This window comes from Xanthomonas hydrangeae, assembly GCF_032697525.1.
Classification (GTDB): Bacteria; Pseudomonadota; Gammaproteobacteria; order Xanthomonadales; family Xanthomonadaceae; genus Xanthomonas; species Xanthomonas hydrangeae.
In genome coordinates, this window is record NZ_CP103836.1 from 3,332,505 (window position 1) to 4,255,250 (window position 922,746).

Sequence of the window (922,746 nt, forward strand, 5' to 3'; positions counted from 1 at the left end):
CAGAAGTACATCGACAAGACCCTGGCCGAGCTGGAAGAAGAGCGCAGCGGCGTGTCGCATTTGCTGGGCTGATTTTTGCTTCAGGTTGTAACGAAAACGCCGGGCAATGCCCGGCGTTTTTTATGCGTCGCGTAAGTGATGCGTTGCGTTGTGGCACCAAAAATCAATCACGCACGTCGATGTGGGACTCTCGTGCGGTAGGTGCTGCCGCCGCACTCTGATCAACTCGCGCGATGCGATCGGCTTACGCCAGACCTTCGGCTTTCAATGCGGCCTGCACATCGGCATCGGCCAGCATGCGTTGCACGAACGCATCCAGTGCATTCAAGCCACTCAAATCCACGCCGACCTTCTGCGCCCACAACAAGGTCACGAACAGATACGCATCGGCACCGGTATGGGTGTCGCTGGCCAGCCAGGTACGATCCTGCAGATGCGTGTTGGCACGTTCGTACAAGGTGCGCAACTTGCTGCGTGCGTCGTCGTGGCTGCGCGCAAGCAGTGCCTCGTCCTGCAGATACGCAGTGCTGCCGAAGATCGGCTTGAACGTCGGATGCACATCGGCATTGGCGAAGGCGATCCAGCGATTGATCTCGGCGCGGCTGCGCGCAGTGCCGTCGCCGGACAGACCGGTAAGCGGTGCGATGTCGGCGATGTAGTTGAGGATGGCCGCGTTCTGATTCAACGCCCAATCGTCGACCACCAACAGCGGAACCGCGCCGGCCGGATTCAGGCGCAGATACTCTGGGGACTTCATCGTGGCGGCATCGACAACGGTCAGCTCGAACGGCAGGCCCGACCAGCGCAACACGATGTGATCTGCCAGCGAGCACGCGCCGGGCTTGGTGTACAGCTTCATAGGAATTCCACGCAAGAACGAAGGCGCAAGCTTAGCGGCAACGCGTGCGCGCGTGCGTGGAAAGCGTCAGGATGCAGTGCGTGGACGCAGCTTCTGCACGCGATAGAACGTGTGGTCGCCGATGGTGGCAACCTGATACGCATTGCGCCAGCTGGGGCTCGCAATCGCGCTGGCGGCAAAGTGGCTCGCGCCTGGCACGATCTCCTTGCGTTGGCCTACCGGTAACGCCCAGTTGCGCTCTGCGGCCAATGCCACACCCAACGCCTTGTTCCAGGCATCGTCATTCTTGAGCTGAGTTCCCGGTGACACGATGGTCGGCGCGAACTGCTTGCGCGCGGTGACCACCTGACACATCGAATCGCCCCACAAACCACTGTCCAGACGACGCAACGCGACTTCTGCAACGGCTTGTTGGCCACGTACGGTCTGGTCGCGTGCTTCCAGGTATACGGTGGTACTCAAACACAACGAATCTGCAGCCGGCTGCGGCAATAATTGCGACAGCCAAAGTATCCAAGCCAGTTTCATAGAACTCCTTGCTCCGTATGGGCCGATCCGCAGGCCATCCAACGTGGATGCACCAGTGCGAAGGGCTTGGCGTCATGGGGAGGCGACCTGCCAAGGGCCGCCAAGTCTCCGGCGAAAGACACATCTGCCGAAGGTGCCCACCAAATGCGATGGGTCAAAAAGTTGGCGCAAGGTAGGCGGCGATCACATAATCCCTGCTGAATGGGCAGGGTTGACGCGCGTGATTGCCTGCTGTGTCTACTGCTTCGCTGGATGAGAGCTTTGCGATGCAACATTGAGATGCGTCGCATCGATGTAGCGACTGCAGATATTGAGACTTAGATCTGCGCGATACGCATGCAGTGTTTGGCAATTGCACAGTGTGATGGTCTTGCGCTGCATGCACGAAGTTGCGTATGTCGCAACAAATATGTTCTGCGCTACACGCCATCATCACTCGCTACTATGTGTAGGCGCCGATTTCAGGCGCATTGACGATGTATCGAGATGCGCATGCGGGTGTGCTTAACGCAATGGCCCGCGCATGACTTGCGTTGATAGCTTCGCGCAGGCGTATCAGTGTCAGCAGCGTACGACGATGTCTTGTTAGACGCTCTAATTCGCTGCAGTTTTGAACTCTTCGTGCGTATCGAATGAGACGCTTCAATTCGGCGTGGCACAGAAGATTTCTGCGCATGTACTGCATGCACTGCGATTGCTGGTGCGGATCATTGCAATCAGCGAAGAACGTCAGGCGCAATCGCTGAAGCTCTTGGTGCGGTATCGGGACGATTACACGTGGCGCGAAGGCAGCGCTGCTGCGACAGATCTGCGTTTTCCAGACATCACAAAGGCGCTGCCGGCCCAGGCGATCAACACGCACAGCACGCCGCAAATCATCGGACCCAATGCCATTGCCCATGCCAGATGCGCGTTATGACCAGAGCGATAGTCGGATGCGCCAAGTAGCAATCCGATCAATGCACTGCCTGCTGCCAATGCAAGTTGGGCGGTGGCGGTGAGTGCGGCGAATCCGCGCGCCTGCTGTGCTGGGCCGTGGCGCGAGGCGAGTTCTGCATGCCGTGCCCAGACCCATTGCCCGGCACTGCCCGCCGCCAGACCCATGCCGAAGGCCAAGCTGGCATCCAGCACGGTGTGGCGAGAGACCGCCATGGCGAACACCAGCCCAAGTACGGCCAACGCCGCTCCGCTGACGCCTAGTCGGCGCATTGCCACGGTCGGCCAGCGGGCAGCCAAGGGCTGCACGAAGACGCTGCCAAGCGCATAGGCAATCAACACCGCGCTACCCCATCCCGCCGAGCCCATACGCGACTGCGCCAGATACGGCGCCAATTTGGTAAATGTCTGCAGCGCCAACGCCAGTGCTGCGATAATGGCCAACGGCAGCAACTGATCTCGCTGCCATCTTGGCGCAGATGGCGGCGCTGGAGCGCCTGCAATCACGTGTGCGTAGGGCTGCAGCGTCTGCCGTAACCACCACGCCGATAGCAGTGCAAGGCTGCCGGACAGCGCGACGATCATCAGTGCAGTCGATGCGGCGGTGTGCGTGCTGTCTTTCAGTAGCAGGCCGATCGCTGCGCTGACCAACAACGCGGCCAGCCCGCTCCCGCTCAGACGCAGCGCGCTGACGCCGCGCGCGCCATGCCAAGGCCAGTGCCCCATTCCCAACAAGGTGTTCTGAGCCACGTCGCCGATCGCATATGCGGCGCGAAACGGCAGGCTGAGCAGCAGTACGCTGATCAAGCGGATATCCGGCGGAAATGCCGGCGTGACAAAGACCAACGACAAGGCGACAGCTGCCAGCGCAATGCCGCGCCATTGCGACCGCCCAGCCCATGCCAGGCTGGCGCCGGCACTCCAGCGCTTCGCTGCGAACACACCCATCACCGCGCTCACGACCAGGCCGCCAGCGACCGAGACGCCGGCCGCAATCGCGCCCAGTCCGACGTATTCGGTCAACGCAAAAATCAGCAGCAATTCGGCGGTGTACCAGAGCAGGCTCTTGCCGAAATGCGCCGCAGCGTAGGCCAGCAACGCTGCGGGCGGGAGGGTAGGCGGCGGCGATGCAGTCCGGGTCGATGGCATGCCGGGTTTATAGCCGAGCCGCGCGACAGAAAAAAGAATGTACCGAGCATGCTCCGACCAGTGGCGTACCCGGTGGTGTCGCGCCATTGATGGCAGAGTCGACGCCGGCGCCGATCTGTCTCTGTCTAATAGCGGCTAACAAAGCTACTGCGCTCACCGCCAGGCGGGCGCGGTAGGTGCTCGGAATCCTGATTTACCACTCGTATCACTGCGGTTCCGAGCACGCCATCCACGCCCACCTGACGACTGCTCGCTACGTTTTGTCAGCCGCTCTAAGGCGCCCACGCGCACTTGCGTAAGCGTCTGCCGAGCAGACTTGCGGTTGCCTTAAAGACCGCCGATATCAGCACCGAAGTGAAATCAATGCGGCTCTCTTGCAGACGCACACACCCCGCTCTGGCGTCGTAATGAAGAACGGCTGTGGCTTCCACGACATCGCGTGCAAGCGCGTTACAAGGTTGCCGCCAACCGGCACGCCTGATTGATCGCACGCTTGGCATCCAGTTCGGCGGCAACATCCGCACCTCCGATCAGATGCGTTTGCTGCCCGTTGGCCTGCAGCGCGGCCAGCAGTTCCCGACGCGGTTCCTGCCCGGCGCAGATCACCACCGTGCCGACATCGAGCAGTTGTTCGGTGCCTTCAACGCGGATCCGCAGCCCTGCATCGTCCACGCCCAGATACTCCACGCCGCCGAGCATCTTGACGCCCTTGGCCTTGAGCGTGGCGCGGTGGATCCAGCCGGTGGTCTTGCCCAGACGCGCGCCGGGTTTGCCGGGGCTGCGCTGCAGCAGCCAGACCTGACGGGCAGGGCGCTCGGGGTGCGGTTTGGCCAATGCGCCGCGTGTTTCGAAGCTCGGGTCCACGCCCCATTCGGCCATCCAGCGTACCGGATCCAGCGATGGCGAGACGCCTTCGTGCACCAGAAATTCGCCGACATCGAAACCGATCCCGCCGGCGCCGATGATGGCGACCTTGTCGGCCGCTACATGGCGGCCCAGCACGACGTCCAGGTAATTGACCACCATCGGATGATCGGCACCGGGGAAGTCCACCTTGCGCGGCTCGATGCCGGTGGCCAGCACAATCTCATCGAAGGCCTTGAGGTCGTCCGCCTGCACGCGTGTCTGCAACCGCAGCGCTACGCCGGTGGCTTCGATACGGTGCCCGAAATAGCGCAGCGTCTCGTTGAACTCTTCCTTGCCCGGGATGCGCTTGGCGACATTGAATTGCCCGCCGATTTCATCGCTTGCATCGAACAAGGTCACGTTGTGTCCGCGCTCGGCCGCCACCGTTGCGCAGGCCAGTCCGGCAGGGCCTGCACCGACCACCGCGATGCGCTTTGGCGTGGTGGTCGGCGTGTAGATCAGCTCGGTTTCGTGCACTGCGCGTGGGTTGACCAGGCAGCTGGCCAGCTTGTTGTCGAACACATGATCCAGGCAGGCCTGGTTGCACGCGATGCACGTATTGATCGTGTGCGACTGACCGGCGCTGGCCTTGTTGGCCCATTGCGGGTCGGCCAACAGTGGACGCGCCAGCGACACCATGTCGGCTGCGCCGTCGGCCAGGATGCGCTCGGCCACTTCAGGCATGTTGATGCGGTTGGTTGCCACCACCGGAATGCGCAGGTGCGGCCTGAGCTTGGCGGTGACACCTGCAAACGCCGCGCGGGGTACCGATGTGGCGATGGTCGGAATGCGCGCCTCGTGCCAGCCGATGCCGGAATTGATGATGGTGGCGCCGGCCGCCTCGATCGCCTGCGCCTGCGCCAGGATCTCCTGCCACTGGTTGCCGTCATCGACCAGATCCACCAGCGATAGCCGATAGATGATGATGAAGTCCGGCCCGCATGCCTCGCGGATGCGCCGAACGATCTCCACCGCAAAGCGCATGCGCTTGGTCGCATCGCCGCCCCAGGCATCGCTGCGCTGGTTGGTGCGCGCGGCGGTGAATTCGTTGATCAGATAGCCTTCGGACCCCATCACCTCCACGCCGTCGTAACCGGCCTCGCGCGCCAGCCGCGCTGCGCGCGCATAGGCCGCGATCTGCCGATCCACCGCACGTGCCGACAACGCGCGCGGGGTGAACGGGTTGATCGGCGCCTTGAGCCTGGACGGCGCCACCGACAACGGGTGATAGGCATAGCGCCCGGCGTGCAGCAGCTGCAGGCAGATCTTGGCGCCGTGTGCGTGCACCGCACGGGTGACCTGACGATGCGGGCGTACTTCCCACGGCCACGACAGCTTGCCGCCGAACGGCTTGAGCCAGCCCACCACATTCGGCGAAAACCCACCGGTGACGATCAGCCCGACGCCGCCGGCCGCGCGCTCGGCGAAATACGCCGCCAATTTGGGGAAATCGCGCGCACGGTCTTCAAGACCGGTGTGCATCGAGCCCATCAGGACGCGATTGCGCAATTGCGTGAAACCCAGATCGAGCGGGGTGAACAGGTGCGGGTAGGGCGAGTCAGGCAGGCCGGTGGCGGGCGACATGATATGGATACGCTGGCGTACGGAGTGCGCACGATGCAGGCAAACGGGCGTGTCGGCAAGTCTTGACGCGCGCGGCCAGTGCTGTCGGCAGCCTGCTTGAGAGGGTCGGACCCGCAAGCCCGCGCAAACGCAGCGGGCAAACTCGACCAGTGACGCCGATTACCAGCCCGCCAGCACCAACTTGCCGATCGTGCTGCCGCTTTCCAGCCGCCGATGCGCCTCGCGCAACTGCTGCGCATTGATCGGCGACAGCGTCTCGGTCTGCGTGGTACGCAGTTCGCCCGCATCGATCAGGCTGGCGGCACGATTGAGGATGCGGTGCTGCTCGACCATGTCTTCGGTGGCGTAGCGGGCACGCGTGAACATCAGTTCCCAGTGGATCCCGATGCACTTGGATTTGTACGGGTCGCCGATCGACAGCGGGCCACGCGGCTCCACGATCAAGCCCACGTGTCCCTGCGGCGCCAGGATCTCGCCCAACTGCTGCCAGTAGCGGTCGGTGTCGGCCAGATTGAGCGCCGCATCCACACTCTGCAGGCCTAGCGCCTGCAATTGCGGGTGCAACGGTTGGTGGTGATCGATCACATGCTGCGCGCCCATCTGGCGCACCCATTCAATCGTCTCCGGCCGCGATGCCGTTGCGATGACCGTGAAGCCGGCATGCCGCGCCAGCTGGATCGCAATGGAGCCCACGCCACCGGCACCCCCGATGATCAATAAGTGCTTGCCGCGATTGCGTGCGCCGTCGAAGGCGAACGGCATGCGCTGGAACAACAACTCCCACGCGGTCAGCGTGGTCAGCGGCAACGCAGCCGCCTCGGCGAAGCTGAGCGAGGTCGGCTTGCAGCCGGCGATGCGCGCATCGACCAACTGGTACTGCGCGTTGCTGCCCGGCCTTCCGATATCTCCTGCGTAATAGACCTCATCGCCCACCACGAATGCAGTGACCTCCGGGCCTACTGCTTCGACCACGCCGGCGGCGTCGTAGCCGAGAATTTTCGGCGCATCCAGTGTTTGCGGCTTGGGCGCACGCACCTTGGTGTCGACCGGATTCACCGAGATCGCCTCTACACGCACTAATAAGTCATACCCGGACGGCGCCGCGGGCGTCGGAAGCTCCATGTCAAGCAGCGACTGGGGATCGTCGATTGGAAGATGGCGAGTGATGGCGATGGCTTTCATCGAGGCGCTCTGTATGGGGAAGTTCAGGGTGCGTTGTGATGCCGTTGGCCCGCAACCACCCAGCCCACAATTCAGCTCGGACTAGGGCTCGCATTCACCAATGTGGTTGCGGAGTCGTGCCGCCCGTCCCCCTGGGGGGCAGACCGCAAGCGTATTCAACTGGCTTAATTGGGCTGCCGTTCATGCGGGGCACTTGTGCTAACTGGGCGCCCGGTCCTTTTCTTCATGAAACTGTATACGTAGTATTGAGTGGGATCGCCGGGCCTGTTGATTGCTTTCACATGTTATATGTCCGTTAACGCGATCTTCACTGAAGCCGGCTTAATCTGCGCCCCGATGGCTCTGGATGTGACGAGCATCTTTACCAAGAACAACGCCTCTATCGGTTTATCTCCCAAAGAACGGAGCTGTATACATGAATAAGAAAATTCTCACTGCCGCGTTGCTTGGCGGCCTGGCGTTTGCCCAGGCTGCTTCCGCGCAGGAATTCGATGACCGTTGGTACCTGACCGGTAGCGCTGGCTTCAACTTCCAGGACAGCGATCGTCTGACCAATGATGCTCCGTTCGTGACCCTGGGTCTGGGCAAGTTCGTCAGCCCGAACTGGTCGATCGACGGCGAGCTGAACTATCAGAACCCGAATTTCGATGCCAACCAGGATCAGAACTGGAGCCAGTACGGCATCTCGTTCGACCTGCGTCGCCACTTCATCGCTGAAGGCCGCGGCTGGAACCCCTACCTCCTGTTCGGCCTGGGCTACCAGCGTTCGGAAGAAGAGTTCGACGCAACCCCGAACCCGGTTTCGCCGGGCCAGCAGAAAGACGGCAACTTTGCCGCCAAGGCTGGTGTCGGTCTGCAGACCACCTTCGACAAGCGCGTTGCCGTGCGTGCCGAGTTGGCCTACCGCGCTGACTTCAACGACCAGAGCGTTGCTGCTCCGCAGGAAGACTGGTTCGGCGACGTGCTGGCTTCGGTCGGCGTCGTGATCCCGTTGGGACCGGCTCCGTCGACCGCTCCGCCGCCGGCTCCGGCTCCGGTTGCCCCGAGCTGCGCAGACCTGGATGACGACGGTGACGGCGTCAACAACTGCGACGACAAGTGCCCGGCTTCGCAGCCTGGCCAGACCATCGGTCCGGACGGTTGCCCGGTTCCTGTGTCGATCGACCTGAAGGGCGTGAACTTCGACTTCAACAAGTCGACCCTGCGTCCGGACGCACAGTCCATCCTGAGCGAAGCGACCGAGATCCTGAAGCGTTACCCCGACCTGAAGGTCGAGGTTGCCGGTCACACCGACTCGAAGGGTACCGACGCGTACAACCAGAAGCTGTCCGAGCGTCGTGCGACCACTGTGTACGACTACCTGACCAAGAACGGCGTTGATGCGTCGCGTCTGGTCGGCCCGATCGGCTACGGCGAGAGCCGTCCGATTGCTCCGAACGCCAACCCGGATGGTTCCGACAATCCGGAAGGCCGTGCTAAGAACCGTCGTACCGAGCTGAACGTCCAGAACTAATTGGACCGCTAGCTGTCCCATACAAAACCCGGCCTTGTGCCGGGTTTTGTCTTTGTAGGACCAGGAAAAGTGCGTCGAGTCGCCGCCAAACCTGTCTGTGTTGCCATCCAGGCACGGTTCCGGTTGAAACAGCGTTCATCGCTGCCTACACTCACCGCGTCAACACCAAACTCATAATTGGAAGAACCCGATGCTGCGTACCGCTACGGCAGGTTTGCTCTGTCTCGCTTTGATTCCTGCCGCTTACGCCGCCCCGAACTGCGCCGGCAGCACGGTGTCCCAGCCGCTGCCGTTGCCTGCCACGGTGATTGCGCCGGCGGCCGCCGAGTTCTACACCCGTAGCGTCCAGCTGGGCATGCCCACCGGCGTGTTGGCCCAGCCCTATACCAGCGAGCAATCGGTGGACCGCGTGCTGCTGCGGTTGCGCGTGGAAGGCTGCCAGGACCTGGCCAAGGTGATTCCGCCCGGCGGCACGGTCAATTCGAACGATCCGGCCGCCTACAAGGCGACCACCGCGTTCGACAACACGCCCTGGCGTTTTGACATGAGCCAGAACGGCAAGCGCATGACTGCCGAAGAATTCGATGCCTGGATGAAGGCGCGCGGTGTGCGTGTGGTCAAGGCGCGTCCGGTGGCTGCGCCGGCTCCGGCCGCTGCGGCAGCTGCAACGCCTGCGGCCGACGCCAAGTCGGTCGAAAACAAGTAAGCGGCACGGTCGGGACGGCATGACCCGGCGGCTTCCGCCGGCAACGTCCCGGCAACGCAAGCGTGGTCCTGCTGGTGCTTCGCGCGCCTCCGCTACGGCCATGGCGACCACCGCACCGCGCCACGGGCTGGCGCGCGTGCTGTCTAAATTGGGCGTGTGTTCGCGTACCGAAGCGGCACGCTGGATCGTCGAAGGGCGGGTCAGCGTGGCTGCGCGTGTGGTCCACGACCCCGAATATCCGATCCGCGCCGATCAGCAGTCGAGCATCACCGTCGACGGGCAGGCGTTGGCCGGGCCGGCGCGCTGCTATCTGATGCTCAACAAGCCGCGCGGCGTGGTCACGACCGTGCGCGACGAGCAGGGCAGGGCGACGGTGTATCGCTGCTTCGATGGTGCCGGATTGCCGTGGATCGCGCCGGTCGGGCGATTGGACAAGGCCAGCGAAGGGCTACTGCTCTTCAGTAACGACCCGCAATGGGCGGCGGCGCTGACCGATCCTGCGACCGGGCCGGACAAGACCTATCACGTGCAGATCGATTGCCGCCCGAGTGCCGAGCAACTGGCGCAGTTGCAGGCCGGTGTGGTCGATCCCGATCCTGAGGGCGATGGTGCGCTGCTGCGTGCCAAGCACGTTGGCGTGCTGCGCGAAGGCGAGCGCAATGCGTGGCTGGAGATCGTGCTGGACGAGGGCCGCAATCGGCAGATCCGTCGCTTGTTGGCGGCGCTGGAAATTGGGGTGCTGCGACTGGTGCGGGTGGCAATCGGCGCGCTGGCGATGGGTGAGTTGGGCAAGGGTGCGTGGCGCATGCTCAGCGCCGAGGAAGTCAGGGCGCTGACGGCGGCTCCCGCCAGCGCGCCAGACGCGCGCTGAGCAAGGCGCTGACGACTTCAAAAGCACGTGCGTCGCCGGCGCCGTTGGCATCGTGACGGCGACCCTTGGCGTGATTGCAGCTGGCACAGGCCAGGGCAAGGTTGCGCGCCGCATTCGCATCGTCGCCGACCATCGCGCACAGCGCGGCCGCCGCGCGACGGCCGAACCAGGCCTGTGGGATTACGTGTTCCAGCGTGGTGTGGCCGAGCGGTTCGCCATCGGCGCGCAGTTGCAAACGCCGACGGCAATGCAGGCAGCGGGTTTCCCAACTGCCGTCCAGTAAATGCGCCTGGGCATCGGTGTGCGCCGCCAGCAACAGCCGTTGGCGCAGCACCGTGCGCATCAGTCTTTGATGACGTCGAGTTCGCGGCCGATCTTGATGAACGCGTCGATCGCCTGATCCAGCTGCGCGCGGGTGTGCGCGGCGCTGATCTGGGTGCGGATGCGCGCCTGGCCCTTGGGCACCACCGGGAAGAAGAAGCCGATGGCGTAGATGCCTTCTTCCAGCAGGCGCTCGGCGAATTTCTGCGCCAGCGGTGCGTCGTAGAGCATCACCGGGCTGATCGGATGCACGCCAGGTTTGACGTCGAAGCCAGCGGCGGTCATGCGCTCGCGGAAGTAACGCGTGTTTTCGACCAGCTGCGTGCGCAGCTCGCCGGCGGCGTCCAGCATGTCGAACGCCTTGATGCCTGCGGCCACCACGTGCGGCGGCAGTGAATTGGAAAAAAGATAAGGACGCGAGCGCTGGCGCAGCAGTTCGATGACTTCACGCTTGGCGGTGGTGAAGCCGCCCAGTGAGCCGCCCATCGCCTTGCCCAGCGTGCCGGTGAAGATATCGATCCGGTCCAGCACGCCCTTGACCTCGGCCGAGCCGCGGCCGGTAGCGCCCAGAAAGCCGGTGGCATGGCATTCGTCGATATGCACCAGCGCGTTGTACTTGCGGGCGAGGGCGGTGATCTCGTCCAGCGGGGCGATGAAGCCGTCCATCGAGAATACGCCGTCGCTGGTGATCAGCTTGGTCTTGCAACCGGCGGCATCGGCGGCCTGCAGCTGCGCTTCCAGGTCGACCATGTCGCAGTTGGCGTAGCGGAAGCGCTTGGCCTTGCACAGGCGTACGCCGTCGATGATCGAGGCGTGGTTGAGCGCGTCGGAGATGATGGCATCGTGCTCGCCGAGCAGCGGTTCGAACAGGCCGCCGTTGGCATCGAAACAGGCGGCATAGAGGATGGTGTCCTCGGTGCCGAAGAAGTCGGCGATGGTGTGCTCGAGTTGCTTATGCAAATCCTGGGTGCCGCAGATGAAGCGCACCGAGGCCATGCCGAAGCCGTGCGTGTCCAGCGCGTCCTTGGCGGCCTGGATGATGTCCGGATGGTCGGCCAGGCCCAGGTAGTTGTTGGCGCAGAAGTTGAGCACGCTGCGGCCGTCGGCGAGGGTGATCTGCGCCGCCTGCGGGCCGGTGATGATGCGCTCGGACTTGAACAGGCCCTGGGCCTGGATCGCCTCCAGTTCGGCGGCGTAGTGGGCGGTCAGCGCGGCGGGAGCGTTGGTCATGGCGATCGCAGTGGCAGAAAGAAGCACGATTTTAACGATCACGGCGGCATACCACTACGTCATGCAAAATCGGTATAAGCGCAGGCGTGTATGTCATTTCACCACCCGCGTAGCGCTGCGCAGCATGGCATGCTTGCTGTTCAGCTGCGCCCCACCGGCCAGGAGATTGCTGTGACCCACCCCCGCTACCGCCTCGTTTCGATCCTGTTGTGCAGCTTGCTGGCCCTGGCCGGCCCGGCTGGCGCGCGCGACATCGGTCTGCTCAATGTGAGCTACGACCCCACCCGCGAGTTCTACCGCGACTACAACAGCGCGTTCGCCGCGCATTGGAAACAGCAACACCCGCAGGACACGGTGACGGTCGAAACCTCGCACGGCGGCTCGGGCAAGCAGGCGCGCGCGGTGATCGACGGCATCGAGGCCGATGTGGTCACGTTGGCGCTGGCCTACGACGTGGACGCGATCGCCGAGAAGGCCAAGCTGATCGACAGCGATTGGGAAAAACGCCTGCCCGACAACAGCGCGCCGTATACCTCGACGATCGTGTTTTTGGTGCGCAAGGGCAACCCGAAGAACATCCACGATTGGCCGGACCTGCTGCGCTCCGGCGTGGCGGTGGTGACGCCCAACCCCAAGACCTCCGGCGGCGCGCGCTGGAATTACCTGGCCGCCTGGGCGTATGCCGACCGCATCTTCAAGGGCGACCGCGAGCGCATCGTGCGCTACATGCAGGCACTGTTCCGCAACGTGCCGGTGCTGGACACCGGTGCGCGCGGTGCCACGACGACCTTCGTGCAGCGTGGTATCGGCGATGTGCTGCTGGCCTGGGAAAACGAAGCGCTGCTGGCGCGCGATGAACTGGGCAAGGACAAGTTCGAGATCGTGGTGCCGAAGTTGTCGATCCTGGCCGAGCCGTCGGTGGCGCTGGTCGACAAGAACGTCGACAAACACGGCACGCGCGATGTGGCCGAGGCCTACCTGCGTTATCTGTACGCGCCGGAAGGGCAGAAGCTGGCAGCCAAGCATTTCTATCGCCCGCGTCACCCGGAATTTGCCGACCCGGCCGATCTGGCGCGTTTCCCGGACATCAAGCTGGTGACCATCCAGGAAGCGTTCGGGTCGTGGGACAAGGCGCAGCAGGAACACTTCGCCGACGGTGGTGTGTTCGATCAGATCCAGGCAAAAAAGTAGGCAATGCAGATGTCGGTTGCACCCCATCCAGCGCCGTCATCGCGCCGACGCGTGATGCCGGGGTTGGGTTTGAGTCTTGGAATTACGCTGACCTGGCTGGGATTGATTGTGTTGATCCCGCTGCTGGGCATCTTCATCAAAACCAGCGGATTGGGTTGGGACGGCCTGTGGCGGGTGTGGAGCGAGCCACGGGTGTTGTCGGCGTTGCAGGTGAGCTTCGGTACGGCGTTCGTGGCCGGCGCCTTCAACGCACTAATGGGCACCTGGGTGGCGTGGGTGTTTGTGCGCTACAACTTCCCGGGCAAGCGCTTCTTCGACGCGGTGATCGATCTGCCATTCGCGTTGCCCACCGCAGTTGCGGGTATCGCGCTGACTGCGTTGTACGGCGGGAACGGCTGGGTCGGGCGCTGGCTGGAGGCGGTCGGCATCAAGGTCGCCTATACGCAGTTGGGCATCGTGCTGGCGCTGGTGTTTGTCGGCCTGCCGTTCGTGGTGCGGGTGGTGCAGCCGGTGCTGGCCGAGAGCGAGCGTGAGCTTGAAGCGGCCGCCGCTACGCTGGGCGCATCGCGCTGGCAAACGGTCTGGCGGGTGGTGCTGCCGGGACTGTGGCCAGCGGTCCTGACCGGGTTTGCGCTGGCCTTCGCGCGTGGCGTGGGTGAGTACGGTTCGGTGATCTTCATCGCCGGCAATCTGCCCAATTCCACCGAGATCGCGCCGCTGCTGATCACCATCCGGCTGGAAGAATTCGATTATGCCGGCGCCACCGCGATTGCGGCGGCAATGCTGCTGCTGTCGTTCGTGATCCTGCTGGTGGTCAATACGCTGCAGGCACGCCTGCTGCGCCATCAACGGAGGCCTGCATGAACGATGCTGTGTCGTCGCTGCCCTCCATGCTGCAGAACCGCACAATGACCGAACAGGCGCGCCGCATCACCGACTCGGCCACCAACGAGCCTCGCTGGGTGCAGTGGCTGATGATTCTGGGCGCGCTGCTGTTCCTGCTGGCGTTTTTGCTGCTGCCGCTGGTGCTGGTCTTCGCCGAGGCGCTGCGGGGTGGTTGGGAAACGTTTTTGCGCGCAGTGGTCGACCCGGACGCGTTGTCGGCGATCAAGCTGACCTTGATCGTGACTGCGATCGTGCTGCCGCTGAATCTGGTATTCGGCGTGGCAGCGGCGTGGGCGGTGAGCAAGCATCGCTTTCCCGGCAAGCGCTTGCTGATCAGCCTGATCGATCTGCCGTTTTCGGTATCGCCGGTGGTGGCGGGTTTGATCTTCGTGCTGATCTTCGGGCGCAGCGGTTGGGCGTGGCCGTTGATCGACGAAGGTTGGCAGGTGCAGCTGCCGTTTTTTGGCGAGATGCTGATTCAGCTGCCGCGCATCGTGTTCGCGCTGCCGGGCATCGTGCTGGCGACGACCTTTGTCACGTTTCCGTTCATCGCGCGCGAGCTGATGCCACTGATGGAGCAGCAGGGCAGCGATGAAGAGCTGGCCGCATTGAGCCTGGGCGCGAGCGGCTGGCAGATGTTCTGGCGGGTGACCCTGCCCAATATCCGTTGGGGCCTGATGTACGGCGTGCTGCTGTGCGCGGCGCGCGCGATGGGCGAGTTCGGTGCGGTGTCGGTGGTGTCCGGGCATATCCGCGGGCGCACCAATACGCTGCCGTTGCATGTGGAAATTCTCTACAACGAATACGCCTACAGCGCCGCGTTTGCGTGTGCCTCGCTGCTGGCATTGACCGCGCTGCTGACGCTGGCGCTGAAGACGTATCTGGAATGGCGACACGGCGATTCGCTCGCCGCCAACCACCGACATTGAGGTGAACATGGGCATCCGCATCCACCGCCTGCGCAAGCAGTTCGACACGTTCACCGCGCTGGACGACATCACGTTGGACGTGCGTCAGGGTGAGTTGCTGGCACTGCTGGGGCCGTCGGGCTCAGGCAAGACCACGTTGTTGCGCATCATGGCCGGGCTGGAGCATGCCGATGGCGGGCAGTTGCTGTTCGGCGACGAAGACGCCACGCGCATGAGCGTGCAGTCGCGCCGGGTCGGCTTCGTGTTCCAGCACTACGCGTTGTTCAAGCATATGGACGTGTTCGAGAACATCGCCTTCGGCTTGCGGGTGCGGCGCGGTAACGAGCGTTGGGCTGAAGCGCGTATTCGCGCACGCGTGGAAGAATTGCTGGCGCTGGTGCAGTTGCATGGCCTGGAGCAGCGCTATCCCACCCAGCTGTCCGGTGGTCAGCGGCAGCGTGTGGCACTGGCGCGTGCGCTGGCGATCGAGCCACGCGTGCTGCTGCTGGACGAGCCATTCGGGGCGCTGGATGCGCAGGTGCGCCGCGACCTGCGCCGCTGGCTGCGCGAGCTGCATGAACGCACCGGTCTGACCACGGTGTTCGTGACCCACGATCAGGAAGAAGCGCTGGAACTGGCGGACCGGGTGGCGATCCTCAACCGCGGCCGCATCGAGCAGCTCGACACCCCGGCGATGATCTACGACAAGCCGGCCTCGCCGTTCGTGTATTCGTTCGTGGGCGCGGTGAACCGCATTCCTGGTGTGCTGGCGGAGGGTCGGATCCAGGTGGCGGGACATGCATTGCCGGCGGCCAATGCCACGTTGGCTGCCGGCCCGGTCGAGGTGTATGTGCGACCGGAAGATCTGGTACCCGATGACGCCGGTTGGCCGGCGACGGTGGCCTGGTCGCAGCGCAGCGGGGCGCGTCTACGTCTGCGCGCAACACTTGAGCCGGCGGGCAACGAGGTGGAAGTGGAGCTGCCGGCCTCGGCGGGGAGTTTTCAGCCAGGGCAGCAGCTAAGGCTGGCGGCGCGCCATTACGGGGTGTTTCCGGTGTGATTCAACGCCGGCTGGGGCCGGCATTGAATGGGGATTTGGGAGTAGGGATTCGGGATTCGGGATTCGCAGAGCGGGATCCGCCTTTGCTTTGGCATTACGAATCCCTACTCCCCAGTCTCAAGATCCTGCGCATTCAGTCGATGAGATGGGCATCCTGATCAGCACCATCGGTGGTTAACGCCTGTGTGCTGGTTCAAAGGCGTACGACGTTGATGTTGCGCTGCAATGACAGTTGGACTAATAAAGTCACTGCAAGCTCGCTTCGCGTCATCCGACCGCCCATCGTCCCAGGAGATGCTCCATGAAGCCGTCCCCCCTCGCGTGTTGTCTGTCGTTGCTGTTGTTAGGTGTCGTGCCGTTGGCGCATGCGCAGGATGAAGAAGCGCCAGCCTCGCCATTCAGTGGCACCTTTGCGGTCACCAGCGATTATCTGTTCCGCGGTATCTCGCAGACCAATGAAGAGCCCGCCTTCCAGGCCGGACTCACGTACACGACGCCGTTCGGCGTGTACATCGGCACCTGGACCTCCAATGTCGATTACGGTGCGGGCGATCCGGATTGGGAAGTGGATGGCTTTGTCGGCTACAACACCGATCTGGGCACGAACTGGAATTTCGATGTGATGGTCAACCGCTACCAATACCTGGGAGCGGGTGCGTCCAACTACGCCGAACTGATCACCAAGACCACATTTTTGAAGACCTATAGCTTGACCGTTGCCTACACCAACGATCTGTATGGGTCGAAGACCGACGGCTATTACTACGCGCTCGATGCCAACTGGACGTTGCCGTACGACTTCACTTTCGGCGCGCACGCCGGGCACAGCGTTTACACCTCGGCGCTCAGTCAGGTGGATCACGACTACAACGACTTCGGGGTGAATGTCGGCAAGGCGTTCGGTCCGCTGGGTCTGAGCGTGGGCTATTACGACACCAGCGAAGCGGCCGAATTCGGCTTCGGTCGGCAGAATTCGCAGAACCATCTGGTGGCGACTGCCACGGTCACCTGGCCTTGATGGCGATGGGCTAAGAGCGGCTCTGGCCAATTGGTCGTGTAGTTGTGGGGCGGGAAGAGTTGATGCTTAGAGTTTTCAGTCTTTACATCAGCCTTTACATTTAGACGACGCCAGAATTCTAGATATCGGTTGTTTTGTCTTGGGGTGATTGCATCGTGCGGATGGATCACTTGTAGAGCGGTTGATCTGGGGCTTGGATGCAGGGCCCTTGCCCGCCTACCATCGCGGGACACGCCGCAAGCACATCCATGTAGGCTCTTACGCGGCATCCATGCCGCGTAAGGTCCCGCGACGGTAGGCGGGCAAGGACCAGTCGAGATGGTCGGTGTGCATGGTTGCAAGCAAGGCGTGACGGGTGCTGTTTCAATAACGCCGCGTCGTATCATCTTCGTAACGCAAGCCGATCAACCTGCAGGCTTTAAAAAGCAACCGACTCACTCTCTGGTGCGGTGTCCTCACCGATTGCGGGACCGTGTGGCGGCATGGATGCCGCCACCGAGCCTACATGGACGTACTTGCGGCGTGTCCCGCGAGCGGTGAGGGCACCGCGCCCTCGACCAACTGAGCCTTTCCCTGCAGCCTCGCCGACCTTGCGTTTCTTGAAGCGCTCCGCTCGCACCGAGGATTGCTCGCAGCTTTTGCCAGCCCCCTGAAGACGGACACGCAAAAGGCGCCTCGCGGCGCCTTTTGCGTTCAAGCGTAGTGGCTGATCAGTTCCAGCTCAACACGACCTTGCCGGCCTTGCCTTCTTCCATCAGGTCGAAGCCCTTCTGGAAATCGTCGATCGGCAATTGATGCGTCAGCACCTTGTGCAGTGGAAAACCCGAGAGCACCAGTTGCGTCATCTTGTACCAGGTCTCGTACATCTTGCGGCCGTAGATGCCCTGTACGGTGAGGCCCTTGAAGATGATCTTGTCCCAGTCGCAGCCGGCGCCGCGCGGCATGATGCCGAGCATGGCGATCTTGCCGCCGTGATACATGCAGTCGAGCATGTCGTTGAAGGCGCGCGGGTTGCCGCTCATTTCCAGGCCCACGTCGAAGCCTTCCATGTGCAGGTCGGCCATGACGTCCTTGAGCGAGGTCTTGGAGACGTTGACCACGCGGGTGGCGCCCATGTCGGCGGCCAGCTTGAGGCGGAAATCGTTGACGTCGGTGACCACCACGTTGCGCGCACCGATGTGCTTGCAGATACCGGCGGCGATGATGCCGATCGGGCCGGCGCCGGTGATCAGCACGTCTTCGCCGATCACGTCGAATTCCAGCGCGCAATGCGCGGCGTTGCCGTAGGGGTCGAAGAACGCGGCCAGCTCGGAGGGAATCTGGTCGGGGATCGGCCACAGGTTGCTGGCCGGCATCACCATGTATTCGGCAAATGCGCCGTTGACGTTGACGCCAATGCCGACCGTGTTGGGGCATAGGTGCGGGCGGCCGCCGCGGCAGTTGCGGCAGTGTCCGCAGACGATGTGGCCTTCGGCCGAGACGCGCTGGCCGACCTGGTAGCCGGTCACGGCCGAACCGAGCTCGGCCACACGGCCGACGAACTCATGGCCGATGGTCAGGCCGGGTGTGATGGTGCGCTGGCTCCATTCGTCCCACAGGTAGATGTGCAGATCGGTGCCGCAGATTGCGGTCTTTTCCAGCTTGATCAGCACCTCGTTGGGGCCGGGGCTGGGGACGGGAACCTGTTCCAGCCAGATGCCCTTGTTCGCTTCGCGCTTGACCAGCGCCTTCATCGTCTGCGCCATCTGGCGGGACCTGCTGAGTGAAAGTAAGGCGGCGATTATATGCGGGGTGGGGCTGGTGCCATGCGGCGGTGCGGGAAGCGAGTGGTGTTGGCTGACCCGGATCATGGCGGGGTAGGGGCCGATGCAGCCCTTCTCCCATCGGGAGAAGGGGGCGCGCAGCGCCGGATGAGGGGCGCCTCAGAGATTTACCAGTACCTGCAATGACAAACGCGTCGCTACGCGCCTTCAGAAGTGACGCGCCGACTGCTTCGCCCGTACCCTCACCCAAACACTCGCTACGCGCCCCGGCCCGCGCTTGCGGCGCGGGCTCTCCCAGCCACGCGCGCCAGTGGCGCGCAAGCCGCGCCTTTTCGCCCCGCAGGGAGAGCGGAAAAGGCGCCAGCAACTCAGAACTTCACATCCAGACTCATGAAGTATTGCCGCGGCGCGCCGACCACCATGGTCTGGTTGTAGCCATCCGGGTCGGAGGCGACATAGCCGTTGGTGCCGGTGCTGGCGAAGTAGCGCTTGTCGGTGAAGTTGGTGATGTTGAGCGCCAGCGCCACATCGGCCACGCCGCCCACACGACCGAAGTCGTAACGCGCGCCCGCATTGAACAGCCAATACGAAGGCACCTGCGAATCGTTGAGGAAAGTGATGTAGCGCTTGTCGACGTACTTGCCGTCCAGATCCAGGCGCAGGTTGCCGAGTTGGTAGCTGGCGCTGGAGGAGAACATCAACGCCGGGATGCCGACCACGTCCTTGCCGGAGGTGGCGACCACGCCGTTGTTGAGGTAGTCGTCCTGATAGCGCGAGCGATTCCACGACAGCGAGTTCAACCAGCTCAGGCCTTCCATCGGACGCCACATCAACGCCAGGTCGGCACCGGCGCTGTGCACGGCACCGACATTGCTCAGGATCGCCGCGCAGGTCTGCACCGCAGTACATGGCGAGGTGGTCAGCAAGCGGTTGGAGAACTTGGTGAAGTAGGCGTCGGCCGACAGCTGGAACTGCGCATCCTGCACGCGGTAACCTACCTGCACGGTCTGCGATTCTTCCGGCTCCAGCGTCGAACGGCTGCGGTCGAACGCGGCCTGCGAGGTGCCGAACGGGGTGAAACCGAAGGCGGCGATGTTCTTGCTGTAGGAGGCGTAGATGTCCTGGCGCTCGTCGAGCTTGTAGTTCACGCCAACCTGCGGCAGGAAGTTGTCTTCAGCGCGGATGCGTCCCTGCGCCAGCGCGGTGGTCGGCACCAGCGATTGTGCGCGCGTGGTGGTGCTGAGCGCCTTTGCGCCGTAGTTGAGGGTCAGGCGATCGTCGAGCAGACGCACGGTGTCCTGCAGGTACAGCATGCGGGTCTGGGTGGTATAGCGCTGCAAAAAGTCGCGACGGAATGGGGTCTGCGCTTCGTACACGTTGTACAGCGAGGTGTAGCCCTCGTTGCCCAGCGCGAAGTAATTGCGCCCTTGCGTGGTGCGTGCATTCTCGGCCCACACGCCGGCTTCCAGATCGTGATTGCCCCACGACCACTTCAGTGCGCTGGTACCGCCGAAACGGTCCAGGCCATAGTCGGTGGTGCGCATCGACACCGGGATCTGCGCCGAGGTGACGACATACGGCGTCACCCACTGCCCCTCGCCGCGATTGGCGTGGTAGTAGCCGGCGGCATCCAGGGTTGCACCGCCGAACACGAACGTGCCCGACAAGCCTGCCAGGTTGTCGCGACGCAGACCGCCGCCTGCGTAGTAGCTGGCATCCAGCCAACTGTAATCATCGGGCAGCCCCGCCAGCGATTGCGGGTAGCCGTTGGCCACGCCGCTGGTGGCACCGGTGTTTTGATACGCACGCGCCATCTGCACCGCAGTGGCCCAATCCGGCTGCAGGTAATCGTAGTCCCAGCCCAGCGCGCGCTGGCTGGTCAACGACAGATCCATGTAGTCGTATTCCTTGCGCCGCGAGGTATCCACAAACAGGCTCAGACGGTTGCCGTCGCCCCATTGATACACGGTCTTGAGGTTGGCCTGCTCGGACTGCTGGTCGCCAAAGCCCTTCCACTTGTCGGTGGTGGCATTGGCATAGGACAGATACGCCGACAAGCCATTGCGATCGCCGGTGTCGCCACGCACGAAGGTGCGACGCGTCGCATCGCTACCCACCGTCTGCACCAGCCGCAGGCCGGGCGTGGTCTGCGGGTCGGCCGAATAGAACTGCATGGTGCCGCCGAGATTGGTGTTGGACGCAGTACCGAGCGCGCCGGCGCCTTGCGCGATTTCCACCGAGCCGAGGTTTTCCGAAATGATCGCGCGAGTAATGTGCAGGCCGTTGGTGACGCCGTAGCTCATGTTGCCTAGCGGAATGCCATCGAGTGTGTAGCCGAGCCGGCTCTGATCGAAGCCATGCAAGGTCACCTGCGTAGACCATTCGTAGGTGCCGAACGGGTCGGCCGATTGGAACTGCACGCCCGGCAATTTTTCCACTGCCTTGAAGGCGCTGCTGCCCGGTGTCAGCTGCTCGATGTCCTGCCGGCTGATGCGCTGCACCTGGCGCGTGCTGCCTTGCGAGACCACGTTGATCGCATCCAGCTGGGTGGCATTGGTTGCGGTATCGGCGGTGGTGACCGGCGCATCGGCGACCGGCGCGTCTGCAATGGCAGCCGGATCGGCAGCCGTTGCGGCGGCAGATGCCATGACGGGAAGCAGCGCTGCCAGGGCGAGCGCCAGCGGAGTGACATGAAAACGACGAGTGCAAGTCATGGGGGAATCCTGTTCGGGCACGGCTGAGGGCGGACGCACGGTGCAAGACCGGCGTTTCGCGACGCAGGGTGTCAACGACTCATGAAACATTGATGACGGTCGCTGTCTTAAAACTGTCGCGCTTGCCGGATATACGTGTCGTGTCCAGCCGCCACCTGCGGCCATGCACCCGTATTTCTGCCAGGTTTCGCATCCATGACGTCTTCCCCCTCGCGCCGTGATTTCCTCAAGCGCGTCGCCGCGCTGACCGCCGCCGGCGCCTTGCCGTCTTCGATCGGCCGCGCACTCGCGCTGCCGGCCAACTCACGTACCGGCACGCTGCGCGACATCGAACACGTGGTGATCCTGATGCAGGAAAATCGCTCGTTCGATCATTACTTCGGTGCGCTGCGCGGCGTACGCGGTTTCGGCGATCCGCGTCCGCTGCAGTTGCGCGATGGGCATCCGGTATGGAGCCAGCCGGCAAAGGACGGTCATCGCTTGTTGCCGTTCGCCTTCGATTCACAAAACACGTCAGCCCCGTTGATCAAAAGCCTGGATCACTCGTGGAAAGCCGGCCACGGGCAGGATCCGGTGCGCTGGGCCGAGTACGACGCCTGGGTGCCGTACAAGGGCGAATTGACGATGGGGTATTTCCAGCGTCATGACATTCCGTATTACCACGCGCTCGCCGATGCGTTCACCATTTGCGATGGTTATTTCTGTTCGTTGCATGGGCCAACCAATCCCAATCGCATGTATCTGTTTACCGGCACCAGCGGCCCGAGCGTGGGCAGTGTCGGCGCGCAAGCGGTGACCAATGCCGACGACGGCAACTGGACCGCCGACATGGCGCGCGACAAACCCGGCTACGCCGCGATGGACTGGACCACCTACGCACAGCGCCTGCAGGCCGCAGGTGTGGATTGGCGCGTGTATCAGGAATACGACAATTTCGGCTGCAACTCGCTGGCGTATTTTTCCCACTATCGCGATCTGCAGCCCGGCGACGAACGCTATCGGCGCGCGCGTGCGTGCGTGCCCGGTTCCACCGCGGACAATGCCGCCACCACGCAGGCCGATCATCTGGTCGCCGCGATCGCTGCCGATGTGCAGGCCAATCGCTTGCCGCAGGTGTCGTGGATCGTTCCGCCCACCGCCTATTGCGAACATCCGGAAGCACCGCCGGCCTACGGCGAATCGCTGGTGGCGCGTTTGATCGATGCGCTCACCGCCAATCCGGAGGTCTGGGCGAAGACTGCGCTGATCATCAATTACGACGAGAACGACGGCTTCTTCGATCATGTGCCCGCGCCATTGCCGGCGCTGGATGCGCGCATGGGGCGCAGCAATGTCGACACGCGTGGCGAAGTCTACGAGGGACTGCCGATCGGCCTGGGCATCCGCGTGCCGATGCTGGTGATCTCGCCGTGGACGCGCGGCGGCTGGGTCAACTCGCAGGTGTTCGATCACACCTCGGTACTGCGCTTGCTGGAGCGCCGTTTCGGCGTGGCCGAGCCCAACATCAGCCCGTGGCGGCGTGCGGTGAGCGGCGATCTGACCAGTGTGTTCGATTTCCGCAAGCCGGACGATTCGGCGTTGAGCGCGTTGCCGGCGATCGGCGACTATCGCGCACGCACTGCCGCGGTGAGTGGCAAACCATTGCCGGTGCCTCCGACGAAGGCCAGCATGCCGCGACAAGAGCCGGGTCAACGCCCTGCACGCGCGCTGCCGTACGCCTTGCAGGTGCATGCGCGTGTACAGAATGGAGACGGTGTGCAACTGCAGTTCGTCAACAGCGGCGCTGCTGCAGCCGCGTTCAACGTCTACACCAGCGCTGCAAGTGGCGGCCCGTGGTACTACACCGTGCTGCCCGGCACGCAGCTCGACGATGTACCGCTTGGCGCTGCACATGACGGTGCCTATGCCTTGAGCGTGCATGGGCCGAATGGATTCCTGCGCGAGTTCGCTGGCGAACTTGCAGCCGCTGTGACGCAATCGGCAGCGCCGTGGTTAGAAGCCAGGCAGGACGGCGAAATGCTGGTGCTGGAACTCGGCAATGCCGGGCGCCAACCGTGCACGCTGCAACTGCGCGCACTGGATTACGCAGACCCGACCGCGCGCGCGGTGCACCTGGCCGCAGGCCAGCGGCAAACCATCCGGCTGGCGTTGGCAGCAAGCGATCACTGGTATGACTTTGTCGTTGAGCAGCCGGGTGGGGCATTCCGCCGGCGTCTGGCCGGGCATCTGGAAACCGGCAAGCCCAGCCGCAGCGACCCGGCGTTCGGTCGCGCCTGAGGAACTGGCGCAGCGCGCGTTTTCAGCCGTGCGGGGTGGATGCTGGTGAGGCAGAAGAGCCCGGCGGCCATGCGGCCGGGCACGCCGCAAGCGGATACGGTTCGGTCAGGCATCGATTCCGCCACTGAGCGCAAACCACGGAGGGCGTGGGGCGGTATCATTCCGCTCCCGTCTGGCCGCAAGGCACGTCGGTCCCTTCCCCAAGGAATCTCTCGCGCATGCGCATCCTGCTTGCTCGTCACGGCGAGACGCCGTGGAACGCCGAAGGCCGTTATCAGGGCCAGATCGATATCCCGCTGTCGCCGGTCGGCGAAGGCCAGGCCGCTGCCCTTGGCGCGCGCCTGCAGTCGCTGGAGATCACCCGCGCGGTGGCATCGCCGCTGTCGCGTGCGCAGGCCACCGCGAAGCTGGCGCTGGGCAGTGCACGCGAGAGCTTGCTGCAGACCGATGCGGACCTGCAGGAAATCGCGCATGGCGAATGGGAAGGCTTGCTGGCCAGCGAGATCAACGACAAGGATCCGGCGCGCTTGCGTGCCTGGCGCGAAGAACCCGACACCGTGCTGATGCCCGGCGGCGAATCCTTGCGTCAGGTGCTGGACCGCAGCTGGCGCGGGCTGGTACGCGCGGCTGATGGCCTGGGCGCCGACGACACCTTGCTGGTGGTGGCGCACGATGCAGTCAACCGCGTGATCCTGTGCAAGATTCTGGGCCTGCCGTTGTCCAAGCTGTGGACCTTCCGCCAGGCACCGACCACGCTCAACCTGCTCGAAGGCGAAGATGTCGACCACCTGGAAGTGGTGCGCCTGAACGACTGTGCGCATCACACGCCGTTTTTTGGTGAAGCCAAGCATCGGGCGTTGTAAGACTGCGCTCGGCAAGGATTGTGGGTCACGCTGTGGCGCGTCATCCCGGGATCATCGCCAAGTGGCCAAAGGCGCTTCGGTACGTTGTTTTGGGGAGTGTGTCCGGCCTGTTGGCGCTAGGGGCGTTCTCCGACTTCATTCCCGCACCATTCCTGTCCGGTCGGAACTGGCTCGCGCCGATGCTGCTGCTGGGAGGTGGATTGACGGTGCTGATCGTTGTGCCGGCCTATCGTATCGGGGGATGGAAGGCGGTCGTTGGCAATAGTACAGGTCTGACGATCTGCCTGGCGCCGCCGCTGTTGGGATTCCTGTACTGGCTCGTGCTGGCCAGGGGGGCACCGTGGGTGTATACGCGGATGGCCGGTGCCAGTTTTGAAGAAACGCATGCCATGCGGACCGAGTACTTTCAGAGTGGGCGTTCGTGCAAATACAGATTGAGTGGTGGGCCGCTGGAAAATCGGTTTCCCAGCCATCTGTGCATCACCGAGGCGCTCTATCGTCGGCATCCCGATCAGCAGATGACCGTGGTGTTGACCGGTCAGCGCTCGGTGCTGGGAATGCGGATTGCAGCGATCGAAGACGTCCCGTGATCGAGGACGTCTCGACACGGATAACTGGATTTGGCAACGACAAGCACCTGTGCCTGAGCACGCCGTCGTCTTTTGTCCGAGCACGTGGCGGTCTGGAAATTCGCGATAATGCAGTTCTTCCTGCGCAGTCCTCGCCGTGAACGCAACCAACTCTCTCTCCGACTGGCTCGTCTACATCGAGCAACAGCATCCGCAGAACATCGCCATGGGCCTGGAGCGCGTGCGCGAGGTCGCTGCGCGTCTGCAGCTTGCAGCGCCGGCCACCCACGTCATCGTCGTCGGCGGCACCAATGGCAAGGGCTCCACCGTGGCCTTTATCGAGGCGATCGGGCGGGCCGCCGGCTGGAAGGTGGGTACCTACACTTCGCCGCATCTGCTGCGCTACAACGAGCGCGTGCGCATCGATGGAGACGAGGCCAGCGATGCACAACTGGTCGACGCCTTTGCAGCCGTCGAAGCGGCGCGCGGCGAGACCGCACTGACGTATTTCGAGTACGGTACGCTGGCCGCGCTATGGCTGCTGCAGCGCTCGGTGCTGGACCTGGCGGTGCTGGAAATCGGTCTGGGCGGGCGTCTGGATGCGGTGAACATCATCGATTCCGATGTGGCGGTGATCACCACCGTGGATATCGACCACACCGATTGGCTGGGCGAAGACCGCGAGGCGATCGGTACCGAGAAGGCCGGTATCATCCGCGCCTGGAAACCAGTGGTGCTGGGCGAAATCGACCCGCCGTCGAGCGTGTTGCGGCGCGCTTATCAGTTGGGCGCCAACGCAATCCGCGCCGGCAGCGATTACTTCTTCGAGCCGATCGATGCACAGCATTCCAAGACGCAGCATTGGCGCTGGCGCGATGTTGCAGTGACCCTGGAACTACCGATGCCGGCCCTGCACGCGCCGGTGCAACTGGCCAACGCCGCCGCCGCAATCGCCGCGCTGCAGGCATTGCCGGTCGAGGTGCCCCATGCGGCCTGGGCGCAGGGCATCGCCAACGCGCAAGTGGCCGGGCGCCTGCAGCGCATCGATGTCGATGGCGTGCAGGTGGTGCTGGATGTCGGCCACAACCCGCAGGCCGCGCGCGCGCTGGCCGAGGCACTCGGCGCGCAAGCGCACCCAGGCAGCATGCATGCGATCTACGCCGCATTGGCAGACAAGGACGTGCTGGGCGTAGTGGAGGCGGTGGCTGCGCGGATCGACCACTGGACGCTGGCCGGGCTGGAAGGCGCACGTGGGCAGTCGGCCGAGGCATTGCAGCAACGCCTACAGGGCACCGCCGCGGCGCAGGCGCCGTGCCATCGTGACCTCGCAAGCGCACTGCGCGCGGTACTCGCAGCAGCCACACCAGGCGATCGCGTGCTGGTGTTCGGCTCGTTTCATACCGTCGCCGACGCGCTGCACGCACTTCATTCAGGCCGCCAAGGTCGGTAGCCCGGCTGCGGCCTTATAATCGCCGCGGCAACCCGCCACGCCGCCTCTCGTCTCTTTACGTGGATACTGCTCTGAAACAGCGATTGATTGGCGCCATCGTTCTGGTGGCGCTTGCCGTGATCTTCCTGCCGATGCTGGTCAAGGGCCCTGCGCCTTCGAGCGGCGTGGCCGATGTGCCGCTCGAGGCACCCGCAGCGCCTGCCAATGGCGAGTTCGAAACCCGCGAATTGCCGCTGGTCACCCCGGGCGATGCGCCTGCCGGCGGTGCACTGGGCATGCGCGGTGCCGCCAAGGCGCCGGCAGCGGTGCAAGACAACCCGGATGCGGCCGACCTGGCCAACCCGTCCAGTGCGCCATCGGCCCCTGATGTGGCCGCCGGCAACTACGCGGTGAATTTCGGTGCCTATGCCACCAGTGCCGATGCCGATGCGGTGATCGCGCGGCTCAAGCAGGCGCAACTGCCGGGCTTCAGCGAAAAGACCCAGATCAACGGCCGCCCTGCCTGGCGCGTGCGCGTGGGGCCGTATGCCGATCAGGCCCAGGCCGAATCGGCCCGCCTGCAGGCAGTGAAGGTGCGCGGCGACGTCAACGCGCAGGTGGTGACGCTGGATGCCAATGCCGCCGCGCCAGCACCTGCAGCTGCAGCTGCACCGGCGCCTGCACCGGCCGCAAAGCCCGGCAGCAGTGTGGCAGCCGCCAGCACCACCGTGCCGACCAGGACCGAAAGCCTGCCGCCGGAACCCGCCAAGCCGGTGGCCGCCGCGCCCAAGCCTGTGCCGGCCAAGCCAGAGGTGGCCAAAGCCGAGCCGGCCAAGCCCGAACCTGCCAAGCCGGTCGTGGCTGCGCCTACCGCGCCGGCAGCGCCTGCGGCCAGTTCGGTCGGTTTTGCGGTGCAGCTAGGTGCGTTCGGCCGCGCCGAAGACGCCAATGCCCTGCGCGACCGCGTGCGCGCCGCCGGCTTCAGTGCGTTCGTCGAACAGGTCCGCACCGACAAGGGCGCGCTCAACCGCGTACGTGTCGGCCCGGTGGCCAACCGTGGCGATGCCGAGCAGTTGCGTGCGCAGGTGGCGGCCAAGGTCGGCATTTCCGGCATGGTGCGTCCGCATCCGTAAAATGGCTGCGCCGCCATCGGGTGGGCGTTGCCGGAATCAGACATCTGCATCGGCGCGACCCTTCGTACACTGCGCGTGCTGCAGGCCGTCCGCATCAAGCCTGACAGCCACGCACGACATGTCGTGCGTGGCTGTCAGATTCCCGATCGCCTCACACCCATGGAGGGGAGCGCAATGAACACCGAGCCAGGTTGCAGCAACGGCGCGCGCGCCGCGCGGAGAAGTTGGCAATGATCGACATGGTGCTGGGCGTCATCATTCTGGTGTCGGCCCTGTTGGGCTTGCTGCGCGGCTTTGTCGCGATCGTGGTCGGCACGCTGTCGTGGTTGCTGGCGGGCTGGGCCACATTCCAGTTCGGCGGCCCAGCCGCGCGCTGGATCGCCGACGGCAAGCATCCGTCGGCCACCGAGTCGTTCGGCGGCTACGCGATGGTGTTTGTCGGCGTGCTGATCACCGTAGCGGTGATCGGCATGGTGATCCGTGCCGGCGTCGATGCGGTGCGGCTCGGCGGGATGGACCGCCTGCTCGGCTTCGGCCTGGGCGTGGTGCGCGGCGGGTTTCTGGCCAGCGTGCTGGTGCTGCTGATGGGCTTCACCCCGTTGCCGCGCGAGCCGGCGTGGCGGCAATCGGTGCTGATGCCGATGCTGTCGCCGGGTGCGGGCTGGATGCGGGCGCAACTGCCGGCCTGGCGGATGCCGTCGATGGACATGCCATCGATGGAACTCGGCAACTTGCCAACGGAGTTGGGGAAGTTGCCCTCGGCAGGCAATAATACGGATCTGGGCAAGGCGCTGTCCGGGTCCGGTCTGAGCGACACCATCACGCGTGCGCTTGGGCAACCCGGTCAAGCCGCCAGCGACGGACGCGATCCGGCGCAGGTGATGCCGGCCAATATCGATCCGGCGCAGATTCGCGGCGGAGAAAGCGACCCGGCTCGGGTCGAGTCTCAAGGCCAGGCACGGCCACCTTCACAGTAACGGCGCAAGCCGCAGCGGAGAACGCGCACCATGTGTGGCATCGTCGGTATTGTCGGCAATCAGAACGTCGCCGGGCAGCTTTATGACGGCCTGACCGTCCTGCAGCATCGTGGGCAGGACGCCGCAGGCATCGCCACCGCGGATGGCACGCGCCTGCGCGTGCAAAAGGCCAACGGCCTGGTGCGCGATGTCTTCGACGAAAAGAAGATGGCGGTGCTGGAAGGCCGCGTCGGCATCGCGCATTGCCGCTACCCGACCGCCGGCTCGGAAGGCATGGACGAGGCGCAGCCGTTCTACGTCAACTCGCCCTACGGCATCGCGCTGGCGCACAACGGCAACCTGATCAACACCGAGGCCTTGCGCCAGCAGGTGTTCGAGGCCGACCGCCGCAACATCAACACCGATTCGGACAGCGAAGTGCTGCTGAACGTGTTCGCCTACGAGCTGGACGCGCAGCGCATGCTCACCCCCGAGGCGGCGATCCGCGCGGTGGCCGGTGTGCACCGCCGCTGCAAGGGCGGCTATGCGGTGGTGAGCGTGGTGCTGGGCCTGGGCCTAGTGGCATTCCGCGACCCGCACGGCATCCGTCCGCTGGTGCTGGGCAAGCGCGAGCATGCCGAAGGCACCGAATACATCGTGTCCTCCGAATCGGCGGCGCTGGACATCCTGGGCTACCAGCGCGTGCGCGATGTGCGTCCCGGCGAAGCGCTGGTGATCACCGCGCGCGGCGAGCTGTTTTCTGAAATCTGTGCCGCGCCCACCGACCATGCGCCGTGCATCTTCGAGTACGTGTACTTCGCGCGTCCCGATTCGATGATCGACAACATCTCGGTGCACAAGGCGCGCATGCGCATGGGCCTGAAGCTGGGCGAGAAGATCCTGCGCCTGCGCCCGGATCACGATATCGACACCATCATTCCGATCCCGGACACCTCGCGCGATGTAGCGCTGGAGATGTCCAACGTGCTGGGCGTGAAGTACCGCGAGGGCTTCGTCAAGAATCGCTATGTGGGCCGCACCTTCATCATGCCGGGGCAGGGCGAACGGCAGAAATCGGTGCGCCGCAAGCTCAACCCGATCCACCTGGAATTCCGCAACCGCGTGGTGTTGCTGGTCGACGATTCGATCGTGCGCGGCACCACCAGCCGGCAAATCGTGCAGATGGCGCGCGATGCCGGTGCGCGCAAGGTGTATCTGGCCTCGGCCGCGCCGCCGGTGCGTTACCCCAACATCTACGGCATCGACATGCCGGCCGCCGAAGAGCTCATCGCGCATGGCCGCAGCGAGCACGAGATCCAGGAATTCCTCGGCTGCGACTGGTTGATCTATCAGGATCTGGAAGACCTGGAAGTGGCGGTGCGCGAAGGCAACCCGGACATCAAGCAGTTCGATTCCTCGTGCTTCAACGGCGAGTACATCACCGGGATCGAGCCGGGTTATTTCCAGCGCATCCAGCAGTTGCGCTCCGACGAAGCCAAGCGCAAACGCCGCGCGTGATGGTGGTTGGGCAGCGTTGTGGAGTTGCGCTGCCCGCGAACGACGGAGCGCTGACGTGACGATGGATCTCTTGCAGGCCGCACACGCCTGCCTGCAAGCGGCCGATCCGCTGGAGAAGGTCGCGCTGACCCAGCGACATGCGGCCGCGTTCCGCGCCGGCACGCTGTCGTTGCCATCGCCGCAGGCCGCGCCACCGGCGCCGATCTGCATGCCGGGCCGGCCTGCAACGCCGGTGCTGGTGCATCCGCGCGAGGTGCCACGGCGGGGATTGGGCACGCCGGAAGGGCGCGCCGCCTTCATCCACGCCATCGCGCATATCGAACTCAACGCCATCGATCTGGCCTGGGATGCGGTGTACCGCTTCCGCGGGTTGCCGGATGCGTTCTATGCGGACTGGGTAGCGGTGGCCGACGACGAATCGCGCCACTTCATGCTGCTGCGCGCGCGATTGCAGGCGCACGACCACGACTACGGCGATTTCCCCGCGCATAACGGCCTGTGGGAAATGTGCGAGAAAACCGCGCATGACGGCCTCGCACGCATGGCCCTGGTGCCACGCGTGCTGGAAGCGCGTGGTCTGGACGTGACACCGGCCATGATCGTCAAGCTGCGCTCGCTCGGCGATATCGCCACTGCGCAGGTGCTGGAAACCATCCTGCGCGAAGAAGTGGCGCATGTAGCGGCCGGCTCGCGCTGGTATCGCTGGTATTGCGCACAGGCCGGCATCGAGCCGCGCGCGCGTTTCAAGGCGCTGCTGCGCGAATACGCCGGCGGCTATCTGCATGGACCATTCAATATCCAAGCGCGGCTGCTTGCCGGCTTCGATGAGGATGAGTTGGCCAGTCTGGTGGAGCAGGCTGGCTGAAAAAATGTGCGCGGGTTCCCTCTGCGCAGCCGCCGGAATCGCATGCATTCACGGCAAGCATCACAGAACTGTAATTTTCCTTTGCAACTACTTGCAATGTGGACTGTCACTCCGGCCTTAATGGCGTCCCGGGGGCAGGGGCCCGGTGCTTCACATCCGTTACTTCCATGTCTAAGGAGAGAGAGACGATGAAGTCGAAGTCGATGTGCACCACGGTGGGTCTGATTGCCATGTGTCTGGCCGGTTCGGCCGCCGCTGCCGGCAAACCGCTGTATCAATCCGGTCCTGCGCTGAGTCGCAGTGCAGCCGCCACCGCCACCACCGAACCCTCGCTGCAACGGGTGTTGAGCTCACCATCCACAGCCACCGCGCAGGTGGTCCAGCTCGATGCCGGCGCAGTCACCGCGTCGGAAAAGCTGCTGGAACTACAACTGGACGGCCAGACCATCACCGCCACCCAGGCCAAGGTCGATGCCCTGGAAGGCGGCGACAGCGTGTGGTACGGCAACCTGGGCCCACGCGCTGGCACGCGTGCACGCACGCTGTCGGGCGTGGATCCGCTGAACTCGGCCATTCTGGTGCGTAGCAGAGATACCGTCACTGGCACCATTCGCTACGCCGGCAAACTCTATCGCCTGCGTCCGCTGGCCGATGGCCGGCACGTGCTGGTGCAGGTGGATGAGCAGCGCATGCCGCAGGAGCATCCGGCCGAATACAGCCTGCTGCCCAAGTTCGACATGCCCGGCGACGGACGCGTCACCGCCGCCGCCGCATCGTCCGGCAGCCCGGCAACCATTCGCGTGCTGGTGGTCGCCACCAATCAGGCGGTGACTGCGTACGGCGGCAACATGCAGGCGCTGGTGCAGCTGGCGGTGGCCGAGGCCAACCAGGGCTACACCAACAGCAACGTCGGCATCACCCTGCAGCTGGCGCGTTACGAGACCACCAGCTACAGCGAAACCGGCAACTTCACCACCGACCTGCAGCGCTTCCGCGTGACCAACGACGGTTACATGGACAGCATCCACACCAGCCGCAATACGTATACCGCCGATGTGGGCGTGATCGTGTTGAACAACGCCACTTACTGCGGACTGGCATCGGGTATTGGTTCGACCGCCGCAACCGCGTTTGCATCGGTGTACTGGGATTGCGCCACCGGCTACTACAGCTTTGCGCATGAAATCGGGCACCTGCAGAGCGCACGCCACGACGCCACCAACGACCCGAGCACCTCGCCGTATGCCTACGGTCACGGCTATCGCTACGGCAACAGCTGGCGCACCATCATGGCCTACGACTGCAGCAGCGGTTGCCCGCGCCTGAACTATTGGTCCAACCCGAACATCAGCTACAACGGCATCCCGATGGGCAATGCCAGCACCGCCGACAATCAGCGCGTGCTGGTCAACACCAAGGCCACGATTGCCGGCTTCCGCTGAGGTTGACGTTGAGCGTTTCGCTGTCGGCCCGGCACTCCATGTGCCGGGCTTTTGCCGCTACACCCGCGCGCGGGTGTAGCGCAGACTAGGCGCACCGTCGGCAACTGCCGGCCTTGTCTTGTGGAGCGGAGCACTCATGTCCAAATCCTTGCGTTATGCGGTGCTGTGCCTGGCCGCACTTGCGGTTGCCGGCTGCAAACAGCAACCCGCCGAGCCGGCTCCCTCGCAATCCAAGCCCGCTGCTGTGGCGACGGCGGCGCCCACCGGCAACGATGCCGAGGCGCGCGCGCTGCATGTGCTGGAAGCGCGCTTGCAGAGCGATCATTTTTATCCGGACAACTGCATCAGCATCCTGTCCGAACAGGGCGATGCGCCCACCCCGGATGCCTTCGAATTCGCAGTGCACGAGCGCCATGGCAACGACTGCCCTGGCGACCCGCAGACCAGCCCGGTACGCGACCGCTTCCGCGTGCAAGCCGATGGCACAGTACTCTGGTACGACGTGGTCAATGCCGATTTTGTCGACTACGCCGAGCATGCGCGTAGCGTGCAGTGATGCCTGTGCTCGCTAGGTTCTCTAAGCGACGCTAAAGCGCCAACTGCTCCAGCGCGATGCTATCGGCCTCCACACGCAACACCGAGCCTTGTTCGTACCAGTCGCCCAGCACGATGCGCGTGCAGGTCTGGCCACCGGCCTGCAGCGTATGAACGTTGGGGCGATGGGTATGACCGTGGATCAAGCGATCTACGCCATAGCGCACGAAGGTCGCTTCCACTTCGGCCGGTGCGACGTCGGTAACGGTTTCGAAGCGCGATTGATCGCCCTGCTTGAGTTCCGATTGACGCGCCTGGCTTGCCGCGCGCGCCTGCTGCGCGAACGCCACCCGTGCGGCCAGCGGCTGGGCCAGGAACTGCGCCTGAAACACCGGGTCGCGCGTCTGCGCACGGAACGCCTGATAGGCGGTGTCGTCGGTGCATAGCAGATCGCCGTGCATCAGCAGCGTCGGATGCCCGTACAGATCGATGACGGTGGGGTCGGGCAGGATGCGGAAGCCGGCGCGCTGTGCATAGGTCTGGCCAACCAGAAAATCGCGATTGCCCGCCATGAAGAACACCGGCACGCCGCTATCGGCGACGGCATGCAGCGCAGTGGCGACCGCGTCTGCGGCGGTCGACGGGGTGTCATCGCCGATCCAGGCTTCGAACAGATCGCCGAGGATGTAGAGCGCGTCGCTGCCGGGCACCTGCGTGCGCAGGAAGTCCAGAAACAGCTCAGTAATCGCCGGCCGGGCCGGATCCAGATGCAGGTCGGAAATGAACAGGGTCGTCATTGCGCCATTGTACGGCGGGAGCGCAGGACGGGAACCGGGGTGCTGGGGTAGGCAGCGTGAGCAGGACAGGCACGGAGCGAATCCCCTCTCCCTGCGGGAGAGGGGTAGGGGTGAGGGTACGGGGCGAAGCCACACGCTGAAGTTGCAATTGCTGCGTGTTGGCTTTTTATCAACCTTCGCGAGAGATCTTCTACGGCGAGTGCGCGAGGCTTCGCACGTACCCTCATCCGCCCCTGCGGGGCACCTTCTCCCGAGGGGAGAAGGGAGTGCTGAGGCACGTTACTTATCTGGGCGGATCACTCGGGCCGACCGGGCCTGATTGATTATCCCAGCAACACCGGCAATCCCCACAACGACAAACTGGCCAGCACCACTCCGATCGCGGTCGCAGCCAGCACATCGCTCGGATAGTGCAGCCCCAACACCACCCGCGACAGCGCCACGCCCGCCGAGAACGGCACCAGCAACGGTGCCAGCCACGGATAGTAGGCCAGCGCCACGATGCTGAAGGACACCGCGTGCAAGGTGTGGCCGGACGGAAAACTGAACTCGTCCAGCGGCGCGACCCAGGCGCGAATGCGCACGTCGGCTGCATACGGGCGCGGCCGCCGCGTCCAGCGTTTGAGCGACTTGTACAAGGTCAGCGCGAGCACGCCGGTGGCCGCCATGTGCGCAGATGCGCGCACGCCGTCCATGCCGTCGAGCAGCACCAACAGGCCCATCAGGCCATACCAGAACACCCCATCGCCCAGCCGGCTGATGGTGGCGAACGCGCGCCGCACCGGGTGACGCCGGCACCAGTGATTGGCGCGTCGGCACCAGCGCGCTTCGTGACCGCGTAGAACCTCAAGCCGCGTTGCCGACATAACGCCCCCGTGCAGCAGTGATGCCCAGCAACAAGGCTTCGAAATCGGACACCACATTGTCCGGATGCAGTTTCTGCATCGCCTGTGCAGCCGAAGCGCCCATGCGCTGGCGCATCGCGTCGTCGTCGGTGAGTGCGACGGCGGCCTGGATAAACGCCGCGTCGGTCTCGACTGCCGCGCCGCTGTGACCGCTGCGCAGATACTCGCGTGCAGCGCCGTAATCGAAAGCGACCGTGGCCACACCGCTGGCCATCGCCTCCAGGGTCACGTTGCCGAAGGTCTCGCTGCGGCTGGGGAACAGAAACAGATCGCCGCTGGCGAAGTGGCGCGCCAGCGCCTCGCCGCGCTGGATGCCGCAGAAAATGAAATCGGGATTCTCGTGCGCGATCTTTTCGCGGGCCGGGCCATCGCCCACCCACACGAAGCGTGCCTTCGGGCGAATCTGCTGCAGCTTGCGAAAGGCATGGATGGCAAGTGGCAGGTTCTTTTCGTTGGCGATGCGTCCGACGTAGATCGCAGCGAAGCCTTCGCCTTCGATCCCCCATTCGGCCCGCAGGGCGTGATCGCGTCGCGCCGGGTCGAACTGCTGGTTGTCCACCGCGCGCGCCAGCAATTGCACGCGCTCGAATCCGCCCTCGCGCAGGAACTGCTGCAATTCGCGCGTCGGCACCAGGGTGGCATCGGCCTGGTTATGAAAGCGCCGCATCCAGCGCAACGCGGTGCCTTGCAGCCAGGCGGCGCCGTAGTCGGGCAGGTATTCGTCAAAACGCGTATGGAAGCCGGTAGCGACCGGGATACCGAGCCGACGCGCTGCGCGCATCGCCGACCAGCCCAAGGGGCCTTCCGTGGCCACATAGATCGCATCCGGTTGCGTGATTCGCCAATGACGGATGAGGCGCTGCGTTGCCGGCAGCCCGAATTTCAGCCCCGGATAGCGCGGCAGCGAGGCGCCGCGCACTAACAATGCAGTCGCCGGTTCCGTATCGCCGCTCTGACGCGGGCGCACCACGTCCACCTGATGTCCGCGTGCGCGCAGGCCGGTTTCCAGGCCGTGCACGGTCAGCGCCACACCGTTGACTTCGGGGGGATAGGTTTCGGTAACGATCGCGTAGCGCATGCCCGTTCTCCGGTTTTGGCTAGCTTCCGGGAGAGCGATGGCATGGATGTTGCGACGATAAGTCGCGGCGGTGACAGTAGAGCCGGGAATGGGGAATGGGGAATCGCAAAGGCAGCGTGCTGCACTCGTTTAGCGCAATCGCCACCAGTCAGAACTTCTCAGAGCTCCGTGGTCGACTATTCCCGAATCCCCATTCCCGATTCCCGCCTGAGGCCACCGGCCTCAGGTCACAAACGGTTTGAACGCGATTCCCAGTCCGGCCATGCTTTCGACTTCGCCAATCAGATCGGCGCGCAGCAACGGGCGCGAGTCGATCCAGCTTTGCGACAGGATCAATGACAGCCGGGTGTCATCGGCAGTGAGTTCCAGGGTCGGAATCGGGTCGGACTCGTGCGCGCGATGCAGCAGCACTGCCAGCCGCAACAATGCGGCCTTGCGTCGGGTCGGCAGCAACAAACGATCCGGCAGCGCCTCGAACGCGGTCTTGGGCACGTTGCGGCGGTGCGTGCGCACCAGCGACGCCAGCACCTGCTGCTCCTGCCGCGAGAAACCGGCGATATCCGAATGCTCCAGGATGTAGCTGCCGTGCACGTGATATTGGCTGTGCGCGATGATCAGCCCCAGCTCGTGCAGGCGCGCGGCGCGGCGTAACACCTGCGCATCGTCGCCATCCAGTTGCCAGGATTCGCAGACCTGATCGAACAGGCGGCAGGCGGTGGCTTCCACGCGCTGGGCCTGCACTTCGTCGATCCCGTAGCGCTGCACCAACGAGGCCACCGAGCTGTCGCGCGGATCGTTCTCGCCGCCGCGGCCGAGCATGTCGTACAGAATGCCTTCGCGCATCGCCGCCTTGCTGACCATCAGCTTCTCCAGCCCCAGGGCCTGGAATGCAGCCTCAAGCACCAGAATGCCGCCGGCAATGATTGGGCGCCGCTCGGCAGCCAATCCGGGCAACTGGATGTCTTCGATGCGCTTGGCCTTGAGCAGTTCATCGCGCAGCGCCGGCAGCGCCTCGGCGGTGATCGCGCCCTTGGTGAGCTTCATCGCTGCGCAAATCTCGCCGATGGCCTTGTGGGTGCCTGACGAGCCGATCGCCTCATGCCAGCCCAGCGCCTTGTACTGATTGGCGAACTGCTGGAACTCGGCGCCGATCTCGGTCAGCGCGTCCTTCCATTTTTTCTTCGACAACTTGCCGCCGGGGAAAAAACGTCGTGTGCTGGCGATACAGCCGGCCTGCAGACTTTCGCGTTCCAGCGTCTGAAAACCGCGGCCGATGATGAACTCGGTCGAGCCGCCGCCGATGTCGATCACCAGCCGGCGCTGATCGGGCTTGGGCGGCTGCGCATGCGCAACGCCCAGATAGATCAGGCGCGCTTCCTCGCGGCCGCTGACCACTTCGATCGCATGCCCCAGCGCAGTTTCGGCCGGCATCAGGAACGCTTGCGGCGAACGCAGCTGACGCACCGTGTTGGTGGCCAGCGCACGCACGCGCAACGACGGCACCTCACGGATGCGCTGGCCAAAGCGCGCCAGGCATTCGAGCGCGCGCTGGCGTGCTTCGTTGGAGAGGCCACCTTTGCCATCCAGGCCATCGGCCATGCGCACGGTCTCGCGCAGGCGATCGACGACGCGCAGCTGACCCATCAGGTAGCGCGCAATGACCATGTGGAAACTGTTGGAGCCCAAGTCGATGGCGGCAAGGTAATCGCCGTCGCGCAGGGGCGGTATCGTGGGGGAGGGCATTGGCATGGCCGCATGGTAGCCGATGGATGGTTGGCCCCGTGAGAGTGGTGATCAAAACGACTGCACGCACCGCCAGGCAGCCACGTTCGATGCTCGCTGCGACATGTACTGCGCGTACAGGCCGGTTCTTTGCGCTGTCTGCAGCCAGCGGTCGACCGCGCGACCAAGCGCGGAGTGCGGTCTGTGTGCACGGTATCGGCAGCGTCGATGCTGCGCACACCAAGGCCGAAGCGATGCACCAATCACCGACGCAACACGCAGATGGCGTTGTGTCGGTTGCCGCCTAGACCCGATCGAGCAAGGTCATCTGCGCCGAATGCGCCGGCTCGCCGGGGCCAGGCGTGCGCTTGTGATAAACGCCTTCGGCATCCAGCTCCCAGGCGTTGACGTTGTCGTCCAGGTAGTTCTGCAACGCTTCGCGATAGACCCGCTTGGCCAGGTCCGGGTCCAGGATCGGGAAGCAGGTCTCTACGCGCCGCAACAGATTGCGTTCCAGCCAGTCAGCGCTGGCGCAATACAGTTCCGCCGCACCATCGTTGCCGAACCAGTACACGCGGCTGTGCTCCAGAAACCGCCCCACGATCGAACGCACGCGGATGTTGTCGGAGAAGCCCGGCACGCCCGGCCGCAGCGTGCAGGCGCCGCGCACGATCAGATCGATCTGCACACCGGCTTGCGACGCCGCGTACAACGCGCGCACCACCTGCGGCTCGTTGAGGGCATTCATCTTGGCGATGATGCGGCCCGGGCGCCCATTGCGGGCCAGCCGGGTCTCGCGTTCGATCCGCTTCAGCACCCCGGTATGCAGGGTAAACGGCGATTGCAGCAACTGCTCCAGCTTCATGCGCGGTGCAAGACCGGACAATTGCTGAAACAGCATGTGCACATCGTTGCCGATTTCCACGTCCGCCGTGATCAGGCTGATGTCGGTGTACAGACGCGCGGTGCCGCTGTGGTAATTGCCGGTGCCCAGATGGACGTAGCGTTTGAGCTTGCGGCCCTCGCGGCGCACGATCAGCAGCATCTTGGCGTGCGTCTTGAAGCCGACCACGCCGTAGACCACCTGCACGCCTGCTTCCTGCAGCTTGTCGGCCAGGCCCAGATTGGCTTCTTCGTCGAAGCGCGCACGCAGTTCCACCACAACGGTGACGTCCTTGCCGTTACGCGCGGCCAGGATCAGCGCATCGACAATCAACGAATCCTTGCCGGTGCGGTACAGCGTCTGCTTGATCGCCAGCACGTTCGGGTCGACTGCGGCCTGGCGAATCACGTCCAGCACCGCAGTGAACGCATCGAAGGGATGATGCAACAACACATCGCCCTTCTTGACGATCTCGAAGATGCCGTCGTTGTCGCGCAAGGTGCGCGGATTGAACAACGGGTACTTGAGTTCCGGGCGCTGCACCAGATCGTAGACCTGGGTGACACGGCTCAGATTGACCGGCCCGACGATGCGGTACACCGCGTTTTCGTTCAGGCCGAAGTTCTGCAGCAGGGTACGCATGATCGGCGACGGGCAGTCGTGCGCGATCTCCAGCCGCACCGCCGGCCGGTAGCCGCGCGTGACCAACTCGTCGCGCAAGGCCAAGGCCAGGTTTTCGACTTCTTCCTCGTCCACCACCAACTCGGAGTTGCGGGTCACACGGAACTGATACGAGCCCTTGACCTGCATGCCCGGGAACAGCTCATCCACAAACTCGGACAGCACCGAAGACAGAAACACAAAGCTCTGCGTTCCCTCCGGCGACAGACTGGCCGGCAACTGGATGATGCGCGGCAACGAACGCGGCGCCCGCACGATGGCCAGATGGCCGGCGCGGCCGAATGCATCCTGGCCGTCCAGCACCACCACGATGTTCAAGGTCTTGTTGAGAATCTTCGGGAACGGATGCGCCGGGTCCAGGCCGAGCGGCGACAGCACCGGCATGATCTCGTTGCGGAAGTACGCGCGCAGCCAGCGCTTCTGGCGCGAGTTCCACGTCGAGCGGCCCAGCACCGCCACCCCGGCAGTTTCCATCGCCGGGCGTAGCACTTCGTTCCACGCGTGGTACTGCTGCTCGACCAGCTTCGCCGCGCGATCGTGCACGGCATTGAGGATGGCGGTGGGGCTCAGCCCATCGGGTGCCGGCGGCAATCCGAATTCCTGCGCGTGCCGGACGGTGGCCGCGCGGATTTCGAAGAATTCGTCCAGGTTGGTGCAGGAAATGCACAGGAAGCGCAGCCGTTCCAGCAACGGGACCTGCTCATCCAGCGCCTGCGCCAGCACCCGGAAATTGAAATCCAGCTGCGACAGTTCGCGGTTGATATACAGCGACGGCTCGCGCAACGGATCGGCGGCGATCTCTTCGGAAGAGGCAGTGTCGTGGGAGTGTTTGGCGTGGCCCATGGAGTCGATCATCAAGACGGAATGGAATGCGTCGTTAGCGCGCGCAACATGCAGCGCGGTGCGACTTGGCGCGCGCTGCGCAGGTGCATCGCACCGCGCTGCGGCGCGCACCCACTACATATCACGCCGAGCGTGACAGTGGCAGGGACTGATCGCGCTGCACCACGCGTGCAGCCACAAAATGACACGAGAATTCGCTGCCGCGCCCGACTTCGCTTTCGATCTCCAGCCGCGCCTGATGCAGCCCCAGGATGTGCTTGACGATCGACAACCCCAACCCGGTCCCGCCGCTCTCGCGCGAGCGGCTGCTGGAGACGCGATAGAAGCGCTCGGTGATGCGCGGCAGATGCGAGGCGGGAATGCCGTAGCCGGTGTCGCGCACCGCCAATGCCGCGCCATCGCCGTCGCGCACGAAGCGGATCGTCACCTTGCCGCCGCCCGGCGTATAGCGCACTGCGTTGGTGACCAGATTGGAGAACGCGCTATGCAGTTCCTTGTTGGAGCCAAGCAGATCCACGCCGGCCTCGTCGAACACTTCCACCGTATGCCGGCCCTGGCTGTGCGCTTCCGCTTCGCGGCGTAGCGTGGACAGCATCGGCGCCATCGCCACGTGTTCCTCGCCGAGTTCTTCCTGCGATTCCAGCCGCGACAGCGTCAGCAGATCTTCGACCAGCTGCGCCATGCGCTGCGACTGCTTGCGCATCTCCGCCAACATCGGGCCCGAGTCGGGGAAGTCCTCCGGATCGAGCATGTCCAGATAGCCGTGCACCACCGTCAACGGCGTGCGCAGTTCGTGCGAGACATTGGCCACGAAGTCGCGGCGCACCTGCTCCAGCCGCAGCAGTTTGCTGACATCGCGCGCCACCAGCAGCCAGTAATCGTCGGAATAGGGGATCAGGCGCAGATTCAGACGTAGGTCCGGATCGACCGGCGAGGCCGCATCGAGCATGGGTTCTGCATTGCGACCGGCCGCCAGCCAATGCGCCAACGGCAACGGCTGCAGCCGCTCCACCACCGACACGCCCATATCGCCGGGATGATGCAGGCCAAGCAGGCCACCGGCGGCCTTGTTGAACCACTGCACACGCTGGCTGTTGCGATCCACCACCACCACCGCATCGGGCAACGCCTGTGCGGCGGCGCGGTAGGTGCGCAGCATATCGATCAGGCGACGCTTGCGCCCGCGCATTTCGGCCTGGCTGCGATAGAGCAGCCGATCCAGTTCGTTCCAGGCACCGACGCCGGCCGCGGGTTCGGCACGCTGGCGTGCAGTGAGCCGCCGCAATACCTGGCGCAGCCGCCAGTAATGCCAGGCCAGCACGCCCAGCGCGGTCAGCGTCAGCGCCATCCACACATGTTCGATCAGCACGCCGGCCACTACGGCGGCGCCCAGCAACAGCGCCAGGGTGCCGAGCGTCTTGAACCAGGCGGAACGAATATGTTGGGGCATGGAAGGCGTTACCACGGAGCGTCGGGTAGGCATGCAACCCGGCCGGTGTCAGCGGCCGGGCCGGCCTGTGCGGCAGGCATCAGGCGGCCGAAGAGAAACGGTAGCCCGAGCCGCGCACGGTCTGCACCATGTTTTCCAGGCCGAACGGTTCCAGCGTCTTGCGCAGGCGGCGGATGTGCACGTCGATGGTGCGCTCTTCCACGTATACGCTGCCCCCCCAGACATGATCCAGCAACTGGGTGCGCGTATACACGCGCTCCGGATGTGTCATGAAAAAGTGCAGCAAGCGGTATTCGGTCGGGCCGATCGGCACCGGCGCGTCGCCGGCGAACACCCGGTGCGCGGCGCCATCGATGCGCAGCCGGCCCACGGCCACGCTGCCGTCTTCGTCGTCCTCGCGGGTGCGGCGCATCACCGCACGGATCCGCGCCAGCAACTCGCGCGCCGAGAACGGCTTGACCACGTAATCGTCGACCCCGGCTTCCAGGCCGCCGACGCGGTCGTTTTCCTCGCCGCGCGCGGTCAGCATGATGATCGGAATCTCGCGGGTCAGCGATTCCTTGCGCCAGCGCCGCGCCAGGTCCAGCCCGCTGGTGCCTGGCAGCATCCAGTCCAGCAGGATCAGGTCCGGCACACGGTCGGCGATGGCGGTCTGCGCCTCGCGGGCGTCGCCAGCATGGATGGGTTCGAACTCGCCCTTGCGCAGCGCGAACGCCACCATGTCGCGGATTGCGGGTTCGTCGTCGACGATCAGGATGCGTTTCTGCACGCGGGGCTTACCGTCTGGCTTCGATGGTCGCCAGTAGACTACGGTTTTGTGACTCTAATGTGACATGGCAGGCGTATTACGTCGTTCGCAACATCAATAAGCGGGCTGTGCTGCGAGGCGCCAGGTCGTCGTTGCGGCATCGAGCACGCGATTTGTCATTCCGGACAGCGAAGCCACCGCACTGCATCACATGCGCTAACGCGTGGACAGATCCGGGTCGCGGATGCCCTGGCGGCGCAGTTCCAGCACGGTGGGCGTAATGGCGGCAATGCGGGCGTCCACGCGCGCACGTGTCACATAATCGAGATCTTTCTTCTTCAGCGCCTCCAGCTGGATCAGCGCCTGTTCGGCGCGACCATTCAAGTACGCGGATTCGGCATAGGCCTCGCTGGCGCGCAGCTGGTCGCCTGCCAGTTCGCAGGCGCGGGCGTAGGTCTGCTGCAACAACGCATCGTCGCTGTTGCGATACAGCAGCGGCTCCAGCACCTGACGCGCGCGCTGACCGGATGTCTCGGTCGCCTGCTCGTTGAGCGCGCCGGCATAGGTCAGCGCCACCGCACGGTTGGTCGGCAATTGCTTGAGCAGCGCATCGAAACGCGCATTGGCCACCTCGCGCTGGCCCACGCGCGCCTGCGCCTCGCTCAGGCCCAGCGTCAGCCATAAATTATCCGGATGCGCCTCCAGCAGGCTGGCCAGTTCGGCCACCGGCTCGCTCGGCCGCCCGCCGCTGTTGCGCAGGCGCGCCAGCGCCAGCCCGTAACGCTGCGCGTCGGTCAGGCCGTTCTTGGCACTGCGGCGCAGGGTCTCGTACTCGCGAATGGCCGCATCCGGCGTGGCGGCGCTGAGCACGCGCAGGCGCTCCTTGGCCCAGGCGAAGCCCTGCTGTTCGCCGCTGCGGCTGAGCGCATCCACCGGCAACCGCAGCGCATACGGAAGGATCGTGTTGCCGTTGCGGCTCAATGGCTCCGACAACGACGGGTCGGAGGGATTCACGCGCTCCTGGCGCGTGTCGCCCGGCACCGAGGTGGTCAGTACCACGGTGTTCTTCTTCATCTGTTCGGCGCGCGCCTTGGCTTCGCTGATGCGGGTGACGGTGACCGGGTGGGTCTGCAGGAAGTCCGGCGCGCTGTAACCGCCCTCGTTGGCGCGCATCGCCACCGACATGCGCTCGAAGAAGCCGGCCATCGCATCCACGTCGTAGCCGCTGCGCACCAGCGTGCGGATGCCCAGTCGGTCGGCTTCGGATTCGTTGGAGCGGGTGTAGTCGATCTGGCGCTGCTGCATCAGCCCCATCGCGCTGGTGATGCCGGCCATGGTGGCATCGCCCTTGGAATTGCCGCCGGCCTGTTGCGCGGCGACCACGGCCGCCAGCATGCCGAGCAGGATCGGGATCTGATCGCGCTGCGCCCGCTCCACCCCGCGCAGCACGTGCTGCTGGGTGACATGGGCGATTTCGTGCGACAGCACCGCGGCCACCTCGTCCTCGCGCTCGGCAGTCAGCACCAGCCCGGCATTGACCGCGATGTAGCCGCCCAGGGTGGCGAAGGCATTGATCTGGCGGTCGCGCAACATGAAAAACGTAAACGGCTGCTGCGGCTGCTGCGGCTGCTGCGGCTGCTGCGGCTGGTCGCTGTTGGCGCCCAGCCGGGTGCCCATGGTCTGCAGCCAATCGGTGACCAGCGGGTCGTCGAGCACATAGTCGTAGTTGCGCAACTCGGCCAGCATCATCTTGCCGTATTCGGCCTGGCGCGCCGGGGTCAGCAACTCGCCGGCAGACGAACCGATATCGGGCAGGCGACTTTCCTGCGCAGGTGCCACACCCATGGCAACGGCCAGCGTGAGGGCGGTGGCGAGCGGTAGCAGGCGCAAGTGGAACTCCCAGGTGATGCGCGGAGCATGCGGGCAGCGCGGCGCAATGGCGTGAATCGACAGTTAATCCACAGTGTTGCGGTGACGACATGGAAATTCCAGTCGCCCGGTACCATTGTCAGACCTCAGACCAACCACGGAGTTTCCCGTGAGCCAAGACCTTAACGTGCAGGATGCGGCCACCGGCCCGCAGATCACCCTGTATTCCTCCGCGATCTGCCCGTACTGCGTGGCGGCCAAGAATTTCCTCAAGAGCAAGGGCCGGACCTGGACCGAGGTACGTATCGACCTGGACCCGGCCGAGCGCAACAAGATGGTCGCGCTGGCCAAGCGCACCAGCGTGCCGCAAATCTTCGTCGGCGACGTCCATGTGGGCGGCTACGACGACATGATGGCCATGCACCGGGCCGGCAAGCTCGAGCCATTGCTGGCCGGCACCGCAGGCGGCCAGGCATGAGTGAGCATGAGGGCAGCAGCGACGATCGTCTGCGCGAGTTCACCGAATTTCGCCAGCGCATGAACCAGCGCATCCTGGCCGAGCCCAACCAGGTGGTGCGCCGGTTCTTTGCGCTGGACACCCAGACCTACCAGGCCGGCGCGCTGGACGTGAAGACCAAGGAGCTGCTCGGTCTGGTCGCCTCGATGGTGCTGCGTTGCGACGACTGCATCAGCTACCACGTCGCCCAGTGCAAGGAGGCCGGCGTGACCCGCGAAGAGTTCTTCGAGACCTTCTCGGTCGGCCTGGTGGTCGGTGGCTCCATCGTCATCCCGCATCTGCGGCGCGCGGTGGATTTCCTCGACCAGCTCGAAGGCGGCGCCCAGGCACCGGCGCAGCACGCGCACGATTGATGCGCCAAGGGGGGGGGCGGGAGTGGTGATTCGGGATTCGTAAAAGCGGGCGCGCGCGTGCTGCCATAGTCGGCGGCACTGATTTTGTGCGCTCTGGTCGTCCGGTGCCGGCCGTAGGCTAGGGCAGTGCGTCCAGAGCGCCTCCACACGCTGGGTCTTAGTGCACCTGGAGGCTGCGGATGCGCACTGCCGTTGTCTGATGCCACTGACTGCACCGGGTTTCCGCAGCAGTCATCCGGGCCGCTCTTAGACCAAGGTCGGTTTGGGCGCCTTCACCGGCATCGGGCATAATTGCCTGTGAAACCTCCTTGCGCCGCTCTGCCGGGTATTGCGGCTGGCGCTCCCCCCTTCAAGTTCGGAAACCCAACGTTATGACGCAGACAATCACGGTCATCCGCGGCGACGGTATTGGCCCGGAGATCATGGATGCCACGCTGTTCGTGCTCGACGCGCTGCAAGCTGGCCTGACCTACGAGTACGCCGACGCTGGCCTGGTCGCGCTGGAAAAGCACGGCGATCTGCTGCCCGAGTCCACCCTGGCTTCGATCACCAAGAACAAGGTGGCGCTGAAGAGCCCGCTGACCACGCCGGTCGGCGAAGGTTTCAGCTCGATCAACGTGGCCATGCGTCGCAAGTTCGACCTGTATGCCAACGTGCGTCCGGCCAAGTCGTTCCCCAACACCAAGTCGCGTTTCGCCGATGGCGTGGACCTGATCACGGTGCGCGAGAACACCGAGGGCGCCTACCTGAGCGAAGGCCAGACCGTGTCCGAGGATGGCGAGACCGCGTTCTCCGGCGCCCGCGTCACCCGCAAGGGCTCCGAGCGCATCGTGCGCTATGCCTTCGACCTCGCCCGCGCCACCGGCCGCAAGAAGGTCACCGCGGTGCACAAGGCCAACATCATCAAGTCGACCTCGGGCCTGTTCCTGAAGGTGGCACGTGACGTGGCGACGCAGTACCCGGAAATCGAATTCCAGGAAATGATCGTCGACAACACCTGCATGCAGCTGGTGATGCGTCCGGAACAGTTCGACATCATCGTGACCACCAACCTGTTCGGCGACATCATCTCTGACCTGTGCGCCGGTCTGGTCGGCGGCCTGGGCCTGGCCCCGGGCGCCAATATCGGTGTGGACGCGGCGATCTTCGAGGCCGTGCACGGCTCGGCGCCTGACATCGCAGGGCAGGGCAAGGCCAACCCGTGCGCGCTGCTGCTGGGCGCGGCGCAGATGCTGGACCACATCGGTCAGCCGCAGAACGCCGAGCGCCTGCGCGAAGCCATCGTGGCCACGCTGGAAGCCAAGGACGCGCTGACCCCCGATCTGGGCGGCACCGGCAACACCATGGGCTTCGCCAAGGCGATCGCCAGCCGCCTCTAAGCGCACTGGCAAATCCGCACAAAAAGTAAAGGGCGCCTAGGGCGCCCTTTACTTTTTGTGCGGGTCAGATTACTTGAAGCCAGTGTCAGGCCATCAAGCGCGGGAAATCGCTGTTGCGATTCCCCAATTCCGATTCCCCATTCCCCGCTTAATTGCGCGACTGCAGCTTCGACAACAAGCGCAGGAACTCGATGTACAGCCACACCAGCGTCACCATCAGGCCGAATGCGCCGTACCACTCCATGTGCTTGGGAGCGCCCTGTTCCACACCGCTTTCGATGAAGTCGAAGTCCAGCACCAGATTCAGTGCCGCCACCACCACCACGAACAGGCTGAAGCCGATGCCGATCAGCCCCGAGTCGTGGATGAACGGAATACGCACGCCGAACAAACCCAGCACGATGGTCGCCAGATACACCAGCGCAATGCCGCCGGTGGCCGCAACCACGCCCAGCTTGAAGTTCTCGGTGGCCTTGATCAGTCCACTGCGGTAGGCAAACAGCAGCGCGAACATCGTGCCGAAGGTCAGCAGTACCGCCTGGAACACGATGCCGTTGAAGCGCGCCTCGTACACCGCCGAAATCGAGCCAAGAAAGAAGCCTTCCACCAGCGCATACAACGGCGCGGTGATCGGTGCCCAGGTCGGCTTGAAGCTGGTCGCCAGTGCGAACACCAGCCCGCCGATGGCGCCGGCAATCATGTACAGCTTGGCTGCAGGCAATGGCATGCCATCGGCACCGATCGACTGCGACCAGGCGAAGGCGGCGGTGAGTACGGCCATCAACAACAACGCACCGGTCTTGTTGACGGTACCGTTGAGGGTCATCGCCTGGCCGTCGCGGGTGACCACCGAGCCGGAGCCAAGGTCGAGGAATGTGGATTCCCGAAGGGCAGGGTTGCCGCTACGCATGCGTGTTCTCCATGAAATGTAGGTGCTCGCCATGGTGGTGAGCGTTGTCGCGAGGATACCGGATCGGCGAATTGACGCAGAGTGATTGACAGCGAGGCCAATCGTTCCCAAAATAGCCGACCTTTCCAGCCTTCGGGATTGAAAGGTCCCGCCGGGGTATAGCGCAGTCTGGTAGCGCGCCTGCTTTGGGAGCAGGATGTCGGGGGTTCGAATCCCTCTACCCCGACCATTCCGAGCTTCTTGCGGCGTGGGAATGCAACGTTCGGTCCGGGCGCCCGTAGCTCAACCGGATAGAGCACCGGCCTTCTAAGCCGGCGGTTACAGGTTCGAGTCCTGTCGGGCGCGCCATCGGCGGTGCGGTAGGAAGTAGGTTTTCAGTGGTGGCTGTAGCTCAGCTGGTTAGAGTACTGGATTGTGATTCCAGATGTCGGGGGTTCGAGTCCCCTCAGCCACCCCACTGATTGCAGGAAATGTTGGACCCGACGCATTGCGGGGTGTTGCAACGAAGCAAAAACGCACATACAATGTGCGACCAGTTTCAGGGCCGTTAGCTCAGTTGGTAGAGCAGTTGACTCTTAATCAATAGGTCCAAGGTTCGAATCCTTGACGGCCCACCAAATAAAAGCACTTAGGCAAACACCTAGGTGCTTTTCTTTTTCCCGGCACTGGAAACAAGAAGAGACGTCTCAGGGCAGGAGCTGCCCGAGTGGTTGGCTTGCAGCGGATTCTGCTGCTGTGTCTGTTCAGCAGTTGCCTGATCAAGCTTGTTGCTTGGCCGGCGCGAAGTTTGCGTGCATCGGATGCCTGGTGATCTTTGGCCTGCAGCCTAGGCTGGCAAATTCAAATTAGGCGTGATGTGTCCAGAGCAACGCGGCGCTCGATCCTCTAGCAGGTCGCGATCTTTGCAGTGGTCGGTCCTCCGCTAGGCGGAGTGTTGGGCTTTCTGCAGTGGGCGCGGTTCGATAGCGAGACTGCTTTTCTGATCGCAGGCTTGTCCTACGTTCTGGTGTTGCCGGTGATTGCTGCCGCTGGTGCGGGATTGATGTGCGCGTTGATGTGCCGTCGTCTGTACCGCGAGCGTGGGCCAAACCCCTTTGCCCAGGTCGTAATCGGCGCGCTGAGCGGCCTGATTTCGGCTGGGTTGGTCGTGTTGCTCACAGCGGTCGTTGGCGGCTGGTCCATGGGCTCGGATCGCGATCTGATCCTGGCCTTGGTGCGAAGCGGGCTATGGGGCGGCGGCACCTGCGCATTGCTTGCGTGGCTCTTCAGGTCACGCTTGTCGCGAACAACTATAACCGCGTAGCCGCTCAGGGCGATGCAGCCAGCTCGGACGTCTGGCTTCGTTGCATACGCGGAAACGCCAGCAAGAAGCGCGCACCTTTGCCGGGAGCCGAACTCACTTCGACAAAGCCACCGGCCTGGCGCACCGCGCTATACACCTGCGTCAAGCCAAGCCCGGCACCTTTGCCTGCGTCCTTGGTAGTGAAATAGGCTTCGAATAACCGCGATTGCACACCTGCATCCATGCCATGTCCGCTATCGGCAACGGTGATGGTGACGTAATGCCCGCCCGGTTTGCTCAGGCTCGCGTCCTCGGCCGCCACGACGGTGTCGCCGGTTTCGATACGGATGGTGTCCCCGCTCTTGCAGGCATCGCGGGAGTTGATCACCAGATTCAGGATCGCGCGCTCCACCGTATGGCGATCGACCATGGCGCAGCATCCGCCTTCGCTGGTGCGCAACTGCAATTGCAACTCGGCGCCGATCACCTGTTCCAGCAATGGGCTCAGCTGTTCGGCCAATGCGGCAAGATCCACCGCTTCCGGGCTGTACGGATACTGGCGCGAAAATCCGACCAGCCGCTGCGCCATGACCGAGCCATGTTGAAGCGCCGCGTCGGCCACGCTCAGCAGCCTGGCATCGTGCGCATCGATCCTTGCGCGCTGTACGACCAGGTCGATGGCCGATGTCGCCGCCTGCAGTACGTTGTTCAAGTCGTGAACGACGCCTGCCAGCAATTGGCCGACCGCTTCGCCTTTCTGTGCCTGCTCGGAAATTTTCTCGGCCGCTCCCTGTGCGGCGCGCGCAATGTCCAGATCGCCTTCGATGCGCTCCTGCCGGTCGCGTAGGGTATGCAGTTCGGTCGACAGCGAATTTTCGCGCGCACGCGCCAGCATCAAGGCGCCGGTGGAAAACTCGCGCTCGGCCTTCAGCATGGAATCCAGTGTGTGGAACGCCGCCTCCAGTGCCCTGCGGTCGGAGATGTTCTTGCTCACAGCAAGAATCGCCTCGACGTTGCCAAAGGCGTCGAACAGCGGGCTGGTGACCACCTGCCAGGTCTGACGCACGCCGGCAAAATTCACGCAGGCCGCCTCGAACTCCTGGATCAGGCCGTTCGTCGATCCGGCGATCGCCGCATCGACCAGGTCGACCGCCTCGGGTGGCCACAGGTCGCGCCATGGCTGCGAGATGAGCTGGTCGGGATGGCTGACGCCGAGTCCGGCCAGCCCATTGACGTTGATTGCCGTGATCCGCCCATCGAGGTCGATCTCTTTGATGCAATCGCGGGACAGTGCCACGATCTGGCGATATCGGTCTCTCATCGCGACTGCTGCCTCACTCATCTAGATTTAACGGAATTTTCGCAAATCCTACCTTTACCGTGTACGAGTAAAAGTACGAGGCTTCGATCGCTGCGACGATGCAAAGTTTAACGGTTCACCTCGCTTGCCGGGAAAGCTGCATCCGCGATAGCTTGAATGACCGCCTGCGAAAGCCTGCGGGTTGGCTTCAAGCCTATTGGGCTTAAGCCTATTGAAGGTGCGCCGCGGCATCACGACGCTTTTTCTTTCCCGGCATCCCTGCAACAATGCGCGGGCAAGCGCAGCATCGCGAAAGTGGCGGAATTGGTAGACGCACCAGATTTAGGTTCTGACGCCGCAAGGCGTGGGGGTTCGAGTCCCCCCTTTCGCACCAATGCAGTGCGGCCGTGAGTGCTCCGGCCGCTGCATGATCCGCAAAACCGGTTGTCCAGACTCGATCGACGCGGTTGTGCGCATTCCGCTGGCAGCGGCAGCCGTTATCGGCGAAACTACAAGGCTCGGCGGCTTTCTCGCCATCCGTCAACCCGCATCTTCCATCTCGTGCCGACGCTTGTGCTGTCGGTGGCAGGAGTCAACATGCAAGCATCGATCGAATCCACCGGCAATCTGGAACGCCGCCTGACCTTCACCCTGCCGCAGGAGCGTCTGGAGACGCACGTCGGTGGCCGCCTGCGCGAGATCGCGCGGACCGCGCGCATCAAGGGGTTCCGCCCCGGCAAGGTGCCCGCCAAGGTCATCGAGCAGCGTTTCGGTCAGCAGGTGCGTGCCGAGGCAATGGATGGTTTGCTGCGTGAGACCTTCGATTCGGCCGTGCGCGAGCATGCGCTGCGCCTGGCAGGCAATCCGCGGATCGACAAGGCCGGCGAGAGCGATTTCGATTTCGTCGCCACCTTTGAAGTGGTGCCGGACTTCGGCGACATCGATGTGACCACGCTGTCGGTGGTGCGCCATACCGCCGAGGTGACCGACGCCGACATCGACCAGATGATCGAAAACCTGCGTCTGCAGCGTCGCACCTGGAACCCGGTCGAGCGTGGTGCCCAGGTCGGTGACTTGGTGGCGCTGGAGACCTGGTCGCAGGCCGGTGACGAGCGTCTGCCCGCTGAAGGCGTGGAGACCGGCAGCAGCGTGCTGGGCTCGGGCGTGATGTTCGATCAGATCGAAAAGGGCCTGGAAGGTCTGGCCAAGGGCGAAGACAAGGCCCTGACCATCGACTTCCCGGCCGAGTGGCGCGTGCCACAGCTGGCTGGCAAGACCGTGCAGGTGCACGTCAAGGCGGTCGAAGTGTCCGAGCCGGTATTGCCGGTGGTGGACAAGGAGTTCATCAAGAGCTTCGGCGTGAAGAGTGGCGATGCCGAGCAGTTCCGCGCCGACATCCGTACCAACCTGGAGCGCGAGCTCAAGGGCGCGCTAATGAATCGTCTGCGGCGCGAAGTGGGCGAGCAGCTGATCGCCGCCTATGCGCATGTGGAAATGCCGCCGCGTCTGGTCGAGAACGAAGCGCGTTCGATGCTGGCCCAGCAGGTCGAGCAGGTCCGCCGTAGCGGCCGCAACCCGGGCGAGATCCCGGCCGATGCCCATCAGGGTTTCATGGACGCGGCAGCCAAGCGCGTACTGGTCGGTCTGCTGGTGGGCGAGGTGGCCCGCCGTAACGAGCTGCGTCTGGAATCCAAGCGCGTCAGCGAAACGCTGCGTCTGATCGCCTCGACCTACGAAGAACCGGAACAGGTCATTGAGATGTACCGCAACGACCCCCAATTGATGGGTGGACTGCAGAGCCGTGTCATGGAAGAGCAGGTGATCGACTGGATCGCCGAGCGCGCCCAGCACACCGACCAGCCGATGTCGTTCCAGGATGCGATCCGGCAATAAACGCGAGTCCCTCGCAAGAGCCCGCACATCCGTGTGCGGGGATTCAAAATACGAGTCCCTCGCAGGCGTCCGCACCTCCACATGCGGGGCCTCCAAAATGCGAGTCCCTCGCAAGAGCCCGCACATCCATGTGCGGGGATTCAACTAATAGACACAGGAGATTCCCCTCGCGTGGACAATGTAACTAGAGCCTTGAACCTCGTCCCGATGGTGGTCGAACAGACCAGCCGCGGCGAGCGTGCGTACGACATCTACTCGCGTCTGCTGAAGGAGCGTCTGATTTTCCTGGTCGGTCCGATCGACGACCACATGGCCAACGTGATCGTGGCGCAGCTGCTGTTCCTGGAAGCGGATAACCCGGAAAAGGACATCAGCATCTACATCAACTCGCCCGGTGGCGTGGTCACCGCCGGTATGGCGATCTACGACACCATGCAGTACATCAAGCCGGACGTGAGCACCATCTGCGTCGGCCAGGCCGCATCGATGGGCGCGCTGCTGCTGGCATCGGGCGCGGCCGGCAAGCGCTATGCGCTGCCGAACTCGCGCGTGATGATCCATCAGCCGCTGGGCGGCTTCCAGGGTCAGGCAACCGATATCGACATCCATGCGCGCGAGATCCTGACGCTGCGTTCGCGCTTGAACGAGATCCTGGCCAAGCACACCGGCCAGTCGCTGGAAACCATCGGGCGCGATACCGAGCGCGACAATTTCAAGAGCGCGGTCGATGCGCAGGCCTATGGCCTGGTCGATCAGGTGCTGGAGCGTCGTCCGGAAGAGTCGATCCAGCCGTCCTGATCGCCAGATGCCTGAAATTGCAGGAAAAACGGCAGGGTCGGGCTGGACGGATGTCCTCTCGGCCCTGTGCTATTCTCGAAATCGAACCCCCGTGCATCGGGTGGGGTAACTGGGTAACAGAAGCATGAGCGAAGACCGCCAAGGTCGTTCCGGCGACAGCAACAAGATTCTCTACTGCTCGTTCTGCGGTAAGAGTCAGCATGAAGTCCGCAAGCTGATTGCCGGTCCCAGCGTATTCATCTGCGATGAGTGCGTTGAGCTGTGCAACGACATCATCCGCGAGGAACTCGAAGAGAAGGCGCAGTCGGCACGTTCCAGCTTGCCCAAGCCGCGCGAGATCCTCGAGGTGCTGGATCAATACGTGATCGGGCAGCTGCGCGCCAAGCGCACACTCGCCGTGGCGGTGTACAACCACTACAAGCGTATCGAGAGCCGCAGCAAGAACGACGAAGTCGAGCTGGCGAAATCCAATATCCTGCTGGTCGGTCCGACCGGCTCGGGCAAGACGCTGCTGGCCGAAACCCTGGCGCGCCTGCTCAATGTGCCGTTCACCATCGCCGATGCCACCACGCTGACCGAAGCCGGCTATGTCGGCGAGGACGTGGAAAACATCATCCAGAAGCTGCTGCAGAAGTGCGACTACGACGTCGAAAAGGCCCAGCAGGGCATCGTCTACATCGATGAAATCGACAAGATTTCGCGCAAGAGCGAGAACCCGTCGATCACCCGCGACGTGTCCGGCGAAGGCGTGCAGCAGGCGCTGCTGAAGCTGATCGAAGGCACGGTTGCCTCGGTGCCGCCGCAGGGCGGGCGCAAGCATCCGCAGCAGGAATTTCTGCAGGTCGACACCAAGAACATCCTGTTCATCTGCGGCGGCGCGTTTGCCGGCCTGGACAAGGTGATTCAGCAGCGGTCCAACGATGCTGGCGGCATTGGCTTCGGTGCCAAGGTCAAGAGCAGCGAGCGCAAGCAGGAAGTCGGCAAGATCCTGGCCGAAGTCGAGCCGGAAGATCTGATCAAGTTTGGCCTGATCCCCGAGTTCGTCGGCCGCCTGCCGGTGGTCGCCACGCTCGAGGAGCTGGACGAGCCGGCGCTGATCAAGATCCTGACCGAGCCCAAGAACGCCATCACCAAGCAGTTCAAGAAGCTGTTCGATATGGAAGGTGTGGAGCTGGAATTCCGCCCCGATGCCCTGTCTGCGATCGCCAAGAAGGCGCTCAAGCGCAAGACCGGCGCGCGCGGTCTGCGCACCATCGTCGAATCGGTGCTGCTGGATACGATGTACGAGCTGCCGTCGCAGGAAAATGTCAGCAAGGTGGTGGTGGACGAGTCGGTCATCGAGCACAAGTCCGAGCCGTATCTGATCTACCAGGCGCAACCGGCTCCGGCCAAGGCAGCGTCCGGCGACTGAGGCCCGATGCCGCCTCGCCAGGCCTCGGCCTCGCTCGCGGATAAAGGGTTTCCGACCGCTACTTGCAAGACCTCGCCGATGGCCCCATAACGGGGCCATCGGCTTTTTTTACGCCCTATTTCCCGATTCCAGCGGAGCGCCCCATGGCCCAGTCCCAACCAGAAGTTCTCGATCTGCCAGTGTTGCCGCTGCGCGACGTGGTGGTGTTTCCGCACATGGTGATTCCGCTGTTCGTCGGCCGCGACAAGTCGATGCGCGCGCTGGAAAAAGCCATGGAGGCCGACAAGCGCATCCTGCTGGTCGCGCAGAAGTCGGCTGAGACCGACGACCCGACCGCAACCGATCTCTATACCGTCGGCACGCTGGCGCAGGTGTTGCAGTTGCTCAAGCTGCCCGATGGCACCATCAAGGTGCTGGTCGAAGGGCTGTCGCGGGTCACCGTCGACAAGGTCGTCGAGTTGGACGGCGCGCTGCAGGGGCAGGGCATCGAAGTCGAAGCCAGCGATGCGCGCGAGCCGCGCGAACTTGAGGCGATCGCGCGATCGCTGATGTCGTTGTTCGAGCAATACGTCAAGACCAATCGCAAGCTGCCGCCGGAGTTGTTGCAGACCCTGGCCGGTATCGATGAGCCGGGCCGTCTGGCCGACACCATTGCCGCGCATATTGGCGTGCGTCTTGCCGACAAGCAGCGCCTGTTGGAGATCACCGAAATCGGCGAGCGCCTGGAGTTGCTGGTCGGCCTGGTGGACGGTGAGATCGATGTGCAGCAGCTGGAAAAGCGCATCCGCGGCCGCGTCAAGTCGCAAATGGAGAAGAGCCAGCGCGAGTACTACCTCAACGAACAGATGAAGGCGATCCAGAAGGAGCTGGGCGATCTGGATGACGCGCCGGGCGAACTGGAAGAAATCGCCCGCAAGATCGCCGAGGCGGGCATGCCCAAGCCGGTCGAGACCAAGGCAAAGGCCGAGCTCAACAAGCTCAAGCAGATGTCGCCGATGTCCGCCGAGGCGGCCGTGGTGCGCAACTATCTGGACTGGTTGTTGGGTGTGCCGTGGAAGAAGCGTTCCAAGGTGCGCAAGGATCTGAAGGCTGCGCAGGACACGCTGGACGCCGATCACTACGGTCTGGACAAGGTCAAGGAACGCATCCTCGAGTACCTGGCCGTGCAGTCGCGCGTGAAGCAGATGAAGGGGCCGATCCTGTGCCTGGTGGGGCCGCCCGGCGTGGGCAAGACCTCGCTCGGGCAGTCGATCGCCAAGGCGACCAACCGCAAGTTCGTGCGCATGAGCCTGGGCGGTATCCGCGACGAAGCCGAGATCCGTGGCCATCGCCGCACCTATGTGGGGTCGATGCCGGGCCGGCTGGTGCAGAACCTCAACAAGGTGGGCAGCAAGAATCCGCTGTTCCTGCTCGATGAGATCGACAAGATGTCGATGGATTTCCGTGGCGACCCGTCGGCGGCGTTGCTGGAAGTACTCGATCCCGAACAGAACAATTCCTTCAACGACCACTATCTGGAAGTCGATCTGGATCTGTCGGAGGTGATGTTCGTCGCCACCTCCAACTCGCTCAACATCCCCGGTCCGTTGCTGGACCGCATGGAAGTGATCCGCATCCCCGGCTATACCGAGGACGAGAAGCTCAACATCGCCATGCGCTATCTGGTGCCCAAGCAGATCAAGGCCAACGGCTTGAAGCCGGAAGAGATCGAGATCGGCAGCGACGCGATCCAGGACATCGTGCGCTATTACACGCGCGAATCGGGTGTGCGTAACCTCGAGCGCGAAGTCGCCAAGATCTGCCGCAAGGTGGTCAAGGAAATCGCGCTTGCCGGTCCGCAGCCGGCGGCGAAAAAGCTCGTCGCCAAGAAGGGCAAGCCCAAGGCCCTGGTCGTTGTGAACTCGAAGAATCTCGACAAGTACCTGGGTGTGCGCCGCTTTGATTTCGGGCGCGCCGAAGAAGAGAACGAGATCGGCCTGGTCACCGGTCTGGCATGGACCGAAGTCGGCGGCGAGTTGCTGCAGGTCGAATCCACACTGGTGCCGGGTAAGGGCAATCTGATCCTCACCGGTCAGCTCGGCAACGTCATGAAGGAATCGGCATCGGCTGCGTTGTCGGTGGTGCGTTCGCGCGCCGAGCGACTCGGCATCGATGTGGACTTCCTGCAGAAGCAGGACGTGCACGTGCACGTGCCCGATGGCGCCACACCGAAGGACGGTCCCAGCGCAGGTATCGCGATGGTGACCTCGCTGGTGTCGGTGCTCACCAAGGTGCCGATCCGCGCCGATGTGGCGATGACCGGCGAGATCACCTTGCGTGGTCGTGTTTCGGCGATCGGTGGGTTGAAGGAGAAGTTGCTGGCTGCCTTGCGCGGCGGCATCCGCACCGTGTTGATCCCAGACGAGAATCGAAAGGATCTTGCCGACATTCCTGCCAACGTGACGCGCGATCTGAAGATCGTGCCGGTCAAGTGGATCGACGAAGTGCTGGATCTTGCACTGGAACGTCCGCTGGCACCAAAGAAGGCGGGCAAGGAGAAGGCCCGCAAGGCCGCCTCGCGCGTCGCTGTGCGCGGCAAGTCCCGCACTACTCCGGGTACCCGCGTCAAGCATTAAGAGCGCTTGTCTAAACCCAGGCAAAACAAGCCAAAACCCGCGTCGTTATTGGGTTTTGGCTTGCGTGCGGTTGGGGGCGCTGGTATAAATGCACGACTCGTGGGCGCGGCAAATTGTGATGCGTCACGCGATACCACTTGTGTCGGGTTCTTCGCTAACGGCAAGAGCGCCGATTGTCGATTCCGCGGCATCTGCCGCAAAGGGAGTTTCAAGAATGAATAAAACCGAATTGATCGATGGCGTTGCCGCTGCCGCTGACATCTCCAAGGCTGAAGCTGGCCGTGCTGTCGACGCGGTTGTGAGCGAAATCACCAAGGCACTGAAGAAGGGCGAAGCCGTCACCCTCGTCGGCTTTGGCACCTTCCAGGTCCGCGAGCGCGCTGAGCGCACCGGCCGCAATCCGAAGACCGGCGACAGCATCAAGATCGCGGCTTCGAAGAATCCTGCGTTCAAGGCTGGCAAAGCCCTGAAGGATGCAGTAAACTAATCGACTCGCTAGGGTGCTTAGCTCAGCGGTAGAGCGTCTCCCTTACACGGAGAGGGTCGGGGGTTCGAAACCCTCAGCACCCACCATTAAGCACCAGGCAAACGTTTCAAGTGCGGAGCGGTAGTTCAGCTGGTTAGAATGCTGGCCTGTCACGCCGGAGGTCGCGGGTTCGAGTCCCGTCCGCTCCGCCAGTTACACCCGAAGCCCCTGAGCAATTGGGGGCTTCGTTTTCTCCACAGCATTCGCGTTGCGAATGATGCGGAGAGAGAAGTCCAAGTTTAAAGCGGAGCGGTAGTTCAGCTGGTTAGAATGCTGGCCTGTCACGCCGGAGGTCGCGGGTTCGAGTCCCGTCCGCTCCGCCAGTTATACGAAAGCCCTCGGCCTTTGCGCCGGGGGCTTTTTTTTGCAGCATTGCCCGAGGTTACGCGTTTAATAGCGCATCGCGGCCGATGGCGTGGAGCATTGGGCTGGGTGCTCGGCGCCAAGCGCGTTACACTGCGCGGCTCGCCCACAGGCCGTGATTTGCCAATGCTGCAGAAACTTCGCGACAAGACGTCAGGCTGGATCGCTACCGCCATCCTGGGGTTGCTGATGATTCCGTTCCTGTTCGTCATCGACAACAGCTACCTCGGCGGCATTGGCGCCAACAACGTGGCCAAGGTGCAGGCGCCGCCAACGTGGTGGAAATCGGCACCTTCCTGGTGGCCGGTGTCGCTGCTGTGGCAGCACCATGAAATCAGCACGCAGGATTTCCGCGCACGCTTCGAGCAGGCGCGTATGCAGGAGCGTCAGCGCCAGGGCGAGAATTTCGACCCGCGTACGTTCGAATCCCGCGAAAACAAGCTGCAGGTGCTCGATCAACTGGTTGACGAGCAAGTCGTGCGTCTGGGCGCCGAAGATGCCGGCATCGTGATCGGCGATGCGACGGTGCGCGATTACATCACCGGCATTCAGGCGTTCCAGGTCGATGGCAAATTCAGCCCCGACCAGTACCGCGCCGCACTCGCACAAGGCACGCCACCGCGCACGCCGGCGCAGTTCGATGCATTGGTGCGCGACAGCTTGCAGCAGTCGGTGATTCCGCAGGCGATTGCCGAGTCGGGCTTTGCGACCAAGGCCGAGTTCGAGCGCCTGCTCAAGCTGATGGGCGAAACGCGCGACGTGGAGCTGGCAATGCTGCCGCCACCGGCCGCCGATACCGCGCCGGTCAGCGATGCGCAGATCAAGCAGTGGTACGACGGGCATACGCAGGATTTCCGTCAGCCGGAGACCGTGACGATCGAGTACGTGGAGATCAATGCGGCCAAGTTGCCGCCGGCAACCGCCGCCGACGAGGCGACCTTGCGCAAGCGCTATGAAGAAGAAAAGGGCCGCTTTGTCGAGCCGGACCAGCGTCTGACTTCGCACATCCTGATCAGCGCTGGCAGCGACCCCGCCGCGCAGAAGGCTGCCGAAGCGAAGGCGGCCAAGCTCGCCGCAGAAGCCAAGCAGCCGGGCGCCGATTTCGCTGCATTGGCGAAGGCCAACTCGCAGGATCCGGGCTCCAAGGGCGCTGGTGGCGATCTGGGTTGGGTCGAGAAGGGCACGATGGTCAAGCCGTTCGAAGACGCGTTGTTCGCAATGAAGGCTGGCGATGTGGTCGGCCCGATCAAGAGCGAGTTCGGTTACCACGTGATCCAGCTGCGCGAGGTCAAGGGCGGCCAGGGCAAGTCGTTCGAGCAGGTGCGCGATCAGCTCGCTGCCGAGCAGCTCAAGGCCGATGCCGACAAGGCGTTTGCCGATGTGAGCGGCAAGTTGGTGGATCAGGTCTACAAGAATCCCACCGCGTTGGAGCCAGCGGCCAAGCAGGTCGGTCTGCCGGTGCAGACGCTGGGCCCGTTCTCGCGTGCCGATGCCAGTGGGATCGCCGCCAATCCTGCGGTGCTGCGTTCGGCATTCTCCGAGACGCTGGTGCAGGACGGCACGGTGAGCGACCCGATCACCATTGCGCCGAATCACAGTGTGGTGTTGCGCGTGACCAATCACAGCGCCGAGCAGGCGTTGCCGTTGGACAAGGTGCGCGATAAGGTGATTGCGGCGATCCATGCCGACCGCACCGAGAAGGCGGCGGCTGCTGCTGCCGATGCCCTGTTGGCGCGTGTGCAGAAGGGCGAAACGTTGCAGGCGCTGGCGGCCAGCGAGAAGCTGCAGGTGCAGCCGATCCCGGGCCTGCCGCGCACCGCGCCGATCCCGACACCGGCGGCAAACCGTGCCATCTTCAGCGCGCCGCGCCCGACCGAAGGCAAGCCGTCGGTGGGCAAGGTGGAGCTGGACGGCGGGCGCTTTGCGGTCTTCGTCATCGCCAAGGCCACGCCAGGCGACCTGAAGCAGATGCCGGCCGAGCAGCAGACCATGCTGCGTGAGCAGTTGAGCCAGATCGACGGGAATAACGCGGCGCAGGCGTACGTCAAGGAAATGCGCAAGCGCTACAAGATCCAGATCGAGGAGGCGCAGCTGTAGGGCTGCCTTCTTAAGCTGGTGAAGACGAGAAAGCCTGGGTGACCGGGCTTTTTCTTTGGTGTATCTGTGCCATGCCGTGAGGGCTGAGGCCTTGTAGGTGCGTTTGACGTACTCGGCCGATGTCTTCGGCATCGATGTGGTATCTGATTTTTCAAGAGCGCCGGAAAGCTGGTCTCCAAATCAGCCCAAACCACGACCTGCGCGCGCAGCAGGCACGTGCTTTGCAATCGATTGAGTGGGGTGGCCCACTGTCATTTCAACATGCCTGCTGTGTCGCCGGCAGTTTCGCCCGAGCATTCAAGCGCGCAGCAACTGCAACGCCATGCAGTCCCTGATTACGCTGATGCTGGCTGTCTAGAACGTCATGCGAGCGACGGTGGCAGGCGCGATATCGCTGCGGACCAAGTGGACCAATACGTAGGTTGGCTTAAGGCCTGTCGTCGAACGACAACACCATGCCCGGCTTCAGCACCGCACGCTTGTCCAGCCCATTGCTGGCGAGCAACGTCGCCACAGTCACGCCGTAGCGGCGCGCAATGGCCCAGGCGGACTCGCCGTTACGCACCGTATGCGTACGCGCTTGCGCGTTCGACGTCCTGGCAGTCGTGGCGACCACCGTAGGCGCGGCATCGTTGGTCTCGGCAATCCTGCCCACATCAGCGGATGCGACGACGGCACCGGCCGAGCCTGGCTGCGCTGCTGCGACTGGGGCAAGTACATGCACACCACTTGGCGCAGCACGTGCGCTGGCCAATGCCGGATTCAGCCGGGCGAGCAGCTGCGGCTCGATGGCGCGCTGTCCGGCCCAGGCGTTGAGGCTGGTGCCAACGGGCAATGCGTGTTCGGTCAGTACCGGAACCGGGCGGTCGAGCGAGGTCAGCAAGTTGCCTTGCTGTTGCGCGTGGTCGAGCACACAGGCGAGCGCGTGCAGCTTTTCCACATACTCGTAGGTGACCTTGGACATGCCGGGCAGCTCGGACGGACGCGCGTTCTGCGCATTCATGCCGGCCGTGCGCATCGCCTGCAGCACACGATACTCGCCAGCGTTGTAGGCCATCAGCGCCAGGCGCCAATCGCCGCCGAACATGCCGTAAAGCGTCTTGAGATAACGCACCGCAGCGGTGGTGGAATCCACTGCCGAGAGGCGGCCGTCGTATTGCGCGTCAACCGGCACATGGTGGTTGCGCGCAGTGGTGGCGATGAACTGCCACAAGCCGGCCGGCCCGCTGCCATTGCGGGCGCCCGGGCGGTAGCCGCTTTCCACAAAAGGAATCAGCGCAAACTCGGTCGGCATGTCGGCCTTGCGCAGCTCGTCGACCACGTAGCCGAACAGCGGCAGGACATCTTGTGCATCGTCGGCCAGGCGGGCTGGTGCACGCGAGAAGTGCTGTTCCCAACGCGTGTCGCTGTGCTCGCTATCGCAGCCTGGATCTGCACGCCCGTCCAGAAACGACGAAAAGATGTCCTGACCATTGCGCAGGCTGGGTGCGGCTGGCGGCGTCGTCGCGCTGGCTGCGGGTGTGGGGCGGCTTGCGTCGACGGGCGATGCGGCTGCCGGTGCGATGGCCGCACAGGCGGCCAACGCTGCCAAAAGCAAGCGCCTCATGCGCGAAATTCGTCTTTCCAGCGCCGAAGTTCGGCGAAAACATCTACATCAGAGGAAAGTGCGCCAGATGCGCGCGCTGCGACTGCGGCGCGAATCTCGGGACTGCTGGTACGGAGAAAAGGGTTGGTGGCCAGTTCACTCTTGAGCGAAATCGGCAGGGTAGGACGGGCTGCTTGACGCATGGCCTGGGCTTCCTGTTGACGGCGCTGCAAGGCAGCGTTGGTGGGATCGACGTGCAGCGCGAAGGACGCGTTGGCCAACGTATATTCGTGGCCGCAACACACAAGCGTTTCGCCAGGCAAAGAGGCCAGGCGCTGCAACGAGTCGAACATCTGAGGAGCGGTACCTTCGAACATCCGCCCACAGCCTAGGCTGAACAGCGTATCACCGCTGAACAGATGCTCGTCGGTGACAAAGGCGATGTGGCTGCGGGTGTGGCCCGGTACCTCGAGCACTTCAAAGCCCAGGCCAAGCAGAGTCAAACGCTCGCCTTGTCCAACCTGGCGGGCATCGGCGGGACTGCGTTCGTCGGCAGGGCCGAACAGTTCCAGGTCCGGCCAGCGCTGCTGCAATGCCGCCACGCCGCCGATGTGGTCGGCATGGTGGTGGGTGAGCAACACGGCGCTGGGAGTGAATCCTTCGCGCTCCGCCGCAGTGAATACGGGCTCTGCCTGACCGGGGTCGACGATGACAGCGCGGCCATCCACAGCGACCAGCGCCCAGATGTAGTTGTCTTCGAATGCGGGCAGGGCGGTCAGTCGCATAGAATTGGGACCATGCCTGCCACGCCCTTCTCCCGTCAAGCTGGCGTCTCATCCTGGTTTGAAACAGGCGCGGGGCGCAGTCTGCTCCAGCTGGAGCGCCAAGTGGCGCTGGCGGCGCTGCAAACGCGTCCGTCGCAGCCCTGGTTGTGGCTGACGCCAACCACCGACCTGCCGCCGCGCGAGGCGTTGCAGGGGCGTGGTTTGCGCTTGTATCGCAGCGCGGGGCGCTTCGCTGGCGATGCGCGTTGCGCGATGCCGTTCCCATTGCCGGCCGAGAGCCTGCAGGCGATCGTGGTGCAGCATGCGGTAGTCGGCGGCGCGGCGGAGTTTTTGGCCGAATGCGAGCGGCTACTGATGCCCGGCGGCCGGCTGTGGCTGTTCACGCTCAATCCGATGAGCCCCTACCGGTTTCGCTGGGCGCGACGTGGTCCGGTCGCCCTGCGGCCGGATCGCTGGCGGTTGCTGGCGCAACGTGCGGGGCTGCAATGCGTGGACCAGGAACGTTACCTGGGGCCGATCTGGCGCACCGGAGGTGGCCCCTCCGGCCCTGGCCGCGCACCCTGGCGCGCGGTGTATTTACTCGAAGTGGAAAAGCGTGCCGCCGCTTCGATCGGCCCGACCCCGATCGCGATGCCCTCGCGCTGGCCGCAGCCCGTGGCCACGATCTGACTACCGACCACTTTCCAAACACCAGAAGCTGATGAAATCCATTGAAGTGCATACCGACGGCTCCTGCCTCGGCAATCCCGGGCCGGGCGGTTGGGCGGCCTTGTTGCGTTACAACGGCCGCGAGAAGGAATTGTCCGGCGGCGAAGCCACCTCCACCAATAACCGCATGGAGTTGATGGCGGCGATCATGGCGCTGGAAACGCTCACCGAACCGTGCCAGATCGTGCTGCACACCGACTCGCAATACGTGCGCCAGGGCATTACCGAGTGGATGTCCGGCTGGGTGCGCCGCGGCTGGAAAACTGCCGGCGGCGACCCGGTCAAGAATCGTGAACTGTGGGAGCGGCTGCACGCGGCCACGCAGCGTCACAGCATCGATTGGCGTTGGGTGAAAGGCCACAATGGGGATCCGGATAACGAGCGCGTCGACGTGCTTGCCCGAGATCAAGCCATCGCTCAGCGCGCTGGCATCGCAACATCGTAAGCAACAAGCAAGAGGATTCATGCGTCAGATCATTCTCGATACCGAAACCACCGGCCTGGAATGGCGCAAGGGCAATCGCGTCGTCGAAATCGGTGCAGTGGAGCTGCTGGAGCGGCGCCCCAGCGGCAACAACTTCCATCGCTATCTGAAGCCCGATTGCGACTTCGAACCCGGCGCGCAGGAAGTGACCGGGTTGACCCTGGAATTCCTGGCCGACAAGCCCTTGTTCGCCGATGTGGTGGAGGAGTTCCTGGCCTACATCGACGGCGCGGAACTGATCATCCACAACGCTGCGTTCGATCTGGGATTTCTGGACAACGAACTGTCGCTGCTGGGCGACAACTACGGCCGCATCGTCGAGCGCGCCACCGTGGTGGATACCTTGATGATGGCGCGCGAGCGTTATCCGGGGCAGCGCAATTCCCTGGACGCCTTGTGCAAACGTCTGGGCGTGGATAATTCGCATCGGCAGTTGCACGGCGCCTTGCTCGATGCGCAAATCCTGGCCGATGTGTATATCGCGCTGACGTCTGGCCAGGAGGAAATCGGGTTTGCCAGCGCCGATGCCGGTCAGAGCACCCAGGACGCTGACGGCATGATCAGCTTCGATCCGGCGCTGCTGTTGCCGCGCCCGCGCGTGGCGGTGACTGCCTCGGAGTCGCAGGCGCACGAGGCGCGTCTGGTGCAGTTGCGCAAGAAGGCCGGGCGTGCGCTGTGGGATGCGCCGGTCGAAGAAACTGCCGCTGCCGGCTAGTAGCTACGCACCAGAATCGCGGTGATGTTGTCCGAGCCGCCGCCATCCAGTGCGGCGGCGACCAGGCATTCGACGCATTCCTGGGCGCTGCAATCGGCTTGCGACAACGTTGCGGCGATGGTGGCGTCGTCGATTTCTTCGGTCAGGCCGTCGCTGCATAGCAGCAGCTGCATGCCGGATTTGAGTTCGCCCTGCATGGTGGCGACATTGAGGTGGGCCGGGTCGGTCACGCCCAACGCCTGGGTCACCACGTTGCGATGCGGATGCGCGCGTGCCTGCTCGCTGGTGAGCGTGCCCTGCGCGATGAGTTCCTGCACGTAACTATGGTCCTGGCTCAGCTGTGCCAGCCGGCCGTCGCGCCACAGATAGGCACGGCTGTCGCCGACCCAGGCCACTTCGAAGCGCTGGCCCAGCACACGGGCGGCGACCACGGTGGTGCCCATCGGCAAGGTGTCGTTGCAGCGGCGCGAGGTCTTGATGATTTCTTCGTCGGCGATACGCACCGCTTGCGCCAGCGGGGTGCCTGCGCGCACTTCGCGCACGATGGTTTCGCGCGCCAACGCGCTGGCCACTTCGCCGCAGGCATGCCCGCCCATGCCATCGGCGACCAGCCACAACCCCAGCTCGCTGTCGCCGTAGTACGTGTCCTCGTTGAGGTCGCGACGCAGGCCGACGTGGGTGAGATGTCCGAATTCGAGCATGGGGCCGGGTCGCCAGAGGGAAGGTGCGCCACCATCATCGCGGCCCGACCGGCCAGCGGCAACAGACTGCTTGCCGGCATTGCAGTGCGGGTTCACTCCGGGCCCGGATGGCGCCGTGTGTCGAGCTTGCCCAGCCCGCTTGTGGCTTGGCGCCTGTGCCCGTATGATTCACGGCCCCGGGACACCGGGGACCATCTGGAGAGGTGGCAGAGCGGTTGAATGTACCTGACTCGAAATCAGGCAGGCGTTTATAGCGCCTCGGGGGTTCGAATCCCCCCCTCTCCGCCAGATTCGCATCAGCCCCCGCAAGGGGGCTTTTGTTTATGGGTCGCAGCTAGCCGGTGCGATGCCTACACTTCCACCTTTGCTATCCGTTGGAGGCATGACATGTCCGAGATTCTGGTGCCGGTGTCCTTTGGTGAGCTGCTCGACAAGATCGCGATCCTGCAGATCAAGTCCGAGCGCATCAGCGACCCTGCCAAGCTGGCCAATGTGCGCAACGAGCTGTCTGCGCTGGAAATCAGCTGGATGGCGCATCCGGCCGCCGGTCACGACATCGTGCGTTTGCGTGCCGGGCTCAAGGCCGTCAACGAGCGGCTGTGGGTGATCGAAGACGACATCCGTCTCAAGGAGCAGGCGCAGACCTTCGACGATGAATTCGTGCAGCTGGCGCGCAGCGTCTATATCGAAAACGACGAGCGCGCGCGCATCAAGAAAGAGATCAACCTGGCGCTAGGGTCGTCGTATGTTGAAGAGAAGTCGTATCAGGACTATCGCGCCAAGGGTGTCTGAGCGCTAATGTTTTGCGCTGCTCCTAGGCAGCCGAGCAGTGGCGCAGTGCGCGCCGCTTGCTCAAGCGATTGAACGCCTGTTTGAGCGACCGTCCGTCGCCGCCTCTCAGCGCGGATGATCGGTGCGATAACGCTCGAAAGCAGCGATCGCATCGTCCACGGTGATCAGCGACATCACCTCGTCGAACTCGATTTTGGTGCCCCATTTCAGCTGGTCGGCCGGCTTGCCCAGGTATTTGCGGGCGGCCGCATCGTAACGGTCCACGCAATAGCGCACGTCCGAATACGGGCCGCTGCGCAGCGGATTGCTCGCTGCATGCAGGCCGAGCACCTTGGTGCCCATCGCGTTGGCGATGTGCATCGGGCCCGAATCGGGGGTGACCACCAGATCGGCGCGGGCGAGCAGGGCGGGGAGCTGCTTGAGTGTGTCCTTGCCGACCAGGTCCAGCACCGGCGTGTGCGCGGCCGCGACGATGGCATCGGCGGTGCTGCGTTCAAGCTCGCTGCGGCCACCGCACAGCACGATTCGCCAGCCTTGCGCAGCGGCGTGATCGGCCAGCGCCGCGTGGCGGTCGGCGTACCAGTTGCGGCGCGCATGGCTGGAGCAGGGCGAAATCATCAGCACCGGGCGGCCGTCGTTATCCCACTGCGCGCGTGCCCAGCTGTGCGCATCGTCCGGCACTGGCAGATCCCAGCGCACCTTGCTCTGGCTCAGGCCCAGCGGTTCGGCAAAGCTGCCGATGGCGTCGAGCACGTGGATGCCGGGGCGGTCGGCGATGCGCTCGTTGACGAACAGGCCGTGCAGGTCTTTGGAGCGGCTGCGGTCGTAGCCGATCCGCCGCCGCGCCGGCACGAATGCCGACAGCACATTCGCGCGAAAGGCTACCTGCATCTGCAGCAAGGCATCGAAGCGACCCAGGGGCGCCAGCGACTGACGCAGCGCACGCATGCCGGCCACGCCAGTGCGCTTGTCGTAGGCATGAAACTGCACGCCGGGCAGGCCGTCGAGCAATTTCAGCCCGGCCTTGTCGATGATCCAATGCAGTTGGCTTGCCGGAAATCCCGCCTGCAAGGTGCGCACCAGCGGCACCACGTGGGTGACGTCGCCCAGGGCGGACAGGCGCAGCAGGCATAACGAAGCGGGCGTAGAAGCCATGGTGTTGTTAGACTCGATAGATGGTTTCTTTCGACGCCACTGAAGCGCTGACGCCGTACCGCGAAGGCCGCGGTTATGGCGCCATTCTGTTCGACCGCGAACGGCTGCGGCAAGCCGATGCCACGCTGTTTTCGCCGCAGCATTGGGGTGACAGGGCGCGGCCGGTGGATGAGGGCGGGCGTGGCGGGGCGTGGTTTGTGGATGCGCCGTTCGGCCGTAGCGTGTTGCGGCAGTATCTGCGTGGCGGCATTGCTGCCCGGGTGAGTCGCGATCGCTACCTGTGGAAAGGGGCGGGGCGCACGCGCAGCTTCGCCGAGTTCCGGCTGATGCGCGAGTTGCTCAGCCGCAAGTTGCCGGTGCCGCGCCCGTTGGCGGCCTGCTACCTGCGCGAAGGATTGGGCTATCGCGCTGCACTGTTGATGGAGCGCCTGGAAAACGTGCGCTCGCTGGCCGATCACGCGCAGGTCGCCGGGCGTGGCGCGCCGTGGGAAGAGACCGGGCGGTTGATAGCGCGCTTTCATCGCGCCGGCCTGGATCACGCCGATCTCAACGCGCACAACATTCTGTTCGATGCCGGTGGGCACGGCTGGTTGATCGATTTCGACCGTGGCGTGTTGCGCATTCCGGCCACGCGCTGGCGCGAGCGCAATCTGGCGCGGCTGCATCGCTCGCTATTGAAATTGCGCGGCACGCGCAGCCGCGAAGAGGTCGACAAGGATTACGAGCGCCTGCATCGCGCTTACGAACTGGCCTGGGGCCGGGGCTACTGATGAACTGGGCGTTGCGTGTGCAGGGGGTCGGCAATGCGTCGGCGGTGGCGCTTGGCTCGCCGATGGCCACACTCGAGCGTGCCGGCGCGCCATGGCTGACCATCGACTGCGGCAGCGAGGGGCTGACTGCCTACCAGGCCCATTACGGCCGGTTGCCGCAGGCGTTCTTCATCACCCATGTGCATCTGGACCATGTCGGCGGGCTGGAGCGGATGTTCGTGGACAGCTATTTCTCCGAGCGGCGCGGGCGCACCCGCCTGTACGTGCCGGCGCCGGTGGTTCCGCTGCTGCAGCGGCGGATCGCCGACTACCCAAATGTGCTGGCCGAGGGCGGTGCGAACTTCTGGGATGCGTTTCAGCTGGTGCCGGTCGGCGATGCGTTCTGGCATGACGGCGTGCGGCTGGAGGTGTTCCCGGTGCGCCACCATTGGCCGGAGACCGCGTACGGGCTGCGCCTGAAGGGCGCGTTGGTCTGGAGCGGCGATACCCGGCCGATCCCGGAAATGCTGGCCCGCTATGCCGATGACGGCGAGCTCATCGCGCATGACTGCGGCGTTCACGGCAACCCGTCGCATACTGGCGTGGATGATCTGGAGCGGGAATACCCGCAGGACCTGTTGAGCCGCATGCTGCTGTACCACTACGCCAGCGACGCCGACGGCGACGTGCTCCGCGCACGCGGCCATCGTGTTGCGGTGCCTGGACACTACCTGGAGCTGGCGGAGCCCACCGCCGCCATGGTGCCCTGATGAGCGCCTTGTTGCTTCCGAATCAGATCGCAGCGCCGATGCAGGACCGCTATGGCCGGCCGCTGCGCGATTTGCGGCTGTCGGTTATCGAGGCCTGCAACTTCCGTTGCGGTTATTGCATGCCGGCCGATCGCGTGCCCGACGACTACGGATTCGACGCGCAGCAACGCCTGAGTTTCGATCAACTGGAAACGCTGGTGCGTGCATTCGTCTCGGTAGGCGTCACCAAGGTGCGTCTGACCGGCGGCGAGCCGCTGCTGCGACGCGACCTGCCGAGCTTGGTTGCGCGACTGACCGCCATCGACGGCATCGAGGATCTGGCGCTGACCACCAACGGCACCTTGCTGGCGCGTCAGGCGGTTGCGCTGCGTCAGGCCGGGCTGCGCCGCATCACCGTGAGCATGGATGCCTTGGATCCGGAGCTGTTCAGGCGCATGAGCGGCAACCGCGGCGAGATCGCGCAGGTGCTGGCCGGTATTGCCGCTGCCGAGCAGGCCGGCTTCCAGCGGTTGAAGATCAATTGCGTGGTGCAGCGCGGCGTCAACGAAGATCAGGTGTTGCCGCTTGTGGAGCACTTCCGTGGCACCGGCCACGTGCTGCGCTTTATCGAATTCATGGATGTGGGCAGCTGCAATGGCTGGACGGCGGATGCGGTGGTGACCTCAGCGCAGCTGCACGAACGCATCCACGCGCGCTGGCCACTGGCGCCGCTGGATGCCAATTACACCGGCGAAGTGGCGCAACGGCATGCATTTGCCGACGGCGCGGGCGAAGTGGGTTTCGTCAGCTCGGTCAGTGTGCCGTTCTGCGGGGATTGCCAGCGTGCCCGCGTGTCGGCCGATGGGCAGTTGTACACCTGCCTGTTCGCTAGCCGGGGTCACGACCTCAAGCCGGCGCTGAGCGAGGGTGAGCACGAATTGTCCGAGCATCTGCGCGAGCGCTGGAGTCTGCGCAGCGACCGCTACAGCGAGGTGCGTGCGTCATCGGCGCCGCGCCGTGGCAAGCCGGTCGAGATGTTTTTGATCGGCGGGTGAGCGATGCCGTTTCATCAAGGCGCTGCTTTCACCGAGAATGACGCATCCTGAGCGTCTGTCATCGTGTCGTTTCCCATGCCTGCAAAACCTCGTTCCGCACGCCTGACCCACTTGGACGAGGCCGGGTTGCCCACCATGGTGGATGTCTCGGACAAGGCGGTCACTGCGCGCAGCGCCACCGCCCAAAGCCGAGTGCGTTTTCCTGCCGCTGTGGCCGCGCAGTTGCGCGCCAACGGCTTGCGCAGCGCCAAGGGCGGCATCGTGGAGACCGCAGTGATCGCCGGCACCATGGCGGTCAAGCGCACGCACGAATTGATTCCGTTCTGCCACCCGCTGCCGATCGATGCGTGCCGCTTCGAGATCGACTGGGCGGGCGAACAGGTGCTGCACATCAGCTGCACGGTGCGCTGCGTACACCGCACCGGTGTGGAGATGGAAGCGCTTACCGGTGCCAGCGTGGCGGCATTGACGGTCTACGACATGTGCAAGGCGCTGTCGCATGCAATGAGCATCGGCCCAACGAGGCTGGTGTCCAAACGCGGCGGCAAACGCGATATCGGAGCAACGCGATGAGCGCGACAGTGACGGTGCTGTACTTCGCCAGCTTGCGTGAAGCGGCGGGCATCGCAAGCGAGCAGGTGCACTCGGATGCGCAGGATTTGCGCGCGTTCTATGCCGAACTCGATACGCGCCATGGCCTGCGCTGGACGCCGACGCAGCTGCGCGTCGCGGTGGATGGCGCGTTCGCGCGCTGGGAAGACGAGCTGCGCGACGGCAGTGAAATCGTGTTTATTCCACCGGTGTCGGGAGGTTGAGTGTGAGCGAGCAGACAACCGCCATCTTTGCGCTTTCTGACGTGCCGTTACCGATCGACAGCTTGCGTGCTGCGCTGGAGCATCCGCATGCCGGCGCGTTTGCCAGTTTCGAGGGTTGGGTGCGCAACCACAACGAAGGCCGCGGCGTGGCCGGGCTGCGCTACGAAGCCTATGCCGCACTCGCGCAGGCCGAAGGCCAACGCGTGCTCGACGAAGCGATGAGCCGGTTTGCCATCGTCAACGCGCACTGCGTGCACCGCGTGGGCGAGTTGCGCATCGGCGACATGGCGGTGTGGGTGGGCGTCAGCGCAGCGCATCGCGGGGCCGCATTCGATGCCTGCCGCTTCATCATCGACGAAGTCAAGGCACGCGTGCCGATCTGGAAGCACGAGCATTACCTTGAAGGCGATGCGGGCTGGCTGCATCCGGAAGCGCAGACGCAATGACAGCGTTGCTGCCGCTTTGCGAATGCGCACACAACCACCGCCACATGGGCAGCCTGTTCTCTGATTAGGGTGGTGTCCCCGCCGGTTGACCTCGGCGCCCGCGTCAATCGATACCGTTGCTGCCTTCCGGCCCTGGCGGGATTTTCGATCTAGCGTCGCGAGGGACCGACGGGGCCACCATAAGACGTGGGCCACTGGCGTGACCCTGGATCCATGCAATCGCGTTGCAGGATCATTAATCTGGCGGAGAGAGGGGGATTCGAACCCCCGAAGCGCGGTTTAGACGCTTACACACTTTCCAGGCGTGCTCCTTCAACCACTCGGACACCTCTCCGTACCTGCCGTCCGACTGGGTCGGCGGCAGGAGCGGGATTCTAGCCGCCGCGGGCGCGGTTAACAAGGCGAACGATCTCTGCGGTCGGGAGCATGCCGCCGATGTAGGCCCTCAGGTTAAGCAAACGCGCTTGCCGGACGACCTCGGTCAGCGGGGACGGCGGGGGCCACTGCTGAACGATCAATCTGGCGCGCCATGGCACAATATCGGTTCAGAAGAAGCTGGTTGCCCGATGTCTTATCTTGTTCTCGCCCGCAAGTGGCGCCCGAAGCGTTTTGCCGAACTCGTTGGCCAGGAACATGTGGTCCGCGCGCTCAGTAACGCGCTCGACAGCGGGCGCGTGCACCACGCGTTTCTGTTCACCGGCACCCGCGGCGTGGGCAAGACCACCATCGCGCGCATCTTCGCCAAGTCGCTCAATTGCGAGCAAGGCACCAGCGCCGATCCGTGTGGCACGTGCCCGGCCTGTCTGGATATCGATGCCGGCCGCTATATCGACCTGCTGGAAATCGACGCCGCCTCCAACACCGGTGTGGACGATGTGCGCGAGGTGATCGAGAACGCGCAGTACATGCCCTCGCGTGGCAAGTTCAAGGTCTATCTGATCGACGAAGTGCACATGCTCTCCAAAGCGGCGTTCAACGCGCTGCTGAAGACGCTGGAAGAGCCGCCCGAGCACGTGAAGTTCCTGCTGGCCACCACCGACCCGCAGAAGTTGCCGGTGACGGTGCTGTCGCGCTGCCTGCAGTTCAATCTCAAGCGGCTGGACGAAGATCAGATCCAGGGCCAGATGACCCGGATCCTGGCCGCCGAGCAGATCGAATCGGATCCGTCGGCGATCGTGCAGCTGTCCAAGGCCGCCGATGGCTCGTTGCGCGATGGGTTGTCGCTGCTCGATCAGGCCATCGCCTATGCCGGCGGCGCGTTGCGCGAGGACGTGGTGCGCACCATGCTCGGCACGGTCGACCGCACCCAGGTCGGGGCGATGTTGCAGTCGCTGGCCGATGGTGATGGTGCGCGTCTGTTGCAGGTGGTCGCGGCGTTGGCAGAGTTTTCGCCCGACTGGAGCGGCGTGCTGGAGGCCTTGGCCGAGGCCTTGCACCGCATCCAGGTGCAGCAGCTGGTGCCGTCGGTAGCATTTGTCGGCGATGGCATCGACCCGACCGCGTATGCCGCGCAGCTGCGGCCGGAAGTGGTGCAGCTGTGGTACCAGATGGCGCTCAACGGGCGTCGCGATCTGTATCTGGCGCCGAGCCCGCGCGCCGGTTTCGAGATGGCGGTGCTGCGCATGCTCGCTTTCCGCCCTGCGGCGGCGGTGCCGGCTGGTGGCAGCGACGATGGACGTGGTGCCAGTGCCGGCGGCCATGTGCGTTCTGCGGCAACTGGCGTGCAGGCCGCCGCACCGGTGGCAGCCGCGCCTGCTCCCGCACCCGCGGCGGTGGCGAAACCGGCCGACCTGGAGGCCGCGCCTGCTGCCGTGGCTGCGGTCGCCGCACCGGCGCCGGTCGCTGCTGCGCCCGTGCCTGTCGTGGTGCTGCCCGCTGCGCAAGCATCGACCGATAGCCGCCCATCGACAGCTCCAACGCGCAGCGACGACACGCCGCCCTGGGCGATGGACGATGCGCCGGTGCGCGCCAACACTGCCCCCGTCGCTGCGGCGACGCCCGCGCTGGCGCCGGAAGCGGCAATGGCGCCACCCGCAGCAGTCGATGCGGCGTTGCCGGCTGCGGTCGCGCCCGAAGCGGCGGTGGCAGTTGCCGCAGCGGCTGAGGTACCTGCGCCTGCAGCGGCGGTGATGTCGATGCCATCGGTTGCCGCACCCTCCATATCGGCACCAGCACCAGCACCGCCACAGACAACCGATCCATCGCCCCTGCTCGACGGCGGCCACATCGCCGATGCTGAGCAATGGCTGGAGCTGGTCACCCGCAGCGGCTTGAACGGCCCCTCGCGCCAGCTTGCGGCCAATGCTGCCTTCGTCAGTCATCGCGATGGCGTGCTGCGTCTGGCGCTGGCGCCGGGCTTTGAATATCTGAACTCCGAACGCTCTATCGCCAACCTTGCGCAAGCGCTCGCGCCCGAGTTGGGAAACACGCCGCGCATCGTCATCGAAACCGGCAGCGCCGATGTCGAGACCCTGCACGAGCGCGCCAATCGCCAGAAAGGCGAGCGCCAGAGCGCGGCCGAAACCGCCTTCATGAACGATCCGAATGTGCAGCAGCTGATCCAGCAGCAAGGCGCGCGGGTCGTCCCCGATTCCATCCGCCCTTACGACGAGTAACGACACATGCGTGGGAACATTGCCCAATTGATGCAGCAGGCGCAGAAGATGCAGGAAAACCTGCAGCGCGCCCAGGAAGAACTGGCCAAGCTGGAAGTCACCGGCACTGCCGGCGGCGGCATGGTCAGCGTGACGCTGACCGGCGCCAAGGAGTGCCGCAAGGTGCGGATCGATCCGAGCATCCTCTCCGACCAGGAGATGGCCGAGGATCTGATCGCCGCCGCCTTCAACGATGCCTCCAACAAGATCGACGCCGAATCCAAGGACCGGATGGGCTCGGCCACCGCCGGCATGCAGTTGCCGCCGGGCATGAAGTTGCCGTTCTGAGAGGCGGGGAATCGGGAGTGGGGAATCGGGAATCGTAAGAGCGAGATTATCTTTCGCTTTTGCCATTCCCCACTCCCGATTCCCGATTCCCGATTCCCAACCCAATGTCCTCTCTTCTCGAACAACTGATCGAGGCCTTCCGGGTGTTGCCGGGCGTGGGCCAGAAATCGGCGCAACGCATGGCCTACCACGTGCTCGAACGCGAGCGCGAGGGTGGGCGTCGCCTGGCCACGACGTTGGCCAATGCGGTGGAGAAGGTCGGGCATTGCGCGCAGTGCCGCGACTTCACCGAGTCGGAGATCTGCGCGATCTGTGCCAGCGCCAGTCGCGACCGGCAACAGCTGTGCGTGGTCGAATCGCCGGCCGATCGTCTGGCGATCGAGCACGCCACCGGGTATCGCGGGCTGTACTTCATTCTGCAGGGGCGCTTGTCGCCGCTGGATGGCATCGGCCCGCGCGAGCTGGGGCTTGACCGGCTGGGCGAGCGTCTGGCCGCCGGTGAAGTCACCGAAATGATCATCGCCACCAATGCCACGGTCGAAGGCGAGGCGACCGCGCATTACCTGGCGCAACTGGCGCGGCAGCATGCGGTGCGCCCGAGCCGGCTCGCGCAAGGCATGCCGTTGGGCGGCGAACTGGAATACGTCGATCGCGGCACCTTGTCGCATGCGTTCGGCACGCGCAGCGAGGTGCTTTGAGCGCGGGGATTGGGGAGTCGGGATTGGGGGTTCGTAGGAGCGAAAAGCGGAGGCATGCGCGGTAAGCTCTTCCCAATTCCCAATTCCCAATTCCCAATCCCCACCCATGACCGACACCATCTTCGGCAAGATCATTCGTCGCGAAATCCCGGCCAACATCGTCTACGAAGACGACGAGGTGCTGGGCTTTCAGGACATCGCACCGCAGGCGCCGGTGCATGTGCTCTTCATTCCCAAGCAGCATGCGATTCCCACGCTGGACGATGTGCCGCCGGAGCAGGCGCTGTTGGTGGGCAAGCTCGCACTTGCTGCAGCGTCGTATGCACGCGAGCAGGGGCTGGCACAGGACGGCTATCGCATCGTGATGAACTGCCGCGAGCATGCAGGTCAGACGGTGTTCCATATCCATCTGCATCTGCTGGCTGGCGCGCCGTTGGGGCGTTTCGGTACGCCCTGACGCATTTCTCGGTCAAGCGTCGCCTGAGCGCGTAACGCGTCTGATGCGAGTCGCCAAATCGCATAAACAAGAACGCCGCTCCCTGCGAGCGGCGTTCTTGTGTGACAACTATTTTAGCGGTCGATTACCACCAGCCGCGGCCCCAGCCCCAGCCGCCGCCCCAGCGCGGACCCCACGGGTCGCCCCACGGGCCGTACGGGTAGGCCGGCACCACATCCACCTCGCGCACGACCGGCCACAGGTAGACCACGTCGGCATTCACCTTGGGCAGCTTGTAGTCGTACTCGCCGATCTTGGTGGTTTCATAGCCTTCGATCTTGCCGATGAAGGTCACTTCGCGGCCGGGCTCGAACACGGCCGGATCGTAGAAGCCCGAGCGGCAGGCCAGGAAGCGGCCATCGCTGGCGTCCACGGCGTTGCGGTCCGGACGGCCACTGGCGTTGAGCGGACGCGAGATCAGCTCGAAGCAGGTCTGGCCCTGCCCGGGCTTGGTCTGGATGATCTTGCCGCCCCAGCGCACCGACGTGCCAACCTGGGCGCTGGCGGTGGAATCGCTCGGACTGACCGTAGGGAACTGACCCTGCAGCGGCTTGGGCGCGGTGGCGCAGGCGGCGAGCCCGAGCGCGGCGACAATGGGAAGAAGAAAGCGGGTACTCATGAGGAAGCTCCGGTTCGCGGGCGATGCTGCTGCAGATCTTTGAGGAGTGAGGCGCTGTCCGAATCAGCGCCAGCGTAGCGCGCGGCAGCGAAACGTTGGCTGAGTGCCAACAATGCCGGATTCGGGTGTGAACGGGCGACACGTTGCGCCCAGGCAATGGCAGGTTCGTGTGGTTCGCGGGCCAGGCCGAGCTTGTCGTAGCGGCGGCCCAGGCGATGCCAGGCACGCAGCAGCGGGTCGCGCTCACGCTCGCCGCGCGCCAGCAACCAGCCCATCCAGACCAGTGCGCTGACGGCGAAGATGCCGAAGATGGCGGCCAGCTGCATGGTGTCGAGGCGATCGATGCCGAACGGCTGCAACAGGCGTTGCTGGCGGTCGGCATCGAAGGACAGCACCAGGTCGTTCCAGCCGCGGCGCAGCAGGTCGCTGACCTGGGCAAGGCTTTCCCAGGCACCGAGCTGGGCGAAGTTGTTATCTGCACCGGTTTGTACGCGATCTTCGAGCGTGTCGTAGATGCGTTCCGGCGCCACTGCGGCGGTGGGGTCCACGCGCACCCAGCCGCGCCCCGTCAGCCAGACTTCGGTCCAGGCATGCGCATCCATGCGCCGCACCACCCAGTAATTGCCGAAGCCGTTGTAGGTGCCGCCGGCATAACCGGTGACCACCCGCGCCGGAATGCCGGCCGCGCGCATCAGCACCACGAACGAAGAGCTGAAGTGCTCGCAGAAACCGGCTTTCTGTTGAAACAGGAACTCGTCGACGCTATTGCGGCCGAGCAGCGGCGTATCCAGCGTGTAGGCGAATTCGCGGGTGATCCACTGCAGCGCGCGCCGCACCACGGCATCGTCGTTGCTGCCGGCTTCCGCGCGCCATTGCCTTGCAAGGGTGAGCGTGCGTGGATTGAAACCGGGCGGCAGGGCGAGCGCACGCTTGCGCAGTTGGTCTGGAAGGTCGGTGTCGAAGCGTGCCGGTGGTGCCGACTGCAGCTCCCAACGCGTCAACGCGCTTAGTGGGCGCTGCGCAAACAGTTCGTAGTCGGGCGACAGCTCGGCGTTGGCCACTGCTTGCGTGGGCAGGTCCAGCGACACCAGTTGGCGACGGTCGGTGGGTTCATAGTCCAGGCGGTAGCGGTAGGTCTGCGGCCCGGCAGTGACCGCCGCAGGTTGGCCGCGACCGGTCCAGCGCGCACGCTGCCAGGTGCGGCCGTCGAAGTCCCACATCACCGGCCCACGCCAATAGCGTTGCTCTGGCGGCGGTGCCTTGCCGGTGAACTGCACGCGCAAGGCCGGGCTGTCGTCGGCCATCAGGTCGATCCATTCGCCCGGCGACATGTTGTCCGACAGGCCGGGACGCGACAGCGCGCGCTCGGGCACGCCCCACAGCGGCGAACTCAGCCGCGGCAGCAACCAGAACGTGGCCAGCGCCAACGGCACGCCGATGGCGACCAGTTTGCCGATGCTGCGCAGTTGCAGGCGCAGGGCCGGCGTGCCGGTGCGGTGCTCCTCGTCGGCCAGCCGCTGCATGCTGAGTAGCGCGCTGACCACCGCCAGCAGCGCCAGGCCCATCGTCGCCGGCCCCTGGTCGAGCAGAAACGCTGCGAATGGGGCGAACAATGCAAAGCCCAGCAGGCTGCGCGCGTCGCGCAAGGTGCGCAGTTCGGAAGCCTTGATCGCCAGCATCGCGGCCAGCACCGCGCAGCCGGTGTCGCGCCCGAAGCGCATGCCGATCTGCCAATACACCGCCGCCAGCATCGCGACCACCAGCAATAGCCGCACCGGGGCCATCAAGGTGCCGCGCCAACTCAGCACGCCGACCAGCACGGCAGCGATGGCGATGGTGCCGGCGAGCAACCCCGGCAGCTGCAACAGCAACGGCGCCAGCGCCAGCCAACTGGTGGCCAGCACCCAACCGCGGCTGGCCTGGGTGATCGGGAGGGACGGCTCAGTCATGAGGAAGCAGGGCCAGGGTGCGCAGACACAGATGATGATGCGAGGGCCCTTGTGCAGGACCCAGTGGCGGCTGGCCCGGCAGCAGCAACCGGTAGCGTCGCCCATCGCGCTCGGCCAGGTTGACCCAGCGCGCCAGGCGCGCGATGCGGCGCTCGTAGGGCAGCGCGTTGAGCGTGCGCCAGTCCAGCGTGACTTCGATGCCCAGGGGCTGCTCGTATTCGCGCACCAGCAGGCTGTCGCGGCGCGCGGAGTGCTTCCAGGAAATCGTGCGTGGCGCATCGCCGGCGCGATATGGGCGCAACTGGTGCAGCTCCTCGCCTTGCGGGTGCAGACGGGTCTGGTTGGGCGAACCGGCGCCCTCGGGCAATGCCGGCCCCTGTTCTTCCGGCTTGGGATAGGCCAGCAGCGGCGTTTCCGGCCAGACCCACGACCAGGCGCGCACCAGCCCCAGCGGCTGGGTGCTGGACAGGCGGATGCGTTCGATGTCCTGCCAGCCGCGTCGCTCGGTGGGCACCAGCAGGTCGACATCGGCCATGTCCTGCTCGATCAACGAGCAGAAACCGCTGCTTTCCAGATGGTCCAGACGCAATCCGCGACGTACGCGGGTGTCGCGACGCGCCAGTGATACGCGCATGCGTAATGGCTCGCCTGCGATCACCGGCTCGGCCGACACCGCCTCGATGCGCAGCGCCGACAATTGCAGGTGCGCCATGATGCTGCTGGCAATCCCGGCGGTCGCCAGCAGCAAGGCCAGCAGCAGGGCGGGGTTGTTGTTGTAGTTCAACGCACCCAGCAGCATCGCCAGCAGCAAGGCGGTGACGAACAGCCCGAAACGTGTGGGCAGCACGTAGATGCGCCGCCGATCCAGCACGATCGGCAAGGCCTCCGCGCCCCGCGGACGCGCCAGCAGGCTGAGGCGGCGGCCGATGCCGCGCAAGTGCGCACGCACGTTGGTCAGTCCACCGGCACGCTGTGCAGCAGCGCCTTGGCCAGTGCCGGCCCGGACGACGATTCGGCCTCTGGCACCAGCCGATGCCCGGCCACGGCCACGAACAACGCCTGCACGTCTTCCGGCAGCACGTGCTCGCGCCCGAGCAGCAACGCGTAGGCCTTGGCCGCGCGCAGCAACGCGATACCGGCACGCGGCGACAGACCGACGCGTACCCCGGCGTGCTGGCGGCTGCGCAGCAGCAACGCCTGCACATAGCCGATCAGCGCATCGCTGGTATGGATCTGGCTGACCACCGCGCGCAGCGCGACCACGTCGCTATCGCTGAGTTGCGGCACCGTCTGGGCGATCAATTCGCGCCGGTCCACGCCGGAGAGCAGTGCGCGTTCGGCATCGGCGCTGGGGTAGCCCAGGCTGAGCCGCAGCAGGAAGCGGTCCAGTTGCGAATCCGGCAGCGGGAAGGTGCCGGACAGATCGACCGGGTTCTGCGTGGCGATCACGAAAAAGGGTTCCGGCAACGCATGGGTGACGCCGTCGAGCGTGACCTGCTGTTCGGCCATGGCTTCGAGCAGCGAGCTTTGCGTGCGTGGCGGCGCGCGGTTGATTTCGTCGGCCAGCAGCACGTTGGTGAACACCGGGCCGGGATGGAACTGAAACTGGCGCGAGGCGGCGTCGTACACCGATACGCCCAGCACGTCTGCCGGCAGCAGGTCGGAGGTGAACTGCACGCGCTGAAAGCCCAGCCCCAGGCTGGAGGCCATCGCGTGGGCGAGGGTGGTCTTGCCCAGGCCGGGAAGGTCCTCGATCAGCAAATGCCCGCCGGACAGCAGCGCCACGAATGCCAAACGCACTTCCTGCGCCTTGCCCAGCAATAGCGAATTGACCTGGTCTTGTGCGCGCCGCAGCGATTGGCGCAGCGCATCGGTTAGCATTTCCGTGGAGCGCAGCGGTGTCGACATCACAATTCCGTAGGTGAAAAGAAGAGTGCAGAGGGCAATGCAAGGGGACCAACGCGCACATCGCACTTTCGTGATCCTGTGGACACTGGCGACAGCCGTCAAGCTGTTGATTGCCGCGCGGCTGCCACTGTTCGTGGACGAGGCGTTCTATTGGCAGGAAGGCCAGCATCTGGCCGCCGCGTATTCGGATCTGCCCGGCATGACGGCCTGGCTGGCGCGGCTGGGTGTGGAAGTCGGCGGACATCATCTGCTGGCCTTGCGTCTGCCGTTTCTGGCCATCGCCGCGCTGCTGCCGTGGCTGATCGCGCATATCGCCACACGCTGGTTCGGCTCCACGCTGGGCTGGCAGGCCGGCAGCCTGGCCTTGCTGATGCCGCTCTCGGCCACGCTCGGCATCCTGGCGGTGCCGGATGTGCCGATGGCGCTGGCGGCGGTGCTGTGCATGGATGCCGGCGCGCGGCTGCTGCGCGAGGTCGATGCCACCAGTGCGCTCGAGCTCGCCATTGGCCTGGTGATCGGTGCACTCAGCCACTACCGCTTTGTCGGCGTGATCGGGGTGGGCTGCATCGCGTTGCTGTGCATTCCGCAGGGGCGCGCGGTCATGCGCGACCCACGCATCTGGATGGCGCTGACGGTGGGCGCGATGAGCTGGCTGCCGCTGTTGTTCTGGAATACCGACCATGACGAGGCCGGGCTGCGCTTCCAGTTGGTCGACCGGCATCCATGGCGCTTCCAGATCACCGGACTGTGGTTCTTGCTGATACAGGCGGTGCTGGTGACCCCGCTGCTGGCCTGGGCGATGGTCAAGGTCGGGCTGGCTGGCACGCGTGCCGGCGGCGGCTCGCGTGCGCAATGGCGATACTTCGGCTTGCTGGGCGGCATTTCGACTGTGGCGATCTTCGTGCTCGGCTTCTTCAGCGACGCCGAGCGGATCAGCTTCCATTGGCCGCTGCCGGGCTATCTGGCCTTGCTGGTTGCGGTGCCGGTGATCCTGATGCGCTGGCCGCATGCGCTGCGTCGCGCCGCATGGGTGATCGCCTTGCTCGGCACGTTGGGCGCATACGGCTATTACCTGGCGGTGTCGGTGCCGTCGATTCGTGCGCATGCGGCCGGCGAAAAATACTACCCGCGCAATTTCGCGGGATGGAACCATCTGGCGGGCGCGGTTAAGGTCAAACTTGCGCAGATGCCGCCTGGCACGCGGGTGCTGGCGGAAAACTTCAAGGTCGGCGCCGAGCTCGGTTTCCAGTTGCACGATGCCAACGTGGAAGTGCTGCGCGCGGACTTGAACGACAAGCACGGACGCGGCGCGCAGTTGCTGCAGTGGGGATTGCTCAGTGACGGCACGCGTGCCGGACCACGCCTGCTGGTGCTCTCGCCCAGCGATCAGCGCTATCGCGACCTGCTGAAGCGTTACCACGCCATCTGCGACATGGTCGGGCCGTTGCCGCCGCCCACCGTGGTATCGACCGACCATGGCTATCAACGCTTTCTGTTGTTCGCACTGCCCGCACAACGTCAGCCCGGCCCGTGCATCGCTCCGGCGATGGCCTGGATCGATACGCCGCTGCCCGCTGTAAGCGTGTCCGGGCAGGTGCAAGTGCGCGGCTGGGCATTCAAGGACGGCGTCGGTTTGTCGGATGTAGAACTGCTGCTCGACGGCCGCCCGGCCGCGCAGGCCGACTACGGCACGCTGCTCGATGTGCGCCCGTACTGGAAGATCTCCACCGACCCGCAACACCCCAACGTCGGCTTCACCGCCACGCTCGACACCCACGCGGTGCCGCCGGGCACGCATTGGCTGGGGCTGCGCCTGCACGGTCACGATGGCAGCGTCGAGGATTGGTGGGAACAGCCCATCACCGTTTCCGCACCTTGATCACGCAATGACCGACGCCCTGACTGTTATGCATCCCATTCCCGTGTCCGGGATTCGAATCGCCGTGCTGGTGCCTTGCCATAACGAGGCGGCAACGGTCGCGTCGGTGGTTGGCGCGTTTGCTGCGGCCCTGCCGGGCGCAGCGATCCATGTGCTGGACAATAATTCCAGCGACGCCACCGCAGCGATTGCAGCGGCGGCAGGCGCGCAGGTATGTCGCGTTGCGTTGCAGGGAAAAGGCAACGTGGTGCGGCGTGGGTTCGCCGATGTGGAGGCCGATATCTACGTGCTGGTCGATGGCGATGCCACTTACGACGCGGCTGCCGCACCGCTGCTGGTGCGCAAGTTGATCGACGAGCGCCTGGACATGGTGGTCGGCGCGCGCCGCGACCAGCAGCAGGCCGCCTATCGGCCCGGTCATCGCTTCGGCAACGTCCTGCTGACCCGTTGCGCCGGGCTGCTGTTCGGTCGCAGTTTCGACGACATGTTGTCCGGCTATCGCGTGTTCTCGCGGCGCTATGTCAAATCCTTCGCGGCGCATGCGCAGGGCTTCGAAACCGAAACCGAACTGGCCGTGCACGCACTGCAGTTGCGCATGCCGGTGGCCGAGGTTGAAACCGTCTACGGCGTGCGCCCGGAAGGTTCGCAAAGCAAGTTGAATACCTGGCGCGACGGCTGGCGCATCCTCACCACCATTGCCAAGTTGTTCAAGGCCGAGCGACCGTTGTTGTTCTTTTCGATCGGTTTTCTGTTCAGCGCCACGCTGTCGATCGTGCTGGCGATTCCGTTGTTCGAAACCTATTTCCAGACCGGTCTGGTGCCGCGCTTTCCCACGGCGATCCTGTGTGTGGCGCTGATGCTGCTGGGGTTCCTATTGCTGGCGTGCGGGCTGATCCTGGACACGGTCACACGCGGACGCGTCGAAGCCAAGCATCTGGCGTATCTGGCCGAGCCGGGCGTCGGCACGCTTGTCGCCGTGCGCGCGCATGGAGCTGCACGCTGATGGCACCCATCGCGACATCGACTCCGGTCAACCGGCGACAGCGGGTGTTGTGCTGGTTAGATCGCCATTTCGGCTTTCATTCGTCACGCCAGATCGTCTCGGCGGCGATTGTGGTGGTGCTGTTGGGTGCGCTGCTGTCGCTGGGCTTGGGCCAGGACGCCAACTGGGATCTGCGCAACTATCACCTGTATATCGGCGATGCCTGGGCACACGATCGGCTGGGCGTGGATCTGGCTCCGGCGCAGATGCAGAGTTACTTCAGCCCATTGCTCGATGTGCTGCATGCCTGGTTGATGCTGCAGCTTCCCGGGCCGGTGGCAGGGCTGCTGCTGGGTGCCCTGCATGCGGTGGTGTTCGTGCCGGTGGCGGCAGTGGCATGGCGCCTATTGGCCGAGCAATCGCGACGCGCCCAATGGGCGCCGCTGTTTGCAGTTGCCGGCATGTGCAGCGCGGTGTTTCTGTCCGAACTTGGCGGCACCATGGGCGATACCGCCAGCGCGATCCCGGTGTTGGCGGCGTTGGCGATCGTGCTCTCGGCGCAAGCGCGGGCGCGTCAGGGCGCGCACGCCTTGCATCTATGGGGCATTGCTGGCGCATTGATCGGTTTGGCTGTCTCGCTCAAGCTCACTAATGCGCTCTACGCGCTGGCACTGGCACCTGCAGTGCTGTGCGATGGCGGGCGTCTGCGCTCGCGCGTGTTGAGCCTGAGTGTGCTCTCCTGCGTTGCGGCGCTGGTGTTGGTGCTGGTGGCCTGGCCTTGGTATTTGCAGGTCTGGAAATATTTTGGCAACCCGTTGTTTCCGCAATTCAACGGTGTGTTCAAATCTCCGCTGGCGCAGCCGGTGTCGATCGCCGATGTGCGTTGGTTGCCGCGCAGTATCAGTGAACAGCTGGTCTGGCCGCTGCTGTTTACGTTTAAGCCACAGCGCATTGGCGATCTCGGCCTGGTGCAGGCAGGGTGGGCGGTGTTGTATGCGGTGGTGCTGGTCGCTGCCGGGCGCACTGTGCTGCGCCGGTCAGTGCGGCCAGTCGGGCTCGATCGCTCAGCCGCTGTCCTGCTGGTGTTTTTTGGCGTTGCTTACGCGCTGTGGCAGGCAATTTTCAGCATTCATCGCTACCTGGTCGTGTTGGAGCTGCTTGCGCCGATGGTGCTCTGGATCGTGTGCCAGCATGCATTCGCAACACGCGCCAATCGCAATGCTGCCTGGTTGATCGGACTGTGTGCGCTGGTCGCGGTGCTCGGATGGAAGGATTGGGGTCACGAAGCCTGGGCACGTGAGAGTTTTCAGGTGCAGCAACCGACGTTAGGCGATCCATCTGCGTCCACGGTGTTATTGGTCGGCGACGAGCCGCAATCGTGGCGGGTGCCGCTGCTTCCGCAGCAGGCACGTTATATCGGCGTGGCCACCAATATCTCCGAGACCGATCAGTACCGCCAGCGCGTGCGTGCGTTGATCGCCGAGCGACCGCAGCTCTACGCAATGTTGGGTGCAGCGCGCGATAAGCAGCAGTTGCGTATCGACCGAATGAATCGCTGGGCGAAGCAAGTTGGCTGGGATGTCCAGCCGCAGTGCACGCATCTGCGGTGGTTGGTTGCGCATGGCCTGCGTGCCGAGCTGGAGACCTCGCAGCCAGGCCGCTGCGTGCTCAATGTGCCCAAGGCAAGGGCAATCGACATTGCGGCCGCAGACAGTGCGGTGCGCGGCGCCGTGCAGCAGCGCCTGGCCGCATACGGGCTGACGCTGGATCCCACGCGCTGCCGCACGCTTTCCTCGTACGTGGGGCAGGCGCACTACCCGTATCAGTTCTGTCAGCTGGCCCGACCCGAGTAGGGGCGTGCGCGCCCACAAGCGGCGCTTGTCTGCAATGTTAATGGCTTGTTTGCAAGGTTAATGCGGCTGATGGCTGAAATAGCCGCCGCGTACTGCTTGCGCTCGTGCACGTGACGTCCGCCTGTAACCACCACGCGTGCGGCATGCTCAGTCAGGGCAGTTCAAACCCCGCTTGTCGCAATATCCGCGCCAGCGCGATCAGCGGCAGGCCGACCAGTGCGGTGGGGTCTTCCGAGCGGATGGCGTCGAACAGGCTGATGCCCAGGCCTTCGCACTTGAAGCTGCCGGCGCAATCCAGCGCTGGCTCGGCGGCCAGGTAGCGCTCGATCTCGGCAGGCGTCAGCGGACGTAGCTGTACTTCGGTGAGATCCCGCGCATGCAAGCTGCGCTCCGGGCCGACCAAGTTCACGGCGGTGTGGAAGCGCACCACGCGGCCGGACATCGTGGTCAGCTGCGCGCGCGCCTGGTCCAGCGTTCCCGGCTTGCCCAGGGCCTGGCCGTCCAGGTCGGCCACCTGGTCCGAGCCGATCACCCAGGCATCGGGGACGTGCGCCGCTACCGCTGCTGCTTTCTCGGCGGCAAGGCGGCTGGCCAGGGCGCCGGGGGATTCTCCGGGCTGCGCCTGCTCGTCCACCTCCGGGCGGACTGTGCTGAAATCCAGTTGCAGGCGGCCGAGCAGCTCACGCCGATAGACGGAAGTTGAGGCAAGGATCAGGCGTGGCATCATGGCGTGCTGTGAGGAGACGGGCAGGGGAGTCTGCCAGCCGCCGCGCCGCGCGACATGTGTGAATGGGCGCATTTGACACGGAACCTGCGGGTCTTTAACATTCTGCGGCTTATGTCCGCGAACGTACCCGAAATGCTGGATGCTTGGCGGATGGTCGCAGCGCGCAGGCGCTTCGATGGCCGCATCCCGCTCTCTGCGATGACCCGTCTGCAAGGAAGCCTTGTCGATACCGAGGGCGAATGTGTCTATTCGCTTGAATTCGACCAGGACAATCTGTTGAAGGTCGCTTATGTCGAACTCAGTATCGATGTCGAGCTGCCGCTGGCGTGCCAGCGCACCCTGCAACGGTTTCTGTACCCGGTGCAAATCAGACAGCGTCTTGGTTTGATCCGTGACGAGGCCGACGAAGCTGCATTGCCGGCCGAATACGAAGCGCTGCTGGTGCCTGAAGATGGCATGCTGCGGGCGGTGGATCTGGTCGAGGACGAGCTGGTGTTGTCGGTACCGGTGGTGCCAATGGCGCCGGGAAGCGAAGCCGTCGAGGCCGAGTGGGTTCCGACTCAGGAAGAGCAAGACAAGGCCAGTCCGTTCGCGGCGCTGGCAGCGTTGAAGAAACAGTAACCGCCGCTGTTAAGGGCGGAAAGACAGGTCGACGCGGGCGTAGAGCGTCCTGTTCGACTCGACAGACAAGTTATCGAACTTAAGTTGGAGCAATCCCATGGCTGTGCAGAAATCCCGAGTCACCCCGTCCCGTCGCGGCCAGCGTCGTTCGCACGATGCCCTGACCGCCAAGCAGCTGTCGACCGATCCGACCAGCGGCGAGATCCATCTGCGCCACCACATCACCGCTGACGGTTACTACCGCGGCAAGAAGGTGATCGCGACCAAGTCGTCGGCCGTCCAAGAAGATTGATCCGTGGCGCCCGCCGCACACAGCGGCCGGGCGACCCTCGATTCTTCCGGAGCCGTCGGTCACCGCGGCTCTTGCATTAGGAAACAGCATGAGCAAGCGGATCTATTCCAGAATCGCGGGCACGGGTAGCTATTTGCCCGAAAAGGTGTTGACCAACGACGATATGTCCAAGATCGTCGACACCAGCGATGAATGGATCTTCTCGCGCACTGGTATCCGTGAGCGTCATATCGTTGCCGACGACCAGACCACCAGCGATCTGGCGTATTTCGCCTCGCTGAAGGCGATGGAAGCGGCCGGCGTCAGCGCCGACGAGATCGACCTGATCGTGGTCGGCACCACCACTCCCGACCTGATCTTCCCGTCCACTGCCTGCCTGTTGCAGGCACGGCTGGGCAATGTCGGTTGCGGTGCATTCGACGTCAACGCGGCCTGTTCGGGTTTCGTCTATGCGCTCAGCGTCGGCGACAAGTTCATCCGCAGTGGCGACGCCAAGACCGTGCTGGTGGTCGGTGCAGAAACGCTTACCCGTATCGTCGACTGGACTGATCGCACCACCTGCGTGCTGTTCGGCGATGGTGCTGGCGCGGTGGTGCTCAAGGCCGACGAAGAAACCGGCATCCTCAGCACCCATCTGCATGCCGATGGCAGCAAGAAAGAGCTGTTGTGGGATCCGGTCGGCGTGTCGGTCGGTTTCGGCGAAGGCAAGAACGGCGGCGGCGTGTTGCTGATGAAGGGCAGCGAGGTCTTCAAGTACGCGGTCAAGGCACTGGACTCGGTGGTCGACGAGACCCTGGTGGCCAATGGCCTGGGCAAGGGCGACCTGGATTGGCTGATCCCGCATCAAGCCAACATGCGCATCATCGAAGCCACCGCCAAGCGCTTGGAGCTACCGATGGAGCAGGTGGTGGTCACCGTGGATCGCCACGGCAACACCTCCTCGGCCTCGGTGCCGTTGGCGCTGGACGAGGCGGTTCGTTCCGGTCGCGTGCAGCGTGGTCAATTGCTGCTGCTGGAAGCATTCGGTGGTGGATTTACCTGGGGCTCGGCGCTGCTGCGCTACTGAGTCCCGCAGGCATCGCCGCGTCCGCCGGCGATGCCCGACAGCGTCAGGGACGGACCCGTTATGGCAGAACCCATCGTCATCGCCGGACAGCGCGTCTGGCTGAAGCAGTACCGCCGCGACAACCGGGCGGTCTCGCTCGGAGCACTCAACTTCGTCGCCCGCCGCTGGGGCCTGGACGCCTTGCGTCCACCGCCGCACCGTGGCGGTGATGCCGCACGCGATCTGGAAGCGCGCCGGCTCGGCGAGCTGCAGGCGCAAGCGGTCAATGTGCCGCGTGTGGTCGGTTGCGGGCAGGCAGCCCTGGTGCTCAGCGACAACGGCCGCTCCTTTGCCAGCTGCCTGCGCGAGGCGGATGCGCCCGAACGCGACCGCCTGATTGCGCTGGCGGTGGCTGCCATTGCCGACGCCCATCGCGATGGCGCGTATTTCGGCCAACCGCTTCCGCGCAACATGACCTTCGACGGGCAGGCGGTCGGCTTTATCGATTTCGAAGAAGACCCGCTGGAAGTGATGGACCTGGCGCAGGCCCAGGCGCGCGACTGGCTGGTGTTTGGCTACGGCGTGGCCAAGTACTACCGCGGCCGCCGCGAGGTGCTGCAGCGGTTGATGACGGGCGCCTTCGATGCGGCCGGCCCGGCCGTAGCGGCGCATGCGCATGTGGTGACCGGACGATTGCAGCGGTTTGCGCAGCTCACCGGTCGCCTGGGGCGCTCTGCCGGGGCACTGGCGCGCGCCATCCAGGCCATCCACGCGGCGACTTCCCTGGCCGTGGTGCTGGTGCTGGTGATGTGCGTGGACTGGCTGGCCGATGGCGAAATGGACCTGCTCAACGCATTGCTGTAAGTGTGCCGGCGGTCGCGCTGGCCGGGTATTGCATACGCGGCAGTACAGACGCCAGGGCGATTTCGCACGTATCATCCCGGCTCGATTTTTGTAGGCAGCAACGCGTGACCGAATCCACTCTCGCCTTCGTGTTTCCCGGCCAGGGCTCGCAGTCCTTAGGGATGCTGGCCGAACTGTCCGAGCTGCATCCGCAGATTCGCGAAACCTTCGCCGAAGCCTCCGAAGGCGCCGGCGTCGACCTGTGGGCGCTGTCGCAGGGCGGCCCGGAAGAGATGCTCAACCGCACCGAATACACCCAGCCGGCCTTGCTGGCCGCGGGCGTGGCGGTGTGGCGGTTGTGGAGCGCGCAGCGCGGGCAACGCCCTGCGGTGCTGGCTGGCCACAGCCTGGGTGAATACACCGCATTGGTCGCGGCCGGTGCCTTGTCGCTGCACGACGGTGCGCACTTGGTACGGCTGCGCGGCCAGTTCATGCAGGCCGCCGCGCCGGCCGGTGTCGGTGCGATGGCCGCAGTGCTGGGCGCCGAAGATGCGCTGGTGCTGGAGGTCTGTGCCGAGGCGGCGGGCAGCCAGGTGGTGGTGCCGGCCAACTTCAATTCGCCGGGTCAGATCGTCATCGGCGGCGATGCGGCCGCAGTGGATCGCGCGCTGGCCTTGCTGGCCGAGCGCGGCGTACGCAAGGCGGTCAAGCTGGCGGTGAGCGTGCCTTCGCACACCCCGTTGATGCGCGATGCAGCCAACCAGCTCAGCGAGGCGATGGCCGGCCTGAGCTGGCACACCCCGCAGATTCCGGTGGTGCAGAACGTGGATGCACGCGTGCACGACGGCAGCGAGGCGATTCGCAGGGCCCTGGCCGAGCAGCTGTATCTGCCGGTGCAGTGGACCGGCTGCGTGCAGGCGCTGGCCGCCCAGGGCGTCACCCGGATCGCGGAATGCGGCCCGGGCAAGGTGCTGAGCGGGCTGATCAAGCGCATCGACAAGCGCCTGGATGCGCGTCCTCTGGCCACGCCTGCCGATTACGCTGGCGCGCTTGAGGCGTGGACGCACTGATCCTCCGACGCATATGCCGGTGTCATGCCGGCCTCCCTCGACGTTCGCAATCACGGTTGCGACGTCCCCCTTCGAGGAAAAGAATTCATGAGCAAGCCACTGCAGGGTGAGATCGCCCTGGTCACCGGCGCCAGTCGCGGGATCGGCGCGGCCATTGCCGACACGCTGGCCGCCCAGGGCGCCACCGTCATCGGCACTGCCACTTCGGCGTCCGGCGCTGCCGCGATCGGCGCGCGTCTGGCCGCCCACGGCGGTCACGGGCGCGAACTCAATGTCACCGACGCGGCGGCGGTCGACGGCCTGATCGATGCGATCGGCAAGGAGTTCGGGGCGATCTCGATTCTGGTCAACAATGCCGGGATCACCCGCGATAACCTGTTGATGCGGATGAAGGAAGACGACTGGCAGGCGATCATCGACACCAATCTGACCAGCGTGTTCCGCACCTCCAAGGCGGTGATGCGCGGCATGATGAAGGCGCGCAAGGGCCGCATCGTCAACATCGCCTCGGTGGTGGGTGTGACCGGCAATCCCGGGCAAACCAACTACGCCGCAGCCAAGGCCGGCATCATTGCGTTCTCCAAGTCGCTGGCCAAGGAAATCGGCTCGCGCGGGGTCACCGTGAATGTGGTGGCGCCCGGCTTCATCGATACCGACATGACCAAGGCGCTGCCGGACGAGGCCCGGACCGCGTTGCTGCAGCAGATCGCACTTGGCCACCTGGGACAGCCGGAGGACATCGCCAACGCGGTGGCATTCCTGGCCGGCCCGAGTGCCCGTTACATCACCGGTGAGACCCTGCACGTCAACGGCGGCATGTACATGCCATGAGCGTGCGGCGCCGGGAGGCGCTAAGTGGCTGATCGGCCGGGAGTTGTGATGCAATGCAACGCTCGGTCGCTTCCACTACACTATCCAACGCGGCCATCGCAGCGGCGATGGCGTTTTTTTCGTACCACCACTACTCCATCCGGAGCGATATCCCAAATGAGCACCATCGAAGAACGCGTCAAGAAAATCGTCGTCGAACAACTCGGCGTCAAGGAAGAGGAAGTCACTACCAGCGCATCGTTTGTCGATGACCTGGGTGCCGACTCGCTGGACACCGTCGAGCTGGTGATGGCGCTGGAAGAAGAGTTCGAGTGCGAGATCCCGGACGAAGAGGCTGAAAAGATCACCTCGGTCCAGCAGGCGATCGACTACGTGAAGGCTCACGTCAAGAGCTGATGCGTTGTTCCTGACGGTGGCGGCGTGCGTCAAGCCGCTGCTGCGTCAGACATTCCATGGGGCCGCTGATGCGGCCCTGTGTTTTTCAGCGTTAATCGCAAACCGCAAGCACCGTTTGTTGCGTGGTGAGGAGATCTGCAATGAGTCGTCGTGTTGTCGTTACCGGCATGGGCATGGTGTCGCCGCTGGGCAATGATCTGGCCACCAGCTGGGATGGAATCATCCACGGGCGCTCAGGCATTGGCCCGATCACGCAGATCGATGCCTCGCAGTTCACCACCAAGATCGCCGGTGAGATCAAGAATTTCGACCCCACGCTTTTTGTGTCCGCCAAGGACGTCAAGAAGATGGATTCGTTCATCCACTACGGCGTCGGCGCTTCGTTCATGGCGCTGGACGATTCCGGGCTGGAGATCGACGAAAGCAATGCCGAACGTGTTGGCGCCATTCTCGGCTCCGGCATCGGCGGGCTGCTCGGTATCGAAGAGCAGACCATCAAATTCCATGAGGGCGGCGCGCGCAAGATTTCGCCGTTCTATGTGCCCAGCACCATCATCAACATGCTGCCGGGCCAGGTGAGCCTGATCAAGGGCTTGAAGGGCCCGACGTTCTCGGCTGTTTCCGCCTGCGCCACCTCCAATCATTCGATCGGCACCGCGATGCGGATGATCCAGTACGGCGATGCCGATGTGATGCTGGCCGGCGGCGCCGAGCGCGGGTCCTCGCCGAGCTCGGTGGGCGGTTTCTGCGCAATGAAGGCGATGTCCACCCGCAACGACGACCCGACCGCCGCTTCGCGTCCGTGGGACAAGCAGCGCGACGGCTTCGTGCTGGGCGACGGCGCCGGCGTGCTGGTGCTGGAAGAGTACGAACACGCCAGGGCGCGTGGCGCGCGCATCTATGCCGAGCTGGTCGGCTTCGGTGCCAGCTCCGATGCGTTCCATATGACCGCCCCCAGCGAAGATGGCGAAGGCGCGGCGCGCAGCATGGTTGCGGCGATGCGCGATGCCAAACTCAATCCCGAGCAGATAGGTTACCTCAACGCGCACGGCACCTCCACGCCGTTGGGCGATCTGGCCGAGACGCTGGCGATGAAGCGCGCATTGGGCGACCACGCCTACAAGACCATGGTCAGTTCGACCAAGTCGATGACCGGTCATCTGCTCGGCGCGGCCGGCGGCGTGGAAGCGATCTTCTCGGTGATGGCGCTGCATACCGGCATCATTCCGCCGACCATCAATCTAGAAGAGCCCAGCGAAGGCTGCGACCTGGATTACGTGCCGAACGTGGCACGCGAAGTACAGGTGGATGCGGTGATGTCCAACGGCTTCGGCTTTGGCGGCACCAACGGTACGCTGGTGTTCAAGCGCCTCTGAGTTGGCGCGCCGTTCTTTTTACGGAGAACGGCGCGCAAGCTAGTTTCAGCCGCCGCGCGCGATGCGTCCGCGCGGCCCGATTTCTGATTCACAGCCCGATTCCATCGTCGCTCGCCTTCTGCAGTTGCAGCAGGGCGGCGCGCTCTAGCACCCCACGCCAAACCAGGCCGATGACGCTCACCAGATCCCTGCATGCGGACATCGACCTGCTGGCGCTGCATCGGCTGGCGCCGCAGCGCTATCCGGCCTTGCTCGAATCCACCGCCGTCGGTACCGAGCACGGTCGCTGGGATGTCTTGCTGCTTGCAGAAGGCGCAAGCCTGCGGCTCGACGCCGATGGGCACACGCGCGATGGCGACGGACGCGTGCTGGAAGGCGGCTTTCTGGCTGCGCTGGATGCAGCCTGGCAGGCCGAGCGCGTGCCGCACGATGCGACAAGTCCATGGCCGTTTCGTGGCGGCTGGGCGGTGTTGCTGGATTACGAGCTGGCCGCGCAGGTCGAGCCGATTCTGCAGTTGCCCGCGCGCGACGATCACTTGCCGACAGCGCTCGCCTTGCGTGCGCCGGCCGCCGTGTTGCGTGATCGGGTAGATGGCCACTGCATCGCACTGGCCGAGCCGGGGCGCGAAGAGTTGCTGGTGCGCATCGCTGAAGACATCGCCGCCTGCGCCGTGCTGCCGCCGTTGCCGGACTGGGTCGCTCCGGTGGCTGTCGAAGAAGACGCGCCCGAACGCTTCACCGGTGCAGTGGAGCGCGTGCTTGAGTATCTGTGCGCTGGCGACGTGTTTCAGGCCAATATCTCGCGCGCCTGGCATGCGGTCTTCGCTGCTGCGGTCGATCCGGCAGCGCTGCATGCGCGGCTGCGCGCGGCCAACCCCGCACCGTTCGCCGGCCTATTCGTGGCGGCGGGACGCGCGGTGGTGAGTTCCTCGCCGGAGCGACTGGTGTCGGTGCAGGGCGATGTGGTGCAGACGCGCCCGATCGCCGGCACCCGTGCGCGCTTTGCCGGCGACGACGATGCCGCGCGCATCCGCGAGCTGGTCGGCCATCCGAAGGAACGCGCCGAGCACGTCATGCTGATCGACCTGGAGCGCAACGACCTGGGCCGCATCTGTGCGCCGGGAACGGTGGAGGTGGATGAGCTGATGGGCGTGGAGAGCTACGCGCATGTGCACCATATCGTCAGCAATGTACGCGGCCGTCTGCGCGCCGAGGTCACGCCCGGCGAGGTGATCGCGGCGGTGTTTCCCGGCGGCACCATCACCGGTTGCCCGAAGGTGCGCTGCATGCAGATCATCGCCGAGCTCGAACGCACCGCGCGTGGCGCCTACACCGGCGCGTTCGGTTGGCTCAATTGCGATGGCGACATGGATCTGAACATCCTGATCCGCACCGCCGAAGTGGCCGGGAACCAGGTGCATTTCCGTACCGGGGCCGGGATCGTGGTGGACTCGGATCCGCAGCGCGAGCTGGACGAAACCCGCGCCAAGGCGCGCGGCCTGCTGCGTGCACTCGACCAGATATGAGCGCTTCAACGGGACATCACCGGCGCGCGGTATCCTGCGCGGCGCTGGGGCAATGACGAGGTACGTGTGGCGGTGACTGGCAAACGTGGATGTCTGGCCGTGCTGGGCGCGGCACTGTTGCTCGCGGCGTTGCTGGCGATTGCGGCTGTGGTGGCATGGCGGCACTACCTGCACTTCGCCGCTACACCGGTGAGCGCGAGCGCGCCCAGTGTGGTGATTGCGCCCGGCGATTCACTCAAGGTGACGTTGCGCAAGTTGCGCGATGCCGGCGTGGCGCAGGGTACGGATCTGGAATGGCAACTGCTCGCCCGCCAGGTCGATGCGGCCGGCAAGCTCAAGGTGGGCGAATACGCGCTGGCGCCGGCTCTCTCGCCGCGCGAGCTGCTTGAACGCATGCGCCAGGGCCGGGTGATCCAGTACCGCTTCACGATCGTGGAGGGCTGGAATTTCCGCCAATTGCGCGCGGCACTGGCCACCGCCACGCCGCTGCAGCAATCCATCGGCGCGCTGGACGATGCGGCTGTGATGGCACGGTTGGGCTTTGCCAATCAGCATCCGGAAGGCCGCTTCCTGCCGGAAACCTATCTCTACCAGCGCAGCGACAGCGATGTGGACGTGCTCAAGCGCGCGCACGTGGCCATGGACAAGGCATTGGCGCAGGCCTGGGAGCAGCGCGCTCCCAACTTGCCGCTGACTTCGCCGGAGCAGGCGCTGATCCTGGCCTCCATCATCGAAAAGGAGACCGCGCTGGGCAGCGAGCGACCGCTGATTGCCGGGGTGTTCCTGCGCCGCCTGCAGCTGGGTATGAAGCTGCAGACCGACCCGACCGTGATCTACGGCATCGGCAGCAGCTACGACGGCAATATCCGCCGTCGCGATCTGACCACCGACACGCCATACAACACCTACACCCGCACCGGCCTGACCCCGACCCCGATCGCCATGCCGGGCCGTGAAGCATTGCTGGCAGCGGTACGTCCGGCGCCCGGCCAGGCGCTGTACTTTGTCGCGGTCGGCGATGGCACTGGCGCGCATGCGTTCTCGTCTACCCTGGCCGAGCACAACGCCGCAGTGGCGCGCTATCTGCAGCGTCGCCGCTTGCCGCAACCGGAACCAATGCCATGACCGCCGCATTTTCGCCCTGGCAGCAGCGCGCCTACGACCAGACCCTGGCGGCGCTGGACGCCGGCCGCCTCGGGCACGGCTTGCTGATCTGCGGGCCGGATGGCCTGGGCAAGCGTGCGGTCGCCCTGGCGCTGGCCGAGCACGTGCTGGCCAGCGCGCCGGACCCGGCGCTGGCGCAGCGCAGCCGGCAGCTGATCGCGGCCGGGACCCACCCGGACCTGCAGCTGATCTCGTTCATTCCCAACCGCACCGGCGACAAGCTGCGCACCGAGATCGTGATCGAGCAGGTGCGCGAGATTTCGCAGAAGCTCTCGCTGACCCCCCAGTACGGCATCGCGCAGGTGGTGATCGTCGACCCGGCCGATGCGATCAATCGCGCTGCCTGCAACGCCTTGCTCAAGACACTGGAGGAACCCTCGCCGGGTCGCTACCTGTGGCTGATCAGTGCGCAGCCGGCGCGCTTGCCGGCGACCATCCGCAGCCGCTGCCAGCGTCTGGAATTCAAGCTGCCGCCCGCGCACGAGGCGCTGGCCTGGTTGCTGTCGCAAGGCGTTGGCGAGCGGGCTGCAGAGGAAGCGCTGGAGGCCGCACGCGGCCATCCGGGGCTTGCCGCGCAGTGGTTGCGCGAAGATGGCCTGGCGGTACGTCGCACGGTGGCGCAGGATCTGGAGCAGATCGCCGCCGGGCGCACCAGCGCAGTGGATGTTGCGCAGCGCTGGACCAACGACGGCCAGGCCGACCAACGTCTGCGCCACGCCGCCGACCTGGCGCTGGCACAGGCATCTGCCGGCTTGACCGATCCATCGCGGTTGCACAAGCTGGCGACCTGGTTCGACGCCGCCAATCGCACACGCGATCTGCTGCGCACCACCGTCCGTGCCGATCTGGCGGTGACGGAATTGTTGCTGTCCTGGCGCGAGGGAGAGCGTCCGGTACGTTCTAGGGGAACTCGATGAGTGCAATGAATGCACGCCAAGGCATTTTGTCGCTGGCGTTGAAAGACAAGCCGGCGCTCTACAGCGCGTACATGCCGTTCGTGAAAGGCGGCGGCATCTTCGTACCCACACCCAAGCGCTACATGCTAGGCGACGAGGTGTTCCTGCTGCTGACGCTGCCGGACTCCAGCGAGCGCCTGCCGGTCGCCGGCAAGGTCATCTGGACCACGCCCGCCGGCGCGCAGGGCAACCGCGCTGCCGGCATCGGCGTGCAGTTCCCGGACGGCCCGGAAGGTGAGGCGGTACGCAACAAGATCGAGACGCTGCTGGCGGGGCTGACGACTTCGGATAAGCCGACGCATACGATGTGACGCGTGTGCAGTGTGGTGTGGCGCAGCCGCGTGTGCGTGATCGCCCTCGTCTTCAAGCGGGTCATCGAAGGGAACGGGCATTTGAACCGCACGGAATCGACCGCCACGATGTCGCTGCCAGGTAGCCGGAACGCCGCATCCACGCATCAGAATTGGGCGTTTTCGACAGCATCGCTGCGGCCGTGGATGAACCTGTTGACGACCGCCGCAGCTGCCCTATAATGTGCGGCTCGCGTCACCGGGCGGTTAGCTCAGCGGTAGAGCATTGCCTTCACACGGCAAGGGTCACAAGTTCGAACCTTGTACCGCCCACCATCGAAATCCAGTGACAGATATGGGTTTCAGCGCGAGAAGAGAAGAGCCGGCCAAGTGCCGGCTTTTTGTTGTCCTGCAAGGTGTTGACCATCTAGTTCAGTTGAGTATTTGTTCCGCCTGACAGATGTCGTCGAATCGTTGTGGCTGTCCAACGCTGCGTTTGGCGGGTGTCGCCGGCAGCGTGGATGGGCAAGGATTACGCGTAGTGGTAGCGCGTCTGAGCAATCAGCAGGATGCCATTCTCGGCCTTGTAGACAATCCGGTGTTCGTCGTTGATGCGGCGGGAGCAGTAGCCCGCCAGCGCATGGCGCAACGGTTCGGGTTTGCCGATGCCCTGGAAAGGATCGCGCTGAATGGCCTTGATCAACTCGTTGATGCGCTTGAGCAGCTTCTTGTCGGTCTGTTGCCAGTAGAGGTAGTCCTCCCAGGCATTGTCAGCAAACTGCAGAATCACTCAGCCAGTTCCTGTTCCTTGCCGCGACCGGCCTCAAGCTGGGCAATGGATTCCAGTAGCCGTTGCGCGCTCTTCGGGCTGCGCAGCAGGTAGGCGGTCTCTTCCATAGCCTTGTAGTCTTCCAGCGACAACATGACCACGGCACGCTCACCGCTGCGCGTGATGATCACCGGCTCATGGTCATTGACGACACGGTCCATGGTGTCGGCCAGAGAGGCACGCGCGGCGCTGTAGGTGATCGTGTCCATGAGATGATCCAGATATGTACAGGAAATTGTACGTATGTGTGTGGGAGAGTCAACTGTCCAGTCTGCTGGCCTCCCGACTAGTTCAAAGTCGCCGACCGTCATGCTATTCCGGTTGTGCCTGCTTCTTGCGGGCCCGCGAATGAATCGCCATCCTGCACTACCCCCGCGTTGAAAAAGGAGTGGCGATGAAGACGCTGCTTGGAAGTGCTCTGGTTGCGATGGTGTTGCTGGCCGGCTGTGCCCGCGATGTGGGCGAGCAGTACGTGGGCAAGTGGGTCAACGTGAAGTCGCAGAAGAACGTGCTGAGCATCGAGCACAATGGCGAGAGCTTCATCATTCGCGATACCACGCCGGAGTTGTTGGGCAGCGGCGTCAAGACAAAGAATCATCCGGCAATCTTGAACAAGGGTGTGCTGCAGGTGTCCAGCGCGGATGGCACCGTCAATTACGCGATCGATCAGGCGACCGGCCATTTGAGCACGGGCGATAGCGAGTACACGCGGGTTAAGTGATCGCTACGCGCTCGCTCAACGGGCGTGCGCTGGAGTGGGCGGCACTGCGTGTGCGGCGGGATCGCATCACCAACGTAGCAGCGACCATGTCGTATGGACTGCGTCGCTGGTTTGTGACTGCTGACCGCGAGTCTTGCGTTCTCAACGACGCGCTGCAAAACCCCGCGCTTGTGTCCTGAGCAGGCGATGCCAGAGCCCGCAGCTGCGTCTTAAGCACACGAAGCCGAAGTGTACATCTGCATCTCAAGCACGCGATGCCAAGGCCTGCGCCTGCATCCAGCGCCACAAGGTGGTGCGCGAGACGCCGAGTGCTTGAGCGGCGAGGGCGCGATTGCCGTTTGCTCGTTCGAGGGCTGCACTCACTGCTGCTGCAGTGAGTTGCATGCGTGAGGTTGCAAGATCGGTGTGTTGGACAGCTTGCATGCTGTCGCCAAGGTGCATGTCGAATAGCTCTGGTGCCCAGCTTTCCAGATGATCCAGGCTCAGGTTGTCGTATGGCTGTGCCTTCCAGTGGATGCACAGGCGTTCGACCAGATTGCGTAGTTCGCGCACGTTGCCTGGCCACGCGTGCTGTTGCAGCTGCTGCAATGCTGTCGGTGTCAGTGGCGAAGGGATACTGCCCAGTTGCTGGAAGTAATGCGTCAGCAACAAGGCGATCTCGTCGGGTCGGTTGCGCAGTGGCGGCAGTGCGATGCGCAGCGCTGCCAGCCGATAAAAAAGATCGCGGCGGAAGCGTCCTTGTTCGACCAGTGTCTGCAGCGGTTGCAGGCTGGCGGCGACGACGCGCACGTCGACAGCGACCGGCAACGTGGCGCCAACTCGTAGCACCTCGCGCTCTTCCAGCACGCGCAGTAAGCGTGTCTGCAGCGGCATCGGCAGTTCGCCGATTTCGTCGAGAAACAAGGTGCCGTCCTGTGCGGCTTCGACCAGGCCGATGTGCCCGCCGCGGCGTGCGCCGGTGAATGCACCGTCGCTATAGCCAAACAATTCTGCTTCCAGCAGCGATTCGCTGATGGCGCCGCAGTTGATCGCAACGAAGCGGCCGCGCCGACGGCTGCCGGCGTGCAGTTGGCGCGCGACAAGTTCCTTGCCGGTGCCGGTTTCGCCGCTGATCAAGACTGTGCCGGGATGTGGCGCGTACAGCTGCACCAACGCGCGCACGTGCGTCATTGCATTGTCTTCGCCAAGCAATGCATCGGTGCGGCGAGCGCGACGTGTGCCGGTGCGGCCTGTAGGGCGATCGTTACTGGGCGCGGTGCCCAAGGCGATGGCCTGTTCGAGCGCCAGGCGTACCGAATCTGCGGAATACAGCAGCACACCGGGCAGGCCGGCCTGCTCGGCGAAATCGATCGCCATGCCGGTGCCGACGATGACCTGGATGCCGCTGGCGCGCAGGTCGGCGATGCAATCGCGGGCGTCTTCGGCGGTGACGAAACGGCGGTGTTCTATGTCGAGGTCGAAGCTCTGCTGGAAGGCGCGGAACGAGGGCACATCGGTGGCGTGGGTGACCACGCCGATGCGTTGCGCGATACGCCGTGCGCGCGCCAGCGCTTCCATCAGATCGAACCCGGTGGCCTGGATCGGCGCCAGCGGCAGCGCAAGCCGGCTGCGCAGATAGGCGGCATTGGAGCCGCCGGCGACCAGCACATCGCAGCGCTCGCGGCGCAGGCGCTGGCCGATGACCTCCACTGCTTCGGCAAAGCCGAGGTTGATCTGCTCGATGCGCGCGCGCTGGTCGAACTCGGGGATGACATCGGCCAGCAGGCCGGTCAGACGTGAAACGCTGACGGTCCAGACCACAGGTGTTGAGACGTCGGAAGGCTCGGGGATGGAGGGCGTGCGCATCATGTAGTCGCGTTTCGATGACGTTTCATGCTGCTCCTCACGTTACGGATTTGCAACAAATTGACATAGTCTCGGCAGTCAAATCAAAGGGTTACAGTTGGCATGCCATTTGCGCTCATCACCACATCCCAATCCAGGAACCGCCATGACGCTTTCGCCCACCGCTTCCGCCGGCACGCGCTTCCGCGCCGCGCTGGCTGCCGAATCGCCGCTGCAGGTGATCGGCGCGATCAACGCCAACCATGCGCTGCTGGCCCAGCGCGCCGGCTACCAGGCGATCTATCTGTCGGGCGGCGGTGTGGCGGCCGGCTCGTTGGGGTTGCCGGACCTGGGCATCAATACGCTGGAAGACGTGCTAATCGACGTGCGCCGCATCACCGATGTCTGCGAACTGCCGCTGCTGGTGGATGTGGACACCGGCTTCGGGCCGAGTGCGTTCAACATCGAGCGCACCATCAAATCGCTGATCAAGGCGGGCGCGGCCGGTTGCCATATCGAAGATCAGGTGGGCGCCAAGCGTTGCGGACATCGGCCGGGCAAGGAGATCGTCAGCCAGGGCGAGATGGTGGATCGGGTCAAGGCGGCCGCCGATGCCAAGACCGATGCGGCGTTCTTTTTGATAGCACGCACCGATGCGATCCAGATGGAAGGCGTGGATGCGGCGATCGAACGCGCCATCGCCTGCGTGGAAGCCGGTGCCGACGGTATCTTCGCCGAGGCCGCGTACGACCTGGACACCTACAAGCGCTTCGTCGATGCGGTGCACGTGCCGGTGCTGGCCAACATCACCGAATTCGGCAAGACGCCGCTGTTTACCCGCGACCAACTTGCGCAGGCCGGTGTGGCGATCCAGCTGTTTCCGTTGTCCGCATTCCGTGCGGCCAACAAGGCGGCCGAGGCGGTCTACACCGCGATTCGTCGCGACGGGCATCAACAGGCCGTGCTCGAAAGCATGCAGACACGCGAAGAGCTGTACGAACGCATCGGTTACCACGGCTTCGAGCAGCGTCTGGATGCGCTGTTTGCGCGCAAAGGCGCATGATCGCGCTCTGCTGCGCGCACGTTTCGCTACCTCATCCGTGACACCGCAACACGACATAGTTTGGGAGCTCATCGCATGAACGACACCGTCAACCCCGGTTTCAAGCCGAAAAAATCCGTCGCATTGTCCGGTACTGCTGCCGGCAACACCGCGTTGTGTACGGTGGGCCGCAGCGGCAACGATCTGCATTACCGCGGGTACGACATTCTTGATCTGGCAACCACCAGCGAGTTCGAGGAAATCGCGTATCTGCTGGTGCACGGCAAGTTGCCCAACAGCGGCGAACTGCGCGGCTACAAGGCCAAATTGCGCTCGCTGCGCGGCGTGCCGGCTGCGGTGAAGACTGCGCTGGAACAGCTACCGCCGTCGGCGCATCCGATGGATGTGATGCGCACCGGTGTCTCGGTATTGGGCTGCCTGCAGCCGGAGAAGGACGACCACAACCATCCCGGTGCGCGCGACATCGCGGACAAGCTGATGGCATCGTTGGGCTCGATGTTGCTGTACTGGTATCACTACAGCCACAACGGCAAGCGCATCGAGGTGGAGACCGACGACGATTCCATCGGCGGGCATTTTCTGCATCTGTTGCACGGCTTTGCGCCGAAGGAGTCCTGGGTGCGTGCGATGCACACCAGCCTGATCCTGTACGCCGAGCATGAGTTCAACGCGTCCACGTTCGCGAGCCGCGTGATTGCCGGTACCGGTAGCGATATGTACAGCGCCATCGCCGGCGGCATCGGTGCGTTGCGCGGCCCCAAGCACGGTGGCGCCAACGAAGTGGCCTTCGAAGTGCAGAAGCGCTACGACACCCCGGATGAAGCCGAGGCCGACATCAAGGCGCGCGTGGAGCGCAAGGAAGTGGTGATCGGCTTCGGGCATCCGGTCTACACCGTGTCCGATCCGCGCAACAAGGTGATCAAGGAGGTGGCGCGGGAGCTGTCCGACGAGCAGGGCAGCCGCAAGATGTACGACATTGCCGAGCGTCTGGAGACGGTGATGTGGGACATCAAGAAAATGTTCCCGAACCTGGATTGGTTCAGCGCGGTGAGCTACCACATGATGGGCGTGCCGACGGCGATGTTTACGCCGTTGTTCGTGCTGGCGCGCACTGCAGGGTGGAGCGCGCACATCATCGAGCAACGCGTGGACGGCAAGATCATTCGTCCCTCGGCCAATTACACCGGGCCGGAAGATCAGGTGTTCGTGCCGTTGGATCAGCGTTCCTGAGAACGCGCTCGCCGTTGGAGTGGTCCACCTCGATCGCCTTCGTTCAATGAAGGCGATCGAGCTCTCGCAAGCGCGATGAGAGATGGAGAAACCCTAAAGGCGTCTGAGACTCTAATCTGAATCCCGAATCCCGAATCCCGAATCCCGAATCCCGAATCCCGAATCCCGAAATGCCTCCGCCCGCTTCGATATCGCCAGCCATGAACAGCCAGTACCGCAAGCCCCTGCCGGGCACCTCGTTGGACTACTTCGATGCACGCGCTGCGGTGGATGCGCTGCAACCAGGCGCCTACGCAATGCTGCCGTACACCGCGCGCGTGCACGCCGAAAACCTGGTGCGGCGTGCAGAACCGCAGATGCTGGAGGCGTACCTGCGCCAGCTGATCGAGCGCAAGCGCGATCTGGATTTTCCGTGGTTTCCGGCGCGCGTGGTGTGCCACGACATTCTGGGGCAGACCGCGTTGGTCGACCTGGCCGGACTGCGCGATGCGATCGCCGAGCAGGGGGGCGATCCGGCGCAGGTCAATCCGGTGGTGCCGGTACAGTTGATCGTCGATCACTCGCTGGCGGTGGAATACGCCGGTTTCGACAAGCAGGCCTTAGCCAAGAATCGCAGCGTGGAAGACCGTCGTAATGCCGACCGCTTCCACTTCATCGAATGGACCAAGCGCGCGTTCGAAAACATGGAAGTGATTCCGCCGGGCAACGGGATCATGCATCAGATCAATCTGGAGAAGATGTCGCCGGTGATCTACACGTTGGATGGTGTGGCGTTCCCCGATACCTGCGTGGGCACCGATAGCCACACCCCGCATGTGGATGCGCTGGGCGTCATTGCAGTCGGTGTTGGCGGATTGGAGGCGGAAAACGTGATGCTCGGGCGCGCGTCGTGGATGCGCTTGCCCGACATCATCGGTGTGGAGTTGCTGGGCAAGCCGGCATCCGGTATCACTGCCACAGACATCGTGCTGGCGTTGACCGAGTTTCTGCGTCAGCAGCGTGTGGTCGGTGCATATCTGGAGTTCTATGGTGCCGGTGCCAGCGCGTTGACCATTGGCGACCGCGCCACCATTTCCAACATGACGCCTGAGTTCGGCGCTACCGCGGCGATGTTCTATATCGACCAGCAAACGCTGGACTATTTGCGTCTGACCGGGCGTGAAGACGCGCAGATTGCGTTGGTGGACACCTACGCGCGCCATACCGGCTTGTGGGCGGATGATCTGGTCACCGCGCAGTACGAGCGCGTGCTGCAGTTCGACCTGTCGAGCGTCGTGCGCAATATGGCCGGGCCATCCAACCCACACAAGCGCGTGGCGACCAGCGCGCTGGCCGAGCGCGGCATTGCCGGCACGTGGGAAGACGTGCCGGGCCAGATGCCCGATGGTGCGGTGATCATTGCGGCGATCACTTCGTGCACCAACACCTCCAATCCACGCAATGTCATCGCCGCTGGTTTGCTGGCGCGCAATGCGAATGCACGTGGACTGACCCGCAAACCGTGGGTAAAAAGTTCGCTGGCGCCGGGCTCCAAGGCGGTGCAGTTGTATCTGGAAGACGCTGGCTTGTTGAGCGAACTGGAACAACTGGGCTTTGGCATCGTCGCGTTCGCGTGCACCACCTGCAATGGCATGAGCGGTGCGCTGGATCCGGTGATCCAGCAGGAAATCATCGACCGCGATCTGTATGCCACGGCGGTGTTGTCGGGCAACCGCAATTTCGACGGGCGCATCCATCCGTATGCCAAGCAGGCGTTTCTGGCATCGCCGCCGTTGGTGATCGCCTATGCCATCGCCGGCACGGTGCGCTTCGATATCGAAAAAGATGTGCTGGGTATCGATGCCGATGGCGTGGCGGTGACACTCAAGGATCTGTGGCCAAGCGATGCGGAGATCGATGCGGTGGTGGCGCGCAGCGTCAAGCCGGAACACTTCCGCAGCGTCTACGACCCGATGTTCAAGCGCAGCGTGGGGCAGGGCGTGCAGGTGAGCCCGCTCTACGACTGGCGGCCGCAAAGCACCTATATCCGTCGTCCGCCGTACTGGGAAGGCGCGCTCGCCGGTGCACGCAGTTTGCATGGCCTGCGCCCGTTAGCGGTGCTGGGCGACAACATCACCACCGACCATCTGTCGCCGTCGAATGCGATCCAGGCCGGCAGTGCGGCCGGCGAATATCTGGCGCAGATGGGCGTACCGGAAGAAGACTTCAATTCCTACGCCACCCATCGCGGCGACCACCTCACCGCGCAGCGCGCCACCTTCGCCAATCCCAAGCTGGTCAACGAAATGGCCGTGGTCGATGGACAGGTCAAGGCAGGATCGCTGGCGCGGCTGGAACCGGAAGGGCAGGTGCTGCGCATGTGGGAGGCGATCGAAACCTACATGACGCGCAAGCAGCCGCTGATCATCATTGCCGGTGCCGATTACGGCCAGGGCTCCTCGCGCGACTGGGCCGCCAAGGGCGTGCGGCTGGCCGGGGTGGAGGTGATCGTGGCCGAAGGCTTCGAGCGGATTCACCGCACCAACCTGATCGGCATGGGCGTGCTGCCGCTGGAGTTCAAGCCGGGCAGCGATCGCAAGACGCTGGGCATCGATGGCAGCGAGACCTTCGATGTGATGGGCGAACGCACACCCGGCGCCACGCTGACGCTGTCGATCCATCGGCGCAACGGCGAGCAGTTGCAGGTGCCGGTCACCTGCCGCCTGGACACCGCCGAGGAAGTGTCCATCTACGAGGCGGGCGGCGTGCTGCAACGGTTTGCGCAGGATTTTCTTGAGAGCCGGGAATCGGGAGCCGGGAATCGAGATTTGTTGAAAGCGACATCAGCACCGCAAGCGCACTAGCGTCCATGGCCCTTGCCGTGGTTCTGCCACCCAATCCCCAATCCCGGCCTTCACCCATGACCCATCTCCCCCAACTCCGCATCCCCGCCATCTACATGCGCGGCGGCACCAGCAAGGGCGTGTTCTTTCGCCTGCAGGATCTGCCTGCCGCCGCGCAGCAGCCCGGTCCGGCGCGCGATGCCTTGTTGCTGCGGGTGGTCGGTAGCCCCGATCCGTATGCCAAACAGATCGATGGCATGGGCGGGGCGACTTCGAGCACCAGCAAGGGCGTGATCGTGTCGGCCAGCACGCGTGCCGGGCACGATGTGGACTACCTGTTCGGGCAGGTGTCCATCGACAGCGCGTTCGTGGACTGGAGCGGCAACTGCGGCAATCTGTCGGCGGCGGTGGGGCCGTTTGCGATTGCCAATGGCCTGGTCGACCCCGCGCGGGTACCGCGCGATGGTGTGGCGACGGTGCGGATCTGGCAGGCCAATATCGGCAAGACCATCGTGGCGCATGTGCCGATGAGCGATGGCCAGGTGCAGGAAACCGGCGACTTCGAACTGGATGGGGTGACCTTTCCGGCGGCCGAAGTGCAGCTGGAGTTTCTCGACCCGGCCGACGATGCCGAAGGCGAGGGTGGGGCGATGTTTCCCACCGGCAAGCTGATCGATCAATTGGAGATTCCGGGCCTGGGCACGATCGCCGCGACGCTGATCAATGCCGGCATCCCGACCATCTTCGTCAACGCGCGCGACCTGGGCTACACCGGCACCGAATTGCAGGAGGCGATCAATGGTGACCCGCGCGCATTGACGATGTTCGAGACCTTGCGTGCGCATGGCGCGGTGCGGATGGGGTTGATTGCGAAAGTGGAAGATGCCGCCACGCGGCAACACACGCCGAAGGTGGCGTTCGTTGCGCCGCCGGCCGATTACGTTGCGTCCAGCGGCAAGCCGGTGCACGCGGCCGAACTCGATCTGCTGGTGCGCGCGATGTCGATGGGCAAGTTGCATCACGCGATGATGGGCACTGCGGCGGTGGCCATCGGCACGGCAGCCGCTGTGCCGGGCACCTTGGTCAATCTTGCAGCCGGCGGCGCGACGCGCTCGGCAGTGCGCTTCGGGCATCCGTCCGGCACGTTGCGCGTTGGCGCCGAAGCGCAATTGGTGGATGGCCAGTGGCAGGTGACCAAGGCGTTGATGAGCCGCAGTGCGCGGGTGCTGATGGAAGGTTGGGTGCGGGTACCGGGTGATGTTCTGCAGGCACAGTGATCGGCGCAGGCGACATGGAATGCCGCTGCTACCACTGGCGATGTCAACGCCTTTCCCCATGATTGGAACGGCAGGCTCAAGCCTCCTTTCCAGGCGACCCGGTACTGGCACCGGGGCCTGAGACCCGGTACGCCCCAACGCACAAATTGCACGGCCGTGTTGCATTAATTCGAACGCCTTTTCGAATTCGGAAAACTTTTTCGCACGCGCTCTGCCAAATTTGTGTAAATCGTGTTAATTCTGTTGCAACGCGGCATGCAGATCAGGCCGCTCCGCCAACCGAATTCGGAGTCTTCCCATGTCCGCCAGCCGGTCGCTCAAGATCAGCGCGCTCGCCTTTGCCGTCGCTTCCCTTCTTCCGTGCCATGCCGCTGCCCAGCAGGCGCCCAGCGACGACGGTGTCATTCGCCTGGACGCGGTCAAGGTCACGGTCGAGCGCCGCTCGGAAGACTCCAAGGACGTGCCGGTCTCGGCATCGGTGCTGCGCCCCGAATTTCTGGACGCCATCTCCACCAGCGGCTCGGACATCCGCGTGCTCGCCGGCAAGGCGCCCAGCCTCAATATCGAATCGTCCAACGGCCGTGTGTTCCCGCGCGTGTACATCCGCGGCTACGGCAACACCGACTTCAACACCTACGCCTCGCAGCCGGTGTCACTGATCTATGACGACGTGGTGCAGGAAAACGCGTTCCTGAAGGGCTTCCCGATCTTCGATCTGGAAGGCCTGGAAGTGCTGCGCGGCCCGCAGGGCACGCTGTTCGGCCGCAACACGCCGGCCGGCGTGGTCAAGTTCAACTCGGTCAAGCCGACCATTGGTGCCAATGACGGCTACGCCAGCCTGTCCTACGGCACCTACGGCACGATGACGCTGGAAAGCGGCCTGAGCATCGCCATGGGCGAGCATTGGGCGGCGCGTCTGTCCACGCTGGGCCAGCGTCGCGACGACTGGGTGGAAAACCGCGATGGCCGCGACCTGGAAGGCTATACCGATTCGGCCGTGCGCCTGCAGCTGCTGTACCAGGCCAGCGACGATTTCAGCGCGCTGTTCAACGCGCATGCGCGTCATCTGGACGGCACCGCGCGGCTGTTCCGCGCCAACATCATCCGGCCCGGCACCAACCAGTTGGTGGACGGCTTCGACGAAGAAAAATCCTTCATCGACGGCGCCAACAACCAGGAACTGCAGACCTACGGCGGCAGCGCCAACCTGACCTGGGATCTGGGCGACATCGCGCTGCACTCGATCACCGCGTATGAAGGCATCGGCAAGTACTACAGCCGCGGCGACATCGACGGCGGCTTCGGCGCGGTGTTCGCACCGCCGTCCGGCCCGGGCGTGATTCCGTTCCCGGTGGAAACCGCCGGCGGCATCAAGAGCCTGGACCAGTACAGCCAGGAACTGCGCGCCGAATCGCAGTACGAAGGCCCGCTCAACTGGCAGGCCGGCCTGTACTACTTCCACGACGATGTGGAAGGCGAAAACTACACCTACAACACCTTCAGCGGCGGCGATCTGGCCAGCTACCAGCTGACCCGCCAGCGCAACACCTCGTGGGCGGCATTCGGCTCGTTGAACTATGCGGCCACCGATCGCCTGAACCTGCGCGCCGGCATCCGCTACACCTACGACAAGAAGACCTTCGACGTGCTGGCGCTGGATCGCGTCACGCTGGTCGAGCCGTCCAGCGGCGAGACCGACAACTCCAAGGTCACCGGCGATCTGGCGGCCACCTTCGCCATCAACGACGACGTCAACGTGTACGCCCGTGCGGCACGTGGCTTCCGTGGCGCCAGCTTCGGCGTGCCCTCGGGCACCGCGCCGCTGACCGTGGCCGAGCCGGAGACGGTGGATTCGTTCGAGATCGGCATCAAGTCGGATCTGTTCGACAACCGCGCGCGCCTGAGCTTCGACATCTACGATTTCCGCGTCAAGAACCAGCAGCTCACCGCAGTGGGCGGCGTTTCCAACGACGTGCGCCTGCTCAACGCCGACAAGACCAAGGCGCGCGGTGCCGAGTTCGATTTCGAAGCGCTGCTCACCCAGAACCTGCGCGTCACCGCCGGTGGCGCCTACAACTGGACCCGCATCGACGACCCGAGCCTGTCGGTGGGCGTGTGCCGCACATGCACCGTGACCGACCCGCTCAATGCGGCCGGCAACGCGCTCATCGATGGCAACGACCTGCCACAGGCATCCAAGTGGATGGCCAACGCCACGCTGCGTTACGGCATCCCGATGGGCAACGATGGCGAGCTGTTCTTCTACACCGACTGGTCCTACCGCAACGAAGTGAACTTCTTCCTGTACGACTCCAAGGAGTTCACCGGCCAGCCGCTGGTCGAAGGCGGCGCCAAGATCGGCTACAACTGGGGCGCGGGTGCGTACGAGCTGTCGGTGTTCTGCCGCAACTGCACCAACCAGATCCGCGTGACCGGTGCGATCGACTTCAACAACCTCACCGGCTTCATCAACGATCCGCGCATCGTGGGTGCGCAGTTCCGCGCCAATTTCTGATCGGCGTTGTGGTGTAGCACGATTGAACCGCCGGCCAACATGCCGGCGGTTTTTTTTATGGCGGCAGGAGGAGATACATGCAGCGGATATGGCGTAACGCGTGGTGGATGGTGGGGCTGTGGTGTGCGTCGGCAGTGGCGTGGGCGCAGCCGCCTGCGGCGAGTGCAGCGCAGGCGGCGCCAACGCCCACATCCACCGAGTTGCTGGTGGTCTCCACCGATATCGGCGACGACATCGACGATGCGTTTGCGCTCGGGCTGTTGCTGCGTAGCCCGCAGTTGCGCGTGCTGGGCATCGCATCGGCCTGGGGCGATACCACGTTGCGTGCGCAGTTGTTGCAGCGCTTGTTGCAGCAGGCCGGGCGCAGCGAGATTCCGTTGGCATTGGGCGCGCGCACCACCAGCACGATCGCTTTCAGCCAGGCGCGTTGGGCGGCCAAGGGACAGTTGCCAGGCAAGCTGCCGGATGCGGCGGCGATGATCCTGCAGCAGGCGCGCCTGCATCCCGGTCAGGTGACCTTGCTCATATTGGGGCCGATGACCGACGCCGCATTGGCGCAGCAGCGCGACCCGGCCGGCTTTGCCAAGCTCAAGCGCATCGTGGCGATGGGCGGCTCGGTGAGAGTGGGCTATGGCAAGTCGGCGTATCGTCCGGCCAGTGCGCCGGCACCGGAGTACAACATCCTCTCCGATGTGGCCGCTGCGCAGCGCGTGTTCTCGGCAGGCGTGCCGATCGTGTTGCTGCCTTTGGACGCCACCCAGATCACGCTGGAAGAACCCGAGCGCATCGCCTTGTTTGCACATGGCGACGGGCTCACCGATGCGCTCACTCAGCTGTACTACCATTGGCGCAATACCGACCAGCCCTGGGCCAGCGCCACGCCGACCTTGTTCGACGCGGTGCCGGTGGCCTGGCTGCTGCGCCCCGAACTGTGCCCGACCACGCCGCTGCATCTGGACGTCGATGCACAGGGCTACACCCGCGAAGGCGCCGGCATGCCGAACGTGCAGGCCTGCCTGCGTGCGGACAAGGCGGCGTTGATCGACATGTACATGCGTACGTTGTTGCAGTTGCCCTAAGAGCGGCGAACAGAACTACTGCGCAGCTGCCAGGCGGGCGCGGCCGGTGCCCGGAATCGGCATGTACCACTCGTACACTGCGGTTCTGAGCGCGCCATCCACGCCCACCTGACGACTGCTCGCTACGTTTTGTTAGCCGCTCTTTTTAGATGCAGTCAAACGCCTGGTCAGTCGAGGGCGCGGTGCCCTCACCGCTCGCGGGACACGCCGCAAGTACGTCCATGTAGGCTCGGTGGCGGCATCCATGCCGCCACACGGTCCCGCAATCGGCGAGGACACCGCACCAGAAAGTGAGTCGGCTGCTTTGTTGAAAGCTTGCCTGTTGATCTCGTTGCGTTGCGAAGCTGATCGGATGCACAGTTATCCAGACAACGCGTGTCATGCCTTGCTTGCAAACATGCACACCGACCATCTCCACTGGTCCTTGCCCGCCCACCGTCGCGGGACCTTACGCGGCATGGATGCCGCGTAAGAGCCTACATGGACGTACTTGCGGCGTGTCCCGCGACGGTGGGCGGGCAAGGGCCCTGCAGCCAAGTCGCAGCTCAGCGGCCCTCTAACAGATGGCGTGAAGTGGTTTAACTGGTCGCTGTAAGAGCGCTGACTAAACCACTACGCTCATCGCCAGTCGTACGCACCGGTGCCATCGCGACGCTAGCCTTGCAGCGCACGATCACCGCCTATCGGTAAGTGCCCAAGTCGTCGCGCCACCGCCATCGGCGATATGCACGGCATCGCTATACTTGCGTCCTCAGTCATGGGGTAGCACGAATGGACAGCCAGCAATCAGGGATGAAGTGGTCGGGCACGCGGCGCATGTTGCTGTGGGTGGTGTTGCTGACCATGGCGATTGGCGGGGTGGCGTGCAAGCGCAACGAAAGCGGCCAGTTGCCCACCGCCAGCGGCGAGGCGATCAAGGCCGACAAGCAGGCGATTACCGGCTTTGCGCTGGCACGTGCCTATCCTGACCAGACCAGCGACGGCTTGTCGCTGGCGCTGGAATTCTCGCGGCCGCTGGTCGGCACGCAGGATTTCGATGCGCTGGTGCGCTTCGAAGAAAAGGTCGGCAACGGCGACAGCAGCTGGTCGCTGTCCGACGACGGCAAGACGCTGCGCTACCCATACGTGGAAGCGGCCAAGGACTACACGGTCTTGATTGACGCCAACCTGCTGGCTGCCGATGGCAGCCGCCTTGGCAAGCAGCTCAAGCAGAAGGTCTATACCGGGCAGCTCAAGCCTGTGGCCGGGTTCGCTTCGCAAGGCAGCGTACTGCCGGCGCGCGAGAGCCGCGGTCTGCCGGTGGTGTCGGTCAACGTGCCGGAAGTGGACGTGGAATTCCTGCGCGTGCGCGAGAAATCGCTGCCGGCGTTCTTTCAGCAGTTTCAGCGCGGCGGTCGTCGCGGCAGCTGGGAGCTGGAGAGCGACTACAGCGACAAGGAGCCATTGTCAAAGCTGGCCGACCCGGTCTACGTCAATCGTTTCATTCTTGGCGGCAAGCAGAACGAGCGCGTGCTGACCTACCTGCCCACGCAGGACATCAAGGAACTGCAGGAGCCGGGCCTGTACTTCGCGGTGATGAAGCGCGCCGGCAGTTTCGACAATGGCTTCGATACCGCGTTCTTCACCGTCAGCGACATCGGCCTGCACACGCGTGCGTACAAGGACAAGCTGTTTGTGCACACCGCCTCACTGCAGAGCGGTGAGCCGATCAAGAACGTGGAAGTGCGCATCCTCGATGCCAAGGGCGAACTGTTCCTCAAGGGCGCCACCGACGGCAACGGCAATGCGTTGCTCAACTACACGCTCGATGCCGGCCATGTGCTGACGGCGCGCAGCAAGACCGATATCTCGGTGCTTCCGTTCAACCAGCCGGCGCTGGATCTGAGCGAATTTGCGGTGGCCGGGCGCCAGAGTGCCTGGTTCGATGTGTTCGCCTGGGCCGGCCGCGACCTGTATCGCCCCGGCGAGACCATGCGCGTGTCGGCGATCCTGCGCGACAACGATGGCAAGCCTACCAAGCCGCAGCCGGTGTTCCTGCGCCTCAAGCAGCCGGACGGCAAGACCTTCCGCGAGACCAGACTGCAGCCCGGCGAGCAGGGCTATTTCGAGTTCACCCAGCAGATTCCCGCCGATGCGCCGACCGGGCGCTGGCAGGTGGAATTCCGCACCGATCCGGCCAGCAAGGACGCCGTGCAGGGCATGACCGTGCGCGTGGAAGAGTTCCTGCCCGAGCGCATGAAGCTGGATCTGGATGCCGAGCAAAAGACCTTGAGTGCCGGCCAGCCGTTCAAGCTGGTTGCCAATGCGGCGTATCTGTATGGCGCGCCGGCCGACGGTAACCGCTTCACCGCCAAGCTCGCGGTCAGCGTCGAACAGCATCCGCTGGAGTCGTTGCCGGGCTGGTTCTTCGGCGACCCCACGCTGGAGCTGCCGCGCGAAGCCAAGGACGTGATCGATACCGAGTTCGGCAGCGACGGCGTGTTGCGCGAAGACATCGCGCTGCCCGCCGAAGCCAAGCCGGTCAGCACGATCGCCGCGGTGGTGTCCGGCAGCGTGTACGAGACTGGCGGGCGCACCGTCACCCGCACCGTCAAGCGCGTGCTGTGGCCGGCCAAGGCGCTGGTCGGCGTACGCCCCTTGTTCGACGACAAGGACGGCACCGATGCCAATGGCACTGCGCGCTTCGAAATCACCCGCGTGGATGCCGATGGCAAGCCGCAACCGGCCAAGGGCCTGAAAGCCACGCTGGTGCGCGAGCTGCGCGACTACCACTGGAACTACACCGACGACCATTGGGATTACGACTTCACCCGCCGCTTCGAGAACAAGGACACGCGCACGCTCGATGTGGCCGGCGGCAACGCCAAGCTCGATTTCCCGGTGGAGTGGGGCGAGTACCGCCTGGACGTGTTCGACCCGGCCACCGGGCTGACCACGCGCTACCCGTTCCGTGCCGGCTGGAGCTGGAACGACGAAAACCGCGGCCTGGACGCGCGCCCGGACAAGGTCAAGCTGGCGCTTGACAAGACCGGCTACCGTGCCGGCGATACGCTCACCGTCACGCTGACCCCGCCGCATGCCGGCAAGGGCGTGTTGCTGGTGGAAAGCGACAAGCTGCTGTACGTGCAGGACATCGACGTCAAGCTGGGCAGCAGCTTCGAAATCCCCGTGACCGAGGCGTGGGAACGCCACGATGTGTACGTCACCGCGCTGGTATTTCGCGGTGGTAGTGCGCCGAGCAAGATCACCCCGGCGCGTGCGGTGGGTGTGGCCTATGTGCCGATGGATCGCAAGGCACGACGTGTGGCGGTGGGCTTGGCTGCGCCCAAGCAGATGCGCCCCGAGCAGGCGTTGCCGGTGACGGTGAGCGTGCCGGAGTTGGCCGGCAAGGCCGCGCACGTGACCATCTCTGCGGTGGATGTGGGTATCCTCAACATCACCCGCTTCCCGGTGCCCGATGCCAACGCGCAGTTCTTCGCGCAACGCCGGTTGGGTACCGATTCCTACGACATCTATGGGCGGGTGATCGAAAGTTTCGAAGGCGCCAGCGGCAAGCTCAAGTTCGGCGGCGACATGGCCCTGGAAGCCTTGCCGCAAGCCAAGCGCCCGACCGCGCGCGTGCAGACCGTGGACCTGTTTTCCGGCTCGGTAAAACTCGATGCCAAGGGCAATGCGCGCGTGCAACTGCCGGTGCCGGATTTCAACGGTACGCTGCGTGTCTCGGCGTTGGTGTATTCGGACACGCGTTACGGTAATCACGATATGGAAACCGTGGTACGCGCGCCGATCCTGGCCGAGGCCAGCATGCCGCGCGTGATGGCGCCGGGCGACCGCAGCACGGTGACGCTGGATGTGCAGAACTTCACCGGCAAGCCGGGCGAGTTCAATGTGCGCGTAGAGGGTGTTGGCCCACTGGCCATTGCCGAGGCGTCGCGCAGCGTCAAGCTCGGTGTGGATGCCAAGCAGACACTGAGCTTCCCGTTGAGCGCTACCGAAGGCTATAGCGTGGCCAAGGTGCGCGTGCGTGTGGACGGCAATGGCTTCAAGGCCGACCGCAGCTACGACCTGCCGGTGCGTGCCGGTTGGCCGCAGGTGTTGCGTGCGCAGACGCGCGTGCTCGATCCGCTGGCGCCGATCACCCTGGACAGCGGCTTTGCCGATGGCCTGATGGCCGGCTCGGTCACTGCGCGCATGGTGGTCAGCCCGTTGCCGCCGATTCCGTTCGCCAGCGCCTTGCAAGGGGCGCTGGAGTATCCGTACGGCTGCGCCGAGCAGACCACCAGCAAGGGCTATGCGGCGCTGCTGCTCGACGATGCCACCGCCAAGGCGCTCGGCACCAAGGGGCTGGATGCGGCCACGCGCCGCGAGCGCATGGAAGGCGCGTTCGGCCGACTGGCGTCGATGCAGATCGCCAGCGGGCATTTTTCGATGTGGGGCGACGACGGCTACGTCAATCCGGGCCTGACCCCGTACATCGCCGAGTTCCTGCTCGACGCCAAGGACGCCGGATTTGCAGTGCCCGACAACGTGCTGCAGAAAGCGCTCAATCGGCTCAGCGAAGACCTGCTGTCCGGTGGCAACGAGTTCTACGGGCAGGATCGCCGCGATAGCCTGAAGTTCGCCAATCAGGCCTGGTCGGGGTATGTGCTGGCACGCGTCAACCGCGCCCCGCTGGGCACGCTGCGCGCGCTGTACGACAACCAGCGCGACAAGGCACTGACCGGTTTGTCGCTGGTGCATCTGGGTGCGGCGTTGTCGTTGCAGGGCGACACCAAGCGTGGGCAGGCGGCGATCAAGGCAGGATTCGCCAAGGACAGCAGCGAGCGTCCGCTGTACTTCGCCGATTACGGCAGTGCGATCCGCGACGATGCGTTGATGATGGCGCTGCTGCACGAGCGTGGCCTGTCCAGACCCGAGTACGACACCCGTGCGGTTGCGTTGGGTCGCGCACTGGATGCACGTCGCGCCACCGGCTGGCTGTGGCTGAGCACGCAGGAGCAGGTGGCGCTTGCGCGCTTGGGCAAGGCCTTGATGGTCGGGCAGGGCAAGCAGGTCTCCGGCACGCTGACAGTGGGCGGCGAGGTGCAGGAGATTGCGCCGGCCCGTTTGTTCGGGCGTAGTTTCGACAGCGCCGCCTTGGCGCGCGGTGTGCAGTTCGCACCGCAGGGCGAAGCACCGATGTATGCCAGCCTGGAAGTGGCCGGCATTCCGCGCAGCGCACCGGAGCCGGACACGCGCATCCTCAGCGTGGAGCGCAGCTGGTACACCACCGACGGCAAACCGTGGACGCCGCGTCCGCTCAAAGAAGGCGAAGCGTTGATCGTGCGGGTGGTCATCACCGCCAACAGCAACATGCCGGACGCGTTGCTCACCGACCTGTTGCCGGCAGGCCTGGAGATCGAGAACTTCAATCTCGGCGATGCCAAGCAGTGGGCCGATGTGGTGGTAGATGGCATCGGCATCAGCGAGCGTTCCAGCGCCGCCGACGTCAAGCACGAAGAGTTCCGCGACGACCGCTATGTGGCTGCGCTGTCGCTGTCCTCGGGCAGCAAGGCGCAGGTGTATTACCTGGTGCGTGCGGTCACGCCGGGCACGTACACGGTGCCGCCGTCGTTGGTGGAAGACATGTATCGGCCGGAGTTGCGTGGTGTAGGACGCAGTACGCCGGCAACGATGACGGTGGTGCAGCCGTAGGAGATCAATGTAGGAGCGCGCTCGCGCGATGAGGCTTTCCCGGTAATGCCCCATCGCGCGCAAGCGCGCTCCTACGTTTCGGGAGTTTTCTCACCGACGCGAGCGTCCGACTCCGATGCAAGCGTTTGCATGGGTGGGCCAGCATGCATCGATGCTCAGCTCTATTTCACCAGGACATCGTGCGCTACGCCGTGGCCGGCGCTCGCTTGCAAATTGCTGCTATCTACTCACCGTCACAACCTGCCAGCGGCGACGTGTGTTCGACGATTTTCAGCTGGCCGCGTCGGCGTGCCGCGCATTCATCGCCGCGCTGCCGGAAGATGCCTCGTTGCTTGCCTGGGTGCTGATGCCGGACCATGTCCATTGGCTGGTGCAGTTGGGAGATGTGACGCCACTGGCGCGAACGGTGTCATGCATGAAGGCAGCAAGCACGCGTGCGGTCAACAGGCAAGGGGGGATGCGCGAGGCGGTTTGGGCGCGTGCCTACCACGACCGTGCCTTGCGCAAGGAAGACGATCTGCGCAGCGTGGCTCGCTACCTTATCGCCAATCCGCTACGCGCCGGACTGGTCGAAAGGGTCGGCGATTATCCATTCTGGGATGCAATCTGGCTGCCGTAGGAGCGCGCTTGTGCGCGATTGGCATCACCGGGAAAGCCTCATCGCGCGCAAGCGCTCCTACGCCAGCAAAAGCGCTGCTTCGCATATGGAGACATCATTGCGCAGTGCCTTTTCAGTGCGATGCAAGCGACACGCAAGGGTCATTTTTACTGGCTACGATGGCGTGCTTTCTCACAGGCGCGGCGTCCTTGCTGCGCGACTTACGGGATTCCATGCAGCGCTCCGATTCGTACCGTTTGCACTTGTCCGTTCTCGCCGTGGCCATTGCGGCATGTTCGCCAGCTTCACAGGCATGCGCCAACGAGCGTGCAGCCATGCCGGCCGACGCCGCAGCTCAAACGTCTTCTGCAGCGATGGCTACGACCGCGAGCGCATCAGCGAGTGTAGTTGCACCTACACCTACACCTACACCTACACCTAGAGATGCAGCTACGGCTAACACTGACGAGGCAACCACGTCCGATGCTGAAGTTGCGACGGCAAAGCAACGTTCTCCATCGTCGCTGGATGCATCTACAGACTCCGTAGATCCTGCTGCATCGCCTTCATCGCCCACATCGGCACAAGGCGAAGTAACCAACGCCAACGCACCTGCCACTACCAAAACCGGTGTGCAAACCCTCGATGCTATGCAGGTCACCGGCGTGCGTCGTGCCAATGCCGCCGCAGTGGAAAGCAAGCGCGCAGCCACCAATATCACCGACGTCATCAGCGCCACCGATGTGCGCGCCTTGCCGGACAGTACCATCGTCGAAGCGCTGCGCCGTGTGCCTGGTTTGTCAGTGTTGCCGGCCACTGACAACGAGCATCCGCGCGACGAAGCGGCCACGCCGGTCTTGCGTGGCCTGGGCCCGTCGTACAACAACGTCACCATCGATGGGCTGACCATCGCGTCCCCCGGCACGCCCAACGGCACGCTCGGCTCGATCACCCGCGGCGTGCGTCTGGACTTGCTGCCGGCCTCGATGGTCAGCGAGTTGCAGGTGGTCAAAACCTTTACGCCGGATCTGGATCCCAACGCCACGGGCGGCGCGATCAACCTCAAGACGCGCAGCGCATTCGAAAATGGCGGCAAGCCGTTCTTCAGCGCCGAAGCCGCGCTCGGCCACGCCAACGATGTCGGCAAGCCGCGCGATCAGGACGACCCGGGGTATCGCGTGAACGCCACCGGCAGCCGCACCTTCGGTAGCGAGCAGCAATACGGCTTCACGCTGTCGGCCAACTACCAGACGCTGAGCAGCTACACCGAAACCCATATGACCACCGATACGGTGCACTACGGGTTCTACGACAACAACGGCGTGCTGCAGACCGGTGCCAACCTGGGCAATGGCTGGGCGGTGCCGCAGCAGGACAAGTATTGGTACGTGCAGAATCAGCGCGACCGTTATGGCGTCACCGGCAAGTTCGAGGTGCATCCCAGTGCTGCGCTGGAAGCGTATGCGACGGCCGGCTATTACTATTTCAAGGACAACATGCAGCGCAACGAGGTCCTCATCGACCCGCGCAACCGTGGCCAAGTGGTCAATCAGACCGCCACCTCCGGCAGCTATCCCGGTGGCGATATCGAGGTGGGTTACTCCAACCAGATCGTGACAACGCGCACCAAGGTGGCACAGTTGGGCACGATCTGGCGGCCCACCGATCGGCAGCAGTTTTCCGCGCGCGGTGCGTGGTCGGATGCCACCTACGACGAGCCGATCCGCATGATCAAGTACGCCACCGGCATCACCCGCGCCGCGCCCGTGCCGGTGGGCCAGACCGGCAGTGGCGTGACCATCAATGCCACGCCCAACTACGCGTTCAATTACGACACCTCCGGCTTCGACCAGCGCTTCGGGGTATCGCCGCAGGCCTACAACAACCTGGACAACTACAGCCTGTCGTACTGGCGCCCGGACTATAAACGCACTGCGGCCGATCGCATCCTCACCGGCCGGCTCGATTACGGCTTCAATCAGGGCGAAAGCGATCAAGGCATCGGTTTTGCGGCAGGCGTGTCGTACACCACCGACAAGCCGTCCTACGACATCTATCGCGTCGAATATCAGCCCAATACCAGTGCGCCGGCGTTCGGCCTGGCCGATGTGGCGGGCACCGGCAGGGCACCGATGCGCTATGCCGGCCTGAACCTGCTCACCATCGATCCGGACAAGGCCAATCGCGCGTTGGCTGCCACGCCGCTGAGCGCGTTCAACAGCACCGACCAGCAGGCTTTCAGCAATCAGGACAACTTCACCCATACCGAAAAAACTTTCGGCAGCTATGGCCTGGTCAGCTATCGCAGCGAGCGTTTCAACGTGCAGGGCGGCCTGCACTTCGATAGCACCAGGCTCAACACCGTCGGCCGCCAGCGGCAGCTCGACGCCGCCACCAATCGCTACGTGTATGTCGATAACCCGACCAATGCGGACTACGATTATCTGCTGCCCTCGGCGATCATGGCCTACCACCTGACCGATGCCTTGGACCTGCGCGCCGGTGCCAGCCGCACGCTGGGTCGCCCGCCGTACGATGCGTATGCAGCGCGCACCTCGATCGGCTTCGTCAACACCGCCGATGCCGGCAATCCGAACGCGCAAGGCGTCACCGTCACCATCGGCAACCCGGACATCAAGCCGCGCGTGTCCAATAACCTGGATCTGTCGCTGGAATGGCGTTTGCCCGGCGATTTCGATGCGTTCGCCTCCACCGCCGTGTTCGACAAGCGCATCCAGGACGAGATCTTTACGCTCTCGCGCACCGACAGCTTCACCTTCGACGGCACCACCTACGCCAACGCGCTGATCAGCACGCCGGCCAACGCCGCCAAGGCGCGCATCCGCGGGGTGGAATTCAACGGCATCGTCAATACCCTGGCGCCGATCGCGCCATGGCTGAGCGGTGTCGGCTTCAGCGCGAACTTCGCCGTGCTCGATGGCAGCCTGGATGTGCCCTACAGCGTCGGCAGCGGCAGCAACGTGAGCCAGCGCGAGCGCAAGCTCGACAACCTGGTCGGCCAGCCGGACTACACTGCCAATGCCACGCTGTTCTACAACACCGGCGGTCTGGAGTTGCGCGCGGCCTACAACCGTCAGGGCAAGGCCTTGCGCGCCATCGTCAGCAATATCGATTGGCAGGATCTGTACTGGTCGCCGCGCTCGCAACTCGACTTCACTGCAACCTATGCGATCAGCAAACAGCTCAGCCTGATCGGCCAGGTCAGCAACCTCACCCACAGCCGCATCACCAGCGTGACCGGTCCCGGACAGAATCTGCTCAAGGACAGTTACTCGGTGCCCACCACCTATTGGTTCGGTCTGCGCTTTACGCCGACGTTCTAGACGTGGCGAAGACGCGTCGCGAGCGGTCGTTAGGTGAGTACCGGCGCAGCGGTGGTCGTACAGCGCACGCGCACTAGCTGCCGCAGCGTGCATTACGCACTGGCCGCGCCGCCCGACGAAGCGCTGTCATCCTGTCAATCACATTCAAGCGGAGTTGTTCGATGACATTACGTTCTGTTGCCGCCCTCGCAGCGATGCTGTGCGTGGCGCTCGCCACCACTGCAAGCGTAGCGCCCACCGGTGTGACCGCGATCCAGGCCCGGCTGACCAATCCGAACGGCGGCATCGTGGTGGTGGCCCATCGCGGTTGCCACGCGCCAGCGCCGGAGCACGGTTTCAACGACACCGCGCCGGAAAACTCGCTGGCCGCGCTGGAACGTTGCATCGCCATCGGCGCCGACGTGATGGAAACCGATGTGCGCCGTGCCGCCGACGGCACCTTGGTGATGCTGCACGATGCCACCGTGGACCGCACCACCGATGGCACCGGCAAGCTCTCCGAGCTGACCTTGGCCGACCTGAGAAAACTGCGGCTGCGCAGCGACGAAGGTGGCGCGCAGGCACCGCTGACCAACCAACGTGTGGTCACGCTCGATCAGATGCTGGCCAAGTCCAAGGGCCACATCCTTCTCAACCTGGACGTCAAGGATGCGATCTACGTGCAGGTGGTCGACGCGGTCGTACGCGCCGGGATGCAGCATCAAGTGATCGTCAAGGCCGAAGCCGGCATCGCCACTGCGCCGCTGGCGGCGATGCTGCCGTTCGACAAGGTGTACTTCTTCCCGATCCTGATCAACGCGCATGGCAGTGCCGACCTGGCCGCGATTGCCACCGCGCAGACACGTAACGCGCATCCGGCCGCGTTCGAGTTGCCCAAGATGTCGGCAGCGCAGTTACCGGCATTGGTCGCCGTGAGCAAGGCGCACAACGTGCGGCTGATGGTCAACTCGCTGTGGGAAGGCTTTATCGCCGGTTACGGTGGCGACGCCGATGCCGAGCGCGACCCGGACAAGGTGTGGGGGCGCCTGTATCGCGATGGCGTCTCGATCATCCAGACCGATGCGCCGGAAGCCTTGCTGCGCTATCGCGCGACGCTGGAGAAGCGTTAAGCGCCGCGTTACCTCGCTGCACGCAGCAGGCTTGCGACGGATGCGCACTGTCGCCGCACAGCATGACCCATGGCACTGCGGGGACCCTGCCGCCGCCGCTATAGTCAGGCGTTGTTTGCACGCAAGGATGTCTGCATGCCGCTCGATACACGCCAGCGCAAATTCAGTCCGCATGTCGTCTGGTTGGTGGTGCTGCTGATCGCGTTGCAGGTACGCGACGTGGCCAAAGCGGTTGGTTTGCCTATCCCGAAAATTCCCGTGCCCTACGGCGGCGGGATTGCCGACAATCTGCTCAGCGTGGTGGTCGTGCTGGTCGCAGCGGCCTTGCTGCGTCCTGGTACGCCAGGCGGGATCGCAGCGCGTCTGGGGCTGCGTTGGAACGGCTTACGCGGCCCGGCGCTGACGCTGTTGGCCACACTGCCGTGCTGGCTTGGGCTGTGGACGCAATCCACCTCGGTGGGCACCGACGATCTGCTTGGCCTGCTGTGGCTGGCGCTGCTGTTTCCGCTGGCCGAAGAAATCGTCTTTCGTGGTTTCGGCTTCGTCTTTGCCTGCCGCGCGCTGGTCTGGCGTCCGGCGATCGCCGCGCTGGTGCAGGCCGTTGTGTTCGGCGGCGTGCATTGGCTGGGGGCAGGCGGGGGAGGCGGCGACGCGTTATTGATCTTCGCCATCACCGGCATCGGCGCGCTGCTGTTTGCCATTGTGGACGCGCAGGACGGTTACACGATCTGGAGCAGCTGGGTGCTGCATGTCTCGCTCAATGCGGCCTGGACGGTCTTTGCGGTGTCCGATTCGGCCGCCAGTGGCTGGCTCGGCATGGCATTGCGGCTATCTGCCGTATTCCTGGCGATGGGATTGCTGCGGCTGTTTGTACGGCCGCGTCGCACTGCGCCTGCGGAAGTCGTTGGCTAGCGCCTTTGTCCTCGCGCAGGGCGGCAACGCACACGTGAGCTGATCGCTCAACGCCACGGTTTGCTGCGCGCAAGAGTGGCCGAAATGTGTTTTGCCCTGCATGCTTCGCAAGATGGATGAGCAGCAGCAAGCGCAGGCGAGGACCGAGCGGACGCAGGAACGCGTCGCTGCCACCGATGATGTGGCTCAACGCGGCCACCGCCGCTGGTTGACGTGGCTGCGCTGGAGCGCAGTGGCGCTGTTGTCTGCCGTGCTGGTGCTGGACCTGGCCTTCCCGCTGCCGCTGCCCAAATCCCGTGACACTTCCACGCTGGTGGTCGCACGCGATGGCACGCCGTTGCGCGCGTTCGCCGATCGCAATGGCGTATGGCGCTATCCGGCCAGCCCGCAGAGCGTGTCGCCGCTGTATCTGCAGGCGCTGCTGAATTACGAAGACCGCTGGTTCTGGCGCCATCCGGGCGTCAATCCGTGGGGCCTGTTACGGGCCGGCGGGCAATGGATCGGGCAGGGGCGCATCGTCTCCGGTGGTTCGACGCTGACCATGCAGGTGGCGCGCATCCTGGATCCGCATACACGCACGCCGTGGGGCAAGGCCAAGCAGGTGTTACGCGCGCTGCAACTGGAAGCGCACCTGAGCAAGCGCGAGATTCTCACGTTGTATCTGGAGCGCGCGCCCTACGGTGGCACCATCGAAGGCGTGGAAGCGGCCAGTTGGGCCTACCTGGGCAAACCGGCCAAGGCCTTGTCGCAGGCCGAGGCCGCGTTGCTGGCGGTGCTGCCGCAATCGCCAAGCCGCCTGCGCCCGGATCGCCATCCGGAAGCTGCGCAACGTGCACGCGACAAGGTGCTCGATCGCATGGTGGAACTGGGCGTGTGGTCGCGCGCGCAGGTGGACGATGCGCGCATCGAACCGGTGGTCACGCGTTCGCTCAAACCGCCGTTGCATGCGGCCTTGCTCGCGCAGCGCTTGCACAGCGCGCAACCGCGTGCGGCGCGCATCGTCACCACGCTGGATGTGGAACTGCAGCGCACGCTGGAAGAACGTGTGGCTACATATTTTTCGCAATTGCCCGAGCGCACCTCGGCCGCCTTGCTGGTGGTGGACAATGCGACGATGGAAGCGCGTGCGTATGTGGGGTCGGCCAGCTTCGGCGATCGCAAGCGGCTGGGGCATGTGGACATGGTGCAAGCCTGGCGCTCGCCCGGTTCCACACTCAAGCCGTTTTTGTACGGCATGGCCCTGGACGATGGGTTGATCCATTCGGAAAGTCTGTTGGTGGATGCGCCGCAGAGCTTTGGCAGTTATCGGCCCGGCAATTTCGATGCGGCGTTCAATGGGCCGGTAAGCGCAGCGACGGCGTTGCGGCTGTCGTTGAACGTGCCGGCGGTGGATCTGCTCGATCGTATCGGCCCGGCGCGGTTTGCTGCGCGGCTGTCCAATGCCGGGATCGGTCTGCGGTTTGCACATGGCAGCACGCCGTCGCTTGCATTGATTCTGGGCGGCACCGGTGCGCAATTGCAGGAACTGGTGGGCGCATTTGCTGCGCTCAATCGCGGCGGGATTGCCGGGCACGTGCGCTACACGCCCGAGGATGCGCGCATCGAGCGCCGGCTGATGTCGCCGGGTGCGGCCTGGATCGTGCGCGAGATTTTGCAAAGCAATCCGCGCCCCGGGTATGGCAGCGGCACCTTCGACACCGCTGCGCGCCCGGGCGTGGCGTGGAAAACCGGCACCAGTTACGGCTACCGCGATGCGTGGGCGATCGGTGGCACGCGCCGTTACACGGTCGGGGTGTGGGTGGGGCGCCCGGATGGCACGCCGCTGCCGGGCCAGTACGGCGCAGTCACCGCGTTGCCGCTGATGTTCGAAGTCATCGATGCGTTGCCGCGCAGTGCCGGCGATAGCGCACCGGTGCCGATACCGGCCACTGTGCAGGCCTTGGAGATCTGCTGGCCGCTCGGCGGCGCGGCCGACCACACACCACCGGCGCAATGCGCGCGACGTGCCGAAGCGTACGCGCTCGACGGCGCAGTACCGCCCACCTTCGCCGAACGCGATGCGCGGTTATGGCAGAGCGGCCAGCTGCACTTCGATGTGGATGCGCGCAGCGGTCAGCGGCTGTCGCAAGAGTGCAGCCAGGCGCATCAGCGTGCGCCACGCACGTTGGCGCGTTGGCCGGCACTGGTCTCGCCCTGGCTCAGCGCGGCCGAACGCAGTGACGCGCAATTGCCGCCGCTCGCGCCGGACTGTCTGCCCGATGGGCGCATGACCGGTGGTGGCGTGTTGCGCATCGAGGGCCTGAGCGATCGCGCCACGTTGGCACGCGCCAACGCCACCGCACGCCCGGTGCGCTTGCAACTACGTGCATTAGGGAGCGACGCGCGCATCGATTGGTTGCTGGACGGCCGCTGGATTGCACAGACCAGTGGCCGGCAGGGATTTCAACGCGATTTTGAAGAAGTGGGCGCGCATACGTTGACGGCGATGGCTAGCGATGGCGCCTGGACGCAGGTGCGGTTTCGGGTATTGCGTTGAAGCAGAGATTCAGGAGCTGCTGGTCTGTGGTTTGGCTGCGGGGCCCTTGTCCGCCCACCGTCGCGGGACACGCCGCAAGTACGTCCGTGTAGGCTCTTACGCGGCATCCATGCCGCGTAAGGTCCCGCGACGGTGGGCGGGCAAGGACCAGTCAAGATGGTCGGTGTGCATGGTTTTCAATAAAACAGCCGGCAAACTTTCTGGTGCGGTGTCCTCGCCGCTTGCGGGACCGTGTGGCGGCATGGATGCCGCCACCGAGCCTCCACGGACGGATTCACGGCGTGTCCCGCAAGCGGCGAGGGCACCGCGCCCTCGACTAACCAGGCTTTTGACTTGAGCTTTCGACCTGAGCCTTTGACCGCACCCAAACGACGCTACGACGCGATATCAATGCAGGTTGCGGTGCACTGACGCATCAACCACCATCACCTCACTCGCCAATCCAGCCTTCCAGCATGTCGGCAAACTCGTCGGCATGCTCTTCTTCCTGCGCCAGGATGCTCTCGAGAATGCGCTTGGTGGTGGTGTCCTTGTCGCCGATGAAATCGATCATCTCGCGGTAGCTGTCGATGGCGATGCGTTCGGCGATCAGATTCTCGCGCACCATGTCGCGCAGGTCGGTACCTTCCTTGTATTCGGCGTGCGAGCGCTTGGTCAGCGTGTCCGGGTTGAGGTCCGGTTCGCCGCCCAGCTGCACGATGCGCTCGGCGAGTTTGTGCGCGTGCGCCTGCTCCTGCTGCGCGTGTTCAAGGAACTCGCCCTTGACCGCGTCGGCAAGCATGCCCTTGGCCATAAAGTAGTGGCGGTAGTAGCGCAGCGTGCACACGTATTCTGTGGCCAGTGCGGTGTTGAGCAGGTCGATCACCGCCTCGCGGTCGGCGTGGTAGCTCTCGGTGACGGCACCGTCTTCGATGCTCTGGCGTGCGCGGGTGCGCAAGGTGGCGGTGTCAGTGATACCCGCGGGGAGTTGCTTGGCTGGCTGGGTAGACATGGCTGGCCGTTTTCCTTCTGAGTGGGTGGGGGAATCAATGCATCAATCGGGCAGGTGCTGCAGCACGTAATCGGCTGCAGACACCTTGAATTCGCCGGGTTCTTCGACGAACAGGGCTTTCACCACCGCATCGTCGGCATACAGCGCGTAGCGACGCGAGCGCAGGCCCATGCCCGAGCCGCTGGCGTCGATTTCCAGGCCCAGCGCACGCGCCAGTTCGGCGTTGCCGTCTGGCAGCAGATGCAGGCCGTCGGGGATCAGCTGGCTGCGGCCCCAGGCCTGCATCACGAACGGGTCGTTGACGGCGGTGCACAGCACTTCGATGCCGCGTTTGCGGAACTGCTCGAAGTGCTCCACATAGCCCGGCAGGTGCTTGGCCGAACAGGTCGGGGTGAACGCGCCCGGCACCGCGAACAGCAGCACCTTGCGGTCTGCGAACAAGGTATGGGTGTCGACTGCTTCGATCCCCTCACGCAAGCGCTTGAGCACGATTTCGGGAATGCGGTCACCAACGTGGATGGTCATGCGGCGTGCTCCTGTGGCTGAACGAATTCTAGAAAAGGGCAAGGGAAAAGCGCGTCAACACGCTTGAAATCCGCAACGCGACGCCTATCTGACGCACATGGCCGGCGCAACGGCACGCCGCGGCAGCCGGCCCTTCACCCAACCTAATGGAGGCTCGCAATGAACATCGTTCGTTATCCACAGTGGCCCACCCACGCCCTGCAAAACGAAATCAAGCATGTGTTCGACCGCTTCTTCGAGCACAACGGCGACACCGACGAATCGGCAGTAGTGACCGCGCAATGGGTGCCGCGCGTGGACATCAAGGAAGAGCCCAACCACTTCGTGTTGTACGCCGATCTGCCCGGTATCGACCCGAGCCAGATCGAGGTGCAGATGGACAAGGGCATCCTGTCGATCAAGGGCGAGCGCAACAGCGAGTCCAGCACCGAGACCGAGCGTTTCTCGCGCATCGAGCGCCGCTACGGCAGCTTCCACCGTCGCTTCGCGCTGCCCGACAGCGCCGACCCGGACGGCATCACCGCGGCCGGACACAATGGCGTGCTGGAAATCCGCATTCCCAAGCGCCCGGCGGCCACCCCGCGCCGTATCCAGGTCGGTAACGGCGGCCAGGACGCCAGCGGCGGCACGGTGCAGTAAGGCGGCGAACCTGGAGCGAAGTCATCGGCTTCGCTCCCCGGCGGCGGCCGCACCGTAGAATAGGTGCGGTTGCCCGCCCGGCTGCGATATGACTGGCTCGTGGCCTCGGCTGCGGGCCGTTTTTTTCCAGAGGTGATTAGATGGAATTCAAGGATTACTACGCAACGCTGGGTGTCGAGCCGAGCGCGGGCGATGCGGAGATCAAGACGGCCTACCGCCGACTCGCACGCAAGTACCACCCCGACGTCAGCAAGGAAGCCGGCGCGGAAGACAAGTTCAAGGCGATCAACGAAGCCTACGAGGCGCTGCGCGACCCGCAAAAGCGCAAGGCCTACGACCAGCTCAAGGCGCAGGGTTTCCGCCCGGGCGACGAGTTCCAGGCCCCGCCCAACTACAACGGCGGGCAGGGCTACGAGTACGAGGAAGTGTTCGGCAACGGCGGCGCCGGCGGCGGCTTCAGCGATTTCTTCGAAAGCCTGTTCGCCGGCCAGCGCGGCGGCCGTCCGCGTGGCCCGGGTGCCGGGCCCGGTGCAGGCCCCGGCCCGCAAACGCGTGGCGACACCCGCGCCAAGCTGGCGGTGCCGCTGGAAGCGGTCTATGCAGGCGACAGCGTGCGCATCACCATCAACGGCAAGCAGCTGGACGTGCGCGTGCCCAAGGGCGTCCAGCCCGGCCAGGTGATCCGGCTGAGCGGGCAGGGCAATGGCGGCGGCAATCTGCTGCTGGAGATCGAATACGCCGCGCACCCGCAGTTCGAGGTGGACGGGCGCAACATCCTGTACACGTTGCAGGTCACGCCCTGGCAGGCCGCGCTGGGCACCACCATCAGCGTGCCGACCCTGGGCGGGTCGGTGGAGTTGAAGGTGCCGGCCGATTCGGACGCCGGTCGCAAGTTGCGCCTGCGTGGCCGCGGCTTGCCGGGCACCACCCCGGGCGACCAGATCGTGGAGCTGGAGATTCTTGCACCGGCGCCCACCGACGATGCGCAGAAGAAGGCGTACCGCAATCTGGCCAAGGCGTTCGGCGAGACGGTGTGAGTTCGACCAAAAAGCGCAAGCGGGATTGAACCCCTCTTCTTCCGGGGCGATAAGGCACTGCTGGCGCGCCAGTGGCGTGCATACATACCTTGGAGCATTCGCGCTGCTAGCGCGGGCCGGGTCGCGGAGCGGGGTTGGGGCGAGGGTTTGGTAGGCAAGCGATACATCAGCCAATGTCGATCTGCTCCATCGACTCCCAGCCGCACCCTCATCCGGCGCTGCGCGCCACCTTCTCCCGGCGGGAGAAGGGATCAAAGTCCATCTCCCGCCGGGAGAGGGGTTGAGGTGAGACTACGGTAAGAAAGCGAAGCATCAACCAACGTCCATCTGCGAGGTTGTTGAATCCAACTGTGCCCTATCTGACGTAGTACGCCAGCAGCGGCCCGCGACGAAAAACAACGTGCCGCCAAATCGCACATCGCAACAGCCTCACCAAGCATCCAGCGCCTGTCCTGGGCCCAGCTACCGAAAGCGCGGCCGGCGCACTACACTCGCCGCGCACACTAGGGGAAACACATGGCTCGCATTCTGATCGTCGACGACTCGCCGTCGCAGCTGCTGGGGATTCAGCGCATCGTCGAGAAGCTGGGGCACGAAACCATCACCGCAACCGATGGCGCTGCCGGCGTGGAAGCGGCCAAGTCCTCGCTGCCGGATCTGGTGTTGATGGATGTGGTCATGCCCAACCTCAATGGATTTCAGGCCACGCGCACGCTCAAACGCGAACCGACCACCCAGCACATTCCGGTGATTCTGGTGACCACCAAGGACCAGGACACCGACCGCATGTGGGGCATGCGCCAGGGCGCCCGCGCCTACATCACCAAGCCGTTCTCCGAAGACGAATTGCTGGAAGTGATGGAGCGTGTGTTCAACCAGAAAGACGAACCGCCGACTGCGTAAGTGCGTTGGCGCGATGCGAGCGAAGTTGGCGTCTTCGTTCCACGCGACCACACGCTAACGTGTCATCGCGGTACCCACGCGCCACCTCGCGTCGATGCCAAAGCCAGCTGTGCTGCTGTTGCCGTTCGGACATCGTTGCAGTACTGAAGCTTGGTCACCCTCTGCCAACTCCAGCGCGCACGCTCCGACGCTTGCCCCCAAATCGCGCCGACACCGTGCCCCGGGCCGCCCGCCACCCCCGCCACCGGCTTGATTCATCCCACCGGCTAAACCGCCGATGCATCAATTGGGGCCTTTCAAAACGGCGGGTCTGCCCCATCTAGTAGAATCATCGAATCACACAACACGGCGGCACTGCGGGACTGGCCCGCGCAGCCCCTCGATCATGGAGCGTGCATGGCCTGGAACACACCCGGCAACAAGGGCGGAGACGGCCCGGATCCCAACCGTCGCAGGTCCTGGGGCCCGCGCGGTGGTGGCAACGGTGGCGGTTGGGGCAATCTGCCCGCCCCGTTGAAAGAGCTGTTCGATGGCGGCGTGTGGCGCTGGATTCTGGTCGCGGTGGTGCTGATGGTGCTGTTCTCCAGCTTCCAGCTCATCGGCGAGCAGCAGCGTGGCGTGGTGCTGCGCTTCGGCCAGTTCTCGCGCATCCTCCAGCCCGGCCCCAACTTCAAGCTGCCGTGGCCGGTCGAGTCGGTGCGCAAGGTCAACGCCACCGAGATCAAGACCTTCAGCAATCAGGTGCCGGTGCTGACCCGCGACGAGAACATCGTCAACGTCTCGCTCAACGTGCAGTACCAGATCAGCGACCCGCGCAAGTATCTGTTCGGTTCGCGCAATGCCGATCTGGTGCTGGAGCAGGCTGCGCAAAGTGCGGTGCGTGAGCAGGTCGGTCGTTCCGACCTCAATACCGTGCTCAACAATCGCGGCCCGCTGGCCATTGCGTCCAAGGACCGTCTGCAGGCGGCGCTCGACGCTTACAACACCGGTCTGTCGGTGACCGGCGTGACACTGCCGGATGCGCGCCCGCCGGAAGAAGTGAAGCCGGCCTTCGACGAGGTCAACGGTGCCCAGCAGGTACGCGAGCGCCTGATCAACGAAGCCCAGGCCTACGCCGCCAAGGTGGTGCCCGAAGCCCGCGGTCAGGGTGCACGCACCCGCACCGGCGCCGAAGGCTACAAGCAGGCCACCGTCTCCAAGGCCGAGGGCGACGCCGATCGCTTCACCTTGTTGCAGGAGCAGTACGCCAATGCCCCCGAGGTCACGCGCAAGCGCCTGTGGCTGGAAACCGTGCAGAAGGTGCTGTCGGAGAACCGCAAGGTGATCGGCAGCGATGGCCGCCAGGTGATCTACGTGCCGCTGCCGGCCGATGCCAACAAGCCTGCCAACAACAGCGGCACTGCGGGCAACAGCGGCCTGCCGTCGATGGTGCCGCAGGATGTGCTGTTGAACCCGCCGCAAAGCAGCGGCAGCAGCGAGGGCATCCGCAATCCGGAGCGCGGCCCGCGCCCGACCGGCCGTGAAGGAACCGAACAATGAAAAATTCGCTAGTCATCGGCCTGATCGTCGCCGTGCTGCTGGCCCTGATGGGCTCGGTATTCGTGGTCCGCGAAGACCAGACCGCGATGGTCCTCAACCTGGGCCGTGTAGTGCGGGCCGACCTCAAGCCCGGCCTGCACTTCAAGCTCCCGGTGGTGGAGTCGGTACGCGTGTTCGATCGCCGCTTCCAGGTGCTGGACACCGCCCCGGCGCGCTACTTCACCGCCGAGCAGAAAGACGTGAGCGTGGACTTCTTCGCCATCGGCTACATCTCCGATGTGCGGGCGTTCTACCGCGCCACCGGTGGTGAGGAGTCGGTTGCCAATTCGCGCCTGGCCCCGATCATCACCGACTCGCTGCGCAACCAGATCAACTCGCGCACCTTGCAGCAGCTGGTCTCCGGCGACCGCAGCGAATTGATCGCCAACCAGCTTAAGGGCATCAACGGTGCCATCAAGGGCTTGGGCATGCAGATCACCGACCTGCGCATCAAGCAGATCGACCTGCCGACCGACAGCCAGGTGATCACCGACGTCTACGAGCGCATGCGCGCCCAGCGCAAGCAGGAAGCCAGCAAGCTGCGCGCCGAAGGCGAAGAACAGGCCCTGACCATCCGCGCCCAGGCCGACCGCGAGTCCACCGTGATCGTGGCCGACGCCGAACGCGATGCGCAGAAGCTGCGCGGCGAAGGCGACGCCGACGCCGCCCGCATCTACGGCCAGGCCGGCTCCAAGGATCCGTCGTTCTACGCGTTTTACCGCAGCCTGGAGGCCTACCGCGGCTCCATGACCGACGGCAACGGCGTGGTGGTGCTGGACAAGAACGACCCGTTCCTGCAGTACCTCAAGAGCGATCGTTGATCGCTCTGCCTTGAACCGACAATGCCCGCGTAATGCGGGCGTTGTTGTATGTGCCACTTGCTGTCGAGCAGGCATGCGCGCGCGTCAACCGGTGGAGCGCGCCCGGGCGCGACCGCCTTACTGGGAATGCCCGTCGCGCCCAGGTGCGCTCCTACGACGCGGGACTTGTCGGGCACACTGCATCTCCCACGTTGCGATGGTGTTGGTGATGCAAGAGTTCCTGTCCGCGTTATGCCTGATCGCCGTCATCGAAGGCCTGCTGCTGTTTGCCGTGCCCGCCGCCTGGAAACGCATGGTCGAGCAACTGTTCAGCCTGCCCACCGCCCAACTGCGCGCCATTGGCGGCGTGACCTTGGTGCTGGGCGCGATCGCGCTGTGGATCGTGCGCCACTAAGAGCGGCTACCAAACGTAGCGAGCGCCCGCCTGGCGGCCGCGCAGTAGTTTTTTAGCCACTCTACTAAGTTGGCAGTCCATCATCGGCTGCGACAGAAGCGGGCAAGAAAGCGGCGATCGGCAACAGGAACAGCGGATGGCAGCCCACCAGCAGGATTGGTCCGCTGGGGCTCTCAGCGAGTTTGAAGCACCCGGCGGGCACGCAGCGCGCCCCAATCTGACCAATCCCGGAGCGGCCGCTCGCCAGGGGTAGTGCCCGCCACCGGAAACCCGGATAATGCACAAAAGCCGGCCGGGCACGCTCCAACCAGAGCACCTCGTTCGGCTTTTTCCGTGTCAGGGCTTTCGCGCCACGGCAACGCTCCCCGATGGAGCCGCGCGCAACGTGTCGCCGCCAGCCTTGCGTCGGTCCCATCCCGCGGCCCCGATGGCCGCAGCAAAACTCAGGAGTTCACCCGTCATGGGTCAGTCAGTTGTCGTGCTCGGTGCCCAGTGGGGCGATGAAGGCAAAGGCAAGATCGTCGATCTGCTCACCGAAGAGATCGGTGCAGTCGTCCGCTTCCAGGGCGGCCATAACGCCGGCCACACCCTGGTCATCAACGGCAAGAAGACCGTCTTGCATCTGATCCCCTCCGGCATCCTGCGCGACGACGCGCTGTGCCTGATCGGCAATGGCGTGGTGATCTCCCCGGCCGCGCTGATCAAGGAAATCGGCGAGCTGGAGTCGGCCGGTGTGGAAGTGCGTTCGCGCCTGAAGATCTCCCCGGCCGCGCCGCTGATCATGCCGTATCACATCGCCCTGGATCAGGCCCGCGAGAAGGCCGCCGGCGGCAAGGCCATCGGCACCACCGGCCGCGGGATCGGCCCGGCGTACGAAGACAAGGTCGCCCGCCGCGGGATCCGCATCGCCGACCTGCACTACCCGCCGCAGCTGGAAGAGCTGCTGCGCACCGCGCTGGATTACCACAACTTCGTGCTGACCAAGTACCTGGGCGTGGACGCGGTGGATTTCCAGAAGACCTTCGACGAAGCGCTGGCCTTCGGCGAGTACGTGCAGCCGATGAAGTCGGACGTGGCCGGCATCCTGCACGACCTGCGCAAGCAGGGTAAGCGCGTGATGTTCGAAGGCGCGCAGGGCGCGTTGCTGGATATCGACCACGGCACCTACCCGTACGTCACCAGCTCCAACACCACCGTGGGCGGCGCACTGGCCGGCACCGGCGTGGGCGCTGACGCCATCGACTACGTGCTCGGCATCGCCAAGGCCTACGCCACGCGCGTGGGCGGCGGCCCGTTCCCGACCGAGCTGGACGATGAAGTAGGCCAGGGCATCCGCGACCGCGGTGCCGAATACGGCGCCTCCACCGGCCGCCCGCGTCGTTGCGGCTGGATGGACATCGTTGCGCTCAAGCGTGCAGTGGCCATTAACGGCATCTCCGGCCTGTGCATCACCAAGCTCGACGTGCTCGACGGCATGGAAAAGCTCAAGGTCTGCATCGCCTACGAATACCGCGGCAAGCGCACCGAGTACGCACCGCTGGACGCGCAGGGCTGGGAAGAGTGCACCCCCGTGTACCTGGAGTTCCCGGGCTGGACCGAGAACACCCACGGCATCACCGAGTGGGACAAGCTGCCCGTGGCCGCCCGCGCCTACCTGCGCGCGCTGGAAGAACTGGCCGGCTGCCCGATCAGCATCGTCTCCACCGGCCCGGATCGTGACCACACAATGGTGCTGCAGGATCCGTTCGCCTGATCGCTTGACGCCAATCGCGGCATCGTCCAACGGCCCGGCTTGTCCGGGCCGTTGGCGTTTGAGGATTGCTGAGATTTGGCATGACTTTTGGCGGTGCCTGCGTGCACTGTTCCGGCGGATCATCCGCGGTCTGGCGCCGTTGCGTGCCCACTTTGCCCCCATCGAGAATTTTCCATGCGTCTTCCCCTGGTGACCGCCATCGCACTGGCCCTGGTCGGTACAAGTCCGGCTGCCTCCGTCTTCGCAGCCGCGCCCGTGCCGCCGAGCGCCGACGCCGCGTCCGTCACCACCCAGTTGCCGCGCACGGCCAAGCCCACGCATTACGCAGTGGAGATCACTCCGCACGCCGACAAGATGCGCTTCGACGGCAAGGTCGCCATCGACATCAGCGTGCTGCAGCCCACCGACCGCATCGTGTTGCAGGCTGCCAACCTGAGCTTGGCGCGTGGCACGCTCACGCAAAAAGGCGGCAAGCCGCAAACGGCCAAGATCAGCACCGATGCCGATGCGCAGACCGCCACGTTCGCGTTCGGCAAGCCGCTGGCAGCGGGCGAGTACGTGCTGTCCATCGATTACAGCGGCGTGATCAACACGCAGGCCAACGGCTTGTTCGCGCTGGATTACACCACTGCGCAAGGTGCGCGCCGCGCGTTGTTCACCCAGTTCGAAAACTCCGATGCGCGCCGCTTCATTCCTTCCTGGGACGAGCCCAACTTCAAGGCCACTTTCGACCTGGCGATCAATGCGCCGGCCGGGCAGATGGCGGTGAGCAACATGCCAGTGGCCTCGTCGCGGCCGGGCGCAAACGGGCGCACCCGCATCGCGTTCCAGACCTCGCCCAAGATGTCCACGTACCTGCTGTTCGTCAGCGTGGGCGATTTCGAACGCGCCACCGTCAAGGCAGACAATGGCACCGAGATCGGTGTCATCGCGCAGAAGGGCAAGGTGGACCAGGCGCAATTCGCGCTGGAATCCGGCCGCGATGTCTTGCACGAGTACAACGACTACTTCGGCATCCCATACCCGCTGCCCAAGCTGGACAACATCGCCGCGCCCGGGCGCAGCCAGTTCTTCAGCGCCATGGAAAACTGGGGTGCGATCTTCACCTTCGAATACTCGTTGTTGCTGGATCCGGCGGTGTCCAACATCGATACCAAGCAAGGCGTGTTCACCGTCGCCGCGCACGAGATCGCGCACCAGTGGTTCGGCAATCTGGTGACCATGGCGTGGTGGGACGACTTGTGGCTCAACGAAGGCTTCGCCAACTGGATGGAAGCGCGCACCACGGCAAAACTGCATCCGGAATGGGACATCGACAAGACCGGCCCGGCCAAGAAGAGCCGCTTGGCCATGCGGCGCGATGCGTATGTGACCACCCACCCGGTGGTGCAGCACGTGGCCACCGTGGAGCAGGCCAGCCAGGCCTTCGACGCCATTACCTACGCCAAGGGCGAGGCGGTGATTGCCATGCTGGAAGACTACGTCGGCTCGGATCACTGGCGCGACGGCGTGCGCAGTTACATCAAGCAGCATCAGTACGGCAATGCGGTGACCGACCAGTTGTGGCAGCAGATCGACGCCGTGGCCCCGGGCAAGCAATTCACCCAGGTGGCACACGATTTCACCCTGCAGCCAGGCGTGCCGTTAATCAAGGCCAGCACCCGCTGCGTGGGTGGCCAGACCGCGGTGACGCTGGAGCAGGGCGAGCTCACGCTGGACCGCCCCGACAAGCAGCCGTTGCGCTGGCACGTGCCGGTGGTCGTGCGTAGCGGCGACGCCACGCCGGTGCGCGTGCTGGTAGACGGCACCGCCCAGGTGCAGGTGCCGGGCTGCAACGCAGCGGTGGTGGTCAACGCCGGGCAAAAGGGCTACTTCCGCACCTTGTATGCGCCCGCACAGTTCAAGGCGCTGATCAGCAGGTTTGGCGCGCTACCGGTGGTGGACCAGTTGGGCGTGTTGAACGACACCGACGCACTGGCCGACGCGGGCCTGCAGACACAGGCCGATGTCTTGGATCTCACCGCACAGGTGGCAGTCGGCGCATCGCCCGACGTCTGGGACATGGTGGCCAGCATCTACGATGGTGTGGATGGCAGCTTCGAGCATGACCCGGTTGGGCGTGCCGCGTGGCGTGCCTATGCCGTGCCGCGGCTGTCGGCCGAATTCGCAACCCTGGGCTGGGACAACCGCGATGGCGACTCGGCGCAGATCCAGCAGTTGCGTACCCGCCTGATCGCCAGCCTCAGCGACATGGGAGATGCCGCAGTGATCGCCGAGGCGCGCCGGCGCTTTGCCGCCTTCCAGGCCACTCCCGCATCGCTGTCGCCGGAGCTGCGCGACAGCGTGCTGGGCGCGGTTGCGCGCAATGCCGACACTGCCACCTGGGACGCCTTGCATGCCTTGGCCAAGCAGGAAACCTCCTCGATGGTGCGCGACACCTATTACGATTTCCTCTCCATGCCCATCGACGAGGCGCTGGCCAAGCGCGCGCTGGCACTGGCGTTGACGCCAGAGCCGGGCGCCACCACTGGCGCAAGCATGATCGACCGGGTCGCCTCCCAGCATCCGGAGCTTGCCTTCGATTTCGCCGTGGCGCATCGCACGCAGGTGGACACCCTGGTGGACTCCACCTCGCGTGCCCGCTACTACCCCGGCCTGGGCATGGACTCGGCAGAGCTTGCCATCGCCGACAGGATCAAGGCCTATGCCGAGCAGTACATCGCGCCAACCTCGCGGCAGGCCGCAGACAACGCCATCAACACGATCCAGACGCGGGTGAAGCTGCGGGAGGCGTCGCTGCCGCAGATCAAGGCGTGGTTGAAACAGCGCAAACGCTGAGCGTTGCAGTCATCGCAGCACAGGAAACAGCCCGGCCTTGCCGGGCTTTTCCTTGCCGCGCCGGCAGTCACCGGGAGGTGGGGAGCGAGGCGTGCTTGCAAAAGCAGAAGGGGGTGAGGAGACCCTGACTCGCACGCCTGGTTGCAGTGCTTTAGGTGCTCCACGCTGTCAGTGCAGTGCCTCGGTCCGCCCTGGGGGAGGGGCGTAGGCGCCCGCCCGGACGCGGTCGCTTTCGAGCGGGCCGGCAACCGGCATGCGGTGTAGATGCAAGGTGCTGTGACACAGCTGTGCTACATTTGCACGTACGAAATGCACAAGCTTGAGGATTTCATGAGCACCACAACCATCCGTCTTTCAGACGAACTCAAGATGCGCGTTGCTGCAGCGGCGAAGCGGGGCGGCACGACGGCACATAGTTTCATCCTGGAAGCGATCGCCGAAAAGGCGGAATCGGTCGAGCGTCGTGCCGATTTCGATGCGGTTGCCGAGCAGCGTTATGCCGGCATTGTCGCGTCCGGGAAAACCATCGCCTGGGACGACATGCGTGGCTATCTGGAAAAGCGCATGGCCGGCGAACCGGCAAAGCGTCCCACGGCCCGCAAACTAGCCCGGTAGCATGGCGCGTATCGAACTGGCACCGGAGGTTGCACAGGATCTTGAGCGGATCTTCGACCACCTCCAGCGCCATGAGGCCGCACATGTCGCAGCACGCCTGCACGAGATCATTGCGGCAATCGATGTGCTGGAAACCAATCCGCTGATCGGCCGGCCGGCTGGCGGCGACAAGCGCGAACTGGTGATCGGTCGCGGCGCGCACGGCTATCTGGCGCTGTATTGCCATGTCGCGCAGATCGACACGGTGTTTGTGCTGGCCGTTCGCTCGCAACGTGAGGCGGGCTTTGCGGGGCCGTGATGTCCGCAGTTCCCTCATCGCCGTAGCCAATGCAGACGCCGCCGCGTCATGCTCCAAACGCACCATCGATCGTATGCATCGCGCCGGTGACAAAGCTCGCTTCCGGGCCAGCCAGCCAGGCCACCATGCCGGCCACTTCGTCGGCACGGCCGTGGCGTTTGATCGCCATGAAGCTGTGCATCAGCTCTTTCATCGGCCCGTTTTCCGGGTTGGCGTCGGTATCGATCGGGCCCGGTTGCACCACGTTGATGGTGATGCCACGCGGCCCGAAGTCGCGGGCCAGCCCGCGTGCCAGCCCTTGCAGCGCGGATTTGCTCAGCGCGTAGGACGCCATGCCGGGCAGCGGCATGCGGTCGCCGTTGACCGAGCCGATCACGATGATCCGCCCCCCGGGGCGGCATCTGCCGCGCGGCCTCCACGGCGGCGTGGTAGGGCGCGTGCACGTTGATGCGGAACAGCCGGTCCACCGCGTCCGGATCCTGGTCCAGCGCATCGCCGAACAAGGCGATGCCGGAGTTGATCACCAGCACATCCAGCGGCCCGCTGCGTCGCACCGTGTCGATGACCGCATCGCGGTCGGCGCTGTCGGCCAGCACCGCGGTGCTGCCGGTGTCACCGGCCAGGCGCTGCGCCGCCTCTGCAGAACCGGCGTAGGTAAACGTCACCCGCGCGCCCTCGGCCACGAAGCGCCGCACGATGGCGGCCCCAATCCCCCGGCTGCCACCAAGCACCAACACCGACTTGTCTTTGAACGTGGACATGCACCCACCTCGCAATTAATGTAGCGAGCAATACATAATAGATTTCGTCTGCCGTCAATAATTTTGTAACAATGACTACAGAAACCTCCCGGGCCCGCGGCCGGCCACGGGCGTTCGACCCGGATCAAGCGGTCGCCACGGCGCAGCAGCTGTTCCATGCGCGCGGCTACGACGCACTGAGCGTGGCCGACCTTACCCAGGCGCTGGGCATCAACCCGCCGAGTTTCTATGCCGCCTTCGGCAGCAAGGCCGGCCTGTATGCGCGCATCCTCGACCGCTACGCGCAGACCGGTGCCATCCCGCTGCCGCAGATTCTGGACGCCAACCGCCCGCTGGCCGACGCGCTGGCCGACGTACTGGAGCAGGCCGCCCGCTGCTACGCCGCAGACCCCATCGCCACCGGTTGCCTGGTGCTGGAAGGCACGCGCAGCAACGACGCCCAGGCGCGCGAGGCGGCCTGCGGCTTCCATGTCGCAGCCCAGGAGTTGATCCGCTCCCACATCGCCAAGCAGTGCCCGCACGACGCAGACCGGCTGGCGGATTTCGTCAGCACCACCATGGCCGGGCTGTCCGCCAGTGCCCGGCATGGGCAGAGCCTGGAGCGTCTGCTGGCGAGTGCGCGGCTGGCGGGGGAGGCGCTTTGGTTGGCGCTGCGGGGAATTGGGTGAGCGTGTCTGGCTTCTGCCGTTGAGCGGTAGACCTCATTTAGGTCAGAGCGTGCAGCAAAGACTGTTTGCAAAAACAGCTTGTTCGCCGGATATTCCATATTCCGGAATATGGAATAAGGCGGGCTTGGCTGTGGAACTGAAGCCGCAGGATCTGGTGGTGCTGTACAAGCAGGTCGCCCAACCGGGCCAGGCCTGGACCTATGCCTCCCTTGGAGAAGCGCTGGGCATGAGCGCCTCTCAGGTGCATCGCAGCGTCAAGCGCGCGGTGGCCTCCGGCTTGGCGCTGGAAAAAAGTCGCGGCGAGTGGGAGACGGTGCGCACGGCGCTGCACGAGTTTGCGGTCCACGGCGTGCGCTATGCCTTTCCCGCCGTGATCGGGCCGCCAAAGCGTGGCATTCCTACGGCCTTTGGTGCGCCGCCATTGTCCATTGCGATTGCCAGCTCCCCAGGGGATGCACCGGTGTGGCCAAGCGCGCAGGGCACAGCCAAAGGCCCCAGCTTGTCGCCGTTGTCGGCCGGTGCGCCCAACGCTGCGCTGGCAGACCCTGCCTTGCACCAACTGCTGGCGCTGCAGGACGCCCTGCGCAACGGGCGTGCCCGCGAGCGCACGCTGGCAGCGAGCTATCTCAAGCAATTGCTGAGGCTTGGCGATGCGGCTGGGTCGTAGCTCTGGTTCTTTGGTCAGAACCAGCACCACCTGTAGTCAGCAGCTAAAATGCTCCGCATGACCATGCTCTATGTCCAAGAGGGGCTGGCCGCCAGATCAAGAGGTTTTCATGTACGTCAAGGAAAGTGATATCGAGCGGGATCTCATCGCCAAGCTCGACGAGCTAAAGTACACGCTGCGCCCGGATCTGCGGGATCGCGCGTCACTTGAGCGAAACTTCCTAAGGAAGTTCGAGGTGCTCAACCGCGTCTACCTGACGCAGACCGAATCCCAGCGGCTTCTCGAAGACATCGTGACCAGCGATGTCTACAGCGCGTCGCAACGTTTGCGCGAGACCTCAACATTCATCCGCGACGACGGCACGCCACTGCATTACACGTTGGTCAACACCCGCGATTGGTGCAAGAACACCTTCGAGGTAGTCAATCAGCTGCGTATCAACAGCGACAACAGCCATCATCGCTATGACGTGATCCTGTTGATCAACGGCGTGCCGGTCGTGCAGATCGAGCTGAAGACGTTGGGCATCAATCCACGGCGCGCCATGCAGCAGATCGTTGACTACAAAGCCGACCCTGGCAATGGCTATACCCGCACGCTGCTGTGCTTCATGCAAGTGTTCATCGTCAGCAACCGGACGGAAACGTATTACTTTGCCAACAACAACCCGCGCCACTTCAATTTCAGTGCGCAGGAACAGTTTCTGCCCATCTACCAGTTTGCCAACGAGGCCAACCGCAAGATCGGCCGCCTTGACGCATTCGCCGATGCCTTCTTGCCCAAATGCACACTAGGGCAGATGCTCAGCCGCTACATGGTATTGGTGGCGAACGAACAGAAGCTGATGATGATGCGTCCCTATCAGATCTATGCGGTCAAGGCGATTGTCGATTGCATCGAGAAAAACGGCGGCAACGGCTATGTCTGGCACACCACAGGCAGCGGCAAGACGCTCACCTCATTCAAAGCATCCACCCTGCTCAAGGACAACCCGGACATCGAGAAGTGTCTGTTCGTGGTGGATCGCAAGGATCTGGACCGCCAGACACGGGAAGAGTTCAACCGCTTCCAGGAAGGCTGCGTCGAAGAAAACACCAATACCGAAGCGCTGGTGCGCCGGCTGGTGTCCGACGATAAGGCCGACAAGGTCATCGTTACCACCATCCAGAAGCTGGGCTTGGCGCTGGATGGCAAAAATCGGCGCAACTATGCGCAAAGGTTGGAACCACTGCGTGACAAGCGCTTGGTCTTCATCTTCGATGAGTGCCACCGCTCTCAGTTCGGTGACAACCACCAGGCCATCAAGGAGTTCTTCCCGCGTGCGCAGTTGTTTGGTTTCACCGGCACGCCGATCTTCGACAAGAATGCCGCCAGCGTTCAGCGCGAGGGCCAGAGCGGCCGCTACCGCACTACCCAAGATCTGTTTCAGCGCGAGTTGCATGCGTACACCATCACCCACGCCATTGATGACCGGAATGTGCTGAAGTTCCATGTGGATCACTTCAAGCCTGAGGGCAAGCATCCGCCCAAGCCGGGCGAGGCTATCCTCAAGCAAAAAGTGATCGAGACGATTCTGAATAAGCATGAAGCAGCGACGTCGCAGCGCCGGTTCAATGCGGTGTTTGCCACCGCATCGATCAACGACGCGATTGAGTACTACGCCCAGTTCGGCAAGATGCAAGCCGAGCGCCAGGCACAAGAGGCCGACTATCGTCCGCTGAAAATTGCGTGTGTGTTCTCCCCACCGGCGCAAGCGGTGGCCGCCGAGGGCGGTGAAGACGCCAGCAAGAACGCCGCCGACGTACGCCAGCTGCAGGAAGACCTGCCGCAAGAGCAAGCCGACAACCGCGAAGACCCGGAAGGCAAATACGCCGCGCTCAAGCAGATCATCGCCGACTACAACGACCAGTACGGTGGCAACTTCCGTATCGGCGAATTCGACGGGTATTACAAGGACGTGCAGCAGCGCATCAAGCTGCAGCAGATCCCCGATACCGATCTGCCTGGCAAGGGTGCTGAGAAGATCGATATCACCATCGCGGTGGATATGCTGCTGACCGGCTTCGACTCCAAATATCTCAACACCTTGTATGTGGACAAGAATCTGAAGTATCACGGCCTGATCCAGGCGTTTTCGCGCACCAATCGCGTCCTCAACGATGCCAAGCCTTACGGCAGCATTCTTGATTTCCGTCAGCAGCAGGACCCGGTGAACGAGGCCATCAAGCTGTTCTCCGGCAAAGGCAATGAAGCGCCCGCGCGCATTTGGCTGGTGGATCCGGCGCCTGAGGTCATCGATCAGCTTGCGGGCGCCATGCAGCGGCTGGACGAGTTCATGCAGTCGCAAGGGTTGCAGAACGCGCCCGATGAAGTGGCCAACCTGCGCGGCGACACCGCACGCAGCCGCTTCGTGGAGCTATTCAAGGAAGTGCAGCGGCTCAAGACCCAGGTGGACCAGTACACCGATATCACGCCCGAGCAACAGGCGCAGGTAGACAAGGTGATCAGCCCGGACGACCTGCGCGCCTGGCGCGGCACCTACCTGGACACTGCGCAGCGGCTCAAGGCCCAACAGCAGGCCCAAGGCAGCACCGCGTCGCAGGAGGTGCAGAACCTGGAGTTCGAGTTCGTGCTGTTTGCCTCCAACCTGATCGACTACGACTACATCATGGCGCTGGTGGCACGCGACAGCGGCAAGCCACCGGCCGAGCGCAGCATGACCCGCGAGCAGCTGATTGGCCTGATCCAGGCCGATGCCAAGTTCCTGGATGAGCGCGACCTGATTGCCGACTACCTGCGCAGCCTGCCCATGGACCAGCCGCTGGAGGAAGCCGCTATCCGCAAAGGATACGAGACCTTCAAGGCGCACCGCCGGACGAACGAACTCAACGTCATCGCGCAGGCGCACGGACTGGAGCCTGATGCGTTCAAGGCCTTTGTGGACGACATCCTGCGCCGCTGTGTGTTCGACGGTGAGGCACTGAGTGCATTGATGGCGCCGCTGGGGTTGGGCTGGAAAGACCGCACGCGCCGCGAGTTGGAATTGATGGAGCAGCTGACGCCAGTGCTAGAACGGTTGGCGCAGGGGCGAGAGATTGCGGGGTTGAGTGCGTATGCGCAGTAAAGTCGAAGAGGTTTCAGTTGTGCAAAGAGCAAAAGAAGCCGTCCCGATGCTCCGTTTCCCTGCTTTTTCCGGTAAGTGGGAAAAAAAGCAAATTGGTGAAATCGCAGAAATTTACAAAGGAAAAGGTGTCGCCAAGGGCGACATCAGTAGTGATGGCGTTTATCAGTGCATTCGATATGGCGAGCTTTACACGGTTTACGAAGAAGTTATCACCGATGTTTTTTCGAGGACGTCATTGCCATCAATCTCGCTATTCTTCAACGAACCATATGACGTGATCATCCCATCATCGGGAGAAAAAAAAGAGGACATTGCTACCGCTGCCTGTGTCGTTCCTGGCGGTATCGCATTGGGTGGCGATCTGAATGTGCTACGTTCGCGCGTGAACGGAGTGTTCCTTAGTTACTATCTCAATGGTCCGCTTCGCGTGATTATTGCTCGCGTCGCTCAGGGGGACTCAGTTGTCCACTTGTACCCGCATCAAATCGAGAAGCTTCCTGTAAGCATTCCTTCTCGGGATGAACAGCAAGAAATCTCCGACTGCCTGTCCTCGCTTGACGCATACATCGGCGCGGAAATACGTGAGCTCGATGCACTCAAGGCTCACAAACATGGCCTGATGCAGCAGTTGTTTCCTGCCGAAGGCCAGCCCCTGCCGCAGCTGCGCTTCCCGAGGTTTGAGGGCGGCTGGAGGCCAAGCCGTCTTGGCGACTTGGCTGAATTCAAAAAGGGAAAAGGTATTGCTAAAGCAGAGATCAGTACTAACGGCGCCATGTCTTGTATCCGCTACGGCGAGCTCTACACTACTTACGGTGAAGTTATCACGCACGTCGTATCAAGAACGAGCGTGCCTGCCCATCAACTTTTCGTCGGAGAAACAAACGACGTTCTTATTCCTTCATCCGGCGAAACAAAAGAGGACATCGCAACTGCAGCCTGTGTTCTTAGCGATGACGTCGCTTACGGTGGTGATTTGATCGTGATCAGGACTAAGGTAAACGGGGTATTTCTCAGTTATCTCCTGAACGGGACACTAAGGAAGTCCATAGCTCGGGTGGCTCAAGGAAATGCAGTTGTCCATCTTTATCCCGCCCAGCTAGCGAAGATCGACTTGTCTGTGCCATGCACTGAGGAGCAGAACAAGATCGCTTCTTGCTTGTTATCCATCGATAATCTCATTGCCGCGCAGTCCCGCAAGATCAACGTTTCCAAGGAACATAAGAAGGGACTGATGCAGGGCCTGTTCCCAACCATGGAGGAGTGCGCTCCATGAGTCAGTTTCCGCCTTTCGCCGATCTTCCTGCACTAGCCACACATGTTCGGGCGACCCTAGATGGTCCGGCGAATACGCCAGAAAAGGCCAAGCGCTTTGTGCTGCTCTACGGCCACAACGGCGTTGGCAAAACCCAGCTGTCGATGGCATTCAAGAACATCGGTCGGCAGGGAGATGCCCGTGACACGCTGTACTTCAACGCCTACACTGAAGACCTGTTTGGCTGGGACAACGATCTAGCTGGCGACAGCGACCGCAAGCTGGTTCTCAACACGGCCTCCCGCCTCTTCGCGGGCCTCTCAGAGCTGGAGATGGATACCCGTATCCGGCCGCTCTTGCAGCGCTACGCGGATTTCGATTTCCAGATCGATGCTGACGCAGGACTGGTGCGCTTCTACCCGAAAGGTGATACCGAGCAGCCCATCAAGATCTCCCGTGGCGAGGAGACTATGTTTATCTGGTGCTTTTTCCTGGCCATCGTGCAACTGGCAATGGACGAGGCCGAGGCCTATCGGTGGGTGAAATATATCGTCATTGACGACCCCATCTCCTCGCTCGACGAACACAATGCCATTGTCGTGGCCAATCACCTGGGCCAGTTCCTGGCGCGCAAAGACCACGCCATCAAGACGGTGATCTCGACGCACCATGCCTTGTTCTTCAACGTGCTGTGGAACGAGATCAGACTGATCGACCGCAGCAAATTCCAGCCATGGGTATTGTCACGCGCACGCGCGACGGGCGAGTTCACGCTGACCTATAGCGACGACACCCCGTTCTTCCATCATTTAGCCTTGCTGGAAGACCTGTGCCGCGCCCGTGATTCAGGCCAGATCTATACGCATCACTTCAACGCGCTGCGTGGCCTGTTGGAGAAGGCGCAGATCTTCCACGGTCACGACCGGTGGTCGGTGTGCATCCAGCAGGATGCGCAGAATGATCCGGACGCCACTTTGTACGGGCGCGTGGTGAACATCATGAGCCACGGCAACTACTCGTTCTATGACCCGGTAGAAATGCTGCAGGAAAACAAGGAGCACTTCGAGAAAGTGCTCGATGACTTCCTCGCTTTCTATCCCTTCAATCGGGTCGCGCTAGCAGACGGGGGTGGCTGACATGGCGGTCAACAAACGCATCATCATGCTTGCTGGCCCCAACGGCGCCGGAAAAACCACCTTTGCCAGGGTCTTCCTGCCAGAGGAAGCGCATTGCCCGCGCTTCATCAATGCAGATCTGATTGCGGCAGGGCTGTCTCCTTTTGCGCCCGAGGCTGAGGCGGTCAAGGCCGGCCGCCTGATGCTTGAGGAGATCGCTCAGTGCGTTCAACGCGGCGAGAGCTTTGCGTTCGAGACCACGTTGTCCGGCCTGGGCTACAGGAAGCACATCGATCACTGGCGGTCGCTGGGTTACCACGTCAGCTTGTATTTCCTGTCCCTGCCCAATGCCGAGGCTGCCATCGCGCGTGTCGCCGCCCGGGTCAAGCAGGGCGGGCACAATATTCCCGAATCGGTGATCCGGCGCCGCTTTGCTGCAGGCTTGCACCACCTCAATCACCATTACAAACCCCGGGTGGATACGTGGGCCTTGTACGACAATGCCGGTCCAGAACCGGTGCTACTGGAATTTGGAGAAAACACATGAATGCCCATGACCTTGCCCAGGCGAAGAGCCCCGAGCTGCGCGCCTCGCTCGCTGCGCTACGCCGGGCTGCGGCGCTGGCGCGCAAGACCGCCATACAGACCGACACCGAACTGGTCATCGTCAGGGATGGGCATTTGATCAGCATCTCAGCAGATCAGCTTCGCCAGGAAGCGCAGGATCAGAAAGCGGTATGACCCACGACGAAAAAAACAAGCTTGGTAAGCTGCTCTGGGCCATCGCCGACACCCTGCGCGGCGCGATGGACGCGGATGATTTCCGCGACTACATGCTCGCCTTCCTGTTTCTGAAGTATCTGTCGGACAACTACGAGGCGGCTGCGGCACGCGAGTTAGGCGATGAATACCCGGAGCTGGAACCAGGAGACCGCCTGGCGCCGCTGTCGTTCTGGTATGCCGACAACGCAGGCGATGTGCCCGCTTTCGAGACGCAGATGCGGCGCAAGGTGCATTACGTGATCCCGCCGGATTACCTATGGACCAACATCGTCGAGCTGGCGCGCGAGCAGAGCGATGATTTGCTGACCACGGTGCAGGAGACGTTCAAGCACATCGAGGAAGACTCATTCGAGAGCGCCTTCGTTGGCTTGTTCTCCGAGATCAACCTCAACTCGGACAAGCTGGGCAAGACGCGCAAGGCGCGCAACGACCAACTGGTCAAGATCGTCAGCGAGATCGCCAAGGGGCTGACCCAGTTCTCAACCAAGAGCGACACCCTGGGCGATGCCTACGAGTACTTGATCGGTCAGTTCGCGGCCGGGTCTGGCAAGAAGGCAGGTGAGTTCTACACCCCACAGCCTATCTCCAGCATTCTTTCGGCTATCGTCACCCTGGACAGCCAGAACCCGGCCGCCGGTCCACGGGCGCATCTGGACCAGGTGCTGGATTTTGCCTGCGGGTCAGGGTCGCTGTTGCTCAATGTGCGCAAGCGCCTCGGGCCGCACGCCATCGGCAAGCTGGTAGGGCAGGAGAAGAACGTCACCACCTTCAACTTGGCGCGCATGAACATGCTGCTGCACGGGATGAAGGACACGGAATTCGACATCCACCATGGCGACACGCTGAAGAACGAGTGGGACTGGCTGCGCGAATCCAACCCCGCACGCATGCCGCGCTTCGATGCGGTGGTGGCCAACCCGCCCTTTAGCTACCGCTGGGAGCCGAACGAGGCGCTGAGCGAAGACATGCGCTTCCGCAGCCATGGCCTGGCGCCCAAATCGGCGGCGGATTTTGCGTTCCTGCTGCACGGCTTCCATTACCTGAAGGACGATGGCGTGATGGCCATCATCCTGCCGCACGGTGTGTTGTTTCGTGGCGGTGCTGAAGCGCGCATCCGGACGAAACTGCTCAAGGATGGGCATATCGATACGGTGATCGGGTTACCGCCAAACCTGTTCTACTCCACCGGCATCCCCGTGTGCATCTTAGTGCTGAAGAAGTGCAAGCAGCCCGATGACGTGCTCTTCATCAATGCGGCCGAGCATTTCGAGAAGGGCAAGCGCCAGAACCGCTTGTTGCCTGAGCATATCGACAACATTGTCGAGACCTACCGCGACCGCAAGGAGGCACCACGCTACGCACGTCGCGTGGAGATGGCGGAGATCGAGAAGAATGACTTCAATCTCAATATCTCGCGCTATGTCAGCACCGCACAGGCCGCAGAGGAGGTCGATCTGCATGCCGTGCATGCGCAACTCAAGCAGATCGAAGAGGAGATTGGCGAGAGCAAGGCGCGGCACAACGCCTTCCTGTTGGAGTTGGGGCTTCCGCCGTTGCCTTGATGCTGATGTTCGCCATGGCTGCAATCAGGGAGACAAGTGCGCAGACGCACGTGAGACGCCCTCTTGACGCGCCGCGTCTGCGGTAGCACGCTTGCGGTACGGAGCCTCGAAACTCCGCAGACAGCGGTACCCACCTCCGACAAGCCGGTGGGTTTTTTGTGCCTGCAACTTTGTAGGCGCAACCGACGTGATGCTCTGCGTCGGGAGGGCGGCTAATACAACACCCGCAAGGGGAATACGCCCGCCGGCTGTCTGCGGTTTCGAGCCTCCCGACTTCCCGTCCGTCGCCTTGCGGCGGGCGGGCTGATTCCATGGAATGAGGAGCAGGCCATGTCGGACGTTGTACGCGATGCGCAGTCACACCCGGGCTACTACCTGCCAGAAGGCGCGCAATACCGCCTGCAGCAACTGCGCGACCATATGCGGTTTCTGGCGCGCCTGGCGCAGCCGCGCACGCAGGCCGAAGAGCAGTTGCGGCAGCCAGCCATCCGCATGGATGAGCTGGCGTGCTGCCTGGAGCTGCTGGCCGAGCAGGTAACGCAGGCGCTGGCGCAGGTGCAGTGGCCCGCGCGGACTGAGCCCGACGCCTCTGACAGCGAACGTGCTGATGCCGGGGAGGCCGCATGAGCCGGCCAGTGATGGCGTCGGCCCGCGCGCGCAGGCGGGCAGGGGATGACAAGCCGCGTGATGCGTTAGCCTTCGGCATTACCGTGGAGCAGATAGATGCGCTGGATCAGTTGTTGCTGACCATCGCCGCCCATGGCGATGTGATCGCTGCCGGCAACGCCGATCGGCTCGACCGCCGCACCTTGCCCGTGTTGGGCAGCGCGATCTTCGATGCGGCGGGTGCCATGCGCACCATCCTGGATCAGTTGGCGCTTCAGCGGCTTTGATGAGCGGCTTTGGTCTGCGTCCGCGCGCCTGTTACGGCCGCGCTGTTCGGTGTGTCCCTCGTCTGGTCGTCTGGCAGCGACGTGGTCAAGCACCGTCGCCAGCTGTAGCGCTTTAGAGGAGATGGTCGGTAAACGGCGCGCTGACCGGCTGAAACTCGCTCATCGCCTCGCACCGGGCGGTGAAGTCTGCCCGACGATCACTAACGCGGCATCGGGAGGTCTGGAACACGCTTCCCGATCATGCGTCGCTGGATGCCCTCGCGGCCATGGCGTCGGCTTATGAGCTGGCTCGTGCCTCCCATGTTGGCGTGGCCGCACTCCAGCAGGCTGCCGAAGCATGGGTCCCTGTGGTCGATGTCTTGTGCGTCGTCATCCAACAATTGGCTCGCACCGCACAGGTCTGGCAGAGCCGGCTGTCGATGGTGGGCGATGCGGCCATTGAGCTTCAGCGAAGGATGAATGCAGCCACAGGTCCTGTACTTTGGGGCGCGCAAGAGAGCCAAGACCTCCTAAACATGGTCCATCAAGTGACGCGTTCTTACATTTCGCTGCAGCCGGCAGCCGGCTGCAAGCAGTGCGCCCTCGTCAAAATGGCGTGGGCGAAGGGTCACGCCGTCGTGCGATTCACTCGCTTCTATAGCCAGTGTGATGGTAGCTAACCCGTTTTGGTAACCCGTGCTCGGCTCGAATAGAATTTTCTGATGGTTCGCCTGACCGAGAATATTTGTATCTTCCTAAGCCGACGGCACGCAACTCTTCCTGTCCGGTGGGAGTGTCTGGGTCACGTTCATCTTCATATGAGCCTTTCCACGTTCCAGCCATCATATGCCTTGCATGCACCAATTCGTGTCCCAACACCGAAACTTTGTCGATAGGACTGGAGGTCGCCTTATTGGTTGGGTCCCCATCTTCGTCCAGTTCAATGCTCGTCTGATGGGCACTCCATGTCACAACAACGCCTGAGCCCTTGTTTTTCTCGGCTCCCGGCTCCTGCAGCGCATATGAACTGCCGGCTTTATCGCGAATATCTTTGTATTTTCTTAGCTCAGGATGAGCGTCTAACTGGTGCCGTGAGAGAACGGGCTCTGCGCATGGATTTTGGGGGGGCGATCTCATGAATAGTAACCTTGTGACTTCTTTTTCTACTAAGCTGCTGCAGCTTTTCCAGCAACTGGTTGCCAGTGGGTCGAGAGTTGAGATGATCGAGATGCACATTCACTTCAGCATTAAACCGATCCTGGTCGCGGGACGTACCGGACATGCTTTGTGAGTAGATCCCTCTGTAATTGGTTTCGATTGACATAATGTATATAGTCTTATGTCAAGTGGATGTGGATCGAACTATATCTTTGCTTATACGTCGCTACTATCTAAGTGCGAAAATTCATAAGCTGATGCGAAGCAGGTCAATAACTCCTGGTTTAGTGAAATTTCTATAAAATATATTCAGTATTGACAATGCAGACCTCCCACAAGTTGCGCTTGGCGACCTCACCGCAGCCTCAACACCTGAGGCAATCTTCATCAAGTGCCAGTGATTGATTTTCAGCACAGGCGACCGTTGCGAGCAAGCGAAGTCCCAAGTTCGCCCGCAACGCCGCGAATTGTTCAGAGGTTCCCTAAAGACGGTCTAGGGCCATCAATCGTGCCGAATTCAGCTACCGTAGGTGAGTGTCCGCAATTTTGCCGCTGGCGAAACAATATTCAAGGGGTTTTGTTAACGGTTCTTAGTTTGTAGCGCTGGGCATTGAATTTCCAAGTGCTTGACGCTGGCAGTGGAGTCAGATGCATAGGGCGGTACCCTTCGTTCGGAAGTTGGCCGCGCCCGCACTTGCGGCGGACGCGGCCCTCATCATGTTTCCTTTAGCGGCTTCTAATGAGTTACTACCGCTGTAATGACATCTTTGCCAACTACTTCCCAAGACAGCGTGCCAAAGCCCCGAGAGCCCCAGTTCTCGCCCCAACTGTTCTCGATAATCAGCCCGCTTTGATTATAGCCAAGTGCTACGACGGCGTGCGCACCATTGATAGGACTAGTAGTGTCGTTGTCTACTTCGTTAGCGCCTAGGTCGTCAAAGCCTTGTCTGGTGTTGAAGCCGATCACCACCGGTGTTGATGCAGCTAGCGCTCGTTTTATCTGTTCGATCAGCGGGGCCTTTCCGTTCCCGCTACCCGAATAAATCACAGTGTATTTCTTGTACGGCGTTCGATGGTTTGCCGCACTGGCACGGTCGGCTGCGGTTGGTGTGTTCTTCCAGTTATAGTTGCCCCAGGAATAATGCTGCTCCGTGTCGATTCCTTGTGAAAGTGCCGTATCCAGGTTCGCTTCAATGGTGCTGCCTTCATCGACACCATCATTTACTTGGCTATAAAGATACATGGGGGAAAATCGTTTGACAGGCTGCTTCCCTGCGTTGGCGTACCAGCCGCCCAATGTGTGAGCCGTGGACCAGGATGCGCAGGAATCGACTCGCCCCTGGTCACCGGGTTCAATGGCAAAGCCGCGCAGATCAACACTGGCGGGTAGGTCGCCGGCACCGGTGCTCGTGGTGCCAAAGATGGGGGTGACTGGCTGGACCATCAAAGACTGCTTGAAGCCTTTGCCATGGGTTGCAGCCTGTGCAAGGGACATGGTGGAGCACCCCATCAATACAACGAGGCAAGTGGAAATCGAGCATAATTTTTTCATTGGTTTCTAGTTCGCTTAAGGAGTGAGTCGCACAGAGCAGCCGCGTGGGGCATGCACCACGCAGTGTGAGTGACGGCGGTTTGGTTGTTGAAGAGGTAAAAAAAGCAGATTTTCGCGGCTCCCCAGCCGCAGCACAATATGATGCCCGCACGGGGGGCATGCTCACCGCAATGCGAAGAACTCTTCGCAATAAAGAACGTTTAGTCGAACTGGATTTTGCGAGACTTTATCTCTATTTTAAGGGTGGCTAACAAAACCCAGGAAGAAGTCGTCAGCAGATGATGGAGCATGCAAGCGAGAGCAACGCCAAGTGGAGATCGATGCGGCGGCGTTCAAAGCGGATACGCAGTTTGCCCATGCCTGCGAACCAGGCATGGGTGCGCTCGACGATCCAGCGATGACGGCCCAACCGGTCGTTGCGCTCGATTCCCTTGCGTGCGATCCGCGCAATGATGCCGCGCTGCTTGAGGAAGGCGCGACAGCGGTCGATGTCGTAGGCCTTGTCGGCGTGCAATTTGTCTGGCCAACGTCGCGGGCGCCCTGGTTTGCCACCAATTGGCGGCAAGGCGTCGAGCAGCTTGTCGAACACGACTAAGTCGTGCCGATTGGCGGCGGTGACGCACACCGCCAAGGGCACGCCGGTGCGGCCTTCGGCCATTTTTCCTAACGCGGACTCAACGTGTTACTGCAATGATTTACCCTTCATTTTTCAGAAGAAAGCGCCACTTTTGCCAAGGCAGACATCAACAGCTTCGCTTTTTCTGGCTGCTTGACTTCCTGTTCGCCCACTTGCTCCACAATACTGAGTCCGTCGGCCTGTATCTGCCTTGGCGTGAACAGCATGCTCGCCGCGCCGGGAACCGAGGCCAGCAATGTCAGTGGGTCGTACAAGTTGAGTTTGGTGACCTTCGGCCAGACTTGGTCGAAGGCCATGGCTTGCTTTGCGCCGTCCTGGGAGCTGTTTGCCTGCGATAATGCGTCTGCGGTGAAGGTACGAAAGAACCACGCCTGATCCAGGCCCGGAAGCAGCCCCGCCTGAATTCCGTCCCACAAGCCGTTCAAGGCGTTTTTCTGCACGTCTTGGAGATACCTGCCCACCGAATGCCGACTCTTCGTCAGGCCTTCGTAGAACGAGGGCGACACCGCTGCCTTGTAGGCAGCTTCCTTGGTGACGATGCGCAACGGGATGTGCAGTTGCTGTGCCTTGCGATACAGCCCACGGGCTGCATCCAGATCTGTCGCATTGTTGTAGGCGCGTGCGTCGGGTTGCACACGGCCGTCAGCGTTCCTGGCCGGCTCGACGCCCCCCATGATGGTGATGCTCCTGACGCGCTCGCGCACAAGATCCGGATGCGCATCGACCAGCGCATGGGCGTCGGTCATGCCGGCAATTACCACCATGTTCAGCCCCTGCGGTGCCTGCATCAAACGCTCGTGCAGCGCTTGCAGGCTGTTGTCGCAAATGTCGGCCGATTCCGCGCGCAATGCGTCGCCTTCCGTCAGGAATTTGGCATGGTCCTGGATCTGTTTCGCCCTCATCGGGTAATCCTGCCCGCGTGAGACACGCACATCGGGTAATTGCAGGCGGTCGAATACGCCCTTGGCGAGCCGGGCGCGCTCCTCGCGCACGCTGGCATCGCCCAAGGTCACCGCAACGTCGGTGAGGCGTATGAAGCCTGCTACCTGTAGTTGCTTGCCGATGGTGTAGGCGACCACATCGTCGGGGTCCTTGTTCGGGTCGCTAAACAGCACCGTTTCACGCGGTGTCGCTGGTGTGTGGAAGCTGAGCTCCCGCAGCACCGCCGCTTCGTCAGGTGTCAGGCACGTACTGCCTTCGGCTCCGAGTTCGGCGAGCATTCGGCGCTGTATTGCCGTCAGTGGAGTAGCGCTGAGTGAGCGTTTGAGGACGGCAGCGCCTTGGGGCCTTTTTTTCTGCAATGTCTGCAGCACCCCCTCCTGGGCCTGCGCGCAGGGCAGCTGTCGATCTGCCGACACGGGTCCAGCGTGCTGACCCGTCTGCCCGGACGCCGCCGGAGCGCCTGCAGGCACATGCAGTGTGGGTCGGTGCCTGATGGAGTCCATCTGCCGTCCTCGCGTAGATGCTCGCCAATGGGACGATCAGGATGGATGCGGCTCCATTCCCTCGGATATCGATCAGCGAAGGACGTTGCAACGACACGAAGCGCAGGTGCTTGTTGCACTGCTTTGATTGTGAAAGCGTGACCATCAACATGTTGAAGGCGCGCTGCAATCTGCACAAACATTGCTTGTCACGATGCAGCCGCCGTAGGGCGGAACTCTGCCTTCTACGACATTATCAGACGCTCATTCTTCAGACCAGGGGCGGAAGAGCCATGCAATTGCGTGATCTCTACGCCGACATCTTGCAACTCTACAAGGCGCGAATATGCGCGTTTCGCCCGACGCTCCAGTGTTTCGGTTATTCGCTGTGTGCAATGACATCCGAGTGGAACATTCGTGTCTTGGTCAACCGAGTGGAAAGGTGAAGCATGCGCCCTGTGAATCTGACATCGGCAACACGTAGGGGGGCAAGACACGATCAACACGACATGCCAGCCGAGCGTGGAATGGGCTCCTCCCAGCAAACACAACCCCATGAGAACACGCAATTGACGGAAAACCTGAGGCCACGGCCACCCGCGCGTGCGGCGCGCCTTAGAGCGCCGCACGTGCCCATCGGCATACAGATTGCAAACGTTGGAAGGCAGGCGGCGCACGTTGGCACGATACTGGCGGCTGCCTCCGCCATTCCTACCGGCTTGAACGCATTACCGGCGCCTTTAGCGGCAGCTCGTGGTTACGCGACAGATGATGCATACTTGAAAAGCTATGCAATAGCCGCCTGTGTCCCTGTTCTGGCGTCGTTGAGTGCGTTCGGTGCGGCATATTCAGTTGAACGTCTGATGGCCTGGTATCTGCAAGCACAAGGTCGCGCATCTGTCACAAAGGCAGCCAGGGTGGCCGAGTTAGGAACAACTGAAGCATGTCTGGATGCGGCCATCAATATGGTTACCGTGCCTGATGCAGAGACCCCCGGCCCTGAAATGAACGAAGGGGAGCGGATTGCACTGGCCATGGATCTTATGCACCTAGCGACAGCAGACCGCTCGCGACTGCCTCCAGACCTCTGGCGCGCTGCCAGTGGCGCCCGCGATGCCGAGACATTGGTCAGCAACTTACTCGCGGCTGCACGAAGCCGCGCGTTTTCAGAAGCTTCTACATCGTCTGGTGGCTGAGCGTTCTGCTGCATGCACGTCGCCAGGTCGTCTATTTTTTTCGGCCTTGCGCCAAGCGCAATGAAGCGTGCATAGCAGACTGTGAACCAGCCATTTTGGTTGATCTGATAGAAGGATTTGAGGCATGAGTCCCATCCCAGTGACTTCTGCGGGCCTTGGAGCGGCAAGGCACGATCCACACGATGTGCAGGCGCCGCGCGAGGTGGGTAGCCCGTCTCAACGCGGCGACCCGCAGGCCAACACGCAACTGAAGCAAGACCTGCCGCGTGCGCCTGTGCGTGCGGCGCGGCTCAGGGCCCGATCCGGTCCCATTGGCGTGCAGATCGCGAACACCGGCCTGCACGCAGCGCGGTTTGCCGCTTCCGCCGTTGCCGGGCCTGCCGAAGCCGCGGTTCTGGACGCGGTGCATGCGCCCGCTGCGGCGGCACATGCGTATGCAAGAGGGGAATTGTCCTGGAAAAAGAATGCGGGTGTCACGCTCGCGCCGGCCTTGGCCTACGCCGTGGTGATGGGCACGCTGTCTGCGGTGCAGTATCTGGCAAACCGCTACCTGCAAGCGCAGCCGCAGACGAACGTCAGCAAGGCCGACAGGGCGAAGGAGTTGGGCGTCACCGAGGCATGTCTGGATGCGGCCATCGCCATGGTGAACAACGGCGAGGCAACCGGTCTCGAGGGTGAGATGAACGAAGAAGAGGCTGCGGCGCTAGCAGCAGATCTTCAGAACCTGGCAACTGCAGACCGTTCCCAATTGCCCCCAGAGCTCTGGCGCGCCGCTCGCGGCGTTGGCGACGATGCCTGCGCGTTGGTCACCCAGCTGCTCTTGGCCGCAAGAGCCCGCGCGTCCGCGGAGGCGTCCGCATCGTCCGGCAGTTGAAGGGTGATCCTATGCGTGGCTGGTTGCGGTGGCACGTTGGGCCACGCCTGACCTGCCCGGTTTTCCGAGCTACACCGGAGCAGACTTCAAAATCCCCGACAAACTCTCGCGCAGGATCAACTGCAGATGCATGCGGTTGAGTTCCATGCCGCTGGTCATCACGCTGTGCAGGCCGCCGCACATGGCGGCGACGGCGAAGACGCGGGCCTGGAATTCCTGTTCGCTGCTGGCCGGGTCGGCGTGGCCGCGGAGCAGGCGCTTGAGCAGGGCGCTGAGGTGTTCGATCAGCGAGGCGCTCTGCCGGCGCATGAAGGCGGCCAGCACCGGGTCGCGCAGGGTGGCCAGGTGCAGTTCCAGGTCGATGCGGGTGCGCTTGATGTTGATTTCCTGGAGCAGCCATTCTTCGAGCAGGCCGGCGATGAAATCCACCACGTGCACGTTGGCCGGGCGTTCCACCAGCCACATCTGGCGGATGGCGCGCATGTAGTTGCGCTCCAGCAAGGCACGCACCAGCGCGTCCTTGTCTTCGAATCGCTGCAGCAGGCAGCCGCAGCTGACCTTGGCGCGCTCGGCGATCAGTTCGAAGCTGGTGGCGCCCAGGCCGGTGGCGTCGATGCATTGCTCGGCGGCGTCCAGCACCTCTTCCAGCAGCAGTTCTTCGCGCTCTTTCGCCGTGCGCAACAGCAGAACGTTGGACATGGGCAGCAGGGTGGCGGGGGGCTGCAGTATACCGGCGCGGCGTTATCGACCCGTTGTGCTTGCTTGTCGTTGTGCTGTTTTGCGCGCGTTGCTGAAACGCCTGCAGGCAATGGATGATCGACCACGTTTTCACGGGCGCTGTGCGACACGTGGGGCTGATTTGTGCAGGAGATGGATGTGAGTGAGAAAAGTGCGGTGGCTGGCGTGTCCACCCAGTGGCCCGAGCGGTTGTGGGTGGTGCGGCATGGGCAGAGTTCGGGCAACGTGGCGCGCGATGTGGCAGAGGCGCACGGCCATGCATTGATCGATCTGGAACATCGCGATGCGGATGTGCCGCTGTCGGCGTTGGGCGAGCGGCAGGCACATGCGTTGGGCAAGTGGATGTCGGGTCTGCCGCAGCACGAGCGGCCCACGGTGGTGCTGTGTTCGCCCTATGTGCGTGCGCGCCAGACCGCCACAGCGGTGGTGCGCGCGCTGGGCCACGGCGACGATCTGCTGAGCATCGACGAGCGCCTGCGCGAGAAGGAGTTCGGCGTGCTCGACCGTTACACCACGGCCGGCATCCTCGCGACGTTTCCGGAGCTGGCCGAGCAACGCAAGTTGGTGGGCAAGTTCTACTTCCGCCCGCCCGGTGGCGAGAGTTGGTGCGATGTGATCTTCCGGCTGCGCGCGGTGGTTGGCGATCTGCAGCGAAATCATGTGGGCGCGCGCGTGTTGATCGTGGGGCATCAGGTGATCGTCAATTGTTTCCGTTACCTGGCCGAACGCATGGACGAGGCCACGATTCTTGGCATCGACCGCGAAGGCGAGGTGCCCAACTGCGGTGTCACCGAATACGTGGCCGGGCGCGACGGGCAGGCATTGCAACTGGTGCGGACCAACTTCGTCTCGCCCGAGCTGGCCGATGAGCCGGTGACCACCGAATCCGACCGCCCGGCCGGAGCACGCTGATGGCCACCGCACGCGTCCGCATGCTTAGCGCTGCCGCGTTGCGTGCGCTGCCGCTGCCATCGCCCGGTGGCGACAAGGAGCAGCGTGGGCGGGTGTTGATCGTGGGTGGGTCGATGCGTGTGCCGGGCGCGGCGCTGCTGGCCGGCGAGGCGGCACTGCGCGCAGGCGCGGGCAAGTTGCAGATTGCCACCGCTGCGAGCGTGGCGCCCGGCATGGCGTTGGCGGTGCCGGAGGCCCTGGTGCTGGGATTGGCGCAGAACGGGCAGGGCGAAATTACGCGTGGGCATCGTGCACTGGACGCGGCATTGGAGGCCTGCGATGCGGCGGTGATCGGGCCGGGGATGGCGTCATCGGCAACCACCGCTGCGTTGGTGAAACGCGCGGCTGAAAAAGCGGTTTGCACATTGGTGCTGGATGCGGGAGCGTTGTCGCGCGGTTTGCGTGCGCCGGTTGGGCGGCCGTTCGTATTGACGCCGCATGCGGGCGAGATGGCGGCATTGGTTGGAGACGACAAGGCAGCGATAGAAGCGGCGCCGGGCCAGTACGCGCTGACCTATGCGAAGAAACTGCGCAGCGTGGTGATTGTCAAAGGCGCGGACAGTTTTATTGCCGGGCCGGAGGGGGCGTTGTGGGTGCATCGCGGTGGTGCGTCCGGGTTGGGAACCTCCGGATCGGGCGATGTGCTGGCGGGATTGATTGCCGGGTTTGCCGCGCGCGGCTGCGATGCGTTGACGGCTGCGTTATGGGGTGTGTTTGTGCATGCGGCGGCGGGGAAGCTTCTGTCGAAACGGATTGGGACGGTGGGGTTTTTGGCGCGCGAGCTTGGTGCGGAAGTGCCTGGGATTTTGGATAGGTTGGCGCGCGCGTGATCGAAGCTCGTTGCGTTGATGCCGCGCGCAGACCAAAAGCCCCTCTCCAGCGGGAGAGGGGTTGGGGTGAGGGTACGTTTGCTGGAGTTGCGGATTTGTCTTTCCAGAAGGGGGGCACGTTGTTGCCTTGATTGCAGGGGGCGGGTTGCACTCTTAGCAGACGTCCCCTCATCCGGCCCTTCGGGCCACCTTCTCCCGGGGGAGAAGGGTAAGGCTGTGCCGTTGATTGGACTTACTTGGCTCTAGGCTCAGCGGACATACCATCATGGGTTCTCGGGCACTCTTCCACGGGTAAGGCAATCCGCGCTTGTGCTCGTCTGTCCACGCATGTTGCGGCGCGTTGCTCGGTTAGGCTGGTCCGACCAACCTGGGAGGGTGCACGGTGAAGCGAACGATTGCGTGGTCGATGGTGGGGCTGTTGGGGATTTGGGGCACTACGACTGGGGCAGTGTTGGCATCCGCACAAACACCGACACCGATGCCGACACCGATGCCGACACAAACGGCATCGTCTGCACGTGCATCCACGCCTGCATCGAAGAACACAGGGGTTGCAGTAGGACAGGTTGATGCTTCATCGGCACCGCAAACCGGGGCACTACGCGTCTACACCAGCGCCCAGGGCGCAACGCAGCAGATGCGCGTCAGCGCCGTCGAGCCGCTCAAGACCGGGCATGCGTTGACGGAGAAAGAGAACTCCATCTTCGTCAATCCGCAGCACCGCTTTCAGGAGGTGCTGGGCATTGGCGGGGCGATCACCGATTCCAGCGCGGAGACCTTCGCCAGGCTGCCCAAGCGTGCGCAGCGCGAACTGCTCACTGCGTACTACGATCCGCAAAAAGGCATCGGTTATACGCTGGCGCGCACCACCATCCATAGCTCCGATTTCAGCAGCGCCAGCTACACCTACATCAAGGAAGGCGATGCGGCGCTGAAGAGCTTTTCGGTCAGGCACGATCAGCGCTATCGCATCCCGATGCTGCGCCAGGCCATCGCTGCGGCCGGCGGCACGTTGACGACCTTCGCCAGCCCGTGGAGCGCGCCGGCCTTCATGAAAGACAGCAAGAACATGCTCAAGGGCGGCAAGTTGCTGCCCGCCTATGCGCAGGCCTGGGCCACCTACTACACGCGCTTCATCGCGGCTTACGAAAAGGCGGGTATCCCGATCTGGGGCATCAGCCTGCAGAACGAGCCGATGGCGGTGCAGACCTGGGAGTCGATGGTGTTCTCCGCCGAAGAAGAACGCGATTTCCTCAAGCACCATCTCGGGCCCAGCATGGCCAAGGCGGGCTACGGCGATCGCAAGATCATCGTGTGGGACCACAACCGCGACATGATGCTGCACCGCGCGCATGTGATCTTCGACGATCCGGAAGCGGCCAAATATGCGTGGGGCATGGGCTTCCACTGGTACGAGACCTGGGCCGGGTTCGCGCCGATGGTGGAGAACGTAGCGGCAGTGGCGCAGGCGTATCCGGACAAGCACCTGCTGCTGACCGAAGCGGCGGTGGAGAAGTTCGACCCGGCCAAGCTGCAGTCCTGGCCCAATGGCGAGCGCTATGGCACCGCGATCATCAACGATTTGAATCATGGGGCGGTGGGCTGGACCGACTGGAACATTCTGCTCGACGAACATGGCGGACCCAATCACGTGGGCAACTACTGCTTTGCGCCGGTGCATGCCGACACGCGTACCGGTGAGGTGATCTATACGCCGAGCTATTGGTATATCGGCCACTTTTCCAAGTTCATCCGGCCGGGTGCGCGGCGGGTGAGTGCGGCCAGTAGCCGTAGCAATCTGGCGACTACTTCGTTTCTCAATGCCGATGGCAGCCTGGCGACGGTGGTGATGAATGCCAGCGATGTGGCGATCCGCTACAACCTGTATGTGGGCGAGGCATCGAGTGAGTTGGAGATTCCGGCGCATGCCATCCAGACGGTGGTGATGCAGTAAGCGCGGGGCCCTGGGCGGAGCGTTGGTAGCAGTTGCGTACCCTCATCCGCCCTTCGGGCACCTTCTCCCGGTGGGAGAAGGGGGCTTTCGCGTAATCGAAACCATCGTGGCCTAGCCGGTCGAACTACCTTGCGTATCCGTCTTTACCGATGCATCACCCGTCGATACCGTCGCCGCTACCAAAAACGCCACCGATGAAACGCTTGCCGATCACTGCGCCTGCAGCGATCGGCAGGGTTCTGGTGGCGTTACGCTGGAAAGAACGCGTCTTCAGCTGACTCAGGACAACAACAGGCCGCCGGTAGCACCGAACACTTCGCCAGTGACGTAGCTGGATTCCTGCGAAGCCAGGATCACATACAGCGGCGCCATCTCGACCGGCTGGCCAGCACGCTTGAGCGGGGTTTCCGAGCCGAAATCGGGAATCTTCTCCGGGGGCTGGCCACCGCTTGGCTGCAAGGGCGTCCACACCGGGCCGGGTGCGACGGCGTTGACGCGGATGCCCTTGTCGGCGACCTGCTGGGCCAGGCCCTTGGTGAAGTTGACGATGGCGGCCTTGGTGGAGGCATAGTCCAGCAGCGTCGGCGAGGGCTGGTAGGACTGGATCGAGCCGGTGTTGATGATGGATGCGCCCGGCGGCAGGTGCGGGATGGACGCCTTGCATAGCCAGAACATCGCATAGACGTTGGTCTTGTAGGTGGCATCGAACTGCTCGGTGGTGATGTCGGCGATGTCTTTCACCGCGGTCTGCTTGCCGGCGATATTGACCAGCAGGTCCAGCCCGCCGAGCTCCTTGACCGCGCGTGCGACCAGTTCATTGCAGAAGGCTTCGTCTTTTAAGTCGCCAGGGATGCTGATGGCTTTGCGGCCTTCGGCCTGGATCAATTGCACCACTTCCGCGGCGTCTTGCTCTTCTTCCGGCAGATAGTTCAGCACGATGTCGGCGCCTTCGCGTGCGTAGGCAATCGCGGTGGCGCGGCCGATGCCCGAATCGGCGCCGGTGATCAGCGCCTTGCGGCCCTTCAGGCGGCCGAAGCCCCGGTAGCTCTGCTCGCCGTGGTCGGCCTTGGGCTGCAATGCATGGATGGTGCCTGGCGCTTCCTGGGTTTGCTCGGGGAACTTGGGCTGCGGAAACTGGGTGAGCGGGTTCTGCATTTCGTACTGGTTCTTGGTGCTGGACATGCACTGGCTCCTGCATTGGGGGATGGCAGGGCCGCAGCGTGCTGCGGCCTGATACAGATCAGTCTGGAAACCACGGCGATGCGTGCGGGTGAAAGAATGTTGTGCATGATGTGAACGCGTCACGCAGATCGCATGCGAGCGATGGCGCAGCGCCGTGCACGCACGTCACGACCGGAGAACAGCAATGCAGTGTGTGGGGATCGATGGCGCCGGCAGCGGTTGGTTGGCGGTGTGGGAGGCAGACGATGGGCTGCAATTTGCCTGTTATCCGACAGTTGAAGCCTTGGCGAGCGCACTGCGCCATATCGATGTGCTCGGCGTGGATATTCCGATTGGCTTGAGCGAGCACGTGCCCCGCGCTGCGGATGTGCAGGCGCGGCGCTTTGTGGGCGGCAGACGCGCATGCAGCATCTTTGCCGCGCCGCTGCGCGGGATATTGCATGCAAGCACGCAGGTGGAAGCCTCTGCGTTGCATCGGGTGCTGGACCACGACGGGCAGCGTGGCTTTGGCGTGCAGTCGTTTGCGCTGCTGTCGAAGATTCGCGACTGGGACGATACCTTGCGCGCTGACCCGGTGTGGGCGGAGCGCGTATTCGAGGTGCACCCGGAAGTGTCGTTCGCCGTGCTCGCTGGCGGGCAGGGCCTGACGGCGGGAAAGAAGAGCGGTGCGGGCCACCAACAGCGAGCCGCCTTGCTGGGCCAGTGCTACGGCGGCAGACAAGTCGCCGGGTTGCTGGAGCGCGTACCGCGTGCGCTGGCCAAGCCGGACGATGTGCTGGATGCCTTGGTGGCCTGCTGGAGTGCGCAGCGCATTGCCGCAGGCACCGCCGGCAGCTTGCCGGCGGTGGTGGAGCGGGATGCCTGCGGGTTGCGCATGGGCATCCACTACTGACTCAGTGCGTCTGGGTGGACATCGAATACGGCCGCTGTGCCGGGTCGGTGGCCCATTGCGTGTTCGGCGTGGCCTGCATGCGAAAGCGCAGCTCGCCGCCGGCCTGAATCTGCTCGTGGGTGAGGTAGGCGCGGGTCAGCGGTTGGCCGTTGAGGGTGGCGCTGCCGATATAGGCGCGCGCTTTGCTCAATCCCTCGGCGATCACGCTGAAACGCTTGCCATTGGGCAGGTTGAGCGTGGCGCGCGGCAGGAACGGGCGGCCGATGATGTATTGGTTGCTGCCTGGCGCGACCGGATAAAAGCCCAGCGTAGTGAACACGTACCACGCCGACATCTGGCCGAGGTCGTCGTTGCCGGCCAGGCCTTCCGGGCCGGCGTGATAGTGCGTGTCCATGATCTGGGTCAGCCGCGCCTGGGTGCGCCAGGGTTGCCCGGCGTAGGCGTACAGATAGGCAACATGGTGGCTGGGCTCGTTGCCGTGCGCGTACCAGCCGATCAGGCCGGTGATGTCTTCCATATGCTCGAACACCTTGGGGTCGACCTTGGCATCGAACACCGCATCCAGACGTGCCAGCAGTTTGTCATCGCCGCCATGCGCGGCCGCCAGCCCGGCGACGTCCTGCGGCACGTACCAGGAGTATTGCCAGGCATTGCCTTCGGTGTAGTCGCTGCCGTAACCGCTGGCGGATGGATCGAACGGCTCGCGGAAACTTCCAGCACGCTTACGCGCGCGCATGTAGCCAGTAGCGGGATCGAAGGCGTGCTTCCAGTTGCCGGCGCGCTTGCTGAATTCTGCGGCAATGGCGGGCTTGCCGAGCTTGTCGGCCATGCGCGCGATGGTCCAGTCGTCGAAGGCGTATTCCAGCGTCTTGGACGCAGCCTCGCCTTCTTCGTCGATGGGCACATAGCCCAGCTCGCGGTATTGCGCGATACCGTCGTAGGGGCCGTAGTTGGCGCTGGCGACCATGGCCTCCAACGCTTCGTTGGCATCGAAGCCGCCGATGCCTTTCATGTAGGCGTCGGCGATCACCGGCACGGCGTGGTAGCCGATCATGCACCAGGTTTCCAGGCCGTGGAACGCCCAAACGGGGAGGATGCCGTAAGCGCTTTCGCGGCGCGAGGCGAGCAGGGAATTGACCACGTCGCTGCTGCGTTGCGGCGGCTGCACCAGGGTGAGCAGCGGATGCAGGGCGCGGTAGGTGTCCCAGAGCGAAAAGGTGGAGTAGTTGGTCCAGCCCTTGGTCTGATGCACGGCATTGTCCGGCCCGCGGTACTGGCCATCGCTGTCCATGAACAACGTGGGCCCGAGCAGCGTGTGATACAGCGCGGTGTAGAGCTGGGTGCGTTGTTGCGGCGTACCCTGCGCATCGATCGCCGACAGTGCCTGCGTCCATTGCGCGCGCGCATCGGCGCGCACGCGGTCGAAATCGAAACCGGGCACCTCCGCATCAAGATTGGCGATGGCACCGGCCTCGCTGACCGGCGACAGCGCGACCTTGACCACCAACGGCGTGCCGTCGTTGGCGACGTCAAACACGCCGACCAGTTGCCGCCCCTCGATCTGCGCACGCTGCGCGGGGTTCTTGTCGCCCGGCGGCGGAAAGCCCTTGTACGGGATGTCCTGCTCGGTGTCGTGCAGTTGGGTAGCGGTGAGTGGGCGCGAAAAACGCATGGCGAAGTACAACTGGCGGCCGGGCGCCCAGCCGCGCGTTTCGCGAAAGCCGGTGACGGTGCCATCGCTGCGCACGCGCAGCCGCGACCACTGCACCTTGCCGGGGTAGTCGTACAGGCTGGTGCGCAGGTCCACCAGTACATGCGCCGGCTCGCCTCTGGGGAAGGTGTAGCGATGCACGCCGACGCGCGCACTGGCGGTGAGTTCGGCGCGGATGTTGCGGTCTTTCAACGTCACCGCGTAATACCCGGGCTGCGCCTGCTCGCTGGCATGGTCGAACTGCGCGGTGTAGCCGCTGCCGGGTGTGGCGATATCGCCGCGTTCGAGTTTGACCTCGCCGGTTTGCGGCATCAGCAACACATCGCCCAGGTCCGAATGCCCGGAGCCGGAAAAATGCGTATGCGAGAAACCGACAATCGTGCTGTCGCTGTGCCGGTACCCGGCGGCCCAGCCATAGGCTTCCTTGCGCGGTTTGATCTGCGTGTCCGGGCTCAGCTGCACCATGCCGAACGGCACCGTGGCGCCGGGATAGGTGTGGCCTTCGCCACCGGTGCCGATAAACGGGTCCACCGCCTGGAAGCCGGCGTCTGCAACGCGTGGCGCAGCGATGCCGGCAGACGTGGCGAGGGCGGCAAACAGCGCCAGCCAGCGCAGAGGAGACAAGGCGATCGACCGATGCTGCATGCGGAAGGTTCCAGGCGGATGCAGCGCCGGACCGTAGCACAGCTGTCGGGCTTGATCGCGTGGCATCGTGCGCCTGCATTGTTGAGCCCGCTGGTCTGCACGCAACGCGTTTGCCAAAGAAAAACTCAAGGCCGTGCTGCTGAAATCGCGCAGACCGCCCGCATATCACGCAGATGGATCTGTTCGACGCTCCTTCCATGCCTTTGCAGGTGCTGCACGATGCCGAAGGCGGCGTGCGCTATTGGCCGCAGCTGCTGACGCCTTCGCTGGTGCAGGAATGCTTCGCCGCATTGCGTGAGGCAACCGACTGGCGCAGCCAACACCGCGAGATGTACGACCGCATCGTCGCGGTGCCGCGCATGCTTGCCTCGTATCGGCTGGATGCACCGCTGCCGCCGGGGTTGCCATTGCACGCGTTGCTCGCGGCAGTGCAGGCCGTGCTGCCTGCACCGTACAACGCAGTGGGCCTGAATCTGTATCGCGATGGCCGCGACAGCGTGGCAATGCATCACGACAAACTACAGACGCTGCTGGCGCCGCACCCGATCGCATTGATCTCGTTGGGCGCGCCGCGCCGGATGCAGTTGCGGGTAAAAGACGGCAGCACGCGTGCGATCGGTGTGGACCTGGCGTCCGGGAGCCTGCTGGCAATGAGCCATGCCTCGCAAGTCACCCACGAACACGGCATTCTCAAGACGGCCCGTGCGGTCGGCGAGCGCATCAGTGTGGTGTTTCGTGTGCGCCCGGCCGAGCGCATGGCTGCCGGGCAGCACGGCCCACATTGGGAGCCGGCGCAGCCATAGTGCGCACGGTTGCGGTTGATTGCTGCGTTGAGTTCGGTAGCGCGCCACTGGCCCGGTTCCTCCGCAAACGCTGCGCATGTCCTTGCACAGCAGCAACTTTTGTTCGTGTGCGCGTGTGCCGCGTGTCATCGCCGGTCTTGCGCATTCGGGTGATTGCCATCGCCCTCACGGCTGGCCATGCTTGCATGCAGTCCCCCTCAGCGTCGCCATCCCATGTCCCTGGCCGATACCCGCCACCATCAGATGTTTCCCGAGCTGGACTCGGGCCAATTGGCGATCACGCGGCGTTTTGCCAGCGGGCCGGCGCAGCGTTTCGATGCGGGCGAGGCCGTGTTCGAGGTCGGCGATGCGCATGCGCCGGTGTGGGTGGTGCTGCAAGGCGCCATCGAGGTGGTGCGCCGCGACGGGTTGGGCAACGAAAAGCCCATCACCTTGCATACGCCGGGCCAGTTCACCGGTGAGGTGAGCCAACTGGCCGGGCGCGCGTCGCTGGCCGGCGGACGCGCCGGGCCGGAAGGTTGCCTGGCATTGCCCTTCGACACCGCACATTTGCGCGCCTTATTGATCAGCTCGGCGGAAGTGGGCGAGGTGGTGATGCGCGCGTTGATCCTGCGCCGCGTGGGTTTGATCGAAGGCGATGCCTCGGGGTCGGTGTTGATCGGCGAGCCCGACGACCCGCATCTGACCCGTCTGCAGGGCTTTTTGACCCGCAATGGCTACCCGAACACGGTGATGGATGTCTCCGATGAGGAAGGCCGCGCGTTGGTCGAGCGGTTGGGCATCCAGGAGCACGACTTGCCGGTGATGGTGTGCCCCAGCGGGCGCGTGTTGCGCCAGCCCAGCGATACCGAAGCCGCGCATTGCCTGGGCATGACCCCGGAGATCGACCCGGACAAGCGCTACGACGTGGCGATTGTCGGCGCCGGGCCGGCAGGCCTGGCCACCGCGGTGTATGCCGCCTCCGAAGGCTTGTCGGTGATGGTGCTGGACCAGCGTGCCATCGGCGGGCAGGCCGGTGCATCGGCACGCATCGAAAATTATCTGGGTTTTCCGACCGGGATTTCCGGCCAGGCCCTGGCCGGACGCGCCTATAACCAGGCGCTGAAGTTCGGCGCCGAACTGGCGATCCCGATCGAGGCCGGCACGCTGGAATGCGGGCGCGAAGACGGTGCGCTGAAGCTGGATCTCGCCGATGGCAAGCAGCTGCTGGCCAGCACCGTGGTGATCGCCTCGGGTGCGCGTTACCGGCGCCCCGAGATCGAAGGGCTGGACCGTTTCGAAGGCCACGGGGTGTCGTACTGGGCCTCGCCGGTGGAAGCGCGGCTGTGCGAGGGCGGGGTGGTGGCGCTGGTGGGCGGTGGCAATTCGGCCGGCCAGGCGGTGGCGTTTCTGGCACCGCGGGTGAAGCAACTGCACCTGATCATTCGAGGCGAAGGCCTGGAATCGTCGATGTCGCAATACCTGATCGAACGCATCGCGGCGCTGCCGAATGTGCAACTGCATACCGGTACCGAAGTGTCCGCACTGGAAGGCGACCCCGAGCGCGGTCTGCAGGCGGCTGTGTTGCGCACGCGCGCGGATGGGCAGACCACGCACGTGGAGCTGCGGCATCTTTTCTTGTTCGTCGGTGCCGACCCCAACACCGGTTGGTTGCAGCAGTGCGTGGAGACCGATGCGCGCGGATTCGTCATTACCGGCACCACGCGCGGCGATGGCGTGCCGGCGTGCCTGCCGCTGGAAACCAATCGCCCTGGCGTGTTCGCCATCGGCGATGTGCGCGCCGGCTCGGTCAAGCGTGTGGCGGCCGCAGTGGGCGAGGGCGCTGCAGTGGTGGCGCAGATTCACCAGTACCTTGCGCACCAGGCCAACCCGGTGCCCGAGTCCGAACTTGCCACTGCCGCCCAGGAGTCCGCCACATCATGAGTGATCACTGCACGCATACCGGGCAGATTGCCGAGGTCACGCCGAGCGCGCGTGGCTGCGAAGACTGCCTGGCCATCGACAGCACCTGGGTGCATCTGCGCCTGTGCCGCAGTTGCGGCCATGTGGGCTGCTGCGATGATTCGCCGCACAAACACGCCACTGCGCATTACCACGCCACACGCCACCCCATCATCGAAGGCTACGACCCGCCCGAAGGGTGGGGCTGGTGCTATGTGGACGAAGTGGACGTGGAGTTGCCGGATCGGACGCCGCAGCTGGGGCCGATTCCGCGGTATGTGTGAGGCGGCGCGGTTGTTTGGCGGGGTGTGGATGGGAGCTGGGGCGCCGCTGGGAATCGGGATTGGAGAATCGGGATTCGGCAAAGCGGCTTGCGTGCTGTTTGATTTGGTCGGGTGCGGATTTTGTGTCGGGCGATTGCGCGTTTGCTGAGGGGGGCAGTTCGCGCACGCGTGCGCTCACTCTGGCCAGTGCACCTGCGGTAGTTTGCCGATCGTTGGGCGGGCGAACAGATAGCCTTGCTGCAGGTGGATGCCCATGTCGCGCAGGGCGCGGTATTCGTCGGGGTGTTCGATGCCTTCGGCAATCACCGCGATGCCGAGTTCTTCGCACAGGCGGGTGGTGTGGCGCACGATCGCCTGGCGGCTGCGGTCGGCGTCGATGCCGCGCACCAGCGCGATGTCCAGCTTGAGCAGGTCGGGCTGGAAGTCGGCGAGCAGGCCGAGGCCGGAATAACCGGCGCCGAAGTCGTCGATGGCGGTCTTCAGGCCGCGCGCCTGATAGGTGCGCATGATGTCGAGCAGATGCGCCGGCTCGGCCAGGTGTTCCTGTTCGCTGACTTCGAAAATGATGGCGTCCAGCGGCCAGCCGTACTGCGCGGTGGCCGAGAGCGTGGCGCGCAGGCAGTGCTCGGGGTTGTAGACCGCATTGGGCATGAAGTTGATCGACAACAAGGCCGGCAGTGCGATCTGCGCGGCGCATTCGATCGCCTTGATGCGGCAGGCCTGATCGAAGGCGTAGCGGTTGCGCTCATCCACGGCGGCCAGGATGCTGCCGGCCGATTCGCCGTTGACGCCGCGCACCAGCGCTTCGCCGGCGTAGACCGTGCGGGCGGACACATCGACGATGGGCTGGAACGCCATGGTGATGGCGGTGGGAAAGTCCTGGCCATCGCGGCAGGCATTGCAAACGGGAAGGGGCGGCATGGCTGAGCAATCGTGCGGCGTGGGGAAACTCTAGCCTTATCGACCGCAACAGCGTGTCATTGAGCCTGCACACATCGTCGCGGCGTCCTCACCCTGCGTCTGGGCGCGCTCGGCGATAATGCGCCATCGCTCGCATCGGACGCCCCATGACCGCTCTCACCGAACGTTACGCCCTGGCTGTGGATTACGCGCGCATCGCCCATGCCGGGCAACTGCGCAAGGGCACGCAAATTCCGTATCTGAGCCATTTGCTGGGCGTGTCCACGCTGGTGCTGGAATGCGGCGGCGATGAGGAGCAGGCCATTGCCGGCCTGTTGCACGATGTGGTGGAAGACTGCGGCGGCGGCCATGAGGCCTCGATCCGCGCGCAGTTCGGCGATACCGTGGCCGACATCGTGATGGCGTGTACCGATGCCACTGCCGAAGACAAGGCCGAAGTGGACAACACCGAGCGTGCGCGCAAACGCGATTGGCGCGAGCGCAAGTTGGCCTACCTGGAGCATCTGCGCAAGACCCCGGAGCGCGCGCTGCTGGTGTCCGGTTGCGACAAACTCTATAACGCGCGCACCATCGTGCAGGACCTGGAAAACCCCGCCGTGGGGCAGGACATCTTCAACGTGTTCACCGCCGGGCGCGAGGGCACGCTGTGGTACTACGGCGAGCTGGAAGCGATCTTCCGCACGCGCGATGCAGCTACCGCACGGCTGTTCAGTGGCGTGGTGGCGCGCATGCAGGCATTGGCCGATACCGGCGAGCAGCCGGTGCCGGCGCATGCGTTGGGGTGATCGCGTTGTAGAGCGGCTGATTGGCGGGTTTGCTGCAGGGCCCTTGCCCGCCCACCGTCGCGGGACACGCCGCAAGTACGTCCATGTAGGCTCTTACGCGGCATCCATGCCGCGTAAGGTCCCGCGACGGTGGGCGGGCAAGGACCAGTCGAGATGGTCGGTGTGCATGGTGCAAGCAATGTAGGACGTGCGTCTAATGCGCTGGCTCTCGTGTAGTTGCAGCCCGCACCAGCAAATCAATCCACCCGCGAGATTGCCTGCTTTTCACAAATCTACCGACCAACTCTCTGGTGCGGTGTCCTCGCCGATTGCGGGACCGTGTGGCGGCATGGATGCCGCCACCGAGCCTACATGGACGTACTTGCGGCGTGTCCCGCGAGCGGCGAGGGCACCGCGCACTCGACCGACCAGGCTGTTGACCTACAGGACTCGACTGCACCTAAACGATGCGACGACGACATCGGCTGCATGCGTGCCGCGCTAGGCTAGTGCGTTGTCGAACGTCGGTCTGGTGGTCATGTCCAACGCAATCTCGTCGTCCTCTGGCCTGGTGCGTGTGCGCGGTGCGCGCGAGCACAACCTCAAGAACGTGGACGTGGACATCCCGCGCGATGCGCTGGTGGTGTTCACCGGGGTGTCCGGCTCGGGTAAGTCGTCGCTGGCGTTCGGCACCATTTTTGCCGAGGCGCAACGCCGCTATCTGGATTCGATTTCGCCGTATGCGCGGCGCCTGATCGACCAGGTCGGCGTACCGGAAGTGGATTCCATCGAAGGCCTGCCGCCGGCAGTGGCCTTGCAGCAGGCGCGCGGTGCACCGAGTGCGCGCTCGTCGGTGGGCAGCGTCACCACCATCTCCGATTCCTTGCGCATGCTGTATTCGCGTGCGGGTAACTACCCGCCGGGGCAGGAGATCATCTATGCGGACGGATTTTCGCCCAATACCCCCGCCGGTGCATGCCCCACCTGTCATGGCCTGGGGCGCATCTACGACGCCACCGAGGCGACCATGGTGCTGGATCGCACACTGAGCATCCGCGATCGCGCAGTGGCCGCCTGGCCCGGTGCCTGGCACGGGCAGAACCAGCGCGACATCCTCACCACGCTCGGCCACGACGTCGACGTGCCGTGGCACACGCTGCCGAAGAAAACCCGCGACTGGATTCTCTACACCGACGAACAACCGGTGGTGCCGGTGTATGCCGGCTACAGCCTGGACGAGGCCAAGCGCGCGCTGCGCCGCAAGGAAGAACCCAGTTACATGGGCACCTTCACCAGTGCGCGGCGCTATGTGTTGCACACCTTTGCCACCACCCAAAGCGCGCAGATGAAAAAGCGCGTGGCGCAGTATCTGATCAGCACGCAGTGCCCGCAGTGCGATGGCAAGCGGCTACGGCGCGAGGCGTTGTCGGTCACCTTCGCCGGGCTGGATATCGGCGAGTTGTCGCGGCGGCCATTGGATGAAGTGGCGCAGTTGCTGCGCCCGGCTGCCGAGGGCGATGCTGGCAAGCGCAAGCGCAATAACACACGCACGCAGGCCGACACGCATCCTGAGCAAGCGATCGCCGCGCAACGCATCGCTGCCGATCTACGCGCGCGGATCGCCGTGGTGCAGGCACTGGGCCTGGGCTATCTCAGCCTGGAGCGCAGCACGCCGACGCTGTCGCCGGGCGAGCTGCAGCGGCTGCGGCTCGCCACGCAGATCCGCTCGCAATTGTTCGGCGTGGTGTATGTGATGGACGAACCTTCGGCCGGCTTGCATCCGGCCGATGCGCAGGCATTGCTGGGCGCGCTGGATCAGCTCAAGGCCGCAGGCAATTCGGTGTTCGTGGTGGAACACGAGGTGGATGTGATCCGCCATGCGGACTGGATCGTGGATGTGGGCCCGGCTGCCGGCGTGCATGGCGGGCAGGTGCTCTACAGCGGCCCGCCTGCGGGATTGGAACAGGTGCACGCCTCATCCACGCGGCGCTATCTGTTCGGCACGCCGCCGCAGGTGCACAGCCGTGCACGCGCAGCCACCGGCTGGCTGCAGCTGCGCGGCATCACCCGCAACAATGTGCGCGCGTTGGATGTCGACGTGCCGCTGGGCGTGTTCACCACCGTCACCGGCGTGTCCGGCTCGGGCAAGTCGTCGTTGGTGAGCCAGGCGCTGGTGGAACTGCTGGCCGCCCATCTTGGGCAAACGCAGGCAGAGGAAGACGAAGCGCTGGATCCGCTGGAGCGTGGCACGCAGGTGCCGCTGGGTGGTGCGATCGTCGGTGGGCTCGATCAGGTGCGTCGGCTGGTGCGCGTGGACCAGAAGCCGATCGGCCGCACACCGCGTTCGAATCTCGCCACTTACACAGGTTTATTCGATCCGGTACGCAAGCTATTCGCCGCCACGCCGGCCGCGCGTCGCCGCCGTTACGACCCGGGGCAGTTTTCGTTCAATGTCGCCAAGGGCCGCTGCGCCACCTGCGAAGGCGAGGGCTCGGTGCACGTGGAATTGCTGTTCATGCCCAGCGTCTACGCACCGTGCCCCACCTGCCATGGCGCGCGCTACAACGCCAAGACCCTGGAGATCGAACTGCGTGGCCACAGCATCGCGCAGGTGTTGGAAATGACGGTGGACCAGGCCGCCACATTCTTTGCCGAAGACGCCAGCGTGCTGCGTCCGTTGCAGGTATTGCGCGAAGTAGGGCTGGGCTATCTGCGGCTCGGCCAGCCGGCCACCGAACTCTCCGGTGGCGAGGCGCAGCGCATCAAGCTGGCCACCGAACTGCAACGCGCGCAGCGGCGCGACACCGTCTATGTGCTGGACGAGCCGACCACCGGCCTGCATCCGGCCGACGTGGACACCTTGATGCGCCAGCTGCAAGGGCTGGTGGCGGCGGGCAATACGGTGATCGTGGTCGAACACGATATGCGCGTGGCCGCCAGCAGCGACTGGGTGCTGGACATGGGGCCGGGCGCCGGTGGTGCGGGCGGCAATGTCGTGGTGGCGGGTACACCTGATGTGGTTGCACGGCATCGTGAAAGTCGGACCGCGCCGTTCCTCGCGCAAGTGTTGCGCGGGGAATAAAAGGATCTAACAAGCCCTCGAACGCTGTAGCGATGGCGGCAACATGTCGGCCATACGCGCCTTCGTCGACCACTGGAGTGATCTCTGGAAATTGCTCGCATCGAAGGAACTGATCAGATCGCCCCTCATCGGACGGCCGCGCAACACGCACTGCTCGCAACCCTGCACACCGACCCTCTCGACTGGTCCTTGCCCTCCCACCGTCGTGGGACCTTACGCGGCATGGATGCCGCGTAAGAGCCTACACGGACGTACTTGCGGCGTGTCCCGCGATGGTGGGCGGGCAAGGGCCCCGCAGCCAAGCCGCAGATCATCCGCTCCAAACCGACGCATCCGCACCGTCCCATCACCCCTCAATACGACCGAGAGCGTGAGCCTCAACGCAGTGTGGATATTCCCAAGCGAGCTGCGAGAAGGCGCGATGCCCTCACCACGAGCGAGACACGCCGTACATCCATCCCTGAGCTGAGCCATTCCGATTGCGGCTAGCGCTCAGCCCATCAATTCAAAATGCGCAGACACGCCTGCCGCTTCCGCAGAAGGCGCCACCCACACATCGAACACGCCAAGCTCCACGGTTGGTTGCAAGGCCTGGCCAATGAACAACAGATCCTCACGGCGCAGCACGAACTCCACCGCCACGCTGCCGCCTGCCGGCACTGCAAGCTTGCGAAAATCCTTCAGCTCGCGCACCGGGCGGCTGATGCTGGCGCTGCGGTCGCGGATGTAGAGCTGCGCCACTTCTTCCGCATCGCGCGTGCCGCGGTTGTGGATGCGCGCGCTGATGCGCAGGCTGCCGGTCGCCGTCATCCGCGTATCGCTCAAGCGCAGCTCGCCGTATTCGATGCGGCCATAGGTCAACCCGTGGCCGAAGGGGAACAGTGCGGTGTTGGGCACCGTTCGGTAGTGCGTTTTATACGGCTCCAGCACATCCGGCTGCGGATTGGGGCGGCCGCTGGAGGTGTGTGCGTAGAAGTAGGGCACCTGGCCTGCCGCGTGCGGAAAGCTCACCGGCAAGCGGCCCGATGGCGCACGCGTGCCAAACAGGATGTCGGCCACTGCAGCGCTCGCCTCCGAACCCAGGAACCAGCTGACCAGGATCGACGCGCATGCGAGCACCGGCCCTTCCAGCGCGAGTGCACGGCCGGTGCTCAGCAGCACCACGACCGGCGTGCCGGTGGCGATCACGGCCGCCAGCAATTGCTGCTGTACCTCGGGAATGCTGATCTCGGTGCGCGACTGCGCCTCGCCCGAATAGCTCAGCGGCTCACCGATTGCCAGCAGCGCCACATCGGCATCGCCAGCGGCTGCCACTGCCGCCTGCACGCCGCCCGGCAGCGCCTGATCGAAGCCGCAACCGTCCTCCACGCGCAGTGCATTGGGGTCTTCGAGCGCGCCCGACAGTGCAGTGGCCAGCGTGTTGTGGGTGTCCTCTTCATCGAACAGGCTCCACGGCCCGGCGTGATTGAGCCAATCGCGTGCCATTGGCCCGATCAACGCAATGCGCTGGCCGCTGCGTCGCAATGGCAACAGCTCGCCGTCGTTCTTCAGCAACACCACCGATTTGCATGCGGCTTCGCGCGCCAATGCCAGGGTCTCGGCGCGGCGCTGACGCGACTGCGCGAGCCTGGGCCGGATACGTCGAAACGGATCGTCGAACAGCCCCAGCGCCGCCTTGAACGTCAGCACGCGGCGCACCGAGGCATCCAGCCGTGCCATCGGCACCTCGCCTGCGGCAACCAGGGCAGGCAGGTAACGCAGATACAGGCCGCTTTCCATGCTGATGTCCACCCCGGCCATGAAGGCCAGCCTGGCCGCCTCGCGGTCGTCGGCTGCAACGCCATGCGCAACCAGTTCCTGGTCGGCGCTGAAGTCGGACACGACCAAACCCGGGTAGTCCCACTGCTGCCGCAGCACGCCATCCAGCAACCACGCGTTGGCCGTTGCCGGAATGCCCGACAGTTCGTTGAATGCCGCCATGGTCGTGACCGCACCGGCAGCGAAGGCGGCCTGAAACGGCGGGAAATAGACCTCGCGCAGCGTCCGCTCGGAGACATCCACACGGTTGTAATCCAGCCCTCCTTCGGCCGCGCCATAAGCGGCGAAATGCTTGGGACAGGCTGCCATCGCATCGGGATTGGCCAATCCCGCATCGCCCTGGAAGCCGCGCACCCGTGCCTGTGCGAACAGCCGCGCCAGCAGCACGTCTTCGCCAGCGCCCTCGACACCGCGGCCCCAGCGCGCATCGCGGGCGATGTCCACCATCGGCGCGAAGGTCCAGTCGAGACCGACCGCACTGGCCTCCATCGCCGCTGCGCGCGCCGTGCGCCGTGCCAGGTCTGGTTCGAAGCTGGCCGCTTCGGCCAACGGCACCGGGAAGACGGTGGTGTAGCCATGGATCACATCGGCGGCGAACAGCAACGGAATGCGCAGCCGGCTTTGCAGCGCTGCCTTCTGCAGTTGCTGGTGCCAGCGGACGTTGGAGCCATTGAAGACCCCGGTCAGCCGCCCGGCCCGGGCCGCAGCCAGCTGATCGTCCCCATCGGCAGAGCGTGCGAGCGGATTGGCGACGACCGCTTTGCCATCCTGCTGCGCCGAGCTGAACAGGCTGAGCTGGCCGGCTTTTTCTTCAACGCTCATGCGCGCGATCAGTGCGTCGATGAAAGCAGGCGTGCGCACCGCCCCTGACGGCAGCGCCCAGCCGCTGGGAATGCGCGCGAGCAGGCCTAGCGCGGCGGCGCCACCCAGCAGCTGGCGCCGCGTCGTGCGTGGAGACATGTGAGGATTCTTGGGTGGCAGTGTGTGTGCACGCTACAGGATGGGCGACGCAGGTCACTAGACTGCTTTCGCTTTCCGCGCGGTTACAACGCAGAGGCCTGCAGATCGATCACGAACCGGTCATGCACCTCGTTGCGCGTGCGAACGTGATGCCCGGATGGCCAAGCCTACCGATGCCGACCACGCTCACGATGTGACCGGGGCCGATGCCGTAGATGCAGCGGCGCGAAGGTGGTGATGCCGGTTGATCGCAACATCATTGCGGCGTACCGCGCGGCGCTCGAACTGCCACCGCGCCATGGCGCCTTCGTTGACGGCTCGCCAACTGGCGCGCCACGCTTTGCGCGGTACCTCTCCGCATCACCGTGGCAGCCAGCCTGGTGCATGCGCGCCACCGCGTGGCGACCGGCGGCTCAGCGCGCCTTGCAGAACAACGACAGGTCCACCGACTCTGCCATGCGCTGGTAACCGGCATCGTTGGGATGCAGGAAGTCGCGGGTCAGGGCGGCAGGTAGCCACTCCGGCCTGGCCGGGTCGCGCAACGCGGCGTCGAAATCGATCACCGCATCGAATGCCTGCCCGTCGCGGATGAAACCGTTGAGCGTCTGGCGCGTGGCTGCCGCCACCGGTTCGTAGCGATCGGAGTTGCCGAACGGGGTCAGCGTGGCGCCGATCACGGCGATGCCGTGTTGCTGCAGCCGGGTCACGATCTGGCGATATCCCAGCACCATGTCGGCGGCAGTGCGGCCGGCAATCGCATCCGGCGGACCGCTGTGGCGGATGTCGTTGATGCCTTCGAACAGGATCACCTGGTCCACGCCGGGCAGTGCCAGCACGTCGCGGTCCAGCCGCGCCAGGGCGCTGGGGCTGCGGCCGTCGTCGAGCAGCTTGTTGCCGCTGATGCCGGCGTTGAGCACCACCACGCTGCCGGGGCAACGCTGCTCCAGCCGCCTGGCCAGCAGGGCCGGCCAGTCGCCATTGGCGCCGCGCGTGGCGGTGGCGCCTTCGGTGATCGAATCGCCCAGCGCCACCACCACGGTCTGGCGGGGATGCGGCGGTTGCACGTAGAGGGCGGAGATGACGTTCTGGCGATACGCCAGCGCCTTGCTGTCCGGCACCTCGGCCTGGCCCTTGACCACCCGCAACGCGGTGCGGCGTACCGCCGGGCGCGCCGGCGTGGGGAAATACAGGCTGACCGCCACCTCGCCTAGTGCCGGTGCGCGCAACGGCACCGGGTCGCTGAGCAGCACGCCACCGGGCGGCACGGTGACGCTGGCGCGTCCGTCGAAGCGCAGCGGGTATGCGTCCCCGGTGCTACCGAGCAGGCGCGCCGTGCCCGCACCGATCGTCAGCGGGGTGGTGCCCAGCTCGTTGCTGATGCGCACGCGCAGGGCCACTGCCGCACTGCCCAGGCGCATGTCCTGGCGCACCGTTTCATTGGCAAATTGCAGCGGCGTGTCGGCGCCGCCGTCGAGCCGGTCCGGCGTCGCCGAGGCGATCCAGGCCGGCACCCAGCGGGGGGCCGGGTGCGCAGTGGCCGGGCCTGCCAGCACCACACTCAGTGTCGCAGTCATCATCCATCGCCAGACCATGCGCAAGCCTCCTTTGTCGATCAGGAAAAGAACACGCCGCCGTTGACGTCCAGGTTGGCGCCGTTGATGAAGCTGGCCGCATCCGAGGCCAGGTACAACGCCGCATCGGCGGCTTCCTCCGGGCGGCCTTCGCGCCGCAGCGGGGTGGCGTTGGCGACGAAGGCCCGCACTTCCGGCTTGGTGAAGTCGTCGTGGAAGCGGGTGGAGATCATGCCGCAGCACAGTGCGTTGACGCGGATGCCGCGCGGGCCCAGTTCCTTGGCCATCGCGCGCGAGAAGGTCATCACCGCCGCCTTGGCGGTGGCATAGATGGCCGCGCCCGGCCCGCCGCCATCGCGCCCGGCAAGCGAGGCGAAATTGACGATCGCGCCGCCTTCGCGCATATGCGGCGCCACCGCCTGGGTGGTCAGGTAGACCGATTTGAGGTTGAGGTCCATCACCTGATGGAAGAAGGCCTCGTCGATATCGGCCAGCGGCTTGCGCGCCAGCATGCCGCCGGCCACGTTGATCAGCACATCGATGTGCTGGCCGAAGGCGGTACGCGTGGCGGTCAGCAGGCCGGCCACGGCGGTGGCGTCGGTGACGTCGGCGCGGTGCAGGATGCCCTGGCCGCCGGCGGCCTGCAGCTGTGCCAGCGTGTCGCGCGCGCTGGCGTCGTCGTTGGCGTAGTTGATGCAGACCTTGGCGCCGGCCGCAGCCAGCTTGAGCGAGATGGCGCGGCCGATATCGCGGCCGCCGCCGGTGACGATGGCGACCTTGTCGTGGAAATGCATGCGGGTATGTCCTGTTGGTGTGGGGAAAGCGGAGTAGGCAGCGGGCACGCTCAGGTGCCCGTTGCGTCGAGTCGGTGGATGCGGCCGGTGACCAGCCACAGCGCGGCCAGCGAGGCCGGCACCAGTGCGGCGACCAGGATGAACATCGGTGCGTACGAGGTTGCGGTCATCACCGGAACCAGCCAGGTGGTGATCAAGGTGCCGGCCACCGCGGCCATGCCGCCGATCCCGGCCAGTGAGCCGACCGATTTACCCGCGAACAGATCGCCGGGCAGGGTCTGGATATTGCCGATGGCGATCTGGAAGCCGAACAGCACGGCGGCAATCGTCAGCACCGCCACGCGCGGGTCGGCTGCCTGCACGGCGCCCAGCAGCGCCGGCGCCATGATGGCCCCGCCCAGGGTGATGGTCCATTTGCGCGCGCGGTCCACGCTCCAGCCGGCCGCGATCAGGCGCCCGGACAGCCAGCCGCCGCACAGGCTGCCCAGCATCGCGCCGACGAACGGCACCCAGGCGAACGCGCCGATCTGCTTGATGTCGAAGTGGAAGGTCTCGGCCAGGTAGATCGGCAGCCACGACACGAACAGCCACCAGATCGGGTCCAGGAAGAACCGCGCCAGCACGATGCCCCAGCTTTGCCGGTGCGACATCAGCTGGCGCAGCTTGGGCAGGTAGGCCGGCGGCGGCGCGCTGCCGGCCTCGGGTGCATCCAGGATCAACGCCCGCTCGGCCGCGTTGACCCAGGGATGCCGGTCCGGCCCGGCGCGGTAGATCACCAGCCACGGCAGCAGCCAGAGCATGCCGAGCACGCCGATCAGCACGAACGTGCCCTTCCAGCCGAACGACAGGAACAGCAGCGCGATCAGCGGCGCCGAGACGATCGCGCCGATGGAGGCGCCGGCATTGAAGATGCCCTGCGCCAGCGCACGCTCGCGGGCGGGAAACCATTCCGCATTGGCCTTGACCGCGCCCGGCCAGGCGCCGGCTTCGCTGATGCCCAGCAGTGCGCGCACCACCGAGAACGCCATGATGGAGTGGGTGACGGCATGCAGCGCGATGGAGAGTGACCACACCGCGATGGACAGGGCAAAGCCGAGCCGGGTGCCGATGATGTCGAACAGCCGCCCGAACACGAACTGCCCGGCGGCATAGAACAGCATGAAGATGGTGACCAGCAGCGCGTAGTCTTCCTTGGTGGCGCCGATGTCGCGCGAGATCGCCGGCCACATCACCGCCAGCGCGTTGCGGTCGATGTAGTTGATCACCGTGGCCACCGCGATCAGCGCCACGATCAGCCAGCGCACCGCCGAGCGCTTGCCAGCGGGGCGCGTGCGGGTGGTGGAGGTGGAGTCGGTGCTCATTTTTCACCTGCAGCGCGATCGAAGCGCGCATAGCCGCCGCGCCAGCGGTAGTGCTGGCCGGCGGCCTGCACCTGGTGGGCGCGTTGTGCATCGGCGTCGTCGGCCACCGCCAGCGCGATGCGCTGGCCGCCGACCAGGGTGAGCACGATCACCTCGGCATCGTCGCCGCGCACGCGCTCGATGGCGCGGATGCGGCTGTTGGCGCCACGCACGTATTCGGCGGTGCCGTTGTATTCGCCATGCGGCTCCAGCACGCCGAAGAAGCTGACATTGGCCTGCCCATCGACACGCTGGATCAGCGCCGGTTCGCGGCGCAGGTTGAAGTCCGGGTCGTTGGCGCCGCTTTCCACCAGCAACGCACGTGCAGGAGCGCTGCTGCCGAAGCGGTAGCTGTAGAAGCGGCCGGCGAGCAGCCAGCTCAGGCTGCGCGTGTCGGTGCTGGCGTCGCTGGAGGCGTCCACCCACAGGTGCTGATAGCCGTTAGCCTTGCCCAGCACCGGGCGTTGCGTCAGTGCGCGCTCTGCGGTGAAGCCGACCTGCATGATCTGCCCGTTGAAATGCAGCGGCAGGTCGTAACGTGCCGGAGCGCTGGCGTTGACGCGCAGCAGGTCGACCACCACCGGCAGGGGCAGCTGCGGGTGCGACAGCAGCGCCTGGGTGCGGGTGAAGGTGACTCCGTCGTAGGCCTGCTGCATGCGCGCCGAGGCGATCCGGGTGTCGGCAGTGCTGGCGAACAGCAGCTGCGTCGGCGCGTGTTGCTCGCCCACCTTCCAGTCGCCATTGAAGTGGCTGGTCTCGTTCACCACCAGCGTGTTGTGCGCAACGGTCTGCTTGGCCCAGCTGGTGTTTTCCGGCAGATAGATGCCGCCGGCCTTGGCTTCCACGTTCAGGAAACGCGCCGCGCCGTAGTCGGTGACCACGCGCTGGCCGTTGTCGTAGAACAGCCAGTTCAACTTGTCGAAATGCCCGTGGCCCATGCCTTGCGAGGTGTTCTTCATCACCAGCGTCTGGCCGTCTTCGCCGCCGCTGCGCAGGATCGCCAGCGCGCCCTGGTCGCCCTGTGCGCCATCGCGCAGCAACACGCTGCCGAAGGCGAACGGTTGGGCGCGGCCTTGCGCGAGCGCGCTGGCCACGGCCAGGCCTTCGGGGGTGAGCAGCACGCGGCGCTGGCGTTGCGCGATGGACAGCAGCTGCGCATCGTGGGTCTGCGCGTAGGCGATGCCGATGCCGGCCACCAGTTCTTCGGTGTCCAGGCCCTTGTCGAGGATGGCGTCGTTGATCGGGAAGAAATAACCGCCGTAGCTGCTCTGCACCAGGCTGTTTACGGCCTTGAGCAGCACGCCGTCGCGGCGCTGGAAGATGCGCTGCTGCGGCTGGTTGCGCGCGATGGCGTTGGCGAACAGCACGAACGGCGCCAGGGCATAGCGCTGGTAGTACGGGCCTTCGGCGTAGTAGCCGTCCGGCGAGAACAGCTGGTCCACCTGCGCCAGGAAGCCGGCCTTGCCATCGCGCCTGCTGCCGCGCAGTGCCTTGTCCACCAGCGCCTGGTCGCGCAGCACGTAGCCGGTCATGCCGACGGCGGCCACCGCCCAGGTGGCGTGGTTGTGGATCTTGTCGAAGTTGTCGGCGCTTTCGTCGCACAAAAAGTGCGCCATGCGCGCGAACACGTCGCGGTCGATGGTGGCGCGGTCCTGCGCGCTGAGCGTGTCGCGGATCGCGTCGTAGCCCTGGCTTGCGTAGACCAGCCACACCGAGTCGTTCAAGGACTGCCAGAACAGCCGCCCCGGCACCTGGCCGCGCCCGGCTGGGTGTGCGCCCAGCCCGGGATACAGGCGTGCGTAGGCCAGCAGCACGTCGCGCGCATAGTCGGCATAGGCGCGGTCGCCGGTGAGCCGGTACAGCGCGCCGGCGGCCTGGATGGCCTGGTAGTTGCGCTTGTGCTGCTCATGGCTGGCGCCGCCGCCGGGATCGCTGGGCACCGGCACGTCCACCCCGGCGCGCATCGCTGCGCGCACGCTGGCTTGTGCGCGTGCTTGTTCGCGGGCGAACACCGGCAGCCTGGCACCAGCGCTGGCCATCTCGCGCCATTGCTGGGCGGTGACCAGCACCGGTGCGGCGTCGGTGGCGCGCGGTTGCGGCTGCGCTGCTTGTTCGGCCGCGGGTGACGGGGCGGCGCTGCAGGGCAGTGCGCTGCCGGCGCCAACCAGGACCAGCAGCAACAGGCGGGTGGAACGGGTCATAGCAGGGGCTCCGCTGCGTCGGCGTTTAAGGCCGGGGTGCCGACGAACTGATTGCCGCTGGCGATGAGGTGGGGTGTGCCGGTGGTGTGCTGCGCCAGGATCGCGGCGCTGTCGAAGAAGCGGTTATTGCGCAGCGCAATGCGCTGCACGCCGTGCAGGCGCAGCGACGCATCCGCAGCCCGGCCGACCTGCGTGAAGTGCGAGTCGCTCACCTGCAGCACCGGGCCGAAGGTGCTTTCGTCGCGGCCGCCGCGATACAGGTCCAGCACCGGCCCGGCGACGCGGTGGAACTGCGACTGCTGCACGGTCACCTGTTCGACGTTGTAGGTGCCGCGGTCGTCGGTCTCGGCGTGCGCGGACAGCACGCTGCCGGAGACGTCCTCGACCAGCAGCCGGTCCAGCAGGATATGGTCGGCCAGGCTGCCCTTGCCGAGTGCGATCACATCGAAGCCGGGTTGCGCATCCAGATGATGCAGGTGCGTGTCGCGCAAGGTGAGCTGGTACTGCGCCACCGCTGTGCCGGGTGCGGTGCGGATCACCGCATTGCCCGGCTGCGCGGGCGCGGCGCGGCCATCGATCTCTAGCCGGGCCAGGCTGAGCGAGCCGCCGGGCGCGATCTGGAACAGCGCCGGCTGCGAAAAGCGGATCCGTGCGTGGCCGCGTGGCGGGCCTTCCAAGGTCAGTGGGCGGTCCACGTCGAGAATGTCATCGATCTGGTAGCGCCCTGCATCCAGCTGCAGGCGATCGCCGGGGCCGGCGTGCGCCACGGCGTCGGTCAGGCTGGCCGGGCCCGGCCGCACGCGCGTGCGGCGGCCGCTGTCGGTCACCGCCTGCGGCGCCTGCTTGGGATACCAGCTCACGCCCACCTGGTCGCGTGCGATGTAGCTCAGCGCCGGGTCGGCGCCGACGCCGGTGGCGTTGTCGGCGACCAGCAAGCCGGTGCTGGCGCGGGTCATAGTCACCTGGCGGCTGTTGACGCCGCCGGGCAGGCGGGTGGAGGCCAGCGGGCTTTGCAGGTTGCTGGCAAACGCAATGCCGGAGAGATCGCCCAGCACGCGCACCGGGTCGGTGGCGGCGACGATCAGGTTGCCGGCAAAGCGGCTGTCGATCGGTGCGGCGGTGCGCTCGGCATCCATGCCGGCACCGAAGAACAACTGGTTGACGCTGACGAAGGTGTTGCGTTCGATGCGCGCCTGGTCCACCTGCACGTAGCGGTTGGCGGGCGAATTAGGCACGCCGTACATGATGCTCAACGCCGACGAATAGCCGTCGCCGGCCAGGTTTTCCAGGTAGTTGTGGCGCACGGTCTGCTTGCGGTTGATCACGCGGATGCCGCCGGTGTTGGCCTTGCCGTCGCCGAAGAACACGTTGCGCTCGACCAGGTTGCCATCGCCATGCCGCAGCACCAGCGCGCCGCGCGATTGCTTGAACACATTGCCGCGGTAGGTGTTGCCGCCGGACTTGTTGGAGACCACCTCCACCTCGCCGTCGCAGCCTTCGAACCAGTTGTTGTCCACCACCGAGTTGGAGGCGCTGTCGGCATCGCTGCTGGTGCCGATGCGTAGCGTCTCGCCGCCATTGGCGCCCAGGTTGGGGCGCGGCCCGAACCAGTTGTGGTCGATGCGATGGCGATTGTCCAGGCCTTGTGTGGCGTCGCGCACCACCACCAGGGTGGGGCCGGCATTGGTCTTGCCGACCAGCTGGTTGTGGTCGAAGCGGTTGTCGCTGTCGTACAGCGCCACCCAGTTGTCCGAGTCGCTGCGGGTGGGCTTGCTGAAGCCGTCCACCACCACCCCGGTGATGCGGCTGTGGCGCGCGCGCTCCTTGCTAGAGATGCGGTACGACAGCACCGCATCGCCCGGGCTGTGGCCGTCGCGGAACACCAGGTCCGACACCACCAGGTAGGTGCCGGCTATATGCAGGTCGGAGGTGCCGCTGATGATCACCTTGCCGGGCGTCTGCGCGGTGAGGGTGATCGGCTGCTCGGCGGTGCCTTGCCCGCGCAGCACGATGGCGAAATCCCGCCACTGCCCATCGGCCAGCACGATGCGATCGCCGGCACGCAGCGCGGCCGCTGCCACGGCGTACTCGCTCTGGTCGTGCACCAGGTACGAGGTGGCCTGGGCCGAGCCGATCCAGGCAGGCGCACACAGCAGCAACAGGCAGGCAAGGGAAACGGGGGATCGCATCGGGATGCTCCTGGACGCTGGCGCGTCGGTGATGGCCGAGGGTAACAGTGCAGGCTGGATCGTCAACCAAAATAGTAGTCCAGTTGGTCGCTATTGAAGCTCGAGAAACGCCGGATGTCATGCTGCGTACGCACAAAATTTTTTGCAAAATTGGCCTAATCAGGTGGCTCGTCCGGCAAATCGAGGAAATGATTGACTTGGCGTTGATCCGCGTGGAGCCTCCACCAAGCTCGGTTTCGAGCGTCCTTTGGGAGGAGGAATTGTGCGGTATATAAAACTAGTCCAATCATATAGACCAATTAGTCGTAACGTGTTGGCTCAGGCGCTGCTGGGTGCCCTCGCACTGGCAAGCGTACAGGCGGCCTTGGCCCAGCAGACCGATGCTGCCCAGCCCCCACCGCAGCAGGCGCCCACCACGCTGGACCAGGTCAAGGTCACCGGCATCCGCAGCTCGATCCAGTCATCCATCGACAGCAAGCGCGAGCAAACGGTGGTGGCCGACGTGCTGTCGGCCGAGGACATCGGCGATCTGCCGGCGCTATCGATCGGCGAGGCGATCGAGACCATCACCGGAGCGGCCACGCACCGCGAAAAGGGCGGCGCGTCGGAGATTTCCATCCGTGGCCTGGGGCCGTTCCTGGGCTCGGCCACCTTCAACGGGCGCGAGGCCAGCAACGGCAGCGGCGACCGCTCGGTGAACTTCAACCAGTTCCCTTCCGAACTCATCAACACCGTGGCGATCTACAAGACCCAGCGCGCCGACTTCGTCGAAGGCGGCATCGCCGGCACGGTCAACATGCAGACCGTGCGGCCGCTGGAATTCGGCAAGCGCCGCGTGCAACTGGACGGGCGGGCGACCTATGCCGACGGCGACAGCAAGCTGCGCGACGCCGATGGCGTGGGCTGGCGCGGCACCGTCAGCTACCTGGACCAGTTCGACCTGCGCGGGGCCGGCAAGCTGGGGGTCTCGCTCGGCCTGCAGCGGCTGGAAGGCACCAACCCGGAAGAGGTGATGAGCAGCAGCTCCACCTGGACGGCCTGCAACGCCAACGAGGTGGTGGGCGCCAGCCGCAACTGCACCGCCGTGACCCCGGCGCAGGTGCAGGCGGGCACGCCGTACTACCTGGCGCCCGGCAGCCGCGTGTACCGCCAGATCAGCGAGCACGATCAACGCGACGCGGCCTTCGCCGCGCTGCAATGGCGGCCGTTCGACGGCCTGGACGTGGCCCTGGATTACCAGGACTCGCAGCGCACCGTCACCGAAGACCGCGCCGAGCTCAATTTCTCCGAGACCTTGCGCAACCTCAACAACCGCCAGGTGGGCGACAACGGCGCCTTGCTCGGCCACACCGGCAGCAGCACGGTGGAATCCTCCACCGACTACAAGGTGCGCGACGAGCAGTACCGCGGTGGCGGGCTGCGCGTGGAATGGCGCCCGAACGCGGCCTGGATGCTGTCCACCGACCTGTCGTATTCGCGCACCGAGCGCAGCGAGATCGACCGCCTGATGCGGCTGCGCTCCAATGCCACCGACATCAGCGGCAACCGCGTGCCCGGGATCAACGGGCAACGCGTGGACTACACCTATACCTATGCCGGCGATGTGCCGGGGATCGTGGTCGATCCTGCGTTCGACCTGGACAACCCGGACAATTTCAGCGCGGCCGCGCGTGCGCGCCGCGACGAGCTGCGCCGCGAGCACACCATCCGGGCCTGGCGCTTCGATGGCGCCTTCACCCCGGAAAGCGGGCTGCTCACCTCCATCAAGGGCGGCGTGCGCCTGTCCGAGGCGACCTACCGCGACCTGGACGACCGCGTCGAACGCAACGTCACCGATGCGGCCACGATCCGCGCCGCCAACCTGGCCTGCCGGCAACCGTTTCCGCAGGAGGATTTCCTCTCCAGCGCCAGCGGCAACACCATCCGGCAGTGGGCCACCTTCGACAGCCGCTGTCTGTTCAGCGCCATCACCGGCGTGGACGACACCGGCCGCACTGCCGACCCGCGCGGCACCGCCGACTCCGACGTGGAAGAAAAGACCCGCGCGCTGTACGTGATGGGCGAATTCGCCAGCACGCTGTTCGGGCGGCCGCTGGACGGCAACCTGGGCGTGCGCTGGGTGCGTACCGACGTAAGCTCGGTGGGATTGCGCGGCGAGCTGGACGTCATCGACAACCCCGACGGCACCATCCAGCTGGTGGAAACCGGGCGCTTCGCCGCGCAGACGGTGCGCGCGTCCAACCGCGTGTTCCTGCCCAGCTTCAACGCCAACCTCGGCCTCACCGAGCAGACCCAGCTGCGCTTCGGGCTGTACCGGGCCATGGCCCGCCCGGATCTGGTGGCGCTGTCTGCCGGGCGCACCTTCATCCTGGAACCGGGAACCGAATTCACGACCGTCGGCGAGGCGATCGGCAGCATCACCGCCACCGGCAACCCGCGCACGCGGCCGCTGCTGTCGTCCAATGCGGACGTGTCGCTGGAGTGGTACCCCAATGCCGATTCCCTGCTCAGCGCCGCGGTGTACTACAAGCAGTTCACTGGTGGCGCGGTGCCCACGGTGGTGGACGAGCGCTTCGTCATCGACGGCACGTCGGTGGTGGTGCCGGTGGTGCAGGACGTCACCACCCGGCAAAAGAGCGATCTCACCGGGCTGGAGCTGACCGGCACCCACCGCTTCTCCTACCTGCCGGCGCCGTTCGACGGCCTGGGCGTCAAGCTGAGCTACAACTACGCCGATTCCAACTACAAGACCCAGGATCTGCGCCTGGGCGACCAGATCGATCCGGCCACCGGCCTGGTGAGCGGCGGCATCGTCGCGCCGGCCAATATCTTCGGCCTGTCGCGGCACGTGTTCTCCGGCCAGCTGTATTACGCCATCGGTGCGGTCGACCTGCAGGCCATCTACAAGTACCGCTCGGAGTATTTCCAGAAGTTCGTCGGTGCCCCGGCGCAGAACCGCTATGTGCGCGACAGCGGCACCCTGGACCTGCGTGCCAGCTACCGTTTCAATGCGCAGCTGTCGGTATCGCTGGAGGCGTCCAACCTGACCAATGAGCCACGGATCTCCGACATGCCGGTGCCCGGCAGCTTCCGTGAGTACAACACCTACGGGCGACGCTATTATTTGGGGGTGCGCTACCGGTTCTAGCGTCGCCACCGGCGCGGTTTCCGCCGCGCCACCTGTCCGGCACCCGCGTGCCGGGCCGATCACCTTGAGGGTTTGAGTCGCCGATGTCCGAAAACCGCCTGTACCACTCCGTTGCCGCCAAGATCCGCGCGCTGATCGACACGGGCGAATTCCCGGTCGGCTCGCGCCTGCCGGGCGAACGCGAGTTGGCCGAGCGCTTCGGCGTCAGCCGCGTGACCGTGCGCGAGGCCGAGATCGCGCTGGAGGCGCAGGGCCGCATCGTGATCAAGATCGGCTCGGGCGTGTACGTCAAGCCACGCCTGGCCTCGGACGAGGGTGCCTTGCCGGATGTCAGCGCGTTCGAGCTGACCGCCGCGCGCGCGGTGATCGAGGCGGAGGCGGCCGCATTGGCCGCCAGCCACATCACCGATGCGGAGCTGGACGAATTGGGCGGCATGATCCAGGCGTTGTCGGCACCGGGGCTCAGCGATGCGGCCGCCGCCGACTACGACCGCGCATTCCACCTGGCGATCGCGCGTATCAGCGGCAACCCGGTGGTGGCGCACTGCGTGCAGCTGATCTGGCGCATGCGCAACGAATTGCCACGCGTGCGCGAGGTGTATGCGCGGGTCTGCCACGACGACGGCGCCACCCGTGTGGACGAACACACCGCCATCCTGCAGGCCCTGCAGCAACGCGACCCGGTGGCGGCGCGCACGGCCATGCGCAACCACTTCCAGCGCCTGTTCGAATCCATGCTGGAAGCGACCGAAAGCGATGCCCTGGCGGAGATCCGCCGGCGCACCCAGCAGGACCGTGCGCACTTCATGGCGGCAACGCGCACCTGAGTGCATGTCATGGTTTGTTGGACGCGCTGTGTCGACCGCCAGCGGCACCGGTTTCGTGCCGCTGCCGCTTGATCCTTCGAAAGACACGTAATCCAATCAGCTGGACGCGCCGTCTGCCCTGGTTCGGCAACACCGACGCGCGGCTGATCTGAGTGTTGCGCCTGCGGTCGCCGCGGACGCTGCAGCGACAAGGCACTGCAAGCGCGTCCACCCTCAGGCAGAGGGCTCCATCTGATGCGGCGCGTATGCCTGCAGTGCAGGCCTCAGTCCGCCATCACCTTGTCCGGCGTCATCGGGGTGCTGCGGATGCGCTTGCCGGTGGCATGGAAGATCGCATTGCAGATCGCCGCCGAGACGCCGACCAGGCCGATCTCGCCCACGCCCTTGGCACCGAGGCTGCTGACGATGCGGTCGTCCTCGTCGGCGAAGATCACATCGATGTCGTGGATGTCGGCATTGGCCGAGACGTGATACATCGCAAAATCGTGATTCATGAAACGGCCGAAGCGGTGGTCGGACTGGGTGTGTTCGTGCAGTGCCTGGCCGATGCCCCACACCACGCCGCCAACGATCTGGCTGCGCGCGGTGATCGGGTTGAGGATGCGCCCGGCCGCAATGGCGCTGACCACGCGGGTGACCCGCACCGTGCCGAGCTCCTCGTCCACCCGTACTTCCACGAACACCGCGCCATGGGTGGCACGGGTGTACTTGCGTTGCTTGAGCACATTGGGCAGCAGCAGGAACTTGTCTTCGATCTGTTCCAGCTGGGAAGCACGCAACAGCTCGGTCAGGGCCATGGTGGTGCCGGCGTCGGTGCGCAACGCCAGCGTGCCATCGGCAAACACCACCTCGTCCAGCTTGGCCTTGGTGAAGCGCGAATTCGGTAATGCCTGGGCAAGCCGCAGCAGCCGCGCGCGCAATTTGCCGCATACGCCATCCACCGCCGAGCCCACCGTGGTCACGTGCGAGGAGCCGCCTTCGATCGGTGCGACCGGCAGCGTCGAATCGCCCAGCTGGAAGGTGACCTGTTCCAGCGGCAGGCCCAGTGCTTCGGCCGCGATCATCGCCATCACCGTATAGGTGCCGGTGCCGATATCGCTGGCCGCGCTGCTCACCACCAGCCGACCATCGGCGTGCAGCACGGCATGCGCGCGCGCAAACATCTGCATTGCATCCCATTGCCCGGTGGCCATGCCCCAGCCGACCCACTCGTTGCCTTCCTTGCGTGCGCGCGGCTGCAACGGACGCTGCGCCCAACCGAAGCGCTCGGCGCCTTGCTGGTAGCACGCGCGCAATGCCTTGGTGGAGTAGGGCTTGTCGTCGGCCGGGTTGACCTCGGCATAGTTCTTCAGGCGCAGCGCCAGCGGATCCATGCCCAGTTCATAGGACAGCTCGTCCATCGCCACTTCCAGCGCATGCACGCCGTGTGCGGCACCGGGTGCGCGCATGTCCATCGGGCTGAACTGGTCCAGGCTCACCAAGTTGTAGCCCAGGTGCACGTTGTCGCAGGCGTACAACTGCCCGCTCCAGTTGACCACCACCTCGACGTAGTCCTCGATGCGCGAGGTCTCGGCGATGGCCTCGTGCCAGATCGCGCGCAGGCGGCCATCGCGGTCGGCACCGAGCTTGAGCCGCTGCAATGTCTCCGGGCGATGGCCGAAGGTGAACATCTGTTGCCGCGTCAGCACCACGCGCACCGAACGGTCCAGCAGGATCGAGGCCATCACCGCAAGCGGCAACTGATACTGCGGGCGCAGCCCCGAACCGAAGGCACCGCCCACGTAGGGATTGCGCACGGTGACCTTGCGCTTGCTCAAACCGAACACATGCGAGACGTACCAACGGCTGTTCTGCGAGCCCTGGGTCTTGTCGTAGATGGTGAAGTGGCCATCGTCCTCGCGGATCACGGTGGAGGCAAACAACTCCATCGGATTGTGGTGCTCCACGCCGCTGTAATAGTCGGCCTGGACCTGGACGGCGGCATCGGCGAACGCGGTCTCCGGCTCGCCCTTGTCCTTGGGTGGCGGCGAGAAACCGGCCTTCATGGCCTTGGGTTTGTGCGCACGGTCCAGATTGGTCATCAGGTTGGTTTCGTGCGGGTCCTGCAGCAGCTCCACTTCCACCAGATGCGCGGCGTGGCGTGCCGCTTCGAAGGTGTCTGCAACCACCAACGCGATCGGCTGGCCGCTGTACAGGATCTTGTTGTCGTACAAGGGGCGGAACGGCGAGCCGGCAGGTGCGGTCATGTCCTTGTAGAACAGGTCCATGCCGCGCATGTGCGGGCGGTTTTCATGGGTGACGATTTCCAGCACGCCGGGCACTGCACGCGCGGCGGCGAGATGGAAGGCGACGATCTCGCCCTTGGCGATGCTGCTGTTGACCACCACGCCATAGGCCAGATCCGGCACCGGCCATTCGGCGGCATAGCGCGCCTGGCCGGTGACCTTGGCGCGCCCGTCGATGCGGGTGACGCCGGTGCCGGTGGGGCGATAGCCGGTGCCGCTGTCGGCAACCGGTGGGGTCAGGTCGCTGTTGGATAGATCGGTGCTGCGTGCGTTCATGGCGATTCCTCCAGCGCGCTGGTTCGCCCGCGGTTGTCGATGGTGCCCTCGCGGGCGACGTCCAGGGCACGCACGATCGCGCGGCGGGCCAGCGGCAGTTTGAAGGCGTTTTCGCCCTGCGATTGCGCCCCTTGCAGCAACGCATCGGCCAGGCTGCCGAAACTCTCTGCCGTGGCCGGCTTGCCCACCAGTTGCGCCTCGGCCTCAGGATTGCGCCAGGGCTTGTGCGCCACGCCGCCCAGTGCAACGCGCACCTCGCGGATGCTGCCGTCTTCTGCCAACTCCAGCGCTGCGGCCACCGAGACCAGCGCGAAGGCATACGACAGGCGCTCGCGAATTTTCAGATAGGCACTATGCGCGGCGAAGCGCTGCGCATCGGGCAGATCGATATGCACGATCAGCTCGTCCGGCGCCAGGGTGCTGTCCAGCTCCGGATGATCGCCCGGCAAACGATGGAACTGCGCAAAGGGAATATCGCGTTCGCCATTGGGGCCTTGCACATGCACGACTGCATCCAGCGCCGCCAATGCCGTGCACATATCCGAGGGATGCGTGGCGATGCAGTGCGCACTGGCGCCCAGGATGGCGTGATACTTGGTCAGCCCGCCGATGGCCGAGCATCCCGTGCCTGGCTCGCGCTTGTTGCACGGCGTGGCATGGTCGTAGAAGTACACGCAGCGCGTGCGTTGCAACAGGTTGCCGCCATTGCTTGCCATGTTGCGGATCTGCGGCGAGGCACCGGCCAGAATCGCGGCGCTCAGCAAGGGGTAGCGTGTTTCCACGTCCGGGTGATAAGCGGTGTCGGCATTGCGCGCAAGCGCGCCCAAGCGCAGTCCGCCATCGGGCTGCGTGCTGATGCTGTCCAGCGGCAGCCGGTTGATATCGACCAGGCGGCTGGGCCGCATCACTTGCAGCTTCATCAGATCGGTGAGATTGGTGCCGCCGGCGATCAGACGCACGGGGGCTTCGGCAGGCACCGGCTGTGGGTCGTTGCCGCGCACTGCAAGCGCAGTGAGCGCCGCATCGACGTTGTCCGGGCGCGTGTAGGTAAGCGGAATCATGCCGGCACCGTTCCTGGCGTCCACGGTGTGGTGGCGCTCTCGCTGCTGTCGCTGGGTTTGCCCAGCACTTCCATCACCGCATCGGTGATCTGCGGATAGGCACCGCAGCGGCACAGATTGCCGCTCATCAGTTCGCGCACCTGATCGCGGTCGTGCGCCTTGCCTTCGTTGATCAGGCCGACAGCAGAACACAATTGCCCAGGCGTGCAATAGCCGCACTGGAAGGCATCGTTTTCGATAAATGCGCGCTGCAGCGGATGCAGTCGTTCGCCATCGGCCAGGCCCTCGACCGTGGTGATGTCGGCCCCGTCCTGCATGACCGCAAGCGTCAGGCAGCTATTGATGCGGCGACCATCCACCAGCACGGTGCACGCGCCGCACTGGCCGTGGTCGCAGCCTTTTTTGGTGCCGGTGAGATCGAGCCGGTCGCGCAATAGATCGAGCAGGCTGACCCAGGCTTCGAGTTGCAATTGGTAAGGCTGACCATTGATGCGCAGGTTGACCGGGTAGGTCGGCGCAGCGGGAGTGGCGGTGGCCGGCGCCAGATGAGTGGCAGTGGCGGGCGTGGCATTCATGCGGACCCCGTGGCGATGGCTGAGAGGAGGAGGCTTACCTTGATGCCTGCCTGGTCAAGGTGTGGTGTAGGTGGGTGATGCATCTTTCACACGTGCGCGATGTCGAAACATGCTCGGGCGTGCAGCGGGACGCGCTTGCTGCGCATGACGTCGCTTGTGTGGATGACACGCGTGTTGGAGCGGCGCGGCACGACGCTGCATGCGCGGGCGCACGCCATGCAGCCGCGCGTCATCGTGGTGTCACCTGCATTGGCCAGGCTAGCCGGCCCAGCGCAAGGGGAGCGCCCACGCATGAAAGCCAACGCCGCCCGCGCGTGGACGCAGGTGTTCACCCAACATGGATCGGTGTTGCGTGGCTTCTTCGTGCGCCGTGGTGCCAAAGAAGATGCCGAGGATCTGGTGCAGGAGACCTATCTGCGACTGTTGCGTGCGCATCAGGATCAGGGTGAGGCGATCGCCAATCCCGAGGCCTATCTGTATACGGTGGCGCTGAACTTGGCGCGCGAGCAGGCCGTGCGACGTAAACAGGCGCCGCTGCGCATCGAAGAGATGGAGCAGTTTTCGCAGGTGTTGGCCGCAGGCGACGATGTGGAAGACGCCGCGCACCGGCAGCAGCGGCAGCAACGCTTGCAGGCCTTGCTGGCGACATTGCCGGAGCGCACCTGTGCGGTCCTGGTGATGCAGTACCGCGATGGGCTGAGCTACAAGCAGATCGCCGAGCGCATGGGGGTGTCTGCGCATATGGTCAAGAAGCATGTGGTACGTGGGTTGTCGGCGTGCAGACGGGCAGTGGCCGACAGCGGAGAAAGCTGGTGAGCAAGTCTGCAGTGCCAAACCGCAGCGCTGTCGCTGAGGCCGCGCAATGGCATGCGCTGCAACGCATGCAGGCGCTGGATGCGGCGCAACAGGCCGGCTTTCTGCAATGGCTGACGGCATCGCCGCTGCATGTGCGCGAATACATGGCCGTGCTGCGTGTGGCTGGCGAACTGGGCGATGCGTTGCGCGGCATGGAGTTGGACGTGGATGCTCTGCTCGACGCCGACCGGCGCAAGAGCACTGATGCAGTGGCGCGGAACGTGATCGCGCTACCGTTGCCGCCACGATTGACGTCGCAACATGCGGCCCAGCCGCGCCGCTCCGAAGCTCAACGCAGTGCGCGCGTGCGCCGCTGGAGCATGGGACTTGCCGCAGCACTCTGCGGGGTGGCAGTGCTGACTGGCTGGGCCTGGCCGCGCACGCAAACCTACGCCACCGTGCACGGCGAGCAGCGCAGCGTGCAGTTGGCCGATCGCAGCGTGGTGCATCTGAATGCGCAGAGCAGCGTGCGCGCGACCATGACGCCGTGGAGCCGTCGCCTGCACCTGTTGCGCGGTCAGGCCAGCTTCGTGGTCGCACCGGACCGGCGCCCGTTGCAGGTGCACGCAGGCCATCTGCGGGTGGAGGATATCGGCACCACCTTCGACATTGCCTTGTATCAGCGTCAGGCACGCATCGAGGTGGCCGAGGGCCGTGTACACGTGTGGCACGAACCGCGCGCAGGGCAACCGATGCTCGCCAATCTGGGGGCAGGGCAGAGCGCGCGTATCGACGCTGCGACTGGCCGGGTCGAACTCGCCAGCGAAGAGGTGGCCACGATGCATGCCTGGCGGCAGCGGCGCATCGTGTTCCGCGACGCACCGCTAGCCACGGTGGCCGAGGACTTCAATCGGCTCAATCGCACACGCTTGTTGATCGACGACGCTGCCGCCGGTGCGTTGCGGCTCACCGGCAATCTGCGCGGCGACGATATCGCCTCGCTGCGCGCCTTCCTTGATGGCCAGCCGAACCTGCGCGTGGTCAGTGCGCCGGGAATTCTGCGTGTGCGCAGCCGGCCTGCGCAGGACACGCTTACGCGATAGCCGCTAAGTGACGTATCGATGCGTGCATCGCCTGCGCGCGCCCAGCGCTCGCACCTCCCGCACGTGTCACAGAAAATTCATCAAAAACCGGTGCCCGATCGTCGCTGTCGATCCTCGTAGTCCGGGTACAACGCAGCATCCCGCCTCGCGTGAGGTGCTGCGCATTGCTTCCTCCCCTACTGGATTCCCCGATGCGCCGTACGTTGTTTCTTTCGATCGCTCTTGCTTTGCATGCCGGCACTGCCGGCGCCCAGGCGGCTCCAGCCACCATCGCGGTCGATGCGATTCCTGCCCAGCCACTGGCACGCGCGCTCAATGCGCTCTCGCGTCAGACCGGGCTGCAGTTTGTCTATGCCGCCGACGTGGCCGGCAACCCGCAGACCCGCGCCACCGCTGCCGGCATTGCACCTGAGCAGGCGTTGCGGCAATTGCTCGATGGTACCGGCCTGCGTTACCGCTATCTCAATGCGACCACGGTGACGATCGAAACCGCCGAGCCAGCACCCGGCATGCCGCAGGCGGTTCCTGCAGCCGCGGCAGTGGCAACGACCGCAACGGCGCCAGTGCCGCGCGCAGACGCACCGGTGCAGGAGCTGGACAGCATCCAGGTGCTCGGCAGTTACGCCGGCAGCCTCAGCGCCGCACTGCGGCAGAAGCGCTACGCCGATAGCGTGGTGGATGTGATCGCCGCTGAAGACATCGGCAAGCTGCCGGCGCAGAACGTGGCCGAGGCGCTGCAGCGCGTGCCCGGCGTGTCGATCGTGCGCGACCGCGGCGAAGGCGTGTACGTGCGCGTGCGCGGCCTGGGCCCGAACTTCCAGGTCACCACGCTCAACGGTCAGACCATGGCGGTCAACGAGAATGTGCGCACTTCCGGCCAGACCGGGCGGCAGTTCCGTTACGACACACTGCCGGCCGAACTGGTCTCCGGCCTGGACGTGATCAAGAGCCCCACCGCCGACCTGGACGAAGGCGCCATCGGCGGCATCGTCAACGTGCGCACCTTCCGCCCGTTGGAATTGGGCAAGACGCTGACCAACGTGTCGCTGGAATCGAGCCAGGCCCAGCGCACCCAGGCCAACGATCCGCGTGCCTCCGGGCTGTTCAATTGGGTCAATGCCGACGGCACTTTCGGTATGTTGATCTCTGGCGCGTATGCGCAACGCACGCTGCGCCAGGACCGCGTCAACGAGGTGAGCTGGGACTATTACCGCAACGGCGTGCCGGGTGTGCTCGGCGCCAATTACGTGCCCACCGGTCTGCGCCCGACGCTGGAGCTGGAAGAGCGCGAACGCGCCGGCGTGGCCGCATCGCTGCAGTGGAAGCCGAGCGCGCAATGGGAAACCAACTTGGATCTGCTCTATGCAAAGCAGACCGTGCATTACGACGAATACAGCATGGGCGTGGGTTTCGACAGCCTGGCCAAGCTGAGCAATCTTCGCGTGGAAAACGGCGGCATTGCCGGTTTCGATTACCGCAACGGCCAGGTGCAGATCTCGCGCGAGACCTCCGGCATCACCGACGACAATCGCAGTGCGCGCCTGTCCAGCACCTGGAGCGGCGACCGCTGGACGCTGGGCGCGGTGGCATTCCACTCGCAGGCGCACAGCTACGATTCGGATCCGATCCGGCGCACGCGCCTGCGCAGCGGCACCAACCTGTCGATGCGCGTGGACATGCCGCAGGCCGACGGCGACAACGTGCCCGATTGGAGCTTCACCAACGGCTTTGATCCAACCAACCCGGCCACCGTGGCAGGGCGCCGGCTGGAATGGCGCGAAATCGATGCGCGCGACAAGGAAGACGCGCTGCAGTTCGATGCCAGGCGCGCACTCGACGGCAGCTTCTTCCGCGATTTCAAGGTGGGCGCCAAGTATCGCCAGCGCTCGCGCACCTACGACCGCGCGGATCTGTTGCTCAACAGTATCGCCGGCGTGCGTTTCCCGGGCAGCAACTTCACCGCATTGCCGGTGGGCGACATGCTGTCGGACGCCAACGGCACCCTGCCGCGGCAATGGCTGGCGCCGATCGAATCCACGTTCTGGGGCAATTGGCCGACCAGCGCCGATCTGAGCAATACGCCCAACAGCGCCGACCTGCAGAACTCCTATGAGGTGCAGGAAAAGATCGCCTCGGCCTACGCGATGACCAACTTCGGCACCGAACTGGCCGGCCGCGAGCTGCGCGGCAATCTCGGTGCGCGCGTGGTGCGCACCGAACAGGCCACCGATGGTCATGCCGACGTCAACGGCAGCGCGCAACCGGTGCACTTCGAGCGCAGCTACACCAATGTGCTGCCCTCGTTCAATGCCGCCTGGGACGTGCGCGAGGACATGGTGCTGCGCACCTCCGCTGCCAAGGTGATCACGCGCCCGGATCTCACCGACCTGTCGTCCAAGCTCACCTTCAATTCCAGCGGCGAGCGCTTCACCGCCAGTGGCGGCAATCCTGCCTTGCAGCCATTCGAGGCATGGCAGTACGACCTGACCTTCGAGTGGTACATCGACGGCACCTCGGCCCTGACCGGCGGGTTGTTCTACAAGGATATTTCCAGCTTTATCCAGACCCAGATGTCCAACCTGGTCTACGAAGGCCAGACCTATCTGCTGTCGTCCAAGACCAACGGCAGCAAGGCGATGGTGCAGGGCGCGGAAGTGGCGTATCAGCAGGTCTTCACCGGCCTACTGTCGCCGCTGGATGGCCTGGGCATGCAGCTCAACTACACCTGGACCGACAGCAAGGCCACCTATCACGACGGCACCAGCAGCTTCACCGACAGCCTGGAAGGCGTTGCCAAGAACACCTACAACGCCGTGCTGTTCTACGAGAAGGGGCCGTTGATGGCGCGCGTCAGCTACAGCTGGAGCGACGACATCCTCAATGCGGTGGGCACCGCCAATGTGGCCACGCTCAACAGTGACCAGTTCGGCAGCCTGGATGCGAACGTCGCTTACAAGGTCAACGACACGCTGTCGGTGTTCGTCAATGCGATCAATCTCACCGGCGAGGTGCAGCGCCAGTTCGTTGGCGATCACCTGTTCGGCGGCTATACCGACTATGGCCGCACCTGGTCGGTGGGGATGCGCGCGCGTTTTTGAGGATGGCCGGGACTGGCTGAGGAGCAGTCGTCAGCTGGCTGCGGACGGCGCGCTTGTGGTCCGAGCGTGGGAGCGGTGCATGCCGCTCCTGCATCGGCCACGCCCACCTGACAGCTGCGCAGTTGCGTTGATCGCCGTTCCACGGTTGTCGGCGGCAGCCACTGCCGCTACTCGGCGCCTACTGCAGGGCGCCGCATGCAAGGCATGCATCGCCCGCGTTGGCGCTGTTGCCAGCTGCATTGCGCGAGATCTCGCGCAATGCAGTGGGTGCACCACGTTTTGAGACCACTCATGTCATTACTGCCTCGTATCTGTATGTGTTTCTTTGTGCTGTTCGTTGCCGGTCCGGCTGCGTTGGAAGTGGCGCATGCCGCTGCTGCGGCGCCGGAGACGCTTGAAAAAGTCGTGATCCTCAAACGCCACGGCGTGCGTGCGGCAATGTCCAGCCCGGAGCAGCTGGGCCGCTATTCCGCACGTCCCTGGCCACGCTTCGCTGTGCCGGCCGGGCACCTGACTGCCAACGGTGCGCGTCTGGAAGCGTTGTTCGGTAGCTATTACCGCGTGCATTACGCGCCGCTTGGTGTGTTCGATGGCGATGGCTGCGCCAACGTCTACTACTGGGCCAATCGCACCCAGCGCACCATCGCCTCGGCACGCGCGCTGGCAAGCACGCTCACGCCGGGCTGTACGAACACGGTGCACCACTTTGCCGCTGACGCGTCCGATCCACTGTTCGACGGTGCCCCGGCATTGCGGCAGCCGGCTGCCGCTGCATTGATGCGCGCGGCCATCGCCGGCCGCGTCGGCGGCGATGTAGTCGCCTGGAATGCAGCGCAACACGATGCGATCGACGGCCTGCAGCAACTGTTGCTGCAATGCGCGCAGCGGCCGTGTCCAACCCAGGCCGGAGCCGGCAAGCAACGCCTGGATGCGGTACCCGCACGTATGGGCGAGGCAGATGAAGGCATTGCTGGCGTAGAAGGCCCGGCACCGGCGGCATCGGGTATCAGCGAAAGCCTGCTGATGGGCTGGGCCGATGGCCAGGATTTTGCCGGGTTGGGGTGGCAGGGCGTGAATGAAGCCAGCCTGCTGCGCGCGTTCGCACCGCACCAAGCCGAGTTCGCGCTGCGCTTGCGTGCGCCGACGGTGGCGCGCATGGCCAGTTCGCCGCTGGCGGCGCGGTTGCTGGCGACGTTGCAGCAAGGCAGCACTAGCGACGCTGGCACCGATACGCACAGCAACCGCAATGCCAGCGGCAACAGCAATACACCGCACTCCACGCCGATCGGCGGCGATGCAAGACTGGTGGTGCTGTCAGGTCACGACGGCACGCTGACCTTGCTGGCCGGCATGTTCGATCTGCATTGGCAGTTGCCCGGTTACCAGCCCGACCAGACCGTGCCCGGCGGCGCGCTGGTGTTCGAACGTTGGCGCCGTGCCGATGGGCAGCGCGTGATCCGCCTGCGTTACACCGCGCAGACGCTGGCGCAATTACGCGAGCGCCGCACGCTGACGCCACAGGCGCCGCCGCCGTCATCGCCGGTGTTCATTCCCGGCTGCAGCAGCGCTACCCCGGAGTACGACTGCCCATTGCAGACCCTGGCCACGTTGATCGATGCCGCGATCGACCCGCATTACCTGAGCGAATGACGCTGCGTGTGCCGGCCACGGCCGACGCGTGCGGTTGCATCGGCGCATCTGGCGCCGTTTCTCTGGCCACCGTGCCAGCCGCTGTTTCTTTCACTGCAAGAGGCGAATCATGCTCCATCATCTACGTACTCTCGTCAGTCTCGGAATCACTCTCGGTCTTGCCTGCGCCAGCATCGCGCAGGCGCAAACAAACGTCGGTGTGCTTGATGTGCTGACCTACAACGTCGCCGGCCTGCCCGAAGGGCTGTCCAGCGGAACGCCGGCCACCAACACCGCACTGCTGGCACCAAAACTGGCGCCTTACGGGCTGGTCAACGTGCAGGAAGACTTCAACTACCACGCCACGCTGTACGCCGGCGACGCGCATCCCTACCGTACTGCCACCAGCGGCGGTGCCGCGTTCGGCGACGGGCTCAATACGCTCAGCAACTATCCCTTCAGCGACTTCACCCGGATCAAGTGGAATCAGTGCAACGGCACCGACTGCCTGACCCCGAAGGGTTTCAGTTACATGCGCGTACGCCTGGCCGATGGCGTGTTGCTGGACGTCTACAACGCGCATCCCAATGCCGGTGTCGAAGCGGGCGATCTGTCCGCACGCCGCGCCAACATCGGCCAGCTGGCGCAGTTCATCCAGACCTGGTCGGCCGGCAACGCGGTGTTGGTGATGATGGATTCCAACACGCGCTACACCCGCAGCGACGACAATATCCGCGAGCTGATCGCCTCCAACGGTTTGACCGATCCGTGGCTGGAATTGATCAAGGGCGCGGCACCGGCGGCCGGCGCCGCACCGCTGCTGTGCGGCACGCCACCCACCAATAGCTGCGAGGTGGTCGACAAGATCCTGTACCGCGATGCGCCGCAGCTGACCCTGGCGGCCAACCGCTATCAGCTCGATGATGGCGGCTTCTACGACGGCGCAGGCAAGCCCTTGTCCGACCACTACCCGCTGCATACGCAGTTCGGTTGGGCAGTGGGCGATCGACTGCGCACCAGCGACCAGTTCGGTGGCCCGCATGGCGTTCCGTTCAACGATGTGGCCGGCAATGCCGGCGGGCGTCCGCTCAGTGGCGTGACCCTGCGCGGCGGCGCGCGCCTGGATGGCCTGGGTGTGATCCTGGACAGCGGCAAGCTGCTCGCGCACGGCGGCAGTGGTGGGCAGGCGACGACGTTGTCGCTGGGTGCCAACGAAACGCTGTCCTCGGCCACCTTCAGCGTGGGCAAGTACAACGACCGCACCCGCCTGTTCTCGTTGAGCCTACGCACCAACAAAGGCCGCAGCGTGCAGGTTGGCACACCGAGCAGCGAGACCTACACGCTGACCGCGCCGAGCGGCTGGCATATCGCCGGCTTTACCGGGCGCGCGGGTGAGGAGATCGACAAGTTGGGTGTGGTGTATGCGAAGGACTGAGCGCGCAAGCTCGCTGACCGCCGCGCAGCTTGCGCGTCGTTTTCGGTAAAAGCTTTATGGCAGTGATGTTTGGCCATGGATGGCCATTGCGCAGAATGCTTCTCACGAACGAATTACCCGTACGTTGCCGCCGATTCGTGCACTTGAGCCTGATTTCGCAATTGCAGATGCGTGCGCAGCCACGCGGCGCATGGTGTCTCATCGAGTGAGCCATCCGCCAGGCTGATGTAGAAACCGTAGAGCTCCAGGTCATTGGCCACCAACGTCGCGCCGTTGAGCACGATGAAGGTTTCGCAAGCGACAGCTGCGGTGCGCTTATTACCGTCGACAAACGGATGATTGCGGGCCAATCCATAGGCAAGACTGGCCGCTAGCGCAGCCAGATCTGGAGGTGGCTCGCCGTAGGACAGCAGTTGTTTTGGCCTGGCAAGCGCCGAGTCGAGCAGGGCGTCGTCGCGCACGCCGCTTCCGCCGCCATGTTCGGCCAATTGGCGATCATGGATGGCCAGGACAAGTGGCCGTTCGATCCAGATGATCATGGTCGAGCCTTATTGCGCCAGCTTGTGCAGCAACGTGCGGCGGTTGCGCATCACCTGCTCGGCCACCTCCATCTGCGCGGCCAGGGTAGGGTCGAACGCGGTCAACTTGATGCCGTCGGGCGTTTCCATCGCATACAGTTCGTCGCCCTTGCCAAGGCGCAGGCGGGCCAGCAGTTCCTTGGGCAGGATGACGCCAGCGGAATTGCCGATGGAGGTGATCTTGAGTTTCATGGCGGCGCCCCTTGTTATTACGTAAGTTATAACTCGATGCCCGGTCTGTCGCAAGCTCGCCCGCTGAATCGGCTCAGCAAGCTGAGTTGGCCAATCTCGCCTGCTGCGACCGAGGGGTGTACAAATGTACACCTAGTCTTAGCTGGCCGTTTTACCCTATGGAACCTCTTTCTCCCAAACGTACGGCGGTCCTGACCTTCCTGCAGGAACAGGCCCGCGCAGGGGTGTCGCCCAGCCTGGCCGAGATTGCGCAGGCATTCGGCTTCGCCTCGCGTAATGCCGCGCAAAAGCACGTGCAGGCACTGGCCGAGGCCGGGTTGATCGAGCTGCTGCCCAATCAAAAGCGCGGCATCCGCGTGCCAGGCCGGATGAGGCCTGATCCGGCGCGCGATGCGGTGCTGGCCTTGCCGGTGCTGGGGCGAGTGGCGGCCGGTGTGCCGATCGGTGCGGATATCGGGCTGGATCGTCAGCTGTGGCTGGACCGTGCGCTGTTCTCGCTGCGCCCGGATTATCTGTTGCAGGTGCAAGGCGACTCGATGATCGACGACGGCATTCTGGACGGCGATCTGGTCGGCGTGCATCGCAGCAACGATGCGCGCGATGGGCAGATCGTGGTGGCACGTGTGGATGGCGAGATCACCATCAAGCGACTGGAGCGCGGCGACGAGCGCATCCGCCTGTTGCCACGCAATCGCGCGCATGCGCCGATCGTGGTGGCGGCCGATGCCGACTTCGCGATCGAAGGGCTGTACTGCGGCCTGATCCGGCAGGGTTGAGATGAGCCAGGAGCCCGCGCGCATCAGGCAGGACGGCAACGCGGCAGTCGCACTGCCGCTGGACGCCCTGCTGGCCGCGCGCACGGTCTGGCGTGCGGGTCACGGCACGGCCATTGCCCATGGAGGCGAATCCACCGGGCATGCCGCACTGGATGCGCTGCTGCCCGATGGTGGCTGGCCGCGGCGGGCACTGACCGAATTGCTGTTGCCCGCACACGGCGTAGGCGAGATCGCATTGTTGTTGCCCACGCTGGCGCGCCTGACCGGCGCCAGCAGCCGCGTAGTGTTGGTGGCACCGCCGTTCATTCCCTACGCACCGGCCTGGCAGGCGGGCGGGGTGATGCTGGAACATCTGGAAGTGGTGCAGGCCGAGCCGCGCGACGCCTTGTGGGCGTTCGAACAATGCCTGCGTAGCGGTGCCTGCGCGGCGGTACTGGGCTGGCCGCAGACCGGCGATGCGCGCGCGTTGCGGCGGCTGCAGGTCGCCGCCGACAGCGGCAACTGCTGCGCATTCGCGCTGCGCGATCGCAAGCATGCGGTCAATGCATCGCCGGCCGCCTTGCGGCTGGAATTTCTGCCGGAGCGCGATGCCTGGCAGGTGCGCAAGTGCCGCGGCGGGCAGGTCCCCTCGCAGCCGTTGCGGCTGGCGCATTGAGGCGCGCGCATGTTGTGGGCCTGCATACTGCTGCCGCAGCTGGCGCTGGACGCCGTCCTTCGGCGTCTGGAAGAGTCGCACGCGCCGTTGGTGCTGGTCGAAGGGCCGGCGCAGTTGCGCAGCCTGCATTCGGTCAACGCAGCGGCGTCCGACGCCGGTCTGAAAGCCGGCATGCGGCTGTCGGCGGCGCATGCGCTGATGGCCAATGTGCGCACCATCGATTACGAGGCGCAGGCTGAGGCGCGCACGCAGCGGTTTCTCGCAGCGTGGGCGTATCGGCACAGTTCGTTGGTGAGCCAGCAATGGTCGCGCGCCATCGTGCTGGAGGCCGGCGCCAGTTTTCGGCTGTTCGGTCCGTGGCCACGTTTCGAGCGCCGCCTGCGCGATGAACTGCAGGCGCTGGGCTTCCAGCACCGGCTTGCACTGGCGCCCACACCGCGTGCGGCACGCGTGCTGGCCGGCTTGCGCGATGGCATGGTCGTGACGCAGTTGCCGGCCTTGCACAGCACGCTCGACAAGGTGCCGGTACGCCGCGCTGCCTTGCCTGACGATGTGGGTGAGCGCCTGCAGCACATGGGCGTGCGCACGCTGGCGGCGGTGCGTGCGTTGCCGCGCGATGGGCTGCGTCGGCGTTTCGGTGCAGGACTGCTCGATCACCTGGACCGCCTCTACGGCCAGGTCGACGACCCCTTGGAGTGTTACACACCGCCAGATCATTTCGACCAGCGTGTGGAACTGGGCTACGAGGTGGAAATGCATCCGGCGCTGCTGTTCCCGCTGCGGCGCTTGATTGGCGATCTGTGCACGTATCTGTCCATCCGCGATGGTGGCGTGCAACGGTTCTTGCTGCGACTGGAGCACGAACAAGGCGCCACCGATGTCGAGATCGGCCTGCTGACGCCGGAGCGTGCGCCCACGCTGTTGTTCGAGCTTGCACGCAACCGGCTGGAGCGGGTGGAGATCCCGCGGCCGGTAGTGGCGATGCGCTTGCTGGCGCGGCAACTGCCGCCGTTCGTGCCGGCCATGCGCGATTTGTTCGATCAGCGTGCGCAGCAATCGGTGGAGTGGCCGCAGCTGCGCGAGCGCCTGCGCGCGCGGCTCGGCGATGAGGCGGTGTATCGCGTACTGCCGGCCGACGACCCGCGCCCGGAACGCGCATGGCGGCGCGCCATCGGCGATGCGGTGCGCGAAACCGATGCACCACCGCGCCCGCCACGCCCCACCTGGTTGTTGCCACAGCCGGTGCCCTTGCACGATGCGCAGTTACGCATCGTCTCCGGCCCGGAGCGACTGGAAAGCGGCTGGTGGGACGACGACGAAGCACGTCGCGACTATTACGTCGTAGAAACTGCGCGCGGCCGACGTGGTTGGGCATTCGCCGCACCCGGTCGTGTGGATGGCTGGATGTTGCATGGGTGGTTCGCATGATCCGCCCCATGCCCCTGCGGCAACCGAGCACTGCTTGTCGGGCTGGTCACCGCAGCGGTGCCGCAAGCATCCGATGCCACGCAGTGAAAGAGCACCTGCAACGAGGCGATCTGCGGCTCACCGGAAAGACGCTGTGGTGGCAGCGCGAGATTGAAGATGTGCGCCCATGAGCTGGGACGACGCCGTCGACGGTGTTGACCGCGATACGCCCGGCGGGCGCATGCCGCGTGCGTGGAATGTGGCAGCGCGATTGCGCGCGGCCAATGACGACATCAGCCATGCGGCGGTGGCAGATGGCCTGCCTGCGTATGCCGAACTGCATTGCCTGTCGGATTTCTCGTTCCTGCGTGGCGCTTCCAGTGCCGAGCAATTGTTCATGCGCGCGCAGCACTGCGGTTACAGCGCACTGGCGATTACCGACGAATGCTCGCTGGCCGGCATCGTGCGCGGCCTGGAAGCCTCGCGCGCCACCGGCGTGCGCCTGATCGTCGGCAGCGAATTCACCCTGGTCGATGGCACCCGCTTTGTGCTGCTGGTGGAAAACGCGCATGGCTATCCGCAACTGTGCGCGCTGATCACCACCGCGCGGCGTGCAGCAAGCAAGGGCACATATCGGTTGGGGCGTGCCGAGGTGGAAGCGCAGTTTCGCGATGTCGCACCCGGCGTGTTCGCGGTGTGGATGCCCGGCGCGCAGCCGCGGGCCGAGCAGGGTGCCTGGTTGCAACAGGTCTTCGCCGAGCGTGCATTCCTGGCGGTGGAACTGCATCGCGAACAGGACGATGCCGCGCGGTTGCTTGCCTTGCAGTTGCTGGCGCAGCAGCTGGGCATGACCGCACTGGCCAGCGGCGATGTGCATATGGCGCAGCGCCGCGAGCGCATCGTGCAGGACACCTTGACCGCCATCCGCCACAGCTTGCCGTTGGCCGAGTGCGGCGCGCACCTGTTCCGCAACGGCGAGCGCCATCTGCGCACGCGCCGGGCCCTGGGCAACATCTATCCGGATGCGCTGTTGCAGGCCACGGTCGACCTGGCCCAGCGCTGTACCTTCGATATTTCCAAGCTTGAATACACCTATCCGCGCGAACTGGTGCCGGAAGGACATACGCCGGCGAGTTATCTGCGGCAGCTCACCGAAACAGGCATGCGTGAGCGGTGGCTGGATGGAACGCCAGAGAAAATACGCGACGACATCGAGAAAGAATTGGCGCTGATCGCCGAACTGAAATACGAGGCCTTCTTTCTCACCGTGCGCGATGTGGTGCATTTCGCGCGTTCAAGAAACATCCTTTGTCAAGGCCGGGGGTCGTCGGCCAATTCGGCAGTGTGCTACGCGCTGGGTATCACCTCTGTGGACCCACTCAAGACACGTCTGCTGATCTCGCGATTCTTGTCCAAGGCACGCAACGAGCCGCCTGATATCGACGTCGATTTCGAACACGAACGGCGCGAGGAAGTGCTGCAATACGTCTATAACAAGTACGGTCGTGAACGTGCCGCGCTGGCGGCCACGGTCATCTGCTATCGCGGCAAAAGCGCCGTGCGCGACGTGGCCAAGGCCTTCGGTCTGCCGCCGGACCAGATTGCGCTGCTGGCCAATTGCTATGGCTGGGGCAATGGCGAAACGCCGATGGAACAGCGCATCGAAGAGGCGGGATTCGATTTGGCCAATCCACTCATCAACAAGATTCTTGCAGTGACCGAACAGCTGCGCGATCACCCGCGCCATCTATCGCAGCATGTCGGCGGCTTCGTCATCTCCGACGAACCTTTGTCGATGCTGGTGCCGGTGGAAAACGCGGCAATGGCCGATCGCACCATCATCCAGTGGGACAAGGACGACCTGGAAACGATGCGGTTGCTCAAGGTCGACTGTCTGGCGCTGGGCATGCTCACCTGCATTCGCAAGACGCTGGATCTGGTGCGCGGGCAGCGCGGTCGCGATTTCGCATTGGCCACGCTGCCGGACGAGGATGATGCCACCTACAAGATGATCCAGCGCGCCGATACGGTGGGCGTGTTCCAGATCGAATCGCGCGCGCAGATGGCGATGCTGCCGCGGCTCAAACCTGCAGAGTTCTATGATCTGGTGATCGAAGTGGCGATCGTGCGGCCAGGTCCCATCCAGGGCGACATGGTGCATCCGTATCTGCAGCGTCGCAAAGACAAGAGCCTGATCAGTTACCCATCCGAAGGCGTGGAAAAGATTCTTGGGCCGACCCTGGGCATTCCGCTGTTCCAGGAACAGGTGATGGAACTCGTGATCCATGCTGGCTACGAACCCGAGGATGCCGATCGATTACGTCGCTCGATGGCGGCCTGGCGTCGTGGCGGCGACATGGAATCGCATCGCGTGCGCATTCGCGCGCTGATGGAAAAGAAAGGCTACGCCTCCACCTTCATCGACCAGATCTTCGAGCAGATCAAGGGCTTCGGTTCCTACGGCTTCCCGCAAAGCCACGCCGCCTCGTTCGCCAAGCTCGTCTACGCCAGCTGCTGGCTCAAACGCCACGAACCTGCAGCCTTCGCCTGCGGCTTGCTCAATGCGCAGCCGATGGGCTTCTATTCGGCTAGCCAGATCGTGCAGGACGCGCGCCGCGGCAGTCCCGAGCGTGCGCGCGTGGAGGTGTTGCCGGTGGATGTGCTGCATAGCGTCTGGGACAACACGCTGGTCGGTGGCCGGCCATGGTGTAGCGACGAAGACCCTGGCGAACAACCGGCGATCCGTCTGGGCATGCGTCAGGTCGCCGGATTATCGGAAGTGGTGGCAACGCGCATTGTCGCCGCACGCGCGCAACGCGGCTTCGCCGATATCGGCGATCTGTGCCTGCGCGCCGCACTCGACGAAAAAGCGCGCCTTGCCCTGGCCGAGGCCGGCGCCTTGCAAGGCATGGTGGGCAATCGCAATGCCGCGCGTTGGGCCATGGCCGGCGTGGAAGCGCGTCGGCCGCTGCTGCCTGGTAGCCCCGAAGAGCGCCCGGTGGAATTCGAGGCGCCGCGCGCAGGCGAAGACATCCTGGCCGATTACCGCTCGGTCGGCCTGAGTCTGCGCCAGCACCCGATGGCGCTATTGCGCCCGCAGATGGCGCAGCGGCACATCCTCGGCCTGCGTGAACTACAAGGCCGCCGTCATGGCAGCGGCGTGCATGTCGCCGGCCTGGTCACCCAGCGCCAGCGCCCGGCCACTGCCAAGGGCACCATCTTCGTCACCCTGGAAGACGAACACGGCATGATCAACGTCATCGTCTGGTCGCACCTGGCACTACGCCGCCGCCGCGCACTGCTGGAATCGCGTCTGATGGCGGTGCGCGGCCGCTGGGAACGCGTGGATGGCGTGGAGCATCTCATCGCCGGCGATCTGTACGACCTCAGCGAGCTGCTCGGCGAAATGCAGCTGCCCTCGCGCGATTTTCATTGAGCCTTTGTCGGCAAAATCACAACACCGGCATCGCGTTATGGTCGCGATTCCAGACCAGGTCTATCGGCATCCATCATCCGCAGTTGTCGCCGTCCCCGACCATATTGTCCAGCTGCCAGCACCACCGCATGGCGCTGTGTTCGCTGTGGCGTTGCAGTGTTCCATGCGCGACGCGCAGCGCTCTGCGCAGGCGCGCAAAATCCAATGGCGATGCGGCTTGGCGCCCAGTGATGGCGATGGCGTGGTCACGCCAGGGCATGCATCGGGATAGTGACTTTCAAGCGGCTTGTACGACACCATGGCGGGCGCAGTTGCGCTGACCCATTCCTTTCCCACGAGGCGATCATGAAGTTGGAGGTTTTGTTTGACCAGTTGCATACCTTGCCCACGGTGCCGAAGGTGGCGCAGGACCTGATTCGTCAGTTCGATGATCCGAACACCAACATCGATGCGTTGGCGCACACCATCGAGCGCGATCCGGTGATCGCCGCCAAGGTGTTGCGGCTGGCCAATTCGGCGCGCTTCCATGGCCTGCGCGATTCCACCAGCGTCGAAGACGCGGCGATGCGGTTGGGCTTCAACACGCTGCGTACGTTGGTGCTGGCCTCGTCGATGACCGGCGCGTTTCATGCCGGCCCCGGTTTCGATTTGAACGCGTTCTGGCGGCACAGCTTCGGTGTGGCCGGCATCTGCCGCGTGCTGGCGCGACAGCATGGGCTCGATCCGGAAACCGCATTTACCTGCGGCATGATGCACAACATCGGCGAGCTGCTGATCCAGTCCGGCGCGCCGGAGTACGCCAGCCGCATCAATCACGAAAGCTCCTCTGCCGGGCATGCCGCCGAAGAAACCCTGCAGCTGGGCTTCGGTTACCCGGAAGTGGGCGCCGAGCTGGTGCGTCGCTGGCAGTTGCCTGCGGTGATCCAGCAAGCCATCGCCTATCAGGTCCGCCCGGCCGCCGCACCGGAAGGCGCGTTGATGCCGCTGCTGCTTGCCCAGGCCGTGCATGTGTCCGACGCACTGCGCGCGCACGACGGCGACATCCCGGCGGCACTGGAAGCGGCGCGCGGGCCACTGATGGACACGGTGGATCTGGATGCGTTGTTCGCCGAGCTGCCGGAGGTGATTGAGGCCTACCTGGCGTTTGCCGAAGCGCTGCGTTGAGCGAGCAGTTGCATTGATCCGGTAAGGCGCACTGCGATCAGACCGGCGCGCGACGCAACACAAGCGCGCCGGTACCCGAGTGATCCATGCGCCGCCGATCGCCAGCCGCGTTCGCCTGATCAAGACGCGGTCGTTTTTGCAAGCAATCACCGGTCACTGCCGTACGCGTCTTGAAGCCAGGCGCGTGCTGCGGTCGATTCGATCGTACAGCGCGCTGCTGACTCTCCTGGCGCAACGTCCCGCGTACTCCACCCGCCATAACAGGCACACTGTCACGCCGCGACGCAGCTGGACGGAACCGCGCACAGGCGCTAGCGTGGTCCGGATTTTTTGCCACAGGGGAACTGCCCATGAGCCATGACGCGCAACCGCGCCAGCTCACCTTTCGTGCCGTCGTGCTGTCCATCGTGTTGGCGGTGGTGCTTTCGGCCGCCAATGCCTATCTGGGCCTGTTCGCCGGCCTGACCATCGCCACCGCGATCCCGGCTGCGGTCGTCTCGATGGGTGTGCTGCGCCTGCTCGGCGGCGGCACCATCCTGGAAAACAACATCGTCCAGACCGGCGCCTCGGCGGGGTCGTCGATCGCAGCGGGCGTGATCTTCACCATCCCCGCGCTGGTGATCATGGGCTACTGGCCGGACTTCAAATACTGGTGGGTGCTCGGCATTGCCGGCATGGGCGGCTTGCTCGGCGTGCTGTTCTCGGTGCCGCTGCGGCGCTCGATGATCGTCGAAGACCCGCTGCCGTTCCCCGAAGGCAAGGCCGCAGCCGAGGTGCTCAAGGCCGGCGCAAACCCCGGCCCGGGCCTGAAGATCCTGGCCATCTCCGGCGCGATCGGCGCGCTGGTCAAGCTGGGTGCGGCCAGCGGCCTGCGGGTGATCCCGGACACCTGGGCGCAGGCCACGTACCTGGGCAGCAGCCGGCTGGTGGGGTATCTGGGCACCAACCTGTCGCCGGCGCTGCTGGGCGTGGGCTACATCGTCGGCTTGAACGTCGGCATCGTGGTGTTGTCCGGCGCGATCCTGTCCTGGCACATCGCCATCCCGCTGTATCAGCAGTTCTTCATGGGTTCGGATCCGGCATTGGCGCAGAGCCTGGTCGATGCACCGGCGGCCGACGCGGCCTTCGCCATCTGGGGCGCCAAGATCCGTTACCTCGGTGTCGGCGCAATGCTGATCGGCGGCGTGTGGACCCTGTTCTCGCTGCGCAAGTCGCTGTTGTCCGGCGTCAAGAGCGGCTTTGCCGCCGCGCGCAAGAGCGGTGGCGGTGTGGTCGCCGAGACCGAGCGCGACCTGCCGATGAAGTGGATGCTGGTGGCGTTGGTGCTGTGCACCTTGCCGCTGCTGGGCCTGTATCAGGCCATCGTGCAGCAATGGCACGTGTCGATCCCGATGACCATCATCATGATCGTGGCCGGCTTCCTGTTCGTGTCGGTGTCCGGCTATCTGGCCGGCTTGATCGGCTCATCCAACAACCCGGTCTCGGGCATCACCATCTCCACCATCCTGTTCGCCTCGGCGGTGCTGGTGCTGCTGCTCGGCAAGAGCGGGCTGGTGCCAGTGGGCATCGGCGGCGCGCCGCTGGGCGCGGTGGCGGCGATCATGATCGGTGCGGTGGTGTGCTGCGCGGCGGCGGTGGGCGGCGACAATCTGCAGGATCTCAAAGCCGGTTATCTGGTCGGCGCCACGCCATGGAAGCAGCAGCTGATGCTCGGCATCGGTGCGTTCTCCTGCGCGCTGATCATGGCGCCGGTGCTGAACCTGTTGGCGCAGGCGTACGGTATCGGCCCGGCCACCCCGCAGCATCCCAACTCGCTCGCTGCACCGCAGGCCACGCTGATGGCCTCGGTCGCCAAGGGCTTGTTCGGCGGCGAGCTGCCGTGGGCGATGATCGCCATCGGTGCCGGCGTGGGCGCGGCGATCATCGCGCTGGACGAGTGGTTGAAGAAGACTGGCAAGCGCTTCCGTGTGCCGGTGCTGGCCGCGGCAATCGGTATCTATCTGCCGTTGGAACTGATGGTGCCGATCTTCATCGGTGGCCTGATCGCGCATCTGGTGGAACGCTTCCACAAGATCCGCGCCGACGACGAAGACGGCCGCGACCGCGTGCATCGCCCGGGCGTGCTGTTCGCCGCCGGCCTGATCACCGGCGAGGCGTTGATGGGGATCGCCATCGCGGTGCCGATCGTACTGTCCAGCCGCGCCGATGTGCTGGCGTTGCCTGCCAGCTTGCAGCTCAACCAGTGGTTTGGCCTGGCGATCCTGGCCCTGGTCGGCTGGCTGCTGTATCGCGTCGGCAAGCGCGGCGAACAGACCGCCTGAGCATGACGCAGCATTGAGGCATGCGCTTGCACGCCTCATATCCCGACGGACACGCATCGCTGATGCGTGTCCGTTTTTCGTTGTGGCGTTGCGATCCGGTGCCGCTGCGCCGCACGCGCAGCGAGATGCGCCGCTTCGGTCATCCGTCGTCTTTGCGTTGGCTTTACGCGCTACGCAGGCGCCATGCATAGCGACTTTATGCCGCTGCTCCGTATCGTGCCGTCTCCCGCACGGATGGTGCGCCACGGCTACTGCATGCCTCGATCGATCCCGATGACACCCCGCGACGCAGGTTCTCGCACCGCGTAACGCTGCGATGGATGTCAGTGAAAGTGCTACTCACATCACGCTGTGCAACATCAGCTTGCGGTTGCGGTCGCTTTTGTCATGGTTGGCCTCTACGGAGCCCACAGACGCCTATAAGATCGATTGGCAGGACGTCGCCCGTCGGCGGCCATGCAGTCGTTCTACCTCCACGTGCATTTCCCCCTCCCTAACGCTGACCGTTCCACACGATCTGTCCAGCGTCTTGCCATGGAACCACTGCAATGCTGACTGCTATCTCCAAGCGCTCCACCCGCGCACCACGCGCACCGTTGTTGGCCATCGCACTGACCGGCGTGCTGTGCAGCCTGGCGCTGCAGGCACAGGCGCAAGACGCCGCCGAGGCGGCGCTGTGTACCGATCGCCCGACCAAGGCCAATTCCACCTGCACCGTGCCCACCGGCGCCTGGCAGCTGGAAACCGACATCGGCAGCTACACCCGCGACAGCCAGCCCGGCACGCGCATCGAAACCTCCTATTTCACCAATCCCACGCTCAAGTACGGCGTCAGCGACCGCATCGATCTGCAGCTCAACTGGGCGCCGCAGTTGCAGGTCAAGACCACCGATCGCGCCACCGGTGCGCGCAGCAGCCTGAGCGGCGGCGGCGATATCTTTCTACGCATGAAGGCGCGTTTCTACGAGAGCGACACCGCCAGCGTGGCGTTGCTGCCGTTCGTCAAGGCACCGACCGCGCGCACCGGCCTGGGCAACGACGAGTGGGAAGGCGGCGTCGCATTGCCGATCAATTTCGTGCTGCCCAATAGCTTCTCGCTGACCCTGGGGCCAGAGGTGGATTGGCTGGCCGACAGCGATGGCAGCGGCAACCATGTCGCCATCGTCAATGCGATCAACCTGGCGCATCCGCTTACCTCCAAGTTGTCGATGGCGGTGGAAGTGTGGTCCTCGATCAACCGCGACCCCGCCGAAACCATCGAACAGTATTCGGCCGACATCGCCGCTGCGTATCTGATCAACCCGCTGCTGCAGCTGGATGTGGGTGCCAATTTCGGCCTCAACGACCGCACCCCGGACGCGCAGGTGTATGTGGGCATGTCGCACCGCTTCTGACCCGCGCACCGCGCGTTGCGCACACAAAAGCCACTGCGGTCCGCGCCTGTGCGGACTGCAGTGTTCTGCAGGTAATCGCTTCAGATATGTAATAACTACCCGGTGCGGTGCGACACTATGCCGTCAGTCTGCCGGGCATGCCGGTGCCGGTCTCGCCAGAGGTACGCGGGCCGGGGAGGGGGGTGACAGAAAGTGGGCAGTCATGCTGCCTCTACTGGCCGTCCTGCGGGCACCTTGCAGCATCCAGATCGGAATGCCGGGCGCCGTGCAGGGCGGAATCTCCTGATCGAGGTGTTGCAACGTGGAAACGAAATCGAAGTTGCCGGTCCCGGGCCGGGCATTGCTGCTGGTGCTGGGCATGCTGGTCGCGCTGGTGGGGCTGATCTTTCTGCTGGGTGGCGCAAGGTTGGCCAGCCTGGGCGGCAGCTGGTACTTCCTGCTGATGGGCCTGGCGACCGCCGTGGCCGGGGTGCTGATCGTGCTGCGTCGGCCGGCCGGTGCGCTGTTGTACGGCGTCGCCTTCGTGCTGACGCTGGTATGGGCGCTCTGGGATGCGGGGCTGGATTTCTGGCCGCTGCTCTCGCGGCTGATGCTGCCTGCGGTGTTCGCGGTGCTGGTGGCGCTGGCCTGGCCGGCGCTGCTGCGTAGCCGGGCCTTGCCGGCCGGGCGTACCGCCTATGGTGTGGCAACGGTGCTGGCGCTGGCGGTACTGGCCGGTATCGGCGGCATGTTCGTGCCGCATCCGCCGGTGGCAGGTGAGCACGGGCCCGGCATCACGGCGGTGCAGCCGGCAAGCGCGCAACGGAACTGGTCCGCCTACGGCAATACCGATGGCGGCAGCCGCTTCGCTGCGCTCGACCAGATCAACCGCAGCAACGTCGACCGCCTGCAGGTCGCCTGGACCTACCACACCGGCGAGATCGCCAACAGCGACGGCAACGGTGCCGAAGACCAGTTGACCCCGCTGCAGGTGGGCGAGACCGTGTTCCTGTGCACACCGCACAACAATCTGATTGCGCTTGACGCCAGCACCGGCAAGCAGCTGTGGCGGCGCGAGATCAATGCGACCTCGTCGGTCTGGCAGCGCTGCCGTGGCCTGGGCTACTTCGACGCCGACGCGGCGTTGCCGACGCCGAGCGTGGCCAACCCCTCGCCGATCGCCGCAGTGACGGTGGCGCAGGATGCCAACTGCCGTCGCCGCCTGTTCACCAACACCATCGATGGCCGCCTGATCGCGGTGGATGCGGACACCGGTGCGTTCTGCCAGGGCTTCGGCAGCAACGGCCAGATCGATCTCAAGGCCGGCCTGGGCGCTGCGCCGGATCCGTTCTACCAACTGACCTCGCCGCCACTGGTGGCCGGCACCACCGTGGTGGTGGGCGGACGCGTGGCCGACAACGTGCAGACCGACATGCCGGGTGGCGTGGTGCGCGGTTTCGATGTGGTCACCGGCGCGCAGCGCTGGGCCTTCGACCCGGGCAATCCGCACGATCGCCAGGCGCCGGCCGCCGGCAGCAGCTATGTGCGCAGCACGCCGAACGTGTGGGCACCGATGTCCTACGACGCGGCGATGAACACCGTGTTCCTGCCGCTGGGCGGGCCATCGACCGATCTGTACGGCGCCGAGCGCACCGCGCTCGATCACCGTTACGGCGCCTCGGTGCTGGCACTGGATGCCACCACCGGTGCGGAGAAGTGGGTCTACCAGACCGTGCATAACGATCTGTGGGACTTCGACCTGCCGATGCAGCCCAGCCTGATCGACTTCCCCAACCAGGACGGCAGCCACACCCCGGCGGTGGTCATCGGCACCAAGGCCGGGCAGATCTACGTGCTCGATCGCGCCACCGGCAAGCCGCTGACCGAGGTCAGGGAAGTGCCGGTGAAAGGCTCGGATATTGCACACGAACAGTACGCGCCGACCCAGCCGCTGTCGGTGGGCATGCCGCAGATCGGCACCCGGCACCTGACCGAATCGGACATGTGGGGCGCCACCGCGATCGACCAGATGCTGTGCCGCATCGCGTTCAAGCAGATGCGGTATGAAGGCCTGTACACCGCGCCGGGCACCGATGTGTCGCTGAGCTTTCCCGGCTCGCTGGGCGGCATGAACTGGGGTGGCCTGTCGACCGACCCGGTGCATGACGTCATCTTCGCCAACGACATGCGCCTGGGCTTGTGGGTGCAGATGATTCCTGCCGATACCCGCAAGGCCGAGGCGTCCGGTGGTGGCGAGGCAGTCAATACCGGCATGGGCGCCGTGCCGCTGAAGGGCACGCCGTATGCGGTCAACAAGAACCGCTTCCTGTCGGCGCTGGGCATTCCATGCCAGGCGCCGCCGTACGGCACGCTCAGCGCCATCGACCTCAAGACGCGCAGCATCGCCTGGCAGGTGCCGGTGGGGACGGTGCAGGACACCGGCCCGTTCGGCATCAAGATGCATCTGCCGATCCCGATCGGCATGCCGACGCTGGGTGGCACGCTGTCCACGCAGGGCGGGCTCGTGTTCATCGCCGGCACCCAGGACTACTACCTGCGCGCGTTCGACAGTGGCACCGGCAAGGAGCTCTGGAAGGGCCGCCTGCCGGTCGGCAGTCAGGGCGGGCCGATGACCTACGTCTCGCACAAGACCGGCAAACAGTACGTGGTGATCAGTGCCGGCGGTGCGCGGCAGTCGCCCGATCGTGGCGATAACGTCATCGCCTACACCTTGCCTGACGCGCACTGACCCACCGCCCACGCAGGACCACGCCGGCAGCTGCGTCGGCGTGGTCCTGGAGCGGCAAACACTTCGCGCGCCCGCCTGACGGGCTGCGCACTGGTGTGTCAGCCGCGCTTGGCGCAACCCGACGGCAGGGTGCCTGGCGCATCCGGCCAACGGTCCCGTTACCGCAGCGGCGCATTGGCCTCACCGCCATGCATCGCCACCGATGGCTGTGCACGCTGCCCCGATCAGAGAACCACGATGCATCGTCTGTCTTTTTTCCCGCGCCGCAGTGCGCTGGGCTACGCCTTGCTGCTGGCACTGCCGGCCACCGCAGTCGCCGCGGGCGACACCACGCTGACCGGCGACTGGGGTGGGCGTCGGTCTGCCTGGGCCGAGCACGGAGTGAGCGTTCGCGGCGACTACGTGTCCGAGACGTTCGGCGTGGTGGACGGCGGCTACGAAAAAAACAGTGCGCGCTATGCGCAGCAACTGCGGGTGGGCGTGGATCTGGACATGACCAGACTCGCCGGCTGGGGCGGTGGCAGCCTGCATGTCACCATCAACGACCGCCGCGGCCGCAGCGCCTCCACCGACCTGGTCGGCAATCGTTTCCCCGTCCAGGAAGTGTATGGAGGCCAGTACACCCGCCTGAGCGAGTTCAGCTACGACCGCAGCTTCAACCAAAGCAGGACGTATCTGAAACTGGGCTTCTATGCGATGGGCAACCAGTTCGCCTCGCACACGCTGTTGGTGAACTTCGTCAATGCCGCGTTCTGCGCGCATCCGCTGGCGTTTTCGGCCAACAGTGGCTGGTACAACTACCCGGCCGCACGCTGGGGCATCGAAGGCGCGCAGCAGCTGACCCCACAGCTCAACCTGCATGCCGGCTGGTTCCAGGTCAATCCGAATCTGGGCTTCGGCACCCGCGACACCTACGCGTTCAAGCCGTTCGCCAGCGGCACCACCGGTGCGATCTTCCCGCTCGAATTCACCTGGAAACCGGCCACCGCGCGCTATCCGGGCGTGTACAAGTTCGGTGGCTACTACGACTCCTCGACGGTCGCCAGGCGTGGGCTGGATACCAGCCGCAGCACCGGACGCGACGGCGCCTATCTGTTGGCCGAACAGAAATTGTTCACTCCGGGAGCGGACGCCAGCATCGGCCTGACCGGATTCGCCCAGTACATGGCCAGCGACCACGACAGTGCGCTGATGACACGTTGGTATTCGGTCGGCGGCGTGTACCAGGGCGTTGGCGCGCGCACGCAGGACCGCATCGCACTGGGCTATGTGGCCGGCAGGATCAATCATCGGCTGCTCGATGCACGCCGCGCCGGGTTGTTGGAGGCCGGCGTGGCGGCCGATTCGCCACTGGTCGGACTGAGCGCTGCCGAAGAGCTCTACGAACTCGCCTATAGCGCGCAGATCACGCCGTGGCTGATGCTGCGCCCGGACGTGCAATACATCGTCAACCCCGGAACCTACGCCTATACCCGCACACACAACGCACTGGCCGTTGGGCTGCAGGCCAAACTCACGTTCTGAGCGCGACCTGCGCTCCGGCGTGGCGCGCCGTTGCCAAACCGCGCAATGCGCACGGTGCGCATTGCGCCGCTGCCGGGCGCAGCAACGTACGGCGCCTGCGCGCGCATGACCTCCTGCCTTTGCGCGTGCGCTGCAGCAACGCCTAACATCGACGTTTTGCCGTTGCGGGAACTCTCGATGAAGCTTCGTTACGCCGTGCTGCCCCTGTGTCTGTTGACCGCCTTGCCAAGTCTTGCCGCTGCACGCGGATTCGATGTGCGCGACATGGTCGCGCTGGACCGGGTGTCTTCGCCCACGCTCAGCCCCGACGGCAGCGTGCTGGTGTTCGCCAAGCGGCAGGCCAAGAGCAGCAACGGCAAACCGGCCACCGGCCTGTGGATGCGCAATCTGCGTACCCGCGATGCAGCGCCGCCCAGGCGGCTGACTCCGGAAGGCTGGAACGTCAACAGCCCGGCGCTGTCGCCGGATGGCAAGACGGTGTATTTCCTCAGCAGCAGATCCGGCACCCAGCAGCTGTACGCGCAACCGCTGACCGGCGGCACCCCGCAGCAACTCACCGCGTTTGCGGTGGACGTGGACAGCTACAAGCTCTCGCCCGATGGCAAGCGCATTGCCTTCAGTGCCGGCGTGTTCCAGGACTGCGGCTCGGACCTGGGCTGCACCAAGACCAGGCTCGCCAGCGTCAAGAACGCCAAGGCCAGCGGCGTGGTGTACGACCAGTTGTTCGCGCGGCATTGGGACACCTGGAACGACGGCCGCCGCAACACGCTGTTCGTCGCAGACCTGCCTGCTGCCGGCGCCAAGGCGGTGATCGGTGCCTCGGCCATCAGCGCCACGCTGGCCGGCGATGCGCCGTCCAAGCCGTTCGGCGGCAACGACGATTACACCTGGTCGCCCGATGGCAGCAGCGTGGTGGCCAGCGTGCGCGTGCCGCAGCCGCATGGCCCTGAAGTGGCCAAGAATGCAAAGGCCGCCAGCAAGCCCACCGGCAACGATGAGCCCTGGCAGACCAACTTCGATCTGTACCGGCTGGATGCGGCCGGCAAGTCCGCACCGGTCAATCTGACCGCGTCCAACCCGGCCTGGGATGCCGGCCCGGTGTTCAGCAGCGATGGCAGGACGCTGTACTACCGCGCGATGAAACGCCCCGGTTTCGAGGCCGACCGCTTCGGCCTGATGGCGATGGATGTCGCCAGCGGCAAGACGCGCGAAATCGCGCCCAAATGGGACCGCTCGGCCGGCGAAATCGTGTTGAGCGATGACGGCGCCAGCCTTTACACCAGCGCCGACGACCTGGGCGAGCACCCCTTGTTCAAGATCGACATCGCCAGCGGCGAGGCGACAAAGCTGGTGGGCGAGGGCAGCGTGCATGCGCCGACGCTGGCCGGCAACACGTTGGCGTTTACACGCAATTCGTTGAAGAGCGGCGACCAGGTATTTGTCAGCGATGTGCAAGGCCAGGGCCTGCGCGCGATTACCCAGAGCGCCGGCGAGCTGCTGCCGGACGTGCAGTTCGGCGACTACGAACAGTTCCAGTTCAAGGGCTGGAACAACGACACCGTGCACGGCTACGTGGTCAAGCCGTACAACTACCAGGAAGGCAAGACCTACCCGGTGGCGTTCCTGATCCACGGCGGGCCGCAGGGCAGCTTCGGCAACGGCTGGAGCAACCGCTGGAATCCGCAGACCTACGCCGGCCAGGGCTACGCGGTGGTGATGATCGACTTCCACGGCTCCACCGGCTACGGCCAGGACTTCACCGACGCGATCAGCCAGCATTGGGGCGACCGCCCGCTGGAAGACCTGCAAAAGGGCTGGACCGCCGCGCAGAAGCAGTACGGCTTCCTCAACGGCGACAAGGCCTGCGCGCTGGGCGCCAGCTACGGCGGCTACATGGTCTATTGGATGGCCGGCAACTGGAACCAGCCGTGGAAGTGCCTGGTCGACCACGACGGCGTGTTCGACAACCGCACCATGGGCTACGCCACCGAGGAACTGTGGTTCAGCGAATGGGAAAACGGCGGCACGCCCTGGCAGAACCCGGCCGGCTACGAGAAGTTCAACCCGGTGCTGCACGTGGACAAGTGGAAGGTGCCGATGCTGGTCATCCACGGCCAGCAGGATTTCCGCATCCCGGTGGAGCAGGGCCTGGCCGCGTTTACCGCGCTGCAGCGCAAGGGCATCGACTCCAAGTTCCTGTACTTCCCGGACGAGAACCATTGGGTGCTCAAGCCGGACAACAGCGTGCTGTGGCACGACACCGTCAATAGCTGGCTGAAGCAGCATATCGGCCAGTGATGCTTCACCCGGCACGCCGCCTGGTGCGGGGTGCCGGGTAATCACTGCCTGGCTCCTGTGGCCGGGCGGCGATCGATCCTGCAGCGGCAATGTCTGCAGCCATTCGCATGTGCAGCCGGCCTTTCCCAAGCTGCGGATCGGCCATGTCGATGAAGCCCCGTCGGGTCAATGGGGCTGCTTGGCCCGGGTCGGCAGCCCATTCGGGGCCGAAGGCCGGTTAACTGCGGGCAGGCCACGACTGCCGCAGCGCATCCAAGTCATGTCAAAATAGCGATTCTTTAACTTCTTCTGTTCCCTGCCAGGATCGCAAGGACCGCTTGCATGCGCACGTTATTCCGCCCCTCGTTGTTGGCACTCGTCCTACTCTGTAGTCCTGTCTTGCATGCCGCCTCGCGGCCTGCGGCTGTGCGTGCGCCTGCGCCTGCGAGTGGTGGTGGTGCCGTCGGTGGCGATACTGTAGCCAGCGACCCGAGCGTGCCGTTACCGGCCACGCTGAAGTCCGGCATGGGCTACCGCGCGTTCGCGCAGACGGTGATGGAGCAGGGCTGGCAGCCGGTGGACCCGCTGGCTGCCGACAGCTGCATGGCCGCAGGCGATTGCGTTGTCGAATTCGTTGCGCCCGGCGGGAGTGCGCAGCTGCGCGTGCAGGTCGGTTCACAGGCCGGCGCGGCCGTGGTGAGCAGCTGGCAAGCGCGGCAGGTGCCGTTGAATCGCATCGGCAATCCCACGGCGTCGGCCGTGGACGCCAAGGCCGCACCGGCCGCGGCAAACGTGGCCGACACGCCACGCTGAGCGTGGTCCCGTAGTGCCCAGGCGCGCGGCGTATCATGGCGCTGCGTGTTTTGCGCTGTGCACTGATGGTGCGCGTAGCACAGTCGCGTCTTTCCTGATCCCGAGTCCATTGGCCTGCATGAATCCGCCTGCATGAAGAGCATCGATCCTGCCGATCTGGAAGCGCTGTTCGATGCCGTGCCGGACGTGCTGTTCTTCGTCAAGGATCGCGAGGGCCGCTACACCCACGTCAACCAGACCATGCTGCGGCGGCTGGGGCTGAAGTCGCGCAAGGAGTTGATCGGCAAGCGCGTTGCCGAGGTCTATCCCAGCGGCCTGGGCGCCAACTACGCCAATCAGGACGAGCAGGTGCTGGCCGGGGAAGTGATCGACAACCTGCTGGAGCTGCATCTGTTCGCCAACCGTGAACCGGGCTGGTGCCTGACTTGCAAACGTCCGCTGCTGGTCGACGGCAAGGTACAGGGCATCATCGGCATCTCGCGCGATCTGGGGCCGCAGGACGGGCACGAATCGCAGTACGAAAAGCTGCGGCTTGCGCTTGCCTATCTCAACGCCAACTACGCACAGAACGTCCGTATGCAGGCGCTGGTGGAGATCACCGGGTTTTCGATGTCCAAACTGCAACGCTCGTTTCGCAAGGTATTCCAGCTCACCCCGCAACAGGTGCTGGCCAAACTACGCCTGCAGATGGCGATGCATCTGCTGCACGGAAACAAGAGCCTCACCGAAATCGGGCATGCCTGCGGTTTCAGCGATCAAAGCGCCTTTGCGCGGCAATTCAAGCTGGCGGTCGGCATGACGCCACGCGAGTACCGCGCGCTGGCTAACGCTGCGCAGTTTCCTGCCGGAACTTCTTAGGGCGGACTAATTAAGACGAATTCGCAGTAGCGGAGTTAGTTGGGTGTGTGGTGCCCTCACTGCAGCAGAGCATTGAGTCAACAGCTTAGTTAGTCGAGTGCGCGGTGCCCTCACCGCTTGCGGGACACGCCGTGAATCCGTCCGTGGAGGCTCGGTGGCGGCATCCATGCCGCCACACGGTCCCGCAAGCGGCGAGGACACCGCACCAGAAAGTTAGTCGGCTGCTTTGTTGAAAACATGCACACCGACCATCTCCACTGGTCCTTGCCCGCCCACCGTCGCGGGACCTTACGCGGCATGGATGCCGCGTAAGAGCCTACATGGACGTACTTGCGGCGTGTCCCGCGAGGGTGGGCGGGCAAGGACCCTGCAGCCAAGCCGCAGATCATCCGCTCTGCAACTGATCTCTCCCCGCTATCCAACCAGTCATTCCGAGACGAGCAAGATTTCGAGTCATAGCGGCATCTAAATGCGCTCAGAAGCTAAGTGAGCCGTGTGCGCGGTGTCCTCACCAAAGCAGAACTTTAGTAGGCGGCGGATGAAATGCAATGGGCGCGAAACGACATAGAACGTCGCTCGCGCCCAAGGCAGCTTTCGATGCGCTGGTGCGGTTACGCCAACATGCGCACCTTCGGCTCACGTGCCCACTGGCGGGTCTTGGCGGCAGTGATGAATGCCTTAGTATCTGCAGCTGCAATCACGCCTGCGTCCTTGCCGACATTGCCGGCCTTCAGCAGCAGCTGCGCGCCATCGTCGAAGGCGATGGCCTTCAGATGCGCCCAGGCGTTGCTGACGAAATCCAGTGCAGCCGATTCGCGCGTCAGCAGCTTGGCCGCTTCCGATGACAACAGCACCGCTACCGCATCGAACACCACCGACGGCGTGCCTGCCAGCTGACCATCGGCCGCCAGTTGCTTGCCGTCGCTGAGCTTGGCGCCGCCCACTTTCGGCGCGACGATTTTCACCGTGGCGCCCGCAGCTTCGGCAGCCTTGCGCACCGCCTTGATCGCAGCGGCATCCGAGCCATCGTGAATGAGGATGCCCACGGTACGGCCCTGCAAGGTGTCCTTCATCTTGCCGATCAGCTGCAAGGCCGGCGACAACGGCATGTCGGTTGGCGCAACCGCAGCAGGTGGTGCCGGCGGTAACGTGGTCATGCCCATGCCATCGGCCACACGCTGCGCCAGCGCTGGGTCGATGTGACGCAGATGGCCCACGATGGCTTCGCGCACATGCGCGGTTTCCACCTTGGATAATTCGAACACCAGCGCCGATGCCATATGCGCCTGCTCCGGTGCGGTCTGGCTGCGGAAGAACATGCGCGCCTGGCTGTAATGATCGGCAAAACTTTCCGCACGCACGCGGCCCTTGGCACCGTCCTCGGCCGGTGTCGCATGGCTCGGGAATCCGCGCAACGCCTCACGCGGTGCATCGGCTTGCAGCGAGCTGGGCTCGTACGCGACACGCCCCTTCGGCACACCCATCTGCATATGACCATCGCGCTGATTGTTGGCGAACGGGCACTTGGGCGCGTTGACCGGAATCTGATGGAAGTTGGGTCCACCCAGACGGCTCAACTGCGTATCCAGATACGAGAACAGGCGGCCCTGCAGCAAGGGGTCGTTGCTGAAGTCGATGCCTGGCACGATGTTGGCCGGGCAGTAAGCGACCTGCTCGGTCTCGGCGAAGAAGTTGTCCGGCCAGCGGTCCAGCACCATGCGGCCCACGATTTGCAGCGGCACCAGTTCTTCGGGAATGACCTTGGTCGAATCCAGATGATCGAACGGGAATGCCTCCGCTTCGGCCTCGGTGAACAACTGCACGCCCAGTTCCCACTCGGGGAAATCGCCGCTTTGAATCGATTCGAACAGATCGCGACGGTGGAAATCCTGATCGGCACCGGCGATCTTGACCGCCTCATCCCAGATCGTGGACTGCAGGCCGAGCTTGGGACGCCAATGGAATTTGACGAAGGTGCTGTCGCCTTTTTCATTGAGGAAACGGAAGCTGTGGATGCCGAAGCCTTCGATCATGCGCAGCGAGCGCGGGATGGTGCGGTCGCTCATCGCCCACATGATCATGTGCATCGATTCTGGCGTGAGCGAGATGAAATCCCAGAACGTGTCGTGCGCGCTGGCGGCCTGCGGAAAACCGCGATCCGGCTCCATCTTCACCGCATGGATCAGGTCCGGGAACTTCATCGAATCCTGGATGAAGAACACCGGGATGTTGTTGCCCACCAGATCCCAGTTGCCTTCCTTGGTGTAGAACTTCACCGCAAACCCGCGCACGTCGCGCGGCGTGTCCACCGAGCCGGCGCCGCCGGCGACGGTGGAAAAACGCGTGAACAACGGTGTCTTTTCGCCGACCTCGGTGAAGATCTTGGCCGTGGTGTACTGGCTCAACGACTTGGTCAACTCGAAATAGCCGTGCGCCGCGCTACCGCGCGCATGCACGATGCGCTCGGGAATGCGCTCGTGATCGAAGTGGGTGATCTTCTCGCGCAGAATGAAGTCTTCCAGCAACGTCGGGCCGCGCGGCGTTGCGCGCAGCGAGTTCTGGTTGTCGCCAACCGGGATGCCCTGGTTGGTGGTCAGTTGCGGATGCGTGCCGCCGGCTTTCTGATGCAACTCATCGCCCGTACCGCGCAATGTTTCAGATGTTGCGCTGACGGTAGCAATGGAAGGAACTTGCGCGGGCTTGCTGGGGGACTTGGGCATGGGACTCCACTCTGGCGGGCTAGAGCGGCCAACAACCGGTAGCGAGCAGTCGTCAGGCGGTGCGGACGGCGCGGAGAACCGGAGTGTACGCGTGGTACATGCCGATTCGGAGCACCAGCCGCGCCTGCCTGACGGCTGCGCAGTAGTTTGTTAGTCGCTTGGGATGCGGGCTGATCAACGAGCTTGGGAGCGGCGCTGTTAATTGCACGTGTCTGCATGCGAACGAATGCTCACATGCAGCCAGAAGTTTGCGATGCATCGCATCGAGATGGTGCGTGTGTCACGCAACGTGCCGATGCAATGCACTCACATCTAACGAGCCCGACTGTTGTGAGTTGGCTACAGCAGATCCAGCGGCTGTTTGCGCGTTGGCGGTGGAAATGCATGGTCCAGTTCGGCAAGATCCCGGGCATCCAGTTGCAACGTGCACGCTGCTGCGTTGGCACGCACGTGTGCGGGTGTTCCCGATTCGGGAATGGCGATGACCTTGCCACTGCGAATCGCCCACGCCAACGCCACCGCAGTTGCGGCCACGCCACGTCGCTCGCCAATGGCGTGCAGCACCTGGTGATCCAGCAATGCGCGGCTTCCCAACGGCGAATACGCCATCACCGTGACCTCGTGCTGTGCACACCACGGCAGCAGATCGAATTCGATACCGCGGCTGGCGGCGTGATACAGCACCTGATTGACCAGGCAATGCTGTCCGCCCTCAATGTCCCACAGCTCCTGCATATCCTCGACATCGAAATTCGACACGCCCCAGTCGCGGATCTTGCCCGCATCGCGCAAGGCTTCGAACGCATCGACCACTTCGCGCAGATCGCTACCGCCACGCCAATGCAGCAGGTACAGATCCAGCATGCGAACGCCCAGCCGTTGCAGGCTGGCTTCGCAGGCACGCGCAATGCCGCGCGCGCTGGCGTTGCTTGGCAATACCTTCGACACCAGATACGGCGGCTGCGCGCTGCCGATGGCCTGGCCGATCAGCTGCTCGGAGCGTCCGTTGCCATACATCTCGGCGGTATCGATCAAGCGCATGCCCAGCTGTTGGCCGGTCTGCAGCGCATCGATCTCCTGCTGCGGCGCATGTCGACCCTGGCCCAGATTCCACGAGCCCAGGCCGAGCGCGGGCTCGTTGCGCCCATTGCGCAGGCGCACCTCGGGGCAGTGCTGCAAGATGGATTCGGACATGTGTAACTCCTATAACGCTGGATTGGGTGTGACGGCCATTCGCCATCTGTGCGGGCCGCTCTAATGCAACGGTGGCTGCACGGATGTGGACGCGGCGTGCGCTTGCGCATCCCAGAACGTACAGCGATGACGTTGCGCGAAGTCGGGCGTTGCCCCGATCCTGCCCGGCGACAACGTCAACGGCGTGTCGCCATCGAAGCGCGGCCACGGTGGCCGGCCGCCACCATTCGGATCGCCGGTGCGCGCAAACGCGCCCCAGTAATCCTGCAAGGTAGCGGCAAGCGCCTGCTGCGCCGGGCTGAACCGCGGCTCGCCACTGAGCACCCACGGGCGCTGGAACAGATACACCAGTTCGGACGCGTGATAGGCGCCCAGTGGCTGCGAAAACGGCAAGCGCAACAAACCGTACGGCGCCTGCGGGTCGTCGAACTCGTATGCATAGACCGCTGCGTGGTCGCGCAACGCCCGGCCTAGCCGACGCGTGGGGCAGGCGAAGCCACCATCGGTGACGATGTCGGCATAGGCGTGCCAGCGCGATTGCGCAGCGACATCTGCGTACTGCGTCATGATCGCTGTCGGATCGGTATGCATGCGTTGCACGCGCGCCGCATAGCCGCTGCGCAACGTGAGTGCGCCGAAATAGGACAGCAGTTGCGCGAACAGGCGCCCTTCGTCGCGATTGTTGCCGATCAGCACCGGCACCCGCGCGTGCTGCCCATTGGCGATCGCCTCGGCAGGCGGCAATGGCAAGACGGCGCCACCAGACATCGGTGCCCACGCATCGCTGCCGGTCAAGCCACGTCGCTGCGGTTTTGCATCGGCCAATGCGTTTGCAGGGAGCGCGCGCAGGCACGCGGCAACCTCGCTTGCACGCGCGCAGCCAAGCGTCTGCGCCATGCGCATGCCACCACGTTCGGCCTCGCTGCGCGGCACGCTGGAATCGCTCGCAAGACAACTGCCGCTTTGCAGGATCGCACGTTGAAACAGGCCCGTCGCGCCGGGTGAAGCGAGCTGATAACAGATGCTCCATGCGCCGGCCGATTCGCCGAACACGGTGACGTTGTGCGCATCGCCACCGAAGGCGGCGATATTGCGCTGCACCCAGTGCAACGCCGCCTGTTGATCGAGCAACGCGTACGCACCTTCGTCTTGACCACCCAGCGCGGGATGCGCATAAAAACCAAACACCCCCAGCCGATAATTGGGCGCCACCACGATGACGTTCTGTCGGGCTGCCAACGCACTCAGGTCGTAGTCGACATTGCTGCCCAACTCCAGCGCGCCGCCGTAGATCCACACCATCACCGCGTGCGGATGCGCCGGCGCCGGCCCAGGTGGCGCGTAGACGTTGAGGGTGAGGCAATCTTCGGACACCTGCTTCTGCCCGAAGCGATGACGCGGCAGGCACGCCGGCCCGGCCTGCGTGGCATCGCGGACTCCCTTCCAGGCTGGCGCAGCTTGCGGCGCGCGGAAGCGCAACGCACCCACCGGCGGCGCGGCGAAGGGCACGCCCAGAAACACCCGCCCTTGCGCACTACGCACACCGCGTAGCGCACCGGCATCGGTCTGCACTACATCAGCGCGTGCATCGGCCGCATGCACCAGCGCCGGCACCTCGCCAGGGCGGCGGGGCGCGCAAGCGGTCAATGCCAGGCCTGCAAGCAGCAGGCAGGCCAGCTTGCGTCTCAATGCGCATCTGTCGAGCTTGATCACTGTCTGTTGTGTCCTGTCTCAGACGCACATCATCGCGAGTGCACGTGTAGGGAAGGAAAACGAGGAGGCTGCCTGACGAGTGGAGTGATGTCAGCAATGGCAGTGACATTGGTCGGATCGAAGAACTCTGATCGGACGCGCCGTTATCCGAGCAATGCACGTCGTGCAGTGCTTGCAATCATGCACACCGCCCATTCCGCCCATTCCGCCCATTCCGCCCATTCCGCCCATTCCGACCATTCCGACCATTCCGCCCATTCCGACCATTCCGACCATTCCGACCATTCCGACCATTCCGACAGGTCCTTGCCCGCCCACCGTCGCGGGACCTTATGGGGCATGGATGCCGCAGAAGAGCCTACATGGACGTACTTGCGGCGTGTCCTGCGATGGTGGGCGGGCAAGGGCCCTGCAGCCAGGCCGCAGATCATCCGCTCTGCAACTGACGCCTCCACGCCTTTCAATCACCTATCGAGGCGACCGGGACAGTGTGTTTTAGCGTCATGTGATGTTCCCGACCCGAGCTGTGGCCGAGTACGGCGCAGGCGCTTGCCTCCAACGCGTGATGTCTCCAGAACACTTCACTGCAGCCGCTGCCGCTAAAAACGAAAAACCCAGCCCGGGAGTTCCTGGGCTGGGTTTCGATGCCACACGTAAACGCGAAAGGGCAGCGCTTATGCCTCCACGTCGTCCTTGTAGGCATCCACCGGGATGCAGGCACACATCACGTTCTTGTCGCCGTAGACGTTGTCCACGCGCGCCACCGGCGGCCAGTACTTCTGCTGCTTGAGGCTGGGCAGCGGGAAGGCGGCCAGTTCGCGCGGGTAAGCGTGGGTCCACTCGCTGGCCGACACCTGCGTGGCGGTATGCGGTGCGTGCTTGAGCGGGTTGTCCTCGCGGTCCAGGCGGCCGTCTTCGATGGCGCGGATCTCTTCGCGGATCTGGATCATGGCGTCGATGAAGCGGTCCAGTTCGTGCTGCGATTCGCTTTCGGTCGGTTCCACCATCAAGGTGCCGGCGACCGGGAAGCTCAACGTCGGCGCGTGGAAGCCGAAGTCGATCAGACGCTTGGCGATGTCTTCGGCGCCGATGCCGCTGGTCTTTTCCAGCGGGCGGATGTCGAGGATGCACTCGTGCGCCACCAATCCATTACGGCCCGTGTACAGCGTCTTGTAGTGCGGCGCCAAGCGCTTGGCGATGTAGTTGGCATTGAGCAACGCCACCTGGGTCGCCTTGCGCAGGCCGGCGCTGCCCATCATGGTCACGTACATCCAGCTGATCGGCAGGATGGAGGCAGACCCATAACTGGAGGCGCTCACCATGCCGACATCGCCTTCGCCTCCCAGCGTGCGCGGCAGGAATGGGGCAAGGTGCGACTTCACCGCACACGGACCCACGCCGGGACCGCCGCCGCCATGCGGAATGCAGAAGGTCTTGTGCAGGTTCAGATGCGACACGTCCGAGCCCCACTTGCCGGGCTTGGCCACGCCGACCAGGGCATTCATGTTGGCACCGTCGGTATAGACCTGGCCGCCATGCGCGTGCACCGCTTCGCAGATCGCCACCACGTCCTCTTCGAACACGCCGTGGGTGGAGGGGTAGGTGATCATCAACGCGGCCAGGCGCCCGGAATATTTTTCCGCCTTGGCGCGGATGTCTTCGACGTCGACATTGCCGTTGGCATCGCATTTGGTGACCACCACGGTCATGCCGCACATCTGCGCCGAGGCCGGGTTGGTGCCGTGGGCGGATTCGGGAATCAGGCAGATGTCGCGGTGCGCTTCCCCGCGTGCGCGGTGATAGGCGCGGATCGCCAGCAGGCCGGCGTACTCGCCCTGTGCACCGGAGTTGGGCTGCAGGCTCACCGCATCGTAGCCGGTACATTCGACCAGCATCGCTTCCAGCTCCTCGATCAGCTGCGCGTAGCCGGCCGACTGCTCGGCCGGCGCCAGCGGATGGATCGCGCCGAACTCGGGCCAGGTCACCGGGATCATTTCGGCGGTGGCGTTGAGCTTCATCGTGCAGCTGCCCAGCGGGATCATGGTGCGATCCATCGCCAGGTCCTTGTCGGCCAGCGAGCGCATGTAGCGCAGCAGTTCGTGCTCGCTGTGGTGGGTGTTGAATACCGGGTGAGTCAGGAACGCGCTGCTGCGCAGCAGGCCCTGCGGCAACGCGTCGGCAGTGGCGGCATCGAGTGCATCCACATCTGCCTGCGCGCCGAACAGCGCGGCCAGTGCGACCACGTCGGCGCGCGTGCTGGTTTCATCCAGGCTGATGCCGACCGCTTCGCTGTCGATCGCGCGCAGGTTGATGCCGGCCGCACGGGCCTTGGCGTGGATGGCCTCGGCATCGATCGCCTTGACGTGCAGGGTGTCGAAGAAATGCTCGCCCACATTGACGCCGGCACCGCGCAGCGCGGTGGCCAGGATCGCGGCAAGGCGATGCGTGCGCCGCGCGATGCGGGTCAGGCCCTCGGGGCCGTGGTAGACCGCGTACATCGAGGCCATCACCGCCAGCAGCACCTGCGCAGTGCAGATATTGGAGGTGGCCTTCTCGCGGCGGATATGTTGTTCGCGCGTCTGCAGCGTCAAACGGTAGGCAGGATTGCCGGCGGCATCGATCGACACGCCGATCAGCCGGCCCGGCATCGAGCGCTTGTAGGCATCGCGGCAGGCCATGAACGCGGCATGCGGGCCACCGAAGCCGAACGGCACGCCGAAGCGCTGCGAGTTGCCGACCACGATATCGGCGCCCCATTCGCCGGGCGCGGCGATCAGGGTCAGCGCCAGCAGATCGGTCGCCACCGCGACCAGCCCGCCTTGCGCGTGCACCGCATCGGCCAGCGCGGCGTGGTCGCCGATATGCCCGAAGCTGTCCGGGTACTGCAGCAGCACGCCGAAGCACTCGGCCTGCAGCGCTTCTTCCGGCGTGCCCACGCGCAGCACGATGCCCAGCGGCTCGGCGCGGGTGCGCAGCAGTTCCAGCGTTTGCGGATGCACCGCGTCGTGCACGAAGAAGGTGTCCGACTTCGACTTGGCCGAACGCTTGGCCAGCGTCATCGCTTCGGCCGCGGCGGTGGCTTCGTCCAGCAGCGAGGCATTGGCGATCTGCATGCCGGTCAGATCTGCGCACAGGGTCTGGAAGTTGATCAACGCTTCCATGCGGCCCTGCGAGATCTCCGCCTGGTACGGCGTGTAGGCGGTGTACCAGGCCGGGTTTTCCAGGATATTGCGCAGGATCACCTTGGGCGTGTGGGTGCCGTAATAGCCCTGGCCGATAAAGGTGCGCTGCACCTGGTTCTTGCTGGCGATGGCGCGGATCTTGGTCAGCGCTTCTTCTTCGGTGATCGCCTCGGGCAGCGCCAGCGCTGCAGGCGACTTGATGTTGCCGGGCACGATGGCGTCGGTCAGCGCATCCAGCGAGGCGTGGCCGACCACGCCCAGCATCTGTGCGATTTCTGCGTCGTTGGGGCCGATATGGCGTTCGACGAACGCGCTGTGGTGTTCGAGGTCGCGCAGGGAAGACGTGGTCTGGGACATGGCGGGCATCCGGGGCAGGGGCAGACGAATGGTCGACAAGCACCACAACCGGTGTGACGCGCACAGCGCATCACCTCCTGTCGCAGCGAGAGTCTTCCTCGCGCCCCTCTGTCCTTTTGCCTGAGAGTTTAAAAACGCGGCGTGGCGCTGGGCCTGCCTGCGTTCCGTGCCCCTTCGGCGCCGGCATCGGCCGGTCTCTCCAGAGTTGTACTGCGGATGGTATCGGGCCTGAGCGATTACGGGCTGTTGCGCCTTCGGCAGCGGCAGTGCCGCTTCTCCCACCATGTTGCCGGCCGATTATAGCCTGCGTGCGCAGCGGCGGGCGCACCTGCCGGAGCGTAGGCAGGCAGGCCCATGCACTCGGGCCTGCTTAACCTTGCAACGGCGAGCGCCTATCATCGACGCCCTTGTGCTCATCCCGGCGCCGCGACTCGCGGATGCTGGTGTGCGTCCCCGATGCACCACGTTTCGGACTCCTGCATGCCCCCCACCACGCCTTCCACCCGTCGCATGGCGCTACTGCTCGCCGGGTTGGCGATGTTCGGCCCGTTTTCCATCGACACCATCTTTCCGGCGTTTTCGCGGCTCAGCCGTAGCCTGGCGGTGGACGAGGTGGCGATCCAGCAAACCATCAGCGTCTATCTGCTCGCCTACGGGGTGATGAGCATTGCGCACGGGCCGCTGTCCGATGCCTGGGGCCGCAAGCGGGTGATCCTGGGCGGGCTGGTGCTGTTCATCGCCGGCTCGGTGGGCTGTGCGCTGTCGCAGGATCTGCCCACGCTGCTGGCGTTCCGCGCGTTGCAGGGGCTGTCGGCCGGTGTGGGCATGATCGTCGGCCGGGCAGTGATCCGCGATCTGTTCCACGGCGCGGATGCGCAACGGCTGATGAGCCAGGTGTCGATGATCTTCGGCATTGCGCCGGCGATCGCGCCGATCATCGGTGGCTGGATCCTGCTCAGCGGCGCCGGCTGGCCGCTGATCTTCTGGTTTCTGGTGGTATTCGGGCTGGTGCTGCTGGTTGCGACGATGACCTGGCTGCCGGAGACCCATCCGCTGGAAGCGCGCACGCCGCTGCAGCTGCGCCGCTTGATGCACGATTACGTACGGATCGGCTTCAACCCACGGTTCCAGCGTCTGGCCGCAGCCGGTGCCTTCAACTTCGCCGGCATTTTTCTGTACATCGCCTCGGCGCCGGTGTTGATCATGCGCCACCTGCACATGGGCGAGGGCGATTTCGCCTGGTTGTTCATCCCCACCATCGGCGGCATGACGCTGGGCTCGTTCCTGTCCGGGCGCATGGCCGGCAGCATGGACCCGGTGCGGCAGATCCGTATCGGCTTCATCTGCTGCGGCGTGGCGGCGCTGGCCAATCTTGGCTACACCTTGTCGGTGGCGCAGATCGGCCTGCCGTGGGCGGTGCTGCCGATCTTCCTGGCCGGCTTGGGCATGGCCTTGATCTTCCCGATCCTGGCGCTGGCGGTGCTGGACATGTACCCGCATCAGCGCGGTCTGGCCTCTTCGCTGCAGGCCTTCACCCAGCTGATGACCAATACGCTGGTGGCCGGGGTGCTGTCGCCGCTGCTGAGTGAACACCCGCGCCATCTGGCGATCGGCATGACCGGTTTTTTCTTGCTGGGCTGGCTATTCTGGCGCTGGGAGCGCCGCAGCGGCCGCCGTCTTCGCCGCCGCCAGGCCGCAGAGGCAGTGCCTCTGGAGCCGGCCGACCACCTCTGACCTCACAGGAGCCCGCATGTCCACCGATTCCAAGTTGCGCCGCGACGCCCGCAAGCGCGCCGCCGAGCGCCAGCGCAACCAGGCCGCCGCCAAGGTCACTGCCGAATCGCCGATCGAAGCGCATGCCGAACTGCGCGACCAGCAACGCACGCTGCTTGCCGGCATCGTCCGCCGCGACGGCGAATGGGTGCTTGGCATGGACGGCCGCATCGCCGGCGAAAGCACCAGCGCCGCGCAGGTCCTGGCCCTGATCATGCGCGCGGCAGAACTGCACGAACGCCAGGGCACGCCGGTGCGGCTGACCTATTCGGATGCGCTCAAGGACGCGGCGCATGCCGAGGCGGCCGCCGACGGCAGGGATTTCGAGGCATTCCGGATCGAGTTTTCGCAGAAGCTGGCGCCCACGCGTACGCACTGAAGGCGTACGCACTGGGGTGTGCGGGGATGGGTCCGCGATGGGCCCGCGCCGGTGCGCTCATCGATGCAGGCAAGGACGGTCGCCTGATGGTCGCCTCGTGAGGTGCAGCTGTACCGGTGGCCAGAGCCACCGATGCAATGCCTGAGGCAGCGCCGAGCTACGTCAGGCCGGAGCGGTTGCTCTCGTTGTCGCCGCATCCGGCAGCCCAGCTGGCGCTGCCGGATGGTCTTCGGGAATAACCGCAGGTGTCAGCGCGAAGGCGCGTGCGGTGCTGGCTCCTGCTGCGGCGCCTGCTCGCGCACGGTGGCGTGGCGGTCTTGCTCGGCCTGTACGGCCTGCAAGCGTTGCATGCTGCTTTCCAGCGGCGTTTGCTGCGCGGCCTGGGCATCGAAGCTTGCGCGCAGGTGCGCGGGCGAATCGAGCGCTCCCTCGACGACGAAGCCCCGGGCCGGGTCATGGCCGAGCAGCACGTGGTCCACGCGCTGCAGCCCATGCTCACGCGCGGTGACAAGGGCTCCCATTGCCAGGCGCTCGCTGTCCGCATCGGGCACGCGGCCGCGCGCGGTCTCCAGTTGCTCTACCGCTGCGGTGCATTGCTTCAGCAGCGTATGGTCCGGATTGGCCGGGTGACGCGGATCCGAAGCCGCGGTTGTCGCATCCGCTTGGCGCGGCAGCGCTTCGGTGTCGATGCGCTGCAACTGGCCGTCGTATTTTCCATCGGCGCCGTCGGCAATGCGCTGCAGCCGCTCGACGAACGCATAAGGCTCGCCACCCACGTTGCGGGCCATTGCGATCGCGAAGCGTTCGGGCGACTGCGGCGGGGCGTTGCGATCGCCGACCAACGAACTCAGTGAGCTGCCGCCGATCTTGCTGGCCTCGACGCTGGCCTGGGTCTGCTCCATCAGCGCCTGCATCTGCACTTCGCTGAACGCCAGCGCGGTCTTCTGCCCCGGCTTGATCGCACCGGTGCCCACCATCTCGCCGCTCAGCGCGCTGTTGAGATTTTGCGCGATCGCCTTTTCCTCGCTGGCCTCGTTGCGGCCGGCCAGGCGCTGCATCAGCCCGGGCGCGGCGACATCGCCATCGATCTCGAAGCGGTAGCTGCGCTCGTGCACGCGTTCGGTCTCGTTGCCGTCGTACTGGCGCACGATCGTCAGCGGCACGTTGCCACCGTATTGCAGCTGCTGCACGACGGTGTAGCCGTCCTGGCCCGGTGTGCTGATGCGCACCTGGCTGCCTTCGTTGCGGTTGCCGGCCAGATCGGCACTGAGCGGGCCCAATTCCAGCTGCAGACGCTGCTGCGAGCTGAAACTGATCCGCTCCACCGTCTGTTGTTCATCGACACCGGGCACGCCCGGTGCAATCTTGCCCTCGCGCACGAAGTCGCCCATGGCGGCCATCGCGCGTGGATCGGCCAGGTCGAACTGCGCGCTGTGCACCTGCGACTGGCCCAGCGCGTCGGCACGCCCAAGCAGGGCCTGTGCCGGTCCCACCTTGACGCCAACCGCGTTCACTGCCTCGATGGCTGCGTTGGGCCCGGTCACCACACGCACGTGGCGCTCGTCCACGCGCTCGATCAGGTAGCTGCGGCCGCTGGCTTCGGTGATCTCGCTCTGCATGCTGAGGTGTTGCAGACTCGCCGAGGCGTCGCGCTGGGTGTAGGTCTGCGTGTCCATCACCGCACGCGCGCCGATCGGCAGGCTCTCCGGCTGCAGCGGATTGATGCGGGTGGCAGCCTCTGCAGGCTGGTCGACGCCGGGCAGCGTCAGTGAATAGCGCATGCGCTGCCCGGCAATGACGCTGGCTTCGATGTTCAACTTGCCGTCGCCGAGCTTGGTCTGCAGGCTTTGCTGCTGGCCGGTGTGCGCGTCGGCCTCGAGGTTGAAGGTGGTGGTCTTGGCCTCGGCATCGCTGAGTTTGCCCAGGCCTAGCGAGGCGCTGGTGCGCAGGCTGTTCTCGCCCAACGGCTGGGTTTTACTGCCGTTGCTCTGCTCGCTGGTCTGCGAATACTTGACCGACTGCTCTGTCGAGTTCAACGCAACTGTGCTGCTGCCCAGTTCTGCCGAGTATTCGCTGTTCTTGCTGCTGTAGATCGGGTCGAACGCGCGATCGTTCGCGTCGTCGATGAACTGCTTGTTGGGGTCCAGGTTCTGCTGGTCCGGGCCGGTGGAGGCGTTGTTCATTGGATGCATCCTGCATGCTGCGCCTGTGCAGCGGGCGCGCAGTATATCGCCGGCGTTTTGTACGTTTATCAAATGAATGTTATGCGGCGGCCAGTGTCTGGCTACCGCAGGGCGCTGGGTAGATGGGGCGTCAGCGCGTTGCAGCAGGCGCAGGCGCGTTGGCGGGTGCAGCAGGCGCAGTCGCCTGCCAGCCACACAGCTGCCCCTGATTCTGCTGCTTCAACCACGCGTTCATCGGTGCGAAATACTCCAGCATCGGGCCGGCATCCAGGCGGTCGTTGCCAGTGAGTTCCTTCAGCGTGGTCTGCCACGGTTGGCTGGAGCCACGCTGCAGCATCGACCAGAATTTCTGCCCGGCGTCCTTGTTGCCGTAAAAGCTGCATTCGTACAGCGGGCCTTGATGGCCGGCGGCTTCGCACAGGCCCTTGTAGAACTGGAACTGCAGGATGTGCGCGAGAAAATAACGGGTGTACGGCGTATTGCCTGGCACATGGTACTTGGCGCCGGCATCGAAGAACTCTTCGCCGCGCGCGCTTGCCGGCGCGACGCCCTGGTACTTGGCCTTGAGTTCCCACCAGGCCTGGTTGTAATGCTCGGGCGTGATCGAGCCATCGAACACGCCCCAGCGCCAGCGGTCGATCATCAAGCCGAACGGCAGGAAGGCGACCTTGCTCAGCGCCATGCGCATCTGCGAATTGATCAGTGCCTCGCGGCCGGTTTGCTGTTCGCCCACCATGCCGATCGATTGCAGATACTTGGGCGTCATCGCCAGCACGATGGTGTCGCCGATCGCTTCGTGAAAACCATCGTTGGCGCCATTCTGGAACAGCGGCGGTAGCGGGTTATAGGCCAGGTCGTAATAGATGTGGCCGAGCTCGTGATAGATGGTGGTGAAGTCTTCTTCGGTCGGGTTGATGCACATCTTGGTACGCACGTCCGCGCCGATGTTCCGGTTCGCCTCGCCGCCCATGTTCATGTCCCACGCGCTGGCGTGACAGACCACGTCGCGATCCAGCGGTTTGATGAACTGCGAGCGTTGCCAGTAGGTGTCGGGAAGCTTGGGCATGCCGAGCGAGGTGTAGAACTCCTGCGCACGCTCGGTCATCTGCTTTGCGGTGCGCAGTTGCGCTTCGCGTTCGGCCTGGAAGCGTGCACCGCTACCGCCTTCTCCGGTATTGGCCACATTGCGTGCCAGCACCGCGCTCAGATTGCCCTGGTATTGTTTTTCCAGCGCAGCGGTGATGTCCAGATCGCCGGCGCCCGGATACGGTTGCAGCAGATCCCACAGGTTGCTCCAGTCCTGCTGCCACATGTTGCCCATCAGATGCGCGGGCAACATGCCGCCGGCGACCTCGCCCTTGTCCTTGCCATACTGCGTATCGAGCTTGCCGCGTGCGTAGCATTGCAGTTGCGCGTACAGCGGTTTGACCTGCTCCCACAGGCGGTCGGTTTCGCTCGCCAGCTGCGCAGGTGGCATGTCGTAACCGCTGCGCCACAGCACACCGACATCGGCAAAACCGAGCCCGCGTGCGCCTTCATTAGCGAGCTCGGCAAAGCGCTGGTAATCCTTGCGCATGGGTTGCGCGGTGGCGTGCCAACCTTGCCAGGCGTCGAGTTGTTCGTTGTAGTCGCGGCTGCGCGCCAGCACCTGTTCCAGCTCACCCAACTGGCGGCAGCGGCGCTGTTCGCCCTCGCCGATGCAGTAACGCGCCGCGCCGTAATCGCCTTCCATCTTGGCGGCGATCTGGGTCAGTTCGGCCAGCTTGGTCGGGTCGTGTGGGGCGGGCAGGGCGCTCATCAATGTCAGTAATTGCAACGCGCGCGCGCTGTCGGCCGACATCGGCAGGCCGGCGTATTGCTTGGCTTGTTCGATCCAGCGATCCAGCTGCGCCAGCTGGCGTTCGTTGGCCTTGGCCGCCAGCAACTGCGAGTCGCCATTGATGTAGGTCGACGACAGCCACTGCGCTGCGGTGAGTTCCGGATACGCGGCTTTGTATTCGGCGCTGATGCGCGCAACGAACTGGTCGGCGCTTTCGGCAGGCGCGGCCTTGGTGGCTGCGGGTTTGGCCGGCGGGGCCGCATCCTGGCGGCAGGCCGACAACGACAGGGTGCCGGCAGCGACAGTCAATGCCAGCAGAAGCAAACGAGGATTCACGGATGGTCCTTGCGGTGAAGTCCGACGAAGGCTAGAGCGCGCCGCGACTCAGGGCAAGCGGTGTCGCCACGCATGCGACGCAGATAGCTACCAATCCATGTGTGGCTAGTGGAGCAGCCAACAAAACTACTGGCTCACTGCCAGGCGGGCGCGGCCCGTGCTCGGTGCGGGATGTATCACGCCGGCCTTGCGACTCTGAGCGCGTCGTCCACACGTACCTGCTCATTGCTCGCGACGTTTTGTCAGCTACTTATCAGCTACTAATAAGACAGTGAGATAGTGGTTGTCTCGGAGTGCTTGGACAATTTGGATAGGTCACTTGTGGAGCGAAGATCTGCTGGTTTGCTGCAGGGCCCTTGCCCGCCCACCATCGCGGGACACGCCGCAAGTACGTCCGTGTAGGCTCTTACGCGGCATCCATGCCGCGTAAGGTCCCGCGACGGTGGGCGGGCAAGGACCAGTTGAGCTGGTCGGTGTGCATGTTTTCAACAAAGCCACCTACAAACTGTCTGGTGCGGTGTCCTCGCCGATTGCGGGACCGTGTGGCGGCATGGATGCCGCCACCGAGCCTACATGGACGTACTTGCGGCGTGTCCCGCGAGCGGCGAGGGCACCGCGCCCTCGACTAATTGCTTTGGGCTCTGGACTCGTCCATCCGTACGCGAACCAACGCGGCAGGCGTGATCTTCTCACCGGTTCCGGGAAATATCCAAACTGCGTTCATCCTGCGCATTGTGCAAACAGATCGCGCTCGCGTGCGTAGACACTGGTCTTGACCTGCATCAGACCCAGGATCGAGGGGAACAAGGCATCGTGATCGGTGTACTGACCGGCGCGGTGACGCAGGCAGGTTTCATCCAGGCCGCGATCGCGCGCGAATTCCGGCGAGAACCACATCACCATCGGCACGTGGGTCTGCTCCTTGGGCGCAATCGCATACGGCACGCCATGCAGATACAGGCCTTTTTCGCCGAGTGATTCGCCGTGATCGGAGACGTAGATCATCGCGGTGTCGTAGTCCTGCAAACCGCGCAGCGTATGGATGGCCTGATTGAGAAAATGGTCGGTATAGCCGATGGAATTGTCGTAGGCATTGACGATGTCCTGTCGGCTGCAGCTGCCCAGATCGGCGGTTTTACACACCGGTTTGAAGCGTTCGAAATGCGCCGGGTAGCGTTCGAAGTAACTCGGTCCATGGCTGCCCAGTTGATGCAGCACCACGACGCGATCGCCGGGCTTGGCGCGCACCTGTGCGGCCAGGTCGCTGAGGAGAATCTCGTCCATGCAGCGGCCGTCGGCACATAATCCCGGTGTGGTGGCATCGTCCAGCTTCTGAAGCTCCAGGCCATCGCACACGCCCTTGCAGCCCGACTGGTTGTCGCGCCACAGCGTGGAAATGCCGGCGTGATCGAGTACATGCAGCAGCGACTGATGGCCACGGATCATGTCTTCGTTGTAATCGCGCCGGCCAAACGGCGAGAACATGCAGGGCACCGACACTTCGGTGCTGGTGCCGCACGAATGCATGTCCGGGAAGTTGATCACCCCGGCCTGCGCCAGCTCCGGCGTGGTCTGGCGTGCGTAACCATTAAGGCCCCAGTTCTGCGCACGTGCGGTTTCGCCCAGGACCACCAGCAACAAACGTGGGCGGCTTCCGGCAGCACGTGGCGTGGCCATTGCATCGTGTTCGATCGGTTGCTTGGGCGCGTGCTTGATCGGCGAATCGGATTTGAGGTTCTGTCGCAACGCCACGATGTAATTGATCGGCGTGGCCAGGTAACGCACCTCGCGGTGATTGCGCATCAACGCGGAAATATCCTGGAACGACAGCATGGTGCCTGCCGCGCCCACCACTGCCACTAGCAGCAGAAAGCCGGCGCGAATCGCCAGCGACTTGCCGATGCTGCGTGCGCGCAAACGGGTGCGCCATAACAGCGTTGTTGGGATCAGGAAGTAGCACACCAGCGGCAGGATCAAGCCAGGGGTGAGCAGTTCGCGCGATTCCTTGTGGTCGGTATGCAGCACGTTGCGCAGCATGTCCGCATCCAGATAGACGTTGTAGCTGTCCATGTAATGCGCAGCCAACGCGGTGGTGAACAGCAGCACCGTCAGTAGCGGTTTCGCATTCCAGCGCCAGACCAGCAAGCCCAACAGCAAGGCATGGACGGCCAGCAGCAGCGCCATCAACGAGATGGCAAAACCAATGCTGCCTGGATGCGTCGCCATCGCCGTGCGCCAGAACAACTGGTTGCACACCAGGGCGAAAAACAGGCTCGACAGCAGGACCAGTGTCTCGGTCGATACGGTCGGCCGGGTACTCCAGGTCAGCGCACGCGGGCGCGCTTGCCCTTGCGGCTCCGGTAGCCAGGTACTCATGCTGCATCCCCCGATTGCAACATCAAACCACGCTTGTGATGCGGCCGAGCCAGCATCACGCAGTAAAGTACCAGTGCGCTGACCCAACACACCGCCAACGACCATAGGTCGTGCGAGAGAAAATGCGCGCCGCGCAGTTGTTGTGCAATCCCGAAAATGAGACCTGCTGCTAGACCTGCGAACAAACCTGTAAAGCGCCATGCAGGTCGTAGAGACAGCGCACAGAAATACAGCGCCACCCACGCATAACCGGCGCTTGCATGGCCGGCGGGAAAACACCCGGACGCAGCAATGCCATGGCGCGACTCAAATAAACCGATCATTGCCTGCGTACCGCCATAACGGCTCAGGTCCCAGGGGCAATCCATCGCTGTCCATGATTTAAGTAGCGACACCAGCGAGGTCGACAGTGCGATCGATGCAGCGAGATACGTCAGTGGCCAGCGCAATGCACGCCTGCGTGGAGTAAACCAAGCGGCCACAGCCAGCAGTAACACGCAAACTCCGGCAGTTGTGCTCAACCATTTGCCGGCGCGATGCACAACGCCGCTGGTAAACCAATGCTCCTTGAGCAGCCATTGCCCGCCTTCCAGGCGATACAGCACATCGGCTATCCACTGGTCGCCACCGGCGCCCATCAGCAGTGCGCTGAGCAACAGCACACCCGTCAGCGGCATCCATAGATGGCGAACAAAAAAACGCGCCCGCACATCAGGGGCGATGCGCACCAGAACTGGCGCAAGGACGGGAAGCGTGCTCATCGGCATGTCGGTCTGTGTCATTGCCCGGCATCTTCGAAACCCGGATGTCGGAGAGCGGTCGGACCGGAGTTGCCCAGCCGTTAATCGACACCGAGCATTCAGTCTGTATCGCCATCGCTACCGGTTTGTTCGGTGTCGGACGCAGTGGCGTTGCAACCGGCATGCCACGCGGTGCCAGGCACCAGTTGCCATTGATTGCGATTGGATTCGCCGATATCGATGCGTTGCGCCGGAGCGATACACGCTGGTACAGCCTGCTTGAGCACGAATAACCAACGTTTCTCCGGCGCGTGTGCAAGCCACGGACCGGCCTTGTCCCATTGCTGCTGCCAAGACGTCTTGAAGCCGAAGTCGGTCACTGCCCGATCCGCCTGCAGCATGTTCTGCTCGCGCCAGGCCAGCATGCCGAGTTCGGCATCCGGGCCGATGCGTTGACCGACACGCTGCATCAATCGCGCGGCCGAGCTATAGGGATCCAATGCCGGCATCAAACCCAGGCCGTATACGATCCACAGCGCTGCGGTCACCACCACCACCGCAGTGCCGGCGCGTTTGCCGCGCGACCATGCGATCGCTGCCAGGCCGACCACGCCCAGGGCGATCAACCAGACACCCACCGGCTGCATCGAGGCCAGATCCATTCCGCGCTTGAGTGCGGTGTTTTCCGCCCAATGCAGATGCAGTGCGATCCCGACACCCAATGCCAGTGCGGCCACCGCAAGCAGCAGCACATAGCCGGTCAGCAACACGCGGATACCGCGTTTGCGCAGCAGCCCGGCCAATAGCGGTGCGGCGGCAATACACAACGCCGGCAGCATCGGAAAGATATACACCTCACGCTTGCCCGGGCTGGCGCTGAAGAACACCAGCACCAACACGCTCCAGGCAAGCAGCAGCACATAGCGCGGATCGCCGCGCCGTAGTCGTCGCCACCAGGCCGGCAGCAACCAGGGCAACAACAGGCAGTCGGGCAACCACAGTGTGGCGATCACCTGCAGGTAGTACCAGGCCGGCTTCACGTGATGCCACGCGTGTGCGTAACGGGTGCCGGTCTGCTTGAACAACAACTCATGCGCGTACGCATGCAGCACCGGGTCGTTGCTTTGCAGTAGCGCGATGCAAAGCGGCCCCAGCCACACCGCAGTGCCGGCCAGAAACGCCGGCAGCACCAACAACCAGCTGCGCCCTGCCTGCGTACGCGCCGGCAGCACACTCCAGTGCCTGCGCGGCAGCGCCATCCACGGCAGCAACAGCAGCAGTGGCAAAAAGCCCACGCCCTTGGTCACCGTTCCCACGCCGGCCGCGAACACTCCCAGCGTCCATGCGCGCCAGTCCGGCCCGCGCAGCAGATGCCGCAGCATCCCCCACAACGACAGCGTGGTCAGCGCCACCAGCACCATGTCGATCTGCGCACGCTTGGCCATCAGGCCGAACTGCAGCACCGCAAACAAGGCCAGCACCGCATGGCGCGCCACGCGCCGATTCCATAACCGCCGCGTCAGGTCCCAGGTCAGCCACAGCGTGGCCAGTGCCGCCAGCAGCGAAGGCAGCAGGAACGCGACGGGCCAGTGCGGCACCAGCTGATAACTGGCGGCCTGCAACCACATGAACACCGGTGGCTTTTCGGCATACAGCTCGCTACCGCGATGCGGCAGCAGCCACTGACCGGTCTCGACCATGCCGCGCGCGGCCAGCACAAAGCGGGGCTCGTCCGGCGGATTGGGCTGACGTAAGCCAAGGCCGGCCAGCAGGCTGACAACGATCAGCGCCAGCGCAACCAGCAGCATGCGTGGACGGGACACAGCGGCAGAGATGGCAGGCGACACGTACACGCTCTGATGAAAGTGGCGGAACACTATCCGGCAAGCAGGTCGGAATTCTGTCGGAAGCACCGGTAACGGCTGCGTTTGGCCAGGCTCGGTTAGGATGCGCAAATCGTCCCTGCCGGGCCGCCCTGGAAACCTGCTCATGCGGCTACTGGTCATCGAAGACAACCGCAACATGGTTGCCAATCTGTTCGAGTATTTCGAAGCGCGGGGGCACACCCTGGACGCCGCGCCGGACGGCATCACCGGCCTGCACCTGGCCACCACCCAGCATTACGACGTGCTGGTGCTGGACTGGATGATGCCGCGCATGGACGGCCCGGAAGTGCTGCGCCGCCTGCGCGAGCAGCACCAGTCCGAGTTGCCGGTGATCATGCTCACCGCGCGCGACGAACTGCCCGACAAGATCGCCGGGTTCCGCGCCGGAGCCGACGACTACCTGACCAAGCCCTTCGCGCTGCCCGAACTGGAAGTGCGCATCGAAGCCTTGCTGGCGCGCGCACACGGCCGCCGTCGCGGCAAGCTGCTGCAGGTGGCCGACCTGCGCCTGGACCTGTCCACGCTGGAAGCCACCCGCGCCGGCCAGGTGCTGCATCTGTATCCGGCCTGCCGCAAGTTGCTGGAAGTGCTGATGCAGGCTAGTCCCGCCGCCGTTACCCGGCAGCGGCTGGAGCAATCGTTGTGGGCCGACGACCCGCCCGATGGCGACATGCTGCGCTCGCATATCTACGAATTGCGCCGCAGCGTGGACGGCCCGTTTGCGCAGAAGTTGATCCACACCTTGCCGCGGCTCGGCTACCGGCTGGCCGTGCTGGATGGCACCAGCGCGCTTGCCACAGGCGAATCCATCGATGGCTAAGCAGCGACCGTTGGGCCGCCGCGTTCTGGTGTGGTTGTTCGGCTACACGTTGTTGATGACGCTGGCGGTGTTCGGCACCGCGCAGTATCTGCACGAGCGCGCCGAACACGGCGTGTGGCGCTCGCTGCTCAACTCCGAACTGGACAGCATTCTGGACCGCAGCGCGCAGGATCCGGGTTACCGCTGGCAGGATTCGGACACCTTGCGGTTGTACCGCATCAATGACAGTGCGGCGTTGCCGCCGGTGCTGCGTACGCTGCATCCCGGCTTGCACGACGAGCTGGAAATCACCGGCCGCCAGAGTGCGGTGATGGTGCGCGACACCGCGCAGGCCGGTCGCCTGGCGCTGGTGCTGGACATCACCGATTTCGAAGCGCTGGAAAAATTTCTCACCCGCTGGATGCTCGCCGCGGGCATCGCGCTGATCAGCGTCACCTTGGTGATGGGCACCTATGCGATGGCGCGGCTGGTGCGGCCGTTGGTCGAGCTGGCGCGCGATATCGGCGCGCTGCGCCCGGAGCGACGCGCACAACGTATCGCCGTGGGCCCGCAGGGCAGTGCCGAGCTGTACGTCATCGCCGATGCGCTCAACGATTATCTCGAACGCAACGGCCAGTTCGTCGAACGCGAACGCTCCTTCATCGACAGCACCAGCCATGAGTTGCGCACCCCGATCGCGGTGATCGGCAATGCCGCCGAACTGGCGCTGGAACAGCCCGGTACACCGCCTGCGGTGCGTCATCAGCTCGAGCGCATCGCGCACACCAGCGGTGCGGTGGAACAGCTCATCACCTTGTTGCTGGTGCTGGCCAAGGACCCCGGACGGCTGAGCTGCGGCAGCGACACGCTGCGCCTGGATCAGCTATTGCCGGAGATCGTCGCCGACCACGCGCATCTGTGCGCCGACAAGGATCTGCAGGTGCTCATCGACCCATTGCCGCCGTGCAGCCTGACCGCGCCGGTGGCCATCGTGCAGACCGCCATCGGCAACCTGCTGCGCAACGCGATCGAGAACAGCGATCGCGGCATCATCCGCGTTTCGCTCTCTCCACCGGGCGTGGTGCGCATCGCCGACCCGGGCCATGGCATGACGCCGGAAGAAATCAGTGCCATCTATGCGCGGCTGGCACGCGGCAACGCGCGGCAGGGCAACGGCATCGGGCTGGAGTTGATCGGGCGCCTATGCGAGCACCTGGGCTGGCATCTGCATCTGGATTCCAGCGCAGGGCAGGGCACGGTGGCGACGCTGGATCTGTCCGGCTCGACGATTGCGACCGGGCTGCCGGGATAAATAGTCGCAATGCGTGTTGTACGCGTAGCGCTCATCGCATCGGCGGCCGTGCGCGTGCTGCTGAGTGCCGCTCGATCGAGAAAAAAAACTGCAGGACGAACCACGCTGCATCGCCGACTACGTCAGTAGCGTGAATCGCGAATCCGCAGTTTTATCAAGACCGCGCAGCACTTAAGCCGGCAACAACCCGCGCTCGCTCAACCAGCGACGCGCGTTTTCCGCATCCTGCTCGAACCATGCGCGCGTGGATCCCAGCCGGTACGTATAGCCCCAGGTATCCATGTCGGTCATCAGGCGCGCGCTGCCCACGCCGGGCAACTGATCGGCCAGCAGGATCTGCAGATAACAGGTCGCGTCTTCTTCGTCCACCGAGTCGGTGGCATCGGTATGCACGGCGGCACGCTTGTCTGCCGGCAACACGATCAGATGCCCGGCCTCATGCAGCAGCGAATGCACCGGCGTGTCGTCGCGCACGTAGACATCGCAACCGATGATGCCGGCCTCCGGCTCGCCCCAGAAACTGCCCGGGATCGGCGCGCCCGCATCCACGCGATGCAGGCGCAGGCCATAACGTGCGAGCAGCGCGGCGGGTGCGTCCAGGCCGATATCGGCCACGCACATTACAGTGGCAGATTCGGATTCGGAGTCGAATGCGAAAGAAGAATCGATGGTCACGCGGGAGAGCTCGCGGTCGGGTCACACGTTAAAACGGCACCGTGCAAACACGGTGCCGTCCAGAGGATGTGGAGTGGCTAACACAACGTTGCGAGCAGCCTGGCGGTGATCGCAGTCGTTCCGCCGGCCACTCTTACTTGTCGCCGTCTTCCGGCAACGCGACCGAAATATCCAGCACGTCGTGTTCGCCGTCCTTGACCAGATCAACCCGCACCGCATCGGCGTCGATGTTGACGTACTTCTTGATCACTTCCAGCAATTCGCGCTGCAGCAGCGGCAGGTAGTCCGGACCTCCGCGATGGTTGCGCTCCTGCGCAATGATGATCTGCAGGCGGTTTTTGGCCGTCTCGGCGGTGTTCTTCTTGCTCTTGAGAAAATCGAGCAGGCCCATGCTTACCCTCCGAACAGCTTGCTGAAGAAGCCTTTCTTCTCCACGGATGTGAATCGCATCGGGCGGTCTTCGCCCATGATGCGGGCGACCGCGTCGTCGTACGCCATGCCGGCCGGCGACTCGGCATCCAGGATCACCGGCTCGCCCTTGTTGGAAGCGTTGAGCACATCACCGGATTCGGGAATGATGCCGATGGCCTTGAGGCCGAGCACTTCCTCCACGTCGGTGATGCTGAGCATTTCGCCTCCTTCCACGCGGCCCGGGCTGTAGCGGGTCAGCAGCAGGAACGCAGGAACGGTCTTGCCTTCCTCGGCCTTGCGGGTCTTGGAATCGAGCAGGCCGATGATGCGGTCGGAGTCGCGCACCGAAGACACTTCCGGGTTGACCACCACCACCGCGCGGTCGGCAAAATACATCGCCAGGAACGCGCCTTTTTCGATGCCGGCCGGCGAATCGCAGACGATGTACTCGAAGCCGTCGGCAACCAGATCCTTGAGCACCTTCTCCACGCCTTCCTGGGTCAGCGCATCCTTGTCGCGGGTCTGCGAGGCAGCCAGCACGTACAGGTTGTCGAAGCGCTTGTCCTTGATCAGCGACTGCTTGAGCGTGGCCTCGCCATGCACGACGTTGACGAAGTCGTACACCACGCGCCGCTCGCAGCCCATGATCAGGTCCAGGTTGCGCAGACCGACGTCGAAGTCGATGACGGCGACCTTCTTGCCGCGCTTTGCCAGCCCGCAGGCCAGGCTCGCGCTGGTGGTGGTCTTGCCGACGCCGCCCTTGCCGGAGGTGACTACGATGATTTCAGCCAAAGGATTTCTCCGAAATATTTCAGTGGTTGGGCTGCGTCAGTCCAGCGCAGCGATCTTGATCTGATCCTGCTCCAGCCAGACCTGGACGGCCTTGCCACGCAGTTCCATGGGGACATCGTCCAGCACCTTGTAGTGGCCAGCGATGGCGACCAGTTCGGCGTGGAAATCGCGGCAGAAGATGCGCGCGTCGGGATTGCCTTGCGCACCGGCCAACGCGCGGCCACGCAGGGTACCGTAGATATGGATGCTGCCGTCGGCGATCACCTCGGCGCCGGCACCCACCGTACTGAGTACGGTCAGGTCGCAGTTCTCCGCATACAGCTGCTGGCCCGAACGCACCGCGTTGCGTTGCATGCGGCCAGGTGCCGGGCGCACGACAGGCGCGGCGGGTTCGGCGCGTGCAGGTGGCGGCGGCGGAGGCGGTGGGCTCACCGCAGTGGGTTCGTATTGCGCACGGAACTTGGCCAGCAGCGGCACGCCGAGCTGTTGCGACAGCAGATCGATCTCGCTGGTGCCGTAGGCCAATGCAACCGGCAGCACGCCGGCCGCACGCAGACCATCCAGCAGCGCCTTGGCGGTGGTCACGTCGGGCAATTGCGACAGCCCACCGAAATCCAGGATCACCGCCGCACGCCCGAACAACTTGGGCGCGCGGGTCACTCGTTCCTGCATCTCGCGCAGCAGGCGCGGCACATCCAGCGTGCGCACGCGCAGATTGGCGATGCCCACCTGGCCGATCTTCAGTTCGCCGGCTTGTTCAAAATCCACATTCACGCTCGCCACGCCTCAGCTCCCCGTCGATACGTTGTCGGTGGCAGCGGCATGACGCGGCCGGCCGACCCACGGCAACTGCTCGGGCAACTTGCCGCCATAGGTCTCCTTGACCCAGGGATAGCTGCACATGTCTTTCATCAGCATGCTGGCGCGCACTTCCACATCGGCCATGGTGTTCTGGCCGACCTCGCGGAAGCCGAAGCTGCCATGGAACAGCAACGCCGCATCGGCGCCATGGTCCAGGAACACCTCGCAGGCCAGTTGCGGGTAGCGCAACTCGGTGTAGCTCTGCACATCGGCATAGAACGCACGCCCGACGCCACCACCGCGACGGCGGCTGGCGACCACGATGCGGTCGATGTAGAAAAATTCCGGATGACGGTCCCGGAACCAGGCGAAATTGCTGCTGTCATGCGCACTGCCGCTACCGAACCCGACCAGAAAGCCGGCCAGGTTGCCGTCGCGCTCGGCGACGCGAAAATATTCGGCCTGCTCGTAGAAGCGCTGCAGCTTGTTTGGATCCAGCGGCAGGATTGCCAGTCCGGCATTGTTGTTCAGGGCCAGGACGGAATCGAGCTCGTGCTCGCGCACGTCGCGGATAACGATCGACATTGGGACTCCGTGGGGTAACGCTCTCGACCCGAAATCGGATCTGCGTCGGATTATTACATGCGTGGCCTGAAGCGGCGACCCGGCATGCGCGCTCCGCTGGGCAGGCGGACGAGGAGGCGGCAGCGGCGCGCCGATGTCGGAGTGCGACTTGTCGCCAACGTGCCGATGCATGACTTCCGGCAAGAGGGCAGGGCCGCGCGTTACGCCTAAGATGCGTACATGTTGGGATACCTCAGTCATACGCGCGTCCTGCGCTTCGCCGGCCTGTTCACCTGGGCGATGATCGCCATGCCGTTGGTGTACACCTACTGGCCGGTTGCCGAAGAGGGCGACCACCGCAGCGTGGCCGAAGCCCTGCTGATGTCTGGGTTCTTCGTCGGCTTCGGCGCCAGCTACTTCTGGTTGACCCGCGGTTTGAACAGCGGCGGCCACGCGCACTGGTACGACCGGCTGATTCTGCTGCTGCTCACCATCTTCGCGCTGGCGGTCAGCTATCTGAGCGGAACCGGGCTGGGCAGCATCCTGATGATGGTGGCGGCCGGGGTGATCCCCTGGTTGCTGCCGCTGCGCATCGGGGTGGCCTGGCTGGTGCTCAGCCAGCTGGCGGTGCTGCCGGTGTTCTACTACCTGCGCCCGGACTTCACCCTGTTCGCCGCGTTGATGCAGTCGTTGTTGTACGGCGGCTTTTCGATGTTCATCTTCGTGACCAGCCTGGTCGCGCGCCAGCAGACCGATGCCCGTGAAGAACAGCGCAGGCTCAATGCCGAACTGCGCGCCACCCGCGCGCTGCTGGCCGAAAGCGCCCGCATCAACGAGCGCACCCGCATCTCGCGCGAGCTGCACGATCTGCTCGGCCACCACCTCACCGCGCTGAGCCTGAACCTAGAGGTGGCCGGCCACATCACCGAGGGCCAGGCCCAGGAACATGTGCGCCAGGCGCATACGCTGGCCAAGCTGCTGCTCACCGACGTGCGCGAGGCGGTCAGCCACCTGCGCGACAGCGGCGCCATCGATCTGGAAGCGGCCTTGCGCCCGCTGGTGACCCAGGTGCCTTCGCTGGACATCCATCTGGACATCGCCCAGCCGCTGACCCTGGACGACCCCGAGCGCGCCCACGTGCTGCTGCGCTGTACCCAGGAAATCATCACCAATGCGGTGCGCCATGCCGGTGCGCGCAACCTGTGGATCCAGGTGCGCCGCGATGCCGACAGCGTGCTGATCGATGCGCGCGACGACGGCCATGGCGCCGACACCGTGGCGCCCGGCAACGGATTGCGCGGCATGCGCGAACGCCTGAACCAGTATGGTGGTCAGCTCGAGATTCAAACCCGGCGGGGTGACGGCTTCGGCCTGCGCATCTCCGTTCCAGGCGCGCCGGCACTGATGCCTGCGGCCGTGACTCAAGGAGTGTTCTAGATGATCCGTGTGTGCCTGGTCGACGACCAAACCCTGGTACGCCAGGGCATCCGCTCGCTGCTGGCGCTGGACAACGGCATCGAAGTGGTCGCCGAGGCCTCCGATGGCAAGCAGGCGGTCGAGCAGATTCCGCAGATTCAGCCCGATGTGGTGCTGATGGACATGCGCATGCCGGTGATGTCCGGGCTGGAGGCGCTGCAGATGCTCTCGCGCAACGGCACGCTGCCGCCGACGATCATCCTGACCACCTTCGACGACGACCAACTGGTACTGGCCGGGCTCAAGGCCGGCGCCAAGGGCTATCTGCTCAAGGATGTCTCGCTGGAACAACTGGTCGGCGCGATCCGCACCGTGGCCGGCGGCGGCTCGCTGGTGCAGCCGGCGGTGACCCAGCGCCTGCTGTCGGGCCTGGAACACATGCGCAACGAGTTCGTCAGCCTGGACCGGCCCGACCCGCTGACCGACCGCGAGACCGAGATCCTGCGGCTGATGGCCAGCGGCTTCTCCAACAAGGAGATCGCCAATTCGCTGGGCGTGGCCGAGGGCACCATCAAGAATCACGTGTCCAATATTCTGTCCAAGCTCGGCGTGCGCGATCGCACCCGCGCGGTATTGAAGGCCTTCGAGCTGCAGTTGGTCTGACGGCATCGCCCCGCGGCGCCCAATCCCCGTCGGCGCTGAGGGGCCCGGCGCGCGGCGGCGCGTTCACCCTGCGGGCGTGCCTGATTCTGCGGTGCGATTCGCTGTGGCGCGTTGCTGCGCATCTGCATGGCAACAGGCTGAGGAGCAGGGCGAATGCGCCATGCCATCGCTGCATCACACACAGGCATCGCGCGATGTGCATGATAGCGGCGCGCAATCCGTCCAAACCCCTGCCTGGATTAGGATTGCGTCGCTGTGCAACGGCGTGTCTTGCGCTGGATGACACCGCAAGACCGCGCTACCCGTCGCACAACTGAACATCTTTCTCGAAGCCTGCTAGGATGGCGGCTTCGCTTCACTCAACCCGGCCGTGGGATCGGCCCCGGAGACCTCCTGAATGACCCGTATTATCGAGTTCCTGATCGCCTTGGGGATCGTGGCTGGCCTGTTTGTCGTAGTGGGCCTGGTGTTGCCCTCGGAGCGGCAGATGTCCGAGAGTGTTGAGACCAACCGCAGAATGACGATTGTTTACGACACCGTGAACAGCTTCCGTCGTTTCAAGGATTGGAACCCGCTCGTGCTGCGTGACCCCAAGCTCCAGCTGAAGCTGGCCGGCCCTGAAGAGGGCAAGGGTGCACGTATCGAGTACAGCTCCACCGAAGGTTACATCGGCAAGGGCAGCTGGGAGATCACCAACAGCGTCAAGAACGAGCGTGTTGAGATTTCGATCGACGATCCCACCAAGGGCTATGACAAGGTCACCAATTTCACCCTGGTGCCGACCGGCAAGAACAACAAGAACGTCAAGATCACCCAGGACTACAGCGTCAAGTACGGCTGGAACCTGTTCGGTCGGTATGCCGGCTTGTATGTCAGCCGCCACGTGGGCGACGACCTGAAACTGGGTCTGTCGCGCCTGGCGACCGCACTGGCCACCGTTCCCAATTTCGACTACCGCGCCGAGCTGGATGGCAAGCCGGTGTTGAGCGATCTCAAGATCGTCGATGTGCCGGCCGAGGACCTGTTGGTCGTCACCGCAGGCAACATCGATCGTGACAACGAGACGATCAAGAAGTCGATCAAGGACAACCAGGAGTGGATCAAGCGTGTGATGGATTCCAACGGCCTTGAGGCTGCGGGTCCGGTGCGCATCGTCACCACCGACTTCGCCTCCGACAAGTACGCCTTCGACGTCGTGCAGCCGGTGCGCAAGCGTGCCGGTGCGGCTCCCAAGCCGGATGCGGCCAAGGACGCTGCCAAGAAGGACGACGCCGCTGCCGCTGCTCCGGTCGATGCAACGCCGGTCGCCGCCACTGGCGAAGAGCTGAAGGTCAATATCCCGACCGAAGCACCGGTGAAGTACGAGCGCACCAAGGCACATCGCTCCGCCTATGCAACCTACGCAGGCCACATGGCCGGTCTGGATGCAGTGCGTAGCTCGCTGCGTGCCTGGTCTGCGACCAACGGCAACGACGTGACCGAGCGTCCGTACGAGTCGTGGAAGGCAGGCGTGGACAAGTCGTTTACGCCGGAAGGTGTCTACGATGTTTACTGGGCCATCAAGTAATCGTTTCACCACGATGAGTTGATCCAGACGAAAACGCGCCGCAACCTTGCGGCGCGTTTTTTTTCGCCGCGGCGCTGCAATGGAGCCTGCCCTCATGTCCCTGCTCGAACGTCGTAAGAAACATCCCTCGCTGCTGGCGTTCTGCGGCGCGTTGCTGGCCGCCATCGCGGTGGGGTTGTCGGCCTATGCCTCGCATGGCGTGGCCGATGCAGTGCTGCAATCGCGGCTGCAACTGGCGTCGCTGTACGCATTCGGGCATGGCGCCGTTCTGGCCGTGCTCGGCACCACCGAAACGCGCGCGCTGGGTCGGATCGGTCTGTATCTGCTGTTGATCGGCACACTGCTGTTTGCCGGTACCCTGGTCGGTGGCGCACTGCTGCAGTGGCCCACCAGCCTGGCGCCGGTTGGCGGGGTCAGCCTGATGCTGGGCTGGGTGGTGCTGGCGGTCGGCGCGTTGAGGCGCTGAGCATGCCGCGCCATGCCCGCAGATTCGACGTGGAAGCTGCGTTCGCGCACTTGACCCGGCGCGACCGCGCGCTGGGTGCGTGGATGAAGCGCATCGGCCCGATCGCGCCACAGCCGGGTTGGCGCAAGCCGTTCGATCCGGTGGATGCATTGGCGCGCGCGATCCTGTTCCAGCAACTCAGCGGCAAGGCGGCCTCCACGATCGTGGCGCGGGTGGAAGTGGCGATCGGTGCGCAGCGGTTGCATGCAGATACGCTCGCTCGTATCGACGATGCGGCATTGCGCGCCTGCGGCGTGTCCGGCAACAAGGCGCTGGCATTGCGTGATCTGGCGCGGCGCGAACTGGAGGGCGAGATTCCCTCGTTACGCAAGCTCGCGTTCATGGACGACGAAGCGATTGTCCAGGCGCTGATACCGGTGCGTGGCATCGGCCGCTGGACGGTGGAAATGATGCTGATGTTTCGCCTGGGTCGCCCGGACCTGCTGCCGATCGACGACCTTGGCGTGCGTAAAGGTGCCCAACGCGTGGACAAGCAGGAGCTGATGCCCACACCGAAGGAACTGGCCGCACGCGGCGAACGCTGGGGTCCGTATCGCAGCTACGCCGCGTTCTATCTGTGGAAAATCGCCGACTTCAGCGTGGCGACCAAGGTGCCGACGCCGCGCTCGCAGGAGTAGCTCGCGCGCAAGGGCGGCAGACAAGCTGGGCGGCCGTGTCGCGCTGCGTCGCGTGAGGCATGAGGTGCGGCCGGCTTACGTCGCCGACCAACGCCAGTGCCACGGCTCGTAGACGATGCCATGCGGGTTGCCGCGCGGATAACTCAGGCGAAAACCGAACTGCGCGGCATGCGTACGCAACCACGCAAATGCCGGCGTCGCTTCGAAGGCGTCTTCGGCCGGCGGCTCGCCTGGCGTGCCGATATCCAGTGCATCGCCGCTGTGGTGTTCGCTGAAGCCTGGCGCTGCGTTGACGGCCAGAATCTGGGCAAGCGTGAGGCCGCGCGCGAACTTGCGTTCGAAAATGCCCAGTTGATAGTCGTGACTGCGATAGCCCGAGATCGCATCGAGCAGGATGCCCGTGCGTGCCGCATCGATGCGCATGCGGTGCCAGGCGCGGGCCGCGCCGTGGCTGAGCCAGAGCGGCCGACCGAAGCGGTCGCGTCCGGCATGCTGCAGCACGGACGGTTCGGCGATCAGCGTCAGGCCGGTCTGGCTGACGTAATCGTCGTGAGCGATACCCAGCTGCGCCAGACGGCGTTGCAGGCCGTCGATCGGGAGCGTGGTGGCGCGTGGCGGCAGGCGAGGCGTGTCGGCATCCAGCCGATCCAGCGCCTCATCCAGGCCGGGCTCGCGTGCCAGCCGCGGCACCAGCGGCATCAGCCCTTGCGCCAGTTGCGCTGCCAGATAGCGCCCATCGCGCTTGCGCCTCAGCAGCCAGTCGGCCTGCGCCAGCACGCGCGCGTCGGCATTGCTGCGCGCCTGCAGAAGGGCAGCTGGCACCAGTTCGATAGAGCGGGTATTGAGCAGCAGGGTCGGCACGGGACGTATCGGCATCGGCACAGGGTAGGCCGAAGTGGCCGGCGCGGCCAGCGAAGGCAAATCCTGGTACAGCGGCGGGTAGCCGTGGCTGCGAGAGCTCGGCGACCACCGCTGTGCAAGTCCGTCATCAACAGGGCGGACGAGAGACCACTGCGGGCCAGCCGAGGCGCGCTGGCGCGCCGATGTCAGAGTTCCTTCTTGAACACCAGCACCGCTGTGCCAAGCGGCATATGCATGAGGACGTTGACCAGCTCCCAGCCGAGGTTGCCCTGCTTGACCAGTTCGGCCTGGATGTCCTCGCTCTTGATCGTGCCGATAAACGACGGCTTCAGCTCGATGGTCAGATAGTTCCAGCGTTTGCTCATGCTTGCGGTTCCTTGTCGTCGCGCGGCTTCGGCAGCCGGCCGGCCTTGCGCAGCGCATCGCGCAACACGTATTCGATCTGTGCATTGAGGCTGCGCAGTTCGTCGTCTGACCAGCGCTGCACGGCGGCCAGGACGTCGGCGTTGATGCGCAGCGGATAGGCCTTCTTTTCGTTCACTCGCGCTCCCCGCGGCCGCTGTGGCGGCGCAGGTGCATCACCATCGAGACGATCAACACGTTCACGCCGACGAGCATGCCGATCACCACCGCGTAGATGCCGGCGCGGTTGTCGCCGGCCCAGTACAGGCATGCGGCACCGATCAGGATCACCAGGCCGATCAGCGCCCAGCGCAGGCCCAGCCCACGCGCGCGGTCGTCGTCGTCCGCGCCAATGGAGGCGGCAATTGCCAGCGCGGGTAGACCGGAGAGCGCGACCACCAACGGCACCATGACATTCATCGCATCACCTCAATACAGCGAGCCGGCGTTGACCACCGGTTGGGTGCCACGATCAGAACACAACACCGTGAGCAGGTTGCTGACCATGTGCGCCTTGCGCTCTTCGTCCAGCTGCACCACGCCATTTTTCTGCAGTTCGGACAGCGCCATTTCGACCATGCCCACCGCACCGGCGACGATGCGCGTGCGTGCGGCGATCACCGCATTGGCCTGCTGCCGCTGCAGCATGGCCTGGGCGATTTCCGGTGCGTAGGCGAGGTGGCTGATGCGCGCTTCGATCACGTCCACGCCGGCCTGGGTCAGGCGTTCGTCCAGATGGCGCTTGAGCTGTTCGCTGATCTCGGCCGGGTGGCTGCGCAGCGAAATCTGATCGTCTTCGTGCTGGTCGTAGGGGTAGCTGGTGGCCATCGCGCGCAGCGCCGCTTCGGACTGGATATGCACGAAGCTTTCGTAGTCGTCGACGTTGTAGACCGCTTCGGAGGCGTCCAGCACCTGCCACACGATCACGGCGGCAATCTCGATCGGACTGCCATCCAGTTCGTTGACCTTGAGCCGGCCGCTTTCGAAATTGCGTACGCGCTGGCTGACCCGGCGCTTTGCGTAGAAGGGGCTGTTCCAGCGCAGGCCCGGGTCCTTGACCGTGCCGACGTACTTGCCGAACAGGCTCAACACCGCCGCCTGGTTCGGTTCCAGGGTGTACAAGCCGGCCAGGAAGAAGATGCCAGCCGCCCCGACCACACCGGTGGTGATCAGTGCTGCGGGCTTGGCGTCGCCGGTGAGCAGCATCCAGACAGCGGCGGCGAATGCCGCAGCCGCGACGAGAACGACGGGGATGCCCGGCAGTGAGCTGATTGGCTTCTCTTTCATGAGTGAGGTGTCCTTGGGAAGTGATAAAAAGATATCAAAGTGATATCGGTCGATGCAAGGCCTTCGGTCGTCGGTCGTGATAGCGGCCCGTTAGAATGGCGGCCCCCTTCCGATCTGGACCGCGCTCATGACTACTCTCGGCACGCCGTTGTCGCCTTCCGCCACCCGCGTGCTGTTGCTGGGCTCGGGCGAGCTGGGCAAGGAAGTGGCGATCGAATTGCAGCGCTTCGGGGTTGAAGTGATCGCTGCCGACCGTTACGCCAATGCGCCGGCGATGCAGGTGGCGCATCGTTCGCACGTGCTGGACATGCTCGACCCGCAGGCACTGCGCGCGCTGATCGCCAAAGAGCAGCCGCATCTGATCGTGCCGGAGATCGAGGCCATCCATACCGAAACGCTGGTCGCGTTGGAGCGCGAACAGGGCCAGAAAGTGATTCCCACCGCGCGCGCCGCACGCCTGACCATGGACCGCGAAGGCATCCGTCGTCTGGCGGCCGAAACCCTGGGCCTGCCGACCTCGCCGTATCGTTTCGTCGACACGGTTGCCGAGTACCGCGACGCCATCGCCGCCGTCGGCCTGCCGTGCGTGGTCAAGCCGGTGATGTCGTCCTCGGGCAAGGGCCAGAGCACCTTGCGCAGCGAAGCGGACATCGATGCGGCGTGGGACTACGCGCAAACCGGCGGGCGTGCCGGTGCCGGCCGCTGCATCGTCGAAGGCTTCATCGACTTCGATTACGAGATCACCTTGTTGACCGTGCGGCATGCCGGCGGTACTTCGTTCTGCGATCCGATCGGGCATTGGCAGAAGGATGGCGACTACCGCGAGAGCTGGCAGCCGCAGCCGATGTCGCCGGCCGCGCTGCAGCGCTCGCAGCAGATCGCGCAGGCGATCACCGATGAGCTTGGCGGCTGGGGGTTGTTCGGTGTGGAGCTGTTCGTCAAGGGTGACGAAGTCTGGTTCAGCGAAGTCTCGCCGCGCCCGCACGACACCGGCCTGGTCACGCTGGTATCGCAGGAGTTAAGCGAATTCGCGCTGCACGCGCGCGCCATTCTCGGCCTGCCGGTCGGTGCCGACAACGGTGGCGTGATCCGTCAGAGCGGGCCATCGGCCTCGTGTGCACTGCTCGCACACGGTCATGGCGTACCGGCCTTCGACAACGTTGCCGATGCACTGCGCGACCCGGATACCGCACTCCGTTTGTTCGGCAAGCCGCGCGTAGATGGCCATCGCCGTGTCGGTGTCACGCTGGCGCGTGCCGACAGCATCGATGCTGCGCGTGAGAAGGCACGTGTGGCGGCTGAGGCGTTGGCGATCCGGCTGGATGCCTGAGGCGCAATGCGTGTCGGGGCAGGGGAGCAGCGGCGGCAAAGAACCGCGTCCTGCCATGGCGCAATGCCCTTGTGACTTGGCTGGGCGCTCTCGTCACCGACCGCGCTAGCCCGGCATTGACAACCGCCGACCGCATCCCGGCACGTCTTCAACATACTGCGGCACGAGCACCCCCGTGCTCCTGCCGCAGCTGCTGCTGTTGAACGGATCGTCCGCAGGAGAAGCCTGAGTCAGCTCAGAGCCAGATGCTTCGAATCCCGAATCCCGAATCCCCAATCCCCAATCCCCAATCCCCAATCCCCAATCACGGCTTCTCAGCCACATCCACCCACACCGCATGATGGTCGCTGCCATCGGCAATCGCCGCTTCCGGCGTGCTGCTCGCGGGCCAGAAGATGCCGCTGCCGATCAGGGTGAACTGGCGCGATGGCAGCACGTAGTCCAGACGCATCGTGCCGGCCTGCGGGCCGAAGTCGCCGGTGACCTGCTGCGGGTCGCCGCTATGCGCAATGCCTAGCGCGGCGTATTCGGCGGTTTTTTCCGGGCCACCATCGCTGTGCGGGGTGGGATATTGCAGCACGCGCGGATGCGTGATCAGTGCGCGGATCGCATCATGGCGGCCGGCGCCATCGACCGGGTCGTTATTGAGATCGCCGAGGATCACAAAGCGTGCGTCTGCCGCCAGACCACCGCAGCGGCCCTGGTCGTCGCACAGCCATGCGGCGTCTTTTGGGTTATCCAGATACTCGCGCCATAGCCGCAGTTCGTCGTGATTGCGGGCGGCGTTGCGCTTCTCGGCACCGTCGAACACCGGCGGTGTGGGATGCGACACCAGCGCGTGCACCACGCCCAGCGGCGTGCGCACCGGCACGTCCCAATGCGATTTGGACGACAGCCGCAGTTGCGCCCAGATCGCATCGCGGTAAAACGATTTCTTGCTGGATGGATCGGTCGGGCGCAACGCACCCGGCAACGCGCTCCATTTCAGCAGCTGGAAACTGCGCACCGCCTGCGCATCGATCGGATAGCGCGACAGCACCAGCATGCCGTACTGGCCAGGGTGCAACCCATACCCCCAGGCATCGTTGCCACGCGAGCGGCCATCGCCACCGACTGTGCCGTTGTTGTCCAGATCCAGTCCACTCGGCACGCCGGTATTCACTGGCGCCAGGTAGCGATACGGATAGCGCAGCGCTTCGCCGCCGCCCGGCTGGGCGACCTGCAGATAGCGCTGCTGAAACAGATCGGCGGCGCGATGCTCGGGGTCGAAATCGAACTCGTTGAGCAGCACCAGATCCGGGCGCACCCGCTGCAGCACCGCGGCGATCTTGCGCGCATGCGCGCTGTCGCCCTGCAGTTCGCGCACCAGGCCGCCGGCCTCGTCGGAATACAGCGAGGTGTTGTAGGTCGCGATGCGCAAGTGGGCAGGTTCGGGTGCGGCAGCGGAAGCGCCGGGCGCGGTGTCGGAGGAGGGCGCGCGATGCGCGCAAGCAGCGCAGAGCATGGTCAGCGCAAGCAGCAGGATGGGTTTGATCATCGCAACATTCTCGCATGCGGGAGACGACAGGCCGATGTCGTCGTCCGGTGGTTCAACCTGCCGGTGCAGGGGCGGCGAGCCCGCGCCATTGACGGCCGTCGTAAGCTTCCAGCGCGCTGAAGTGGCGCTTGTAATTCATCTTCGCGTGGCCGTCGATCCAGTAGCCCAGATACACATGCGCGCGCCGCTCGCGTTGCGCCCATTGGATCTGCTGCAGGATCGCGAAGGTGCCCAGACTGCGCGCGGCGGCATCCGGCGCGTAGAACGTATAGACCGCCGACAACGCGTGCTCGGTGACATCGGTGACCGCAACGGCGAGCAATCGCCCCGGCGCGTGCGCCACCGCCGGTTCGCGTATCTCAAGAAAGCGCCCGTGCGACCAGCCGCCGATCAGGAACTGGTCGAATTCGGTGGCGCCATGTTCGTCCATGCCGCCGCCGGGATGGCGGTGCTTGAGGTACTGCCGATACAACGCAAGTTGTTCGTCGGTGCGTTCTGCGGCGACCACGCGCACCACCAGGTCCTGGTTGCGCGCCAGGCAACGGCGCTGACTGCGATCGTGCCGGAACGCATCCACGGCAATGCGCACCGGCACGCAGGCGCGGCAACGTTCGCAATGCGGCCGGTAGACCAGATCGCCGGAGCGCCGAAATCCCCACGCCAATGCCTGCGGATAGATCGCGCCCAGACGCGGATCGTGCGGGTCCAGTACCAGGTCGCGGGCACGCCGCTCCGGCCAGTAGCCGCAGGCATGCTCGCCGGTCTGGAACAGGCGCAGGTCGTCGTGGGTGTCGGCGTGGATGGCCATGTACGCAGGATAGCGCCTGCGTGTCGCAACAGCGGCGACTGTCCGCCGGATGAATACGGCCGGTGGCCGCGTCAACGCGCGCGCCGATCGCTCGTTGATGTGAGTGTTGGTGGCAGCGCACGGTGGATCCGGATGCGCCACCCACGCGATGCGGCCCATGCAGGTGCCGCGTGTGGTTCTCACATCCCAGGAGTTTCTCATGACGTCTCGCAAACCGTTTCTCGCATTGGCCGTGCTGGCCGCCCTGTCCACCGGCGCGGTGTTCGCCGCTCCGCCTGCCGCTGGCGATGCGCCGCGTCCTGCCAAGCTCGACAAGAACGGCGATGGCGTGATCGACCGCAGCGAGGCGGCGGCCGATCCGAAGCTGGCTGCGCAGTTCGATACGTTGGATATCAACAAGGACGGCAAGCTGTCGCGCGATGAGCGTCCGCATCATCGGGGCCAGGGTCGTGATGGACGCGACGGGCGCGGCGAATGGCTGAGCAAGTTCGATACCAACAAGGACGGCCGCATCAGCCGCGAAGAAGCCAAGGCCGACCCGAAGTTCGCCGCGCGTTTCGATGAGATGGACGTCAACAAGGACGGCTTTGTCGATCGTGCCGACCGTGAGTTGCGCATGCAGCAGCATCGCGATGCGTGGTTTGCCAAGGCCGATACCGACAAGGACGGCAAGTTGAGCAAGGCCGAGTTCGACGCGGCCTCCAAGCAGCGTGGCGAGCACGGTCCGCGTGGTCCGGGCGAGCATGGCGAGCGTGGTGATCACGGCAAGCGTCCGATGCCGGCCAAGCCCGCTGGGGGCAACTGAGCACGTGTTGACGCGGCACGTGGCTGAACACGTGCCGCGTCAACTTTAACGGTAAGGACGTCAGTCACACGGATGATGCAACAAGGCGCCGATCGACCCATGGCCTCCCGCAAGGGAGGCTTTTTTTTCATTGGGCTGCCGGATGCGCTGCGGTCACCTCGGCGGTTGCTGGAAAAGGCGAGCTCATGCCGTAATGGCAGGTCGCACGGGTACCGACAGCGCGATGTGCCGGTGTGTTCCGGCCGGTGCAGCACCGCGGCCTGCCGTCAGGTCCCGGCGGCGATGGAACACTCTCCTGCGGCAAGAACAGTTCCGATTCGGGCGCTCGGCATTACCGTGGCGCCAGCGCAGGTTGTCATCTGCTGCGCCACTGCTTGTGGACAGGATTGGCAAGGGTGTTCTTTTCCTGCGTGTAGGTTCCGTTCTGCTGCGCAATGGACTCACCCGTCTCGACGATGGCGTTTTGAATGAAGACGTTTTCCTTGCCGCCGCGGATGAAGGTCAGTTGGTGGAAGGCGGTTTTGTTGCCCCAGTCTGGAGAGGGGAGTGAGATGAACTTCACCGTGCAGGTCTCGTCGTCGAAACTGCCTTGCAGGACGTAGACGCCATAGTGGTTCTCGCCCTGCGAAATGATCTTGTACATGCCGTTGCCGTAGTAATAAATCTCCGCATCGGGAAACGGCTTTTTCTCGTACATCTTGCGATAGTGGAGCACCTGTTTGACGGTGGGTTCTCCAAAGCTCACGGTCAGCGTCTGGCCGTCGGGCGAGGTTGTCAGTCCTTCCGCGTGCGCGCCAGCGCTGCTCAGCAGCATCAGGCCTGCGGTCACGATCTTTTTCACTGCATTGCTGTCCTGGTTTTTTTTCAAGCGCCGTGTGCCGAAACTGCACTGTTGCAGTCGCACAGCCGCTGGAATACTCGCAGAGAAGCAGTTGCAATGAAATTCATTGGGATACAGTCAAAAAATGCGGCTCAGCCACGCTGTTTCTCATCCTTTGCTGCAGGCGGTGGGTGTATCGGCAGGGGCTATTGGTTGCGATACCTCCCGCGCAAGCGGGAGGCCTTACGTAGAGCGCAGCTGCGTGTTTCGTGAAAACATGACGCATGCCGGTTGCAAGCGCGATGCGAGGATGCTGGATCGCTGCCTTTCTCGCTCGACCGCCGCGCAGGCCGATCCTGGCTTTCAAGTGCGTCATGGCATCCCCGACTTGATGGAGTGATGCAGGATCGGCAGCAGGACCGCCAGCGTGCTCACGAGCATTGCGCTTGGACTGAACATGCAGCGGTAAAGCAATGGTGCCTGCGTGGTGCCGCGCCGTTGCGCATCGCGTTCCAGCATGGGGCGCATCACCCGGGGTAGCACGCGCAGCGTTTGATAGTTGAGCACGACCATGCCTGCGCACAGCACCAGCAAGGCCGACCAGGGTTCGTTGCTGAGTCGATTCAGTAGCAACGTGCTGCCGCACACGATCACCGACGTCAGGGTGCTTGTGAGCATGAAGCGGTGGATACCCGCGGTTTCGCGAGCTGTCTCGGCAAAGCGCAGCAGATACCAGCCCGACCAGTAAGTTCCCAGTGCTGCAACCAGCACGCTGCCTGCAGCAAACAGCGCCGGCATGCCGAACCAGACGCTCAACGCACCGGCTGCGCCGCCACCGCCAACGGCAGAGCCGGTCAAACCACCCATGCCCAGCTTGCCCGCGCCACCGATGCCGCCCAACACGATGGCCGCGCTCGCGGTTCCTGGGGTTGCCAACATCGTTGCCGAGGTCACCGCAGTGGCAAAGGCCACACTGGGTGCGCTGCCACGTGCGAACGCGCCGAACCGGCGCAGCAGCTCCTCGCGCACGCTGGCACGTGCCCGCGACAGGCGCTTGCGCACGGCGGCATCGCTGAGGCCGAGCAGCGAGGCCACTTGCTGCGAACTCTGGCCTTCGCGGTAATACAGCAGCAGCGTCTCGCGGCTTTCTTCGGGCAGTGCGGAAATGATGTCGAGCGCGGCAATTTCCTCTTCCGCCTGCAGCAGGTGCTCGGCGGGCGAGGGTGCGGGGTCGGCTGCCATCGCGATGGCGAGGTCGGCTGCTTCGCCACTGAGCGCGCGATGCCGGTTGGCGCGCAGCCAGTCGCGCGCCAGGTTGCGGGTGATCTGGCGCAGCCATGGCAGGAAGCTGGCCGGTTGGCTGAGTTGTGCCAGCCGCTGCCAGGCGCGCAGAAAGGCCTCCTGGGCGATGTCTTCGCTGGCGGCGATATCGCGGGTGATCGCCAGCGCGATGGCGGTCACCGTGTTCTGGCAGGCGCGCACGATGCGGCCATAGGCCTGCTGGCAGCCGGCCGCGGCATGCGGCAGTTCGCGTTGCAACATCAGGTCCAGCGTGTCGGTGTGCATCGGCGCAATCCATGTCCTGGTCCCAGCATGACGCATGGGAGCGGCAGATGTGACCGATGCAATGCCGGTTGATGCAGGTGCTGACGTCAGCCGCGCTCAGCGCGCCAGCTGGATCCGCACACGCACTTCTTCATCCTCTGTCGCCGGTGGTGTCGCGTTGGCAGGCGCCGCTTGCTGCGATGCCGGTTGAGCCACCGGCGCAGGCGCGCTGCGATGGCGCAGCACCACGACCATTGCAACCGCGCCGATCACCAGCAGCAGCACCAGACGGATACGCCAGGCCCAGCTGCGCGCGCTGGAACTTGAGCCGTTTTCGCCTTCGCGGAAGGTGTATTCCACGTTCGGCAGGTCGCGGCGGGTGGTGTCGAGCAGGCGCGCGTCGCGCAGCAACTCGCGCGCGCGTGGCTGGTCGTCGGCATGCACGATCCACACCGTGGGATAGGTCTGTGCGTTGCTGTGTTCGAGATAGCTGAACTGGCCGGTGCGCTTGCTTTCGTAGGAGCGACCATTGCTCATGCGCACATCGATGCCGGCATCGCGCAACAGGTTGGCGACGCCTTCGGCGGTTTCGATACGTTGACTGCTGAAGATCTTGCGCATGCTTAAAGTGTGCCAGCGGTTGCCGAACGCATCGCGCCGCAGGTGCGCGTGTTCGAGACATGAAAGAGCGGCGTGGACGTCGGTCCACAACCGAAAAAAGCTGCAGCAGGCCTGTCTGCGCTCAGCGAGAGTTGTTGTTCAAGCACGGGCACGGCTAGTCCTTCGCCGGCACGGCAATTGCGCTGCCATGGGGCACCACGCGGATCAGGCCTTCCTGCGTGGTGCTGGCGATCAGCACGCCATCGCGGGTGAAAAACTGCCCACGCGCCAGGCCGCGCGAGCCCTGCGCGGTAGGGCTGTCGAGCGAGTACAGCAGCCAGTCGTCGGTACGGAACGGGCGATGGAACCACAGCGCATGATCGAGCGAGGCCATCTGCACGTTCGGCGTGTAATAACTGATGCCGTGCGGAAACGTCGAGGTGCCCAGCAGCTGAAAATCCGAGGCATACGCCAGCAAGGCGCGATGCAGGCCGACATCGTCGCCGACCGGGTCGCTCAGGCGCAGCCACATCTGCTGGAATGGCGGCCGCTTGGGTGGTCTGAGTTCGTCGCGCGGAAAGACGTGGCGGAACTCGAACGGGCCGCCACGCGAGAGCCAGCGCTGCACCTTGGCCGGCAGTTTCGCCAGCACTTCCGGTGCCAGCGGCGCGGTGGGTTCGATGTCTTCCGGCGGCGGCACCACCGGCATCACCGACTGATGCTCGGCGCCGTCTTCGTGTTCCTGAAACGACGCTGCGCAGAAAAAGATCACCTTGCCATGCTGGATCGCGGTGACCCGTCGTACCGAGAAACTTCCGCCATCGCGGGTGCGATCGACGTCGTAGACGATCGGGTGATCGATATCCCCGGCGCGCAGAAAGTAGGCATGCAACGAGTGCGCCTGGCGGCCGTTTTCCACCGTGGCCTGCGCGGCGGCCAGCGCCTGCCCCAGCACCTGCCCACCGAACACGTACTTGGTGCCGATATCGCGGCTCTGGCCGCGAAACAGGTTGTCTTCCAGGCGCTCCAGCGACAGCAGGTTGATCAGTTCGGAGACGACGGGTTCGGCAGTGGCGGACAAAGGGCTGGCCTGGGCGTGCGACGGACCGCGATTATACCGGCCGCCCCGTCGCCACCATGCGCAAGGCGCGTGCTCAGGCCTTTTGCAGGCGTGCGACCAGGCCATGCAGCGCAGCCTGCGCATCCGGTGCGTACCAGCCGTCGATGAAACGCTCCAGCTGGATCAGCTCGGGTGCCAGCGCGGCGCGCAGATCGGCGCGGGCGATGGCGCGCGTGGTCAGCATGGGCTGGCGCGGCAGTCGCTGCAGATCCTGCAGCCAGGCAACCGCGCGCGCGGTGACCAGCTCGCCATCGGCCAGCTCGTCGACCAGGCCGATCGTGACCGCCTGTTCGGCCGGCAGCAGCTGGCCGGAGATCAGCAGGCGCTCGGCGCGGTGCGCACCGACCACGCGGCGCAACAGGCGCTGGATGCCTTCGGGCGCGGCCAGCCCCACTTGCACTTCGTTCAGGCCGATCGCATAGGGTTTGGCGGTGTCGGCACTGCGCGCCATCACCCGGTAATCGCAGCACAGCGCCAACACGCAGCCGCCGGCCGGCGCATGCCCGCCGATGGCCGCCACCACCGGCACGCGGCTATTGGCCAGCGCTTGCGCAGCGTCGAAGAAGGCCGTCCAGCTGGCCAGCAACGCCGCGCGGTCGGTGCCGTGCGCCAGCAGGTGTGGCACATCCATGCCACCGGAAAAGATCCGCTCGCTGCCCGACAGCACGATGCCATCGGTGTCCTCGCCGGCCTGCTGCACCGCAACGCTCAAGGCCTGGCACAGCGCGCTGTCCAATGCATTGACCGGCGGGCGGGCCAGACGGATTTCGCGAAGACGGCCATGGTCTAAGATCTGGATGCTCATTCGGGGCTCCTGGAGGTCGGGTCATGATAGACGGCAGTCGAAGCAGGCAGCGCATGTATGCACGCGTGCTGCTCGGTGCGTTGGCGGTGTTGGCAAGTGCAGGCGTCTCGGCGCAGTGCCTGCCCGAATTCAAGGATGGCTGGGTCCGCATTCCACCGCCCGGTGGCATGGGCATGGCGGCGGGGTTCGGGCAGTTCCATAACGGCTGCGCGCAGCCGCTGAAGGTCACCGCGGCCAAGAGCAGCGTGTTCGCCGATGTCTCCATTCACGAGACCACGCAAACCAACGGCGTCAGTCGTATGCGTGCGGTGCCCGAGTTGCCGCTGCCGGCCGGCAAGTCGGTAGCGCTGGCGCCGGGCGGCCTGCATCTGATGCTGATGGAGGCGAGCGCGCCGCTGCAGGAGGGCGCGCAGGTGCCGGTGACCTTTACCTTGCAGGATGGCCGCGAGATCAAGGCCACGCTGGAAGCGCGCAAGCGCGCGCCGGGTTCCTGATCGGGCGCAGCGCATTGCAGAGCCGCGATGGCAGCACGGATGCTGCGGTGCTGGCGAGTCCACTTGCGCAACGCTGCCGATCGGGCGCAATGCCTGACGTGGAAAGCATCCTGCCGCATCAGCTGCGTTTCCCCGTCTCGACAACGATGCTTGCTACATAACGCAATAGCAATCATCACGTCGCTAAATAACGAAAACGGCGGCTCCCGAAAGAGCCGCCGCCAATGATCGACACCGAGAAAACACAGCGAATGCGCTGATGAAACTCAGCTACTTGCAGCGCGCACCGCATCCGGCAACGACGCGCTTTTGCCGGTCTGCGTATCGATCCACACCACCACCACGTTGCCATCCGAATACAGCACGCCCTCGTCCTTCTGGTCGAGGATGCGATGGCCGATGGTGATGCTGCTGCTGCCCAGGCGCTCGACGAACAGTTCCACCAGGATGTCGTTCGGCCATACCAGCGGGCGCTTGTAGTTGACGTTGGTGGCCGCGACCACCGGCGCGATGCGGTCGGTCATCGACACGCCGTCCACGCCCAGCATCCAGCGCACGCGCGCTTCTTCCAGATACGAAATGTACTTGGCGTTGTTGACATGGCCCATGCTGTCCATGTCGCGCCAGCGCACGCTGATCGGGATGCGTGCCAACACCTTGTGCTCTTCGCTCATCAGCTTGCCTTCTTCTTTGCGGTTTTCTTGGTGGCGGACTTGGCGACTTTCGCCACCTTCTCCGGTTTGATCTTGCGTGGCGGGCGCGCATCGGGCTTGTTGGCCATCGCCGCCGGCCGGGTCTCGCGCGCCTTCACCGATGGCAGCATCTTGGCCAGGAACTGCCCGGTGTAGGACGCCTTGTGCGCAGCCACCTCTTCCGGCGTGCCGGAGACCAGGATGCTGCCACCGCGGTGGCCGCCTTCCGGGCCCAGGTCCACGATCCAGTCGGCGGTCTTGATCACGTCCAGATTGTGTTCGATCACCACCACCGTGTTGCCCTCGTCGCGCAGCTTGTGCAGCACGCCGAGCAGCGCTTCGATGTCGTGGAAGTGCAGGCCGGTAGTCGGCTCGTCGAGGATGTACAGGGTGCGTCCGGTATCGCGACGCGACAGCTCCTTGGACAACTTGACGCGCTGCGCTTCACCGCCGGACAGCGTGGTCGCGCTCTGCCCCAGCTTGATGTAGCTCAGGCCGACATCCACCAGCGTTTCCAGCTTGCGCGCGATCGACGGCACCGGCTCGAACAGGTGCAGCGCGTCTTCCACGGTCATCTGCAGCACGTCGCTGATGTTGTAGCCCTTGTAGCGGATCTCCAGCGTCTCGCGGTTGTAGCGCTTGCCGTGGCAGACATCGCAAGGCACATAGACGTCGGGCAGGAAGTGCATCTCCACCTTGATCAGGCCATCGCCCTGGCAGGCTTCGCAGCGGCCGCCGCGCACGTTGAAACTGAAACGCCCCGGCGAATACCCGCGCGCGCGCGATTCCGGCACCTGTGCGAACAACTCGCGCAACGGCGTGAACATGCCGGTATAGGTGGCCGGATTGGAGCGCGGCGTACGCCCGATCGGCGACTGGTCGATATCCACGACCTTGTCGAACAGATCGAGGTTCTCGACCTCGCGATGCGCGGCCACCGGATGCGAGGCGCCGTTGATCTCGTTGGCCGCCAGCGAAAACAGCGTGTCGTTGATCAGCGTGGACTTGCCCGAGCCGGACACGCCGGTGATGCAGGTCAGCAGACCGGCCGGAATGTCCAGATCGACGTTCTTCAGGTTGTTGCCGGTGGCCCCACGCAGATGCAGCATCATCTTCGGGTTGGGCTTGTGGCGCTGCTTGGGGATCTCGATGCGGCGCTTGCCGGACAGGTATTGACCGGTCAGCGAGCCGGGCGCATCCAGGATGTCCTGCAACGTGCCTTGCGCGCAGATTTCGCCGCCGTGCACGCCGGCGCCGGGGCCGATATCCAGCACGTAATCGGCCAGGCGGATCGCGTCTTCGTCATGCTCGACCACGATCACCGTATTGCCCAGATCGCGCAGCCGCGTCAGCGTGCCGAGCAGGCGTTCGTTGTCGCGCTGATGCAGGCCGATCGAGGGCTCGTCCAGCACGTACATCACGCCGACCAGGCCGGCGCCGATCTGGCTGGCCAGACGAATGCGTTGCGCCTCGCCACCGGACAAGGTGTCGGCCTTGCGCTCCAGGGTCAGGTAATCCAGGCCCACATCGACCAGGAAGCCCAGCCGCTCGCCGATCTCCTTGACGATCTTGCTGGCGATCTCGCCACGCCAACCCGGCAGCGACAAGCCACGGAAAAAGCTCAACGCCTCGTTGACCGGCAGCACCACCAGGTCGGGCAGCGGGCGGTCGGCCACGAACACATTGCGCGCGGCGCGGTTCAGGCGCGTGCCGTTGCAGGCCGGGCAGGGCTGCTGGCTGACGTACTTGGTCAGCTCCTCGCGCACAGCCGGCGATTCAGTCTCGCGGTAGCGGCGTTCCAGGTTCGGCAGGATGCCTTCGAAACGGTGCTTGCGCGTGGTGCGCCCGCCCGCATCGGTGAAGTAGGTGAAGCTGATCACCTCATCGCCGCTGCCGAACAGCACCGCCTGGCGCACCTTGGCCGGCAACGAATTCCACACCGCATCCACGTCGAACTTGTAGTGCTTGGCGAGCGAGGCGATCAGCTGGAAATAATAGGCATTGCGCCGATCCCAGCCGCGCACCGCGCCGGCCGACAGCGACAGCTCCGGATGCACCACCACGCGATCCGGGTCGAAGAACTCGGCCACGCCCAGGCCATCGCAGCTCGGGCAGGCGCCCACCGGTGCGTTGAACGAAAACAGCCGTGGTTCCAGCTCCGGCAGCGAGTAATCGCAGACCGGGCAGCTGTACTTGGACGAGAACAGGTGCGGTGCTGCGGCCGGGTCGTCCAGCGACTGCACCGCGACCATGCCTTCGCCGAGCTTGAGCGCAGTCTCGAAGCTTTCCGCCAGCCGTTGCTTGATGTCCTCGCGCGGCCGGAAGCGGTCGATCACCGCCTCGATGGTGTGCTTCTGGCGCAGCGCCAACGGCGGGACCGCATCGATCTCGTACAGCTCGCCATCCACACGCACGCGCACGAAGCCCTGCGCGCGCAGTTGCTCGAACACCTGCGCATGCTCGCCCTTGCGCTCGCGGATCACCGGCGCCAGCAGCATGTAGCGCTGCTCCTGGTCCTGGTTGAGCATGTGGTCGACCATCTGACTGACGGTCTGCGCTTCCAGTGGGAAGCCATGGTCCGGGCAACGCGGCTGACCGACACGCGCGTACAGCAGGCGCAGGTAGTCGTAGATCTCGGTGATCGTGCCGACCGTGGAGCGCGGGTTGTGCGAGGTCGATTTCTGTTCGATCGAAATCGCCGGGGACAACCCTTCGATGTGGTCCAGGTCCGGCTTTTCCATCACGCTGAGGAACTGGCGCGCATACGCCGACAGCGACTCGACGTAGCGGCGCTGACCCTCCGCATAGATGGTGTCGAACGCCAACGACGACTTGCCCGAGCCGGACAGGCCGGTGATCACGATCAGCTTGTCGCGAGGCAGGTCGAGGTCGATGTTCTTGAGGTTGTGCGTCCGCGCGCCGCGGATGCGGATGAAATCCATCGCCATGGGGGATCCGATGTCGGGCCGGCGAACCGGCGGTGGTGCGAGCGTGCTCAGCAGGAATGAGTGGCAGTCGATCAGCCTACCCGCCGACCTAGGTGAGGGCAATTGCCCCAAATGCCAGTCTGACCGGAGCGCTGTGGCGGCCGGATGATGCGTTGCATGGAGCCGGATCGATGTCGCCTGCGGCAGGTCGACGTGCCGTCGATCGGAAACCGGCCGGCGCCCGGCTTGCGGGTTGACCCAAAACCCGATAGGCCAGTACAATCCCGCTCCTGTCTGCCCTAGGGCACGTCAGTGCGACCATAATAACTACAGAGGAAAACCTGGTCATGTACGCAGTTCTGGTAACCGGCGGTAAGCAATACCGCGTCGCGCAGGGCGAAACGCTCCGCGTGGAAAAGCTCGAAGTCGAAGCTGGCGACGAGATCAAGTTCGACACCGTCCTGATGTTGGGCGATAGCGATGGCATCAAGCTGGGCGATGCGCTGAAGGGCGCTTCGGTCACCGCAAAGGTTGTGGCCCATGGCCGCGCCGACAAGGTGCGCATCATCAAGTTCCGTCGCCGCAAGCACCACATGAAGCGTCAGGGACACCGTCAGCACTATACCGAAATCGAGATCACCGGCATCGCCGGTGGCGATAAGAAGTAAGGAGAACCAGTCATGGCACATAAAAAAGGCGTAGGTTCCTCGCGCAACGGTCGCGATTCCAACCCGAAGTACCTGGGTGTGAAGATCTTCGGTGGCCAGGCCATCGATGCCGGCAACATCATCGTGCGTCAGCGCGGCACCCAGTTCCACCCGGGTAGCGGCGTTGGCCTCGGCCGTGACCACACCCTGTTCGCCCTGGTGAACGGCAAGGTGGAGTTCTCGGTCAAGGGTGCGAAGAAGCGTCGTACCGTCAGCGTGGTTGCCGAGGCGTAATCGCCCGCTCCATGCAGGCCAGTCCGCCAGGTATCGATGCCTGACGGACGAGACGGAAAGCCCCGCTTTTGCGGGGTTTTTCGTTTGACGGCCGGGAGTGGGGAATCGGGAATCGGGAATCGGAAAAGCCGGCTCCTGGTTTCTTCTCGCTCTTTGCTGTCTTGCCGGTGAGTGCGCTCGCCGGCAGGGGTAGGCCACTTTCTTTGGCCCATTCCCCATTCCCTATTCCCAATTCCCGGTTGCAAGCTCATGAAGTTAGTCGACGAAGCAGAAATCCTGGTCAGTGCCGGCAATGGCGGCAATGGCTGTGTCGGCTTTCGCCGCGAGAAGTTCATCCCGCTCGGTGGGCCGGATGGTGGTGATGGCGGCAGCGGCGGCAGCGTGTGGATCGTGGCCGACGAGAACGTCAACACGCTGGTCGACTTCCGGCATGAGCGCACCTTCAAGGCGCAGCGCGGCGAGAATGGCATGGGCCGTCAGGCCTACGGCAAGGGCGGCGAAGACCGCATCATCGTGGTGCCGGTCGGCACCGTGGTGATGAACGTGCAGACCGATGAAATCATCGGCGACCTGACCCAGAACGGCGATCGTCTGCTGGTGGCCAAGGGCGGCAAGGGCGGCCTGGGCAACATGCATTTCAAGAGCTCGATCAACCGTGCGCCGCGCCAGTCCACCACCGGCGAAGAGGGCGAGGAGCGGTTGCTCAAGCTGGAGCTGAAGCTGCTGGCCGACGTCGGCCTGCTGGGCTTCCCCAATGCGGGCAAGAGCACTCTGATCCGCGCGGTGTCCTCGGCAACCCCGAAGGTGGCCGATTACCCGTTCACCACCCTGTACCCGAATCTGGGCGTGGTCAGCGTCGAGGCGTATCGCAGCTTCGTCATCGCCGACGTGCCGGGCCTGATCGAGGGCGCGGCCGACGGTGCCGGGCTGGGCACGCAGTTCCTGCGCCATCTGCAGCGCACCCGTCTGCTGCTGCATCTGGTGGACATTTCGCCAATGGATGGTGGTGTGGAGGCGTCGCCGGTGGATCAGGTGCGCACCATCGAGCGCGAGCTGGAGCGCCACGATCCCGAGTTGCTGAAGAAGCCGCGCTGGCTGGTGCTCAACAAGGCCGACCTGATGTTCGAGGACGAGGCGCGCGCTGCGGCCGAGACGATCGTGGCCGAACTTGGCTGGACCGCGCCGTGGTATCTGGTCTCGGCGTTGGGTCGCGATGGCACCTTCCCGATCATGAAGGACATCATGGCGTTCTTCGACCGTCAGCGTGAGGACGAGCTCGAGGCGCGCAATGCCGGCTGAGTGGTATCGCAGCCAAACAAAAAACCCGGCCAAGGCCGGGTTTTTCTGTTCCACCGAAAGCCAGGCTTCCGGTGGTGCTGAAACCGATCGCTTACGCGGCCTTGATGGCCTTGATGCGAGCGGTCAGACGGCTCTTGTGACGCGCAGCCTTGTTCTTGTGAATCAGGCCACGGGCGCTGAAACGGTCGAGGATGGGCTGAGCAACGGCGAAAGCAGCTTCGGCGCCTGCAGCATCGTTGGCGTCAAGGGCCTTGATCACCTTCTTGACGGCGGTGCGCAGCATCGAACGCTGGCCCGTGTTGCGCTCATTGCGCACGACGGTCTGCTTGGCGCGCTTCTTGGCGGACTTGATATTGGCCACGGTGGTGGGTTCCTGAAAAATCGGTATGGTGGAAAAAGCAAGCGCGAAAGTATGATGGACCTAGTTATGTACGTCAAGTCAGATGTCAAGAGGGAGGCTGCGTGAGCAAGCCCGGCATGTTGAGAGGCCTGCTCTCGTTCAGCAGTATGACCATGGTGTCGCGGGTATTGGGGCTGATCCGCGATCAGGCGATCTCCACCACCTTCGGGGCCAACGCAGTCACCGATGCGTTCTGGGTGGCGTTTCGCATTCCCAATTTCCTGCGCCGCCTGTTCGCTGAAGGCTCATTCGCCACTGCGTTCGTCCCGGTGTTCACCGAGGTCAAGGAAACCCGGCCGCATGCCGACCTGCGCGAGCTGATGTCGCGGGTGTCCGGCACGCTGGGCGGCATGTTGCTGGTGATCACCGCGCTGGGGCTGATCTTCACGCCGCAACTTGCGTCTATCTTTTCCGATGGCGCGGCGACCGATCCGGACAAGTACGGCCTGCTGGTCGACCTGTTGCGGCTGACCTTTCCGTTTCTGTTGTTCGTGTCGTTGACCGCGCTGGCGGGCGGAGCGCTCAACAGTTTCCAGCGGTTTGCGATTCCGGCGCTGACGCCGGTGATCCTCAATCTGTGCATGATCGCCGGCGCCTTGTGGCTGGCGCCGCGATTGGAGGTGCCGATCCTGGCGCTGGGCTGGGCGGTGCTGGTGGCCGGTGCGCTGCAGTTGCTGTTTCAGCTGCCGGCCTTGAAGGGTATCGATCTGCTGACATTGCCGCGTTGGGGCTGGACCCACCCGGACGTGCGCAAGGTGCTGACCTTGATGATCCCGACCCTGTTCGGTTCGTCGGTGGCGCAGATCAACCTGATGCTGGACACCGTGATCGCCGCGCGGTTGGCCGATGGCTCGCAGTCGTGGCTGTCGCTGGCCGACCGGTTCCTGGAACTGCCGTTGGGTGTTTTCGGCGTGGCGCTGGGCACGGTGATCCTGCCGGCGCTGGCGCGCCATCACGTCAAGACCGACCGCAGCGCGTTTTCCGGGGCGCTGGACTGGGGGTTTCGTACCACGCTGCTGATCGCGATGCCGGCGATGCTCGGGTTGCTGCTGCTGGCCGAGCCGCTGGTGGCCACCTTGTTCCAGTACCGCCAGTTCACCGCCTTCGATACGCGCATGACCGCGATGTCGGTCTACGGCCTGAGCTTCGGCCTGCCGGCCTACGCAATGCTCAAGGTGGTGCTGCCGGCGTTCTACGCCCGCCAGGACACCCGCACGCCGGTGCGTGCGGGGGTGGCGGCGCTGATCGCCAACATGGTGTTCAACTTCGCGCTGCTGGCGGTGGTCTACCAGATCATGGTGCCGCCCGAGCTCAAGGCGCAGGGCGTGATGCAGGCACTGGGCAAGCAGCCGGGCCTGCATCTGGCGCTGGGCATTGCCAGTGCGTTGTCGAGTTATCTCAATCTGGGCTTGCTGTGGTACTGGCTGGGCAAGTCCGGCGTGTACCAGCGGCGGCCGGGCTGGGGAGGCTATGCGCTGCGCCTGCTGCTGGCCTGTGCGGCGATGGTGGCGGTGCTGTTGGGTCTGCTGTGGTGGCTGCCCTCGTTCACCATGATGGAAAAGTGGGATCGCATCGGCTGGCTGGCGGTGCTGGTCGGGAGCGGTGGGGCCACCTACCTGGTGGCGCAGCTGGCATTGGGGCTACGGCCGCGGCATCTGCGCGAAGGGTAAGGAGACTTGCGGATCTGCCCGAGCGCGCTGCAGAACCGCCTGTGCTGTGCGGAGTTCTGACTTCGCGCAGCTGGAATGCTCATTGCGCCTGGCCAAGCGTTGCTCACCGCGCGGCGCGCGCCCATGCGGGTTGACAGGCACGGCTATACTTGCAGGTTATGTATCAGTGAGGGTCGGCCCGCAGGCCGGCATCTGTTTGGATCGAGGAATGAGCAGGCTGTTTAGAGACGTCGAAGGCGGGACGCTGTTCCCGCACGGAAGCGTGGTCTGCATCGGCGCCTTCGATGGCCTGCATCTGGGGCATCGGGCATTGGTGCAGCACGCGGTCGAACGCGCGCGCGCGCTGGGCCTGCCGGCAGTGGCGGTGAGCTTCGAGCCGCTGCCGCGTGAATTCTTCGCCCCGGCAGCGCCGCCGCCGCGGTTGACACTGGCCCGTGCCAAGATCGAAGGACTTTACGGCCTGGGCGCCGACAGCGTGGGCATGATCCGTTTCGACGGCCGCTTGGCGGCAATGAGCGCCGAGGATTTCGTACGGCTGGCATTGGTTGGCCGGTTGTGCGCCAACGAGGTGTGGATCGGCCCGGAGTTCCGCTTCGGCCATCGGCGTGGCGGCGATATCGGCCTGCTGCGCGCGCTCGGTGAGCAGTACGGGTTCGTGGCCGGCGAGATTGCCCCGGTGCACCTGCGCGGCGAGCGCATTTCTGCCACACGCATTCGCGAGCTGCTGGGCACGGGTGAGTTTGCGCATGCAGGTGAACTGCTCGGCCGGCCGTATGCCATCGGTGGGCGGGTGGTGCGCGGCAAGCAACTCGGCCGCACGCTGGGTTACCCCACTGCCAACTTGCGCTTTCCGCGCACGCCGGCGCTGTCGGGTATCTACGCGACCTGGGTGCATGGTGTGGCCGATCAGCCGTGGCCGTCGGTCTCGAGCTTTGGCACGCGACCGACGGTGGCCGGTGTGGAGCCGCTGCTGGAAGCGCATCTGTTCGATTTTCAGGGCGATTTGTACGGCCGCCACATCGAAGTCGAATTCGTCGCCAAGCTGCGCGACGAAGAAAAGTTCGATGGCCTGGAGGCATTGACCGTGCAGATGCATCGCGATGCCGAGCAGGCGCGTGCGGTACTTAATGCGAGTTCCTCGCAAGAACCTGCACCTCCATGTGCGGACAATAAACATGCGAGCTCCTCGCAAACGTCTGCACATGCAAGTGCAGACGCTTCAGACAACGCAGCGCAACGGTAGAGACCTGTGACCCACGACTACAAAGCCACGCTCCATCTGCCCGCGACGGAATTTCCGATGCGCGGCGACCTGCCCAAGCGTGAGCCGGCGATGCTGGAACGCTGGGAACGCGAGGGGCTGTACGCGCAACTGCGCGCCAACGCGGCGGGGCGCCCGCTGTTCGTGCTGCACGACGGCCCGCCGTATGCCAACGGCCAGATCCATCTGGGCCATGCGGTCAACAAGATCCTCAAGGACATCATCGTCAAGTCGAAGTATCTGGCCGGCTTCGATGCGCCGTACATCCCGGGCTGGGACTGCCATGGTCTGCCGATCGAGATTGCGATCGAGAAGAAGTACGGCAAGGTCGGCGTGAAGCTGGATGCGGCGCAGTTCCGCCAGAAGTGCCGCGAATACGCGACCGAGCAGATCGATCTGCAGCGGCGCGATTTCAAGCGTCTGGGCGTGATCGGCGATTGGGACAACCCGTACAAGACGCTGGATTTCCGCTTCGAAGCCAATGAAATCCGCGCACTGGCCAAGGTGGTCGACAACGGCCATCTGACCCGCGGCGTCAAGCCGGTGCATTGGTGCTTCGATTGCGGCTCGGCCTTGGCCGAGGCCGAGATCGAATACGCCGATAAGGTCTCGCCGACGGTGGATGTCGCTTACCCGGCGCGCGATCCGGCGGCAGTCGCTGCCGCCTTCGGCGCGAGCCTGCCTGCCGGCGTGGGCGTGGCAGTGCCGATCTGGACCACCACCCCGTGGACGCTGCCGGCTTCGCTGGCGGTGAGCCTGGGTGCGGAACTGGATTACGTGCTGGTCGAAGGCCCGGCCGATCGCGGCCAGCCGCGTTGGTTGGTGATCGCCGAGGCGTTGGCCGGCAAGGCGCTGCTGCGTTACGGCGTGGAGACGGTGGTGGTGCACGGCCATGCCAAGGGCGCGGCGCTGGAGCAGATGCTGCTGAACCACCCGTTCTATGCCGAGCGCGAGATCCCGCTGCTGCTGGGCGACCACGTGTCGGCCGAGGATGGTACCGGCGCGGTACACACCGCACCGGGCCATGGTCAGGAGGACTACCAGGTCTCCAGGCAGTACGGCCTGCTGGAGCGTTACGGCGCTGCGCAGATCAACCCGGTGGACGGGCGTGGCGTGTACCTGCCGTCGACGCCGCCGCTGGGCGAGACCGTGCTGGCCGGGCTGCACATCTGGAAGGCCAACGACATCATCATCGAGGCGCTGCGCGATACCGGCGTGTTGCTGGCCGCCAGCAAGATGGAGCACAGCTATCCGCATTGCTGGCGCCACAAGACGCCGATCGCGTTCCGCGCCACGCCGCAGTGGTTCATCTCGATGGAGCAGGCCAACCTGCGCGCCGATGCGCTGAAGGCGATCGAAAACGTGCATTGGTATCCGTCATGGGGCCAGGCGCGCATCGCCGGCATGGTCGACGGGCGTCCGGACTGGACCATCTCGCGCCAGCGCACCTGGGGCGTGCCGATCGCCTTGTTCGTGCATCGCGAAACCGGCGAGCCGCATCCGCGCAGCACCGAGTTGCTGCGCCAGGTCGCCGACCGCGTGGAACTGGGCGGTGTGGACGTGTGGTACACGCTGGATGCGGCCGAACTGCTGGGCGATCAGGCGGCCGATTACGACAAGATCACCGACATCCTGGACGTGTGGTTCGACTCCGGCGTGACCCACGAAACAGTGCTGGTGGACCGCGGCCTGCCCAAGCCGGCGGACCTGTATCTGGAAGGTTCCGATCAGCATCGCGGCTGGTTCCAGTCCTCGCTGTTGACCGGCGTGGCAATGGACAAGGCGGCGCCGTACAAGCAGTGCCTGACCCACGGCTTCACCGTGGACGAACACGGCCGCAAGATGTCCAAGTCGCTGGGCAACGGCATCGAGCCGCAGGACATCATGAAGACCCTGGGCGCGGACATCCTGCGCCTGTGGATCGCCTCGGCCGATTACAGCAACGAGATGTCGCTGTCGCAGGAGATCCTCAAGCGCAACGCCGATGCCTATCGCCGCCTGCGCAACACCGCGCGTTTTCTGCTCGGCAATCTGCACGGCTTCGATCCGTTGCAGCATCTGGTGGCGCTGGACGACATGGTGCTGCTGGACCGCTGGATCGTGCATCGCGCGCACGAGCTGCAGGAGAAGATCGTCGCCGCGTATGCGCGCTACGACTTCGCCGAGATCGTGCAGGCGCTGTTGAATTTCTGCAGCGTGGACCTGGGGTCGCTGTATCTGGACGTCACCAAGGACCGCCTGTACACGATGGCCGAAGACGCACGCGGCCGCCGTTCGGCGCAGAGCGCGATGTATCACGTGGCCGAGGCGTTCGTGCGCTGGATCGCGCCGGTGCTGAGCTTCACCGCCGAAGAACTGTGGGGCTATCTGCCGGGCAAGCACACCGATAACGTGCTGTTCGCCACCTGGTACGAGGGGCTGGCGCCGCTGCCGGCCGATGCCGCGTTGACCAGTGCGGACTTCGACAAATTGCTGGCCTTGCGCGAGCAGGTGGCCAAGGTGCTGGAGCCGATGCGTGCCAATGGCGCGATCGGTGCGGCGCTGGAAGCGGAGATCACCGTGGCCGCCGATGCGCAGACCGCCGCGCGCTGGCAGCCGCTGGCCGAGGAGTTGCGTTTCCTGTTCATCAGTGGCGATGTCACCGTCACTGCGGCCAGCACCGACGACATCTTCGTCAGTGCGCAGCCGACCAGCAAGGCCAAGTGCGTGCGCTGTTGGCACCACCAGGCCAGCGTGGGCAGCGATCCGCGTCACCCGGAACTGTGCAGCCGCTGCGTGAGCAATCTCGAAGGCCCGGGCGAGGCGCGTCGCTGGTTCTGATGCGGGGCATCGACGGCAATGCATCGCGGGAAATTCCGCGACGCATTGCCGATATCTTTCGTAGAACGTGCTGCGCTGGAACGGGCCGCTGCTTTATTTGCAGGCTACTGCGCCACACGCTTACGCCGCGCTGACCGCTACGCCAGATGCGTTGTGGCGCTTGCTGAAGCTCGCGCTTGCGGCAAAGCGGGGCAGGGCAGCTGGCTGAAGCGTCCATGCCATCCTCGCTTGCCTGTCATCCAGCTTTGGTCATCGTTGTTTAGTTTTCGCCATCTTCAACGCCATCCAGGCATCTTCTCCGGCGTCGGAGAAACCACAACCAATTGCGACCTCACGACATGAGTCAACGCCCCAAACCCTCCGCCCTGATCTGGTTGCTGTTGTCTGCGCTCGTGGTCGGGCTGGACCAATGGAGCAAGGCCTGGGTGCTGTCCAGCTTGCCCGAGTACACCGCCGTGCCGGTGATCGACGGCTTCTGGAACTGGTACCGCACCTACAACACCGGGGCGGCCTTCAGCTTTCTGAGCGATGCCGGCGGCTGGCAGCTGTGGTTCTTCACCGCGCTGGCGGTGGGCATCAGCGGGCTGCTGGCGTTCTGGCTGTCGCGCACCGCGCGCGGGCAGTGGCGTAGCGCGCTGCCGTATGCGCTGGTGATCGGCGGGGCGATCGGCAACGTGATCGACCGTCTGATGCATGGCCACGTGGTCGATTTCATCCAGTGGTACATCGGCAGCCACACCTGGCCGTCGTTCAATATCGCCGACTCGGCGATCGTGGGCGGCGCCATCGGGATCGCGGTATTCGGTCTGTTCGACAAGTCCGGGAGTCGGGAATCGGGAATCGGGAATCGACGCTGAAGTCGCATTGCACCGGCGCCGCCCGGTGCCATCCTCCATTCCCCATTCCCGTAGAATGCCCGCCATGGAAGTCCTGCTCGCCAATCCCCGTGGTTTCTGTGCCGGTGTCGACCGTGCGATCGAGATCGTCAAGCGTGCGATCGAGACGCTGGGCGCGCCGATCTATGTGCGCCATGAAGTGGTGCACAACCGTTTCGTGGTCGACGACCTCAAGCAGCGCGGCGCGGTGTTCGTCGAAGAACTCGACGAGGTGCCCGACAACGCCACGGTGATCTTCAGCGCACACGGCGTCTCGCAGGCGGTGCGCCTGGAGGCCGAGCGCCGCGGGCTCAAGGTGTTCGACGCGACCTGTCCGCTGGTGACCAAGGTGCACTTCGAGGTGGCGCGGCATTGCCGGGCCGGCCGCGATGTGGTGCTGATCGGCCATGCCGGGCATCCGGAAGTGGAAGGCACGATGGGGCAGTGGAGCCGTGAGCGCGGCCCGGGCACGATCTATCTGGTCGAAGACATCGAGCAGGTGGCCACGCTGCAGATCCGCCAGCCCGAAAACCTTGCCTACACCACCCAGACCACGCTGTCGGTGGACGACACCATGGGCATCATCGAGGCCCTGCGTGCGCGCTTCCCGGCGATGCAGGGGCCGCGCCACGACGATATCTGCTACGCCACCCAGAACCGCCAGGACGCGGTGCGCGATCTCGCGCGCCAATGCGATCTGGTGCTGGTGGTCGGTTCGCCCAACAGTTCCAATTCCAATCGCCTCAGCGAGCTGGCGCGGCGCGACGGAGTCGAGTCCTACCTGATCGACAACGCCAGCGAGATCGATCCGGCCTGGATCGTCGGCAGGAAGCACATCGGCCTGACCGCCGGCGCTTCCGCACCGCAGGTGCTGGTGGATGGGGTGCTGGCACGGCTGCGCGAACTGGGCGCCGAGGGCGTCTCCGAGCTGGAGGGCGAGCCGGAATCGATGGTCTTCGCGCTACCCAAGGAACTGCGGTTGCGTTTGGTTAGCTGAAGGCAGGCGCTTGTAAATAGGCTGGCGAGTAGTGATTCGGTTTGGCGCGTGTCGGGTGCCTTGCAGTTGTCAGCTGACTGACCTTCTCCAGTCGCAACCTGGCGCATGACGCCGCAACGCCCGGCCTGCTCCATCAGCGGCGATTGACCGGGGACTGGCTCCGCTCCTACAATTCACGGCTCGCCGGAATAGCTCAGTTGGTAGAGCGGCGCATTCGTAATGCGTAGGTCGTAGGTTCGATTCCTATTTCCGGCACCATCGCTTCAATACTGGGTCGGCCACTGGTCGGCCCAGTTGCGTTTTGGGCGGATGCACGTGCACCTCAGCGCACGCGCAGCCATAGACGCGGCACATCACGCAGGCCTGATTGTGCAGGTCCGCAATCGCATCGCTTTTGCCCTGCGCAGCGCTGCGACAACATGTCGCATACGTTTGCGCGCATTAATTGCGGCAGATCATGGCCGATGGGTTTCGTGCAGGTGCAGCAAAGTTTAAAATTAGGGAGCTAACCCGTGTCTTCGGTCTGCGCGGTCATCTTTCTTCAGGAAGAGCGCTGCCGGACATGTCCCGAAAGGGGATGCGACGCATGAGGCTGGCGTTCCTTCGCACTTGGATCGACCGATGATTCCGTTGAAACATCTCGGGCGTGTACTTCGTCCAGGCCTGATGTTGCCGTTCCTGCTGTTGGCAGGCTGCAACTCGGCCATTCTCAATCCGAAAGGCCAGATCGGCCACGACGAGAAGCAGCTGCTGATCACTTCGGTGGTGCTGATGCTGATCGTGGTCATCCCGGTGATCGTGATGACGATTGCGTTCGCGTGGAAATATCGCGCGTCCAACACGAAGGCGCGCTACGAGCCGGATTGGTCGCACTCCACCGCGATCGAAGTGGTGGTGTGGTCGATCCCGTGCGTGATCATCCTGGTGCTGGCGGTGCTGACCTGGCGCTCGTCGCATGCGCTGGATCCGTACCGGCCGCTGGATTCGGACGTCAAGCCGATCACCATCGAGGCGGTCTCGCTGGACTGGAAGTGGATGTTCATCTACCCCGACCAGAACATCGCCACGGTCAACGAAATCGCCTTCCCGGTGCACACGCCGCTGAACTTCAAGATCACCTCCGACACGGTGATGAATTCGTTCTTCATCCCGCACCTGGGCACGATGATCTACGCGATGGCCGGCATGGAAACCAAGCTGCATCTGGTGGCCAACGAGCCGGGCGAATACTTCGGCCTGTCGACCAACTACAGCGGTCACGGTTTCTCGAAAATGAGCTTCAAGGCGCATGCCGTCGATCAGGCCGGCTTCGATGCATGGGTGGCCAAGGTCAAGGCATCGCCGAAGGCGCTGACTGCCATTGAGTACCAGGTGCTGGCCGCCAATCGCAACGATAAAGAACAGTATCCGGTCACCTACTACTCGTCGGTGCAGGACGGCATGTTCCGCTCGCTGGTCGACAAATACATGAATGGTCCGGGTCACGGTCCGCAAGGCCATGGCGAAGGCCACGGCGACCATCAGGCATCGGCTGCAGAGCCGGTTGCCATGTGCACTTCTGGAGACAAGTGATGCTAGGCAAACTTACGCTCGAGGCGGTTCCATACCACGAGCCGATCATCATGGTCGCTCTCGGTGGCGCCGGCCTGCTCGGCCTGCTCATCGCGGGCGCCATCACCAAGTACAAGCTGTGGGGCTACCTGTGGAACGAGTGGTTCACCTCGGTGGATCACAAGCGCATCGGTGTGATGTACATCATCGTGGCGCTGGTCATGCTGCTGCGCGGCTTCGCCGATGCGGCGATGATGCGTGCCCAGCAGGCGTTGGCGGGTAACGGCGGCGAAGGTGTGCTGCCGCCGCATCACTACGACCAGATCTTTACCGCGCACGGCGTGATCATGATCTTCTTCATGGCCATGCCGTTCATGACGGGCCTGTTGAACCTGATCGTGCCGCTGCAGATCGGCGCACGCGACGTGGCGTTCCCGTTCCTGAACTCGCTGAGCTTCTGGCTGTTCGTGGCCGGTGCGGCGCTGATCAACATCTCGCTGGGTGTCGGCGAATTCGCGCAGACCGGCTGGTTGGCGTATCCGCCGTTGTCGGGGCTGGAATACAGTCCAGGGGTCGGTGTCGACTACTACATCTGGGCGTTGCAGGTCTCAGGCTTAGGCACGTTGCTGACCGGCATCAACTTCTTCGTGACGATCATGCGGATGCGCGCGCCGGGCATGACCCTGATGCGCATGCCGATCTTCACCTGGACCGCGTTGATCACCAACATCCTGATCATCGCCGCGTTCCCGATCCTGACCGTGGCGCTGGCGTTGCTGGGTGCCGACCGTTACCTGGGCACGCACTTCTTCACCAACGACGGTGGCGGCAACGCCATGATGTACGTCAACCTGATCTGGATCTGGGGCCACCCGGAAGTCTATATCCTGATCCTGCCGGCGTTCGGCATCTTCTCCGAGTTGATCGCGACCTACAGCCGCAAGCGGTTGTTCGGCTACACCTCGATGGTCTACGCCACCTCGTGCATCGGCGTGCTGTCGTTCGTGGTGTGGCTGCACCACTTCTTCACCATGGGCTCGGGTGCCAACGTCAATGCCTTCTTCGGCATCACCACGATGATCATCTCGATCCCGACCGGCGTGAAGATCTTCAACTGGCTGTTCACCATGTTCCGCGGTCGTGTGCACATGACCTCGCCGGTGCTGTGGACGATCGGCTTCATCATCACCTTCACCATCGGCGGCATGACCGGCGTGATGCTGGCGATTCCGGCCGTGGACTTCGTGCTGCACAACAGCCTGTTCCTGATCGCGCACTTCCATAACGTGATCATCGGCGGCGTGGTGTTCGGCTATCTGGCCGGCCTGACCTACTGGTTCCCGAAGGCGTTCGGCTTCAAGCTCAACGAGAAGATCGGCAAGGCTTCGTTCTGGTGCTGGATCATCGGCTTCTTCGTGGCCTTCATGCCGCTGTACGTGCTCGGCTTCATGGGCATGACCCGGCGCATGAACACCTATAACCACCCCGAGTGGGCGCCGTGGCTGTATGTCGCCGCGGTGGGTGCTGCGATCATCGGCATGGGTATCTTCCTGAACCTGGTGCAGATCGGTTACAGCGTGTGGAAGCGCAAGGAGCACATGGACTACACCGGCGATCCGTGGGATGGCCGCACGCTGGAGTGGGCCACCTCCTCGCCGCCGCCGTTCTACAACTTCGCCGTGCTGCCGCACATCGACGACCGCGATCAGTTCTGGGCCGACAAGCAGAACGGCAAGGGCTGGGTGCGTCCGTCCAAGTACGAGGCGATCCACATGCCGCGCAACACCGGGGCAGGCGTGTATATCGGTGCCTTCAGCGTGCTGATGGGCTTCGGTCTGATCTGGCACATCTGGTGGCTGGCCATCATCGGCCTGGTCGGCATGATCGGCAGCTTCATCGCACGTACCTTCGATGACGACATCGATTACTGGGTGCCGGCCGACGAAGTGGAGCGCATCGAAAACGCGCGCTTTGCCCTGCTCGAACAGCAACATGCGGCGCAGGCCGCGAAGGTGGTATGACCATGTCTTCCTCGACCACGCTTGACCACGCCGCCCACGCGGGCGGCCACGACGACCACGCGCATCACGACGCCGGTGGCAACACCGTCTTCGGGTTCTGGGTCTACCTGATGAGCGACTGCCTGCTGTTCGCCGGCCTGTTCGCCACTTATGCGGTGCTCTCCGGCGCCACGGTGGACGGACCGACCGCCAAGGAGCTGTTCGACCTGAAGTTCGTGCTGGTGGAAACCTTCCTGCTGTTGTTCAGCAGCCTGAGCTTCGGCGTTGCGATGATCTCCGCGCACAAGCGCAGCATGACCGGGCTATATGCCTGGCTGGGCGTCACCGCACTGCTGGGTATCGGCTTTCTGTGCATGGAAGTGTGGGAGTTCAACCACCTGATCCATGAAGGTGCGGGTCCGGGACGCAGCGCGTTCCTGTCCGCCTTCTTCACCCTGGTGGGCACGCACGGCCTGCACGTGGCCTCCGGTCTGTTGTGGATGGCAGTGCTGGTGATCCAGATCTCCAAGAACGGCCTGACCCCGCGCAACAGCACGCGTCTGGCCTGCCTGAGCCTGTTCTGGCATTTCCTGGACATCATCTGGATCGGTGTGTTCACCGTCGTCTATCTGCTGGGAGCGCTGTAATGGCCAATCACCACGCGCATGAAACCGCCGCCGACGCACATGCCGGCGGCCTGAAGTCCTACCTGATCGGCTTTGTGATGGCCGTGATCCTGACCGTCATCCCGTTTGCGATGGTGATGAGCGGGGCGTTCTCCAAGGGCGTCACCGTCATCGTGATCTCGCTGATGGCCGCGGTGCAGATGCTGGTGCACATGGTGTACTTCCTGCACATGGATCGCTCGCCCGAGCAGCGTTCCAATGTGCAGGTGGGCCTGTTCTCGCTGCTGATCATCGGCATCGTGATCGTCGGTTCGCTGTGGGTGCTGCACAACATGAACGTCAACATGATGCATTGAGACGGCGCCGCGCTGGATCGCGTCATGCTGTTATGAAGAAAGCCGCCAGCGATTGGCGGCTTTTTTTGCGCATGAATTTGCCTGCGGCATGACCAATGGCATACGGGGAAGCCGTGGTGGGCGCTTAGCATCGTGGGCTTGCCTGTTCCAGGTCACCTGCGGAGTTGCGATGAAGATGCCCACCCTGTTGTCCGTGTCGCTGCTGGCAGCGCTGTCGTTGCCCGCCGCCGCGCAAACCGCTGCGCCGCAGGACGTGCCGTTCGAAGGCAGCTTGAAGATCGATGTCGATGCCACCGATCTGGCGCACCGCATCTTCAAAGTCAGGACCACCATGCCGGCAAAGCCCGGCCCGATGACGCTGCTGTATCCGCAGTGGATCCCCGGCAATCACTCACCGACAGGGCCGATCGACAAGCTGGCCGGTCTGGTAATCAAGGTCGATGGCAAGGTGGTGCCGTGGACGCGCGATCAGTTCGACGTATATGCCTTCAAGATCGATGTGCCGCAGGGCGCCAACGAGCTGGTGGCCGAGTTCAAGTTCCTCTCGCCGCAGGCCAGCAACCAGGGCCGGGTGATGATGACCCCGGAAATGCTCAACCTGCAGTGGAATACCACCGCGCTGTATCCGGCCGGTGTCTTCGCACGCAACATCAAGACACAGGCCAGTGTGACCTTGCCCAAGGGCTGGGACTACGCGACCGCGCTGGAAACCCAGAGCCGGGTCGGCGACACCGTGACCTTCAAGCCGATCGACTTCGACGACCTGGTCGACTCGCCGATGTTCGCCGGCAAGTACTACAAGCGCGTGGAACTGAGCGGCGGCAAGCAGCCGGTCTACCTCAACGTCTTTGCCGACGAAGCCAAGTCGCTGGAGGCCAAGCCCGAGCAGATCAAGGCGCATGCAGCGCTGGTGCAGCAGATGGACAAGTTGTACGGCGCGCGCCATTTCGATCATTACGAATTCCTGTTGGCGCTGACCAAGAAGCTGGGTGGCATCGGGCTGGAACACCATCGCTCCAGCGAAAACAGCGGTGTGCCGACCTACTTCACCGAGTGGGACAAGAGCTGGACCGGGCGCGACCTGCTCGCGCACGAATTCAACCATTCCTGGAACGGCAAGTATCGCCGTGGCGTGGATCTGGCCACGCCCAATTTCAACGTCCCGATGGGCGACAGCCTGCTGTGGCTGTACGAGGGCCAGACCCAGTTCTGGGGCGAAGTGATGGCCGCACGTTCGGGCCTGTGGACGCAGGATCAGGCGCGCGAGATGCTCGCTGGCGTGGCAGCCCAGTACGAGCGTGGGCGCCCCGGCATGGCCTGGCGCACCGTGCAGGACACCACCAACGACCCGACCATGTCGATGCGCCGGCCCAAGGCGTACCGCAGCTACCAGATGAGCGAGGACTATTATTCCGGCGGCCAGATGATGTGGCTGGAAGTGGACAGCAAGCTGCGTGCGCTGACCAACAACAAGCGCTCCATCGACGACTTCGGCAAGGCGTTCTTCGGCATGAGGAACGGCGATTGGGACGTCAATCCGTACACCTTCGACGACATCGTGACCACGCTCAACGGCGTGGCCGCCTACGACTGGGCGAGCCTGTTGCGCAACCGCATGGACGGGCACGGGTCGTTGAACGGCGGCATCGAAGCCAATGGTTGGAAGCTGGTCTACAACGAGGAGCCGAACCTGGCCACCAAGGCGGATGAGAGCGACGACAAGGACGCCAGCCTGACCTATTCGCTTGGCCTGTCTTTGAAAGCCTCGGGCGATATCAGCGATGTGCTGTGGGATGGCCCGGCCTTCAATGCCGGCCTGATCGCCGGCAACACGATCGTTGCTGTCAACGGTAGCGCGTTCAGTGCCGATGTGATCAAAGACGCGATCAAAGCCGCCAAGGGCAGCTCCGCGCCGATCGAATTGCTGGTCAAGCGTCTGGACCGCTACGACACCGTGCGCATCGATTACCACGGCGGCTTGCTGTATCCGCATCTGGAGCGCATCGCCGGCAAGCCGGATCGCTTGAGCGAGTTGTACAAGGCGCGTTGATGGGCGCTGCCCGCTCGGAGCTGTTCGAGCGGGCAATGGAAGGATCCGGAGCTGCATGGTCGGTTGCGATCGATCATGCAGCTTCGGAGATCGATCTTCGTCGCTGCCGATGCCGACTGATCGATAGAAAGACATCGGGCTAGCCAAAGTGGCCGACGTCGCCGCCGCCTCCCGCGTAGAGCGCCATCGTTGAAGTTCCAGCTGCACGCAATCCAGCAGCGCGTCAGCCTAGACGATTCCCGATTCCCGATTCCCGATTCCCGATTCCCGATTCCCGAATCCCGAATCCCGAATCCCGAATCCCGAATCCCGAATCCCGAATCCCGAATCCCGAATCCCGAATCCCGAATCCCGCGTCGCGCATCCTGAGACCGGCGGCGACTATGCTGTCGCTCCAGAAACGATTGGCTAACTGACGATGGCGAAGGCAAAAATAGCCTATGTCTGCGGCGAGTGTGGCGCCGAATACAACAAGTGGCAGGGGCAGTGCACCGAGTGCGGGGTGTGGAATACGCTCAGGGAAATCGTGCTCGAAAACGCAACCCCCGGTGGCAAGGCATCGCCGGCGGCTTCGCGCCGCACCGGTTGGTCGGGCAAGACCGAGGCGCCCAAGATCACCGCGCTCAAGGACGTGCGCCAATCCGAACAGGCGCGCGTGTCCACCGGCATCGGCGAGTTCGATCGGGTGCTGGGCGGCGGTCTGGTCGAAGGCGCGGTGGTGTTGATCGGTGGCGACCCCGGCATCGGCAAGTCGACGTTGTTGCTGCAGGCATTGGCCAGCATGGCCGGTACGCTGCCGGTGCTGTACGTCACCGGCGAAGAATCGCTGGCCCAGGTCGCAGGACGTGCGGTGCGCCTGGATCTGCCGCTGGAAGGCCTGAATGCGCTGGCCGAAACCGGCATCGAAAACATCCTGCAGCACGCCAGCGTGGCGCGGCCGAAGCTGATCGTGGCCGACTCGGTACAGACCTTGTGGACCGAATCGCTGACCGCAGCGCCGGGCTCGGTGAGCCAGGTGCGCGAGAGCGCGGCGCGGCTGGTGCGCTATGCCAAGGAAACCGGCACCGCCGTCTTCCTGGTCGGCCATGTGACCAAGGAAGGCGGCATCGCCGGGCCGCGCGTGCTGGAGCATATGGTCGATGCGGTGCTGTACTTCGAAGGCGAGAGCGGCAGCCGGTTTCGCTTGCTGCGCGCCTTCAAGAATCGTTTCGGTGCGGTCAACGAGCTGGGCGTATTCGCGATGGGCGAGAAGGGCCTCAAGGAGGTCTCCAACCCGTCGGCGATCTTCCTGTCCGGCGGCAGCACCCAGCAGCCCGGCAGTTGCGTGATGGTCACCCGCGAAGGCACCCGGCCGCTGATGGTGGAAGTGCAGGCGCTGGTGGATGCCTCGCCGTTGTCCAATCCGCGTCGGGTCGCGGTGGGGTTGGAACAGAACCGGCTGGCGATGCTGCTGGCGGTACTGCATCGCCATGGCGGCATCGTGGTGGGCGATCAGGACGTCTTCGTCAACGTGGTTGGCGGCATCCGCGTGCAGGAAACTGCGGCCGATCTGCCGGTGTTGCTTGCAGTGTTGTCCTCGTTGCGCGACCGGCCATTGGCCGAGAAGACGATCGCCTTCGGCGAGGTGGGGTTGTCCGGCGAGATCCGCCCGGTACCCAATGGCGAGGACCGCCTGAAAGAAGCCGCCACGCATGGTTTCAAGCGCGCGATCGTGCCCAAGGCCAATGCACCGAAGACCACCAGCATCAAGGGCATGGAGATCATTGCGGTGGAGCGGCTGAGCCAGGCCTTGGAAGCGGCGGCTGACTGAGGTCCATGCAGAGCGGGGCGGGCGCTGCGCCGAGCAGTGTCGAACGTGGCGGCAGCATCGCCTCGACCACGTCAGGCAGCCGCATGTTGCGCTCGTCCCGACCGTCGCCGGCCGTCAATGAGGATCGGACGTCCTGACGATCGCCTCTCATGAGCGCACGCTCAGCCAGAGTCATCGTTGAAAACCTGGCAACCCTCAGTGCGCGCAACGAGCTGCGGCGGCGGCGTGCCGGATGCAGAACGTCAGCCGGTCGGATTGGTGCGTTGACCGCGCCTCTCCGCTACGACCGAGCACTGCAAACCGTCTGTCGGATAGACGGTTGTATTTATATTTGATTGCCGAGAAAACGTTTTCAGAAAGAGTGCGGCTATGGCACCATGCGCGGCCCGTTGCACCGTGCACCGGATCACAGACACCGCTGACTGCTCTTACCTGGAGAATCACAATGGAATGGATGTTGTTGCCGCTCAAGCGCTATGCCGACTTTACCGGTCGCTCGCGTCGCAAGGAATACTGGATGTTCTTCTTGCTGCAGATGATTGTTCTGCTGGTACTGGGCGGCATTTTCGGCATCGCGGCCGCGATAGGAGGCAGCGACAACGGCCCCGGCCCGCTGGCGTGGGTGGTGTTTGCCATCATCATGATCGTCGGCCTGGCAATGATGGTGCCGGGCATCGCAGTGACCGTGCGTCGCCTGCATGACCAGGGCAAGTCCGGCTGGTTCTATCTGATCAGCATGGTGCCTTACGTGGGTGCGATCGTCTTGCTGGTCTTCATGTGCATGGACGGCACCCCGGGCCCGAACGAATACGGTGAAAGCCCCAAGCAGTAACCGGACGTACCGATCGATCAAACAACGGCGCAGGGGAGTCCCTGCGCCGTTGTCGTATGTGCAATTTTATTAGCCTGAAACAAGCCTTGCGTCGGCACGCACCACGCCAAGACGCGTCTGGATCAGCACGCCGCAGCGTGGCTTGCCGCGTTCTGAGGTGTGAGCTTGCCCGGAGTCACTGCGTCTGTGTCATGCAGTGCAAGTTCCAGCTTGTAGCCATGCGAATACACGGTTCTGATGCGCACCGCGCCACTGTGATTGCACAGCTGCAACTTCTTGCGCAGCTTGTAGATGTGCTGCTCCATGGTGCGGTCGGTGAATTCGGTATGGCTACCCCATACCGCCTTGGCCAACTGGCAGCGGCGGAAGCACACACCGGGGCTGGAGAACAGCAACCAGGCAATCGAAAACTCGCGTGCGGTGAGCACGATCGGCTTGCCGTGCAGATACACCGTGTTTTCGTCGCGTATCAACTGGTAGGGCCCAACGCTGAGTTGCTGCGTTTCCGGGCATGCCTGCGCCACCGGCGAGATTGCCAATGCCGCGCGGACATGCAACTCATGCGAATTGAACGGCAGCGCCAGCACGTCCTGCGCACCGGCGCGATACCAGGCCAGGATGTCGTTGGGGCAATCGAAGCGCCCCAGCACGATCAATGGCGTTGGATGGCCGCTATGGCAGCGCTGCCAGGCCAGCAGCGAACTATCGTCGGGGGCAACGCAGGTCGCATCGAACACCAGCAGCTCGCAAGGGGAATGTCGCAGTGAGCGCAGAAGTTCGAGTTCGTCGGAAAAGACCGCAAAACTCGGCGCGAGCGGTGCGAGGCTCGCGTTGACCTGCGACGCCAGACGCGCATCCTGCGTCAACAGGAAAGCCGATCCTTGCTTGCCGGAAGCGTTGGCGTACATCAGCCAGCCTTCCCATGTCGGCATGCGTACCAGTCGTATGTCGGGTGCCTGTTGCGTGCAGCCGGCGCCAATACAAAACCCACGTGTATAGATAAGTACATCGCCAAAACCTTTCGGCTGCCTAGGAGGGTCTGACCGAGATCAGACGAATGGTATGTACCATTGGCGAGGCAGAAAGTTTCACTGCTGCGTACTTTTCTTCGGCTTTGCATGGGTTGGCTTTAACGTGCGCTCAGATACGCGTAACAGAGCTCTTACATTTAGGCATGGATAGGCCAGAAATAACAAAATTCCGACATTGCCGCGGCGGACGGCGCTACGGAAGCGCCAGAAAATCGCCCGGGCCGCAGACATTCAGACCAATTGGTCAGGTATAGACCAAGGTATTGCAATTTATTCGCTGTTGTAGCGCTTGTGGAATATGTCGGCGGCTTATCGACGCGGCGGATCGCCGAAGTTTCTATTCGCGGCGACTGCGTCTGTTACCACAAGCAACCGACATGCAGTCATTGCCACGACATGCTTCGACAACGCGAGCTGCGCGTGGAAGCGAGGTGTTCCGAGACGTTCCGGCACCGGCGGGGTCTCGCTGCAGGAGTCGATGTCTTCAATACGCAATCGCATGTCGTGCGATGTCCTGGTCACGACATCAGACCTGGAGTGCAAAAAATGCCCACATGCTCTGCACGCTGCGCCACTGGCACGGTTCGACACAGAGTGAGGATTTTTGATTTTCTTAGTGCCCTAAAGTGAGAAATTCCATTGGATCCGCTGCATACAATCGATTGCGCCAAAAGACCGGCGAAATTGGTTGTTTTTTTGCTCATCCCCCTAAGAGAGAGCCTGGCATGATCCTTTCCACCTACCTCGCAGCGATCTCTGCGTTGTCGTACGCAGACCGTCTTCCTACCTATACAAGCAGGATGCTGGTTGGTGCCTGGCCGCAGGGTCTGCAACACCTTCAACAACGCCGCGACGGGCAGGCCGCCTCGGATGGCGGCGACGATGAAGTCAGCCTGCTCGGCGCCAGTGGTGACGCGCTGCTGATCCTGGAGTATCAGGAAGAAGCCGAAGACGCCTATCGCCATGCGTTGAAGGCGATGCGTGGGCATCAACGGCAGCTGCGGCTGTTGTCATGCCGCAACACCGCCTGGTTGATGCTGAGCCAGCGCCGGCTGAGCGCCGCGTTGAACTGTTTTGCGCAGCTGGCGATGGACCGCGAGACGCCGTCCTGCCTGTGCGGCGAGAGCCTGTTGGGTAAAGCGTTGACGCACTTCCATCTGGGCCAGAGCACACTCGCGCTGCAGACGCTGGAGCGCGCCAACGAGGTGCTTTCGGAACTGGAGACCGGTGCGAGCGATTGGCTGCGGATCGCCACCGTGCTGCGCCTGGACATGATTGCGCAGCTGCGCATCCGTCGCTCCGATCGCATGAGCGACCACGTGTTCTGGCAGGCCACGCTGCGTCAGGAAGATGCGGCGCATGCCTTCGAGCCCAACGAGCTGCGCGCCTGCATCGCCGATCTGGCCGAGAGCATGCCGGTGCTCGCCCAGCGCATGCGGCATGTGCGCAACCTGTTGCGAATTGCCGGTGGCGATACCTTCGGCTTCGATGCGCAGATCGATGCGTTGCCGGCTGCGGCCACCGGTTGCCCGCCGTGCGCCCGCCAGGACGCGCAGGTGGAACTGGCACTGGCTGCGTTGGCGGTGGGGCGGGCGGATCTGGCCGAGCGTGCGTTGGCCGGTGCCGGCCGGCACCATGCGCCGCGCTGGAACCTGGAGTTCGAGTATTGCCAGGCCAAGATCAGCCAGGCATTGGGCAAGACCGAGCAGGCGTTGTTGCTCTACAACCGGTATGCGCTGGGTGCGGTGCAATGCCTGCGCAGCGAGGTGCAGGCGCCGCGCCTGCTGGAAAGCGGTACCCCGGCGCATGTGAGCGACGACATCTCGGCGCGTCTGCCGGCCAAGTACCGGCGTGCCTATACCTATATGATCACCAATGCGCATCGCTCGGATCTGTCGATCAATGAAGTGGCTGCGCAGATCGGGGTGACCGGGCGCGCATTGCAGCAGGCGTTCAAGTCCGCCACCGGGCTGTCGCCGACCCAGGTGCTGCGCCGTTACCGGATGCAGAGCATCCGCGACGAACTGCTGGCCGAAGGCGGCTGCGGCAGTGTGCTGCAGGCGGCAAGCCGTTGGGGCGTGGGCAGCCGCTCGGCGCTGGCCAAGGGCTACCGCCAGCACTTCAATGAGGCACCGATGGAAACCTTGCAGCGATAATGTGTCTGGCGCCACGGCCGTGCAGTCATGCAGGCCGTGGCGCTTCGTTTCCGGTGGGTGATGCAGCAGCGATGTCCGGTCGCAGTGCGGAGGAGGGATCCGAATTGAGACGTGCGTGCGTGCGGCGTGGCTTGCGGCTATGCTTTCCGGCTCGCATTGCCACCCAGGAAGGCGCGTCCGAGGATGGGCGTGGCCGCCAAGGAAACGACAAACGATCATGCAAGATCACCCCTCCGAGGCGACGGACGCCTCTCAGATCCGCCGTGCAGGCGTCGATCTCAACGGACTGATGTCCGTCCTCAGCAAGCACCTCTATTCCACACCGGTAGTCGCGTTGCGCGAGCTGGTGCAGAACGCGCACGACTCGATCCTGCGCCGCCGCCTGGAACAACCCGACTGGCAAGGCGAATCGCGCATCGACGTGCATGCCGATGCTGCCCTGGGCATCGTGCGCATCATCGACACCGGCGCCGGGCTGACCCAGCAGGAAATTCACGACTATCTGGCCACCGTGGGCGTGGGCTACACCCGTGGGCTGCGTCAGGGCGGGCATGAAGACAGCGGCCTGATCGGCATGTTCGGCCTGGGGTTCTTGTCGGCCTTCGTGCTGGCGCGCCGGGTCACCGTGCGTACCACCTCGTACCAGACACCAACGTTGGGGCATTGCTACATCTCCAGCAATGCCGAGCAATATACGGTCAGCCCTATCCCGGCGCGTGCGCAGGTCGGCACCGAAGTGGTGCTGGAACTGCATGAGGACTATCTGTCGCTGGCCCAGGAAGGGCGGCTGCGCGAGATCCTGTCGCGCTACTGCGCGCTGTTGCGCGAGCCGATCTGGATCGGTGGCGATGCGCAGGCGATCAACCCCGAACCTCCGCCGTGGCGCATGCACGATGCGGTGCCCTTGCATCCGGTGCAGGCCTGGCGGCGGCAACGCGAGTTTGCCGCGCGCTTCGAGCGCAACTTCGAACCGCTGTGCTGCATGCCGGTGCGCACGGAGGAGGGCAGCGATGCGGTCGGCTTGCTATGGGTACAGGACGGGGCGACCTACGGCAACAGCGACAACCGCAATCTGTCGGTGTTTCTGCGCGGTATGCTGCTGGACGACAACGCACGCGAGCTGCTGCCGCCGTGGGCGGGCTTCATCGGCGGGGTGATCGAATCCAATCGACTGACGCCCACTGCCAGCCGCGAGGATCTGCAGCGCGACTCCACCTACACGGCGGTGCAGCACGCGCTGTCCGAAGCGCTGGTACAGGGCTTGGCCGACGTCGCACGTCAGCAGCCGGAAGCCTGGCGACGCATCCTGCTGCGCCACAACGAGGCCTTGCTGGGCGCGGCCTTGTGCGACGAGCGCCTGTTCGAGTTGCTGATGGAACACGTGCGGGTGCCGACCTCGCAAGGCGATCTGCCGGCGCAGCAGTTGCCGGCGCGTGGCGCAGTGCATGTGATCCTGGATAGCGACAGCGGTTTCGAAGAGATGCTGTTCCGCGCGATGGGCGTGCCGGTGGCCTACGGAAATCGCTATGCGGTGGTGCCGTTCCTGCGTCGCTGGGCGCAGGCTAAGGGCGTGCGGCTGGTGGAGCTGGGCACCGAGCAGGGCAACCGGCAGTTGTTCCAACTGGACGACAGCTTGCCGGCCGACGAACTGGCCTGGCTGGAACAGCATCTGGGCGATGGCGAAGCCTTGGTGCCAGCGCGTTTCAGCCCGGAAGCATTGCCGTTGGTGGTGGTGCCCGACCGTGAGGCCGAACTCAAACGCCGTCTGGAGCAGGACGAAAACGACAAGCGCGTGTCCACTGCTGCGCTGCGGCTGGCGCGGCAGTTCACTGCGGGGATCGAAGCACGCCAGACCCAGCGGCTGTATCTCAATCTCGACAACCCGGCGTTGCAGGCATTGCTGGCGGCGCAGCGCGCCGGCAATCGGCAGGCGGCGGTGGCGGCGCGGCTGCTGCGCTCACTCAAGGTGATCGTGTCGGCGCAGGGGCGCACCCAGCCGCAGCCGGGCGTCGGTGCGTCGGGCGGATCGGATTTGAACCGGGCTTTCGGCGATCTTGCCGAGGCCGTGACCCAACTGCTGGCGTGCTGAGCGCCGCATCGAAGGAGCAACAGGATGGAAATTTGGAACTGGGTTGAAAAGCTGCAGGACGATCTGGGCGAAGCCGGTCAGCCGCAGAACGCGCAACTGCTGACGCGCCTGACCGACCATATCTGCGACCTGCAGATCGAGCGCGCCGAAGCGCTCTTGCCCGAGGCGCGTGCGCTGGGCAAGACGCTGGCCAATCCGTGGCTGGAGGTGTTCGTCGGGCACTGGGAAATGCGCAACCGGGTCGGCAATCTGTGCGAAGGCGAGCGTGCGCTGAGCGATGCGGTGACGCTGTTCGAGCGCGCGCATCGCGCCGATGCGGTGGAGTGCCCGCAATCGGTGTGCGTGACCCAGGATCTGGCCGCGTGCTACGCCAATATCGACGGGCCGGGCTGGGTGGAAGAGCGCATCGAAGTGTGCGAAGAAACGCTGGGTCGCATCGACCCGAGCTGGTCGTGCTACCAGTGTCTGAGCTGCGAAAAAGCCGACGCCTTGCTCGACGATGGGCGCGGCGAGGCGGCACTGCACTATCTGGAAGAGCAGTCGCAGACCATTGTTGCGCATGGCGGGCAGATCTACGACGGCGTGCCGGACATGCGCATCTCGATCCTGCTCTCGCTCGGCCGTGCAGAAGAAGCGCTGGCGCTGATCGAACAGCGCGAACGCGAGGCCGCACGCGAAGGTGCAGAGTGGGCCAACTGCAGCCAGCCGCGGCGTTTGCAGAAGGCGCGCGCATTGGCGCTGTTGCATCGCGACGATGAAGCACTGGAGGCATTTCTGCCGTGGCGCGAGGTTGCGCCGCGCTATCGCATGCACTGGTTGCGTGCGGTGGTGGTGCTGGTGTCGCGCACGCCAGAGCGCAACACCTGGGATCTGGGCAGCCGCTTGCAGGTGATGCTGGATCATTACGCGCAGGTCGGTGCGCATCGCATCCTGATCGACGCGGCCGAGATGGCGATCGAGCTGGCGTTGCAGCGTGGTGCGGTGTGGACCGCGCGCCGGCATCTGGCGCTTGCGCGTGCGCATGTGCCCAAGTTGCGGCAGGACCGTGGCGCCACGCAATTGCTGGACCGTTTGGCCATGCGCATCGAGACCGCACCGGCGGGCGAGGCGCCGCCGGTGCCTGCCGCGCAGTTGCTGGAATGGCTGGAGGCGCAGGCCGAAGACGTGGTGCGCAACCCCGAGCGCGAGGCGCAATGGTTGCTGCAGGCAGTGGCCGAGCGCCCCGACGATGCCGAGCTGGTGGACACCACCGCGTCGGCATTGAGCGCGTGTGCGGCCGACGATGAGGCGATTACGCTGCTGTGGGCATTCGTGCAGCGGCATGCCGACCGCGAGACCAGCCCGACCTTCCGGCTGATGAATCTGCTGCTGGGCCGTGGCGACGACGCCGGCATGCGTCGGCTGGCGCAGCTGTATCGCCCGCTGGTGCCGGTGGCGGCACTGTGGTGCGAAGCACAGCTTGCCCAGCGGCTGGCCGATTGGCCGGCGCTGGAACAGGCCTGTACCGCGTTGCTGGAATTGTCGCCCGGCTCGCATGGCGCACGCGGTTTGCTGGGGCGCATGTATCTCAACACCGGGCGCTTTGCCGAAGCGGCCGAGGTCTACCGGCAACTGACCGAACTGATGGAAGAGCCGCGCTCTGCGCATTGGGATCACATGACCGCGGCCAGTGCCGCTCAGCAGTGGGAGGCAGTACGTGCCTCGGCGCTGGCGATCGGCATGGAGCTGAGCAGCACCAGCGGTGTGGTCGAAGAGAACTGGGGCTGGGTGATCGTGCGCTGTGTGGACGACGGCGAGGCTGCCGAGTATTACGCGCGCCGCACCGGCCCGGTCACCGCGCGCATCCTCGAAAACGCGCCTGCGCATCGGCGTCAGCATGTCGGCGATTGGGTGGTGTTCGATGCCGAGTTGCTGTATCCGCCACCGGAAGACGAGGCCGAGCGCGAGCGTTTCGTGCCGACCTACGCGCAGGTGCATGTGTTGCAGGCGGGCGGTTACGGCAGCAGCTGGCTGGTGGATGGTGTGCACCCCGGCGAGCCGGCGATCGAGGCCTTGCGCAAAGAGATCGAGGCCCGCGGCTGGAAGCTGTGGGTGCACAGTCGCGACGAGTATCACGTGATCGATCCGCAACATCCGGATGCGTTCGACCCGGAAGATGCAAGCACGGGCCTGCCCGGCGTGTTGTTCACCGTGGCGCTGCCGGAAGCGGCGGCGCCGTTGGAATTGCATCGGGCCTTGCTGGCCGCCACCGCGCAGTGGCCGCACACGATGTGCTGGCTGCGTTTGGCCGAGGCCTGCGATCAGGACCCAAGGCCGCATCTGGACGCAGTGGAGCGTTACGGATTGTAGGTCGTGTGCGGGGCTAGTCGATGCGCGGTGCCGCGTCCGGTGTCGGGACACGCCGCAAGTACGTCCATGTAGGCTCGGTGGCGGCATCCATGCCGCCACACGGTCCCGCCCCCGGACGCGACACCGCGCTCTCACTCTTCGCGGTTGCTGATCGGCAAGCAATGGCTTCTGGCAGGCGTAGTGCCTGCGGATTGCAAAGTCGATTTCCGCAGTCGATGTGTTTGGCATCAATCCATCGTTTCGCCATTGAAGCTCACGATCATGAAGCTCACGATCCGAAGAAGGGTTATTTAACCAGTCGCCGCTTTTTTTCCCGCTACCGGCAATATCCGGTGGTGCTTGCGCGCATCCCGGCGTGGGACCTTACGCGGCATGGATGCCGCGTAAGAGCCTATACGGACGTACTTGCGGCGTGTCCCACGCCGGGACGCGTGCAAGCGCCCGCAGCGAACCGAAGCATTCCCACGAACCTGCTGACTTCGTGTGCACGGTCGGCTTGCGCGCGGTGCCGCATCCGGTGTCGGGACACGCCGCAAGTACGTCCATGTAGGCTCGGTGGCGGCATCCATGCCGCCACACGGTCCCGCCCCCGGATGCGACACCGCGCTCTCACTCTTCGCGGTTGCTGATCGGCAAGCAATGGCTTCAAGCAGGCGTAGTGCCTGCGGATTGCAAAGTCGATTTCCGCAGTCGATGTGGTTGGCATCAACCCATCGTTTCGCCATTGAAGGTCACGATCCGAAGAGGGGTTACTTGGCCAGTCGCCGCTTTTTCTTCAGCTACCGACAATATCCGGAGGTGCTTGCGCGCGTCCCGGCGTGGGACCTTACGCGGCATGGATGCCGCGTAAGAGCCTACACGGACGTACTTGCGGCGTGTCCCACGCCGGGACGCGTGCAAGCGCCCGCAGCGAACCGAAGCATTCCCACGAACCTGCTGACTTCGTGTGCATGGTCGGCTTGCGCGCGATGCCGCATCCGGGCATATCGCACGTGTCCGATCAGCTGCGCTTGCCGTAGCGCTCCAGCCAATGCGCGTACGACGGCGGCAGCACCCACGACGGGCGTTCTTCGCCCAGCGCCAACGCGGCGTGATACGGCCAATGCGGATTGGCCAGGTGCGCGCGGCCGATCATCACCAACTCCATCTGCCCGGCGGCAATGACGCGGTCGGCTTCCAGCGGGTCGTCGATATTCCAGGACGAGGCAACCGGCAGCTGTGCCTCGCGGCTGACGCGTTCGGCGAACGGCGCCAGCAACGCCGGGCCCCACGGAATCTGCGCAGTCGGAGTGCTGAAGCCCATGCTGACGTTGAGCAGATCCAGGCCGCTTTGCTTGAAGTTGCGCGTCAGTGCGATGGCTTCCTGCAGGGTCTCTTCGTCGCGGCCATCGAATTCGATCACGCCAAAGCGCGCGGTTAGCGGCAGATGTTCCGGCCAGACCGCACGCACGGCTTGCAGCGTTTCCAGCAGGAAGCGTCCACGATTTTCGGCAGTACCACCGTACTGATCCTGGCGATGATTGGCGTGCACCGAGAAGAAGCTCTGCGCCAGATAACCATGCGCAAAATGCAGCTCCAGCCACTGGAAGCCGGCATCGCGCGCGCGCTGTGCGGCGGCGACAAAATCGCCGCGTACGCGGGCGATGTCGTCCAGCGTCATCTCGCGCGGCAGTTTGGGCAGGCCGCCACCGAAGGCGACGGCCGAGGGCGAGATGGTGTCCCAGCCACGTGCGTCGCCGTCGGCGATGTGGTCGTCGCCTTCCCACGGCAGGTTGGCGCTGGCCTTGCGCCCGGCGTGGCCGATCTGGATGCCGGGTACTGCGCCGGCGGCGCTGATCGATGCCGCAATACGCGCCAACCCTTCGGCCTGGGCGTCGTTCCACAGGCCCAGGCAACCGGGCGTGATGCGTCCTTCCGGCGACACGCCGGTGGCCTCGACGATCACCAGGCCCGCACCGCCGCGCGCCATGCTGGCGTAGTGGACCTGATGCCAGTCGTTGGTGAGGCCGTCCACGGCGGTGTATTGGCACATCGGCGGAATGGCGATGCGGTTGCGCAGCGTGAGGTCTTTGAGTTGATACGGAGAAAACAGCGATGACATGGGGGAGCCTGAGAAAAGTCTGGGCGCGATCAGAACACGCCCGGCCACAGCCCGACACGCCGCTGGTGGCACAGCGCGTTGCACGCACTGGCGGTTGCCACAGGCGGGCTTGTTCGGTGTGCCCGTATCACCTCGCTTCGATCAAACTCCCCAGCACGCTTTGCGGCAGCGTCCGCCATCGGGCGGCGGCACTCAGACCATCACCGCCTGCATCCACCGCCTGCATCTGCGCAGGCGTGGCCGGGCGCACGTTCGCCATGTGCGCTGCAATGTCAAACTGCAGGGTGTAGTGTCTGATGACTGCTACAGGTTCGTCGTTGGTTGCCGAATCTGAATTGTTTTATTCTGCTGCGCTTCGGCGTGGGGGCGCCGCGCCAACCACGGGCGCAGTCCAGCCCGCATGCCCGGCCTTTCTTCTCTTATTACTGGGCGGGTGATCTCATGGTGGCATTGCAGCAGCGCTCGATCGATGCGATTCGTGGGCAGGAAACAACGTTGTTGACCGCGTGGCTGGGTTCCAGCTTTGGTAACGACGTGCGTATTTCGCGTCAGGAAATCGAAACCCAGAGCGCGGAATTCCTGCGCTTGCTGGTGGCCTCGTTGAAAGACGGCGGCAGCAGCCTGGACAGCGCCGAATGGAGCCAGGTGCGCCGCTTTCTGGAGACGCTCTCGCGCGACCGTGCCACGCGCGGCTTCGATTCGCAGGAAACCGCCAACTTCATCTTTTCGCTCAAGCGCGTGCTGTTCGAGCTGGTGCAGCGCGAGTACGCCAGTGCGCCGGAGGAGTTGGGCCTGCAGTTGTGGGCGCTGTCCGAATTGCTGGATCGTCTGGGCCTGTACACCGTCAAGGCGTTCCAGAAGACCCGCGAAGACATCATCGTGCGGCAGCAGGAAGAGATGCTGGAACTCTCCACCCCGGTGGTGAAGTTGTGGGACGGCGTGCTGGCGCTGCCGATGATCGGCACGCTGGATTCGCAACGCACCCAGGTGGTGATGGAATCGCTGCTGCAACGCATCGTCGATACCGGCTCGGAGATCGCCATCATCGACATCACCGGCGTGCCCACCGTGGACACCTTGGTTGCGCAGCACCTGCTCAAGACCGTCACCGCGATTCGCCTGATGGGCGCCGATGCCATCATCAGCGGTGTGCGCCCGCAGATTGCGCAGACCATCGTGCATCTGGGGCTGGATCTGCAGGGCATCGTCACCAAGGCCAACCTGGCCGACGCATTGGCGCTGGCGCTCAAGCGCACCGGCGTGACCGTGAGCAAGGCGAGCTGACATGGAGCGTATCCCGATCCTGCGGATGGGCGACCTGCTGCTGGTCACCATCCAGGTGGACATGCACGACCAACTGGCGATGACGCTGCAGGAAGACCTGTCGGAAAAAATCAGCGCCACTTCCGCGCGCGGCGTGCTGATCGACATTTCCGCACTGGACATCGTCGACTCCTTCATCGGCCGCATGATCAGCACCATCTCCGGGCTGGCCGCAGTAATGGATGCCAAGACCGTGGTGGTCGGCATGCAGCCGGCGGTGGCGATCACCTTGGTCGAACTGGGCCTGACCCTGCCGTCGGTGCGCACCGCGCTCAATGTCGAACGTGGCATGCGCCTGTTGCAGCAACCCGATCGCGACTCATGACCACAGGGTCGCAATCGGTACGCACCGAACAGGATGTGGTGCTGGCCCGGCAGACGGTGCGCAAGCTGGTGGTGCAGTGTGGCCTGCGTCTGGTCGACCAGACCAAGCTGGTCACTGCGGCCAGCGAACTGGCGCGCAACACCGTGATCTACGGCGGTGGCGGCGATATGGACTGGGCGCTGGTGGAAAACGGCATCCGCAAGGGCGTGCAGCTGACCTTCCGCGATGAAGGCCCCGGTATTCCCGATCTGGATCTGGCGCTCACAGACGGCTGGACTTCCGGCGGCGGGCTTGGTCTGGGTCTGTCCGGCAGCCGGCGGCTGGTGGACGACTTTGTGCTGGACACCACGCCGGGCAAGGGCACGCGCATCACCATCACCACATGGAAGTGACGGTTACCGGTGACGTGACCCGCCTGTTTCGCGTCGACGAAGCCAGCCAGGTCGGGCAGGCGCGGCGTGAATCGACGGCACTCGCGCAGACGCTGGGGTTCGACGAGGCCGCCTGCGGTCGCGTTGCGCTGGTCGCCACCGAGCTTGCCACCAACATGCTCAAGCATGGGCGTGGCGGCTGCTTTCAGTTGTCGGGCGTGGCTGCGCGCGAGGGCATGGGCGTGGAGATCTGCGCCATCGACGAAGGCCCGGGTTTTATACTGGAAGATGGCCTGCGCGATGGCTATTCCACTGCCGGCACACCGGGCACCGGGCTGGGCGCGATCAAGCGCAAGGCGCAGGTGCTGGACGCGTACTCCGATGCCAAGGGGGCGATCGTGATGGCGCGGCTGTTCGCGCAACCACGCGCCGAACTGGATCTGCCGTATGGCGCGGTGCGCGTGCCGCTGCATCACGAAGAGGTGTGCGGCGACGCCTGGCAGCTGGCGATTGGCGAGCGACAGGTCACTGTTACTTTAATCGACGGCCTGGGCCACGGGCCTGGCGCCGCTGACGCCGCCGATGCCGGCACGCGTGCGATGGCTGTAGCCAGTGGCGAGCCCGGCGAGCGCATCGCACGCCTGCATGCCGGCATGTCCGGCACCCGCGGCGGTGCGGCGGCGGTGATGCAGTTCGACAGCCGCACCGGCCAGGTGCGCTTTGCCGGCGTCGGAAATATCGTCGCCTCGCTGTGCGATGGCGATGGGGTGCGCGGCATGCCGTCGCATCCGGGCATCGTCGGGGTGCAGTTTCGCAAGGCGCAGCCGTTCGATTTTCCGAATGCGACCGGCAAGCTGCTGGTCATGCATAGCGACGGCCTGCAAACGCGCTGGAATTTGCGCGATCACCCGGCGCTATTGTCACGCCACCCGCGTATCGTTGCGGCGGTGCTGTTGCGCGATTACGCGCGCGGCCGCGACGATGCCTGCGTGTTCGTCATGCGTTTGGGAGCCATGCAATGAAGTCATCCGATGCCGCATCGGCAGCCGATCCGCTGGCCGAACTCGATGCGCTGCGGCAGCAGAACCAGGCCTTGCGCGAGGAGTTGGAAGAAACCAACCAGGGCGTGCTGGCGCTGTATGCCGAGCTCGATCAGCAGGCCGAACAGCTGCGCGATGTGTCCGAGCTCAAGAGCCGCTTTCTGTCGTACATGAGCCATGAGTTCCGCACGCCGCTCAGTTCGATCCTGAGCATCACCCGGCTGCTGGAAGACGGCATGGACGGGCCGCTCAACGCCGAGCAATCCAAGCAGGTGCGCTTTGTCAGCGCCTCGGCGCGCGAGCTCACCGAGATGGTCGACGACCTGCTGGATCTGGCCAAGATCGAAGCCGGGCGCATCGCCATTTCGCCGGGCTGGTTCGACCTGATGGATCTGTTCTCGGCGTTGCGCGGCATGTTCCGCCCGCTCACCGATGCCGGCAGCACCACGTTGATCTTCGAAGATCCTCCGGCGCTGCCGATGCTCTACACCGACGACAAGAAGCTGGCGCAGATCCTGCGCAACTTCATCTCCAACGCGCTCAAGTTCACCCCGCAAGGCCACGTGCGCGTGTTCGCGCAGCTGGAAGGCGACACCCATGTGCGCTTCGGCGTGCAGGATACCGGCATCGGCATTCCGGCCGAGCTGCACGAGGCCTTGTTCGAGGATTTCGTGCAGGTGGATTCGCCGCTGCAAAAACGCCTGACCGGCACCGGCCTGGGGCTGGCGATCTGCAAGCGCTTCGCCGAGCTGCTCGGTGGCAGGGTGGGGATCAATAGCGTGGTCGGCGAAGGTTCCGAATTTTTCGTGGTGCTGCCGGTGACGCTGGCGGCGGAGAACGCACTTGCCCAGTAGTCATCGCATTTTGGTGGTCGACGACAACGCGGTGACGCGTTATTCGGTGCGGCGCGTGCTCGAGCATCATCAGTTCGTGGTCGAAGAGGCCGGCACCGGCACCGATGGCCTGGCCAAGCTGGCCACGCACGCCTTTGCCGCAGTGGTGCTGGACGTCAATCTGCCGGACATGAGCGGCTTCGACATCGTGCGCGCCTTGCGTGCCGCCCCGCGCACCGCGCTGCTGCCGGTGGTGCATGTGTCGGCCGCATCGATCGCCACCGGCGACATGGCCACCGGGCTGGATGCCGGTGCCGACGCGTACCTGATCCATCCGGTCGATCCCAGCGTGCTGGTCGCCACGCTGCGCACGCTGTTGCGCGCCCGCAATGCCGAAGATGCATTGCGTATCAGCGAGGCCCGCTTCCGCGAGATCTTCGAGCACATCAGCGCGCCGATCGCCGTGGTCGATTCCAGGCTGCACACGCACGAAGCCAATGCCGCCTTCCAGCGCCTGATCGGCAGCGCCACGCCCGGCGATGCGATCCAGGCGGCGGGGCTGGACCAGGCGACAACCGTGCATGCCCTGACCACCGCGCTGGCGCACCGTGCGCGCTGGAGCGGCACGCTGTCGATCATCCGCGATGGCAAGTTGTGCGAAACCGAGTGGCGGGTGTCGCCGTATCGCGAGCCGGATCTGGGCTTGTTGCTGGTCGAGGACGTGACCGAACAGCGTCTGCGAGAGCGCGAACAACGCCAGGAACTGGACACCGCCACCACCGAGTTGGCGCACCAGATCGCCGAGCGCCAGCGCACCGAAATCCAGCTGCTGCAGGCGCAGAAGATGGAAGCGCTGGGAAATCTCACCGGCGGCATCGCGCACGACTTCAACAACCTGCTGACCAGCATCATTTCCGGGCTGGACATGATCCAGCTGGCGGTGGAATCCAACCGCGTCGAGCGCGTGCCGCGGCTGGCGGAAATTGCCACCGGCTCTGCGCATCGCGCGGCCGCGCTGACCCAGCGCATGCTCGCGTTTGCACGCAAGCAATCGCTGGATGCGCAGGCGTTCGACATCAACGCACGCGTGCGCTCGCTGGAAGACATGCTGCACCGTTCGATCGGCGAGAACATCGTGCTGGAACTGGATCTGGCGCAGACGCCGCTGGTTGCGGTGGCCGATGCCAACCAGCTCGAAAACGTGGTGCTCAACCTGGTGATCAATGCACGCGATGCATTGAAGGGCAAGGGCACCATCCGCATTCAAAGCGCCGCCTACACCGCGCGCAACGATCCGGAACTGGACGATGGCGATTACGTGGCGGTGAATGTGATCGATAACGGCAGCGGGATCGAGCCGGCCATTCTCAATCAGGTGTTCGAGCCGTTTTTCACCACCAAACCCATCGGCGAGGGCACCGGCCTGGGCTTGTCGATGACCTATGGGTTTGCGCGTCAATCCGGCGGCACCGCGCGCATTACCAGCACCGTGGGCCGTGGTACCACGGTGGCCTTGCTGTTGCCGCGCGGGCTCACGGCAAGCGAGGTGGCGCCGGCACCGGCGCCCAGATCCCCGCGTCACCGTCATGAGCGCATCCTGCTGGTGGACGACACCGATGTGGTGCGCATGATGGTGAGCGAGGTGCTCAGCGATGCCGGCTACCACGTGACCGAAGCCGAAAATGCCAATGGCGCGCTGGAACAATTGCGTGCCGGGGTGGAAATCGATCTGGTGGTGTCGGATGTGGGCCTGCCCGGCATGAACGGGCGCGACATGGCCGATGTGGCACGCGCGCTGCGGCCCGGCTTGCCGATCCTGTTCATCACCGGCTACGCCGAAAACGCAGCCACGCGGCAGGAATTTCTGGCCGAAGGCATGGCCTTGCTGCCCAAGCCTTTCAGCCTCAACGATCTGCTCAACATGGTTGGGCAGATGCTCGACAGCAGTGTGCTTGCCGCCCGCGCATAACGCCGGTGGTGTGCGCGCCCGCGCTCAGCGCGAGTGTTTATTTCCTCGCGCTTAGCGCGCGTGGGCATACGGGTCAAAGGTGGCACAAAAAAACCGCCTGCTGTCAGCACACGGCCAGTGCTGGCATGCCGTTTCGTCATGCCAGCCGCGTGCAATGGCATGGGTATAGACCTGGCGGCATGTGCGTGGCGGCACGCTTGCCATAGAGCTGCAACATTGCTGACATATCGTGCGCGCGGCGCCACCTTGCGCCCTCGTCCGGCATGCCTGTGCCGACGGACGTCACCTCGCGCTACCTACCCAAGGATCACCTCGCATGTCGTTGTACTCGTCTGTCTCCGCGTCCCTGACGTCCGCCGCCACACACGCTTCTGCACGCCGTTGCGCTGCCTTGCAGCGCACGCCGCTGGCGCGCGCCTGTGCCGGCCTGTTGCTTGCTTCGATGGCCGCCGCCGCATCTGCGCAGCAAACGCCGACGACCCAGGGCGAGGGCAGCCCGACCGCGCTGGATACGGTCACCGTCACCGCCGAGCACCGCGAGCAGAACCTGCAGGAGGTGCCGGTGTCGGTGGGTGTGGTGCAGGGCGCGGCGATGCGCGAGTTCACCGCAGGCGGCGACGACACCTTGCTGGCACTGTCCGGCCGCGTGCCGGGCTTCTATGCCGAGACCACCACCGGGCGCATCTTCCCGCGCTTCTATATCCGTGGTCTGGGCAATATCGATTTCTATCTCGGCGCTTCGCAGCCGGTGTCCATCATCCAGGACGATGTGGTGCTGGAACACGTGGTACTCAAATCCAACCCGGTGTACGACGTGGACCAGGTCGAAGTGCTGCGCGGCCCGCAGGGCACCCTGTTCGGCCGCAACACCACTGCCGGCATCGTCAAGTTCGACACGGTCAAGCCCGGCGATACCTATACCGGCCGCGTCGATGCCAGCTACGGCAGCTACAACACGGTGTCGCTGGACGGCGGCTTCGGTGGGCCGATCAACGACGTGCTGTCGTTTCGCGTCTCGGCCTTGTATCAGCACCGCGACGATTGGGTGGACAACACCTTTGCCGGCAGCAGCGCCGATGGCACGCGCGCGCCGCGCAAGGATGCGATGGGCGGCTACAACGACCGCAATGCGCGCCTGCAGGTACTGCTCAAGCCCAACGATGCGTTCTCGCTGCTGGGCTCGGTGCATACGCGCGACTACGACGGCACCTCCACGTTGTTCCTGCGCAACGCAGTGACGCGCGGCAGCGACAAAGTGGACGTGCCGCGCGATCGCGTGGCCTACGACGAGGCGCACGACAACCCGCAGGCGTATCAGACCGACGGCGGCTCGATCAAGGCGATCTACGACTTCGGCGGCGTGTCGCTGACCTCCATCACCGCCTACGAAACCACCTCCGGCTACAGCCGTGGCGACACCGATGGCGGCGCAGCGGCCAACTACCCGGTCAATGGCGTGCCGAACGGCTTCGGCCAGTCGATGGGGCAGATCCGCGACCTGGATCAGTACACCCAGGAACTGCGTCTGGCCAGCGAAGGCGACGACGCACTGCAATGGCAGGTGGGCGCGTTCTACTTCGATGGCCGCGACACCACCGATTTCTATCAGCGTGCATATTTCCTGCAGACCGCCGCGCGCAACCCCAACAACTGGGTGCGGCTGCGCAACACCAACACCTCCTGGGCCGGCTTCGGTCAGCTCAGTTACAAGGCCACCGACGCGCTCACCCTGACCGCCGGCATCCGCCAGACCAGGGACACCAAGGAAACCCGTCTGCTCAAGACCGCCGACACCGCAGCTGGTGCGGTGACATACCGTGGCCGTCGCGACGTGCGCATGTCCGACACCCAGCCCAGCTGGGACCTCAGCGCGATGTACGAAATCAACCCCGACCTGAGCGTCTACGCACGCGTGGCGCGCGGCTTCCGCGGCCCGACCATCCAGGGCCGCAGCGCGGTGTTCAATTCGGATTTCACCACCGCCGATTCGGAAACCATCCTGTCGTGGGAGGCCGGCATCAAGAGCAGCCTGTTCGACAATCGTCTGCGTCTGAATGTCAGCGGCTTCACCTACACCGTCGATGACATCCAGCTCAACGGCAACGATTCGGACGGCAATGGCGTGCTGTTCAATGCCGACAAGGCCAAGGCCTACGGTCTGGAAGCGGACCTGGACTGGCGCCCGATCTCCAACCTGTCGCTGACCGCCGGCCTGAGCCTGCTGCATAGCGAAATCCAGGACAAGCGCGTGTTTGCGCAGGCCTGCGCGCTCAACGGCGTGGTGGTGTGCACGGTCAACGACCCGACCATCCGCGTCGGCGCCAACACCTTTGCGCAGATCGACGGCAACCCGCTGCCCAACGCGCCCAAGTACAACCTCAATCTGGCCGCGCGTTACGACATTCCGGTGGGTAACGATGGCGCGTTCTTCGTCTCCACCGACTGGAACAAGCAGGGCGAAACCAGCTTTGTGCTGTACGACTCCACCGAGTTCCGCGCCGACGGCAATTTCGAGGGCGGCCTCAAGCTGGGTTACACCGGCGGCTACGGTGCATGGGAAGTGGCGGCGTTTGCGCGCAACATCACCAACGAAAAGAACGTCAAGGGCGTGATCGAGAACTACATGGCTGCGGTCTACAACGAGCCGCGCATCGTGGGCGTGTCGGTCAACGTCAACTGGCAGTGAGTTGCTGATCGACTGACAGCATCACCGCATCACTGCGACATGCGTGTCGCAGTGATGCCTAGTGCAACAACTTAGCCCGCTGCGTGCAGTACGCAGCGGGTTTTTGTGTCAACGGCTGCGCAACACCGACTGCACCCAACTGACGATCTGCGTGCTGCTCACCGCACCGGAATGACGGCCCAGCTCGCTGCCGCCACGGATGACCAGCAAGGTAGGAATGCTGCGGATGCCAAAGCGCGTGCCCAGCGCCGGATGCAGGTCGGTATCCACCTTTGCCAGACGGACCTGCGGTTCCAGCAATGCAGCGGCTGCGGCGAATTGCGGCGCCATGCTCAGGCACGGCCCGCACCACGGCGCCCAGAAATCCACCACCAACGGTAGCTCGCTGCGTATCGCATGCTTGTCGAAATCGGCCGTGGATAGCGCTACCGGTGCCCCGAGAAAGAGCGGCTGATGGCAGCTGCCGCAGTTGGGCGCATCGTGCAGACGCGCGGCCGCCACGCGATTCATCGCGGCGCAGCTCGGGCAGGCCACCAGCAGTGGTGCGTTGGTCATGCGGGGATCTCCAGTGAACAGGCAACATCATCAATGCGTTGCGCCCATTCACCAATGGCGACGAGCGCGGCCGCCATTGGTGGCGTGGCGGTGGCTGAAGATGTGGTGCTGGAGACAGCCGAAAACAACCTCGCTGCGGTGCTGCAGCGTGCGACATGCGTATCCGCGCTATCGCACGCTGTAGCGCTCAGCCTGTCTGTCCCAACCTCAGTACCGGAACGAAGCCACCGTAGATCAGACGCTTGCCATCGAACGGCATCGGGTTGACTGCCGGGTCCATGCGCGGGTCGGCCATCATTTTTTTCATGCCGGCATCGCGGGTGGCCTTGTCGGGCCATTCGATCCAGGAAAACACCACGGTTTCATCGTCGGCGGCCTCGACCGCGCGATGGAAGTCGGTCTGTTCTCCGTGCGGGACTTCCTCGCCCCAGCACTCCACCACGCGCAGCGCACCGTATTCGATGATCACTGAATCGCCCATCCGGGCATGCTCCAGAAATGCAGCCTTGTTGGCAGTGGGTACGGCAAGCGCAAAACCATCTACATACGACATTCACCACCTCCGCAGATACGGCGCACGGCGCGCGCCTGATAAGAACGACGAATCGTCATTAGAATCGACAATTCAATCGCACTGGGTGATGCGCGTTTGATGGGTTCGCCAGACGGCGGAACAGAGTCTTGTTGAGCCTGCGCGACGGCGCAGTGTCCTGCTAGCCGTGCTTACGCTGCCAGATTGTGCCGCCGCAACGTCGCTTCGAACACCACATCGCCGTCTTCGTTGCGTGCCTGCAGCGTGCCGCCATGCGCCTTGACGAACTGATCTGCGATAAACAAACCCAGGCCCAAGCCCTGGCTTGCGTGGAAGCTGGCCTTGAATGGCTCGAACAGACGCGGCATCAGACTGTCGGGGATGTGGCCGGCGTTGCGCACCGATAAACGCAGCGTGTCGCGCTGGCGTCCGTCCAGGTGCACGCGCACCGGCTGGCGCGCGCCATGCAGCACTGCGTTGCCGACCAGATTGGAGACCACCTGTGCCAGCCGATCGCCGTCGCCGTCGCCGTGCAGATCGCCTTCGCTACGCAGGTCGATCGGCGTATGCGGATTGGCTTGCGCCACCTCGTTCACCACGCTATGGGCCACCTCGCCAAGATTGCAGGGGCCGAACTGCATCGACAGCCCGTCGGTGCGCAGACGCGAGAAATCCAGTAGCTGCTCGACCATGCGTGCCATGCGATGCGCGCTGTTTTCCAGATGTTCCAGCGTGCGTGCAGCCGGGCCGTCGGCGGCCACATCCAGGCTCAGCTTGTCGGCACACAGCAAAATCACCGACAGCGGCGTGCGCAGGTCGTGGGTCAGCACCGCCATCATGGTTTCATTGAGGGTGAGCGCGCGTTCCAGCGAGGCATTGCGCGCCTTGAGCAGGCGCCGCTGCTGATACAACTCGATGAACACGTTGACCTTGCTCAGGATCACGTGCGGCTCGATGGGCTTGTGCAAAAAATCCACTGCGCCGGTTTCGTAGCCCTGGAACGCACGCATCGGGTCGTTCGGCGAGGCGGTCAGGAAAATGATCGGCACATGCCGGGTGCGCTGCGAGCCGCGCATCAGTTCGGCCAGCGAAAAGCCGTCCATTTCCGGCATGTGCACATCCAGCAGCGCCAGTGCCACATCGTGTTCGAGCAACAGCTCCAGCGCCTGCGCACCGGAGGCTGCGCACAGTACCTGGATGCCGTCGCGCTGCAGCAGCGCTTCCATCGCCACCAGATTCTGCGGCACGTCGTCCACGATCAGTAGCTTGGCCGGTTCGTTGTTGGCGCTGTCTGCAGCCAGACCGGTTGCGGTGAGATTCATCGGTGAAAAGCCTCCAGTCGGCTGCAGATCGCCTGCAAGGTAAGCACCGCATCGGCACCGGCGTGGGCGATGGCGGAGGCGGGCATCAAGGGAGACGCCGCGTCGTCGGGCAGCTGGATCCAGGCGGTGCCGCCGACCGCGCGTACCGCCGCCACGCCAGCGCTGCCATCGCTGCTGGCGCCGGTGAGCAGGATCGCCAGCAGGCGCGGCCCGAAGACATCGGCGGCCGATTCGAACAAGGGGTCGATCGCCGGGCGCGAGAACAGCACCGGCGCATCCATCGACAACGCCAGGCTGTCGCGGTTTTCCACCAGCAGATGATAGTCGGGCGGGGCGATGGTCACAGTGCCGGCGAGCAGCGGTTGCTTGTCCTCTGCCTCGCGCACCGGCAAGGCGCAGCGTGCATCCATCAATTCGGCAAGATGGCTGGTGCGGTCGCGTGGCAGATGCAGCACCACCAACACCGGCATCGGCAACTCCGCAGGCAGGCTGGACAACAACGCCTGCAACGCCATCACACCGCCGGCCGATGCACCGACCACGATCGCCTCGAAGTGCTGCCACGCATGCGCGCCGCTCATGCCGCCTTCCGAAACAGACGTTGCTCACGGGCCACGGTTTCGAAGGCCTGCGCATGCGCGCCGAACTGTAGCGATTCCTTGCTGCCCAGCCCCAGAAAACCACGGTGCACCAGCGCGTCATGGAACAGACCCACCGCGCGATCCTGCAAGTTGCGGTTGAAGTAGATCAACACGTTGCGGCACGACACCAGATGCACTTCGGAGAACACCGTGTCGGTGGCCAGGCTGTGGTCGGCAAACACGATGTGGCGCTTGAGGCGGCGATCGAACACCGCACCGTCGTAGGCGGTGGTGTAGTAATCGGACAAGGACCCGCGGCCGCCAGCCTCCAGATAATTGCGGCTGAACTGCGCAATGCGGTCGATACCGAAGGCGCCGGCTTCGGCCATGCCCAGCGCTTCTGGATTGATGTCGGTGGCGTAGATCACCGCTTTTTCCAGCAGGCCTTCTTCGTGCAGCAGGATCGCCAGCGACCAGACTTCTTCACCGGTGCTGCAACCGGCCACCCATAGCTTGATCGAGGGATAGGTGCGCAATACCGGCACCGCATGCTCGCGCAGCACGCGAAAATACGCCGGGTCGCGGAACATCTCCGACACCTGCACGGTAAAGAACTGCATCGCCTGCGCAAACGTCTCCGGCTCGTGCAGCAGGCGATGCTGCAGATCGGCCACGCGTGCGCAATCGAAGCGGCCCATGGCGTGGCGCATGCGTCGACGCAACGAGGACACCGCGTAATCGCGGAAGTCGTAGTGATAGCGCTGGTACACCGCTTCCAGCAGCACCCGCAGCTCCAGATCGAACAGCTCCACTGCATTCATTGCCGCGAGCACCACACCCGGCACAGCGACACCAGCTTGTCCACGTCGATGGGCTTGGCGATGTAGTCGTTGGCGCCGGCCTCAAGACAGCGGTCGCGATCGTCGGCCATGGCCTTGGCGGTCAGCGCAATGATCGGCAGATCCTGCCACTGACGATTGGCACGGATCTGGCGCATCGCAGTGAGGCCATCCATCTCCGGCATCATGATGTCCATCAGCACCAGGTCCACCTCGTGCCTGGCCAGATGTTCCAGCGCCTCGCGGCCATTGCGTGCGATCTGCAACGTCACACCCAGCGGTTCGAGCACGCTGGAGAGTGCAAAGATATTGCGCACATCGTCTTCGGCCAACAGCACGGTGGCGCCATCCAGCACCGCATCGCGGCGGCGCGCTTCACGCAGCAGGCGTTGCTGGTCACTGGGCAACGAGGCTTCCACGCTATGCAGGAACAGCGTCACTTCGTCGAGCAGGCGCTCCGGCGAGCGCACGCCCTTGATGATGATGCTCTTGGAATAACGGCGCAGGCGTTGTTCTTCGTCGCGTGTGAGTGCGCGCCCGGTGTAGACGATCACCGGCGGGAACGCGACCGCATCGTTGCCGGCCATGCGTTCGAGCAGGTCGTAGCCACTGCCGTCGGGCAGCGCCAGATCGGTGACCATGCAATCGAAGGTGGAGCCGGCCAGTTGCTGCATGGCTTCGGCAATGCTGCCCACCGCGACGATTTCCAGTTGATCGCGCGCCAGCAGCAGTTCCAGGTTCGCACGCAGCGCGCTGTCGTCTTCGACGATCAACAAGCGGCGCACGGCGCGTGCATTGGTGTCTTCCAGCTGGCGGATTGCGCCGGCCAGCAGCTCGCGCGTGGCCGGCTTGATCAGATAGCCCACCGCACCGAGTTCCAGCGCAATCTGGCTGCGCTCCATGGCCGAGACCACATGCACCGGGATGTGCCGCGTTGCCGGATCGCGCTTGAGCCGCTCCAGCACGCTGAGCCCGGAGGCATCCGGCAGGCCGATGTCGAGCAGAATGCCGCTGGGGCGCAGTTCCGCCGCCAGCTGCAGCGCTTCTTCGGCGCTGGGCGCCACCACGCAATCGAAGTCCAGCTCATGCGCCAGATCGACCAGGGCTTGCGCAAAACGCGTGTCGTCTTCCACCGTCAGGATCAGCCGGCCCGGACGGCTGCGTTGATCGCGATCGTCGTCGGCGCGCTGGAGCGGCGCTGCACTCGCTGCAGGAATCGGCAGCGGCAAGGCGCTGGACGCAACCACTGCCTGCTCACCAAGACGAGATGCCATCGCCATGCCGCTGGTGTGCTGCGCTGCTTGCGCGGTGTTAATCGACGCCGGCGGCGCATGCCTTTCCGCAACAGTCACACCCTCGGCCGGCGCGCCATCGGTCGGCAATTCCAGCGTGAAGCAACTGCCGCGTCCCTGCTCGCTGTCCACACGGATGCTGCCGCCCATGCGCTGCGCCAGATCGCGCGAGATCGACAGCCCCAGGCCGGTGCCGCCATAGCGACGGCGCGTGCTGCCATCGGCCTGACGGAACGCTTCGAAGATGATCTCGGTCTGTTCGCGCGCAATGCCGATGCCGGTGTCCTGGACCTTGAACAGCACACGGCCCGGTGCCTGCGTCTGGATCGACAGACTGACGCTGCCGTGCTCGGTGAACTTGATCGCATTGGCCAGCAGGTTCTTGAGAATCTGCTGCAGACGCTGACTATCCATGACCAGTTGCGTCGGTGCATCGGCGTCGGCCGTGATCTGCAACGCAAGACCTTTTTGCCGCGCCAGCGGCTCGAAGGTTTCGCGCAGGCGCTGCAGCACCGAGCTGGTCGCGATGGTTTCGTCGGCCAGTTCCACATGCCCGGCTTCGATCTTGGACAAATCCAGAATGTCGTTGATCAGCGCCAGCAGATCGTTGTTGGAAGAGAGAATCGCCTGCGCATACTTCACCTGCTCGGGGCTGAGCGTGCCGTCCTTGTTGTCGGCCAGCAGCTTGGCCAGGATCAGCGCGCTGTTGAGCGGGGTGCGCAATTCGTGCGACATATTGGCCAGAAATTCGGACTTGTAACGCGAGGCGGTGGAGAGCTCGTTGCTGTTGCGCACCAGCTGGTTCTGCGCAACCAGCAAGGCCTGCTTCTGCGCTTCCAGTGCCTGGGTGCGTTCTTCCAGCTGCACATTGGTCTGTTCCAGCTCGGCCTGCTGCTGTTCCAGATCGCTTTGCGATTGCTGCAGGCTGCGGCTTTGCTCTTCCAACTCTTCGTTGGTCACGCGCAGCTCTTCCTGCTGGGTCTGCAGTTCTTCGCTCTGGCGCTGGGTTTCTTCCAGCAAGGTCACCAGCTGCGCGCGCAGCAACGCGGTGCGCAAGGCCAGGCCGATGTTCTCGCCGCAGCGTGCCAGCAGTTCCTGCTCGCGCGAACCGGCAGTGCGCGGGTGGGTCACGCGGCCAAGTTCGACGATGCCGATCACACGGCCATCGGCAGTGACAGGTGCCAGCAGCAGTTCCTGGCAACTGCTCTTGCCCAGGCTGGAGGCGATCTGCAGATGTCCTGCGTCCACGCCGCGCACGCGGCGCACCGCGCGACGCTGCAAGGCGTCGCCCAGTTGCCCGGTGTTGGTCGGCAGTGTCCTGGGCATGTCGGCCGGAAGCGCGGTGCCACCGGTCAAACGCAGGCGCTCGCCTTCGATGCGATACAGCGCGCCCACCTGCGCATCCAGCGTGTCGCACAGTGCGCTAACGGCAGCATCGGCCAATGCTTCCGGGCTTTGGTCGCCGCGCAAACTCGCTTCGACCGTGTTCTCTGCCTGCTGCAGCCACAGCGCGAATTCGGCCTGACGCCGCGCGCGGATCGCCTGCGTCACCACCAGCGCCATCGCCAGGAACGACACGCCACCGATGCTGCGGTTGATCGAGGAAAAACTGGAATTGGTGCTGGACGGCGCCAGATTGAAACCCACTGCCAACAACACGCATGACAGTGCGCCCACAATCAATGGAACCTGCGTGCGGTTTTGAAACACCGTCACCCCAACCGCGACGAAGTAGGTCAGCCACACCGCATAGCCAAGCGGTGTGACCAATTCCACAGCGAGCGTCGCAGCCATCAAGGCCCCCGCGATGACCCACACCCAGCGGTCGCGTGTGGTCGAGATGTTCTGCATGAGGCGCGCGGACCTAAGTGGGAGGGCGGTCATGTTAGCCGATAACTTTCACGCGTAAATCGCCGGAAATTTGACGCTTTCCGGCCGGGTTGGCTTGCACATGGCCTTCACGCATCCGTCACTATGGTCGCGCGCTTTCCAGGGGGAAACATCGCGTGATGGATGCGGAAACGGCCACCGACACCGTCGGGCCGCTTTCTCACAACAGCCGGCAGTGCCAGCTGTTGCTTGAGAGCATGTGCGATTGCGCGATCTACACGCTCGATACGGGCGGCCACGTGCGTAGCTGGAACACAGCCTGCGAGCGCATTCACGGCTCCGCCGCCGCCGAGGTCATGGGGACGCATTTTTCGCGTTTTCATGCGCGCGAAGATGCGCCGCGCGGCGAGCCGGCACACCTGCTTGAGATCGCCAGGCGCGATGGTCGCGCCACTGCCGAAGGCTGGCGCTTGCGCAAGGATGGCAGCCAGTTCCTTGCCCGCATGGTGATCGAGCCGGTATTGGAACTCGACGTGCTGATCGGTTTTGCCGTGGTGACCTGCGATATCAGCGAACGCCATGCAGCGCAGCAATCGCAGCAGGTGCTGGCGCAGACGCAACGCAGCCAGGCGCTGGGCCGGTTGACGCGGGGCATGGCGCATGACTTCAACAATCTGCTGACCGTGATGGCGACCAGCCTGGATCTGATCTCGCGGCGTGCGGGCGAGGATGCGCGTCTGCGCACCTTGCTGGGTGCTGCGCAGACGGCAGTGGAGCGGGGCACCTTGCTGACCCGCCACGTGCTCGCCTTCGCACGCGGGCAGCAATCGCCTCCGCAACGCCATGCAGTCAATGCAATCGTGACCGGCGCGTTGGAACTGCTGCAGCGTGCGTGCCCAGCCGGCCTTGGCCTCTCGCTTGAATTGGCCCAGACACTGCCGGATGTGCGTATGGACCCAGGTCAATTGGACGCCGCATTGCTCAACCTGGTCTTCAATAGCTGCGATGCCATGCCCGATGGCGGTACGATCGTGCTTGCCACTGCCGTAGAGCGGCGTGCCGCACCGTCCCACCCGCACGCTGCACAGCGCACTTACGTCAGCGTTGCGGTGCGCGATAATGGCAGCGGCATGCGAGCGGATGTAGCGCAGCGCGCTGGCGAGGCGTTTTTCACCACCAAGGATGCGGGCAAGAATGCCGGCCTGGGCTTGAGCCAGGTGTTCGGCTTCGCGTCCCAATCCGGTGGTTTTGTCGAGCTTGACACCGCACCCGGACACGGCACCGCCGTGACCTTGTTTCTCCCGGCCATCGAGGACGCCGAGCATGACTGAATCCCTGCGCTTGCTGATGGTTGAGGACCAAGAAGAGTTGCGCGAACTGATCGGCGAAGCACTGCGCGATGCCGGCATCACCGTCGACACCGCCGACGATGGTCACAGTGCATTGCGCATGCTGCGCGAGAGCGGCCCTTACGATGTGGTGTTCAGCGATATCCGCATGCCCAACGGCATGTCGGGCATCGAGCTGAGCGAGCAGGTGACGCAGCTGCTGCCGCAGGCACGCATCATCCTGGCGTCCGGGTTTGCCAAGGCGCAGTTGCCGCCACTGCCGCCGCAGGTGGATTTTCTGCCCAAGCCCTACCGCCTGCGTCAGCTGATCGACATGCTCAAAGGCGTTGCAGCCAACGCTTGAACGTTGGCTGCTCGCGTCCCGTTGCGTTGCGGATTCAACGGCTCTGGTAGTACACCTTGTCGATGGCGATCTCCACCGGCGCGGACGGTGGATCGGCCACCAGCATGAACATCTGTTTGACCGCTTGCAGATCCAGATCGTAGAACGCGCTGAAGGGGATACTGACTTCATGCCAGGCGCCATCGCGCACCAATCCATACTGATTGCCGCCCGCGGCGAAGTCCACCCAGCTGTCGCCGAAACTGCTGTTAATGCCGATCTTGAAGGTCGAAGGCGTCGTGGTTTTAACGTGCAGTTTCAGTGCGCCGCCCGCATACGCGGCCATATTGCGATAGTCGGTCTGGATGCCCAGGCCGTACCAGACACCGGCATTGGCGCGGTACGCCATTACGTTGCGGCCTTCGAATGGGGCTTGCGCAATCGGGGTGAGGTTGTTCCATAAGTACAGCTCGGCATCCTGGCCGAACGTCAGCCGCGCACTGGTATCGCTTTGCTCGGTGAAGACACCGAAGCGCCCCGCAGGCGCGGCATGTTGCGCGCCGACATACAGTTGTGCGACGGGGTTTTGATACAACCGGATGTAATCGATCTCCATCTTGCCCGGCAGCGGCGCCGTCACCGCAGCAGGCGAGGTAATGCCGGTATAGGTGCCGCCCACCGCAAGATTGAGCAGCAGATAGTGCTGCTGGTGGAATTCGTGCAATGAGGCGCCTTCGATGTTGGAGATCGCAAATTCGAAGTACTGCTGGCCGTCGATCGACACGCGGATGAACTGCGGGTCCCAGGTCAACCGATACACATGGAAGTCGTTGTGCAGATTTACCGGGCTGGTATAGCTGGTGTCGTAGTCGGCTTGCGAACCGTTGTAGTCCCAGTGCACGGCCGCGCCGATGCGGCGGTTGGCAGTGCCGGCAGCGACCGCCGCAGCCATGCCGGCTTCCATCAGGTCGATTTCGCCGCGGCCGGGCCACACGCCGATCGTGCCCAGCATCCAGTACGCTGGCCACAGCCCGTTGCCGACCACCGGCGTCTTGATGCGTGCTTCCAGCGTGCCGTACTTGAAGTGCATGCGGCCTTCGGTCTTGAGCCGTGCCGAGGTAAACGGCATGCCCTGAAATGCCTCGCGCCGCGCCTCGATCACCAGCAGGCCATTATCGATACGCGCATTTTCGGCACGGCTGGTGTAGTACTGCATCTCGCCATTGCCCCAGCCGCATAAACCGATCTGGCAGCCGTTACCGACGTCGTAGGTCCATTTGTTGCCGTCGATGCCCGGCCCGTTGAAGTTGTCTTCCCAGACCAGGGTTTGCGCGTGCGCACTTGGGGCGAGAGCAACGCCCAATACGACGGCGAACTGCACAGCGACACTGCGTAACATGTTCATTGCGTACTTCCCCACAAGGCGGACTCAGGTCCGTGGAGAAGCGACGCTGCGTAGCGGCTACTTCAGTGTCAAAGCAATTTTCGATCGTATTTCAGTTCCGTGGTGTTCATTACGGAATAATCCATCATTGGTATGACGGCGGTCGCAAACGCGGTCTGTGTCGTGTTGCGCGGCAGCACCTGTTTGCGATCGGCGCGATGCGCGCGCACGCCTCAATGCGCCGCGTGCACCGTCCACGCCACCAGCCGTATCACCAATGGCCGCACCACCAATACGCAACAGAACGCGGTGGGCATCGCAATGCGATAGGCGTCCAGCACGCGCCACGGATAGCCGGGGGCCAGCCCGGTGTTGGCGCCGGTGATGACCAGGCACATCAGCAAGGCCATGATCGCCGCCATATAGAACGCGAAGACGAACGGGGTGGCGCGCACACCGAGTTTCCAGCGCGGTCGCACCAACGGGGAGGAGGGTGGAGATGACGACATGGGGGATGACCTCGACTGCCGCACAAGCGCGGCTGGAAGGGAACTGTAGAGATGCCACCGCGGCCGGGGTAGATCGGGTAGCCTTGTGGCTTACGTAAGAAAAACTTACGAATCGTTTGGTAATACTTGCCTCAACAATGAACATTCTTCAGTCCATTCGTAGTTTTGTCAGCACCGTCGATGCCGGCAGCATTGCCGGTGGTGCCAAGTTGCTGGGCGTCAGCGCGGCTGCGGTCAGCCAGAACATCGCGCGGCTGGAGCAGCATCTGGGCGTGCGCCTGCTGCACCGGACCACGCGCAGCCTGGCACTGACCGAGCGAGGCACGCTGTACTTCGAACAGGTGCGGCAGCTGGAGCGCGACCTGGAACGCGCACGGCAATCGGTCGCCGGTCCGCAGCAGGCCCCGGCCGGGCGCTTGCGCGTGGCTAGTACCGCCGCATTTGCGCGGCATGTGCTCGCTCCGATGTTGCCTGCGCTGCGTCAGCGCTATCCGCAACTGGAGATCGAGCTGTTGTGCACCGACCGCGCCGTGCAGCACGCGCAGGAAAACGTTGACGTCAGCCTGCGCATCGAAGCGCAGCTGGAAGACGGCCTGGTGGCGCGCTGCATCGCGCAAGTGCCGCTGGTGGTCTGCGCGGCACCGCAGTACCTGGCCCGTTGCGGTACGCCGCAGACCCCGGACGAATTGAAGTATCACCACTGCCTGTTGCTGCGTTACCCGGTCGATGGGCGTTGTCTGCCTTGGAACTTCGTCCGCAATGGTGTGCGCTTCCAGCCGGAGCTGGGCAAGGCGATGGTCAGCGACGATATCGATGCGCTCGCCACCATGGCCGCTGCCGGCGGCGGCATTGCACGACTGGCCGCGTATGTCGTGCAGCCGTATCTGCAGCGCGGTCAGCTGCAGCCGCTGTTTGTCTCCGATCTCGGCAGCACCGCCCAGGCATTACCGGAGCCGCTGCGCATCTACCTCTGCGTTGCCGATCGCCGTGACTTCACCCCGAAGGTGCGCGCCTTCATGCAGCACGTGCTCGAACGCCTGCCAGTACAATGGCGTTTCGCCGAGCCAACGTTGTTATCCGCGCCAAATTGAGTGCTCATCGCTGTGTGGTTGCTCGTACGTATGCGGAGAAGGCAACGCAGCTCCTGTACGGTGCAATGCGATGTAGGGGTTAACAAAGTGTCCAGATGATAGTGCATTGGCTATCGACGCAAACACTTGGCTCTACGTCACCTAGTTCAGCGGGATGGAAGGCTTGGCAGGTCGCCATCCAAGTTGGTATTCCAAAAGGCTACCCAGCTATCTCTTGAACGATGAATCGTCCATTGGGGGATTCCATGAGATGGAGCGCCGCTGCCAAAGCTCGCTGAGCGACTTGCTGATTTGATGAATCTATACTTGATATGCATCCGTACTGAAGTATTGGCGAGGCTGAAAAAAATGTCTCAAGCAATCTGGGCCGTGGCCGATAACAGATGAGGCGTTGCTAATAGGGGCCTGACTCGCTTGCCTGGCAGCGCCCTGTGAACAGTATGCGTACAATGGAAGAGCTCGTAGACAAAGAAGTGCCGCACTGGGACGGAATGACCCGATGGAACGGGCGCCTATATGTAGGGCTTTATGGTGTTTGACGGATCGGCCAAGCAACTTGCAAGGCAATCAGGGGATTTTTGATGTTAAGGAAGAGCGCGTTAGTTATTGCGTTGATCGCATCTGCAGGTGGCGGATTTTTATTCTGGAATAATCATTCGGTAACGTTGCAGCATGATGGCAAAGATAAGATGTCGGTTGCTGCCCGGCAAGGCGCCACCAGCGGTCAACCACTTATGGTGGCAACCGGTATGCATGTCATCGATAAAAACTATTTCGATGGTCCCGATAATGGAACCCTTCTGAGTTATGAAAGTCGAAAGGCTACTCAGAAAGAAGGGCCTTTTGACCTTTATCCTGCGCGGCTGAGCGAGTCTTATGCGCTGCGTGCCGTGCTCGAAGGCACCATGAGTATCGTAGCTCCGGACGGCACCGAGCTGAAGATGGAATACGTCCGTCATACGCAGGGCAAGAATGGTAACTGGACCTGGGTCGGGCGCCTTCCCGGTGCGCAGGTCGGTGAGGAATCCGTCATAACATTCGGTAAGAATGCGGTGTTTGGTTCTCTCGGATCGGTAGGTGGCAGCACCTATCAAATATCGACCGTGGATGGTCGTCCCTATGTGATGGCGGCCTCCGTGTCTGCGGCGCAGGCTGCTACACCGAGCCGGAAAGGCGACGCTCGCGAACTGCTCGCGGCTTCTGTGGCTAAGTTGCAACCGCAGGCGAAATCCACCGGAATCATCCAGGGTTACAACAATCTTGAGCAGGTCAATGCCACTGCAGGAACCACGGCAACCAACTCGATTGATCTTCTGCTGGGTTATACGACAGGCTACAAAGATTATCGCGGTGGGGATTCGGCAGTCGAAACAGTGTTGACGAATATGGTGGAGCAGGCGAATCAGGCATTCGTCAATGCGGCAATCAATGCCCGCTATCGCCTGGTGGGAATCATGGAGGTTGCTTACACCGACAACAATCTCAATAATCAGGTGCTGGACGAGTTGACATGGGTCACCAGCTATAACGATGCATTTCGCCCGATTCGTCAGGCGCGTGAAAATGTCGGTGCCGATATGGTTGCTCTGGTTAGGCGTTTTAATGTCGCTCAGGACAGCTGCGGAATCGCTTGGCGAAACGGTACGACAGATTCGCGTTACGCCTATGCTGAAGTGTCCGATGGTGTAGACGGTAATTTTTACTGCACTTCCACCACGTTGGGGCATGAGTTAGGTCATCTGTTGGGATCTGGCCATACGCGTGAGAACAGTCAAGATTCCAGTTTTAATTATGGATATCGTAGTGACGTTGGCAGCTTTCATACGCTCATGGCTTATGGAGTTGGCGGTCAGCGCGAGGTTAATATATATTCTGCTCCATCTGTTTACGGTTGCTTTGGCCAGCCTTGCGGTGTGATGCTTGAGGCGGATAACAAGAGTTCCTTTGTCATCACTGTGCCCAGGGCGATTCAGTATCGCGCCCCGACGGTTCCATTTGACGACCTGAGTTCGCCTGGCCAGATTTCCGGCCCATCGGGCAAGTGTCTGGATATTACGGGTGGCTCCAGCCAGAACGGGACCGCAATTCAGGTTTGGGGGTGTAATGGATTTTCCCAGCAGAAATGGTCCTTGCAGCGTGGTAGTAGTTCACTGCGGACTGCGGTTGCCAACAGGGTTCTCGACATTGCGGGTGTGAGCAATGCTGATGGCGCCGGTTTGCAGCTGTTTGATTCCTTGAATACTCGTAATCAGGCCTGGTTTTTCAATGGGTCGGCCATTATTGCAACCGGCGGCAAGGTGCTTGATGTGGTCGGTGCATCTTCTACAAATGGTGCGCGTTTGCAGTTGTATGATAACTTGAGTGGCGCAAATCAGATCTGGAAGTATTCGCCAACAACCGGTCAGATTCAGGTTTCGACAGGCCGCTGCCTGGATGTAGCTGCATCCGGTATCACGCCCGGGACCCCGGTGCAGATCTGGGATTGTTCCTTGAGCAAGAACCAGACATGGACTCTCGGTAAGAATGGGTCTATTCGCGGATTTGGCGGAGCCTGCTTGACTGTAAGCGGGAATCCAAACGTCAGTGGATCCTCCGTCGTGATGGCCACATGCGATGGAAGTTCAGGTCAAGCTTGGAGAATCCGCGGTGAAATTCGCAGCGAGTTCAACAACAAGTGTCTCGACGATTCTGCGGGCGGTGGAACTAATGGCGCACGAGTTCAGATGTGGCAGTGCCTTGGTAACGCCAATCAGAAGTGGGAACTGCAACCCAACTAAGATTTGATCGGGAGTTGACCGTTTAGTAAGGGGCGCCTTGGGTGCCCCTTACTTTTTGTCGGAAGAGAATGATTGGAAGGTTGTAGTCGGATCCGCTAAAACAAGCCGGGCATCCGGATTCTTGACGCGATGGCGGATTGAGCTATTTCAGCTTCAGCATCACAATTGATCGCGCTGGCAGCGCAACCCGCAGCGCTGTGTCCTGCACCCGCGCGCCCTTGAACGCTTTCAGCTCCACCGCATGTGGTTGGGCAAAAGTGTTGTGCGCGGTGATCGCCGGCGCAGTGAGTATCTGTCCCTCCACGCTGCTCGGCGACAGACCTTCTACCTGCACGCTCACGTTCGCCGCCGAGTTCGCATCCAGATTGGTCAGCGCGACATACACATGCCCATCCTTGGCCTTGACCGCCGAGCCGTGCACGGCCGGCACGTGGACATCGCCGTGACGGTACTCGGGCGTCTGCAATTGCAGAGGCAGGTTGGTGGCGTCCTGGTACGGCTTGTACAGCGCGAATACGTGGTAGGTGGGCGTCAGCACCATCTTGTCGCCGTCGGTGAGGATCATCGCCTGCAGCACGTTGACCATTTGCGCGATATTGGCCATGCGCACGCGTTCGGCATGCGCGCTGAAGATATCGATATTCAACGACTCCACCAGCGCATCGCGCAGGCTGTTTTGCTGATGCAGAAAGCCCGGGTTCGCATCGGGCAGGCCGGCGTACCATGTGCCCCATTCGTCCACGACCAGCGCCACTTTCTTGTCCGGATCGTAGCGGTCCATGATCGCGCTGTGTTTGGTGATCAGCTCGTCCATCACCAGCGTGCGCGACAGCGTATCGATCCAGGCGGCTTCATCGAAATTGGTAGACGATGCGCGTGGCGGCCAGCCACCGGGCACGGTGTAGTAGTGCAGGCTCAGGCCGTCCATCAGCGTGCCGGCCTCGCGCATCATCACTTCGGTCCAGTGATAATCGTCGTTGTTGGGGCCGGGCGCGATCTTGAGGATCTTCTGATTGGCCGGCGCCTTGACGAAGGTCTGGTAGCGCCGATACACGTCGGCCGCATATTCCACGCGCATATTGCCGCCGCAGCCCCACAGCTCGTTGCCCACGCCGAAGTAGGGCACCTGCCACGGCGCATCGCGGCCGTTGGCACGGCGCTCCTGGGCCAGGCTCGAGCGCGTGGGTGCGGTCATGTATTCGGCCCACTGCGCAATCTCGTCCGGCGCCGCATTGCCCACGTTGCCGGCGATATACGCCTTGGTACCAAGCAGCTCGGTAAAGTCCATGAACTCGTGCGTACCGAAACGGTTCGACTCTTCCACGCCGCCCCAGTGCGTATTGATGCTGATCGGGCGCTTGGCCGGCGTCCCGACGCCGTCGCGCCAATAGTATTCGTCGGCAAAACAGCCGCCGGGCCAGCGAATGTTCGGCACTGCGATCGCCTTCAACGCGGCCACCACATCGTTGCGATAGCCACGCGTGTTGGGAATCGCCGAGTCCTCGCCGACCCACACCCCGCCATAGATGCCGGTACCCAGATGCTCGGCGAACTGGCCGAACAGCTGACGCGACACCTGCGCACCGGGCTGGTCCGCCCGCAGCGTACCGCTCACCTTGACCTCGGCAGCCGATGCGGCAAGTGCGTTCGTTATCAATGCAGCGGCGACGATTGATTGCAACATCCGCCTGCGCGGGATTCGCAACGCGAGGGAAATCCACTGCATCGGCTTGGCGCTCCTGTGCGGGTTGGTCGAGTCGTTCACGCACTGCCAGATCAGCAGGCATGGCGCCAGCGTATTACGTGCAAGGGCCGATGTCTGCGCCAATGGCTGCATCGCCGCAGCTCGCAGGAGCGCCGCCATGCACAGTTCAAGGTCCAGCTGCGTCGGCGCATCGCTGAAGAAGCGCCATCAGAGGGGCTTTTGTAAGCTCCCTTCCTGGTGCGTCTAATCCAATGCGAATATGGGGTAACAAAACGCACAACAATGCGCTTGATTATTTATGTAGTGTAATGCACGGGAGGCATCGACTCCGATTCCGTTCGATCCAAGCCAGCTTCAGGAGCAATGCCATGCATTTGCACGCTGTTATCGCTACGGCATTTCTTGCAGTGGCTGCATCTGCCCAGATCGCACGAGCCGAGCGGATCGACTCGGCTGTGGTCAGTCGCCACCACCAGGTGGACGCCATCCTCTCAAAATGGAAGGCGGGAGAAACGCCTGGGTGCGCTGTCGGTATCTCGGTGAACGAGGTCCTCGACTACGCCAAGGGCTTTGGGACTGCAGACCTCTCCAGCGCCACGCCAATCACCCCTGGAACCGTCTTCCATGCCGCGTCGATTTCCAAGCAGTTCACAGCCTTCTCCATCGGCCTGCTGGAGGAAAGAGGCAAGCTTTCCTACGACGACAGCATCCGAAAATACATCCCGGAATTCGCTGGCTACGCAGACGCGATCACCATCAGCGACCTGATCCATCAGACCAATGGCCTCAGAGAACAGGGGCAACTGCTCAACCTGGCCGGATGGCGCGACTCGGACATCTACACGGAGTCCGATGTCATCTGGGCGCTGACCCACCAGCATGGCCTCAACTTTGAACCCGGCGCCGAGGTGGTTTACAGCAACGCTGCGTATACGCTTCTTGGCGTCGTTGTCCAACGCGTTTCCGGCAAGACGCTCCGCCAGTTCGCACAGGACGAGATATTCGTCCCGCTCGGCATGAGCGACACGCATTTCAGCGACCGCTATACCGAGGTCGTTGCAAACAGGGCGCTGAGCTATGTTCCGAATGGAAGCGCAACCTGGGACTTCGCCCCGCTTACGATCACCCACTACGGTTCGACCGGCCTGCTCACAACAGTCGGCGACTTATTGAAGTGGGAACGGAATCTGATCGATGGTCAGGTCGGCGGCCAGACCTTGATTGCCAAAGTGAAGGAGTCAGGCACGCTCCGCGACGGGACCAGGATCAACTATGGCGGTGGACTGCGGCTTGACGAGTACCGTGGCCTGAATCTCATCAGCCATGACGGCGCGGACGTGGGTTTTCGGTCGGATGCCTTGCTTTTCCCCGATCAGCGCCTGGCCATCGTCGCGCTCTGCAATGGCGCGACGACCGAACCGGCAAGCATTACCCGCGCAATAGCCGATATCTACCTTGCGCCTTTGAATCTGCCTGCACGCCTCGCCCCTGCTGTACGGATGGCTCCCGAGACGCAGTCCGCCTTGGCCGGGACCTATTGGAGCCCGCAGACCGATGAACTGATACGACTCGACTGGAAGGACAATGCATTGAGGCCGGCCGGAGCCTCTGGCCTAGTTCCGATAGGCAGCGATGTCTTCCGCCCTAGCGACCAACCGCACGAGTGGATCTTTCACCGACCCTCAAGCCGGGTTGGCGATTTCCGATTGGTGGTGCGCGACTTTTGGCCGACCACGCGGGAGTTCGTGAAGATCACAGAGCCCCTGCCTGCTCAGTCCGACTTGGTGGCACTGACCGGCACCTATTACAGCGACGAGACCGACATGACGTACACCGTTGCGTTCGTGGATGGGCGATTGCGGCTTTCCTGGCCCCGTGGATATGACATCTCCCTCGATCCGGTGGGCGGCAACCGTTTCTCGAGCAGCCGTGGAACCATCACTTTCGTCAGCAATGGTAAGGGCCGTGTAGAGGGGCTGACTCTTAGCAACAGGAGGCTGCGCCGAATGATGGCGACAAGAACGGACGCAGGGGAAGATGACACCTGAATCGCCACGCGCTCACTGCCTTGGGACCGGCGCCGACCTTGAAGTACTTGGCTTGCCGCAGCTTTGCAAACATCCATGGGCGATGTCGTAGCCGCCGCCATCCTTCGCGGTCACGACCACGCGTTCGGGCAGCGCAACTTGATCGACAGATTCACGGCTCCGCTGCGTGCAGATCGATCCAGCCCTGCAGCGCGCTCAGCTAAGCGGCGGTGGCGTGGCAGCTGGTGTAGTGGTCGGCTACGGTACCGGCAATCCCGTGTCGACCAGAACGGTCAGACCGTTGTTTTGCCAGTGCGGCGCTGCGCCCGTGGCACTTGGCTAGATCTGCAGTAGCAGACGCGGCTGCTCGTCCACCGGCGAGCCCGGTCTGCACGCCCATTCGGTGTTAGTTGCCCTGAAAAGCGAGTGCTAGCGTCAAGATGCACGCATCGGCATGGTCGGCGACTGCGCTCTCCCGCTATGCTCGCCAGCTTCCAGTATCGGCGGGATGATCCATGCAGCGCGTATTCGGGCAGTTGCCAGACGGTGTTGAGGTCCATGCGCTTACGCTGCGCAGCGAGGCTGGGCTGGAGGCGGAAGTGCTCACCTATGGCGGCATCCTGCATGCGCTGCGGTTGACCACCGCGCAGGGCGTCGTGCCGCTGCTGTTGGCCTTGCCGGATCTGCCCGCTTACGCGGCCGACGGCGATAGCCTCAATATTCTGGTGGGTCGCTTCGGCAATCGCATCGCCGGGGCGCGTTACACATTCGATGGCGTCACTCACACGCTGGCGGCCAACGAAGGACGCAACCAGTTGCATGGCGGATTGCGTGGCTTCGGGCGGCGTGTGTGGCGCGTGCTGGAGCAGGCGCCGGATCAGGTGCTGCTCGGCTACGACTCGCCCGATGGCGAAGAAGGCTATCCCGGTAATCTGCAGGTGCGTGCGCGGCTGCAACTGGAGGGGCTCGAGCTGCAGCTGGACTTCGAAGCGCAGTGCGATGCCGCCACCCCGTTGAATCTCACCCATCACCCATATTTCAACCTGTCCGGCGACCCGCATCACAGTGCCGCGCGGCAGGTGCTGCGCGTGCCGGCCGATCGCTATCTCCCGGTGGATGCCGAATCGATTCCCACTGGAGAGATCGCTTCGATCGCCGGCACGCCGTTCGATTTCCGCATTGCTGCCGCGTTGTCCGACAACACCGATCCATCGCATCCACAACTGATGCTCGGCAAAGGCTACGACCAATGCCTGGTACTGGCAGCCGACGCCGATTGCGTTGCCGAGCTGTACTCGCCGCACAGTGGCGTGGCGCTACGCATCACCAGCGATGCACCGGCGGTGCAACTCTACGAAGGCCAGCATCTGGACGCACATCATCCCGGCCTGGGCCGCGGCGTGTGTCTGGAGCCGCAGGATTACCCGGATGCGCCCAATCACCCCAACTTCCCGTCGACAATCCTGCGACCCGGCGATATCTACCGTCGCCGCATCGCCTATCACTTCGCCAGCGCTGGCCCGGATCAGCTGTGGGCCACGGTGAGCGCTGCGCTGGATACCTGAGATCAGCGCGGCCCCAACACCAGCTCGATCACGAATTTGCTGCCGAAGAACGACAGCACCAGCAGCACCATCGCGGTCAGCGTCCAGTGCACCGCCTTGGTGCCGCGCCAGCCATTGCGCCAGCGGCCGATCAGCAGCGCCCCGAACACGATCCACGACAGGATGCTGAGCACGGTCTTGTGCAACAGCCGCTGCGCGAGAAAGTCCTGCACGAACAGCAGGCCGGTCAGCAAGGTCAGACTCAGCAGCACGAAGCCCACCGTGATCGTGCGGAACAGCAGCGTCTCCAGTTCGGTCAACGGCGGCAACGCGCGCAGCCAGGTGTGGAAGTCGCGTCGGCGCAGCGCGCGTTCCTGCAGCCACAGCATGATCGCCAGCAGCGCAGCGATCCCCAGCGTGGCGTAGGCCAGCAACGCCATCCACGCGTGCAGCTCCAGCCGCCAGCCCAGGTCCGAGCTCGGTTCGTGACCGTAAGCGTGATAGCAGGCCAGCAGAATCGCCGACAGCGGGAACACCACCACGCCCACCGCCGCCATGCGCCCGCGCCCGCCGAACACCGCCGTCAGCGCGGCCATGCCCAGCCCGCACAGCGAGAGTGCCGCGAAGAAGTGCATGTCCGGCCCGCCGGCGGTGCGGAATGCCACCAGCACGTGGTACCCGGCATGCAGCGCCACTGCCGCCAGCGCCGGGATCAGCCAGCGTGCAGGCGCCTGGTTGCCATCGCGCAGCACCGAGCGGGTGAGCAGCGCAGTGGCCAACAGATACAAGGCGAACGCGATGAGAACGATTGTCATCGTGGAAGTTTCGCACACTGGGGGCTGGCGCCGGAATCGGGAATCGGGAATCGGGAATCGGGAATCGGAAGAGCGGGCATGCCCGGTCGGGCAGGGCGGCCGATTGGCCTGTGCCGCTATAATCGACGCCCGTTTCCCCTCACGCGGTCCTTTGCGCATGTTCGAGTCCCTTACCCAACGTCTCTCCGGCACCATGGAGCGCCTGCGCGGCCGCGGCCGCCTGACCGAGGAGAACATCCGCGAAGCCACCCGTGAAGTCCGCATCGCATTGCTCGAAGCCGACGTGGCGCTGCCGGTGGTGCAGGCGCTGATCGAGCGCATCAAGGTGCGCGCGGTCGGTCAAGAAGTGCTGAAGTCGCTGACCCCGGGCCAGGCGCTGATCAAGATCGTCCGCGACGAACTGACTGCGGTGATGGGCGCGGCCGCCACCGACCTCAACCTCAATGTGCCAGCGCCGGCGATCATCCTGATGGCCGGCCTGCAGGGTGCGGGCAAGACCACCACGGTCGGCAAGCTCGCCAAGCACCTGAAGGAAAAGCGCAAGAAAAAGGTCATGGTGGTCTCGGCCGACGTCTATCGCCCGGCCGCGATCGAGCAGCTCAAGACCCTGGCCGAACAGGTCGGCGTGCTGTTCTTCGCATCCGACGCCTCGCAGAAGCCGGTGGACATCGTGCGCGCCGCCATCAGCGATGCGCGCAAGTCGTTCGTCGACGTGCTGCTGGTCGATACCGCCGGTCGCCTGGCGATCGATGCGGCGATGATGGACGAGATCAAGGCGCTGCATGCCGCGGTCAACCCCACCGAAACCCTGTTCGTGGTCGATGCGATGACCGGCCAGGACGCCGCCAACACTGCCAAGGCCTTCGGCGAAGCGCTGCCGCTGACCGGCGTGGTGCTGACCAAGACCGATGGCGACGCCCGTGGCGGTGCCGCGCTGAGCGTGCGCTACATCACCGGCAAGCCGATCAAGTTCGTCGGCACCGGCGAAAAGACCGACGGCCTGGACGTGTTCCATCCCGACCGCGTCGCCAGCCGCATCCTGGACATGGGCGATGTGCTGTCGCTGGTGGAGCAGGTCGAGCACAGCGTCGATCAGGAAAAGGCCGCCAAGCTCGCCGCCAAGGTCGCCAAGGGCAAGAAGTTCGACCTCAACGACATGAAGGAACAGCTCGAGCAGATGCAGAACATGGGCGGCATCCATGGGCTGATGGACAAGCTGCCGGGCATGGGCCAGATCCCGGACAACGTCAAGCAGCAGGTCACCGGCAAGGAAGTGCCGCGCATGATCGCGATCATCAATTCGATGACCAAGAAAGAGCGCCGCAACCCGGCCCTGCTCAACGGCTCGCGCCGCTCGCGCATCGCGCGCGGCTCGGGCATGCTGCCGGCCGACGTCAACAAGCTGATGAAGCAGTATCAGCAGATGGAAAAGATGATGGGCAAGCTGGCCGGCGGCGGCATGAAAGGCCTGATGCGCAACATGAAGGGCATGATGGGCGCAATGGGCGGCCGCGGCGGCATGCCGTTCCGCTGAGTTCAGTGATGCGCTGACGCTGCCGGCGCGGCGCCGCACTGGCCCTGCGCTGGCAATGTAGGGCATCGCGCAGATGCAGCTGCGATTGCGTGGATGCAGTCAGAGGTCCAGATCAAACGCTGCGTGGGTCGAGAGGGCGCGGTGCCCTCACCGCTCGCGGGACACGCCGTGAACCCGTCCGTGGGGACCGTGTGGCGGCATCCATGCCGCCACACGGTCCCGCAAGCGGTGAGGACACCGCACCAGAAAGTTTGCTGGCTGTTTTATTGAAAGCTACGCACACCGATCAACTCCACGGGTCCTTGCCCGCCCACCGTCGCGGGACCTTACGCGGCATGGATGCCGCGTAAGAGCTTACAAGGACGTACTTGCAGCGTGTCCCGCGATGGTGGGCGGGCAAGGGCCCTGCAGCCAAGCCGCAGATCAGCCGCTCTGCCTTGCGGCGTGTCCCGCGATGGTGGGCGGGCAAGGGCCCCGCAGCCAAGCCACAGATCAGCCGCTTTGCCTTGCAGCGTGTCCCGCGATGGTGGGTGGGCAAGGGCCCCGCAGCCAAGCCACAGATCAGCCGCTCTGCCTTGCGGCGTGTCCCGCGATGGTGGGCGGGCAAGGGCCCTGCAGCCAGGCCGCAGATCAGCCGGCCTGCAGTAGACTGGCGTGAAGTAGTTTTGTCGGCGGCTCTTAGTCGAGGTAACCATGACCGATAACCGCATGTATTTCGCAAACGATGAAGACGCTGCACTGCAGGCGGCCTACGCCGCGGCGCGCGACACCTTCAAGTTTTTCTGGCGGGAACTGTCCTGGGAATATCGCCGCATCGTGCCGGGCCTGGAGATGGCGGCAGTGAAACTGCCTTTCGCCACCGATGCTTCCGCGATTGATGCGCCTTCGCACGAGCATATGTGGATCTCCGACGTGCAGTTCGATGGCGAGCAGGTCTCCGGCAGCCTGCTCAACGATCCGGAATGGATCGCAGGACTCACTGCCGGTGACGCCGTGTCTGCACCGATCACCGACCTGGAAGACTGGATGTACGTGGTCGATGGCCAGGTCTACGGCGGCCATACCATTGCAGCGATGCGTCGCACGATGTCGCAGGGCGAACGCGCCGAGCACGACGCTGCGTGGGGCCTGGACTTCGGTGAGCCGGGCGTAGTGCGCGTAGTGCGCCTGGTGCCTGCACCTGTGCCGGAGCGCAAAAGCGGCTTGTTCGGCAAGATGTTCGGTAGCAAGCCGGCTCAGGTCGTTGCAACGGAGCAGGCTCCTTCCGAGCGCGAGCATCCGATGAGCGAGAACATGGGCGCGAAGTTCGACGAAGGCCTGCGCGAGCAGCCGGACATGGTGCATTTCCGCGACGACGCCGGTTGGACGCTCCTGCAGCGCGATGCCTTGGCGGGCAACTATCAGCCGGTGTCATTGTTGCTGAAGCACGGCGCGGATGCGTCGCTGCGCACGCCATCGGGCAGGACGGCATTGGATCTGGCTCGACAGATGCAATGGCCCAGAATCGTGCAGCTTCTCCAAGGCGATCACTGAGGTGTCGGTGACGCCGTCGCTTGCGTCGGATGGCCCGTACGCAAACGTCGCGCGTTTTTGCCGGCGTTTTGGCTTAGGCGTTCCCATTCTGCTCAGCCCCATGGCCGGCGCCTGCCCGGTGCCGTTGTCGACGGCGGTTGCCGAAGCCGGTGGCATGGGCGCGATGGGTGCGGTGTTGTCGCAGCCGCAGGAGATCGTGGCATGGATGATGGCGTTTCGTGACGCGAGCCTCGGGCCTGCGCAGATCAATCTATGGATTCCCGATCCTGCACCGGTACGCAACGCAGATGCGGAAGCGTGCGTGCGGGAATTTCTATCGCAGTGGGGGCCGCCAGTTTCTGCAGCCGCTGCCGACGCAACGCCAGCCGACTTCGATGCACAGTTCGAGGCCTTGCTCGCCGCACGTCCTGCGGTTGCCTCATCGATCATGGGGCTGTTTCGGCCCGACCAGATTGCGCGTTTGAAGGCTGCCGGCATCGCGTGGTTCGCCTGCGCCACCACACTGGACGAAGCGCTTGCGGCACAGACCGCAGGCGCCGATGCGGTGGTCGCACAAGGGGCCGAAGCCGGTGGCCATCGCGGCGCATTCGATGCCAGCCAGGCCGAGCGCCAGACGACCGGATTGTTCGCCTTGTTACCGCGACTGGTCGATCACCTGCACATCCCGGTGATCGCCGCAGGCGGCATCGCCAGCGCACGCGGCATTGCCGCGGCGCTGACCCTGGGCGCGAGCGCAGTGCAGATCGGTACCGGCCTGCTGCGTACGCCCGAGGCTGCGCTGCCGAGCGCCTGGGCCGACGCACTGATGCAGGCCGAACCGGAACAGACCCAGCCGACCCGCGCATTCTCCGGCCGGCTGGGTCGTGCGCTGGTCACGCCGTATCTGCGTGCCGCCAGTGCTGCAGATGCGCCGCCGCCCGCGCCGTATCCGGTGCAGCGCGCGCTGACCGCGCCGATGCGCCAGGCCGCAGCGCGCGACAACCGCCTGGATGCCATGCAGGCCTGGGCCGGGCAATCGGCCTGGATGGCGCCCGCGCAGCCCGCCGCGCAGGTGGTCACGCAGTGGTGGGCGAACGCGCAGGCGCTGTTATGTCGGTGATCTTCTGCAATGGCCTACCTGCCAGCGCGGCGCAGCTCGGGGCTGCCGCGCTGATCAACTACGGCCACTTCACCACGCTACAGGTGCGCAGCAGTGCCGCGCTCGGGCTGGACCTGCATCTGCAGCGTCTGCAGCAGGGCAGTCGCGCGCTGTTCAGCATGGAGCTGGCGCAGGAGGCAGTGCGTCTGCAAATGCACGTCGCGCTGGAAGCCTCGGCAATGGCCGATGCCAGCCTGCGCGTCACCGTGTTCGCGCAGGATTACGACTTTCGGGATCCCTTGCGCGAGGTCGCGCTGGACGTGCTGGTTGCGGTGTCGCCGCCAGCGGACATGCCCGAGACCGGGCTGCGCGTGCAGGTGACCGATTACGTACGCGAGCGGCCGGAACTCAAGCATGTCGGCACGTTTCCGCTGCTGCATCTGCGCCGCCTGGCGATGCAGGCCGACCACGACGATGTCGTGTTGCAGGATCCGCAGGGCAGGGTGCTGGAAGGTGCGTTCTGGAATCTGGGTTTGTGGGAGCGCGGCGGCGTGGTCTGGCCGCAGGGCCCGGCCTTGCTGGGAACGCGTCAGCAATTGCTGCAGACCGGGCTGGAAACGCTTGGGATCACCCAGATGCGGCGGCCGGTGCAACTGGACGAACTGGATCGTTTCGATGGCGCCTTCGCCTGCAATGCGCGCGGGCAGCAGGCGATCGTGGCGATGGGGCCGGCCCGCTGGGGCCCACATGCAGCCCAGCTGCCGCTGCTGGAGCAGGCCCTGCAAACCCATGCGTGGCAAGCGATCTGAGGCTCGGCGTGGGGCGGTCACCGGGTGACTTGGCTTCGCCGCCGGTGCCCGCTATAATCGCCGGCTTACCGCGCCACTCTGGCGACTGGGCAACTTTAGGAAAACGACACCATGGTCAAGATTCGACTGACCCGCGGCGGCGCCAAGAAGCGTCCGTTCTACCACATCATCGTGACCGACGTGCGCAGCGCGCGCGACGGCCGCAACATCGAGCGTCTGGGTTACTACAACCCGGTTGCACAGGGCGCAGAACCGCGCGTCGTGCTGGATATCGCGCGCGTCGACCATTGGGTCGGCCAGGGCGCACAGCTGACCGACAAGGTGCGTAACCTGTATCGCGAAGCATCCAAGCCTCAGGCCGCTGCGGCCTGATTTGGGAGGGCCGAGCGCATCGCTCGGCCTAGCTGACGCAGATGAAACAGACCGAGCGCCGTATCCTGCTAGGCAGGGTTGCCGGCGCTTTCGGTGTCAAGGGCGAACTCAAGATCGAGTCCTGGACCGAGCCGCGTAGCGCAATCTTCCGGTACCAACCGTGGATTCTGCGTACGCCTTCGGGTGAGGAGTCGACACTGAGCGGAGCGCGCGGGCGCGATCAGGGCAAGCATCTGGTCGCAACATTCCCCAATGTTTCCGATCGCGACACCGTCGAAGCCATGCACGGGATCGAGATTTACGTCTCGCGCAGCGTGCTGCCGCCACCCAAGCCCGATGAATATTATTGGGTGGATCTGGAAGAGCTGCAGGTGGAAACCGTCGAGGGCGTCAAGCTCGGCACGGTGTCGCATCTGTTCTCTACCGGCTCCAATGACGTGATGGTGGTGCGCGGCGATCGCGAACGGCTGGTGCCATTCGTGCTGCCGGATTTCGTCAAGTCGGTCGACTTCGAGGCCAACCTGATCGTGGTGGACTGGGACCCGGATTTCTGATCGGAATGGCGCATCGCGTTGCTCTGCTCTTGCTTTACCCATTCCCCGATCCCGATTCCCGACTCCCCGCCAGTGCGCATCGACGTCATCAGCCTGTTCCCCGAGTTCATCGCGCAATGCGCGGCGTTCGGCGTGGTCGGGCGGGCGCAGGAGCGTGGCTTGCTGGAACTGCAGGGCTGGAATCCGCGCGAGCATGCGCAGGGCAACTACCGCCGGGTGGACGACCGTCCGTTCGGTGGCGGGCCCGGCATGGTGATGTTGATCGAGCCGTTGCGGGCCTGTCTGGCTGCGGTGCAAGCCGCAGACACGCGCCCCGCACCGGTGATCTATCTCAGCCCGCAGGGGCGGCCGCTGACCCAGCCGCTCGCCCGCGAGCTGGCGCAGTTGCCACGCATGGTGTTGGTGTGCGGGCGCTACGAAGGCGTGGACGAGCGGTTTCTGGCGCAGGCGGTGGATATGGAAATCTCCATCGGCGACTACGTGTTGTCCGGTGGCGAGCTTGGCGCAGCGGTGCTGGTGGATGTGGTGACGCGGTTACAGGAGGGCGTGTTGAACGACGCCGAATCTGCGGCCCAGGACAGTTTCGAAGGCCCGCAGGGTCTGCTGGATTGCCCGCACTATAGCCATCCCTCGACCCATGACTGGGGCGATGTGCCGGAGGTGCTGCGCTCGGGCAATCACGCTGCGATCGCGCGCTGGCGCCGGCAGCAGTCGCTGGGCCGGACCTGGTTGCGTCGTCCCGATCTGCTCGACGAGGCCGGGTTGGACAAGAACGATCGCCGTCTGCTGGAGGAATTTCGTCGCGAACTCGCCGCAGGCGACGATAAACCCGGCGACGAGAAATAAGGGCTCACCCCTAGCTCTTGCAGCATTGATTGGGGTACAATATGCGGCTTGCTGGCCAGCCTTGCGTCTGGCCCTCCTACGAACCTCGAGCAATCGCCGTGCGGCGACTGCCGGTCCAATATCCCCAGACACGCGGTGCCCATCATGAGCAAACTCAACAAGACCATCCTGGCTGACTTCGAAGCCGCCCAGATTCAGCGCCAGCTGCCGGAATTCAACCAGGGCGACACCGTTGTGGTGAACGTCAAGGTGAAGGAAGGCAACCGCGAGCGCGTGCAGGCCTATGAGGGCGTGGTGATCGGTACCAAGAATGCCGGCCTGAACTCCGCGTTCACCGTGCGCAAGATCTCGCACGGCTTCGGCGTCGAGCGCGTGTTCCAGACCCACAGCGCCATCATCGATTCGGTCGAAGTGAAGCGCCGCGGTAAGGTCCGTGCGGGCAAGCTGTACTACCTGCGTGGTCTGGAAGGCAAGGCTGCCCGCATCAAGGAAGATCTGGCCGCCGCTGCGCAGGCCAAGGCTGCTCGCCAGGCTGCTGCCAAGGCTCAGTAAGTCACACTGGCAGGTTGTTTCTGCCACTGCCAAACGGCCGCCTTCGGGCGGCCGTTTGCGTTACGGGAATCGGGATTCGGCAGGTGGTGATCCCACAACGTTCGCGGGAACGTGTGGGCGCGCGAGCGTGTGTTCTCCGTAAAGCCAGTCGACATCAGCGCTGGCGAGGCCTCGGCAATTCCGTCAACGGTGCCGTATCGGCGACCGGCGAAGCCGGGTGTGCCGGAACCTCCGCAGCGGCCGCTAGCTCCGCCGGATCCGCAGGCGTGGTCAACATGCGCGCCTTGCGCCAGCCGCCCCAGCGGTAATACGCCAGCGACAGCAGCATCGAGCAGACCGAACTGATCGGAAGGCTCCACCAGATGCCGTCGGCTCCCAGATGCGGGATCAAGGCGTTCGCCAGCGGCACGCGCACGCCCCACAGACCGAATGCGAGGATCAGCAGTGGCGGGATCACCGCGCCGGTCGCGCGCACCACGCCGGAAATGACGAAGCTCACGCCGAACAGCAGGAACGACCAGATGCCGATGTGATTGAGATGCCGCGCCACTTCCAGCGTCGGGCTGTCGGTCGGCAGGAACAGCGCGAGCGTCCAGTGATCGAACAGGATCAGCAGCACGATCAGAATGCCGGTCATCAAAAAGTTGGCGACGATGCCGGTGCGTGCGGTCGCATCCACGCGATTCCACAATCCCGCGCCCACATTCTGCGCCGCCATCGTGGAGCAGGCAGCGCCCAGCGCCATCGCCGGCATCTGCACATACGTCCATAGCTGCAGCGCTGCGCCGTAAGCGGCTGCAGTGTCGGTGCCGAAGCCGTTGACCAGCGTCATCATCGCGATCATGGACAGCGAGATCAGCACCATCTGCAGGCCCATCGGCACGCCTTTGACGATGAGCGCGCGCAGGATCGTCGGCGAGATCCGAAACAGCTGCAGATCGCCGCGCCCCAACCACAGGACGTGGCGTTTTTTGCGTAAATACAGCAGCAACCCGCCGAGTGCGACCACCTGCGCCAGCAGTGTGGCCCAGGCCGCACCGGCAATGCCGAGTGCCGGAAACGGGCCGAGACCGAAGATCAGCAATGGGTTGAACACGATGTCCAGCACCACCGACACCAGCAAAAAGCGGAACGGTGTGCGCGCATCGCCGGTGCCGCGCAGTGCCGCCGACAAAAACGCGAATACATAGATCAGCGGCATCGCCAGGAAGATGACGCGCAGGTACTCCTCGGCCAATGTCTGCGACGCCGGTGGTGTGCCCATCGCGGTCAATAGATGCGGCGCCAGAAACCAGCCGAAGACCGCAATCGCTGCCGACAGGCCGCCGAAGAAACTGGCGCTGGTGCCCATGACTTTGCGTGCCTGCGCGATGTCGCGCGCGCCCATCGCCTGGCCGATCAGGATGGTCGAGGCCATGCCGATGCCGAACACCGAGCCGATCAGGAAGAACATGATGCTGTTGGCATTGGCCGCCGCAGTCAGTGCTGCCTCGCCGAGGTAGCGGCCGACCCAGATCGCATTGATCGAGCCGTTGAGCGACTGGGCGATATTGCCCGCCAGGATCGGCAGTGCGAACAGCAGCAGATTCTTGCCGATCGGGCCTTCGGTCAGGACAGCGGATTTGGGCATTGCAGACGCGCCGTGGTGCGGAAGCTGCGAACACTAGCACTGGCGTGTGTGCCGCGTGCGGTCGCCTGGCGAATCTCAACAGCCGTGAAAAAGCGAGCTCGCCATGCCGATGTCACGGGGCACCACACGGGCTATGCAGCTCTGCCTGTATCGGTCAGCCAGCGTGTGGCAGGCAGGCCGGGTCTGGCTGGCGGTAGCGCTTGAGTTCCGGCGCGGTTGCCCAGATATTTCTCGCTCGATGCAGCCGGTTGCACCGCGCCGATGCAGCGCGATGACCGCACCGGCATGCAGCCCATGGACCCAACGGCAAGCACAGCGCGATGACTCAATTGGTGGAACAAGCGACGACGGTCAGGCTGGATGTGTGGCTGTGGGCAGCACGCTTCTTCAAGACTCGCAGCCTGGCCAAGGCGGCGGTGGACAACGGCAAGGTGGATGTCGCCGGCCAGCGGCCCAAGCCGTCGCGCACACTGCGCAGCGGCGAGCAACTGCGTATCGACCGTGGCGGTGAAATCTTCGAGATCACCGTCGCCGCGCTGAGCGATGTGCGCGGCCCGGCACCGGTCGCACAGACGCTGTACCTGGAAAGCGATGCCTCGCGCGAGGCGCGTGCGCAATGGCGGCTGCAGCGTGCCGCCGAACGCACCGGCTATCGCGCACCCGAGGGCAAGCCGGACAAGCGCGCCCGCCGCCTGATCAACGCGCTGGGCGATATCGACGCGTTGTAGCACTGTGTGGTTGCCCGCTGCGAATTGGATGGTGGAAACAGAAGCGCCCGTGCCTACGTCGTGTCGTTCACTCAAGAAAGAACGGCGCTTCCCCATTGAGGTGGGAAGCGCCGTTTTCTGTTGCGGTGTGCGATGCATCCAGGTGCATGACCATAGATCAGAAGCTTGAGAACGGCTGATAAAAGCTGGCGAGCGGTCGCGCAGTGCTGGTGTTGGCCACGTTTAGCGCCAATTGGGTGATTCAAGCCGCGTCGGTCGAGGGCGCGGTGTCCTCACCAATTGCGGGACACGCCGTGAATCCGTCCCTGGAGGCTCGGTGGCGGCATCCATGCCGCCACACGGTCCCGCAATTGGCGAGGACACCGCACCAGAAAGTTGGTCGGTTGCTTTCTTGAAGCTAGTCCATCGCTCGGCTTGTATTGAGAAGATGATCGGACTTATCTAAACAACCCACGTCAGGCATTGCTTGCCTAATGCAAACCGACCATCCCGCCTGGTCCTTGCCCGCCCACCGTCGCGGGACCTTACGCGGCATGGATGCCGCGTAAGAGCCTACACGGACGTACTTGCGGCGTGTCCCGCGATGGTGGGCGGGCAAGGGCCCTGCAGCCAAGCTGTAGACAAGCCGCTCCACCATTGGGCCCTCCGCGCCATTGAACTCTCAGTGATTTCAAGACTGCCGAGATCTCACGGTCTTGAAATACCAGTGGCTAACAAGCGTTGCGCACAACGGACAGGTAAGTGCCGTCCATGTACCCAGAAACGGCATGTGCACGTGGCACACGCTGCACCAAGCAACAGCGGCATCCACCTGATGACCACGAAGTGTTAGCCGCTCCAGGTGACTAGCGTTCCCCGGCTATCCGGGGAGTATCTTCAGTGTGCCAAGTCGATGTCTTGCGTGTAGTTCAACTGAGCTGCAGGCGCACGCACGAGGGCGTGCGCCTTGCGACTCACGCCAGATCGAAACGATCCAGCTGCATCACCTTGGTCCAGGCAGCGACGAAGTCGTGCACGAACTTTTCCTGTGCATCGGCGCTGGCATAGACCTCGGCCACCGCACGCAGGATGGAATTGGAGCCGAACACCAAGTCCACACGCGTGCCGGTCCACCGATGTTCGCCGGTGCTGCGGTCGCGGCCTTCGTAGAGCTCCTTCGCTTCGGAGGTGGCTTTCCACTCGGTGCGCATGTCGAGCAGGTTGGCAAAGAAGTCGTTGCTCAGCACGCCGGGGCGGGTGGTGAACACGCCATTCTTCGAGTCGCCGACGTTGGCGCCGAGCACGCGCAGGCCGCCGACCAGCACGGTCAACTCGGGTGCGGTCAAAGTGAGCAGCTGCGCCTTGTCGATCAGCAGCGCTTCGGCCGGCACCGCGTAGCTGCGCTTGGCGAAGTTGCGGAAGCCATCGGCCACGGGCTCCAGCACGGCGAAGGATTCGACATCGGTCTGCTCCTGCGATGCATCGGTGCGGCCCGGCGCGAACGGCACGGTCACGCTGTAGCCTGCGGCGTGCGCCGCATGTTCGACAGCCGCGTTACCGGCCAGCACGATCAGGTCGGCCAGTGAGATCTGTTTGCCGCCGGCATGCGCGCCGTTGAACTCGGCCTGGATGCGCTCCAGCGTGCCCAACACCTGCGCCAGCTGCTCGGGCTGGTTGGCCTGCCAGTCCTTCTGCGGTGCCAGCCGGATGCGTGCGCCGTTGGCGCCGCCCCGCTTGTCCGAGCCGCGGAAGGTCGATGCCGATGCCCACGCGGTGGAGACCAGCTGCGCCACGCTCAAGCCGGAGCCCAGAATGGTCTGCTTGAGAGCAGCGGCGTCCTGCGCATCGACCAGCGGGTGGTCGACGGCCGGCACCGGGTCCTGCCACAGCAGTTCTTCGCTCGGCACCTCGGTCCCCAGGTAACGCGAGCGCGGGCCCATGTCGCGGTGGGTGAGCTTGAACCAGGCGCGCGCAAACGCATCGGCGAACTGGTCGGGGTGTTCGTGGAAGCGACGCGAGATCGCTTCGTAGGCCGGGTCGAAGCGCAGCGCCAGATCGGTGGTCAGCATCGTCGGCCGATGCTTCCTGGAGGCATCGTGCGCATCGGGAATGATGGCGTCGGCATTCTTGGCCACCCACTGGTGCGCACCGGCCGGACTCTTGCTCAGTTCCCACTCAAACTTGAACAGATGGTCGAAGAAGTCGTTGCTCCACTGCGCCGGGGTGGTGGTCCAGGTGACTTCCAGGCCACTGGTGATGGTGTCTGCGCCCTTGCCGGTGCCGTAGCTGTTGTGCCAGCCAAGGCCCTGGCTTTCCAGGTCGCTGGCTTCCGGCTCGGCGGCCACGTTGTCGGCCGGGCCGGCACCGTGGGTCTTGCCGAAGGTATGGCCGCCGGCGATCAGCGCCACGGTCTCTTCGTCGTTCATCGCCATGCGCGCGAAGGTGTCGCGGATGTCGCGCGCGGCGGCGACCGGGTCGGGCTTGCCGTCCGGGCCTTCCGGATTGACGTAGATCAGGCCCATCTGCACGGCGGCCAACGGGTTTTCCAGATCGCGGGTGTGCGGCACTTCGCTGTCGTCGTCCTTCACCAGCACGCCGTGCGCTTCGTCCACGCCCGGCGAGCCGCGCGAGTAGCGCTCGTCGCCGCCCAGCCACTTGGTTTCGCGGCCCCAGTACAGATCCTGATCCGGCTCCCAGGTGTCTTCGCGGCCGCCGGCAAAACCGAAGGTCGTAAAGCCCATGCTTTCCAGTGCGACGTTGCCGGTGAGGATCATCAGGTCGGCCCAGGAGATCGCCTGGCCGTACTTCTGCTTGATCGGCCACAGCAGCCGGCGCGCCTTGTCCAGGCTGACGTTGTCCGGCCAGCTATTAAGCGGTGCGAAGCGCTGCTGCCCACGACCGCCGCCGCCACGTCCGTCGCCGATGCGATAGGTACCGGCGCTATGCCAGGCCATGCGCACGAACAGCGGGCCGTAATGGCCGAAGTCGGCCGGCCACCAATCCTGCGAATCGGTCATCAGCGCGCGCAGTTCCTGCTTGAGCGCGGCAAGATCGATGCGCTTGAACGCCTCGGCGTAATTGAAGGTCTGGCCCAGCGGGTTGGACTTGCTCGAATGCTGGCTGAGCAGGTCCACACGCAGCTGCTTGGGCCACCAATCGCGGTTGGTGGTTCCGGTACCGACGACGGCGTGATTGAACGGGCACTTTGCTTCGGTTGTCATGGCAATACCTGTGTGCGTGAGCACTTGGGGAGCTGTGTGCCGAAACTGCGGACACGTGCTGGTGGAGTCGAAGTGGTGGGCAATGCGTCAGCTGTGGTCATCGATCGAAGGCGCACATGCGGCCGTGGGGTCATCGAGCATCGTCGCCGCGTGTGCCGATGCTAGCGCCTGCCCGCAGGGGCCGGTACGGGTCGGTATCCGGAATGTGACTGGCAGCGGTGCGCATCAGGCGGACTCATCGTGGCGGCGTGTGCACACGATAAGGAGCATCGATCGGTTGGGGAATTCGAATTATTCAACCATATCGATAGGGTGTCGCTATGGTTAGGGAGGAGACGCCCAGGCGGCACGGCAGCGATCGGTCAGCGCTTGCCGAACAGGCTGCCGCCGAGTTTCATGACATCGCCCAGGCCCAGCTTCCCGTCGCCATCCTGATCCAGCACGCTGCTCAGCAGGCCGCTGACGCCGCTCTTGCTGCCGACTTGCTGGCGTTCCTGCGCCAAGGCCGGGCCGAGTTGACTGCTGGCCGTGGTCGTGCCACTGAGGAAGCGCTTGGCCAGATACGCCATCACGATGGGCGCCAACAGTTGCAGCAGTTGGCTGGCCTTGCTGGTTTCCAGCCCGGTGGCCTTGCCCAGGCCTGCAGCCGCCTGCGGTGCCTTGTCGCCGAACAGATGACTCACGATGCCGGCGCTATTGCCTTGTGCACCATTGGCCGAGCCTCCCAGCAGCGCGCCAAGCAGGCTGCCGAGGTCCGGGCTGCCGGCGTGGTCGCGCTGCAGGGCGCCCAACAAGGCATCGGTGCCGCCGGGCTGCTGGCTGTTGCGGCCCAGTGCGCCCATCAACAGTGGCAGGGCGGTCTGCACCGCCGATTGCGCCTGCTCGGGCGCGATGCCGAGCCGGCTGGCGAGTTGCTGCAACTGCGGGCCCTGCAGTTGCGCGGCCAGTTGGTCGGTCAACGAGGCGGACGTGGTCATCGGTGTGCTCTCCGGTTGGACAAAACGTCGAGGCAGGGTGCGCCTGTCGCGGCAGCAGAGCAAACCGCGCGGTGCGCGTCACCGCGCAGAGCGCGATGCAGCGCAAGCCGGCACCATCGCAGGGCAGCATTCAAGCAACCGTGCAAACCTGCAGCTGCAATGGATTGGCAGGGCCGCAAGCCTCAGTCATGCAGCCATGCCGTGACGAATCCCCAATCCATGCAAAAACCGCATTCAAACCACTACCCAAGCCTGCCGCCGCAACGGATCCGCAAGCGTCGCGAACATCTGCGCTGTTACGAATCCCGATTCCCGATTCCCGATTCCCCGCACTCACAGCAACGCCTTCAGCCGATACAGCGCTTCCAACGCCTGCTTGGGCGTGAGTTCGTCCGGGTCCAATGCCTGCAGTGCTTCCTGCGCGGCAGAGGAGGGCGCAGTGAACAGGCCGAACTGCTGCGGCGCATCCAATGCGGCCGGGGCCATCTGCGCGACATGGCTTTCGCCGCCGCGTTGCTCCAGTTCGGCCAGACGGTGACGCGCCTGGGTGACCGCAGCCTTGGGCAAGCCGGCGAGCGCAGCGACCTGCAGGCCGAAACTGCGATTGGCCGGGCCGTCCTTGACTGCGTGCATGAACACCAGGCGCTCGCCGTGTTCGACCGCGTCCAGATGCACGTTGGCGATGCCGCTGGCACCGCCGGCATGCGACTCGTCGGCCAGTGCGGTGAGCTCGAAGTAATGCGTTGCAAACAGCGTGTAGCAGCGATTGGTGTGGGCCAGATGGCGTGCGACAGCGTCGGCCAATGCGAGGCCATCGTAGGTGGAAGTGCCGCGGCCGATCTCGTCCATCAGCACCAGCGATTGCGGCGTGGCGTGATGCAGGATGTAGCTGGTTTCGGCCATTTCCACCATGAAGGTGGATTGCCCGCGGGCCAGATCGTCGCCCGCGCCGATGCGGGTGAGGATGCGGTCGATCGGCCCGATCACCGCGCGGCTGGCCGGCACATAGCTGCCGATATGCGCCAGCAACACGATCAACGCGTTCTGGCGCATGTAGGTCGACTTACCGCCCATGTTCGGGCCGGTGATGACCAGCATGCGGCGCTCGGTGTGCAGGTCCAGATCGTTGGGTTCGAACGGTTGGTCGCGCACCGCTTCCACCACCGGGTGGCGCCCGCGTTCGATACGCAGGCACGGCGCGCTGTCCAGCTCCGGCTGCGACCAGTCCAGTGCCTGCGCGCGTTCGGCGAACCCGGCCAGCACGTCGAGTTCGCTCAGTGCGCCTGCGCAGCGCTTGAGGCCTTCCAGCTCGTGGGCGAGTGCGTCCAACAGGCTTTCGTACAGCAGTTTTTCGCGCGACAACGAACGCTCGCGCGCCGACAGCACCTTGTCCTCGAAGCTCTTGAGTTCCTCCGTGATGTAGCGCTCGGCATTGGTCAGCGTCTGTCGGCGGCTGTAGTGCAGCGGGGCCTTTTCGGCCTGGCCCTTGCTGATCTCGATGTAGTAGCCGTGCACGCGGTTGTAGCCGACCTTGAGCGTGGCGATGCCGCTGCTGGCGCGTTCGCGTTGTTCCAGGTCGATCAGGAATTGGTCGGCGTTGGTGGACAGGCGGCGCAGCTCGTCCAGATCGGCGTCGTAACCGGTGGCGATGACGCCACCGTCGCTGAGTTTGAGCGGCGGTTGTTCGGCCACTGCGCTGATCAGCAGATGCGCGGTGGCATCGTGTTCGCCGAGTTCTGCGTACAGCGTCTGCAGGCGCGGCGAATCCAGTAGAGCGAGGATGGTGCGGACCTTCGGCAGCAGCGCCAGGCCATCGCGCAGGGTGGAAAAATCGCGCGGGCGCGCCGAGCGCAATGCCACGCGCGTGAGAATGCGCTCCAGATCCCCAAGCGCGCGGAAGGCCTCGCGCACGTCGGCATCGGCGCCGGTGTCGATCAGGCTGCCGACCGCGTGGTGGCGCTGCACCAGCACCTCGCGCAGGCGCAGCGGACGGTGCAGCCAACGGCGCAGCAGGCGCCCGCCCATCGGCGTGACCGTGCTGTCCAGAACACCGAGCAAGGTGTTGCGGGTGTCGCCATCGACGCGCGTGTCCAGTTCCAGATGCCGGCGCGTGGCCGCGTTCATCGAGATCGCCTCGCTGGCCACTTCCATCGCAATAGACGTCAGATGCGGCAAGCGCTGTTTCTGGGTTTCTTCGACATAGCCGAGCAGCGCGCCGGCCGCCGCAGTGGCACACGGTTTATCGTCGATGCCGAAGCCGGACAGGTCGTGCAACTTGAAGAACGCCAGCAGCTGACGACGGCCGCTATCGGCATCGAACAACCACGGTGGCCGGCGCCGCACGCCGACGCGTCCACGCAGAAACTCCGGCCAATTGTCTTCGTCGGGCACCAGCAGCTCGGCCGGTTCCAGGCGCGCGATTTCCGCTTCCAGCGCGTCCACGCTATCGACTTCGTTGACCAGAAAACGCCCGCCGGCCAGATCGGCCCAGGCCAGGCCGTAGCCTTGCTTGCTGCGCGCGATCGCCATCAACAGCGTGTCGCGGCGCTCGTCCAGCAGCGCCTCGTCGGTGACCGTGCCGGGGGTGACGATGCGCACCACCTTGCGCTCGACCAGGCCCTTGGCCAGCGCCGGGTCGCCGATCTGCTCGCAGATCGCCACCGACTCGCCCAACGCCACCAGCCGCGCCAGATAACCCTCGTAGGCATGCACCGGCACGCCGGCCATGGGAATCGGCGCACCGCCGGAACTGCCGCGTTGGGTCAAGGTGATGTCGAGCAGGCGTGCGGCCTTGCGCGCATCGTCGTAGAACAGCTCGTAGAAGTCGCCCATGCGGAAGAACAGCAGCAGGTCGGGGTAGTCCGACTTGGCGGCGAAGAATTGCTTCATCAGCGGGGTGTGCTCGGCGGCGCCCGTGCTGACTTTGGTGGTGTCTTTGGTGTTGGCGGTTTGCAAGAACGTTGTCCGGAAATCTGGCGGTCGAAGGGTCGCAAGCGGCGTGTGGCTGTGGTCTTGCTACGCCGGTGTGGCGGCGCTGCGCGAAAGAGGCCGATACGCTGCCGCGATCAACAAGACCAGTTGCGATGGAACGGAAGAGGGGCGGTGGCCGGAGTGCGTTTGGCCGTGGAGGATGCAAGTTTAAGCCAACATGGCAAAAAACCTCAGATCGTCGGCCGGAGGCTGATCACAGCAGGTTGCACGTGCGAGTCGACGCGCTGATTGGGGCGCTGCTGGAAGCAGCCATTGCTTGCGCTGGACTGCATGCCGCGACGATGAACGGTTGAACTAGCGTGAGGATTCGGAGCGTCTGACACGTCCATTGCGCTCACCGTCAGACACGTGCGGCCGGTGCGCGGTGTGGCATCCATAGCGCCGTGCGTCGCGGCTCCTGGCGCGCGCCGTGCATCCCCATCTGAGAACCGCTCTCCACGGCTTCTGCGGTCACTCTTGGACCAAAGTAGGTGCTTGTGTAGTCGAGTATCTGTTTCCGCTAATACCTGGTACGCAATAAGGATTATTGCGTTCACCGAAGAGGTGCGAGCGCAAAAAAAACCTGTGTTGTCTTTCGTGATGTCAGTCGCTTGCGCATTGCGAGCTCATCCGCAAATAGTGGGGGATTCGCTTGTTTTTCGTAAACGCGATTTATGGATGTGTAGAATGCATGATGGATCGATCATAAAAACCTCTTGGAGATTTTTTTTGATTTTGCTGACAGTGGGATCAAGGACGCTTTGCTGAATTGGTTTGGCGGAAGATTATTCAGGTTGTTGTCGATCAACGTATCGAAAATATTTAGGATGGAATTTTTTGTCTGTCGTAAAAAAATATAAATCCATGCCTCGGTGGTACGCGGCGCTCACTGCAGGCCAGTGCTGCGAGGTGGTTTATTCGAAGCTGGTAATGCAGAAAATGCAGGGGTGAGTTGATCTTGGACATTTCGAATCATTCAGGCGAGGTCTTATGCTGAGCAAGCTTCATCACGTGGGGTATCGCTGCCGGGACGCTGCAGAAACCGTGGATTTCTACGTCCAGGCAATTGGCTTGAAGTTTGCTGCCGCGTTGATCGACCACGTGCCATCCACCGGGCTCAGGGCGACCAATAACAACGTTTTTTTCGAGATGGAGGACGGAAGTTATATCTGTTTTTTCGAGGTGCTCGGAAGCGAACAACCGCTGGTGCCGGTGCCGGACGACTGGGCGCAGCACCTGGCGCTTGAGGTGCGCGATCAGACCCGGGCCGAAGAAATCACTGCACGCTTGCAAGCGCGCGGTGTCGCGGTCGAAGGCCCGGTGATTCATGACGTGGCAGCAGGTGGAATCCATGCAGAGCTGGCACGTTCCTGGTATTTCCGTGACCCGAACGGGCACCGCATGGAATTGATCGTTAAACCCGAGGTGGCCCAGACCGCAATCTGGAACGAGCTGGAGAAAGCCGCTGATGCCGCTCTCGCCGACTGGGAAGCGTTGAAAAAAGCCTCTGCCGCCGCCTAGGTGCTGTCTCGCGCTGGCGGCCTGATCGATGTGACTGTCACAGCAGCGATAAATCCACCGAGGAAAGCGATTGAAGGCGATCAATTACTGGGATTACATCAAGGTCGAGCAGTTGCTTGCCTTGCAAGGCGGTTTTGATAACGACGAACGTGGCATCAATAACGACGAGGCGCTGTTTATCAGCGTACACCAGATCTATGAGCTATGGTTCAAGTTGATTCTGCGTGAGCTGAGCTCGTCGCGGAATATTCTGGCGGCGCATTCGAGCAATAGCCCGGAGATTGTGCTGGCTGTGCGCTCGCTCAAACGCACTATTTCGGTATTCGGTCAAGCCAATCAGCATTTTCAGCTGATGGAGACGATGACCGCGCGGGATTTCCTGGAATTCCGTGAGCGACTGGCTCCGGCAAGCGGTTTCCAGTCGGCCCAATTGCGTGAAATCGAGATCCTGTTGGGCCTGGAGGACACGCAGCGCATTTCGATCGGCAACGGGTGCTCGTACCGGGATGCACTCACATTGCCAGGTGGCGCGCCGTCATGGTCGGCGCAACGAGTCGAAGCACGCGCGGCCGATGGGCCAAGCTTCAAGCTTTGCCTGTATGGCTGGCTGTCACGCCTGCCCATTGACGGCTCGAATACGCCAGCGGATATCACGCGGTTTCTTGAGGCGTACCTGGCCTCGATGCGTGCGGAGAACGATCGCCGACTCAAACTGGCAAACGGTGGCCTGGCTGCGGCTGAGATCGAGCAGTTGAGGGCGCGCTACGCGGCAGAAGACGCTGGCGCACGGGCATTTCTATTGGCCGAAGACGATCCGCAGGCCAGCGATGCGGAGCGTGAAGCGCAGCGTGCGGTACGTGCGGCGATGCTCTTTATCGAGAGCTACCGCGAGTTGCCGCAGCTTGCCTGGCCGCATGCGTTGCTCGAAAGCGTGCTTGAGCTGGAGCAGGCCATGCTGATCTGGCGGCAACGGCATGCCCGCATGGTGGAGCGTTTTATCGGGCGGCGGGTTGGAACCGGCGGTTCCAGCGGCGTGGATTATCTGGATCAGACCGCGCGCTACCGTATTTTCACCGAGCTGTGGACAGTGCGTTCCTTGTTGCTGCGCAAGGCTGCCGTGCCCCAGATCCAATCGAGTGCGGGCTACGGATTCGTGATGGAGGGCGTTGCTTGATGGATGTTTCTTCGAATGTGACCGCGCTGGTGGACAACACTTGCGCGCCCTTGCCGCAACGTCCTCAAACGCGCTCAGCCAAACAGAAAACGCAAGGTGCCATACGAATTGGCGCACACGCCGCGCGCTCGGCGGTGTCTCCATGAGCGCGCTACCCATCGCGGTACTTGGCGGCAGCGTGGCCGGCCTGATGACGGCGCTCTCGATTGCGCGTACCGGAGCGCAAGTTGAGCTTGTCGAACGGGATGCGTTGACTGCGCAGCGGTCCGAACCGGCGAGCGGGAACGACGGCGTCGAACGTTGGTGGCGAAAGGGAGCGCCGCAGGCGCGGCATACCCACGCACTCGCTGCACTTGGGCGGCGCACGTTGCGAGAACGCGCACCAGACGTGTGGCAGGCATTGATCGATGCGGGCGCCATCGAGATGCCTTTCGGAGCACAGCTGCAAAGCGCCATTGCGGTGCCACGTTGCGCTGACCCGGAGTTGTCTGGATTGTCGGTACGGCGTTCGCTGGTGGAGGACGTACTCAAGCCGATCGTGTTGGCCGAGCGCACTATTCGTGTGCGTGACCAGACCAGCGTGACCGGTTTGCTAATGCGTTCTGCCGACATCCCGGTCGTGGAGGGCGTGACCACCTCGCAAGGCGATCTGCGTGCGGCGTTGACCATCGATGCGCTGGGTCGCGGGTCGTCGTTCGCAAAGTGGCTGCAGGCAGCCGGTGTGCATCCGCCCGAGGAAACGGTGGAAGGCTGCGGTCTGGCGTACTTCACCCGCTGGTATCGCATTGTGCAGCGGCCGAGCGTGCGGCTCGATGCAGGCTTTTCGGCCGGTGGCTACGCGCTATCGAGTGGTTGCATCGTCTGCCCTGCCGACAACGGCTACGCGTCGATCACCCTGATGGTGCCTCAGGCCGACAAGGCCCTGCATGCGTTCACCGAGCCGGCCGCGTTCACCGCTGCGGCGCGGTCGCATGTAGGCATCGCGCCATGGCTTGCGCCCGGTGTCATGGATGCGCTGTCGGGTGTGCTGCGCTGGCCGCTCTGCGAAAACCGCTATCGCCCCATGCTCGTTGAAGGACGCCCGCGCGTGTTGGGTGCGATTGCGGTCGGCGATGCGCTGTGCATCACCAACCCGACCTATACGCGCGGCATGTCGCTGGCGATGCGGTATGCGTTTGCCATCGCCGATCTGCTGCAGCGCGATGGTCTGGAAGATGCGCATCGGTTTGCGGTGGAGGCAGACGCCCTGGCGCAGGATCTGGTGCGTCCGTGGCATGACGATAGCGCGGCGCAGGACCGCGTGCGCACGGCGCTCTGGGCGGGCGAGCCGGTTCCACCCACGCAGTCGGATGCGATCAGCTTGCAGCAGATCGCGATGGCATCGCGCCACGATGAGGTTGTCTGGCAGGCGCTGGCGCGGCGTTCGGGAATGCTGGATGCGCCTGAGGCCATCTTTCGCCAAACCGAGGTGTTGGAGCGTGTGCGTTCCATCCTTGAGCGAGTGCAGCCGTCGCTGCCGGCCGGTCCATCCAGAGGCGATCTTCTGCGTGTGCTCCAGCAACACCGCAGCGTTGATTTTGCGCATCCACTTGCGTGATGCCCTTGCCGGTCATGGAGTCCGCCATGCAGTCCATGTGGGAGTTGGATGTCAGTCCGACACGTTTCAAAGCGGATTTTTCGCTCGACCCGGGCGTGGCATGTCTCAACCACGGCATGCTTGGCGCCTGCCCGATTGCAGTGCAACAGCGGCAGAGTACCTTGCGTGCACAACTGGAGCGGCAACCCGCTGCGTTCGTGCTCCGCGCGTTACCCGCTCTGCTCGATACCGCGCGGAATTGCTTGGCCGGGGTGATCGGTGGCGACCCGCAAGATCTGCTGCTGTTGCCCAATGTCACCACCGCCATGAGTGCGGTGCTGCGCTCACGCATATTCGCACCGGGCGACCAGATTCTGACCACCGACCACGCCTATCTTTCCTGCAGCAATCTGCTGGATTTCGTTGCGCGCAGTACCGGCGCCAACGTGGTGGTCGCGCCTGTCAAGGTGCCTGTGCAACATCCCGATGCGATCGTCGATGCCGTACTCGAGCGGGTCACAGCGCGCACCCGCCTGGCGGTGCTCGACCATGTCACCAGCCCGACCGCGATCGTGTTCCCGATCGCACGCCTGGTCGAGCGCCTTGCAACGCTCGGCATCGACACGCTGGTGGATGGCGCGCATGCCCCGGGCATGTTGCCGCTCGACGTTGCGGCCATCGGTGCGGCGTATTACGCCGGGGATTGCCACAAGTGGCTGTGCACGCCGCGCGGCGCGGGTTTTCTGCATGTGCGCCGCGATCGCCAGGACGGGTTGCATCCGCCGGTGATCAGCCGCGGGTATGGCGATGCAACGCCGGGCCGGCCGCGATTGCATCTGGAATTCGATTGGCTGGGCACGGCCGATCCGACTGCCTTGCTCTGCATTCCCGCTGCGATCGAATTTCTGGCCGGGCTGCTGCCTGGTGGGTTGCCCGCCGTGTACGCACGCAACCATGCACTGGTGACGCAGGCCGCTGCGCGGTTGGCACAGGCCTTGCCGCTCGCGCGCCTGGCACCGGATGCGATGGTGGGCAGCATGGTGGCATTCCAGCTGCCGGAGGCCGCGAGCGATGCGCCCGACGCCGCCGCGGCGGCGTTGCAACGTTGGCTTTACGACGCACATCGCATCGATGTGGCGGTGACGCCCTGGCCGCATCCAACCAGCCGCACCTTGCGCATTTCGGCGCAGGTGTACAACGCAGCGGAGGATTTCATGCGGCTGGATGCGCCACTTGCGCAGTGCTTCGCGCCCGATGACAGGCAGTTCAACGATCAACGCCGCACTACTGAGGTCATGCGATGAAACAGCCGGGCTTCGACGACAAGCATGTGTTGATCACCGGCGGCGCCGGTGGCATCGGCAGCGAGCTGATACGCGTGTTCGCAGATGCATCCTGCCGGGTGACATTCACTCACCGCCCAGGCGAAGACAGCCGGCGCCGCGCACTCGATCTGGTCGCGGCGTTTGGTGACGATCGTGTCCAAGCACACGCATTGGATGTCGGCGATCGGCAGAGCCACGCCGATTTCATGCAAGCGTTGACGATGCCGGTGGATATCGTGATCCACAACGCCGGCGTGGGCACCAAGACCGTGGAGCGTGCGGCTGCCACGTACAAGGAGCAGGACGAGGCGTTTTTTCGCGTCAACACCATCGGGCCGTTGTGGTTGAGCGAAGATCTGATTCCCGGCATGCAAGCGCGCGGGCGCGGCAAGATCCTGTTCATGAGTTCGGTGGATGGGGGTATCACCCACTTTCCGCGTTTCCGTGCCGCCGATGGCATGAGCAAGGCCGCCGTCGCATTTTTGGGCCGGCAACTTGCTGCAACGCTTGCCTGCACCGGGATCGACGTGTTCACCGTATGCCCGGGCGCCACCGATACGCCGATGTTCCAGGCCAGTACCTTGAATGCGCTGTCGCCGCAGCAGCGACAGGAACTGGAGGCGTCGCTGCCCGGTGGCCGCCTGATCGAGCCGCGCGAGATCGCCGATCTCTGCTTTTACCTTTGTCGCGATGAAGCGCGCATCTTGCGCGGCGCTGTCATCGACGCATCGCTTGGCTTGGGCGTATGCCCAGCCGTCATGGGATAAGGACGCTAGGTATGCCTGTACCGTCGAATCGTTTTTGGGAGCAGTGGCTCACCGCGCATCGTGCCAAACCCGAGGCGTGCGTGACGTATTCCCTATCGCCTTCACCACCCTTGCAGCAGTTCCTGTCGCAACTCGATCCTGCACTGTCGCTGGACTGGTCGGGCGAGGATTACCAGGGCCTGCCGAGCCTGCGCGAGCGGGTACTGGATCAATATGGCTATCGCCCCAGCTGCGGCGTGGACGATGTGCTGATCACCGCCGGTGCGCAGGAAGCCAATTACCTGGCGTTGACGCAGTTGTTGAGCGCGGGCGATGAATTGGTCATCGATGCGCCGGGTTGGCAACAGCCGCTGGTGCTTGCCGAGCAGATCGGTGCGATTCCCAGGCGCGTGGCACGCACGGAAGCATCCGGGTGGGCGTTGGACATCGCGCAGCTCGAATCGCTGGTGACAGCCAAGACCAAACTCATCTTCCTGTGCAACCCGAACAATCCCACCGGACGCGTGGAAGATGCGCAGACACTGCAACGCATCATCGCCGCGGCAGATCGGGTCGGCGCGTACATCGTCTCTGACGAGGTGTATCGGGGATTGGAGTGGACCGAGCAGGAGACTCCGCGCATCGCGACGCTATACGCGCGTGGCATCAGCACCGGTAGCGTGTCAAAGCTGCTGGGTTTGCAGGGCTTACGTACTGGCTGGATGGTGACGCGCGACCGCGCAATATTGAACGCCGCGATGGTGCTGCGCGAGAACACCAGCGAGATCATGAACGTGCTGGGCGAGCGTGTGGCAGAGGTCGCGCTGCGACCGGAGCATTTCGATGCGGCGGTGGCGCATTCGCGCACGGTCGGGCGCGAACGGATTGCATTGCTGGATCGTTTCGTCGACGAACAGCCCGCGCTGACATGGACACCGCCGCAAGCCGGGCTGCTCGGGCTTGCACGATTGCAGTTGTCGATCAGCGCCGATGATTTCAGCAAACAGCTGCTGGCGTCGCCGTACAACACGTTCGTGATGTCGGGTGGTGCGTATGCGTGCCCGCAGCATCTGCGCCTGGGAGCCGGCGGGGTATCGTTGCCTGAGCTGCAGTTGGGGCTCGCACGCATGGCGCAGCTGTTGGCCGTTGTTGAGTAAAGCCGACGGTCGTTTAGGGGAGCTCTGAACAACCCGCCAGGATCCTTTGCGCCGGAACAGGAACAGGAATCGGAACCGAAATCGGGGCCGGTCCGGACGCTGCCTGCGATGCCATGCGCGCGCTCCAGGTATCGCGGGGTCGGGCAATCAGCCGTCAAGCCACGAACGCTCGCCGCTTGCTTCGCACGCTCTTCAACGCCAGCCGCACAGGGGCCTGCCCGTGCGCAGGGCCTTGCACAACCGTCTGTTGCTATGGGGCAGGACTCTTTCGCCCTTGAAAAAGCTAAGATCGAGACTTGTGCAACGTCGGAGGCGCTAATGATTGATCGTCGTACCTTTCTTGCCACGGGTGTGGTTGCCGCCGCCAGCTTCAGTGCTTCGGCAGCGCGCATCGCGCAAACGCCACGCGCCAGCGGCCCGGCGCCGTGGGGTGCGGTGCCCAGCACGCGACAGCTGCGCTGGCATCGGTGGGAGCAATACGCCTTCGTGCATTTTGCGATGAACACCTTCACCGACAAGGAATGGGGCTACGGCGACGAGGATCCGCGCAAATTCGATCCCAGCGATTTTTCAGCCGATCAAATCGTCGCTGCCGCCAAGGCCGGCAATCTGAAAGGGCTCATTTTCACGGCCAAGCATCACGATGGGTTCTGCCTCTGGCCCACACGCTTGACCGAGCATTGCATCCGGAACTCGCCCTACAAGAACGGCAAGGGCGACATCGTTGGCGAAATGGCAGCGGCGTGTCGACGCGCCGGCCTGGCGTTCGGCATCTACCTCTCGCCCTGGGATCGCAACCATGCCGAGTATGGCCGCCCCGGCTATCTCGACTATTTCCGCAAGCAGATCGTCGAACTCTGCACCGGCTATGGCGACCTGTTCGAGTTCTGGTTCGACGGCGCCAATGGCGGCGACGGCTACTACGGTGGCGCGCGCGAATCGCGCAAGATCGATGCGCCCGCGTACTACAACTGGCCTCGGATGATCGAGCTGGTGCACCGGCACCAGCCGATGGCCTGCACCTTCGACCCGCTCGGCGCCGATATCCGCTGGGGTGGCAACGAAGACGGTGTTGCCGGCGATCCATCCTGGCCGACCATGCCCAATGCCCCGTATACCCAGGAAAACGGCAATTCCGGCGTGCGCGGGGCGGCGCTGTGGTGGCCGGCCGAAACCAACACGTCGATCCGACCGGGCTGGTTCTACCATGCCGATGAAGACGGCAAGGTGCGCAGCCCGGAGAACCTGGTGCGTTATTTCGACACCTCCGTCGCGCGCGGCACCAACATGAACCTCAATCTTCCGCCCGACCGACGCGGCCGCATCCCCGACCACGACGTGGCGGTGCTGCAGAGTTTCGGCGACGCGATTCGCGCCAGCTTCGCCATCGATCTGGCCAAGGGTGCCAAGGCCAGTGCCAGCGCATCGCGTGGCCCCGGGTTCGAGCCGTCGCGCGTCCTCGACCGCCAGCCGGACAGCTACTGGTCCTCGCCGGACGAGGTCACCACGCCGACGCTGACGCTGGAGCTGTCTTCGGTGCACAGCTTCGACCTGATCCGGCTGCGCGAATATCTGCCGCTGGGCGTGCGCGTCACTCGCTTCGCGGTTGAAGCCGAGGTCGATGGACAATGGCGTCGGCTGGCTGAAGCGCAGTGCATTGGCGCACAGCGCATCGTGCGGCTGGATCGGCCGGTCGCCGCGCGCCGGGTGCGCCTGGTGGTGCTTGAAGCGCCGGTGTGCCCGGCGATCAGCGAATTCGCCCTGTTCCGCGCCGTTGCGCCAGTGCCGGTCGCGCGGCCCACGGCGAACGCGCCAGACGTGCTGTCCAGCGCAGGTTGGCGCATCGTCGCGGCCAACGCGCCAGGGGCGGACGCGTTGCTCGACGACGACGCCAGTACGATCTGGATCACGCCCGCGCCCACGCCGGGCCATCCCGCGCAGGCGACCATCGACCTCGGAGCGCTGCATCAGGTTGCCGGTTTCAGCCTCACGCCCTCGCGCACGGTGATGAACGGTGCGGCGCCGCCGAAGGGCTATCGCGCCGAAACCAGCGTAGATGGACAGCAGTGGCAGCCGGCTGGCGCTGGCGAACTGTCCAACATCGCCTATGCGCTCTCGACCCAGCGCCTGAATTTTCCCGAGGTCCGCCAGATCCGCTACCTGCGGTTGTCGTTCGCGGAGACGGCGGTGCCCGCCGAGCGGCTGGCGATCGCGGGTATCGGTGCATTCTCGCGCTTGCGATAATGGCTTGCGCTTTCGCGCGGCCATGCGCCGCGCGGAAGCGCATCGCTGCGGCGAGGCAGTTTCGCGGGCTTGAGATGCATCAGGCGGAGCGATGGAGAGAGACATCGCGTCTGCGCATCACGTGGTGAGCTGACTCTTGAACCGTGCTTGCACATCGCCGTTCCGGGTGACGCGCTATGGTGCGCGGCGCATGACGCAAGCGACTTGGTTGGGTATGGATCAGAAACAGCACGAGTGGATGCAGGCGGTGACGGAGGCGCTCAGCGATCTGCTGGCCGCCCGCGTGGCCCAGGCCACGTTGCTGGAAGCGATGATGGTTTCGCATCCGGATCCGGTGATGCTGCGCAAGGCGTGGGACGAGCTGTCGTCCCAGCGCATCGCGTATGTGGCGCAGAAAAAGGCGGTCGCCGCCGATCCGCGGCCGATGGATGCCTACACGCTTGAGCAGTTCCAGGCGTGGGAAGAAAAGCTCAGCCGCTACTTTCCGCGTGCGCCGGATGCAGGGAGCACGGATGCGTGAACCCGCCCGCCAGTGGTCCAGTCGCGCGACCTAGCGGCGATGGGCCGGGCGGGTGTCGCCACTGCCTGTCGCTTGCGCACGCGGGCGCAGGCGCCTGAGTGTGCCGGGAGCCGGTCATGGCTCCCAGTCCTGCGGTCAGTTGGTGCTGACATGGTTCCTGATAATCACTGCAGCCGCTGCTACGGCCTGCGTCAGGCCACCGATGCGCGCGGTTTGGCCTTGTCGGCATCCAGGCGCAGGGTGGCAGCGGCAAGGCCGGGTGCGGTGGCCTGCAAGACGATGCTGCCGGCGCTGCGCGTGCTCTGCAGCAGGGCCGCACACAGTCCATTGAAGGCCTTGCGTTGCGGCGCCTTGTCGTCCTCATGGCTGGCAGGGTCGCCGTTGCCCACGCCGATCAACCGCGCCGGGCCGCGCAATGCGAACTGCACCAGCGTATCGGCGGTGGGAACGACGCGGCCCTGTGCGTCAACGATTTCCACCTTGACCACCGCCACGTCTTCGGCATCGGCGCGCAGTGCCTTGCGATCGCAACTCAAGCGGATCGCAGCCGGCTTGCTGACCGTCTCGCGGCGTTCGGTGAGCACCAGCTTGCTGTCGCGATAGCCGCGCGCTTCGATCACGCCCGGCGCATACGCGACGCGCCATTCCACATGCCCATAGGCCGGCACGTGTTGCAGGCCCTGGCTGACGCCGTTGACCAGCAGTTCCACCGCGTCGAGATTGGTATGGCACCAAACGGCGACGCGGCCCTTGTCATCGGGCTGCAGCAGGCCGTCCCAGTTCCAGTGCGGAAACAGATGCAGCACCGGTTCGCTGGTCCATTGCGCGCGGTAGTACCAGTAGTTGTCCTTGGGAAAACCGCAGCTATCGAGCACGCCGAACTGCGAAGCGACATTCGGCCAACGGTTGTAGGGCGTGGGTTCGCCGCGGTAATCGAAGCCGGTCCAGATAAAGCCGCCAGCGATGTACGGACGTTGTGCGACGTAACTCCACCAGGCTTCGGCAGTGCTCGCCCACCACGGGTGGTCCAGGTCGTAGGCGCGGGTATAGCCGCGTGCGTCGTCGCGCTGGTAGTTGCCGCGCACCGACACGGTACTGCCGGTTTCGCTGCCGTAGATCGGAATATTTGGGTATTGCGCGTGGAAGCCGTCCATCTGGCTGGTGCGGTAGTTGAAGCCGACCACATCGACCACCTGGCCGACGCCATCGCCAAAACCCTTGTCCATGGCGAACGTAGTGGGGCGGGTGGGATCGAGCTGGCGCACGCGTTGCTGCATGCGGCTGACGATGCGTGCGCCGCGCTCGGTGACCTGCTGAGGCTCTTCGTTGCCGAGCGACCACAGGATCACGCTGGGATGATTGCGCCCACGCCGCACCATGGTCTCCAGTTCGCCCATGGCTTCGGGGTCGGTGGACATGCGCCGGGTTTCTTCGATCACGAACATGCCCAGTCGGTCGCATAGCGCGAGCAGTTCTGGCGTGGCCGGATTGTGCGAGCTGCGATACGCGTTGCAGCCCATCGACTTGAGCTGGCGCAGGCGCCATTCGTGCAGGCTGTCGGGGATGGCGGTGCCGACGCCGGCGTGGTCCTGGTGATTGTTGGTGCCGTGCAGCTTGAGTGGTGCGCCGTTCAACAGGAAACCGCGTTGTGCATCGAAGACGGCCGTGCGCACGCCGAACGGCGTGACCAGCGCATCGACCGCCTTGCCGTCGCTGTGCACGCTGGTGGTGAGGCTGTAGAGCTGCGGGGTGTCGATCGACCATAGCGCGGCCTGGCCGAGCGGCACGGTTTGTTCGACAACCTGCACCTGGCCCGGTGCAACCGTGACCGCTGCACTGACCGCTTGTGCGACGACTCGGCCATCCGGTGCAGTGACACGTGCTTGCACGGCGCAGTGTCGCGGGGCAGTGCCGTCGTTACGCACCTCGGTGGATACCTGCGCGGTGGCGTTGTCGCCTTGCACGGTGCTGCGCACGAACACGCCGTCTTGCGGCAGATGCAGCGGGTCGGTTTTTTGCAGCCACAGATGCCGATAGATGCCGGCACCTTCGTAGAACCAGCCTTCGCCCAGCGTGGCATCCACGCGCACGGCGATGAGGTTGGGCTTGCCGTAGTCGAGCACTTCGCTCAGGTCGACCTCGAAGCCGCAATAGCCGCTGGCATTGCGCCCGACGATGTGGCCGTTGCAGAACACGATGCAATCGCGGAACACGCCGTCGAACACCAGACTGATGCGCTTGCCCAGATCGCCTGCGGGAATCTGCAGCGTGCGGCGATACCAACCCACGCTGTGTTCCGGAAAGCTCGTGCCCAGCGGCTTGTAGCCGTGCGCGGCGGCCGGGTCTTCTTCGGTGATCGTGGCCGAGATCGGCTCTTGGCGGAAGGGCAGGGTGACGGCCCAATCGTGCGGCAGATCCAGCAGTTCCCAGCCACTGTCGTCGAAGGCCAGCTGCGCGGCGGTCGCGGTGTCCTTGCCAGCCTTGGCGAAGGTGCGCTGGAAGGTGCCGAACTCGAAGTCGCGCGATGGGTCGCTGGCGTGGCCGAGATGAAAGCGCCAGCCGAAGTCGAATAGCAGGCGTTCGCGTGGTGCCAGCGTTGCATCGCCAAGCGCGCCAAGCGGCATGGCGTTCTTATCTACGGCTGGCGCTGCACCGGCGATGGCGGGCACTAATGCGCCGGCTGCGCCGACGGGGAGAGCGGCGCTCACTCCGCTTGCCAACATGCCGCGCAGCAGCTCGCGGCGATTGATGCCGGTCATGGCTGCGTCCTCTTGCTGGCGTCGGCAGCTCGGTCTTGTTTGGTCCAAGCAGGGTTGCCTGTTGCCGGTTTGCGCGATGCAGGCACGCCCGTATACGGGTGGCGCATGAAATCGATCGCCGGCAACACCTCGTTGTCATGCCTGAAATCGAAGAAGCTGGCGTTTTCCCACGATGAGCCGGTGCCCCAGCGCGTCTTGCAGCTGCTGCTGGTCCATGCCGGTTCCCAATACACCACGCCGGCGCCGCCGGTGTCGATCACCAACTGGGTGAGATCGATCATGTACTTGGACTGGCCTTGAGGCGTGGCTGGGTAGCCGGCAATCAGCGAGTCTTGGCCGAGCAGATTGTGCGAGGTGTCGCCGGACTCCAGCGTCCACGGGTAGGCAGTTTCCACCACCACCACATCGGCGTCGTAGCGGCCGCGCAGGCGCTTGATGGTCTTGCCCAGCTCGACCATCGATTGAGTCGACCATTTGCGGTAGTAGCTGATGCCGATCAGATCGTAGTCGGTGACGCCGGCCTTGGTGGCGGCGGCAAACCACGGTTCCACATTTTCCGGCTGGGCGATATGCAGCATCACCCGTGGCTTGATCGTGGAGCGTGCGCTGATATCGCGCACTGCCTTGATGCCGGCATTGAACAGTTTGGCGTTGCGTTGCCAGTCGATGGGGCGCTTCTTGTCCCAGGGAATGCTGTCCATCAGGTCGGAATTGCTTTCGTTGCCCACTTGCACCAGTTCCGGCATCAGGCCGGCGCGGTCGAGCGCGCTCAGCGTGTCGTAGGTGAAGCCATACAACGTGCGCGCCAGCTCATCGGTATCGGTGATGCTGGCCCAGGCCTTGGGAATCAGCTGTTTTTCGCCATCGGCCCAATCGTCGGAGTAGTGCAGGTCCAGCAAGACCTGCATGCCTTGCGCGCGTGCGCGCGCGATGGTCTTTTTGACGTCGGACAAGTCGCTGTAGCGGGTCCAGCGTGCGTCGTTCCACAGCCGCACACGCACCAGATTGGCACCGTGCGCGTGGAAGAGTTCGAACGGGTCTTTGACCACGCCGTTCTCGCGGTATTGCACACCGCATTCTTCCATCTCGTTGACGTAGGACAGGTCCGCACCGAGATACAACGTGGCGGGGGCCGGGGCGGCGTGTGCGAAGGTGGAGATGGCCAGCGCCAGTAGCGCGGGCGTCCAGAGACGGCGTGTAGAGCGCATGCAATTCCTCGACAGAAAAACGTGGAGCGGGTGACAGCATGCCGCACGCGGCGGTGCTGTCGTGCGGCCTGTGCGTGGAATCGGAACGTCGATAACCGATCCGATTCCACGCACCGGCCGCACCGGTGTCGCGGTCGCGCAGCAGTTGTGTCAGCTGCGCTTAGAACTTGTAGCTGGCTTCCAGCGCATACCGACGGCCGAACACCTGGTAGCCACCGTCGTCCTGATTGGCCAGACGGTTGGGCTTGTTGTCGGTGTAGGCGCGCAGCGGTTCGTTGGTGAGATTGCCGGCCTGGAAGCGGAAGCTGAGCTGCTTGCTGTACTGCCAGTTCAGGCTCAGATCCACCGTGCCTTCGCTCTGCAGACGGGCAAGACGTGCCGCATTCCAGCCGTACACCACGGTGTAGGGGCTGTGGTACTTGTAACCCACACGCGCTTCGAAGCTGCCATTGCTGTACCAAAGATCGAAGGTGCCGGTCTTGCGCGCCAGGCCGCTCAGCGGCAACGGGTTGTCGACCGGCGAGAATTCCTTGAGGTTGGAATCCACCAGCGAGAAGTTGGAATAGACGCCGAAGTTTTCCATGTGCGGGATGAAGTAGAACGGCGTCTGGAAGGTGAGCTCCACTCCATTGATATGCCCGCCGCCGCCATTGAACGGCGCGCTGACCAGGTAATCCAGGCCGTTGATCACTTCGCGGTCGGTGCGGTAGCCGATGCTGGAATCCACTTCCTTGCGGTAGACCGCAATCGCCGCCAGCGCTTCCTTGTGGAAGTACCACTCATACGACACATCGACCTGGGTGGCCTTGAACGGATCCAGCTGCGGGTTGCCGCCGCTGCCGGTGAGCTGGCCGACGGTGACATTGGGGTCGTCCAGGCGGCGGCCGGTGCGCAGTTCGTCCAGCGGCGGGCGCGCGATGACCTTGGCCACCGCAAAGCGCAGGATGCGCTGATCGTCGATCAGGAAGTTGACGGTGGCGCTGGGCAACACGTCGGTGTATTCCTTGCTGTCGGTGCTGGCCTGCACGGTGGTGCCGACCGAATCGAAGCCGTCGCTGGTGGTCTTGGTGTTGACCAGGCGTACGCCGATATTGCCGGTGACATCGGTGCCGAACAGCTGCGAGCTGAACACCGCTTTGGCGAAGGCTTCGCGCACGTCTTCCTTGACGTTCCAGTGGTCGAGCAGCTGCTCGTCGAGCGTGGCCGGATCGAAACCGCCGAAGCCGATCTCGGCGATGGCGTCCATGTTGCCGCCGGTCAGCGTGGGCACGTTCAAGTCCGGCATGGTGACCGGATAGATCAGGCCCTGATACGCCGAAATCGGTTGGTCGTAGCCGGATTGATTGCTGATGAAGCGGCGGTTCTGCTTTTCGCGACGCGCGGCGCGTACGCCGAATTCCAGCGAGGTGAAGGCCGCTGCATCGATCGCCCGGCTGGCGTTGAGCGCGAGTGCGGCGATCTTGTCGCGCAGCGCCTGCGGCTCGGTCTGACCGGCGATGCCCCACTCGGGCGTGTCCGAGCTGGTGCTGATGGTGGGGGTGACGCTGCGGCGGAAATCGAATGAGACAGTGTCCGGATTGCTGCCGAAGCGCACCGCCTGCCAGGTGTTGTCGCGCTTGGCCTGCGAGAACGACAGGTCGCTGCCCAGCGTCCACACATCGCCGCTCCACTTGGCGTTCAAACCACCGGCGGTGAGCGTCTTGACCTCGTTGTAATGGCTGACCACATGGTCGACCTGCAGGTTCGAGTTGGCCAGCGTACCGGCGACCACATCGCCATCGACGATGGTGTAGGACGAACCCGGCGTGGTGTACGGGTTGGCACCGGTGGAGAACGTGCTGAAAGCCAGGCCGTTGAACCAGTTCTGCAACTGGTCTTCGTCGATTTCGATCCGCGAATACAGGCCGTCGAACTTCAACTCGAAGTTGCCCGAGCGCCATTGCACGGTGCCCATCGCGCCGGTGCGGGTCTGGTCGGTCAGCTTGAGCTGGTCGGCCGCGCCGAACGGCGTCGGATCCACGGTGCCGTCGCCATCCACATCGCGCGAGGTGGTGGCATCGGTATAGCCCCAGCTGCCGATCGAGGAGTTGGAGTTCTTCTGCTTCTGATAGGTGGCGCCGAGCGCAACCGCCAGGTTGTCGTTGATCTTGTGCACCCAGCTGGCGCCGAAGCGGTTGCCCCACGGGGTGTAGCCGTCCACGTCCTTGGCGTGGTCGTAGAACACCGGGCCGGCGGTGCCGACAAAGCCCGGGCCGGTGTAGTCCAGCGGGCTGATGGTGGAGATGTCCACCGTTGCGGCAAGGCCACCGGCCACCAGATCCGCCGACTGGGTCTTGTAGACCTTGACGGTGGAGACGATTTCGGTGGGGAACACTTCCCAACGCACCGCGCGATTGGGCTCGGAGGAGGCGATTTCGCGCCCGTTGACGGTGCCCATGGTCATGCGCGGGCCAAGACCGCGCACGGTGGCCAGGCTCTCGTTGCCGCGGTCGCGGGTGCCGTTGACGCCGGGCAGGCGCACCAGCGCTTCGGCCACGGTGACATTGGGCATCTGGCCCATGTTGTCGGCCGAGATCACTTCCATGACGTGATCGGACATCTGCTTGGCCTGCACCGCCTGATTCAGGCTGGCGCGCTGGCCGATCACGGTGATGTTGTCGAGCGTGACCGGTGGCGGCGCAGCGGCGGCGCTGCTGTCGCTGGCCGGCGGTGCGGCAGGCGCAGGCGTGCTGTCCTGTGCGTGCGCACTGAACGCGCTGGCCAGAACGAAGGCGATGGTGGTGCAGAGGACGTCGCGCGCAGGGGTGCGGCGCAGGCGCCGGCTGGCCGAGTGGCCGGTGTGGTGAACGGGCATCGTTTGATCCCTCCCAGGACAAAAGTTACCGAATGGAGATGGTGGCCGCCGGTGCGGCCGTTGCGCAGTGGCGCAGTCGGCGCGTCCTGACGCGGGCATGGCGAAGTGGTGCGGTGCTGCGTTTTTGGAGCTGAGTGTGCGTTTGCGTGACGCTGTCACGATCGTCGATCGCCTTGGCGTCCCCCTGTCCTGCATGTGTCCGCTTCAGGGTAGAAGCGCAAGCCATTCCATTCCAATGAAGCATTTTGCGTGAGCTATCTCGCGTTGGAATGCTGCAGTGCAGCGGTAGCGTCTGCTCCGTCACAGTTGCGGCATGGGTGGCGCTCCTGGAAGCGGAAGGTTGCGTCGGACCCTGCGGACGTCGGTGGCCTAGCGCGCGCTGGCAGGTAACCGCGGCAATGCCGGAAAGGCACGCTGCACGCAGTCGCTGCGTTCGCAGGTCAGGCAACCGGGGCCGATCGGCACCGCATCGTCCACCGCATCCAGGTCCCAGCCGCGCGCATACACCAATTGATCGGCATGGCGCAGGTCGCAGCCCATCGCCAATGCAAAGGTCTTGCGCGGGCGGCCGTAACCGGGCGCGCCACTGCTGACTTGGCGCGCAAGCCAGAAATAGCGCCGGCCATCGGGCATGCGCGCGATCTGGGTCAGGATGCGGTCGGGCTGATTGAAGGCTTCGTAGACGATCCACAGCGGGCAGGCGCCGCCGACATGCGAGAAGTGGAAGTCGGTGGCCGAGTGACGCTTGGACACATTGCCGGCGCGGTCCACCCGCATGAAGAAGATCGGCAACCCGGCCGCACCGCGTCGCTGCAAGGTGCTGAGGCGGTGGCAGACCGCCTCGAAGCCCACATCGAAACGATCGGCCAGCCATTCGATGTCGTAGCGGCAGGTCTGCGCGCTGTGCAGAAATTCGCCATACGGCATCACCAGGGCGCCGGCGAAATAGTTCGACAAACCGATACGCGAGAGTGCAATGCGCTCGGCGTCTTCGAACCCGGCGTCGGCGATGCGTGCCTCCAGCAGCGGCGCACACTCCAGCAATGCCAATTGTGCGGCCATCTGGAAGGCCTGTTGGCCGGGGCGCAGATGCGCAGGCAGCCACAGCACGCGCGCCTGCGCATCCACGCTGCGCTTGTCGCTGAGCAGGTCGGTGGCGTCCTGCACCAACAAGCCGTGGCGATCGGCCAGGCGTTGGCGCAGCCGCAGCGCAAGGTTGTCCGGGGTCAGCCCGAGTTCGGCATACAGCGCCTCCGCGCGCTCATCCAGTTCGGGCAGGTAGTTGTGCGCGCGATTGAAGTAATCGCGTACCTGCTCGCCGGGCGACAGCGACGGCAGTGCGGCGTGGTCGGCACCGATCTGCAGTTCCAGTGCGGCATTGCGCTCGAGCAGATGCCGATGGGCGCGGTGCAGATCCAACAGTGCCTGCGCCACCTGCGGCAGATTGCCGGTGAGCACGCGCAGCTCGGCGGCCGACAGGCTGTGGCCCAGGCTGCGCAGAGATTCGTCCAAGGGTTCCACCAGCGCGGCGGGGTCGTCCAGGTCCAGCAGGCCTTCAAGGTCGCCCAGGGTGGCCTTGAGCCGCTGCTGGATCGCCAGCGTCAACGGGCGCTGGTTGCGCTCGATCTGGTTGAGATAGCTCGGCGACAACGCCAGCCGGCGCGCCAGTTCGGCCTGGGTCAGGCCATGGCGCTGGCGCAGCCGCTGCAGGCGCAGGCCGAGCTGGTGGCGCAGAGGTGGCTGCGTGTGTGGCATTCGCAAGATTCGCAAAATTGTGCCGCCAGCTTAGCGCGATTAAGCAATTGGCGGCTGGGAATGCCGGCGAGGGGTGCGAACAATGCGAAGTATCTGCACCGACCCTTCTGCGAGCGAACTTGCAATGAGCGAATCCGTCCCCCGCGTGTCCCTGTTGATCGATGGCGAATTTGTGGTGTCCGACAGTTCGCACTGGCAGGACGTGGTCAACCCTGCCGACCAGTCGCTGCTGGCGCAGGTGCCGTTCGCCACCACGGCCGAAGTCGACGCCGCAGTGGCCGCCGCCAGCCGTGCCTTTGTCAGCTGGCGCAAGACGCCCATCGGCACCCGCGCGCGCGTCTTCCTCAAGTACCAGCAGCTGATCCGCGAGCACATGCCCGAGCTGGCCGCGTTGCTGAGTGCCGAGCAGGGCAAGACCCTGGCCGATGCCGAAGGCGATGTGTTCCGCGGGCTGGAGGTGGTGGAGCACGCCGCGGCGATCGGCAATCTGCAACTGGGCGAGCTGGCCAACAACGTCGCCAACGGCGTGGACACCTACAGCCTGCTGCAGCCGCTGGGCGTGTGCGCCGGCATCACCCCGTTCAATTTCCCGGCGATGATTCCGCTGTGGATGTTTCCGATGGCGATCGCCACCGGCAACACCTTCGTGCTCAAGCCCTCCGAGCAGGACCCGATGGTGACCATGCGGCTGGTGGAGCTTGCGCTGGACGCCGGCATTCCCCATGGCGTGCTCAACGTGGTGCACGGTGGCGAAGAGGTGGTCAACGCGCTGTGCGACCACCCCGAGATCAAGGCGCTGTCGTTCGTCGGCTCCACCAAGGTGGGCACGCACGTCTATCGCCGCGCATCGCTGGCCGGCAAGCGCGTGCAATGCATGATGGGCGCCAAGAATCATGCCGTGGTGCTGCCGGACGCCAATCAGGAACAGACCCTCAACGCGATGGTTGGTGCCGCCTTTGGTGCCGCCGGCCAGCGTTGCATGGCGGCATCCACGCTGGTGCTGGTGGGCGAGGCGCAGCAATGGATTCCGGCGCTGGTTGCCAAGGCCAGGAGCTTGAAGCTGGGTGCGGGCGATGCGCAGGGCACCGACGTGGGCCCGCTGATTTCCTGCGCCGCACGCGAGCGTGTGGAAGCGCTGATCGCCTCCGGCGTGGAGCAGGGCGCAACGCTGGAACTGGATGGTCGCGCGCCGACCGTACCGGGGTTCGAACAAGGCAATTTCGTCGGCCCGACGATCTTCTCCGGCGTCACGCCTGGCATGCGCATCTATGACGAAGAAATCTTCGGGCCCGTGCTGGTGATCCTGGGCGCAGACACGCTGGACGACGCGATCGCGCTGGTCAACGCCAATCCAAACGGCAACGGCACCGCGTTGTTCACCCAGTCCGGTGCTGCTGCGCGCCGTTTCCAGGAAGACATCGATGTGGGTCAGGTCGGCATCAACGTGCCGATTCCGGTGCCGGTACCGCTGTTTTCGTTCACCGGCTCGCGCGCCTCCAAGCTCGGCGACCTGGGCCCGTACGGCAAGCAGGTGGTGATGTTCTACACCCAGACCAAGACCGTGACCGCGCGCTGGTTCGATGACGACACGTTGGGCCATGGCGTCAACACCACCATCTCTCTCAAGTGATCCGATCGCCATGAATGCAGCCATCCAGCTACACGCCAATACGGCCGATTTGAACGACGAGCAGGAAGCGTTCCGTGCTGCCGCGCGCGACTTCGCCGACAAGGAACTCGCACCGTATGCCGCGCAATGGGACGCAGAGAGCCACTTCCCGCGCGAGGCGATTGCCAAGGCCGCCGAACTCGGTTTCTGCGGCCTGTACACCGACGAAGGTGTGGGCGGCCTGGGCATGCGCCGGCTCGATGCGGCCGTGGTGTTCGAAGAACTCGCCACGGTCGATCCGTCCACCTCGGCCTTCATCAGCATCCACAACATGGCCACCTGGTTGATCGCCAGTTACGGCAACGACACGGTGCGTGCGCAGTGGGGCGAGGCGATGACCAGCGGTGCCAAGCTGGGCTCGTATTGCCTGACCGAGCCGGGTGCCGGCTCGGACGCGGCCTCGCTCAAGACACGCGCCCAGCGCGATGGCGACGCGTATGTGCTCAACGGCAGCAAGGCCTTCATTTCCGGCGCCGGCGCCACCGATGTGCTGGTGGTGATGGCACGCACCGGCGACGATGGCGCGCGCGGCATCAGCGCCTTCGTGGTGCCTGCCGATGCGCCTGGCATCAGCTACGGCCGCAAGGAAGAAAAGATGGGCTGGAACAGCCAGCCCACGCGCGGGGTGACCTTTACCGATGTACGCATCCCGGCCGGCAATCTGCTCGGCGAGGAAGGCGAGGGCTTCAAGATGGCGATGAAGGCGCTGGATGGCGGCCGCATCAACATCGCGGCGTGTTCGCTGGGCGCGGCGCAGGGCGCACTGGATGCGGCGCGTCGCTATATGGGCGAGCGCCGCCAGTTCGGCAAAAAGTTGGCCGATTTCCAGGCGCTGCAATTCAAGCTGGCCGACATGGCCACCCAACTGGTGGCCGCGCGGCAGATGGTGCACACCGCCGCACGCAAGCTCGATGCCGGCAGCCACGATGCCACCGTGTGGTGCGCGATGGCCAAGCGCTTCGCCACCGACGCCGGCTTTGCGATCTGCGACGAAGCGCTGCAGATCCATGGCGGTTACGGCTATATCCGCGAGTACCCGATCGAACGCCTGCTGCGCGACAGCCGTGTGCATCGCATCCTGGAAGGCACCAACGAAGTGATGCGCATGATCATTGCGCGGCACCTGCTCAACGGCGAGGAGGAACTGCGATGAGCGATTGGGAAGGACGCACGCATACCGGCCTGCAGGTCGAGCGCGACGCGCATGTAGCTATCGTCACGTTGAGCAACCCGCCGGCCAACACATGGACTGTGCAGAGTCTGGCTGCCTTGCGCGACCTGGTGCATGCATTGGATGCCGACCGCAGCGTGTATGCGTTGGTGATCACCGGCGAGGGCGAAAAGTTCTTCAGCGCCGGTGCCGACCTCAAGCAGTTTGCCGATGGCGATAAGGCCGCTGCACGCGAGGCCGCGCGTCGCTTCGGCGAAGCGTTCGAGGCCTTGAGCGCCTTCGGTGGCGTGTCGATCGCCGCGATCAACGGCTATGCCATGGGCGGCGGCCTGGAATGCGCGCTGGCCTGCGACCTGCGCATTGCCGAGCAGCAGGCGCATCTGGCGCTGCCGGAAGCCAGCGTCGGTTTGCTGCCGTGCGCGGGTGGCACCCAGAACCTGCCGCGCCTGGTCGGCGAAGGCTGGGCCAAGCGCATGATCCTGCTGGGCGAGCGTATCGATGCCGCCACCGCACAACGGATCGGATTGCTGGAAGAGGTGGTGGGCAAGGGCGAATCGCGCGCGCTGGCAGTTGCGTGGGCGCAGCGTGCCGGCAAGCAGAGCCCGGTGAGCGTGGCGGCCTGTAAACGCCTGGTGCAATCCACCCGCCATGCCACGCACGCTGCGGCCTTGGTTGCCGAGCGCGAAGCCTTTGTCGACCTGTTCGAGCAAGCCGATCAGGCCGAGGGCGTCGCGGCATTCCTCGAGAAGCGCGCGCCGCAGTGGAGCAACGGCTGATGGTGGATGTCAACGCAACTGAAGAGGCACCGGTGCTGTTCGAGCAACGCGATTGCGCGGACGGGCATCGCATCGGCATCGCCACCTTGAATTCGCCCAGGACGCTCAACGGCTTGTCGTTGCAGATGACGCGCCTGCTGGACGCGCAGCTGCGCGTCTGGGCCGACGATACGCAGATCGCCTGTGTGGTGTTGCGTGGTGCCGGCGAGAAAGCGTTCTGCGCGGGCGGCGATCTGCATGGTCTGTACCAGAGCATGCGTGCGCATCGCGATGCGGTGCCGGATGCGCAGGAGCGCATCGCGCAACCGCAAGGCAATGCGCACGCCGCTGCGTTCTTCGAAGAAGAGTATCGGCTCGACCATTGCATCCATACCTATCCCAAGCCGCTGCTGTGTTGGGGCCACGGTATCGTCATGGGCGGCGGCATCGGCCTGATGTCCGGCGCCAGCCATCGCGTGGTCACCGAGCGTTCGCGTCTGGCGATGCCGGAGATCAGCGTCGGCTTGTTTCCCGATGTCGGTGGCAGCTGGTTGTTGCGCCGCGTGCCGCACGGCGCCGGATTGTTCCTGGCATTGACCGGCGCTCCGTTGGATGCCAGCGACGCGATCTACGCGGGGCTGGCGGATGTGCGGCTGGAACACGCGCAATATGCCGCCGTGCTGGATGCTTTGAGCGCGCACGCCTGGACGGGCAATGTGCAGGACGATCGCGGCCAACTCAGCGCGTTTTTGCACGGCATTGCGCAAGCTCTGGAGCCCGGTCCCTTGCAAGTGCATGCGGCCTTGATCGAGCAACTGGTGGCGGGCGACACGCTGGAAGAGGTGGTCGCTACGATCCTGGCACTGCAAAGTGAAGACGCCTGGTTGCAGGCGGCGCGCGCAACGCTCGCAGCTGGCGCGCCCAGTTCCGCGCGACTGGCCTGGGAGCTGCAACGTCATCCGGCTACAAGCACCCTGGCCGACGCCTTCCGCACCGAATGCGTAGCGGCGCTGCGTGTCGCCGCACATGGCGACTTTGTCGAAGGCATCCGCGCGCTGCTGATCGACAAGGACCGCCAGCCGCAATGGCAACCGGCCTCGCTGGAAGAAGCGGATGCGCAGTGGGCTGCTGCATTTTTCCAATCACCCTGGCCCGCCGCAGAGCACCCGCTTGCCGATCTTGCCGTACGTGAAGTCGGTGAACGCTGAGTGGCTGGCAAATGCGGTTGATGGCTAGCGCAACGCGGACGCGGTGGAGGAATCGCAAGCTTCGCATTGGCACCGGCAAGCCTGAAGTTTGCGATGGCCGCCTTGCGATCCAGCCGTCCGTCCATGACCGCACTGACGATTGATGATCGTTCTAACCTGGAAACCGACACCATGAGCAAGATCGCCTTTATCGGCCTGGGCAATATGGGCGGGCCGATGGCTGCCAACCTGATCAAGGCCGGGCACCAGCTGCGCGTCTTCGATCTTGTGCCCGCCGCACTGGACACAGCCGCCGCTGCCGGTGCGCACGCCGCCAGCTCGGCGCACGACACCTTGGCCGATGCCGAGATCGTGATCTCGATGCTGCCGGCGAGCCGCCATGTCGAAGGCCTGTACTTCGGCGAGGCAGGCATTCTGGCGCAGATTGCCGAAAATGCCTTGGTGATCGACTGCAGCACCATCGCGCCGGTCACCGCGCGCAAGGTCGCCGCCGCAGCGCAGGCGCGTGGCTTGGCGATGCTGGACGCGCCGGTGTCTGGCGGTACCGCTGGCGCGGCGGCCGGCACGCTGACCTTCATCGTCGGCGGTGCAGCCGAGACGCTTGAGCGCGCCCGCCCAGTGCTGCAGGCCATGGGCAAGAATATCTTCCACGTTGGCGACAGCGGCGCCGGTCAGGTTGCCAAACTGTGCAACAACATGGCGCTGGGCGTGATCATGGCAGCCACCGGCGAGGCGCTGGCGCTGGGCGTCGCGCAGGGGCTGGATCCGGCGGTGCTGTCGCAGATGATGGCGGTCAGCACCGGGCGCAGCTGGGCCACCGAAGTCTGCAATCCCTGGCCGGGCGTACTGCCCAATGCACCGGCCTCGCGCGGTTACAGCGGCGGTTTCGGCAACGATCTGATGCTCAAGGATCTGGGGCTGGTCACCGAGTCCGCAGTGCAGGCGGGCGTGTCGATCCCGCTCGGCGAGCTGGCGCGCAATCTGTACGCGATGAACAGCCAGGCCGGTAACGGTGCGCTGGATTTTTCCAGCGTGATCAAGCTGGTGGCCAAGGTTTGAGAGTGGCTAACAAAGCTACTATTCCCACCGCCAGGTGGGCGTCGCCGGCGTTGTAACTCGCATCCGTTTTGATAGGTGATCGAACGGGTATGCGTCGGGTGCAGAGCGGATGATTTGCGGCTTGGCTGCGAGGCCCTTGCCCGCCCAGCGTCGCGGGACACGCCGCAAGGCAGAGCGGCTGATCTGTGGATTGGCTGCGAGGCCCTTGCCTGCCCACCATCGCGGGACACGCCGCAAGGCAGAGCGGCTGATCTGTGGATTGGCTGCGGGGCCCTTGCCCGCCCACCATCGCAGGACACGCCGCAAGTACGTTCCTGTAGGCTCTTACGCGGCATCCATGCCGCGTAAGGTCCCGCGACGGTGGGCGGGCAAGGACCAGTCGAGAGTGTCGGTGTGCATGGTTGCAAGCGGGGCAAGCGGGGCAAGCAGGGCAAGCAGGGCAAGCAGGGCATGCAGTGTGGCCGTCCGATGATGTGCGGTCCGATCGGCTCCTTTCGATCCGAGCAATGTCACTGCCACTACCGACATCACTCAACTCGCCAGCGAAGGCGAGTGCGGCCAGCATGTTGCCGCCATCGCTGCGGCGTTCGAGAGCTTTTGTTGGCTGCTCCAAGTTGCTACCCGCCTGCGTAATACCATGCATCACCGCGCCTACGTGATGTGATGTCATCACGCCCGGGTGTAATAGTCTCCGCCATCGCGTGCGCCTAAGGTGCGCGCATCGCACGAGGCCACCGCATCCATGGGACACGACCACAACCACGCACCCAGCGACATCCGCCACGAGAAACCGTTGTGGTGGGCGCTCGCACTCACTGCCACTTTCCTGTTGGCAGAGGTCATCGGCGCGTTCATCACCAATAGCCTGGCGCTGCTGTCGGACGCCGCGCATATGGCCACAGACACCGTCGGCCTGATGATCGCGCTGGTTGCGGTGCGCCTGAGCCGACGCCCTGCCGACGCGCGTCGCACCTATGGCTATGTGCGTCTGGAGGCGCTCGGCGCGCTGGCCAATGGCGCGCTGTTGTTCGCGGTCGGCGCTTACATCCTGTGGGAAGCCGTGCAACGCTTTCGCGCGCCGCAGGATATTTCCTCCAGCGGCATGCTGTTGATCGCCGGCTTCGGCCTGGTGATCAACTTGATCGCGATGAAGCTGCTGCACGCCGGCAGCGGCGAGAGTCTCAACGTCAAGGGTGCCTATCTGGAAGTCTGGAGCGACATGCTCGGCTCGGTGGCGGTGATCATCGGCGCGCTGCTGATCTGCTGGACCGGCTGGCAGTGGATCGACCCGGTGCTGGCCGTGCTGATCGGCCTGTGGGTGCTGCCGCGCACCTGGGTGCTGTTGCGCGAAGCGATCAACGTATTGCTGGAAGGCGTGCCCAAAGGCATCGATCTGCCTCAGGTGCAGCAGGCGCTAAGCAGTTATCCGGGCGTCGAAGACGTCCACGACCTGCACGTCTGGGCGCTGGCCTCCAGCACGCCCGCACTCACCGCACACGTGGTTGTCAGCGAAACCACCGACCGCGACCGCCTGCGCGAGGCGCTCGGCCAACTCCTGCACGAGCGCTTCGAGATCACCCACGTCACGCTGCAGGTGGAAAGCGGGGACTGCGGCACCGAGCCGTGCGGGACGCCACTCGTGTCGAAAGGCGCTGCGGAGCACGATCACCAGGGGCACGCGCACTCTCACAGCGGCCACTCGCATTGATGTTTTGTTGCAGGGCATAAGCATCCTGAAGCGGCGCCGCTGGCAGGTCGTCGCTCACAGCAGCGTGTGCAGGTCGCGCACAGGCAGCGTGCTACGTAGCAGCCTGGCTGTTGCGATGCCGCTCAAGCCGTATGATCGAGCCGGGGAAGGCTGACAGGCTGCGGGTGTCATGGCGTTACAGATCGAACAGACAAACGAACAGATCGCCGCGCTGATCGCCGAGGCAGGTGCCGCGGCATCGGCGGGGCAGTGGCAACAGGCCGAGCAGTTATGGGCACAGGTGCGTCAACTGGCGCCTGCGCATCCGCAAGCCTTGTATAGCCTGGGCGTGCACGCCTACCAACGGGGCGACACAACGGCAGCGTTGGAGTATCTGAGCGGTGCACGCGCAAGCAGCCCAGGCGACCCGATGATCGTGCTGACCATTGCGGTGGTGAAGCAGGCGCAGGGCGACGTGGATGGCGAGTGGCAGGCCATCAGTAGCGCCTTGGCGCTGGATGCCTACTTCCTGCCCGGCCTGCTGGCCAAGGCGGCGTTTCTGGAAGCGCGCGGTCGCCCACGTGCGGCCGCCGTGGTCTATCGCGACGCTTTGAAAGTCGCGCCGCCAGAACCGCAATGGCCGGCGGTGTTGCGCCGCAAGCTAGCCCTTGCCAAGCAAGCGGTGGAACAGGACACGCTGGAACTGGAAACGCAGTTGCAGACCTTGCTTGCGAGCCCCAGGGCAGCGGTGGATGCAGCGCTAGAGGGGCGCTGGGACGAGGCCGCAGCGATCGCCTGCGGGCGCAGTCGTCCCTTCCATTCCCAATCCAACCGCCTGTATGTGCCTCGATTGCCGGCCTTGCCGTTTCACGCAACGGATTCCTTCCCGTGGATCGATGCAGTGCAGGACCAGACCGACGCAATCGCACAGGAGTTGCATGCGGTCATGCACGACGATCAACGCGGATTCGCCCCTTATATCGCCTACGCACTTGACCAGCCGGTCAATCAATGGAAAGAGCTCAATCATTCGCCGGCGTGGAGTTCCTATCCGCTCTGGGCCCATGGCAAGCCGGTGCAGGAGCATCTAGTGCGGTGTCCCGCCACTGCAGCCGCATTGTCATCGGTCGACGCCGCGCAGATCGATGGCGTGTGTCCCAACGCGATGTTTTCGGTGCTGGCGCCGCAGACCGTCATTCCGCCGCATCATGGCGAAACCAATGCGCGTCTGGTGGCGCATCTGCCGTTGATCGTGCCGGAGGGTTGCAGTTTTCGCGTCGGTTATGACTGGCGGCGCTGGGAGGTCGGCAAGGTACTGGTGTTCGACGACTCGATCGAACATGAGGCGCGCAACGACAGTGCGCAGGTGCGCGTGGTGCTGATCTTCGATATCTGGAATCCGCTGCTGACCCAGGAAGAGCGCGGCATGGTCAATGCCATGGAGACCGCCATCGCACGTCACCGTGCTGGATGACGCGCTGCTGCCGCAGCCAGGCTCAATCCGCAAGCGTCACGCCGGCCTGGGCGAGTGCGGTGCGCAGAGGAGCAAGCTGCGCAGCGTAGTGCCGCCAGCGTCCCGATGCATCGGCATGCAAGGGGCGACGCACCTGCCAGTAGCTGGCGGTTCTCACGGCCCCGGCTGCGAGGTGAAAATTCAGGCAGTCCGGTTCCCAGGGCAACTGCAGAAAGTCCAGCAAGGCGCGCAAGGTCGGTTCCGGCGCGGCGACGAAGGCGTCATAGTCGAAGCTATGGATGCTGTCCGGATACAGCGATAGCCAATGCTCCATCAAGCGTTGATATGCCGCGTAGAAATGGCCGATATCCTCCAGTCGACCTGCATAGCCAAACCCATGCGGATTGAGCTGCTGCATGAAGATCGACAGCCCGTTGTCGAGTGGATGACGACGCGTGTGCACGATTCTTGCGGCGGGAAACAGCTGCTTGATCAAACCGATCAACTGGAAATTATCCGGTCGCTTGTCGGTGACATAGCGCAGGTGCGCCTGTTCGGGAACAGCCGCTGCCACGCGTTGCCGGTAGCTGGTCGCCAACTGGGCCAGGGTTTGAGCGGATAGCGCATGTGCAGCCTGCGGAAACGGCGACAGCGACTGTGCCACCAGTCGTGGCAGCGCATCCAGTTCACCGCCCGCCGCAATGCAGGGATGGCGCGATAAGGCCTGTTCGACCAAGGTGGAGCCGGAGCGGAACATGCCGCAGATAAACAGCGCAGACACCGTGTCGTGCTCAGCAACCTGCGGCAGCGGGGCGGTCGCGCCATCGGCTGCGGCAAATACCTTCGCGATGTGGTCGAAATGCTGTTGTCTCCGAAGCGGGTCGTAGCGCCTTGCCTGTGCATGAGCATGACGATTGCCGGCGCTTGCTGCGTCGAATGCGCGCGCGTGCAGACCGAGACGGTCGTAGGCGTGGGCCAGCGCATGCAGCAAGCTGGCGACAAGCTCCGGATCCTGGTCGGGTGCCGAGACTGCCTGCCCGAGTGTGAGCAGGCGCATGTCCTCGGCGTGGATAGGCGGATCCAGATGCAGCAGGCGTGCAGTGGCTTGCAGCTGCAGCGCGTGCGTAGCGGCGTCGCTATCGACAAGAGCGACAAGTCGGCAATAGGCCGCAATCGCCTGGTCGCGTGCGCCCAGTTCTTCGTGCAGATTGCCCAGATTGAGCAGCGCCGGAGCGTAGTCGGGCCGGCAGCGCAGCGCCAGGTCGAGTTCGCGCTGCGCCGCCGCCTCCTGATGGAGATGGTCGCTATAAAGAGCGGCGCGATTGAGGTGGATCTGCTCGGGGGATGTTGCGCCACAGACCAATGCCTGCGCATAAGCGTCCAGCGCACCGGACGCATTGCCGGTCCGGCGCAACAAGTACCCCAGGTTGTACCAGGCATCGGCCGAGCGCGGCTGCGTCTGCAGCACGCGCTGATACGCCACGATCGCCTGCTGCAACTGGCCCTGCTGCAGTAGTTGTGCGGCCTGCTGCAAAGACATGTTCAAGGCGTAATCCTGGGAGGCAGTGCGTCAGTTCAGACCCGCAGCTTAGATGGCGCTTGCAGCCTGTTCAATCGATGCCAGGCAAAACAGCGCCGGCCTGGCTCTCCACCGCCGTCCGGTTGCCTTGTATGCTCAGGCGCAACCGACGATTGAAGATGCGCAAATGCACAAGCGGAGACTGTGTGGGCTGGCAATCATGTGCTGCACATGGGGTGTGGTGGCTCAGGAGACTCCAACGCATCAATGCGCGTCGGTACTTGAGCCATTGCCGCGGCTGGCCTGCTACGACGCCAGCTTCCCGCCAGCGCAGGCCGTACGGGCCGCAGAAGCCAGCAGGGGCGTGCGTGAGTTTGGCCATAACGCAGATGAAGTATCTGCTGCTGCTGCGAGACGGTCGTCGCCTGCGCAACTGAGCGCAACAGTGCTTGCAGTGACCTATCAGGCAGACGGCACCCGCACGGTGTCTCTTGATACGCACCAGCGCTGGGCACTGACAGAAGCAAGCAGCCGCGGCCATTTGGCCGAAGGTGATGTGATAGTGCTTCGCAAGGCGGCAATGGGCAGCTACATGCTGGTGACCGCTGCCGGCGTGGCGCTGCGCGCGCGTCGTATCGACTAGCCGGATGACCGGCCACAGTGCACCAAACAGGGAGAATGGATTGACTGAGACACAGCTGCGCGCACTCTTGCGCGACGGATATCAATTGCTGCGTCAAGGCCGTTATGCCGACGCAATTGCTCTGGCCGATCGCGCCTGCGCGGACCAGCCTGACAACGCTCACCTGCTCGAATTCGCAAGCGAAGCCCGGTTGGCCAACGGTGATCCATATGCTGCAGCCGAGTGCATCGCCAGCGCTGCAGCGGTGGCATCGTCGCCACTTCCCTTATTGATCAAATATGCCAGCCTGCTGATACAGCTGCGCCGTCGCCGTGAGGCGACGTTGGTCGCGCGTCAAGCGCAGGCGCTGGCAGCAGCGGATGGCAACGCGTGGTGGCGGATCGGCGCGCTGTACAGTGGCTGCCAGGACGTGGCTGCAGCCCGTGACGCCTATCAGCAAGCGCTGACGCTGCTGGGGGACCAGCCATCCTTGCTGTACGACCTGGCGACCATGCAGTTCTTCGGTGGCGAATTCGATGCCGCTGAAGTCACCGTGGAGCGGCTGTTGCAACTTGCCCCAACTGCTGGCGATGCGCTGTACCTGCGCGCAACGCTCCGGCGTCAGACCGGGCAGCACAACCATCTGGACGACCTGCGCCACCGGCTGGCAACCACGCTATCGGAGCCATCTGCCAGGGCCGCAGGCCTGTACGCCTTGGCCAAGGAACTGGAAGATCTTGGGCAACATGCACAATCCTTCGAAACATTGACCACAGCAGCGGCATGCAAGCGCAAGACCTTGCAGTACGACGTGACCGCCGAGTGTGCGCATATCGCTGCGGTGCGCCAAGCCTATGCTGCGGATGCCCTACGCACGTTGCGGCCGGGTCACGACGGTGAGGGCGTGATCTTCATCGTCGGCCTGCCGCGGTCAGGCACCACCTTGTTGGAACGATTGCTCATACAACGCGGCGGCGCGCGCTCTGCAGGCGAATTGATGGATTTCGGAGCAGTTCTTGGAAGCGCCACCTCTGGCGTGATGGCGAGCAATCCCGGCCTGACAGCGGCGCAGGCGTCGCTGAAGATCGATTTCGCAGCAGTCGGCAAAGAGTATCTGCGCGGCGCTCGTGAAGTGGTGCATGGTCATCCGGTACTCATCGACAAAATGCCGGTCAATTACCTTTACTGCGGCATGATTGCGACCGCGCTGACGCGGGCGCGCATCATCCATCTGGTGCGCGATCCGCTGGACACGTGCTATGCGATATACAAGACCCTGTTCTACAACGCCTATCCGTTTTCATACGCGCTCGATGAGCTTGGCGACTATTACCTCGCGTACCAACAGACCATGCGCCACTGGCACTCGGTGCTGCCCGAGAAAATTCTCGATGTGCATTACGAAGATCTGGTGCGCGATACCGAGCATCAGATCACGCGAGTGCTGACGTGGTGTGGACTTTCATCGAATGAAAATACGTCCGAATTGAAGGACGTGGCGTTTGTCACTGCCAGCGCTGCGCAGGTGCGTGGCGAGGTCCATCAACGGTCGGTGCACAGTTCTCGGCGGCATTTGAACGAGCTCGCTCCGTTAATGAAGCGGCTCCAAGCGGCGGGTGTGAGCGTGTCTTGAGTTTCAGTTTCTAGGGATTCGCCATCAACCACCAACAAGCCCAACTGGCACGCGGAAGCGAGCTTTAGCTTCTATGGAATAGATGTAACCACGATTACGGAGACCAGCCTCTACAGGTCGCAGGGGTGCAGCGAGGCAGTTTTTCCGTGACGGGCGCACTCTTTTGGGGCTTCAACGCACCTATTCAGAGCATTTCTGAATGGCGCTTTAACTTTCGTCAACATCGTCTTAACATCGGGTTGGCAACGTTTTTCGGAGCGCTCTTCGCCCGGCCGTTTGCCAATGTGGCTGCGCAGTTTGAATGCGTTCGCCAACGATGTCGCAGTCGATCCGCGCTCGCATCACTTCAGATGCCGACGCATTGCGCTGCTTTCCCCCGTTCGGACTTTCGGAGAGAAAGATGAGATTGAAGACCACCAAGTTGCGCGATGCCATCAGGGTATCGCTCACGGTTGGCGCTGCTGCGCTGGCCTTGTCGGGAACCGTCATGGCACAGGAGCAGCCGTCGTTGGATGCCAAAAGCCTGGACACGGTCAATGTCACCGGCACGCGTATCAAGAGCCAGACAATGACCGCCTCCAGTCCGGTGGCAGAAATCAACAAGGAAGAATTCCAATACTCCGGTTCGACCAAGGTCGAAGATCTGATCAATCAATATCCGCAACTCGCTGCGACCTTCGATAACTTCGCCAACAATGGGTCGGACGGCTATGCAACGGTCGATCTGCGCGGCCTCGGCGCGCAGCGCACGTTGACCCTGGTCAATGGCCGGCGCATTCCCAAGGGCATCGGCGAAAGCCCGGATATCAGCATCATTCCCGCGTCATTGGTACGCCGTGTGGACATCCTGACCGGCGGCGCTTCTGCGGTGTACGGGTCGGATGCCGTCGCCGGTGTGGTCAACTTCGTGCTGGACGACGAGTTCGAAGGTGTCAGTGTCGACATGGGCTACAACGCCTATCAGCACGACAATGGCAACAAGCTGATGCGCGGCTTGATGGACGATGCGGGATACGATTATCCGACCGGCAATTCCGGCTTCGACGGCATCTCCCGCAATGTAGACCTTGCCATCGGCGGCAGCTTCGGCGAATCGGGTCACGCCACCGCATGGGCAACCTGGCGCGAAAACGATCCGTTGCTGCAGGGGCAGCGCGATTACTCTGCGTGTGCATTGAGCAATCGCGGAACTGCTTGCGGCGGCTCTGCCACTGCAGATCCGGCCAACTTCTATGTGGTCGCGCCTTCTGCGGGTGCGTTCTACGTGCAGCCTTCCGCAAGCGGCACCTGGTCGCAGGTTGCATCTCCGAATCTCTACAACTTTGCGCCGGTGAATTACTACCAGCGCCCGGATACGCGCTATACCGCCGGCAGCAGCTTCAAATACGAAGTGAACGAGCACTTCAAGCCCTACCTCGAAACCTTGTTCGTCAATCGCAAGAGTTCGACGCAGATTGCGCCATCGGGTGCGTTCTTTACCGATCTCAATGTCAATTGCGGCACATCGGTACTTGGCAGCCTGTGTAACGATGTCGGCATCACCGACGACGAATTCACTGTGTATGTCGCCAAGCGCAACGTCGAAGGCGGCCCGCGTATCACCAATTCGGACAGCAACAGTTTCAGCATCACCAGCGGTGCGCAGGGCGATATCAACGACAACTGGTCCTACGACGCATCGTTTACCTATAACCGCAGTACCACCAAGTCCGAGAACATCAACGACTTCGTGACCACCCGCGTACGCGATGCACTGCTGGGCTGCCAGCCGGGCTCGTTCGACGGTTGCGTGCCGTACAGCGTGTGGAACGATAGCGTCACCGCAGCCGAGGCAGAAGCCCTGCAGGGCGTGGGTATCGTCAATTACGAAACCTCGATGCGCGTGTTCAACGCCTACGTGACCGGCAACTTTGGCTATAGCCTGCCGTGGGCCGGCGATAACCCGATCAGCGTGGTCGGTGGTGTGGAAACCCGTACCGAGACCTTCAAGCGGGTGGCCGACAGCAATATGCAGACCGGCAACTTCACCGGTCTGGGTGGCCCTACATCCAATGTGTCCGGCGACATCAGCGTCAAGGAGCTGTTTCTGGAAGGTGCGGTACCGTTGTTGGCCAAGGCAGGCAGTCTGGACAACCTCGACATGCAGCTTGGCTATCGTTACTCGGACTACGACATCTCCGGTGGCGTCAGCACTTACAAGGTCGGTCTGGGTGCGACGTTTGTCGATGGCAAATACCACCTGCGTGCAGGCTGGAACCGTGCGATCCGCGCTCCGAACGTGACCGAGCTGTACAACGAAAATACAATCAATTTGTGGAGCGGGAGCGACCCCTGCGCCGGCGCCAATCCGACATTTACCCAGGCCCAGTGCGCCAACACCGGTGTGACGGCCGCGCAATACGGCCGTGTGGCGGCAAACCCTGCAGGTCAGTACAACGAAATCGGTGGCGGTAATGCTTCACTGCAGCCGGAAACGGCCAACACCTGGACGGTCGGTTTTGCTGCCAGCCCGATCAAGGGGCTCGATCTGAGCGTGGACTACTACGACATCAAGATCGACGATGCGATCCGTTCGATCGGTTCATCCAACATCCTGACCGCCTGCGGTGTGACCGGCAATGCGGATATCTGCAGCCGCGTCCGCCGCAATGCCACGACAGGCGATCTGTTCCGCGGCAGCGATGCGGACATCTCCGGTCTGATCTTCAATTCCCAGGACAATTTCGGCTCATTGCATTTCCAGGGTATCGATCTGACTGCGTCGTATGCATGGAGTGTCGGCCCGGGCCGCCTGACAGCCTCGATGATGGGTAGCTATGCCCTCAAGCAGGAATACGAGCCGGTTCCGGGCGTGCAGGAAGTGACCTACGACTGCGCGGGCGTGGTCAACGTGGCGTGCAACAGTGCCGAGTGGCGGCATGTGCTGAGCACGCGCTACAACTTCGATCGCTACACCGTCAGTCTGCGCTGGCGCTATATCGGTGAGCTGGACTACCAGAATACCGACGGCACGCCGGGGACCACCGACGTGCGCCTGGTCAATCAGGACAACAAGGTCTCTGCCTACAACTACTTCGACCTTTCCGGTTCGATGCAGTTGGGCGATTACGTCACCTGGACGCTGGGCGTCAACAACATCGCCGACAAGGAACCGCCGTTGGTGGGTGGCAGCCTGACCTACAACGGCAACTCGCTCGGTGGTTACGACCAAGCCGGCCGCTACTTCTTCACCAGTGTGGGCCTGCGGTTCTGAGTCGCTTCGTGACTGTGCAAAAAAGAACGGCGAGCCTTAGCTCGCCGTTCTTTTTTGTCGCTTGCCACATGCGCCGCCGATGACGCGCTACTCCACGACCTCATGCCATGTGATCGCCGCTAGCGGCTCGGCTGCGCGTTTGTTCGAAGTGGCAGCTGAAGTCAGCGTGTCACATCACCGCCTCACGCAACAACGGCGAATCCCAGCCTGGGCGCGGCGCAAAACGATCGCCGTAACGCGCATGCAGTGCCTGCAAACGGTCCAGCAGCGCGCCGGCGCCGACGCTGCGGATGTGCTGGATCGGGCCGCCGCGGAACGGGGCAAAGCCGGTGCCGAAGATGACGCCGGCATCGAGCAGGTCCGCATCGGCCACCACGCCGTCGTGCAGGCAGGCGACCGCTTCGTTGAGCAGCGGCAGGATCAGGCGATCTTCCAGGTCTGCCGGCACCGCGTAGCCGCTGGCGACCTCCGGTTTGACCGCGCGGCCGTTCTCCCACTTGTACAAGCCCTGGCCGTCCTTCTTGCCGCGCTTGCCCGGCTCCACGGTGGCCAATGCTGCAGGAATCGGCAGGTGCAGGAAGGGGGCGAGCTCCGCGCCCACGCCGGCGGCGACATCCAGCCCCACCGTGTCGATCAGTTCGATCGGCCCCATCGGCATGCCGAACTTCACTGCGGTCTTGTCCAGCACCGGGCCCGGCACGCCTTCGGCATACGCGGTGGCCGCTTCGAGCAGATACGGGAACAGCACCCGATTGACCAGGAAACCGGGTGTGCCCGCAACCGGCACCGGGAACTTGTCCAGCGCCTTGCAGAACGCGGCCAGGCGCGCGACGTTGGCCGGATCCAGGCCGTCGTGCTGCACGATTTCCACCAGCGGCATCATCGACACTGGATTGAAGTAGTGCAGGCCGGCGAATTGCGCCGGACGCTGGATGTGTCCACGCAACTCGGTCAGCGGAATCGACGAGGTGTTGGTGGTCAGCAACGCATCCGGCTTGAGTTGCGGCTCGATGGACTGGTAAAGATCACGCTTGGCCTGCGGGTTCTCGATGATCGCTTCGATCACCAGGTCCGCCTGCGCCACGCCCGCACCAGCCAGATCGCCACGCAGGCGCGCCGCCACTGCCGGCCGCTTGGCCTCGTCTTTCACACGCTTGTCGAACAATTCGCCGCCGCGCGTCAGCGCGGTGTCGATGAAGCGCTGCTCGCGATCCTGCAGCGTGACCTCGAGGCCCTTGTAGGCGGCCCAGGCCGCGATATCGCCGCCCATCACGCCGGCACCGATCACATGCACATGGCGGATAGGGGCCAACACCGCAGCGCCAGCGTCCTTGCCGCCCAACGCTTTCAAGCGCTCGGTGAGGAAGAAGATGCGGATCAGGTTGCGTGCGGTCGGTGTACTGGCGAGTTTCACCACCGCCTTGCGTTCGGCGGCCAGGCGCGCCTGGATGCCGCTGCCACCGGCGCGTTCCCACACGTTGATCAACGCATACGGCGCCGGGTAATGCTCCTTGCGCGCCTTGCGTGCGACCTGTTTGCGCATCTGTGGCGCCAGCAGCTTGCGCGCGAGCAAGGTGTTGGTGGCCCACGCAGTGGCGCGTTGTTTGAACGGGCGTTTGCTGCCGGTGAGCGCCAGTGCGGCGGCGACATCGACCAGCACCGCAGGCGCGGCGACCTTGTCGACCAGGCCCATCGCGCGCGCTGCCTTGGCCGACACGGTGCGGCCGGTCAGCATCAGATCCATCGCCGCCGGCGCACCGATCAGGCGCGGCAAGCGGGCGCTGCCGCCCCAGCCGGGAAAGATGCCGAGCTTGGTTTCCGGCAGGCCGATGCGCGTGCTGCCATCGTCTGATGCCACCCGATAACGGCACGCCAGCGCGATCTCGGTACCGCCACCCATGCAGAAGCCGTGGATCGCCGCCACCGTGGGGCAGGGCAGTTCGGCCAGCTTCTGAAACACGCTCTGGCCGCGCTGGATCGCGTCGTTGACCGTGCCCTTGCGGTCGAATTCCTGGAATTCCTTGAGGTCGGCGCCAGCGATGAAGCCGTTGGCCTTGCCCGAGCGCAGCACCACGCCCTTGGGCGGCTCCAGTGCCAGGCGTTCGATCAGCGCGCCCAGTTCGAGCAGCACCTCCTGCGAAAACGCGTTGACCGGTGCGCCCTGGCGATCAAGGCTGAGCACGACCACGCCGTCCTCGCGCAGGTCGGCCTGCCAATGGCTGAATCGGAGCCCGTCGAAACCTGGAAGCATGCGTCTGGCCGTCCGGAGATATAAGGAAAGATCGTTATCATCCAGAGGTTGTTTCCTTCACGTCAAATACCCATACCTGTCGGCAGGGCGACGCGCGCCTGGTGCGAGGCCTCGCCAGTGGCGCATCGGTGCAGCTAGCCTGGTGCGTGACGATCGTACGGATCGGTATGAACTTTTCCCTTCAATGGTTGTCTCATTGCCCGACTTCGGTGGGCTGACAGGAGTGCGGCCCGACATGGCCGAAGTCGATACACCTCAGGAGCTGGACCTGGAACTGGTCCGGCGTGTGCAGCGCGGCGAGAGCGCAGCGTTCGATGTGCTGGTGCGCAAATACCAGCACCGCATCGTTGCGTTGATCGGGCGCTACATCGCCGATTGGAGCGAGTGTCAGGACGTGGCCCAGGATACGTTTGTGCGCGCCTACCGCGCGATCAACAGTTTCCGCGGCGACTCGCAGTTCTATACCTGGTTGCACCGCATTGCCGTCAACACAGCCAAGAACCATCTGGTTGCGCACAACCGCCGTCCGCCCACCGACGATATCGAGATCAGCGATGCCGAACAGTTCGATGGTGCCACCCGCTTGCGCGACACCGATACCCCGGAGCGCGAACTGATGCGACAGGAGCTGGAACAAACGGTGATGCGTGCGGTCCAAGCCCTGCCGGAAGAACTTCGGTCGGCCATCACCCTGCGCGAGGTGGACGGGCTGAGCTACGACGAAATCGCGCGAAAGATGGATTGCCCGATCGGAACGGTGCGCTCGCGCATCTTCCGGGCGCGCGAGGCCATCGACATCGAGCTGCGGCCTCTGCTGGAGACCGAAAGCGCCACCCGTGAGCGACACCGCGTATGAGCCATACCCCTGTGATGTCCACCATCGACAAGTTCGAGCTTCACTATCGCCAGCAGTTGTCTGCGTTGGTGGATGGCGAGTTGAACGCCGACGAGTCGCGCTTCTTGTTGCGCCGTCTGGCGCACGACGACGAGCTGGCCGGTTGCCACGAACGTTGGCAGCTGTGCGGCGACGTGCTGCGCGGCGCAGCCAGTGCGCCGGCACCGCTGGATTTTGCCGCACGCGTGCGCAGCGCCATTGCCGATGAGCCGGTGTCGCAGGCGCAGCCAGCCACGCGTCCGGCCACGCGCTGGCGCTGGGGTGGTGGTGCGGCGATTGCGGCATCGGTCGCGGCGATTGCCTTGTTCATGGCGCGCGAGCGTCTGCCCGAGACAGTACCGCCGGCCGAACAGGTCCCGGTGTTCGCCACCGTGGCGCAGCTGCCCGCCACCGCGCAGGCTTCGACGACGCCCGTGGCGCCGAAGGGTCCGGCCGAGCCCGGCCCGGCGGCCCCCGATGAGGTTGTCGCGCTGGCCGCAGCGGTGCCGGCCGCCGCGCTGGCGTCCACGCGCCGTGGCGCGGCCACACGCAACCAGCAGGCCGCCCGCAGCGTCGCCGCGCGTCAGCAGCAGGCGCCAACCCGCATGCTGGCGTCCGCCGCTCCCGCCTCGGCGGCAGCTACGGCCGTCACGGCGCCATCGAATCCGTTCACGCATCCGGATACCACCTTGCAGGCGCGCCCGTGGCCACGGGCGGCGCTGTCCGGTGCCGGCGACAGTCCGCTCAATGCCAGTTTCCGCCAAGGCGGCCAAGGCACGGCGTTCTATCCGTTCGAGCCCGCGCCGCAGGGTGTCGCCAGCCCTGCGCCGAACCGGCCGCTGCCGGTGCAGCCGCTGCAGGATTGATGCCGCCGCCGATCTTCATCCATTCGGCGCCCTCCCTCCCGTTATCGTGCCAGACCCCTGCAGTGGCGGGGCTTTGGCTCCTGTCGCCCTGCCATCGGAGGCAACCTGATGAACCACCGCATTCGCACCCAGATGTTCGGCCTGATCGCCATGACCCTGCCGTTGGCCGCTTGCGCGCAGCAGCCCGCGCCCGCCGCCAAGGATGCCGCACCGATTGCCGCCAACCGCAGCGCCACCCCGGCGCCGCAGCTGGTGAGCGGCTTGCCGGACTTCACCAATCTGGTCGAACAGGTCGGCCCGGGTGTGGTCAATATCGAAACCACCATCACCCGCAAGGACGCGATGGCGCGCCAGCGACGCGGGCCGGGTGGGCAGGATGGCGGCGCGATGCCCGGCGACGAGCAGATGCCGGAGTTCTTCCGCCGCTTCTTCGGGCCGGATTTCCAGATGCCGGGCGGGCCGCGCCAGGGGCCGGGTGGCCCAGGGCAGGGCGATGACGATGGCGGCATTGCCGGCAAGTCGATGGGCTCGGGCTTCATCATCTCGGCCGACGGCTATGTGCTGACCAATCACCACGTGGTCGATGGCGCCAGCGAGGTCACCGTCAAGCTGACCGACCGCCGCGAGTTCAAGGCCAAGGTGGTCGGCAGCGACGAGCAGTTCGACGTGGCGCTGCTGAAGATCGAGGCCAAGGGCCTGCCGACCGTGCGCCTGGGCGATTCCAATTCGCTCAAGCCGGGCCAGTGGGTGGTGGCGATCGGCTCGCCGTTCGGGCTGGATCATTCGGTCACCGCCGGTATCGTCAGTGCCATTGGTCGCAGTACTGGTGGGCAGGAACAGCGCTATGTGCCGTTCATCCAGACCGATGTGGCGATCAACCAGGGCAACTCCGGCGGCCCGCTGCTCAATACCCGCGGCGAAGTGATCGGCATCAATTCGCAGATCTTCTCCGCCTCGGGCGGCTACATGGGTATCAGTTTTGCGATCCCGATCGATCTGGCCTTCAGTGCCGCCGAGCAGATCAAGGCCACCGGCCACGTGAGCCGCGGCATGTTGGGTGTGGCGGTCGGCCCGATCGACTCGCTCAAGGCGCAGGGCCTGGGCCTGCCGGATACGCGTGGCGCGCTGGTCAACGACATTCCGCCCGGCAGCCCCGCCGCCAAGGCCGGAATCGAGGTGGGTGACGTGATCCGCGCCGTCAACGGCAAGCCGATCGATGTCGCCAGCGATCTACCGCCGATGATCGGCCTGATGGCGCCAGGCACCAAGGTCAACCTGGACGTGTTGCGCGATGGCAAGCCGCGCAAGGTGGCGGTCACCCTGACGACGCTGGACAACCCCGCCGGCAACGCCGCACCGCGCACTGCTGCCGACGACAGCAAGCCGAGCGCACCGGCCAGTGTGGAACTGCTCGGGCTGCGGCTTGCCGATCTGACCGCCGCCGAGCGCAGTCGCCTGGGCCTGGAAGCGGGCGAGGGCGTGCGCATCGCCTCGGTCACTGGCGCGGCAGCGCGCAGCACCCAGCCGCCGCTGTCGCCGGGCTTGATCATCGCGCGTGTCGGCCGCACCAAGGTCGGCAGCGTCGCCGACATCAACCGCGCGCTGGCCAGTGTCAAGAAGGGCGATGTGGTCATGCTGCTGGTCACCGATGGCAAGGCCACCAGCTATGTCGCTTTGAAGGCTGGCGGCTGACGGAGGGAATGGAGAATCGGGAATCGGGAATGGCAAGAGCGGCTCCGCGAGGCGATAGCTCGCCTGGCTTTTCCGATTCCCCACTCCTTATTCCCGATTCTCGGCCCTGCGGGGCCGTAGCGTGCGATAATGCTGCGTTACCCTGACGACGGCTCCGCCGGCGCCCACCTCAATGTCCTCAGATTCAATGCGGAATATCCGCAACTTCTCCATCATCGCCCACGTCGACCACGGGAAATCCACCCTGGCCGACCGGATCATCCAGCTGTGCGGCGGCCTTCAGGCGCGCGAGATGGAAGCCCAGGTGCTCGATTCCAACCCGATCGAGCGCGAGCGTGGCATCACGATTAAGGCGCAGTCGGTGTCCTTGCCGTACACGGCCAAGGACGGGCAGGTCTACCAGCTGAACTTCATCGACACCCCCGGGCATGTCGACTTCTCGTATGAAGTCAGCCGCTCGCTGGCGGCCTGCGAAGGCGCGCTGCTGGTGGTGGATGCAGCCCAGGGCGTGGAAGCGCAATCGGTCGCCAATTGCTACACCGCGGTGGAGCAGGGCCTGGAAGTGGTGCCGGTGCTCAACAAGATCGACCTGCCCACCGCCGACATCGAGCGCGCCAAGGCCGAGATCGAAGCGGTGATCGGCATCGATGCCGAAGACGCGGTGGCGGTCAGTGCCAAGACCGGCTTTAACGTCGATCTGGTGCTGGAAGCGATCGTGCAGCGCATTCCGCCGCCCAAACCGCGCGATACCGACAAGCTGCAGGCGCTGATCATCGACTCCTGGTTCGACAACTACCTGGGCGTGGTGTCGCTGGTGCGCGTGATGCAGGGCGAGATCAAGCCGGGCAGCAAGATCCTGGTGATGTCCACCGGCCGCACGCATCTGGTCGACAAGGTCGGTGTGTTCACCCCCAAGCGCAAGGAATTGCCCGCGTTGGGCGCCGGCGAAGTGGGCTGGATCAACGCCTCGATCAAGGACGTGCATGGCGCCCCCGTCGGCGATACCTTGACCCTGGCGGCCGACCCGGCACCGCATGCGCTGCCCGGTTTCCAGGAAATGCAGCCGCGCGTGTTCGCCGGCCTGTTCCCGGTCGATGCCGAGGATTATCCGGACCTGCGCGAAGCGCTGGACAAGCTGCGTCTGAACGATGCGGCGCTGCGTTTCGAGCCGGAAAGTTCCGAGGCGATGGGCTTCGGCTTCCGCTGCGGTTTTCTGGGCATGCTGCACATGGAAATCGTGCAGGAGCGTCTGGAGCGCGAGTACAACCTCAATCTGATTTCGACCGCGCCGACCGTGGTCTATGAAGTGCTCAAGACCGACGGCAGCGTGATCCCGATGGACAATCCGTCCAAGCTGCCGCCGTTGAACCATGTGGAAGAGATCCGCGAGCCGATCATTCGCGCCAACATCCTCACCCCGCCCGATTACGTCGGCAACATCATCACCTTGTGCGAAGAAAAGCGCGGCAGCCAGATCGGCATCAATTACCTGGGCAGCCAGGTGCAGATCAGCTACGAGTTGCCGATGGCCGAAGTGGTGCTGGATTTCTTCGACAAACTCAAGTCGGTCTCGCGCGGTTACGCCTCGCTGGATTATCACTTCCTGCGTTTCGATGCCGGCCCGTTCGTGCGCGTGGATACCCTGATCAATGGCGACAAGGTCGACGCGCTGAGCATCATCGTGCACCGCAGCTACGCCGATCGGCGTGGCCGCGAGCTGTGCGAGAAGATGAAGGAATTGATCCCGCGACAGATGTTCGATGTGGCAATTCAAGCCGCCGTCGGCGCGCAGATCATCTCGCGCTCCACGGTCAAGGCGATGCGCAAGAACGTGTTGGCCAAGTGCTATGGTGGCGACGTTTCGCGCAAGAAAAAGCTGCTGGAAAAGCAGAAAGAAGGCAAGAAGCGCATGAAGCAGGTCGGCCGCGTGGAGATTCCGCAGGAGGCCTTCCTGGCTGTCTTGCAGATGGATAAGTAGCTGGGAATGGTAAATCGGGAATCGGGAATCGTAAGGGCGCAAGCGCTCCTGCTGTTCCGATTCCCCATTCTCGATTCTCGATTCCCTTTCCGAAAGGAACATCAATGAAATGGTTTGAAATCGCCCTGGTCGTACTGACGCTGGGCACAGGCTTCATCTGGCTGCTGGACAAGCTGTTCCTGGCCAAGCGCCGCGCCGCACGTGCCGGGCTGCTGGACAGCGAGCCGGCGATCATCGACTACTCGCGTGCGTTCTTCCCGGTGCTGGCGGTGGTGCTGATCCTGCGCAGCTTCGTGGCCGAGCCGTACAAGATTCCGTCCAGTTCGATGATGCCCAATCTGCTGATCGGCGATTTCATCCTGGTCAACAAGTTCGCTTACGGCTTCCGTCTGCCGATCACCAATACCAAGTTCATCCCGACCGGCGAGCCCAAGCGTGGCGACGTGGTGGTGTTCAAGCCGCCGCATGCGCCCGACCAGAACTGGATCAAGCGCGTGGTCGGCCTGCCCGGCGACAAGATCGGTTTCCACGGCGATACGCTGTACATCAACGACAAGCCGATGCGCTACACGGTCAAGGGCGAGTACATCGGCAAGGGCAAGGGCGCCGAGATGACCGGCACCACGCTGCTGGTCGAGGACCTGCCGGGCCGCACGCACACCGTGCTGGAATGGGTCGATCGCAACATGCCGGCCGGGCAGGGCGACTGGACCGTGCCGGCCGCCAGCTATTTCGTGATGGGGGATAATCGCGACAACAGCGAAGACAGCCGCTTCTGGACCCAGACGCACTTCCTGCCGGAGGCCAATCTGCGCGGCAAGGCGTTTTTGATCTGGCTCAATTGCGAAGGGTGGTTCTGCAAGGGGAGTTTCGATCCGTCGCGGATCGGGACCGGAATCCAGTAAATGCACGCACGGCGTGCCAGGGGAAGCACAATGAAGCGCAAGCAGAGCGGTATGACGTTGACGTCGTTCGTGGTGGTGCTGGCGGTGGTGGGGTTTGGCCTGTACTTGGGAATGAAGCTGTTTCCGATGTATCAGGAATATTATTCCGTGCGCACAGCGATGAAGGGTCTGGCCAAAGAGCCCGGCGCCGGCGAGATGGATCCGTCCAAGTTGCAGGATCTGTTCTTCCGTCGGCTGTACATCAATTACTCGGAAAACGTCAAAAAAGAAGACGTCAAGTTCGAGCGCATCGAAGGCGGCTGGCGCATGAAGGTCAACTACGAAGTGCGTCGCGAAATGATCGGCAATCTCGATGTGGTGGGCAAATTCGATACATCGCAGGACATGACTGGACGTGGTGGGCAATAGAACCTTCCAGCGTGGCGATCCGATCAGGCACGCGTTTGCCGATCCGGGTCTGCTCGCCCAGGCGCTGCGGCATCGCAGCGCCGGGACCCCGCATAACGAACGACTGGAATTCCTCGGCGACGGCATCGTCAATCTGCTGATCGCCGAGGCGCTGTATCAGCGCTGGCCCAAGGCCGACGAAGGCGCATTGACCCGTGCGCGCGCCGAACTCGTGCGCGAAGGGGCACTGGCCGTGATCGGCCGCACGCTGAATCTGGGCGAGCGGCTGACGCTCGGTCCGGGTGAGCTGAAATCCGGTGGCCACCGGCGCGATTCGATCCTTGCCGATGCGGTCGAAGCGATCGTCGCGGCGATCTATCTGGACTGTGGCTTCGAGCGTTGCCGTGAGGTGGTGCTGCCCTGGTTCGAGCCGTCGCTGGCCGCGCTGCCGGTGGGCAAGGCGGAAAAAGACCCCAAGACCCGGCTGCAGGAATGGCTGCAGGCGCGGCAACTCCCGCTGCCCAATTACGCGCTGATCAGTGAAAGCGGCGACGAACATGCCAAGCAGTTCCATGTCGCCTGCATTCTGGAACAGCCCGTCGCCCGCGCCGAAGGCCAGGGCACCTCGCGTCGCCTCGCCGAGCAACAGGCGGCCACCCTCGTCATCGCACAACTGGATTCGAACACGTGAGCGAAACCTCTTCCCCCCACCGTAGCGGCAGCGTTGCCGTGATCGGCCGTCCCAATGTCGGCAAGTCCACCCTGACCAATGCGCTGGTCGGCGCAAAGGTCAGCATCGTGTCCAACCGGCCGCAGACCACGCGGCATCGCTTGCTTGGCATTGCCACCTTCCCCGAGGGGCAGCTGGCATTGGTGGATACGCCCGGATTGCATCGCGAGCAGAAGCGCGCCATGAACCGGGTGATGAATCGCGCCGCGCGCGGCTCGCTGGAAGGTGTGGATGCCGCAGTGCTGGTGATCGAGGCCGGCCGTTGGGACGAAGAAGACACCTTGGCCTTCAATGTCCTGAGCGATTCCAAGGTGCCGGTGGTGCTGGTGGTCAACAAGGTCGACCGGCTCAAGGACAAGACTGCGCTGTTCCCGTTCCTGGCCCAGGTCAGCGAAGGCCGCACATTCGCCGCAGTGCATCCGGTGTCGGCGCTCAAGCGCAAGGGCCTGGAAGCGCTGGTCGGCGATCTGCTCAAGCTGGTTCCCGAAGCCGAGGCGATGTTCGGCGAGGACGAGATCACCGATCGCAGCCAGCGCTTTCTGGCTGGCGAACTGGTGCGCGAGCAGTTGATGCGCCAGCTCGGCGAAGAACTGCCGTATGCCACCACCGTGGAAATCGAGCGCTTCGCCGAAGACGGCGCATTGCTGCGCATTGGCGCGGTGATCTGGGTCGAGCGCGAAGGCCAGAAGGCGATCGTGATCGGCAAGGGTGGCACCCGCCTGAAGGAAATCGGCGGCAAGGCGCGCCTGCAGATGGAGCGGCTGTTCGGCGCCAAGGTCTTCCTGGAAACCTGGGTGCGCGTGCGCGAAGGCTGGTCGGACGACGAAGCGGCATTGAAGGCGTTCGGATACGAGTAAGACCGGGACCCGGTCACGCCTGCCGACATGCTGATCGACAACGAACGCGGTTTCGTCCTGCATGTGCGCCCCTGGCGCGAGACCAGTCTGCTGGTGGAAGTGCTCACCGAGCAGCAGGGGCGGGTGGGATTGCTGGCGCGTGGTGTGCACGCGCCGCGCAAACAGGCCTTGCGCGCCGCATTGCAGCCCTTGCAACTGATCCAGTTCACGGCGATGCAGCGCGGCGAGCTTGCGCAACTCCGCCAGGCCGAGGCCTTGGACACTGCGCCGCGCCTGGCCGGCGAAACCATGTTGGCCGGTTTCTACATCAGCGAGTTACTGCTGCGGCTGGCCCCACGCAACGACCCGGTGCCCGAGCTGTTCGATTGCTATGCGCGGGCGCGGGCGCATCTGGCCTCCAACCTGCCGTTGGCCTGGGGCTTGCGCCGGTTCGAGCGCGATGTGCTCGATGGGCTCGGGTTTGCCTTCGATCTGCAACACGACAACGACGGCCAACCGATCGACCCGGCGGCACGTTACCGCCTCGATCCGCAGGAAGGCGCATTGCGCGTATTGAGCGAGCGGTTGGCGCAGGACCGGCGCGAGACGGTGACCGGCGCGGCGCTGTTGGCGCTGGGCGAAGACGTCATGCCTGCGGCCGACGACATGCCGGGATTGCGTCGCAGCATGCGTGGCGTGCTGCTGCATCACCTGGGCGGACGCGGTCTGAAGTCCTGGGAAATGCTCGAGGATCTGGCGCGCCGGCGCTGATCAGCAAGGTGATCGCGCGCTACACGGCTGGGCGCGTCATTCAACCGAGCTCCGTATACGCATTCTCTCAATGCCGAGTCCGAGCCTGAGCGCCGCGTCGCGCAGCGACAGGCGCTCAGTTCAGTGCAACAACGCCGCCACCGCCGCATGAAACTGCGTCCGCGCCGTGCTCGATTGCGGGTCCCCGCGCAGTAAACGGACCGCGCCGGCAAGTCGCGCTGCGCCGACAAAGCCGCAACTGGCCTGCAGCCGGTGCAGATGGTTGCGCAGTGCCGGCTCATCGCTGATCTGCAGGGCCGAATCCACCGCGTCGCGCGTGCCCGGCAACTCGGCCAGGAACAATTCGCGCAGCGCGTTCAGATGGTGCTGCTGGCCGTTGAGCGCGCTGAGTGCGGCCGCTTCGTCCCAATCGCTGGCGGCGATGTCGACCACGCCGACCGGCGCCACGCTGTAACGGCCGCGCGCCAGTCCGCGACGCACCGCCTGCAGCAGACGTTCGGAGCTCAGCGGCTTGACCAGCATTTCCAGAAACCCATCGGACTGCAGGCTGCGTTGCATGGTCATGGTGCCGTCGGCGGTGTGGGCGAGTGCGGGGACGTCGGGATGCAACAGGCGCAGTGCGCGCAGCAGCTCGCTACCGGTGCCATCGGGAAGATTGACGTCGATCAACCAAAGGTCGTGACGATGTTCGCGGGCGCGGTCGAGCGCCGAAGACAGCGAATCGGCGCAATCCACCCGGGCGGGGAGGTCTTCCAGGACGGCCTGGAGAAACCCGCGGCTGATCGGGTCGTCTTCCACCAGCAAGAGTCGTGGGTGGGGTTCCTGACGTGTCGCCATATTCATGCTGCCTCCTTGTCAGCGATGCCGCGTCGTGACCGCCGCGTGCAGCCGGAGTTTGCCTGTGTTTGCGGCGCGCGACAATTGTCCCATTGCTTCAAGCGGCCTCCATCGATCGCATCTGCGACAATACGCACCCTTTTGCCCGCAGCTCGTCGCCACGTGGCCAGAACCCGAAACCGTTTCGACCGTACCCCGTTCCAGACCTCCATCATCGACCTCAGTCACGACGGCCGCGGTGTTGCGCGCCGCGAGGGCGAAGGCGGCAAGGTCACCTTCATCAGCGGTGCTTTGCCCGGTGAGGTGGTGCGTGCCGAACCCACCGCGCGTAGCCGGCATTTCGATGAAGCCAAGACGGTGGAGGTGCTGGAGGCATCGCCGCAACGGGTGACCCCGCGCTGCCCGCACTTCGGCGTCTGTGCCGGCTGCGTGCTGCAGCACCTGGACGAGTCGCAGCAGATCGTGGCCAAACAGCGCGTGCTGATGGATAACCTGGAGCGCATCGGCCACGTCACCCCGCAGGCGATCCTGCCGGCGTTGGTGGGCGACAACTGGGGCTACCGCCGCAAGGGGCGCTTCTCGGTGCGGCGGGTGGAGAAGAAGGACAAGACGCTGGTCGGTTTCCGCGAAACCGATCCGCGCTTCGTGGCCGATCTGTCGGTCTGCTACACGGTGATCCCGCAGATCGGCGAGAGGATTCCGCAGCTGGCCGCGCTGGTCGAAGGCCTGGATGGCAAGCGCGACATCCCGCAGATCGAATTCATTGCCGGCGACGAGGCGGTGGTGCTGACCATCCGCCACATGCAGCCGCTCAGCGAGCGCGATCTGCAGGCGCTGACGGAATTTGCGCAGGCCCACGCGTTTGCGATCTTCCTGCAGCCGGGCGGCGTGGAGAGCGTGCATCCGCTGTGGCCGCAACAGGTGCCGCTGTCGTTCCGTCTGCCGCAGTGGAACGTGGAGCTGGCGTTCCGGCCGCTGGACTTCATCCAGGTCAACGCCTCGCTCAACCAGAAAATGATTGCGCATGCACTGGCATTGCTCGATGCCAAGCCCGACGACCGCGTGCTGGATCTGTTCTGCGGTCTGGGCAATTTCACCCTGCCGCTGGCGCGCGGCGTGCGCGAAGTGGTCGGCGTGGAAGGCGATGCCGGGCTGGTGGCGCGTGCGCGCGAGAATGCCCAGCGCAATGGTCTGGACAACGCGCAGTTCTATGCGGCCGACCTGACCCAGGATCAGCGCCACACCGCGTGGATGCGGCAGGGCTTCGACAAGCTGCTGCTGGACCCGCCACGTTCGGGCGCGTTGGAAGTGCTGCAGCAGCTGCCGTTGAAAAAGTTCGAGCACATCGTCTATGTGAGCTGCCACCCCGGCTCGCTGGCACGCGACGCCGGCTACCTGGTCAACGAGCAGGGCTTCACGCTCAAGGCCGCCGGCGCGATGGACATGTTTCCGCATACGGCGCACGTGGAAAGCATCGCGGTGTTTGAGCGGCGGTGATTGGGGATTGGGCATTGGGGATTCGCAGGAGCGCATTCCCGACGCCCGCCAGTTAGCCGCTGTGACCAATCCCCAATCCCCAATTCCGAATCTCTAATCCCCCCAAATCCCATGCCCATTGAAATCGAACGCAAATTTCTCGTGACCGGCGACGGTTGGCGTAGCGCCGCGCATGCGGTGATCCCGATGGCGCAGGGCTATATCAACGACCAGGCAGCGATGCGCAGTGGCGCGCAGAACGCGTCGGTGCGTGTGCGCATCCAGGGCGAGAGCGCATTTCTCAATTTGAAATCGCGGCAGGTGGGGCATACGCGGCAGGAGTTCGACTACCCGATTCCGGTGGCCGATGCGCGTGCGCTGCTGGCGCTGTGTGTCGGCGGTTTGATCGACAAGCGCCGTTATCTGGTCGAGTACCAGGGCCATGTGTGGGAAGTGGATGAGTTTCTCGGCGACAACGCCGGGCTGGTGGTGGCCGAGATCGAACTCGATAGCGCCGACGAGGCGTTTGCCAGGCCTGCGTGGATCGGTGCGGAAGTCACCGACGATGTGCGCTATTACAACCTGGCGCTGGCCTCGCATCCGTTCACGCAGTGGCTGGAGAACCGGGATTCGGGATTGGGTAGTCGGGATTCGTAAAAGCTAGGGTCATGCGTCGGCCTGGGCTGATGCGTTGCGACTTCCCAATCCCTGCCTTGGAATTGGGCTTATGCTCTGCCAATCCCCAATGACGACTCTCCAATCCCCGCCCATGCGCATCGATATCTGGTCTGACGTGGTCTGTCCCTGGTGCTGGATCGGCAAGCGCCGTTTCGAGCAGGCGGTGGCCTCGCTTGGTGCGCAGGCACCTGCGCTGGACATCCATTACCACGCGTTTCAACTGGACCCCGACGCCGGTCTGGAACCGACGCCGTTGCGTGCTGCGCTGGCGCAAAAGTTCGGCGGTGCTGCGCGCGTGGATCAGATGCTGGCGCAGACGCAGGCCACTGCACGCGCCGAAGGTTTGCCGTTCGATTTCGGGCGTGGGCAGGTGCAGGTCAGTACATTGCGCGCGCATCGGCTGATCTGGCTGGCCAGCCATGAGGGCGATGTCGAGGCCGTGATCGAAGCGCTGTTTCATGCGCATTTTGCCGAAGGCCGCAACCTGGGCGCGACCGAAACGCTGGTGCGTGCTGGCGCCGCTGGCGGTCTCGACGAAGCACGCGTGCGCGCACTGTTGGACTCCGACGAAGGCATCGTTGCGGTGGAGGCGCAATTGGCGCAGGCCACTGCGCTGGGAATCCGTGCGGTGCCCAGTTTCGTGATCGATGGACGCAGCCTGATCCAGGGCGCGCAGCCGCCGGAGAGTTTTGCGCAAGCACTGTTGCAGCTGGCGGCCGAATCGGCGCCGATCGGTGGTCCCGATGCCTGCGGGCCGGACGGCTGTGCGGTGTGAACTGCCGGCGGCATCTTGCAACTCCCAACAGCTGACGAGATGACACAGCCCGCCCGCCCGAAGACGGTTGCGGTGATCGGCTCCGGATTGGCTGGGCTTGCCTGTGCGCAACGGCTGCAGGCGGCGGGATGGACGGTAACGCTGTTCGAGCAGGGCGGTGCACCCGGCGGGCGCATGCGCAGTTGCGCAGGCGATGGCTGGCAGTGCGACCACGGCGCGCAGTATTTCACCGCACGCGATCGGGCGTTTGCAGCCGTGGTGGACGAGTGGATTGCGGCCGGCGTCGCGGCGGCCTGGCCTGCGCGCGTCGCGAGCTGGGATGGCATCGAATTTCGTCCCTCGCAGAGCGTTGTGGCGCGTTTTGTCGGTGTGCCGGACATGGACGCACCGGCGCGCGCGCTCGCTGCGGGCCTGGAGGTTCGATTGAGCAGCGCCGTGCACTCTCTGCAGCGCAACGGCGACACATGGCGGCTGGCTGTGTCGGGAGACGAGACAAAACACGCCTTCGACACTGTAGTGCTGGCGGTGCCGGCGCCGGTAGCAGCCGCATTACTGGCCAATAGCGCGCCCACGCTCGCGACGATTGCCGCTGGCGCAAACATGCAGCCGGCCTGGGCGCTGGTGCTGCATTTCGACACGCCGCTCGACCCTGGTTACGACGCCTTGTTCGTCAACGCCGGCCCGTTGCGCTGGGTGGCGCGCAACGCCAGCAAGCCTGGACGAACCGGCAGCGAAACCTGGTTGCTGCACGCAAATGCCGATTGGAGCCAGGCGCATTTCGACGCTACGCCCGAGGCGGTGATTGCCAGTGTGTTGCCAACACTGGCCGCGCTTGGGTTGCCATTGCCGCAGTCCTGCGCTGCGTCTCGCTGGACAGTGGCCAGCACCGATCCGCCCTTGCAGATCGGCTGTGCCTGGGACGCGCAATTGCGCATCGGCCTGTGTGGCGACTGGTTGGCCGGCGGCAAGGTGGAAGGTGCCTGGCAAAGCGGCGCGGCACTGGCGGAGCGTGTGCGCGCCAGCGATGCCGTGCGCAGCGATCGCGATTAATGCTGTGGCACGCGCAGCCGACCTCAACCCACGGGCATCCGCACACACGCTGCGCCTGATTCTGGGTGATCAGCTCAATTCGCAGCACAGCTGGTTCGATGCGACCGATGCGGGCGTGGTCTACGTGCTGATGGAGGTGCGCGAAGAAACCGACTACGTGCTGCATCACGCGCAGAAGATTTTGGCGATCTTCGCGGCGATGCGCGCGTTCGCTGCGCGCTTGCGGCAGGCCGGTCATCGTGTGCGTTACGTGGCCATCGACAACCCCAGCAATCGGCAGTCGATTCCTGCGAATCTGGGCGCGTTGATGGCGCATTACCACGCTGCCCATCTGGACTATCAGGCGCCGGACGAATGGCGGCTGGATGAAGTATTGCAGCAATGGTGCGCACGCCAGTCCTTCACCACACGCATGGTCGATAGCGAGCATTTTCTGACCGAACGCGATGAGGTCGCCACGTGTTTTCGCGCCGGCAGCCAATGGTGCATGGAAGTGTTCTATCGAAAGATGCGCCGTCGCCATCGGATCCTGCTCGATGCAGCCGGCGAGCCGGAAGGTGGGCGCTGGAATTTCGATCACGACAACCGCGCGCCGTGGCCGGGCGACCCGCCGGCGCCGCAGGACTGGCGCGTAGCGCACGATCATCGCGCGTTGTGGAGCTGCATCGAAGCGGCTGGCGTGCGCAGCTTCGGTGCGCCGAATGCCGACGCGCTGCCGTGGCCGCTGGATCGTGACGAAGCGCTGCAACATCTGGATGCGTTCATTGCGCATGCGTTGCCGGACTTCGGCCGCTACGAAGATGCGATGAGCACGCGCAGCCCGCGCTTGTTCCATTCGCTGCTGTCGTTCGCGCTCAACGTCAAGCTGCTGCATCCGCGCGAGGTGATCGCGCGCGCGGAGGCGGCCTTGCATGAAGGACATGCGCCGCTGGCATCGGTGGAAGGTTTCATCCGCCAAATCCTGGGTTGGCGCGAATACGTGCGCGGGGTGTACTGGTCGCAGATGCCGGGCTATGCCCAGTCCAATCAGCTGGCGCAGCATGCGCCACTACCGCACTGGTTCTGGGACGGGCAGATCGGCATGCGCTGCCTGGCCGATGCCATCGGCAATTCGCTGGCCAACGCGCATGCGCACCATATCCAGCGGCTGATGGTGATCGGCAATTTCGCGCTGCTGGCAGGGCTGGAGCCGCAGGCGCTGCATCGCTGGTACCTGGGCGTCTACATCGACGCCTTCGAGTGGGTGGAGTTGCCCAATACGGTCGGCATGAGCCAGTTTGCCGACGGCGGCCTGCTCGGCAGCAAGCCGTATATCAGCGGCGCGGCCTATATCGACCGCATGAGCGATTACTGCGGCGGCTGCAAGTACCAGCGCAAGGCGCGGATTGGTGCGCAGGCCTGCCCGTACAACGCGCTGTACTGGGATTTCCTGGCGCGGCAGCGCACGCTGCTGCACGCCAACGAGCGGCTGGCGATGCCGTACCGGCAGCTCGACGACATGGCGCCGGAGGTGCTGGCCCAGGTGCAGGCGCAGGCAGCGTATTGGCGGGCGAATCTTGAGGTGCTCTGACGTGCTGTGACGTGCGCTGGATCAGGGCGGCTTTAATGACGTCCGGAGCGGCCTGGACACGGCTCAGTCCGCAGGGGCAGGGCGGCTGCGCGCCTTGGGCGAAACCAGCAAGCCGACGTCGGTGAGTGCAGAACATCGCCTGGGTAACCAGGCGCGTGGACGTACCGGTCCGGCACCTGCCTGAATGCGCGATCTGACGCTGCAACGCGCATCTGCGACAATGCCGCGCTGCGCCAACGTGGCGCCTGGCCCGGGAGTCCCCCAACATGCTTCTGATCGGCGTTGCCGGTACCGAACTCAGTGCACAGGAGCGCGACTGGCTGCAGCACGACGCGGTCGCCGGCGTTGTGCTGTTCACGCGCAACTTCGCCTCGCGCACGCAAGTGGCCGAGCTGTCCGCCTCCATCCGCGCTGCGGCACCGCGCCCGGTGCTGATCTGCGTCGACCAGGAAGGCGGGCGCGTGCAGCGGTTTCGCGAGGGTTACAGCGCCCTTGCGCCGCTGCAGAGCTTCGGCGCGCAGTATGCGCAGGACCCCGAGGCCGCCCTTGCCGCCGCGCGCGCGCATGCGCAGCTGATGGCCAGCGAAGTACGCGCCAGCGGCGTGGACCTGAGCTTTGCGCCGGTGGTGGATCTGGGTCGTGGCAACCGCGCCATCGGCGATCGCGCCTTCAGCGACGACCCGCAGATCGTGGCCAGCTTCACTCGTGCCTATGTGCAAGCGCTGCACGGCGCCGGCATGGCGGCCACGCTCAAGCATTTCCCCGGCCACGGCACGGTGCTGGAAGACACCCATGTCGACCATGCCAGCGACCCGCGACCGCTGGAGGTCCTGCAGGCCGAAGACCTGGTGCCGTTCGTGGCCGGGATCGAGGCCGGTGCCGACGCGGTGATGATGGCGCACGTGGTCTACCCGCAGGTCGCCCCGGAACCGGCCGGCTATTCGCAGCGCTGGATCGAGCAGATCCTACGCGGGCAACTGGGCTTCCGCGGCGTGGTGTTCTCCGACGACATCGGCATGGCCGCCTCGTTCAGCGCTGGCGGCGTGGCGGGCCGGGTGCATGCGCATCTGGATGCCGGCTGCGACGTGGTGCTGGTCTGCCACCCGGAACTGGTCGATGAATCGCTGCAGGCCGTGCAAGGCCGCAGCCTCAACACCGCAGCATTGATCGGCCTGATCGGCCGCGGCGCACTGGGCTGGGATGGCCTGCTCGCCGGCTCCGACGCCTCATTCACCACTTCTCCTTCCGCCCCTTTCGGAACACTTGCCTGATGTCCACGCTCACCATTTCCCAGGCCCTGGCCCAAGCCGATCTGCTGGTCGACCGCCCCGCCATCGACGCCGCCGTCGGCACCATTGCCGATGCGATCGCGCGCGACTATGCCGGCGAAGTGCCGGTATACCTGACCATCATGCATGGCGCGTTGCCGTTCTCCGGCCAGCTGGCGCTGGAGCTGGGCGCACGCGGCCAGGACCTGCAGTTCGATTACCTGCATGCCACCCGCTATCGCGGCGAACTCACCGGCGGCGAGCTGGTCTGGAAGCACCGCCCGGCCACGGCGCTGTTCGGCCGCCGGGTGATTCTGGTCGACGATATTCTCGATGAGGGTTACACGCTGCAGGGCGTGCGCCAGTGGTGCCTGGAGCAGGGCGCTACCGACGTGCGTGTGGCGGTGTTGACCGTCAAGCGTCATGACCGCTGCGTGCCCGGCGTCGCTGCCGATTATGTGGGCGTGGAAGTGGCCGACCGCTACGTGTTCGGCTTCGGCATGGACGTCAACGAGCAGCTGCGCGGCATTCCCGCCATCTATGCGATGAAGCAGTAATTCCCGCAGTGTGCCCGCATCGCTGCGGGCAGCCCGGCGCGCCCGCGTGCGCGCACCGTCATGTCTTCGTAGCAGAGGTCGGTTGTGTCCCCCAATTCCATCGCATTGGCCGTCATCGGCGGCACTGGTGTCTACAAGCTCGCGCAGCTGGACGAGGTGCAGACGCACCAGATCGAAACACCGTACGGCGCACCCTCCGGGCCGATTCGCGTCGGCATGTTGCTGGGTCACCGCGTGGCGTTTCTGGCGCGGCATGGCGAGGGCCATTCGCTGCCGCCGCACAAGGTGAATTACCGCGCAAACATCGCTGCGCTGCAGCAAATCGGCGCTTCGCGCGTGCTGGCACTCAACACCGTGGGCGGCATCACCGAGCGGTTCGGCCCGCGCGTGCTGGCGTGCCCGGATCAGTTGATCGATTACACCTGGGGCCGCGTGTCCACCTTCTGCGAAGAGCCGGGAAGCGAGGTGCAGCACGTGGATTTCGGTCATCCGTATTCGCCGATGTTTCGCAGCAAGGTCATTGCCGCGGCCAAGGTGACGGGTGTCACGCTGGTTGCCGATGGATGTTATGGAACCACACAGGGACCACGGCTGGAAACGATTGCAGAGATCGCCCGCATGCGTCGCGACGGCTGCGATCTGGTCGGCATGACCGGCATGCCCGAAGCGGGGCTTGCACGCGAAAAAGGCCTGGAATATGCGTGTTTGGCGATCGTTGCGAACTGGGCGGCCGGTTGCGGCGACGCGCAGGAAATCACCATGGCCGAGGTGCTGAGCAACGTCGATGCGGCCTCTTCCGGATTGCCGGAGCTGATTGGCGAACTTGCACGCGGGTGATTGTCATCGGGGCATAAGCTTTGCATACTCGGCGCGTACGCATCGCCGTACACCACCCATTAATTATTGCAAAGGTCTCGCATCACCATGCCGAACGGTACCGTCAAGTGGTTCAACGACGCCAAGGGATTTGGCTTCATCTCACCGGAGGACGGCAGCGCCGATGTCTTCGCGCACTTCTCCGCGATCAACTCCAAGGGCTTTCGCAGCCTGCAGGAAGGCCAGCGCGTCAGTTATGACGTGACCCAGGGCCCCAAGGGTGCCCAGGCTTCGAACATCACGCCGGTCGAGTAACCTGACTCGACTGTGCGGTTGAAGAACCCCGCCACGGCGGTTTTTTTTTTGCACCGGTCGATGCGGGATCGGTGAAGAGCAGAAAGAGCAGGGACGATGCAACGAGCATTACGGATTGCGGTAGTGGGCTATGGCACGGCGGGGCAGGCACTGGCCGTGCTGCTGGGCGCCGATGGGCATCGACTGGATGTGTTCGAGCGCGCCGCCGCGCCCGGGCCGGTGGGCGCAGGATTTCTGCTGCAGCCCAGCGGCCTGCAGGTGTTGTGGAAGATGGGATTGCTGCCGCAGGCGCTTGCGCATGGCGCGCCGGTGCGGCGGCTGTATGGTGAAACGCCATGCGGACGCGCGGTGATGGACATGCAGTATCGCGATCTGGATCCGCGGCTGATGGGCTTGGGCATGCAGCGCGGCGCCTTGTTCGCGCTGTTGCGTGACGCCTGGCCGGAGCAGGCGCAACTGCATGTGGATACGCAGATCACCGCGATCGATCACGACGGCGTGCGTGTGCAGGATCAGCGCGGGCACTGGCATGGTCCGTACGATCTGATCGTCGCCGCCGATGGCTCGGCCTCCACGCTACGCGCGCAGGCGCAGGGCACGCGGCTGGATCGGGTCTATCCGTGGGGCGCGCTGTGGTGCTTGTTGCCACGCGATGATTGGCCGTTCGTCGATGAGCTGCGACAGCGGTATATCGGCGCACGCAAGATGATCGGTCTGCTGCCGGTGGGCACGCGGCCCGGCGACGACACGCCGCGACTGAGTTTTTTCTGGAGCCTGCCGTGCAGCGATTTTGCTGCGTGGGAGCAGCGTGGCATCACGGCATGGCGCGATGAAGTGGCGCAGATGTGGCCGGATGCACACGCCTGCCTGGAAACCGTGCAAGTGCATGGCACACTGGCGCGTGCCAGTTACCGCGACGCGGTGGTGACGCGCTGGCATCGCGGCCGTTTCGTGCTGGCCGGCGATGCGGCGCATGCGATGAGCCCGCAGCTGGGACAGGGCGTCAACATGGCGCTGCTGGACGCGTTGGCGATGCGCGATGCGTTGCGGGTTGGCACCGATCTGGATGCGGCCTTGCAGCACTATCAGCGCGAACGCCAGGCGCATGTGGCGATCTACCACCGCTGGAGCCGTTGGTTGACGCCGCTGTTCCAGTCCGAGCGCGACCTATGGGCGCACGGACGCGACCTGCTGATGCGCCCGATGGGCCGCGTGCCTGGCGGGCGCGGACATATGCTGCGCGTGCTCAGCGGTACCCAGCAGGGTTGGTTCGGCAAGCTGGCGTTGGCGCCGGAGTTTGTGGAGGCGTTGTCGCAACCAGTGCCGCAACCGCAGCTGCAAACACGTGCTGAGGACGATGGCGTTAAAACCGTGATGTAGCGCGTGTGGGTTGTTGCGGGCCACACGCGTGATCTATCTGATGCGTGCTGGTGTGATCGCAGCCGCACTGTTGTGTCGCTAGCGTACCGGCAACGCCACCGCATCGCCTTCCACACAGGCGACCAGGCGCTCGCCTTCGATCAGCGTTGGCACGATGCCGGCGGTAAAATGCGAGAACGCCGGCAGGATGGTGACGCGCTCGCGCAACCAGAACGCCGGCCAGCGGCGCGACATGCCGGGCAGTGCGGCCAGCGGATGCAGATGCCCGCACAGCACGTGCCCGGTCGGATGCGGCAAGGGATCGTGGCGCAGCACGAACGGGCCGTCTTCGACCTGCTCGCCGGCCGCTTCGATATGCAGATCCGCACCGGCCAGGGCGCGGTCGTGGTTGCCGCGGATGGCGATCACGCGCAACGCGCAATGACGCTCGCGCCATGCGCTCCAGCGGCGATGCCAGGCCGCGCGCGGGGCAGGCCCGTGCAGCAGATCGCCGAGGATCCACAACGCCTCCACGGCGCGTTGTTCCAGCAACGCATCCAGCCGATCCAGATCGTGCGCAGTGCCGCCGGCCGGCATCCCGATGCCGGCGCGGCGGAACACATCGGCCTTGCCCAGATGCAGGTCGGCGATCAACAAGGCGCGTTGCGCCGGCCGGTACAGCGCACGCTCGCCGAGCAATTCCATTGTTTCCCCGGCCAGCTGCAGTTGCACGCTATCGCCCATGTTTACGCTCCAGTTGTTCGGCAGCGCGCAGCACGCGGGCCTTCCAGTCTTCGGTACTCAGTTGGCCGCGCACGCGTTCGGCCCATAGCGGGAATGACAAGGGAGTCAGACTGCGCGGTTTGCACAAACGTAGTTCGCGGCGGGCGCAATCTTCCAGTGCATGCGCAAGCCGCGCCAGTTCGAGCTGGCCTTCGAACACTTCGCGTTCGGCCTGAGCGAGCAGTAGATGGTCGGGATCAAAGCGCTGCAAGACGTCGTAGAGCAAACCGCTGGACGCCTGCACCTGGCGCAGGCTACGTGGCGCGCGGCCGGGCAGCGATGGCGACAGCAACCCGGCAACGCGTGCGATCTCGCGGAATTGCCGGCGTGCCAACTCGCCCAGATTGAGGCTGTCGCGCAGATCGTCGAGCAACCCGGCTGGCGACAGCAAGCTCTGCAGCACGTTCGCATCGAGTTCAACATCCTGCGCGGGCGACAGCACAAAGCCATAATCGTTGGCGGCAAAACTGAAGGTGTTGCGCTGCCGCCGACCCCAGCGTGCGGCAAGCAATGCAGCCAGCCCTTCATTGACCTGACGCCCGGCGAACGGATACACGAAGACATGCCGTCCATCGCGCGCCTTGATGCTTTCCACCAGCAGATGGTCCGGGCCGGGCAACGAGGACAGCGATGACTGCAGGCGCAGTAGCGGCGCAAGCGCCTGCATTTCCGGCGCATCGCCGGGATCGGAAAACACCGCCTCGACCTCGCGCCCCAAGGCCGACGACAACGGCATGCGCCCGCCCATCCATTTCGGCACCACGCCACTGCCGCCCTTGGCCACGCGCACATAAGCGGTCATGTCTTCCAGCCGCACCAGCTCCAGCAAACGGCCGGCGAATTGAAAACGATCGCCACGGCGCAGACGGCCGACGAATTGTTCTTCCACTGCACCCAGGCGGCCGCCGCGCAGGAACTGCACGCGCACGCTGCCATCGCTGGTGATGGTGCCGATGGACAAGCGATGCCGTAGCGCGACGCGCCGATCGATGACGCGATACACGCCCTCTTCGTCGCTCACGACTTTATGGAAATCCGGGTAATGCGCCAGCGCGCTGCCGCCTTGCACGATGAAGTCGAGCACCGCTTGCCAGGTGGCTTTATCCAGCGCCGCAAATGCATCGGTGCCGCGCACTTCTTCAAACACTGCATCGGCGTGGAAACCGCCGCCGAGTGCGAGCGTGACGCAGTGCTGCGCCAATACATCCAGCGACAGGCGTGGCGGTGGGCGCGCTTCGATATGGCCATGCATGATCGCGCGGCGCGCAGCGGCGTATTCCACCAGTTCCAGCGCATGCGAGGGCACGCATACCACGTGTCCGGATTCGCCCGGGCGATGACGCGCGCGGCCCGCACGCTGCAGCAAGCGTGCAATGCCTTTCGGGCTGCCGACCTGCAGCACCTGATCCACCGCCGGAAAATCCACGCCCAGATCCAGGCTGGAGGTTGCCACCACGCAGCGCAGGCTGCCGTCGCGCAGGCCGAGTTCGGCCGCTGCGCGTAAGGACGGGTCCAGCGAGCCGTGATGCAACGCGAGCGTGGCCGGATCGTCCGGCCACACCGCGCTCAAGGCCTGATGCCACAACTCGGCTTGCGCGCGCGTGTTGGTAAACACCAGGCTGGTGCGCTGCTGCATGATCTTCTGCAGCACGCGCGCCAGCTGCGCCAGGCCGAGATGCCCGGCCCAGGGAAAGCGTTCGCCACTCTCGGGCAACAGCGTCTCCAACGTCATCGCGCGTGGTTTGACGCCCGAGACCAGCGCAGCATCCTGGCGATGCGGCAACAGCACATCGCGTGCTTGGGATAAGTTGCCCAGCGTCGCCGACAGGCCCCAGAGGCGCAGTGCGGGTGCCCAGCCGCGCAAACGCGCCAAGCACAGTTGCAGCAGCACGCCGCGCTTGTTGCCTAGCAGCTCATGCCATTCGTCGACGATCACGCAGCGTAGCGCCGACAACTGCGGCGCGGTATCCGGGTACGACAGCAACAACGCCAACGATTCCGGCGTGGTGACCAGTACATCGAGCTTGCCGCTGCGCGCCAGCCGCTTGTCGCGCGCGCTGGCATCGCCGGTACGCAAGCCCACCTGCCAATTCAGCCCCAACGCCTCCACCGGCTCGCGTAGAGCGCGTGCGGTATCTGCGGCGAGTGCGCGCAACGGGGTGATCCACAGTACTTGCAGTGTGCGTTGCTGCTGACGGGGCGCAGTCGTCGTGACAGATTTGATCGGCGTGCGGCGCCCGCGTGCAGCCAACGCTTCCAGCAGCGGCCCGCCGAAGGCCGCCAGCGTCTTGCCGCTGCCGGTTGGCGTATGCAGCAAGCCGGATTCGCCATCGAGATAGCGCTTCCACACATCGCGTTGAAACGGTAACGGCGCCCAGCCGCGATGCGCGAACCAGGCACGCCATTGCTGCAACGGCGTGCCGCGTGTCTGCTGCGCGTCGCTCACCGTGCCAGCGCCTGCAGGCTGCTCAGGTGATCTGCCTCGGCCATCGGTTTGTCCTGGCGCCAGCGCAAAATCCGCGGAAAACGCACCGCAATGCCGGACTTGTGCCGCGCGCTGCGATTGACCGCTTCGAACCCCAGCTCGAACACATGATGCGCGGTGACCGCGCGCACCGGGCCGAAGCGCTCGGTGGTGTTGGCGCGGATCCAGCGATCCAGTTGCAGAATTTCCTTGTCGTCCAAACCCGAATACGCCTTGGCGATCGGCACCAGCTGGCCCTCGTGCCACAGCCCGAAGGTGTAGTCGGTGTACAGCGTGCTGCGCCGGCCATGACCGGCTTGCGCATACAGCAGTACCGCATCGATGGTGAGCGGGTCGATCTTCCACTTCCACCAGTCGCCGCGTCGGCGACCGGATTGATACATCGAATTGGCGCGCTTGAGCATCAGCCCTTCCACGCCGCGCTCGCGTGCATCCAGGCGCACCTGCGCGGCGGCCTGCCAATCGCTCACCTGCACCAATGGCGAGGCGACGATGCGTGGATCGGCGAGCGTGGCCAGCACGCCTTCCAGCAGTGCGCGACGCTCCTGTAATGGACGTTCGCGTAAATCCTCGCCATCCAGCTCAAGCAGATCGTAGGCGACCACACGTGCTGGCGCTGCTGCCAACGTCTTTGGCCCGGGCTTGAGCCGCTGGATGCGCGTCTGCAAAGCGGTGAACGGCATCGGCAACGGCTGCTCCGCTTGCCAGGCCAACAGCTCGCCATCGATGACGGTGCCCTCTGGCAACTGCATCGCGGCCTGTTCGATTTCCGGAAAACGACCATCCAGACGTTCTTCGCCGCGCGACCACAACGCCGCTTCGCCAGCGCGTCGAATCAGCTGCAGCCGAATGCCGTCCCACTTCCATTCCAGCAGCCAGGCATCGACCGCGCCCAGCGTGTCGACCTCGGCTTCCAGTGGCGAGGCGAGAAAGAACGGGTAGGGCTGCTGCCGATCGCCGGGCAATTCTTCGGCGGTCAGCAGGTTGGCCAGATAGGTCGGATGCGGCCGCCAGCTGCCGAGCATGCGCTGCGCAATACGTGCAATTTCTATCCCGGACATCTCGGCCAACGCCTGTTGCACCAGTCGTTGCGACACACCGACGCGCAGCGCGCCGGTCAGCAGCTTGTTGAACACCAGGCGCTCGTCGAAGGCCAGGCTGCGCCACGCCTGCACGATGCAGGCCTTGCGCACATCCACGTCTTGATTGGCGATCGGCAGCAGCCGTTGTTCGATCCATTCTGCAAGCGGTAGATCCGCCGCTTCGGAGTCCGGATCATCCAACAGCAAGGCCAGCGTTTCGGCCAGATCGCCGACGTGGTCGTAGCTATCTGCAACCAACCAATCGGCAATACCGGCGGTTTCGGTGATCCATTCGCGCAACTCGCCGCTGCTGGCGATGCGCATGCGTGTGCTGGCCACCTTGCCGCCGGCCAGTAAATACAACGCCCACGCCGCATCAAGCGGCGGCGCGCTGCCAAAATAACGCACCAACGCGGCACGCTTGTCGAGCGTGCCGGTACTGCGATCCAGGGTGCGGTACAACGCGGCAAATCGCTTCACGGCAGCGCCTGCGTCGTTGCGCATTTGTCTGCGGCACGCAGTTTCATTGCGCGTTGCGTAAACGCACTCAAGCTGCGCGTGCGACGCTGCGGCTGCGGTGGTCCCACAATGGCGGCAGGCGTAGCGCGATGAATGCGAAACGCCAGGGCGTGCCGACGAAACGCAAGCGCACCGCTCAGGCGAATGCGAGGACGTGCGCGAACATAACGGCATACGGGCAGCGGGTTCATTCCTCGGCTCCGAAATCGGTGCGGAAGGCTTCGGCTGCCACGCCGCGTTCCAGCAGATGCTGGATCAAGGCATCGGTGTTGCCGTGGGTGGCGATCACGCGCCGCGCGCCGGTCTCTTCGATCGTGCGCAACAGGTCCGGCCAATCGGCATGATCGGACACCACAAAACCGCGGTCGTAATTGCGTCGACGGCGATTGCCGCGAATGCGCATCCAGCCCGATGCAAAGCCCTGTTGTGCATGCCGGAAGCGACGGATCCAGGCGCTGCCGGCCGCCGAGGGCGGCGCCAATACCAATTGCCCGGCATAGTCGGCGCCGCGCGCATGTTCGCTGACCGGTTGGGTGTCCAGCATCGCGATGCCGGCCTGGCGATACACCTCCACGCCCACCGCGATCGCGCCATGCAACAACGCCGGTTGCGTGTCCCAGGCGCGCAGCTCCGCCAACACCCGTTGCGCCTTGCCCAATGCATAGCAATAGAGGATGGCCGCTTCGCCGCGCTCGGCGCATTCGTGGCGCCAGGCGACGATATCGGCCGCGACATCGGAGGTGTCCGGCCAGCGATACACCGGCAGCCCGAAGGTCGCTTCGGTGATGAAGGTGTCGCACGGCACCACTTCGAACGGCTTGCAGGTGGGGTCGTGCTGGCGTTTGTAATCGCCCGAGGCGACCCAGACCTCGCCATCGACTTCGATGCGCACCTGCGCCGAGCCGAGCACGTGGCCAGCCGGATGCAGCGACACCTGCGCGCGTCCCAGGCGAAACGCTTCACCATCGGCATGCGTGTGATAGACCTGCTCGCCGAGGCGCCACTGCAGGATCGGCAGGCTCTCATGCGTGCAGTGGTATTCGCCCATGCCGCTGCGCGCGTGGTCGCCATGCCCGTGGGTGATCACCGCACGCGGCACCGGCCGCCAGGGATCGATATGGAAGTCGCCCTGCGCGCAATACAGACCCTCGGGCCCAAGCACCACCAGATCGCCAGGTTTGTCGTTGCCGTTGCGCATGCGCCAACTCTGGCCAAGCCGGTGTGCAGATCCTGAGAATGGGAATGGCATGCATCGGCGTAGCGCCTCGACACGTGCTTGCACGGCGAGGTTCGGGTGGACGCGGAGGAGTGATCGGCATCGTCCGCGTTGATCCCGCTCCGATCCTGATCCCCGGCACGTCTGATCTCATGCACGTCGTTCGTCTGGCGCTTGCCGCCCTAAGCGCTAATGCCGGGTACGCCGCCCGGGTGAGCGCACCGCAGTCGCTTCCACGGCCAGCGTAAATCCACGCTCTTCGCCGCCCTGCATTGCGCCGACATCCACCACCTGGCGGCGAATCTCTTCGCCCTTGCCGTTACGCACCGATACCACCACGGTGTATTCCCATGGATCGCCATCGGCAGGATGACGGATGGTGCCTTCGACCTTGAGCGGCACGATCGGGGCGGGCTGCGCATGTTGCACCGCTGCCGAGTCGAAGCGCAGGTGATGCTTGCATGCAGGGCAGACGCTGGCGCTTTCCAGAATCGTCGCCTTGCAATGCGGGCAACTGCGCGTGGCACCGGGCGTGCCCGGGCGGGGTGCACTCATGTGGCGTCGCTGTCTCCGCTCACGATTGCCTTGTTCGTGCCAACCGGCTTGCCGGTGTCTTCGCCCCAGCCGAAATCGGCCTGGCCGCGCATGCGGGCGCCCGACGCCACGGTGAGGCTACCGGCCTTGACGTCGCCGACCAGCACGCCGGAGGTCTGCAATTCCACTTGCGCGGCCGATTCGATATTGCCCTCCAGTTCGCCGGCGATGATCACCTTGTTGGCGCGCACGCCGCCGTTGAGCTTGGCGCCGCGTTCGATGGTGAGATCGCCCTTGACGTTGACGTCGCCCTTGAAGCGGCCGGCCAGACGCACGTGACCGGCGCCTTCGATCTTGCCTTCGATGCTGATGTCGGCGGCGATCAGGGATTCTTTTGCATCACTTTGGCGCTGCGGGGCCGCGGTGCTCGCTGCCGGCGTCACCGGCGCAACACTGGGCGGGGCAGGCACCGGCGGAGCGGGGCTGGCCTCGGCGGTGAACAACCGCCCATCGGCGGCGGGGGGGACTTCGGGTGCGGCCGGAACGCCGTCTTTCTTGTTGGGACCTTGATCGCGCCACATCGACATCGGATTGCCTCGCTTGGGGGTCAAGGCCGACTATCGCCGCGTCGATGGATCTTTTGTGTGACGAATTGCGCAATCCAACATCGACGGCGTGCGTGCTCAATCCAGTGGGGCCGTGGCGCCGTGCTGCTCGACCCGGTTACGTCCGCGGTGTTTGGCGATATACAGCGCCGCATCGGCTTTCTGGATCAGGCTCGATCCCAATTCGCCATCGACCGGGAAGCTGGCCACGCCGATCGAGGCGGTCACGCGCGGCAACGAGCGCTGCCCATCGCTGACCGCCAATGCGGCGATAAAGCCACGGATCTGCTCGGCCACGCGCATGGCTTCGACGCCATCGGTCTCGGGCAGGATCACGGTGAATTCTTCGCCGCCGTAGCGGCAGGCCACATCTTCGGCGCGCAGGCGGGTCAGCAGCAGCTCGCCCACCGCTGCCAGCAGCAGATCGCCGCCGGCATGGCCCTGGCTGTCGTTGAACTGTTTGAAGTGGTCCACATCCAGCATCAGCACAGACAGCGGCAGGTCGCGGCGTGCACAGCGCGCCAGCTCGTGGCTGAGCGATTCTTCCAGATAGCGGCGGTTGTACAGCCCGGTCAGCGCATCGCGAATGGATTGCCGCCGCAGCGATTCGCGCAGACGCAGGTTGCTCAGCGCCAACGACAACTGCTCGGCGGCAGCCTCGGCAATTTCCAGGCGCGGCATCGGGCCAGGGCCGGGCGAGGACAGAAACAGAAAGCCGAGCTGGGTGCCTTGCGCCGACATCGGCAGGCAGGCGGTAGTGATCGGCGCGGTGGTGTCGGGCACGGCGATATGCGCACACAGCGCATCCCGGTGCAGGTCTTCGATGATGTGCGGCTGACCACGGCGCAGCGCCCAGCACTCTTCCGGCAGCAGATGCGGCGCGCTTTGCAGCAGCGGCTCGCCCCAGTGGCTGATCGCTTCGGCGCGATCCTGCGACGCGCGCAGCAGATACACGCTCCCGGCCACGCCGGGCAGCAGGCTGGCCAGTGTGCGGCTGGTCACCACCAACGCCTCTTCGGCGCTGATGCAACTCTGCAGCAGGCCGGTATAACGGCTGAGCAGATTGAGATCGGCGGTACTGCGTTGCAACGCGTCGACACTCTCGCCCAGCTCGCGATTGGCCTGCGCTGCCAGCCGCTCGGCCTGTGCGCGATTGCTCAGTTCGCGCATCAACAACCCGTAGACGGTGCCGACGACGACCAGCCCGAATGGAATGCCGGCCAGCGCCAGCACCAGCAGCAAGGTCGCACTTTGACGGCTGCTGTCGGCGCGCTGCACCAACAGTTCCTGTTCGCGCTGCACCATGCTCAGCGACTGCTCGCGGATCGCGCTGGTGGTGCGGAAAGCGTTCTGTCGAATGCTTGCGCGCGCCGGTTCCAGGCCACTTTGCGTATAGAGGTCGAGCGTATGCTGGATCTGCTGCAGGCGCGTCTCCACCAACTGCTGCAAGCGGTCCAGATGCTGTTCCTGGGTGGTGTTGTCGGTAATCAGCCTTCGCAGGTTGCCGAGCAGAATCGGCAGGCGTTCGACGCTGGTCTGATAGTCGAGCAAATATCCATCGTTACCGGTGAGCAAAAAGCCGCGCTGCGCCGATTCGGCATCCAGCATGCGCGCCTGGATCTCGTCGATCCGGCCGATGACTTCATGCGTATGTGCCACCCACGCGGCATCGGCCAGCGAGCGGCGCGCACCGACGAAGATGCCGATGCCGATGGCGATGAAAATCAGTGCAGAAAAAGCCAGTGCAAGCTGATTGCTGCGGCGCGAGGTAAAAGAAGAGGGCATGCGCCGATGCTAGCCTGCCGTGCTCGACAACATGCGCTTTCTGCCGCCGACAAACGCACGCGCCGGCTCGATAAAGCCGGCGCGTGCGCAAAGTGCCAACGGGGTCACGCGGTATTCCGGAGTGGCTGACAAGCGCGGCGAGCGGTCCTTGGTGGTACGAACGGCGCAGAAGAGCCGGCGTGTACGTGATACATGGCGCTTTCCGAGCACCGACCGTGCCCGCCTAGCGGTGAGCGCAGTCGTTGTGACGGTCGCTCTTAGTGTCCCGGATGCTCTGCGTCGTGCTTGTCGGCGTTCTGCTCGGCCTTGTTGGCCATCTCGCGGGTCTTGTCTGCGGTGGCGTCGGCGGCATTGGCGGTTGCGCGGCTGGCATCGGCCGCCAGTTCGCGAGCGGCCACGCGTGCGTCGGCAGTGGCAGCCTTGGCCTGCACGGCAGCGCGATCGGCGGCCTGCTCGGTGGCAGCAGCAGCGTGCTTGGCGGCGGATGCGGCATCGCGGCGCGCCTGCTCTGCATCAGGGCCTTGGCAGGCGGCGAGCGTAAGGGCGGCAATGGCGCTCAACGACAGCATGCGGATCGTCTTCATGGGTGGGTCCTGTTCCTGTTCCGGTGTTGGAAGGCGGAGCTTATGCAAGAGCCAATGCAGTGCGCGTCAATGCCGCACTGGCCATTCAGCCGCCGGGCGGGCATGCGGCCGCTGTGCCATCCGCCGAACAAATCGCAGGCAAAGAAAAAGCCGCTGGAACCCAGCGGCTTTCTCCGAACTCGCTTGGAGCTAAGAAGTGATTACTTCTTGGCTTCTTCGGCGGTGTCCTTAGCAGCTTCGGCGGTGTTTTCAGCCGTCTTGGCAGCGTCGGCAGCCTGATCAGCAGCAGCGTCGGTCGCGGCGCCGGAAGCAGCCTGGGCAGCGTCAGCAGCGGTGTCAGCCGAAGCAGCAGCGGTGTTGGCAGCAGCCTGAGCGGCGTCAGCCGACTGCGAGCCCGAGGCAGCAGCCTGGTCAGCAGCGGTCTGAGCGTCGGCAGCGGCTTCGTTAGCCGAAGCAGCAGCGTCCTGAGCCTGTTCCGGCTTCGAGCAAGCGGTCAGGGCCAGGCCCAGAGCCATTGCGATCAGCAGCTTGTTAATGGTCATTGTTTCAATCCTCGTCGTTAGATTAGGCAACGCGCTATTGCGCGCCCCCGACATGATGACGGCCACAAGACTAGTGTCAAGCGTGCGCGCATTCAGTTTTGCAAAATCGCCGTTAAAAACAATCAAATCAATTCGATAGCGATGGCAGTCGCTTCGCCGCCGCCGATGCACAGCGTCGCGATTCCGCGCTTGCCGCCGCGCGTGCGCAACGCGTTCACCAATGTCACCACCAAGCGCGCACCGGATGCGCCGATCGGATGGCCGAGTGCGCAGGCGCCGCCGTGCACGTTGACCTTGTCATGCGCGATGCCCAGTTCCTTGATCGGCACCATGGGCACTACCGCGAACGCTTCGTTGATTTCGAACAGATCCACCTGGTCCAGGTGCCAGCCGATCTTGCCGACCAGGGTCTGGATCGCGGCCACCGGCGCGGTGGTGAACCACTCAGGTTCCTGCGAGTGGGTGACATGCCCCACGATGCGCGCCAACGGCGCGATGCCACGACGTTGCGCATCGTCTGCGCGCATCAGGATGGTGATTGCCGCCCCGTCGGAAATGCTCGACGAACTGGCGGCGGTGACGGTGCCGTCCTTCTTGAAGGCCGGCTTCAGGGTCGGAATCTTGGCCACATCGGATTTGCCGGGCTGCTCGTCGCTGTCCACGACGACCTCGCCCTTGCGTGTTGCCACGGTGACCGGAACGATTTCATCGACGAACGCGCCGCTGCGCTGCGCAGCCTGCGCACGCTCGACCGAGGCGATCGCGAAGGCATCCTGATCGGCGCGGCTGAAATCGAACTTCTCCGCAGTGGCTTCGCCGAACACGCCCATCGCCTGGCCGTCGTAAGGATTGGTCAGACCATCCCAGGCCATGTGGTCGACTGCCTGGAAGTTGCCGTAGCGGTTGCCGGTGCGCGAGTTGGGCAGCAGATGCGGCGCGTTGCTCATCGACTCCATGCCGCCGGCGACCACGATGCTGGCCGAGCCGGCCTTGATCAGATCGTGTCCGAACATGATCGCCTTCATGCCCGAGCCGCACACCTTGTTGATGGTGGTGGCGCCGGTGGAGGTGGGAATGCCTGCCGCAATCGCGGCCTGACGTGCAGGCGCCTGGCCGAGGTTGGCCGGCAGCACGCAGCCGACGATGACTTCTGAAATGTCGGCTGGTGCGATCCCTGATTGCGCCAGCGCACCCTCGATCGCGGCGGCAGCGAGCTTGGGCGCCGGCACGCCATTGAATTGGCCAAGGAACGAGCCGATGGCAGTGCGTTTGGCAGCAACGATGACGATGTCGGACATAGAGAGATACCGTTTAAAGTGAAACGATTATCTGCCTCATGCTCCGTTCGCGCCAGCCGCTACGCAGCTAGCTGCGACAGTGGCGTGACGATGCGTTATAAAGACGTCGTTCGGGTCCGGATCGGGCCCTATCCATGGAATGGGTTCGGGGAGAACAACTCAGATGAAGAAGATAGACGTCGCCAGGACCGTCCTGGCCTCGGCGTTGGCTGTGGCGTTGACCGCGTGTGGCGGCGGTGGAGGTGGTGGCGGCATTCGTCCGACCACACCGACTGCACCGCCACCGACCTCGCCACCGCCACCACCGCCGCCAACCTCACCGCCGCCTCCGCCACCGCCGGTGGTGGCACCGCCGACGACACCGGAACCCGCATTCGACGCGCATTTGACGCTGACCAATGCACGCGCTGCGCAGGCGCTGGGGTTCACCGGTGCGGGGTATCGCATCGGCGTGATCGATACCGGCATCAATACCAATCATCCGGCCTTGCAGGGCCGGGTCAGCGACAGCTTCATCTACGTCGATCCGCGCACCAACAATGTCGCTGCGGGCGATGTGGTGGGCCATGGCACCGTTGTGGCGCAACTGGCGGCCGGGCGAGCAGTGGGGCAGTGGCCGGGCGGCATCGCCAGCGGCGCAGGCCTGGTGTCCGCACGCATCATCAGCGATGAAGCGCCGGACGATGACGGTAGCGGCGAAGGCAACGAGGTCGATGGCCCGCTTGGACTGGGCCCGGTGCATGCCGATCTGATCAGCGCAGGCGTGCGCATCATGAATAATTCGTGGGGCGGGCTGTATTGGAACGACCCGGCGGTGACCAATCAGATTGCGCAGGAATACCGGCCTTTCATCATCGGCAACGATGGGCTGGTGGTGTTTGCATCGGGGAATGAATCCAGACCGGAACCCTCCGATACTGCGGCGCTGCCCAGTCAGTTGGGCCCGAATGGAACGCTGCCGGCCGCCGATCTAGAGCGCGGCTGGTTGGTCGTCGCTGCGTTGGACACCGCCAATCCAACGCAGCTGGCGTCGTATTCCAATTGGTGCGGTGGGGCGATGAACTATTGCTTGGCTGCGCCGGGCACGTCGATGTTCCTCGACCCCGATGCTACCGCCAGCAACATCCGTTACTTCTACGGCAGCGGCACCTCGTTTGCCGCGCCGCTGGTGTCTGGCGCGGCCGCGCTGGTGTGGGAGGCATTTCCGTATTTCAACAATGATCTGGTGCGCCAGACCTTGCTAGGAACCGCCACCGATCTGGGCACGCCCGGCGTCGATCCGGTATTTGGCCACGGCCTGCTCAATATCGGCAAGGCAGTGCTGGGGCCGGCACGTTTCGATTGGGGCACGGTAGATGTCACCGTCGACGCCTTGCGTTCCACCTGGGCCAACGATATCAGTGGCACAGGTGGCCTGACTAAGCGCGGGACCGGCACCTTGGTATTGAGTAGCCAAGCCAATACGTTCGATGGCGACACGCAGGTGCTCGGTGGCACCTTGCAGACGGCCAGTCTGCAGAGTGCGCGCGTTGGCATCGCCAATGGCGCGAGGCTGATTGGTGCCGGCAGGGTCGGTGAAATGGTGAATAACGCCGGCACACTGCAGGTCAACAGCGCAACGCTTTCTATCACCGGCAATTACACCCAGGCTAGCAACGGCCGTCTGGCCTTGAACGTCGGCGATCGTTTAAACGTTGCGGGGATCGCGACGATTGCGGGCGATCTGCAGCTCCTCGGTCGGCGCGATTACGTGATCGACAACAACACCTATACCTTGCTGCAAGCCACTGACGCGCTAGAAGGCACGTTCGATTCGCTCAGCAGCGGGCCGGCAGTGACCTTCCTCGATGCCAATCTGACTTACGACAGCAATAACGCGTACCTGACGTTGCGGCGCATGGATGTCACTGCCGTTGCAGCAACGCTGGGTGTCATCGGCACTGCATCGATGGATTCGGCAATCCGTGTCGAGCAAGCATTCCAGCAGGTGGATGCGCAACAACTGCAAGGCAGCGGCGCGATCAGCAACGGCTTCATTCGCGCCGCAGCGGCCTTGCAGCAATCGCCAACCGCCAAGGCGGCGGCCGATTCGTTGCGAAGTCTGTCCGGTCGTGCGCATGCGGCTTCCGCAGCGATGACCTTCGACACCATCGATCTGGGCCGGCGTGCGTTGGCCACGCATTTCGATGGCTTGTCGCAGCAGCCGCGCATGCTCGGCGTCTGGCAACGTGCGCTCGGTGGGCCGGGCGAGGGTGGGGTGACCACGTCCGGATTCGCCACCTCCGGCTGGATGATGGGCAATGATCTGCGCCTGGCCTCCGGCGCGGTCGCGGGTTTTGCCTTCGGCGAAACGCGCTCCAACAGCCTGGGCGATCTGGATGGTGCACGTGGGCGCGATCGTCAGGTGCAAGGGCAGCTGTACTGGGGCACCACGCTGGGCTCGGCGTACACGCTGGGTCAGCTGGGTTTCGGCAATGTCGATCGGCAGATCGAGCGCAGCCTGCAGTTCGGCGAAGAGCGCAGCAGCGCCTTCAGCGACTACAGCGGCAGTTACCTCAGCGGCAACCTGGAAACCGGCTATCGCTGGGGCGGTGCACGCGCATCGCTGACGCCGTACATGGGTCTGGATTACGTGCGGCTGCGTAGCGAAGGTTTTCGCGAAAGCGGCGGCGACGGCTTCGGCTTGCGTGCCGATGCCAGCACCTCCTCACGCACCCAGGTGCTGGCCGGTGTGCGTTCGGCGTATCGCTGGCGCGGCATCCAGTTGGGCGGTTATGCCGAATGGCAGCAGGCATTGAGCAGCGACGGCTTGATGCTGGATGCCAGCTTCATCGGTGTGGATGCGTGGGCGCCGTTGCGCGGCATGCAGCCGGCGCGCTCGGGTGGCCTGTTCGGCATCGCGGCCTCGGCGCCGTTCGGCAATCGGAGCCAGCTGCGTTTCGGCTACGACCAGCGGGTGGGCGAGCGTGGCGACGATCGCGCGCTGAGCCTGCGTTACAGCGCCGATTTCTGATCGGCGTCCTGCACGCCCAGGCCCTGCTGCCTGGGCGTGCGGATCACTCGCCGCGCAACTTGTGCAAAAAACGCGGTGCGGTGCGGCCCAGCGGCAATTTGAGCTTGCTGATGGCCTCGATACGCGTTTCGGCGATCTGGTCGGCCGCCTGCTGCGGCGGCACGCCCAGCTGCGTGGATAGATCGAACACCTTTTCCAGATTGTGATAGATGCTGCGGATCAGCCGCATCGCGCGTTCGCGGTTGTAGCCGTCGATCTCCAGCGACACATTCATCACGCCGCCGGCATTGACCACGTAATCGGGTGCGTACAGGATGCCGCGCTTGTGCAACTCTTGCCCGATGGCGGCGCTGGCGAGCTGGTTGTTGGCGGTGCCGCAAATGATCTTGGCCTTGAGCCGTGGCAGGGTCTGTTCGTTGATCGCGCCTTCCAGCGCGCACGGCGCGAACACATCGGCCGGCACTTCGTAGATCTCGTCCACACGCACGGCTTCGGCGCCATATTCGGCCACTGCGCGGTCCACCAGCGCCGGGTTCAGATCGGTCACGTAGAGTTTTGCGCCGCGTTCCTTGAGCAGCTTGACCAGCTCCATGCCGATATGGCCCAGGCCCTGGATCGCGATGCTGGACTTGCCGACTTCTTCATGGCCGAGCCTGCGATTGAGCGAGGCCATCAGCGCCTGCAGCGCGCCGTAGGCGGTGAATGGCGCCGGGTCGCCGGAGCCGCGATGCACCTGATGCACGCCGGTGACGTACTCGCTCTCCAGGTAGATCTTTTCCATGTCGTTGACGTCGGTGCCCACGTCCTCGGAGGTGATGTAGCGCCCGCCCAGGGTGTCGACAAAACGGCCGAACGCGCGGAACAGCGCCTCGCTCTTGTCGGTCTTGGGGTCGCCGATGATCACCGCCTTGCCGCCGCCGACATTCAGTCCGGCCAGTGCGTTCTTGTAGGTCATGGTGCGGCTGAGCCGCAGTGCGTCGTCGAGTGCCGCTTCGCTAGTGGGGTACGGACGCATGCGCACACCGCCCAGTGCCGGCCCGAGGCGGGTGCTGTGCAACGCGATGATCGCCTTGAGGCCGGCGTCGCGGTTGTGACAGAAAATCACCTGCTCGTGGCCGGTGGTATCGAGGGTTTCGAAAAGCATCGAAGGCTCCGCGGGGCTGCGTGATGTGCCTTCCCTGAGGCCGGGTCTGGACCCGTGCAATGGGAAACAAAAAACGCGACGTCTGCAGACCCTGTCCGATCACGTCGCGCTGCAACATTTTAAACCACGTCGGTAGGGGCTTGTGTATGAATCTGTTCACCAATGCCGATAGCGCTGCTGGCGAAACCACAACGTTCCCAGCCATTTGCTGCCCGTGGTGACCGGCAGGCCGGCGTGCAACGAATCGGGATCGGGGCGGCCATCGGCCTGCAGGTTGTCGAAGCACACTACCGATCCGGCACGCGGCCGCACACGCACGCCCGCGACCGGGAAGTCGGTTTCGCCGCCTGCGCCGACGTCGTTGAGATAGACGCAGGCAGTGCGCAGGCGATTTCCGGCGGCCGGGCGGTCCGCTGCGATCGTGCCGGGCGGAAGATAGTCGCGATGGGCGCGGTAGTGCTCGCCCGGCGCGTAACACAGCACCGACAGCGCCTCGGCGTGGGTCAACGGCAGCTGCGCGCAGGCGGCCACGCGCGCCTGCGCTGCACGCGCAGCGAAGTCTTCGAGGATCGGATCCAGCGTGGCGCCGCGGCTGGTGCGGATCGGCGCTCGGTGCGTGCTCGCATCGTTGGGATCCACCACCTGCGAGGCGCGCAGATGCGGCCGTGCCAGCAGCATCAGCAGGCGGCATTCGTCGGCAGACAGCACGCCGGAGACTTCTTCGATCATGGGCGCGTCGTGGCGCCGCGTCGTCACGTTTCTTTGGGGCGCGAAACTGATGTGGTCCCCGTCGCCAACGGGGGCGCCACCGGGATCGGGTGGCGAGATCCGCACATCGGGCAGTGCGGCGATGCCCAATGGTTGCAATTGCCGCAACAGCTGCGCCGCGGCCTCAGGCTGCGGCGGGACGCCTTCGCCACGCAGCAGGCGCTCTGCCAGCAGTGCGGCCGCCAGCGCATCGCCGCCTGCGGCGGCGCGCTCCAGCAGGGCAACGCAGCGGCGTTGCTGTTGCGGGTCATCGATGCGGCCATGCTGGATGGCCAGTGCGCGGAGTGCGAGTGGGTAGTCGGCCGAGGCTGCTGCGTGCAGTTGCGCGTATGCCTGCGGCGCCAGCGCCAACGCAGTGTCGGTGACTGCCAGCGTTGCCAGCAGATAACGCGCCGCTGCGGAGTCCTGGCGCTCGGCCTGCTGCCAGTGCGCCAGCGCCTGGGCAATGTCCACATCGCAACCGACACCGTAGGCCCGCATGCGCCCGGCTTCGATCAGTGCCGTGGGATCGCCGGCGGCCGCGCTGCGCGCGTACCAGACCAAGGCCTGCTCGGTCTGCCCGGCGCGCACCAGCGCCTGCGCCAAGGCATTCATTGCGGCGGGCTGTTGCCCGTTGGCAGCCTGCGTCAGGGCGGCGAGTGCATGCGTCTGTTCCATCGCGGCATCCTAAGCCCTGCCCGGGCGATGTGCGATCAGCGGTTCGCCGACAGCGCCAGCTGGGTCAGATACAGGCGCAGATCGAACTCCAGTTGGTGGTAGTCGCGCGTCATGTGGTTGCACAGCTGGTAGAAGGCCCTGTTGTGATCGGCCTCCTTCAGATGCGCCAGCTCGTGGGCCACGATCATCTGCAGAAATGGCTCTGGAGCATCGCGGAACAACGAGGCGATGCGGATTTCGCGGCTGGCCTTGAGCCGGCTGCCGTGCACGCGCGAGATGGCGGTGTGCGTGCCCAGCGCATGCTTCACCACCTGCAGATGGTTGTCGTACATCGCCTTGTGCAAGGTGGGCGATGAGCGCATGTAGCGCTCCTTCATCGCTTTGACGTACTCGTACAGATGGCGGTCGGTGCGGATCTCATGGCGGTCCGGGTAGCGCCGTGCCAGCACCGTTGCGAGTTTGTCCTGCGCGATCAGCTCGCGCACCTGATCCAGGACGGCGGGCGGGTAACCGGTGAGATAGCGGAGAGTGTCCATGCCGATCGAGTGCTGCGAAGTGCACATGATCGCCGATGCAGGTGCCGGTGGCGAATCTGCGCGCGAATGTGGCGGTGTGTGTCAGGCGTATTCACGAATGCGGCACACCTGGATGCGTAGCGTGCAGCGCATGTTTTGCGGTGTATTGCCGCAGGCACACGATTAAAAACACGGCACCGTGCCGGATGAGGAGACAACAACATGATCAAGTGGGCCATTATTTTCGCCATCATCGGACTGATCGCCGGTGCGCTCGGGTTTGGCGGCATGGCGGGCGCTGCGATGGGCATTGCCAAGTTCCTGTTCTGGGCCGGCATCATCATCGCCATCGTGCTGTTCGTGCTGGGTGTGACGATCGCCAAGAAGGTGACCTGACGTCCGCGTGCCTGGCGTCGGCGCGCGCTTCGCACGCCAGCCGCGTTACCCGGAATGCAAAAGAGCGGCCACCGGCCGCTCTTTTTTGTTACTGCAATCTGATCAATCGAATGGGCCGGAGCAAGTATTCGGCCGGCAAAAGTAAAGACCGCAGGCGAGTTCTACCGCATTGCCTTCGATGCGCTCTTGCGCAGATCAGACGCCGGTGTCTTCGGCGGTGGTGTGCAAGGCAATATTGAGTTGATCGATGGTCACGATCCAGTCGGCATCGTCGAGGCGTTCTTCACGCAGCAACTGTGCCTGTGCCGGAGTCCAGAAGGGCGCCTCTTCCAGACGCACATCGCCCGGCAATGGAGAGTGCTCATCGATAAAGTCGCGAATGCTGACTTCGTCCGATGGCAGACCCAACTGGGCGAATAATTCGGAGAACGGGTGGACAGGTTGTTCCATTGCAGATTCCTCGAAGAGTGCGAATACCCCGATGCTAGAACACCCGATTTGAGCGCACTGTGCACGTCCGGCTTGGATTTGCCTGCGGGCATGCCCATATTCCACTTCTGAGCCAACAAGCCGAGGCGATCATGGCGACCGGATGGGCGGGTGATGGGGCGGTGCAGGACCAGATCGATGCAACCGTCGAGGATGCGATCAAGCGCGCGCGGAGCCAGCTGCATCAGGGCCCGAGCCTGACGCATTGCGAAGAGTGCGATGCAGCGATTCCCGAAGCGCGCCGCAAGGCAGTGCCGGGCGTGCACCTGTGCGTGAATTGCCAGGAAGCGCACGACCTTGAGCAGGCGGCGCAAGGCGGCTACAACCGTCGTGGCAGCAAGGACAGTCAGCTGCGTTGAAGGCCGTGGCAGGCTTCTCAGCTGGCGTTGAAGTGGCTGGTCTCGCGCCAGCGACGGGTGGTGCGCTGGAAGAACAGGCTGTTGGGGACCTGCAGCACGCTTCCGGCGTGATCGCCGGTTTCTTCCAGTGTCGTGTAAATCACGTTGATGTCGATCACGCGGCCTTTCAGGCCCGGCTTGTCGCCGCCTTCGAGCAATTCGATATGGTCGTGCAGGCGGAATGGGCGCGTGGTGATGATTAGAAACGTGCAGAAGATATTGGACAGCACGCTCCATGCCGCGAAGAACGCCACCGCACCGACCGCCGCGAACCCGGTGAACGCGGTCCACAAGGTGCCGCTGGAGACGCCAAGCACGTTCAGTACCGTCAGCACGGCGGTGACCGAGATGACGAAGCTGCCCACGCGCCGGATACCGATCATCATTTCAGCCGGCAGGCTGTAGCGCGTGCACAAGCGCCGCAGCAGTTGCCGCAGCAGCAGCCGTACCAGCGCGGCAACGGCGACGATCAACACGATCTGCACCGTTGGCACTGCGACAGCCAGCCACTGCGGATTCCAGTGCGGCAGCAGGCTACGGATCATGGTGGGCAACGCATCGGGCGCGGACATCACATCGTGCAGGTTGGGCGGATGCCCATTGTAACGGGGCGCTCGGGGAAGACAGCATGCAGTTGCAGCTGGGCTAGCGCGCAACACGCGCACTGGGTGCGGAGAGCGCGACCAAGCGCTGCCAGCGCTGTTCCAGGTGACGCACCAGCGTCCATTCCCATGGTGTGCTCATCGCGACGCAAGACACCTGCTTGAGCGGTAAACGCAGCAGGCACAACTCCAGGCGCGCCGGGGTCAGCGTGAGCTGCAGCGCATCCATCGGCAGCGGGGCCGGGCAGTGGGTGGAGCACAGGCTCAGGAGCAATCCGAGAACATGCGGCATGTGGGCTTCCGATCAGAATGCCTGCGCTTGGAGCGGCCGATGACCGCGCCCCGGCAAGCGATGCAGCGCAGGAGTGCGCTATCGAAAGGATTGGATGCGCCGGCAGGCGAAAAGGTTTACGCCGCGCTCGAACAAAAAGAGTTTGCCGGGTTTAAACCTTTGCGCTGTCTGCTGCATCGAACTGGATATGCTCGACACCGCCATGCCCATCGATGCCTCAGAGTGCGACAGCCCCGCCGACCGCGACGACGCCGGCCTGGCGCGTGCTGCTGCGCGCGGAGATCGCGCTGCCTACGAGACCATCTATCGTCGCCACTCGCCACGGTTGTATGCGGTGGTCTGGCGACTGTGCGGCGGCAATGCGGCGCGTGCCGACGATGTGTTGCAGGAAACCTTCATCGCGGCATGGAAGGCCTTGCCGCAATTCCGTTTTCAGAGTGCGCTGGGCACCTGGCTGCATCGCCTGGCGGTCAACACCGCCTTGATGGAGTTGCGTGCGCGCTCGGCTGCGAGCGATCACATGGTGGACGATGCCGACGGCGAGATTCTCGCGGGGATTCCCGGCGCAGCGCATTGCCAATCGACCCGGATGGATCTGGAGCGCGCGCTGGAGACATTGCCGCCGCGTGCACGCGCGGTGCTGGTACTGCACGACATCGAGGGCTGGAAACATCAGGAAATTGCCGACCAACTGCATATGGCGGTCGGCAGTTCCAAGGCGCAACTACATCGCGCGCGCGGTTTGCTGCGTGCGCGGCTGGGAGAAACCGTATGAACCACGATCACCATGATTCACACGATCCACGCGAGACCGACGACGCTGCGTTGTGCGCGCGTTTGCGGGCATTGCCGCAACACCGCCAGCCACCGGCGCAGGTGTGGGAGCGCATTGCGCCCGCATTGACGGCGCACTCCAACCTGGTCGCATTGACGCCGCGCCGCCATCGCGCCTGGGCCTGGCCTGCACTGGGTGTGGCGCTCGCCGCTGCGCTGGCGTTGGTGGTCATCGTGCCCGGGCTCGATCGGCAGGCGCGCCCGCCCGTGCAGCCCGTGCTGGTGGCGCAGGCACAGGCGATGGCCGGGCAGTACCGGCAGGCGATTGCTGCGTTCCCCGTGCAGCAGGTGCCGGCTGATCTGCGTCCTGCGTTGGACGAGCTCGATCAGAGCGTACAGGCCATCCACGCCGCGATCGCGCAGAGCCCGCGCTCTGCATTTTTGTTGTCGCAGCTGCAGCGCACCTATGCGAAGCGGCTGCAATTGACCCGTCTCGCCGCGCAGGGCGAGGCGTCTTTCCCCAGCTGAGGAGCATGCCCATGCGTTACGTCCATCTTTCCCTGTTGCTGCTGGCTGCGGTGTGCGCCGCGCCGGCAGCGGCGCAGACCGCGCTGAAGCAGACCCATCCGCTGGCGCGCGGCGGGCGCGTTGAGGTGCAAAACATTGCCGGGCAGATTCGCGTGCGCGGCTGGGATCGGGACGAGGTGGCGCTGACCGGCAGCCTGGGCGAGGGGCAGCGGCTGGATGTCGACGCAAGCCCGGACTTGCTGCAGCTCGAGGTGATCTACCCGCGCAACGGCCGCAGCAGCAAGGGCGCTCAACTGGAGTTGCGGATCCCGCGTGCGGCGTTACTGGACGTGGAGGCGGTGAGTGCCTCGGTCGATGTCGATCAGGTCGATCTGGCGCGGTTGCAGCTCAAGTCGGTCAGCGGCGATGTGGTCGCCGGTGGACGCGCCAAGGAGGCGCAACTGGAAACTGTCAGCGGCTCGCTGCGTAGCTCGGTGGCCAGTGGGCGGCTGACGCTGGGCACGGTGAGCGGGCAGATCGATGCGCCCTCGGGCGCCAGCGGGGTGCTGTCGGTCGAGTCCGTTTCCGGCCAGATCCGGGTTGGCGCGGGGCAGGTGTCGCAGCTGCGCGCCGAGAGCGTGTCCGGGGGGACGGCGCTGACGGTGACCGGGCTGGCGCCCGGCGGCAGTATCGCGGCGGAGAGTGTCAGCGGCTCGATCACCCTGGGTGTGCCGCGCAATGTCTCGGCGGCGCTGCAGGTGGAGGTGTTCAGTGGCGACATCCGCTCGGTGGCCGGGCAGGTGGAGCGGCCGGAGTACGGTCCGGGCAAGAGCCTGAAAACCAGGCTGGGGGCGGGCAATGGCGACGTCAAACTGGAATCGCACTCGGGCTCGGTGCGCATCGATTACAGCAACTGACGGCTGGATTCTGATTCCTGAAACAAGCGTGCCACCTTGCGGTGGCACGTTGAGCAAACACTTCGGGGCAACGCTTAGGCGATCTTGTCGCCATCGTTGCGAGCTGGGCCGAAGTTGGTGGTGAGCACTTCAATCCTGCCGCCGGTCTTGCGGAACGCGGCGATGTCGGCAGCGATACGCTCACGACTGAGCGGCTGCGACTTGCCTTCGCTGCGAGCGATGCTGGGCTGGGATTTCTGCTTGGTCGCGGGACGTGCCATGTGGCCTCCTGTAGCGGGGAAGTGCAAGGACATCGCGTGCGGCTAGGGTGGCGCGCGCAGAAGCGATGTCGAGAGGTGCGATCGCGTTCGGTGCGCAATCGCGGCGGCACGGCGAGCGTGCCTTGCAGACAAGACGGCGGGGCGTCCGGCAGCAACCGTGCATTATATGGGAAGTTGCGCCCGATTGCGTTAACGCGTGCTGTGCACAGCTAACCGATCATCCAGCTACCGCTTACCGCGCGGCAGCCCAGGCCAGGCCCTGGACCACACCGAAGGATGGATCGCCTTGCACCAGGCGCGATTCCGGGAAGGCGGCCGCGACCGTGTCACGGATATAGCCTGCGCGCGACATGCCGCCGGTGAGGAACAGCGTGGCCGGCGGTGCGGCCAGGTCGGCACGCACCTGCGCGAGCAGGCCTTCCAGTTCGCCCAGATAGTTGGAAGCGGACGCCACCAGTGCGCTGGCCTGCACGTCCACGCCCAGCCCGCGCTCGATGAAGTCCAGCGCCGCCTGATGCTGGTCGCGCTCGCTGAGCGCGATCTTGCAGGCTTCCACGCCGCGATACAGGCGCGCGGTGTTGCCGGTGTCCTGCAGCGCCTGCAGACGCTTGTCGAACGGGGCGGGCACGTCCTGGTACTTGTGCAGGCGGAATTCGCGCTGGCGCGTCATGTCCTGCACCATTGCCGCTTCCACGTAATGGTGCGTAGGCACGCGGGTGATGCCGCGGCCGAACAGCGGCATGTAGGCAGCCAGGCTCAGCGCAAGATCGATATCGGTACCGCCACGTGCGATGCCCCAGGCGCGGTGCACCTGCGGCGCGTCGCTGCCGCCGACGCTGGCATGCGCGATATCGGTGGTACCGCCGCCGATGTCCACCACCACGGTGTCGTGCCGGGTGTCGTGGCTGACGTGGTAGTGCATGGCGGCGGCTGCGGGTTCTTCGAGGAAATCCACTGTATCGAAGCCCGCCGCGATTGCGGCGGTCTGCAGGATCTCCAGTGCCTGTGCATTGCCGGCCTCGCCGATCGAGCTGCGGAACTGCACCGGGCGACCCAGCGTGGCGCTGCGGATGTTGATGTCGAACTGGCGCGAGGCGGTGAGCCGAATGTGTTCCAGTACGTGCGTGGCGATGCCGGTGATGGTCTGGCGGGCGCGCGGATGCAGGTTGTAGCCGAGCATCGACTTGGGGCTCTGCACCAGGCTGCCTTCGCCTTCGAGGAAATACGCATCCAGCGCCTCGTCGCCATAGACCGCGTTCTGCAGCAGGGCGGCAGAGCTGCGCGGCTCGCGTACCTGTTCTTCCATCCATTGGCGGCGCACGATGCGGATCGCATCGCGGCGCAGGCTGTCGTTGGCGGGCGTGCGGCCGGCGGCAAGCGCATCGCGGCGGCCCGAGTCGATCAGCCGTTCCACCTCATATTCCAGCGCCGGGGTGAGGCTGAAATCGTCCGGGTCGCGCATGGTCTCGGGGAAATACACCGTGGTGCGGAACTGCAGGTCCTGCCCGAACCGCACCGGCACCACCTGGCCATCGACGATCGCCGCAGCGGCGGAATTGCTGGTACCGAAGTCGATGCCGAGTTTCATGCAGGCGGGCCTATGAGCGGGCCGCGCACTTTACTACTTCTGCCGTTTGCCTCGTGGGCAAAGGGTTGCGTAGAGGTCGCAGCAGCCGAAGCGCCGTACACCCGCAGGCGCACGGCGCGATGGCTCATGCCGCAAGGTTGGCGACGTGACCTTCGTTCAGTTCTTCGGTGGTGGCCTCGCGCACTTCGATGACTTCGACCGCGAAATGCAGGGTCTGCCCAGCCAACGGGTGGTTGCCGTCGACGGTGACATGCTCCGGGCCGACGTCGGTGACCGTCACCAGCACCGGTCCTTGCTGGGTGCGGGCCTCGAACTGCACGCCCGGCACCACTTCGATATCGGTGGGAAAGGCGTCGCGCGGCACCTGCTGGATCAATTGCGCATGGCGCGGACCATAGCCCTGTTCGGGCGCCACATCGGCGGTGAGCGTTTCGCCCAGGCGCTTGCCATCCAGCGCCTGCTCCAGGCCCGGCACGATATTGCCGGCGCCGTGCAGATAGCTCAGCGGCGTGTCCGGCGTGGAGCGGTCCAGCACCTGGCCGGTGTCGTCGGAAAGAGTGTAGTGAATGGTCGCAACGCGACCCTGGCTGATTTCCATTGGAAACCTCCATGACGGTGATCGAGTGGAATGCATCGGCTGATTCACGATGCGAAGAGATGCTGCACGCCCACCGTAGGCAATCGCCTTCGATCATGCAACCGCAGCCGATCCGGCGGTTAGGGCGAGGATCAGCTTGGTCGTGGTGGTGTCAGGTTGGGCCATGCCTGCAGCCGACGGTCATGGGTCGACTGTCTGGCTGCACTGGAACTGCGACGCGGCGGACGTTTTGCATCGCACGTCAGCAGGTGTTTCGCATGTTTCAACGTGCACCCCAACGCACGCGCCGCGCGCTAGTCGGGGTGTGCGCCGCGTTCGATCTCGGTACGCCGTGCATGCCAGGTTTCAGGCGTTTGCGGCTTGATGAACAGTGCGGTGAGCTCGGGGTGCTGGCGTTTGGCGGCGGCCTCGATGCGCCCGACGCAGGCTTCGATCTGCGGCGTGGTGCGGCTGTCTTCGAACTCGGCGCTCAACGCAGCCACCACTTGATTCGGACCCATCTGCATGGTCAATACGCCGTTGGCGGCGCGCACGTCCGGGTCGCTGGCGGCAATGCGCAGCAGCGATTCGGTGACGTGCGCATGTGCGGGCTCGCCGATCAGCAAGCCCTTGGTTTCGCGTGCCAGCAGGAACGCGGTGACTGCGAGGACGCCAGCGATGCCGATCGAGGCGATGCCGTCGAGCTCGGGCATGTCGAATAGCTGCGCGCCGGCAAGGCCAAGCAAGGCCATGAACAAGCCGATCAAGGCGGCGCTGTCTTCGAGCAACACGGTGAACGTGCTGGGGTCCTTGCTCTGCCGAAATGCCTGGAAATAGCCCATGCGGCCCTTCTTGGCGCGGAACTCGCGAAAGGCCACCACCCAGGAAATGCCTTCGAACACGATCGACACGCCAAGCACGATGTAGGCGATCAGATGGCTTTTGGCCGGCTCGGGATTGCGCAGATGCACGATGCCTTCGTACAGCGACACGCCTGCGCCCATCGCAAACACCAGTAGCGCGACGATGAAGCTCCAGAAATACAGCTCGCGTCCGTAGCCGAACGGATGGGTGGGCGTCGGCGCCTGCGCTGCGCGCCGCAGGCCGTACAGCAGCAGCACTTCGTTGATGGTGTCCACCAGCGAATGCACGCCTTCGCTGAGCATCGCCGAGCTGCCGGAAATGCCGGCGGCGATGAACTTGGCGATTGCGATGGCCAGATTGCCGGCCAGGGCTACGTAGACGACCAGGTGCGAGCCGGTCTTCTTTGCGGCATTGGCCTTTGCCGCACCAGGTCCGGTGGACTCAGGCTCGGCAGCCCGATGTTCTGCAGATTCAGGCGCGCCGCTGGGCGTATGGGAGACCGATTGATTGGACACGCGCGACCTGCAAGGCATTCGACAAGCGCCGCACTATCGCGCCACCGCCGTGCCGGAGACGTGATCGCGCGGCCGGGGCGCTACAATCCACGCCCGTTTTGAGCTTAGGAATCGCATGTCCACCGTTCCCGCCTGTCCGCAATGTGGCCTGGACAACACCTATGTCGACGGCGCCTTGTCGATCTGCGCAGACTGCGGCTTCGAATGGAGTGCGGGCGACTCTGCCGCGACCGCGACGGTGGTACGCGACAGCAACGGCAATGTGCTGCAGGCCGGCGACACGGTCAGCGTGATCAAGGATCTGAAGGTCAAGGGCTCGTCGATTCCGCTCAAGCAGGGCACGCTGATCCGTAATATCCGCCTGGTCGAGGACGATGCCGAGCACATCGAAGGCAATTCGGAAAAGATCAAGGGCCTGGTGTTGAAGACCTGTTTTCTGCGCAAGGCGTGAGGCGATTGCGGCGATGGCAACGCCGCGTACCGCGTGTGTAGGAGCGCGCTTGCGCGCGATGAGGCGTTATCGATAACGCTTCATCGCGCGCAAGCGCGCTCCTACCAAGCGCCACTTTCAATCGCGCGGATACACCGCTGCAACCGTGCAGCTCTGGCGCATCCGCGTGGCCAGGCCACCGCGCGTGGCGCTCAGGTCGCCCTGCTGGCCGGATCCGGCAGCCGCGCCGGCAAGCGCCATCTCGTCGAGCACGTCGACCTTGTCGCCGGGATTGCCGCAGATGGCATTCAAGCCCATGCCGGACACGAAGCGGATCGGCGGCGCGCCGCTGAGTTCGCGGCAGCTGTCCATCAGTTCCACACGGTAGTGGCGGTGCGTGCCGGGATGACGTGGCGAGACTTCCACCACCAAACCTTGGCCATCTTCCGACCACGAACGCAGCATGCTGGGATTGAAGCAATAGCTGGATGAGCCGGCGAAATTGCGCCGACGCGATTCGCGCACGCTGACGCCTTCCAGGGTCGGCACGCCGCTGTGGTCGCGTTGCCTGGCTGCGCTGGCGTACTCGCGCGCACTGAGCGTGGCGACCTGGCTGATCGCGCAGCGTTGCTGAGCGGTGCTCACGTACGCTTGCGCACCATTGCAGACCCAACCGTGCGCCGCCAACAGGCTCACATCCGCTTGCGCGGCAAGTTGCGGGCAATCCTGCGCCAGGGTGAGGCGGAACAGTCGTCCGCCGTGTTCGGCCACGGCCAGCGTGCGCGCATCGGCTTGATGCAGCTCGGCCAGCTGGCGTGCATCCAGACACTCGGCGCTTGGTGCGGCCGGGCGCAGCGGCTCGGCCGATGCAGTGGATAACGCGCAACTGAAAAGCGTGCTGCCGAGCAGAACCGCAGTGAGTACACGCATCACGCACATCCTTGGCAATGAGGTATGGCTGCATCATCTGCCAAGCAGGCTGCGCTGACAATCGCAACGTGCGACGCGTCGAGCGTTCGACAAAACCGGACGGGCTGCCTGCGCTGGGCATCGCCAGCGACCATGTGCGCGCGCAGCCTCACGCGCACCTTGCAGCTTGCACCTTGCTGCTGCGATAACGCTGCGCAGCTTGCGCTCAAGGCGCCTCGGGCGGATCGGAATTCAGCACCTGCAACTTGCCGCCGGTGGTCTCGGGAAGAATGCGTTGATCGGTGGCCACCAACACCACGCCAGGCGTCAGCAACGGCAGCAATCCAGCCAGAAATGCCGGCGGAACCTGCAGCCGCGCGATGGTGTCGGCGTCCAGCGCCTGTCCGGCCGCTGCATTGCTGCCGGGGATGCCGATGCGCATCCAGTTGGGCATGCGCTGACCTGGCAGGCCGGGCAGTTCGCCGGGCAGAAAACCCTGGCCGACGATGAAGGCCTGCGTGCCCAGCGGCGCGGCGCCCGGTTGCGCGTGCAGCGCGACTTGCGCACGTCCGATTTCCACACCATTGCGATACACCACCAGTTGCTGGTCGCTGCTGCTGACCAGCATCGAGATCGGGCCGGTGGGGGCCAGCTCCGGTTGCCATGCAAATGCCTGGCCGTTGGGCAGCGGCAGCAATGCGCGCTGCGCGCCGGTGGTCGGGTCGATCGGGCTGAGTGCGCGTGGATGCACCACTGCGTCGGCGTCCACGCCCGCCTGCGCGACCACCACCACCATGCCCATGTTCGAGTTGTCGAACAGCAGCCGCGCGAATTCCGATGGCAGATGCACGCAGCCATGCGATTCCGGATAACCGGGCAAGCCGCCGGCATGCAGGGCCACGCCGTCCCAGGTCAGTCGTTGTTGATACGGCATCGGTGCGGCGTTGTAGATGTTGGAGCGGTGGTCCTTGTCCTTCTGCAGGATGGTGAACACACCGGTAGGCGTCTCGTGCCCGGGCTTGCCGGAGCTGATGGTGGAGACACCGATCAGGATGCCGTTGCGATACGCATAGGCGCGTTGCTCGGTGAGGCTGACGATCACCGCCATCGGCCCCCAGCCCTTGCTGACGCCGCCCCAGATCCATTCGCCCGGTTTGAGCTGTGCAGGCGCGGTTTCGGCAGGGCTGGATTGGCGCGCGCCCCAGAACGGCACGGCAATGGCTTGCCCGCAGATCAGCAGCGTGCACAAAAGAACGGAAGTGAGCAGGGGCCGCATCGGCATTCCAGAAAGCAGTGTCGGCACGATCCTAGCGGGGCAGGGTGTGCGCGTCATGTGGTTGCTACTGGTGTCGGCGCGCGATGCGAAGGTGCCGGCGTTGCGATGGGCGCGATGTGTCTGCGGTTGGGTACTCAACGAGGCTGTGGCGCAACCAATGCATAAGCGTTCGGCCTTGCGCGCTGGGTCAACGATTGATTTGCAGACGCAAGACGGTCGCCCAATCGCGATGGCAATCGGGCAGAGGTCCGCGCTGCGCTCATCTGAGGAGTCGGTGGGCGATGTGCTCAGAGCCGCAGTGCGCGCATGTACAGGCAGATCTGAAGCATCGACTGCGCGCGCTTGATGCTGAGCGCAGCCGGTGTGCCAGCCGGGCCTAGTTCGGCAATGCGGGGTAGTCGGTATAGCCTTCGGCGCCGCCGCCGTACATGGTGGCCTGGTCGAAGTCGGCCAGCGGGGCGTTTTCGCGCAGGCGACGCACCAGATCCGGGTTGGCGATGAAGGGGCGGCCGTAGGCGATCGCATCGGCATAGCCGCTGTCGATGGCCTTTTCGGACAGCGCCTTGTCGTAGCTGTTGTTGGCGATCCAGGCACCGTCGAACTTCGCGCGCAGCGCGGCGTAGTCGAAGGCCACGTTGTCGCGCGGACCGCCGGTTGCGCCTTCGATCACGTGCACGAAGGCCAGCCCGCCGATCAGGTTGAGACGTTCGACCGCACGCTCGAACAAGGGCTGCGGATCGGAGTCGTGCATGCCGTACACCGGCGTGACCGGCGACAGGCGCACACCGGTGCGCTCGGCGCCGATCTCGTCGGCAATCGCCTGCACCACCTCGGTCAGCAGACGGGTCCGGTTTTCGATATCGCCGCCGTACGCGTCGGTGCGCTGGTTGGAGCCGTCACGCAGAAACTGGTCGAGCAGGTAGCCGTTGGCCGCATGCACTTCCACGCCATCGAAGCCGGCATCGATGGCGTTGCGCGCGGCGATGCGATAGTCCTCGATCAGGGCGGGAATTTCGTCCAGCGCCAGTGCGCGCGGCTCGGACACATCTTCAAAGCCGTTCTTGGTGAAGGTCTTGCCCTCGGCGCGGATGGCGCTGGGCGCGACCGGCGATTCGCCCGGCGGCAGCACGCTGGTATGCGAGACGCGGCCGACATGCCACAGCTGCAGCACGATCTTGCCGCCGCGGCGATGCACTTCATCAGTGACCGCACGCCAGCCTTCGACCTGTTCTTTAGTGTGGATGCCGGGCGTGTCGAGATAGCCCTGACCGAGCGGGCTGATCTGGGTGCCTTCGGCCACGATCAATCCGGCACTGGCGCGCTGGCCGTAGTACTCGGCGGCAAGCGGGGAGGGCACCTGCCCGGCAGCGGCGCGGTTGCGCGTCAACGGCGCCATGATCACGCGGTTGGCAAGATCCAGCGCGCCCAAGCGCACCGGGGAGAACAACGGGGATTCAGTGGATTTGGACATCAGCAACCAATTGGGTGTGGATCACGCGCCAGGCGCGACACCGCGCCGATCGCGAGTGCCCCCTAGCGATGGTGGCGGACCCAAGCGGATTCGAGCGACGCCGATAGGACACAGCGTCTTTCATCGTCATAAAAGGCGCCGAACCGTGACGCGCCGGGCCTGGCGCTGAATCGCTGCAAGCGGCGTCCTTTCGCTCGATGCTGCATTGCACAATAATAAGCCGCCCCGTCATTCTGGAGTCGGGCATGTCCGATATCGCTCTCTCACCGCCGCCCGTCTTGCGGCGCGATTACGTGCTGATCCTGTTCGCGCTGGCGATGGGCGGCTTTGCGATCGGCATCAGCGAATTCTCGACCATGGGGTTGATGACGCAGATCGCGCGGGGGTTGCAGATCAGCGAGCCGCAGGTGGGCCACATCATCAGTGCCTATGCGTTGGGTGTGGTGGTCGGGGCACCGTTGCTGGCGATTGTTGGCGCGCGCTGGCCACGGCGCACCTTGTTGCTGCTGTTGATGGTGTTCTACGCGTTGGGCAACCTGGCCAGTGCGTTGGCGCCGGGCTATCACACCATGTTGCTGTGCCGTTTTATCGCGGGTTTGCCGCATGGTGCGTACTTCGGCGTGGCCTCGCTGGTGGCCGCATCGATCAGCCCGCCCCATCAACGCGCCACCGCAGTGGGCCGGGTGTTGATGGGCCTGAGCATCGCCTTGCTGGTGGGCAACCCGCTGGCGACCTGGCTGGGCCAGATCGTGAGCTGGCGTTGGGCGTACGCGGCGGTGTCGGTGCTTGCGCTGTGCACGGTTGCCGCAGTGGCGTCACGCTTGCCGCCCGCGCCGGACGAGCCACGTCAACAGCCGTTGCGCGAGCTGCGCGCGTTCAATCAGCCACAGGTATGGCTGGCATTGGCGATCGGTGCAGTGGGTTTTTCCGGCATGTTCTGCGTCTTCAGTTATCTGGCGCCGACCTTGACTGCCGTCACCGGCGTGGAGCCGGCGCGGATTCCCCTGGCCATGGTGGCGTTCGGTGTCGGCGGCGTGCTCGGCAGCATCCTGGGCGGCTGGCTGTTCGATCGCATGCAGTTCCGCGCGGTGCCGATGCTGTTGGTGTGGTCGGTGGTGGTGATGCTGACGTTTCCGTTGGCCGCGCAATCGGGCCTGTGGGTGTTCGTCTCCATCGTGGCCGTAGGCACCATGGGCGCATTGGCCCCCGCACTGCAGACGCGTTTGATGGATGTGGCAGCCGAAGCGCAGACCCTGGCGGCAGCATCCAACCACGCGGCGTTCAATACCGCCAATGCCTTGGGCCCGTGGCTGGGTGGCATGGCGATCACCGCAGGCTGGGGCTGGACCTCCACCGGGTATGTGGGCGCGGCAACCGCGCTGGGCGGTTTGTTGGTATACGCGCTGGCGGTGTGGCAGGAGCGTCGGCAACGTGTGTTGGCGGCGAGCTGATCCGCATTGCCGCGTTCGGTAGCTCGCACAAACGCACAGCGTATCCACAGCCAACTCACGGCATCGCACCGAGACTGCAGGCTCGAACACAAGCGGACCGAACAGTGCCATGACCGAGTTCACTCCACCGCCGTGGAAGCGCCCCAATCCCAAGCGTAAATCCGCCTCTACACCGCTGAGCGATGCACAAAAAGCTGCGGCGAAACAACGTGCGGAAGAAGCCGGGCGGCCGTATCCCAATCTGGTCGACAACATGTGGGCAAGCCGGCAACCCAGGTGAGTTTTGACTTTGCGTTGGCATCGATGAATCGCTATTCATTGCCTGCATGACCGCGTGAGGAAGCGGCACACATAACTCACATGCAGATTATGCGCGAAACGCCACTATGGGGCCGTACACAACACCACTGCAGCGCAATCAACGCATCGATTGCCTCATCCCAAAGCCGGCGCGACCGCATCTGCTAGACGACGCAGCGTTGGCCCACCGCAACAAGGAGCGACACATGAGCATTCAGAGCAAGACCGAGCATAGCCTCAACGACCTCATCGCCATTTCCCGCGACGGCAAGGACTTCTACGATGAAGCCGCAGCCAAGGTCGACGATGCAGAACTTGCGACGTTGTTTCGCCGCATCGCTGGCGTCAAGTCCGACATCGTCAGCAATCTGAGCAGTGTTGTCGCAGCCGCCGGCGGCGAGCCGAAGACCAGCGGCACCATGGTCGGCAGCATGCAGCAGTTCTACGGCAAGGTCCGTGCAACGCTGGGCGACACCAAATATGGCTACGTGGCCGAGCTGGAAGAGTCCGAAGACCGTCTGTTGAAGGCGTTCGATGAAACCATCGCCGACCAGGATACTCCGGCCGCTGCACGCGACGCCGCTCTGCGCCTGCTGCCGGAAGTGCGTGCATGTCATGACGTGATGCGTAACCGCAAGCACGCGATGAAAAGCGCCGCATAAGTTGCGTGCGTGACCGCAGCGCATCCAGGTGATGCAGCTCGCGGAGTAAACCGATAAAGGCGGAAACGGGCAGCGCAAGCTGCCCGTTTCTTTTTGTGTGGCGGATGCAGGCGCACATGCAGATACGGCGCACGTGTTCTGTTCCATGCAACCGTACGCGTTCCACGTGGCCAGCCATATTTTTGTGTGTATCGGACACCCGCCCTGTCTGCTAGTATCCGCCGCCCTTCCTCCGGCAGGCCCGCATGTGCGGTCGTGGACTTACCCCATGAAACAGCAGTTCCTGTATCTGTCATCGGCCGAGGCGCAGTTGTCGCTGGGCCTGGGGGAAGAGAAGACCACCGAGCGTTTGTTTTTTGCGGTGATGGCCGATGCGCGCACTGCCGAGCGTGCGGCAATCATCGCCGAAGGGTTGCTTGGTAGCGGTCAGGTCGATGGCAAGCCGCTTGCGCGCGAGCGGCTGCATGTGACCTTGCATCATCTGGGCGATTACGCAGGCGGTTTGCCGCCGTCGTTGGTGAGCCGCGCCAGTCAGGCGGCCGAGCGCGTGGCGCTGGATGCATTCGACGTGGCGTTCGATCGGGTTGGCACCTTCGGTGGACGGCGTTCGCAGTTGCCGTGCGTGTTGCGCGGCGAAGAACAGGTGCGCGGGTTGTATGAATTGCAAGGTGCACTGGGTCGGCAACTGGCGCATGTGGGCATTGCCGGCGATGCGCAGTACACCCCGCATATGACGCTGCTGTATTGCAATCAGGCGTTGCCGCAACGGCGCTGCGATACGCTCGCCTGGACGGTGCGCGAGTTCGCGCTGGTGCGCAGCTTTCTCGGCCAGTCGCGTTCCCAGATCGAAGGCCGCTGGTCGCTGCGCTGATGTGCAGCCGGGCGCGCACGCGGTAGCCTGCGTGCATGGACGCCACCGCACCACTGCCATTGCAGGCCGAGCACCTGGCCGCGCTCGAACAGGCCTATGCCACGCCACCGCGCGCCTACCATCACTTCGGCCATGTGCGCGCGCTGCTGCAGCATTACGCCGAGGTCGCCGCCGGGCCGGGCTGGCAGCAGCCGGCCGAGGTCTGGCTGGCGGTGTTGTTTCACGATGCGGTGTATCAGCCAGGACGCAGCGACAACGAGGCGGAATCTGCCAACTGGGCGGCGCAATGCATTCCGCGCTGGTGGCCGCAGGCGCAGGTGGATCTGCAGCGTGTGCAGAGCCTGATTCTGCTGACTGCATGTCACGGGCAGCTGCAGCCGCAGGACGTGGACGCCGAAGCGGCGTTGTTTCTGGATTGCGATATGGCGATTCTGGCCGCGCCGGCAGCGGTGTTCGATGCGTACGACCGTGCCATAGCCGCCGAATACCGCGGACATGTGCCAAGCGTGCTGTTCCGGCTCAACCGCCGGCGTTTTCTGGCCGGCCTGCTCAAGCGCCCGCGCATCTTCTTGAGCGATGACTTCCATGCGCGCTGCGATGCAGCCGCGCGGGCCAATCTGCGCCGGCGGCTGGGTCGCTGATCGTGCGGCCGCTGATCCGAGCGCTTCAGGCGCAGCGACAGCGCACGCTACAATGACGCATGCACGACAGCGCCGTTTCCGCCACCGATCCACGCCCGCAACCCCCCGAGCCGCCTGCGCCCAACGAATGCTGCGAAAGCGGTTGCCCGTTGTGCGTGCATGATCTGTACGCCGAGGAACTGGCGCGCTACCGGCAGGCACTGGCAGCCTGGGAAGCGCGTCAGCAAGCGGGTGCGCCGTAAGCGAAGCGTCGCGCTTCGCGCTGCAGCCTGGAACGATTATCTTTGAACCACTTTTTCCGATGGTGCGACATGCGACGACTTGAGATGTGGAGCGCGCTCTGCGGTGCGGCGGTGTTGGCGCTATCGGGCGCGGTCGCCGCACAGGCACCGCAACCGGTGAGCCATGGCCGTTTCGAACAGGTGCCGGTGCTGATGCCCAAGGGCGAGCCGCAGCGTGTGGTGATCTGGCTGAGCGGTGCCGGCAATGCCGCCAAGCGCCAGGCGCAGGCAGAAAGCTTGCGTGCCGATGGCGCGATGGTGGCGATGGTGGACACCGCGCATCTGTACGCGGTGCTGCGCAAGGCCGGCGGTACCTGCGCGTTCTCGGTGGGCGATGTGGAGAACTTTTCCCGCTATCTGCAGGCCTTCTATCACATCCCCACCTACCGTCTGCCATTGCTGGTCGGCGACGGCGATGGAGCGGCACTGGCTTATGCGATCGGGGCGCAAGCCAAGCCGCATGTGCTGGCCGGCGTGCTCACCGATGGGCTGTGCCCGGCGGCGGTCTCCGACCAGGCGATCTGCCAGCCGGGCGTGCGTCCGGGCAGCAACGCGCTGCTCCCGGTGCCGCTGCAGATCCCGTGGGTGCTGGCCGGCAGCCAGGACAAGCGTTGCCCGGCCGCGACCGAAGATAGCTTCCTCAAGCAGGTGCCGCAGGCGCGTACGTTCACGCGTTCGCCGCAGGGCGATATCTTGCCGGGCCTGCGCGCCGCCGCCCGCTCGTTGGGCGAGCAGAAGGGCGTGGCCCTGCCGCCGCCGCCGGGCGGGCTGGCCGATCTGCCAGTGGTGGAAGTGCCGGCCAAACCCGACGGCGACAGCGACGACGACACCTTTGTGATTTTCGTCTCCGGTGATGGCGGCTGGGCGGGTCTGGACGAAGAAGTGGCCGACGCGCTGGCCGCGCAGGGCATTCCGGTGGTCGGCCTGGATTCGCTGCGTTACTTCTGGACAGAACGCACGCCGCAAGGCTTCGCGACCGATCTGGACCGCATCGCGCGCTTCTATGCGCAGCGTTGGCAGCGTCAGCGGGTGGTGCTGATCGGCTTTTCGCAAGGTGCGGACGTGTTGCCCGCAGCGATCAACCAGCTACCGGCGCAGACCAGGCAGAACGTCCGCATGACGGCGCTGCTGTCGGTGGGCAAGCTGGCCGACTACGAGTTCCATGTCAGCAACTGGCTGGGTTCGGACGACGACGGCCTGCCGATCGCACCGGAAGTGCAGCGCCTGCCGGCCGGCACCACGGTGTGCATCTACGGCCAGGACGATGAGGATGCGCTTTGCCCGAGCCTGCCGGCGCAGGCGGCCAAGCGGGTTGCGCTGCCGGGCGATCATCACTTCAAGGGCGATTACGCCACCTTGGCCAAGGTGATCATGGAGCAGCTGCACGGGCTGTCGAAGCCGTAAGCGAGCGGGGCATCTTTTGAGCTGATTGCCCGACAAGCCAACACAAAGTCAGCAAACCAGCCGCAGCTTTTGCTTGAGCCACCAGCAACGAACGAGAGGCGGCTTTTCCTTCAGCCACCCATCATATCCGAAGGTGCTTGCGCGCGTGCCGGCATGGGACCTTACGCGGCATGGATGCCGCGCAAGAGCCTACACGGACGTACTTGCGGCGTGTCCCATGCCGGTACGCGTGCAAGCACCCGCAGCAAACCGAAGCATTCCCACGAAACCAGCTGACTTCGTCTGCTTGTTCGGCTTGCGCGCGGTGCCGCATCCAGTGTCGGGATACGCCGCAAGTACGTCCATGTAGGCTCGGTGGCGGCATCCATGCCGCCACACGGTCCCGCCCCTGGACGCGGCACCACGCTGCCACTTTTCGCGATTGCTGATCGGCAAGCAACGACTTTGTGTAGGCGTAATGCCTGCAGATTCCGTTGTCGATAGTCGACGCAGCCTTTTGTCTATCGCTTTGTCATGACTTCGCCAGCGAAGGCCACGCTTCAAGGCATGATCAACCAACCAGGCAACGCTGTTCCTTCAGCGACCGAAACGACTGAAGGTGCTTGCGCGCGTGCCGGCATGGGACCTTACGCGGCATGGATGCCGCGTAAGAGCCTACACGGACGTACTTGCGGCGTGTCCCATGCCGGTACGCGTGCAAGCGCCCCTCAGTAAACCGAAGCATTTCGCACAAAAGCGCAGGCATCACGCGACCTTATTCCTGCCGGCCAGGATCCACCGAGATCAAGCGGGTCACATCCAGCAACGCTGCCGGCAAGTGCATGCCGCCCGGCGCGACCAGATAGCGCGGGCGCCAGGTCGGCGCGAACTTCGACTTGAAGCGGCGCAGACCGCTGAACCCGTAGAAGCGTTCGCCGTGCCGCGCGACCAGGCTGGCGAAGCGGTTCCAGCGGCCGGCCAGGCGATGCTCGGCCATGCCCGACAGTGGCGCCATGCCCAGCGAGAAGCGCGTGTAGCCATTGGCCTGGCCCCACAGGAACAGCTCGATAAACAAGAAGTCCATGGTGCCCTTGGGCGCCTGCGCACTGTGGCGCATCAGATCCACCGACAGCTCGCCGCCGGCCGGCGCCCACCACACGTTGGCGAAGGCCACGATCTGTCCTTCCGCCTCGGCCACCGCTACCGGGAACCGGCGCAGGTACTCCGCATCGAAGCTGCCCAACGAAAAGCCTTTCTCTTCGCCGGCTTTTTCTTCCAGCCACTGCTCGGACACCTCGGCCAGCTGCGGCAGCACCGCCTCCACTTGCTCGGGCTGCAGCATGCGGAAGGTCAGGCCGCCGCGCTTGCCTCGGTTCCATGCCTGGCGCAGGTCGGCGCGGTCGCGGCCTTCCAGGGTGAAGCCTTCCAGCGGCACGATCGCCTCTTCGCCCAGCTTGACCAGGGTCAGCCCCATGTCGAGATAGGTCTGCCAGTATTTTTCGCCGACCTGGTAGAACACCGGGCGCAGACCCATATGGTCGGCCTCTTCGCGGAAACGCCAGATCAAGGCGCGCGCAACCTCCGGCGGGCCGACCGGATCGCCCATCGAGATCAGCGAGCCGCCGTAGCGCTGCATCATCACAAACCCACGCCCCTGCTCATCGAGCAGAAACGCCTTGTCGCCGGTCAACGCCAGGCAGGCCTGGGTGTCGGTGCTGATGGCCAGAATCGGTGCCAGCGTCTGCAGCGTCTGCGCATCGGCGGCCGGCATCGGACGACGCCCGCCACGCAGCAGGCGTGCCATGCCGAACACGATCACGCCCACGCACAGGATCAGCGCGGCGCGCAACGCACGCGGCGCATTGGCCGAGGTGGCGAACTGCCACCACAGGTCGTTGCTGTATTCGACATGGCTGTAGACGAAGAACAGCAGCCAGAACGTGGCCACCAGCACCAGGCCCAGATTGCTCAGCCAGCGCCACGACCAGGCTTCGTCCAGCAGCGCGCCCTGGCGATAGAACTCGCGGCGTGCCGCCCACAGCGCAACCGCCGCCAATGCGGCCGACAGCGACACCGAAATATGGCTGCCGCGCAGCAGCGACAGCGGCGGCAACAGCACGCACACGCCCAGCGCCAGCGCCCAGGCCGCATGGCTGCGGCGTTGCAGGCCCTGGCCGATCAGCAGCAACAACATGCCGCCCAGGCTGACCAGCAGATGCGAAGTTTCGATCAGCGGCAGCGGCGCTACTTCCTGACGCGCGCGCGGGGTGGGCAAGGTGCCGTCGATCATCAGCGCCGCACCCACCGCAAACACCGCCAAGGCCAGAATCTGCGGCAGCCACGGGCGAAACGCCCTCCACACCGTGCGTGCGGTGCTCGCACTGGCGCGCACTGGCGCACCCAGGCCGGAAGCTGCCGCCATTGCCACCGAGATCAGCAACGGCACGATGTAGTAGGTGACCCGGTAGGCCAGCGCCGCGGCCAGCACCGCGGCGGGGGTGACATGCGGCAGCAGCTTGAGCAGGCTCCACTCGAACACGCCCAGGCCGGCGGGCACGGTGGAGATCAGGCCGGCGACCACCGCCACCAGCCAGATGCCGATAAAACCGAAGTAGCCGGTGCCCGGATCCGGCGGCAGCAGCACGTAGAACGCGGCTGCAGCCAGGCCCAGTTCGACCACGCTCAGCGCGGTCACGCCGAGCACCGTGGTGCGATCGGGCAGCCAGAAGCGATGGCTGCGGATGCCGAATTCGCGGCCCTGTCTCCCGACCAAGACCAGCATCGCCACATAGCCGACCAGCAAGGCGATACCGGCGATGCGGATGCCTTCTGCGGCGATCGGCAGGGCGCGTGCGGCCGCTTCCGGTTCCAGCATCAAGGCCAGGCCAAGCAGCACCCAGGCGCCGAAGATGAAGCCCAGCGTGCTCATAAGCACCACCTGGCCGATCTCGGCCAGGGTCAGCCCCACGCTGCCATAACCGCGCAGGCGCACCGCGCCGCCGGTCAGTGCAGCAAAGCCCAATGTCTGCCCGACCGCATGCGCCATGAACGCGGTGATGCCCACCCGCGCCGGATGCAAGCGCTTGCCGGTGCGCTTGAGCCCCACCCAGTCAAAGCCCACCAGGCAGGCGTAGCTGCTCAAGCCCAGCAGCAGGGTGAGCGCGATCTGGCCGACCCCCAGTTCACGGAACGCCTGGCGGATCTGCCGATAGCCGTGGTCGGTGAACTGAGAGGACAGCGCGTGCAGCGCCATCGCCAGGATCGCCAGGCTGATGATCACCGGCAGGGCGCGACGCCAACCGCTGGCGGGCGTTTCGGAAGACACGGGGGTATCCGTCATGAGGGCAACGGGATCTGCTTGAGGGAAAGAGGGTGCATGCACGGAATGTGCCGCGCGCGGAGGGTCTGCATGGGCCGGTCGATTGAAGTGCGTGCAGCGTGATCGCGTCAATGCAGAAATGAAGTGAACGCTAAGGTCCGGCCATGCCGATATTTGTCCGCGCATGGCGGCCGCGCGCATCATAGGGCAAAGCCACGCGTACATGCCGTCGGGGAGCCGGATGGATCAGATGACAGTTGCAGGGGAGACAGGCTGTTGATGGGGAATGCATGCGATCACCGCGCTGCTGCGCAAACCCGGCAGCCATGTCCGCCACGCTGGAGCGGTTACGCCGGTGCGATCACCGCAGGGACGGGCGTGGCCTTCATCGCTCTGGTGGTGTTGCTGCAATGGCTGCGCGGCGATCTGGACTGGATCGATGCACAACTGAGTGCCTACCTGCACGGCGCTTACGGCTTGCTGCTGCGCACCGCTTATTGCCTGCTGGCCGCAGCCATGGCGTGGCTGGCACTGGGCCTGTACGTGGCGCTGGCACCGGTCGCATGCAGTCGCACGGTGGTGGGCTTGTTCTGCATGGCGGCAGTAGGCCTGAGCGCGGTGGCGATCGGCGACAGCTGGATGCCGGTGCTTGCACCCGACGCGGCGACGATGGTGCATCTGTTGTCGGCCAATACCGCATTTCTGTGCGTAATTGCAGCGATATTGCTGCAATCCTGGTATTTCCGTCGTGATCGTGGGTGGCGGCAGCACTTCGTGCCGGCATTCGGTCTGGGCTTGGCGGCATTTGCGCTGTTGTTGTTCCACGTCAGCGTGACCAGCGCCCCGCCGGGCATCAGCCAGAAGAGCGCCATCGTGGCAATCGTGTCCTGGATGGTGCTGGTTGGGCGGTGGCTGGCGTGCGACGTACGTGCGCAGGCTGCATGTTTGCCGCATTCGCGGGACAATGCCCGGGTCAATCAACCGTAGGAAGTCTGAAATGGTGCAGCGATTCGATACAGGTCCGCGGATGTCCGAAATGGCCGTGCATGGCGGCGTGTGCTATCTGGCCGGCCAGATTGCCGAGGACACCAGCGAAGACATCACCGGGCAGACCCGCCAGGTGCTGGGCGAAATCGACAAATTGCTGGCGCAGGCGGCCAGCGACAAGACCAAGATCCTGCGTGCGGAAATCTTCCTGGCCGACATCGCCGATTTCGATGGCATGAACAAGGCCTGGGACGAGTGGGTGCCGCATGGCTTCACGCCCGCGCGTGCCACTGTCGAGGCCAAACTGGCGCGGCCTGAGTGGAAGGTGGAAATCGTGATCACCGCTGCGGCGGGCTGATCGCCTGGCGGCGCGCGGATCGCCGGTCGATCGCGCGCTGCAGCCATGCGCTCTGCAAGACACTACAGCCGCCTCAACAGCCAGTTACGAAAACCTGGTTGCGTGGCGAGCTGGCATTGCCAGCTAACGCACTGATCTGCGTGCCGGCGTTGTTGAAGAGCCGAGTTGAAGCCGACACGTCGCGGCCATCTGCTGGCCGCGATGCCGTTTTGACGCGCGCTCCTGCGTCGATCAGCCTTGCTTCGCTCAACGCTTGACGAAGCGATAGTGCGCTACGCCCCATTCGCGGCCCTGGTCGTAACCGAACAGCTCCGCGCAGGCCAGCCAGAACATCCGCCAGCGCTGCCACCAGCGCTGCGCATCCTCGCCGTAGGTCTGCTTCAGCAGTGGCATGATCTGCTCGCGGTGGCGGTCCTGATTCTCCAGCCAGGCATTGGCGGTTTTTTTGTAATGCTCGCCCGACAGCACCCAACGCTGTTCGATCACCACGTCCTGCTGGAAATGCAGCAAGGTATCGGTGGCCGGCATCAGCCCGCCGGTGAAAAAGTGCCGCCCCATCCAGTTGTCTTCGCCGGTCACTTCGAACGGGTAGGCCAGATCGCGATGGCAGAAGACATGCACGAACAATTTGCCGCCCGGCGCCAGCCAGCTGCCGACGCGCGCCAGCAACTCGCGGTAATTGCGCATGTGCTCGAACATTTCCACCGACACCACACGGTCGAAATTGCCCGGCGGCAGCGCCAGCGCGTTGACGTCGGCGGTGATCACCTGCACGTTGCTCAAGCCGCGCACGCGGCATTGTTCCAGAATATGCGCGCGCTGCGGGCGTGAGTTGGACACCGCGGTGATGGTGGCGCCGGGATAGCGCTCGGCCATCCACAGGGTCAGCGAGCCCCAGCCGCAGCCCAGTTCCAGAATGCGCTGGCCGTCGGCCAGCTCGGCACGCTCGCCGTACAGCGCCAGCATGCGTTCTTCGGCGGCATCCAGATCCGGCGTGGTCGCGTCCCAATAGCAGCTGCTGTATTTGAGCCGGCGCCCCAGGCACAGGGTGAAGAACTGCGGCGGCAACTCGTAGTGCTGGCGATTGGCGGCATCGGTTTCGATCGCGATCGCGCTGGCACGCAGGCTGTCGATAAACGCGCGTTGACGTTCGCCGCTGGCATCGGCGCCGTCGCCGCGCTCATCGCGCAAACGCTGCGCGCACAATCGGCGGATGCCGTAGCGCAGCGCGGCATCGGGCAGCAGGCCGGATTCGGCAAGCCGGGTGGCGAAGGATTCTTCGGGCAGCGAGGAGGGCGGGATGGTAACGGTGGACATACGACTCTCCAGGCGACTCAGGACGAAGGGGGAAACGGAAAAAATGCGCTGGTGCTGCGTTGGTACTGCGCATAGTCCTCACCACGCGAGCGCAGCGCCTGCTGCTCGGTGTAGGGAATGCCGGTGAAGCGATACAGAAACACGAACATCACCACCGGCCCGAGCGCGCACAGCGCGAGGGGCCACGGCCCGGCACCGACAGCCAGCGCCAGATAGGCAAACCAATGCACGAACTCGAAGAAATAATTGGGATGGCGCGAATACCGCCACAGCCCACTGCGGCAGGTGACGCCGCGATTGGCCGGGTTGGCCTTGTGCGCAGACAGTTGCCGGTCCGCCAGCGCTTCGCCGCCGACCGCGATCAACCACACGGCAAGTGCCAATGTACTCCACACGCTCCAGGCCGGATTCGGGTTGCTGGCAGCGGCAAGAAACGGCACCGAAAACAGCACCACCACCACCGCTTGCGCCAGGAAAAAGCCCAGGAATTTACGCTGGTCGCCATTCCAGTGTTCGCGCAGTGCGCGATAGCGGCCATCCTCGTGCGGGTCGCCGAACACGCGCACGCCCAGATGCAGCGCCAGGCGCGCACCCCACACGCCGCCGAGCACGGCCACCAGCACGCGCGGTAGCAGCGCGCCATCGGACATCCAAGCGCAATACGGTGCAGCGACGGCCAGGCACGCGGCCCACAGCACATCCACCGGGCCGGCATTGCCGCTGCGGCGCTGCCACAGCCAGCCGATCACCATCACCACGCTCGCAAACACGCCTACATGCAGCAGTGGCCAGACAGTCATTGCAGTTCTCCAGTGATGTGCTCAGGCGATGGTCGCGCCAGGCGGCGTGCATACAGCGACAACACGCCGCAGGCCACGCCCCAGCCGATGCCGACCGCAACCACTGCGTGCAGCTGAGGTGGTTGAAATTCCACCGCGTGCCAGCTGCGCTGCGCCAACCAATACGAGAACGGCCCGAAGATGGCGCCCAGCAACACCGCCAGCCACGGCCGTTGCATCACCGCTGCCAGCGAATGATTGAGGGTGAGCGCAAAGCCCAGCCACAACGCCAGAATCCACGGCGGTGCCAACGGCGTGCCCGGCCACGGTGCGGCGTAATGCACCCAACCGCCTGCAGCCAGCGTGGTGTCGAGCAGCAAGCCCAGCGACAACGCGGCGATCAACAATTGCAGATCGCCCGGCGCGCGCCGCGATGGCCACAGCTGATACAGCGCAAATACCGCCAACACCAGCAGTGTCGGCCAGATGCGCGCCTGCGCGGCGGCGCTGACCGCCACCACCCATAGCACCTGCAAGCCGAGATAGTTGCCGAGCTGCTTCATGCGTCGGCAGGCAGGCCAGGCACGAACTGCGGCGGACGCGCGCCCGGCTTGCTCAGCCACAGATGCACATCGCCGATCGAACGCTCCAGAAAACCGGCTTCGCAATAGGCCAGATAGAACTCCCACATGCGGATGAAGCGCTCGTCGTATCCCAGCGCGCGCACCTGCGTCAGCTGCGCCATGAAGCGCTGCCGCCAGGCGCGCAGCGTCAACGCATAGCTCGGCCCGATGTCTTCGAGATTGAACAGGCGCAGATCGCTGGCGCGCGCGATGGCACCGGTCATCGCCGCCACCGAGGGAATGAAGCTGCCGGGAAAGATATGCCGCTTGATGAAGTCCACCGAGTGCAATGCCTGCGCATAGCGATGGTCTTCGATGGTGATGGCCTGGATCAGCGCCTCGCCATCGTCGGCAAGCAAGCTGCCGACCTTGGCGAAATAGGTATCCAGATACTGATGGCCGATCGCCTCGATCATCTCGATCGACACCACCCGATCATAGTGCCCGTCCAGGTCGCGATAGTCGCGCAGCAACACCGTCACACGATCGCTCAAACCGGCTGCAGCGATGCGTTGGGTTGCCAGATCGAACTGTTCGCGCGAGATGGTGGTGGTGGTGATGCGGCAGCCGTGCTCGCGTGCGGCATGCAGGGCAAAGCCACCCCAGCCGGTGCCGATTTCCACCACATGGTGCTGCGGGCCGAGCCGCAGTTTCTGGCAGATGCGTTCGAGCTTGCGCGTGGCGGCGCGCTCCAGTGCCGCTTCGCCTTGCGCCTCTTCGCCATCGACGAAGATCGCCGACGAATACATCAGGTTTTCATCGAGAAACAGACTGAATAACGGGTTGCCCAGGTCGTAATGCGCGGCGATATTGCGCCGGCTGCCGCTGCGGGTATTGCGCGCAAAGGTGTGCAGGCTGCGCATCGCCCATCCACCCAGACGTGCGGTGCCGGTCTCCATCGCATCCAGGCGGTCGCGATTGCGCAACAGCAGGCGCATCAGGCCGACCAGGTCGTCGCACTGCCATTGCCCATCCATGTACGACTCGCCGGCACCGACACTGCCATTGAGCGCGGCCTGCCGATAGAAGCCCGGATCGGTGACGCGCAATTGCAGTTGCAAGGCATCCGCGCCGCCGGCATTGCCGAGGGTGGTGATGCCATCGGCCTCGTGCAGCTGCAATTGCCCATCGCGCAGGTCGCCGAGCGTTGCCAGCAGGCGTTTGCGCAACAGGCGATCCGTCCAGGAAGCCGCGCGCGGGGCAGTGGTGTCGGGCAGGGACGTGGCGTTCATCGGCGTTCTCGCACAGGCGGATGGGGGGTGTCGTGCACAGGGTTGCCGCGCAGCCACAGGCGCAAGGCCTGCCAGTGGATGGCGACCACTACCTGCACGGTCATCAAGGGGTAGGCCAGCAGCGTGCGCGCCAGGGTGCGCGCGGTCAGCGGCTGGCGCTGCAGCACCAGGGTGGCGTCGAAACGGCGCGCGCCGCTGTCGTTGCTTGCCGCGTCGGCATCGGGCGCATCCAGCACGTCCATGTGCACGCGCAACTGCGCATCCGGCACGCTGAAACGCCAGTCGTACTGGTGCTGCATGCCCATGAAGGGCGAGACGTGGAAGCGCTTGTCGAAGCGCCAGGCATGCACGTTGCGATGGGTGCGCGCCTGCGCCACCGGCAGCACGTAGGTGTGGCGCTGCTGCCAGGGCGTGTTGGTGATCTCGGCAACGATCCAGCGCAGGCCGTCGTGACGATCGAAGCAGTAGTAGAAGCTGACCGGGTTGAAGACGTGGCCGAAGTAGCGCAGATGCGTGAGCAGGCGGATCGCGCCGTCGGGGCGCTCGCCGGTGTGGGTCTGCACGCAATCGCGCACCGCTTCATCCAGTGGAATAGTTGGGTCGCCGAGATAGTCGCTGCGACGGAACTGCGCCAGGTTGGCGCGCCCCACCGACCACAGCCAACGCTGCGCAAACACCCGATCCAGTTCGGACAGATCCAGATACATCAAAAACAGCTTGTAGCGAAAATCCAGCGTTTTTGGCGCAAACCGACGGTGCCGCACCCATCCGGTATAGATCGCGCTGCGCAACGGCGCGGCCATGCTGCCGGCGCCGCTGCCCTCGGTCGGGGGCAACGGCACCGCATCGGTGCCGGCTTCGCGCAGCAGCTGCATCACCACGGCACTCCCAGGCCGTGCGCCACATCCACACCGCTGCGCAGGCCGTCTTCGTGGAAGCCGAAGCCCCATGCCGCACCGGCAAACCAGGTGTGCTGCACGCCTTGGATGTCGGCCTTGCGCGTCTGTGCAGCGAGTGCTGCCGCGTTCTGCACCGGGTGGCGATAGCGCATGCGCCGCAACACCTTGTCCGGGTCGATGTCGTGGTCGCGATTGAGACTGACGATGAATGGCTGCGGCGCATCGATCGATTGCAGCGCGTTCATCCAGTAACTCACCGTGCACGGCGCCTGCGGGTCGGCCGGCACATACGCGTTCCATGCCGCCCAGGCGCGGCGATCGCGCGGCAACACGCGCGCATCTGTATGCAGCACGGTGTCGTTGTTCTGGTAGGTGATGCCGCCCAGGATCTGTTGCTCGGCCGGTGTGGAGTCGCTGAGCAATGCCAAGGCATCGTCGGCGTGACAAGCCAGGACCACGTCGTTGAAATGTTCTTCGCCGCGCAGCGAGCTGAGCACCACCCCGTTGTTGACGCGCCGGATCGCATGCACCGGGGTAGACAGCCGCTCCAGCACCTGCCAGCGCCGACGCAGCGCGCGCACATAGCTGTTGGAGCCGCCACGCACCACCTGCCACTGCGGCCGCCCGCTGAGTTGCAGCATGTGGTGATTGGCCATGAAGCCGATCAGCTGGCCCATCGGAAATTCGAGGATGCGTTGCGAGGGCGATGACCACAGCGCCGAGGCCATCGGCACCAGATGCTGGTCGCGAAATGCATCCGAGTAACCATGCCGCTGCAGATACTCGCCCAGCGTGCTGAACTGCTCGTCGCTGTGCAGCACCGCCGGTGCCTGGCGATAGAAGCGGCGCAGGTCGGACAACATGCCCCAGAAGCGCGGGCTGAGCAGATTGCGGCGCTGGCAGAACAGCCCACCCAGGCTGCCGGCGTTGTATTCGAGCCCGCTGCGCGCATCGTGCACGGAGAAGCTCATCGTGGTCGGCTGCGCGGCCACGTCGAGCTCGGCGAACATGCGCGTGAGCAACGGATAGTGCTGCGGGTTGAACACGATGAAGCCGCTGTCCACCGCGTAGCGCTGGCCTTCCAGCTGGATGTCGTGCGTGTGGGTATGCCCGCCGAGATAATCGGCAGCCTCGAACAGAGTGACTTCATAGCGCCGCGACAACAGCCACGCCGCGCCCAGGCCGGCGATGCCACTGCCGACCACGGCAATCCTGCCCTCGCTCATCGGCGCACCCGCTCGGCGCGCTGCGTGAGCAGTTTCGGCATCGGCTTGAGGTCCCACACCAGGCCCACCCACGACATCGCCGTGAGGCCGTACCAGGTCATGTCGTACTCCCACCAGCGCAGGCCTTGGCGCGCCGAGCCGGGGAAGAAGTGGTGATTGTTGTGCCAGCCTTCGCCAAAGGTGAGCAGCGCCAGCAGCCAGTTGTTGCGGCTGTCGTCGCGGGTATCGAAGCGCCGGCTGCCGAAGCGATGCGCCAGCGAGTTGATGGTGAAGGTGGCATGGAACAAGGCCACTGTGGAGATCACAAAGCCCCATACCAGCAACTGCGCGCCATTGGTGTTCAGCGCGGGCGCGGCGGTGGCCAGCCAGTCGCCGAGCAGGTACAAGCCCAGCGCCAGCACCACCGGCATCACGATGTCGAAGCGGTCCAGGAAGCGCAGCTCGGCAAAGCGGCGCAGATCCGGGATGACTTCCCAATCGGTGCGGAAATTACGCGGGGTCAGGAACCAGCCGGTATGGCTCCACCAGAAGCCGTGTTGCGCCGGCGAATGCGGGTCGCGGCCGGTGTCGGTATGCCGATGATGATTGCGATGATGCGCGGCCCACCACAGCGGCCCGCGTTGCACACAGGTAGCGCCGATCGCGGCGAACACGAACTGCAGCACGCGCGAGGTCTTGAAGGCGCGGTGCGAGAAATAGCGATGATAGAAACCGGTCAGCGCGAACATGCGCAGCGCATACAACGCCACCGCCATGCCCACCGCAAACCAGGAAGCGCCCACCCAGACCACCGACAGGCAGGCCAGGTGCAGGACGATGAAGGGGATGGCACGCAACCAGTCGATGCGGTCTGCGCGCGCTTCGTCCAGCGGTTCGTCGGTCTGCGAATCCACCCAGCGGCGCAGGCTGCCGATACGCATTGCCAACCAGCCACGGGGATGTGGGCTGGTGGGCTGAGGCGTTGCAGCGTTGGGGTCGACTCCGGTACTCGGCACGCGTGGTTCTCCGTCGTTGGTCGTGACCCTTTACGAACGCTGCCGGCAAACAGATGCACCAGCGCGCATGATCGTCGCATGCGTGTGTAAGGTTCGTCTGATCACACCGATAATTCGCGCAATCGCGCACACAATTGACCCCACGCCGTATCGCTGGCGTGCATGAGGTCGTTCGTGAAACGCGCTTGCCTGCGAGAGCCTCGCAGGCAAGCTCACCGCCGGGTCAGGGCGCCATTGCCAGCGTGCTGATGCCGCCCTTGGCCACCACGGTACCGGTGGGGATGCCACCTGGCGCACCGCCCAGTGGTTCCAGGGTGACGGCCAACAGAGCCTCGTTGCTGAGCATGGGCATCAGCTGATCGGGGATCTGCGCGCGGCGTGCGCGTTGATCATCGAACGTGCCCATCGAATGCGGCTTGCCGTCTGCGGTGATCAACCACAGTTCGGGCACCTTGTCGGCGGTGGCGGTGCGATCCAACGGCGTCACCGTGATGGTGTGCTTGTCGGCATCCATCAAGGCCACGTAGCCCGGCCGGCCGTCTTCGGTCGCCAGCGTGGCAGTCATCGCGATGCCGGTGGCAGGCGGGGTGGCCGGGGTTGCTGGAGTCGTGACCGGCGGTGCCTGTACCACCGGGCCAGTGGCTGGCGGCTGCACCGGTGCGGGCGGCGTGTTCACGTTCAACAAGGCCAGCACGCACACCGCAGCAGTGGCCAGGCCACCGGCACTGGCCCAGCGCCAGAAGCGCACGCTGTTCCACAGCGGTGCTGCCGGCGTTGTGGTGGTGGTCGGTGCTGCGGGTACTGCGCGCAATGGCGTGTCAAAGCCAAGCGTCTGGCGGATGCGCGTCCAGAGTTGATCGGACGGGGTCACCGCCGCGATTTCGTCCAGCAGCGGCATCAGATGCTGCTGCCATTGCAGAACCGCCTGGTCGAACTGGCTGTCGGTGGCGATGCGTTGTTCGGCCGCCAGGCGCTCGTCGGCGCTCAGCAGGCCCAGCACGTATTCGCCGGCAAGCACGTCGCGCGGCGGTTCCTGGTCGATGGGGAATGGCGTGCTCATCGTTCCAGACATGCCTTGAGTTTGGCCAGGCCACGGCGGATCCAGCTCTTGACCGTGCCGATCGGCGTGTCGGTGCGCGCCGCCAGTTCTTCGTAGGTGATGCCATCGAAGAACGCGGTGCGGATCAATTCGCTGCGTGGCGGTTCGAGTTCGGCCAGACAGTGGTCGATGCGGTGGCGCGTGCTGGCGCGCTCGGTGCGCTCCAGCGGTGAGGCATCGCTGGCACGCAGGTCGCCGGCATCGTCCAGGTTCACGTTGCGGCGCTGCGGTGCGTTGGCGCGCAGATGGTCGATCGCCTTGTTGCGCGCAATCATCGCCAGCCACGTCAGCCCGCGTGCACGCGCCGGATCGAACTGACCGGCCTTGTGCCAGATCAGCGTGAACACGTCCTGCAGCACTTCTTCGGCTTCGGCGCGTTGCGGAATCATGCGCAAGCACACCCCGAACAGCTTGGCCGAGGTCTGCCGATACAGCGCTTCGAAAGCATGCCGGTCGCCGCCCGCAGTTGCGGTGAGCAGGCGTCCGGTTTCATCGTCGTCGTGGCCAGGAATGGCACTCATGCGGTCGGGCGTTGAGTAAGGTGGCGCCGATCCTACCGGACTGGCTACAGCGTGTCTTTCACTTGTGCCGGAACCACAGCAGCACAGCGGCGAGCAGCAACAGGATTTCCACGCCTGCCAGCGCAACCGTCGGTGCAGAGACCGGCCACAGCCGCGAGAGCGCGACAGTGCGGAACAGCACGATCGGGACGTAGAAGGCGAGTGCCACCAGCAGCCCGGTGCGCGGTTGATCGATCCAGGCGAAGTAACCGAACAAAAATGCCATGCCCAACTGCAGGCCGCCGTAGATGACCAGGTATTCCGACTGCCCGGCCGGCGAAAGCTGGGTGTAACCGACCGCATTTGCGGTCTTGGCCGGTGAGAGCGTGCACCAGATCGCCAGGACGACATAGAGCGCTGCGTTGATCCAGAGATAGGCCTTGGCCATGAGGATGTTCCTGCGTGGGGAATGGGTGCCCGGGCCGTTTTACGCAACGGCGCGTGGTCGAACGTGAAGATGGCGCGTGTCTGGTTCACGGGGCGCTGCAGCGCTTGGCCAGCGGCTGCTCGCGTGCCTGGCGCAACTCGTCCGCACTGGCGGCACGCGCAGCGGTGTCCGGGAAAACGATGCGCACGTGCGGATAGCGGCCGCGCTCGTCGCGCAGGTTACCGACGCCGCGGAATTCGAGCAGACGCTTGTCGGCGATCGAGTAACGCACCTCCAGCGACGGCACCGCTGCGCCGTACCAGGCATCCAGGCTGAGCCGATAGCGACGCTGGCCGGCGCTGTCGCCGATCCGTTCGACCTTGAAGGCCAGCTGGCGCTGCAGACTCGGCAGCACGAAGTCGACACGCTGCGGTGCGCTGGCGAGTGCGTCCCATTGGGTGCGCAGATAGGCATCGAAACCGGCATCGATCACGCGCGCGCCTTCGCTGGCGGGCAGCGCGGTGCGGCGTTCGGCCTTGCCGGGTTCCTGCTGGAACATCTCGCGCACGCCATCGCGTTGGCGCACGCCTTCGCGGTAGCCGTCGCGTCCATCGAGCAGGCTGAAGTTGGGTGAGGGGCCGCCGCCATCGACCAGTTTGCGCGCGAACGGGCGCCCGTCAGTGCAGCGGTACAGCACCACCCGGCCGCCGTCGTCGAGCAGCCAGTGCGACTCGCGGTAACGCAGCGCGCCGCTGTCGCCGTCGAAGGCATCGCCGTCCACATGGGTGACGGCTGCTGCGCTGAGAGGCGAACAGCCCAGCACCAGCAACAACAACGGCGGGATCGGCCGGCAGCGTGCGGCTAACGTGGCAAGGGCGGCGAATGGGCGCATCGGCGGATTCCTCGATGGGAGTACACACCAATACGAGCGCGTCCGCAGCATGGATGCGCCGGATGCGTCAGGACGTTCCTGACGGAAGGTAGGAATTGAAGGCCTTTTGCGAGCCGTCTAGCCGATTGTGCGCAGCTCGATGCAATCCACCGGGCAGGCTGGCAGGCAGAGCTCGCAGCCGGTGCACAGCGGCGCGATTACCGTGTGCATGTGTTTGGCGCCGCCGACGATGGCATCCACCGGGCAGGCCTGGATGCATTTGGTGCAGCCGATGCAGTCGGCCTCCACGATCCAGGCCACCTGCGGCGGCGTGTGGGTGCCACGGGTGCGGTCGTACGGGCGTGCAGGAACCTGCAGTGCGTGCGCCAGCGCGCGGGCACCTGCGTCGCCACCGGGCGGGCAATGATCGATGTCGGCCTCGCCGTTCGCCATCGCTTGCGCATACGGGCGACAGCCGTCATAACCGCACTGGCCGCACTGGGTCTGCGGCAGCAGGCGGTCGAGGCGTTCGACCAGGTCGGGCGATGCGGCGGGCGTTGCGGTGTGCATGTCAGTGCAGCAGCTTGCCGCGATACCAGCGCTGCTGCGCCAGCGCCAGCATCGGCTTGTCTTCACGGCTGTCGCCGTAGGCATGCACGCATTCGTATTGCGACAGGTCATAGCGCAGGCGGATCTGCGCGGCCTTGCGTGGGCCGCAATCGCCGTCCGCATAGCGCCCGCTCAATACGCCGGCGTGGTGTTCCAGCTTGTTGCAGATCAACGACAGGTCATGCTGCGCGCACCACGGCTGCAGGTACAGGTCCAGCGAGGCCGACACCAGCACCACTTCATGCCCCTGCGCCCGATGCCAGTCGATGCGCTGCATCACCTCGGCGCGCAGCACGCCCGGCAATGCAGTGCGCGCGAAATCGGCACCGTGCGCGGCCACCTCGTCCAGCCGGCGATCACTGAACACGATGCGGGTGACCCGCGCGCGCAGCGCCGCAGCGGACACCATGCCCAACCGGTACCCCAGCACCCACGGGCCGACCTGCCATTTCGCCGTCGCCAGCTGCGCGGGCGTGGCCACCTTGCGCAGAAAACGCGCATAGCTATCGCAGGTGGTGATGGTGTGGTCGAAGTCGAACAGGGCCAGGTGCATGGGGCGGGGGATTGGGGAGTGGGGATTGGTTAAAGGCGCGGTGTCTGCTTTTCCCTTCTCCCATCGGGAGAAGGTGCCCCGCAGGGGCGGATGAGGGACGGGCCAGGCACTGGTGTCAGGTCTCCCTCAACAATCAGCTCTGGCTTCTACGATTCCCGACTCCCGATTCCCCAATCCCGCTTCACCGAACCGGCATCCCCGGCTGCGCACCACCATCGGCGTCCAGCAGTGCCAGCGCGCCGCCGTCGAAGCCGGCCGACAGGATCATGCCTTCGCTGATGCCGAAGCGCATCTTGCGCGGGGCCAGGTTGGCGATGAACACCACGCTGCGGCCGACCAGCGTTTCCGGTTCGCCATAGCTGGCGCGGATGCCCGAGAAGATCTGGCGCTTGCCCAGCTCGCCGGCATCCAGTTCGAAGCGCAGCAGCTTGTCCGAGCCTTCCACGAATTCGCACACCAGCACCTTGCCGATGCGCAGGTCGAGCTTGGCGAAATCGTCGATGCCGATGAGGCTGGGAGTGGCGGTTGGGGATTGGGGATTGGCAACGGCCGCCGGCTTGGTCTCGGCCTTGGACGGGGCGGGCTTGGCGGTGGTCACAGCGGGTGCCGCAGGTGCGGCCATGGTGTCTTTTGAAGCGTCGGTCATGGCGTCGATCAGTTTGGGGTCGATACGGGTGAACAGGGCGGTGTAGGGCTGGATCACGTGCGCGGTCAGCGGGCGGGTGACGTCGTCCCAGCTGGTCATCGGTGCCGACAGGAAGGCTTCGGCCTCGGCACAGGTGCGCGGCAGGATCGGCTTGAGCGCAGCGACCAGGATCCGGAACAGGTTCAAACCCTGCGTGCACACCGATTGCAGTTGCGCATCGGCACCTTCCTGCTTGGCGATCACCCATGGCTTGGTGTCGTCGATGTACTTGTTGGCCTCGTCGGCCAGCGCCATGGTCTGGCGGATCGCGCTGGCCGCATCGTTGCGCTCGTAGGCCTCGCGGATCGGCCCCAACGCGGCGACGAAGCGGTCGTACTGCGCCGGATCGGGCAGCGCGTCGGCCAGCTTGCCGTCGAAGCGCTTGCCGATGAAACCGGCGCAGCGGCTGGCCAGGTTGACGAACTTGCCGACCAGATCCGCATTCACCCGCGCGATGAAATCGCCCAGGTTCAGATCCAGATCATCCACGCCGCCGGAGGACTTGGCCGCGAAGTAGTAGCGCAGCGCCTCCGGTTCCAGGCCCACGTCCAGGAAGGTCCGTGCCATCACGAAGGTGCCGCGCGACTTGGACATCTTGGCGCCGTCCACGGTGAGATAGCCGTTGACGTGCAGCCGGGTCGGCGCGCGATGGCCGGTGCCGTGCAGCACCGCCGGCCAGAACAGGCCATGGAAATTGACGATGTCCTTGCCGATGAAGTGATGCAGCTCGGTCTGCGTGCCGGCGACCAGATGCGCCTCGAACTCCTCGCCCATCTGCGCGCACAGGGTCTTGAAGCTGCACAGGTAGCCGATCGGCGCGTCCAGCCATACATAGAAATACTTGCCCGGCTGGCCGGGAATCTGGAAGCCGAAGTACGGCGCATCGCGCGAGATGTCCCAGGCGCGCAGGCCGCCTTCGGTATCCAGCCATTCCTTGAGCTTGGCCTTGACGCCCGCCAGCGCCACATCGCCGGCCAGCCACTCACGCAAGAAACCGTCGAAATGGCCCACTTCGAAGAAGAAATGCTCCGAGTCGCGCAACTCCGGGGTGGCGCCGGAGATCACCGACTTGGGCTCCTTCAGCTCGGTCGGCGCGTAGGTGGCGCCGCAGACCTCGCAGTTGTCGCCGTATTGGTCGGCGCTGCCGCAGTTGGGGCAGATGCCCTTGATGTAGCGATCCGGCAGGAACATGCCCTTGGCCGGGTCGTAGAACTGCGCCACCGAGCGACGGCTGATGTGACCGGCGGCCTCCAGTTTGGTGTAGAAGGCCTCGGTGAGCTCGCGATTGACCGGCGAATTGGTCGAATCGTAATGATCGAAGGTCACCCCGAACGCGGCAAAGTCGCGCTCATGGCTGGCCTGGATGCTGGCGATGAAGGCTTCCGGGGTGACCCCGGCCTTTTCCGCGGCGAGCATGATCGGCGTGCCATGGGTGTCGTCGGCGCAGACGAACCAGGTCTTGTCGCCGCGCAGCCGGCGCGCGCGCACCCAGATGTCGGCCTGGATGTAGCCGACCAGATGGCCAAGATGCAGCGGCCCGTTGGCGTAGGGCAGGGCGGTGGTGACGAGTGCGGTGCGGGTCATGGCAGGTGTGATGCGGGGGACGGGCGATTATCGCATTAGTCGTGAGCCGGGATTTGGGAATGGGGAATGGGGAATCGGTCAAAGCGGGGCCAGGTTGCCGTGTTGTTGAGGCGCGCAGGCAGTTGGCCGGCTGATGATGCGTAGTGGCGGCCGGTGAGCGTCATTTTCCTGATCTCGATGCAGTTGCATGTCCTGAACGATACGTACAAAAAAGGCGCCCTCACGGGCGCCTGCTCTTACGATTCCCCACTCCCGATTCCCGATTCCCGGCTACTCACGAATCCAGGTCTGGGTCCGGCCCAGCGCCTCGATGCCGACGTAACCGCGCATCTGCAGCTTCTTGCCGCCGTCTGTCAGGGTGACCTTGGCCTTGTAGGTCTTGCCCTTGGCCGGGTCGAGCACCGAACCGCCGCTCCACACCGCAGTGCCGTCGGGCTTGAGGCCCCAGAGGATGGTCATGCCCTTGATCGGCTTGCCTTTCTGGGCGCCATCGCATTTGTCGCAGAGCGGGTTCGGGCCCTTGTCCGATTGCAGGATGTCCACCACCTTGCCGCTCAGCGTGCCGTTGCCGGTTTGTTCGATCTGCACCACCGACTTGGGTTTGCCGGTCTCGTCGTCGATGGTCTTCCAGCGGCCCACCGGCGAGTCGGCGGCCTGGGCCAGTAGCGAGGCCGCAGCCAGCGGCAGGGCCAGCATCAGGGTCTTGAAGGTCTTGCGCATGTGTCCCCTCCCAGGGATTGCTGTGGCCGCCGTCGGCGGCCTGATCGCAATGTATACCGTGGAGTATGGTGGCGGAAAGACGCGCTGCGGCATGCGTTCATTCGGCTATTGCAGCGTCACCTGCTTGCGGTTGTCCGCCGGCACGCGGTCGATCAGTTTGTTGTCGGGGTCGAAGCCGGCTTCGGCAGGCAGTCTGTCGACCGTGAGCGTGAAACTCGGCGCGGCGCTGGTGATGTGCTGACGCTGCAGATACAGCACCGGTGCCTGCGCGTCCTTGCCAGCGGCCTTCCCGTAGATCGCCACTTCAATCCAGTCGTCCAACGGCACCGCGTGCTCCTTGCCCTTGCCGTCGGCCTGCAACTTGGCCGCATGCGTCTGCACGGTGACCTCATAGTGCCCATCGGGGCGTTTGCGTGCCTGCGCGCTCACCACGCGGTTGTCGTAGAAGGTGATCTTTTCGAACAGGTCGGTGATCAGCCCCTGCTGGTCCGGGCGTGCCTCGGCCCGAATGGTCTGCAGCAGCTCGGCCGAGGTGGTGTAAGGCGGTTGTTCGAAAGCCTTGGCGGCCAGGAAGCGCTGCAACGCGCGGTTGAGCGCCTGCTCACCGATCTCTTCGCGCAGCCGGTAAAACGCCAGCGAGCCCTTGCGGTAGTGGATGTATTGCTGATTTTCCACGCGGTACAGCGGCAATTCCTCGATGGTTTCGCCGCCACGGCCTTCCAGATAGCGGTCCAGTTCGTACTTGAGAAAGCGGCGCATGTGGGCGCGTCCGTACTCGCGTTCCATCACCATCAACGCCGAATACTGCGCCAGCGATTCCGACAGCATGGTGGCGCCTTGCACGTTCGCGCCGATCACCTGATGCGCCCACCATTGATGCGCCACTTCGTGGGCGGTGACATAGAACACGTAGTCGATATCGTTCTTGTCGCGCAGATCGGCAATGAAGCCGATCGATTCGGAGTAGGGAATGGTGTTGGCGAACGACTGCGCAAATCGCGCGTAGCCGGGGAACTCGATGATGCGCACCTGATGGTGCTGATACGGGCTGAAATTGGCTTCGTAATAGGCCAGCGATTTCTGCACGCTCTCGATCATGCGTTGCACGTTGTACGGGTGCTTGGGGTCGTAATAGATCTCGATCGGGATGTTCTTGTAACGCGCCTTGCGCACTTGCCAGCGTGCCGACAGGTAGGCGTAGAAGTTGAGCATCGGGCGGTCCATCACGTAGCGGAAGCAGCGCCTGCCATCGCGTTGGAATTCCTGTTGCAGATAGCCCGGCGCCAGGGCGATCTGATCCGGCGCGGTGCAGACGGTGCTGGCAAAATCGAGCCAGTCGGCATCGTCGGTGACGTAGGTGTTGGCGCGCGCGGCCTGGTCTTCGAGCTTGGGCATGCGCGTGGGTTCGCCCAGGCCGCGCTTGCGGCGGTCGTTGCGGTCGGTGATCTCGGTCTGCGTGTTGTAGCCGAACCAGGGCAGCAAGGTGGTGTTGAAAAAGCTGCCGTTGGCGACCAGTTCGGTTTGCGCCTGTTCGGCGGTGAGCCCATGTGGATGCTGGTCCACACGGAAACGGAACACGCGCTCTTGGCCGGGTTGCAGCGGCCGCTGTAGTCGATAGATGCGATAGCCGGCCGGGATGTCGTGCGTGGTCAGGGTCTGCCCGCCTAGATCCACCTTCACCAGGCTGCGGTCGCCAGTGCGGCCTTGCATGCCGATGTGCACCTCGCTGATCGGCGTGGGGTGGGTGTTGCGCACCGTCCAGGTGGCATCGATGACGACCGACTGGGTTTCCGGATGCAGGTCGACATGGTTGTCGATCGCGACGATGCGCGGCTGCTGCAGATCCTTGTACTTGCGGTAATCGCGCTCGTAGCGCGCCTGCAGGTCCAGCTGCTGTTCCGGCGACAGGAAGCTGTTGTAGACGTTGGTGTTCCAGTACAGCCAGCCGCCGACCGCCGCGAAGCCGAGCAGGGTGGCCGCCAATGCCGCACCGGTCGGGCTGCGCAGGCGCCGCAACGCCAGCCGCACACGCTGTCGCAACCCGTGGCCCACGCCGCGCGGCCAGAATGCCGAGGACAGCAACAGCAAGGCCAGCAGGAACACGCCCCAATAGCCCTGGAACCACAACTGCCCGGGCAGGAAGTGCCCGTAGCCGTTCATGTCCGAATACGGTGCGTTGGGCCAGCCACCGAAGGTGTAGAGGTTCTGGGTGTAGTCGAGCATCGACAGCACCGACTGCCCGATCAACACCAGCATCAGCAGCGCATAGCCGGCGAACTTGTTGTTGCTCAGCACCTGCAGCGCCAAGGCCATGCCGCCCATCAGCACGTACAGCACCGAGCCCAGTGCCAGGGTCTTGAGATACAGCAGCGGTTCGATGCTGGTGTAGCCACGGCCCAGCTGCAGCGCGATCGAGGTCAGCGCACCGGCGAGCTGGAAGCTGGCGATCACCGCCAGCAAGGCGACGAATTTGCCGAGCAACGGCACCCAATCCGGGACCGGCATCGCGTCGGTGATGCCGTCGATGCGGTTGCTGCGCTCCTTCCACACCAGCTCGCCGGCATAGAACAGCACCACGATGATCAGCAGAAAGCTGTAGCTGTTCTGCAGCGCCTCCAGCATCAACGAGGTCACCGGCAGCACGGCGGTGCCGTAATTGCGCGAATTGAACAAGGCGGTCGGAATGAAGTTGGCCAGGCCCAGCATCAGCAGCACCACGAACGGCGCACTGCGCAGCACGCCCAACGTGTCGAAGCGGATCTGCCGCAGCAACTGCTTCCAGGCGGTGGCCGCGCCGAAGCTCGGTGTGACCGTCAGGCGCGTGGTGGTGACGCGTGTGCTGGTGGGCGCCGTATCGGCAGGTGCAATCGCGCCAGCGCCACGGCGCCGACGCGTGCCGCTGCGCTCGGTGCGGAACAGCGCGAAGGTGGCGGCGAACAGCACACCGCTCATGCCCAACCACACCGCGCGATTGGCGAGCAGATAGCCGGTCAGTGGCGGCAACTGATGATTGCGCTGGTCCACCGACCAGTAGCGCAGCGTCTGCGACAACGCGCGGATGCCGAGCGGGTCGGACAGCGTGGCGATCCACACATTGTCCAGATCGGCCATCAGCGCACGGCTCACGCCATACAGCACGAAGAACACGATCACGCCGATATAGACCCACAGGATGCTGCGCGTGGTCACCGCCAGCACCGACAGCAGCGCGGTGGTGAACAGCAGATTGGGCAGCACCAGCACCAGCAACGACCACAGATAGGGCAGCACTGCGACCGGGCCGAGCCGTGCCTGATCGATCCAGGGCATGAATTGCGCCGCGAACATGCCCAGCGCGATCACCACGTACATCACCATGCCGGCGATCAGCGCCGCGCCGATACGGCCGAGCAGATAGTCGCGCCGCCGCACCGGTGTGGAAAACACCAGCTCGGCCGTGCCCAGGTCGAAGTCGCGCAGCAAGGCATTGCAGACGAACAGGGTGATCACCAGCAGGCCCAGCAGGCTGAAAAGTCCCAGCAGCGTGGCGATCACGGTCGGCGCATTGCGCAGCACGTTGCCGATGCCGCCACCGATCTGCACCGCATCGCTGGACAGCGCGGCAAACGCCAGCAGCGCGTACAGCGCAGCCAGCAGCCACAGGAAGGGCGAGCGCAGTTGTTCGCGCAGCTCGAAGCGCAGGAACGCCAGGATCATCGCAGCGCTCCGTCAGGCAGCCAGCGCTTGCTTGCGCAGGCGCTGGAAATAGACATCCTCGAGATCGGGAGCGACCTGTTCGAAACCCGGTTCCGGGCAGTCGGCACTGAACACGTGGATCACCGGGTGCCCGGCAATCAGGCGCGTGGACAGCACGGTGAAGCGTGCTTCGTAATCGGGCAGCGCCTGCTTGGCGACCTGTTTGCGCCAGACCTGCTGCTGCAGCATGTCGATCGCATCGGCGGGCCGCCCGGTCAGCAATACCTGGCCCTTGTTCATGATGGCCATCGTCGGGCACAGGTCGGTGACGTCTTCGACGATATGGGTGGACAGGATCACCACCACGTTCTCGCCGATTTCGGCCAGCAGATTGAGAAAGCGATTGCGCTCTTCCGGGTCCAGCCCGGCCGTCGGCTCATCGACGATGACCAATTGCGGGTTGCCCAGCAGCGCCTGCGCAATGCCGAAACGTTGCCGCATGCCGCCGGAATAGGTGCCGAGCTTGCGCTTGCGTGCATCCCACAGATTGACCTGCTGCAACAGCCGCTCGACCACCTCCTTGCGTTGGCCGCGATCGGTGAGCCCCTTGAGCACGGCGAAGTGATCGAGCATGTCCAGCGCGCTGACCTTCGGGTACACGCCGAAATCCTGCGGCAGATAGCCCAGCCGGCGGCGTAAGGCGTCCTTGTCGGTGAGCACGTCGATGCTGCTTCCGTCGGCGCTGGTCAGCGTCACGCTACCCGAATCGGGCTCCTGCAGCGTGGCCAGCGTACGCATCAACGACGACTTGCCGGCGCCGTTTGGTCCAAGCAATCCGAACATGCCGCGAGGAATGTCGAGGGTGACGCCTTGCAGCGCATGCACGCCATTGGCGTAGGTCTTGGACAATGCACGGATCTGCAGCATGTACGCTCCCTGTGTCCTGGTGTGGTTCGATCTTCATGGTGTCACCGCATCGCCGCATCCGCCGAAAGTCACAGCGACCATCGACTACCAGCGGCCAACAAAACATACCGAGCGCCCGCCTGGCGGCCGCGCAGCAGGTTTGTTGATCGCTCTGACTCTTCGACGTGCCTCCGTGGCAGATGTGACCGAACCTGCCGGGTCTGCTGCGCTCAACCGACTTCGTAGAGCTCCAGCGGCAAGTCGTCCGGATCGGCGAAGAAAGTGAAGCGGCGGCCGGTGTATTCGTCGATGCGGATGTCTTCGGTGACCACGCCGTGCGCGTTGAGATGCGCGACGGCCGCGTCCAGCGCTTCGACCCGGAAGGCAAGATGACGCAGCCCGCGCGCTTCCGGGCGGCTGGGGCGCAGCGGTGCGTCGGGAAACGAAAACAGCTCGATCTGGCCGCCGTCGGGCAGCGCCAGATCCAGCTTCCAGGAATCGCGCGGCTGGCGGTAATGCTCAGCGAGCACGCGCAGACCCAGGACGTCGCAATAGAACTGCTTGGAGCGCGCATAGTCGCCGGCGATGATCGCCACGTGGTGGATGCCGGCGAGCATCATGCTGCGCCTCGCACGCGATGGGGCAGCTGGCGCTGCCCCGCGTCGCCAGCTGCCAGGACGGATGCACCACATGCAGCGACGGCGATAGCGACATTGATGGCATCTGCGATACGTGCAGGCAGCGAGGATGCACTCCAGCGCTGCGTCTGCGCGTAGGTGCGTGTGTGCAAGTCGTGTGGCATGTCAGCAGTCCGGATGAGCAGTGGCGAGGATACCGCCCGGGTGCCCGGAGCGTGTCGTGCAGACCAGGCCAGACCAGACCATGTCGAGCGCGACGCGCGCTTGCGCGCATCGAGGCAAGACGCACCGCACGGCATCGCGGATTGTTGGTGCCGCGTCACGGCTGGCCAACGCGTGGCTGTGCTCGCCTGCGCGCGCGTGGCAGGATGTTGGGCCACCGACCCGTCCTGCCGATGCCCGAACCCCCTTCCAACGCCGCACCGCAATTCCAGCGCAGCATGCAGGTGCGCCATCTGGTGATGCTGTCGCTGGGCGGTGTGATCGGCACCGGGTTGTTCTTCAACACCGGTTACATCATCGCCAGCACCGGTGCGTTGGGCACGGTGATCGCGTATCTGATCGGCGCATTGGTGGTGTATCTGGTGATGCAATGCCTGGGCGAGCTGGCGGTGGCGATGCCGCAGACAGGCGCCTTTCACGTGTATGCCGCGCGCTATCTCGGGCCGGCCACCGGCTACGTGGTGGCGTGGTTGTATTGGCTGACCTGGACGGTGGCGTTGGGATCGAGCCTGACCGCTGCCGCGTTCTGCATGCAGTACTGGTTCCCGCACACACCGGCATGGCAGTGGTGTCTGTTGTTCTGCGCGCTGATCTTCGGCTTGAACACGGTGTCGGCGCGCTGGTTTGCCGAGGGCGAGTTCTGGTTTTCGTTGATCAAGGTGATCACCATCCTGGTGTTCATCGTGCTCGGCGGCGCGGCGGTGGTCGGCGTGTTGCCGTTGGCAGATGGTTCGCCGGCCCCCGGGCTGCGCCACCTGCGCGCCGATGGCTGGTTTGCGCAGGGCACCTTGCCGATTCTGATGACGATGGTGGCGGTGAATTTCGCCTTTTCCGGCACCGAATTGATCGGCGTTGCCGCCGGCGAAACCGCGCAGCCGGCGCGTGCGATTCCGCTGGCGATCCGCACCACGCTGGTCCGGTTGGTGGTGTTGTTCGTCGGCACCGTGCTGGTGCTGGCCGCACTGTTACCGGCCGAGCAGGCAGCAGTGGAGACCAGCCCATTCGTGCGCGCGTTTGAATTGCTGGGCATTCCGTATGCGGCCGACATCTTGAATGCAGTGATCCTCACCGCGATCCTGTCGGCGGCCAATTCCGGCCTGTACGCAGCCGCGCGCATGCTGTGGTCGCTGGCCAACGAAGGCACGCTGCCGGCGCGGCTGGCGCGCCTGACCCGGCGCGGCATCCCGTTGCCGGCATTGGCGTTGAGCATGCTCGGTGGGCTGTTGGCGCTGCTTACCGGCGTGTACGCGGCCGACACGGTGTTCGTGGCGATCTCGGCGGTGTCAGGCTTTGCGGTCGTGGTGGTGTGGCTGAGCATCTGCGCCTCCCACTATTTCTTTCGCCGCCAGCTGCTGCGCGACGGGATCGCGCTGGAGAGCCTGGCGTATCGCGCGCCGTGGTATCCGTGGACGCCGATCCTGGGGTTTTCGCTGTGTCTGCTGGCCTGTATCGGGCTGGCATTCGATCCGCAGCAACGCATCGCGCTGTGGTGCGGCATCCCGTTTGTGGCGCTGTGCTACGGCGCCTATGCACTCACGCAATGGCTTGCGACCCGGAGACAGCACGCATGACGATTCTTCCCCGCCGGCCGCGTGCCGACGCACCTTTCAGCCAGGCCCTGCAGCACGACGGCTATGTGCTGCTCGATGGCGCGCTCGCTACCGAACTGGAACAACGCGGCTGCGATCTCAACGATGCGCTGTGGTCGGCGCGCGTGCTGATGGAGCAGCCGGAGCTGATCCATCAGGTGCATCGCGACTACTTCGCCGCCGGTGCGCAGTGCGCCATCACCGCCAGCTACCAGGCCACGCCGTTGGGCTTTGCCGCGCGCGGGCTGGACCTGGCGCAGTCGCAAGCGCTGATCGCACGCAGCGTGGCATTGGCCGCGCAGGCGCGCACCGATCATCTGCTTGCCCATCCACAGGACGCGCCGCTATGGGTGGCCGGTTCGGTCGGGCCATACGGCGCGTATCTGGCAGATGGTTCGGAATACCGCGGCGACTACGCTCTGCCGCTGGCGCAACTGATGGACTTTCATCGCCCGCGCATCGCCGCGCTGGCCGAGGCAGGTGTGGATGTGCTGGCCTGCGAGACGCTGCCGTCGGCCAACGAGATCGTCGCGCTGCGCCTGCTGCTGGAAGAATTCCCGCCGCTGCATGCATGGTTTTCCTTCACCTTGCGCGATGCCGCACATCTGAGCGATGGCACGCCGTTGGCACAGGTCATCCCGGCGCTGGATGCCTGCAAGCAGGTGATCGCAGTGGGCATCAACTGCATCGCGCTGGAACACGTCACCGCCGCCTTGCAGACCCTCTCTGCACTGACAGCGCTGCCGCTGGTGGTGTATCCCAATTCGGGCGAGCACTACGATGCCGGCGACAAGCGCTGGCACGCAGGCAGCACGACGGCATGCAGCTTGGCCGACCAGCACGCGCAGTGGCTGGCGGCCGGCGCGCGGTTGATCGGCGGTTGCTGTCGCACCACGCCGCGCGACATCGCCGCGTTGGCGGCTGCGCGCGCGGCGGACTGAGCGGCCTCAGCCTTTTTGCGTGGCGATCCAGCGCTGGATCTTGTCCTGCAGGATCTCCAGCGGCACCGAGCCGTCCTTGAGCACTTCGGTGTGGAAGGCGCGCACGTCGAAGCGTGGACCCAATTCGCGCTGCGCCTGTTCGCGCAGCTGTGCGATCTTCATCTCGCCGACCTTGTAGGCCAGCGCCTGGCCGGGGATGGCCATGTAGCGGTCCACCTCGGCTTCGGCATCGGTGCGGCTCATGCCCGAGTTGTCCAGCATGTAATCGATCGCCTGGGTGCGGCTCCAGCCCTTGCTGTGCAGGCCGGTGTCGGCCACCAGACGAATCGAGCGCCATAGCGCGTTCTGCAGATAGCCGTAGGTGTTGTACGGATCCTGATACAGCCCCAGCTCGCGCCCCAGCGACTCGGCGTACAGGCCCCAGCCTTCGATATACGCCGTCTCGCCGCCCAGGCGGCGGAACTTGGGCAGATCGGTCAGCTGCTGCTGCAGCCCGAGCTGGAAATGGTGGCCGGGAATGGCCTCGTGCAGATACAGGCTCTCGGCCTCCCAGGTCTTGCGCGAGGGCAGGTCGGAGGTGTTGACGTAGAAGATGCCCGGCGTGCTGCCGTCGCCGTTGGGGCGCATGTACGAGCCACTGGCGGCCGCTTGCGCGCGCTGCGCTTCCACCACACGCACTTCCAGCGCCGGCATGCCCTGGACATTGAACAGGCGCGGCACCGCCAGCTGTACGCGGCCCTGCAGCCCACGGTAATAACCCAGCAATTCGGTGTCGCTACGGAACGCGAAGCGCCTGTCGGTCTGCATGAACTTGTAGAACTTGGGCAGGTTGCCGCGGAACTTGACCTGCTTGGCCAGCGCGGCGATCTCGCCCTGCAGGCGCGCCACCTCGTCCAGCCCGATCTGATGGATCTGGTCCGGGGTCAGCTCGGAGGTGGTGCTCTGACGCACGTCGTAGGCATACCAGGCCGCGCCATTGGGCAGCGCCGTCAGTCCGTCGGTATCGCGGCAGGCCGGCAGGTATTCGGTGGCGATAAAGCCGCGCAGCTCCCGGTAAGCCGGCATGATGCGCACTTCGATCAGGCGCTTGTATTCGGCGGTGATGCGCTGCTTGTCGGCCTCGGGCATGTCTGCCGGCAGGTTGCGCACCGGGCCCCAGAACAGGCTGTCTTCGGCATTGCGCGCGATGATCGCATCCAGTTGCGGCAGCACTTTTTGCATCAGCACCTTCGGCTGCACCACGCCGGCCTGCATGCCGGCGCGCATATTGCTGATCGCCTGGTCGAACAACTCGGGGATGCCGACCGCACGCCGCGACCAGTTGTCATAGTCCTTGACCGTCTTGAACGGCTGCGCGCCAGTGCCCGAGCCCAGCACCACCGCGATGCTGGCGATGTTGTAGAACTGGTTGATCGGCAGCATCCAGCTGGGGAACTGCTCGGCCGCCAGCGCGCTGCGCGCATCGCGCACGAAGATCTGATAGCTGAGCAGGTCCTGCCCGCTCAAACCGTCCGGCCCCAACGCTTCGGCCTTGCCCAGCCACAGCACGGTGAAGTCGTGCGACTGCTGGCGGAACGCCGGCGACAGGAAGTTGGGCAACTGGTCGTTGTAGCGGGTTTCGCCCTGGAAGGTGGCCTGCAGCGGGTTGAGCTTGAGCGAGGCATCCCAGTACTGGTCGTAAAGCAGGTTGAGCTGCTGCGCCTTGGTCAGCACCACGGGCGGGGCGACGACGCGCGGCTTGGCCTTGGCGGCTTTGCCTCCTTTGGCAGCCTTGGTAGTCCTGGCCGCCGGCTTGGCGGTCTTCTTGCCTTTGCTCGCCTTCGCGCGCGTTTGCGAGGTCTGTGCCTTGCCGGTTTTCTTTTTGGCCGCATCGGCGGGCGCTGCCAGCGACAGGCTCATGATGGCGGCCATGGCCAGGGACAGCAGGCGGGAAAAGCTGAGGGGCATTACCGGCTCCGGGAACAAGCGAGCGGGGAGCTTGCCCGATCCGCACCGTTCAAGCCACCCACCCGCGACACCTGGCCCGCCTGAAATTCATGAAGCCCGCACTGCAGGTGGGCGGCGCACACGCATGTTGCAGTGCGATAGTCTTGCGCGCATGCAACAGGATGAATCGACACGCGGGACCCAGTTGCCCCTGCAAGGCGGGCAGGGCTTCTGGCGCGATGCGGCATTGCCCTTCGTCGAACTCCGCCAGGTGATCAACAGCCGCACGCTCTGTTATGCGGCGCATACGCACGAGCAATGGTCGGTGGGTGCGGTGGATCGCGGGCTTGCGCGTTACCGCAATGGACGCGTGCGGGCGCAGGTGGGCGCGCAGTCGCTGACCTTGATCAACCCCGGCGATGTGCATGCCTGCAATCCGGATCCGCAGCAGGACTGGTCGTTCCGCATGCTGTATCTGGACGTGGCGTGGCTGCGCGAACAACAACGCGCACTCGGTTTGGCCGCCAGTGCGGATGTGCACATGCTGGCAGCGCCGTTGTGCCAGACGCCGGCAGCCTACGCCGCTTTCGACCGCATGCACGCGCTGCTGATCGACGACAACGCCGATGCGCTTGCACGCGAGAGCGCGTTGATCGCGTTCGTGGCGCGGCTGCATCTGCATGTGGAGCCGATCAGCCGTGCGGTTGCGGTCGATACCGGGCCGATGCGGCAGGTGGCCGAGTATCTGCAGGCCCATCACGCGCGTGCGGTGTCGCTGCGCGAACTGTGCGCGCTGGCCGGGATGCCCGCGCCGCGCTTGATTCGCGGTTTTCGTCAGGCCCATGGTCTGACCCCGCACGCGTATCTGCTGGACTGCCGGTTTCAGCGTGCGCGTGAGGCCTTGCGTCGCGGTGGCGGCATTGCCGAGGTCGCCTATGCACACGGATATGCCGACCAGGCGCATCTGCAGCGCAGCTTCAAGCGCGCCTGGGCGGTGACACCCGGGCACTATCGCAGTGCCGGACCCCATGCCCTCAGCAGAAGTCCATCAGCAGATAGACGGCGCTGAGCACCAGCAGCGCGGCCAATACCCGATTCAACCGGCGTAGCTGTTTCGGTACCTGCACATGCCGCCGCAGCACTGCGCCGGCCAGCAACCAGCACGCCAGCGAGGGATAGCAGATCAGCGCATACACCGCCGCAAAGCCGGCCAGTTGCGTGCTGCCTGCCGTTGCATACAGCGCCACGCCGGAGGTCGCCGCCAGCCAGGCTTTGGGGTTGAGCCATTGCATCGCCGCGCCGTTCCAGAACGAGGCGCTCGAGCGCGGCCTGGCAGCGTCGATGACGCCATCGTCGCGCAGCAGGCGCCACGCCATGTAGAGCAGAAACGCTACCCCGGCCAGATGCAATGCGCGTCCGAGCAGCGGCCAGCGCACCAATACCTGCTGCAGCCCCATGCCGACCAACAACAGCAGCGCCACGAAGCCCACGGTGGCCCCGATTACATGGGTATGCCCGGCACGCACGCCGGCGCTGGCGCCGGTGCTCAGCGCGACCAGGTTGACCGGGCCAGGCGAAATCGAGCACACCAGCGCGAAGCTCGCCATTGCCACAAGATGATCCATTGCGCGACGTCCATAGCGGGGCGCAACAGCATGGCCAGCGAGGGCGATGACGGATTGAACAAAATTTCGACGGGCGACTTTGGTCCGCTCGGAGTGGCTGACAAAACGGAGCTGGCAGTCGTGATGTGCACGGGAGCGTGTTCTAGTAAACACGGCGGTCGAGTGCGACACGCCGTTGCGGGCGCCAACTGCGCGTACCTGGCGGTGAGCGCGTTCGTCTTGCCGGCCACGCTCAGTCGGCAGCGGCTTCCTCACGCAACTGCTCGGCGCGCGCAGCGCCCAGATACGCACTGATGGCGCGCCGGGCCAGATACAGCAGCGGGATCAACGCGATCGCAAAACCCATCTTGTAGACGTAGTTGAGCGTGCTCACCGCCAGAAACTGGTCGGTGGACCAATGCTGCGGGCCAAGCACGAAGGCGATGTAGATCACCACAAAGCTGTCCACCAACTGCGACACCGCCGTGGAGCCGGTGGCGCGCAGCCACACGTGCTTTTCGCCGGTGGCGCGGCGGATGCGGTGGAACACCGAGACATCGATCAACTGGCCGAACAGGAACGCCACCAGCGAGCCGCCGATCGTCCACAACCCTTGCCCGAACACCGCCGCAAACGCCGCCTGATAATCGGGCACGCCCTGGCTTTGCGCCGCAGTGACCCACCAACCGGCCGGCGCCAGCGCAATCGCGGCGAACGCAAACACGAAGCCGTAGCCGATCAGCGCCACCGCCACCCACGAGATGAAACGCACCCCGCGGCTGCCGAAGAACTCGTTGATGGTGTCGGTCATGATGAACACCACCGGCCACAGCAAGGTGCCGGCGGTGAAGCTGAGCGAGCCGGTCTGGCCGAACAGATTCCAGTTCAGCGGCGCGATGCCGAGCGTATCTTCCAGCGCAAAGATCTTGACGCCGATGAACTCGGCCAGCGCGGCATTGACGCAGAAGAACGCGGCCAGCGCAATGAACAGGCGGACCGCACGATCGTCGAGGGTACGCACCTGTGTCATGGCCTTAGCGATCCGCGGTACGGGTGAAGGGCACCGACTCCGGCGCCACCGCGCCGCCGGAAATGATGAAGCTCATCGCCTGATCCACGGTCCAGTCGGTCGGCGTGAGCAACTCCACCGGCACGATCTCCAGATAGCCGGAGGTCGGGTTGGGCGTGGTCGGCACATATACCGCCGCCAGCTCGCGGCCGGTGCCTTGTTCCTTGATCACGCGCGTGACCAGGCCCACCGACTTCATGTCGCGATGCGGGAAGTCGATCAGCACCACGCGTTGGGTGCTGCCGGGCTGGGTCTGCAGGATGTCGAGCAACTTGCGCGCGCTGTCGTAGACCACGCTGGCCAACGGGATGCGCCGCATGATCGCCTCGAACCAGCGCAACAGGCGCTGGCCGATCACGCGCCGGCTCAGGATGCCGACGAACAGGATCGCGCCCACGGTGGCGATCAGCGCGATGGTGTTCTGCACCCACAGCGCCTTGATCCAGCCCAGATAGTCGGGGAACGAGGCGGCGATGCGTTCGGACAACGGCACCACCCACGGGCTGCTGATGCCAGAGAGCAGCGAGAACACGAACTTCACCACCACCCAGGTCAACCAGACCGGCAGCAGGGTGAGCAAACCGGTCAGAAAGACCCGTTGCAGGGAAGGGCGGGGATGCGGAGTGGGGGATTCGGACATCCGCGCATTGTAGGCACTCGGCCCGGTCCGGTGCAGACCTGAGGCGGTGCCTGTTCGCCCGGGAGACGGCAAGTGCGCATATGCGTTATGGCACGCGTGAGCCGGTGTCGGCCGCTCTAAGATGGCGCAGTTCATCCACGGAAGGTTGCAAACGCATGCTCGCCAGATTCCTCAAGTCGGCCCTGCTGGGGCTCTGCATTCTGGTTGCCCTACTGGTTGCCCTGTACGCGATCTCCGCGCGCTGGCCGATTCCTGAGGCACAACGCCAGGCGTTGGCGCAACTGCGTCAACCGCCGCTGCCGCTGCGTGGGCGCAACATGTTTGTCGCGCTATGGTCGTTGCCGTACGCGGTGCCGGATGCACAGCGCGAGGCGCTGCTTGCGCAGGATGTGCAGCGGTTCGAACGCCTGCCTGCCGGCATGCCATTGCAAAGCGCCGCCACACGCTATCCACGCCGGCCGGATTGGCCTGCGTCGGCCCCGGAACTGTGTACGCGCTATGACGGGTGCCTGGATCGAATCCGTCAACGGCCGCAAGCCTATGCCGACGCGCTAGCCGCACAGAGGCCGCAGTTGATCAAGTTGCGCGATCTTGCCGGCTATGCAGATTACCGCAGCCCGTTCCCGCCCAGCGCCACCGCCCCGCTACCGACACTGCCGCAGTTCAAGCTGTCGATGACCGGCAACGCGCTGGACTTCGTCCAAGGACGCACCGAGCAGGCGCTGGCGGGCGTCTGCGCCGATGCACGGGTTGCGCGGGTACTGCTGCGCAGCGGCGACAACCTCATCATGCCGATGGTTGGCGCGGCGATGCTGCGTACCAATGCGCATCTGTTTGCTGAAATGCTGGCCGAGCTGCCTGCAAAGCATCCATTACACGCGCAATGCCTCGCTGCATTCGCGCCGCTTGCGGTCGATGAGGTCTCGTTGTGCAACGCATTGCACGGTGAATCGCAGATGGTGCTGTCGATGCTCGAGACAGAGGTTCGCAAGGACCCGGCAACCGACCTGTCCTGGGACGAGCGGTTTTCGCTGCGTCTGCTCGACCACGAGCGTACCCGTGCGCTGATGGCGCCGACCTATACCTGGGCGTGTAGCGCGCCGGTGCAGACCTTGCTGGCGCAGGATCGAGCGGTGCCGCAGGCAATGATTCCAGTACCGGACACTATGTCGATGGGGTGTATTGCCAATGCGGTTGGGTGTCTGTTGGCGGGTGTGGCACGCCCTGACTATGCGCATTATCAGCACAAGCTCCAGGACACTGCGGCTGCATTGCGCGCGCTGTCGGCAGTGCTGTGGTTACGCGATCATTCCAGCGATGCGCAGATACTTGAGCAGCGCCTTGCCGGCTTGCCGCCAGCGCTGCGCGGACAAGCGCGACCACTCCAGCCCGGTGCCGATGGCCGGAGCGTGCAGCTGCGTCAATACGCCAGGCCCGAGGAGAATGTGGTGGAAGATCAGTGGCCGCTGGCCGGCAGCAAGCGGCCGCCTGAGCCGGCGGCAATATCGATCAAACGGAGTTAGTGGCGTTTAGATGCAGTCAAAAACCGAGTCGGTCGAGCGCGCGGTGCCCTCACCGCTCGCGGGACACGCCGCAAGTACGTCCATGTAGGCTCGGTGGCGGCATCCATGCCGCCACACGGTCCCGCAAGCGGTGAGGACACCGCACCAGAAAGTTTGCCGGCTGTTTTATTGAAAACCATACACACCGACCATCTTGACTGGTCCTTGCCCGCCCACCGTCGCGGGACCTTACGCGGCATGGATGCCGCGTAAGAGCCTACACGGACGTACTTGCGGCGTGTCCCGCGACGGTAGGCGGGCAAGGGCCCTGCCGCCAAGCCGAAGATCGTCGGCTCTACAAGCGATCTCTCCGCACTGTCCAACTACTCAAAGCCAATCAATCTTTCGATTCGGTGCGTCGTCGTAGGTGCAGTCAAATGCTTAGGTCAAAAGCCTGGTTAGTCGAGCGCGCGGTGCCCTCACCGCTCGCGGGACACGCCGTGAATCCATCCCTGGAGGCTCGGTGGCGGCATCCATGCCGCCACACGGTCCCGCAATCGGTGAGGACACCGCACCAGAAAGTGAGTCGGCTGTTTTGTTGAAAACCTGCACACCGACCATCTCCACTGGTCCTTGCCCGCCCACCGTCGCGGGACCTTACGCGGCATGGATGCCGCGTAAGAGCCTACACGGATGTACTTGCGGCGTGTCCCGCGATGGTGGGCGGGCAAGGGCCCTGCAGCCAAGCTGCAGCCAAGCCGCTATGCAACCAACACATTCATCGCGTCCGATCCTAGTGCGCAGATCAGTGCAGAACAACGATCGGAGCGTACCGCTTGCTCAGAACCGGAAATTCAACCACCCCATCACGAAGGTCGAATCGCCGTAACCGGCCTTGGTCAGCGCAGGGCCGGCGATCAGGTGTTCGGCGCGGAAGGTCACCGACCAGTTCGGGTCGATGTTCCAGGTCGCGTTGATGCGCGGCATGGTGCCGATGCGGCGCTCGCCGGTGCTCTGCGTACGTGCATAGGCGCGCGCCTGGTTGTTGTAGATCGCATCGCTGGTGGTCTGGCGCCACAAGGTTTCCCACTCCAGGTTCACGGTGAGCTTGGGCGTGGGCGAGAAGATCAGCGTCGGTGCGGCAGTGACCAGGTTGACCGGGCCGAAGAACGTCGCCCAGCTGAAGTAGATCGTGTTGCCGTAGAGAAAATTGTTGTTGCGCAAGGTGCCGGTGCCGGAGGTGCCGCCACCACCGGAGGCGATTTCGCTATGAAACCCCACGCGCGGCTTCCAGCCGCTATCGCTCAACGTCCAGGCATTGGAGGTGCTCGCCATGTACGCGCGCAGGTCGCGTCCGCCGAAGCTGCCGCGCTGCACGGTCACGAACGAATCGGTGCGCAGCTTGCCCACATTGCCCCACAGACGCAGACCGTAGTAATTGCGGTTTTCTTCGGCGGTCTGCCGGCCCCACAGCTGATTGTCGTTGCGGAACTGGTAGAAGAACGGCTCCAGATACATCGGCTTGGCGGTCGGCAGGCGATACCCGCCAACCACGCCGCGGAAATGCCGCGAGCGGTCGATGCGATCGTCGCCCAACCCTTCGGTGCCATCCAGATTGAAGTTGAAATCGAACACGTCCACACGGGTCTTTTCGCCGATCGCCCAGGCGCGCACACCGTTGAAGGTCACAAAGATATCGGTGTTGTCGCGCAGCGCCATCAATGTGGTCGGGCCGTCGACGAACACCTGACGGCCCACACGCAGACCGGTGTCGGCGCCGCCGATGTCGCCCTTCACGTCAAAGAACACCTGCTGCAGGATCGCATTGTTTTCCTGGGTACCGGTCTTGGCGCCTTCGTTGCGCCCATCCAGACTGCCGTGCGCCAGTTCCGTATACAGACGGAAGTGCTCGCCGAGATGGAAGTCGGCGCCGAAGAATGCACGTAACAGATACTGTTGCTGCGAATGGCTGCCCGGAATCAGGCCGGGATTGGTGATGGTGTTGCTGCGTACGCGCAGCTCGTTGCTGAGCGACACGTAGACATCGCCGGATTCGCTGAGCGGGATGTACTTGAGCGGATCGAACGGGCTCTTGCGCTTGGACGGATCTTTCAGATACGACCAGTCTTCGACCCAGCGCACCTGCCACATGTTGCCGCCCTGTTTGGCACCCCAACCCTGCGCTTCGAGCGGGTAACCCTTGGATGCAGCGGGCGCAGCAGGGACAGCAGGTGCTGCGGCAGGCGCTTGCGATTTGGTGCTGTCCGGCTGGGTCTGCTCGGCATTGACCGGCGCTGTCTGCGCCTGTGCAACGCTCACGCCAGGCAGCGACAACCCGATCGCAAGGCAGAGGCGCCGGGTGGTACCAAAGGAAGTGTCAGCCATGGCCGGTCGTGCCAAACGCGCAAGTCGCATCGTGTCGCCCTATCTAAAAGTGAGTCGCCTGAGCACGGTGTATCGGCTCAGTGACCAAGGACTGTAGTGGAGCCATGCCGTAAAGGCAGTAACCCAATGGTTCTAAGTACATGAGCCGGAATTTGTCATTGGGGATTGGGGATTCGCAGCAGCGGGTGTGGGGATTGGTGTGCCACTTCTTCTTCAGTTCGCTTGAGTCGATACACCGAAATTCTCGGCCGGCATGCTTTTGCGAATCCCGAATCCCGAATCCCGAATGACATAACCCGGCTCCATGACTAACAGCACATTCGCTATACCTAACTTATTACTAGTATCGTCTTCGACCTAGCGGAGATGGCGATGAGCGAGCCGGATGCCTACCTACGAAAATTTCAGAAAGAGCTGAGCGCCGGCACCGTGTCGCTGGCATTGCTGGCAGTGCTGGCGCAGGCCGACGAGCCGCTGTATGGCTACCTGATCGCCAAGCGCCTGGAGCGATTGGACGGCGTGCTGAGCGGCAAGCAGAGTGCGCTGTATCCGGTGCTGCGCAATCTGGAAGCGGCAGGGCTGCTGCAGAGCCATGTCGAGCCCTCTGCGTCCGGTCCGCCGCGGCGCTACTACCGCATCACCCAAACCGGGCGCGATTGCCTGCGCGACTGGACCGCCGCCTGGCGCGCCACCCGCGATTCCGTTGATTCAGTGCTGGAGGGGACTCACCCATGACGACCATTGCGCAGACACGTCCGTTGCCGACCACCATTCCCGATTACCTGACCCAGTTGCGCCAGGCCCTGGCCGGCGCGGACCCGGCGATGATCCAGGACGCGCTCTACGACGCCGAGGAATACCTGCGCGCCGAACTGGCCGAGCACGCTGACAAGAGCGAGGCGGAAGTGATCGCGGCGGTGGCCGGTAGCTACGGCGCGCCGGATGAAGTGGCCGAGATCTATCGCGAGACCGAAGTGACGGTGACGCGCGCACTGCGTCCGCCGCTGCCGCCCAAACGCAGTTCCTGGGTGGGCAGGTTCTTCGGCGTCGCGGCCGACCCGCGCACGTACGGCGCATTGTTCTACATGCTGCTGTCCCTGGTCACCGGCGTGTTCTATTTCACCTGGGTGGTGACCGGCGCGAGTCTGTCGGCGGGCCTGTTGATCCTGATCGTCGGTGTGCCGCTGCTGGTGCTGTTTTTCGGGTCGGTGCGTGTGCTGTCGCTGGTGGAAGGCCGCGTGGTGGAGACGCTGCTCGGCGTGCGCATGCCGCGTCGCCCTGCGCATCCCGGGCTGCAGGGCAGTTGGCTGCAACGCATCGGTGCGATGTTCACCGATGCGCGCACCTGGAGCACGATGCTGTACTTCCTGCTGATGCTGCCGCTGGGCATCATTTACTTCAGCGTGTTCACCACATTGTTGTCGCTGTCGCTGGGGTTGGCCGCTTCACCGTTGGCGCTGTTGTTCGACAACACGGCGGTGCTGACCTGGGATGGCGTGGATGTCACCAGCCCCTTGCTGGCGCTGCCGTTGTTCGTCGTGGGCGTGCTGCTGCTGTTCGTCACGCTGCATCTGGCACGCGCCTTCGGCAAGCTGCATGGGATGTTCGCCAAGCATTTGCTGGTCAAAAGTGGCGAAAGTTGAGTGCATTGCGTGATTGGGAGTTGTGCGACACGTGGCTGCGATCGCTGAAGTACCGTGTGGTCTGCAGTGCAGAACCTGAAAAGACGCTACGACTTTGAATCTCGGTTGTCGTGGAAGTGATTTGGACAGTGCAGATAGATCAGTTGCAGAGCGGTGACCTGTGGGTTTGCTGGAGGGCCCTTGCCCGCCCACCATCGCGGGACACGCCGCAAGTACGTCCATGTAGGCTCTTACGCGGCATCCATGCCGCGTAAGGTCCCGCGACGGTGGGCGGGCAAGGGCCAGTCGAGATGGTCGGTGTGCATGGCTTTCAACAAAGCGACCAGCAATCTTTCTGGTGCGGTGCCCTCGCCGATTGCGGGACCGTGTGGCGGCATGGATGCCGCCACCGAGCCTACACGGACGTACTTGCGGCGTGTCCCGCGAGCGGCGAGGGCACCGCGCACTCGACTAACTAGCTTGTGACTACATCAGGTCCCGCGACGGTGAGCGGGCAAGGGCCAATCAAGATGGTCGGTATGCATGGTTGCAAGCAAGGCATGACATGCGCTGTCTGGATAACTGCGCGTCCGATCAGCTTCGCAACGCAAAGAGATCAACAGGCAGGCTTTCAACAAAGTAACCGGCTCACTTTCTGGTGCGGTGTCCTCGCCGCTTGCGGGACCGTGTGGCGGCATGGATGCCGCCACCGAGCCTACATGGACGTACTTGCGGCGTGTCCCGCGGGCGGCTAGGGCACCGCGCGCGACCACGCGACCACGCAGTACTCTGTCTCCGCTTGAACCATGAATCTGCCCATAAAAAAGCGCCTCGATCGAGATCGATCAAGGCGCTTTTTTTCACCTGATCAAGCGCGTTTGCCGCGCTTGCGGATCGGGGTGACGGTGGCCGGATGGCGGCTGCCGACCGGGTCTGCGTCGTAGCGGCCGATGAATTCGCGCACCTGCGGATACACCACTTCGCGCCAGCGACGGCCGCTGAAGATGCCGTAATGGCCGGCGCCTTCGACCACCAGATGGCGGCGATGCGCCGCATCGATGCCGGTGCACAGATCGTGCACCGCTTCGGTCTGACCGAGGCCGGCGATATCGTCCAGTTCGCCCTCGATGCTGAGCAGCGCAGTGTTGCGGATCGCCGATGGCTTCACCAGCTGACCGTCCACTTTCCACTTGCCCTGCGGCAGCAAGAAGTCCTGGAACACCACGCGAATCGTGTCCAGGTAATATTCGGCCGGCATGTCGAGCACGGCGTTGTATTCGTCGTAGAACTGCCGGTGCGCCTGCGCATCCTGCAGGTCGCCCTTGACCAGATCGGTGTAGAAATCCCAATGCGACATCACGTGCCGGTTGGGATTCATCGACAGGAAGCCGGCATGCTGCAGGAATCCCGGATACACCTGCCGGCCGTGCCCCGGATACGGGAACGGCACGGTGTGGATCAGGTTGTTCTGGAACCACTCGATGCCGTTCTCGGTAGCCAGGTTGTTGACCTGGGTCGGGCTGCGGCGTGCGTCGATCGGCCCGCCCATCATCACCAGCGAGCGCGGCGTGGGCTCGTCGTTGGTGGCCATCAGCGATACCGCCGCGAGCACTGGCACGGTGGGCTGGCACACGCTCACCACATGCAGGCGGTCGGCGCCGATGTGGCGGATGAATTCCTGGATGTAGCTGATGTAGTCCTCGAGCCGGAACGCGCCGGCTTCCAGCGGCACCATGCGCGCGTCCACCCAGTCGGTCACGTAGACCTTGTGGTTGCGCAGCAGGGTGCGCACGGTATCGCGCAGCAGGGTGGCGTGGTGGCCGGACAACGGCGCCACCACCAGCACGGCAGGCTGCTGCTTCATCGTGCCGATCAGCTCGACATGGTCGCTGAAACGCTTGAAGCGCAGCAGGCGGCAGAACGGCTTGCTCAGGACTTCGCGTTCGATGATGGGCAGCGAGTGGCCATCGACCTCGACATCGTCGAGCGCCCAGGCGGGCTTTTCGTATTCCTTGCCGAGGCGGTGGAACAGCTCATTGCTGGCCGCCATGCGTTCGGCACCCGGGAGCGAGGCCCACAGACTGTCGGGGTCGGAGAACATCTTGGCGTTCGCCTGGGCCTGATGCACCCAGGGGGCTAGCAGATTGCGGGTTAGCTCGTGCAGTTGATAAAGCATTCCACCCATCCGTGCGGCTTTGCTGCCACGCAGCATACCCGCTTTGGCGCATTTGCACCTTAATGGGGCTGCGGACGGTAGAGGTTGTCATGTGAGATATGGCAAGCGTAAGCAGCTTCATCTGCCGCCATACGTGATATTCAGAACGGCTTAGCGCTAAGGAAGATCGCGTTAGTAGTAGGACTATCGAAGCCCCTCTCCTGCGGGAGAGGGGTTGGGGTGAGGGTACGGGGCAAAGCCACACGCGGTAAGTCATTCAAGCAGCCAACGGACTGCTCAACCGCGCTCCAACGCCGACGCCTCCCCACCCAACTGCGGCGACAACCAGCAATGCGACCCCAGCGCCGCAAAGCCCGCGCTGGCGAAGCGGCGCCGATACCAGCGCGCCGGCCGCGGCTGAAAACCATCGTGATCGCCTTCGAAGGCATCCTCCTGCGCAAACGTCTCCAGAAACGCCACGCCTGCGCACATCTCGGCCAGTCCGGGCAGGCCCTGGTTGAGCTCACGCGTGGGCACATAGTGCAGCACGTCCGAGCAGATCAGCAGATCCACCGGTGCGCACGGGCGCAGCCAGGCGAAGTCGCCGAAGCGGGCAGGGTGGATCTGCCGGCTACGCCCGTAGCGCTGCACCGCATAGGCGCTGCTGTCGAAACCCAGATAACTGAGCTTTGGCCGCAACGCCAGCAACGGTGCGCGCCACGCGGCCTCGCCACAGCCGATGTCCAGCACGCTGCGGATCGGGCGCTCCAGGTAGTACTCGGCCTGGCTCACCGCGAGTGCGACCTTGCGTCGCAGGCGCGCCGGGTCGGCTAGGCCCGCATCGCGATACCAGCGGCTGAAATAGTGGGCGTCGTACTGTTTGTCGTCGGCTTGATGCATGGACGGATGTGCTTTCGCGCGAGCGGATAGGTGAAAATGCGGGCCATCCTACGCCAGCCAGCGAAGCCAGCACATGACCCTGTATCTGTGGATCAAGACCTTTCACCTGTTGTTTGTCATCGCCTGGATGGCCGCGGTGTTCTACCTGCCACGCATTCTGGTCAATATCGCCGAAGCCGGCGCAGAACCGGAAGTGCGCACGCGGCTTGTGCTGATGGGGCGTCGTCTCTACAAGTTCGGCCACAGCATGCTGGGTCTGGCGCTCGTGCTGGGCGTGGTGCTGTGGCAGGGCTATCGGGTGATTCCGGATTTCCCCACCATGGTGGCCGGCGGCTGGATGCACGCCAAACTCTTCGCGGTGGCGTTGATCCTGGCGCACTACATCGTGTCAGGGCGCTGGTTGAAGGGCGTGGACCAGGGCCGTGCGGTGCCCAGCGGCCGCGCGCTGCGGTTGTTCAACGAAGTGCCGGTGTTCTTGTTGGTCGGTGTGATCTGGCTGGTGCTGGCCAAGCCGTTTTGAGCGCTGTCGACGAACAGACGGCGTGTGCCGAGGCGCTGGCCGACGCAGGGTGATTGGATCAGGTAGCAATTACGCGTCGACGCCCAACTCGCTCAGACCTTTGCGTGCGATGTCGATCCAGGCGCGTTGTTCGCGCTGGTAATGCTTGGGCGAGGCGGCCGCGTGGCGTAGCACCTGCTCGAAGATGGCCTTGGCCTCCTGCTGGCGCGCAGCGCGCAGCAGCAATTGCGCATAGCGCACGCGTGCTTCTTCGCCCGGATAGCCTTGCGCAAGCGTCTCGTACTCGTGCAGCGCCTCGTCGATGCTGCCGCTGTCTTCGACGGCGCGTGCATACAGCAGATGCCCGTCGTGGGAGCGGTAGTTGGGATTGGCGGCGATCAATGCGTCCAGGGTCTTGCGTGTCTCTGCTGCCTGGCCCAAGCCGTATTGGGCCTTGGCCAGGCCCAGCATCAGGTCCGGGTCGTCCTGGTAGATGCCGCGTAGCGCGCCCTGGTAGAGCTCTGCCGCACGCGTGTAGTCGCCTTGTTCCAGCAGTGTCTGCGCGAGCCGACGGCGGTTTTCCGGAGTGTCGGCAACATCCAGTTGCCGCGAGGCGTCGCGTTGTTCGCGTTGCGGATCGATGCGCTGACGCACCTTGCGCAAACCGCGGCGCGCGGTCGGGTCGTTGCGCAGATCCGGAATCACCGCCACCACGATGTAAACCAGCGTGGCCAGAAAAGGCAGCACCAGCAGGATGAAGATCCAGTACAGCGGGCGGCCGCTGCGGACCACGTGCACGCAGCAGGCGGCCTGTAACACCAGCGATAAAAGCAGCAGTGGGCTCATGGTTCGGACATCCTTTTCATGCGTGCCTGGCGGTGCGATGGCGCGCTCTGCGCCATCGTGAATCAGTCGCCGATCAATTGCCTTCGTAAGCGCCGTAGCTGCGCAGGCGCTCGTAACGTTGCTGCAGCAGGGCGTCGACCGGGATCTTTTCCAACGCGTCCAGCTCGTTGAGCAGCACCGCTTTCAAGCGCTTGCCCATCTGCTCGGGATTGCGATGCGCGCCACCGGTAGGTTCGCGGATCACCTTGTCGACCAGGCCCAGGCCCTTCAGGCGCTTGGCGGTGAGGCCGAGCTGCTCGGCAGCGTCCTTGGCCTTGGCGGCGTCCTTCCACAGGATCGAGGCACAGCCTTCGGGCGAAATCACCGAATAGGTGCCGTATTCCAGCATCAAGGTGCGGTCGCCCACACCGATCGCCAGCGCGCCACCGGAGCCGCCCTCGCCGATCACGGTGCAGATCACCGGAACTTTCAACTCCGCCATTTCCAGCAGGTTGCGCGCGATCGCCTCGGACTGCCCGCGTTCTTCGGCACCGATGCCAGGATAGGCGCCCGGAGTGTCGATGAAGGTCAGCAGCGGCAGGCGAAAGCGCTCGGCCAGCTTCATCAGGCGCAGCGCCTTGCGGTAGCCCTCGGGGCGCGGCATGCCGAAGTTGCGCGCCACCTTGGTCTTGGTGTCACGGCCTTTCTGGTGACCGATGATCACCACCGGGCGGCCATCGATGCGGCCAAGGCCACCGACGATCGCCTTGTCGTCGGCATAGGCGCGGTCGCCGGCCAGTTCCTGGAATTCGTCGCAGACGGTGTTGATGTAGTCCAGCGTGTACGGACGCTGCGGGTGGCGCGCCAGCTGCGAGACCTGCCAGGCGGAGAGGTCGCGGAAGATCTGCGCGGTCCGCACGCGCAGCTTGTCGCGCAGCGCACGCACCTCGGTGTCCACGTTGACTGCAGGGCCGGTGCTGGCCTTGCGCAGTTCCTGGATCTTGGCTTCCAGATCGGCGATGGGTTGCTCGAAGTCGAGGTAGTTAGGATTCATGCAGTGGTGTCGTCAACGTAAGGCGGGGAGTGTAGCCGAATGCGTCTGCCGGACCCGTACGGTGGGGTTGGGAGAGGAATCGGGAATGGAGAATCGGGAATCAGAGCAAGGTATCCGACCGCCTCGCTCTTGCGATTCCCCACTCCCGATTCTCCATTCTCACGCCCACGGTGGGCTGTACTTGATCTTCAAGGTGCGCACTGCCGGGTCGGCGCGCAGGCTGTCCATCAGGTGCTGGTCGATGCGGACCGAGTGGCTGCCGTTGAGGTCGAGCATGCCGGCCACGCCGCCGCTTTGGGCGCGTAGCAGTAGGTCCAGGCGTAGCGGCGTCTTGCCGGGGCGGTGCTTGGCCAGCAGCGCATCGATGCGCTTCCAGGCCTGCTTTTCGCGCAGGTCCAGGCGCAGCGACAGCCGTTGCGCATGGTCGGCGCAGATCTGCTCGTAGTCCCAGCATTGGCGGATGCGCAGGCTGTAGCCGCCGTTGAATTCGTCCTCGCGCAGGCCGCCCTTGACGATCAGGATGCGGTCGCGGGTGAGCAGATGCCCGAACTCGGCCATCGCATCGGAGAACGCGCTGCACTCGACCCGGCCACGGCCGTCTTCCAGTTGCACGAACACCTGGCTGTCGCCCTTGCGGCGCACGCCGACCACCAGGCCAGCGAGAATGGCACTGACTTCCGGGCGCCAGGCACGTTTTTCGCCATCGCCGCCGCCCCCGCCGCCGCCACGCTGTTGCGAGGCGAGAATCTTTTCCAGCGCCCCCAGATCGCAGCCGACCAGTTCGCGCACTTCGTCGCGGTGCGGGTCGAACGGGTGGCCGCTGAGGTAGAAGCCCAGCGTTTCGCGCTCGCCGGTGAGCAGTTGGCCCAGCGGCCATTCCTTGCTTTCGGGCAGGTCCAGACGCAGTGCCGGGGCACTCGGGTCTGGCCCGCCGAACAGCGAGTTCTGTCCCGAGGCGCGTTCGCGCGCCATCTGCTCGGTGGCTTTCATCACCTCCGGCAGCTGCAGCATCAGCGAGGCGCGGTTCTTGCCCAGGCCGTCCATCGCGCCGGCATTGACCATCGCCTCCAGCGTGCGCCGGTTGAGCTTTGCGGTGCCCACGCGCGTGCAGAAATCCAGCAGCGTAGTGTAGGGGCCGCCGCGCTCGCGTTCTTCGATGATCGCCTCGCACGCGCCCTGGCCGACGCCCTTGATCGCGCCCAGGCCGTATTGAATCGTGTCCGGGGTGGCGGCCTCGAACATGTAGGCCGATTCGTTGACGCGCGGCGGCCTGACGGTCAGGCCGAGGTTGCGCACTTCATCGAGGAAGCCGACCACCTTGTCGGTGTTGTCCATGTCCGAAGACAGCGTGGCGGCCATGAACTCGGCCGGGTAGTGCCGTTTCAGCCAGGCGGTCTGGTAGCTGACCAGCGCGTACGCGGCGGCGTGCGACTTGTTGAAGCCGTAGCCGGCGAACTTCTCCATCAGGTCGAAGATTTCGTCGGCCTTGGCCGCACTCACGCCGCCCTTGGCCGCACCTTCGCGGAAGATCTCGCGGTGCTTGGCCATTTCGGCCGGCACTTTCTTGCCCATCGCGCGGCGCAGCAGGTCGGCGCCGCCCAGCGAATAATCGCCGACGATCTGCGCCATCTGCATGACCTGCTCCTGGTACACCATGATCCCGTAGGTGTCCTTGAGGATGGCCTCGGTACGCGGATCCGGATAGATGATCTCCTGCTGGCCGTGTTTGCGCGCGTTGAAGTCCGGGATCAGGTCCATCGGGCCGGGGCGGTACAGCGACACCAGCGCGATCAGGTCTTCGAAACGGTCCGGGCGCGCGTCCTTGAGCAGGCGGCGCATGCCCGAGGATTCGAACTGGAACACCGCACCGGTATTGCCCGAGGCGAACACGCCCTTGTAGGTGGGCACGTCGTCGAGCGGCAGGGTGGTGATGTCGACCGGGTCGATGCCGGCGCGCGCGTGGCGCACGTTGATCGCCTTGACCGCCCAATCGATGATGGTCAGCGTGCGCAGGCCGAGGAAGTCGAACTTGACCAGGCCGACCGCTTCGACGTCGTCCTTGTCGAACTGGGTGACCTGATTCTTGCCGCGTCCGTCGGCGTCGTGTTCGGCAAACAGCGGGCAGAATTCGGACAGCGGCTCGGGCGCGATCACCACGCCGCCGGCGTGCTTGCCGGCGTTGCGGGTGAGGTCCTCGAGTTGGCGCGCCAGGTCCATCAGGTCGCGCACGTCGTCTTCGACCTGGTAGCGCTGGATCAGGTCCGGCGATGCCATCTCCGAATCCTTGCCTTCGCCCATCGCATCCTTGAGCGTGATGCCCAGGATGTTGGGGATCAGCTTGGCCACGCTGTCGACCAGGCCATAGGTGAAACCGAGCACGCGCCCGGCGTCGCGCACCACCGCCTTGGCCGCCATGGTGCCGTAGGTGATGATCTGGCTGACCCGCTCGCGCCCGTACTTGCGCGCCACGTAGTCGATCACCTCGTCGCGGCGATCCATGCAGAAGTCGATGTCGAAGTCGGGCATCGACACGCGCTCTGGATTCAAGAAGCGCTCGAACAGCAGGTTGTACGGCAGCGGGTCCAGATCGGTGATCTGCAGCGCCCAGGCCACCAACGAGCCGGCACCGGAACCGCGGCCCGGGCCGATCGGAATGCCCTGGTTCTTGCCCCACTGGATGAAGTCGGCCACGATCAGGAAGTAGCCGGGGAAGCCCATCTTGATGATGGTGTCCAGCTCGAATTCCAGCCGGTCCACGTAATCCTGGCGGGTCTTGCCGGGGGCGATCGGGCTTTTTTCCAGGCGTGCGGCCAGACCGTCGCGCGCCTGGCTGCGGATCCAGCTGTCCAGCGTTTCGTCTTCCGGCACCGGATAGGCGGGCAGGAAGTAGGTGCCCAGGCGCATCTCGATATTGCAGCGTTGCGCCAGCGCGTGGGTGTTGTCGATCGCGTCGGGCACGTCGGCGAACAGCGCGGCCATCTCGTCTGCAGACTTCAGGTACTGCTGGTCGCTGTACTCGCGCGGGCGCTTGGGGTCGTCGAGCACGCGGCCGGACGAAATGCACACACGCGCTTCGTGCGCATTGAAGTCGCTGGCGTACAGAAAGCGCACGTCGTTGCTGGCCACCACCGGCAGGCCACGCACGCCGGCCGCATGCAGGGCGAACTGGTTGAAGCGTTCTTCGCCCTCGCGCCCGGTGCGGGTGAGCTCCAGATGCAGGCCATCGCCGAACACGCGTTGCCAGTCGGCCAGCTGCTGCTCGGCCAGGTCGGCGCGGCCCTCTGAAAACAGGCGCCCGGCCAGGCTGTCGCGGCCGGCCAGGGCGAACAGGTTGGCGTGGCCGCTCTGCAGCCATTCGGGGTGGATGGCCACGCCGCCTTCGGGGCGGTGGCCTTCCATCCAGGCGCGGGTGAGCAGCCGAGACAAGCTCAGGTAGCCTTCGCGGTCGCGGCACAGCAGGGTCATGCGCCAGGGCGTCATGTCCGGGGTGGCGATCATCACGTCGGCGCCGGCGATCGGCTTGATGCCGACGCCTTCGGCGGCCTTGTAGAACTTGACCAGCGCGAACAGGTTGTTGAGGTCGGTGACTGCCAGCGCGGGCATGTCGAGCTCGACCGCGCGGCTCAGCAGGTTGGCCTGCTTGGCCTTTTTCGGGTCAGCCTGATCCGGTTTCTCGGGCACGCGGATGGTGGAATCCGCCAGCGAGAACTCGGTGTGGACGTGCAGATGGACGAAGCGGGAAGTGGACATGCGAGACCGGAATAATGCGTGGTCAGGGTAGCGAGCGCGGTCGGGTCGAACAAGGCTTGACAGCACCGGCGCAGGGCTGCGGCCAGACGCCACGGGGGCTGGCCGGTGCAGCCGATTCAGGGTTTGGCTAGCTGCATGGAGGGCAGCGATGGCGATTGCGCGGATCGGGGTGCGTGCGGGGCTGCGCGAGCACAACGCGCGCTGTTCGACGCCAGTGCCCAACCGGCCCGCATGCGCGCGGATGGATGGCCCCGATATCGGGCCAGGTCCCCTGGATCCCCTGGACTGCGGTCGGTCAGTCGGCCAGCAGCAGGCCATCGGCCGGGGCCACGCAGGGCACGTCCCAGTTCGACGGGGCGGCGGTCTCGATCCCCAGCGCACGCCGCACCGGTGCGAAGCTGCGGCGATGCTGCGGGCAGGGCCCGTGGGTCTGCAGCGCGGCCAGATGCACCGGCGTGGCGTAGCCCTTGTGCTGGTCGAAGCGGTATTCGGGATGCTGCGCGTGCAACTCATGCATCAAACGGTCGCGGGTGACCTTGGCTAAGATCGAGGCGGCCATGATGGCGCGGTCGAGCGCATCGCCACCGATCAAGGCCTCGGCCGGGCAGGGCAGCCCTTTGGGCACGCGGTTGCCGTCGATACGCGCGAACCCGGCCACATGCGCCACCCCTTCCACCGCGCGGCGCATGCCCAGCATGGTCGCCTGGTAGATGTTGATGCGGTCGATCTCTTCGCTGTCGATCAAGACCACCGACCAGGCCAGCGCCCGCTCGACGATGCGCGCGTACAACTGCTCGCGCCGCTGCGCGCTCAGCTGCTTGGAATCGTCCAGCCCGTTGATGCGCGGCTTGCTCGGGTCGAACACCACCGCCGCCACCGCCACCGGCCCGGCAAGCGGGCCGCGGCCGGCTTCGTCGACGCCGGCGATCAAGCGCGAATCGGGAATCGGGATTGGGGAATCGTGGAAGAGCGCGTCCTGCGTCGTCGCAACGACAACGGCACTGTGGGAGCTCGAGCGCTTCATGGCCCAACTCCTGCCGATTCCCCATTCCCGATTCCCAATTCCGGCTGCGTCAGCAGCCCAGCCACCGCATCGGCCGCGCGTGCCGATGCGTCGCGGCGCAGCTCTGCGTGCAGGGCCAGATACCGCGGCTGCAGCGCGGCGACTTTCTCCGGGTGCTTGAACCAGTCCAGCAGCGCCACGCACAGGCGCTCCGGGGTGCACTCGTCCTGCATCAGCTCGGGCGCCAGATCGTCGTTGGCCAGGATGTTGGGCAGCGCATAGCGGTTGACCTTGAGCAGGCCCAGCGTCTTGACGATGCGGTAAGTGAGCGGGGCGACCTTGTAGCCGACCACCATCGGGCGCTTGACCAGCATCGCCTCCAGCGTGGCGGTGCCGGAGGCCAGCAACACCACGTCGGCAGCCAGCATCGCGGTGCGCGCCTGGCCGTCGAGCAGGTGCGAACGCAGCACCGGCAGCGACGAGTGCGACAGCTGTTCGGCCAGCAATTGCTTGCAGCCAGGGTTGGCTGCCGGTACCAGCACATGCAGGTTGGGCAGATGTTCGGACACCAGCCAGGCGGCCTGGAAAAACGTATCGCCGAGCTTGCTGATTTCGCCATGCCGGCTACCTGGCAACACCGCCAGCACGGTGCTGGAGGCAGACAGGCCCAACTTGGCGCGCGCGGCCGCGCGATCGGCCTGGTAGGCGATATCGTCGGCCATCGGGTGGCCGACAAACCGCGCATCGATGCCGTGCCGGGCGTAGATCGGCGGCTCCATCGGAAACAGGCACAGCACCAGGTCGGCGCTGGCACCGATCTTTTCCGCGCGCTTCTCGCGCCATGCCCACACCGAGGGACTGACGTAATGCACGGTGCGCACGCCACGCTGCTTGAGCCAGCGCTCGACCGAAAGATTGAAGTCGGGCGCGTCGATGCCGATGAACACATCCGGCTTCCAGGCCAGCACGCGCTCGCGGAAGGCGCGGCGCAGCTTCAACAGCCGCGGCAGATGCTGCAGCACTTCGGTCAGGCCCATCACCGCCAGCTCGCTGGCATCGAACCAGGTCTGGCAGCCGGCGCCACGCATCGCATCGCCACCGATGCCGACGAATTCGGCAGTCGGATAACGGCGGCGCAATTCATCGATCAACCCGGCACCCAGGATGTCGCCGGAAGCTTCGCCGGCAATCAGCGCGATGCGCGGAGCGCGCTCGCGCGCGCTGGGAATCGGGAGTGGGGAATGGGGAATCGGCAGTGCCGTCGGGTGGCCGACGACAGACGCGTCGTCGTGCGCGCCTGCAGCGATTCCCGACTCCCGATTCCCGATTCCCGTCATCGCAACAACGGCCTTTCCGCCGCCTCGATGAACTCGAGCAACCCGCGCACGTCCTCGCTGCTCTTGGCCTGTTCGGCCAGCTGCAGTTTGGCCTCGCTCAGCGGCAGGCCGGCGACGTACAGCGTGCGGTAGGCGCGCTTGATCGCGGTGATGCGCTCGGCATCGAAGCCGCGGCGCTTGAGCCCTTCGCTATTGATGCCGCGTGGGCGGCCCAGCGATTCGCTGCCGACCATGGTGAACGGCGGTACGTCGCCATTGGTCAGCGCGCCCATGCCCAGGAAGGCGTGCGCGCCGATCCGGCAGAACTGATGCGCGCCGGCAAAGCCGCTGATGATCACGTAGTCGCCCACGGTCACGTGGCCGGCCAGCGTGGTGTTGTTGGAAAACACGCAGTGATTGCCCACATGGCAGTCGTGCGCCACGTGCGTGTAGGCCAGCATCCAGTTGTCGTCGCCGACCACCGTGATGCCGCCACCGCCGCCGGTACCGCGATTGATGGTGACGAATTCGCGGATCACATTGCCGTGCCCGATCACCAGTTCGGTGCGCTCGCCGGCGTACTTCTTGTCCTGCGGCTCGCCGCCGATCGCCGCGTGGCCGATGAAGCGGTTATTGAGGCCGATCCGGGTCGGGCCATGGATCGAGCAATGCGGCCCGACCTCGGTGCCCGCGCCGATCTCCACATCGGCGCCGATCAGCGAAAACGCGCCGACACGGACGTCGTCTGCCAGCGTTGCCGAGGGATCGATGACCGCCGTGGGATGAATCAAAGGTGTCGAATCACGCATCGTGTCTTACTCCGAAAGCGGGTTATTACCTGGCGCCGGCGCACATCACCTCGGCACTGGCCACCACTTCGCCATCGACCTTGGCCTCGCCGTAGAAGCATCCCACGTTACGGATCAGGCGCTTCATCTTCACCTCCATGATCAACACATCGCCCGGGATCACCTGCTTGTTGAAGCGGGCGTTGTCGACCTTGACCATGTAGAACAATTGCGACAGCGCATCGCGGCCCAAGCCGAGTTGGGTCATCACGCCACCGACCTGCGCCAGTGCCTCGATGATCAGCACGCCCGGCATCACCGGACGGTTCGGGAAGTGGCCCTGGAAGAACGGTTCGTTGATGGTGACGTTCTTCTGCGCCACGATCCACTTGGTTTCCAGATCGAGTTCGAGGACCCGGTCGACCAGCAGAAACGGGTAGCGGTGCGGGAGCAGCGTCTGGATCTGACTGACGTCGATCGGCAGCTCATACGTGGGGTGACTCATTCTTTCTCCTTGCCCACAGCCAGAATGCGCCTTGCCAGCACATCGAGTTGTTTGAAGCGCGCGGCATTCTTGCGCCACGTGCGATTGTCGGTGAGAGGGGTGCCGGACGAATACTCGCCCGGCGCATGGATGGAATTGCGCACCACCGATTTGCCGGTGATCACGACCTTGTCGCAGATCTCCAGATGCCCGACCACGCCGACGTGGCCGCCGAGCAGACAGTAACGGCCGATCTTGGCGCTGCCGGCAATGCCGGTGCAGCCGGCGATCGCGCTATGCGCACCGATATGGCAGTTGTGCGCAATCTGTACCAGGTTATCCACGCGCACGTCTTCTTCCAGCACGGTGTCTTCCAGCGCGCCGCGGTCGATGCAGGTGTTGGCGCCGATCTCGCAATCGTCGCCGATCGCCACACCGCCCAGTTGCGGCACCTTGATCCAGTGGCCGGCATCCATCGCCAGGCCGAAACCGTCGGCGCCGATCACCGCGCCGGGGTGAATGCGCACCCGCCTGCCCAGGCGCACGCGGGTCACCAGGGTGACGCGGGCGATCAGTTCGCTGCCATCGTCCACCACGCAGTCTTCGCCGATGATGCTGCCGGTGCCGATCACGCAGCCATCGCCCACGCGGCTGCGCGCGCCGATGCTGACGAACGGGCCGACATGCGCGCTCGGCGAGACCTGTGCGGTGGGGTCGATCACCGCCAAGGGATGGATGCCCGGTTCGCGCACCGGCGCCACATCGAACAAGGCGGCGATCTTGGCGAACGCGGTATAGGGATCCTTGGCGACCAACGCAGTGCCGCGCGCGGCTTGCGCATCGTCGGCACGCAGGACAACGATGGCTGCCTGAGTGTCAGCCAGCAGCGGCCGATAGCGTGGGTTGGACAGGAAGCTCAGCTGCCCCGCGCCGGCATGCGCCAGGGTGGCGACACCGGTGACTTCGGTGGTGCCGTCGCCAACGACGGTCAACCCAAATTGTTCGGCAATCGCACTGGCGGTCAAGCGCATCAGGGTGAACCTCGCGTAAACGGTAAGTGGCTGGTTTTACGGAAAAAAAACGTTGCCAAACGTTTGCCAAACAGTCGGGCGTATCTCTGGCTGGGCCGCAACTGTGCGGCGAACCCAGGAAAAGCATATGAAAACTGTCCTCTCCATTTTCGGAAGCGTGATCCTGCTGGGCGCGGTTGCCAGTGCCTCGGCCGACGACTTCGCAGAACAGCGCGCCAACGTTCAGGGCTTCTGGGACCAGCAGGTCCAGTGCGTGGACTCGTCCGATTGGGGCGCCACCGCCACCTGCCTGGGCAACGTCTGGAACACCTACTTCTAAGTCCGGGTTTCAGACAGGAAGCAGTTCAAACAAACAATGGCGGCCCGAAGTTCGGGCCGCCATTGTTTTGCCTGCAGCTCTTAGAACTGGCCGCCGAAGGTGAACTGCAGACGTTCGATTTCGTCGTTGTCTTCCTTCTTCAGCGGGAACGCATAGCTGATCGAGATGGGGCCGACCGGTGCGCGCCACAGCAACGCCACGCCGGTGGACGCGCGCAGTTCGTTGGCCTTGAAGTTGTCCACGCCGCTGTACACGTTACCGAAGTCGAAGAATGCCGACACGCGCGCCGACGGGCTGTCGAACAGCTTCGGGAAATACATTTCCACCGAACCCACGGTCTTGAACGAGCCACCCAGCGGCTGGCCGCGATTGAAGCCGTTGATGGCTTCCGAACGCGGGCCCAGGGTGTTGTCTTCGAAGCCGCGTACCGAATTGGTGCCGCCGGCGTAGAAGTTCTCGTAGAACGGCAGGCCGGTGGCGGTGATGGTGCGTGACACGCCATTGCCATCGGTCACCACACGCGTGCTGTCGTTGCCGTAGCTGTCGCCATAGCCCAGTTCGAAGCGCGTGTTCAACACGATCGCCGGAATGATCGGCCAGTAGTTGGAGATCTGGTAATTGAGCTTGTAGTACTCGACCGTGGAGCCGGGCAGGGTGGTTTCCAGGCCGACGCGCTGGTACATGCCGCGGGTTGGCATGAAGAAATCGTTGCGGGTATCGCGCGCCCAGCCCAGCTCGGTACGCCAGGCGTGGAAGGTGCGTGTGCCGACCGCATCGATGTAATCGATGATCGCCCGCGGCGTCGTGCCCGGGAAGGTGGTGATCTGATTGCTGTCGATGCCGACCATTGCCGAGACGGTATCGTTCTCGGTGATCGGCACGCCGAACACCACCTGCGCCGAACCATTCTTGCTGTTGAACTGCGCGGTGTTGAAGTCCGAGTAGTCGAGTGCGCGCCAGGACAGGTTGTAGCCCAGCGACACGCCGTCGTCGGTAAAGAACGGGTTGGTGTAGGAGAACGCGTAACGCTGCTGGAAGGTGCTGCGCGAAGCTTCCACCGCCACGCGGTTACCGCCGCCCAGGAAGTTGTTCTGCGACAACTGCACCGAGGTGGTCACACCGAAGCTCTGCGAGTAACCCAGGCCGAACACGAAGCTGCCGGAGGTGGTTTCCTTGACGTTGTAGACCACGTCGACCTGGTCGTTGCTACCCGGCACAGCCGGCGTTTCCACGTCCACGCTCTCGAAATAGCCCAGGCGCTGCAGACGGATCTTGGAACGGTCGATCGCCGCCTGCGAGTACCAGGTGTTTTCGAACTGGCGCATCTCGCGGCGCAACACTTCGTCGGAGGTGCGGCTGTTGCCCTTGTACAGGATGCGGCGCACGGTCACGCGCGGGCCCGGCACCACCTGCAGGTTCACCGCAACGGTGCGGTCCTCGCGGTTCGGCGTCGGAATCGGGTTGACCTTGGCGAACGCGTAACCGACGTTGCTCAGCGTGTTGGTGATCGCATCGGAGGTGTATTCCAGCAACGCGCGCGAAAAGATGTCGCCGGCCTTGGGAATGACCAGGCGCTCGATGTCGGCCTGCGGCAACACGGTGTCGCCGGTGACCTTGATCTCGGAAATCTTGTACTGCTCGCCCTCGGTGACGCCGGCGCTGACGAACATGTCGCGCTTGTCGGGGCTGATCGACACCTGGGTGGAGTCGATGCTGAAGTCCACGTAGCCGCGGTCCAGGTACCAGGAGTTGAGCTTCTCCAGGTCGCCGGACATCTTTTCCTTGGAGTACTGGTCGTCGCGGCGATACCACGAGGCCCAGTTGTGCTCCTTGGATTCCCAGTTTTCCAGGATGTCCTCGTTGGCGAACTTCTCGGTGCCGATCAGGTTGACGTGGCGGATCTTGGCCGCCTTGCCTTCCTTGATCGCGATGGCCACGTCCACGCGGTTGCGATCCAGCGGGCTCACCGTCGGGGTGATCTCCACGTTGTACTTGCCGCGGTTGTTGTACTGGCGGGTCAGTTCCTGGGTCACGCGGTCCAGGCTCAGCCGGTCGAAGGTGCCGCCTTCAGTCAGGCCGATGTCGCCCAGGCCCTTGAGCAGCTCTTCGGACTTGATGTCCTTGTTGCCAGTCACGGTGAGCTTGTTGATCGCCGGGCGCTCCTTGACCGTGATCACCAGGATGTTGCCCTGGCGATCCAGCTGCACGTCTTCGAAGAAGCCGGTGCGGTACAGCGCGCGGATCGAGTCGGCAACCTTGCCATCGTCCACGGTATCGCCGCGATTCACCGGCAGATAGGTGAACACGGTGCCGGAGGCAATGCGCTGCAGGCCGTCGACGCGGATGTCGCTGGCAACGAACGGCTCGGCCGCCAGGGCGAGGGCTGGCAGGCTGAGGCCGGCGGCAAGAGCGAGGGCAAGCAGGCGGCGAGTGGGAAGACGCGTCATGTCACATCCGGTTGGAGTCGATTTCGGGTGTTGCTGGATGCCGACGTATGACGACGACAACAGGCGGAAAGGGTGGAGCGGTTTCATCGTGGAAGCAGGCCGAGGATGTCGTTGTAGAACGCCAGTCCCATCAGCCCTGCCAGGAGCGCCAGGCCGACATATTGCCCGGCAATCATGGACCGTTCGCTGATCGGGCTGCCCTTGATCAACTCGATAAGGTAATACAGCAGATGCCCACCGTCCAAGATCGGGATGGGCATCAGGTTGATGATCGCCAGGCTCAGCGACAGCAATCCCAGGAAATACAGGAACCAGTCGAGCCCGCGTTCGGCCGAGGCATTGGCGGCGCGCGCAATGGTGACCGGGCCGGAGATGTTTTTCACCGAGGCCTGGCCGGTCAGCATGCGCTTCATCATGCCCAGCGAATCGGCGGTCATCTTGCCGGTTTCGCGGATGGCCGCAGGGACGGCGGCGAACAGGCCGTACTGCTGGCGGCTGTCGTAGGCCGGGGCAGGCGCGGTGGCAAACCCTACGCCCAGCATCCACTGTCCTTGCGGCGACTTGCGCGGGGCAATTTCCAGCGCCAGCCGGTCTTCGCCGCGTGCGACCTCGATCATGCCGTTCCCGCCCTGCGCGCCCAGCGTCTGCAGCTGGGCAGGAATCTCGTCGGCCGAGCGGATCGGCTGGCCATCGATGGCCACGATGCGGTCGCCCGGCTTGAGCACGCCCTCGGCCGCAGAGCCGGCGACCACCTGACCCACCACCGGCGGCTGCAGCATGAATTGCCAGCCGATGCCGGCCAGCGCGGCCACGCGGCGCTCGTCGAAACCGGCCGGCAGCTGCGACAGGCGCAGGGTGTGCTCGCTGTTGCCGGCGCCCTCGGCGGCGCTCAGCACGCGGATATCGCGCCTGTCCATCGCTGCGGTGGTGAGCTGCATGCTGGCGTCGCTCCAACTGCTCACGTTGCGGTCGTCGATCCGCACGATGCGCTCGCCAGGCGTCAGTCCGGCTTCGGCGGCCAGGCCATCGGCACGGCCGACGGTGGCCGAATAATCCTGCTTGCCGACCACGAACATCGCCCACAGCATTGCCATGCACAGCAACAGGTTGGCGATCGGACCGGCGGCGACAATGGCGATGCGTTGCCACACCGTCTTGCGATTGAAGGCCTGATCCTGCTCGGCCGGATGCACCTCGCCTTCGCGCTCGTCGAGCATCTTGACGTAGCCGCCCAGCGGAATCGCGGCGATCGCGAACTCGGTACCGTGGCGGTCGCGGCGCATCCACAACGGCTTGCCGAAACCCACCGAAAACCGCAGCACCTTGACGCCGCAGCGGCGCGCAACCCAGAAGTGCCCGAATTCGTGAAACGTCACCAACACGCCCAGGCTGACGATCATCCACCAGACCGAACCGATGAAATCACCCATGGATGCAACTCGGCTGCGTGGATCGATCAGGCATGAAAGGAATGATGGGCGAGGGCGCGTTCAGTAATCTGCCGTGCTTGGGCATCGGCAGAAAGAAGGGTGTCGAGGGTGTCGGCATTGTGCCGTGGGAGCGTTGTCAGTGTGTGTTCGACCAACGCTGGGATCGCTAGGAAACCCACTTTGCCCTGAAGAAAGGCTGAAACAGCCACTTCGTTGGCCGCGTTCAGGATCGCTGGCGCGGTTCCGCCGGCCTCCAGTGCCTCCCAGGCTAGCCGCAGACACGGAAATGCGGCGGTGTCCGGCGCTTCGAAATCCAGTCGCCCCTGGGTCAGCAGGTCCAGCCCGGCAACGCCCGATTCCACCCGCTCCGGCCATGCCAGACCGACCGCCAGGGTGGTGCGCATGTCCGGCAGGCCAAGCTGGGCCAGGGTGGAGCCGTCGACGAATTCGACCAGCGAATGCACCAGGCTTTGCGGGTGCACCAGCACATCGATCTGCGCGCCGGGCAGGCCGAACAGATGGTGCGCTTCGATCACTTCCAGGCCCTTGTTCATCAGCGTGGCCGAATCCACCGAAATCTTCGGGCCCATCGACCATTTGGGATGCGCGACCGCTTGCGCCGGGGTGACCGCGCCCAGTGCGGCGCGCTTCCAGCCACGGAACGGGCCGCCGGAGGCGGTCAGGATCACCCGCCGCACGCCACGGCTGGCGTCGCAGGAGCGCAGGCACTGGAAGATGGCGCTGTGTTCGCTGTCGATCGGGATGATCTCCGCGCCCGCCGCCGCCGCGGTGCGGGTCAGCAGCTCGCCGGCCAGCACCAGCGATTCCTTGTTGGCCAGCAGCAGGCGCTTGCCGGCGCGCGCGGCAGCCAGGGTCGAAGGCAGGCCGGCGGCGCCCACGATGGCGGCCACCACGGTGTCGCAGGCATCGCTGCCGGCCAGTGCATCCAGCGCTTCGCTACCGGCATGTGCCTGCGTGGCCAGGCCTGCCGCACGCAAGCCATCGCGCAGCGCCGGGTACAGGGAGTGGTCGGCAATCACCGCATGCGCGGGCCGATGCGCGGCGCATAGCGTCAGCAATGCCTCGACCTTGTTACCGGCCGACAGCACGCTGGCGCGCAGCCGCTCGGGGTGACGGGCGATCACGTCCAATGCCGACGCACCGATCGAGCCGGTGGCGCCGAACACGGCGACCTGACGGAGAGAGGAGCCAGCCATGCCTAGAATCCGAGAATTTCCTTGCCGAGTGCGAACACCGGCAGGGCGGCGAGCACGCCATCGATGCGATCCAGCACGCCGCCGTGGCCAGGAATCACCGCGCCCGAATCCTTGGCGCCGGCGTGGCGCTTGAGCAGGCTCTCGAACAGGTCGCCCAGCACCGAGGCCAGCACCGCAATGGCAGAGACCAGCATCAGCTGCGGCACATGTGCCAGGGTCAGACCGGCCAGCCAGCCGAATGCGCAGGCGACCACGATGCCGGCAAGCATGCCGCCGAGCAGGCCTTCGATGGTCTTGTTCGGGCTGACGCGCGGCGCCAGCTTGTGCCTGCCGAACGCGCGACCGGCGAAATACGCGCCCGAATCGGCCGCCCACACCATGGTCAGCGCGGTCAGCAACCACAGATTGCCCTTGTCCGGATTGGCGTGCAGCAGCACCAGCGCGGCCCAGGCCGGCAGCACCGCCAGCGTGCCGGCGGCCAGTTTGAGCGCACGCGCCTGGCCGTTGCCGTGGTCGGCGCCAAAGGTGAAAAAGCGCAGCCAGAGCAAGGCCAGCAGCCACCAGGCCACGCCCACCAACGCGGCAATCTGGAACAGCACCATGGAGCCGGCCGACGCCCACACCATCAGCACCATCAGCAGCAGATTGAGCATCAGCAGCACGGTGCGCGGCAGGCTGTCGTCGATGCCGGACAGCTTGAGCCACTCCCACAGGCCGGTCAGGAACAGGATCGCCGCCAGCGCTGCCAGCCATTGGGTCGGCAGCAGCACGATCGCGCAGATGGCGAGCGGCGCCATGATCAACGCGGCAATCACGCGGGTCCTGGTCATGCGGAGGAGGCCTCTGTCGCCTTGTCGGCAATCTGGGCGCTGGTCAGGCCGAAGCGACGTTCGCGCCCGGCATAGTCGTCCAGTGCCTGCTGCAGCACTGCGGCATCGAACTCCGGCCACAGGGTTTCGGTGAACCACAGTTCGGTGTAGGCCAGCTGCCACAACAGGAAATTGCTGATGCGGGTGTCGCCACCGGTGCGGATGAACAGATCCGGCGCCGGCAGGTCGGCCAATGCGATCCGGCTGGCCAGCAGGGCTTCGTCGATCTGCTGCGGCTGCAGGCGGCCGGCAGCCACCTCTTCGGCCAGTGCACGTGCGGCCAGCGCGATGTCCTGGCGGCCGCCGTAGCTGGCAGCGATGCTCAGCACCAGCCGCGAGTTGGCGGCGGTGATGCGTTCGGCGCCGGCCATGCGCTCGCGCAGCGGCGCGGCAAAGCGGCTGCGGTCGCCGATGAAGCGCACTTGCACGCCACGCCGCTGCAGCTCATCGACCTCGCGATCGAGCGCATGCAGGAACAGCTTCATCAAGGCATCGACTTCCTCCTGCGGGCGGCCCCAGTTTTCACTGGAAAACGCGAACAGGGTCAGCGCGCAGACGCCTTTTTCCAGGCAGAAATCGATGGTGCGATTGACCGCGCGCGCGCCTGCGCGATGGCCGATCATGCGCGGACGACGCCGACGCTGCGCCCAACGCCCATTGCCATCCATGATGATGGCGATGTGGCGCGGCACGGCGGCAGCGGAGGGTTCTGGATGCATGGCAGGCGATGCCACGATCAGACCGTCATCAGTTCCTGTTCCTTGCTCTTGACGACCTCATCCACGTCCTTGATGGCCTTGTCGGTGAGCTTCTGGATGTCGTCTTCGGCGCTGCGCGCCTCGTCTTCGGTGACTGCCTTGTCCTTGAGCAGATCCTTGACCTGCTGGTTGGCATCGCGACGGATGTTGCGGATGGCCACCTTGCTGTCTTCGCCTTCGCCATGCACGGACTTGCTGAGCTCCTTGCGGCGCTCCTCGGTCAGCGGCGGCAGGTTCAGACGGATCACGGTGCCGACCACGGTCGGGGTCAGGCCCAGATCCGAGGCATAGATCGCTTTTTCCACGTCCTTGATCATGCCCTTGTCGAACAGGCTGATGACCAGCGAGCGGCCTTCGGAGACGCTGATGCTGGCAACCTGATTCAAGGGGGTGTCGGTGCCGTAGGCCTTGACCTTGATGTTGTCCAGCAGCGCCGGAGAGGCGCGGCCGGTACGCACGGTGGTCAGGGAATGGCGCAGAGCATCGATGCTCTTGGTCATGCGCGTGAGCGCGTCTTGTTTGATCTGGTTGAGCATCGCCGGAATCCGTGTGGAGCTGAATCCGGGGATTATAGCCGGGACTGCGTTTTGAGACTTGCCGGCTCGCAGGGTCCTGCGCAGCCGGTTCACTTGCGGCGCCGCTTCAGCCCGGCGGCGCTATCGGTGACGTGTCAGCGCAGTCCCCGGCAGCGCGCCTTTGCGAATCCCGAATCCCGGTTCCCCAATCCCAGCCTCAGCTGCGGCCCTGAACCAAGGTGCCGATCTGCTCGCCGTGCAGGATGCGCAGCAGCACACCGGGCTCGCTCATGCCGAAGATGCGCAGCGGCAGGTCGCTGTCGCGTGCCAGGGCGAAGGCGGCGGTGTCCATCACTTCCAGGCCCTGCAGGATGACCTGGTCGTAGGTCAGGGTGTCGTAACGCACCGCATCGGTGTGCTTCTTCGGATCCTTGTCGTAGACGCCGTCGACCTTGGTTGCCTTGAGCAGCAGGTCGGCGCCGATCTCGATCGCGCGCAGCGCCGCACCCGAGTCGGTGGTGAAGAACGGGTTGCCGGTGCCGGCGGCGAAGATGGCGATGCGGCCCTTTTCCAGATGACGGATCGCGCGCCGGCGGATGAAGTCTTCGCACACGTCGTTGATCTTGATCGCGCTCATCACGCGTACCTTGGCGCCGAGCTTTTCCAGCGCGTCCTGCATCGCCAGTGCGTTGATCACGGTGGCCAGCATGCCCATGTGGTCGCCGGTGACGCGGTCCATGCCGCTGGCGGCCAGGCCGGCGCCGCGGAAGATGTTGCCGCCGCCGATCACCAGCGCGACCTGCGCGCCGGCCTGCTGCGCTTCGATCACCTCATGGGCGAGGCGGTTGATGACCTTGGGGTCGATGCCGTAATCCCCGTCTCCCATCAGCGCCTCCCCGGAAAGTTTGAGAAGAATGCGGCGATAGGGAAGTGCAGACATGGGGGAGACCTCGGTGTGGGGGATCGGCAAACGCCGGCAAGTCTAGCGGAAGCCTGTCACCGGGCGTGGTAAAAATTCGCTTGTCGGGGCGTGACGTGATGCGTTGCTCAGTGCGCGCGCGGCGGCTGCGGGGCTGGTACATCGGTCGCATCGTAGGCGGTGACACGGTTGCGGCCGCGATGCTTGGAGCGATACAGCGTGCTGTCGGCAGCCTGCAATAAATGCTCGATGCTTTCGAACTGGCGGCCGCCGCCGCCATGCGTGGCCAGCCCTGCGGAGAAGGTGATGTGCAGCGGTCCGCTCTGCAATTGCGCCATCGGCGTGCGTGCGGTTTCGACCAGGATGCGCTCGATCACCATCAACGCCGCTTCGGCTGTGGTGTTGGGCAGGATCACCAGAAATTCTTCGCCGCCATAGCGTGCGACCAGGTCGCTGGTGCGCACCATCCGCTGCAGTGTCTGCGCAAAATTGCGCAGCACCTCGTCGCCGATCAGATGCCCATGCGAATCGTTGACGCGCTTGAAGTCGTCCAGGTCGATGAAGGCGATCGACAGCGGCCAGCTCTGGCGCGATGCAAGCTCGAATTCGTGCTCGAGCGCAGTGCCGAGCTGGTGCCGATTGAACACGCCGGTGAGTGCGTCGCGGCTGGCCTGTTCGGCCAGATGACGCATGCGGTTTTCCGATTCGTCGGCATGCCGGCGCGCTTCGGCCACATCCTGCAACTCGCGCAGGCTGCGCAGCATCGCCAACTCGCGGGCCTGCTCGAAGATCATCTGGATGTGCTCGGGCTGCGGCACGCGGATGTCGAACAGGGCTTCCAGTTCGGGCAGCGATTCGGCGATGCGCTCGATCACTTTTTCGAAGCGTTCGGCGTCCAGTTCCAGCACCTGCTGGGCCTGCTGTTGCGCGTGTTCGGTGGCGGTGACTGCGCTGGCCGACAGCCAGATATCGGCCAGCCGCCCGGACAGCGCGACACAGGCCATGAACGGTTCCAGGCTGGCTGGCTCCTGTTCGCTTTGCGCGATCGCGTTCTGCAGATATGGCGGCAATTGCCATTGATGCGCAAGCCAGGCGCCGACCTCGGCATGGGTTGCGCCCAGGTGTTCGCGCTCGGCTTCCAGCAACGCGGTGTTGTCCGGTGCCTGTTCCAGCAACGGCGCATACAGCGCGGGTGCGCCTTGCAGCAGGGCCAGCTTGCCGATGTCCTGCAGCAGGCCGGCCAGCATCAATTCTTCGGGTTTGCGGATGCCGTAGGCCTGCCCGAGGATGCGGCTGGCCAGTGCGCACAAGCCGGCACGCCGCCAGATACGATCGTGCAGCGGATGCGCGGTGAAGGTGCTGCGCACGCCGTGCACCATCGAAAACCCAAGTGCCAGGCTCAAGGTGGCGTTGAGGCCGAGCATGGTCAGCGCCTGGCCGAGGTTGTCGATGCGGCGGCGGCTGGCGTACAGCGGCGAATTGGCAACGCGCAGCATGCGTGCGCTCAATGCCATGTCCATGCCAATGACATTGGCCGTCGCGGTCATGTCCACATCGGGGTCCTGCGCAAGTTCAATGATGCGCAGCGCAACGCCGGGCGGCGATGGCAGATTGCGGCAGTAGTGCAGGGCGGCTTGGAGGTCTGGTTGCATGATTCATCGCCGACAGTGAGCGCAAGCATACAGCTGCGTTCGTTGAGTGGGGCACGCCAAGCCTTGCCATCGCTGCGCTGCGATGTGCGCGTTCTGGACGCTGAGAGCCTTGTCGGCATTCAGATTTAGCGGCCACCGTCACAACATCTGTAGAGTCGAGGTCGGTTGTCGGTGCGGTGTATGCGTGCGCTTCAGCTTTGAGCGTCAGTGCGGATGCGCATCAGGTTTCAGGCAAAAAAAAGCCGCGGCATGCCGCGGCTTTTTTTGCGTGTGGCGAAGATCAGGCCAGGCCGGCCTGCTTCATCACTTCGGCGGCGTAGTCTTCCACCACCTTCTCGATGCCTTCGCCAACGGCCAGGCGCTGGAAGCCGATCACCTCTGCACCGGCCGCCTTGACGGCCTGCTCGACGGTCTGATCGGTGTTCAGCACGTAGGGCTGCCCGTACAGCGTCACTTCGTTGATGATCTTGCTGATCTTGCCGCTGATGATCTTTTCCAGGATCTCGGCCGGCTTGGACTTGTCCTTCTCGGACATCTTGGCCAGTTCGATTTCCTTTTCCTTGGCAACGAACTCGGCCGGAACGTCGGCGGCCTTTACGTGCGGCGGGTTCATCGCGGCGATGTGCATGGCGATGCCGCGTGCCAGCTCGATGTCACCACCCTTCAGCTCGACCAGCACGCCGATGCGGCCGCCGTGCACGTAGGCTGCGACGTTGTTGGCGCTGTCGATGCGTACCAGGCGGCGCACCTGCAGGTTCTCGCCGACCTTGGCGATGACCGCAGCGCGGCGCTCTTCGATGGTCTCGCCGCTGTCGAGCTTGACGCTCTTCAGCGCTTCGGCATCGGCTGCGTCCGAGTTCAACGCAGCGGTGGCCACGGTCTCGGTGAAGGCCAGGAAGTTCTCATCCTTGGCGACAAAGTCGGTTTCGGAATTGATTTCGACCAGCACGGCCTTGCCGCCGGCCTGGGCGGTCGCGATGCGGCCTTCGGCGGCAACACGGTCGGCCTTCTTGTCGGCCTTGGCCAGACCCGACTTGCGCAGCCATTCGGCGGCGGCGTCGATGTCACCGGCGTTTTCGACAAGTGCCTTCTTGCACTCCATCATGCCGGCGCCAGTGCGCTCGCGCAGTTCCTTGACCAGGGAAGCAGTGATTTCCATGGAATTACCTCGTTTGGACGAATGCATGCGGCGGAGATGTTCCGCCAATGAGGAGACGGCGCAATGTGCTGGCCGCCCCCGTAGATGTCTTCAGTGGCCCGGGCGACGGGACGCCATGGTCCCGTCGGGGCTGCGGCCGCACAGCATGGTGCGGCCGCATTGCAGGCCGATTACTCGGCAGCAGGAGCAGCCGGAGCTGCGGCATCGGCCGGAGCGTCAGCCTTCTTTTCGGTCTTCTCGGCCTTCTTGGCCGGGGCGCGACGACCCTTGCCTTCGTCGGCGGATTCGGCCGAGAACTCTTCTTCGCGCACGGAGGCGGAGTTCGGAGCAGCAGCCTTGCCTTCCAGCACGGCGTCGGCAGCGGCGCGTGCATACAGCTGCACGGCACGGATGGCGTCGTCGTTACCCGGGATGGCGTAGTCGACCAGGGCCGGGTCGTAGTTGGTATCGACCACCGCGATCACCGGGATGCCGAGCTTCTTGGCTTCCTTGATGGCGATGTCTTCATGGCCGATGTCGATCACGAAGATCGCGTCGGGCAGGCGGTTCATTTCCTTGATGCCGCCGAGCGAGGCGTCCAGCTTCTCGCGCTCGCGACGCAGGCCCAGCACTTCGTGCTTGACCAGCTTCTCGAAGGTGCCATCGGTCTCGGCCGCTTCCAGTTCCTTCAGGCGCGCAACCGACTGCTTGACGGTGCGGAAGTTGGTCAGCGTGCCGCCCAACCAGCGCTGGGTCATGAACGGCATGTTGCAACGCTCGGCTTCTTCCTTGATGGACTCGCGCGCGCTGCGCTTGGTGCCCAGGAACAGGATGGTGCCGCGCTTCTGCGCGATCGAGGAGAGGAAGTTCATCGCGTCGTTGAAGAGCGGAACGGTCTTCTCGAGGTTGATGATGTGGATCTTGCCGCGCGCGCCGAAGATGTACGGCGCCATCTTGGGGTTCCAATAACGGGTCTGGTGACCGAAATGGACGCCGGCTTCCAGCATCTGACGCATGGTGACTTGGGGCATTGAAGTAATTCCTGGTAGCGGAATCGCCGTGCGCGGCTTGTTGTTGAAAAGTCCGCACATGGATGTGCGGGCTGTTGCGAGGGACTCGCATCAAAACGCACATGATTCCGGGGTTGGGCTTCCCTGTCGCCTCCGTGTCGAACCCCTCGCGGGGCACCCCGGCACGGATGGCGGCGGCAGGTGTGAATTCGTCGGTGACGTCCGACGTGGACGACGCAATGCGTAAAGACGCAAAACAGCCGGCGGAGTATAGCCGGCAGGGCGCGTCTGCGCAATTGGTCGGATTGGGGACGTCCAGCTGCGCTGAAGCTCAACAGCTTGGGCGCTTTGAGAGGTTCATTGGAGGTGTGGATGCTTCGGGGGCAGAGCAGCTGGTCTGTTGATTGGCTGCGGGGCCCTTGCCCGCCCACCATCGCGGGACACGCCGCAAGTACGTCCATGTAGGCTCTTACGCGGCATCCATGCCGCGTAAGGTCCCGAGACGGTGGGCGGGCAAGGACCAGTGGAGATGGCTGGTGTGCATGGTTGCGAGCAGTGAATGCGGCGCAGCCGTCAGATGCGGTGCGGTCTGATCAGCTCAGTTCTGTCCGGGCGATGTCACCGCTATTTCCGACATCACTCCGCGTGTCAATGACGGCGAGCTTAGCCAACACTTTGCCGTCATCGGTACTGCGTTTGAGCGATTTTGTCAGCCACCCTAACAGTCCCGATTCCCGATTCCCGATTCACGGCTCAAGCGTCAGCGTGGTCTCGATGTCGCTGTTGATGCGCGCCACGAAGCGGCCGCTGCCGGTGGGCAGGTTGGCCGGCAGTGCCCAGTGGCGGGTTTGGCCTGGCAACACATAACCGGCCAGATCATCGCGGATGCTGCGGCGGGTGCCGCCGGCATCGATGTAGGCCAGATCGGCCAACCGTGCATGGCTGAGCCCGGCATTGTGCACGCTTAGTGCGCGTCCGCCGCCGTGGCCGGACAGGGTGGTCCGCAGCACCGGATTTGGCGCGGCGGGCTGGCTGGGCAGGGCGAATACCGGGGTGGAGTAACGCAGCAACTCGGTTTCGTCGCCGGTGGCGTGTTGGGTCACCACCAGTCGATAGCTGTCTTCGGTCTGCACCGGGCTGGGGCCGAGCCGGATCACCCGCAACAGCTGGCGCCCTTGCGACGGGATCTCGAAATGATTCGGGCTGACCGTGGCGCCTGTGGCGGGCTCGAGCACTTCGCGCTCGCCATCCTGCCGCCAGCGGTAGAGCTTGGCTTCGGCGCGCCATGGCAGCGCGGCCTGGTTGTAGAGCCAGACCGTGGCCTGATCGCCGTCGGCCGGGATATGCGCAGTGGTCGGTGCGATGGCGATTTCGGCAGCGACGGCTGCGCCGTCGATTGCGACGCAGGCCAGCGCAACTGCGATCCAGCACTGAAGGGAGCGTCGCGTGGTCATGGTCAGAACGCGATCGTGGTGATGCGTGCGGCGGTGGCCGGCGCCGGGCCTGCCAATGCGCTGGCGTCCTGGCCGGTGCTGGCGATGGCCGGTGTTTCGGCGGCACGCGCCGGCCGGGCGATCGCCATCGGCGTGCCCCTGGAACAACTGGCGCGCGGCGGCGTGGTGCGCAGCTCGCAACCGCTGAGCAGGCGCAGGCCGATGTGCAGGGTGGAATTTTCCGGGCCGCGGCTGGCCGCAGCATTGGCCACAGACGCGCTGCAGAACAGAGCAAGCAGCATCAGGCGCTTCAGGAGGGTGACCGGCATCATGAAGGCAATCGTTTGCATTGGAGACGTAACAAATAGCGACGCCCGGGATGCGAACTTGATTAACTGTCAATAAGTGATGGAGACGGTCACCGTGTCGTTGTAGTCGCCTGCGATGGGGAGTTGCGGTGCGGGCGCGCGGCCGTAAACGGTCACCGTCTGGGCCACGCCGTTGCCGGTGCCGCTGAGCGTATCGACGCCGATGCTGGTCCCCCAACGGCTGCTGCGGCCGACGTCTCTGTAGAGCTCATAGGCGATGTAATTGGCGCTGCTGGAATGCCGCATGCGTCGGAGACTGCCTGTGGCATTGATGCCGTCGCCCAGACCGATGTTCCAGGCGGTGCGGTTGGTGCAGGTCAGGCTGATGGTGGAGCTGCGGTCGATGGCGGTACTGATGGTGCCGGCAATGCTGCCGAAATCCAGGTCGGTGGTGACGTAGGTATTGCAGCGTGCCGGCACGTTGGCCGAGGCGGTGAACGGGAAGGCGTTGCTGGCGGTCTTGGCGCCGCTGCCGCCGGCCATGCAACTGCCCGGAAGCGATGGGACGCCGATGATGCTCTCGTTGTAGGCGTAGCGCAGCACGGTGTCGGCGCCGCCGAAACTGCTGGTGTGGTTGCCGACCGACAGGATCTGGTTGGCCGGAATGCGCCCGTACAGCGTGATGGTGGCCGTCTGCGAGCCACCGGTGATCACCGGGACGCCGTAGGACAGCGTCAAGGTGCGCGGCGAGGGCGTTGTGGATCCGGTGGCGCCCCAGATCTGGGTGCGTGTTGCGTCGCTGTAGATCTGGAAGTCCAGGCTGTCGCTGGTGGAGTTGAGCATGCGGCGTGGCGCATACAGCCCGCTGCTGGCGCTGCCCGGCCCCAGGTCCAGGCAGAGGCTCACTTGTGCGTAGCCCAGGACGCTGAGCGCGGCGGTTGCGCAGGAGACGTTGAGCGTTGCCACTGCATCGGTGGTGCCATTGGCTGCCACATTGCCGAACGCCAACGGCGTGCCCAGCGTGACGGTACACGTGGTGTCGGCCTGCGCGCGCTGGCTTGGTGCCAGCCATAACATCGCGATAGCAAGTGCAACCATCAGGCGCCAGAGGCCGTGCAGGTTCATGGCGTTTTTTGCTCGGTGACGCATTGCAGTGGTCCCACCCGCGGAATGCCGCTCGGGTTGGCCGGATAGGTGAACTGCGCGCTGCAGCGGCCCTGCGGCAAGTCGACCAGCAGGCGATTGTCGCTCTGCAGATTGTCCAGATAGGTTTCGCCGTCGTAGCCCACCACCACGCGTTCGGCATCGCCCTCGCGCTGCACCACGCTGCCCACCGGCAGCGGGGCGCCTTGTGCGTCGTGCAATACGATGATCGCCGCGCGCACGCGGGTGATGCCGAAGCGCACCGCGACGCCGGATTGCTGGCGCGGCGTCACTGCGGTATCGACGCGGTCCACGCGCAGGTCTGCCGGCAGGTTCAAGGTGTCGATCGACAACTGGTTGCGCTGCCACGATTGCAGCGGGGTGACCAGCAGCGTGCCGCGCGCATCGGTGACGCCGATCAGGCGATTTTCCAGCCGCACCGGAATGCCGGCCTGGCCGTCGGTGGACACCACCGCAAAGGCGTCCTGGATATCGCGCGCTGCAAAGCCGCGCCCGTTCATCCACACCAGGCTGCCGCTGGCGCTGGCATAGCCGAAGTTGTCGCCATCCTGATTGGCCGCGCCGAGGTTGTAGCGGCCGACCCGGTTCAACCAGCCAAGTTCGGCCAGGCCGCCGCTGGCATCGTCGCCGGCACGCCCCTGCAGGCGCCAGCCGATGCCGCCCAGGTCGCCGTCGCCCGGCAACGGCTGGCTGACATCGGCCACAAATCCGGTGCGGTTGCCGTTGCGCTGCATCGAGGCGCTGGCCTGACGCAGCTCGCCGAAGGTGGTCGATAGCGACAGATACAGGCTGCGATCGCTGCGCACGTCCAGGTTCTGATTGCCGGACAGATTGGCGGCCCAGTTGCGCCCGAAACTGCGCGACCAGAACACGCTGGCATAGCGCGAGGTGTCGCCTTGCGGATAGCTCAGCCGCACGTAGCTGGTGCCGAGCGAGCCGATCGGAGCGACGTTGACGCCGAACACCGCGCGGTCGCTGATGCGTGCCGGTAGCGCGCCCTGCAGCGCGCCCAGGTCGCGGTAGTCGCCGTGGGTGCGCTGGGTGCCGAGATTGAAGTTGAAACGACGGTTGTTCCAGGCATAGCCCAGCACGTACTGGCCGCCGCGCAGCGCATCCATCTGGCTATGCGCATAGGCGAGATTGAACACCCCGCCCACGCCCAGCAGCCAGATCCCGCCGGCCCCGGCATTGACCACGCCGCCGCCGGCTTCGGCATGCGCCTCGATGGTGAAATCGTCGCGCAGGCCCTTGCGCAGCGTGGCGCTGGCGACCGTGCGCGCATCGTAGGAAAACGAGCGCACGCCATAGTCCTGGCGCAGGTGGCCGATCCCGGCCGACCATTCGGAAATGCCACGCGCCAGCAGTTGCGGGGTGCCGTAGAACGCGAAGTCCAGCCGGCGCACGCGGCCGAACGCATCGGTCACCACGATCTGCGCCTGGCCGGTGCCGCTGATGCCCGGTTGTGCGGCCAGCTGAAACGGCCCGGCCGGCACCTGGCCGCTGTATTGGCGCAGGCCATCGACATACAGCTCGATGGTCGAAGGCACCGCCGCTTCGCCCAGAAAACTCGGCGTCGGCGTCAGCACGCGATAGGGCTGCAAGGCGTAATTGCGGCCGATCTGCACGCCGCCCAGGCGGATCGAACGGCTCCAGTCGACGAAGCCGCTGTAGAAATCGCCAACGCTGAGGCTGGTGGCGGTATCCGGGAAATCCATCTGCCAGGCGCTGTCCAGACGCACCGCTTCGCTGCGCCAGCGCTGGTCCTGCGGACGGTCGTAGGCCAGGAACACGGCGGTGGTGTCGACCATGCCGCGGCCGATGCCGAAGCCGCGCAGTTCGGTCGCCAACGACACGCTGCTGGCCCCGGCATTGCGCGTGGCATAGACGTCGTAATTGAGCAGCATGCCTGGGGAGGCGGTGGCGCTGGGCGGGGCGACTTCTTCGGCTTTCAATACCGTGGTGGAGAGCGACAGTTGCGCCAGCGGCACCTGCAGCGCCAGCCGCTGCAGCGCGGCGTCGTAGCGCACTTCCACATCGGGCAGACGATCCAGATCGACCAGCTCGCCGGCGTTGCGCTCGGCCAGGATGAAGCCGAGTTTGCGCAGCGTTTCGACCGACCCACGCAGGTGGCCGTCGACCAGTTCGAACGGCGCCAGGCCGCGGTCGGCCTGATTCAGGGTGACATCCAGGTACAGCGTCTGCGGCAGGGCGCTGGCGCTTTGCGGGGTCTGATCGGGCAGCGCGGCAACGTCGGCCAGATCGACAGCCGCGGCGCTTCCCAGGCAGGTGGCGGTCGCGAGCAGCGTCATCGCCAGCCGGGCCGTGTCACGGCGCTGTCGGCGTTGCCAACAGGGTGCGTTCGTCCGCCTCACCATTGATCCTTGCGATGATGGTGCCGCGGGCGAACTGCGCCAGCGGTGCACCCAGCGACCAGCGCATGGTCTGGCCGGGCAGCACATAGCCCACCAGTCCGTTCAATGTGGTCTTGGTCGCGCCATCGACCCGATGCTGCAGGTCGGCGACCTGGGCATGCCCATTGCCGGTGTTGCTGATCTGGATCTGCGCATTGCCGTCGCTGCCGGCCACCACTTGCGTGCTCAAGGTCGGCGTGGGCTCGGCTTTTCCGGGCGGCAGCACGAAGATCGGCACCGAGTAGCGCAGCACGAACTGCATGCCCTTGCGGTCGGCATCGGCGTTAGGCAATTCGTCCACGATGATGCGGTAGCAGACTTCCTGGCTGGTCGGCGCAGGCCCGGCGCGGATCACCCGGATCAGCTGGCGCTCGCCGGCGGCCAGGGTGCGCATCGGCGGGCTGACCAGCAGTTCCTGGGTCGGGTCGAGCTGGTCCTGCCCGTCGCGCTGGGTCCAGCGATAGGCGCGGGTCTGCACCTGCACCGGCACGCCGCCGCTGTTGCTCAGCCACAGTCCGTCGGCGGACTGTTCTGCGCTCAGCGTCAACGAGGTCGGTGCCAGCTGCAGGCTGGCCGCGCGCGCCGATAGCAGCGGCCAGGCGCTGCTCAGCGCGAGCGTCAAGACCATTCCGGTCGTGACCAGCCACGCCGGCATGCGAGACGACAGGCGGTGGTGCAAGGGCATGCGCGCGCTCAATAGACGATCGTGGCGGTGATCGTGTCCTGGTACGCACCGGTTGCCGGATTGTTGGCGGACGGGTTGGTCACACGGCCGTAGACCGGATAGACCTGGTTGATGCCGGTGGCGGTACGGCTCAGCGTATTGGTGCCGCTGGTGCTGCCCCACACCGTGCTGCGTCCCAGATCCTGGTACAGCTGGTAGGCGATGAAGTTGTTGGTGGTGACCAGCGCATCGGTGTTCTTCATGCGGCGGGTGGTGACGTCGTTGGCGGTGCCGGCATTGCTGCCCGCGCTCAAGGCGATGTTGTACGGGGTCAGCGCGGTGCACTGCGCGGTCACGCTGCCGTTGGCGTCGGCATTGGCGGTCGAGGTGGACAGCACCGAGCCGAAGTCGACGTCCGTCGCAGACGCCGCCGTGATGGTGCAGGCCTTGGTGACGGCGATCTTGACGTTGAATGTGGTGGTATCTGCTGCGGTGGCAACGCCAATGGTCGAGAGCAGGCCGAGGGACAGCAGGACAGGACGGACAGTACGCATGGACATTTCCTTGACCGGTCTGGTCATTGGTGACGCGACGACGTGTCGCCCTTCCTCCAATGCATCAGCTGTGCCAAACGATAACGCCGAATTCACGCGCTATCTAGCTGTTTAACCTGGTTCTTTTTGCAAAATTGGGATGTCTTGCGGATGACTCCGTTAATGGAGACTTTGACGCTTTCTGAACTATGTCACACATGAATGCGCGGTGACGCCAGTTTTCTGCTGCACCGTCCGCTTCCGCCATAACGGCGTGTTTTGCAAAAATCGGCTGCGCGGGTCGTTCAGATTCAGCCCGAATCGGCCATAATCCGGACCATGAGCGTCAATCTAAAAACCAAAGAAGAAATCGAACTGATGCGCGTCGCCGGCCGTCTGGCCGCCGAGGTGCTCGACATCGTGGCCCCGCACGTGCAACCGGGCGTGACCACTGCCGAGCTGGACCGCATCTGCCACGACCACATCGTCAACGTGCAGGGCACCATTCCTGCCAATGTCGGTTATCGCGGCTTCCCCAAGAGCGTATGCACCTCGGTCAATAACGTGATCTGTCACGGCATCCCGAGCGCGGCCAAGGTCCTGAAGGAAGGCGACATCGTCAACATCGATGTCACCGTCATCAAGGACGGCTGGCACGGCGATACCAGCCGCATGTATTACGTCGGCACGCCGTCGGTGATGGCCAAGCGCCTGGTCGATACCACCTACGAAGCGATGTGGCGCGGCATCCGTGCGGTCAAGCCGGGTGCGACGCTGGGCGATGTGGGCCATGCGATCCAGAAGTTCGCCGAAGCCGAGCGCTTCAGCGTGGTGCGCGATTACTGCGGCCACGGCATCGGCAAGGTCTATCACGACGAGCCGCAGGTGATGCATTACGGCCGCCCCGGCGAAGGCCTGGTGCTCAAGCCCGGCATGACCTTCACCATCGAGCCGATGATCAACGAAGGCACCTACCACCATAAGACGCTGCCCGATGGCTGGACCGTGGTCACCAAGGACCGCAAGTTGTCCGCGCAGTGGGAACACATGGTCGCGGTGACCGAAGACGGCGTGGATGTGCTGACGCTGTCGCCGAACGCGCCCGCCCCGGTATGACGGCCACGCCGGCGGATCGACCCGACCCGGGTGTCGCCGGCGATGCCGAGTGGGCCGCGCAGGCCCGTCCGCTGCTGGTGCATGCGGACATGCGGTTGTGCAAGCGTTTCGACCAGAGTGAACCGATCGAACGCCTGGTGGCCTTGCGCGCACGCGCGGTCGACCAATTGATGCGCAATGCCTGGACGCGCTGCATCCCGGCCGATGCCGGGTTGTCGCTGCATGCGGTCGGCGGTTACGGGCGCGGCGAACTGTTTCCGCGTTCGGACGTGGATGTGCTGGTGCTGGGCGACAGCGCGGTGCAGCAACAGCACGAGCAGGCCCTGGCACGCTTGTTCGCGTTGCTGTGGGATGTTGGCCTGCCGATCAGTCATGCGGTGCGCTCCGCCGCGCAGTGCACTGCCGCTGCAGCCGACCAGACCGTGCTGACCGCATTGATCGAATCGCGCCCGCTGGTTGCAGGGAGCGAGGCGCGCGCGGCATTGGCTGCAGCGATCGCCCCGCAACGGGTCTGGCCGGCGCGCGAATTTTTCCAGGCCAAGCGCGAAGAACTGCTGGCGCGGCATCAGCGCTTTGGCGACACCGCCGACAATCTGGAACCGGACATCAAGGACGGCCCTGGCGGCTTGCGCGATCTGCAGACGCTGGGCTGGATGGCGCTGCGCGCCTTCGGCGTCAAGGATCTGGAAGCGCTGGTCGGGCTCGGCCATGTCGGCTTCGACGAGGCTGCAGCGCTGCGGCGCGAGCGCGAAGAACTGGCGCGGTTGCGGTTTGGTTTGCATATCGTGGCCAACCGGCCGGAAGAACGCTTGCGTTTCGACTATCAAAAGACCCTGGCGCAGCGGCTGGGATTTGCCGACGACCCGGAAAGCCTGGGCGTGGAAAAGATGATGCAGCGCTTCTATCGCAGCGCTGCATTGATCCGCCGCATCAGCGACCGCTTGTTGCAGCGCTTCGAAGAACAATTCGATGGCGAAGCGGTGCCGGAACCGATCGGTGGCGGCTTCAGTCTGCGCCGCGGCTATCTGGCGGCCGATGCGGATGATTGGCCGGCCGGCGATGTGCTGCAGGTGTTTGCCTTGTTCGCGCAGTGGGCGGCGCATCGCGAGGTGCGCGGCCTGCATTCGCTGACCGCGCGCGCGCTGGCCGAGGTGCTGCGCGAGTTGCCGGCCTACGAGGTTGCCGATGCGACCGCGCGCGACCGTTTCATGGCGCTGCTGCGCGGCCCGCGTGCGGTGGAAACGCTCAATCGCATGGCGCGCCTGGGCGTGTTGGGCCAGTGGATTCCGGCATTCGCCAGCGTGTCCGGGCGCATGCAGTTCGACCTGTTCCATGTCTACACGGTGGACCAGCACACGCTGATGGTGCTGCGGAATATCGCGTTGTTTGCGGCCGGTCGCGCCGACGAACGTTTTTCGATCACGCATGAAGTCTGGCCGCGCTTGCGCAAGCCGGAATTGCTGCTGCTGGCCGGCCTGTTTCACGATATCGCCAAGGGCCGTGGCGGCGATCATTCCGAGCTGGGTGCGGTGGATGCGCGTGCGTTCTGCCAGGCGCATCGGCTCAGCGGAGGCGATACCGCCTTGGTGGCCTGGTTGGTCGAGCAGCATCTGCGCATGTCGGTGACCGCGCAGAAGCAGGACATCTCCGACCCGGAGGTGATCCATCGTTTCGCCACACTGGTGGGCACGCGCGAACGGCTGGACTATCTGTATCTGCTGACCTGCGCCGACATCGCCGGCACCAGCCCCAAGTTGTGGAATGCCTGGAAGGACCGGCTGCTGGCCGATCTGTATTTCGCTGCGCGCCGTGCCTTGCGCGAAGGTCTGGAGCATCCGCCGCCGCGCGAAGAACGCCTGCGCGAAGCGCGCGAGTCCGCGCGCGCGCTGATGCAGGCGCAAGGCCACGACGATGCCACCATCGATCGTCAGTTCGCCGGCATGCCGGACGAGAATTTCCTGCGTTTCCGTCCCGAGCAACTGGCCTGGCAGGCGGTTTCGCTGATCGAAGTGCAGATCGGCCAGACCACGGTCAAGGCGCGTCGCGCAGTGCCGGACAACGACGCACTGGAAGTGTTCGTGTACTCGCGCGACCGCGATGGGTTGTTCTCGGCGATCGTCGCCACGCTGGATCGCAAGGGGTATGGCATCCATCGCGCACGCGTGCTGGATGCACCCAACGATGCCATCTTCGACGTGTTCGAAGTGCTGCCGCAGGACAGCTCTGCCGATGGCGACCCGCAGCGTCTGGCTGCGGCCTTGCGCCAGGTGCTGGCCGGCGACCTGCAGAAAGTGCGTCCTTCGCGGCGTGCGGTGCCGCGACAGCTGCGCCATTTCCGCTTTGCGCCGCGCGTGGAATTCAGCGAAAGCGCTGGCGGCCGCCGCACCCGCATCAGCCTGGTCGCACCCGATCGCCCCGGCTTGCTGGCCGACGTGGCCAACGTGCTGCGCCTGCAACACCTGCGCGTGCACGACGCGCGCATTGCCACGTTTGGCGAGCGCGCCGAAGACCAGTTCCAGATTACCGACGAGCACGACCGCCCCTTGTCCGAATCCGCCCGGCAGGCGCTGCGCGATGCGCTGTGCGCCTGTCTCGATCCCACCTAGCACCTCCGGAGACCCCATGGCTACCAAGAAGACTGCGCGCAAGCAGAGCGCGACCACGACCAGCGCAGCGCCTGCGCGCGCGACCGCAAAGAGCAGCAAGGCGAGCGGCAAGCCGAGTGACAACAAGTTGGTCGGCAAGCCGGTAAGTAAGCCGGTCAGCAAGCCAGGCAAGCTGCCTGTTGCGCGCAAGGCCACCGCTGTCGCAGCTGCCGACACCAAGGCTGCTGCCAAGAAGAGCGTTGCAAAGAAAGTCGCCGCCAGCGCACCGCGCGTGGCCAAGCAGCCGACCAGCGTGGTGTCTGCGCCGGCGGCCAAAAAGGCTGCCGCTGCGAAGAAACTGCCGATCGCCGAAAAGGCCGTGCACAGCGTTGCCGCGCAGGTGGGCACTGACGAACTCAAAGTCGGTATCGAGAGCGCATTTGAGCGCCGTGCCAGCTTGACCATCGACGAAATCGACGGCTCCACCCGCGCCATCGTCACCCGCGTCATCGACGGATTGGAGAGCGGCGAGTTCCGCGTCGCCGAGCCGGACGGGCAGGGCGGCTGGACCGTCAACGAGTGGCTGAAGAAGGCCGTGCTGCTGTATTTCCGTGTCAACGAGATGGCGGTGATCGAGGCGCAGCCGGCGCCGTTCTGGGACAAGGTGGAATCGCGTTTTGCCGGCTTCAACGAGGCCGAATTCCGCAAGGCCGGTGTGCGTGTGGTGCCGGGCGCGGTGGCGCGTCGCGGCAGCTATTTCGGCAAGGACGTGGTGCTGATGCCGAGCTTCACCAATATCGGCGCGTACGTCGGCGAAGGCAGCATGGTCGACACCTGGGCCACGGTGGGTTCGTGTGCGCAGATCGGCAAGCACTGCCATCTGTCCGGCGGCGCCGGCATCGGCGGCGTGCTGGAACCGCTGCAGGCCAGCCCGACCATCATCGAAGATCATTGCTTCATCGGCGCGCGTTCGGAAGTGGTGGAAGGCGTGGTGGTGGGCCATCACAGCGTGATCGGCATGGGCGTGTTCATCGGCCAGAGCACGCGCATCTACAACCGTGCCACCGGCGAAATCTCATATGGCTACGTGCCGCCGTATAGCGTGGTGGTGTCCGGGCAGCTGCCGTCCAAGGACGGTTCGCACTCGCTGTATTGCGCGGTGATCGTCAAGCAGGTGGATGCCAAGACGCGCAGCAAGACCAGCGTCAATGAGCTGTTGCGTGGCCTTGCCGATTGAGCACGCAACCGAACGTGCACCAGGGCATCCTCTCCAGGGCCGCATCGCGCTGGGTGAGGTGGGGCATCCCGGCATTCTGGCTGGGCTGGGGCGTGCTTTACACGGTCGGTGTGCTGACCCGCGATCCCAGGGTCACAACCGGCGGGCCGTGGCATTGGATCGTGCCGGCGCTGGTGGTGGCGATGGCCCTGCGTTGGCTGCGGCAACCGGCGCATTGGGCGCAGGTCTACGACGCCGGCGATGCCTTGTTGATCGAGCACCAGGGACGGCGGCAGCGCATCGACCTGCGTGACCTGCGCGCGGTCGAGCCGGCCTGGCTGATTCCTCCGCTGCGCCTGGCGCTGCGGGTGCAGGCCGGCGACGCACCGGTGATCTTCCTGCCTGCCCGCGGCCGGTCGCCCGAACTGCTTGCCACCGACCTGATGGCGCGCGCCGATGCGCGCCGCGCAACCACAGGAACTGCATGACATGACCACGCTATACGGACTCAAAAACTGCGACACCTGCAAAAAAGCCACCAAGTGGCTGGACCGCTTCGATGTCGCCTACACCTTCGTCGATTACCGCGATCACAAGCCCGAGCCGGAGACGCTGGTGGCGTGGGCCGACCAGGCCGGCGGATTCGATGCGCTGATCAACAAGTCGTCGACCACCTGGCGGCAACTGCCGGACAACCGCAAGGCCGCCGCCAGCGCAGCCGAATGGAAACTGCTGCTGCGCGAATATCCGCAACTGATCCGCCGGCCGGTGGTCATCACCGATGACGGCCAGCTCAGCCAGGGATTTTCGGACAACGGTTTCAAGCAGCGCTTTGGCGTTGCGTGAGCCGGTGCTGCCGCAGCTCCCCACTTCTCCAGTGATTCCCGATCATGTCCGACATTGTTGACCTCACCTGTGAACTGATTTCCAGCCCGTCGGTGACGCCCGACGATGCCGGCTGCCAGGAACTGATCGCGCAGCGTCTGGCGCGCGCCGGATTTGCTATCGAACACCTGCGCCTGGGCGCAGTGGACAATCTATGGGCCACGCACGGCAGCGGTGCGCCGGTGCTGGTGCTGCTCGGCCACACCGATGTGGTGCCGCCGGGGCCGCGCGAGGCGTGGACCAGCGATCCGTTCGACCCGCAGATTCGCGATGGTGTGCTGTACGGGCGCGGCGCCGCCGACATGAAGAGTGGAGTGGCCGCATTCGTGGTCGCCGCCGAACAGTTCGTTGCCGCGCATCCGCAGCACACCGGCACGCTGGCGCTGCTGCTGACCTCCGACGAAGAAGGCGATGCCATCGATGGCGTGCGGCGGGTGGCCGAGCTGTTCCGCCAACGTGGGCAGGCGATCGATTGGTGCATCACCGGCGAGCCGTCGTCCACCGAGCGATTGGGCGACCTGCTGCGCGTCGGCCGCCGCGGCAGCCTGTCCGGCACGCTGACGGTGAACGGCGTGCAGGGGCATGTGGCGTATCCGCACAAGGCGCGCAATCCGATCCATCTGGCAGCACCTGCATTGGCCGAGTTGGTCGCACGACGCTGGGACGAGGGCTTCGAAAGTTTTCCGCCGACCAGCCTGCAGATCTCCAACATCCATGCCGGCACCGGCGCCAACAACGTGATTCCCGGCGAGCTGCAGGTGGCCTTCAATCTGCGCTACACCCCGCATTGGGATGCGCCGCGACTGGAAGCGGAGATCGCCGCAGTGCTGGATCGCCACGCGCTGGAGTATGCGTTGCGCTGGCATCGCAGCGGCGAGCCGTTCTACACCCCCGAAGGGCGCTTGCGCAGCGTCGCGCGTGAGGTATTAGGGCAGTTTGCCGGCGCAGCGCCGGAAGAGAGCACTGGCGGCGGTACCTCGGATGCGCGCTTCATCGCGCCGCTGGGTGCGCAATGCATCGAGGTCGGCCCGGTCAACGCCAGCATCCACCAGGTCGATGAGCATGTGCGCGTGGCCGATCTGGACGCCTTGCCGACGCTCTATCGCACATTGATCGAGCGGCTACTGGTCGAATGATGTCCCGTCTGCCGCCGTCGTTGCCGCTGAAACAGTTGCGCCATCGAAAACGAACCGTTAGCGTCGGCTGCATGGTCCTTCGCCTCGCCAACTTCAATAACGCCAACCGCAACAATCTGCGCGCGAATAATCGTGCGCGGCCGATGCGGATCTGCGACTAGGCGAAGTACAGCAAACGCCCAGGAATCAGAAAACCCGCATCGGCCGATGCGGGTTTTTTTATGGGTGTCATTCTCGTGCAGCACGCTCTTCCACCGGCCGCCAACCCCCGCAGTTTTTTCAGGAGTGTTTCCATGTGTTCCATCTTCGGTATTTTCGGCCTGCAACCCGGTGACGATCTGCCGGCATTGCGCCGGCAGGCACTGGAATGTTCGCAACGGCAGCGCCATCGCGGTCCCGACTGGAGCGGCGTGTATGTCGATACCGGCGCGATCCTGGTGCATGAACGGCTGGCCATCGTCGACCCGGCCGGCGGTTCGCAGCCGTTGCTGTCAGAAGATGGGCAGCTCGCCCTCGCCGTGAACGGTGAGATCTACAACCATCGCGAGCTCAAGCAGGAGCTGGTGCAGCCGTACGCCTTCCAGACTGGCTCCGATTGCGAGGTGATCAACGCGCTGTATCGCGAGGATGCGCCGGCCTCCTACCTCAACCGCCTCAACGGCATCTTTGCGTTCGCGTTATGGGACAAGGCGGCCGGGCGGGTGATCATCGCGCGCGACCCGATCGGGGTGGTGCCGCTGTACTGGGGCCATGATCGCGAGGGGCGTTTGCGGGTGGCCTCCGAACTGAAATCGCTGGTCGACGATTGCGCCGATGCCGCGCAGTTCCCGCCCGGCCATTGGTACGACAGCGCCACCGGTGCATTGAGCCGCTACTACGAGCGCGCGTGGCGCGAATACGCCGAAGTGGAAGGCGTGCAGGTGCAGTTGCAGGAATTGCGCGAGGCGTTCGAGCGTGCAGTGCATCGCCAGTTGATGACCGACGTGCCGTACGGCGTATTGCTGTCTGGCGGTCTGGATTCGTCGCTGGTCGCCGCAGTCGCCGCACGCTACGCACGCCATCGCATCGAAGAGAACGACACCACCGAAGCCTGGTGGCCGCGCCTGCATTCGTTCGCGATCGGCTTGAAAGGCTCGCCGGATCTGGCCGCCGCCGAAGTCGCTGCCACCGCGCTGGGTACGGTGCATCACGGCTTCGAATACACCTTCGAAGAAGGTCTGGATGCGCTGCCCGAAGTCATCCGCCACATCGAGACCTACGACGTCACCACCATTCGCGCCTCCACGCCGATGTTTCTGCTGGCGCGGCGGATCAAGGCGATGGGCGTCAAGATGGTGCTCTCCGGCGAAGGCAGCGACGAAATCTTCGGCGGCTATCTGTATTTCCACAAGGCACCGAACGCGCGCGAATTCCACGAGGAACTGGTGCGCAAGCTCGACGCGCTCAATAACTTCGATTGCCTGCGCGCCAACAAGTCGATGATGGCCTGGGGTGTGGAGCCGCGCGTGCCGTTCCTGGATCGCGAGTTCCTGGACGTGGCGATGCGCATGGATGCCAGTTTCAAGATGATCGACAAGACCAGCAGCGGCGCCATGCGCATGGAAAAGGGCGTGTTGCGCGAAGCGTTCGCCGGCTATTTGCCCGAGTCGATTCTGTGGCGACAGAAAGAGCAGTTCAGCGATGGCGTGGGCTATGGCTGGATCGATGGACTCAAGGCGCATGCCGCCGCGCATGTGAGCGATCGCGAGTTGGCCGCGGCCGACAAGCGCTATCCGGTCAACCCGCCGCAGACCAAGGAGGCGTATTTCTATCGCACGCTGTTTGCGCAGTTCTTCCCCAGCCAGGCGGCTGCGGAGACAGTGCCTGGCGGCAAGTCGATCGCGTGTTCGTCGCCGACCGCCATTGCCTGGGATGCGAGTTTTGCTGCGATGGCCGACCCGTCCGGCCGTGCGATTGCCGGCGTGCACGAACAGGCGTTGGCTTCGTAAGTTTGTTGCAATTGCAGCGGCCGGCAGGTACTCGCGCACTGCCGGCCGCTGTTGCGATCACTCGTGGCGTACGCAATAGCCGTAGCGCTGCGGCTCGATATCCACACCGGCCACATCGGCCTGGTTGTTGCGCCACAGGTTCGGCTTGAAGTCGCCCGCAGTGCAGTTGGCGGCGCGGTCCACGCCGATGGTGTAGGTGAACGGATTGCTGGCAAAGCGGTTGTTCTCGAACACGTTGTCCTGGCTCATGCTGTTGTCCCAGCACAGGATTTCCGGTGTGCGGTAGCGAATGGCGCAGGCCAGAAAGATGCCGGCGACCTTGTTGCCTTCGAACTGGTTGTTGCTGAAGCGGTTGCGCCGCGCATCCGACAGATAGATGCCCTGGCTGCCATTGCGCTCGAAGCGGTTGTTGCGGATTTCGCTGTCTTCCAGGTGCTCGGTGGTCAGACCTGCCGCCACGTTGTCGTGGATGTAGTTGTTGACCATCGTGACCTTGGCGGTGCGGTTGAACGACACGCCATCCCAGATCGCACCGGAGACGTCGTTGTTTTCGATGGTGATCTCGCGCGTGTCGTACTCGCTCAACAGGCAGGCGCTGCGGCACTTGTTGACCTGCAGGCCGGCAAGCCGGATACCCTGGCCGGAACGCACCACCACCGCGCTATTGCTCAGGTAGGGGCGCTCGGGCATGAATTCCTTGTCGCCGGTGCTGGCGACGATCTGCATGTCTTCGATGCTGACGTTGCGGATCACACCGATCGGCTGCTGATTTTCGTAATCGCCGACCACCAGCGCCGGCTGCTGCACGCCATCGGCCATGCGCAGCACGGTGGTCGGGCCCTTGCCGCGCAAGGTGAGATTGCCGCGGTGGATCGAGACCAGGCCGTTGAGCGGAAATTCGCCTTTTTCCAGGCACAACACCGCAGGCGTATCGCTTTGCGGAAGCTTGTCGATGGCTTTTTGCAGATCCTGGCCGGGGCGCACTTTGGCGGTACACGCGGCGACGGGCGCGTCCGGTGGGCCGGATTTTGCGGGTGGCGCGGCCGAGCAGGCAGTGGCAATGAACAATGGCAACAGGGCGGAAACGGAGCGGGCAAGCTGAGGCATGCGGATTCCGGTCAGTGGGGGGAGGGGAGCGATGGTGTGGAGATGAATTCCACATCGCGACGGCCTCTAGTGTGTCCCACCGGACGTTAAGGTCTGGCTGATTCCGGCATGCACGATTCTGCGCAGGTTCATTGCGTCGCTGTGGTCGAGGCCGCAACGGCGTGTGCGGCACGCCGCAGTGGCCGACGAATGTCACAGTTGAGCGCAGCGATCAAGAGCTGAGCGCGTGCGCGGTTGCCGCGCTTAAAAACTGTAAGCCAGCTGCGCATAGATGCGACGCGGTTCGCCCGGAAAATGCCCGGTGCGTTCGGTGAAACCGCTCACCGCATAGACCTTGTCGAACAGGTTCTTGACGTTGACCTGCAGCTTCCACGCATCCCACTGCGTTTGCCAACTGATGTCGAAGATCGCATACGGTTTGACGCGCTGGCCTTCCAGGCTGACCCGCTCGCCCACGTAATCGGCACCAAAGGCGATTGCCGATTTCCAGGCCGGCAGGTCGTAGCGCGTCCACAGGCCGAAGGTGTTGCGCGGTGCATTGGCGAAGCGGTCGCCGGAGGCATTGGTGATGCCGTTGGTGCCTGCATCGAGCACGCGTGCATCGTTGTAGGCGTAGGTCAGATTGAGCACCCAACGTTCGGTGAGGTCGGCCAGCAGATCCACTTCCAGGCCTTCGCTGCGGACCAGGCCGAGGGCGGAGAGTTGATTGACGCCATCGACGATGCTGCCGTTGGCCTGCACGATATTGCTGCGTTCGATGCGGTAAAGCGCAGTATTGAGTGTGAGCCCGCCATCGTTGAGTGCGGTTTTCAGACCGACTTCCCATTGCGTGCTGCGCTCCGGATCGAACGGTCCGCCGACGCTGCTGTCCTGATTTGCCGCATCCTGCGGCAGAAAACCGCTGGCATAACTTGCGTAGGCATTGATGCCATCGCGCAACACGAAGGTGCTGCCCACGCGCCAACTGAGATCGTTGCCGGTGACGCGCGAGCCGTCCAGCAGGTTGTCGTCCTTGAAGCCGTCCCAGCGCAGCCCGGCCATCGCGTACCAGCGTGGCGTCAGTGTGAGTTCGTCCTGCAGATAGGCGCCGTAGCGCTGGCTGCGGGTGCTGGTGGCGCGCCAGGGCAGGCTGTCCAGCCCGTAGTCGTAAAAGCCGCTGCGTCCGTACACCGGGTTGAACAGATCGATGCCCGGCACCGGGCCGCGTGTGCGGCCGGTGTCGGCGGTATTTGCGGTTTGTGCGCGGAAATCCGCATCCAGCCGGTAGTAATCCGCGCCCATCAGCAGCTTGTGTTCGATCGCGCCGATGCTGGTGCGGAAGATCGCGTTGACGTTGCTGGAGATCGCATCGTTGTCGCGGAACTGATTGCGCAACTGCCGCGTCATCCATTCGGCGGTGCCGTCGCCATCGCGGTCGATCAGGCCCATCGGCTCGTGATAGATCTGATGCTCGTCGTTCTTGAACCAGCGCAGCGCCATGTCCACGTCCCACGCATCCGACGGCGCAAAGCGATACTGCGCGAACGCCACCTTGGCGCGCATGTCGAGGAAATCGGTGGGCTCGTTGTGGTTCCAGCGACGGTCGGTGAGGAAGTTGCCGTCGTCGTCCACCGGCACGCCACGCAGGCGATTGCCGCCCAGGTTCTGGGTGATGTCGGTGTACTGCAAGGTGAGCTCGCCGGTCTGGCCGATGTCGAACGCCACCGACGCATCGCCGATCTGGCTCTGACTGTCGGTGTTGCGGCGAAAGCCATCCTCGCCATCGGCATAGGCACCGATACGGTAGCGGATGCGCCCGTCTTCACGTGCCGGGCCGGTGGCTTCGAACGAGGCCGCACCGAAGGATTGATTGCCCACCTGCAGTTCCACCCGACGCGCGGCCTGATGGCCGGGCTTGCGGGTGACGTAATTGATGACGCCACCGGGTTCGCCGCCGCCGTACAGCGCACCGGCCGGACCCTTGAGTACTTCAACGCGTTCGATATTGAACAGCTGCGGCACTGAAAAGCCCGCGTACGGGTCGCCGCGCAATCCGTCGTACAACACGTTTTCCTGTCGGAATCCGCGCAGGGTGACACCGGCATAGCTGAAGAAACTGATGCCGCTGATGCTGCGATACAGATCGGTGATCTGCCGCGCCGCCTGGTCGTCGATTAGCTCGCGCGGCAGCACCTGCACCGACTGCGGTACAAGCGCCAGCGGCGTATCGGTACGTGTGGCCACTGCGGCGTCGTCGGATTTGTACAGCGTCTGCGCACGGCCGACGACGTCGACGCCATCTAGGTCGGTGACGGTTGCTGAGGTGCTGGTGTGCTGAGCGAAAGCGGATGGCGAGTGTAGGGCGAGCGCAGCGGTAAGCGCGGTGACAAGGAGCGTGGGGCGCATTGGTCACTAATGGGAATGGTTATCAAATGCATCTTAGCATGATGTGCTCGCTTCGCTGCGTGGACCGCTAGAGGTGGCCGGGTGTAGGTGTTGAGAGGTGCAGGTGGAGATTTGCGGACGTGCAGATTTGTAGAACGCAGAAATTCAGACTTGTGGACACGCAGACGCGCAGCGCATCCCTTCTCCCACCGGGAGAAGGTGCCCGAAGGGCGGATGAGGGTACGGGCGAAGCCGCGCGCCGTCCGTCATGCAGGAAGCCGCTTGACGCTAGTGCAGGATGAGCGGCATTGCATGCCATCGGTCGCATGGCATGCGCCCGTACCCTCACCCCAACCCCTCTCCCGCAGGAGAGGGGCTAACGCAGTTCACCCAAGCGTTTTGCTTTCGTCGAAACCCGTATCCACCGTCGAAACCCGTGTCGACAGACCAGACAGCACGACCACGCCTAATTCGGCTGCAATCGCAGCGTGTAACGCGTAGCAGTCGGCAAAAACGGGGTCGGCCGGCCATGCACCCAATCGTCATGCCCTGCGCCCCAGAACGGCGACAGCGGATGTCCGCTCTGGCCGCCTGGCATATGCACGATGCCGTCGCGTTCGTGGCCGGGCGAGACCACCATGCGTTCGGAGGCGCCGAAGGCCGGGCCTTGCACGCGCGGCATGTCGCGATCGCCGGGCAGTTGATCGGGCGGCATGCACAGCCAGCGCTTGGCGAGGGCAGGCAAGGCGCGCGCGATCGGGTGGCAGATCGCGGCGGTATTGCGCTCGCCCCAGGTGCGCTCGCTCAAGGGGCCGTCCTGCGTAGCTGAATCCTTCTGCGCACTGCGTGCAGCATCGGCAAGCAGCTGATCCCAACTGGTGTACGTGGGCGGCAACAAATGTGCAGGGCGCTGCTGCAGCATCGGCCAGACAATGCCTTCCAACTGCGCGCGACGCGGCGGCAGGAAGTCATCGCCAAGCGCAGCGTTTGCCGGTGCCAGCAGTCCGGCTTCCACCGCATCGATGGTCATGCTGCGAAAACCGCGCACGATGCGATAGCTCACCGAGCCGGTGGACGCATGCCCGTCCCACTGCCGCGTGGCGACTTCGATCTGTTGCAGCGCCGGGTCCTTGCTGCGTTCGACCACGCTGCGCAACAACTGCCACCAACGCGTGAGCAGCACGGCGCGATCGTCGAGCTGGATGGCGAGCAGATCCAGTTCGTTGAAACGCTGTTTGGCGAACAGATCGTCGCGGATCTGCTGCGCGCGCGCGCCCAGGTCATAACCGGCATTGCCGAGTGTCGCCAGCTGTTGCGCATCGACGATGCGGCTGTTGGCAGTCCAGAGCCGGTGCGCAGGTGGGTCGATCAAGGCAGGTGCATCGTCGCTGCGCACGGGCCATGGCACGCAGCCGGTCGGCGCAGGTTCGGAAGCGACCGCGCCGGCAGCCGCAGGCAACGCCTCGTTCGACTCCTGCGCCGAGGTTGCAGGTTCGGCAATACCGCTCGGGCTGCACCCCGCATTGCGTGCCGGGCGCGCGCCGATCAGCCGCCAGGCGATGCGCCCGCTGCGATCGGCCAGTACGAGATTTTGCGCAGGAATGCCAGAACGATCGGCCACCGCAAAGGCCGCCGCCAGATCCGCCGCGCTGCTCATCTGCGCGAAATCCAGGCGGATTGCACCAGGAAGCTGCGCGGCCCAGCGCAGTGCAAGCAAACTGCCGTCGGCATTCTCGTGCAGGATTGGGCCCCAGACCGCCTCGCGGACAGGAAAATTCACCGGTGCAGCGCCTGCCACACGAATCGTTTCGACATGCATGGTGAGCGCTTGCGGATGACCGGGCGTGGCTGGCGTAATCCGCGCGAAATCCGCTGTATCGATATAGCTGTTGGTGAACGCCCAGGCCACGTGCCCATTGCTGCCGACCACCACCGCCGGCAGGCCGGGCAGGGTGAAGCCGGTGACATCCACCTTGCCCTCGGGCGCGCTGGTATCCGGATACCGCAAGCGCGCGCGGAACCAGATGTTGGGCGCACGCAGGCCCAGGTGCATGTCGTCGGCGACGATGGCGCGACCATCGCGGGTGAGGCTGCCGTCCACGGCGAAGTTGTTGCTGCCCGGGGTCGGTTGTTCGGCGCGTGGTGCAGCGGCTGGATGCGGCAAACGCCGCAGATCCAGCGTTGCCGCATCCGGAAGCACCGCATCGCCCAGTGCCGGCCCGAACAGCGGTGCATCCCAGCTGGAGCCCTGATGATTGAGCAGCGCCGCCAGTGCGGGCGGCACCACCGCGCGGATGCGTGCGATGGCCAGTTCGGTCTGGTTGTCGTTGTCCTGCAGGTCGGCGTACATCGCCATGCCGGTGAGGATGGAATCGTCCAGCGTCCAGGCGCGCGGTGTCTGTCGCAGCAGCAGGTACGGCCACGGACGCACGCGCAAGGCCGCCAGCCCCGCATTCACGCCGTCGGTATAGGCCTGCAATGCAGCGCGCTGGCTGCCTGCAGCAATGTCCAGGCTGGCATGCACGCGTGCGCGCAACCGATGCACGCGATTGCGTTTGTCCAGGTCCAGCGCCGCAGCGCCAAACAGCTCGGAGAGTTCGCCTGCCGGCGCGCGGCGCATCAGATCCATCTCGAAATAGCGCTCCTGCGCGTGCACATAGCCGAGCGCGCGCATGGCATCGACCTGGCTGGCCGCATCGATGGTGACCACGCCCAATCGGTCGCGCTGCACGCTGACCGGTGCCGCCAGGCCGTGCAGTGCGTTATTGCCGTCCAGCTGCGGCAGGCTGCCACGCATCAACAGAGACACGGCCAACACGGCCGCCACGACCAACACCACGATTGCCAGCAGCAGCCGGCCCAGCCATTTGCGCATTGTCGACTCCTAGAGCTCGGTCAAAGTGTGGCGCGCCGTCATGACGGTGGCGGGTCTGGTGGCAACGCAACTGAAAGTGATTCCGATTAGATCATTGCCCGGCGGCTTAGGGCACCATGCGCGCATTGCGTCGCTGGAGCACATCATGAAAGGCCATCCCGAAGTCGTCGATTACCTCAAGCAGCTGCTGCGCGGCGAGCTGGCGGCACGCGACCAGTATTTCCTGCATTCGCGCCGTTACGAAGATCAGGGCCTGATGGCGCTGTACGAGCGCATCAATCACGAGATGCAGGAAGAGACCGAGCACGCCGACGCGCTGCTGCGGCGCATCCTGTTCCTGGAAGGCGACCCGGACATGCGGCCGTCGGAGTTTGCGCCCGGCAAGACCGTGGTGGAGATGCTCGAGCGCGATCTGGTGGTGGAATACGAAGTGCGCGCTGCGCTCGCTGCCGGCATGAAGCTGTGCGAAGAGCACGGCGATTACGTCAGCCGCGACATGCTGCTCAAGCAGCTGCAGGACACCGAAGAAGACCACGCCTGGTGGCTGGAGCAGCAGCTCGGCCTGATCAAGCGCATCGGCCTGGAGTTGTACCAGACCTCGAAGATCGACAAGGGTCACGTGGCCGGCTGAGTCGGGCGACTGGGGGCTGCGCAGCCGAAGAGCTGGCGCAGCACAGGTTCGCAGTCGGCAGGTGCCGCGCTGTGCATTGCGATTGCTGCGCGGCCTGCGTCATCTACCGACCGTCCGCTGCGGTGTATTGCTTGGCGCATTGCGCGCGTGTACAGAATCACCGCGTAGTGCAACGCCGCCTGGTCTCGATTGACTTGCGACTCGCGCATCGTGCGACGCATGCAGCGGCCGACTGATGCGGAGGCAGCGTTCGGGCGCGACAACGCGTTCGAATGCGATCGTCACTCGCGTTGCAGGCGATACACCCCGGTCGACAGTGCGGTAACGCCATCGGCACGGAAGCGCGGCTCCTGATCCAGGATGTCGCGGTGTTCCAACGCCTGCACCTGCCACTGCGCGTCGAACAATGCGTGCACCTCGGCAGCATCCACCGAGAAGGGTGGGCCGGCTTTTTCGGCTTGCGGATAGTCCAACGTGATCAGCAGGCCGCAGCAGCCGGTGGGCAGGCGCGCATAGACGGTCTCCAGATAGCGCCGACGTAGCGCCGCAGGCAGGGCGATCAATGCAGCGCGGTCATAGACAGCGCTGCAATCGGCCAGCACGCTTGCGTCCAGTGCAAAGGCATCGCCGCAGATGATTTCGATCGGGCCGGCAACAAAGTGTTCGCCGGCACTACTGCGGTGTCGCCGCGGTTGCAGGCCTGCGTTATCGAAGAACTGCGTGACGGCCAACGGCGATACTTCCACGCCGAGCACGCGATGGCCTTGCGCGGCGAACCAATGCATATCCAGTGTCTTGCCGCACAACGGCACCAGCACGCGGGCAGCCTTCGGCAACTGCAACGCCGGCCAATGCTTTTGCAGCAGCGGCATCACCTCGCCCTGATGGAAGCCGGTCTGACCGTCCTGCCAACGCTGCAACCAGAAGTCTGTATCCATGATGTTGTCTTGTTGTCGTTGACCAGTGAGTGACGTCGGGGATGGCAGTGACATTGCAGATCGAAAGGAGCCGATCAGAAAGCAGCGCATCGGACAGCCGCGCGACGTGCACTGCTTGCACCATGCAAACCGACCATCTCGACTGGTCCTTGCCGGCTCACCGTCGCGGGACCTTACGCGGCATGGATGCCGCGTAAGAGCCTACATGGATGTACTTGCGGCGTGTCCCGCGATGGTGGGCCGGCAAGGACCCTGCAGCCAAGCCGCAGATCATCCGCTCTACAACCGAGGCATCCGCACCGTTCGATGACCTTTCAAGGCGACGCAGAGATTGAGCTTCAGCGTCATTTGGATGTTCCAAGCCGAACTAATCGAGGGCGCGACGACAGCATCGAACGCGCCGCCGCGCGCCGGATGAGTGAGTCATCCTTACTGCACTTCCAGCCCGTCCACTTTCTGCCACCCCCGTGGCAACAACGCCCCGCGACTCGCACGCGCGCCCACATACGTATCCAGATCCTTGAACGACAGGCTCATGGTGCGTGCGCCGCTGCGTACCAGCAGCGTGTTGCCCGGCGCCACCGCCACCACCGCCACCACGCGCTCGGTGCCGAGCTTGGCCTTGGGGATCTCGATGATCTTGTTGCCTTTGCCCTTGTCCAGCTCGGGCACATCGCTGGCAGCCACCGCCAACAGATTGCCGGCGCTGGTGACCGCGACAATGCGATCGGTCTGCGGGTTGATCACTTGCGCCGGCGTGAGCACCTGCGCGCCGGTGGTCAGATTGAGCATCGCCTTGCCGGCCTTGTTGCGACCGGTGAGGTTTTCGAAGCGGGTGACGAAGCCATAGCCGTGCGAGGAGGCCAGCACGAAGCGGGTGGCGTTGTCGGCGCTGGCCATGACCTGGAACGACGCGCCGGAAGCGGGCGAGAAACGTCCGGTCAACGGCTCGCCATTGCCGCGTGCCGAGGGCAGGGTGTGCACTGCAGTGGAGTAGGCGCGGCCTTCCGAATCCAGGAACGCCACTTGATGGGTGCTGCGGCTGCGCACTGCGGCCAGCAGGCTGTCGCCATCGCGGTAGGACATGCCGGCCGGATCCACTTCGTGGCCCTTGGCCGCGCGCACCCAGCCCTTTTCCGACAACACCACGGTCATCGGTTCGCTGGCGACCATCTCGGTTTCGTCGATCGCCTGCGCCGCGCCGCGCTGCACCAGCGGCGAGCGACGTGCGTCGCCGAACTTCTTCGCGTCGGCGGTCAGCTCGTCCTTGATCAGCTTCTTCAGCTTGGTCTTGCTTTCGAGAATGGCCAGGAGTTGCGCGCGTTCCTTGGCGAGGGCTTCCTGCTCGCCGCGGATCTTCATTTCTTCCAGGCGCGCCAGCTGACGCAGCTTGGTTTCCAGAATGTATTCGGCCTGTTCCTCGCTGAGCGCGAACTTGGCCATCAACACCGGCTTGGGCTCGTCCTCGCTGCGGACGATGCGGATCACTTCGTCCAGATTGAGGAAGGCGATCAACAAGCCTTCCAACAGGTGCAGGCGGCGCTCGACCTTCTGCAGGCGATGGTTGAGGCGGCGGGTGACGGTGTCGCTGCGGAAGGTCAGCCACTCGCTCAGCAGCTGGCGCAGATTCTTCACCTGCGGGCGGCCGTCCAGCCCGATCACGTTGAGATTGACGCGGTAGCTGCGCTCAAGATCGGTCGTAACGAACAAATGACCCATCAGCTGCTCTGCATCGACGCGGTTGGAGCGCGGCACCAGCACCACCCGCACCGGGCTGGTGTGGTCGGACTCGTCGCGGATGTCTTCCAGCCACGGCAGCTTCTTGGCGCGCATCTGCTGGGCGATCTGCTCGATCACCTTGGACGGCGAGACCTGATACGGCAGCGCGTCGATGACGATGTTGGCGTGTTCTTTCTTGTAGGTGGCGCGTGCACGCACGCTGCCGTGGCCGGTCTCGTAGATGGCGCGCAGATCGGCCACCGGGGTGATGATTTCGGCGGTGGTCGGGTAGTCCGGGCCGAGCACGTGCTCGCACAGTTCGGCGACCGTGGCATCGGGGTTGTCGAGCAGGCGCAGCAGCGCGCTGACGATCTCGTTGAGGTTATGCGGCGGCACGTCGGTGGCCATGCCCACCGCAATGCCGGTGGTGCCGTTGAGCAGCAGATGCGGCAGGCGTGCCGGCAACCAGGTCGGCTCTTCCAGGGTGCCGTCGAAGTTGGCGGCCCAATCGGTGGTGCCCTGGCTGATTTCGCCCAGCAGCACTTCGGCGATCGGGGTCAGCTTGGATTCGGTGTAACGCATCGCCGCGAACGACTTCGGATCGTCGGTGGAGCCGAAGTTGCCCTGGCCTTCGATCAGCGGGTAACGGTATGAAAACGGCTGCGCCATCAGCACCAGCGCTTCGTAGCACGCGCTGTCGCCGTGCGGATGGTACTTACCGATCACATCGCCCACGGTACGCGCGGATTTCTTCGGCTTGGCGGCGGCATTCAGGCCCAGCTCGCTCATCGCGAAGATGATGCGCCGCTGCACCGGCTTCAGGCCGTCACCCAGGAACGGCAGGGCGCGGTCGAGCACCACGTACATCGAATAGTCGAGATAGGCGCGTTCGGCGTACTCGCGCAGCGGCAGCTGTTCGAAGCCATGGAAGGTGGGGCGGGTCAGATCGGTCATTGCGAAGCCAGGTCCTACGAAAGAGGAGCCCGCGCGCCAGGCGCGAGCTCGAAGAGCGCCGATTATCCGGATGCGGCGGGGGATGCCAAGCCACGCGCGTGGCCACCGGCCAGATAACGCGTGGGCGGGGCGCCGAAATGGCGGTGGAACACGCTGACGAAAGCGCTGGGGCTGCTATAGCCGAGCTGGTCGGCAACCTGTGCCACCGCGCTGCCCTGACTCAAGCGCCGCAGGCCTTCGGCGAGCCTGGCCTGCTGCCGCCACTGCGCGAAACTCAGCCCGGTCTCGCTGCGGAAGTGCCGGCTCAGACTGCGCGGCGACAGCCCGCCCCAATCGGCCCAGGCATCCAGCGGGCGCGGGTCGGCGGGAGTGTCGAGCAACTGACGGGCGATACGCAGCAGCCGGCGGTCGGCCGGCATCGGCAGGTGCAGGTGGTCGATCTGCGCCTGGCACAGTTCGTCCAGCAGCACGGCGGCCAGCCGTTGCCGGGCGGCATCCAGCGGCTGGTCCAGCGGCCAGCCGGCCGCGCGCATGATGACTTCGCGGGCGAGCCCGGTCAGGCGGATCACGCCGCCCTGGGCGGGCAGGGCGGCGCAGGCATCCGGCCGCACCACCACGCCCCAGCCGCGCATCGGCCCGGCCAGCTCCACGGTGTGCTGCTGGCCGGGCGGCATCCAGCCGGCGCAGCCCGGCGGCAATGAGAGGGTGCCCTGTTCGGTATGCACGGTCAGTACGCCGTGCTCCACATACATCAGCTGGCCGCGCACATGCGCGTGCGGGGCGGTCTCCGGTGCCCATACCGCATGCAGATCGGCCAGGAAGGCGATCACTTCCGGACCATCGGCCCATTCGAAGCTGGCGCGCACGCCCGGTGGCAAGGCATCGACCGTCGTTGGCGGGTTTTCGATAGTCATTGGCGCAATTGTATTACCGGGCCAGCCAGACCCGCGCGTATCGTGACGATCCTTGCATGCGGTTTAATCCCTTTTGACATATTTGCATTGACAAATATATATTTCGGAAGAAAATGGCCGGCCATGAACGATCTCTCCTACACCTCGCCGTCGTTCGGCTTGTTGCTGCGCCAGGTGCGCGACGCGCTGATGCGCCAGCTCGATGCCGAGATGAAGGGCGAACTGCCCGACTTCGGCTTCAGCCACTACGTCGGTCTGAAGATCCTGGCAGTGCGTTCGCCCTGCACGGCCAACGAACTGGCGCTGGCGCTGGACCAGACCCCGAGCGCGGTGACCCGGCTGCTCGACAAGCTCGAAGCGCTCGGTGCGGTGCGGCGCGAGCCGCATGCGCAGGACCGGCGCGCGTTGCAGATCGTCATGACCGAACAGGGCGTGGCCTTGTGGGAGCGCCTGAAGCTGCGCGGCGAACGCGCCATCGAGCACGGCCTGCGCGATCTGGCCGCGCCCGAGCGCGAACAACTCACCTCTCTTCTTATCCGTGTCCGCGATGCACTCAACTCATGAACGCTGCTAGTTCCTCGATCCAGATGTTGCGCCTGCGCTCAACGCGCTTTGCGCGGCCGCTTGTGCTCACCGCCTTGACGCTGGCATTGGCCGCCTGCGCGAGCAGTCGTGGTCTGGCCCCGCAAGGCGCCGTGCTGAAACCGGGCACGCTACATGCCGAGCGCACCCTGGCCCAAACCACCCTGAGCCCGGCGGCGTGGCCGGCCAGCGATTGGTGGCGCGCCTTGGGCGATCCGCAATTGAACGCGTTGATTGCCGAAGGCCTGCAGCACAGCCCCAGCCTGGCGGCGGCGGATGCACGCCTGCGTCAGGCGCAGGCCCGCATCGGCACCGCGCAGGCCGATCGCGGCCCGAGCCTGTCGGTGTCCGGTGGCTATGCCGGCGTGCAGTTGCCCGAATCGGTGGTGGGCGACGAACGCGGCGGCAAGTTCGGCGGCAACGGACAGGTAGTGCTGGATTTCCGCTACGGCGTGGACCTGTGGGGCGGCAAGCGCGCCGCCTGGGAAGCGGCAGTGGACCAGGCGCATGCGTCCGATGTGGATGCGCAGGCGGCTCGCCTGAACCTGTCGGCGGCGATCGCCGAAGCCTATGCCCAGCTCGATTACGCCTGGCGTCTGCACGATGTGGCCAACGACGAGCTGACGCGCGCGCAGAAGACCCTGGACCTCACCCGGCAACGTCGCGGCGCCGGCATCGACAGCGAACTGCAGGTGCGTCAATCGCAGGCACGTGTGTCGGCGGCGCAACAGCAACTGCAATCGGCGCAGCAGCAGATCGACGAAGCGCGCACGGCGCTGGCCGCGTTGGTCGGGCAGGGCCCGGACCGCGGTCTGGATATCGCCCGTCCCACCTTGAGCAGCGCAGGCGCGCTGCAATTGCCGAGCGCATTGCCCGCCGAATTGTTGGGCCGGCGCCCCGATGTGGTCGCCGCGCGCTGGCGCGTGGAGGCGGCCGATAAAGACATTGCGGTCGCCAAGACGCGTTTCTATCCCAGCTTCAACATCACCGCGCTCGGTGGGCTGGTGAATCGCGATGTCGGCCAGTTGCTGGAAAGTGCGTCGCTGTTCGGCGTGGTCGCTCCGGCATTGAGCCTGCCGATCTTCGACGGCGGCAAGCTGCGCGCCAATCTGGCCGGCAGCGATGCGCAGTACGACCTGGCGGTGGCCGATTACAACCAGAAGGTGCTCGATGCGCTGCGCGAGGTGGCCGACCAGGTCAACGCGGTGCGTTCGCTGGAGCAGCGTGCACGCTCGCAGGACGAAGCGGTGCAGACCGTCACTGCCGCCTTCGATCTCGCACAGCAGCGCTACCGCGCCGGCATCGGCAGCTATCTGGAAGTGCTCAGCGTGCAGGAGCAATTGCTCACCGCACGCCAGCGCATGGCCAGCCTGCAATCGCAACAACTGTTGGCCTCGGTGAGGTTGCAGCGCGCTTTGGGCGGCGGATTCACGCCGGAACCTGCGCGCGATACCGCACACGCCGCGACCACTTCCGCACAACCGAATTCCTGAGACAGCGACGATGAGCCAGACGACTGCAACTTCTTCCCAACCTGCGCCGGCCGCGCCCAGCAAGCGCCGTGCGGCGCTGCGCATCGTGGCCATTGTGGTGATCCTGGCGATCATCGGTCTTGTGGTGTGGTATTTCCTGGTCGGCCGCTGGCACGAAGACACCGACGACGCATACGTGCAGGGCAACCAGGTACAGATCACCCCGATGGTGGGCGGCACCGTTGTCAGCATCGGCGCCGAAGACGGCATGCGCGTGGAGCGCGGCCAGTTGCTGGTGCAGTTGGACCCGGCCGATACCGCAGTCGCACTGCAGCAGGCCGAAGCCAACCTGGCCAAGACCGTGCGTCAGGTACGCGGTCTGTACCGCAGCGTGGAAGGCGCGCAGGCCGAATTGTCTTCGCGCGAGGTCACGTTGCGCAGTGCACGCGCCGACTTCGCACGGCGTAAGGATCTTGCTGCCAGTGGCGCGATTTCCAACGAAGAACTGGCGCATGCCCGCGAAGAACTCGCTGCTGCCGAAGCGGCGGTGAGCGGTTCGCGCGAGAGCTTCGAGCGTAATCGCGCATTGGTGGATGACAGTGCGGTGGCGAATCAGCCAGACGTGCAGACGGCCGCCGCGCAGCTGCGTCAGGCCTATCTCAACCATGCGCGCACCGGTGTGATTGCGCCGGTGTCCGGTTACGTGGCGCGTCGTTCGGCGCAGCTCGGCCAGCGTGTGCAGCCCGGTAGCGTGCTGATGGCGGTGGTGCCGCTGGAGCAGGTGTGGGTGGAAGCCAATTTCAAGGAAACCCAGCTCAAGCACATGCGTCTGGGCCAGCCGGTGGAACTGCATTCGGATCTGTACGGCGGCGGCGTGAACTACACCGGCCGCATCGAAAGCCTGGGCCTGGGCACCGGCAGCGCGTTCTCGCTGTTGCCGGCGCAAAACGCCAGCGGCAACTGGATCAAGATCGTGCAACGCGTGCCGGTGCGCATCGCGGTGGATGCCAAGCAACTGGCCGGCAATCCCTTGCGCATTGGCTTGTCGATGAAGGTCGAGGTCAATCTGCACGATCAGCAGGGCAGCGTGTTGCCGACCAGGTTCGCCAACGGCGCGGTGTTCTCCACCGACGTGTATGCGCAGCAGTTGCAGGCCGCCGACGCGGATATCCAACGCATCATCCAGGACAACCTGCCCGCGCAGGCTGTTTCCAAGGCGGGCTAAGCCAGCATGTCTTCGCAAGCTCCCACCGCGCCCGGCGGCCCCTCGGCGCCTGCGCCCGCCGCCGGCTTTCGCCCCGCGAGCGTGGCGCTGTGCACCGTGGGCCTGGCGATGGCCTCGTTCATGCAGGTGCTGGACACCACCATCGCCAACGTGTCGTTGCCGACCATCGCCGGCAATCTCGGTGCCAGTTCGCAGCAGGCGACCTGGGTCATCACCTCGTTCGCGGTCAGCACCGCGATCGCCTTGCCGCTGACCGGTTGGCTGAGCCGCCGCTTCGGCGAGACCAAGCTGTTCGTGTGGTCGACGCTGGCCTTCACCATTGCTTCGTTGCTGTGCGGCCTCGCCCAGAGCATGGGCATGCTGGTGGTGTCGCGCGCGCTGCAGGGGTTTGTTGCCGGGCCGATGTACCCGATCACCCAGAGCCTGCTGGTGTCGATCTACCCGCGCGAAAAACGCGGGCAGGCGCTCGCCCTGCTGGCGATGATCACCGTGGTGGCGCCGATCGCCGGGCCGATTCTGGGCGGCTGGATCACCGACAACTACAGCTGGGAATGGATCTTCCTGATCAACGTGCCGCTGGGCATCATCGCCAGCAGCATCGTTGGCTCGCAGCTGCGGCATCGCCCCGAGCAGCTGGAAAAACCGCGCATGGACTACATCGGCCTGATCCTGTTGGTGGTCGGTGTCGGCGCGCTGCAGCTGGTGCTGGATCTGGGTAACGACGAGGATTGGTTCTCTTCCGACAAGATCGTGGTGCTGGCCTGCGTCGCTGCGGTGGCGCTGGTGGTGTTCGTGATCTGGGAGCTCACCGACAAGGATCCCATCGTCGATCTCAAGCTGTTCCGGCATCGCAACTTTCGCGCCGGCACCCTGGCGATGGTGGTGGCCTATGCGGCATTTTTCAGCGTGAGCCTGCTGATCCCGCAATGGCTGCAACGCGACATGGGCTACACCGCGATCTGGGCTGGCCTTGCCACCGCGCCGATCGGCATCCTGCCGGTGTTGATGACGCCGTTCGTGGGCAAGTACGCGCTGCGTTTCGACCTGCGCATGCTCGCCACCGTTGCCTTCATCTTCCTGTCGTTCACCAGCTTCCTGCGCTCCAACTTCAACCTGCAGGTGGATTTCGGCCATGTGGCGACCGTGCAGTTGGTGATGGGCGTGGGCGTGGCCTTGTTCTTCATGCCGGTGCTGCAGATCCTGCTATCGGATCTGGACGGGCGCGAGATCGCGGCAGGCTCGGGCCTGGCCACCTTCCTGCGTACGTTGGGCGGCAGCTTCGCCGCATCGTTGACCACCTATCTGTGGGCACGTCGCACCCAGGTGCACCACGCGCACATCACCGAACACATCTCGGTGTACACGCCGGGCATGCAGGAGCAGGTCACCGCGATGGGGCAGGGCGACCTGCAACGCGGCGCGGCATCGCTGAACAACATGATCAATCACCAGGCCTCGCAGATGGGCTTCAACGACATCTTCTACCTGCTCGGCTGGACCTTCCTGGCTATCATCTTCTTCCTGTGGCTGGCCAAGCCGCCGTTCGGTGCGGGCGCGGGCGGCGCAGCGGCGGCTGGCGGGCATTGAGCGCGAGTCACAAGGCACTTGGCCGCTTTAACATCGGCTAAGACGGCGACCTCACATCGGTCTACTGCAGAGCGGATGATTTGCGACTTGGCTGCAGGGCCCTTGCCCGCTCACCATCGCGGGACACGCCGCAAGTACGTCCGTGTAGGCGCTTACGCGGCATCCATGCCGCGTAAGGTCCCACGACGGTGAGCGGGCAAGGACCAGTCAAGAGGGTCGGTGTGCTTAGCGCTTCTCAAAGCAATCAGCAAAAGCTGTTTCGGAGAAGCTTATCGCCTTCGCGCTGCAGTCGTCTGCTGACAACGAAATGCAGGTGTTTGTCGATGTACTGCGTGCCGACAACAGCATCCCTATCAATCAATTCGAGGTGTGTGGTCAACACGACGGGCTATGCCGTTCTGGCCAATCTCGGCGCAGATGTGGCGATTCGCGTGTTTGCATTGAATGTGCTGCTGTTTCCTGCGTTCAGCAATGCGCTGAGCAGTCTTGCCTAGGCGTATGAGGCAAACGGAGATCTCGCCCGTTCAAGAGGCATCAGGCAGAGCATCAAGAACATGCCCGCCCTGCCTGGAAAACAATGATCTGCATTCTTTGCAAGATGGACGCGCACCGGTAGGCAGCATGGCCCCGCTCTGTGATACGTGTTCGCATGTCGAAAGTCACTGGTGGCGCATTCCTGCAGCGCTGCCGATCGGCATGCTCAGCAATGCCGACAGACCATCGTCCAATCGCATGGACCAAACGCAAAAAACCCCGCCTGAGCGGGGTTTTTTACGATCTACCGTGAGTCGTGGTGCCCAGGAGAGGACTCGAACCTCCACGAAGTTGCCCCCGCTAGCACCTGAAGCTAGTGCGTCTACCAATTCCGCCACCTGGGCGACTCAGGAGGCGAATTGTGCAAGTTGCGCACGAAGCTGTCAACGCATCTCGCACAAATTCTTCGTGGTGGCTGGCGCCTGCCGGCAACTCGAAAAAATACGGCGCGGCGGACGCGCGCATTGCACGCCCGCTGCCACATAGGCTTACGGCAGCTGCGCGGCCTGCAACGTGACCTCAGCACTCTGCACCGGTTCGCTTGCCGAACGCGCCAGCTGCACGCGATAGGTGCCAGCGGCAATCGTCCAGTGACGCGCCTTGGCATCGAAGTCGGCCAGCGTCTTGGGTTCGGCGATCACCTGCACGTTGTGCTTTTCGCCGGGCTTGAGGGTGAGCTTCTGCCAGCCGATCAGGCGCAGCGGGGTGGCGTGGCCGTCGGGCAGGGTGAGGTATAGCTGCGGCACGGCGGCGCCTTCGCGCGGGCCGATGTTTTCCACTTCGAAGTTCGCCGTGAGCTGGCTGCCGTTGGCCTCAACGCGCAGCCCGCCCATTCGGAACTGGGTGTACGACAGACCATGGCCAAACGGATAACGCGGGGTCAACTTGCGCGCGGCGAACCACTTGTAGCCGACATTGGCACCTTCGATGGCGTAGTCGATGCTGTCTTCACCCGGCTTGGCCGGCTTGAAGCCCAGGCCCGGGATCGAGGGACGCGGCAGCTGCGACTCGTCCACCGGCCAGGTTACCGGCAGATGGCCGGAAGGATTGACCTTGCCGGTCAGCAGGTTGGCGATCGCCTCGCCGCCGCCGATGCCCGGATACCACGCCTGCAACACCGCTGGCACGCGCTCGGCCCAGGGCATGCGCACCGGGCCGTTGGTTTCCAGCACCACGGTGGTCCTGGGGTTGGCCTTGGCCACCGCCTCGATCAAGGCGTCCTGGTTGTCGGGCAATTGCATGTCCGGCAGATCCACCGATTCGGCGGCCCATTGGGTGGCGAACACGATCGCCACATCGGCCGCCTTGGCCACGCGCGCGGCGGCAGCGCGGTCCTTGCCGTCGACATAATCGATCTGCACGTCCGGCAATGCGGCGCGCAATGCCTGCAACGGCGAGGACGGATGGATGATCACCGGGCCGGGCCAGGTGGTCGGGGTGAGGCCGGGCACCGCATTGCCGCCGTTGATGGTGTAGTCCACCCGCGAGGAGCCGCCGCCGGACATCACGCCCTTGTCGGCGTAACCACCGATCACCGCGATGCGGCGCACGTCCTTGGACAACGGCAGGGTCGCCTGCTCGTTACGCAGCAGCACGCTGCCTTCTTCGGCGACATGTTGCGCGGCCAGCAGCCCGGCCTTGCCGTCGATCGGCTGGCGCTGGGTTGGGTGATCGAACGCGCCATGCGCGAACAGGCTGCGCAGCACGCGCTTGACCATATCGTCGAAGCGCGCGCGTGGCACCACGCCGGCCGACACCGCCATGCGCAGCGGGGCATCGAAGAACACCGCCGCATCGAATACTTCGCCGGCCGATTGCTGGTCCAGACCGGCCAGGGCCGCCTTGGAGCCGCTGTGCACGCCGCCCCAATCGGACATCACATAGCCGGGGTAGTTCCATTCCTGCTTGAGCACCTGGTTGAGCAGGTAATCGTGCTCGCAGCCGTAGATACCGTTGATCTTGTTGTAGGAGCACATCACCGAGGCCGGGTCGCCGATCTTCAACGCGATCTCGAACGCCAGCAGGTCCGATTCGTGCATCGCCTGCTCGCCGATCTGCGCGCTATGAAAGTTGCGCCGCGTTTCCATATCGTTGAGCGCGAAGTGCTTCATCGTCGACAGCACATGTTCGCTCTGCACGCCGCGAATCGATTCGCCGACCATGGTGCCGGCCAGCAGCGGGTCTTCGCCGGCATATTCGAAATTGCGTCCGTTGCGCGGGTCGCGCTGCAGGTTGACGCTGCCGGCCAGCAGCACGTTGAAGCCCTGCTGCCAGGATTCGCGGCCCATGGTCTTGCCGCCGGCGTAGGCCAGTTGCGGATTCCAGCTGGAGGCGGTCGAGGGGCCGGACGGCATCGCAGTGGCGAAGTCGCCCTTGCGGATGCCACCGGGATTGGTCACGCCGACGCCGGCGTCGGCCAGCTGCTGCGCCGGAATGCCCAGGCGCGGGATGCCGGGCACGTAGCCGGCCGAGCCCAGCGCGCCTTCGGGCTTGGGAATCTTGTCGGTGCCCAGGCCGAAATAGCTGCGCAGCATCTGGAATTTTTCGTCTTCGCTCATCTGCGCCAGCAGGCGGTCGGCGCGCTGGTCCGCAGTCAACGCGGTATCCATCCACGGCTGCGCTGCAGCGGTGGTTTGTGCGCCAAGCGGGGCGGCAAACGCGACACTCATGCCGAGTGCAATGGCGAGCGCGAGACGGTGCGGTGCGGCGCATGTAAACGTTTTCATATCGAGGTGTGACACTGAGCGGTCCTTGTGATGCGGTTGCAATCAGGGGAGGGCACCGCAGTGCCCAGGTTCGAATGGCGCGCGTGCGCGCCGAATCAGGGGGTTGCCGTAATCGGGCGCGGCATCAGAACTGCGTCTGTGCCGTGCGCAACACCGGATACAAGCGGTAGCGCTCGTCCCAGGAGGAATGCAGGCGGGCGAAGAATTCCAGCCTTGCCTTCGGGTCGGCGGCGAAAGCGGCATCGCTGGCCAGACGCTGCTCGAATTGCGCCTTCACTGCCGGGTCGCGCTCGAGCATGTCGCGGGCGACATCCTCGGCGACGTAGTCTTCCATGTATTCCTTGCGCTCGAATGCGGTGTTGAACACACCCCATTGCAGCAGCGAATCCGGCGCCTGCGGTTCCAGCATCGCCATCACCAGACGCGACCTGGCCTGGGCGATCGGGACGAACAGCGAACCGGCCGGCACGCTGCGGGTTTCATCGCGCCATTGGCCGGCGATTTCCAGGTTTTGATGACCTTCGTTGGAGCGCGCGGCAAACGTTGCCTTGTCGGCACGGAAGCTCTGCACCGGATACTCGCCAGCAGTGGCGATGGTGTCGAAGGCGATGCCGTGCAGGCGCAGTTTTTCCGCCACCAACGCGGCCTGCGCGGCAGGCACCAGATAGCCGCCGCGTGGCGCATCGATCACCACGTCGGGGGTGATCTGATCGCGTAACGGCACCTTCCAGATCTGTGGTCTGGTCTCGTCGTAGCGCGTCATCAACGCGCCGGAAATCGGCGAGGGCGTGCGCGTGTAGGCATAGCCGCGGAAGGCAACAGTGCGTGCGGCCGGCCCGGCAGCGAAGCTCAATGGCTCCCTTTCGCCAGCCAGTTTGGTGGCACGCTGATCGGCCGCCAGCGCATCGGCGCGCCACTTCGTACCGTTGCGCGCGGTCTGCTGCAGCACCGAGACGATGGCGTTGCGGGTGACGCGCACACGCACCGGGTAGGTCTTCCACGAATGCGTTTCCACCAGCATGCCGAAGCGATTGCGCAGCAGGAAATAGCCATGCGAAAAACGCGGCGGCGACACGTCGTCGGCAAAGCCGGAGGTTGGGTCGTCTTCGTGCACGAACGAGGGGTAATACGGCAGCGGCAGCGAGCCCTGTTTGGCCAGATCGGCAATCACCGCATCGCGCCAGCGCGTGCCGTCGCGTTGCAGCGTGGCATCGCCGGCATGCACCGGTTCCACCTGCACCGAGACATCGTGTTCGAACTTGGCGCCATCGGTGACATGCAGATCCACATACATCAGCGGATCCCACTGCTGCACCAGCCGCAGCATCGCCTGCATTTCGGGTGCGTCGGCCTTGAGGTAGTCGCGATTGAGATTGAGGTTCTGCGCGGTGGTGCGCCAGCCCATCTGTTCTGGGCCGCGTTGATTGGGGCGGTTCCAGGCGCCGAAGCGCTCGTGGCCGTCGACGTTGAACACCGGCACGAACACCCACACCAGTTTGTCGAGCACGCCTTTGCCGGCCTTGCCGTCCAGCAACTCGCGCAGGGCCAGAAAGCCCGCATCTTTGCCGTCGATTTCGCCGGCATGGATGCCGCCTTGTACCAGCACCACCGGCAACTTGCGCTGCGCGGCACTGGCCGCATCCAGCGCGCCGCTGGTGGAGACGATCAGCGCCTTCATCGGCCGTCCTTCCGGGGTGGTGCCGAACTCGATGCAGCGCACCGCCTGCGAGTAGCGCTGCGCAAAGGCATCGCAGAGCGCGATGACTTCATCGTAGCGTCCGGTTTGCGCAAAGCCGCTGCGCTCGGCCTGGGTGGTCAGCGGTTCGGCAGCTAGGGCGGCGGGGGCGGTGGTCAACAGCAACAGGCTCAGGGCCAGGCGGGTGAAGCGGGGCATCCAGCGGTCCAGTGTTCCAGGAAAACGTTTGCAATGTAGCCGAGCCGGCGCAGCAGGCCAATCTGCACTGCGTCATGACGTGCGCGTGATCGGCGTGCTTGTGGTGTATCCACGGCGGTTAACAGCACGCCTGGGCCGAACCACCTGCGAGGTGCACCGCAACGGTAACAAGCAGCCCGCCTGGTCCGGAATCAACGCCTGCCAGGCGCAGCGTCGTCGATGCATGCAGCGGCGCATCCAGGGCCTTATCCAATGGTCGCGATGGCGGCGCGCTACCGCCCGCCGGTACGATAGCGCGTGTTTTCTGCTCGACCGGACTGCCCTTGACCACTACCACCTTGCCGGGCTCCACTGCCGGGGCGCGGCTGCCGCGCCAGATTCCCTTCATCATCGGCAACGAAGCCTGCGAGCGTTTCAGCTTCTACGGGATGCGCAACATCCTGGTGCAGTTCCTGATCACCTCGCTGTTGTTGCAGGAAGTCGGCGGGCCCGGCCGTGAGGCCGAGGCCAAGCACATCCTGCACAGTTTCATGATCGGGGTGTTTTTCTTTCCGCTGCTAGGCGGTTGGCTGGCCGATCGCTTCTTCGGTAAATACAACACCATTGTGTGGTTCAGCCTGGTGTACTGCGCCGGCCATGCGTGCCTGGCGCTGTTCGAAGGCAGCCGCAACGGATTTTTCGTCGGGCTGGGCTTGATCGCGTTGGGCGCGGGCGGCATCAAGCCGCTGGTGGCCTCGTTCATGGGCGACCAGTTCGACCAGTCCAACAAGCACCGGGCCAAGGTGGTCTTCGACGCCTTCTACTGGATCATCAACTTCGGCTCGTTGTTCGCTTCGTTGTTGATTCCGCTGGCGCTGAAACATCTGGGTCCGGCATGGGCGTTCGGCATTCCCGGCATCCTGATGTTCGTGGCCACGCTGGTGTTCTGGCTGGGCCGCAGGCGCTATGTGCGGGTGCCGCTGCCGCCGAAGGATCCGCATGGCTTCGGCGCGGTGATGCGCACCGCCTTGCTGGCGCATGCGCCGGGGCAGGGCCGCCCCGGCCTGATGCTGGCAGTGGTGTCGGTACTGCTGGCGCTGGCCTGTTTTGGGCTGGTCGCGCAGCTCGGCATCGTCATCTGCCTGTGCATGGCGCTGGTGCTGCTGCTGGCGGGTATCGGTGGCGGCACCTGGTGGCAGCTGGAGCGTGCACGCGGCATCCATCCCGATACGGCGGTCGAGGGCGTGCGTGCGCTGCTGCGGGTGCTGGTGATCTTCGCGCTGGTGACGCCGTTCTTTTCGTTGTTCGATCAAAAAGCCTCGACCTGGGTGCTGCAGGGACGCGAGATGACGATGCCAGCCTGGTTCACCGCCTCGCAGATGCAGGCGCTCAATCCGCTGCTGGTGATGCTGCTGATCCCGTTCAACAACCTGGTGCTGTATCCGCTGCTGCGCCGTGGCGGCTGGGAGCCGACCGCGCTGCGGCGCATGACCTGCGGCATCGCCTTCAGCGGGCTGGCCTGGATCGCGGTCGGTGCCATCCAGATCGGCATGGATGGCGGCGAGCCGATGCATATCGCCTGGCAGATCCTGCCCTATGCACTGCTGACCTTCGGCGAGGTGCTGGTGTCGGCCACCGGGATCGAGTTCGCCTACAGCCAGGCGCCGCCGTCGATGAAGGGCGTGGTGATGAGCTTCTGGTACCTGACCACCACGGTGGGCAATCTATGGGTGCTGTTGTCGAACGTAGCGGTGCGCAACGAGACGGTGACCGCGCATATCGCCGATACTGGGCTCAGCGAGGCGGCATTTTTGATGTTCTTCTTCGCGGCCTTCGCGTTTCTGGCGGCACTGGCCTTCGGCCTGTACGCACGCCGGTATCGCATGGTCGACAATTACCGTTCTGCCTGAGGTCCGCATGATTACCCTGATCCTGATCGCCATCACCGGCATCGTCTCGTGGATGGCGTTCAACAACCGCAAGCTGGCCGACCGGCTGGTGCTGTGGCCGCCGGCGCTGGACAAGCAAAAGCAATACGACCGCCTGGTGACCTACGGCTTCATCCATGCCGACCTGGGCCATCTGGTCTTCAACATGATCACGCTGTTCTTCTTCGGCCGTTACATCGAAGACGTGATGACGCGGCTGAGCGGCAGCGTGCTGACCTATCCGTTGTTCTATCTGAGCGCGCTGGTGGTGTCGATCCTGCCCAGCTATCTGAAGAATCAGAAGAACCCCAATTACCTCAGCCTGGGCGCTTCCGGCGCGGTGTCGGCAGTGTTGTTCGCCTTCATCCTGCTGCAGCCGTGGACGATCATCCTGGTGCTGTTCATTCCGGCGCCGGCGATCATCTATGCGGTGTTCTACGTGGGCTACAGCCTGTGGATGGACCGCCGTGGCGGCGATCGCATCAACCATAGCGCGCATCTGGCCGGTGCGGCCTTCGGTGTGATGTTCATGCTGATCATGGAGCCGCGGGTGTGGCAGGTGTTTCTGGAGCAGCTGTCCAATCCGCGCTTCGGATAAGCGCGTCGGTCTAGCAAGGTTTGCCGAAGGACAGCGTGGCCGTCAGGCGACGCGGCGGTGATCGGAAATGTTGATGGCGGGGTTGCCTGAGGCAACCGGCCAGGGCCATCGATGCGATTGGCCCTGGCGGGTAACGCCGCGCGTGGCTCAGGCCGCGTTGCGTTCCTGGTCGGCACCGGCAGTGCTGCCGTAGGCCTGCTGCAAGCGCTGGTACACCGTATCGTTGAGCTGCGCGAAGTCCGGGTTGTGGGTATCGCCGTTGATGGCGAACTGGAACAAGCCCTCCAGCAACGAGCTATCGCTGTCTGTGCTGTGTCCTGCCGAATCGTTGTTCATGCGGTGACTCCTCGTAGGTAAGGCGAAAGCTTCGGCAGATGGCCGGCAACCCGTGCCAGCCGGCCATGCGCAGCGAATGCCTTCGGCTCAGCTATCGGCGCTACGCGAACGAACTTAAGTGCGCCTTCGACGCGCTGCGCTGCGTGTCACAGCATCGATTCATTTTCACGCAGGCGCGGCGCCGCGGTGGTCACACTCATCGCCACATTCACTGCCAGACGCAGACCATGATGGAGGCCGCGACAGTGCAGGCAGAACACGATCCGACCCAGCACCGCTTCAGCGTAGACACCGATGGACAACGCGCCGAGCTGGCTTATCGTCTTGAGGGCGAGCGCATGACCATCACCCATACGCATGTGCCGGAGGCGATCGGTGGGCACGGCATCGCTGCCGTGTTGGTCGAGGCCGCTTTGCATTACGCACGGCAGGCGGGGTGGAAGGTCCTACCCGAGTGCAGTTACGCCGAGGCGTATGTACGTCGGCATCAACAGTTTCAGGATCTGCTGGCCTGATTGCCGGCAGCGTGTCTTTGCAGCGTGTATTCGATTAGGGGCGGGTGGGATGGGGCGGTTGTTTGCAGTGAATGGAATGCGGGGCGTGCTGATGCTGGCTCTGCTGGCAGGGTGTACACAGCGCGCACCTACAACGGCAGAAACGACGGAGCCGGCAGCGGACGCAACAGCGCAAGCGATGCCCGCTCCGGAGCCCGTTGTCGTCCAGAGCGGCCCATTGGAAGATGTGATCGAGCATGCGCCTGCCTATATGGTCGGCATTAGTTATCCACGTGGGCTGGATGCGTACCCGGAACTGGCCGCGCTGATCCGCAGCTATTCGCAGGACGCGCGCGCCGAATTGATGGAAGCCGTCTCTGGTCTTGGTAACGACAAACCGGCCGCACCCTATGAGCTGTCGCTGGCGTTCGAGACCGTGCTGCAGACTGCCGATCTGATCGTGGTGTCTGCCGATGGCAGCCGCTATACCGGCGGCGCGCATGGCGAGCCGCTGGTGGCGCGTTTCGTCTGGTTGGTCAAGGAGCGCAAGCAATTGACGGCGCAGGCGCTGATTCCCGACCCGGCGGGCTGGGAAAAGATCGCACGCGAGGTCGCATCACAGTTGCATAACGCCGCCGCCCAGCGCGTGGAAGCCGATCGCGTACCAGTCGAGGAGCAGGCCGAACAGGTGGCCTCGGCCGATCGCATGATTGCCGAAGGCACCGCGGCACAGGTCGACAACTTTGCGCAGTTCGTGCCGGTGCTGAACCCGGCAGGGCAGATCACTGCGCTACGGTTCGTGTTTCCGCCGTATCAGGTAGGGCCGTATTCGGATGGCACGCAGACCGCCGATGTCGCTGCCTCCACATTGTTGGCCTGGGTCGCGCCGGAATATGTACATCTCTTCGCTCGCTGAGATGTCACCCCGCAGATGATGTGATTGAATGGCTTGGCCATTCAGTAATGTAATCAAACGGGTGATATGAGTAGTTTCGATCCAACCGCAAGTCGCGTGGACCACACCTGCGTGCGTTACCCGGCGTTCCCACGGGAGCCGGCTGTCCTGGTGAGGTTGATCAAGCATCTCTACAAGCGGCTGCATACGCAGGGCTGTGTGCGGCTGAAGCCTTATGGCATCAGCCCACCGGAATACGAAATTCTGATGATGCTCTACGGCACGCCGCAGCAGGCGATTACGCCTACCGAAGTGGCCGAAGCGGCCAGCGAGAAGCCGGCCAACATCACCCGGCTCACCGATCAGCTCTGCGAAAAGGGCTTGATCGCGCGTGGCAGCAGCCCCGACGATCGGCGCAAGATCGTGCTGACGTTGCAGCCGGCAGGCCTGGCCTTGATCAACAGTCTGCTTCCCGATGCCTGCACGCTGCTCAATGAAGAGACGTCCAGCATCAGCGATGCCGAGCAGGTGCGGCTGGAAAAGCTGTTGAGGAAATTGCTCGACGGCGTGGATTCGGTCGAGCTCTGAGCGGGGCGTTTGCGCGGACTGCAGCAGGTCTGATCGCGACCATCAAAAACGCCGCCCGGATCGCTCCGGGCGGCGTCTTCACTTCACCGCGTTGCGATTACGGCTTGGACTGCGGCGCTTCCGGTGTGGCGCCATCGCCACCTTGCGCGCTCAGGCCGCGCTTCTCGAGCAGCGGCTCGATCTGCGGCGCATGCCCGGCAAAGTTCTGGAACAGCTCCATCGCATCCACGCTGCCGCCGCGCGAGAGTAAGGTCTGGCGGAACCGATCGCCATTGGCGCGGCTCAGCCCGCCATGTTGCTTGAACCACTGCTGGGTGTTGGCATCCAGTACTTCGGACCAGATGTAGGCGTAATAGCCGGCCGCGTAACCGCCCATGATGTGGCTGAAATACGGGGTCTTGTAGCGCGGCGGCACCGGCGCATAGGCAATGCCGTCCTGCTGCAGGGCCTTGGCTTCAAAGGCCATGACGCCGGCTGCATCGGGCACCTGGTTGGCGCTGAGCTGATGCCAGTTTTGATCCAGCATGGCCGCACCCAGATACTCGGTGGTGGCAAAGCCCTGGTTGAACTTGGAGGCAGCAATCACCTTGTCCAGCAGCGCCTGCGGCATCGGCGTGCCGTTCTGGTAATGCTTGGCGTAGTTCTTCAGGATGGATGGCTCATCGGCCCACATTTCGTTGACCTGCGAGGGGAACTCGACGAAGTCGCGCGGCACGCCGGTGCCGGAAAAATACGGGTATTTGACGTCCGAGAACATGCCGTGCAGCGCATGCCCGAACTCATGGAACATGGTGGTCACTTCGTCCCAGGTCAGCAACGTGGGCTGGCCGGCCGGCGGCTTGGGAATGTTGAGGTGATTGGCCACCACCGGCTTGAATCCGGTCAGGTCCGACTGCGAGACGTAGGAGTTCATCCATGCGCCACCGCGCTTGGATTCGCGTGCGTACATGTCGGCGATGAAGATCGCCAGCTGCTTGCCGTCTGCATCGAACACGTCGTAGACGGTGATGTCGTCGCGATAGGTGGGCAGGTCGGTGCGCTGCTTGAAAGTCAGGCCGTATTCCTGGTTGGCCGCATAGAACACGCCGTTTTCCAGCACGTTCTTCAGCTCGAAATATGGCTTGAGCTGCGACTCGTCGAAGTTGTACTTGGCCTGGCGCACCTTCTCGCTGTAGTAGGCCCAGTCCCAGGCTTCGAGCTTGAAGCTCGGCTTGCGCGCGGCTTTTTGTTCCTTGTCGATCATCGCCTGCAGGTCGGCCGCTTCGCGCTTGGCATTGGCCACTGCCGCCGGCGCCAGCTTGCCCAGCATCGCGTTGACCGCTTCCGGTGTCTTGGCGGTCTGGTTTTCCAGCGAGTAGGCGGCGTAGGTGGGGAAGCCGAGCAGCTTGGCCTTGTCTGCGCGCAGCTTCATGATGCGTGCGACCAGCGCGGTGTTGTCGTACTGGCCGCCGTGGCTGCCACGCGACACCGAGGCGTCGTAGATCTTCTTGCGCAGCTCGCGATTCTTCAGCTGGGTCAGCGGCGGCTGGCCGGTGGTGTTGAGCAGCGCAATCACGTACTTGCCGTCGAGCTTGCGCGCCTTGGCGGCTTCGGCGGCGGAGGCGATCTGCTCGTCTGACAGGCCATCGAGCTGCTTGACGTCATCGACGACGACTGCGGCGGCATTCACTTCGGCCAGCACGTTCTGACTGAAGGTGGTGCCCAGGTTGGCCAGCTCGGCATTCATCGCCTTGAGCGTGGTCTTGTCGGCATCGGACAGCTTGGCGCCATCGCGCACGAAATCGCTGTGGTACTTCTCGACCAGGCGCAGGCCTTGCGCGTCCAGGCCCAGTTTGCTGCGTTGGTCGTACAAGGTCTGGATGCGTGCAAACAGCTTGCCATTGAGCGAGATCGCGTCGCGGTGCGCGGCGAATTTCGCCGAATAATCGGCCTGCAGTTTCTTGCGCGCATCGTTGGTGTCGGCGCCGACCAGATTGAAGAACACCGTAGTGGCGCGATCGAGCGTGGCGCCGCTTTTTTCCAGCGCAATGAGGGTGTTGTCGAAGCTCGGCTTGGCCTTCTGGTTGGCGATCTTCTCCACTTCCTTCAATTGCTCGGTCATGCCGGCGTCGAAGGCGGGAGCAAAATCGCTGTCGGTGATCTTGTCGAACTGCGGGTAATGCAGCGGCAGCGTGCTGTCGGCGAAGAAGGGATTGGCTTGGGTGGCGGCCTGCGTGGTGGCGGGCGCGGCGATGCTGTAGGACGGCATGGCAAGTCCCAGGGAAGCGGCCAGGGCAAAGGCGAGACGGGTGGTCAAGAGAGTGGCTCCAAAGTGCGAACGGCCGAGGCTACCCCAGCCGGGCCGGACAGGCGTGTGACAAAAGGCATGGCTGCAGGCGCATTGCCACGCCATCAGGCGGGCGCGAGCGGTGCTCGCATTGCGGGCTCCGGAACGATGACACCATGAGCGCACAGCCGCCCGACGGGCGCTGCCGGTACGCGCTGCGGCATGTTTCCACTCGGCTGCATGCCGGCTGCTCGGCGGGTAGCGAGGTCTCGATCCGTCCGCCTGACGGATGCTGGCCGGTAGCGCGCCGTGTCAGCGGCCGGCAACGGTCGGGACCGGCGGGAAGGGCTTGGTGGCTGCGGCAACGGATCCGTTGAAAACCCTCCTTGTTATCCGGCTTACGCGATCTGCGATCAATGCCGTAATGCGCGCTGCTGCGTTACGCTGCGCTCCTTGCATATATCAGGGCAGCCATGAGCGACATCGCCACGTTCGAATTCACCGACCTGGAAGGTCGTCCCCAGTCGATGCGCGATTACGCCGGCAAGGTGGTGCTGGTGGTCAATGTCGCCTCGAAATGCGGTTTTACGCCGCAATACGCCGGATTGCAGGCGCTGTGGCAGCGCTATCGCGAACGTGGCTTGGTGGTGATCGGATTCCCGTGCGATCAGTTCGGCCATCAGGAGCCGGGCGATGCCGCGCAGATCCGCCAGTTCTGCTCGCTCGATTATGCGGTGGATTTTCCGCTGGCCGAGAAGGTCGAGGTCAACGGCAGCGGCGCGCACCCGCTGTGGCAGCACCTCAAGCACGAACAGCGCGGCGTCCTGGGATCTGAAGCGATCAAGTGGAACTTCACCAAGTTCCTGATCGGCCGCGATGGCACGGTGCTGGAGCGTTACGCACCGACCACCAAGCCGGAAGCGTTGGCAGCGGATATCGAGCGCGCGCTGGGCGCGTGATATCGCAGACGCACGCCTAGCCTCTGAACGCGGCTGGATCGTAGGCGCGCACCCGGGCGCGATGAAGCGTTACCGATGATGTGAGGTGTCATGCCATGTAAGAGGCGTACCAGGCCTGCTTCATCGCGCCCGGGTGCGCTCCTACGACGGTGCGGTGGCGGCTACTCCGCGCGCCGCATCACTTCTCGACGAACGCGCGCTCGAAGACGTAATGCCCCGGCGTGCCGATGCGTGGCGAGGTTTCGAAGCCGCGCGCATCCAGCACGTTGCGCAGGTCGGCCAGCATCTGCGGACTGCCGCAGATCATGAAGCGGTCGTTGGCCGGATCCAGCGGCGGCAAGCCCAGCGTCTGCTGCATGCGGCCATCTTCCATCAGCTCGGTCAAACGCCCCCGATTGGCGAACGCTTCGCGCGTCACTGCCGGGTAGTACAGCAACTTCTCGCGCAGCAGGTCGCCGAGGAACTCGTGCTGCGGCAGCTCGCGCTCGAAATAGTCGCGGTAGGCCAGATCCTGCACGAAGCGCACGCCCTGGGTCAGGATCACCTTGTCGAAACGCTCGTAGGTTTCCGGATCCTTGATCACCGACAACCACGGCGCCAGGCCGGTGCCGGTGCCCAGCAGATAGAGATTGCGGCCCGGGTGCAGATCGCTGATCAGTAGTGTGCCGGTGGGCTTCTTGCCGACCAGCACCTGATCGCCCGGTTTGATGTGCTGCAGCCGCGAGGTCAGCGGGCCGTCCGGCACCTTGATGCTGAAGAACTCCAGATGCTCTTCCCAGTTGGCGCTGGCGATCGAGTACGCACGCAGCAACGGGCGCGTCTCGGTTTCCAGGCCGATCATCACGAACTGGCCGTTCTCGAAACGGAAACCGGCATCGCGGGTCGTGGTGAAGCTGAAGTAGGCGTCGGTCCAGTGACGGACCTCGAGCACCGTTTGGGCGCCGAAAGCGGAAGACATGCCGGTTAGTGTCGTGGGAAGAGTACCTGCCAATTCTACCTCAAGCCGGCCAAATGAGATGAACTCTCATTTAGCAAGGAATGGAGAATCGGGAATCGGGAATGGGGTGCAGTGCGGAAAGATCAGGACCACTTTCGGATCAGGAAGCTCAGTCCCATCAGCCGCCGGGAAGCCGCTTCTACCGATTCCCCTTTCCCCATTCCCCATTCCCGGCTCACCGATACCCCGCAGCCTGCAACTCGAACAGCTCCGCATAGCGCCCGCCCTGCGCCATCAACTCCGCATGCGTGCCGTTGGCCTCGATGCGGCCAGCGGCCAGCACCAGGATGCGGTCGGCCATGCGCACGCTGGAGAAGCGGTGCGAGATCAGCACCGCAGTGCGGTTGTCCGACAATTCCTTGAAGCGCTGGAACACCTCGAACTCGCTGCGTGCATCCAGTGCGGCGGTGGGTTCGTCCAGGATCATCAGCTGCGCATCGCGCATGTAGGCGCGTGCGATGGCGATCTTCTGCCATTGCCCGCCGGACAGGTCCACGCTGTTCTTGAAGCGTCGGCCGATCAATTGATCGTAGCCATCGGGCAGGCTGTCGATCAGCGCGCCGGCCATCGCACGCTGCGCGGCGGCGCGGATGCGCGGCGCATCGTCCATCGCATCGACCTGGCCCACGCCGATGTTCTCGCCCACGCTCAGGTGATAGCGCACGAAGTCCTGAAAGATCACGCCCAGGTTGGCGCGCAGATCGTCCAGATCGTAGTCGCGCAGGTCGTGGCCATCGAGCAAAATGCGGCCTTCGTCGGGGTCGTACAGCCGCGCCAGCAGCTTGACCAGGGTGGTCTTGCCGGCGCCGTTTTCGCCGACCAGGGCCAGCACTTCGCCGGCCCGCAGTTCGAAATCCAGATGCCGCACCGTCCACTGTTCGGCGTCCGGATAGCGGAAGCCCACATCCTCGAACACGAAGCCCTGGCGGATCGGTCGCGGCACCGGCAGCGCGTTCGGGCGCGAGCGGATTTCCGGCACGATGTTGAAGAACGAATACAGATCGTCCAGATACAAGGCCTGGCCGGCGACCTGCGAGAACCCGATCAGCAGGCCTTCCAGCAACTGGCGCAGGCGCAGGAAACTGCCGGCCAAAAAGGTCAGGTCGCCGATGCTGAAATCGCCGCGCACGGTGCGCCAGGCGATGTAGCCATATGCCATGTAGTAGCCCAAGGTGCCCAGCGCAGCCAGCAACGCGCCCCACAACGCACGCTTGCGCGCCAATGCGCGGTTGGCCTGGAAGAACTTGTCGGCCAGCCGGCGATAGCGCGCGATCAAAAAGCGGTGCAGGTTGAGGATCTTGACTTCCTTGGCGGTCTCGACGCTCGCGCCGACCTGGCGCAGGTAGTCGAGCTGGCGCCGCTCCGGCGTCCACTGGAAGTTGAGCGAATAGCCCAATGCGTTGAAATGCGCCTCGCCGATGAAGGCCGGGATCAGCGCGATCGCCAGCAGCAGGATCAACCATGGCGCATACACCACCAGGCCCACCGCCAGGCTGACCACGGTAATGGCGTCCTGCACCTGGCCGAACAGCTGGCTCATCAGGTTCATGCGGTTCATGGTCTGGCGCCGCGCACGATCCAGCTTGTCCTGCCGGTCGGGGTCTTCGAAATCCTCCAGATCCAGCTGCGCGGCGTGTTCCATCAGGCGTACGCTGGCGGCGTTGTTGAACAACTCCGACAGCAGCGCATCGGCGTAGCCGACCAGCCGGCCGAGCAGATCCGAACCGATCGCCAGCGCCAGTTCCAGCGCCAGCAATTCCAGCAGCCGATTCAGGCGTCCGCTGCCCAGTGCCTGGGCCAGCGAGTCGAAGGCCGGCGGTTGGCCGACCAGATGGATCGCCTCGTCGATGATGAGCTTGCCGATATATAACGAGGCCACCGGCATCAACGCGCGCAGCACGCGCAGGCCGATGCTGCTGGCGCTCAGCCAGCGGCTGGTCTGCCAGATCTGGCGCAGGAACGGGGGCAGATTGCGCAACGCGTTCAAGCGTTCGCGCAGGGTGGGGCCGGTACGAGGTGCAACGGGCGCAGAGGCGCCGGAACGGGAGGCTGACATCGCATCAGTGTGCAGCGCCTTGCGTGGGCGCGGGGTGTTGGAGCGCACCAGTGCGCACTGCGGCCTTGGCGCGCGATCGCTGCTGCGGCGCTGACTGCACGCTTGCAAGGCAACGCGGTCGGCGTCCGCCAGTGCGCCCGTGTCGCGGGCCGGCCCCGCGCGATCGGTGGCCCGATCAATCGCCTCGATTGACGCAACGCCCGGACGCGCCGGAAGTTTCGACTAAAATGGCCGGATCACCCCCGCCAGCCGTAGAGCCAGCCGTGACCTCGATCAAGCAGGAAGACCTCATCCAGTCCGTCGCCGACGCGTTGCAGTACATCAGCTACTACCACCCGGTCGACTACATCAGGAACCTGTCCGCTGCCTACGAGCGCGAAGAGTCGCCGGCCGCCAAGGACGCCATCGCGCAGATCCTGATCAACTCGCGCATGTGCGCCGAAGGCCACCGCCCGATCTGCCAGGACACCGGCATCGTTACCGTGTTCCTGGAAATCGGCATGCAGGTGCGCTGGGACGACGCCACCATGGGTGTGGAAGACATGGTCAACGAAGGCGTGCGCCGCGCCTACAACCACCCCGACAACAAGCTGCGCGCCAGCGTGCTGGCCGACCCGGCCGGCAAACGGCAGAACACCAAGGACAACACGCCCGCGGTGGTCAACACCAAGATCGTGCCCGGCCACCATGTCGAAGTGATCGTCGCGGCCAAGGGCGGCGGCTCGGAGGCCAAGAGCAAGTTCGCCATGCTCAACCCGTCCGACTCCATCGTCGACTGGGTGCTCAAGACCGTGCCGACCATGGGCGCCGGCTGGTGCCCGCCGGGCATGCTCGGCATCGGCATCGGCGGCACCGCCGAAAAGGCCATGCTGCTGGCCAAGGAAGCGTTGATGGAGCCGATCGACATCGTCGATCTGCAGGCGCGTGGCGCCTCCAATCGCGCCGAGGAACTGCGGCTGGAGCTGTACGAAAAGGTCAACGCGCTCGGCATCGGCGCGCAAGGCCTGGGCGGCCTGACTACGGTGCTGGACATCAAGGTCAAGGATTACCCGACCCACGCCGCCAACCTGCCGGTGGCGCTGATTCCCAACTGCGCCGCCACCCGCCACGCGCACTTCACCCTGGACGGCAGTGGCCCGGTGATGCTGGACCCGCCGTCGCTGGAAGACTGGCCCAAGCTCACCTACAACCCGACCAACGCGCGCCGGGTGAATCTGGACACCATCACCCGCGAAGAGGTGGCCAGCTTCAAGCCGGGCGAAGTGGTGCTGCTCAACGGCAAGCTTTTGACCGGCCGCGACGCTGCGCACAAGCGCATGATCGACATGCTCAACAAGGGCGAAACCTTGCCGGTCGACTTCACCAACCGCTTCATCTACTACGTCGGCCCGGTCGACCCGGTGCGCGATGAAGTGGTCGGCCCGGCCGGCCCGACCACTGCCACCCGCATGGACAAGTTCACCCGCCAGATGCTGGAACAAACCGGCCTGCTCGGCATGGTCGGCAAGTCCGAGCGCGGCGATGCGGCGATCGATGCGATCCGCGACAACAAGGCCGTCTATCTGATGGCGGTCGGCGGTTCGGCCTACCTGGTGTCCAAGGCGATCAAGGCCGCACGCGTGCTGGCGTTCGAAGATCTGGGCATGGAGGCGATCTACGAATTCGAGGTCAAGGACATGCCGGTGACCGTCGCAGTGGATTCCACCGGCGAGTCGGTGCACAAGACCGGGCCGCGTTTGTGGCAGTCGCGCATCGGCAAGATTCCGGTGGTGGTGGAATAAGCTTGGCCAGGAGCGGCGACGCAACTGCACGGCGTCGCCGCGTCCCGCAAACGAGTTAATACGCGGAGGTCGCCATCATCAGCCGGTGTCTGTCTATCGGGATGAAGACGGCCTGCCGGATCGACCACGCGGCCAGGCAACGCCTAGCGACGACCCGTTATGCTCGGCATACTGACGGTCACAGGAGAACAGGAATGCTCCGACTCATCTGCATCGCGTTGTTGGCCTGCCTCAGCCAGGGTGTGGCAGCGCAGCACAAGACAGCACCGACGGTGCTGTTTCCTTCCGGCAACTACGCACCGAGACCAGCCGCGCCGGTGCCGTTTGAAGAAAAAAAGCCACTCAGGCCAAGCGAGCCCTCGACACGATTCAGCGGGCCCGCAGTGTCGGACCGTTGCGTCGCGCAGTGCAACCACAGTGCCAGGCAATGCCGCGCCGATCGGCCCAGCGAGAGCAGTTGCAGCGCCTCGGTGGCGCCGCGCGGAAAACGCTGCGATGACGTGCAGAATCCGGCACAGCGGGCCAACTGTCTCGTGCAGGTCTTCGATTGCAGCCAGCAGAGTGACGACAATCGCTGTGAACCACGCAAGCTCGCCTGCCTGCGCGCCTGCACCAACTGACTTCAGGAATCCGTATGACCACAACGCTTTATCACTCCCCCAGCACCGCAGCCCTGGTCGTGCATTGGCTGCTGGTCGAACTGGATGTGCCGCACGTGCTGCATCCGCTGGATTTCGATCGCGCCGAGCACAAATCGCCTGAATATCTGGCACTCAATCCGGCCGGTGTGGTGCCGGCGCTGGTGCTGGACGGCCAGGTGTTGACCGAAGCTGCAGCAATCGTGCTTCATCTGGCCGACCTGTATCCGCAGGCCGGGCTGGCGCCGCCAGTCGGCACGCCTGCGCGTGCGGACTACTACAGGTGGATGTTCTTCTGCGCCAACACCTTGCAGCCGGCGTATCGCGCCTGGTTCTACCCGAGCGAGCCGGCCGGTGCCGCGCACAGCGATGCGGCGCAGGCGCAGGCACGGCAAAAACTCGAAGCGGCCTGGACCCAGGTCGATGCGCACCTGCAAGCCAGTGGTCCGTATCTGCTCGGCCAGACGCTGTCGGCAGCCGATTTCATGCTGACCATGATGATGCGCTGGTCGCGCAATATGCCCCGGTCCAGCGATACCTGGCTGGCGCTGCACTCGCATGCGCAGCGAATGAAAGCCCGGCCGGCGTTTCAGGAAACCTATCGCCGCGAGGGTCTAACGGACTGGACCTGAATCTCCAGCCGCAGCAGGCGTTGTGCGGCGTCCATCAGCGCGTTTCAAAGCCTTGCCGCGTAGTACGATCGCGACACCAACCAGAGAGCAGGGGCTCGTCCATGTCGCATTCCGCATCCCGTCGAAAATTGCTGCAATGCGCCTGTTGCGCGCCGGTCGCGGCCGCCGCCGCGTCACTGCCGTTCGCTGTGCGCGCCGCGCCGTCGAAGAAAACCGATCTAAACGCCGAGCAGGCGTTGCAGACCCTGCGTGACGGCAACGCTGCGTTTGTCGAAAACCGTCCCAAGAAGGTGATCTCCGACGGCAAGCGCCGGCTGGAACTGGCGCTGGGCCAGACTCCGTTCGTGATCCTGGTGTCGTGCTCGGATTCGCGCGTGCCGCCGGAACTGCTGTTCGGTCGCGGCCTTGGCGAGATGTTCATCGTGCGCAACGCCGGCAACACCGTCGATACCACTGCATTGGGTTCGATCGAATATGCGGTGAGCCAGCTCGGCGTGCCGCTGGTGGTGGTGATGGGCCACGAGAGTTGCGGCGCGGTTGCCGCCGCGGTGTCGGTGGTGGAGCAGGGCGCGTTCTTCCCTGGCGCGATCGGCTCGATGATCGAGCCGATCGTCCCCGCCGTGCTGACTGCCAAGAGCAAGGGCGGCGCTGACCTGCTGGCCGCCTCGGTCAAGGCCAACGTCAAGCGCACCGTCGACCGCCTGCGTGCCGCTTCCGAGCCGGCACTGTTGGAACCGCTGCGCGCCGGCAATGTCCGCGTGGTCGGTGCGTATTACACCCTGAAAGACGGCAAGGTGGATTTCTTCGACGTCTGATGGTTATTGCAGTGGTTCGGGCAATGACAGCGCAGGATGATCTCCTGCGCTGTTTTCATGTGTGCGGTGCGGTGCGGTCGTCAGCTCTGACACAACCTCCCGCACACTGTCTCGATGGCGGCAACGTGTCGCGTTCGTTGACCGAATGGAGTGATGTCTGGAATGGTCGCGACATCGATCAAATCGGCAGGCGCTGATCAAACCGCAGCTCACCTGACAGCCGCGCTGCATCCACTGATCGCAACCAAGCCCACCGACCATCTCCACTGGTCATTGCCCGCCCACCATCGCGGGACCTTACGCGGCATGGATGCCGCGTAAGAGCCTACATGGACGTACTTGCGGCGTGTCCCGCGATGGTGGGCGGGCAAGGGCCCTGCAGCCTGGCCGCAGATCAGTCGTTCTGCACATGATTATCCGCGCTGGGCAAACACTCCAACGCAAACCGTATCTCGAGTTTTAGTCCACATAATCGTCGAACGTCTTGCGCCGACGGAATGGCATCAGGTGCTGGCGCATCAGCCCCTTGGGCACCGTTTCCAGTTTCATGACGCCATATTCCTGCGGCCACGCATCGCGATTCGGCGGCAGTTTGAACGTGCCCATCAACATGTCCACCAAGGGCAGATGGATGGCGTAGTTGACGTCGATATAGTCCTGCTGGCGCGCATGATGCCAGTGGTGATAACGCGGCAAGACCAGCACATATTCCAGCCAGCCAAAACGCAGGCCGAGGTTGGAATGTGCGAGCACCGCCTGCAGACCGACCAGAATCACATACGCATTCACCGCCGGGGTCGAAAAACCGAGAATCAACAGCGGCAGCAGCACCGCACTGCGGGTCAGCACGATTTCCACAAAATGGATGCGCGATCCGGCCAGCCAGTCCATCTCGCGGCTGGAGTGATGCACCGCATGGAATCGCCACAGCCACGGAATGTTGTGATACGCCCGATGCAGCGATGCCTGCGCCATGTCGGCGACGAAGACTGCGATCAGAAACTGTCCCCACACCGGCAGGGACTGGATTGCCGCTTTCAGCGATGGAAACGCGGCCAGCCCGGCGATACTCGACGTGGAGGCGGTGACCAGGATCAGGATGAATTGCACCAGCACATGGCTCATGAAGAAGTAGCCGATATCGGTGCGCCAGCCCGGACGTAGCGGCGAAACGCGGCGCTTGCCCAGATAGCGTTCCAGTGGCACGAACACCAGCGCCGAGAAAAACAGCGAAATGACAAACCAGTCAAGGCCAAGCGAATAGGGCGTGCGCCCGATCGTATCGAACTGCACGTTGGTGCCTCCGAACAACACCGCCAACGTTGCGCTGCCCACACCAACCATCGCAATGCGCTTGTTGCGGTCGCGCAGGATGGCGAAGGTACCCAGCAAGAACGCGGCGACCAATCCAACTAGCAAAAGGTGGCGCGCGAACTGCTCGTTATAGGCGGTGCGGAACTCGCGGCTGGTCAACAGATCGGGAAAGTGGAAACACACCACACCCATCAGACTGAGCACGCCCAGCAGCGCAGAGGCATGGGCGAAGAAGGAGCGGTGCGGGCGGGCCATGGGACGTCCTGTCGACGGGGCGGCCTGGTTGGCCGTGCACGGAGTGCGTGCATCCATGCTCCCAGTACGCGTGCTCGGCCGCAAGCGTTTTGCGACGGGCACGCCAGCTCCGATCAAACCTCGGCGCTAGGACTGGCCGGCAATGCGCCGGCCAGTGAAACGGCACGCGGTTAGAACCACTCCAGCAACGACACACCCAGGCCGATGTAGGTCGCCTTGTGGTTGTAGTCGATCAGGCTTTCGCCGTAGCCGTCGAACACCTGCACATGGCCGCGCAGCAGGTTGGTGATCGGGAAGCCGTAGTCCAGCTGCACCGAGCCGTGCGAGCGGTCGCCGCCACGCAGCGAATGCCGTGCGATCAATGCGAACTCGTGGCCGTCCTTGTTGTAGACCAGGGTCGCGTCGCCGCGGCCCATGTAATCCTCGATATCGGGATTATTGTCATCGGCGCGATCTTCCTTGATGCGGAACCACGGGCGCAGCGTCAGCGCCCAGTTCTCGCGATCCAGACCGATGTTGAGGATCACCCGGTTCCAGGAGCGCGACAGCGGGTCCTCGCGGCCATTGGACATGTGGTTGATGCTAATGCCGCTCATGCGGCCCTTCCAGCCGAACAGGCTGTAGTTGTTGCGGAACACCAACATCGCCTCCGGCTCGTAGTTGGTCTCGCGGAACGGGCGCGATGCATCGGTGTTGTAGGCCTGCCAACGCGAGCTCTGGGTGTAGCCCATCCAGATATCGCCGTTGTCGCCGAACAGATCCTCGACCACCTTGGTCTTGAAGCTGAGCTGGAACTTCAGCTCGGCGCTGTCCAGTTGCTGCGGGGTGGACACCGAGTTGGCCGGGTTGGGCGACTGCGGGGTGCGGTTGGAGTCGCTGGTCCAGAACGCCGGCAACAGATACACCGGCTTGTAGCCGCGCAGCTGGAACGTGCCCAGCTTGGAGTCCTTCGCCAGCTCCCAGCGGCGATCCAGCAACGAGCCACGGCCGGCATTGGCGACGGCCTCGGCCTTGGGTTGGTCCTGTCCATCGGCGCGGAAGAAATCGCCGACGCGGCTGATGGCGCGTTCGTCCTGTGGCTTGGCCTCTTTCTGCTTGGCTAGTTGCGCGGCGGCGTCGGCTTCTGCGGTCAGCTGCGGCGTGTAGCCCAGCGCCTGGTCGTAGCACGCCAGCCGCGCCGCATCCGAGGTGACGGAGGTACAGGCCTGCGGCGAGGCGGGGGTTGCGGCGATTTCCTGCGCGTGCGCCAGTGGCGCGGCCGCCAACGCAATCAGCATCAAGGGACGGGTGCGGTGCTTTGACATGGGCAGTCTGGCCAAATGAAGGCGCCAGGCAGGCGCAGAGGGTTGTAGCTTAACGGTCGCGTCTGCATACGCGGTGTGTACACGGAGGCATAACATTCGACCAGGGGTCCGCGCTCGCGGCGCCTCGACAGTCTGGCACGTGAGTTGCGGCGCCAGCCTCGAGACAGTTGTCTCGCATCACCGGTGTCGGGGAGCGCTGGAGCGACTAGAAAAACCAGGCGATCGCGAACACGCCAAGCATGCACAGGCCGAGCGCCAGCTTGCTCGCGGTGCCCAGCATGATGCCGATCCAGGTGCCGATGCCGACCTTGGTGGCCTGGTCGGATTTGCGGGTCTGCCAGTATTCGCCGATCCACGCCCCGGCGAACGGGCCGACAAACAAGCCGATCGGCATGAAGAAGATGCCAATGATCGAACCGATCACCGATCCCCATACCGCCATCTTGCTGGCGCCGACACGCTTTGCGCCGTACACGGTGGCAAGGAAGTCGATCGCGAACGACAGCGCGGTGATCAGGCCCAGGATCACCAGCGCGACCCAGCCGATGTGGGCGAAGCCATCGGCCCAGGCGGCCACCAGCAACCCCACGAACACCAATGGCAGGCCCGGTAGCGCCGGCAGGATGACCCCGGCCAGGCCGATCAACACCAGCACGCCAGCCAGGATGTAATAAACGACGGTGGTATCCATATGGTTTAGAAATGTCCTGTTTCAGGCTTGACAAAAATGCGCAAGGGGTTCTTGAAAAATCGTTTTGTGCGGGTTAAGTTGCCAGCGCTGCTGTTTGCAACGGTCACCGTGAATCGTGGCCTGATGCGGTAGATCGTCTGATCCGCTACATCCTTGTACCTCGGCTCCTCCTTGCAATCACAGCGACCACCGCCAGTCCACCACAGTGTCGTAGGGAGTCAGTCGAGATGTCCAACATCGAACGCGAGAACGGTGTCGTGAAGTGGTTCAACGATGCCAAGGGTTTTGGATTCATCAGTCGCGAAAACGGCGAGGACGTGTTCGTCCATTTCCGCGCGATCCAGATCCAGGGTTTCAAGAGTCTCAAGGAAGGTCAGAAGGTCAGCTTCACCGTCGTGCAAGGGCAGAAAGGACTGCAGGCCGACGCGGTACAGGTGGTCTGAGTGCAGCGCAGCACTTGGAGCCACCATCCAAACAGCAGAAAGGCCCGTTGCCGGGCCTTTCTGTCATGTCACTCAGCGGGTAAGCCGATCAGCGCAGCACAACCTTGCCGTTGACCACACGCACGTAGGCGTTTTCGCGCACGCCGGCCAGGTCGCGCTGGTTCACCACGATGACGCGCCCATCGTCCATGCGCACCTGCACATCGAAGCTGTCGCTGGTGACGTTGTTCTGGATCGCGTTGCCCGCCAGCGCGCCGGCAGCGGCACCGGCCACCGCCGAGACGTTCTTGTTGCCTTTGCTGCCGCCGGTCTCCTTGGAGATCTGGCGGCCGGCCACTGCGCCGACGATGCCGCCGAGCACTGCGCCGGTGCCGGTGGGAGCGCTGCGGGTCGGGCCGACTTCATCGATGCGGGTCACGATGCCGCAATCCACGCAGCGTGCCTGCTGCTGCGAATAGCCCTGGTCGTAGCCGCGGTCGCCGCGATAGCTGCCGTATTGAGGTTGCGAAGTGGCGCAGCCAACCAGGGTCGCAGTTGCAGCCAGGCCAATGACGAGCAGTCGGGTCTTCATGGGGTCTCTCCGGGGTGGTTCGAAAAGCGGTCAGGGCCGCGGCGACGTCATCCTGTGATGGGGCAGGTGAACGGTCTGCCAACTGGATCGCTCCAGGCTTAACGAAACCCGAGCGCGTCCTTCATCGAAAGTCACGGTGGCAGGCGTCGCAGGCGTCGGACAGCCGTGCTTTGACCGCTGCAATCGCAGCGCAATCGCGCAGCGGGGTGCGCTGCGCCTGATCCAGTGCGGCACGCAGCGCCTGTGCATGCTCGCCAAAGCGGCGGTCTTCGCCGATGTCGGGAAACGCCGGTTCCAGCTCGTCTGCCAGCAAGCGGAGCGATTGCAGTCGCGCCTGCTGTTGTGCCGGCTTGCAGTTCGCATCTGCGCCAGGTTGCAGTGCGCGCAGTTGGTAGGCCATCACCTGCATCACGCTATCGGGCACCGGATTGCGCCTGGCCTGCAGCGCACGCGCCACCATCACGCTGCAGACCAGTCCGATCAACAGGCCCAGTACCAGCATGAACGCGTAATGGGACGCACGTGATTGTTCGGGAGGCGTGGCGGACATGGTGGCTCCACTGAGGGCGCTGGCGAAGGCGCGGGGCAAGTAAGCGCGTATCGAGCAGGGCGCGTAAAATAGGCCGATGAAAGCACAATGGCGTGAACGCTTTGCCGGTATCGACCGGCTGTACGGAGTCGGCACGGTGGAGCGGCTGGCGGCCTGCCGCGTGGCGGTGGTCGGGATGGGCGGCGTCGGTTCGTGGGTGGTGGAGGCGCTGGCCCGCACCGGCGTGGGGCACATCCGCCTGATCGATGCCGACGACCTGTGCGTGTCCAACACCAATCGGCAATTGCCGGCCTTGGCAGGCCAGTACGGACGCAACAAGGCGCGCGCGATGGCCGAGCGCTGTGTGGCGATCAATCCGGAGATCCAGGCCGATGCGGTGGAGGCGTTCCTCACCGCCGGCACGATCGAACAGCTGCTCGGCGACGGCTTCGATCTGGTGATCGATGCCTGCGACAGCTTCCGGGTCAAGGTGGAAACCATCGCCTGGTGCCGCCAGCGCAAGCTGCCGCTGCTCACCGTGGGCGCCGCTGGCGGGCGCACCGACCCAACCCTGGTGCGCGTACGCGATGTCTCGCGCACCGAGCACGACGCGATGCTGGCGCTGATCCGCAAGAAGCTGCGCAGCGAGTTCAACTTCCCCAAGAATCCGCAGCGTTATTTCGGTGTGCCGGCGGTGTATTCGCTGGAGAACGTCAAGTATCCGCAGGCCGACGGCAGCGTGTGCGGCATCCGTCCGCAGCTGGATGCCGAGGCCACGCTCAAGCTGGATTGCGGGGCCGGGCTGGGCGCAGCCACACATATCACCGGCACGTTTGCGTTTGTCGCGGTGGGCAAGGCGCTGGAGATGTTGCTCAAGCCGAAGGTGGTTGCGACCGCTGTGTTGCCGACCGCCGAGGTTGCTGCAAGCTCATAACGTCTGAGCATGCCGCGCTTCGGCAGTGCCCCGGCATCAGCCTGGCAGTGCCGAGTCAGGCAATCCGAACAACCGCCGCGCATTGGCGGTGGTCTGCGCGGCGATGTGCTGGGGCGCCTCGCCGCGTAGCTGCGCGATGCAGTCCAGCACCGTGCGCAGATGAGCCGGCTCGTTGCGTTGGCCGCGGATGGTGGCATCGGGCTGATCCGGTGCATCGGTTTCGAGCAACAGAGAGTCCAGCGGCATCGTTGCGGCCAGCCCGCGCAGGCGGTTGGCGCGCGGGTAGGTCACCGGGCCGCCTAGGCCGATCATGAAATCCAGCTTCCACAATTGCCGTGCCTGTTCGGGGCTGCCGGCGAAGCTGTGCACAACACCGCGCAGGCCGCCCACCGCCTTGATACGGGCGATGACCTCCTCGGTGGCGCGCCGCGCATGCACGATCAGCGGCAGGTCGAAACGCTTGGCCAGTTGCAGTTGTCCGTCGAAGTAATCGCGCTGTGACTGCGCGTCCAGGCCGTCGAGATAGAAATCCAGCCCGCACTCGCCGATAGCGCAGGGACGCTCGCGCTCGATCCACTCGGCCAGCAGTTCAAGATGGTGGGGGCGGTGCTGCTCAAGAAAGATCGGGTGCAGTCCATAGGCGGGGTGCAACCCTGGCGCCTGGGTGCAGACGGCGCGCAGGTCCTGCCAGCTGGCAGCGGTGATCGCCGGGATCACTTGCTGCACGACACCGGCCGCCTGCGCGCGTGCGATCACGGCAGCGCGGTCGTGGTCGAACTCGCCGGCATCCAGATGGCAGTGGCTGTCGACCAGCTGCATCAATCGTGGCGGACCGGCGCGGGCAGCGGCGTCTTGCGCGTCTTCCAGTTGGCCAGCAGCAGCGTGGTCAGCCCGAACAACAGTTCGTCCAGAAACGGGATCGGGTCCGGGATCACCAAATCGACCAGAAACAGCGCGGCCGCCAGCTTGAACAAGGTGGGGTAGCGCAACTTGCTGGCCCACTCCAGGGCGCGCGAGGTCAGGGGATTTCGCATGCGAATGCTCCGGCTGTTAGAAGTGCATGAAGTAACCGCTAGCTGAACTTAACTACGGCATTCATGAGCGAGGGCGTTTTCGTTCAGGCTTCACGTGCTGGAATCACGCCGTCAACAACGCGGCGTGTCCGCACGGAGCTGGATCATGAAGAGCAATACGACAACTATACTGGTCGCTGCTGGTGCGTTGCTGGTCGGAGGCGTGGCCACGGCCGCCTTCATGAACAACCGCCCGTCGTCCGGCGATTTCGTCGCCAACGGCGAGCCGGCACCGCGCGGTCTGGAATACGCCGACGTGGTCAAGGTTGCTCCGATCACCGAGCGCGAGCCGCAGTACGCGCAGGTCGTCAACAGCGCCGCCATCCGCGAAACCACCACCAGCTCCTCGCCGCGCGAAGTCTGCCGCGACGTGGTGGTGCAGGAACGCCTGCCCGAGCGCGATGGCAATGTCGGCGGCACCGTCGCTGGCGCGGTGATCGGTGGCCTGCTCGGTAACCAGGTCGGCGGCGGCAATGGCCGCAAGCTGGCCACGGTGGCCGGTGCAGTCGGTGGCGGCATGGTCGGCAATCGTGTGGACCGCAACCATGTCGGCGGCCGCGTGGTGGACCGCACCGAGCGCCAGTGCCATACCGAAAACGCCAATTCGCAATCCTCGCGTGTGGTCGGTTATGACGTAACCTATCGCAACGCCGATGGCACCACCGGCACCATGCGCATGGACAGCAAGCCGGGCGAGCGCATCTCGCTGGGCGATGCTGACAACGTGGTGGCCTACGACGTGACCTATCGCTACGACGGTTTCGAGAAGACCGTGCGCATGAACGACAAGCCGGCCAGCGATCGTCTGCCGGTGGTCGACGGTCAGTTGGTGACCCAGACCGCTTCGACGGCCAGTGACAAGGGCGTTCGTGTGGATACGGGCAGCACGCGTCAGTAAATCGCTGGCAGTCATCCGCTCAGGATCGCTGCGATAGCAAGAAAAGAGCCGGCATTGCCGGCTCTTTTCGTTTTCAGGTGCTGCCTGCGACCAGCGTATGCAAGCGGGCGCGCTGAACAAGCCGGCGCAATGTTCGGTTGGCAACTGGCAGATAATCGCCGCTTCTCCTGTGGTGGAAGCCAGTATGCCGGTGCGTCCTGATGATCTGTTCGATGTACGCGCGCTGCTGACCGACGAGGAACGTGCGGTGCAGGACGCGGTGGCCCGCTTCACCGACACGCGGGTGTTGCCGGCGATCGGCGATGCCTTCGATGCGGGGCGCTTCCCCAGCGAATGGGTGCCGGAGCTGGCAGAACTGGGATTGCTGGGCGCCAGCCTGCCGCTGCGTGATGGTGGCGCAGGCCTGGGCGCGGTGGCCTACGGGCTGATCTGCCAGGAACTGGAGCGCGGCGACAGCGGCCTGCGTAGTTTCGTCAGCGTGCAATCGTCGCTGTGCATGTATCCCATCCACGCCTATGGCAGCGACGCACAACGTCAGCGCTGGTTGCCGGAGATGGCTGCCGGTCGCTTGATCGGCTGCTTCGGATTGAGCGAGGCGCAGGGTGGCTCGGACCCGGCGGCGATGACCACGCGCGCGGTGCGCGAGGGCGATGGCTGGCGCTTGAACGGGTCCAAGATGTGGATCACCAACGGCAGCATCGCTGGCCTTGCGATCATCTGGGCGCATACCGACGATGGCGTATGCGGCTTTCTGGTGGAGACCGGCAGCGCCGGCTTCAGTGCACAGGACATCGCGCACAAGATGAGCCTGCGCGCGTCGGTGACCTCGGGTTTGTTTCTGGACAACGTCTATGTGCCGGAGCAGATGCGGCTGCCGAACGCGGCCGGTTTGAAGGCGCCGTTGGGCTGCCTCAACCAGGCGCGCTACGGCATTGCCTGGGGCGCGATCGGTGCGGCGGTGGCCTGTCTGCGCGAAGCATTGGCTTATAGCGGGCAGCGCATCCTGTTCGGCCGGCCGCTGGCGGCCACGCAAAGCGCGCAGATCAAGCTGGCCGACATGGCACGGCGCATTTCCACCGCGCAATTGCTGGCGCTGCAGCTGGGGCGTCTGAAAGAAGCCGGCACGCTGCGGCCGGAACAGATCTCGCTGGCAAAATGGAATAATTGCCGCATGGCGCTGGACGTGGCACGCGAGTGCCGTGATCTGCTGGGCGCGGCCGGCATCACCACCGAGCATGTGGCGATCCGGCATGCGCTGAACCTGGAATCGGTGATCACCTACGAGGGCACCGAGACCGTGCATCAGTTGGTGGTGGGGCGTGCACTGACTGGACTCAATGCGTTCTGACAAGGAGTGGATGTTGATCAGCAAGGATGTGGTGCGGCGCCTGCGGGGCGTGTTCTGGGTGCTGTGTGTGGTAGTCGCAGCGATCGCGATCGTCGCGCCGTTGCAGGCCAACGAGGCGCCAAGCATGGCGCCGCCGCCGGCCTGGGTGGTGGCCGACACGGTGCCCGGCAACGTGCCCGGCGCGAACGGTATGCGCTATGAGCTGGTGTCCGATCAGATCGATCTGACCGGCGCCGCACCGCAGGCGTATCGCCGCCTCAGCTATAGCGTGCAGCGTGCAAAAAGCCTGGACGAAGCCGGGCAGATTTCCATCGATTACCAACCGCAATACCAGCGCCTGGAACTCAATAGTCTGGATGTCTGGCGCGACGGCAGGCGCATCGACATGCGCAGCCGGGCGCACTACGCCAAGTTGCGTCGCGAGAGCGGTCTGGAAGAGGGGTTGATCGATGGCGCGCTGACACTGTCGATCACCTTGCCGGACCTGCGCGTCGGCGACCGTGTCGACTATGCCGTGACCACCATCGGCAGCAATCCGGTGTTCGGCAAGGGCTATTACGATGTGTTGGAGGCACGCTATGGCGTGGCGCTGGGCGAGCGTCGCGTGCGCGTGCGGTATCCCGCCGCCATGCCGTTGCAGTGGCGGGTGAGCGCGCCGGGCTTCAGCCGCAACGTCAGCCGCGTCGGCGAGGTGAGCACGCTGGAGATCGCCGCACGCAACATCGCCGCCGTGCAGGAAGAAAAAGACGCGCCGGACGATGTCGATGCCTATGGCTTGATCGAACTTTCCACCGCCGGCAATTGGGAGGCGGTGGCGGCATGGGCGGCACAACTGTATCCGCGTGCGTTCAAGGATGCGCAGGTTGCCGCCAGCATGGTGCGCAGTCTGCAACTGCGCAGCGACGACCCGCAGGGCGCGTTGTTGCGTGCGGTGGCGTTCGTGCAGGGCGAGATCCGCTACGTCGGCCTGGACATGGGCGAGAACTCGCATGCCCCCCACGCACCGGAAGTGACGCTGCGCAATCGCTATGGCGACTGCAAGGACAAGGCGACGCTGTTGATCGCGCTGCTGCAACTGGCCGGCATTCGCGCCGAACCGGTGCTGGTCAACAGCGACCAGGGTCATGGCCTGGATGCACGGCTGCCCAGTCCTTACGCGTTCGATCATGTGGTGGTGCGCGCGCATCTGCCGCAGGGCGAGGTTTGGGTGGATGCCACGCGCGATCGCGAAGACGGCGCGCTGGCCCAGCGCCGGCCATTGCCGTTCGTACGTGGTTTGCCGGTGCTGGCCGGGCAGAGCGGATTGGTCGCAGTGCCATCGCCGATGCCGACGCTGCCGCAGATCGAAGTGAACGAGGAGGTGGCGATCTCACTGCGCAAACCGCAACGCGTGGCGAGCTTTACCGTGGACACGCGTTATCGCCAAGGCCGCGGCGATCGCGTGCCTGCCAGCTTCGAAGACCATGGCGCAGAAACGGTTGGTGAGCACTATCTGGAGTTCATGCAGAAGTACTACACCGCGCTGACCCAAGTCGACGTGCCCAGCATCGACGATACCGATGCGCTCGATGTACGCACGCACGAAACCTATCGCCTGGAATGGCCGGCAGAGGAGGGCGACGAGGTCGGCTTCCCGCTGTTTCAGCTCGGCGAGTGGATGGATGCCTTGCCGAAACAGGCGCGCAAGCGGCCATTGGCGCTGGGAGGGCCGCAACGGGCGCGGCAGACCGTACGGGTGCAGACCGATCCGGTGGTACGGGTGAAACCGGAAGAACAGATCGTCGCCAACCCGTGGTTCCGGTTCTCGCGCACGGTCTCCATGCACGCTGGGCGCATCGTGATCGTGGGCGAGTGGCAGCGGTTCACCGACCGCATTCCCGCCGATGGCGTGGCGCGCGCAGCAGCCGACATGGAGCGTGCGCGCGACCTGCTGTACTTCAATCACGATTTAAAGCCGCAGCGGCGCAGGCCCGAGGCCGACTGGAGTGCGCTGAGCTATCCGGCGGCGGGGCTGTTGGTGTTGATCGTGTTGCTGCTGGGGTGCCTGGTGTGGTGGCGCAGCGGTGGCCTGGGCGGGATGGTGTTCGATCCATACGCCACCGCGCAGCGCATGCAGCAGCAGGCTGGTTTGCGCTGGAGCGCCTGGAGCGTATTTGCGCTGGTCACGCTGTTGTCGGCATGGATATGGCTGCATGCCTTGCCGTGGTGGGCCAAGTCGCTGGGTGTCGTGGCGGCGGTGGTGGTCGCTGTGCTGAGCTGCGTGTTGCTCAGGCAGGTGCTGCGCTGGATGGGGTGCGTGGCGAGGATCGGGCGGTTGTTGCCGGCCGTGCTGGGCTGCGCCTTGCCGTGGCTGGTCTGCCTGCTGGCGGCGTTGGTCGCACTCGCCGGCAATATTGCGTTGCTGCACACAGGCGCAAGCGATGCGGCCGGCTTGGCGCAGCTGGCGATGTGCGCGCTGTTGCTGATGCTGGGCGTGCTGTGGTGGTCGGTGTGCGCGGTGCAGGCGGTGGCGGGTGCGGCTGGCTGCGGGCGTGCACGCGCATTCGGCGCAGTGGCATTGACGCTGTCGGCGCTGGGCGTGCTGATTGCGGTGCTGGGTGTGCCGGTGGCCTTGGTCGCGATGTACTGACACGCTGCGCTTGCATCCCATTGTGTCGGCGGCGGTGTGCCGAGCCGTCTGCGGCTTCGGCATGCGGCAATCGGATGCCCTGGTCACACTGCGGACGTGTCGGCATGGTCTGCGTTGCGTAATCGTCAGCGCTGGCGCGCCAGCCAGTAGACGCATCGGTCCAGGTAACCGTTGTGCGGCTGTGCCGCGCAATCCTGCAGGGCTTTGCAAAGATGCGCCGGGCTGTGACACTGCCAGCCCCCTCGTTGTTGCCGCGGAGCCAGCTTGATGTCGACCGTGCGTCCCCCGTTGACCGTCCATGGCATGTCCAGTTCCGGCAACTGCTACAAGGTGCGGCTGTTGCTGGAGCAACTTGGCAGCCGCTATCACTGGGTCGAGGTCGACAGCGCCGCGGGGCAGACCCGCACGCCGGAGTATCTGGCCAAAAATCCCAACGGCAAGGTGCCGATGGTGGAGCGCGACGACGGCCGCGTGCTGACCGAATCCAACGCGATCCTGTTCTGGCTGGCCGAAGGCACGCCCTACCTGCCCACCGACGCGTGGCAGCGCGCGCAGGCCTTGAGCTGGATGTTCTTCGAGCAATACAGCCATGAGCCATACATTGCGGTGGCGCGCTTCATCAGCCTGTGGACGCCGCGCGATGCGGCGCGCCGGGCCGAACTGCCGCAGCTGCGCGCACGTGGCGAGCAGGCGCTGGAGGTGATGGAACAGCATCTGCAACAGCACGCCTGGTTTACCGGTGGCGAGTACGGCATCGCCGATATCGCGCTGTTCGCCTATACCCATTGCGCCGAAGACGGCGGCTTGGATCTGGAACGCTGGCCGGCGATCGGCGCCTGGCTGCAGCGCGTACAGGCCTTGCCCGGTTTCATCGCGATGCCGGGGCCTGCATCCGCCTCGGTGCCGGCATGAGCGGCGCGCGCGCGATGCGCAAGCTGCAGGAGCACTGACGATGTGCGGATTGGCAGGACTGCTGCTGGCGTCGCCGCGCCTGCATGGCGAACAACTCGACGCGCTGGTGCGGCCGATGGGCGCGGCCTTGCGCCATCGCGGCCCCGACGATGCCGGCACCTGGTGCGATGCACAGGCGGGTGTGGCGCTGGCGCATCAGCGGCTGAGCATTCTGGATCTGTCGCCGCTCGGCCATCAGCCGATGCGCTCGGCCGATGGCCGTTACGTGCTGGCCTACAACGGCGAGATCTACAACTTCGCGCAGCTGCGTGCGGCCTTGTCGGCGCTCGGGCATCGTTTCCGTGGCCACTCCGATACCGAAGTGCTGTTGGCCGCGGTGGTGGAGTGGGGCCTGGACGACACCCTGACCCGTTGCAACGGCATGTTCGCACTCGCGCTGTGGGACGAACGCGATACCTGCCTGTCGCTGGCCCGCGACCGCGTCGGCAAAAAGCCGCTGTACTACGGCTGGGCCGGCGACACGCTGGTGTTCGGTTCCGAGCTCAAGGCGTTGTGGCGGCACCCGGATTTCGATAACGGCGTGGATCGCGATGCGCTGACCTTGCTGCTGCGGCTGGGCTACATCCCGGCGCCGGCCTGCATCCATGAGCGCACCTTCAAGCTGATGCCCGGCCGGGTGCTGCGGCTGGATGCGCAGGCGGTGGCGGTCGGCGCGGCGGCGCATCGCCCCGATCAGGCGCAGCAGCCGTTCTGGAACGCGCGCGAAGCGATGCAGCGCGCCCTGGCCGCGCCGTTCACCGGCAGCGATGCGCAGGCCGAAGAACAACTCGATGCGGTGCTGCGCGATGCGGTGGCGCTGCGCATGGTGGCGGATGTGCCGGTGGGCGTATTCCTGTCCGGCGGCACCGATTCGTCGATCGTCACTGCGATGATGCAGGCGCAGAGCAGCCAGCCGGTGCACACCTTCAGTATCGGATTCGAAGGCTCGCATCACGACGAAGCGCCGCTGGCGCGCGAAGTGGCCACGCACCTGCACACCGACCACACCGAGCTCTACGTCAGCGGTGCCGATGCACTGGCGGTGGTGCCGAGTTTGCCGGACATGTTCGACGAACCGTTTGCCGATGCCTCGCAGGTGCCCACTGCGCTGGTCGCGCGGCTGGCGCGCGGCGGGGTGACGGTGGCGCTGTCCGGTGACGGCGGCGACGAATTGTTCTTCGGCTACGGCCGCTACCAGCGTGCGCTGCGCAACTGGCGCATGCACGGGCTAGTGCCGGGCCCGCTGCGAAAGCTGATGGCGTTGGCGGCGCGTCGCAATGGCGAATCCTCGCGCACCGGTGGTCTGGCGGCACTGGTAGCCGAAGCCGGCGCACGCGGCATCGGGGATATTTATCGCAACCGCATTTCGCGCTGGCGCGATCCGGCCGCGGTGGTGCTGGGCGCGACCGAACCGGACAGTTTCTACAGCCTGGCCGACCCGTTGCATGGCTCCGGCACCCCGGCCGACGCGATGATGCTGGCCGACTTCGCCGCCTATCTGCCCGACGATCTGCTGTGCAAGGTGGACCGCACCACCATGGCGGTGGGCCTGGAAGCGCGCGCGCCGTTGCTGGACTGGCGCGTGGCCGAGTTCGCCTGGTCGCTGCCGCTGTCGTTGAAGTACCGCGACGGGGTCAGCAAGTACCTGCTCAAGCGCGTGCTGTGCCGCTATCTGCCCGACCCGATGGTCTACCGCGGCAAGCGCGGCTTTGGCGCGCCGGTCAGCGCGTGGCTGCGCGGCGATCTGAACGGCTGGGCCGACGATCTGCTGGCGCACGGCACGCTGGAGCGCGACGGCGTGTTCGCTGCCGACACCGTGGCCGGGCTGTGGCGCGACTTCAACGGCGGCGAGCGCAAATGGCATACGCATCTGTGGACGGTGCTGATGTTCCAGGCCTGGCAGGCGCACTGGCGCAGCCAACGCGCCGCGATCGGCCGCTGAGGCAGCCGCGCTTCACCGGGTCTGAGCGCCAGGCTGACTAGAGTCGGGCGCTGATTCCCCCAATGGAGCGTTTCCCATGAGCAAGATCACCATCGCCGTCCTGGTCGGCAGCCTGCGCGCAGCGTCCTACAACCGCCAGTTGGCGCGCGCGCTGGAGCATCTGGCCGGCGACAAGGCGGTGTTCGAGTATCTGGAGATCGGCGATATCCCGCTGTACAACCAGGACAACGATGCGGATTTCCCGACTCAGGGCACGCGTTTCAAGCAGCAAGTGCGCGCGGCCGATGCGGTGTTGTTCGTGACCCCCGAGTACAACCGCTCGATTCCGGGCGTGCTCAAGAATGCCATCGACACCGGCTCGCGTCCGTATGGCGACAGCGCGTTTTCCGGCAAGCCGGCGGCGGTGGTCGGCATCTCGGTCGGTGCGATCGGCACTGCCACGGCGCAGCAGCATCTGCGCAATGTGTTGTCCTATCTGAACATGCATGTGCTTGGTCAGCCGGAAGTGTTCCTGCAGTACAAGGAGGGCCTGTTCGGCGACGACGATCAGATTGCCAACGCCGACAGCCGCAAGTTCCTGCAGGGGTTTGTCGACGCCTTCCTGGGCCTGATCGAACAGCGCCAGCGCTGAGTTGCAGCTGATGTGGTCCGCTTGACGCACTGCGCCAGGCGGACTGGTCATGCGGCGCAAACGCAGGTGGGGCAGGGGTCGCGGCGGCTGCGACAGGCGGCGCATAGCATCCGATGCACTGGCTGTGCACCGGTTATCCACAGAGTTGTGCATGGTCGTCGACGCCGTCGATGACTATGCTTCCTGCCCTCATCCCCCTAGCGTCAGGTCTGTTTGTCCATGTCCGCTCGTCCTGGTTTCCGTTCCAAACGCAATCGCGATCGCGACGACGACGATTACGATCGTCCCGAGCCACGGCTGGACCAGCTGCGCGTGCCGCCGCATTCGGTTGAGGCCGAGCAGGCTGTGCTTGGCGGGTTGATGCTGGCGCCGGAGGCGTTCGACCGGGTCAACGACCAGCTCACCGACAACGATTTCTACCGCCGCGACCACCGGCTGATCTACCGCGCGATTCGCGAGTTGAACGAGAAGGACCGCCCGTTCGATGCGGTGACGCTGGGCGAATGGTTCGAGTCGCAAGGCAAGCTGGAGCAGGTGGCCGATGGCGCGTATCTGATCGAGCTGGCCAGCACCACGCCGTCGGCGGCGAACATCGCCGCCTATGCCGAAATCGTGCGCGACAAGGCGGTGCTGCGGCAGTTGATCGAAGTCGGCACCACCATCGTCAACGACGGCTTCCAGCCGGAAGGCCGCGAGAGTGTGGAACTGCTGGCATCGGCGGAAAAAGCGGTGTTCAAGATCGCCGAGGCCGGCGCGCGCGGGCGCACCGACTTCGTGGCGATGCCGGGCGCGTTGAAAGATGCCTTCGAAGAGCTGCGTAACCGTTTCGAAAACGGCGGCAACATCACCGGCCTGCCGACCGGCTACACCGATTTCGATGCGATGACCGCCGGCCTGCAGCCGACCGATCTGATCATCCTGGCCGCACGTCCTGCGATGGGCAAGACCACGCTGGCGCTGAACATTGCCGAATACGCTGCGATCAAATCCAAGAAAGGCGTTGCGGTGTTTTCGATGGAAATGTCCGCCTCGCAGCTGGCGATGCGCTTGATCTCGTCCAATGGCCGCATCAACGCGCAGCGCCTGCGTACCGGTGCGCTGGAAGACGAGGATTGGGCGCGCGTGACCGGTGCGATCAAGATGTTGAAGGAAACCAAGATCTTCATCGACGACACGCCAGGCGTGTCGCCGGAAGTGCTGCGCTCCAAGTGCCGCCGGCTCAAGCGCGAGCACGATCTGGGCCTGATCGTCATCGACTACCTGCAGCTGATGTCGGTGCCTGGCAACAGCGAAAACCGCGCGACCGAAATCTCGGAGATTTCGCGTGGTCTGAAGGGACTGGCCAAGGAACTCAACGTGCCGGTGATCGCGCTGTCGCAGCTCAATCGCTCGCTGGAAACGCGTACCGACAAGCGCCCGGTGATGGCCGACTTGCGCGAATCCGGCGCGATCGAGCAGGACGCCGACATGATCGTCTTCATCTACCGCGACGATTACTACAACAAGGAAAACTCGCCGGACAAGGGCCTGGCCGAGATCATCATCGGCAAGCACCGCGGTGGTCCTACCGGCTCGTGCAAGCTCAAATTCTTCGGCGAATACACCCGTTTCGACAATCTAGCGCACGATTCGGTGGGCAGTTTCGAGTAAGCGGGTCTGCGTTTAGTGTCGCTGACAGAACCGACCACGTTCACTGTAAGGCGGGTGCGGCCGGCTTTGTGGTTCCCGTCAGTCCACGACAATGTTAGCAGGCGCGATGGCCTTACCGCTTGCGGGACCGTGTGGCGGCATGGATGCCGCCACCGAGCCCCAGGGACGGGTTCACGGCGTGTCCCGCGAGCGGTGAGGCCATCGCGCCCTCGACGGACTCAGCTTTTGACTGCATCCACACGACACGATGACTCGATAACTCGGTTGTCTTGAGTAGTCAGACAGCGGGGATAGATCAGGTGTGGGGCGGTTGATCTGTGGCTTGGCTGCAGGGCCCTTGCCCGCCCACCATCGCGGGACACGCTGCAAGTACGTCCTTGTAAGCTCTTACGCGGCATCCATGCCGCGTAAGGTCCCGCGACGGTGGGCGGGCAAGGACCAGTGGAGACGGTCGGTGTGCATGGTTGCCAGCAGTGCATGCGGCCGGTTGATGCGGTGCGGTCTGATCGGCTCCTTTCGATCCGATCGATGTCGCTGCCATTCCCGACATCACTTCACTCGTCAACGAAGGCGAGCATGGCCAACACGTTACCGCCATCGCTACAGCGTTCGAGAGGGTTTGTTGGCTGCTCTCAGCCGGGCGAGGGGTGTTCCCTCTGCATCGCGCCATCGTTGCACCTGCTGGCTTATGCTGCGCAGCCTTATCGTCGCTGCCGAGTTCGTATGTCCTACGCCATCGTCTGGTTCCGTCGCGATCTGCGCCTTCAGGACAACCCGGCCTTGCGCGCTGCGCTGGATGCCGGGCATGCCCCGATTCCGCTGTATATCGATGCACCGCACGAGGAAGGCCAGTGGACGCCTGGTGCCGCTTCGCGCAGTTGGCGGCATCGTTCGCTGGCGGCACTGGATGCAGCGTTGCGCGCGCTCGGTAGCGGCCTGGTGATTCGCGCGGGCGACAGCGCCCAGGTGCTGGATGAGGTGATCGCCCAGACCGGTGCGGTGGCGGTGTATTGGAACCGCAAGTACGAACCGGCCACCCAGCCGCGCGATGCGCAGATCAAGCGCAGCTTGCGTGAGCGCGGCATCGAAGTGCAGAGCTGCAATGCCGCGCTGTTGATGGAGCCGTGGCAGTTGTCGACCCAGCAGGGAGGCCCGTACAAGGTCTTCACTCCGTACTGGCGCAACGCACTCACGCAACTGCAGTTGCCCGCTGCAGTGGCTGCGCCACGCCGCCTGCCGGCGCTGCCTGCGACGTTGAAAGGCGCCGCGCTTGAGACGCTGGAATTAGTGCCGAAACTGGATTGGGATCAGGGTTTCTGGGAGCACTGGCAACCTGGTGAGGCTGGTGCGCACGAGATGCTGGAAATTTTCATCGACGGCGCGCTGTCGGGCTATCGCGAAAACCGCGATCGGCCCGATCGGGTCGGCACCTCGCAGCTGTCACCGCATCTGCATTTCGGCGAGATCGCGCCATGGCGGATCGTCAGCACGCTGGAAGCCAACCGCACTGCGCGCAACAGCGCAGAGATCGATGGTTACGTCCGCCAGTTGGGCTGGCGCGATTTTGCCTATCACCTGCTGCATCACTTCCCGGAGACCACCAACCGGAATCTCAATCCGCGCTTCGAAGGCTTCGATTGGGCCAAGGTCGACCCGGTCGCATTGCAGGCCTGGCAGCGCGGCCGTACCGGCATTCCGATCGTCGATGCCGGCATGCGTCAGCTCTGGCACACCGGCTGGATGCACAACCGTGTGCGCATGATCGTGGCGAGTCTGTTGTGCAAGCATTTGCGCATCCACTGGATCGAAGGGGCGCGCTGGTTCTGGGACACGCTGGTGGATGCGGACCTGGCCAACAACACCTTGGGCTGGCAGTGGGTGGCCGGTACCGGCGCCGATGCGGCGCCGTATTTTCGCGTGTTCAATCCGGTGACGCAGGCGGAGAAATTCGATCCGCAGGCGGCTTACATCACGCGCTGGGTGCCGGAGCTCGGCAAGCTTGCGGTGAAGGAGCGCTTCGCACCGTGGTTGTCTGCGTTGTCGTTGGCGCGATTTGCGCCGGAGTACCCGCGCACGCCAATTATCGGATTGGCCGAAGGTCGCGATGCGGCGTTGGCGGCGTATGCGAAGACGCGGGGATAACCGGAAACGTTTTCCTGAATGCAGTACCTGTCGCAGGCAATCTGCGGCCGCTTTCATCATGTGCCAGTCGCGTTGGTCTGTTTATCCTCGCCGACACGATTGAGTGCCGGATGGTCCGGCCACAGGAGAACACCATGTCCCCAGCAGCTACCAAGAGTCTGGCCGTCGCCCTGGCCAGCGCCATTGCGCTGTCCGCCTGCGCCACCGGCGGCTCGTATGTGCAGCGCGACCAGTACGGCGATCAGACCCAACAGCAGAACCGCACCGGCCGCAATGCGCTGATCGGCACCGCCATTGGTGTCGCTGCAGGGTTGCTCACCGGCGACAGCGCCACCGAGCGCCGTCAGCACGCGATGGTCGGCGCCGGTATCGGCGCGTTGAGTGGTGCGGCCGTGGGTCAGTACCAGGATCGTCAGGAGCGCGCACTGCGCGAGCGCACCGCCAACACCGGTATCGAAGTGCAGCGCCAGGGCGACAACATCACCTTGAACCTGCCGGATGGCATCACCTTCGACTTCGGCAAGTCGGCGTTGAAGCCGCAGTTCTACAGCGCGCTCAATGGTGTGGCGTCTACGTTGCGCGAGTACAACCAGACCATGGTGGAAGTGGTCGGTCATACCGACAGCGTCGGCAGCGATGCAGTGAACCAGCGTCTGTCCGAAGAACGCGCCGGCGCAGTTGCGCAATATCTGACCGCGCAAGGCGTGCAGCGCGAGCGCATGGAAACGATGGGTGCCGGCAAGCGTTACCCGATCGCCGACAACAACACCGATGCCGGTCGCGCACAGAACCGTCGCGTGGAAATCCGTTTGATTCCGCTGCGCTCCGAGGGCACTGGTAACAACACGGGTATGCGTTGAGTTTGACGCAGTGGATCGTGGCGAGTCGATTGACGAAACCGCGTTTTTTGCGTTAAAGATCTTGTTGATCAAGAGCGGCTGATCTGCGGGTTTGCTGCAGGGCCCTTGCCCGCCCACCGTCGCGGGACACGCCGCAAGTACGTCCCTGTAGGCTCTTACGCGGCATCCATGCCGCGTAAGGTCCCGCGACGGTGGGCGGGCAAGGACCGGTCGAGATGGTCGGTGTGCATGTTTTCAATAAATCAACTTGCCAACTGCCTGGCGGGTGCCGTGCCCTCAACCGACTCGGCTTGTGACTTGGAATTTGATTGCATCTAAACGACGCTACGAATCGACATCTCGATTGTCTTGTAGTGACTGAACAGTGCGGATAGATCATTTGCAGAGCGGCTGATCTGCGGGTTTGCTGCAAGGGCCGGTCGAGAGTGTCGGTGTGCATGGTGCAAGCAATGCACGATGCGTATTGTTCGGATAACGGTGAGTTCGGTCAGCTTTCCAACGCAAGCCGAGCACCAACAAGCTTTTAAGAAAGCAACCGACTAACTCTCTGGTGCGGTGTCATCACCGATTGCGGGACCGTGTGGCGGCATGGATGCCGCCACCGAGCCTACACGGACGTACTTGCGGCGTGTCCCGCGAGCGGTGAGGGCACCGCGCCCTCGACTGACTAGGCTTTTGACCTGTAGCTAGGCCTTTGACCTAAATGTTGACTGCATCCAAACGTGCAACCGTACCCTCATCCGCCCTTCGGGCACCTTCTCCCGGAGGGAGAAGGGTTACTCCGTTGGGCGGCTGCTTGATTCGGTATTACGCGGTGACGTTTTCCAGGATGCGCTTGCCTTCGGCGCGCAATTTCGCCTCTGTGACCACCTCCACCTTCGCATCGTTGTCTGCTTTCTGCGCTGCCAGACGCGCCGGGCACTGCGCCATCATGTAGTCGGCGTCGAAGTTCATCCGGGTGACCAGAAAGTCCACGAAGGCGCGCACTTTCGGCGAGACCAGACGGCCGCCGGCAAACACTGCGTTGAAGTCGACCTCCGGGCCTGTCCAACCAGCGAGCACGCGGCGTACCAGGCCAGATTGCACGAACGGTTTGGCCATTACATCGCCAGTCAATAGCAGGCCTTCGCCGCAGAGTACTGCACCGTTGAGCGCGGCGGGATCGTTGGCCACCATCAGCGGATTGACCGGAAAGTCGCGCACGTCGCTGCCGTCGCTGAGCGACCAGAAGAAGCGGTTGTTGTGCACGTTGCGGTTCTTGCGCAGTGCCAGCGTGCGATGGAATTGCAGCTCGTCCGGATGCAGCGGTTCGCCATAGCGTTCGATATAGGACGGGCTGGCGAAGACCTGCGTGCGCAGGCTGCCGAGTTTGCGTGCGACCAGATTCGAATCCGGCAGCGCACCGACACGCAGCGCCAGATCGGCTTCGCCGCCGATCAGGTCCAGCTTCTCGTTGCCCAGGTGCATGTCCAGCTGGATCTCCGGATATTGCGCATGGAATTCGCCCAGCAACGGTGCGATCCAGGTAATACCCAGCGAGTAGGGCACGGTAAAGCGCAACCAGCCGCGCGGGCCTGACTGCAATTGCCCGACCGCGCTTTCGGCCTCTTCCAGTTCGCGGGCGATGCGTTGGCAATGTTCGTGATAGACCGAGCCGGCCTCGGTCAGGCCGATCCGGCGCGTGGTCCGATGCAGCAGGCGCGCGCCGAGCCGGGTTTCGAGTTCCTGCACCTTGCGACTGACGGTGGTCTTGGGCAGACCGAGCGCGTTGGCGGCGGCGATGAAACTACCTTGCTCGACCACCTTGACGAAGATCAGGGTGTCGTTGAGATCGTGGATCATGGGGTGCCTTCCAGGGGGTCAGGAGGATTGGACCGCTTACGGGACGATTATTCCCCTAAATCAGGACTAATCAAGTCCTGCTTTGAGGCCTAACTTGTACGTCATCCCCTCCATGCAGGAGCACGGCCATGTGGTTGTGCGACGTTTTCGGTTTGTCCTCCACCTCACGCGACGCGATTGAAGGTGCCTTCGATCCAGTGATTTCGTCGGCGAAAAGCCCGCGCGCCAGTGTTTCGCGTACGTTTGCAGCGTCACCGAAGCGTCAGGCCGGCGGTGCGCCGGCCAAACGGACTGGACTGCCGGCGCGCTGGATGCAGAGCGGAATTGTCCCGATGTCGGGAGTGAAAGTCCCATGACCGGGATGGTTCAATCCGAGACGGCTGTCATCGGTGGCGCGGGCAATGTGGGCGCCGGTATCGTCGCCGCGCTGCTCGACGCCGGCATGCGGGTACTCGTGATTGGACGCGATGCTGCCAAGCTCGATGCGCTACGCGCGGAGCACGGCAACTCTCCCCTGTTGGACACCCTGCAAGGCTCGGTGGCCGACGACACCTCCGCGCAGGCGCTGGCGACCGAACTGGCGCAGCGGCCACGTCCGCTGGCCGCAGTGATCGCCAGCCTTGGCAGCCCGCTCAAGGCCGGCCGCTTGCTGGACCGCCAGGTCACCACGTTGCGTCGCCGCCTGGAGCGCGACGTGCTGCCGCATCTGGCTGCTGCCCGCCATCTGTTGCCGCTGCTCAGTGAGACCGATGGCGGTGGCCGCTATCTGTTGCTCGGTAGCCCGCTGCGCGCCTGGGCAGCGCATGGCGATATCTCCATTGCCGCTGCGGCGACCCGCATGCTCGCGCAGGTGTTGCACGAAGAAGCCAAGCCGCTGGGCGTGCGTGTCCACCTGCTGTCGATCGAGCAACCGGTGTGTACGCCCGGCCGTGCCAAGGATGCGTGTCCGGAGTGGATCCGCGCCGTGGATGTCGGTCGCGCCGCCGTGTCGTTGATCGTCGGGCCTGGCCAGCCCGGACAAGCTGTCGTGACCGTCAGTCGTCGCTTGCACGCCGCTCCATCGGCCGACCGGCTGGCTGGTCTGCATTTCCCCATCCCCACCCGAGAGATTTCCCCATGACCCCGAACGCCACCCCGTTCCGTTTTCCCTTGCGTACCGTATTGACGGGCGCCGTACTGGCGGTCGTGTTGGCCGGTTGCGGCAGCAAGGCCGCCGAAACCGGTGCACCGCCGCCGCCCAGCGTCAGCGTCGCCCCGGTGCTGACCAAGGAAATCAGCCAGTGGGACGAGTTCAGCGGCCGCATCGAGCCGGTGGAAAGCGTCGAGCTGCGCCCGCGCGTGTCCGGCTATATCGACAAGGTCAACTATGTCGAAGGCGCCGAAGTGAAGAAGGGCGATGTGCTCTTCAGCATCGATGACCGCAGCTACCGCGCCGAATTCGCGCGTGCCAATGCGGCGCTGGTGCGTGCCCGCACGCAGGCCAACCTGGCCCGCAGCGAAGCGGCACGTGCGCGCAAGTTGTCCGAGCAGCAGGCCATTTCCACCGAAACCTGGGAGCAGCGCCGCGCCGCTGGCGACCAGGCCGATGCCGAGGTGCTGGCCGCGCAGGCCGCGGTGGATACCGCCAAGCTCAACCTGGACTGGACCCGCGTTCGCGCACCGATCGACGGCCGCGCCGGGCGTGCGATGGTCACTGCCGGCAACCTGGTCACGGCCAGCGACAGTGCCAGCGTGCTGACCACGTTGGTGTCGCTGGACAAGATGTTCGTCTACTTCGATGCCGACGAAGGCACTTTCCTGCGCTATTCGCAGATGACCCGCGATGGCGAGCGTCCGGACGCGCGTGGCGGCGAGTTGCCAGTGCGCATCGGCCTGGTCGGCGAGCAGGGGTTCCCGCATGCCGGACGCGTGGATTTCCTGGATAACCAGGTCACCCGCAGCACCGGCACCATTCGCGTGCGCGCGGTGCTGGACAACGCGCAGCGGCAGTTCACGCCGGGCCTGTATGCCCACGTGCAACTGCTGGGCAGCGGCCAGTTCAAGGCCATGCTGGTCGACGAAAAAGCCGTGCTGACCGACCAGGACCGCAAGTACGTCTACGTGGTGGAGAAGGACGGCAAGGCGCAGCGGCGCGATGTGGAGCTCGGCCGCAATGCCGATGGTCTGCGCATCGTGCGCAAGGGTCTGGCCGTTGGCGACCGCGTGGTGGTCGACGGCGTGCAGAAGATCTTCATGCCCGGCATGCCCGTCGATGCCAAGACCGTGGCAATGGTCCCCGCGTCGGACAAGCGCACCGCGTCGAACTGATTCATCGCTGCATCGCACCCATGAGCACCGGTCTTTTTAAAAGGCCGGTTCGGGGCCGCTGTGCCGCGCCGCCACCTGGCGGCAACCTCTTTCAGGACCACCCCAATGGACTTTTCCCGTTTTTTCATCGACCGGCCGATCTTTGCCGCGGTGCTGTCGATCATCATCTTCGCTGCCGGCCTGATCGCCATGCCGCTACTGCCCATCAGCGAGTACCCGGAAGTGGTGCCGCCGAGCGTGCAGGTGCGTGCGGTGTATCCGGGCGCCAATCCCAAGGTCATCGCCGAGACCGTCGCCACGCCGCTTGAGGAAGCCATCAACGGCGTGGAAGACATGATGTACATGAAGTCGGTCGCCGGCTCCGATGGCGTGCTGGTGGTCACCGTGACCTTCAAGCCGGGCACCGATCCGGACCAGGCGCAGGTGCAGGTGCAGAACCGCGTCAGTCAGGCGCAGGCGCGTCTGCCCGAGGACGTGCGGCGCCAGGGCGTGACCACGCAGAAGCAGTCGCCTACGCTGACCATGGTCGTGCATCTGACCTCGCCCAAGGGCAAGTACAACTCGTTGTACCTGAGCAACTACGCTACCTTGAAGGTCAAGGACGAGCTGTCGCGCCTGCCGGGCGTGGGGCAGATCCAGATCTTCGGTGCAGGCGATTACGCCATGCGCATCTGGCTGGACCCGGACAAGGTCGCCGCACGCGGGCTCACCGCCAGCGATGTGGTCTCGGCGATCCGCGAGCAGAACGTGCAGGTCTCCGCCGGCCAGCTCGGTGCCGAGCCGATGCCCAACAAGAGCGATTTCCTGCTGTCGATCAATGCGCAGGGCCGCCTGACCACCGAAGAAGAGTTCGGCAACATCGTGATCCGCAGCGGCAACAGCGGCGAGATCGTGCGCCTGTCGGATGTGGCACGTCTGGAGCTGGGCGCCGGCAACTACACCTTGCGCTCGCAGCTGGACAACCAGAACGCGGTGGGCATGGGCGTGTTCCAGTCGCCCGGTGCCAACGCGATCGAATTGTCCGATGCGGTACGCGCCAAGATGGCCGAGCTGGAAAAGCAGTTCCCGCAGGACATGGCGTGGTCGGCTGCGTACGACCCGACCGTGTTCGTGCGCGACTCGATCAGCGCGGTGGTGCATACCTTGCTGGAAGCGGTGCTGCTGGTGGTACTGGTGGTGATCCTGTTCCTGCAGACCTGGCGCGCCTCGATCATTCCGTTGCTGGCGGTGCCGGTGTCGGTGGTCGGTACGTTTGCCGCGCTATACCTGCTGGGTTTTTCGATCAACACGCTGAGCCTGTTCGGCCTGGTGCTGGCGATCGGCATCGTGGTAGACGACGCGATCGTGGTGGTGGAAAACGTCGAACGCAACATCGAAGAAGGCCTGAGCCCGTTGGCCGCTGCGCATCAGGCGATGCGCGAAGTGTCTGGGCCGATCATCGCCATTGCGCTGGTGCTGTGCGCGGTGTTCGTGCCGATGGCGTTCCTGTCGGGCGTGACCGGCCAGTTCTACAAGCAGTTCGCGGTGACCATCGCGATCTCCACGGTGATTTCGGCGATCAATTCGCTGACCTTGTCGCCGGCGCTGGCGGCGATGTTGCTCAAGGCGCATGACGCACCGAAGGATGGTCCGTCGCGCTTGATCGACCGGTTGTTCGGCTGGTTGTTCCGTCCGTTCAATCGCTTCTTCAATACCAGCTCCAACAAGTACCAGGGCGCGGTGTCGCGTGCATTGGGCAAGCGCGGTGCGGTGTTCATGGTGTATGTGCTGCTGCTGGTGGCCACCGGTTTCATGTTCAAGGTGGTGCCGGGCGGCTTCATTCCGACCCAGGACAAGCTGTACCTGATTGCCGGTACCAAGTTGCCGGAAGGCGCCTCGCTGGAACGCACCAACGAGGTGATCCGTCAGATCAGCCAGATCGCGATGCAGACCGAAGGTGTGGATCACACGATTGCGTTCCCGGGTCTGAATCCGCTGCAGTTCACCAACACGCCCAACACCGGCACGGTCTTCATTACGCTCAAGCCGTTCAGCCAGCGCAGCCGCAGCGCCGTGCAGATCAATGCCGAGCTCAATGCACGCATCAGCCAGATCCAGCAGGGCTTCGCGTTCGCCTTCATGCCGCCGCCGATTCTGGGACTTGGGCAGGGCTCGGGCTACTCGCTGTACATCCAGGACCGTGCCGGTCTGGGCTATGGCCAGTTGCAGAGTGCGGTCAATGCGATGTCCGGTGCGATCTCGCAGACGCCGGGCATGCAGTTCCCGATCGGCACGTATCAGGCCAACGTGCCGCAGCTCGATGCCAAGGTGGATCGCGACAAGGCCAAGGCGCAGGGCGTGCCGCTGACCAATCTGTTCGACACCCTGCAGACCTATCTGGGTTCGGCCTACATCAACGACTTCAATCGCTTCGGTCGCACCTATCAGGTGATCGCCCAGGCCGATGGACAGTTCCGCGACAGCGTTGAAGACATCGCCAACCTGCGCACCCGCAACGATCGCGGGCAGATGGTGCCGATCGGCAGCATGGTCACGCTGGGTCAGACCTACGGCCCGGATCCGGTGATCCGCTACAACGGCTACCCGGCCGCCGATCTGATCGGCGAAGCGGACCCGCGCGTGCTGTCGTCCACCGAAGCGATGCAGACGCTGACCGGGATGGCGCCGAAGGTGTTGCCCAACGGCATGAACATCGAGTGGACCGACCTGAGCTATCAGCAGTCCACGCAGGGTAACTCGGCATTGATCGTGTTCCCGATGGCGGTGTTGCTGGCGTTCCTGGTGCTGGCCGCGTTGTACGAGAGCTGGACGCTGCCGCTGGCGGTGATCCTGATCGTGCCGATGACCTTGCTGTCTGCCTTGTTCGGCGTGTGGCTCACCGGCGGCGACAACAACGTGTTCGTGCAGGTGGGCCTGGTGGTGCTGATGGGCCTGGCGTGCAAGAACGCGATCCTGATCGTGGAGTTCGCCCGCGAACTCGAGATGCACGGCAAGGGCATCGTCGAAGCCGCGCTGGAAGCCTGCCGCCTGCGTCTGCGCCCGATCGTGATGACCTCCATCGCCTTCATCGCCGGCACCGTGCCGCTGGTGTTCGGCCATGGCGCCGGCGCCGAAGTGCGCTCGGTCACCGGTATCACCGTGTTCGCCGGCATGCTGGGTGTGACCTTGTTCGGCCTGTTCCTGACCCCGGTGTTTTACGTGGCCCTGCGCAAGTGGGTGACCCGTGGCGAACAACCCGCCGCGCCGGCTGCTGTCTCGCATGAACCCGTCAAGGCGTAAGCGCCGCGGTGCATTCCTTACATTCGAAGGATTTTGAAATGAGCAACAGCAAAATTGCACTGGTCACCGGTGCCACCCGCGGTATCGGTCTGGAAACCGTCCGGCAATTGGCCCAGGCCGGCGTGCACACGCTGCTGGCCGGCCGCAAGCGCGATGACGCGGTCGCTGCCGCACTCAAGCTGCAGGCCGAGGGCCTGCCGGTGGAAGCCATCCAGCTCGACGTCAACGACGACATCAGCATCGCCGCCGCAGTGGGTACGGTGGAACAGCGTCACGGTCACCTGGACATCCTGATCAACAACGCCGGCATCATGATCGAGGACATGCAGCGCACCCCGTCGCAGCAGAGCCTGGACGTGTGGAAGCGGACCTTCGACACCAACCTGTTCGCGGTCGTCAGCGTCACCAAGGCGTTCCTGCCGCTGCTGCGTCGTTCGCTGGCCGGGCGCATCGTCAATGTGTCCAGCATGCTCGGCTCGCTGACCCTGCATACCCAGCCCGGCTCGCCGATCTACGACTTCAAGATTCCCGCCTACGACGCCTCCAAGAGCGCGGTCAACAGCTGGACGGTGCATCTGGCCCACGAGTTGCGCGACACCGCCATCAAGGTCAACAGCGTGCATCCGGGCTACGTCAAAACCGATATGAACGCTGGTAACGGTGAGATCGAAGTGGAGCAGGGCGCGCACAGCAGCGTGCAGATGGCGCTGCTCGACGCACACGGCGCCACCGGCAGCTTTACGTACTTGGGAGACGTGTTGCCATGGTAAGGACATTCTTGAGCGTGGCACTGGCCGCGCTGGTGCTCAGCGGTTGTGCGGTCGGCCCGGATTACCGGCCCGACCCGCCCGCCGCAGTGACGCTGCAGGGCGCGCAGGACACGGCCTACAGCACCGCATCGCCGGTCGGTAACTGGTGGTCGCAGTTCGACGACCCTGTACTGGAACAGCTGGTGCGCGATGGGTTGTTCGCCAACCACGATCTGCGCATCGCCGTATCGCGCGTCAAGCAGGCACGTGCCGTGTTCGTCGAACGTCGTCTGGACCAGGCGCCGCATATCACCGCGCAAGGCACCTTCGACCGGCGCGAACAGCAGCAGGTGATCGCCGGCAATCAGCGTTTCCTCACCGAACAGACCACCCTGGGTCTGGATGCGGCCTGGGAGCTGGATCTGTTCGGTCGTCAGCGGCGTGCGTCGGAAGCGGCACGTGCCGATCTGGAAGCCGAGCAAGCCGGTTTGCTCGACGTGCAGGTCACGGTTGCAGCCGAAGTGGCCCGCAATTATTTCGAGTTGCGTGGCACGCAGAAGCAGCTGGATGTCTCCAAGCGCACGCTGACCAACCTGCACGACACCCAGCGGCTGACGCAGACGCGTTGGGACCTGGGCGCCGGCAGCGAGCTGGATGTGCAGAGCAGCCTGGCGCGGCTGAAGGCGATCGAGGCGGATATTCCGTTGCTGGAAACCGCCGAGGCGCAATACCGCCACCGTCTGGCCGTGTTGCTCGGCCAGGCGCCGGACGCGCTGGATGCCACCCTGGTACCGCGCACCACGCCCGCGTTCGCACGTGCGTTACCGTTGGGCGACACCGCCGGGCTGCTGCGTCAGCGACCGGACGTGCGCAGTGCCGAACGACGCCTGGCGGCAGCCACCGCGCAGGTGGGCGTTGCGACTGCTGACCTGTTCCCGCGCATCAGCGTGAGCGGCTTTGTCGGTTTTCTGTCCGGCGATGCGGCCAGGCTGACCGAGGGCAGTGGCAAGGCCTGGTCGATCACCCCGTCGATCAGCTGGGCAGCGTTCGACTTCGGCACCGTGCGTGCGCGCCTGCGTGCCAGCAAGGCGCAGGCCGAAGGCGCGTTGGCGCAATACCAGCAGGCCGTGTTGCTGGCGCTGGAAGACACCGAGAACGCACTGATCGGCTACGGCCGCCAGCAGGCGCGCCTGGCGATCGTGGTGGAGCAGGCCAATGCCGCACGGCGTGCCGAACAGTTGGCGCAGATCCGCTACCGCGAGGGCTCGGAAGACTTCCTCACGCTGCTGGATGCACAACGCACCCAACTGGCCGCAGACGATGCGTTGGCACAGGCCGAAGCGGCAGTGAATGTTGGTGTGGTCGGTGTCTACAAAGCGCTGGGCGGCTGGAAGCAGGGCGAAGCGCCTGCGGTACCGGTGGCTGTGGTCAATCGTTGAAGCGGGCATGCGGGGCGGCCAAGGTGTCGCCCCGCAACCGCTGGGTCAGTCGGCAACCCGCACGCTATCGCGGCCGCCGTTCTTGGCCAGATACAGCGCCGCATCGGCGCGTGAAAACCAGTCCTGCCAATGCGTCTCGCCATCGTGGCGGGCCGCACCCAGCGACACCGTGATACGTCCACCCGGGCCGCGCAGGCCATTGCGAATGACCTTGCGCAGGCGCTCGGTCGCCGCTTCCAGTTCCTGCAGCGAGCCGGCGCGCAGCAACACCACGAATTCTTCGCCGCCGAAGCGGAACACCTGATGCGGATCGCGTACCTCGTAGCGCAGGATGGTGGCCAGATCCGATAGCGCCGCATCGCCTGCAGCATGCCCGTACAGATCGTTGACCTCCTTGAAATGATCCAGGTCCAGGATGATCAGGCTGTTGAGCCGATCATGCGGTTGCCGCTGATCGATCTGATGGGTGAGCGCACGTTCGAGCATGCGTCGGTTGGGCAGGCCGGTCAGCGCATCCAGCGAGGCCAGCTCTTCCAGATGCACGCGGTCGTCCTGCATGCGCAGCGAAAACGCATAGCCCACCGTCAGCGTCACTAAGGTCACCACGATCGTCGACACGCCTTGACCGGGGCTGACGATCAAACCGGGTAGCAACAACAATGCCGCGAGCAACGGCAGGCTGAGCAGCACTGCACGTTGCGGCCCGCATAGAAAATAGTTGGTCGCCAGCACCGGAAACAGCCAGGGCAGTGCGCCATCGCCGCCGGTCCAGCACGCCACCAGACAGCCGCCGACATTGATCGATGCCAGCCACACCCCGCCCGCACGGGTGCGTTCGGCATCGCGCATCTTCCAGCCACGCCATATCGCAAGCACACCGAGCGATGCGGTGATCAGGCAGGCCAGCGCCTGACCGGTGATGGCCAGGTACACCGCATAGAGGCAAAGCAACAGCGCAGTGATTGGCCCGAGCATCTTCACGATGCCGAGGCGGAAATCCCGCCGCAGGTGGAGGATCACAGGGAAGGTTCTATAGGAGTCGGCATCATTATCGGCTGCGCACCGTGGAAATTGAGCGTGCAGTGCCGCTGCATCGGGTAGGAAGATGAAGCATTGCAGGGCAGGACTTCGCACCTTGTTGACGGCCTTGCCGCAACCGTATCCGCTTTGCCATTGGAGTCTGCCATGCCTACCCGCGAAGAACTCGAGACGCGCCTGGATGCGTTGCAGGATGCATTGCCGCAGCTGTCGGCCGATGAAGATGCGGATTTCGACTATCTCGATTTCCAGGCACGCGCCGAAGCCCTGCTGAGCAGCGTCGAGCCCGAAGAAGCCGCCTATGTGCGGACCCGCGTCGATGCAATGCTTGCCGGTGCCGGCCTGATTCCAACCGACAAAGACGGGCAGGGCTGCGTTTGAGTCTTGCTCTGCATGTTTGGCAATACGAGGGTACGGCAATCAGGTAGGCGCGACCCGACCGCGAGGCGGCATCTGCGGATCGCATTCCTGGCGACGGTGCGCCTTGTCGCAGCTGATCGACGATTACAATGCGGCAGTCGAAGCGCCCGCGCTCACCACCTGATTGCGCCCAGCCTGTTTGGCCCGGTAGAGCGCCTCGTCCGCACGCCGCAGCAGCTGCGTTGCATTGCCCGCATGCTCGGGGAAGCTGGCCGCACCAAACGATGCGGTGATCTTGGGTAGCGATACCCCGTCGGCCATGACCTGCAAGGCCTCGATGCCCACGCGCAACTTCTCGGCCATCCTGCTGGCGGTGGGTAGATCCACTTCCGGCAGGATGATGGTCAATTCTTCGCCACCATAGCGGCAGCAGATGTCTTCGCCGCGCATCTGCGTCAGCAGGAATTCGCCAATCGCCGCCAGCACGCGATCGCCACCACTGTGCCCATGCAGATCGTTGAACTGTTTGAAATGGTCCACGTCCAGCATCAATACCGACAACGGCAGCGCCCGACGCGTGCAGCGTGCCAGTTCGTGGTTGAGCGCCTCTTCCAGATAGCGGCGGTTGTACAGGCCGGTCAGCGGGTCGCGGATGGATTGCTGACGCAGCGTCTCGCGCAAACGCAGGTTGTGCAGCGCCAGCGACAGTTGTTCTGCGGCCGCTTCGGCCACGGTCAACGACGTCAGTTCGCGCGGATCCTCGCTGCGCAACGCCAGCATGCCCAATTGCGTGCCCTGCGCCGATAACGGAATGCAGACCGTGCTCGCATGCGCCGGAAGATTGGCGCCGGCATGTTGGCAGACCATGCCCTGACTGATGTCCTCCACCACATGCGTGCGATCGCGACGTAGCGCCCAACAGTCGTGCGGCGCAATGCTGGCACTGTTGTCGTCGGCCATCGCGCCCCAGGCGACCACCGGCTCGGCGCGATCGCGCGAGGCGCGCAGCAGGTAGACCGCGCCAGAGGCACCGGGGATCAACGGCGCAATCGTGCGCGCGGTGATTTCCAGCGCTTCTTCGGCATCGCGACAGTTCTGCAGCAGCCCCGAATAGCGCGACAGCGCCTCCAGCCCGGCGGAAGTGCGTTCGAGTGCGGCGAACGACTCCACCAGTCGCTCGCTGGTGCTGCTGGCCTCGTCCTCGGCACGCACGCGTCGTTCCAGTTCGCGCGACAGCAGGCGGTAGGCAAGCAACATCACCAACAGTCCGCTGATGATGCCGATCACTGTGACGCGCAGCACCCACTGCGCGCTGGTCTGGTTGGTCTCGGTACGCGTCACCAACTGGCGGCGTTCCAGCTCGGTCATGGTCTGCACCTGGCGACGCAGCGTGGAGGAGGTCTGAAACACCCCGCGCGCAATCGAAGCACGTGCGCCATCCAGGCCGCTTGCGCGGTAGCTGTGCAACAGGTCGTTGATCTGCACCAGGCGCGTGTCCATCAATCGCCGCAGCAGCACGACATTGCGCTCCTGCGCCGCGTTGTCCTGCACCAGCGCTTCCAGGCGCACGATGCGTTCGGGCAAGCGCCCGATCGCATCGGCATACACGCCCAGAAATGCCTCGTCATCGGTCAGCACATAGCCACGCACAGACGACTCCGCCGACAGCATGCCGGCCTGGATTTCATCGATGGCGGCGATCACTTCCTGCGTATGCGTCACCCAGCCTGCGTCGGAGAGCGAACGTTGCGTGGTGAAATAACCGCCCACACCGATCAGCACGAAGATCACCCCGCCGAGCAGTAGAGCCCCGGCAGCATGGCGTTTTGCTTTTTTGGTCAACACCGTGTTCCCCAACACTGATCGTCTGGTAGAGGTTGATGCAAAGCGCGTGCCTATGCTTCACCTCGTTTGACCGCTCGTTCAGAATTCCGGTAGTGACAGTGAGGCGCGTGCCGAGAACGGTGTGTCGATATCGCCTGGCACGTTGGCGCCGCCAACACGTCTTGGTCACTCGTTGAATGCTGCTGCCCATCGATTGTGCTGGTGCTCGGCCCCACAGCTCCCGCGCTGATGTCCCGGATTCTGTGTGGTGCGCATACAGCACACGTCTGCCTGCAGCCACGACGCTGGCACGAGGTTTGCTCCTACTGCATCAAGATGCTGGGGAGTGTCTCCAGAGGAGCGTGAGATGGAAGAGTCCAACAAGAGCGCCCTGGTCCTGCTGCAGCAAGAAGCCACCGAATTACTGCAGCTTTTCCACCGATTGCGCGGCGATGCCTTGCCCGCAGAGGCGAGCTCGCCACAGATCGCGGTCGCGCCGACCCTGGCCACCGAACAGGCGGGTCACGTCACAATCTGACGCAATGCGCAGCGCAGGGCGCGGCGCTTCATCGGATGGGCCGTCGATCCGACGACTTTGCAGCGCCCATGAAAAAGGCCGGGAACCCTCTGCATCGAGAGCCCCGGCCTTGGTCGGTCGTCTTAGGACCGTTGTTTGGTGGAGGTGGGCGGAGCCTGAAGACGCCCCTACGCAAGCCATTGACCCTAAAGCATTTCGGGCCTTCCAGCTGAGCCTGCTTTGATACCTCAAATGATACCTAAAGTCAGAGCTGAGTGAGTAGGGGGCGCTGCTGATCAGGTGCAGCGAGCGGTCGGCTGCACCGCTTGATCGGTAGCCCCCCTGAGATGGCTGCTCAGCAGTCCAGCTTGCTGTCGCGTCTTGGCTTGCCGCACTCCAAGACCGCCTAAGGGGCTAGGGATAGACCAAGTCCACGGCTGCTGACAGCGGCTCGCGCAAAGCGAGGCCGCAACCTTGACCACCAGTTGCCTCCGGCGATAGTGCTGCCCCCGCACTCGGTTTGAGAGGTTGATCGGTCCGCGCTGTCGTCGTTTTCGGAGCTCAATCGAAGCTCCAAGAGAGGCAAAGCAGCGCGCAGCCGGTTCGTTGTTGATGCGTATCCCTCAATATTTGTCGCGTTCGTTGCCCTCCGGTCGATGGTCCTTTCGGCAGCGGGTTCCCACTGATCTACAACCGCTGCTCGGCTTGCAGGCGATCAAGCGCACCTTGCATACGACCGTTTTGGAAGAGGCGCAACTGCGCGCTGCCACCTTGGCATCGCACTACGAGCGGCTGTTCGCGCGGTTGCGGGACGACGGGTTAGATCGACGCGGTCAGGCAGACGCTTCCGCATTGTTGGCATCCGCCTCTGCTGCAATACCCTTCCGCAACCTGACCTTGCATCGAACCAGGACGCCAGACGGGACTGTGCATGAGCGCTGGCAAATCGACAGCACCAAAGGCGTGAGGCTGTTTCGAGAACTCCACGAAGGCCTCGGCTCGGAAGGCGAACGACCCGTCGCGCTGCCGGCGTCGCCACTGGCCATCGCAGCGTATGCCACCAAGCTCGGCTCGACCCTTGAGCCAATGACGCTTGGGAAGGCGCGACATGCGTGGTTGGCGACCTTGAAGGGACGCACCTTGCCCAAGACCTATGTCATCAAGAAGTCGGCCATCCAAGCATTGGTGGACTACCTGGGTGAGAAGACGAAGATCCATACGATCACGCGGTCAGACCTAGCTCGCTGGTATCAGCAGATGCGGAAGGAAGGTGCGTCCACGCCAACGCTGACGAACAAGCAGAGCTACATGGGCGGGAAGGGAGGATTCTTCGATTGGGCCATGGTTTCGGGTCACTACCCACAAGGCGATAACCCGGCCAAGGGTCATGTGAGCTATTCGGCAAGGGAACGGCGGGCTCGACGGAAGCTTGGGTTTAAGGCTTTTGATCGTGAGCAAATCCAGGCAATCTTCTCGCCGGTCAACTTCCCCAGGCTTTCTCCAAATGCCCGCTGGGCAGCGCTCATTGGCCTTTACACGGGAGCCAGAGCCTCTGAGGTCGGGCAGTTGTTGGTGGCGGATGTGTTCAACGAGGAGAACATCCCTTGCATCCGGATTTCAGATGAGGGAGAGCACCAGAAGGTCAAAACCGAGGTAAGCCTGCGCACGGTGCCAATCCATCCCGAGCTGTTGGCGCTTGGATTTTGGGAATGGTTTGATAACCGAAAGGCTGCTGGCCACAAGCGCTTGTTCCCGCACGCCAAAGCAGATGCCATGAACGGGCAGGGGAACTGGATCACGAAGGCGTTTAGCCGCTACCTGGACGAGATCGGCAAGGACTGGCCTAAGGCCAAGCGTGGGTTCCATTCGTTGCGAAAGACTTTTATCCAGGAGCTTCAAGGCATGGGAGTGTCGTCAGAGCTGCGCGCACAAATCGTGGGCCACGAGCTGGATGATGAGCATCATGTGACTTATAGTCGGGCCTTTACTGTTGCAGAAAAATTGAATGGCACGGCGAAGCACTCGCCAGGACTGTCAGTCATTGAATACTCAATTAAACTTTCTTAAAAGGATTTTTACATGGGCGGTTCTAGTAAGACGCCTGCGCAGTTTTGCGAAGAAATCAAGGAAGGGTGGCGCGACCTGTTATTGGACCAAAAAAACAACCATCCAGGGCATGACCTAAAATACATTAGCGCGGCTGTGTTGATCGCTTTCTCCTGCGCTGCGGTAGGGCTTGTGGGTAAGATTTTCTTCCAGCAGCACTGGCTCTTCTTCTTCAATTTTATGCTGGGAGGATTGATTGTTGTTCAGGCATTGGTCGGGCTATGCAAAAGTCTCAAAAATCATGTCCTATGGGTGTCTCTTATGTTCGCGGCGTCCGTGTTCGTCTTCGTGCTTTCCATTATTCTCGCATAAATCATTTTATATACTTAAAATAAAAAATAATTGCCATGGTGGGTATGTAGAGGGCGGCGAGGGAGATTGCAGCAAAAGCAACGAAATTCTCCAATTTTTTAGTTGTATTTTTCATTAAATATTATCCTATTTTTTCAACTTATACGCTTACCATAGATAATTTAATTGTCAATACTTTTATTGCTCTATTGCCATCTCGCCAATTCGTTGTGGCTTAACATGGTGCATTTCCATTGGATTTCTATATTAATTGGGTGCAGGCTGCTAAATTTTATCAATAGTCTTAGTAAATCTGAGTTGGCTGATTAATTCATTGGCATGAGGCCGATGTGATTTACGGAATTTACATCTGCCGTCAAACGCAGCGAGTTCGATTGCCGGGCGATATCAAAGAGAAGTAGATAGTGTCCTGCCATGTCTTCAATAGTGGCTAAGCCATAGCGGCGAAGAATGTCCGGGACGTGACTCGCATGGATGGATATACGGAAGTCGCTATCAGCAGGTCCAAAGTTCGAGTAATAGCAGCTGCCGCGTGTCCAGAAGCGAAGAGGACGCACAACCCCCCAGAACCCATGCCATCGCTGTGTATGGCGCTCCACGTTTGCATCTTCGAAGCGCACGAAAGCGTCATGGACAGCCATCTCTGTGCGATCCTGGGCCGTGTAGTCCTGGTCGCTTCGACGATCCCTTGCTTTATCCATAGACACCCCCTGTCTTGACCTACATGCTTTCAAGGGTTGTGGCAGTAGTCAAGCTGTTCAAGTTGAGGAGGCCCGACCGGCCTCATGCCCTCCCGATATCCAAAAAAGACAGAAGTCGCTGCGGAGCAATACGATAGAATGGTAGAGCTTGTCGACAGATCGCCGTGCGGCTTTATTGCAATAGATTTCTCACGAATAATTTGCTAATCAACTGATTGGAACAGTCCTGAATGACAACCGCGTCTTTGAGTGCCCTCGCCGCTGCTAAAGAGAAATTGGCAGAAGAAATTCGGAAGTTGGAAGAGCAGGAAGCTCAGCTACGCCAGCAGCAATCATCTGAAGCCTATTCAGAGATTGTCAAGTTGCTCGACCAATACACCGAGCATTTCAGTGCAAAGCAGAAGTCGGAGATTGCGGCTCTGATCGGTGCTGATGTGGCTAAGCCGAATAAGGCTGCTTCTACGAGAAAGGAAGTAGCGCCCAAGTATTGGTTGCCCCACAACCAAGAGACATGGTCAGGGCGTGGTCGTCCGCCCAAAGCCTTCACCATTTGGGAGGGAAGCGCGTCTTACAAGGAATGGAAAGCCAAGCACCCGGATGAGAAGTTTCCGGCTTTCCCAGGCTGAGTATTGCGATTGCCGAGGCAATGAGCGCCCGGAGTCTCTTCGGGCACTCATTTCCTACGTCTGCGGATTATTGGCTATTAGTTCGGCCACCACGCGTTGCTGGAAGTGTGCAAAAAGCCATTCCATCACCGCTGTTTGCGCGCCGAATCCTCTGGGGACTTTATCTGTCGACCTATTTATGATGCCTTGCAACGAAGCAGCACCGACGACTCAGGCCATGGAGGCGCCCGCCGGAACGTAAACCGAGATCTGGATTCGGCTATGCGCACCATAGGGTTCGTGCCCCCAGCCCCCCCACCGCACCAGTAGGCGCAACCCTGCGATCCGCGCCATCAGATCAAGTTCCGATGGCCAGACGTAACGCCGACGCTCAGTGAAGATGCGCGTGCCGTCCTCGCCCAGAACTACCACGCGCTGATCGAGGCGCTGTTGCACTGGGTCGGGTTGCGAGCACACCAGCATCACCGCGGCGCCGGTGCCCTGCGTCTCCGGCACGTCGATCACTTGGCTCACCTTTCCGCCGCTGTCGAACACTTCGGCGCCGGGCACTGCAGTCTGGATCACGAGCTTGCCATCTGGCGCCAAGCAGCGCGCTGCATTGATGATGCAGCGCAACTGCTCGGCCTGGGTGAGCAGATAGCCGAAGGAGGCCACCGCGTAGATCAGGCCGAATGGCCCAGTTAACGGCATGTCAGCAAAATCTGCGCAAACCAGTTGCAGCTGCTCGCTACCGGGTTTTGCACGCAATGCGTCCAGCATCGCCGGTGCGTTGTCGATACCAGCCACCGGCACGCCTCGCTGCGATAACGGCAGTCCGATGCGCCCGCTGCCGATGCCCAACTCCAGTGATGTTCGTCCATCAGCCAGTTCGGCTAGGGTTTGCACGCATCGCTGCAGCGCCTGCGCCGGCCAACGATCATGAAAGCTGTCGTAGAACACGGACATCCGATCATACTGGTGAGTGACAGGCATACACATCGCGCTCGCTTGCAAATCAACTCGACGATAACACGCGGTGATGGCTGCACTGCGGCGTTGGCGACAGAGGCTAGGTGCGCACAGTTCTTCGTATATCGCGACTTCTTTGCGCTATGCGGCTTGACTCAGGTAGCGCATAACCCGAGCATGAAACTGTATTTTCGATAATTCATGCAGAAATGCTCCGTAACCAGTCCTCTCTCCTATTCAAGGAAAATCTTCATGAAGCATTTTTTCAAAGCGCTGTCGCGTTGGATTCAGGTCATCACTGGCCGCAAGCTCGGCTATATTTACACATATTGACCATCCGCACCTGTTGCGGGAAAGGAGGTCTCTTTCTCGCAACCGAACACGTTAATGCATTGCTGGTGTGCTTTTATCTCCAGAATTCGTAACGTGCCAATTTTAGTCGCTGGCAACCTGCGATGCGCGCATGACTTCAGGTAGCAAGAGCGCTATCCCCCCGGGTCCGACCGGACACTGGGCATTCGGCAACCGGGGTCATTTTTCCGAAGATCCTTTGGCGTTCCTGCAAGACTGCGTTCGTAAACATGGCGATGTAGTCAAGGTTGCTAAACGAACCTATCTGCTCGCCGCACCGGCCGCGATCAGTACAGTTCTTGGCGACGACGGTGCGCTTTACGGCAAGGTCGATTCGGACCCGGGCGTGCGGCGCCCTGCATTTCCTGCTTCTGTGATGAACAGCACTGGCGCAGTCTGGCAGCATAAGCGGCGGGCGCTACAACCAGCCTTTCGTGCGACTTTGGTGCGCGACGCCGCAACACACGCATTGGTGGCCACCCGATCTTTATTGCGCGAGCGGGGCGAATCCTGCGCGATACAGGACATGCGCGCACTAATGACTGGGCTATGCGCGCAATTGGGCGCCGGCTTCCTGCTCGGTGATCCGGCACACGCACCAGACCTGCTGCTTATGTTGCCTATGGTCGATGCCATCTTGCAGCAGACCCGCCGTCAATCCATGGCTCCCTTGTGGTGGCCATCTACAAACCGGCATCGCTTGCGCCGCGCACGTGCGGATCTTGACATGGCATTGGACCGGATCCTGGCGCGAAGCATGCAGCGGCCGCCGCATGTAGCATCGGTCTTGGCGCTGCTGCTAGCCGAAACCGCACAAGGCGATGGAGACTGGCGCCGCGACGAAGCGGCGGCGATACTGATGTCGGCACTGGAGCCGATGTCTGCAGCGTTGACCTGGACCTTGTTGCTACTGGCTCAGCACCCGCAGATTGCCCAGGAGGTGGCGCAAGAAGCCAACGCACTGGACGATGCCGATGCCGCTTCAGGCACCAGCTTGCTCGATTGGTTGCCGCAAACGCGGGCCTGTGTGAAGGAGTCCTTGCGTCTATATCCACCGGCCTGGATAACCGCAAGGATTGCGCAACGCGACGCCACATTGAATGGCTTCCATGTCCCCTGCGGCACCCAACTGCTCGTCAGTTCATGGGTCGTGCATCGCGACGGGCGATATTTTTCCGATCCTGAGATTTTCCTGTCCGCACGCTGGCTTGACGATACCGCCACTCACTCGTTGGCGCGTTATAGCTACTTTCCTTTTGGAGGTGGCTCGCGCAGTTGCATCGGCAGCATGTTGGCGCTGACCCAGATGACCGTAGTCATCGCCACCATATTACGCACGTGCACCCTGCATCTGGCTCCTGACGCGCGGCCCTCGCCCTTTCCCGCTCTTGTATTGCGGCCACTTGATGTGCGTATCGCGCTGCGGCCACGAACGATACGCTCAGCCGCCCCGGCGCAGGCGCATGCCGCCACATCGTTTTTCGCTCCGGTATCGCCCGATGATTAGTCAGCAAGTTCGCAAGAAAACCCGGGAATATCCCAACCGATTTTTCGATTCCAGCGTATGGAATGATCTGGCGCTACGCGAGGGCGATATCGTGATCGCTAGTTACGCCAAAGCAGGCACGACCTGGCTGCAGCAGATCGTGGCCCAGCTAATTTTTGGCGGCGAACCGGACATTGATGTCTCGGCAATCTCCCCTTGGGTAGACAGCGTCTATCCGGACAAGGCGACCAAGCTCGCGCTGCTGAAGGCTCAGAGCCACCGGCGCTTCATGAAGACACACCTACCGGCCGATGCGCTGGTCACTAGTCCGCTCGCCAGATACCTTTACATCGGCCGCGACGGCCGCGACATAGCGCTGAGCCTGTACGACCATCAATGCGCGGTGAGCCAGGATGCGCAGGCACGCCTGCACGCTAATGGGGGCAAATCCGGCAAGTTGCGTGTGGTGCCGCCGCCGAGCCTATCGCGCGATGCCTACGTGGCGCGCTGGCTGGAATACGACGGGGCTCCGTTCTGGCCATTATGGGAAAACGTGCGTTCGTGGTGGGAACGAGGCGAGGATGCGAACGTGCTGCTACTACACTACGCCGACATGCTCGATGACCTGCCCGGCCAAATCCTCCTCATCGCCGCTTTTCTCGGCATTCCGATCTCTTCAGACAGGTGGGCTGCGACTGTGGCGCACTGCCGCTTCGACTATATGCGTCAGCATGCGGCACGTTACGTGCCGCAGGGTGCCGGTTTGTGGCGCGAAGGCGGCAAGGCGTTTTTCAACCAGGGCCAAGTCGGCCGCTGGCGTAAGGTCTTGCCGGCTGAGTTAAATAACGCCTACTCCCGGCGAGCAGACGCGGAGCTAGGTGTGGACGTAGCGCAATGGCTAGCCCATGGCCAGGCACGAACGTCGTGAGTCTCCAGCTCATTGGAGCCGGCCTTGGTCGTACGGGCACTCTTTCGCTAAAGCTGGCGATCGAGCGGCTCGGTGTGGGCCGGTGCTATCACGCGATGGAATTGGCGGCGAACCTGCGTCAGGACTTGCCGCAATGGGAGGCGGCGATCGATGGGCACCCTGACTGGGACGGGCTTTTCGCTGGCTATGCGGCGACCACCGACTATCCCGGCTGCTGTTTTTGGATGGAACTGGCCGCGCGTTTCCCGCACGCCAAGGTGATCCTGACCGTCCGTGATCCTGACGCTTGGTTCGAGTCGGTAAGCGCCACTATTTTCTCAGGCAGCGACAGCGTACCGTCGCTATTTGGCGCCCATGGCCAGCGCCTGAGTCAGTTCCTGCGCCGCGATCTGTGCGCTCGCCTCGGCGAGCGCGCCTTCATGACTGACTACTTCCGGCGCTGGAACCAGGCTGTGATCGAGCATATACCGGCGCCGCGACTGCTAGTGCTCAACACCGATGCCGAATCGAGCTGGGAACGACTGTGCGCATTCCTGGAGCGGCCAGTGCCGGCGCTTTCCTATCCGCGCGTCCATATGCGGGGCGTCGGCGTGCCAGCGCGTCGACTGCCGACGGAGCCGGATCTGATCGAACACTGCATGCGCACCTATCTAGACCGGCTTGCCGAGGAAGCATTTGCGCCGCCAACGGGCAGATGAGCGGCGGCATGAATATGAATCCAGGCCGCAATAGAAGCAGTCCTGCACGGTGCGGGCGTGCATATTCGCTCGCTCGAGGTGATGTGCAACATCATCCGAATTTTCGGATGCGACCGCAGCGCAGTCGCTTCATTGACAAGATAAGTTGCTTCTCAGCAAATAATATTATCAAGCGGCACTGGCATATTCGCGATAAATATGTGAATCGCGCATCATCATGACCGTCGCCATTTCTTGTGAGCTTTCACGGTCATGACGCAGCTCATCGAAGCGAAGGCAATCACGTCGAAATATGCTGAGTTCGTCGAACGACGGATCGACGAAATTTTGGCTTGGCATGGGCTAACAGACGCGGAAGGCGAGGGCTGAGGTCAGGCGGTGGTTAGGCCGTGCTTACCGAGCCTGTGCTCGACACATAGCACGCAGCCATCCACTGCTTGGCGTAGTCATACGCAGCGCTTCGATCAGGGAAGGCAACACTGGGGACTGGGTAGCGGTAAAGCGTGATGCCGCCGGGCCTGGAAATTAGGAGCTCTGGTAGGAACTTCCCGTCAGACGGGGTGATATGGGCTGTGAGCAGGTAATCGCCCACGTGCCGAATAGCAGTAACGCCCAAGACTGATTCTCCTCGATGGCGCTATACGCCTCTGCTTGTCTGACACGACCGTCAAGAAACCGGCCGCCAGGACCCGCCTTGGTTACACGTCATCATGGCAGAAAAGGGTTCAAAACACTGTCGGGGACAGGCGGAGTAGACTGTAGGTATTTTCCTAGCCAGATCCGAGCCCAAGAAGTTGGACTCTTCAAAGCAGAGAATTCCAGATAGCCGGAGTGTCGCCTGGATCACGGGCTAGCACAGTCGTCTTGTAGACCAGGGCAACGACGAGGACCACGCGGAATTGGTATCGCTTATTCGTCAACAACATCAGGTCCAGATGGCTCAATGTTTGGAGCAGCATCAAAGCTCAGCTGAGTCGCTCAAAGTCACGCGCGCCGATGCGCGATCATTGGTTGGGCCCCGTGACTGGTCATCTGGTGAAGGGAGATGACGTCCAAGTTTTGGAGGCGGCAGGGAAGTGGCGACGCGTGCAGTCAGTCGATGAGGAAGGAAGGTTCTTCATTGGATGGATGCTCAATAAGCACCTACGTCACCTACCTGTTGAACCTTAATCTCTCAGTCCAAGATGTTGGAAAAAAAGGTAAGCGTTTTGGCTTGACAAAGGTCTACCGCGCTTTGCTGTCGGATTGGGGAAGGACAACGGAAACAGGCCGCTTGCCATCCGAGGCTCGGGATGCGCCAGGCCAAAAGGCGATAGCGCCAGCAGCACAGCTGCCTCTTTCGCATTGGACTTCGATTTTCCCGGAGTTACCAGGGTGAATTGCTGCCGCAGCTGTTGCTACCGCTAAGCTTCCGACCAAATACCAGTAGAGGTTCACCGATTGCTTCCTGGCGAGCAGCACAGACAGAGAGAAGAGAGCGGCAAAGAAGCCTGCTCCGAGAAGCGCTTTAAGCCAAGTTTCCAAGAAAAACGGCGCTCGCCCGAGACCAGAGAAAGCGTAGGCGGCAAGGACTGAAAACGTCAGCCAAGCCGCCGCAGCGATGGCGAAGGCCGCCCCTGCTTTTTTGTGTCCACGCCAAGCTAAATCCGCTTGCAGCACAAAAAATGCTAACAGCAGAATTGGGGCTACTGCGTAGCCAAGCAACCCAACCTGGTTTCGAGTCACCAGAAAAAGCGCCGAGCAAGCCAGCGTGCCAAGGAGCAGAACTGCTTCACGGGAGCGCAGGCTAAGCCTGCGCTCCCTGATACGGACTATGCTCATTATTTGACTTGGACCACATCGCCGACAAGGACGGTTCCGCTACCTACGCTCACTGTGCCTCCAGAAATGGTCGCTGCGCCGCTTGACGTAAGCCAGTCTATCCCGCGCTGGTAGTCAGGTCGAGATGCTGCGTCCGGGCTCTCGTAGGAACTGTAATCGACGTTGATAGGCTCGTTGCTAGAAGTCCCAATGAGATTGCCTGCGGAATCGTAGGCTTCAACGTAAACAATGGCTCGCTTGGCGGAATCGTAGGCGAAAATCGCCCTGCTTTTATCGTTGAACGTGGTGTCGATGCGAATGCTGTAATCCTCCGAGCTCCTCCACTTGTAGGCGTTGGACAGAACCTGTTGGATGAAGAAGATGAAATTTTCGCCGGTGTTAGGCACTTGCCAATCGTTTGCTTCAAGCCACTGTATGACCTGTTGACGCGTTGCGCCTTCCCGACGCACGTCAAATGCACTAGCGAATGCTGATTGGTCTGCTGCAGGTGCAGCCATCTTCCTGACTGAGCTGGGTGTGACAGTTCCATTAGCTAAGTCGATCTTCACGTTGAGCGTGCCGATGTTTCCGTAGCTCCGATAAACGGATGAGTAGATGGCGAACTGGTCGACATCTGCCTGTGCCACGGGTCGCTCTTGAATCCCGGGCGGGGCCACAGAGACGGGGCCGTTTACAGTATTGACCGTGTAGAGGTAGGGAACGCCAGTCGTGCGGTCACCGATGTAGGCTTGGCCGAGACCAGACGTCAGCTGATTTGCAAGAGCTCCTCGCTGGGCCTGCGTGCAGGAATCACAGAAGTGGATGTCATTTGCAGTGGCTTGTCCAATAAATCCTGCGAGCATTAGGCTGCCGAACATCGCAATCGTCTTAATCATCAAAAACTCCTTTTCGGTCCCCTGCTCTATCAGGGTCACCCCCGTAACTTCCTGTCGTCAAACCTTTAATCCAGTCGTGATTTGTAAAGGTAGAGCTCGGTCACACTTAACGGCTAATTTTTTTAAAACGTTCTGAATTTTTCCGATCTTGGCATGCCGAAACTTTTTTCCCTGAGGGCCCTATCTCAGAAATTTCTGACACCCCGGTGAGGGTTAGGCCTAGGGCGAGGAATGTTCAGTTGTAATGCCACTTTGACGAACGCGGGGTCGAACGTCGCTCACCCCACGCAACGCTCGCGCAGCGTCATACCAGCACCCACAAAAAATCCGATCAGTGGCTGCGCCGACGCGTCTCAGGCGGTGCTGCCACTTGAAGCTTGGACCGAGCCGAGTTGTGCATCCAGCTCAATCAACTAGACGCAGCGTTGCGGGCATCGAGTCCTGATCGCCGCCGCTTTGGGCGAGCTTTTGCAGTCATGGCCGCCGTCATCGAGAGCAGGGCAGACATGAGCGAGGACGCGCAGCTCGTTTGCCGTCGGGCCGATGGAATTTGTCCTGGCGCGGGCTGGAAAACACGGACGATCACGTCTGAGGTCATGGTTGTTGCCAGGGCTCATCCATCCCGATGGCTGCGTGCTTTTCGTGCCCAGCGATGCAGGCATCAGGCAAGCAAGCGCACGTCAGCGAGAGCGCCATCTTTGAGGCTATGAAGCCCAGCCATAGCTTGTTGATGTTCATCGGTCCCGTACATCCGAATGCCATTTCGCCAGAAAGCCTTGTGGGGCATGCATGGTGTTTTCTCCACCAGCGCTGGGCCTCTGAAAGGGACCTTAGCTTCGCTGTCCCGACCGCAAGGACAAGCCTCCTTCTCGTCGCTGGCGCTTTGTTGCGGCCCTTCGCTGTGCGCCGCTTGCGCGGTGCTCGCTCCCGGGTGCGGTAGGGCCAGACGCTCCGCCTGTCGGTTCCCACGAGGCGCACAACGCGCTGGTGGAGAAGAACCGATGAAGCGCACTCAAGACCTGAAGGCTCAATACCAACTCCAGATGGACGAAGAGGGCATCTTGCTCGCAGCAGCCACCATCCTGGAACAACGCCTTCAACGGCAAGGCCGCATCCACAGCCCTGAGCAAGCCGGCGATTACCTCATCGCCCGCTACGCACATCTGAGTCACGAAGTCTTCGGGGTCGTCTTCCTCGACACCAAGCACCATATCCTGGCAACCGAACATCTCTTCTTCGGCACCATTGACGGCTGCGAGGTGCACCCTCGGGTGGTCGCCAAGCGCGCCCTGGATTTGAACGCTGCTGCCGTCATCCTTTTCCACAATCACCCGAGCGGCAATCCGGAGCAAAGCAATGCAGATCAGCAAATCACCGATCGCTTGACGCAAGCGTTGGCACTTCTCGACATCCGGGTGCTGGATCACCTGATCATTGGCGGGCGCCAGCACACCAGCCTTGCAGCAAGGGGATGGGCATAGCCCCCTTGTGTAGGCTGACAGCGCTGTCTTATAGCTGGCATACCCAAATAAGGGCGCTACCTCGCCCCCATTCTTGCAGTGGCCCGGGTGCCTAGCGAGCAATGACATCGCTTCCTGACGCTGCATTCAGAGTGTTAAGCTGTACAGTTCTATGAACTGTCGCAGCTTACGCAAGATTAGGCTGTTGCAAAACTAAAAATATTTGAGGGCGGAATGGAATCTACTTCGCAGCGCTTACGCTTCAGTGTTAAATGCACTGGTATAAAATCGCTGCTCATTTTGATTATATTTTTTGCCTTCAAGGTGCAGGCACAAATAGTCTTTCCAGAGTCTGACTGCACCAGTAGAGCTGATGACTGTTCATTTTCGCGTGCAAGTGTTATTGCTGATGGTTGGCTGAAATTTTTCAGCGATCCTGCTGTTTATCCTCCTAGTATTCAACCCTATTTGTTGGATCTTCCAGCCCCTCCCGGTGATGAGTTTGCTTCGCTTTGTGTTCGGTGGAAAAATTATGGTGATGGCTGCTACTGGCTATCCTATTATAGAGCGAGGACTTTTCCGCCGCATCCTGGAGACAAATGCGGTCTTCCTGCTACAAAGTGCACTCGCGCTATGGCTGCCTCACTAGCTGCAAGGGCGGTGGATTATCATCAGCAAAGAACACCGCAGGTAGGGGCCTATTTCAAAGAATACATTGAAGGCAAGGAGGTCGTAGGCTATTGCTCTCAATGGTCAAATCCAGATGGATGCTTTTACCTTGCGTATTTTGCAAAAGATGAGGTTGATTACGAGCCCGCTTTAAGCCAGGGACCGCCTTCCTGTCAGTCGCCTAGCCTCAGTTGCGGCAATCCCATTAATGTCGGCACCGGGAATAAATACCAGGTAGAGACAGATTGGAACGATGCTGGCCTGCCTAAATTTGTGCGTTATTACAACAGTGATCGGGCAGGTTCGGCAAACAGCGACTTGGGCGCTTTTTGGACACATACGTATAGCCGCAGCGTGGTGTTGAAGACTGTCAATGGGGTTTCAAAAGTCGAGATTTACCGACCAACTGGCGGAGTTGAAGTATTTTCGCTGTCAGGTAGCCAGTGGGTGCCAAACGCTGGAATATCAAGCTCACTGACGGCAGTCGTTGACTCTTCAGGAGCAACGATTGGTTGGGAATACAACTCGGCTAAGAAGGTCGAGGTTGAGAAGTATGATGCATTTGGACGTTTGACCGAGATTTTGCAAAGAGGTGGGCAGCGCATAAGAATTAGCTATGCCTTACCAGGGGCCGAGCAGCTTGGGAAAAGAATTTCTCAAGTCAAGAATGACGAGGGAAGGTGGCTGTCGTTTCAGTATGACATCAGTGGGATGATCGCTGGCATCTCGGATTCTGCTGGGAACGGTGCTGCCTATGCTTACGACGGCTCTTCTTTCTTGGGTTCGGTCACGCGTTCGGCCGGTTCCCGGAGGTATGAATACAACGCCCGAGACTACACAGATGGCGCAGATCTTCCGGGCGCTCTGACTGGAATATTCGACGAGAATGGGGATAGATTTGCGACCTACTTCTACGATCAGAAAGGGAGAGCCGTTGCAACCCAGCACGCCGGTGGCGTAAACCGCTTTTCTGTTGCTTATGGTGACGGTGGCGGTAGTCACGTCCAGACAGCATCAGGCGCTTCCGAAACACGAGGTTTCACTTCTATCAATGGGCAGAAGAAAGTCACCACTCTTGCGGCGGATTGCACAAACTGCGTTCAGCAGCTAGAGATCTATTCCTACGACAGCGCAGGGAACTTGGACAAAGTCTCGCGCGCGGGTAGTTATCTATACGACTACGATTATGATTCTAATGGCACCTTGGTCAGGAAGTCCGAGGGCTCAGCTGATAGCGGGGCCGTGTTGCGATCCTCAAGTTACGAGGTTGATCCCAACTCTGGTCTGCCGCTTGCTTACACGCTGACCGAACAGGGCAGAGTGGTCCAGAGACAAGAGTGGACCTACAACGCCAGAGGCCAGACCCTGACCACGGCGCAAATCGATCCGGCTAGCGGTGCTGCTCGGATCACGACACAGCGCTACTGCGAGGATGCGGACGTCGCGGCAGGCGTATGTCCTTTGGCTGGCTTGCTGCTGGCCAGTATTGGTCCACGCAAAGATATCGCAGACAGCACAAATTACAGCTACTACCTCAGCGACGATCCTGGCTGTGGACTTGTGCCTGCTGTCTGCTCCTACCGCAAGGGCGATCTGTGGAAGATCACCGATAGCCTTGGGCGTGGCACCGAATATCTTGCTTATGACGGTGCTGGTCACGCGTTGTCGACCAAGGATGCCAACGGCGTCATCACCGATTACACCTACAGCCCGCGTGGATGGCTTACTGCCATCAAGATGCGCGGCACTTATGCGTCGAGCGAAGCCGACGATCGCGTCACTCGCATCGACTATTGGCCCACTGGGCTGGCAAAGCAAGTCACTCAGCCGGATGGTGGGTTCACTTCATTCACTTACGATGCGGCACATCGACTGACGGACATCACAGACAGCGCGGGCAATACAGTCCACTACACCCTGGACAACGTCGGAAAGCGGATCAAGGAAGACACGAAGGATGCGTCAGGTGCGCTCAAGCGGACGCTCTCGCGGATCTACAACGAGTTGAGTCAGCTGAAAACGCAAGCGACGGCGGCGGGTGATCCGACGGATTTGGGGTATGACGCAGGCGGTAACGCCAATGCGGTGATTGATGCGCTGGGTGTCGCTACTCAGAACAACTTTGATCCCCTCAACCGCTTGTCTCGCACATTGCAAGACATCGCTGGTATCAAGGCAGAAACCAAGTTTGAGCATGATGCCTTAGACAACCTGACTAAGGTTACTGACCCCAAGGGCTTGGACACCAAATACGAATACAACGGCTTCGGCGGTTTGGTGAAGCTCACCAGTCCAGACACTGGGGTGACTGCCTATACCTACGATAGCGCAGGCAACCGGGCTACTCGGACCGATGCGCGAGGCAACACCAGTGCATACAGTTACGATGCGCTTAATCGCATCACCAAAATCAGCTATCCAACCAGCAGCCTCAACGTCACTTACACCTACGACGCAATACAGCCCGTTTGCGCGAGCGGTGAGACGTTTGGCATTGGGCGCTTGTCCAAGATGCAAGATTGCGGTGCGATCACCCAATACTGCTACAACCGCTTCGGTGACTTGGTGCGGAAGGTGCAAACCAGTAATGGCAAATCCTTGGTGTTGCGTTACGACTACACCATCGGTGGGCAACTGCGACGCATGACCTACCCAGATGCCACGGTGGTTGACTATGTTCGCAATGCACGAGGTTTGACCATCGAGCTTGGTGTCACCCCACTTGGCGGAAGCCGCCAAGTGCTGCTAAGCAATGCGAGCTACTATCCTTTTGGGCCAGCGGCAAACTGGACCTACGGCAATGGCCGCATGCTTGAACGCCGCTACGATCTTGACTACCACCCGCAATCGATTCAGGACACTCGCCCTGGCGGACTAGAAGTAGGCTTCGGCTTCGATCCAGCGGGCAATCTCACCGCGCTGACACCGGCTGGGAACGCAACGCCAGAGATCGGCTTGGGCTATGACGCGCTGGGCCGTCTAACTGCCCTTAAAGATGGCGGCACTGGGACGCTGATCGACGGCTATACCTACGATGCCACCGGCAACCGACTGACCGCAAAGGTAGGCACGGCTACCCAGGCCTATATTTATCCGACGACGAGCCATCGCTTGAGTGCAGTGGCAGGCGTCGCACGCACTTACGATGCCGCAGGTAATGCTACTGCCATCGGCGGCACTGCCAGGCAATACACCTATGACACCTCGGGTCGCATGACCCAGGCCCGCCGCGCTGGCGCGGTGACGATGAACTATCGCTACAACGGTCGGGGCGAGCAGGTGCGCCGGTTCTTGGGAGCTAACAACACCTATACGCTATACGATGAATCAGGCCATTGGCTAGGCGATTACGATACCAACGGCGTTGCAAGGCAGCAGGCAATTTGGTTGGACGACTTGCCGGTTGGTCTTCTGACTGATACGACGAAGTTGCATTACATCGAGCCCGATCACTTGGGAAGCCCGCGTGTTGTGATCGACCCGGTGCGCGATGTGGCGGTTTGGAATTGGAGTCTGAAAGGCGAAGCATTCGGTAACACCGCGCCCAATCAAGACCCGGATGGCGATGGTGCAGCATTCGTCTTTGATATGCGCTTCCCAGGGCAACGCTACGATGCAGCCAGTGGGCTAAATCAGAACTACTTCCGTGACTATGACGCTGCCACTGGGCGTTATGCACAGAGCGACCCTATTGGTCTTGCTGGGGGAATGAACTCATATGCCTATGTTGGATCGTCACCAGTTCAGATGACGGACCCATCCGGGCAAATTGCAGTGCCCATGCCAATTCCGCTGCCCGGGCTTCCGCCTCCCCATCCACTCGTGTGGGCAGCGCTCGGCGGTGCAGCCATTGGTGCGGGCTTCAATGCTGGCTATGAGTATCTTTCGGGAGGAAGCAGCAGCCCAGGCACTGATCTTTATGACCTGACCCACCCACAGAATTCGGTGCCCTTTGATGGATCAGCAGAATCCGGTGATAGGTCCGCCTCGAAAGCGACTGCCGTTCCTTATCCAGATAGGGTTCGAGGGAGCTTTAGCTGTATTTGTCGTGCCAACCGGGACGGAAGGAGTTCCGATAATTGTTCAATTGATGACCAGGAATTTGCATTTGGATATGGGCGGGCACCCACGCTATCCGAGGCTAAGCGAATGGCTGAAAAGAATGCAAAAGACAATCTTGGAGCAAAGTCGACTCATCACATACAATGCCGATGCACAGGTCCGAAAGGTGACAGGATCATTCCTCATGGATAATAAAGAAAGGTTGCAGCGCCTTGTAGCGGCTAAGAAAAATATTGAGGTGGGCGACTATGGCGTTGCTTCCAATGATATCGCTCCTCTTGTAACCCAAGAGGATCCGGAGGCGCTGTTTCTATCATCTACATTCAGTGCTTCTGCTGAAGAGAGTGACAGTGATTTTGAGGCGAGAAGCTTTAAGCTTCTTCGTAGGGCTGCAGAATTGGGGTTTGCGCCGGCAATGTATGCGCTTGCTGTTTGCTACGCTACTGGTGATTTGGTCGATCAGTCTGAGAGCGAAGCGGCGCGCTGGTATGAGGCGGCTGCAAAAGTGGGGCATCAGTCAGCGAAACTGCATTATGGAATTGCTCTTTTTAACGGCGCTGGTGTAACTATCGATCGTCCTGCAGGTTTAGCTCTCATACGTGAGGTCGCAAATGTGGGAGACCCAACAGCAGCGGAAGTGCTCGCTGATCTTGAAAAACAGCGTGATTAGCTGGCCTAGGTAACTATGACGAATATCAGCAAGTCGGAAAGTTTCGAAGACGGATTTTTACGCGCAGCGCTTGAAGTCATCGCAAAGCGCGATGAGCGCAATGCCATCATCGATGCAAGAGACTTCGCCAGTCTACGCAAAATGCTTGATCAATCCCCGGGCACGACGCGCTTCACGCAAGCCATGGCGGAGTTCTACCTCGGCATCCCGAGACGCCAATTCGACCAGTTCAAGCGTGAGCACGGCAATCCGTTTCTGATCAGCAAAAGCACGCCAAGATCCATTACCAAGGTGGAGCTTTTGACGTGGTATGCCCAAGTCACCAAAGCCCGAGAGAAGATTCAAGAGCCGATTTCGGGCAACTTCGGTCGAACGGGGAAGGGCATCCCCTTCATTGTGATCCGCGCGTCGGCTGGCAAGATCAAGAGCGTGATCTCGCATGCAGGCATCACGGGACTCGACATGAGTGTGATCGAAGAAGCATTCCAACAAGGGGCAACGATTTTGGCACTGACCATCGATCAAGCCTTGGCGCTTCCTTGGCGGTCAAATGCCGAAGAAAAGCATTGGCGAAATGCCTACCGCTCTCATCTGATGACGGTCCATGCATCCAAGATGGCATGGCTGGATCGCCAAGAGTTAGACGAAGACACCAAGCCCGTTAGCGCGGTCGGCCGCCTAACGACCATTGACTGTCTGGCGCATCTAGTCGCCAGGGTTGCCGGCGACGGATGAATGGCTGTTCAGCGATCCTGGCGATTTCGTCCTGTAGCGATGCAGCTGCGATGCATAGATTGCGTTCCGAAGCTTGGTGGGTCGCCAAGCGCGGAGAGCAAAGATGAAATACACCATCGAGATCAATGCGACTGTCCAAGTCGCCCACTACATGACAGTTGAAGCAAGCTCGCCGCAGGAGGCGCTTGCTCAATGCGATGTCGACACGATTGCGAACAGTGACTTCGATTTCGAAGAATGGTTTAGCGCGCCCGAGATCCATCGCATCGAAGATGAAACCGGCACGCTCATTGCGTGTGACTACGAGGACCATGTTCCTGACATCGACGATCTGTAAGTCCCTTCTCGGCTTGTCCAATCGACTGATGCTGTCACGCTGCGATCTTGACGAAAGACGTTTCGGCCTTAAGTTGAATGGAAAGGAGACGAAATGGACCAATCAATTAGAAGAAATATTAGACAAGCAGTGAAGCAGGGAAGCGATACGTATGTGCAGTCGCTTTGTCAGGCTCAGGGTGACATTGATGCTGCGGCACGCTACGCCATTGATGTGGCGATCAAGAGCGGCAAAGAAAGCTTGGTTGATCAACTGGTGCCACTGTTGTCGAAGTCATTTGCGGTCTATCCGCTTGATGTCGCTGTCAAGGCGGGTTCGGTGCGGGCAGTTGAGCAGCTCATGGCGTTTTGCGACGCAGAGGATGACGAGGCATTGGTGCTGGCTGCCAGGCACGGGCACACGGAGTGCGTCAAACGCCTGCTCAAAGAGTGCAGCCCTCTGCAACACGACTCACTTGCGCTGTATGAGGCAGCGCGTCATGGTCATGCGGATGTGGTCTTTCAATTGGTCCTGTTCTCAGATGCCAAGGCGCAGGGCAGTCGAGCATTGATTGCCGCATGCAAAAAAGGGCATTTGGAGGTGATCAAGCATCTGTTGCCGTTTTCATCCAAAATTCAATGTGCGCTGCATGGCTTGGCAGCGGCGGCCGAGAACAACCATGCCGGTGTTGTTGACTTCTTGATCGAAGCTGGTCTTCCTGATCCCGAGGACACCTACGCATTAGGACTTAACGTCGCTGCTGCCAAAGGGCATGCAACGTTGGTGCGGACTCTGCTTTGGGCGATTGTGACAACCCACCGTGCACCTCGTGACTTTGGCGAAGAGGCGCTGCAATCTGCGGCACGAACTGGGCATGTAGGTATCGTCAAGTCCATCTTAGAGTTCGCGCACAAGACCGCCTATCCCGAATTGGCTTTGCACGTCGCACTCGAAAATGGCCATGATGAGGTGGCCGAAATCTTGGTTCGCCGAGTGAACTTAGATCATGTGCGGGACCTGATCACAGACGAAGCGATTGAAGCGAAGCTTGATGAGGCGATTGCCAGAGTTGATACAGCCAAGCAGCGCAGAGAGCTTCAATCCAACGAGCGCAAGAGGGTGGCGCAGAGCGATGCGGCAGAGCCGGTGGTGATGAACTCATCTCGTAGCGTGCGCTTGTAAGCGGATGTTGTCGAATCAGACTTCGTGGCCTGCCACTTGCCCCAAAGAGCGATAGCCGTCTGGTGCCTTGATTCGCTTTTGAGGATGGGGCGACCGTCAATAATCCAGAAATCCGGATATGACGAGGGTCTAGCATGACGATGCCCCCTCGCTACATCAGGTCCATCATGCTGGGAGCATGGCTCAACGCCGTGCCGGTCTTGGAGCTGCACGGGGTCGGCCTTCATCGCGCGGACATGACGTCCTGGCCACAGGCGGCCACACTGATGAGCCTGGTGCTGCGGACGTGCTTGGGCGCGTATAACTGGCGCTGGAGATTGTCCAGCTCAGTGAGCGCGTCTGGCCGCTATCTACGGTAGACCTCGGGCGGGTGTGAACGTAGCTGGTCGATGAGGCGGGTCCCCCGCCACTCAACGCCGCCGGCAAACGCTACCACCACCTCCCCGGCGTGCTTGTAGTGTCGTCGCTCCTCGCCCTGCACGCGTGATCGCTGATCTGGCCAGCGCAGTCGGCGTCGAGGACGTAGCCTTTCCGCAGCAGGAATGCCCTCTAAGTCGCCCTTGACGGAGAAGCTTTTCGTCAATTTCAGTTGCGCATTTGATGACTCGTCGCCCCTGGTCTTGACTCTTGATAGGAGGGGTGGAAACAGACGGTTAAGATGGTGATGCTAAATGTGCTCAGGCTAAGCAAAGAGTCCCAGCGGGCGGGGTGGCATCCGGCAAAGCGCTGGCGGGACTTTGTGAAGGGGGACCACTGAGCAGTTGGTGTCCAAGCCCAGCTTGTGGAACACTTGCGTATCAGTTCCCTTAGGCACCGCGCGATGTCGGCGCAGGACAACATAATTTCGTGGCGCAAAGCGGCGCAAGCTTTGACCCGCCCTGTGCTAACGCAGGCTGGACGAACAGGCGACGGTCGATTCATTCGCAAGATCCTGGCTGACGCCGGGCTGCCGGCTGACTCGGGTCAAACGGTCGCTGAGCTGCTAGACCAGGTCTTGGAAGGGCTTCGACGGAACTATCGTTGCGAATATTTCTACAAAGCGACCATCGCGGATCGCATCGTGTTTGGGAGGCATAGTCCCCGAACTGCAAGTCTGCATGTCGAACTTCCGGTGGGGCGTTCGATTGTCGATTTAGCTATTTTTAATGGGACATCAACGGCCTACGAGATCAAGACAGAGTTCGATAGCCATCGTCGATTGTCAACGCAGACTCCAGACTACTTGAAGGTGTTCGAGCGCGTCTATTTGGTGACGCACCCATCGATCAGTCCAAGCTATTTGCGCGTGCTAGATGAGCAAGTGGGCATTCTTACGCTTCAATCGAACGGGGCATTGCGGGAAATTAGGCCGCCCAGTAGCTCCGGCGCCGGTCTAGATAAAGTATCGCTATTTGGCATGCTTCGCAGTCAGGAGTATTGCCTGGCTTTGCAGCAGCGATTTGGTGCGCAGCCAGAAGTCCCGAATGGGCTTCGCTACGAGCACTATCGCTGTTTGTGGGAAATGTTGTCGATCGAGGAGGCGCATCGCGTGTTCGTTGCGGCCATGCGGGGACGCACTACCACGGAGTCGATGGCAAAGTTTGTGCGCGAATTGCCCCGCAGTTGCCGGGTTCTCGGCTATGCCACACCTCTGTCTACCGCTCAACAAAGGCGTGTCTTGAATGCACTTCATGATCTGAATTAGGATGGGTCGAGAACCGGCGCAGGGGGCGCTGCTTGGGGATAAGGATGTATGTTCCGTATATGTATGGCCGCCGATCTGAGCTATTGGCCATTCGCGCGTTGCTTGGCCATGCTGATCGAGATATGACGCAGTGGCTTCCTGTTGTGGAGCCGGTCATCGCCCAAGTCAACGACCTCGCAAGGTGCATCAGTCTCTGCCAAGAAGCTGGTCAAAGTATTGGTGTCATCGTCAATCCGTACAGGCATCAGCTTCGGGACGAGGATGCGCTGTCGGCTTGGCAGAACCAGATCTGGAACAAACTCAATGAGGCACCAGCAATAGTGCCGACCTTCCTAGCCGATGCGCGGGTCACACGATCTGGTCTTGAAGCATTCTTGACGCGCTTTCCTGATCGAGATTTAGCGGTGGTAGTCAGCGATGACCATTTGTCACTTGGCGATGCCCCGTGGCTCAGCAGGCAAGCCCACGTTCGTTGGTTCTTGGTATTCACCGATCATGTCGGTTCTCAAACGATAGCGGCGCTACCAGCACCACGCACCATCTGGATGAAAGATTGCTTTATCAGTCAGGTGCGGAATGCTGACTATCAAGGAGCAGACTTTTTTACCGATCGCCATACATTCTTACGAGGACGCGCTGCCGGGATTGGCGACTACCTCTGCTTGGGTAGGGCATTTCAAGATGGAGGTGGACCGCCTGGGGCAGTTACTATTCATGCCGCTTACAAGGACCTGGCAAGTCAGCATGTTCGTATTGAACACTTCGTGTCGGATGATCAGATCCAGCTTCAAGTTGACACGGCGGTGAAGTTCTTGCAGGCGGCTAGGAAGCTTGTGAATCAGGTGCGTCGGCGGCCGAATGAATTCGGTTCAAATCCTGCGTTGAGTGAGTTTGAACGACTAGTTCAAGAATCGCTTTTTCCTCAGCTCGCTGGTAGTAAGAAACTACAAATTATCCATCATATGTGTCTGATGATGGATGTCTTACAGGGGCGCTTATAGTGCAACTCCTGTTGATGAATAAGGTGAAAGTCTTGAGCGCAATAACGGCATGGGCATTCAGCTTCTGTAATTGATCTTGTATCGAATTGCTTTGCTGGTTTGCGGTAATATAAATTCTACGAGATAAGGTGTGTTTATTATTAAGTGGTTGCGTAAGTTGCGAGCGTTCATGGTATTACAAATTTTGTAACGGGTAAGGAGATCTAAAAGATGAGCGTATTTCTTGGTGACTTGAAGCAACTTAGCTGTGGCCAGCTAATGGAGAAATTGAGTGAGCTGGTGAGCGAATATAACAATCGCTCTACTCTCGCAGGTGGTGATTATCAGCTCGATCTAAAAAAAACTGAGATTTTAGACGAGATCGAGAGGAAGTGTGGCAAGAAATGTCGGGTGAATCTTGTTGCCGGGACAACGTCACTTTATGAAATTAAATGCGACTAGGTATTTATAGCTTTTGATGCGGTTGCATAAATTTAAATTTTGATTCCAATTATTATATTGCATGAAATTCGGAATTTCTTGCTTTTTGGGGGTGATATTAAATGAGAATTGGGATTTTAATAATAAGGGTGGCGTAGGAAAAACGACCTACACCTATCATGTGACGCACGTCTTGGCTGGATTGGGAAAGCGCGTTCTTCTGGTGGATGCAGATCCACAGTGCAATTTGTCTGCATACTGCCTCGCTGACGAAAGTATTGAGCAGTCATGGGCTCCAAAAGGAAATAGCCTTTTCAAGAATATTGAACGTGTCCATGAGAGTATCGGCGATATCTATGATCGCCGCCCCTCGCAAATAAGTGAAGGTTATAATAATATCTGGCTTGTTCCAGGCGATCCAATGCTAAGCGATTACGAAGATGTTCTTGCGGATACATGGAATAGGGCAAAAGGTGGGAGTCCGGCAGATATGCGTAAGCAAACAGCCATCCATCGCTATATCAACGCAGCAGAGCAAAAAATTGGATCGGATATAACATTTATCGATATGGGTCCGAATCTCGGTCCGCTTAATAGAACCATTCTAACTGCGTGCGATTATTTCATTGTGCCAGTCGCGCCTGATTTATTTTCTATTAGAGGGACTCAAAATTTAGGCAATAAGCTGGTTTCTTGGCGAGGAGAATGGGAGCAGGTAAAGGCTGCATCTAAGTCTCAGGATATTGAGCTTCCTGGTGGCTCCCCAGTTTTCCTGGGTTATGTTCGACAGCAGCATAACATGCGATCAAATGAGGCAGGGATGACGAGAGGCTGGGCTACCTTTGGAAATCGTCTTGAGGCTGCAATTCAGAAAAATATTGTCGATAAATTGCAGCCACTTGGCCAAGTTCAGCAGTGGGCAGATGACGGCTGGGATTTGGGCGGGATACCCAATTTGCATAGCCTTGTCCCATACTCGCAGGAGGCACGGAAGCCGATTTTTGATTGCACCGGGCGAGACGGTCTTCGTGGCGCCCATCAGTCAAAAGCACGGGATACACGTGAACTCTACTTGCCGATGGCTGAAACGCTTGTGGGACTAATGTAAGCGCAATAACTTTTCCTGAGAATGGGCCACCTCGGAGTAGGCTGAATTTGTTACGTCCAGACGTGCTCGGCTTAGATCCAATGTCTGGGCACGACGCGGTTCGGCAAGTGACATCTTTAGTAACAGGTGGGTCAATTCACGGCAACCTCAGTCAGAGTTCCTGAGCTATCTCATCAAAGGATCTTCTCCTCTCTGATTTTTGATCAAGTCATTTTTGGCGATACGTTGGTGGGATGAGAAAATAAAGAGAAAGTTACAGTTCTCTAAAGGCCCTGCAAAGCAGGGCTTTTTATTTGTTGAAGTAGCAGACGCTACTGCAGTGAGTTCCTAGGCTGTGGAGTGCATTAGCTGTCCAGTCCAACCATCAATGTTGATGAGTTACGGATATATTCTCGCTCCCTTCCTCAACCGCTCCTTGAACTGCCCGCGCACATAGCTCGGCAGCGTCACAGACGGCTGATAGTGGCCGAGCGCTTCTACTTGGATCTTCCGGGTGTTGCCGGCCGACTTGTGCACGTAGTTGTCCTGCAGAACGGGCGCCTTCTTGTTGAGCGCGTGACCTGTGATCAGCGCAATATGCTCAACCCGCACGCCCTTGGCGTCCAGCTCGGTTGCAAGCGTGTGACGGAACGCATGCGATCCGATTCCCTTGCCAAAGCCTAAGCCCTTCAAGTAGGCCGCAAACTGGTTGACGAAGCCTTGGCTGTAGCGCCCGTTTGGCTCACCGGTTTTGCGGCAGGTGCCAGCCGACAGGTTCGGGAAGAGGCGCGGGTGGCCGGACGCTTTGATGTCGGCAAGGAAGTCGAGGAAGCCCGCCTGGATGAGGCTTGCGTGGATCGGCACCTTACGGATGGCGCTCTTTCCTTTCAGGCTTTGCCGAGTGCGTTTGCCAGCGCTTTGCGCCAGGTCCTCGTCCACCGTCTTCTGGATCGAGAAGCACCACACGCCTTGGTCTTGCACGATGTCAGCCACTTTGAGCTGGGCGATCTCATTGATTCGAGCGCCTGTGAAAAGGGCAATGAGCGGGCACCACCAACGGTGCGGATACTTCTTCGCCCAGGGCAGGAAGGTCTCGGGGTTGAAGATCTTCTGAATTTCTTCTGGTGAGAGCAGCCGCTCGGGCTCGTCCTGGTCAGCCAGTAGTTCTTCTCTGGCGGGCTTGAACGCATCCATGGGCGAGTGCGGGATGGCACGGGCCTTGACCAGGGTATTGAAGAAGGACGCGAGGAAGCGCCGATGCAGTTCGAGTGTTGCGTTGGCCGGCTGTGGCCGTCCTTGACGTTGACCCTTGGCGATCAAGGCATCGACGCTCAACCCCTGATGCTTGGGGTTGGTCATGAAGTCTTCGGGCGCCCATCGCAGCAGATCCCACATTTGGTAGATATGCGTGTGCTCGATCCGAGCAACAGAGGTGTTGCCGCTCACCCGGTGCAAGATGGCAAGCGTGCGGCGATAAGCATCAATCGTAGTGGTGCGAAGATTCTGGCGCTCCTTGTCTTTGAGGAAGTCATCGACCTCTTCAGAGAGCAGTCGTGCCGGGGTGGAAAGGGGTAAAGGTTCCGGGTAGCGAGTTCCGGATCGGCGAAGTCGTCGCAGCTTTTCATGATGGTCGTAGGTCGCTTGGACCAGGTCCTGGAGGTGAAGCGCGCCAGCACGGTCTTGAACGACCATGTCAGTGAATTCGACTTTGCCGATGCGAATGCTTCGGATAAATAACTGACCTTTGGGGTGCTGCAAATATTGATGAAGTTGAGAGTGTTTAAAGTGCATCTACGATCCAATGTTGAGGAGGTAGACGTTTGATAAGGGGAGGGGATTTTCTGTCAATGATAAAATAGGACAGAAATTTCGTGCCGATGATTGCCTAAGGCGATCTCATTAATCGCCATTCAAACAGCTATATTTTCAGTTCGGCTTTCATAAAAGATTTTATCAACAAGCTATATGGGGCAATGATTGCAGTAGTATAAATGGGTTTGAAACCATCAATGCGCTTGTAGTGTTTAAAAGTCATAAGTCGTGAAAAAGCGAGAGATATCTCACACAAATAAAATGAACGCCAGATAAATTGCGTAGCTTTTCCTAATCTACATACTCTTAAGAGACAGTTAGGCAATCTGACTTGTGGCGTTTGGGCTTTTGCAAATTTTTGAAAGGAAGTCTGAGCATTTGAGACATAAGTGGTCTGAAATGGGCCCGGGGACTAGCAACAACGGAAGAGCAAGTGGCCCACCTTCCAAGATGACAATCACCTGATTTTCGCCGCGCGAGGGTTAGCGTCATTCCACAGTTCGAAATGGTCAATATTATGAAAATATTCATCAGTTCGCTTATCACCGGAATGGAAGCCGAGCGGGCGGAAGTTAAGCACGCTATCGAGCTTCTCGGTCATCAAGCCATCATGGCGGAGGACTTCGGAGCGCGGGCAAGCTCTCCTCAGCTCGCATGCCTCAACGGTGTGCGCGAGGCAGACCTTGTCATCCTCGTCCTTGGGCCTCGCTATGGCGCCAAGCAGGCAGGAGGCGTCTCGGCAACCCACGAAGAGGTGCATGAGGCCCGGAACCGCAAGCCACTTCTGATGTTCGTGCAGTCCGGCGTTGAGGCGGAACAGGATCAGGTGGCGCTGATTGAAGAAATCGGCAAATGGCAAGGTGGGCAGCTATGGGATGACTTTTCCTCCGCAAGTGATCTGGGTCAAAAGGTCACGCGCGGGATTCACCGGTTTGAGCTAACGCGAGCCGTGGCGCCCCTTGATCCAGCAGGACTGCGCGACCGTGCACTGACGCTCTTCCCTCGAATTGAGCGCGGCTATCACCAAAGCGGCACGGTCTTGCAGCTTGCCGTTGCGGCTGGACCCGACACAACGGTGCTTCGTCCTGCCGAGATTGAAGCCCAGCCCCTCCTTGATGCCATGCAACAGCACGCACTCTTTGGAACCCCAGCCGTTTTTGATCGGAGCCTGGGGATGAAGGCGGGCTTGAACGGTGAGGCGGTCGCGTTGGTCCAGGAAGCGCAGCGTAGTGACGGCGCGTCGATCCGACTTTGGCCCAACGGGGATCTGCTGATCAGCTTGCCTGTTCCGCCGCCAGAGCGCGGTATGGGGCTATCGGTCGTCGTAGAAGAAGATATCGCCGGGAAGCTGGAAGCTGCGATCAGTTACGCCGCCTGGCTCCTGGCTCATATTGATCCAACCGAACGGCTTAGCCATGTCGTTCCTGCGGTGCGATTGTTGGGAGAACATGCTGGTGCTTGGATGACCCGCGCCGAGCACGAGGCCGGTCCCAACAACATGCAGGTGCCTTACCGGCAAGGTGAGCACCAAGCCCCCGTGCTCCTTTCACCAGCCCATCGAGTCAGGCAATCGCTATCCATGGATGCGCAGCGCATGGTCGAAGACTTGGTTGTGCTCCTGCGTCGTCGTTGGAATAGCTGATCTCATCAGTTCAAAGTCGAGGTGCACGATGACTTTTCCCGCAGAGGCATTTGCAGAGCGGATCCCGCAGGATCTTTCACCTGGGAGCATTTTTCTGTTTCGGGAAGTGTGGGCTCTGCTCGTCGATAACCAAGCGGATCCTAGTGATCCCACCTCCTGTTTCGTGATGCTGCAAGGAGATCGTGTCGGGACGGTCTTCAAGGTGGTCCAAGGTATGCCGCCTTGCCTGACGCTGGCTGAGCCGTTTGCTTGGTTCCCGGCCGTGCCTCAGGGAGCCGTGCCGGGACACCAAACCTTGGAAACGGTCTCGCTGTCGGTGACACCCTCAGGTGTCGTGCTGGTCGGTGGCATTCCGGACCGATGGGGCGATGCCGACAAGTTTGCCTTTGGCATGAAGGGCCAGTTCATGGGCGCGGCACCTCGTGGAGCAGTGAGGCGATTTGCTAAATGGAGTGCTGAGCTTTGCCATCCATCTGGGCCTTTCGTGAGCTTGGGGCAGATTTTTGAGGTCGATCGAAGTTTGGCCTGATTCCATAACAGGCAAAGTAAAACCCTCGAAAATAGGCGTTTTACGCTATTGAGCTCTGCGAAATCTTGAGTCAGAACTGATGAACTCTGACTCAGGAAACACACATGGCCATCTATCACACCCGCATCAAAACTTACAGCCGATCGAAGGGGCACTCTGCAATCGCAGCTGCCGCCTATCGCGGCGGCTATCTGCTCATCGATCCCCGATCAGGTGCTCGCCACGACTACCGGGGTAGGGCAGGCATCATCCAATCGCGTTGCCTGGCGCCAACTGGCTCGCCGGCATGGGCCGATGACCCGCAAGCACTTTGGGCCGTTGCAGAAGCTGCAGAGCGGCGCTGCAACAGCACCGTCTGCCGCGACTTCGCCATCGCGCTGCCGCACGAACTCGATGGCCCCAAGCGCTGGGAGTTGGTGCTCGATATCGCACATCGCCTGATTACATACAGCCAAGCAAGTGGACGCTGGCACCAAATCAACTGGACGAAGCTATCAGTCAAACTGGACGGCGGCGTCATTTAGGCTGGACGGTTGTGAATTGGCAAAGGTGTGCGCAACCAGGCAAAGAGGATGCAACTCGCACAGCACTTCTGGTCAGCTGTAGCGCCTGCAGGGGGGACAGCAATGGCCTTTATCAGTGCGATGCCGATCACGTATGGCCCTTCGCGAAGAGCGCAAGAAGCGGCGCGACGCGAACGCTGGTAAGGCTAGCAAGATGGAGCAGTTCGGCGACCCCGAGAGCTTGAAGAGGGTCGGCAGGGATTGGTGTAAAAAAACGGCCAAAAGTGAGCTAACCCGCTGTCAGCAAAGGTTTTTATGCGAATCGCTGCCGACCCTTGATACGCCCAGAGTTCCGTAGACACTCAAGACCCTCGTTGCGCGTAGCGCCGTTCAAACTCTACAGGGGACAGATCGCCAGTTGAACCGTGGCGGCGGTTGGGGTTGTAGAACATCTCGATGTCGTCGAATACCTCGGCGCGAGCGGCGTCCTTGGTGGGATAGATCCGCCGCCTGATCCGCTCGCGTTTGAGCAGGCCGAAGAAGCTCTCCACGGGTGCGTTGTCGTGGCAGTTGCCACGCCGACTCTTGCTGCACACCAAGCCATGGGACGCCAGGAAACTGCGCCAGTCATCGCTGGTGTAGACAGACCCTTGGTCCGAGTGAACCAAGCAACCAGCGTTGGGTTTGCGCCGCCACACCGCAGACAACAAGGCCTGCACGACCAACTCGGTATCGGCCCGATCGCGCATCGCCCAGCCGACGACCTGCCTGGAAAACAGATCGATCACAACAGCCAAATACATCCAGCTTTCATGCGTGCGGATGAAGGTGAAATCGCTCGCCCAGGCCGTGCCCGGCTCCGTCACGTCGAACTGTCGGTCAAGCAGGTTGGCCGCCGCCTTGCACTGCATCCCTCCATGGAAGCGCGGTTTGCGACCATAGCCCACCTGGGCACGCAGTCCCTCGGTGCGCATCAGCCGATGCACCCGATGGCGACTACAACGCTCACCTAGATCGCGCAGATCCGTGGTGATCTTGCGATGCCCATAGACACTGCCGCTGGCCAGCCAGTGGTGCTTGATTAGTCCAAGCAAGCGATCATCTTCCTTGGCGCGCTCACTGTCGGGCGAGCGTCACCAGGCGTAATAACCCGCCCGGTTGACCCGCAACACCCGGCACATCACACACACCCTGAATTCCCCGCAGTGGGCTTGCATGAAGGCGTACTTTGCCTTTACCCCTTGGCAAAGTACGCGGCGGCCTTTTTTAGGATGTCGCGCTCCTCGGTCACTCGACGCAACTCTGCCTTCAGCCGCCGAACCTCGGCGCTCTGGTCCACCTCGGCGCGCTGCACCACGCCAGGCTTGCCGAACTTGCGCAGCCAGGCGTAGAGGCTGTGCGTGGTGACACCCAGCCGCTCGGCGACTTCTGCCACCTTGAACCCACGATCAGTCACTTGCCGGACCGCCTCGATCTTGAACTCATCCGTATACCGCTTGCTGCTCATAGACACCTCCGAATCGACCATTTTCCATGGCCTTGAGATGTCTAGGAAACCCTGGGCGTATCAATCTGGCTTTGATAAATCTTCAGGCGGGGATGAGTCTCGTTCTCCTCAATTCGTGTTACCTGAAAGCAGGTGCCAGGAGGGAAGAGAACTTCCTGCTCATTCGGGCGCTCTGAAAACATGGAGATGCGTTTTCCAGTTGTTGAATTGCTTTCCCACTCGACTGCCATTCCTTGCCAGGATGCATTCTTGGTTTCTGAGGTCGCGAAAAATCGGCGGTCCGTGGTGATGCTTCCTTCTTGGTATCGCTCCGACACCCAGTCCGGGAACTGATCTTCACCGGTGAAGACAGTCCCTTGATATGAATATTCTTCGGGAAGCGAGTGCAGTGCCGAAATGATACATTTTGCAAATGCAAGGCCATGAGCAGTGGGCGTCGCTTCTTTCTCCAGAACATCCTGTACTACATCATAATCGTCCGTCGTCCATGCGTGCAGCGCCACGAGATCTTCGGTTGCCATGTGTTCGAGTTCTGGGTGGTTCCTCTTCATCTGTGCCATTCTTTGCATCATCCCATTCCACTGCTGTTGCCTCTGTGTGCGGGATTTTTCGCCCCGAAGAGTTATAAGCGCAGTCTTGAATTGTTTCCGCTCTTCAGGTGTGGTTCGGAACTGCCGCCCATCGTGTTGGATCCGCTGCCAAAGTCGCTTTTTTTGTTTTACCAGATCGCTGGTGTTCAACTCCATCAGTGGACTTAATGGACGACGGCTCGAGCTCGCTCTGGGAGACCCTAGTGACGCCAAGCCATACAGGCTGGGTGACATGGACGCCTCGGGAGATGAAGGCGTAGAGGGCGCGGCCTGCTCTGTGGCGTGGGCTGCATAATGCTCAGGTGAGCCTGCCACGCTCGGCTTTGAAACGCATAGACCCATGTTGATCTCCTGCAGTGACTGTAGGAGTAAGTTTGGCGAGAAGCTCTCCGATTCGCGCTGGCTCACCGAAGTCATAGCTGGGACGACGAAGCATTGACACGCGGGATTCTCGAGCCTCTATAGAGGCTTGGCAGGGATTCGTGTACAAAAACAGCCAAAAGTGAGCTAACTCGCTGTCAGTAAAGGTTTCTTACACGAATCCCTACCGACCCTCCCGCTCAGGAATCCCGCCCGGCCCCATACGCGTGCAGGGCTGCTTATTCCGACTGAGGCGCCGGCTGCATGGGCAGCTCCGCCGGTGCGTCGACCCAGGGGTCGTCCCTACCCGCCGTCCCCTCCGATTCGCCTTCCCATTCGTCGCGCGCGTCGTACCACTCGTCGCCGATCTGCTCAAGCGTGCCGACCAGGGTGCGTTCGGCGGACGCCAGCTGTGAGGGGCTGAAGACCAGCGGTTCATGCGGCACACCCGCCATCTCGACCCCGGCTACGTCGTGCACATCCGCTGCAGCCGGCGAGCGGTGCCCGGCGACCAGTTCGAAACCCAAGGCCATCGCGCTCCGGCCGAGTCGGATCGCCTGCCGTTGGCCCCAGCCGAGCGCTCCGCTCGTAGCCATGAGTCCCTTGGACAGGACGTCGCCAGCCACCCGGCCGAAGAGCAGGTAGGCCGCCGTGTAGCCGACGGTCCCGGCTATGAAGCCCGATGGGTTGGCCTTGGGGTCGTCCATGTAGCTGCTCATCACAGCGGCTACGGAGAAGGGCAGGCCGATCGTCATACCGCCGACCGTGTCGCTCACGCTGTCGTTCATCCCCGCGTGCGTGACATGTGGGCTCAGCGCTTCACGGAGCAGGAACGTCGACGAGACGACCGCATCGGCGATGAAGTCAGGTAGGGCCAGCCCGTTGTTGCGCATCAGGGCGATGTTTGACCCGAGGACGGCGAAGGCTACGGTCGCCAGCGCAAGCTTTCCCTTCAGGTCGGGGTTGTTTGCGAACGATGCGTCCAGGGTCTGGCGCACCGCCTCCAGGGGGCCTGGTGGGTCATCGCTTGCGGCGACCGGGCTCTCGGCTCTCTGCCGCGTCCCGGTCGCTACGAGCCGCTCAAGGCCCGTCACGATTCTGGACAGGTCCTGCTTGAAGAAGGTGAGCTGCCGATCCATGTGCGGCGTGATCCGCCGGTCCTGCTGGAATTCGCCGACGGAGCGGTTGACGTTGCTCAGACCCGCGCGCAGATCGCCCACGACTCCCTCAATGGCGTCCCTGAAGCCGTCGGGAAGATCACGCCTGCGGTTGAAAGCGCCGTTGAAGCGCAGCCGCATCGAGTCCATCAGGTCCTGCCCCAGCCGCAGGCCGAACATCATCGCCCCTTGCGCCACCGCCGCGCCGGCGACGAAGCCGGCGTTGCGCTGCAGCGGCGCGGCCTTGGCGTAGAAGGTGGGTACGGCATAGATCAGCGAGATGAAGAAGACGAGGCTGTGCCGGTTGATGGCGTGCTTCATGAACAGCTTGGCGTCCGTTGTCGGGCGTCGCATAAGCGAGACCAGCTGTATCGCCGTGTAGGTGTAGGAAGCAATGTTGAACGCAGCGTAGGTGCCAGTCTTCTGGGTGAACAGTGTGGCGAGCGGCAAGGGGTAGAGCAGAAGCGTCAGCGCTCCCTGATATATCCGCTTCGCAGCACTCGCGTCGTGCTGCAAGGTGTGGATGTCGGTCTCGAAGCTGGTCATGACCGGCTCGAGATAGCGCCGTGCCTCGGCCAGGAACTCCGCCTCCTCTGGCGTCGACGCCTGCTTGTCCAGGTGCGACCGCAGTTCATCGACCTTCTCGCCCATGGCAGCCAGCAGCGTCTTCGGCTCTCGACATCCGGGCTCGGTGACCAGTTCGTTACGCAGCTTGCCCACGAACTCGCTGTCATCGAACTGCCGAAGCTCCTGGACGACCGACAGGTTGCCCAGGAAGGCGGCGATCCGCGACAAGCAATCGCGCATGAGCAACCCGCTCTCGACGTCCCTCGCTTCGCCGGGATTGGCCAGGCGTGGCTGGCTCGCCCCGGAACGGGCCGGTTGCGGAAGCAAATCCGGGACGCCTTCATCGTCCCCGGCTTGCACAATGGCCGGTATGACTTCGGGCCTCGAGGGCCGCTGGCTGGAGATCGACAGCAGGTCGGCGAGGCAAATCGTGGTTTCCGAAGCCGGTCTCGGGCACGCGCGTGCTTGCGTGCCGTCCGTGGGCCACAGAGTGCCGCTGCCGTGTCCCGCTTCGATATCGATGCTGCGGTCGGCGGGTGACGATCCGTCGCCCGCAACCGGGTCGTGCGGATGCCCGTTAGGGCCAAGGCTTGCGGTTTTGATTTGCATGATGGAGTCCTTGCGAGGAAGAAGGCGTCGAGCGCGCTCGCGTGCGAATCGGCGTCGCGTGTCGGCGGTGGTTCAGCCTGAAGCCGGCGTCTGCGCTCAGGCCTCGGCGGAGGCTGCCGACACGGCGGGACGCGCGCATTGGGCCAAACATTCCGGGATGGCGGAAGTGTCCGCCGCGGCGGGCGTCGAGCGCGGACGATCGCGACGCGCCCGCAGCTGATCCGCGATTGGAAGGCCGCATTGAACCGCTTTACGATCCAGTTCGAGGGGCGGATCCCTCCGCTGTAACCAAAATCCGGTTACACAAAAGAATCTGCTCACGCTCGGCTAGAGGCGACCACGTATCGACTGGAGCGGCCGGGGACTCACAAGTCAGCGCGCCATGCCAATCAGGGACCAAGCAATGACAGTCGCCCTGGTATTCTTGCCAGCCGCCAAAACCCTCATGGCCGGACCGTCCTGCCCCTTGCCGATTGGATGAGCCCTGCGGTTCGGGAGAAGCGGCGTGACGCGGAGGGAAGTAAAGCATCGCGCAGTCATTGAGGATGTAGATGCCCTCGTGCATGCTGGCCTAGCATGGCAGATGCAGCGATCACATATTTCCTTTCGCGTACTCTTGCTCATACCGACCAAAATGACCAGTAGCCAATGAATTTGCCACTGCATCGTCCTCCGACCGGGTACTAGGCTCGATATGCCCCTGGGCTGTAACCATGCAATGCCATGCGTTGGGTTTGTCGAGACCAACCCGACGTAGCGTTTCGCGCGCTTCCATATAATAAGCCTGAACGTTGCGAGTTGAGTTGTATTCAACCCTTTCAAAGCTTTCCGCGAATTCGCGGGGGGAAAGCTGGGCGATGGCTGCATTGCGCTCGCATTCTTCGAATGCGCGGTCTAGCGAAGCATTGCTCAATTCAAAGGCAAGAACGCCCATTGCAATGGTGGGGTCGCGCGCCATCATCTCTCCCAGCACCACTACCCGCTGTTGCCTATGGAAATACGCTGTGGACACTTCGGGATCAACGCGAATTCCTACCTTGCCTTCCTTCTGGACGGTCTCCATGGTCTGCCGGAACGTTGGGGAATCCGCGAATATCAGGAAAAGATCCTTGATAGCCTGCTCGAGTCGCGGGTCCTTCCCATCGTGTTGCAAGGTAGTGGTGGTGAGGTGCGCCCACTCTTGCGCCCGCTCTTGGAGTGCTTGATGGTGCGAAGAAGCTGTGCCAGTGGGATAAGGGTTCCAGGCGGGAGGAGCCCACATATCGGCAGGAGCGATCGGATACTCGCCGGTCGATACGCCCTGCCACTCATGGGCTGAGTCATGCAAGTTGCCCTGGCATTCTGACCAACCGCTAAAACCTTCATGGCCGAACCATCCTGCCCCTTGCCAATTGGGTGAGCCCTGCGGTTCAGGAGAAGCCGCGCGACGCGGCGGGGAAGGCAAAGCGTCGCGCAGTGCATTGGTCGAGGAGGAAGACGAGTCCCTGCGCGATGGCGACGGCGACTCAGATGGCGTGGCCTGCTCTGTAGTGTGGGTTGTATAACGCGCAGGTGACCCTGCCACGCTCGGCTTTGAATTGCATAGACCCATGTCGATCTCCTGCAGTGACTGTAGAAGCAAGTTTGCCGGGGGAGCGCACCGACTCGTTTCGCCTCACCGAAGTTCTGGCTGGGACGACGAAGGCATTGACGCGGAGGATGACCCATACCTTCACCAACAGGCTGAGCATAAGCCTCCTGGCGTTGCACTGCTGCGATGGTCTTTTCCTGTTCGCCAACGGAGTGCGGTGGCCGCAGCTGTTCCCGAGGGCCGGCAGCAATTCTTGAAATAATCCTTTTCTGACAGAAATTCAGCTTACTTTTTGCTTTTTTTATACGGATCCCTGCCGACCCTTGATCGGCTTGCATTACATCTCGATGTAATCGAGCGCTTCGGTGCGAAGTCTTGGAGCAGAGGGGTTCAACCCTGATTCCACGGGCACTTACGAGAAGTCCGGTTGAGGCCGTGAGGAGTGTTCATGTCAAAGCGAAGGAAGTTCAGGCGCCCAAAGCGGTAATTCGATCTCTCACCTCATCCGGCATCAGGCGCCTGCGCCTGCCGGCGAGAAGCGTCTTCAGTCCCCACTCCCATGAAATTTCTTGCTCTGCGACCCATCGCTTGGCGTTCTCGCTGGATTGTTCGACCGGCTGAGTCAGCCGAAAGCGTGGTCCGAGCCCAAAGAACAGATCGAAACCAAAATCAATCGTCAGCAATCGGCGCAGCTGCCGGGTATGCCCGCCCGGGAGATAGCCATCCCATCCAGCGTCCTCTAGCTGCAGTACGACGCGGGAGAAGCAGAAAGCCTGCCTCTGCATGATCCTTGGATGCAGATCAAACGCAAGCTCCTTGTCTTCTGCCAACGGAAAAATGAAGCAGATGAAGTAGGCGAACAGCTCCTCTGCGATCTCCCACAGCGGACCCTCAATCGTGGCCAGGAACAGGCTGGCGTGCAGCGAACGCCCGAGCTCAAAAGCCCGCCCTTGATTTCCTGCTTCATGCGCTTCTCGAAGCAATACGACGAGCGCGGCTAGGCTATCCAGGCCGGCTTGTCCCTCCAGGCGTCGAGTCACTTGGCGCGTTGCTTTACGCCGCACATAGCGTCCACGCTCCAACGCCTGCTGATCGAAGATCGCCATCTGGATCCCGGGTCGCAACTGCTTTAGCAGCGTGTCGGCATTTGCCCCAACAGGGCGAGAGATGTCCAGCGCGTCCCAAGCTGCTGCCATGAGGATTTCACTGGAGCCTGCCATGGCTGCTTCTGTGGTGCGGAGAGTCTCGGCGCCGGGGACGTGCTTACCCAGCGCGTACTTGGCCCACAAATTGTGATGGTGTTCGCCCTTGAGGTAGGTGCCGGGCTGCAAAACCTGACCCAGGCGATAGGCCGTCGGACAGCCCATACGCGCCCGCAGCCCCTCGAACCATAAGCCAACCTTCAGCACGTTCAAGGCCTTCTCAGCGGAACGATTTCCGTTCGATTCGGCAAAGCGAACTACCGCTTTTACCCGGCCAGGTTTGTAGTCCTTGATCTGCATCAACGGCTCATCCGACTCATCGCGGTGCAATTTAGAGTAACGCGGAGGCCCTCAGTTTCCTTCTGGGCGACTCTCGGTGCAATCGTTACGCTAGCGGCATGACAGAGCGTGACGAACACATCGGCGCGTTGGCCAAAGTCCTGGAGCAGGATCTGTTGCACCACTATGGTCCGGTGATCGGCCAAGATGATCTGCGCCAAGCACTGGGCTACACCTCGCTGGATGCGTTCCGGCAGGCTCTGTCCCGTGACTCGCTGCCGGTGCCGGTGTTCCCCATCCCTAATCGCCGCGGCAAATACGCGCTTGCCAAAGACATTGCGCACTGGCTGGCAGGCTTGCGCGACCAAGCCATCCGGGCATCGCACCCAAACGGAAACACGCCGTGACTGCGTATATGGAAGACAGGGGGCCAGCATGACCTGACGACTCCCAACCCCCAATCCACACGTGGGAAATGCAAAAGCCCCCAAGCGCGTCAACGCTTGGGGGCTTTGAGGGTGTAGCTAGAACCTGTTCGCTGCATTCTCGGCATCCGCCCTCCCTTCGTCAATCCCTGTTTGTCAGCCCTTACGCGCTGGCTCGGGGGACTGTTGCCGCTGTTCTGGCCCAGATGCTGGTGCCTGGAACGAAGGCGGTGCAAGGAGTGCCATGAATCCGTTGAAAGACCTGTGCCGGTGCCTGTTGCGCACGGACCTGACCGATCGGCAGGTTGGTCAAAAGTTGAATCGCTCGCCGACCACTGTCGGCCGCTATCGCAAACGCCTGCGAGCCCTCTCGCAATCGTGGGATGACATCGAGAGCATGGACGAGGTCGCGCTGGCGCGCCGATTGAATCCGGGCAAAAGTGGTCCGAAGAAGTTGCTCGTTGAACCGGATTGGTCGTATGTACACGCCGAGCTGCAGCGGCGCGGCATGACGATCACACTATTGCATGAGGAATATGCCCTCGGCTTGGAAGCCGGGGCGATGTCAGAGACCGAGTTCCGACGCCGCTACCGCCGCTATGCGCGTAAGCGAGGACTGGTCATGCGTCAGGTGCGTGCACCAGGACAACAGCTGTTTCTGGACTTCTCCGGGGTGCGCCCTTCGATCACTGATCAGATGACCGGCGCAACAACCCCGGTGGAGCTCTTCGTGGCGGTCATGGGTGCCAGCCGCAAGACCTTCGTCTATGCCGTCGCAAGCCAGAAATCGGTTGACTGGATCGCTTGCAATGCAAAGGCGCTGGAGTTCTTTGCAGGCGTGCCCACCTATTTGGTGCCGGATAACCTCAAGGCGGCGGTGACCTCCGTTTCCGGGCAAGACGGGCCACTGCTGAACATGACCTACGCCGAGTTCGCTGCGCACTACGACACCATGGTGCTGCCGGCACGTCCGCGCAAACCCAAGGACAAGGCGCCGGTAGAGATTGGGGTGCAACTGGCCCAGCGTTGGATCCTGGCGCGGCTGCGCAATCGGGTGTTCTTCTCGCTGGAAGAACTGAATCGCGCCATTGCCGAGCTGGTGGACCGCATGAACCTTCGTCCGATGCGTGGGTCCTGCGGAAAAAGCCGTCAGCAACTGTTCGAGGAACTGGACGGCCCCGCGCTGCGTCCGTGTCCGCAGATGCCCTACGAGTACGCAGAATGGAAGCTTAAGGTGCATGTGGGACAGGATTACCACGTCCCTTGGCAGGGCCACTTTTACTCGGTTCCTCACACATTGGTTGGCGCAAAGGTCAACTTGAAGGTCACCCGGGAGGCCTTGGCAGTCTTCCACCGCGACAAGCGGGTGGCCATGCATCCGCGCAGCGGCGAAGTGGGTGGATGTAGCACGTCGCCGGAGCACCAGCCCCCGTCTCATCGCGCTTACGCACAAGACACGCCGGATGTACTAATGACATGGGCGCGTCAGCAGGGAGGCGCCCTGCATAAATTTGTGCAACGACATAGCGCGACTCATCGCCGACCGGCACTGACCCTGCAAGCCTGTCGAGGGCTGCGACGCCTTGCGCGTGAACACGGGATCGAAAGGCTGCAGGCGGCCTGTGACCGGGCAGTGCGCATCCAAGCCAACAGTGTCAGCTCGGTGAAGTCGATCCTGGTGCGCCATCTGGATCGCAGCGCATCTTGCGATGACAGTGCAAGCAACGATGACGCTCCACAGGCGCACGAAAATGTGCGCGGTGCTAACTACTACTCATAATTCAGGGAGAACATCATGTCTTTGGAACATACGATTGATCAGCTACGAACGCTCAAATTGACCGGCATGGTAGCTGGCGTTGAACATCAGCTCGCCCAATCCAGCTACGGAGCACTCGGCTTCGATCAGCGCCTTGGCCATCTGGTTGACGCCGAGGTAAGTCAGCGCGACAGCAAGCGCTTTACGCGCCTGATTCGCAATGCCAAGCTCAAGATCTACGCCGAACCAGAGGCTATCGACTATCGCGTTGGGCGCGGGTTGGATCGCTCGGTGATCGCGGATTTGCTGACCTGTGGCTGGATTGAACACCGCCAAAACCTGTTGGTCACTGGGCAGACAGGTACTGGAAAGACCTGGCTGGCATGTGCCCTGGCCGTACAAGCCGCACGCCAAGGAATCACGGTAGGCTACCGGCGCGTGGGCCGCCTGTTGGAAGACATGGAGATTGGGCATGCGGACGGCTCACTGGCCAAGCTTCGCAATCAACTCGCCAGGACCGGCCTACTGATCTTGGATGACTTCGGCCTGACGCCGCTGAGCAGCCGGGGACGTGCAGATCTACTGGAATTACTGGATGACCGTGTCGGCTCTGGTGCCACGATTGTAGCTGGCCAGATGCCAGTGCAGGACTGGCATGCGTTTATCCGTGACCCTGCTTTAGCTGATGCCATCATGGATCGACTGATTCACAGCAGCCACAAACTAGCGCTCAAGGGTGAATCCATGCGAAAGACGAAAGCCGTCAAGTCCGAGAAGTGAGTCCTGGCGGCGCTGTCCAGCGCTTCTGGCACTCGCATCCAGTTCATTTGGCGGCGGTGTCCAGTTCCGTCGCCGATGAGTGTCCAGTTGGTTGGCTTTTCGTAGCCTGATCGAGCGCTTTGGCTTTGCGTTGCAGGCCAGCCACCATCGTCCGACCAAAGATGATCCTCGCTACTTCTATTGCCATCTGCTTGCCACGACGCGAAAGATGGAAGCGTCGGGACTGACGGCAAAGACGCGGGTGCTAGACGGGCGCATGAATGGCAAGGAGGAAGTCGAGTGGATCCGTGCCATGATCGCTGATCGGATCAATGCACACCTTGCCCAAGCTGGCATTGGCAAATCGGTTGAGCATCGGCCCTTGACGAAACGCTTAGAAGCGACGCGAGGCAACGGGATCTATGTCCAAGGCCAGGAAGGCTTTGAGCAGCTTCTGTCCCGCTACCGCCAAGAGGGGCGACTGTTGAGCGTGCCGGATGGCCACACGGCGGAAGAGGCCCAGCGAGAGCGTTATGGGCCGGACATGGACACTTCTGTTGATGAGGCTTCGGTGGCGCAGATGCCCATCATGCTGTCACTCACTGGCGGGCTCAGTTCAAGTAGGGACGACGAAGCTCAGTCACCAGCCCAGGGAGATCCACACGGCCCTCAAGATAGTCGTTGAGCGCATTGGCCATGTGCTGGTCAACGCCAAAGCCAGCCGCATGCTGTTGGGCGATCCAGCCTTCAACATGGGCTTGGCGGAGTTGATGTTCTTGGTGGTCCAGAGGTAAGGCTTGCTGACTGGCGGAAGGAGGCATGGCGAAGAATCCAAGTGGCTGATGCACTTGATTCGTAGCACAAAGCGGATCTTCGTCAAGCCACCCCTGGCCGTTCGCAAAACGAGCGGTCAGAGCTTCTCGCCCTCATTGATCGCCTGATTCAAGATCTCATACCACTGGTTCATCTCGCGCTCGCTGCCGAACTTGATCGTCCAGACTGGATGATCCACATCTCGAACGCTGACCGTGATCGTGCCTTCCCGCCTTGAGTTGTGCCAGTGCTTCTCCCAAGAGCGAACATCCATCAACGGGTAGATCTTCACTGTCCTGCCGACACGAATCTTCAACCGCTACCGCTCAATCGAGATCGCCAAAGCGCCTTGTCGCCCAAAATAGGAGCGATCAAATTCCCGACCAAAGACCTCCCGCTGGTTGCGCAATCGGTCAGCCCGATTGACGGCAACGGCGACCAGCACCGCTGTGCCCAGGGCAAGCAAGATGAGAAACGTGCTAACGGTCATGTGAACTCCTGAGAACAGAATGGGACCATCGTTGATTGCCAACGGTAGCTATTGGACGCGGCTGGTGATCTTCCAAGTGCCGCCCACCTTGGTGAAGGTGTAGACCCCATCCATTTGATGACCAAAGTCCCGCTCCATGGCTTCAACCTTGGCACTTACGTCACAGGTGTAACTGGGCACACCTTCCGCCTTCGTGCACTGGTTGCTCTCGAAGTCTTCGATGCGCGCCTCTTCGTTACTGTTCGCTTTGACGAACTGCAAAAAAGCGTGCTCCCGCTCAGTCTCAGCGGGGCCGCCGCCCGAGCAGCTGGCCAAACAGACCGACATCAGGCCAACCAGGGCCAAACAAAGCTTTGACATGTGTATCTCCAAGAGGAAGGAAGAGCGCTAGGGATCCATCAGGCCGATAGGTTTGGATGCCCTGATTGCCGGCATGCTCAATGACTGCAAGCCTCCGCACACCGGCAGGAACGACCGGTGTTGGTGCTTGGCGGGCGCCGTTGATTGGCGGACGGAATCATGTTGCTGATAAAGTAACAGACAAGGCAAGTCGGAGACCTCATGCTCATTCATCACATTGCATGCTTGTGGTCACATTTTGGATCTGGACGACGCTCGTCTCATCTTCGCCAACCGCCTCCGTCACGCGCGCCAGAAGGCCGAGCTGACCCAGGAAGCCTTGGGGGTTGCCGCTGGACTGGCACCTGAGGTGGCCAGGACGCGTATCAATCGTTACGAGAAGGGCGTCAACGAGTGCGACTTGCGCACCGCCAAGCGCCTGGCCGATGCCCTCGGCATGCCACTGGCTGCTTTCTTCGCCGAGACCGATGAGGTGGCAGACGCCATCCAAGCGCTCGCCAAGCTCTCCGTCGAGGAGCAGCGAAAAGTCGTGGCCGAATTGCAGCTCAAAGCCAAGCGCAGCGATCCACCCAGCTCATAGTGAGAAGGTCCTTGCTGGTGTCTTGGCATGCTTGCAGATCAGACAATTCCTACACGGATGCCAATGCCCATCCGATCTGAGCGGGCGATGTGATCCTGTAATCTTGCGAGCGGACGGTCGTTTTCAAACAAGCCAGGGATCACCGATGGAAGGCAGCGCGTCATGACCGGCAAGACCAAGCTCAGTGTCGCCATCGCGCTCTTGCTCATCGCCCTCACCGCAGGGGTCTACCTCTCCGGTCAGTTGATCTTGATGCTCTTGAAGGTGGCCGGTCCCCTCACCGTCGGCACCTACTGGTCTTACGTCAAAGCGCTCGAACTCCCGCAGTTCGCTCCCTATGCCACCAAGATCAAGCTGGCTGGCGCCATTGGCTTCGGCGTGCCGCTGCTGGCCTGGATCGCACTGCTGATCCCGCTGTTCAAGCCGAAGGCCGCCGCCTTGCACGGCGATGCGCGCTTTGCCTCGGGCAGTGATCTGGCCAAGAAAGACATGCTCAAACCGTCGCCAACCGGCATCGTGGTTGGGAAGCACGGTGGCAAGCTGGTGCGCTTGCCCGGTCAGCAGTTTGTGATCCTGGCCGCGCCCACGCGTTCGGGCAAGGGTGTGGGCATCGTCATTCCCAATCTGCTCGACTACCAAGGCTCAGTGGTAGTCCTGGACATCAAGCAAGAAAACTTCGATCTCACTTCCGGCTGGCGCAAGAGCCAAGGCCAAGAGGTCTTTTTGTTCAACCCGTTTGCCGAAGACGGGCGCACGCACCGCTGGAATCCGCTGAGCTATATCTCGCCCGATCCCGCCTTTCGCGTGTCGGATCTGATGAGTGTGGCGGCGATGCTCTACCCGGATGGCTCCGACGCCCAGAAGTTCTGGGTAAGCCAGGCGCGCAACGCCTTCATGGCATTTACGCTCTATCTGTTCGATAGCCTTGACGATCAGATCAAGCGTAAGCATCCAAAAGAAATGTGGATGTTCCCAACCCTTGGGATGCTCTATCGCGTGTCGTCTGGGGATGGGAGCGACTTGAAGGGCTACCTTAAAAAGCTCTCGCAGCGCGACTTCCTGGGCCGCGACGCCAAGATGGCGTTCGACAATTTGCTCTCGCAAGCCGAAGAGACGTTCGCCTCGATCATGGGCACGTTCAAGGAGCCGCTCAACCAGTTCATCAACCCAATCCTGGATGCGGCCACCAGCGGCAATGACTTCTTGCTCACCGATGTGCGCAAGAAGAAGATGAGCATCTATATCGGCATCCAGCCCAACAAGCTGGCCGAAAGCCGCTTGCTGATCAACCTGCTGTTTAGTCAGCTCATCAACCTCAACACCAAAGAGCTGCCGCAGAACAATCCGGCGCTCAAACACCAGTGTTTGCTGCTGATGGATGAGTTCACGTCCATCGGCCGGGTCGACATCATCGCAAGCGCGGTGAGCTACATGGCCGGCTACAACATCCGCTTGCTGCCGATCATCCAGAGCATGGCGCAGCTGGATGCGACCTATGGCAAGGATGTCTCACGCACCATCATCACCAACCATGCCTTGCAAATCGTCTATGCCCCGCGCGAGCAGCAAGACGCCAACGATTACTCGGACATGCTCGGCTACACCACGGTGCGCAAGAAGAACAAGTCGCACACGAGTGGCAAGCAAAGCAGTGTGTCCTACTCCGAAACCGAGCAACGCCGTGCCCTGATGCTGCCGCAGGAATTGAAGGCGATGGGCTTTGACAAGGAAGTCTTCCTCTACGAAGGCATCCCAAGCCCGGTGCTCTGCGAGAAGATCAAGTATTACGAAGACGCGTATTTCACCAAGCGTCTATTGCCGAAGACAGAGGTGCGAAAGTTGAAAGCTGCTTCTGCCTCCTAGGTGGGTAGGGGCTTGGCTCCAAACGCGTTTGCACTTAAATAGAGAGATGGAAGAAGACAATATGACTGTCCAGAGTGGTCCAAAGAAAGGTGAGTTCTACACACTGATGCCGGACATCCGCAGCAACTGGAAGACCTCGGGCGTCGTATTTGAGAACGAGAAAGAGCTTCTTACGCCGCCTCGTCGCATCTTGCGTCCAGTCGATGGCGGAATTCCGCCGCTTCGTCAAACGCCACGGCTTGGCTACGATCCCAAAAAAGGAAAGATGCCCCGCGATCTTGAAGGCATCTATAGCGGCTACTGGCTTGTCTCGGAGCGCTTAAAAAACGTCTTTGAGGCGGTCGATCCGCAGGGTTTTGAGTTTGCCGAATGTGAATTTCGACTGCCCGATGGGTCAGTTGGCCCAATACACTACCTTTGTGATGTTGTGCGTGTGCTCGATGCAGTGGACGAAGAAGCGTCAGAGTTGAAGGTTGAGATCAGCGATGATTTCGTCAATGGCAAGTTCTACGATCTTTCCGGTGGCGCCAAGCTGGCCTTTGATAAAGGCGTTATTGGGTCGGCGCATATTTTCCGGGTTCCCTACTCAGGAATACTTGTTGTGTGCGATAGCGTGCTTCGTGAGGCTGTCAGGCATGCCGGGATTGGAGCCAAGAGTCATTCGGACGGGCTTTGGTTTGCCGACGCTGCTGACCAGTAAGACTGCTCAAACCATGTAGAGGTGGCTTCATGGCAAGACCGCGCCCGTTGTTTCAGGATCATCATGTTATCGAGCAGCAAACACTCGATAACAGTCCGTTGCTAAGAAATCTTGCTGACGAAGGCCTGTTTGAGATGGATGCGCAGCGCAATCGCATCTTTATGCCAGCAAGTAAGAATCTTGCATCGGCACTCCACTTGCCACCGCACAGTGGAGGGCCGATTGGCACGTATCAGTCTGGCACACTAACTTGGCTCGATCGGTTTGAACGGAGCGCTGACGGTCAGAAGATGCTAGCGGGTGATCCCGATGCCGCGCAGAGGCTTGCCGCGAAAGTAGAACGCTTGCAAGACACCATGCGAACGGGGCTGATCAATAGTGATCTTTACACCAATGCGCCATTGGGCCTGAAAGCAGACGACATTCGGCCAAGGGTGCAGTCCTTTTTTGGCAACGTCGCCAGCTACGAACAAGTGCACCAAGCACAAATTGGCCGCTTTGGGCAAATGCTGCCGTCAGAGCTGGCCTGGTCATCGATCACGCAGTCCGAAACGCATGTGTCCACAACGCTGCAGTCGATGGTTCAATCGAGCGAAAACCTGTCCAAGGGCGGCAATCCAGCTCTCGAACGAACTGTGCTTTCGCAAGCCATTGCCGAAGCACACGCGAATGGCCGTTTGAATTTCTCTGAGCAGGGGATTTTGCAAGTCGAGCAGGCTTTAGGAGCGGATGCGGCGAGGCCGCTACGCATTCCAGTAGGCCAGCGCGGCTTCGCCACCCCCGAGCTTCTTGCAGGTAGCTTGTCCGCAGGCCAAGCGCTTCGTGTAACGGGCTTGCTGGCATCGGCGACCGATGCGATTGGGACCAGTCAGCGGGTGAGCACGTTGCTCGCGCAAGACAACCTGCTGGGTGCAAAGCACGAGTTGCGCAACTACGCCGCTAACAACGCAAGTGCTTGGGCCGGTGCTTGGGCAGGAGCGGAGATTGGCGCAGTGGGTGGCCCAGTTGGCGTTGCCGTTGGTGGCGCAGTGGGCGGCGTTGCTGGTTACGTCGTGTCTGACAAGATAATGGCGACCCTGGATGAGCGTGAGATCACGCATCAAGTGGACTCCCTGGGCAGGCAGTGGAGCTACAACGGGCGGCAATGGGTGCAGCCGATGGCCGCTGATCTTCGTGCCGATGGAATTGACCATCCGCAGCAGACAACGTTTTCGGCAGACTTCGATACCCGCCGTGAGTTGGACTACCGAGCCGCCAATACGTCTGTCGAACTGGCGATGAGCCGGATGCCGCCGCCGCGTAGCCCATACAACTTGGAAGCCAGCAGCACTGATCTTCCAAGCTTGTTGCCGGCGAACTGGACGCGTGACGCCGATACTGGTCAGTGGCAGCGCACCCGCGTTACCGACATTGATCCAAATGGCGGCAATACCACCCAGGTTGAAGTTGCACCGGCTGCGCGTGCTGCGAAACTGGACGCGCAAGCAGCTGAGGTCGTGGAAAGCAATATCGTTCAGGGGCCAGCGGGCCTTGCCGCTCGGTATCAGGTCGCTCACCGCCTGGATGGCTGGGACAAGATCACTGGCATTCAATCGCCGTCAGCCGTCACTACCGCGCTCAATCCGGATAGCTTGCAGGCATCCAACAGCAAGCAGTATCAATTTGCTGACGGTGTGTGGCGCCATAACGGCGAGGTGGCAACCGGCCCGATCGCTGCGGAACTGTCGGCCACCCGCGTTGCGATGCAGCCACATCTGGAACAGCACGAACAAACGATGGCAGCGCTCCCCGCGTGGCAGCGCCCGACCCAGGATCAGCTAGACCTATCGAGCCTAGCGACAACCTATGCAGGTTATGGCCTCAATCCGAATGCCGAGTCCCTTGCTGCCATCCAGTTGGCCATCAACACCACGCGTGCAAACTCAGGTCTGGATGCGTCGAACTCTTCTCTGACGCTCGATCCCGATGCACAGGGCGCGCGTCAGCTCGACGGCCCCATTGCCCATCTGCAACGCGGCAATGATGGTGTGATCCGCGTCGCGGCGGTCACCAGTAGCGAAGACCTCCAACACGCACGTGAGCAGGTGCAAGCTCATGCGCAAGCGCAGGAGACGCCTAAGCCTGAGCTTGGCGAACGCCAGATCGAACATCGTTCGCCTCAAGAACGCGATGCCTACGAGCAAGTCCTGCGGGAGGCCAATCGGCAAGGCGTTTCCACGCAAGAAGCGCAACAGGTTGCGAGCTTTGCGGCGACATCAGCTACCGCCCCGCATGTGGATGAAACCCAAGCGCCTCAGGCAGCCATTGACGTGCAGCGAGATCGAGACGTTGCACGCACACCCGACGCGCCTGCTGCTGCTGCGGAGATGGCAACGCCTGCTCCGGTCGTGATGCCTGCATCCGTCAACGCGCCGCTGCCAGAAGACGTGCGCCCGGTTGCCAAGCCTACCGAACCGAAGCCCGAGTCTGTCCCACAACGCGAATCCCAAGAAACCCGAACACCTGAGGTTGCCGCACCCTCGGCAGCCGGCGCAGTCCAGCCGAAGGCAGAGGCAGTAGACCCACCCACGGCAAGCGCATCTGCGCCGAGCGTCGGATCGGTTTCATCAGCTCTCACGTCTCGTGAGGAAACCCCAACCCAGGCAACTGTTCCAACGCCGTCGGCATCAGGTGAGGTGGAAGGGTTGCGCCTGGGCGACCGGGGACAAGAGGTCGAGTTCTTGCAGTATCGCTTGCAGCAAGTGGATGCCCGTGGTCCCAATGGTCAGGCCGTGCCGCAAGACGGGCACTACGGTCCAGAGACCGAACATGCCGTGAGGCAGTTCCAGCAGGACCAAGGTTTGCCGGCGACGGGCGTTGCCGGGCAAGATCTGGATGCGGCGTTGTCCCAAGCACAACATACGCGTCGGGAAGCATTGAAACCCACAGCGCCGGCTTCGGCAAATAACCCGGTGGAGCAGGGTAGCGAGCAGCAAGCGCAAGGAGTTGCACCACAGAACGATGCGCCATCGGCTGTTCCATCGCAGGCAACGCAGCAAGAGGCGGTGCGAGCGCCGTCGCCGGCAACCGCAACGCAGAGCGAAATGCCGGCACAGATCGTCTTGCCTGAGCGCACGTCCTCCTCCTATGCGTCATCGCTTGGTTTTGATGGGACTGGCGGGCGTTCAAACGCAGCTGTGAACGAGGAGGACCGGGTCGAGCAAGTCGGGCCATCCCAAGACAAAGCTCAGCAGGCCTTTCCCTCTAATCATCGGGATTACGCGTTGTTCTCCGCCATCCAGGCACAGCTTCCGAGAGGCACCTCCGATGAGAAAACGGCCGAAGTGCTGCATGCCGTCAAAGAGTCAGGGATCGAGCGCGCGGATGAACTCCGGAAAGTGACCATCCAAGATGATGTCGCCTTTGTCTTTGGCAAAACGCCCGGCTTTCACTCGGAAACCTCGCTCAATACGCCATCGCCTGGCATCAATGAGACCTTGCAGAAGACGGAGGCAATGGATCAGCAACGGGCGCAGGAGATGGTGCAATTCCAGCGCGAGCGCGAAGAAATCGACAAGAACCCAACAGGCCCCGTGATGACGCTTGCTGCCCACTCTCAGCAGCAGGCGATGTCTGGCGGTGATGGAGGCGGTGGTTGTGATGGGGGCGGTTGAGGCAAAAATTGCCTTCGTCGCAGAGGTTTCTGGTTCGCAAGCAGATGGTGCGGATTCAAACTTATGTCCTAAGAGATATATGAAAGCTGAGAAGCGAGTCATTGGGGGTGGCGAAAATCGACAACGGCGTGCTCATGAATTGGGCTCGTACATTTTTCATTAATATTTAAATATAACTTAATAGTTATATCGGCGGCGGGCTTGCGACATTAGCATTGCTTGGTGCGAGAACCTTATTTCAAACAGCAAGCAAGAGCGCACTTATGGTTTCTGCTTTGCAGAAACCGTGCTTCAACGCTGTGCGTTGGTGCGGTGGCTTTCGCCACCTCGTTGCTATGCTTCGCTAGGCAACGCGGCCTCCTCAAAACCCTGAGATTCAAGTCTCTTTGTTGTCGAGTTCGCTTAACTCTCGACAGGGGATGTTCTGCCGCTTCTTTGTGTGCTCCACAAACAGGAGTTACACAAATGGCGATTTATCACGCAACAATGAAGTCTTTCAGCCGAGCCAATGGCGACTCGTCGGTCGCAGCAGCGGCTTACCGAGCAGGGTTTGATCTGCTCGATACAAGCACGGGGCTTGGTCACAATTATTCCCACCGAGGCGGTGTCGATTTCCATCAAATGCTTGCGCCAAAGGGCGCGCCCTCGTGGTGCTTCGATGCGCAGTATTTTTGGAACGCGAACGAAGCGGCCGAGACTCGCAAGAACGCGCGCGTTTGCCGAGAAGTCGAAGTATCGCTTCCGCATCAACTCGATCCACATCAACGCAGAGTGCTTGCCTTGGCGCTGGGTCAATTGCTCGTCGAGCGCTTCCAAGTGGCCGTGTTGGTGGCGGTCCACACGCCAAGCAAGCTTGGAGATCAACGCAACCACCATGTGCACTTGCTGATGTCAGCGCGGCAGGTCGGACCGGGAGGATTGGGTGAGCGCGCCTGCGCTGAGTTTGATGCGCGACAAGGCGGCGGCACACGAGCGCTGCGGCAAATCCGCAAAGACATTGCGATGGTCATCAATGCGCACTTGAAAAATGCGGGCTACCCGGCTCGGGTGGATCATCGCAGTCTCCGAGCACAAGCACACGAAGCCGCGCGTAATGGAGAGTTTGAACGCGCCCGCGAACTCACGCGCCGGCCTGGCAAGCACTTGGGCAAAGCCAAAGTGGCGGTGATGCGCAAAACGAAGTTCACAGCAGAAGTGAAAGGGGCAGGTGGGCGAGAAGCAGCACTGGCGCTTTCAAAGCTTGTCGCTGAGCACATTAAAAAAAGCGGTGGTCTCGTGCACAAGGTGCCACCGTCTCATAGCCATGCGACCGCACTTCGGGATCGGGCCAACGCACAGGCTTCTGAATTGGAAGCTCGCACAGCGGTTGGGCAGACACGATTGTCAGGCGCAGAGCGGGTGCGGCAGATCAAAGAGCGCTTGGCGCGTGCGCCAGCGCCTCGCCCGGGTCTCTACACGCCTTACAGCGGTCAGACCCGACATCTGAGCCGTGTGACGCGTCTGGCTCGTTCCTCGGGCCGAAAAGACGCGGAGGTGCTCAATGCGGAGGCGCAGCTGATCGAAGACTGGCTCGAAGCGCAACGGGAGGTCGCGCAGCAGTCTTTGGAGGTGTTGCGGCAGATCCCAGGGATCCAGATTGAGCAGGAATTTCAGCAAGCGTATGGGACGCTGATCTGTCGGCGAGTCGACAGCTATGCCACCAAGCCGTTTCTGTTCGAAGACACAGAGATGCTTGCTCGCTCAATCAGCAATTATGCCCATACGCTGGTGCGACCCTACAAAGCGCGTGTGGCCGTGCTGGATGCGCAAGCCAAGCTCCATGAGCAAGAAAACGATCCAGATACGAAAGTGGTGGCCAGAGCACAGCGGCGCTTGGCGCGAACGAAGAGGCATGTCTCCCCGCGCATCCAAGCGATCCAGCAGGGGCGGATCAAGCGGGCTCGAAAAGCGATGGTGGAGGCGGCTGAGGCCTTGGAGAAGAACTTCTCTCCGCAGCCGATTGAGGTGCTGACGCCTGAGGCATCTGGAGAGGATGCACATCCACCGCAGGCCGAGGGTGAGGCAGGGCATTGGGAGTTGAAGTTTCGGCCACCGAAGCCAAGTCTATGACGGCTCAGATGTTTCTGACCGTTGACCGCGTAACCGACTGATGGCATGTGGAGACGGCGAGCCCGAGGCTAGGGTTGTTACAAAAGGTTCTCGCCAAATGATCGGAACAACGCCGCCCGCCATTGGCACCCGGCGCCGAGACTGAGGCTTCAACGCCAGCGACACAGGAGCCCCGCATGCGGGGCTCTTTCTTAATCAGGCCAAAGTGGCGATTGATCTGCAAATTACAGGAGTGCCTATTTTTCATTCGCTGTCCGGGGCAATGAGTGGGTAAGGCAGCCTTCCAACATTCGTGACCTGAACGCTATTAAGCGTACAAGCTCTTGTGAGCGATCAGATGAATGGGATTGTAGAGGCTAAAAGGCAGTTCAAGCTTGACTTCGTTCTTCGCAACCCTTCTTCGCAAGGTTCGTGAAGCGCTAATTGACATCAAGCGAACGCGGCCGCAGAATTTGCCCAGGAAAGGGGGCTGCACGTCGTGCAGTTGTAACGGAAATACTCTTAAGGTCGTCATGAGTAATAAAGCAGTTGGGCTAAGTGCCCTTGTTTTAGCTGTTGTTGTGGGTGGCATTGTTTGGATGCAGGAGGCTAAAAAAAATGAAGCGCCTCAGCATGGAGTAAGCTCGGAAAAAAATAAATCTTCGACTGAGAAAATGTCCGGTTCTTCCGGTTTGGCTGCATCTGCCCAGTCTTCTACTCAGTCGTCTGCATCGAGCATTAGACACCCGTTTCCTGAAATTCCTCGCACACGCGATGGAATGAGTTTAGAGAACGATCCAGGATTTGCCGAAAGCAAAGCCGAGCAAAAGTGGCTCGACCGACATGGCTATCCAAACGAGAAGCAGCTAGAAGCTTATATGCTCGCTCCAGAGGCGCTTCTCAAGCAAGCTGCCGAGGCAGGTGATATCGCGGCACAAGCAATGCTTGACGCGAGGCTGCTGCCAACCGATCCAAAAGCTCAACAACGTCTTGTAGATGCAGGAGCGGAAGGCAACCTTTTTGCACTGAATATGCTTGCGTCTTATCAGGGGGGGAGTGCCAATGGCGATCCTGTGGCGGCTTATGCGGTGTCGCGTGTGGCGGAAATGCGGGGCGATGCCCGAGCCGGAATAACCAGAGAAGTCATGATCGCAAAGCCCCTTACGACCGAGCAGAAAATGCTTGGCGAATCTGAGGCTTTGCGCCTGAATCAGGCAATAAATAAAATTTATATTTCTAAGCACGGCGTCGCGCCGATTTTGGATAAGCGTCCCATCGGGGGGCAATAGTTTTCTGTTGTTTTTATCAAGGAGTGAGTTGAAATGGGGATTGGAAAAAGGGTTGGTTTTGCTGTTTTGTCCTTGAGTGGCTTAGTGGGTATTGCGATTGCATGCTCTGAATTGCCGATGCCGCCACTGCCGCCCATCCAGGTTGGTTTGGCCGATCTGCCGAAATTTAGTGATTATTCAAATCCAGCCAACGCAGCATTCATGAAGAAGCTTGATACTTCTGCGTCACGAGTGCTGGGTGAAAGTAACTGGGTGGCCAACTCTTATAAAGGGTATGTGTCCTATACCGTCAAGATTTTGATGTATACCGGTCGTGCTATGGTCTACATCGAAAAGCCCTGCGGTAAAAAAGCTCAGGAAATGGCAGAGCAGATCCAGCAGCAGACATCGACCGGTGGTAGCTCGGGCGGCGGCGGTAGTGCCGGATCAGGTGGCGGCAGTAGTGGTGGTGTATTGATCGGTGGCGGCTGCTACGGTAGCTGTGGCGGCAAAATGCCGGTTGTTGACGTAGGTCCTCCGCAGAACGTCGGCTAATCTCTAAATCTGATGTTGTTGTTGTGCAGCGCTCTAAGCTCTCTACACCAAATGCCTCAGCGCTCCAGCGTTGGGGCATTTTTTCAACTTTCTTTGATCGAATTCTTCCACCCTGTTGTTCGCGCCTTATTCGTCCTCTTCTTTGCCGCCTGCTCGCGTCGTCGTTCCATATGGCGAACCTGCTTGAACGCGCGATCAAATTGCCCTGGCGTGTAAGCGGGCAGAGGAAGTGGGGGGCCAAACTGCTCAATGGCCGAAAAGCGAGCGGGAACAGAGGGCGCATCAACGTAATGCTTCAAGCCTGGCGGAAGCGTCAACTCGTGCCCGGTGATTTGTTGGGAAATCGGAAGCGAGATGCCGTGCTCATTGACCAACGAATTGGACAAGGTGTGTCGAAAGCAATGAAAGCTCTTGAGCCGTTGGGTCAACCCTTGCTTGATAGCATATGCACGGAACTGATCCCCGAGCGCGTCGCCATAGCCGTTTTCGGCGTTGTAGGGCAAATGCGGGAACAGTCGCTCAAAGCCTGCGCGCTTGATCTCATCCACATAGACCAAGAACCCAGCCTCGATCAGGGATGTGGGCACGGGCACAAAGCGGGAGGAGTGGGGGTTCTTCAAGCGCTGATCCGGCTTTGCTCCTCGGAAATGCACGCCCCAGAAATCGCCGACCTTGCCAATGTCTTCGACATAGAGCTGCGCGACTTCGTTGACCCGAGCACCGGTCGCAAATCCCAACAGCGTGGCAAACCATCGGTGGGGATACTTCTTCGCCCAGGACGTGAATGCATTCAGTTCGAGCAGCGCTTTAAGCTCGGCTTGGCTAAACGGATCACGACTCGGCTCATCGGTGAGCGACTTGGCACGATTGAGGATGGCTTTGTGAGGCGCCTTGCTAATCAGGTCTTCGTTCGCCAAGGCGTTGAAGAAGGACGCAATGCGATCGCGATGCTTTTCCTTGGTGCGCATGCTTAGCAGTTCGTGACCACCTTGCCGCGCCTTGCTCAGGATTTCGACAGGGGTGAGGCCGGCGAACACCGCCTTCTTGGTGGCGTTGCTGGGGTAGTGCTCAAGCGCATCCAGGAACTTTCGGACGTCATCGGTCTTGTAGTCCCCGACCGGCTTGTCGCCGACAAGCGCCACAAAAAGACCCAGGCTGTGCTCGGTATCCAGCACGTTTTTCGCGCTTCGCCCAACACGCCGCATCTCACTGATGTGGATGGTGGCGCGCTCTGACAGCAGCGGTCCGGCGCTCTTCACAGAAGCCAGTTGCTGAAGAGGGAGGTGTTTCAGTGCGTCCAGCAGCCGAGCATGATCCTCAGCGCCGTTGGCAGAAAGCTCCACGCCACCGACCTTGATGGTGTAGGGGCGGGCTTCGTTCCCTTGCAACGCGGCCAGCGCCTGGCTCAGCAAATCGTCCCGCATGCCCGCTCCCTGCCGCATCTGATCGAATGCTTCGGAGAGTGCCACAGCCGTTCGTGCCACGGCCAGACGGGCAGCATCACCCAGGGCCAAGCGAACGGGACGGACAAGGTAGCGTGAGCCGATGAGGGCTTGAAGGTCAGTCGGGACGAAAAAGCGCACATAGAGCCCAGCAGGGCGGCGCAGAAAATAAGGCTTCGGCACGGGGTTTGATACCTCGTTTGATACCTAACGCAGGCTCAAACTGAACATCAAACCCCGGGCCGAACCTTCGCGAAATCAAGCACTTACTGCTTTTTTCCGCGCTCAGATGGTGGAGGTGGGCGGAATCGAACCGCCGTCCGGAAGCACTCCATCCCCAGCACTACATGCTTAGCCCTCCGTTAGATCTCATTTCCAGGCAGCACGGTTGGCAAAGCGCACCTGGAAACCAGCCTGCTTTATCTAACCGGTAGCTGACAGGCAGCCACTACCGACGGTTCCGTGATAATGACCCTACATCTACGAGCACGGGCACAAGTAGGTTCGGGGGTTCGCCTTAGGCGGCTGTAGAACTAAAACTAAAGCCAGTTAAGCGGCGATAGCGTAGTCCGAACCGTAGTTGTCATCGTTGGCAACTAAAAGTTTGCTGCTGGATTAACGAGGAAAGCTGCCCCCTCGGCATGCGCCAAGCGACTTCGCGACCCCCGTCGAAACCAGTGCACCCCCGGGGAAAGCATCAAAACGCTGACCTGCCTAGTGTAGGGATCGGCGCGCCCTGTCACAAGTGGTGAGATACGCAGCGCTTACAGTGGCTTCAGTCCCGTACCGAACGGAACAATCTGTAAACGAAGGAGCGAAGCGATGGCGACCAGCAAGCCCCCACGTCCACGGCCGGCGCGTGCAGCGCCCCGCAAACCAGCGGCCACTGCCGATCAACCCGCGCGCAAACGGGCAGCGCGCAGCGCGCAGCCGCAGACCACGGCGAAGAGCCGCGTGCAGGACAAGGCGCGCACGGTGATCTACATCCATGGCATCGGCAACAAGCCGCCGGCCGAGGTGTTGCGCTGCCAATGGGACAAGGCCTTGTTCGGGCGGCCGATGGGCGAGCGCACGCGCCTGGCGTACTGGGTCAATCGCGAGCGGTATCCGGTCGCCGAGCCCGGCAGTTGCGATGCGCGCGATGTCGGCCCTGCGCTCAATCAGAGTGTGCAGCGCGCCTTGAGTACGCTTGGGTTGGTCCCGGGCGAGCAGGATCTGCATCTGCTGGCCGATGCATTGGCGCAGAGCGAGCAGGAACGCAGCGATCTGCATCGATTGCTGGACGAGCTGGACACGGCGTCCGCCACGCCTGCCGTTGGCGACGTGCAGGCAAAAGGCCCGATCGATGCGATCAACCGCGTGCTGCTGCGCTTGATCTCTGCCGCGCTGCTGCAGGACGTACACGATCTGTTCTTCGTGCCCGGGCGTGCGGCGTTGATGCGCGAAAGCCTCGCGCAGCGCCTGCGTTCGGGCGGCGGGCCGTTCGTGGTGGTCGCGCACAGCCAGGGCTCGATGATCGCCTTCGATGTGCTGCGCCAGCTGCAAGCCGCCGAGTGCGAGGTCAGCTTGTTCCTGACCCTGGGCTCGCCGCTGGGCTTGCCGCAAGTGCGCAGCATGTTCAAACGCTGGACCGGCACGCGCAAGCTGCCGTTTCCCGAGTGCGTGCGGCGCTGGATCAACGTGGCCGAGACACGCGACCCGATCGCGCTGGATCCGGATCTCACCGGCGACATCGCCAATGCCAAGGGACGTTTCGAAAACCTCTCGGACGCGCGCTTGAATCCGGATTGGCAGCACAACCCGCATTCGGGCTCGGGCTATCTGTCGATTCCGCAGGTGCGTGCGGCGGTGCGTGAGGCCGTCGGCGTGGGCTTCGATCAGCCGGTGTCCAATGCGGTGTTGATCAAGGATCTCAGCGAGCAGCTGGAAGCGCATGGGTCCGAGCATCGGCACGAAGTGCTGATCGAACTGGATCGTCGCCTGCTCGGCAACGACCCGGCTGCTACGCGTGCGCTGCTGCTGGCGCAGCTGCGCCAGACCGCTGCACGCAGCACTGGCTTGAGCGGCGACGCATTGGATGAGGCGATCGAACTGGAAGACGGCTTGCAGCGTTTCGTCTCGGCGCGGTTGACGCGGTTCGAGATCGAATCGCTGCAGGATCGCTACCGTGCACTCGGATTCCGGCGCGTGTGGCGCGATGCCGGCAAGCGCGCGCTGATCAACGTCTCCGGCAACGTCTTGCATGCCGATGCTGCGCGCACCGCGTATCGCGCGCGCGGTCAGCAGATCGGCTGGGCGGTGCTGGATACCGGCATCGCGGCCAGTCATCCGCATTTCTTCGTGAAGGGCGAGCGTGACAGTGTGGTGGCGCAATGGGATTGCACGCGGCGTGGCGCGCCTAAACGATTGACGCGCGCAGATGGCGATGCGTTCGCCAGACTCGATCGGCATGGGCACGGCACCCATATCGCCGGCATCATCGCCGGCCAATCTAGCGCGGTGATCGCGGACGTGGAGGGCAATCCCGGTAAACCACAGGAGTTCGCCGGCATGGCGCCGGACACGCAGTTGTATGGATTCAAGGTGTTGGACGATGCGGGAAATGGCCGCGATTCGTGGATGATCAAGGCGGTACAGCACGTGGCTGCGATCAACGAGCGCGCAGGCGAGTTGGTCATCCACGGGGTCAATCTGAGCCTGGGCGGCTACTTCGACCCGGAGAGTTACGGCTGTGGTTTTACGCCCTTGTGCAACGAGTTGCGCCGGCTATGGCGGCAAGGCGTACTGGTTGTCGTCGCCGCCGGCAACGAGGGTATGGCCTGGCTGATGCGTAACGATGGCGATGCGTATCCGGCCAACATGGATCTGTCGATCAGCGACCCGGGGAATCTGGAAGACGCCATCGTGGTCGGCTCGGTGCACAAGAGCAGCCCGCACAATTACGGCGTGTCGTATTTTTCCTCGCGCGGGCCGACCGCCGATGGTCGCGGCAAGCCCGATGTGGTCGCACCAGGCGAAAAGATCCTGTCGGCCTATTACGACTTCGACCCGAACGATGCGGCCAGCCTGATGGTGGAGATGAGCGGCACCAGCATGGCCGCACCGCACGTCTCCGGGGTGCTGGCCGGATTCCTTTCCGCCCGTCGCGAGTTCATCGGCTTCCCGGATCGGGTCAAACAGCTGATGCTGGACACCAGCACCGACCTGCAACGCGATCGCTATGTGCAGGGCAGGGGGGTGCCGAATCTGATGCGGATGCTTGGGAAGACGTGATTCGGGAGTGGGGATTGGGGATTCGCAAAAGCGCCGGCTTTACCCGCCGTGTTTTCTATCGCCAGTGCCGTGACCGAGCAACAGGCAGACGTCGGCCACGGGCGGCTTCGCCGTTACGAATCCCTAATGCCGAATCCCCAATCCCCGCCACTCACGCATCGCGGTTATGCCGCCGCATCACACGCTGCTTGTCGCGCTGCCAGTCGCGGTCCTTGGCGGCGTCGCGCTTGTCGTGGTTCTGCTTGCCCTTGGCCAGTGCGATTTCCAGCTTGACCTTGTTGTTGCTCCAGTACAGCGCAGTGGGCACCAGGGTGTAGCCGTCGCGTTCGACGCTGCTCAGCACCTTGTCGATTTCCCGACGATGCAGCAGCAGCTTGCGGTCGCGGCGTTCCACCGGCACGGTGTGACTGGAGGCCTGGATCAGCGGTGTGATCTGCGCGCCGATCAGGAAGATCTCGCCTGAACGCACGTAGGCGTAGCCGTCGATGATGTTGGCGCGGCCGGCGCGGATCGCCTTGACTTCCCAACCCTGCAGCGCCAGGCCGGCTTCGTAGCGCTCTTCCAGGTGGTACTCGTGGCGCGCACGCTTGTTCAACGCGATGGTTTTCGTGGCCGTCGCGCCGTTTGCTTTATCCTTGGCTGGTTTCTTGCTCATGCCGCCATTGTCGCCGATTCGGCGTCATCAAACGATCTTCTGTCTTTCACAAGTTAGCGAATGCCTACCATCCGTCGCAGCGCCCTGGTCGAACACAGCGCCACCCGCATGTTCGATCTGGTCAATGATGTTGCCGCCTATCCGCGCCGTTTCGGCTGGTGCGATGCTGCGCAGGTGCTTGAACAGGACCAGGCGCATATCGTGGCGCGCCTGGATCTGGGGCTGGGGTCGTTCCGCACCTGGTTCACCACCGAAAATCTGCTTGAGCGTCCGGAACGCATCGTCATGCATCTGCGCGACGGCCCGTTCAAGCGTCTGGAAGGGCTGTGGGAATTTCAGTCGCTCGGCGAAAACGCCTGCAAGGTCAGTTTGACGATGGAAGTGGAGACCAGCTCGCGGCTGCTGGGTCCGGCGCTGGCGCTGGGCTTTCAGGGGCTGGCCGATCGCATGGTCAACGATTTCGTGCGGGTCGCCGATCGTGGCGACGTGTAAGCCATGCAGGTCGAAGTGGTGCTGGCATGGCCGGATCGCTACAGCTCGATGCAACTGGATCTGGCTGACGGCGCCAAGGTAGCCGAGGCGATTGCCGCCTCTGGTCTGGCGGTGGATCAGCCGATCGCAGCACAGGCGATTCATGGGGTAATTGCGCGACCGGATCAGGCGCTGCGCGATGGCGACCGGGTCGAATTGCTCAGGCCGCTGCTGCTGGATCCGAAAGAGGCGCGTCGCCGCCGTGCCGGACCCAGCAAAAAAGCCGGTCCCAACGCCTAGTCGTTTGCCAGCGCTGCGACGCACGTGCATGGTGCGGCACAGCGAACTCTTCCGGTAACTTTCCTGCAAAGCCGAACGTAGCCGTTGGTTCGGACAAGCGCCTGTGGACACGACGCACCCGACAGAAAACGCGCTGTATCGGTGTCAGGGCTCGCGTTGCAGTCCTTGATCCAATACGTCCTCCTCCATCGCGGTCATCGCTTGGCCGGAACTACCGCCCGGAGCCGGTTTCCGACCAGCCAAAACTAAAAAACGCATCCGTTTAAAGGGATGCGTTCTCTGGTCCTGCCAACACTCGGACGATCGCAAAATCGCCGAGCAGCCGCATCAACGGCCGCGCTGCTTCTTCTTGTCGCGGGCCAGATTGCGGCCGAACTGCTTAGGCGCCGACTTGGCCAGCTGCTCGTCCTGGGACGGGAAATAATCGCCTTCCCAGCGCACGACCTGCTCGTTTTCGAAAAATACGGTGAAGTTCTTGATCTCTGTGCGCGCCAGACGGTCCACGCGTTGGGTAGACGTGTAGTCCCAGCGCTGCGAGTGGAATGGGTCCGGGATCGAGGGGGTGCCCAGCAACGCGCTGACCTGCTGCTTGCTCTGGCCGACCTGGAGTTGCTCCACGGCATTCTGTTTGATCAGATTGCCCTGGTAGATCGGCTGCTTGTAGATGATGCCGCAGCCAGCGGTGGAAAGAGCAACGGCGGCGACCAGCAGGAGATTGCGCATCGGGGATTAAGTGCTGAGGAAATCACGCCGATGATACACTCCCCCGGTCGCCGCGACCCGTTTGAAGGCAGCTGGCGCTAAATCGCCAATGAACGGAGAACGTATGGAAACCCACGACCTGCGCAAAGTCGGGCTCAAGGTGACCCATCCGCGTATGCGGATACTGGAATTGCTCGAACAAAAGAGCAATCACCATCACCTCAGCGCAGAAGACATCTACCGCCAGCTACTCGACCACGGCGACGAAATCGGTCTGGCCACGGTGTATCGGGTGCTGACCCAGTTCGAGGCTGCCGGCCTGGTGCTGAAGCACAATTTCGAAGGCGGCCAGGCCGTCTATGAGCTGGATCGCGGCGGCCATCACGACCATATGGTGGACGTGGATACCGGCCATGTGATCGAGTTCGAAAGCGAAGAGATCGAGGCCTTGCAGCGTCAGATCGCCGCCCAGCATGGCTACGAGCTGGAAGAGCACTCGCTGGTGCTGTACGTGCGCAAGAAGCGCGTGCGCTAAACGCGGCGTGCAGCACGGCGGCAACGACAAGGCGGCTTCGGCCGCCTTGTACGTTTGCAGACGCTAGCCGCCTCGACAACGCCGAGCGTGTCGCCCGGCAATCGAGCCGATTACGCGCTCTGCAGCAGCTTGCGTGCGGCCGCGCGAGCCTCTTTGCTCACTTCCACCCCGCCCAGCATGCGCGCCAGTTCTTCCTGGCGGGCCTGCGGGCCGAGCAGTTCGACCGCGCTCTGGGTCATGCCGTCCACCGGCGCCTTGCTGACCCGGTAATGCGCGTGCCCCTTGGCTGCGACCTGCGGCAAATGGGTGACGCACAGCACCTGGCGCTCTTCGCCCAGGGCGCGCAGCTTCTGCCCGACGATATCGGCCACCGCGCCGCCGATGCCGGAATCGACCTCGTCGAAGACCATGGTCGGCACGCTGTCCAGCCCGAGTGCGGCGACCTCGATGGCCAGCGAAATCCGCGACAGCTCGCCGCCGGAGGCGACCTTGCGCAATGCGCGCGGTGGCTGCCCGGCATTGGCGGCGACCAGGAATTCCACCCGCTCGGCGCCGTTGGGATCCGGGCGCAATGTGTCCTGCGGCTGCAGCTGGATCAGGAACTGCCCACCGCCCATGCCCAGCTCGCCGATCAGCGTGGTGGTTGCGGCCGACAAGGAGTCTGCCGCGCTGGTGCGGCTAGCGCTGAGGGCGGCGGCGGCGTTGCGCCAGACGTCGGTTGCGGCGGCGATGTGCTTGTCCAGCTGCTGCAGGCGTTCGTCTGCGCCGCGCAGGCTTTCCACTTCCTGGCTCATGCGATCGCGGTGCGCAGCCAGTTCGTCCGGGGTGACGCGATGCTTGCGCGCCAGATCGTGCAGGCGGCCGAGCCGGCGTTCCATCGCCTCGAACTGGGCCGGGTCGGCATCCAGGTCGTCGCGGACGCGGTCGAGCAGGGCCAGCGCTTCTTCGATCTGGATTGCGGCACTGTCCAGCAGTGCGTCCACTTCGCCCAGGCGCGGCTCGTGTTCGGCGACGCGGGCCAGGTCGTGGCGGCTGCCCTGCAGCAGGCCCAGCGCCGATGCGCCATCGTCGCCGTTGAGCTGCTGGAGGACGCTTTCACAGGCGTCGATCAGCGCGGTGGCATGCGCCTGACGACGATGATTGACGTCCAGCGCGGCAATTGCGGCCGGGTCCAGGTCTTCGCGTTCGAGTTCGCCCAACTGGTGTTCGAGGAAGCCGATACGGTCGGAGACATCGCCCTGCGCCGAGAGCGCATCGCGCTCGTCCAGCAGCGCCTGCCACTGTCGGCTGGCCTGGCGCACCTGTTCGCGCTGCGCGCTGTTGCGCGCGTAGGCGTCGAGCAGGGTGAGCTGGCTATGGCGGGCCATCAAGGCCTGGTGCTCGTGCTGGCCGTGGATTTCCACCAGCCGTGACGCCAGCTCGGACAATTGCGAAGAGGTGACCGGGCGGCCATTGATCCAGGCGCGCGAGCCGCCATCGGCGCGGATGATGCGGCGCAGTTGGCATTGCGCGTCGTCGTCCAGCTCGTTGTCGGCCAGCCAGGTCAGGCCGGGGTGCTCGCTTGGCAGCTGGAATTCGGCCGACAGCTCGGCGCGGTCGGCGCCGTGGCGGACCACCCCGCTGTCGGCGCGCAGGCCGGACAGAAAGCCCAGCGCGTCCACCATCAGCGACTTGCCGGCGCCGGTTTCGCCGGAGACCACGGTCATGCCCGGCCCGAATTCCAGTTCGGTGGCGCGGACGACGGCGAAATCCTTGATGGAGAGGTGTCTGAGCATGGGATCGAGTGTGGACGCTTTGGGCAAGCTTAGGGTGGGAGGGGCGGCGAGGGAATGAGACCCTTGCCAATCACGGGGCCAGAGATTATCTATGCCCAGTCTCACCGGATGATCCCATGCGCGCGTCACAGTCCCCAACGCTCGACCCCCGCGCACGCCAGCTGCTACGCACGCTGATTGCCCGTTATATCCGCGATGGCGAGCCGGTGGGCTCCAAGACGCTGGCCCAGCATGCGGGGCTGGATGTCAGCCCGGCCACCATCCGCAATATCCTGGCCGACCTGGAGGACGTGGGGCTGCTTAGCTCTCCGCACACCTCGGCCGGGCGCATTCCCACCGCGCACGGCTACCGCGTGTTCGTCGATAGCCTGGTGCAGATGCAGCCGCCGGGCGAGGAAGAAGTGCGCCGCCTGCGCGCCGAGCTTGCCAGCGGCAACGGCACCCAGTCGTTGCTGGGCAGCGCCTCGCAGATGCTGTCGGCGATGAGCCACTTCGTCGGCGTGGTCAGCGCGCCGCGGCGCGAGCAGTTCGCCTTCCGGCATATCGATTTCGTGCCGCTGGATGCGCGGCGGGTGCTGGCGATCCTGGTGTTTGCCGATAACGAGGTGCAGAACCGGGTGATCGAGCCGCGCCGCGCCTACGAGCCGGCCGAGCTGGAGCGGGTGGCCAATTACCTCAATGCGCAGTTTGCCGGGCGCGCGCTATCGGATATCCGCGTCTCGCTGCTGCGCGAGCTGCGCGTGGCCAAGGACGAGATGGAACAGCTGTTGGCGCACAGCGTGGACCTGGCCAGCGAGGCGCTGGTGCCGGCCGAGGCCGACGACATGGTGATGGCTGGTCAGACCCGTCTGATGGGTGTGCAGGACCTGTCGGACCTGGATCGCCTGCGCGAGCTGTTCGAGGCTTTCGCCAGCAAGCGCGAGATCCTGCAATTGCTCGAACGCACCATCCAGGCGCCGGGCGTGCGCATCTTCATCGGCGAAGAAACCGGCATGGTGTCGCTGGAAGACGTCTCGCTGGTCACTGCGCCGTACGCCGCCAACGGTCAGGTGCTGGGGGTACTGGGGGTGATCGGGCCCAAACGCATGGCCTACGACCGCCTGATTCCGCTGGTGCAGACCGCCGCCCAGGTGCTGGGCGCGGCCATGGAACCGCCCGCAACGCGATAACCGGAGTCGATCGGGGCGATCGTTTTGCTTGAAACGCGCGCAGGCGCCCACATACGGGGTGACGTTGGGGCGGGCGTTCCGCCGGCCCGGGAACTGTGCACATGAACCAAGACCACTCCGAATTCGACTCCGAAGACCTGTCCCAGAACCCACCCGAGACCGATCCGCTCAAGGCCGAGATCGAATCGCTGCGCAGCGAGATCGCGCTGGTCAAGGCTGACGCCCTGCGCGAGCGCGCCGATCTGGAAAATCAGCGCAAGCGCATCGCCCGCGATGTCGACAATGCACGCAAGTTCGCCAACGAGAAGCTGCTGGGCGAGCTGCTGCCGGTGTTCGACAGCCTGGATGCTGGGTTGACCGCGGCTGGCAGCCAGCCCAGCCCGCTGCGCGATGGTCTGGACATGACCTACAAGCAACTGCTCAAGGTGGCCGCCGACAACGGCCTGACCCTGCTCGATCCGGTCGGTCAGCCGTTCAACCCGGACCAGCACCAGGCGATCAGCCAGGGCGAGGCCGAGGGCATCGCACCGGGCCACGTGGTGCAGGTGTTCCAGAAAGGCTATCTGCTCAACGATCGCCTGCTGCGCCCGGCCCTGGTGGTCGTGGCCAAGCACGACTGAAGGCTGCTGCCGGCTGAACTGGCCGGCGCGGACGCGGAACGCAGATTCGTACAGGTGGCTTGAACACCTGCGCACCACCCCCACATCTCAGCCAGACCCGGCGTCGCCGGAAACAGCTACAGAATCATCAGGAGCGTATCCATGGGCAAGATCATTGGTATTGACCTCGGCACCACGAACTCGTGCGTGTCGATCATGGACGGCGGCAAGGCCCGCGTCATCGAAAATTCCGAGGGCGATCGCACCACGCCTTCGATCGTCGCCTACACCAAGGACGGCGAAGTGCTGGTCGGTGCCTCGGCCAAGCGCCAGGCGGTCACCAACCCGAAGAACACGTTCTACGCGGTGAAGCGCCTGATCGGCCGCAAGTTCACCGACGCCGAAGTGCAGAAGGACATCTCGCACGTGCCGTACGGCATTCTCGCCCACGACAATGGCGATGCCTGGGTGCAGACCAGCGATGCCAAGCGTATGGCGCCGCAGGAAATCTCTGCACGCGTGCTGGAAAAGATGAAGAAGACCGCTGAGGATTTCCTGGGCGAGAAGGTCACCGAGGCCGTGATCACAGTGCCGGCCTACTTCAACGACAGCCAGCGTCAGGCCACCAAGGACGCCGGCCGCATCGCAGGTCTGGACGTCAAACGCATCATCAACGAGCCGACCGCCGCAGCCCTGGCCTATGGCCTTGACAAGAACGGCGGCGACCGCAAGATTGCCGTGTACGACCTGGGCGGCGGCACCTTCGACGTGTCGATCATCGAAATCGCCGAAGTCGATGGCGAGAAGCAGTTCGAAGTGCTGGCCACCAATGGCGACACCTTCCTCGGCGGCGAAGACTTCGACAACCGCGTCATCGAATATCTGGTCGACGAATTCAACAAGGATCAGGGCATCGATCTGCGTAAGGATCCGTTGGCGCTGCAGCGCCTGAAGGACGCCGCAGAGCGCGCCAAGATCGAGCTGTCGACCAGCCAGCAGACCGAAGTGAACCTGCCGTACGTCACCGCCGATGCCTCGGGCCCGAAGCACCTCAACATCAAGTTGACCCGTGCCAAGCTCGAAGCGCTGGTGGAAGACCTGGTCAAGAAGTCGATCGAGCCGTGCCGCACCGCGTTGAACGATGCCGGCCTGCGCGCCAGCGACATCAACGAAGTGATCCTGGTCGGCGGTCAGACCCGCATGCCGAAGGTGCAGCAGGCGGTTGCCGATTTCTTCGGCAAGGAACCGCGCAAGGACGTCAACCCGGACGAAGCCGTGGCCGTGGGCGCCGCGATCCAGGGCGGCGTGCTGGCCGGCGACGTCAAGGACGTGCTGCTGCTGGACGTGACCCCGCTGTCGCTGGGTATCGAAACCATGGGCGGGGTGTTCACCAAGATCATCGAAAAGAACACCACCATCCCGACTAAGGCCTCGCAGACCTTCTCCACCGCCGAAGACAATCAGTCGGCCGTGACCGTGCACGTGCTGCAGGGTGAGCGCGAGCAGGCCCGCTTCAACAAGTCGCTGGCCAAGTTCGACCTGTCCGGCATCGAGCCGGCGCCGCGCGGCATGCCGCAGGTGGAGGTGTCCTTCGACATCGACGCCAACGGCATCCTGCACGTGTCGGCCAAGGACAAGAAGACCAACAAGGAACAGAAGGTCGAGATCAAGGCCGGTTCGGGTCTGTCGGACGAAGAGATCCAGCGCATGGTCGCCGACGCGGAAGCCAACCGCGAAGAAGACAAGAAGTTCCAGGAACTGGTGCAGACCCGCAATCAGGCCGATGGCCTGATCCACGCCACCCGCACCGCGATCACCGAGCATGGCAGCAAGGTCGGCGGCGATGTGATCGGCAAGGTCGAAGCGGCGCTGTCGGATCTGGAAAAGGCCATGAAGGGCGACGACAAGGCGCAGATCGAAGCGCGCAGCAAGACCCTGGAAGAAGCCGGCCAGTCGCTGTACGCGGCAGCCGCCGCGGCAGAGCAGGGCGGCAACGCCGATGCAGCCAGCGGCAACGCCCAGGCGTCCAAGGCGGCCGATGACGTGGTGGACGCCGAGTTCACCGAGGTCAAGGACGACAAGAAGTAAGCCGTGATTTGGGAGTCGGGAGTGGGGATTGGCAGCCGGTAAACGTGCCGATCCTCATCCCGATATCCTTTACGCGTCGCGTCGCCAAGGCGGACCAGCGCATGCTGTCCGCTTTTGCGTTTCAACGAATCTCAAATCACGAATCCCCAATACCGGCTTATGAGCAAACGCGATTACTACGAAGTGCTGGGCGTGGCCCGTGGCGCCAGCGACGAGGAGCTGAAGAAGGCGTACCGGCGCTGTGCGATGAAGCACCATCCGGACCGCAATCCGGGCGACGCTGCTGCCGAGGCGATGTTCAAGGAGTGCAAGGAAGCCTATGAAGTGTTGTCGGACGGCAACAAGCGCCGCGCCTACGATGCGCATGGCCACGCTGCGTTCGAGCACGGCATGGGCGGTGGTGGCGGTGGGCCGGGTGGCCCGGACATGGGAGATATCTTTGGCGATATCTTCGGCAATATTTTCGGCGGTGGCGCCGCCGGTCCGCGCGCTGCGCGACGTGGCGCCGACGTCGGTTACGTGCTGGAACTGGATCTGGAAGAAGCCGTCGCCGGCATCGAGCGACGCATCGAGATTCCGACCCTGGTCGAATGCGATCCCTGCCACGGCAGCGGGTCGGAAGACGGCAAGGTGGAGGTGTGCGGGACCTGTCACGGACGCGGCCAAGTCCGCATCCAGCGCGGCATCTTTGCGATGCAGCAGAGCTGCCCGCATTGCGATGGGCGCGGCACGCTGATCCAGAATCCGTGCAAGGTCTGCCACGGCGCCGGCCGTGTGGAAGAAGACAAGGTGCTGTCGATCAAGGTGCCGGCCGGTGTGGATACCGGCGACCGCATCCGTCTGGCAGGCGAGGGCGAAGCCGGCCCCGCCGGCACGCCGCCGGGCGATCTGTATGTGGAAGTGCGCGTGCGCGAGCATGCGATCTTCCAGCGCGATGGCGACGACCTGCATTGCGAGGTGCCGATTCGCATTTCGCAGGCCGCGCTCGGCGACACCGTGCGTGTGGCGACGTTGGGTGGGGAGGCGGAAATCCGCATTCCGGCCGAGACCCAGACCGGCAAGCTGTTCCGTCTGCGCGGCAAGGGCGTGCGTTCGGTGCGCAGCCGCACCGAAGGCGATCTGTACTGCCGCGTGGTGGTCGAAACGCCGGTCAATCTGACTGCCGATCAGCGCGAGTTGCTGCAGCAGTTCGAGTCCACCTTCACCGGTGAGGATGCACGCAAGCACTCGCCCAAGTCGGCCACGTTCATCGATGGCGTCAAGGGCTTCTGGGATCGGATGACGTCCTGAGGCCGGGAATCGGGAATCGGGATTGGGGAATCGCAAGGGCGGTGTGGCCGGGGTGGTGCGCCATCTTGGCGATTCGAGATTTGCGGGAGCCGACGAACGCTCCCGAATGTCCGGAAGGTTGCACGATTGAGCGAGGTTCCCCAGACGAATGCCGGCCCCGGGGGCCGGCATTTGCGTTCCTGCGGCAGGAGCCCCGCAGATCGGAGGCGATATCAGCTGCTGCCAGCGCACGGACCGGTCTGGCGAAGACCGGCCTGGCGGCGGTGCGCTTAACGGCGAGCGGGCGGCGGTTGCATCGATCGAATGCGGGCGCGCCGTGGCGCTGGCGTAAAATGCTGCGATGAACAATGCCCCCGACAGTCATCTGGTCCACGGCCGGCGTCAGCGCCCGGAGGGTCCTTCGCCGATCGATGTGATCTCGGTGCAATCGCAACTGGTCTATGGGCATGCCGGCAACAGCGCGGCGGTACCGCCATTGCGTGCGCTCGGGCTGCGGGTGGCGGAAGTGCCCACCACGCTGCTGAGCAATGCGCCGTTTTACGCCACCTTACGCGGGCGTATTCTGCCCGCCGATTGGCTGGCCGATCTGTTGCTGGGTGCAAGCGAACGTTTGCTGCCGCAACGCGCGCGCATTCTGGTATCGGGCTATTTCGGCAGTCTGGCCAATGGCGAAGTCTTTGCCGACTGGCTGGAGCAGACCTTGCCGCAGGCGCCGCAGCTGCGTTACTGCCTGGATCCGGTGATCGGCGACACGCACACCGGCCCGTATGTCGAACCCGGATTGGAACGCGTGTTCGCCGAGCGGCTGTTACCGCATGCCTGGCTGGTGACGCCGAATGCCTTCGAGCTTGGGCGATTGACCGGTTTGCCGAGTCTGGAACAGGACGATGCCATCGTTGCCGCGCGCGCATTGCTGGTGCGCGGTCCGCAGTGGGTGCTTGCGCACAGCGTGGCCGGCGCGACCGGCGAGCTGGTGACGCTGGCGGTCAGCAATGCGGCGGTGTATCGCTGGGCCACGCCGCATTTGCCGGTGGATGTAGCCGGTACCGGCGATGTGTTGATGGCATTGCTGATCGGTTTCCTGCTGCGCGATGTGCCGTTCGAGCAGGCGGTGGGGCATGCGCTCAGTGGCGTGCATAGCGCGCTGGAAGCCACACTGGCTGCAGGCTTTGAGGAGTTCGATGTGTTGGCCGCCGCCCCGGCCGCGCTGGCGGGTGCCCCGCGCTTTGCCATCGAGCGCTTGGCATGATCGCGCAGCCGGTGGTCGGCATTGTCGGCATCGCCGGCGCTTACGGTCGCTGGCTGACGCAGTTTCTGCGCGTGCGCATGCGGCTGGAGGTGATCGGCTTCGATCCGGCCGAGGCCGGCGGCATGGACGAGGCGACCCTGGCGCAGCGTGCCGATGTGCTGATTTTTTCTGCGCCCATTCGCCACACCGCCGCATTGATCGAGCGCTATGTCGAACTTGCCGGCCCGCGCGCGGCGTCGCAGTTGTGGATGGATGTCACCTCGATCAAGCAGGAACCGGTCGCTGCGATGCTCACCTCGCAGGCCGAGGTCGTCGGTTTGCATCCGATGACCGCACCGCCCAAGTCGCCGACCTTGAAGGGGCGGGTGATGGTGGTCTGTGAGGCGCGTCTGCAGCGGTGGTCGGCATGGGTGCAGACGCTCTACAGCGCGCTGCAGGCCGAGTGCGTGTACGCCACGCCCGAGCACCACGACCGCGTGATGGCCCTGGTGCAGGCGATGGTGCATGCCACCCATCTGGCGCAGGCCGGCACCTTGCGCGATTACGCGCCGCTGCTGGGCGAATTGCGCGCGTTGATGCCGTATCGCTCGGCCTCGTTCGAGCTGGATACCGCGGTGATCGCGCGCATTCTTTCGCTCAATCCGTCGATCTACGAAGACATCCAGTTCGGTAACCCATACGTGGGCGAGATGCTCGATCGGCTGCTGCTGCAACTACAGGCATTGCGCACCCTGATCGCACAAGGCGACGACGCGGCGCGTGCGCAGTTTCGCAGTCGATTTCTGCACGACAATGCACAGGCATTGCAACGCGAGTCGCTTGCGGCCGGCAACTACACCTACGAGCGCGTGGGTTACCTGTTGGCCGATCTCACCGAGCCGCTGACGCTGAGCGTGTATCTGCCGGAGGATCAACCCGGCTCGCTGCGCGCGCTGCTGCATGTGTTCGAGCAGCATGGGGTGAATCTGTCGTCGATCCATTCCTCGCGCACGCCGGTGGGCGAGCTGCATTTCCGGATTGGGTTCGAGCCGAACAGCGACCGCGTTGCGTTGACGCAAGGTGCCAGCGAGATCGACCGCAGCGGGATCGGGCGGGTGCTGGAGCGTTCCGATCGCGTTGGGTAACGGAAGGGTCGGCGTGCGGTTGGTCGATGTCGATGTTGGTGTCGGGCTGCCGGGACGAGAGCAGCAACCATGTGTGGTTTGACTGCAGTCGTAGGCGAGGAGTCGACGTCGCGAGTGATTGTCGCCTGGATGATTGTCGCTTGATTTCATCCACACAGGGTGTGGATGAAATCTGCACAAGCATGTGGATAACTGCGCGCAGCCATTGCGCTGCAACGGCTGCGGCATGTGTGGTCAAAAAATGACCAGCTCCATCTCAAGACGTCGAAAGCCGCAACTCGCCACCCTGGGTGACGAAGCGCTGGCCTTGCCGTTGCAGGTGGCGGCCATCGGGGAGTTCGTAACGTGGCGCAGTGTGCGCGGTCGTGCGGGCTTGCTGCGCGTCGGGGGATTCGAGCTCGTCGCGGAATTCGATGATGACGTAAGACTCGCCATCTGCACCGACTGCGGGAAATTGCCGAAAAGACATACGCACCTCCGAAAGATTCCAAGGTCGCAGTGCGAACCGCCAGGGACCGCACGACCGGCGCCGGGCCGGTGGAGGCGAGCATGCGCAGGCACGTGTTACCCGGGCGTCATTGCGCGATGCGGAAAAGTTCGAACGACGCCGGCTCAACGACTCAGCTGCAACGCATCCCGATCAGCCGTGGCCGCTGCCAGCTCAGCGCGGGCCGAGGCAATCCGCGCCTGTGCATCGATCAGGCGCACACGGGCATCGTTGGCGGTTTCTTCGCGCTGATTGACCAGGAAGAAGTCGCCCGACCCCAGCTCGAAGCGGCGCCGCTCGGCCGCGGCGAGACGGTCGGCTAGGCTGCGTTCTTCGTCGGCGATCTTGGCCAGGCGCTCGGCGGCGTTGAGCGAGATGACCACCGACTCGACTTCCACCGAGATCTGGTCGCGCAGGTAACGGCTGCGTTGATCCAGCGCTTCGATCTCGGCGCGCGCTTCGGCAACGCGGCCCTTGGCGGCACGGTTTTCCAGCGGCACGCTGAAACGGAAGCCGATGATGGCATCGGTGGGCGAGCGGTTCGGGCCGCCGACGCCGGGTTCTCCCAGATCCTTGCTGACTTCCAGGCTCACATCCAGGCGGGGTTTGAGATCGTTCTGCGCCAGCATCAGCCGCGCGGTAGCCTGGTCGATGCGGGTCAACACGGCGCGGTAATCAGGGCGCTCTACCGGTGCGGTGATCTTGCTGGCGCCGGCCAGGCCTTCCAGTGCCGAGGTATCGGCCGGCAGGCGCTCGCTGGAGACGACCAGCGGCATGCCGGTGTCGTCGCGCAGATACAGCGACAAGGCATTGGCCGCGTTGGCGAAGTCCTGCTCCGAACGCACCACCAGCGCACGTCGGCGTACCAGGTTCTGGTCGTTTTCGGTCAGCAGGATGGTCGGCCGCGCGCCCAGCGTCACCTGCCGCGAAATCGCGTTGCGGCGTTGCTCGGCCAGTTGCAGCAGGTCGTTATACGCGCGCAGTTTCAGGCCGGCCGCGACCCAGCTCTGGTAAGCATCCACCGCGCGTCGCTGCACGCCAATGGCCACCATTTCGGCTTCGTACTGGGCGACATCGATGTCGGCGCTGGCAACGCTGCGTTTGGTGCGACGCTCGTCGACCACGCGGTCGCGCAACAGCGCATACAGCGCGCCCACTTTTACTTCGCCGTCGCGGTCGGTATAGGACTTGTCTTCGTAGACCGGGAACGAACCACGCGAGGAGCGGTAACCACCGTAGTAATAACCGCCGTTGTTATCGAACGGCCGCTTGACCGTGCTTTCGATCGCGCTGCCGTCGTAATAGCCGGCCTCGCGCGAACGGCCGTCGATATCGAACACGGTATCGAACGCGCCATCGGCCGACATGCCCTTGCCTTCGGCCTGACGGACCTTGGCCAGCGATTCGACAATCTGCGGCGCGGAGCGAGCCGAGGACTGCAGCACTTCGTCCAGGGTCAGCGCAGTGGTTTGGGCCACCGCCGCGCCCGGCGCGAGCGCGATCAGCAAGAAGACAAGACGGCGGATCATTTTTTGCCGGTCTCGTCGTCTTCGGCCTTGGACGCTGCCGGTTTGGCTTTGCCCTCATCCTGCGTCGCCGCTGCCGGGCGCCGGCCGAATTCCAGCGGGAAGTTGTTGAGCTGGCGCCACAATTCGTAGCCGACCTTCACCGTTTCGCCCTGCACCCAGCCGCGCACCTTGCCGCCCTGGCGGGCGAACTCGCGTGCCGGCCACGCCGGCTTGCCCGGCTGCGGTTCGACCAGGATGCGGAACAGGCCATCGGGCGCGGCGTTGGGGTCGATCGCGCGTACGCGGCCGTCGAACATGCCATGCGCCACCGACGGCCAGCCGCTGAACTGGATCGCCGGCCAGCCTTCGAACTCCAGCCGCACCGGGCGGCCGGGGCGGATCAGCGGCACGTCGCGGCCGTCGATGTACAGCTCGACCGCGCGCTCCACCCGCTCCGGCGCGATCACCGCCAGCACCGTGCCGGGCGAGACCATCGCGCTGCCGCTGGCGGCGTTGAGCTGCTGCACGCGGCCGTCGCGCGGTGCGCGCACCAGCTGTGCGGACTGGCGGTTCAACTGGATGTCGATACGGGTCAGCTTGGCGCGCGATTCGGCCAGCTTGGCGTCGGCCTCGGCGACCTTGATCTGGGTCAGCTCGAAGTCGCGGCGGCCGGCCAGCCCTTCGGCAAGCAATTGCCTGCTACGTGCCACGTCGATGCTGGCAACCGCGCGCGATTGCTGGATCGCGGCGATCTCGGCCTGCACCTGCGCGCGTTCGCTGGCCAGGCGGGTGAGCAGGTCCGGATCCAGATCGCCGACGCGCGCGATCGGATCGCCGCGCGACACATGCTGGCCATCGTGCACATACCAGCGCTCGACCCGGCCGGGCACGAAGGCGGTGACCTGTTGCTGGCGGTCGCCCGGATCCAGCGCCACCACCTGGCCCTTGCCGCTGGCGGTCTGTACCCACGGCGCCAGCGCCAGGATCGCGCTGGCAATGGCAATGCCGATCAGCAGCATCCACGCCAGCGCCTTGGCGATGCTGGGTGGGCGCATCGCCGCCAGGGTGGGGAAGTGCGTGTTGCGATCAGGAGCGTGCTGCATCGTTCGCCTCCTGCGTCGCTGCGATCAATTCGGCGCGCGTGGCAAAGCGCTGCTGCCGCTCGGGCTGCAGGTGGAACCAGCCATCCAGGGTGATGTCTTCCGGCCGGCCGGTGCACAGCAGCACCGTGGTGCCGGCATCTTTCAGGCGACGCAATACATCGGTCAGCCGATCGGCGGGAATCAGATCGTACACCTGCGCCAGCATCAGCACGCGCGGGCGTACCAGCAGCGCATTGGCCAGCTTCAGCGCCATCACTTCGCCGATCCACAACGGGTAGCCCGATGCGGCCAGGCGCGTATCGAGACCTTGCGGGAGTGCGGCGATGCGGCTGCGTAACCCAACCGCATCGATCGCTTCCAGCATCGCCTCCGAAGTCACATCGGCAGACGCCAGCGCCAGATATTCGCGGATGGTGACCTCGACAATGGTCGGCCGGTCGAGCACCGTCACTTCCGAGCGCAGCAGATACATGTCGAAGGTGGCCATGTCTGCGCCGCCCACCATCACCAGCCCGCGATCGGGCACCACGTGGCGCTTGAGGATCATCGCCAGCAGTCGCTCCGCACCGCCATCGGCGATCGTCACCAGCTGCTCGCCAGCGGCCAGCGAAAAATCGAAACGTGCGCCGTCGATCACCACGCCCTCCAGGCGCACCGCGCTGTTGCCAGGCGTTTTGCCACGCGCAACGACGGCGCGTTCCTGCGGGATCGCAAACAGCAGCGACAGCTCTTCCGAGCTCGCCACCAGGTCGTAAAACGCGTCCAGATAACCACCGAGTTGCGAGATGCCGTAGAAGACCGCACTGAGGATCAGTTCGGCGGCGACCAGCTGGCCGATCGACAGCTCGCCGCGCAGGATCAGGTTGCCGCCCAGCGCCAGCAAGGCTGCGCTGGCCACCGCGTAGACCAGCAAAAACGCCACCGTCTGCGTGAAGCTGTAGCGGAAATGGCGCCGGTGCCGGTCGACATAAGCTGCAGTGACGGCTTCGGAGCGGTCCATCGCGAAATTGAGATGGCGGCTGGATTTATAGAAGCCGTTGGAGCCGCCGACACTTTCCAGCCAGCGTGCGGCCTCGTGCTTGGCATGGCTCAGATCGACCGCAGTGCGGATCGAACCGCGCGACCAGATCATCCAGATGCCGAAGATGACCAGCAGCAACAACGCGTTGAAACCGAGAAAAAACGGGTGATAGAAGCTGGTAAGTATCAGCCCGACCGCCGATTGCAGCACGATGGTGAAGGCGCCGATCGCCAGGCTCGGCACGGCTTTTTGCACCACCACCAGATCGAAGTAGCGATTGAACATGTCGCCGCGGTTCTGATCGGCGAAGAACGGATTTTGCGCATGTACCGCGCGCACCGTGATCTCCGAGACCACGCGCGCAAACAGGCGGCGCTCGAACAGCGCCATGACCCACACCCGCATCGCGCTCAGGCCGGCCACCAGCAGCAGCAGCCCCAGCAGCAGGCTCGACAGCGTCCACAGCGGCGCGGGCAGCGCGGTGTTGGCCACGCTGTTGATCAGCAACTGCACCGAGATCGGCGTGGCCAGCGACAGCAGGCTGATCGCCACGCCATACACCATGGCCAGACGCACATACGGCATGTCCGGCCCGACGATCTCCGCCAGCCAGGCTCCCGCTTCCCGCCATCCGATCTGCTTGCCCGCCATTCGATTTCCGTTGATGAGTTCAATGAAGCATTGACGAGTTGCAGGTAACGAACAAGGCCGCAGCGCTTATTCGACGCATAGGATTTTCCTATGCGGCCACCGCACGCAGGAGATCGGCGATCAACCCGAAGGCCGGCGCGCGCCCTGCGCCTTGCCGCCACAACAGCCCGATCTCCCTATAGTAGCGTCCGCCTTTGATCGGCCGAACGACGACGTCGTCGCCTTCGCGGATTTCCTGGCGCACATACAGGTCTGGCAATAGTGCAAGACCCATGCCCATCCCGGCCATCTGGCGGATCGCATCCAGGCTCGTGCCTTCGTAATCGCGCAGGACAGTGGCGCCGACGTCCATGGCGATCGCGGCAATCTGTTCGGCCAGCCGGTATTCCGGCATCAGGGTCAGCAGGTTGGCGCCGCGCAGATCGGCCGGTGTGATGAAGGTTTTGGCACGCAACGGGTGATCGGCGGCCATGGTCACGTGCAGCGGTTCGCGAAACAGCCGCTCGCTATGCAGGCCGCGCCCGGCGACCGGCAATTGCGCAAGGATCACGTCATGCAGACCGCTGGCCAGGCCTGCGGCCAGCACCGTCGGCAAGCCTTCGCGCACATGCACGCGCAGCGCCGGGTGCTCGCGGTGCAGGCGCGCGACCAGGCTCGGCATCAGGTACGCGCCGAGCGTGGGCGACACGCCGAGCCGGATGGTGCCGATCAGCGTGTCGGCCGAGGTGGCACGTACTTCTTCCAGGTCGGTGATGTCGAGCAGGATGCTGCGTGCGCGGTCGAGCAGATCGCGTCCCAGCGGCGTCAGGATCGCCGGCACGCCGCGTTCGAACAGCGCTGCACCGATGATGGTTTCGAAGGCGCGAATCTGCTGCGACAGCGAGGGTTGCGACACGCCCATCTGCTCGGCGGCGCGGGTGAAGCTTCCGGTGTCGGCGAGCGCGACGAAATAACTGAGCTGGCGAATGGTGGTTCTAGGGCGGGGCATGCGTCACTTCGTTACCGTCACAGCGTTACTTCGGGAATGCTCGGAGCGCACCACCGGCAAGGCGCCGGTGAGCGAAACGTGCCGCCATGTCACTCAGGCAACAGCGCATCCAGGGCGTCACTGATCGATGAACTGCAGCCGCGCCAGCTCTGCATACAGGCCGCCTTCGGCAATCAATTGCGCATGCGTGCCCTGTGCGACGATGCGGCCGGCATCCATCACCACGATGCGGTCGGCCTTGAGTACGGTGGCCAGGCGATGGGCGATGACCAGCGTGGTGCGGCCTTCCATCAGCCGGTCCAGCGCCTGCTGCACGGCACGCTCGCTTTGCGCGTCCAGCGCGCTGGTGGCCTCGTCCAGCAGCAGGATCGGCGCGTCCTTGAGCAATGCACGCGCGATCGCCACACGCTGCTGCTGGCCGCCGGACAGGCGTGCGCCGCGTTCCCCGAGTTCGCTGGCATAGCCCTGGGGCAGGGCGCGGATGAAGACATCAGCTTCGGCGGCAACGGCAGCGGCCTCCACTTGCGCATCGCTCGCTTCCAGGCGCCCATAGCGGATGTTGTCGGCGGCGCTGGCGGCAAACAGCGTGGGTTGCTGCGGCACCAAGGCAATGCGTTCGCGCAGCAGCACCGGGTCGGTGTCGCGCAGATCCACATCGTCGATGCGCAGCTTGCCGCTGACAGGGTCGTGGAAGCGCAGCAACATCGACAGCACCGTGCTCTTGCCGGCGCCGGAGGGCCCGACCAGCGCCACGGTTTCGCCCGGAAGGACATGCAGATCGAAGTGATCCAGGGCAGGCGCATCGGGGCGCTGCGGATAATGAAACACCACCTGATCGAAATGGATCGCACCGCGCAGCGGCTGCGGCAATGGCTGCGGCGTGGCCGGTGCGACGATGGCCGGTTGTTCGTCGAGCAATTCGCCAACGCGGCCCATGCCGCCGGCCGCGCGCTGCAACTCGTTCCAGACCTCGGCCAATGCGCCGACCGAACCACCGCCGATCAACGCGTACAACACGAATTGCCCCAGCGTGCCGGGCGTCATGCGCTCGCCGATCACATCGTGCGCACCCAGCCACAGCACCCCGACGATCGCCCCGAAGATCAGCATGATTGCCACCGCAGTCACAGTGGCCTGGGTGCGGATGCGCAGCCGCGCGGTTTCGATCGCCGCCAACAAGGCCTGGCTGAAACGGTGGCTTTCGTAGCCTTCACGCGCATGCGCCTGCACGGTGCGCACGGCGCCCAGCGTTTCGGCGGCCAGCGTGTTGGCGTCGGCCACACGGTCCTGGCTCGCGCGCGAGATCTTCTGCAGGCGGCGTGCGCCCAGCACGATCGGCAGCACCGCCAGCGGGATGCCGATCAGTGTGAACCCGGCCAGCCGCGGGCTGGTGACGAACAGCATCACCATGCTGCCGATCACTGTCACCGAGCTGCGCAAGGCCACCGACATGGTGGTGCCGATCACCCCACGCAGCAGCTCGCTGTCGGCCGACAGGCGCGAGACCAGCTCGCCGCTGCGGCTGCGATCATGAAAGCCGGCGTCCAGCCCGATCAGATGCGCATACAACCGGCCACGCAGATCGGCGACGACTTTTTCGCCCAGCAACGCGACGAAGTAAAAGCGCGCGGCCGTTGCCAGTGCCAGCACCACCGCCACCGCAAACAACAGCGCGAAGGCCTGATTGATCTGCGAACCGCCGGAGAAACCGTGGTCGATCATCTGCTTGACCGCTGCCGGCAGGCTCAGCGTGGCGGCCGAAGACACTGCCAGCGCGATCAACCAGGCGGCGAACAACCCGCGCTGGCGTTGTACGAACGGCCACAAGGTGCGCAGGCTGCCGAGCTTCCGCAATGGGTTGGGCCTGGCGGCGGCTGGCTGATTCATGCGGCTTCCGGTGTTGAGAGGTGGACACGGTTGCGAGTGGCGTCGCACAGGCGGGTTTTCAAGCGTGTGCGGAGCCTAGCTGTGTTTACAGGCCAAGTGTAAAGAACCAGTACACGGTTGCATCAGGATGTGTGATGCAGCGCGGGCAATGAGAAGAGTTCCCTGCCTCAAAGGCATCGGTTCTCTAAAAGCACTGCAACTTCGGTATTGGCCTTTAAAGGTAGCACCCGCCAAGTTATAACTAGATAACTAGAAAGAAATGGAAATACTGCAGATGAACACGTCCAGGCGAGAATTTTTTGGGGCCGCCAGTGGCGGCGCGGCGCTGATGCTGGCGTCGCTCGGACTTCCTGCACTTGCGCGCGAAGGCGCGCGGGGAGTACAGGCCCATGCTGCACAAGGCCCGCATCGTCCTGTACCTGCGCTCAAAGCCGGTGACAAGGTCGCCATCGTTGCACCGTCTTCCCCCTCAAGCGATGTGGAAAAGGCAGCCGAGTGGCTTCGGGTACACGGGTTTTCCGTGGAGATCATGCCTTCGGCAATGGAGAAGCTGGCGCCTCCGTTCGATTATCTGGCTGGAACCGACAGTGCGCGTGTAGATGATATCCACTATGCCTTTCTCTCCAACGAAATAAAGGCAGTCTGGTGTCTGCGTGGTGGTTTTGGTGCCACGCGCTTACTCGATAAGCTCGACTACGCGCTGATAGGCGCCAATCCCAAGCCATTCATTGGCTATAGCGATATCACCGCGTTGCACATCGCGCTACAGCAACATGCTGGTATGGTGACATTTCACGGTCCCATGCTGGTTTCCGACCTGGTACCAGAAAAGCTTCCACCAACTGCTTCGCTCATCCTTGATCTGCTGTCCGGACGCCTGTCATCGGGCGCCTGGATTCGTTCCCCTCCGATGTACCCGGCCGCCACGCTTGTCGATGGAACTGCACAGGGTCGGCTGGTGGGAGGTAACCTGTCGCTGCTTTGCAGTACCCTCGGTACGCCCTACGAGATGGACTCCACGGATGCCATCCTGTTTATCGAAGACACCGAGATCGCACTGCCTCGGCTGGATCGTCTTCTCACGCAATTACGGTTGGCTGGCAAGCTGCGCTCTATCAGAGGGCTGTTGTTAGGCAGGTTTGTGATCGCCGGCGAAACTCCGGCGGCCACGCCCTCCAGTATGGCCAACGCGTTATTCAATGAGTTTTTTTTGCCGCTTAAGATTCCGGTTATGGTCAATTGGTCAAGTGGCCACGTCGATCCCAATCTTGCATTGCCGCTGGGAGCCACGGTGTTGCTAGATACCGCGCAAGGTGCCATCCGTTTACTGAGCGAGGCAGTGGTCTAGCAGCAGCCAGGTGCACACAACCCGCACGGCGGCTGTGATGTCAGCCTGTTTCCACGGGACTTTGAGCGGCTGACAAAACGACTGCGCTCACCGCTAGGCGGGCGCGGCCGGTACTCGGAATCCGGCATGTACCACTCGTACACTCCGGTTCTGAGCGCGCCGCCCGCGCCGCCCTGACGACTGCTCGCTAAGGTGTGTCAGCCGCTATTAGTCGAGCCTGATTGCCTGTCGCATTGCGCAGGCGATCTTTCAAGCCGAGAAGTTGATCAGCCGATATGCAGATGTCCAGCAGGGCACCAGTTGTATCGAAACGCTCGTTGAGTTTCGTGGCGTGCACCACGCCAAGATCGTCGAACCGGCAGTGCAGTTCAAATACGCGCACCGTCACCAACGCACGACGTGAGGCCATACGCAAGCATTCCGCCGCCGTCCCGCCGTAGGCGCGCACCAATCCACCGGCGCCGAGCTCGATGCCGCCGTACCAACGCGTGACCACCACCACCACGCGATCAAAGCCCTGGCCATCGATGGCGGCCAGGATCGGCCGCCCGGCAGTGCCGCTGGGCTCGCCGTCGTCGCTGGAGCGGTACTCCTGCCCAAACCGGTACGCCCAGCAGTTGTGGGTGACATCTGCAACAGACACGCGCTGCACGATCCCCAGCGCCTGCGCGGGCGATTCCAATGCAGCAGCGTTGGCCAGAAAGCGACTGTGCTTGATGTCCAGGCGGTGGTGCGCGTCAGCGGCGAGGGTATCGAGCATCGTCGCCATTCTATGCGAGCCGGTCATGCCGGACGCTGAGGCCAGTGTGACTACGGTTGCAAGCTGGCAGCTTGCGCGCACAGGCGGTTGCACGACGCACCTCGTGCAGCACGATCACACCGGTCAATGACAGCAGTCGATTACACCAGTGTGGAGCGGCGCTTCTCGTCGATCCACTTGGATGCCTGCGCCGGCGTGTAGTGCTGCATCCACTCCAGCATCTGCGCCAGATCGTTGCCGTACCACAGATCGGTGCGCTGGTCCGGATGCAGGAAGCGCTCTTCCACCATGCGATCGATCATGCCGATCAACGGGGCATAAAAACCTTCGATATCCAGGAACGCGCAGGGCTTGTTGCCGATGCCCAGCTGGCGCCAGGTCAGCATCTCGAAGATCTCTTCCATGGTGCCGAAGCCGCCGGGCAGGGCGACAAAGGCATCGGACAGCTCGAACATGCGCATCTTGCGCTCATGCATGGAGCCGACGATTTCCAGCGTGGTCAGCCCGCGATGCGCCACTTCCCAATCGGCCAACTGCTGCGGAATCACCCCGGTGACTTCGCCGCCCGCCGCCAGCACCGCATTGGCTACCGTGCCCATCAAGCCGACGTTGCCGCCGCCATAGACCAGGCGCAAGCCCTGCTCGGCGATGCGCTGACCCAGCGCAGTGGCGCGCTCGGCGTAGGCGGGTTTGTTGCCGGCATTGGAACCGCAGTAGACGCAGATGCTTTTCATGGGATGAGAATCGGGAGTAGGGAATTGGGAATGGGTAAAAGCAGAAACAAAAGCCGGAACGCATGACGCCGGACCTAGGTCCGGCGTCAGCGTGAAGAGTGAGATGATGGGAACGCTCTTGCGATTCCCCACTCCCGATTCCCGGTCAGTTAGACTTATGAATCGCGCGCTTGCTCACTGCCATTGCGGCATCGTGGATCGCTTCGGACAGCGTCGGATGCGCGTGGCAGATGCGGGCCAGATCGTCGGCCGAGCCGTTGAATTCCATCGTCAGCACACCTTCGTGCACCAGCTCGGACACGCCCACACCCACCAGATGCATGCCCAGCACGCGGTCGGTTTCGGCATCGGCGATCACCTTGACGAAGCCGGCCGGCTCGCCCATGGCCACCGCACGGCCGATCGCCGCGAACGGGAAGCTGCCGGCCTTGTAGGCGACGCCTTCGGCCTTCAACTGTTGCTCGGTCTTGCCGACCCAGGCAATCTCCGGCTCAGTGTAGATGACCCACGGAATGGTGTCGAAGTTGACATGACCGGGCAGGCCGGCGATCAGTTCGGCCACCGCAATGCCTTCTTCGAAGCCCTTGTGCGCCAGCATCGGGCCGCGCACGCAGTCGCCGACCGCCCACACGCCATCCACACCGGTGTGGCAATGCGCGTCCACTTCGATCTGGCCACGCTCGTTGAGCTTGACGCCGGTACCGTCGGCCAGCAGATTCTTGGTCGCAGCCTTGCGGCCCACGGCCACTAGCAACTTGTCCACGGTGAGGGTCTGCTCGCCGGCGGCGTCGGTGTAGCTGACCACCACCTGCTTGGCATCGCCGCTGCCGGTGATCTCGGTCTTGCTGACCTTGGCGCCGAGCTTGATGTCCAGGCCCTGCTTCTTGAATTCCTTCAAGGCGGTCTTGGCGACTTCTGCATCGGCCAGCGCCAGGAAGTCCGGCAGCGCTTCGAGGATGGTGACCTCGGCGCCCAGACGCTTCCACACGCTTCCCAGTTCCAGGCCGATCACGCCGGCGCCGATCACGGCCATGCGCTTGGGCACGGCGGTGAAGTCCAGGCCGCCGACGTTGTCGACGATGGTGTCGCCTTCGAACTTGGCGAACGGCAGCTCGATCGACTCCGAGCCCGGCGCCAGGATCACATTGGTGCCCTTGAGCTCGATCTCGCCGCCTTCGTGCTGGGCGACCTTGACGATGTTGCCCGGCAGCAACTGGCCGAAGCCGTAGTACGGGGTGATCTTGTTCGCCTTGAACAGCATCGCGATGCCGCCGGTGAACTGTTTCACGATCTTGTCCTTGCGGCCGATCATGGTGGGCACGTCCATCTTGGCATCGTTGAAGCTGATGCCGTGGTCGCCGAACAGATGGCCCATGTTCCAGAACTGGCGCGAGGAATCCAGCAGCGCCTTGGAAGGAATGCAGCCCACGCGCAGGCAAGTCCCGCCCAGGGCGGGCTTGCCGTCCTTGCCGAGTGCCGCGTCGATGCAGGCGACCTTCATGCCCAGCTGGGCCGCGCGGATGGCGGCGTGATAACCGGCCGGACCGGCACCGATGACGACGACGTCGAATTGTTCGCTCATTTCATTTGCTCACGGGAATGGGGAATAGGGAATGGGGAATCGCAACAGCGCACGCGCCTGTCGCGCCCCATCCAGGTCCAGGCGGGAATGGAGTGGTCGATGGGCGCTTGTCCCATTCCCGACTCTCCATTCCCGATTCCCGGCTCTTACAGACCGAACAACATCCGGCCCGGGTTTTCCAGCTGGTTCTTGATGTCCACCAGGAACTGCACCGAATCCTTGCCGTCGATGATGCGGTGGTCGTAGGACAGCGCCAGATACATCATCGGCGCGATCACGACCTGGCCGTTCTCGGCGATCGGACGTTCCTTGATCGCGTGCATGCCCAGGATGGCACTCTGCGGCGGGTTGATGATCGGGGTGGACAGCAGCGAGCCGAAGGTGCCGCCGTTGGTGATGGTGAAGGTGCCGCCCTGCAGGTCGTCCAGGCCCAGCTTGCCGGCGCGCGCCTTGGCGGCGTAGTCGGCGATGCCCTGTTCGACTTCAGCGAACGACTGGCGCTCGACGTTACGCAGCACTGGCGTGACCAAGCCCTTCTCGGTCGATACCGCGATCGAGATGTCGCTGTAGCCGTGATAGATGATGTCGTCGCCGTCGATCGAGGCATTGACCAGCGGGAAGCGCTGCAGCGCGTTGGCGGCGGCCTTGACGAAGAAGCTCATGAAACCGAGCTTGATGCCGTGTGCCTTCTGGAATTCGTCCTGCAGTTCCTTGCGCGCGGACGACACCTTGGCGAGATTGACCTCGTTGAAGGTGGTCAGCATCGCGGTGGAGTTCTTGGACTCCATCAGACGCTTGGCGATGGTCTTGCGCACGCGGGTCATCGCCACGCGCTCTTCCGGACGGGCGCCGGACGCCTTGCCCACGCCGCCGGCCTTGGCGAAGTTGACGATGTCTTCCTTGGTCACCGCGCCACGACGGCCGGTGCCGTCGACCTGCGCCGGGTCCACGCCCTGGGTGATCGCGGCAAAACGCGCACCCGGCGGCAGGGCATCTGCAGAGGACTTGGAAGCAGGCGCAGGTGCGGCGGCAGCTGCCGGAGCGGCGGCCGGCGCAGCAGCGGCAGGTGCCGGTGCCTCAGCCTTCTTCTCGTCGGCCGGTGCGGCCGCAGCCACCGCGCCTTCTTCGATGATCGCCAGGATCTGGTTGCTGGTGACCGTGCTGCCGGCTTCGAACTTGATTTCCTTCAGCACGCCGTCGACGGGCGAAGGAACTTCCAACACGACCTTGTCGGTTTCCAGGTCGACCAGATTCTCGTCGCGCTTGACCGCTTCGCCGGCCTTCTTGTGCCAGCTGGCGATGGTGGCGTCGGAAACGGATTCGGGCAGTACCGGAACTTTGACTTCGGTGGCCATTCGGGGAGCGTCCTAGTGTGTGCGTTCTTTGGGGAAGAGGAGTTATTCAGCGACTTGGTCGTTGAACGGATTGAGGAGCGCATCGGCGACCAGCTTCTGCTGTTCGACGATGTGGTCGGCCATGTGGCCGGCGGCAGGCGAGGGCGAGCGGGCACGGCCGGCGTAATGCAGGCTCTGAGCGCCGGTCAGGCAGAAGTTCAGATGGTGGCGAATCTGGTACCACGCACCCTGGTTCTGCGGTTCTTCCTGACACCACACCACATCGGTGGCGTTGGCATAGGCCTTGAGCTCGGCGGCCAGCTGCGCACGCGGGAACGGATACAGCTGCTCCACGCGCAGGATGGCGACGTCGTCCTGGCCACGCTTGGTTTGGTCTTCGAGCAGGTCGTAATAGACCTTGCCCGAGCACAGCACCACGCGCTTGACCTTGCCGGCGTCGGCCTTGGCATCGGGAATCAGGTGCTGGAACTCGCCCTCGGCCAGTTCTTCCAGGCTCGACACCGCCAGCTTGTGGCGCAGCAGCGACTTGGGCGTCATGACCACCAGCGGCTTGCGGGTGGTCATGCGCATCTGGCGGCGGATCATGTGGAAACACTGCGCCGGGGTAGTCGGCACGCACACCAGCATGTTCTCCAGCGCGCACAGCTGCAGGAAGCGCTCCAGACGCGCGGAGCTGTGCTCCGGGCCCTGGCCTTCGTAGCCGTGCGGCAGGAACAGCGACAGGCCCGCGATGCGGCCCCACTTGGCTTCGCCGGCGGCGATGAACTGGTCGATCACCACCTGCGCGCCATTGGCGAAGTCGCCGAACTGCGCTTCCCACACGCACAGTGCGTTCGGGTCGGTGGTGGAGTAGCCGTATTCGAAACCCATCACCGCTTCTTCGCTGAGCAGCGAGTCGATCACGGTGGCGTCTTCGGGATTTTCCACCAACTGGCGCAGCGGCATGTAATAGCTGTCGCTCTTCTGGTCATGCAGGATCGCGTGACGGTGGAAGAACGTGCCGCGACCGGCGTCCTGGCCGACCAGGCGCAGCTTGTGGCCTTCGGCCAGCAGCGTTGCGTAGGCCAGATTTTCGGCAAAGCCCCAGTCGCCGGCCTGCTGACCGGCGGCCATCTTGACGCGATCGTCGTAGATCTTGGCCACACGTGCGTGCAGCTCGACGCCTTCCGGAATCGTGGTGATCAGCTTGGCCAGGCGGTCCAGCTGCTCGCGCTTGACGCGGGTGTCGACCGGATCGGCCGCGGTGCCGACCAGATACTTAGACCAGTCGATGGCGAATTCGTCCGGCTTGCGCGTGGCCAGTTCGGTGGTGTATTCGCCCGAATCGAGCTTGTTGCGGTAACCGTCAACCAGCGCCTTGGCCTCGTCGGCGCTCAGCACGCCGTCGCTTTCCAGCTTGGCGGCGTACAGCTCGCGGGTGGTCTTGTGCTTGCGGATGGTCTGGTACATCACCGGCTGGGTCGCTGCCGGTTCGTCGGCCTCGTTATGGCCCCAGCGGCGGTAGCAGACCAGGTCGATGACCACGTCCTTCTTGAACTGCTGGCGGAACTCATAGGCCAGCTTGGACACGAACATCACCGCGTCCGGGTCGTCGCCGTTCACGTGGAAGACCGGCGCGCCGATCATCTTGGCCACGTCGGTGCAGTACAGCGTGGAACGGGCGTCGTCGCGGGCGCTGGTGGTGAAGCCGATCTGGTTGTTGATGACGATGTGCACGGTGCCGCCAACGGCGAAACCGCGCGCCTGCGACATCTGGAACAGCTCCATCACCACGCCCTGGCCGGCGAATGCGGCATCGCCGTGGATCAGGATCGGCAGCACGGTCTTGCGCTCGGCATCGCCGAAGCGTTCCTGACGCGAACGCACACTGCCGACCACGACCGGGTCGACGATTTCCAGATGCGAGGGGTTGAACGCCAGCGCCAGATGCACCTGCTTGTCGGTGCCAACGGCGATGTCGGCCGAGAAGCCCATGTGGTACTTGACATCGCCGGTGTGCGCGCGGTCGTCGTGGGCGTGCTCGAACTTGCCTTCGAACTCGTCGAACAGCTTGCGCGGGTTCTTGCCCAGCGTATTGACCAGCACGTTGAGGCGGCCGCGATGGGCCATGCCGATCACGATGTCCTTGACCTGATCGTTGCCGGACTGGCGAATGATCTCGTCCATCATCGGGATCAGCGCATCGCCGCCTTCCAGCGAGAAGCGCTTCTGACCGACGTACTTGGTGTGCAGGTAGCGCTCCAGGCCTTCGGCGGCGGTGAGCCGCTCCAGCGCGCGCTTGCGGCTGGCCGCGTCGCCGGCGATCTTGCCGCCGGCATCTTCCAGGCGCTTGTAGATCCACTGGCGCTGGTCGAATTCCTGGATGTGCATGAACTCCGCGCCGATGGTGCTGGCGTAGGTCGCCTTCAGGCGGGCCAGCAGGTCCTTCAGCTTCATCCGCGGCTGGCCACCGACACCGCCGGTGCTGAATTCGCTGTCCATGTCCGCCTGCGACAGGCTGTGGAACGGCAGGTCCAGATCGGGCGGATTGACCGGCGGGGTGAGGCCGAGCGGGTCGAGCTGCGCGCCGAGGTGACCACGCGCCCGGTAGGCGGTGATCAGGCGGCCGACGTTGCGCTCGCGCTCGTCACTGGCACCCGCGCCGGTTCCGGCATTGGCTGCCTGCTTGGAGGCAGTGAGGATGTGGGCGATGGCGGCCGAGTGCGGCACATCCCCCGCATCGCGACCTTTGAAGTCGTCGAAATAGCTCTTCCACTTCGGATCGACACTGTCCGGGGCGACGAGGTACTGCTCGTACAGATCCTCGATATAGGCGGCGTTGCCGCCGGCGAGCTGCGATGACTGTGCGAACTGCTTTAGGAGATTATCCACGATGGTAAGTCGGGTCTGCTGTGAGGGATGATTGTGCGGAAGCGGCAGGGCAAGATGCCCTATCGGTCGGTATCAAATCTCGAAAAATTATACCCCCTTGCGCTAATGACAGGGCGTCTGCGAGCTGACCGGACGGGTAGGTCGACCGGCCTCGCACCTACGTGCGAAGGGCGCTGCGGCGTCAGATGCCGAGCGCGCGCGGTTCGCTCCAAAGCGCGCTGCGCTCCCATATCTGCGCGAATTCGCGCTCCAGCTGACGACTGCGCGCGGCGCCCGACAGCCAGGTTTCGCCGTCGTCGAAGCGGTGGCCTGTTGGACGAAAGTAGTAGGCGTCATCGCCCACGACATAGGCCGACGCGTAGCTGCCATCGACCGGATCGCTGACCGCACGGAAGCGAAACACGCTGGGCAGGCGCTGGGCCAGCCGCAACATCGCGCTGCCACTGGCGTTGGCGCTTGCGGTGTCCTGCACCAGGACATGCACGCGTTTGTCATGCCGGGCGGTGGCGAAGCGACGCAGCGCATCGAGTGCCGCAACGTTGTCGAACAGCGGCGGATCCAGTGCGCGCGTGTAGATCAGCACCTGACGGCGCGCCGCGCACAGCAGGCCGGTGGTGGCAGCCAGGGCTGCGCTCAGATTCTCGACTGCCATCGGGCCGTCGAGGCGGCGGTGCAGGGCAGTACCTGCTGCGCCCTCCGTATCGAAGGCGCGATCAGGACGACATTCGCAGGAGGCTTCGGGCAGAAAGCCGAGGCGTGCGAACACCGCCTCGGCAGGTGGGTTGACGCGTGCGCGCAGGCCGGGCCAGCCGCGTTGGCGGGCGGTGTCGACTGCGGCTGTAAGCAATTGGTCGGCAATACCACGGCGGCGCCAGTCGGGGAGCACGCCGAGCCGGTCGATGCGTCGGTCGGGTGTGAGCCGCACCGCAGCGATCAGCTGGCCGTCGTCGGTGCGCATGGCCAATTGCAGGCTGAGGGGATCCAGTGCGTCCCATTCGGCATCGCTGGTGGTGCCAGCGGTGCCGGTGGTGCACGCCAGGCGCAGCGCACGCAGGGCCGCGGCGTCGAGCGCCGGATCCAGCGAAACGGTCTGCGGCCTGGCGTGGTGGTTCATGCGCGCTTGGGCGACGCGTCGGTGTCGCCAGCGTCGTCGCCAGCGTCCGATGCCTCGTCGTCGTCGCTCTGAGCGGTGTCTTCGCCTTGCCCGGCGTCACCGGCTTCGGCCGGGCCGTCTGCGGCGTCTGCGACCTGCTCGACGTCGGCCTCCGCGTCGATCTCCTCGTCCGCATCCTGCGTGTCGGTCTCGGCATCGTCGTGGTCGGCCGACAGGCTCAGTGCGTGTGCCTGATCGTCTTCGATGTCCTCGAAGTCGTCGTCGTTCTCCTCGTGGGCGCGCTGATAATGGCCCTGCGCCAGCAGTTCCAGCACCACCTCGCGGCCGCGCACCGACAACTGCGCATACAGCGCGCCGTCGATTTCTTCGGCGGCCGCCAGGCGCGCGGCGTCCTTGGCCGACAACGCAAATTCCAGCCCGCTGCAGAACAGCGTGGCGCCACGCTTGGCACGCCGCCAGGCCAGTCGCGACCAGGGATGGCGATGCAGCAGTACGCCTTCTTCCAGCGCCTGCTCGACCGCCTCGCGCGGGATGGGTTCTGGCGCCGGTACCACGTCGCCGGAGGCGCGGTAAGTGGTCATGAAGCGGCCGAACCAGTCACCCAGGCGATCGGGGTCGTTCATGCGCAGCGCGTTGAGCGCTTCGACCACGCGGTTCATCGCGGTGACATCGATCTCGTAAGGATCGGCGGGCACTTTGAGGTCTTCGTCGTGATAGCGCACGGCCTCGTCGGCGTCGGCGATCAAGGTGTCCAGATAGTCGCCGATCAGCTCGGCCGAGGACGGCGCGCGGGTGCCGATGGAGAAGGTCAGGCAGGCGTCTTCGGCCACGCCGTGGTGCGGCACCAGCGGCGGCAGGTACAGCATGTCGCCCGGGCCCAGCACCCAGTCGTGGGTGGGCTTGAAGGTGCTGAGCAGCTTGAGCTCGACATCGTCGCGGAACGCCAGCGGCGCGGCCTTGCGGCCCTGCTGCGCACGCGCGTCGATCTGCCAGCGGCGGTGGCCCTGGCCCTGCAGCAGGAACACGTCGTAATGGTCGACATGCGCGCCGACGGAGCCGCCGGTGGCGGCGAAGCTGATCATGATGTCGTCGATACGCCAGCGCGGCAGGAAGCGGAACTGCTCCAGCAAGGCGCGTACGTCGGCGTCCCACTTGTCCACGTCCTGCACCAGCAAGGTCCAGTCGTGGTCGGGCAGGCCGGGGAAGTCGGTTTCCTGGAACGGGCCGGTGCGCACCTTCCAGTCGTCGGTGGCGCGGTCGTGACTGATCAGTCGCGCCAGCACGCCGTCTTCGCAGGCCAGGCCGGCCAGATCTTCGGGCTGCAGCGGCGACTGGAAGTCCGGGAACGCGTTACGGATCAACAGCGGGTGCTTGTGCCAGTAGTGGCGAAGGAAGCGCTCGACCGGCATGCCCAGCGGCTGGTCGCGGCTGGCATGGATCTCGAAAGGCAGCGGCGCGCCCTTCTTGGTGACGGTCTTTTTTGCGGGGGTCTTTTTCATGGTGTGACGGGTCCGACTGGGAAAAGCCGGCGCTGTACGGCCGGCGAAGTGGCCTATTGTCGCCCAGCCCGCTGCGCGATGCCTTGCCGGCGAGCGTCGCAGTAAGGGTTCAGTGCACGTCCCGACCACGCAGGCATGGCCGGGGATGCGCTGGTCGCGCCAGATGTTTGCGGGCGTCGACGGCTTAGGGTGGCTAACAAAGCGGAATGAGCCGTTGCCAGGTGGGTGTGGGCAGGGCTGGGCAACCGATGCGTACGCTTGGTGCTTGGTGAGTTCGAGCACCGGCGGCGTCTGGCACGGCGGTGAGCGTCGTCTTGTTAGCCTCTCTTAGCGGGTGGAGAGCTGGTTATCGCTACCGTAATCGTTGACGACCGCAGTGCCGGACTGCTGGGTGATGCGGTTGCCACGGCCGTGCAGCGTGGCTGCAGCGATCGCCTGCGCCTGCACCTGATTGTCGTCGCCAGGCACCCGCAGCGTGCCGATGCGTCCGGCCTTGAGTGTGGATTTGCGGCCGAATAGCTCGACGGTCTTGGCATCGCTGGCCAGAGTGACCTGGGCAGCCTCGCCAACGATGCGCACCGCTTCGGCGCGCTCGATCTGGACGATCGCATGCGCACCCAGCACCGCGATCGTGCCGCAATCGCCCTTGAAGGTCAGATTGGCGTTCTGTCCGGTCAGGTCGACGTTATGCCCGTCGCAGCTGACCGTGCCGCTGGTCGAGGTGACCATCAGCGTCGGCCGCTCGCCCGTGCTGGCGACCTGGGTGGCACCGTCCATGCTCGGGACCGATGGTACGGAAGGCACCGATGGAACCGATGGAACCGGTGCGATCGACGTGGTGGCCGGCGCTTGCGGCGCGGCAGCAGCGGACTCGGGAGCGGCTTGCTTTCCGCAGGCCACCAACGCGAGCAGGGACACATACAGCAGCGAGCGCAATGCCATGGCAATACTCCTGACAGCTGGATACGACGCAATGATGCGGGTCGCCGCAATGCGGCCAGATCGGGTGCGGCAGTCAGGTCAGATGGCGCGCGCCAGCTGTTCGGCAAGACCTGTGTAGGCGCCGGGTGTCAATGCGCGCAAACGCTGCTTGTCTTCTTCCGGCAACTGCAGGCTTTCCACAAACGCCTGCATCGAGGCGGCGGTGATGCCCTGGCCGCGGGTAAGTGCCTTGAGCTGCTCGTACGGGTTGGGCAGGCCGTGGCGACGCATCACGGTCTGCACGGCCTCGGCCAGCACTTCCCAGGCGGCGTCCAGATCGGCATCCAGGCGCTCGGGATTGACGGTCAGCTTGCCCAGGCCCTTGGCCAGCGAATCCAGCGCGACCTGGGTGTGGCCGAACGCGGTGCCGAGCGCGCGCAGCACGGTGGAGTCGGTGAGATCGCGCTGCCAGCGGCTGATCGGCAGCTTGGCGGAAAAATGCTCGAACAGCGCATTGGCAATGCCGAAATTGCCTTCGGCATTTTCGAAGTCGATCGGGTTAACCTTGTGCGGCATGGTCGAGGAGCCGACTTCGCCTTCCTTGAGTTTCTGCTTGAAGTAGCCCAGCGAGATGTAGCCCCAAATGTCGCGCGACAGATCGATCAGGATGGTGTTGACGCGACGGCTGGCATCGCCGATTTCGGCCACGTTGTCGTGCGGCTCGATCTGGGTGGTATAGGGGTTGAACACCAGGCCCAGGCTTTCGACGAAGCGCTGCGCGAATGCGGCCCAGTCCAGCTCCGGGTACGACACCAGGTGCGCGTTGTAGTTGCCCACCGCGCCATTGATCTTGCCGGTCAGTTCCACCGCGGCGATCTGCTTGCGCTGACGCTCCAGGCGCGCGACCACGTTGGCGATTTCCTTGCCCAGCGTGGTGGGCGAGGCGGTCTGGCCATGCGTGCGCGAGAGCATCGGCTGGCCGGCTTGGGCATGGGCGAGGTTGCGCAGCGTGGCGGTGATGCCGTCCAGCGTCGGCAGCAGCACCTCGCGGCGCGCCTGCTCCAGCATCAGGCCGTAGCTGAGGTTGTTGATGTCCTCGCTGGTGCAGGCGAAATGCACGAATTCCAGCGCCGGGCCCAGCTCGGCATCGTCCTTGAGCTGTTCCTTGATGAAGTACTCCACCGCCTTGACGTCGTGGTTGGTGGTGCGCTCGATCTGCTTGACGCGTGCGGCATCGCTCACGCTGAAGTCGTCGGCCAGACGGCGCAGGGTCTGCGTGGCAGCGGCCGAGAACGGCGCCAGCTCGGCGATGCCCGGCTCGGCGGCCAGTGCCAGCAGCCATTCGATCTCGACCTTGACCCGCGCCCTGATCAGGCCGTATTCGGAGAAGATCGGGCGCAGCGCATCCACTTTGGAAGCGTAGCGGCCGTCGAGCGGGGACAGGGCGAGCAGGGCGGAATCCGACATGGGCAGGGCACTGGGAGGCTGGCGGGGGTGGGTATTCTACGCCGCCCCGGTGCTCGCTTCGCCGATCGGGCGGACGGTGACCGCCTGGATCCGGTGACCGTCCATCCGCCGCACGGTCAGCGCGTGGCCGTCCAGCTGCAGGGTTTCGCCTTCTTCCGGCAGCCGCTGCAGCCTGTGCACGATCAGGCCGCCGACCGAATTGACGTGGTCCGGCGCGCTCAGATCCCGGCCGAGCAGGCGTTCCAGGCGGAAGATCGAGGTGCTGCCGGCCACCAGCAGCGAGCCGTCCTGGCTACGGATCGGCGCATCGCGCACCACGTGGCGATGCTCGTCCTCGATCTCGCCGACCACCACTTCCAGCAGGTCTTCCAGGGTGAAGAAGCCCAGGATGCGGCCCTGGTCCTCTACGCACAGCGCCAGATGGGTGGTGCCGGTGCGGAACTGCTCCAGTGCGCTGGGGATCGGGGTTTCCAGGGTCAGCAGCGTGGCCGGGCGCAGCAGCGGGCGCAGATCGTCCAGATCCTGGCCGCGCGCCATCGCCACCAGCAGGTCCTTGGTATGCAGGATGCCCAAGACCTGCTCGCCCTCGGCATCGAACCACGGGTAGCGGCTGTAGCGTGTCTCGCTGAACTCGGCCAGCACCGATTCCAGCGTCATGCCTTCGCGCAGGCTGCGCATGTGCTCGCGCGGGCGCATCAGGTCGCCGGCGACCAGGTCGGGCAGTTCCAGCGCATGACTCATCAAGGCCAGGCCGTGATCGGGCGTGGCCGCGTTGGGGTCCTGGCGGCCGACGATGAGCATCAGTTCCTCGCGCGAATAGCGATGCGACTGATGTTCCACCTCCCCCCAGCCGAGTACGCGCAGCAGCCGATTGGCGCTGGTATTGAGCACCCAGATCGCCGGATACATGGCCCAGTAAAAGACGTAGAGCGGCGCGGCGGTCCACAGCGACATCAGCTCCGGACGGCGAATGGCCATGGTCTTGGGCGCCAGTTCGCCCAGCACGATGTGCAAAAACGAAATCAGGCTGAAGGCAATGGCCAATGCGGCGAATTGCGCCGCTTCCGGCGACAGACCAAGCAGGTCGAACAGCGGCTGCAGCAGATGCGCAAACGCAGGTTCGCCAACCCAGCCCAAGCCGAGCGAGGCCAAGGTAATACCGAGCTGGCAGGCCGACAGATACGCATCCAGATGCGCATGCACCCCGAGCAGCAAACGCCCGCGCCAACCGTTGTTCTGCGCCAGGCCCACCGCTTGGGTGTGGCGCAGTTTGACCAGCGCGAATTCGGCGGCAACGAAGAAGCCATTCAACAGCACCAGCAACAATGCCACCAACAGCAGCAGCACATTACCGAGCATGGCGTACGCCTGCGGGCTGTGCATCGACGATAGGTCGAGGTGTTAGTTGCTGCGCTTGCGCAATGCTGCGGTATGCAAAAGAGAAAGGCGCAGGTGCTGCGCTTCTACAGTCAGGGTCGTCGCCCATGGCGGCGTGGTACCTCGTATTGATCAATGGGCAGTCTAGCCCACGGCTTGCGACGACATGGCCGCAACGCTGCGAGCGAGTATCGTAGGCAGCCTCGCCAGCCCGGGTACGCCCGCTGCCAGCCTTCCTTGACCACAAATCCAACGATGTGCGGAGAGTGCAGATGAGCGAACGTTTCAGGACCGAACACGACAGCATGGGGCAATTGCAGGTGCCCGCCGATGCATTGTGGGGCGCGCAGACCCAGCGTGCCGTGCAGAATTTTCCGGTATCGGGTCAACCGATGCCGCGTGGTTTCATCCGCGCGCTGGGCCTGATCAAGGCCGCCGCCGCCGGTGTCAATGCCGAGCTGGGATTGCTGCCCAAGTCGATTGCCAAGACGGTGCAGGACGCCGCCTTGCAGGTGGCCGAGGGCACGCATGACGCGCAATTTCCGATCGATGTCTATCAGACCGGCTCGGGCACCTCTTCCAACATGAATGCCAACGAGGTGATCGCCACGTTGGCCACGCGCGCCGGCAAGGACGCGGTGCATCCCAACGATCACGTCAATCTGGGGCAGAGTTCCAACGACGTGATCCCGACTGCCATCCGCGTGTCTGCATTGCTTGCGGTGCAGGAGCACTTGCAGCCCGCGCTCAAGCATCTGCGCAAGACCATCGACAAACGCGCAAAGGGTCTGAGCAAGGTGGTCAAGACCGGGCGCACGCATCTGATGGATGCGATGCCGCTGACCTTCGGCCAGGAGTTCGGCGCATGGTCGGCGCAGTTGAGTTCGGCGCAGGATCGCATCGACGACGCGCTCAAGCGTTTGCGGCGCCTGCCGCTCGGCGGTACTGCGATCGGCACCGGCATCAATGCCGATCCGCGTTTCGGCGGCAAGGTGGCCAAGGCCTTGTCGAGCCTGAGCAAATTCAAGTTCGAGAGTGCCGACAACAAGTTCGAGGGCCTGGCCGCGCAGGACGATGCGGTGGAACTGTCCGGTCAGCTCAATGCGCTGGCGGTGGCCTTGATCAAGATCGCCAATGATTTGCGCTGGATGAATGCCGGCCCATTGGCGGGGCTGGGCGAGATCGAATTGCCTGCGCTGCAGCCGGGTAGCTCGATCATGCCGGGCAAGGTCAACCCGGTGATTCCCGAAGCCACCGTGATGGCGTGCGCGCAGGTCATTGGCCACCACACCGCGATTACCGTGGCCGGGCAGACTGGCAACTTCCAGTTGAATGTGACCCTGCCGCTGATCGCCTACAACCTGCTGGATTCGATCACCCTGCTGGGCAATGTGTCGCGTCTGCTGGCCGATACCGCAATCGCCGGGCTGAAAGTGCGTCAGGAACGCGTGCGCGAGGCGCTGGATCGCAATCCGATCCTGGTCACTGCGCTCAATCCGATCATCGGCTACGAGAAGGCCGCCGCGATCGCCAAGCGTGCCTACAAGGAGCAGCGCCCGGTGCTGGACGTGGCCATGGAAGACAGCGGGCTCAGCGAAGCGGATCTGCGGCGTTTGCTGGATCCGGCCGCGCTGACGCTGGGCGGCATCCAGGCCGGCAGCAGTGGAAGCGGTGGCTGATCACTGCAGCGTGTGTGTGTAGGAGCGCACTTGTGCGCGATGGGGCGTTATCGATAAGGCCCCGTCGCGCACAAGTGCGCTCCTACGCAAGGTTCTTGCGAATCTGCGGTCTTCGCGCAGCTTCGCTACTCAGTGCCGCTCGGCCTGCACGTTGCCGAAGCTCTCGCGATACGGCTGCAGCGACGGGATTTCATTGAGTAATTCGCCGCTGATCTTCTGGATGTCCGGCGTGACCGTCAGCTTGATCGACTTGTATTCCGGGTCCGCGCCGGCCTCGTTGACCGCCTGCTGACGCAGCATCTGCAGATGCCCGAACAACAGCTGCAGCTTGGCGCGCGTCGGCTCTTTCTGCGGTAGCGCAATGTCGTCGATCTTGAGTGTGCCGTCCGGGGTGATTTCCGCATTGGCGGCCGGTGGGCGGCGGATCATTACCGATTGGGTGGTGATCGCAACGCGCGGCTTGCCGCGTTCGGCGCGACGGGACGACTGGTCGCCACATGCGGCCAGGGTGCACAGCAGCAGCGCCATGCAGAGCATCACGAACTTGTTCATGGGGTCGATGGGTTGAGTGGAGCGCACTAGTGTAATCCCGCCCCGGTCAGGCGATCCGGGCCTGGGCCGCATGGCATGGCTGACAAAATGTCGCAGGCCAGGTGGCGCTCAACTCGCGTGCAGGAATCGGCATGGGTATGCGCTCCATCCGATTCGGAAAGCCGCTGCGCCTGCCAACGACGACGCAGCGGTTGTCACGGCCGCACTTACTTGCGGCAGTCGTCGACGTCGTGTTGCGTGAGGGTGGAGTAGGGCGCAAACGCCGGCACCAGTTGCGCAGCGGCGTCCTGCGCGGCGCGCAGCTTGGCCAGCTGATCGCAGATCTGCATGGCCTTGTGCTTGAAGGTTTCCGCCTGGGCTTCGATCTTGTCGCCAATCTGCTCGGTATTGCCGCTGAGCACGGCCTTGAGCGCTTCGCCCGCCGCATGCGCGCCGAACGCTGCACCTTGGGTGCCGATGTCGATGCCTTTTTCGGCCACGCCCTGAATCTGCGTGTAGAAGCTGCGCATGGCCTGCTGCTGCGCATCGTTCAAGGCCACCGGCTTGCCATCGATGCTGAGCGCGCCATCCACTGCGATGGTGGCCGCAGGCAGACCATCGCGCTTGAGCGTCACACTCTTGCCATTGAAGGTCACGCCACTCCCGCTGGCCTGGCCCGACACAATGACCTTGGGTTCGGACTTGCCGCAACCGACCAATAACGCGCTCGCCAATACTGCGGTCATCAACAGTTTCATCAATAGTTTCCCCTCAAATCCTCAATGAGTGATCAGTTGTCGGTTGGCACGCGCGTGCTGCCGGTGACATCGCTGACGTCGATATCGCCGCTGCCCTTGCGCGCCACGCTGACGTTGCCGCGCACCTTGCGCACGCTCAGTGCGCCGGAGTTGACCGCGTCCACGCCCACATCGCCTTGCACATCGTCGATGTCGACATCGCCGGAGCCGATCGTGCCGAGCTTGACGTTGCCGGCAACGCCGCGCAGTTTGACGTCGCCCGAGCCGACCTTGCCGACCTCTGCTGCGCCACGCACGCGCGTGGCCTTGAGGTCGCCCGAGCCCACTGCCAAGACACGCAACGCGCCCATGTCTTCCAGCTCGATGTCGCCGGAGCCGACCTTGGCGGTGACGCGGCCCTTGGTGCGACGAATCGCCATGTCGCCAGAGCCGACGTCGGCACTGACCGCTGCCGCACCGGAGATCTCCGCATCGCCGGAACCCACGTCGAATTGCACCAGCAGCGTGTCGGGCACGCTGCCGCGCAGATCCAGGTACGCGTAACTGTCGCCGACGGAGATGCGCATGCTGCGGTCGTCGTCCAGCGTCACCACCAACTTGTCGCCGACGCGCTTCTGGGTGACGGTCAGGCCGTTGAGCAGATCGGCGCGTGCAGCGCAGGCGCGGCCGCTCAGATGCCCGCTACTGCCCGGCGAGGCGTCCAGATGCAGATCGTTGGAGGCGACCTCGAACAACACCGACCTCACTCCGCTCAGTTTCAGCTCCAGGTTGCGCGGCTCGGAGAATTTGCATTGCTCCTGGGCAAACGCAGCGCCGGGCAACGCGAACAAGATGGCCAGACTCAGATGCAGGTGCGAACGCATGGGGTGTCCTTTACTCAGGCTTCGGAGCGCCGACGGCGCAGATAGATGGAGGCGGCGATCAGCACCACGCCGATGGCAGCGCCGATCCAGATGTCGGGGTTGCCGTAGACCAGCCTGCTATCGGTGTGCTGCAGCACCCACTGCAGCAGATCGCTGGGGTTCTGCATCGCGCTGCTATCGAGGTTGCCGCTGACTGCAAGCGGCGACCAGGTGCCGGGCAGGGCGCTGAGCAGGCCGCGGTAGCCGACGATGTACCAGATCCAGCCGATCGGCAGCGATACGCCCGGCATTGCCGAAAGGATGCTCAGCATCACGCAGGCCAGCAGCGGAAACAGCACCGCCCACAGGAACGGCTTGCTGGTGGCCCAGGCCGAGCAGAACATCAGCCAGCCCACGGTCGGCAGCGACCACAGCAAGCTCATCGGCACGGTCTGCAGCATCAGCCATAACAACGAGAACGGATGCGAGTGGGTGGCCAATCCCCACGGATTGGGCACCCCGGCGATCAACGCGCCGCCGATGGCGATCAACCACAGCGCCAGGCCGACCAGTACGCCGATCGCGATGGCGATCAGCGGCGCCAGCAACAGCGCCCAGGCGGCCTTGGACAGCACCGTCTGCACATCCGACACCGGCAGCGATTTCCAGAACAGCACGCTGCGGTCGCGGCGGTCGTCGTACAGGCTGCCCAGTGCATAGAAGAACACCACGAATGCCAGTACCACCGAGGCGATGCCGATGCCGGCGAGCAGCAGGCCATCGCCGACCTGGCCGAGGGTGCGGGTGTACTCGGCCAGGTCCGACATCGTCATGCTGTCGCCGATCATGTTGCGGCGTGCACTGATCGCCCCGATCACCGCGCCCAGCAGTGCGAAGAACACCGCGATGCCGCCAGTGATGATCTGCGCCCAGACGAAGCCGCCACGGTGTTCCCAGTATTCGCGTTTCAGCAGCCAGCCGAACGTACGTGCGGGAGATGCTTGGTGGGTGAGTGCATTCATGCGTAGGTCCCCTTCATGACCGCAACGAACAGGTCGGCAAGGCCGGGATTGCGGGTTTCGCCAAAGCGGGCGAGCTGCTCTTTCGGCACGCCATCGAACAGCATCACGGTCTTGCCGAACGGCAGGCTGCGCTCGTCGATCGGTTTCATGGCTCTGGCAGCCTCGAGATGCTCGGCATTGACCAGCACTTCGGTGTAGCGCCCGGCCACGTTCTCCATGTCGGCGGTCAGCACGATGCGGCCGTCGCGGATGAACATCACATCGGTGAGGATGTGTTCGATCTCTTCCACCTGGTGGGTGGTGACGATGATGGTTTTTTGCTCATCGAAATAGTCTTCCAGCAGGCGCTGGTAGAACTGCTTGCGATACAGGATGTCCAGGCCCAGCGTGGGCTCGTCCAGCACCAGGATGCGCGCGTCGATGGCCATCACCAGCGCCAGATGCAGCTGCACGATCATGCCCTTGGACAACTCGCGCACCCGCGATTTGCGGTTGAGCTGCGTATTGGCCAAAAAGCGCTCGCACTTGGCGCGATCGAAGCGCGGATGCACGCCGGCAACGAAATCGATCGCCTCGCCAACCCGCAGCCAGCGCGGCAGCACCGCCACGTCGGCGATGAAGCAGACCTCGTTCATCAGGGCGTTGCGCTGGGTGCGCGGATCCATGCCGAGCACGCGCAACTCGCCGTCGAAATCGGTCAGCCCCAGCACTGCCTTGAGCGCGGTGGTCTTGCCGGCGCCGTTGGGGCCGATCAATCCCACGATGCGCCCGGCAGCGATGGTGAAGCTGGTGTTGTCCAGCGCGAGCCGATGCTTGTAGGCCTTGCGCAGGCCACGTGCGTCGACCACATGGTCGGAAGAGACGGCGGTCATGGTGTTTTTCCCTGTGGCAACAGATCGTCGATGGACAGTCCCAGGCGCTGGATGCGTTCCAGCACCGCGGGCCATTCTTCATTCAGGAAACGCTCGCGTTCGCTGCCGCGCAATTTCTGTGCGGCTTCCGGGGTCATGAACATGCCCAGGCCGCGGCGTTTCTCCACCAGGTTCTCGTCGGCCAGCTCTTGATAGGCGCGCGAGACGGTGATGGGGTTGAGTTGGTAATCGGCCGCCACTTGCCGCACCGAGGGCAGGGCGTCGCCAGGCTTGAGGATTCCATCGAGCATCATGGCAACCACCCGTTCCTTGAGTTGGCGATAGATGGGAGCGCCGTCGCTCCATTGGATGTCGTTCATGGTCAACTCCGTGGACGCAGGACCTGCGCGAAGGAGAAATAGGGCATCGACAGCGAAGCGCGCAGATGCCGGCTGGGCCGGGTGCGCGCCTCGGGGGGAGTTGTCGCGTTTTCCGTAACCGCCTCCGACACGCCATAATCGGCGCCGGACTCCGTGACCTGACTGGAAGCGGCTCCCAGGCAACCAATGACGAACAGGGCGCTGCCGAACAGCAGCAATGGAGCTGGTCGCGTGAAGCGTGTGCTGTTCATGCTTTCCCCTGCGTTGGATGACTGGTGTTGTATTCAACTATAACACCGACACGCAGGCAGTCAACTGCCTGTCATACCCAACTGATGGCACTCCGCATCTGCGAGGAGCCGGAACCTATTCAAGGGGATCGCGCATGTTGCTCAACCGGTTGCTGATCGTTGTTTTTGCTGGCTTTTTTTCCGCGTCGGCGCTGGCTGCCGGTGCGCCGGTGCTGGATCTGGACTACCGGCCGCTGGCCGGCAAGGCGCCGATCAACCTGAACCGTACCTACGGCGGCAAGGTCCTGATGGTGGTCAACACCGCCAGCAAGTGCGGCTATACGCCGCAATACGAAGGGCTGGAGGCGCTGAACCAGCGCTTCGGCAGTCGCGGCTTTTCGGTGCTGGGCTTCCCGTCCAACGATTTCCAGGGGCAGGAACCGGGATCTGAGAAGCAGATCCAGGAATTCTGCACGCTGACCTATGGCGTCAAGTTCCCGATGTTTGAGAAGGTGCATGTGCTGGGTGCGCAGGCCACGCCGTTGTATCAGCGCTTGACGCAGGCTACGGGCGTAGCGCCCGGTTGGAACTTCCATAAGTATTTGATCGGTCGCGATGGACGCGTGGTGGCGCAGTTCCCCAGCAAGATCAAACCGGACGATCCGAGCGTGCTGGCGGCCATCGAACGCGAGCTCAAGGCGCCGTCGCGCTGAGCGCGGTACGCGCAACGCCGCGCGCATGCGACAATGCGCATTCAGCGCCGGCGTCGGCGTGTCTTTTCACTTTCGGGAAGTGCATCGAATGAAGATGGGAAAGCGCGGCGCGGCGGCGTCGCTACTGATGGTGGCACTGTCGGCATCGATGCCGGCGATGTCGCAGCAACCGGCCGCAGCGGCCACCAAGGAGAAGCCAGTTGTGAATGCATCGTCTGAGAAGAGCACCCGCGACAACGTCAGCTACGCCATCGGTATGGATGTGGCGCGCTCGTTCGAGCCGATTGCCCAGGACATCGATGTAAGCGCACTGCAACGCGCCATCGAAAATGCATTCAAGGGCGGCAAGCCGCTGTTGTCCGACGAGCAGACCCAGGCCACCGACACCGCATTGCGCACCGCGCTGGCGGCGCGTAACGGCCAGCAGGTTCCGGGCATGGCGCCGGGTAGCGCGCCTGCAGCGCCGTCCAAGGAAAACGTCGGCCTGATGCTGGGCGATCGCGCCGTGGGCCCGTCGTTGGCCGGCATCAAGGACGAGATCGATCTGTCGATCCTGATCGAGGCCGTGCGCACCGTGTTCGCCAAGGGCACCACGCGTCTGACCCAGCAGGAAGCCGCAGCGACGATGCAGGCCTTTGCCTCTGCCAAGCAGGGCGCTGCCGGTGCCAAGAATCGCGAAGAAGGCAATGCGTTCCTGGCCAAGAACAAGACCGAAAAAGGCGTGATCACCACGGCCTCGGGCTTGCAGTACACGGTGTTGCGCCAGGGTAGCGGCGAGCGTCCGATGCCCACCAACACAGTGCGCGTGAACTACGAAGGCAAGCTGCTCAACGGGCAGGTGTTCGACAGTTCCTACCAGCGCGGCCAGCCGGCCGAGTTCGGTCTGAATCAAGTCATTGCAGGTTGGACCGAAGGCGTTGCGTTGATGCCGGTCGGTTCGAAATATCGTTTCTGGATTCCATCCAACTTGGCCTATGGCCCGAACGGCACGCAGGGGGGGCCGATCGGACCAGACGCAACGTTGACGTTCGATGTCGAACTGATGGGTATCCTTCCCTGATCCCCCACAGGAGTATCCCCCCCCATGCGAGTTGCGATCTTTGGTACCGGCTATGTTGGTCTAGTCACCGGTACCTGTCTGGCCGAAGTAGGTCATCACGTTATCTGCGTGGATATCGACCAGGCGAAAGTTGATGGTCTCAATCGAGGGGTGATCCCCATCTATGAACCCGGCCTGGAGCCGATGGTGAAAGCCAACCACGCCTCTGGCCGGTTGCGCTTCACCAGCGACGCTGCCGAGGCGATTGCGCACGGCGAAATCACCTTCATCGCCGTGGGCACGCCGCCGGATGAAGATGGCAGTGCCGACCTGCAGTACGTGCTGGCAGTTGCGCGTACCGTCGGTCGTCATATCGATGGCCCGTCGGTGGTCGTCAACAAGTCCACGGTGCCGGTCGGTACCGCCGACAAGGTGCGTGTGGCGATCCAGGAAGAACTGGCTGCGCGTGGCGTGGAGCATGAGTTCGACGTCGTCTCCAATCCGGAATTCCTGAAGGAAGGCGACGCGGTTGCCGACTGCATGCGTCCGGATCGCATCGTGATCGGTGCCACCAAGCCGGCAGCGATTGCGCGCATGCGTCGTCTGTATGCGCCGTTCAACCGCAACCGCGACCGCATCGTCGAAATGGACGTGCGTTCGGCCGAGCTGACCAAGTACGCGGCCAACGCGATGCTGGCGACCAAGATCAGTTTCATGAACGAGATCGCCAACATTGCCGAGCGTGTCGGTGCGGACGTCGAGCACGTGCGTAACGGTATCGGTTCGGATCCGCGCATCGGCTGGCACTTCATCTATCCCGGTGCCGGTTACGGTGGCTCGTGCTTCCCCAAGGATGTGCAGGCACTGGCCAAGACCGCCGAGCAGTACGGCATGCAGCCGACCCTGCTCAATGCGGTGGAAAGCGTCAACAACGCGCAGAAGGGTCATTTGTTCGAACTGGTGCAGCGTCACTACGGCGGCGACGCTGGCGGCAGCCTTGCCGGCAAGACCTTCGCGGTGTGGGGCCTGGCGTTCAAGCCCAATACCGACGACATGCGTGCGGCCTCCAGCCGTCGCCTGCTGGCGCAGTTGTGGGAAGCCGGCGCCACCGTGCGTGCCTACGATCCGGAAGCCACCCACGAAGCCAAGCGCATCTTCGGTGAACGCGACGACCTGACCTTCTGCGACGAAGCCTTCGCGGCCCTGGAAGGCGCCGACGCACTGGTCGTGGTCACCGAGTGGAAGCAGTTCCGTAGCCCGGATTTCGGCAAGATCAAACAGGCCCTGAAGGACGACGTGGTGTTCGACGGCCGCAACCTTTACGACCCGCAGGAGATCGAAGCTGCCGGCCTGGCTTACTACGCCATCGGACGAGGCCGTTCGTTGCATGCATGAGCAACTCTCGCCGCGCGACCAGGAACTGGACGCGCGGTTGGTTGAACTGGAAACGCGTCTGTCCTTTCAGGAGCACGCGCTCAATGAACTGAGTGAAGCACTTGCGGACGCCCGTTTGACGGGCGCCCGCAATGCCGAGCTGATCCGCCACCTGCTCGAGGATCTGGGCAAGGTGCGCTCCACGTTGTTTGCCGATGCAGCGGACGAACCGCCGCCTCCGCACTATTGATTGCAGATTGCCACCGCCATGAGCGATACCTTACGTGACCAGTTGCTTGGCCTGGGCTTCAAGTCCGCCCCCAAGCCCGAACGCAAACCCGACGCACGGCCTGCCGCGCGTCAGCATGGCAATGGTGGCAAGCCCGCGCCCGGCGGCAACAGGCCGGGTGGCCAGGGCAGGGGACCGCAGCGGCCGCATGCCGCTGCGACCGATGGCAAGCATGAGCGCACAAGCAACGGCAAGCCTGATCGTCGCAACGATGGCAAGCCTGCAGCTTCGCCACGTCCGCAGCATCCCAATGTAGAGCGTCGCGGCCCCAAACCGGCACGCACGCGCGAAGACATCGACCTCGCCAAGGCCTATGCGATCCGTGCGCAGCGCGAGAAGGACGAACGGATCGAAGCCGAGCGACTGAAGCAGGAGGAAGCACGCCTGCGTCGCGAAGCCAAGGCCAAGCTCGAAGCGCTGCTCAAGGACAAGGGCCTGAATCATGCCGACGCCGATATCGCCCGGCATTTTCCGTATGGCGGCAAGATCAAGCGCATCTACGTGACCGCCGATCAGCTCAAGGCGCTCAACGCCGGCGAGCTGGGTGTGTTGCAGCTCAACGGGCGTTATCTGCTGGTCACCGCCGAGTTGCTGGCCGAAGCCGAAGCGGTGTTTGCGCCGTCGGTCGCATTGAAGGTGGATCCGAATGCACCGGCAAGCGAGGACCAGTATGCGGACCCCCAGTATCAGGTGCCCGACGACCTGGTCTGGTAACGCTGCACGACATGGTTTTGTTGTTACATGGGCACCTGATGGGTGCCCATGTGTTTTGGCGCCTGCATTTGGCGTTGCGCAGCTGGATCGTTGCTTGCGCGCGCGTGCGAGTTGAGCGGTGCAGCAAACGCGCGGCTGGCGATACACAGGCTGGTCACGGCGCGCGCGGCACCATGCGCGGCGTTGTTGGTCGACGTATGCGGGCACGGTGTCCGTGGCGTCGCAGCTCACTTCCTGCCGATGGTGTCGCGTATGTCCATGTTTTCGAATTCCCTGCCATCGTGTGCCGATGCCTCAGTGCTCTCAGCCGTGCGCCATGTTGCGTGCATGCGTGCGCGTCGCAACGCTGTGTCGGTTGGATTATTGGGGCTTGCGCTCTGTGCGCTTAGTCAGCAGGCGGCCGCGCAAGCGGACGAGGCACCGGCATTCGATCGCCCCGGGATTCCCTTCGCTGCCGAAACGCTGCAGCCGGGTGCGTTTGCCTGGGAACAGGGCTTGCCGGATGCCAGCACCGACCGCGCCGATGGGCAGCGTACCACGCAGTACACCGCCGATACGTTGCTGCGTCTGGGGCTGTTGCAGAACGTGGAGCTGCAGCTGGGCAGCGACAGTTACAACTGGCAGCACGGCGGTGGCGCGCGCGTGCATGGCGGTGGCGATAGCCATATCGGCTTGAAGGTGGCACTGCCGTCGCGTTCGGACAGCTTTCATTGGGCCGCGCTCGCCAGCTACAGCGTGCCGACCGGCAGTCCTGATTTCAGCGATGGCTACGCACGCGAACTGGGCGTGACTGCGTCGTGGGATCTGGCGCAGGAGCGCGCGCTGGCGCTGTACGTCAACTATGCGCGCGACAACGACGGCCACACCTGGACCTTCTCGCCCAACTACACGTTCTTTTCCGGCGGGCGTTTCAGCAGCTATGTGGAAGCTGGCTTCGACACCGGCAGCGAGCATTCGCGCGCGGCCGGCGCCGGCGGCGCCTGGCAGCTGCCGCATGCGATGCAACTGGATGTGTCGGTGCTGCGCGGGCTGACCTCGCAGAGCCCGGACTGGCAGGGCGGGATCGGCTTGTCGATCGCGTTTCAGTGATGGAGTCTTGTGGGGCGACGGCCAAGCCGTGCCTTTCGAATCGACGCGGGAGCCGGGCGCAGAGCTTGCGGCTCAAGTAACACCGCGATCGTCAGTCCAGCCCGTGCGAGCTGAGTATGCTGCACTGCCGCATGCATTGACTGGCCGGAAAAGGCCTAATTGGATCGATCCAATCAACGTCAGACGCATGCGCATTTCTTCCACTGCAAGGCCGGCTACGTGACGCGTGCCAAGCCAATGCCGGCAGCCCCGGATGACGGCGATGCGCGCCGCATTCGACGCGGTGCAGTGACGCTGCGCGATATCGCCAATGCCATCGGCGTATCGCGCGCAACGGTGTCCTTGGTGTTGCGCGGCAGCCCGCTGGTGCATGCGACCACGCGCGCGCGTGTGGAGGCCGAGCTGGATCGGCAGAACTACGTCTACAACCGTGCAGCCGCCAATCTGCGCTGCCGCACCTCGTCCAGCATCGCGTTGGTCATCAACGACCTGTCCAATCCGTTCTTCGCCGAGTTCGCTGCAGGCGTGGATGAGGCCTTGGGTGCGGCCGGCTACGTGACCCTGCTCGGCAGCACCGGCGAATCCACGCAGCGCCAGCAGGCGGTGCTGACCTCGCTGATGGAGCACACGCCTGCCGGCATCATCCTGTCGCCGGCCGAAGGCAGCCAGGCCCAGGCACTGACCCAGGTGCTGGGGCGCCAGCACAACGTGGTGTTGTTCAACCGCGAAGTGGAGGGCGCGCAGTGGGATCTGCTGGCCCTGGATAACGAACAGGGGGCGTTTCTGGCCTGCGAGCATCTGATCGCGCAGGGCCATCGGCGCATCGTGTTTTTCGGTGGCCATGCCGAATCCAGTTCCTGCCGCCAGCGTCGCGCTGGCTACACCCGCGCGATGACGAATGCTGGCTTTACCGTGCACTACGTCGAATCCGCACCGAATCGTCAGGACGCTGCGCTGTGCGGCGCGCGCATGCTCGATAGCGCCGACCACGCTGCAACCGCTGCGGTTTGCTACAACGACAGCGTTGCGCTGGGCTTGATGGCCGCACTGGCGATGCACGGCATCGTGCCGGGCCGCGATTTCGCAGTGACCGGCTTCGACGATATCGCCGAAGCGGCCTTGTTTACACCGGCATTGACTACGTTGGCCGCAGATCCGCGTGCGCGCGGCAGGCAAGCCGCGCAGTTGGTGCTGCAGCGTATCGGCAGCCCGGAGCGCGTGTCGCAGCGCCTGACGGCTGCGGTCGCATTGAACATCCGCGCGAGCAGCGCCTGCTCGCCATCCGTGCCGACGCGTCATCCCCCAGGCAATTCTCCCGCTCATTCCCCCACCAAGGCCTCAGGCCGCTGACCAGGCAATTCCTATGGTTTCCCTTTCCACCCAATCCACTGTGCCAAGCGGCAACAAGGCGCCGGTCAACAACGGCGTTGCGTTGTCGGTCGTCACCACGATCTTTTTCATGTGGGGCTTTCTCACCTGCCTCAACGACATTCTGATTCCGCATCTCAAAGCGGTGTTCGAACTCAACTTCGCGCAGGCGATGCTGGTGCAGTTCACCTTCTTCGGTGCGTATTTCCTGATGTCGTTGCCGGCCGGTTGGCTGGTGGCCAGGCTTGGCTACAAGCAGGGCATCGTTGCCGGTCTGGCGGTTGCTGCGGTCGGTGCGTTGGGCTTCTGGCCTGCGGCGGAATTACGTGTCTATGGCGCATTTCTCGGCGCGCTGTTCGTGCTTGCCACCGGCATCACCATCCTGCAGGTGGCGGCAAACCCGTATGTCGCGTTGCTGGGTCCGGAGCGCAGTGCGTCCAGCCGGTTGACGCTGGCGCAGGCGCTCAATTCGTTGGGCACCGCGATCGCGCCGCTGTTCGGTGGCTGGCTGATTCTGTCCAACACCGTGATGAGCGGCGACCAGCTCAAGGTGCTGCCGGAAGCCGAGCAACTGGCCTATCGCGTGCAGGAAGCGCAGGCCGTGCAAGGGCCATACATCGGCCTTGGCATTGTGCTGTTTCTGCTGGCGATCTTCGTGTTTCTGTTTCGTCTGCCGGCCCTGACCGATGCGGGCGCGCAGAAGGACGAGAGCAAGCATTCGCTGCTGGATGCCTTGCGTCACCCACATGTGCGCTTCGGTGTGCTGGCGATCTTTTTTTACGTCGGCGCGGAAGTGGCGATCGGGAGCTTGATGGTCAACTACTTCTCGCTGCCGCAGATCGGTGGTTTCACCGAGCGTGAGGCGACCAACTACGTGTCGGCGTACTGGACGCTGGCGATGATCGGCCGCTTCATCGGTTCGGCCTTGCTGGCCAAGCTGTCGCCGCGTGTGTTGTTGTCGGTGTTCGCTGCAATCAATGCACTGCTGCTGGGCCTGACCATGGCCAGCGGCGGCATGCTGGCGGTGTACGCGCTGGTCGCGATCGGCCTGTTCAATTCGATCATGTTCCCGACCATCTTTACGCTGGGCATCGAGCGCCTTGGTCCGCTGACCGGCCGCGCATCGAGCCTGTTGATCATGGCCATTGTCGGTGGCGCCATCGTGCCGTATCTGCAGGGTTTGCTGGCCGATAGCATCGGTTTGCACGAGTCGTTCGTGCTGCCGCTGGTGTGTTACCTGTACATCGTGTTCTACGGTATCTGGGGCTCGCGGTTGCGCGGCGCACTGGCGGAGGCGCGCGCATGAGTGCTGCCAAGAATCGGGTGGTGTGTTTCGGCGAGGCCTTGATCGACATGCTGGCGTTGCCGCCGGCCGGACCCGACGAGGCGCGCACGTTTGCGCAATACGCAGGCGGTGCGCCGGCCAATGTTGCGGTGGCGGTGGCGCGGCTGGGCGGTGCAGCGCATTTCGTCGGCATGCTGGGGCGCGACATGTTTGGCGATTTTCTGCTGCAGAGTCTGCAGCAGGCCGGCGTTGCCACCGATGGCATCGTGCGGACCGATCAGGCCAAGACTGCGCTGGCCTTCGTTGCATTGGATGAAGCCGGCGAGCGCAGTTTCAGTTTCTATCGCCCGCCTGCGGCGGATCTGTTGTTCCGTCCCGAGCACTTTGCTGCCGACGGTTTCACGCAGGCCGCCGTGCTGCATGTGTGCTCCAACAGCATGACCGAGCCTGCGATCGCGCAGTGCACGCTCGATGGCATGCGCCGCGCGCGCGCCGATGGCGCCATCGTCAGCCTGGATCTCAATCTGCGCCCGATGCTGTGGCCGCAGGATGTGGACCCGGCAGCGTTGCTGTGGGAGGCGTTGGCGCTGGCCGATGTGGTCAAGCTCTCGCGCGAAGAACTCGATTACCTGGCCGGCACGCTCGATGGGGATGCCAGCACGGTCACCCAGAAGCTGTGGCAGGGCCAGGCCAGCTGGTTGCTGATCACCGATGGCGGCGGGCCGGTGCATTGGCAGACGCGCACCGATTCCGGCCAGGTGCCGGCGTTCCGTGTGCAGGTGCGCGACAGCACCGCAGCTGGCGATGCATTCGTCGGTGGGTTGTTGTTTCAGCTGGCTGCACGCGCGGCCACGCTGGAGCAGTTGTGTGGCGATGCCGCTGCGATCACCGAGGTGATCCGCTTCGCTGCGGCGGTCGGTGCGCTGGCGGTGACGCGCAAAGGCGCGTTCGCCGCGATGCCGAGCGTCGATGAAATCCATTCCCTGATCCAGGAACAATCATGAGCCGTTTGCCTGCGACCCCCGCACCCGATTTCCGCTCGGCCGATGTGCTGCGTCAGCATATCGCCGACACCATGGCCTTCTACCATCCGCGCGCGATCGATCCGGCGGGCGGGTTTTTCCAGTATTTCCGCGACGATGGTGCGATCTACGACGCCGGGCATCGGCATCTGGTCAGCAGTACGCGCTTTGTCTTCAACTATGCGATGGCCTACCGCGAATTCGGCGATGCGCAGTATCTGGAGGCGGTACGTCACGGCCTGGATTATCTGCGCAACGTACATCGCAATCCGGCCACCGGCGGCTACGCATGGACCTTGCGCGATGGCGTGGTCGAAGACGACATGAATCACTGCTACGGCGTGGCCTTCGTGCTGCTGGCGTATTCGTGCGGCCTGAAGGCCGGCATCGAAGAGGCGCGCGCATGGATGGACGAAACCTGGCAGCTGCTGGAAAAACATTTCTGGGAGCCGGAATTCGGGCTGTACCGCGACGAAGCCGACGCGCAGTTCAACTTCACCAGCTACCGCGGCCAGAACGCCAACATGCATATGTGCGAGGCGATGATCGCCGCGTACGAAGCCAGTGGTGAGCAGCGTTATCTGGTCCGCGCCTTGTCGCTGGCCGACACCATGACCCGGCGGCAGGCGGCCAAGGCCGACGGCCTGGTGTGGGAACACTACGATCTGCAGTGGAACATCGACTGGGACTACAACCGCGACAATCCCAAGCACCTGTTCCGCCCGTGGGGCTTCCAGCCGGGACATCAGACCGAGTGGGCCAAGCTGTTGATGCTGCTGGATCGTTACGCGCCGACCGATTGGTTGTTGCCGACGGCGCAACACCTGTTCGATGTGGCCGTAGAGCGCTCATGGGATGCCCAGCGTGGCGGGCTGTATTACGGCTTCGACCCCGATGGCAAGGTCTGCGACGACGACAAGTATTTCTGGGTGCAGGCCGAGTCGCTGGCGGCCGCGGCCTTGCTGGCGCAGCGTAGCGGCGAAGCGCGTTACTGGCAGTGGTACGACAAGCTCTGGGACTATTCCTGGAAGCATATGATCGACCATCGCTATGGCGCCTGGTATCGCATTTTGGACGCGGACAATCGCAAGTACAGCGACGAGAAGAGCCCGGCCGGCAAGACCGATTACCACACCATGGGTGCGTGCTACGAAGTCTTGAACGTGTTGCGGCCGGCTGCGTGATGCGACACGTTCGGTGAGGTGTGCCGACCGTTCAATCACTTCAAGACGCCGAGATATCGACTCGGAGTCTTCGTTTGGATGCAGTCAGACGTTGAGGTCAGAAGCTTAGTCGGTCGAGGGCGCGGTGCCCTCACCGCTTGCGGGACACGCCGCAAGTACATCCATGTAGGCTCGGTGGCGGCATCCATGCCGCCAGACGGTCCAGCAATCGGCGAGGGCACCGCACCAGAAAGATTGCTGGTCGCTTTGTTGAAAGCCATGCTCACCGACCATCTCGACTGGTCCTTGCCCGCCCACCATCGCGGGACCTTACGCGGCATGGATGCCGCGTAAGAGCCTACATGGACGTACTTGCGGCGTGTCCCGCGATGGTGGGCGGGCAAGGACCCCGCAGCCAAGCCACAGATCAGCCGCTCTGCCTTGCGGCGTGTCCTGCGATGGTGGGCGGGCAAGGGCCCTGCAGCCAGGCGGCAGATCAGCTGCCATCACTCCGGGTCGTAATCCAGATTCGATGCCAGCCAACGTTCGGCCAATGCCAGCGTGATGCCCTTGCGTTTGGCGTAATCGGCAACCTGTTCCTTGCCCACTCGCCCGACCACGAAATACTGGCTCTTGGGATGGCTGAAGTAATAGCCCGACACCGCTGCAGTAGGCAGCATCGCGAAACTTTCGGTCAGTGTCATCGTGGTGTTGCGCTCGGCCTCGAGCAGATCGAACAAGGTGCGTTTTTCGCTATGTTCCGGGCATGCAGGGTAGCCAGGTGCGGGACGGATGCCGCGATAGCGCTCGGCGATCAGTGCCTCGTTGTCCAAGCCCTCGTCTTCGATGTACCCCCAGAACTCGGTACGCACACGCTGATGCAAACGCTCGGCGAGCGCTTCGGCCAGACGGTCGGCCAAGGCCTTGAGCAGGATCGCGTTGTAGTCGTCGTGCGCCGCTTCGAAACGCGCCACATGCGGGTCGATACCAATGCCGGCAGTGACCGCGAACGCACCGATCCAGTCCTGCTTGCCGCTGCTCTTGGGTGCGATGAAATCGGCCAGACAGAAGTCGGGCCGGTCGGCGGGTTTGTCGACCTGCTGGCGCAAAAAGTGCAGCAGCTGCCGGGATTGGGAATCGGGGATGTGGGATTGGCCGGGCTGCTGCGAATCCCCAATCCCGATCGCCGAATCCCGGTGGTCCGTCAGGACCACTTCCACATCATCGCCCACACTATTGGCCGGCCACAGCCCGAACACGGCCTTCGCGGTCAGCCACTTCTCGGCGACGATCGTGCGCAGCATCTTGCGCGCATCGCGATACAACTCGTTGGCCTGCGGACCGACCACTTCATCGCTGAGAATTGCCGGGAACTTGCCGGCCAGTTCCCAGGCCTGGAAGAACGGGGTCCAGTCGATCAGCTCGATCAACTCCTGCAGCGGATAGTCGTCGAACACATGCACGCCCGGCTGACTCGGGGTAGGCGGCACATAGTTGTCCCAATCGCCATCGAAACGCTGCGCGCGTGCCTTTTCCAGCGAGACCAGGCGTTTTGCATCGCCGCGATTTCTGTGGCGGGTGCGGATCTCCGCGTAGTCGGCATCGTTGGCGGCCACAAAGGCCTGGCGCAGATCGCGCGAGATCAGCGACTGCGCAACGCCCACTGCACGCGAGGCGTCCTTCACCCACACGGTGGGCGCTTTGTAATGCGGGTCGATCTTCAGTGCAGTGTGTGCGCGCGAGGTAGTGGCGCCACCGATCAACAACGGAATCTCGAATCCCTGTCGCTGCATCTCGCGCGCAACATGCGACATCTCTTCCAGCGACGGCGTGATCAAGCCGGATAGCCCGATCAGATCTGCATTCTCCGCACGCGCCCGGTCCAGGATCACCTGCGCCGACACCATCACGCCCAGATCCACCACGTCGAAGTTGTTGCACGCCAACACCACCCTGACGATGTTCTTGCCGATGTCGTGCACATCGCCCTTGACCGTGGCCATGATGATCTTGCCGTTGGACTTGCCGACATCGCCGGTGCGCAGCTTTTCCGCTTCGATGAAGGGCAGCAGATACGCCACAGCTTTTTTCATCACACGCGCGGATTTGACCACCTGCGGCAGGAACATCTTGCCGGCGCCGAACAGGTCGCCGACCACGTTCATGCCGTCCATCAGCGGGCCTTCGATCACATCCAGCGGGCGTGTGGACTGTTGCCGTGCTTCTTCGGTATCGGTCTCCACGAACGCATCGATGCCATGCACCAGCGCATGCGCCAGGCGTGCGCGCACCGGCTTCTCGCGCCACGCCAGGTCTTCGACCTTGGCAGCGCCCTTGCTGCCCTTGTAGCGCTCTGCAATTTCCAGCAAGCGTTCGGTGCCGTCCTTGCGGCGGTTGAGGATCACGTCCTCCACGCGCTCGCGCAGTTCCGGGTCCAGCTCGTCGTAGATCGGCATGCCGCCGGCGTTGACGATGCCCATGTCCATGCCGGCCTTGATCGCATGGAACAGGAACACCGAGTGGATCGCCTGGCGCACCATCTCGTTGCCGCGGAACGAGAACGATACGTTGGAAACGCCGCCGGAAACATGGCAATGCGGCAGCGTGCGTTTGATCTGCCGGGTGGCTTCGATGAAGTCCACCGCGTAGTTGTCGTGCTCCTCGATACCGGTGGCGACGGCAAAGATATTCGGGTCGAAGATGATGTCTTCCGGCGGAAAACCGACCTGCTCGGTCAGCACCTTGTAGGCGCGCGTGCAGATCTCCACCTTGCGCGCGCAGGTGTCGGCCTGGCCCACTTCATCGAAGGCCATCACCACTGCGGCGGCGCCATAGCGCAGGACCTTGCGCGCCTGTTCGATGAATTGCGCTTCGCCTTCCTTGAGCGAGATCGAGTTGACCACGCTCTTGCCCTGCAGGCACTTCAAGCCGGCTTCGATCACGCTCCACTTGGACGAATCCACCATCACCGGAATGCGTGCGATGTCCGGCTCGGACATGATCAGGTTGAGAAAGCGCGTCATCGCCTTTTCGGAATCGATCAGGCCCTCGTCCATGTTGACGTCGAGGATCTGCGCACCGCTGGCGACCTGCTGGCGTGCCACCTCCACCGCTTCTTCGTAGCGTTCTTCCTTGATCAGCTTGCGGAACTGCGCGCTGCCGGTGACGTTGTTGCGCTCGCCCACGTTGACGAACAGCAGATCCGGGGTGATGACCAGCGGTTCGAGACCGGACAGGCGGGTATGGCGGGGAGTACTCATGCGATGCTCTGAGGAAGGGCGGCTGCGTTGCTAGCCCGGATCGGAAAAGGAAGTGGCGGGACGCAGTGGTCCGCACTCATCCGGCGCTGCACGCCTGCTTCCCCCGCATGCGGAAGAAGGGGCCCGAAGGACGGATAAGCGTCAGCGCTCTGCATCACGCTGCCAGTTCCTGCGCACCAGGCAATTGCCGCGGCGGCAGATCGGCCACCGCTTCGGCAATCGCGCGGATGTGATCCGGTGAGGTGCCGCAGCAACCGCCGACCAGATTGAGCAGGCCGGCTTGCGCAAATTCGCGCAGGGTTGCGGCCATTTCTTCCGGGCTTTCGTCGTACTCGCCGAAGGCATTCGGCAGACCGGCATTGGGATGCGCGCTGACGTAGGCATCGGCGATCTGCGACAGCGTTTCCACATGCGGGCGCAGATCCTTGGCGCCAAGCGCACAGTTCAAGCCCACCGACAGCGGCCGCCCGTGCGCGACCGAGGCATAGAACGCCTCTGCCGTTTGGCCGGACAATGTGCGACCTGAGGCGTCGGTGATGGTGCCGGAGATCATCACCGGCAGGCGCCCGCCGCGTGCTTCGAACACTTCTTCGATCGCATACAGCGCGGCCTTGGCGTTGAGCGTGTCGAAGATGGTTTCCACCATCAGCGTATCGGCACCGCCATCGATCAGGCCGTCGATGGCCTCGCGATAGGTCTCGCGTAGCGCATCGAAACTGGTGTTGCGGTAGCCGGGGTCATTCACGTCCGGGCTGATCGATGCGGTGCGGCTGGTGGGGCCGAGCACGCCGATCACGAAGCGCGGCTTGTGCGGGGTCAGCGCTTCGACCTCGTCGCAGCACGTGCGCGCGACCTGCGCGCCAGCCTTGTTCAATTCGTACACCAGGTGTTCCAGGTGATAGTCCGCCTGGCTCACCGAAGTTGCGTTGAAGGTATTGGTTTCCAGTAGATCGGCACCGGCATCCAGATAGGCGCGATGGATACTGGCGATGATCTCGGGGCTGGACAGCAGCAACAGGTCGTTGTTTCCTTTCAGGTCGTGGCCTTGCGGCGCGTGCGCGTGATCACAGCCCGGGCCATGCACGTGTACCTGCGTGCTGTCGTACCCGTCGGCAAAGCGCGTGCCGCGATAGTCCTGTTCCTGCAGGTCGTGGCGCTGGATCATGGTGCCCATCGCGCCGTCGATGATGAGGATGCGCTCGCGCAATGCAGCGCTGAGTTTTTCAGCGCGCTCGGGATGCAGCCAGGGCAGTGAGAACGAGAGTGGGGATTGGGGATTCGGGATTGGCATAGGCGTCATGATCCAGTTCTCCGCGAGTCAATGCTCTTGCTTTCATCCAATCCCGAATCCCGACTCACCACTCCCGGCTTCATCGCAATCAACGAAATCACTTCGAAATGCGGCGGGCGCTTCTCGCGCGTCACCGTCTCCAGGCTGGACACGTCCAGCCCGGCTTTCTCGGCGAACTTGCGCAATTCCTTGGACGCAAAGCCGAGATTGACGTGGCCATAGGCATGCACCGCCGCGCGATGTTCGTGCTTGGCCAGGCTGCACAACAGCAAGCGGCCACCGGGGCGCAGCACGCGCGCGGATTCGGCCACCGCCTGCGCCGGCTTGGCCGCGTAGGTGAGCGCATGCATCAGCACCACCAGGTCGAAGCTGGCATCGGGGAATGGCAATGCATGCATGTCGCCTTCGCGTACTTCCACATTGCGCAGCTTGCGCAGGCGCTCGCTGGCGGCGGCGACCACGCGCGCGCTGGTGTCGATGCAGATGTAGCGGGTGGCGTGCGGGGCTACCAGCTCGGCCAGCACGCCGTCGCCGGAGGCGATGTCGAGCACGTCGCCGGTTTCCAGCAAGGGCAGCGCGGTGCGCGCCAGCGCTTCCCAGGTGCGCCCGGGCGAGTAATGCCGCTCCATATCGCCGGCCACCGAATCGGCCCAGTTCTGGTCGGCGGCGCGGTTGGCCAGCACGGCGGCCACGCGCTCGGCGTCCTGGCGCAGCAGCGGGTCGTCGCTGCCCGTGCTCAGTGCCAGCCACAGGGCGCGCTGCGCCGGGTCCAGCGACACCTCGTCGAAACGGTAATAGGCCGACACGCCGGCGCGGCGGTCGCGCACCAGCCCGGCTTCCTTGAGCTTGGCCAGGTGCGTGGACACGCGCGGCTGGGCCAGACGGGTGATGGCCGACAGCTCGGCCACGGTGAGTTCTTCCTGCTCAAGCAAGGTCAGCAGGCGTACCCGGGTGGCGTCGGCAAACACCTTCAGGCGCGCCGACCAGTCTTCCAGATCCATGAATATCTCTATATCGCGATATGGAGATATTTTCGGCCCGGCAGGGTGTGGGGTCAACTACATACGCATGCGAATGGTTGTGGCTACAATGGGCGCTCAGCCTAGGCCTGGAGGGATGCGACGTGGATTTCAGCTTTACCGAAGAACAATTGATGATCCAGGATGTGGCGCGCCGCATCGCTCAGGAAAAGATCGCCCCCAGCGCCGAGCAGTTCGACCGCAGTGGCGAGTTCCCGCTGGACAACATTCGCCTGCTCGGCGAAAACGGCCTGATGGGCATCGAAGTGCCGGCCGAGTACGGTGGCGCCGGCATGGATCCGATCAGCTACGCACTGGCGATGATCGAAATTGCTGCTGCCGACGGCGCGCACTCCACCATCGTGTCGGTCAACAACTCGCTGTTCTGCACCGGTATTTTGAAGAATGGCAGCGAGGCGCAGAAGCAGCTGTACGTGCGCGCGATCGCCGAAGGCGCGCAGATCGGCGCATTCGCACTGACCGAGCCGCAGTCCGGTTCGGATGCCTCGGCGATGCGCTGCCGCGCGGTGAAGCAGGCCGATGGCAGCTTCGTGATCAACGGCAAGAAGAGCTGGATCACCTCCGGCCCGGTCGCTAAGTACATCGTGCTGTTTGCGGTGACCGAGCCGGACAAGGGCTCGCGCGGCATCACCGCCTTCATGGTCGACGCCGACCGGGCCGGTTTCCACCGCGGCAAGACCGAGCCCAAGCTCGGCATCCGGGCTTCGGCCACCTGCGAGATCGAGTTTGCCGATTACATCGCGCAGCCTGACGAGGTGCTGGGCGTGGAGGGCGAGGGCTTCAAGACCGCGATGAGCGTACTCGACGCCGGACGCATCGGCATCGCCTCGCAGGCAGTTGGTATTGCGCGTGCTGCGTACGAGGCCACGCTGGCTTACGTGAAAGAGCGCAAGGCGTTTGGCGCGGCCATCGGCACCTTCCAGATGACTCAGGCCAAGATCGCCGACATGAAGTGCAAGCTGGATGCAGCGCTGCTGCTGACGCTGCGCGCGGCCTGGTTGAAGGGGCAGGGCCAGAAGTTCGGCACCGAAGCGGCCGTGGCCAAACTCACCGCCTCGGAAGCGGCGATGTGGATCACCCATCAGGCGGTGCAGATCCATGGCGGCATGGGCTATTCCAAGGAAATGCCGCTGGAGCGTTACTTCCGCGATGCCAAGATCACCGAGATCTACGAAGGCACCTCGGAAATCCAAAGGCTAGTGATTGCGCGCGCCGAGACCGGCCTGCGCTGAAGCCGGCCGCACTCCAGCGCGGCTGCTGGATGCGGCAACGCCACCGACCCAAGGTGCGCAGCTGTCGATCCGGCAACGTGCTGGTGTAGGCGATTGCTTCGCACCGCCGGGTAGGAGCGCGCTTGCGCGCGATGAAGCATTATCGATAACGCTTCATCGCGCGCAAGCGCGCTCCTACGCAAGCGTGAGCGGCCTGGCATCGCAGGTCCGCCGTGTCAGTGGCCTGGCGACGGCGCACGGCAAGTACTTCACAGCGCTACAGAGCCGATAGCTGCGTCCGCGCTTGTCGGGTGCGGCGCGCGCGGATCACAATCGCTGCTTCTCCAGCCTCTGGTGCGCGCATGCTCCGGTCTTTGCACGCTGTGTTTCCCCGCCTTTCGCCGTCTGCCATTGCGCCCGTGCTGGTGTGCTGGGGACTGTTGCTGGTCTGCGGCGTGGCAAGTGCACAAACGCCGCCGCCCTCGATCGTGCCCACCGCCCGCTTGCAGGAAGCCTGGTGGGCGCAACGACACGCGCAGGTGTTGGAGCAGGTCAAGCAGCACGCCGACACGCCGCTGCTGTTGATCGGCGATTCGATCACCCAGAACTACGAAAAAGCGAAGGCGCCGGACGAAGAATTCCAGTCGACCTGGCAGACCTTCTACGGCAGCCGCGGCGCGCTCAATCTGGGCTTCAGCGGCGACGGCACCGAGAACGTGTTGTGGCGGCTGGCCAATGGCGAGGTCGACGGTCTGCAACCCAAGGTTGCCCTGGTGCTGATCGGCACCAACAACACCGGCCATCTCGGCCAGACCGCCGAGCAGACCCAGCTGGGCATCGATGCGGTGGTCGCGGCGATCGAACAGAAGCTGCCGCGCACGCACATCCTGTTGGTGGGCGTGCTGCCCAGCGATATTTCCAGCAAAAAATCGCGCCGCGATGCGCAGGTCAATCGAGGGCTGGCAGTGCGTTACGGCGATAACCCACGGGTGACCTATCTGGACGTGGGGTCGATCTTTCTGCGCGACGGCAAGCTGCGCACCGAGTTGTTTTACGACACGCGCTTCCGGCCGCCAGCCGGCGCCTTGCATCCGGACACCCAAGGCCAGCGCATGCTCGCCGAAGCGATCGAGCCGACCCTGGCCCGATTGCTGGGCGAGCCGCCGGTCAAGCCGGTTGCCGAGCTCGGCCGCGAGTTTGCGACCTCGCTGATTCCGGTCGACTGGCTGGAGCAAGACTCGTACGACTGGTACGCCCGCCACCATGCGGCGCTCGCCGCAGCACCCACATTGAAGCCGGACGTGGTGATGATCGGCGATTCGATCACGCATTTCTGGGCTGGCCCACCGCAGGCCACGCGCGTGAGTGGCGAGCAATCGTGGCAGTGGTTGTACGGCACGCGGCCGGTGCTGAATCTGGGCTTCGGCTGGGACCGCACCCAGAACGTGCTGTGGCGGATTCGCCAGGGCGAGCTCGACGGTCTGGATCCGCAATGGGTAGTGCTGCATCTCGGCACCAATAACCTCACCGGTACCGCGCAATCGCGCGCGAGCACGCCGGCCGAGGCCGCCCTGGGCGTGGAGGCGGTGGTGAACGAAGTGCGTGGCCGCTTGCCCAACAGCAAGCTGATCCTGATGGCGATCATGCCGCGCGGCCGCCATGCGGGCGATGCGCAACGCGCACCGATCGCCGAGACCAACCGCTTGCTGGCTGCGCGCTATGCCAAGGATCCGTCAGTGCGTCTGGTCGATATCGGCAAGCAGCTGCTGCAGCCCGACGGGACCTTGCCCGAGGCGCTGATGCCCGACGGCACGCACCCCAGTGAGGCCGGTTATGCGATCTGGGCGAAGGCCTTGCGCGAGGCGGGCATTACGGCCTTGCCGTAACGATAATGTCAGCAGCAGCTTCGAATGAGGCTGCTGTCGGTCCAGCCGTGTAGCAGCACTCAAGCATTTTTCAGACCTCAGAAACCAGAAGACCCCCGATCGCTCGGAGGTCTTTTTAAACTGGTGCCCAGAAGAGGACTCGAACCTCCACGAAGTTGCCCCCGCTAGCACCTGAAGCTAGTGCGTCTACCAATTCCGCCACCTGGGCAAGGTGAGCCGCGAATTTTGCAGGCTCCTGGTGGGCTTGTCAACGGGTGAACGCGGCGATCTACGCCTGGACGGGCCGGCTTTCAGCCCACATCACGGCCGCACGGGGTAATATGATGGCAATGACCAAGAAAAACATCCCAGATTCCGATCGGCCGAGTCGCCGCAATTCCGCCAACACCGGCGAGCCCACCACCGCCGAAAAACAGAAGTTGCCGGGGTGGATGCCTGACTTCCTGGTTCGCGCCGCCGCTGGCGCCTCGACCAAGTCCGCAAACAAGCGCGCTGCCGATAAAGCCGCGCAAGCCTCGCCGGAGCTGCAAGTAGCGCCGCCCCTGCCTGAGCCGTCGGCTCCGCGCGCACCGCATCCGCGCAAGAGCGGCCCGCCTGCGCCGCCGCCGGAACGCCTTCAGGCCGCCCAGCCTCCAGCTGTCGCTGCTTCTCCCGCTGTCGCCGCTGAGTTCAAAGATCCGCACGCCGATCGCGAAGCACTGCGCTATGCCGAGCCGATCGCCAGCCGCGAGGCCATCCTGCAGCTGCTCGAAGCCTGCGACGGCCCGCAGACCGCCGAAGAAATCGCCGAACAACTGCATCTGAGCGACCGCATCGACGCGTTGGGCAAGCGCCTGTCCGCGATGGTGCGCGAGGCGCAGCTGGTACAGAACCGCCGTGGCGGCTACGCGCCGGTGCAGCAGACCAGCCTGATCGCCGGCGTGGTGATCGCCAATCCGGAAGGCTTCGGCTTCCTCAAGCCGGACGAAGGCGGCGACGACCTGTTCCTGCCGCCGTACGAAATGCGCAAGGTCATGCACGGCGATCGTGCGCTGGCCAACGTCACCGGTATCGACCGCCGCGGCCGTCGCGAAGGCGCGATCGCCCGTGTGCTCGAACGCCGCATGTCGCGCATGCTCGGGCGCTTCTTCTACGAACATGGCGTGGCCTATGTCGACCCCGACGACAAGCGCGTGCAACGCAATGTGCAGATCGCACCGGACGGCATCGGCGAAGCGCGCGAAGGGCAGTTGGTGGTGTGCGAGCTGATCGCGCCACCGGATGCGCGTCGTCCGGCGATCGGCAAGATCATTGCGGTGCTCGGCGACAAGCTGACCCCGTCGCTGGTAGTGGAAATGGCCATCCACGGCCACGAGCTGCCGCACGAGTTCTCGCAGGAAGTGCTCGACGAAGCGGCCGCGGTGCCGCTGGTGGTCGAGCCGCAGATGATCGGCGGGCGTGTGGACCTGCGGCAGATGCCGCTGGTCACCATCGATGGCGAAGACGCCAAGGATTTCGACGACGCGGTGTATTGCGAACCCAACGCCGACGGCTTCCGTCTGGTGGTGGCGATCGCCGACGTCTCCAACTATGTGCGTCCGGGCACGCCGCTGGACGACGAAGCGCAGAAGCGCGCCACCTCGGTGTATTTCCCGGGGTTCGTGGTGCCGATGCTGCCGGAGACGCTGTCCAACGGCATCTGCTCGCTGATGCCCAAGGTCGACCGCATGTGCTTCGTCTGCGACATGCAGGTGGGCCGCGATGGCGAAGTCACCGGCTCGCGCTTCTACGAAGCGGTGATGAACTCGCACGCGCGTCTGACCTACAACCAGGTCTGGAAGGCGGTTGGCGAAGACGATGCCGACACCAAGGCCTTCATCGGCCCATTGCTGCCGCAGGTGCAGCGTCTGCATCAGCTGTACAACGTGCTGTCGAAGGCGCGCACGCATCGCGGCGCGATCGAGTTCGAGACCTCCGAAGTGCGCTTCGTGCTCGACAACACCGGTGAAGTCACCCAGGCCGGCATGCTGGTGCGTAACGATGCGCACAAGCTGATCGAAGAATGCATGATCGCCGCCAACGTCGAGGCCGCGCGCTATCTGCTGAGCATGCACGTGCCGGCGCCGTACCGCGTGCACGAGCGGCCGCCGGAGAGCAAGTTCGAAGACCTGCTGGAGTTCCTCAAGGAATTCCAGCTGAGCCTGCCGGCATGGAGCAAGGTACGCCCCGGCGATTACACCAAGCTGCTGAAGAAGGTGCGCGCGCGCCCGGATGCGGCGCTGCTGGAATCGGTGCTGCTGCGCAGCCAGAGCCTGGCGGTGTACTCGCCCGACAACAACGGTCACTTCGGTCTGGCGTTGGAAGCGTATGCGCACTTCACCTCGCCGATCCGGCGTTACCCGGATCTGCTGGTGCATCGCGCGATCAAGCATGCCTTGACCGGCGCCAGCCCGGAAAAATATATCTATACCCCACGCCAGATGTCGGCATTGTCGCTGCAGTGCTCCGAGCGCGGACGGCGTGCCGACGAAGCCGAGCGCGAGGTCGACGAGCGCTATCGCGCCGCGTGGATGGAAAAGCATGTCGGCGGCCAGTTCGATGGCGTGATCAGCGGTGTGACCGGCTTCGGCCTGTTCGTCGAGTTGAACGAATCCAAGGTCAATGGCCTGGTGCATGTCACCCAGTTGCCGCAGGACTATTACCAGTTCGACCCGATCCGCAAGACGCTCAGTGGCGAACGCCGCGGTCGCGCCTTCCGCCTGGGCGACCCGGTGCGGGTGCTGGTGCTCAAGGCGAGCATGGAAGAGCGCAAGATCGACTTCCGTCTGGCCGAAGATGGCGCAGCGCCCGAAGCGCCGTTGCCGCAGCGCGAGAAGCCGGCCAAGCGCAAGAAAAAGCAGTACTAAGCGCGACGACACCATCGCGAGTCGCTGCCTGGCGGCGGCTCGCGATGCGCGCGGATCGCAAGATATGACGCTACAGGTCCTTGCGAGTCACAAGCTCGCAACGATCTCCGGTCATCCGTGTTCAACAGCGCTGAGGCAACGATGGACGCAGCACTCGAGTACAGCGGTGGCTGCCAATGCGGCGCGGTGCGTTTCCGCGTGCGCGGCAGGTTGTCGGACGCTTCGATCTGCCATTGCCGCATGTGCCAGAAAGCCTTCGGTGCCTACTACGCGCCGTTGGTTTCCGTGCGCGGCACCGCGTTCAGCTGGACGCGTGGCGAGCCGAAACGCTTCGCTTCTTCCTCGCTGGTGTCGCGTGGATTCTGTGCCGAATGCGGCACGCCGCTGACCTATGAGGCGCCGGATGGCATCGCCATCGCCGCCGGTGCGTTCGATACGCCCGAACGGTTGCCACCGGTGATCCAGTACGGTGTGGAGCGCAAGCTGCCCTTCCTCGATGCGTTGGGCGATCTGCCGGCGCGCACCACCGAGGACGATGCGGCTGCATTGGCGTTTCTGGCCGACCTCGTGTCAAGGCAGCATCCGGATCACGATACCGGGCAGTGGCCGGTGTGAGTTCGCGCCAGCAGGCATGAGCGCACCTCGCACCGGTTCGCGACGGCCAGCGTGCGTAGGGGTCGGCAGCATCACCATGATGCGAGTGTGATCTTCGCTCATCGCGATTCGCCACATCGCGAGCATCTCGTTGGCACCACCATCCGCGCCCCGGCCGTGACGTGGCAGGCCGCAGGCCCTACCATTCCCCTTTATCTCTTCGTATGCCCGCGCAATGAGCAAGCAGAATCAGTGGATCGTCGGCGTCAACGCCGTTGCCTCGTCGGTCGAGAACGACGCCGACAACGTGCGCGAGGTGTTGATCGAGGCCGGTAGCAAGAACCCGCGCCTGACCGAGATCGAAGAGCAGGCGCGCCGCAAGGGTATCGAGGTGCGTCGCGTCAACACCCAGGCGCTCGATGGTGTGGGTGGGCAGGTCCGCCACCAGGGCGTGGTCGCGCGGTACGCAGCGGCGCGGCTGTGGGCAGAAAACGAGCTCGAGGCCTTGGTGACGGCAGCCGAAGGACGTGCGCTGTTGCTGATCCTGGATGGCGTGCAGGACCCGCACAATCTCGGCGCCTGCCTGCGCAGCGCTGCCGCCGCCAGCGTCACTGCGGTGGTGATTCCCAAGGACAAGTCGGCCACCGTCAATGCCACCGTACGCAAGACCTCGGCCGGTGCGGCCGACCGGATTCCGGTGGTCGCGGTGACCAATCTGGCGCGGTGCCTGCGCGATCTGCAGAAGCAGGGCGTGTGGCTGTACGGCCTGGCCGGCGAAGCCGAGGCGTCGTTGTACAGCGTGGACCTGCGCGGCAATGTCGGGCTGGTGCTCGGCGGCGAGGCCGATGGCCTGCGTCGGCTCACGCGCGAGCATTGCGATGGCCTGGTCAAGATTCCGATGCCGGGCGATATCGAAAGCCTCAACGTCTCGGTCGCCGCTGGGGTGACCTTGTTCGAAGCCGTGCGTCAGCGCCTGGGCGCGTAATCGCATTCGCTCCTAGAGACATACGCGCGGATTGATCGCCAGACCGAAGCCGTCCCGTTCAACACGCACGCGTCGCATGTACCCGTAACAATCGTGCAGTTGCGCGCACGATTGCGCAGATGTCGATTGCGAGGTGTTGCCGATCGCAGGCGCAACGCTTGTGCATCAGCACTTTCGACAACACGCGTATCGATTACCGACGCGCGCATGCGTTATTGCCTACCATATCGTCAGCAAACGGCGTGTTGTGTCCGATGAATCATGGGGTGGGCGCCTGTCGTACAGGCCAGATCAAGTGCGCCGTCAGGGCGCCGGCACGAGGAGATGGACAGTGGCAGCGCTGGCTCAGTGCCGGTGCCTGGTTGCTGTTGACGTTGTGCGCGTTCGCTGCGGCTGCCGCACCCGCTGCAACGGCGCAATTGCGCGACTACGCGATCGACAGCTGGAGTTCGCGTAACGGATTGCCGCACAACTCGCTGCGCGATATCGCCCAGACCCACGACGGCTATCTGTGGTTCGCCACCTGGGAAGGCCTGGTGCGCTACAACGGGCTGGAATTCAGCGTGATCGATCGCAGCACGCGCCCCGGCTTGCCCGATAACGGCGTCGGCGCGTTGTATGTCGATCGCGACGGCGCACTCTGGCTGAGCGATGCACGCGGCAATCTGGTACGTCACAGCGCCGATGGGCAATGGCGGCGCTGGGAGCGACGAGGGCAGTGGCCGCAAGCGCTGATCCATGCCATGACCATGGATGCGCAAGGTCGCATGTGGTTGTTGTTCGAAGGGCACGGGCTTGGTTGCCTGTGGCCGGATGGGCGCTTCGAGTATTTCCCGCCGCGCGATGGCGTGCCGCTGCAGAGCAGCTTTCCGCGCATGCTGTTTGACGACCAGGGACGGTTGCTGATCGGCACGCTCGACGGGTTGATCTACCGCGAACTGGATGGACACATGCATCGCGCGCCTGCGGCGTTCGGCCTGTCGCCCGGCCTGGCATGGCCGTACCGCGCCCCGGACGGCACGCTGTGGGTCGTCGCGGGCGAGCAGTTGTATCGCCTGCAGGGCGGGCGCGCCGAGCTGATGCATCGCGTGCCGGGGCAGGGACACTTCACCGCAATGTTGCAGGATCGCCATGGCGACCTGTGGCTGGGCAGCGAAAATCAGGGGCTGCTGCGCATCGGTAGCCACGGTGTGGAGCATCTGCCGGCCGGCCGCAGCCTGCCCAGCGGGCGTATCGTCAGCCTGCGCGAGGATGCCGAAGGCAGCATCTGGGTCGGTGCCAATGGTGGCCTGTTCCGGCTGCGCGAAACCTTGTTCAGCAGCTATAGCCAGCGCGACGGGCTGAGTGGCGACTACGCCCGCGCGGTGCTGGAAGACCGCGACGGCAGTCTGTGGATCGCCAGCACCGCAGGCCTGGATCGCATGCTGCCGGACGGGAGCATCGTGCCGGTGCCGGTCGCCACCCCGTCCGGTCGACGGCTCTCGGTGCTGAGTCTGGCGCTGGACCGGCACGGCGACCTGTGGGTGGGCACCTATGCCGATGGCGTCTTCGTCTTGCGCGACGGGCGCGTGTTGCGGCACTACGGCGAGGCCGAGGGCATTCCCAGCGGGCATATCCGCGCCATCGTGATCGACGACCACGCCGTCGACCAGGCAGTGGTGTGGCTGGCCACGCAGCGTGGCGTGGTGAAGTTGGTGGACGGCAAGCGAGCGGCGTTGACGATCGACGGCCTGCCCGATGGTGTGGTGACCGCGCTGGCGCGCATCGATGGTGCGCTGTGGATCGGGTCGGTCGATGGCGCTGCGGTGCTGCGTGACGGCAAGCTGCAGCAGTTGGGATTGGAGCGACTTGGCGGGGCCCGCAGCGTGTTCGGTTTTCAGAGCATAGGCAACGCTGTCTGGATCTCGACCGACCGCGGCCTGTATCGCGTGCGCCAGGGCGCGCTCGCACGCGTGGGCCTGGAGCAGGGCATGCCGGTGGATACGGTGTTCCAGCTGGTCAAGGACCGCCTCGGCAACGTGTGGATCAGCAGCAATCGCGGCGTCCTGCGCACCGAACTCGGCACGCTCGACGCGGTTGCCGATGGACGCGGCCAGCTCGCCATCGAGCGTTATGGCGAGATCGATGGCATGGGCAACGCGCAGGCCAATGGCAGTTCCAGCCCGAGCATGATCGCGCGCGCCGACGGCTCGGTGTGGGTGGTCACTGCAGGCGGCATCAGTACGGTCGATCCATCGCGGTTGCAGCGCTTTCGCGAGCGCCGCGCGCCGCCTGCATTGATCGAGAGCGTGCAGCAGGATGGCCGCCCGCTGGCCTGGCGGCAGCAGGCGAAGCTGCCCGGCGGGCATCGCTTGAACGTGTCCTACGTCGGCATGAGCTTTCTGTTGCCGGAGCGGATCGAGTACCGCACCCGGCTGGAAGGCCTGGACAGCGACTGGACCGAACGTGGCCGGCAGCGCAGCGTGGAATTCATCGGCTTGCCGCCCGGCCGCTATCGTTTGCATGTGGCGGCCCGGCATCCTGGCGGTGCGTGGAGTCCGCACGAGGCGATGTGGGCGTTCGAGGTCTTGCCGCTGTGGTGGCAACGCCACGACGTGCGTTTTGCGGCAGTGCTGGCTGCGCTGCTTGCGCTCGCCTTGTTGTACCGGCTGCTGCTGCATCGCTACAAGACCCACAACGTACGCCTGGCCGAACTGGTGCGCAAACGCACCGAAGATCTGCAATTGCAGGCGCAGCGCCTGCTGCAGGCCAACCAGGAAAAGAGCGAGCTGCTGACGCGGCTACGCATCAAGTCCGACGTGTTCGAGCGCCAGGCGCACGAAGACGCGCTGACCGGGCTCCCCAATCGTCGCCACTTCGACGAAGCGCTGGCGCGCGACATCAGTCGCGCACGCCGCAGTGGGCGCTCGCTGGTATTGGCGATTCTGGATATCGATCACTTCAAGCGCATCAACGACCATTACTCGCATGCCAGTGGCGATGCGGTGCTGCACGAAGTGGGTGTGCTGCTGATTGCCGCTGCACGTGCCTCGGATCTGCCGGCCCGGCTGGGCGGCGAAGAATTCGCCCTGCTGCTCGCCGACACTTCGCTAGAAGAGGCGCAGGCGCTATGCCTGCGTATCCGCGCGCTGTTCCATGCGCGTCAAGACTGGGGCGGCGTGGACGGCCTGCAAGTGACCTTTAGTGCCGGCATGGCCGAGCTGCGCGATGACGACAGCGGCTCATCGCTGATGCAACGCGCCGACCATGCCTTGTACGAAGCCAAGAGTGCAGGGCGCGACTGGATTTGCGTGGGCTAGGGCCGGGATTAGGGATTAGGGATTCGCAAAAGCGAGCTAACTAGCGCTCCCCTTCTCCTACGGGAGAAGGTGCCCCGCAGGGGCGGATGAGGGTACGGCCGCACGCAATGGCGCCGCCAAATGCAAATTTTTCAAGCAGAGGGCCACATGCTTTTGCGAATCCCCAATCCCCAATCCCCAATCCCCAATCCCAGCTCAACCAGGCCCCGGCCAGGCATTGGCAATCTTGCAAAACAACCGCGCAGTCTGCTCGGTGTCGTACACCGCGCTATGCGCATCTGCGGCGTTCCAGTCCAGGCCCGCGGCCTGTGCCGCGCGCGCCAGCACGGTCTGCCCGTACGCCACACCGGCCAGGGTCACGGTGTCGAACACGCTGAACGGATGGAACGGGTTGCGTTTGTGACCCACGCGCGCGACCGCCGCGTTGAGGAAGTTCAGATCGAAATGCGCGTTATGACCCACCAGGATCGCGCGCTGGCAGCCGTATTTCTTCACTGCCGCACGCACCGGTGCGAACACATGATCCAGCGCGTCTTTCTCCTGCTTGGCGAAGCGGAACGGGTGGTCGAGCACGATGCCGGTGATTTCCAGCGACTTCGGGTCGATCTCCAGGCCGGGCGCCGGCACCAGATGTGCGCTGGCGGTTTCGCCCGGGAAGAAACGACCCTCGGCATCCATTTCGATCGGCACGCAGGCGATTTCCAGCAGCGCGTGTTTGTTCCAGTCGAATCCACCGGTTTCCACATCCACCACCACGGGCAGATAGCCGCGAAAGCGCCGCGACATGGGCAAAAAGGAGGAGGCGGGCTGCAGGTCGACCGGTTCGTTCATCGGCATAGCCTAGCAGGTCGCGCGCCGTGCTCGATCGTGGTCAGGTACCGGCCGCACGTGCCCTGCGCGCGCAGCGCTCCGGCAAACAAAAGCCCGACCCGCGTTGCTGCGGATCGGGCCAGTTTGACGACGCATCTGACGGTTCGCCTTAGTGACCGGCGACCACGCTTGCGATTAGGCCGGTGGCCACGGCAATCAGCACGTAGGTGTTGTCCACCTGGCGCCATTCGTGCCCGCGCGGCGGCTTGTTCAGATGATGCTTGTGGTAATCGGCGACGCGATTGCCGCGATGGTCCGGCGCCAGGCGCTCGCCACGCCGGTAAGGCGGGCCGCGGCGGTCGTTGCGGTGATCGTCGTTATGGGTGCTGCGGCGATCGTCGCGCTTGTCGTCGTGCCTGTCATCACGATGGTCGTCTCGGCGGTCGTTGCCGCGATCATCGTGACGCTGCGCAGTGTGGTCGCGATCATGATCGCGGTCGTCGTGTTGCTGAGGCGCAGCGAACGCTGCAGCGGAGGTCAGCAGCGACAAAGCCATGAGAGATCCAATGATGCGTTTCATCTGCGTACTCCTGCGTCACAGGAAAAGCCTGTGTGATTTCACACTAGGCTTGATTAGCTGAATACGTAATGAAATAAGGAGTTTCGGCTAGTTCCAGCGTGTCGGTGGCTGTTGCCGGCACGCGTCTTGAATCAAATGACGCGGGTGGTGTCGTCGCGCTTCACTCGCGGCGGCAGCGGCTGCTCGCCATGCACCAGGAACCACACGTTCTCGGCGATGTTGGTCGCGTGGTCGCCGATGCGTTCCAGATTCTTGGCCATGAACAGCAGATGCGTGCAGGGAGTAATGTTGCGCGGGTCCTCCATCATGTAGGTCAGCAATTCGCGAAACAGCGCGGTGTACTGCGCATCCAGGCGTGCATCTTCATCGCGTACGCGAATCGCCGCATCGGCATCCTTATTGCGATAGGCCTGCACGGCTTCGCGCACGGCATGCGCGGCCATCTGGCCCAGCGCACGCAGGCCCACGGTCTGTGGCAGCGGCGGCGCGGAGTTGAGCGCGATCGAGCGCTTGGCGACGTTGGCCGCGTAATCGCCGATGCGTTCGATATCGGCAGGAATACGCAGGCCGGCCAGGATCTCGCGCAGATCGCGCGCCATCGGACCGCGCAACGCCAGGCGCATCACGTCGTGGCTGATCGCATGCTCCAGCGCATCGATCGCTTCGTCGTTGACCACGATGCGATGTGCGGCGTTGTCGTCGCGACGCTCCACCACATCCAGCGCGGCTTCCAGCTGCGCCACCGCCGTGTCGCCCATGCGCACGATCTCGGCGACAAGACGGTGCTGCTCCTCGTCGTAGCTTTTGACGATATGGTCGTTGAGGTGCTGGTTCATCGTGATCTCGATTCGTGGCAGTGGTGGATGTCCGCCGTCACCTTGGCGACATCGCACGTGATGTTGATGTCGTGCCGGGCGGTGCGACGGAGCTGCGTCAATGCGGCGTTGCGATGTCTGGCCTACATCAGCCGAAACGACCGGTGATGTAATCCTCGGTCTGCTGCTTGGACGGCTGGGAGAAAATCGTCTCGGTGCGGTCGTGTTCGATCAGGTCGCCCAGATACATGAAGGCGGTGTAGTCGGACACGCGCGCGGCCTGCTGCATGTTGTGGGTCACGATCACGATGGTGTATTCGCGCTTGAGTTCTTCCACCAGCTGCTCGATGCGGCTGGTGGAAATCGGATCCAGCGCCGAGGTCGGTTCGTCCAGCAGCAACACATCCGGCCGCAGCGCCACCGCACGTGCGATGCACAGGCGCTGCTGCTGTCCGCCGGACAGACCCAGCGCGCTTTGCCCCAGCTTGTCCTTGACCTCGTCCCACAGCGCCCCTTGACGCAGCGCCTGTTCGACACGGTTCTGCATGTCGGCCTTGGCCAGTTTTTCGTGGTGGCGAATGCCGTAGGCGACGTTTTCGAAGATCGTCATCGGAAACGGCACCGGCTTCTGAAACACCATGCCGACCTTGCTGCGCAGCCGGTTCATCGGGTACTTCGGCGACAGGATGTTTTCACCGTCCAGCAGCACTTCGCCGCGCGCTTCCATCTTCGGATACAGCGCATAGATGCGATTGAAGATGCGCAGCAAGGTCGACTTGCCGCAACCCGAAGGCCCGATCAGCGCGGTGACGCGCTTTTCCGGAATCTCGATGTTGATGCTCTTGAGCGCGTGGTACTTGTCGTAATAGAAATCCAGATTGCGTGCGGCCACCTTCACCGGCGCCTGCGCCGTCGGCGCCCCCTTGGCGGCCGGAACAGCGATGCGATGCATCGGCTTGGCGTTTTGGAGATCGTTCATGTCGGGTGTCCGGAAGGAAAGGTCAGTCATTGGAAATCTTGTTGCGCAATAGCAGCGCGCGTGCGCCCAGGCTCACCAACAACACGAACGCGGTCAGTACCAGTGCGCCGGACCAGGCCAGGGTCTGCCAGGTCTCGTAAGGGCTGCCGGCGAACTGATTCATGATCACCGGCACGCTTGCCATCGGCTGGAAGATGTTGCTGTTCCAGTATTGATTGCCGAAGGCGGTGAACAGTAGTGGCGCGGTCTCGCCGCTGATGCGTGCCAGCGCCAGCAGGATGCCGGTGAGAATGCCGGCCGAGGCGGCGCGATACAGCACCTGCACGGTGACCTTCCACTGCGGGATGCCGAGCGACAACGCCGCTTCGCGCATTTGCGCCGGCACCAGACGCAACATTTCGTCGGTGGTCCGCACCACCACCGGCAGCACGATGAAGGCCAGCGACAACGCACCGGCAAACGCCGAGAAGCGCCCGCCGGTCTGCATCACGTACAGCGTGTAGACGAACAGGCCCAGCACGATCGACGGCGCCGACAACAGGATGTCGTTGACGAAACGCACCACCAAACCGGTCTTGCGCGCGTTGCCGTATTCGGCCAGCCAGGTGCCGGCGGCAATGCCGAGCGGGGTGCCGATCGCCAGCGCCAGGCCGCACATCACCGCACTGCCGAAGAAGGCGTTGAGCAAACCGCCTTCCTGCATCGGCGGCGGTGTCATCTTGGTAAACAAATTGAGGTCGATGCCCGGCACGCCCTTGGACAGCAGGGTCCACAGGATCCAGGCCAGGAAGAACAGCCCGAACAATGCAGTGACGCACGACAGCAGCAGCGCCACCACATTGATCACGCGGCGGCGGTTGTACAGGGATTGCGAGACCGAGGACATCAGTTGCCCTCCCGACGCGACAGCTGCATCAGCATGAAGCGCGCAATCGCCAGCACGATGAAGGTCACGATGAACAAGACGAAGCCGAGCAGCAACAATGCCGAGCGATACGTTTCGGTGGCCTCGCCGAAGTCATTGGCGATCAAGGCAGCGATGGTGGTGCCAGGCTCCAGCAGCGACGGCGACAGCCGCACCGTGTTGCCGACCACAAACGCCACTGCCATGGTTTCGCCCAGCGCCCGGCCCAGGCCCAGGAACACGCCACCAATCACCGCAGAGCGGGTGTACGGCAGCACGATGTCCCAGCTGACTTCCCACTTGGTCGAGCCCAGCGCGTAGGCCGATTCCTTCAAGCGCGTCGGCACGGTCAGAAACACTTCGCGCATCACCGAGGAAATAAACGGAATCACCATGATCGCCAGCACGAAGCCTGCAGTCAGCAACCCGATCCCCAGCGGCGGGCCCTGAAACAACGGGCCGATCAACGGCAGCGTGCCGAGGTGATCGTTGAGCCAGGGCGTCACGTGCTCGGTCATCACCGGCACCAGCACGAACAGGCCCCACATGCCGTAGATGATCGACGGAATGCCGGCCAGCAATTCGATTGCCGTGCCCACCGGCCCGCGCAACCAGCGCGGCGCCACTTCGGTGAGAAAGAACGCGATACCGAAACTCACCGGCACCGCAATCACCATCGCGATCAACGCGGTAACCAGGGTGCCGTAGATCGGCGCCAGCGCACCGTATTTGTTTTCCACCGGATTCCAGTCGGCGGAATAGAAAAAGCTCAGGCCCTGCATCTGCAAGGCATGGCGTCCGCCCCACAGCATCGACAGCGCGGCGCTGCCGAGCGCCAACAGGACGAAAACGACCGTGGCGGCCAGCGCAAGCTTGAACAGGCGATCGGCACGCGCATCGCGCAGATCGCGGCCGCGTGGTGCGGTCATCGCTTCGGGAATGGCGGTGGCATTCATTCGATTGGACTCGTCACCCGCGCAATCGCGGGAGCGTGAGACAACAGGAACGGCGAGGCGCCCGCAGGCACCTCACCGCAGCGCAACCCGCCACGACAGCGGGTGCAGGGCATCACTTGAACTCGCTGGCCCAGTAGGCCTGGATCTGCTTCACCAGTTCCGGCGGCAGCGGCACGTAATGCAGTTCGCTGGCCTGGGTCTGGCCGTTTTCCAGCGCCCACTTGAAGAACTCCAGCGTCGCCTTGCTGCGCACCGCATCCTTGGGCTGCTTGTGCATCAGCATGAAGTTGGTGGCGGTGATCGGCCAGGCCTTCTCGCCCGGTGCATTGGTGATCACCAGATTGAAGTCCTTGGCATTGGCCCAGTCGGCGCTGGCGGCCGCGGCGGCGAAGCTTTCCGCATTCGGCTCCACCCACTGGCCGGCTGCATTCTGCAGCGAGGCGTAGGGCATCTTGTTCTGCAGGGCATAGGCCAGTTCGACGTAACCGATCGAACCCTTGATCTGCTGTACGTACGAGGCAACACCTTCATTGCCCTTGCCGCCGACGCCACCCGGCCATTGCATGGAGGTGCCTTCGCCGACCTTGCTCTTCCACTCCGGGCTGACCTTGGACAGGTAGTTGGAGAAGTTGAACGTGGTGCCCGAGCCATCCGAGCGATGCACCAGGTTGATCTTGGTCGCCGGCAGGGTCACGCCCGGGTTGGCCGCGACAATCGCCGCGTCGTTCCACATCGTGACCTTGCCCAGGAAGATGTCGCCCAGCAGCGCGCCGGTCAGACGCAGCTTGCCCGGAGCGATGCCTTCCAGATTGATCACCGGCACCACGCCGCCGATCGCCGACGGGAACTGACCCAGGCCGGCCTGGGCAAGCTCGGCGCTGTCCAGCGGCTTGTCGGTCGAACCGAAGTCCACCGTGCCGGCCTTGATCTGCGCAATACCGCCGCCGGAGCCGATCGACTGGTAATTGACCTTGTTGCCGGTGGCGGCGTTGTAATCGGCCGACCACTTGGACACCAGCGGGTAGATGAAGGAGGCACCGGCGCCGGAGATTTCAGCGATCTTGCTGTCCCCGGCGGTGGCGCCTGCGCTGGGAGCGTCCTTGCCGGTGTCGCCGGACTGCGCATCCTTGCCGGGCGAGCAGGCGGCCAGGGCGAGGGCGATGGTGAGAGACAGGGCGGTCAGGCTGGCCGACTGCAGTTTCATGGAAGCTCCGAGGCTGGATTGGCCGGGTGACCCGGCAGACCACGCTATGAAATGATGTTTTTGTTACACGTGCATGACAGTGCCTTTTGGCGAAGGCATCACAAAAAAGACGCGACCCCCGTGGGGCCGCGTCCCGGTGCCGACGCCGGGGAGAGAGAGACGGCGTCGTTCCTGTTGCTATGGCTCTCTCTTTACTTGGGCAGGTTCTTGGCCCAGTAGCCTTCGATCTGGGTCACCAGGCTGTCCGGCAGCGGCACGTAGTCCAGCTGCTTGGCCTGCGCATCGCCCTTGCTGTAGACCCAACGGAAGAAGTCCAGCGTATTCTTGAGGCCTTCCGGGCTCTTGGGCTTTTTCTGAACCAGGATGAAGTTGGTGGCGGTGATCGGCCAGGCGTTGTCGCCGGCGGCGTTGGTCATCACCAGATAGAAGTCCTTGCTATTGGCCCAGTCGGCGCTGTTGGCAGCGGCGGCGAAGGTCTCATCCGACGGCTGCACGAACTTGCCGGCGGCGTTCTTCATCGCGGTGTAGGCCATCTTGTTCTGCAGCGCATACGACAGCTCGACATAGCCGATGCCGCCCTTGATCTGCTTGACGTAGGCGGCCACGCCCTCGTTGCCCTTGCCGCCGATGCCGGTCGGCCACTGCACCGCCGTGCCTTCACCGACCTTGCTCTTCCAGTCCGGGTTGACCTTGGACAGGTAGTTGGTGAAGTTGAAGCTGGTGCCCGAACCATCCGAGCGATGCACCACGGTGATCTTGCCCTCGGGCAGCTTCACGCCCGGATTGAGCGCGGCGATGGCCGGATCGTTCCAGGTGCTGACCTTGCCAATGAAGATGTCGCCCAGGGTCTTGCCATCCAGCTTGAGCGCACCGGGTGCGATGCCCGCCACGTTGACCACCGGCACCACGCCGCCGATCACCGACGGGAACTGCGCCAGACCGGCCGCCGCCAGTTCTTCCGGCTTGAGCGGCGCATCGGACGAGCCGAAATCCACACTGGCCGCCTTGATCTGGGCAATGCCGCCGCCCGAACCGATCGATTGATAGTTGACCTGCTTCTTGGTGGCGGCGTTGTAGTCGGCCGACCACTTGGACATCACCGGGTAAATAAACGACGCACCGGCGCCGGTGACATCGGCGGCCTGGGCGCACAGCGCCAGCGAGGCGGCAAGCACGCCCACGGCCAGACGGGTCTTCAAAGAGTGGATCACGGAACAGCTCCTGTAGCGAAGGGATAAGGACGTCCCGCGTGCATGCCATTGCAGGGCAGGGGCATGACCGCGCGATGTCGGAGAGATGACATGACAATGACGGCGTTGCGCCAAGGCGCTTTGCCGGGTCTGGCGAAGGCGGTTACCGCCGCCGCGCGCTCAGCCGAGCGCGTGGCGGCGGTCGAACTGGCGGTCACTTACCAATAGAACTGCGCACGTGCCTCGATGATCGACGGGTTGTCGTCGACCAGGCCACGCGTGGCGCTGCTGTATCGGGTGCTCTCCACCTTCGCGTAGTCCAGCGCGAACTTGAAGTTGGAGCGCCAGTACCAGTTGGCACCGATCGTCCACACATCCATCTTGCCGCCCAGCACGCCGTCCACGAACGGGGTGCTGCCGTTGGAGACCAGGTGGCCGTCGTTGAGATCCAGCGTGTCGTAGCGCACCGCCAGCTGCCACAGGCCGGAGGCCGGCGCGTTCGGCAGCGGGGTGGTCGGTACGCCGGCCTTGTAGCCCCAGGTCTCGCCGGTGATGTTCCAGACGCCGCTGACGTACCAGCCATCGCTCTTGTAATCGTTGGCGTTGTTGCCGATGCGCTTGGCGTTTTCCTGGAAGAATTCGCTCTGCAGCTTGAACGGGCCGGTGATCCACATGGCCTCGGCACCGGCCACACCCACGCTGTCCACGTTGGTGATGGCGCCGCTGTCGATCAGGCGGATGGTGGTCAGGTCGGCGTCCGGACGCGCGCGCAGGCGCAGGGTGTCGTCGTCGGTGTCGTAACCCAGATAGCTGAGGCCGAAGTGCAGCACGTTGCCGCTTTCGTTGATCGGCGCCCAGGTGCCGCGCGCGCCGTAGCCGCTGCCATGGGCCTGATTGCGGGTCAGTTCGCGACCGAACGCACTGGCGGTGATGCTCCAGTTGTTGTCGCCCATGCCGTAGGCCACGCCCAGCCGGCGCGAGATGCCGTAGGTATTGGTCACCGCTGCCTTGGAGACGAAATCGTTGTTCTTGGTGCTGGAGAGTTCTTCCAGGCTGTTGGGCTGCTTGAACTGACCGATCTGCAGGTAGTTGTTGGCGTTGCCGGCGAACTTGTACTTGATGTTGTTGTCGAGGAAGCGCCCGGTGCTGCGGATGGTGGTGCCGCGGATGGTGACTTCCTTCAGCACGCTCGGGTCATACCCGGCCACCCACTCGAAATTGCCCGGACCCTTGCCCTTGAGCACCAGCTCGGCGCGACGGATGCTGAATTCGGAATTGTCGCCGTTGGCGCCGATCGGGCCGTTGAGGTCCTGCACATCGTTGTGGAACCAGTTGCCGTCGGCCTGGACCAGGCCTTCCAGCGAGACTTCGGAGCCGTCGATCACATCGATGGCGATTTCGGCATGCGCAGCGGGCGCGGCCAGCGCCAGCAACAAGGCCGAGCCGAGCAGGGTAGGAGAAAGTTTCATGGGTGCCTTGCGACCTGACGAGAAAGTGAGCGCAGGCTAGGGCGTGAAAGTTGCGTTAATGTGACAACTTTGCATCGCATCGCAATTTGATTTTTGTCAATGAAGACAAAGATTTACGCGTGTTTTAACTTTGTCAGTGTGTGTCATAAGTCTGAACGACGGCCGGTTTATGACAGTTGCGATAGCGCTTCTTTACATGCTCCTGGCGGGCTCAAGCTTATGGCGACCTGAATCGATGCCGTGAAATGCCGGCCAATCAAGCGCTTTGTGCGTCGCACCACTTGCGCAGGCGCGTTCTAAATTGTTAGTTTCGAGGCCATGTTTCCTCGATTCCTCCAATTGCTGTTGGTTTGCCTACTCGCGCTCACCGCGTGGTCGGCAGCCAATGCGCACGATCGCATCCACGATGCGCTTGTGGGCGACGGCTTGGCGGTGATGGTGGATGCTGGCGAAGAACGTGACGCAGCCGAAGATCTGCAGGACGACGGGGACGCACAGACCCAGGTCGATACCCATTCTGCAGACGACATCCCCTTGCTCTCCCAAGCATGGCCGGTGGTCGCACGCTATTTTCCCTCCTGGTACGCGCACTACGCGCCGGCATCTCAAAAACGCGACCTGATCCCGCAACTGCGTCCTCCTAACGCACTGCGCGCCTGATCCTTCGTTTGTCGCGTCAACCGGTGCTGCGCACCGGACTCATTTTGATTTGTTCGTCTTTGCACTTCGCGGTTTGCGCCGTGGATTGCCATCCGTTGCCTAGAGGTATCTCCCATGCAAAGCTTGCTAGATGGTTTTCGTCATTTCCGTAAGGAAGTGTATCCGCGCCAGAGTGCGCGCTTTCAGGAATTGGCCGGTGGCCAGAGTCCGCACACGTTGTTCATTACGTGCGCCGATTCGCGCGTCATGCCGGAGCTGATTTTCTCCGCCCAGCCCGGCGAATTGTTCGTCTATCGCAACATCGGCAACGTCGTGCCGCCTTACTCGCAACACGTCAGCGGCGTTGTCGCTGCGATCGAGTACGCCATCGCCGTGCTGGGTGTGCGCCATATCGTGATCTGCGGCCATACCGATTGCGGCGCCATGAAGGCGGTGCTCAAGCCGGAATCGCTGGAAGATGTGCCGTCCGTGGCCGCGTGGCTCAAGCACACCGACTCGGCGCGCCATGTCACCGCCCATCATGGCCACGATCCGCATAGTCAGGACGCGCTGGACTGCATGACCGAAGAGAACGTGGTCTCGCAGCTGGACCATCTGCGGACGCAGCCGGTGGTTGCCGCACGTCTGGCCGCTGGCACCTTGCGTATCCACGGCTGGATCTACGACATCGCCCATGGCGAGATCCGCGCCTTCGATGCCGAGAAGGGTGGCTTCCGTCCGTTGTTGGCGGAAAACACCCCCGAAGCCACCCCACGTCCGCGACTGCAGCAAGTCGTGCGCGCTGAACTGGCCTGACGGAGCACATCATGAACACATCAGGTATCGGCGGATATTTCCGTCAAGGACTGTTCGGGCGTGATTTATTGGCGTCTGTCGTTGTCTTCCTCGTCGCGCTCCCGTTGTGTATGGGCATTGCGATCGCATCCGGCATGCCGCCGGCCGCAGGTCTGATCACCGGCATCATCGGTGGTCTGGTCGTTGGCTTTGTGGCGGGTTCTCCGTTGCAGGTGAGTGGGCCTGCCGCCGGCCTGGCTGTGTTGGTGTTCGAGCTGGTCCGGGAGCACGGCATCGCCGCGCTCGGGCCGGTGATCCTGTTGGCCGGTGCGATTCAGTTGGTCGCCGGTCTGTGCCGTGCAGGCGTGTGGTTCCGCATGACATCGCCGGCCGTGGTGGCCGGCATGTTGTCCGGTATCGGCATCCTGATCGTGGCCTCGCAGGCGCATGTGTTGATGGATGCCGCACCCAAGGCGCGCGGTCTGGAAAACTTCGCTGCACTGCCGGCCGTGGTGTGGCAGGCGATCAGCGAAGGCACCGGCCGCACCGCGTTGTTCGTGGGTCTGGCCACCATCGGCATCATCCTGGCGTGGGACAAGCTGCGTCCGCAGCGTCTGCGGTTCTTGCCAGGCGCGTTGATCGCGGTGGTGGCGGTCACCGCGGCGGTGCAGTTGCAGGGTTTGAACGTTGCCAAGGTAGACGTGCCGACCAACCTGTTCTCTGCGATCAGCATCCCCAGCATCTCGGATATCTTCGGCGTGTTCAACGCGACCTTGCTGGTGTCTGCGGTGACGTTTGCTTTCATCGCCAGCGCAGAAACCTTGCTGTCGGCGGCAGCGGTGGATCGCATGCATCAGGGCGCACGCACCAACTACGACCGTGAACTGGCGGCGCAGGGCGTGGGCAATATGTTGTGCGGTTTCCTCGGCGCATTGCCGATGACCGGCGTGATCGTGCGCAGTGCGGCCAACGTGCAGGCCGGTGCGGCCACGCGCATGTCCACGGTGCTGCATGGCAGCTGGTTGCTGGTGTTCGCAATGCTGCTGCCGTGGCTGTTGCGGATGACGCCGGTGGCCTGTCTGGCCGGCATCCTGGTCTACACGGGTGTGAAGATGATCAAGATCGGTCAGGTCAAGGAGCTGGCGACCTATGGTCGTGGCACCGCGGCGATCTATCTGGCCACCACCTTCGCGATCGTGGCCACCGACCTGCTGACCGGTGTGTTGATCGGCTTCGGTCTGTCGCTGTTCCGTCTGGCCCTGCATTCTTCGCGCCTGAAGGTGGACGTGCGTGAGCACGAGCACAAGAAGGACGAGATGCATCTGACCCTGCAGGGTTCGGCAACGTTCCTGAAGGTGCCGGCGATGGCGCGTACGCTGGAAAGCGTGCCGCCCAATACCGCACTGCATCTGGACGTTGCCAAGCTGCACCATGTCGACCACGCCTGCATCGAGTTGCTGCGCGACTGGAGCCGGAATGCGGCCTCGCGCGGCTGCGAGTTGGTGGTGGACTGGAACGAGCTGGATCGACGCGTGGAAGGTCAGCCAACGGTGGAAAGCGTGCTGGTCGAACAGCGCGTGGAGCAAGCCAAGGCGGCGTAAACCTGCTGCAAACCGCCCGGCTTTCGCGCCGGGTGACCCCTGTCGTGACCGGATGATGCATGGCGCCGTAAGACGCATCATCCGGTCGCGATTTTTTTTGGCCGGGATTCGGGATTCGGGAGGCGGGATTAGAGATTCGTAAAAAGTCTGGGTTTGCGTTGCCGATACGATCCAATTGGTGCGACTCGCGCGGCTGGGCGCTGCGCAGTCGTCGATGGTCTTGCTAGATCGTCTTAGCCACGTTTGAGTAGGAGCGCGTCAGCTGCGCAAAGGTGCTGGCCGCTCGGCAGACGCCACGGTCTTGTCACGATAGCGGCACAGGTCGTGGATCACGCAGCCCGGGCAATCCGGTTTGCGTGCCTTGCAGACGTAGCGGCCATGCAGGATGAGCCAGTGATGCGCGTCGTGCAGAAACTCTGCAGGAATGACCTTCACCAGTCTGTCTTCGACCACGCGCACGTCCTTGCCCGGCGCAAGTCCGGTGCGGTTGGCCACGCGGAAGATATGCGTGTCCACCGCCATGGTGGGCTCGCCGAATGCGGTATTGAGCACCACGTTGGCGGTCTTGCGTCCGACACCGGGCAATGCTTCCAGCGCCGCGCGATCATGCGGGACTTCTCCAGCGTATTGCTCGAGCAAAATACGACAGGTGGCGATGACGTTCTTTGCCTTGGCGTTGAACAGGCCGATGGTGGCGATGTAGCGCTTCAGGCCTTCTTCGCCGAGATCGAGAATGTCGCGCGGCGTATTGGCGACCGGGTACAGCTTGCGGGTGGCCTTGTTGACGCCGACATCGGTGGCTTGCGCCGAAAGCAGCACGGCGATCAGCAACTCGAACGGGGTGGTGTATTCCAGCTCGGTGGTCGGGTGCGGGTTGAGTTCGCGCAGGCGTTCGAACATTTCCTGCACTTCGGGCTTGCGCATGATGCTGCCGCGACGTGCCGGCAGGGCGGGGCGGATCGCGTTCATGGCTGTGTTCCACCTGCGGCCTTGGCCTTGGCGCGCGCCAGGATGGCGGCGGCCAACGGCGGCAATGCGGCAGCGACGGGTTGACTGGGTGCCGGTGCGGGCGTGCGGCGAGCATCGCGTTCGGCAGCGCGGCGCTGCAGGCGCGCGCTGCGTGCGCGGTAGCGTTCGCGTGCGGCCCAGGCATCACGCAGGCGCTGTTGTGCGGCGAGCAATCCCGCGCGTAGCTGCGGGCATGCCGGGTCCAGCAGGTCGTCGCGTGGATCGGGCAGGTACTCCATCAGGCCGAGCGCCAGCGCGCCGTCGAGATCGTCCGCTTGCACGCAGTCGAATAGTTGCAGCGGCAGCGGACGTGATACCGGTATGGGGTCGAACGTCATGGCGAATCGATCAGCGATTGAGAAAATGTGCGGGGCGTTTTTCGAGAAAGGCGCGGGTGCCTTCGCGCATGTCGTCGCTGGCGAACAACAGCGCAAATTGTGCGGTTTCCAGCTGTAAGCCTTCTTCGATCGCGCATTCGCCGCCGAACACCACCGCATCCAGAATGCCGCGCAGTGCGAGCGGTGCAGCAGCGGCCAGGCGCTGCGCCAAGGCGAGTGTTTCTTCCTGCAGCGCCTCCGGCTCGACCACGCGGTTGAGCAGGCCCAGCTGCAATGCGCGCGCTGCATCGATCGGCTGGCCAAGCAGACACAGTTCGAGCGCAGCAGCACGACCGGTCAGGCGCAACAGCCGCTGGGTGCCGCCGAAACCGGGGATCAGGCCGAGATTGATTTCCGGCTGCCCCAGGCGCGCGGTGGCTGAGGCAATGCGTAGATGGCAGGCTATGGCCAGCTCCAGTCCGCCGCCCAGCGCAAAACCATTGATCATCGCGATCACCGGTTTGGGCATGCGCTCGATCCGGCGCATCAGCTGCTGGCCGAGCAGCGAGAATTCGCGCCCCTGCATTGCAGACAGATCGCGCATTTCGGCGATATCCGCGCCGGCCACGAAAGCTTTCGGGCCCGCGCCGGTGAGAACCACCACGCGCACGTCATCCGCGCTGGCGGCATCCTGGAACGCCTGATCCAGCGCCCGCATCGTGTCCTGGTTCAAGGCGTTCAGTTTGTCCGGTCGATTGACCGTGATCGTCCGTACACTGGCGTGGTCGGCGATCAGAATGACGTGATTGGACATGGAAATCCTTACGAACGTAAAAAATTAGTAAATACGGAACTTCCGAAAGCCTTGCTGGTCATAGCTTTCGTGATAAGTAGCGGTTCGGTATCGCGGCCGCTATCCTAGCGCGTCATCTCAGGCGGCAGACCCGTCCTGTGCCACCACCCTGGAGAATTGTTTGATGAAGTTGCGTTCTATCGCGGTCGCTGTGGCGGCCCTGGCCCTGACGGGCAATGCACTGGCCCAGGACACAACGTCCGAGAAAGGCAAGTTGAGCTACTACTTCGGCTATGACTACGGCAACAACCTTGCCGAGCTCACCGGTCGCGGCGAGCAGCTCGACATCAATGCGGTGGTGAAGGGTCTGCAAGACGCCTATGCCAAGAAGCAGCCGTCGATCACTGCCGATCAGCTGAAGCCGGCCGTCGAGGCGTTCCAGAAGCGTGAGCAGGGCCGTGCCCAGCAGGCCAAGGCCGAGTACGACAAGGCTGCTGCTGCCAACAAGACCAAGAGCGACCAGTTCCTGGCCAAGAACAAGGGCACCGCTGGCGTGCAGACGCTGCCGAGCGGCGTGCAGTACCGCGTGATCGAAGCCGGCAAGGGCGCCAAGCCGACCCAGGCCAGCACCGTGCAGCTGGAAGTGGCCGGTCCGTTCCCCTTCGGCGATCGCGAGAAGGCACGTCCGGCGCAGCAGATTCCGGCCATCAAGGTCAGCGAAGTCGAGATGCAGGCCATGCGCGATACGCTGCTGCAGATGCCGGCTGGCTCGAAGTGGGAAGTGACCTTGCCGCCGGAGAAGGCCTACGGTGCCGACCCGCGTACGCCGTTCCCGCCGAACGTGGCCGTGCAGTTCGAGATCAAGCTGGTCAGCGTCAAGTAATTGCGTTTGATGTTGCTGTGACAGCGCCGGCCACCAGGCCGGCGTTGTCGTTTGGGTCCACCGGACATGCGCGAGCGCAAAAGTCGGTTGGAGGTCTTGACGATGCGGGGCGGCAGGAGCGAGCGATGACCGACAAGGATTCGAACGACGGCAGTCTGCCCAGCCCATGTATCGGTGTATGTTCGTTGGACGCGCAGTCGCACTGTGTCGGCTGCCTGCGCAGCCTGGATGAAATTGCACGCTGGATGAGCATGAGCGACGCCGAACGCCGGACATATCTGCAGACGGTTCTGCCTGCGCGCGCATTGGCGGCGCGGCTGCCCGAATGCGCGCAGCTGCGGCGTGCGTTGTATCCGCTGGACACCGCTCCCGATGGGCCGGGTTGGAACCATGCCGAATTGATCGATCTGACCGAAGGCGGCGCCTCTGCCGAAGCGGCGGTGTTGTGCGGTCTGATTCCACGCGAACATGGCAGCATGGTGCTGCTGACGCGCCGCACCGACAGCCTGCGCCATCACGCCGGGCAGGTCAGTTTTCCCGGTGGGCGGATCGAGCCCTCCGATGCCGATGCGGCGGCTGCGGCGCTGCGCGAGAGTTGCGAAGAGATCGCGCTCGGCGCGGATCAAGTGCATGCATTGGGTTATCTGGATCCGTTTTTGACCGTGAGCGGGTTTCGCGTGACGCCGGTGGTTGCGGTGATCGACCCGGCATTCGTGGCGGTGCCGCAGCCGGACGAAGTGGCCGATGTGTTCGAAGTGCCGTTGGCGTACCTGATGGACCCGGACAATCTGCGCAGCGTGGAGCTGGAGTTCGGCGGCCGGCCACGCCGTGTGCTCGAGTACGATTGGCCGGGCCAGCGTATCTGGGGCGCCACCGCTGCCATTCTTCTCAATCTTCGTCGTCGCCTGGAGCAGGTTGCATGAGTGCCAATCCCGACTGGACCACGCTGGTCGATAGCGCCGCCTTGACGGCCGCGTTGCACCATCCACAGCTACGGCTGCTGGACGCCCGCGCCGCGCCGCCGACTGCGCCGGACCCGGATGCAGCGCGCAACGCGTATGCGCAGGGACATCTGCCAGGCGCGTACTACGCGGATCTCAACGATGATCTGGCCGATCTGTCGCGGCCTGGTCAGGGGCGCCATCCGCTGCCGCACAGCGCGGCCTTCGCCAAGCGGCTGGGCGAATGGGGCATCGATCCGGACAGTCAGGTCGTGGTCTACGACGCTGCCGACGGCAGCATGGCCGCCGCGCGTGCGTGGTGGATGCTGCGGTTGCTGGGGCATCGTCGCGTGGCGGTGCTGGATGGCGGATTGGCTGCGTGGCGCGCTGCCGGATTGCCGGAAAGTGCCGAGCCGCCTGCATTGCACAATGGCGCGGCGTATCCAGGCAGTTTCGACAGCGACGCGGTGGTCGAGGCCGAGCAACTCCTGGCGCGTCTGGAGCAGGCGCCGGGATGGTTGCTGGATGCGCGTGCCGGCGAGCGTTTTCGCGGCGAGGTGGAGCCGGTCGATCCGGTGGCCGGGCATGTGCCTGGTGCGGTGAGTCGCCCATTGGGTGTGAGCCTGCGCGATGGCCGTTTCAAGCCGGCAGACGAATTACGTGCGGAGCTGTCTGCGCTGCTGGGTGCAACTCCACCCGAGCACGCGGTGGTGATGTGCGGATCGGGCGTGACTGCCTGCCATTTGCTGCTGGCATTGGAAGTGGCCGGCCTGTCTGGCGCGCGTGTCTACGCCGGCTCGTGGAGCGGCTGGGTGCAGGACCCGGCACGTCCGGTCGCGACCACTGCCTGACCGATTGCAGGCACAATAGCGACAGGAACGGTGACCTGTGGGGACGCAGGTTCGCTGCGCGGAGCGCAGTTTCTCGCAGTGTTGGGTGACTCATGCGGTTGCAGTTACAGATCGGCGCACTCTGCGTCGCGGCGTGGTCGATGGCTGCGTGCTCGGCGGGGTCGACCACTGGCGTCAACGATGCGCGTCTTGCCGGTCGTGGACAAAGCGATGAGCAGGCGGTGTATCAGGTTGCGCTTGAACGTGCGCGTGCACAGCGTTTGACGCGGTTGCGGGCCCCTGACGGTTGGTTGAGCTACACCGGCTCCGGTCGCGTGCGCGCTGGCCAGTACCGGGTGGGCAGCGATCCGCAGAGTGACATCGTGCTGCCGGCCGGTCCCGCGCGGTTGGGGCAGCTGACCCTGGACACCGATGGCCGTGTGCACTTTGAAGCGGCCGCCGGTGCGCCGGTGACCTTGAACGGGCAGCGCATCGATCGCGTCAGCCTGGAACCGGAGCGTGCAGGGCAGCGCGGCGATCGCCTGGACGTGGAGGGCCGGCAGTTCTATCTGGTGCAGACCGGCAGTTTGTTCGGCTGGCGTTTTCGCGATCCGGCTGCGCCGGCGCTGACCCAAGTCGATGGGCTGGACTATTTCCCAACCGATCCGCGGTGGCGCCTCCAGGCGCGCTGGGAGGCCTATTCCACGCCACGCACGACCACCTTGTTGACCTCGATCGGCACCCCGCTCACGGTCGATATACCGGGCGAGGCGGTGTTTTCGCGCCATGGCCACGAGTACCGCCTGCAGGCGCTGGCGCAGGAGGGCGGGGAGGGCCTGTTTTTCCTGTTCGCCGATCGCACCAGCGGCAAGGAAAGTTATGGCGGTGCGCGTTATCTCTACACCGCCGCGCCGCGCGACGGCCGCATCGTGCTGGACTTCAATCTGGCCGAAAATCCACCCTGCGCGTTGACGCCGCACGTGGTCTGCCCGATCGCGCCACCGGAAAATCGGCTGGATGTCGCAGTGAATGCAGGCGAGAAAACCTACCGCGTGCCGGAGCGCTGAGCGCAGCGTCTAGCGCGGTGTGTGCGACCACGTCACGGCCGCTTCGATGCGCGGCCATGGAAACATGGGTCCGGGGTCGAGCTTGCGCTGGATCTTGCGCGACGGATCGTCGCTGGCCGCTTCCTGGGTGGTGTCCAGTGCCTGATGACCGGCGATGCGGCTGATCGATGGCAGCTGCTGTTGCAGCCATTGCAGCAGGGTGATCAGCGCGACGATCTGGGCGTTGGGATAGGGCTCGGTCATGACCTGATGACGCGAGTCCAGCCAATGCGGATAGCGGCCGCTATTGACCAGTTCGATGCCCAACGTATGCGGGTTGTGGCCGCGCACGTGATGCGCCACGCGTTCGAGCGCCACGTACTGCTGGATGCTGCCGTTGCGGTCGATGTAGTAATGGCCGCTGTTGCCGGTGCCGCTGTCGTAGAGCACGCGCTCGCCGTATTCGCGCGCCATCGCCATGTCGGGCAATTCGGTGCAGTGGATGACCACCATGTCGATCTGTGTGAGCGCGCGTCGCGCCAGCCGGGATTCGTAGGACAACGGCGCGTAGGTGATCGGCGGAGACGGCAGGACGGCATCGGACATGAAGCGGATGCTAGCATTCGACGATGGCTTTGAATCCCGACAGCCCTTTGGGCAAATTGATGGCAACGCTGCCGCAGACCGGTCAGGTGACCTGGATCGGCGTGCGCCCGGCGCGCGATGTGGCCATGCTGGAGGTGGATGCGGCGCAGGCCACCACCGGTATTGGTCTGGTGGGCGACCGCTACAAAGGCGGCAGCGGCAAGCGTGGGCTGACCTTGATCCAGGCCGAGCATCTGCCGGTGATCGCCGCCCTGGCCGGTCACCCGACAATCGCGCCCGCTACGTTGCGGCGCAATCTGGTGGTGTCCGGTATCCCGCTGATCGCCTTGAAAGGGCGGCGCTTTCGTATCGGCGAGGTCGAGCTGGAAGGCACCGATCCCTGCGACCCGTGCTCGCGCATGGAAGATGCGCTGGGCGCGGGCGGCTACAACGCGATGCGCGGGCATGGCGGGCTGTGCGCGCGCATCCTGCGTGGCGGCGTGCTGCGCATTGGCGATCCGGTGCAGGCGCTATGAGCCGCGGTCATTGCATCCTGTCGCACGGCTTCGAAAGTGGCCCCGACGCGCTGAAAGTCACCGCACTGGCCGACGTCGCCGAGCAGTTGGGCTGGACCCACGAGCGCCCGGACTACACCGATCTGGACGCGCGCCGCGAGGTGAGCACGCTCGGCGATGTGCAGGGCCGGCTGCAACGCCTGCTGGAGATCGCACGTGCAGCGGCCGACAAGGGGCCGCTGGTGTTGGTCGGTTCCAGCCTGGGCTCGTATATCGCCGCCCAGGCGTCGTTGCAAGTTCCGACGCGCGGGCTGTTTTTGATGGTACCGCCGACCAGGATGGGCCCGTTGCCGGCACTGGATGCGGCGGACGTGCCGATTTCGATCGTGCATGCCTGGCGCGATGAGTTGATTCCTGCCGCCGATGTGATCGCCTGGGCGCAGGCGCGCAGTGCGCGCTTGTTGCTGGTCGACGACGAACACCGGCTGGCGGCGCATGTGGACACCTCGGCGCGCGCATTCGCCGAACTATTGCAGAGCCTGTGATGCGTCCGTACCTGATTGCGTGCCGCGTGCGGAGTTGTCGATGGATGTGTTGATCCGCGAAGCGAGCGACGGCGATGCCGCAGCGATCGAACTGCTGACGATGGTCGCGTTCATGCGCTCCGACCACAGCCGCCATGACGAGCAACACGTGATTGCCGCGTTGCGCAACGACGGCGCGCTGGCGTTGTCGTTGGTGGCCGATCATGACGGCTATGTGGTTGGGCATCTGGCGGTATCGCCGGTGTCGTTGTCGGACGACTCGCCAGGCTGGTACGCACTGGGTCCGCTGGCGATCGGGCCGGGGCATCAGCGCCAGGGCCTGGGCACACGCCTGGTGCAATCTGCACTGGCGAACTTGCGCGAGCGCGGTGCGGCCGGTTGTCTGGCGCTGGGCGAACCGGCGTTTTTCAAGCATCTGGGGTTTGCGGTGGAGCCGGGCCTGGTATTGCCCGACGTCCCGGTGTCCGAGCTGCAGGCGCTGGCTTTCGGCGATCGGTTGCTGCCGCTGGCCGATGTGGCTTATCACCCGGCCTTCGGGCTGGGTTGAGTCGAGCCTCTATCGCCCCGTTACCGAGATCTGCGCCACTGCAGTTCGCTTGGCGGCATCTTCCATCGCCATCGAGACGCCAGGACGCCGGCAGTGATCGCAGCATTGCAAGAGCTGCAATGGCGCTCTCCTGTCGAGGTGGAAGATGCAACGCGATGATGAAGACCTGGGTCAGGACGCGCATGCGGGCCGACTGATCTCCCACGGTAGCGATCACCAGGACGATGCCGCAGTGTTGGCATCGATCAAATCGCGTCTGCGTCAGACCGGCGATCGATCCGATGCGATGGTTCAACGTTTGATCGGTCTGGTCGATGCGCTCTGGTCGATCGAGTTCGGTCGGTTTCTGCTCAGAAATCGTGGGCTGAATGCCTATTGGACCCATCAGATGGTGACGTATCGCCCTGATGCACAGCCGTACGATTCGATGTCGGCGATGGAACGCCATATCTTCGAGAAGGCGCCTGCGGTGCTGGCTACCCGCGAACGGTTCGGCATCTTCAGGCAGCAGCTGCAGCGGCTGCTGCGGCCAGGCATGACGCTGGCATCGGTGCCCTGTGGATGGATGGGGGAGCTGTTGATGCTGGACTACAGGGAGTGCCCGGACGTGCGCCTGATCGGCATCGATCTGGATCCGCAGGCCTTGGAAGGGGCGCTCCAACTCGCACGGCAGCATGGGCTGGAGGGGCAGCTTTCGCTGCGTCTTGACGACGCATGGACATCCGGCCCTGGCGATGAGGTGGATGTGCTGACGAGCAATGGTCTGAATATCTACGAGCCGGACGACGGGCGCGTGATCGCGCTGTATCGCGCCTTTTTCGAACGACTGACACCAGGTGGCGTGCTGGTCGCAAGTTTTCTGACTCCGCCGCCAAGCATCTGTGCCGAGTCGCCGTGGAAGTTGGAGAACATCGACGCGGAGGCGCTGACCCTGCAGAACCAGATATTCGCCGAGATCGTACAAGCGCGCTGGGCCTCGTTCCGGACCCATGCACACACCCGTCTGCAGCTGGAAAGCGCCGGGTTTACCGATATCCGGTTTATCGACGACGCCGCCAGCATATTTCCGACGGTGATCGCGCAGAAGCCATTGGGTCGATGAGTCGGCAACATCGCGTACTGCCCGGGGTTCCGTTTGCAGGGCGCGCTGACCTACACTCTGCTGCGTTGTCCACTGTCTGAGGATTGGTCCAATGCGCCATTGATGCCGCCGTCGTGATGACGGCCTGACCCGCTGCTGATCCAGTTGGATCGGTGCGTGTGCTGGCATGCAATGGAGACGCTGATGACCTGTCCGTCGCTGACGCTGCAAAGCGTTGCGTATGCGCTGCCCGATGGCAGCCCGCTATTTTTCGATTTGAGTATCCACATCGACCAGCGCGCCACCGGCCTGGTCGGGCGCAATGGTGTGGGCAAGAGCGTACTGGGGCGCCTGCTGGCCGGCGAGTTGCTGCCCAGCGCCGGGCGCTGCGTGCGCAACGGCAGTGTGCATTACCTGCCGCAGCGGGTGAGCGTTGCGCCGGGGCAGCGCATTGCCGAATTGGCCGGGATTGCGCCGCTGCTGGATGCGCTGGACAGGATCGCTGCCGGTAGCGTTGCGCCGGACGATTTCGAACTGGTCGGCGAGCGCTGGACGGCACACGAACACTTCGACGCAGAACTCGAACGGCAAGGTCTGGGCGGGCGCGATCCATATGCACTGGCAGCGCAACTCAGCGGCGGCGAAGCGATGCGCGTGGCGTTGGCCGGTGCGTTTCTGACCCAGCCGGACCTGTTGATTCTGGATGAGCCCAGCAATCATCTGGATGGCCCGCAACGCCAGCGGCTGATGGATCAGCTGCAGGCGTGGAGCGGTGGCCTGGTGGTGATCAGCCATGACCGCAGCTTGCTCGAGGCGATGCAGCGCATCCTGGAACTGTCGCCGCACGGGTTGCGCAGTTATGGCGGCAATTACGCGTTCTACGCCCGGCAACGCGCGCTGGAACGGCAGGCGGCCAGCGATCTGCTGGCCGAGCGCAAACACGCACGCATACGCGGCGAGCAGGCGCTGCGTGAGCAGCAGCAGCGTCAGCAACAACGCCAGGCACGCGGCGCGCGTGCTGCCGGGCAGGCCAATCAAGCGGCGATCCTGCTCGGCGGGCAGAAGCAACGCAGCGAAAACAGCGCCGGGCGGCTGCAGCAGCAACGTCAGGCCGAACAGGCACGGCTGAGCGAGGCGGTGGTGCAGGCCGCAGCGCAGGTGGAAGCGGATGCCGCGATCGCCGTGTTGGCGCCGGCATCGCCAGCCGGCGCGTCGCGACGGTTGGCCACGCTGGAGCAGGTGGAACTGGCCGACGAGCGGCTCGGCGGGCGTCGGGTGGATCTGTGGTTGCAGGGGCCGGCGCGCATCGGTCTGGTCGGCCCCAATGGCAGCGGCAAGTCGTCGTTATTGCAGCTGCTGGCCGCGCGCCTGCAGCCAAGCGCCGGACGCTGCCAGGTGCATGTGCCGGTGGCGTATCTGGATCAGGACCTGGGGCTGCTGGACCCGGCACGCTCGGCCGCTGCGCAACTGTACGCTGCCAACCCGGGCGCACCAGCGCACGCACAACGGCTGCGGCTGGCGTTGCTGGGGCTGGACCAGACGCGTGCCGACCTGCCCACCGGGCAGCTCAGCGGCGGCCAGCGGCTCAAGGCGGCGCTGGCCTGCGTGCTGTATCGGGCGCAGCCGGCGCAACTGCTGTTGCTGGACGAGCCGACCAACCACCTGGATCTGGCCTCGGTGGAAGCGGTCGAAACGCTGCTGCGCGGCTATAACGGTGCGCTGATCGTCGCCTCGCACGATGCCGCCTTCCTGCAGCGGCTGGGCCTGCAGCAGCGCCTGGAGACTGCGCAGCCGCAGTGGCAGCTGGCGCCGTGGTGAACCGCGCAGCGGGCAATCCGGCCGCTGGGCTGGTAAAGCCGGCGCCGATGGCCGACCATTTGCGCCCCGCCCGCAGCGGCCACGGCATTGCCCTCCACGGCGCCGGCCCAGCGTCCTGCTCTCACGCTCGCCACGACGGCCGGCGTCTCCATCGATACCTGCCTACGTGAAATTCTTCGCATCCTGTGCCAAGGGCCTGGAATACCTGCTTGCCGACGAGCTGCTGTCGCTCGGCGCCAGCAAGGCCACTGCCACCATCTCCGGCGTCAACGTCGAAGGCGACATGCGCGACGCGCAGCGCGCCGTCCTATGGTCGCGCCTGGCCAGCCGTGTGCTGTGGCCGTTGAACGAGTTCGATTGCCCGGACGAGGACGCGCTGTATGCCGGCGTTTCCGAGTTGCCATGGGACGAGCATCTGTCTGTCGGCCATACGCTGTCGGTGGATGCGCATGTCTCCGGCACTGCGATCACGCATGCCCGCTATGCGGCGCAGCGCATCAAGGACGCGGTGGTCGACACCATGCGCCGGCAGGGCCTGGAGCGCCCGTCGGTGGATCTGGAGAGCCCGGATCTGCGTCTGAACCTGTCGCTGCGCAAGGGCCGCGCCACCATTTCGGTGGATCTGGGTGGCGGCCCGCTGCATCGGCGCGGCTGGCGCATGGCGCAGAACGAAGCGCCGTTGAAGGAAAACCTGGCCGCGGCGGTGCTGCTACGCGCCGGTTGGCCGCGCGCCTACGCCGAGGGCGGCGGCCTGCTGGATCCGATGTGCGGCAGCGGCACCTTGTTGATCGAAGGCGCGCTGATGGCCGCCGATGTCGCACCCGGCCTGCAACGCTATGGCAGCGATATCCCCAGCCGCTGGCGCGGCTTCGACCGCGAGGGCTGGCAACAGCTGGTGAGTGAAGCGCGCGAGCGCGACAGCCGCGGCCGCGCCGCGCTCAGGCAGGTGATCCACGGTAGCGACATGGACCCGCATGCGATCCGCGCCGCGAAAGAGAATGCGCAAGTGGCCGGTGTGGCCGAGGCGATCTGGTTCGGCGTGCGCGAGGTGGGCGATCTGCAGACCCCGCCGCAGGCCACCGGCGTGGTGGTGTGCAATCCGCCTTACGACGAACGCCTGGCGGCCGATGCGGCGCTGTATCGCCGCCTGGGCGACACCTTGCAGCGCGCCGTGCCGCAATGGCGGGCCAGCCTGTTGTGCGGCAACGCCGAGCTGGCGTATGCCACCGGCCTGCGTGCGGGCAAGAAATACCAGCTGTTCAACGGCGCGATCGAGTGCGCGTTGATCGTCTGCGACCCGATCGCGGGGCCGCGGCGCACCCCGCTGGCCGCACCGACCGCGCTCAGCGAAGGCGCGCAGATGGTCGCAAACCGTTTGCGCAAGAATCTGCAGAAGTTCAAGAAATGGCGCGCGCGCGAAGGCATCGAATGCTTCCGCGTCTACGACGCCGATCTGCCGGAATATTCTGCTGCCATCGACGTGTATCAGCAGGCCGATGGCGATCGCCGCGTGTTTCTGCATGTACAGGAATACGCCGCGCCGGCAACGATTCCCGAAGCCGATGTGCGCCGCCGTCTGGGCGAACTGCTGGCCGCGGCACGCGAGGTGTTCGAGGTGCCAGGCGAGCGTGTTGCGCTCAAATCGCGCGAGCGTGGCAAGGGTGGCAGCAAGTACGGGCGTTTCGAGCAGCGCAACGAGTTTGTCAACGTGCGCGAGCACGGCGCGCTGCTGCGGGTGAATCTGTTCGATTATCTGGATACCGGGCTGTTTCTGGACCATCGCCCGTTGCGCGGCACCATGGCCACGCAATCCAAGGGGCGGCGCTTCCTCAATCTGTTCTGCTACACCGGCGTGGCCAGCGTGCAGGCGGCAGTGGCCGGTGCGAGCTCCACCACCAGCGTGGATCTGTCCGGTACCTATCTGCAGTGGTGCGCCGACAACCTGGCCCTGAACGGCCAGGCCGGCAGCAAGCACAAGCTGGTGCAGGCCGATGCGCTGGCCTGGCTGGAAGCCGAGCGCGCGCATTTCGACGTGATCTTCTGCGACCCGCCGACCTTCTCCAACTCTGCGCGTGCGGAAGACTTCGACATCCAGCGCGAGCACGTGCGGCTGTTGCGTGCGGCAGTGGCGCGCTTGGCGCCAGGCGGGGTGCTGTATTTCTCCAACAACTTCCGTCGCTTCAAGCTGGATGAGGAACTGGTGGCCGAATTCGCGCAGTGCGAGGAAATCAGCCCGCGCACCATCGACCCGGATTTCGAACGGCATGCGCGGATCCATCGGGCGTGGCGGTTGACGGCGTAGGGTCCGCCGGGTCCCGTTTGGCGGCCCGGTGTGCGCGTTGCGCTCTCGGTCGTGCCTGCGCTCGGCCGGCCGCTGTGCGCCAGCTTGTCAGTCGCGCTTGATCGCGCAGGCGCAAGCGCGGCCGTGCATGCGAGGGCAGAGCCTGGCCACAACAAGCCCGGCACAGCGCTGCGGTATGCTGATTCGCATGCTTTGGAGTCAACGATGACCGCACCACCCCGCATCGCCTTTCTCGCCAGTCACGCCGAGCCGGCGGTGACCGCGCGCGCGCGTCTTGTGCAGCGCTACGGCGATCATCCGCTGGACACCGCCGACATCGTTTGCGCCCTGGGCGGGGACGGTTTCATGCTGCAGACCCTGCATCGGCACGGCGCTGCCAGCAAGCCGGTGTTCGGCATGAAGCTGGGCTCGGTCGGGTTCTTGATGAACCAGTACCGCGACGACGAAGACGACCTGCTCGCGCGTCTGCAGCGTGCCGAGCCGGCGCATCTGCGCCCGCTGGAAATGCAGGTGCAGACCGAGTCTGGTGCCAGCACGGTGTCGCTGGCCTACAACGAGGTCTCGCTATTGCGACAAACCCGCCAGGCCGCGCATCTGAGCGTGGATCTCAATGGCCAGACCCGCATCGCCGAGCTGATCGGCGATGGCGTGATGGTCGCCACGCCGGCCGGCAGCACCGCGTACAACTATTCCGCGCATGGGCCGATCCTGCCGCTGGGATCGCACACGCTGGCGCTCACGCCGATCGCGCCGTATCGCCCGCGCCGCTGGCGCGGCGCCATCCTCAAGGCCGATACCGAAGTGTGCTTCCGCGTGCTGGACCCGTACAAGCGTCCGGTCAGCGTCACCGCCGATTCGCACGAGATCCGCGACGTGGTGGAAGTGACCATCCGCGAATCCACCCAGCGCCAGGTGACGCTGCTGTTCGATCCCGAACACAATCTGGAAGAGCGCATTTTCAGCGAGCAGTTTGCGGTGTGAGGGGTGGGGATTGGGGATTCGGGATTGGCAACGGCAGCAGCGCGGCACGTCGTCTTTGGAATCGCTCGCACGCGCTACGATGCTGTGCGGATGGGCGATCAACTCCCACCTCCGGTTCCTGCTCCAAACCAATCTCCAAATCCCAAATCCCAAATCCCAAATCCCAAATCCCAAATCCCAAATCCCGAATCCCGGCCCCACAATGACTGACAACTCACCCAGGCTCCTGACCGTCGCGGTCACCTCGCGCGCGCTGTTTGACCTCGAAGAAGGCCACGCGCTGTTTGAGGCCGATGGTGTGGAGGCGTATTCGGCGTTCCAGCGCGAGCATGAGGACGACATTCTGGAGCCGGGCGTGGCATTCCCGGTGGTGCGCAAGCTGCTGGCGCTCAACCACGATGTGCCCGAAGACGCGCCGCGGGTGGAAGTGATCCTGCTTTCACGCAATTCCGCCGATACCGGCTTGCGCATCTTCAATTCGATCCAGCACTACAACCTGGGCATCGTGCGGGCGACCTTCACCTCCGGGCAGCCGACCTGGCCGTACGTGAAGCCGTTCGGCACCGATCTGTTTCTGTCGGCCAATCCGGAATCGGTGCGGCGTGCACTCACCCATGGCATTGCGGCGGCGACCATCATGCCGCGCGCGCCGGGCGAACGCGCCGAGGCCGCAGCGGCAATCGTGGACAACGACGAGAGCCGCTTGCCGACGCAGCTGCGTATCGCCTTCGACGGCGATGCGGTGATCTTCGGTGACGAGAGCGAACGCATCTCGCGCGAGCAGGGCGTGGAGGCGTTTGGACGCCACGAGCGCGAACGCGCGCGCGAGCCGCTGTCGGTCGGGCCGTTCCGCAATTTTCTGTCTGCGCTGCACACGCTGCAGGCGGCATTTCCGCCCGGCGAGGCCTCGCCGATCCGCACCGCGCTGGTCACCGCGCGCTCGGCACCGGCGCACGAGCGGGTGATCCGCACCCTGCGCGAGTGGGGCGTGCGTCTGGACGAGGCCCTGTTCCTGGGTGGGCGCCACAAGGGGCCGTTCCTGGAGGCGTTTGGCGCGGATATCTTCTTCGACGATTCGCAGCACAACATCGACAGTGCGCGCCAGCATCAGCATGTGGCCGCCGGTCATGTGCCGCATGGCGTGGCCAACGATCCGCCGAGCAGGTGAGCGACGCACCGAAGCCGTCTGCACGCGCCGCGCTGCGCTCCAGCTGGCGTCAGTTGGAGCTGTATTTCGCCGACGACACCGTGCAGACCCGCATGTCGCGCTGGGCGCCGTCTCGGCTGATGCTGCCGTACACGCGCGGCATGCTGGCTGCGTTATGGCTGCAGCCGCGTCCCGAGCGCATCGGCATTGTCGGATTCGGCGGCGGCGCGCAGGCCAAGTTCTGCCATCGTTATCTGCGCAGCACGCGCATCGAGGCGGTGGACGCCGATGCGCAGGTGCTGGCGTTGCGCGATGCGTTTGCCGTGCCGCGCGACGATGCCCGGCTTGAGGTCACGCACGGCGATGGTGCGCAGTGGATCGGCACGCGTGCCGGGCGCTACGACCTGTTGCTGCTGGATGCCTACGATGCCGACGGCATTCCGCCCGCGCTGTGCACACCCGAGTTCTACGCCGATTGCCGCGCTGCGCTGACACCCAGCGGTGTGCTGGCGTTGAACCTGTTCCAGGTGCCGCTTGCCGGGCATCTGGCCAAGCTGCGCGATGTCTTCGATGGGCGGGTGCTGCTGTTGCCCGAACCGGATCTGCGCAATCAGGTGCTGTACGCCTGGAATGGCAAACGCACGCCGGGCACTGCGGAGCAAGCATTGGCGGCGTTGCCGTGGTCGGCGCGCCGGCAGCTGCGGCCGGCAATGCTGCGGCTGCAGGCGGCGTGGATGGAACGGGCCTGGCGGTATGCGTAAGCCGCTCTAGCTGGGTGGTCTTGCGATCGTCGTCAGCCAGCGATGTCGGAAACTTCAAGATCGCTCGCAACCGCATCGTTACGGCGTGAGTGGATTGCCTGCATCTGCCAGTGGCAACTGGATATCGGTCAGCCGCCAACGCAAGCCTTGTCGGGTCAGCACGAAGACCACCGGCGCCCCGGTCGCGGTGCGCGTGGTGGCGGTGAAGCGGCGGGTGGATTCGAAGCGCTGCTGCGCGCCTTGCAGCGGACGCGCCGGCGCTGGCGCCGCATAGGTATCCGGGCTGACGGTGTCGCCAGTGACGCGATTCCACACGCGGTGGCCTTGCAGCAATGCACCGATGCCCAGCGGGGTGACCAGCGTGTCCACGCCGGCGCCGCTGATGCCGCTGGCAAGCTGCAGGGCGAACCCGCCGAGCAGGCTCGATTGCATGCTGCTGCCGGCCTGACGGATCAGATAATCGTCCAGCTGCGCCTTGAGGTTGACCCGCAGGCTGGGGAAATCCACGTGGCGTTCCAGTTGCCCGGCATCGCGATTGGCGACCGCCTCGCTGATGCCGCGAATGGCCAGGTACGGGCCGGCCACCACGTAACTGACGAGTAGCAGCACAGCCAGCACAGGTAACAGCAACCAACGCTTTTTCATGGCACGCATTCCATTGCCGATGGTGGCGGGGAAGACATCGCTACATGCGAACACCTATGGAAAAAACGCCGCCGCACCCCGCTTGCCGGTGCAGTCGCGATCGCTGTCTGCGCCGCGCGCTGCATCAAAATTCCAGATCCAGTGCGGCGCACAGATAATCGACAAACGGCGCCAGCACCACCAGATCCGCTTCGATGGTCTGACGCAGGCGCGGGCCGGTCATGATGGTGTCGTCCAGGTGCCGCAGATAGGCCCAGTTGCGATGCTTGAGATCGTCGATGAACTCGAAATCGTTGGGAAAGCCGCGCGGTGCGCGCACCAGTTTCTCGCTGTCGTCCAGCGCGAACTTGCGGCGCAGTTTGGGTTCGTACGCGGCCGCTTTCCAGTTGGCCGGATTGTCGAAAATGAACTGGCGCAGTTTGCGCTGGGTATCCGGCTCCGGGTGCCACAACCCCGCACCGACAAAGCTCTCGCCCGGCTGCAGATGGAGGTAGAACGAGGGCGCCGGCACCTGGCGGCGGCGCTCATGAAACAGGCGCGCACCTTGCCAGTTCTTGTACGGCGATTTGTCGTTGGAAAACCGCGCATCGCGGTAGATGCGAAACAGCGAACCGCCCTGGGTCTTGGGATCGGCGCGATAGTGTTCGCTGACCTCGGCCAATGCCGGCTGCAGGTCGGTGATGAGCTGCAGAAACGGCTGGCGCACGTGCGCCTCGTACTGATGCCGATGGTCGTTGAACCAGGTCTTGTCGTTGTGGCGGGCCAGGGCGCGCAGGAACTTGAAGCTGGCGTCGGAAAAATAGGTGGTCATAGCGTGCGTTGGAGGTCCGAACCCCAGGCGGCGAGCTGGTCGAGTAGGGCTTGCTTGGTAGCATCGTCGGGGTGAGAAAGCCGTAAATCCGCAATCTGCGCATGGAACTGATCGAGCGTGACTTCGCCCAGGCCACGGTCTTCTAGCAGGCGCTGGCGGCGATACACGTTCCAGCGTTCCTGCTCGTCGAACGACAGCGTCTGCGGCCAGTTGCGCGCGCGGTAGCGGAACAGCAACTCGATCAGGCGCGGGTCGCGAAAGCGCGAGTCCAGCGCACCCAGTTCGGCCGGCGCGCTGGCACGCACCTGCGCCAGCAGGCGTTTGTCGCCCTCGGCCAGGAAGCCGTCGTAGAGCGAGGCATCGGCGTCGTTGACCGCTGGTGCCGCAGCGCGCTCGTTGCCGTACACCTGGCGCACTTTTTCGGCAAGCTCGGGGCCGAGTTCGCGCAGGCGCGCGGCTTTGGCCAACACCGCGTCGTGGTCGATGCCCAGGCGCTGGAAATCCGCTTCCCGCAAGTGTTGCCAGGCCACCAGCGCCGGCGACTTGTTCAGATGCACTTCTTTCAGCGGAATGCGCTGCTCGCCTTCGGGCAGGTCTGCGGCGCGGATATACAACCGGTCGGCGATCTCATCCGGGCTCAGGCGCAACAGCACCTCCGGGTCGCCGTCCAGGTCGAACACGATCACGCGGCTGTCGATGCGCGGATGGCGCGTCAGCGGCAGCACTGCGGCGGCGCACATGCGCGAGGCGGGATAGCGCTGCGAGATATGCAGCACCGGCTGCATGGCGATGACATCCAGCAAGGTTGCCGCAAAGCGCTTGTCGCGCAGACGCAGCGCGTACTCCCACAACTTCGGTTGATGTTGCTGGAATCTGCGCGCCATGCCGATGGTGGCGTAGACGTCCGAGAGCGCCTCGTGCGCATCGCCTTCGCGCACCGCGTTGGCATCGGCCAGGTGTTCGAGCTTGAACGAGGTGGCGCCGTCTTCGCGCTGCGGCCAGACGATGCCGTCCGGGCGCAGGGCATGCACCAGCCGCAACACATCGAGCAGATCCCAACGCGAATTGCCGCCGCGCCACTCGCGCTCGTAGGGATCGTAGAAATTGCGGAACAGACCGCAGCGCACGAACTCGTCGTCGAAGCGAATCGAGTTGTAGCCCAGCGTGCAGGTCTGCGGCCGGCTCATCTGTTCGGAAATGCGCGCGAATGCCTCGGCCTCGCTCACGCCTTCGCGCAGCGCGTGTTGCGGGGTAATGCCGGTGACCATGGTCGCATACGGGGAGGGCAGCAGATCGTCGGCCGGCTGCACGTAGAAACTGATTGGTTCTTCGATCACGCGCAGCTGCGCATCGGTGCGCACGGCGGCGAACTGCGCGATGCGCGTGCGGCGCGGATCCTGGCCGAAGGTTTCCAGGTCGTAGAAGAGAAAGCTGTCAGGCATGCCGTATCAAATCCAGATCCGCGGCGCGCTGCGGAGGGCGCCGCCAGTGCTGGCTAGTATCTCTCATCCGCACGCCGGCTCGCTGACACAGAGCATGTGGGTGAGATCACGCCGCAAAAATCAGTGCGCGCCTTCCAATGGCTCAAGACGCGCATGCACCACCGCTTCCAGCGCGACCCAGTCGATGCGCGACAGATCGGTGTGCCCGCGCGTGGCTTCGACCAGGATCTCGCGCTGGATCTCGCTGCGCGCCAGGGCGATCGAATAGCGCGTGCGCAGGAAGGTCACCATCGTGTAATGCGGTACGAAACGGGTGGGCCAGCGTGTCTGCAGTTCCTGTTCCAGCGCGCGTTGCAGCAGGAACGCGGCATCGCCGACGCGGTCGCGCATTTCCAGGTAGTTTTCCAGCGCCATCTGCTGGATCGCCGCTGCATCGTCGCGGCGCGCCGCTTCGAACGCGGCAAACGCGGCTTCAAGATCGTCGTGCGCGTCCAGCTGCTCTGCCAAGGCCACGCAGTCTTCGAAGGCGCAATTCATGCCCTGGCCGTGGAACGGCACCATCGCATGCGCGGCGTCCCCGATCAGCAATGCGCGGCCGTCCAGATGCCAGCGGTCCAGCGTCAAGGTGCCGAGCAGCCCGGGCGGATGTTCTTCCCAATGCTCCTTGAGCTGCGGAATCAGCGGCAAGGCATCCGGGAAGTCGCGCGCGAACAAGGCCAGCGCTTCGTCGCCGGTACGCGTGGTGGCAAAGCTCGGCTCGCCCGTGTTGGGCAGAAACAGCGTGACGGTGAAGGTGCCGCCATCGTTGGGCAGCGCGATGCACATGTAGCGCCCGCGTGGCCAGATGTGCAGCGCGTTGCGTTCGATGCGGAAACCGCCGCCTGGGGACGGCGGAATTTCCAGTTCCTTGTACGAGTGATCCAGAAATTCGATGCGCTCGCCCAGTGGCGATTTTCGCTGCATCGCCGCGCGCAGCGCCGAGCCGGCGCCATCGCTGCCGATCAGGCTCCGGAAATGGATTTCGTGCGGTTGGTCGTCGCGGTCGTCGATGAAGCGCGCGTAGCCGGCATCGAAATCTACCGTGTGCAGGCGCCGATAAAAATGCACACGTGCACCGGCCTGTTCGGCCAGATCCAGCAATGCGACGTTCAATGCAGCGCGGTGGATCGACCAGATCACTTCGCTGTCGTCGCGTCCGTAGCGTTGCAGCTGCGGCTCTGCGTGCAGCGGATGCACCATGCGCCCGCGCATCATCACCGCCTTGGCCATTACTGCGTCTTCGGCGCCGGCCTGGCGCAGCGCATGGCGGCCGCGTTCGGCCAGCGCCAGGTTGATCGAGCGACCCGACTCGTAGCCCTTGATGCGCGGATCGCCGCGGCGCTCGTAGACGGTGACCTGCCAGCCGCGACGCGACAGCAGGATAGCGAGGAGGCAACCGGCCAGGCCGGCGCCGATCAGTGTCAGGGAACGAGGAGAGACTGCGCTCAATGCGGTATCCGGCAGCGGCCGGACACGGGTGCCGGCGGAGAGGGAGAAAGTGAAGCGGTTGGCAACAGCGCAAGCCGGTCAGTCAGGTGCGGGCTTGGAGTGTACGTGCGCGTGTGCCGGTTCCGGCTCACGCGCGGATCTGTTCGATGGCACAGTCTGTGCCGTACGTGCTCAGGCGGCGGCCCAGGTTTCCACGTGCTCGACGAACCGGTGCAGATCGCAGAAGCGGTTGTACAGTGGCACCGGTGCGATGCGGATCACGTCCGGCTCGCGCCAGTCGCCAAGCACGCCGACCGACTGCAGAGACTCGAACAGCGAGCGCCCCTGCGCGCGCCCGCCGGCCACACGCAGCGACAGCTGGCAGCCACGCTGCGATGGTTCGGCTGGGGTGACGATCTGCAGCACCTGCGGCACGCGTGTGTGGATCAGCTGTTCCAGATGGCCGGTAAGCTGTTCGGATTTCGCACGCAACGCCGCCATGCCGGCCTGATCGAACAATTCCAGCGAGGCACGCAGCGGGGCCAGCGCCAGCACCGGCGGATTGCTCAACTGCCAGCCTTCGGCGCCGGGCGAGGGCACGAACGGCGGGTCCATGCGGAAGCGGGTTTGCTGCTCGTGTCCCCACCAACCGGCCATGCGCGGCAAGTCGCTGTTGGCATGGCGTTCGTGCACGAAACAACCGCCCACCGCGCCGGGGCCTGCGTTGAGATATTTGTAGTGGCACCACACTGCGAAATCCACGCCGTCGTCGTGCAGCGTCAGCGGGATATTGCCGACCGCATGCGCCAGATCGAAACCCACCGCAGCGCCTTGCGCGCGCGCCAAACGCGCGATCTCGCCCAGCTCGAAGGCCTGGCCGGTGCGGTACTGGATGCCGGGCCACAGCACCAATGCCAGACGCGGTCCATGCGATGCGATGGCTTCGGCAATCGCCGCCATCGACAAGGTACCGTTTGGCTCATCGGCTTCCACTTCGATCAGCTGCGTGGCCGGATCCAGCCCATGCAGGCGCAATTGCGATTCCACCGCATGGCGGTCGGACGGAAACGCGCCGGATTCGATCAGGATCGCGCCGCGCTCGGGTGTGGGACGGTAAAAGCTGGCCATCATCAGATGCAGATTGACGCTCAGCGTGTTCATCGCGACCACTTCGCCGGGCAGTGCGCCGACCACACGTGCCAGGCCATCACGCACCAATTGGTGATACGTCAGCCATTGCGTGGGGCCGGTGAAGTGGCCTTCCACCGCGAGTGCGCCCCACTGGTCGAGCACTTCGGCCACCATTGCGCGCGCGGCGCGTGGCTGCAGGCCCAGCGAATTGCCGACGAAATAGGTCTGATCCTGGCCGCCATGCTGGGGGAACACGAATGCATCGCGCAGGCTGCGCAGCGGGTCGGCGGCGTCCAGTGCATCGGCATGGGCGCGGGACAGCGGGTCGGTCATCGTCAAGGCTCGCAACGCGGGTCGGTGAGGTCAGTTTACCCGCCGGCAGTGGGTGCGCCGTCATGCACGGCCGGTGCCTCTGCAGGGGCGCCGGTTGACGCTGGTCGGGCCGGGCGCAACAGATGGGTCAAGGTGCCGATGCTGTCGGTGATGCGGTCGACGGTGTCGGCCAGTGCAGCGGTGGTGGGCGAGCCGTCGGGCAGCGCGGCCAGCGCATCGGACAAACGGCGCTCGGCGCTGCGCAAGGTGGCTGCTGCGGGGATGCCGCCGTGGATCAGGCAGTCGATCAGGTCCGTCAGCGCCTGATCGGCCTGTTCCGCAAATGCGGGCAATGCCGCCAGCGTGGGTAAGGGGTGGCCATCGCGCAGCACCGCTTCCAGCGACAAGGTGGCGCGGATCAGCCGGTTGCCGTTGGCCAGCAGGGATTCGGCGAGTTTGAGTTCGTGCAGATTGCGCCGGCTGCGTGGCTCGCTGCGCAGGCGCTCGATCGAGGCCTGCGCATTGGTGCGTGCCACACGTGCGGCGGCGCGGGTATCGCCTAAATCCTCCATCTGGCCAAGCAACAGATGGCGCAGATGATCGCGATACGCGCTGAGCAGTTGCGCCAGCGATGCGCGGATATGCCGGCGTTCGCGCGTGGGCCACAACGCATAGGCGATCAAGGCCCATGCGCTGCCGACCACCGTCGCCTGCAGACGCGCACCGATGGCCTCGCCCGGCGCCACGCCTTCGAACGACAGCAACAGCACCAGCATGCCGGTCAGAAATGCCACGCCGATACCGTAATTCACCTGTGTCAACAGGCGGAAACCCAGGCAGAACAGCGCCAGCAACGTCAGCCGGATGCTGGCGCCATCCATCGCAAAATGTGCGAGTAACGTGGCCACCAACAAGCCGCCGAAGCTGAAAGTGCCGCCGAAATCCGGCTTGAGCACGATGGCGGTGGTCATCGGAATCCAGAAGCCGTGCGGAATCTGCTGCCAACGCTGGAAGGCGATCGCCAGTGCCAGGCACACGCCGCAACGCAACGCATGCCGAAACGCCACCGAGGACAGATCCAGATTTGCGCGCAGGGTGGCCAAGGTCGCCGCTGGCCGCAAGGCTGCCGGCAAGCGCGCTTCGGCCAACTGCGCCTGGATCTCGCCACGGCTGCTGGCCCAGTGCGCATTGCGGATCAGAGCGCGCAACTGGCCGCCCAAGCCTTGCGCGCGCGCCACCGCCACACGCACCAGCCGGCGTTCGCGGGTATCTGCGTTGTCGTGCTGAAACTGTGCCAGTGCCGCGACCAGATCGTCGAAGCCGGTCATTGAGGAATCCGCCGCTAACGGGTCTTCGCCCACCGTCATTGCGTGTGCGAGTTGTTCCAGCACGATGGCGCTGCGTTCGAGCACGCGTTCGATGGCCGGGCGCGCCTGCGAGTCGGTCAGGCGGGTGTCGGCATCGGCCAGCGACAGCAGTTCCAACCGTACCCGATCGCAGAGCTCGGCAATGATGCGAAAGCTCTGCACGGCGATCGCGCGCGAGCGATGTTCGCCGTGCAGCATCACCATCGCATCGAGTACTTCCTGCGTTGCCGGTGGCGCGGCGCTGGCTTCCGGGCGCTGGCGTGCGATGCCTGCCAGCTGGCGCATCAGATCGGCCAGTGCGAAGCGTTCCGGGCGATAGCGTTGCAGCGGCCACGCGGCCAATGCCAGCACGACCTGGAGCAGGCCGCCAGCGAAGATCAGCGCGGCCACGCCCGCTGCCTGCTCGATCGGTAAGCGCATATCGGCGCTGACCACCAGCAGGATCATGCTGGTCAGGCCCACGCGCGCGGCCACCGGGCCGAGCGCAACCAGCAGCCCGCCGCCCAGGCCGAGCAACAAGCCGGCGACCACCAGGGCAGGGGTGTTGTGGCCGACCCAGATGCCCAGCAATGCGGCCGCACCGGCGGCCAGCGCGGCCATCAACATGCGTTGCAGGCGCGCGCGATACGGGCCGGGCTGGTCGGTGAACATGGTGTTAAGCGCCCCGGTGCACACCGCCAGACCCGCAGCGACATGACCCGTCGCCACGCCCACCGCCAGCGGCAGCACCACTGCGGCGGTGTTGCGGAGCGCAACGCGCAGCGGCACGTCGCGCGGTTTGAGATCGATCAGTGCGCGCAGCATGGCATCGGTGGCAGTGCGTTCGAGCCGCATGCACGTCGCGCGTCTGCGCGGATGACAGACAGGCGTGTTGTTGGCCGGCGTGCGGTCGCTGCGTCGCCTGCCATTGCAGCCTCGCCGCACGGTACGCGCACCGGCCACTGTCGTTCGAGCGCCGTCGAGCGCCTCCCGCTACGCGTGTTCTGCATCGTCACCCTCTGCGCCACTTATGCCTCAGTTGCGGCATAACGCTCGGGCGCCGGATGCACGTGTCCGCACTGGGGGCAGGTGCGCAGCGCAAGCGAGCGGTAGAAATGATCGAACACCGGCGGAAAATCGGTTTCGATGTTCTGCAGTGGAAACATCGCCTCGTAGAGTTTGTGATTGCATTGCGGGCAATACCACTGCAGGCCGTCCTGCTCGTTGGGCAAACGCTCGCGTTCGATGACCAGGCCGATCGAGCCGGCCGCACGTTGCGGCGAATGCGGCACCTTCGGCGGCAACAAGAAGATCTCGCCAGCGCGAATCGGAATGTCGCGCGCCACACCTTCGTCCTGCACCTTCAGCACCATCTCGCCTTCGAGCTGGAAGAACCACTCCGGGCCTTCGTCGTAGTGATAGTCGGTGCGCGCATTCGGCCCGCCGACGATCATGATGATGAAGCCATCCTGCTGGATGCACTTGTTGCCCACCGGCGGCTTGAGCAGGTGGCGGTGTTGCTCGATCCAGGCATGCAGGTTGATCGGCGGGACCAGCATGGACGTTCCTCGGTAAAGAAGACCTCCAGCATAGCCAACCGACGGCGCCGATGGGCGCCGCCGTGGTGGGTGAGGCGCGAGGTGCGGCTCAGCGTTCGGTGTGATCGGCCTGAATCTGCGCCAGCGCCGTGTCGTACCGCTCCTGCAGCAGCTCGGAGCGGTCGATCGACATGCCCAGATCGTGCACGCGGCCATCGCGCAGGCTGTAGACCCAGCCATGAACGCACAGTTCCTGGCCGCGGTCCCAGGCATCGCGCACGATGGTGGTGCGGCAGACATTGACCACCTGTTCCAGCACATTGAGCTCGCACAGCCGCGCGTGCTGCGCCGGCAAGTCGCCGGCATCGTGCAGACAGACGTCATGCTTGTCGGCCACATCGGTGACGTGGCGGATCCAGTTATCGACCAGGCCCATGCGCTTCTGGGTGAGGCTGGCGAAGACGCCGCCGCAACCGTAATGGCCCACCACCAGCACGTGCTTGACCTTGAGCACGTCCACCGCGAACTGGATCACCGACAGGCAATTCAGATCGGTGTGCACCACCACGTTGGCGATATTGCGGTGCACGAACACCTCGCCCGGCGCCATGTCGATGATCTGGTTGGCCGGCACGCGCGAATCCGAGCAGCCGATCCACAGATATTCCGGGGTCTGCTGGGTGGACAGCTTGGAGAAGAATTCCGGGTCTTCGCGACGGATGCGCTCGGACCAGGCCTGGTTGTTTGCGAGTAAATGGTTGAGCTCGTTCATGCGCGCAGTATTCCAGAGGAAAGAGGGCAGGGTGTGTTCGAGAGAGGAGCCATAAAGCGGTGGTGCAGAAATCGACTGTGTGCCGTGCCGGTCAGGCGGCGTCATCGCGTGCGCGCAAGGCATCGCGCATCAGCGTGGCCAGCTCGCGTGACTTGCTGGAGGCTTGTTGTTCCAGCGCATCGCTGACCGCAGCGACATTGCCGGCCGGATGGTTCTGACTGAGCTTGAAGGTGAGCTCGATGCGGCTGGGCACGAAGCGAAAGCCGACCAGGCCGCGCAGTTGCCGGCGGTGGCTATCGCGCTCCATCTCGAACAACCAATCGCTGCCCACACGTTGTTCGAAATGCGCGCTCATGCGGCCGATCAGATCGCCGACTTCCCGCTCATCGGTGATCTGGCTGCAACGTCCATGCAGATGCGCCACCGCGTAATTCCAGGTCGGCACGCGCGCGGCAGGCTCCTTGTCCAGATACCAGCTGGGCGACACGTAGGCGTGCGGTCCCTGCACCACGATCACCGCATCGCCGGGCTGGCGTGCCTGCGGGTTGGGGCGCGCCCAGTGGCCTTCGATGATCACGGCCTGCGCGTCGCGTTGGTACAGCACCGGCAGATGCGTGATCGCCGGCTGGCCGTCCTCGCCCTGGCTGATCAGGGTGACGAACGGGTCGCGCGCGATCAGCCAGTCCAGCAAGGCCAGATCGGTCTGCACAAACGCGCGTGGGGTGTACATGTCAGGCGCGGCCACCCAGCGTCACGACCATGCGTTCGCGCAGATCCGCATCGTCTTCGCCGCGCGGCGGCGAGACTTCGTTGAGCGAGAAACCGCGCATCAGCGCGTCTTCTTCGTCCAGCCCGTCGAGCGAGACGAATTCGGCATCGAACAGGGCCGCACGGGCGCTGTCTTCGCTGTCGTAGGGCAGCGTCTTGCCGTCGCTGTCCAGCACCTCGGCGGTGCCTGCCTCATTGACGCGCAGGCGTGCCCAGATCAGCGTGCGGCCGATTGTGGCCAGCCACCAGGAATCCTGTTCGCCCTGGGCAGTGTCTTCGTACGTAGTCATTGCATTACCTTGGAAAGCAGGCCGAGCAGGGCCGCCATGCCCAGGCCGAAAAAGATGGTGAGCAGCGACAGCCAGGCGGGAGTGGCCAGGCCGGACAGCGCGCTGTCGCGATGGCTGCGGTAGCGCCGCGTCAGCAACCAGCGCAACGCCGTGGGACTGATGAAGGCCGGGTCGCCGAAGCTGGCCAATGCCTCCGGATGACGATCGCGCAGGTGCACCAGCGTCAGCGGCCAGAAAATCAGCAACGCGGTGAGCCCGGCCACTGCGACACCGACAAAACACAGTGCGAAGAACAGCGTCATGCGGAGCGCTCCTGGGGCGCGGCGTCGAAGCGGCTGATGCGTGCAGTGATGTGGGCCACGCACGTCTGCGTCCCAGGTGGACGGTGCCTGATCGCCAGGGACGCAGCAGTGGTCACATCAGAACTCCGCACTGCCCGGCGCGCGCGGGTAGGGGATCGCGTCGCGGATGTTGCTCAGCCCGCACACGTACACCACCAGCCGCTCGAACCCCAGGCCGAAGCCGGCATGCGGCACCGAGCCGTAGCGACGGAAATCGCGGTACCAGCCGTAGTGCTCCTTATCCAGGCCGAACTGCGCCATGCGCGCATCCAGTACGTCCAGGCGCTCTTCGCGCTGGCTGCCGCCGATGATCTCGCCGATGCCCGGCGCCAGCACGTCCATCGCCGCGACGGTCTTGCCGTCGTCGTTCAGGCGCATGTAGAACGCCTTGATGTGCTCGGGGTAGTTGGTCACCACCACCGGGCGGCCGATGTGCTCTTCGGTCAGCCAGCGTTCGTGCTCGGTCTGCAGGTCCAGGCCCCATTCGACCGGGAAGTCGAACTTCTTGCCCGAGTTCTGCAGCAGCTTCACCGCCTCGGTGTAATCGATCTGCTCGAACGGGGCATTGATGAAGGCTTCCAGCTTGCTGATTGCGTTCTTGTCCACGCGCTCGGCCAGGAACGCCAGGTCGTCGCTGCGCTCGTCCAGCACCGCACGGAACAGGTACTTCAGGAACTGCTCGGCCAGGCGCGCATCCTCGGCCAGGTCGGCGAAGGCGATCTCCGGCTCGATCATCCAGAACTCGGCCAGATGGCGCGTGGTGTGGCTGTTTTCGGCGCGGAAGGTCGGGCCGAAGGTGTAGACCTTGCTCAGCGCCAGGCAGTAGGCCTCCACGTTGAGCTGGCCGGACACGGTCAGGAAGGTCTCCTTGCCGAAGAAGTCGCGGCTGAAATCCACCTCGCCCTTCTCGTTGCGCGGCAGGTTGGCCATGTCCAGGGTCGAGACGCGGAACATCTGCCCGGCACCTTCGGCGTCGGACGTGGTCACGATCGGGGTGCTGATCCAGTTGAAGCCATTCTGATGGAAGAAGCGGTGCACCGCCTGCGCCAGACAGTTGCGGATACGCGTGACCGCACCGAACAGATTGGTGCGCGGGCGCAGATGGGCCACTTCGCGCAGGAACTCCGGCGACATCGGCTTGGGCTGGATCGGGTAGGTCAGCGGGTCCTCGACCCAACCGACGATCTCCACGCCACTGGCCTGGATCTCGAACGACTGGCCCTTGCCCTGCGACTTCACCAGCACGCCCTTGGCGATCAGCGAGCAGCCGCTGGTCAGACGCTTGACCTCGTCGAAATTGGGCAGGGTGTCGTTGGCCACCACCTGGATCGGAGCGAAGCACGAGCCATCGGTCACGTTGATGAAGGCCAGTCCGGCAGATCCGCGCAGCGTGCGCACCCACCCCCGTACCGTGACTTCGCCGCCTTCGGGGAGTTTCCCCGCAAGCGCATGTTCAACGCTGACCACCGTCATGACTTGTCCTCGCCGTAGCGACTTTGAATGGTCTGCGAGTTTACTGGCTGCGGGCGCGCTGGCGCGAGCATCCGAACCGCTAGCGGTTCGAGGCGCTTGTCGCAGGCCTGCTGTGCCCCCATCTGAGTGAGGTGCCGCAGCTGAGGACGCCGCCGCGGTTGTTGCGGCCTCGCTATACTTGTCACCATCGTTTTCGGAGCACCTCCCATGGCCATCAGCCTCACCCCCGCCGCGCTGGAGCGCGTGCAGCGTTTCGTGCAGCAGACCCCGGGGACGCTGGGCCTGCGCTTCGGTGTGACCAAGACCGGTTGCTCCGGCTGGGGCCACATCACCGACCTGGCGCGTGACCAGCGCGCCGACGATGCGGTGTTCGAGCAGGACGGCGTGCGCATCTTCGTCGACCCCACCAGTCTGCCGCTGGTCGATGGCACCTGCATCGACTTCGGCAAGCACGGCCTCAGCGAGACGTTCACCTTCAGCAACCCCAATGCCACCGCCGAGTGCGGGTGTGGGGAGAGCTTCACTACCGAAGCCGAGCATCGCTGAGCGCGACCTGAGCCAAGCGGCGCCGGAGTGTTTCCTTCTCCCACCGGGAGAAGGTGCCCCAAAGGGGCGGATGAGGGTACGGGCGAAGCTTCGCGTGGCTGAACGACACGAGTGGCTTTGCCCCGTACCCCACCCCAACCCCTCTCCCGGCGGGAGAGGGCTTTAGCGTCACTGCGCAGACATCACATTCGTATGCTTGGCCGCCGGCACAGCCGGTTGCGGCTAAGCGCCTGAACTGCCATACTTTCCTGCTTCCTACCCGGTTCCGGGCGGGAACCCTTGCTCCACCGGCCGCCTTGCGCGGTTCACCGGGGAGCTGTCCGGCCCACGTGGCCACATCCGAAAGGTAAAACAACATGAGTCGTCATTACGAAGTTGTGTTCCTGGTCCATCCGGACCAGAGCGAGCAGGTCCCGGCCATGATCGAGCGCTACAAGTCGCTGATCGAGGGCGGTAACGGCACCATCCACCGTCTGGAAGACTGGGGTCGTCGTCAGCTGGCCTACCCGATCCAGAACCTGGTGAAGGCGCACTACGTGCTGCTCAACATCGAAGTCGACCAGGCCGTGCTGAGCGAGCTGGTGGAAAGCTTCCGCTTCAACGATGCGGTGCTGCGTCACCTGGTCGTCAAGCGCGATGGCCCGGACACCGAGCAGTCGCTGATCATGAAGAGCAAGGACGAGAAGGGCGACAAGCCCGAGCGTAGCGAGCGTCGTCGTCGCGATGACGATGAGGGCGATGCTGCACCTGCCGCCACCGATACCGACGGCGACAACGCCGAAGCCGCTTAAGGAGCGCTGTCATGTCCAAGTTCTTCCGTCGTCGCAAGTTCTGCAAGTTCACCGCCGAGGGCGTCAAGGAGATCGATTACAAGGATCTCAACACCCTGCGTCAGTACCTCACCGAGAACGGCAAGATCGTGCCGAGCCGCGTGACCGGTACCAAGTCCAAGTACCAGCGTCAGCTGGCAACGGCCGTCAAGCGCTCGCGTTTCCTGGCGCTGATTCCGTACACGGACAATCACGACGTTTAATCGCGGTCGTTGATGTGAGTCCCGCACATAGCCCGCACGGTTTTGTGTGAGTCCCTCACAAGAGCCCGCACATCCATGTGCGGGTTATTAAAATATAGAGGCCGGTCATTCGAGATGCGGTGTTGATCGTGCTCTTGCGATTCCCAAATCCCGATTCCCGAATCCCCGTCTTTTCGGACAGCAAACGTTGCGTAGGCCAAAGCGCCGGCGCTAACGAATAACGGAGCACCACCATGGATCTGATTCTTCTGCAGAAAGTGACCAACCTGGGCAACCTGGGCGACAAGGTCAGCGTCAAGCCGGGTTACGGCCGCAATTTCCTCGTGCCGCAGGGCAAGGCCGTGCCGGCCACCGCTGCCAACGTCGAAGCGTTCGAAACCAAGCGTGCCGATTACGAAGCCAAGGCCAACAGCATTCTGGCCGATGCACAGAGCCGCGCCACCAAGTTCGAAGGTGCCAGCGTCACCATCGGTGCGCATGCGTCCACCGAAGGCAAGCTGTACGGCTCGGTCGGCCCCCGCGACATCGCCGAGGCGTTCACCGCCGCCGGCCTGCCGCTGGAAAAGAGCGAAGTGATCCTGGGCGAAGGCGCATTCCGCAACGTCGGCGAGTACGACGTTGTGCTGCACCTGCACGCCGATGTGGAAACCTCGGTCAAGGTCATCGTCGAATCCGACGCCTGATCCACGCCGCACGCTGTACCCGAAGGGCGCCTTGTTAGGCGCCCTTCGTCTTTATGGCGCCGCCGCCAGCGCTGGCCGGCCCGTTATACTCATGCTCCATTGCCGGTTCCACGGCCTGCCGATCTTGTGGATCAAGGGTTTAGGGACTGGCTTCACAGGAAAAAGCGCCTGCCGGCTTCGCCCGCGCGGTGCCCGGAACCTCCAGTCCCATGCGCCTGTCCACGATCAAACTGTCCGGTTTCAAGTCGTTCGTCGACCCGACCACGTTGCATCTGCCCACCAACATGACCGGCATCGTCGGCCCCAATGGTTGCGGCAAGTCCAACATCATCGATGCGGTGCGCTGGGTGATGGGCGAAAGCTCGGCCAGCCGCCTGCGCGGCGACTCGCTGACCGACGTGATCTTCTCCGGTTCCTCGGCGCGCAAGCCGGTGTCGCAGGCGACGGTGGAGCTGATCTTCGACAACTCCGATCACACCATCACCGGCGAGTTCGCCTCGTTCAACGAGATCTCGGTCAAGCGCCTGGTCAGCCGCGACGGCAACAGCGCCTACTACCTCAACGGCACCAAGTGCCGGCGCCGCGACATCACCGACCTGTTCCTGGGCACAGGTCTTGGCCCGCGCAGCTACTCGATCATCGAGCAGGGCATGATCAGCCAGATCATCGAGGCGCGCCCGGAAGACCTGCGCGTGTACCTGGAAGAAGCCGCCGGCATTTCCAAGTACAAGGAGCGCCGCAAGGAAACCGAAACGCGCATCCGGCATACCCGCGAGAATCTCGATCGCCTGGGCGACCTGCGCGAAGAGATCACCAAGCAACTGGCGCATCTGCAGCGCCAGGCGCGCCAGGCCGAGCAGTACCAGGCCTTGCAGGAAGAGCGCCGGATCAAGGACGCCGAGTGGAAGGCGCTGGAATACCGTGGCCTGGATGGGCGGCTGCAGGGCCTGCGCGAGAAGTTGAACCAGGAAGAGACCCGGCTGCAGCAGCTGATCGCCGAACAGCGCGATGCCGAGGCGCGGATCGAAACCGGGCGCGCGCGTCGCGAGGAAGCCGCCGAAGCGGTGGCCAAGGCGCAGGCCGATGTGTATCAGGTCGGTGGTGCGTTGGCGCGCATCGAGCAGCAGATCCAGCATCAGCGCGAACTCTCGCATCGCCTGCACAAGGCGCGCGATGAGGCGCAGAGCCAGCTGCAGGAACTGACCCAGCACATCAGCGGCGACTCGGCCAGGTTGGCGGTGTTGCGCGAGGCGGTCGACGCGGCCGAACCGCAACTGGAACAACTGCGCGAAGATCACGAATTCCGCCAGGAGTCGCTACGCGAAGCCGAAGCGCGCCTGGCCGACTGGCAGCAGCGCTGGGAAACCCATAACCGCGACACCGGCGAAGCCTCGCGCGCCGGCGAAGTGGAGCGCACGCGTGTCGATTATCTCGATCGCCAGTCGCTGGAAGCCGACCGCCGCCGCGAAGCACTGGTCAACGAGCGCGCCGGACTGGATCTGGATGCGCTGGCAGAAGCGTTCGAGCAGATCGAGCTACGGCATGAAACGCAGAAGACCTCGCTGGACGGGCTGACCGAGCAGGTCGAAGCGCGCAAGCACGCGCTCGGCGGGCTGCAGGAACAGCAGCGGGCCAGCCAGGGCGAACTGGCCGAGGTGCGCAAGCAGGCGCAGGCCGCGCGTGGCCGGCTGTCGTCGCTGGAAACCCTGCAGCAGGCCGCGCTCGGTCAGGAGCAGGGCGCGGCGGTGGCATGGCTCAAATCGCGTGGGCTGGATTCGGCCGCGCGCGTCGGCGAACGCATCACGGTCGAAAGCGGCTGGGAAAATGCGGTCGAAGGTGCGTTGGGGCAATTGATCGAAGGCGTGCTGGTGGATGCGCCGGAGCAGCTGGTCGACGCGCTGGGCGAGTTGGGCGACGGCCGCATCGCGCTGGTGTCCAATGCCAGCGACAACGCCACCTTCGCACCGACCTCGCTGGCGGCCAAGGTGCAGGGGCCGATCGCGATCCGTCGCCTGCTCGCGCGCCTGCACGCGGCCGAAGATCTGGATGCGGCACGCACGCTGCAGCGCAGCCTGCCCGAGGGCGATTCGGTCATCACCCGCAGCGGCGAGCGGCTGGGCGAGGGCTGGGTGCGCGTGTCGCGTTCCGGCGCCGCCAAGCAGGGCGCGTTGTTGCGCGAGCGCGAGATTCAGGAGCTGCGCGCCCAGATCGAAACCTTGCAGGAGCGCGAAGCCGACCTTGAGCAGCGCCTGGGCGGCTTCCGCGAGCAGCTGCTGGCGGCCGAACAACAGCGCGAAGATGCGCAGCGTCAGTTGTACATGGCGCATCGCAGCGTCTCCGAGCTGGCCGGTCAGTTGCAGAGTCAGCAAGGCAAGGTCGATGCCGCACGCACGCGCATCGAACGCATCGAAAACGAGTTGTCGCAGCTGCTGGAAACGCTGGACACCAGTCGTGAGCAGGCACGCGAAGCGCGCGCCAAACTCGAAGACGCGGTGACCCTCATGGGCGATCTGCAGGGCACCCGTGCGGCTCTGGAAAACGAACGCCGTCAGCTCACCGATGCACGCGACCAGGCCCGCGATGCCGCACGTGGCGTGCGCGATGCGATGCACGCATTGGCACTCACGCTGGAATCGCAACGCACGCAAATCACCTCGCTCAGCCAGACGCTGGAGCGCATGGACAGCCAGCGCGGCCAGCTCGATACGCGTCTGGAAGACCTGGTCGCCCAGCTCAGCGAAGGCGATTCGCCGGTGGAAACGCTGGAGCACGAGCATCAGGCCGCCTTGAGCGAGCGTGTGCGCACCGAGCGCGTACTGAGCGAAGCACGCACCATGCTCGACAGCGTCGATGGCGAACTGCGCAGCTACGAACAGACCCGTCAGCAGCGCGACGAACAGGCCCTGGGCCAGCGCGAGCGCATCTCCCAGCGCAAGCTCGATCAGCAAGCCCTGGTGCTCAGCGCCGAACAGTTGGAGGCTGCGGTGGTGAAGGCCGGCTTCGTGCTCGAAGACGTGGTCAACGGCTTGCCCGAATCGGCCAATCTGGCCGAGTGGGAAGCGGCGGTCGGCCAGATCGATGGGCGCATGCGGCGGCTGGAACCGGTCAATCTGGCCGCGATCCAGGAATACGGCGAAGCGGCGCAACGCTCGGAATATCTCGATGCGCAGAACCTGGATCTCAACACCGCGCTGGAAACCCTGGAAGAGGCGATCCGCAAGATCGACCGCGAAACCCGCGGCCGCTTCAAGGACACCTTCGACCGCGTCAATTCCGGCGTGCAGGCACTGTATCCGCGGCTGTTCGGCGGCGGGCATGCCTATCTGGAACTTACTGGCGAAGATTTGCTCGACACCGGCGTGACCATCATGGCGCGCCCGCCGGGCAAGCGCGTGTCCAGCATCTCGCTGCTGTCCGGTGGCGAAAAGGCGATGACCGCGGTGGCGCTGGTGTTTGCGATCTTCCAGCTCAATCCCGCGCCGTTCTGCCTGCTCGACGAGGTCGACGCGCCGCTGGACGAAGCCAATGTCGGCCGCCTGGCCAACATGGTGCGGGAAATGAGCGAGAAAGTGCAGTTCCTGTTCGTCAGCCACAACAAGGCGACGATGGAGGCCGCGCGTCAGCTCTCCGGCGTGACCATGCGCGAGCCGGGCGTCAGCCGTCTGGTCAGCGTAGACCTGGAAGAAGCCGCACGTTTGGCGGGTGCGGCATGACGTGCCATGCTTGTTGGAATATCGACACCTGTCACTCTTATGCGGAGGCACGCTGAATGTCCGACATGGCCATGATCCGGATCGGGATCCTGATCGCTGGACTGCTGCTGGTCGCGGCCATCTTCCTGTTTGGTCGCCCGAAGAAATCGCCGCAAGGGCGCCGGGTCGACAAGGACGACGGGCAGCCGCGCGAACGCCGCGAGCCGGTGATTTCCGGCGCGCCGGGCGTGGAGGGCGACCGGTTCGAGCGCACTGAAGGCGCCGAGCAGAGCGAACTCAATCTGGACGATGCAGATGCGGCCGGCGGCAACGATGTCGGCAAGCGTCCCAATCAGGACTTCGACAAGATCGTCTCGCTGTTCGTCGCGGCCAAGGCCGGGCAGGTGCTGCGTGGCGAAGACGTGGTGGTGGCGGCCGAGAAGACCGGGTTGGTGTTCGGCCACATGAATGTCTTCCACCGGTTGGTTGAGGGGCACCCGGAGCGCGGGCCGATCTTCAGCATGGCCAGCATCCTCAAGCCCGGCAGTTTTGACATGGCCAACATCCGCGAGATGCAGACCCCGGCGATTGCGTTTTTCCTCACATTGCCGGCGCCGATGACTGCGCTGGATGCCTGGGAAAAAATGCTGCCGACCGTGCAGCGCATGGCCGAACTGCTCGATGGCGTGGTGCTGGACGACAGCCGCAATGCGCTGGGCCGCCAACGCGTTGCGCATATCCGCGACGAGCTGCGCGCCTACGATCGCCAGCATCAGGCGCCGCCGCTGACCAAGTCGCCGCGCTGGTGATTCCTCTCTTCCGCAGGAGAGGGAATCAAAGCCCCTCTCCTGCGGGAGAGGGGTTGGGGTGAGGGTGCGGCGCGAAGCCCTGGTGTGGTTCCAACTGCACGAGGCTTCGCTCGCACCCTCATCCGCCCCTTCGTGGCACCTTCTCCCGAGGGGAGAAGGGATGGCCAGTCAGTGCTTAGCGCTCAACGCTTCGCCTTGGCAAACGCTTCGCGAAACCGCAGCATCTCCGGCTCGGTGCCGACGCTTACGCGCACGCGCTTGGGCCAGATCGGCCAGCTGCGGCCGACGATGACGCCCTGTTTCTGCATCGAATCGGCGAACACGCCGGCGTCGCGCTTGACGTCGAGCAGGAAGCAGTTGGCCTGCGTGGGCATGCAGGTGTAGCCCTTTGTCTTGAGCCAGGCGATGGTGTCGTCGCGCACGCGCGCATTTTCCGCGCGCCGGGTCTGCACCAATTGCGGGTCGCGCAGGCTGGCGATGCCGGCGGCCATTGCCGGGACCGGCAACGGGTTGCTGCCCAGGCTGGCGAGCTTGGTCTGCAGCCCCGGCGGTGCCAGCGCGGCGCCCAGGCGCAGGCCGGCCATGCCGTAGAGCTTGGAGAAGCTGCGCAGCACGATCAGGTCCTGACGCTGGCGCACCAGATCGGCCACCGACGTCTCGTTGCTGTAATGGATATACGCCTCGTCGACCACCAGCACCGCGCTGGCCGGCTTGTTGGCCAGCAGCCACTCGATCTCTGCGCGCGGAGTGATGCTGCCGGTGGCGTTGCCGGGATTGCACAGGTAGATCAGGCCGGCGGTGGGGTCGGCCTTGGCCATCGCCTTGACGTCGTGCGCGCCATCGGCCCGCAGCGGCACCTTGCGTACCGGCACGCCGCGCGCGTTTGCGCTGTCGACGATCGGATCGAAGCTCGGATCGGCCACTACCAGCCCGGCACGGGCCGAGGTGAACAAGCTGCCGGCACGATTCAATGCATCCCTGGAACCGGGAAACAACGCCAGATGGTCGCCCGGCAGCTGCAATTCGCCGGTCATCAGATTGCGCAGGTCCTGCTCCATCTCGAACAGGTAGCGGCCCGAACGCGCCAGCGAGCGTGTTGCGGCATCCAGCGCGGCCGGCGCCGGCCCGAGCGGATGCTCGTTGAGGTTGAGATACACCGCACCGGCGGCCGGCGCCACGCTGGGCGTTGCCGCTGCGGCTGCGCGCTTGCGGGCTGCCTCTGCCGCAGGTGCCAGTCCCAATGCGGACACCGCCACGCCAACGCTGGCGAGGCTGAGAAACGAACGGCGCGAGACGGGCAACGACACGGGTGAACTCCAGACGGGTGGGCGGCAGAGGGCGCCACGCTATCGGGTTTGTGCTTGTCTGCCTATCGGGAAATACCCGTAGGGCTTGCTATCGACGGCGGCTGCGTGGTCGCGGCAGTGGCCGGGCCAGCTCTTGCGCATCGGCACGGCCCGTTAGAATAGACGGCCCCTCAAGCCAGCCCAGCGATCGTATGACTGTCAGCCCGGATCCCGCGCAGCGTATCGACGCCCTGCGTCATCGTCTCGAGGACGCCAACTACCGTTATCACGTGCTCGACGAGCCGCAGATGGCCGACGTCGACTACGACCGCCTGATGCGCGAACTGGAGGCGTTGGAGGCCGCGCACCCGCAGCTGGCCAGTGCCGATTCGCCAACCCAGCGCGTCGGCCATCTTGCTGCCTCGCGCTTTGCCGAAGTGCGGCATGCCTTGCCGATGTTGTCGCTGGGCAATGCCTTCAGCGATGAAGAAGTGGCCGAATTCGTGCGGCGCATCAGCGAGCGGCTCGAGGTCAAGCATCCGCTGTTTTCTGCCGAGCCCAAGCTCGATGGTCTGGCGATCAGCCTGCGCTACGAAAACGGCGAGTTCGTGCAGGGCGCCACGCGTGGCGACGGCGCCACCGGCGAGGATGTCAGCGCCAATCTGCGCACCGTCAAGGCGATTCCGCTACGTCTGCGCGGCGAAGGGTGGCCACAAATTCTGGAAGTGCGCGGCGAGGTGTATATGCCGCGCGCCGCATTCGAAAGCTACAACGCGCAGATGCGCCTGCATGGCGGCAAGGTATTGGCCAACCCGCGCAACGGCGCCGCCGGTTCGCTGCGGCAGCTGGATGCGCGCATCACCGCGCAACGCCCGCTGAGTTTCTATGCGTATGGCGTGGGCGAAGTGAGCGAAGGTGCGTTGCCGCAGACCCATTCGGCGATCCTGGCGCAGCTGCGCGAATGGGGTTTTCCGGTCAGCGCCCTGGTCGAGGTAGTGCAGGGCAGCGACGGGCTGTTGGCGTATTACCAACGCATTGGTGAGGCGCGCGATAGATTGCCATTCGATATCGATGGCGTGGTCTACAAGCTCGACGATCTGGCCGGGCAGCGCGAGATGGGGTTTGTCTCGCGCGCGCCGCGCTGGGCGATCGCGCACAAGTTCCCGGCGCAGGAGCAGTCCACCACGGTGGAGGCGATCGAGATCCAGATCGGCCGTACCGGTGCGGCCACGCCGGTGGCGCGGCTGAAACCGGTGCACGTGGCTGGGGTGATCGTCACCAACGCCACGCTGCACAACGCCGACCAGATCGCGCGTCTGGATGTGCGCGTGGGCGATACGGTGATCGTGCGGCGCGCCGGCGATGTGATTCCGGAAGTGGCCGGCGTGGTTGCCGATCAACGGCCGCCCGGCACCCAGCCATGGCAGATGCCCACGCAATGCCCGGTATGCGGCTCGGAGATCGTGCGCGAGGAGGGCGAGGCGGTGTGGCGTTGCTCCGGCGAGCTGACCTGCCCGGCGCAGCGCAAGGAAGCGTTCCGGCATTTCGTCTCGCGCCGCGCAATGGATGTCGATGGCCTGGGCGAAAAATTCATCGAGGTGCTGGTCGACAGCGGCGTGGTGCAGGGCGTGGCCGATCTGTATCTGCTCAGCGTCGATCAGCTGCTGCAGTTGCGTCTGATCAGCACCGCCGAAAGTCCGCACGCGTTTTTGCGCGAGGCGCGCGAGCATCTGGCCACCGGCGCATATGCGCAGCTGGAAAAGACGATGGTGAGCATCGGTGTGGATCCGGCCGGCGAGCGCGAGGTGCCGCAGACCTGGCAGGCCGATCTGTTGCGTGCAGGTCTGCCGGCGTTCGACTGGAACCGCAAGAAGATCGCCACCAAATGGGCGGAAAACCTGATCGAGGCGATTGAAAAATCGCGCGACACCACGCTCGAACGTTTCCTGTTTGCGTTGGGCATCGAGCATGTCGGCGAAAGTACGGCCAAGGCGTTGTCGGCATGGTTCGGTGAGCTGGAGTTGATCCGCCACCTGCCGTGGCCGCTGTTCAAGCGCGTGCCCGATATCGGTGGCGAGGTGGCGCGCTCGCTCGGGCACTTCCTGGATCAGCCCGGCAATCAGCAGGCCATCGACGATCTGCTGCAACGTGGCGTGCGTATCGGCGATGCACATCCGCCTTCGCCCAAGCTGCGCGACGCGCTGAGTTTTGCCAGCGTGCTGGAAGACATGGATATCCCCAAGGTGACGCCGGTGCGTGCGCAGCAACTGGCCGCCGCGGTGGCCTCGTTCGATGCGTTGCGCAGCGCCGGTGCCGATGCCTTGCTGCAGGCCGGCGTGCCTGCGGCGGTCGTCGCCTCGGTGCAGCAGTGGCTGGAGCGGCCGGAAAACGCGGCGTTGGCCAGCGCCGCGCAACAGGCGATGGAAACGGTGCTCTCGCGCCTGCCCGAAGCCGATGCGCTGCCGATCGGCCCGCTCGACGGCCAGACCGTGGTCATCACCGGCACCTTGGCCGCATTGACGCGCGATGCCGCCAAGCAGCGCCTGGAAGCGTTGGGCGCGAAAGTCGCCGGCAGCGTCTCCAAGAAAACCGCGTTTCTGGTGGCTGGCGAAGAAGCCGGTTCCAAGCTCGACAAGGCGCAGTCGCTGGGCGTGGAGATCTGGGACGAAGCGCGGCTGCTGGCGTTTCTCGGCGAGCACGGCCAGCGACCATGAGCGCGGCGCAGATCGATCTGGCCGCGCTGCAGTTGCGCGCGCGGCTCAATGCGCTGATCCGCGCGTTCTTCGCCGAGCGCGGCGTGCTGGAAGTGGAAACGCCGGTGCTCTCGGAAGCCGGCAACACCGAGCCGAATATCGACAGTTTCAGCACGCGCTTCAGCGGCCATGTGGATGCCGGCGCAGCGGTACGTTGGCTGCGCACCTCGCCGGAATATCCGCTCAAGCGTCTGCTTGCGGCCGGCGTGGGCGATTGCTACGAGCTGGGGCGGGTGTTCCGCAATGGCGAAGCCGGCGGCCGCCACAATCCCGAGTTCAGCATGCTCGAGTGGTACCGGGTGGGCTGGGACGATCGTGCCTTGGCGCAGGAGACCATCGCGTTGGTGCAGCAGGCGCTTGCGTTGGTCCAGCGCCAAGCGCGCGTGCAGGTGCTGAGCTATCGCGACCTCTTCGTGCAGACGTTGGGTATCGACCCGTTGCTCGATTCCATCGAAACGCTACGCGCGCCGTTGCACGACATCGCCATCGATCCGCACGGCCTGACCCGCGACGACTGGCTGGATCTGCTGATCACCCATTGCATCCAACCCAGCTTTGCCAGCGACACCTTGACCGTGGTGCACGACTGGCCGGCCAGCCAATGCGCATTGGCGCGCATCCGCAACGACAGTCCGCCGGTGGCCGAGCGCTTTGAGCTGTACCTGGGCGCTTACGAGGTGGCCAACGGGTATCACGAGCTCAACGATGCGCAGGAGCAACGTGCACGTTTCCTGCGCGACAACGCGGTGCGTGCCGCGCGCGGGGTGCAGCAATTGCCATTGGATGAACGCCTGCTCGCGGTGTTGTCGCAGCTACCCGATTGCGCCGGTGTGGCGGTCGGTGTCGACCGCTTGTTGATGGCCTTGCGTGGCACCGCGCAGATAGCGGATGTGCTGGCGTTCGAGTTTGCCCGCGCCTAGCGCCGGCGCAGCCTGCTCTGGCTGTGCCGCCGACTCCATGGCGTATCGCAGGCACGAAGTGCCATCCAGTTGTCATCGGCACCGTATTGCTTTCTTCACATCGATGATGCTCTCATCCTCACGTCCACGGGGGCGCGGCGCAGAGTGTGTTTGGGTGAGGAGTGTCGGCATGAAGTGGCTGGTCAGCTTATGCGGTTTGTGGTGCTTGCCGCTGCTGATGCTCGTCGACGCGCGTGCCTCGGATCGCGCCTCCGGCGTGGTGCGTTGCGAGTCCAAGGACATGGCGCGAACGCACTGTGCGATGGATACCGAACACGGCGTGCAACTGGTGCGCCAGTTGTCCGAAACCAGTTGTATCCGCGGCAGCGAGTGGGATGTGGAACGCGACGGCGTGTGGGTCGAGCAGGGCTGCCGTGCGGAGTTTGCCTCCGCACGCGTGCCAGCCTCCCCGCAGATGCGCCGCGTGGTGCGCTGCGATTCCAACGGCGGCAAAGTGGCCTGCCCGGTGATCCTGCGCGGTGCGCCAGTGCGCTTGTTGCGTCAACGCTCGATGTGGCCGTGCAAGGAGGGCCGCACCTGGGGCACCCGCCGTAACGAAATCTGGGTGTCACGCGGTTGCGATGGCGAGTTCGAAGTCGGTGCCGAAGATGGTTCCGGCTTTGTGGCCGTGCCGCGCATGATCACCTGCGAATCGAAGAAGAGCTCGCGCCGCACCTGTGGGGTGTCGGTGGAGCGCCAGGTGCGCGTGGGCCGGCAGATCTCCAAAAAAGAATGCGTGGAAGGCCAGACCTGGGGCTGGAGCCGCGATGGGGTGTGGGTGAACGACGGCTGCCGTGCCGAGTTCATCGTCGACTGAGCGGCTGACGAACCTGCTGCGTATTGGTCTATTGCAGAGCGGTGGATCTTGGCTTTCGCTGCACAGGGCGGCTGATCTGCGGTTTGGCTGCAGGGCCCTTGCCCGCCCACCCTCGCGGGACACGCCGCAAGTACGTCCGTGTAGGCTCTTACGCGGCATCCATGCCGCGTAAGGTCCCGCGACGGTGGGCGGGCAAGGACCAGTGGAGATGGTCGTTACGCATGGTTGCAAGCAAGGCATGGTGTGTTGTCTGGATAACACCGCGACGGATCAGCTTCACAGCGCAACGCGATCGATGGGCAGGTTTCAACAAAGCAATCGGCAAACTTCCTGGTGCGGTGCCCTCGCCGATTGCGGGACCGTGTGGCGGCATGGATGCCGCCACCGAGCCTCCACGGACGGATTCACGGCGTGTCCCGCGAGCGGCGAGGGCACCGCGCACTCGACCAACCAGGCTTTTGACTGCATCCAAACTACTCGCTAGGTTTTTTAGCCGCTCTAAATACCTTCGCCTAGCACGCGCTTGAGGCATTGTTGCGCTAACCCCAGGCTGAGCACGGCAGGTCCACTGACTGGGCTGCCCGCGCGCCTTACAATAGCGCCATGAACGACAGCGCCCACATCGATTACGCCCGCTACGACCACATCCGCCCACTGCTGTGGACCGGCGACGCCCTGGAATTGCTCGACCAACGCAGGCTGCCCTTCGTGGTGGAGCATGTGCGTTGCGAGAGCAGCGACGCGGTGGCCGAGGCGATCCATTCGCTGGCGGTGCGCGGCGCGCCGGCGATCGGGATTGCGGCCGGGTGGGGCGTGGTGTTGGCGGCGCGCGAGATCGAGGCCGATGACGGCAGCGCGGCATTGCAGAAGCTCGAACCGGCGCTGTTGCGGCTCAATGCCGCGCGTCCGACCGCGGTCAATCTGGCCTGGGCGCTGATGCGCATGCGTCGCGTGCTGGGCGCTGCCGGCGCCGACTGGCGCGCGGTGATCGCGCGCGAGGCGCAGGCCATCGCCGATGAAGATCTGGCCGCCAATCGGCACATGGGCGCACTCGGCGCTGCGCTGATCGCGCCGGGCAGCGGCGTGCTGACCCACTGCAATACCGGCTCGCTGGCCACCGCCGGTTTCGGCACGGCGCTGGGCGTGATCCGCGCCGGCATGGCGCAGCAGCGCATCGCCAAGGTGTTTGCCGGCGAGACCCGGCCGTGGTTGCAGGGCGCGCGCCTGACCGTGTGGGAGCTGCAGCAGGACGGCATCGACGCGACCTTGATCGCCGATTCGGCCGCCTCGCACCTGATGAAATCCGGCCTGGTGCAATGGGTGATCGTCGGCGCCGACCGCATCTGCGCCAATGGCGACACCGCCAACAAGATCGGCACCTATCAGCTGGCCATCGCTGCGCGCCACCACGGCGTCAAGTTCATGGTGGTGGCGCCGTCGTCCACGGTGGATATGGCCACCGCCAGCGGCGAGCAGATCGAGATCGAGCAGCGCGACCCGGGCGAATTGTTCGGGGTGGGCGGGGTCAGAACGGTGGCCGATGGCATCCATGCCTGGAACCCGGTGTTCGACGTCACCCCCGGCAGCTTGATCGATGCCATCGTCACCGAGCGCGGGGTGATTGCGCAGCCCGACCTGGCGCAGATGCAGGCCGCATTCGGCGCCTGAGCCGGGCGCGGCGCGATAACGCTGCCAACACCGCGCAAACGCCGCGCAAGTGCTTGTTTCTGGCTGGTAAACCGGCGGCATCGGGCTGCCCCTTCGTGGTACAATCCGGGGCTTGAATCGATCGGCGGGAGCGTGGGGCCGGCAGCCTGTTACAGGGTGCTCCCGACGCGGCTTTCCGGCTCGCCCGCCACCTCAAAATTACGGAACCCGAATGGCAGAAACCGCCAAGGAAATCATCCAGGTCAATCTGGAAGACGAGATGCGCAAGAGCTATCTCGATTACGCGATGAGCGTGATCGTGGGCCGCGCACTCCCCGATGCCCGTGATGGCCTCAAACCTGTGCATCGCCGCGTGCTGTATGCCATGCACGTGCTGGGCGCGCACAGCAACAAGGCGTACTTCAAGTCGGCGCGTATCGTCGGCGACGTCATCGGTAAGTACCACCCGCACGGCGACCAGTCGGTATACGACACATTGGTGCGCATGGCGCAGCCATTCTCGCTGCGCTACATGATGGTCGACGGCCAGGGTAACTTCGGTTCGGTCGATGGCGACTCCGCCGCGGCGATGCGTTACACCGAGTCGCGCATGTCGCGGCTGGCGCATGAGCTGATGGCCGACATCGACAAGGAAACCGTCGATTTCCAGCCCAATTACGACGAAAAGGAACTGGAACCGACGGTCATGCCGACCCGGTTCCCGAGCCTGCTGGTCAACGGCTCGGCCGGTATCGCGGTGGGCATGGCCACCAATATCCCGCCGCACAATCTGACCGAAGCGATCAACGCCTGCATCGCCTTGATCGACACGCCGGAGCTGGATGTCGAAGGCCTGATGGAGTACATCCCGGGCCCGGATTTCCCCACCGCCGGCATCATCAACGGCACCGCCGGCATCGCTGCCGGTTACCGCACCGGCCGTGGCCGCGTGCGTATGCGCGCCAAGGCCGACGTGGAAGTGGCCGACAACGGCCGTGAAGCGATCATCGTCACCGAGATCCCGTATCAGGTGAACAAGGCGCGGTTGATCGAAAAGATCGCCGAGCTGGTCAAGGAAAAGAAGCTCGAAGGCATCAGCGAGCTGCGCGACGAGTCCGACAAGGACGGCATGCGCATCTACATCGAGGTCAAGCGCGGCGAGTCGGCCGAGGTTGTGCTCAACAACCTGTATCAGCAGACCCAGATGGAGTCGGTGTTCGGCATCAACATGGTGGCGCTGATCGACGGCCGCCCGCAGTTGATGAACCTCAAGCAGATGCTGCAGGCGTTCATCCGCCACCGCCGCGAAGTGGTCACCCGCCGCACCATCTTTGAACTGCGCAAGGCGCGTGCGCGTGCGCACGTGCTGGAAGGCTTGACCGTCGCGTTGGCCAACATCGACGAGATGATCGAGCTGATCAAGACCTCGGCCAATCCACAGGAAGCGCGCGAGCGCATGCTGGCCAAGACCTGGGAACCGGGGTTGGTCGGCGCCTTGCTGGGCGCAGCCGGTGCCGAAGCCTCCAAGCCGGAAGATCTGCCGCCGGGCGTGGGCCTGATCAAGGGCTTTTACCAGCTGACCGAAGTGCAGGCCTCGCAGATCCTGGAAATGCGTCTGCATCGCCTGACCGGGTTGGAGCAGGAAAAGCTGACCGACGAGTACAAGCAGTTGCTCGAGGTCATCCAGGGCCTGATCCGCATCCTGGAAAATCCCGACGTGCTGCTGCAGGTGATCCGCGACGAGCTGATCAATATCCGCGAAGAGTACGGCGACGAACGCCGCACCGAAATCCGTCACAGCGAAGAAGATCTGGATATTCTCGATCTGATTTCGCCGGAAGACGTGGTGGTGACGCTGTCGCACGCCGGTTATGCCAAGCGCCAGCCGGTGAGCGCGTATCGTGCGCAGCGCCGTGGCGGCCGTGGTCGTTCTGCCGCAGCGACCAAGGAAGAGGACTTCATCGATCAGCTGTGGCTGGTCAACACGCACGACACGCTGCTCACGTTCACCAGTAGCGGCAAGGTGTTCTGGCTGCCGGTGTATCAGTTGCCGGAGGCCGGCTCCAATGCGCGCGGCCGTCCGATCATCAACTGGATTCCGCTGGAACCGGGCGAGCGCGTGCAGGCGGTGCTGCCGGTGCGCGAATACGCCGATAACCGCTATGTGTTCTTCGCCACCCGCAACGGCACGGTCAAGAAGACTCCGCTGAGCGAATTCGCGTTCCGCCTGGCGCGCGGCAAGATCGCCATCAACCTCGATGAGGGCGATGCGCTGGTCGGCGTGGCCTTGACCGATGGCGACCGCGACGTGCTGTTGTTCGCCTCCAACGGCAAGACCGTGCGCTTCGGCGAATCCACGGTGCGTTCGATGGGCCGTACCGCCACCGGCGTGCGCGGTATCCGTCTGACCAAGGGCGAAGAGGTGGTCAGCCTGATCGTGGCCGAGCGTGCTGCGGGCGTCGAAAGCGATGTCGAGGAAGAGAGCGTAGAGGACGTCGTGGAGAGCACGGACGTTGCCGATGCAGCGGTTATCGACGTTGCCGAGAGCGACGACATGGCCTATATCCTGACCGCCACCGAGAACGGCTATGGCAAGCGCACCCCGCTGGCCGAGTATCCGCGCAAGGGACGCGGCACGCAGGGCGTGATCGGCATCCAGACCACCGAGCGCAACGGCAAGTTGGTGCGTGCGGTGCTGCTGGGCGGCACCGACGAAGTGCTGCTGATTTCCGACGGCGGTACGCTGGTGCGCACCCGCGGTTCGGAGATCTCGCGCGTGGGTCGCAACACGCAGGGCGTCACGCTGATCCGCTTGTCCAAGGGCGAAAAGCTGCAGGCGGTGGAACGTCTGGATGCGTCGCTGGATGAAGTGGAAGACGTGGTGGACGATGCAGCCGTCGCACCGGCTGCAAGCACCAGCGAGTTGCCGCCGACCGAAGCGTGATCGCGCTTAGCGAGTAACGCAGTTGAAGAAAAACGCCGGCGCACAGCCGGCGTTTTTTATTGCACGCGGTGACATCTGCAACGCAGTGTTTTTCGACGTGGGCCGCAAAGAACGCGGCTCTTTCACCGTTGCGGGTCGAAGGTGGTTGACGGTGCGGCGGCGTTGCGTCGCCGCAGAATCGAAGAGGAACAACTGATGACGATCGTGCATCGTCCTTCCCGTCGCGGCCATTGGGCGCTGGCGACATTGGGAGGCGTGATTGGAGTGCTCGGCGCTGTGCTGCTTGCAGGCGGCGTGTGGTTGGCCGCGCTGGGCGGCTCCTGGTACTACGCGCCTGCGGGCGCGGCCATGCTGGTTGCCGGCGTGCTGCTGTTTCGCGGTCGCAATGCGGGCGCGTGGTGGTTTGCTGCAGTGGTCGTGGCGTCGTTGTTGTTGACATGGTGGGAGTCGGGCAGCGATTACTGGCGTTGGGTGCCGCGTGCGGGCCTGATCGTCGGCCTGGCATTCGTGCTGGCGCTGTTGCTGCCCAAGTTGGAGCGCCCGGTGTCGCGCGCGTTGTCGCGCAGCGTGGCCGGCGTACTGGCGGCGGTGTTTGTGGTGGCCTTCGCGCTGGCGTTCGTGCCGTTTGGGGTGACCGAGGCCGATGGCGCGTTGGCGCATGCGGCCGGCGTTGCCGCGAGCCTGGTTAATCGCACCGTTCCAGCGTCGCTTGCGTCCTCTGGCGCACAGCCGGCAAATGCGCCTGCCGATGACGACTGGGCCGCGTATGGACGCAGCCAGGCCGGGCTGCGTTATTCGCCGCTGCAGCAGATCAATCGCGATAACGTTGCGCAGTTGAAGCAGGCCTGGCTCTTCCACACCGGCGATCTGCCAAGCAAGCGCTGGGGCGCGGAAACCACGCCGTTGAAAGTGGGCGACAGCCTGTATGTGTGCACTGCGCGCAATCAGGTGATCGCGCTGGATGCATCCAGTGGTAGAGAGCGTTGGCGCTACGATCCCAAGGTCAAGGACGAGGCGATTCCGTATACGGCCGCCTGCCGTGGTGTGTCGTATTACCAGGTGCCGGCGGCAGCCAACGATGCAGCGGTGGCTGCAGATGCATCTCCGCTATGCCGCACGCGCATTATCGAAGGCACGCTGGATGGTCGCCTGATCGCGCTGGATGCACGCAGCGGCACCCCATGCGCGGACTTCGGCAACAACGGCCAGGTCGATATCACCCTGGGGATGGGCGAGACCCCGCCGGGCTATGTGTCGATCAATTCGCCACCGGCGATCGTGCGCGGGGTGGTGGTCACCGGGCATCAGGTGCTGGACGGGCAGAAGCGTTACGAGCCGTCCGGTGTGATCGAAGGTTTCGACGCGGTGACCGGCAAGCTGCGCTGGGCCTGGGACATGACCCATCCGGACTGGAACGGCGCACCGCCGCCGGGCCAGAGCTGGACGCGGGGCACGCCAAACATGTGGACCACGGCCGCAGCCGACGAACAGCTGGGCTATGTGTATCTGCCGATGGGCAATTCCACCGCCGATTACTGGAGCAGTTCGCGTACGCCGCAGGAGAATCGCTATGCGACCTCGCTGGTGGCGCTGGATGTCACCACCGGCAAGCCGGTGTGGAATTTCCAGACCACGCATATCGATGCCTGGGATTACGATCTGGGTTCGCAGCCGAGCCTGATCGATTTCCCCAAGGACGGGGTCAACGTGCCGGCGGTGTTGCTGCCGAGCAAGCAGGGCGAGTTGTACGTGCTGGATCGGCGTACCGGCAAGCCGCTGGTGGGCGTGGAAGAACGTGCAGTGCCCGGTGGCGGTGTGGAGCCGCAGATGCGCGCCAGGACGCAGCCGTTCTCGCTGTATCACACGCTACGCAAGCCGGATCTGACCGAGCGCGACATGTGGGGGATGACGCCGATCGATCAGCTGGTGTGCCGCATCCAGTTCCGCAAGGCCAGCTACAAGGGCATCTACACGCCGCCGGAAGCCGACCGCCATTCGATCGAATATCCCGGCTACAACGGCGGTTCGGATTGGGGCAGCGTGGCGGTGGATCCGCGGCGCGGGGTGATCGTGGCCAACTACAACGACATGCCCAACTACAACCTGTTGGTGCCGCGCGCCAAGGCCGACAAACTGGGCTGGGCACCGCGCGACGAAGTGCGTGGCGATGCGGGCGGTGCGGAAGGTGCGGGCGATCCGCAGGCCGGCACGCCATATGCGATCAACGTCAATGCCGGCTGGCGTTTGCCGTTCACCAAGTTGCTGTGCAAGGAGCCTCCTTATGGCGGCATCCGCGCGATCGATCTGGCCAGCGGCAAGACACTATGGGATCGCCCGTTCGGCAGTGCGCGCGGCAATGGGCCGTTCGGTATCCGCTCGGGGTTGCCGATCGAGATCGGCACGCCGAACAACGGCGGCTCGGTAGTGACGGCAAGCGGATTGATCTTCATTGCCGCAGCCACCGACGACCTGATCCGCGCCATCGATCTGTCTACCGGCAAGGAGCTGTGGCACGCCAAGTTGCCGGCCGGTGGTCAGGCCAACCCGATGGTGTATGCCTACGGCGGCCGCGAGTATCTGGTGATCATGGCCGGCGGCCACCACTTCATGGAAACGCCCGCGGGCGATGCGGTGGTGGCGTATGCGTTGCCGCAGAAAATGCCTTGATTTGAGCCGTTATCGGACCTGCTCGCCAGAGTTCGTTAGCCGTTTTCAAGGCTTGAAACAAAAAAGCGCACCGTAAGTGGTGCGCTTTTTTTATGAGTGTCGCAATGTAGGTTTCAGCCAACGATGCTCATCGATACGCTGTCAGACAGCCAAGCATCTACGTGTTGATCTAACAGAACACCGCGCCCACGCTCTTGCGAATCCCGAATCCCGAATCCCGAATCAAGCCACATTCGCCGCAACTGCTTCTTCCATCACCGCATCCTGCGCGTCCTGCGCCAGCGTGGCCTTGACGATGATCGAGCGGATGGCGTCGGTGGCATCGGACAGCGGCACATCGCTGCTCAGACGCTGAAAGGTATCGCGGCTGTTGTAGCCGGAACCGTCCTTGAGATAGTGGTCGTACATTGACAGCAGGTCCTGGCAGGCCGTGATCAAAGCGGCGACGTTACCGCGCACCAGCGCATGGCCGATCTGGTCGAAGCTGTGCAAGCAGTCCGCCAACCAGTGCAGGTCGTAGCGGGCGGTGTTCGGTTCGGGGGCATTGTGGCCGCGGCTGTAAGCGCTATAGCGACGCAGGCTGCGTGCAACGCGGGCCACATGCGCAAACAAGGTGCCGATTTCATTGGCGATGTCCAGTTGCTGCACCATCACCATCGGAATCACCTGGGCCGTGGTCGCCTGTTGCTCGGCCGCGTTCTGTTCCTGCTGCTCCAGCGACTGTTTGAGCACCGCGTAGCTGCGCTGCAGCGATTCCAGCTCCAGCGTGCTGGCGGCCGCGCGTGCCTTCAATTGCGACAGCGCAGCCTGGTAGCGGGCAAGACTGTCCTGGGTGCTGGCAAGCTGGCCGGACTCGGCACGCAGTTGCCGGCCACGCACGAACGCCAGCCCGGTGGCGATGAGCGCCCAGAGTGCGAAGGCAGGCACCAGGTAGATCAGGATGCCCATGGAGGCTCCTCGAAACGTTGCATACCTTGTCGGCCTGATCCCGGCAGTCTTGAGGGCAATTGTCGAGAATGTGACGGGTTACGGTGGTTTTGCCGTCAAAGCAGGCCGCCAGCGTGCAGGTCCGCGCACCCCTGACGAAAGACACGTTGCGAGCGGTATCCCTGCATGCTCGAATCAACGCACTCGCCAGCCCGGAGTTCCGCATGCGCAGATGGAGTTGCTGGCCGACCAAACTGCGGAACATGCGCGCAGTCGCACTGGTCTGGATATTGCTGTGCGCCACTGCGCAGGCCGCGCCACTCACACCGTCATCGACGTCATCGACGCACGTCCAGGTGGGCTACAGCGAAGCGACGGATCTGTTCAACCTGCTGGATAACCTGTCGGATTGGTTGCCGGGCTTTACGGTGCCCGTCTATCGCAGCTACATGGAAGCCCATGGGGGGCTGGATCAGGCGGACCTTGCCGCGCTTGCCGCCTATGCGGATTTCCGCCGCCGCACCTCGGGGCTGGCAAAAGACGACGATCTGAAGGTGGTCGACCGAGTCTTTGCGCCAGACGTCACCCGTGAGGCGGATCCGTTCTCACGGCATTTCCTGGGGAGCGCAGGCTTTGAGGCGTCAGCCAATGCCGCCATTGCAGAGCAGTCGGCAGATGACCAGAGACTGTTGCGTGCGTATTTTGCGCGGTTCGTTCCGCGTGCCAGCCGTTTGATCGCAGTTGCACCCCGTTTCGAGCAACAGAGGCGCGTGCTGAGAGAGGAGCTGTCCAACCCGGCCGTTTCCCGGTTGGCATCGCAGATGCGTGATTTCTTTGCGGTGCCGGAACCTCCGGTATTCGAGGCGCGATTCGTGTGGTGGCCGGACATGGATACCACCCAGGCCAAAGTGCGTGGACGCACGATGCTGCTCTATTCGCAGCACGATGCGCCCACCGGCACGGCATCGATGGACTGGACGCCGATCCTGTTGCACGAGTTGAGTCATTACTTGTCTGCGGGGCAACCATCCGCGCGTAAACGCATGCTCGCTGCCAACTTCTTGCGGCTGTGTCCGAGTGCGGCCGCCTTGCGTAACCCGCTCAACGCGCTGGAAGAGCCATTGGCGATTTACTGGGGGCAGTATCGATTCGAACATGCGGTGCGTGGACGTGCGTTGCCGATGGCGTCGCAGTGGTATATCCAGGCGGATGCAGATCGTGCAGCGAAGGCGATCGCAGCCGCCTATCCGGCAACTGGAGCAGCGCCGCTGCTCGATGACGGCGCATTGCTGGTGGCTGCTGCATCGTCCTGCAAGCAGACAGAGATGGAAACCAAAGCCGATTAGAGCGGCTAACAAATTAGTGTAGAACGGTTGATCTGCAGCTTGGCTGCGGGGCCCTTGCCCGCCCACCATCGCGGGACACGCTGCAAGTACGTCCTTGTAAGCTCTTACGCGGCATCCATGCCGCGTAAGGTCCCGCGACGGTGGGCGGGCAAGGACCAATCAAGATGGTCGGTGTGCATGTGCGAGCAGTGCACACAGCTTGCCGACAGCGTGCGGTATACGGCGCTGTCGGCGAGCGAACTCAGCCAAGAATCCCCGGCAAATCCAGCCCTTTTTCCTTCGCGCAATCGGTGGCGATGGCATAGCCGGCATCGGCGTGGCGCATCACGCCGGTGGCCGGGTCGTTCCACAGCACGCGTTCGATCCGCTTGTCGGCCGCTTCGCTGCCGTCGCAGACGATCACCATGCCGGCGTGTTGCGAGAAGCCCATGCCGACGCCGCCGCCGTGGTGCAGCGACACCCAGGTGGCGCCGCTGGCGGTGTTGAGCAGGGCGTTGAGCAGCGGCCAGTCGGAGACGGCATCGGAGCCATCGGCCATGGCCTCGGTTTCGCGATTCGGCGAGGCGACGCTGCCCGAATCGAGATGGTCGCGGCCGATCACCACCGGCGCCTTCAACTCGCCGCTGCGCACCATCGCGTTGAAGGCCAGACCCAGCCGGTGCCGGTCGCCCAGACCGACCCAGCAGATGCGCGCAGGCAGGCCCTGAAAGGCGATCTTTTCGGCAGCCATGTCGAGCCAGCGATGCAGATGCGCATCGTCGGGAATGAGTTCCTTGACCTTGGCATCGGTCTTGGCGATGTCATCCGGATCGCCACTGAGCGCGACCCAGCGGAACGGGCCGATGCCGCGACAGAATAGTGGCCGGATGTAGGCGGGCACGAAGCCGGGGAAGTCGAACGCGTTGTCGACGCCTTCTTCCAGTGCCATCTGGCGCAGGTTGTTGCCGTAATCCACGGTGGGCACGCCCAGCGCGTGGAAGGTGAGCATGGCGCGGATGTGGCTGGCCATCGACTCGCGCGCGGCGGCTTCCACTTCCTTGGGTGCGCTCACGCGCTTTGCGTCCCATTCTTCCACGCTCCAGCCCTGCGGCAGGTAGCCGTTGACTGGGTCGTGCGCGGAGGTCTGGTCGGTCAACAGGTCCGGCTTGATCCCGCGTAGTAGCAACTCGTCCAGTACGTCGGCGACATTGCCGAGCAGGCCGACCGACAGCGGCTTCTTCGCCGTGCACGATTCCTCGATCAGGCGCAGCGCTTCGTCCAGCGAGTCGGTCCAGGTGTCCAGATAACCGGTGCGCAGGCGCATGTCGATGCTGGAACGGCGGCATTCCACCGCCAGGCACGAGGCGCCGGCCATCACCGCGGCCAGCGGCTGCGCGCCACCCATGCCACCGAGGCCGCCGGTGAACAACCACTTGCCGGCCAGGTTGCCGGCGTAATGCTGGCGGCCCATCTCCACGAAGGTTTCGTAGGTGCCTTGTACGATGCCTTGCGCGCCGATGTAGATCCAACTGCCGGCGGTCATCTGGCCGTACATCGCCAGACCTTTTTTATCGAGTTCGTTGAAGTGGTCCCAGTTGGCCCAGCGCGGCACCAGGTTGGAGTTGGCGATCAGCACGCGTGGCGCATCGGCGTGCGTGCGGAACACGCCGACCGGCTTGCCCGATTGCACCAGCAAGGTCTGGTCGTCGTCCAGGCGGGTGAGTGCGGCGACGATCGCATCGAAGGATTCCCAATCGCGCGCTGCGCGGCCGATGCCGCCATACACCACCAGTTCCTGCGGGCGCTCGGCCACGTCCGGGTCCAGATTGTTCATCAGCATGCGCAGCGGCGCTTCGGTGAGCCAGCTCTTGGCGGTGAGCGTGGTGCCGGTGGCGGCGCGGATGACGCGGGTTGCATCGTGACGGGTCATGCCGGGTTCCTTGCAATCAACGGTGCGCCGCAGGCGGCGCGGTGTCGGAGGAGGGGTGTGTTGCGTTGGCGAAGTGCAGGCAGGTCAGCAGCACGTGCCGCAGCACGGCGCGTAATGCCACTGCGTGCGCTGGATGCCACGGCGTGGGCCAGGTGTCTGGCGTGATGTCGTCGGGCTCGCGCATGTAACCGCGGCAGGCCAGCTCCATCTGCAGCGTATGCACGCCGCGCTCGGGCTGCGCGTAATGGCGGGTGATCCAGCCGCCCTTGAAACGCCCATTGCGCACGGTGCTGGAGCCACTGCTGCGGCACAGCCGTTCCACCGCATCGGTCAGGTCTGGATCGCAACTGCGGTCGTCATTGCTGCCGATGTTGAACTGCGGCAACTCGCCGTCGAACAGATGCGGGATATGCGAGCGGATCGAATGCGCGTCATAGACCACGATCTTTGGGTGTTGCGCGCGCAGTCGCACAATCTCGGTGTCGAGCGCAGCGTGATAAGGATCGAACCAGCGCGTGCGGCGTAGCTCGATCTGCGCCTGATCAGGTGCGTCACCGTCTGCGTACAACGGCTGATTGTCGAAAGTGGTCAGCGGGCACAGACCGGTGGTGTTCTGGCCTGGATACAACGATGCGCCGCTCGGGTCGCGATTGACGTCGATCACCGAGCGCGAGATCGCGGTACGCACGGTGGTGGCACCGAGCGATTGCGCGAAGTCGTACAGCTGATGCACCCACCAATCGGCATCGCGGCGCGCCAGCCACGGCGACACGAATCGATCGGCCACCTCGTCGGGGAGCTCGGTACCGGTATGCGGGAAGCTGAGGATCAGTGGAGCGTCGCCGCGGTGAACTTCGAGCCAGGGCAGGGCGCTCATCGTTGCGCGCCTTGCATCAGTGCAACCGCCCAGACGTCTTGATGGCGCGATCGTGTCTTGTCGGTCTGCCGATTCATGCGTCCTGCTCCACGCCCGGCAATGCCATCGCCACCGCACGCGCCAGTGCGCCCGAGCGTACCAACGCGCTGGCAGCCAGCATGTCGGGATGGAAATAGCGGTCGTCCTGCAGCATGGGTACGTGCGCGCGCAGCAGTGCGCGTGCGGCTTCCAGTGCGGCGCTTGAGCGTAGTGGAGCATGGAAGTCGCAGCCCTGCACCGCAGCCAGCAACTCGATGCCGATCACGTGCGTGGCGTTTTCGGCCATCGCCAACAAGCGACGTGCGCCGTGCGCAGCCATCGACACATGATCTTCCTGGTTGGCCGAGGTCGGAATCGAATCGACACTGGCCGGATACGCGCGTTGCTTGTTCTCCGACACCAAGGCCGCAGCAGTGACCTGCGGAATCATGAAGCCCGAATTCAAGCCAGGGCGCGGGGTGAGAAATGCCGGCAGGCCGGACAACGCCGGGTCGACCAGCATCGCGGTACGGCGTTCGCTGATCGAGCCGATTTCGCACACCGCCATTGCCAGCATGTCGGCGGCAAATGCGACCGGCTCGGCGTGGAAGTTGCCGCCCGACAAGGCCTCGCCGGTATCGCTGAAGACCAACGGGTTGTCGGAGACGCCATTGGCCTCGATCTCCAGCGTGCGCGCGGCCTGACGCATAATGTCCAGCGCCGCGCCCATCACCTGCGGCTGGCAGCGCAGGCAGTACGGATCCTGCACGCGCACATCGCCGAGCCGATGCGATTCGCGGATGCTCGAATCGGCCATCAAGGCGCGCAGCGCTGCAGCGGTGGCAATCTGCCCAGGCTGCCCGCGCAGGGCATGGATGCGCGCGTCGAACGGCGTATCCGAGCCCTTGGCCGCTTCCACCGACAAGGCGCCTGTGACCAGCGCGGCCTGCAGCACGATTTCGATCTCGAACAAACCGGCCAATGCGCAGGCGGTGGAAAACTGGGTGCCGTTGAGCAGCGCCAGGCCTTCTTTCGCGCCCAGCACGCGCGGCTGCAACTGCGCCTGTGCGAGCGCTTCGGCGGCAGGTAAGCGTTGCTCGCCGACGAAGGCCTCGCCTACGCCGATCATCACTGCGGCCAGATGCGACAGCGGCGCCAGATCGCCGGAGGCGCCGACCGAGCCCTGGCACGGCACCACCGGCGTGATGCCCAGACGCAGCATCGCGTCCAGCAGCGCCAGCGTCTGCGGCTGCACGCCGGAGGCGCCTTGGGCCAGGCTGGTGAGCTTGAGCGCCATCATCAGCCGCACGACCGGGACGGGTGTGGGCTCGCCGACACCGGCCGCGTGAGACAGCACGATATTGCGTTGCAGGGTCTGCAGGTCCTCGCGCTCGATGCGCACGCTGGCCAGTTTGCCGAAGCCGGTGTTGACGCCGTAGACCGGCTCGCCGCGCGCAACGATGGCCTCCACCGTCTGCGCGCTGCGCAGTACGGCGGCCGCGCAGGCGTCGTCCAACATGACCTCGGCGCCGCGATACAACGCACGCCATTGCGCCAGGGTGACCTGGCCGGGCTGCAAGACAACAGAACTCATGACGACTCCGGATTCAGCAGGAATGCCCGCGCCAGACGCGGGCATGAAGTGGGTTGAAGCCCATGCGGTAGACCAGATCGGCCGGCGCGTCGATGTTCCAGATCGCAAGGTCGCAGTGCATGCCGGCGCGCAGCCGGCCAAGCCGCTCGCTGCGTCCGAGCGCACGTGCAGCCTCGCGGGTAAAACCGGCGATGCATTCGTCCACGGTCATGCGGAACAAGGTGGCGGCCATATTCATCGCCAGCAGCGGGCTGGTCAGCGGCGAGGTGCCTGGATTGCAATCGGTGGCCAGGGCCAGCGGCACGCCGGCGGCGCGCAATGCGGCGATCGGCGGCAGCTGGGTGTCGCGGGTGAAATAGAACGCGCCCGGCAACAGCACCGCCACCGTGCCGGCGCTGGCCATCGCGGCAACGCCGTCGCTGTCCAAGTATTCGATGTGATCGGCCGACAGCGCGCCATAGCGTGCGGCCAGTGCTGCGCCGTGCTGGTTGCTCAGTTGTTCGGCATGAATCTTGATGCTCAAGCGGTGCGCTTGCGCGGCGACGAACACCTGTTCGGCCTGCGCGTGCGAAAAAGCCAGGTGCTCGCAAAACACGTCCACCGCCTCGGCAAGACCTTGTGCGGCAATCGCTGGAATCATCTGCGTGCAGACGGCGTCGATATAGGTCTGTGCATCGCCGCCCGGTGGCACCGCATGCGCACCGAGGAAGGTCGGCACCACCTCGACCTTGCGCAGCGCGGCGAGCTGGCGCGCCACGCGCAGCTGCTTGGTTTCGTCCTCCAGCGTGAGCCCGTAGCCGGATTTGATTTCCAGCGTGGTCACGCCTTCGGCAAGCATGGCGTCCAGGCGCGGCAGGCTGGCGGCCAGCAGCGCTGCGTCGTCGGTCGCGCGGGTTGCGCGCACGGTGGCCACGATGCCGCCGCCGGCCGCGGCGATCTGCGCATAGCTGGCGCCGCGCAGTCGCTGTTCGAATTCGTTGGCGCGGTTGCCGGCGTAGACCAGATGGGTATGGCAATCGATCAGGCCGGGGCCGATCCAGCGGCGCTGGCAATCGTGCGCGGTGTCCGGCTCCAGCGCCGGGGCCTGCGCGGCCGGGCCGGCATAGGTGATGCGGCCGTCCTGGCAGGCAACCACGCCATCGTCCACGATGCCCAGGCCGCCATCGGCGGCGTCCAGTGTCATCAGTTGCGCGTTGTGCCAGAGGACGTCGCAATGCATGGCGCAGGCTCGTGGTGTCTGATATGTATATACAATAGAACCGGCAATCGAGGGTGTCCAGTGGCAGACCAACAGGTGCAGGCGATGTGGGCAGCCCGGGCGCTTTTGCCCGATGGCTGGGCGAGCAGTGTGCGGATCGTGCTGGCACAGGGACGCATCGCCTCGGTGCAGACCGATGCTGCGGTGGCCGCCACCGATACCCGTGTCGAGGTGCTGCTACCCGGGTTGGGCAATCTGCACAGCCACGCGTTCCAGCGCGGCATGGCCGGCCTGACCGAGGTGGGCGGGCGTAGCGGCGACAGTTTCTGGAGCTGGCGCGAGTTGATGTATCGCTTCGTCGACCGGCTCGATCCGGACAGCCTGCAGGCGATCGCCGAACAGGCCTATGTGGAAATGCTCGAAAGCGGCTTCACCCGCGTCGGCGAATTCCATTACCTGCACCACAGCCCCGGTGGCGCGGCATATGCGCAGGCCGGCGAAATGTCCGGGCGCATCGCCGCTGCCGCCGCCAACACCGGCATCGGGCTGACCTTGCTACCGGTGTTCTATGCGCATTCGGATTTCGGTGGCGTCGCGCCGAGTACAGCGCAGCGTCGCTTGATCCACGACATCGACGGTTTCGCACGCTTGCTGGACGACTGCACGCGCAGCCTCAAGGCCTTGCCCGATGCGGTGCTCGGGTTGGCGCCGCACAGCCTGCGCGCGGTCACGCCAGAACAACTGGCTGCGCTGGTGCCGCTCACCACTGGCCCGATCCACATCCATATCGCCGAGCAGCAGCGCGAGGTCGATGCGTGTCTGGCCTGGTCGGGCAGGCGCCCGGTGCAGTGGCTGCAGGCTAACGCGTCGGTGGATGCGCGCTGGTGTCTGGTGCACGCCACGCATGTGGATGCGAGCGAACTGCAGGCGATCGTCGACAGCGGCGCAGTGGTCGGGCTCTGCCCGATCACCGAGGCGAATCTGGGCGACGGGCTGTTCCCGATGCAGGCATTTGCCGCTGCGGGCGGGCGTTTCGGGGTGGGTTCGGATTCGAATGTCTTGATCGATGCGGCCGAAGAACTGCGCCTGCTCGAATACGGCCAGCGCCTGCACCTGCAGGCGCGCAATGTGCTGGCGCAAGGCGGCGTTTCCAGTGGGCGGTGGTTGTTCGATCAGGCCAGCGATGGCGCGGTGCAGGCCTTGGGTATTGCACGCGGTGGAATCCGTGTCGGCGCATCGGCCGATCTGCTCGAGCTGGATCTCACCCATCCGGCGCTGCTGGCGCGCAGCGACGATGCCTTGCTCGACAGTTGGCTGTTCGCCGCACGCGGCAGTGCCGTGCGTACGGTCTGGCGCGCCGGGCAACCGGTGGTGCGCGACGGGCAGCATGTGGATCGCGCGCGCATCGCCACGCGTTTTGCCGGCGTTTTGCGATCGCTGCTGAGCAACTGAGCGGATGCGCGCACAATGCGGGTCTGACCGGAGATCTGCTTTGACCGCCCACCCCATCGCCGCGCCCGGCACCCTGCATCAACGCATCCGTCAGGATCTGGAACAACGCATCCATAGCGGCGACTGGCCGCCCGGTCATCGCGTGCCGCCCGAACACGAGTTGATGACGCAGTACGGCTGCTCGCGCATGACGGTCAACAAGGTGCTCGGGCTGCTCGCCGACGCCGGCATGATCGAACGTCGCCGCCGCACCGGCTCGTTCGTGGCGCGGCCGCATCCGCATCTGGAACAGGTGGCGCTGTCGATCCCGGATATCGAAGTGGAGATGACCACGCGCGGCCATGCCTATCGGTTTTCGTTGCTGTCGCGGCGACTGCGCAACCTGCGTCAGCGCCTGCCGCAGGAACGCGCCCTGGGCAGCACCGGCAAGGTCCTGGCGCTGGAAAGCGTGCACCTTGCCGATGGCAGCCCGTTCGCGCTAGAGCAACGCGTGATCGATACCACCACGGTGCCGGAGGCATTATTGCAATCGTTCACCGACGTGGCACCAGGCAGTTGGCTGTTGCGCAACGTGCCATGGACGCGCGCCGAACACCGCATCAGCGCGGTCAATGCCGACGCCGCGCAGGCGCAACGCCTGCAGGTGGACGATGGCGCCGCATGTCTGGTGATCGATCGCCACACCTGGCGCGGCGATCAGCCGGTGACCTACGTGCGTCAGTGGTTTCTCGGCGGCTCGTACGATCTGGTGGCGCGATTTGCGCCGGGAATGCGCTGAGGTTCGCAGCGACTGGCCAACGCGCCAATCACCCACTCAAAGCGTCGTGCATTGACGCCAACGCACCGGCTCGTCCACGCCTGCGCGCGGGTTGAGTTGCACGCGCACGGTGCGCAGGTACGGGTAGCGTTCCAGTTCGCGGCAGATCAGCGGCCAGGCGGCGGCGTCTTCGACCGTGCGGTCCACCGCCAACGTTGCCTGGGTGATCCAGATCCCGCGGAGTAGACCGGGTGTCTGTGCGAGCGTTTTGGAAACCTCGCGTTGATAGCCCTGCATGGTCGCTGCATCCGGTTCTTTCCCGCTTGCGAATGCCGTGGCTGCCGGGGCCGATGCAGTTGTGGGCGCTGCCTGCGACGTATCAGTAGCAGTAGCCGGGGCAGCGGAAGGCGCAGCACGCACGGGTGCGGTAACCGGTGGGGTAGGTGTAATTGCAGTCTGCGTCAGCGCCGCTTCCGGCAGCGCCGGCTGCAGTGCCAGCACAGCGACCAGCGCCAAGGTTGCCAACGCCACACCGGCGATGGTGCTGTGGCGGATCGCGCGGCGCCTTGCCATGCCGACCACACCGGTTTCCATGTCGCCGGGCAGGTAGGGTTTGAGCAGTGGCCACAGGCGCGTGCCGTCCAGCACTTCGATGGATTGCTTGTCGGCGGCCGCGATGCCTTCGCGCTCCATGCGGCCCTCGGTCACCATCACGCCGCCGCCGGCACCGGCCAGCCGCGCCATCGCGCCCAACTCGTTGATCGCCGCCACGCCGATGCGATAACCGCGCCCGTGCTTGCAGGCAACCAGACGGGTGCCGTGGTCGGTCTGCATCATGAAATCGGCGGTGGGTAGGCCATCCTGCGGCAGCCGGGTCGGTTGCCAACCGCGTTGGTCCTGCAGCACGCGCAGCACCAGGGCGGAAAAATCACGCCAATGCATCGCTGCCAGGGCGCGCACGCCCTCGGTGGTTTCGTCGGCGCGACGTCGCACCAGCCAGACATAAGCGCACACCGCCAGCCACAGCAAGAGGGCGGCCAACAGCGCCAAAATCCAGAAAGGCATCAGTATCAAACGAAGTTATGTCGCGTATAACGAAATGGTGCGTCTAGAAGAATCCCTCGCGCCAGATTCGTCAATGGATCGCGCGCGGCGAACTCACGAGCCGTGATCCAGACAGCGAAAGACCCGCCAGTCCGAAGCCGTGAGGGGAGGGGAGCAAACGGACTTCGTGTTACAGGACTGGCGGGTCCTTCTCGATTGTGTGGAAAATCATGCTGCTTTGCAACATTCGCCGGGTGCCAGGCTTATTCGCCGTCGAACGCAGCGGTGTTTCCGGTCGAGGTGCTGCCTGGCGTAGTTGATCCAGTACCGGCCGTATCGCTAGTGGCAGCCTGCGCCGCTTGATTGGCGGTACGGTTGGCGCGCTTGGTGGCGGCGGTATTGGCGCGCACCTGGGCCTTCAACGATTCCACTTCTCGACGCAGGTTTTCCAGCTCGTCCTGTTCGGGGATGTTGAGGGTGCGCAGCACGCCCTTGACGCGTTCGTCGAAGGCCTTGCCCAGCCGGTCCCAGCCACGCACGGCGGTGTCGCGTGCCTGTTCGAACTGGGTCTCCACCTCTTCGCGGAGTTCGTCGACGCTTTCGCTGGCCTTCTGCTGACCCGTGCGCTCATAGGCCGCGCCCTCGCGAACCAGGGAATCGAACAATTTGCCGCCCTCGGTCTGGACGCGACCCAGCGCGCCGAGCCCGGCCAACCACACCGTCTGTGCCGATTCGCCAAGCCGGCGCGAAATCTGCTCTGCCTGCGCCTGGAACCCATGGGCCGCGTTGTTGCGGTTGCCGTTCTGATCGTATCCGGTCGTCATGCGATGCTCCTGTAGGTTGCTAAAGCGACGTTGCTTTCACCCTAGTGCCGACGCTGCATCGGGCAGGTGAAGCATTGCCTGCTGGCGTCTATCTAGGTCATGTGTGCGCGAGACGCGTTTTCAAGCATCCGCGCATCCAGCGCGATGCGGGTGACCTTGCGCTGAAGGGCCGGCACCTCCAGCGCGGCCTGCTCAAGTTCGCAGGCCCCAGGCCTGGCCCGCTTGGGGCAAGGACCGTCAGACCGGCCTGCTCAGGCGAGTTTTTCGTTCAGCAACCGACGGATTTCCGATTCCACCATCGGCTGCACCGCCGACAACAGAAAGCCAAGCTCGGCGGTGACATGCACCTGCTGCGGCAGCAAGGCGATCGCCCCGTCCACACCGGCACGCGCGATGCGCAAGGTGTCGCCTTCCCAGTGCGAAGCGATGCCGTAGCGATCGGTCAGTTTGCGCGCCGCCTCGTCGATCGCTGCGCGGGCCTGGGCCGGCGTCAAGGAATGGTCGTGGCGGATATCGATGCTGGACATGGCGTGGAGAGGTGAGACGAAAGGAGCGCGCATTGTGCGCATGCGCGGGCCAGGCTCCAAGTGCGGATGCTGGCGGCGGACAGGAACGACGCGCAAACACCGCGCCTGTTGGGCGGACGCCGGTCACGTTGTTGGCCGCTGCATGGGGCAGACCTGCTAGGCTACGGCGGGTGCGCGATCTGCAAGTTCATTTCACTCACCGGCAGCAGCCGGATCATTCTCTCAAACCCGGCGTCCACCGGATCGTACGTCATGCCTCCGGCAGCGTGCGGGTGGTGGACGATGCGCAGGGCGCGTTGCTGTTGGCGCAGTTCTGCCTGGACCAGCGCGGCCTGTGGTTGCAGGTGGCCAACGGAATCCGCGGCATCCATGTCAACGGACGCCCGGTACGCCGCATGGCACTGCTGCGCCCCGGCGATGCGATCTACGCCGACGGCGTGGAGATGCTGCTGCGCAGTGCGCCATCGAGCGCACCTGCCAACGACGTGTCAGAGGACGACGCCGGCCTGAGCGAGGTCTGTCTGTTGTTGCGCGGGTTGGGTGGCCGTCATCACGGGCGCAGCTTCACGCTGGATCGCTCACGGCTGGTCGGCAGTGACCCGGCGGCGGATATCGTCATCGACGACCCGGCCTTTGCGGCCCAGCATGCGCGGCTGGAACGCCACGGCGACCGCGTGCTGATCCGCGATCTGGGTTCGGAAGAAGGCAGCTGGATCAACGGCGTGCAAGTGCGCGATGGCTGGTTGCAGGCCGGCGACCAGGTCGTCTTCGATGCCCGCCACCGGTTTGTCGTCGAGGTGCCGCGCACCCATCACGGCACCACCTGGGACATCCCCGACACCGAGCCGTTGCCGCCGCCGCGCGCCACCACCGAACCGACGCGTGCGCCGGTCAAGGTCGCGCGCTGGCCGTGGCTGCTGCTCAGCGCGGTGTTGCTGGCGGCGGCGCTGAGCGCCTTGCTGTGGTTCGGCGCGCGCTGAGTTTTTTCCAGACCCGCCAGCCCAGCAATACCGCAAGAATCCCGGCATACAGCGCCGGTTCGCGGATATCGGATTTCACCAGCCACCAGAAATGCAGCACCGCCAGCAGCCCGATCGGATAGATCAGCATGTGCAGGCGGCCCCAGTTGCGCTTGAGCCGCCGCATCCAGCCCTGGGTGGAAGTGATCGCCAGCGGCACCAGCAGCAGCCAGGCCGTGAAGCCGACGGTGATATAGGGCCGTTTGATGATCTCTTCGAAGATCTGCGTCCAGAAGCCGCGCAGATCCAGGCTCAGGTAGGCCGCCAGATGCACGCTGGCGTAGAAGAATGCGTACAGCCCGAGCATGCGGCGGAAGCGGATCAGTACCGCCTGGCCGGTGAGCTGGCGCAGTGGCGTCACTGCCAAGGTGATCAACAGGAAACGCAGCGCCCACAGCCCGCTGCGGTGCTCGATCTCGGCGACCGGATCGGCGCCCAGCGCATCGCTGCCGGTTTGCCACACCTGCCAGAACTGCCAGCCGAGCAATGCGATCGGCGTCAGCGCGGCCGCATGCAGCAGCGTCTTGGCAGCGATCAGGGAGGTGGATGTCTTGGCCATGCGATCTCGAAGAGGGGAGCGTGCTGCGTGGGTGCCATGCATGCATCGTAGGAGCGCACCCGGGCGCGACCGGCATTGCCAGGAAAGCCCGTCGCGCCCAGGTGCGCTCCTACGACAGGCCGATCTCAAGCTGAACTTTGTTGCCCTAGAACCACTTCTTCAGATCCATCCCCGCGTACAACGAAGCGACCTGATCCGCATAGCCGTTGAATGGCTTGGTCGCGATGCGCTCGGCGAACAGCTTGCTGGCGGTTCCAGCGATACGCCGCTCGGTCTTCTGGCTCCAGCGCGGATGGTCCACCGCCGGATTGACGTTGGAAAAGAACCCGTATTCGGACGGCTGCAGGTCATGCCAGGCGGTCTCGGGCATCTTCTCGACGAAGCGGATCTCCACGATCGATTTGATGCTCTTGAAGCCGTACTTCCATGGCACCACCAGCCGCAACGGCGCGCCGTTCTGCTGCGGCAGCGGCTTGCCGTACAGGCCGGTGGCCAGCAAGGTCAGCGGATGCATCGCTTCGTCGATGCGCAGGCCTTCGCGATACGGCCAGTTGATCGAGCGGTAGCGCACGCCGGGCATCTGCTGCGGGTCGGCCAGCGTGGTGAACGCCACGTACTTGGCCTTGGAGGTCGGCGCAAAGCGCTTGAGCACCTCGCCCAGCGGCACGCCGGTCCACGGAATCACCATCGACCAGCCTTCCACGCAGCGCAGCCGGTAGACGCGTTCTTCGGCAGGGATGCCCTTGAGCAATTCGTCCAGTGACAGGCTGCCGGGCTTTTCGCACTCGCCGCTGACCTTCACCGACCACGGCGACAGCTTCAAGGTCTTGGCGGCCTTCGACGGGTCGGTCTTGTCGGTGCCGAATTCGTAGAAGTTGTTGTAGCTGGTGACGTCTTCCAGCCGGGTCAGTTCCTCGGCGGTACGGAAGCCGCTGCGCGCCTGCGCCGGGGTCACCACGGTCTTGGGCGGAGGTGGCGGGTCGGCCTCTGCGCACCCGGCCACGCCCAGCGCCGGGGTCAGCGCGAACAGCTGCAGCAGCCGGCGCCGGTCGCGGTAGACGGCCTCATCGGTGATCTCGCTGGACGGCGTCTTCAAGACATCGCGAAGGGACATGGCTCGCTCCTGACAGTGGCTGCAGATGAGAATATCGGACCACGGTGAAGGTGCTGCCCATGGACGCTGCAACACCATACGTCGGCGTCGCTGAGAAGGATGCAGCTGCAACTTTTCTGCAGCGCTGCCAAGGCCGATGCGCTGCGGCATACTAGAAGGCTAGCTCGACAAGGTGTGCCATGACACGCGCGTTCAATTTCAGTGCCGGCCCTGCGACATTGCCGGAATCGGTCCTGCGGCAGGCGCAGGCGGAGATGGTCGAGTGGAACGGCGTCGGCGCCTCGATCGTGGAAATCAGCCACCGCAGCGCCGATTTCATGGCCGTGGCGGCCGCGGCCGAAGCCGATCTGCGCACCCTGTTGTCGATTCCCGACGACTATGCGGTGCTGTTCACCGCCGGTGGCGCCACCACCATCCAGGCGTTGCTGCCGCTGAATTTCGCCGCGCCGGGGCAGGCCGCCGACTACATGATCAGCGGACATTGGGGTAAGACCGCGATCAAGCAGGCGGCGCCTTATGTGGATGCACGGATCGCTGCCGACGGCCAGGCGGAAGGCTTCACCGATATCCCGCCGGTGGCCAGCTGGACCTTGTCGCCGCACTCGGCCTATGTGCACATCACCGCCAACGAGACCATCCATGGCGTGGAGTTTCGCGACACGCCGGATGTGGGCACGTTGCCGTTGTTCGCCGACTTCAGTTCGTCGATCGCCTCCGAGCCGCTGGATATCTCGCGCTACGGGTTGATCTACGCCGGGGCGCAGAAAAACCTGGGGCCGGTCGGCATCTCGGTGCTGATCGTGCGGCGCGACCTGCTCGAACGTGCCGGCCAGCCGCGCGCGGATATCTTCAACTATGCGTCGCACGCGGCCCGCGATTCGATGCTCAACACCCCGCCGACCTGGAACTGGTATCTGCTCGGCCTCAACGTGAAGTGGATGCTGGAGCAGGGCGGGGTGGCCGAGTTCGCGCGCCGCAATGCCGAGAAAGCCGCGCTGGTGTACGGCGCGATCGATGGCTCCGGCGGCTTCTATCGCAACCTGATCAAGCCGGCCGTGCGTTCGCGCATGAACATCCCGTTCTTTCTGCCCGATGAGCAGCTGGACGCGTTGTTCGTCAGCGAATCCAGGGCGGCCGGCCTGTTGGCATTGAAGGGGCACAAGGCCGTCGGTGGCTTGCGTGCTTCGCTCTACAACGCGATGCCGGTGGCAGGCGCGCAGGCGCTGGTGAGCTTCATGCACGACTTCCAGCAGCGTCACGGCTAAGAGTGACTAACAAAACTACTGCGCGACTGCTCGCTACGTTGTGTTAGCCGCTCTCAGTCTTCTCTTCGACCGCGGCAGCTGCCGCGCAGGCGCATGCGCCGTTATTCAAGGAATGCCCAGCGATGGCTCCCAAGTCCAACAAGCCCACCACCGCTACCGGCGGCAAGACCAAGCCGGCGAGTAAATCGGTAGAGAAATCTGCGGAAAAAGCTGCAAGCAAGTCGGCACCCAAGCTTGCAAAGCCGGCGGTCGCCGCACCGGTGCTGGCCGACGTGCGCGCCAAGATCGACCAGATCGACCGCACCATCCAGGAGCTGATCGCCGAGCGCGCCAACTTCGCCCATCAGGTCGGCAAGGCCAAGGGCAAGCTCGCCGCGGCGGTGGATTACTACCGGCCCGAGCGCGAGGCGCAGGTGCTGCGCATGGTGGTGGACCGCAACGAAGGCCCGCTCAGCGATGAAGTGCTGGTGCACGTGTATCGCGAAATCATGTCGGCCTGCCTGGCCCAGCAGGAACCGTTGAAGATCGGTTACCTCGGCCCGGAAGGGACCTTCAGCCAGCAGGCAGTACTCAAGCATTTCGGTCGTTCGGCAGTGGGCTTGCCGATGGCGACCATCGAAGAAGTGTTCCAGGAAGTGGAAGCCGGCAACGCCGATTTCGGCGTGGTGCCGGTGGAAAATTCCGGGCAGGGCACCATCCAGGTCACGTTGGACATGTTCCTGACCTCCAACCTGAAGATCTGCGGCGAAGTCGAGCTGCGCGTGCATCAGTACCTGCTCTCGCGCAACGGCCGGCTGGAGGATATCGAGCGTATCTACGCGCATTCGCAATCGTTCGCGCAGACCGCCGGCTGGTTGCGTTCGCACCTGCCCAAGGTCGAGAAAATCGCCGTCTCCAGCAATGCCGAGGGCGCACGCCGCGCCCGCAATGCCGAAGATGCCGCGGCGATCGGCGGCGAGAGCGCCGCGCACGTGTATGGCTTGAAGAAAGTCATCATGAAGTCGATCGAAGACGACGACGACAACACCACGCGCTTTCTGGTGATCGGCCGGCAGATCTTTCCCTCGTCCGGGCACGACCGCACCTCGGTGCTGGTGTTCATCCACGACAAGCCGGGCGCATTGTTCGACGTACTCAGCCCGTTCGCGCGGCATGGCATCAGCATGAATCGCATCGAGTCGCGGCCCTCGCATCAGGCCAAATGGGAGTACGGCTTCTTCATCGACCTGGCCGGCCACGTGGAAGACCAGGCGATGAAGCAGGCGCTGGCCGAACTGGAAGCGCACTCGGCGCAGATCAAGGTGCTGGGCTCGTATCCGGTGGCGATTCCGTAAACGCTTTTCCTCCAAGCCGGTAACAGCTGACGCGCCGCCATCTGCAAGGTGACGGCGCTACCACACCATTCTTCAAAGTGCAGTGCCGTGCATGGCGCTGCCGCAGCAATCGGACCACACGCATGAGCAGCAATACGCAACATTGGATCGCGCAGCAGGGCAGCGCACTGCAGGGCAGCCTGGCCATTCCCGGCGACAAATCGGTCTCGCATCGCGCGGTGATGTTTGCCGCCTTGGCCGATGGCAGCTCGCAGATCGATGGCTTTCTCGAAGGCGAAGACACGCGCTCCACTGCGGCCATTTTCGCCAAGCTCGGCGTGCGCATCGAAACACCCTCGGCATCCCAACGCATCGTGCACGGCGTGGGCGTGGATGGCCTGCAGCCGCCGACTGAGGCGTTGGACTGCGGTAACGCCGGCACCGGCATGCGCCTGCTCGCCGGCCTGCTGGCCGCGCAGCGCTTCGACAGCGTGCTGGTGGGCGACGACTCCCTGTCCAAGCGCCCGATGCGGCGCGTGACCGGCCCGCTGGCGCAGATGGGTGCCAGCATCGACACCGAAGAAGACGGCACGCCGCCATTGCGCGTGCATGGCGGGCAAGCTTTGCATGGCATCGACTTCGTCTCGCCGGTCGCCAGCGCACAGGTCAAATCCGCCGTATTGTTGGCAGGGTTGTATGCAAAGGGCGACACCTCGGTGACCGAGCCGCACCCAACGCGCGATTACACCGAACGCATGTTGTCCGCATTCGGTGTGGAGATCGATTTCTCGCCAGGCAAGGCGCGCCTGCGCGGTGGTCAGCGTCTGCGTGCGACCGATATCGCGGTGCCGGCCGATTTCTCCTCGGCAGCGTTCTTCATCGTTGCCGCCAGCATCATTCCAGGCTCGGACGTGGTGCTGCGTGCGGTGGGCTTGAATCCGCGTCGCACCGGGCTGCTCGCTGCACTGCGGCTGATGGGCGCGAATATCGTCGAAGAAAATCACGCCGAACATGGTGGCGAGCCGGTTGCCGATCTGCGCGTACGCTACGCACCGCTGCAAGGAGCGCAGATTCCCGAAGCGTTGGTGCCGGACATGATCGACGAATTCCCGGCCTTGTTCGTGGCTGCGGCTGCGGCGAACGGGCAGACGGTTGTCACTGGCGCCGCCGAATTGCGGGTCAAGGAGTCCGATCGTCTGGCGGCCATGGCCACCGGTCTACGCATCCTGGGCGTGCGGGTCGACGAGACGCCGGATGGTGCGACCATTCACGGCGGCAGCATCGGCAGCGGCGTGATCGAAAGCCACGGCGATCACCGCATTGCGATGGCCTTCGCCATTGCCGGTCAGCTCTCGACCGGCACCGTGCAGGTGAACGATGTCGCCAATGTCGCGACCTCGTTTCCAGGTTTCGATAGCTTGGCGCAGGGCGCCGGGTTCGGGCTCAACGTTCGGACGTAAATTCGACCGGCACCTGCACGCTGCTGACGACCGCGTGGCCGTCGCGCGTTGCAGGTTCAAAGCGCCACTGCCCCAGGCTCTCCATTACCGCAGCATCCAGACGCGGGTCGTCGCTGCCGCTGCGATCGACGATGGTCACATCGCTCACCTGGCCCTGCACATCCAGTTGCAGACGCGCGGTGCGGCTGCCTTCGATGCCGGCTTGCGCAATGTCGGCTGGATAGCGCGGCATCGCGTTACCCGGCAGCGGCTTGGCTTCTTCGCTGCTGACCGGTGTACGCGCCGGCTGGTGCGCGATCATGGTCATCGCACGCGGGCCTTCGGAGGTCGGCAGGATCTGGCGGCTTGCCGCCGGCAACGGGCGCGTGTCCTGCGCAAACGATTCGTCGCCATGCCGCGTCCACCACCAGGTCGGTACCACCACCAGCACCGCCAGCAGGGTTGCCCACAACCACGGCGATGCGCCATCTGCATCGTCTTCGCGCACACGCTCGCGCATTTGCGCGGCCTGTTGCGGCAGCGATTGCGTCTGGTGTGAAGAAGGATTCGAGGTGAAGGACATGGCCGGCCTCCTGGCGCATCTGTGGGATGACACGGCCAGTCTGGTCGGCGCTGCCTGAGGGGGAGCTAAGGCAGGGCGCCAATGAAGGGCTAAAACTCGGCAGGCGTTCAGCTTTGTCGAACTGGCAAACTACCTGTGCGGCTGCCGGATTGGTGCGCCCGGCAGACCGGATTCCGATGCATGCGCTGATGCGTCAACGCTTTGCGCGTGGACATCTGATGACCATCTGCGACGGTTCTGTCTGCAGGTCTTACTGCGCAGGCTTGAACTCGAACGGGATATCCACACTGCCGGCAATCGGCTGGCCATTGCGCTGTGCCGGGTGGAAACGCCACTGACGCACCGCTTCCATCGCGGCGCGGTCCAGATCGCGCGAACCGCTACGCTGCACCAGTGTCACGCCGCCGGGCTTGCCCACTGCGTCCACGTCCACCCGCACCACCACATCGCCGGCATCGCCACGACGCAACGCGGCCGAGGGATAGCGCGGCGGCGGCATCTGGCCCTGCATCGGTACCGGGCGATCGCCGCCCGCAGCTGCCGCAGTAGTTGCCGGTGCTGTGGTGCCAGGGGCTCCGGGACCTGCGTCTTCGGGCAAGGGCGTCGGCGCGGGTGGGGCAGGCGGCGCAGTGTCCACCAGGGTCGGGGTTTCTTCGGGCGGCTTGGCCTGCGGCATGTCGCTGGCGCCGTCCTGGGCCGGCAGCGGCGCGGGTAGCGGCTGGATATCGTCGGTGGCTGGCGCACCTGCGCTCGGCTGGGCCGGCGAGGCCTTGTAGAAGTCGTCCTTGCGGCCGGTGGCCCACACCAACAGGAACAACAGCAGCCCGGCAACGAAGGCGATACCGGCAATTTTCAGGGTGTGGCGGGGCAGACGCAGAACGATCTGGCGATCGGACGCAGGGCGGGGCGCGGGCATAGGGCTCACCTGAAGGATCGGGTCAATTCTGGCATAGCGGCGGTGAATCGATCGCAGCAGGTGGCGGAACAGGCGATAATCTCGTGCTTCCTACTGACTCACACAGACTTCCGATGCTAGATCCGGCCCTGCTTCGCCAACATCCCGCCGACCTTGCCGAGCGCCTGCGCAGCACGCGCAGTTTCGCCCTGGACACCGCGGAACTGGAGTCGCTGGAAGGCGAGCGCAAGCGCATCCAGGTGCGCACGCAGGAGCTGCAGAGTCAGCGCAATTCCAAGTCCAAGGCGATCGGGCAGGCCAAGGCCAAGGGCGAGGATGTCACCGTGTTGATGGCCGAGGTGGCCGGTTTCGGCGATGAACTCAAGGCGTCGGAAGAAGCGCTGGATGCGATCCGCGCCAAACTCGAAACCATCGCGCTGGGCCTGCCCAATCTGCCGGCCGACGATGTGCCGCACGGCAAGGACGAGAGCGAGAACGTCGAGCAATCGCGTTGGGGCACGCCGCGCCAGTTCGATTTCGCGGTCAAGGATCATGTGGAACTCGGCGCGCCGCATGGCTGGCTGGATGGCGAAACCGCGGCCAAGTTGTCGGGCGCGCGTTTCACCGTGTTGCGCGGGCCGATTGCGCGCTTGCATCGCGCGCTGGCGCAATTCATGCTCGATCTGCATGTCGGCGAGCATGGCTACGAAGAGACCAATGTGCCCTTGCTGGTCAACGCCGATTCGATGCGTGGCACCGGGCAGTTGCCGAAGTTCGAGGACGATTTGTTCTCTGTGCTCGATACAGAATTGACTGATCTGGCTTCAGAGCGCTTGCACAATTTGATGTCAGTTGACCCGCCAGCGAATTTGGTTACGGGTAGTTATCAGAACGGGTTTAACCGCGTAATTGATGCTCTTCAGAAACGCTATCTGATCCCCACCTCGGAAGTGCCGCTGACCAATATCGTGCGCGACGAGATCGTCGATGCCGAGCGCTTGCCGTTGCGCATGACTGCGCATTCGATGTGCTTCCGTGCCGAAGCCGGCAGCGGCGGCCGCGATACGCGCGGCATGATCCGCCAGCACCAGTTCGAAAAAGTGGAGCTGGTCACCGCCTGTGCGCCGCAAGACAGCGATGCCGAGCATCAGCGCATGACGCGCTGCGCCGAGGTGGTGCTGGAAAAACTCGGGCTGCCGTATCGCAAGGTGCTGCTGTGCACCGGCGACATGGGGTTTGCTGCGATCAAGACCTACGATCTGGAAGTGTGGCTGCCTTCGCAGGACACCTATCGCGAGATTTCGTCGTGCTCCAATTGCGGCGATTTCCAGGCGCGGCGCATGCAGGCGCGCTGGCGCAATCCGGTCAGCGGCAAGCCGGAGCTGATGCACACGCTCAACGGCTCGGGTACCGCGGTGGGCCGCGCAATGATCGCGGTGATGGAGAACTACCAGAACGCCGATGGCTCGATCGATGTGCCCGAGGTACTGCGCCCGTACATGGGCGGGATCGAGCGGATCGGCTAAGCGCGGCTGACAAAAGCTGCCGAAAGCGGGCTGCGCTCATCGCCAGGCGGGCGCGGCCGCTGCTCGGAAGCAGCGAGCGCCACGCGTGCACGCCACTTTTGAGCGGGATGTCCGTACTCACCGACGAGGGCTCGCTACGTTTTGCCAGCTACTCCAAGTGCCGCTGCCGCTACGACCGTGCAGCCGACAGATGTACGCGAGCTGGCCGCTTCCAAAACATTGAAGAAAACGGGGCCGTCGCTGGCCCCGTTTGCGTTTTTACGTGACGGGCTCATGCGCTTCGTCTGGGCAGACCACCTTGCGGATCCTGCGGGCGCGACCCAGTTGGCGCCAACGCCGGTGCGCTGCGCGCTTTCGCGGCAAGACGAGAGGTCCTCGACGCCAAGCATTGCATATCCCGGAAACCCGCCAGACCGGGCACCCGATGCGACCGATGTCGTTGCCCTGTTGGGATAAAGGTGCTTAAATGTCACTTATCGTTCTATCCATGGATACCTGCGCCATGCACGACCTGAATGACCTGTACTACTTCGCGATGGTGGTGGACCACGGCGGCTTCGCTGCGGCCGAGCGTGCGCTCGGGATCCCCAAGTCGCGCTTGAGCCGCCGCATCAGCCAGCTCGAAACCGACCTGGGCGTGCGCCTGCTGCAGCGCTCCACGCGCCGCTTTGCGGTGACCGACGTCGGCACCAGCGTGCATCGCCATGCCCAGACCATGCTGGCCGAAGCCCAGGCCGCACGCGAGGTGGTGGATCGCCTCAGTGCCGAGCCGCGTGGCCTTGTGCGTGTGAGCGTTCCGGTCTCGCTGGCGCAGATTCAATTGCCCAAGTTGTTGCCGGAATTTCTGACCAAGTATCCCAAGGTGCGGCTGCAGCTCAACATCAGCAACCGCCGTGTCGACGTCATCAATGAGGGCTACGACATCGCGTTGCGCGTGCGCTCGCGGCTGGACGACGACGGCAGCCTGGTGATGCGCAGCTTCGGCCAGGTGCAGGAATTGCTGGTCGCCAGCCCCAAGTACCTGGACCGCGCCGGCCGCCCGAAAGACCCGAGCGAGCTGGCCAACCACACCACCATGAGCACCAGCGAAGACGAAGCGCATCAGCGCTGGGAACTGCACGGCCCCAACGGCGAGATGCGCCGCGTAGACCTGCAGCCGCGTCTGGCCGGTTTCGATTTCCCGCTGCTGCAGTCGATGGCGCGCGATGGTTTCGGCATCACCATGTTGCCGGAGACCGTGTGCGCCCAGGCGGTGCGCAGCGGCGAGCTGGAAGTGGTGCTGCCGCACTGGTCGTTGCCGCAAGGCATCTGCCACGCGGTGTTCGCCTCGCGCCGCGGCCTGCTGCCGGCGGTGCGCGTGTTCATCGATTTCCTGGCCGAGCACCTGCCGCGCGAGATCGAACGCTCGCGTCTGGATTGCGGCGGCAACTGCGCCGAACTGGCCGAAAAGCTCAAGCGTGCCGCCGGCACTGCACCGCGTCTGGCCGTGGCCGAAGCCGGCTGAGCTGCGCCTGGTCGGCGAGGCCGGCTGACACGCCATTCGGCAGTCGCTCGTTCTCGGGAGTCAGCTCGCTTCAACGTTCGGCAGGTTGCATGCTTGGTCGGGTGCTCGCGGCCGGCCGGTAAACATGCAGTGGCCTGCCGCGAGTGACGGCGCAGCAGGTTGCGCCAGCCAAAAGCAGTGCAGTGCAACCAAGCAAAGCGCGCCCGGGCATGCGAGAATGCGCGCCCGGGAGCGATTCCCGGGTTGGGTGACACCGCACAAGCGGTGGTCACCATCAGCGTCACCCGCAAAGCGCGTGGCGCCTGCGTGATACACCGATGCCATCGGCGATCAGGCAGAGCAGTATCAAAGCAGCATCGGAGAGATGGCCGAGCGGTTGAAGGCACCGGTCTTGAAAACCGGCGAAGGGTCAAACCTTCCGTGGGTTCGAATCCCACTCTCTCCGCCAAATCAAGGCGCGTTGTTGCTTGACCACAGCGGTTAAAATTTTCTCGAGATCCCGAAGATCCGAGAAGGACGCAAGTCGGTACATCTTCGACTTCTTGGCAAGACAGACGCAGGCCACTGCTGCCGAATGTGCTGTCACTTTCGCGCCGAATTTAGGCGGGTGGTTCGGCTACAGACGCGTCCGGCAGCAAGGTGGCTGAGTTCAGCCTTTATCCAAAGCGTTCAACGCGCTGTTGACGACTTCATAGAGCCACATCCGTTTTAGGATGCCCAAAATTTATCTGGTCAAGAGCGCAGTTCATCCATTAGCCGGTTGGCGTTCTTGAAGCAGGCGTGCGCATGGCCACCAATGTCCATCTGTTCGACTCAAGCATCGAAGAACCCATCTCCGACGCTTACCTCAAGCCGCTTGTGTGGTGTCGGGCAGCACGATCCCTCGGCTGGAAAGCAGGCAGACCGAATTGCGGAACACGTAGAGAATCAGGTCATCGTCGATCGAGCTGCTGTCGGGAATCACGACGACGCAATCGATTTGTTTGTGCTCGGGCGGAATCGTGTCCGCGAACTGCACGGAGAAGTCGTTGGATCCCATGGCGAAGGTGCCGGCCGGGTCCGGGTAGCGCGAGCGTGCGACGATGACGAAGTAGGGCGTGTATGTGGCGGAATTCATCGGGCGTGCGGGCGTGCCGACAGGCGTGTTCTTGATGGAGTACGTCGCGGCCGAGGCGCTGATGTTTGCGATATAGACTTTGCCCGACATTGCATCCTCCGATAGCGCATGGGTGTCACTCCGGTGGTCTGGCATCGCGACTGCCCGCAAGCCGGCGGCGGCCCGGCGTGTCGGCAGGGTCGCCGCCGGTCCACATTACGTCTGCTGCTGGAACGTGGCGGTCTGCATTCCGCTACCTGGCGCATGCACCAGCTCTACCACGATTCCGGGCGGATAATTCGGGTCCGAGATGCTGTAGGTGTTGCCGACCACCAGATCCTGGTTGGGATACGGCGCGATATGCGAGACGAGGTACTGGGTCGGGTTGCCGGCCTGGACCACGATGTTGGTGCCGTTTGCGATGACGCGGAAGCCGGGGATTTGCTTCACGGTGGTAGGCATGATGCGGTTCCTTCAATGATGCGAGGCGGAACGGGCGGCCTCGCTACGCCCTCGGCGTCGGAGCTGTCGTTGGCGTTCATGGGGAGGGCGTCCACCCGCCCGGCGGAACCTGGATCTCAAGCTCGGGCGCAAGCACGATCGGTACTTGTGTGCCTTCCACATTGGCGAACAACGTGACGTCCAGACGTAGCAGTGCGACGTCGGTGGATGGCTGCACGATCGCGAACCAGCGCGCGCAGTCGTTGGCCAATTGTCCGGCCAGCAGAGGCAGCGTCACGGCATCGTCCGAGACGGCTTGCGCGTCATCGCTGGTGAGTCGCACGTCGGTGGCCAGCAAAATCGGCACGTCGCTCCACAGGCCGGTACCACCTTGTGCTGGCGCGGCGATCTGATAGCTATACGTGGCAGCGATCTTGAGCAGGCGTTCCTTGGCCGCTGCGCTGGTGGCCTCGGCGAGCGGCGCCAGCGCGTTTTCGATTGCGTCGGCCAGTGCGTCGCCGGAGCCGAACGTGCAGCGCGGTACGGTGATGATCGGCACCACTGGCGAGGCGAACGAGACCTCCGGCGTCCGGTAGATCAGGGCGGGATTGGTCCTCACGCCGTTGGCGCCGGCGAGATTGGCGTTGCGGACGATCCACCAGGTCGAATAGCCGGTCTGGCGCGTGGCGATGTCCAGGTTCTCCCAGACGAAGTCGAGGGTGCCGGTGGCTGCTTCGGGCAACGCCGCGTAGGCGTAGGTCGCCATGAACCAGCACGCCGTGTCGTCGGGTGCAGCCGCGCCAGCGGGTGACACCTCGCCGTGCATCTGGCCATTAATGGCTGGCCAGACGATGCTTGAGGCATCGCATTGGCCGTTCGCATACGCACCCTGGGCGAACAGCTGCATGGTTTTCTGTTGGTCGAACGCATGCGAAAGATTCAGGACGTAGCACGTGCTCGACTGCGCTACCGGTGCATTGGCGAGCAGCGCCCGGGCGGCATTGCCGGGCGGGCCGCGCCATGCCGCCCACGCAGCGGTGACATGGCCGATCTGATCGAGCAGTGCGCCGATCACCTGCTGTGGTTTTGGCATGCCCACATGTGCGTCGAACGCACTCTGCTGCAGCGCCAGCACGGCGGGCCGCAACACCGGCCAGGCGGCCATGAACGCGGCCAACGCCTCGAACACGGCTTCGATGGTGCCGAGGTCGGAGAGCTGCCGGCCGCGCAGCGTGCCGCTCACTGGCTGGTTATAGGTCAACGTCAGCCACAGTTCGTCCTGCGCTTCCTGTTCGGCCAGCACGAGCCGGGTCGAGTAATCCCATTGCAACGCGGTGGTGGCCGAGGCTGCGAAACGGACCGGCCTTGTCTGTTCGGCGCGCTGCGTCTGCAGCACCGGCGAGGCTGGAAACGCGCGCACCGGCACCGGTGCGTCGATCGCACCAAGCGGCATGGACAGCGGATCGGTGGGAAGCTCGAGCACGAAGCGCAGCCACTGCGATGGCATATAGCCAAATGCCGCTTCCGTGTCGTCGATCAGATGCTCGACGAAACGTGCGCCGTAGGTCAGGTCCAGATGCAGGTTGGCATCGTTGCCCGCGTGCGCGGCCGTCACCAGGAAATTGAGCAGGCCAGGCGTGGATGCGGTCGCTGTGGCAATCGGCAGCTTTGCGCTGCTGATGCTGCAGGAGGAGGGTAGGGTTTCGGTCGGGCCACTTGCCGTAGCGCTGGCAGTGAGGCCACCGAAGAAACGCGGTGGCAGCGTGCCCGCTTCTGCGGTGTTGGCCACGAAGACGTCGGCCGGCACCTGTACGATCGAGGAGACTGCGTAGGCGGTGGAGAGTGCGGCCAGCACGCTTTGTTCGAATTGATCCTGCGCGGCGGCAAGATCGCCGCCGGAAAGCGCTGGGAACACCGGGCCGACACCGCGCGCGAGCGCGTTTGCCAGGGTGGCTTTATGCCCCATCAGCGTCTGGTAGGCGGCACCGTCGAGCGCGGCGAGCGCGGCGCAGTTTGCCGGCGCGAGCAGTTCGTCGAATGCGGATAAAAAGCTCTGCGCCCAGGCATCGACATCCACACCACTGAAGGTCTGCGTGGTATAGGTCGGCACGAGCGTGTCGGGATTGTAGACAGGTACCTGGGCGGGACCAGACATCAGCTTGGTGTTGAGCGGCAGCAGGGTGAAGTAGCTGGCCGCGCCCTGGCGGAACTGCACATCGATGCCGTGGGGTTTGCTCCAGCGCATGCCCCACAGCGAGGCCCCGCCGTCGCCGGTTGCCGGGCTGTCGGCGGCTGTGCGCACGGCGAGCCGGATGGTGCCCTCGGCGCCATCGAAACCCGCGAAGCTGGCCTCGAACTGGCTGGCGAACCAGGCCAGGCCGACATCTTCCACCGGCGCCGCGCCGCTGGCAGCAGCGCGCTGGCGTGCGCGGGCAGTGCCCTTCGACGGCGGGTCGAGATCGGCGGCCAGCGGCATCGCCACCGACACCGCGCGCGGCATGCCGGTGCGCGCTACCTCGTCGACCAACGCGGGCGGTCGGGCGAAGGTGAGCGTGACCGTGACCGCAAACAAGTCATCGCCGCGATTTGCCAGATCGGTCTTGTCGAAGGGGAGCTGCAGCAGCAGGCTTTTGGGCGTTGCCGTGCCGCCGCCGAGCGCGTTGCTCAACTGCTGCACGATGTCGTTTGCGAACGTAGTCAGCGCCTGCTTGATGGCGCTACCGTCGCCGAGTTCGCCGCCGTTGGAGGGCAACACCGATTGGGTGAGCGTCACGCAGGTATGCGGATCTGCCAATTGCGCGGCCACCGTGGCATAGCGACCGAGTGCTGCGCGAATCTGCTGCCGAGCGCGGTCGTCGTCGGTTGCGGTCGCACCAGCTGACAGGCCATGTACGCGCACGTGGGCCAGCGCCGGGTCGGTGCGGATCACCAGGCTTGGGTCGAACTGCATCGACAAGCCCAGCTGGCTAGGCTTGTCCAGCTGGCCGGGTTCGAAGCGATAGGCGCAGCGCACGCCGGGCCATTCCATTGGCGCGAGCAGCGCGTCGTTGTAAAGCACCGGGAAGTCGGTGGTGAAGGTGTCGGTCGCGCCGTCGAGCGCGTTGCCGAACACGTCGTTCACACGCAGCGTCAGATTCGGCTTGCCGCCGATCGCCGCGTAGGGCAACGGCGTGCTGCTGACCAGTCCATTCTGGGTGACGAAGCGATAGGCAGGCACCACTTGCCGATAGCTCTGCTGGGCCGCGTCGAAGCTGTCCGGGCGCGCAGCGTTGGCCGCGTCCTCCCCGGTGCTGTCGGACGACGGGCTCAGCGCCAGACTCCACAGCGAGGTGCCGAACGGGACCGCGCTGTCGGCCGCTGCGCCGTCGATGCGGAACTGCAGCAGGTGATAGAGGGCGGCGATCCAGTCGGCGTCGTACAGCGTGCCGGCTTCGCGCGCGAGCAGCGTGTTGGCAAGCGACCAGTCGGCTACAAAGCCAAGACAGCCGGGTGGATAAGACGGCTGGTAGTGCAGCAGCGGCGTGCCTGCGGCGTCGGCGACGCCGAGGTACAGCGTGCCGTCCACGCTGCCCTGTGGCGCGAGCGCGAACGCATTGTGCCAGGGCTGGAATGTGGTCGAGGCGGGGAAGCTCACCAGCAGCGTAAGGGTGGCGGTGTCGCCGTTGGCAATGCCGTCGGTGGGCGCCGGTTGCCCCTTGGGGGTGAAGATACGCACCGGTAACGGTTGGCCGCTGACGTCTGCGTAGCGCAGAAAATAACCGTCCGACTGGGTGACGCTGACTTCCCAGATCAGTTGCAGAAGCGCTTCGAGGCGCTGCTGGTTTTCCGGGGCGTCGGGGTGCTGCGGATCGGGGAAAAGTGTCGACACCGGGCCGAGTGGGTCGTCGCCCGCGCGCAGCAAGGTCTGGCGCATCGGCACATTCGCAAGCGCCGGTTCGCTGCTCGTCGACAGGTTGGTCTTTGCCAGCAATATCGGCTGCGCGGACAACGAAATCGCGTCGGACTGGTAGCCGGTGGTGGTGGCGTCGTAGAGCACCGAAAGGGTTGCGCCGGCCAGTGCTTGCGCGCTCAGTAAGGCATGGATGCGCGCGCGCGTGGCGTCGTCTGCACCGCCGATGCGGTAGATATCGGTGTAATACGGATTCGCAGGGCCGCCGTCGCCATCCACACTGCCGGCTGCGGCGCGATTCACTAGCCAGATCGGCACCTGGATCATCAGGGCCGGGTTGACCTGCTGCAGGCCGGCCGGGTCCGAGGTCTGCGGCCGGCCGGTCTGGACCGTCAAGGTGAGCGGCGCGCCGGCCGACTGCTGCAGCACCGCCGGCGGCAGCGGCACCACGAAGCGTGCTGGCGCGTCTGGTGCTGTCCAGGGCAGGCGATCGCGCGCGGCATACCAGACGGCCTCGCCATGCACCGGTGGGATCGGCGCCACGCTGACGGCCGCAGCTGCGGCAAGCGCCAGGCCGCGTCGGCTCCATCGCGGGCAGGGCACCGGTGGCACGGCCTCGACGGGCATCGTTGAGGTGACGCTGCTGCCGCCACCTGCGAATTTCACCGGAATTGCCGCCACCGCGCCGAGCGGGGCGGGTGCAAGCGAGAGGGTCGCCGAGACACTGGTGGGCGGCTCGCTTGCGTTGGTCGCAATTGCGAACTGCTGCCCGTTGAGCGCGTAGCCGGCGGCAATGTCGAGCGTGTATGGATCGACCTTCTCGATATCTGCTGGCGTCGTGGCCGGGTCGGGAAGGCGCATGCCGTTCATCAGGTAGCGCGAGGTCATGCCACCCAGGGTGCGCGTCAGCGCGGTGTCCGGCAGTGCGCCGGGTTGCCCCGTCTCGCGCTCTGCGTCGGCGAGGCTGCTCGCCATCTGGCGGCACAGCGTGAGGAAGTAGTCGTCGAACATGTAAGCGGTCAGCGACGGACCCTGCGGCGCGTCGCCGTCGGCTGCGCCGAAGCGTGCCGCGCCGCGCAGGTCGGGGTTGTCGGTCAGCACGCTGAGCGAGAGCTGCGCGAAATAGGCCTCGACGGCCTGACGGTAATCCGGATAGGTGCGCGCGTGGTCGGCGAACACCAGCGGCGTATCCTGTCCGGTCCAGCTCATCTGCAGCGCGTCGAACATCGGGAACATCGCCCAGTCGCCGTCCTCGCGATGCACGCTTAGATCGACCGGATTGAGCGTGAAGCGGACCTCGGTGGACAGGCAACCGGTCAGCGTCTTATCCCACTCGGCAGGTGGCAAAGCGCGGCCTTGTCCCAGGTTCGCGAGCACCTGGGCCCAACTGCCGGTACCGTTGGACCAGGTGCGCAAGAGCCATGATGCGAGCGCGCCGACCAGCGTCTCGAGCGCGCTCAAGGGCGCGGCGTCGCTGGCGCCGGGCGCACCGATGATCAGCGTCGCCACGCCGACTGCGCTGCCGACGTCAGCCGTATACACCACCGACGGCTGCAGCAGGAACGACAGCGCCACCTCGACCGGCTCGACCGGCGGACTTGCGTGCCATGCGGTCCGGGCCAGCGGTGCGGTGGCAGCACGCAGCCGCTGACGATGGGCGAGCAGACTGCGCTCATGCTGTTCGATGCCGCGATGCGCCCAGTCGTTCATGCCATGGAAGGCGGGATCGAGCGGTCCATCCAGGCTGGCCGGGGTGCCGCCGGTGATCTCGAACGAGGTGGAAATCGTGGTGTGGAAGCCCACCGAGATCGTGACGAACAGGATCTTCAGGCGTGCCTCGGCGTCCACGCGCGCGGTGACGTTGATGACCGTGCCGTAGCCGGTTTCGAATGCGATGCCGGCAACCACCGAGAGCCGCACAAGTACCGAGAGTTTGACCACGCTCAGATCGACCTCGCCCTGCAACTGCCCGACGATGCCGACGGTGGCGGCGAACCAGAAGTAATCGGGCGTCTTCGAGACCGAGCCGCCGCTGGCAGCGTCGCGCCATGCCAGGATGCCCTGGAAGGTGCCCTGCGCGGTCAGCGATAGCGACGCCGAGAATGGGCCCGCACTGATCGAACGCCCGACCCCGAACCACATCGCCAGACCGAAGGTCACAATCGGGTTGTAGCTGACCACGTCGGTGGCCGCCGCCGAGCCGATTGCCTTCAGCGCAGCGACGGCGCTGGCTGGATTGTCGCCGCTGCGCAGCTTGCCGAAGTAGAAGCCGCAGCCGCCGGTGAAGATGTAGACCTGCACGCCGATCGAATCGTCGCCGAGCGGCCAGCCGACGCTGACCTTGAAGTCGCCATTGGTGTAGATCCAGATCTTGAACGAGGGCAGCGTGAGCGCCACCGCGCCGAGGTTGATCTGACGGAACTGCGTGGGCATCGTCAGCGCGCCGTAATACACGCCAAGATGTGGGCCGAGTTTCTGGTACAGGATTTCGAACAGCAGGCCTTTGAACTGGTCGGCCGAGCAGGTGATTTCCAGTCCATAGAGCACTGGATCGTTGAAGACGGCACGGATGTCCCAGCCCCGCACCAGGATGTGTGCGGCCACGAACCAGTCGCGCGATGCGTCGTAATACGTGCCCAGGCTATCCAGCAGTTGCCGCGGGTCGTTGGTGGTGAACGTCGATTCGAGTTCGGTAAACATCGCCGCAATCGGATCGTCCTTGGTCATATCCGCGCGCGGGCCGAAGCGCTGGCCCAGGCCCAGATACTTCACCTGGAAATTGCTGCCGCCCTGCGCGGGAACCGGGAACGGATAGTTGACGACCGAGGTCTTCGCGTCATCGTCCAGCGGTGCGGCGATCGTTGTTCCCGGTTGGATCCCTGCCGCGAGCAAACGCGTCTGCATAAACGCGTCCTGCTCCGAAAACGCCACGCGTGCACTGACCGCCAGCCCATCCTTGGACGTGTCGTAACCGACGATCAGATCGTAGACGGTGAATTTCGGCTCGATGGTGACCGGGCCATAGCTGCCGCCGAGCCGGATGCCGTAGCCATCGTCGTCGTACAGTTGCACCACCAGTTGTACTGCCGTCACCTCACCGACCGATACGGTCAGATAGGGTGCGATCTTCACGTCGAAGATCTTGCTCCATGGCAGCGAGGCGCTCAGATGCGCAATCTGCCCGACCGCATCGATCCCCAGCATCTTGGCGATCTGTCCGATCACCGCGCCCAGGTTCAGCGGCGGCTGCCGCAGCGATGGCCCCACCACGAATTGGGCAGGGCCATCGCCGAACGCAAAGCCGAATTGCAGGCCATAGCCGGCCGCATCGGCATCGACGAGTGCGTGCGATGCCGACGGCAGCAGCAAGGTGGCTTGTACGCCTAGCGTGAACCTGCTCATGGGCGGCGCGTCAGCTGTTGGACTTGGGCGTTTCGTTACTGGCGCCGAACACCGCGCCTTCGATCGACAGCACGCCCGGAATCAGCGGGATGCCCTGGCCGTCAGGCCACACCGCCGACATCGCTAGTGTGTACAGGGTGGACTGCTCGGGGGAGGCCGTGCCCGGTACCTTGATGTGGAATTGGTCGACGGCCACGTCGAGCGTGGTGAGCTTGCTCATGATGCTGTCCAGCGGTGCCGGCAATTGGTCGGCGCTGGGCAGGTCGATGTTGAACTGCGTCTTGAACCATGCCGCAAAGTCGTCCAGCGTGCCGAGATCGACCGGCGCGGGCAGCGTGAACTCGATTCCGTTGGTCTTGGCGTTGGCGATGTCGTCGGTCGAGACCGGCACCATGGTGCCGTGCAGATTGAAGTTCAGGCCGAAGACCAGATGCGGGGTCGGCGGATCAGCGGCGACCACGGCGGCGGCCTTGCGCGACAGTTGCTTGCTCATGGGTGGTTCTCCTGGGTGCGGCACTGCGGTGGGTGATGGGCGCGGGAGGCAACGGGTGGGTGCCGCCGCTGAGGACCTGGGCATCGACGATCCCTTCGAGGATCGCCGCGACCGGGTAGGTGGTGCTGCCAGTGGCGAGGTAGAGCACGCCGGTGGCCGGATCCTTGCGCACGCTGATGACGATCGCCCACAGTGCCGCGAGCTGGGTGCCCGCGGTCATCGCGACCGGCAGGCTCCAGCCATAGACCTCGTTGAGCGCCTGCATCAAGCCACTGACGCTGCGTGCGGCGAGAATCGGATCGGTGTCGGTCATGGCGTCTGCGTCGCAGCCAGGCTCCAGCCCAGATTGCCGCCATCCGGATCATTGGCGTCGGCGAACAGGATGAAATCGGCGAGTACCTTCGGCGGCAGCGTGATACCGAACACGCTGAGTGCCACGTTGTTGAACATCAGCACGTAGGCCGGCCCATTCTTTGTCTTCACCAGCCCGAGGTTGGCCGCCGAGAAGGTCGTCTTGAGTAGGCCTTGCAGGTTGAAGCCGAAGGCGCCGGCGGTGACCTGCGGCAACTGCACGAACAGCGCGACGCCGTCGTCGTCGGGCGTGTAGGTGCTCGCGCCCCAGGCGACGATCAGCGAGGCGTCCAGCGATGCATGGGCATCGGCCAGCGCGCCGAGCGCGCCGAGCGGCAGCGCGAATTGCAGGGCAAACAGCGGCTTGGAGGTCACATACGCGACCTGCGTGGGCATCGGCGCAACGCCACCGCCGCCTGGCACGCTGGCAGCGACGCCGGTCAGCGCCGGCACCTGCACGGGCAACGCGCCCAGCGCCTTGATGTCCAGGCCCGCCTCGTCGTGCAGGATCGCCTGCAGCGTGAGCGGCAGCATGCGCACCAGTGCGCCGGGCCGCCGTCCGCTGCGATCGTCGGTTGCCCGAAGCCCCGAGAAATCCGCCGTGATCTGCGGCAGCCCGATGCGCTTGCCGTCGGCGTCGAGCTGACAGCTGATGCCAAACGCCAGGCTTGTCAGGGCCACACCGGTGGTGATCGTGCCGGGTGCGGCACCGGGCAGGCCGTACGAGAACAGGTCGAGCCCGGTCACGCCAGGAAACGGATCGGCCGCGAACGCGAGCGTGCCGCTCAGTGCAAAGCGCGAGGTGATGGTGGTGCCGGCATCGGCCTCGGCCTCGGCATCTGCGGGGACGGACGGGACGGAGGCAATCGGCACCAGGCTGGCACCGCTGACCTGGAAGGTATCGATCACCCGGATGCGTGAGCGGTCCGGGTTGAACGCAAAGCTGCCGTGCTGGCCGCCGTCGAACGTCACCGTGCCGACCTCGCCGTGCCGTTGATAACGGCCCGCCACCACCACCGTGTTGGGCGGCACGTCGGCGGTGGCATCCGCGCCGGTCAGCGTGACCGCACGGCCGAACAGCGTGTTGATGGTCATTCCCACCCGGCAATGGAACTGGGTGACGAGCGACTGGTTGATCGCCACCGACAGCTCCTCCACGACGAATGCGTAGTCCGGCGGCGTCTGGTCCGAGTGCGGCGCGGCAGGCTCGCGTTTGAATATCGCAGTCGCCGCGTGGTGATAGATCACCCCGAACAACGCGCTTTCGCTGATCTGCGGCTCCTGGTCGGCGCCGTCGCTGATGCGGTTGACCTGCACGCCGAAGTGATGGGCGCTCAACTGCCCGTCGATGCCGGCCAGCAGCATCTGCAGATCGTCCGGCATGCCGTTGCCATTGATCGGCGCATTGAAGGCAAGCATGCCGGTCCAGCCGGGATCGGCGGCCTTGGTGCGGAAATCGGCGAACGGGTCGTCGTCGTCGCTGCTCGCCTTTTCTGCAACGGCCAGCGCATCGATCAGCACAGACTGTGTGTCGGTTACACGCGTAGCGTCGCCGATGAAATAGCCCGTGTTGGCCCAACTCTCCGGCGCACGGATCAGCTCGGCCAGGCTCTGTGTCGTTGCGTACTTGAAGACAAGGACGGTGCGCCAGCGATCGGTTGCGTCGACGTCGGGCGCGATCTCGAAGTTGAAGCCTGCCACCGCGATCATGCGGGTGATGTCCGGAAACCGGCTCCAGTCGTTGAGCACCAGAAACAGTTGTTCGCGCATCAAGGTGCTGGCCAACTGCGCGTCCACTACGCCGGTTGCGGGATCGGCGTCGAACGACAGCGTCTGCTCCGCACTGCGTGCGAGCAATAGCGACTGCCAGGTGCCGGCCTGGACCTCGGGTGCCTGCGCGGCGGCAATGCCGGCCCGCGTTGACTGCGTTGCCGAGTTGAGCTGGACCAGCAGCCCTTGCGGTGTGGAAGTGCGGGTGCCGGGCAAGGGCGCGCCCTGTTCGCCAACGAACACCGGGCGATCAGGCGTGCTACCGCGGATCAGCGCGCCGCGCAGGCCTGCGATCACCTGTTTCTCGTAGCCAGCCAGCAGCTGAGCGTCCTGTACGGTCGCGTCGGCGAGCGCGAACACGCCGCCGTACTGCACCATCGGAAACGCCACCGGGATCTGTTCACTCTTCGTCGTCGATGCGAGCGTGGAGACGAGCGCAGACACCGCAGCCGGATAGCGCATGTCCGGGGAGACCGCGCCGCGCCCGAAATTGACCGACGCGCCAGGTTGCGCGTAGTAGCCGCGCCTGGCGGTGGCCGCGCCTGGACGAAACCGCACCCACGAGGTGGCAAATGGCCCGTCGAGCGATGGCTTGGTGTCGGCGCCGTTGGCCAGCGTCATGCGCCGGGCCATGGCGGTGCCAAACGCCGTCGAGCAGGCCGGCATCGATGGCACGAAATCGAGAATGTCGCCGTCTGCGACGCGCAGGTATTCGGTGCCGAGCGTACCGCAGGAAAGCTTCGCCGCACCGCCCGGTACCGTCAGGACGAACGGGCCAAGCGGGGCGAGATAGGCTGCCGGCGCTTGCGCAGCGCCGGGCCGTGCAGCCGGATAGAGCCCGGCCCGCGAACCGTTGGACGGCACGCTCGGTGCCAGTGTCACCAGATCGCCAGACACGGTCCGGCCGAACGACGAGGCCAGGTTGTCCAGCCGCTGCGGCTGGAACAGAAAACGGGTGCGTGTCCCGTCTAGCGGTGCGAGCGGATCCATCTCGCAGTCCAGCAGAAACGCCGGCCAGTCATTGGCGGGCAGCGGCGGTAGCACCGGATAGCGCAGTTGCGCAAACCCCTGCGGCGCCTGCGGGTCCGGATGGAAGTAGCGCAGCTCGCCGCCTTGCAGGCCGGGCGCCTGCGGATCGTCGGCGAACAGCCCGAACAGGTTGTATGGATCCCACTCTGCGGTGAAGCGCAGCAGGCCGGCCGCGGCCGGATCGAACGACAGCGCCACCGTGTAGGCGTCTGGCGAAAGCGGCGTGCCCTGGCCGGAGTCGCGTAGCAGGGCGATGCCATCGCCCACGAAGGTGGCCTGCCCGGTCTCTGCTGACAGCGTCCATTGCGTACCGCTCGGTAGCACCAGATCGACATGACCGAAGGGCAGCGAGCCGCTGCTGCCCGCGACCTGCCCGCTGGTGGGCGAGAAGTAGAACAGCGGCACGCTCGTGCAGGCCCAGGATTGCAGCGGCGCCGCCTGCCATAGCCAGGCCACCCCACGCAGCGTGGCGTAAGGCGGCGTGAGCCCGAGGGTTTGTGCGATGTCGGCCGGCTCCGCCGGCAGTGCCTGCGATTGCGGATGGAACAGGAAATAGCCGGGCTGTTGCCAGGCTTGCGACAAGCTCAACTGCTGCGGCGCCTGCTCGTCTGGTCGGACGCCGATCTGCGATGCGCCGGCACCGCCCGGCAGCAGCAAAAAGCCTGCCCGGACGGGCGCGACACCACTGGCCTGATCCACGGCGGCCGAATAGAGCGCGAAGCCGGCAGCGTCGAGCGCGATCCGAGTGAAGATCATGTCTGCCATGGAGTGCATCGGTGAGCTGATCTCCGGTGAGCTGCGATGTACCACGATCCGAGTGTGCCGACGCACGCAATGACGGCGATCCGGATGCAGCGTGGTCGTCGGCATCGATGGACGGCGGTCGTCTGCCGGCCATCGCGCCTGCATCAACCGCGGACGTTGAGTACGCCAGATGCCGCCTGTGCGTGGTCGATCAGACCGCGTCCTGCGATTCTTCCTTGGCCGCCATGCTCAGCGATGTGGTGACATCGAAGGTGTTGAGTACCACCCCGCGCGCCGTCAACAGGATCGCCTTGTTCTGCGTGATATACAGAATCAGGTCGTCGTCGAGGCTGCTGTCCTGTGAAATAGTGACCGTGGCGTGGCCAGTGCGGCTATCCCAGGGGAAGACCAAGGTGTTGTCGCCGTATGCGAACACCGCGCTCGTCGAGGGATACTTCGAACGCGGCACGGCCAGCGAACTCGGGGTATACAACGGCGGCGTAGGGCCGGCGGCCCAACCGGCGATGTTGCCGGCATTGTTGTTGGTTACCAGCAGAGACGTGATGGGTTCGTTGTAGCTGTTGAATACCGTGACTTTGCCTGCCATGAGATGCTCCTGACGTTGTGGGTGAAGAGACGGAGACGGTGATTCGCTCCGTTTGCCGATTGGCTTGCTGCGCTAACGACAGTTTGGAAAAGGAATCCGAATTGGTATCGATGCGACACGTGAGACATGGCGCCCAGCGATCCTCCTGACGAGGGTGGCGACGCGTTTGCGGTGGATCGTTCAAAGGTTCCCTCTGTCTGCACCTTGCCGGTTTGAAAAAACGCTACCCGACATAACGTCTCACCATGTGGTCCATCTTCGATTGTTCCTGATGGCGGTTTCGTCACCGGTCGCCGAACGAAATCATTCACGCGTCGGTTGTGATCGCGTGATGAGGCGGGGCTTGGCGTTGCCCGTCGAGGCTTTCCCGAGACCAGGTCCATCGAACCAACGGCTCAAATGCAGGTGGTTGGGTTTCTGCTTCCCTGCGGTGCATTGGACGGAAGCTTGAAGACGTGGCAGGTCCTGATCGGCGCGGTATCGATGCGAACCGTGACATGGGTGTCGCTCCCTGCTCCGGGAGGTATTTGCCCACCGCCATGCTCTCCTCTCGTGAAGGTGCAGCTATTGGCGGCGTATGCGGTTCTGAGCCGATCATTTGAAGCGTTCGCAACCCGGGTGGGCCAGCCGCTGATGGAGCCCTCGATGTGGGCGACAACGTTGCAACTGGCGGTTGCGTGACCACTTGACGCAAGCAGCGTCAGCAAGACGGCTGTTTTGATGCCTTGATTGTGGATAGGCATATCGATGTCCTGACGAGCCTTGGGAGCTGCATTAAATGCGTTGGCCAACCTTGTCGGATGCGCCAACGGGAACCCGACATAACGTCTCAGAGTCGACGAAATCTTCAGCCGACCATGTGCTCCGGCGCATTCGTGGCGCGACGTCCAGCGAGGGCAATCGATGGCGTGAGAGCGGCTAACAAAGCGACTGCGCTCACCGCCAGGCGAGCGCAGCGGTACTCGGTGCGGCATGCGCCACTCGTCCACCGTTGTTCTGAGTGCGCCGTCCATACCCGGCCGACGGCTGCTCGCGACGTTGGGGACGCCGCGCTTAAATGACCGCAGCCTTGACCTTGAACACGTCCACAGCGCGGATCAGCTGCACGGAGTGGTCTTCCAGCGCACGCGCGGCGGTGCTTGCCGCTTCTACCAGGCGGACGTTGTGTTGGGTGGTTTCGTCCATCTGGGCGATGGTCTGATTCACCTGTTCGATGCCGCCGGCCTGCTCTTGGGAGGCGGCGGAGATGTGGCCCATGATGTCGGTGACGTGCTGGACGCTGGTGACGACCTCGCTCATGGTGGTGCCGGCCTTTTGCACCAGTGTGGCGCCGTCGGCGACGCGTTGTACGGAGTCTTCGATCAGCCGTTTGATTTCCTTGGCAGCGTCCGATGAGCGGTGCGAGAGGGTGCGCACTTCCGAGGCGACCACGGCGAATCCGCGGCCTTGTTCGCCTGCGCGTGCGGCTTCGACGGCGGCGTTGAGGGCGAGGATGTTGGTCTGGAAGGCGATGCCGTCGATGACCGAGATGATGTCGGCGATGCGCTTGGACGCCGCTTCGATCCCGGACATCTTTTCGATGACCTGGCCGACCACGTCGCGTCCGTCCGAGGCGATCGCGGCGGCGCCCAGCGCGAGCTGGTTGGCGCGGCCTGCGTGCTCGGCGTTCTGTTTGACGGTGGAGGTCAGCTCTTCCATCGAGGCGGCGGTTTCTTCGAGACTGGCGGCCTGCTGTTCGCTGCGGCGCGCCAGTTCCTGATTGCCGCTGGCGATGTCTTCGGCGGCAAACCCGATGCTGTTGGAGGTAGTCTGGATATGCGTGACGATGTCGGTCAGGCGATGCACGGTGCTGTTGGCATCGTCGCGCATCGAGGCGAACACGCCGTGGAAGTTGCCGGTCATGCGCACGGTCAGGTCGCCGTCGGCGATGGCGCGCAGCAGGTCGGAGAACTTGGCCAGGTTGGTGTCGGAGGTGGCCATCATGGTGTTGAGGTTTTCGACCATCAGGCGGAAGTCGTGCTCGAACTTTTCCGGCTGGCCGCGGAGTGCGAAGTTGCCTGCACAGGCGGCCTGGGTGAGTTCCTGGATCTGTGCGTTGATGGCGCGCAGGTTCTGCTTCACCTGCTGCATGGTGGCGGTGATGGCGGCCTTTTCGCCGGGATACTGTTCGATTTCCTGCGCGAGATTGCCCACCGCGTAGCTGCCCATGACCTCGGTCATGCGCAGCTGAGTCTGCACGTGCGCATGCACCAGTGCGTTGGTGTCCTGCACCATATCGCCGTATTCGCCGGGGAAGCGCTTGGCGTCGGTGCGGTAGCTGATCTCGCCGGCTTCGTGGCGGGCGGCCATGGCGCGCTGTGCGGAGATCACCTCTTGCAGGCGGCGCTGCATCTGTTGCATGGCACGCAGCAGCTGGCCGGATTCGTCCTGGCTGGTGGGCATGTCCTGGCTGCGCAGATCGCCGTCGTTGATGCGCTCTGCCAGGCGCAGCGATTGGCGCAGGGGCAGCACCACGCTGCGGGTGAGCAGGAAGGCAATCGTGGCGCCCAGCAGCAGCGCGATGACGGTGGAGATCACCATCAGCATGGCGAAGCCGCGTGCAGTGGCGACGGCGTCTTTGGCGGCCTCGCGGTTCTTGGCTTCCTGCAGATCGATGAAGGCATTGATGCTGGCCAGCCAGGCGATGAAGTCGGGCCGCGCTTCATGTAACAGCAGCTGCTCTGCCTGCGGTTTGTCGCCTGCTTCGCGCAGTGCACGCACGTTGGCGATAAACGGCATGGTGCGCTGCTCGATCGCCTTGATCTGCTGGAGAATCTTTTTCTCTTTGGCATCCGAAGAGGCGGCGATCATGCTGTCGAGCGGCTGCGCGGAGCGTGCGTAGTCTGCGGCGAGCTTGTCGATCGATTGTTCTGCCGCGTGCCGGTCTGCCGCCTCGTCCATCAGCACCACATCGCGCAGCGCAATCGCACGGTCGTGGACGCTGCCGCGGAAGTTGATCGCATAGCGTTGTTTGACGCTGTTGACCTCGTTGATGGCGGTCAGCTGCTGGTCGATGCTGCGCACGCGGTGGATGCCGACGACGGTCAGGATCACCATCAGCACGATGATCGACAGAAAGCCAAGGGCCAGGCGTTGGCCAATACGCAAATTCAAGAAGACATGCATGGGGGTTCGATCGATGATCCGACAAAGCGGAGAGCAGGGGAGCCCCGGCAGCAGCCGGAAGGCGAAGGCAGGTGCACGCTCCTCGCAGCGACATGGCTGCCGCTGCTCCGATTGCGTCTCTACGTGTTCGTTAGCGACCCCAGCCATTGAAACTGAAACCGGCGCGTCGGCCGATTCAGGTGTGGTTGGTTTCGTGGCGATGCGACGTCATCCCGATCCGGACGGCACGTCGCAACGTCGCCGCGCTGCGCAGCGCTTGAGAGCCCGCCAGGCTCAATCGTAGCGCGCCAGATCCGGTGCCTTGATCGAGGGTGTCATCAGCTTCGCAGCGATGGTCTGGATGCTCGGTTGGCTGGCGAACTTCAGTGCGCCGTGCAGCAGCTGGATGCCGAGCCGGCTATGCGGGTTCATCAGACGCGGACCGATCTTGGGCACGCCCTGGCCCTGTTCGACCATCGGCCGCATGGCGGCTTCGTAGGCAGCGAATGCGCTCTGCAGATCATCGGTGCGTGCGATCTCGCTTGCCAACACATAGCCGCCGGTGACCGCCAGGGTGGCGCCGATACCGGCCAGCGGGGTTGCGCACCACGCCGCGTCACCGGTCAGGACGACGCGGCCTGTGTGCCAGCGCGGCATGCGCACCTGCCGCAAGGCGTCGAAATAGAAGTCGTCGGTGCTGTCCATGCCGTCCAGTACGCGCGCTGCCTGCCAGCCGGCGTCGGCGAACTGTTCACGCAAGTACGCTTTCTGCGTTGCCTGGTCCCAGTCCTGCTCGCCATCGGTGACCTTCTGCAGCGAAAGCATGGCGCGCGTGGTGCCGTGCCGGTCCGGCCGCAACGAGACGCTGCGGCCGCCGGTGGTGTGATACCAGCGCCACAGGCGATCGTCGTCTGCGCTGCGTGCGATGGTGAAGTAGGCGATGGTCAGATCCATCCAGCGTGGGTCGTTTTCGCCCAGAAAAAGCTGTTCGCGCGTGGAGGAGCCGACGCCTTCGGCGATGATGACTGCATCGAAGCGTTCGCTGGTTCCGCTATGGAAATTGACTGTCGCGCCGTTGCCGTCGTCCTGGATGCTGGCGATGCGGTCGCCGAAGCGATAGGTCACCTTGTCGCGTGCGGCTTCGTAGAGCAGGCGGGCGAGGTCGCCGCGCAGGATCTCCAGCTCGGCGGTCGGGCCGTCGCCGTCGATGTCGTCGGTCTTGAAAGTGGCGACCGCATGGCCGTGTTCGTCGACCCAGGCAGTGCCTTGCTCGCCGGTGCCATGGTCGAGTGCGGCCTGCTCCAGGCCCATGCGCTGCAGGACCTGGCGGCCGACGCCGCGCACGTCGATGTTCTGGCCACCGTCGCGGAAGTGCGCCGCCTGTTCCACCACCACGACGTCGATGCCCTGGTTGGCAAGCGTCCAGGCGGCAGTGTTGCCGGCGACGCTGGCGCCGGTGATGAGGATGCGACGCGCCATTACAATCACCCGCAAAGATAAATATCAGAGGTGATATTACAGGTCTGCGGCACGTTGCTCCAGGTTGACGATCAGGCGCTGCATGAACGCGACGGTTTTCTGGGCCTCCTCAGGTGAGAAGCCTTCCAGGGCATCGGCATTCAGATCGATCAGCACCCGAGCGCCCAGCTCGGCCATCTTGCGACCGCGCGCGGTGAGCGATACCAGCGCGGCGCGGCGGTCCTGCGCGGTGGGTGCGCGTTTGATGAGCTTTTGCGCTTCCAGCTTGTCGAGCAGGGCGACCATGGCGGGCTGCTTGACCGCCGAGGCGATCACCAGGTCGCGTTGCAGCATCGGCCCCTTCCAGGACAGCAGCAGAATCGGGCCGATCAGGGCCAGCGAGACGCCGTGCGGCCGCAATTCGGCGTCGACCAGCCGATTGAAGACCCGCGCTGCGTGATTGGCCAGGTAACCCGGCGCCACCGCCGCCTGGGGGTGAATGCGTTCGTCTTGATCCTGCATGCGCGCAACCGTGTGATGCCTTTCAGCCATCGGGCGATTTTATCGGTCATCAAGGCGCGGGGCATGGGTGCTGCTCCCGGCGACGCGTTCACGCCTGCATCGGTGCGATCTCTGCTGCCTGGCACGGCACGCCGTCGCCGGTTGGGTACGCTGCCGGTCAGGCAGTCGTTGCGCAGTCGAGGCAGTGCATCGCCTGGGTGCTATGTAGCGCGCGTCGCCTGCGCTAGCTATTCAGCAATGCCGGGTGGGTTCGGCTGGACGCAGCCGGGCGCAGGCCAGATGATAGCCGGATGCGCGTGCGCCTGGTCTTGCGATAGGCGATACGCAAGGTTGGCAGCTGGCTTCTCCATCAATGGTTTGAAAAAGATGCAGGTAGGTGTGATCGGTAATCCGGGCCAGGGCCGCGTTGCGCTGCACGCGTGGTCCGTGCAGTGCGACCGCCGCATGGCGCTAGTGCGGTCGCATTGCCTATGAGTTCGTCATTCCCGCACGGCGACAGCGCCATGGCGCAGGCGGTGCGCCGCCACGATTGGGCTTCCACGCCACTGGGGCCAAGTGCGCAGTGGCCATCGCCGTTGCGCAATGCGGTCAGCCTGATGCTGGGCTCGCCGGAAAGCATGTATGTGGTGTGGGGCGAGGCGCTGACGTTTTTCTACAACGATGCGTATGCGCCGATCTTGGGGCCGCGTCAGCCGCAGGCCTTGGGCGCACCGCTGCGCGCGTTGTGGGCCGATGCGTGGGAGGCCGTGCGTGGGCCGATCGAAGCCGCGTTCGAAGGGCGCGCATCGCGCTTCGAAGAAGTGCCGATCGGCATGAGCCGCTACGGCGCGCCCGAAGAGACTTGGTGGACGTTCTCGTTCTCGCCGATCTATCTGGACGATGGCCGTGTCGGCGGTGCGTTCTGCGTGACCAACGAAGTCACCGACCGCAAGCTGGCGCAAAACCGTCTTGCCGATGAGCACGAGCGCTTGATCCGGTTGTTCGAGCAGGCGCCGATGTTCATGGCGTTCCTGAGCGGGCCGCAGCACCGGGTGGAATTCGCCAACCCGTGTTACTCGCGTTTGATCGGCCACCGCGACGTGATCGGGAAGCCATTGGCCGAGGCCTTGCCCGACCTGGTCGAGCAGGGCCATCTGCGCCGCCTGGACGAGGTCTATCAGTCGGGGCGTGCCTACGCGGCCAATGCGCTTGCGTACAACGTGCAGGCCGCGCCAGGTGGCCCGGTGGAGCGGCGCCTGCTGGATCTGGTCTATCAGCCGATTGCAGGCGCCAACGGCACCGTCTCCGGCATTTTCGTGCAGGGTCTGGACATCACCGATCGCATCAGCCTGGAACGCGCGGTGCGCGAGGCGGAGGTGCGCAACCGGCAGATCCTGGACAGCGTGATGGATTACGCGATCATCGCCACCGATCTGCAGGGGCGGGTCACCTCATGGAACGAAGGCGCGCGGCGCATCCTGGGCTGGACCGAGACGGAAATGCTCGGCCAGTCGTTGGAGCGCACGTTCACGCCTGAAGATGTGGAGCACCGGCAGATCCTGATCGAAGCGGCTGCGGCGCTGGAAAGCGGCAGCGGCATGGACGAGCGCTGGCACATCCGCAAATCCGGCGAGCGCTTCTGGGCCAATGGTTCGTTGATGGTGCTGCGCGAAGAGACCGGCGCGGCGATCGGCTTCGTCAAGGTGCTGCGCGATCGCACTGCCGAACGGCTGGCCAGCGAGGCCTTGCGCAAGAGCGAACGCCGGCTCGATGCGCTGGTGCGTGCATCGTCGCAATCGATTTTTTCGGCCAGTGCCGATTGGTGCGAACTGCGTCAGCTGGTTGGCGATGGCGCGCTGAGCGATGCGTTGTCGGCCACGCCGAACTGGCAGCAGGACATGGTGCATCCGGACGATCGCGCGCGGCTGGCAGAGGCCATTGCGCATTCGATCGCCAACAAGACCGCACTGGATCTGGAATACCGCGTGCCGGGTTCCGATCAACGCGTGGGCTGGACCTTGATGCGCGCCATTCCGCTGCTCAACGAGCACGAGCAGATCGTCGAATGGTTTGGCACCGCAGCGGACATCACCGACAAGCGCATCGCCGAAGAGCAATTGCGTCAGTTGACCGAGACCCTGGAAGAGCGCGTGCGCGAGCGCAGCGCGGCCTTGTTGTTGGCCGAAGAGAAATTGCGCCAGAGCCAGAAGATGGAAGCGGTGGGCCAGCTCACCGGCGGCCTGGCGCACGACTTCAACAACCTGCTGACGGCCATCAGCGTTGGGCTGGAGCTGCTGCAGACGCGCATCGAACAAGGCAAGTACGACCGCCTGGAACGCTATGTGGAGATGGCGCAATCCAGCGCCGCGCGCGCCACGGCGCTGACGCAGCGGTTGCTGGCGTTCTCGCGCAGGCAGACCCTGGCACCGACCGCGCTGGAGGTGGAAGCGCTGGTGCGCGACATGCACGACATCATCGCGCGCACGCTGGGGCCTTCGATCAGTTTGCAACTGCGCCCGGCGGCAGAGTCGTGGAAAGTGCTGGTGGATGCGCCGCAGCTGGAAAACGCGTTGTTGAACCTGTGCATCAACGCACGCGATGCCATGCCCGATGGCGGCGAGCTCACCATTGCCATTGCCAATTGCGTGTTGAACGAGGCCGCGGCGCAGCAGCTCGATCTGCCGGTTGGCGATTATGTGTGCCTGAGCGTGCAGGACAGCGGCACCGGCATGAGCGCCGAGGTCATGTCCAAGGTGTTCGAGCCGTTCTTTACCACCAAACCGATCGGGCAGGGCACCGGCCTGGGCCTGTCGATGATCTATGGGTTCACCCGGCAATCCGGCGGGCATGTGCGCATCGATTCGGAAGAGGGCGTGGGCACCACCATGCTGCTGTATCTGCCGCGTTTCACCGGCCTGCTGCCGGCCGATGAGACGCAGCACCCGGTCGAACCCTCGCTGCAATCGCCCACGCACAGCACCACGGTGCTGCTGGTGGAAGACGAAACCGCGATCCGTGTCCTGGTGTCCGAAGTGCTGACCGAAGCGGGCTACCGCGTCATCGAAACAGCCGAAGGCAGTGCTGCCGTGGAGCGCTTGCGCTCGCAGGAAGCGATCGACTTGCTGGTGACGGATGTGGGCCTGACCGGCGGTTTGAACGGACGCCAGGTCGCCGATGCGGGGCGCCAGTATCGACCGTCGCTACCGGTGCTGTTCGTGACCGGCTATGCGGCCACCGCTGCGGTTGGAGCCGGTCAGCTGGACGATGGCATGGAAGTGCTCACCAAGCCGTTTCTTGCGATCGATCTGGAGCGGCGCGTGGCGCAACTGCTGGGGCGGACGCCGCAGTGATCGTGCACACGGAATGGATGGTGCAATTGCTCCGCTCGCTTACATCGTGGTCTGCACGATACCCAGCAGATCGCGCAACGAGAACGGTTTGGTCAGCAATCGCATGCCGGTATCCAGAAAGTCGGCACGCTTGGCAATGGCGCCTGCGTAGCCGGTCATGAACACGATGGGCAATGCCGGATAAAGACACCGGGCCTCGTCGGCCAGGTCGCGGCCGTTCATGCCCGGCAGGCAGATATCCGAGAGCAACAGGTCGAACGGGCGCGCCGTGTTGAGCTGTTCCAGCGCATGCTCGGCATCGGCGGTGGCGACGACCTGGTAACCCTCGTCTCCCAGGATATCTTCGGTCATGGCGCGGATCGCATCGTCGTCTTCGACCAACAGGATGCGTCTGGTGCTTGCTGCGTGATTCACCGCTATCCTCGAACAATCGCAACAACGCGATGTACTTCATGCGCAACGCTAGGCTGGCGGATGTGACGGGAGCGTCGGATTTGTCATAAAGGCATTGCCGAAAAACTCGGTTGAGCGCGCAATGGCAGCAGCGAACGCAAGCTGTGAGCAAGCAGGTCCGCACAAGCAAGCTGATCAATTCAGTCGTACGCATCGGGCTATCACGTGCGCGTGATAAATTGAAGGCTATGGGAAATTTGAAGCAGACGACCGCAAAACGCATTGCCACGGGTACCGAGGGGTTGGACACCATCCTTCGCGGCGGCCTGCCACCCAATCGGCTGTATCTGCTGGAGGGCCAACCGGGGTCGGGCAAGACCACGCTGGCGCTGCAGTTCCTGCTCGACGGCGCAGCCAAGGGCGAGAGCTGCCTGTATGTGACCTTGTCGGAGACCATCGACGAACTCAACGAGGTGGCGTCCTCGCACGACTGGTCGCTGGATACGCTGAGTATCTTCGAGCTGGCATCGGCCGAGGCGTTTCTGGGCGACGGGCGCCAGCAGTCGATCCTGCACCCCTGGGAAATGGAGCTGGATGGCACCATCAAGCTCATCCAGGCCGAGATCGATCGGGTCAAGCCAACCCGCGTGGTGTTCGATTCGCTGTCCGAGCTGCGTCTGCTGGCGCAGGATTCGCTGCGTTATCGCCGCCAGGTGCTGGCGCTCAAGCAGTTTTTCGCGCCGCGCAACATCACCGTGCTTCTGGTCGACGATCTCACCGGCGAAAACGGCCAGCGTGACGCGCATCTGCACAGCCTGTGCCATGGCGTGATCTCGCTGGAGCGCATGACGCTGGACTTCGGCGCAGCGCGTCGGCGCATGCAGGTGCAGAAGCTGCGCGGCGTGAATTTCATCGCCGGCTATCACGACCTGACCATCGTCACCGGGGGCATGCGGATTTATCCGCGCCTGATCGCCTCCGACCACCACGTGCCCTTCGTTGGCGAAGCGGTGTCCAGCGGGGTGGGACGCATCGATGCGCTGCTGCATGGCGGCCCGCTGCGTGGCACCAGCACGTTGCTGACCGGGCCGGCCGGGTCGGGCAAGACCAATATCGCGCTGCAGTACGTCATTGCCGCCTGCGAGCGTGGCGAGCACTGTTGCATCCTGGAGTTCGACGAGCGCACCGGCACCTTGCTGACGCGCGCCGAAAGCCTGGGCATGGATCTGCGCAGGCATCTGGACTCGGGTCTGCTGGAACTGCATCAGATGGACCCGGCCGAACTGACACCGGGCGAGTTCGCCTGGACGGTGCGTGCCAGTGTCGAAGAGCGTCATTGCCGGGTGCTGGTGATCGACAGCCTCAACGGCTATCTGACCTCGATGCCGCAGGAAAAGCAGCTGATGCTGCAGATGCACGAGTTGCTGTCGTATCTCAACCAGTGCGGCGTCACCACGTTCCTGATCAACCCGCAGCATGGTCTGGTGGGCACGATGTCGACCGGCAACCTCAATGTTTCTTATATGGCCGACACCGTCATCCTGTTCCGTTTTTTCGAAGCGCAAGGACGCATTCGCAAGGCCTTGTCGGTGATCAAGAATCGCAGCGGCGCGCACGAGGATTCGATCCGCGAGTTGCGCATCGGTGGCGGCGGGATCGAGTTGAGCGAGCCGCTGGAGAAATTCCACGGTGTGCTGACCGGCACGCCGCAGTTCGTTGGAGACGCTACGCCGTTGCTGGATCGTCCACTTGACTACCCGTGACCCGGACGGGTCTATCGTCCACATCATTGCGCCGTTCGGGCGCGACGCAGAGAGCATTGCCGGCATCGTCGGCCAGCGCGGGCTGACGCGTCGGGTCTATGGTTCGCTGGCTGCGCTGGCGGACGAACTGCTCGATGCGTCGGGCGTGGTCGTCTTGACCGAAGAGGTGATCGGCGGCGATCTGCAGCAGTTGTCGCACATCCTGCGAGGCCAGGCCGCGTGGTCGGACATTCCGTTCGTGCTGCTGCGCGCCCCGCGCGGTACCCACAACGGGCGTCAGGCCACGCTGCCGGCCGAGCTGACCAACGTCATCGAACTGGAACGGCCGCTGAGTTCGGCATCGTTGCTGAGCGCCATTTCCACTGCGTTGCGCTCGCGGCAGAAGCAGTTCGTCATCCGCGACCAGATGGCACAGCTGGCCGAAAGCAAGGCGGCGCTGGCGTCGAGCGAAGCCGAACTGCGTCGCGTCACCGATGCCCTGCCGGTGCTGATCGCCTTCATCGACAAGAACCTGATCTATCGCTTTGCCAATCGCTCCTACGAAGACTGGATCGGCATTCCGCCTGCCGATGTGATCGGGCGGCCGTTGGTGGATGTGGTCGGACCTGCGGTGGTGGAGGAGCGTCGCGCCTGGATCGAAGCCGCATTGGCCGGTCAGACGTTAACGGTGGAAGCAAGCTGGCCATACGCCGATGGGCGCCGCCGCGATGCGGAGATCCGCTATATGCCGCGCCTGGATGCAGATGGCGTGGTGGATGGCTTTCATGTGTTCGCCACCGACATCACCGCACGCACGCTGGCGTTGGAATCGATCCAGCAGCAGGCCAATCTGCTTGAGGTCAAGGTCGCCGAGCGCACCGCCGAATTGCAGCAGCAGATGCAGGCGCGCGAATCCAGCGAAGCGGCGTTGCGTCAGGCGCAGAAGATGGAGGCGGTGGGCCAGCTGACCGGCGGTATCGCGCACGACTTCAACAACATGCTCACCGGTATTTTGTCCGCGCTGGATCTGGCGCGCCTGCGCATCGATCAAGGCCGCACCGAAGGACTGGGCCGCTTTCTGGATGTGGCCTCGGCCTCGGCATTGCGGGCCGCCGCGCTGACGCAGCGGTTGTTGGCGTTTTCGCGCCGGCAATCGCTGGAAGCGCGCCATCTGCATCTGAACGATCTGGTGGTGTCGCTGCAGGAATTGCTGGCGCGCACGCTGGGCGAATCGGTGCGGCTGGAAACCGACCTGCACGCCGAGATGCCGCAGGCATATGTCGACGAAAACCAGTTGGAGAGCGCACTGCTCAATCTGGCGATCAACGCACGCGATGCCATGCCCGGTGGTGGTCAATTACGGATCGCCACGCGTCATCTGCTGGTCGATGCGCAGCCGCTCGAGCTTGGCCGTGGCGTGACGCTGGCGCCCGGCAATTATGCGGTGGTGTCGGTCACCGACAGCGGTACCGGCATGCCGATGGATGTGCTGGAACGCGTGTTCGAGCCGTTCTACACCACCAAGCCGATCGGGCAGGGCACCGGCCTAGGCATGTCGATGATCTACGGCTTCATGCAGCAGTCCAACGGGCAGGTGTGGGTGGAGTCGACGATGGGCGTGGGCACCACCGTCAGTCTCTATCTGCCGGCGGGCGTGCATCTGCAGCCAGCCCAGCCGCTGCCGCAGGCCGGTGCGGTGGTCACCGGGAGAGGCCAGCAGGTGCTGGTGGTGGAAGACGACGAACAGGTGCGCTTGCTGGTCACCGAGCTGCTCAAGGAATTGGGCTACGAGGCCGATGTGGTCGCCGATGCGGATGCCGCACTGCCGATTCTGGCCTCGCAACGGCGGATCGATCTGCTGGTGACCGATGTCGGCTTGCCCGGGCTCAACGGGCGCCAGCTGGCGGAAATCGCGCGTCAGTCACGCCGCGATCTGCCGGTGATCTTCATGACCGGCTATGCGGAAACCGCGCGCGATCGTGGCGAATTTCTGGGCGAAGGCATGAGCATGATCGCCAAGCCTTTTACGCTGGGCGAATTCAGCGGCAAGTTGCACGAAGTGCTGGGGCCTTCGGCCTGAGTGCGGAGCGCGTTTGACCCACGTGCACTCGGTTGTGCATTCCCCATTGCTTCAGAGCGGCTAGCAAAACCTCTTGCATGCTGTATCGATGGTAAGAGTTGCCGACATGGCAAATCGCAAGCGGACTCCCATCGCGCTGTGGAAGATCTCGAACTGCTGATTTCGTAAGTGAGGCGTTCGCCCTCAAGCGGACGGCCGCAGCCAGTGAGTTAGTCGAGGGCGCGGTGTCCTCACCGCTCGCGGGACACGCCGCAAGTACGTCCATGTAGGCTCGGTGGCGGCATCCATGCCGCCACACGGTCCCGCAAGCGGTGAGGACACCGCACCAGACAGTTTGCTGGTCGCTTTGAGAAGAGCTAAGCATACCGACCATCTCGACTGGTCCTTGCCCGCCCACTGTCGCGGGACCTTACGCGGCATGGGTGCCGCGTAAGAGCCTACGTGGACGTACTTGCGGCGTGTCCCGCGATGGTGGGCGGGCAAGGACCTGCAGCCAAGTCACAGATCATCCGCTCTGCAATCTACGCACTCATCGCGTCCAATCTTTCAAGACAACCAAGATCTCACGATCTCGAAATGCCTGGAGAACGGCACGAGCAATGGGCAGCCAGGTGTGGATGGCGCACTGAGTAGCGATATCTACGCGTGGTATACGCGCACTGAGCGCAGCAGCGCCCGCCTGATGGCCGCGAAATGGGTTTTGTCAGCCGTTACTAGCGAGCAGCGCGTTTGGCCTGCCGCGCACTCGCCAACGATTCGGCCACGGCGATTTTTTCCGCGACCGCTTTCTGCATCGCCGAGCCGGTGTCCAGCAAGTCATGCAAATGGCGCCAGTGTTCGGTGGCGGCGCTGTAGTTCTGCTGCTGGAAGTCGCTGATGCCGAGCAACCACAGGGCGCGTTGATGATCCGGCTCGCGTGCGATCACCTGTTGCAGGCGCGTGCGCGATGCGGCGTCGATGGCGAAATCGCTGCGCGTACCCATGTCTGCCGCGATCCAGCCGACGATGGCGGCGCTGTTGTCGGGGGCGAGCTTGAGTGCTTTCGCATAGGCATCGCGCGCCTCGGCCGAACGGTTTTCCTGCTCGTGCGCCCTGGCCTGTTGCATCCAGGCGTCCAGCGCCTGCAGTTGTGCTTCTTCAGCCGGACTGATGGCTGGTGTTTGTGCTTGCGTGCTGCCGGCAGCAGGCGCCTGAGGCGTTGTCTGGTCTGTCTGCTGCGCTGGCGCAGCGTACACGCGCGTTGCGATGGCGTCGGGCGTGCCGACCAGGCGATACAGGCCGGCGGTGGCGATCGGCAAGCCCAGCACCAGCACGATCGGCAATGCATAGCGTGCGCGATTGCGTGTTGGCCGGCGCAGCAGCGGTACCAGTAACAACAGCAGTGCGACCACCACCAGCGCTGCGCTTATGAAATAGAAACCGCTCATCACCACTCTTCCTCGGCTTGCGGCGCCACCGGTGTGCCGGCACGCGCACGTTTGCGCACGGTGTGGATCACCATGCCTGCACCGGCACCCAGCATCAACAGCGGGCCGAACCACAGCAGCCAGGTGCCGCGTTTGACCGGCGGGTCGTACAGCACGAAATCCGAGTAGCGCTCGACCATGTACTGCTTGATCTGCGCATCGCTGTGGCCGGCCTGGATCTGCGCGAACACCTGATGGCGCAGATCGCGTGCGAGCGCGGCGTTGGAGTCGGCCAGGTTCTCGTTCTGGCACACCAGGCAGCGCAGTTGTGCGGTCAGACGCTGGTAACGCGCTTCCTCGCTGCGGTTCTTGAATGGCAGCGGGTCCACTGCCTGCGCCGCCAGCGGTGGTGCAAGCAGCACGCCAAGCAGCAGCACCAGCAGCAAGCGCAGCTGCTTGCCTTGCATGCGCCAGTGCCAGCGCCACCAGGGGCGAGCCGGCATCACTGCGCGCCCTTGGGCAGCGCGGCGATGGCTGGCAGCAGTGTGTCGTTGATGACATCGGGCGTCAGCACGCCGATGTGCTTGTAGCGGATCATGCCTTGCGCATCGATCAGAAACGTTTCCGGCGCGCCGTAAACGCCGAAATCGATCGCGGTCTGACCGGCTTCATCGGCGATCACCAGCGCATACGGGTTGCCGTACTGCGCAAGCCAGGCGGTGGCATCGGCGGGCGCGTCCTTGTAGTTGTAGCCGATCAGCGGCACGCCGAGCCGGGTGGCCTGCGCCATCAATACCGGATGTTCGTGCACGCATTCGGCGCACCAGCTGCCGAACACGTTGAGCACATACGGCTTGCCCAGCAGCTGGTCGCGGCTGACCTGTTGTTCGGGTTGATCCAGCCTTGGCAGCGAGAACGCTGGCGCTTGTTTGCCGATCAACGGTGAGGGCACATCGCGCGGGTTGTGTTGCATCGTCCAGTAGATGCCGAAGCCGAACAGCGCCGCCAGCAACAGGAAACCCAGCAAGGGCAGCAGACGGTTCATGCGGGCGATTCCTGCGCAGTGACGATGGCATCGTGTGCCGGCGAGGTGGCCGCCTTGCCGGCGACGGCAGGCGCACGAAAACGGCGCGCGCAGGCGCTGACAAAACCGCCCAGCATCATCAGCAGGCCGCCGGCCCAGATCCAGCGGATGAAGGGTTTGTAGTACAGCCGCAGCGTCCAGTCATATTCGATATGTTGATCGTCCAGCGGCTCGCCTAGTGCGACGTACAGATCGCGGGTGATGCCGGGGTCGATCGCCGATTCGGTCTGAATGCGCTCGCTGCTGTACAGGCGTTTTTGCGGATGCAGCCGCGCGATCACCTCGCCATCGCGACTGACCTGCACGCTGCCTTGTTCGGCCTTCCAGTTCGGCCCATCGATCAGTTGCACCCCGTCGAAGCGGAACGCGTAGCCGGCGATCTGGGCGCTTTCGCCCGGCGCCAGCCGCACGTCGCGTTCGACCGACAGGCTTTCGGACACCAGCACGCCGGCAACGAATACCGCCACGCCCGCATGCGCGAGCAACATGCCGGCCATTTCGGCCGGAAAGCGCCGGCCGCGCGGCATTTCGCGCCAGCGCTTGTGCATGTACAGCGCGGTGCCGGCGGCCATCCACGCAGCAACGCCGATGCCGGCAATCGCCTTGATCTGGCCATCAGCGAAGAGGCTGCCGACCAACGCACACGCAATCGCGGCGACGCCGGCGCGCGTGCCGAGTGCCTTCAACGGCGCCGCCTCGGCCTTGCCCCAGCGCAGGTACGGGCCGAACGGCAGCAACAGCACCACCGGCAGCATCAGCAACGGAAACAGCAAGCCGAAGTAGGGCGGGCCGACCGAGACCTTGCCCAGGCCAAACGCGTCGGCGATCAGCGGGAACAAGGTGCCCAGCAACACCATCGCGGCGGCCACGGTAAGCAGCAGATTGCCGATCAGGATCGCCGTCTCGCGCGATGCGGCGGCAAACGGTTTGCCGCTGGCGATCTTCGGCGCGCGCAAGGCATACAGCAGCAGCGAGCCGCCGACCACAGCCACCAGGAAAATCAGGATGTACAGGCCGCGGCGCGGGTCGGCGGCGAACGCATGCACCGAGGTGAGCACGCCCGAGCGCACCAGGAAGGTGCCCAGCAACGACAGCGAGAACGCCAGGATCGACAGCAGAATCGTCCACGCACGCAGGCTGCCGCGTTTTTCGGTGACCGCCTGGGTGTGGATCAACGCCGTGCCGACCAGCCACGGCATGAAACTGGCGTTTTCCACCGGGTCCCAGAACCACCAGCCACCCCAGCCCAGTTCCGCGTACGCCCACCAGCTACCGGCGACGATGCCGGCGGTGAGGCAGGCCCAGGCCACGTTGGTCCACGGCCGCGCCCAGCGCACCCAGGCCTGTTCCAGTTCGCCGCCCAGCAAGGCCGCCACCGCAAACGCGAACGCCACCGAGAAACCGACATAGCCGGTGTACAGCACCGGCGGGTGGAAGGTCATGCCCGGGTCCTGCAGCACCGGATTGAGCTCGTTGCCATCCAGGGGAATCGGCGACAGCCGCCCGAACGGATTGGAGGTCAGCAGGATGAAGGCGAGAAAACCCACCGATACCAGCCCCAGCACCGCCAGCACGCGGGCGGCGAAATGCTGCGGCAGATGCCGGCTGAAGGCGGCCAGCAACACCGTCCATGTCGCAAGGATGGCGATCCACAGCAGCAACGAGCCTTCATGCGCGCCCCATACCGCGGCAAAGCGGTAGTACCAGGGCAGGGCAATATTGGCGTTGGCAGCGACATAGGCCACCGAAAAATCCAGCGACAGCAGCGACCAGGCAAGCAGGCCGAACGCCATCCACACGAACACTGCCTGGCCTACCGCTGCCGGCCGTGCAATGCCCATCAAGGCGGAGTTGCCACGCCAGGCACCGATCAGCGGCAAGACGCCCTGGGCAAGCGACAACAGCAGCGCCAGGATCAGTGCGATCTGGCCGAGTTCAGGCGTCATGGGCAAATCGCATCGTGCAACCAAGGAAGATCATGGACGTGGTGGAACGCGGTGCGCGCGGCATCAACGCGGCGCAGACAGTGGCAGCGCGGCGGCAGGAATCGGCTTGCCGACATGGCCTTCGGCCATCGCGTCCTTGAGTTCCTTGGGCATATAGGTTTCGTCGTGCTTGGCCAGCACTTCGTTGGCGACAAAGCGCCCGCTCTGCATGCGTCCGTTGGCGATCACCGATTGGTTGTCGCGAAACAGATCCGGAAGGATGCCGGTGTATTCGACCTGCGTTGCGGCGTGCTTGTCGATCACGGTGAAATTGACTTTCAGGCTATCGGTTGCACGCTGGATCGAGCCGGCCTTGACCATGCCGCCGAGGCGAAATTGCTGATAACTGGCCGCCTCGCCGGCGTGCACCTGGCTGGGCGTGAACAGATAGCTCATGTTCCGCTGCAGCGCGAGCACGATCAGCGTCACTGCCAGTGCGGCAGCGGCGATGACGCCGATCACCAGCCAAAGACGTTGCTTGCGTGTTGCATTCATGGCGCTTCCCGCTCCAGCGTGGGAACTGGCTGATCGCGTGCACGTCGCGGCGTTTGTCGTTGCAGCTGGCCACGCAATTCGCGTGGCAGGCGGCGTCGACGTAACCACGGCGCTGCCAGATCGGCCAGCAACACCAGCACGAACAACGTGTATGCGGTCCACACGTAGTGGCCGTAACCGCCCATCGCCAGAAAGGTGTTCATGCGGTGCGCTCCGTCAACACGATGCGGCGTGCCCAGTCCTTGCCGCTTTCCAGTGCGAGCAGGTCCACACGCACGCGGCCGAACAGACTGGCCAGGTAATAAAACTTGGTGGCTAGCAGCATCGTCAGCAGCGGCCACAGCATGTCGGCGCCCATCTTGGAGGGGCCGAGCAGGCGCACGGTGGAGCCTTGATGCAGCGTGTTCCACCACACCACCGAGTAATGCACGATCGGCAGATTCACCAGGCCGACCAGCGCAAGCAGGCCGGCCGCACGCATCGCCTGGCGGCGATCTTCCACTGCGTGATACAGGCCGAGCACACCCAGATACAAGAACAGCAGCAGCAACTCCGAGGTGAGCCGTGCATCCCAGGTCCACCAGGTGCCCCACATCGGCTTGCCCCACAGCGAGCCGGTGCACAAGGTGATGAAGGTAAAGGCCGCGCCGATCGGCGCCGAGGCCATGGTCACCACTTCGGCCAGCTTGATCCGCCACACCAGCGCAATGAACGCGAACACGCCCATTGCCGCGTAGATGAAAAGACTCATCCAGGCGCTGGGTACATGGATGAAGATGATGCGGTAGGCGTCGTGCTGCTGGTAATCCGGTGGCGCCAATACCAGCCCGCCGTAAGCGGCCACCGCGCCGAGCAGCAGCGCCAGCGCCAGCGCCCACGGACGCACGATGCCGGCGACGCGGTAGAACGTGGGCGGCGAGCTGAGTTGATGCAGCCACAAGGGAATCCACTTGGCCATGCCGGTGTCGTCAGTTGGAATGTTTGGCGTGCGAAGCCAGCGCGTCGACCGCAGCGCCGGCGTTGACCTGCAGCTGGCCGTCGGACATCTTGCTGGTGCGTTGCATCAGTTCGCGCAAGCCGGTCGCGTCCATCGACGGCGACATCGACAACAGCAACGCGGCCATGCCGCTGACATGCGCGGTGGCCATCGACGAGCCGGAGGTGAAGTCGTAGCGGCCGTTCGGCTGGGTGGTGAGGATGTCCTTGCCGGGCGCGCTCAGCACGCCGGGCATCGCGGCCGTGGCGCTGCTGCTGCGCACCACCAGCACGCCGGGCACATCGTTGGGAAAGCCATCCATGCGCCCGTTCGGCGGCATCGCGGCCACCACGATGCGGCCCTGTTGCACCAGGTGCAGCAGCATCTTGCTCAGCAGCGGGTCGGCCGGGCCGCCCAGGCTCAGATTGATCACGCGCGCGGAGCTGTTGTTGATCGCCGCCAGCGCCTTGGCCAGGGTGAAGGTGTTGCAGCGTGCGGTGGCACCGACGGTCGGTGCATACCAGCACGCCTTGTAGATGCTCAGCATGGCCTTGGGCGCCATGCCGACAATGCCTTGATGGTTGTTGCTGCCGGCAGCAATGATGCCGGCCACTTCGGTGCCGTGCGAATCGCTGCTGGTGGCGAGCGCGGTGTCGTCGACCAGGTCGTGCACGTCGCGGATGCGCGACTTCAGATCGGGGTGAGCGGTGTCCACGCCGGTGTCGACCACCGCCACCACCACGCCGCGGCCCTGGGTGACGGTCTGCGCGCTGGCCGCATCGGTGGCGATGAAGCCGCGTTGCATGTCCACGTACGGGTCGTTGTAGCCGGACAGCGCCGTGGTCTTTTCCGATGCATCGGCGGAGAACACCGAGAAATCCTGCACCGGCTGCACCAGCTCCACGCCCTCGTCGTCGGCCAGCGCGCTGACCAGCTCGTCGCGCGATACGCCAGCCGGCGGCTGCAGCACGGCGCAATACAGGCCCAGCGAAGTGATTGGCCAGCCGGAGACTTCGCGCAGCTTGTAGCGCTGCTTGATGGCTTCCATGCGCACGGCGGCCTTCTGGCCGGCGCCGTAATAGCTGGAGGCGTAGCCGATCAGGCTGGAGCCGGCGCGTGCCGGCGGCGCGGTGAGCGGGTTGGCCACCGCCAGCAGGATGTCGCGGCTGCTATCGGGCGTATGCGCATCGGCCTGCGGCGGCTTGGCGCTGGTGCCGACAGCTTGCGCAGCATGCTGTGGCGTGTTCTGGGCATGCACGCAGGTGCAGCTGCCCAGGCCGATGAAGCCGGCGATCAAGCCGATAACGTAGAAGCGGCTCATGGTGCCGACACGATCTCGGCCAGGCGGATACGCGGGTTCGCACGCAGCTGCTGCACGGTCTGCTGCGGCTGGGCCAGGGGCTGCGAAGCGACCGGCACCACGGTGTAGGCGCCCATTTCATTGGGGCCGCCGACCACCTGCAACTGCTGCGCATGCAGCAGGCTATCCCAATCGGCCACCGTCATCCTGGCGTCGGGCACCACGCGGATGGCACCTTGCGGTACCGGGAGGGCGGTGGCGCTGCTCAGCGTGCGGTAGTCGTGCGAGGGCGCAGGTGCAGCCAGTTTGACGCCCATGACGCCCAGGCCGATAGCCTGCACCAGGGCTGCGGCGGCCAGGGCGCGTACGGTCCAGTTGCCGGAGCGGCGTGCTGCCGGCACCGGTGCCGCCGGCGCGGTGTGCTGTTCCGGCGCATCCAGGCGGCCGAGCAGGCGCAGCAGGCCGGCGTTGGCGTCCAGCTTGACCGCCGACGGCAGCGCAAGCGCTTGCCGCAGGCGATTCTGCTGGGCGAATTCGGCGCTGCACGAGGCACATTTGGCCACGTGCGCGATCAGCCAGGTGTTCTCTTCCTCGGTGGCACTGTCCAGCAAGACGGCGGGCATCAGTTCCCAGGCGTGCGAGCATTCCTTGCCAGGCGCGATGAAAAACGTCTTCATTGCATGGTCTCCGTGTAGGGGGCGCCGCCGGCAAGGCCGGGCAGCACATTGCGTAATTTGACCCGCGCATGGAACAGCCGGGCTTTGATGGTGCCGACCGGGCACTGCATGATGTCGGCGACTTCTTCGAGCTTGTGGCCGACGCCGTAGACCAGTTCGATCACCATCCGCTGGTCCGGCGAGAGCCGTTGCATGCCCTTGTCGAGCCAGTCACGCAGCTCGCGGTCGTCGTTGTCGTCTGCGCTGGGGGCGTGGTCTTCCACCACGGCGGTGTCGTCGATGGCTTCGCCGTCATGCTGGCGCAGGCATTTGAGCCCGCAGCGATAGGCGATGCCCATGATCCAGGTCGACACCTGCGAATCGCCGCGGAAGTCGCCGGCTTTCTGCCAGGCGATCCAGAAGCAGTCGTTGATGGCTTCTTCGATGATGTCCGGGCGGCGGGTCAGCCGCGACAGGAACCGGCACAGCCGGCCGTGGTAGCTGGTGTACATGGTCGCCAGGGCGGCACGATCGCCCGCAGCCATGCGCCGCAGCAGCATGCGGTCGGTGGCATCACCCAGGGTGTCGGAATTATTCATCGAGGCAGGCACGGCAGAAGACGTAGGTCAGTGCCCGCACGGGGGCAAAAGGTTGCAGCTGGATCAGAACGTGGTGGAAATCGTGCCCAGCCAGGGCGTTTCGCCCGGGCCGCCCTGCAGGCGCGGGGTGTTGCTGCTGGTGACGATGCGGTCCAGTTTCAGCGTCCATCGTGCCCGGCTCCACTTCAGGCCCAATTGCCCGTACTGATAGCGGCCGGAGGCGGCGGCGCCGTAGGCCATCGCCGGGAAACGCGACGAACCGGCGCCGATCGACAGGGCCAAATCGTTGCGCAGCGGGATATTGGCAGTGACGTCGATGGCCAGATTCCACGGCGACTGGTCGGCGCGGGGGAAGTTGAACGCCGATAGCGAAAAGCTCAGTACGTCGCGGTAGGACCAGGCCAGGCTGGCTTCCTGGCGGTCGAAGGTGCGTGTGGCCTGATTGGTCGGGTAGCCGTAATACAGCAGGCTGGCCTGCATCTGCCAGCGGTCGTCCAGCATCCAGGCGCGTGCGGCCTGGGCGGTGACTGCCACCGGCTTGCTCAGCGAGGGCGATTGCAGCGCGACCGAGGTGGAAACCGACCAGCCGGGCGAGGGCAGCCAGTAGCCAGCCGCTTGCAGCGTGGCTTTGTTGGGCGCGATCGAGATGCCACGGTCGATCAGCTGCGAGGTCAGCGCCACCGCGCCGCCGACATTGGCGGCCATGGCGCCGGGGCTGATGACCAGGGCCAGCAGCAGACAGTGGCGCAACGGGGAGTTGCGCCTGCGCATGTGCGGGCACAGGCAACGCGGGTTGGCGCTGGCCGTTGTGCAGTGCCGCCGCCGCATGTTCAGGCGTGGCCTGTCCCACGGCTGCCCGCCGCAGGCGCAACGGCGTCGCGTTCGAGAGGGGGACGACCTGGCAGGCGAGACAGGGGGCAACGGATGAGCGTCTACGGTGAGCGGGGCGCAATAGTGCCTGATTGCGTCGGGCAGACCGCCGCGGGCACGACGGTTCCGTTCATATACGCGAAGGAATCGCGGCCGGCAACGCGACCGGCAACGCGACCGGCGCGACGCCCGAAGCGCAGCGCGCCCCGGTTGCCGGCCGGCAGGGGTGACTGCCGTCCGGTCAAGCAACGGTCAGTGCAGGGTGTTGAGGTAGGCGATCAGTGCGTCTAGCTCTTTCTGATCTTCCAGGCCTTCGTACTTCATCTTGGTGCCCGGCAAGGCCTTGGACGAGGATTGCGACAGATAGGTCTTGAGCTGTGCCGGCGTCCACTGCCACTTGCTGCCCTTGAGCGCATCGGAATAGTTGCTGTAGTCCGGCAGGCTGGCCGCCGGGCGCCCGGCCACGCCGAACATGGACGGGCCTTTCTTGTTCTTGCCCTGGGCGGCGCTGTGGCACTCGGCGCATTCGGTCACGAATACGCCCTTGCCGTCGGCCGCACGCGCGGATGGGGTAAACGCCGCGCTGGCCAACAGCAGGCCGGCCAGCGGAACGCACAACAAGGTTTTGTGGAGTGACTTCATGGGGGTCCTTACGCGTGCGGGGGAATCAGAACGAGACATTGACCGACAGCGAGAAAGTGTCGAGATCGCGCGGGTTGGTGATCGGATTGCCGCCACCGAACACGTTGGTGGTGCTGCCGTTGAACTTGTCGAAGCGGAACCAGGTAGCCGCGAAACGCACATTGGCGTTGGTGGTGTAGGTGCCTTCCTTGCCGAACGGGGTCCAGTACAGCAGGATCAGATTGGCGGTGGTGTCGGGGATGCCGTAGGGCTGATAACGCGCCACATCGAACGAGCCGCTGTTGATCAGATGCGCGGCGAGCACGCCATAGGTCTGCTTGAACGCGTAGTTCATGCTGATGTTCTGGTCGCGCACGCTGCCGCGGTCGCGCGGAGACATGCTCGGGTCGGTCGGCTGCAGCGGGCTGCCGTATTTGCGGCGCTCGTAGATGTTGACGTAGGCCAGCGACAGCACGTGCTCGCGGGTGCCGAGGAACTGATAGGTCAGGTCGTAACCCAGGTCGGTGAAGTCATCGGTGGGACCGCCGGTGCGCAGGCGTTGGCGACGGGTGGTCATCGCGGTCAGGCCGGCCGAGAAGAACTGCCGCTTCATGTCCTTCATATAGGCAAAGCGCGCATAGCCGGTGTCGCTGAGCTTGCCCGGGTCGTTGTTGGGGTTCCAGCCCAGGTGGTCCTGCGCATCGGCGGACAATGCGCTGTAGCTGCCGACTTCGCCGTACCAATTGCGGTCGAACAAGCCGTACACACTGGCGCCGATCACGCGGTTGGAGAGCGCCGACGAACTCAGCATGCTGGCCGAACCTGCATTGGAGACCGGGCTCAGGGTCGATGCATTGGGCAGCACCTGGATCGGATCGGACACGCCGGGGTTGTTGTTGACGCTGACGCCGACCATGGCGTCCTTGCCGGCTAGCTGGAACGGTTTGCTGACAAAGCGCAGATCCACATCGTCCAACTGGGTGTTGAAGGTGTCGTTGCCGCCGTTGTTGGAGCGGATCTTGGAGTAACCGCCGATGTGGTCGTTGACCCGGCCGGCCAGATACAGATCGGCTTGGTTGATGCGTGCGCTGCTGTCGCCGCGGGCGGGATTGCTCCGCGTCCAGGTGACCTGGCCGGAGACCGGAATCTTGGTGCCGTTGCCATCGGTATCGGTGAAGCCGCCGAGCTTGAAACGCATGCCATACGGCGTGAGCGAGGGGCCATAGGAGCCGACGTGGCAGTCCGCGCACGACGAACCGGTCTGGCGTGCGAACGAGGGAATCGCCTGCGCCTGGGTGCTGGCCAGCAGCAACAACGGGCCGGACACGCACAACAAGGACGTCAGGGAGGCGGTGCGCGTGGCGGCAACGCGACGCGGGGCGGGCTGGGGAGTAGGCATGGAAAGTCCTTGTTCGACGGTGCGGGGTTCGGCGCTGCGGAAGCGGGGGAGGGCTGGCAACTCGGGGGAATTCATCGGACTTTTTTCGGCAGCACGCGATGCAGTACGCCATCGCGCAGCACCAGGTGATGCCAGAGTGCGGCGCCGATATGCAGGATCACCAAAGCCAGCAAGACCCAGGCGGCATTCAAGTGCCAGGTGCTCAGGGTGTCGGCCAGGTCTTCGTCCGGCGCGACCAGATTCGGTAGCGTCACTCCGAACAGGTAGACCGGTTTGGCGTAGGCGTTGCTCAACGACCAGCCGATCAGCGGCAACGCGACCATCAGGCCGTACAACGCGACATGGGTGGCGCCCGCAGCCAGCCGCATGATCAGCGGCGACGGCGGGCCGGGCGGCAGCTTGCGCAGGCGGATGCGCAAGCCCACGCGCAGGACGAAGAGAAAGAGCACCATCAAACCGAAGTGGCGGTGGCCTTCCATCAGCCATTGACGCAATGCGCGTCCTTCCAGTTCGGCGCGCAGCAAAATCAGGGTGGCGGCCATGGCCAGGCACAGCACCGTGAGCCAGTGCAGTACGCGCATCGATTTGGGGAGTGGAATGATCTGCGCAACCGGCGGCGCCTGTTGCGGCAAGGTAGTGGCGCGGTCGGTGGCGGCGGTGTCGGGCGCCTGGGGGGATGAACGCATTTGGTCGGTGTGCTCCGGTGCTGGTCGTTGGTTCCGGCAGTGCGTCGTGCGCTGCCAGGCCTAGCTCCCCACGCCGGCCGATCTGCGGCCAGGTGAACGTGCACCGATATGTGCGGCGATGCCGGCAAAAGGTTGCATCGCCCTGTGGGCATTGCGCGGCATTCCGTGCATATCCACGTCTGCTGCGTCTGCAACTGCGCTTGCGCGCACATGGATTCGCAGTGCCGTGACGTGGTGCAACCTTTGGCGCATCCCGGTGCACTCAGGCATGTCGCACTACGTGCAGTCAGCGGTTACGCCCCCGAATCATGGCCATCGAACGCATCCAGTTGCACACCCACGGTGACGATCGCGGTCTGCTCATCTCGTTGGAGCAGCAGCGCAACGTCCCGTTCGAGATACGTCGTGTGTATTACCTGTTCGGCACCCGCGACGGCGTGCACCGCGGCCAGCATGCGCACCGCCGGCTCAATCAACTCGCCGTCGCCTTGCATGGCTCGGTGACGATTCTGCTGGACAGGGGCGATGGCAACGGCCAGGAAGAAGTGGTGCTGGACGACCCCTCGCAGGGCCTGCTGCTCGGGCGCATGGTGTGGCGCGATCTGTATCGCTTCAGCCCCGATTGCGTGTTGATGGTACTGGCCGACCAGTTCTACGACCCGGCCGATTACATTCTGGATTACGACGAATTCCTGAGCGAAGTGCGCGGCGAACATCGCCTGGACGCACGCAGGCTGGAAGCATGAGCGTGCACAAGCCATTGGTGATCATCGGAGACGGCGAGTTTGCGCAGATCGCCTGCGAGTATTTCCAGCACGACAGCGATTACACCGTGGTCGCCTTCAGTGTGGAGCGCGACTTCCTGCTGCGGCCCATGCTGGCCGAGCTGCCGGTGGTGGCATTCGAAGAACTCGAACAGCGCTATCCGCCCGAGCAGTACGAGGTTTTCGTGGCGATTCCGGCCACGCAGCTCAACCGCCTGCGCACACGCTTCTTCGAAGACATGGTGCGTCGCGGCTACCGCTGCGCCAGCTATGTCAGCTCGCGCGCGTTTGTCTGGCGCAATGCGCAGATCGGCGCCAACTGCTTCATCTTCGAAGGCAACGTCATCCAGCCGTTCACCCGCATCGGCGACAACTGCGTGCTGTGGAGCGGCAACCATATCGGCCACCGCACGGTTGTGCAGGACAATGTGTTCATCGCCTCGCATGCGGTGATTTCCGGCTATTGCGAGATCGGGCGCGGCAGCTTCATCGGCGTCAATGCCACGCTCAGCGACAAGGTGCGGATTGCCGCAGACAACATCATCGGTGCCGGCGCGCTGGTCACCAGGCATACCGAGGCCGAGCGCGTGTATGTGGGCTCGCCGGCGCGTGCGGTGGCCGGCAGGTCCAGCTTCGACGTGGAGCTCTGACGCATGTTTGCCTGGACCAAGCGGGGCCTGGTGTTCGATGTCGCGCGCGATGGTGTGGGCGGCTGGATGCAGCATGCCGCGCTGACGCCGACACCGTATCGGTTGTCTGCGCAGGTGCTACGCGTCTATGCAGGTTTTCGCGATGCGCAGGGTGTGAGCCGGATCGGCTATGTGGACGTGCGCGCCGATGCGCCGACCCAGATTGTCGGCGTCAGCAAACAGCCGGTGCTGGATATCGGCCGCGATGGCTGCTTCGACGATAACGGCATGATTCTGGGCGATGTCGTGGCCGGGCCGGATGGCCTGTATATGTTCTATGTCGGCTTCCAGCGTGTGGCCAAGGCCAAGTTCCTGGCTTTCACCGGGCTTGCGGTCTCCGGCGATGGTGGAGCGAGCTTTCAGCGCCGACAAGACACGCCACTGCTGGATCGTGCCCCTGGTCGCAGCACGATTGCTGCGGTGCATTCGGCCCGCTATGAAGATGGCCGTTGGCGATTGTGGTACGCGGTGGGCGACGATTGGGAAACCATCGGCGGCCAGCCGTATCCGCGGTATCACATCCGTTACGCAGAGACCGACGATCTGCGCCACATCCCCAGCGACGACGTGGTGTGCCTGCGTCCGCGCGACGACGAATACCGCATCGGCCGCCCGCGCGTCTATCGCCTGGGCGATCGCTATCTGATGTATTTCACCTGCGGCGACACGCACGGTGGTTACTTCCCGGGCATCGCCTTCAGTGGCGATGGTATGCAGTGGGAGCGCGACGACAGTCAGCTGGGGCTGCAGCTCTCCGAGCACGGGTGGGATGCGCAGACCTTGTGCTACCCGGCGTTGATCCAGCAGCACGATCGCATCCTGATGTTCTATAACGGCAACGCAATGGGGCAGGCCGGCTTCGGTCTGGCCGAGGCCGCGTTGCCGGTGGACCTGCAGGGGCGCCATGTTTTCGGTTAGGCCGTATGCCGTCAGCGATGCGCCTGCGTGGGACGCGTTGGTGGCGTCCTCGCGCAACGGCAACTTGTTGCATCGACGCGGCTACATGGACTATCACGCCGACCGCTTCGTGGATGCGTCGTTGCTGGTCGAACGTGGTGGCGAGGTGGTGGCGGTGTTTCCGGCAAGCGTGCACGGCGATTGCGTCAGCAGCCATGCCGGGTTGACCTATGCGGGCTTGTTGTCGTCGATGGCACTGCGTGCGGGCGCTACATTGCAGGTGTTCGAGCAGATTGCTGGGCACTATCGCGCGCGCGCTGTGCGCCAGATCGTGTACAAGCCGGTGCCGCATGTGTTTCATGCGTATCCGGCCGAGGAAGATCTGTATGCCTTGCATCGGTTGGGCGCGCAGCTGTTCCGGCGCGACCTGTCGACGGTGATCGCGCTGCGCGAGCCATTCGCGTTCAGTGCCGAGCGTCGGCGTTCGCTGGTCAAGGCGCGCAAGGCCGGGGTGCAGATCCAGACCGGCACCCAGCTGGAGGCGTTTCATGCCTTGCTGACCCAGGTGTTGCAACGGCACGGCGTGGCACCGACCCATCGGCTGGACGAATTGCAGCTGCTGCACAGCCGGTTTCCGCAGCAGATCGTGCTGCACGAAGCGCGCGCTGAGGGGCAGCTGGTGGCCGCCGCACTGGTGTTGGATTTCGGTCGCAGCGTGCACACCCAGTATCTGGCGGTGTCCGAACGCGGTCGCCAGCTGGATGCGCTGAGCCTGCTGCTGGCCGAGCTGATCACTGAGGTGTATGCGCAGCGCCATTACTTCAGCTTCGGTATCTCCACCGAGCAGGGCGGGCAGGTGCTCAACGATGGCTTGGTCGAACAAAAGGAACGCTTCGGCGCGCGTGCCGTGGTGCAGGATTTCTATCGGTGGACGTTGTAATGGATGTGCCGTTTCTGGATTTGCGTGCAGTCAATGCGCGCTACGCGGATGAATTGAAAGTTGCTGCCGCGCGGGTGATCGATGCCGGCTGGTATGTGCTCGGGCAGGAGCTGGCCGCGTTCGAAGAAGAATTCGCCAGCTACTGCGGCGCCGCGCATGCGGTGGGCGTGGGCAACGGGCTGGATGCGTTGTCGCTGATCCTGCGTGGCTATCGCGAGCTGGGGGTGTTGCGCGAGGGCGACGAGATTATCGTGCCTGCCAACACCTTCATCGCGAGCTTTCTGGCGATCAGCCAGAACCAGTTGGTGCTGGTGCCGGTGGAGCCGGATCCTGCGACCTTCAACATGGACCCGGCCGGTGTGGAGAAGGCCATCGGCCCACGCACGCGCGCCATCATGGCGGTGCACCTGTATGGGCAGCTGGCCGACATGGCCGCATTGCAAACGCTTGCCCATCGCTACGGGCTGCTGCTGATCGAAGATGCCGCGCAAGCGCATGGCGCGCGCGCGCACGGGCGGCGTGCCGGTGCCTTCGGCGATGCGGCGGCGTTCAGTTTTTTTCCGACCAAGAACCTGGGCGCACTCGGCGATGGTGGTGCGGTGGTGACCTCGGATCCACGCCTGGCCGAGCGCATTCGCGCGCTGCGCAATTACGGCTCGGAGGTGAAATATCACCACACCTGCCAGGGCGTGAATTCGCGCCTGGATGAAATGCAGGCGGCGTTCTTGCGGGTCAAACTGGGGTATCTGGAGGATGAGATCGCGCGTCGGCGCGCGGTGGCGCAGCGTTATCTGCAAGGCATCGATAACCCGTTGATCGCGTTGCCTACGGTGGTCGCCGAGGAACAGCATGTCTGGCATCTGTTCGTGGTGCGCAGCCCGCAGCGCGATGCCTTGCAGGCGCATTTGCTGCGCCTGGGTATCCACACCCAGATCCATTACCCGGTGCCGCCGCATCGGCAGCCTGCCTACACCACGCTGGGCGATGCCTGCCTGCCGGTGAGCGAGGGCCTGCATCGTGAGGTGCTGAGTCTGCCGATGGGCCCCGCTTTAGATGACGCGTCGGTGGAACGCGTGATTGCCGCATGCCAATCGTTCGGCAGCCCTGCATGAATCTGATGCGCAGCAGCGCGTACACCGGCGTTGCGACGCTGGCCAGGCTGCTGGCTGCGCTGGTGGTGGTGAAGTTGGTGGCGGTGTACGCCGGCCCGCAGGGTGTCGGCCGCTTGGGCCAGTTTCTCAATCTGATGTCGGTGCTGGCGGTGTTGGCGGGCGGCGGTATCAGCGCCGGCATCGTCAAGTACGTGGCCGAGTATCGCAACGACGCACCGGTACTGGCACGCTTGCTCAGCGCGGCGCTCTGGTACGCCTTCTGCGCGGCTTGCGTCATGGCGGTGTTGGCGGCGCTGTTCAGTGGTTTTATCGCCGAGCGCCTGTTCGGAGATGCAGCGTATCGGCCGCTGATCTGCGTGCTGGCGATCGCGCAGCTGGGCATTGCCTTGGTCAATTACATCCTGGCGGTGATCAACGGTTTCATGGATGTTCGCCGTCTGGCATTTGTGCAGGTGAGCGGCGCGGTGTCGAGCGTTGCGCTGGTGGCGTGGCTGTCCAGCCTGGCGCAGCTGCAGGGCGCATTGCTGGCACTGGTGCTGGGCCAGGTGCTGTGGCTGTTGGCCGGCGTGCCGGCACTGCGACGCAGCCCGTATTTCCAACGCGAGATGTTGCGCCTGCGTTTCGATGCGCCGATGACGCGCAAGCTGGCCGCGTTCTCGGTGATGACGCTGACCGCCACGCTGGTGCCGCAGTTGGTGGCCATTCTGGTGCGCGACCATCTGGCGTTGCAGTTCGGATGGCAGCAGGTGGGTTATTGGCAGGCCGTCAGCCGGGTGTCGGATGCATATCTGCTGTTCTTCACCACCGCCATCAACGTGTATTACCTGCCCAAGCTGGCCTCCCTGCACGATCGTGCGGCGCTCGGGCGCGAGCTGCGGGCCGCGTATCGTTATGTGATGCCGGCGGTGATCGCGATGGCGCTAGGTGTGTACATGCTCCGCGATTGGGTCACCTGGCTGCTGTTCGATGCGCGATTCGCTGCAGCAGCACCGCTTTATGGTCCGCAGTTGCTGGGCGATGTGATCAAGATTGCCGCGTTCGTGCTGTCGTACGTGATGCTGGCCAAGGCGATGACGCGGTTGTTCGTGATTTCCGAATGCGTGTTCGCCGCCAGCTATCTGGCGCTGGTGTATCTGTTCACGGCGCAGTTCGGGCTGATCGGGGCGATGTATGCCTTTGTCGCCAACTACGTGGTGTATCTGCTGTTCAATATCGTGGTGGTGCGTCGCTATCTGGTGCAGGCCGCATGAGCGATCAAACCCAACCGAGCGGGCGAGCGAGCTGGCCGCTGGTGTCGGTGCTGATTCCGGCCTATAACCACGCGCGTTTCGTGCAGCGTTGTCTGGATAGCGTGTTGGAAGACCCGTACCCGTGCAAGGAGATCGTCATCATCGACGACGGCTCTAGCGACGCCACCGGCGAAAAGATCGCGCAGTGGATTGCCACCCATGGCCATCGGCTGCCGGTGCAGTTCGTGCAACGCGACAATCGCGGTGTGGCGGCCACGCTCAACGAGCTGGCCCTGCGTGCGCGTGGCGACTACCTGCGTCTGGGCGCGAGCGACGATTATCTGTTGGCCGGCGGGTTGGATGCGCAGGTGCGTTACTTGCGTGCGCATCCGCAAAAACTGGCGGTGATCGGCGACGCCTGCGTGGTCGATCAGCATGGAAAGTTGCTGCACGGCAGCGCCATGCGCGACCTGCATCGGGTGGATACCGGCATGTACCGCTCAGAGCGGGGCATCCGCCGCGCGGTGATCCAGCAGTGGGCGGTCAGTGGTGCGGTGGCGTTGCTGCGCCGCAGTGCCTTCGATGCGCGCGCCGGGTGGGACGAATCGCTGCGGATCGAGGACTGGGATTTTTTCCTGCGCCTGGCCGCGCGCAACGCGCTTGGTTTCGTCGACGTGCCGGTCTGTGCGTACCGTTTGCATGGCAACAACCTCAGCAAGACCGCAAACGTACGTGCGCGGATTGCCAACTTGAGCGAGTCGCGTCAGGTGTCGTTGCGTTGTGCGGAGTTGTTCGATGAGCCCGAGCGCACCTTGCTGCGGGCGCAATCGCGTTACATCGCGGCCAAGGTGGCGTTTCTGCAGCGACGACCGCACAGGGTGATCGGCCATCTGCTCGCCTATGCCTGGTTGTCGTTGCAAGCCAGGTGGCGGCCCAGGCATGCGCGTAGCGCGGTGGAGCCGGCATGAACACGCTGTTGCGCCGGCCTGCGACGTATCTGGCACTGCCGATGCTGCTCAGCTGCGCGCTGACGCTGCTGACCTACAGGCTGCCCGGCGACTATCTGGACGGCATCGCGTTGCTGGCGGTCGCTGCCGCTGCAACGTTTGTGCTGGATGCGTTGCTTCGCACGCAGCTGCCTGCCGTGGAGCGCTTTCGCAACTATCGCTACGCCGGCACGCGCGATGCCTTCGTGGTGATGACGCTGGCGGCAGTGGTGACGGTGTTCTGCATCGTGGATGTGACGTTGTTTCCGATTCCGTTGTTCAGCGATCCGTCCTCGTACGCCACCTTGAGCCCCTTGCGCTCGCATGTGCGTCACATCTCCAACATGTGCTGGATCCTGCCGCCGATCGCGCTGCTGTGCATGCGCCACCGCGGGCTGCGTGCGGCGATGGTGATGCTGGGGTTCGTATTCCCGATCGTGGCGATCGACCGCAACCGCATCTTTGCCGGACTGTTTTCGTTCGTGCTGGTGATGCTGTTGCGTCGCGATCCTGCGCGCCGCCTGCCGTGGAAGACCATTGGCCTGCTCGTGCTGGCCGGGGGCGGAGTGTTTTCGATCCTGGGCGCACTGCGTTCCGGTTCGTTGGCCACGGTCGCCTTGCCGTTCAGTGCGTTGTATCGCGCGATGCCGCAGGGCGTGCAGTGGCTGCTGCTGTACATCAGCGCCGGGCCGTACAACTTCGGCGCGATCCTGGCCAAAGGCTACGTCAACGCCAGTTTTCTGGTCAATCAACTGGTGCCGTTCAGTGGTTCGATCGCCACCGCCGGCACCAGCATTCCGCTGGATGCGCCCAATATCAATGTGGGCACGGAATTCTTCCCGTTCCTGATGGCCTGGGGCGCGCCGGGCGCCGTAATTGCACTGATGGGGTTGTATGCGGGCCTGGTGTGGAGCGTGCGCCTGCTCAGCAGCTCGCTGTCGATCTTTCATGTGCTGATCTTCCTGCGCCTCGCCTATGCCTGCCTGATGTCGCCGTTCGCGCCGCAGGCATTCACCTGGACCAACTTCGGCTTCATCGCGCTGTGCCTGGTGTTGCATGCCTGCACCGTGTTGCTGCCCAGCCGCAATGCGGCACCTAGCGCTGCTGCGTAGTGCGCGGCAACTTCGTTTTTTCACCACGTTCCAGAGCCGGTGCACCATGAATCAACACGACGATATCTATCTGATCGACCTGTGGCGCATCCTGCGCCGCGAATGGCGCTGGGCGCTGGCCGCGCTGGTGGTGGTGCTTGGCCTGACGTTCGCCTTCACCCGGTTGTCCAAACCGCAGTGGGAGGCGACCGCCTGGATCCAGGTCGGCGAAATCGGCCCCACACCGGCCGGGCGCGACCCCAAGGTCGAGCCGTTCCAACGCGTGATCGATCGCATGAAGACGCGGCTGTTTCAGGATGCGGTGCTGCGCAAGGCTGGCCTGCCGCTCAACAGCCGCGCTGCGCAGTTGTATCGTGGCAGCCTCAAGCCCGATCCGGACCCGTACGCGAATCTGATCGGCGTGACCATTCGTGCCGAATCGTCCGCGCAGGCACGTCGCCTTGCGATGGCCACCGTGACCGAGCTGCAGACGCTGCACGGCCAGACCAATGCGGTGGCGCTTGAGCTCGCACGCACGCGTCTGCAAGGGTTGAATGAAGACCTGCGTGCGGCGCTCGTCAACCGGGCGCAACTGCAACAGCAGGTGCAGGCCGGGCAGGGCGGTGCTGCGGCCACGCCGGCGCAGGTGGTTGCCGGTGTATTGCTGACCGACAGCAACACCACCATCCGCGCGTTGAAAGCCGAGCGCGACGATCTCATCGCCCGCCTTACCACCCGCTACACGTATCAGACCTCGTTGGCGTGGCCACTGTATGTGCCCGATCGCCAGGCGTTTCCGAATGCGATCACCGCCTGGGCGGCCGGGTTGCTCGCTGGCGCCGGGCTAGGCGTGCTGGCAGCGGTGTTACGCAATGCATGGCGGCGTCGCAGGGTTGCCGTCGAGCATTCCGTCGCCTGATGTAAACGGCAAGGCGTAGCAGAGTGGGACATCGCTCACCAAGCTGCAACCAAAGCCGCTGCGCGTGGCACTCACGGGTCAATCAAGCGATGCCGCGCTGGCGGTGTCGCGCCTGGAGAGTGTCGTGAGAACAACTGGTCTGGTGTGGGAGGCTGCGCATGTCGGTGGTCAATGAGCATGCGGCGCGTGGCGGCACGGTGGCCCCGGAGCGCTTGCTTGAGACGCAACGCGCGTTCGATAGCGTGGCCCCCGACTACGACGGCCCGCGCGGCAACAATGCGCTGATCCAGCGCATGCGCACCACGCTGTGGGAGACGGTTGCGGCCGAGCTGCCGGTGGGGTCGCGGCTGGTGGATCTGGGCTGCGGCACCGGTCTGGATGCCGGCGAGTTCGCACGCCGCGGCTACAGCGTGCTGGCCACCGACTGGTCGCCGGCGATGGTCGAACGCACCCGCCATCGCGCTGCCACACAAGGTCTTGAAGCACGGTTGACCGCCGCCCACGTCGGCATCCAGCAGCTCGATCAGCTGGACGGCACCTTCGATGGCATGTACTCCAACTTCGGCCCGCTCAATTGCGCTCCCGACCTGCCGGCAGTGGCTGCCGAGTGCGCGCGTCTGCTGCGCGCCGATGGCTGCCTGGTGTTTTCGGTGATCGGGCGCATCTGCCCGTGGGAAATCGGCCACTACACCCTGCGCGGGCGCTTCAAGCGCGCAGCGGTGCGGGCTGCGCGCGGGGTCACTGCGGTGGGCATGAACGGTCACACCATCTGGACCTGGTACCACCTGCCGCGCGAGTTCTACCGCGCCTTCAACAAGCACTTCGTGCTGGACAGCTATCGCGCCTTGAGCCTGTTCCTGCCGCCGCCGTACCTGGTGGATTTTTGCGAACGACATCCGCGTCTGTCTGAGCGCCTGGGCCAGTGCGACGACCGTTTGGGCGGGCTGCCGCTGCTGCGCGACATGGGCGACCACTTCCTGATCGTGATGCGCAAGCGCTGAGTGGAGACGCCGATGTCCATGGCCGATGTCTGTCTGCAGGGCGCACACGCGATCACCCTGGCCGGTCCTTCGCGCGCCGCAGTGACGATGCGCGCGGGCCGCTTTGGCGGCACGCTCGGCACCGGCAGCCTGCGGCTGGATTTGCAGGGCCACGTGCTGGCGCCGGGCTTGATCAACGCGCACGATCATCTGCAGGTCAACTGTGTGCCGCCGCTGCCGCAAGGTGCACCGTTCGCCAACAGCTACGCATGGATCGAGGCGTTTCAGGCGCATTTTCAGCATCCCGATGTGGCGGCTGCGTTGCGCGTGCCCAAGGCGGTGCGCTTGCGCCACGGCGGTTTGAAGAATCTGCTGGCCGGCGTCACCTGCGTGGCGCAGCACGACCCTTGGCACGCCACCTTGGACGAGGCGAACTTTCCGGTCGGCCTGCTGCGCGAGTTCGGTTGGAGCTATGCGCTGGGCTGGACCGGCTATGGCCCGCCGGTGCAAGGCAGCTTTGCCGCCACATCGCCCGGACATCCGTGGATGATCCACCTGGCCGAAGGCACCGACGCAGTGGCGGGTGCCGAACTCGACGAGCTGGATCGGCTAGGCTGCCTGGCCTCCAATAGCGTGCTGATCCACGGCGTGGGCATGGGCGAATGCGATATCGACCGGGTGATCGCACGCGGCGCGGCGGTGGTGTGGTGTCCTTCGAGCAATCTCGCGCTGCTGGGCCGCACGCTCGATCCGTGGCGCTTGTGCATGGCCGGGCGGCTGGCATTGGGCAACGATTCGCGCATCAGCGGTGCGCGCGATCTTCTGGAAGAACTGCGCATCGCCGCCGACAGCGGGCTCGCACCGGATCTATTGCTCGGCATGGTCACCCATCAATCTGCGCGCATCCTGCGCATGCAAGCGCGCGGGTGCATCGCGCCAGGCGCAGCCGCAGATCTGCTGATCGTGCGCGATCGCGGTGGCGATCCTGCCACCAGCGTCATCGGCTGCCAACGGAGTGAACTGCGCGCAGTGATACGCGATGGCGCCCCGCGCATCGCCGACCCGGATTTCGCCGACTGGTTCGAGGCGGCCGGTATCCAGACCGTACCGGTGTTGCTGGACGGTCGCCCCAAACTGCTCGATGCCAGGCTGGCCGACCCGGCAGTGCTGGCACTCGAACCCGGCCTGGAGTGCGTGCCGCACGCCGCGCACGCGCCGTCCATTGCGATGGCAGCCAACGGTGCTGTGTCATGAGTGCTGTGCCGACACTTGAGCCGGCAGCGGCGTATGCGTTGTGGGCGCAGGCGTATCCGCCGCATGCCCATAACCCGGTGATGCTGGCCGAAGAACGTGCCATGCTCGCGCTGATGCCCGGCGCCCTGCAGGGCCAACATGTGCTGGATGCCGGCTGCGGCAGTGGTCGCTACATGCTGCATGCATTACAGCGTGGCGCGCTGCATGTCACCGGTGTGGATCTGTCGCCGCAGATGCTGCAACGCGCCGGCACCGAGCTCGCCCGCGACTGGCCAGCGGCACGCGTGAGTCTGCAACAAGGCAGTCTCGATAAATTGCCCTTGCCCGACGCAATTGCCGATCTCAGCGTCTGCGGTCTGGTGGTCGGGCATCTGCAGCAGCTGTGGCCTGCGCTGGAAGAACTGCATCGCGTCACCCGCGTGGGCGGGATCGTGCTGTGCAGCGATGTGCATCCGATCGGCCATGCACTGGGCTGGCGACGCGATTTCAAGGCCGACGGCCGGCAGTACGCAGTGCGGCATACGCAACATCTCTACAGTCATTGGCATACGGCATGCGCATCGCTGGGCCTGGCGATCGAAGCGGTGGCCGAACCGATGCTGGACCCGGCCGATATTCCACCCGGTGCACGTTTCGACCAGGCAGCGTTGCAGGTGCCGGTTGCCTTGGTGATGCGCCTGCGGCGTATCGCGTGAGCCGCTTGCGCCGCGCGCAAGAGCGCGTCATCGTCGTTGCAGAACGCGCATGCCAGTCGATGTCTGCGCCATGACCCTGCATGTGGCGCAACTCAATCTGCTGCCAACGCCCGACGGCCTGAGCGTCGAACAGGTCTTCGCGCAATGGCCATCGCTGGCCGACATCGCCGAGGCGGTGGCCAGCGCAGGAGTGCGCGTGACGGTGATCCAGGCCTCGGCACTGAACACTCGACTCACACGCCAGGGCGTTGACTACCGCTTCGTCGAGCTGGACGCGCGTGGCAGCAAGCAGCGTGCGCACATTCTTGCCGCGATGCTGCGCCAGATCGACGCAGACGTGATCCACGTGCACGGGCTGGAATTCGCCGGCGATGCGCGGCGGCTCGCGCGCCTGCTGCCGCAGAGTCCCATCCTGTTGCAGGACCATGCCAATCGCCCGCCACGCTGGTGGCGCCGGATTGCGTGGCGTGCGCGCTATGCGGCGGCTGCCGGCATCGCCTTCACGTCGCTGGAACTGGCGCAGCCGTTTCTGCGTGCGCGCCTGTTTCGATCAAAAACGCAGCTATTCGAGATTCCCGAATCGAGCAGCCGCTTCTTGCCGGGCGATCGCTTGCAGGCACGCGAGCACACGCGTCTGCATGGCGACCCGTGTGTGTTATGGGTCGGCCATCTGAGCGCAGCCAAGGATCCGCTGTGCGTGCTCGATGCCGTCGCGTTGGCGGCGCGCGTGTTGCCCGGGCTGCGGCTGTGGTGCGTGTTCGACCAGGCGCCGTTGATGGAGCAGGTACAGCAGCGCCTGCGCGACGATCCGCAGCTGGCGCGCTGTGTGCAGCTCCTGGGCCAGGTGCCGCATGCACGCGTGGAGACCCTGTTGCGCGCCTGCGATCTGTTCGTCTCGGCCAGCCATATGGAAAGTTGCGGTTATGCCGCAGTGGAAGCGTATGCCTGCGGCCGCTTGCCGCTATTGACCGATATCCCTGCTTTCCGCGCGCTCAGCGATGCCGGTGCGGTGGGCGAGTTGTATCCCGTGGGCAATGCCTCGGCCTTGGCGGAACTGCTATTGCGTGTCTCCAGGCAGCGACCCAATCGCACACGGATCCGTGCGCATTTCGATGCGCGGCTGTCCTTCGCCGCCGTGGGGCAGCGCTGGGCGAACGCCTACACCCAATTACTGGCCGCCGCGCCGGGACGCACAGCATGAAACTGGCCTTGGTGGTACCGGGCGGTGTGGACCGCAGCGGCGAAGTCCGTGTGATTCCGGTGTTCCTGACCCTGATCGAATGGCTGGCGCGTCATCATCAGGTGCATGTCTTCGTGCTGCATCAGGAGCCGATGCCGGGCACCTGGACATTGCGCGGCGCCACCGTGCACAACATCGGCGCGCAGCGCACCCGGTTGCGCGCAATCAATGCCATTGGTGAGGAGCATCGGCGCGCACCGTTCGATGTCATCCAGGCGATCTTTTCCGGCTACTGCAGCTTGATCGCCGTTGCGGCGGCAAAACTGCTGCGTCGCCCAAGCATGGTGCATATCGCCGGTGGCGAGCTGGTCGCACTGCACGCCATCGGCTACGGCGGCCGGCGTAAGTGGCGCGGGCGTCTGCGCGAAGCGGTGATCCTGCGCCTGGCCGACTGCGTCACCGCCGCCAGCGCGCCCATCGTCGATTCGCTGCAAGCACTCGGCATCCGCGCGCAGCGGGTGCCCTTGGGCGTGGATCTGCGCGCCTGGCCGCCGGCCGCACCACGCGCGCGCACTGGCGCAATCGCACGGTTGCTGCACGTGGCCAGCCTCAACCCGGTCAAGGACCAGAGCACGTTGTTGCAGGCGATGGCGGCGCTCAAGCGCGCCGATGTCGCCTTTACCCTCGACATGGTCGGCGTCGATACCCTGGATGGCGCCATGCATCGCATGGTGCAGCAGCTGGGTCTGAGCGAGCAGGTGCGTTTCTTGGGTTTCAAGACCCAGCGCGAGTTGCGCCCTATCATGCAATCGGCCGATCTGCTGGTGCTGTCGTCCTTGCACGAGGCGGGGCCGTTGGTGCTGCTGGAAGCTGCGGTGGCAGGTGTTCCCACAGTGGGGACGGCCGTCGGGCATCTGGTCGAGTGGGCACCGGTCTGCGCACTGGCAGTGCCGCCGGGCGATTGGGCCGGGCTGGCAGAAGCCGTCCGTCAGGTGGTGGCCGACGACGAACTGCGCTTGCGTCTGGCCTGGGCGGCGCAGTGCCGTGCGGTACGCGAAGACGCGGCATCGACCACGCGTCTGTTCGAAAAGCTCTACCGCCAACTATGCGAGAAGCGCCCGCTGCACTGAATACCTGGGCGCGGAGTAGGCAATAGACTGCGGGCTTGCACAAACCACTTTCAGATCAGCCAACAAAACGCAGAGCGCGGTCGCCTGGCGGTGAGCGCATGGGTTTTTGTTGGCTTTCTCTTGTTGGATGCAGTCAGAAGCTTTAGGTCAGAAGCTTTAGGTCCAAAGCTTAGTGGGTCGAGGGCGTTGTGGCCTCACCGCACCAGAATCGAGTCATAAGGCTAGTCGGTCGAGGGCGCGGTGCCCTCACCGCTCGCGGGACACGCCGCAAGTACATCCATGTAGGCTCGGTGGCGGCATCCATGCCGCCACACGGTCCCGCAATCGGCGAGGCACCGCACCAGAAAGATTGCTGGTCGCTTTGTTGAAAGCCATGCACATCGACCATCTCGACTGGTCCTTGCCCGCCCACCATCGCGGGACCTTACGCGGCATGGATGCCGCGTAAGAGCTTACAAGGACGTACTTGCAGCGTGTCCCGCGATGGTGGGCGGGCAAGGGCCCCGCAGCCAAGCCACAGATCAGCCGCTCTGCCTTGTGGCGTGTCCCGCGATGGTGGGCGGGCAAGGGCCCTGCAACCAGGCCACAGATCAACGGCTCCGCAGCCAAACCGCCAATCAGCCACCCTGCAGCAAACCTACGTAAAGTGGTTTTGTCAGTCGCTCCTAGCCTCACACCGGCTGCAAATACCCATCCAACGCCGCGCGCACCACGTACAACATGTCGGTGCGCGGCACTGGTCGAGCAAGCCGCGTCATCAGTCGGCGCGCCTGGCTCTGCCGTACCCATGGTTGCCCTTGAAGCCACAGCTGTGTCTGCAACATGTCCGCACGTTCCTTGCGGCTTTCGGCCGACGGCGCAACGCGATTGTGCAGATACTGCCGCGCTTCGCTCAGCGACCGCGACCATTCGATGCCGGGCAGTGCCGGCAACCACAGGTTGGAGCACGAGGCGGTGGTCAAGGTCTGGCGGACCGCACGCATGCGCAGCAATCGCGGGCAATCGGCCTGCAGGCGCGCCATCACCGCCGCAGGCACCACGCTGCGGTAGTAGCGTTGCAGCAGCAGCAGCGGCGGCAATGCCCACCACGGCGACACGCTCGTCTCTTCCCACAATTGGTCCCAATCGCGCTGCCCCATGCGGGTGGCAAGCAATGCAAGATCGTGCAGATGCATCAGCCGGATGCTGCGATGGCAGATGCCACCGGCCGCATGCAGCAGCAGATGGCACATCAATGCACCGATGGACGGATATGGGTTCAAGCCCGGCTGCGCGCGCTCCGGCAGGATGCGTGATGTGATGTCCACGCTGTGCACCGGCAAGCGTTCCTGGATGCGCGTATGCAGCTCGATATTGATCGGCGCATCGCGATGCTCGCCCAGTCCCGCGACCGCTTCGCCTTGGATCGGCTTGAAGACCTGATGCTTCCATTGTTCGAACGAGGCCACGTAACCGAGTTCGCACAACAGTGCTGCTGCAGCTGGCGCGTCCTCAGGCTCCACCAGTAAATCGATATCGGCCATCGGCCGATCGCCCGGCAGGTACACGCCAAGCCGATGCAGTGCAGTTCCCTTCAGACCGACCAATGCGATGCCTGCAGCACGCGCCGCAGCATCGATGAGCGTCAGCAATAGGGCGATGCGCCGATGCCGATCTTCGACATGGCGGCGTTGCTCGCTCAGAAACGTCGTCCATTCGGAGTTCTGCCATAGCGAGCGACGCTGCAGCAGCGGTGATACGCCATGCGCTGCCGCCGCCGCTGCTGCCAGCTGCCATTGCAGACGATCCCATTGTGGCGCCACTTCGCCCGGCTGCGCCAATTCCTGCGCCAGCCGTTCGGTGGCCGTGCGCAGGCCATGCTTGATGGTGCGAAGGGAAGGCTGCATGCGAAGTTGATCCGATAAGGCGAGGTGATGTTCGAAGAGATCAAGAGGCGCTGCGAGCTAGGCGACCAGCACGGTTGCCAGCTGCCGCGGTTGACCTGCGGCAATGCTGACCAGCGGTTCGGTGCGATGCTGTTGTTCCGAGGCGATCAATGCAGACCAGCGTGCTTCCAGGTGCTCGGATGCCTGCGTGAACGCCTCGGCGCTCATCGTTGCGCGCGCCTGTTGCAGATCCACTTGCGTATGCAGCAGATCGCGCACGCTGCGATAGAACTCCGAGTCGTAGGCGCCATGGAACATCATCGCCAGGTCGTCGCTGTCCTGCCAATGGGTCTTGCCGCCCAACTGGTTTTTCACTTCTTCGTAGAACTTGGTGCCGGGCAGCGGATAGGACACGCTGACGCCGATGATGTCCGGGTTGGCCTGCCTCACCAGGGCGCGCGTGGCCAGGATGTCGTCGAGTTCCTCGCCCAGATACCCGAGTTGAATGAAGAAACCCACGCGAATGCCGCGCGCACCCAGGCGTTGGCGTGCGGCGATCACCTCGCCAACCGTGGTTCCCTTGGTCATCTTGTCGAGGATGCGCTGGCTGCCGCTTTCTGCACCCAACCAGGCCTCTGCGCAGCCGGCGCGCGCCAGCGCCGCGGCCATGCGCTCGCTGGCCAGATCGGCGCGGGTCTGGATGGTGAAGGGGATCGCGCCATCGGCATCGGTCAAACGCTGCGCAAAGGTTTCCACCCAATCGATATGGAAGCCGAAGATGTCATCGGCCATCCAGATGTGATCGGGTTGAAAACTGCGTTTGAGGTGGATCATTTCGGCAGCCACATCTTCGGCATCGCGGCGCTTGTAGTGGTTGCCCCAGATCGGTTTGGCGCACCAGTTGCAGCGGAACGGGCAACCGCGCGAGGCGGCCATGTTCAAGCTGAAATATCCGTGCCGTTGCTGCCAGAAACGCTGGTAACGCGGCATGTCGACCAGGTCCCATGCCGGCAGGCCGCTCAGGCGTGCGTCCGGCGGTTGTGCGCCGCGATGCACGTTTGCCTCAGCAGAGGGGCTGGTGGCGATACGTGCAACGCCCGCGAGCCAGGCACCCGTGTCGATGGTGGGGTCTGCTTCGACGCGCGCCACCAGTTCCAGCAGCGGTGCGATGCCTTCGCCGATCAGTACCGCATGCGCGCCAGCGGCCAGAAACACATCCGGGTTGTCGGAGGCATCCGATCCGGCCACCAGCACGCGGCAACCGGCCGCACGCGCCTGCGCAATCATCTGGCAGGCAGCCTCGCGCATCCGGCTCAGGCACATCTTGGTGAGGAAGTTGAAGTTGTCTTCGTAGAACACCACCAGGTCCGGCTGCGCGGTGTGCAAGGCGCCGGTGTAGTCCTGCACATCCTCGGCCAGCATCGCGTCGAACAGGCTCAAGGTATGGCCGCGCTCGCGCAGCAACGCTGCGACCTGCAGTGTTGCCAGCGGTGGATACGGCTTGCCGCGCTCCCATTGCTTCGGGTCGTAACGCAGAAAATACGAATGACTGACCTGGATCTTTAGCATCTGCACAAGGCTCTCGTTCTGTCGCCAGGTACGCGCAGCAATGGCGTGCGCAGACACCGGCATTCGGCTCGGCAGTAGGTGCGCACGCAGGTGCGTTTGGTTGCGCCGCTGAGAAGCGCGCTATGCCATGCGTTATGCAGGTGTGTCGCAGGCCGCGATGCAACCTTTCAGCAACGGATCGGCACACACCGGCTGATTGATGCGATGGATGGAAGGCATGCCGCACTCGGCCGCGTTGGCGGAACTCCTGCCAGTGAGCGATACCGCACGCCTGGCGGCGCCCGGCAATGCGCTATCGCCTGCAGACCCGTTCGGTGAGCGCAGTGAGCGTCGATTCGTGGTGCGCCGGCAGATTCTCGGTGCGCTGTTTCATTTCCAGAGCGACAGCGAGGCGTTGCTGGCGTTGGTGGATGCCGCCTATGCAGGCTTGCCCGCGCATCGCCTGCCGGCTGCGCCGGAATTCCATATCACGCTGGATCTGGTGGCGCGTGGCCAGGCGCCATCGAGCGCAGAACCGCCACCGGTGCGCACGCACGCAAGCGGTGGCTTGCTGTGCGGCGTCATGGATGCCTGCAATTACCTGATGCTGTCGGTGCCCGAGCGCCGCGCCATGCTGGTGGTCTCCGAGGACATGCTCACCCACGCCTATCACGTGCGCTACGAGTTGATCGAATTTGCGGTGTTCCTGCTCGCCGCACGTGGCATGGCGTTGGTGCCGCTGCATGGTGCCTGCGTGGGCCGGCACGGACGCAGCGTGTTGCTGCTCGGCGCCAGCGGCGCGGGCAAGTCGACGCTGGCGCTGCACAGCTTGCTGCATGGGCTGGACTTCATCGCCGAGGACGGCGTGTTCATTGCGCCGGAGAGTCTGCTGACCACCGGCGTTGCCAACTTCCTGCATCTGCGTTCGGACGCGCTTGGCCTGGTCGATGCAGACACTCACGCGTGGATCAGCGCATCGCCGACCATCCGTCGTCGAAGTGGCGTGGAAAAGTTCGAGATCGATATCCGCCATGGCCGTGCACGGCTTGCGCGCACGCCCTTGCAGCTATGCGCAGTGGTGATGCTGTCCGGCACACCTGCCAGCACGTCGGCGCAGCGTCTGCTGCCAACGCCGGCCGAGCAGATTGCCGACTGTCTGGCGCGCGATCAACCTTACGCCGCCGGTCAACCAGGGTGGCAGCGCTTTGTCGAACAGGTGCAGCGTGTGGGCATGTTCACGCTGCGGCGCGGCGCGCATCCGCAGGCATCGGTGGATGCACTGCTGCAGTTGCTGCGATGAGGGCGCAGATGCCGGTGCGTTGTGGTGAGATCCAGACGCCTGCCAGCGTGCCGAAGCACCTCTTGCACGACGTGCATCGCTGAGATGCAGACCTCCATCCCCCGCGATCGCAGGCGTGCCAGCTTGCGCACGTTCGTCGGAACGCTGGTGCCTGCAGACCTGCCAACCATCGCGCTCTATGTCGCCTTGTCGCTGGCGGCTGCATTGGCCGGCAGCATCGTGGCGGTCTGCCTGGTGCCCCTGATGCAGCCTGGCCATGGCGTGCAGTTGGCTGGCTATCGGCTGGCGTTGCCTGATGGTCTGGTGATGCAGGCGGCGCTGTTTGCCGGCGTCAGCCTGGTATTTGCCGCACTGCGATGGCACAGCGCGCGGCTGGCCGCACGGCTGACCAGCCGCTACGCGATCGGGCTGCGCCGTCGCGTGCATGCCGCGTTGATCGATGCACCGTTGCCAGCCTTGACCGGCGCCAGTTCGGCAGAAATCGCCAACGTACTCACCTATAACATCGAAATCGCCACACAAGGTTTCGGCGCGGTGCTGCAGCTGTTGGTGGCCGGCATGACGGCGCTGGTGAGCATCTGCATTGCCGTCCTGATCGCACCCGCGCTGGTGCTGGCGATGCCGTTGCTGCTCGCCCTGGCCTGGTTGGGCTTGCGCATCTCCAGCAGCGACAGGCAGGCGCGCATCAGCCGCGACTACGTGGCCGACATGACGCGTTTGTTCTGGTTGAGCGAAGACTTCCCGCGTCGCCTGCGGCATGTGCGCTCGTTCCAACGCGAAGACGTCGAAAGCCGCCATTACGAGCGCATTTCCACGCGGCTGGGGCAGGGCTATGCACAACAGCAGGAGCTGGTGGCGGGCAGCCGCTTGGTGCTCGAACTCACTGCCGTGGCCGCGATCGCCGGCATTCTGGTGTTGGCCAATCTCTGGCAGGGCGCCGACCGCGCCGCGCTGATCACCGTCAGCCTGCTGCTCGGGCGCTTGCTGCCGTATCTGGTCACCACGCGGCAAAGCGTGCAGCAACTGCGCTCGGCCTGGCCGGCGCTGCAGTTGTGGCGGCGCTATGTGGAACTGGGTACCATGCGCACGCACGCATCGGCAGAAACGGCAGTGCCATTGCCGGCAGCGCTGCATATCGAACACATCGGCCTGGCACCGCCGCTGCCCAGGCTTGATCTGGGTCCGATGATTCTGTTGCCAGGCGAAATGACCTTGGTCGTCGGGCCGTCCGGTATCGGCAAGAGCAGTCTGATGGATGTGCTTTCCGGGCAGACCTCGCCCGCGCAGCTCACCGCGCATATGGCCGGGCGCCGGCTGGATTTCGCCGCGTATCGCGCGTTGGTTCGGCATAGCGCCTACATCGGCCAGGGCGTGCGGCCATGGCAGCGCAGCGTGCGCGATTGTCTGGAGTGGGCGCTGCCTGGCACAGCGGATGCACGCATGTGGGAGGTGTTGGGCGATGTCGGTTTGAGCGCGCGCCTGCAGCGCGACGGGCGAGGTCTGGAGACGCCGATCAACGGCCCGGAGGGACGCCTGTCCGGTGGCGAATCGCAGCGCTTGTTGTTGGCGCAAGTGCTGTTGCGCCAACCGACCTTGGCGGTGCTGGACGAAGCCACCAGCGCGCTGGATGCAGATGCCGAACAGCAGGTGTTGCGCATGCTGCGGCAGCGTCTGCCGCAGACCGTGTTGGTGGTGGTCTCGCACCGCACCAGCCTGGCCGCAGTGGCCGATCGCACGGTTGCGCTAGGCGTCGTGCTTGCTGCGCAGGCAGCTGTCAAAGTCGATGCAGTTGCGAGCTCGCGCGCGTAATCGCTGCGCAGTTCAATCGCGCCGGCACGGGATTAACCGGCAATTTCCTCCAGCGCACGATTGCGCGTACGCGGCCCGAACAGCGCAATCACGCTCGCCACGATCGACATGCTGATGACGATAAACGCCAGCACGCCATGGCTGCCGACCTGGGCAAGCAACCAACCGATCAGTACGCTGCTCACGGCGGTGGAAAGACGGCTGAAGGAATAACAGAACCCTACTGCACGCGCGCGCAATCCGGTGGGGAACAGCTCGGCCTGGTAGCCGTGATAAGCGAAGCTCATCCAGGCATTGCAGAACGCAATCATCGCCCCGCACGCCACCATGCCGGTCGCCTGATGCTGCTGCGAAAACAGCACGCCAAACAGCACTGCGCCCAGCGCCGATGCGGTGATCTGCCACTTGTTTTCCCAGCGCTGCGCAAACCGCAACAACAGCAGCGGCGCCAACGGGTAGGCCAGCGAGATCGCAAAGGAATAGCCCAGGCTCTTGGTCACGCCGGTGCCTTGCGCCGAGATCAGTGCCGGCAGCCAATTGCCGAAGCCGAAGAAGCCGATCGCCTGAAAGATATGGAACACCACCAGCATGCCGATGCGCCCGCGATAGGGCGCTCGCCATAACAGCGATGCCTGCGTGTCGCTGTGTGCCGACGGCACAGCCACCTGCTGCGGCATGGCCAATGGCGCGCCCAGATCGCGTTCGCAGCGCGCCTCCAGTTGGATCAGCACCGCGTCCGCCTCGGCATGGCGTCCTTGCGCCGCCAACCAACGTGCCGATTCCGGCAAGCGGCTGCGCAGCCACCAGATCGCCAGCGCAAACACGCCACTCAGCAACACCACCCAACGCCAGCCGCTCACCCCCAGCGGTGCATGCGGCACCAGCAGCCAGGCGGTCAGCGCCACTGCCGGCACGGCCAGAAACTGCACGAAGAACGCAAACGCAAATGCGGCGCTACGCATATGCCGCGGCACCAATTCGGACAGGTAGGTGTCGATGGTGACCAGCTCGATGCCTAACCCGATCCCCACCACAAAGCGCAGCACGATGACGCCGGTGGCAGTGCTTTGCAGGCCCATCGCCACAGTGGCAGCGGTGTACCAGACCAACGCGAACGTAAAAACCAGCCTGCGCCCAAAACGGTCGGCAAACGGACTCAGCAATGCGGCGCCGACAAACAGCCCCAGAAAGGTCGCAGCCGCAAACGCGGCCTGGTCTGACATGCCGAACACGCCATCGGCACCGTTGGCGAAAATGCCATCGCGGATCAACCCGGGGCTGATGTAGGCGGTCTGGAACAGATCGTACAACTCGAAAAATCCGCCCAGCGCGAGCAAGCCAACCAGCCGCCACAGCGTGGCACTGGCCGGCAGCCGATCGATCCGCGCGGCGATGTGCAAGGTGTCGGAAGCGGGGTCAGGCGGAGCGGTCAAAGCCATTGTCATGCAGCGCGGCCAGTTCGGCATCCATCATAGCCAGCCATCTGATCGGTCAGCAGCTGTGCTTCGCGACGCGCTCGACGCATTCGCGCACCAGCAGCCACAGGCATCTAAAAGCCCCTCTCCTGCGGGGCGAGAAGGCACGGCTTGCGCGCCACTGGCGCGCGTGTCTTGGAGCGCCCGCGCCGCAAGCGCGGGCCGGGGCGCGGAGCGGGGGCGAGGCCCTAGCAATAGTTGAGCACACCAAGCTTCGCCCGCACCCTCATCCGCCCCTGCGGGGCACCTTCTCCCGGGGGGGGGGGAAAGGGAGTAACGCCTCCATAAACCATCCCCGCTGTTCGACCACTGGAATGCTGTAATCCCCTCAGCGCCACCTGAGCGGGTAGCAATGCCGGCCGGCCAGCCCCATCTCTTGCACATCATTCATTCCCCGGAGTCATCCGATGACGCCCATTTCCGTGCTCGACCTGGCGCCGGTCTGCGAAGGCAGCGACACCACCCACGCCTTCGCCAACATGCTCGATCTGGCCCAGCACGCCGAGCGCTGGGGCTATCAGCGTTATTGGCTGGCCGAGCACCACAACATGCCGGGCATCGCCAGCGCCGCCACCGCAGTGCTGATCGGTCATGTGGCCGGTGGCACCAAGACCATCCGCGTCGGCGCCGGCGGCATCATGCTGCCCAACCATGCGCCGCTGCAGGTGGCCGAACAATTCGGCACGCTGGCGTCGTTGTATCCGCAGCGCATCGACCTGGGCCTGGGCCGTGCGCCCGGTACCGACCAGCCCACCGCGCGCGCCTTGCGCCGCTATTTCGACAGTGCCGATCATTTCCCGCAGGACGTCGCCGAGCTGCTGCGCTACTTCGCACCGGCGGTGCCGGGGCAACTGGTGCAGGCAGTGCCGGGCGCCGGGCTGGACGTGCCGGTATGGCTGCTGGGCTCCAGCCTGTTCAGTGCACGCCTGGCCGCAGCGATGGGCCTGTCGTTCGCGTTCGCCTCGCACTTCGCGCCCGATGCGATGGACGAAGCCGTGGCCATCTACCGCCGCGAGTTCCGCCCGTCCGCACAGTTGGCCAAGCCGCACGTGATGCTGGCCTTGAACGTGGTGGCCGCCGAGACCGAGGCGCAGGCGCGTCGCCTGTTCACCACCCAGCAGCAGAGTTTCGTCAACCTGCGGCGCGGCAAGCCGGGCAAGATTCCCGCGCCGATCGACGACATTGACAGCTTCTGGCAACCGCACGAACGTGCCGGTGTGGAGCGCGCATTGGCCTGCACGGTGCTGGGCGATGCCGAACAGGTCGCGCAGGGCGTGGCCGAGTTTATCGAGCGCCACACGCCGGATGAGCTGCTGTTCACCGCCAACATCTACGACCATGCCGCACGTTTGCGTTCGTTCGAAATCGCCGCCATGGCCTGCCGCGAGCTGGACGTGACTCCTGCGTGATTCACGTCGCTTTGCGCGGCGATCCGCTCAGATGCATGCACCTCCATTGGGAAAACCAGCATGCAATTTCAGGAACGCAGCGAGAGCATCAAGCAATTGGCGGAATTGATCCGCGGCGTGGACATCGCGATGTTCACGACCGTGTCGGCCGACGGCAAACTGGTGAGCCGGCCGTTGGGCACGCAGGAAGTCGAATTCGATGGTGACCTGTGGTTCGCCACCGCTGCCGATAGCCCGAAGGTGGCAGAGATTGCCGCCGACCCGCGCGTCAATGTGGCATACGCCTCGGCGTCGAAGAACAGCTATGTGTCGGTCGCCGGTACCGCGCGCGTAGTCAACGACCGCGCCAAGATCGATGAACTCTGGTCGCCGGCAATGAAGGTGTTTTTTCCGGGCGGCAAGGATGACCCCAATCTGCGTCTGATCCATGTGCGTGCCGAATCGGCCGAATACTGGGACGGCCCGAGCGGGCTGCTCGGCAAGGCGCTGTACTTCGTGATGACCGCAGTCACCGACGACACGGGCAGCCTGTCCGACAACCGTGTGGTCGATCTGAAGTAACGGCGACCGATCAGGTGTGCCGATCGTCTCGCGCATCAGCGCCAGGCGACCGGCCACCAATCGCGCACCAGATCCAGCAGCTGGTCGGAAGTCACCCCGAACACCGCCACCGACACCAGCGCCGCCGCCCAGCCCACCAGCAGCAAGGCGCCATCGCGCTCCAGCAGGGCAAGCGCGAACAACAGCAGGATCAGGCCGAAAATATAGTTGGTAAACGGGATCGGCAGCGTCAGCAAGATGCCGACCAGCACCAGCAGCAAGCCGGTGAACACCTGCGCCGGAACACGATCCAGCATGCCGTGCAGACGCGGCTTGAGCAGCCGGTCCAGGCGCTGCAGCGTTGGCGCAAGCCGCGCGACGAAACGCTGGCTGGTACTGCGGCGCGGCCCACGATCGCCTATGAAACGCGGCACCCACGGCTTGCGCAGGCAGCACATCATCTGCACGCCGATCAGCACTGTCAGCGGGCCGCTGATGCCACCGGCCACGCCGGGAATCGGAATGAAGGAGGGCAGGATCGCCAGAAACAGGAACACGCCGAACGCGCTCTGCTGCAGATCGGCCAGAATCTCGCGTACACGCAACACATGATTCGGGTCGCCCTCGCTGAAGGCCGCCAGCAGGCTGCGGATGCCTTCATTGCGATAGCGCATGTGTTCGCCGCCGGAATCATCGGATGGCGGCGCGCCGTTATCCGACGATGTCATCGCTGTCCTCATCGCCGATGCGGCTCAGCAACAGCTTGTCCACGCGCGCGCCGTCCAGATCGACGATCTCGATGCGCCAGCCGGCCCAATCGAAGAATTCGCCGGCCTGCGGAATGCGCCCGAAGTAATAGATGCACAGACCCGCGAGCGTGTGGTAATCGCCTTCGTCGGCTTCGGGCAGTTCGGCGCCCAGCACTTCACGCAGTTCTTCCACCGGCAGCGAGCCATCGATCAGTAACGAACCGTCGGCGCGCGTGATCACCAGCGCGTCTTCGTCGGTGTTTTCCACCGCCTGCAGACGGCCGACCACCGCGCCCATCAGATCGCTGATGGTCACCAGGCCGCGGATTTCGCCGTATTCGTCGACCACCAGTGCCATCGACTGCTGTTCTTCGCGGAAGATCTCCAGCAGCTTCATCGCATGCGTGGATTCGGAGACGAACAAGGTATCGCGCAGCGCCTGGAACAGGTTCTCGCCGTGCCCGCCCATGCGCGTGACCAGCGATTTGACTTCCAGCACGCCGGCGATGTCCTGGTCGCTGCCGCGGTAGACCGGGTAGCGCGAGAATTCGTGCTCGCGCATCACCTGCAGATTGCGTTCCGGCTCGGCGTTGGCATCCAGCCAGGCGATGCGGTTGCGCGGCGTCATCAGGCTGTCGGCGGTGCGGTCGCCCAGCCGCATCACGCGATTCATCATGTCGCGCTCGTGCGCGTCGATCACGCCGGCCTCGTGGCTTTCGGCCACCAGCATGCGGATCTCCTCTTCGGTCACCGATGCCGATTCGTCCTTGCCCATGCCCAGCATGCGCAGCACCAACCGGGTCGAGCGCGCCAGCACCCACACGCCGGGTGCGGCAATCTTGGCCAGCCACGCCATCGGCACAGCCACCACGCCGGCAATGTCTTCGGAATTGCGCAGCGCCAGCCGCTTGGGCACCAGTTCGCCGAAGATCAGCGTCAGGAAGGTGATCAAGGCCACCGCCAGCGTGCTGCCGATCACCGCCGAATACGGTTTGGGGTCGCCAACCAGCGAGAAGGTAGCCGATAGCGCAGGGAAGGCCAGCTGCAGCCGCTCGCCGATTGCCTGGCCGATGGCTTCGCCACCGAACAGGCCGGTCAGGATGCCGATCGAGGTAATGCCGATCTGCACCGTGGACAGAAAGTTTTCCGGGCTTTCGGCCAATGCCAGGGCCCGCGCGGCGCGCTTGTTGGAGCCGGCCATCTGCTTCAGGCGGCTCTTGCGCGAGGTCATCAGCGACATCTCCGACATGGCGAAGAAGCCGTTCAACAAAATCAGCGCGATAACGATCAGAAACTCAACCACGGGCGTCTTCCCCGGTCAGTGAAGGGGAGGGCGGGCGGGCATTAGGTTGGCCGGCGCGCACGAGGGCGGAGCGGCAACGGGAGGGTAGGGGGTCGTCTTCCATAGGGTGCACCCGAAGGCGCGCGAGCATGTTAGCAAACCGCAGGGTGGTTCGAGCCGGGAAATGCGCATGTGAAGGCCGCCCCCAGGCACCGAGATATCCAGACACGTCACGGAACGGTCATAATTCGCCCTCGGCGTCCGTCTCTCCCTCGACGGCAGGAAGTTCTTCACCCATGTTCTCGTTGCAGACCATCTTCGGTTCCGGCAAGCAGTTCTATGCGCTTCTGAACGAAGCGGCGCAGGCCGCCTACGACAGCACTAAGGCCTTGCACGCCATGATGCGCACGTCCGACCGCCAACCCGCGCTGGACGCCTTCAAGCTGGCCCGCCTGCGCGAGCGCGCCGCCTCCGACAAGATCGGCCAGGCGCTGGTGGACAGCTTCATGACCCCGATCGAGCGCGAGGACATCGAAGCGCTGGGTTCGGCGCTGTACAAGATTCCCAAGCAGGTCGAGAAATTCGCCGACCGGTATTCGCTGGCCACCAAGCATCTGGAGCACATCGACTTCGCGCCGCGCGCGGCGATGCTGGAACAGGCTGCGGCTGTCGTGGTGGAGATGGTGACCGACCTGCCGCAGATGAACATCGATCGCATGACCGCGCTCAACGACAAGCTGCGCATGCTGGAGAACGAAGCCGACCGGCTGATGCTCGAGCTGTATCGCGACATCTACTCCGGCCGCCTGGACACGCTGCAGATGTTCCTGCTCAAGGAATTCTTCGAGATTCTGGAAAAGGCCATCGACCGTTGCCGCGAGGCAGGGGTGGTGGTGTACCAGATCGTGCTGAAGAACAGCTGAGGTCGCCGCGTGCTTACCCTAGTTCTGGTGGTGATCCTGGCGGCGTTGGTATTCGAGTTCATCAACGGCTTCCACGACACTGCCAACTCCATCGCTACCGTGGTCGCCACCAAGGTGCTGTCGCCGGGTTGGGCGGTCATGCTGGCCGCCGGCATGAACCTCATCGGCGCGCTCACCGGCACCGCCGTGGCGCTGACGATTGCTTCCGGCCTGCTCAACACCAACGTGGTCGAGGTCACCCCGCAGGTGATTCTGTGCGCGCTGCTGGGCGGCATCATCTGGAACCTGATCACCTGGTGGAAGGGCCTGCCGTCGTCGTCCTCGCATGCCTTGATCGGCGGGCTGTGCGGCGCCGGCCTGGCCGCTGCGCACAACAATTGGGACGCGCTGATCTGGTCGGAAAACATCGGCAACTGGGCCAAGAACAAGGGCCTGTTGTGGAAGGTGTTCGTGCCGATGATCACCTCGCCGATCGCCGGCTTCCTGCTCGGCATCGTGGTGATGCTGCTGCTGTGGGCGATCATCGCCGGCATGGCCAGGCTGGGCGGGCCGATCGGCCGGCTGGCGCGTCCGCGCTGGGTCAACGCCTTCTTCGGCAAGGCGCAGATCGCCTCGGCCGCCTACATGGGTTACGCGCACGGCCACAACGACGCGCAGAAGACCATGGGCATCATCGCCATGACCCTGATCGGCGCGCAGTCGGCCGGTGCACTGGACGATCTGCCGAGCTGGCTGAGCTTCCTGCATCCGGGGACCGGCATTGGAGCCGGCGACGGCATCCCGATGTGGATCGTGCTGACCTGCGCGGTGGTGATGGCCGCCGGTACCGCCTCGGGCGGCTGGAAGATCATCAAGACGCTCGGCCACAAGATGGTCAAGCTGCACCCCATCCACGGCTTTGCCGCAGAAACCAGCTCGGCGACCGTGCTCACCGTGGCCGCGCATTTCGGCATGCCGGTGTCGACCACGCACAGCATTTCCACTGCGATCATGGGCGTGGGTTTTGCCAAGAATCCACGCTCGCTGCGGCTGGGCGTGATCGAGCGCATCGTCTGGGCCTGGATTTTGACCATCCCGGCCGCTGGCGGCGTGGCATATCTGATCCTGCGTTGTTTCGAATGGTTTGGCTGGACCTGAGTGCTGTCGTAGCCTGGTCACCTCGGTCGGCGACGATACGGCGCTGATTGCGGGTGGTCCTGTTGCAGGTCATCCCGCTCGACACTGATGTTCTAACGCGTTCTGCCTGAGGAAAACGCGCCGATGATGCTTGCGCTGGTGTGCGTGCTGTTCCTGCTGTCCTGGCTGATCGGCCGCCGGCGCTGGCGGCGCAGCGCCCGCGCGCTGGCGGCGGCCACGTTGGCGTTGCTGCTGCTGGTCGGCTGCGGTCCCTTGTCGAGCTGGATGCTGCACGGCTTGCAACAGACCGGCGTCAACGATTTCAACGACTGGCGCGCGCGTAACATGATCGTGTTGCTGGGTGCGGGCACGGTGCGGCCAGATGGCCCGGATGCCACCGCCGAAGCGAACATGTTTGCTTACGGCCGCATCGTCGAGTCGGCGCGGCTGTATCGGCAATGCCGCGCGCATGGCGGCGACTGCAAGATCGAGATCAGCGGCGGCGACGCGCGCGGGCTGGGCCTGTCCGAAGCGGTGGTGTATCGGAAGGTGTTGATCGGGATAGGCATCGATCAGGCCGATCTGATCATGGAACCCTCCAGCATGAATACCTGGCAGAACGCGCAGTTCAGCCAGCCGTTGCTGCGCAAGTACCGCGCCGACCGGGTCGTGCTGGTGTCCTCGGCCACGCACCTGCGCCGCGCCGAATTGTATTTCCGTCACTTCGGCATCGAGGCCACGCCGGTGCGCTCGGACTGGTTGACCGCCTCCTGGGCCTGGTTGCCGCAGAGCTACAACTTCACCGTGGCCGATGTCGCCTTGCACGAGTATCTGGGCATTGCGCGCTATCGGGTCTACGAGTGGTTGGGCTGGAATGTGAAGGCCACGCTGCCCGGGGAGTTGTGAGCAGGGAGTGGGGAGTGGGGATTCGAGATTCGGGATTCGTAAAAGCCGGCGTGGGTCCTTGTGTGCGCGGCTGATTTATTTCCAACGTTGCTTGGGGCCGTGGAGAGCTCGACGGGAGCAACGCACGCGCGGCGGCTGGGAAACGTAACGGCTCGGCGCGGTGGTTTTGCGACTGCTGCGCATTCGCTTGCTGCAACCGGCCTGCAGCATCGCCAGCTGCGTGTGCGGCCGGCGATGCTTGCGCTCAGCGTGTTTCGTACATCGCCTTGACGTCGTTGCGGAATGCTGTCTGGCTGTTGGCGCGGTTGTAGAACATGTGGCCGCCCGGATACTCGCGCACCTGCACACGTTTGGGGTCGTTGCCCATCGCCGGCATCTGATCCACCGTCAGCACCGAGCCCATGAACGGGCAGGAGAGATCGTTCCAGCCGTGCGCGATCAACACGCGCAGTTTCGGGTCGATCGCCACCGATTGGCGCAGTTGCGTCACCGCACCCTTGCGCAGTTCATCGTTCCAGTCCCACAGTTTGTTGACGTCGTAATTGAGCGCCTGATAACGCGCGTCGACCTTCCAGCCGACCACGCGGGTGACGAAGTCCACCATCGCTGTGGTGGTCGGGGCGATGATGCTGTCCAGCAACGGGTCGTTGGCGCGTTGCTCCGGATCGTTGGGGAACGGGTCGAATGCAGTCACGTTGGAGTCGTAACGGCTACCCAGTTCGCCCTTGTCGCGGAACACCTCGCGCAGATACGCCTGCGTTTCCAGGCGTCCGCCCGAACGCCGCACATAGGCAGGATCCAGCCCTGTCATGCGGGTGACCTGCTGCAGCATCGCCTCGCTGGCCTGCGGGTCGGTGCGTCCTTTCATCAGCGCCACCGCGTAGTCGCCGCGGGTGTAATCGATCACCTCGCGCATGGCGCTGTCGCTGAGCTTGCCCTGGCGCTCCAGATGCGCGGCGGCGATCGAGGGCAGCGTCATCATCCATGCCAGTGGCGACACATCGCTGTTGTCGTCCAGGGTCGGATTGAGATACGGCGACACCAGCACCACACCGTTCATCGCCGCCCCCAGCCGGGTCTGCAGGTAATGGGTGATGCGCGGGCCACGGAAACCGCCATAGCTTTCGCCGACAAGATATTTACGCGCCTGCAGGCGACGGTTCTTGAGCAGCCAGTCGTAGACCACGCGCGAGAGGTATTCCACGTCGGCCTGCGGGTTGTAGAACTGCTTCTTGGCCTCGTCGTCGCCGATCAGGGAGCGGCTGAAGCCGGTGCCGACCGGGTCGATGAACACCAGATCGGTGAAGTCCAGCCAGGTGCCGGGGTTGTCGCGCAATGCCGCCGGTGCCGAGGCGCTATCGCCTTCGGCGCCGAAACCCACCACCTTCGGCCCGATCGCGCCCATGTTCAGATATACCGATGACGCGCCGGGCCCGCCGTTCAATGCGAACGTGACTGGCCGGTCCTTGCCATCCACGGTGTAGGCGGTGAATACCACTTCGCCGGTGGTCTTGCCTTGCGCGTCGCGCACCGGCAGTGTGCCGACGGTGGCGGTGTAACTCAGCGTCCGGCCGGCCACGCGCGTGCTCTGACGCACGCTGGCATCGGCCGGCAACGACGCAGGCTTGGATGCCGCTGCGTCGGGTTTTGCATCGCTTTTGGCGTCGCTCTTGCTATCGTTTTTATCTGGCGCAGCGGCCAGCGCCGTCCCGCTGAGCAGGACATAGGCCAGCAGGCTGGCACGGAGAAAAGAGGGCATGGAGATCGAGGTTCGAACAGGGGAGCGACGATGCTAGGCCCCGGCAGCGCTCGGTGGATGTGCACAAAGGCATGTGTGTCGCGTTGACCGATGTGGCTTGCCTAGCCTGGAGCAGCATGTGCCGCGGCAGGCAGCCGTCTGACCTTGCGCAGTCCGCTGAAATAAGCATCGACCTAAAAGAAAACCGATAACACGCCCTTCTCCCATCCGGAGAAGGTGCCCCGCAGGGGCGGATGAGGGTACGGGCGAGGCTCTCGCAATGTTCAATTGCACGAGGCTTCGCCCGTACCCGCACCCCAACCCCCGCTTCGCGCCTCGGCCCGCGCTTGCGGCGCGGGCGCTCCAAGGCACGCGCGCCAGTGGCGCGCAAGCCGTGCCTTCTCGCCCCGCAGGGAGAGGAGCTTTCAAAGCTTCCGGGTTTTTAAACTTCCAGCGAAGCCAGATCGCCCTTGCTCTCAAGCCACTGCTTGCGATCGCCGGCGCGCTTCTTCGCCAGCAACATATCCATCAGCGAACGGGTCTGTTCGCCGTCGTCGATAGTCAGCTGCACCAGCCGGCGCGTGTCCGGGTGAATGGTCGATTCGCGCAGCTGCTGCGGATTCATCTCGCCCAGGCCCTTGAATCGGGTGACGCTGACCTGGCCCTTGAGCTTCTCGCGCGCGATCTTGTCCAGCAGCGTGGTCTTTTCTTCTTCGTCCAGCGCGTAGAACACCTGCTTGCCCACGTCCACGCGAAATAGCGGCGGCATTGCCACGAACACATGGCCGGCGGCCACCAATGCCGGGAAATGCCTGAGAAACAGCGCAGTCAACAAGGTCGCGATATGCAAACCATCGGAGTCGGCGTCGGCCAGGATGGTGACCTTGCCGTAGCGCAGCCCGCTGATGTCGTCCTTGCCCGGGTCGCAGCCGATCGCGATCGCCAGGTTATGCACTTCCTCGGAGGCCAGCACGCTGCCCGAGGCCACTTCCCAGGTGTTGAGGATCTTGCCGCGCAGCGGCAGGATCGCCTGAAAATCCTTGTCGCGCGCCTGCTTGGCCGAGCCGCCGGCCGAGTCGCCTTCCACCAGGAACAATTCGGTACGCGACAGGTCCTGGCTGATGCAATCGGCCAGCTTGCCGGGCAGGGCGGGGCCCTGGGTGACCTTCTTGCGGACGATCTGCTTTTCGGTCTTCAGCCGCGCACTGGCACGGTCGATGGCGATCTGCGCGATCTTCTCGCCGATCTCCACGTTCTGATTGAGATACAGGCTGAAGGCATCGTGCGCGGCGCCTTCGATGAAGCCGGCGGCCTGGCGCGAGGACAGGCGCTCCTTGGTCTGCCCGGAGAACTGCGGGTCGGTCATCTTCAGGCTGAGCACGAAGGTGACCCGGTCCCACACATCTTCCGGCGCCAGCTTGACCCCGCGCGGCAGCAGGTTGCGGAAGTCGCAGAACTCGCGCAGCGCATCGGTCAGGCCCGAACGCAGGCCGTTGACGTGGGTGCCGTGCTGCGCGGTCGGAATCAGGTTGACGTAGCTTTCCTGTACGAGCTCGCCTTCCGGCACCCAGGCCGCGGCCCAGTCGACGATCTCGGTGTCTTTCTTCAGGCTGCCTGCGAACAGGTCGGCCGGCAGCATCTCGTGCTCGGCCATTTCGCCTTTCAGATAATCGCGCAGGCCATTTTCGAAATACCAGCTGTCCTGCTCGCCGGTGGCTTCGTCATGCAGTTTGACGGTCAGGCCGGGGCACAGCACCGCCTTGGCGCGCAGCAGATGGCGTAGCGCGCGCACGTTGAACTTGGGCGTGTCGAAATACTTCGGGTCGGCCCAGAAACGCAGCCGGGTGCCGGTGTTCTTCTTGCCGACCGTGCCGACCACTTCCAGCTTGGAGGCGGCGATACCGTCGCGGAACTCCATGCGGTGCTCGCTGCCTTCGCGCTTGATGAACAGCTCGACCTTGGTCGACAGCGCATTGACCACGCTCACGCCCACGCCGTGCAGACCGCCGGAGAAGGTGTAGTTGCGATTGTTGAACTTGCCGCCGGCATGCAGGCGGGTCAGGATCAGCTCCACACCGGGAATCTTCTCTTCCGGGTGCATGTCCACCGGCATGCCGCGGCCGTCGTCGGACACCTCGCAGCTGCCGTCCTTGAACAAGGTCACTTCGACCTGCTTGGCGTGACCGGCCAGCGCCTCGTCGACCGAGTTGTCGATCACTTCCTGCGCCAGATGGTTCGGGCGCGCAGTGTCGGTGTACATGCCAGGGCGGCGTTTGACCGGGTCCAGGCCCGACAGCACTTCAATATCGGCGGCGTTATAACGGGTGTTCATGCATCTCTTGGCACGTGAAACGACGCGCAAGTGTGGGGGCAGAACCGTTTTTTTGCACGCGATAGGCGTTCAGTGCAGGGCGGGGTGCGGCTGGATACCCTTGCGTTGGATTCGGAACCAAACGTCCCCACCTGAGGATGTCACCGAAACCGGAGGACACCATGAAGTTCAAGCACATTCTGATGCTCACCCTGGGTGCGGCCGCAGTGGCGGCGCTTCCTGCCATGGCCCAGGCCGCTCCGCAGCAGACCGGTCAGGGCGCCGCCGCGCAGAAGGCCGACGACGCCAAGGCCAAGACCGAAGCCGAGCGCAAGGCCGAGCGCCGTGCCGCCGCTGCCGCGCAGAAGCCCAAGGCCGATGCCGCGCTGCCCGAGGAAGAGGAAGAAAAGAAGCCGGCGCGCTGATCGCGCTGCGCATCGGCAGGCTTCACATCGGTCATCTGCTTCACAGACGCCCCGGCCTAGGTCGGGGCGTCTGCATTTGCGGCCCACGCGGCGCGCGTTTGTCACTGCGTGATCGCAGCGGCGTCACGCAACCCTTGGGCATTCGTCCGTCACCCGCTAAACTATGGCTTTCCGGGAGGCTTCAAGCCCCATGACCCCCCTGATTTTTGTTACAGGCGGCGTAGTGTCCTCGTTGGGTAAGGGCATTGCGGCCGCTTCGCTTGCGTCCATTCTTGAAGCGCGTGGCCTGAAGGTCACGATGATGAAGCTGGACCCGTACATCAATGTGGACCCGGGCACGATGAGCCCGTTCCAGCACGGCGAGGTCTACGTCACCGACGACGGTGCCGAGACCGATCTGGATCTGGGCCACTACGAGCGTTATGTGCGCACGCGTCTTTCGCGCAAGAATTCCGTCACCACCGGTCGGATCTACGAGAACGTGATCCGCAAGGAGCGTCGCGGCGATTATCTGGGCGCCACCGTGCAGGTGATTCCGCATATCACCGACGAGATCCGTCGTTGCATCGACGAGGCCACCGCAGGTTTCGATGTCGCATTGATCGAGATCGGCGGCACCGTGGGCGACATCGAATCGCTGCCGTTCCTGGAAGCGATTCGCCAGGTGCGCACCGAGCGCGGCGCCGAAAAGGCCATGTTCATGCACCTTACCCTGGTGCCGTACATCGCTGCTGCCGGTGAGTTGAAGACCAAGCCGACCCAGCATTCGGTCAAGGAACTGCGCTCGATCGGCATCCAGCCGGACGTGCTGCTGTGCCGCTCCGAGCAGGCGGTGCCGGATTCGGAACGTCGCAAGATCGCGTTGTTCACCAACGTCTCCGAGCGTGCAGTGATCAGCTGCCCGGATATCGACGTGCTGTACGGCATGCCGCTGGAACTGCGCCGCCAGGGCCTGGACGAGTTGGTGATCGATCAGTTCAAGCTGCGCGACAAGGTCGCCGCGGCCGATCTGTCCGAATGGGCTGCGGTGGTGGATGCGGTCAAGCATCCGCTGGACGAAGTCACCATTGCGGTGGTCGGCAAGTACGTCGATCACCAGGACGCCTACAAGTCGGTGGCCGAAGCATTGCGGCACGGTGGCCTGCGCCAGCGCACCAAGGTCAACCTGAAGTGGCTGGAAGCGCAGGATCTGGAAGGCAGCGACATGGCCGCGTTGCAGGACATCGACGGCATTCTGGTGCCGGGCGGTTTTGGCGATCGCGGCTTCGAAGGCAAGGTGCAGACCTCCAAGTACGCGCGTGAGCACAAGGTGCCGTACTTCGGTATCTGCTACGGCATGCAGGCGGCGGTGGTGGACTATGCGCGCCATGTCGCCAATCTGGATGCGGCCAACAGTACCGAGAACGATCGCCAGTCGCCGCACCCGGTGATCGGCCTGATCACCGAATGGCGCACCGCCACCGGCGAAGTCGAAAAGCGCGACGAGAAGTCCGATCTGGGCGGCACCATGCGGCTGGGTCTGCAGGAGCAGCGCCTGAAGCCGGGCACGCTGGCGCGCGAGGTGTACGGCAAGGACGTGGTGGCAGAGCGGCATCGTCATCGCTACGAGTTCAACAACCGCTACCGCACCCAGCTGGAAGATGCCGGCCTGGTGATTTCCGGCAAGTCGATGGACGACACGCTGGTGGAAATGGTGGAGCTGCCGCGCGAGACGCACCCGTGGTTCCTGGCTTGCCAGGCGCACCCGGAATTCCTGTCCACACCACGCGACGGGCACCCGCTGTTCATCGGCTTCGTGCGCGCGGCGCGCGAGAAGAAGGCGGGCGGCAAGTTGCTGAAGGAAGCGCGTGCGTGAACCGTTCCTTCTCCCGTCGGGAGAAGGTGGCGCGAAGCGCCGGATGAGGGTACGGGCGAAGCCTCATGCACCCAATTCTTCAACTACATACGCGCCAACCGTACCCTCACCCCAACCCCTCTCCCGGTGGGAGAGGGGCTTCAATCAACAAGGTGACTTGATGAAACTGTGTGACTTCGACGTTGGTCTGGATCAGCCGTTGTTCCTGATCGCCGGCCCCTGCGTGATCGAGTCGATGCAACTGCAGCTCGACGTGGCCGGCAAGCTCAAGGAGATCACCGGCAAGCTGGGGATCAACTTCATCTTCAAGTCGAGCTTCGACAAGGCCAACCGCACCTCCGGCACCAGCTTCCGCGGCCCTGGCCTGGAAGAGGGCCTGAAGGTGCTGGCCGCGGTGAAGCAGCAGATCGGCGTGCCGGTGCTGACCGACGTGCACGAATACACCCCGATGAACGAGGTCGCCGCCGTCGTCGACGTGCTGCAGACCCCGGCGTTCCTGGTACGCCAGACCGACTTCATCAAGAACGTCTGCGCGGCCGGCAAGCCGGTCAACATCAAGAAGGGCCAGTTCCTGGCGCCGTGGGACATGAAGCCGGTGGTCGACAAGGCCAAGTCGACCGGCAACGAGCAGATCATGGTCTGCGAGCGGGGCGCGTCGTTCGGCTACAACAATCTGGTCAGCGACATGCGCTCGCTGAGCGTCATGCGCGACACCGGTTGCCCGGTCGTCTTCGATGCCACCCATTCGGTGCAGCTGCCGGGCGGGCAGGGCAGCAGCTCCGGCGGTCAGCGTGAATTCGTGCCGGTGCTGGCGCGCGCTGCGGTGGCGGTGGGTATCTCCGGGTTGTTCGCCGAAACCCATCCGGACCCGTCCAAGGCCTTGTCGGATGGTCCCAACGCCTGGCCGCTGGACCGCATGGAAGAGCTGCTCGAGACCCTGATGGAACTGGATGCAGTGACCAAGAAGCACGGGTTCGCGCGCTTCGCATGAGTTCCGATCCCTGGGCGCAGGCGGCGTCGCGCCGCCAGCGTCGGCAGTGGCGCCACTGGCCTTGGGGCTGGATCGCGCTGGTCGCATCGATCACCGCGTGGGCGTGCATGGCCGCGATGACGGTGCTGGTCGCTGCCAGCATGGGCATGCCGGGCGACGGCGACCATGCCATGCGGGCCACGCGGGTGCCAATGCTGGTCACGCTGCTGCTGGCCGTGGTAGCGATCACAAGTTGCCTGATCGCCGGCCCGCTGGCGTTGCGGCTGGCTCGCCAATCCGGCGCAGCGATCCTTGCGCTGGTGTTGCTGTCGGTCTTGCTGCTGCTGTCTGGTTTACCGCTGCTGGGCTTGATGGCCTAGCGGCATGTTCGCCGGCCTGTCGCGTGCGGCGGCTGAATGCGATTTGGCAATGGGCCGGTGTGCGGCGATAATCCCGCAGCTTGTTTCCGGTGTACTTCCCCCCTTACTGGTAACCGAACGTTCCTATGACCACTATCGCCAAGATCCTCGCCCGCGAAATCCTCGACTCCCGCGGCAATCCCACGCTGGAGGCCGAAGTCACGCTGGACGACGGCTCGTTCGGCCGCGCCGCCGTGCCCTCGGGCGCCTCGACCGGCACCAAGGAAGCGGTGGAACTGCGCGATGGCGACAAGACCCGCTACCTGGGCAAGGGCGTGCTGCACGCGGTGCAGAACGTCAACGGCACCATCGCCGAGACGCTGAAGGGCTTCGATGCGGCCGACCAGCAGGGCTTGGACCGTCGCCTGATCGATCTGGACGGCACCGAGAACAAGGGCCGCCTGGGCGCCAACGCGCTGTTGGGCGTTTCGCTGGCCGCCGCGCATGCCGTGGCCGCCTCGCGCAAGCAGCCGCTGTGGCAGTACCTGTCCACCATTACCGAATCCGATGTGGCGCTGCCGGTGCCGATGATGAACATCATCAACGGCGGCGCACACGCCGACAACAACGTCGACTTCCAGGAGTTCATGGTGCTGCCGGTCGGCTGCAGCTCGTTCTCCGAAGCGCTGCGTGCCGGCACCGAAATCTTCCACGCGCTCAAGTCGGTGCTCAAGGGCCACGGCCTGAGCACGGCAGTGGGCGACGAAGGCGGCTTTGCGCCGGACTTCCGCAGCAATGTCGAAGCGCTGGACACCATTCTCGAAGCGATCGGCAAGGCCGGCTACACCGCTGGCGAAGACGTATTGCTTGGCCTGGACGTGGCCTCCAGCGAGTTCTACGACAACGGCAAGTACAACCTTGTCGGCGAGAACAAGCGCCTGACCAGCGAGCAGTTCGTCGACTTCCTGGCCGACTGGGTTGCGCAGTACCCGATCATCAGCATCGAAGACGGCCTGGCCGAGGACGACTGGGCCGGCTGGAAGCTGCTCACCGAGCGTGTCGGCAAGAAGGTGCAGCTGGTCGGCGACGACCTGTTCGTCACCAACCCGAAGATCTTCAAGCAGGGCATCGACTCGGGCACCGCCAATGCGATCCTGATCAAGGTCAACCAGATCGGCACGCTGACCGAGACGCTGGAAGCCATCGCGATGGCGCATGCGGCCAACTACGCCTCGATCGTCTCGCACCGTTCGGGCGAAACCGAAGACACCACCATCGCCGACATCGCCGTGGCCACCACCGCCACGCAGATCAAGACCGGCTCGCTGTGCCGCAGCGATCGCGTCGCCAAGTACAACCAGTTGCTGCGCATCGAGCAGGCGCTGGGCTCCGGCGCGCGTTACGCCGGCCGCGACGCGTTCGTTTCGCTCAAGCGCTAAGCCGTGCGCAACTGGCGCTGGCTACTGCTGGTGCTGGCGGTGCTGCTGGCTTGGCTGCAGTACCGCTTCTGGTTCGGGCCTGGGAATTCCGGCGAAGTCATGATGCTGGAAGCCCAGGTCGCGCATCAGACACAGGACAACGAAGGTCTGCGCCAACGCAACCAGGCGTTGGCAGCAGAGGTGAAGGATTTGAAGGACGGCGAAGCGGCAATCGAGGAGCGCGCGCGCAGCGAGCTGGGCATGATCAAACCGGGCGAGACGTTCTATCGCGTGGTCGAGGATGCACCGCCGCTGCCGCCTGCAGTGGCCGCGCCGTCGGCCGAACCCGAGGCGCCCGCCGCAACCGCTCCGGCGGAACAGCCATGACCGGTGCGATCTGGGCTGGCTCCATTTGGGCGATCGTGCCGGCCGCCGGGCGCGGCACGCGCTTTGGCGGGCAGGTCCCCAAACAATATCTGCACGCTGCTGGTCAGCCCTTGATGGCTTATACGCTGGCGGCATTGGCAGCGCATCCGGTGGTGGCCGGAATTGTCGTGGCGATCGCGCCCGACGATGCCGACTGGCCGGGTTGGACGGCGGTGCAGTCCAAACCGGTGTTGACCTGCGTGGGCGGTGTGACCCGCGCCGCATCGGTGCTTGCCGGTTTGCTGGCCTTGCCCGAGAGCGTGCGCGCCGACGACTTTGTGCTGGTGCACGATGCCGCACGTCCCAATCTGGCACTGGCCGATCTGGAGCGCCTGCTGGAAATCGGCCGCGGCGACCCGGTCGGCGCGATCCTGGCCGCGCCGGTACGCGACACGCTCAAGCGTGCCGGCGACGATGGCGGCATCGATGCCACCGAACCGCGCGAGCGGCTGTGGCGCGCGCTGACCCCGCAGCTGTTCCGTCGCCATCAACTGATCCGTGGCCTGACCGAAGCGTCTGCCGCCGGTGTGGACGTGACCGACGAAGCGATGGCGATGGAGCGGCTGGGACTGCGCCCGTTGCTGGTGGAAGGCGCCGAGGACAACTTCAAGGTGACCACGCCGGTGGATCTGGCGCGCTTCGAGTTCGAACTCGCACGCCGCGGCGTGGCGGTGGATGCCGAATTGGTGGCCACGCGCAACGATGCGGTGTTGGCCGGTGACAATCACGACGTCAACACGCGTTAGAGCGGCTGTCGAACGATTGCGAGGCCGGTTTGCGGAACCGGCCGTGGAGGCCACTCTTCCACAACGTCCATGCCGACCTAAACGACAGCTTGCTCCCTGTTGTTGGGCACTCTCACTCACCACGGATTTTCCATGTCTTTCAATTTTCGAATCGGTCAGGGCTACGACGTGCATGCGTTCGGTGCGGGCGACCACGTGATGCTGGGCGGGGTGCGCGTGGCGCACAGCCATGGCGTGCTCGCGCACAGCGACGGCGACGTGGTATTGCATGCGCTGTGCGATGCGATGCTGGGTGCGTTGGCGCTGGGCGATATCGGCCAGCATTTCCCGCCGTCCGACGCGCGCTGGAAGGACGCCGACAGCGCGCAGTTCCTGCAGCACTGCGATCACTTGCTGCGCGAGCGTGGCTGGCGCGTGGGCAATGCCGACATCACCGTGATCTGCGAGCGCCCCAAGATCGGCCCGCATGCGCTGGCAATGCGCGAACGCATTGCCGGGCTGCTGGCGATCGAGCTCGATGCGGTCAGTGTCAAGGCCACCACCAGCGAACAACTCGGCTTTACCGGCCGCAGCGAAGGCATCGCTGCACAGGCGGCGGTGTTGCTCGGCAGGATCGCAGCCTGACGGCGAGCAACAAAGCCAATGTGCTCATCGTCATGCAGGCGGCCGGTGCTTTATACAGCATGTAGCACGCGTACCCTGCGGCTCCGAGCGTGCCGTCCACACGCACCTGACGCCTGCCGGCCAGGTTTTTAGCCGCTCTAACTCGCAGTCACGCACGCCGGGCTCGCCTCGGCGTTGCAATGCGACACCACCGCGCCGAGGCATTCGGCACACAGCGCACGACACGTCGGCGCGAAGGTAACCACAGCATGAGCGACACCTCTCTCCTGCCGCGCGCGCATCGCCCTGCGGTCCTTGCCGCAGCAATGCGCAGCACACCCGAAGATTTTCAGGTCGATGAGCTGCCGGCCTTCGAAGCTTCCGGCGAAGGCGAGCACCTGTTGCTCAGCGTGCGCAAACGTGGCCAGAACACGGCATATATCGCCAAGAAACTTGCATCGTGGGCGGGCATTGCGGAAATGGGCGTCAGCTACGCCGGCTTGAAGGATCGCCATGCGGTGACCACGCAGCGTTTCAGCGTGCATCTGCCCAAACGCATCGCACCGGACATCGCCACGCTCGACGACGACGAAATGCAGGTGGTCGACAGCACCTGGCACAACCGCAAGCTGCAACGCGGCGCGCTGCACGGCAATCGCTTCGTGTTGACGCTGCGCCAGGTACAGGGCGAACGCGCCGCGATCGAGCAACGCTTGCAGGCGATCGCCGCACGCGGCATTCCCAACTGGTTCGGCGAACAACGCTTTGGTCGCGATGGCGGCAACGTGGCATCGGCGTTGGCGATGTTCGGCTACATGCAGGATGCCGAGGGGGCTTTGGTGCCGGCACCGAAGCGGCGTCTGCGCAACGATCAACGTTCGATCCTGTTGTCGGCGGCGCGCTCGGCACTGTTCAATCGCGTGCTCACTGCACGCGTGGAGCAGGGCAGTTGGGACGCCGCGCTGGAGGGCGAGGCCTGGATGCTGGATGGCTCACGCAGCGTGTTCGGCCCCGAGCCGTGGAGCGATGTGCTGGCCGAGCGTCTGGCGCGTTTCGATATCCATCCCAGTGGCCCGTTGTGGGGCGTGGGCGAACTGCGTTCGACCGATCAGGCTGCCGCAGTGGAGCGGGGCGCGTTGTCCGATCCGCAATCCGAGGCGCTGCGGATCGGTCTGGAAGCCGCTGGTCTGAAGCAGGAGCGCCGCGCCTTGCGCCTGCGCCCGCAAGGCTTGGACTACCGCTGGCTGGATGCGGAAATCTTGCAGGTCGAGTTCGCATTGCCACCAGGCTGTTACGCCACAGCGGTGCTATGGGAGCTGGGCGAGGTGATCGATGCCGGTCGCTTCAACGCCAGCGTGCGTTCTGCCGACGAGCGTGCTGCTGGCGAGTGAGTTGGTTTGATTGATTGATCTTCAGTCTGCACACCGTGGCGCCGATGACGATCCGCAGGCGCTCATGCAAGCGTAGCAGCGGCCTTGGCCGCGAGGGGTTTTATCGATAAAGCCTAGCCTCGCGTAGGAACGGCCTTGGCCGCGACAGGCATCACCGATAACGCCTCGCCTCACACATCGCATCCCAGCGCTGCGCGGCAAGGCGGTCGTCGCGCCATCATCCTAGCGCCGCGCCAACAACACCAACAACGCCCCCGTCCCACCTTGCGTGGCCGGCGCCGAATGAAACGCCAGTACATCATTGCGCTGGCGCAACAGACGGTCCATCAGGTTCTTCAACACCGGCGCGCCGTTATCGGACTGCAGACCCTTGCCGTGAATGATGCGCACGCAGCCGTGTTCGTGCGCATGCGCCTCCAGCAGGAACTGCCGCAACAACGATTCGGCTTGCGCTGCGGTGGCGCCATGCAGATCCAGTTCGTCCTGGATCGAGAACTGGCCGCGCTTGAGCCGCTGAAACAATCGGGTGGGAAGATTCTCGCGCCGATAACTGGCGGTGTCGCCCGCCTCCAACGGCGCGCTGTCGCGCAGCAGACGTGCGAATTCGGTATGCGCTTCGGCATCGTCGCGCTCGGCCATGCGCGCGCGCGGCTTCGGGCGCGGTTTGGCGTTGGCCGGGGGGGCGACTTCACGAATCGGCTTGACCGCGCCAATCGCTGCGCGGAACAGCGCGCCGTCGTCTTCGTCTTCAGGATGCGACATGCTCACAGCGTAACGTGCCCAACCTCAGGTGCAAGCGAAGATCAAGCGCGAAGGCGAGGGACGCATCCGGTATCATGGCCCGGTTTTCCGAGGAGTCCCATGCGCGTACTGGTTAGCAACGACGACGGTGTCGACGCCCCCGGCATCCAGATTCTGGCCGAGGCGCTGCGGCGTGCCGGTCATGAAGTGATGGTGGTCGCCCCCGACCGCGACCGCTCCGGCGCCAGCAATTCGCTGACGCTGGATGTGCCGATCCGCACCCGCCGCATCGACGCGCAGACCTGCGCGGTGGCCGGCACGCCGACCGACTGCGTGCATCTGGCGCTGACCGGCATGCTCGATTACGACCCGGACATCGTGGTCTCCGGCATCAACAACTCGGCCAATCTCGGCGACGACGTGATCTATTCGGGCACCGTGTCTGCCGCGATGGAAGGCCGCTTTCTCGGCCTGCCCGCAGTGGCGGTCTCGCTGGTGACGCACAACCATGAAGCGCATCACTACGAAACCGCCGCGCGCGCAGCGGTGGAGATCGTGGCGCGGCTCAAATCCGATCCCTTGCCCGCCGACACCATTCTTAACGTCAACGTGCCGGATCTGGCCTGGTCGGATGTGCTCGGTTTCGAAGTCACCCGGCTCGGCAACCGCCATCGTTCCGAGCCCTGCGTGCCGCAACGCGATCCGCGTGGCCGCACCGTCTATTGGATCGGCCCGGCCGGACCGGAGCAGGACGCCGGTGCCGGCACCGATTTCCACGCCGTGCGCACCGGGCATATCTCGATCACCCCGATCCATGTCGACCTCACCCGCTATCAGGCGCTGGAAACCGTGGCCGGCTGGGTCGGTGGCCTGACTGCCGCACTGGACGCACCGGCATGACGCCGAGGCTGCGTCTGCTGCAACCGGAGTCGGTGGGGATCGGCATGACCTCGCAACGCGTGCGCGACCGGCTGGTCGAGCGCCTGCGCGAGGCCGGCATCCAGGACGAGGCCACGCTCAACGCGGTGCGTACCGTGCCGCGCCATCTGTTCATCGATGAAGCGCTGGCCTCGCGCGCCTACGAAGACACCGCCTTGCCGATCGGCCACGGCCAGACCATCTCGCAGCCCTGGGTGGTCGCGCGCATGACCGAGGCGGTGCTGCAGGTCGGCCCGACCAGGGTGCTGGAAGTGGGCACCGGCTCCGGCTATCAGGGCGCGATCCTGGCCGCGCTGGGCCTGGAGGTCTACACCGTCGAGCGCATCGGCGACCTGCTGCGGCAGGCGCGCAAGCGCTTCCGGCATCTGGGCATGAACGTGCGCAGCAAGCACGACGACGGCCGCATCGGTTGGCCCGAGCATGGCCCGTACGACGCCATCGTGGTGACGGCCGCCGCTCCGGCGCTGGTGGATGCGCTGGTCGATCAACTGGCGGTCGGCGGACGTCTGGTCGCCCCGGTCGGTGGCGCGTCTTCGCAATCCCTGATGCAACTCACACGTGGTGCCGACGGCGCGATCGAACAGCAGGTTCTGGCGCCGGTCACGTTCGTCCCGCTGTTGTCGGGCATGCTGGATTGAATCCATGAGAGTTTCTCGATGAAGATCTTCGGGCCGTTGTACGACGTGGCCATTCGTTGGTCGCGCAACCGGCGCGCACCTGCGTTGCTGACCGGTCTCAGTTTCGTGGAGGGCTTCATCTTCCCGGTGCCGCCGGAAGTGATGCTGGCGCCGATGTCGCTGGCCGAGCCCAAACGTGCGTTGTGGTTCGCCACCTTGAGCCTGATCGGCTCGGTGTGCGGCGCGTTGGTCGGCTATCTGCTCGGCCATTTCGCCTTTGCCGCGTTGCAGCCGGTGATCGAATGGCTGGGCTGGAGCGTGAAGATCCAGGCGCAGATCGAGATGCTGCGCGCACTGGTGGCCGAGTCGCCGTGGAAGGCCTTCTGGGCACTGGTGCTGGTGGGCTTCACCCCGATCCCGCTGAAGATCTTTACCTGGGCCTCGGGCGTGGTCGGTGTACCGATCCTGCCCTTCATCGCCAGCATGCTGGTGGGGCGCGGCAAGCGCGTGTATCTGGTGGCCGGCGCGATCCGGTTGGGTGGCGCACGCGCCGAAGCAGCGTTGCATCGCTGGATCGAGCCGCTGGGCTGGGTGGCCATGGCCGTCCTGGCCGCGGGAGCAGGGTGGTTGGTGTGGAAGACAATGAACGGATGAGCACGTTGCAGATGAATTCGGTACGTAAGACAGCAGTCATGCTCGTGGTCGCCATCGGGCTGACCGCCTGCAGCAGCGCGACGGTAGTGCGTTCGCCCGGCGCCGGCGGTGGTTCGTCGTCATCGCGTCCGTCCGCAGCTGCGCGTCCCTCGGTGCCGCGCCCAGGTGCGACCGTCACCGTCCAGCGCGGCGACACGCTGTACGCCATTTCGCGCAGGACCAACATCACTGCGCCGGATCTGGCGGCCTGGAACGGCCTGTCTTCACCGAACACCATCTATCCCGGCCAGACGCTCAAGCTGTATCCGGGCAATGCCAGCAGGCCGGGCAGCAGCAGCTCGACGGCCGGCACGGTGGTTCCGCCGCGGCCGACTGCACCGATCGCTGCACCTGTCAGTAGTGGATTTCAATGGCGCTGGCCCGCTGACGGCGTGGTGGTCGGCACCTTCGTCGCCGGCGAGACCACCAAGCAGGGCGTGGATATCGCCGGTGCCAGCGGGCAGGCGGTACGTGCCGCTGCCGATGGCGTGGTGGTGTACTCCGGCGCCGGTCTGGTCGGCTATGGCGAGCTGATCATCATCAAACACAACGACCAGTGGCTGTCTGCCTACGGGCACAACCGCAAGCGCCTGCTCAACGAAGGCCAGAGCGTGAAGGCCGGCCAGCAGATCGCCGAGATGGGCCGCAGCGGTGCCGCCCGCGACATGCTGCACTTCGAAATTCGCTACAACGGCAAGCCGGTGGATCCGCTGTTGTATCTGCCGAAAAAGTGAATCGGGATTCGGGATTGGGGATTCGCAACGGCGATCGGCTCTGGGCTGTCAGCGCTGCTTGCAAGGCGCTGACAGCGGTCGAGAAATCGTCCGAGGCTTCGCTGCCGCTGTTGGCGTAAGCGCGAAATCTGCTCCAGCCCGCATTTACGAATCCCCAATCCCGACTCTCTAATCCCGGCCTTCCAGAATCATCGCCAGCGCCACCCGGCGGCCTTCGCTGGCCAGCACGTTGTAGGTGCGCGCCGCGGCCGCATTGGTCATCGCTTCCAGGCCGATGCCGCGGGTCAGGCATGCTGCCAGCACGTCCGTTTTCGGAAACTGCTGCCGCTCGCCGGTGCCCAGCAGGATCACCGCCGGAGCCAGTGCCAGCACCGCGTCCATATGACCCGCCTGGAGCTGTTCCAGGCTAGGCACCGGCCAGCGTTCGACAAGTTCATCGGGCATCAGGATGAAGCTCTGCTGCAAGATACGCTCGTTCACCTTGGCATGGCGGCCATCGGCCGCGCGCAGCGCATAGGTGTAGTCGGGATGTTCCTGGCTTAAAGGCATAACGAACTCGTCAGGTCAGCCGCGCGGCAACACGATCTGGCGCTTTTCCTTGCTGGGGCGGTAAAGAATGGCGACATGGCCGATCCGCTGCACCAGCGCGCTGCCGGTCTTTTGAATAATGTCGGCAATCATGGCATCGCGGGCCTCGCGATCCTCCGATGCCACCTTCACCTTGATCAGTTCGTGGCGCTCGAGCACTTCCTCGAGTTCGGCCAGAAATGCCGGCGTGACCCCTTTGCCGCCGGTTTGCAGCAGTGCCTTGAGATCGTGGGCCTGGCCGCGCAGGAAACGGTTCTGGGCGGAGGTGAGAACAATGGACATGCAGGATCAAAGGGAAGCAAAGGGTGTTCAGGGTATCATGGCGACCCGTTCGGACCCCTTTGCCAATGCCCTCCCGCAGTAAAAGCAGCCAGCGCTGGCTCAAGGAACACTTCGCCGACCCTTACGTGAAGAAGGCTCAGGCCGAAGGCATGCGCTCGCGTGCCGCCTACAAGCTGGAGGAATTGCTCCAGCGCGACCGCCTGCTCAAGCCGGACATGGTGGTGGTCGATCTGGGCGCCGCGCCCGGCGGCTGGTGCCAGCAGGTGCGCAGGTCGCTCGGCGACACCGGCCGGGTACTGGCGCTGGATATCCTGGAGATGCCCCCGCTGGCCGGGGTGGAGTTCCTTCATGGCGACTTCAGGGAACAAGCCGTCCTATCGAAATTCGAAGCGATGTTGGGCGATGTGCCGGTGGACCTTGTTCTGTCCGATATGGCCCCCAATAAGAGTGGCATGGATGCGGTCGACCAACCGAGGATGATGCACCTGGCGGAACTGGCGATGGAATTTGCCGACAACCACCTCAAGACGGGTGGGGCATTTTTGATCAAGCTGTTCCAGGGTGTTGGATCCGACGACTACATTCGCGAGCTTCGCCGCCGCTATGAGAAGGTGACGATTCGCAAACCGGCGGCCTCGCGCAAGCGCTCCCCGGAAGTTTATGCGCTCGGTCAGGGCAAGCGTGCCCAGATCAAGTAAGCTGCCAATGACCACCGTGTTTCAAGAATTTGAAGAGTAGAGGGCACCGGAGCCAATGAGGATGAACGACTTGACCAAGAATCTGCTGCTGTGGGTGGTCGTCGCGGTTGTGCTGATGGTCGTCTTCCAGAGCTTCTCGCCGCGGATGGCAGGCGGCGTCGGCCCCGACTCGATCACCTACACCCAGTTCCTGAAGGAAGTGGACTCCGGTCGCGTCAAGTCGGTGGACTACACCGATGAGACCAACCTGGCCGTCAACGCGATCCGCTTCAAGCGCACCGACGGCAGCGAAGCCACCGTCTACGGTCCGCGCGACGACAAGCTGGTCGACGTGCTGTACAGCAAGAACATCGAAATGACCCGCCAGAAGCCCTCCACCGGGCCTGGTTTCTGGTCGTTGGTGCTCAACTTCCTGCCGGTCATCCTGATCATCGGCTTCTGGCTGTTCATCATGCGCCAGATGCAAGGCGGTGGCGGCGGTGCCAAGGGTGCGATGAGCTTTGGCAAATCGCGCGCCAAGCTGCAGGGCGAGGACCAGGTCAAGATCACGTTCGCCGACGTCGCCGGTTGCGACGAGGCCAAGGAAGAAGTCAGCGAGCTGGTCGACTTCCTGCGCGACCCGACCAAGTTCACCAAGCTGGGCGGCAAGATTCCGCGCGGCGTGCTGATGGTCGGCCCGCCGGGTACCGGCAAGACGCTGCTGGCCCGCGCCATCGCCGGCGAAGCCAAGGTGCCGTTCTTCAGCATCTCCGGGTCGGATTTCGTTGAAATGTTTGTCGGCGTCGGTGCGAGCCGTGTGCGCGACATGTTCGAGCAGGCCAAGAAGCACGCGCCGTGCATCATCTTCATCGACGAAATCGATGCGGTGGGCCGTCATCGCGGTGCCGGTCTCGGCGGCGGGCACGACGAGCGCGAGCAGACCTTGAACCAGCTGCTGGTCGAAATGGACGGCTTTGAAGGCGGCGAAGGCGTGATCGTGATCGCGGCCACCAACCGTCCCGACGTGCTGGATCCGGCGCTGCTGCGTCCGGGTCGTTTCGATCGCCAGGTCGTGGTCGGGTTGCCGGACGTCAAGGGTCGCGAGCAGATCCTGCGTGTGCATATGCGCAAGCTTCCGTTGGCCGACGACGTGGTGCCGATGGTCATCGCACGCGGTACGCCGGGTTTCTCGGGTGCCGATCTGGCCAACCTGTGCAACGAGGCGGCGTTGTTTGCGGCACGCGGTAGCGAGAAGGAAGTCCGCATGGACCACTTCGACCGTGCCCGCGACAAGATCCTGATGGGCGCCGAGCGTCGCTCGATGGCCATGAGCGAGGACGAGAAGACGCTGACCGCGTACCACGAAGCCGGCCATGCCATCGTTGGCCGTCTGGTGCCGGAGCACGACCCGGTCTACAAGGTCACCATCATTCCGCGTGGTCGCGCCCTCGGCGTGACGATGTATCTGCCGGAAGGCGACCGTTATTCGATGAACCGGGTAGCGATCGAATCCCAGCTGTGCTCGCTGTATGGCGGCCGTGTTGCCGAGGAGTTGATCTTCGGTGGCGACAAGGTCACCACCGGTGCCTCCAACGACATCGAGCGTGCGACCAAGATGGCGCGCAACATGGTCACCAAGTGGGGTTTGTCCGACGAGCTCGGCCCGGTGGCCTACGGCGAGGAAGAGGACGAGGTGTTCCTGGGCCGTTCGGTAACCCAGCACAAGAACGTCTCCGACGAAACCGCGCGCATGATCGACGAAGTGGTGCGCTCGATCCTGGACAAGGCCTACAGCAAGACCAAGGCGATCCTCACCGAGAACCTGGACAAGCTGCACGCGATGTCGCAGTTGTTGCTGCAGTACGAAACCATCGACGTGCCGCAGATCGACGCCATCATGGAAGGCCGCGAGCCGCCGCCGCCGGCCGGTTGGGCCAAGTCCGACAAGGACGGTGGCAACAACAACGACAAGGGCAGCCCGCGTCCATTGCCGCCGATCGCCGGGCCAGCCGAGCAGCTGTAACGCCACGCATCGGTCAGCTGCAGCAGCATCCATCAAGGCCGGGGAGCGATTCCCGGCCTTGATGCGTTTGGACGCTGACCAGCGCAGTTCCCGGCTCCGCTCATTGGCGGCGTCGGTTGATAATGCATTCGGCAGATCGCAAAACACGCGCGCCACGGCAGCGCGCATCGGTCGCCACCCCTCGCAACCCCTGCAGGAGAACCCCACGATGTTCGACACCGCCCTCAAGCTGGATTGCGCCGGTCGCATCCTGCGACTGGATGCGCCGCAGGTGATGGGCATCGTCAATGTCACGCCCGATTCGTTTTCCGACGGTGGCCAGCACGCCACCTGCGAGGCCGCCATTGCACATGGCCTGCGTCTGGTCGAGGAGGGCGCTGCGGTGCTGGATATCGGCGGCGAATCCACCCGTCCTGGCGCGACGCCGGTCGCGCTGGAAGAAGAACTGCAGCGCGTGATTCCGGTGATCGACGCATTGGCGCGCCAAACCAGCGTGCCGATCAGTGTGGATACCTTCAAGCCGGAGGTGATGCGCGCGGCCGTGGCCGCCGGCGCCGGCATGATCAACGACGTGCACGCGCTACGCTCGCCTGGTGCGCTGGACGCGGCAGCCGAATTGCGGGTACCGGTGGTGCTGATGCACGCACGCAGCGCACCGCATGCCATGCAGGACGCGCCGCACTATGACGACGTGGTGGCCGAGGTGCATCGCTTCCTGGCCGAGCGGATCTTCGCGGCCGAAATGGCCGGGATCGAGAAGCGCCGGTTGATCCTCGACCCGGGCTTCGGCTTCGACAAGACCACCACGCATAACCTCACCGTTCTGGCGCAGCTGCAGCGCCTGCAGGAATTCGGCCTGCCGGTGCTGGCAGGGCTGTCGCGCAAGCGCAGCATCGGCGAGTTGACCGGGCGCGAACGTGCGGCCGAGCGTGTGCATGGTTCGGTCGCCGCGCATCTGATTGCCGCGCAGCACGGCGCCCTGTTGCTGCGCGTGCACGATGTGGCCGCGACCGTGGATGCCTTGAAGGTATGGAGCGCGATGTCGGCAATTCCCGTGCCGCGTGTGAGTACGCCTGCGGTACCGACCGTGCATTGGCCGGACGAGGACTGATGCCGGCCGACCGACGCCCGCTCGCGATCGCGTTGATGGGCCCGACCGCCAGCGGCAAGACTGCGCTGGCACTGGAGGCGGCGCAGCGCTGGAACGGCGAGATCGTCAGCGTCGATTCGGCACTGGTGTACCGCGGGCTGGAGATCGGCGCGGCCAAGCCGGATGCCGCCATGCGTGCAGCCGTGCCGCATCATCTGCTCGATCTGCGCGATCCCTGGCAGATCTATTCGGCGGCGGAGTTCGCCAGCGATGCGCGGCAGGCGATCGATCAGATTGTGGCGCGCGGCAAGCTGCCGATTCTCGCCGGCGGCACCGGGCTGTATTTTCGCGCCTTGCTGGAAGGGCTGTCGCAGCTGCCCGAAGCCGATCCGCAGGTTCGCTTGACCATCGCAGCCGAAGCCGAACAACTCGGCTGGGCCGCGCTGCATGCACAACTGGCGCAGGTCGATCCGGTCGCGGCTGCACGTATCCACAGCACCGATCCGCAGCGTATCCAGCGGGCGTTGGAGGTCCACCGCATCAGCGGCAGGCCGATCAGTTATTGGCAGGCGCTGCCGCCAGGTCCGCGCCTGCCGGTGCGGGTGTTGAAGGTGGTGCTGGCGCCGCGCGAGCGCGCAGTGCTGCATGCGCGGATCGAACAGCGACTGGACGCCATGCTGGCGCAGGATTTTCTGGCAGAAGTGGAGCGTCTGCGCGCGGCGCCGCAACTGCGTGCGGTTGCTGCGCCGCTGGATCTGCCTGCGATCCGCGCGGTCGGTTATCGCCAGGCCTGGGAGTATCTGGATGGCGCCGGCAGCCTGGCGCAGTTCCGCGAAAAAGCGATCCATGCGACCCGTCAACTGGCCAAGCGGCAACTCACCTGGCTGCGTGGCGAGCTCGACGCGCGCTGGTTCGATCCGGAGCGTGACCGCGATCAATTGGAATCCGCACTTGTCGGCTTCCTCGCTCATCGTCCCGCTGTGCCGCAGGCTTCAGGCGTGTAACATCCCGTTTCCGGGGCCGGCTGGGGATGGCAGGTGTCGACCGGGACAATAAGAACAATAATGAAGAGGAGTTTTCGATGGCTAAGGGGCAATCTTTACAGGATCCATTCCTCAACGCGCTGCGGCGCGAGCGGGTGCCGGTCTCTGTATATCTGGTCAACGGTATCAAGCTGCAGGGCACGATCGAGTCGTTCGACCAGTTCGTGGTGCTACTGCGCAACACCGTGAGTCAGATGGTTTACAAGCACGCCATCTCCACGGTCGTGCCGGCGCGCAATGTGCGCGTGGGACCGGGCGGTGGTTATGTGCAACCCAATGAAGGCAATCAGGCGGAAGATGACGACGTCGAGCAGTAATGGAGTAGTGCGTGTTTGATCGCTCACGCAAGGGTGAACATGCGCTGTTGATTCAGACCCACTCCGGTGGGCCTGCCGAAGAGGATGTGCTGGAGGAGTTCGCCGACCTTGCGAAGTCGGCGGGCGCCACGATCGCGGCCACGCTTACCGCGCGCATCGACAAACCGAGCCCATCGACCCTGATCGGCAGCGGCAAGCTGGAAGAGGTCAAGGCCGCTGCCGAAGCCACCGGCGCGGATCTGGTGCTGGTCAACCATACCTTGTCGCCGGGTCAGGAGCGCAATCTGGAGCGCTATCTGGAGCGGCGCGTGATCGACCGCACCGGGCTGATCCTGGACATCTTCGCGCAACGTGCGCGCAGCCATGAAGGCAAGCTGCAGGTCGAGCTGGCGCAGTTGCGGCACATGGCCACCCGGCTGGTTCGTGGCTGGACCCACCTGGAGCGTCAGCGCGGCGGTGCGATCGGCTTGCGCGGCCCCGGCGAAACCCAGCTGGAAACCGACCGCCGCCTGCTGCAGAAGCGGGTGGAGCAGTTGCAGCAGCGGCTGGAAAAGGTCGAGGTGCAGCGCACCCAGATGCGTCGCGCGCGCATGCGCAGCGAACTGCCGCGCATTGCATTGGTCGGCTACACCAACGCAGGCAAATCGACGCTGTTCAACGCGTTGACCGGTGCCGAGGCCTATGTGGCCGATCAATTGTTCGCCACGCTCGATCCCACCGTGCGCCGCATCGCGTTGCCGGGCGGCAGTGCGATCCTGGCCGATACGGTCGGCTTCGTACGCGATCTGCCGCACCAACTGGTCGCCGCGTTCCGCTCGACCCTGTCCGAAGCACGCGACGCCGATCTGTTGTTGCACATCGTCGATGCAGCCGACCCGTTGCGCGAAGAACGCATCCGCCAGGTCGATGAGGTGTTGCATGCCGTCGGCGCGGGCGATCTGCCGCAGCTGCTGGTGTTCAACAAGATCGACAAGATCGAAGGCGCGCAAGTGCGTCACGACGCACAGGACGGCATCCCCGACCAGGCGCGGCGCGAACGCGTGTGGGTCTCTGCGCGCGATGGACGCGGGCTGGAAGAGTTGCAGCACGCACTCGGCCAGCGGCTGGATCTGCGTCATCTGACCGGACAGCTGCGGCTGCCGCCGTCGGCGGGGCGCTTGCGTTCCAGGCTGCATCAGCTGGAAGTGGTGCGTAACGAGCAATCCGACGAGGATGGCTGGTTGCTGGACGTCGATCTGCCGATGGTCGAAGCCGAGCGGCTCGCCGCCACCGAAGACGGCGCACCGCTGCGCGCGATGCTGCCGGATCGCCGCGAAGACTGGGAATCGTGATCGGCACTGCACAGTCGGGTTGGCTCGACTGTGCAGAACGCCCGAGTCGATCCGGCGCGGGCCGAGCAGTACGCCTGCCTTGCGCATATCGCCACTGAACCTCTGCCACGTCGTGGCTGCGTCGTTTCTGCAGCTGCCGCAGACAGATGCGACGAATTGGGCTAAAACGTTCGCTGCCTCTTTATTCCCGTGCCCATGTCCATGTCCGCCGATTTCGAACTGCAGCAGCTGGCCGAAACCCTTGGTCAGCAATTGCTTGCCGCGCGCGAGCGCCTGGTCACCGCCGAGAGCTGCACCGGCGGCTGGATCGCCAAGGCGGTGACCGATGTGGCGGGCTCTTCGCACTGGTTCGATTGCGGCATGGCTGCCTACAGCTACGAGGCCAAGCAGGCCTTGCTCGGCGTGCGGCCGCACACGCTGGAAGTGCATGGTGCAGTCAGCCGCGAAACGGTGATCGAAATGGTGTCCGGTGCCTTAGTCAATTCCGGCGCCAGCATCGCCGTGGCGGTGACCGGCATTGCCGGGCCAGGTGGCGGCAGCGAGGACAAGCCGGTCGGCACGGTGTGGATCGGCTGGAAGCGTCGTGGTGGTTATGCCACTGCGCAGCTGTTCCAGTTCAACGGCGATCGCGATGCAGTGCGTCGGCAAACCGTGGTTGCGGCGCTGCGCGGTTTGAGCGCATTGCTATAGGTGCGTAATCTGCGCGCCAGCGGCTCTGGCACATGCGCTGTCTGAGGTGTCGCGCGAAGGTGACTCGCAACGCCGCAATTCTCGCTCGACGATGCGTGGTCATTTTTTTGACGCATGGCTCCAATGCGTATCGAATGACAGCCGCATTCGTCACGCGCTCCGCGTGTTCGTTTACCTGCATTGCTCCTTGTCGGTAACCCGGTAAGGTGTGACGTCACGCGAACTGCGGCGCTCGCCGTACTGCATCGCCTGCGCGCTTTGTTGGGGGACAACATGGGCATGGATCAGCAACGTGGCACCACGCTTGCGCTCGCACTTCTTGCGGGCATGCAGGTATCGCCGCTGTGTGCACAGACAACGGCGCAGCCGGATCCGAAGGAGCCGGCAACGCTGGCAGCGCTCAAGGTCACCGCGCAAAAGCGCGAGGAATCGCTGCAGAACGTGCCGGTGGTGCTTTCGGTACTGCCCGAGCAGCTGTTGCAGGACAGCGGCGTGCACGACATCAAGGAACTGCAGATGCTGGTGCCCGGCTTGATCGTGACCAGCAGCCAAAGTGCAGCCCAGACCACCGTGCGCATTCGCGGCATCGGCACGGTTGGCGACAATGCCGGGCTCGAATCCTCGGTGGGTGTGGTCATCGATGGCGTGGCCCGCGCGCGCAACGGCGTGAGCTTTGCCGACCTGGGAGAGCTTGAGCGCATCGAAGTGTTGAAAGGCCCGCAAGGCACCGTGTTCGGCAAGAACACCTCGGCCGGCGTCATCAACGTGGTCACGCGCCGGCCCAGTTTTACCCGCAGCGCCGACGCCGAAATCACCGCAGGCAACTATGGCGCGCTCGGGATTGCCGCCGCCTTCAACGATGCGCTGGGCGACACCAGCGCATTACGCGTGTATGTCGCCAGACGGCGTCGCGATGGACTCGAGCAGGTGGTCACCGGCGCTGGCCCGCGCACCGCCACCGACGATGGCGACCAGAATCTGCGCACCGCGCGCGTGCAGCTTCTTTGGGAGCCCACTGACGATCTGGACATCAATCTTGCGGCCGACGACACCCGCCGTGAGGAGAACTGCTGCGTCACGGTGACCACCGAGCGCGGACCGACTGCGGCGTTGATCGATGCGCTGACGCCGGGCGGGCAGGGCACCACTGCGCGTGCCGAGCCGCAAAGCAGGCGTGCCTACAGCAATCGCAGCACCGCGCAGGAGATTCAGGACAAGGGTGTGTCGGCACAGGTGGATTGGACCACGCCGTGGTTGAGCGAGGCGGTGCTGACGTCGATCACCGCATTGCGCGACTGGAAATCCGTTAACGGCCTGGATTTCGATTACAGCGCTGCAGACATCCTCTATCGCGCTCCGCGCGAGGACGAGATGCTGACCGGTTTCAAGACCTTCAGTCAGGAATTGCGCCTGGCTGGATCGAGCGAGCGTCTCGATTGGATGGTCGGCGCGTTTTACGCAGACGAAACCCTGCATCGCAATGAGTCCTATCGCTTCGGCAGTGCGTACGAGCCGTATCTGTCCAGCGTGCTGCTTGCACGCGTCAATCCTTCGTTGGCCGCACGTGCGGATGCGACGCGCTTTCTCGCCGACGCCACCGGCTTGCCGGCCGGCACGCTGTTCCGCGGCCAGGGTAGCCAGGACCGCTTTCGGCAGGATGGCACCAGCGCCGCGCTGTTCACCAACAACACCTGGCACGCCACCGACGCGCTGGATGTCGTGGTGGGATTGCGCTACACCTACGAGAACAAAACGCTGCGATCGGCATTCCAGAATCCCGATGGGAGCCCGGCGTGCGCCAGTTATTTCGCGCCTAGCGGCCAGGTCGATCCGGCTGCATTACGGCGGATCGGTGCGGCGCTGGTGGCGCGCGGTGTGCCCGCATCTGCGGTGCCGACGATCGCACCGCAAGTGATCGGCTTCACCTGTCTGCCTTGGGCCAATGTTGCCCATGATGGGCGTCGGACCGAGCAGCAACGCACCGAGCGCGAGTGGTCCGGTACCGCGAAGCTGGCGTATCGCTGGAACGATGCGCTGATGACGTATGTGTCGGCGGCGCGTGGCTATAAGGCAGGCGGTTTCAATCTGGATCGCGTGCAGTCCTCCGATGGCTTGTCCAGCGGCGTGCAGGGCATCCTGCCGGTGGATGACACCGCGTTCCCGGGCGAGTTCGTCGACAGCTACGAGCTCGGCGCCAAGAGCACCTGGCTCGGTGGCAACCTGCTGTTGAATGCAGCGCTGTTCTATCAGGATTTCAGCGATTTTCAGCTCAACAACTTCCTGGGAACCAGCTTTGTGGTGCGTGCCATTCCCAGCGTGGTGTCGCGCGGCATCGATGCCGAAATCCTGTGGCAGGGCGCAGTGCCCGGCCTGATGTTGCAAGGCGGGCTCAGCTATACCGACACCCGCTATGGCGACGATCTCTTGCCGGATGCGGATCTGGCGCTGCTGCCGGGCAGCCGTTTGAGTTTTGCGCCGCGCTGGTCGGCCAATCTGTCGGTGACCTACGAACGCGCGCTTGGCAACCGGCTCACGGGCCGTTTCAACGTTGGCGCCAAGTACAGCTCCGAATACAACGCAGGCTCGGATCTGGATCCGCAAAAATCGCAACCGGGCTACACCTTGCTCAATGCGCGCTTCGGCATCGGCGCCAACGACAAGCGTTGGCTGCTGGAAGCATGGGCAGAAAATCTCGGCAATGAAACCTATCGGCAGATCGTCATCGACGCGCCACTCCAGGCTGGTTCGTGGAATGCGTTTCTGGGGGCGCCGCGCACGTATGGGGTGACGCTACGGCTGCGTTTTTGAGCCTGTTTCGCCTGACTTCCCGGCAGCGTTACACGGACGCGTTACAGCAAGCACGATCTAACGTGGGCTAAGCCTGATGTAGAGAGAGGCGCGACATCGTCATGCAGATCGGCTACAAACAAGCTCTCGTTGTTGAGCTGCGTGCCGATGCATCTGATTTTCGCCCCTGTGTTGTTTTCGTCCATGCCAGAGGCAGTTGGCAGACGGCTCGCGTCTCTGGATCGCCCGGGCGCCTATTTTCAACCGCCTGCACACACATCTGCCGGTCACTCGATGACCCCGCGCGTGCGTGATGATGCATGTGCCTGCATGGCACCGGGATCGTCTCGGAACACAGCTCCGATGCGGTCGATCTTCGACGACCCGCAACGCGCTGCACCTCCTGCACGCGTGCAGCGCCTGGCTGCCGCACACGCACGGGCGGTGCACTGATGTGGGAAGCGCTAGGCACCGTTCGTGACCTCGGACGTCTGCAGGAAATCGCAGCGGTCCTGATTCGTTACGGGTTCGGCGATGTGGTGCGCCGCATTGGCCTGGCCGATGTGCTCGAACGTGCCGGCAAGCTGTTGCATTGGCATAACGCCGAGGGCCGTTTGCGCATGTCCGCCGCAATGCGCGTGCGGCGCGCCCTGGAAGAACTCGGGCCGACCTTCGTCAAGCTCGGGCAGGTGCTGGCCACACGCGTGGACCTGTTGCCGCAGGAATGGATCGAGGAGTTGAGCGAGCTACAGAACGCAGTGCCCGCGCTGCCGTTCGAACAGATCCGCCCGCAACTGGTTGCAGCGCTGGGCGCCGAGCCTGAGAGCATCTTCGCGCGCCTTGACGAGCAACCGTTGGCTGCCGCATCGCTGGCGCAGACGCATCGGGCCTGGCTCGCCGATGGCACACCGGTGGTGTTGAAGATCCGCCGCCCCGGCATCGGCGACACCATCGATGCGGATCTGCGCTTGCTTGCGCGGCTGGCGGAGATCGTGGAAGCGCGTGCCCCCGACCTGAAGCGCTATCGCCCCGCCGAAGTCGTACAGCAATTCACCGCGTCCCTGCGGCGCGAACTCGACTTCGCCGCCGAGTGCCGCAATGCCGAACGCATCGCCGCCAATTTCGCCAACGACCCCAATGTCGTGGTGCCAAAGGTGTATTGGGAGTGGACCTGCGAATCGCTGAATGTGCAGGAGTTCATCGACGGTATTCCCGGGCGCGACCTGGCCGCAGTCGATGCGGCCGGCCTGGACCGCAAGGCGCTTGCACGCACCGGTGCCGGCATCGTGTTCAAGATGGTGCTGCAGGATGGCTGTTTCCATGCCGACCCGCACCCGGGAAACATTTTCTATCTGCGTGACGGGCGCATTGCGGTGATCGACTTCGGCATGGTCGGGCGCGTTTCAGAGCAGCGCCGGTTCCAGGTCGCGCAACTGCTGCACGGCATGGTGAGCTATGACGCCGAAGCAGTCATCGACGTGCTGCTGGAATGGGCCGGCACCAATCTGGATGTCGATGAGCCGCGCTTGCAGCAGGACATCGGCGCCTTCGTCGACGAGTATCGCGGCGTGCCGTTGAAGGAACTGCGCATCGGCGCAATGCTTGGCGATGTCACTTCCATTCTGCGCGATCACGGGCTCACGTTGCCGTCGGATCTGGCATTGATGATCAAGGCGTTTCTCACGCTCGAAGGCATGGGCCGCCAGCTCGACCCGGATTTCGATATGGCCAGCGAGGCACGCCCGTATCTTGAACGCGTGGTGCTGCAGCGTTACGCACCGAGCGCGATGTTGCGGCGCAGCCGGCGTACCGTGACCGGGGCGATCGATCTACTTGGCGATCTGCCGCGCGATCTCAAACGGCTGCTGCAGGCCGCGCGTCGCGGCAAGCTGCAACTGCATGTCGAAACGCGTGCGTTGCGCGAGTTTGGCGAGCAGGTCGATCGTGCCGCCAATCGGCTCACCATGGGTATTGTCACCGCCGCGTTGGTGATTGGCTCATCGATCGTCATGAACAGCGTCGGCGGCAGTGCCAGTCGCTGGCTGCTGGCGTTGGGTGTCGGCGGTTTCATCGGCGCGGCACTGTGCGGCATCTGGATCCTGTTCTCGATCTGGCGCAGCCGGCGTTAGCGCAGCCGTTTGGCTTCGATGTTGCTGCTTGCAACCCGTTGGTCGGATTTCAGATCAAAGCCGTAATCAACGGTTGCGCAGGCGCCGGTTAGTAGTAATACTACTAACCATGGAACTGACCGATACCCAGCAAGCAATCCTGGCCTTGATCGCCGAGCGCATCGACGCCGATGGCGTGCCGCCCTCGCAGACCGAGATCGCGCGTGCCTTCGGCTTCAAGGGTGTGCGCGCAGCGCAGTACCACCTGGAGGCGCTGGAGCAGGCGGGCGCGATCCGTCGTGTTCCGGGTCAGGCGCGTGGCATCCGCCTGGCCGGGCGGGGCGTGCAGGCGCGCACACCGCCGGCAAGCGAGCCTGTCCGCGACGACGTATTGCGTCTGCCAGTGCTGGGGCGCGTTGCGGCGGGCCTGCCGATCGGCGCGGATATCGGTTCGGACGACTTCGTGGTGCTGGACCGGGTGTTCTTCTCGCCCTCGCCGGACTACCTGCTCAAGGTGCAAGGCGATTCGATGCGCGACGAAGGCATCTTCAATGGCGACCTGATCGGTGTGCATCGCACCCGTGACGCACGCTCGGGGCAGATCGTGGTGGCCCGGATCGATGAAGAGATCACGGTCAAACTGCTGAAGATCGGCAAGGACCGGATCCGGCTGCTGCCGCGCAACCCGGACTACGCGCCGATCGAGGTGTTGCCGGATCAGGATTTCGCGATCGAGGGCTTGTATTGCGGGCTATTGAGGCCAAATCGCTGAGCAGTGCGCCGATGGGCGTGCTGGCTTTTTCCCGAGCCGGTACCGCAGGATTCCCCGCTGCCGCCGTAATGCCCGCATCCCTAATCTGAGTGTGTCGCCGCCAGTCTCAGCCTGTGCGATACACCGCCGTTACATTAGCCCTACACCGAAATCACTGACAAGGATCACCCAGATGGATGAGAACAAGAAGCGCGCCCTTTCCGCCGCACTGAGCCAGATCGAAAAGCAATTCGGCAAGGGCTCGGTGATGCGCATGGGCGACCGTGTGATCGAGGCCGTCGAAGTCATTCCGACCGGCTCGCTGATGCTGGACATCGCACTGGGGATCGGTGGCCTGCCCAAGGGCCGTGTGGTCGAAATCTACGGTCCGGAATCGTCGGGCAAGACCACCCTGACTCTGCAGGCGATTGCCGAATGCCAGAAGAAGGGCGGCACCGCAGCCTTCATCGATGCCGAGCACGCACTGGATCCGATCTACGCCGCCAAGCTGGGCGTCAACGTTGACGACCTGCTGCTTTCGCAGCCGGACACCGGTGAGCAGGCGCTGGAAATCGCCGACATGCTGGTGCGTTCGAGCTCGGTGGACATCGTGGTGGTCGACTCGGTCGCCGCGCTGACCCCGAAGGCGGAAATCGAAGGCGAGATGGGTGATCAGTTGCCGGGTCTGCAGGCCCGTCTGATGAGCCAGGCGCTGCGCAAGCTGACCGGCAACATCAAGCGCTCCAACACCCTGGTGGTCTTCATCAACCAGCTGCGCCACAAGATCGGCGTCATGATGCCGGGCCAGAGCCCGGAAGTGACCACCGGCGGCAATGCGCTGAAGTTCTACGCCTCGGTGCGTCTGGATATCCGTCGTATCGGCGCGATCAAGAAGGGCGATGAAATCATCGGCAACCAGACCAAGATCAAGGTCGTCAAGAACAAGCTGGCGCCTCCGTTCAAGCAGGTCGTGACCGAAATTCTCTACGGCGAAGGCATCAGCCGCGAGGGCGAATTGATCGACATGGGCGTGGAAGCCAAGCTGGTCGATAAGGCGGGCGCCTGGTACAGCTACGGCGAAGAGCGCATCGGGCAGGGCAAGGACAACGCCCGGACCTATCTGCGCGACAACCCGCAGGTTGCGATCAAGCTGGAAGCCGAGCTGCGCGAGAAGTTCCAGCCCGCCGAAGCGCCGCGTGAAGCAGGCGACGACGCCGAGAAGGAATGAGCGATAAGAGCAGCCAGAAGAACCTGGCGGATAACTGTTAGATAAGGTGGGGCGGTGCGCAGGAAGCGCAGGCTACGAGTGGTAGGTGCTCGTCTCTAACGCTGGCTGCACCTGCCTGACAGCAGCGCAACAGGTTTTGATGTTCGCTCCTTGTTTTTCTATCGCGGGGACGGTGGAGTCAGTGCCGCCGCGTTTCGCGGTAGATCTATCGAAGGCCAGGAGGGCAGGCGCCATGGACGGCGCATTGGTTGAGCAGCGATTTGGTGATTCAGGACACCTCACGATGGACGAGCAAGAGCCCGCGCCAAAGCGGGGACGCCGGTTCAAGGAGCAGACGCCGGTCCAACGCGCACTCGGATTGCTGGTGCGTCGCGAGCATTCGCGCAAGGAATTGAACCGCAAGCTGCTGGCACGCGGCATAGAGCCGGAAGCTGCCGAGGCTGCCGTAGAGCGTCTCGCTGGCGAAGGCTGGCAGGACGACACCCGGTTCGCGGCGTCGGTTGTTCGTAATCGTGCAGGCTCGGGCTACGGTCCACTGCATATTCGCGCCGAACTCGGAACCCATGGTCTGGATAGCGAGGCCATCAGTGCTGCCATGGCGACCTTTGAAGGCGATTGGACCGAAAACGCACGCGATCTGATCCGTCGCCGGTTCGGCGAACAAGGCCCGCTGGATCTGCCGCAGCGGCGCAAGGCCGCCGATCTGTTGGCCCGGCGTGGTTTTGATGGCAACAGCATTCGTAGCGCCACGCGCTTCGACCTTGAGGACTGAGGGCGTCAGGCCTGCTACCCTTTGTGGTTTAAGGTTGTTCCGCTCGTCTGCGCCCACATTCATTGGGTGACCGGGACCGCCGCCCGCCCAATGCCAGCACATGAACGCACCTGCCAAATACAGCACTTCCCAGATCCGTAGTGACTTCCTTGCCTTCTTCGAGGGCAAGGGCCACACCATCGTGCCGTCCGCACCGCTGGTGCCGGGCAACGACCCGACCTTGCTGTTCACCAACTCGGGCATGGTCCAATTCAAGGACGTCTTTCTCGGCGCTGAAAAGCGCAGCTATGTGCGTGCTGCCGACGTACAGCGCTGCCTGCGTGCCGGCGGCAAGCACAACGATCTGGATTCGGTTGGCTATACCGCGCGCCACCACACCTTCTTCGAAATGCTGGGCAACTGGTCGTTCGGCGATTATTTCAAGAAGGACGCCATCAGCTGGGCATGGGAACTGCTGACCCAGGTCTGGAAGCTGCCGGCCGACCGCCTGCTGGTCACGGTCTACCACACCGACGAAGAAGCCTTCGCGCTGTGGCGCGACATGATCGGCATCCCGGAAAGCCGCATCGTGCGCATCGGCGACAACAAGGGGGCGCCATATGCCTCCGACAATTTCTGGCAGATGGCCGATACCGGTCCATGCGGCCCGTGCACCGAGATCTTCTTCGACCATGGCGATCACATCGCCGGCGGTCCGCCAGGTTCGCCGGACGAGGATGGCGATCGCTTCATCGAGATCTGGAATCTGGTCTTCATGCAGTTCGATCGGCAGCCCGATGGCACCTTGATCCCGTTGCCGGCCCCGTGTGTGGATACCGGCATGGGTCTGGAGCGTCTCGCTGCGATCCTGCAGCATGTGCATACCAATTACGAAATCGACGTGTTCCAGGCGTTGATCGGCAAGGCCAGCGCGCTGACCGGCGTTGCCGATCTGGAAAACAAGTCGCTGCGGGTGATCGCCGATCACATCCGCGCCTGTTCGTTCCTGATCGTCGATGGCGTGCTGCCCTCCAACGAAGGTCGTGGCTATGTGTTGCGCCGGATCATCCGGCGTGCGCTGCGCCATGGCTGGATGCTGGGCGTGCGCCAGCCGTTCTTCAGCAAGATGGTGCCGACCCTGGTCGAGCTGATGGGTGAGGCCTATCCGGAGCTGGTGGTCGCTCAAGCGACGGTCGCGCGCGCCTTGCTTGCCGAGGAAGAGCGCTTTGCCGAAACGCTGGACGCCGGCATGAAGATCTTCGACGACGTCGCTTCGCGCTCGCAGGAGGTCATTCCCGGTGCCGATGCATTCCGTCTGTTCGACACCTACGGATTTCCGGTCGATCTGACCTCCGACATCGCACGCGAGCGCGGCTTGCGTGTGGACATGGAGGGCTTCGAGTTCGCCATGGAGCGTCAGCGCGAGACGGCGCGTGCCGCAGGCAAGTTCGGTGGTGGCGTGGCATTGCCTGCGGATCTGGTCGCTACGATGTCGCCGACGGTGTTTCTGGGCTACGAAGCCTACGACGCCGATGCGCTCAAGGTCGTTGCGCTGCTCAAGCAGGGCCGTCCGGTCGAACGCGCCGACGCCGGTGACGAGGTCATCGTGTTCACCGACCGCACACCGTTCTATGCCGAGTCCGGTGGTCAGGTCGGCGATAGCGGTCAGCTGAGCGGGACCGGTGTCTCCATCGACATTGCCGATACGCAGAAGTTTGCCGGGCAGTTCCATGGTCATGTGGGGCGCATCACCGAAGGCGCGCTTGCGCTGGGCGATGTGCTGTCCGGCGGGATCGACGTGCAGCGTCGCGGCAAGACCATCCTCAATCACTCGGCCACGCATCTGCTGCATGCGGCCTTGCGCGAAGTGTTGGGCACGCACGTCCAGCAGAAGGGATCGTTGGTTGCGTCGGACCGTCTGCGTTTCGACTTCTCGCACTTTCAGCCGATCACGGCCGACGAGCTCGCGGTGATCGAACGCAAGGTCAACGCCGAGGTCCGTACCAACCACAGTGTCGAAGTGCACAACATGGCCATGCAGGAAGCGCTGGATTTCGGCGCGATGGCGTTGTTTGGCGAGAAGTACGGCGAGAACGTGCGTGTGCTGAAGATGGGTGGGTATTCGACCGAACTCTGCGGCGGTACCCATGTCACCCGCACTGGCGATATCGGCCTGTTCAAGATTACCTCCGAGGGTGGCGTGTCTTCGGGCGTGCGCCGTATCGAAGCGGTAACCGGGCAGGGCGCGCTGGACTATGTGGCCGACGAAGAGCGTCGTCTGCTTGAGGCCGCTCATCTGCTCGGCGGCAATTCGACTGAAGTCGTCGACAAGGTGCGCGCACTTACCGAGCGCCAGAAGCGTCTGGAGCGTGAGCTGGAGTCGCTCAAGGCCAAGCTGGCCTCGGGTGCGACTGCAGATCTTGGCGCCAGCGCCGTCGATGTCGCCGGAGTCAAGGTTATCGCTGTGCGTCTGGAAGGCTTCGATGCCAAGGCGCTGCGCGATGCGATGGATCGGCTGAAGCAGCAATTGGGCGATTCGGTGATCGTGCTGGCGGGTGCATCTGCCGGCAAGGTCGCGCTTGTTGCCGGCGTGAACGGTAGCCCAACTGGCAAGGTGAAGGCAGGGGAACTCCTCGGCCATGTCGCCAGTCAGATCGGGGGCAAGGGCGGTGGCCGTCCGGATCTCGCCCAGGGTGGTGGCGAGGACGGGCCCGCCCTTGCGACCGCGCTCGACGGCGTGCACTCCTGGGTCAAGCAACACTTGGGCTGAACACTTGTCCTGCCATGCCTTGCTGGCTGGCAGGATCTGCCGCTACCATTTCCGGTCTATTCCCTTTACCTATAGACGCGTCTCATCAGGAGGCCGTCGATGCTGGTGGGAAACCCACCGGTTCCAGGAGATTTGAAAAATGTTGATCCTCACTCGCCGGGTAGGCGAAACCTTGATGATCGGCGACTCGGTCACTGTTACCGTGCTCGGCGTCAAGGGTAATCAGGTGCGCATTGGCATCACTGCACCGAAAGATGTCGCTGTGCACCGCGAAGAAATCTATCAGCGCATCCAGCGTGGCGATGAGCCGGTCGCTTCCGGCGCGCATCACGGCGACGATTCTTCGAATTGATTGTCGCAAAGGGTTTACGTTAACCCCCCTTACCCGGTATTCTTCGCGGCCTGCCACGGACAACGCGGCAGGACGTGAAACTGGAGCGATGCCCGAGCGGCTGAAGGGGCTCCCCTGCTAAGGGAGTATAGGGTCAAAAGCTCTATCGAGGGTTCGAATCCCTCTCGCTCCGCCAGTGTTCTAGACGCCCGCAGATCTTTGATTTGCGGGCGTTTTTATTTGCATCGCGGGATGGGTTGCAAGTCCTTTCGAGTGAGCTGCGCAGCATGCTTGCTGCCAGTCGGCTCGCCGCATCCTCCATCAGGCATTTGGTTGTCGCGAAAGCATCTGAATCGCCTCAAACGTGCTGCATGAAGCGGTTCAAGTAACTCCGGTATAGGTCGCTAAACACGTGACATATATCTCGGACTTCAACGTGATGCGCCTACCGCCACTGCTTGGACGCCTGTTCTCTTTCTGGGGCCGTGGGCTGCAGCACAAGGCCAATGCGGTGGACCGGGTGATGGCGGTGATCGAGTTCGATCTGGATGGCCGCATTCTGGATGCGAACGAGAACTTCCTGTCCTTGATGGGCTATCGGCTGGACGAGGTGGTCGGCCAGCATCACCGCATGTTCGTGACTGCCAGTGATCGCGACAGCGAAAGCTATCGTCAGTTCTGGGCGGCGCTGCGGCGCGGCGACTTCAACGCCGGGCGCTTTTGCCGGTTGGACAAACACGGGCGCGAGGTGTGGATCAACGCGTCGTACAACCCGCTGCTGGATCGATCCGGCAACGCCTATCGCGTGGTGAAGTACGCCACCGACATCACGGCGCAGGTGCGCCAGACCGCCGATTTCGAAGGGCGAATCGATGCGATCGACAGGGTCATGGCGGTCATCGAGTTTTCGCTGGATGGCACCGTGCTCGATGCCAACCAGAATTTTCTGCAGGTGATGGGTTACCGGCTCGATGAGATCCGCGGCCAGCATCACGGCATGTTCGTGGATGCGTCCACGCGCCAATCGGCGGCCTATCGCGCGTTCTGGGAAAAGCTCGGGCGCGGCGCATTCGATGCGGGGCGCTACAAGCGCGTTGGTAAGGATGGGCAGGACGTGTGGATCCAGGCGTCCTACAACCCGGTACTCGATGAGCATGGGCGCCCGTACAAGGTGGTCAAGTACGCCACCGAGGTGACCCGTCAGGTGATCGATTCGGCCGATGCGGATGGCCGCATCCAGGCCATCGACAAGGTGATGGGCGTGATCGAATTCGATCTGGAAGGGCACGTGCTGAGCGCCAACGATAATTTCCTGGCGATTTTGGGATATCCGGCCGCCGAAGCGGTCGGGCAGCACCATCGCGTGTTCGTGGATGCGGTGTATGGCGCCTCCGAGGAGTACCGCAATTTCTGGGCGAAGCTGGCGCGTGGGCAGTTCGACGCGGGCCGTTATCGCCGGCTGCGCAAGGACGGCAGCGCGGTGTGGATACAGGCCTCCTACAACCCGATCCTGGATGTCTCAGGGCGGCCGTACAAGGTGGTCAAGTACGCCACCGATGTGACCGATCAAGTGCGCTCGGCCGAGCGCATGCGCGAGTTGATGCAGCAGACCATGAGCATCGCGCAGAACGTGCAGCGCGAGGCGCACCATATTTCGGTCAGCAATGAGGAGCTGGTGAGCCGCGCATCTTCGCAGTCCACCGCAGTGGCGCAGACCTCGACCACCATCGATCAGCTGGCGGAGACCGTGCGCATCAATTCCGAGAGCGCGGGGTCGGCGCAGCGCATGGCCGAAGAGTCGGCCAATGTTGCGCGACGCGGTGCCGAGGTCATCGCCGAGGTGGTCAAGACCACCGCCAACATTCGTTCGGCGACCGATCGCATTGGCCAGATCATCGAGGTGATCGACGGCATCGCCTTCCAGACCAACATCCTGGCGCTCAACGCGGCGGTGGAAGCGGCGCGCGCCGGCGAGCAGGGGCGTGGATTTGCAGTGGTGGCGACCGAGGTGCGTAGTCTGGCGCAGCGCTGCAGCGTGTCGGCCAAGGAGATTCGTTCCCTGATCGACAACGCGACCGATCAGGTTGGCGATGGTTCGCGCCTGGCCGAACAGGCCGGTGTGGTGATGCAGGACATGGTCGGCTCGGTGCTGCGTGTGACCGCAACCGTGGAGCAGATCGCCGCCGCCAGCCAGGAGCAGGCGCAGGATATTTCGACCGCCAACACGGCGCTGCAATCCATTGGCGTGCAGGCGCGCGATCAGGCGCGGATGGTCGACGATCTGGCGCGTTCGGCGCATGTGCTCGAAGCCGATGCGGATGCGTTGTTCGCATTGGTCAACGGCGATGCCGATGGGTCTTCTGCAATAAAGGATGCGCACGCAGAGCCGTTCGCCAAATCGCAGGCCGCGTGACCCAGACCACGTGACTATGAGGGGTCTGGTGCATTCGCTGTGCGGCGTCGTTGAAGCGGTGACACGCACGCTCGTAGTTGCATCGCTGCCGCGCGTGCCAGCAGCTAGGTCTGCGCAAAACTAAAAGCGCTCGCCAGCAGATACATCCGCGCACCACAAAGACCGCCAGAACCTAATGCTGTTCACTGAAGTTGCTGATCGAGGGCTCCTGCATCTCGGCATAGTCTCCAATCGGCTCAGTTTTCAAGCCAAATAAAAAACGGCGCTCCCCGCGCGGGGAGTGCCGTTTTTTCAAGTGAACTGCATTGCGCCAGGAGCGCGCTTTGCCTGGTCCAGCCAGCTGCGATCATGCGGCGCGCCGATTTACTGCGGCACGCCGCACTGTCACGCGTTGCCGTTTACTGCGGCAGATCGAACACCAGCACTTCTGCGTCGCGTGCGTCGGCCAGCACGAGTTCCGGCTCGGCGGTGATCTGCAGCGCGTCGCCAGCCGACAGTGCCTGTCCGTTGACGCTCAGGCTGCCGCGCACCACCTGCGCGTAACCGATGCGTCCCGGTGCCAGCGGGTGTTGCAGACGCACATCGCCGTCGAGGATGGAGGCGTACAGGCGTGCGTCCTGATGCAGGCGCAGCGAGCCGGCTTCGCCGTCGGGCGAGGCGATCAGGCGCAGCTGATTGCGCTTGCTGTCGGCGTCGAAATGCTTTTCCTCGTAGCTGGGTTCGATGCCGTTGCGTTCGGGCATCACCCAGATCTGCAGGAAATGCACCGGCTCGCTGGCCGAGTGATTGAACTCGCTGTGGCTGACGCCGCTGCCGGCGCTCATGCGCTGCACGTCGCCGTAGTGCAGCACCGAGCCGGTACCCATGCTGTCCTTGTGCTCCAGCGCGCCGTCCAGCACGTAGGAAATGATCTCCATGTCGCGATGGGCATGGGTGCCGAAGCCTTCGCCCGGCTGCACCTTGTCTTCGTTGATCACCCGCAGCGGGCCGACGCCCATGTGGCGCGGGTCGTGGTAGCTGGCGAAGGAAAAGGTATGGCGCGAGGACAGCCAGCCATGCTCGGCGCGGCCACGGGTTTCGCTCTTGCGGACATTCAACATGCTGCTTCTCCTTGAAAGATCTCGAATGGCGCCGGGGAGTGAGTCGGTGTCCCGGCGGCCCGATGCGTAGTCTCCGCCTCTGTGCGGAAGACAAAAAGCGAGTAAATTTGGCCGCTATCATCGAAAAAATCGAACAATGAAAATTAGCCTGGAAGCGCTGCAAATCCTCGATGCAATCGACCGTCGGGGCTCGTTCGCGGCCGCAGCCAAGGTGTTGTTCAAGGTGCCGTCGACGATTTCCTACACGGTGTCCAAGCTCGAAGACGATCTGGGGGTGCAACTGTTCGAGCGGCTCGGTCCCAAGGCGACGCCGACCCAGGCCGGGCGCGAGTTGTTGCGCGAGGGGCGGCACCTGTTGCGTGCTGCGCAGGAGCTGGAGGTGCGGGTGCGGCGGGTGGCGTCGGGTTGGGAGTCGGACTTTGCGATCGGGCTGGATGCGATTCTGCCGGTGGCGTTGCTGCAGGCGCAGATCCTGGATTTCTACACGGTGGCCGATAGCACGCGCCTGCGCGTCGTGAGCGAATCGCTGTCCGGCAGCTGGGAGGCGCTGCTGGATCGGCGCGTGGATCTGATCGTCGCGGCGGGCGAGGGGCCAAGCGGCGGTGGCTACGTCGCCGAGCAGATCGGCACGCTGCGCTTTGTGTTCGCGGTGGCCTCCACGCATCCGCTGGCGGGCGCCGGGATGCTGGGTGCGACCGAGCTGGCCGAGCATCGTGCGATCGCTGTAGCGGATTCGGCGCGGCGGTTGCTGCCGCGCACCGTGGGCCTGTTGTCCGGGCGCGATGTGCTCACCGTACCGGACATGCAGGCCAAGCTGCAGTTGCAGCTGGCCGGCGCAGGCTACGGCTTTCTGCCTGAGGCGTATGCGCGCGGCGCGCTACAGGACGGCCGGCTGTGCGAGGTGCAGGTAGAAACCCGCAAGCCCGACGAGACGTTCTCCCTGGCATGGCGGCCGGGCGAGGAGGGTGAGGCATTGGGGTGGTGGCGGCGCGCCCTGCGCAGCGAGGGCCTGTTCGATGGCTGGTTGCAGTCGCTTGCCGAGACGTATCGTTCCGTCGCTGCCGGGCAGTCGCGCGCGTGAGGAAGGGCGGATAATGCGCGTTCGTCGTCGCGCAGGATCGTCGCATGCAGGGCTTGATCGAACAGTACGGATTGGCCCTGGTGTTCGCCAACGTGCTGGCGTTGTCGCTGGGACTGCCGGTGCCGGCATTGCCGACGCTGGTGTTGGTCGGTGCCGGCTATGCGCTGCGCGGCGGGAGCGATGCATGGCTGGCCGGGGTGGCGGCGTTGGGCGTTTCGGTGTTGGCGAGCCTGCTCGGCGATCTGGCCTGGTATCTGGCCGGCCGCCGCTTCGGTAATCGCACCTTGCAGTCGCTGTGCCGGCTGTCGCTGTCGCGCGATACCTGCATGAAAAAGACCGAGCGGTTCTTCTCGCGCTGGGGAGTGCGGATATTGGCGGTGGCCAAGTTCGTCCCGGGGTTGTCGATGGTCTCGGTGCCGATGGCCGGCGCAATGCGGGTGCGCCCGGCGGCATTTCTGCGCTACGACGCCTTCGGTGCAGCGTTGTGGGCGTTGGTCGGTCTGGGCCTGGGAGCGTTGTTCGCCCACCAGGTACAGAACGTACTTGCGTTTCTGGCCGAGCTTGGGTCGGGCGCGGTTGTCGTGGTGGCGGTGTTGTTGGCCTGCTACATCGGTTGGCGCTGGTGGCGACGGCATAGTCTGCTGCGTTCGCTGGTGCATGCGCGCATTGCAGTCGACGAGCTGGTGCCGTTGCTCGATGGCGAAGAGAGCCTGCGGCCTGCCGTGCTGGATATCCGCGCACCGGGATATCGCGATCTGCAGCCTTACACGATTCCCGGCGCGGTGTTTGCCGACGAGCGACAGCTCGCACAGATTCTGGCCACCGTGCCGCGCGATCGCAGTGTGGTGATCTATTGCGCGTGTCCGGACGAGGTGTCGGCGGCGTGGCTGGCGGGGCGAATGCGCGAGCGCGGTTATCGCGATGTGCGTCCGCTGCTGGGCGGGCTGGATGCATGGCGCGATGCCGGGCATCCGGTGACCTCGCTGCTGCCGGTGGCTGTGGTTGGTGGGCCAGATACCGTTGGGGCGATGGCCTGATTGCGGTTGCTTTCATCCGGACAAAAAAAAGACCAGCAAGCTGGTCGTTTTCTTCAAGATTGGTGCGCCCGGAGAGATTCGAACTCCCGACCGCCTGGTTCGTAGCCAGGTACTCTATCCAACTGAGCTACGGGCGCATTATCTTGTTTTGACTTGCACATCCGTCGCAGTGCGATCGGAGGTTTAACTAAAAAGACAGCGATGCACTGCTGTCTTTTTGTTGTTCTGATGATGGTGCGCCCGGAGAGATTCGAACTCCCGACCGCCTGGTTCGTAGCCAGGTACTCTATCCAACTGAGCTACGGGCGCGTCGTCAGGAGCGGAATTATGCGGATGCCCGGCGTACTCGTCAATCCTTTTGTGACACGCGATTGCCTGCGCCTTGCCGATGCGTCCGCGCCGGGGCGCTGCCAGCGCGACTGCAGGTGCTTTCATCCATGCGTAGTGATCGCTGCACGCGCCTAGCTGTGCGTGGTCCGATTTCGGCAGGTCAGATGTGCCGGTACACGCGCTCATACGCTGGGCGCGGCGCCGAAGTGGTCGAGCACCAGCACCTCACTGTGACCTGGGGTGTGGCCGAGGCGGATCGCGCGCGCAACGTAGTCGATCGCCGCTTCGCAGGCGTTGAGCAGGGACAGGCCCTGGCACAGCTGCGCAGCAATCGCGGCCGACAAGCTGCAGCCGGTGCCGTGCGCGTCGACCTGCAGGCGTGGATGCATGAACACGTCCTGGGTGACGCCGTCATCGAAGCGGTCGATCACGCGCGTGCCCTCGTGCAGGTGACCGCCCTTGAGCAACACCGCATTGGCGCCGAGGTCGAGCAGGGCGGCGGTGGCGTGCTCGGCGGCGTCGGCATCGACGATGCGGCGGCCGGTCAGCAGCTCGGCTTCGGGCGTGTTGGGGGTGATCAGGGTGGCCAGCGGCAGCAGGCGCGTACGCAGCGCGTCCAGTGCGGCGTCTTCCAGCAGGCGCGCGCCGCTGGTGGAGACCATCACCGGGTCAAGTACCACGAACGGTGGGCGATATTTTTCGAGCAGATCGGCCACGCAATGGATGACCTCGGCATTGGCGAGCATGCCGAGCTTGACCGCCTGAATCTCGAAATCGGCGAAACAGGCGTCGATCTGCGCCTGCAGAAATGCGATCGGCGGGATGTGCACGGCGGTAACCGAACGGGTGTTTTGCGCGGTCAACGCAGCGATGGCCGACAACCCATGTACGCGGTGTGCGGCGAAGGTCTTGAGATCGGCCTGAATGCCGGCACCGCCGCCGGAATCGGAGCCGGCGATGGTCAATGCGGACAGCGTGCTGGGCGTGGTCATGCGTGGATTCTGCACTGCTGTCGGTCGGATGTGCGGCTCATCGCGCGCGCCAGCGACGCCATTGCAGGTAGGCAACGTAGCCGGCCCCGGTCACTCCGGTGAGGCCGGCTGGCAGGTAGAGCGCGTCGTAGTGCCAGCGCTGGAACAGCCAGGTGCCGAGGATGCTGCCGCCGAGAAAGCCGCTGATGATCAACCCGCTCAGCGTGAGCCGGCGCAGTTGCAGCGGGCGCCCACGCAGCAGGTGCCCCAGGCCGATGCCCAGGTCGGTGAACATGCCGCTCAGATGCGTGGTCCGTACCGCTGCGCCGCTGAGGGTGGTGGCCATGGCGTTCTGCAGGCCGCAGGCGCCTGCGGCGACCAGCACGCCGCCGATGTGATGCAGCTTGAACAGCGGAATCGCGGCCAGCAACAGCAGCGCTTCGAGCAGCAGTGCCGCGCCGTAGCGCTGTCCAAGCCGCAGGACATCGTCCTGGATGATCAGGCCGCTGAGCATGGCGCCGGCGCAGAAGGCGATCAGAATGCCCCAGAGAAAGCCGATCTCCGGGGCGGTGTCTTGTATCAGGGCAACGCCGAGCAGGCTGGTGGTACCGGTGAGGTGGCTGACCACCTGATGTTCGGAGCCCAGGTAGCCGACCACGTTGACCATGCCGGCCACACCCGACAATGCCACCGCGCCAATCCAGACCCAGCGCGGTAGCAGGATTCCCATGTCGGGTCAGGGGGTGCCGTTGACGGCGATCTGCGAAAACGCGCCGGTTTGCGGGTCGTACAGCGCGCCCCAGAATGCGCTGCCGCCGTCGCATACCCGGATCGCCTCTTTGGCCGGTTTCACTGGCGGATCGTTCGGCAGCTTGAAGGCATTGATGTAGATCAGCTGCTGGCCCTGGATCACCACGCCTACATATTGGCGGTCGAAATCGCGCGGCTCGGGGATGGTCGGCGTCAATGCATCCTGCCTGGATTCGAGCTGTTCGATCTGTTGCTGGCTCGGCGTCCAATAGCCGGTGATCTGGCCCGGATGACGCGCCGGGCTGTCGCGCGAGCAGGTGTCCAGCACCTGCTCGGCAATGCCCTGGCGCGTGATGACCCACGACTGCCCGCTCTTGATGTTGGTGGGCACGCTGGCGGGCGGCGGCGTGGTTGCGCAGCCGGCCAGTGCAATCAGTGCGAACGCCGCCGCGCCGCGCAGCGGATGCATCACAGCACCTCCGAAGCGAAGTCGGCCAGGCGCGAGCGCTCGCCGCGCCGCAGCGTGATGTGCGCGCTATGCGGCCAGGCCTTGAAGCGATCCACCGCGTAGGTCAGGCCCGAGGTGGTCTCGGTGAGGTAGGGCGTGTCGATCTGTTCGACGTTGCCCAGACACACGATCTTGGTGCCGGGGCCGGCGCGGGTGATCAGCGTCTTCATCTGCTTGGGGGTGAGGTTCTGTGCCTCGTCCAGAATCAGATAGCGCGACAGGAAGGTGCGCCCGCGCATGAAGTTCATCGAGCGGATCTTGATGCGGCTGGCGAGCAGATCATTGGTTGCCGCACGCCCCCAGGCACCGCCTTCCTGATTGTGCGTGAGCACTTCCAGGTTGTCGGTCAGTGCGCCCATCCACGGGGTCATCTTTTCTTCTTCGGTGCCGGGCAAGAAGCCGATGTCCTCGCCCACGCTCACGGTGGCGCGGGTCATGATGATTTCGCGGTAACGCTGCTGATCCATCGTCTGCGCCAGGCCGGCAGCCAGCGCGAGCAGGGTCTTGCCGGTACCGGCGGTGCCGAGCAGGGTGACGAAATCGATCTCCGGATCCATCAACGCGTTGAGCGCGAAATTCTGCTCGCGGTTGCGCGCCACGATGCCCCACACCGCGTGCGGGCTGGTACGGAAATCGTCCACCAGGCACAACGTGGCCTTGCCGCCGCCGATCCTGGCCACGCGCAGTTCCACTTCGTCCTCGCCCGGCAGATACAGGTACTGGTTGTGATGCCAGTCTTCGTCGTCGGCCAGCACGATTTCGTAATGGGTGCGGCCACGCTCGTTCCAGCTGCGCAGGTCTTCGTTGTGCTTCTGCCAGAAGTCTTCCGGCAGCTCGACAGCGCCGGTGAACAGCAGGCTGAAATCGTCCAGCGCGCGATCGTTCTGATAGTCCTCTGCATTCAGGCCGCTGATGTAGGCCTTGATGCGCAGGTTGATGTCCTTGGACACCAGAATGACCGGCACGTCCGGGTTTTCTTCGCACAGCGCCAGCACCGATGCCAGGATCTTGTTGTCCGGAATCATCTCGCCGAAGGTGCGGCCCGGATCGATCGGGTGGATCTGGAAATACAGCCGGCCGATCGCGGCCTGGCCCTTGAGCTGGATACCCTGCGGGTGGCTGAGCAGGATGCCGGTCTTGATCTGCTCGGCGTTGGTGTTCTCCAGCAGTTCGTCCAGGAAGCGACTGACCTGGCGCGCATTGCGGCTGACTTCGGAAGTGCCCTTCTTGGCGTTGTCGAGTTCCTCGATCACCTGCATCGGCAGGAACACATCGTGTTCCTCGAATTTGAACAGCGCGGTGGGATCGTGCATCAGCACGTTGGTGTCCAGCACGTAGATGCGCTTGCCTCGGGTCATTGGGTCTTCCAAGTGATGGAGCAGGGGCGAGCCATCACGCCTGCGGGGCAGGGTGATGGAGGACACGGGAAACGAGGGGCATCACTGTTTGGCGTGCGCCTTCAACGCAGCCAGCACGGCGTCGGCATGGCCGGCGACCTTGACCTTGCGCCAGGCCTGCACCACATGCCCCTCGGGCGACAGCAGAAAGGTGCTGCGCTCGATGCCGAGCACCTGTTTGCCGTACATGTTTTTTTCCTTGATCACGTCGAAGGCGCGGCACAAGGCCTCGTCGCCGTCGCTGATCAGTGGAAAGGTGAATCCCTGCTTGGCGCAGAAATTGTCGTGCGACTTCACCGAGTCGCGCGAGACGCCCAGGATCACCGCGCCAGCCTGTGTGAACTGCGGCAGCAGCGCGTTGAAATCGAGGCCTTCGGTGGTGCAGCCGGGCGTGCTGTCTTTCGGATAGAAGTACAGCACCACCCATTTGCCGGCGTAGCCGCGCAGGGTGGTCTGGGTGCCGCCGGACAGCGCCAGCGGCAGGTCGAAGGTTGCAGCGGGTAATTCAAAGACAGCGTCGGTCATCGTTGCTCAGCCCAAAGTGGAGGGGCGTGCGGCTCGGTCATGCCGGGCCGACGTCCATCCCATCATAAGCAGCCACATGGAAACGTTTGGCAAGCGCGTCGAACTCCGCATTGCGCTGATTCAGCGACTCGAGGGTGTGCTGTTCCAGCTTGTCCACATGCAGGAAATACGATTCTTCGTCGTCGCCATCGTCTTCGTCGCGTTCGCCGAGGAAGATGTCGATGACGCGATAGCCGTCCTGGGTCAGTTGTTCGGAAAGCTTTTGCAGCGGTTGCTGCGCAGGGTCGGCAAAGAAATATTCCCAGCGCAACGGCCCGTCGAGATTCCAGTCGGTCTCGGAGCGGATGTGATCGAACATCTGTTTCAGCGCGGAGAGGGCGATGGCCATCGGGATGTCTGCCTTAAAACTTCATCGGGTCCATGATCGCGTCGAGATTGAGGTGATCACAGAATTCCAGAAAATCATCGCGCAATGCGGCGATGTGCATGTTGGCCGGCACCCCGATCGTCACCTGCGCAGAAAACATCTCCGCGCCGGTCTGCATGGCGCGATAGCGCGTGCTCTGCAGGTTCTCGATGGTGATGCCCTGGCGGTCGAAGAAATCGGCCAGCTGAAACAGGATGCCCGGCTTGTCGGCAGCGATGACTTCGACGATATAGGGCAGCAGGTTGGACTGGGTCTGCTTGGGGCCGGTGCGATACCAGACCAGCTTGAGGCCTTCTTCGCGTTCGAGCCGGGTCAGCATCGCCTCGAGCTTGGCGACCGAATCCCAGGAGCCGGTGGCCAGTGCGGTGACCGAGACATCGCGCCCCACCGTGGCCAGGCGGGCGTCCACGAGATTGCAGCCGCTGTCGGCGATGCGGCGGGTGACGGGCAACAGGGGGGACTCCGGATGCGTCGTGTAGGCGTTGATCAGGAGGTGATTTTCGGTCGGCGAGGGCCGGGGTGTGGTGTCGGTCAAAGGGGGTTCCGGCATTGCATCAGGCTGAATGGCCGCCCGGGCAGGCGCCCTGGCGATGACCAGCATACTTGCCCGTGGTTTCGCGCCGCAAGTAACATGCAGGCGGCCACAACCCGCGTGCGCGCGGGCCTTTTCCTGTCACGTAAGAGCAGCTGAATCTTGTCCCTTTCCGGCATCATCACCGCGCTGGCGACCCCTTTCGGTCCGGACGGCGCACTCGACCTGGATGCCTGGCGGCGGCTGCTGGAGCAGCAGCTGCATGGCGGCGTGCAGGGAATCGTGGTTGCCGGCTCCACCGGCGAAGCCGCTGCATTGAGCGACGAGGAGTACGACACGCTGTTGCGTGCCGCTGTCGCGCAAGTCGCCGGCCGGGTGCCGGTGCTGGCCGGGACCGGGCTGTCGGGCACCGCCAAGACCATTGCGCAGACACGTCGCGCCGCCGCCTTGGGCGCGCAGTACGCGCTGGTGGTGACGCCGCCTTATGTGCGGCCGACCCAGGCGGGCTTGCACGCGCACTTTCTGGCAGTTGCCGACAACGGCGGGCTGCCGGTGGTGCTGTACAACGTGCCTGGCCGCACCGGTTGCGATCTGTTGCCGGAGACGGTGGCAGCGCTGATGGAGCATCCGAATATCGTCGGTATCAAGGAAGCGCGTAGCGAACCCGAGCGCATTGCCGCGCTGCTTGCGTTGCGCAGCGATACCTTTGTGGTGCTCAGTGGCGACGATGGCAGTGCCGCGCATGCGATGCTGTCCGGCGCCGATGGGCTGATTTCGGTGGCGTCCAACGCGTTGCCGTCGGCGTACCGGCGGTTGTGCGATCTGGCCCGCGATGGTCAGCGCGACGCTGCACTCGCCTGGGACACGCGCCTGAGCGAGTACCACAGCTTCTGCGGTATCGAATCCAATCCCATCCCGGTCAAGGCGCTGTTGCAGCGGGCCGGGATCGGGGACGGCCTGCGTTTGCCGTTACTGCCCCTTTCTTCGGCGCACCAGCCTGCCGCCGACCGCCTTGCCGCCGACGCGATTGCGTTGGAAGCGCTTTCCAGCCGCGAAATGCTCGCGGCCTGACCCAGGAGATCTATCGATGCGTCATTCCGTTTCCCCCGTCCGCGTGCTCTCGCTCGCGTTGCTGGCGACCGCCACCGTCGCCGCCACGAGCGGTTGCAGCTGGTTCCACAAGGGCGCGCGCGGCGACTACGCGCTGGCGCCGGAGGCCCGTCCGCTGGAAGTGCCGCCGGACCTGAACCTGCCCGACACCTCGGGTGCGATGAAGGTGCCGACGCTGGCATCGACCGCGCAGCAGAACACCTCGGCGCCGCCGTCTGCCAGCGCCAACAGCGGCTTCACCGTGCCGGGCGAGCGCGATGAAGTGTTCGCCAAGGTCGGAGCGGCACTGGCCGACATTCCCGGCCTGACCATCGCCAGCAAGGCACAGATGCTCGGTTCCTACGACGTGAGCTACGAAGGGTCCAGCTTCCTGGTGCGCGTGGTGAAGGTCGACGCCGGTAGCTATGTGTCGGCAGTGGATCCGCGCGGCATGCCGGCCACTGCGGCAGCACCGGTGGCGGTGATCACCGCGTTGAAGGGCAAGCTGGGCGGCTGAGGCCGCTGCAGCCGCTGCAGCAAGCGCAGACAGCAGAACGGGCGCCTCGGGCGCCCGTTTTGCGTTTCTGATGCGGTGTCGTCGCTGCGCCGCTATGGCGTCGCTGCGGCTGGAGGCTGCCAGGCGCTATGTCAGCGTTGCAGCAGCGGCAGCTTGTTCGGCTTGCCATCCCATTCGGCGGCATCGGGTAGCGGCTCCTGGCGCACGGTCAGCACCGGCCAGGCCTTGGCCAGCTCGGCGTTGAGCGCGACGAAGCCCTCCTGGCCTGCTGGCACGTCGTCTTCCGGGTAGATCGCGTTGGCCGGGCATTCGGGTTCGCACAGGGTGCAGTCGATGCACTCGTCCGGGTCGATGACCAGAAAGTTCGGGCCGACATGGAAGCAATCCACCGGGCAGACCTCGACGCAGTCGGTGTATTTGCACTTGATGCAGTTTTCGGTGACAACAAAAGGCATGGTGGAATCCGGCGTTTAGCCTGCCAATTCTAAAGCAGTCGGGTGCTGGGTGTGGGGGTGATGGGGATTTTGGGTTTTTGCATTGGGATTGATTCCTTCTCCCATCGGGAGAAGGTGCCGCGCAGCGGCGGATGAGGGTACGGGCGAAGCCTCGGGTTACCCACCATTCTCCGTGGCTTCGCCCCGTACCTTCACCCCAACCCCTGCTCCGCGCCCCGGCCCGCGCTTGCGGCGCGGGCGCTCCTAGGCACATGCGCCAGTGGCGCGTAAGCCGTGCCTTCTCGCCCCGCAGGAGAGGGGTTTTGAGCCTTCTCCCGTCGGGAGAAGATGGCGCGCTAGCGCCGGATGAGGGGCGCCGCAGCAATACTTTTCGGCATGACGAACGTGTCGCCACGCGCCAGCCGAAGTAAATCAGCGACCGGCCGCTTGATCAGATCCACTCACGCTGCGTATCAAACCAACCCACGCTGCCTTGCCAGCGCGAACAACCCCGTAGCAGCCAGATCTTCCGGATGCAGCTGGGTTTTGACACCCAAATGCGCCAGCGCCAGTGCATAGCGCTGCGCCAGGCCGGGGCTGCCGACCAGGTGGACGGTGCCTTGATTGCCGTGGTGCTCGCGCAGTTCGTGGCCGATCAGCAGGCCCGAAAGGTAGGACGGCAGCGCGGTGGCGGTGAGGCGGTCGAACAGGCCCAGCGTGCGGGCACCGAACAGGTGATGACTGAGGCCGCCTGGGTCGGCGCTTCGATCGATACCTTGCAGGAATGCATCGGTGTCCAGTTCGGCGTGATCGTCCTGCATCAGCTTGCCCAGGATGCTGTGCTGGCGCAGCACCGCATACAGCTCGCCGGTCATGACGGTGGCAAAGCCGGTCAGTTGGCCGTTGGCGATCTGTGCCCATTTGCTGTGGGTGCCGGGCAGGCAGGCGACATGTTCGCCGTCGCCGAGTGCGGCGATCAGGCCGACCAGCTGGGTTTCTTCGCCGCGCATGACGTCGGGCACGCGATGCCGTGCGCTGGCGCTCAGATCCGGCGTGCTGCGCCGTTCGCCAGTGCTCGCATCAGGCACGCCGTGCTGTTCGCCCGTACTCACGCCGGGCACGAACCATAGCGTGCGTCCGGGCAGCAGGTCGTCGTAGCTACGCATCGCCTGGGCAAGCGCGGCGGTGTCGGCAGGGCAGGGTAGATAGGACTGTTCAACCCAGCCATTGCGGCTGCCGATCATGCCCGAGAGCAGAACCGGGCCGGCCCAGCCATCGATCAGCGCGCTCAACACCTCGGCGAAGCGGCCCTGGCAGGCCAGGATGCCGTCGCTGCCGCGGCGTTGCTCCAGCACCTTGCCGCCGGCATCGAGCAGATACCCGCGCAGGCTGCTGGTGCCCCAGTCGATGGCGATCATGCGCTGGCCACCCGGCTCTCGGGCAGGCCGTTGACCGGCACATCGCAGAGGTACAGGCCGCCGGCTTCCGGTGTGCGGGCAAGTTCTTCGGCGCTGTGGTCCAGGCGTGAGCTGATCACATGCAGACGATCCAGCGCGGCACCACCGAAGGCGCTGCAGGTAGGGTGCTTGACCGGCAGTTGCACGCTGCGCTCGACGCTGCCGTCGGGGCGATAGCGCACCACGCGCCAGGCGCGCCACTGCGCATTCCACAAGTGGCCTTCGCTGTCGATGATGGAGCCGTCCGGCTCGGCATCGTCGCGGTCCAGCGTGGCGAATACGCGCGTGTTGCTAGTTTGCGCGGTGTCGGCGTCGTAGTCGCAGCACAGGATCTGCGGGCGCACCGAGTCGCAGTAGTACAGCGTGCGGCCATCGGGACTGAAGCAGATCGAGTTGGGGATCGACACGCCCGGCAGCGGCAAGGCGCGCAGACCGTGGCGCAGCGAGAACTGATACATCGCCCCGCGCGCAGCCTTGTCGTCGTGTTCGTCCATGGTGCCGAACACGAAGTTGCCGTTGCGATCGGCGCGGCCATCGTTGCTGCGCGTCAGCGGGTTGTCGGCTTCGACATCGGCGAGCTTTTCCAGCGGCAGCGCGTCGCCTTCTCCGTCGGCGTTGTCCGGGTCGGCGATGCAGACCGATTTGGCCAGCGCGATCAGCACGCGGCCGTCGTCCATCAAGCCGATGCAGCCCGGCCGATCGGGCAGCGTCCAGTAGCGCGTGTGCGCACTTTGCGGATGATGCCGCCACAAGCGCTTCTCGCTGATGTCCACCCAGTACAGCGCCTCACGCTGCTCGCACCACAGCACGCCTTCGCCATGCGTGCAGCGGCTGTCGACCGCCAGCACGGCGGTGTGTTCGATCGTGCTCACCATTCGGCGATGCTGCCATCGCTGTGACGCCACACCGGGTTGCGCCAATCGGGCGGATTTTCGTTTGCGCGCTTGAGCATGTCTTCGTCGATCTCCACACCGAGCCCGGGCTTGGGCAGGGCGGCGATACTGCCATCCACACACTGAAAATCGTCTTTATTGATGACGTAATCGAGCAGGTCGGCGCCTTCGTTGTAATGGATGCCGATGCTCTGTTCCTGCAGCACCGCGTTGTGCGACACGAAGTCCACGTGCAGACACGCGGCCAGTGCGATCGGGCCGAGCGGGCAGTGCGGCGCGAAGCCGACGTCGTAGGCCTCGGCCATCGCGGCGATCTTGACGCACTCGGTGATGCCGCCGGCATGCGACAGATCCGGCTGCACCATGCCGATGCCGCCGGCGCACAGCACGTTCTTGAATTCGAAGCGCGAGAACATGCGCTCGCCGGCCGCCAGCGGAATCGAGGTACTCGCGGCCAGGCGCGGGTAGTACTCGGCCTGTTCGGCCAGTACCGGTTCTTCCACGAACAGCGGCTTGAACGGTTCCAGCTCGCGCAGCAGCGCCTTGGCCATGGGCGCACCGACGCGGCCATGGAAGTCGATGCCGAAGTCGATGGTGTTGCCGAAGGCTTCGCGGATCTCGGCGACCTTGACCACCGCTGCATCGACGGCGCGCGCGCTGTCGATCAGCTTCATCTCTTCGGTGCCGTTGAACTTGAAGGTGTCAAAGCCCAGCGCGCGGTAGTCGGTGATCTGCTGGATGATGGCGCCGGGACGGTCGCCGCCAACCCAGCGGTAGGTCTTCATGCGGTCGCGCACCAGCCCGCCCAACAGCTCGTATACCGGCACGCCGAGGGCCTTGCCCTTGATGTCCCACAAGGCCTGGTCGATACCGGCGATGGCGCTCATCAGGATGGCGCCGCCACGGTAGAAACCGGCGCGGTACATGGTCTGCCACAGGTCGTTGATGCGCGCCGGATCCTTGCCGACGACGTAGCCGGCCAGTTCGTGCACGGCGGCTTCCACCGAGCGTGCGCGGCCTTCGATGACCGGTTCGCCCCAGCCGGTGATGCCCTCGTCGGTCTCGACCTTGAGGAACAGCCAGCGCGGTGCGGCGTGGTAGGTGGTGAGGCGGGTGATCTTCATCCTTGCAGTTCCTGGTAGGCCTGCACGAAGGCGCGTGCATGCGTCTGGGTCGTTTCGAGCGATTGCGCGGGTTTGTACAGTTCGCCGCCGATGCCGGCGCCGGCTGCGCCCTGGGCAAGGAAGCCGGCCAGGGTCTGCGGGCTGACGCCGCCGACCACATAGACCGGAATGTGCTTGGGCAGCACCGAGCGCAGCGCGCGCACATGCGCCGCGCCATAGGTCGCAGCCGGGAACAGCTTCAAGATCGTTGCGCCGGCATCGATGGCATCGAACGCCTCGCTGGCGGTGGCGAAGCCGGCCACCACGGTGAGCCCGCGCGTTACCGCATGGCGGATCAGCGACGGGCGCGTATTCGGGGTGACGATAAAGCGCGCGCCGATCTCGGCCAGGGTGTCGACGTCTTCATTGCGCAGCACGGTGCCGGCGCCGATCCAGGCGCGCGCGCCATAGGTCTGCTGGGCGAGCGCGATGCTCTCGGCCCAGCGCGGCGAGTTGAGCGGGATTTCGATCGCGTCGAAGCCGGCGTCGATCAGCGCGCCGACATGGTCGAGCGTTTCTTCCGGCGTGATGCCACGCAGGATGGCGATCAGCGGCAGGGCGAACAGGCTGGCAGTGGTGTCTGAGGTCATCGGGTTACTCGCGATAGAGCGGAAAGCGGCCGTCGGCGACCGGAGGGTCGGCAACGTCGTCGGGGGAGCTTGCGCAACTGCGTGCTGCAACGCGGGGCTGCAGACGCGCGGTGGGAGATCGGAATGGGGAAGCGGGCAGGGTGTCGCGACGCGCTGGAGGACCGATTGCAACAATCGCGTGCGCGCTGCAACCGCCTGCTATCGGCTGGCAAGATGCCGTCATCGTCGTCCACCTCCGCATGTATGGCGTGCGTGCTGCCACCTCGTGAGAGATGGTTCACGTCTATTCTGACCGCGCCCGGGAGGTAGGGGCTCCTGCTGCGGCGTTCGATAGCCTCGCGCGGGGAGATATGTGCTGCAAATGAAATTTTCGGCATATTCTATTCCTCCTACGAATACACCCTCGCGGCGATCTCCATGGCAAATTCCGGTACTCCCTGGTTCAACGCAGCCCGGCTGAAGACGCGCCAGCTCCTGCTGTTGCTGCATTTGCACGAACAGCGCTCGGTGCTGCGCGCGGCCGAGGCCGCCAGCATGACCCAGCCGGCGGCCTCCAAGCTGCTGGCAGAAATGGAAGACATGCTGGGAGTGAAACTGTTCGAGCGGCATGCGCGCGGGGTCGAGCCCACCTGGTATGGCCATGTGCTGATCCGGCGCGCGCGCGCGGCGATGTCGGAGATCGGCCGTGCGCAGGAGGAGATCGCCGCGCTGCGCGCCGGACGCATGGGCCAGGCCTCGATCGGCACGGTGGTCAATCCGGGTACCAACCTGGTGCCGCAGGCGATCGCCGAGGTCAAGCGCGAGTTCCCGGACATCCTGGTACGCGTGGAGATGGACTACAGCCGACCATTGGTGGCCAAGTTGCTGGACGGCCAGCTGGACATCGTGATCGGCCGCATCCTGGGGCCGGAGGGCGTGGGCGAGCTGGAGTTCGAGCCGCTGGCCGACGAGCCGCATTCGGTGATCGCACGTGCCGGGCACCCGCTGGCCAGCCGCGCCGGTCTGCAGCATGCCGATCTGGTGCGCTATGGCTGGATCCTGCCGCCGGCCGACAGCGTGCTGCGCGCGCGGCTGGATTCGATGTTCATGGAGCACGGCGTGCAGACGCCGACCAATGCGATCGAAACCTCGTCGCTGCCGGTGACCTCCACGCTGCTGCGCGGCACCGACATGTTGACCGCCTTGCCGGTGGAATCGGTGGCGCCGCTGATCCAGGCCAAGCTGCTGACCGTGTTGTCGATCGAGCTGGGGGTACGGATGGAGTCTTTCGGCATCATCCGCCGGCGCGATTACATCCTGCCGCCGGGGGCAGAGCGCATTTTGCAGGCGTTACGCACCACCGCACGGCGTCTGTATCCCGGTCTGCGCGGGCCAGAATCCACTGGTTAAGCGGGCTCTTCCATTTGTATTCCGCCAGGGCATACCAGGCTGTGAATTTTTCATTGGCTGGCGCTAGACCACGCGCCTATATCTGTGAGCCAGATCGCACGCTGAAGCGCACGTGAAGTCGGGCAGGTGATCGGCGGCCAAGCCGCCATGCAGTGGGAGGTGGAGCCGGGCGGCAACGTCCGTGTCCTGCTCGATCACGCTGTCCGCTGACGGTGCCGCGACAACCAGTCTTCAGTCGTCTTGCGTCCTGGGAGGGATTCAGATGTACAAGTTTTCAAGCCATGCCTCGGCAGGGACGGGCGTGCACGCACGTCGTACCCCGCGTTTGCGTCATTCCGCCATGGCCGTCAGCATCGGGCTGTTGCTCGCCGCACCGGTGTACGCACAACAGGCGCAGCCGTCCCCGACCGTCCCCGCCGACAAGACCGCCGGCAGCGCGGTGGATCTGGATACGGTGGAAGTGCGCGGTGTGCGCGCCAGCCTGATCAAGTCGCAGGTGATCAAGCGCGATGCCAGCCAGATCGTGGATTCGGTCAGTGCCGAAGACATCGGCGCCTTGCCCGATCGCAGCGTCACCGAAACCCTGCAGCGCGTCAGCGGCGTGACCATCGATCACTTCGCCGCACGCAGCGATCCGGACCATTTCTCCGCCGAAGGCAGCGGCGTGATGATCCGCGGCCTGACCCAGGTGCGCGGCGAACTCAATGGGCGCGACATCTTCAGCGCCGCCAGCGGCCGCGGGCTGAGCTTCGAAGACGTGCCAGCCGAGTTGATGGCCGGTGTGGATGTCTACAAGAACCCGTCGGCGGAAATCATCGAAGGTGGGCTGGGCGGCACGGTCAATCTGCGCACGCGCATGCCGTTCGACAATCCCGGCCGGATCGTCGGCGGCAATGTCGATTACAACTACGGCGACATGAGCAAGCAGTACAAGCCGTCGGCCTCGTTCCTGTTCAGCGACCGCTGGGACACCGGCATCGGCGAAATGGGCTTCATGATCGACGTCGCGCATTCGGAGCTGGCCACGCGTTCGGACGGCATCCAAGTGGAGCCGTACGTGCGGCGCACCGATGAGGCGGTGCTGGCCGGCAGCGGGCGCAGCGAGGTGTTCGTGCCGGGCGGGGTGAACTGGCGTCAGCTGGATTTCGAGCGCAAGCGCGACGGGATCGCGGCGGCGTTCCAGTGGAAGCCCAGCGATGCCACCGAGATCTATGCGCAGTTTCTGCGCTCGCGTTATGAAATGAACTGGCAGGAGCGCGCGGCGTTCTTCAACGACAGCAACAACAGCATCACCCCGGCACCGGGCACGACCTTCGACTACGACGATCGCGGCGCCTTCCTGCGCGGCTCGCCGGTGTCCAGCTCGTGGCGCGGCGCGTTGACCGGCGACGGTGTGCGCTTCAACACCGACAACCGCTATTCCGAGCAGCGCACCACCACCACCGACCTGTCGGTGGGCTTCAGCCATTTCTTCAACGACAACCTGCAGATCAAGGGCGACATGCAGCTGGTGCAGTCGGAGAACGAGCAGCTGGATTTCACCGTGTTCAGCGCGACCTATCTGCCGGGACTGACCTACGATGTCTCCGGCAAGTACCCCAGCGTGCAGATCGCCAACCCGGCCTTTACCCAGGATCCGTCCAATTACTTCTGGGCGGCGGCGATGGACCACCTGGGCAAGAATCGCGGGCGGCAGCTGTCCACGCGGGTGGATCTGGAATACACCTTCGACGACAGCAGCTGGTTGCGCTTTGCGCGCTTCGGCATGCGCGCCACCGACCGCAACCAGATCAACAAGAACTCCGGCTACAACTGGGGCGTGATCTCCGACAACTGGGCCGCCATTCCGGGCACCAGCAATGGCCTGGCGAACATGTCGGATTTCATGACCGACCAGTCGTCGTTGTTCACCTTCTCCAACTTCTTCCGCGGCGGCGTCAACGTGCCGACCACGCTGGTGGTGCCCAACAGCAGCCTGGTCAACAACTACGGCTCGGCCTCGCAGATGATCCAGCAGATCGTGGCGTTGCGCGGCTATGGCTGGGCGCCGGACACCTACCAGCCGCAGGACACCAACCGCCAGTTCGAGCGCACCCAGGCGGCCTATGCGGCGCTGTACTTCGGCAACGACGAGGCCTGGGGCATTCCGGTGGATGGCAATGTCGGCGTCCGCGTGGTGCAGACCAAGACCCAGGCCGAAGGCTTCGGCCAGTTCCAGAACCTGGCCGGGCTCAATGTCTCGCCGGAATTGCAGGCGCGTTACACCGGGCAGTATTTCGAGAACAACTCGCAGGGCAGCTACACCAACGTATTGCCCAGCCTGAACCTGCGCCTGCGCTTCACCGATACCTTGCAGTGGCGCTTTGCCGCCTCCAAGGCGATGGCGCGCCCGGATTACACCCAGCTGCAACCGTATGTGTTGCTCAACGTGGAGACCAACGACGCCGGCCAGGCCACCGACTTCGTCGGCACCGCCGGCAACCCGAACCTCAAGCCGATGGTGGCCAACCAGTTCGATACCGCGCTGGAGTGGTACTTCGACACCAGTGACATGCTGTACGCCACGCTGTTCTACAAGAAGGTCAAGGATTACTTCTCCACCCAGACCCGCAGCGAGATCTACGACAACCGCCCCTGGCTGGTGACGCGTCCCTACAACATGGACGAGGGCACCATCCGTGGCGCCGAGCTGGGCTACACCCAGTTCTTCGACCAGCTGCCGGGCTGGCTGAGCGGCTTCGGCGTCAATGCCAACTTCACCTTCGTCGACAGCCAGGGCGGCGCCAACACCGCCACCGATCCGTACACCAACACCACGGTGACCGGCGTCGAGCTGCCGCTGGAAGGTTTGTCGCGGCGCAGTTACAACCTGGCCGGCATCTATGAGAAGGGGCCGTTGTCGCTGCGTCTGGCCTACAACTGGCGCTCGCGTTACCTGCTGACCACCAGCGACGCGGCCACCCGTCTGCCGACCTGGGCCGACGACTACGGCCAGCTCGACGGTTCGTTCTTCTATCGCTTCAACGACCATCTGCAGTTGGGCGTGCAGGCCAACAACCTGACCAACACGGTGACCAAGGTCTTGATGGGGCCGACCTCGTACGAAGGGGGCGAAGTGGATCCGCGCTTGTACACGCGCTCCTCGTTCGTCAACGACCGGCGCTATTCGCTGGTGCTGCGCATGAACTGGTAAGCGTGCTCGATCACGGTTCCGGCCTGCGCTGGTTCGCAGAGTTGAGCCCGTTTCGGTGAATCCGGCAGCCTGGCCCGCAACGCCAGACCTGCCGGGTTTCTCTATGTTGCTATAGGTTTCAGGAATAGCTCGCCAGGAATATTTCATTGGTGTGGCATGACAGCCGCGCCCTATGCTCCGGCCGCAGCCGCTAGGTAAGCCTTATCGGGATTACCACGCATCCAACCGTCGCGGGCTTTGCCGTGTGCGGATGCGGGCCAGCAACAACGACGGGCAGGGCGTTCGCGCACCGATCCGCTAAAAATTAGCAGTACATGCGTCCTGGGAGGGAGCACCATGTCAGTGCAACATCGCCACATTCCGGCAGGCCGGACTGTGGGTCAGCGTTCGATCCGTGATTTCCGCCGCTCCGTGATGGCCATCAGTGTGGCCACGCTGTTGAGCGCGCAGGCCTATGCGCAGGACGCGACCACCACTGCTGCTCCAGCGCAGGACCCGACCACCCAGCAGCTCGACACCGTGCAGGTCACCGGCACCCGCAGCAGCGTCACCAAGGCGCAGCTGGTCAAGCAGAACGCCGAGCAGATCGTCGATTCGATCGTTGCCGAAGACATCGGCAAGCTGCCCGACAACAACGTCGCCGAGGCGCTGCAGCGCATCTCCGGCATCCAGATCACCCGCAATTACGGCGAAGGCAGCTCGATCGCCATTCGCGGCCTGACTCAGGTGCGGACCGAGCTCAATGGCCGCGACATCTTCACCGCCAACGACGGCCGTGGCCTGAGCTTCGAAGACGTCTCTGCCGAGTTGCTCGGCGGCGTCAACGTCTACAAGAATCCCTCGGCCGACATGATCGAAGGTGGCCTGGGCGGCACCGTGGATCTGCGCACGCGTTTGCCGTTCGACTATGACGGCCGCAAGATCGCCGGCAGCGTCCAGTACAACCATTACGACTTGGCCGACGACGGCAAGCCGGCGTTCTCGGGCCTGTTCAGCGATCGCTGGCAGACCGGTATCGGCGAAATCGGCCTGCTGGTGAATTATTCGCAGCAGAAGAGCCCGTTCCGCCAGGACACCATCTCGATCGAGCCGTGGTACACGCAGACCGATCTGCCGGGCTACATCGGCCAGGAAGTGTCAGTGCCGCACGGCGCCGGCATCAACACCACCGTCGGTGAGCGCGAACGCAAGACCGGCGCATTTGCGATGCAGTGGCGCCCGAACGATTCGGTCGAGGTCTATACGCAGGTGCTGCGTTCGGAATACGACTTCAGCTGGCATGACTATTCGTTCTTCGCGCTGACCGGCACAAACAACATGCAGGGCTTGCCCGGCATCCAGGTCAACGGCCGCAACGAGTTCGTCAACGGCTCGTTCCAGAATGTGCCGACCGAATCCAACACCAGCCTGACCGAGCGTCACTCGGTGACCACCGATTACTCGCTGGGCGGCAAGTGGACGGTCAACGAGAAGCTGACCCTGAGCACCGACTTCCAGTATGTCGATGCCACCACCACCGGCACGCGCTACATCCTGTCCACCGGTCAGTCCACCAGCCCGCAGTTCAACGTCGATTTCCGTGGCGACCTGCCGCGCTTGTCGGTGACCGATTCCAGCGGTGCGGAAGGCTATCTGGCCGACGTCAACAATTACGACGGTTGGCGCTATCACCTGGACAACAAGGACGACAACAAGGGTACCGAGTTAGCCTGGCGCGCCGACATGGACCTGGCCTTTGACAGCGACTTCGTGCGCAGCTTCAAGGCCGGTGTGCGCTACACCGACCGCGATGCCGAGACCAAGGGCAACATCTATCGCTTCATGTGCATCAACAACTGCGCAGGCGCACCGTTCTCGCAGTTCCCGAGCGTGGGCGTGGTGACCAATCCGATCACCGATTTCTTCCGCGGTGAAGGCCATGCCTTCGGTCCGACCCTGACCGCATCCGATGCGGCGGTTGCCAACTACCAGCAGACGCTCGCCACCTTCGGTGCCAGCCCGCTGGAGTTTTCCCCGAACAACATCAATGCGCAGACCGAGAAGACCTACGCGGCCTACGGCGTATTGCGCTTCGGCGTGGACAGCGATTCGATCCCGTTCGACGGCAATATCGGCGTGCGCGTGGTGCGGACCGAGGTCGGTTCCACCGGTGTGCGTACCGGCACCGATGGCGAGGGTGGTGGCCTGATTCCGGTGGATGCACAGCAGACCTACACCGACGTGCTGCCGAGCTTGAATCTGCGCTGGATGCTCAGCGACACGCTGCAGTGGCGGTTTGCAGCCTCGCGCGGCATTTCGCGTCCCACCTTCGATCGCCTCAATCCGAACCTGAGCCTGAGCACCGGCAGCTCCAACGGTGCCTCGACCTTTACCGGCAGGGCGGGCAATCCCGATCTGGAGCCGGTCAAGGCCGACCAGTTCGACACCGCGCTGGAGTGGTACTTCGGCCAGGGCTCGATGATGTACGGCACCCTGTTCTACAAGAAGATCGAAGGCTTCATCGCCGACAGCGTGTTCAACGAGGTCTACGATGGCCGCGTGTGGCAGATCACCCGCCCGGTCAACGGCGATGCCGGCAAGATCCGCGGTGCGGAACTGGGCTACACGCAGTTCTTCGACTTCCTGCCGGGCTGGTTGAGCGGCTTTGGCCTGCAGACCAACTACACCTATGTCGACAGCGAGGCGCCCAGCCCCACTGCCACCGACACCAACGGCCAGGCACTCACCGTGCCGCTGGAAGGGTTGTCCAAGAACAGCTACAACGCGATCCTCAGCTACGAAACCTCGCGCTTCCAGGGCCGTGTGGCCTACAACTGGCGCAGCGACTGGCTGGTGACCACCGCAGGCAACGGCACCGGCAATCTGCCGGTCTACAACAAGGGCTTCGGCCAGCTGGATGCCTCGCTGCGTTTCAACATCAATGATGTCTGGTCGATCTCGCTCGATGGCGTGAATCTGCTCGATACCCGGCGCGAAAGCTATCTGGGTTCCGAGTCGCGCTACCGCGACTTCGTGATCAACGATCGTCGGTATGGCCTGACCTTGCGGGCCAGCCTGTAGAACGTGCCGTAGGAAGTGCGTCTCCGGTCCGGCGAGCTGTGCAGGCAGCTCGTTGGACCGGTGTTTTTCCAGTCGGTGGCCATCATCGACCGCAAAGGGAGCCGGAGGAATGATCGTCATGATCGATCCGCCTACTGAGCGCCGTCGTCTTCGTACGCAAGCGTGGCAGGCCGGTCTTTGGGCGTTGCTGCTGTTGGCGTCTGTCTTTCGGCTGCATGCCGCCGATTCCGGCGCGCAGGGGCCTTATCAATGGCGTAGCGTCGTCATTGGCGGTGGCGGTTTTGTCACCGGCGTGCTGTTTCATCCCGCAGAGCGCAATCTTGCGTATGCGCGCACCGATGTCGGTGGCGCCTACCGTTGGGATGCGCGCGCGCAGCAGTGGATCGCACTGACCGATTGGTTGGGTGCCGAGGACTGGAATCTGATGGGGATCGACGCATTTGCGGTCGATCCTGCCGACCCGAAGGCGCTGTATCTGGCCGCGGGCACCTATATGCACGAGCGCGCCGGCAATGCGGCGGTGCTGCGTTCGTTCGATCGCGGGCACAGCTTCGAGCGTGCCGATCTGCCGTTCAAACTGGGCGGTAACCAGCTGGGCCGTTCCAATGGCGAACGCTTGGCAGTGGACCCGCACGATGGTCGCGTGCTGTTGCTCGGTTCGCGCGATGCGGGTCTGTGGCGCAGCACCGATCGCGGTGCGCACTGGGCGCGTGTGGATGGGTTTCCTGCCGAGGCACTGGCGGGGTCCACTGCGCGTAACCATGTTGGACGCGAGCAGGCGGTGGGCATCGCCTTTGTCGTGTTCGATGCCGCCAGCGGCCGCGCTGGTGCGCCCACGCCGCGGATCTATGTCGGTGTGTCCACTGCGCAAACCAGTCTGTATGTCTCCGAAGACGCGGGTCGCAGCTGGTCGGCCGTGGCCGGGCAGCCAAAGGGTCTGCGTCCCAGTCATATGGCCGGTGGCAGCGATGGACAGTGGTATTTGAGTTACGGCGATCAGCCCGGCCCGGATCTGATGGCCGGTGGCGCGCTATGGAAATACACCTCGGCGCAGGCAGGTTCGCAGGAGCGCTGGAGCGAGATCAGCCCGATCGCGCAGCCGGCCACTGGCGATGGCTTCGGTTGGGGCGCGGTGGCGGTGGATCCGCAACAGCCGCAGGTGCTCTTGGCCAGCACGTTCCGCCGCTCACCGCGCGATGAATTGTTCCGCAGCGTCGATGGCGGTCGCAGCTGGACGCCATTGTTGGCCGCCTCGCAATTCGATCACAGCGCCGCGCCGTGGACCGCGCAGGCGACGCCGCACTGGATGGGTGCCTTGGCGATCGATCCGTTCGACAGCAATCACGCGCTGTTCGTTACCGGCTACGGCATCTGGGCCTCGCGCAATCTGCAGGATTTCGCCAAGCATCAGCGTCCGTTGCAGTGGTGGTTTCAGGACCGCGGGCTGGAAGAAACCGTGCCGCTGGATCTGCTCAGCCCGATGCAGGGCGCGCATTTGCTCAGCGCGCTGGGCGATATCGATGGCTTTCGGCATGACGATCTGGACCGTGCGCAAGTGCAGTACGCCGGCCCGCGCCTGACCAATGGCGAAAGCATCGATGCCGCCGGGCAGGCCGCGCAGTGGGTGGTGCGCAGCGGCACCGTGCGTAATCGCCGCAACAATGAAATCCGCGCGCTCTACTCGCGCGATGGCGGCGCGCGGTGGACGGCGTTTGCCAGCGAGCCGCCGGCCGGGCAGGGCGCCGGCAACATCGCCATTTCCGCCGACGCATCCCACGTTGTATGGGCGCCCGAGAAAGGCGGTGTGTGGCGCACAGCCGATTTCGGCAAGCAGTGGCAACGTGTGCAGGGTCTACCCGACACTGCGGTGGCGGTGGCCGATCGCGTCGATGCGCGGCGCTGGTATGCAGTGGATACCGACAGCGGGCGCCTGTTCGAGAGTCACGATGGTGCGGCCAACTTTCGCGACACCGGTGCGCAGGTCGGCAGCCCGGCGCGCGATGAGCGTGCGCGTCCGCAGCTGCGCCCGGATCCGTGGCGGGCGGGCGTGGTGTATCTGGCCAGCCCCACGCTGGGCGTGATGCGCTGGCAGGACGGGCGTTTGCAGACCTTGTCCAAACCGGAACAGGCGCGTTCGCTGGGCATCGACAAGGCGTTGCACGAGGGCGCACCGCCGGCGCTGTATCTGGCCGGCCGCGTGGATGGCGTGGACGGCGTGTTCCGCTCCGACGACGAGGGTGCGCACTGGCTGCGCATCAACGACGATGCGCACCGTTTCGGCAAGCCGTACAGCGTGACCGGCGATCCGCGCATCCCCGGGCGCGTGTACTTCGCGACCGGTGGGCGTGGCATTTTCTACGGCGATCCACGATGAGCGCTGCGTGCCTGCGCGCGTCATCGCGCTGTCTTACTGTATGCGGCGGCGCGTGCTGTCACTCTGTTGCGCGCCGCGTGGCTGCGCCGACTCTGGAGATCACTGCATGACCGCTTCTTTCATCCGTTGTGGCTGCCTGTTGGGCCTGGCCCTGATCAGCCCCGCCGCGTTGGCGCAACCGACCCTGCCATTGTTGTTTGCCGATGGCGCAGTGTTGCAGCGCGACCAGCCGATGCCGGTGTGGGGCTGGGCATCGCCGAATGCCGCCATCACGGTCGGCTTCGACGGTAAGCGCGCCACCGCCAAGGCCGATGCGAAAGGGCAGTGGAAGGTCAGTCTGCCCGCGCACAAAGCCGGTGGCCCGTACGTGCTGAGCGTGCAGGGCGATGGCGGGGAGTTGCAGGTTCGTGACGTGTTGGTCGGCGATGTATGGCTGGCCAGCGGACAATCGAACATGGAGTGGCCCTTGGCGCAGGCCAGCGATGGTCCGCAGGCAGTGGCTGCCGCCAACGACCCGCGATTGCGCCACTTCAAGGTGCCCAAATCGTGGTCGGTGCAGCCGGAAGCGCGCCTGACCGGCGGCGACTGGAAGGCCGCCACGCCGGACAATGCCGGCGAGTTCACCGCAGTCGGTTATTTCTTCGCCAAGGAGCTGCGTGCCAGCACCGGCGTGCCGATCGGCATCGTCAACAGCACCTGGGGCGGCAGCGCGATCGAGGCATGGATGGATGCGGCCTCGCTGGGGTTGAACGCCGAGCAGAATCAGGGCGCGATCGAAGCGATCAAGCAACGCGATGCCGCCGCACAGGCCGCCACCGGCAAGCGCATCGCGCGCTGGCCCAAGGTGGACGGCGACACGCCGCAGTGGCGCGAACCGACGTTTGACGACAGCGACTGGGACAGCATCCCGACCACCCAGCAATGGGAACTCAACGGCTATGACGGCATGGATGGCATCGCCTGGTACCGCACCACGGTCACCTTGAGCGCAGCAGAGGCCAAGGCCGGGATTGCGCTGGGCGTGGGCCAGATCGATGACTCGGATATCACCTATGTCAACGGCACCCAGGTTGGCCAGACCACCAAGCAGTGGAACCTACCGCGCGTCTACACCGTGCCGCCTTCTGCACTGCATGCAGGCGTCAACCACATCGCGGTGCGGGTGGAAGACCTAAGTGGCGGTGGCGGCATGCATGGCCCGGACGAGCAGCGCTTTGTGCAGACCAGCGCCGGTGCCAAGCGCGCCTTGAGCGGCTGGAAATTCCGCCCTGCCGCCGTGCGCGTGTCGCTGGCCGACAACAAGAATCAGCTGCCCACGCTGCTGTACAACCAGATGATCCATCCGCTGCAGCCGTTCCCGGTCAAGGGCGTGATCTGGTACCAGGGCGAAACCAATGCCAGCGACACCGGTGCGGTGAAATATCGCGAGCAGTTCGCGGCGATGATCCAGCAATGGCGCGCCGAACGCGGTGCGAAACAGCTGCCGTTTCTGTGGGTGCAGCTGGCCAATTTCAAAGCCGGTGGCGACAAGGGCGATATGAGCCCGTGGGCGCTGTTGCGCGAGTCGCAGTCCAGGACGCTTGCGCTGCCGGCAACCGGACAGGCGGTGATCATCGATATCGGCAACCCCACCGATATCCATCCCACCAACAAGCGCGATGTCGGCCATCGTCTGGCGCTTGCGGCGCGGCATGTGGCTTATGGCGAAACGCTGGTGTACAGCGCGCCGGTGTTCAAGCGCGCAAGCTTCGCCGATGGCCAGGCAGTGCTGAGTTTCGATCTGCAAGGCAGTGCGTTGCAGGTGCGTGGCGGTGGCGCGTTGCAAGGCTTCCGTGTCGCCGGTGCCGACAAGCAGTTCCATCCGGCCACCGCGCAACTCGATGGCGATCGCGTGATCGTGCGCAGCGATGCGGTGTCTGCGCCGGTCGCGGTGCGCTACGGCTGGAGCGAAAACCCGGACGACGCCAACCTGGTCAATCGCGAACACCTTCCTGTTTCCCCCTTCCGCACCGATACCTGGTGACACGGAGTCTTATGTCCATGCATTCCCCCGTTGCACGTGTGATCGCTCCTTCCACTGCACGCCGTTGCCTGCGTCCGCTGCTGCTGTCCGCGCTGACGCTGGCCTTGGCTGCGTGCCAATCCGGCGAGCAGGACAAGGCCAAACCTGCCGCGGTCGCACCGGCTGCCGGCACCGCAGCCACCGCGCCTGCCACCGCAGCGGCACCGGCTGCGCAGACACCGATGCCGCAGTTCGTCAGCAAGGACGGCAAGCATGCGTTGATGGTCGATGGCGCGCCGTTCCTGATCCTGGGCGCGCAGGTCAACAACTCCAGCAACTATCCCGCCGTGATGGACAAGGTGTGGCCGGCGATGCAGGTGCTGGGCCCCAACACCGTGCAGGTGCCGATCGCCTGGGAGCAGGTCGAGCCGGAAGAAGGCAAGTTCGATTTCTCCTTCGTCGATACGCTGCTCACGCAAGCGCGCGAGCACAAGGTGCGGCTGGTGCTGCTGTGGTTTGCGACCTGGAAGAACAACGGCCCGGCCTACGCGCCGCACTGGGTCAAGACCGACAACCAGCGCTTCCCGCGCGTGGTGACGCGCGAGGGCAAGGCGATCGGGTCGCTGTCGCCGCATGCGCAGGCCACTTTGGATGCAGACCGCAAGGCCTTCGTTGCCTTCATGCAGCATCTGAAGAAAGTCGATCCGCAACACACCGTGATCATGATCCAGCCCGAGAACGAGCCGGGCACCTACGGCAGCGTGCGCGATTTCTCGCCGATGGCGCAGAAGCTGTTCGACGGCCCGGTGCCGGAGGAACTGCTCAAGCGCTTGAACAAGCAGCCGGGCAGCTGGGTACAGGTGTTCGGTGCCGATGCCGACGAGATCTTCCATGCCTGGTCGATCGGTCGCTATATCGACCAGGTGGCCGAGGCCGGCAAGGCCGAGTATCCGTTGCCGATGTACGTCAACGCCGCACTGCGTGGCCCGTTCAATCCCGGCCAGCCTGGTCAGTACGCCAGCGGCGGCCCCACCGACAACGTGCTGGATGTGTGGAAGGCCGCCGGCCCGCATATCGATCTGCTGGCGCCGGATATCTACATGCCCGAGTACCGCATGTACACCACGGTGCTGGAGCGTTACGCGCGGCCGGATAACGCCTTGTTCGTCGCCGAAACCGGCAATCGCCCCGAGTACGCGCGCTATCTGTTCCCCACGCTGGGCCACGACGGCATCGGCTGGTCGGCGTTCGGCATGGACTACACGCGTTATTCCAACTACCCGCTGGGCGCCAAGCACGTCAACGAAGAAACCCTGGCGCCATTCGCGCTGGGTTTCGACCTGGTCAAGCGCGGCATGCGCCCGTTCGCCAAGGCCGCCTCCGAAGGCAAGCTGCATGGCACTGCCGAAGAACCCGGTCAGGCGGTGCAGGAGCTGCAGCTCAACGAGCGTTGGGGCGCCACCATCACCTACGGCGTGCCGCAGTTCTGGTTCAAGGGTGAGCCGCCGGGCAATCCGGAGCCGATCGGTGCAGCGCTGATCGCCGAGCTGGGTCCGGACGAATTCCTGGTCACCGGCTACCACGTGCGCGTGACCCTGCATCCGGCCAGCGAGGCGACTGCCAACATGCTCTACGACCGCGTCGAGGAAGGCGTCTTTGACGGCAGCGACTGGAAGTTCGAGCGCAACTGGAACGGCGACCAGACCGATTACGGCGTCAATTTTTCCAGCGCGCCGCAGCTGCTCAAGATCAAGCTGGCGACTTACAAGTAAGCCTGGCCACCAACGTGCTGCGCAGCCCGATCGTCGCGCAGCACGCTGTTCGCCAGGTTGAATTCAATGAACCCATGCGTTGCCGCCCCCGCGGCAGCGTTTCGTAATTCCAAGGGAGTGAACATGCAAACCATCAACCGTTCCGCCGGCCATGCGCCTGCCACCCGACGTACACCGCTTGCGCAGTGCCTGGCGTTGTCGCTGGCCTTGCTGGCCAATGCCGCGCACGCGCAGGAAGTGCGCAAGGCCGCCGATGGCGTCACCGTGGTGCCGAGCGCCAAGGGCGCCGCACCGGTGCGTCTGCAGGTGGTCGATGCCGGCATCATCCGCGTCAGTGCCGACCCGGACGGCGACTTCGCGCGCAGCCCCAGCCTGATGCGCGTGCCGGTGCAGGGCGATGGCAACTTCCAGCTGGCCGAGCAGGGCGACAGCGTGCAGCTGAAGACCGGCAAGATCACCGCCACCGTGTCCACCGTCGATGGCAATGTCAGCTTCGCCGATGCCAATGGCAAGCCGGTGCTGTCGGAGGTTGCCGGCGGGCGCAGCTTTGCGCCGCTGAAAGTGGAGGGCAAGCAGTACCTGAGCGTGCGTCAGCGTTTCCAGTCGCCCGACGACGAAGCCCTGTACGGCTTCGGCCAGCACCAGCAGGGCTGGATGAACCAGAAGGGCCGCAACATTGAGTTGCAGCAGAACAATATCGACATGGCGGTGCCGTACCTGGTGTCCAGCCGCAACTACGGTCTGCTGTGGGACAACAACTCGATCAGTCGCCTGGGCGACCCGCGTGGCCTGCAGCCGCTGCCCAAGACGCTGAAGTTGTATGACGCCAAGGGCAAGGCCGGTGCGCTGACCGCACGTTATGCGATCAACGGCAAGCAGATCGTCGAACGTCGCGAGAGCGAGGTGAACTACCAGTACCTCAGCGACCTGACCAAGTATCCGAAGAAGGCGATCACCAAGGACAAGGACAGCCGCATGCAGGTCACCTGGGAGGGCGAGATCGAAGCGCTCACCGGTGGCGAGCACACCTTCTCGCTGTATTCGAGCGAGTACGCCAAGCTGTATGTGGACGGCAAGCTGGTCGTCGATCGCTGGCGCCAGAACTGGAACCCGTGGAATCACGAGTTCAAGCTTGAGCTGGAGCCGGGCACGCGCCACACCGTCAAGGTCGAGTGGGACCTGATCGACCCCAGCTACATCGCGCTGCTGCATCGCGACCCGCTGCCGGCCGCCGAAGCGAAGGACCTATCGCTGTGGTCCGAAGCCGGCCAGATGATCGACTACTACTTCGTCTCGGCCGATTCCTACGACCAGGCGGTGGCCGGCTATCGCGAGCTCACCGGCAAGTCGGTGATGCTGCCCAAGTGGGCCTACGGCTTCTGGCAGAGCCGCGAGCGTTACAAGAGCCAGGACGAGTTGGTCGGCGCGGTGGCCGAGTACCGCAAGCGCAAGCTGTCGCTGGACAACATCGTGCTCGACTGGTCGTACTGGCCCGAGAATGCCTGGGGCTCGCACGATTTCGACCCGCAGCACTTCCCCGATCCGGACGGCATGGTCAAGGCCGTGCACGACATGCATGCGCAGATCATGATTTCGATCTGGCCCAAGTTCTATCCCACCACCGCCAACTACAAGGAACTGGACGCTGCCGGTTTCATGTACAAGCGCAACGTCGAAGTCGGTGAGCTGGACTGGATCGGCAAGGGCTACAAGAACTCGTTCTACGATCCGTATTCGGAAAAGGCGCAGGCCATCTACTGGCGCCAGGTCAACGAGAAGCTCAACAGCAAGGGCTTCGATGCCTGGTGGATGGACGCCGACGAACCGGACGTGCATTCCAACCTGGACATCGGCGAGCGCAAGGCACGCACCACGCCCAACGCGCTGGGCTCGTCTACCGAATACTTCAACTCCTACCCGCTGCCGCACACGCATGGCGTGTACGTGGGTGACCGAGCGGCCGACGACAAGCGCGTGTTCATCCTCTCGCGCAAGGGCTATGCCGGCACCCAGCGCAATGCGGTGGCGGTGTGGAGCGGCGACATCGTCTCGCGCTGGGACGACATGCGCGACCAGATATCCGGTGGCGTCAACATGGCGCTGTCGGGCCTGCCCAACTGGACCTTCGACATCGGCGGCTTTGCGGTGGAGAAGCGCTACGAGAACCAGGACCCGGCGCACCTGCCGGAATGGCGCGAACTCAACACGCGCTGGTTCCAGTTCGGCGCATTCGTGCCGATCTTCCGCTCGCACGGCCAGTTCCCGTACCGCGAGATCTGGAACATCGCCCCGGAAGGCACGCCGTTCTACGACAGCATGGCGTACTACAACCGCCTGCGTTACGCGCTGCTGCCGTACATCTACAGCCTGGCCGGCGATACCTATCAGCGCGATGGCGTGATCATGCGCGGCATGATGATGGACTTCCCGAACGACCCCAAGGTCCGCGACATCAACGACCAGTACCTGTTCGGGCCGGCGTTCCTGGTCGCACCGGTGACCCGCTTCGGCGCCACCTCGCGTCAGGTCTATCTGCCGGCCGGCAGCAGCTGGCTGGATTTTTCCACCGGCAAGCGCTACGAAGGCGGCCAGAGCATCGA

General features: G+C 64.1%; 763 protein-coding genes, 18 tRNA genes, 8 other RNA genes, 8 pseudogenes and 1 riboswitch (2 of these 798 running past the window's edge). Of the genes and pseudogenes, 456 read left to right on the top strand and 341 right to left on the bottom strand.

Annotated features, from left to right (window positions below; translation table 11 throughout):
• Nucleotides 1-72: the final stretch of a malate dehydrogenase gene (locus NYR97_RS14215; RefSeq protein ID WP_006450657.1), read on the top strand. Its footprint begins 915 nt before the window's first position; only the last 72 of its 987 coding nucleotides appear in the window; its start codon lies off the left edge, out of view; it ends in the stop codon at nucleotides 70-72.
• Nucleotides 73-244: 172 nt separating this feature from the next.
• Here the strand turns inward: NYR97_RS14215 and NYR97_RS14220 are convergent, their stop codons facing one another.
• From NYR97_RS14220 to NYR97_RS14230, 3 genes are all read right to left on the bottom strand, one after another.
• Nucleotides 245-859 carry a glutathione S-transferase family protein gene (locus NYR97_RS14220; RefSeq protein ID WP_316694012.1) on the bottom strand — a complete coding sequence of 205 codons (615 nt, stop codon included), beginning with the start codon at nucleotides 857-859 and terminating at the stop codon, nucleotides 245-247.
• Nucleotides 860-925: 66 nt separating this feature from the next.
• Nucleotides 926-1,387 carry a cell wall hydrolase gene (locus tag NYR97_RS14225; RefSeq protein WP_316694014.1) on the bottom strand — a complete coding sequence of 154 codons (462 nt, stop codon included), beginning with the start codon at nucleotides 1,385-1,387 and terminating at the stop codon, nucleotides 926-928.
• Nucleotides 1,388-2,158: 771 nt separating this feature from the next.
• Nucleotides 2,159-3,472 (bottom strand): MFS transporter, encoded by a 1,314-nt coding sequence (locus NYR97_RS14230; protein WP_316694016.1) that lies wholly within the window; start codon nucleotides 3,470-3,472, stop codon nucleotides 2,159-2,161.
• A gap of 191 nt (nucleotides 3,473-3,663) precedes the next feature.
• Between NYR97_RS14230 and NYR97_RS14235 the strand changes: the two genes are divergently transcribed.
• Nucleotides 3,664-3,741, top strand: a non-coding RNA gene (locus NYR97_RS14235) — sX9 sRNA.
• Nucleotides 3,742-3,922: 181 nt separating this feature from the next.
• Here NYR97_RS14235 and NYR97_RS14240 read toward each other — a convergent pair.
• Together NYR97_RS14240 and NYR97_RS14245 are read right to left on the bottom strand one after the other, a co-directional pair.
• On the bottom strand, nucleotides 3,923-5,962 hold the full coding sequence (locus NYR97_RS14240) for an FAD-dependent oxidoreductase (RefSeq protein ID WP_316694018.1): 2,040 nt from the start codon (nucleotides 5,960-5,962) through the stop codon (nucleotides 3,923-3,925).
• Nucleotides 5,963-6,121: 159 nt separating this feature from the next.
• Nucleotides 6,122-7,144, bottom strand: coding sequence for a zinc-binding alcohol dehydrogenase family protein (locus NYR97_RS14245; RefSeq protein ID WP_316694020.1), 1,023 nt, complete (start codon nucleotides 7,142-7,144; stop codon nucleotides 6,122-6,124).
• 415 nt (nucleotides 7,145-7,559) lie between these two features.
• On the opposite strand from NYR97_RS14245, the gene NYR97_RS14250 reads away from it, so the two are divergent.
• The 3 genes from NYR97_RS14250 (at nucleotide 7,560) to NYR97_RS14260 (ending at nucleotide 10,234) form a co-directional block, all read left to right on the top strand.
• Nucleotides 7,560-8,657 carry an OmpA family protein gene (locus tag NYR97_RS14250; RefSeq protein WP_023902839.1) on the top strand — a complete coding sequence of 366 codons (1,098 nt, stop codon included), beginning with the start codon at nucleotides 7,560-7,562 and terminating at the stop codon, nucleotides 8,655-8,657.
• 190 nt (nucleotides 8,658-8,847) lie between these two features.
• Nucleotides 8,848-9,363, top strand: coding sequence for a hypothetical protein (locus tag NYR97_RS14255; protein WP_316694025.1), 516 nt, complete (start codon nucleotides 8,848-8,850; stop codon nucleotides 9,361-9,363).
• Between the two features lie 19 nt (nucleotides 9,364-9,382).
• A complete protein-coding gene (locus tag NYR97_RS14260; RefSeq protein WP_316694027.1) occupies nucleotides 9,383-10,234 on the top strand; it encodes a pseudouridine synthase in 852 nt (283 codons plus the stop codon).
• On the opposite strand, the gene NYR97_RS14265 is transcribed toward NYR97_RS14260, so the two are convergent.
• Both NYR97_RS14265 and kbl read right to left on the bottom strand, forming a co-directional pair.
• Nucleotides 10,188-10,577: an HNH endonuclease gene (locus NYR97_RS14265; RefSeq protein ID WP_316694029.1), complete on the bottom strand. Its 390-nt coding sequence runs from the start codon at nucleotides 10,575-10,577 to the stop codon at nucleotides 10,188-10,190. The two genes, NYR97_RS14260 and NYR97_RS14265, sit on opposite strands and share 47 nt — an antisense overlap.
• Nucleotides 10,577-11,785 carry a glycine C-acetyltransferase gene (gene kbl / locus NYR97_RS14270; protein ID WP_316694031.1) on the bottom strand — a complete coding sequence of 403 codons (1,209 nt, stop codon included), beginning with the start codon at nucleotides 11,783-11,785 and terminating at the stop codon, nucleotides 10,577-10,579. Before kbl ends, NYR97_RS14265 begins: the two co-directional genes overlap by 1 nt.
• Before the next feature lie 90 nt (nucleotides 11,786-11,875).
• Between kbl and NYR97_RS14275 the strand changes: the two genes are divergently transcribed.
• The 5 genes from NYR97_RS14275 to NYR97_RS14295 all read left to right on the top strand — a co-directional run bounded on the left by NYR97_RS14275 (nucleotide 11,876) and on the right by NYR97_RS14295 (nucleotide 16,847).
• Entirely contained in the window at nucleotides 11,876-12,976 is a 1,101-nt protein-coding gene (locus NYR97_RS14275; RefSeq protein WP_205392271.1) for a sulfate ABC transporter substrate-binding protein, read from the top strand.
• A 3-nt stretch (nucleotides 12,977-12,979) separates the two neighbouring features.
• Nucleotides 12,980-13,840, top strand: a complete 861-nt coding sequence (gene cysT, locus NYR97_RS14280; RefSeq protein WP_316694034.1) for a sulfate ABC transporter permease subunit CysT — start codon at nucleotides 12,980-12,982, stop codon at nucleotides 13,838-13,840.
• The gene (gene cysW / locus NYR97_RS14285; protein ID WP_023902845.1) at nucleotides 13,837-14,790 is read left to right on the top strand and encodes a sulfate ABC transporter permease subunit CysW; all 954 of its coding nucleotides are present in this window, start codon (nucleotides 13,837-13,839) and stop codon (nucleotides 14,788-14,790) included. The genes cysT and cysW overlap by 4 nt, the downstream gene beginning before the upstream one ends.
• A 7-nt stretch (nucleotides 14,791-14,797) precedes the next feature.
• Nucleotides 14,798-15,829, top strand: coding sequence for a sulfate/molybdate ABC transporter ATP-binding protein (locus NYR97_RS14290; protein WP_316694036.1), 1,032 nt, complete (start codon nucleotides 14,798-14,800; stop codon nucleotides 15,827-15,829).
• 301 nt (nucleotides 15,830-16,130) lie between these two features.
• Complete coding sequence (locus tag NYR97_RS14295) at nucleotides 16,131-16,847, top strand: TorF family putative porin (protein ID WP_006452587.1); 717 nt, start codon at nucleotides 16,131-16,133, stop codon at nucleotides 16,845-16,847.
• 710 nt (nucleotides 16,848-17,557) lie between these two features.
• Here the strand turns inward: NYR97_RS14295 and tdh are convergent.
• Entirely contained in the window at nucleotides 17,558-18,592 is a 1,035-nt protein-coding gene (tdh, locus tag NYR97_RS14300; protein WP_176339517.1) for an L-threonine 3-dehydrogenase, read from the bottom strand.
• 386 nt (nucleotides 18,593-18,978) lie between these two features.
• On the bottom strand, nucleotides 18,979-21,414 hold the full coding sequence (locus NYR97_RS14305; protein ID WP_316694039.1) for a TonB-dependent receptor: 2,436 nt from the start codon (nucleotides 21,412-21,414) through the stop codon (nucleotides 18,979-18,981).
• 105 nt (nucleotides 21,415-21,519) lie between these two features.
• Here NYR97_RS14305 and NYR97_RS14310 point away from each other — a divergent pair, with 105 nt between their 5' ends.
• The 10 genes from NYR97_RS14310 (at nucleotide 21,520) to NYR97_RS14355 (ending at nucleotide 32,932) form a co-directional block, all read left to right on the top strand.
• Nucleotides 21,520-23,601 (top strand): phosphocholine-specific phospholipase C, encoded by a 2,082-nt coding sequence (locus tag NYR97_RS14310; protein WP_316694041.1) that lies wholly within the window; start codon nucleotides 21,520-21,522, stop codon nucleotides 23,599-23,601.
• 218 nt (nucleotides 23,602-23,819) lie between these two features.
• Nucleotides 23,820-24,464: a histidine phosphatase family protein gene (locus tag NYR97_RS14315; RefSeq protein WP_115039917.1), complete on the top strand. Its 645-nt coding sequence runs from the start codon at nucleotides 23,820-23,822 to the stop codon at nucleotides 24,462-24,464.
• A gap of 89 nt (nucleotides 24,465-24,553) precedes the next feature.
• Nucleotides 24,554-25,054, top strand: a complete 501-nt coding sequence (locus NYR97_RS14320; protein ID WP_425613078.1) for a hypothetical protein — start codon at nucleotides 24,554-24,556, stop codon at nucleotides 25,052-25,054.
• Nucleotides 25,055-25,190: 136 nt separating this feature from the next.
• Nucleotides 25,191-26,483 (top strand): bifunctional tetrahydrofolate synthase/dihydrofolate synthase, encoded by a 1,293-nt coding sequence (gene folC, locus NYR97_RS14325; RefSeq protein WP_316694047.1) that lies wholly within the window; start codon nucleotides 25,191-25,193, stop codon nucleotides 26,481-26,483.
• 59 nt (nucleotides 26,484-26,542) lie between these two features.
• Entirely contained in the window at nucleotides 26,543-27,595 is a 1,053-nt protein-coding gene (locus NYR97_RS14330) for an SPOR domain-containing protein (protein WP_316694048.1), read from the top strand.
• A gap of 230 nt (nucleotides 27,596-27,825) precedes the next feature.
• A complete protein-coding gene (locus NYR97_RS14335; protein WP_316694050.1) occupies nucleotides 27,826-28,572 on the top strand; it encodes a CvpA family protein in 747 nt (248 codons plus the stop codon).
• Between the two features lie 30 nt (nucleotides 28,573-28,602).
• Nucleotides 28,603-30,069 (top strand): amidophosphoribosyltransferase, encoded by a 1,467-nt coding sequence (gene purF, locus NYR97_RS14340; RefSeq protein ID WP_205392263.1) that lies wholly within the window; start codon nucleotides 28,603-28,605, stop codon nucleotides 30,067-30,069.
• Nucleotides 30,070-30,130: 61 nt separating this feature from the next.
• Entirely contained in the window at nucleotides 30,131-30,934 is an 804-nt protein-coding gene (locus tag NYR97_RS14345) for a ferritin-like domain-containing protein (protein WP_180315541.1), read from the top strand.
• A gap of 188 nt (nucleotides 30,935-31,122) precedes the next feature.
• Nucleotides 31,123-32,376: a zinc-dependent metalloprotease gene (locus tag NYR97_RS14350; protein WP_316694052.1), complete on the top strand. Its 1,254-nt coding sequence runs from the start codon at nucleotides 31,123-31,125 to the stop codon at nucleotides 32,374-32,376.
• Between the two features lie 136 nt (nucleotides 32,377-32,512).
• Nucleotides 32,513-32,932, top strand: a complete 420-nt coding sequence (locus NYR97_RS14355; protein WP_316694053.1) for a hypothetical protein — start codon at nucleotides 32,513-32,515, stop codon at nucleotides 32,930-32,932.
• A 31-nt stretch (nucleotides 32,933-32,963) separates the two neighbouring features.
• Here NYR97_RS14355 and lpxH read toward each other — a convergent pair whose 3' ends face one another.
• From lpxH to NYR97_RS14395, 8 genes are all read right to left on the bottom strand, one after another.
• Nucleotides 32,964-33,707: a UDP-2,3-diacylglucosamine diphosphatase gene (gene lpxH / locus NYR97_RS14360; RefSeq protein WP_205392260.1), complete on the bottom strand. Its 744-nt coding sequence runs from the start codon at nucleotides 33,705-33,707 to the stop codon at nucleotides 32,964-32,966.
• Between the two features lie 323 nt (nucleotides 33,708-34,030).
• Nucleotides 34,031-34,573 (bottom strand): phosphatase PAP2 family protein, encoded by a 543-nt coding sequence (locus tag NYR97_RS14365; protein ID WP_043909856.1) that lies wholly within the window; start codon nucleotides 34,571-34,573, stop codon nucleotides 34,031-34,033.
• Nucleotides 34,554-35,690: a glycosyltransferase family 4 protein gene (locus tag NYR97_RS14370; protein ID WP_205392259.1), complete on the bottom strand. Its 1,137-nt coding sequence runs from the start codon at nucleotides 35,688-35,690 to the stop codon at nucleotides 34,554-34,556. Before NYR97_RS14370 ends, NYR97_RS14365 begins: the two co-directional genes overlap by 20 nt.
• Nucleotides 35,691-35,912: 222 nt before the next feature.
• Nucleotides 35,913-37,433: an exopolyphosphatase gene (gene ppx, locus NYR97_RS14375; protein WP_316698242.1), complete on the bottom strand. Its 1,521-nt coding sequence runs from the start codon at nucleotides 37,431-37,433 to the stop codon at nucleotides 35,913-35,915.
• Between the two features lie 283 nt (nucleotides 37,434-37,716).
• Complete coding sequence (gene ppk1, locus NYR97_RS14380) at nucleotides 37,717-39,819, bottom strand: polyphosphate kinase 1 (RefSeq protein ID WP_104551379.1); 2,103 nt, start codon at nucleotides 39,817-39,819, stop codon at nucleotides 37,717-37,719.
• A 121-nt stretch (nucleotides 39,820-39,940) separates the two neighbouring features.
• Complete coding sequence (gene phoR / locus NYR97_RS14385) at nucleotides 39,941-41,269, bottom strand: phosphate regulon sensor histidine kinase PhoR (RefSeq protein WP_316694060.1); 1,329 nt, start codon at nucleotides 41,267-41,269, stop codon at nucleotides 39,941-39,943.
• Between the two features lie 79 nt (nucleotides 41,270-41,348).
• Nucleotides 41,349-42,038, bottom strand: a complete 690-nt coding sequence (phoB, locus tag NYR97_RS14390; RefSeq protein ID WP_006451737.1) for a phosphate regulon transcriptional regulator PhoB — start codon at nucleotides 42,036-42,038, stop codon at nucleotides 41,349-41,351.
• Between the two features lie 195 nt (nucleotides 42,039-42,233).
• Nucleotides 42,234-43,907: a M48 family metalloprotease gene (locus tag NYR97_RS14395; protein ID WP_316694067.1), complete on the bottom strand. Its 1,674-nt coding sequence runs from the start codon at nucleotides 43,905-43,907 to the stop codon at nucleotides 42,234-42,236.
• Between the two features lie 148 nt (nucleotides 43,908-44,055).
• Between NYR97_RS14395 and grxC the strand changes: the two genes are divergently transcribed.
• The 3 genes from grxC (at nucleotide 44,056) to NYR97_RS14410 (ending at nucleotide 46,135) form a co-directional block, all read left to right on the top strand.
• Entirely contained in the window at nucleotides 44,056-44,364 is a 309-nt protein-coding gene (grxC, locus tag NYR97_RS14400) for a glutaredoxin 3 (RefSeq protein ID WP_205392254.1), read from the top strand.
• Entirely contained in the window at nucleotides 44,361-44,756 is a 396-nt protein-coding gene (locus tag NYR97_RS14405; protein WP_316694070.1) for a carboxymuconolactone decarboxylase family protein, read from the top strand. The genes grxC and NYR97_RS14405 overlap by 4 nt, the downstream gene beginning before the upstream one ends.
• Nucleotides 44,757-45,127: 371 nt before the next feature.
• The gene (locus NYR97_RS14410) at nucleotides 45,128-46,135 is read left to right on the top strand and encodes an isocitrate dehydrogenase (RefSeq protein ID WP_104538379.1); all 1,008 of its coding nucleotides are present in this window, start codon (nucleotides 45,128-45,130) and stop codon (nucleotides 46,133-46,135) included.
• A gap of 148 nt (nucleotides 46,136-46,283) precedes the next feature.
• Here the strand turns inward: NYR97_RS14410 and NYR97_RS14415 are convergent, their stop codons facing one another.
• Nucleotides 46,284-47,045: a Bax inhibitor-1/YccA family protein gene (locus NYR97_RS14415; RefSeq protein ID WP_023902870.1), complete on the bottom strand. Its 762-nt coding sequence runs from the start codon at nucleotides 47,043-47,045 to the stop codon at nucleotides 46,284-46,286.
• Between the two features lie 152 nt (nucleotides 47,046-47,197).
• Between NYR97_RS14415 and NYR97_RS14420 the strand changes: the two genes are divergently transcribed.
• The 5 genes from NYR97_RS14420 (at nucleotide 47,198) to NYR97_RS14440 (ending at nucleotide 48,348) form a co-directional block, all read left to right on the top strand.
• Nucleotides 47,198-47,274: transfer RNA gene (locus NYR97_RS14420), tRNA-Pro, on the top strand.
• A 42-nt stretch (nucleotides 47,275-47,316) separates the two neighbouring features.
• Nucleotides 47,317-47,393: transfer RNA gene (locus NYR97_RS14425), tRNA-Arg, on the top strand.
• Nucleotides 47,394-47,425: 32 nt separating this feature from the next.
• Nucleotides 47,426-47,502 (top strand) — tRNA-His (locus NYR97_RS14430).
• 84 nt (nucleotides 47,503-47,586) lie between these two features.
• Nucleotides 47,587-47,662, top strand: a tRNA-Lys gene (locus NYR97_RS14435).
• A gap of 314 nt (nucleotides 47,663-47,976) precedes the next feature.
• On the top strand, nucleotides 47,977-48,348 hold the full coding sequence (locus tag NYR97_RS14440) for a hypothetical protein (RefSeq protein WP_316694076.1): 372 nt from the start codon (nucleotides 47,977-47,979) through the stop codon (nucleotides 48,346-48,348).
• Nucleotides 48,349-48,352: 4 nt separating this feature from the next.
• Here NYR97_RS14440 and NYR97_RS14445 read toward each other — a convergent pair whose 3' ends face one another.
• On the bottom strand, nucleotides 48,353-49,648 hold the full coding sequence (locus tag NYR97_RS14445) for a PAS domain-containing sensor histidine kinase (RefSeq protein WP_316694077.1): 1,296 nt from the start codon (nucleotides 49,646-49,648) through the stop codon (nucleotides 48,353-48,355).
• A gap of 288 nt (nucleotides 49,649-49,936) precedes the next feature.
• On the opposite strand from NYR97_RS14445, the gene NYR97_RS14450 reads away from it, so the two are divergent.
• The 10 genes from NYR97_RS14450 (at nucleotide 49,937) to NYR97_RS14495 (ending at nucleotide 59,330) form a co-directional block, all read left to right on the top strand.
• Nucleotides 49,937-50,021 (top strand) — tRNA-Leu (locus NYR97_RS14450).
• A gap of 203 nt (nucleotides 50,022-50,224) precedes the next feature.
• A complete protein-coding gene (tig, locus tag NYR97_RS14455) occupies nucleotides 50,225-51,520 on the top strand; it encodes a trigger factor (RefSeq protein ID WP_316694078.1) in 1,296 nt (431 codons plus the stop codon).
• A 171-nt stretch (nucleotides 51,521-51,691) separates the two neighbouring features.
• Nucleotides 51,692-52,318 carry an ATP-dependent Clp endopeptidase proteolytic subunit ClpP gene (gene clpP, locus NYR97_RS14460; RefSeq protein ID WP_023902875.1) on the top strand — a complete coding sequence of 209 codons (627 nt, stop codon included), beginning with the start codon at nucleotides 51,692-51,694 and terminating at the stop codon, nucleotides 52,316-52,318.
• Nucleotides 52,319-52,442: 124 nt separating this feature from the next.
• Nucleotides 52,443-53,729: an ATP-dependent Clp protease ATP-binding subunit ClpX gene (gene clpX / locus NYR97_RS14465; protein WP_006451747.1), complete on the top strand. Its 1,287-nt coding sequence runs from the start codon at nucleotides 52,443-52,445 to the stop codon at nucleotides 53,727-53,729.
• A gap of 143 nt (nucleotides 53,730-53,872) precedes the next feature.
• A complete protein-coding gene (gene lon, locus NYR97_RS14470; RefSeq protein WP_316694082.1) occupies nucleotides 53,873-56,344 on the top strand; it encodes an endopeptidase La in 2,472 nt (823 codons plus the stop codon).
• 214 nt (nucleotides 56,345-56,558) lie between these two features.
• Nucleotides 56,559-56,831, top strand: a complete 273-nt coding sequence (locus NYR97_RS14475; protein ID WP_006451749.1) for an HU family DNA-binding protein — start codon at nucleotides 56,559-56,561, stop codon at nucleotides 56,829-56,831.
• A gap of 11 nt (nucleotides 56,832-56,842) precedes the next feature.
• Nucleotides 56,843-56,917: transfer RNA gene (locus NYR97_RS14480), tRNA-Val, on the top strand.
• A gap of 28 nt (nucleotides 56,918-56,945) precedes the next feature.
• Nucleotides 56,946-57,022 (top strand) — tRNA-Asp (locus NYR97_RS14485).
• A 94-nt stretch (nucleotides 57,023-57,116) separates the two neighbouring features.
• A tRNA-Asp gene (locus NYR97_RS14490) sits at nucleotides 57,117-57,193 on the top strand.
• A 166-nt stretch (nucleotides 57,194-57,359) separates the two neighbouring features.
• The gene (locus tag NYR97_RS14495) at nucleotides 57,360-59,330 is read left to right on the top strand and encodes a peptidyl-prolyl cis-trans isomerase (protein WP_316694085.1); all 1,971 of its coding nucleotides are present in this window, start codon (nucleotides 57,360-57,362) and stop codon (nucleotides 59,328-59,330) included.
• Nucleotides 59,331-59,757: 427 nt separating this feature from the next.
• Here the strand turns inward: NYR97_RS14495 and NYR97_RS14500 are convergent, their stop codons facing one another.
• Together NYR97_RS14500 and gloB are read right to left on the bottom strand one after the other, a co-directional pair.
• Nucleotides 59,758-60,936, bottom strand: coding sequence for a lytic transglycosylase domain-containing protein (locus tag NYR97_RS14500; protein ID WP_316694087.1), 1,179 nt, complete (start codon nucleotides 60,934-60,936; stop codon nucleotides 59,758-59,760).
• Nucleotides 60,933-61,700, bottom strand: coding sequence for a hydroxyacylglutathione hydrolase (gene gloB, locus NYR97_RS14505; protein WP_316694089.1), 768 nt, complete (start codon nucleotides 61,698-61,700; stop codon nucleotides 60,933-60,935). The genes NYR97_RS14500 and gloB overlap by 4 nt, the downstream gene beginning before the upstream one ends.
• A gap of 12 nt (nucleotides 61,701-61,712) precedes the next feature.
• On the opposite strand from gloB, the gene NYR97_RS14510 reads away from it, so the two are divergent.
• Genes NYR97_RS14510 through dnaQ form a run of 3 tightly spaced genes read left to right on the top strand, consistent with a single transcriptional unit; the run spans nucleotide 61,713 to nucleotide 63,607 of the window.
• Nucleotides 61,713-62,369 carry a hypothetical protein gene (locus NYR97_RS14510; protein WP_316694091.1) on the top strand — a complete coding sequence of 219 codons (657 nt, stop codon included), beginning with the start codon at nucleotides 61,713-61,715 and terminating at the stop codon, nucleotides 62,367-62,369.
• Between the two features lie 31 nt (nucleotides 62,370-62,400).
• Complete coding sequence (rnhA, locus tag NYR97_RS14515) at nucleotides 62,401-62,853, top strand: ribonuclease HI (protein WP_316694093.1); 453 nt, start codon at nucleotides 62,401-62,403, stop codon at nucleotides 62,851-62,853.
• A gap of 19 nt (nucleotides 62,854-62,872) precedes the next feature.
• Complete coding sequence (gene dnaQ, locus NYR97_RS14520; protein ID WP_316694095.1) at nucleotides 62,873-63,607, top strand: DNA polymerase III subunit epsilon; 735 nt, start codon at nucleotides 62,873-62,875, stop codon at nucleotides 63,605-63,607.
• Here the strand turns inward: dnaQ and NYR97_RS14525 are convergent.
• Nucleotides 63,604-64,308, bottom strand: coding sequence for a PP2C family protein-serine/threonine phosphatase (locus NYR97_RS14525; RefSeq protein WP_006450178.1), 705 nt, complete (start codon nucleotides 64,306-64,308; stop codon nucleotides 63,604-63,606). The genes dnaQ and NYR97_RS14525 overlap by 4 nt on opposite strands.
• 197 nt (nucleotides 64,309-64,505) lie before the next feature.
• Here NYR97_RS14525 and NYR97_RS14530 point away from each other — a divergent pair.
• Both NYR97_RS14530 and NYR97_RS14535 read left to right on the top strand, forming a co-directional pair.
• Nucleotides 64,506-64,596 (top strand) — tRNA-Ser (locus NYR97_RS14530).
• 99 nt (nucleotides 64,597-64,695) lie between these two features.
• Complete coding sequence (locus NYR97_RS14535; RefSeq protein ID WP_316694099.1) at nucleotides 64,696-65,100, top strand: DUF6165 family protein; 405 nt, start codon at nucleotides 64,696-64,698, stop codon at nucleotides 65,098-65,100.
• A gap of 105 nt (nucleotides 65,101-65,205) precedes the next feature.
• Here the strand turns inward: NYR97_RS14535 and NYR97_RS14540 are convergent, their stop codons facing one another.
• Entirely contained in the window at nucleotides 65,206-66,255 is a 1,050-nt protein-coding gene (locus NYR97_RS14540) for a glycosyltransferase family 9 protein (protein ID WP_205392206.1), read from the bottom strand.
• Between the two features lie 20 nt (nucleotides 66,256-66,275).
• On the opposite strand from NYR97_RS14540, the gene NYR97_RS14545 reads away from it, so the two are divergent.
• The 6 genes from NYR97_RS14545 (at nucleotide 66,276) to NYR97_RS14570 (ending at nucleotide 70,069) form a co-directional block, all read left to right on the top strand.
• Nucleotides 66,276-67,025 (top strand): 3-deoxy-D-manno-octulosonic acid kinase, encoded by a 750-nt coding sequence (locus NYR97_RS14545; protein ID WP_316694101.1) that lies wholly within the window; start codon nucleotides 66,276-66,278, stop codon nucleotides 67,023-67,025.
• Complete coding sequence (locus NYR97_RS14550; protein WP_205392204.1) at nucleotides 67,025-67,774, top strand: MBL fold metallo-hydrolase; 750 nt, start codon at nucleotides 67,025-67,027, stop codon at nucleotides 67,772-67,774. Before NYR97_RS14545 ends, NYR97_RS14550 begins: the two co-directional genes overlap by 1 nt.
• On the top strand, nucleotides 67,774-68,808 hold the full coding sequence (moaA, locus tag NYR97_RS14555; protein WP_316694105.1) for a GTP 3',8-cyclase MoaA: 1,035 nt from the start codon (nucleotides 67,774-67,776) through the stop codon (nucleotides 68,806-68,808). Before NYR97_RS14550 ends, moaA begins: the two co-directional genes overlap by 1 nt.
• A 75-nt stretch (nucleotides 68,809-68,883) precedes the next feature.
• On the top strand, nucleotides 68,884-69,381 hold the full coding sequence (moaC, locus tag NYR97_RS14560; RefSeq protein ID WP_210762135.1) for a cyclic pyranopterin monophosphate synthase MoaC: 498 nt from the start codon (nucleotides 68,884-68,886) through the stop codon (nucleotides 69,379-69,381).
• Nucleotides 69,378-69,623, top strand: coding sequence for a MoaD/ThiS family protein (locus NYR97_RS14565; protein ID WP_316694109.1), 246 nt, complete (start codon nucleotides 69,378-69,380; stop codon nucleotides 69,621-69,623). The genes moaC and NYR97_RS14565 overlap by 4 nt, the downstream gene beginning before the upstream one ends.
• Nucleotides 69,620-70,069: a molybdenum cofactor biosynthesis protein MoaE gene (locus NYR97_RS14570; protein WP_316694111.1), complete on the top strand. Its 450-nt coding sequence runs from the start codon at nucleotides 69,620-69,622 to the stop codon at nucleotides 70,067-70,069. Before NYR97_RS14565 ends, NYR97_RS14570 begins: the two co-directional genes overlap by 4 nt.
• A 75-nt stretch (nucleotides 70,070-70,144) precedes the next feature.
• Here the strand turns inward: NYR97_RS14570 and ffs are convergent.
• Together ffs and NYR97_RS14580 are read right to left on the bottom strand one after the other, a co-directional pair.
• Nucleotides 70,145-70,241, bottom strand: an RNA gene (gene ffs, locus NYR97_RS14575) — signal recognition particle sRNA small type.
• A gap of 69 nt (nucleotides 70,242-70,310) precedes the next feature.
• A tRNA-Ser gene (locus NYR97_RS14580) sits at nucleotides 70,311-70,403 on the bottom strand.
• 232 nt (nucleotides 70,404-70,635) lie between these two features.
• Here NYR97_RS14580 and dnaX point away from each other — a divergent pair.
• From dnaX to NYR97_RS14600, 4 genes are all read left to right on the top strand, one after another.
• Nucleotides 70,636-72,684 (top strand): DNA polymerase III subunit gamma/tau, encoded by a 2,049-nt coding sequence (gene dnaX, locus NYR97_RS14585; RefSeq protein WP_316694114.1) that lies wholly within the window; start codon nucleotides 70,636-70,638, stop codon nucleotides 72,682-72,684.
• Nucleotides 72,685-72,690: 6 nt separating this feature from the next.
• The gene (locus NYR97_RS14590; RefSeq protein ID WP_005913896.1) at nucleotides 72,691-73,011 is read left to right on the top strand and encodes a YbaB/EbfC family nucleoid-associated protein; all 321 of its coding nucleotides are present in this window, start codon (nucleotides 72,691-72,693) and stop codon (nucleotides 73,009-73,011) included.
• A 104-nt stretch (nucleotides 73,012-73,115) separates the two neighbouring features.
• Nucleotides 73,116-73,709 carry a recombination mediator RecR gene (gene recR, locus NYR97_RS14595; protein ID WP_154844822.1) on the top strand — a complete coding sequence of 198 codons (594 nt, stop codon included), beginning with the start codon at nucleotides 73,116-73,118 and terminating at the stop codon, nucleotides 73,707-73,709.
• Nucleotides 73,710-73,815: 106 nt separating this feature from the next.
• Entirely contained in the window at nucleotides 73,816-74,166 is a 351-nt protein-coding gene (locus NYR97_RS14600) for a histidine triad nucleotide-binding protein (RefSeq protein ID WP_006448425.1), read from the top strand.
• Between the two features lie 124 nt (nucleotides 74,167-74,290).
• Here NYR97_RS14600 and NYR97_RS14605 read toward each other — a convergent pair whose 3' ends face one another.
• From NYR97_RS14605 to NYR97_RS14620, 4 genes are read right to left on the bottom strand one after another with little or no spacing between them, the layout of a single operon-like run.
• Nucleotides 74,291-74,824 (bottom strand): Slp family lipoprotein, encoded by a 534-nt coding sequence (locus tag NYR97_RS14605; RefSeq protein WP_016902527.1) that lies wholly within the window; start codon nucleotides 74,822-74,824, stop codon nucleotides 74,291-74,293.
• Nucleotides 74,821-76,773, bottom strand: coding sequence for a transglutaminase TgpA family protein (locus NYR97_RS14610; protein ID WP_316694125.1), 1,953 nt, complete (start codon nucleotides 76,771-76,773; stop codon nucleotides 74,821-74,823). Before NYR97_RS14610 ends, NYR97_RS14605 begins: the two co-directional genes overlap by 4 nt.
• The gene (locus NYR97_RS14615) at nucleotides 76,766-77,722 is read right to left on the bottom strand and encodes a DUF58 domain-containing protein (RefSeq protein WP_316694127.1); all 957 of its coding nucleotides are present in this window, start codon (nucleotides 77,720-77,722) and stop codon (nucleotides 76,766-76,768) included. The genes NYR97_RS14610 and NYR97_RS14615 overlap by 8 nt, the downstream gene beginning before the upstream one ends.
• 5 nt (nucleotides 77,723-77,727) lie before the next feature.
• Complete coding sequence (locus NYR97_RS14620) at nucleotides 77,728-78,681, bottom strand: AAA family ATPase (protein WP_316694128.1); 954 nt, start codon at nucleotides 78,679-78,681, stop codon at nucleotides 77,728-77,730.
• Between the two features lie 37 nt (nucleotides 78,682-78,718).
• Between NYR97_RS14620 and NYR97_RS14625 the strand changes: the two genes are divergently transcribed.
• From NYR97_RS14625 to NYR97_RS14635, 3 genes are read left to right on the top strand one after another with little or no spacing between them, the layout of a single operon-like run.
• Nucleotides 78,719-80,560 carry a glycosyltransferase family 39 protein gene (locus tag NYR97_RS14625; protein WP_316694129.1) on the top strand — a complete coding sequence of 614 codons (1,842 nt, stop codon included), beginning with the start codon at nucleotides 78,719-78,721 and terminating at the stop codon, nucleotides 80,558-80,560.
• A 7-nt stretch (nucleotides 80,561-80,567) separates the two neighbouring features.
• A complete protein-coding gene (locus NYR97_RS14630) occupies nucleotides 80,568-81,563 on the top strand; it encodes a glycosyltransferase family 2 protein (protein WP_316694131.1) in 996 nt (331 codons plus the stop codon).
• Nucleotides 81,563-83,395 carry a hypothetical protein gene (locus tag NYR97_RS14635; RefSeq protein WP_316694132.1) on the top strand — a complete coding sequence of 611 codons (1,833 nt, stop codon included), beginning with the start codon at nucleotides 81,563-81,565 and terminating at the stop codon, nucleotides 83,393-83,395. The genes NYR97_RS14630 and NYR97_RS14635 overlap by 1 nt, the downstream gene beginning before the upstream one ends.
• 151 nt (nucleotides 83,396-83,546) lie before the next feature.
• Here NYR97_RS14635 and NYR97_RS14640 read toward each other — a convergent pair whose 3' ends face one another.
• Complete coding sequence (locus NYR97_RS14640; protein WP_316694133.1) at nucleotides 83,547-84,122, bottom strand: Maf family protein; 576 nt, start codon at nucleotides 84,120-84,122, stop codon at nucleotides 83,547-83,549.
• A gap of 111 nt (nucleotides 84,123-84,233) precedes the next feature.
• On the opposite strand from NYR97_RS14640, the gene NYR97_RS14645 reads away from it, so the two are divergent.
• The 13 genes from NYR97_RS14645 (at nucleotide 84,234) to NYR97_RS14705 (ending at nucleotide 94,868) form a co-directional block, all read left to right on the top strand.
• The gene (locus NYR97_RS14645; protein ID WP_043907086.1) at nucleotides 84,234-84,743 is read left to right on the top strand and encodes a YceD family protein; all 510 of its coding nucleotides are present in this window, start codon (nucleotides 84,234-84,236) and stop codon (nucleotides 84,741-84,743) included.
• Between the two features lie 97 nt (nucleotides 84,744-84,840).
• Nucleotides 84,841-85,035, top strand: coding sequence for a 50S ribosomal protein L32 (gene rpmF, locus NYR97_RS14650; RefSeq protein WP_003483870.1), 195 nt, complete (start codon nucleotides 84,841-84,843; stop codon nucleotides 85,033-85,035).
• A gap of 88 nt (nucleotides 85,036-85,123) precedes the next feature.
• Nucleotides 85,124-86,101: a beta-ketoacyl-ACP synthase III gene (locus NYR97_RS14655; protein WP_205392180.1), complete on the top strand. Its 978-nt coding sequence runs from the start codon at nucleotides 85,124-85,126 to the stop codon at nucleotides 86,099-86,101.
• 60 nt (nucleotides 86,102-86,161) lie between these two features.
• Complete coding sequence (locus tag NYR97_RS14660; RefSeq protein WP_316694136.1) at nucleotides 86,162-86,944, top strand: BUD32 family EKC/KEOPS complex subunit; 783 nt, start codon at nucleotides 86,162-86,164, stop codon at nucleotides 86,942-86,944.
• A gap of 104 nt (nucleotides 86,945-87,048) precedes the next feature.
• A complete protein-coding gene (fabD, locus tag NYR97_RS14665) occupies nucleotides 87,049-87,993 on the top strand; it encodes an ACP S-malonyltransferase (RefSeq protein WP_205392178.1) in 945 nt (314 codons plus the stop codon).
• Nucleotides 87,994-88,080: 87 nt separating this feature from the next.
• On the top strand, nucleotides 88,081-88,824 hold the full coding sequence (fabG, locus tag NYR97_RS14670; protein WP_316694139.1) for a 3-oxoacyl-ACP reductase FabG: 744 nt from the start codon (nucleotides 88,081-88,083) through the stop codon (nucleotides 88,822-88,824).
• Nucleotides 88,825-88,980: 156 nt separating this feature from the next.
• A complete protein-coding gene (acpP, locus tag NYR97_RS14675) occupies nucleotides 88,981-89,220 on the top strand; it encodes an acyl carrier protein (RefSeq protein WP_002814322.1) in 240 nt (79 codons plus the stop codon).
• A 140-nt stretch (nucleotides 89,221-89,360) separates the two neighbouring features.
• A complete protein-coding gene (fabF, locus tag NYR97_RS14680) occupies nucleotides 89,361-90,596 on the top strand; it encodes a beta-ketoacyl-ACP synthase II (protein WP_316694141.1) in 1,236 nt (411 codons plus the stop codon).
• Nucleotides 90,597-90,766: 170 nt separating this feature from the next.
• Nucleotides 90,767-92,122 carry an aminodeoxychorismate synthase component I gene (locus tag NYR97_RS14685; protein WP_316694143.1) on the top strand — a complete coding sequence of 452 codons (1,356 nt, stop codon included), beginning with the start codon at nucleotides 90,767-90,769 and terminating at the stop codon, nucleotides 92,120-92,122.
• Between the two features lie 66 nt (nucleotides 92,123-92,188).
• Nucleotides 92,189-93,247, top strand: a complete 1,059-nt coding sequence (mltG, locus tag NYR97_RS14690; RefSeq protein ID WP_425612995.1) for an endolytic transglycosylase MltG — start codon at nucleotides 92,189-92,191, stop codon at nucleotides 93,245-93,247.
• Entirely contained in the window at nucleotides 93,244-94,203 is a 960-nt protein-coding gene (locus NYR97_RS14695) for a DNA polymerase III subunit delta' (RefSeq protein WP_316694147.1), read from the top strand. Before mltG ends, NYR97_RS14695 begins: the two co-directional genes overlap by 4 nt.
• On the top strand, nucleotides 94,200-94,553 hold the full coding sequence (locus NYR97_RS14700) for a PilZ domain-containing protein (RefSeq protein WP_003483889.1): 354 nt from the start codon (nucleotides 94,200-94,202) through the stop codon (nucleotides 94,551-94,553). The genes NYR97_RS14695 and NYR97_RS14700 overlap by 4 nt, the downstream gene beginning before the upstream one ends.
• 240 nt (nucleotides 94,554-94,793) lie before the next feature.
• Nucleotides 94,794-94,868 (top strand) — tRNA-Val (locus tag NYR97_RS14705).
• A gap of 196 nt (nucleotides 94,869-95,064) precedes the next feature.
• Here NYR97_RS14705 and NYR97_RS14710 read toward each other — a convergent pair.
• Complete coding sequence (locus tag NYR97_RS14710; RefSeq protein WP_316694149.1) at nucleotides 95,065-95,322, bottom strand: Txe/YoeB family addiction module toxin; 258 nt, start codon at nucleotides 95,320-95,322, stop codon at nucleotides 95,065-95,067.
• On the bottom strand, nucleotides 95,319-95,570 hold the full coding sequence (locus NYR97_RS14715; protein WP_205392173.1) for a type II toxin-antitoxin system Phd/YefM family antitoxin: 252 nt from the start codon (nucleotides 95,568-95,570) through the stop codon (nucleotides 95,319-95,321). The genes NYR97_RS14710 and NYR97_RS14715 overlap by 4 nt, the downstream gene beginning before the upstream one ends.
• A gap of 185 nt (nucleotides 95,571-95,755) precedes the next feature.
• On the opposite strand from NYR97_RS14715, the gene NYR97_RS14720 reads away from it, so the two are divergent.
• A complete protein-coding gene (locus NYR97_RS14720; protein ID WP_006448403.1) occupies nucleotides 95,756-96,082 on the top strand; it encodes a hypothetical protein in 327 nt (108 codons plus the stop codon).
• A gap of 243 nt (nucleotides 96,083-96,325) precedes the next feature.
• On the opposite strand, the gene prpR is transcribed toward NYR97_RS14720, so the two are convergent.
• Complete coding sequence (prpR, locus tag NYR97_RS14725; protein WP_316694155.1) at nucleotides 96,326-97,927, bottom strand: propionate catabolism operon regulatory protein PrpR; 1,602 nt, start codon at nucleotides 97,925-97,927, stop codon at nucleotides 96,326-96,328.
• A gap of 145 nt (nucleotides 97,928-98,072) precedes the next feature.
• Between prpR and prpB the strand changes: the two genes are divergently transcribed.
• The 13 genes from prpB to pbpC all read left to right on the top strand — a co-directional run bounded on the left by prpB (nucleotide 98,073) and on the right by pbpC (nucleotide 122,085).
• Nucleotides 98,073-98,969 carry a methylisocitrate lyase gene (gene prpB, locus NYR97_RS14730; protein WP_316694156.1) on the top strand — a complete coding sequence of 299 codons (897 nt, stop codon included), beginning with the start codon at nucleotides 98,073-98,075 and terminating at the stop codon, nucleotides 98,967-98,969.
• Nucleotides 98,970-99,044: 75 nt separating this feature from the next.
• On the top strand, nucleotides 99,045-100,199 hold the full coding sequence (gene prpC, locus NYR97_RS14735; protein ID WP_316694158.1) for a bifunctional 2-methylcitrate synthase/citrate synthase: 1,155 nt from the start codon (nucleotides 99,045-99,047) through the stop codon (nucleotides 100,197-100,199).
• A 200-nt stretch (nucleotides 100,200-100,399) separates the two neighbouring features.
• A complete protein-coding gene (acnD, locus tag NYR97_RS14740) occupies nucleotides 100,400-103,042 on the top strand; it encodes a Fe/S-dependent 2-methylisocitrate dehydratase AcnD (protein ID WP_316694160.1) in 2,643 nt (880 codons plus the stop codon).
• Nucleotides 103,043-103,098: 56 nt separating this feature from the next.
• Entirely contained in the window at nucleotides 103,099-104,298 is a 1,200-nt protein-coding gene (gene prpF / locus NYR97_RS14745; protein ID WP_316694162.1) for a 2-methylaconitate cis-trans isomerase PrpF, read from the top strand.
• Between the two features lie 298 nt (nucleotides 104,299-104,596).
• The gene (locus NYR97_RS14750; protein WP_316694166.1) at nucleotides 104,597-106,813 is read left to right on the top strand and encodes a TonB-dependent receptor; all 2,217 of its coding nucleotides are present in this window, start codon (nucleotides 104,597-104,599) and stop codon (nucleotides 106,811-106,813) included.
• 107 nt (nucleotides 106,814-106,920) lie between these two features.
• A complete protein-coding gene (locus tag NYR97_RS14755; RefSeq protein ID WP_316698248.1) occupies nucleotides 106,921-107,892 on the top strand; it encodes a nucleoside hydrolase in 972 nt (323 codons plus the stop codon).
• Between the two features lie 61 nt (nucleotides 107,893-107,953).
• Nucleotides 107,954-108,030, top strand: a non-coding RNA gene (locus tag NYR97_RS14760) — sX9 sRNA.
• 654 nt (nucleotides 108,031-108,684) lie between these two features.
• Nucleotides 108,685-113,586: an alpha-2-macroglobulin family protein gene (locus NYR97_RS14765; RefSeq protein WP_316694168.1), complete on the top strand. Its 4,902-nt coding sequence runs from the start codon at nucleotides 108,685-108,687 to the stop codon at nucleotides 113,584-113,586.
• A gap of 151 nt (nucleotides 113,587-113,737) precedes the next feature.
• A complete protein-coding gene (locus NYR97_RS14770) occupies nucleotides 113,738-114,205 on the top strand; it encodes an REP-associated tyrosine transposase (RefSeq protein ID WP_316698250.1) in 468 nt (155 codons plus the stop codon).
• A 629-nt stretch (nucleotides 114,206-114,834) separates the two neighbouring features.
• Entirely contained in the window at nucleotides 114,835-117,528 is a 2,694-nt protein-coding gene (locus NYR97_RS14775) for a TonB-dependent receptor (RefSeq protein WP_425613079.1), read from the top strand.
• 161 nt (nucleotides 117,529-117,689) lie between these two features.
• Nucleotides 117,690-118,637, top strand: coding sequence for a glycerophosphodiester phosphodiesterase family protein (locus NYR97_RS14780; protein WP_316694172.1), 948 nt, complete (start codon nucleotides 117,690-117,692; stop codon nucleotides 118,635-118,637).
• A 69-nt stretch (nucleotides 118,638-118,706) separates the two neighbouring features.
• Nucleotides 118,707-119,549, top strand: coding sequence for a CPBP family glutamic-type intramembrane protease (locus tag NYR97_RS14785; protein ID WP_316694174.1), 843 nt, complete (start codon nucleotides 118,707-118,709; stop codon nucleotides 119,547-119,549).
• A 112-nt stretch (nucleotides 119,550-119,661) separates the two neighbouring features.
• Complete coding sequence (gene pbpC / locus NYR97_RS14790) at nucleotides 119,662-122,085, top strand: penicillin-binding protein 1C (RefSeq protein ID WP_316698252.1); 2,424 nt, start codon at nucleotides 119,662-119,664, stop codon at nucleotides 122,083-122,085.
• A 430-nt stretch (nucleotides 122,086-122,515) separates the two neighbouring features.
• Here the strand turns inward: pbpC and NYR97_RS14795 are convergent, their stop codons facing one another.
• Together NYR97_RS14795 and NYR97_RS14800 are read right to left on the bottom strand one after the other, a co-directional pair.
• Nucleotides 122,516-123,076 (bottom strand): ferritin-like domain-containing protein, encoded by a 561-nt coding sequence (locus NYR97_RS14795; protein ID WP_006451904.1) that lies wholly within the window; start codon nucleotides 123,074-123,076, stop codon nucleotides 122,516-122,518.
• A 42-nt stretch (nucleotides 123,077-123,118) separates the two neighbouring features.
• Complete coding sequence (locus NYR97_RS14800) at nucleotides 123,119-123,601, bottom strand: peroxiredoxin (RefSeq protein WP_316694179.1); 483 nt, start codon at nucleotides 123,599-123,601, stop codon at nucleotides 123,119-123,121.
• Nucleotides 123,602-123,760: 159 nt separating this feature from the next.
• Between NYR97_RS14800 and NYR97_RS14805 the strand changes: the two genes are divergently transcribed.
• The 10 genes from NYR97_RS14805 to NYR97_RS14850 all read left to right on the top strand — a co-directional run bounded on the left by NYR97_RS14805 (nucleotide 123,761) and on the right by NYR97_RS14850 (nucleotide 134,477).
• Nucleotides 123,761-124,240: an Hsp20/alpha crystallin family protein gene (locus tag NYR97_RS14805; RefSeq protein WP_316694180.1), complete on the top strand. Its 480-nt coding sequence runs from the start codon at nucleotides 123,761-123,763 to the stop codon at nucleotides 124,238-124,240.
• Nucleotides 124,241-124,380: 140 nt separating this feature from the next.
• Nucleotides 124,381-125,277: a DnaJ C-terminal domain-containing protein gene (locus NYR97_RS14810; protein WP_205392160.1), complete on the top strand. Its 897-nt coding sequence runs from the start codon at nucleotides 124,381-124,383 to the stop codon at nucleotides 125,275-125,277.
• 516 nt (nucleotides 125,278-125,793) lie between these two features.
• A complete protein-coding gene (pilH, locus tag NYR97_RS14815) occupies nucleotides 125,794-126,180 on the top strand; it encodes a twitching motility response regulator PilH (protein ID WP_023902978.1) in 387 nt (128 codons plus the stop codon).
• A 396-nt stretch (nucleotides 126,181-126,576) separates the two neighbouring features.
• Nucleotides 126,577-127,719, top strand: coding sequence for an FtsH protease activity modulator HflK (hflK, locus tag NYR97_RS14820; protein WP_316694186.1), 1,143 nt, complete (start codon nucleotides 126,577-126,579; stop codon nucleotides 127,717-127,719).
• Entirely contained in the window at nucleotides 127,716-128,579 is an 864-nt protein-coding gene (gene hflC / locus NYR97_RS14825) for a protease modulator HflC (protein ID WP_023902980.1), read from the top strand. Before hflK ends, hflC begins: the two co-directional genes overlap by 4 nt.
• Nucleotides 128,580-128,787: 208 nt before the next feature.
• Entirely contained in the window at nucleotides 128,788-128,973 is a 186-nt protein-coding gene (locus NYR97_RS14830) for a DUF2065 domain-containing protein (protein ID WP_043907774.1), read from the top strand.
• Nucleotides 128,974-129,433: 460 nt separating this feature from the next.
• Nucleotides 129,434-130,726, top strand: a complete 1,293-nt coding sequence (locus tag NYR97_RS14835) for an adenylosuccinate synthase (protein ID WP_316694191.1) — start codon at nucleotides 129,434-129,436, stop codon at nucleotides 130,724-130,726.
• Nucleotides 130,727-130,900: 174 nt separating this feature from the next.
• Nucleotides 130,901-133,564: a M1 family metallopeptidase gene (locus tag NYR97_RS14840; RefSeq protein ID WP_316694193.1), complete on the top strand. Its 2,664-nt coding sequence runs from the start codon at nucleotides 130,901-130,903 to the stop codon at nucleotides 133,562-133,564.
• 330 nt (nucleotides 133,565-133,894) lie between these two features.
• Nucleotides 133,895-134,179 carry a CopG family transcriptional regulator gene (locus tag NYR97_RS14845; protein WP_316694195.1) on the top strand — a complete coding sequence of 95 codons (285 nt, stop codon included), beginning with the start codon at nucleotides 133,895-133,897 and terminating at the stop codon, nucleotides 134,177-134,179.
• Nucleotide 134,180: 1 nt separating this feature from the next.
• A complete protein-coding gene (locus NYR97_RS14850; protein ID WP_168959491.1) occupies nucleotides 134,181-134,477 on the top strand; it encodes a type II toxin-antitoxin system RelE/ParE family toxin in 297 nt (98 codons plus the stop codon).
• 46 nt (nucleotides 134,478-134,523) lie between these two features.
• Here the strand turns inward: NYR97_RS14850 and bdcA are convergent.
• Nucleotides 134,524-135,238, bottom strand: a pseudogene (gene bdcA / locus NYR97_RS14855) (SDR family oxidoreductase).
• Between the two features lie 71 nt (nucleotides 135,239-135,309).
• Here bdcA and NYR97_RS14860 point away from each other — a divergent pair.
• From NYR97_RS14860 to NYR97_RS14910, 11 genes are all read left to right on the top strand, one after another.
• Entirely contained in the window at nucleotides 135,310-135,906 is a 597-nt protein-coding gene (locus NYR97_RS14860; RefSeq protein ID WP_316694203.1) for a TetR/AcrR family transcriptional regulator, read from the top strand.
• Between the two features lie 130 nt (nucleotides 135,907-136,036).
• Nucleotides 136,037-136,573 (top strand): MarR family transcriptional regulator, encoded by a 537-nt coding sequence (locus NYR97_RS14865; protein WP_316698253.1) that lies wholly within the window; start codon nucleotides 136,037-136,039, stop codon nucleotides 136,571-136,573.
• A gap of 109 nt (nucleotides 136,574-136,682) precedes the next feature.
• Nucleotides 136,683-139,697, top strand: coding sequence for a type I restriction endonuclease subunit R (locus NYR97_RS14870; protein ID WP_316694205.1), 3,015 nt, complete (start codon nucleotides 136,683-136,685; stop codon nucleotides 139,695-139,697).
• Nucleotides 139,687-140,970, top strand: a complete 1,284-nt coding sequence (locus NYR97_RS14875) for a restriction endonuclease subunit S (protein ID WP_316694207.1) — start codon at nucleotides 139,687-139,689, stop codon at nucleotides 140,968-140,970. Before NYR97_RS14870 ends, NYR97_RS14875 begins: the two co-directional genes overlap by 11 nt.
• Nucleotides 140,967-142,085, top strand: a complete 1,119-nt coding sequence (locus tag NYR97_RS14880; protein WP_316694208.1) for an AAA family ATPase — start codon at nucleotides 140,967-140,969, stop codon at nucleotides 142,083-142,085. The genes NYR97_RS14875 and NYR97_RS14880 overlap by 4 nt, the downstream gene beginning before the upstream one ends.
• 1 nt (nucleotide 142,086) lies before the next feature.
• Nucleotides 142,087-142,611, top strand: coding sequence for an ATPase (locus NYR97_RS14885; protein ID WP_316694210.1), 525 nt, complete (start codon nucleotides 142,087-142,089; stop codon nucleotides 142,609-142,611).
• Nucleotides 142,608-142,805: a hypothetical protein gene (locus NYR97_RS14890; RefSeq protein ID WP_316694212.1), complete on the top strand. Its 198-nt coding sequence runs from the start codon at nucleotides 142,608-142,610 to the stop codon at nucleotides 142,803-142,805. Before NYR97_RS14885 ends, NYR97_RS14890 begins: the two co-directional genes overlap by 4 nt.
• Nucleotides 142,802-144,409: a type I restriction-modification system subunit M gene (locus NYR97_RS14895; protein WP_316694214.1), complete on the top strand. Its 1,608-nt coding sequence runs from the start codon at nucleotides 142,802-142,804 to the stop codon at nucleotides 144,407-144,409. The genes NYR97_RS14890 and NYR97_RS14895 overlap by 4 nt, the downstream gene beginning before the upstream one ends.
• A 330-nt stretch (nucleotides 144,410-144,739) precedes the next feature.
• Nucleotides 144,740-145,036: an XAC0095 family protein gene (locus NYR97_RS14900; RefSeq protein ID WP_316694216.1), complete on the top strand. Its 297-nt coding sequence runs from the start codon at nucleotides 144,740-144,742 to the stop codon at nucleotides 145,034-145,036.
• Nucleotides 145,033-145,302, top strand: coding sequence for a hypothetical protein (locus NYR97_RS14905; protein WP_316694218.1), 270 nt, complete (start codon nucleotides 145,033-145,035; stop codon nucleotides 145,300-145,302). The genes NYR97_RS14900 and NYR97_RS14905 overlap by 4 nt, the downstream gene beginning before the upstream one ends.
• Nucleotides 145,303-145,568: 266 nt before the next feature.
• Nucleotides 145,569-145,961 carry a hypothetical protein gene (locus NYR97_RS14910; RefSeq protein ID WP_210765984.1) on the top strand — a complete coding sequence of 131 codons (393 nt, stop codon included), beginning with the start codon at nucleotides 145,569-145,571 and terminating at the stop codon, nucleotides 145,959-145,961.
• On the opposite strand, the gene xopG is transcribed toward NYR97_RS14910, so the two are convergent.
• From xopG to NYR97_RS14915, 3 genes are all read right to left on the bottom strand, one after another.
• Nucleotides 145,927-146,418 (bottom strand): XopG/HopH/AvrPtoH family type III secretion system effector, encoded by a 492-nt coding sequence (gene xopG, locus NYR97_RS22465; protein ID WP_210762091.1) that lies wholly within the window; start codon nucleotides 146,416-146,418, stop codon nucleotides 145,927-145,929. The two genes, NYR97_RS14910 and xopG, sit on opposite strands and share 35 nt — an antisense overlap.
• Nucleotides 146,348-146,605, bottom strand: coding sequence for a M91 family zinc metallopeptidase (locus tag NYR97_RS22470; protein ID WP_425612996.1), 258 nt, complete (start codon nucleotides 146,603-146,605; stop codon nucleotides 146,348-146,350). The genes xopG and NYR97_RS22470 overlap by 71 nt, the downstream gene beginning before the upstream one ends.
• Nucleotides 146,606-147,175: 570 nt before the next feature.
• The gene (locus NYR97_RS14915; RefSeq protein ID WP_425613080.1) at nucleotides 147,176-147,949 is read right to left on the bottom strand and encodes a C1 family peptidase; all 774 of its coding nucleotides are present in this window, start codon (nucleotides 147,947-147,949) and stop codon (nucleotides 147,176-147,178) included.
• A gap of 107 nt (nucleotides 147,950-148,056) precedes the next feature.
• Here NYR97_RS14915 and NYR97_RS14920 point away from each other — a divergent pair, with 107 nt between their 5' ends.
• Nucleotides 148,057-148,242 (top strand): hypothetical protein, encoded by a 186-nt coding sequence (locus NYR97_RS14920; protein WP_210762088.1) that lies wholly within the window; start codon nucleotides 148,057-148,059, stop codon nucleotides 148,240-148,242.
• A 20-nt stretch (nucleotides 148,243-148,262) separates the two neighbouring features.
• Here NYR97_RS14920 and NYR97_RS14925 read toward each other — a convergent pair.
• Nucleotides 148,263-148,637 (bottom strand): annotated as a pseudogene (locus tag NYR97_RS14925) (transposase); the annotation flags it as partial.
• 56 nt (nucleotides 148,638-148,693) lie between these two features.
• Nucleotides 148,694-150,073 carry a type III secretion system effector XopQ gene (gene xopQ, locus NYR97_RS14930; protein ID WP_232372131.1) on the bottom strand — a complete coding sequence of 460 codons (1,380 nt, stop codon included), beginning with the start codon at nucleotides 150,071-150,073 and terminating at the stop codon, nucleotides 148,694-148,696.
• Nucleotides 150,074-150,501: 428 nt separating this feature from the next.
• Here xopQ and xopAV (NYR97_RS14935) point away from each other — a divergent pair, with 428 nt between their 5' ends.
• Nucleotides 150,502-151,248 carry a type III secretion system effector XopAV gene (gene xopAV, locus NYR97_RS14935; protein ID WP_210762087.1) on the top strand — a complete coding sequence of 249 codons (747 nt, stop codon included), beginning with the start codon at nucleotides 150,502-150,504 and terminating at the stop codon, nucleotides 151,246-151,248.
• 124 nt (nucleotides 151,249-151,372) lie between these two features.
• Nucleotides 151,373-152,122: a type III secretion system effector XopAV gene (gene xopAV, locus NYR97_RS14940; protein WP_316694227.1), complete on the top strand. Its 750-nt coding sequence runs from the start codon at nucleotides 151,373-151,375 to the stop codon at nucleotides 152,120-152,122.
• A gap of 69 nt (nucleotides 152,123-152,191) precedes the next feature.
• On the opposite strand, the gene NYR97_RS14945 is transcribed toward xopAV (NYR97_RS14940), so the two are convergent.
• The gene (locus NYR97_RS14945; protein WP_316694228.1) at nucleotides 152,192-152,821 is read right to left on the bottom strand and encodes a TetR/AcrR family transcriptional regulator; all 630 of its coding nucleotides are present in this window, start codon (nucleotides 152,819-152,821) and stop codon (nucleotides 152,192-152,194) included.
• A 171-nt stretch (nucleotides 152,822-152,992) separates the two neighbouring features.
• Between NYR97_RS14945 and NYR97_RS14950 the strand changes: the two genes are divergently transcribed.
• The 3 genes from NYR97_RS14950 to NYR97_RS14960 all read left to right on the top strand — a co-directional run bounded on the left by NYR97_RS14950 (nucleotide 152,993) and on the right by NYR97_RS14960 (nucleotide 156,595).
• A complete protein-coding gene (locus NYR97_RS14950) occupies nucleotides 152,993-153,772 on the top strand; it encodes a histidine phosphatase family protein (protein WP_316694230.1) in 780 nt (259 codons plus the stop codon).
• Nucleotides 153,772-154,641: an NAD(P)H-hydrate dehydratase gene (locus tag NYR97_RS14955; RefSeq protein ID WP_316694232.1), complete on the top strand. Its 870-nt coding sequence runs from the start codon at nucleotides 153,772-153,774 to the stop codon at nucleotides 154,639-154,641. The genes NYR97_RS14950 and NYR97_RS14955 overlap by 1 nt, the downstream gene beginning before the upstream one ends.
• Nucleotides 154,642-155,131: 490 nt before the next feature.
• Nucleotides 155,132-156,595 carry a glycoside hydrolase family 30 protein gene (locus NYR97_RS14960; RefSeq protein WP_316694234.1) on the top strand — a complete coding sequence of 488 codons (1,464 nt, stop codon included), beginning with the start codon at nucleotides 155,132-155,134 and terminating at the stop codon, nucleotides 156,593-156,595.
• A gap of 279 nt (nucleotides 156,596-156,874) precedes the next feature.
• On the opposite strand, the gene NYR97_RS14965 is transcribed toward NYR97_RS14960, so the two are convergent.
• A complete protein-coding gene (locus NYR97_RS14965) occupies nucleotides 156,875-157,777 on the bottom strand; it encodes an SDR family oxidoreductase (protein ID WP_316694236.1) in 903 nt (300 codons plus the stop codon).
• Nucleotides 157,778-157,961: 184 nt separating this feature from the next.
• Here NYR97_RS14965 and NYR97_RS14970 point away from each other — a divergent pair, with 184 nt between their 5' ends.
• Entirely contained in the window at nucleotides 157,962-158,669 is a 708-nt protein-coding gene (locus tag NYR97_RS14970) for a DUF429 domain-containing protein (RefSeq protein WP_316694238.1), read from the top strand.
• A 1-nt stretch (nucleotide 158,670) separates the two neighbouring features.
• On the opposite strand, the gene NYR97_RS14975 is transcribed toward NYR97_RS14970, so the two are convergent.
• Nucleotides 158,671-161,025: a GH92 family glycosyl hydrolase gene (locus tag NYR97_RS14975; RefSeq protein ID WP_316694240.1), complete on the bottom strand. Its 2,355-nt coding sequence runs from the start codon at nucleotides 161,023-161,025 to the stop codon at nucleotides 158,671-158,673.
• A 173-nt stretch (nucleotides 161,026-161,198) separates the two neighbouring features.
• On the opposite strand from NYR97_RS14975, the gene NYR97_RS14980 reads away from it, so the two are divergent.
• The 3 genes from NYR97_RS14980 to NYR97_RS14990 all read left to right on the top strand — a co-directional run bounded on the left by NYR97_RS14980 (nucleotide 161,199) and on the right by NYR97_RS14990 (nucleotide 164,053).
• Nucleotides 161,199-161,828, top strand: coding sequence for an alpha-ketoglutarate-dependent dioxygenase AlkB (locus NYR97_RS14980; RefSeq protein ID WP_316694242.1), 630 nt, complete (start codon nucleotides 161,199-161,201; stop codon nucleotides 161,826-161,828).
• A 213-nt stretch (nucleotides 161,829-162,041) separates the two neighbouring features.
• A complete protein-coding gene (locus NYR97_RS14985; protein WP_316694244.1) occupies nucleotides 162,042-163,751 on the top strand; it encodes an FAD-dependent oxidoreductase in 1,710 nt (569 codons plus the stop codon).
• Nucleotides 163,748-164,053, top strand: a complete 306-nt coding sequence (locus NYR97_RS14990) for a UBP-type zinc finger domain-containing protein (RefSeq protein ID WP_316694247.1) — start codon at nucleotides 163,748-163,750, stop codon at nucleotides 164,051-164,053. Before NYR97_RS14985 ends, NYR97_RS14990 begins: the two co-directional genes overlap by 4 nt.
• Nucleotides 164,054-164,227: 174 nt before the next feature.
• Here the strand turns inward: NYR97_RS14990 and NYR97_RS14995 are convergent, their stop codons facing one another.
• Nucleotides 164,228-164,974: an EAL domain-containing protein gene (locus NYR97_RS14995; RefSeq protein ID WP_316694249.1), complete on the bottom strand. Its 747-nt coding sequence runs from the start codon at nucleotides 164,972-164,974 to the stop codon at nucleotides 164,228-164,230.
• 146 nt (nucleotides 164,975-165,120) lie between these two features.
• Between NYR97_RS14995 and NYR97_RS15000 the strand changes: the two genes are divergently transcribed.
• Both NYR97_RS15000 and NYR97_RS15005 read left to right on the top strand, forming a co-directional pair.
• A complete protein-coding gene (locus tag NYR97_RS15000) occupies nucleotides 165,121-165,759 on the top strand; it encodes an HD domain-containing protein (RefSeq protein ID WP_023903012.1) in 639 nt (212 codons plus the stop codon).
• Between the two features lie 517 nt (nucleotides 165,760-166,276).
• Nucleotides 166,277-168,820: an excinuclease ABC subunit UvrA gene (locus NYR97_RS15005; protein WP_316694252.1), complete on the top strand. Its 2,544-nt coding sequence runs from the start codon at nucleotides 166,277-166,279 to the stop codon at nucleotides 168,818-168,820.
• A 492-nt stretch (nucleotides 168,821-169,312) separates the two neighbouring features.
• On the opposite strand, the gene NYR97_RS15010 is transcribed toward NYR97_RS15005, so the two are convergent.
• From NYR97_RS15010 to NYR97_RS15035, 6 genes are all read right to left on the bottom strand, one after another.
• Nucleotides 169,313-171,598: a glycoside hydrolase family 3 N-terminal domain-containing protein gene (locus NYR97_RS15010; RefSeq protein ID WP_316694253.1), complete on the bottom strand. Its 2,286-nt coding sequence runs from the start codon at nucleotides 171,596-171,598 to the stop codon at nucleotides 169,313-169,315.
• Between the two features lie 413 nt (nucleotides 171,599-172,011).
• Entirely contained in the window at nucleotides 172,012-173,175 is a 1,164-nt protein-coding gene (locus NYR97_RS15015; protein WP_316698255.1) for an SGNH/GDSL hydrolase family protein, read from the bottom strand.
• Nucleotides 173,176-173,210: 35 nt separating this feature from the next.
• On the bottom strand, nucleotides 173,211-173,963 hold the full coding sequence (locus tag NYR97_RS15020; protein WP_024938633.1) for an SDR family NAD(P)-dependent oxidoreductase: 753 nt from the start codon (nucleotides 173,961-173,963) through the stop codon (nucleotides 173,211-173,213).
• Between the two features lie 50 nt (nucleotides 173,964-174,013).
• A complete protein-coding gene (locus NYR97_RS15025; RefSeq protein ID WP_316694258.1) occupies nucleotides 174,014-175,324 on the bottom strand; it encodes an MFS transporter in 1,311 nt (436 codons plus the stop codon).
• Entirely contained in the window at nucleotides 175,321-177,564 is a 2,244-nt protein-coding gene (locus NYR97_RS15030; RefSeq protein WP_316694260.1) for an oligoalginate lyase, read from the bottom strand. Before NYR97_RS15030 ends, NYR97_RS15025 begins: the two co-directional genes overlap by 4 nt.
• Nucleotides 177,561-179,753, bottom strand: coding sequence for a polysaccharide lyase 6 family protein (locus NYR97_RS15035; RefSeq protein WP_316694262.1), 2,193 nt, complete (start codon nucleotides 179,751-179,753; stop codon nucleotides 177,561-177,563). Before NYR97_RS15035 ends, NYR97_RS15030 begins: the two co-directional genes overlap by 4 nt.
• 310 nt (nucleotides 179,754-180,063) lie before the next feature.
• Between NYR97_RS15035 and NYR97_RS15040 the strand changes: the two genes are divergently transcribed.
• Both NYR97_RS15040 and NYR97_RS15045 read left to right on the top strand, forming a co-directional pair.
• The gene (locus NYR97_RS15040) at nucleotides 180,064-182,901 is read left to right on the top strand and encodes a TonB-dependent receptor (RefSeq protein ID WP_316694264.1); all 2,838 of its coding nucleotides are present in this window, start codon (nucleotides 180,064-180,066) and stop codon (nucleotides 182,899-182,901) included.
• A gap of 83 nt (nucleotides 182,902-182,984) precedes the next feature.
• Nucleotides 182,985-183,728, top strand: coding sequence for a FadR/GntR family transcriptional regulator (locus tag NYR97_RS15045; protein ID WP_316694266.1), 744 nt, complete (start codon nucleotides 182,985-182,987; stop codon nucleotides 183,726-183,728).
• 263 nt (nucleotides 183,729-183,991) lie between these two features.
• Here the strand turns inward: NYR97_RS15045 and NYR97_RS15050 are convergent, their stop codons facing one another.
• Genes NYR97_RS15050 through NYR97_RS15060 form a run of 3 tightly spaced genes read right to left on the bottom strand, consistent with a single transcriptional unit; the run spans nucleotide 183,992 to nucleotide 187,925 of the window.
• Nucleotides 183,992-186,289, bottom strand: coding sequence for a xanthine dehydrogenase family protein molybdopterin-binding subunit (locus NYR97_RS15050; protein ID WP_316694268.1), 2,298 nt, complete (start codon nucleotides 186,287-186,289; stop codon nucleotides 183,992-183,994).
• Nucleotides 186,286-187,374 carry an FAD binding domain-containing protein gene (locus tag NYR97_RS15055; protein ID WP_316694270.1) on the bottom strand — a complete coding sequence of 363 codons (1,089 nt, stop codon included), beginning with the start codon at nucleotides 187,372-187,374 and terminating at the stop codon, nucleotides 186,286-186,288. The genes NYR97_RS15050 and NYR97_RS15055 overlap by 4 nt, the downstream gene beginning before the upstream one ends.
• The gene (locus NYR97_RS15060; RefSeq protein ID WP_316694272.1) at nucleotides 187,347-187,925 is read right to left on the bottom strand and encodes a (2Fe-2S)-binding protein; all 579 of its coding nucleotides are present in this window, start codon (nucleotides 187,923-187,925) and stop codon (nucleotides 187,347-187,349) included. Before NYR97_RS15060 ends, NYR97_RS15055 begins: the two co-directional genes overlap by 28 nt.
• 291 nt (nucleotides 187,926-188,216) lie before the next feature.
• On the opposite strand from NYR97_RS15060, the gene NYR97_RS15065 reads away from it, so the two are divergent.
• The 5 genes from NYR97_RS15065 to NYR97_RS15085 all read left to right on the top strand — a co-directional run bounded on the left by NYR97_RS15065 (nucleotide 188,217) and on the right by NYR97_RS15085 (nucleotide 195,985).
• Nucleotides 188,217-188,741: an RNA polymerase sigma factor gene (locus tag NYR97_RS15065; protein WP_205392125.1), complete on the top strand. Its 525-nt coding sequence runs from the start codon at nucleotides 188,217-188,219 to the stop codon at nucleotides 188,739-188,741.
• Nucleotides 188,738-189,823, top strand: coding sequence for a FecR family protein (locus tag NYR97_RS15070; protein ID WP_425612997.1), 1,086 nt, complete (start codon nucleotides 188,738-188,740; stop codon nucleotides 189,821-189,823). The genes NYR97_RS15065 and NYR97_RS15070 overlap by 4 nt, the downstream gene beginning before the upstream one ends.
• 191 nt (nucleotides 189,824-190,014) lie before the next feature.
• A complete protein-coding gene (locus tag NYR97_RS15075; RefSeq protein WP_316694274.1) occupies nucleotides 190,015-192,921 on the top strand; it encodes a TonB-dependent receptor in 2,907 nt (968 codons plus the stop codon).
• Between the two features lie 315 nt (nucleotides 192,922-193,236).
• Nucleotides 193,237-194,571, top strand: coding sequence for a histidine-type phosphatase (locus NYR97_RS15080; protein WP_316698258.1), 1,335 nt, complete (start codon nucleotides 193,237-193,239; stop codon nucleotides 194,569-194,571).
• Nucleotides 194,572-194,680: 109 nt separating this feature from the next.
• Nucleotides 194,681-195,985 (top strand): jacalin-like lectin, encoded by a 1,305-nt coding sequence (locus tag NYR97_RS15085; protein ID WP_316694276.1) that lies wholly within the window; start codon nucleotides 194,681-194,683, stop codon nucleotides 195,983-195,985.
• A gap of 113 nt (nucleotides 195,986-196,098) precedes the next feature.
• On the opposite strand, the gene NYR97_RS15090 is transcribed toward NYR97_RS15085, so the two are convergent.
• On the bottom strand, nucleotides 196,099-196,524 hold the full coding sequence (locus NYR97_RS15090) for a type II toxin-antitoxin system death-on-curing family toxin (RefSeq protein WP_316694278.1): 426 nt from the start codon (nucleotides 196,522-196,524) through the stop codon (nucleotides 196,099-196,101).
• Between the two features lie 9 nt (nucleotides 196,525-196,533).
• Nucleotides 196,534-196,755, bottom strand: a complete 222-nt coding sequence (locus tag NYR97_RS15095) for an AbrB/MazE/SpoVT family DNA-binding domain-containing protein (RefSeq protein ID WP_316694280.1) — start codon at nucleotides 196,753-196,755, stop codon at nucleotides 196,534-196,536.
• A 158-nt stretch (nucleotides 196,756-196,913) separates the two neighbouring features.
• Between NYR97_RS15095 and lexA (NYR97_RS15100) the strand changes: the two genes are divergently transcribed.
• The 12 genes from lexA (NYR97_RS15100) to NYR97_RS15155 all read left to right on the top strand — a co-directional run bounded on the left by lexA (NYR97_RS15100) (nucleotide 196,914) and on the right by NYR97_RS15155 (nucleotide 216,108).
• Entirely contained in the window at nucleotides 196,914-197,531 is a 618-nt protein-coding gene (gene lexA / locus NYR97_RS15100; protein ID WP_316694282.1) for a transcriptional repressor LexA, read from the top strand.
• A 1-nt stretch (nucleotide 197,532) separates the two neighbouring features.
• A complete protein-coding gene (gene imuA / locus NYR97_RS15105) occupies nucleotides 197,533-198,186 on the top strand; it encodes a translesion DNA synthesis-associated protein ImuA (protein ID WP_316694284.1) in 654 nt (217 codons plus the stop codon).
• 9 nt (nucleotides 198,187-198,195) lie between these two features.
• Nucleotides 198,196-199,614, top strand: coding sequence for a Y-family DNA polymerase (locus NYR97_RS15110; RefSeq protein ID WP_316694286.1), 1,419 nt, complete (start codon nucleotides 198,196-198,198; stop codon nucleotides 199,612-199,614).
• A gap of 166 nt (nucleotides 199,615-199,780) precedes the next feature.
• Nucleotides 199,781-203,029: an error-prone DNA polymerase gene (locus NYR97_RS15115; RefSeq protein WP_316694288.1), complete on the top strand. Its 3,249-nt coding sequence runs from the start codon at nucleotides 199,781-199,783 to the stop codon at nucleotides 203,027-203,029.
• A gap of 345 nt (nucleotides 203,030-203,374) precedes the next feature.
• The gene (locus NYR97_RS15120) at nucleotides 203,375-204,193 is read left to right on the top strand and encodes an HDOD domain-containing protein (protein ID WP_316694290.1); all 819 of its coding nucleotides are present in this window, start codon (nucleotides 203,375-203,377) and stop codon (nucleotides 204,191-204,193) included.
• Nucleotides 204,194-204,543: 350 nt separating this feature from the next.
• Nucleotides 204,544-206,514, top strand: a complete 1,971-nt coding sequence (locus NYR97_RS15125) for an OPT family oligopeptide transporter (RefSeq protein WP_316694292.1) — start codon at nucleotides 204,544-204,546, stop codon at nucleotides 206,512-206,514.
• Nucleotides 206,515-207,062: 548 nt separating this feature from the next.
• The gene (locus NYR97_RS15130; protein WP_425612998.1) at nucleotides 207,063-207,908 is read left to right on the top strand and encodes a transporter; all 846 of its coding nucleotides are present in this window, start codon (nucleotides 207,063-207,065) and stop codon (nucleotides 207,906-207,908) included.
• Between the two features lie 301 nt (nucleotides 207,909-208,209).
• Nucleotides 208,210-210,636 carry a glucose/quinate/shikimate family membrane-bound PQQ-dependent dehydrogenase gene (locus NYR97_RS15135; protein WP_316694294.1) on the top strand — a complete coding sequence of 809 codons (2,427 nt, stop codon included), beginning with the start codon at nucleotides 208,210-208,212 and terminating at the stop codon, nucleotides 210,634-210,636.
• 237 nt (nucleotides 210,637-210,873) lie between these two features.
• Complete coding sequence (locus NYR97_RS15140) at nucleotides 210,874-212,160, top strand: carbohydrate porin (protein ID WP_316694296.1); 1,287 nt, start codon at nucleotides 210,874-210,876, stop codon at nucleotides 212,158-212,160.
• A gap of 177 nt (nucleotides 212,161-212,337) precedes the next feature.
• Nucleotides 212,338-214,458, top strand: coding sequence for a prolyl oligopeptidase family serine peptidase (locus tag NYR97_RS15145; protein WP_316694297.1), 2,121 nt, complete (start codon nucleotides 212,338-212,340; stop codon nucleotides 214,456-214,458).
• A gap of 321 nt (nucleotides 214,459-214,779) precedes the next feature.
• Nucleotides 214,780-215,250 carry a hypothetical protein gene (locus NYR97_RS15150; protein WP_316694298.1) on the top strand — a complete coding sequence of 157 codons (471 nt, stop codon included), beginning with the start codon at nucleotides 214,780-214,782 and terminating at the stop codon, nucleotides 215,248-215,250.
• Between the two features lie 132 nt (nucleotides 215,251-215,382).
• Nucleotides 215,383-216,108: an AraC family transcriptional regulator gene (locus NYR97_RS15155; protein ID WP_205392110.1), complete on the top strand. Its 726-nt coding sequence runs from the start codon at nucleotides 215,383-215,385 to the stop codon at nucleotides 216,106-216,108.
• Nucleotides 216,109-216,719: 611 nt separating this feature from the next.
• Here NYR97_RS15155 and NYR97_RS15160 read toward each other — a convergent pair.
• From NYR97_RS15160 to gcvP, 5 genes are all read right to left on the bottom strand, one after another.
• Nucleotides 216,720-218,828 (bottom strand): catalase, encoded by a 2,109-nt coding sequence (locus NYR97_RS15160; protein ID WP_316694301.1) that lies wholly within the window; start codon nucleotides 218,826-218,828, stop codon nucleotides 216,720-216,722.
• A 26-nt stretch (nucleotides 218,829-218,854) separates the two neighbouring features.
• Nucleotides 218,855-218,928: non-coding RNA, sX9 sRNA (locus NYR97_RS15165), on the bottom strand.
• Between the two features lie 239 nt (nucleotides 218,929-219,167).
• On the bottom strand, nucleotides 219,168-220,022 hold the full coding sequence (locus NYR97_RS15170; RefSeq protein ID WP_316694303.1) for an aldo/keto reductase: 855 nt from the start codon (nucleotides 220,020-220,022) through the stop codon (nucleotides 219,168-219,170).
• Nucleotides 220,023-220,082: 60 nt separating this feature from the next.
• Nucleotides 220,083-221,711, bottom strand: a complete 1,629-nt coding sequence (locus NYR97_RS15175; protein WP_316694305.1) for a carboxylesterase/lipase family protein — start codon at nucleotides 221,709-221,711, stop codon at nucleotides 220,083-220,085.
• Nucleotides 221,712-222,409: 698 nt separating this feature from the next.
• Nucleotides 222,410-225,283, bottom strand: a complete 2,874-nt coding sequence (gene gcvP, locus NYR97_RS15180; protein WP_316694307.1) for an aminomethyl-transferring glycine dehydrogenase — start codon at nucleotides 225,281-225,283, stop codon at nucleotides 222,410-222,412.
• A gap of 89 nt (nucleotides 225,284-225,372) precedes the next feature.
• Nucleotides 225,373-225,487, bottom strand: a riboswitch (glycine riboswitch).
• Between the two features lie 267 nt (nucleotides 225,488-225,754).
• Here gcvP and NYR97_RS15185 point away from each other — a divergent pair.
• Together NYR97_RS15185 and NYR97_RS15190 are read left to right on the top strand one after the other, a co-directional pair.
• Nucleotides 225,755-227,008 (top strand): multidrug effflux MFS transporter, encoded by a 1,254-nt coding sequence (locus NYR97_RS15185; protein WP_210762062.1) that lies wholly within the window; start codon nucleotides 225,755-225,757, stop codon nucleotides 227,006-227,008.
• A 16-nt stretch (nucleotides 227,009-227,024) separates the two neighbouring features.
• Entirely contained in the window at nucleotides 227,025-227,426 is a 402-nt protein-coding gene (locus NYR97_RS15190; RefSeq protein WP_006452792.1) for a hypothetical protein, read from the top strand.
• A gap of 248 nt (nucleotides 227,427-227,674) precedes the next feature.
• Here the strand turns inward: NYR97_RS15190 and NYR97_RS15195 are convergent, their stop codons facing one another.
• From NYR97_RS15195 to NYR97_RS15220, 5 genes are all read right to left on the bottom strand, one after another.
• A complete protein-coding gene (locus NYR97_RS15195; RefSeq protein WP_316694311.1) occupies nucleotides 227,675-229,609 on the bottom strand; it encodes an XVIPCD domain-containing protein in 1,935 nt (644 codons plus the stop codon).
• 130 nt (nucleotides 229,610-229,739) lie between these two features.
• The gene (locus NYR97_RS15200; protein ID WP_316694313.1) at nucleotides 229,740-231,764 is read right to left on the bottom strand and encodes a M2 family metallopeptidase; all 2,025 of its coding nucleotides are present in this window, start codon (nucleotides 231,762-231,764) and stop codon (nucleotides 229,740-229,742) included.
• A 720-nt stretch (nucleotides 231,765-232,484) separates the two neighbouring features.
• Complete coding sequence (locus tag NYR97_RS15210; RefSeq protein ID WP_316694314.1) at nucleotides 232,485-234,140, bottom strand: phosphoethanolamine transferase; 1,656 nt, start codon at nucleotides 234,138-234,140, stop codon at nucleotides 232,485-232,487.
• Nucleotides 234,137-234,901 (bottom strand): phosphatase PAP2 family protein, encoded by a 765-nt coding sequence (locus NYR97_RS15215; protein ID WP_316698262.1) that lies wholly within the window; start codon nucleotides 234,899-234,901, stop codon nucleotides 234,137-234,139. Before NYR97_RS15215 ends, NYR97_RS15210 begins: the two co-directional genes overlap by 4 nt.
• A 98-nt stretch (nucleotides 234,902-234,999) precedes the next feature.
• On the bottom strand, nucleotides 235,000-236,733 hold the full coding sequence (locus tag NYR97_RS15220; protein ID WP_316694316.1) for an ArnT family glycosyltransferase: 1,734 nt from the start codon (nucleotides 236,731-236,733) through the stop codon (nucleotides 235,000-235,002).
• Nucleotides 236,734-236,869: 136 nt separating this feature from the next.
• Between NYR97_RS15220 and NYR97_RS15225 the strand changes: the two genes are divergently transcribed.
• Both NYR97_RS15225 and NYR97_RS15230 read left to right on the top strand, forming a co-directional pair.
• Complete coding sequence (locus NYR97_RS15225) at nucleotides 236,870-237,586, top strand: response regulator transcription factor (protein ID WP_205392100.1); 717 nt, start codon at nucleotides 236,870-236,872, stop codon at nucleotides 237,584-237,586.
• A complete protein-coding gene (locus NYR97_RS15230; protein ID WP_316694319.1) occupies nucleotides 237,579-238,877 on the top strand; it encodes a sensor histidine kinase in 1,299 nt (432 codons plus the stop codon). The genes NYR97_RS15225 and NYR97_RS15230 overlap by 8 nt, the downstream gene beginning before the upstream one ends.
• A gap of 171 nt (nucleotides 238,878-239,048) precedes the next feature.
• On the opposite strand, the gene NYR97_RS15235 is transcribed toward NYR97_RS15230, so the two are convergent.
• The 5 genes from NYR97_RS15235 to NYR97_RS15255 form a co-directional block, all read right to left on the bottom strand.
• Nucleotides 239,049-239,498: a hypothetical protein gene (locus tag NYR97_RS15235; protein ID WP_210763534.1), complete on the bottom strand. Its 450-nt coding sequence runs from the start codon at nucleotides 239,496-239,498 to the stop codon at nucleotides 239,049-239,051.
• A gap of 187 nt (nucleotides 239,499-239,685) precedes the next feature.
• On the bottom strand, nucleotides 239,686-239,943 hold the full coding sequence (minE, locus tag NYR97_RS15240) for a cell division topological specificity factor MinE (protein WP_005994583.1): 258 nt from the start codon (nucleotides 239,941-239,943) through the stop codon (nucleotides 239,686-239,688).
• Nucleotides 239,944-239,945: 2 nt separating this feature from the next.
• Complete coding sequence (gene minD, locus NYR97_RS15245) at nucleotides 239,946-240,755, bottom strand: septum site-determining protein MinD (RefSeq protein ID WP_006450025.1); 810 nt, start codon at nucleotides 240,753-240,755, stop codon at nucleotides 239,946-239,948.
• A gap of 36 nt (nucleotides 240,756-240,791) precedes the next feature.
• Nucleotides 240,792-241,538: a septum site-determining protein MinC gene (gene minC / locus NYR97_RS15250; protein ID WP_115038229.1), complete on the bottom strand. Its 747-nt coding sequence runs from the start codon at nucleotides 241,536-241,538 to the stop codon at nucleotides 240,792-240,794.
• Between the two features lie 3 nt (nucleotides 241,539-241,541).
• Nucleotides 241,542-242,141 carry a GNAT family N-acetyltransferase gene (locus NYR97_RS15255; protein WP_316694327.1) on the bottom strand — a complete coding sequence of 200 codons (600 nt, stop codon included), beginning with the start codon at nucleotides 242,139-242,141 and terminating at the stop codon, nucleotides 241,542-241,544.
• A gap of 219 nt (nucleotides 242,142-242,360) precedes the next feature.
• On the opposite strand from NYR97_RS15255, the gene NYR97_RS15260 reads away from it, so the two are divergent.
• From NYR97_RS15260 to NYR97_RS15280, 5 genes are all read left to right on the top strand, one after another.
• Nucleotides 242,361-243,557 (top strand): sensor histidine kinase, encoded by a 1,197-nt coding sequence (locus NYR97_RS15260; RefSeq protein ID WP_023903105.1) that lies wholly within the window; start codon nucleotides 242,361-242,363, stop codon nucleotides 243,555-243,557.
• A complete protein-coding gene (locus NYR97_RS15265; protein WP_006450021.1) occupies nucleotides 243,558-244,199 on the top strand; it encodes a response regulator in 642 nt (213 codons plus the stop codon).
• A gap of 397 nt (nucleotides 244,200-244,596) precedes the next feature.
• Nucleotides 244,597-245,766: a polyketide cyclase gene (locus NYR97_RS15270; RefSeq protein WP_168957959.1), complete on the top strand. Its 1,170-nt coding sequence runs from the start codon at nucleotides 244,597-244,599 to the stop codon at nucleotides 245,764-245,766.
• Between the two features lie 79 nt (nucleotides 245,767-245,845).
• A complete protein-coding gene (locus tag NYR97_RS15275; RefSeq protein WP_316694335.1) occupies nucleotides 245,846-246,232 on the top strand; it encodes a DUF423 domain-containing protein in 387 nt (128 codons plus the stop codon).
• Nucleotides 246,233-246,234: 2 nt separating this feature from the next.
• On the top strand, nucleotides 246,235-246,909 hold the full coding sequence (locus tag NYR97_RS15280) for a DNA-3-methyladenine glycosylase family protein (protein WP_316694337.1): 675 nt from the start codon (nucleotides 246,235-246,237) through the stop codon (nucleotides 246,907-246,909).
• A gap of 75 nt (nucleotides 246,910-246,984) precedes the next feature.
• Here NYR97_RS15280 and NYR97_RS15285 read toward each other — a convergent pair whose 3' ends face one another.
• The 5 genes from NYR97_RS15285 to NYR97_RS15305 all read right to left on the bottom strand — a co-directional run bounded on the left by NYR97_RS15285 (nucleotide 246,985) and on the right by NYR97_RS15305 (nucleotide 249,459).
• On the bottom strand, nucleotides 246,985-247,785 hold the full coding sequence (locus NYR97_RS15285; protein WP_316694339.1) for a M15 family metallopeptidase: 801 nt from the start codon (nucleotides 247,783-247,785) through the stop codon (nucleotides 246,985-246,987).
• A gap of 170 nt (nucleotides 247,786-247,955) precedes the next feature.
• Nucleotides 247,956-248,135 (bottom strand): DUF4177 domain-containing protein, encoded by a 180-nt coding sequence (locus tag NYR97_RS15290; RefSeq protein WP_316694341.1) that lies wholly within the window; start codon nucleotides 248,133-248,135, stop codon nucleotides 247,956-247,958.
• Nucleotides 248,132-248,311 (bottom strand): type II toxin-antitoxin system antitoxin, encoded by a 180-nt coding sequence (locus tag NYR97_RS15295; RefSeq protein ID WP_006450015.1) that lies wholly within the window; start codon nucleotides 248,309-248,311, stop codon nucleotides 248,132-248,134. The genes NYR97_RS15290 and NYR97_RS15295 overlap by 4 nt, the downstream gene beginning before the upstream one ends.
• The gene (locus tag NYR97_RS15300; RefSeq protein WP_205392094.1) at nucleotides 248,308-248,592 is read right to left on the bottom strand and encodes a hypothetical protein; all 285 of its coding nucleotides are present in this window, start codon (nucleotides 248,590-248,592) and stop codon (nucleotides 248,308-248,310) included. The genes NYR97_RS15295 and NYR97_RS15300 overlap by 4 nt, the downstream gene beginning before the upstream one ends.
• 9 nt (nucleotides 248,593-248,601) lie before the next feature.
• The gene (locus NYR97_RS15305) at nucleotides 248,602-249,459 is read right to left on the bottom strand and encodes an SPFH domain-containing protein (protein WP_127169243.1); all 858 of its coding nucleotides are present in this window, start codon (nucleotides 249,457-249,459) and stop codon (nucleotides 248,602-248,604) included.
• 127 nt (nucleotides 249,460-249,586) lie between these two features.
• Here NYR97_RS15305 and purT point away from each other — a divergent pair, with 127 nt between their 5' ends.
• Nucleotides 249,587-250,789: a formate-dependent phosphoribosylglycinamide formyltransferase gene (purT, locus tag NYR97_RS15310; RefSeq protein ID WP_316694348.1), complete on the top strand. Its 1,203-nt coding sequence runs from the start codon at nucleotides 249,587-249,589 to the stop codon at nucleotides 250,787-250,789.
• 304 nt (nucleotides 250,790-251,093) lie between these two features.
• On the opposite strand, the gene NYR97_RS15315 is transcribed toward purT, so the two are convergent.
• Together NYR97_RS15315 and NYR97_RS15320 are read right to left on the bottom strand one after the other, a co-directional pair.
• Nucleotides 251,094-252,326 carry an endonuclease/exonuclease/phosphatase family protein gene (locus NYR97_RS15315; RefSeq protein ID WP_232372127.1) on the bottom strand — a complete coding sequence of 411 codons (1,233 nt, stop codon included), beginning with the start codon at nucleotides 252,324-252,326 and terminating at the stop codon, nucleotides 251,094-251,096.
• Nucleotides 252,327-252,378: 52 nt separating this feature from the next.
• On the bottom strand, nucleotides 252,379-253,293 hold the full coding sequence (locus NYR97_RS15320; RefSeq protein WP_316698266.1) for an arginyltransferase: 915 nt from the start codon (nucleotides 253,291-253,293) through the stop codon (nucleotides 252,379-252,381).
• Between the two features lie 40 nt (nucleotides 253,294-253,333).
• On the opposite strand from NYR97_RS15320, the gene NYR97_RS15325 reads away from it, so the two are divergent.
• The gene (locus NYR97_RS15325) at nucleotides 253,334-253,939 is read left to right on the top strand and encodes an EF-hand domain-containing protein (protein ID WP_316694352.1); all 606 of its coding nucleotides are present in this window, start codon (nucleotides 253,334-253,336) and stop codon (nucleotides 253,937-253,939) included.
• A gap of 355 nt (nucleotides 253,940-254,294) precedes the next feature.
• Here the strand turns inward: NYR97_RS15325 and NYR97_RS15330 are convergent, their stop codons facing one another.
• The 5 genes from NYR97_RS15330 to NYR97_RS15350 form a co-directional block, all read right to left on the bottom strand.
• On the bottom strand, nucleotides 254,295-254,753 hold the full coding sequence (locus tag NYR97_RS15330; protein ID WP_316698268.1) for a hypothetical protein: 459 nt from the start codon (nucleotides 254,751-254,753) through the stop codon (nucleotides 254,295-254,297).
• Between the two features lie 378 nt (nucleotides 254,754-255,131).
• Nucleotides 255,132-256,325, bottom strand: a complete 1,194-nt coding sequence (locus NYR97_RS15335) for an RNA polymerase sigma factor (RefSeq protein WP_205392091.1) — start codon at nucleotides 256,323-256,325, stop codon at nucleotides 255,132-255,134.
• Between the two features lie 96 nt (nucleotides 256,326-256,421).
• Complete coding sequence (locus NYR97_RS15340; protein WP_316694355.1) at nucleotides 256,422-256,925, bottom strand: putative signal transducing protein; 504 nt, start codon at nucleotides 256,923-256,925, stop codon at nucleotides 256,422-256,424.
• Nucleotides 256,926-257,079: 154 nt separating this feature from the next.
• Nucleotides 257,080-257,985 carry an acyl-CoA thioesterase II gene (gene tesB / locus NYR97_RS15345; protein WP_316694357.1) on the bottom strand — a complete coding sequence of 302 codons (906 nt, stop codon included), beginning with the start codon at nucleotides 257,983-257,985 and terminating at the stop codon, nucleotides 257,080-257,082.
• A 73-nt stretch (nucleotides 257,986-258,058) separates the two neighbouring features.
• Complete coding sequence (locus NYR97_RS15350) at nucleotides 258,059-258,829, bottom strand: enoyl-CoA hydratase/isomerase family protein (RefSeq protein WP_316694358.1); 771 nt, start codon at nucleotides 258,827-258,829, stop codon at nucleotides 258,059-258,061.
• Nucleotides 258,830-258,894: 65 nt separating this feature from the next.
• Here NYR97_RS15350 and NYR97_RS15355 point away from each other — a divergent pair, with 65 nt between their 5' ends.
• Entirely contained in the window at nucleotides 258,895-259,323 is a 429-nt protein-coding gene (locus NYR97_RS15355) for a copper chaperone PCu(A)C (RefSeq protein WP_316698270.1), read from the top strand.
• Nucleotides 259,324-259,589: 266 nt separating this feature from the next.
• Here the strand turns inward: NYR97_RS15355 and NYR97_RS15360 are convergent, their stop codons facing one another.
• Nucleotides 259,590-259,997 carry an acyl-CoA thioesterase gene (locus tag NYR97_RS15360; protein WP_104550318.1) on the bottom strand — a complete coding sequence of 136 codons (408 nt, stop codon included), beginning with the start codon at nucleotides 259,995-259,997 and terminating at the stop codon, nucleotides 259,590-259,592.
• Nucleotides 259,997-262,963, bottom strand: coding sequence for an excinuclease ABC subunit UvrA (gene uvrA, locus NYR97_RS15365; protein ID WP_316694362.1), 2,967 nt, complete (start codon nucleotides 262,961-262,963; stop codon nucleotides 259,997-259,999). The genes NYR97_RS15360 and uvrA overlap by 1 nt, the downstream gene beginning before the upstream one ends.
• Before the next feature lie 326 nt (nucleotides 262,964-263,289).
• On the opposite strand from uvrA, the gene rplU reads away from it, so the two are divergent.
• From rplU to obgE, 3 genes are all read left to right on the top strand, one after another.
• On the top strand, nucleotides 263,290-263,610 hold the full coding sequence (gene rplU, locus NYR97_RS15370) for a 50S ribosomal protein L21 (protein WP_316694364.1): 321 nt from the start codon (nucleotides 263,290-263,292) through the stop codon (nucleotides 263,608-263,610).
• A 12-nt stretch (nucleotides 263,611-263,622) separates the two neighbouring features.
• Nucleotides 263,623-263,883, top strand: coding sequence for a 50S ribosomal protein L27 (rpmA, locus tag NYR97_RS15375; RefSeq protein WP_184620341.1), 261 nt, complete (start codon nucleotides 263,623-263,625; stop codon nucleotides 263,881-263,883).
• Between the two features lie 249 nt (nucleotides 263,884-264,132).
• Nucleotides 264,133-265,182 carry a GTPase ObgE gene (gene obgE / locus NYR97_RS15380; protein ID WP_316694368.1) on the top strand — a complete coding sequence of 350 codons (1,050 nt, stop codon included), beginning with the start codon at nucleotides 264,133-264,135 and terminating at the stop codon, nucleotides 265,180-265,182.
• 91 nt (nucleotides 265,183-265,273) lie between these two features.
• Here obgE and rpsT read toward each other — a convergent pair whose 3' ends face one another.
• Nucleotides 265,274-265,543, bottom strand: coding sequence for a 30S ribosomal protein S20 (gene rpsT, locus NYR97_RS15385; protein ID WP_002807888.1), 270 nt, complete (start codon nucleotides 265,541-265,543; stop codon nucleotides 265,274-265,276).
• 116 nt (nucleotides 265,544-265,659) lie between these two features.
• Between rpsT and murJ the strand changes: the two genes are divergently transcribed.
• The 13 genes from murJ (at nucleotide 265,660) to NYR97_RS15450 (ending at nucleotide 282,430) form a co-directional block, all read left to right on the top strand.
• Nucleotides 265,660-267,252: a murein biosynthesis integral membrane protein MurJ gene (gene murJ / locus NYR97_RS15390; RefSeq protein ID WP_205394894.1), complete on the top strand. Its 1,593-nt coding sequence runs from the start codon at nucleotides 265,660-265,662 to the stop codon at nucleotides 267,250-267,252.
• Between the two features lie 208 nt (nucleotides 267,253-267,460).
• On the top strand, nucleotides 267,461-268,495 hold the full coding sequence (locus tag NYR97_RS15395) for a bifunctional riboflavin kinase/FAD synthetase (protein WP_316694370.1): 1,035 nt from the start codon (nucleotides 267,461-267,463) through the stop codon (nucleotides 268,493-268,495).
• Nucleotides 268,496-268,501: 6 nt separating this feature from the next.
• The gene (gene ileS, locus NYR97_RS15400) at nucleotides 268,502-271,333 is read left to right on the top strand and encodes an isoleucine--tRNA ligase (protein ID WP_316694372.1); all 2,832 of its coding nucleotides are present in this window, start codon (nucleotides 268,502-268,504) and stop codon (nucleotides 271,331-271,333) included.
• A gap of 338 nt (nucleotides 271,334-271,671) precedes the next feature.
• The gene (gene lspA / locus NYR97_RS15405; RefSeq protein ID WP_316694374.1) at nucleotides 271,672-272,190 is read left to right on the top strand and encodes a signal peptidase II; all 519 of its coding nucleotides are present in this window, start codon (nucleotides 271,672-271,674) and stop codon (nucleotides 272,188-272,190) included.
• 64 nt (nucleotides 272,191-272,254) lie between these two features.
• On the top strand, nucleotides 272,255-273,205 hold the full coding sequence (gene ispH, locus NYR97_RS15410) for a 4-hydroxy-3-methylbut-2-enyl diphosphate reductase (RefSeq protein WP_205392084.1): 951 nt from the start codon (nucleotides 272,255-272,257) through the stop codon (nucleotides 273,203-273,205).
• Between the two features lie 182 nt (nucleotides 273,206-273,387).
• Nucleotides 273,388-273,463, top strand: a tRNA-Thr gene (locus tag NYR97_RS15415).
• A gap of 363 nt (nucleotides 273,464-273,826) precedes the next feature.
• Entirely contained in the window at nucleotides 273,827-274,777 is a 951-nt protein-coding gene (gene cyoA, locus NYR97_RS15420) for a ubiquinol oxidase subunit II (protein WP_205392083.1), read from the top strand.
• Nucleotides 274,777-276,777, top strand: a complete 2,001-nt coding sequence (gene cyoB / locus NYR97_RS15425; RefSeq protein WP_205392082.1) for a cytochrome o ubiquinol oxidase subunit I — start codon at nucleotides 274,777-274,779, stop codon at nucleotides 276,775-276,777. The genes cyoA and cyoB overlap by 1 nt, the downstream gene beginning before the upstream one ends.
• Complete coding sequence (gene cyoC / locus NYR97_RS15430; RefSeq protein ID WP_316694379.1) at nucleotides 276,774-277,403, top strand: cytochrome o ubiquinol oxidase subunit III; 630 nt, start codon at nucleotides 276,774-276,776, stop codon at nucleotides 277,401-277,403. The genes cyoB and cyoC overlap by 4 nt, the downstream gene beginning before the upstream one ends.
• Nucleotides 277,403-277,738 carry a cytochrome o ubiquinol oxidase subunit IV gene (cyoD, locus tag NYR97_RS15435; RefSeq protein ID WP_006450195.1) on the top strand — a complete coding sequence of 112 codons (336 nt, stop codon included), beginning with the start codon at nucleotides 277,403-277,405 and terminating at the stop codon, nucleotides 277,736-277,738. The genes cyoC and cyoD overlap by 1 nt, the downstream gene beginning before the upstream one ends.
• Before the next feature lie 169 nt (nucleotides 277,739-277,907).
• Entirely contained in the window at nucleotides 277,908-279,788 is a 1,881-nt protein-coding gene (locus NYR97_RS15440) for a M61 family metallopeptidase (protein WP_316694384.1), read from the top strand.
• A gap of 418 nt (nucleotides 279,789-280,206) precedes the next feature.
• Nucleotides 280,207-281,598 carry a DNA repair protein RadA gene (radA, locus tag NYR97_RS15445; protein ID WP_316694386.1) on the top strand — a complete coding sequence of 464 codons (1,392 nt, stop codon included), beginning with the start codon at nucleotides 280,207-280,209 and terminating at the stop codon, nucleotides 281,596-281,598.
• 445 nt (nucleotides 281,599-282,043) lie between these two features.
• Nucleotides 282,044-282,430: a DUF805 domain-containing protein gene (locus tag NYR97_RS15450; RefSeq protein WP_316694387.1), complete on the top strand. Its 387-nt coding sequence runs from the start codon at nucleotides 282,044-282,046 to the stop codon at nucleotides 282,428-282,430.
• 122 nt (nucleotides 282,431-282,552) lie between these two features.
• Here the strand turns inward: NYR97_RS15450 and NYR97_RS15455 are convergent, their stop codons facing one another.
• A complete protein-coding gene (locus NYR97_RS15455) occupies nucleotides 282,553-283,338 on the bottom strand; it encodes a winged helix-turn-helix domain-containing protein (protein WP_316698273.1) in 786 nt (261 codons plus the stop codon).
• A 923-nt stretch (nucleotides 283,339-284,261) separates the two neighbouring features.
• Here NYR97_RS15455 and NYR97_RS15460 point away from each other — a divergent pair.
• The 3 genes from NYR97_RS15460 (at nucleotide 284,262) to NYR97_RS15470 (ending at nucleotide 290,055) form a co-directional block, all read left to right on the top strand.
• Nucleotides 284,262-285,617: a helix-turn-helix transcriptional regulator gene (locus NYR97_RS15460; RefSeq protein ID WP_316698276.1), complete on the top strand. Its 1,356-nt coding sequence runs from the start codon at nucleotides 284,262-284,264 to the stop codon at nucleotides 285,615-285,617.
• 217 nt (nucleotides 285,618-285,834) lie between these two features.
• On the top strand, nucleotides 285,835-287,706 hold the full coding sequence (locus NYR97_RS15465) for an ATP-binding protein (protein ID WP_316694388.1): 1,872 nt from the start codon (nucleotides 285,835-285,837) through the stop codon (nucleotides 287,704-287,706).
• Nucleotides 287,707-287,730: 24 nt separating this feature from the next.
• Nucleotides 287,731-290,055: a hypothetical protein gene (locus NYR97_RS15470; protein ID WP_316694389.1), complete on the top strand. Its 2,325-nt coding sequence runs from the start codon at nucleotides 287,731-287,733 to the stop codon at nucleotides 290,053-290,055.
• Nucleotides 290,056-291,055: 1,000 nt separating this feature from the next.
• Here the strand turns inward: NYR97_RS15470 and NYR97_RS15475 are convergent.
• Nucleotides 291,056-292,156, bottom strand: coding sequence for an NADH:flavin oxidoreductase/NADH oxidase (locus NYR97_RS15475; RefSeq protein WP_074056945.1), 1,101 nt, complete (start codon nucleotides 292,154-292,156; stop codon nucleotides 291,056-291,058).
• Between the two features lie 441 nt (nucleotides 292,157-292,597).
• Between NYR97_RS15475 and NYR97_RS15480 the strand changes: the two genes are divergently transcribed.
• The 7 genes from NYR97_RS15480 (at nucleotide 292,598) to NYR97_RS15510 (ending at nucleotide 300,703) form a co-directional block, all read left to right on the top strand.
• Nucleotides 292,598-293,440, top strand: a complete 843-nt coding sequence (locus NYR97_RS15480) for an STAS domain-containing protein (RefSeq protein ID WP_316694391.1) — start codon at nucleotides 292,598-292,600, stop codon at nucleotides 293,438-293,440.
• A 1-nt stretch (nucleotide 293,441) separates the two neighbouring features.
• Nucleotides 293,442-293,804: an STAS domain-containing protein gene (locus NYR97_RS15485; protein WP_023903148.1), complete on the top strand. Its 363-nt coding sequence runs from the start codon at nucleotides 293,442-293,444 to the stop codon at nucleotides 293,802-293,804.
• Nucleotides 293,801-294,196: an anti-sigma regulatory factor gene (locus NYR97_RS15490; RefSeq protein ID WP_316694392.1), complete on the top strand. Its 396-nt coding sequence runs from the start codon at nucleotides 293,801-293,803 to the stop codon at nucleotides 294,194-294,196. Before NYR97_RS15485 ends, NYR97_RS15490 begins: the two co-directional genes overlap by 4 nt.
• A complete protein-coding gene (locus NYR97_RS15495; protein ID WP_316694393.1) occupies nucleotides 294,187-295,197 on the top strand; it encodes an ATP-binding protein in 1,011 nt (336 codons plus the stop codon). The genes NYR97_RS15490 and NYR97_RS15495 overlap by 10 nt, the downstream gene beginning before the upstream one ends.
• Entirely contained in the window at nucleotides 295,194-296,069 is an 876-nt protein-coding gene (locus NYR97_RS15500; protein ID WP_104550301.1) for a sensor histidine kinase, read from the top strand. The genes NYR97_RS15495 and NYR97_RS15500 overlap by 4 nt, the downstream gene beginning before the upstream one ends.
• Nucleotides 296,059-298,017 carry a response regulator gene (locus tag NYR97_RS15505; protein ID WP_316694395.1) on the top strand — a complete coding sequence of 653 codons (1,959 nt, stop codon included), beginning with the start codon at nucleotides 296,059-296,061 and terminating at the stop codon, nucleotides 298,015-298,017. The genes NYR97_RS15500 and NYR97_RS15505 overlap by 11 nt, the downstream gene beginning before the upstream one ends.
• 316 nt (nucleotides 298,018-298,333) lie before the next feature.
• Nucleotides 298,334-300,703: a TonB-dependent receptor gene (locus NYR97_RS15510; RefSeq protein ID WP_316694397.1), complete on the top strand. Its 2,370-nt coding sequence runs from the start codon at nucleotides 298,334-298,336 to the stop codon at nucleotides 300,701-300,703.
• Between the two features lie 108 nt (nucleotides 300,704-300,811).
• Here the strand turns inward: NYR97_RS15510 and trxC are convergent, their stop codons facing one another.
• From trxC to NYR97_RS15540, 6 genes are all read right to left on the bottom strand, one after another.
• Entirely contained in the window at nucleotides 300,812-301,258 is a 447-nt protein-coding gene (trxC, locus tag NYR97_RS15515; protein WP_316694398.1) for a thioredoxin TrxC, read from the bottom strand.
• A gap of 187 nt (nucleotides 301,259-301,445) precedes the next feature.
• Nucleotides 301,446-301,811, bottom strand: coding sequence for a DUF1428 domain-containing protein (locus NYR97_RS15520; RefSeq protein ID WP_316694400.1), 366 nt, complete (start codon nucleotides 301,809-301,811; stop codon nucleotides 301,446-301,448).
• 170 nt (nucleotides 301,812-301,981) lie between these two features.
• On the bottom strand, nucleotides 301,982-303,112 hold the full coding sequence (locus tag NYR97_RS15525; RefSeq protein ID WP_205392068.1) for a hybrid sensor histidine kinase/response regulator: 1,131 nt from the start codon (nucleotides 303,110-303,112) through the stop codon (nucleotides 301,982-301,984).
• Nucleotides 303,109-303,693 (bottom strand): chemotaxis protein CheB, encoded by a 585-nt coding sequence (locus NYR97_RS15530; protein WP_316694403.1) that lies wholly within the window; start codon nucleotides 303,691-303,693, stop codon nucleotides 303,109-303,111. The genes NYR97_RS15525 and NYR97_RS15530 overlap by 4 nt, the downstream gene beginning before the upstream one ends.
• Nucleotides 303,690-304,538 (bottom strand): CheR family methyltransferase, encoded by an 849-nt coding sequence (locus NYR97_RS15535; RefSeq protein WP_316694405.1) that lies wholly within the window; start codon nucleotides 304,536-304,538, stop codon nucleotides 303,690-303,692. The genes NYR97_RS15530 and NYR97_RS15535 overlap by 4 nt, the downstream gene beginning before the upstream one ends.
• On the bottom strand, nucleotides 304,511-307,675 hold the full coding sequence (locus tag NYR97_RS15540; protein ID WP_316694408.1) for a response regulator: 3,165 nt from the start codon (nucleotides 307,673-307,675) through the stop codon (nucleotides 304,511-304,513). The genes NYR97_RS15535 and NYR97_RS15540 overlap by 28 nt, the downstream gene beginning before the upstream one ends.
• A 158-nt stretch (nucleotides 307,676-307,833) precedes the next feature.
• On the opposite strand from NYR97_RS15540, the gene NYR97_RS15545 reads away from it, so the two are divergent.
• On the top strand, nucleotides 307,834-308,985 hold the full coding sequence (locus tag NYR97_RS15545) for a two-component system sensor histidine kinase NtrB (protein ID WP_316694409.1): 1,152 nt from the start codon (nucleotides 307,834-307,836) through the stop codon (nucleotides 308,983-308,985).
• Nucleotides 308,978-309,346 carry a response regulator gene (locus NYR97_RS15550; RefSeq protein ID WP_006450601.1) on the top strand — a complete coding sequence of 123 codons (369 nt, stop codon included), beginning with the start codon at nucleotides 308,978-308,980 and terminating at the stop codon, nucleotides 309,344-309,346. Before NYR97_RS15545 ends, NYR97_RS15550 begins: the two co-directional genes overlap by 8 nt.
• Nucleotides 309,347-309,380: 34 nt before the next feature.
• Here the strand turns inward: NYR97_RS15550 and NYR97_RS15555 are convergent, their stop codons facing one another.
• The gene (locus tag NYR97_RS15555) at nucleotides 309,381-310,730 is read right to left on the bottom strand and encodes a glycoside hydrolase family 16 protein (RefSeq protein WP_316694411.1); all 1,350 of its coding nucleotides are present in this window, start codon (nucleotides 310,728-310,730) and stop codon (nucleotides 309,381-309,383) included.
• A 212-nt stretch (nucleotides 310,731-310,942) separates the two neighbouring features.
• On the bottom strand, nucleotides 310,943-311,218 hold the full coding sequence (locus tag NYR97_RS15560; RefSeq protein WP_205392062.1) for a DUF2798 domain-containing protein: 276 nt from the start codon (nucleotides 311,216-311,218) through the stop codon (nucleotides 310,943-310,945).
• Between the two features lie 137 nt (nucleotides 311,219-311,355).
• Between NYR97_RS15560 and NYR97_RS15565 the strand changes: the two genes are divergently transcribed.
• Nucleotides 311,356-312,309, top strand: a complete 954-nt coding sequence (locus NYR97_RS15565) for a LysR family transcriptional regulator (RefSeq protein WP_316694414.1) — start codon at nucleotides 311,356-311,358, stop codon at nucleotides 312,307-312,309.
• 581 nt (nucleotides 312,310-312,890) lie between these two features.
• Entirely contained in the window at nucleotides 312,891-315,086 is a 2,196-nt protein-coding gene (locus NYR97_RS15570) for a ricin-type beta-trefoil lectin domain protein (protein WP_316694416.1), read from the top strand.
• A 142-nt stretch (nucleotides 315,087-315,228) separates the two neighbouring features.
• Here NYR97_RS15570 and NYR97_RS15575 read toward each other — a convergent pair whose 3' ends face one another.
• The gene (locus tag NYR97_RS15575) at nucleotides 315,229-316,812 is read right to left on the bottom strand and encodes an alpha-N-arabinofuranosidase (RefSeq protein WP_316694418.1); all 1,584 of its coding nucleotides are present in this window, start codon (nucleotides 316,810-316,812) and stop codon (nucleotides 315,229-315,231) included.
• 347 nt (nucleotides 316,813-317,159) lie between these two features.
• Between NYR97_RS15575 and NYR97_RS15580 the strand changes: the two genes are divergently transcribed.
• Entirely contained in the window at nucleotides 317,160-318,839 is a 1,680-nt protein-coding gene (locus tag NYR97_RS15580) for a serine hydrolase domain-containing protein (protein ID WP_316694420.1), read from the top strand.
• A gap of 494 nt (nucleotides 318,840-319,333) precedes the next feature.
• Complete coding sequence (locus NYR97_RS15590) at nucleotides 319,334-320,383, top strand: aldose epimerase family protein (protein WP_316694422.1); 1,050 nt, start codon at nucleotides 319,334-319,336, stop codon at nucleotides 320,381-320,383.
• Between the two features lie 2 nt (nucleotides 320,384-320,385).
• On the opposite strand, the gene NYR97_RS15595 is transcribed toward NYR97_RS15590, so the two are convergent.
• Nucleotides 320,386-321,177 carry a cytochrome C assembly family protein gene (locus tag NYR97_RS15595; protein WP_074056958.1) on the bottom strand — a complete coding sequence of 264 codons (792 nt, stop codon included), beginning with the start codon at nucleotides 321,175-321,177 and terminating at the stop codon, nucleotides 320,386-320,388.
• 157 nt (nucleotides 321,178-321,334) lie between these two features.
• Between NYR97_RS15595 and ffh the strand changes: the two genes are divergently transcribed.
• From ffh to rplS, 8 genes are all read left to right on the top strand, one after another.
• Entirely contained in the window at nucleotides 321,335-322,711 is a 1,377-nt protein-coding gene (gene ffh / locus NYR97_RS15600; protein WP_316694426.1) for a signal recognition particle protein, read from the top strand.
• A 693-nt stretch (nucleotides 322,712-323,404) separates the two neighbouring features.
• The gene (locus tag NYR97_RS15605) at nucleotides 323,405-324,244 is read left to right on the top strand and encodes a DUF2314 domain-containing protein (protein ID WP_316694427.1); all 840 of its coding nucleotides are present in this window, start codon (nucleotides 323,405-323,407) and stop codon (nucleotides 324,242-324,244) included.
• Nucleotides 324,245-324,344: 100 nt separating this feature from the next.
• The gene (locus tag NYR97_RS15610; protein ID WP_316694428.1) at nucleotides 324,345-325,343 is read left to right on the top strand and encodes an NAD(P)H-dependent flavin oxidoreductase; all 999 of its coding nucleotides are present in this window, start codon (nucleotides 324,345-324,347) and stop codon (nucleotides 325,341-325,343) included.
• Nucleotides 325,334-326,131: an aminotransferase class IV family protein gene (locus NYR97_RS15615; protein ID WP_316694430.1), complete on the top strand. Its 798-nt coding sequence runs from the start codon at nucleotides 325,334-325,336 to the stop codon at nucleotides 326,129-326,131. Before NYR97_RS15610 ends, NYR97_RS15615 begins: the two co-directional genes overlap by 10 nt.
• Before the next feature lie 111 nt (nucleotides 326,132-326,242).
• A complete protein-coding gene (gene rpsP, locus NYR97_RS15620) occupies nucleotides 326,243-326,503 on the top strand; it encodes a 30S ribosomal protein S16 (RefSeq protein ID WP_006449156.1) in 261 nt (86 codons plus the stop codon).
• Between the two features lie 41 nt (nucleotides 326,504-326,544).
• Nucleotides 326,545-327,057 (top strand): ribosome maturation factor RimM, encoded by a 513-nt coding sequence (gene rimM, locus NYR97_RS15625; protein WP_055818725.1) that lies wholly within the window; start codon nucleotides 326,545-326,547, stop codon nucleotides 327,055-327,057.
• Nucleotides 327,058-327,129: 72 nt separating this feature from the next.
• Nucleotides 327,130-327,903, top strand: coding sequence for a tRNA (guanosine(37)-N1)-methyltransferase TrmD (trmD, locus tag NYR97_RS15630; protein WP_205392050.1), 774 nt, complete (start codon nucleotides 327,130-327,132; stop codon nucleotides 327,901-327,903).
• Between the two features lie 144 nt (nucleotides 327,904-328,047).
• Complete coding sequence (rplS, locus tag NYR97_RS15635; protein WP_006449159.1) at nucleotides 328,048-328,455, top strand: 50S ribosomal protein L19; 408 nt, start codon at nucleotides 328,048-328,050, stop codon at nucleotides 328,453-328,455.
• 154 nt (nucleotides 328,456-328,609) lie between these two features.
• Here rplS and NYR97_RS15640 read toward each other — a convergent pair whose 3' ends face one another.
• On the bottom strand, nucleotides 328,610-330,085 hold the full coding sequence (locus NYR97_RS15640) for an MATE family efflux transporter (RefSeq protein WP_006449160.1): 1,476 nt from the start codon (nucleotides 330,083-330,085) through the stop codon (nucleotides 328,610-328,612).
• Between the two features lie 320 nt (nucleotides 330,086-330,405).
• Between NYR97_RS15640 and NYR97_RS15645 the strand changes: the two genes are divergently transcribed.
• The gene (locus NYR97_RS15645; RefSeq protein ID WP_316694439.1) at nucleotides 330,406-330,813 is read left to right on the top strand and encodes an RNA-binding S4 domain-containing protein; all 408 of its coding nucleotides are present in this window, start codon (nucleotides 330,406-330,408) and stop codon (nucleotides 330,811-330,813) included.
• A 953-nt stretch (nucleotides 330,814-331,766) separates the two neighbouring features.
• On the opposite strand, the gene katG is transcribed toward NYR97_RS15645, so the two are convergent.
• From katG to mutS, 3 genes are all read right to left on the bottom strand, one after another.
• Entirely contained in the window at nucleotides 331,767-334,013 is a 2,247-nt protein-coding gene (katG, locus tag NYR97_RS15650) for a catalase/peroxidase HPI (RefSeq protein ID WP_316694441.1), read from the bottom strand.
• 362 nt (nucleotides 334,014-334,375) lie between these two features.
• Nucleotides 334,376-334,990, bottom strand: a complete 615-nt coding sequence (locus NYR97_RS15655) for a DUF937 domain-containing protein (protein WP_316694443.1) — start codon at nucleotides 334,988-334,990, stop codon at nucleotides 334,376-334,378.
• 333 nt (nucleotides 334,991-335,323) lie between these two features.
• Nucleotides 335,324-337,879 (bottom strand): DNA mismatch repair protein MutS, encoded by a 2,556-nt coding sequence (gene mutS, locus NYR97_RS15660; RefSeq protein WP_316698278.1) that lies wholly within the window; start codon nucleotides 337,877-337,879, stop codon nucleotides 335,324-335,326.
• A gap of 1,071 nt (nucleotides 337,880-338,950) precedes the next feature.
• Here mutS and NYR97_RS15665 point away from each other — a divergent pair.
• The 8 genes from NYR97_RS15665 to NYR97_RS15700 all read left to right on the top strand — a co-directional run bounded on the left by NYR97_RS15665 (nucleotide 338,951) and on the right by NYR97_RS15700 (nucleotide 348,223).
• Nucleotides 338,951-339,481, top strand: coding sequence for a VOC family protein (locus tag NYR97_RS15665; protein ID WP_316694446.1), 531 nt, complete (start codon nucleotides 338,951-338,953; stop codon nucleotides 339,479-339,481).
• Nucleotides 339,482-339,551: 70 nt separating this feature from the next.
• Nucleotides 339,552-340,655 (top strand): tryptophan 2,3-dioxygenase family protein, encoded by a 1,104-nt coding sequence (locus NYR97_RS15670; RefSeq protein WP_316694448.1) that lies wholly within the window; start codon nucleotides 339,552-339,554, stop codon nucleotides 340,653-340,655.
• 40 nt (nucleotides 340,656-340,695) lie between these two features.
• Nucleotides 340,696-342,252 (top strand): NAD(P)/FAD-dependent oxidoreductase, encoded by a 1,557-nt coding sequence (locus NYR97_RS15675; RefSeq protein ID WP_316694451.1) that lies wholly within the window; start codon nucleotides 340,696-340,698, stop codon nucleotides 342,250-342,252.
• Nucleotides 342,253-342,287: 35 nt separating this feature from the next.
• Nucleotides 342,288-343,535 carry an aminotransferase class V-fold PLP-dependent enzyme gene (locus tag NYR97_RS15680; RefSeq protein WP_316698283.1) on the top strand — a complete coding sequence of 416 codons (1,248 nt, stop codon included), beginning with the start codon at nucleotides 342,288-342,290 and terminating at the stop codon, nucleotides 343,533-343,535.
• On the top strand, nucleotides 343,532-344,323 hold the full coding sequence (locus NYR97_RS15685; RefSeq protein ID WP_316694453.1) for an SDR family oxidoreductase: 792 nt from the start codon (nucleotides 343,532-343,534) through the stop codon (nucleotides 344,321-344,323). Before NYR97_RS15680 ends, NYR97_RS15685 begins: the two co-directional genes overlap by 4 nt.
• 80 nt (nucleotides 344,324-344,403) lie before the next feature.
• Nucleotides 344,404-345,459: an aminotransferase class I/II-fold pyridoxal phosphate-dependent enzyme gene (locus NYR97_RS15690; RefSeq protein WP_316694455.1), complete on the top strand. Its 1,056-nt coding sequence runs from the start codon at nucleotides 344,404-344,406 to the stop codon at nucleotides 345,457-345,459.
• A gap of 318 nt (nucleotides 345,460-345,777) precedes the next feature.
• Complete coding sequence (locus NYR97_RS15695; RefSeq protein ID WP_316698284.1) at nucleotides 345,778-347,703, top strand: alpha-L-fucosidase; 1,926 nt, start codon at nucleotides 345,778-345,780, stop codon at nucleotides 347,701-347,703.
• A gap of 166 nt (nucleotides 347,704-347,869) precedes the next feature.
• A complete protein-coding gene (locus NYR97_RS15700; protein WP_316698286.1) occupies nucleotides 347,870-348,223 on the top strand; it encodes a hypothetical protein in 354 nt (117 codons plus the stop codon).
• Between the two features lie 191 nt (nucleotides 348,224-348,414).
• Here the strand turns inward: NYR97_RS15700 and galA are convergent, their stop codons facing one another.
• The 4 genes from galA to NYR97_RS15720 all read right to left on the bottom strand — a co-directional run bounded on the left by galA (nucleotide 348,415) and on the right by NYR97_RS15720 (nucleotide 356,799).
• Nucleotides 348,415-350,982, bottom strand: coding sequence for a beta-galactosidase GalA (gene galA, locus NYR97_RS15705; protein ID WP_316694456.1), 2,568 nt, complete (start codon nucleotides 350,980-350,982; stop codon nucleotides 348,415-348,417).
• On the bottom strand, nucleotides 350,979-352,190 hold the full coding sequence (locus tag NYR97_RS15710; protein WP_316694458.1) for a glycoside hydrolase family 53 protein: 1,212 nt from the start codon (nucleotides 352,188-352,190) through the stop codon (nucleotides 350,979-350,981). The genes galA and NYR97_RS15710 overlap by 4 nt, the downstream gene beginning before the upstream one ends.
• A 160-nt stretch (nucleotides 352,191-352,350) precedes the next feature.
• A complete protein-coding gene (locus NYR97_RS15715) occupies nucleotides 352,351-355,044 on the bottom strand; it encodes a TonB-dependent receptor (RefSeq protein ID WP_316694460.1) in 2,694 nt (897 codons plus the stop codon).
• Nucleotides 355,045-355,413: 369 nt separating this feature from the next.
• Complete coding sequence (locus NYR97_RS15720) at nucleotides 355,414-356,799, bottom strand: helix-turn-helix domain-containing protein (protein WP_176340654.1); 1,386 nt, start codon at nucleotides 356,797-356,799, stop codon at nucleotides 355,414-355,416.
• A 124-nt stretch (nucleotides 356,800-356,923) separates the two neighbouring features.
• Between NYR97_RS15720 and NYR97_RS15725 the strand changes: the two genes are divergently transcribed.
• The 7 genes from NYR97_RS15725 (at nucleotide 356,924) to NYR97_RS15755 (ending at nucleotide 365,822) form a co-directional block, all read left to right on the top strand.
• Nucleotides 356,924-358,429 carry a CoA-acylating methylmalonate-semialdehyde dehydrogenase gene (locus NYR97_RS15725; RefSeq protein ID WP_316694463.1) on the top strand — a complete coding sequence of 502 codons (1,506 nt, stop codon included), beginning with the start codon at nucleotides 356,924-356,926 and terminating at the stop codon, nucleotides 358,427-358,429.
• Nucleotides 358,430-358,439: 10 nt separating this feature from the next.
• A complete protein-coding gene (locus NYR97_RS15730) occupies nucleotides 358,440-359,621 on the top strand; it encodes an acyl-CoA dehydrogenase family protein (RefSeq protein WP_316694465.1) in 1,182 nt (393 codons plus the stop codon).
• Nucleotides 359,618-360,415, top strand: coding sequence for an enoyl-CoA hydratase (locus NYR97_RS15735; RefSeq protein ID WP_316694467.1), 798 nt, complete (start codon nucleotides 359,618-359,620; stop codon nucleotides 360,413-360,415). Before NYR97_RS15730 ends, NYR97_RS15735 begins: the two co-directional genes overlap by 4 nt.
• Nucleotides 360,400-361,602, top strand: a complete 1,203-nt coding sequence (locus tag NYR97_RS15740; RefSeq protein ID WP_316694469.1) for an enoyl-CoA hydratase/isomerase family protein — start codon at nucleotides 360,400-360,402, stop codon at nucleotides 361,600-361,602. Before NYR97_RS15735 ends, NYR97_RS15740 begins: the two co-directional genes overlap by 16 nt.
• Nucleotides 361,603-361,758: 156 nt before the next feature.
• A complete protein-coding gene (gene mmsB / locus NYR97_RS15745) occupies nucleotides 361,759-362,661 on the top strand; it encodes a 3-hydroxyisobutyrate dehydrogenase (RefSeq protein WP_316698288.1) in 903 nt (300 codons plus the stop codon).
• A gap of 742 nt (nucleotides 362,662-363,403) precedes the next feature.
• Nucleotides 363,404-364,369, top strand: coding sequence for a cation diffusion facilitator family transporter (locus NYR97_RS15750; protein ID WP_316694471.1), 966 nt, complete (start codon nucleotides 363,404-363,406; stop codon nucleotides 364,367-364,369).
• A gap of 169 nt (nucleotides 364,370-364,538) precedes the next feature.
• Complete coding sequence (locus tag NYR97_RS15755; protein WP_316694474.1) at nucleotides 364,539-365,822, top strand: aspartyl/asparaginyl beta-hydroxylase domain-containing protein; 1,284 nt, start codon at nucleotides 364,539-364,541, stop codon at nucleotides 365,820-365,822.
• 22 nt (nucleotides 365,823-365,844) lie between these two features.
• Here the strand turns inward: NYR97_RS15755 and NYR97_RS15760 are convergent, their stop codons facing one another.
• Nucleotides 365,845-367,347 carry a tetratricopeptide repeat-containing sulfotransferase family protein gene (locus NYR97_RS15760; RefSeq protein WP_316694475.1) on the bottom strand — a complete coding sequence of 501 codons (1,503 nt, stop codon included), beginning with the start codon at nucleotides 367,345-367,347 and terminating at the stop codon, nucleotides 365,845-365,847.
• Between the two features lie 160 nt (nucleotides 367,348-367,507).
• On the opposite strand from NYR97_RS15760, the gene NYR97_RS15765 reads away from it, so the two are divergent.
• The 3 genes from NYR97_RS15765 to NYR97_RS15775 all read left to right on the top strand — a co-directional run bounded on the left by NYR97_RS15765 (nucleotide 367,508) and on the right by NYR97_RS15775 (nucleotide 372,828).
• The gene (locus NYR97_RS15765; RefSeq protein WP_316698291.1) at nucleotides 367,508-367,963 is read left to right on the top strand and encodes a hypothetical protein; all 456 of its coding nucleotides are present in this window, start codon (nucleotides 367,508-367,510) and stop codon (nucleotides 367,961-367,963) included.
• 40 nt (nucleotides 367,964-368,003) lie between these two features.
• Nucleotides 368,004-369,575: a tetratricopeptide repeat-containing sulfotransferase family protein gene (locus tag NYR97_RS15770; protein ID WP_316698292.1), complete on the top strand. Its 1,572-nt coding sequence runs from the start codon at nucleotides 368,004-368,006 to the stop codon at nucleotides 369,573-369,575.
• Nucleotides 369,576-369,975: 400 nt separating this feature from the next.
• Nucleotides 369,976-372,828, top strand: coding sequence for a TonB-dependent receptor (locus NYR97_RS15775; protein WP_205392032.1), 2,853 nt, complete (start codon nucleotides 369,976-369,978; stop codon nucleotides 372,826-372,828).
• A gap of 169 nt (nucleotides 372,829-372,997) precedes the next feature.
• On the opposite strand, the gene NYR97_RS15780 is transcribed toward NYR97_RS15775, so the two are convergent.
• Nucleotides 372,998-375,079 carry a 3-hydroxyacyl-CoA dehydrogenase NAD-binding domain-containing protein gene (locus NYR97_RS15780; protein ID WP_316694479.1) on the bottom strand — a complete coding sequence of 694 codons (2,082 nt, stop codon included), beginning with the start codon at nucleotides 375,077-375,079 and terminating at the stop codon, nucleotides 372,998-373,000.
• Nucleotides 375,080-375,314: 235 nt separating this feature from the next.
• On the opposite strand from NYR97_RS15780, the gene rpoE reads away from it, so the two are divergent.
• From rpoE to recO, 9 genes are all read left to right on the top strand, one after another.
• The gene (gene rpoE / locus NYR97_RS15785; RefSeq protein WP_043908138.1) at nucleotides 375,315-375,935 is read left to right on the top strand and encodes an RNA polymerase sigma factor RpoE; all 621 of its coding nucleotides are present in this window, start codon (nucleotides 375,315-375,317) and stop codon (nucleotides 375,933-375,935) included.
• Complete coding sequence (locus NYR97_RS15790; protein WP_316694483.1) at nucleotides 375,932-376,819, top strand: sigma-E factor negative regulatory protein; 888 nt, start codon at nucleotides 375,932-375,934, stop codon at nucleotides 376,817-376,819. Before rpoE ends, NYR97_RS15790 begins: the two co-directional genes overlap by 4 nt.
• Before the next feature lie 108 nt (nucleotides 376,820-376,927).
• On the top strand, nucleotides 376,928-378,511 hold the full coding sequence (locus NYR97_RS15795; RefSeq protein ID WP_316694485.1) for a DegQ family serine endoprotease: 1,584 nt from the start codon (nucleotides 376,928-376,930) through the stop codon (nucleotides 378,509-378,511).
• A gap of 187 nt (nucleotides 378,512-378,698) precedes the next feature.
• The gene (lepA, locus tag NYR97_RS15800; protein WP_006449892.1) at nucleotides 378,699-380,489 is read left to right on the top strand and encodes a translation elongation factor 4; all 1,791 of its coding nucleotides are present in this window, start codon (nucleotides 378,699-378,701) and stop codon (nucleotides 380,487-380,489) included.
• 104 nt (nucleotides 380,490-380,593) lie between these two features.
• On the top strand, nucleotides 380,594-381,394 hold the full coding sequence (gene lepB, locus NYR97_RS15805) for a signal peptidase I (RefSeq protein ID WP_016903795.1): 801 nt from the start codon (nucleotides 380,594-380,596) through the stop codon (nucleotides 381,392-381,394).
• Nucleotides 381,395-381,802 (top strand): DUF4845 domain-containing protein, encoded by a 408-nt coding sequence (locus tag NYR97_RS15810; protein ID WP_026064646.1) that lies wholly within the window; start codon nucleotides 381,395-381,397, stop codon nucleotides 381,800-381,802. It abuts the gene before it with no gap.
• Nucleotides 381,792-382,472: a ribonuclease III gene (gene rnc, locus NYR97_RS15815; RefSeq protein WP_316694489.1), complete on the top strand. Its 681-nt coding sequence runs from the start codon at nucleotides 381,792-381,794 to the stop codon at nucleotides 382,470-382,472. The genes NYR97_RS15810 and rnc overlap by 11 nt, the downstream gene beginning before the upstream one ends.
• Nucleotides 382,469-383,368, top strand: a complete 900-nt coding sequence (era, locus tag NYR97_RS15820; protein WP_210762018.1) for a GTPase Era — start codon at nucleotides 382,469-382,471, stop codon at nucleotides 383,366-383,368. Before rnc ends, era begins: the two co-directional genes overlap by 4 nt.
• Before the next feature lie 27 nt (nucleotides 383,369-383,395).
• On the top strand, nucleotides 383,396-384,118 hold the full coding sequence (gene recO / locus NYR97_RS15825; RefSeq protein ID WP_205392026.1) for a DNA repair protein RecO: 723 nt from the start codon (nucleotides 383,396-383,398) through the stop codon (nucleotides 384,116-384,118).
• A 120-nt stretch (nucleotides 384,119-384,238) separates the two neighbouring features.
• Here the strand turns inward: recO and NYR97_RS15830 are convergent, their stop codons facing one another.
• Nucleotides 384,239-384,961, bottom strand: a complete 723-nt coding sequence (locus NYR97_RS15830) for a response regulator (protein ID WP_205392025.1) — start codon at nucleotides 384,959-384,961, stop codon at nucleotides 384,239-384,241.
• 156 nt (nucleotides 384,962-385,117) lie between these two features.
• On the opposite strand from NYR97_RS15830, the gene rlmD reads away from it, so the two are divergent.
• The 10 genes from rlmD to NYR97_RS15880 all read left to right on the top strand — a co-directional run bounded on the left by rlmD (nucleotide 385,118) and on the right by NYR97_RS15880 (nucleotide 394,840).
• On the top strand, nucleotides 385,118-386,452 hold the full coding sequence (gene rlmD, locus NYR97_RS15835; RefSeq protein WP_316694496.1) for a 23S rRNA (uracil(1939)-C(5))-methyltransferase RlmD: 1,335 nt from the start codon (nucleotides 385,118-385,120) through the stop codon (nucleotides 386,450-386,452).
• 111 nt (nucleotides 386,453-386,563) lie between these two features.
• On the top strand, nucleotides 386,564-387,088 hold the full coding sequence (locus tag NYR97_RS15840) for a CYTH domain-containing protein (protein ID WP_316694498.1): 525 nt from the start codon (nucleotides 386,564-386,566) through the stop codon (nucleotides 387,086-387,088).
• Between the two features lie 112 nt (nucleotides 387,089-387,200).
• On the top strand, nucleotides 387,201-387,884 hold the full coding sequence (locus tag NYR97_RS15845) for a DsbA family oxidoreductase (RefSeq protein ID WP_316694500.1): 684 nt from the start codon (nucleotides 387,201-387,203) through the stop codon (nucleotides 387,882-387,884).
• Nucleotides 387,885-387,923: 39 nt separating this feature from the next.
• Nucleotides 387,924-388,934 (top strand): NAD(P)/FAD-dependent oxidoreductase, encoded by a 1,011-nt coding sequence (locus NYR97_RS15850; RefSeq protein ID WP_316694502.1) that lies wholly within the window; start codon nucleotides 387,924-387,926, stop codon nucleotides 388,932-388,934.
• Nucleotides 388,909-390,504 carry a cryptochrome/photolyase family protein gene (locus NYR97_RS15855; protein ID WP_316694504.1) on the top strand — a complete coding sequence of 532 codons (1,596 nt, stop codon included), beginning with the start codon at nucleotides 388,909-388,911 and terminating at the stop codon, nucleotides 390,502-390,504. The genes NYR97_RS15850 and NYR97_RS15855 overlap by 26 nt, the downstream gene beginning before the upstream one ends.
• A gap of 266 nt (nucleotides 390,505-390,770) precedes the next feature.
• A complete protein-coding gene (gene nagZ, locus NYR97_RS15860) occupies nucleotides 390,771-391,775 on the top strand; it encodes a beta-N-acetylhexosaminidase (protein WP_316694506.1) in 1,005 nt (334 codons plus the stop codon).
• Nucleotides 391,775-392,329, top strand: a complete 555-nt coding sequence (locus NYR97_RS15865) for a hypoxanthine-guanine phosphoribosyltransferase (RefSeq protein ID WP_229009201.1) — start codon at nucleotides 391,775-391,777, stop codon at nucleotides 392,327-392,329. The genes nagZ and NYR97_RS15865 overlap by 1 nt, the downstream gene beginning before the upstream one ends.
• Nucleotides 392,330-392,413: 84 nt before the next feature.
• A complete protein-coding gene (locus NYR97_RS15870) occupies nucleotides 392,414-393,166 on the top strand; it encodes an S-methyl-5'-thioinosine phosphorylase (protein WP_055820018.1) in 753 nt (250 codons plus the stop codon).
• Nucleotides 393,167-393,253: 87 nt separating this feature from the next.
• Nucleotides 393,254-393,460, top strand: a complete 207-nt coding sequence (gene cspE, locus NYR97_RS15875; protein WP_003488188.1) for a transcription antiterminator/RNA stability regulator CspE — start codon at nucleotides 393,254-393,256, stop codon at nucleotides 393,458-393,460.
• Between the two features lie 96 nt (nucleotides 393,461-393,556).
• Nucleotides 393,557-394,840, top strand: a complete 1,284-nt coding sequence (locus NYR97_RS15880) for an FAD-dependent oxidoreductase (protein WP_316694513.1) — start codon at nucleotides 393,557-393,559, stop codon at nucleotides 394,838-394,840.
• A 78-nt stretch (nucleotides 394,841-394,918) separates the two neighbouring features.
• Here the strand turns inward: NYR97_RS15880 and pdeM are convergent, their stop codons facing one another.
• The 12 genes from pdeM to NYR97_RS15940 form a co-directional block, all read right to left on the bottom strand.
• Nucleotides 394,919-395,563, bottom strand: a complete 645-nt coding sequence (gene pdeM, locus NYR97_RS15885) for a ligase-associated DNA damage response endonuclease PdeM (protein ID WP_316694515.1) — start codon at nucleotides 395,561-395,563, stop codon at nucleotides 394,919-394,921.
• Nucleotides 395,553-398,048, bottom strand: a complete 2,496-nt coding sequence (locus tag NYR97_RS15890) for a ligase-associated DNA damage response DEXH box helicase (protein ID WP_316694517.1) — start codon at nucleotides 398,046-398,048, stop codon at nucleotides 395,553-395,555. Before NYR97_RS15890 ends, pdeM begins: the two co-directional genes overlap by 11 nt.
• A complete protein-coding gene (locus NYR97_RS15895; RefSeq protein ID WP_316694518.1) occupies nucleotides 398,045-399,649 on the bottom strand; it encodes an ATP-dependent DNA ligase in 1,605 nt (534 codons plus the stop codon). Before NYR97_RS15895 ends, NYR97_RS15890 begins: the two co-directional genes overlap by 4 nt.
• Entirely contained in the window at nucleotides 399,646-399,879 is a 234-nt protein-coding gene (locus tag NYR97_RS15900) for a hypothetical protein (protein ID WP_316694520.1), read from the bottom strand. Before NYR97_RS15900 ends, NYR97_RS15895 begins: the two co-directional genes overlap by 4 nt.
• Nucleotides 399,876-400,886, bottom strand: a complete 1,011-nt coding sequence (locus tag NYR97_RS15905) for a ligase-associated DNA damage response exonuclease (protein ID WP_316694522.1) — start codon at nucleotides 400,884-400,886, stop codon at nucleotides 399,876-399,878. The genes NYR97_RS15900 and NYR97_RS15905 overlap by 4 nt, the downstream gene beginning before the upstream one ends.
• Before the next feature lie 207 nt (nucleotides 400,887-401,093).
• On the bottom strand, nucleotides 401,094-401,459 hold the full coding sequence (locus NYR97_RS15910; protein WP_055820037.1) for a hypothetical protein: 366 nt from the start codon (nucleotides 401,457-401,459) through the stop codon (nucleotides 401,094-401,096).
• The gene (locus NYR97_RS15915) at nucleotides 401,456-402,025 is read right to left on the bottom strand and encodes a bactofilin family protein (RefSeq protein ID WP_316694525.1); all 570 of its coding nucleotides are present in this window, start codon (nucleotides 402,023-402,025) and stop codon (nucleotides 401,456-401,458) included. The genes NYR97_RS15910 and NYR97_RS15915 overlap by 4 nt, the downstream gene beginning before the upstream one ends.
• Before the next feature lie 96 nt (nucleotides 402,026-402,121).
• Nucleotides 402,122-403,828 carry a diguanylate cyclase gene (locus NYR97_RS15920; protein WP_316694527.1) on the bottom strand — a complete coding sequence of 569 codons (1,707 nt, stop codon included), beginning with the start codon at nucleotides 403,826-403,828 and terminating at the stop codon, nucleotides 402,122-402,124.
• A gap of 123 nt (nucleotides 403,829-403,951) precedes the next feature.
• A non-coding RNA gene (locus tag NYR97_RS15925) (sX9 sRNA) lies at nucleotides 403,952-404,022 on the bottom strand.
• Between the two features lie 63 nt (nucleotides 404,023-404,085).
• A complete protein-coding gene (locus tag NYR97_RS15930) occupies nucleotides 404,086-404,412 on the bottom strand; it encodes an XAC1346 family secretion chaperone (protein ID WP_316694529.1) in 327 nt (108 codons plus the stop codon).
• 200 nt (nucleotides 404,413-404,612) lie between these two features.
• Nucleotides 404,613-404,954, bottom strand: a complete 342-nt coding sequence (locus tag NYR97_RS15935) for a hypothetical protein (RefSeq protein WP_039528386.1) — start codon at nucleotides 404,952-404,954, stop codon at nucleotides 404,613-404,615.
• A gap of 122 nt (nucleotides 404,955-405,076) precedes the next feature.
• Entirely contained in the window at nucleotides 405,077-406,252 is a 1,176-nt protein-coding gene (locus tag NYR97_RS15940; protein WP_210762008.1) for a thiolase family protein, read from the bottom strand.
• 163 nt (nucleotides 406,253-406,415) lie between these two features.
• On the opposite strand from NYR97_RS15940, the gene NYR97_RS15945 reads away from it, so the two are divergent.
• Entirely contained in the window at nucleotides 406,416-409,265 is a 2,850-nt protein-coding gene (locus tag NYR97_RS15945) for a S8 family serine peptidase (RefSeq protein ID WP_316694532.1), read from the top strand.
• 43 nt (nucleotides 409,266-409,308) lie between these two features.
• Here the strand turns inward: NYR97_RS15945 and NYR97_RS15950 are convergent, their stop codons facing one another.
• The 3 genes from NYR97_RS15950 to NYR97_RS15960 form a co-directional block, all read right to left on the bottom strand.
• Nucleotides 409,309-410,409 (bottom strand): Glu/Leu/Phe/Val dehydrogenase dimerization domain-containing protein, encoded by a 1,101-nt coding sequence (locus tag NYR97_RS15950; protein WP_023903276.1) that lies wholly within the window; start codon nucleotides 410,407-410,409, stop codon nucleotides 409,309-409,311.
• Between the two features lie 156 nt (nucleotides 410,410-410,565).
• Complete coding sequence (locus NYR97_RS15955) at nucleotides 410,566-411,834, bottom strand: 2OG-Fe(II) oxygenase (RefSeq protein ID WP_316694535.1); 1,269 nt, start codon at nucleotides 411,832-411,834, stop codon at nucleotides 410,566-410,568.
• Between the two features lie 35 nt (nucleotides 411,835-411,869).
• Entirely contained in the window at nucleotides 411,870-412,397 is a 528-nt protein-coding gene (locus tag NYR97_RS15960) for a YgjP-like metallopeptidase domain-containing protein (protein WP_316694538.1), read from the bottom strand.
• A 174-nt stretch (nucleotides 412,398-412,571) separates the two neighbouring features.
• Between NYR97_RS15960 and NYR97_RS15965 the strand changes: the two genes are divergently transcribed.
• The gene (locus tag NYR97_RS15965) at nucleotides 412,572-412,745 is read left to right on the top strand and encodes a DUF1328 domain-containing protein (protein WP_006452844.1); all 174 of its coding nucleotides are present in this window, start codon (nucleotides 412,572-412,574) and stop codon (nucleotides 412,743-412,745) included.
• 195 nt (nucleotides 412,746-412,940) lie between these two features.
• Here NYR97_RS15965 and NYR97_RS15970 read toward each other — a convergent pair whose 3' ends face one another.
• The gene (locus tag NYR97_RS15970; protein WP_006452845.1) at nucleotides 412,941-413,195 is read right to left on the bottom strand and encodes a DUF2789 domain-containing protein; all 255 of its coding nucleotides are present in this window, start codon (nucleotides 413,193-413,195) and stop codon (nucleotides 412,941-412,943) included.
• A 131-nt stretch (nucleotides 413,196-413,326) separates the two neighbouring features.
• Here NYR97_RS15970 and NYR97_RS15975 point away from each other — a divergent pair, with 131 nt between their 5' ends.
• Entirely contained in the window at nucleotides 413,327-413,593 is a 267-nt protein-coding gene (locus NYR97_RS15975; protein ID WP_115038393.1) for a DksA/TraR family C4-type zinc finger protein, read from the top strand.
• 17 nt (nucleotides 413,594-413,610) lie between these two features.
• Here NYR97_RS15975 and NYR97_RS15980 read toward each other — a convergent pair whose 3' ends face one another.
• Nucleotides 413,611-414,204 carry a mechanosensitive ion channel family protein gene (locus NYR97_RS15980; protein ID WP_210762004.1) on the bottom strand — a complete coding sequence of 198 codons (594 nt, stop codon included), beginning with the start codon at nucleotides 414,202-414,204 and terminating at the stop codon, nucleotides 413,611-413,613.
• Nucleotides 414,205-414,277: 73 nt separating this feature from the next.
• Nucleotides 414,278-414,526 carry a hypothetical protein gene (locus NYR97_RS15985; protein ID WP_232372124.1) on the bottom strand — a complete coding sequence of 83 codons (249 nt, stop codon included), beginning with the start codon at nucleotides 414,524-414,526 and terminating at the stop codon, nucleotides 414,278-414,280.
• 187 nt (nucleotides 414,527-414,713) lie between these two features.
• Here NYR97_RS15985 and NYR97_RS15990 point away from each other — a divergent pair, with 187 nt between their 5' ends.
• Genes NYR97_RS15990 through NYR97_RS16000 form a run of 3 tightly spaced genes read left to right on the top strand, consistent with a single transcriptional unit; the run spans nucleotide 414,714 to nucleotide 416,724 of the window.
• Nucleotides 414,714-415,301 (top strand): RNA polymerase sigma factor, encoded by a 588-nt coding sequence (locus tag NYR97_RS15990; protein ID WP_316694544.1) that lies wholly within the window; start codon nucleotides 414,714-414,716, stop codon nucleotides 415,299-415,301.
• Entirely contained in the window at nucleotides 415,298-415,828 is a 531-nt protein-coding gene (locus NYR97_RS15995; protein ID WP_316694546.1) for a hypothetical protein, read from the top strand. The genes NYR97_RS15990 and NYR97_RS15995 overlap by 4 nt, the downstream gene beginning before the upstream one ends.
• Nucleotides 415,829-415,839: 11 nt before the next feature.
• Complete coding sequence (locus NYR97_RS16000; RefSeq protein ID WP_316694548.1) at nucleotides 415,840-416,724, top strand: DUF4097 family beta strand repeat-containing protein; 885 nt, start codon at nucleotides 415,840-415,842, stop codon at nucleotides 416,722-416,724.
• Between the two features lie 74 nt (nucleotides 416,725-416,798).
• Here the strand turns inward: NYR97_RS16000 and NYR97_RS16005 are convergent, their stop codons facing one another.
• From NYR97_RS16005 to NYR97_RS16020, 4 genes are all read right to left on the bottom strand, one after another.
• Nucleotides 416,799-416,984 (bottom strand): hypothetical protein, encoded by a 186-nt coding sequence (locus NYR97_RS16005; RefSeq protein ID WP_010366034.1) that lies wholly within the window; start codon nucleotides 416,982-416,984, stop codon nucleotides 416,799-416,801.
• Between the two features lie 232 nt (nucleotides 416,985-417,216).
• Nucleotides 417,217-418,572, bottom strand: a complete 1,356-nt coding sequence (locus tag NYR97_RS16010; protein WP_006449531.1) for an Hsp70 family protein — start codon at nucleotides 418,570-418,572, stop codon at nucleotides 417,217-417,219.
• A gap of 124 nt (nucleotides 418,573-418,696) precedes the next feature.
• Nucleotides 418,697-419,170 (bottom strand): FKBP-type peptidyl-prolyl cis-trans isomerase, encoded by a 474-nt coding sequence (locus NYR97_RS16015; RefSeq protein WP_316694550.1) that lies wholly within the window; start codon nucleotides 419,168-419,170, stop codon nucleotides 418,697-418,699.
• Between the two features lie 293 nt (nucleotides 419,171-419,463).
• Complete coding sequence (locus NYR97_RS16020) at nucleotides 419,464-420,528, bottom strand: cation diffusion facilitator family transporter (protein WP_425612999.1); 1,065 nt, start codon at nucleotides 420,526-420,528, stop codon at nucleotides 419,464-419,466.
• 115 nt (nucleotides 420,529-420,643) lie between these two features.
• Here NYR97_RS16020 and NYR97_RS16025 point away from each other — a divergent pair, with 115 nt between their 5' ends.
• The gene (locus NYR97_RS16025; protein WP_115038409.1) at nucleotides 420,644-420,979 is read left to right on the top strand and encodes a zinc ribbon domain-containing protein YjdM; all 336 of its coding nucleotides are present in this window, start codon (nucleotides 420,644-420,646) and stop codon (nucleotides 420,977-420,979) included.
• Between the two features lie 117 nt (nucleotides 420,980-421,096).
• Here NYR97_RS16025 and NYR97_RS16030 read toward each other — a convergent pair whose 3' ends face one another.
• The 3 genes from NYR97_RS16030 to NYR97_RS16040 form a co-directional block, all read right to left on the bottom strand.
• A complete protein-coding gene (locus NYR97_RS16030) occupies nucleotides 421,097-421,888 on the bottom strand; it encodes a DUF6491 family protein (RefSeq protein WP_316694555.1) in 792 nt (263 codons plus the stop codon).
• Between the two features lie 205 nt (nucleotides 421,889-422,093).
• Nucleotides 422,094-423,149, bottom strand: coding sequence for a L,D-transpeptidase (locus NYR97_RS16035; protein ID WP_316694557.1), 1,056 nt, complete (start codon nucleotides 423,147-423,149; stop codon nucleotides 422,094-422,096).
• Nucleotides 423,150-423,519: 370 nt separating this feature from the next.
• Nucleotides 423,520-424,614, bottom strand: a complete 1,095-nt coding sequence (locus tag NYR97_RS16040) for an alkene reductase (RefSeq protein ID WP_205391995.1) — start codon at nucleotides 424,612-424,614, stop codon at nucleotides 423,520-423,522.
• Nucleotides 424,615-424,859: 245 nt separating this feature from the next.
• On the opposite strand from NYR97_RS16040, the gene NYR97_RS16045 reads away from it, so the two are divergent.
• The 7 genes from NYR97_RS16045 to NYR97_RS16075 all read left to right on the top strand — a co-directional run bounded on the left by NYR97_RS16045 (nucleotide 424,860) and on the right by NYR97_RS16075 (nucleotide 430,224).
• Nucleotides 424,860-426,065 carry an MFS transporter gene (locus NYR97_RS16045; protein ID WP_316694561.1) on the top strand — a complete coding sequence of 402 codons (1,206 nt, stop codon included), beginning with the start codon at nucleotides 424,860-424,862 and terminating at the stop codon, nucleotides 426,063-426,065.
• Between the two features lie 109 nt (nucleotides 426,066-426,174).
• Nucleotides 426,175-426,345 (top strand): hypothetical protein, encoded by a 171-nt coding sequence (locus tag NYR97_RS16050; RefSeq protein ID WP_316694563.1) that lies wholly within the window; start codon nucleotides 426,175-426,177, stop codon nucleotides 426,343-426,345.
• A 226-nt stretch (nucleotides 426,346-426,571) separates the two neighbouring features.
• Nucleotides 426,572-427,027, top strand: a complete 456-nt coding sequence (locus NYR97_RS16055; protein ID WP_043908767.1) for a PA2169 family four-helix-bundle protein — start codon at nucleotides 426,572-426,574, stop codon at nucleotides 427,025-427,027.
• Between the two features lie 268 nt (nucleotides 427,028-427,295).
• A complete protein-coding gene (locus NYR97_RS16060) occupies nucleotides 427,296-427,898 on the top strand; it encodes a 2'-5' RNA ligase family protein (RefSeq protein WP_316694566.1) in 603 nt (200 codons plus the stop codon).
• Nucleotides 427,899-427,933: 35 nt separating this feature from the next.
• Nucleotides 427,934-428,539 carry an HD domain-containing protein gene (locus NYR97_RS16065; RefSeq protein ID WP_205391992.1) on the top strand — a complete coding sequence of 202 codons (606 nt, stop codon included), beginning with the start codon at nucleotides 427,934-427,936 and terminating at the stop codon, nucleotides 428,537-428,539.
• A gap of 59 nt (nucleotides 428,540-428,598) precedes the next feature.
• Entirely contained in the window at nucleotides 428,599-428,781 is a 183-nt protein-coding gene (locus tag NYR97_RS16070) for an oxidoreductase-like domain-containing protein (RefSeq protein ID WP_023903301.1), read from the top strand.
• Between the two features lie 69 nt (nucleotides 428,782-428,850).
• A complete protein-coding gene (locus NYR97_RS16075; RefSeq protein WP_316694571.1) occupies nucleotides 428,851-430,224 on the top strand; it encodes a virulence factor in 1,374 nt (457 codons plus the stop codon).
• Nucleotides 430,225-430,978: 754 nt separating this feature from the next.
• On the opposite strand, the gene mprF is transcribed toward NYR97_RS16075, so the two are convergent.
• Entirely contained in the window at nucleotides 430,979-433,543 is a 2,565-nt protein-coding gene (gene mprF / locus NYR97_RS16080; RefSeq protein ID WP_316694573.1) for a bifunctional lysylphosphatidylglycerol flippase/synthetase MprF, read from the bottom strand.
• Nucleotides 433,544-433,801: 258 nt separating this feature from the next.
• On the opposite strand from mprF, the gene NYR97_RS16085 reads away from it, so the two are divergent.
• Nucleotides 433,802-434,509: a DUF998 domain-containing protein gene (locus NYR97_RS16085; RefSeq protein WP_316694574.1), complete on the top strand. Its 708-nt coding sequence runs from the start codon at nucleotides 433,802-433,804 to the stop codon at nucleotides 434,507-434,509.
• A 10-nt stretch (nucleotides 434,510-434,519) separates the two neighbouring features.
• Entirely contained in the window at nucleotides 434,520-434,867 is a 348-nt protein-coding gene (locus tag NYR97_RS16090; RefSeq protein WP_023903305.1) for a RidA family protein, read from the top strand.
• Between the two features lie 246 nt (nucleotides 434,868-435,113).
• Here the strand turns inward: NYR97_RS16090 and NYR97_RS16095 are convergent, their stop codons facing one another.
• The 18 genes from NYR97_RS16095 to gloA2 all read right to left on the bottom strand — a co-directional run bounded on the left by NYR97_RS16095 (nucleotide 435,114) and on the right by gloA2 (nucleotide 454,187).
• Nucleotides 435,114-436,184, bottom strand: a complete 1,071-nt coding sequence (locus tag NYR97_RS16095) for an SAM-dependent methyltransferase (protein WP_316694576.1) — start codon at nucleotides 436,182-436,184, stop codon at nucleotides 435,114-435,116.
• Nucleotides 436,185-436,201: 17 nt separating this feature from the next.
• Nucleotides 436,202-436,984 carry a DUF1295 domain-containing protein gene (locus NYR97_RS16100; protein WP_316694579.1) on the bottom strand — a complete coding sequence of 261 codons (783 nt, stop codon included), beginning with the start codon at nucleotides 436,982-436,984 and terminating at the stop codon, nucleotides 436,202-436,204.
• A complete protein-coding gene (locus tag NYR97_RS16105) occupies nucleotides 436,981-437,526 on the bottom strand; it encodes a DUF2878 domain-containing protein (RefSeq protein WP_205391985.1) in 546 nt (181 codons plus the stop codon). Before NYR97_RS16105 ends, NYR97_RS16100 begins: the two co-directional genes overlap by 4 nt.
• A complete protein-coding gene (locus NYR97_RS16110; RefSeq protein ID WP_316694582.1) occupies nucleotides 437,523-438,818 on the bottom strand; it encodes a class I SAM-dependent methyltransferase in 1,296 nt (431 codons plus the stop codon). The genes NYR97_RS16105 and NYR97_RS16110 overlap by 4 nt, the downstream gene beginning before the upstream one ends.
• Complete coding sequence (locus NYR97_RS16115) at nucleotides 438,815-439,693, bottom strand: DUF1365 domain-containing protein (RefSeq protein ID WP_316698300.1); 879 nt, start codon at nucleotides 439,691-439,693, stop codon at nucleotides 438,815-438,817. Before NYR97_RS16115 ends, NYR97_RS16110 begins: the two co-directional genes overlap by 4 nt.
• Nucleotides 439,693-440,943 (bottom strand): NAD(P)/FAD-dependent oxidoreductase, encoded by a 1,251-nt coding sequence (locus NYR97_RS16120; RefSeq protein WP_316694584.1) that lies wholly within the window; start codon nucleotides 440,941-440,943, stop codon nucleotides 439,693-439,695. Before NYR97_RS16120 ends, NYR97_RS16115 begins: the two co-directional genes overlap by 1 nt.
• The gene (locus NYR97_RS16125) at nucleotides 440,940-441,938 is read right to left on the bottom strand and encodes an acyl-CoA desaturase (RefSeq protein WP_316694586.1); all 999 of its coding nucleotides are present in this window, start codon (nucleotides 441,936-441,938) and stop codon (nucleotides 440,940-440,942) included. The genes NYR97_RS16120 and NYR97_RS16125 overlap by 4 nt, the downstream gene beginning before the upstream one ends.
• Nucleotides 441,939-442,161: 223 nt before the next feature.
• A complete protein-coding gene (locus tag NYR97_RS16130; RefSeq protein ID WP_316694588.1) occupies nucleotides 442,162-442,998 on the bottom strand; it encodes an anti-sigma factor in 837 nt (278 codons plus the stop codon).
• Nucleotides 442,995-443,558 carry a sigma-70 family RNA polymerase sigma factor gene (locus NYR97_RS16135; protein WP_205391979.1) on the bottom strand — a complete coding sequence of 188 codons (564 nt, stop codon included), beginning with the start codon at nucleotides 443,556-443,558 and terminating at the stop codon, nucleotides 442,995-442,997. The genes NYR97_RS16130 and NYR97_RS16135 overlap by 4 nt, the downstream gene beginning before the upstream one ends.
• Before the next feature lie 58 nt (nucleotides 443,559-443,616).
• The gene (locus NYR97_RS16140; protein WP_168958370.1) at nucleotides 443,617-443,985 is read right to left on the bottom strand and encodes a DUF4345 domain-containing protein; all 369 of its coding nucleotides are present in this window, start codon (nucleotides 443,983-443,985) and stop codon (nucleotides 443,617-443,619) included.
• A gap of 85 nt (nucleotides 443,986-444,070) precedes the next feature.
• The gene (locus NYR97_RS16145; RefSeq protein ID WP_316694594.1) at nucleotides 444,071-444,856 is read right to left on the bottom strand and encodes a hypothetical protein; all 786 of its coding nucleotides are present in this window, start codon (nucleotides 444,854-444,856) and stop codon (nucleotides 444,071-444,073) included.
• Between the two features lie 117 nt (nucleotides 444,857-444,973).
• On the bottom strand, nucleotides 444,974-445,405 hold the full coding sequence (gene rnfB, locus NYR97_RS16150) for an Rnf electron transport complex subunit RnfB (protein ID WP_316694596.1): 432 nt from the start codon (nucleotides 445,403-445,405) through the stop codon (nucleotides 444,974-444,976).
• 1 nt (nucleotide 445,406) lies between these two features.
• Nucleotides 445,407-445,997, bottom strand: coding sequence for an HAD family hydrolase (locus NYR97_RS16155; RefSeq protein WP_316694599.1), 591 nt, complete (start codon nucleotides 445,995-445,997; stop codon nucleotides 445,407-445,409).
• 181 nt (nucleotides 445,998-446,178) lie between these two features.
• A complete protein-coding gene (metG, locus tag NYR97_RS16160) occupies nucleotides 446,179-448,266 on the bottom strand; it encodes a methionine--tRNA ligase (RefSeq protein ID WP_316694602.1) in 2,088 nt (695 codons plus the stop codon).
• 270 nt (nucleotides 448,267-448,536) lie between these two features.
• A complete protein-coding gene (locus NYR97_RS16165; RefSeq protein ID WP_006450214.1) occupies nucleotides 448,537-448,986 on the bottom strand; it encodes a DUF2147 domain-containing protein in 450 nt (149 codons plus the stop codon).
• 105 nt (nucleotides 448,987-449,091) lie between these two features.
• On the bottom strand, nucleotides 449,092-452,682 hold the full coding sequence (locus tag NYR97_RS16170) for an ABC transporter permease/M1 family aminopeptidase (RefSeq protein ID WP_316694606.1): 3,591 nt from the start codon (nucleotides 452,680-452,682) through the stop codon (nucleotides 449,092-449,094).
• 12 nt (nucleotides 452,683-452,694) lie between these two features.
• Entirely contained in the window at nucleotides 452,695-453,588 is an 894-nt protein-coding gene (locus NYR97_RS16175; protein ID WP_205391972.1) for an ABC transporter ATP-binding protein, read from the bottom strand.
• 209 nt (nucleotides 453,589-453,797) lie between these two features.
• The gene (gloA2, locus tag NYR97_RS16180) at nucleotides 453,798-454,187 is read right to left on the bottom strand and encodes an SMU1112c/YaeR family gloxylase I-like metalloprotein (RefSeq protein ID WP_210761993.1); all 390 of its coding nucleotides are present in this window, start codon (nucleotides 454,185-454,187) and stop codon (nucleotides 453,798-453,800) included.
• A gap of 413 nt (nucleotides 454,188-454,600) precedes the next feature.
• Here gloA2 and mmuP point away from each other — a divergent pair, with 413 nt between their 5' ends.
• Nucleotides 454,601-455,998 (top strand): S-methylmethionine permease, encoded by a 1,398-nt coding sequence (gene mmuP / locus NYR97_RS16185; protein ID WP_316694613.1) that lies wholly within the window; start codon nucleotides 454,601-454,603, stop codon nucleotides 455,996-455,998.
• Nucleotides 455,995-456,957 (top strand): homocysteine S-methyltransferase, encoded by a 963-nt coding sequence (gene mmuM, locus NYR97_RS16190; protein WP_316694615.1) that lies wholly within the window; start codon nucleotides 455,995-455,997, stop codon nucleotides 456,955-456,957. The genes mmuP and mmuM overlap by 4 nt, the downstream gene beginning before the upstream one ends.
• Nucleotides 456,958-456,963: 6 nt before the next feature.
• Here the strand turns inward: mmuM and NYR97_RS16195 are convergent, their stop codons facing one another.
• Entirely contained in the window at nucleotides 456,964-458,904 is a 1,941-nt protein-coding gene (locus NYR97_RS16195; RefSeq protein ID WP_316694616.1) for a DUF885 domain-containing protein, read from the bottom strand.
• Between the two features lie 124 nt (nucleotides 458,905-459,028).
• Here NYR97_RS16195 and NYR97_RS16200 point away from each other — a divergent pair, with 124 nt between their 5' ends.
• Entirely contained in the window at nucleotides 459,029-459,952 is a 924-nt protein-coding gene (locus NYR97_RS16200) for an AraC family transcriptional regulator (RefSeq protein ID WP_316694618.1), read from the top strand.
• Here NYR97_RS16200 and NYR97_RS16205 read toward each other — a convergent pair.
• The 3 genes from NYR97_RS16205 to NYR97_RS16215 form a co-directional block, all read right to left on the bottom strand.
• On the bottom strand, nucleotides 459,918-460,508 hold the full coding sequence (locus NYR97_RS16205; RefSeq protein WP_316694620.1) for a LysE family translocator: 591 nt from the start codon (nucleotides 460,506-460,508) through the stop codon (nucleotides 459,918-459,920). The two genes, NYR97_RS16200 and NYR97_RS16205, sit on opposite strands and share 35 nt — an antisense overlap.
• A gap of 232 nt (nucleotides 460,509-460,740) precedes the next feature.
• Complete coding sequence (locus NYR97_RS16210; RefSeq protein ID WP_210761989.1) at nucleotides 460,741-461,517, bottom strand: queuosine precursor transporter; 777 nt, start codon at nucleotides 461,515-461,517, stop codon at nucleotides 460,741-460,743.
• Nucleotides 461,518-461,521: 4 nt separating this feature from the next.
• Nucleotides 461,522-462,196, bottom strand: coding sequence for a DUF502 domain-containing protein (locus tag NYR97_RS16215; RefSeq protein WP_210761988.1), 675 nt, complete (start codon nucleotides 462,194-462,196; stop codon nucleotides 461,522-461,524).
• A 155-nt stretch (nucleotides 462,197-462,351) separates the two neighbouring features.
• On the opposite strand from NYR97_RS16215, the gene NYR97_RS16220 reads away from it, so the two are divergent.
• On the top strand, nucleotides 462,352-463,719 hold the full coding sequence (locus NYR97_RS16220; RefSeq protein ID WP_316694622.1) for an RING finger protein: 1,368 nt from the start codon (nucleotides 462,352-462,354) through the stop codon (nucleotides 463,717-463,719).
• Between the two features lie 819 nt (nucleotides 463,720-464,538).
• On the opposite strand, the gene NYR97_RS16225 is transcribed toward NYR97_RS16220, so the two are convergent.
• Complete coding sequence (locus tag NYR97_RS16225; protein ID WP_316694624.1) at nucleotides 464,539-466,113, bottom strand: alginate export family protein; 1,575 nt, start codon at nucleotides 466,111-466,113, stop codon at nucleotides 464,539-464,541.
• Nucleotides 466,114-466,455: 342 nt separating this feature from the next.
• Here NYR97_RS16225 and NYR97_RS16230 point away from each other — a divergent pair, with 342 nt between their 5' ends.
• From NYR97_RS16230 to NYR97_RS22475, 3 genes and pseudogenes are all read left to right on the top strand, one after another.
• Nucleotides 466,456-466,818: a PadR family transcriptional regulator gene (locus tag NYR97_RS16230; RefSeq protein ID WP_162498259.1), complete on the top strand. Its 363-nt coding sequence runs from the start codon at nucleotides 466,456-466,458 to the stop codon at nucleotides 466,816-466,818.
• A complete protein-coding gene (locus NYR97_RS16235) occupies nucleotides 466,815-467,726 on the top strand; it encodes a sensor domain-containing protein (RefSeq protein ID WP_316694626.1) in 912 nt (303 codons plus the stop codon). Before NYR97_RS16230 ends, NYR97_RS16235 begins: the two co-directional genes overlap by 4 nt.
• 254 nt (nucleotides 467,727-467,980) lie before the next feature.
• A pseudogene (locus NYR97_RS22475) lies at nucleotides 467,981-468,180 on the top strand (hypothetical protein); the annotation flags it as partial.
• Nucleotides 468,181-468,573: 393 nt separating this feature from the next.
• Here the strand turns inward: NYR97_RS22475 and NYR97_RS16240 are convergent.
• Nucleotides 468,574-469,917, bottom strand: a complete 1,344-nt coding sequence (locus NYR97_RS16240; RefSeq protein WP_316694628.1) for a polyhydroxyalkanoate depolymerase — start codon at nucleotides 469,915-469,917, stop codon at nucleotides 468,574-468,576.
• A gap of 240 nt (nucleotides 469,918-470,157) precedes the next feature.
• On the bottom strand, nucleotides 470,158-470,760 hold the full coding sequence (locus tag NYR97_RS16245) for a methyltransferase (protein WP_316694630.1): 603 nt from the start codon (nucleotides 470,758-470,760) through the stop codon (nucleotides 470,158-470,160).
• A gap of 73 nt (nucleotides 470,761-470,833) precedes the next feature.
• Here NYR97_RS16245 and NYR97_RS16250 point away from each other — a divergent pair, with 73 nt between their 5' ends.
• Nucleotides 470,834-471,280, top strand: a complete 447-nt coding sequence (locus NYR97_RS16250) for a CopD family protein (RefSeq protein WP_316694632.1) — start codon at nucleotides 470,834-470,836, stop codon at nucleotides 471,278-471,280.
• A gap of 69 nt (nucleotides 471,281-471,349) precedes the next feature.
• Here the strand turns inward: NYR97_RS16250 and NYR97_RS16255 are convergent, their stop codons facing one another.
• The 8 genes from NYR97_RS16255 to lpxD all read right to left on the bottom strand — a co-directional run bounded on the left by NYR97_RS16255 (nucleotide 471,350) and on the right by lpxD (nucleotide 481,510).
• Nucleotides 471,350-472,105, bottom strand: coding sequence for a tetratricopeptide repeat protein (locus tag NYR97_RS16255; protein WP_316694634.1), 756 nt, complete (start codon nucleotides 472,103-472,105; stop codon nucleotides 471,350-471,352).
• A gap of 73 nt (nucleotides 472,106-472,178) precedes the next feature.
• Nucleotides 472,179-473,138: an acetyl-CoA carboxylase carboxyltransferase subunit alpha gene (locus NYR97_RS16260; protein WP_316694636.1), complete on the bottom strand. Its 960-nt coding sequence runs from the start codon at nucleotides 473,136-473,138 to the stop codon at nucleotides 472,179-472,181.
• 159 nt (nucleotides 473,139-473,297) lie between these two features.
• The gene (dnaE, locus tag NYR97_RS16265) at nucleotides 473,298-476,888 is read right to left on the bottom strand and encodes a DNA polymerase III subunit alpha (RefSeq protein WP_316694638.1); all 3,591 of its coding nucleotides are present in this window, start codon (nucleotides 476,886-476,888) and stop codon (nucleotides 473,298-473,300) included.
• A gap of 295 nt (nucleotides 476,889-477,183) precedes the next feature.
• Nucleotides 477,184-477,912 (bottom strand): ribonuclease HII, encoded by a 729-nt coding sequence (rnhB, locus tag NYR97_RS16270; RefSeq protein WP_316694640.1) that lies wholly within the window; start codon nucleotides 477,910-477,912, stop codon nucleotides 477,184-477,186.
• Nucleotides 477,909-479,228, bottom strand: coding sequence for a lipid-A-disaccharide synthase (gene lpxB / locus NYR97_RS16275; protein WP_316694643.1), 1,320 nt, complete (start codon nucleotides 479,226-479,228; stop codon nucleotides 477,909-477,911). Before lpxB ends, rnhB begins: the two co-directional genes overlap by 4 nt.
• A complete protein-coding gene (gene lpxA, locus NYR97_RS16280) occupies nucleotides 479,225-480,016 on the bottom strand; it encodes an acyl-ACP--UDP-N-acetylglucosamine O-acyltransferase (RefSeq protein ID WP_316694645.1) in 792 nt (263 codons plus the stop codon). The genes lpxB and lpxA overlap by 4 nt, the downstream gene beginning before the upstream one ends.
• A 25-nt stretch (nucleotides 480,017-480,041) precedes the next feature.
• The gene (gene fabZ, locus NYR97_RS16285) at nucleotides 480,042-480,500 is read right to left on the bottom strand and encodes a 3-hydroxyacyl-ACP dehydratase FabZ (protein ID WP_205391956.1); all 459 of its coding nucleotides are present in this window, start codon (nucleotides 480,498-480,500) and stop codon (nucleotides 480,042-480,044) included.
• The gene (lpxD, locus tag NYR97_RS16290; RefSeq protein WP_316694649.1) at nucleotides 480,497-481,510 is read right to left on the bottom strand and encodes a UDP-3-O-(3-hydroxymyristoyl)glucosamine N-acyltransferase; all 1,014 of its coding nucleotides are present in this window, start codon (nucleotides 481,508-481,510) and stop codon (nucleotides 480,497-480,499) included. The genes fabZ and lpxD overlap by 4 nt, the downstream gene beginning before the upstream one ends.
• Before the next feature lie 127 nt (nucleotides 481,511-481,637).
• Between lpxD and NYR97_RS16295 the strand changes: the two genes are divergently transcribed.
• Nucleotides 481,638-481,829, top strand: coding sequence for a hypothetical protein (locus tag NYR97_RS16295; RefSeq protein ID WP_316694651.1), 192 nt, complete (start codon nucleotides 481,638-481,640; stop codon nucleotides 481,827-481,829).
• Nucleotides 481,830-481,909: 80 nt separating this feature from the next.
• Here the strand turns inward: NYR97_RS16295 and bamA are convergent, their stop codons facing one another.
• From bamA to NYR97_RS16375, 16 genes are all read right to left on the bottom strand, one after another.
• Complete coding sequence (gene bamA / locus NYR97_RS16300) at nucleotides 481,910-484,276, bottom strand: outer membrane protein assembly factor BamA (RefSeq protein WP_205391953.1); 2,367 nt, start codon at nucleotides 484,274-484,276, stop codon at nucleotides 481,910-481,912.
• 83 nt (nucleotides 484,277-484,359) lie between these two features.
• Complete coding sequence (rseP, locus tag NYR97_RS16305; protein ID WP_316694653.1) at nucleotides 484,360-485,706, bottom strand: RIP metalloprotease RseP; 1,347 nt, start codon at nucleotides 485,704-485,706, stop codon at nucleotides 484,360-484,362.
• A gap of 26 nt (nucleotides 485,707-485,732) precedes the next feature.
• The gene (locus tag NYR97_RS16310) at nucleotides 485,733-486,923 is read right to left on the bottom strand and encodes a 1-deoxy-D-xylulose-5-phosphate reductoisomerase (protein WP_316694654.1); all 1,191 of its coding nucleotides are present in this window, start codon (nucleotides 486,921-486,923) and stop codon (nucleotides 485,733-485,735) included.
• Between the two features lie 2 nt (nucleotides 486,924-486,925).
• On the bottom strand, nucleotides 486,926-487,753 hold the full coding sequence (locus NYR97_RS16315; protein WP_316694656.1) for a phosphatidate cytidylyltransferase: 828 nt from the start codon (nucleotides 487,751-487,753) through the stop codon (nucleotides 486,926-486,928).
• Nucleotides 487,750-488,511 (bottom strand): polyprenyl diphosphate synthase, encoded by a 762-nt coding sequence (uppS, locus tag NYR97_RS16320; RefSeq protein WP_205391949.1) that lies wholly within the window; start codon nucleotides 488,509-488,511, stop codon nucleotides 487,750-487,752. Before uppS ends, NYR97_RS16315 begins: the two co-directional genes overlap by 4 nt.
• A gap of 17 nt (nucleotides 488,512-488,528) precedes the next feature.
• A complete protein-coding gene (gene frr, locus NYR97_RS16325; protein WP_205391948.1) occupies nucleotides 488,529-489,086 on the bottom strand; it encodes a ribosome recycling factor in 558 nt (185 codons plus the stop codon).
• 196 nt (nucleotides 489,087-489,282) lie between these two features.
• Nucleotides 489,283-490,005, bottom strand: coding sequence for a UMP kinase (gene pyrH / locus NYR97_RS16330; protein ID WP_205391947.1), 723 nt, complete (start codon nucleotides 490,003-490,005; stop codon nucleotides 489,283-489,285).
• A 107-nt stretch (nucleotides 490,006-490,112) separates the two neighbouring features.
• Complete coding sequence (locus tag NYR97_RS16335; RefSeq protein ID WP_210761978.1) at nucleotides 490,113-491,636, bottom strand: sensor domain-containing diguanylate cyclase; 1,524 nt, start codon at nucleotides 491,634-491,636, stop codon at nucleotides 490,113-490,115.
• A gap of 280 nt (nucleotides 491,637-491,916) precedes the next feature.
• Nucleotides 491,917-492,822: a translation elongation factor Ts gene (gene tsf, locus NYR97_RS16340; protein WP_486684774.1), complete on the bottom strand. Its 906-nt coding sequence runs from the start codon at nucleotides 492,820-492,822 to the stop codon at nucleotides 491,917-491,919.
• Nucleotides 492,823-492,965: 143 nt separating this feature from the next.
• Nucleotides 492,966-493,805, bottom strand: coding sequence for a 30S ribosomal protein S2 (gene rpsB / locus NYR97_RS16345; protein WP_023903440.1), 840 nt, complete (start codon nucleotides 493,803-493,805; stop codon nucleotides 492,966-492,968).
• Nucleotides 493,806-494,530: 725 nt separating this feature from the next.
• Entirely contained in the window at nucleotides 494,531-495,238 is a 708-nt protein-coding gene (locus tag NYR97_RS16350; RefSeq protein ID WP_316694661.1) for a fimbrial biogenesis chaperone, read from the bottom strand.
• A gap of 2 nt (nucleotides 495,239-495,240) precedes the next feature.
• Entirely contained in the window at nucleotides 495,241-495,567 is a 327-nt protein-coding gene (locus NYR97_RS16355) for a hypothetical protein (protein ID WP_316694663.1), read from the bottom strand.
• Nucleotides 495,568-495,615: 48 nt separating this feature from the next.
• Complete coding sequence (locus NYR97_RS16360) at nucleotides 495,616-496,650, bottom strand: Csu type fimbrial protein (RefSeq protein ID WP_316694665.1); 1,035 nt, start codon at nucleotides 496,648-496,650, stop codon at nucleotides 495,616-495,618.
• On the bottom strand, nucleotides 496,647-498,998 hold the full coding sequence (locus NYR97_RS16365) for a fimbria/pilus outer membrane usher protein (protein WP_316694667.1): 2,352 nt from the start codon (nucleotides 498,996-498,998) through the stop codon (nucleotides 496,647-496,649). The genes NYR97_RS16360 and NYR97_RS16365 overlap by 4 nt, the downstream gene beginning before the upstream one ends.
• Before the next feature lie 16 nt (nucleotides 498,999-499,014).
• The gene (locus NYR97_RS16370) at nucleotides 499,015-499,785 is read right to left on the bottom strand and encodes a fimbrial biogenesis chaperone (RefSeq protein WP_115038081.1); all 771 of its coding nucleotides are present in this window, start codon (nucleotides 499,783-499,785) and stop codon (nucleotides 499,015-499,017) included.
• An 8-nt stretch (nucleotides 499,786-499,793) separates the two neighbouring features.
• Nucleotides 499,794-500,318: a Csu type fimbrial protein gene (locus NYR97_RS16375; protein ID WP_043909063.1), complete on the bottom strand. Its 525-nt coding sequence runs from the start codon at nucleotides 500,316-500,318 to the stop codon at nucleotides 499,794-499,796.
• A gap of 318 nt (nucleotides 500,319-500,636) precedes the next feature.
• Here NYR97_RS16375 and map point away from each other — a divergent pair, with 318 nt between their 5' ends.
• From map to asnB (NYR97_RS16415), 8 genes are all read left to right on the top strand, one after another.
• The gene (gene map / locus NYR97_RS16380) at nucleotides 500,637-501,413 is read left to right on the top strand and encodes a type I methionyl aminopeptidase (protein WP_115038029.1); all 777 of its coding nucleotides are present in this window, start codon (nucleotides 500,637-500,639) and stop codon (nucleotides 501,411-501,413) included.
• Nucleotides 501,410-504,019 (top strand): [protein-PII] uridylyltransferase, encoded by a 2,610-nt coding sequence (locus NYR97_RS16385; RefSeq protein WP_316694672.1) that lies wholly within the window; start codon nucleotides 501,410-501,412, stop codon nucleotides 504,017-504,019. The genes map and NYR97_RS16385 overlap by 4 nt, the downstream gene beginning before the upstream one ends.
• Nucleotides 504,020-504,035: 16 nt before the next feature.
• The gene (gene dapD, locus NYR97_RS16390; RefSeq protein ID WP_316694674.1) at nucleotides 504,036-505,235 is read left to right on the top strand and encodes a 2,3,4,5-tetrahydropyridine-2,6-dicarboxylate N-succinyltransferase; all 1,200 of its coding nucleotides are present in this window, start codon (nucleotides 504,036-504,038) and stop codon (nucleotides 505,233-505,235) included.
• A gap of 14 nt (nucleotides 505,236-505,249) precedes the next feature.
• On the top strand, nucleotides 505,250-505,702 hold the full coding sequence (locus NYR97_RS16395) for a hypothetical protein (RefSeq protein WP_316694676.1): 453 nt from the start codon (nucleotides 505,250-505,252) through the stop codon (nucleotides 505,700-505,702).
• A gap of 1 nt (nucleotide 505,703) precedes the next feature.
• Nucleotides 505,704-506,060, top strand: a complete 357-nt coding sequence (locus NYR97_RS16400; RefSeq protein WP_074057062.1) for an arsenate reductase — start codon at nucleotides 505,704-505,706, stop codon at nucleotides 506,058-506,060.
• 44 nt (nucleotides 506,061-506,104) lie between these two features.
• Nucleotides 506,105-507,235 carry a succinyl-diaminopimelate desuccinylase gene (gene dapE, locus NYR97_RS16405; RefSeq protein WP_316694679.1) on the top strand — a complete coding sequence of 377 codons (1,131 nt, stop codon included), beginning with the start codon at nucleotides 506,105-506,107 and terminating at the stop codon, nucleotides 507,233-507,235.
• Nucleotides 507,235-507,396, top strand: coding sequence for a hypothetical protein (locus NYR97_RS16410; RefSeq protein WP_316694680.1), 162 nt, complete (start codon nucleotides 507,235-507,237; stop codon nucleotides 507,394-507,396). The genes dapE and NYR97_RS16410 overlap by 1 nt, the downstream gene beginning before the upstream one ends.
• 132 nt (nucleotides 507,397-507,528) lie before the next feature.
• Nucleotides 507,529-509,223, top strand: a complete 1,695-nt coding sequence (asnB, locus tag NYR97_RS16415; RefSeq protein WP_316694682.1) for an asparagine synthase B — start codon at nucleotides 507,529-507,531, stop codon at nucleotides 509,221-509,223.
• 57 nt (nucleotides 509,224-509,280) lie between these two features.
• Here the strand turns inward: asnB (NYR97_RS16415) and hpaM are convergent, their stop codons facing one another.
• The 3 genes from hpaM to NYR97_RS16430 all read right to left on the bottom strand — a co-directional run bounded on the left by hpaM (nucleotide 509,281) and on the right by NYR97_RS16430 (nucleotide 515,569).
• Nucleotides 509,281-510,330, bottom strand: a complete 1,050-nt coding sequence (gene hpaM, locus NYR97_RS16420; RefSeq protein WP_205391932.1) for a type III secretion-associated outer membrane-bound protein HpaM — start codon at nucleotides 510,328-510,330, stop codon at nucleotides 509,281-509,283.
• Between the two features lie 243 nt (nucleotides 510,331-510,573).
• On the bottom strand, nucleotides 510,574-512,715 hold the full coding sequence (locus NYR97_RS16425; RefSeq protein WP_316694683.1) for a TonB-dependent siderophore receptor: 2,142 nt from the start codon (nucleotides 512,713-512,715) through the stop codon (nucleotides 510,574-510,576).
• Between the two features lie 445 nt (nucleotides 512,716-513,160).
• On the bottom strand, nucleotides 513,161-515,569 hold the full coding sequence (locus tag NYR97_RS16430; RefSeq protein ID WP_316694685.1) for a penicillin acylase family protein: 2,409 nt from the start codon (nucleotides 515,567-515,569) through the stop codon (nucleotides 513,161-513,163).
• Nucleotides 515,570-515,714: 145 nt separating this feature from the next.
• Between NYR97_RS16430 and bfr the strand changes: the two genes are divergently transcribed.
• A complete protein-coding gene (gene bfr / locus NYR97_RS16435) occupies nucleotides 515,715-516,200 on the top strand; it encodes a bacterioferritin (RefSeq protein WP_043889738.1) in 486 nt (161 codons plus the stop codon).
• 281 nt (nucleotides 516,201-516,481) lie between these two features.
• Here the strand turns inward: bfr and NYR97_RS16440 are convergent, their stop codons facing one another.
• The 3 genes from NYR97_RS16440 to NYR97_RS16450 form a co-directional block, all read right to left on the bottom strand.
• Nucleotides 516,482-517,138 (bottom strand): thiopurine S-methyltransferase, encoded by a 657-nt coding sequence (locus NYR97_RS16440; RefSeq protein WP_316694686.1) that lies wholly within the window; start codon nucleotides 517,136-517,138, stop codon nucleotides 516,482-516,484.
• Nucleotides 517,139-517,567: 429 nt separating this feature from the next.
• Nucleotides 517,568-519,811 (bottom strand): DNA topoisomerase IV subunit A, encoded by a 2,244-nt coding sequence (parC, locus tag NYR97_RS16445; RefSeq protein ID WP_316694687.1) that lies wholly within the window; start codon nucleotides 519,809-519,811, stop codon nucleotides 517,568-517,570.
• Between the two features lie 62 nt (nucleotides 519,812-519,873).
• On the bottom strand, nucleotides 519,874-520,725 hold the full coding sequence (locus NYR97_RS16450; RefSeq protein WP_316694689.1) for an AraC family transcriptional regulator: 852 nt from the start codon (nucleotides 520,723-520,725) through the stop codon (nucleotides 519,874-519,876).
• Between the two features lie 123 nt (nucleotides 520,726-520,848).
• Here NYR97_RS16450 and NYR97_RS16455 point away from each other — a divergent pair, with 123 nt between their 5' ends.
• The 5 genes from NYR97_RS16455 to NYR97_RS16475 all read left to right on the top strand — a co-directional run bounded on the left by NYR97_RS16455 (nucleotide 520,849) and on the right by NYR97_RS16475 (nucleotide 526,085).
• Entirely contained in the window at nucleotides 520,849-521,289 is a 441-nt protein-coding gene (locus NYR97_RS16455; RefSeq protein WP_316694691.1) for a MarR family winged helix-turn-helix transcriptional regulator, read from the top strand.
• 23 nt (nucleotides 521,290-521,312) lie between these two features.
• Complete coding sequence (locus NYR97_RS16460; RefSeq protein WP_316698302.1) at nucleotides 521,313-522,800, top strand: AdeC/AdeK/OprM family multidrug efflux complex outer membrane factor; 1,488 nt, start codon at nucleotides 521,313-521,315, stop codon at nucleotides 522,798-522,800.
• A gap of 10 nt (nucleotides 522,801-522,810) precedes the next feature.
• Entirely contained in the window at nucleotides 522,811-524,004 is a 1,194-nt protein-coding gene (locus tag NYR97_RS16465) for an HlyD/EmrA/EmrK family protein (RefSeq protein ID WP_210761963.1), read from the top strand.
• A gap of 6 nt (nucleotides 524,005-524,010) precedes the next feature.
• A complete protein-coding gene (locus NYR97_RS16470; RefSeq protein WP_104583372.1) occupies nucleotides 524,011-525,591 on the top strand; it encodes a DHA2 family efflux MFS transporter permease subunit in 1,581 nt (526 codons plus the stop codon).
• A gap of 323 nt (nucleotides 525,592-525,914) precedes the next feature.
• Entirely contained in the window at nucleotides 525,915-526,085 is a 171-nt protein-coding gene (locus tag NYR97_RS16475; RefSeq protein ID WP_210761961.1) for a hypothetical protein, read from the top strand.
• Nucleotides 526,086-526,382: 297 nt separating this feature from the next.
• Here the strand turns inward: NYR97_RS16475 and NYR97_RS16480 are convergent.
• The 3 genes from NYR97_RS16480 to NYR97_RS16490 all read right to left on the bottom strand — a co-directional run bounded on the left by NYR97_RS16480 (nucleotide 526,383) and on the right by NYR97_RS16490 (nucleotide 530,745).
• Nucleotides 526,383-526,469: transfer RNA gene (locus NYR97_RS16480), tRNA-Leu, on the bottom strand.
• A 144-nt stretch (nucleotides 526,470-526,613) separates the two neighbouring features.
• Nucleotides 526,614-528,794, bottom strand: coding sequence for a beta-glucosidase family protein (locus NYR97_RS16485; protein WP_425613000.1), 2,181 nt, complete (start codon nucleotides 528,792-528,794; stop codon nucleotides 526,614-526,616).
• A 181-nt stretch (nucleotides 528,795-528,975) separates the two neighbouring features.
• The gene (locus tag NYR97_RS16490; protein ID WP_316694695.1) at nucleotides 528,976-530,745 is read right to left on the bottom strand and encodes a M14 family metallopeptidase; all 1,770 of its coding nucleotides are present in this window, start codon (nucleotides 530,743-530,745) and stop codon (nucleotides 528,976-528,978) included.
• 323 nt (nucleotides 530,746-531,068) lie between these two features.
• On the opposite strand from NYR97_RS16490, the gene NYR97_RS16495 reads away from it, so the two are divergent.
• Nucleotides 531,069-532,634: a POT-type proton-dependent oligopeptide transporter gene (locus tag NYR97_RS16495; protein ID WP_316694697.1), complete on the top strand. Its 1,566-nt coding sequence runs from the start codon at nucleotides 531,069-531,071 to the stop codon at nucleotides 532,632-532,634.
• Nucleotides 532,635-532,641: 7 nt separating this feature from the next.
• Nucleotides 532,642-533,250, top strand: a complete 609-nt coding sequence (locus NYR97_RS16500; RefSeq protein WP_205391921.1) for a rhomboid family intramembrane serine protease — start codon at nucleotides 532,642-532,644, stop codon at nucleotides 533,248-533,250.
• A gap of 147 nt (nucleotides 533,251-533,397) precedes the next feature.
• On the opposite strand, the gene NYR97_RS16505 is transcribed toward NYR97_RS16500, so the two are convergent.
• A complete protein-coding gene (locus NYR97_RS16505; protein WP_316694701.1) occupies nucleotides 533,398-533,586 on the bottom strand; it encodes a hypothetical protein in 189 nt (62 codons plus the stop codon).
• A gap of 230 nt (nucleotides 533,587-533,816) precedes the next feature.
• On the opposite strand from NYR97_RS16505, the gene NYR97_RS16510 reads away from it, so the two are divergent.
• The 3 genes from NYR97_RS16510 to NYR97_RS16520 all read left to right on the top strand — a co-directional run bounded on the left by NYR97_RS16510 (nucleotide 533,817) and on the right by NYR97_RS16520 (nucleotide 535,563).
• Nucleotides 533,817-534,101, top strand: a complete 285-nt coding sequence (locus NYR97_RS16510; protein ID WP_316698304.1) for a GNAT family N-acetyltransferase — start codon at nucleotides 533,817-533,819, stop codon at nucleotides 534,099-534,101.
• Between the two features lie 49 nt (nucleotides 534,102-534,150).
• Nucleotides 534,151-534,996 carry a DUF3298 and DUF4163 domain-containing protein gene (locus NYR97_RS16515; protein ID WP_316694703.1) on the top strand — a complete coding sequence of 282 codons (846 nt, stop codon included), beginning with the start codon at nucleotides 534,151-534,153 and terminating at the stop codon, nucleotides 534,994-534,996.
• A gap of 66 nt (nucleotides 534,997-535,062) precedes the next feature.
• Entirely contained in the window at nucleotides 535,063-535,563 is a 501-nt protein-coding gene (locus tag NYR97_RS16520; RefSeq protein WP_316694704.1) for a MarR family winged helix-turn-helix transcriptional regulator, read from the top strand.
• A gap of 97 nt (nucleotides 535,564-535,660) precedes the next feature.
• On the opposite strand, the gene NYR97_RS16525 is transcribed toward NYR97_RS16520, so the two are convergent.
• Nucleotides 535,661-537,859, bottom strand: coding sequence for a M3 family metallopeptidase (locus NYR97_RS16525; protein ID WP_316694705.1), 2,199 nt, complete (start codon nucleotides 537,857-537,859; stop codon nucleotides 535,661-535,663).
• A 443-nt stretch (nucleotides 537,860-538,302) separates the two neighbouring features.
• Here NYR97_RS16525 and NYR97_RS16530 point away from each other — a divergent pair, with 443 nt between their 5' ends.
• Nucleotides 538,303-538,788: a glutathione peroxidase gene (locus NYR97_RS16530; RefSeq protein ID WP_316694706.1), complete on the top strand. Its 486-nt coding sequence runs from the start codon at nucleotides 538,303-538,305 to the stop codon at nucleotides 538,786-538,788.
• 178 nt (nucleotides 538,789-538,966) lie between these two features.
• Here the strand turns inward: NYR97_RS16530 and NYR97_RS16535 are convergent, their stop codons facing one another.
• Nucleotides 538,967-539,746 (bottom strand): ferredoxin--NADP reductase, encoded by a 780-nt coding sequence (locus tag NYR97_RS16535; protein WP_205391915.1) that lies wholly within the window; start codon nucleotides 539,744-539,746, stop codon nucleotides 538,967-538,969.
• 214 nt (nucleotides 539,747-539,960) lie between these two features.
• Nucleotides 539,961-541,841, bottom strand: a complete 1,881-nt coding sequence (locus NYR97_RS16540; protein WP_316694710.1) for an ABC transporter ATP-binding protein — start codon at nucleotides 541,839-541,841, stop codon at nucleotides 539,961-539,963.
• Nucleotides 541,842-542,104: 263 nt separating this feature from the next.
• Here NYR97_RS16540 and NYR97_RS16545 point away from each other — a divergent pair, with 263 nt between their 5' ends.
• The 4 genes from NYR97_RS16545 to NYR97_RS16560 all read left to right on the top strand — a co-directional run bounded on the left by NYR97_RS16545 (nucleotide 542,105) and on the right by NYR97_RS16560 (nucleotide 545,707).
• Nucleotides 542,105-543,622 (top strand): fumarate hydratase, encoded by a 1,518-nt coding sequence (locus NYR97_RS16545; RefSeq protein ID WP_316694711.1) that lies wholly within the window; start codon nucleotides 542,105-542,107, stop codon nucleotides 543,620-543,622.
• A gap of 221 nt (nucleotides 543,623-543,843) precedes the next feature.
• Nucleotides 543,844-544,242, top strand: coding sequence for a hypothetical protein (locus NYR97_RS16550; protein ID WP_316694713.1), 399 nt, complete (start codon nucleotides 543,844-543,846; stop codon nucleotides 544,240-544,242).
• A 14-nt stretch (nucleotides 544,243-544,256) separates the two neighbouring features.
• Nucleotides 544,257-544,892, top strand: coding sequence for a glutathione S-transferase family protein (locus NYR97_RS16555; RefSeq protein ID WP_316694715.1), 636 nt, complete (start codon nucleotides 544,257-544,259; stop codon nucleotides 544,890-544,892).
• Nucleotides 544,893-545,068: 176 nt separating this feature from the next.
• The gene (locus NYR97_RS16560; protein WP_205394883.1) at nucleotides 545,069-545,707 is read left to right on the top strand and encodes a carbonic anhydrase; all 639 of its coding nucleotides are present in this window, start codon (nucleotides 545,069-545,071) and stop codon (nucleotides 545,705-545,707) included.
• A 459-nt stretch (nucleotides 545,708-546,166) separates the two neighbouring features.
• Here the strand turns inward: NYR97_RS16560 and NYR97_RS16565 are convergent, their stop codons facing one another.
• From NYR97_RS16565 to NYR97_RS16575, 3 genes are all read right to left on the bottom strand, one after another.
• On the bottom strand, nucleotides 546,167-547,276 hold the full coding sequence (locus NYR97_RS16565) for a sterol desaturase family protein (protein ID WP_316694717.1): 1,110 nt from the start codon (nucleotides 547,274-547,276) through the stop codon (nucleotides 546,167-546,169).
• Nucleotides 547,277-547,446: 170 nt separating this feature from the next.
• Nucleotides 547,447-548,580 (bottom strand): phospholipase A, encoded by a 1,134-nt coding sequence (locus tag NYR97_RS16570; RefSeq protein ID WP_074057080.1) that lies wholly within the window; start codon nucleotides 548,578-548,580, stop codon nucleotides 547,447-547,449.
• A gap of 205 nt (nucleotides 548,581-548,785) precedes the next feature.
• Nucleotides 548,786-549,271 carry a DUF456 domain-containing protein gene (locus NYR97_RS16575; protein WP_316694720.1) on the bottom strand — a complete coding sequence of 162 codons (486 nt, stop codon included), beginning with the start codon at nucleotides 549,269-549,271 and terminating at the stop codon, nucleotides 548,786-548,788.
• Nucleotides 549,272-549,498: 227 nt separating this feature from the next.
• On the opposite strand from NYR97_RS16575, the gene NYR97_RS16580 reads away from it, so the two are divergent.
• Nucleotides 549,499-549,714, top strand: a complete 216-nt coding sequence (locus tag NYR97_RS16580) for a cold-shock protein (RefSeq protein ID WP_003483561.1) — start codon at nucleotides 549,499-549,501, stop codon at nucleotides 549,712-549,714.
• An 88-nt stretch (nucleotides 549,715-549,802) separates the two neighbouring features.
• On the opposite strand, the gene NYR97_RS16585 is transcribed toward NYR97_RS16580, so the two are convergent.
• Both NYR97_RS16585 and NYR97_RS16590 read right to left on the bottom strand, forming a co-directional pair.
• Nucleotides 549,803-550,285 carry a glycine zipper 2TM domain-containing protein gene (locus NYR97_RS16585; protein ID WP_055820366.1) on the bottom strand — a complete coding sequence of 161 codons (483 nt, stop codon included), beginning with the start codon at nucleotides 550,283-550,285 and terminating at the stop codon, nucleotides 549,803-549,805.
• A 121-nt stretch (nucleotides 550,286-550,406) separates the two neighbouring features.
• Nucleotides 550,407-550,835, bottom strand: coding sequence for a hypothetical protein (locus NYR97_RS16590; RefSeq protein WP_316694724.1), 429 nt, complete (start codon nucleotides 550,833-550,835; stop codon nucleotides 550,407-550,409).
• 76 nt (nucleotides 550,836-550,911) lie between these two features.
• Between NYR97_RS16590 and NYR97_RS16595 the strand changes: the two genes are divergently transcribed.
• Nucleotides 550,912-551,748, top strand: a complete 837-nt coding sequence (locus tag NYR97_RS16595; protein ID WP_316694726.1) for a tRNA threonylcarbamoyladenosine dehydratase — start codon at nucleotides 550,912-550,914, stop codon at nucleotides 551,746-551,748.
• Nucleotides 551,749-551,784: 36 nt separating this feature from the next.
• Here the strand turns inward: NYR97_RS16595 and NYR97_RS16600 are convergent, their stop codons facing one another.
• Both NYR97_RS16600 and NYR97_RS16605 read right to left on the bottom strand, forming a co-directional pair.
• Nucleotides 551,785-552,567: a TatD family hydrolase gene (locus NYR97_RS16600; RefSeq protein ID WP_316694728.1), complete on the bottom strand. Its 783-nt coding sequence runs from the start codon at nucleotides 552,565-552,567 to the stop codon at nucleotides 551,785-551,787.
• On the bottom strand, nucleotides 552,567-552,782 hold the full coding sequence (locus tag NYR97_RS16605; RefSeq protein WP_316694731.1) for a DUF6116 family protein: 216 nt from the start codon (nucleotides 552,780-552,782) through the stop codon (nucleotides 552,567-552,569). Before NYR97_RS16605 ends, NYR97_RS16600 begins: the two co-directional genes overlap by 1 nt.
• A gap of 145 nt (nucleotides 552,783-552,927) precedes the next feature.
• Here NYR97_RS16605 and NYR97_RS16610 point away from each other — a divergent pair, with 145 nt between their 5' ends.
• From NYR97_RS16610 to NYR97_RS16650, 9 genes are all read left to right on the top strand, one after another.
• Nucleotides 552,928-553,719, top strand: coding sequence for a glycine zipper 2TM domain-containing protein (locus NYR97_RS16610; RefSeq protein ID WP_205391905.1), 792 nt, complete (start codon nucleotides 552,928-552,930; stop codon nucleotides 553,717-553,719).
• A gap of 172 nt (nucleotides 553,720-553,891) precedes the next feature.
• Nucleotides 553,892-555,067 (top strand): acyl-CoA dehydrogenase family protein, encoded by a 1,176-nt coding sequence (locus tag NYR97_RS16615; protein ID WP_316694734.1) that lies wholly within the window; start codon nucleotides 553,892-553,894, stop codon nucleotides 555,065-555,067.
• A gap of 124 nt (nucleotides 555,068-555,191) precedes the next feature.
• Nucleotides 555,192-557,696: a DUF3857 domain-containing transglutaminase family protein gene (locus NYR97_RS16620; RefSeq protein ID WP_316698306.1), complete on the top strand. Its 2,505-nt coding sequence runs from the start codon at nucleotides 555,192-555,194 to the stop codon at nucleotides 557,694-557,696.
• 267 nt (nucleotides 557,697-557,963) lie between these two features.
• The gene (locus NYR97_RS16625) at nucleotides 557,964-558,608 is read left to right on the top strand and encodes a glutathione S-transferase family protein (protein ID WP_316694736.1); all 645 of its coding nucleotides are present in this window, start codon (nucleotides 557,964-557,966) and stop codon (nucleotides 558,606-558,608) included.
• A gap of 40 nt (nucleotides 558,609-558,648) precedes the next feature.
• Nucleotides 558,649-560,589 carry an asparagine synthase (glutamine-hydrolyzing) gene (gene asnB / locus NYR97_RS16630; protein WP_316694738.1) on the top strand — a complete coding sequence of 647 codons (1,941 nt, stop codon included), beginning with the start codon at nucleotides 558,649-558,651 and terminating at the stop codon, nucleotides 560,587-560,589.
• Nucleotides 560,590-560,665: 76 nt separating this feature from the next.
• Nucleotides 560,666-561,220, top strand: a complete 555-nt coding sequence (locus tag NYR97_RS16635; protein ID WP_316694741.1) for an NADPH-dependent FMN reductase — start codon at nucleotides 560,666-560,668, stop codon at nucleotides 561,218-561,220.
• A 219-nt stretch (nucleotides 561,221-561,439) separates the two neighbouring features.
• Nucleotides 561,440-562,870: a replicative DNA helicase gene (locus tag NYR97_RS16640; RefSeq protein ID WP_006451927.1), complete on the top strand. Its 1,431-nt coding sequence runs from the start codon at nucleotides 561,440-561,442 to the stop codon at nucleotides 562,868-562,870.
• 723 nt (nucleotides 562,871-563,593) lie between these two features.
• Nucleotides 563,594-565,012 carry a cryptochrome/photolyase family protein gene (locus tag NYR97_RS16645; RefSeq protein ID WP_316694746.1) on the top strand — a complete coding sequence of 473 codons (1,419 nt, stop codon included), beginning with the start codon at nucleotides 563,594-563,596 and terminating at the stop codon, nucleotides 565,010-565,012.
• Nucleotides 565,013-565,146: 134 nt separating this feature from the next.
• Nucleotides 565,147-565,872, top strand: coding sequence for a YiaD family glycine zipper/OmpA-like lipoprotein (locus NYR97_RS16650; protein WP_180315857.1), 726 nt, complete (start codon nucleotides 565,147-565,149; stop codon nucleotides 565,870-565,872).
• Between the two features lie 807 nt (nucleotides 565,873-566,679).
• On the opposite strand, the gene NYR97_RS16655 is transcribed toward NYR97_RS16650, so the two are convergent.
• On the bottom strand, nucleotides 566,680-567,714 hold the full coding sequence (locus NYR97_RS16655) for an XC_2801 family transcriptional regulator (protein WP_023903516.1): 1,035 nt from the start codon (nucleotides 567,712-567,714) through the stop codon (nucleotides 566,680-566,682).
• Nucleotides 567,715-567,842: 128 nt separating this feature from the next.
• On the opposite strand from NYR97_RS16655, the gene NYR97_RS16660 reads away from it, so the two are divergent.
• The 6 genes from NYR97_RS16660 to NYR97_RS16685 all read left to right on the top strand — a co-directional run bounded on the left by NYR97_RS16660 (nucleotide 567,843) and on the right by NYR97_RS16685 (nucleotide 575,488).
• Entirely contained in the window at nucleotides 567,843-568,070 is a 228-nt protein-coding gene (locus NYR97_RS16660; RefSeq protein WP_316694751.1) for a hypothetical protein, read from the top strand.
• Nucleotides 568,067-568,834, top strand: coding sequence for an SDR family NAD(P)-dependent oxidoreductase (locus NYR97_RS16665; protein ID WP_316694752.1), 768 nt, complete (start codon nucleotides 568,067-568,069; stop codon nucleotides 568,832-568,834). Before NYR97_RS16660 ends, NYR97_RS16665 begins: the two co-directional genes overlap by 4 nt.
• On the top strand, nucleotides 568,831-570,021 hold the full coding sequence (locus NYR97_RS16670) for an efflux RND transporter periplasmic adaptor subunit (protein ID WP_205391895.1): 1,191 nt from the start codon (nucleotides 568,831-568,833) through the stop codon (nucleotides 570,019-570,021). The genes NYR97_RS16665 and NYR97_RS16670 overlap by 4 nt, the downstream gene beginning before the upstream one ends.
• A gap of 105 nt (nucleotides 570,022-570,126) precedes the next feature.
• Nucleotides 570,127-573,300 (top strand): efflux RND transporter permease subunit, encoded by a 3,174-nt coding sequence (locus NYR97_RS16675; RefSeq protein ID WP_316694753.1) that lies wholly within the window; start codon nucleotides 570,127-570,129, stop codon nucleotides 573,298-573,300.
• Between the two features lie 38 nt (nucleotides 573,301-573,338).
• The gene (locus tag NYR97_RS16680) at nucleotides 573,339-574,070 is read left to right on the top strand and encodes an SDR family oxidoreductase (protein WP_205391893.1); all 732 of its coding nucleotides are present in this window, start codon (nucleotides 573,339-573,341) and stop codon (nucleotides 574,068-574,070) included.
• The gene (locus NYR97_RS16685; RefSeq protein WP_316694754.1) at nucleotides 574,064-575,488 is read left to right on the top strand and encodes an efflux transporter outer membrane subunit; all 1,425 of its coding nucleotides are present in this window, start codon (nucleotides 574,064-574,066) and stop codon (nucleotides 575,486-575,488) included. Before NYR97_RS16680 ends, NYR97_RS16685 begins: the two co-directional genes overlap by 7 nt.
• A gap of 45 nt (nucleotides 575,489-575,533) precedes the next feature.
• Here the strand turns inward: NYR97_RS16685 and NYR97_RS16690 are convergent, their stop codons facing one another.
• Nucleotides 575,534-576,508, bottom strand: a complete 975-nt coding sequence (locus NYR97_RS16690) for a diguanylate cyclase (RefSeq protein ID WP_205391891.1) — start codon at nucleotides 576,506-576,508, stop codon at nucleotides 575,534-575,536.
• A 93-nt stretch (nucleotides 576,509-576,601) separates the two neighbouring features.
• Here NYR97_RS16690 and NYR97_RS16695 point away from each other — a divergent pair, with 93 nt between their 5' ends.
• Complete coding sequence (locus NYR97_RS16695) at nucleotides 576,602-576,907, top strand: hypothetical protein (RefSeq protein ID WP_205391890.1); 306 nt, start codon at nucleotides 576,602-576,604, stop codon at nucleotides 576,905-576,907.
• 123 nt (nucleotides 576,908-577,030) lie between these two features.
• On the opposite strand, the gene NYR97_RS16700 is transcribed toward NYR97_RS16695, so the two are convergent.
• Nucleotides 577,031-578,731, bottom strand: coding sequence for a sensor domain-containing diguanylate cyclase (locus NYR97_RS16700; RefSeq protein WP_316694756.1), 1,701 nt, complete (start codon nucleotides 578,729-578,731; stop codon nucleotides 577,031-577,033).
• Nucleotides 578,732-579,077: 346 nt separating this feature from the next.
• Between NYR97_RS16700 and NYR97_RS16705 the strand changes: the two genes are divergently transcribed.
• From NYR97_RS16705 to NYR97_RS16715, 3 genes are all read left to right on the top strand, one after another.
• On the top strand, nucleotides 579,078-579,248 hold the full coding sequence (locus NYR97_RS16705) for a hypothetical protein (RefSeq protein WP_316694757.1): 171 nt from the start codon (nucleotides 579,078-579,080) through the stop codon (nucleotides 579,246-579,248).
• 591 nt (nucleotides 579,249-579,839) lie between these two features.
• Nucleotides 579,840-581,294 (top strand): DUF6538 domain-containing protein, encoded by a 1,455-nt coding sequence (locus NYR97_RS16710; RefSeq protein ID WP_316694758.1) that lies wholly within the window; start codon nucleotides 579,840-579,842, stop codon nucleotides 581,292-581,294.
• A gap of 12 nt (nucleotides 581,295-581,306) precedes the next feature.
• Nucleotides 581,307-581,645 carry a hypothetical protein gene (locus NYR97_RS16715; protein ID WP_316694759.1) on the top strand — a complete coding sequence of 113 codons (339 nt, stop codon included), beginning with the start codon at nucleotides 581,307-581,309 and terminating at the stop codon, nucleotides 581,643-581,645.
• A gap of 305 nt (nucleotides 581,646-581,950) precedes the next feature.
• Here the strand turns inward: NYR97_RS16715 and NYR97_RS16720 are convergent, their stop codons facing one another.
• A complete protein-coding gene (locus tag NYR97_RS16720; protein WP_316694761.1) occupies nucleotides 581,951-582,286 on the bottom strand; it encodes a hypothetical protein in 336 nt (111 codons plus the stop codon).
• A gap of 290 nt (nucleotides 582,287-582,576) precedes the next feature.
• On the opposite strand from NYR97_RS16720, the gene NYR97_RS16725 reads away from it, so the two are divergent.
• On the top strand, nucleotides 582,577-582,972 hold the full coding sequence (locus tag NYR97_RS16725; RefSeq protein ID WP_316694763.1) for an H-NS histone family protein: 396 nt from the start codon (nucleotides 582,577-582,579) through the stop codon (nucleotides 582,970-582,972).
• Nucleotides 582,973-583,182: 210 nt separating this feature from the next.
• Here the strand turns inward: NYR97_RS16725 and NYR97_RS16730 are convergent, their stop codons facing one another.
• The gene (locus NYR97_RS16730) at nucleotides 583,183-583,917 is read right to left on the bottom strand and encodes a class I SAM-dependent DNA methyltransferase (protein WP_228329254.1); all 735 of its coding nucleotides are present in this window, start codon (nucleotides 583,915-583,917) and stop codon (nucleotides 583,183-583,185) included.
• Nucleotides 583,918-584,383: 466 nt separating this feature from the next.
• Here NYR97_RS16730 and NYR97_RS16735 point away from each other — a divergent pair, with 466 nt between their 5' ends.
• The 3 genes from NYR97_RS16735 to NYR97_RS16745 are packed head-to-tail and all read left to right on the top strand — an operon-like array spanning nucleotide 584,384 to nucleotide 587,383.
• On the top strand, nucleotides 584,384-585,778 hold the full coding sequence (locus tag NYR97_RS16735; RefSeq protein ID WP_425613001.1) for a cytochrome P450: 1,395 nt from the start codon (nucleotides 584,384-584,386) through the stop codon (nucleotides 585,776-585,778).
• Nucleotides 585,771-586,685 carry a sulfotransferase domain-containing protein gene (locus tag NYR97_RS16740; RefSeq protein ID WP_316694766.1) on the top strand — a complete coding sequence of 305 codons (915 nt, stop codon included), beginning with the start codon at nucleotides 585,771-585,773 and terminating at the stop codon, nucleotides 586,683-586,685. Before NYR97_RS16735 ends, NYR97_RS16740 begins: the two co-directional genes overlap by 8 nt.
• On the top strand, nucleotides 586,682-587,383 hold the full coding sequence (locus NYR97_RS16745) for a sulfotransferase family protein (protein ID WP_316694767.1): 702 nt from the start codon (nucleotides 586,682-586,684) through the stop codon (nucleotides 587,381-587,383). Before NYR97_RS16740 ends, NYR97_RS16745 begins: the two co-directional genes overlap by 4 nt.
• A gap of 1,224 nt (nucleotides 587,384-588,607) precedes the next feature.
• On the opposite strand, the gene NYR97_RS16750 is transcribed toward NYR97_RS16745, so the two are convergent.
• Nucleotides 588,608-589,204, bottom strand: coding sequence for a hypothetical protein (locus tag NYR97_RS16750; RefSeq protein WP_316694769.1), 597 nt, complete (start codon nucleotides 589,202-589,204; stop codon nucleotides 588,608-588,610).
• A complete protein-coding gene (locus NYR97_RS16755; protein WP_316698310.1) occupies nucleotides 589,204-589,830 on the bottom strand; it encodes a hypothetical protein in 627 nt (208 codons plus the stop codon). The genes NYR97_RS16750 and NYR97_RS16755 overlap by 1 nt, the downstream gene beginning before the upstream one ends.
• Before the next feature lie 626 nt (nucleotides 589,831-590,456).
• Here NYR97_RS16755 and NYR97_RS16760 point away from each other — a divergent pair.
• The 11 genes and pseudogenes from NYR97_RS16760 (at nucleotide 590,457) to NYR97_RS16810 (ending at nucleotide 603,386) form a co-directional block, all read left to right on the top strand.
• A pseudogene (locus tag NYR97_RS16760) lies at nucleotides 590,457-590,671 on the top strand (hypothetical protein).
• 409 nt (nucleotides 590,672-591,080) lie between these two features.
• Nucleotides 591,081-591,560 carry a JAB domain-containing protein gene (locus NYR97_RS16765; protein WP_316694771.1) on the top strand — a complete coding sequence of 160 codons (480 nt, stop codon included), beginning with the start codon at nucleotides 591,081-591,083 and terminating at the stop codon, nucleotides 591,558-591,560.
• Nucleotides 591,561-591,773: 213 nt separating this feature from the next.
• Nucleotides 591,774-596,462: an RHS repeat-associated core domain-containing protein gene (locus tag NYR97_RS16770; protein ID WP_316694772.1), complete on the top strand. Its 4,689-nt coding sequence runs from the start codon at nucleotides 591,774-591,776 to the stop codon at nucleotides 596,460-596,462.
• On the top strand, nucleotides 596,455-596,940 hold the full coding sequence (locus NYR97_RS16775) for a tetratricopeptide repeat protein (protein ID WP_316694774.1): 486 nt from the start codon (nucleotides 596,455-596,457) through the stop codon (nucleotides 596,938-596,940). The genes NYR97_RS16770 and NYR97_RS16775 overlap by 8 nt, the downstream gene beginning before the upstream one ends.
• Before the next feature lie 15 nt (nucleotides 596,941-596,955).
• Entirely contained in the window at nucleotides 596,956-597,675 is a 720-nt protein-coding gene (locus NYR97_RS16780) for a hypothetical protein (RefSeq protein WP_316694775.1), read from the top strand.
• A 103-nt stretch (nucleotides 597,676-597,778) separates the two neighbouring features.
• Nucleotides 597,779-598,012: a hypothetical protein gene (locus NYR97_RS16785; protein WP_005923902.1), complete on the top strand. Its 234-nt coding sequence runs from the start codon at nucleotides 597,779-597,781 to the stop codon at nucleotides 598,010-598,012.
• Nucleotides 598,013-598,105: 93 nt separating this feature from the next.
• Complete coding sequence (locus NYR97_RS16790) at nucleotides 598,106-599,173, top strand: ankyrin repeat domain-containing protein (protein WP_316694779.1); 1,068 nt, start codon at nucleotides 598,106-598,108, stop codon at nucleotides 599,171-599,173.
• An 820-nt stretch (nucleotides 599,174-599,993) separates the two neighbouring features.
• Nucleotides 599,994-600,857 carry a sce7726 family protein gene (locus NYR97_RS16795; RefSeq protein WP_316694780.1) on the top strand — a complete coding sequence of 288 codons (864 nt, stop codon included), beginning with the start codon at nucleotides 599,994-599,996 and terminating at the stop codon, nucleotides 600,855-600,857.
• A 44-nt stretch (nucleotides 600,858-600,901) separates the two neighbouring features.
• Nucleotides 600,902-601,858, top strand: coding sequence for a sce7725 family protein (locus NYR97_RS16800; protein ID WP_316694781.1), 957 nt, complete (start codon nucleotides 600,902-600,904; stop codon nucleotides 601,856-601,858).
• Between the two features lie 210 nt (nucleotides 601,859-602,068).
• Nucleotides 602,069-602,299, top strand: coding sequence for a hypothetical protein (locus NYR97_RS16805; RefSeq protein ID WP_316694783.1), 231 nt, complete (start codon nucleotides 602,069-602,071; stop codon nucleotides 602,297-602,299).
• Nucleotides 602,300-602,360: 61 nt separating this feature from the next.
• Nucleotides 602,361-603,386, top strand: coding sequence for a ParA family protein (locus NYR97_RS16810; RefSeq protein WP_316694785.1), 1,026 nt, complete (start codon nucleotides 602,361-602,363; stop codon nucleotides 603,384-603,386).
• Nucleotides 603,387-603,764: 378 nt separating this feature from the next.
• Here NYR97_RS16810 and NYR97_RS16815 read toward each other — a convergent pair whose 3' ends face one another.
• Nucleotides 603,765-604,916: a tyrosine-type recombinase/integrase gene (locus NYR97_RS16815; protein ID WP_316698312.1), complete on the bottom strand. Its 1,152-nt coding sequence runs from the start codon at nucleotides 604,914-604,916 to the stop codon at nucleotides 603,765-603,767.
• 778 nt (nucleotides 604,917-605,694) lie between these two features.
• Here NYR97_RS16815 and NYR97_RS16820 point away from each other — a divergent pair.
• From NYR97_RS16820 to NYR97_RS16830, 3 genes are all read left to right on the top strand, one after another.
• Nucleotides 605,695-606,819 (top strand): DUF4062 domain-containing protein, encoded by a 1,125-nt coding sequence (locus NYR97_RS16820; RefSeq protein ID WP_316694787.1) that lies wholly within the window; start codon nucleotides 605,695-605,697, stop codon nucleotides 606,817-606,819.
• Between the two features lie 28 nt (nucleotides 606,820-606,847).
• Nucleotides 606,848-607,348 (top strand): hypothetical protein, encoded by a 501-nt coding sequence (locus NYR97_RS16825; protein ID WP_316694789.1) that lies wholly within the window; start codon nucleotides 606,848-606,850, stop codon nucleotides 607,346-607,348.
• A gap of 104 nt (nucleotides 607,349-607,452) precedes the next feature.
• Nucleotides 607,453-607,872 carry a MobA/MobL family protein gene (locus NYR97_RS16830; protein WP_316694792.1) on the top strand — a complete coding sequence of 140 codons (420 nt, stop codon included), beginning with the start codon at nucleotides 607,453-607,455 and terminating at the stop codon, nucleotides 607,870-607,872.
• 341 nt (nucleotides 607,873-608,213) lie between these two features.
• On the opposite strand, the pseudogene NYR97_RS16835 reads toward NYR97_RS16830, so the two are convergent.
• The 5 genes and pseudogenes from NYR97_RS16835 to NYR97_RS16855 form a co-directional block, all read right to left on the bottom strand.
• Nucleotides 608,214-609,358: pseudogene (locus NYR97_RS16835) on the bottom strand (IS3 family transposase).
• Between the two features lie 41 nt (nucleotides 609,359-609,399).
• Nucleotides 609,400-610,290, bottom strand: coding sequence for a type III secretion system effector XopAI (gene xopAI / locus NYR97_RS16840; protein ID WP_316698313.1), 891 nt, complete (start codon nucleotides 610,288-610,290; stop codon nucleotides 609,400-609,402).
• Between the two features lie 257 nt (nucleotides 610,291-610,547).
• The gene (xopAA, locus tag NYR97_RS16845) at nucleotides 610,548-612,641 is read right to left on the bottom strand and encodes a type III secretion system effector XopAA (RefSeq protein WP_316694795.1); all 2,094 of its coding nucleotides are present in this window, start codon (nucleotides 612,639-612,641) and stop codon (nucleotides 610,548-610,550) included.
• A 592-nt stretch (nucleotides 612,642-613,233) separates the two neighbouring features.
• A complete protein-coding gene (locus NYR97_RS16850; protein WP_316698486.1) occupies nucleotides 613,234-614,085 on the bottom strand; it encodes a hypothetical protein in 852 nt (283 codons plus the stop codon).
• Between the two features lie 593 nt (nucleotides 614,086-614,678).
• A complete protein-coding gene (locus tag NYR97_RS16855) occupies nucleotides 614,679-615,713 on the bottom strand; it encodes a hypothetical protein (RefSeq protein WP_316694798.1) in 1,035 nt (344 codons plus the stop codon).
• 98 nt (nucleotides 615,714-615,811) lie between these two features.
• Between NYR97_RS16855 and NYR97_RS16860 the strand changes: the two genes are divergently transcribed.
• The 4 genes from NYR97_RS16860 to NYR97_RS16875 all read left to right on the top strand — a co-directional run bounded on the left by NYR97_RS16860 (nucleotide 615,812) and on the right by NYR97_RS16875 (nucleotide 619,320).
• Entirely contained in the window at nucleotides 615,812-616,099 is a 288-nt protein-coding gene (locus tag NYR97_RS16860; RefSeq protein ID WP_046932707.1) for a hypothetical protein, read from the top strand.
• 262 nt (nucleotides 616,100-616,361) lie between these two features.
• A complete protein-coding gene (gene istA, locus NYR97_RS16865; RefSeq protein WP_316694805.1) occupies nucleotides 616,362-617,897 on the top strand; it encodes an IS21 family transposase in 1,536 nt (511 codons plus the stop codon).
• Nucleotides 617,898-617,912: 15 nt separating this feature from the next.
• Complete coding sequence (gene istB, locus NYR97_RS16870; RefSeq protein ID WP_316694807.1) at nucleotides 617,913-618,656, top strand: IS21-like element helper ATPase IstB; 744 nt, start codon at nucleotides 617,913-617,915, stop codon at nucleotides 618,654-618,656.
• 91 nt (nucleotides 618,657-618,747) lie between these two features.
• On the top strand, nucleotides 618,748-619,320 hold the full coding sequence (locus NYR97_RS16875; protein WP_316694809.1) for a plasmid mobilization protein: 573 nt from the start codon (nucleotides 618,748-618,750) through the stop codon (nucleotides 619,318-619,320).
• Between the two features lie 225 nt (nucleotides 619,321-619,545).
• Here NYR97_RS16875 and NYR97_RS16880 read toward each other — a convergent pair.
• Nucleotides 619,546-619,938: pseudogene (locus NYR97_RS16880) on the bottom strand (hypothetical protein).
• Between the two features lie 48 nt (nucleotides 619,939-619,986).
• Nucleotides 619,987-620,298, bottom strand: coding sequence for a hypothetical protein (locus tag NYR97_RS16885; RefSeq protein WP_316694811.1), 312 nt, complete (start codon nucleotides 620,296-620,298; stop codon nucleotides 619,987-619,989).
• 238 nt (nucleotides 620,299-620,536) lie between these two features.
• Here NYR97_RS16885 and NYR97_RS16890 point away from each other — a divergent pair, with 238 nt between their 5' ends.
• From NYR97_RS16890 to NYR97_RS16920, 7 genes are all read left to right on the top strand, one after another.
• The gene (locus NYR97_RS16890; protein ID WP_316694813.1) at nucleotides 620,537-620,878 is read left to right on the top strand and encodes a helix-turn-helix domain-containing protein; all 342 of its coding nucleotides are present in this window, start codon (nucleotides 620,537-620,539) and stop codon (nucleotides 620,876-620,878) included.
• Between the two features lie 162 nt (nucleotides 620,879-621,040).
• Entirely contained in the window at nucleotides 621,041-622,741 is a 1,701-nt protein-coding gene (locus tag NYR97_RS16895; protein WP_316694815.1) for a type IV secretory system conjugative DNA transfer family protein, read from the top strand.
• Nucleotides 622,742-622,787: 46 nt separating this feature from the next.
• Complete coding sequence (locus NYR97_RS16900) at nucleotides 622,788-623,441, top strand: DUF1629 domain-containing protein (protein WP_316694817.1); 654 nt, start codon at nucleotides 622,788-622,790, stop codon at nucleotides 623,439-623,441.
• A gap of 29 nt (nucleotides 623,442-623,470) precedes the next feature.
• Nucleotides 623,471-627,094, top strand: coding sequence for a peptidoglycan-binding protein (locus NYR97_RS16905; protein WP_316694820.1), 3,624 nt, complete (start codon nucleotides 623,471-623,473; stop codon nucleotides 627,092-627,094).
• Nucleotides 627,095-627,559: 465 nt separating this feature from the next.
• A complete protein-coding gene (locus tag NYR97_RS16910) occupies nucleotides 627,560-629,203 on the top strand; it encodes a MobA/MobL family protein (RefSeq protein WP_316694822.1) in 1,644 nt (547 codons plus the stop codon).
• 512 nt (nucleotides 629,204-629,715) lie between these two features.
• Nucleotides 629,716-630,471 carry a hypothetical protein gene (locus NYR97_RS16915; RefSeq protein WP_425613002.1) on the top strand — a complete coding sequence of 252 codons (756 nt, stop codon included), beginning with the start codon at nucleotides 629,716-629,718 and terminating at the stop codon, nucleotides 630,469-630,471.
• 33 nt (nucleotides 630,472-630,504) lie between these two features.
• Nucleotides 630,505-631,005, top strand: a complete 501-nt coding sequence (locus NYR97_RS16920) for a hypothetical protein (protein WP_039812838.1) — start codon at nucleotides 630,505-630,507, stop codon at nucleotides 631,003-631,005.
• 83 nt (nucleotides 631,006-631,088) lie between these two features.
• Here NYR97_RS16920 and NYR97_RS16925 read toward each other — a convergent pair whose 3' ends face one another.
• On the bottom strand, nucleotides 631,089-632,429 hold the full coding sequence (locus NYR97_RS16925; RefSeq protein ID WP_425613081.1) for a site-specific integrase: 1,341 nt from the start codon (nucleotides 632,427-632,429) through the stop codon (nucleotides 631,089-631,091).
• A 308-nt stretch (nucleotides 632,430-632,737) separates the two neighbouring features.
• Nucleotides 632,738-633,134: a transfer-messenger RNA gene (gene ssrA / locus NYR97_RS16930) on the bottom strand.
• Nucleotides 633,135-633,269: 135 nt separating this feature from the next.
• Here ssrA and NYR97_RS16935 point away from each other — a divergent pair.
• Nucleotides 633,270-635,720, top strand: coding sequence for a S8 family peptidase (locus NYR97_RS16935; protein WP_316694828.1), 2,451 nt, complete (start codon nucleotides 633,270-633,272; stop codon nucleotides 635,718-635,720).
• 151 nt (nucleotides 635,721-635,871) lie between these two features.
• On the opposite strand, the gene smpB is transcribed toward NYR97_RS16935, so the two are convergent.
• Nucleotides 635,872-636,375, bottom strand: coding sequence for an SsrA-binding protein SmpB (smpB, locus tag NYR97_RS16940; protein WP_006449452.1), 504 nt, complete (start codon nucleotides 636,373-636,375; stop codon nucleotides 635,872-635,874).
• Between the two features lie 60 nt (nucleotides 636,376-636,435).
• Here smpB and NYR97_RS16945 point away from each other — a divergent pair, with 60 nt between their 5' ends.
• Together NYR97_RS16945 and NYR97_RS16950 are read left to right on the top strand one after the other, a co-directional pair.
• Entirely contained in the window at nucleotides 636,436-636,867 is a 432-nt protein-coding gene (locus NYR97_RS16945; protein WP_210761944.1) for a type II toxin-antitoxin system RatA family toxin, read from the top strand.
• A 3-nt stretch (nucleotides 636,868-636,870) separates the two neighbouring features.
• The gene (locus NYR97_RS16950; protein ID WP_316694835.1) at nucleotides 636,871-637,146 is read left to right on the top strand and encodes an RnfH family protein; all 276 of its coding nucleotides are present in this window, start codon (nucleotides 636,871-636,873) and stop codon (nucleotides 637,144-637,146) included.
• A gap of 327 nt (nucleotides 637,147-637,473) precedes the next feature.
• Here the strand turns inward: NYR97_RS16950 and NYR97_RS16955 are convergent, their stop codons facing one another.
• A complete protein-coding gene (locus NYR97_RS16955) occupies nucleotides 637,474-637,869 on the bottom strand; it encodes an outer membrane protein assembly factor BamE (protein ID WP_039528130.1) in 396 nt (131 codons plus the stop codon).
• A gap of 103 nt (nucleotides 637,870-637,972) precedes the next feature.
• Between NYR97_RS16955 and fur the strand changes: the two genes are divergently transcribed.
• Nucleotides 637,973-638,383 carry a ferric iron uptake transcriptional regulator gene (gene fur / locus NYR97_RS16960; protein WP_006449456.1) on the top strand — a complete coding sequence of 137 codons (411 nt, stop codon included), beginning with the start codon at nucleotides 637,973-637,975 and terminating at the stop codon, nucleotides 638,381-638,383.
• Nucleotides 638,384-638,493: 110 nt separating this feature from the next.
• Here the strand turns inward: fur and recN are convergent, their stop codons facing one another.
• Complete coding sequence (recN, locus tag NYR97_RS16965; protein ID WP_316694840.1) at nucleotides 638,494-640,158, bottom strand: DNA repair protein RecN; 1,665 nt, start codon at nucleotides 640,156-640,158, stop codon at nucleotides 638,494-638,496.
• A gap of 116 nt (nucleotides 640,159-640,274) precedes the next feature.
• Here recN and hrcA point away from each other — a divergent pair, with 116 nt between their 5' ends.
• The 6 genes from hrcA (at nucleotide 640,275) to NYR97_RS16995 (ending at nucleotide 647,677) form a co-directional block, all read left to right on the top strand.
• Nucleotides 640,275-641,327, top strand: a complete 1,053-nt coding sequence (gene hrcA / locus NYR97_RS16970) for a heat-inducible transcriptional repressor HrcA (protein WP_316694841.1) — start codon at nucleotides 640,275-640,277, stop codon at nucleotides 641,325-641,327.
• Between the two features lie 101 nt (nucleotides 641,328-641,428).
• Complete coding sequence (gene grpE / locus NYR97_RS16975; RefSeq protein WP_023903539.1) at nucleotides 641,429-641,947, top strand: nucleotide exchange factor GrpE; 519 nt, start codon at nucleotides 641,429-641,431, stop codon at nucleotides 641,945-641,947.
• Nucleotides 641,948-642,088: 141 nt separating this feature from the next.
• Nucleotides 642,089-644,014 (top strand): molecular chaperone DnaK, encoded by a 1,926-nt coding sequence (dnaK, locus tag NYR97_RS16980; protein WP_205391882.1) that lies wholly within the window; start codon nucleotides 642,089-642,091, stop codon nucleotides 644,012-644,014.
• 159 nt (nucleotides 644,015-644,173) lie between these two features.
• Nucleotides 644,174-645,304 carry a molecular chaperone DnaJ gene (dnaJ, locus tag NYR97_RS16985; protein WP_205391881.1) on the top strand — a complete coding sequence of 377 codons (1,131 nt, stop codon included), beginning with the start codon at nucleotides 644,174-644,176 and terminating at the stop codon, nucleotides 645,302-645,304.
• A 340-nt stretch (nucleotides 645,305-645,644) separates the two neighbouring features.
• Nucleotides 645,645-646,553: a pyridoxal kinase gene (gene pdxY / locus NYR97_RS16990; RefSeq protein WP_316694845.1), complete on the top strand. Its 909-nt coding sequence runs from the start codon at nucleotides 645,645-645,647 to the stop codon at nucleotides 646,551-646,553.
• On the top strand, nucleotides 646,550-647,677 hold the full coding sequence (locus NYR97_RS16995; RefSeq protein ID WP_316694847.1) for a prephenate dehydrogenase: 1,128 nt from the start codon (nucleotides 646,550-646,552) through the stop codon (nucleotides 647,675-647,677). The genes pdxY and NYR97_RS16995 overlap by 4 nt, the downstream gene beginning before the upstream one ends.
• A 256-nt stretch (nucleotides 647,678-647,933) precedes the next feature.
• Here the strand turns inward: NYR97_RS16995 and NYR97_RS17000 are convergent, their stop codons facing one another.
• The 7 genes and pseudogenes from NYR97_RS17000 to NYR97_RS17030 form a co-directional block, all read right to left on the bottom strand.
• Nucleotides 647,934-648,146: a hypothetical protein gene (locus NYR97_RS17000; protein ID WP_205391878.1), complete on the bottom strand. Its 213-nt coding sequence runs from the start codon at nucleotides 648,144-648,146 to the stop codon at nucleotides 647,934-647,936.
• A gap of 143 nt (nucleotides 648,147-648,289) precedes the next feature.
• Nucleotides 648,290-649,693 carry a TolC family protein gene (locus NYR97_RS17005; protein WP_316694850.1) on the bottom strand — a complete coding sequence of 468 codons (1,404 nt, stop codon included), beginning with the start codon at nucleotides 649,691-649,693 and terminating at the stop codon, nucleotides 648,290-648,292.
• Nucleotides 649,690-650,775, bottom strand: coding sequence for an efflux RND transporter periplasmic adaptor subunit (locus NYR97_RS17010; RefSeq protein WP_115036654.1), 1,086 nt, complete (start codon nucleotides 650,773-650,775; stop codon nucleotides 649,690-649,692). The genes NYR97_RS17005 and NYR97_RS17010 overlap by 4 nt, the downstream gene beginning before the upstream one ends.
• A complete protein-coding gene (locus tag NYR97_RS17015; protein WP_316694854.1) occupies nucleotides 650,759-652,447 on the bottom strand; it encodes an ATP-binding cassette domain-containing protein in 1,689 nt (562 codons plus the stop codon). Before NYR97_RS17015 ends, NYR97_RS17010 begins: the two co-directional genes overlap by 17 nt.
• Nucleotides 652,448-652,535: 88 nt before the next feature.
• The gene (locus tag NYR97_RS17020; protein ID WP_006449468.1) at nucleotides 652,536-653,435 is read right to left on the bottom strand and encodes a hydrogen peroxide-inducible genes activator; all 900 of its coding nucleotides are present in this window, start codon (nucleotides 653,433-653,435) and stop codon (nucleotides 652,536-652,538) included.
• A 117-nt stretch (nucleotides 653,436-653,552) separates the two neighbouring features.
• Nucleotides 653,553-655,322: an ABC transporter transmembrane domain-containing protein gene (locus NYR97_RS17025; RefSeq protein WP_316694857.1), complete on the bottom strand. Its 1,770-nt coding sequence runs from the start codon at nucleotides 655,320-655,322 to the stop codon at nucleotides 653,553-653,555.
• A pseudogene (locus tag NYR97_RS17030) lies at nucleotides 655,319-655,384 on the bottom strand (IMPACT family protein); the annotation flags it as partial. The pseudogene NYR97_RS17030 and the gene NYR97_RS17025, both read right to left, overlap by 4 nt.
• 212 nt (nucleotides 655,385-655,596) lie before the next feature.
• Between NYR97_RS17030 and NYR97_RS17035 the strand changes: the two are divergent.
• Together NYR97_RS17035 and NYR97_RS17040 are read left to right on the top strand one after the other, a co-directional pair.
• On the top strand, nucleotides 655,597-656,670 hold the full coding sequence (locus NYR97_RS17035; RefSeq protein WP_316694858.1) for a S66 peptidase family protein: 1,074 nt from the start codon (nucleotides 655,597-655,599) through the stop codon (nucleotides 656,668-656,670).
• Nucleotides 656,671-656,796: 126 nt separating this feature from the next.
• Nucleotides 656,797-656,873: non-coding RNA, sX9 sRNA (locus tag NYR97_RS17040), on the top strand.
• A 5-nt stretch (nucleotides 656,874-656,878) separates the two neighbouring features.
• Here NYR97_RS17040 and NYR97_RS17045 read toward each other — a convergent pair.
• The 11 genes and pseudogenes from NYR97_RS17045 to NYR97_RS17095 all read right to left on the bottom strand — a co-directional run.
• Nucleotides 656,879-657,439: pseudogene (locus NYR97_RS17045) on the bottom strand (IMPACT family protein); the annotation flags it as partial.
• 131 nt (nucleotides 657,440-657,570) lie between these two features.
• Nucleotides 657,571-658,164 (bottom strand): LOG family protein, encoded by a 594-nt coding sequence (locus NYR97_RS17050; protein ID WP_006449471.1) that lies wholly within the window; start codon nucleotides 658,162-658,164, stop codon nucleotides 657,571-657,573.
• A 145-nt stretch (nucleotides 658,165-658,309) separates the two neighbouring features.
• Nucleotides 658,310-659,746, bottom strand: coding sequence for a dihydrolipoyl dehydrogenase (gene lpdA / locus NYR97_RS17055; protein WP_316694860.1), 1,437 nt, complete (start codon nucleotides 659,744-659,746; stop codon nucleotides 658,310-658,312).
• A 146-nt stretch (nucleotides 659,747-659,892) separates the two neighbouring features.
• Nucleotides 659,893-661,101, bottom strand: coding sequence for a dihydrolipoyllysine-residue succinyltransferase (sucB, locus tag NYR97_RS17060; protein ID WP_316694861.1), 1,209 nt, complete (start codon nucleotides 661,099-661,101; stop codon nucleotides 659,893-659,895).
• A gap of 42 nt (nucleotides 661,102-661,143) precedes the next feature.
• Nucleotides 661,144-663,972: a 2-oxoglutarate dehydrogenase E1 component gene (locus NYR97_RS17065; protein ID WP_316694863.1), complete on the bottom strand. Its 2,829-nt coding sequence runs from the start codon at nucleotides 663,970-663,972 to the stop codon at nucleotides 661,144-661,146.
• A 181-nt stretch (nucleotides 663,973-664,153) separates the two neighbouring features.
• Entirely contained in the window at nucleotides 664,154-665,086 is a 933-nt protein-coding gene (locus NYR97_RS17070) for a GNAT family N-acetyltransferase (RefSeq protein WP_316694865.1), read from the bottom strand.
• A complete protein-coding gene (locus tag NYR97_RS17075) occupies nucleotides 665,083-666,585 on the bottom strand; it encodes a ribosomal protein uL16 3-hydroxylase (RefSeq protein ID WP_316694866.1) in 1,503 nt (500 codons plus the stop codon). Before NYR97_RS17075 ends, NYR97_RS17070 begins: the two co-directional genes overlap by 4 nt.
• Nucleotides 666,586-666,776: 191 nt before the next feature.
• Nucleotides 666,777-666,852: non-coding RNA, sX9 sRNA (locus NYR97_RS17080), on the bottom strand.
• Between the two features lie 60 nt (nucleotides 666,853-666,912).
• A complete protein-coding gene (locus NYR97_RS17085) occupies nucleotides 666,913-667,527 on the bottom strand; it encodes a DUF3060 domain-containing protein (protein WP_316694868.1) in 615 nt (204 codons plus the stop codon).
• A gap of 78 nt (nucleotides 667,528-667,605) precedes the next feature.
• Nucleotides 667,606-668,973 (bottom strand): adenylosuccinate lyase, encoded by a 1,368-nt coding sequence (purB, locus tag NYR97_RS17090; protein ID WP_316694870.1) that lies wholly within the window; start codon nucleotides 668,971-668,973, stop codon nucleotides 667,606-667,608.
• 36 nt (nucleotides 668,974-669,009) lie between these two features.
• Nucleotides 669,010-670,356 (bottom strand): hemolysin family protein, encoded by a 1,347-nt coding sequence (locus NYR97_RS17095; RefSeq protein WP_316694872.1) that lies wholly within the window; start codon nucleotides 670,354-670,356, stop codon nucleotides 669,010-669,012.
• Nucleotides 670,357-670,622: 266 nt separating this feature from the next.
• On the opposite strand from NYR97_RS17095, the gene NYR97_RS17100 reads away from it, so the two are divergent.
• Entirely contained in the window at nucleotides 670,623-672,029 is a 1,407-nt protein-coding gene (locus NYR97_RS17100; protein ID WP_316694875.1) for a class II fumarate hydratase, read from the top strand.
• A 129-nt stretch (nucleotides 672,030-672,158) separates the two neighbouring features.
• Here NYR97_RS17100 and NYR97_RS17105 read toward each other — a convergent pair whose 3' ends face one another.
• The 7 genes from NYR97_RS17105 to NYR97_RS17135 form a co-directional block, all read right to left on the bottom strand.
• Nucleotides 672,159-672,581: a hypothetical protein gene (locus NYR97_RS17105; protein WP_205391863.1), complete on the bottom strand. Its 423-nt coding sequence runs from the start codon at nucleotides 672,579-672,581 to the stop codon at nucleotides 672,159-672,161.
• Nucleotides 672,582-672,787: 206 nt separating this feature from the next.
• Entirely contained in the window at nucleotides 672,788-673,318 is a 531-nt protein-coding gene (locus NYR97_RS17110) for a DUF2884 family protein (protein ID WP_316694877.1), read from the bottom strand.
• 32 nt (nucleotides 673,319-673,350) lie between these two features.
• The gene (locus tag NYR97_RS17115; protein ID WP_316694879.1) at nucleotides 673,351-674,181 is read right to left on the bottom strand and encodes a DUF4097 family beta strand repeat-containing protein; all 831 of its coding nucleotides are present in this window, start codon (nucleotides 674,179-674,181) and stop codon (nucleotides 673,351-673,353) included.
• Between the two features lie 14 nt (nucleotides 674,182-674,195).
• Nucleotides 674,196-675,182, bottom strand: coding sequence for an ABC transporter permease (locus tag NYR97_RS17120; protein WP_316694880.1), 987 nt, complete (start codon nucleotides 675,180-675,182; stop codon nucleotides 674,196-674,198).
• Nucleotides 675,179-676,054: an ABC transporter ATP-binding protein gene (locus NYR97_RS17125; protein ID WP_316694881.1), complete on the bottom strand. Its 876-nt coding sequence runs from the start codon at nucleotides 676,052-676,054 to the stop codon at nucleotides 675,179-675,181. Before NYR97_RS17125 ends, NYR97_RS17120 begins: the two co-directional genes overlap by 4 nt.
• Nucleotides 676,051-676,413: a GntR family transcriptional regulator gene (locus NYR97_RS17130; RefSeq protein ID WP_316694882.1), complete on the bottom strand. Its 363-nt coding sequence runs from the start codon at nucleotides 676,411-676,413 to the stop codon at nucleotides 676,051-676,053. Before NYR97_RS17130 ends, NYR97_RS17125 begins: the two co-directional genes overlap by 4 nt.
• A 2-nt stretch (nucleotides 676,414-676,415) precedes the next feature.
• Nucleotides 676,416-676,664: a hypothetical protein gene (locus tag NYR97_RS17135; protein ID WP_205391858.1), complete on the bottom strand. Its 249-nt coding sequence runs from the start codon at nucleotides 676,662-676,664 to the stop codon at nucleotides 676,416-676,418.
• 134 nt (nucleotides 676,665-676,798) lie between these two features.
• Between NYR97_RS17135 and NYR97_RS17140 the strand changes: the two genes are divergently transcribed.
• The 10 genes from NYR97_RS17140 to NYR97_RS17185 all read left to right on the top strand — a co-directional run bounded on the left by NYR97_RS17140 (nucleotide 676,799) and on the right by NYR97_RS17185 (nucleotide 686,720).
• Nucleotides 676,799-677,356 (top strand): glutathione peroxidase, encoded by a 558-nt coding sequence (locus tag NYR97_RS17140; protein ID WP_316694884.1) that lies wholly within the window; start codon nucleotides 676,799-676,801, stop codon nucleotides 677,354-677,356.
• 88 nt (nucleotides 677,357-677,444) lie between these two features.
• A complete protein-coding gene (locus NYR97_RS17145; protein WP_205391856.1) occupies nucleotides 677,445-678,416 on the top strand; it encodes an FKBP-type peptidyl-prolyl cis-trans isomerase in 972 nt (323 codons plus the stop codon).
• A 24-nt stretch (nucleotides 678,417-678,440) separates the two neighbouring features.
• Nucleotides 678,441-679,790 carry a UDP-glucose dehydrogenase family protein gene (locus NYR97_RS17150; RefSeq protein WP_205391855.1) on the top strand — a complete coding sequence of 450 codons (1,350 nt, stop codon included), beginning with the start codon at nucleotides 678,441-678,443 and terminating at the stop codon, nucleotides 679,788-679,790.
• Nucleotides 679,783-680,019 (top strand): SlyX family protein, encoded by a 237-nt coding sequence (locus NYR97_RS17155; RefSeq protein ID WP_006448709.1) that lies wholly within the window; start codon nucleotides 679,783-679,785, stop codon nucleotides 680,017-680,019. The genes NYR97_RS17150 and NYR97_RS17155 overlap by 8 nt, the downstream gene beginning before the upstream one ends.
• A gap of 18 nt (nucleotides 680,020-680,037) precedes the next feature.
• Nucleotides 680,038-680,772 carry a DUF2058 domain-containing protein gene (locus tag NYR97_RS17160; RefSeq protein WP_345784960.1) on the top strand — a complete coding sequence of 245 codons (735 nt, stop codon included), beginning with the start codon at nucleotides 680,038-680,040 and terminating at the stop codon, nucleotides 680,770-680,772.
• A 327-nt stretch (nucleotides 680,773-681,099) separates the two neighbouring features.
• Nucleotides 681,100-681,861 (top strand): transporter, encoded by a 762-nt coding sequence (locus NYR97_RS17165; RefSeq protein ID WP_316694892.1) that lies wholly within the window; start codon nucleotides 681,100-681,102, stop codon nucleotides 681,859-681,861.
• 237 nt (nucleotides 681,862-682,098) lie between these two features.
• The gene (locus NYR97_RS17170) at nucleotides 682,099-683,211 is read left to right on the top strand and encodes a LacI family DNA-binding transcriptional regulator (RefSeq protein ID WP_316698318.1); all 1,113 of its coding nucleotides are present in this window, start codon (nucleotides 682,099-682,101) and stop codon (nucleotides 683,209-683,211) included.
• 13 nt (nucleotides 683,212-683,224) lie between these two features.
• Nucleotides 683,225-684,535 (top strand): L-fucose:H+ symporter permease, encoded by a 1,311-nt coding sequence (gene fucP, locus NYR97_RS17175; protein ID WP_316694894.1) that lies wholly within the window; start codon nucleotides 683,225-683,227, stop codon nucleotides 684,533-684,535.
• Nucleotides 684,532-685,518: a carbohydrate kinase family protein gene (locus NYR97_RS17180; protein WP_316694896.1), complete on the top strand. Its 987-nt coding sequence runs from the start codon at nucleotides 684,532-684,534 to the stop codon at nucleotides 685,516-685,518. The genes fucP and NYR97_RS17180 overlap by 4 nt, the downstream gene beginning before the upstream one ends.
• Nucleotides 685,515-686,720, top strand: a complete 1,206-nt coding sequence (locus NYR97_RS17185; RefSeq protein ID WP_316694898.1) for an AGE family epimerase/isomerase — start codon at nucleotides 685,515-685,517, stop codon at nucleotides 686,718-686,720. The genes NYR97_RS17180 and NYR97_RS17185 overlap by 4 nt, the downstream gene beginning before the upstream one ends.
• 485 nt (nucleotides 686,721-687,205) lie before the next feature.
• Here NYR97_RS17185 and metH read toward each other — a convergent pair whose 3' ends face one another.
• The 3 genes from metH to NYR97_RS17200 form a co-directional block, all read right to left on the bottom strand.
• On the bottom strand, nucleotides 687,206-689,959 hold the full coding sequence (gene metH, locus NYR97_RS17190) for a methionine synthase (RefSeq protein ID WP_316694900.1): 2,754 nt from the start codon (nucleotides 689,957-689,959) through the stop codon (nucleotides 687,206-687,208).
• 154 nt (nucleotides 689,960-690,113) lie between these two features.
• Nucleotides 690,114-691,259, bottom strand: a complete 1,146-nt coding sequence (locus NYR97_RS17195; protein WP_316694902.1) for a homocysteine S-methyltransferase family protein — start codon at nucleotides 691,257-691,259, stop codon at nucleotides 690,114-690,116.
• The gene (locus NYR97_RS17200; RefSeq protein ID WP_023903577.1) at nucleotides 691,256-692,251 is read right to left on the bottom strand and encodes an ArsR/SmtB family transcription factor; all 996 of its coding nucleotides are present in this window, start codon (nucleotides 692,249-692,251) and stop codon (nucleotides 691,256-691,258) included. The genes NYR97_RS17195 and NYR97_RS17200 overlap by 4 nt, the downstream gene beginning before the upstream one ends.
• A 152-nt stretch (nucleotides 692,252-692,403) precedes the next feature.
• Between NYR97_RS17200 and NYR97_RS17205 the strand changes: the two genes are divergently transcribed.
• On the top strand, nucleotides 692,404-693,522 hold the full coding sequence (locus NYR97_RS17205) for an acyl-CoA dehydrogenase family protein (RefSeq protein ID WP_225307002.1): 1,119 nt from the start codon (nucleotides 692,404-692,406) through the stop codon (nucleotides 693,520-693,522).
• A gap of 341 nt (nucleotides 693,523-693,863) precedes the next feature.
• On the top strand, nucleotides 693,864-695,387 hold the full coding sequence (locus NYR97_RS17210) for a platelet-activating factor acetylhydrolase IB subunit (protein WP_316694905.1): 1,524 nt from the start codon (nucleotides 693,864-693,866) through the stop codon (nucleotides 695,385-695,387).
• Between the two features lie 121 nt (nucleotides 695,388-695,508).
• Here the strand turns inward: NYR97_RS17210 and NYR97_RS17215 are convergent.
• Nucleotides 695,509-695,595: transfer RNA gene (locus NYR97_RS17215), tRNA-Leu, on the bottom strand.
• A 121-nt stretch (nucleotides 695,596-695,716) separates the two neighbouring features.
• Here NYR97_RS17215 and rnr point away from each other — a divergent pair.
• From rnr to NYR97_RS17235, 4 genes are all read left to right on the top strand, one after another.
• Nucleotides 695,717-698,272, top strand: coding sequence for a ribonuclease R (rnr, locus tag NYR97_RS17220; RefSeq protein ID WP_316694907.1), 2,556 nt, complete (start codon nucleotides 695,717-695,719; stop codon nucleotides 698,270-698,272).
• 141 nt (nucleotides 698,273-698,413) lie between these two features.
• Complete coding sequence (locus NYR97_RS17225; RefSeq protein ID WP_316694909.1) at nucleotides 698,414-698,887, top strand: GFA family protein; 474 nt, start codon at nucleotides 698,414-698,416, stop codon at nucleotides 698,885-698,887.
• Nucleotides 698,888-699,101: 214 nt separating this feature from the next.
• A complete protein-coding gene (gene rlmB, locus NYR97_RS17230) occupies nucleotides 699,102-699,851 on the top strand; it encodes a 23S rRNA (guanosine(2251)-2'-O)-methyltransferase RlmB (RefSeq protein WP_006450313.1) in 750 nt (249 codons plus the stop codon).
• Between the two features lie 254 nt (nucleotides 699,852-700,105).
• Nucleotides 700,106-703,150, top strand: coding sequence for a diguanylate cyclase domain-containing protein (locus NYR97_RS17235; RefSeq protein ID WP_316694914.1), 3,045 nt, complete (start codon nucleotides 700,106-700,108; stop codon nucleotides 703,148-703,150).
• Nucleotides 703,151-703,345: 195 nt separating this feature from the next.
• On the opposite strand, the gene rnt is transcribed toward NYR97_RS17235, so the two are convergent.
• The 9 genes from rnt to NYR97_RS17280 form a co-directional block, all read right to left on the bottom strand.
• Entirely contained in the window at nucleotides 703,346-703,987 is a 642-nt protein-coding gene (gene rnt, locus NYR97_RS17240) for a ribonuclease T (protein WP_205391842.1), read from the bottom strand.
• Between the two features lie 142 nt (nucleotides 703,988-704,129).
• Nucleotides 704,130-704,540, bottom strand: a complete 411-nt coding sequence (locus NYR97_RS17245) for an RcnB family protein (RefSeq protein WP_210761922.1) — start codon at nucleotides 704,538-704,540, stop codon at nucleotides 704,130-704,132.
• A gap of 131 nt (nucleotides 704,541-704,671) precedes the next feature.
• Nucleotides 704,672-705,376: a phosphate signaling complex protein PhoU gene (gene phoU, locus NYR97_RS17250; RefSeq protein ID WP_023903588.1), complete on the bottom strand. Its 705-nt coding sequence runs from the start codon at nucleotides 705,374-705,376 to the stop codon at nucleotides 704,672-704,674.
• A 127-nt stretch (nucleotides 705,377-705,503) separates the two neighbouring features.
• The gene (pstB, locus tag NYR97_RS17255; protein WP_316694920.1) at nucleotides 705,504-706,334 is read right to left on the bottom strand and encodes a phosphate ABC transporter ATP-binding protein PstB; all 831 of its coding nucleotides are present in this window, start codon (nucleotides 706,332-706,334) and stop codon (nucleotides 705,504-705,506) included.
• A 22-nt stretch (nucleotides 706,335-706,356) separates the two neighbouring features.
• On the bottom strand, nucleotides 706,357-707,220 hold the full coding sequence (gene pstA / locus NYR97_RS17260) for a phosphate ABC transporter permease PstA (RefSeq protein WP_006450307.1): 864 nt from the start codon (nucleotides 707,218-707,220) through the stop codon (nucleotides 706,357-706,359).
• Nucleotides 707,220-708,194 (bottom strand): phosphate ABC transporter permease subunit PstC, encoded by a 975-nt coding sequence (gene pstC, locus NYR97_RS17265; RefSeq protein WP_006450306.1) that lies wholly within the window; start codon nucleotides 708,192-708,194, stop codon nucleotides 707,220-707,222. Before pstC ends, pstA begins: the two co-directional genes overlap by 1 nt.
• Before the next feature lie 112 nt (nucleotides 708,195-708,306).
• A complete protein-coding gene (gene pstS / locus NYR97_RS17270; RefSeq protein ID WP_316694925.1) occupies nucleotides 708,307-709,398 on the bottom strand; it encodes a phosphate ABC transporter substrate-binding protein PstS in 1,092 nt (363 codons plus the stop codon).
• A gap of 191 nt (nucleotides 709,399-709,589) precedes the next feature.
• Nucleotides 709,590-710,609: a phosphate ABC transporter substrate-binding protein PstS gene (gene pstS, locus NYR97_RS17275; RefSeq protein ID WP_115038108.1), complete on the bottom strand. Its 1,020-nt coding sequence runs from the start codon at nucleotides 710,607-710,609 to the stop codon at nucleotides 709,590-709,592.
• Between the two features lie 197 nt (nucleotides 710,610-710,806).
• The gene (locus NYR97_RS17280; RefSeq protein WP_316694927.1) at nucleotides 710,807-712,057 is read right to left on the bottom strand and encodes an OprO/OprP family phosphate-selective porin; all 1,251 of its coding nucleotides are present in this window, start codon (nucleotides 712,055-712,057) and stop codon (nucleotides 710,807-710,809) included.
• 339 nt (nucleotides 712,058-712,396) lie between these two features.
• On the opposite strand from NYR97_RS17280, the gene NYR97_RS17285 reads away from it, so the two are divergent.
• From NYR97_RS17285 to NYR97_RS17295, 3 genes are all read left to right on the top strand, one after another.
• Nucleotides 712,397-712,717, top strand: coding sequence for a hypothetical protein (locus NYR97_RS17285; RefSeq protein WP_176341075.1), 321 nt, complete (start codon nucleotides 712,397-712,399; stop codon nucleotides 712,715-712,717).
• A gap of 114 nt (nucleotides 712,718-712,831) precedes the next feature.
• Nucleotides 712,832-713,512, top strand: a complete 681-nt coding sequence (locus tag NYR97_RS17290; protein ID WP_006450301.1) for a carbonic anhydrase — start codon at nucleotides 712,832-712,834, stop codon at nucleotides 713,510-713,512.
• A gap of 11 nt (nucleotides 713,513-713,523) precedes the next feature.
• Entirely contained in the window at nucleotides 713,524-715,092 is a 1,569-nt protein-coding gene (locus tag NYR97_RS17295) for a SulP family inorganic anion transporter (protein ID WP_104551115.1), read from the top strand.
• A 258-nt stretch (nucleotides 715,093-715,350) separates the two neighbouring features.
• Here the strand turns inward: NYR97_RS17295 and nth are convergent, their stop codons facing one another.
• The 3 genes from nth to NYR97_RS17310 are packed head-to-tail and all read right to left on the bottom strand — an operon-like array spanning nucleotide 715,351 to nucleotide 717,231.
• Nucleotides 715,351-716,061: an endonuclease III gene (gene nth, locus NYR97_RS17300; protein WP_316694932.1), complete on the bottom strand. Its 711-nt coding sequence runs from the start codon at nucleotides 716,059-716,061 to the stop codon at nucleotides 715,351-715,353.
• On the bottom strand, nucleotides 716,058-716,438 hold the full coding sequence (locus NYR97_RS17305; RefSeq protein ID WP_316694934.1) for a hypothetical protein: 381 nt from the start codon (nucleotides 716,436-716,438) through the stop codon (nucleotides 716,058-716,060). The genes nth and NYR97_RS17305 overlap by 4 nt, the downstream gene beginning before the upstream one ends.
• 10 nt (nucleotides 716,439-716,448) lie before the next feature.
• Complete coding sequence (locus NYR97_RS17310; protein WP_316694937.1) at nucleotides 716,449-717,231, bottom strand: enoyl-CoA hydratase-related protein; 783 nt, start codon at nucleotides 717,229-717,231, stop codon at nucleotides 716,449-716,451.
• 163 nt (nucleotides 717,232-717,394) lie between these two features.
• Between NYR97_RS17310 and NYR97_RS17315 the strand changes: the two genes are divergently transcribed.
• The 4 genes from NYR97_RS17315 (at nucleotide 717,395) to NYR97_RS17330 (ending at nucleotide 720,931) form a co-directional block, all read left to right on the top strand.
• Complete coding sequence (locus NYR97_RS17315; RefSeq protein WP_006450296.1) at nucleotides 717,395-718,093, top strand: FKBP-type peptidyl-prolyl cis-trans isomerase N-terminal domain-containing protein; 699 nt, start codon at nucleotides 717,395-717,397, stop codon at nucleotides 718,091-718,093.
• A 125-nt stretch (nucleotides 718,094-718,218) separates the two neighbouring features.
• Nucleotides 718,219-719,016, top strand: coding sequence for a CoA pyrophosphatase (locus NYR97_RS17320; RefSeq protein ID WP_316694941.1), 798 nt, complete (start codon nucleotides 718,219-718,221; stop codon nucleotides 719,014-719,016).
• Nucleotides 719,013-719,885, top strand: a complete 873-nt coding sequence (locus NYR97_RS17325) for a sulfurtransferase (protein ID WP_316694943.1) — start codon at nucleotides 719,013-719,015, stop codon at nucleotides 719,883-719,885. Before NYR97_RS17320 ends, NYR97_RS17325 begins: the two co-directional genes overlap by 4 nt.
• A gap of 92 nt (nucleotides 719,886-719,977) precedes the next feature.
• Nucleotides 719,978-720,931: a DUF1684 domain-containing protein gene (locus NYR97_RS17330; RefSeq protein WP_316694945.1), complete on the top strand. Its 954-nt coding sequence runs from the start codon at nucleotides 719,978-719,980 to the stop codon at nucleotides 720,929-720,931.
• A gap of 9 nt (nucleotides 720,932-720,940) precedes the next feature.
• On the opposite strand, the gene NYR97_RS17335 is transcribed toward NYR97_RS17330, so the two are convergent.
• Nucleotides 720,941-721,516 (bottom strand): N-acetylmuramoyl-L-alanine amidase, encoded by a 576-nt coding sequence (locus NYR97_RS17335; RefSeq protein ID WP_316694947.1) that lies wholly within the window; start codon nucleotides 721,514-721,516, stop codon nucleotides 720,941-720,943.
• 23 nt (nucleotides 721,517-721,539) lie between these two features.
• Between NYR97_RS17335 and NYR97_RS17340 the strand changes: the two genes are divergently transcribed.
• From NYR97_RS17340 to NYR97_RS17385, 10 genes are all read left to right on the top strand, one after another.
• A complete protein-coding gene (locus tag NYR97_RS17340; RefSeq protein WP_205391830.1) occupies nucleotides 721,540-722,031 on the top strand; it encodes an MOSC domain-containing protein in 492 nt (163 codons plus the stop codon).
• A complete protein-coding gene (locus tag NYR97_RS17345) occupies nucleotides 722,028-722,555 on the top strand; it encodes an alpha/beta hydrolase (RefSeq protein ID WP_205391829.1) in 528 nt (175 codons plus the stop codon). Before NYR97_RS17340 ends, NYR97_RS17345 begins: the two co-directional genes overlap by 4 nt.
• A 40-nt stretch (nucleotides 722,556-722,595) precedes the next feature.
• Entirely contained in the window at nucleotides 722,596-723,102 is a 507-nt protein-coding gene (locus tag NYR97_RS17350) for a GNAT family N-acetyltransferase (protein ID WP_316694952.1), read from the top strand.
• Between the two features lie 145 nt (nucleotides 723,103-723,247).
• Nucleotides 723,248-724,204 (top strand): SAM-dependent methyltransferase, encoded by a 957-nt coding sequence (locus tag NYR97_RS17355; RefSeq protein WP_316694954.1) that lies wholly within the window; start codon nucleotides 723,248-723,250, stop codon nucleotides 724,202-724,204.
• A 183-nt stretch (nucleotides 724,205-724,387) separates the two neighbouring features.
• Nucleotides 724,388-726,001, top strand: coding sequence for an ATP-binding cassette domain-containing protein (locus NYR97_RS17360; RefSeq protein WP_316694955.1), 1,614 nt, complete (start codon nucleotides 724,388-724,390; stop codon nucleotides 725,999-726,001).
• Entirely contained in the window at nucleotides 725,980-726,171 is a 192-nt protein-coding gene (locus NYR97_RS17365; RefSeq protein WP_316694958.1) for a hypothetical protein, read from the top strand. Before NYR97_RS17360 ends, NYR97_RS17365 begins: the two co-directional genes overlap by 22 nt.
• Nucleotides 726,168-728,303, top strand: a complete 2,136-nt coding sequence (rlmKL, locus tag NYR97_RS17370) for a bifunctional 23S rRNA (guanine(2069)-N(7))-methyltransferase RlmK/23S rRNA (guanine(2445)-N(2))-methyltransferase RlmL (RefSeq protein WP_316694960.1) — start codon at nucleotides 726,168-726,170, stop codon at nucleotides 728,301-728,303. Before NYR97_RS17365 ends, rlmKL begins: the two co-directional genes overlap by 4 nt.
• Before the next feature lie 204 nt (nucleotides 728,304-728,507).
• A complete protein-coding gene (locus NYR97_RS17375) occupies nucleotides 728,508-729,284 on the top strand; it encodes an NAD kinase (protein ID WP_205391824.1) in 777 nt (258 codons plus the stop codon).
• 202 nt (nucleotides 729,285-729,486) lie between these two features.
• On the top strand, nucleotides 729,487-730,452 hold the full coding sequence (locus NYR97_RS17380) for a 5'-nucleotidase (RefSeq protein ID WP_006450285.1): 966 nt from the start codon (nucleotides 729,487-729,489) through the stop codon (nucleotides 730,450-730,452).
• On the top strand, nucleotides 730,449-731,192 hold the full coding sequence (locus tag NYR97_RS17385; RefSeq protein ID WP_316694962.1) for a spermine/spermidine synthase domain-containing protein: 744 nt from the start codon (nucleotides 730,449-730,451) through the stop codon (nucleotides 731,190-731,192). Before NYR97_RS17380 ends, NYR97_RS17385 begins: the two co-directional genes overlap by 4 nt.
• Nucleotides 731,193-731,270: 78 nt before the next feature.
• Here NYR97_RS17385 and NYR97_RS17390 read toward each other — a convergent pair whose 3' ends face one another.
• From NYR97_RS17390 to asnS, 12 genes are all read right to left on the bottom strand, one after another.
• Nucleotides 731,271-731,837: a DUF2939 domain-containing protein gene (locus tag NYR97_RS17390; RefSeq protein WP_316694964.1), complete on the bottom strand. Its 567-nt coding sequence runs from the start codon at nucleotides 731,835-731,837 to the stop codon at nucleotides 731,271-731,273.
• A gap of 124 nt (nucleotides 731,838-731,961) precedes the next feature.
• Complete coding sequence (locus tag NYR97_RS17395) at nucleotides 731,962-732,648, bottom strand: DUF2461 domain-containing protein (protein ID WP_168958482.1); 687 nt, start codon at nucleotides 732,646-732,648, stop codon at nucleotides 731,962-731,964.
• On the bottom strand, nucleotides 732,645-734,090 hold the full coding sequence (sbcB, locus tag NYR97_RS17400; protein WP_316694968.1) for an exodeoxyribonuclease I: 1,446 nt from the start codon (nucleotides 734,088-734,090) through the stop codon (nucleotides 732,645-732,647). Before sbcB ends, NYR97_RS17395 begins: the two co-directional genes overlap by 4 nt.
• Before the next feature lie 120 nt (nucleotides 734,091-734,210).
• Complete coding sequence (locus NYR97_RS17405) at nucleotides 734,211-735,578, bottom strand: FAD-dependent oxidoreductase (RefSeq protein WP_316694969.1); 1,368 nt, start codon at nucleotides 735,576-735,578, stop codon at nucleotides 734,211-734,213.
• A gap of 171 nt (nucleotides 735,579-735,749) precedes the next feature.
• A complete protein-coding gene (gene kynU, locus NYR97_RS17410) occupies nucleotides 735,750-737,021 on the bottom strand; it encodes a kynureninase (protein ID WP_316694972.1) in 1,272 nt (423 codons plus the stop codon).
• Between the two features lie 35 nt (nucleotides 737,022-737,056).
• Nucleotides 737,057-739,171 carry an FUSC family protein gene (locus NYR97_RS17415; RefSeq protein ID WP_316698324.1) on the bottom strand — a complete coding sequence of 705 codons (2,115 nt, stop codon included), beginning with the start codon at nucleotides 739,169-739,171 and terminating at the stop codon, nucleotides 737,057-737,059.
• A 203-nt stretch (nucleotides 739,172-739,374) separates the two neighbouring features.
• Nucleotides 739,375-739,905, bottom strand: a complete 531-nt coding sequence (locus NYR97_RS17420; protein ID WP_316694974.1) for a 3-hydroxyanthranilate 3,4-dioxygenase — start codon at nucleotides 739,903-739,905, stop codon at nucleotides 739,375-739,377.
• A gap of 88 nt (nucleotides 739,906-739,993) precedes the next feature.
• Nucleotides 739,994-740,656: a carbonate dehydratase gene (can, locus tag NYR97_RS17425; RefSeq protein WP_316694976.1), complete on the bottom strand. Its 663-nt coding sequence runs from the start codon at nucleotides 740,654-740,656 to the stop codon at nucleotides 739,994-739,996.
• Between the two features lie 91 nt (nucleotides 740,657-740,747).
• Nucleotides 740,748-741,386: an FMN-binding negative transcriptional regulator gene (locus NYR97_RS17430; RefSeq protein ID WP_316694977.1), complete on the bottom strand. Its 639-nt coding sequence runs from the start codon at nucleotides 741,384-741,386 to the stop codon at nucleotides 740,748-740,750.
• 1 nt (nucleotide 741,387) lies between these two features.
• Nucleotides 741,388-741,714: a hypothetical protein gene (locus NYR97_RS17435; protein WP_316694979.1), complete on the bottom strand. Its 327-nt coding sequence runs from the start codon at nucleotides 741,712-741,714 to the stop codon at nucleotides 741,388-741,390.
• The gene (locus tag NYR97_RS17440; RefSeq protein WP_316694981.1) at nucleotides 741,711-742,016 is read right to left on the bottom strand and encodes a hypothetical protein; all 306 of its coding nucleotides are present in this window, start codon (nucleotides 742,014-742,016) and stop codon (nucleotides 741,711-741,713) included. Before NYR97_RS17440 ends, NYR97_RS17435 begins: the two co-directional genes overlap by 4 nt.
• A 117-nt stretch (nucleotides 742,017-742,133) precedes the next feature.
• Nucleotides 742,134-743,528 (bottom strand): asparagine--tRNA ligase, encoded by a 1,395-nt coding sequence (gene asnS, locus NYR97_RS17445; protein WP_205391815.1) that lies wholly within the window; start codon nucleotides 743,526-743,528, stop codon nucleotides 742,134-742,136.
• A 207-nt stretch (nucleotides 743,529-743,735) separates the two neighbouring features.
• Here asnS and NYR97_RS17450 point away from each other — a divergent pair, with 207 nt between their 5' ends.
• The 6 genes from NYR97_RS17450 to zipA all read left to right on the top strand — a co-directional run bounded on the left by NYR97_RS17450 (nucleotide 743,736) and on the right by zipA (nucleotide 750,291).
• A complete protein-coding gene (locus NYR97_RS17450) occupies nucleotides 743,736-744,074 on the top strand; it encodes a HesB/IscA family protein (RefSeq protein WP_205391814.1) in 339 nt (112 codons plus the stop codon).
• Nucleotides 744,075-744,430: 356 nt separating this feature from the next.
• Nucleotides 744,431-744,865 (top strand): 30S ribosomal protein S6, encoded by a 435-nt coding sequence (gene rpsF / locus NYR97_RS17455; RefSeq protein WP_006451585.1) that lies wholly within the window; start codon nucleotides 744,431-744,433, stop codon nucleotides 744,863-744,865.
• Nucleotides 744,866-744,876: 11 nt separating this feature from the next.
• Complete coding sequence (gene rpsR / locus NYR97_RS17460) at nucleotides 744,877-745,107, top strand: 30S ribosomal protein S18 (RefSeq protein ID WP_005991243.1); 231 nt, start codon at nucleotides 744,877-744,879, stop codon at nucleotides 745,105-745,107.
• Nucleotides 745,108-745,340: 233 nt separating this feature from the next.
• Nucleotides 745,341-745,790 (top strand): 50S ribosomal protein L9, encoded by a 450-nt coding sequence (gene rplI, locus NYR97_RS17465; RefSeq protein ID WP_006451584.1) that lies wholly within the window; start codon nucleotides 745,341-745,343, stop codon nucleotides 745,788-745,790.
• Between the two features lie 209 nt (nucleotides 745,791-745,999).
• The gene (gene smc, locus NYR97_RS17470; RefSeq protein ID WP_316694982.1) at nucleotides 746,000-749,503 is read left to right on the top strand and encodes a chromosome segregation protein SMC; all 3,504 of its coding nucleotides are present in this window, start codon (nucleotides 746,000-746,002) and stop codon (nucleotides 749,501-749,503) included.
• Nucleotides 749,504-749,559: 56 nt separating this feature from the next.
• Complete coding sequence (gene zipA, locus NYR97_RS17475) at nucleotides 749,560-750,291, top strand: cell division protein ZipA (RefSeq protein WP_210761905.1); 732 nt, start codon at nucleotides 749,560-749,562, stop codon at nucleotides 750,289-750,291.
• 182 nt (nucleotides 750,292-750,473) lie between these two features.
• On the opposite strand, the gene NYR97_RS17480 is transcribed toward zipA, so the two are convergent.
• Nucleotides 750,474-751,598: a pyridoxal phosphate-dependent aminotransferase gene (locus NYR97_RS17480; protein ID WP_316694983.1), complete on the bottom strand. Its 1,125-nt coding sequence runs from the start codon at nucleotides 751,596-751,598 to the stop codon at nucleotides 750,474-750,476.
• A gap of 191 nt (nucleotides 751,599-751,789) precedes the next feature.
• Here NYR97_RS17480 and ligA point away from each other — a divergent pair, with 191 nt between their 5' ends.
• From ligA to NYR97_RS17515, 6 genes are all read left to right on the top strand, one after another.
• The gene (gene ligA / locus NYR97_RS17485; protein ID WP_316694984.1) at nucleotides 751,790-754,291 is read left to right on the top strand and encodes an NAD-dependent DNA ligase LigA; all 2,502 of its coding nucleotides are present in this window, start codon (nucleotides 751,790-751,792) and stop codon (nucleotides 754,289-754,291) included.
• Nucleotides 754,288-755,250, top strand: coding sequence for an EF-P lysine aminoacylase EpmA (gene epmA, locus NYR97_RS17490; RefSeq protein WP_316694985.1), 963 nt, complete (start codon nucleotides 754,288-754,290; stop codon nucleotides 755,248-755,250). Before ligA ends, epmA begins: the two co-directional genes overlap by 4 nt.
• Before the next feature lie 169 nt (nucleotides 755,251-755,419).
• Entirely contained in the window at nucleotides 755,420-756,106 is a 687-nt protein-coding gene (locus tag NYR97_RS17495; protein ID WP_316694986.1) for a DUF3011 domain-containing protein, read from the top strand.
• Nucleotides 756,107-756,709: 603 nt separating this feature from the next.
• The gene (gene mtnA / locus NYR97_RS17505) at nucleotides 756,710-757,774 is read left to right on the top strand and encodes an S-methyl-5-thioribose-1-phosphate isomerase (protein ID WP_316694987.1); all 1,065 of its coding nucleotides are present in this window, start codon (nucleotides 756,710-756,712) and stop codon (nucleotides 757,772-757,774) included.
• Between the two features lie 211 nt (nucleotides 757,775-757,985).
• A complete protein-coding gene (gyrA, locus tag NYR97_RS17510) occupies nucleotides 757,986-760,697 on the top strand; it encodes a DNA gyrase subunit A (RefSeq protein ID WP_205391807.1) in 2,712 nt (903 codons plus the stop codon).
• Nucleotides 760,698-760,892: 195 nt separating this feature from the next.
• Nucleotides 760,893-763,364, top strand: coding sequence for a membrane-bound PQQ-dependent dehydrogenase, glucose/quinate/shikimate family (locus NYR97_RS17515; protein WP_316694988.1), 2,472 nt, complete (start codon nucleotides 760,893-760,895; stop codon nucleotides 763,362-763,364).
• A gap of 222 nt (nucleotides 763,365-763,586) precedes the next feature.
• On the opposite strand, the gene NYR97_RS17520 is transcribed toward NYR97_RS17515, so the two are convergent.
• Nucleotides 763,587-764,312, bottom strand: a complete 726-nt coding sequence (locus NYR97_RS17520; protein ID WP_205391805.1) for a hypothetical protein — start codon at nucleotides 764,310-764,312, stop codon at nucleotides 763,587-763,589.
• Nucleotides 764,313-764,425: 113 nt separating this feature from the next.
• Between NYR97_RS17520 and NYR97_RS17525 the strand changes: the two genes are divergently transcribed.
• Entirely contained in the window at nucleotides 764,426-765,637 is a 1,212-nt protein-coding gene (locus NYR97_RS17525) for a hypothetical protein (RefSeq protein WP_316694989.1), read from the top strand.
• A gap of 241 nt (nucleotides 765,638-765,878) precedes the next feature.
• Here NYR97_RS17525 and hutU read toward each other — a convergent pair whose 3' ends face one another.
• The 4 genes from hutU to hutI all read right to left on the bottom strand — a co-directional run bounded on the left by hutU (nucleotide 765,879) and on the right by hutI (nucleotide 771,254).
• Nucleotides 765,879-767,546, bottom strand: coding sequence for a urocanate hydratase (hutU, locus tag NYR97_RS17530; RefSeq protein WP_316694990.1), 1,668 nt, complete (start codon nucleotides 767,544-767,546; stop codon nucleotides 765,879-765,881).
• A 16-nt stretch (nucleotides 767,547-767,562) separates the two neighbouring features.
• A complete protein-coding gene (hutG, locus tag NYR97_RS17535) occupies nucleotides 767,563-768,423 on the bottom strand; it encodes an N-formylglutamate deformylase (protein WP_316694991.1) in 861 nt (286 codons plus the stop codon).
• A gap of 73 nt (nucleotides 768,424-768,496) precedes the next feature.
• Nucleotides 768,497-770,035 (bottom strand): histidine ammonia-lyase, encoded by a 1,539-nt coding sequence (gene hutH, locus NYR97_RS17540; RefSeq protein ID WP_425613003.1) that lies wholly within the window; start codon nucleotides 770,033-770,035, stop codon nucleotides 768,497-768,499.
• A gap of 13 nt (nucleotides 770,036-770,048) precedes the next feature.
• A complete protein-coding gene (gene hutI / locus NYR97_RS17545) occupies nucleotides 770,049-771,254 on the bottom strand; it encodes an imidazolonepropionase (RefSeq protein ID WP_316694993.1) in 1,206 nt (401 codons plus the stop codon).
• A 60-nt stretch (nucleotides 771,255-771,314) separates the two neighbouring features.
• On the opposite strand from hutI, the gene NYR97_RS17550 reads away from it, so the two are divergent.
• Together NYR97_RS17550 and hutC are read left to right on the top strand one after the other, a co-directional pair.
• A complete protein-coding gene (locus tag NYR97_RS17550; protein ID WP_316694995.1) occupies nucleotides 771,315-772,685 on the top strand; it encodes a formimidoylglutamate deiminase in 1,371 nt (456 codons plus the stop codon).
• A gap of 4 nt (nucleotides 772,686-772,689) precedes the next feature.
• Nucleotides 772,690-773,463 carry a histidine utilization transcriptional repressor HutC gene (hutC, locus tag NYR97_RS17555; protein ID WP_316694996.1) on the top strand — a complete coding sequence of 258 codons (774 nt, stop codon included), beginning with the start codon at nucleotides 772,690-772,692 and terminating at the stop codon, nucleotides 773,461-773,463.
• Nucleotides 773,464-773,499: 36 nt separating this feature from the next.
• On the opposite strand, the gene NYR97_RS17560 is transcribed toward hutC, so the two are convergent.
• The 3 genes from NYR97_RS17560 to NYR97_RS17570 form a co-directional block, all read right to left on the bottom strand.
• Nucleotides 773,500-774,507: a restriction endonuclease gene (locus NYR97_RS17560; RefSeq protein ID WP_316694997.1), complete on the bottom strand. Its 1,008-nt coding sequence runs from the start codon at nucleotides 774,505-774,507 to the stop codon at nucleotides 773,500-773,502.
• Between the two features lie 242 nt (nucleotides 774,508-774,749).
• Nucleotides 774,750-775,310 carry a phasin family protein gene (locus NYR97_RS17565; RefSeq protein ID WP_316694998.1) on the bottom strand — a complete coding sequence of 187 codons (561 nt, stop codon included), beginning with the start codon at nucleotides 775,308-775,310 and terminating at the stop codon, nucleotides 774,750-774,752.
• Nucleotides 775,311-775,561: 251 nt separating this feature from the next.
• Nucleotides 775,562-775,837, bottom strand: a complete 276-nt coding sequence (locus NYR97_RS17570; RefSeq protein WP_205391796.1) for a polyhydroxyalkanoic acid system family protein — start codon at nucleotides 775,835-775,837, stop codon at nucleotides 775,562-775,564.
• 170 nt (nucleotides 775,838-776,007) lie between these two features.
• Here NYR97_RS17570 and NYR97_RS17575 point away from each other — a divergent pair, with 170 nt between their 5' ends.
• Nucleotides 776,008-776,817, top strand: a complete 810-nt coding sequence (locus NYR97_RS17575) for an FHA domain-containing protein (RefSeq protein WP_316695000.1) — start codon at nucleotides 776,008-776,010, stop codon at nucleotides 776,815-776,817.
• Here the strand turns inward: NYR97_RS17575 and msrQ are convergent.
• Both msrQ and msrP read right to left on the bottom strand, forming a co-directional pair.
• Nucleotides 776,759-777,415: a protein-methionine-sulfoxide reductase heme-binding subunit MsrQ gene (gene msrQ, locus NYR97_RS17580; RefSeq protein WP_316695002.1), complete on the bottom strand. Its 657-nt coding sequence runs from the start codon at nucleotides 777,413-777,415 to the stop codon at nucleotides 776,759-776,761. The two genes, NYR97_RS17575 and msrQ, sit on opposite strands and share 59 nt — an antisense overlap.
• A 145-nt stretch (nucleotides 777,416-777,560) precedes the next feature.
• Nucleotides 777,561-778,529, bottom strand: coding sequence for a protein-methionine-sulfoxide reductase catalytic subunit MsrP (gene msrP / locus NYR97_RS17585; protein ID WP_316695004.1), 969 nt, complete (start codon nucleotides 778,527-778,529; stop codon nucleotides 777,561-777,563).
• Between the two features lie 179 nt (nucleotides 778,530-778,708).
• Here msrP and serC point away from each other — a divergent pair, with 179 nt between their 5' ends.
• The 3 genes from serC (at nucleotide 778,709) to aroA (ending at nucleotide 782,567) form a co-directional block, all read left to right on the top strand.
• Entirely contained in the window at nucleotides 778,709-779,794 is a 1,086-nt protein-coding gene (serC, locus tag NYR97_RS17590) for a 3-phosphoserine/phosphohydroxythreonine transaminase (protein WP_316695006.1), read from the top strand.
• 122 nt (nucleotides 779,795-779,916) lie between these two features.
• Nucleotides 779,917-781,128: a prephenate dehydratase gene (gene pheA, locus NYR97_RS17595; RefSeq protein ID WP_316695008.1), complete on the top strand. Its 1,212-nt coding sequence runs from the start codon at nucleotides 779,917-779,919 to the stop codon at nucleotides 781,126-781,128.
• 122 nt (nucleotides 781,129-781,250) lie between these two features.
• Entirely contained in the window at nucleotides 781,251-782,567 is a 1,317-nt protein-coding gene (aroA, locus tag NYR97_RS17600; protein WP_316695010.1) for a 3-phosphoshikimate 1-carboxyvinyltransferase, read from the top strand.
• Here the strand turns inward: aroA and NYR97_RS17605 are convergent.
• Both NYR97_RS17605 and NYR97_RS17610 read right to left on the bottom strand, forming a co-directional pair.
• Entirely contained in the window at nucleotides 782,551-783,018 is a 468-nt protein-coding gene (locus NYR97_RS17605) for an energy transducer TonB (protein WP_210763521.1), read from the bottom strand. The genes aroA and NYR97_RS17605 overlap by 17 nt on opposite strands.
• Before the next feature lie 361 nt (nucleotides 783,019-783,379).
• Nucleotides 783,380-784,045: an energy transducer TonB gene (locus NYR97_RS17610; RefSeq protein WP_316695012.1), complete on the bottom strand. Its 666-nt coding sequence runs from the start codon at nucleotides 784,043-784,045 to the stop codon at nucleotides 783,380-783,382.
• A 113-nt stretch (nucleotides 784,046-784,158) separates the two neighbouring features.
• Here NYR97_RS17610 and serS point away from each other — a divergent pair, with 113 nt between their 5' ends.
• From serS to NYR97_RS17625, 3 genes are all read left to right on the top strand, one after another.
• Nucleotides 784,159-785,550 (top strand): serine--tRNA ligase, encoded by a 1,392-nt coding sequence (gene serS, locus NYR97_RS17615; protein ID WP_316695014.1) that lies wholly within the window; start codon nucleotides 784,159-784,161, stop codon nucleotides 785,548-785,550.
• A gap of 487 nt (nucleotides 785,551-786,037) precedes the next feature.
• Nucleotides 786,038-787,054, top strand: coding sequence for a LysR family transcriptional regulator (locus tag NYR97_RS17620; protein WP_006451085.1), 1,017 nt, complete (start codon nucleotides 786,038-786,040; stop codon nucleotides 787,052-787,054).
• 358 nt (nucleotides 787,055-787,412) lie between these two features.
• Nucleotides 787,413-787,502: transfer RNA gene (locus tag NYR97_RS17625), tRNA-Ser, on the top strand.
• A 399-nt stretch (nucleotides 787,503-787,901) separates the two neighbouring features.
• Here NYR97_RS17625 and NYR97_RS17630 read toward each other — a convergent pair.
• The 10 genes from NYR97_RS17630 to NYR97_RS17675 form a co-directional block, all read right to left on the bottom strand.
• On the bottom strand, nucleotides 787,902-788,261 hold the full coding sequence (locus NYR97_RS17630) for a hypothetical protein (protein ID WP_316695016.1): 360 nt from the start codon (nucleotides 788,259-788,261) through the stop codon (nucleotides 787,902-787,904).
• A gap of 105 nt (nucleotides 788,262-788,366) precedes the next feature.
• On the bottom strand, nucleotides 788,367-788,612 hold the full coding sequence (locus NYR97_RS17635) for a hypothetical protein (protein ID WP_316695018.1): 246 nt from the start codon (nucleotides 788,610-788,612) through the stop codon (nucleotides 788,367-788,369).
• A gap of 76 nt (nucleotides 788,613-788,688) precedes the next feature.
• Nucleotides 788,689-795,882 carry a hypothetical protein gene (locus NYR97_RS17640; RefSeq protein WP_316695021.1) on the bottom strand — a complete coding sequence of 2,398 codons (7,194 nt, stop codon included), beginning with the start codon at nucleotides 795,880-795,882 and terminating at the stop codon, nucleotides 788,689-788,691.
• A 10-nt stretch (nucleotides 795,883-795,892) separates the two neighbouring features.
• The gene (locus NYR97_RS17645) at nucleotides 795,893-796,375 is read right to left on the bottom strand and encodes a hypothetical protein (protein ID WP_316695023.1); all 483 of its coding nucleotides are present in this window, start codon (nucleotides 796,373-796,375) and stop codon (nucleotides 795,893-795,895) included.
• Nucleotides 796,329-796,688: a hypothetical protein gene (locus NYR97_RS17650; protein ID WP_316695025.1), complete on the bottom strand. Its 360-nt coding sequence runs from the start codon at nucleotides 796,686-796,688 to the stop codon at nucleotides 796,329-796,331. Before NYR97_RS17650 ends, NYR97_RS17645 begins: the two co-directional genes overlap by 47 nt.
• Nucleotides 796,685-800,290 carry a hypothetical protein gene (locus NYR97_RS17655; protein WP_316695027.1) on the bottom strand — a complete coding sequence of 1,202 codons (3,606 nt, stop codon included), beginning with the start codon at nucleotides 800,288-800,290 and terminating at the stop codon, nucleotides 796,685-796,687. The genes NYR97_RS17650 and NYR97_RS17655 overlap by 4 nt, the downstream gene beginning before the upstream one ends.
• A gap of 190 nt (nucleotides 800,291-800,480) precedes the next feature.
• On the bottom strand, nucleotides 800,481-800,876 hold the full coding sequence (locus NYR97_RS17660) for a hypothetical protein (RefSeq protein ID WP_115038591.1): 396 nt from the start codon (nucleotides 800,874-800,876) through the stop codon (nucleotides 800,481-800,483).
• Between the two features lie 1,053 nt (nucleotides 800,877-801,929).
• Nucleotides 801,930-804,041, bottom strand: a complete 2,112-nt coding sequence (locus NYR97_RS17665; RefSeq protein ID WP_316695030.1) for a methyl-accepting chemotaxis protein — start codon at nucleotides 804,039-804,041, stop codon at nucleotides 801,930-801,932.
• Between the two features lie 273 nt (nucleotides 804,042-804,314).
• Complete coding sequence (locus NYR97_RS17670; protein ID WP_316695031.1) at nucleotides 804,315-805,499, bottom strand: FAD-dependent monooxygenase; 1,185 nt, start codon at nucleotides 805,497-805,499, stop codon at nucleotides 804,315-804,317.
• Between the two features lie 36 nt (nucleotides 805,500-805,535).
• Entirely contained in the window at nucleotides 805,536-806,000 is a 465-nt protein-coding gene (locus NYR97_RS17675; protein ID WP_205391757.1) for a MarR family transcriptional regulator, read from the bottom strand.
• A gap of 470 nt (nucleotides 806,001-806,470) precedes the next feature.
• On the opposite strand from NYR97_RS17675, the gene NYR97_RS17680 reads away from it, so the two are divergent.
• Entirely contained in the window at nucleotides 806,471-809,329 is a 2,859-nt protein-coding gene (locus NYR97_RS17680; protein ID WP_316695032.1) for a hybrid sensor histidine kinase/response regulator, read from the top strand.
• Nucleotides 809,330-809,368: 39 nt separating this feature from the next.
• On the opposite strand, the gene NYR97_RS17685 is transcribed toward NYR97_RS17680, so the two are convergent.
• Nucleotides 809,369-809,713 carry a response regulator gene (locus tag NYR97_RS17685; RefSeq protein WP_205394873.1) on the bottom strand — a complete coding sequence of 115 codons (345 nt, stop codon included), beginning with the start codon at nucleotides 809,711-809,713 and terminating at the stop codon, nucleotides 809,369-809,371.
• A 257-nt stretch (nucleotides 809,714-809,970) separates the two neighbouring features.
• Between NYR97_RS17685 and NYR97_RS17690 the strand changes: the two genes are divergently transcribed.
• Together NYR97_RS17690 and NYR97_RS17695 are read left to right on the top strand one after the other, a co-directional pair.
• The gene (locus NYR97_RS17690; RefSeq protein WP_316695033.1) at nucleotides 809,971-811,485 is read left to right on the top strand and encodes an ATPase domain-containing protein; all 1,515 of its coding nucleotides are present in this window, start codon (nucleotides 809,971-809,973) and stop codon (nucleotides 811,483-811,485) included.
• Nucleotides 811,472-813,544, top strand: coding sequence for an ATP-binding protein (locus NYR97_RS17695; protein WP_316695035.1), 2,073 nt, complete (start codon nucleotides 811,472-811,474; stop codon nucleotides 813,542-813,544). Before NYR97_RS17690 ends, NYR97_RS17695 begins: the two co-directional genes overlap by 14 nt.
• Nucleotides 813,545-814,257: 713 nt before the next feature.
• Here the strand turns inward: NYR97_RS17695 and NYR97_RS17700 are convergent.
• The 14 genes from NYR97_RS17700 to NYR97_RS17765 form a co-directional block, all read right to left on the bottom strand.
• Complete coding sequence (locus NYR97_RS17700) at nucleotides 814,258-814,971, bottom strand: tetratricopeptide repeat protein (RefSeq protein ID WP_425613004.1); 714 nt, start codon at nucleotides 814,969-814,971, stop codon at nucleotides 814,258-814,260.
• Entirely contained in the window at nucleotides 814,971-815,453 is a 483-nt protein-coding gene (locus NYR97_RS17705) for a cytochrome c-type biogenesis protein (protein ID WP_316695038.1), read from the bottom strand. The genes NYR97_RS17700 and NYR97_RS17705 overlap by 1 nt, the downstream gene beginning before the upstream one ends.
• Nucleotides 815,453-815,995 carry a DsbE family thiol:disulfide interchange protein gene (locus NYR97_RS17710; protein ID WP_205391751.1) on the bottom strand — a complete coding sequence of 181 codons (543 nt, stop codon included), beginning with the start codon at nucleotides 815,993-815,995 and terminating at the stop codon, nucleotides 815,453-815,455. Before NYR97_RS17710 ends, NYR97_RS17705 begins: the two co-directional genes overlap by 1 nt.
• The gene (locus tag NYR97_RS17715; RefSeq protein WP_316695041.1) at nucleotides 815,992-817,980 is read right to left on the bottom strand and encodes a heme lyase CcmF/NrfE family subunit; all 1,989 of its coding nucleotides are present in this window, start codon (nucleotides 817,978-817,980) and stop codon (nucleotides 815,992-815,994) included. The genes NYR97_RS17710 and NYR97_RS17715 overlap by 4 nt, the downstream gene beginning before the upstream one ends.
• A gap of 63 nt (nucleotides 817,981-818,043) precedes the next feature.
• Nucleotides 818,044-818,514, bottom strand: a complete 471-nt coding sequence (ccmE, locus tag NYR97_RS17720) for a cytochrome c maturation protein CcmE (RefSeq protein WP_316695043.1) — start codon at nucleotides 818,512-818,514, stop codon at nucleotides 818,044-818,046.
• Nucleotides 818,511-818,717 (bottom strand): heme exporter protein CcmD, encoded by a 207-nt coding sequence (ccmD, locus tag NYR97_RS17725; protein WP_316695045.1) that lies wholly within the window; start codon nucleotides 818,715-818,717, stop codon nucleotides 818,511-818,513. Before ccmD ends, ccmE begins: the two co-directional genes overlap by 4 nt.
• The gene (gene ccmC / locus NYR97_RS17730) at nucleotides 818,714-819,472 is read right to left on the bottom strand and encodes a heme ABC transporter permease CcmC (protein WP_316695048.1); all 759 of its coding nucleotides are present in this window, start codon (nucleotides 819,470-819,472) and stop codon (nucleotides 818,714-818,716) included. The genes ccmD and ccmC overlap by 4 nt, the downstream gene beginning before the upstream one ends.
• Before the next feature lie 10 nt (nucleotides 819,473-819,482).
• Nucleotides 819,483-820,811, bottom strand: a complete 1,329-nt coding sequence (locus NYR97_RS17735; RefSeq protein ID WP_316695050.1) for a S8 family serine peptidase — start codon at nucleotides 820,809-820,811, stop codon at nucleotides 819,483-819,485.
• The gene (locus NYR97_RS17740; RefSeq protein WP_205391747.1) at nucleotides 820,808-821,467 is read right to left on the bottom strand and encodes a zf-HC2 domain-containing protein; all 660 of its coding nucleotides are present in this window, start codon (nucleotides 821,465-821,467) and stop codon (nucleotides 820,808-820,810) included. The genes NYR97_RS17735 and NYR97_RS17740 overlap by 4 nt, the downstream gene beginning before the upstream one ends.
• On the bottom strand, nucleotides 821,464-822,045 hold the full coding sequence (locus NYR97_RS17745) for a sigma-70 family RNA polymerase sigma factor (RefSeq protein ID WP_316695053.1): 582 nt from the start codon (nucleotides 822,043-822,045) through the stop codon (nucleotides 821,464-821,466). Before NYR97_RS17745 ends, NYR97_RS17740 begins: the two co-directional genes overlap by 4 nt.
• Before the next feature lie 63 nt (nucleotides 822,046-822,108).
• Nucleotides 822,109-822,816, bottom strand: coding sequence for a TorF family putative porin (locus NYR97_RS17750; RefSeq protein WP_316695055.1), 708 nt, complete (start codon nucleotides 822,814-822,816; stop codon nucleotides 822,109-822,111).
• A gap of 351 nt (nucleotides 822,817-823,167) precedes the next feature.
• The gene (locus tag NYR97_RS17755) at nucleotides 823,168-823,557 is read right to left on the bottom strand and encodes a c-type cytochrome (RefSeq protein ID WP_316695057.1); all 390 of its coding nucleotides are present in this window, start codon (nucleotides 823,555-823,557) and stop codon (nucleotides 823,168-823,170) included.
• 25 nt (nucleotides 823,558-823,582) lie between these two features.
• The gene (locus tag NYR97_RS17760) at nucleotides 823,583-824,935 is read right to left on the bottom strand and encodes a cytochrome C (RefSeq protein ID WP_205391742.1); all 1,353 of its coding nucleotides are present in this window, start codon (nucleotides 824,933-824,935) and stop codon (nucleotides 823,583-823,585) included.
• A 71-nt stretch (nucleotides 824,936-825,006) separates the two neighbouring features.
• Nucleotides 825,007-825,621: a cytochrome b gene (locus tag NYR97_RS17765; RefSeq protein ID WP_316695059.1), complete on the bottom strand. Its 615-nt coding sequence runs from the start codon at nucleotides 825,619-825,621 to the stop codon at nucleotides 825,007-825,009.
• Nucleotides 825,622-825,929: 308 nt separating this feature from the next.
• Here NYR97_RS17765 and NYR97_RS17770 point away from each other — a divergent pair, with 308 nt between their 5' ends.
• The 14 genes from NYR97_RS17770 to NYR97_RS17835 all read left to right on the top strand — a co-directional run bounded on the left by NYR97_RS17770 (nucleotide 825,930) and on the right by NYR97_RS17835 (nucleotide 839,487).
• Nucleotides 825,930-826,367 (top strand): sugar 3,4-ketoisomerase, encoded by a 438-nt coding sequence (locus tag NYR97_RS17770; RefSeq protein WP_205391740.1) that lies wholly within the window; start codon nucleotides 825,930-825,932, stop codon nucleotides 826,365-826,367.
• The gene (locus tag NYR97_RS17775; RefSeq protein WP_316695061.1) at nucleotides 826,364-827,035 is read left to right on the top strand and encodes an acetyltransferase; all 672 of its coding nucleotides are present in this window, start codon (nucleotides 826,364-826,366) and stop codon (nucleotides 827,033-827,035) included. The genes NYR97_RS17770 and NYR97_RS17775 overlap by 4 nt, the downstream gene beginning before the upstream one ends.
• Before the next feature lie 3 nt (nucleotides 827,036-827,038).
• The gene (locus NYR97_RS17780; protein ID WP_316695063.1) at nucleotides 827,039-827,992 is read left to right on the top strand and encodes a glycoside hydrolase family protein; all 954 of its coding nucleotides are present in this window, start codon (nucleotides 827,039-827,041) and stop codon (nucleotides 827,990-827,992) included.
• Complete coding sequence (locus tag NYR97_RS17785; RefSeq protein ID WP_316695065.1) at nucleotides 827,979-828,911, top strand: GNAT family N-acetyltransferase; 933 nt, start codon at nucleotides 827,979-827,981, stop codon at nucleotides 828,909-828,911. The genes NYR97_RS17780 and NYR97_RS17785 overlap by 14 nt, the downstream gene beginning before the upstream one ends.
• Entirely contained in the window at nucleotides 828,911-830,023 is a 1,113-nt protein-coding gene (locus NYR97_RS17790; protein ID WP_316698332.1) for a DegT/DnrJ/EryC1/StrS family aminotransferase, read from the top strand. Before NYR97_RS17785 ends, NYR97_RS17790 begins: the two co-directional genes overlap by 1 nt.
• Nucleotides 830,020-831,273 carry an O-antigen translocase gene (locus NYR97_RS17795; RefSeq protein WP_316695067.1) on the top strand — a complete coding sequence of 418 codons (1,254 nt, stop codon included), beginning with the start codon at nucleotides 830,020-830,022 and terminating at the stop codon, nucleotides 831,271-831,273. Before NYR97_RS17790 ends, NYR97_RS17795 begins: the two co-directional genes overlap by 4 nt.
• Nucleotides 831,270-832,220, top strand: a complete 951-nt coding sequence (locus NYR97_RS17800; protein WP_316695069.1) for a glycosyltransferase — start codon at nucleotides 831,270-831,272, stop codon at nucleotides 832,218-832,220. Before NYR97_RS17795 ends, NYR97_RS17800 begins: the two co-directional genes overlap by 4 nt.
• Nucleotides 832,217-833,350, top strand: coding sequence for a hypothetical protein (locus NYR97_RS17805; protein WP_316695071.1), 1,134 nt, complete (start codon nucleotides 832,217-832,219; stop codon nucleotides 833,348-833,350). The genes NYR97_RS17800 and NYR97_RS17805 overlap by 4 nt, the downstream gene beginning before the upstream one ends.
• A 46-nt stretch (nucleotides 833,351-833,396) precedes the next feature.
• Entirely contained in the window at nucleotides 833,397-834,248 is an 852-nt protein-coding gene (locus NYR97_RS17810; protein ID WP_316695073.1) for a Wzz/FepE/Etk N-terminal domain-containing protein, read from the top strand.
• A 158-nt stretch (nucleotides 834,249-834,406) separates the two neighbouring features.
• A complete protein-coding gene (locus NYR97_RS17815) occupies nucleotides 834,407-835,249 on the top strand; it encodes a class I SAM-dependent methyltransferase (protein WP_210761843.1) in 843 nt (280 codons plus the stop codon).
• Nucleotides 835,250-835,261: 12 nt separating this feature from the next.
• Complete coding sequence (locus NYR97_RS17820; protein WP_316695076.1) at nucleotides 835,262-836,482, top strand: amidohydrolase family protein; 1,221 nt, start codon at nucleotides 835,262-835,264, stop codon at nucleotides 836,480-836,482.
• A complete protein-coding gene (locus NYR97_RS17825) occupies nucleotides 836,479-837,177 on the top strand; it encodes a class I SAM-dependent methyltransferase (protein ID WP_205391729.1) in 699 nt (232 codons plus the stop codon). The genes NYR97_RS17820 and NYR97_RS17825 overlap by 4 nt, the downstream gene beginning before the upstream one ends.
• Nucleotides 837,178-837,247: 70 nt before the next feature.
• Nucleotides 837,248-838,378 carry a glycosyltransferase family 4 protein gene (locus tag NYR97_RS17830; protein ID WP_316698337.1) on the top strand — a complete coding sequence of 377 codons (1,131 nt, stop codon included), beginning with the start codon at nucleotides 837,248-837,250 and terminating at the stop codon, nucleotides 838,376-838,378.
• Complete coding sequence (locus NYR97_RS17835; protein ID WP_316695081.1) at nucleotides 838,375-839,487, top strand: glycosyltransferase family 4 protein; 1,113 nt, start codon at nucleotides 838,375-838,377, stop codon at nucleotides 839,485-839,487. Before NYR97_RS17830 ends, NYR97_RS17835 begins: the two co-directional genes overlap by 4 nt.
• A gap of 671 nt (nucleotides 839,488-840,158) precedes the next feature.
• Here the strand turns inward: NYR97_RS17835 and NYR97_RS17840 are convergent.
• Both NYR97_RS17840 and NYR97_RS17845 read right to left on the bottom strand, forming a co-directional pair.
• Complete coding sequence (locus NYR97_RS17840; protein WP_316695084.1) at nucleotides 840,159-841,373, bottom strand: nucleotidyltransferase family protein; 1,215 nt, start codon at nucleotides 841,371-841,373, stop codon at nucleotides 840,159-840,161.
• 57 nt (nucleotides 841,374-841,430) lie between these two features.
• Nucleotides 841,431-842,984, bottom strand: a complete 1,554-nt coding sequence (locus NYR97_RS17845) for a B12-binding domain-containing radical SAM protein (protein WP_316695086.1) — start codon at nucleotides 842,982-842,984, stop codon at nucleotides 841,431-841,433.
• A 154-nt stretch (nucleotides 842,985-843,138) separates the two neighbouring features.
• Here NYR97_RS17845 and NYR97_RS17850 point away from each other — a divergent pair, with 154 nt between their 5' ends.
• Nucleotides 843,139-844,200, top strand: a complete 1,062-nt coding sequence (locus NYR97_RS17850; RefSeq protein ID WP_316695088.1) for a phosphoenolpyruvate carboxykinase (ATP) — start codon at nucleotides 843,139-843,141, stop codon at nucleotides 844,198-844,200.
• Nucleotides 844,201-844,284: 84 nt separating this feature from the next.
• Nucleotides 844,285-846,009: an ATP-binding cassette domain-containing protein gene (locus NYR97_RS17855; RefSeq protein ID WP_316695090.1), complete on the top strand. Its 1,725-nt coding sequence runs from the start codon at nucleotides 844,285-844,287 to the stop codon at nucleotides 846,007-846,009.
• A 32-nt stretch (nucleotides 846,010-846,041) separates the two neighbouring features.
• Here NYR97_RS17855 and NYR97_RS17860 read toward each other — a convergent pair whose 3' ends face one another.
• Nucleotides 846,042-847,448 (bottom strand): MFS transporter, encoded by a 1,407-nt coding sequence (locus NYR97_RS17860; RefSeq protein WP_425613082.1) that lies wholly within the window; start codon nucleotides 847,446-847,448, stop codon nucleotides 846,042-846,044.
• A gap of 443 nt (nucleotides 847,449-847,891) precedes the next feature.
• Here NYR97_RS17860 and NYR97_RS17865 point away from each other — a divergent pair, with 443 nt between their 5' ends.
• Together NYR97_RS17865 and NYR97_RS17870 are read left to right on the top strand one after the other, a co-directional pair.
• Entirely contained in the window at nucleotides 847,892-848,893 is a 1,002-nt protein-coding gene (locus NYR97_RS17865) for an LLM class flavin-dependent oxidoreductase (RefSeq protein ID WP_316695093.1), read from the top strand.
• 60 nt (nucleotides 848,894-848,953) lie between these two features.
• On the top strand, nucleotides 848,954-849,454 hold the full coding sequence (locus NYR97_RS17870) for a pyridoxamine 5'-phosphate oxidase family protein (RefSeq protein WP_119132165.1): 501 nt from the start codon (nucleotides 848,954-848,956) through the stop codon (nucleotides 849,452-849,454).
• A gap of 35 nt (nucleotides 849,455-849,489) precedes the next feature.
• Here NYR97_RS17870 and NYR97_RS17875 read toward each other — a convergent pair whose 3' ends face one another.
• Both NYR97_RS17875 and NYR97_RS17880 read right to left on the bottom strand, forming a co-directional pair.
• The gene (locus NYR97_RS17875; RefSeq protein ID WP_205391721.1) at nucleotides 849,490-850,161 is read right to left on the bottom strand and encodes an exopolysaccharide biosynthesis protein; all 672 of its coding nucleotides are present in this window, start codon (nucleotides 850,159-850,161) and stop codon (nucleotides 849,490-849,492) included.
• Nucleotides 850,145-851,485, bottom strand: a complete 1,341-nt coding sequence (locus NYR97_RS17880) for a hemolysin family protein (protein ID WP_316695100.1) — start codon at nucleotides 851,483-851,485, stop codon at nucleotides 850,145-850,147. Before NYR97_RS17880 ends, NYR97_RS17875 begins: the two co-directional genes overlap by 17 nt.
• A 275-nt stretch (nucleotides 851,486-851,760) precedes the next feature.
• On the opposite strand from NYR97_RS17880, the gene NYR97_RS17885 reads away from it, so the two are divergent.
• The 3 genes from NYR97_RS17885 to NYR97_RS17895 all read left to right on the top strand — a co-directional run bounded on the left by NYR97_RS17885 (nucleotide 851,761) and on the right by NYR97_RS17895 (nucleotide 854,409).
• Nucleotides 851,761-852,387, top strand: a complete 627-nt coding sequence (locus NYR97_RS17885; protein WP_006452783.1) for a DUF47 domain-containing protein — start codon at nucleotides 851,761-851,763, stop codon at nucleotides 852,385-852,387.
• Nucleotides 852,388-852,396: 9 nt separating this feature from the next.
• Nucleotides 852,397-853,524: an inorganic phosphate transporter gene (locus NYR97_RS17890; protein WP_316695103.1), complete on the top strand. Its 1,128-nt coding sequence runs from the start codon at nucleotides 852,397-852,399 to the stop codon at nucleotides 853,522-853,524.
• A gap of 123 nt (nucleotides 853,525-853,647) precedes the next feature.
• Nucleotides 853,648-854,409, top strand: a complete 762-nt coding sequence (locus NYR97_RS17895; RefSeq protein WP_006452780.1) for a YdcF family protein — start codon at nucleotides 853,648-853,650, stop codon at nucleotides 854,407-854,409.
• A 244-nt stretch (nucleotides 854,410-854,653) separates the two neighbouring features.
• Here NYR97_RS17895 and NYR97_RS17900 read toward each other — a convergent pair whose 3' ends face one another.
• Both NYR97_RS17900 and parE read right to left on the bottom strand, forming a co-directional pair.
• On the bottom strand, nucleotides 854,654-856,168 hold the full coding sequence (locus NYR97_RS17900) for a S10 family peptidase (RefSeq protein WP_316695104.1): 1,515 nt from the start codon (nucleotides 856,166-856,168) through the stop codon (nucleotides 854,654-854,656).
• Nucleotides 856,169-856,589: 421 nt separating this feature from the next.
• A complete protein-coding gene (gene parE, locus NYR97_RS17905) occupies nucleotides 856,590-858,479 on the bottom strand; it encodes a DNA topoisomerase IV subunit B (protein ID WP_205391717.1) in 1,890 nt (629 codons plus the stop codon).
• 161 nt (nucleotides 858,480-858,640) lie between these two features.
• On the opposite strand from parE, the gene NYR97_RS17910 reads away from it, so the two are divergent.
• The 9 genes from NYR97_RS17910 to truD all read left to right on the top strand — a co-directional run bounded on the left by NYR97_RS17910 (nucleotide 858,641) and on the right by truD (nucleotide 866,651).
• Complete coding sequence (locus NYR97_RS17910; RefSeq protein ID WP_006453323.1) at nucleotides 858,641-858,883, top strand: hypothetical protein; 243 nt, start codon at nucleotides 858,641-858,643, stop codon at nucleotides 858,881-858,883.
• Between the two features lie 190 nt (nucleotides 858,884-859,073).
• On the top strand, nucleotides 859,074-860,738 hold the full coding sequence (gene pyrG, locus NYR97_RS17915; RefSeq protein WP_023903735.1) for a CTP synthase: 1,665 nt from the start codon (nucleotides 859,074-859,076) through the stop codon (nucleotides 860,736-860,738).
• 160 nt (nucleotides 860,739-860,898) lie between these two features.
• Nucleotides 860,899-861,729, top strand: a complete 831-nt coding sequence (kdsA, locus tag NYR97_RS17920; protein ID WP_006453321.1) for a 3-deoxy-8-phosphooctulonate synthase — start codon at nucleotides 860,899-860,901, stop codon at nucleotides 861,727-861,729.
• A 116-nt stretch (nucleotides 861,730-861,845) separates the two neighbouring features.
• On the top strand, nucleotides 861,846-862,088 hold the full coding sequence (locus tag NYR97_RS17925) for a hypothetical protein (RefSeq protein ID WP_205394870.1): 243 nt from the start codon (nucleotides 861,846-861,848) through the stop codon (nucleotides 862,086-862,088).
• Nucleotides 862,089-862,213: 125 nt separating this feature from the next.
• A complete protein-coding gene (eno, locus tag NYR97_RS17930) occupies nucleotides 862,214-863,506 on the top strand; it encodes a phosphopyruvate hydratase (RefSeq protein ID WP_316695113.1) in 1,293 nt (430 codons plus the stop codon).
• A 3-nt stretch (nucleotides 863,507-863,509) separates the two neighbouring features.
• Entirely contained in the window at nucleotides 863,510-863,872 is a 363-nt protein-coding gene (gene ftsB, locus NYR97_RS17935; protein ID WP_205391715.1) for a cell division protein FtsB, read from the top strand.
• On the top strand, nucleotides 863,869-864,657 hold the full coding sequence (gene ispD / locus NYR97_RS17940; RefSeq protein WP_316695114.1) for a 2-C-methyl-D-erythritol 4-phosphate cytidylyltransferase: 789 nt from the start codon (nucleotides 863,869-863,871) through the stop codon (nucleotides 864,655-864,657). The genes ftsB and ispD overlap by 4 nt, the downstream gene beginning before the upstream one ends.
• 132 nt (nucleotides 864,658-864,789) lie before the next feature.
• Nucleotides 864,790-865,281 carry a 2-C-methyl-D-erythritol 2,4-cyclodiphosphate synthase gene (gene ispF, locus NYR97_RS17945; RefSeq protein WP_316695116.1) on the top strand — a complete coding sequence of 164 codons (492 nt, stop codon included), beginning with the start codon at nucleotides 864,790-864,792 and terminating at the stop codon, nucleotides 865,279-865,281.
• Between the two features lie 248 nt (nucleotides 865,282-865,529).
• Nucleotides 865,530-866,651, top strand: a complete 1,122-nt coding sequence (gene truD, locus NYR97_RS17950) for a tRNA pseudouridine(13) synthase TruD (protein ID WP_316695118.1) — start codon at nucleotides 865,530-865,532, stop codon at nucleotides 866,649-866,651.
• Nucleotides 866,652-866,873: 222 nt separating this feature from the next.
• Here truD and NYR97_RS17955 read toward each other — a convergent pair whose 3' ends face one another.
• A complete protein-coding gene (locus tag NYR97_RS17955) occupies nucleotides 866,874-867,413 on the bottom strand; it encodes a Smr/MutS family protein (RefSeq protein ID WP_039520788.1) in 540 nt (179 codons plus the stop codon).
• A gap of 99 nt (nucleotides 867,414-867,512) precedes the next feature.
• Here NYR97_RS17955 and surE point away from each other — a divergent pair, with 99 nt between their 5' ends.
• From surE to NYR97_RS17975, 4 genes are read left to right on the top strand one after another with little or no spacing between them, the layout of a single operon-like run.
• The gene (gene surE, locus NYR97_RS17960; RefSeq protein WP_023903742.1) at nucleotides 867,513-868,292 is read left to right on the top strand and encodes a 5'/3'-nucleotidase SurE; all 780 of its coding nucleotides are present in this window, start codon (nucleotides 867,513-867,515) and stop codon (nucleotides 868,290-868,292) included.
• On the top strand, nucleotides 868,289-868,969 hold the full coding sequence (locus NYR97_RS17965; RefSeq protein WP_316695122.1) for a protein-L-isoaspartate(D-aspartate) O-methyltransferase: 681 nt from the start codon (nucleotides 868,289-868,291) through the stop codon (nucleotides 868,967-868,969). Before surE ends, NYR97_RS17965 begins: the two co-directional genes overlap by 4 nt.
• 18 nt (nucleotides 868,970-868,987) lie before the next feature.
• Nucleotides 868,988-869,602, top strand: a complete 615-nt coding sequence (locus NYR97_RS17970) for a YqaA family protein (RefSeq protein WP_006453310.1) — start codon at nucleotides 868,988-868,990, stop codon at nucleotides 869,600-869,602.
• Entirely contained in the window at nucleotides 869,599-870,375 is a 777-nt protein-coding gene (locus NYR97_RS17975) for a peptidoglycan DD-metalloendopeptidase family protein (protein WP_316695125.1), read from the top strand. Before NYR97_RS17970 ends, NYR97_RS17975 begins: the two co-directional genes overlap by 4 nt.
• Nucleotides 870,376-870,543: 168 nt before the next feature.
• Here NYR97_RS17975 and NYR97_RS17980 read toward each other — a convergent pair whose 3' ends face one another.
• Nucleotides 870,544-870,924, bottom strand: a complete 381-nt coding sequence (locus NYR97_RS17980; protein ID WP_316695127.1) for an Mth938-like domain-containing protein — start codon at nucleotides 870,922-870,924, stop codon at nucleotides 870,544-870,546.
• A 15-nt stretch (nucleotides 870,925-870,939) separates the two neighbouring features.
• Entirely contained in the window at nucleotides 870,940-871,245 is a 306-nt protein-coding gene (gene yhbY, locus NYR97_RS17985; RefSeq protein WP_268211772.1) for a ribosome assembly RNA-binding protein YhbY, read from the bottom strand.
• Between the two features lie 65 nt (nucleotides 871,246-871,310).
• Here yhbY and rlmE point away from each other — a divergent pair, with 65 nt between their 5' ends.
• The 16 genes from rlmE to NYR97_RS18065 all read left to right on the top strand — a co-directional run bounded on the left by rlmE (nucleotide 871,311) and on the right by NYR97_RS18065 (nucleotide 891,555).
• The gene (rlmE, locus tag NYR97_RS17990; protein WP_316695132.1) at nucleotides 871,311-871,943 is read left to right on the top strand and encodes a 23S rRNA (uridine(2552)-2'-O)-methyltransferase RlmE; all 633 of its coding nucleotides are present in this window, start codon (nucleotides 871,311-871,313) and stop codon (nucleotides 871,941-871,943) included.
• Nucleotides 871,944-872,004: 61 nt separating this feature from the next.
• On the top strand, nucleotides 872,005-873,945 hold the full coding sequence (gene ftsH / locus NYR97_RS17995) for an ATP-dependent zinc metalloprotease FtsH (protein WP_006453305.1): 1,941 nt from the start codon (nucleotides 872,005-872,007) through the stop codon (nucleotides 873,943-873,945).
• Nucleotides 873,946-874,153: 208 nt separating this feature from the next.
• Complete coding sequence (folP, locus tag NYR97_RS18000) at nucleotides 874,154-875,056, top strand: dihydropteroate synthase (RefSeq protein ID WP_316695136.1); 903 nt, start codon at nucleotides 874,154-874,156, stop codon at nucleotides 875,054-875,056.
• The gene (gene miaA, locus NYR97_RS18005; protein WP_316695138.1) at nucleotides 875,056-876,039 is read left to right on the top strand and encodes a tRNA (adenosine(37)-N6)-dimethylallyltransferase MiaA; all 984 of its coding nucleotides are present in this window, start codon (nucleotides 875,056-875,058) and stop codon (nucleotides 876,037-876,039) included. Before folP ends, miaA begins: the two co-directional genes overlap by 1 nt.
• Before the next feature lie 77 nt (nucleotides 876,040-876,116).
• Entirely contained in the window at nucleotides 876,117-876,395 is a 279-nt protein-coding gene (hfq, locus tag NYR97_RS18010; protein WP_043889764.1) for an RNA chaperone Hfq, read from the top strand.
• Between the two features lie 11 nt (nucleotides 876,396-876,406).
• Nucleotides 876,407-877,726, top strand: a complete 1,320-nt coding sequence (gene hflX / locus NYR97_RS18015) for a ribosome rescue GTPase HflX (protein WP_316695140.1) — start codon at nucleotides 876,407-876,409, stop codon at nucleotides 877,724-877,726.
• Nucleotides 877,727-877,921: 195 nt separating this feature from the next.
• On the top strand, nucleotides 877,922-878,416 hold the full coding sequence (locus NYR97_RS18020; protein ID WP_023903749.1) for a CinA family protein: 495 nt from the start codon (nucleotides 877,922-877,924) through the stop codon (nucleotides 878,414-878,416).
• Nucleotides 878,417-878,689: 273 nt separating this feature from the next.
• Entirely contained in the window at nucleotides 878,690-881,224 is a 2,535-nt protein-coding gene (locus NYR97_RS18025) for a TonB-dependent receptor (RefSeq protein ID WP_316698341.1), read from the top strand.
• A gap of 431 nt (nucleotides 881,225-881,655) precedes the next feature.
• On the top strand, nucleotides 881,656-883,332 hold the full coding sequence (gene ubiB, locus NYR97_RS18030; RefSeq protein WP_205391701.1) for a 2-polyprenylphenol 6-hydroxylase: 1,677 nt from the start codon (nucleotides 881,656-881,658) through the stop codon (nucleotides 883,330-883,332).
• 109 nt (nucleotides 883,333-883,441) lie between these two features.
• A complete protein-coding gene (lexA, locus tag NYR97_RS18035) occupies nucleotides 883,442-884,083 on the top strand; it encodes a transcriptional repressor LexA (RefSeq protein WP_205391700.1) in 642 nt (213 codons plus the stop codon).
• A gap of 172 nt (nucleotides 884,084-884,255) precedes the next feature.
• Nucleotides 884,256-885,290, top strand: a complete 1,035-nt coding sequence (gene recA / locus NYR97_RS18040) for a recombinase RecA (protein ID WP_205391699.1) — start codon at nucleotides 884,256-884,258, stop codon at nucleotides 885,288-885,290.
• Between the two features lie 283 nt (nucleotides 885,291-885,573).
• On the top strand, nucleotides 885,574-886,062 hold the full coding sequence (recX, locus tag NYR97_RS18045) for a recombination regulator RecX (RefSeq protein WP_205394869.1): 489 nt from the start codon (nucleotides 885,574-885,576) through the stop codon (nucleotides 886,060-886,062).
• Nucleotides 886,063-886,162: 100 nt separating this feature from the next.
• The gene (gene alaS, locus NYR97_RS18050; protein ID WP_316695144.1) at nucleotides 886,163-888,811 is read left to right on the top strand and encodes an alanine--tRNA ligase; all 2,649 of its coding nucleotides are present in this window, start codon (nucleotides 886,163-886,165) and stop codon (nucleotides 888,809-888,811) included.
• A gap of 139 nt (nucleotides 888,812-888,950) precedes the next feature.
• Nucleotides 888,951-889,163, top strand: a complete 213-nt coding sequence (gene csrA / locus NYR97_RS18055) for a carbon storage regulator CsrA (protein WP_003481884.1) — start codon at nucleotides 888,951-888,953, stop codon at nucleotides 889,161-889,163.
• An 82-nt stretch (nucleotides 889,164-889,245) separates the two neighbouring features.
• Nucleotides 889,246-889,338, top strand: a tRNA-Ser gene (locus NYR97_RS18060).
• 270 nt (nucleotides 889,339-889,608) lie between these two features.
• A complete protein-coding gene (locus tag NYR97_RS18065; protein ID WP_316698344.1) occupies nucleotides 889,609-891,555 on the top strand; it encodes a methyl-accepting chemotaxis protein in 1,947 nt (648 codons plus the stop codon).
• Nucleotides 891,556-891,953: 398 nt separating this feature from the next.
• Here NYR97_RS18065 and NYR97_RS18070 read toward each other — a convergent pair whose 3' ends face one another.
• Nucleotides 891,954-892,655, bottom strand: a complete 702-nt coding sequence (locus tag NYR97_RS18070) for a pirin family protein (RefSeq protein ID WP_205391697.1) — start codon at nucleotides 892,653-892,655, stop codon at nucleotides 891,954-891,956.
• A gap of 136 nt (nucleotides 892,656-892,791) precedes the next feature.
• Here NYR97_RS18070 and NYR97_RS18075 point away from each other — a divergent pair, with 136 nt between their 5' ends.
• A complete protein-coding gene (locus NYR97_RS18075; protein ID WP_316695147.1) occupies nucleotides 892,792-893,736 on the top strand; it encodes a LysR family transcriptional regulator in 945 nt (314 codons plus the stop codon).
• 44 nt (nucleotides 893,737-893,780) lie between these two features.
• The gene (locus tag NYR97_RS18080; protein ID WP_316695149.1) at nucleotides 893,781-894,773 is read left to right on the top strand and encodes a DedA family protein/thiosulfate sulfurtransferase GlpE; all 993 of its coding nucleotides are present in this window, start codon (nucleotides 893,781-893,783) and stop codon (nucleotides 894,771-894,773) included.
• A 60-nt stretch (nucleotides 894,774-894,833) separates the two neighbouring features.
• Here the strand turns inward: NYR97_RS18080 and NYR97_RS18085 are convergent.
• The 9 genes from NYR97_RS18085 to NYR97_RS18125 all read right to left on the bottom strand — a co-directional run bounded on the left by NYR97_RS18085 (nucleotide 894,834) and on the right by NYR97_RS18125 (nucleotide 900,282).
• Nucleotides 894,834-894,910, bottom strand: a tRNA-Arg gene (locus tag NYR97_RS18085).
• Nucleotides 894,911-895,005: 95 nt separating this feature from the next.
• Nucleotides 895,006-895,082 (bottom strand) — tRNA-Arg (locus NYR97_RS18090).
• 203 nt (nucleotides 895,083-895,285) lie between these two features.
• Entirely contained in the window at nucleotides 895,286-896,095 is an 810-nt protein-coding gene (thiD, locus tag NYR97_RS18095) for a bifunctional hydroxymethylpyrimidine kinase/phosphomethylpyrimidine kinase (protein WP_316695150.1), read from the bottom strand.
• 37 nt (nucleotides 896,096-896,132) lie between these two features.
• The gene (locus NYR97_RS18100; protein ID WP_316695151.1) at nucleotides 896,133-896,804 is read right to left on the bottom strand and encodes a YoaK family protein; all 672 of its coding nucleotides are present in this window, start codon (nucleotides 896,802-896,804) and stop codon (nucleotides 896,133-896,135) included.
• A gap of 6 nt (nucleotides 896,805-896,810) precedes the next feature.
• Nucleotides 896,811-897,293, bottom strand: a complete 483-nt coding sequence (locus NYR97_RS18105; protein WP_255085211.1) for a hypothetical protein — start codon at nucleotides 897,291-897,293, stop codon at nucleotides 896,811-896,813.
• The gene (locus tag NYR97_RS18110) at nucleotides 897,293-898,690 is read right to left on the bottom strand and encodes a PhoH family protein (RefSeq protein ID WP_006453286.1); all 1,398 of its coding nucleotides are present in this window, start codon (nucleotides 898,688-898,690) and stop codon (nucleotides 897,293-897,295) included. Before NYR97_RS18110 ends, NYR97_RS18105 begins: the two co-directional genes overlap by 1 nt.
• 81 nt (nucleotides 898,691-898,771) lie before the next feature.
• Nucleotides 898,772-899,254, bottom strand: coding sequence for a peroxiredoxin (locus tag NYR97_RS18115; RefSeq protein WP_316695153.1), 483 nt, complete (start codon nucleotides 899,252-899,254; stop codon nucleotides 898,772-898,774).
• 37 nt (nucleotides 899,255-899,291) lie between these two features.
• On the bottom strand, nucleotides 899,292-899,642 hold the full coding sequence (locus NYR97_RS18120) for a ribonuclease E inhibitor RraB (protein WP_205391690.1): 351 nt from the start codon (nucleotides 899,640-899,642) through the stop codon (nucleotides 899,292-899,294).
• 13 nt (nucleotides 899,643-899,655) lie between these two features.
• Entirely contained in the window at nucleotides 899,656-900,282 is a 627-nt protein-coding gene (locus NYR97_RS18125) for a glycine cleavage system transcriptional repressor (protein WP_023903766.1), read from the bottom strand.
• A 93-nt stretch (nucleotides 900,283-900,375) separates the two neighbouring features.
• On the opposite strand from NYR97_RS18125, the gene dapA reads away from it, so the two are divergent.
• Together dapA and NYR97_RS18135 are read left to right on the top strand one after the other, a co-directional pair.
• Nucleotides 900,376-901,284, top strand: coding sequence for a 4-hydroxy-tetrahydrodipicolinate synthase (gene dapA, locus NYR97_RS18130; RefSeq protein ID WP_205391689.1), 909 nt, complete (start codon nucleotides 900,376-900,378; stop codon nucleotides 901,282-901,284).
• A gap of 16 nt (nucleotides 901,285-901,300) precedes the next feature.
• Entirely contained in the window at nucleotides 901,301-901,819 is a 519-nt protein-coding gene (locus NYR97_RS18135; protein ID WP_104582913.1) for a hypothetical protein, read from the top strand.
• Between the two features lie 131 nt (nucleotides 901,820-901,950).
• Here NYR97_RS18135 and fdxA read toward each other — a convergent pair whose 3' ends face one another.
• The 5 genes from fdxA to NYR97_RS18160 all read right to left on the bottom strand — a co-directional run bounded on the left by fdxA (nucleotide 901,951) and on the right by NYR97_RS18160 (nucleotide 906,356).
• Nucleotides 901,951-902,274: a ferredoxin FdxA gene (fdxA, locus tag NYR97_RS18140; protein WP_006453280.1), complete on the bottom strand. Its 324-nt coding sequence runs from the start codon at nucleotides 902,272-902,274 to the stop codon at nucleotides 901,951-901,953.
• 452 nt (nucleotides 902,275-902,726) lie between these two features.
• Nucleotides 902,727-903,671 carry a 2-dehydro-3-deoxygalactonokinase gene (locus tag NYR97_RS18145; protein WP_316695154.1) on the bottom strand — a complete coding sequence of 315 codons (945 nt, stop codon included), beginning with the start codon at nucleotides 903,669-903,671 and terminating at the stop codon, nucleotides 902,727-902,729.
• Nucleotides 903,668-904,585 carry an SMP-30/gluconolactonase/LRE family protein gene (locus NYR97_RS18150; RefSeq protein WP_210761821.1) on the bottom strand — a complete coding sequence of 306 codons (918 nt, stop codon included), beginning with the start codon at nucleotides 904,583-904,585 and terminating at the stop codon, nucleotides 903,668-903,670. Before NYR97_RS18150 ends, NYR97_RS18145 begins: the two co-directional genes overlap by 4 nt.
• Entirely contained in the window at nucleotides 904,579-905,727 is a 1,149-nt protein-coding gene (gene dgoD, locus NYR97_RS18155) for a galactonate dehydratase (protein WP_316695155.1), read from the bottom strand. Before dgoD ends, NYR97_RS18150 begins: the two co-directional genes overlap by 7 nt.
• A complete protein-coding gene (locus tag NYR97_RS18160; protein ID WP_210761820.1) occupies nucleotides 905,724-906,356 on the bottom strand; it encodes a 2-dehydro-3-deoxy-6-phosphogalactonate aldolase in 633 nt (210 codons plus the stop codon). The genes dgoD and NYR97_RS18160 overlap by 4 nt, the downstream gene beginning before the upstream one ends.
• A gap of 417 nt (nucleotides 906,357-906,773) precedes the next feature.
• Between NYR97_RS18160 and NYR97_RS18165 the strand changes: the two genes are divergently transcribed.
• The 7 genes from NYR97_RS18165 to NYR97_RS18195 all read left to right on the top strand — a co-directional run.
• The gene (locus tag NYR97_RS18165) at nucleotides 906,774-907,745 is read left to right on the top strand and encodes a LysR family transcriptional regulator (RefSeq protein WP_316695156.1); all 972 of its coding nucleotides are present in this window, start codon (nucleotides 906,774-906,776) and stop codon (nucleotides 907,743-907,745) included.
• Nucleotides 907,746-908,007: 262 nt separating this feature from the next.
• Nucleotides 908,008-910,938 (top strand): TonB-dependent receptor, encoded by a 2,931-nt coding sequence (locus tag NYR97_RS18170; RefSeq protein ID WP_316695157.1) that lies wholly within the window; start codon nucleotides 908,008-908,010, stop codon nucleotides 910,936-910,938.
• Between the two features lie 336 nt (nucleotides 910,939-911,274).
• A complete protein-coding gene (locus NYR97_RS18175; protein ID WP_316695158.1) occupies nucleotides 911,275-913,998 on the top strand; it encodes a TonB-dependent receptor in 2,724 nt (907 codons plus the stop codon).
• Between the two features lie 109 nt (nucleotides 913,999-914,107).
• The gene (locus NYR97_RS18180; protein WP_316695159.1) at nucleotides 914,108-916,372 is read left to right on the top strand and encodes a WD40/YVTN/BNR-like repeat-containing protein; all 2,265 of its coding nucleotides are present in this window, start codon (nucleotides 914,108-914,110) and stop codon (nucleotides 916,370-916,372) included.
• A gap of 106 nt (nucleotides 916,373-916,478) precedes the next feature.
• Complete coding sequence (locus tag NYR97_RS18185) at nucleotides 916,479-918,395, top strand: sialate O-acetylesterase (RefSeq protein ID WP_316695160.1); 1,917 nt, start codon at nucleotides 916,479-916,481, stop codon at nucleotides 918,393-918,395.
• A gap of 11 nt (nucleotides 918,396-918,406) precedes the next feature.
• On the top strand, nucleotides 918,407-920,146 hold the full coding sequence (gene galD, locus NYR97_RS18190; protein ID WP_425613005.1) for a GH35 family beta-galactosidase GalD: 1,740 nt from the start codon (nucleotides 918,407-918,409) through the stop codon (nucleotides 920,144-920,146).
• Between the two features lie 123 nt (nucleotides 920,147-920,269).
• Nucleotides 920,270-922,746: the 5' portion of a TIM-barrel domain-containing protein gene (locus NYR97_RS18195; protein WP_316695161.1), read on the top strand. It continues 427 nt past the right edge of the window; the window shows 2,477 of its 2,904 coding nt (coding positions 1-2,477); its start codon is at nucleotides 920,270-920,272; its stop codon lies beyond the right edge, outside the window.

Coding starts and splice junctions, on each gene's coding strand:
- NYR97_RS14220 (WP_316694012.1), bottom strand. CDS start 859: ATGAAGCTGTACACCAAGCCCGGCGCGTGCTCGCTGGCAGATCACATC.
- NYR97_RS14225 (WP_316694014.1), bottom strand. CDS start 1,387: ATGAAACTGGCTTGGATACTTTGGCTGTCGCAATTATTGCCGCAGCCG.
- NYR97_RS14230 (WP_316694016.1), bottom strand. CDS start 3,472: ATGCCATCGACCCGGACTGCATCGCCGCCGCCTACCCTCCCGCCCGCA.
- NYR97_RS14240 (WP_316694018.1), bottom strand. CDS start 5,962: ATGTCGCCCGCCACCGGCCTGCCTGACTCGCCCTACCCGCACCTGTTC.
- NYR97_RS14245 (WP_316694020.1), bottom strand. CDS start 7,144: ATGAAAGCCATCGCCATCACTCGCCATCTTCCAATCGACGATCCCCAG.
- NYR97_RS14250 (WP_023902839.1), top strand. CDS start 7,560: ATGAATAAGAAAATTCTCACTGCCGCGTTGCTTGGCGGCCTGGCGTTT.
- NYR97_RS14255 (WP_316694025.1), top strand. CDS start 8,848: ATGCTGCGTACCGCTACGGCAGGTTTGCTCTGTCTCGCTTTGATTCCT.
- NYR97_RS14260 (WP_316694027.1), top strand. CDS start 9,383: ATGACCCGGCGGCTTCCGCCGGCAACGTCCCGGCAACGCAAGCGTGGT.
- NYR97_RS14265 (WP_316694029.1), bottom strand. CDS start 10,577: ATGCGCACGGTGCTGCGCCAACGGCTGTTGCTGGCGGCGCACACCGAT.
- kbl (WP_316694031.1), bottom strand. CDS start 11,785: ATGACCAACGCTCCCGCCGCGCTGACCGCCCACTACGCCGCCGAACTG.
- NYR97_RS14275 (WP_205392271.1), top strand. CDS start 11,876: ATGTCATTTCACCACCCGCGTAGCGCTGCGCAGCATGGCATGCTTGCT.
- cysT (WP_316694034.1), top strand. CDS start 12,980: ATGCAGATGTCGGTTGCACCCCATCCAGCGCCGTCATCGCGCCGACGC.
- cysW (WP_023902845.1), top strand. CDS start 13,837: ATGAACGATGCTGTGTCGTCGCTGCCCTCCATGCTGCAGAACCGCACA.
- NYR97_RS14290 (WP_316694036.1), top strand. CDS start 14,798: ATGGGCATCCGCATCCACCGCCTGCGCAAGCAGTTCGACACGTTCACC.
- NYR97_RS14295 (WP_006452587.1), top strand. CDS start 16,131: ATGAAGCCGTCCCCCCTCGCGTGTTGTCTGTCGTTGCTGTTGTTAGGT.
- tdh (WP_176339517.1), bottom strand. CDS start 18,592: ATGGCGCAGACGATGAAGGCGCTGGTCAAGCGCGAAGCGAACAAGGGC.
- NYR97_RS14305 (WP_316694039.1), bottom strand. CDS start 21,414: ATGTTTCATGAGTCGTTGACACCCTGCGTCGCGAAACGCCGGTCTTGC.
- NYR97_RS14310 (WP_316694041.1), top strand. CDS start 21,520: ATGACGTCTTCCCCCTCGCGCCGTGATTTCCTCAAGCGCGTCGCCGCG.
- NYR97_RS14315 (WP_115039917.1), top strand. CDS start 23,820: ATGCGCATCCTGCTTGCTCGTCACGGCGAGACGCCGTGGAACGCCGAA.
- NYR97_RS14335 (WP_316694050.1), top strand. CDS start 27,826: ATGATCGACATGGTGCTGGGCGTCATCATTCTGGTGTCGGCCCTGTTG.
- purF (WP_205392263.1), top strand. CDS start 28,603: ATGTGTGGCATCGTCGGTATTGTCGGCAATCAGAACGTCGCCGGGCAG.
- NYR97_RS14345 (WP_180315541.1), top strand. CDS start 30,131: ATGGATCTCTTGCAGGCCGCACACGCCTGCCTGCAAGCGGCCGATCCG.
- NYR97_RS14350 (WP_316694052.1), top strand. CDS start 31,123: ATGAAGTCGAAGTCGATGTGCACCACGGTGGGTCTGATTGCCATGTGT.
- NYR97_RS14355 (WP_316694053.1), top strand. CDS start 32,513: ATGTCCAAATCCTTGCGTTATGCGGTGCTGTGCCTGGCCGCACTTGCG.
- lpxH (WP_205392260.1), bottom strand. CDS start 33,707: ATGACGACCCTGTTCATTTCCGACCTGCATCTGGATCCGGCCCGGCCG.
- NYR97_RS14365 (WP_043909856.1), bottom strand. CDS start 34,573: ATGTCGGCAACGCGGCTTGAGGTTCTACGCGGTCACGAAGCGCGCTGG.
- NYR97_RS14370 (WP_205392259.1), bottom strand. CDS start 35,690: ATGCGCTACGCGATCGTTACCGAAACCTATCCCCCCGAAGTCAACGGT.
- ppx (WP_316698242.1), bottom strand. CDS start 37,433: ATGCCCTCCCCCACGATACCGCCCCTGCGCGACGGCGATTACCTTGCC.
- ppk1 (WP_104551379.1), bottom strand. CDS start 39,819: ATGGGCCACGCCAAACACTCCCACGACACTGCCTCTTCCGAAGAGATC.
- phoR (WP_316694060.1), bottom strand. CDS start 41,269: ATGCCCCAACATATTCGTTCCGCCTGGTTCAAGACGCTCGGCACCCTG.
- NYR97_RS14405 (WP_316694070.1), top strand. CDS start 44,361: ATGAGTGAGCATGAGGGCAGCAGCGACGATCGTCTGCGCGAGTTCACC.
- NYR97_RS14410 (WP_104538379.1), top strand. CDS start 45,128: ATGACGCAGACAATCACGGTCATCCGCGGCGACGGTATTGGCCCGGAG.
- NYR97_RS14415 (WP_023902870.1), bottom strand. CDS start 47,045: ATGCGTAGCGGCAACCCTGCCCTTCGGGAATCCACATTCCTCGACCTT.
- NYR97_RS14445 (WP_316694077.1), bottom strand. CDS start 49,648: ATGAGAGACCGATATCGCCAGATCGTGGCACTGTCCCGCGATTGCATC.
- tig (WP_316694078.1), top strand. CDS start 50,225: ATGCAAGCATCGATCGAATCCACCGGCAATCTGGAACGCCGCCTGACC.
- clpX (WP_006451747.1), top strand. CDS start 52,443: ATGAGCGAAGACCGCCAAGGTCGTTCCGGCGACAGCAACAAGATTCTC.
- lon (WP_316694082.1), top strand. CDS start 53,873: ATGGCCCAGTCCCAACCAGAAGTTCTCGATCTGCCAGTGTTGCCGCTG.
- NYR97_RS14475 (WP_006451749.1), top strand. CDS start 56,559: ATGAATAAAACCGAATTGATCGATGGCGTTGCCGCTGCCGCTGACATC.
- NYR97_RS14495 (WP_316694085.1), top strand. CDS start 57,360: ATGCTGCAGAAACTTCGCGACAAGACGTCAGGCTGGATCGCTACCGCC.
- NYR97_RS14500 (WP_316694087.1), bottom strand. CDS start 60,936: ATGAGGCGCTTGCTTTTGGCAGCGTTGGCCGCCTGTGCGGCCATCGCA.
- gloB (WP_316694089.1), bottom strand. CDS start 61,700: ATGCGACTGACCGCCCTGCCCGCATTCGAAGACAACTACATCTGGGCG.
- NYR97_RS14510 (WP_316694091.1), top strand. CDS start 61,713: ATGCCTGCCACGCCCTTCTCCCGTCAAGCTGGCGTCTCATCCTGGTTT.
- rnhA (WP_316694093.1), top strand. CDS start 62,401: ATGAAATCCATTGAAGTGCATACCGACGGCTCCTGCCTCGGCAATCCC.
- dnaQ (WP_316694095.1), top strand. CDS start 62,873: ATGCGTCAGATCATTCTCGATACCGAAACCACCGGCCTGGAATGGCGC.
- NYR97_RS14525 (WP_006450178.1), bottom strand. CDS start 64,308: ATGCTCGAATTCGGACATCTCACCCACGTCGGCCTGCGTCGCGACCTC.
- NYR97_RS14535 (WP_316694099.1), top strand. CDS start 64,696: ATGTCCGAGATTCTGGTGCCGGTGTCCTTTGGTGAGCTGCTCGACAAG.
- NYR97_RS14540 (WP_205392206.1), bottom strand. CDS start 66,255: ATGGCTTCTACGCCCGCTTCGTTATGCCTGCTGCGCCTGTCCGCCCTG.
- NYR97_RS14545 (WP_316694101.1), top strand. CDS start 66,276: ATGGTTTCTTTCGACGCCACTGAAGCGCTGACGCCGTACCGCGAAGGC.
- NYR97_RS14550 (WP_205392204.1), top strand. CDS start 67,025: ATGAACTGGGCGTTGCGTGTGCAGGGGGTCGGCAATGCGTCGGCGGTG.
- moaA (WP_316694105.1), top strand. CDS start 67,774: ATGAGCGCCTTGTTGCTTCCGAATCAGATCGCAGCGCCGATGCAGGAC.
- moaC (WP_210762135.1), top strand. CDS start 68,884: ATGCCTGCAAAACCTCGTTCCGCACGCCTGACCCACTTGGACGAGGCC.
- NYR97_RS14565 (WP_316694109.1), top strand. CDS start 69,378: ATGAGCGCGACAGTGACGGTGCTGTACTTCGCCAGCTTGCGTGAAGCG.
- dnaX (WP_316694114.1), top strand. CDS start 70,636: ATGTCTTATCTTGTTCTCGCCCGCAAGTGGCGCCCGAAGCGTTTTGCC.
- NYR97_RS14590 (WP_005913896.1), top strand. CDS start 72,691: ATGCGTGGGAACATTGCCCAATTGATGCAGCAGGCGCAGAAGATGCAG.
- recR (WP_154844822.1), top strand. CDS start 73,116: ATGTCCTCTCTTCTCGAACAACTGATCGAGGCCTTCCGGGTGTTGCCG.
- NYR97_RS14600 (WP_006448425.1), top strand. CDS start 73,816: ATGACCGACACCATCTTCGGCAAGATCATTCGTCGCGAAATCCCGGCC.
- NYR97_RS14605 (WP_016902527.1), bottom strand. CDS start 74,824: ATGAGTACCCGCTTTCTTCTTCCCATTGTCGCCGCGCTCGGGCTCGCC.
- NYR97_RS14610 (WP_316694125.1), bottom strand. CDS start 76,773: ATGACTGAGCCGTCCCTCCCGATCACCCAGGCCAGCCGCGGTTGGGTG.
- NYR97_RS14620 (WP_316694128.1), bottom strand. CDS start 78,681: ATGTCGACACCGCTGCGCTCCACGGAAATGCTAACCGATGCGCTGCGC.
- NYR97_RS14625 (WP_316694129.1), top strand. CDS start 78,719: ATGCAAGGGGACCAACGCGCACATCGCACTTTCGTGATCCTGTGGACA.
- NYR97_RS14630 (WP_316694131.1), top strand. CDS start 80,568: ATGACCGACGCCCTGACTGTTATGCATCCCATTCCCGTGTCCGGGATT.
- NYR97_RS14635 (WP_316694132.1), top strand. CDS start 81,563: ATGGCACCCATCGCGACATCGACTCCGGTCAACCGGCGACAGCGGGTG.
- NYR97_RS14640 (WP_316694133.1), bottom strand. CDS start 84,122: ATGATGCCACGCCTGATCCTTGCCTCAACTTCCGTCTATCGGCGTGAG.
- NYR97_RS14645 (WP_043907086.1), top strand. CDS start 84,234: ATGTCCGCGAACGTACCCGAAATGCTGGATGCTTGGCGGATGGTCGCA.
- rpmF (WP_003483870.1), top strand. CDS start 84,841: ATGGCTGTGCAGAAATCCCGAGTCACCCCGTCCCGTCGCGGCCAGCGT.
- NYR97_RS14655 (WP_205392180.1), top strand. CDS start 85,124: ATGAGCAAGCGGATCTATTCCAGAATCGCGGGCACGGGTAGCTATTTG.
- NYR97_RS14660 (WP_316694136.1), top strand. CDS start 86,162: ATGGCAGAACCCATCGTCATCGCCGGACAGCGCGTCTGGCTGAAGCAG.
- fabG (WP_316694139.1), top strand. CDS start 88,081: ATGAGCAAGCCACTGCAGGGTGAGATCGCCCTGGTCACCGGCGCCAGT.
- acpP (WP_002814322.1), top strand. CDS start 88,981: ATGAGCACCATCGAAGAACGCGTCAAGAAAATCGTCGTCGAACAACTC.
- fabF (WP_316694141.1), top strand. CDS start 89,361: ATGAGTCGTCGTGTTGTCGTTACCGGCATGGGCATGGTGTCGCCGCTG.
- NYR97_RS14685 (WP_316694143.1), top strand. CDS start 90,767: ATGACGCTCACCAGATCCCTGCATGCGGACATCGACCTGCTGGCGCTG.
- NYR97_RS14695 (WP_316694147.1), top strand. CDS start 93,244: ATGACCGCCGCATTTTCGCCCTGGCAGCAGCGCGCCTACGACCAGACC.
- NYR97_RS14700 (WP_003483889.1), top strand. CDS start 94,200: ATGAGTGCAATGAATGCACGCCAAGGCATTTTGTCGCTGGCGTTGAAA.
- NYR97_RS14715 (WP_205392173.1), bottom strand. CDS start 95,570: ATGGACACGATCACCTACAGCGCCGCGCGTGCCTCTCTGGCCGACACC.
- NYR97_RS14720 (WP_006448403.1), top strand. CDS start 95,756: ATGAAGACGCTGCTTGGAAGTGCTCTGGTTGCGATGGTGTTGCTGGCC.
- prpR (WP_316694155.1), bottom strand. CDS start 97,927: ATGCGCACGCCCTCCATCCCCGAGCCTTCCGACGTCTCAACACCTGTG.
- prpB (WP_316694156.1), top strand. CDS start 98,073: ATGACGCTTTCGCCCACCGCTTCCGCCGGCACGCGCTTCCGCGCCGCG.
- prpC (WP_316694158.1), top strand. CDS start 99,045: ATGAACGACACCGTCAACCCCGGTTTCAAGCCGAAAAAATCCGTCGCA.
- acnD (WP_316694160.1), top strand. CDS start 100,400: ATGAACAGCCAGTACCGCAAGCCCCTGCCGGGCACCTCGTTGGACTAC.
- prpF (WP_316694162.1), top strand. CDS start 103,099: ATGACCCATCTCCCCCAACTCCGCATCCCCGCCATCTACATGCGCGGC.
- NYR97_RS14750 (WP_316694166.1), top strand. CDS start 104,597: ATGTCCGCCAGCCGGTCGCTCAAGATCAGCGCGCTCGCCTTTGCCGTC.
- NYR97_RS14755 (WP_316698248.1), top strand. CDS start 106,921: ATGGTGGGGCTGTGGTGTGCGTCGGCAGTGGCGTGGGCGCAGCCGCCT.
- NYR97_RS14765 (WP_316694168.1), top strand. CDS start 108,685: ATGAAGTGGTCGGGCACGCGGCGCATGTTGCTGTGGGTGGTGTTGCTG.
- NYR97_RS14770 (WP_316698250.1), top strand. CDS start 113,738: ATGCTCAGCTCTATTTCACCAGGACATCGTGCGCTACGCCGTGGCCGG.
- NYR97_RS14775 (WP_425613079.1), top strand. CDS start 114,835: ATGCAGGTCACCGGCGTGCGTCGTGCCAATGCCGCCGCAGTGGAAAGC.
- NYR97_RS14780 (WP_316694172.1), top strand. CDS start 117,690: ATGACATTACGTTCTGTTGCCGCCCTCGCAGCGATGCTGTGCGTGGCG.
- NYR97_RS14785 (WP_316694174.1), top strand. CDS start 118,707: ATGGCACTGCGGGGACCCTGCCGCCGCCGCTATAGTCAGGCGTTGTTT.
- pbpC (WP_316698252.1), top strand. CDS start 119,662: ATGGATGAGCAGCAGCAAGCGCAGGCGAGGACCGAGCGGACGCAGGAA.
- NYR97_RS14795 (WP_006451904.1), bottom strand. CDS start 123,076: ATGTCTACCCAGCCAGCCAAGCAACTCCCCGCGGGTATCACTGACACC.
- NYR97_RS14800 (WP_316694179.1), bottom strand. CDS start 123,601: ATGACCATCCACGTTGGTGACCGCATTCCCGAAATCGTGCTCAAGCGC.
- NYR97_RS14805 (WP_316694180.1), top strand. CDS start 123,761: ATGAACATCGTTCGTTATCCACAGTGGCCCACCCACGCCCTGCAAAAC.
- NYR97_RS14810 (WP_205392160.1), top strand. CDS start 124,381: ATGGAATTCAAGGATTACTACGCAACGCTGGGTGTCGAGCCGAGCGCG.
- pilH (WP_023902978.1), top strand. CDS start 125,794: ATGGCTCGCATTCTGATCGTCGACGACTCGCCGTCGCAGCTGCTGGGG.
- hflK (WP_316694186.1), top strand. CDS start 126,577: ATGGCCTGGAACACACCCGGCAACAAGGGCGGAGACGGCCCGGATCCC.
- hflC (WP_023902980.1), top strand. CDS start 127,716: ATGAAAAATTCGCTAGTCATCGGCCTGATCGTCGCCGTGCTGCTGGCC.
- NYR97_RS14830 (WP_043907774.1), top strand. CDS start 128,788: ATGCAAGAGTTCCTGTCCGCGTTATGCCTGATCGCCGTCATCGAAGGC.
- NYR97_RS14835 (WP_316694191.1), top strand. CDS start 129,434: ATGGGTCAGTCAGTTGTCGTGCTCGGTGCCCAGTGGGGCGATGAAGGC.
- NYR97_RS14840 (WP_316694193.1), top strand. CDS start 130,901: ATGCGTCTTCCCCTGGTGACCGCCATCGCACTGGCCCTGGTCGGTACA.
- NYR97_RS14845 (WP_316694195.1), top strand. CDS start 133,895: ATGAGCACCACAACCATCCGTCTTTCAGACGAACTCAAGATGCGCGTT.
- NYR97_RS14850 (WP_168959491.1), top strand. CDS start 134,181: ATGGCGCGTATCGAACTGGCACCGGAGGTTGCACAGGATCTTGAGCGG.
- NYR97_RS14860 (WP_316694203.1), top strand. CDS start 135,310: ATGACTACAGAAACCTCCCGGGCCCGCGGCCGGCCACGGGCGTTCGAC.
- NYR97_RS14870 (WP_316694205.1), top strand. CDS start 136,683: ATGTACGTCAAGGAAAGTGATATCGAGCGGGATCTCATCGCCAAGCTC.
- NYR97_RS14875 (WP_316694207.1), top strand. CDS start 139,687: ATGCGCAGTAAAGTCGAAGAGGTTTCAGTTGTGCAAAGAGCAAAAGAA.
- NYR97_RS14880 (WP_316694208.1), top strand. CDS start 140,967: ATGAGTCAGTTTCCGCCTTTCGCCGATCTTCCTGCACTAGCCACACAT.
- NYR97_RS14885 (WP_316694210.1), top strand. CDS start 142,087: ATGGCGGTCAACAAACGCATCATCATGCTTGCTGGCCCCAACGGCGCC.
- NYR97_RS14890 (WP_316694212.1), top strand. CDS start 142,608: ATGAATGCCCATGACCTTGCCCAGGCGAAGAGCCCCGAGCTGCGCGCC.
- NYR97_RS14895 (WP_316694214.1), top strand. CDS start 142,802: ATGACCCACGACGAAAAAAACAAGCTTGGTAAGCTGCTCTGGGCCATC.
- NYR97_RS14900 (WP_316694216.1), top strand. CDS start 144,740: ATGTCGGACGTTGTACGCGATGCGCAGTCACACCCGGGCTACTACCTG.
- NYR97_RS14905 (WP_316694218.1), top strand. CDS start 145,033: ATGAGCCGGCCAGTGATGGCGTCGGCCCGCGCGCGCAGGCGGGCAGGG.
- NYR97_RS14910 (WP_210765984.1), top strand. CDS start 145,569: ATGGCGTCGGCTTATGAGCTGGCTCGTGCCTCCCATGTTGGCGTGGCC.
- xopG (WP_210762091.1), bottom strand. CDS start 146,418: ATGAGATCGCCCCCCCAAAATCCATGCGCAGAGCCCGTTCTCTCACGG.
- NYR97_RS22470 (WP_425612996.1), bottom strand. CDS start 146,605: ATGTCAATCGAAACCAATTACAGAGGGATCTACTCACAAAGCATGTCC.
- NYR97_RS14915 (WP_425613080.1), bottom strand. CDS start 147,949: ATGGGGTGCTCCACCATGTCCCTTGCACAGGCTGCAACCCATGGCAAA.
- xopQ (WP_232372131.1), bottom strand. CDS start 150,073: ATGGACTCCATCAGGCACCGACCCACACTGCATGTGCCTGCAGGCGCT.
- xopAV (WP_210762087.1), top strand. CDS start 150,502: ATGCGCCCTGTGAATCTGACATCGGCAACACGTAGGGGGGCAAGACAC.
- xopAV (WP_316694227.1), top strand. CDS start 151,373: ATGAGTCCCATCCCAGTGACTTCTGCGGGCCTTGGAGCGGCAAGGCAC.
- NYR97_RS14945 (WP_316694228.1), bottom strand. CDS start 152,821: ATGTCCAACGTTCTGCTGTTGCGCACGGCGAAAGAGCGCGAAGAACTG.
- NYR97_RS14950 (WP_316694230.1), top strand. CDS start 152,993: ATGGATGTGAGTGAGAAAAGTGCGGTGGCTGGCGTGTCCACCCAGTGG.
- NYR97_RS14955 (WP_316694232.1), top strand. CDS start 153,772: ATGGCCACCGCACGCGTCCGCATGCTTAGCGCTGCCGCGTTGCGTGCG.
- NYR97_RS14960 (WP_316694234.1), top strand. CDS start 155,132: ATGCCGACACAAACGGCATCGTCTGCACGTGCATCCACGCCTGCATCG.
- NYR97_RS14965 (WP_316694236.1), bottom strand. CDS start 157,777: ATGTCCAGCACCAAGAACCAGTACGAAATGCAGAACCCGCTCACCCAG.
- NYR97_RS14970 (WP_316694238.1), top strand. CDS start 157,962: ATGCAGTGTGTGGGGATCGATGGCGCCGGCAGCGGTTGGTTGGCGGTG.
- NYR97_RS14975 (WP_316694240.1), bottom strand. CDS start 161,025: ATGCAGCATCGGTCGATCGCCTTGTCTCCTCTGCGCTGGCTGGCGCTG.
- NYR97_RS14980 (WP_316694242.1), top strand. CDS start 161,199: ATGGATCTGTTCGACGCTCCTTCCATGCCTTTGCAGGTGCTGCACGAT.
- NYR97_RS14985 (WP_316694244.1), top strand. CDS start 162,042: ATGTCCCTGGCCGATACCCGCCACCATCAGATGTTTCCCGAGCTGGAC.
- NYR97_RS14990 (WP_316694247.1), top strand. CDS start 163,748: ATGAGTGATCACTGCACGCATACCGGGCAGATTGCCGAGGTCACGCCG.
- NYR97_RS14995 (WP_316694249.1), bottom strand. CDS start 164,974: ATGCCGCCCCTTCCCGTTTGCAATGCCTGCCGCGATGGCCAGGACTTT.
- NYR97_RS15000 (WP_023903012.1), top strand. CDS start 165,121: ATGACCGCTCTCACCGAACGTTACGCCCTGGCTGTGGATTACGCGCGC.
- NYR97_RS15005 (WP_316694252.1), top strand. CDS start 166,277: ATGTCCAACGCAATCTCGTCGTCCTCTGGCCTGGTGCGTGTGCGCGGT.
- NYR97_RS15010 (WP_316694253.1), bottom strand. CDS start 171,598: ATGTCTCCACGCACGACGCGGCGCCAGCTGCTGGGTGGCGCCGCCGCG.
- NYR97_RS15015 (WP_316698255.1), bottom strand. CDS start 173,175: ATGATGACTGCGACACTGAGTGTGGTGCTGGCAGGCCCGGCCACTGCG.
- NYR97_RS15020 (WP_024938633.1), bottom strand. CDS start 173,963: ATGCATTTCCACGACAAGGTCGCCATCGTCACCGGCGGCGGCCGCGAT.
- NYR97_RS15025 (WP_316694258.1), bottom strand. CDS start 175,324: ATGAGCACCGACTCCACCTCCACCACCCGCACGCGCCCCGCTGGCAAG.
- NYR97_RS15030 (WP_316694260.1), bottom strand. CDS start 177,564: ATGACCCGTTCCACCCGCCTGTTGCTGCTGGTCCTGGTTGGCGCCGGC.
- NYR97_RS15035 (WP_316694262.1), bottom strand. CDS start 179,753: ATGCGATCCCCCGTTTCCCTTGCCTGCCTGTTGCTGCTGTGTGCGCCT.
- NYR97_RS15045 (WP_316694266.1), top strand. CDS start 182,985: ATGTCCGAAAACCGCCTGTACCACTCCGTTGCCGCCAAGATCCGCGCG.
- NYR97_RS15050 (WP_316694268.1), bottom strand. CDS start 186,289: ATGAACGCACGCAGCACCGATCTATCCAACAGCGACCTGACCCCACCG.
- NYR97_RS15060 (WP_316694272.1), bottom strand. CDS start 187,925: ATGAATGCCACGCCCGCCACTGCCACTCATCTGGCGCCGGCCACCGCC.
- NYR97_RS15065 (WP_205392125.1), top strand. CDS start 188,217: ATGAAAGCCAACGCCGCCCGCGCGTGGACGCAGGTGTTCACCCAACAT.
- NYR97_RS15075 (WP_316694274.1), top strand. CDS start 190,015: ATGCGCCGTACGTTGTTTCTTTCGATCGCTCTTGCTTTGCATGCCGGC.
- NYR97_RS15080 (WP_316698258.1), top strand. CDS start 193,237: ATGTGTTTCTTTGTGCTGTTCGTTGCCGGTCCGGCTGCGTTGGAAGTG.
- NYR97_RS15085 (WP_316694276.1), top strand. CDS start 194,681: ATGCTCCATCATCTACGTACTCTCGTCAGTCTCGGAATCACTCTCGGT.
- NYR97_RS15090 (WP_316694278.1), bottom strand. CDS start 196,524: ATGATCATCTGGATCGAACGGCCACTTGTCCTGGCCATCCATGATCGC.
- NYR97_RS15095 (WP_316694280.1), bottom strand. CDS start 196,755: ATGAAACTCAAGATCACCTCCATCGGCAATTCCGCTGGCGTCATCCTG.
- lexA (WP_316694282.1), top strand. CDS start 196,914: ATGGAACCTCTTTCTCCCAAACGTACGGCGGTCCTGACCTTCCTGCAG.
- imuA (WP_316694284.1), top strand. CDS start 197,533: ATGAGCCAGGAGCCCGCGCGCATCAGGCAGGACGGCAACGCGGCAGTC.
- NYR97_RS15110 (WP_316694286.1), top strand. CDS start 198,196: ATGTTGTGGGCCTGCATACTGCTGCCGCAGCTGGCGCTGGACGCCGTC.
- NYR97_RS15115 (WP_316694288.1), top strand. CDS start 199,781: ATGAGCTGGGACGACGCCGTCGACGGTGTTGACCGCGATACGCCCGGC.
- NYR97_RS15120 (WP_316694290.1), top strand. CDS start 203,375: ATGAAGTTGGAGGTTTTGTTTGACCAGTTGCATACCTTGCCCACGGTG.
- NYR97_RS15125 (WP_316694292.1), top strand. CDS start 204,544: ATGAGCCATGACGCGCAACCGCGCCAGCTCACCTTTCGTGCCGTCGTG.
- NYR97_RS15130 (WP_425612998.1), top strand. CDS start 207,063: ATGCTGACTGCTATCTCCAAGCGCTCCACCCGCGCACCACGCGCACCG.
- NYR97_RS15140 (WP_316694296.1), top strand. CDS start 210,874: ATGCATCGTCTGTCTTTTTTCCCGCGCCGCAGTGCGCTGGGCTACGCC.
- NYR97_RS15145 (WP_316694297.1), top strand. CDS start 212,338: ATGAAGCTTCGTTACGCCGTGCTGCCCCTGTGTCTGTTGACCGCCTTG.
- NYR97_RS15150 (WP_316694298.1), top strand. CDS start 214,780: ATGCGCACGTTATTCCGCCCCTCGTTGTTGGCACTCGTCCTACTCTGT.
- NYR97_RS15155 (WP_205392110.1), top strand. CDS start 215,383: ATGAAGAGCATCGATCCTGCCGATCTGGAAGCGCTGTTCGATGCCGTG.
- NYR97_RS15160 (WP_316694301.1), bottom strand. CDS start 218,828: ATGCCCAAGTCCCCCAGCAAGCCCGCGCAAGTTCCTTCCATTGCTACC.
- NYR97_RS15170 (WP_316694303.1), bottom strand. CDS start 220,022: ATGTCCGAATCCATCTTGCAGCACTGCCCCGAGGTGCGCCTGCGCAAT.
- gcvP (WP_316694307.1), bottom strand. CDS start 225,283: ATGCCCGCCATGTCCCAGACCACGTCTTCCCTGCGCGACCTCGAACAC.
- NYR97_RS15185 (WP_210762062.1), top strand. CDS start 225,755: ATGCCCCCCACCACGCCTTCCACCCGTCGCATGGCGCTACTGCTCGCC.
- NYR97_RS15190 (WP_006452792.1), top strand. CDS start 227,025: ATGTCCACCGATTCCAAGTTGCGCCGCGACGCCCGCAAGCGCGCCGCC.
- NYR97_RS15195 (WP_316694311.1), bottom strand. CDS start 229,609: ATGAACAACGCCTCCACCGGCCCGGACCAGCAGAACCTGGACCCCAAC.
- NYR97_RS15210 (WP_316694314.1), bottom strand. CDS start 234,140: ATGAGTACCTGGCTACCGGAGCCGCAAGGGCAAGCGCGCCCGCGTGCG.
- NYR97_RS15215 (WP_316698262.1), bottom strand. CDS start 234,901: ATGAGCACGCTTCCCGTCCTTGCGCCAGTTCTGGTGCGCATCGCCCCT.
- NYR97_RS15225 (WP_205392100.1), top strand. CDS start 236,870: ATGCGGCTACTGGTCATCGAAGACAACCGCAACATGGTTGCCAATCTG.
- NYR97_RS15230 (WP_316694319.1), top strand. CDS start 237,579: ATGGCTAAGCAGCGACCGTTGGGCCGCCGCGTTCTGGTGTGGTTGTTC.
- NYR97_RS15235 (WP_210763534.1), bottom strand. CDS start 239,498: ATGTGCGTGGCCGATATCGGCCTGGACGCACCCGCCGCGCTGCTCGCA.
- minE (WP_005994583.1), bottom strand. CDS start 239,943: ATGGGCCTGCTCGATTTTCTCAAGAGCAAGAAGAACACCGCCGAGACG.
- NYR97_RS15255 (WP_316694327.1), bottom strand. CDS start 242,141: ATGTCGATCGTTATCCGCGACGTGCGCGAGCACGAGCTCGATTCCGTC.
- NYR97_RS15260 (WP_023903105.1), top strand. CDS start 242,361: ATGTTGGGATACCTCAGTCATACGCGCGTCCTGCGCTTCGCCGGCCTG.
- NYR97_RS15265 (WP_006450021.1), top strand. CDS start 243,558: ATGATCCGTGTGTGCCTGGTCGACGACCAAACCCTGGTACGCCAGGGC.
- NYR97_RS15270 (WP_168957959.1), top strand. CDS start 244,597: ATGACCCGTATTATCGAGTTCCTGATCGCCTTGGGGATCGTGGCTGGC.
- NYR97_RS15275 (WP_316694335.1), top strand. CDS start 245,846: ATGGAGCCTGCCCTCATGTCCCTGCTCGAACGTCGTAAGAAACATCCC.
- NYR97_RS15280 (WP_316694337.1), top strand. CDS start 246,235: ATGCCGCGCCATGCCCGCAGATTCGACGTGGAAGCTGCGTTCGCGCAC.
- NYR97_RS15285 (WP_316694339.1), bottom strand. CDS start 247,785: ATGCCGATACGTCCCGTGCCGACCCTGCTGCTCAATACCCGCTCTATC.
- NYR97_RS15290 (WP_316694341.1), bottom strand. CDS start 248,135: ATGAGCAAACGCTGGAACTATCTGACCATCGAGCTGAAGCCGTCGTTT.
- NYR97_RS15300 (WP_205392094.1), bottom strand. CDS start 248,592: ATGAATGTCATGGTGCCGTTGGTGGTCGCGCTCTCCGGTCTACCCGCG.
- NYR97_RS15305 (WP_127169243.1), bottom strand. CDS start 249,459: ATGAAAGAGAAGCCAATCAGCTCACTGCCGGGCATCCCCGTCGTTCTC.
- purT (WP_316694348.1), top strand. CDS start 249,587: ATGACTACTCTCGGCACGCCGTTGTCGCCTTCCGCCACCCGCGTGCTG.
- NYR97_RS15315 (WP_232372127.1), bottom strand. CDS start 252,326: ATGATCAAACCCATCCTGCTGCTTGCGCTGACCATGCTCTGCGCTGCT.
- NYR97_RS15320 (WP_316698266.1), bottom strand. CDS start 253,293: ATGGGCCGCATCGCGTGGGTGGCGCATCCGGATCCACCGTGCGCTGCC.
- NYR97_RS15325 (WP_316694352.1), top strand. CDS start 253,334: ATGACGTCTCGCAAACCGTTTCTCGCATTGGCCGTGCTGGCCGCCCTG.
- NYR97_RS15330 (WP_316698268.1), bottom strand. CDS start 254,753: ATGCTGCTGAGCAGCGCTGGCGCGCACGCGGAAGGACTGACAACCTCG.
- NYR97_RS15335 (WP_205392091.1), bottom strand. CDS start 256,325: ATGCACACCGACACGCTGGACCTGATGTTGCAACGCGAACTGCCGCAT.
- NYR97_RS15340 (WP_316694355.1), bottom strand. CDS start 256,925: ATGCGCAAGATCTTCAGCAGTCAACGTATCGAAACCGCCGAAGGCGTC.
- NYR97_RS15350 (WP_316694358.1), bottom strand. CDS start 258,829: ATGAGCATCCAGATCTTAGACCATGGCCGTCTTCGCGAAATCCGTCTG.
- NYR97_RS15360 (WP_104550318.1), bottom strand. CDS start 259,997: ATGAGCGAAGAGCACAAGGTGTTGGCACGCATCCCGATCAGCGTGCGC.
- uvrA (WP_316694362.1), bottom strand. CDS start 262,963: ATGGCGATGGATTTCATCCGCATCCGCGGCGCGCGGACGCACAACCTC.
- rplU (WP_316694364.1), top strand. CDS start 263,290: ATGTACGCAGTTCTGGTAACCGGCGGTAAGCAATACCGCGTCGCGCAG.
- rpmA (WP_184620341.1), top strand. CDS start 263,623: ATGGCACATAAAAAAGGCGTAGGTTCCTCGCGCAACGGTCGCGATTCC.
- obgE (WP_316694368.1), top strand. CDS start 264,133: ATGAAGTTAGTCGACGAAGCAGAAATCCTGGTCAGTGCCGGCAATGGC.
- murJ (WP_205394894.1), top strand. CDS start 265,660: ATGTTGAGAGGCCTGCTCTCGTTCAGCAGTATGACCATGGTGTCGCGG.
- NYR97_RS15395 (WP_316694370.1), top strand. CDS start 267,461: ATGAGCAGGCTGTTTAGAGACGTCGAAGGCGGGACGCTGTTCCCGCAC.
- lspA (WP_316694374.1), top strand. CDS start 271,672: ATGAGTCAACGCCCCAAACCCTCCGCCCTGATCTGGTTGCTGTTGTCT.
- ispH (WP_205392084.1), top strand. CDS start 272,255: ATGGAAGTCCTGCTCGCCAATCCCCGTGGTTTCTGTGCCGGTGTCGAC.
- cyoA (WP_205392083.1), top strand. CDS start 273,827: ATGATTCCGTTGAAACATCTCGGGCGTGTACTTCGTCCAGGCCTGATG.
- cyoB (WP_205392082.1), top strand. CDS start 274,777: ATGCTAGGCAAACTTACGCTCGAGGCGGTTCCATACCACGAGCCGATC.
- cyoC (WP_316694379.1), top strand. CDS start 276,774: ATGACCATGTCTTCCTCGACCACGCTTGACCACGCCGCCCACGCGGGC.
- cyoD (WP_006450195.1), top strand. CDS start 277,403: ATGGCCAATCACCACGCGCATGAAACCGCCGCCGACGCACATGCCGGC.
- NYR97_RS15440 (WP_316694384.1), top strand. CDS start 277,908: ATGAAGATGCCCACCCTGTTGTCCGTGTCGCTGCTGGCAGCGCTGTCG.
- radA (WP_316694386.1), top strand. CDS start 280,207: ATGGCGAAGGCAAAAATAGCCTATGTCTGCGGCGAGTGTGGCGCCGAA.
- NYR97_RS15450 (WP_316694387.1), top strand. CDS start 282,044: ATGGAATGGATGTTGTTGCCGCTCAAGCGCTATGCCGACTTTACCGGT.
- NYR97_RS15455 (WP_316698273.1), bottom strand. CDS start 283,338: ATGTACGCCAACGCTTCCGGCAAGCAAGGATCGGCTTTCCTGTTGACG.
- NYR97_RS15460 (WP_316698276.1), top strand. CDS start 284,262: ATGCTGGTTGGTGCCTGGCCGCAGGGTCTGCAACACCTTCAACAACGC.
- NYR97_RS15465 (WP_316694388.1), top strand. CDS start 285,835: ATGCAAGATCACCCCTCCGAGGCGACGGACGCCTCTCAGATCCGCCGT.
- NYR97_RS15470 (WP_316694389.1), top strand. CDS start 287,731: ATGGAAATTTGGAACTGGGTTGAAAAGCTGCAGGACGATCTGGGCGAA.
- NYR97_RS15475 (WP_074056945.1), bottom strand. CDS start 292,156: ATGTCATCGCTGTTTTCTCCGTATCAACTCAAAGACCTCACGCTGCGC.
- NYR97_RS15480 (WP_316694391.1), top strand. CDS start 292,598: ATGGTGGCATTGCAGCAGCGCTCGATCGATGCGATTCGTGGGCAGGAA.
- NYR97_RS15485 (WP_023903148.1), top strand. CDS start 293,442: ATGGAGCGTATCCCGATCCTGCGGATGGGCGACCTGCTGCTGGTCACC.
- NYR97_RS15490 (WP_316694392.1), top strand. CDS start 293,801: ATGACCACAGGGTCGCAATCGGTACGCACCGAACAGGATGTGGTGCTG.
- NYR97_RS15495 (WP_316694393.1), top strand. CDS start 294,187: ATGGAAGTGACGGTTACCGGTGACGTGACCCGCCTGTTTCGCGTCGAC.
- NYR97_RS15500 (WP_104550301.1), top strand. CDS start 295,194: ATGAAGTCATCCGATGCCGCATCGGCAGCCGATCCGCTGGCCGAACTC.
- NYR97_RS15510 (WP_316694397.1), top strand. CDS start 298,334: ATGTCGTTGTACTCGTCTGTCTCCGCGTCCCTGACGTCCGCCGCCACA.
- trxC (WP_316694398.1), bottom strand. CDS start 301,258: ATGACCAACGCACCACTGCTGGTGGCCTGCCCGAGCTGCGCCGCGATG.
- NYR97_RS15520 (WP_316694400.1), bottom strand. CDS start 301,811: ATGTCGTATGTAGATGGTTTTGCGCTTGCCGTACCCACTGCCAACAAG.
- NYR97_RS15525 (WP_205392068.1), bottom strand. CDS start 303,112: ATGAATCTCACCGCAACCGGTCTGGCTGCAGACAGCGCCAACAACGAA.
- NYR97_RS15530 (WP_316694403.1), bottom strand. CDS start 303,693: ATGAGCGGCGCGCATGCGTGGCAGCACTTCGAGGCGATCGTGGTCGGT.
- NYR97_RS15540 (WP_316694408.1), bottom strand. CDS start 307,675: ATGCAGAACATCTCGACCACACGCGACCGCTGGGTGTGGGTCATCGCG.
- NYR97_RS15545 (WP_316694409.1), top strand. CDS start 307,834: ATGGATGCGGAAACGGCCACCGACACCGTCGGGCCGCTTTCTCACAAC.
- NYR97_RS15550 (WP_006450601.1), top strand. CDS start 308,978: ATGACTGAATCCCTGCGCTTGCTGATGGTTGAGGACCAAGAAGAGTTG.
- NYR97_RS15555 (WP_316694411.1), bottom strand. CDS start 310,730: ATGAACATGTTACGCAGTGTCGCTGTGCAGTTCGCCGTCGTATTGGGC.
- NYR97_RS15560 (WP_205392062.1), bottom strand. CDS start 311,218: ATGTCGTCATCTCCACCCTCCTCCCCGTTGGTGCGACCGCGCTGGAAA.
- NYR97_RS15565 (WP_316694414.1), top strand. CDS start 311,356: ATGAACATTCTTCAGTCCATTCGTAGTTTTGTCAGCACCGTCGATGCC.
- NYR97_RS15570 (WP_316694416.1), top strand. CDS start 312,891: ATGTTAAGGAAGAGCGCGTTAGTTATTGCGTTGATCGCATCTGCAGGT.
- NYR97_RS15575 (WP_316694418.1), bottom strand. CDS start 316,812: ATGCAGTGGATTTCCCTCGCGTTGCGAATCCCGCGCAGGCGGATGTTG.
- NYR97_RS15580 (WP_316694420.1), top strand. CDS start 317,160: ATGCATTTGCACGCTGTTATCGCTACGGCATTTCTTGCAGTGGCTGCA.
- NYR97_RS15590 (WP_316694422.1), top strand. CDS start 319,334: ATGCAGCGCGTATTCGGGCAGTTGCCAGACGGTGTTGAGGTCCATGCG.
- NYR97_RS15595 (WP_074056958.1), bottom strand. CDS start 321,177: ATGACAATCGTTCTCATCGCGTTCGCCTTGTATCTGTTGGCCACTGCG.
- ffh (WP_316694426.1), top strand. CDS start 321,335: ATGTTCGAGTCCCTTACCCAACGTCTCTCCGGCACCATGGAGCGCCTG.
- NYR97_RS15605 (WP_316694427.1), top strand. CDS start 323,405: ATGACCGATAACCGCATGTATTTCGCAAACGATGAAGACGCTGCACTG.
- NYR97_RS15610 (WP_316694428.1), top strand. CDS start 324,345: ATGGCCGGCGCCTGCCCGGTGCCGTTGTCGACGGCGGTTGCCGAAGCC.
- NYR97_RS15615 (WP_316694430.1), top strand. CDS start 325,334: ATGTCGGTGATCTTCTGCAATGGCCTACCTGCCAGCGCGGCGCAGCTC.
- rpsP (WP_006449156.1), top strand. CDS start 326,243: ATGGTCAAGATTCGACTGACCCGCGGCGGCGCCAAGAAGCGTCCGTTC.
- rimM (WP_055818725.1), top strand. CDS start 326,545: ATGAAACAGACCGAGCGCCGTATCCTGCTAGGCAGGGTTGCCGGCGCT.
- rplS (WP_006449159.1), top strand. CDS start 328,048: ATGAGCAAACTCAACAAGACCATCCTGGCTGACTTCGAAGCCGCCCAG.
- NYR97_RS15640 (WP_006449160.1), bottom strand. CDS start 330,085: ATGCCCAAATCCGCTGTCCTGACCGAAGGCCCGATCGGCAAGAATCTG.
- NYR97_RS15645 (WP_316694439.1), top strand. CDS start 330,406: ATGACTCAATTGGTGGAACAAGCGACGACGGTCAGGCTGGATGTGTGG.
- katG (WP_316694441.1), bottom strand. CDS start 334,013: ATGACAACCGAAGCAAAGTGCCCGTTCAATCACGCCGTCGTCGGTACC.
- NYR97_RS15655 (WP_316694443.1), bottom strand. CDS start 334,990: ATGACCACGTCCGCCTCGTTGACCGACCAACTGGCCGCGCAACTGCAG.
- mutS (WP_316698278.1), bottom strand. CDS start 337,879: ATGAAGCAATTCTTCGCCGCCAAGTCGGACTACCCCGACCTGCTGCTG.
- NYR97_RS15665 (WP_316694446.1), top strand. CDS start 338,951: ATGCTGAGCAAGCTTCATCACGTGGGGTATCGCTGCCGGGACGCTGCA.
- NYR97_RS15680 (WP_316698283.1), top strand. CDS start 342,288: ATGTGGGAGTTGGATGTCAGTCCGACACGTTTCAAAGCGGATTTTTCG.
- NYR97_RS15685 (WP_316694453.1), top strand. CDS start 343,532: ATGAAACAGCCGGGCTTCGACGACAAGCATGTGTTGATCACCGGCGGC.
- NYR97_RS15695 (WP_316698284.1), top strand. CDS start 345,778: ATGATTGATCGTCGTACCTTTCTTGCCACGGGTGTGGTTGCCGCCGCC.
- galA (WP_316694456.1), bottom strand. CDS start 350,982: ATGACCGGCATCAATCGCCGCGAGCTGCTGCGCGGCATGTTGGCAAGC.
- NYR97_RS15710 (WP_316694458.1), bottom strand. CDS start 352,190: ATGCGCTCTACACGCCGTCTCTGGACGCCCGCGCTACTGGCGCTGGCC.
- NYR97_RS15715 (WP_316694460.1), bottom strand. CDS start 355,044: ATGCCCGTTCACCACACCGGCCACTCGGCCAGCCGGCGCCTGCGCCGC.
- NYR97_RS15720 (WP_176340654.1), bottom strand. CDS start 356,799: ATGCCACACACGCAGCCACCTCTGCGCCACCAGCTCGGCCTGCGCCTG.
- NYR97_RS15725 (WP_316694463.1), top strand. CDS start 356,924: ATGAGCGAATCCGTCCCCCGCGTGTCCCTGTTGATCGATGGCGAATTT.
- NYR97_RS15730 (WP_316694465.1), top strand. CDS start 358,440: ATGAATGCAGCCATCCAGCTACACGCCAATACGGCCGATTTGAACGAC.
- NYR97_RS15735 (WP_316694467.1), top strand. CDS start 359,618: ATGAGCGATTGGGAAGGACGCACGCATACCGGCCTGCAGGTCGAGCGC.
- NYR97_RS15750 (WP_316694471.1), top strand. CDS start 363,404: ATGGGACACGACCACAACCACGCACCCAGCGACATCCGCCACGAGAAA.
- NYR97_RS15755 (WP_316694474.1), top strand. CDS start 364,539: ATGGCGTTACAGATCGAACAGACAAACGAACAGATCGCCGCGCTGATC.
- NYR97_RS15765 (WP_316698291.1), top strand. CDS start 367,508: ATGCACAAGCGGAGACTGTGTGGGCTGGCAATCATGTGCTGCACATGG.
- NYR97_RS15775 (WP_205392032.1), top strand. CDS start 369,976: ATGAGATTGAAGACCACCAAGTTGCGCGATGCCATCAGGGTATCGCTC.
- NYR97_RS15780 (WP_316694479.1), bottom strand. CDS start 375,079: ATGCTTCCAGGTTTCGACGGGCTCCGATTCAGCCATTGGCAGGCCGAC.
- rpoE (WP_043908138.1), top strand. CDS start 375,315: ATGGCCGAAGTCGATACACCTCAGGAGCTGGACCTGGAACTGGTCCGG.
- NYR97_RS15790 (WP_316694483.1), top strand. CDS start 375,932: ATGAGCCATACCCCTGTGATGTCCACCATCGACAAGTTCGAGCTTCAC.
- NYR97_RS15795 (WP_316694485.1), top strand. CDS start 376,928: ATGAACCACCGCATTCGCACCCAGATGTTCGGCCTGATCGCCATGACC.
- lepA (WP_006449892.1), top strand. CDS start 378,699: ATGCGGAATATCCGCAACTTCTCCATCATCGCCCACGTCGACCACGGG.
- lepB (WP_016903795.1), top strand. CDS start 380,594: ATGAAATGGTTTGAAATCGCCCTGGTCGTACTGACGCTGGGCACAGGC.
- NYR97_RS15810 (WP_026064646.1), top strand. CDS start 381,395: ATGCACGCACGGCGTGCCAGGGGAAGCACAATGAAGCGCAAGCAGAGC.
- recO (WP_205392026.1), top strand. CDS start 383,396: ATGCTGATCGACAACGAACGCGGTTTCGTCCTGCATGTGCGCCCCTGG.
- NYR97_RS15830 (WP_205392025.1), bottom strand. CDS start 384,961: ATGAATATGGCGACACGTCAGGAACCCCACCCACGACTCTTGCTGGTG.
- NYR97_RS15840 (WP_316694498.1), top strand. CDS start 386,564: ATGCCCATTGAAATCGAACGCAAATTTCTCGTGACCGGCGACGGTTGG.
- NYR97_RS15845 (WP_316694500.1), top strand. CDS start 387,201: ATGCGCATCGATATCTGGTCTGACGTGGTCTGTCCCTGGTGCTGGATC.
- NYR97_RS15850 (WP_316694502.1), top strand. CDS start 387,924: ATGACACAGCCCGCCCGCCCGAAGACGGTTGCGGTGATCGGCTCCGGA.
- NYR97_RS15855 (WP_316694504.1), top strand. CDS start 388,909: ATGCCGTGCGCAGCGATCGCGATTAATGCTGTGGCACGCGCAGCCGAC.
- nagZ (WP_316694506.1), top strand. CDS start 390,771: ATGCTTCTGATCGGCGTTGCCGGTACCGAACTCAGTGCACAGGAGCGC.
- NYR97_RS15865 (WP_229009201.1), top strand. CDS start 391,775: ATGTCCACGCTCACCATTTCCCAGGCCCTGGCCCAAGCCGATCTGCTG.
- cspE (WP_003488188.1), top strand. CDS start 393,254: ATGCCGAACGGTACCGTCAAGTGGTTCAACGACGCCAAGGGATTTGGC.
- NYR97_RS15880 (WP_316694513.1), top strand. CDS start 393,557: ATGCAACGAGCATTACGGATTGCGGTAGTGGGCTATGGCACGGCGGGG.
- pdeM (WP_316694515.1), bottom strand. CDS start 395,563: ATGGGCGATAGCGTGCAACTGCAGCTGGCCGGGGAAACAATGGAATTG.
- NYR97_RS15900 (WP_316694520.1), bottom strand. CDS start 399,879: ATGAACCCGCTGCCCGTATGCCGTTATGTTCGCGCACGTCCTCGCATT.
- NYR97_RS15905 (WP_316694522.1), bottom strand. CDS start 400,886: ATGCGCAACGGCAACGACAAACCTGGCGATCTGGTGGTGCTTGGGCCC.
- NYR97_RS15910 (WP_055820037.1), bottom strand. CDS start 401,459: ATGAGTGCACCCCGCCCGGGCACGCCCGGTGCCACGCGCAGTTGCCCG.
- NYR97_RS15915 (WP_316694525.1), bottom strand. CDS start 402,025: ATGTCGATGTGGCGCGATCAAGGTCCCAACAAGAAAGACGGCGTTCCG.
- NYR97_RS15920 (WP_316694527.1), bottom strand. CDS start 403,828: ATGCCCTCTTCTTTTACCTCGCGCCGCAGCAATCAGCTTGCACTGGCT.
- NYR97_RS15930 (WP_316694529.1), bottom strand. CDS start 404,412: ATGAAGACGATCCGCATGCTGTCGTTGAGCGCCATTGCCGCCCTTACG.
- NYR97_RS15935 (WP_039528386.1), bottom strand. CDS start 404,954: ATGACCATTAACAAGCTGCTGATCGCAATGGCTCTGGGCCTGGCCCTG.
- NYR97_RS15940 (WP_210762008.1), bottom strand. CDS start 406,252: ATGTCCGACATCGTCATCGTTGCTGCCAAACGCACTGCCATCGGCTCG.
- NYR97_RS15945 (WP_316694532.1), top strand. CDS start 406,416: ATGAAGAAGATAGACGTCGCCAGGACCGTCCTGGCCTCGGCGTTGGCT.
- NYR97_RS15950 (WP_023903276.1), bottom strand. CDS start 410,409: ATGCTTTTCGAAACCCTCGATACCACCGGCCACGAGCAGGTGATTTTC.
- NYR97_RS15955 (WP_316694535.1), bottom strand. CDS start 411,834: ATGGAACAGACGCATGCACTCGCCGCCCTGACGCAGGCTGCCAACGGG.
- NYR97_RS15960 (WP_316694538.1), bottom strand. CDS start 412,397: ATGTGCACTTCGCAGCACTCGATCGGCATGGACACTCTCCGCTATCTC.
- NYR97_RS15965 (WP_006452844.1), top strand. CDS start 412,572: ATGATCAAGTGGGCCATTATTTTCGCCATCATCGGACTGATCGCCGGT.
- NYR97_RS15970 (WP_006452845.1), bottom strand. CDS start 413,195: ATGGAACAACCTGTCCACCCGTTCTCCGAATTATTCGCCCAGTTGGGT.
- NYR97_RS15975 (WP_115038393.1), top strand. CDS start 413,327: ATGGCGACCGGATGGGCGGGTGATGGGGCGGTGCAGGACCAGATCGAT.
- NYR97_RS15980 (WP_210762004.1), bottom strand. CDS start 414,204: ATGTCCGCGCCCGATGCGTTGCCCACCATGATCCGTAGCCTGCTGCCG.
- NYR97_RS15985 (WP_232372124.1), bottom strand. CDS start 414,526: ATGCCGCATGTTCTCGGATTGCTCCTGAGCCTGTGCTCCACCCACTGC.
- NYR97_RS15990 (WP_316694544.1), top strand. CDS start 414,714: ATGCTCGACACCGCCATGCCCATCGATGCCTCAGAGTGCGACAGCCCC.
- NYR97_RS15995 (WP_316694546.1), top strand. CDS start 415,298: ATGAACCACGATCACCATGATTCACACGATCCACGCGAGACCGACGAC.
- NYR97_RS16000 (WP_316694548.1), top strand. CDS start 415,840: ATGCGTTACGTCCATCTTTCCCTGTTGCTGCTGGCTGCGGTGTGCGCC.
- NYR97_RS16005 (WP_010366034.1), bottom strand. CDS start 416,984: ATGGCACGTCCCGCGACCAAGCAGAAATCCCAGCCCAGCATCGCTCGC.
- NYR97_RS16010 (WP_006449531.1), bottom strand. CDS start 418,572: ATGAAACTCGGCATCGACTTCGGTACCAGCAATTCCGCCGCTGCGGCG.
- NYR97_RS16015 (WP_316694550.1), bottom strand. CDS start 419,170: ATGGAAATCAGCCAGGGTCGCGTTGCGACCATTCACTACACTCTTTCC.
- NYR97_RS16025 (WP_115038409.1), top strand. CDS start 420,644: ATGTCCACCGTTCCCGCCTGTCCGCAATGTGGCCTGGACAACACCTAT.
- NYR97_RS16030 (WP_316694555.1), bottom strand. CDS start 421,888: ATGCGTGTACTCACTGCGGTTCTGCTCGGCAGCACGCTTTTCAGTTGC.
- NYR97_RS16035 (WP_316694557.1), bottom strand. CDS start 423,149: ATGCCGATGCGGCCCCTGCTCACTTCCGTTCTTTTGTGCACGCTGCTG.
- NYR97_RS16040 (WP_205391995.1), bottom strand. CDS start 424,614: ATGTCCAAATCCACTGAATCCCCGTTGTTCTCCCCGGTGCGCTTGGGC.
- NYR97_RS16045 (WP_316694561.1), top strand. CDS start 424,860: ATGTCCGATATCGCTCTCTCACCGCCGCCCGTCTTGCGGCGCGATTAC.
- NYR97_RS16050 (WP_316694563.1), top strand. CDS start 426,175: ATGACCGAGTTCACTCCACCGCCGTGGAAGCGCCCCAATCCCAAGCGT.
- NYR97_RS16055 (WP_043908767.1), top strand. CDS start 426,572: ATGAGCATTCAGAGCAAGACCGAGCATAGCCTCAACGACCTCATCGCC.
- NYR97_RS16060 (WP_316694566.1), top strand. CDS start 427,296: ATGAAACAGCAGTTCCTGTATCTGTCATCGGCCGAGGCGCAGTTGTCG.
- NYR97_RS16065 (WP_205391992.1), top strand. CDS start 427,934: ATGGACGCCACCGCACCACTGCCATTGCAGGCCGAGCACCTGGCCGCG.
- NYR97_RS16070 (WP_023903301.1), top strand. CDS start 428,599: ATGCACGACAGCGCCGTTTCCGCCACCGATCCACGCCCGCAACCCCCC.
- NYR97_RS16075 (WP_316694571.1), top strand. CDS start 428,851: ATGCGACGACTTGAGATGTGGAGCGCGCTCTGCGGTGCGGCGGTGTTG.
- mprF (WP_316694573.1), bottom strand. CDS start 433,543: ATGACGGATACCCCCGTGTCTTCCGAAACGCCCGCCAGCGGTTGGCGT.
- NYR97_RS16085 (WP_316694574.1), top strand. CDS start 433,802: ATGGGGAATGCATGCGATCACCGCGCTGCTGCGCAAACCCGGCAGCCA.
- NYR97_RS16090 (WP_023903305.1), top strand. CDS start 434,520: ATGGTGCAGCGATTCGATACAGGTCCGCGGATGTCCGAAATGGCCGTG.
- NYR97_RS16095 (WP_316694576.1), bottom strand. CDS start 436,184: ATGTCCACCGTTACCATCCCGCCCTCCTCGCTGCCCGAAGAATCCTTC.
- NYR97_RS16100 (WP_316694579.1), bottom strand. CDS start 436,984: ATGACTGTCTGGCCACTGCTGCATGTAGGCGTGTTTGCGAGCGTGGTG.
- NYR97_RS16105 (WP_205391985.1), bottom strand. CDS start 437,526: ATGAAGCAGCTCGGCAACTATCTCGGCTTGCAGGTGCTATGGGTGGTG.
- NYR97_RS16110 (WP_316694582.1), bottom strand. CDS start 438,818: ATGAACGCCACGTCCCTGCCCGACACCACTGCCCCGCGCGCGGCTTCC.
- NYR97_RS16115 (WP_316698300.1), bottom strand. CDS start 439,693: ATGCAGCTGCTGCGCGAAGCCGGCACCGATGCGGTGCCGTTGCCCCCG.
- NYR97_RS16120 (WP_316694584.1), bottom strand. CDS start 440,943: ATGAGCGAGGGCAGGATTGCCGTGGTCGGCAGTGGCATCGCCGGCCTG.
- NYR97_RS16130 (WP_316694588.1), bottom strand. CDS start 442,998: ATGAGCACGCCATTCCCCATCGACCAGGAACCGCCGCGCGACGTGCTT.
- NYR97_RS16135 (WP_205391979.1), bottom strand. CDS start 443,558: ATGAGTGCCATTCCTGGCCACGACGACGATGAAACCGGACGCCTGCTC.
- NYR97_RS16140 (WP_168958370.1), bottom strand. CDS start 443,985: ATGGCCAAGGCCTATCTCTGGATCAACGCAGCGCTCTATGTCGTCCTG.
- NYR97_RS16145 (WP_316694594.1), bottom strand. CDS start 444,856: ATGCGCCCATTCGCCGCCCTTGCCACGTTAGCCGCACGCTGCCGGCCG.
- rnfB (WP_316694596.1), bottom strand. CDS start 445,405: ATGCACACCGCAACGCCCGCCGCATCGCCCGACCTGGTCGAACGCCTC.
- NYR97_RS16155 (WP_316694599.1), bottom strand. CDS start 445,997: ATGCACCTGGCCCTGTTCGACTTCGACCACACCATCACCACCTGCGAT.
- metG (WP_316694602.1), bottom strand. CDS start 448,266: ATGACCCGCACCGCACTCGTCACCACCGCCCTGCCCTACGCCAACGGG.
- NYR97_RS16165 (WP_006450214.1), bottom strand. CDS start 448,986: ATGCGCAAGACCTTCAAGACCCTGATGCTGGCCCTGCCGCTGGCTGCG.
- NYR97_RS16170 (WP_316694606.1), bottom strand. CDS start 452,682: ATGATCCTGGCGTTCCTGCGCTTCGAGCTGCGCGAACAACTGCGCTCG.
- NYR97_RS16175 (WP_205391972.1), bottom strand. CDS start 453,588: ATGCTGCAGATCCGTGCATTGTCCAAGACCTACGCCAATGGCGTGCAT.
- gloA2 (WP_210761993.1), bottom strand. CDS start 454,187: ATGATGCTCGCCGGCATCCACCACGTGGCGATCATCGCCGGCGACTAT.
- mmuP (WP_316694613.1), top strand. CDS start 454,601: ATGCCCGAACCCCCTTCCAACGCCGCACCGCAATTCCAGCGCAGCATG.
- mmuM (WP_316694615.1), top strand. CDS start 455,995: ATGACGATTCTTCCCCGCCGGCCGCGTGCCGACGCACCTTTCAGCCAG.
- NYR97_RS16195 (WP_316694616.1), bottom strand. CDS start 458,904: ATGCCCCTCAGCTTTTCCCGCCTGCTGTCCCTGGCCATGGCCGCCATC.
- NYR97_RS16200 (WP_316694618.1), top strand. CDS start 459,029: ATGTTGCAGTGCGATAGTCTTGCGCGCATGCAACAGGATGAATCGACA.
- NYR97_RS16205 (WP_316694620.1), bottom strand. CDS start 460,508: ATGGATCATCTTGTGGCAATGGCGAGCTTCGCGCTGGTGTGCTCGATT.
- NYR97_RS16210 (WP_210761989.1), bottom strand. CDS start 461,517: ATGACACAGGTGCGTACCCTCGACGATCGTGCGGTCCGCCTGTTCATT.
- NYR97_RS16215 (WP_210761988.1), bottom strand. CDS start 462,196: ATGTCCGAATCCCCCACTCCGCATCCCCGCCCTTCCCTGCAACGGGTC.
- NYR97_RS16220 (WP_316694622.1), top strand. CDS start 462,352: ATGCTCGCCAGATTCCTCAAGTCGGCCCTGCTGGGGCTCTGCATTCTG.
- NYR97_RS16225 (WP_316694624.1), bottom strand. CDS start 466,113: ATGCGACTTGCGCGTTTGGCACGACCGGCCATGGCTGACACTTCCTTT.
- NYR97_RS16230 (WP_162498259.1), top strand. CDS start 466,456: ATGAGCGAGCCGGATGCCTACCTACGAAAATTTCAGAAAGAGCTGAGC.
- NYR97_RS16235 (WP_316694626.1), top strand. CDS start 466,815: ATGACGACCATTGCGCAGACACGTCCGTTGCCGACCACCATTCCCGAT.
- NYR97_RS16240 (WP_316694628.1), bottom strand. CDS start 469,917: ATGCTGCGTGGCAGCAAAGCCGCACGGATGGGTGGAATGCTTTATCAA.
- NYR97_RS16245 (WP_316694630.1), bottom strand. CDS start 470,760: ATGCATCAAGCCGACGACAAACAGTACGACGCCCACTATTTCAGCCGC.
- NYR97_RS16250 (WP_316694632.1), top strand. CDS start 470,834: ATGACCCTGTATCTGTGGATCAAGACCTTTCACCTGTTGTTTGTCATC.
- NYR97_RS16255 (WP_316694634.1), bottom strand. CDS start 472,105: ATGAGCCCACTGCTGCTTTTATCGCTGGTGTTACAGGCCGCCTGCTGC.
- NYR97_RS16260 (WP_316694636.1), bottom strand. CDS start 473,138: ATGAATCCTAACTACCTCGACTTCGAGCAACCCATCGCCGATCTGGAA.
- dnaE (WP_316694638.1), bottom strand. CDS start 476,888: ATGTCCACTTCCCGCTTCGTCCATCTGCACGTCCACACCGAGTTCTCG.
- rnhB (WP_316694640.1), bottom strand. CDS start 477,912: ATGAAGCGCTCGAGCTCCCACAGTGCCGTTGTCGTTGCGACGACGCAG.
- lpxB (WP_316694643.1), bottom strand. CDS start 479,228: ATGACGGGAATCGGGAATCGGGAGTCGGGAATCGCTGCAGGCGCGCAC.
- lpxA (WP_316694645.1), bottom strand. CDS start 480,016: ATGCGTGATTCGACACCTTTGATTCATCCCACGGCGGTCATCGATCCC.
- fabZ (WP_205391956.1), bottom strand. CDS start 480,500: ATGAGTCACCCCACGTATGAGCTGCCGATCGACGTCAGTCAGATCCAG.
- lpxD (WP_316694649.1), bottom strand. CDS start 481,510: ATGCGCTTGACCGCCAGTGCGATTGCCGAACAATTTGGGTTGACCGTC.
- NYR97_RS16295 (WP_316694651.1), top strand. CDS start 481,638: ATGAAAACTGTCCTCTCCATTTTCGGAAGCGTGATCCTGCTGGGCGCG.
- bamA (WP_205391953.1), bottom strand. CDS start 484,276: ATGACGCGTCTTCCCACTCGCCGCCTGCTTGCCCTCGCTCTTGCCGCC.
- rseP (WP_316694653.1), bottom strand. CDS start 485,706: ATGGGTGATTTCATCGGTTCGGTCTGGTGGATGATCGTCAGCCTGGGC.
- NYR97_RS16310 (WP_316694654.1), bottom strand. CDS start 486,923: ATGGCTGGCTCCTCTCTCCGTCAGGTCGCCGTGTTCGGCGCCACCGGC.
- NYR97_RS16315 (WP_316694656.1), bottom strand. CDS start 487,753: ATGACCAGGACCCGCGTGATTGCCGCGTTGATCATGGCGCCGCTCGCC.
- uppS (WP_205391949.1), bottom strand. CDS start 488,511: ATGCATCCAGAACCCTCCGCTGCCGCCGTGCCGCGCCACATCGCCATC.
- frr (WP_205391948.1), bottom strand. CDS start 489,086: ATGCTCAACCAGATCAAACAAGACGCGCTCACGCGCATGACCAAGAGC.
- pyrH (WP_205391947.1), bottom strand. CDS start 490,005: ATGTCTGCACTTCCCTATCGCCGCATTCTTCTCAAACTTTCCGGGGAG.
- NYR97_RS16335 (WP_210761978.1), bottom strand. CDS start 491,636: ATGCAACCAGACCTCCAAGCCGCCCTGCACTACTGCCGCAATCTGCCA.
- tsf (WP_486684774.1), bottom strand. CDS start 492,822: ATGCATTCGTCCAAACGAGGTAATTCCATGGAAATCACTGCTTCCCTG.
- rpsB (WP_023903440.1), bottom strand. CDS start 493,805: ATGCCCCAAGTCACCATGCGTCAGATGCTGGAAGCCGGCGTCCATTTC.
- NYR97_RS16350 (WP_316694661.1), bottom strand. CDS start 495,238: ATGACCACGCGACGCTCCCTTCAGTGCTGGATCGCAGTTGCGCTGGCC.
- NYR97_RS16355 (WP_316694663.1), bottom strand. CDS start 495,567: ATGCAAACGATTGCCTTCATGATGCCGGTCACCCTCCTGAAGCGCCTG.
- NYR97_RS16360 (WP_316694665.1), bottom strand. CDS start 496,650: ATGAACCTGCACGGCCTCTGGCGCCTGATGGTTGCACTTGCTATCGCG.
- NYR97_RS16365 (WP_316694667.1), bottom strand. CDS start 498,998: ATGACGCTGCTCGCGACCGCCACCTGCCTGGGAAGCGCCGCGGCTGTC.
- NYR97_RS16370 (WP_115038081.1), bottom strand. CDS start 499,785: ATGCCCTTGCACCACCGCCTGTCGTCTCGCATGCCGGCGTGGCTGGTC.
- NYR97_RS16375 (WP_043909063.1), bottom strand. CDS start 500,318: ATGCGTACTGTCCGTCCTGTCCTGCTGTCCCTCGGCCTGCTCTCGACC.
- map (WP_115038029.1), top strand. CDS start 500,637: ATGAGCGTCAATCTAAAAACCAAAGAAGAAATCGAACTGATGCGCGTC.
- NYR97_RS16385 (WP_316694672.1), top strand. CDS start 501,410: ATGACGGCCACGCCGGCGGATCGACCCGACCCGGGTGTCGCCGGCGAT.
- dapD (WP_316694674.1), top strand. CDS start 504,036: ATGGCTACCAAGAAGACTGCGCGCAAGCAGAGCGCGACCACGACCAGC.
- NYR97_RS16400 (WP_074057062.1), top strand. CDS start 505,704: ATGACCACGCTATACGGACTCAAAAACTGCGACACCTGCAAAAAAGCC.
- dapE (WP_316694679.1), top strand. CDS start 506,105: ATGTCCGACATTGTTGACCTCACCTGTGAACTGATTTCCAGCCCGTCG.
- NYR97_RS16410 (WP_316694680.1), top strand. CDS start 507,235: ATGTCCCGTCTGCCGCCGTCGTTGCCGCTGAAACAGTTGCGCCATCGA.
- asnB (WP_316694682.1), top strand. CDS start 507,529: ATGTGTTCCATCTTCGGTATTTTCGGCCTGCAACCCGGTGACGATCTG.
- hpaM (WP_205391932.1), bottom strand. CDS start 510,330: ATGCCTCAGCTTGCCCGCTCCGTTTCCGCCCTGTTGCCATTGTTCATT.
- NYR97_RS16425 (WP_316694683.1), bottom strand. CDS start 512,715: ATGCGCCCCACGCTCCTTGTCACCGCGCTTACCGCTGCGCTCGCCCTA.
- NYR97_RS16430 (WP_316694685.1), bottom strand. CDS start 515,569: ATGCGCAAATGGCTGGGCCGGCTGCTGCTGGCAATCGTGGTGTTGGTC.
- bfr (WP_043889738.1), top strand. CDS start 515,715: ATGAAAGGCCATCCCGAAGTCGTCGATTACCTCAAGCAGCTGCTGCGC.
- NYR97_RS16440 (WP_316694686.1), bottom strand. CDS start 517,138: ATGGATACAGACTTCTGGTTGCAGCGTTGGCAGGACGGTCAGACCGGC.
- parC (WP_316694687.1), bottom strand. CDS start 519,811: ATGACCGATCTGACCCGCCCCACCTTCCATGGCTTCGAACAGCTGCCG.
- NYR97_RS16450 (WP_316694689.1), bottom strand. CDS start 520,725: ATGACTATCGAAAACCCGCCAACGACGGTCGATGCCTTGCCACCGGGC.
- NYR97_RS16455 (WP_316694691.1), top strand. CDS start 520,849: ATGAACGATCTCTCCTACACCTCGCCGTCGTTCGGCTTGTTGCTGCGC.
- NYR97_RS16460 (WP_316698302.1), top strand. CDS start 521,313: ATGTTGCGCCTGCGCTCAACGCGCTTTGCGCGGCCGCTTGTGCTCACC.
- NYR97_RS16465 (WP_210761963.1), top strand. CDS start 522,811: ATGAGCCAGACGACTGCAACTTCTTCCCAACCTGCGCCGGCCGCGCCC.
- NYR97_RS16470 (WP_104583372.1), top strand. CDS start 524,011: ATGTCTTCGCAAGCTCCCACCGCGCCCGGCGGCCCCTCGGCGCCTGCG.
- NYR97_RS16475 (WP_210761961.1), top strand. CDS start 525,915: ATGTACTGCGTGCCGACAACAGCATCCCTATCAATCAATTCGAGGTGT.
- NYR97_RS16485 (WP_425613000.1), bottom strand. CDS start 528,794: ATGAGTGTCGCGTTTGCCGCCCCGCTTGGCGCACAAACCACCGCTGCA.
- NYR97_RS16490 (WP_316694695.1), bottom strand. CDS start 530,745: ATGCCCCGCTTCACCCGCCTGGCCCTGAGCCTGTTGCTGTTGACCACC.
- NYR97_RS16500 (WP_205391921.1), top strand. CDS start 532,642: ATGATTACCCTGATCCTGATCGCCATCACCGGCATCGTCTCGTGGATG.
- NYR97_RS16505 (WP_316694701.1), bottom strand. CDS start 533,586: ATGAACAACGATTCGGCAGGACACAGCACAGACAGCGATAGCTCGTTG.
- NYR97_RS16510 (WP_316698304.1), top strand. CDS start 533,817: ATGGAGGCCGCGACAGTGCAGGCAGAACACGATCCGACCCAGCACCGC.
- NYR97_RS16515 (WP_316694703.1), top strand. CDS start 534,151: ATGGGGCGGTTGTTTGCAGTGAATGGAATGCGGGGCGTGCTGATGCTG.
- NYR97_RS16520 (WP_316694704.1), top strand. CDS start 535,063: ATGAGTAGTTTCGATCCAACCGCAAGTCGCGTGGACCACACCTGCGTG.
- NYR97_RS16530 (WP_316694706.1), top strand. CDS start 538,303: ATGAGCGACATCGCCACGTTCGAATTCACCGACCTGGAAGGTCGTCCC.
- NYR97_RS16535 (WP_205391915.1), bottom strand. CDS start 539,746: ATGTCTTCCGCTTTCGGCGCCCAAACGGTGCTCGAGGTCCGTCACTGG.
- NYR97_RS16540 (WP_316694710.1), bottom strand. CDS start 541,841: ATGTCAGCCTCCCGTTCCGGCGCCTCTGCGCCCGTTGCACCTCGTACC.
- NYR97_RS16555 (WP_316694715.1), top strand. CDS start 544,257: ATGACCACAACGCTTTATCACTCCCCCAGCACCGCAGCCCTGGTCGTG.
- NYR97_RS16565 (WP_316694717.1), bottom strand. CDS start 547,276: ATGGCCCGCCCGCACCGCTCCTTCTTCGCCCATGCCTCTGCGCTGCTG.
- NYR97_RS16570 (WP_074057080.1), bottom strand. CDS start 548,580: ATGTCAAAGCACCGCACCCGTCCCTTGATGCTGATTGCGTTGGCGGCC.
- NYR97_RS16575 (WP_316694720.1), bottom strand. CDS start 549,271: ATGGATACCACCGTCGTTTATTACATCCTGGCTGGCGTGCTGGTGTTG.
- NYR97_RS16580 (WP_003483561.1), top strand. CDS start 549,499: ATGTCCAACATCGAACGCGAGAACGGTGTCGTGAAGTGGTTCAACGAT.
- NYR97_RS16585 (WP_055820366.1), bottom strand. CDS start 550,285: ATGAAGACCCGACTGCTCGTCATTGGCCTGGCTGCAACTGCGACCCTG.
- NYR97_RS16590 (WP_316694724.1), bottom strand. CDS start 550,835: ATGTCCGCCACGCCTCCCGAACAATCACGTGCGTCCCATTACGCGTTC.
- NYR97_RS16595 (WP_316694726.1), top strand. CDS start 550,912: ATGAAAGCACAATGGCGTGAACGCTTTGCCGGTATCGACCGGCTGTAC.
- NYR97_RS16600 (WP_316694728.1), bottom strand. CDS start 552,567: ATGCAGCTGGTCGACAGCCACTGCCATCTGGATGCCGGCGAGTTCGAC.
- NYR97_RS16605 (WP_316694731.1), bottom strand. CDS start 552,782: ATGCGAAATCCCCTGACCTCGCGCGCCCTGGAGTGGGCCAGCAAGTTG.
- NYR97_RS16610 (WP_205391905.1), top strand. CDS start 552,928: ATGAAGAGCAATACGACAACTATACTGGTCGCTGCTGGTGCGTTGCTG.
- NYR97_RS16620 (WP_316698306.1), top strand. CDS start 555,192: ATGGCGCCGCCGCCGGCCTGGGTGGTGGCCGACACGGTGCCCGGCAAC.
- NYR97_RS16625 (WP_316694736.1), top strand. CDS start 557,964: ATGTCGACCGTGCGTCCCCCGTTGACCGTCCATGGCATGTCCAGTTCC.
- asnB (WP_316694738.1), top strand. CDS start 558,649: ATGTGCGGATTGGCAGGACTGCTGCTGGCGTCGCCGCGCCTGCATGGC.
- NYR97_RS16635 (WP_316694741.1), top strand. CDS start 560,666: ATGAGCAAGATCACCATCGCCGTCCTGGTCGGCAGCCTGCGCGCAGCG.
- NYR97_RS16640 (WP_006451927.1), top strand. CDS start 561,440: ATGTCCGCTCGTCCTGGTTTCCGTTCCAAACGCAATCGCGATCGCGAC.
- NYR97_RS16645 (WP_316694746.1), top strand. CDS start 563,594: ATGTCCTACGCCATCGTCTGGTTCCGTCGCGATCTGCGCCTTCAGGAC.
- NYR97_RS16650 (WP_180315857.1), top strand. CDS start 565,147: ATGTCCCCAGCAGCTACCAAGAGTCTGGCCGTCGCCCTGGCCAGCGCC.
- NYR97_RS16655 (WP_023903516.1), bottom strand. CDS start 567,714: ATGATCCACGATCTCAACGACACCCTGATCTTCGTCAAGGTGGTCGAG.
- NYR97_RS16660 (WP_316694751.1), top strand. CDS start 567,843: ATGTGGTTGTGCGACGTTTTCGGTTTGTCCTCCACCTCACGCGACGCG.
- NYR97_RS16665 (WP_316694752.1), top strand. CDS start 568,067: ATGACCGGGATGGTTCAATCCGAGACGGCTGTCATCGGTGGCGCGGGC.
- NYR97_RS16670 (WP_205391895.1), top strand. CDS start 568,831: ATGACCCCGAACGCCACCCCGTTCCGTTTTCCCTTGCGTACCGTATTG.
- NYR97_RS16675 (WP_316694753.1), top strand. CDS start 570,127: ATGGACTTTTCCCGTTTTTTCATCGACCGGCCGATCTTTGCCGCGGTG.
- NYR97_RS16680 (WP_205391893.1), top strand. CDS start 573,339: ATGAGCAACAGCAAAATTGCACTGGTCACCGGTGCCACCCGCGGTATC.
- NYR97_RS16685 (WP_316694754.1), top strand. CDS start 574,064: ATGGTAAGGACATTCTTGAGCGTGGCACTGGCCGCGCTGGTGCTCAGC.
- NYR97_RS16705 (WP_316694757.1), top strand. CDS start 579,078: ATGGAAGAGTCCAACAAGAGCGCCCTGGTCCTGCTGCAGCAAGAAGCC.
- NYR97_RS16710 (WP_316694758.1), top strand. CDS start 579,840: ATGCGTATCCCTCAATATTTGTCGCGTTCGTTGCCCTCCGGTCGATGG.
- NYR97_RS16715 (WP_316694759.1), top strand. CDS start 581,307: ATGGGCGGTTCTAGTAAGACGCCTGCGCAGTTTTGCGAAGAAATCAAG.
- NYR97_RS16720 (WP_316694761.1), bottom strand. CDS start 582,286: ATGGCTGTCCATGACGCTTTCGTGCGCTTCGAAGATGCAAACGTGGAG.
- NYR97_RS16725 (WP_316694763.1), top strand. CDS start 582,577: ATGACAACCGCGTCTTTGAGTGCCCTCGCCGCTGCTAAAGAGAAATTG.
- NYR97_RS16730 (WP_228329254.1), bottom strand. CDS start 583,917: ATGTCCGTGTTCTACGACAGCTTTCATGATCGTTGGCCGGCGCAGGCG.
- NYR97_RS16735 (WP_425613001.1), top strand. CDS start 584,384: ATGACTTCAGGTAGCAAGAGCGCTATCCCCCCGGGTCCGACCGGACAC.
- NYR97_RS16740 (WP_316694766.1), top strand. CDS start 585,771: ATGATTAGTCAGCAAGTTCGCAAGAAAACCCGGGAATATCCCAACCGA.
- NYR97_RS16750 (WP_316694769.1), bottom strand. CDS start 589,204: ATGAGCATAGTCCGTATCAGGGAGCGCAGGCTTAGCCTGCGCTCCCGT.
- NYR97_RS16765 (WP_316694771.1), top strand. CDS start 591,081: ATGAAGCGCACTCAAGACCTGAAGGCTCAATACCAACTCCAGATGGAC.
- NYR97_RS16770 (WP_316694772.1), top strand. CDS start 591,774: ATGGAATCTACTTCGCAGCGCTTACGCTTCAGTGTTAAATGCACTGGT.
- NYR97_RS16775 (WP_316694774.1), top strand. CDS start 596,455: ATGGATAATAAAGAAAGGTTGCAGCGCCTTGTAGCGGCTAAGAAAAAT.
- NYR97_RS16780 (WP_316694775.1), top strand. CDS start 596,956: ATGACGAATATCAGCAAGTCGGAAAGTTTCGAAGACGGATTTTTACGC.
- NYR97_RS16785 (WP_005923902.1), top strand. CDS start 597,779: ATGAAATACACCATCGAGATCAATGCGACTGTCCAAGTCGCCCACTAC.
- NYR97_RS16790 (WP_316694779.1), top strand. CDS start 598,106: ATGGACCAATCAATTAGAAGAAATATTAGACAAGCAGTGAAGCAGGGA.
- NYR97_RS16795 (WP_316694780.1), top strand. CDS start 599,994: ATGTCGGCGCAGGACAACATAATTTCGTGGCGCAAAGCGGCGCAAGCT.
- NYR97_RS16800 (WP_316694781.1), top strand. CDS start 600,902: ATGTATGTTCCGTATATGTATGGCCGCCGATCTGAGCTATTGGCCATT.
- NYR97_RS16805 (WP_316694783.1), top strand. CDS start 602,069: ATGAGCGTATTTCTTGGTGACTTGAAGCAACTTAGCTGTGGCCAGCTA.
- NYR97_RS16810 (WP_316694785.1), top strand. CDS start 602,361: ATGAAATTCGGAATTTCTTGCTTTTTGGGGGTGATATTAAATGAGAAT.
- NYR97_RS16820 (WP_316694787.1), top strand. CDS start 605,695: ATGAAAATATTCATCAGTTCGCTTATCACCGGAATGGAAGCCGAGCGG.
- NYR97_RS16825 (WP_316694789.1), top strand. CDS start 606,848: ATGACTTTTCCCGCAGAGGCATTTGCAGAGCGGATCCCGCAGGATCTT.
- NYR97_RS16830 (WP_316694792.1), top strand. CDS start 607,453: ATGGCCATCTATCACACCCGCATCAAAACTTACAGCCGATCGAAGGGG.
- xopAI (WP_316698313.1), bottom strand. CDS start 610,290: ATGGGTCTATGCGTTTCAAAGCCGAGCGTGGCAGGCTCACCTGAGCAT.
- xopAA (WP_316694795.1), bottom strand. CDS start 612,641: ATGCAAATCAAAACCGCAAGCCTTGGCCCTAACGGGCATCCGCACGAC.
- NYR97_RS16855 (WP_316694798.1), bottom strand. CDS start 615,713: ATGCAGATCAAGGACTACAAACCTGGCCGGGTAAAAGCGGTAGTTCGC.
- NYR97_RS16860 (WP_046932707.1), top strand. CDS start 615,812: ATGACAGAGCGTGACGAACACATCGGCGCGTTGGCCAAAGTCCTGGAG.
- istA (WP_316694805.1), top strand. CDS start 616,362: ATGAATCCGTTGAAAGACCTGTGCCGGTGCCTGTTGCGCACGGACCTG.
- istB (WP_316694807.1), top strand. CDS start 617,913: ATGTCTTTGGAACATACGATTGATCAGCTACGAACGCTCAAATTGACC.
- NYR97_RS16885 (WP_316694811.1), bottom strand. CDS start 620,298: ATGTCAAAGCTTTGTTTGGCCCTGGTTGGCCTGATGTCGGTCTGTTTG.
- NYR97_RS16895 (WP_316694815.1), top strand. CDS start 621,041: ATGACCGGCAAGACCAAGCTCAGTGTCGCCATCGCGCTCTTGCTCATC.
- NYR97_RS16900 (WP_316694817.1), top strand. CDS start 622,788: ATGGAAGAAGACAATATGACTGTCCAGAGTGGTCCAAAGAAAGGTGAG.
- NYR97_RS16905 (WP_316694820.1), top strand. CDS start 623,471: ATGGCAAGACCGCGCCCGTTGTTTCAGGATCATCATGTTATCGAGCAG.
- NYR97_RS16910 (WP_316694822.1), top strand. CDS start 627,560: ATGGCGATTTATCACGCAACAATGAAGTCTTTCAGCCGAGCCAATGGC.
- NYR97_RS16915 (WP_425613002.1), top strand. CDS start 629,716: ATGAGTAATAAAGCAGTTGGGCTAAGTGCCCTTGTTTTAGCTGTTGTT.
- NYR97_RS16920 (WP_039812838.1), top strand. CDS start 630,505: ATGGGGATTGGAAAAAGGGTTGGTTTTGCTGTTTTGTCCTTGAGTGGC.
- NYR97_RS16925 (WP_425613081.1), bottom strand. CDS start 632,429: ATGCGGGACGATTTGCTGAGCCAGGCGCTGGCCGCGTTGCAAGGGAAC.
- NYR97_RS16935 (WP_316694828.1), top strand. CDS start 633,270: ATGGCGACCAGCAAGCCCCCACGTCCACGGCCGGCGCGTGCAGCGCCC.
- smpB (WP_006449452.1), bottom strand. CDS start 636,375: ATGAGCAAGAAACCAGCCAAGGATAAAGCAAACGGCGCGACGGCCACG.
- NYR97_RS16945 (WP_210761944.1), top strand. CDS start 636,436: ATGCCTACCATCCGTCGCAGCGCCCTGGTCGAACACAGCGCCACCCGC.
- NYR97_RS16950 (WP_316694835.1), top strand. CDS start 636,871: ATGCAGGTCGAAGTGGTGCTGGCATGGCCGGATCGCTACAGCTCGATG.
- NYR97_RS16955 (WP_039528130.1), bottom strand. CDS start 637,869: ATGCGCAATCTCCTGCTGGTCGCCGCCGTTGCTCTTTCCACCGCTGGC.
- fur (WP_006449456.1), top strand. CDS start 637,973: ATGGAAACCCACGACCTGCGCAAAGTCGGGCTCAAGGTGACCCATCCG.
- recN (WP_316694840.1), bottom strand. CDS start 640,158: ATGCTCAGACACCTCTCCATCAAGGATTTCGCCGTCGTCCGCGCCACC.
- hrcA (WP_316694841.1), top strand. CDS start 640,275: ATGCGCGCGTCACAGTCCCCAACGCTCGACCCCCGCGCACGCCAGCTG.
- grpE (WP_023903539.1), top strand. CDS start 641,429: ATGAACCAAGACCACTCCGAATTCGACTCCGAAGACCTGTCCCAGAAC.
- dnaK (WP_205391882.1), top strand. CDS start 642,089: ATGGGCAAGATCATTGGTATTGACCTCGGCACCACGAACTCGTGCGTG.
- dnaJ (WP_205391881.1), top strand. CDS start 644,174: ATGAGCAAACGCGATTACTACGAAGTGCTGGGCGTGGCCCGTGGCGCC.
- pdxY (WP_316694845.1), top strand. CDS start 645,645: ATGAACAATGCCCCCGACAGTCATCTGGTCCACGGCCGGCGTCAGCGC.
- NYR97_RS16995 (WP_316694847.1), top strand. CDS start 646,550: ATGATCGCGCAGCCGGTGGTCGGCATTGTCGGCATCGCCGGCGCTTAC.
- NYR97_RS17000 (WP_205391878.1), bottom strand. CDS start 648,146: ATGTCTTTTCGGCAATTTCCCGCAGTCGGTGCAGATGGCGAGTCTTAC.
- NYR97_RS17005 (WP_316694850.1), bottom strand. CDS start 649,693: ATGATCCGCCGTCTTGTCTTCTTGCTGATCGCGCTCGCGCCGGGCGCG.
- NYR97_RS17010 (WP_115036654.1), bottom strand. CDS start 650,775: ATGCAGCACGCTCCTGATCGCAACACGCACTTCCCCACCCTGGCGGCG.
- NYR97_RS17015 (WP_316694854.1), bottom strand. CDS start 652,447: ATGGCGGGCAAGCAGATCGGATGGCGGGAAGCGGGAGCCTGGCTGGCG.
- NYR97_RS17020 (WP_006449468.1), bottom strand. CDS start 653,435: ATGCCCCGCCCTAGAACCACCATTCGCCAGCTCAGTTATTTCGTCGCG.
- NYR97_RS17025 (WP_316694857.1), bottom strand. CDS start 655,322: ATGAATCAGCCAGCCGCCGCCAGGCCCAACCCATTGCGGAAGCTCGGC.
- NYR97_RS17035 (WP_316694858.1), top strand. CDS start 655,597: ATGAACACGTCCAGGCGAGAATTTTTTGGGGCCGCCAGTGGCGGCGCG.
- NYR97_RS17050 (WP_006449471.1), bottom strand. CDS start 658,164: ATGAAAAGCATCTGCGTCTACTGCGGTTCCAATGCCGGCAACAAACCC.
- lpdA (WP_316694860.1), bottom strand. CDS start 659,746: ATGAGCGAACAATTCGACGTCGTCGTCATCGGTGCCGGTCCGGCCGGT.
- sucB (WP_316694861.1), bottom strand. CDS start 661,101: ATGGCCACCGAAGTCAAAGTTCCGGTACTGCCCGAATCCGTTTCCGAC.
- NYR97_RS17070 (WP_316694865.1), bottom strand. CDS start 665,086: ATGAACCACCACGCCAGGCCGCAGACCGTTTCGCTGGATCCGGCGCTC.
- NYR97_RS17075 (WP_316694866.1), bottom strand. CDS start 666,585: ATGAAAAAGACCCCCGCAAAAAAGACCGTCACCAAGAAGGGCGCGCCG.
- NYR97_RS17085 (WP_316694868.1), bottom strand. CDS start 667,527: ATGGCATTGCGCTCGCTGCTGTATGTGTCCCTGCTCGCGTTGGTGGCC.
- purB (WP_316694870.1), bottom strand. CDS start 668,973: ATGTCGGATTCCGCCCTGCTCGCCCTGTCCCCGCTCGACGGCCGCTAC.
- NYR97_RS17095 (WP_316694872.1), bottom strand. CDS start 670,356: ATGCACAGCCCGCAGGCGTACGCCATGCTCGGTAATGTGCTGCTGCTG.
- NYR97_RS17100 (WP_316694875.1), top strand. CDS start 670,623: ATGAGCGAACGTTTCAGGACCGAACACGACAGCATGGGGCAATTGCAG.
- NYR97_RS17105 (WP_205391863.1), bottom strand. CDS start 672,581: ATGAACAAGTTCGTGATGCTCTGCATGGCGCTGCTGCTGTGCACCCTG.
- NYR97_RS17110 (WP_316694877.1), bottom strand. CDS start 673,318: ATGAAACTGTTGATGACCGCAGTATTGGCGAGCGCGTTATTGGTCGGT.
- NYR97_RS17115 (WP_316694879.1), bottom strand. CDS start 674,181: ATGCGTTCGCACCTGCATCTGAGTCTGGCCATCTTGTTCGCGTTGCCC.
- NYR97_RS17120 (WP_316694880.1), bottom strand. CDS start 675,182: ATGAATGCACTCACCCACCAAGCATCTCCCGCACGTACGTTCGGCTGG.
- NYR97_RS17125 (WP_316694881.1), bottom strand. CDS start 676,054: ATGACCGCCGTCTCTTCCGACCATGTGGTCGACGCACGTGGCCTGCGC.
- NYR97_RS17130 (WP_316694882.1), bottom strand. CDS start 676,413: ATGAACGACATCCAATGGAGCGACGGCGCTCCCATCTATCGCCAACTC.
- NYR97_RS17135 (WP_205391858.1), bottom strand. CDS start 676,664: ATGAACAGCACACGCTTCACGCGACCAGCTCCATTGCTGCTGTTCGGC.
- NYR97_RS17140 (WP_316694884.1), top strand. CDS start 676,799: ATGTTGCTCAACCGGTTGCTGATCGTTGTTTTTGCTGGCTTTTTTTCC.
- NYR97_RS17145 (WP_205391856.1), top strand. CDS start 677,445: ATGAAGATGGGAAAGCGCGGCGCGGCGGCGTCGCTACTGATGGTGGCA.
- NYR97_RS17150 (WP_205391855.1), top strand. CDS start 678,441: ATGCGAGTTGCGATCTTTGGTACCGGCTATGTTGGTCTAGTCACCGGT.
- NYR97_RS17155 (WP_006448709.1), top strand. CDS start 679,783: ATGCATGAGCAACTCTCGCCGCGCGACCAGGAACTGGACGCGCGGTTG.
- NYR97_RS17160 (WP_345784960.1), top strand. CDS start 680,038: ATGAGCGATACCTTACGTGACCAGTTGCTTGGCCTGGGCTTCAAGTCC.
- NYR97_RS17165 (WP_316694892.1), top strand. CDS start 681,100: ATGCGTGCGCGTCGCAACGCTGTGTCGGTTGGATTATTGGGGCTTGCG.
- NYR97_RS17170 (WP_316698318.1), top strand. CDS start 682,099: ATGCCGGCAGCCCCGGATGACGGCGATGCGCGCCGCATTCGACGCGGT.
- fucP (WP_316694894.1), top strand. CDS start 683,225: ATGGTTTCCCTTTCCACCCAATCCACTGTGCCAAGCGGCAACAAGGCG.
- NYR97_RS17180 (WP_316694896.1), top strand. CDS start 684,532: ATGAGTGCTGCCAAGAATCGGGTGGTGTGTTTCGGCGAGGCCTTGATC.
- NYR97_RS17185 (WP_316694898.1), top strand. CDS start 685,515: ATGAGCCGTTTGCCTGCGACCCCCGCACCCGATTTCCGCTCGGCCGAT.
- metH (WP_316694900.1), bottom strand. CDS start 689,959: ATGAGTACTCCCCGCCATACCCGCCTGTCCGGTCTCGAACCGCTGGTC.
- NYR97_RS17195 (WP_316694902.1), bottom strand. CDS start 691,259: ATGACGCCTATGCCAATCCCGAATCCCCAATCCCCACTCTCGTTCTCA.
- NYR97_RS17200 (WP_023903577.1), bottom strand. CDS start 692,251: ATGGATCTGGAAGACTGGTCGGCGCGCCTGAAGGTGTTTGCCGACGCC.
- NYR97_RS17205 (WP_225307002.1), top strand. CDS start 692,404: ATGATCCAGGATGTGGCGCGCCGCATCGCTCAGGAAAAGATCGCCCCC.
- NYR97_RS17210 (WP_316694905.1), top strand. CDS start 693,864: ATGCTCCGGTCTTTGCACGCTGTGTTTCCCCGCCTTTCGCCGTCTGCC.
- rnr (WP_316694907.1), top strand. CDS start 695,717: ATGACCAAGAAAAACATCCCAGATTCCGATCGGCCGAGTCGCCGCAAT.
- NYR97_RS17225 (WP_316694909.1), top strand. CDS start 698,414: ATGGACGCAGCACTCGAGTACAGCGGTGGCTGCCAATGCGGCGCGGTG.
- rlmB (WP_006450313.1), top strand. CDS start 699,102: ATGAGCAAGCAGAATCAGTGGATCGTCGGCGTCAACGCCGTTGCCTCG.
- NYR97_RS17235 (WP_316694914.1), top strand. CDS start 700,106: ATGAATCATGGGGTGGGCGCCTGTCGTACAGGCCAGATCAAGTGCGCC.
- rnt (WP_205391842.1), bottom strand. CDS start 703,987: ATGCCGATGAACGAACCGGTCGACCTGCAGCCCGCCTCCTCCTTTTTG.
- NYR97_RS17245 (WP_210761922.1), bottom strand. CDS start 704,540: ATGAAACGCATCATTGGATCTCTCATGGCTTTGTCGCTGCTGACCTCC.
- phoU (WP_023903588.1), bottom strand. CDS start 705,376: ATGAACCAGCACCTCAACGACCATATCGTCAAAAGCTACGACGAGGAG.
- pstB (WP_316694920.1), bottom strand. CDS start 706,334: ATGAACGATCTCCAAAACGCCAAGCCGATGCATCGCATCGCTGTTCCG.
- pstA (WP_006450307.1), bottom strand. CDS start 707,220: ATGTCCTCGGTCTCGCAATCCCTGTACAACCGCCGCCGCGTGATCAAT.
- pstC (WP_006450306.1), bottom strand. CDS start 708,194: ATGAATGCCACCGCCATTCCCGAAGCGATGACCGCACCACGCGGCCGC.
- pstS (WP_316694925.1), bottom strand. CDS start 709,398: ATGAAACTGCAGTCGGCCAGCCTGACCGCCCTGTCTCTCACCATCGCC.
- NYR97_RS17280 (WP_316694927.1), bottom strand. CDS start 712,057: ATGAAACTTTCTCCTACCCTGCTCGGCTCGGCCTTGTTGCTGGCGCTG.
- NYR97_RS17290 (WP_006450301.1), top strand. CDS start 712,832: ATGCAAAGCTTGCTAGATGGTTTTCGTCATTTCCGTAAGGAAGTGTAT.
- NYR97_RS17295 (WP_104551115.1), top strand. CDS start 713,524: ATGAACACATCAGGTATCGGCGGATATTTCCGTCAAGGACTGTTCGGG.
- nth (WP_316694932.1), bottom strand. CDS start 716,061: ATGAACGCGATCCGCCCCGCCCTGCCGGCACGTCGCGGCAGCATCATG.
- NYR97_RS17305 (WP_316694934.1), bottom strand. CDS start 716,438: ATGACGTTCGACCCCATACCGGTATCACGTCCGCTGCCGCTGCAACTA.
- NYR97_RS17310 (WP_316694937.1), bottom strand. CDS start 717,231: ATGTCCAATCACGTCATTCTGATCGCCGACCACGCCAGTGTACGGACG.
- NYR97_RS17315 (WP_006450296.1), top strand. CDS start 717,395: ATGAAGTTGCGTTCTATCGCGGTCGCTGTGGCGGCCCTGGCCCTGACG.
- NYR97_RS17320 (WP_316694941.1), top strand. CDS start 718,219: ATGACCGACAAGGATTCGAACGACGGCAGTCTGCCCAGCCCATGTATC.
- NYR97_RS17325 (WP_316694943.1), top strand. CDS start 719,013: ATGAGTGCCAATCCCGACTGGACCACGCTGGTCGATAGCGCCGCCTTG.
- NYR97_RS17330 (WP_316694945.1), top strand. CDS start 719,978: ATGCGGTTGCAGTTACAGATCGGCGCACTCTGCGTCGCGGCGTGGTCG.
- NYR97_RS17335 (WP_316694947.1), bottom strand. CDS start 721,516: ATGTCCGATGCCGTCCTGCCGTCTCCGCCGATCACCTACGCGCCGTTG.
- NYR97_RS17340 (WP_205391830.1), top strand. CDS start 721,540: ATGGCTTTGAATCCCGACAGCCCTTTGGGCAAATTGATGGCAACGCTG.
- NYR97_RS17345 (WP_205391829.1), top strand. CDS start 722,028: ATGAGCCGCGGTCATTGCATCCTGTCGCACGGCTTCGAAAGTGGCCCC.
- NYR97_RS17350 (WP_316694952.1), top strand. CDS start 722,596: ATGGATGTGTTGATCCGCGAAGCGAGCGACGGCGATGCCGCAGCGATC.
- NYR97_RS17355 (WP_316694954.1), top strand. CDS start 723,248: ATGCAACGCGATGATGAAGACCTGGGTCAGGACGCGCATGCGGGCCGA.
- NYR97_RS17360 (WP_316694955.1), top strand. CDS start 724,388: ATGACCTGTCCGTCGCTGACGCTGCAAAGCGTTGCGTATGCGCTGCCC.
- NYR97_RS17375 (WP_205391824.1), top strand. CDS start 728,508: ATGACCGCACCACCCCGCATCGCCTTTCTCGCCAGTCACGCCGAGCCG.
- NYR97_RS17380 (WP_006450285.1), top strand. CDS start 729,487: ATGACTGACAACTCACCCAGGCTCCTGACCGTCGCGGTCACCTCGCGC.
- NYR97_RS17390 (WP_316694964.1), bottom strand. CDS start 731,837: ATGAAAAAGCGTTGGTTGCTGTTACCTGTGCTGGCTGTGCTGCTACTC.
- NYR97_RS17395 (WP_168958482.1), bottom strand. CDS start 732,648: ATGACCACCTATTTTTCCGACGCCAGCTTCAAGTTCCTGCGCGCCCTG.
- sbcB (WP_316694968.1), bottom strand. CDS start 734,090: ATGCCTGACAGCTTTCTCTTCTACGACCTGGAAACCTTCGGCCAGGAT.
- kynU (WP_316694972.1), bottom strand. CDS start 737,021: ATGACCGACCCGCTGTCCCGCGCCCATGCCGATGCACTGGACGCCGCC.
- NYR97_RS17415 (WP_316698324.1), bottom strand. CDS start 739,171: ATGCTGCGCGCACTGATCGATCTCAAACCGCGCGACGTGCCGCTGCGC.
- NYR97_RS17420 (WP_316694974.1), bottom strand. CDS start 739,905: ATGCTGGTCCCGCCGATCAACCTGCATGCCTGGATCGAGCAACACCGC.
- can (WP_316694976.1), bottom strand. CDS start 740,656: ATGAACGAGCTCAACCATTTACTCGCAAACAACCAGGCCTGGTCCGAG.
- NYR97_RS17430 (WP_316694977.1), bottom strand. CDS start 741,386: ATGTACACCCCACGCGCGTTTGTGCAGACCGATCTGGCCTTGCTGGAC.
- NYR97_RS17435 (WP_316694979.1), bottom strand. CDS start 741,714: ATGACTACGTACGAAGACACTGCCCAGGGCGAACAGGATTCCTGGTGG.
- NYR97_RS17440 (WP_316694981.1), bottom strand. CDS start 742,016: ATGACGCTGTTCTTCGCACTGTGTTTTGTCGGTGTCGCAGTGGCCGGG.
- asnS (WP_205391815.1), bottom strand. CDS start 743,528: ATGACGGTGGTCAGCGTTGAACATGCGCTTGCGGGGAAACTCCCCGAA.
- NYR97_RS17450 (WP_205391814.1), top strand. CDS start 743,736: ATGGCCATCAGCCTCACCCCCGCCGCGCTGGAGCGCGTGCAGCGTTTC.
- rpsF (WP_006451585.1), top strand. CDS start 744,431: ATGAGTCGTCATTACGAAGTTGTGTTCCTGGTCCATCCGGACCAGAGC.
- rpsR (WP_005991243.1), top strand. CDS start 744,877: ATGTCCAAGTTCTTCCGTCGTCGCAAGTTCTGCAAGTTCACCGCCGAG.
- rplI (WP_006451584.1), top strand. CDS start 745,341: ATGGATCTGATTCTTCTGCAGAAAGTGACCAACCTGGGCAACCTGGGC.
- smc (WP_316694982.1), top strand. CDS start 746,000: ATGCGCCTGTCCACGATCAAACTGTCCGGTTTCAAGTCGTTCGTCGAC.
- zipA (WP_210761905.1), top strand. CDS start 749,560: ATGTCCGACATGGCCATGATCCGGATCGGGATCCTGATCGCTGGACTG.
- ligA (WP_316694984.1), top strand. CDS start 751,790: ATGACTGTCAGCCCGGATCCCGCGCAGCGTATCGACGCCCTGCGTCAT.
- epmA (WP_316694985.1), top strand. CDS start 754,288: ATGAGCGCGGCGCAGATCGATCTGGCCGCGCTGCAGTTGCGCGCGCGG.
- NYR97_RS17495 (WP_316694986.1), top strand. CDS start 755,420: ATGAAGTGGCTGGTCAGCTTATGCGGTTTGTGGTGCTTGCCGCTGCTG.
- mtnA (WP_316694987.1), top strand. CDS start 756,710: ATGAACGACAGCGCCCACATCGATTACGCCCGCTACGACCACATCCGC.
- gyrA (WP_205391807.1), top strand. CDS start 757,986: ATGGCAGAAACCGCCAAGGAAATCATCCAGGTCAATCTGGAAGACGAG.
- NYR97_RS17515 (WP_316694988.1), top strand. CDS start 760,893: ATGACGATCGTGCATCGTCCTTCCCGTCGCGGCCATTGGGCGCTGGCG.
- NYR97_RS17520 (WP_205391805.1), bottom strand. CDS start 764,312: ATGGGCATCCTGATCTACCTGGTGCCTGCCTTCGCACTCTGGGCGCTC.
- hutU (WP_316694990.1), bottom strand. CDS start 767,546: ATGACCCGTCACGATGCAACCCGCGTCATCCGCGCCGCCACCGGCACC.
- hutG (WP_316694991.1), bottom strand. CDS start 768,423: ATGAGCGCCCTGCCCTGGCTCGAAGTTCACCGCGGCGACGCTCCACTG.
- hutH (WP_425613003.1), bottom strand. CDS start 770,035: ATGAGTTCTGTTGTCTTGCAGCCCGGCCAGGTCACCCTGGCGCAATGG.
- hutI (WP_316694993.1), bottom strand. CDS start 771,254: ATGCATTGCGACGTCCTCTGGCACAACGCGCAACTGATGACACTGGAC.
- hutC (WP_316694996.1), top strand. CDS start 772,690: ATGCGCGCACAATGCGGGTCTGACCGGAGATCTGCTTTGACCGCCCAC.
- NYR97_RS17560 (WP_316694997.1), bottom strand. CDS start 774,507: ATGCCTTTCTGGATTTTGGCGCTGTTGGCCGCCCTCTTGCTGTGGCTG.
- NYR97_RS17565 (WP_316694998.1), bottom strand. CDS start 775,310: ATGACGACCGGATACGATCAGAACGGCAACCGCAACAACGCGGCCCAT.
- NYR97_RS17570 (WP_205391796.1), bottom strand. CDS start 775,837: ATGTCCAGCATCGATATCCGCCACGACCATTCCTTGACGCCGGCCCAG.
- msrQ (WP_316695002.1), bottom strand. CDS start 777,415: ATGGCCAAGACATCCACCTCCCTGATCGCTGCCAAGACGCTGCTGCAT.
- msrP (WP_316695004.1), bottom strand. CDS start 778,529: ATGTCCCTTCGCGATGTCTTGAAGACGCCGTCCAGCGAGATCACCGAT.
- serC (WP_316695006.1), top strand. CDS start 778,709: ATGACACGCGCGTTCAATTTCAGTGCCGGCCCTGCGACATTGCCGGAA.
- pheA (WP_316695008.1), top strand. CDS start 779,917: ATGGCTCCCAAGTCCAACAAGCCCACCACCGCTACCGGCGGCAAGACC.
- aroA (WP_316695010.1), top strand. CDS start 781,251: ATGAGCAGCAATACGCAACATTGGATCGCGCAGCAGGGCAGCGCACTG.
- NYR97_RS17610 (WP_316695012.1), bottom strand. CDS start 784,045: ATGCCCGCGCCCCGCCCTGCGTCCGATCGCCAGATCGTTCTGCGTCTG.
- serS (WP_316695014.1), top strand. CDS start 784,159: ATGCTAGATCCGGCCCTGCTTCGCCAACATCCCGCCGACCTTGCCGAG.
- NYR97_RS17620 (WP_006451085.1), top strand. CDS start 786,038: ATGGATACCTGCGCCATGCACGACCTGAATGACCTGTACTACTTCGCG.
- NYR97_RS17630 (WP_316695016.1), bottom strand. CDS start 788,261: ATGTCGGGCAAAGTCTATATCGCAAACATCAGCGCCTCGGCCGCGACG.
- NYR97_RS17635 (WP_316695018.1), bottom strand. CDS start 788,612: ATGCCTACCACCGTGAAGCAAATCCCCGGCTTCCGCGTCATCGCAAAC.
- NYR97_RS17640 (WP_316695021.1), bottom strand. CDS start 795,882: ATGAGCAGGTTCACGCTAGGCGTACAAGCCACCTTGCTGCTGCCGTCG.
- NYR97_RS17645 (WP_316695023.1), bottom strand. CDS start 796,375: ATGAGCAAGCAACTGTCGCGCAAGGCCGCCGCCGTGGTCGCCGCTGAT.
- NYR97_RS17650 (WP_316695025.1), bottom strand. CDS start 796,688: ATGACCGACACCGATCCGATTCTCGCCGCACGCAGCGTCAGTGGCTTG.
- NYR97_RS17655 (WP_316695027.1), bottom strand. CDS start 800,290: ATGGCAGACATGATCTTCACTCGGATCGCGCTCGACGCTGCCGGCTTC.
- NYR97_RS17660 (WP_115038591.1), bottom strand. CDS start 800,876: ATGGCAGGCAAAGTCACGGTATTCAACAGCTACAACGAACCCATCACG.
- NYR97_RS17665 (WP_316695030.1), bottom strand. CDS start 804,041: ATGCATGTCTTCTTGAATTTGCGTATTGGCCAACGCCTGGCCCTTGGC.
- NYR97_RS17670 (WP_316695031.1), bottom strand. CDS start 805,499: ATGGCGCGTCGCATCCTCATCACCGGCGCCAGCGTCGCCGGCAACACT.
- NYR97_RS17675 (WP_205391757.1), bottom strand. CDS start 806,000: ATGCAGGATCAAGACGAACGCATTCACCCCCAGGCGGCGGTGGCGCCG.
- NYR97_RS17680 (WP_316695032.1), top strand. CDS start 806,471: ATGAGTTCGTCATTCCCGCACGGCGACAGCGCCATGGCGCAGGCGGTG.
- NYR97_RS17690 (WP_316695033.1), top strand. CDS start 809,971: ATGGGAAATTTGAAGCAGACGACCGCAAAACGCATTGCCACGGGTACC.
- NYR97_RS17700 (WP_425613004.1), bottom strand. CDS start 814,971: ATGAGCGGTTTCTATTTCATAAGCGCAGCGCTGGTGGTGGTCGCACTG.
- NYR97_RS17705 (WP_316695038.1), bottom strand. CDS start 815,453: ATGCCGGCTCGCCCCTGGTGGCGCTGGCACTGGCGCATGCAAGGCAAG.
- NYR97_RS17710 (WP_205391751.1), bottom strand. CDS start 815,995: ATGAACCGTCTGCTGCCCTTGCTGGGTTTCCTGTTGCTGGCGGCGCTG.
- NYR97_RS17715 (WP_316695041.1), bottom strand. CDS start 817,980: ATGACGCCTGAACTCGGCCAGATCGCACTGATCCTGGCGCTGCTGTTG.
- ccmE (WP_316695043.1), bottom strand. CDS start 818,514: ATGAATGCAACACGCAAGCAACGTCTTTGGCTGGTGATCGGCGTCATC.
- ccmD (WP_316695045.1), bottom strand. CDS start 818,717: ATGAACACCTTTCTGGCGATGGGCGGTTACGGCCACTACGTGTGGACC.
- ccmC (WP_316695048.1), bottom strand. CDS start 819,472: ATGGCCAAGTGGATTCCCTTGTGGCTGCATCAACTCAGCTCGCCGCCC.
- NYR97_RS17735 (WP_316695050.1), bottom strand. CDS start 820,811: ATGAGCCGCTTCTACGTTATCGGCTTGATCGCCGGCTTCATCGGCCTG.
- NYR97_RS17740 (WP_205391747.1), bottom strand. CDS start 821,467: ATGAAGACGTTTTTCATCGCGCCTGGCAAGGAATGCTCGCACGCCTGG.
- NYR97_RS17745 (WP_316695053.1), bottom strand. CDS start 822,045: ATGAATAATTCCGACACCCTGGGTGATGCCACCGACCGCATGCTGCTG.
- NYR97_RS17750 (WP_316695055.1), bottom strand. CDS start 822,816: ATGCGCAGGCGCAACTCCCCGTTGCGCCACTGTCTGCTGCTGGCCCTG.
- NYR97_RS17755 (WP_316695057.1), bottom strand. CDS start 823,557: ATGAAGTCACTCCACAAAACCTTGTTGTGCGTTCCGCTGGCCGGCCTG.
- NYR97_RS17760 (WP_205391742.1), bottom strand. CDS start 824,935: ATGCCTACTCCCCAGCCCGCCCCGCGTCGCGTTGCCGCCACGCGCACC.
- NYR97_RS17765 (WP_316695059.1), bottom strand. CDS start 825,621: ATGCGTTCATCCCCCCAGGCGCCCGACACCGCCGCCACCGACCGCGCC.
- NYR97_RS17770 (WP_205391740.1), top strand. CDS start 825,930: ATGGCCATCGAACGCATCCAGTTGCACACCCACGGTGACGATCGCGGT.
- NYR97_RS17775 (WP_316695061.1), top strand. CDS start 826,364: ATGAGCGTGCACAAGCCATTGGTGATCATCGGAGACGGCGAGTTTGCG.
- NYR97_RS17780 (WP_316695063.1), top strand. CDS start 827,039: ATGTTTGCCTGGACCAAGCGGGGCCTGGTGTTCGATGTCGCGCGCGAT.
- NYR97_RS17785 (WP_316695065.1), top strand. CDS start 827,979: ATGTTTTCGGTTAGGCCGTATGCCGTCAGCGATGCGCCTGCGTGGGAC.
- NYR97_RS17790 (WP_316698332.1), top strand. CDS start 828,911: ATGGATGTGCCGTTTCTGGATTTGCGTGCAGTCAATGCGCGCTACGCG.
- NYR97_RS17795 (WP_316695067.1), top strand. CDS start 830,020: ATGAATCTGATGCGCAGCAGCGCGTACACCGGCGTTGCGACGCTGGCC.
- NYR97_RS17800 (WP_316695069.1), top strand. CDS start 831,270: ATGAGCGATCAAACCCAACCGAGCGGGCGAGCGAGCTGGCCGCTGGTG.
- NYR97_RS17805 (WP_316695071.1), top strand. CDS start 832,217: ATGAACACGCTGTTGCGCCGGCCTGCGACGTATCTGGCACTGCCGATG.
- NYR97_RS17810 (WP_316695073.1), top strand. CDS start 833,397: ATGAATCAACACGACGATATCTATCTGATCGACCTGTGGCGCATCCTG.
- NYR97_RS17815 (WP_210761843.1), top strand. CDS start 834,407: ATGTCGGTGGTCAATGAGCATGCGGCGCGTGGCGGCACGGTGGCCCCG.
- NYR97_RS17820 (WP_316695076.1), top strand. CDS start 835,262: ATGTCCATGGCCGATGTCTGTCTGCAGGGCGCACACGCGATCACCCTG.
- NYR97_RS17825 (WP_205391729.1), top strand. CDS start 836,479: ATGAGTGCTGTGCCGACACTTGAGCCGGCAGCGGCGTATGCGTTGTGG.
- NYR97_RS17830 (WP_316698337.1), top strand. CDS start 837,248: ATGACCCTGCATGTGGCGCAACTCAATCTGCTGCCAACGCCCGACGGC.
- NYR97_RS17835 (WP_316695081.1), top strand. CDS start 838,375: ATGAAACTGGCCTTGGTGGTACCGGGCGGTGTGGACCGCAGCGGCGAA.
- NYR97_RS17840 (WP_316695084.1), bottom strand. CDS start 841,373: ATGCAGCCTTCCCTTCGCACCATCAAGCATGGCCTGCGCACGGCCACC.
- NYR97_RS17845 (WP_316695086.1), bottom strand. CDS start 842,984: ATGCCGGTGTCTGCGCACGCCATTGCTGCGCGTACCTGGCGACAGAAC.
- NYR97_RS17850 (WP_316695088.1), top strand. CDS start 843,139: ATGCCGCACTCGGCCGCGTTGGCGGAACTCCTGCCAGTGAGCGATACC.
- NYR97_RS17855 (WP_316695090.1), top strand. CDS start 844,285: ATGCAGACCTCCATCCCCCGCGATCGCAGGCGTGCCAGCTTGCGCACG.
- NYR97_RS17860 (WP_425613082.1), bottom strand. CDS start 847,448: ATGGCTTTGACCGCTCCGCCTGACCCCGCTTCCGACACCTTGCACATC.
- NYR97_RS17865 (WP_316695093.1), top strand. CDS start 847,892: ATGACGCCCATTTCCGTGCTCGACCTGGCGCCGGTCTGCGAAGGCAGC.
- NYR97_RS17870 (WP_119132165.1), top strand. CDS start 848,954: ATGCAATTTCAGGAACGCAGCGAGAGCATCAAGCAATTGGCGGAATTG.
- NYR97_RS17875 (WP_205391721.1), bottom strand. CDS start 850,161: ATGACATCGTCGGATAACGGCGCGCCGCCATCCGATGATTCCGGCGGC.
- NYR97_RS17885 (WP_006452783.1), top strand. CDS start 851,761: ATGTTCTCGTTGCAGACCATCTTCGGTTCCGGCAAGCAGTTCTATGCG.
- NYR97_RS17895 (WP_006452780.1), top strand. CDS start 853,648: ATGATGCTTGCGCTGGTGTGCGTGCTGTTCCTGCTGTCCTGGCTGATC.
- NYR97_RS17900 (WP_316695104.1), bottom strand. CDS start 856,168: ATGCCCTCTTTTCTCCGTGCCAGCCTGCTGGCCTATGTCCTGCTCAGC.
- parE (WP_205391717.1), bottom strand. CDS start 858,479: ATGAACACCCGTTATAACGCCGCCGATATTGAAGTGCTGTCGGGCCTG.
- NYR97_RS17910 (WP_006453323.1), top strand. CDS start 858,641: ATGAAGTTCAAGCACATTCTGATGCTCACCCTGGGTGCGGCCGCAGTG.
- pyrG (WP_023903735.1), top strand. CDS start 859,074: ATGACCCCCCTGATTTTTGTTACAGGCGGCGTAGTGTCCTCGTTGGGT.
- kdsA (WP_006453321.1), top strand. CDS start 860,899: ATGAAACTGTGTGACTTCGACGTTGGTCTGGATCAGCCGTTGTTCCTG.
- NYR97_RS17925 (WP_205394870.1), top strand. CDS start 861,846: ATGACGGTGCTGGTCGCTGCCAGCATGGGCATGCCGGGCGACGGCGAC.
- eno (WP_316695113.1), top strand. CDS start 862,214: ATGACCACTATCGCCAAGATCCTCGCCCGCGAAATCCTCGACTCCCGC.
- ispD (WP_316695114.1), top strand. CDS start 863,869: ATGACCGGTGCGATCTGGGCTGGCTCCATTTGGGCGATCGTGCCGGCC.
- ispF (WP_316695116.1), top strand. CDS start 864,790: ATGTCTTTCAATTTTCGAATCGGTCAGGGCTACGACGTGCATGCGTTC.
- truD (WP_316695118.1), top strand. CDS start 865,530: ATGAGCGACACCTCTCTCCTGCCGCGCGCGCATCGCCCTGCGGTCCTT.
- NYR97_RS17955 (WP_039520788.1), bottom strand. CDS start 867,413: ATGTCGCATCCTGAAGACGAAGACGACGGCGCGCTGTTCCGCGCAGCG.
- surE (WP_023903742.1), top strand. CDS start 867,513: ATGCGCGTACTGGTTAGCAACGACGACGGTGTCGACGCCCCCGGCATC.
- NYR97_RS17965 (WP_316695122.1), top strand. CDS start 868,289: ATGACGCCGAGGCTGCGTCTGCTGCAACCGGAGTCGGTGGGGATCGGC.
- NYR97_RS17970 (WP_006453310.1), top strand. CDS start 868,988: ATGAAGATCTTCGGGCCGTTGTACGACGTGGCCATTCGTTGGTCGCGC.
- NYR97_RS17975 (WP_316695125.1), top strand. CDS start 869,599: ATGAGCACGTTGCAGATGAATTCGGTACGTAAGACAGCAGTCATGCTC.
- NYR97_RS17980 (WP_316695127.1), bottom strand. CDS start 870,924: ATGCCTTTAAGCCAGGAACATCCCGACTACACCTATGCGCTGCGCGCG.
- yhbY (WP_268211772.1), bottom strand. CDS start 871,245: ATGTCCATTGTTCTCACCTCCGCCCAGAACCGTTTCCTGCGCGGCCAG.
- rlmE (WP_316695132.1), top strand. CDS start 871,311: ATGCCCTCCCGCAGTAAAAGCAGCCAGCGCTGGCTCAAGGAACACTTC.
- ftsH (WP_006453305.1), top strand. CDS start 872,005: ATGAACGACTTGACCAAGAATCTGCTGCTGTGGGTGGTCGTCGCGGTT.
- folP (WP_316695136.1), top strand. CDS start 874,154: ATGTTCGACACCGCCCTCAAGCTGGATTGCGCCGGTCGCATCCTGCGA.
- miaA (WP_316695138.1), top strand. CDS start 875,056: ATGCCGGCCGACCGACGCCCGCTCGCGATCGCGTTGATGGGCCCGACC.
- hfq (WP_043889764.1), top strand. CDS start 876,117: ATGGCTAAGGGGCAATCTTTACAGGATCCATTCCTCAACGCGCTGCGG.
- NYR97_RS18020 (WP_023903749.1), top strand. CDS start 877,922: ATGTCCATGTCCGCCGATTTCGAACTGCAGCAGCTGGCCGAAACCCTT.
- NYR97_RS18025 (WP_316698341.1), top strand. CDS start 878,690: ATGGGCATGGATCAGCAACGTGGCACCACGCTTGCGCTCGCACTTCTT.
- ubiB (WP_205391701.1), top strand. CDS start 881,656: ATGTGGGAAGCGCTAGGCACCGTTCGTGACCTCGGACGTCTGCAGGAA.
- lexA (WP_205391700.1), top strand. CDS start 883,442: ATGGAACTGACCGATACCCAGCAAGCAATCCTGGCCTTGATCGCCGAG.
- recA (WP_205391699.1), top strand. CDS start 884,256: ATGGATGAGAACAAGAAGCGCGCCCTTTCCGCCGCACTGAGCCAGATC.
- recX (WP_205394869.1), top strand. CDS start 885,574: ATGGACGAGCAAGAGCCCGCGCCAAAGCGGGGACGCCGGTTCAAGGAG.
- alaS (WP_316695144.1), top strand. CDS start 886,163: ATGAACGCACCTGCCAAATACAGCACTTCCCAGATCCGTAGTGACTTC.
- csrA (WP_003481884.1), top strand. CDS start 888,951: ATGTTGATCCTCACTCGCCGGGTAGGCGAAACCTTGATGATCGGCGAC.
- NYR97_RS18070 (WP_205391697.1), bottom strand. CDS start 892,655: ATGTTGAATGTCCGCAAGAGCGAAACCCGTGGCCGCGCCGAGCATGGC.
- NYR97_RS18075 (WP_316695147.1), top strand. CDS start 892,792: ATGAAAATTAGCCTGGAAGCGCTGCAAATCCTCGATGCAATCGACCGT.
- NYR97_RS18080 (WP_316695149.1), top strand. CDS start 893,781: ATGCAGGGCTTGATCGAACAGTACGGATTGGCCCTGGTGTTCGCCAAC.
- thiD (WP_316695150.1), bottom strand. CDS start 896,095: ATGACCACGCCCAGCACGCTGTCCGCATTGACCATCGCCGGCTCCGAT.
- NYR97_RS18100 (WP_316695151.1), bottom strand. CDS start 896,804: ATGGGAATCCTGCTACCGCGCTGGGTCTGGATTGGCGCGGTGGCATTG.
- NYR97_RS18105 (WP_255085211.1), bottom strand. CDS start 897,293: ATGCATCCGCTGCGCGGCGCGGCGGCGTTCGCACTGATTGCACTGGCC.
- NYR97_RS18110 (WP_006453286.1), bottom strand. CDS start 898,690: ATGACCCGAGGCAAGCGCATCTACGTGCTGGACACCAACGTGCTGATG.
- NYR97_RS18115 (WP_316695153.1), bottom strand. CDS start 899,254: ATGACCGACGCTGTCTTTGAATTACCCGCTGCAACCTTCGACCTGCCG.
- NYR97_RS18120 (WP_205391690.1), bottom strand. CDS start 899,642: ATGGCCATCGCCCTCTCCGCGCTGAAACAGATGTTCGATCACATCCGC.
- NYR97_RS18125 (WP_023903766.1), bottom strand. CDS start 900,282: ATGCTGGTCATCGCCAGGGCGCCTGCCCGGGCGGCCATTCAGCCTGAT.
- NYR97_RS18135 (WP_104582913.1), top strand. CDS start 901,301: ATGCGTCATTCCGTTTCCCCCGTCCGCGTGCTCTCGCTCGCGTTGCTG.
- fdxA (WP_006453280.1), bottom strand. CDS start 902,274: ATGCCTTTTGTTGTCACCGAAAACTGCATCAAGTGCAAATACACCGAC.
- NYR97_RS18145 (WP_316695154.1), bottom strand. CDS start 903,671: ATGATCGCCATCGACTGGGGCACCAGCAGCCTGCGCGGGTATCTGCTC.
- NYR97_RS18150 (WP_210761821.1), bottom strand. CDS start 904,585: ATGGTGAGCACGATCGAACACACCGCCGTGCTGGCGGTCGACAGCCGC.
- dgoD (WP_316695155.1), bottom strand. CDS start 905,727: ATGAAGATCACCCGCCTCACCACCTACCACGCCGCACCGCGCTGGCTG.
- NYR97_RS18160 (WP_210761820.1), bottom strand. CDS start 906,356: ATGACCTCAGACACCACTGCCAGCCTGTTCGCCCTGCCGCTGATCGCC.
- NYR97_RS18165 (WP_316695156.1), top strand. CDS start 906,774: ATGGCAAATTCCGGTACTCCCTGGTTCAACGCAGCCCGGCTGAAGACG.
- NYR97_RS18170 (WP_316695157.1), top strand. CDS start 908,008: ATGTACAAGTTTTCAAGCCATGCCTCGGCAGGGACGGGCGTGCACGCA.
- NYR97_RS18175 (WP_316695158.1), top strand. CDS start 911,275: ATGTCAGTGCAACATCGCCACATTCCGGCAGGCCGGACTGTGGGTCAG.
- NYR97_RS18180 (WP_316695159.1), top strand. CDS start 914,108: ATGATCGTCATGATCGATCCGCCTACTGAGCGCCGTCGTCTTCGTACG.
- NYR97_RS18185 (WP_316695160.1), top strand. CDS start 916,479: ATGACCGCTTCTTTCATCCGTTGTGGCTGCCTGTTGGGCCTGGCCCTG.
- galD (WP_425613005.1), top strand. CDS start 918,407: ATGTCCATGCATTCCCCCGTTGCACGTGTGATCGCTCCTTCCACTGCA.